We start from the raw sequence: 922,746 nt of genomic DNA, 5'->3' as shown, positions 1-922,746 counted from the left end.
AAGCACCGCCTCCTGCACCCCAGAGCCGATCTCCATGGCCGCAGCACGCCTGGACAGCTGGTCCACGTCCTGGGAGGCCAGCACGTAGGTCCATGAGGTCACGGAGTTGTCGCCCTCGTAGGTCGCTGCGACGATCTGGGCCACAGAGGTGGAGGCCTCGGAGGCGACCTCCTGGGAGGCCTCCGCCTCCTCCTGGATGGATGCCAGGCTCGTCTGCGCCGTGTCCAGGCGGTCGGCCGCGATCTGCTGCTCACGCTCCTTCTCCGTCAGGGTGGTCTCCGCGTCGCTCAGCTCGGTCTCGGCCGTGCTCAGGGCAGCCTGCGCGTTCTGCAGGTCCAGGTAGGCCTGACCGAGCTCGGTGCTGACTCCCTCCAGCGAGGCGACGAGCTCGTCCTGCTTGCGCTGGGCCTCCTCCTGGCTGGCGACCGCGTCATCGCGCTCGTCGGCCAGGACCGGCACGCCCACCACCACGGCCAGGACCAGGCTGGCTGCCACGCAGGCCACAACGAGCAGCCTCCTGAGGGGCAGCAGGCCCGTACCGGTCACCGAGACAGGGAAGGACAGCATGGCTGATCAGATCCTCGTGTACTTGGACAGGGAGTAGGCAGAGGACAGCGCCGCCAGGACGACAGCGGCCAGGACCAGCCACGGCGCCAGCGTCAGGACGGCCCCCGTTCCGATAAAGGCGCTGGTAAAGGTCATCGAGCTGGCGAGCCACCCCTCGACGACGTAGTGCACGCCCGCCCACAAGGCACCCACTGCCAGCAGGGCACCGACCAGGGCGGCGATGACCCCCTCAAGGATGAAGGGCAGCTGGATAAAGAGGTTGGAGGCACCAACCAGCCGCATGATGCCGGTCTCGCGGGAGCGAGACATGGCGGACAGCCGAATCGTGGTGGAGATCAGCAGGACAGCAGCCACCGCCATAATGGCCGCCAGCCCTCCGGTGATCCAGGAGGCCCGGTTCATGACCAGAAACAGGGGCTCCAGGGTGGCACCCTGGTCAATGACACGCTCAACGCCGTCCTGGCCGGTGAACTGCTCGGCGACGACCTCGTAGTTCTCCGGGTCCACCAGCTTGATGCGGAAGGAGACCGGCATCATCTCCTCGGTGGCGTTACGCCCCACCGCAGAGTCCCCGTAGGCGTCCATGAAGTTCTCGTAGGCCTCGGCCTTGCTCTCGATGTGGTAGCTGTCCACGTAGGAGTCCAGGGTCCCGTTGATACGTTCCTCGACGGCGTCAACCTGCTCCTGGGTGGCCTCCCCGTTGACGCACCCGGGGAAGGCTGAGGCCTGGGGGCACATGTAGACCGAGACCTCGACCTCGTCGTACCACTCCCCCCTCATGGTGGAGATCTGGGCCTGGAGCAGCCCGGAGGCACCAACGAAGAGCAGCGACACAAAGGCCACCAGGATGACCGAGACAGTCATGGCCAGGTGACGAGCCAGTCCCTTGACGGTCTCAGAGAGGATGAAACGAAGTCGCATGCGCTGTCTCCTTCAGCGGTCCGAGCCGTAGACGCCACGAGCCTGGTCACGCACGACCTGGCCACCCTTGAGCTCAATAACACGTTTACGCATCTGGTCCACGATCTCGTCGTCGTGGGTCGCCATGACGACAGTGGTTCCTTGACGGTTGATCCGGTCGAAGAGCCGCATGATACCGACCGAGGTGGACGGGTCGAGGTTGCCGGTAGGCTCGTCAGCAAGAAGGAGCTTGGGACGGTTGACCATGGCACGGGCCACCGCCACCCGCTGCTGCTCGCCGCCGCTGAGCTCGTGGGGAAGCCTCTTCTCCTTGCCCGACAGGCCGACGAGCTCCAGGGCCTCAGGGACTGCGGACAGGATGTAGTGGCGCGGCTTGCCGATGACCTGGGAGGCCAGGGCGACGTTCTCCAGGACCGTCTTGTTCTCCAGCAGACGGAAGTCCTGGAAGACGAACCCCATCTCCCGGCGCAGCTGGGGCACCTTCCAGGTGGAGACCTGGGAGAGGTCACGCCCCAGGACGTGGATGCTTCCAGATGTCGGCCTCTCCTCACGAAGCACCAGGCGCAGGAAGGTGGACTTGCCCGACCCCGAGGCGCCGACAAGGAACACGAACTCGTCGCGCTCGACCTCGATGTCGACCTCGTCGAGCGCAGGACGTGCACCTCGTTTGTAGACCTTGGAGACGTGGTCAAAACGGATCATCAGTTGGCTGCTCCCCCGTGGCTGCGACTCGGGCACTGCGCCCAGGCTCGTAGCCACCGTATGCGCCGGACCCGTCTTTCACTGTTGTGACACGCCAGCAGCCGATGTGGGCTGTAGCGGCAGCAGGACCAGGCCCGCCCGGCGGGCTCGCCAGGACTACCCTGGCGCCCATGGAGGATCCTGGCGTCGGGAGCCGGGGAGACGACCCCGCCACCACCCACGTGGACGTGGGCAGCTGGGCTCGGTTCACCTCCTCCCTGCCTGCCTTCCTGGACACCTTGTCGCACGCCTGCCCGGGCAGCCCACGAGTGAGCAGCCACCTGCTCGGCAACCACGAGTCCCGCAGCACGTCACAGGGCCGGACCACTCCACCGCCACCGGAGGCGCTGGTACTGACAGCGCCACCGCCACCACACCACGACGCCGAGGACCCGCTCACCCGCTCCCCGTCGCGGGTGCCACAGGTGCCGTGGATGCCGTGGAAACTGCCCCACCGACGGCGCCGACCACCATCACCAGAGCCACCAGCAGTCGTGCTGGCACCGCGCCACGACGGGACCGAGGTACTCCTGCCGCTCCTGGACGCCTCAGGTCGCGCGCTGCTGGGCCCGCAGGAGCGCCGGAGCCTGGAGGTCCTTGGCTGGCACGTGAGCCCCACCGCAGCATCACGGCTCCTGCCTGACAGCACGGCAGCCGCAGAGATGACGGCACGCATCCTGGTCGAGATCCTGCACGTCGCGCACCCGGCGGACCTCCGCTGCCGCCTGGAGGTGCCCAGCACGTCCTGAGCAGACCAGCCCAGGCCTCAAAGCTCCGCCTCAGAGTCCCAGGGCTGTCTCAGAGTCCCAGGGCTGTCTCAGAGTCCCAGGTCGCTGCGGCGTCGGCCACCACGTACTCGGGGGCTGACGGCACAGCGCGACCAGAGCCAGCAGGCACAGCAGTCGCCTCTCTCACGGCGACACCGTGGCTGCCGAGGAGCGCGGAGCGGCTGGAGGCGTCCGCATCGGCCGCGTCCTGCACGTCGTCGACGACGTCCACCTCGGCGAGCCCGCCTGCGGCGTCCCCGCCACCGGCCGACAGGGGCTCAGGAAAGGCCGAGATCCCTGCCGGGAGCCTCTCAGAGACCCCCGCAGGGCTGTCAAGGGCTCCAACGGTCTCACCGCCAGGCGAGCGCCCTTCCTCACGGGTATCGGGCACCGAGGGCGCGTCCGCAGCCCGGACGCGCGCGAACCGGCTCTCACCACGCGTCAGGTCGTGCCCCACCGACCACAGCGTGATCACGTTGGAACTGTGAGTGCCCTCCGACGTGCTCCAGGTCTCCTCGGACAGGCGGCCCGTCAGCAGCACCGGGTCGCCCTTGCGCAGGGAGAGGCTGAGGTTCTCCGCAAGGCGGCCCCAGGCCTTGGCTGTGAACCATATGGTCCCGGCGTCCTGCCACCCCTGCTCGGTCCGGTAGGACGGAGTGACCGCAACTCGGAAGCGACAGTAGGCACGTCCCCCTTCAGTACGGGACAGCACAGGATTTGTTCCCAGAACGCCCTGGACAGTGAGGTCAGGCTGACGAGTCATAGCGTGCTCCTTGACTCCCAGGCGGCCCCGTGCCGCCCTTCGTGCCTCAAGCCTGCTACGGGTGCGCAGATCCTCGGCAGCGCAGAGCACCCTGCCTGTGGACCGGCCCCGTACCCAGGCACCTGTGGTGCCGTCCTCCGGTCGCACCGCCGAGCGCCACGTCACCCTGTCTCAGGCTCCTCGGCTCACAGCCTCAGTCTCACAGCCCCAGCGCAGACTGCAGCATCCCGTGGTGGTCCAGGACCCTGGAGGCGGGCAGGGTCAGGCCGCGCTCCACGACAGTACCAATGCGCGAGCGCACCAGCTGGGTGTAGCGGTCTGCCTCCTGACGGGCGCGACGGCGACGGCAGACCATGGCGGTCAGCGCTGCGACGACACCCACCGCCAGCAGCACAGCCGCAGGAAGAACACCCTCCCGACCCTGCAAGACCGCTGCGGCCGCCCAGGCCACGGCGCCCAGCACCAGGATCACCCCCGCCCACCAGAGCAGGTCGACCACAGGCTTGCGATGCCCTGGCAGGGGCACCGAGCTGACCGCCTCAGCCGCCCGACCCGCCAGGGTCTCAGGAGCGACGACCTCCCGGTCCAGGCTACGTCCCCAGACCTCGGGCAGCCCCTCGCAGGCACGGTGCACCCACGTAGCCCGTGCGGCCCTCACCGCGCTCAGGGCCGGCGGCTCCGGACGAGCCAGCGCCCGTGGAAGCACCCGGCCCAGACCGCTGCGTATCGAGTCCTCGACAGCGCGCGCACCGGAGGCCTGCAGCAGAGCCGCCTCAACGGCACGCGTGGCCTGCGGGTCAAGCTCGATCCGGTGGTCAGCCACCGTGGGCCGCAGTCGCCGCGCAATGGCGTCGAGCTCGGCCGAGGCGGTCCTGGCCGCGTTGGACTCCCGGGCGACCCGACGACGCAGCAGGTCACGAACCGCCTCCAGGTTGTCACCCCTCACGGCAGAGACGGGTAGAACCTGCACCTGTGTCAGCCCGTCCTGCCTCAGCAGGGAGCGGACATCCTCCAGAAGCGTCTCCAGCCCGCCCTCTGGGAGAGTGTCCACCTGGTTGACCAGGACCAGCATGTCCTCCTGACGTGCCCCCAGCCCGCGTAGGTACCCCTCGTGCAACGCGGCATCAGCGTACTTCTGGGGGTCCACGACCCACACCAGGATGTCAGCAAGCGGCACCAGGCGGTCCACCTGGAGAGAGTGCTCAGTAGTCACCGAGTCGTAGTCGGGAACGTCCAGGAGCACCAGCCCGCTCATCCTGTCCTGGTCAGCCGCGTCCAGGATGGAGTCACGACGAATACGCCTCTCGGAGGAGACGCCCAGAAAGTCCAGGAGGGCAGCCGCCTCGTCTCCCCAGGAGCAGGCCGCAGCACGCGACGTCGTGGGACGGCGGGCACCGACGTCGGCAAAATCCAGCTCAGTCAGCGCGTTGAACAAAGAGGACTTCCCAGAGCCGGTACCTCCGAAAAGAGCCACGACCGTGTGGTCCACCCCCAGGTCGAGCCGCTCGGCCACGGCGTCCAGGCCCTCGTGCGCCGACAGGGCGAGAGCAGCAGGAACCTCTGTCGGGCAGGCCTCCAGTCCCTCCCGGATTCTGGTGAGCCTGTTCTCCAGGTAGGCGGCGTCAAGGGCGGGAACCGGCTTGGCGGGAGCGGACTCGGCGTGACGAACTGGGTGACTCATGTCGCGGCTCCGGGACGTGTAAAGGGCTTGAGCTCACCGGACCTCAGCCGCAGCGCGGCCGCGAAGCCGGAGGCCGGGGCCAGGGAGGCAGCGGCTCCTGGGGGAAGTGCAGCGGTCAGCGCCTCGACGACCGCCTCCCCCAGAAGGCTCCTTGCTGTCTGCACCTGCTCACCTGCCCCGAGGTGACGAGCCGACTGGGCAGCGCCCTCGACACCGCTGGCCGCCGCGACCAGGAGATCGACAAAAGCGTGAGGAGCCAGCCCTCGAGGCGACTCAGTGAGATTGGCCCTCAGGTAGCCGCTCCACGACTCGATCGTCACGTCGGCGGGATCCCCGTGGCCCAGGGCACGAGCGGCACGGTCCCCGGCACCCGCCTCCCGCCACGCCTGCTCCGCCTGGCTCCTCAGAGAGATCATGGCAGCCTCCAGCTGTGCTGCGAGCGCCTGCCTGGCGTCCTCGGCCAGGACCGACAGGCCCCGCGCCCGCGCCTTCTCCGTCCTGCCCAGAAAGCCTCGACGTAGACGCCTGCCCTGCGCCAGGGCAGCCAGCGGCGCCCCTGAGGACGCCAGCGTGAGCCACCGAGTTGCGGTCGCGCCCTCCCCCGCTGCCCCCCGGTCGATATCAGCCCGGACCCGACCGATCGCCTCCTCCCGCAACGAGGTGTCCACCGCCTCCAGCTCCTGGGCGGCGGCCTCCTGGGCGTCAACGGCCTCAGCCAGGTCGGACAGGTCGTTGCGCAGAGCGGCCCACAGGCCTCGACCCGTACGACGTACCAGCCCGGCAGCACGGTGCCGCCCGGCCAGCAGCCGCAGCCAGTCACGCACCTCCGCCACCGCCGAGCCCTCCAGCATCCCCTCGTGCGGCCCGGCGTCGGGTACCACGAAGAACGGCGCCTCGGACAGGCCCAGGTCCTCAAGACGTGTCGTGAGGTCACGGCGCACCTCGGACAGGATCCTGGCCGGGGCACGGTTAAGGACGACAGCAATGGGTGTGTCCCGGGACGCCGCCTCCTCCAGGGTGGCCCAGGGGGTCTGGTCGCCGTAGCGCGCCGCAGTCGTGACGAAGAGCCACAGGTCGGCGGCGTCCAGCAGACGGCCTGCCAGCACCCGGTTGGCCTCGTGCACGGAGTCCAGGTCCGAGGCGTCGATGAGGGCCAGCCCAGGGGGTATGGCGTCAGAGACCACCTCCTCGCACGCCTCCCTCAGCGGGTGGTCCGCAAGCGACTCACGGTCCTCGGGGTTGACCACGAGGACAGGGACACGAGTAGTGGGACGAAGGACGCCGGCGTCAGAGACCTCCCGGCCGAGGACGGAGTTGACCAGCGTGGACTTGCCCGCCCCGGTAGAGCCTCCCACGACGACGACCGACGGGATGTCAGCGTCCTGCAGGCGAGGCAGGACCTGGTCACGTACCTGACCGGTCAGGCTGTCGCGGAGCCTGCGAGCCTCCTCGACACCGCGCGTCCTCAGCGGCAGGTCGAGCCTCTCCAGGTCCCGGAGGAGGTCGGTGAGGACCTCAAGCAGCTGGGCGCGGGACAGCGCGGAGACAGGGAGCTCGTCCTCGGCACGGTGCGGGGAGAGTGGAACGGGCATGAGCCAACCCTAGGAGCAGTGGGTAACAGAATCGACGATTGAGACCACGCGTTTGGGTCACGGTTACTGTAGCTTGGGGTCGGCTCGCCCCTGCCGTCCACACGCGGGCTCCCGCCCCCCGGTGGCTCACCTGTCCGACCAGCCCCTGTCAGCCACGCTGCCCCCAGGACCACCACCCCCGGCTCCGCCCAACCTTCGCTGGCGCTCAAGACGTCCCCAGGGTGGCACTCCGGCACGGCGCAGGCACAGACGTCGTCACGGCTCGGCAGCCCGCAGTCCCACCAGGGTCGACACCACTATCCTCGGGCACCGTGTGGAATCCCTGGCAGGCCCTTGCCCAGCAGCACCCCGATGTCGTCGTCGTTCACACGCGGCTGATGCCTCCGAGGACCCTGGGCCTGACCGATGGCAGGACGATCTGGCTAAGCACCGACCAGACCGTGGCGGAGAGACGCTGCACGCTCACGCACGAGCTCATCCACCTGGAGCGCGGTCACCACGGCTGCCAGCCTCCTCGCGTCGAGCGCTCGGTGGAGGCAGAGGCAGCCCGAAGGCTCATACCCACAGACCGTCTCCTGGCCACGCTCACCTGGGCACGCTCCGAGACCGAGGCCGCCGAGCAGCTGTGGGTCGACACCACCACCCTGCGCACACGTCTGGCCTGCCTCACCGATGCCGAGCGGCAGTGGCTCCGCCAGGAGGACACGCCGCAGGCCTGATGTACGCGACGTCCTGGACGCCCTGGCCCCGGGATGAGCGGCCAAAGCGTTGCGTAAGCGGGGCGCTACACCGCCCCACGTATTTGACATGGCGGAAGCGATGGGCGTAAAACCGCAATATCATGCGTTTCTTGGCGCCCCCGCCCGGACTCGAACCGGGAACCTGCGGATTAGAAGGCCGATGCTCTATCCATTGAGCTACGGAGGCACGTGCCAACACAGTGGGCACCACCCAAGCCTACGCCATGATGGGCAGCCGTCCCACCGGCCCCGCCCCCACGGCGACTTCAGAGCGGCCTCAGAGCGACCCCACAACGATCTCACGGCGGCATCGCTACGACCCGACCACCGACACCACGGCAAGATCCACCCGGGAGGAACCCGTCTGCGCCACCAGCAGCCTGCCGTCAGCCTCCCCGCTGCGCGGTGGCGCAAGGCCCACCATGGTGCCACGGACCTGCCACAGCGCGGTCCCGTCAGACAGGGAGTAGGCGACGACGGCGTCTCCCGTCTCGCGGGTGCTGGTCGAGGGCTGCCCCACCTGCACCAGGAGAGCCTCCCCGCGCAGTGCCCCGAGCACGTTGATGAAGCAGGCCTCGCCCGGGGAGCGGGCGGGGACCTCCAGCCGCGTCCCGTCGGCGGTGACGCTGCAGTCACTGGTGCTGACGACCGTCTCGACGGGCTCGTCGGGACCGAAGGCGTAGCGCGCCGAGGAGCTCTGGGCTGATGTGGTGTAGGCCTCCGCCAGGGACTGGGCGTCCAGGGGCGCGGAGAGGACGGAGACCCCCTGCGGGGAGTATGTCCCCTCCAGGGTCCGCGCCTCGGTCCCGTCGGAGTCGTAGATGGTCACACCGTTCTCAGTGACACGGGAGAAGGCCTCCTCCCCGGTAGTGATGTTGAACCCACCGGGGTACCGGGAGGCGAGGTCAGCCTGACCAGTCGGGGACTCGGGAGGCAGATCCGTGTCCTCCTCGGGAAAGTCAGGCTCCTCCTCGCGCACAGAGGCCAGGACCCTGCCGGAGGAGACAGAGACGACCTGCGTCTCCCCGAGCCCGCTGTCGTGGGTCAGGACGTAGCCGTTCCTGACGAGCCCCTCACGGTAGTCACCGTGGAGCCGCCACGCCACACTGCCCTCCGGCGTCATGGCGACAAGGTCTCCCCGGCCCCTCTCCTCGACAAGAATCGTGCGCGCGCTGGTCGCCCCCACCCACTCGAAGGAGGATGGCCCAGGAGGCTGCGACGTCGTGCCGTCCCTGTGTACCAGGATGCTGCTCGACGGGCTCTGGCACAGCAGGGAGTCGTCGTTCCAGAAGACCGCCGTCGTGCTGCACGTACCGGTCCACACCGCCGCACCGCCTGAGCCGGCGAGGTCGTAGAGGGACCACGCGCCGTCAGATCTGGCAGCGTACAGATCACCTCCCGGGGAGTTGACCCCCTCCGAGACCCCGGAGACGCGCAGGTCCTCGCTGACACCGTCTCCCGCTGGTACGGAGAACAGCCAGCCTGGGCCAGCGGTAACGGTCTCACGAGCCAGCCACCACCACGTCACCGCCGTTCCCGCCGCACCCACGGCGAGGACCAGGACGACCACGATGACGACAGGCACGAGCCTCCACCTGGAGCGCCCAGAGGACCTGGAGGACGAGGACCGCCCGCCCCCAGGGGCTCCCGCCACAGGAGGACCGCCCAGGAAGCCTCCCGCGTAGCCGTAGGCCGACAGAGTGGCACCGTCAGCCCCATCAGCACCGTCAGCACTACGGCCCGGGGTGCCCCCCGCTCGGCTGCTCCTGCTGCCCACGCCCCCCGGCCCGTACGGGGCCGTCTCCGAGGCCCCGGCTAACGGCAGGGCGAGCGTCCCGTCAGGGCCGCCAGGAGCCGCGCCGGGCCACCTCGCAGCACAGGAGTCGGAGGAGGAGCCGGGAGACGCCCCCGGGGGCTGCGTCTGCCGTGCCAGGGGCAGGGTGGGACTTGCAGTCACGGCAACCGTGGCCTCCTGGACAGGCCCGGCCTCCCCCGCACCTGCCCCTGCTGAGCGCCCGGGGTCGCGCTCCGCGTCCCACTCGTAGGGGACAGGAGACACGCTCGACCGCGGAGGCTGGGCAAGAACCGGTGCGGCAGGCAGGTCCTCCAGCCGACTGCGCATCACCGTGAGCCGACGGGCAACCTCCTCGGCGCCGGGGCGCGCAGCAGGCTGCTTGCTCAGCATCAAGACGACCAGCTCCCAGAGGGGGTCTGGGATGCCCTGAGGACGTCCCGGGTCGCGCCGGGCGTGCTGTGCCAGCAGCTGGGGCGCCTGCCCGACGAAGGGAGGGGTCCCGCAGGCCATCTGGTAGAGCACGACTCCCAGCGAGTACACGTCCGCCGCCGCCGTCGGGGGCTGCGACGAGAGGATCTCGGGAGCCATGTACAGCGGAGTCCCGACCGCGCCCGTGGCATGAGCGGCGGCAATGGTGTCGCAGATGCGAGCCACGCCGAAGTCGGCGACCCGGGGCCTGGCCCAGCTCCCGCCAGGCAGCCGCACCGGGAAGGCGGAGGCGGCTCCCGGACCTCCCTGCGGCACCCCCACCGGTTCCAGCAGGATATTGGCAGGCTTGACGTCACGGTGCACCACCCCTGCCTCGTGCACCGCAGCCAGGCCCTGAGCGACACCCGCGCCCAGTCCGGCCAGGTCCCCGGGCCTGAGGGACCCCCGCTCCCGGACAAGGGCACGTAGGTCACCTCCCCCCACATAGTCCATGACGATCGCAAAGGTGGACCCCTCGATGACGACGTCACGGATCGTCACCACGAAGGGGCTGCGCACCCGCATCAGGGTGGAGCGCTCCTTGATGAAGCCCTCGACCACGCCAGGAGTGTCCACCAGCTCCGCACGCAGCACCTTGAAGGCCAGGACCTCGCCCGAGTCCACGCGTCGACCGCTCCACACCTCCCCCTGCGCCCCGGCACCGATGCGGTGCTCCAGCACGTAGGAGCTGCCCAGGCTACGGGGAGCTGGCACGTCAGTCATCACGGCTCCAGGAGGTCATCAGGCATCGGGTGGCAGGGAGCACCTGCACCCGTGACCTTACCGTCACTGCCCTCGTCCCGTCCCACAGCACCGGCAGCCCAACCCAGGCCTGCTGGGCACTCCCTGCGGAGAGTCAGGCCCCCTGCGCCCACGGCCTGGTCCTGCGACGCCGTCGCGGCTCCATCGACAAGACAACTGGCAGGACGGCTATGGTATGGGTCTGTGAGCCGACAGATGACGACCTCCGACCCGCTCGTGTGGGTCGACTGCGAGATGACCGGCCTGGACCTGGGCACCGACGCGCTCATTGAAGTTGCTGTCGTCGTGACTGACTACGACCTCAGGCCTCTGGCCGAGGGCATCGACGTCCTCATCCGCCCCCCGGAGGAGGCGCTGCGGACCATGAGCGACCACGTGCGGGCCATGCACACCTCCTCCGGGCTGCTGGACGAGCTGCGCAGCGGGCTCAGTATCGACCAGGCCTGCAGCACGGTCATGGGCTACGTCAGGACCCTGGTCCCCGATCCGGGAACCGCGCAGCTGGCCGGCAACTCTGTCGGCACGGACAAGTCGTTCCTGGCACGCGACATGCCTGAGCTTATCAACCACCTGCACTACCGGGTCATTGATGTCTCCTCCATCAAGGAGCTGGCCAAGCGCTGGTACCCACGCACCTTCTTCCACGCCCCGGACAAGGTCGGCGGCCACCGCGCCCTGGCTGACGTGCTGGAGTCCATCGACGAGCTGCGCTACTACCGCTCCATACTCTTCCCCCAGGGCGAGGGCCCCTCCTCCGAGGAGTGCAAGGCAGCGGCGGCGGCCGTGACGGCCAGCCCCACCTCCCAGGTCCGCCGTACCCCGTCTGCGTCCGCTCCTGCGTCCTGACCCTGTCGACGGACGGCCTCACAAGCACCCGGCCCACCCAGACCTGGCCGCGTCCTGCGTCGCCGGGAAGGTCGCCTGAGGGCGTTGACCCGCCGACGTGACACAGCGCACCGGGGCCTCATTTGGCCCCGGCGGCGGCAAGCCGATAAAGTACCAACCTGTTGCGAGGGCTCTCGCACACGGTGGCTGTAGCTCAGTCGGCAGAGCGCCTGGTTGTGGTCCAGGAGGTCGCGGGTTCAAACCCCGTCAGCCACCCCAGGGCATCCAGAGTCGCCACTGACCACGAGCCGCGGCTCCCGGTCACTGACGCCGTCACCACCGCCACGTCAAGAAGCAAGGACGCCTCTCTGCGGCTCAGCGCACTCGCCGCCGCACTCCCTGATGACGCCTTTCGACGGCCTCGCCCCGGCAGGCGTGTGGCACCGACGGTGGTCTCCCCGCCCGCCAACGGCGGCCGCCGGACAGGCACGGGAGCCGCTCCCGGCTTGCCTGGGCACGACACACCGGGACGTCGTCCTCCCGCCCCTGAGCCGACCACAGATTTCTCCGTGTACACTCGCAATAAATTATCACGAACCGGTCACCCCCGTGGCACGACACGTACACGCGCGACGGACGCGCAGCGTCCCAGGCCACGGCCGGAGCAGCGGGGACCCTGTACGAACGGGGCCGACACAAGAGAGGCAGGCGATGTGACCACCAGCGACACGAGGGACGTGCTGTCAGGACCGAGCGGCACTGGCACCACCTGGACAGAGTCAAGGTCCTTCTACGCCCGCTACGGCAAACGTGCCGTGGACCTGGCAGCGGCTGTGGCCGCCCTACCCGCCCTTGGCGTGCTCACCATCGGCGTCAGCGTCGCCGTCGCGCTGGACGACCGCGGACCGGTCTTCTTCCGGCAGGAGCGCTGGGGGCGGCAGGGCAGGCCCTTCAGAATCGTCAAGTTCCGTTCCATGTCCGTGGGTGCGCGCGACGTACGCAACGCAGACTCCTCCACACTGGCCAGCCGTCACGACTCCAGGGTCACGCGCGTAGGCAGGGTTCTACGTCTGACCTCTGTCGATGAGGTGCCGCAGATCATCAACGTCCTCAGGGGAGAGATGAGCCTCATCGGCCCCCGTCCCAACCTCGCCACCAAGCCCCTGGAGAGCATGGGGCCCAACGAGCGGCGACGGCTGTCCGTGAGACCGGGGATCACCGGCTACAACCAGGCCTTCTACCGCAACTCCTCCTCCCTGGAGGAACGCTACTCGGCTGACTGCTACTACGTGGACAACCTGTCCCTGGGCCTGGACCTGAGGATCCTGGCACGCACGCTGCGCACCGTCCTGGCACGGGAGCAGGTCTACACCGAGGAGAACCGATGACCACTGCCCCTGACAGCCTGCCCGCAAGCCCGTCCCCGCGTGCCGCAGACCACCACGGGCGCCGAGTCCTGGTCCTGGGCGCCTCGCTGCTGCAGGTTCCCATGATTCACCGTGCCCGTGACCTCGGCATGCGGCCAGTTGTCGTGGACATGGACCCGTCGGCACCAGGAGCCCCGCTGGCGGAGGAGTTCCACGCCGTCAGCACCAACGACATCGAGGCCGTCCTCGCCGTGGCCCGCGAGCACAGGGTTGACGGCGTCGCGACCGTGGGCACCGACATGCCGGTGCGCACCATTGCCGCTGTGGCACAGGCGCTGGGGCTGCCCGGCGTCTCCCCGGCCACAGCACTGACCTGTACCGACAAGGCAGTCATGGCCCAGGCCTTTGCCGACTCCGCCCTGCCCCACCCCGCGTTCACGACCGTCTCCGGGCTGGAAGGGCTGGAGGAGGCGGTCGCACAGATCGGTCTGCCCTGCATCCTCAAGCCCCCGGACTCCTCCGGAAGCAGAGGAGTCGTCCAGGTCAGCTCCGCCGCCCAGCTGCCCACCGCCCTTGACTACACCAGGGGCGTCTCAGCATCGGGACAGGTCCTCGTCGAGGAGCTCCTCACCGGCCCCGAGATCAGCTGCGAGGTCCTGTGCATCGCCGGCACCGCCCATGTCGTCGCCCTCACCGACAAGGCCACAACTGGTGCCCCGCACTTCATCGAGACCGGGCACACCCAGCCTGCCGTCCTGGACGAGCCGACCACCGAAGCTGTCACCCACCTTGTCCAGGACACAGTCGAGGCGACAGGGATCACTGACGGACCGGCTCACATCGAGATGATCCTGACCGAGACCGGGCCCCGGCTTGTCGAGCTGGGGGCGCGGATGGCCGGGGACTTCGTCGCCTCCCACCTGGTCCCGCTGACCACCGGGGTGGACTTTATCGGCCTGGTGCTGCGCCAGGCCTGTGGGGAGCCCATCGATCCTCCCACGCCGCGACCGCAGGGCGGAGCGGTGCGCTTCCTTGACGCCCCCCAGGGGACGCTCTGCGGCTTTCACGGTCTTACCCAGGCACGTGAGCTACCTGGTGTGCAGGAGGTGATTCCCCTGGCCCGGGCAGGACAGCACATCAGCGGCCTGCACTCAAGCACCGACCGTGTCGGTGTGGTCATCGCCCAGGGGAAGGACCACAACGACGCAGCACGCGTCTGCGAAGCGGCCAGGAATCTCATCACCGTGGAGGTACAGCCATGAGCACCCCAGACCAGCACCACCCGGAGACACGCCAGGGGCCGGCCTCAGGGCGCCGCGTCCTTGTCATCGGCGCAGGGCGCGGGCAGACCGGCCTCATCCGCGCCGTCAAACGCCTGGGCGCCACCGCAGTCGTCGCCACCCGCGTCGAGCCGCACCTGCCCGGGATCGCCGAGGCCGACGAGGTCCTGGCTGCCGACATCCTCGCCATCGACGACGTCGTGGACGGGGCACGGCAGGCCGGGGTCGACGCAGTCGCTACCAGCTGCCTGGACACCGGGCTGGAGGCCCTGGGCGCAGTGGCCGACGCCCTGGGACTGCGCGGACTGAGCCGCCAGGCTGCACGCCTGTGCTCCGACAAGCTGGCGATGAAGGAGCGGCTGGAGGAGGCGGGTGTCCCGACCGCAGCCTACGTGGCGGTCTCCTCCTACGAGCAGGTCGGCCCCGCGCTGGAACGCACCGGACTGCCCGCAGTAGTCAAGGCCACCGACCTTCAGGGCTCCAGCGGGGTCTTCATGGTGGGCACACCAGAGGAGGCGGCACAGGCATGGACCAGGGCCGCCAGCCTCAGCAGAGGCGGACGCGTCATCATCGAGCGTCTGCTGACAGGCCGCGAGTTCGGCGCACAGGCTTTCGTCCACGGCGACCGGGTGCTCCACGTCACCGTCCACGGGGACGACCTCGCTGCGGGAGAGGTGCCCGTACCTGTGGGCCACCACGTCCCGATTGAGGCCGACCCTGGGCTGCTGGAGCAGGCCGACCAGGTTGTCCGGCAGGCCGTTGGCGCCCTAGGCCTGCGCGACTGCGCGGTCAACGTCGACCTCATGGAGTGCGACGGCGTTGTGCACCTCATCGAGCTGACTGGTCGTGCCGGCGCCAACGGCCTGCCCGAGCTCATGTCCACGGTCTACGGCCTGGACTACTACGAGATGGTTGCCCGTGAGGCCCTGGACCTTGACGTCCTGGAGACATGGCGAGGCCGCTCCCCCTGGGACGGCGCTGCCCTGGCAGCCATGCTCATCGACGCTGACGCGCGGGGCACCGTCACCGGCATCCGGCGTCCTGACACGCTGCCCGAGTGGGTCACCAACTTGCAGGTCTTCACGCGCGTGGGCGACGTCCTGGAGGGGTTCACCTCCTCCAACGACTGCCTGGGCCAGGTGGTAGTTCGAGGATCCACCCTGGAGGAGTGCCGCGAGCGTGCCGCACGCATCAAGGCACAGGTGGTCCTGGACACGGACAGCACGGGAGCAGGTGCACGCACAGGTGAGGAAGCCTCCACGCCGGGGGCACGATCATGAGGCGTCTGGTCCTCCTTGCCAACGCCTTCCCCTTCGGTACCTGGGAGACCTTCCTGGAGACCGAGCTGGACTACATGGGCGGCTTCGACGCGGTCGAGGTCATGTCCCTGTCGGTGCGTGCGGACCAGCGGCTGCGCAGGCGCCCGCTGCCGCACGCCAGCATGCGCGCTCACCCGATCGCCTTCCGCTCCCGGGTCTTCTACCTGCTGGCGTCAGTTCGTGCCCTGCCAGACGTCAACCTCTACAAGGAGCTGCGTCACCTGCACCGCACCGGGCGCCTCAGCGCCGCACGAGTGGTGACCCTGTTCGTGTTCCTCAGCCGCGCCCACCACGAGGCCCGGGTCTGCCGCCGCCTCCTGACGCAGGCAGGTGCCCGTGACGACGAGATCGTGTTCTACTCCTACCGGTTCAACTACCAGCCCTACCTCGTCTGGCTGCTGCGTCACCACTTCCCGCAATCAGTCTCAGTTGCACGGGCGCACCGCGCTGACCTGTACGAGGAGCTGGCACCGACGGAGTACCTGCCGCTGCGTGAGCACACCGTCGCCCACCTGAAGAGGATCTACTGCATCGCCGACCACGGCAGGGAGTACCTTGCCAGCAGGTTCCCCTGGGCCAGAGACAAGACCGTCGTCGCCCGGCTGGGCACCGCCGACCACGGCACCGCCTCACAGTGGCCGTCACGATCCCCCCTGAGGGTTGTCAGCTGCTCCACCATCACCCCGGTCAAGCGTCTGGAGCTCCTCCTTGAGGCCCTGGCAGGGTCCAGGCACCCTGTCGAGTGGGAGCACTTCGGCGAGGGGCCGTTGCGTGACAGCCTTGAGCACAGGGCACAGTCCCTCCTCCCCCCGCACGTGTCGCTCAGGCTGCACGGGTTCGTCAGCAACACCCAGCTCGTCAGAAGCTACGTCGACCAGGCACGCCACGTGCTGGTCAACGTCAGCTCCTCGGAGGGCGTCCCCGTCTCAATCATGGAGGCCATGTCCACCGGGATACCAGTCATCGCCACGGACGTCGGCGGTACCGGGGAGATCGTCCTCGACGGGGTCAACGGCATCCTGCTTCCCGCCGACCCGTCTCCTGCGCAGGTCCGGCAGGCCGTGGAGCGCATAGCCGCCATGGACGACGGTGACTACACACGGCTGCGCCAGGCGGCTCGCCGCACCTGGCAGGAGCGTTGTGACGCTCGTCACCTGTACGCGACCTTCGCGGCGGAGCTCACCGGACTCAGCCAGCGGTAGCAGCCCCGGGGCGGCCTCTCTCCTCGCCACCGGTCTGGTGGCGAGGAGAGAGGCCGCCCCAGTTTGTGGGCAGCAACGCCTACAGAACCGCCTGTGGATCCCGCCACCTCAACCAGGGCGCAGCCGACAGTCCTATCCAGACGTACTGCCCGCTAAACACCTGCGCAAGCAAAGACCGGCACCGCACCGCATTCTTTTCATCGACACCCAACCAGCAGAGAGAGGAGCGGACGACCACCATCTTTAGAGGTTTCCTCAACCGTAAATGCGGCCAGTGGGGCGATAAACACAATTCTATGACCACTCACTGAAACAAGGCTCAAAACTTCCAGAGAGAACACCTGCCCACTGAACCCCTGATAGGGTCGGCGCCCCCAACTGCAAGACCGGGTGCACCCGTTTTAGTCCGGCGCGACACGCCGACGGGAGCCTGGCGGGAACAGCCCGGTCGACCGCACCGGACGAACCGCAAAGACACCAGCCACAGAGACGTCAAGGCGGGAGCAACAGCGGCAGGAGGAGCGCGCCCTATCGAGGGTGGGAGCCGGGAGACCCTCGCGACGCGGCGATGTGGTAAAAAGCACCGCCGCCATCACCATGAGAGAAGCGTCGCGAATCAATCGCGCGCCATCAGGACGTTCTTCGCTCAGATCAGCTGGTCAGGGGCCGCATAAGACACCTCTGTCGGACTTCTCCCAGACAGATACATCGTCCCACCCAGAAAGTGTGACATAGTTATGGTGATGTTATTGCCCCGTTCCTTGCGCCGCCCAGCCGCCCCGAACGGATTCCACCGGCCATCGGCACGCCGTGCGCCCGGAGCGAGGCAGCACACAGCGCAGGTCGCCGCCAGGCGGCCCGGAGCCCGAAAGCGAGTATTCAGCCATGAGGATCAGCAAGAGGCAGGCCGTCATCGCCCCGACGACCGACACACTGGGCTGGATCGTGTCGGGGCTCGTGGTACACGGCCTCGACACCACCCCGCCAGCCCTCCCTACCGTCGCCATCGTCGTGTTCCTGCTCACCGCAGCGACAACAAACCTGCTGCTCGGGAGACTGGTCCTGCTCACCTACCGGAGGCGGTTCCGTACCGCCTCCTTCGAAGAGGCCACCGCGCTTGCCTGTCAGTACGCCATCGCCACGCTGGCAGGCGCACTGGCCGTTACCGCGTGGTCAGCCGTCACCGACCAGGCATTCTCCGTGCTCGCCATCGTGGCGATCCCCTGGGTCAGCCTGGCTCTCGCCCTGCTGGCACGCTTCACTGTGCGGGCGAGCCGCACCTACGCCAAGGCCCAGGCTTACCAGCGTGCCGCGCACAACCGGGACCGGGTCATCATCCTGGGCGCCGGAGAGGTCGGCGGACAGATCGTCCGCCTCACCAAGGACGACGCCGCCTCCCCCTTCGTCCCTGTCGGCCTGGTCGACGACGACACGACGAAGAAGTACCTGCGCCTGCACGGCGTGCCCGTCCTGGGCACCATCGACTCGCTGGTCTCCTGCTGCCAGCAGAAGGACGTGCGCACCGTGATCATCGCGATCGCCGACCTTCCCACCGAGCGGCTCAGGCAGGTCACGCAGGAGTGCGCCCGCAACGGCATCAAGACGATGACCATCGTGCCCGTACGCGAGATCGCGCGACGCCGGATCCAGTTCTCTGACATCAAGGACATCGACCTGGCCGACGTGCTGGGCAGGCGCGAGGTCAACATCGACCTGTCGAGGATCAGCGAGTACATCGCAGGCAAGTCGGTCCTGGTCACCGGTGCAGGAGGGTCAATCGGGTCCGAGATCGCCCGCCAGCTGCACCGTATCGGCCCACGCGACCTTGTCCTGCTCGACCGCGACGAGTCCGCCCTCCACACGACCCAGCTCGACATCTACAACAAGGGCCTGCTGGACACCCGGGACATCGTCCTGTGCGACATCCGTGACAAGGAGGCCCTGCGCCAGGTGTTCCAGGAGCACCGCCCGGAGGTCGTCTTCCACGCTGCGGCCCTCAAGCACCTGCCGCTGCTGGAGCAGTACCCCGACGAAGGGTGGAAGACCAACGTGCTTGGCACGAGGAACGTCCTGGAGCTCTCCGAGGAGACAGCCGTGACGACCCTGGTCAACATCTCCACCGACAAGGCGGCCGACCCGACCTCGGTCCTGGGGCGCACCAAGCACGTCGCTGAGCAGATGACCACCTCTATCGCCCTGGACAAGGGGCTGCGCTTCGTCTCAGTCCGATTCGGCAACGTGCTGGGCTCACGAGGCTCGATGCTGTGGACCTTCAAGCACCAGATCGACAGCGGCGGCCCCGTCACGGTGACTGACCCACGGGTGGAGAGGTACTTCATGACCATCCCTGAGGCGTGCCAACTCGTCCTCCACGCCGGCGCCATCGGCCGCCCCGGGGACACGATGGTGCTGGACATGGGGGACCCCGTCCGGATCCTTGACGTCGCCCAGAGGCTCATTGCCCAGTCGGGCAACGACGTCGAGGTCGAGTTCACCGGCCTGCGACCGGGTGAGAAGCTCTCTGAGGATCTCATCGCCACCGACGAGGACGGCATCCGCCCCTTCCACCCACTCATCAGCCACGTACGGGTGGAGCCGGTCGCCCCGCACAGGCTCGACACGGTTCGGGAGTGGACCTACGGCGCAGCAGTCAGTGCCAAGGCCGTCGGGAAGGGTGTTGAGGGGGAGGTCACGGGCACCGCCGCGCAGGAGGAGCAGGCTCAGCCTGTCGCCATGTCGCACAGTGGGGTCCCGCACTAGGTCCACCTCAGCGCCTGCACACCCACGACACGGACCCACAGAACAGGACGTGACCTTCGACTATGGAACTATGGGATCTTCTCGCGCTGGCACGGCGACGCATCGGCACGGTCCTCCTGCTGCCCGTGCTGGGCGTCCTCCTGGCAGTCGGGCTTCTTTACCTCACGCCCACCACCTACACCGCCAGCTCGAGCGCCTACGTGTCCGTCGCCGTCAGTGAGGAGGACACCATGACGACGAGGTACTCCGACGCGGCAGACCTGGCAGAGAAGAAGGCAACCGCTGTCGTCCCGGTCTTCACCTCGACCAGGCTGGCCCAGGCAGTCATCAACGATCTAGGCCTCGACGAGACACCGGAGCAGCTGGCCTCTAACATCACGGCCACCAACGTGACCGGCACGGTGACGATCAACGTGACGGTCACCGCCTCCTCCCGTGATGACGCCCTGCAGATCGCCGACGCTGTGATCACTCACTCGGCGGAGGAGATCAGGGGGCTGGAGGGCGAGGTCTCACCTGTGACGGTCGTCCCCCTGGCGTCGGCGGAGCTCTCAGGCGTCTCCGTCAGCCCCTCACCGGGGCGCTACATCGGCCTCGGGGCCGTCGGGGGCCTCCTGGCCGGGCTTCTCCTCGTGTTCGGGGCCTCGGTGATGGACAACCGTCTCCAAAGCGTTGGAGAGGCGTCGCGCGCAACCGGGTCTCCAGCACTGGGAGCCCTTCCCGTCAAGCTGACACGGGACACGGACCGGCTGCTGGCCAGAATCCGAGAACTGGTGCTCTACACAGGCTCGGGACGTCTGCCTGCCCGTACGGTGCTGGTGGCCTCAGCGGCCGGGGACTGCGGCGCGTGGAAGGTCGCCCTGGAGCTGGCACGGGCCACGGCGCTGGCCGGCCAGCCCACGGTCCTGGTCGACGCCAGGATGCGCAGCACGGAGACGGGGCGTCCCCTGACGGAGCCAGGCCTGTCGGAGGTGCTCCAGGGCAGGAGCCGCCTGAGCGACGCCGTAACAGGTTCCGAGGTACCAGGTCTTCTGGTGATGAAGGCCGGGGCTGCCGCATCGGACCCGACAGCGCTCCTAGCCTCCCCTCGTATGGAGGAGGCCTTGTCGGTGCTGTCCCGGGACCGCTGCGTCATCGTCGCCGGGCCTGCCCTCTATCCAGGGGCCGAGGGTCTTCTCGTCTCCCGGCTGGTCGACCGTATCGTCGTCGTCGCCCGCTTCAAGCAGACCACGACCGACCAGCTGGAGCACGCCACCGAGGCCCTGCGGCGTGAGAGCCACGAGATAAGCGGGGTCATCCTCAACGACGTGCCCTCGTCGTTCCTGTCGCGGGTACGGTACGGAGAGTTCAACGAGGCGGCATGAGCAACGATCATGACATGGTCGGCACAGCCGGGGCGGTCGGTCGGAGGCTACCCCGCAGGGGTGACCCCTGTCCCTGCAGCCAGCCACCGCAGGGCAAGGTTGTCGGGGTCTCCGGGCTCACAGCACACGACAGTCCTGCCGGAGCCCTGGGCCGCCCCAACCAACTCGCTCCGCTCACTGACCTGCGTGGCACCGGCGGCCCCGCCAGGGCAGGCCTGCTCCAGGAGGAGAGTGTCGGCCCACTGCAGGCAGGCGCTGTCGACATCAGGAAAGCCACGCGCTCTGACACGTACGTCGACACCGAGCCGACGCAGGACCTGAGCCGCCTCGACAGCTGTCTCCATGAGCAGGTCACAGTCGCCCGCCCCGACAACGAGCACGTTAAAAGTCCGTTCCGCACGGCGCGCGGGCCTGCCTGGTACCGACGCGGGCGCCGCCACCAGGCCGTCACTGTCCCTGACTCCGCTGCGTCCTACCGATACCGCCTGTGGTGGCTGTGCCGACGGTGTCGCGCTCACCCCCGTGTCCTGTCCCAGTCGTCCTGGCTGTCGTCGCAGCCTGCCGCAGCAGGCTGCAACCCAGCCACCGCGAGCACCCATTTACCCATAGTCCAGAGCTTCCTTCGTACACGTCATAAACGCTGTGGCCAAGACCTATGGCCAAACCGAGAAGATGCTATAGCACCGACCCCGCTGCGGCCACCGCAACATGAACGGCGACATCTGATCGAGATCAGCACAGTCAGACAACGTCGTCACCGTCCCGCGCCAGCGCTGAGGCGTCCCCGGCAGCCAGCCGCGTCAGTTCTGGGCCGCCCCGAGCGAGGGCACCCACGAGGCAGCAGCCAGCACCCGACACAGACCAAGGAGTGACGTCATGATCCCATTCTCTCCACCTACCCTGACCGAGGACGACATTGAGGCCGTCGTCTCGGTCCTGCGCTCTGGCTGGATCACGACGGGGCACGTCGGACGTGAGCTCGAGGCTGCCTTGACGGCCTACACCGGCTGCGCAGGCACCGTGACCCTCAGCTCGGCGACCGCCGCTCTCGAGCTGGCCCTGAGACTGTGCGACGTGGGTCCAGGAGATGAGGTCGTCGTCCCCGCCTACACCTACACCGCCAGTGCCGCCGTAGTGCACCATGTAGGTGCGACCATGGTCCTGGTAGACACCGAGCCAGGCTCCTGCGTCCCCTCCCCCGAACGCATTCTCGCTGCCGTGTCACCCCGGACCAAGGCCGTCATCACCGTCGACCTGGCTGGCGTCCCCTTCGACACGCGTCCCCTCGCCGAGGCCCTCACCGGGCAGGGCAGCTGCTCCGGGGGCCTGCAGCACTCGCTGGGCCGACCAGTCCTCATCGCTGACGGCGCCCACTCCCTGGGGGCGCGCCTGGAGCACGCCGCTGTGGGGGAGATGGCGGACCTGACCGCCTTCTCCTTCCACGCCGTCAAGAACCTGACCACTGCCGAGGGCGGGGCACTGCAGTGGCGCACCGGGCTGCCCGCCGACCACGGCGACATCGAGCGCTCGTTGCGCCTGCTGTCCCTTCACGGACAGTCCAAGGACGCCTTGGCCAAGACCACAGGGACGTCGTGGGAGTACGACATCGAGGTCTTGGGGTGGAAGGCCAATATGCCCGACGTCCTGGCCGCGCTGGGGCTGTCCCAGCTGGCGCGCTACGACAGCATCGTCGAGCGTCGGCTGGAGATGGTGTCTCTGTACCAGAAAGGGCTCAGCGACACAGGTATCACCCTGCTCCCTCACCAGCGGCCCGGGATGCGATCCAGCGCCCACCTCGCGATCGCCACGCTTCCTGTGCCCGGCGTCGAGGAGCGTAACGCCTTTATCGACCGGATGCGCCACCACAGCGTGGCGACGAACGTCCACTACAAGCCGCTGCCCATGCTGACTGCCTACAAGAGGCTGGGCCTCAACGCCAGCGACTTCCCTCACGCGGCCTCCTTCTACGCCACGGAGGTGACCCTGCCCCTGCACATGGCACTGACCGACGACGACATCGCCCAGGTATGCCACGCAGCACGTGCCTCACTCACAGGATCACGATGAGCCTGCTCACATCCAACTCCCCGTCAGCACCGCACGGCGCCTCCGCGCCGTCGTCTGCCAGCAGGCAGACGACGGCGGGCCAGACTGCGCTCAGGGTCCTGACCGCGAACCTGGCCCTGGCGTTCATGATCCTGTGGGGGCAGTGCGACTGGCGGTGGGGCGCCCTCCTGTTCATGTGGCTCAACCTGCTCATGTACAGCCTGAGCCCCCGACGACGCTCCGTGTTCTTCAGCGGGTTCCTCGTCTCCTTCTTCCTGCTTCTTCTGAGCCAGGCAACCCTGGAGCGGATCTTTCACTACCCCTCCTCGCACGCCGAGCCAGCCGCCCTGCCCACAACCGTCACCATTCTTCTCATCGGGCTCGCGGCCTCCGCGGCGGGGTACTTCCTGGCAGGCCTGCCCGGCGTGCCGCGCTCCGTCGCCGCCGCGCGCAGCGCCGGCCAGCGCAGCAGGGCTGCCGTCATACGTGCCCGGTCGTGGGCTGCCCGCGCGCTGCACGACCGGGCACACGTCAGGGCCGCCGCCCTGGCCATCATCGTCCTCAACTTTCCGCTCAGCGCGTTCTGGCTGGTCTCCACAATCGCCAGAACGGGTATCTCGGGATACCTCAGCCTTTACACCACCGACTACATCGACCAGAACGCGGGGATTCTCAACCTGCTCGGGGAGTACTCCTCGGACTTCGCGTTCGTCGCCTATCTCATCTACCTGGCCACGATGCCACCACGCAACGAGATGATCCTGCCCACCACCCTTCTGGCCGTCATCAAGAGCCTGTACCTCATGGTAGGTGTGCGCAGGGAGTTCACCGTGTTCGCGATCGTCGTCGTGTGCTACGTCGTCCTTCGTAACCGGATCGACCCGGGTCAGGGATGGTTCACACGGCGGACAGCCCTGACGTCCACTGTGAGTGCTGTGGCCCTGATGCTCTTGTTCACCGCCATGGAGAGCCTCCGTGGCAACGGCAGCTCGTCGTCCATCGTGGAGTTTCTCTACAACCAAGGAGTCTCTGTCCGGGTCATTGACAACGTGGTCGTGTTTGGTGACCGTCTGCCAGACCAGTTCTACCTGGCCTACTTCGCCCACTACGGCCTGGTCGGACGCCTCCTCGGCGTCCCGTCGTTACAGGGCAACTCCTTCGAGCGGGCGGAGATAGGCGGGTCGCTGTCGCACTCCCTGTCCCGCATCGCCCTGGGCGACCACGCCTACCTGACCGGGGTGAGCACCGGGACGTCGTATCTTGCCGAAGGATACGTGCAGTACGGAATGGTCGGCGTGCTCGGCCTCGCCCTCGTCGTCGGGGCCGTGCTCCGTTATGTCGACGGGCTGGCCAGCACCTCCTACATCTCCAACTCCCTGCGTATGCTGATGCTTCCGTCACTGATATGGCTGCCCCGCGGCCCAGCCACTGACTTTATCGGCATCCTCGTGGCCCCGACCACGATCATGGCGCTGGTCGCCATAGTCGGGGTCGTCTGGATATCCCGTGGCCTAGAGACCCTCAGAAGCAGGAGGCAGATCGGCTACCGGCCCCACAGGCCGCTCCTCAGGCAACGTGGCAGGAGAGCGTAGGACGCAGCAGCCCCTCCTACGAGCCCGGCTGCCGCAGAGCGCAGAGGACACCTCCAGCCTCGACAACTCCCAGGTAAGTCCCGAGAAAGCCCGAGAAAGAAGGTACGCCACGTGGATCAGACCTCGTCATCTGGCTCACCAGCCCGTCCCCGGGTCCTTGTTGGCGGCATGACCGAGAACGCCGGAGGCAAGGAGGCCTTTATCCTCTCCGCGTTCCGTCTGCTCAGGGACAGCTACAGCTTTACCTTCCTGGTGGACCGTGACGCCGTAGCGCACCAGGAGGAGCTCCTGGCGGCTGGCGCCAGGATAGCCAGGGTCCCCGCAAGGCGGCAGCACCCCGTGGGCTACGTGCGCGCAGTGTCCCGGCTGGTGCGCGCAGGGGGCTTCTACGCTGTGTGGCTCCACCAGACGGTCATCAGCAGCATCGAGCCACTTGTTGCCGCCAGGGCAGCCGGAGTACCGGTGCGAGTACTTCACTCCCACTCGTCAGCAAACATGTCGGGGAGACTGTCAGGTGTGCTCCACCGCATCCAGCGCCCACTCACCGGCCTGTACGCAAACCGCCGCTACGCCTGCTCTGCGGAGGCGGCGCAGTGGCTCTTCGGCAACGCCCCGTGGACGTTTGTCCCCAATATCTTCGACCCGGCCCCCTTCTCCTTCGACGCGGACCGCCGTGCCCACGTGCGCAGGCAGCTGGGCCTGCACCCTCAGGAGAGGGCCGTCATCCACGTCGCGCGACTGGGTCCGGCGAAGAACCACGCCTTTGACCTGCGCATCATGGAGGCGCTACGTGCCATGGGGGTCCACGCCCGGCTGCTCCTGTGCGGCGACGGTCCCTACCGTGAGGATCTCGCCGCCGACGTCCAGAGATTGTCACTCGACGACATGGTCACCTTTCTGGGCCCCCGCAAGGACGTGCCTGACCTCCTGCAGGCTGCGGACGTCATGATCCTTCCCTCGACGTTCGAGGGCCTGCCCTACACGGCACTTGAGGCCCAGGCTGCTGGGCTGCCGTTGCTGCTGTCACAGGCGGTCAGTACCAGCGCGCAGGTCGGCGGGCAGGTCACGGTACTCGACCTCGCGGGGGGGGCTGTGCCGTGGGCTCGGGCTATCGCCTCCCTGGACCCCCGCGCGCACCTCGCACGGCCAAATGCCGTCAAGGGCTCACCATTTGACGCCGGAGCCGCACTTCCTCGCTTTCAAGGGCTGCTCGCAGCAGACGCACCAAGGGAGTCGTGATGGGGACACTGTGGCGGTTCCTGAGGAACTCAGGAATCTTTGTGCTGGGAACAGTCCTGTCAAAACTGATCGCCTTCATCATGCTCCCGCTGTACACGGCGGTCGTTCCTCCAGCCGACTTTGGCTACTACGACCTGAGCGTGACCTACCTGACCGTCATCTGCGAGGGGCTCTTCCTGAACATATGGGTGGTCATCCTGAGGCAGATGTACAAGAGCAGGAAGGATGAGGTCCGGGCGCTGCAAGCGGGGTCACTCGTGTTCCTCGGGTCGACAGCCGCCTATGCACTGCTCCTCGTCGCCGCGACGCTGCTGCTTGACATCAGGTACATCGGCCTGATCGCGCTCCTTGGCATCGTCCAGAACATCGAGTACGTGTACAAGCACGCCTGCCGTGGTATGAGGCGAAACTGGGACTACGCCATCTCCGGGGTGATCGCCTCCCTGGTCATGATGGCAATGAACGTCCTTCTCCTGGTCGGCCTCTCCTGGGACTTCCGAGCCCTCTACGTGTCCACGATCATCGCCTTCCTGTGCGAGGTCGTCTATATCGAGCTCCGCGCGGGGGTCGTGAGGAAGATGCTGACCAGCGACTGGGGCTGGGGAGTGGTGCCCTCAGCCAGGTCCATGCTGGCCCTGGCCGTACCAGTTGGGCTCAACGCCCTGGTCTACTGGACCATCAACTCCATGAACCGTGCCGTAGTTGGCGCGGTCCTTGACCTGTCCCAAAACGGCCTGTTCGCCATCGCCATGCGCTTCGGCTCGGTGATGATGCTCGTCATCATGGCCATGACCTACGCTTGGCAGGACCTCGCCTTCGAGAGGTCGCGGGCGCACAGCAAGTTCTTCGGGCGTGCTGCGGCTGTCTACGGTACCGCGCTCTTCCTGGGCCTGGCCCTGCTTGTTCCCGCTATGAAGGTCGTGTTCCCGCTGGTCACCGACCCGCAGTACTCGCAGGCGATGACGGTCGTCCCATTTGCTCTCGCCGTGTCAACACTCAGCGGTTACTCCAACTTCATGGTGAACATCTTCTACGCGATCGAGAAGAACAGGGAGACCCTGTGGGCCATCGGGATCGCGGGCGCGGTCAACATGGTGTGCGTCGTGCCCATGGTCCAGCTGTGGGGCCTCGTCGGCGCCTGCCTGTCCACCGTCGTCGGCTACAGCTCAGGTATCGTCTACATGCTCTACCGTCTTCGCAGGGAGATCGGCATGCGCGTGGACTACCGGGGACCCTCTGCCGCCATTGGCGTGGTCTCGGCATCCATGCTGGTTTTCCAGCTCGGAGGCACCTTCGCCAACCTTCTCATGAGTGGCGTCGTCCTGGCCGCCTGCGCGTACGCTCTTGTGCGCATGACCCGCAACGAACGAGGTGGACGACGGCGGCCATCGTGACAGCCACAGCACGCCTGGGCAGCAGGACCCGAGCCCCCGGCAGAGGGAGGGTAGGAGGACAGTCAGAGCAGCCGGTACATCCAGCCGTGGGTGTCCTCACGCGTGCCGTACTGGATTCCTGTCAGGTGCTCGTACACCTGTCGCGACACCTGCCTCCCGGCAATAGTCACCTCGAAGTCCTCACCTGCCAGCCGACCGATCGGCACCACTACCGCAGCAGTCCCACAGGCGAAGACCTCCGACACCCGCCCGTCACGGATGTCCTCCAGCAGCCCGGCCAGAGTGATAGTCTCCTCAAGTACAGCGCGCCCCTCCTCCCGAAACAGCGTCATGATGGCCGAGCGGGTCGAGCCCTCAAGGATGGTGCCGGTAAGTCGCGGAGTACGTACCGTGCCGTCGGCACTGACGACCATGATGTTCATGCCCCCCAGCTCCTCGACACTGCTCTGGGTCACGTCGTCAAGGAAGCAGACCTGGTCGCAGCCCCGGGAGTAGGCCTCCTGCTGGGGCAGCAGCGAGGACGCGTAGTTCCCTCCCGTCTTGGCAGCCCCGGTCCCACCCCGTCCTGCCCGGTGGTATCCCGTCGTGACCCAGATGCTGAGCGGCTCCAGCCCGTGCGGGAAGTAGCTGCCCGCCGGGGAGGCGATGACGTAGTAGTCCACCACCTCGGAGGCCCGCACTCCCAGGAAGGGTTCGGAGGCGAACGCAAAGGGCCTCAGGTACAGGGACTCCCCCGCACCCTCAGGAACCCAGAGGCTATCCACGCGGACCAGGTCCACCAGGGAGGCGATGAAGTCCTCCTCAGGAATCTCGGGAAGCGCCATGCGACGTGCCGAGGCATTCATGCGTACCGCGTTGTACCGAGGTCGGAACGTCCATACCGTCCCGTCGGCATGGCGATAGGCCTTGATACCTTCAAAGACCTCCTGGGCATAGTGCAGGACTGCCGCAGCCGGAGACAGGGGCACAGGAGCGTAGGGGACCACCGCGTGGTCCTGCCACCCAGCCGCACGAGTCCACCGGGCGTGCACCATGTGGTCAGTAAAGGCCGAGCCGAAGTGCAGGTCCTGAAGCGCCTGCGCCCGCTCAGCAGCCGAGGCCGGGCTGACGCTGCGGCTCAGCACGAAACGACCTGCCAGGGAGTCAGCGTCTGGGACCGGGGCGGCCGCAGCATGCTCCAGAGGGGTGGACGGAGGATCGTAGGCGGAGCCGGCAGTCTCGGTCATGAGGCACAGCCTACCGCCACAAGCCTCCACGCAGCAGTGCCTCTCGGAGCCTGGTGCCACAGACCTGCCTCAGGATCAGCAACCGCCGACCCCGAGTCCCACCAGGTCCCAGGGTGCTTCCTCCACGGCACCACGCCAGACAGCACTTCCTCGGGTACCGAGTGGCTCCAGCCTAACGCCTCACCGCCTCAGCAATAGCATCACCAATATCGCCGGTCGAGCGGCTCAGAGTGCCCACGCGCGCCTTCATGTCCTGCTCGACAGCGGCCTCGACCTGTTGCGCCGCCTTCTGGTGACCGAGGTGCTCCAGCATCAGGGCTACCGCCAGGACTGTGGCAGTAGGATCCGCGATCCCCTGCCCCGCAATGTCCGGGGCGGACCCGTGCACTGGCTCAAACATTGAGGGAAAGGTACCTGACGGGTTGATGTTGCCCGACGCCGACAACCCGATACCGCCAGTAACGGCACCGGCCTCATCGGTGAGGATGTCTCCGAACAGGTTGTCAGTGACGATGACGTCGAAACGCCCCGGGTCGGTGACCATGTAGATTGTGGCGGCGTCCACGTGGACGTAGTCGACCTGGACCTCGGGGTAGTCAGCAGAGACCGCCTCCACGGTGCGACGCCACAGGTCGCCAGCATAGACGAGGACGTTGTGCTTGTGGACCAGGGTCAGATGCCGCGCAGGCCGGAGCGCGGCTTTGGCGAAGGCGTATCGCACCACACGTTCCACGCCAAAGGCCGTGTTGACGCTCACCTCCGTCGCAATCTCCTGAGGGGTTCCCCTACGGACTGTCCCACCGTTGCCACAGTACAGTCCCTCTGTTCCCTCCCTGACCACGACAAAGTCGATCTCACCGGGATCAGCCAGCGGTGTCGGAACACCTGGGTAGTACCGGGACGGACGCAGGTTGATGTAGTGGTCAAAGGCGAATCGCAGGCGCAGCAGCAGTCCTCGCTCCAGGATCCCTGAGGGCACCGACGGATCCCCCACGGAACCGAGGAGGATCGCGTCATGCTGCCTGATGGAGTCCAGGTCGTCGTCCGTGAGCGTCTCACCAGTACGGTGCCAGCGCTCAGCACCCAGGTCGTAGCACGAGGTCACCAGGTCCACGCCTGTGCCTCGGAGGACGGCGTCCAGAACCTTCATGCCCTCGGGTACGACCTCCTTGCCGATACCGTCACCAGGAATAACCGCCAGGCTGATCGTCGTCATGCCGGAAGCCTACGCTGCGGGAAGGACAGGTGGACAACGGTCTCAGATGGTGGGTTGAGGGGCGTCGAGGTCACGCTGGGCAGCGGTCGGTGTTGCGGTCTTCCGGGAGGCTGCCGTACACATCCAGGGACGGCAGAAGACCGGGCACCGCCTCACTTCTGTCCAGCACCGGCCTTGACGCCCAGAACTGGAGCAGAAGCGAGACAGCCACGGCCTACCTCAGCGCGCGACAGAACCCTCCGTGTAGTCCTTGTCCACGTCTGCCCGCCAGGCGAACATGGAGCGGACCTCACGTCCTGTCGTCTCAATAGGATGCGACTCGCCGACGGCCCGAAGCTTCTTGAACTCCGGGGCACCCGCAGCCTGGTCGTCCATAAAACGCTTGGCGAAGGACCCGTCCTGGATATCGGAGAGAACCTCCTTCATGTGCTCCTTGACCTCCGGGGTGATGACCCGGGGCCCCGAGACGTAGTCACCGTACTCGGCCGTGTCAGAGCAGGACCAGCGCTGCTTGGAGATGCCGCCCTCAACAATGAGGTCCACAATGAGCTTCAGCTCGTGGCAGACCTCGAAGTAGGCCATCTCAGGCTGGTAGCCAGCCTCAGTGAGGGTCTCGAAACCGTACTGGATGAGCTGAGAGACGCCCCCGCACAGAACTGCCTGCTCACCAAAGAGGTCCGTCTCGGTCTCCTCGCGGAACGTCGTCCTGATCGCACCTGCCCGGGTCCCGCCTACGGCCTTGGCGTAGGACAGCACCAGGTCCCAGGCGGAGCCGGAGGAGTCCTGCTCCACACAGACCAGGACTGGCACGCCGCGACCGGCCTCGAACTCACGGCGCACGGTGTGCCCCGGCCCCTTGGGAGCGACCATGACGACGTCAATGCCTGCCGACGGCTTGATGTAGCCGAAGTGGATGTTGAAGCCGTGGGAGAACAGAAGGGCCGAGTCCGGCCTGATATGAGGCTCGATCTCGGTGGAGTACAGCGTAGCCTGCACCTGGTCCGGCGCCAGGACGACAACGACGTCGGCCCATGCCGTCGCCTCTGCCACGGTCTTGACGGGGAGCCCCTCCTCCTGGGCCTTGGCCGCAGAGGAGGAGCCCTCTCTCAGCCCCACAGCCACCTCGACCCCGGAGTCGCGCAGGTTCAGGGCGTGGGCGTGCCCCTGGGAGCCGTAGCCGATAACGGCGACCTTCTTGGACTGGATGACGGAGAGGTCGGCGTCATCCTCGTAGAACTTCTCAGCTGCCATGGTTAATTCTCACTTCTCCTTGAGCTGGTCGGTGATGGAACGCGGACCACGCGTGATGGCTACGGTACCGGACTGGACAATCTCCTTAACACCATACGGCTCCAGCGCTGTCAGCAGCGCCCTGACCTTGGACTCCGAGCCAACAGTCTCAATGACGACCGACGAGGGTGCCACGTCAACGACGTGCGCTCGGAACAGGTCGACAATCTGCAGGACCGCCGTCCGGTTGGAGTCGTCAGCACGCACCTTGATCAGGTACAGCTCACGGGCTACCGAGGTATCGGACTCAAGCTCGACGATCTTCAGGACATTGACAAGCTTGTTCAGCTGCTTGATGACCTGCTCCATGGCCAGCCCCTCCGCGTCTGCGATCACCGTGATGCGCGACACGTCATCGTGCTCGGTGGGTCCGACGGCCAGGGAGTGAATGTTGAAGCCGCGTCGCGTGAACAGCGCCGAGACACGCGTGAGGACGCCGGGCTTGTTCTCCACTAGGACGGACAGCGTGTGCTTCTGGCTCACGTACCTCATTCCTCCTCCCACTGGGGGCTCATGCCCCGAGCGTGCTGGATCTCGTCATTGGACACACCAGCAGCCACCATCGGCCACACCTGGGCGTCTGCTGACACGATGAAGTCAATGACAACCGGTCTGTCGTTGATGGAGTTGGCCTTTGCGATGACGTCATCAACGTCCTCCAGCCGTTCACAGCGCAGCCCCACCGCACCATAGGCCTCGGCCAGCTTGACGAAGTCGGGGACACGCACCGTGTCCGCACCAGTGTGCAGGTCGGTGTTGGAGTAGCGCTCACCATAGAACAGGGTCTGCCACTGGCGGACCATACCTAGCGAGGAGTTGTTGATGACGGCGACCTTGATCGGAATGTCGTTAAGGGTGCAGGTAGCCAGCTCCTGGTTCGTCATCTGGAAGCATCCGTCGCCGTCGATCAGCCACACAGGGCGATCCGGACACGCCCGCTTGGCTCCCATGGCAGCAGGAACACCGTAACCCATCGTCCCCGCGCCAGCAGAAGTCAGCCACGTGTGCTGGCGGCTGAAGCGCAGGTAGTGAGCGGCCCACATCTGGTGCTGGCCGACACCCGTGACCCAGATCGTGTCCTCGGCCGCCGCCGCGACCAGGTGGTTAATCACCTCCTGGGGCTGGAGAAGACCGTCATCAGTGTCTGTCCAGTCAGTGGGATAGGTTGCGACAATACGATCCACCTCCGTACGCCACGGCCCTATGTCAACACGGCCCTCGCGGTCAAACAGATCCCGGATCTCAGCGGTCAGGGTCGGCACGACCTCAGCCAGGTCGCCTACGATAGGGACGTCCGCTGCACGTATCTTTGATATCTCCGCAGGATCGATATCCACGTGGACGACCGCTGCGCGAGGAGCGAAGCTGGCAGGCCTTCCCGTGACCCTGTCGTCGAAACGGGCACCTAGGGAGACGATGAGGTCGGCACGCTGCAAGGAGCCTACGGCAGCCACCGTCCCGTGCATCCCGGGCATCCTGAGGTTGAGCGGATGATCCGAGGGCATCACGTCCAGTGCCGTAAGCGTGGTGACAAAAGGCGCGCCAATGAGGTCGATGAGCTCGGCCAACTGCGCAACGGGTACTTTGGCACGGTTGAGCCCTCCGCCCAGGTAGAGGACAGGCCGTTCCGAGTGGACGATGGCCTCCGCAGCCTGGATAACGCGCCTCTGGTTCGGCCTGCCAGGGAGGTGGTAGCCAGGAAGCTCAGTCGCAGGAGGCCAAGAGAACTCCGTCATCCCCTCCTGCGCGTCCTTGGCGATATCAACAAGGACAGGTCCGGGACGCCCCGTGGCAGCAAGGTGAAAGGCCTCAGCGACACGAGGTACGACCTCCTCCGGCCGCGTGACGAGGAAGGAGTGCTTGACAAAGGGCATAGTGGCGCCGACAATGTCAGCCTCCTGGAAGGCGTCGGTGCCGATGTTGCGACTGCCGACCTGCCCGGTAATGGCGACCACCGGCACGGAGTCCATGTGCGCGTCCCCGATCGCTGTCACCAGGTTGGTTGCACCCGGCCCAGAGGTGACCACACACACACCAGGTTTCCCGGTCACCATGGCGTACCCCTCTGCCGCGTGCCCGGCACACTGCTCGTGGCGCACAAGAACGTGCCGGATCCGGTCACTGGCAAGCAGAGGATCATAGAACGGCAGAATTGCGCCGCCCGGCATGCCGAAGATGTCGGTGACACCCAGCTCCTCGAGAGCCCTGACAAGCGCCTGGGCGCCCGTCATCACCTGTTGGTCCCTCTCCACTGGAACCTTGTGGCGTGCCATCGCTCACACTCCTGTTCCTTGCGATTCACCGCGTCAGCGAGATGTCAGAGGGACAGAGACTAGATCACGCCGAGACTAAAGGCCATCTCCACCTCCACCCAGTCTCACTATATGGGATCATGTCTCACGGGACGCTGACGAGGGCGCCCTCAGCGACGACGCGCTCCCGGGCCCGCACCTCCCACACCCGTCTTTATTTCGGGCACTCCCTCAGTGCCCTCCGGAAAAAGGAAGACAGGGGGAAGCAAAGCAGGGGAAGTCAAGGAGAAGAGCGAAACGCCTCACCTGGAGGCCACGTACCGCTCCCGCAATCCGCCCAAGGCAGCCCCAGGCCTACCACGCGCTCTTGCGAGGGCCGCGGCCGACGTGGCGGCGCAGGACAGGTCCATCCTCACACCTCACGCCTCGGACCGCAGCATCACGGCCTTTGGTCCGGGAGCCTGGACGACGTCAGTGCCACAATAGCCCACGTCCCGATGCACACGACCGCCGCGCCCTGCGGCGCCGCAACCCGAGAGGCGGCTCTCCAACGTGGTTACAGACGTCCTGACGCACCTGGCCGAGGCTCCGGTGCTGGTCCTGTTCTTGCTCATCGGCGTGGGCATGCTCGTCGGGCACCTGAAGGTGCGAGGAGTCAGTCTCGGAGCCGCAGCCGTCCTCTTCTGCGGTATCGCTCTGGCGGCGTGGAGCACTGCGGTAGACGTGGAAATGGATATTCCCGTTGAGGTGAGCACACTTGGCCTCACGATCTTTACGTTTGCCATCGGAGTACAGTCAGGCCCCAACTTCTTTCATGTGCTGCGCACGGCCGCAGGCCCCCTTGCGCTGCTGCTGGTCATCCTGACAGCAAGCGCAGGAATAGGCGTAGCAGTCGGCCGGGCGCTTGGGATGGACCCTGCTCTGATAGCCGGAACCTTTGCTGGCGCGCTCACCAACACTCCAGCGCTTGCCGCCGCAGGCAACGCAGCGACGGCGGCGGGCAGCCCGGACGGGACCGCTGTCGCCACCATTGGTTATGCCGTCTCCTATCTCTACGGGGTCATCGGCATGCTGTTTTTCTGTCTCCTCGCCCTGCGCTACCGGCGCAGTGACCGGGACGCCCCCTCTCCCCTCATCAACCGCACTATCCGGGTGGAGCGCGAGGACGGACCGGTCGTTGCCGACATCGGAGAGCGAATCTCTGGGGAGCTCAAGTTCTCCCGTCTGCGTCGCGGAGAGACAGGCCCGATCATGAGACCGGTGAGCAGCGATCGCCTGTTCAAGGACGACCTGGTCACAGTGGTCGGCACCCAGGACGCGGTCAACCAGGCCATTGAGGCCGTCGGCCACGGCTCGTCCCACTCACTTATCGAGGACCGTCGCTACTTGGACTTCCGGCGCATCACCGTCTCCGACCCCAAGCTTGCTGGGCGCACAATCGCCGACCTGGACATCGACCACCGTTTCGAGGCAACTATCTCGCGCGTCCGCCGGGGTGACGTGGACATGGTTGGAACGCCTGACCTTGTTCTGCAGCAAGGCGACAGGGTTCGCGTCGTCGGCCCCACCGGGAGGATGAAGGAGATCTCCCAGTACTTTGGCGATTCCTCGCGCGGGCTGTCAGCTATCAACCCGGTCGCCCTGGGCGTCGGTATGGCGCTGGGTATCTTCATTGGTGAACTTCAGGTTCCCATGGGTGGAGGCGCTACCTTTGCTATAGGGTCAGCGGCAGGGACCCTCCTCGTGGGCCTAGTCTTCGGACGCATTGGCCGCATCGGCAACTTTGTCACCGCGATTCCCTTCACTACGACTGCGGTTCTGTCCGAAATCGGTCTGCTTATCTTCCTCGCACGGGCGGGCGTCACAGCTGGAGGGCAAATAGCGGGCGCGTTCTCGGGCGGAGACTGGTGGAGGATCCTGGTAACAGGGTTTGTCATGACCACGATCGCAGGAGGTGGCCTGTACGCTTCGATGCGCTGGCTCGTCAGGATGGGTGGTACACGCCTGTCCGGCCTCCTAGGCGGCGCGCAGACCCAGCCTGCCGTCCTTGCTTTCGCCAACGAACGCACCGGCGCCGACCCGCGCGTCGCACTGGGTTATGCCATGGTCTATCCCGTTGCCATGATCCTCAAGATCTTCATTGCACAGATACTCGGAGGAATGTAGCGAAACTAGTCCCTCCGCTCTGCGAGGCGCGTGCCGCTAGCGGTCGTTTATCTACCTCGTGCCGAGTTTGCTTCTAAATTGCAGGAATGGGATGTTCAAAGGACCTGGGATTGTCGGTCCTCTGCGTGCGTCGTCCTTCTGGAGGTCCGGGCGCCACTGTCCTGCTGCAGGACGGTGGTTTGGTGGCCTGTGTGGGTGGGGTGGGTGGTGTCCTACGAGTTCTGGCGGTGGCACATGCTGCTGGGGTCGTGGATCTGAGCGTGGTGGGCCTGGGCGTGGTGGGCGTGTGTGGGTGGTGCCGGGGTCCGGGTCAAAGCAACCGGTCAGCGTGCTCAAGCGCGGCTGTGTCCTTCGCGTTGGTTCTGCCGCCCCCCCCGGGGGGGGGGCAGGTCGGTGGTGGCACGCCGTGTCGGCAGGCCCAGCGTGTCGGCAGGCCCAGTGTGGTGGTGTCCTGAGCCGGCCCAGGGCCACCAGCGTTGTCAGGGGCACCGGTCGTCGTCGGCTGGTCCGCAAGCCGGCCAGGGCAGTGGTCTTGCCCGCCCTGGTGCTCGTGGGCCCCGCGCGGCCGACCCTGGCCGCCAGGGGCCCACCCCCCCTTTTTTTTTCTTGTTCCTTCCCTGCCCCTCTTTGGGCCCGTCCTGGGTGTGTTGTGGGTGGGGTGTGGGCTGCCCCCACCCCCCGCCTGTCTTGCTTCTGTGCGGGGGGTGGGGTGTGGTGTGTGCTCGGTGGTGTCCTGCTCTCCCGTCCCCTGGCGGGGACAGTACCATCGGCGCTGGCAGGCTTAGCTTCCGGGTTCGGGATGGGACCGGGCGTGACCCTGCCGCTGTGACCACCGAGACGTGGTCCGGGACCCCCAACCCCCCCCTTCTGGGGGGTGGGTGGGTGCCTGGCAGCCACCCACCCACCCCTCTGTGTGTGTGAGGGGGGTGGTGGGGTGGGGTGGTCATGGACCGTACAGCGGGCGCGCCCCCCACAGTGGGGGGGGGTCTGTCGTCGTGGTGGCACCAGTGCGTGCTCCTGGCTGGCGCACCAGCACGTGAGGCTGCGCGTGTGGGTGCTTGTGTCGGCCTGTTAGTACCGGTCGGCTCCACGGGTCACCCCGCTTCCACCTCCGGCCTATCCACCCAGTGGTCTGCTGGGGGCCTTCCCACCCCGCAAGGTGGTGGAGACCTCGTCTTGAGGCTGGTTTCCCGCTTAGATGCCTTCAGCGGTTACCCGTCCCGAACGTGGCCAACCAGCCGTGCCCCTGGCGGGACAACTGGCACACCAGAGGTTCGTCCGTCCCGGTCCTCTCGTACTAGGGACAGGCCCTCTCAGGTCTCCTGCGCGCGCAGAGGATAGGGACCGAACTGTCTCACGACGTTCTAAACCCAGCTCGCGTACCGCTTTAATGGGCGAACAGCCCAACCCTTGGGACCTGCTCCAGCCCCAGGATGCGACGAGCCGACATCGAGGTGCCAAACCATGCCGTCGATATGGACTCTTGGGCAGGATCAGCCTGTTATCCCCGGGGTACCTTTTATCCGTTGAGCGACGGCCCACCCGCACGGGGCCGCCGGATCACTAGCTCCTACTTTCGTACCTGCCCGACCCGTCGGTCTCGCAGTCAGGCCCCCTTGTGCGCTTGCACTCACCACCTGGTTGCCGACCAGGCTGAGGGGACCCTTGAGCGCCTCCGTTACCCTTTAGGAGGCAACCGCCCCAGTTAAACTACCCACCAGGCACTGTCCCTGGCCCGGGTCACGGACCGAGGTTCAGGCGCACGCCACGGCCAGGGTGGTATCCCAACAACGGCTCACCACCACGCTGGCGCGCGGGGGTCACAGCCTCCCACCTATCCTGCACAGGCCGGGGCGGGCGCCAATACCAAGCTGCAGTAAAGGTCCCGGGGTCTTTCCGTCCTTCTGCGCGAAACGAGCATCTTTACTCGTAGTGCAATTTCGCCGAGCTCATGGTCGAGACAGCGGAGAAGTCGTTACGCCATTCGTGCAGGTCGGAACTTACCCGACAAGGAATTTCGCTACCTTAGGATGGTTATAGTTACCACCGCCGTTCACTGGGGCTTGGACTCGCCCCTTCACCCCCACACGATGAGGGGGCTGAGGGCTCCTCTTGACCTTCCAGCACCGGGCAGGCGTCAGTCCGTATACCTCGCCTTGCGGCTTCGCACGGACCTGTGTTTTTAGTAAACAGTCGCTTCTCCCTGGTCTCTGCGGCCCTCACCCCTAGCCCGCGCGGGGCCTCAGGGCCCGGGCCCCCCTTCTCCCGAGGTTACGGGGGCACTTTGCCGAGTTCCTTGACCATGAATCACTCGTGCGCCTAGGCATGCTCTGCCCGACCACCTGTGTCGGTATAGGGTACGGGCGGCCGGCACCATCGCGTCGAGGCTTTTCTCGGCACCCCAGGATCACCCTGCTTCCCCCACCCCACCGGGCAGGGTCACCATCACGCCTCACCACCGCCCCCCCACCCCAAACGGGCAGGAGGACCGCCCCCCGGATTTGCCTGGGGGACAGGCTGCGCGCTTGGACGGGCCAAGCCATCAGGCCCGCGGAGGCTACCACTGTGCGTCACCCCTGTTAACACGCTTGCCTACCAGCACGGAGGGTCCCCGCCCCCAGGCCCCCCCACGGCCACAGGCCGCCAGGAGACCACCACGAGGACAGGTCAGCACCCGCGCGTCAGCACGGTCGGTACCCAGCCGGTACGGGAATGTCAACCCGTCATCCATCGACTACGCCTGTCGGCCTCGCCTTAGGCCCCGACTCACCCAGGGCGGACTAGCCTGGCCCTGGAACCCTTGGTCATTCGGCGCTAGGGCTTCCCACCCTAGTATCGCTACTCATGCCTGCATCCTCACTCCCGCACCGTCCACCCCTGGGTCACCCCGGGGCTTCACCCCGTGCGGGACGCTCCCCTACCACCCGCCACCCCTTGGGACCACCCCACCCACAGGCAGGACAGCCAGGGACACGCGACGGGCCCGCGGCTTCGGCGGCGCGCTTGAGCCCCGCTACATTGTCGGCGCACGACCACTTGACCAGTGAGCTGTTACGCACTCCTTCGAGGATGGCTGCTTCTAAGCCAACCTCCTGGTTGTCTGCGCGGCCGCACATCCTTTCCCACTTAGCGCGCGCTTAGGGGCCTTAGCCGGCGGTCCGGGCTGTTTCCCTCTCGACCACGGAGCTTATCCCCCGCGGTCTCACTGCCACGCTCCACCCCGACGGCATTCGGAGTTTGGCTGACCTCAGTAACCCTGTGGGGCCCATCAGCCACCCAGTCGCTCTACCTCCGCCGGGAACCACGCGACGCTGCACCAAAATGCATTTCGGGGAGAACCAGCTATCACGGAGTCTGATTGGCCTTTCACCCCTACCCACAGCTCATCCCCCCGGTTTTCAACCCAGGTGGGTGCGGCCCTCCACGCGCTCTTACACGCGCCTCAGCCTGGCCATGGGTAGATCACCCCGCTTCGGGTCCACGACGCGCCACTGAACCGCCCCTGACAGGACTCGCTCTCGCTACGGCTGCCCCCCACGGGTTAACCTCGCGACACGCCACTGACTCGCAGGCTCATTCTTCAAAAGGCACGCCACCACCCCCCACCACACCGGCAGGAGGCTCTGACGGCTCGCAGGCGCCCGGTTTCAGGTACTCTTTCACTCCCCTCCCGGGGTACTTTTCACCATTCCCTCACGGTACTGCTCCGCTATCGGTCACCAGGAGGTATTCAGGCAGCCAAGCGGTCTTGGCAGACTCACACAGGACTCCACGGACCCCGTGCTACCACGGGAACCCAGCCCACGCGCGCCCAGCCGGCTTCACCTACGGGGGTCTCACCCTCTACGCCTCCCCTTCCCAGAGGACTCGGCTGCCAGCACGAGCACCACGCGGCCCTCCGGCAGAAGAGCCACGGCCAGGCCCCACAACCCCGCACGCGCAGCCCCTGCCGGGTCCACGCACGCGCACGGTTTGGCCCTCCTCCGCTTTCGCTCGCCACTACTCACGGAATATCCTCTCCTGCGGGTACTGAGATGTTTCACTTCCCCGCGTCACCCCCCACGACCCGGGCACACGCCCCGGCCACGGGTGGCACGACACAGCTCGTGCCAGGTCCCCCCATTCGGAAACCCCCGGATCACAGCCCGCCAGCCGGCTCCCCGAGGCTTATCGCAGGCCACCACGTCCTTCATCGGCCCCTGGTGCCAAGGCATCCACCGAGCGCCCACACAAACAAGCACACCACAACACAGCACACAAAGAACACACCACACCACCCGCACCCACACGCCCCACCACCCAGGAACCACCCAGGCCAGCCAGGACACGCGCGCGCGGGCGGCGAAAATCAACACCACGACAGGCCACCACACCAGCCCCCCACCGGCCCACCCAAGGACCACGAACCCCCAACAAACAACGCCAGGGGAACAACCAGGAGGCACAGCACGGCAGCCCGACGCTCGCGCCCGCTATACAGTTCACAACCACCCCACCCACGCCCCAGCCACCACACGCGCACGCGCGCACCAGCCAGGACCAGGCCACCAGGACGCACAGGCCCCAGAACCCGACAGCGTGCCCCGCCACCACCCCAGCACCCCGCACCACAGCACGAGGCCCCAGCAGCCAGCAGCAACCACCACCCCCAGCCCCCAACAACAAGGACCAGGACAGCAGCCGTCCCCTCCCACACCCGCACGGACCACCCACCAGCCACCCCCAGACCACCACAGGCCCAGGACCAGGCACCCAGCAGGCAGCCACCACAACTCCCTAGAAAGGAGGTGATCCAGCCGCACCTTCCGGTACGGCTACCTTGTTACGACTTCGTCCCAATCACCAGCCCCGCCTTCGACCGCTCCCCGTAGGGCCACGGGCTTCGGGCGTCACCGGCTTTCATGACGTGACGGGCGGTGTGTACAAGGCCCGAGAACGTATTCACCGCAGCAGTGCTGATCTGCGATTACTAGCGACTCCGGCTTCACGGTGTCGAGTTGCAGACACCGATCCGAACTGAGACCGGCTTTAAGGGATTCGCTCCGCCTCACGGCACCGCAGCCCTCTGTACCGGCCATTGTAGCATGCGTGAAGCCCAGGACATAAGGGGCATGATGATTTGACGTCGTCCCCACCCTCCTCCGAGTTGACCCCGGCAGTCTCCCGAGAGTCCCCACCACCACGTGCTGGCAACACGGGACAGGGGTTGCGCTCGTTGCGGGACTTAACCCAACATCTCACGACACGAGCTGACGACAACCATGCACCACCTGTGAGGGCACCCCCCACCCCACCAAAAAAGCGGGGCAGGAGAAGACCACGTCTCCGCGGCCCGCACCCACATGTCAAGCCCTGGTAAGGTTCTTCGCGTTGCATCGAATTAATCCGCATGCTCCGCCGCTTGTGCGGGCCCCCGTCAATTCCTTTGAGTTTTAGCCTTGCGGCCGTACTCCCCAGGCGGGGCACTTAATGCGTTAGCTGCGGCGCGGGCGCCCCGGAAAAGAGCCCCCACACCTAGTGCCCAACGTTTACGGCGTGGACTACCAGGGTATCTAATCCTGTTCGCTCCCCACGCTTTCGCTCCTCAGCGTCAGTAACGGCCCAGAGACCCGCCTTCGCCACCGGTGTTCCTCCTGATATCTGCGCATTCCACCGCTACACCAGGAGTTCCGGCCTCCCCTACCGCACTCAAGCCGGCCCGTACCCACCGCACTCCCCCGGTTGAGCCGGGGCATTTCACGGCAGGCGCGACCAGCCGCCTACAAGCCCTTTACGCCCAGTAACTCCGGACAACGCTAGCGCCCTACGTATTACCGCGGCTGCTGGCACGTAGTTAGCCGGCGCTTCTTACCCAGCTACCGTCAGCCCCACCACACGGGCAGGACCTTCTCCGCTGGCGAAAGAGGTTCACGACCCGAAGGCCTCCGTCCCTCACGCGGCGTCGCTGCATCAGGCTTGCGCCCATTGTGCAATATCCCCCACTGCTGCCTCCCGCAGGAGTCTGGGCCGTGTCTCAGTCCCAGTGTGGCCGCCCACCCTCTCAGGCCGGCTACCCGTCACCGCCTTGGTAGGCCCTCACCCCACCAACAAGCTGATAGGCCGCGAGCCCATCCCCCACCAGACCCACCCAAGGCAGGCCCTATCCCGCACCAGCCATGCGACCAGCACGAGCACACCCCGTATTAGCCCCACTTTCATGAGGTTATCCAGGAGAGGAGGGCAGGTTGCTCACGTGTTACTCACCCGTTCGCCACTGACCACACCCACCAAAAAAGCAGGCGCAGCCCGTACGACTTGCATGTGTTAGGCACGCCGCCAGCGTTCGTCCTGAGCCAGGATCAAACTCTCCAAAAAAAACAAGAACAACCACGCGCACGACCACCCACACAGGCAGCCCCACACGCAGCACAACAAACCAGGCAGAACCACCACAGCCCACCACACACACACGCGCAGCAGACCACAACAGCCCCACCCACACAGGCATAAAAGAAAACAAGACACACTATCGAGATCTCAAACCAACACACCCACAAGCCAGCCACACCACCACACCAGCAGCAGCACAACCCAGCAAGAGCAACCCGAGTAGCGTAGTTGAGTCACGCTACGTGCGTCAACAGGATGCAAGGTGATTCGCGCCTCTTGTTTGACGCCCCTGACGATCCTGCGACCCGGAGCGCCTGCCACAAGGCACAGGAGTCCGGCGACGCACAAGCAACCGTGCGACCCCGGGTGCCGGTCCGGGAACTGCATGCTGCGGGAGCGAGCACGGATGCGGCAGGGAGACAAGGGGACAGCAGACCGGGCACCTTGAGCACGCGCCCCGACCGCGACCTCACGTACGGCCGGGGCGTGGGGTATGGGCATAGGCGACCTCGCGTACGGCCGGGGCGTGGGTACATGGCGTCGAAGTCTCCGGGGAGCCGAACGCGGTCTCACGTACTCCAGGCACACGAGACCGCCGACGGGAGAAGAGTCAGGACAGGGCAGGACGCAGTCCGCCGAAACCACGTGGGACCACCCCGGGGGACCTATACAGCTGGGTGGCGCCAGCAGGCGTCGCACCGCAGACGCGGCCCCGCATGCCTCAGACCCCGCAGCCCGCCGAACGCCCTTGCCACAGCTCGATCGAGCCGCACCGAGAACGTGGCCGCTACTTCTCCTCGGCAAACCGCCGCACAGCACTGGCAACAGCCTCAGCGACATGCGTGTCAAACGCCCCAGGTATAATGTATACAGGGCTGATCTCATCAGTGTCCACAACGGAGGCGATACCCGTCGCAGCGGCACGAAGCAAGTTGGTAGTAATCTCCGTGATTCCCGTGTCCAGCAGCCCGCGGAACAGTCCGGGAAATGCTAGGACGTTATTGATCTGATTGGGGAAGTCCGAACGTCCGGTTGCCACGACAGCCGCATAGTTGGCAGCGCCGATGGGATCAACCTCCGGAGTAGGGTTGGCCATCGCGAACACAATGGCGTCCTCAGCCATAACAGAAAGGTCCTCGGGCTCGAGAAGGTTCCCCGACGACACCCCAATGAATACGTCAGCACCAACCAGGCCCTCCTTGAGGGTTCCTGTGACCCGACGCGGATTCGTGTTCTCTGCCAGCCACCTGCGGTGCTGGTTCATTCCGTCAGTATCATGCGCCGACAACGCTCCGGTACGTCCGTACCCCACGATATCTGTGGCCCCGTGAGCCATGAGCAACTTGGCGATGGCGTTCCCGGCCGCACCGACGCCCGACAGGACGATACGGACATCCTCAATCTTCTTCCCCACGACCTTCAGCGCGTTGATCAGCGCAGCCAGGGTCACGATCGCGGTCCCGTGCTGATCGTCGTGGAACACCGGAATATCAAGTTCTTCCCGCAGGCGCTCCTCAATGTCGAAGCACTTGGGGGCCGCAATATCTTCCAGGTTGATGCCACCGTAGGCAGGTGCAATGGCCTTGACTATGGAGATGATCTCCTCCGGGTCCTTGGTGTCCAGAGCGACCGGCCACGCGTCAACGTTTCCAAACTGCTTGAACAGCACAGCCTTGCCCTCCATGACCGGCATGGCGGCGGACGGGCCGATATCACCCATTCCAAGCACGGCAGTACCGTCTGTCACCACCGCAACGGTATTCTTTTTGATTGTGAGCTTTCGGGCGCGCTCCGGGTGGTCGTAGATAGCCTTGCAGACCCGGGCGACGCCAGGGGTGTACACGCGCGCAAGGTCACGACGGTTATGGATCGGGTACGTCCCCACTACCTCAATCTTACCGCCGACGTGGGCCAGGAAGGTAGAGTCCCCGACAGTCTCGACGACGACGCCGTCAAGCTCGTCAAGCCTGGAAACCAGGTCACCACGGTGCCTGGAGTCTCGGGTGTCCGCAGTCAGATCTACAGTCAGCGTATCGGCACCCGCCTCTGCAACGTCCACACCGGTCACGACAGCTCCGGTGGCAGTGGCGGTGTCCACCAGCCGGGCCACAGCCTTCTGGGACGCGGGAACCTTGAGGTGCAGGGCGACGGTGTAACTAGGGCTAGGCTGAACCATGTATGTTCCTCCAGCAGAGATCCATGCGATAGGGGTCGTCTCAGACCCTATCCCCAACTCCCCTCGTCCTGACAGCTGGACGTCGGAAGCAGACCCAGATAGTGAGACGCCAGCGACGACGTCGGCTGCCTCGCGACCTGGTCCTGCCACGGAACGGACGTTCCGGCTACTGCTACTTCGCCGCGGACAGCAGCCTCTGGCTACCCAGTGGTTCTCTGGGTCCCCCCTGGACGCCGGGCACCTAGGACAGGGAACCACCGGGTAGCCGACACCCTCAGCCCTGAGCGCGCTCCATGACCAGCTCACGAACTCGCCTTGCGTCCGCCTGCCCCTTGGTGGCCTTCATCACTGCGCCGACGATCGCACCCGCAGCCTGGACCTTTCCGCCCCGTATCTTCTCCACGACATCAGGGTGTGCCTCCAATGCAGCGTTCACGACCTCCAGCAGCGCAGAGTCGTCGGAGACGACCTTCAGCCCTCGGGTCGTCGCCACTGCCTCCGGGTCCCCTTCCCCGGCAAGGACTCCTTCCAGGACCTGCCGCGCCAGCTTGTCGGTCAGGCGCCCAGAGTCAACCAGCATCTGCAGCTGAGCGACCTGTCCCGGCGTCACCGGCAGCTCTTCCAAGGGGCTCTCCCTCTCCCTGGCGGCACGAGACAGCTCCCCCATCCACCACTTACGTGCGGCCTGCCCGCTTGTCCCGCTCCGCACCGTGGCCTCGATCAGGTCCACTGCCCCAGCATTGACCACATCACGCATCTCCGCCTCGCTGAGGGACCACTCCTCCCGGAGCCGACGCCGCCGCACCATCGGCATCTCCGGCAGACTGGCACGGATCTCCTCCACCCACTCGCGAGACGGCACCACCGGAACGAGATCCGGCTCAGGGAAGTAACGGTAGTCGTCCGCGTCAGACTTGACCCGTCCCGCCCGCGTCGTCCCGTCCGCCTGGCCGTGCCGGGTCTCCTGGACCACATGGCCTCCGGCCGCAAGAACAGCCGCCTGTCGCTGGATCTCATAGCGGACACACTGCTCGATCCCACGGAAGGTGTTGACGTTCTTGGTCTCCGTACGCACCCCCAGGGGGGCGTCAGGAGACTCTCGTAAGGAGACGTTGACGTCTGCCCTCACATTTCCCAGCTCCATCCGGGCCTTGGAAACACCTATCGCCCGGAAGACGTCGCGCAGCGTGCGCACGTAGGCGGCCGCGACCTCCGGCGCCCGCTCACCGGCACCCTCGATGGGGCGGGTGACGATCTCGACCAGCGGCACCCCTGCACGGTTGTAGTCCACCAGGGAGTATTGGGCACCCTCGATCCGGCCGTCCGCGCCACCGACATGGGTGTTCTTCCCCGCGTCCTCCTCCATGTGCGCCCGCTCGACAGGAACGGTAAAGGAGGTCCCGTCCGCCAGCTCGACCTCGACCGCCCCGTCGTAGGCAATCGGCTCATCCGACTGAGAGGTCTGGAAGTTCTTCGACAGGTCCGGGTAGAAGTAGTTCTTTCTCGCGAATCGGCAGGACCGGGCTATCTGGCATCCCAGGGCCAGCCCGATACGGATCGCGTACTCCACCCCCCGGCCGTTGACCTGGGGCAGCGCCCCGGGAAGCCCTACCGAGGTAGGAGTCACCATCGTGTTCGGCTGGGCACCGAAGACGTTGGGTGCGGCGTCAAACATCTTGGTCTCAGTACCGAGCTCGACATGCACCTCCAGCCCCAGCACCGGGTCGTAACGGCGCACGGCCTCGTCAAAGTCCATCAGCGGGTCGCTCATCAGTCCACCTCAATGCGTCGTGAGTATCGGTTTGTCCGTCGTGACAGCCCTACCGTCCCTGACTCCCCTGTCACTGCCCGGCCACCTCGGCCAGCCCAGGAGCACAGGACAGCAGCGGCTCGCCACGCCGCTCGTCGAGCGCAGCCTCCAGGACCGCCCCTGCGCGGTAGAGGCGGTTGTCGGCCCGCTGAGGTGCCAGGAGCTGGAAACCCACAGGCAGCCCGTCATCACTGAGCCCCGAGGGCAGGCTCATGGCGGGCACTCCGGCCAGGTTGGCAGGAATCGTCGTCACGTCCAGCTTGTACATCGCCAGCGGGTCGTCCTTCTCACCGAACTTGTAGGCGGTCACCGGCGCGGTGGGCGAGACCAGGACGTCGTAATCCTCCCAGGCAGAGGCAAAGTCCCGCTGAACGAGTGTGCGCACCTTCTGGGCGCTACCGTAGTAGGCCTCGTAGTAGCCGGCGGACAGCACGTGCGTCCCCAGGACCACCCGGCGCTTGACCTCGTCACCAAAACCCGCTCCCCGAGTCGCCGCCATCACCGTCTCAGCCGTCACCGGCCCCTCCGACGGCTCAACACGCAGCCCGTAACGCATCCCGTCATAACGGGCCAGGTTTGACGAGGCCTCCGCAGGCATGATCAGGTAGTAGGCGTCAAGCGCGTACTCCAGGTGCGGCAGGGAGACGGTAGAGACCTCAGCACCAGCGGCCCGGAGCAGCTCCAGGGCGGCGTGGAAGGAGTCCACGACCCCCGGGTGGTATCCTTCGCCCCCGTCCAGCTCGGCAACCACCCCCACCCGCAGGCCAGTCAGGTCACGGCGCTCCTGCGCCGCGCGAACAACCGCAGCCATGCCCCGAGGAGCGTCAGGCAGCGAGGTGGAGTCCAACGGGTCGTAGGCGCCGATGACGTCGTGCAGCAGGGCTGCGTCCAGGACGGTACGAGCCATCGGACCCGGCGTGTCCAGGGAGGAGGCCATGGCGATGACGCCGTAGCGTGACACGGTCCCGTAGGTGGGCTTGACGCCGACCGTGCCAGTCACTGCCGCAGGCTGGCGGATGGAGCCGCCCGTATCGGTCCCCACTGCCAGCGGTGCCTCGAAGGCAGCGACGGCAGCGGCCGAGCCCCCGGACGAGCCCCCCGGAATACGGCCGAGGTCCCAGGGATTGGCGGTCCGGCCGAAGGCCGAGTACTCGGTGGAGCCGCCCATGGCGAACTCGTCCAGGTTCGTCTTGCCCAGTACCGGCATCCGAGACTCTCGGACGCGCCGCACCAGGGTGGCGTCATAGGGAGGTACCCAGCCCTGGAGGATCGCCGAGGCTGCGGTCGTGACCTGACCACGGGTGCAGACAAGGTCCTTGACGGCCACAGGGACACCCGCCAACTCGGCAGCTTCCCCGCCCTCACGGCGAGCCGCGTCGGCGGCGTCAGCCTCCGCCAGCGCCCTGTCCGCGCTGACGTCGAGAAACGCGCCGAGAAGGTGGTCAACGGCGTCTATCCTGTCCAGGTGCGCCTGAGTCAGCTCCCGGGAGGACACCTCGCCAGAGGCCAGGGCAGCTGCCTGCGTGGCGGCGGAGGAGCGGAGCAGGGAGGTCATGTCACTCATTCAGGCCGTCTCCTCCCCCAGGATCCGTGGAACAAGAAACAGGGAGCCCTCAGCCGCCGGCGCTCCCGCAAGCAGCTCCTCGGCGTCCAGGACGGCCCCGGGAGCATCCTGCCGCAGGACGTTGGTCAGCGGGACAGGGTGGGAGGTAGCGGGCAGGTCAGCAGTCACCACGCTCGCGACACGGGCAAAGGAGGAGGCGACCGCGTCCAGCTCACCAGCCAGACGATCCACCTCCTCCTCAGTCAGAGCCACGCGCGCCAGTGCAGCGACACGAGCGACCTCATCCTTCGAGATAGCAGACATAGGCACGAGTCTAGCGGGGAGGCCGCAGCGGCACGGGACGCGCAGCACCCGGCAGAGGCTCGGCGGCAGGACAGGCGGGACCGGGCAGCAGGTGGCGGCACTCGGTCAGCAGCGCCGTCAGCCAGGCCATAGGTCATGTACCATCTCACAGCGCATCAAGGGCTCCAGCTGGTTGACATATCAGCCCGGGACGACTGTGATAGTGGAGGATCTTGCGTCAGCACGTTCTGTAGGGACGCACCGGCTACCTACCCGTAGGCACAGGCCGCAGCCACGCCCCGTGGGCAGCGCCTGCGCTCCGAAGACATAAGGATTCCATGAGCAACGACACGTTCTCCACCAGCTCCCGCAGCACCGAGGCAGGCACCTCGGCCAGTGGGCTGACGGTACTGAGCACGCCCTACGGCGAGTCCGTCGGCGTACGTCGTCGCTCTGTGCTGGGCACGGGGGCGCCTGGCGGACCCGAGCCTGCGCCCGGGGAGACAGCAGGGGCAGAGGAGGGGCCGGCCCTGCCCGCACGTATCCCGCCCCGAGACCATGACAGACCGGGCGGACACGCCCCCGAGGCGCTCCTCCTTCCGGTTACGGCTGCGGCCTCTGAGGCCGTCAGTATGTCGGCAGCGACGCCCTCGGAGGCCCCGGTAGGCACCTCACCAACCAACACGGCTGACACGGGCACCAGGCCCGCGGCGACTGCGGCGGGGGCAGGGGCCCCCACCTCCGCCGCCTCTGCGCAGGAGACGTCCGGGGCAGCCACGAGCGGGTACCAGGGGGGTGAGGACTCCGCCACCCAGTCAGTCTCCCGCACGTGGGAGGACTCCACCTACGACGCGGCTCCTCGCCGACGTCGGCTGCCCGTGTGGACAGCCGCAGCCTCCTTCTTGCTCCTGCTAGGAGTCGGCGTCGGCGCCTACGCCTATGCCTCCCACTACGAGGACCACGCCCTACCCGGCACCGTGGTAGCAGGTACCGATCTGTCAGGAAAGACTCGGGAGGAGGTCGTCTCAGCCATTGAGGACCTCACCAGCAAGGCGACGGTCACGGTCTCGGGCGACGCCGAGGCGACGGCCTCCCTGGAGGACCTGGGGGTCTCGGTGGACACCGAGGCCACCGCTGATGCGGTCATGGCACGTGGTGACACCCTGGTCGACCGGTTTCGGGCGCTTGTCGACGAGCAGGAGGTCGAGGTAGTCACCACCTCCGACGACCAGGCGCTTGCTGACTACGCGACCTCCCTGATCCCCGAGGACCAGGTCAAGGCGGTCAACGCCACTGTCCTGCTCGGAGAGGACGGGGCGACCTTTACGACCACCCCGTCGTCAGCGGGGACCTCGCTGGACACTACCGCCCTAGGCCAGGCAGCCAAGGAGGCGGCAGCCTCACTGAGCCCGGCCAGTGTCACCGTCTCCTTCGCCTCCTCCGCCCCCGAGGTCTCAGACTCTGAGGCCCAGGAGGTCGCTGACAGGGCCAACGAGTGGGTCGGCCAGGACATCACTGTCGCCAACGCTGACGGAACCTACGTGTACACCGCCAGTGCTGTCGAGAAGGCCTCGTGGATCACCGTCACCAACTCTGTGGACGCCGCCCCGACCATTGAGGTCGATCCCGCCCAGGTCACCAGCTGGGTGGAGGTCCAGGCTGCCGACGCGGGCTCTGAGCCCGTCAACGGAGAGAGGAACGTCAACTCCGACGGGGAGGTCGTCTCCACACCCGTCGAGGCCGTTGACGGCAAGGACGTGAACAACACGGCAGAGGTCTCTGACGAGATCGTCCAGGCCCTTGACGACAACCAGGCCTACTCCGGGACCTTTGAGATGACCGTCGTCGAGGCGACGTGGAGCGAGCGAACCATTGCCGACGGCGCAGAGAATCTCGTCTACCAGGCCGAGCCCGGCGAGAAGTGGATCGACGTGGACCTGGCCAGCCGCACCGTGACCTCCTACGAGGGAGCCACCGTGGTCCGCGGTCCTGTCACGATCGTCGACGGCGCGGAGGAGACCCCCACCGTGACCGGCACCTACCAGATCTACCTGCAGTACGACTCCCAGACGATGGAGGGAGACAACATCGACGGCAGCAGGTACCGCACCGAGGACGTCCCGTGGGTCTCCTACTTCCACGGCGGCTACGCCTTCCACGGGGCCCCCTGGCGCAGTGACTTCGGCTACTCGGCCTCCCACGGCTGCGTCAACATGCCCGTCGAGGAGGCCAAGTGGATCTACGACTGGGTCGACATCGGCACGACAGTCGTGTCCCACTACTGACGCAGGCTGGCCTGCCGGTCATCTCACGCCCTGCAGGCCAGCCCTGTCCCCATGTGCCCTTTATGCACACGGCGGGCCTCCTCCGGCACCGAGGAGGCCCGCCGTCACGTTGTCCCCGGACCGTGCCCGACCCGGCTACCATGCAGGCAGCCCACGCTGCCCCGCCCAGCAGCCCGGGGCAGGCTCATGACGCAGGCGCTCAGGGTACGGACAGACCCTCAGGGCCATCAGCCAGCAGTCGGGTGAACTCCTCCTCATCCAGGACGGGAACCCCGAGCTCGCGCGCCCGAGCCTCCTTCACCCCCGCCTTCTCCCCCGCCACGACATAACTGGTCCGCCGCGACACGCTTCCCGAGGCCTTTCCACCGCGAGCCACGATTGCCTCCTTCGCCTCGTCACGGGTCAGCCCGCTCAGGGACCCGGTGACGACAACGGTCAGGCCCTCCAGGACACGAGCCGGGACCTCACGGACCCCCTGCCCCGCGTCGTCTCGGGCTCGGACACCGGCAGCCTTCCACCGCTGGAGGATCTCGCGGTGCCACTCCACCTCACGCCACTCCACCCAGGAGGCTGCGATCGTCGGACCAACTCCCTCAACTTCGGCAAGCTGCTCCAGGCTGGCCTCACACAACGCGCCCAGTGAGCCGAAACGATCCGCCAGGGCGCGGGCAGCCGTTGGCCCGACATGACGGACCGACAGCGCCACGAGGACCCTCCACAGGGGCTGGCTCCGCGACGTCCACAGGTGGGAGAGCATTGAGGTAGCGTTCTTTCCCGGAACGGTCGGGCGTGTCACCTGCCCCTGGTCGCCATAGGACTGCTTGGTCCAGAAGAACCGGCTCAGGCGCCAGTCCCCGGTGGGCTGCCCCCGCCGGGAGACCTCGCGCCAGACAAACACGTCGCGAAGATCGTCCGTCGTCAGGTCGAACAGAGCGGCCTCACCCGTCAGCACCGGGTCCTGCGCCGCGATCCCGGCCTCTTCCAGCAGAGCCACCACGGCCTCTGTGCGCTCGGAGACGTGCATGGCCTCACGGTCATCGGCGTCGAGGCACAGCCTGCCCCTCTCTGTCTCCAGCGCTCCTCCTGCCGCCAGGGCCGCCATCGCCTCGGCTCGCCCCTGGTCGGGGCACGTCAGGGCGATCGCCGCCTCCTCTCCCAGTCCCTCCACGTCGAGCGCCCCTCGGGAGCCGATGTGCGTCACTCTCTCAGCCAGCTGGGCTGGGCAGGAGCGGGTGTTGGGGCACCGTAGGTCGACGTCGCCCTCCTTGGCCGGCGACAGTGGCGTCCCGCAGGAGGGACAGTCCGTGGGCATGACAAACTCGCGCTCCGAACCGTCCCGCGCCTCAACCACAGGTGCCACGATCTCCGGAATGACGTCCCCGGCCTTGCGCACGACGACCAGGTCCCCCACGCGCACTCCCTTCCGGAGAACCTCGGTGGAGTTGTGGAGGGTCGCCCGGGACACCGTGGAGCCCGCCACGAGGACAGGCTCCATGATCCCGAAGGGAGTCACACGGCCGGTACGGCCCACCTGGACGTCAATATCCAGCAGACGAGTACGTACCTCCTCCGGCGGGTACTTGTAGGCCGCAGCCCACCTGGGTACGCGCGAGGTCGTGCCCAGGCTGTCCTGGAGCGCACGATCGTCCACCTTGAAGACGATCCCGTCGATCTCGTGGACAAGGTCGTGCCGACGCTGCGCGTAGCGGTCGATGTAGGCCTCACGCTCCTGCCTGCCCCGGACCACGGCACTGTACCCGGACACCGGCAGGCCCCAGCCACGCAGGAGGTCGTACCACTCGTGCTGGGTGGTCGGCACCGGCGCTGCGGGTGCCGGAACAACCCCTCCCACTCCGTGGACGACCACCGCCAGCGGCCGGGACGCCGTGACTGCCGGGTCCTTCTGGCGCAGCGACCCCGCAGCGGCGTTGCGCGGGTTGGCAAAGACCTGGAGAAGGGGCAGCCCCTGGGCCTGCCGCCTCAGGTTGGCCGAGCGTCGCTCCTCGTTGAAGGACGCAAAGTCCTGCGTCGGGAAGTAGACCTCCCCCCGGACCTCCAGGAGTTCGGGGTGGCAGTCCCCCGCCAGCACCAGAGGCACCGAGGAGATGGTCCGCACATTGCCGGTTACGTCCTCGCCCGTCGTCCCGTCACCTCGCGTGGCCGCCCGGGTGAGGACGCCGTTGACGTAGGTCAGGGCGACAGCCAGGCCGTCAACCTTCACCTCAGCGGTCATCGCCAGGTCCTCGTCGTCGCTACCGACGTCGGTGCACACGCGCCGGGCCCACTCATGGACCTCCTCGACGGAGAACACGTCCTGGAGGGAGAACATGCGCTGGTGGTGCCGGGCCTGCGCGAAGGTCGTCGTCGGGCGCCCTCCTACAGTCTGCGTCGGGGAGCCGGGCACGACCAGCGCGGGGTACCCGCGCTCCAGGTCCTCCAGCTCGCGGTACAGGAGGTCGTACTCCGCGTCGGACATCGGGCTCTGCGTGTCAGTCGCGTCGTAGTAGGCGTCACGGGCCTGCTCCACGAGCCGGACGAGCTCGTTCCAGCGCTGGCGGGCGACAGCCGGGACTGCGGCCACTGGCCCAGGTGCAGACCCGGTCGGGGAACCAGTCGCAGCGTCTGCCGTCGGTCCGACCACGGCAGCCGACCCGGTCGTGCTTGAGGCGCTGCTGCTAACGGGGAAGGAGTCGTTCATGTCCATATCCTCCCCCATGTCTCCCCCTGTCATACCTTCCGCCGGGGCACCACAGGTAACAGAAGCGCCATCCTGGGCACTCCGGGTCCACAACGGTGCCTCCTCTCCCGCACGCACCTCCCCTGGCAGGAAGCATCCTGGGAGACGTGAGCCCCCGACAGACCACACTGCCTCAGACCACTGCGGCCACGGCCTCCCACGAGCACGGAGAACCGGGTCAGCGCCACCTGCCACCTGCTGGCCGTGCTGCCCGCAGCGCGCTGACCTCGCCCTGGCACCTGGCAGTACTGACAGGGCCGGACAGGGGCCTGGTCGTACCGGTGGAGGGCTACATGGTCCTCGGACGAGGCGAGGTGCTCTCAGATCCCTTGGTCTCCCGTCGCCACCTGTCCCTGCGTGTACGCCCGGGCGGGGTCGACGCCCACGATGTCGGCTCGGCCAATGGCTCCTGGCACCGACGTCCCAGAGGACCGTGGCGTCCGCTGCACGGGCACAGCCGTCTCAGGGAGGGGTCCCGGCTATACCTGGGCGGCTCAGTTCTTGAGCTCCGGCACCGCCCTACCAGCCTCCTGGTCCCGGCTCCACCACGTCCCCAGGCAGGCACCTCCCGCCGAGCGCTTGCCACAGCCCTGATCTGCCTCCTCCCGCTGGCGGCGCTAGCCCTGCTCCCCACCCACTCGGAGCAGGCACCTGGCACCTTCAGGCTGCTAGCGGCCGTCCCCGTCATGACCATGGTCGCCATACGGCTTGCCTCAGCGTCACAGGGCCGGGCCGCCCGGCAGCGCACCAGCAACCATCCTGCCCCTGCCCGCTGGGGCCGACCACGTGACAGACCTGGCTGGAGCCGCCAGCGTCCCGACCCTTCCACCATGTTGCTTGCCGTGGCGGCCCGCTCCTTCGACTCCCACCCTCCGAACGCTGACGCGTGCACGCAGCCGCCTGCCGACCACGAGGGGGAGCAGCGGGCCTGGACAGGTGAGGCCCGCAGGGGCCAGATCCTGTCCCTCGACAACGGCGACCGGCTAGCCCTGACCGGAGACCACGCCCAGGACACCCTACGGTGGTGGTGCACCCAGGTCCTGGCTCGTCAGCAGGCGCAGCTGCTCCTGACCGATACAGGCGCGCGGCTGCAGTGGGGACCCGCGAGCCGTCCGAGGGAGGCGATGATCATGGTCTGCCCGCACAGCTCCCTGCCACCGCAGGCGCTCAACGTCACGGCCGGGTCACCCACGGCTCCCACCTGCTCACGCACCTGGTGGGAGACCGTGTGTGCCCTGGGGACAGTTACCTGCCAGACAAGTGGTCCGGGAGGCTCAGGAGGCAGGGCCAGCGGGGTACCGGAGCAGGTCGTCCTCACCGAGCTGCTTGACGACCTCGACCCCGCTGGCGTCTCCGAGTCCTGGCAGCGCCAGGAGCGGCTGACAGCCACGGGGCAGGAGGCGCCCCGCCTGGAGGCGGTCCTCGGCATAGGTAGCGACGGTCCTGTCCGCGCTGACCTGGTCGCGCACGGCCCCCACGCCCTGCTTGCCGGAACGACCGGTTCAGGAAAGTCCGAGCTCCTGGTCTCCTGGCTGCTGCAGCTGGCGCTGGGCACCAGCCCCGCCCGGCTGACGCTGGTCCTCGTCGACTACAAGGGGGGTGCTGCCTTCGGTCTGCTGGCCAGCCTGCCGCACACAGCGGGTGTCCTCACCGACCTGGACCCCTCGGGTACTCAGCGAGCCCTGTCCTCCCTCCAGGCCGAGGTCCGGCGCCGGGAACGGCTCCTGTCCTCGCACGCGGCCAAGGACATCCTATCCCTGCCCTCACAGGTCAGGGTCCCCCATCTGGTCATCGCCATCGACGAGTTTGCCACGCTGGCGGCCAGTCATACCGACATCCTGGACACGCTGGTTCGCCTAGCCGCTCAGGGACGCAGCCTCGGCATCCACCTCATCCTGTCCACACAACGGCCTCAGGGAGCCGTGTCCCCGGCGATCCGCACCAACACAGCGCTGCGAGCGTGCCTGCGTGTCCTGGACGCGGCTGACTCCCGAGACGTCCTGGGCCACGAGGGCGCCGCCCGCCTGCCGCACCACCCTGGTCGGGTGCTCATCCACGGTACTGACGCACCCGACACCGGAGCCCTCCAGGCTCCGTGGTGCGGAACCGAGGAGCAGGTTGAGTCACTGGTAGGTCTTGTGACTGCGGCCGCGCAGGGTCACGAGGCCGCCTGGAGACCGTGGGCCGCGCCTCTTCCAGCGCGCGTGGACCGGGACCAGGCCCTCTCCCTCGCCTCGTCCCGGTCCTACCAGCGGGACACGAGCACACAGGCCCTCGAGCGGGCTCTGACTATCCTTCTGGGCCTCACCGACCTGCCGGAGGACCAGAGTCTCGGACTGTGGTACTGGGACAGCCAGCGCCCGCTCCTGGTCCTGGGCTCCCCCGGCTCGGGACGTACCACAACCGTGCTCAGCGCTGCCGCAGCCGCCCTGGAGGCCAGCTCGCCCGTCCACCTGTGCCTGTCCAGGTCACCACGTCTTCAACCCCCCAGGACCGCAGCCCTCCCCTCCGAAGCAGCGCGCCAGCCATGGCCTGCGGTGGAACCAGCAACTGACGGACTGGGCACTGTCGTCGGAGTCGAGGACCCTCGACGCCTGGCCCGGCTGTGGTCCCTGGCCACCTCCGGGTCGCTGGCTGGCAGCCTGCTGTGCCTGGACGACGTTGACGCCCTGGTGCCTGCTGTCGACGAGGCCCTCGGTCCGGGCGAGGGGCACAGCCTGCTGGAGACGCTGGTCCGAACCGCCCCAGGTACTGGCACCCGTCTGCTGCTGACTGCTCCCCTGGCAGCGGCCTCGTCGCGCTGGGGCTGCGCTATCGGACTGAGGCTGGTTCTCGGGGCGCACCGCAGGGACCAGGCTGCTCAGGCCTGTCTCCCCCGCACAGTGGTCACCGGTAGCGGCCCGGGCCGGGGTGTCATCCTGGACGGCTCCGACACCACTGCGTGCCAGGTGATTCTCCCCCCGAGCACGGTGTCACGGCGTCCCCGAGCCCGACCCCGCCAGCGCCGCCCCGACCGGGCTGGTCCTGCCGTGCTCCGGCTGGAGCCGCTTCCGCGACTCGTCCCTGCGGGCAGCGTGGCACCCGGGACCTGGGCGGTCGGAGGCGATGACGCCTCTCCCGTCCCCGTGCCGCGAGGTACCAGCGTGCTGGTCGTCGGCCCTCCCGGGTCCGGACGCACCGCGACGCTTGCCGCGCTTGAGCACGCCCTCACCGGTCCCGTCCACGTGTACGACGACCTCGACCTGGCCCCGCGCGAGACACTGTCCGGGGCAGAGGCCGTACTCGGCAGCGGAGGGACCGTCCTGGCCTCGGCAGCGACAGACCGAGCGGCCTCCACCTACCGCGGTGTGCTAGCGGCTCTGAGGGAGCGCGCCGCCGTCGTCGTGCTGTGGCCGGGAATCGGTCCGGGGCACCAGGTCGCCGGGGTGCCGCTGCGCCCAGCCACCGACCCTCGCGCCCTGTCCCTTCCCGGACGCGGGGTCCTCGTCCACCGCGGCACCGCCACACCACTCCAGGTGGTCGCCCCGCTCCCGGGCGAGAAGCCGAGCACGTCAGCCAGCAAGCAGCGGAGCAGGCCTGACGCGCCCGCCCTCCACATGGTGCAGACGTGACCGACCGTACCCGCTGGGGCAGGTCGTTGCACACAGCCCGGCGGAGCACGACCCCACGCAGTGCCCCGGTCTCCTGGCAGTGATCCGCACGCCCCAGGAGTCGCTCACAACCACAGCATCCGTGAGCGTACGAAACATCACCTGTGAGGATCACAACACTGTCTCGGCACAGGTCTCACCACTGGGCTCTTGCTCGTTGCCTGACCACGTGTGAAGGTAGTGGGCGGACGTGGAGACCGTCCCTCCGACCAGCGTCGTGGGTTATGTCTGGGCTATATCACGGACTAGCAGGGCCAGGAGCTGACGAGGAGACCATGGACCGTTGGCAAGAGACCTTGTAAGGGGGCACTCATGGACTGGCGAAGCCAGGCTGCATGTCTTACCGTCGACCCCGAGCTCTTCTTTCCTGTCGGCAACACAGGTCCAGCCATTGCTCAGATCGCACGAGCCAAGGAGGTGTGCGCCCGCTGCGAGGTCGTGGACACCTGTCTGAAGTGGGCGCTGGAAAACGGTCAGGACGCAGGTGTCTGGGGCGGGATGAGCGAGGACGAGCGCCGTTCCCTCAAGCGGAGGGCCGCGCGCGCGCGCCGCTCGTCCTGAGGCAGCCTCCCAAGAGGCTCCCGCCTCCCCCTTCGCTCATTCCCCCGGCCTGAGGCTCAAGGTAGGTCAGGGGGACTGGACGCGGGAGCTAGGACCCGCTGCTCAGCCTCGCCCTGATGACCACCGCCGTACCTCGGCCCTTCGCAGCGGGCAGCCACTCGATGGATCCGCGTAGTTCGCCCCGTACCAGGGTGGTGACGATGCGGGTCCCCAGTCCAGTCATAAGGGCACCAGGCTGCAGCCCGACCCCGTTGTCCGTCACGTGAACCTCCAGCGTGTCCCCGTCGCGCTCGGCGCGGACACAAACCTCCCCATCCCTGCCCTCAAGACCGTGCTCGACCGCGTTGGTCACCAGCTCGGCGAGCACGGTCGCCAGAGCCTGGGCCGCACTGGCTCCCACAGAGCCGAAGGACCCCTGGACGCGGGTCTCGACCCTGCTGGTAGGGCTAGCGACCGCAGCGGCCATCCGCAGAATCGAGGAGAGGATCTCGTCCAGCTCCAGGTGCTCGTCGGCGCTGTGGCTCAGGGCGTCATGAACAGTGGCGATAGTCGTCACGCGCCTCTCCGCCTCAGACAGGGCGTGGCGCGTCTCCTCGTTAGAGGCCCGTCTCGCCTGCATGCGCAGCAGCGCGGACACCGTCTGAAGGTTGTTCTTGACCCGGTGGTGCACCTCGCGGATTGTCGCGTCCTTGCTGAGAAGGGCCTGCTCGCGACGCCGCACCTCGGTGATGTCGCGGACCAGGAGGACGGCCCCGGCCCTCCTGCCCTGCAGGGTCAGCGGGATAGAGCGCAGTGACAGGAAGACACCACCAGCCTCTACCTCCGTGAGCCACGCCTGGCGTCCCATGAGTACTACCGCAAGCGTCTCGTCGACCTGCGTCCGCGCCGGGATGATGGACGTGACCGCCGCCGCCAGCAGCACTCCTCCCAGGTCTCCCTTGATACCGAGACGGTAGAAGCAGGAGCGTCCGTTGGGACTGGCGTAGAGCACCGTACCGTCCTCGCCCAGGTGGACCACACCATCAGCCACGCGTGGGGTACCGTGACGGATAGTCGTGCCGGCGCCGGTGAGCGGAAAAGTCCCCTCTGCCACCATCTGGCACAGGAGATCGGCCAGCTGCTCCATCTCCCGGTCCACGATACGACCGCCCCGGATCACCCCCACCGACGTCTCGCGGGTGACAACCGCGACGGGACTGCCCGCGCGAACTACAGGGACATACTCCTCCTGGACCGCAGCCGTCCCGGTCCAGTAGGGCTCGGTAGCAACCTGGACCTCCCCGGTGGTCAGGGCACGCTCTGCCATCACCTCACGAGAGGCAGGCATACGCCGACCGATCACGTCCTCAAGATGGACGGTGGCGCCCCCGGAGGGACGGGTGTGTCCCGCAGCGACAAAGGGACCAGTGCGCGTACGCACCCACAGCACCAGGTCACAGGTGGACAGGTCCGCAACGACCTGCCAGTCGGCAACTAGCTGGTGGATCCAGTCCAGGTCGGCGTCGGACAGGTCCGCGACGTCACGCAGGGCTGCGGGGAGAAAGGTCGGCACCCCCTCAGGATATCGGCATGCGTCCGCCTAGGCACTACCGCCCAGGCGGGCATGAGGACCCGGCTCCGACTCGCGTACTTCCACAGGCCTCCGTACGCCGTGCCGGTCCCACCAGCGCCCCGGCCCCGGCACCCGGGCCGGCAGGACAGCCTGGAGCCTCGCACCCCGCCGTCAACCACCCGGGCAGCCCCCTGAGGAAGTCACGAAAACTAGATGAAGATCTCCAGTGAAACATCGACACACTCAGCAGCTGGCATGGCAAGATCCTCGCATGAGGAAGACGATCACCATCACCTACCCCACCTCTCCCGCCCGAGCCGCCCAGATGCTTGCTGACCCCGGCTACCAGAACCTTCGTGTGGAACGACTCGATCTTGACGACGCCTCCGCCACGGTCACGCCGGACGACCAGGGCAGTGACCACGGCTTCGTCACCACGATCACCGGCACCGTGCCGCCCTCGCGGCTACCTGCTGCTGCGGCACGGTTTGTCCGTTCCGGGGTCAGCTTCGCAGTCTCCGAGACGTGGGGGGAGGCTGCACCAGACGGCACCCGGACGGGCAGTTATGACATTGACGTCAAGGGAGCACCGGTGAAGGTGGCGGCCACGGCCACCATGGCACCGGCCGGAGACGCCACCACCGTCACAGTTGACGTTGACGTCGAGGTCACGGTACCGCTGGTCGGCAAGAGCATTGAGGAGAGGGCCGCCTCCCGAGTGAGCCGAGTCGTGGAGGACGAGGAGAGGCGCGCCGCAGCCTGGCTCGCGCAGCACTGACACCCCCCTGACCCCACCGCCTGCCACCGTTTGCCACCGTGTCAGCGGCCCGGGCACCAGCGTGTGCCGGGCCGCTGACGGCTAGCCCGGAGGCAGATCCGGCAGGCGGCGAGGGCGTAGACGTTTCCTCCCACCCTCTGTTCTGCTGTGCGCGCACCACGCGCCGTGGCATAGAACCTGTCCAGCCGCACGTGGCACCATCACCGCATGAGCGAGCACAGTGCTACTACGCCCTCCCCCCCGTCTGCCGTCTGGGCTGAGCGGGTAGGGACCCGCCAGTACATTGGGCGCAACGCCAACGGGGCCGAGGTCAGGGTAGGAATGGGGTCAGGTGAGTTCTCCCCCGGGGAGCTGCTGAAGATAGCCCTGGCAACCTGCAACACGCTGTCGGCAGACCACCGCCTCGCCAAAGCCCTCGGAGACGACTTCGCCGCGACCGTCGGGTGCTCCTCGGTCAAGAACGAGGAGGAGGAGCGCTACGAGTCCCTCCAGGTAGAGATCGTCACCGACCTGTCCGCCCTGGACCCTGAGAAGCGTCAGCTCCTGGCCCACAGGGTGGAGGGTGCGATCGAGCGGTCCTGCACCGTCGGCCACACGATCGAGAGGGGAGCCACGGTCTCCCTGGACATCGTCGACCCGGATGAGGACTGAGCGTCACCCGGCGCTGGCTGCGCTGGGGCTCCACCCACCAGCACAGGCCGACGCCGCCTACGAGAACCTCCTGGCTGAGGTCCTCTCTCACGGCACCGCCAAGCGGGACCGGACAGGGACGGGTACCCGGTCCCTGTTCGCCCGCCAGCTGCGCTACCACCTGGCAGACGGGTTCCCTCGCCTCACGACAAAGTTTGTGGCCATGAAGGCCGTCAAGGGCGAGCTGCTCTGGTTCCTGCGGGGGCACAGCAACGTAGACTGGCTCCAGGAGCGGGGCATCCACATCTGGGACGAGTGGGCCGGTGACGACGGCGAGCTGGGTCCTGTCTACGGGGTCCAGTGGCGCTCCTGGCCCACCCGTGACGGCGGGGCCATTGACCAGATCAGCCAGCTGATCACCACCCTGCGCACCGACCCCGACTCCCGGCGTATGGTCGTCACCGCCTGGAACGTCTCCGAGCTCGACGCCATGGCCCTGCACCCCTGCCACGCCTTCTTCCAGTGCTATGTCACCGAGGGTCGGCTAAGCCTCCAAGTCTACCAGCGCAGCGCCGACCTGTTCCTGGGCGTCCCCTTCAACATCGCCTCCTACGCCCTGCTGACCCACATGCTGGCGCAGCAGGCAGACCTGGAGCCCGGGGAGCTGGTCTGGACCGGCGGGGACTGCCACATCTATGACAACCACGTAGACCAGGTGCGTGAGCAGCTGTCCCGGGTTCCCCAGGCCTTTCCCTTCCCCGTGCTGCGCCTGGAACGCGCCGCCTCCATCGACTCCTACACGATGGACGACATTGACGCCTCCCACGGATACCGCCACCACCCCGCTATCAAGGCCCCTGTCGCCGTGTGAGCGACAGCCAGGACGCCTGGGTACAGCAGGAGGAGGACAACCCCGTGGCAGGACTACCCCCTTACTCGTCACCCTCCGCCTCCCGGGCAGGGACCGGCAGCCTGGGCATGATCTGGGCGCAGGACATCACCGGCCTGCTGGGGGCAGGTGGGGGCATGCTGTGGCGGGTGCCGGCGGACTTCCGGCACTTCAGGGCTGCCACCCTGGGCTGCGGCGTCGTCATGGGGCGCAGGACGTGGGAGTCCCTGCCCGGCCCCCTGGCCGGGCGGCGTAACGTGGTGCTCACCAGCAGCCCCTCCTGGCAGGCTGAGGGCGCGCGGCCAGCCCCGAGCCTGCGCTCAGGCCTGGCCGCCGCGGCCGCCGGGGTGCTGGCCGCCCCCGACCCGCGCGAAGGGCGTGCCCGGGACCTGCCCCGCCTGTGGGTCATCGGCGGTGGCAGCGTCTACGAGCAGGCGATGGGCACCGGGCTGCCCGACGTCCTGGTGGTCAGCGTGCTGGACCTGGACGCACGCAGCCGTGCCCGGCAGCGAGGGCTGCCGGAGAGCTCCTTGGTGCGGGCACCAGGGATCAGCACCGAGGAGTGGAGGCTCGACCCGGCACGCTCCGACCCTCCGGGCACGTGGCGGGAACGCTCCGGCGACGCCCGATGGAGGGTCGAGACCTGGCGGCACCGCTGAGTGCCGCAGGCGCACCTGGCGGGACAGTCGCGGACCCAGCGGTCTGACACGGGCTGGCGCGTCAGCGGCCAGCCGCTTCAGGAGGCACGGGACCGGAGGAGTCACGCGGTACCAGGCGCGGCACCAGGACCTGCTCCCCCGGTAGGTACCGCCTGCCCGCCCGGGCCACGGCCCGCTCAAACGCAGTCCGCGCCATCAGACGAGTGTCCTGAGCCACAGTCGTGAGGGGGACAAGAGCGGTCACGGCCTGCCCGGAGTCGTCAAAACCGACGACACTCATCTCACCGGGCACATCCACACCAGCCTGGATGAGACGGTTGACCACACCCGTGGCACACCGGTCGTTGAACACGGTCAGGGCCGTCGGCCTCTCCTGTGCCTCCAGCACGTGAGCCGCGGCTCGCACCCCGTCAGCCTCCTCCGTCCCGCCACGGACCACCGAGGCCTGCCCCGCCAGCCCGTGAGCATCCATGGCTGACAGGTAGCCTGCGACCCGCTCGACCGAGCTCGGGGCACCGGCGCCGTCGATATGGGTGATACGACGATGACCGAGCTCGCGGAGATGCTCAACAGCCATCGCGATGCCCCCGCCGTCATCAATGCGGACGACGTCAACCCCCTCGACCCGCAGGGGGCGGGCGACCGCGACGACCGGGATCTCGGCGGCCAGGGACTCCAGGCGGGCAGGGCGCACAGTGGGTCCCACCATGACCAGCGCCTCACAGCGGTCGCGCAGCAGCGGCTCAGCGGCCTCGACGTCGTCCGTGCCCCTGACCACGCCGCCCAGGACGAGCTCGTAGCCGCTGTCCCCCACCGCCCGGTAGAGCCCCTCGACAAGATCGGCGTGGAAGGGGTGGTGAACACGGAAGGTGACACCAATAAGGCCGGAGCGAACCCTGCGCAGGCCCCGCGCCCGCTGGTCCGGGCGGTACCCCAGGCGGTCGGCCACGGCCTTGACCCGCGCCCGCGTGACCTCGGAGGCGCCAGGAGCCCCGCGCATGACGATCGAGGCCAGGGAGACGGAGCAGCTGGCCTCGCGGGCCACATCGACCAGGGTGACCTGCCCACGCGACCCGCTGCCGCGCCCCTTAGTAGGTGACGCCACGGCCGCTCCTCCCGACGTGCCGCCCTCCCCCGGGCGGAGCCGTCCGACAAGGCCGACTCGAACGACTAGAACAACTAGAACGTTGCAGCCCCAATCGGCAGAGCGTTCCCTGCGGCATCAAGGGCCACGGGGGCTCTCGTACAGACATTGACATCTCCTCTTGTCCTGACAATCTGTCACGTACTAGTGTGCCATGACACAGGTCCTCGGCAACGGTGCACCTGCGCACCACGAGACAAAGGAGTCGCCCATGACCTTACCCACCCCTGACCCAGTCAGCACCTCTCCCGCCAGCCCCGCTGTCGGCCCACCCGCCTCTGCACGAGTCAGAGCCGCCCTGGTGGGCGCCGGGCGCATCGGGTCCCACCACGCTCGGGCGCTAGCCCGGGAGGTCCCCGGGGCGGACCTGACGACCGTGGTCGACCCCAGGGTCGAGGCTGCCCAGGCCCTGGCCGAGGAGCTCGGCGCCCGGGCCGTGCCCACCATAGAGGAGGCCTTGGCTGACGACACCCTTGACGCGGTGCTCATCACCACTCCGGCGGCACTGCACACCTCCGCCATCACCACCGCCGCGAAGGCGGGCAGGCACGTCTTCACCGAGAAGCCGATCACCACGACGCTCGAGGACGCGCACACGGTGATCGATGCGTGCCGCGACGCCGACGTGCACCTCCAGGTCGGCTTCAACCGGCGCTTCGCCCCTGGGTTTGTCGCCGCTCGCAAGGCCGTGGAGGACGGGCGCGTCGGACGAGTACGCCTTATGCGGTCGGTGACCCGAGACCCAGGCCCCTTCACCGCAGACCCGTTGTCCACCCCGAGGGGGACGATCTTCCTGGAGACCCTCATCCACGACTTCGACACGCTCCTGTGGCTCAACCCCGGCGCCAAGGTGCTCTCCGTCCACGCCCACGCCGACGCCCTGGTCCGCCCCGACGCCAAGGCAGACGGCTTCCTGGACACCGCCGTGGTCACCATTGTCTTCGACAACGGGGCCACCGCCGTGGCCGAGGCCTGTTTCGAGGCCTCCTACGGCTACGACGTGCGCGGGGAGGTCCTGGGAGACGTCGGCATGGTCACCATGGGGTGCGGCCGCACCAGCGACATGACCTACTTCGGGGCACAGGGTGCCGCCTGGGACACCTCCCGGGCGGACACCGACCTGCTGCACACCGCCTACGTCGCCGAGCTTGACGCCTTCGTGCGCACGGTACGCGGGGAGGACGTCGCCGCCTCGGGCGCAGTCGTCGGGGGACTGCCCGGCCCCGAGGCCGGCCTGGCCTCCCTGCGCGTGGCCCACGCCGCCATCACGTCAGCCAGCCAGAACCGCACTGTCACGCTTGAGGAGACCTCCGCATGAATGCTTTCACTCTTGCCGCCTGCGCCGAGATGATCTACCTGGACCGTCCCTTCCTGGAACGCGTCGAGGCCATCGCCGCCCACGGGACCGACGTGGAGATCTGGGACTGGACCACCAAGGACCTGGACGCCTTGGCCGCCACTGGCGTGCCCGTCGTCTCCATGACCGGCTACGTCGAGGGCGACCTCACCACCGAGGAGGGAACTGCCCGCCTCCTGTCCACCGCCGAGGACTCCCTGCGGGCTGCCGAGCGGCTGTCCTGCCCCGTCCTCAACGTCCACGGCACCGGCCTGGGTGAGGGCGGCATCCCTGTGGTGGCCAACGAGCACCCCACGCCCGCCGACTGGCTGCGTGCCGCGGACACCCTGCGCCGCCTGGCTGAGCTGGGGCAGCGTGAGGGGCGCGTCTTCACCCTGGAGAACCTCAACCTGCCCGTGGACCACCCTGGCTGCCCCTTTGCCCTGGCCCACGACACCCGCACCCTGGTCCAGGCGGTGGACTCCCCGTGGCTGAGGATGAACCTGGACCTCTACCACGCCCAGATCGGTGAGGGGAACCTTATCGAGCTGTGCCGCCAGTCCCTGCCCTGGGTGGGAGAGATCCAGGTCGCTGACGTCCCTGGCCGCGCCCAGCCCGGAACCGGGGAGATCAGCTACCGGGCAGTCGCCCTGGCCCTGGCAGAGGCGGGCTACCGAGGCAACATCGGCATGGAGGCCTGGGCGAGGGGCGACGGCGAGGACGGCTCCACCCCCGTCTCCGACGCCGCCCTGGAGGAGTTCGTGCGCACCTTCACCGTCGAGGTCGCTGGCGAGGGCACTGCCGAGCCTCCTGCCAGGACCGCTGCTGAGACCACCGGTAGGGCAGCCTCATGAGTACCGCCCCCTCCGTGTCTGCTACCAGCCAGCGGCAGGTGGACCGCAGGCTGTTTGCCATCCGCTCCATCGCCACCCTGGGCGGGCTCCTGTTCGGCTACGACACCGGGGTCATCTCCGGCGCCCTGCCCTTCCTGAGGAACCCGGCCTCCGAGGGTGGCCTGGGCCTGGGCTCCTTCGAGGAGTCGGTGGTGACCACCTCCCTGACCGTGGGCGCCGCCGTGGGCGCCGCCGTGGGCGCACTCGTGGGCGGACGCCTGTCCGACCGCTTCGGACGCAGGCGCAACATCATGACGGTCGCTGTCATCTTCCTCGTCGGCGCCCTGGGCTGCGCACTGGCTCCCTCCTACCCTGCCCTCGTGGCCTTCCGTTTCATCCTGGGCCTGGCCGTGGGCGGTGCCTCCGCCACGGTCCCGGTCTACCTCTCCGAGATCTCCCCGGTGGAGATCCGTGGGACCATGGTCTCACGCAACGAGCTGATGATCGTCACCGGCCAGCTCCTGGCCTACACCTGCAACGCCATCATCGCCACCGCCTGGCCCGGCGCCAACGCGTGGCGCTGGATGCTGGTCATCGCCACCCTGCCCGCTATCGGGCTGTGGGTCGGTATCCACCTGCTGCCGGAGTCCCCCCGCTGGCTGGCCGACAAGGGCAGGGCACGGGAGATGTGGGACGTCCTCAACCAGGTACGCATGCCTGACGCCGTCAAGGGCGAGGGCGAGGACATCCTGCACCGCGTGGAGGAGGAGCGCGCCATGGGCAAGGGGTCCTGGGCGGACCTGCGGGTGCCGTGGATCCGCAGGATCACCTTCATTGGGATCGGGCTGGCCTTCCTGTCCCAGCTGACCGGGGTCAACGGCATCATGTATTACGCCCCCACGATCCTCATCTCCACCGGGCTGGGCACGCAGGCCTCGCTCGTGGCCACGATCGCCAACGGGGTGATCTCGGTGATCTCGGTCTACATCGGTATCGCCTTCTTCCTCAAGCGGCTGCCCAGGCGGCGCATGATCCTCACCGGGCAGACCGGCTGCGTGTCCTCGCTCCTCGCGCTGTGGCTGATCTTCCTGCTGCCGGAGTCCACCGCCCGCAGCTACCTGGTGCTGCTGTTCATGCTGACCTTCCTGTTCTTCATGCAGTGCTTCATCGGGGTGACCTTCTGGCTCATGCTCGCCGAGATCTTCCCCATGCGGGTGCGCGGCCTGGCCAACGGGGTGGCCGTGTTCTCCAACTGGGTGGGCAACATCATCGTGGCCTTCACCTTCCCCAACCTCATTGAACTGGTCCAGGGCAACGTGTTCCTTATCTTCGCCCTGGTCAACCTGGGGTCCCTGGCCTTCTACGCCCGGTTCCTGCCGGAGACCAAGGGACACAGCCTGGAGGAGCTCGAGCGCATCTTCAAGAAGCGCTATTCTTGAGCCCGCACTGTGGTCTCACAGGGCCGTGCCGCCCCTCCACCTGCCGACGGGGCGGCACGGCCCTGTGTGCCGGGCGGGCACCTGCGCCCTGAGTCTCCGCCCGCCCCGTGCCGCACCCCAGGTGGTGCCCAGGGCTCCGAGCCACCTTGGAACCTGCAGCCTCCTTATCCTGCCCGACCCTGACCACACGTGGTGCCAGCCTCGCCCCTCAGCGCACCAGCCCCTTGTCCGCCAGCCAGGCGGAGGCAATGACGTCCGAGCCCAGCTGCTCCTGCCTGGAACGCGTGGTGAGGGCGCGCAGCTCCTCAGTGGTCAGCTGAGCAGAGACGGCGTTGATCGCGTCAACGGCAGCCTGGGGCAGGGTGCTGGCCACCAGCGGTATGACGTTCTGCGGCAGGATCAGCCCCTCCGGGTCCTCCAAGACCACCAGGTCGTTGGCCTCAATGGCGGGGTCAGCAGTGTAGATGTCAGCAACGTCTACGCTGCCGTCCAGGAGGGCGTTGAGCGTCATCGGACCACCGGAGTCCTCGACCGGCTCGACCTGGACATCCACGCCATAGGTGTCCTTGACGCCCTCTGGCCCATAGGGACGCTCCTCGAACTCCGAGTTGGCAGCGACGCTGACGGTGCGCCCCAGCGTGGCCAGGTCCCCGATCGAGGTCAGGGAGTGCTCCTGGGCGAAGTCCCTGGTCACCGTGTAGGAGTCCTGGTCGCTGGCCCGCGCCGCCTCCAGGACCGTGAGACCCTCAGGCAGGACGCCCGGCAGCGCCTCCTGGACCGCCTGGGCGTCACCGGCGCTCGTCTGGGAGTCGTAGAACTGCAGGAGGTTCCCGCTGTACTCCGGTATGACGGTCACGCCTCCTGACTCCAGCTCGCTCAGGTACGTCTCGCGCTGGCTGATCCGGTACTCCCGGCTGACCCTGAGCCCGGTGTCCTCCATGACCTGGGCGTAGAGCTCAGCGATGATCTCGTTAGAGTCACTCTGCTGGCTACCCACGACGATCGTGCCGTCACCAGAGGCTGTGCCCCCGGTGTCCCCGGCCAGGGGGTCGGAGTCGGAGCAGGCGGACAGGACCACTGCGGCCGCAAGGAGGCCGCCCCCGCCCAGGAGACGACGACGGCTCAGCGCGGGCAGCGCGGCTGGAGCCGCCGGGGGGACAGGGCCAGGCAGGCTGGTGGGGCCTGGGCCGGGGAAGGTCGTCATGGCTGTTCCTTTCGGTTGCTGCGCCCGCTGGCTGGAGCCAGGGCACGCTGAAGGAGGGAGAAGAAGGTCTCCGAGGCCAGGGCCACGGCGATGACCAGGAGCGCCGAGGCGAGCATCATCTCGTAGCGTTGTGTCCTGAGCCCCAGGAACATGAGACGCCCCAGGCCTCCGGCCCCGGTGTAGGCGGCCAGTGTGGCCGTGGCGACGACCTGGAGACTGGCCGAGCGCAGGCCGCCAAGGAGCAGCGGGACGCCCAGGGGGACCTCGACGCGGGTGAGGACCTGTAGCTCAGTCATGCCGCAGGAGCGCGCCCCGTCCACGGCCCCGGCGTCGGCGGCCCGCACGCCACTGGTGGCCCCGGCCAGGATGCTGGGCAGGGCCAGGACGACCAGGGCGACCATCGGCGCAGCCAGCCCGATGCCAAGAAGAAGGCCGAGCAGGGTGACCAGCCCCAGGGTGGGCAGCGCCCGCACCGCGCCGGACAGCCCCTGGACCCAGGTGGTCCCGCGTCCGTAGTGGCCGACCCACCAGCCCGCAGGAACCCCGAGGAGCGAGGCCAGCGCTACCGCCATGAGCGAGTAGCCCACGTGCTGGGCCAGGAGCGTGCCGAGAGCCAGTCGTCCCGACCAGCTGTCCGGGCTGAGGAGGTAGGCCAGGGCCTCAAGCAGGAGGCTCATGAGCCCGCCCCCATACCGCCCGGTGCACGAGAAGCCGCCTCGTCCCGGAGGCTCTCGCCACCGGGGCTGGCAACGCCTTCGGCAGCGGCAGCGGAGGCGCCCTCTTCAGCAGCGCCCGTCGCTGCCCCAGCGACGGTCCAGGGCATGAGCAGCCGTCCGAGTCCCAGGACGAGGAGGTCCAGGACCAGGGCCAGGACCGCAGTGAGCAGGATGCCCACAAGGATCTCCGCCCGGATGCCGCGCTGGAAGCCGTCGGTGAACAGCCAGCCCAGGCTGCGCACACCCAGGACGGCGCCGACCGTGGTCAGGGAGATGGTGGACACGCACACCACCCGCAGCCCGGTGAGGACGGCCGGGCCGGCCAGCGCCAGCTCGACGGTGAGGAAGCGGCGCACCGGCCCCACTCCCATGGCGGTGGCCGCGTCGAGGACGCGGGGGTCCACCGCGTCCAGGGCGTCCACGGCAGTCGGCACCATGATTGCCAGCCCGTAGAGCGTCAGGGCGACCACGACGTTGACCACGCTGCGCACACCGGTTCCCAGGACAAGAGGCAGGATGATGAGCAGCGGCAGAGAGGGGACTGCGTAGAGCAGGGAGGATCCCCCGACAAGCAGGCTGCGCAGCAGCACTGTGCGCTGGGCCAGCCGGGCCAGCGGCAGGGCCAGGACCAGCGTGGCCCCGACAGCGGGCAGGGCCTGGGCCAGGTGCGCGGTGAGGTATCCCAGGATCGTGGGGATGTTGGCGAGGACCCAGGTCACCGGACCGCTCCGAGGGGACGGGATGGCTCGGGTTCCGCAGGCTCCAGCCGCCCCAGGACCCGCCCGGCCTCGTCCAGGACCACCCGCTGCTCAGCCCGCTCCTCCAGCCGCAGGCGGCGGTCGGTGTCGTCAAGCCCCAGGAAGCGGACCACGAAGTCGTCAGCCGGGCTGGTCAGCAGCTCCGCGCCGCTACCCCTCTGGGCGACCTGGGCGCCCTCACGCAGGAGAATGATCTCGTCCCCCAGCGCCAGGGCCTCGTCCACGTCGTGGGTGATGAACAGGATCGTCTTGCCCAGGTGGCGCTGGAGGCGGATCAGCTCCTGCTGGAGCTCGCGGCGCACCAGGGGGTCCACAGCACCGAAGGGCTCGTCCATGAGCAGGACACCGGGGTCGGCGGCCAGCGCCCGGGCGACCCCGACCCGCTGGGCCTGCCCCCCGGAGAGCTGGTGGGGGTAGCGCCCGGCGAGGTCACGGCCTAGCCCCAGGACATCCATGATCTCCAGCGCCCTGCCACGGGCCTGGCTCCTGTCCTGGCCGTTGAGGCGGGGCACCAGGGTGATGTTGTCGATGACACGGCGGTGGGGCAGCAGGCCCGCGCTCTGCATGACGTAGCCGGTACGGCGGCGCAGCCTCACGGCGTCGCTGGCCGCGACGTCGGCGCCGTCAACGAGGACCGACCCGCTGCTGGGCTCGACCATGCGGTTGACCATGCGCAGGAGGGTGGTCTTGCCGCAGCCCGAGGAGCCCAGCAGCACGGTGGTGGTGCCAGCGACGACCCGGGCCGAGAAGGAGTCGACGGCGAGGGCGCCCTCTCCTGCACGACGTCCTCCCCTGCGTCCGCCCCCATGGCCTGGGTAGCGCTTCGTGACGGACCTGAACTCGATGGTGCTGCTCATGAGGGGCGGCGTCCTCCTCTCGCGACGTCGCCAGGCTGCCCCCAACGACTGCGTGGCAGGCACGGTACCAGGCATCAACTTCTATGTCGATGCGATATATCTTGACGTATCATGGTGTCGTGCTCGACCTGCAGATCCTGGGCTTCCTGGACGACGGCCCCCTCCACGGCTACGAGCTGCGGCGCCGTATCCTGGAGCTGGGGGGACCAGGGACCAGGCTCAGCGCAGGCAGCCTCTACCCCGCTCTGTCCCGCCTGGAGGCCGCTGGCTACCTGACCCGTGAGGACGCGGGCAGCAGCCGCCGGGTCCGCCGCACACTTACCATCACCGAGTCAGGACGCTCCCGCCTTCACCAGATACTGCGCGACACCAGCGGGGCCGACCTGGAGTCGCAGCCGCGCTTCCTCACGGTCCTGGCATTCCTGTCCCGCCTGCCCCCCGAGGAGCAGCGGGAGGTGCTGCGGCGCCGCATGGAGGTTCTGCAGACCCCTCCGGCCTTCTTCTACGACAACGGGCGGCCTCGCCGCCAGGCCGAGGAGGCGGACCCCTACCGGCAGGGCATGATCACGATAGCCAGCGCCGCCCGCCGGGCGGAGATCACCTGGCTCAGGCAGGTGCTGGAGGAGCCGGGCACAACGGTAGCGGCGGACCCGTCGGCCGGACGCACCACGCCCGGCACAGACAGCACCGGTACCACCGGCACCGCAGTCAGCGGGACCAGCCACCCGTCCGGCCATCGCACCCGCGCGGCCACCACCCGAGCCACCCGAGCCAGGAGCGCGTGACATGTCCTCATCAGTCACCTCCTCCACCCCTTCCTCCACCATGGCCGGCACCTCCGGGCAGGACGCGGCACCAGCCACGATGCTGGCCGCACGCCTCAGCGAGCCGGGCTCCGTGGAGAACCTGCAGGTGACCGAGCTGGCCGTCCCGGACCCGCCGCAGGGGTGGGTCCGGCTCAAGGTCATGGCCTTCGGCCTCAACCGCAGCGAGTACCACTCGGTCACAGGCCTTGCCGAGGGCATGACCTTCCCACGGATCCTCGGCATTGAGGCCACGGGTGTGGTGGACCTGGACCCCTCCGGCGAGCTCGCGCCCGGCACCCAGGCCGTCGCCCTCATGGGCGGCATGGGACGCCAGTTCGACGGAGGCTACGCCCAGTACGTCGTCGCCCCCCGCTCTCAGCTCCTTACCTTCCGCTCCGACCTGCCGTGGGAGGTCATCGGAGCCGTCCCCGAGACCCTGCAGACCGCCTACGGGTCCCTGACCACGGGCCTGGACCTGCGCCCCGGCCAGACACTGCTGGTCCGGGGAGGGACCTCGGCGCTGGGCCTGGCCGCCGCCGCGCTGGCACAGGAGAAGGGCTGCCGGGTCCTGGCGACCTCCCGGCGCCAGGAGGGACTGGATCTCCTGGCCTCACGCGGGGTGACACCTCTGCTCGACGACGGCGCGGTCGCCCCCCGGGCACGAGAGCTGTCGCCCCAGGGCGTGGACGCCACCCTGGAGCTGGTGGGCGTGCCCACCCTGCGCGACTCCCTGGAGGCCACTGCCGTGCACGGCACGGTGTGCTTCTCCGGCATGCTCTCCGACAGCTGGACGATTCCCGACTTCTACCCCCTGGACTGGATCCCCTTCGGGGTCAGGCTCACTACCTACTCCGGCGGGGCCGAGTCCCTCCCTCAGGGCGAGCTCCAACGGGTGCTGGACGCTATTGCAACAGGGAGCCTGGACCTGCTCCCCATCCACCCCTACCCCCTGTCACGGATACAAGACGCCCACCGCGATATCGTCGCAGGAACCCACATCGGCAAGCTGGTCGGCCTTCCCTGGGCCTAGAGCCTTGATACCAGTCACCGGTGCGCCAGGCGACCTCAGGCTCACTGCCGCTCACCAACAGCAGTCGCGCGATACCCGCCTCCTCACGTACTCTTTGCCACTACCCTGTCAGCCCGGCTGCTGACGGCCTGGCGGAGCCGCGCCACAGCACCACGGGTACCGCACCGCTGTGCCGGTGCCGGTGTCAGCGATGACGGGTCGGCAGGGGCGGTACAGAGCCAAAGACGGCGCCGGAGACGGCGCCAAGGGCAGTCACCAAGAAACGTACACCGAGGACGTCAGCGACGACGTCACCACGAGCCTGAGGAGGCACCATGGCACGCACGCACGAGCAGTCAGTGTCTTCAGCACCAAGCACCCCGTCCCCGTTTGTCGACCCGCCTGTGCAGGCAGCCGAGCACGCCTGGGTCCGCGACTGGAGGGCGCTGGAGGAGGAGGCCCTGGCGGACCCGCAGGGCTACTGGGCACGCAGGGCCGAGGAGCTGGAGTGGTCGACCCCGTGGCGCACGGTCCTCGACGACACCGAGGCGCCCTTCTACCGCTGGTTCACGGGAGCGCGGACCAACATTGTCTCCAGCGCCGTCGACCGGCACCTGGGTACGGCGCGCAAGAACAAGCTGGCCCTCATCTGGGTGGGTGAGGACACCTCCCAGGTACGCACCTTCTCCTACTTCGCCCTCGGCCGGGAGGTGGAGAGGATGGCCAACATCCTCAAGGCGATGGGCGTGGGCAAGGGCGACGTGGTGACCATCTACTTGCCCCGGATCCCCGAGGTCGTCTTCACCATGCTGGCCTGCGCCAAGATCGGGGCCATCCACTCCGTGGTCTTCGCTGGGTACTCCTCCGAGGCCCTGACCGCCCGGATCGACGACTCCGAGTCCACAGTCGTCGTCACTGCCGACGGGTCGTGGGTCAACGGCCGGGTCTTCCCGCTCAAGGACATCATCGACGAGGCAGTACGCTTCTCCCCCACCGTGCACAACGTCATCGTGGTGCGCAACACGGGCAGCGAGGTGACCATGGACCCGATCCGGGACCACTGGTACCACGAGCTGTGCAAGATGCCTGTCGCCAAGGGCCGCTGCGAGACCCTCCAGCTCGACGCTGAGGACCCCCTGTTCATCCTCTACACCTCGGGCTCGACCGGCCAGCCCAAGGCGGTGCTGCACTCCCACGGCGGCTACATGGTGGGCACCTACGTCACCCTCCACGACTGCTTCGACATCCATGACGAGGACCGGTGGTGGTGCACCTCGGACCCGGGGTGGATCACCGGACACAGCTACCTGGTCTACGGCCCCCTGCTGTGCGGGGCCACGACCTTCATGTACGAGGGCAACCCGACCTACCCCTACCCCGACCGGTGGTGGGACCTCGTCGAGCGCTACGGGATCACCTCCTTCTACACCGCCCCCACGGCGATCCGCACGCTCATGCGTTTTGGCGAGGCCTGGGTCAGGCGCCACGACCTGTCGAGCCTGAGGCTGCTGGGCAGCGTGGGAGAGCCCCTCAACCCTGAGGCCTGGACGTGGTTCCACCAGGTCGTGGGCCAGGAGCGGTGCCCCATCATCGACACCTGGTGGCAGACGGAGACAGGGATGTTCCAGATCACCACGGTGCCCTCCATGCCCATGAAGCCCGGAGCAGCAGGCCGTCCCGTCTTCGGGCAGGAGGCTGCCGTGGTGGACGAGGACGGCCACGAGGTGCCCGACGGGGTCGAGGGCAACCTGGTCCTCAAGCGCCCCTGGCCCTCCATGATGCGCACCCTCTACCGTGACCCGCAGCGCTACGTGAGCACCTACTGGGAGAAGTACCCCGGCCTCTACCACACGGGAGACTCCGCCCGGCGTGACGCCGACGGGTGGTTCTGGATCATCGGCCGCACCGACGACATCATCAAGGTCTCAGGCCACCGCCTGGGTACCGCGGAGGTGGAGTCCGCGCTCGTGTCCCACCCGGCCGTGGTCGAGGCGGCCGCCGTGGGCCTGCCTCACGAGGTCAAGGGGCACGCCGTCCACGTGGCCGTGGTCCTTCTGCCCGGCACCGAGCCCACCCGCAGGCTGGAGGCCGAGCTGCGCCAGCACGTGGCCTCCACCCTGTCCCCCATCGCCAAGCCGGACTCCTTCGACTTCCCTGAGACCCTGCCCAAGACCCGCTCAGGCAAGATCCTGCGCCGGGTCCTGCGTGCCCGGGCGCTGGGACAGGACGAGGGCGACCTGACCACCCTGGACGCCGACTAGGCTCCTGCCCGCCCTGGAGGCGGATGGGGCCTGGCGCCCGCAGGCACCCAGCACGACACGGGTGACCGTGCCCGAGGCGACCACCAGGAGTCCCCTGGGCAAGGTGGCCTGGGCGACCCCGACGCGGCCAGCGGCTGAGGGCCGGGTCCGGGCACGGCAGGCTCCTCGCTCCAGGAGACGCCCGGCTCGGGCTCTGCCAGCTGGCACTGGGCCACGACGACGGCCAGCTGCTCCAGCACGGCCGCAGAGAAGAGCCGCTCACCACTGGCAGCGCTGTGCACCGCCTCCAGGAGCTGCTCCGGGGAGCCGTCCTTGAGCAGGAAGCCGACCGCACCGGCCCGCAGGGCGAATCGCCCTGCGGGCCGACTGGCACTGAGCTGGCCGTCGGGGAGCCGCACCCACTCGTGCAGGCCGGGCAGGACGGCCAAGACATGGTTCGCGATCAACCACGCCACCGACGCCGAGGACATCGCCGCTGCGGCGGCGGTCTTCGAGGACCCGGCTCAGGACATCCTCTTCGCCACCGCCAACAGCGACATCGGCCACCAGGCTCCCGGCCAGTATCCCGTCAGGCAGATCAAGGCCCCAGCAGACCAGCAGGCCGCGACGGCCCACGAGGCGGACAACCTGGCCGCCGCCCCCCGGGGTGCCGCGATCATGGCGGCGGTCTCCTCCCACCTGGCACACGCCGCTCTCAATGACGAGCTGGGGGATGAGTACCCCGGGGAGCCCCGGCTGCTGGGGCAGCTGGCGGCCGAGCCGGACAACCCCCTGTGGGAGGACACGACCACTTCGGAGGTGGAGGACGCCTCGGCGGGCCAAGGGCGGCGGGACGGACAGCACCAAGACGTCCCTAGGTGCCGAACCACTCCCGCACCCGGTGGGCGACAGCCCGGTCAAAGGCGTCGTCGGAGTGGTGGGCCGCGATCCAGGCCGCGAAGGAGCCGCCCGCGCACTGGTCCATCTGGGCACGGCAGGCCTGTGGGTCACGCAGGGCACGGATCAGCATCTCCTCGGCCTGGGCCGCGCCGCGGTAGAGGAACGGGTAGCCCTGGGGCACCAGCGCCCTCGCCCACGGAAGGTCCGGCAGCACACCGACCACACCCGCGCCCAGGGCCTCGACGTAGAGCAGGCCGTAGGACTCCTCCTGGGCGGTGGCCAGGAAAGCCGTCGTGCGCGCCAGGGCCTGCCAGTAGGAGGAGCGCGTGGCGGTCAGCGGCCCCACCCACACCCAGTCCCGCCGGGACACGACCATGGCGCGCTCGGAGACCAGGTGGGACTCGTGCAGACGCATCTCCACCCTCAGTGGCACCCGCCTGCGGACACGGTCCACCACCTTAAGGAAGAGTTCCGGCCTCTTGTTGCGTGACAGGTAGATCGCCGGGTAGAGCACGACCGGGGGGTCAGCCGGGTCGCGGGGCTGGATGTGGTCCAGGCGGAACCCCAGGTTGACCCAGGCCAGGCGGGCCTTCTCCGCCAGCTGGGGGACGGTCCAGCGGCGCACCACCTCACGGATCTCGGAGGCGGTGCGCTCGGAGTTGGCGAAGGTGGGAAACAGCGCGCAGGACAGCGCTGTCGCAGCCGTCGTGACCTCGTCCGCGCCGTCGGACACCGGCGTCCAGACAAAGTTCATGACCCGTGGGCCACTGCGCCCAGCAGGGTCTCCCAGGTCTCCGTCTCCGCCCAGGCGGAGGTAGACCTGGGGGGAGTCCACCACGTCCATGTTGATGATCACGCTGCTGCGCGGGTCCACCATCCCCAGCGGCAAGATGTCGAAGTCCCCCGGGCCGCTGCGGTCGGCACCACCGGCGCCAGTGGTGCGGCCACCAGGAACGCTGCCAGGGGCGTCACCGAGACCTCCGTCACCCCCGTCGGCACCGCCACCGGTGCGACGGCTTGTACCTCGTCTGGCCACAGGGCCTACAAGGACCGCGTCGGGGAAGATGCGCAGCAGCCTCCGCACCAGGGTGTCGCCCGCCTCGTGGCCAGCCACCTGGCCGTCGGCGCTGATGACGACGTCGTCGCGCTTGATGACGATGCTCATGACGGGTTCTCCTGCTCTGCCAGGACCTCTTCCGGGACCTCGTCGTGCTCCTGGAGGTCGTCGGGTGCTGCGGAGCCTGCGGTACGCATGGCGTAGAAGGACCGGTGGACGAAGACGAGCGAGACCAGGAGGAACAGGACGGACAGGCCTGCCACCAGCCCCCTCGCCCCCTGCTCCGTCAGGCTCACCGCCAGCTCGACGGCCAGCAGCCCGAAGAGGGTCGTGAACTTGATGATGGGGTTGAGCGCCACGGAGGAGGTGTCCTTGAACGGGTCACCCACAGTGTCACCGATGACGGTGGCGTCGTGCAGGGCGGTGCCCTTCATGTGCAGGTCCACCTCGACCACCTTCTTGGCGTTGTCCCACGCCCCGCCCGCGTTGGCCATGTAGATGGCCTGGTAGAGGCCGAAGACGGCGATGGACACGAGGTAGCCGATAAAGAAGTAGGGGTCGATGAAGGCGAAGGACAAGGTAGCAAAGAAGACGGCGAGGAAGATCGTGAGCATCCCCTGCTGGGCGTACTGGGTGCAGATCTCCACGACCCGGCGCGAGTCCTCGGCGCTGGCCCGCTGGGTCCGGGTGTCCAGGTGGATGGAGCCGCGGATGAAGGCCACGGCCCTGCTGGCGCCGGTGGTGACGGCCTGGATCGAGGCACCGGAGAACCAGAAGACGACGGCGCCGCCGGTCACCAGCCCCAGGAGGAAGGGGGCGTGAAGCAGGGAGAGGTTCTCGATACCGGTGGTGAGGTGGTCGGTCAGGCCGATCATGATGGAGAAGATCATGGTGGTCGCCCCGACGACGGCGGTGCCGATGAGCACCGGCTTGGCCGTGGCCTTGAAGGTGTTGCCGGCACCGTCGTTGTCCTCCAGGAGGAGCTTGGCCCGCTCCCACTGGGGGGTGAGGCCAAAGTCGTGGGACAGCGCGGTGCCGATACCCTGGACCTCCTCAATACGGGAGAGCTCGTAGACGCTCTGGGCGTTGTCCGTCACCGGCCCGTAGGAGTCCACCGCGATCGTCACCGGCCCTGTCCCCAGGAAGCCGAAGGCGACCAGGCCGAAGGAGAACACGCTGGGGGCCAGCATGTACTGGTCAAGCCCGTCGGCTCCGAGCAGGTAGGACGCCGCCATGAGGCCGACGACGGCCATGCCCAGCCAATAGGCGGAGAAGCTGCCCGCCACCACACCAGAGAGGATGTTGAGGCTCGCACCGCCCTGGCGTGAGGAGGTGACGGTCTCACGCACGTGACGGGACCTGGTGGAGGTGAAGACCTTGACCAGCTCGGGGATGAGTGCCCCGGCTGCGGTCCCGCAGGTCACGATCGTGGCCAGCCGCAGCCACAGGCCTGCGCCCAGCCCGCCCAGGACGAGCCACGTGGTCAGGTAGGTCAGCACCACGCACAGCAGCGAGGTCAGCCACACCAGTGTGGACAGGGGCGCCTCAAAGCTCATCTGCTCCGCGTGCGCGTAGCGCGCCCTGGTCCAGGCGCCGTTGAGCGCGTACGCCGTCCCCGCCGCCAGGATCATGGCTGCACGCACGGTGAACAGCCACACCAGCAGCGTGGCCTGGACGGCAGGGTCGTTGACCGCCAGGAGGACAAAGGTCACCAGCGCCACACCCGTGACCCCGTAGGTCTCGAAGCCGTCGGCGCTGGGGCCGATCGAGTCCCCGGCGTTGTCCCCGGTGCAGTCGGCGATGACACCGGGGTTGCGGGGGTCGTCCTCGTCGATCTTGAACACGATCTTCATCAGGTCCGCGCCGATGTCGGCGATCTTGGTGAAGATGCCCCCGGCGATCCGCAGGGCCGAGGCGCCCAGGGACTCCCCCACGGCGAACCCGACGAAGCAGGCACCGGCCACGTCGGCGGGAAGCAGGAGCAGGATGACCAGCATCATGAGCAGCTCCAGGCTGATGAGGACCATCCCGACGCTCATGCCTGCGCTCAGGGGGATGCGGTGCACCGGGTAGGGCCGCCCCCGCAGGGAGGCGAAGGCCGTCCGGGCGTTGGCGAAGGTGTTGACCCGGATACCGAACCAGGCCACCAGGTAGGACCCACCCATACCCAGCAGCGAGAAGGCCACGACGACGCCTACCCGCCCCCAGGTGAATCCCACCAGCGCCCTGTAGTAGATGACGATGACGGCGGTGATGAAGCCCCACAGGACAAGGAGGAACCGTCCCTGGCGCACCAGGTAGGCCTGGCAGGTGGAGTAGATGAGCCCGGCGACCTCAAGCATGGAGCCGTGGGCAGGAAGACGCCGCAGCCGTAGGAAGGTGGCCAGGCCGAAGCCCAGGCCCATCAGGCAGACGACCGCGCCTGCGGCCAGCAGGACCCTTCCGTCCACGCCCGCGACCCGGGCTGCCGACAGGTCGGGCAGGACCAGACTGGCCTCGCCTCCGCCAAGGCCGTCCTGGTCCTGGGCTCCTGGGCTCCCCGAGCCCGCCGAGCAGGCAGACAAGGCCAGGCAGGACACGGGAGCCATCAGCAGGCCAGACCTGGGGCGCCTGGAGGCGCGGCGTCGTCGTCCGCCTGGTGGCCCGCCTGGTGACGCCACCGGCCCGGGCCTGGGGGCGCGGGAAAGAAAGGGACTGGCTGGGTCGGGGTCGAAGTCGGCGGCCCCACGGGTGGAAGGCATGTGACCTCACAGCGTCCTGGGAACATGGTCGTCAGCAGGAGGGGACCGTACTGTCCCGCTGCCTCACCCGCAGTCTAACGGTGATACTCATCACTCGGAAGAGGGTTCAGGCTCTTTTGCTCCAAAGAGCCAGAGGAGGCTCAGCAGCCCCCGGCGACCACCTCGACCCGGTTTCCCTCAGGGTCCAGCAAGGCAGCCTCGTAGTAGCCGTCACCAGTGGTGCGGGGTCCGTCGACGACGCGCACCCCGGCCTCACGCATCCGTGCGGCCATCTCGTCCACGGACCGGCGGTCAGCCAGGGAGAAGGAGACGTGTGCCCAGCCCATCCGGTCACCACCCACCCCGTCAGCGACGTCGGGGCGGGCCATCAGCTCCAGGCGCGCTCCCCCGTCGAAGGTCAGGATGTAGGTGCGCAGCCCGGCGAGGGTTGTGGTAGAGGTCCCCGGAGGTTCCCGAGAACCAAGTGGTGTAGAAGGATCGGGCGGCCTCAAGGGCACCCACCCACAGGGCGGCGTGGTCGATCCTGGTCATCTGCCGTCCTGCTCCTTATGTTGCTTATGTCTTGCTCGCAGGTCCTGCCTCTCAGGCCCTCGGCCCGTCGGCTGGCTCCGCCGCTCCGGCGGCTCGTGGCGGGAGCCGCGTGCGGGTGCGGCTGCCGTATCGTCAGCCGCCGGGTGTGCCGGGGTCACGTGGAGGCGGCTGCTGGCGCGGCGCACAGCCACACTGATTGAGGACGGCGAGAACGTTGTCATCGACAATGGGACAACCTGCGACATGGTGGCCGGGGAGCTGACGGGGCGTGACCTCACCGTCCTGGAGGAGGCTGGTGTCCAGGTCACCGTCTGCCGGTAGCCCGCCCCTTCCGGCCGTGGGAGGGAAGTCCGAGCGGGAGCTTGCGGACCACCGCCTGTCACCAGCCAGGGCGCACCGGACGGCGGCCAGCCTGCTGCCACTCAGGCTGAGGCGACCAGCGCCAGCACCGTCAGGACCACGGCCAGGGACGGAAGACTGCCCTGCTTGAAGAACGGTCAGGCGGCTGCTGTCTCCTTGACCCAGGCGATGAAGTTCTCCTCGCCGGTTCCGGTCAGCTCGGCCATGGTATGGCCCTGCCCCCATACGGTGGCGAAGTCGACGTTGCTGACCCCTGCCCGCTCCAGGGCCAGGGCCAGGTTCACCTCCACGGTGGAGGCGGTGTCGCCCTGGGTGATGCCGGTACGGATGCGCCAGGCCGGGGCCAGTGACGACGTACCGTAGCCCTGCGAGCCCTGGGCCAGGTAGTACATGGGATCGTACATGCTGACCCGGGTAACCATGTCCACGCCTTCGGAGTCGGTGGTCGCCATGTCCTCCTCGTAGGCGCTCGCCCCGTGCTCCTCGCTCCAGCCTTCCAGGGAGGAGTAGTCAGACTGGCCCGCAGTGAGGACTTCCTGGCTCATGGTGGAGAAGTGCAGGCTGGTCTCCCCCACACCCATAACCAGGTTCTCGGTCTGGCCCCGGTCAGTGCCGTCAAAGGCCCCCACATCCTTGGAGGGAGGCTTCTGAGAGGTGACGAACCCGGCCAGGCCAGTCACGGTAGCCGTGTTTGTCGAGGCGTCATAGGTCACCCACTCGGTGTCGGTATTGAGATAGGCGATGTAGTCCTCGACTGTCTCATACGTGGTGGACTCTGAAGAGCTCCCAGCGCTACCAGGCTCTGCCGCACCCGCAGGGCCACCCTCACCGTCTCCGGAAGGCGCCTGCCCTGAAAGAGGCGTGCCACCCTCGGAGGGAGTCTCCGTGCCGCCCTCGGGGGACTTGCCCTGCGAGGAGCCCTGCGGACCCTCGCTGGCGGGTGCCTCCCCCGAGGGAGCCCCGGAGCCCATGCCCGCCGTCTCCGTGGACGAGGGGGTGTAGGGGAAGGTAGTGACCTCCAGGAAGTCGTTGAGCGAGGTCTCGATGACTCCCACCAGGTGGTCGTAGTAGGTGCCGGAGAGGTAGACGCCGTCGTCGGAGGGCTCCAGCGTGAGGGCGTTCCCGTCCGCGTCAGCCAGACCCAGGGAGCTCAGGTGCTCGGCATAAGCAGCAGCCAGGTCCAAGGAGTACTGCCTGGTCCAGGTGCCCTCGGCACGGGTGCCGGTCGTGGCGAACTGACCCATGTTCCACTCGTAGGCCCCGTTGGCGCTGTCCAGCGAGGTGATGGGGCACCAGCACATGGCTCCGGCCACAGCATCGGACAGGGCATTGCCCTGGGCGTCGGTCGTGGCAGCTCCCAGGGCGGCCAGGTAGGGGGCGTACAGGTCGGAGTCGCCCGACGCTCCGGCCACGGCGCTCTGGGCACCACCACCGCTGTGACCGAAGACGTAGACCTTCTCTGTGTCTCCTGGGAGGAGGTCGGCGTTGTAGCGCAGGTAGCGTACCGCCGCCTTGAGGTCGGCAACGCCCCAGGGGGCGTTGCCGGAGTAGGAGTCAGTGGTGGAGTCCTTGCCGCGCAGGCCGACGTGGACGTAGATGAGGCCCGCCTCCATGTAGGACTGGACGGTCTCGTAGGAGTACTCGCTGAGCGGTGCCTGGGCAGAGTAGCCGGGAGTGTTGACCGGCAGGACCACGGGCGCGGTCTGTGCGGTGAGGTCGGCGACCGAGCCCTGCGCGCTCACTGCTGCGGTGTAGGTCCCGTCACCGTTGTCACTGGCCTCCATGTAGGGCCCGGGCACGCAGATGCACAAGGTCTCGTAATCAGGCGCCTGGGGATCAGCCACGTAGCTGACGCCAAGCTGGTAGTAGACGTCGCCCTCGGAGTCGTAGGACCAGGCGGCGCTGTCAAGAGCCAGCTCAGGACTCGTCGTAGCCACCTGCGTGGCTGCGGCGGAGGACCCGGACCCTGCGGAGCCTCCCGCGCTGCAGGCTGCCAGCCCCAGGACCCCCATGGCCGTGGCGGCCGGAACCGCAGTGACAAAGGTGCGTCGTCTCATCTCCATAGCTCAAGGCTCCTCGTTCCTGTAGTGCAGTCTGCGACTCTTCCCGGTCCTCCACACCTCCCTGCGACCGCAGCGTGCGGGCCAGGAGGAAGAACCGGGGAATATAACACCACGAGACGCCATGCCTTCGCCAGGACAGGACTGTGCCAACACTGTGAAAATCTCCCGCCTGGGGACAGCAGCGTCGGAGCTCCTGTATTCCCGGCGTTCTCAGAGTTCCTGGTGCTGCGCGCAGGGGGCAGCACCGCCCCCCTGTCTCACGGGAAAGCAGCTCGGCACTAGCACCCTGTACCGTCCCTCAGGATCTGCGGCGACCACGCCGGTCAGGAGGTCCCCTCCCCCTTGCGGACCGCCTCCGTCAGCGTCCAGCGGTTGAAGACCCCGTGAAGGCGCTGTCCGTTGAGGTAGAGCACCGGAGCGCCCTCCTCCTCGGTCAGGCCGTCAACCTCCAGGGTCTCCCTGAGGACCTTGGGCTCATCAACGGCACTGCTCACCCGCCGCCACAGGGCCTCCACGTCAAGCCCCTCCTCCTGAGCGGCCCGGGCGATACGCTTCTCGGTCACCTCGCCGCGCATGGCTGCCAGGCTGTCGTGGAAGGAGCTCCAGCGGTGCTGGGCGTAGGCGGCCTCCAGGGCCAGAGCGGCCATGAGGGAGTCCGGGCCGGTGACCCTGTGGCGCATGACCAGCGCGAGCCTGCCGGAGGCCACGAGGGGCTCGATCGCCCACAGCGCCTCCACGAGCCGCCACCGGTCCTCGTAGGTGACGTCGGCGTAGTTGACCAGGACGTTGGGCGCCTCAGGCGAGCCGAAGAGGATCTCGGAGCCCATGTCCACGCCACGAGGCAGCTCCTCCCCCTCCCTGGCAGGTAGCGGCCACAGGCGCTCACCCACACGGAAGATGACGGTGGCCAGCACCAGCGCCAGCAACGAGGCGCACAGCACGCCGACACGAGCCTGGTCGCGGACTGCCTCCCCCTCCAGGGCAAGGCCCGCAACCAGCAAGGAGATGGTGAAGCCCATGCCGGACAGCGCCCCCAGAGCCATGACCCGTGGCATGTCCAGGCCAGGAAGGCGGGAGGAGGGGACCAGTCGCAGCACGATGCCGGCCCCCAGCGACACCCCGACGAGCTTGCCCAGCACAAGGCCGGCAACCACCGCCCAGGTGACCCGGGAGGACGCGGCCGCCGCGACAGCGCCTCCGGACAGCTCCACCCCGGCATTGGCCAGGGCGAACAGCGGCACCACCGCGTAGTTGACGTAAGGAGGCAGTACCGTGGACAGACGCTGGTTGAGCGGGATAGAGTAAGCCAGCGTCTCGCGAAGCACCATGGCGCTGGCTGGCGCGGGCGCCTGACGGAAGAGGCTGGCGACCTCCACGGCGCCGTCGACGTCGGAGCGTCGTAGGCTGTAGACGGGCATGAGCAGGGCGATGAGCACGCCCGCCAGGGTGGCGTGGACCCCAGAGCGGTAGAGGGCATACCAGATCGCGACCCCGAGCACCAGATAGGGCGGGACCCTCCACACACCCCACCGAGCCAGGAGCCACACCGCAACCAGGCCCAGGGCTGCCAGGCCCAGGGCCACCAGGTTGAGGGAGCGTGTGTAGAAGACGGCGATGACCAGCAGCGCCCCGATGTCGTCGATGACGGCGAAAGCCATGAGCAACAGCCTCAGACGTGGCGCCCGCCTGGGACCGACCAGTGCGAGCATGCCGATAGCGAAGGCGGTGTCTGTAGAGATGACGGTCCCCCACGCGTGGGAGCCCTCTGTCCCGCCGGCGACGGCGAGGAAGACGACGACCGGTACGACCAGCCCGCCGACCGCAGCCGCCACAGGCAGAAGGGCACGCCCCGGCAGCCTCAGCTCGCCCAGGGTGAGGTCGCGGCGCACGTCAAGACCGACCATGAAGAAGAAGACTGCCATGAGCCCCTCGTCCACCCAGCCGTGGAGGGTCAGCTCGACGCTGACGTGTCCCAGGGAAACCGAGGCGGGCGTGTCCCAGAAGTCGTGGTAGCTGTGACCGACATTGGCCCACACCAGGGCCAGGAGCGTGGCAACCGCCAGAGCCAGCGCGGCGTAGGTCTCGTTGGTCTGGAAGGCACGAATCCTCCGACGGCGCCTCAGGTAGCTGTCAACGCTCTCCCGGAGACCCGAGAGGTCAGCCCCAGTCGCGCTCACTCAGTTCCTTTCCTGCCGTTGACGTCGTCCTGCGTACCTGGTGGTCAGCATCCCGCCCGGGAGGTGGCCTCCCCAAGGCCCTGCCCGTCCTCTGACCCCCTGCCCTCTGACTCCTCTGGGCCGTCCAGGAAGCGGAAGCCCTGGGCCTCCATGGTGGCGGCAACCGTCGGGAAATAGTACCGGGAGTACATAGAAGAGGTGTCCTGGGACCAGGTCCCCATCTGGGTCATGCCCTGCGCGTCCCACCAGCCGCGCAGGACCTCGTCATAGACGAGAGCGCCACGCTTTACCACCTGCGCGTCATAGTGCTCCTCCATGGCGTAGGACTCCAGGGGAACCCGAGGCTTGACCTGAGGCGTCTTCTGCCGGTCCGCCACACCCAGGGTGGAGGCCACAACAGGGAAGGTGTGAGTGGGCAGCCCCAGCAGCTCAATGAGGGCGGCCGGGTTGTTACGGATGCCGCCGATCGCGGTGGTAGCGTATCCCAGGCTGTGGGCCGCAGTCTGAAAAGTGGCCAGGGCGATACCCGCGTCCACCGCACCGACAAGAATCCCCTCGGCACTGCGCTGGACCACCTGCTCACGCTGGTGCTGCTGCGCCGCCAGCCCGGTCCGGTAGTAGTCGATGACGAACACCACGACGACGTTCGCCCCGGCAACCTGGGGCTGTCCGTTGGCAATATCGGCGACAGCCTGGATACGGTCACGGTCACGCAGGACCACGAGGCTCAGCCCCTCGGCGTTGATAGACGTAGGAGCCTGCCGGGTGGCCAGAAGGATCTGGGTGAGATCCTCCTGCGCGACCTTCTCCCCGGTGAAGGCCCTCACCGAGCGGCGCTGCCGCAGCAAGGACAGGACCTCGTTGGTGGGCTCGGGATCAGGGACATCGTTGTCAGGGACATCGTTGCGCGTCATGACGACTGCTCCTCAGGTGCGGGCGGCTGCAGGTGACCGGAGCAGGCAGACGCAGCGGTGACGCAGACACCGGACCACGAACGGCCCACGCCGCCCCAGGACACGACGTCGGCATCAGCGACGGCTGCCTCGCCTCCTCCGCCTGCCTAACCCGCCCAGAGGCAGGAACATTCCTGGTCTGCCACACCTGCGACCACAATCACCCGGTGGGAGGAATACCCTGCGACAGACCTGGAAGACCGGCGATCTCACTGGTTCTGAGCGGATCTCTGCCGTCCCAACCAGGCTGCGGGAGCAGGAGCACAGCAGCGCAGCCCGGCCCACCGGACACATCTGTACCCGCACAGCGTCATGATACGGGTCGTGCGGACGGGCCGGGCAGTACCCTGCACCCGGGCCGCACCGCCCAGGCCACGTGCTACTCCTGCGCCGCCGAGGGGTGCGTCATGTCCGCAGGCACCACCCAGGCGTCAAACTGCTCCTCGGTGACAAAGCCCAGCTCCAGGGCGGACTGGCGCAGGGACAGCCCCTTGTGGTGCGCGTTCTTGGCGATCTTGGAGGCCTTGTCGTAGCCGATGTGGCGGTTGAGGGCCGTGACCTGCATGAGGTTAGTCTCCAGGTTGGCCTGGATGCGCTCCGTGTTGGGCTCGATCCCGTAAGCACAGTTGGTGTCGAAGGAGACGCACGCGTCACCCAGGAGCTGGATGGACTCCAGCACGCACCAGGACATGACCGGCTTGAACACGTTGAGCTGGAAGTTGCCCTGGGAGCCTGCGAAGCCGACGGTAGCGTCGTTGCCGAAGACCTTGGTGGCCACCATGGTCATCGCCTCGCACTGGGTGGGGTTGACCTTACCGGGCATGATGGACGAGCCCGGCTCGTTCTCGGGGATGATCAGCTCCCCGATGCCGTTGCGTGGACCAGAGGCGTACCAGCGCACGTCGTTGGCGATCTTCATCAGGGCGTCAGCCAGGACGCGCAGGGCGCCAGAGACCAGGACCAGGGCGTCGTGGGCGCCCAGGGCGGCAAAGAGGTTGTCCGCCTGGGTGAACTCGATACCAGTCTCCTCGCTGATCTTGCGTGCGCACAGCTCGCCGAAGCGGGGGTGGGCGTTGAGACCGGTCCCCACCGCGGTCCCCCCGATGGCCAGCTCGCGGGCGCGGGAGTCTGCGTAGCGGACACCCTCCAGGGCGAAGTCGATCTGGGCCACCCAGCCGGAGATCACCTGCCCCAGGGTGATGGGGGTGGCGTCCTGGAGGTGGGTGCGCCCCACCATGACGACGTCGTCGAACTCCTTCGCCTTGGCATCCAGGGTGTCTCGCAGCTGGGTGACGCGCGGGTACATGGCGGCAAGCTCGGAGACGACCGCGATGTGCATAGCGGTGGGGAAGGTGTCGTTGGAGGACTGGCCGCGGTTGACGTGGTCGTTGGGGTGGACGGGGGTCTTGGAGCCGATCTCGCCCCCGGCCATCTCGATCGCCCGGTTGGAGATGACCTCGTTGGAGTTCATGTTCGACTGCGTTCCGGAGCCGGTCTGAAAGACCACGAGCGGGAACTCGTCGTCAAGCCTGCCCGCGATAACCTCGTCACCGGCCGCGGCAATGAGGTCGGCGATGTCACGCGGCAGCTCGCCGAGCTCCGCGTTGGCCAGGGCGGCCGACTTCTTCAGGACCCCTAGCGCCCTGATCATAGGGCGACCCCACACGAAGGTCTCCCGGCCGATGTCGAAGTTGTGCAGGGAGCGCTCGGTCTGCGCCCCCCAGTAGCGGTCAGCGGCGACCTCGACAGTGCCCATGGAGTCGGTCTCGGTGCGGGTGGAGGTCGGCCGGTCCTGCTGGTCCAACGCCTTCCCTGGTGTCTTCTCTGGTGTCTTTGCGTCTGCTGGCATGCCCCAAGGCTACCCCGGAGCCCGGCACACGGTGCGAGGACCGGCGTCCTAGAACCTACCCGGGCCTGCAACCAGGCTCCCAGCCCGTCTCTCCCACCCCTCACCCCCGCCCGTTTTTCTCATTATTTTCTCTCTTTTCTCGCTATTTCCGCCTCACCACCCATTATCACCCCTTTTCTGTCCATTGAGCTGCAAAGCGGCACAGAACTGATTAACCCGACAGTAAACCTTCTCAGCACAGGGTGGTCGCAGATACGGTAGCAGCGCCCACGACAACGAGGCGAAAGGAGAATGTCATGAGCGACAGCGGAACCTTTGACCGCATGACGGGCAAGGCCAAGGAGTCCATCGGCAAGGCGACCGGGGACAAGGAGACTGAGACCGAGGGAATTATCCAGCAGGCCGAGGGCAGGGCCAGGAAGGCCACCGAGGACCTCAAGGACGGCGCCCAGGGAGTAGCCGACAGGGTCGGGAAGGACAGGGCAGGAAAGAACGGGCAGGACGAGCAGTAGGTTCTTGCACGGCAGGTCCCTGCACGACCGGTGGGTCGCCGCCTGCCAGCACCCAGCTGGCAGGCGGCGACCCACCGGGCCTGGCCTCCCCTGGGCCGGACAGCCGCAGACTCGCGAACCTGACCAGGACACGCCACCCAGGACCGCCATCTCGCACCCACACACCACCTACCGATTTCCCCGCCCGCCATATACGTCCGCCGCCATGCTGTACCTCTACCATTACGATCAGCCCGTTGCCGCATGGTGCGAGCTGATTTTCCTTGTTCCACTAAGGGCTATGGCGGAGCAGCAGATGACTGTGACCACCAGAGCCTGCCAGGCCCGGTACCATGAGGACGTCCAAGCCGAGAGGAGCCGACGTGGACGCCGAGTTCACCCCCGAGGCCTGGTGGCCCGACCTCTACGCGCCCCTGAGCCAGCAGGAGCGCCGTGCCCTGACCAACACCCTCGCCGCCGACTGGCACGAGGGCTGGACACCCAGCCGGGAGGACGTCGCCGACCTGCTGGCCCTTCGCGCAGGCACTCTCACCCGCAGCGAGTACCACGCACGCGCGCTGAGCCGGGCGGGCAACCCTGTCCCAGCCAGCGCCTGACCCCCTACGCCCCACACCAGGGCAGGCCGCCCTGGCCTGGGCGTCCTACCTGCGCCCCGAGACAATCCACCAGGGACCCCACGGCGAGATCGCCGGAGTCCTGCGCAACAAGCTCGACGCCACCAGCTTCAGGCAGGCCCTCCAGTCCCCCACCAACCACCCGCACCCACCGCACGACCACACCACCAGGATCATCCGCCTCATGCAGCCCGGCCCCGCCACCGGGCCGACACTGCACGACAGCCCGCACCGCTACCAACCCGGACGAGTGGGGCCTCCCCTCCCACAACGGCGGACACATCACCCCCAGGTGGGCCTCCAAGCTCGCCAGCCACACCCTCCCACTCGGATGGACACTCCACAGCCTGCGCCACAGGTTCACCACCACCGCCTACGCCGCCGACCGCGACATCCCCGCCGTCCAGCGCCTCCTCGGCCACACCTCCGTAGCCACCACCCAGCGCCACACCCAACCACCCACCACCGCCATGACACGAGCGGTAGAGACAGCGGCGTGACCCCACACGACAATACAGGTGGCAGAGCCCGACTCGACTCATGCCCGGGCCTGGCTGCGCCGGGCACGTCACAGACCAGCCGGGCGCCGTTGTGCTATGCTTGTGCCATCATGATCAGCCCGTTGCCGCAAGGCGCGGGCTGATTTTCCTTGTCCCAGGGAGGACCATGGCGGAGTACGCGAAACCGTGGCTGTCCGTCGACGAGCAGGTCGACCAACTGGCCGGGCACGGGATCGAGATCAAGGACCGCAGCCAGGCCGCGTCGCTCCTGCGGGCGGTCGGGTACTACCGACTCACCGGCTACCTCTACCCCTTCCGCGAGTCCGAGCCCTAACGTCGACGACGAGGGCCGCACGCGGACCCGCGTGCTCAGCAGGTACGCAGCGGGCACGACGCTGGGCCACGCCGAGGAGGTCATCGACTTCGACCGGCGTCTACGCATGCTCGTCATGGACGGCGTCGAGCGCATCGAGGTAGCCGTCCGCATGCAGGTCGGCCACGTGCTCGGCAGAAGGTCGCCCTTCGCCTACGAGGACCCGGCCTGCTTCACCAAGGCCTTCACCGCCCAGAGCACCGACGCCCGCGACCCCGCGCCGAGCAGGCACGTGCAGTGGCTCCAGCGGGTCAACGAGCGGAAGGCTGGCTCCGACGAGCAGTTCGTCGCCCACTTCCGGCAGAAGTACGATGACCGGATGCCGGTCTGGGCACTGACCGAGATCCTCGAACTAGGTCACCTGTCCGTCCTCTACCGGGGCATGCACCAGCAGGACGCCGAGGAGATCGCCCTGGCGCTCGGAGTCCCGACGAAGAAGATCATGGCCAGCTGGCTCGCGAGCCTGAACTACATCCGCAATGTCGCCGCCCACCACTCCCGGCTGTTCAACAGGAAGCTCCAGCACGCACCAGCTCGTCCCAAGGCCGGGCAGATCCCGGTTCTTGACCACCTACGGGACGACCCGACGGCGAAAAGGGTTTTCGGGACCTACAACGCCCTCGCCGTCATCGCCTACCTGCTGCGCTCCATCGACCCGGGCACTGGCTGGCCAGCGCGTCTGGTCGCACTGATGCGGCAGCTCCCGGCCTCGCACGCCCTGACAACCGCGTCACTGGGCGCCCCCAGCAGCTGGGAGTCCCTTGACCTCTGGCGAGGCTAAACGACCCAACCGGGAACAACACGGAGCCCGGACAGGGCTACCACCTTTTGGGCGCCACCTGTAACTTGGTTGTGTGAGTCATGACAGCGACGGAGTCTACGAGGCAGTCCTACGCGCCGTAGGAACCTCATCCTCCACAGCGAGTGCCCTGCTGCGCACCCACCAGGCACGCTCAGCAAGACTGCTCCAGCTTCACACACTCATGCCGCTGCTCCTGCCCGGGATCGACACCATCACCACCCTACTCGCCTTCCTCACCCGTGAGACACCGAGCCAGGCCCTCGGCGCCCTCCTTGACCGCGCGAGCAGGGAGGCCCTCAGGGGCACCGAAGGAGTGCTCGCCGACGACCAGCAGACCATCAACGACGCCGCCAGGCTACTCATGGAGATCGAGGTACTTCTCCAGGAGTGGGCCTACGACCCGGACCGGGCCGCACAGTGGCAGGACACGCCCGAGGAGGAGCGTCACCGCGTGTTCGGCTTCGGCAAGGTCCTCCAGCGGATCAAGCACCACCAGGGCGTGGACGACAACCTGGTCATGCCGCAGTGGCAGGAGTACCACGTCCACTCCATGATGCTGCACCCCACCCCTCGCCACACCCAGGAAGTCGTCCTTGTGGACCTGGTGTGGCAGACCAGCGAGGTACTGATCCACCTGGAGCGCGTCAAGAAAGCCGCCCTCACCCTGACACTCTCTGACGACACCCGGTTCGCCGTCGACCCGGACACCCTACCAGACGCCTGGCAGCCAGAACTCTGGAACGACGTGTACAACCACTTCCTCACCCTCAGGGACCAGGCCCGGGACGAGGCCCTGGCCAAGCACGGCATGGTCTGGACACCCCGCCAGCCACACCCCAAGGGACAGCCCCGCATCGTCCCCGCACCATCCCCAGAAGAACAGCCCAGGCACACCTCGTAGCACCCGTTCCTACGCGCAGCCTCGCAGGGCCGGCCAGCTCCTCACGCTGGATGGGACGCTGGTGTCACAGGGCATGGCCACGGGCCAGGCCCGGCCGAGGTGCTGGCACCTCCTCGGGCCTGGCACGCTCGGTGTGGTGGCCTGGTGGCGGCATGGCCGCCTGGTAGACCCGGCGCACCCGGGCGACCATGCCCGCGTCCACCGCCTGGTCCAGGCCAGCCCGGCTGGCCTGGGCGGCCCTCTCGGCCACGTCCTGGGCGATGTAACGGTGGCGTGGCAGCACCAGGCGCGGCGGGTAGGTGCGCTCCAGCAGGCCCGTGAGCTGGTCGGTCCTGGTCATCCCGGTCAGGGGCGTGTTTACTGGCCTGTGTGAGCCCTTCTGGAAGGACTGATTCTGGTGGCTGTGACTGATGACAGGATGGCTGACGTGGCTGCTGGTAGTGCCAGCGGGCGCCGCGTGGTTGAGCGGCTGCGTGACTCTGGTGGCCTGGACGACCTGTTCGAGCGTATCGACTCCGGCCAGGTCGAGCTGACCGGTACCGACGGGCTCCTGCCAGCCCTGCTCAAGGAGTCCCTGGAACGGGGCCTGCAGGCTGGGATGACCGAGCACCTGGGCTACGAGAAGGGCGAGCGCACGCCCGTGGCGCGTGGCAGCACCCGTAACGGCACAGCGACCAAGACCGTCAGCTCCGAGGTGGGCTCCCTCAAGGTCGAGATGCCCCGGGACGGCTGGCGGCTTCACGCCCCGCCTGGTGCGCAAGGGCCAGCGGCGCCTGGACGGGCCGGGGCTCCATGATCATCAGCCTGTGCGCCGGGGGCATGACGGCGCGCGAGACCGCCCACCACCTGGAGTCCACCCTGGGGGTGGACCTGTCCCCCGCCACGATCGGCAAGATCACCGACGCGGTGGCCCAGGCGGTCCTGGAGCGGCAGGACCGCCCGCTGGAGGACTTCTACCCAGTCATCTACCTCGACGCCATCCGCGTCAAGGTCCGTGCCGACCACCGCGTGACCACCCGGTCGGCCCACATCGCCGTGGGCGTGGGCATGGAGGGCGTCAAGCACGTGCTGGGTACCTGGGTCCAGGACGAGGAAGGGGGCCTCGTGCGCGCCGAGCTGGCCAACCGGGGCGTCCAAGGACGTGCTCATCGTGTGACGGGCGGGCTGGCCGGCCTGCCCGCGGCCATTGAGGCCACCTGGCCCGGCTCCCTGGTCCCCACCTGCGTGGTCCACCTGACCCGCGCCTCGACGCGGTTCGTGGCCTACCAGGACCCCAAGAGGGTCGCCGGCCCTCAGGCCCGTCTACACGGCTCCCAGCGAGGAGGCCGCCCTGGAGGCCCTTGCGTCCTTCGCCGACCAGTGGGGCCAGAAGTACCCCGAGGCCGTAGCGACCTGGGAGAGGGCCTGGGAACGGCTCACCCCGTTCCTGGCCTTCCCTCCGGCCCTGCGCCGCGTCATCTACACCACCAACGCGATCGAGTCGCTGAGCTACCAGCTGCGCAAGGTCTCAAGGAACCGGGGGCACCTCCCCTTCGACGAGGCCGCCGTCAAGCTGCTGTGGCTGGCCATCTGCGACATCGAGGACAAGCGCGCCCGCCAACGAGACAAGGAGCGCAACCAGCCACCCAGCAGGCGCAGGACCAAGGGCCGCCCCATCCAGGGGCACACAACCACCAGCTGGAAACAGGCCCTTGCCCAACTCGCCGCAGCCTACCCCGACCGCATTAACCCCTACCTCTGATCAACACGCTCACACAGACAACTTGACAGGCTCCCGGTCAGCACCGCCAGCCTGGCCGCGTCGTCCATGTCCCGCCTACCCCGCCCGGAGTGGATCTTCATGGCCAGCAGGTAGGCCGGCGAGGCGACCTGGACCAGCAGGTGCCTGGCCTCGAGGACCGTCCGGGCCTCGGGGTCGTCCCCGGGCAGGAACCCCTTGGCCGCGTCGTTGACCCAGTCGGGCTCCAGCCCCTCCCGGGCGGCGACCTCCTCGATGACCTCCCTGACCACCGGGGCGGGCCGGAACAGGGCGTCCACGTCACGGGTCGAGCGGGCGGCGTCGTAGGCCAGGGCTATGGCCGCTCCACCCACCACGAACAGCACGGCGTGCTCACCCCTCCGGGCCAGCCCCTCCTCCACCAGGCCGAACAGCCCCAGCAGCCGCTCCCCCGTCAGAGGAGGGCCAGGGTGCGGCTCGTCCCCGGCGGGCGTGCTGCTCATGCCCGCGCCAGGGACCGGCTGGTGATGAGGATGCCGCGCCGCCTAAACGCCTCAGGACTCTGCGCCTCGGCCTCCGACCTGAAGATCCCGGGCACATCGGCGTACCACCACCTGGGGCACACCCGCCCGGGCTCCTCCACCCAGGCCGGGGCCTGCCACCCGTCACGCCCGGCCAGGAAGTCAGCCAGAGCCGCGAGGGCCGCGTCAACCTCCACCGCCCCGGTGGGCGGAGGCTCCTGGGTGAAGACCTGGCTGGCGAACTCCACGCCGCCGCGGCGCAGGCAGGAGGTGTAGTCGTCCAGGGTCTGGAGCACCCCGAACCGCCACCCCAGAGCCAGGCCGTCCTCACCCGCGACCAGGGGCCGCGCCTCGGCGGCGTTGGACGCCGCCGTGTGACGCACCGGCTCCCCCGGCGTGTAGGACGCAACCCACGGCTCCTGCCCCTCGGCCTCGGCCAGCATCTCAGACACCGACGGGACCCGGCCACCAAAGACCCCCACAGGCCCACACCCCCTTCCGCCGCTCGGCGCCCACCAAGTGTACCGGCACCCCACCACCAGGCGCCCAGCGGCTACCCCAGCCACTGGAAAACAAGCCGGACCAGCCAGACGACCCCCTTAACCGCAGTAGCCACGGCGTTAACGGCACCCGCGACAATCCTGACATCATGTGCGAGCCGCACCACGGCCTCGCGCCATCCCTGGGCCTTCTTCCGCCACGGCCGCCCCGGCTCTGCGTGCTTCCTGTCGTCGTTCCTGCTGCTGTCCTTGCTCCTCATGTCTGCCTCCTGAACAGGTGAAGCCCGTCCCTGTGGGACCAGGCAAGAACCCGACCTGGGTCCTCACTCAAGACAGATGCGAACGAAGCCTCCTGCGGGCAGAGGTGTGCGCCCACGCTCCACAACGAGGGTGAGTGCGCCCGGCTGCAAGGCGCTGGGTGCCCGGACGTGCCGAGGAGCGTGACAGCGTGAGTGAGACGACGAGCAGCCCCTACCTGGACCCGAAGGGTCCAAGGGTGGCCTACCAGATGGTGGACCTGTCCACACGTCCCGACCCGGCCCTCCTGGCCTGCCGCCCGTGAGGATCCAGAGGGTGGATACTCTGGCCATCAGACGACAGACAGGAGTGAGCCGTGAGCCGACCCGACGAGGAGGCGCGCGCCTGGACGGGCTGGCCACTGCCCACTAGCTACCCGGCCCTGCTCAGCAGGGCGCAGGCCCGCGAGGTGACCCGCCACGACCAGGCCGGGGCGCTGGCCGCGACCACCAGGCCCGACCCGGCCGACACCGCCCTGACCCGCGTCGCCTACATCCAGCGCGAGAGCGGCGGGCGTGCCGCCCGCGCGGCCGAGCGCGCCGCCGACCACGCAGCCACCGCCGCCGACCCGGGCCACCGCGACCACGCGCGGGCCCAGGCCGTCCAGACCCGGTTCCTGGAGTCGTGGTCCGCGGCCCGGGACCGGTGGGAGGCCGAGCACGCCGCCCAGCTCGCCGCCGACCGCCTGCCCGGCCCCGTCCTGCGCGCCCTGCGCACCACCATGGGCCTGGACCAGGCCCAGCTCGCTGACCGCCTGGGCGTGGCCACCGACACCGTCCGGTGGTGGGAGTCCGGCCGGTCCCTCATCAACCACGGCGCCACTCAGGAGGTCTGGGTCATCTGGCAGGACTGGGTCCACAAGCTCGACGCCCTGGCGGACACCGCCGGGGAGGGGGGCGTGCCCGTCCTGGCTGCCGACACGCCTCCCGCTACCCTGCGCGCCGTCGCCGTCCTCCTGGCCGGCCACCGGTTCACCACCAGCCCCGGGCCTCTCACTCTTCCCGCGCCCCACACCCCCGGCACAGACCGGCAGCCACAGTAACTACGCACACGTAGGGGCAGGGCCAACTGCCCCTACGTGCGCGTAGGCACCTGGATGCACCAGACGCACCTGGCCATCCACTGGCGGACGGGCCAGGGGACCGTCTACGCACTCGACTGCGCAGGCCAGCGCGACGGAGACTACAGCGCCGTCCATCTCGACGAGATCGACGGCGTGGACCAGGAGGTGCGCGAGGCCGTGGCCCGCGCAGTACGTGCCCGCATGGACAGTCAGGCCAGCCAGTTTGCCCGCCAGGACCTCGACGCGTCCGGCCTGACCGTGGTGACTAGGGGCAGTGCCTGTGCCTGGACACCACCAGACCAGGCCGACCTGGGCTGGCAGACACTGCCTGTATGAACCACCACGCCAGCCTCCTCCCTGTCCCCGAAACCTGGGCCACCGCCATGACACGAGCGGTAGAGACAGCAGCATAGCCATTGACGACGAGCACCGTCCCCTCGCCAAGTGCAGTGACGGTGGCCCGTCCGCGTCGCGGCGGGACCAGCCGCAGGTCTTGACCCCACCATCATTTCGGTACTACCATTACTGTGTGGGCTTCGAGTTCACCCGGTCGGCCGACAGGCACGGTATCCCCCACGACGACGCTGTCCACGCCGTGGTCAACCATGTCAACTACGCCGTCCTCCAGCCGCGCCGACCAGGGGAGAGGTCCTTCATGTTCAATCGGCCTGCCCCACCCGCAGGCGATGCGCTACCTCGAGGTCGGCGTGGCCGTGGACGGCCGCGGACACCGCGTCATCTTCCACGCCATGGAGGTCACCGACCTCTACCACCACCTCGTCACGCCCACCAGCCACTGAGACAAGGAGCCACCATGACCGAGGCCCACCACACCCTCACCGAGGCCGACCAGGCCTACTACGACGCCTACGACGAGGACGTCACCGCTGGCAGGGTCCCTGCCGTCGCCCACGGCACGCCCCGCGACGGATCCCGCGTCAGCGACGCCGAGCTCGACGCCATCCTGCGGGGCCGCCCCACCCTCGGCTACGACCGTGCCACCGGGCACGGTCGCTCACCCCGCCGCCAGGTCCGCCTGCCCGAGGCCACCAGCGCAGCCCTGGACGCCTACGCAGCCGCCCACGACACCACCCCCAGCGCCGTCATCCGCGACGCCGTCGAGAAGTACCTCGCCACCGCCTGACACCACCCCGCGTCCGGCAGGGGCGTGGGCGTCGGCTCAGGCCAGCCCACGCGCGCGCCACACCCGCCAAGCCACCCAGACAGCAGCCAAGAAGACCCGAAAGAAAAGGAAACGACCGTGAGGACCACACTGTTCCGGCAGGCCGAGGCCCTGGAGACCATGACACCACACGAGCGTGCCCGGTTCGACGCAGCCGAGGCCAAGGAGGAGACCCGCCTGCGGCTCGCCGAGCTCGTCTACACCGCACGCACCCAGGCCGGGCTGACCCAGACCGAGCTGGCCCACCGCATGGGCACCCAGCAGTCAGTCATCTCCGCCGTAGAGAACGGTGGACAGATCCCCTCCGTCTCAACCCTGTGGCGCATCGCCCACGCACTGAACCTGCGACTGACCATCGACATGGCCGCCGCCAGCTGAAGAAACTGCCCCCGACCCCTCTGCCATACCCCTGAAGACAAGGAGCACACCCATGGCCTACAGGACCACGACGGTGCCCGTGTCCTCCCTGGCCCTCGACCTGGACAACCCCAGGCTCGGAGACGGCATCGAGAGCCAGGACGACGCGATAGCAGCGATGTTCAAGGACACAAAAAGACCAGGGAGATGACCGCCCTGGCAAGGAGCATCGTCCTCCTGGGTGGCCTGGGTCCCTCCCCCCTGCCCGTGGTCACCCAGGAGGACACCACCACGGTGGTGCTGGAGGGCAACAGGAGGGTGACCTGCCTGAAGCTCCTCCACGACCCGCACCTGGCCCCCACCAAGGAGATCCAGGAGTCGTTCCAGGACCTCACCGACAGCACCACCACGACCGTCCCGCGCAGCATCAGCGTGATCGCCTACGACTCACGCCAGGAGTACGACGACTTCCTGGAGATGCGCCACACCGCTGACGGGGCCTGGGTGCCGGCCCCCTACGTGCCGGGCACCGCGGTCGCGGCCGCCCTGGGGACGGCAGCGGCCCCGGCACCTGGTGGTGCCGGGGCCGCTGGGGTGGTAGCGGGGGCAGGATTCGAACCTGCGACCTCCGGGTTATGAGCCCGGCGAGCTACCGAACTGCTCCACCCCGCGCTGGTGAAGTGATCCTAGCGCCCCGCATTGAAGTCGAGCAAACCGTCAAGACGTGCCTTTAGTCACCCATTCACGCAGGCCCCTCCCCGCAGCACACCAGCCCCTACCGAGCAGCATCCATCAGAGCAGTGACCGGGGGTGGCCGCACCGGAAACGCGGTGCGGCCACCCCCGCAACGGACAGCAGCCCAGTCGCGACCCAGGCGGCCACATAAACCGCCCAAGGGTCCGGGTGCATCAGGATCAGGAGCCCCGGAGGAGCTCCTCAGCCCTCTCCGAGCCGCTCCCTGGCGTCAACAGCCCTGTTCACAGCGTCGTTGAGACGGTCCTGAGCCTCACCGTAGGCCTCCCAGTCGCCTTCACTCATCGCGGTCTGGGCGTCACTCATCGCCTGGTCCGCGTCCGTCAGCGCCTGGTCCAGGTCAGCCTGCGGGTCCCCGGTGGACGACCCGCTCGTGTCGGCGGAGGGTGGGGCCGAGGCCTCGGCGGACGGCTCGCCGCTGGCGGACGCAGGGGCCTCGGCTGACGGCTCGGCAGAGGCCTCAGCAGTCTCCTCCGGAGCCGCTGTGGCATTCTGGGTCGGGTCCGTCCCGTCAGTAGCCTCGTTGGTGTCATTGGCCGCGCCGGCGTCACCGTCCACGGCCTCCTCACCTGTGGTCGCACCCGAGTCGCCACCAAAGACCTGGTCCAGGGCGCCCGAGAGCGTGTCAGCGAAGCCGACCTCGTCACCGAAGGCCACCAGCACCTTGCGCAGCAGCGGGTACTGAGTCCCCGAGGAGGACTGGACGTACACCGGCTGGACGTACAGGAGACCACCGCCCACCGGTAGAGTCAGGAGGTTGCCCTTGATCACCTCCGAGCCCTGCTGGGACAGCAGGTTCAGCGTCTGGGACACCTCCGGGTCGGAGTCGAAGATGTTCTGGACCTGTCCGGGGCCAGAGACGTTGGAGGAGCGAGGCAGCTCCAGGAGCCGCAGCTGCCCGTAGTTGGGGTTACGCCGCCCCGGCTCACCGGTAGCCGTCTCGGAGTCCACTGCCAGGAACCCGGTCAGCACGTTGCGGTTGGTGTTACCTCCGATGATGTAGACGCTGGACAGGGAGAAGGTCGCCTCATCCTGCCCCGGCATCTTCAGAGTCAGGTAGTAAGGGTCCTGAAGGTCGGACTCCGAGGTCGTCGGGTCGTCCGGGACCTTCCAGAAGTCACCACCGGAGTAGAACTCTGCCGCGTCATCGACGTGGTAGCTCGCCATGATGGTGCGCTGCACGGTAAACAGGTCCTCCGGGTAGCGCATGTGCGCCATGAGGTCGGCACTCATCTCGCTCATGGGGGTGACTGAGCCGGGGAAGACGGAGTCCCACGCCTTGAGGATCGGGTCATCCTCGTCCCACTCGTACAGGGTGACCGAGCCGTCGTAGGCGTCCACGACCGCCTTGACCGAGTTGCGCACGTAGTTGGACTCCTCCGGCGCCCCCAGCAGCGCGGCGTTGCCGTCGGAGGAGGTGGCCGTGTCCTCCAGGGACTCGTGCTGGGAGTAGGGGTAGTTGTTCGTCGTCGTGTAGCCGTCGACGATCCACACCACACGCTTGGGCGTCGATGGGTCGTCATCGTCGTCTACCACTGCCGGGTAGGGGCTGCCGTCCAGGGTGAGCCAGGGGGCAACCTTGGCCACGCGCTGCGCCGGGTCCCGGTCGTAGAGGATCTGGGAGCCGGACCGCACCTCCTGGGAGAACAGGATGTTCATCTCCTGGAACCTGGTGGCGTACAGGAGCCGGTTGATCGGGTTGGACACGTTGGGGCCACCGTCCCCAGAGAAGGTGGTGTTGACCTGCCCGGTCTCAGAGGTGTCGTCGGGGTAGTTGAGCTCGCGGGGCGTACCGCCGTCATCGCCTCCCACGATCGAGTAGTCGGCTGATGCCTGGCCAAAGTAGATACGCGGCTCGTAGTCGCCCAGGTCCCCGGAGGAGGGGATACCGCCCTCCCAGAAGGAGGGGTAGCCACCGGTGGCGACCGTGTTGCCGTAGGCGGTGACCACACCGTAGCCGTGAGTGTAGACAGTGTGCTCGTTGACCCACGTGCGCTGGCTGTCCCCCAGCCCGGACAGGTTGAGCTCACGGACTGCGATCACCGTGTCCCGGCTGGCGGAGTCCACCGTGTACCGGTCCACGTTGAGAGTCTCGCGGAAGGAGTAGTACTGCTTGTTCTGCTGGAGCTGCTGGAAGGTCGGCGACACCAGGTGGGGGTCCAGCAGACGGATGGACGTCGTGGACTCGGTGTCCTCCTGCAGCTGTCCGGCCTCGGCAGTCGTCCTGGCGTCGTAGGCAGTGGTCTCGATGCCGTCCAGCCCGTAGGCAGCCAGTGTGGCGTCGATGTTGCGCTGGATGTACTGGGCCTCCTGGCGCTGAGCGTTGGGATCGACGACGAACGTCTGGATCGCGGCAGGGTAGGCGGTCCCCACCAGGAGGGCCGAGACCACCATGACGACCACTCCGGTCACCGGAAGACGCCACGAGCGGGACCGCAGCGAGGCCAGGAAGAGCACAGCCACCACGATGGAGATCGCCGCCAGGATCGCCCTGGCCGGGACCACGGCGTTGATGTCGGTGTAGCCTGCCCCGTCGAACCGGGAGCTCGCGGCGTACAGCGCGGTGTAGCGGTCCAGCCAGTAACGGCCCCCCTGCAGCAGGGCGTAGAGGGTGAGGAACACTGTCAGGTGGGTCCGCGCGGCCCTGGTGAAGTGCGGCTGGCGGGAGACGGAGATGCCGCCGTACAGGTAGTGGACCGCCACGGAGGCCACCCCGGAGAACAAGACCACGTTGGACAGGTAGCCGAGCGCTGTCAGGAGCACAGGAAGGATGAAGACGTAGAACGACATGTCGATGCCAAACTGCGGGTCCCTGACACCGAAGGACTGGCTGTGGATGGCCAGCAGCACCTGCTCCCACTGCGGAGCCAGCTCCCAGGCGGCTCCCAGCAGCCCCAGGACGGCAGGGATGGCCCAGGTCAGAAGCCTGCGCATCGGCTCGACGGCAGTCTGGTAGGCCTCCAGGCTCCTGCTTGCCTCGTCGCTGGGGACGACCACCTCACGGGCCTGGTAGGCGCGGGACATCGCGGTGTAGACAGCACCGAACATGACCACGAATCCCAGGAGGAACAGGGCGGCCCCAGCCACCCACCGGGTCCAGATGACGCGGGAGAAGCCCACCTGGTCGTACCACAGCACCTCCGTCCAGGTCTGGGAGGCGAAGACGATCACGCCCCCGATCACCGCGAGGATGAGAGCCGTCAGCGCCAGCGGTCCAGGGCGCCGTCGTCCGGAGCCGACACTGTCGGTCCTGGGAGTACGCGGAGGCCGGGCACCTCCACCCCCAAAACCGGGTCTGGAGCCGGAAGGCCCGAACCTAGGCACAGATCGGGATCGGGACGCTGACGAGGAGCCGGACCCACCGGGCCTGGAGGGCCGACTGTGCCCATGATCCTGGTCAGGCTCGTGGGACTCCTCCGACCTGTCTGACTTGTTGCTCGGCTCTTCTTCGTTCCGGGTGCTCACAATCACACTCCGTGTCTGGTCTGCACAGGGGCACCGACCAGCAGGTCGGTGTGTCTATCGTCTCACAGCCTCCCTACCTGTAGGCAACCTGTCGCCGTGGGAACACCAAGACGAGACCGGTACGACATCCACGGGACGTGGGGCCAGGGGTGGGACCATGGGGCCATGGCCTCACCAGAACCTGACCCTGCGGAGCGCGACCACGCCCCCACCTCTGGTACCGCGTCCCTCGGCTCCCTCGCCGCCGACCGCAGGACCCCGTCCGCGCAGGACCCCGGTGCGCAGGAGCGAGGCAGAGCCGCCGAGGGGGCGCACACGGCGGACACCTCCGCCCAGGAGGCCCTGGTCGCGGCGGTGACCGAGACCGAGGCGCACGTGTCTGCCCACGGCTGGGACGCCCCGGTACGGGTCTTCTCCCTGGTGCGCACCGCCGAGGCGCTGGAGCACGACCCCGGGCTCGGTCGGCTCCTACCCGCTCAGGAGCTGGCGCGGTCCCGTCGTGACCCGCAGGCGCTGACCGTCATCGAGCAGGAGGATCTGCCTGCCGCAGCCGACCTAGAGGACCTCCTCGGCCAGCTGGCCTGGCCGGAGTCTGTCCACGGTGCCGTCCTCAGCGTCGAGAGAACTGTCCTCAGCCCTCAGGCACAGGCGCGGGTCGAGGCCGTCGCTGACCCCCAGGAGCGCACAGCCCTGGTCGGCAGCCTCGCGGACCGAGAGGACATCCGTATGGTGGTGGGAGTCCTGCGCAGCGGTGAGTCCTGGTGCGCGCTGCGGTCACGCTCCCATGACTCGGACGGAGACGTCTACCGGGGGGAGCGTCTGGTCCCCCAGCTGGTCGAGGCCCTGGCAGCCACCTTCCTGTAGCCAGCCTGCCCGGTCACACCCATACCCTGCACGGCTGTCCTACCCCGCACGGCTTCGGAAGCAAGGTGTACGTACCTTGCCTCCGCCTTGCTCGCCTCAGTCGCTGGACCGGCCCCTCCCGGTTGTCACGACACGACTGCTACGACTACGGACCGGTCACCGCGCCCGGCTGGTCAGGGCCGTCGTCCTCGGTCCCCCTGGGCTCCTCGTCGGAGCCCCCAGAGTCCTCGGGGACGCCCTCCCCGGAGCCTTCCTGCTGGCTGTGCCCGCCACCGGCCCGTCTGGCACCCTCCGCGTAGCCCAGGGTCCCCTCCAGGAGGGAGACCAGGTCCGCGTCCATCTGCGCGTCCATGTCCTCAGCGGCGCGACGGATCGTCAGGAAGTCCTCAGGGCTGGCGAGCTCGGCAGCCGTCGGCATGACGTCGGGATGGTTCCAGAAGGCATCCCGCTCCGCGTCCCCGGCCTGCTCCCCCAGGTGGGACCACAGGCGGGCCGCCTCACGAGCCAGGCGCGGCCTGAAGGTCAGGCCGATGAGCCGGGAGAAGAGCTGCTCGGCAGGGCCACCCTGGGCACGTCTGCGTCGCATCATCTCCTGCAGGGCCACAGCACTGGGCAGGTGCGGGGCCACGGCGCGGGCAGTCACCACCTCGACCCAGCCCTCGACCAGTGCCAGCAGTGTCTCCAGGCGCTCCAGCGCCTCACGCTGGGAGCTGGTCTCCTGCGGCGCGAACAGCCCCCCGTTCAAGGCTGCCTGCAAAGCCTCCGGATCATTGGGGTCCACCTGTGCCACTGCGGACTCCAGGGCGTCGGTATCAATACGGATCTCGCGGGCGTAAGCCTCCACAGCCCCCATCACCTGGCCCCGCAGCCATGGGACATGGGCGTAGAGACGGGCCGTGGCTGCCTCCCGGACCGCGAGGAACATGAGCGCCTCATGCTGCTCCACCTCCAGCCCCTCGGCAAAGGAGCTGACATTGGTGGGGACAAGCGCGGTACCCGGGTCCCGGGTCAGGGGGATCCCGGTATCGGTGGCCCCAACCGCCTCCCTGGCCAGCCCACCGATGGCCTGGCCCAGCTGGAGCCCGAAAGCCGTACCGGCCATCGTGCGCATAATCGACCCCAGGGCTCCCATCTGCTGGGCGGCCTGCCCCATGCTCTCCGGCAGCTCGCGTATCTGCTTCTCCAGGGTTGATGCCAGCGCCGCAGTCACGGCCTCCGCCACGGGCGCGCACACGTCCTTCCACACGGGCATGGTGCGTTCCACCCACGTGCTGCGGCTCCAGGCCTCGCGCCCTCCCGGAGCCGGCATCAGGTCCGTGGCCGTGTCCAGCCACAGGTCGGCTACCTGGAGGGCCTGCCGGGTGGTGTCACCAGCCTCCGCAGTCACGGCCGGGTCGCTGTGTGCCCGGGCCTGCTGAAGGGCAAGGTCCTGGCCCACGGTCCAGTTGACCGGCTCGGTCGTGGACGCGCTGAACACCTGCTGCAGCTGGGAGCGCATCGCGAACAGCTGAGCGGGGCTGAGCCGGGACACGTCTGCCATCCCCGGCAGCTGGGAGAGACCGGAGGGGTCCACACCTGCCGAGCGTAGGGCAGCCACGGCGTCGGCAGCCATCTGCTGACCGAAGATGGAGGAGAGCATCTTCTCCAGCTCACCAAAGGGGTCCTCGGGCTCCTCGCTCATAGAATTCCTCTCTCAGGATCACAGGATACCGGCAGGCATAGACCAGCAGGCAGACCGCAGCCATCTGATGCGTATGAGCCACCACCCGTGCGACGGGCGCAGACGCCTCCCGGCACCCGACCGGTACCGTCCGGACGCTGCCCGGGTCCTGCCCCTGCAACGGTGGCATGGTCCCACACATTCCTGACTGCTACCGGGAGGCAGCCCGGGCCTCCTTGACCGGCTGGCCGGACACTGGTCGGAACAACCAGGACAGCCGACCACGACAGCAGGACGACACAGATCACCGCACATCCGTGCCGCGACGTCAAGTACCTTCTTCGCCCCAATCCCCAGGAAGATGTCCGATGATGGTGCTGTGACGCAGCCAGAGCCCGCACACAAGCCTGACGCCCCTGATGCCGACGACACCCACGACACCGCCGATGCCCGTGGCCGACGTCGCCTGCTGCTGCCGGTGGCGGCAGTGGTCCTCGTCGTCGGCCTTGCCGTGGCCGCCTTCACGGTCCCCGTGGACAGGGTCATTGAGGCTCCGGGACCGACGTGGAACGTGCTGGGCACAGTCTCGCAGGACGACCCGCAAGACCTCGTCACCGTCAGTGGCACCCAGACCTACCCCACCGAGGGGGCGCTGATGATGACGACGATCTCGGTGACAGGGTGCCCCGGCTACCCCGTGACCGTGGCCAACGTCGTCATGGCCTGGCTGTCACCTGACCAGACCGTGCTGGACAGGGAGCAGGTCTGCCCCAAGGAGGTGTCCGCGGAGGAGATCAACGAGCGTAACGAGGTCCAGATGACTGGCTCCCAGGACGCTGCGGTGGTCGCCGCGCTGGAGGAAGTCGGCCTGGCTGAGTCCATATCCATGACGCTGACCGTCACCGGCGTGGCCCAGGAGCAGGCTGGTACCGGCATCGCTGAGGGCGACGTCCTGGTCTCCGTGACCCCGGAGGGAGCACAGCCCACCACGCTGTCCACCTACGCCCAGCTGCGTGACCTCATGGCCACGATTGACCCGGGAACCGAGGTCACCCTGGAGGTCCTGCGTGACGGGAAGCAGGCCACCACCACGCTGACGACGCTGCCCCCGGACACCACAGACAGCGGCGAGGAGACCGCCGAGGAGACCTCGGGCTCCCTGCTGGGGCTGTACCTCGACATCGCCGCTGACTCTGACATTGAGGCCGAGTTCGGCCTCTCCGAGGTCGGCGGACCCAGCGCGGGCCTGATGTTCGCCCTGGCCATCGTCGACAAAGTGACCCCAGGGTCCCTGACAGGCGGGCAGGACATCGCCGGGACCGGCACGATCTCCATGGACGGGCAGGTCGGTGCGATCGGTGGGATCCAGCAGAAGATGGCCGGGGCCTCGGGGGCCGGGGCCGGCTACTTCCTGGCGCCCGCAGGCAACTGTGAGGGGGTTGTCGGTCACGAGCCGGACGATATGCAGGTCTTTGCCGTCGCTACTCTCCACGAGGCCGTCCAGGCGGTGGAGGGTATCGCCTCGGGTGACACCTCCGGGCTCACCACCTGCTCCTCCCTCCAGACCCAGCAGGACTGACCAGGAGGCTCCAGACGCGGGACGAGCCCACCAGAAAGGCTCCGGACGGCTGTCCACAGGTAGTGCCCACGCTCCTGGCCCCGGTGCCAGCCCCGTGACAGGCTCGGGCACGACCGCAGGTCCGGGCGAGGACCTGCCCGCCCCAGGAGACCTGACAAGAAGGAGGCCTGATGCGGATCCGTGGATACAGCCCAGTCCTGTGGCGCAGGCAGGGCGAGAGCCAGATCGGTGCCGAGGCTGGTCACGCCACTGTCCTGACGGGCCTGTCCCAGCAGGAGCAGCACCTGCTCGACCGCCTTCCCGCGACCCTGGAGACCGGCAGCGTCTACCACGCCGCGCGCCACACCCAGGTACCGGTCGCCCGTGCCCGTGAGATCCTCCAGGACCTGGAGCGTCGTGGCACCCTCGTGCGCGGCGCACGCTCGGAGCTGGGGAGTCCTGACTCGATCTACTGGGAGCGTCTGCGCCCCGGTTCCCGGAAGCGCAGCACCGTCCTGAGCTCCTCCACGATCGCCGTGTACGGCTCAGGGCCTCTCCTGCAGGAGGCGGCTCTGTGGCTCGCCGAGGCAGGGGTAGGCACCATCCTGTCGGCAGCCCCTGACAGGGCCGATGGAGCAGACCAGGTCCTGGCAGCGAGATTTCCCGCAGTCCGCACCCGGGCGCCCCTGGGGACCCGGCCCGACCTGGTCCTGACCGTGGACTCCCACGTGGTCGAGCCCCTCCAGGCCCGTCACCTGGCCCAGGAGGGCCTGCCCCAGCTGCCGGTGGTGGTACGTGAGGTCAGTGTGCGTGTCGGCCCCGTACTGGGCAGTCCATCCGGTCCCTGCGCCACCTGCCTGGACCTGTGGGAGAGGGACGCCGACCCCTGCTGGCCCGCACTGGCGACCCAGATGCGTACGCTGCCCCCGCCACAGACGGAACGGCTTCTCCTGCACCAGGCAGCCGCCCTGGCTGCCAGGGCGGCCACGGACAGCCTTCTGGCAGGTGCGGCACAGCACCCCCGCACCCCTGCGACCTCTGTGGACGCGGACGGCGCACCTGGTCCGCCGCCGTCGGTCGACTGGGACAGCACCGGCGTCGAGCTGAGCGGACCTGAGCCGACCGGGACCGCACGCCGCTGGTCCCGCCACGAGGAGTGCCTGTGCTCCCAGGTCTGAGGGACGCTCGCCCCGCGCCCCGGCAGCACCTCGACAGGGCGGAGACGGGACAGAGACGCTCAGTCTGGGCTGTTCCCCTCCTGGAACTTCCTGATCAGCTCCAGGACAGCCCCACCGTAGTCCTGAAGCTTGATGGCCCCCACCCCGCGCACCAAGGAGAGCTGGGGCAGGGTGCTAGGCCTGACTACCGCGATGTCACGCAGGGTAGCGTCAGGGAAGACCGTGAAGGCAGGCTTCGAGATCTCCTTGGCGACGTCGGCGCGCCAGGACCGCAACTCCTCGAACAGGGCGACCGTCGCTGGGTCGTGAGCCGCCTCGAAGTCGGCGGCCGCCTGCCTGGAGCGCTGCCTGGCCGACCCCCGGGAGGGGGACCCCCGGCCGGGAGCGGAGTCTGTCGGCCATATCCCCTCCAGGAACCGCGTCGGCTTGCGGGAGGCCCGGCCGCCAGGCTGGCGCGCCCGCGCGTAGGAGACCACGAGGTGCTCACGCGCACGCGTGACCCCCACGTACAGCAGGCGCCGCTCCTCCTCCACAGCGGAGTCGGTCTCCGCCAGGGAGATCGGCAGCAGCCCCTCACAGGCACCGACCAGGAGGACAGCGTCCCACTCCAGACCCTTGGCCGCGTGCAGGGAGGACAGGGTCACCCCCTCCACGGACGGGGCGTTCTGGACCGCTGCCCGCTCCATGAGCTCGACGTGAAAGGCGTCCAGCCCGATCCCGCGAGCTGAGGCAAGCTCGTCGGCCAGGTGGACAAGGGCGTTGAGAGAGTCCCAGCGCTCCCGTACCGCCCCCTGCGCGGCGGGAGGCTCCTCGGTCCAGCCCTCCCGGCCCAGGACCGTGCGCACGTCGGCACCCAGGTCCCCGGTCAGGAGCCCCTTCTCCGTGCGCGCGGCGCCCAGGAGGAGGGCCATAGCCCGCTTGACCTCCTCCCGCTCGAAGAAACGTTCTCCGCCACGTACCAGGTAGCCGATCTGGGCAGAGGCCAGGGCCTGCTCCACGACCTCTGACTGGGAGTTGGTGCGGTAGAGGACAGCGACCTGGCTCAGGGGCACTCCCTCCGAGCGCAGACGCCGTACCTGGGCGACGACCCCCTCTGCCTCCGCCACGTCGTCGTCATAGGTGTCAAAGCGCACCTGCGGCCCTGAGGGGCGCTGGGCCACCAGCTCGACGGCGCCCGCAGGCAGGCGCAAGTTTTCTCCCCCTCGCCGGGACCTGGACAGGACACGGTTGGCCAGGGAGACCACCTGGGGTGTCGAGCGGTAGTCACGCGACAGGCGCACCGTGCGCGCGCCCTCGTAACGGGAGGCAAAGCCGGTGAGGTAGTCAGGAGTGGCGCCGGTGAAGGAGTAGATGGTCTGGGACACGTCCCCCACCACGCACAGCTGGCGACGTCGTCCCAGCCACAGGTCCAGCAGGCGCTGCTGGAGTGGCGAGACGTCCTGGTACTCGTCCACCACGAAGTGCTTGTACTGGCTGCGCACCTGGGATGCGATGTCCTCGCGGTCCAGCAGGATACCGATCTGAAGGAGCAGGACGTCCTCGAAGTCGATGACCCCGCGCTCGTTCTTGGCCTCCTCGTAGGCTGACAGGAGCCGGGCCACCGTCTCGGCCTCCAGCCCGGCCACGCCCGTACGTCCCGCCGCGGTGGCAGCCTGGACGTAGTCCTCCGGGAGAGTAAGGGTGACCTTGGCCCACTCGACCTCGGCGGCGAGGTCCCGCACCACCGCGCGGTCCGCTGCCAGCCCCAGGCGCCGCGCTGCCGTGGCGACGAGAGAGGCCTTGTGGGGCTGTATCTCGGGACGGCGTCCGCCGATCGCGGTGGGCCAGAAGTAGGTGAGCTGGCGCAGGGCGGCGGAGTGGAAGGTGCGGGCCTGGACCCCCGGGACACCCAGGTCCGCCAGCCGGGAGCGCATCTCCCCGGCAGCCCGGGAGGTGAAGGTGACCGCGAGGACCTGGGTGGCCTGGTAGGCCCCAGTCGCCACCCCGTAGGCGATGCGGTAGGTCATGGCGCGGGTCTTTCCTGTCCCCGCACCCGCCAGGACGCACAGCGGCCCCTCCAGGTGCTCGGCGACCTCGCGCTGGTCCGGGTCCAGGGCCTCCAGGAGGGTCTCAGCACCGCCCCTGGTACCGGCAGAGTCGGGGCTGTGTCGGGCAGGGCCACGTCGGGTCGAGCTCAGTCGGGTCTGGTTCATCGTGGACCAGCCTGCCACGTCTGCGGGACAGGTTCTGCCGCACACAGCCTCTGTCACAGCCTGGCCGGGGAGCGCCAGGTCGTGGGTGACGTCTCAGTCGGGAGACGTGCCCCTGGTCGACCGGGAGACCTGTCCCCTGAACCAGTCCTCGATAAGAAGCCGCCCCAGGGAGGCCCGCCCGGGCAGGACGATGCTCCGCTGCGCCACCGCCCGCGCCAGCTCCTCCCGCGAGACGATGACGGCACCGGTGACCTCCTCCCCATCAGGGCGGGCCAGGTTCTCGCCAGGGGCGAGCCGTGCGCGGTAGCCGAGCATGAGGGAGCGCGGAAAGGGCCAGGGCTGGGAGACCAGGTAGGACACCTCCTCCACCCGCAGCCCCGTCTCCTCCCAGACCTCGCGCCGCACTGCGGTCTCCACCGACTCCCCTGCCTCCACGAACCCGGCGACCACGGAGTACCGTCGGTCCTCCCAGGAGGCACCGTGGACAAGAAGGAGGCGGTCGGCGTCGTCGGTGACAGCCATGATGACAGCCGGATCGGTCCGGGGGAAGTGCACGGCCTGGCAGCCACTGCACCGGCGCGCCCAGCCCGCCTGGACCGCCAGGGTGCGTCCGCCGCAGGCGGGACAGTAGCGCGACGAACTGTGCCAGGCTGCCAGGGCCGAGGCGGTCACGGCCAGCCCGGAGTCACGGACACTCATCTGGGCACCCGTCGCCCGCAGCGCGGTGAGGGGGTGCCTGCCCAGCACCCGGCGCAGGTCCGGGTGGTCGGTACCAGCACCCTCGGCGTCCGCCCCGCCCCGAGGCTGCCCGGGAGCCTCGGGAACCTCCAGCCCTTGCGGCACGACGACGGCCAGCCAGCCGGGTCCCCCCACCTGCGGGCCCGTGCCGTCCTCCGGCTTGTCACGCCCCAGGTAGAAGGTGGACAGCCCCTCCAGGTCCAGGTCCTCCGGACCGAGGTCGGGCAGGCGGAACCCCGTCTCCTCCGGGTAGCCCTCCCACACGCTGGCACCCGTGCCGACGGTGTCGGGGGGCACCAGCCCGTCCTCGGGCGGGTCAGAGCACCGTGCCGAGGCGTCGAGCGCGACCCTGCCGCGGGCGTCCACCAGCAGCAGCCGGGTGGCAGGATCGGCGGCGAGAGCCTTCAGCAGGCCGGGGTCGCTGCGGCGCTGGGCGTCGCGGTCGGTGGCTGAGCGGGCCAGAGCCAGGTGGTCAACGAGCCAGTCACTGCGCATAGACCCACCCTAGCCTTCCTGCCGCCTGTGTCCCCCCGTGTCCGTCGACGTCTGTCTGCTTCTCCTTCTTCCCCTCATCCGCTGGTCAGCGTAGTCTCCCGGAGGGGGCGGCCCTGCAGCCGGCTGTCCGGATGGCGGCGGGAGTGCACCAGGCCGACCCGCAGGGCGGTCCCTGCAGCCGGGCTGGCCGCCCGGGGCCGCAGGTCCTAGGGTGAGGCGGTGTCCTCCCCACCGCCCTCCCCGCCCCGGACCTACCTTGACTGGGCCGCGACGTGCCCGGTGAGACCTGAGGTGGCTCATCAGGTCGCCGAGGACCTGACCGCTGCCGTGGCGGGACGTGGCAACCCGGCCTCACAGCACTCCAGCGGTCGGCACGCTGCCGGCCTGCTGGCCGAGGCCCGCGCCCGCCTTGCCGCCGCGCTGGACGTGGACTCCCACGAGGTCCTGTTCACCTCCGGGGGCACCGAGGCTGACGCCCTGGTGGTCTCCGGGCGGGCACGCGCCGTCCCGGGCGGACGCCTGGTGGTCTCCCCCACCGAGCACCCGGCCGTGCTGGACTCGGCCCGTGCCGCCCTCAACCACCTGGGGGCCGATCTGGTCCTCCTAGAGGTCGACCAGGCCGGACGGGTGGTTCCGGCCTCCCTGGACGCAGCGGTGCGTCACGGTGGGACGGGTCCCCCTGCCAGCCTGGTCTCCGTCATGACGGTCAACAACGAGACCGGGCTGGTCCAGGACGTGCCCGCCCTGGTGGAGCGTGTCCGCGAGGCTACCGGCGCGCACCGTCCTGGGCAGGCAGGCTACGTCCCCGTGCACTCCGACGTCGTAGCTGCCCTGGGCAAGGTGGCCGTGGAGCCCCATGCGTGGGGGCTGGACGCGGTGAGCCTGGCCGGCCACAAGCTGGGCGCCCCTGTGGGCACGGGCGCGCTGGTGGCCCACCGGGAGCTGGTTCTGGCCCCGGTCACGGGCGGAGGCCGCCAGGAGCGGGGGGTGCGCTCTGGGACGCAGGACGTCGTCGGCGCCCGGGCACTGGCCCTAGCGGTGGAGCTCGCGGTGGCTGAGCGACAGCAGCAGGCTGCCCGCATGGAGCGGCTGCGTGAGCGGGTGCTGCGCGGTGCCAGCACCCTGGGCGGTGCCCACGCGACTCTGCCGACCGACGCCGCCAGCTCCCCCGCCACGGCGCACCTGTGGTTCGAGGACTGCGACGCCGAGGCCCTGCTCATGGGCCTGGACCTGGCGGGGGTCGATGTCTCCGCAGGGTCGGCCTGCCACGCGGGGGTGTCGCAGCCCAGCCACGTCCTGGTCGCCATGGGGCTGGGTGAGCAGGCGGCCCGCTGTGCCCTGCGCGTGAGCATGGGCACCATGACCACCGAGCACGACATCGACCACCTGCTGGAGGTTCTGCCTGCGGCCCTGGAGGGGGCCAGGAGAGCATGGACCGCGCGAGCCTCCCCCGAGGGTCTCCGGGAGCGGCGCCGGTGAGGGCGCGTCGCGGCGAGGTGGTGCGCACGACAGGCACCGCGCTGGTGCTCGCAGCAGCACTGGGTGGCCTGGTGGCCGTCATGCTGGTCAGCGGTATGTGGCTGTGCGCCCAGGCCGTCGCCCACGACCCGGCGTCCTCACGGATGCGGGCCGTCATGCACCTGGCCTTCGCCACGACGTGCGTGGCCGCGCCCTCTGTGGGGGCTCTACGTCCTGTACCTCTACGCCAGGGCGTGGCGGGACCTGACAGCCTCACCGGAACCGCTTCCCTCCCGCACCCGGGGCACGGTAGGCTGCCACGGCCCGTCGGCCGCGCAACCAGCCAGGGGCTTACGGACCAGCCAGCGGGTCGGGTGGCTGGGTCGGCACCCGCTGGGGCGCTGGCCGGGCGGAGAGCCGGATCAAGTGGAGGGAGTACCTGTGCGTGTCCTGGCTGCCCTGTCCGGCGGCGTCGACTCCGCCGTCGCCGCCGCGCGCGCCGTGGAGGCGGGCCACGAGGTGGTCGGGGTGCACATGGCCCTGACCCGCAACCGTGCGCTCACCCGCTCGGGCTCACGAGGCTGCTGCTCCGTCGAGGACTCCTCCGACGCCCGGTGGGCCGCCCAGGTCCTGGGGATCCCCTTCTACGTGTGGGACCTGTCAGAGGAGTTCGAGGAGCGGGTGGTGGCCGACTTCCTGACCGAGTACCGGGCCGGGCGCACCCCCAACCCCTGCGTGCGCTGCAACGAGCGGGTCAAGTTCGACGCCCTCCTGGAGCGGGGGCTGGCCCTGGGCTTTGACGCCGTGGCCACAGGCCACTACGCGCGCCTGAGCGGGGGCGCCGCCTCCGGGCGCCCTGGGGACGAGGAGGGGCTGGAGCTGCGCCGCAGCGCCGAGATGGCCAAGGACCAGTCCTACGTGCTGGCCGTCTCCGGGCGGGCGGGCCTGGCCCGGGCGCTGTTCCCCCTGGGCGAGGCACCGAGCAAGGCGGCCGTGCGGGCCGAGGCGAGAGCGAGGGGGCTGCCGGTGGCCTCCAAGCCCGATTCCTACGACATCTGCTTCGTGGCAAACGGCGACACCCGAGGATTTCTTGCCCGATCCCTGGGGACGCGCCGGGGCGCCGTGGTCTCCCCTGACGGCGAGGTGCTCGGCTCCCATGACGGCTACTTCGGCTTCACCGTGGGGCAGCGCCGGGGGCTGGGCCTGGACCGTCCCGCTGCTGACGGACGACCTCGATACGTCATCGAGACCCGTCCCGCCACCAACGAGGTGGTCGTGGGCCCTGAGGAGCTGCTCACCCGCTCCCGGGTCGAGGGCAAGGACCTGGTGCTGCTGGCCGACCCGCAGACACGGGGCGGCCTGGCGGACGGCTGCGGCTGGAGCGGCGTGGCCGTGCAGGTGCGCGCCCACGGCAGGCCGGTGCCCGCCGACGTCAGCGTGGACGAGGCGGGCGGCACGCTGCGGGCCGACCTGCACGAGCCCCTGCGGGGCCTGGCGGCTGGGCAGTCCGTGGTCGTCTACGGCGGGCCGGAGGGAGACACGGTCCTGGCCCAGGCGACAGTGGCCTGAGCCAGGACCCAGGCTGAGCAGGAGCACCGGTGCGCTGGCACCCAGGTCAGCGCAAGGAGGTGTGCCTCTCAATGGCACGCACCGCCCACCAGCCCAGGCTTGCGGCCAGGACCCAGGTGGCGGGAAGGAAGCCCAGCCCGAGGACGTCCGGTTCAGCCCCGGTAGACAGGGAGTCCATGACGGGGCCGAGCATCATCTCGAAGATGAAGTCCCCTGTGGTCAGGCTGACACCGAAGGGCACAAGCAGCATCGTCAGGAGGGTCACCACCTGGCTCACCAGGTAGAGGATGACGAAGCCGATGACAGGCGCCCCGAAGCCCAGGTGGTTCCAACGGCTCTGCGCCCCGACGCTCATGAGGGCGGTACTCATCAGTGTCCAGCTGATCAGCATAAGCAGCAGCGTCATAGCGGTCAGCAAGATCCTGCCAGCCCCTAAGAGGTCGACAGCCTCCCGCACGGGAGCGAAGGCCTCGGCCACCGTCTGGTCCTGGCTCCACGCGGTGGCCGCGTAGGCCGCGCCGTAGAGGGCCAGGGCGAGCAGGGCAGCGGCCGCCGTGGCCAGCACCGTGTACACGACCTTGGCAGCGTAGAGGACCCTGCCACGCACAGGGACGGTCATGGTCAGGTAGCCCCGCTGGCCGTACATAGACTGCCAGTACTCGACAAGGCAGTGGACAAAGACCGCGAGCACCGAGGCGGCCAGTACCGAGGCGGCCAGCAGCTGGCACACACTGCTCACGACGGGCAGGTCGAACAGCCCGACGAGGACGAGGAGCGTGGCCACGAGGGCGGCAACTCCCAGGACGAGGAGGTGGGTGCGTCCCAGGGCTCGGACCTCCTGGGCGAGCAGCGTACGCAGCATCAGCGGTACTCCTTCCGAAACAAGGCGTCCAGGCTGGTGCCGTGCTCCTGGCGCAGGTCGTCGGCGTCACCCGCCAGGAGCAGGCGACCGTCCCTGAGGAAGACGGCAGAGTCGATGATCGGCTCGACATCGGCAATAAGGTGGGTGGACAGGATCATGAGGGCTCCGGGGTCGAAGTCCTGCAGGACGCCGCCGAGGATGACGTCGCGCGCTGCCGGGTCCACACCGGATATCGGTTCGTCCAGCAGGTAGACACGGGCACGGCGCGACATGACCAGGCTGACCTGGAGCTTCTCCCCCATGCCCTTGCTCATCTTCTTCAAGCTGCGCTCGGGAGGCAGCCCGAAGAACTCGATGAGTCGCCGGGCCTTGGCCACGTCAAAGTCAGGGAACAGGCGTGAGAACATCGCCACGGCGCGCTGCGGCGTCAGGGAGGCCGGCAGGAAGGAGGCGTCAGGCAAGAAGGACACCAGGGCCTTCGACTGAGGCCCCGGGACGTGCCCGGCCACGCGCACCTGGCCCTCGTAGTCGGTCAGCAGGCCGGCCAGGATCTTGAGCAAGGTGGTCTTGCCGCAGCCGTTGGCACCCATGAGGCCAACGATCCGCCCGGCGGGCAGCCTCAGGCTGAGGTCGGCCAGAGCGTGCTGCCCACGGTAGGACCTGGAGAGGTGGCTGATGGTGACGAGCGGGTCGGCACCGTCGTAGGAGATGATGGCCGACGGCTCGACGCCACCGGCCGGGGCGCTGGAACCAGGGGCTGGGCCGACAGCAGCGGCAGCGCTGGCAGCAGGTAGTCTGTCATCGCTGCCACCGGCGTCAACAGGTGCGGGTAGCGCGCTCACGGGGCTCATGAGGCTTCTCCTTGGTGGTGGGAGGCTGGCCAGCGCTCGGCAAGCACAGAGCCGGCCTGGGCGAGGTCCATGCCGAGTGCCGTCACAGCACTGATGTAGGCGTCTGCGGCACTGCCGGCGAGCTCGCGCCGGGACGCCTCGACAGCCGCAGGGTCTGCTGTCACGAAGCGCCCGGCGGTACGCTCGGCGGCGGTCAGGCCCGAGCGGTCGAGCTCGGTCAGGGCACGCTGGACGGTGTTGGGGTTGACCCCTAGCTCCGAGGCCAGCTCACGCACGCTGGGGACACGGCTGCCGGAGGACCACCGGCCGGAGACGATCCGCACGCGGAAGTCGTCAACCAGCTGGATCCAGATCGGACGGGAGTCGTCGACCTGCACCGGTCCTCCTCAGGCAGCAGACGGAGTGAGGGTCAGACTCGCCGACCTGCCTAGACAGGCTGGCGAGTCTGACGCGACGGACAAGGGGCTCATGAGCGCAGCAGACGGATACCTCGTCAGGTCCATCTGTATTGCTGCACTAATACAATGACACAGGTGTCCGGCGGCGTCAACTCCGTCTGCCGTCCCCCTGTCCGGGACAGCCAGTCGCCTCTCAGCCGCGCAGGCGGTCCAGCTCCTCGACCAGCTGGGGCACGACCTCGTTCACGTCACCGACCACACCAAAGTCCGCCATCTCGAAGATCGGGGCCTCGGAGTCGTCACACACCGCGACGACAGCACCCGCGCCCTGGATACCGGACGTGTGGTGGATGGCGCCGGAGACGCCCAGCCCGATGTACAGACGCGGGGCGATGGTCTCACCAGTCTGGCCGATCTGGGCGCTGCGGTCGATCCAGCCCTCGTCGCAGGCCACCCGGGTGGCTCCCACGGCGGCACCCAGCGGCTCGGCCAGGGAGCGGACCAGGTCGAAGTCCCCGTCCACACCGCGTCCGCCCACCACCACGGTACGCGCCTCGCCCAGCGCCGGGCCAGCCACCGCAGAGGCCTCCTCCCGCGAGACCAGGCGCGTCGCCGTGGCCTCAGGGCTCGGGGCCACCTCCAGGGGCTCGGCCCCCAGGGGGGCGGCCTCGGCAGGGACCTGGACCTCGACGGAGCCGGGACGCACCGCGACGACCGGGGTGCCCTCACGGTGGGGGGCGACCGACATCGTGGTGGTCCAGGAGCCGGACAGGACCAGCTTAGAGGCGCATAGCTCGCCGTCAACCACCTCCAGCCGGGAGACGTCGCTCACGCAGGCCGACTCCAGGAGGACCGCGACACGTCCCGCCAGCTCCTTGCCACGAAAGTCGCTGGCGACCAGGACCGCGCCCGGCCCCACCCGTCCGCAGGCGGCGACCACCGCGTCAGCCGCCACCGCGCTCAGGACCGCCTGGGCGCCCAGGTCGGCGACCAGGAGCCGGGAGCCGCCTGCGGCAGCAAGCGCACAGGCGGCCTCGGTGCCCACGGGCTCCAGCGCCAGGGCCACCACCTCCCCGCTGGTCAGCGAACGAGCCGCAGCCAGCAGCTCCAGCGAGACAGCGGCCGGGGCCGCGTCCTGCGGCGCCCCGGAGGCCTCCAGGTCGACAAGCACAAGCACGGGGGCGTCAAGCATCAGGGTCAGTCTCCTTCTCAGCAGGTGTGTCCGGTGCGTGCCCCTGCCGGGGCCGCTGTGCCCGCGCGTGTCAGACGAGCTTGTTGTCCACCAGCCAGGCGGCCAGCTCACGCCCGGCCTGGCCTGCGTCAGTGCGGATAGTGCCCACCTGCCGGGCCGGGCGCTCCCGGGAGCCAACCACCGCCACCGAGGGCCCGGCGCTGGGCTCCAGCCCCAGGTCGGACAGGTCCCACACGTCCACGGGCTTCTTCTTGGCCGCACGCATCGCGGCGAAGTTAGGGTAACGGGGCTCGTTGGCCTGGTCCGTCACCGAGACCAGGGCGGGAAGAGGAGCGCTGAGCACCTCACGGACCGTGCCCAGCGTCCGGGTGACCGTCACGGCGCCGTCGGCGACCTCCACCTGGCTGGCCAGGGTCAGGGCAGGCAGTCGGAGGGCAGCCGCCAGGGCGCCGGGGAGCATTGACGTCATTGCGTCCAGCGAGGCCATGCCGGTGACGACCAGGTCCACCCCGCCGATCCTGGAGACCGCCGCCGCCAGGGTCCTCGCCGTCGCGACGACGTCGGCCCCCTCCAGGGAGGCGTCGCTGACGACCACGCCCCTGCTCGCCCCCATCTGGAGGGCGCGGCGCACGGCGTCCTCGGCGTCGTGCGGCCCCATGGTCAGGGCGACAACCTCACCAGGCCCACCGGCCCCGCCGTCGTCAGCAGCCTCGACGAGGCTGACCGCTGCCTCGACCGCGTTCTCATCAAGCTCGTTGAGCACGTCGTCCTCACCACGAACCAGGCGGCCGTCCTCCAGGCGGCGCTCAGACTGCACGTCAGGGACGTGCTTGACGCAGACCACGATCTTCATGCGGCCAAGACTGCCACACCAGGCCGCACCCGCCCATGAGCGCTCAGTCACGCTGACACGCTGTCACCTGCACGGTTACCTGTCTCACCGCCTTGAGGTGCCGCGGTCCCGTGTGACCCGTGATATCGGAGTGAGACCTCACACCGGTTTCGGCTGGTACGTCCCCAGGCAGGACCCGACAATAGTGGGCATGCCTCCGACACCTGTGCTGACACCTGCGCCGCGCGCAGCGCACGACGTTCCTGCGAGACACAGACTAGGGGCTGTCCTCACTGGTGACGGTGCGGACTTCGTGGTCCACGCCGCCCACGCCACGGCGGTGGACCTGTGCCTGCTGGAGGTGGACGCCGACGCAACGGTGGTCAGCGAGACCCGGGTCGGCATGCACGGCCCCCGCCAGGGCGTGTGGTCCGCCCACGTTCCCGGTGTTCGGGCCGGGCAGCGCTACGGCTACCGTGTCCACGGCCCCTGGAACCCCGGTGAGGGGCTTCTGCACAACCCGCGTAAGCTGCTCCTCGACCCCTACGCGCGCGCCCTGGACGGCAGCGTGGACCTCGGCCCGCAGATCTACGCGCACACGGTGGACCCGGACCTGGTCCCGACGTCCCCCAACCCCCACGACTGGCACCCCTCCACGCTCGACTCGGTGGGGCACACGGTCATGGGAGTCGTCACCGGAGACTCCTTCCCCGTCGTCCCCGGGCCGCGTGTGCCCCGTGAGCGCACCGTCATCTACGAGGCCCACGTCAAGGGCCTGACCCACGACCTGCCCGGTGTGCCCGAGCACCTGCGCGGCACCTACGCCGGGCTGGCCCACTTCGCCACCGTGGACCACCTCAAGAAGCTGGGCGTGACCACCATCGAGCTGCTGCCGATCCACGCCGCCTTCACCGAGCCGTTCCTCGTCAGGAAGGGGCTGACGAACTACTGGGGGTACTCCACCTTGGGCTACTTCGCCCCAGAGCCCTCCTACGCCTCGCCGGGAGCCCGTGCGGCGGGGCCACAGGCCGTTCTGGACGAGGTACGCGGCATGGTCTCCATGCTCCACGAGGCCGGGCTGGAGGTGGTCCTCGACGTCGTCTACAACCACACCTGTGAGGGTGGCATGGACGGCCCGTCCCTGAGCCTGCGGGGCCTGGACAACCTCGGCTACTACCTCCACGGGCCCCACCGTCCCGCCCAGTACGTCGACGTCACCGGCACCGGCAACACGGTGGACTTCCGCTCCACGCGGGCGGTCCAGCTGGTCCTGGACTCGCTGCGCTACTGGGTCAGCGAGGTCGGCGTGGACGGCTTCCGCTTCGACCTGGCCGTGACCCTGGGACGCCACGCCTCGGAGTTCTCCTCACGTCACCCTTTGCTGGTAGCGGCCGCGACCGACCCCGTGCTGTCCGGGGTCAAGCTGATCAGCGAGCCCTGGGACGTGGGCCCCGGCGGGTGGCAGACCGGCCAGTTCCCGGAGCCCTTCCAGGACTGGAACGACCACTTCCGGGGTACGGTGCGCTCCTTCTGGCTGCATGACCCCTCAGAGATGTCCAGAGGCCGTCAGGGCTCAGACCTGCGGGACCTGGCCACGAGGCTGTCGGGCAGCGCTGACCTCTTCAGCAACGGGGAGAACCCCGGAGGGCGCGGCCCCCTGGGATCGGTCAACTTCATCACCGCTCACGACGGCTTCTCCTTGCGGGACCTGGTGTGCTATGACCACAAGCACAACCTGGACAACAAGGAGGACAACCGGGACGGCACCTCCGACAACCGGTCCTGGAACCACGGCTTCGAGGGGCCGGTGGTCGAGGGCCTCAACCTGGGACCTATCGAGGTCCTGCGACGCCGCTCCATGCGCAACCTGCTGGCCACCTTGCTGCTGAGCGCGGGCACTCCGATGATCCTGGGAGGTGACGAGCTGGGCCGCACCCAGCAGGGTAACAACAACTGCTACTGCCAGGACTCGCCCCTGTCCTGGGTGGACTGGGACCTGGAGCCCTGGCAGCAGGACCTGGTCGCCACGACCCGCTTCCTCGTCGATCTGCGCCACGCCCACCCGGTGGTACGGCCGGACCGCTTTGCTACGGGGCAGGTCCAGGAGGAGGACACGATCCCCGACCTGTCCTGGTTCCGTGGCGACGGTGAGCTGATGGACGCCGTCGCCTGGCACGACCCGCACACGCGCGTGGTCCAGATGCTGCGCTCAGGACGGCTGTGGGACGACGACGACCTCCTGGTCGTCGTCAACGGCACCCTGGACCAGGTCGAGGTCGTGCTGCCCAACGGGCACGACACGGACTGGCACCTGGCCTGGGACTCCACCTGGGCCGTCCCCCAACCCCACACCCTGCCCTTCACCCTGGCCCGGCGTGTCACCCGCGCGGCGACGGCCAGCGACCTGTACGCCGCAGCGGATTACCACGGTGCCCCGCAGCAGGACAGCCAGGACGCTGTCGCGCACCGGAGCGACCCCACCACCGACGAGGCAAGGAGCAGGAGCACCGGGAACACCAGGAGCACGAGGAGCACTGACAGCACACCAGGAAACCTGGAGACCGCCCGCCCCGCGACCATGAGCTGTCGTCAGGACCGCCCGGGGGACACCACCAACCTGGACGCGCTGTCCCTGCGCGTGTACCTCTCCGGGGAGCGGCTGGCCGACCTGAGCACGGCTCGTCGCTGACCAGTCCTGGCCTGGCCGCCCGATCCCCCGGACTGACCGCCCCTGGACAGCAGGCCCTCGACGGCACGCCCTGGACAGGCTCTAGCCGTACCACCCTGGGAGATCGTGGACGGAACGGAGTAGGTGGCGGATGAGGGCCTGCGCATGATGCGGGTTATGACGCTCGCACCCTGACCAGGGCCTTGACGACTCGCGTTGACGCGTACTTGACAACTGAGGGGTACTGAGCTGAGGAGTGTGGGCGGCCCCGCTCTGCCCCACGTCGGCGCGGGGCAGGGCCAGCCGCCCTGCGCCAGGTCCGGCTGACCGACGCCACCAGGGGCAGACCGGGACTGCCCGGGGCCGGCCCGAGACTAGTGGGACTCTAAGACCGGTGGGAGTCGGAGACGGCTGGGGCTGTCTGGGAGCTGGCGGGGGCGGGGCATGTACCTGTTGGGGCTGTTCCAGGTGGCGTGCACCAGCGCGAGCCTGCCTGGCTCCACTCCTGCCGGAGTGGAGCCTGTCGATGTGGGGTGCAACAGCGTGAGCCAGGCTCCCTCTCTCGAGCGCTGCCGGCGTCGAGGGCGCTGCTGGTGTCGCGGTGTGCTGGCACCGCTCCTCCTTCTGCTGACATCTTCCACCTGAGCCTCGTCCGTGCCAGCCAACCTCACGCGAGTCCCGCTGGTGTGGATCTGCTCAGACGAACAACCCCACCCCCTCCCAGGAGATATGACAGCACACACACGGCGCCGGGCACTTCCAGAGCACCAGGCACCCACCGACCCCGCACAACACGGACACAACCTCACAGGGAAGCACCCCTAGGATGGCCCCCATGACTCAGCCGACCCCGAGGGACCCCTCGGACACTCTCAAGGACGTCGCGCAGGCCGTCCCGGAGGCTCCCGCCTCCTCCTTGGCCAGCTCGGCCGAGGACACCTTGGCCGCGTCGACCAACGAGGCCTCCCTGGCCCGCTCCGTCGCCCGCTCAGCCGAGATCGAGGCGGACCTGGCGGTCCACCCCGACCGGTACCGGATGCTCACCGGGGTGCGCCCTACGGGCAACATGCACCTGGGGCACTACTTCGGGACCATGAGCTCGTGGCGGACCATCCAGGACACGGGCGTGGAGACCTGGATCCTGGTGGCCGACTACCAGGTCATCACCGACCGCGACGCCGTGGGACCGGTGCGTGAGCGCGTCCTGTCCCTGGTGGCCGACACCCTGGCTGTGGGCGTGGACCCGCAGCGCTCCACCGTCTTCACCCACTCGGCGGTCCCGGCCGCCAACCAGCTCATGCTGCCCTTCCTGTCCCTGGTCACCGAGTCCGAGCTCCACCGCAACCCCACGGTCAAGGCCGAGCTGGAGGCAACCGAGGGCCGCGCCATGAGCGGCCTGCTGCTGACCTACCCGGTCCACCAGGCGGCCGACATCCTCTTCTGCCAGGCCAACCTTGTCCCCGTGGGCAAGGACCAGCTGCCCCACCTGGAGCAGGCCAGGCTCATCGCCCAGCGCTTCGACAGGCGCTACGGGCGCGCAGTCCAGGACCACCCTGTCTTCCGCCGCCCCGAGGCCCTGCTCAGCGAGGCCCCGCTGCTGCTGGGACTGGACGGGGAGAAGATGAGCAAGTCGCGCCACAACACCATTGAGCTGCGGATGAGCGCCGACGAGACCGCCAGGCTGCTGAGGAAGGCCAGGACGGACTCCGAGCGGGTCATCACCTATGACCCGGTGGGGCGGCCAGAAGTCTCCAACCTGCTGAGGCTGGCCTCGCTGTGCGGAGCGGGGACGCCCGAGGAGATCGCCGAGCGCATCGGCGACGGCGGCGCCGGGACGCTCAAGAGGATCACCACCGAGGCGGTCAACGAGTTCCTCGCCCCGGTCAGGGCCCGTCGGTGTGAGCTGGAGACGGACGAGGGCTACCTGCTCCAGGTGCTCCACGACGGCAACGAGCGCGCCCGCGCCGTGGCGGAGGAGACCCTGGAGGCCGTGCGCACCGCCATGGGCATGAGCTACTGAGGGACGGGGACCGGCAGGCTGCTACGTGATACGACGACACTGTTCCGTTACCATCGCGGCATGAGTTACGGTGGTCCCATGCGCGTAGACAAGGCGCGGTGGCGTGAGGCACGGCCGCGCGCCGTCCCGGTGTGGGCGGACGCGAGCATGGGCGGCTTCGGGCAGGCACGGTGGCGGGTCGCCCCCGTCGGCCAGGCTCAGGACACCTCGGTGAGGAGCTGGTGGTAGCTGATGGTGAGTGACGGCGTCCAGGCTTCTGGTTCTGGGGTGGGTGGTGCTGGTGGGGGGCTGTGGGGCCCTGGGTCGGCGCGGGAGCCTTCTGACCCGGCCGAGCAGGACGCGCTGACGGATGAGGTGGTTGACCGGGACCTGATTGACCCGGTGTCGGGGACGGGGCTGGCGCCGATGGGTGTGGGTTCCCCGGTGCCGGGGGAGCGCTTTGAGCGGTTCGGGCGGGTGCTGCCGCGCTCGGTGCTGCGGGTGTGGCGCCGGTTCGGGCTCGAGGGGTTTGGGCGGGGCCTGTTCTGGGTCACTGACCCGGTGGAGTGGGAGCCGGTGGTCAGTGAGTGGCTGGACCCGGTGCGCGACCGGCTGCCGTTCTCGGACACCTTCCACTGCCTGGCGCGCTCGGCCATGGGCAACCTGTTCCTGTGGGGTGAGAACAGCGGGGACAGCCTGGAGGTCGACCCCACCTACGGTGAGGTCATTGTCGACCGGCTGGCCGTGCGCTCCTTCGCCCACCCAGCAGTCCGCCAACGACAAGGACGGACACTTTTCACCGGCGCAGCGGACCGCAGTGTTGAGGAGCCTGAGGATGAGTCGGGGCGTCCTCTGGGGCCGCTGGCGCTGGAGCGGCTGGGGCCGGTGGGCGCTGACCAGGTCTACGGGTTCATCGTCGCGCCGGTGCTGGGCGGGCGGGTCAGCGTGGACAACCTGCGCGTGGTCGACGCCCACGCCTACCTGGTCGTGCAGGCCCAGCAGGGCGAGGTAGTCGTGAGCGACCCGGTGGGCGCGGCCTGGGGCCAGGTCGCCCCGCTCATCGGCGCCGACCCCACCACCTCCCCCGGGCAGGCGGACGGGCCGTGACCAGCCCGGACGGCGGCGCGGGCTCCGGCCCTGCGGCCCTGCCGGAGGGGCATGGCTTCCGCCACGCGCTGGGCGCGGAGGAGCCCGGGGCGGTGGCCCGGGAGTACCCGCCCTGCCGGGCCGGTGACGGGCGGGGCGTGGTGCGCACCGTCTACCACAGCGGACGCAGCCCCGGCCTGCGGGCCAGGGGGGGCGGAGTTCGAGCTCCAGCTCCACGGCCAGTACCAGGTCCTGTCCCAGGTGCCGGCCCAGGACTACCTGGCCGCCCGCGACCTGTTCCAGCGGGAGGGCAGGCAGGGCGCCGAGGCCACCCGACGCGCACGCAGGAACCTCACAAACAGGCTAACTGAGTATGGTAAGGACCATCTCGACATGTCTCGTGCCCAGGCGCGTGCCTGGGCGGGTGAGGCGATGCGGCAGGTGGCCGTCCTGCACAACCCTGACCAGGTCCTGGGTGGTGGCCCCGAGCCGGCCCGGGACGCCTCGGGCGCGCCGGTGCCCGGTGACCGGGGGGTCAACTCCTCCCTGGGGGCGCAGAACCTCCCCAACGCGGTGGTGGTCGACGCCGCCGCCCGGCGCCAGGTCGCCGCGGGGCGGGGCCACCTGCCGCTGGGCTTCGAGGTCGTGCTGACCGCCCGGCGCCGCAGCGTCAGGCGCCTGCGCGCCCGCCAGCCGCCTCCCGCGCTGCTCCCACCAGCACCCCGCCCCGACCGCGACCAGCCCGCACCCGCCCGCGCGGCCGTGGACCCGCCCACCGCACCACGCCCACCCCCACCAGACAGCACCCCCACCACCGCAGCAGACATCCGCAGGATACTGGGCATCACCACACCCACCACCCACCCCTGGGATGACGTGCAGCAGCCCACCGACGCCCCCACGGGAGCCGACCTTCCCGTCCGCCGCTCCCGCCTGCCCGGAGCCTGGTGGCCTGCTCGAGCCTTCCCCGGGACGGTGTGCGAGGCTCGGGTACGGCAGGAGAGCACCGGGGCGTCGCAGCACGTACCCGAAGGTCGCAAAGCGGAAACACCCAGAAGCTGGACAGGCGGGACCGACCAGGTTCCCACCCGCCCGGGCGGCAGGCCGAGGCCCGGACCACACACTGCGTCCCGCCGTCGGTCCCCCGGTATCGCAGCGGCCAGGTACCCTGTCCCTGTGACTGAGCACACGACGCCGAGCACGGCCGCACCGATGACCTCCCCGTCCCTGCCGACCCCGTCAGAGGAGGCCGCTCCTGTCGGCTCCTCAGCAGCCTGGTCCTACCCGGTAGAGGCGGTGCCCCAGCCCGCTCCCTTCGCTCCTGTCGGCCGCATCCCGGTCACCGAGGTCTTTCCCGTGGTGGAGGACGGCCGCTGGCCCGCCAAGGCCGTGGTTGGCGAGGTGATTCCAGTGCGCGCCACGGTCTTCCGCGAGGGCCACGACCACTTCGGCGCCACTGCCGTGCTGGTCCGCCCTGACGGCACCGACGGGCCCAGCGCACGCATGCACGAGGTCGCCGTGGGCCTGGACCGCTACGAGGCCCGGCTGGCCCCGGACTCCCCCGGTGACTGGCGCTTCCGGGTGGAGGGGTGGTCCGACCCCTACGGCACGTGGGCACACGACGCCTCCATCAAGGTGCCCGCCGGGGTCGACGTCGAGCTCATGCTGGAGGAGGGAGCGCGCGTCATGGAGCGCGCCGCCCAGGTCCCCGGGCGCGCTCCCGAGGACACCGAGGTGCTGACCCGGGCCGCCACCGCGCTGCGTGACAACTCCCAGAGTGCCGAGGCCCGGCTCGCAGCAGGTGTCTCCCAGGAGGTGGCCACCGCGCTGGAGCGTCTGCCCCTGCGCGACCTTGTCTCCCCCTCGGCGTCCTACCCCCTGCAGGTGGACCGCACCCGCGCCCTGGCCGGCTCCTGGTACGAGATCTTCCCCCGCTCCCTGGGCTCGGGCGCCGACGAGCACGGCAACTGGCACTCCGGCACCCTGCGTACCGCCGCCGAGCACCTGGACCGCATCGCCGCCATGGGCTTCGACGTCCTCTACCTCACCCCGGTCTCCCCGATCGGCACTACCAACCGCAAGGGTCGCAACAACACCCTCACGGCCCGGCCCGGCGACCCGGGCTCCCCCTACGGAATCGGCTCGCCCGAGGGCGGCCACGACGTCATCCACCCCGACCTGGGTACCTTCGACGACTTTGACGCCCTGGTGGAGCGCGCCCGCCAGCTCGGCATGGAGGTGGCCCTGGACCTGGCCCTCCAGTGCTCCCCGGACCACCCGTGGGTGGCTGAGCACCCCGAGTGGTTCACCGTCCTGGCCGACGGCTCCATCGCCTACGCGGAGAACCCCCCCAAGAAGTACCAGGACATCTACCCTCTCAACTTCGACAACGACCCGGAGGGCATCTACCAGGCCATCCTGGAGGTGGTGCGCACCTGGGTCCGCCACGGGGTGACGATCTTCCGGGTGGACAACCCGCACACCAAGCCTCTGCCCTTCTGGCAGCGCCTCATCGCCCAGGTGCGGGCCGAGTCCCCTGACGTCCTGTTCCTGGCTGAGGCCTTCACCCGCCCGGCCATGATGCGCACCCTGGGCAAGATCGGGTTCCACCAGTCCTACACCTACTTCGCCTGGCGCAACACCAAGGAGGAGCTGACCGACTACGTGGTGGAGCTGAGCCAGGAGACCGCCCACGTGCTGCGCCCGACCTTCTGGCCTACCACCCACGACATCCTGACCCCCTTCATGACGGCCGGGAAGGTGCCCGCCTTCCGGCTGCGCGCCGTCCTGGCGGCCACGCTGTCGCCCACCTGGGGCATCTACTCCGGCTACGAGCTGGCCGAGTCGGTGCCTCGCCCCGGCTACGAGGAGCAGATCGACAACGAGAAGTACGAGTACAAGCCCCGTGACTTCGCTGCCGCCCGCTCCAACGGCATTGAGGAGCTGCTCACGCGCCTCAACGCCGCCCGGGCCACCCACCCGGCGCTGCGACAGCTACGTGAGGTGTGGTTCCACCCCACCAGCGACGACCACATCATCGCCTACTCCAAGCGGGTGGACGCCGCCCACAGCCCGACCGGGCACGACGACACGGTGCTCACCGTGGTCAACCTGGACCCGCACAGTGCCCGGGCCGGGGAGGTCTTCCTCAACCTGGAGGCCCTGGGGCTGCCCGCCGGGACCGACGGCTCCCGCCCGGTGGTCCGTGTCACCGACCTCCTGGATGAGGGGTCCTACGAGTGGTCCGGCCAGAACTACGTGCGTCTGGACCCCTTCGTCGGACAGGCTGCCCACGTGTTCGCGGTGGAGGCACTGTGAGCGAGGCCTTTCCCGGTGCTGGCGAGGTGCCTACGGCAGGGCTGCTGGCGGCACCGGGGTTAGTGGCACCAGCAGCCGGGACACCCGTCCCGGCCTCGGACGCTGCCGCTCCGGCTGGTCCTCCCGTCACCACCGCCGCTGCGCCTCTCGCCGCAGGCAGTGCCGTCCCGATGACAGTGGCACCACCGGTCCCCGGCATCCCCGTGCTGCCCCACCAGGACCGTCCTGGCATCAGCGCGGACCCGGAGTGGTTCCGCACCGCCGTGTTCTACGAGGCGCTGCTGCGTTCCTTCGCCGACTCCGACGGTGACGGCACGGGCGACCTGATCGGCCTCATCTCCCGCCTGGACTACCTGGCCTGGCTGGGGGTGGACTGCATCTGGATCCCGCCGTTCTACCCCTCCCCCATGCGCGACGGGGGCTACGACGTCTCCGACTACACTGCCGTGGACCCCCGCTACGGGACAATGGAGGACTTCCGCGAGATGGTCCACCAGGCCCACCAGCGGGGCATCCGGGTGGTCATTGACATGGTCCTCAACCACACCTCGGACACCCACCCGTGGTTCCAGGCCTCCCGCTCGGACCCCGAGGGCCCCTACGGAGACTTCTACGTGTGGCGCGACGACGACTCCGGCTACCCGGACACACGGATCATCTTTGTGGACACCGAGGAGTCCAACTGGGCCTACGACGTCGAGCGCGGCCAGTTCTACTGGCACCGGTTCTTCTCCCACCAGCCCGACCTCAACTACGACAACCCGGCGGTGGTGGAGGCCGTCCACGACGTCATCCGGTTCTGGGCGCGCACCGGCGTGGACGGCTTCCGCCTGGACGCGGTCCCCTACCTCACTGAGGAGGAGGGGACCAGCTGCGAGAACCTGCCAGGTACCCACGCCGTCGTCGCCGGGATCCGGGCTATGCTGGACCGGGAGTTCCCCGGCGTCATCACGATCGCGGAGGCCAACCAGTGGCCACACGACGTCGTGGACTACTTCGGCACCGAGGAGGCGCCGGAGTGCACCATGTGCTTCCACTTCCCGGTGATGCCCCGGATCTACTACGCCCTGCGCCAGGAGTCGGCCACAGCCGTCCGCTGGGTGCTGGAGCAGACCCCGCAGATCCCGGCCCACGGCCAGTGGGGCACCTTCCTGCGCAACCACGACGAGCTGACCCTGGAGATGGTCACCGACGCCGAGCGGGCCCAGATGTACGCCTGGTACGCCCCCGACGAGCGTATGCGGGCCAACATCGGGATACGCCGCCGCCTGGCGCCGCTGCTGGACGCCTCCCGCGCGGAGATCGAGCTGGCCAACGCGCTGCTGCTGTCCCTGCCGGGAAGCCCCTGCCTCTACTACGGTGACGAGATCGGCATGGGAGAGAACATCTGGCTGGAGGACCGCGACGCCGTGCGCACCCCCATGCAGTGGGACGACTCGCCCAACATGGGCTTCTCCACTGCGGTGGACCCGGGCTCCCTCACCCTGCCCCTCATCCAGACCCCGGGCTACTCCCACCTGACGGTAGCCACCGAGATGGCCCGGCCCGACTCCCTGCTGCACTTCATGCGCCGCCTGCTGCACCTGAGGCGCCAGCACCCGGCACTGGGACGAGGCGACTTCCGTCTGCGTCCCACCAGTGACGAGGCGGTCCTGGCCCACACCCGCTCCGAGGCGGGACCGGGCGGGGAGACGCTCCTGTGCGTGACGAACCTGTCCTCCGTGCCGCGCTCGGTCAGGGTCCAGGCCCCAGACCTGGCTGGGATGAGCACCACCGACGTCTTTGGGGGCACCGCCTTCCCCCGGTTCGACGAGTCCGGTGTGCTTACCCTGACACTGGGGGCCCGTGGCTACTACTGGCTGTCCGTGACAGCCCCGGAGGCCGTCTCGGGAGCGGACGCGGGCGAGACTGTGGGGGCCACGGTCCCGGGTACGCCCTCGCAGCCCGCCGGGGAGGCGCCGTGAGACCCAGGGCCTGGCCGCAGGACAAGGCGCTGCTGGAGGCGCTGGGGGCCTGGCTGCCCGCCCGCCGGTGGTTCCCGCTCAAGGGCGCAGGCGGGTCCGGGCCGCAGGCACTGAGGCTGGTCGGCTGCCAGGACATGGCCCCGACAGTGCGCGACCTGCTTGTCGCCGTCCCCCGAGGCGTACGGCCAGTCGCGGCGGAGGGGCGGGCAGCCGGGCAGGACGGGGCAGACACCGACGGGGCAGACGCTGCCCGCCGTGGACAGCGTGGAGAAGTGGTGCTGCACGTGCCCGTGGTCCTGGAGGAACCCGGTGCCCTGGACTCCTTCGCGGTCGCCGACGAGCCCCCGGGCAGCCACGGCCTCGTCCTGGAGGGGCCTGCCGGGACGGTGGCTCTCGTCGACGGCACCCACCACCCGGACTTCTGGCGGGCCTGGGCCCGGCAGGCCCTGGAGGCGGGCACGGTCCTGGAGGAGGACGGGGCCAAGGCGATCCTCCAGCGCGCCCACCGGCTGCGGGTGTCCACCTCCCAGCAGTCGAACAGCTCGGTGGTGCTGCCGGCCCCCGCTCCCGGCCAGCAGCCAGGCGGTCCTGAGGACGCCTGCGTCCCGGACCTCGTCGTCAAGCTCATCCGGGTCCTGGACGAGGGGCGCAACCCGGACGTGGAGGTCTCCGTGGCCCTGGCCCGCGACGGCTGGGACCGGGTCCGCAGACCCGTGGCCTGGTCCGTGGCCACCTGGACCCCTGCCCGGCCAGAGCCCGGACCCGACACGGCGTCCACGCCCCCCACAGCCTCAGCAGCACCTACAGCCTCTTCAGCATCCACTGACTCGGCCGTGGCCTGCGTCTTCGTGCCCGAGGCCGAGGACGGCTTCGAGCTGTTCTGCGCGCTGGCCTCCTCCGACGACGCCGACGGGCCGGTCCGCGAGAGGGCGCTGTCCCTGGCCTCCTCCCTGGGGGACACGACCGCGCAGATGCACGACCACCTGGTCTCCGCCCTGGGAGCCAGCGCGCCGCCCCCGCCCCGCGAGCTGGCCGACGCCCTGAGGCTGCGCGCCGGGTGGGCGCTGGCCGAGGTCCCTGAGGTCTCCCGGAGGATACCTGGTGCTGCAGACCAGGTCAGAGACTTCCTCACCCACCTGGAGGCGCTGGACGCCCTGGCCCCGTCCTCACGGGTCCACGGCGACTACCACCTGGGCCAGGTCCTCCACGAGACCGGCGGGCAGCAGCGCTGGTACGTCCTGGACTTCGAGGGAGAGCCCCTGCGCCCGCTGGCGGAGCGTACTCGTCCCGACCAGCCTCTGCGCGACGTGGCGGGCATGCTGCGCTCCTTCGACTACGCTGCGGCGGTGGGTGGGGCCGCGCACCCGGGCTGGCTGCCCGCAGTGCGCCGCGCCTTCACTGACGGCTACCACAGCCGTGCCCGCTGCGGGCACGGACCAGCCGCGCTGGACCAGGCCGCCTCCGAGGTGCTGCTGGCCTGCCTCGAGCTGGACAAGGCGCTGTACGAGGCCGTCTACGAGGCCCGCAACCGTCCTGACTGGCTGAGCATCCCCCTGGACGCCATCGCCTCCCTGCTGGAGACCCGTGCTGCGCCAGGTGCCCCAGGTGCTGCGGCCCGCTGACGCGGCCAGCGGCGCAGCTGACGGCGCCCGTGGCCGGGCCGCTGACCCTGCCCGCTGGCTGGGCTGTCGGCTCAGGTACTGACTCGGCAGCCCAAACGCTCCCACCAGCCCTCGACCCATGGAATAGTTGACTCATGACCGATGCGACCGCACCAGAGCCCGCCCCCGACAACGCCGCGCCGCCCAGGCCCGTCCCTGTGGACCCCTGGGTGCTGGCCGACGTGGCCTACGCCCGCTACCACAACCCGCACGAGGTCCTCGGCGCCCACGTGGGCGACCACGGGGTGACGGTGCGTACCGTGCGCCACCTGGCTGACGCCGTCGTCGTGGTCACTGCGGAGGGCGCCTACCCCGCCACCCACGAGCAGGACGGCGTGTGGGTCGCGGTCCTGCCCGGCCAGGAGGTCCCTGACTACCGCATCAAGGTCACCTACGGGGACGAGACCATCACCGTGGACGACCCCTACCGCTTCCTGCCCACCCTGGGCGAGATGGACACCTACCTCATCTCCGAGGGGCGCCACGAGGAGCTGTGGGAGGTGCTGGGCTCCCACGTCAAGCACTTCCCCGGCTCGCTGGGGGACGTGGACGGCACCGCCTTCGCGGTGTGGGCGCCCAACGCCCGGGCCGTGCGCGTGGTGGGCGACTTCAACTACTGGGATGGCACCGCCACCGCCATGCGCTCCCTGGGCTCCTCCGGGGTGTGGGAGCTGTTTGTCCCCGGGGTGGGGGTGGGCGCCCGCTACAAGTACGAGATCTGCTTCGCCGACGGCTCCTGGCACCAGAAGGCCGACCCCCTGGCCCGCGCCTCCGAGGTCCCCCCGGCCACGGCCAGCGTGGTCACCGACCGCTTCCACGAGTGGGGCGACCAGGAGTGGATGGCCAGGAGGGCAGAGACCAACCCCCACAACCAGCCCATGAGCATCTACGAGGTCCACGTCGGCTCGTGGAGGCAGGGCCTGGGCTACCGGGGGCTGGCCGAGGAGCTCGTCCCCTACGTCAAGGAGGCAGGCTTCACCCACGTCGAGCTCATGCCCGTGGCCGAGCACCCCTTCGGAGGGTCCTGGGGCTACCAGGTCACCGGCTACTACGCCCCCACCGCCCGCTTCGGGACCCCGGACGACTTCAGGTACCTGGTGGACCAGCTCCACCAGGCGGGTATCGGTGTCATCCTGGACTGGGTCCCCGCCCACTTCCCCAAGGACGAGTGGGCGCTGGCGCGCTTCGACGGCACCGCCCTGTACGAGGACCCCGACCCCCAGCGCGGTGAGCACCCCGACTGGGGCACCTACGTGTTCAACTTCGGCCGCAACGAGGTGCGCAACTTCCTGGTGGCCAACGCCCTGTACTGGCTCCAGGACTTCCACATCGACGGCCTGCGCGTGGACGCGGTGGCCTCCATGCTCTACCTGGACTACTCCCGCGAGGACGGCCAGTGGCACCCCAACCAGTTCGGCGGGCGGGAGAACCTGGAGGCCATCAGCTTCCTCCAGGAGGCCACCGCCACCGCCTACCGCAAGTGCCCGGGTGTCCTCATGGCGGCCGAGGAGTCCACCGCCTGGCCGGGGGTCACCGCCCCCACAGAGTACGGCGGCCTGGGCTTCGGCCTGAAGTGGAACATGGGGTGGATGAACGACACCCTGCGCTACCTGGCAGAGGACCCGGTCAACCGCCGCTACCACCACGGTGAGCTGACCTTCTCCCTGGTCTACGCCTTCTCCGAGCAGTTCATCCTGCCGCTGAGCCACGACGAGGTCGTCCACGGCAAGGGCTCCCTGCTGTCCAAGATGCCCGGCGACGCCTGGCAGGAGCTGGCCGGCCTGCGCGCCCTGTACGCCTACCAGTGGTCCCACCCAGGCAAGCAGCTGCTCTTCATGGGCCAGGAGTTCGGCCAGGGCGCGGAGTGGAACGCGGACAGCTCCCTGGACTGGTGGATCCTGGACGACCCCGGCCACCAGGGCCTGCTGCGGCTCGTCACCGACCTCAACGCCCTCTACAAGGCCTCCCCCGCCCTGTGGACCGAGGACTTCTCCCACCGGGGCTTCGAGTGGATCGAGGCCGGGGACGGCGACCACAACGTCCTGTCCTACCTGCGTAAGGGCACCGACGCCGAGGGCCGGGCGGACCTCATGGTGTGCGTGGTCAACTTCGCCGGCACCCCGCACGAGGGCTACCGGGTGGGGCTGCCCTTCGCCGGTGGTTGGGACGAGGTCCTCAACACCGATTCCCCGCAGTACGGGGGCTCCGGCGTGGACAACCTCGGTCATGTCGAGGCCGAGGAGCTGCCCTGGAACGGGCGTCCCGCCTCCGTGCGTCTGCGCGTGCCCCCGCTGGGCGCCATCTTCCTGCGTCCCTCACAGGACTGAGGGGCGGGCCTCCCGGGGCCGGGGCGTGCGCTCCGGCCCCGGTGGCGCTCTAGGGGCTCCGGGGCGGCCCGTCAGAGCAGATCAGAGCAGCTCATCCCGCCCGTGGTCGGCCAGCCGGTCAACAACACCTTTGACCTCCTGCGCGTGCTCCGGAGTCGTCACCAGGAGCGCGTCCGGGGTGTCAACCACGACGACCCCGGGCACGCCCAGCAGCACCACCTTCCTGTCACCTGCTGCGGCCACGAGCGCCCCCGGGGAGGAGAGCACCTCGATCTCCTCCTCCTCAACCTCCTCGCCCTCATTCTCCTCGGTATTCTCCTCAGTCTCGCTCCCGCCCTGCGCAGCCCTACTGTCCTGGGCCGCCAGGACGGGGTCCAGGACAGCGGCTCCTGCGGCAGGTCCCGCCGTGCGGGTTGGCACCAGCTGGGCGAGGCTGTCATAGCCACCGACGTCGTCCCACCCCATGGAAGCCGGGACCATGGCTACTCCCCCCTGGGAGGCCACCGGCTCGGCAATGGCGTGGTCGATGGCGATCCGCTCCAGGCCCGGCCACACCTGTGCGAGGACGCTGCGCCTCCTGGGGGTGTCCCAGGCCTGGGCCACCTCCTCGATCCCCGCTGCCAGGTCCGGGCGCTGGGCTGCGAGGTGGTCCAGCAGCACCCCGGCCCGGGCCACGAACATGCCCGCGTTCCACTGGTATCCACCGGCATCCAGGTAGGCCTGCGCGGTGGCCGCATCCGGTTTCTCGGTGAAGCCCAGGACCTGGTAGCCCTGGGGGGCTCCTGGCACCCCGAGGCGTCGGCCGGCACGGATGTAGCCAAAGGCGGTGGAGGGCCCGGTGGCCTCGACACCAATGGTCGTCACCCAGCCCGCCTCCGCCAGGACAGCCGCCTGGGTGACGGCATCGGTAAAGGCAGCCTCGTCAGTGATGACGTGGTCGGCGGCAAAGGAGCCCACGACCGCCTCACGGCCGTACCGGTGGGCGATGACGGCTGCGGCCAGGCCGATGGCGGCCATGGAGTCACGCGGTGAGGGCTCGGCAATAAGGTTGTCAGACGGGAGACCGGGAAGCTGGTCAGCCACGGCGTCCAGGTGGGTGGCTCCGGTGACCACTGTCGTCGTGGCCGCCACCGGCGCCAGGCGGGCGACCGTGGCCTGGAGCAGGCTGCGTCCGCTACCGGTGAGGTCGAGGAGGAACTTGGGACGGCGGCGGCGGCTCAGAGGCCACAGCCGGGTCCCAGCCCCTCCGGCCGGGATGATCACGTGGATCTGCCTGCTCCCCGCCGACTCAGCGTGCCGCTGTGCCGACCTGCGCGCAGGTCCTGCTGCGCCTGCGGCCTGCGCCACCCTCCCCGGCTGCCCCGGCTTCCCGGTCATCTCAGTCCTCACGTCACTCACCCCGGAAGGCTACCCCGGCGCTGTACCGCAGCGTGCCAGGCGGGCACACAGGCACGACGGGAGGTCGGCCGCGAGGTCAGGGTACGTCTGCTGAGTACCGGGGGCGCGCAAGACGTACCCCAACCTCGTGAACCAGTCAGCCCAGGTCTGGTGAGGAGGCTGGAGATCCGCCGCCAGGTCCCGGGCGGGCCTCTGCCATCCAGGCCGCCGTCAGCAGCACCACGCGGGCCGCCAGGTTCAGCCACAGCAGGAGCACTGCGACAGCAGCGACGGAGGCCAGCAGGGGGTTGCTCGCCGAGGAGCCCACCACGTCGGTCCCTAACTCACGCAGCACCCCGAGGGCCAGCGCTCCCAGCGCGCTGCCCCACAGCAGGTCACGCCGAGGTGGCCGCGCACCGCTCACTCTCACCATGAGAGCCAGGATGCCGGAGTCAATGACGAAGGACACCACCAGGACCGCCACCCTGGAGCCGGTGCTGGTCAGCGCACCTGAGAGCCCCAGGGCCTGCCCAGCCTCCCCCGACAGGAGCCTGGTGAGCACCGAGGCGACAGCAGTCACCAGGACCCCCACCACGATGATGACAAAACCGACCAGGTTCATCAGCTGGGTGCGTACCAGCCCTGTGGACTGGTCCGTCAGCGTGAACACGGCTCGCAGTCCCGTCCGAATAGCCCCCATGAGACTCATCGCCGAGAACATCAGGGCTGCGACGGCCAGGACCGACCCCACGGTGAGGGCCGAGTCCAGCACCAGCTGGTCAACGGTGACCAGGCCGCCGCTACCGGTGTCCACGACCCCGGGAAGCAGAGAGTCAATAGTGGTCACGACGGACCGACGCACGGAGTCGTGGCTGCCGACGAACGCCATGAGGGCGCTCACCCCGATCGCCAGGGCGGCGAAGACTGAGAACAGGCCGGTGTAGGCGATCCCCCCGGCGATGAGGTTCCCGTGCGCCTCCTGGTAGCGCTCCAGGGCACGTCCCGCCCGCGAGCGCCGCAGGCGTCCCACCAGCTGTCCTACTCGTCCCAGCACAGTCCAGCCTCTCAGGCGTGCCGGTGGAACTGTGGGAGGGGGGACAGGTCGGTGGAGGTCCCGAAGGAGAAGGACCCGACCTCCTCCCACAGCCCCTGCGGGGACAGGCGGCAGAGGTCCAGGCTGGCTGCCTCGAAGGAGATCTCCAGCTCGGCGCCTGCGGTGGCCGCCAGGTCCAGGCTGGCGTCGTCCAGCCCCTGGGCCAGGGTGACGTGCGGGTGGAAGGGGAAGCTCAGCGGCCGCGCCAGGGGGCCGGCCTCGTCACGCACACGTACCTGGAGGACGTCACACTCTGCGGCCCCGCTGTGCAGGCCGAGGTAGACCACCGGGGAGACCGGCCGGAAGGTGCCCACCCCCCGCAGGCTGACCTCAAAGGGGGCGGTCTGGGACGCCACCCGCCGCAGGTGGTCTGCCACCGCTGCCAGGGCGTCGGTGTCCACCGCAGTGGGAGGCAGGAGCGTGATGTGGGGGGGCACCACCCGGGCCAGGGGGTCGCCCGCCATGGCGCGCACGGTACGCACCCGCTCCGCCCCCGCGTCTGGCAGGGCAAGCACCACACCGATGACGCACTGGTTGGTACCCGTCACGGGAACGTACATGGCCGCCAACCTCCTTCCTGTCCGGACCCGCCCGCGAGACCGCGAGGACAGGTCTGCTCCTGCCGCAGCCGTGTGGCGGCGCCCTGCAGGTCCCACACTACCGCGAGCCGGGACGGCAGTTCCAACAGGGGCCAGCCACGCCCGGCTCCTGGCAGAGCCCCTAGCGCAGACACCTCGGCAGACTCTGGCAGAATACCGCCGTGCGCGCTGTGCCACCCGGATCGACGGCCCCGACGACCCACGAGGACGTGGTAGCCGTGCCGCCCGTGGTACCAGCTGCCGCTGCCAGCCGCTGCACGGACCACAGCCCACCCCGTCGTTTCCGCTCCACCTGCCACTGACTTCCACGACCTGACCAGGAGACCTCCGATGAGCACCCAGCAGCCTCCCCAGCCTCTGTTCGCCCCCGCCATGTCGCCTCAGGAGGGTGTCGGTGCTGCTACCACCCTGTTCCGTGAGACCTTCGGCAGCGAGCCCGACGGCGTGTGGTACGCCCCGGGGCGTGTCAACATCATCGGTGAGCACACCGACTACAACGGCGGCCTGGCCCTGCCCGTCGCCCTGCCTCACCGCGCCCACCTGGCGCTGCGCAGGCGCCAGGACCGCACGGTCCGCCTGGTCTCCCCGCAGACCAGGCAGCAGGTCGACATCATGGACCTGGACACGATCGGCCCCAAGGGGACGCCGGGAGAGGTCCGCCAGTGGGCCGCCTACATCGCTGGTGTCGCCTGGGCGTTGGAACGTGAGGGCTTCGCGGGCCTGCCGGGGTTTGACGCGGCCCTGGTGTCCTGCGTGCCCCTGGGTGGGGGCCTGTCCTCCTCAGCGGCCCTGGAGTGCTCAGCGGCTGTCGCCATCGACGAGGTGGCGGGCCTGGGGCTGGCGGGCAGCGCCGACTCCCCTGACGACGCCGGGCGTGCCCGGCTGGTCCAGGTGTGCGTGCGCACCGAGAACGAGATGGCCGGCGCGCCGACCGGGGGCATGGACCAGTCCGCCTCCCTACGCTGCCTGTCCGGTCACGCCCTGGAGCTGGACTGCCGGGACGGGTCAGTCACCCACGTGCCCTTCGACCTTGCCGCCCAGGACCTGGCGCTGCTGGTCATCGACACCAAGGCGAAGCACTCCCTGGTTGACGGCCAGTACGGCCAGCGCCGCACCGCCTGCGAGCAGGCGGCCAGCCTCCTGGGCGTCGAGCTGCTGGCCGACGTCGCCGTGCAGGACCTTGACGAGGCGTTGGAGCGCCTGCGGGCAGCAGCCTCTGGCTCCCAGGGCTCCACGAGCACGGCCGGGGCCGAGGCGCTGGAGCCCGACGTGCTGGTACGTCGTACCAGGCACGTGGTCACCGAGATCGACCGGACCCACCAGCTGGTGGGGCTCCTGCGGGACGGCCGCCCCCTGGCAGGTGACAAGCTCGCCGCCGCTGGCGCCCTCATGGACGCCTCCCACGAGTCCCTGCGCGTGGACTACGAGTGCACCTGCCCCGAGCTGGACACAGCCGTGGAGGCGGCCCGCTCCGCTGGAGCCCACGGCGCCCGCATGACCGGGGGCGGCTTTGGCGGCTCCGCGATCGCCCTGGTGGACGCCGCGCGTGTCCACGACGTCGCGGCCGCCGTCACCGACGCCTACGCCCGGGAGGGGTTCACCCCGCCCGCCTTCCTCGACGCCGTCCCCTCAGCGCCCGCAGGCCGCCTGGCCTGAGCCAGGACCAGCAGGGTCTGCGTCGGGGCCAGCCAGCCGCAGGAGCTGCGGCAGCGCCGTCGGCTTAATCAGCGCAGCCAGCGCCGTCGGCGTAGTCAACCACCAGCGGGGCGTGGTCGGACCAGCGGGAGGCGTAGTCCACGGCACGGTCAACCGTGAAGGATCGCGCGCGCTCGGCCAGCCCCGGGGTGGCGGCCTGGTAGTCGATCCTCCACCCGGCGTCGTTGTCGAAGGCCTTGCCCCTCTGCGACCACCAGGTGTAAGGACCCTGGGTCTCGGCCCCGGCCAGGGCGCGGGAGACGTCCACCCAGCCGGAGGAGAACCACCCCTCCAGGTGGGCGATCTCCTCGTCCATGACCCCGGCGATCTTGTTGTGGTTGGGTCTCCAGTTCTTGATGTCGCGCTCAGAGCGGACCACGTTGAAGTCCCCCGCGACCAGCGCCTGCGGCCCGCCCTGGCGGCTTGCCTCCAGCAGCGCGGCCAGGCGCCGCCCCACCAGGGCCAGGTGGGCGTACTTCTGGTCCATCTTCTCCGTGCCCAGCTGGCCGGAGTGGAGGTAGGCGGAGACCACTGTAACCACTGTCAGGCTGGCGGCCCCCGCAGCAGACCCCGTGGACACGCTGCCGGAGTCGTCAGTACCGTCACCGCCCTCGTCACCGGCTACCTCACCGGGCTCGACGTCCCCACCCACCTGGAGGTCCACCTCCAGCCAGCGCCCGGAGTCCACGTCGGGCTCAGGCGTTCCTGGCACGGCCACGCCCTGGCGCACGGCACTGACCACGGCCGGGCCGTCCTGCCGCACCGCCACGGACACGCCCGCGCGCCCCTTGATGCGGCAGGGCCAGGTGGACACGTCGTAGCCGGGCAGGAGGTCGGCGGCGATGTGCTCGTCGGCGCGGACCTCCTGCAGCAGCAGGACGTCGGGGGCGCAGGCAGCCAGCCAGTCCCCCATGCCCTTGCGGGCGGCGGCCCGGATGCCGTTGACGTTGACTGTGGCGATACGCATGGCTGCCTAGCCTACAGCCCAGGAGGCTGACACCATGGGCACATGGCCGCCACGACCAGCCCCTCCCACCCACGGACCCGCACTGTCCACGCCCTGGTCACCGGTGTGGTCCAGGGTGTGGGCTTCCGCTACCACTGTGCCGCCGAGGCCCAGGCCCTGGGCCTGGTGGGCCAGGTCCGCAACCTGCCCGACGGCGACGTCGAGGTCCTGGCCCAGGGGTCAGCCGACGACGTCGCCCGGCTGGTCGCCTGGCTCTACAAGGGGCCGCGCTGGGCCCGCGTGGAACGGGTGGCGCTCACCGACCTCAGGGCGGGGAGCCTGACCAGCCGCCGCTTCGAGGTCACCGGCTGACCCGGGCCAGGCACGGCACACAGAGCAGCGACGCAGGACAGTCACACAGGACGGCACAGGCATGACGGACGCGCCAGGTACGGCAGGCACGACGGAGCCGACAGGGCCGACAGACCTGACGACCTCGACAACAGGCCTGAGGGGTACGGGAAGCCGCCCGCAGGCCCCGGGGACGCTGAGTGCGCGCAGGGCGCTGCGCTGGGCGCTGGCCCTCATGGTGCTGGCTGCCTGCCTGCCGGTCCTGGCCCAGCTCACGGCCTCACCACCGGCCTCCACCCTCATGTGGCTGGCCTCCATGCCCTTGTGCCTGGCGGGAGCGGGTGTCGCGGGCCGCGGCGCGCTGCGCCTGGCGGGAGCGCGCCGGGCGCAGGAGGAGGACGAGACGCGGCTGTGAGCACCCGGGCTGACCGCCCACCAGAAAGCACCCGCCGGGCAAGCCAGCAGACAGCCCCGGCAGCCTAGCCGGGGAGGCGGCTCGCCTCGCGGACTGCCCCAACAAGCTCACCTGGACTCGCCCCGCACCTGCCCCGTCCCTGGCTCAGCGCTCAGCGCAGCCTCACCGCCTGGATGAGCACCGCTGCCAGCCAGGCGAGCAGGACGGCGATCACCAGGCTGGACGCCAGCAGTGGCGCCACGTCGGAGACGACGATGCCCCCGGAGTCGGCCAGCGCGGCGGAGGAGCCCAGGTTGAGTGCCCGGGTCGCGATGGCCTGGGGCAGCACGTAGCTGACCGGGCGCAGTGCTGTGGAGGTCACGGAGGCGATGCCGACCACGCAGCCCAGGAGGCACAGCGCCACGGGGGCGGCGAAGGACCTCAGGAGCGCCGACAGCAGCGACTGGAGGACGACCAGGGGAAGGGCCGCCACCAGGGAGATCAGTCCTACCAGGGCGAGCTGCCACGGGAACGGCTGGTCTATGCGGAGGACACGTGTCCCTGCCACTGCGGTACCAGCCACCAGCACAAGCTGCATGAACGCGACCAGGAGGAGCACCGAGGCCGTCTTGGCCGCCACCAGCCGCAGCGGGGCCGCTGTGGAGGTCAGGAGCAGGTTCCAGTTGGTTCCCTGGTGCTCCGTGCGCCACACGGTCGCGGTGAGCAGGCTGATGCCCATGGAGTAGAAGAGGAAGCTGTAGAAGAGCACGACCTGGGAGGTCAGCGGGACCCACCCGGAGCCGAGGGCGTCCTCGTTGCGCACGACGTTGAGCGTGCCGGTGACGACTGCCAGGACGGGCAGGACGATCGCGACGACCCAGGTGCTGGACCGCCTGAGCTTGGTGAGCTCTGCGCGCAGCACGGGCACCCTACCTTTCCACCCGGTCCAGACGCCGGGTCACCAGGGTGAAGACCACGGCGACCAGGAGGAGGAAGCCCGCGACCCACCCGTAGGGCGCGCTCACGTAGGAGACGCGGTCTCCCTCCTGCCCGGCGTGGGAGATGATGGCGTAGTAGCCCCACGGGACCAGCCTGCTGAGCCCAGAGGGCATGAGGAGGCTGAACACGGCCAGGAAGGAGCCGAGCGTGCCCACCCCCACGCTGACGAGCTGGTTGTCCACCCGTGCCGCGAGCCAGATGTGGAGGGCGCAGAAGGCGACGTCAAGAAGGTACAGCAGCACCGTGTAGCCCACCCAGGAGCCGGTGTCGAGAGGAACCCGGATGCCAGCGAGCACGCCGGCAGCGACGACAAGGCCTGACTGCGCCGCGACTGCGGGCAGGAGGAGGAGCGCCAGCGTCGCGAGCTTGGCGCGGCACAGCCTGCCGGGGCTGTGGCCTGCGGTGGCAGCAAGCACCCACCCCTGCCCGGAGTGCTCGATGTCGGTCTGGCGGCTGGCGAGGACCGCTGTCAGGAGCGGAGAGGTCATCGCGGCCATGAACGTGTAGGTCAGCAGGAGGGCCGCCCAGGGGCTGGCCTGCGGGTCGTCGAGGGACTCCCGGGTGCTGCTGGCGAACAGGGACAGGCAGCTGAGCGCGGCCACGGCAGCGACCAGGCTGGCCAGCAGGGGGCGTGTCCGCAGGCGCCGTGTCTTGCGCAGCTCCAGCACGATGCTGCGTCTCATAGCAGTCCGCCTCGACCGGTCAGGTCCATGAAGACGTCCTCCAGGCTCTGCTGCACCCGGCGCACCCCATAGACGTCGATGTCGGCGGCGACCAGGCGCCTGACCAGGGCGGCGGTCTGCTCCTTGTCGAGCCCGCTGACGGTGACGCCGCCCTGACCAGGGACAGCCCCTGTGATGAGGGTTCGCGCACGGTCCGGCTGGGGTGTCTCGATGACCAGGTCCGGGACGGAACGCTTAAAGAGCTCCTCGCGGGTCCCCTGGAAGATGAGCCGCCCGGAGGAGAGGATGCCCAGGACCGTGGCCATCCTGTCGATCTCGTCAAGGAGGTGGCTGGAGACCATGACCGTGACCCCGTTGCGGGCCAGCTCCACGAGGAGGCTGCGGACCTCCTCGATCCCGGCCGGGTCCAGCCCGTTGGTGGGCTCGTCCAGGATCAGCAGGGAGGGCTGGCGGGCCAGGGCCATGGCGATGCCCAGGCGCTGCTTCATACCCATGGAGTAGTGGCGCACCAGCGTGTCCCTGTGGTCGCGCAGGCGCACCGTGGCCAGAGCCCGGTCAAGCTGGGAGTCGGACAGCCCGAGCATGTCGCGCACGATCGTCATGTTCTCCCAGCCGGTGAGGTGCCCGTAGCCGGGGGGAGCCTCGATCATGGACCCGACCATCGGCAGGAGGTCTCCTCGCGACGCCGGGGTCAGACGGCGGCCGAGCACCTCGATCTCTCCGGCGCTGGGTCGGGTCAGCCCCAGGAGCATCTTCATCGTCGTCGACTTCCCGGACCCGTTGGGTCCCAGGAACCCGTAGAGGGCACCCTGAGGGACCCTCAGATCCAGGGCCTCGACAGCGGCACGATCCCCGAACCGCTTGGTCAGCCCGTGCGTGGCGACGGCTGTGCCCACCAGGCTGCCCACGCCGTCGCCTCCCGTCGCTGCAGCTGCAGCGGCCGCGCCTACCGTGCTGGTCGCGCTCATAGCACGAGCCCCCCGGTCGTCTTCTGATCCGTACGCATACTCGTCATCCTTGCAGGACCAGGACGGCAGGCACATCGTCCCGCCGTGGGAAACCCGGGAGCCAGCATGCCCTACCGTCGCAGGAGGGCGGCCTCATACCACCGTCTCAGCCCACGGAGTCAGCCATGCCAGGAGGGGTGCCGGGCGCGTCAGCAGCACCGGGGACAGCAGCACCCGGGGCACCGGAGGCAGTGTCCTCAGCCGTCACACCAGTCGCGGCTGCGGTCACGAAGTCAGCCAGCCCGTGACGGTAGGCCCAGATGACGAGCTGGACCCGGTCGCGGACGCCCAGCTTTGTCAGCACGTGCCCCACGTGGGTCTTGACGGTGACCTCCGCGACGTACAGCTCGCGGGCGATCTCGGGGTTCGAGCGCCCCGCGACCACGCGGGCAAGGATGTCACGCTCGCGAGCGGTCAGGGCGCCCAGGGCCTCCAGGGCGGGCGTGCCCGGTGAGGCTCCTGGAGCCCCCAGGCGGCCTGCCTCCCCCGGTGCCTCCGGGTCCTCGGTGACTCGCCGCAGCAGCCGCTGGGTGGTGCTCATGGCGGCGGTGAACGTGCCGCCGTGGGCGGCCCGGATCGCGTCGGCAAGCTGGACCGCCGTGCTGTCCTTGAGGATGAACCCGACCGCCCCGGCCCTGAGCATGCCGATCGCGTAGGCGTCATTGTCGTAGGAGGTCAGGCCCAGGACCCGGGGAGCGGAGTCGGCCTGCTCGGCGGTGATCCTGCGCGTGGCTTCCACCCCGTCCAGGCCGGGCATGCGCACGTCCATGAGGACCACGTCGGGCCGCAGCTCACGCACACGCTCAACAGCCTGCTCCCCGTTGCTGGCGCTGCCCACGGCGGACATGTCGGGCTGGGCCCTGACGATGCGGCTGATCCCGTCACGGACCAGGGACTGGTCGTCCACGACGAGCACAGAGATCGTGCGTCCTGCCTGCTCGGGCTCAGTCACCACCACTCACCGTCTCTCGCCGTCGCTCACTGCCCCCGGGGGGCGTCTGTCGATACTCCCGACACTCCCGTCGCAGTCTCCGCCGCTACCGTCAGTGGCCAGGTAGCCACCAGGGTAAAGGTGTCTGCCGGGCCGTGGCTGTCGCGGTAGTCGTATTGGCTGGCGTCGTGGTGGCTGGGATCGGTGCGGTGGTGACCGTGAGGATCACCGTGAGGATCGTTGCGGGTACCGTGGTGAAAGCCGTAGTGAAGGCTCCCGCCGTAGAGGCGGCAGCGGCGCCTGATCCCCGCGAGCCCACGGTGCTCGCGGAGCGACGCGTCAGCCGCTCCTGGATCGGCGGGCTCATCGACGGCGTTGGAGACCGTGACCCTGAGCTGGTCGGGCGCCCAGTCCAGGGTCAGCCTCACGGTGTCTCCCGTGCCGTGCCGCTGCGCGTTGGTCAGCGACTCCTGGACCACCCGGTAGACCGCCGCCGACAGCCCGGGGTCCAGCCCGACGGGCGTCCCGGTGGTACGGCGCTCCACGCGCTGTCCCGAGGCCTCGACCCCGGCGAGCAGGTCGTCAAGGTCGTCGAGGCCGGGGGCGAGACCAAGAAGAGCAGGGTGGGCACCCTCCTGGTCCGAGGGAGCCAGCAGCACCCGCACCTCACCAAGTGCCGACCTGCCGGTACGCGATATCGTCTCGAACAGGTCGGCGACCTCCCCGCTGGCGGCAATGGCCCGGCCGCTCTCGGCCTGGACCACGACACTGGTCAGCGTGTGCGCGAGCACGTCGTGCATCTCGTCGTTGATCCGCTCCCGCTCCTCATAGGCTGCCAGCTGGGAGCGGGCCTGCGCGTTGCGCTCGGACAGTAGGCGGCGGTGCTCAGCGTCATGCAGCGCCTGGAGCGTGCGGCGCCGGAGGAGTCCCACCACCCACGCCACCACGAGGCTGGCGCCCACGAGGCCGACAGCCAGCGCCCCCTCCGCGGGCGCGACCCCGCGAGCAGGCAGGCTGGCAGCCAGCACGCCGACGACGACCAGCCCCATCACCGGCGCCACGCGACGCCGCCGCCCGTCAGCGTAGGCGGCCACCGAGTACGCGGCTGCGAGCAGGACAAGGTCACCCGGGAACAGGGGTGCCGCCTCAGCCAGCAGGTGCGCGACCGAGACCACCGTCGCCACAGCGGCACAGGCGACTGGTGCAGTACGCCGCAGACCCAGCGTGGCAGCCATCGCGGCCGACCACGCCCAGTCAGGCTGGCCCGCCAGCCCCAGGAGCACGCACAGGACGACCCCGAGGGCAGCGGCAGCCACGTCAACGGCACCGCCTCTCAGCCCAAGATCCCTGGGTGGCTGGTCCGGCTCCACGCTGTCAGCCTAGCCCGCGCACCGTGCAGCGCACACCCAGCCGAGGCGTCCACACTGCCCCTTGACTCCCTGCCCGCCATCAGGACGGGCTCAGCACGCCACGGCCTGAGCCGAGATCTGTCAGACCTCCGCGCCCACGGCCCGCTCAGCCGCCTCCACGACGTTGGCCAGCAGCAGGGCGCGGGTCATGGGCCCCACACCACCTGGGTTGGGGGACAGCCAGGAGGCCACCTCATCCACCCCGTCGGCCACGTCGCCCGCGATCCGTCCCTTGCCGGTGAGCGGGTCGACCACGCGCGAGACGCCCACGTCCAGGACCACCGCCCCGGGAGCCACCATGTCGGCGGTGATGATGCCGGGGCTGCCTGCGGCGGAGATGACGACGTCGGCCCGGCGCACGTGGTCGGCCAGGTCCGTGGTGCCCGTGTGGCACACGTCCACGGTGGCGTTGACGTCCTTACGGCCCAGGAGCAGCCCGATGGACCTCCCCACGGTCACGCCGCGCCCCACCACGCACACGTTGCGTCCCGCCAGGTCGATGCCGTGGCGGGTCATGAGCTCGATGCAGCCCCGGGGCGTGCACGGCAGCGGGGAGGTGACCGGCTCCGAGGCGCGCAGCACCAGGCGCCCCAGGTTGGTGGGGTGCAGGCCGTCGGCGTCCTTGCCCGGGTCCACCCGCTCCAGGACGGCGTTGGTGTCGATCCCTGCGGGCAGGGGGAGCTGGACGATGTAGCCGGTGCAGCCGGGGTCGGCGTTGAGCCGGTCCACGGCAGCCTCCACCTCAGCCTGGGTGGCAGTAGCGGGCAGGTCCACCCGGATGGAGGTGATCCCCACCTCCGCGCAGTCGGAGTGCTTGCCCGCCACGTAGCGCACCGAGCCCGGGTCCTCCCCCACCAGGACGGTGCCCAGGCCGGGGGTGAGCCCACGCTGCACCAGGGCCGCAACCCGCTGGGTGAGCTCGGCCTTGATGCGGGCGGCTGTCGCCGTGCCGTCCAGGACCCGTGCCGGTCCCTGCCACGGCGCCCTCACTGGCCCAGCCCCTCAGGCAGCCCCTCGTAGAGGGGGAAGGCGTCGGTCAGGGCCGTGACGCGCCCCCTCAGGGAGGCCAGCAGGTCCTCGTCCGCGCTTCCATCCGCGCCGCGCGCCAGGGCGGTGGCAATGATGTCGGCCACCTCGGTGAACTCTGCCGCACCGAAGCCCCTGGTGGCCAGGGCGGGGGTGCCGATGCGCAGGCCGGAGGTCACGCGCGGGGGCCGGGGGTCGAAGGGGACGGCGTTGCGGTTGACGGTGATGCCGACCTCGTGCAGGAGGTCCTCGGCCTGCTGGCCGTCCAGGCTGGACTCGCGCAGGTCCACCAGGACCAGGTGGACGTCGGTGCCCCCGGTCACCAGGGTGATGCCGGCGGAGCGGACGTCGTCGGCCAGGAGGCGCTCAGCAATGACCGAGGCGCCCTGGAGGGTGCGGGCCTGGCGCTCGGCGAACTCCTGGGTCCCGGCGATCTTCATGGCCACGGCCTTGGCGGCGACAACGTGCATGAGCGGCCCGCCCTGCTGCCCGGGGAAGACCGCCGAGTCAAGCTTCTTGCCCCACTGCTCGGCCCGGCTGGACAGCAGCAGGCCCGAGCGCGGCCCGCCCAGCGTCTTGTGGACGGTGGTGGACACGACATCGGCCCACGGCACGGGGCTGGGGTGCAGGCCTGCGGCGACCAGTCCGGCGAAGTGGGCCATGTCCACCCACAGGGCGGCGCCGACCTCGTCAGCAACCTCACGGAAGGCCTGGAAGTCCAGGTGGCGGGGGTAGGCCGACCACCCGGCGACGATGACGCGCGGCCGCTCCCGCAGGGCGGCCTGGCGCACCTGGTCCATCTCGATACGGTGGGTGGTCTCGTCCACGCCGTAGGCGGTGGCGTGGTAGTTCTTGCCGGAGAAGTTGATCCTCATCCCGTGGGTGAGGTGGCCGCCGTGGGCCAGAGACAGTCCCAGGAGAGTGTCACCGGGAGCGGCCAGGGCGTGCAGGACGGCGGCGTTGGCCTGGGCGCCGGAGTGGGGCTGGACGTTGGCCCACTGCGCACCAAAGACGGACTTAGCCCGCTCGATGGCCAGGGACTCAGCGACGTCGACAACCTCGCAGCCCCCGTAGTAGCGCCGCCCAGGATAGCCCTCCGCGTACTTGTTGGTCAGCACCGAGCCCTGGCACTCCAGGACAGCCCGGGGCACAAAGTTCTCCGAGGCGATCATCTCCAGGGTGGAGCGCTGGCGGTCCAGCTCCCCGGCCAGGGTAGCGGCGATCTGCGGGTCCAGCTGTGCCAGGGACTGGCTGAGGGTGCTAGAGGCCTCGGCGAGGGACGCTGGGGACGCAGAGGCGTCGGGTGCTGTGTCAGGGGCGTCAGGAGCCTGGGGGGCCTCGGGGGCTTCAGTGGTCATGTGGTCTCCTCCGTGGTGGGACGCGCGGCTCAGCCGACGCGTCAGCGGGTGACCCGTGGCCCAGGCGGGCGACCCCGTGGTCTCGATCCTCGTGCCGCTCCCCGGTGGTCCTCCACCCGGCGCCAGTCGCGGCGAGCGCAGCCTATCGCATCGTGGTCGCCGGGCCGTTCACGGTCACCCCGGCAACCCACGGGGCCCGCCGCGCCAGAACCACACCTCACCTCCTGCCGCAGCGTACCCCGCGCTGCACATCTTCAGCCGTTCCGGCGCGCAGCCGGGACTCGGGATCTTCGACCTTTCCCTGCAACCGCAACAAGGCCCGCTGCCGTTGGCCGCGCTCCCCTAGCCCAAGATGTGCAACTCGGCCAGCCCGAGCCTGACCGCGGCCCACCAGTCCGGTGCAACGGCCCGCCACCACCCCGCTCTGCACCTGGTTGTCCCGCACCTGGCCACGGGCCAGGCAGCGGCACGCCTCCCGGGGCGCCGCTCCAGGCATCCACTGGCACCCGCACGCCCTCACACCGGCCCGAGCCAGTCCCCCAGACCGTCGTCCACGCCGACCCAGGACACAGCCTGGGACAGCTCCTCACGGCGCAGGAGCGCCTTGCCGAAGGCCTGACGCACCCGCTCGCGTACCTCTGGGGCGCCCAGACCGGTGACCACCAGGTGGCACCACGGCCCACACCGCACCTCAGAGACCACCGACCAGTCCCCTGAGGCGTTGCACCAGCCCCCCTGGGGGCCGGACCGCCCCGGACCGACGGCGGCATCCCCACCACGAGTGACCCAGACCTCCTGGGATCCGCGCCACCCTACCGGGGGCACGCCCCAGCCCCTCGGGACCTCGTCCCAGCTCCCGGCGTCACCCACGCTGACCGCTCCCCCGGCGACCTCCCATGCGCACACCCGTCCAGGCCTGCTGGGCAGCCAGAAGCACCCCCGCGCGCACAGCCCGCGACCGGCCAGGTCGGCGACCATCTCTCGCAGACGGCCCGGGTGGAAGGGGAGGGTGGCAAACAGGTCGAGGGTCCACACGCCGTGGTCGTCCGGGCCGCCCCAGGCCTGGGTGGTGGCGGGGTGGATGCGGCTCACCGCAGCCTGGGCGTCATGGGCGAGGCCCACCAGGTGGTCCAGGACGGGCACGTCCAGGCCGGGCAGCAGGAGGGTGTCGTGGGGCCGTAGGTGCTCCACCAGGTCGGCACCCTCACCTGACTCCTCCTGGCCGAGCGCCACGACCACGTCGGCGTAGCCAAGGTTGGCCAGATGGACCTCCGCAGTGCAGCGGGCGTCGTCAGGCAGGGCCCCCACGCTGGCCTCAGCCAGCGGACGGTGCTCCAGGAGCTCGGCAACGGCAGCCGCCGCGTCCAGGACGTGCGCGACACCGGCCAGCCGCACCCGGCCGCCCTCCAGCTCCTCGGACAGGCGCGGCACCAGGTGGACCAGCTCGGTGGCCGCAGGCAGCAGCACAACCGTAACACCCTCAGGATCCTGGCGGGCGCGGTCCTCGGCCACCGCCACCAGGACCTCCCGCAGCGAGCAGGTCTGGCAGGACGAGGGCATCACCACGTCCAGGACGGCTGGCTCCTCCCCCAGGCTGGCGGTGCTGGTGAGGCGCACCAGCCCGTCCTCGCCCACGTGAGGCAGCAGCTGGGCACGGATGACGACGGCGTCCTCGCCGCTGAGCACGAGGTCGATGAGGTCCAGCAGGGTCGGGTCGACGGCACCGACGAGGACCAGCGCGTGAGTGGCATGAGACACAACACCCTCCTGCAGGTTGACGTTTCTGAGAATGATTCTCAATAATGCACCCTATGACCACCTACTGCCAAGTCACGGGGATGAGGCCGGTCTTCGGCCGTTCGGTCTCCCGGTCCCACCGCCGCACGCCACGCCGCCGGAAGCCCAACCTGCAGCGCAAGCGATACTGGGCCCCCTCGCTGGGGCGCACCGTCCGCCTGACGGTGTCCGCCAAGGGGATACGCACGATCGACAGGCGGGGTATCGACGCCGTCGTCGCCCAGATGCTCGCCCGGGGGGAGCGGCTGTGAGCCCCGCAAGCAGAAGCGCCAAGGACCTGCGCCCCGTGATCAGGCTGGTGTCCACCGCTGGCACCGGCTACACCTACGTCACCCGAAAGAACCGGCGCAACACCCCTGACCGGCTGGTGCTGCGCAAGTACGACCCCGTGGTGCGCCGGCACGTGGAGTTCAGGGAGACGCGCTGATGGCCCGGAGGTCCAAGATCGCCGCTGAGAGCCGGCGCGCCCGGGTGGTGGCCCGCTATGCCGAGCGCCGCGCCCACCTCAAGCATGACAGCGTCAGCCCGCACCTGAGCCAGACGGAGCGCCGGGCGGCCATGGCTGCTCTGCACGCCCTGCCGCGCGACGCCTCCCCCACCCGCCTGCGCCGCCGCGACGCGGTGGACGGCCGCCCTCGCGGGCACCTGCGCGTCACTGGCAGCTCCCGGATCCGGTTCCGCGAGATGGCGCTGCGCGGCGAGCTCCCCGGCATCACCAAGGCCTCGTGGTGACCGCCGAGGGGCCCTGGCCAGCCTCAGGGCCCGTGACACCACTGCGCCCGAGACGGTGGCGCGTCCGCTGCCGGGCAAGGCGCCGCAGCAGTCCACCGCACCACAGCACGGATCCACAGAGTGTCGCGGACCAGCCTGGACGCCCGACCTGCCCAGGCACACCGTTGCCCGGGACCCGGACAGGCTCAGCCCACAGGACCCTGGCAGGCTCTCACGACACGCACCCAGCACCCACGACCAGCAAGGAGCCAGACCAGTGCGACCCGGAATCCACCCCAGCTACGTTCCCGTCGTCTTCCGCGACAAGTCCGCAGGCTTCGCCTTCCTGACCCGCTCCACCATAACCTCTGACAAGACCGTCACGTGGGAGGACGGCGCCACCTACCCGGTGGTGGACGTGGAGGTCTCCAGCGCCTCCCACCCGCTGTGGACTGGTCAGCAGCGCGTCCTGGACACGGCGGGGCGAGTTGAGAAGTTCCGCCGCCGCTACGGCGGGCACTGACCCGGCGAGCCCCCTGACCCCTCGGCGAGCCCCCTGACCCCTCGGCGGGCCCCCTAACCACCCCGACGAACCCGGCACTACCACTCACCAGCCCTGTGCGGGCAGGGTTGGCACAGCCACCTCGACCTACGGCTTCTGCCCCGGGCGCCCCAGCCGTGCCAGCCCATCAGCACACCAGAACAGAAAGGAGCCAGCATGAAGGTCCGTGCCTCGATCCGCTCCCTGGCCAGGCAGCCGGGCAGCAAGGTGGTGCGCCGTCGCGGCCACACCTACGTCATCAACAAGAAGAACCCGCGTCTCAAGGCCCGCCAGGGCTGAACGTAGGCAACGGCAGGCTGTGAGGGTGGAGGAGGCGAGCCACGACTCCTCCACCCTCACGACCCCGGCGGCCATGAGGGCAGAGCGTAAGCTGCGCGCATGCAGCCCTCCCGTCCTGTCCTGGTTGTCCTCGGCGGGCTGCCCGCCACCGGAAAGTCCGCTGTGGCCCACGAGCTCAACCATGACGGGGCACTCGCCTACATTCGGATCGACAGCATCGAGCAGGCCCTGCGAGCCGCCGTGCTGACGTCCCCGGTCTTGAGCTGCCCGACTGGCAGGCTGTCCGGGAGCGCGATTACCACCCGTGAGACGGCACGGACGTGCTACATATCGACACTGCTGCGACCAGCCCGCAGGCAGCAGCGAGGACCATCCGCTCGGCCGTGCACTCGGCCACAGTCTCCTCGTCCGCCGCTGCCCGGGGCGCCTGAGGCGCGCACCGGCCCTACCCGTGGCCCCGGGCGACCCCGCCCCGGCAGGGGCCGGCTACCCTCACTCCCCGGGGCCAGGCTAACCTCGCCCCCATGACCACCTCGACGAGCACCCTAGGCTCTCCGGCGGACCCGGGCACCCAGAACGCCTCAGGCAACCCGGCGGGCACCTCCTCGCCCACGGCCACCGCGATCCCTGACCCCAGCACCACGCGCCCCCTGACGAGGTCCCCCGGCGCCCCGGCGGGGACAGAGGGTGCTGAGGGGACGGGCAGGACGGGAGCCCAGCACCTGGTGCTGTCCCTGTCCTGCCCCGACCGCCCCGGCATCGTCCACGCGGTCACCGGCGCCCTGGCCCGGCGTGGCGGCAACATCACCGAGTCCAAACAGTTCGGGGACGAGCACACCGGCCTGTTCCTCATGCGCGTCCAGGTCATGACCACCGTGCCGCGCACCGAGCTGGAGAAGGACCTGGCCGAGCTGGCCCGCACCTACTCCATGACCTGGACCCTGGACGAGGTCGGCCGCCGGGTGCGCACCCTCGTCATGGTCTCCAAGGAGGGCCACTGCCTGACCGACCTGCTCTTCCGCGCCCGCAGCCAGGGCCTGCCCGTCGAGGTGGCAGGGGTGGTGGGCAACCACGAGACGCTGCGCGACGTCGCGCAGTTCTACAACGTCCCCTTCCACCACATCCCGGTCACCAAGGACACCAAGGAGGCCGCCGAGGCCGAGCTGCTGGGCCTGGTGGACTCCCTGGGCGTGGAGCTGGTGGTCCTGGCCCGCTACATGCAGATCCTCTCCCCCGCCCTGTGCGAGCGCCTCCACGGCGGGGTCATCAACATCCACCACTCCTTCCTGCCCAGCTTCAAGGGAGCCAACCCCTACCGACAGGCCCACGAGCGCGGCGTCAAGCTCATCGGTGCCACAGCCCACTACGTGACGGCCGACCTCGACGAGGGACCCATCATTGAGCAGGACGTCACCCGGGCCAGCCACGAGGACTCCGTGGAGACGCTGCGCTCCAAGGGCCAGGACGTCGAGCGGCGGGTGCTGGCCCAGGCAGTGCGCTGGCACGCCGAGCACCGGGTGCTCCTCAACGGGCACCGCACCGTCGTCTTCGCCTGAGGCCTGGCCTGAGACCCGGCCGAACGGGGCCGCCACCGTGTCGTGCAGCCGGAGCAGCCACACCTCACACCTGCGTCGGCACGCTCCGGCCAGCAACGACCTTGGCGAGCAGCTGCCGGGGGACGTCCGCAACACCGCGCACCTCGGCCACCACACGGCGGTGGGTACGGCGGGCGTCGGCGTCGTCAGCCCCGGTGAAGCGGATGGTGACGCGGGGCTCACCACCCACGACGTCGACCTGGAAGGCCTCCAGCGTGGTCGAGGCGGTGACCGCAGCACAGGCGGCCTCCTCGACGTCGCGGGGCTCCCGGCCGGGAACCAGAGTGGTCACAGTGAGCACGGTCCGGTAGGAGGGCACGACGACAAGCCTAGGCACAAGCCCAGGGGAACACCGCTTCCCGCCAGCAGCCGTGACCGGTAGTGTCAGTGGTGCCAGGTGGTGCCAGCACCGTCGTGGCCAGCCCCCGACCAGTGCCCACCACGACCAGGCCCACAGACCAGACCCAAGGAGCCCCCATGCCGTCCCAGAACCCCACCAGCCCTGGCACCCCTGACACCACCCCCTCTGCTCCCACAGCAGCCACAGCGCTCGAGGCGGCCCGCCGCTACGCCGCCAGCTTCACCCCCGCACGAGGCGAGCACGCCTCTCTGGCCGTCGTCGCCTGCATGGACCGTCGCCTGGACGTCATGTCGCTGCTGGGCCTCCAGGCCGGAGACGCCTACATCATCCGCAACGCGGGAGGCGTCCTCACCGAGGACGTGCGCCGCTCCCTGGCCATCGCCCAGCACGCGCTGGGAGTCCAGGAGATCCTGCTCATCCACCACACCGACTGCGGCATGTCCCACCTGGACGATGAGGTCTTCACCGACTCCCTGGAGCGGGAGACCGGCCAGCGCCCTACCTGGCGACCCGGAGGCTTCACCGATGCCGCCCAGGACGTGCGCCAGGCCCTGACCGGGCTGGCTGCAGACCCTCACGTGCCCGACGGGGCGAGCGCACGGGGCTTCGTCTACGACGTCGCCACCGGGGAGCTGGCGGAGGTGCAGCGCTGACAACGTCTGACACCACGTCTGCCAGCGGTGCTGACAGCCGGACTCTGGGCGTCCCGGCCAGAGCCCCCGGCCTCACCACCGCACCCCGGCACCTGCTGGGGCGCGTCCCACCCCTGACGTAGCGTGGCTCCGTGACCATCCAGGACATGCTCGTTGACAGCCTCTCCCGTTCCCGCCAGCGCCTGGGCCGCGCCCTCGACGGCGTCACCATCGAGCAGGCCAACACGCCTCCCGTACCAGACATCGCACCACGGACCAACTCCCTGACCTGGCTGGCCTGGCACACCGCCCGGGAGATCGACCTCCAGGTCGCTCCCCTGGCCGGGGTGGAGCCAGTGTGGGTCTCCCACGGCCACCGCGAGCGCCTCGCCCTGGACCTGCCTGATGACACCCAGGACTGGCGGCACACACCGCAGGAGGCCGCCAAGGTCGTGGTCCCCGACCTGTCCGTGCTGACCGCCTACCTTGACGACGCCTACGAGATGGCCACCACCTACCTGCGCAGCCTGGACCCTGCCAGCCTGGACGAGGTCATCGACACCACCTGGGACCCGCCGGTGACCCGGGCCGTGCGCCTGACCTCAGTCATTGACGACGCCGCCCAGCACTCCGGGCAGGCCGTCTACACCCGCCGTCTCCTGGGCCTGGAGGGCTAGGAGTCCGCCTCCTCGGCAGGGCGAGGCAGCACCGAGCCGTCCACCCTCAGCGGGCGTGCAGAACCAGGGACTGGCCATCATCAGGAATGAGGAGGCTTCCCTCGAAGCCCTGCTCGGCGGCAGCCTGGCGCAGACGCTCCTTGGAGGTGCCCCAGTGGTTGAGGGCCTCCATGTGGACGGCCACGATCCTGGCCTCAGGCACCGCTCGGTGGATCTGGGTCACCTCCGCGTCGTCCAGGACCAGCCGCCCCCCGGGGATGCTGTTGCCCCCAGCATTAGCTATCACGACGTCGGGAGCAAAGACCTCCAGGGCCTTCTCCACTCCAGAGAACCAGACGGTGTCACCGGTGAGGTAGAGGGTCGGCTCCCCTTCGGCACTGAGGACCACCCCCATCGTGTCCGCACTGCCGGTGCGCTCGATCATCGGCTGCACCAGCTCGAGGGTGTCGTAGTGCTGACCCTCGACACTAACCAGGACCACCTGGCCCAGACGCGCTGTCCCCTCCAGGACCCGCACGTCGGTAAAACCTGCGGAGGCGATGGTGCCGGCGTCGTACTCGTTCTGGACAAACACCGGCACCTGCTTGGGAATAAAGTGGGCTGCCTCCTGGTCCCAGTGGTCTACATGCGTATGCGTGACAATAGTCGCGTCTATGCCACGCACGACCTCCTCAGCTGGAAGCGGAAGATCCTGGAGCGGATTGCGTTCACTGCCCCGAAGCGACGGGAAGGGGTCGAGGGCACCCTTAGGTGACAGCATCGGGTCAATAAGAAATACCTGCCCGCCATAGGTCAGCCTGGCCGTGGCATTGCGAATGTGAAGAAACTCCATATCAACACCCTACATTCCAACTCGGTGACACAGCCGCGACACACCCGCACGCTACATCGGTATCGCGAGTCATAGCGGTAAGAGAAACAGTCCAGGTCGGGGGCCAGCAGGGCGGAAAAGACCAGCCGAGCAGCGGTACGGCACTAACCGCCGCACCCGGGCACCTCCCGCCCGCGCCTGATCACCCGGACCGGGCGCAGCGAGGAGTCCGTGACCACGACGTCAGCCCGCAGACCCGGCACCAGCGCCCCGACTCCCGGGTCCCCCAGGACTCTCGCCCCCTGGAGGCTGGCGGCGTAGACGGCGTCCACAAGATCCACGCCCCCGCGCCAGGTGGTGCGCACGACGTCGATGAGGTGGGCAGTTCCCCCGGCGATAGTGCTGGTACCCGTGACCCGGGCAACACCATCCGCCACCGTGACGGCAGCCGGGCCAAGCACATAGCTCCCGTCCGCCATACCCGCAGCCGCCATGGCGTCGGTGACAAGCACGAGGCTCTCACGCCCCAGGGCCTCAAAGAGGTCGGTGACCAGCTCGGTAGACAAGTGCACTCCGTCGGCGACCAGCTCCAGGACGATCTCCCCGCGCCGGGCCGCCGCCAGGAAAGCAGGAACGGGACCCGGACGGCGGTGGTGGACAGGAGGCATCCCATTGAACAGGTGGGTGACCGTGGGACGCCGGGAGCGTACCGGCAGACCCGTGGCCCGCCGGGAGGAGATCCGTGCGACCGCGTCGGCCAGGGCGGCGCGTACCGCTCCGCCCTCGGCGTCAGTGTGCCCGTATGACGGCAGCGCCCCCGCGCTGACAAGAGCGGCGCTGACCCCCTCGTCCCCAGTGACACCGGGCTTCTCCGGAGCCACGGTCATGGTTACCATGTGGCCGCAGGCCAGATGAGCGAGCTCACGAACCAGGTCCGTGTCAGGACCGGTGATGAAAGCCGGGTCCTGGGCGCCACAGCGGCGTGCCGACAGGAAGGGGCCCTCGTAGTGGATACCAGCCAGCTCACCGTCCTCGCACAGGCGGGCGAGGAGCCGGGTACGCTGCCGTAGTACCTCAGGAGCCGCTGTGACACAGGAGGCTACGAGCGAGGTGGTGCCGTGGCGACGGTGCTCCATGACACCGACCATGACCTGCTCCGGTGTCTGCGCGTCGGGGAAAGACGCACCCCCGCCTCCGTGACAGTGGAGGTCCACCAGGCCGGGAAGCAGGTAGCCGCCCTGCGGCACAGGTACCGCCTGATCCAGGGCCTGACCATAACCTGCGCTTCCAGCTCGGTCGGCCTCCCCCACCCAGGCGATGCGGCTGCCTTCGGTGACCACAAGCCCGTCGCCGATGACCCGCTCCGGCGTGACCACCCGGCCGCGCAGGACATGAGTGCAGGTCATCACTTTCTCGTTGCTCACGGCACCAGTGTGGCACTCCCAGGAAGCAGAGACGCCTCCCTGCATCCGTGCTGCACATCTTCAGGCCTCTGAGGCATCTCGTTCCGGCCATGATCCGCAGAGTTTCGTGCCCCCGTCCTGACACAGCAGGCTGAAAATGTGCAGAACCAACAGCGGCGCACATTATCAACTTGTGCACGCAACTTGTCGCAGGAGCAGAACGGCGTAACTCTGCGGGCCTATCGCTCCGCAGCTGGCATCCCACTCCATCAGGACAGGTGAAGATGTGCAGCCCTGTACGGCCAACAGCAGCCAGCCCCGCCCAGGCGCCGACCTAGACCTGAGCCAGGCGCCGCTGGACGTGCGCAACCACTCGCTCCACGTCACGCTCCAGACGGGCGGACGGAGCCTGCCCGTCCAACCACAGCAGACCCTCACCGGCAGGGCGCACCGCGACCAGGCGCCCCCGGTCCACCAGCAGAGGACGGAACATGCCGTTGGAAGACGGGCATATCAGCGCCTCCCCAGCCACGTCGGTCAGGCACAGGCGGTCCTTGTACCCCACGTGCAGCTCGTCGAAAGAGGGCAGGAACAGGGTCCGCCCGGCGGCACGACGGCTGGACTCCAGCAGCTCGGGCAGGTCGGCACGCAGGTAGCGGACCCGCGCCCGGTCGCTCGGCGCCACCAAGAAACCGCCCTCCCGAGGGCCTGCGTCCCGGTTGCCAGAAGCGCCCTGGGCACCCCAGACCTCGACTGCTCCTCGCAGGCCACCCCTCACCCTCGCCCGGGCAAGAGGTACCCGTGCAGTCGCCGGGTCAGCCCGGTACCCGGCAGCGGTGGTGACCTCGACAGCGTCCTCGAGCGCCTGGAGGCACTCTCTGACCGGCAGCGTGGTCCACCGGGCAAGGTCGGCAGCACTAACCGGCCCGTGAGAGGTCACGTACCTACGGGCGATCTCCGCCAGCGCGGCCCGGTACCCGCCAGTCCCCCGGGCGCCGCCTCCCGTGCCGCCTGGCCCCGTCTGTGCGCCGGGAAGGCTGCGGGCGTCCACGACAAGGTGCTCGTTGCCCCGCCTTGGCCCCTGGGCCAGCACACCCTCGCGGTGGAGCCGCACGAGCAGGTGGCGCCGTCGCCCTGCCCCGGAGGCAAAGAAGTCAGTAGGCACTGCAGCCGTGACCAGACCCGCGTCCGCCCAGGCACTGACAAGCTCGGCCCGTGTCACTGGCCCATGCTTAGCGAGGAGCCCCAAGGCGGTGTCGGCCGCACGCGCCAGCACGGCGTCGTTGATCCCGAGACGCTGCGTGCTGGAGCGCGTCCACGCGTCAGTGCGGTGCATAAGCGCCACACGCAGCCAGTGGTGGTCGGAGGCCGTGGTGATATGGGCGGTGCCACGCATGGGCCAGGAGCGCACCAGGTGACCCGCCGCGAAAGCCGCGTCAACGTCGGAGCGCACCGCACCCCGGACACGCACGACAAGCGCGTGCGGGACAGAGGAGACCTGCTGGCCCTGGACAGCCAGCTGGCGTCGCACCGCCTCGACAACGTCGGGGGCACTCGTGGCAGGGACAAGCCCCTGGGCGGCGATACGCAGGTAGGACATCTCGCGTGGGGCGGCTGTGGCGCGGGCAGGCATGACGTGTCAGAACAGCCGGGCGGAGGAGTCGTCCAGGCCGCGCATGGCGTCGTAGTCGAGCACGACGCACCGGATCCCCCGGTCCTGGGCCAGCACCCGGGCCTGGGGCCTGATCGTCTGCGCCGCGAACACCCCGTGCACTGGTGACAGCAGCGGGTCGCGTTCCAGCAGCTCCAGGTAGCGGGTCAGCTGCTCGACCCCGTCGATCCCGCCTACGCGCTTGACCTCCACGGCCACAGACGTGCCGTCTGGAGCCTTGACCAGGAGGTCGACCGGGCCGATGGCAGTGGGATACTCCCGGCGCACCAGGCGGTGCCCGGGTCCCAGCAGCTCGACCTGCTCGGCCAGCAGCTGCTGGAGGTGGGACTCCACCCCGTCCTTGGTCAGGCCCGGGTCCGGCCCCAGCTCCTGGGTGACGTCAGACAACACCTCGTAGACGCGGATAACCAGCCGGTCGTCGGTCTTGGTGGCCTGGACCTGCCAGACCTGGGTGACACCATCCTGCGCGTCCTGCGGGCCGGGGTCGGTGACAGTGAGGCGAGCAGGAGCGGTCATCCAGTTCAGGGGCTTGTAGGAGCCTCCGTCAGAGTGGACCAGGACCGACCCGTCGGCCTTGAGCATGAGGAGCCGCCTGGCCCGGGGCAGATGGGCGTCCAGGCGGCCGGAGTAGTCCACGGAGCAGGAGGCGATGACAAGACGCACCCTGACACTGTAACGGCTCAGGCTGGCAGGCCTGGGCGCAGCGCGCGCCGAACCCGGACACCAGCCGGGTCGGGCTGCCCGCTACCGGCACGACACGGCCGCACAGGATCGTGCCCAGCCACACGGGACCGCAGGCCACCACGCCTATCTGGCCCCGGAGGAGGAAGTCCGCACGAGCCGGGTCATCCTCGGGGCGGACGCGCTGCGAGACGCTGCCGCAGCAAACTTGCGCCATGACAGATGCTCCCCCTGCTCCCCCCGCCCCTGAGTCTCCCGCTCACGATGACGGCGGCAGCCCACAGCGCCCTGGTCCCGCCAACCCTGCGTACTGGGCTGGCCCGGCAGGATCTGACACGTCGGCAACGCCCAGCCCCCGCGACACCGCGTACTACTCCTGGCGCCTGCCACGGCGCCAGGGCGCCTATCTCACCGGCACGGCTGGCCCCAACCGTCTTACCGGGCTGGACGCCGCCCGCGGACTGGCACTCATCGGCATGATGGCGGCGCACGCAGCCTTCACCACCTGCGGGCTGACCACGCTGCCGGGCCTGCTCAACCAGAGCCACGGACGGTCCTCCATCCTCTTCGCCACTATCGCCGGGTTCTCCCTGGGCCTCATGTCAGGAGGCAGGAACCCGCACAGGGGTGAGCGACTGGTGCGCACCCGGCTGCGGCTCATGGTGCGCAGCGCCATGCTCCTGGTCCTGGCCGCAGTCATGTCCTGGCTGGGCACGCCGGTAGCGATCATTCTCGGCTTCTACGCAGCCTGGCTGGTGCTGGGGATCCCGTTCCTGCGTGTGCGCCCCTCGCGCCTGTTCCTGCTGGCAGGAGCCTGCGCGCTCACCGGCGGCGTCGTCTCCGTCGGTCTACCGGCCCTCGCCCAGGAGCTGGGGCTCACCCTCCATCCGCCCATGGGCGACGGCAACAACGCCGTCACGGACTTCTTCGTCACCGGAACCTACCCGGGTGTGGTGTGGATGGCCTTCATCTTCCTAGGCCTGGGACTGTCCCGGCTGGACTGGTCCCGCGGCGCCAACCTGAGACGGCTGGCGGGAGCCGGCCTGCTGTGCGCAGTTATCGGCTACGGCTCAGGATGGGCGCTCTCGCAGGTTGTCAACCCCGAGTTTCCGGAGACCTTCCACCTTGTCAGCCCGGCCGACCCTGCCGAGTGCTTCTCCGCTAGTGAGCTGTCGTCCTCCCTGGTCGTCAACGACCCGGGCAGCAGCCTTCCCGCCGGGTCGAACTCCTGGAAGGACGCCGTCCCAGATGGGCCTGAAGGTTCTGGGATCCCTGAGCCGGGGACGGCAGACAGTAGCGTCCTGAGCAAGGGCGCACTGTCCACAGAGCCGACGATCTCCTTGCCAGAGCTGAGATACCTGGCCACAACCGAACCCCACTCCGGATCCCCTTTCGAGGTCATCGGCTCAGCCGGCGTGGCGATGGTGGTCATCGCCGTGGCCCAGCTGGTGGCTCGCCGCGCCCGCTACCTCCTGGCACCCCTGGCGGCTGCCGGGTCCATGTCCCTGACGGTCTACTGCGGCCACCTGGTGGTGTTCTGGATGCTGCGCTCCACCTCCCTGGCGTACGGAGAGTCCAACCTGCTGTGGGCGTCCATGGCGGCCGGGGCCTGCGCCTTCGCCATGGCCTGGTTCGCGGTCTTCGCCCGGGGACCGTTGGAGCACCTGGTCCACGTGGTCTCGGTCCGGGCGACCAGAGCCAGGGGCTAGGGCCTGCTGCGCCTGCGCACCAGGAGCACCAGCGTGGGGTGGACACAGGCAGGCAGCGGGGCGTCCCGGGGAGGACCAGGATCAGAACAGGCGGGGCTGCTGGGGCGCGGCAGCCTCCACCCAGGCCACCAGCGCTGCGTAGGAGTCCTCCATCATCGCCAGGTCGTAGTGCCCCGAGGCGTCCTGGCAGGACACCTCCACCACGCGGCCCTGCGCCCGGCGACGGTGGGCGCCCACCAGCTCCAGCTCACGGCGCGCAAAGGATCGCGAGGGTCGCGGGGACAGCGACATCAACCGGTACCAGTTCAGGGACCCGCTGCGGAAGGAGGCCACGCCGCTCAGCCAGTGGCTCCCACCCTGGGGACGCCAGGCGCACTCGAAGGAGCCCACCTGGCCAGCCAGGTAGCGCACGCGCACCAGGAAGCAGGCAGTCAGCAGCGCGACGACCAGGACGACGACCGCCGCCACGGTCCACGCGTGCACCGCCATACTCAGGCCCCCGGCTCCATGACCGCCTCGTCCGCAGCGATAGTGACAGTGTCATGGTCCACCGAGCAGAAACCGCCCGTGACCCTGATCAACACCAGCGAGCTGTCACCTGACGCCTCACCCGGACTGTCACCCCGACCGTCACCGACATCCGGGCTGGCTGCGATCCGCACCAGCCCGGAGCCGACCACGGCCAGGATCGGTTGCCGCCCCGGCAGGACGCCCATCTCACCGTCTACCAGCGGGACCGACAGCCGCGCAGCGTCACCAGACCACAGGTGCCCGGAGGGCGAGACCACCTTGATGCTCAGCGCGCCCAGTGCCATGGCTCCTCCTCCCGTCCGGTGCCCTGCTCAGTCCTGCAGCTCGGCGGCCCGGCGCTCCAGGTCCTCGATACCGCCGATGTTGAAGAAGGCCTGCTCAGGCAGGTGGTCGTAGTCACCGTCGCAGATCCGCCGGAAGGCCTCAATGGTCTCCGCCAGGGGGACGGTGGAGCCGGGCACACCGGTGAACTTCTCCGCCATGTAGGTGTTCTGGGACAGGAACTGCTCGATACGTCGCGCCCTGGCTACGGTGACCTTGTCCTCCTCACCCAGCTCGTCCACGCCCAGGATCGCGATAATGTCCTGCAGCTCCTTGTTCTTCTGAAGGATCGACTTCACCCGGGTGGCCACGCCGTAGTGCTCGGCACCCACGTAGCCGGGGGCGAGCAGCCGCGAGGTGGAGGCCAGCGGGTCCACCGCAGGGTAGATGCCGCGCGAGGCGATCTCACGACTGAGCTCGGTCGTGGCGTCCAGGTGGGCGAAGGTCGTGGCCGGAGCGGGGTCGGTGTAGTCGTCGGCGGGGACGTAGATGGCCTGCAGCGAGGTGATGGAGTGCCCGCCCGCTGAGGTGATCCGCTCCTGGAGCTGGCCCATCTCGTCGGCCAGGTTGGGCTGGTAGCCCACGGCGGAAGGCATGCGGCCCAGCAGCGTGGATACCTCCGAGCCCGCCTGGGTGAAGCGGAAGATGTTGTCAATAAACAGCAGCACGTCCTGGTTCTGGACGTCGCGGAAGTACTCCGCCATGGTCAGCGCTGACAGCGCCACCCGCAGACGCGTGCCCGGGGGCTCGTCCATCTGGCCGAAGACCAGGGCAGTCTTGTCAAAGACTCCGGCCTCCTCCATCTCCACGATGAGGTCGTTGCCCTCGCGGGTACGCTCGCCCACCCCGGCAAACACCGAGACGCCGCCGTGGTTCTGGGCCACACGCTGGATCATCTCCTGGATGAGGACGGTCTTGCCCACCCCGGCACCACCGAACAGGCCGATCTTGCCTCCCTGCACGTAGGGGGTGAGCAGGTCGATGACCTTGATGCCGGTCTCAAACATCTGCTCCTTGGACTCCAGCTGATCGAAGGCCGGAGGCTGGCGGTGGATAGGCCAGCGCTCGGTGACCTCCAGGGACTCGCCGGGGGCGAGGTTGAGGACCTCCCCGGTGACGTTGAAGACGTGGCCCTTGGTCACCTCACCCACGGGCACGGAGATCGGAGCGCCCGTGTCACGGACCTCGGTGCCACGGACCAGGCCGTCAGTGGGCTTGAGGGAGATGGTCCGCACGATGTTGTCACCCAGGTGCTGGGCGACCTCCAGGGTGATCTCGTGAGACTCCTCGCCCTCGCTAGTGGCCTGGACGGTCACGTGCAGGGCGTTGTACATCGCGGGGACGGCCTCGGGCGGGAACTCGACATCGACGACAGCGCCGATGATGCGGACGATGCGTCCCGTACCGGGGGTGATGGTGTCAGCCATGTTCGTTCTTCCGTGTCCGTGTCTTCCTAGGGTCTTGCCCGGGCCCTCCCGAGGTCGGCTGGCAGAGCCCTCCTGGTCTGGAGTATCGCAGGTCCTGGACCTCACCCGGAGCCCAGGGCGTCAGCCCCGGAGACGATCTCGGTGATCTCCTGGGTGATGTCCCCCTGGCGGGCGGCGTTGGCCAGCCGGGTGTAGGTGGTGATGATCTCCTCAGCGTTGTCTGTGGCCGTGTGCATGGCCTGCTGCCGGGCCGCCAGCTCCGAGGCCGCCGACTGCAGCAGGGCGTTGCGGATACGGGTGGCCACGTAGCGGGCCAGGAGGGCACCCAGGACCTCGTTGGGGCTGGGCTCGAACTCGTAGAGGGGCAGCGCCTGCTGCGGCTGCTCCCGCGCCTCGTCGACGTCGACCACCGTCAGCGGCAGCATGCGGCGCACCTCAGGGACCTGGGAGACCATGGAGACGTAGCGGGTGAAGACGATGTGGACCTCGGCCACGCCCCCGGCCGGCTCTGAGGCGAGGAAGTACTCCAGGAGCAGCGAGGCGACCTCGTTGATGGTGGGGGCGGAAGGGCGGTCGGACTCTCCCGTCCAGGAGTACTCGACGTCGCGGCCCCGGAAGGAGAAGTAGGACTGGGCCCGCCTGCCGAAGGTGAACAGGACCGGCTCCCTGCCCTCGGCAAGAAGCTGGTTGAGCAGGTGCTCGCTCTCACGCAGGATTGTCGCCGAGTAGGCGCCTGCCATCCCTCGGTCTGAGGTGACCACAAGGACGGCAACCCGGTTGGTGTCGGCGCGGGTCCGGGTGATGGGGTGGTCCAGCCGCGCGTAGGAGCCCAGGGCGGCCACCGCGTGGCTCAGGGCGTGGTCGTAGGGGGAGACCTCCTGGGCGTTGCGGCGCGCCTGCCCGATCCGGGACGAGGCGATCAGCTCCATCGCCTTGAAGACCTTCTGGAGGGTCTGGGTGGAGCGGATGCGCTGCTTGTAGAGGCGTTGGTTGCCCGCCACGTCAGTCCCTCCTGACCACGAGCCGCTCGTGGGTGCGCTCGGCAGGGCTGGGTGCCTGCGGACCGGAGGCCTGGGCACCGAGCACCTGGCCGTCGGCGACGTAGGAGGTGCGGAAGGACTCCACCGCCTGGCGCAGCGCCTCCTCGGTCTCCTCGTCCAGGTCGCCCGTGGTGCGGATCGTCTCCAGCACGGTGGTGCGGCGTCGCAGGTGGTCCAGGAGGGAGGCCTCGAAGGGGAGGACCTCGGAGACCTCCAGGTCGTCCAGGTAGCCGTTGGTCCCCGTCCACACTGAGGCCACCTGCTCCTCGACGGGGTAGGGCGTGTGCTGGGGCTGCTTGAGCAGCTCCATGAGGCGCTCCCCTCGGGTGAGCTGGGCCCGGGTGGTGGCGTCCAGGTCGGAGGCGAACATGGCAAAGGCCTGCATAGAGCGGTACTGCGCCAGGGTGATCTTGAGGGTTCCCGCTACCTTCTTCATGGCCTTCACCTGCGCCGCGCCCCCTACGCGCGACACGGAGATGCCCACGTCCACGGCAGGGCGCTGGTCGGCGTTGAACAGGTCGGACTGGAGGAAGATCTGCCCGTCGGTGATGGAGATGACGTTGGTGGGGATGTAGGCGGAGACGTCGTTGGCCTTGGTCTCGATGAGCGGCAGGCCGGTCATCGAGCCGGCACCGAGCTCGTCGGAGAGCTTGGCGCAGCGCTCCAGCAGACGGGAGTGGAGGTAGAAGACGTCACCGGGGTAGGCCTCACGGCCCGGGGGGCGACGCAGCAGCAGGGACACAGCCCGGTAGGCCTCCGCCTGCTTGGACAGGTCATCGAAGACGATGAGCACGTGCCTGCCCTGGTACATCCAGTGCTGGCCGATGGCCGACCCGGTGTAGGGCGAGAGGTACTTGAAGCCCGCCGGGTCGGAGGCCGGGGAGGCGACGATAGTGGTGTACTCCAAGGCGCCGTGCTCCTCCAGGGTGGCGCGCACGGAGGCGATGGTGGAGCCCTTCTGCCCGGTGGCCACGTAGATGCAGCGCACCTGCTGGGCGGGGTCACCGGTGTCCCAGGCTGCCTTCTGGTTGAGGATGGTGTCCAGGGCGATGGCGGTCTTGCCGGTCTGGCGGTCGCCGATGACAAGCTGGCGCTGGCCGCGGCCGACGGGGATCATCGAGTCGATGGCCTTCAAGCCGGTCTGAAGCGGCTCGTGGACGGACTTGCGGGCCATGACGCCGGGTGCCTGGAGCTCCAGGGCGCGCCGTGTCTGCGCGGCGATCTCACCCAGGCCGTCGATCGGCCGTCCCAAGGGGTCGACCACGCGCCCCAGGAAGGCGTCACCTACCGGCACAGAGAGTACCTCGCCGGTGCGGCGCACTACCTGCCCCTCGTCGATACCGTCGAAGCCACCCAGGACGACCACGCCGATCCGGCGCTCCTCCAGGTTCATGGCCAACCCGGCGGTCCCGTCCTCAAAGGTCAGCAGCTCGTTGGCCATGACTCCGGGCAGGCCCTCGACGTGCGCGATGCCGTCAGCGGCGAAGACGACGCGCCCGACCTCCTCTGCGGCCACCTGCGCGGGCCTGTAGGACGCGGCGAACTCGGCGAGGGCCGAACGGATCTCCTCGGGCCTGATGGTCAGCTCTGCCATCTGTCGTCTCCTTGGGTGAGTGGGTGCTGTGTGTGCGGGGTGGAGCGCTCCCGCCGGGTGGACGCGTCCGCGTCCAGGCTCGTGGCAGGGGCACGGCGCGCTGGGACCGGTAGAACCACGATCGATCAGCCCGTGAGCCGCTGGCGCAGGTCGGCGATGGTGCTGGCAACTGTGCGGTCCAGGACGTGGTCCTTGACCGTGATGCGCATGCCACCGATGACTGCGGGGTCGACCTCGGTGCTCAGCTCGACGTCGGTGCCCAGGCGGCGGGTGAGGATGGAGCGCAGACGGGCCTCCTGCTGCGTGCTCAGGGGCTGGGCGGTGACCACGTCTGCGATGGCGCGGTGCTGGGCAGCGGCAGCCCTCTCCACCACACGTCTCAGGTTGCGCTGGGTCCCCCCTTCAGCACGGTGCCGCACACACCAGCGCAGCAGGCTCATCGCCGGGGCGGACAGGCGGGAGGCGAAGACCTGCTCGGCCAGCCGCACCCGGGCCTCGGTGGTGGTACGCCGGGAGGGGTCCAGGGCCTCCCGGAGCTCGGGAGCGGCTGCCAGCTGCTCCAGGACACCGAAGATCTCACGCTCGATGCTGCCCACGGTGCCGTCAGCACGGGCACCAGCCAGGAGCGCCTCGATACCGAGGTCGTGGAGGGCGGAGATGATGTCCACCGGCTGCGACCAGCGCCGCCGCGCCATGGAGCACAGCAACTCCACCACGCGCTCGTCCACCCGCCCCTGGAAGAGCCGTGAGGCCAGGTCCGCCTTGTCCTGCCCTGCGCGCCCCGGGTCCGTGAGCGGCCCCCGCAGGGGGGAGGCAGCAACCTGGTGGGCCACGTCCAGGATCTGGCGCCCCAGGCCCTGCCCCTGAGCCCCTGCGGCGGCCAGCACCGGCGCCCAGGCGGCCCGGACCTCGGCGCGGGTCGCAGCGGTCCCGGTACTCACCGCAGCTCCTCGGCAGCGGCACCGTCGTCAATGCCGCTGATGGGGTCGAGCGTGTCGAGCTCGTCCATGAAGCGGTCGATGACGCGAGCCGACAGGGCCGTGTCGCGCAGCTGCTCCCCGACGATCTGCTCGGCCAGCGAGGAGGCGAGCAGGCCGACGTCGGTACGCAGGGAGATCTGGGCGGTCTGCTTGTCAGCCAGGATCTGGCGCCGGGTCGCCTCGTGGATGCTGGCCGCCTCCGCCTGGGCGTCGCTACGCGCCTGGGCGAGGATCTCCCTGGCCTGCCCCTGGGCGTCCTCACGGATCCTGGCCGCCTCGTGGCGCGCCTCCTCAACCAGCCGGGCGGCCTGCTGCTGCGCGTCAGCCTGCTGCTGCCTGGCCTTGTCAGCCAGGTCCAGCCCTTCCTGGATGCGCGCAGCACGCTCGTCAAGAGCAGCGTAGATCCGGGGAAGACCGTACCGGCCCACCAGGATGAGGATCAGCAGGAGGGTGACAGCCGCCCAGAAGACCTCGTACAGCGGGGGAAGCAGGAAGGACGTGCCTCCGGCCTCCCCCCCGGCAGCAGCCGGAATGACCGCGGAGAGCATCAGCTGACGACGAGCGGCAGGACGAAGCCGATCAGACCGAGCGCCTCCACCATACCCGCACCAATGATCATGTTGGTGAACAGGCGTCCCGCGACCTCCGGCTGACGGGCGGTGGCCTCCTGGGTCTTGCCGACCAGCATGCCGATACCGATACCGGGGCCCAGCGTGGCCAGTCCGTAGCCGACGTAGGCGAGTGCGACAGACGTCATGTGTGTGTTCCTTTGCTCTGGCGCCGGGGCGCGGGTTGGGTTCAGGTTTCTCAGGTGCCGGGTGGGCGTCGCCCTCCAGGACTGTCAACTGCTGTCAGCACTGGCAGTAGCTGCTTCTCACGGGCTTCGCCCCGGCGCGACCAGCTTGTGCATGTCAGTGGGCCTCCACGGACAGCCTGATGTAGACGGCGCTGAGGATAGTGAAGATATAGGCCTGCAGGAAGGCGACAAAGACCTCGAACAGGGTCATCAGCACCATGGACACCCCTGTCAGGACGCTCAGGACCGAGGTTGCCTGGAGGTGGAGCAGGAGCGTCGTCGTCCCGAAGTAGGTCATGGCCAGCAGCAGGTGTCCCGCGACCATGTTGCACAGCAGACGCAGCGTCAAGGTGGCCGGCCTCACGATAAAAGTGGAGAGAAACTCGATCGGGGTGATGAGCAGGTACATGGGCCTGGGCAGACCGGGAGGAAAGAGCTGGGAGGACAGGAACCCGCCCAGGCCCTGCGCCCGCACGCCAGCGCCGATAAAGGTGACGTAGGTGGTCAGCGCGAGCACCAGGGGAACCGCGATGACCGCAGAGGCGGCGATGTTGAGTCCCGGGACGATGCCAGCCAGGTTCATCGCCAGGACACCGAGGAAGAGGGTTGTCAGAAAGGGGGCAAAGCGACGCCCCGTTCCAGGTCCCAGCATGGCCAGCGCGACGTTGGAGCGCAGGAAGTCCGCCACCACCTCCAGGAGCGCCCGGCCGTGGCCAGGCACCCGTCTGGTGCCAGACGCTGCCGCAGCGACCAGCAGGCACAGCACGGCAGCCACGACGAGCCTGACCAGGACCAGCCGGTTGACCTCCAGGAGCGTTCCCTCACCGAGGAAGGTCTGCGGAAAGAAGTCGCTGACCCCCGGCTGGTGGGGGTGCTCAGTAAAGGCCGGGACGGCTGTCACGGCAATCACGACGACGAGCAGCCCAAGCAGCACCCGGTACCAGACGGGCCACGGACGACGCGCCGGGGTGCTGGAGTCAGGCGAGGACGCGCCCGCCGTGTCGGCAGTGTCCTCGATGGCAGCGTGTGCGGACAGGGTCTCCTCCTGTGTGGGCAATCTCAGTAGGTCTCTCAGCGGTGCAAGGCGGTACACATGCTATCAGGCAGGATGACGCCACAGGTACCAACGGCAGGCACCAGCCCCCTGCTACCCCTGCTACAGCAGTCCCTCATGACTGTGCTGCTCCTGCACCTTATGCCTCCTCCGCACCTCAGGCACTGTGGGCACTCTTCGGGCGCTCCTCAGCGAACCGGGGGCTGGCCCCCGGGCGGGGCGGGATCCACGTCTCCCCGTACCCGCACCAGGGCCGCCGTCTCACAGGCCATCCCAGCCAGGACCGCCAGGATGAGGGAGACACCGATGACCCTGGTGTCCAGGGCAAGCACCCGCCCGCCCACGAGGGCAGCGCCCAGGATGGCCAGGCGGAGAAGGTACCCGCCCCCCACCCAGACCACCATGAGGCCGGGGCCGGAACGCACCATACGCCCCAGGAGGAGCCAGACTGAGGCCAGCAGGACCGCCACCGCCACCGCCGCCACGAGAAAGGTGCCCAGGGGGGCGCGGACGTTGCCCAGGACCACCCAGACTGCCTCCAGGACGGTCATGGCCACGACAACCACACCGAGAGAGCGCCGAACCCGGGCCACGGCCCCGAGCAGCGCCGAGGCCGACACTCCCTGCTGCTGATCCTGCCGAGCCGCCGGCCAGGCCTGCGCGCCGTCGTCGTCGCGCTGCCGCTCACCGTACCGCTGGTGGGCTACCACGATGCCTCCCTACCTGTTGGGTGTCCTCCTGCTGCGCCCCTCGGCGGTACCTGAGGCCGTGCGGCCTGCGACCCGTGGGACGACGTCACCGACTCCTCTGCACCTGCCACAGCACCTGTCTCGGCACCATGGGGGGCCTGACCGCTGGCGGGAAGCGAGACCTCGCCCGTTCCTGACACCAGCCGGGAGGAGACCACCCGGACGTGCCGGGCGCCGGTACGCCGCGCTACCATGCCGCGCACCCCCGGCATCATGTCCACAGTGGCCACGAGGGCCAGGACGGCCCCCGCCAGGGTACCGACCAGGACCCACCACAGGGGCAGGAAGCCCAAGGCGGCCACCGGGAAGGAGGCAGCCGCAGCCCACACGTACATCACCAGCACCGCACGACGGTGGGAGTGGCCTGAGGCCAGCAGCCGGTGGTGCATGTGCATCCGGTCGGCGTGGAAGGGGCTGTTCCCGGCCAGGACACGACGGAGTATGAGCCGGACCATGTCCACCACGGGCAGCAGCAGGACGACCAGCGGCAGGAGGATCGGCAGGAAGGCGGGCACCGCCCGGGACCCCTCGAAGCTGCCCGGGTCGATCTGACCGGTCACGATGATGGTCGAGGCGGCCGAGACCAGGCCCAGCTGCATGGACCCGGAGTCGCCCATGAAGATCGTCGCCGGGTTGAAGTTGTAGGGCAGGAAGCCCACACACACGCCGATGAGGGCCGCCACGACGGTAGCCGCCAGGGAGGTGTAGGACTCCGGGCTGGTGGCGCGGGTCAGCACGTAGACGTAGAGGAAGAACGCGGTGGCGCCGATACCGACGATCCCTGCGGCCAGCCCGTCCAGGCCGTCCATCCAGTTCACGGCGTTGATGGCCACCAGGACGACCAGGACCGTGGAGACCAGGGACAGGCGCGAGGACCCGATCGTCAGTCCGCCGACGGGAAAGGTCAGCAGCTGGACCCCCTGCCAGGCCATAGCCCCCGAGGCCAGCACCTGCCCTGCCAGCTTGGTCGCCCAGTCCAGCTCCCACAGGTCGTCAACCACCCCCAGGAGGCACACCAGGCCGGCTCCCAGGACCACGGCCCACGCCGAGGAGTCGATGACGTTGGAGAGGTAGGGGATCCTGGAGGCCACGGTGACAGCCAGCAGCAGGCCGACGAACATGGCCACACCGCCCAGGCGCGGGATGGGCGTGGAGTGGACGTCACGGGCACGCACCGGGGTAAGCGCGTTGCTCACCAGGGCGACGTGGCGCACCACGGGGACCGTCACGTAGGTTCCCGCAGCCGCCACGAGAAGGACAAGCAGGTAGACCCTCACCTCCCTGCCTCCTCGCTCACCTGTCCGGCACGTACCGGGGCGGCGTCCCCGGCTAAGTCCCTGGCGGCGTCCGCACCCTCCCAGGAGGCAGCGACGACCTCAGCCAGGCGCCGGGGGTCCAGGACCCCGTGGCGTATCACGCGCGGCTGGTCGGCGTGGCCACGGGGACCGGAGAGGTCGACGATGGTGGAGGGTAGGGGACCCGGGGTGGGGCCGGAGTCGACAAGCAGGATGTCATGCAGGACGTCCCGGTCTCGGCCGTCCTGGCCGCGAGCGTCCCCGCCAGGCGGCAGCACCCTGTCGGGAAAGGCGGCGCGCACGCCGTCGGCGTCAGTGGCGGGCGCCTGACCGGAACGGTTGGCTGAGGTCACCGCCATCGGACCCACGTCACGCAGCAGCGCCAGGGCCACAGGGTGGTCGGGCATGCGCACCGCGATGGTCGCCGAGGTCTGCCCCAGCCACCAGCCCAGACCGGGCCTGGCGTCGAGGACAAGAGTCAGCGCTCCGGGCCAGAAGGCCTGCACGAGGGCACGGGCGACAGGAGGCACCAGGGGCACCAGGCTGTCCAGCTCTGCGGCGTCGGCGACAAGGACAGGAGGCGGCTTGCGGCTGTCACGCCCCTTGGCCGCCAGGAGCCGGGTCACGGCCTGGGCGTCAGCAGCCCTGCACCCCAGCCCGTAGACGGTGTCAGTCGGCAGGGCCACGAGGCCGCCAGCACGCACGTGCTCCGCAGCCGCCTCTCCTGCTCCTGCTGCTGCCACGGTCTCCTGCTGCCGACTCACGGTGCGCATCCTCGCACGATCCGCTCCTGTCAGCAGCAAGGACCTGCGTCACACCAGGCGCCGCGCCGCAGCCCAGCGGGTCAGCTCGTTGCGGTTGGACAGCTGGAGCTTGCGCAGGACCGCAGAGACGTGGGTCTCCACGGTCTTGACAGAGATGAAGAGCTCGGAAGCGCACTCCTTGTAGGTGTAGCCGCGGGCGATCAGGCGCATCACCTCACGCTCACGGGCGGACAGTCGGTCCAGCTCGGAGTCAGCCACCGCCACCTCCCCCGCCCCGGTCCCGAAGGCGTCCAGGACGAAGCCGGCCAGCCGGGGCGAGAAGGCAGCGTCCCCGGCGGCGACGCGGCGTACCGCCTGGGCCAGGTCCTGCGGGGAGATGGCCTTGGTGACGTAGCCCCGGGCACCGGCACGGATGACGGCAACGACGTCCTCCGCCGCGTCGGAGACCGACAGCGCCAGGAAGCGGCTCGCCTCCACGTCACGGCAGGCGGTCACCACCTCAGCCCCTCCCCCACCGTCTCCTCCCGGAAGGTGCACGTCAAGCAGGACCACGTCAGGTGCCAGGGCGTGCACTGCGGCGACAGCCCCCTCGACGTCGCTGGCCTCAGCCACGACCTCCAGGTCCGGCGCGTGAGTGCTCAGCTCGGCACGCACTCCCGCACGCACCAGGACGTGGTCGTCGACAACGAGGACACGCAGGTGCGAGGACGTCTCCAGGACGGACGGTGAGGGGACGGACGGCGGAGGGACGGACACTGTGGGTGCTCCTCGCAGGCTGTGGTGGCACGCGCTGACATGCCGGTGCGCGTGCCCACATGCTAGGCGTCCTGGGCGGTGGGCGCAGGCAGGGACAAGGCGACCTCCGTGCCCGCCTCGAGCCTGCGCACACGTGCGCTGCCGCCGTGACGCTCCATGCGCGCGATGATGGACTCACGCACCCCGTGCCGGTCCGGCGCCACGGCCTCAAGGTCAAAGCCGGGCCCTCGGTCCCGCACGAACACCTCCAGGCGCTCGGGACCCGCCTCCAGGTAGAGCGACACCGGTGGGGCACCGTGACGCACGGCGTTGGACAGGGCCTCACGGGAGGCAGCCACCACGACCTCGGTGTCACGGTCCGGGACACGGTCACCCACGCAGACGAGGTCCACGGCCACGCCGTAGCGGTCCTCGACCTCACCCACCAGGTCCCTGAAGGCGTCAGACACGGAGGTGCCAGGCTCAGGCCGGTCCGTGTACAGCCACGCGCGCAGCTCGCGCTCCTGGGAGCGCGCCAGCCGGGCCACCGTCTCCGGCTCCGCCGCCCGCCTGCGGATGAGGGTGAGCGTCTGCAGCACCGAGTCGTGGAGGTGCGCGGCGATGTCGGCCCGCTCGGCCTCACGGGCCTCGGCCTCACGGGTCTCGGTGAGCGCACGGGCTGTCCTCAGCCACAGGGGGACCAGGACCGCACCGACCCCGGCGATGACGGCGCCCCCCGCCAGCGCCCCGGAGAGGATCTCGCCGGGAGGGCTGTCGCTGGCGACCCAGGCCAGGATGCCCACGGCAGCCAGGGCGGTGCCGCCCAGGAGCCTGAGGACGGCGCCTGCGCTGCGCCCGGGGGCGAGAACGGCCTCGCCCTGGGACCAGGCCAAGGCGACCCCGGCGACGACGATGAGGATGATGACCAGGCTGCCCGCCCGCTCCAGCAGGTCCAGGCGCCAGGCCGCAAGCAGCACAGCGGCCAGGATGAAGGGGCTGCCGTCAATGACCCCCTGGCGGCCACTGGAGGCGGTCCTCCCGGGTCCCCTGGCAACGGTCCTGGTAGCCAGGCGGGCACGCGCCGGGGGGAGCCCGTCCTCCTGTGCCCACGGGTCCCCGGCAGGGACCGCGACCCACAGCAGGGCGTAGAGAAGAAGGCCCGCTCCACCGAGCATACCCAACGCCAGGAACCCCGCGCGCACCAACCAGGACGGCAGCCCCAGGTGCGCTGCGACCCCGGAGCACACTCCAGCCAGCAGGCGGGGGACACGGGGGCGTCCTGGCCCGGAGCCCTGGGATGCGGCTGACGAGCGGGAGGCGAGCAGCCTGAGGCCCCTGGGCGGGCGGCGCAGGGGGAGCCGCTGGGCGGGCCTGCCGGGTACGGGCACCGGAGGAGCCTCAGGAGCCGCACCGGCTGGCTCGGGGGCGGGAGGAGGCCGGAGGGTCACGGTCTCATCGTGGCACGTCCCAGCCCCCTGAGCCACGACGACGGGCGAAAGCCCGGGTGACCCAGGGGTCGGCTCGGGGGACAGTCAGGGCGTCCCCGGATCGCGTGGGACGGCACCCTTCGGTGACGATAAGCCTGTGAACGCCGATAACCCTGTCAACCCTGTCAACAACAACAAGCCTACGAGCAACGACGACACCTCCCCCACGAGACCGGTCCCCAGGACCCTGCGGCCCCGCACGCCCCCGAGGGGGCGGATGCCCCCATCGGCTCACAGAGCGCCTTCTCCACAGCCCACACCCCCTCTGGACAGGCCGGGCCACCGGAATCCGGGAGGACCAGCCAGGAGTCAGCAGGACAGCAGCCAGGCCACCCCTCGGGCCACGCCGACCACACCGACCAGGCGGGGGCGGCGCCAGGAGCCGCGCCCTTCCCCGGCGGGGCCTACCAGGCACCAGGGCAGGGCTCCGTCAGAGGGTTCTTCGGCTCGGTGCGTCGGACAGGGGTGATGCGCACGCAGGACCGGTGGGTCGGCGGCGTCGCCGGTGGCACCGCCAGGAGGCTGGGGGTCGACCCCACCCTCGTACGGTGCCTGTGGGTTGTCGTCTCCGTCTTCACCGGGGTCGGCCTCCTCGCCTACGGGCTGGGCTGGGCGCTGCTGCCCGAGGAGGGCGACGGGCGCATCCACGTGGAGGAGGCCCTGGCGGGCCGTTTTGAGGCGGGGCTGGCAGGAGCAGCGGGCTCGGTCCTCATCGGCATGAGCCTGCTGGACCACGGGCTCCTTCCCGGATGGTACATCGGGGCGTGGGACGTGCCAGGTCTCGGCTGGGTCCTGTGGTCCCTGTTCTGGCTGGCCCTGCTGGCCCTGGTCCTTGTCGGCGGCATCCGCTACCTGTCCAGGCAGCAGGGAGGGGAGACACCGCCTCCTCCTGTGGGAGCGGGCGGCCCGGCCCCAGCCGGCCCCGCAGGTGCCCCGTACTCCGCCACCCCTGGAAACCGCCCGCGCCCCACTGGCGCCTCAGCATCACCGGGTGGGCAGCCCTCCGTGGACGCCACGCCCCCGGCAGGCTCGTCCCCGGCGCCCGGAGACGCGGGGCCTATGACCTCCTCTGTGGCCGCCACGCCCTCCCCAGTGCCGCCCCCGGCCGGGCCTGCCGCCCAGCCGCCCCCAGGGCACAACCCGTCCGCACCCGGCTCAGCACCGGGAGCCTGGGCGGTCTCGGGGCCAGCCCCGTCCGCAAGGCCCTACCCCGGCCCAGGCGACCCGGGTGGCAGGCAGCCGTACTACGGCGGCTACCACCCTAGCCGTACCGCGCCCTACCCGGCCGGTCCGGGCAGCACGCCCTACCCGCTGTCCCCACCCGTTGGCCACAAGGCAACCACCCCGGGGCCCCGGCCCCAACGTCCCGGGCCGGGCAGAGGAGTCTCCCTGACGGTGCTGGGGCTCGCCCTCATCTGCGCCGCCGGCATCTGGTTCGCGGCCAGCACGGAGCGCGTCGGCCTCATCCAGTCCCACCTGCTCCTGGCGGGGTGCGTCGTGGGGCTGCTGGGCGCCGGAGTCCTGGTCAGTGGGCTGCGCCGTCGCCGCGGCGGGTGGATGACGGCCCTGGGATGGCCAGTCCTCCTCCTCGTGCTCCCGGGCCTGGTGCTGGGCATGCTCACACCGGCACCGGCTTTGAGGGCGACCTGGCCGCAGATACTCCACGGGACCGGGACCAGGACCGTGGTCACCTGGGAGGAGCTGTCCGCGTCTGCGGGCGGGAGCAGCAGCGTCACCCGGGAGCTGGGAATCGGCCGTCTCATCCTGGACCTGCGAGACATGCCTGCCGATGCTGGCGACTCCCTTTCCACGATCTCGGCCAGTGTGGACATCGGCAACCTGTCGCTCCTCGTCAGTGAGGAGCAGACGGTCAGGATCCGCGCCCGGGCCGACGTGGGCGGCGTCAACGCGGAGTTGACCGGGAGCTGGCAGCTGAACGGGTCCGCCGTGACCACGACCGGCGACGAGGAGGGGACAGGGCGCTACACCACCGACGGGCAGCGGGTCGCCCAGTCCGAGCACCATGTCAGTGGGCTGGAGCAGGAGGCCACGGTGGCCTCGGCCTCGGCCTCGGCCGCTGACGCCGGGAGCGGGGCATCCGTTGTCACTGTGAACGCCAGCGCCGACATGGGGTCGGTCAACATCATCGCGGGGCCTGACGAGGTGACCTGGTACGGCAACGCCCAGGAGGACGTGTGGGTCGTCTACCGCTGGTACGAGGCAGGGGGTTCCAATCCGAGGACCAGCCTTCCCGTGCCCGGTACGGACCACGCGGCGGTCTCCTCGGACACCGCTGAGCTGTGCCTGGAATCCATTGAGGAGGAGCGGGAGGACGCAGCAGCCTCCGGGGAGGGCTGGGACGACGCCGCGACCTGGACCGACCTGTCGGGGCTGGGGGAGCAGCAGCGTGCCGCCTACGACGCCTGTGTCGCCCAGCAGCTCTCTGCGGGGGCGGGGAGCCGACCGGGAGAGGACGGAGAGGACTCTGGAGACAACTCCGCAGCCTCACCGGGCACCACCGCCTCCGGCTCGCCCAGCACTGACCCCTCCCCCGGCGACAGCACCTCGGCAGAGGCCTCCGACAGGCCCACCCTCGCCCCGTCAGCCACTGCGGCCCCGTGACCCCTGGGAGCCACCCAGTGAACCACTCTGGGAGCCACCCAGTGAACAAGGTCTGGCACGTCACAGCGCCCACGGCTGCCCCCCAGCAACAAGGTCCGGGCGTCCCGGCCTGCGCCCAGTGCCGCAGCACGACACAGTGCAGGACACCTCACGCCCCGCACGCGTAGACACACAGACACACGTCAGGACAGGAACACATGCACGAAGACAGCGAAGACAGCACGGGCAGCGGCTCCTCCACCTCTGCCGACACCTCTCCGGTGGCACCTGAGCCGCCCACCACGGGCAGCACCGCCAGGGCCACAGACCCCACCGGGGCGGCCGGGGACGACCAGCCGACAGGACCTCCCCGACCTGTGGGAGCAGCAGACACGACAGGAGCCGCGAGCGCAGGCAGGGACACGAGCGGACCCTCCGGCACGTCTGGCCCCGCAGGAGCTGGCAGCACCACCAGCGGCCGGGCGGCTCCCAGCTCTGCGGGTGGCCGGGGCACCTCGGCCACCACGGGCACCGTGTGGAGCTCAGGCACCGCCGCCCCTGAGGGTGCTGGGAGCACGGACCAGCCGCCGAGGAGCATCAGGGGCTCCACCCTCCTGTGGGGCGCTGTCCTGGTCCTGGTAGGCAGCCTGCTCATCATGACCGGGCTGGGAGTACGTCTGGACCCTGCGGCCACAGGGATCGCGTGCCTGGGAGGGATCGGGCTCGTGCTGGTGGTCCTGGCCCTGGTCCCCCGCCGTTCCGGTCGGGGCTGAGCGCTCCGGCTGGCTCGGGGGAGGCCCGGTCCTTGGGCCTCCCCCGAGCAGGCCGTCACCACGCTGCTGCACATCTTCACGGGACACCTGCGCGGGTGGACGTCGGAATCAAGCCGCCCACGCGCGGGCAAGTCACACCGCTGGGCCTGAAGATGTGCAACAGCAGTCGCGCTGCACATCTTCGGTCCTGTGCGGTGCCTCCGCCGCACTCCCTCACGCAGCACACTGGCAGAGACACGCGGATCCTGCCGCCACCAGCCCGTCACAGCCAGCCAGGTGGGAGGCCGAAGATGTGCAGCTGCCGGGGAGCGCCGCCGGGTACTCAGCCCTGGTAGACGATCTTGGCCCTGAGGTCGGCCACGGCGTCGTCACCCAGGTAGTAGCGCACGATCTCCAGGCCGAAGTCGATAGCCGTGGCCATGCCCCGGGAGGTGATGACGCTGCCGTCCACGACCACGCTGGCCTCACTGACTGTGGCACCGTGCTTGGCCAGGACGCTGGTGAATCCGGGGTTCGACGTCGCCTTCCGCCCCTCCAGCAGGCCCAGCTCGGCCAGGATGGAAGGGGCCGCGCAGATAGCCGCCACCGGACGGCCTGCCTCCACACGAGCCGTGACCTCATCCATCAGAGGCTGGCAGGCCCGGAGGTTGGGGGTGCCGGGGAGGCCGCCGGGCAGGACGAGCATGTCGTAGTCGGCCAGGTCGGTCCCCTCCAGGAGGCGGTCGCAGGTCAGGACGATGTTGTGGGAGGAGGTCACGGTCACCTCCGGAGCCACCGCGACCATGTCGGTGGGGATGCCGGCGCGGAAGAGCAGGTCCACCACGGCCAGTGCCTCCACCTCCTCCAGCCCGGGTGCGATAAGGACGGCGACCTTCTTGTCTGTGCTGCGTGTCCCTGCCTTGAGCTCAGGCATAGCTCCTCCTTGGTGGCTGCTACTGGTTGGACCATGTCGGCCAGTGGACCCGACCATCCTCAGCTGCCCGGTGCTGGCCCATCGCCATCAGACTCTACGCCGCGCACCCGGGCGCCTGCGGCCACGACGACGCCATGGTCATGGGAGCCCCCTGATCAGTGGTACGTGGGGAACGGCCTGGGCAGACTACCCGGGCTGTTGACGAGCGCCCACGCAGGGCATAACGCGCCCCGTGAGTGTCAGTACCTGTGAATCTGACACTGCTGCTTGATGCGGCGGATGTCGGGGGGCAACTCCTCCCACGGCATGTCCCGCGGCGCGTCACAGGTGCCAGCCGCCTCGGCGACCTCGTAGTACCAGCACTTGTAGGTGATGAAGTCCAGCGTGCGGCGCGCCTCCTCCAGCTGGTCCTCGACCCGCGCACGCCGTGCCTCCACGATGGCCCGGCGCTGCCCGATGGTGGCGTCACCCTGCTCGTACAGCTCGACGTAGCGCCGGACCTCCTTGATAGGCATGCCGGAGAGCTTGAGCCGCTCCACGTAGCGCACCCACTCCAGGTCGTCCTCGGTGAAACGCCTGGTCCCGCTACTGGTGCGTGAGACTCCCGGCAGCAGGCCCTGCCTGTCGTAGTAGCGCAGGGCGGAGGGGGTCATCCCCAGCTCCGCGGCTGCCTCACCAATGCTCAGGTCGTGCGCCACGTGCCCCCCTTGTTCCGATGTGTTCCGCTGTCTGCTGCCCGTCGTGCTCGCTCCACCTGACCACGCAGCAGATCAGGCAACATATGACAAGCCTCATACTTGACTTGATGCGGGCTTCAAGTTTCAGACTACCGCCGTCATGGAGCGCACACCACGCGGCGGCGCCACCACCCATCAGGCACCAACCAGCACCTCAAGGAGAAGCAGTTGAGGACCACCGTCTTCCTCTTCCACCCCCACCTGGACGTCTCCGTGGTCAACGCGCGCCTGGCGCGCGGCCAAGGACGTCGAGGGCGTCGTCGTCAGGAACATGTACGGCCTCTACCCTGACGAGCACGTCGACGTCGCCGCCGAGCAGGAGGTGCTCCTGGGCACCGACCGCATCGTGTGGCAGTTCCCCATGTACTGGTACTCCTGCCCGCCCCTGCTCAAGAAGTGGGAGGACGAGGTCCTGACGCACGGCTGGGCCTACGGCTCCACGGGCACTGCCCTGCACGGCAAGGAGCTCCTGGTCGCGGTCTCCCCCGGCGCGGACGCTGGGAGCTACACGCCTGAGGGCAAGTTCCACTACTCCGTCACCGAGCTGCTGCGGCCTTTCCAGGCCACCAGCAACCTCATCGGCACCCGCTTCCTCACTCCGTTCGTCACCACGGGCACTAACGGGATGAGCCCGCAGGCCCTGGAGGACCGAGCCGCGGCCTACGCCCAGGAGCTGACTGCCGAGCGGCCCGCCCTGGGTCTGCACGAGGGCTGACTACCGGGAGCCGCGCACTAGGAGCAGCAAGGCACCGCGGCCACTGGCCAGTGCTACCGCACCAGCAGCAACCGACAGATCCACCGCAGGGGACCGGACCACAACCACTGGCCAGTGCCACCACACCAGCACCGGCACGCGCACTCGCACCTTGACAGCCCCCTGGCTGGGGCTGCTGCCCCGACAGCACCACCCGCGAGGGCAGCGGGCCCGCCACGGGCCTGGTGTGCCAAGAACTGGACCGCTACCGGGGAGGGCTCAGTGCTGCGAGAGCCTGCCAGGGTGCCCAGATCTCCGACAAGGGCGTGTGCAGCCGGTATCGGCGCTGACGTGGCTCAGCGGACTCCCACGGAGCCACGTCCTGGCCCGACAGGTCGTCGCGGCTCCTTGTCCGTGGGGCGGACACCCTCTGTACGCTTGCCTGCCACCAGGCAGATCCTCACCACAGGACCTGGAGGTGCCACGGAGGTCTGCCAGGTGCTCGCCATGATGGCGTGGGAGTTCCTGCCTGGTCTGTCTGCCCGGGTGCCGGGTTTTGCACGCTTGCCTGGCAGGGTGCTTGGGGGCTGGTACGTGCTGGTCGCAGGCGCAGCGGCACACTCACGTTTCTGGGCGAGAGATGGATTCCGCGTGATACCGCGGTTTGTGGTGGAGGGCGGTTCCTGGTTCCGAGGCTCCCATGTGCTTCGAGATCCTTATTGCACATGGGAGCTCTCCAGGCCTCACCGAGGTGTCTGGTAAAACGGCGTGATTGCGCGGACCTGCATAAACACGGTGAAGGCTGAGCGTGCAACCGCGTTGCCGCGGACCCCGCGACCACAGCCGCAGCCAGCCACAACCCACCGTGCGTACCCACACCTCCTTCACAGGCCCCACCCCGAGGAGCCCGCCGCACCCTGGTACCGAGATGTGCCGAGTCCTCACAAAGTACCTGTACGTCAGTACTTTGTGAGGACTCGGCACATCCTGAGGACTCGACACGTCTCAGTGGGCCAGATCCCGACGCGGCACTCACCGGCGCCAGGCGGCAGGCCAGGACCACGTGGGCAGCAGAGGACCACCTTGGCCTGAAAAGGACTGCTCAGTCTCAGGTCTCCTGCCTCCAGCGTCTCAGGAGCGGAAGCACCGTAGTCAGGTAGGAGACCGCCTCGTCCCTGCTGAGGCCTGTGCTGTCCGCCATCAGGGGCGCCGTGTGCTCAATGACCTCCTCCAAGGTCTCCTGGGAGGTGAAGTCGCCCTTCTGGTAGCACCAGGTGCAGTACTCCTCCGTCCGGCTCCCGTCAGCCTCGGTGCCGCAGAGCTCCTCCGTGGGTACCGGCATGCCACAGCTCTGGCAGGAAGGATCCTCTGGCATCTCCAGCAGGCGAGTGACGGGAGTACCGAGAGTGATGGCAATCAGCTTGCACATGTCGATACCAGGCGCGACCGCTCCGGTCTCCCATCGCGACACCGCCTGCCTGGTTACGAACAGCCTCTCGGCAAGGTCCTTCTGTGTCAGCCCCTGGTCCTCACGCGCCTGGGCAATCATCGATCCGATTGACATATGGTCTCCTTTCTCGTCAGGGCCGCCGCCGGCCCACGCGTCTCGTACGCGTCCTCAGTAAAGCAACGAGGTGCGACGAGGTCGCGAAACAGGATGTTTCCTGCGCAGCCAGGTACCTCGTCACAGCCTGGTGGCAACCGGACCCCGACCCTGGGCGCCCAGCCCCGCCCCGACCCCGCACACGCAGGGCGCCTCTCGGCAACCTGTGGACCTCCATCTCCTCGTGGCCCCCGACCCCGCACACGCGGGGCGCCTCCGGACAGGGCGGTCGAGGACTGGAGGCTGGCCCACCCGACCCCGCACACGCGGGGCGCCTCCTCACACCCTGTCACCCAGTGGAGAATGCCTTCTGCCTTAGGATGCCTTCAGTCTTCAGTCTGATCAGGATGAGCAAGTCGTTTCGCTTCTTCCATCGGATGAGTACCGCGCGCCCCTCTTCGGTCACGTCAAAGCCCGCCAGCTCATTCGATATCAGACCGAGCGCACCCCAGAATACAGTTTCGTTTCATGCGCGCCACACCTGACAGATCTAAGAGCCTAAAAGAACAAGGGAGCGGCAGGGACGGACCGCCCTGCGCGCGGATACTGTGCCAGCACGTAGAGGGGGAGTCGGCCCTGGGGCGACAGACCGCCCGCGCACGGATAGTATGACCCGCACGCATCCCGTTGTCCTCGTAGAATTCTACGAGGACAACGGGACCAAAGAAACAGCACCGGAGGAGAACGGGACGTCGCACTGCCCTATCTGCGCAGGCGCGCCAGGCGCCGAGCCAGCCTGTTTCGGCTCCGGTGAAGCCACCACCAGCTCAACGTGTGCCTCACCTGGAGCGAACCAAGCTCTTGCAGGCTCGGTAAACCTCTTCGGGCCAGCTCACTGCTGACGCGGTCCCGGTCGCTCCCGTACTCCTCAATAAGACGGTGAGCCTCGCGTACCCGCTCCGACCCTAAGGGGTGCGCAGCGATCTTCGCATCAGTTGCTCGAATCCTAGCGGAGATCACCTTCTCTGACGGTCGCATAAACATCACGCCCCCTTTTCACCTTCCAACAACGCAGGCAAATGCAGCCCGGCCAAATGCTGCCAGGATTGACGCCGGGTTTCCCATTGAGGCGATCGCGCTGATCTGTGGGCCCGCCAGCCCGATACCCACCAGACATTTTATCATCCATGGCGCCAGCCAAATAGGATCGGCCACAACCGGGTAGGAAACGTCCTCAGCAGACGCGTGGTCAACAACTTGGACCAGCGTACTCCCGTCAGTCTCCTACCAGGTCGGGACGCTTCTCCCCTCGGCGTCCGTCGCCCACGCCGAGCCTGCAGCGAGAGTGACACTGCCATCACCATCGACGACAACCGCCCCGTCGTCAACAAGCTCAAGATGCTGGTCGTCCTGAAGATCGATCTCGTAGGAGCACCGCGTTGGGGCGGCGCCATCGGCTATCTCTGTTAGCATCTGGGCGCCGTGGTCGGTCACAATGACGGCGCTCGCGCTCTCTTCGCCGGGAAACACCACCGTGCCACCATCAAGAACCTCAGCCTCCTGCGACCCCGCAGCTTCTGGGAGCCCGATTCTAACCGACTCTCCCTCTGAGTCCGTGAAAGTGACTCCTTCACCGCCACTGGAAGGTACATCGACCGTACCGCCAGTCAGGGTCGTCCGCCCAACACCCTCCGGGTTGATCGGCTCCCCGACCCACGCCACTTCACGATCCCTCATACTTGAGATCGCCTCCGCGACTGCAGCCGGATCCTCGGGCCCGGCACCCGGAAACTGTTCTGACGACCATGCACTGGCCGACATCGAAAAGAATACTGCTGCAACAAGACAAGCAGCGCCGACACGTCGGCTCTGGCGCCTCATTGCGCTAGGCTCTTTTAGGGCTCATGATGCAACTCCTGTGTACGCTCGCAATACGACAATGCACGCAATGTATATGTTACATCCATGAACGCTTCCAGTCAACAGAGATGCCGGTCTTACCGTCGAAAGTATGAGGCCTCCGTCGATCGGATAACCACCCTATCCCGCCGATCAGACGCTTAGATCAGTCGTTCAGCCAAGCCTGCCGTACGGGTGGCGAAGCCTCAGGCCACTGCCGATGGGCCACGGCCACGCGACAGAGCCCCGGCTTACTGACAGCAGGGCCGGGCAGCAGGGCTCCCAGACTCATGACGGGGGACAAGGCCTAGCGCCCAGGCACGGCTCAGGGGGCCAGGACCGCGTTAGTCCAGGACCGCGTTCCACCGCAGGAACTCAACAGTGTGCCCCACCGCCCGCTCCCACCGCTCGTCGGCGAAGCCGTGTCCAGCCCCGGGCACGGTGACCAACTGGGCGTCGGGGAAGGCGCGCACCGCCCGCTGGGAGGAGGTCAGAGGGACAGAGCGGTCCTGGTCTCCGTGGATGATGAGCACCGGCCCCCGGTAGGCGGCGACCTCGGCGTAGACATCCAGGTCCCAGGCGTCGGCCGCGTAGGCGCGCCCCAGGAGAGTACCTCGGTGCTCGTAGCGCTGCGGCACCGCCGCCAAGGTCGGGAACCGCGAGCGCAGGTCCTCCGCCAGGCCCAGCGCGGGGTACCACAAGGCCAGCGCGGACACCTGTGAGGGGTGCCGGGCCGCCGCCAGCGCGGCCACTGCCCCACCCAGGCTCACCCCGAACAGCGCCACGCGCGTGGCATCAACAACGTCCCACCGGCCGACCTGAGCCAGGACCCCCTCCAGGTCAGCCAGCTCGGTGAGAACGGACATGTCCTCAGCCTTCCCCTGGCTGGCCGCTCCCCCGCCGCCGCGGAAATCAAAGCACACCGCCACCGCGCCCTGGGCCGCCAGGCGCTGGGCCAGCGGCGCCACCCGCAGGTGAGAGCCGTCCATGCCGTGGCAGCACACCACCAGGGGCGCCGGGCTGGCAGCGGTCGCAGAGCCCGGCACGTAGGCCAGTCCACCCACGCGCTGGCCCGCCACGGTCAAGGCAAGCGGCCTCGAGCTGTAGCCCTTTGTCCCCCGTGCCGACCGCGTCATGGACGCGGCCTCTCCACCGCACCTGCCGACGCAGCGGCACCAGCAGAATCTGCGGTGCTCTCCGCGCCCGCAGCCTCGACCGACCCCCGGGCACTGACGGAACCAGCTGGCCACGCGGCAGGGCAGGCCGCTTGCGGCCAGGTATCCCGTTCTGGCCAGAACCTGGTGCGCTCCAGGCCTGGCAGGCCCAGGGGGCTGGGCACCAGGCGGCGCAGCGCCCGGCCCAGGGCGGGGACGTGGAGCGGCAGGGTGCTGGAGAGCACGGTGTAGCGCTCGCCGCCCTCCAGGACGTCGTAGCCGGTCAGCTCCAGCCCGTGGCGCCGGTAGAAGGCCAGCCGCCGGTACCGCTGGTCGATATTGCTCGCGCTGGGGTCCAGCGGCTCGATCTCCAGGACCACAGGACGCCTCCCGGCCCGCTCCAACACGTCACCCAGGATCTGCGAGCCGTAGCCGCGTCCCTGGTGGGCGTCGTCAACGGCCAGGAACAGCAGGAAGAAGACCTCCGGCGTCTGGACGGTGTAGGTGAAGCCGACAAGGCCGCTGCACGAGCCACGGCCAGGGCCATGGCAGCCAGCACCCTCCCAGGAGGCACCACCCTTGGCACGCGCGTCACGCCCGCCCCCGGCCGAGGGACCGCTTCCAGCCGACGCACAGTCTCCGGCGAGCGCGCTGCCCTCCTCATAGACCTCCAGGTCCACGCCGCGGCGCAGGGAAGCCAGGCACAGCAGCGGTAGGGGGACCCTCTCGCTGGGCGGGAAGGCACGGTGGTACAGCGCGGCGACCTCCGCCCTGCGACGCAGGGTCAGGCCGGTGGCGTATCGGTTCAGCATCTCGGGATCGTCTCACACGGCAGCCGAGCGCGCGCAACCTCCCCGACCATCCCAACCTCACTACCAGCACCGCCCCGGCCAGCGTCTGCTACCAGCGTCCCCAGCGGGGCGTCGGCACCACGTCCCATGAGGCGTGAGCCTACTGGTCGTGCCGCTCGACGAGGGCTCGGCGCATCACCGCGCGCACAGCCCTCCCGAGCTCACGATGCGCCAGCCCGGCCAGCGCCTCAGTTCTCCCGGACGCGAGCGAGTCGCCGATCGAGGCCGTCAGTCCGTGCACAACAAAGTCGATGTCGAACAGCTCCTCCTCCGACAGCTCCTCGCGCGAGACACCCGCGTACTCCAGCCAGGCTCGCATGACATGCTTCCTGAAGATGCTCAACAGATACGGGGAGTCACCTCTGGCGTAGAGCCACCCCCGACGCAACGAGGCCCGGACCTGCGGGCTGGAAAGGAGCCCCGACACCTCCTCACCCAGGATGAGCCGCCCAACCAGCAGGGAGACATCGGCCTCAGCCTGGTTCTCGCGGAACAATTGCTCGGCCAGGTCGTCCACGTTTGCGTAGTGGTAGTAGATCGTCTTGTGATTGACCCGAGCCTCGCGGGCAAGACGCTTGATCGTCACGTCAGCGTACGGGCACTGCGACAGAATTCCCCAGAACGCGTCCTTGATCCGGTTCCTCGCAGAGTCCTCACCCAGGTCCGCCCTCGGTCGCGCCACGTCCCACACCCCCTGTGCCTGCCTGAGGCCATATGGACAGGCCAGGCTACCAGTAGCAGGACCACGCAGACCCGCCGCCAGCAGCCAGCCCCGGCTCCCCTCCCCAGCAGGCAGGAACCACCACAGCCGATGACGCCGTACGAGGAACCGGAAGAACCGGCCGCAACCTTCCATTTAGCCTCAGCAGCGCAGGCGCTAGGGTCAAGTCGCCTCCAAGAACCCGGAGGCCGAAAAAGCCCGGGAAGCGGTCAGAGAACACCGCGGCTCACGAGAAAGGCAGGTTCCAATGGCGACCCAGTTCTGGTACTCCTGGCCCTGGATGGGGCTGGGCATCTGTCTCACGGTGCTGGTTCTTATGTTTGGCACTAACGTGCTGCGCAGCTCCACCAGCATCAGCCGGTGGAGGGACCCGGCATGGTTCGCCTGGTTCCCGGTAGTCACCTATACGGCCCACCAGTTCGAGGAGTACTCCTTCCACATCACCGACGGTCAGTACGACCTAGTGCGCTTCGTCACCACAAGCGGGGTGCTCCCCTTCGACCTGACGAACCTCCCTGCGGCCCACTTCCCCGTGGTCAACATTCTCCTCGCGTGGTTCGTGGCCCCTCTCGCCGCCCTCCTGGCACGAAGAAACCCTGTCATCGGGTTCTCCCTGTTTGGGTTCATGCTGTTCAACGGGATCACGCACATCACCGGAGGCTTCGACCCGTCCCAGAACCCCGGCGTGGTTACGGGCACCCTCCTCTTCATTCCCGGCACGGTGTGGATGATCGTCCTGTGCCTCAGAGGGCACGTCATGTCGCGCGCGGGCCTGGCAGTGACACTCGGGGCAGGCATCCTGGCCCACGTCATCTTCTTCAGGGTCTACGCGCTGGCACCGCTGGGCCCGGTCGCGGTCCTGGCTGGCGATGTCGTGGCCGTGTTCCTTCCGCTCGCCCTGGCCTGGCTCGGTTGCAGGCTGTTCAGGATCGCCGCGTAGGGCCGTGCGCGTGGGCACTCCGCCGCTACGCACCAGGCACACGCCCCGAGACTCACTCCCACTCGATAGTGCCCGGGGGCTTGCTGGTGACGTCCAGCACCACCCGGTTGACCTCAGGGACCGAGTTGGTGATCCGGTTGGAGATGCGCGCCAGGACGTCGTAGGGCAGCCGGGTCCAGTCAGCGGTCATCGCGTCCTCGCTGCTGACCGGCCGCAGCACGACAGGATGGCCGTAGGTACGTCCGTCTCCCTGGACGCCCACGCTACGCACCTCGGCCAGCAGCACCACCGGGCACTGCCAGATCTCGGGATCCAGGCCCGCCGCGCTCAGCTCCTCCCGAGCAATGGCGTCAGCCGCGCGCAGGACACGCAGCCTCTCTGCCGTCACCTCCCCGATGACCCGGATGCCCAGACCCGGACCGGGGAAGGGCTGGCGGGCCACGATCCGCTCGGGCACCCCCAGCTCGCGGCCCACGGCACGGACCTCGTCCTTGAACAGCGTGCGCAGCGGCTCGACCAGCTCGAAGTCCAGGTCCTCAGGCAGCCCGCCCACGTTGTGGTGGCTCTTGATACTGGCCGCACCCTCACCGCCGCCAGACTCCACGACGTCGGGGTAGAGAGTGCCCTGCACCAGGAAGCGGATCTGCCCGCCTGCGGCACCAACCTCCTCCACCACGCGGCGCTGGGCCGCCTCGAAGGAGCGGATGAACTCCCGGCCGATGATCTTGCGCTTGGCCTCCGGCTCGCTCACCCCGGTCAGGGCGGTCAGGAAGCGCTGCGTCTCGTCCACGGTGACGACGCGGACACCCATATCCTGCGCGTAGTCCCTCTCCACCTGCTCACGCTCACCGGAGCGCAGCAGCCCGTGGTCCACGAAGATGCAGGTCAGCCGGTCCCCCACCGCCCGGTGAACCAGGGCCGCAGCCACCGAGGAGTCCACGCCTCCGCTCAGCCCGCAGATGACGTGGCCCTCACCCACCTGGGCACGGATACGCTCGACCTGCTCGTCGATAATGCTGCCGGGCGTCCAGGTGGCGGGAATCCCGGCCTCCTCGTGAAGGAAGCGCTCCAGCACCGCCTGGCCGTGCTCGGTGTGAAGCACCTCCGGGTGCCACTGGACCCCGTAGAGGCGGCGCTGGACATCCTCAAAGGCGGCCACCGGGGTCTGGTCGGTGGAGGCGGTGACGAGGAACCCGGCGGGGGCGGCCTGCACAGCGTCGCCGTGGCTCATCCACACCACCTGCTCGGCAGGGGTCCCGGCAAACAGGCGGCTGCCAGGCTCCACGCGCGCTGTGGTGCGCCCGTACTCGCGCGTGCCGGTACGCCCCACCTGCCCCCCCAGGGCCTGGGCCATGACCTGGAAACCGTAGCAGATCCCCAGGACCGGCACCCCCGCCTCCAGGACAGCAGCGTCAAGGCCGGGAGCCCCGGGTGCGTAGACCGAGGACGGCCCTCCGGAGAGGATGACAGCGGCAGGCCGCCGGGCCAGCACCTCCTCCGCAGGCATGGTGTGGGGCACGATCTCGGAGTAGACCGAGGCCTCACGCACCCGGCGGGCAATCAGCTGGGCGTACTGGGCACCGAAGTCCACCACGAGCACGGGGCCGACAGCGCCAGTCCCAGCACCTTCTGCGGGCACGGAGGGGGAGGACGGTTCAGTGGCACTGGCAGCGGCACTGGTGGCGGTACCTGCCCCGAGGCTGTTCTGAGGTGTCGTCACCACAGCAGCATACCCGTCTGCGCCCTGGCACCTGCCCGCACTCCGGCACCTGCCCGCAAGCCGTGTCCCTCCTATGCACTCCCGTACCTCCCAGCACGTCCCCGACGCTCCTGCGCTTCGTCACAGGCGTGCGTCCCACGCCTCGGCGACGCAACGCACCTCACCCTCGTTTGTCTGGACATACGGGGGCACAGGTCCGTAGTGTTCCTTCCGGCGCAAGCCACTCAGCCGGTCCGGGCCGCACGCCTGGCCTGGACCGGCCAGCCGGGCTACCGGCTGCACAGGGTCGTGCAGGGACGCACGACCCACAAGGTCAGGTGGACCTGCATGGCACCCCTCACGATCCCCGGGGCCACAGAGGTCATCGCAGGCCCGGGCACCAACCACGGAGAGGAACCCACCATGACCGCTACTGTCGAGACGACCGCCGAGACCACCACTGCCACGACCGCCGCGCAGCACGTGGGCACCCAGGCCACGCAGGCACAGCAGCAGAGCCGGCACGCCGAGCTGGACCGCACCACCTTCCTGGTGGCCATGGTCGCCGTCATGCTGGGCATCGCCACCATGGCCACCATCGGTGCCGTGACCGGCGTGCCCGCAGTCATGTTCGCTGCCGCCCTGCTGGGTGTCGTGGCTGCTGGATCCTGCGTCTACACCGGAGTCAGCACCCTGTCCCGCTGAGGCGCCTGATCAGCCTCACGTGAGGCTGCGCGGCCGACGAAGCCCGCGCAGCCAGCGCTGCGAGCGTGCCAGACCTGCTACAGGGACATGTCGACCACAGCGCGCCCCTGGACCTCCCGGTTGTGGAGCGCCTCGTAGCCAGCCCCCGCCTGCTCCAGCGGGAAGCGGCGGGAGACCACGTCCTTGTAGTTGATGACACCCCTGGCAGCCAGGTCCACCACAGCAGGCAGGTCCTGGCGGGTCCGCGCCCCGTAGGAGCCCAGGATCGACTGGGACCGGCGCACAGTCCGGTTGATCTCCACGCCAGCGGTCTGCACCCCCGCCCCCAGGCCGATCGGGACCATGCGACCACCGTCAGCCAGCACGTCCAGGGCAGTGGCCCACGTCGCCGGGATACCCAGGGCCTCGAAGGACACGTCCACCCCCTTGCCCCCGGTCAGCCGGAAGACCTCCTCACGAGCGTCCTGGGTGACGGAGTTGACCACAGCAGTGGCCCCGTAGCCGGGCATGGGGGCGAGCTTGTCGTCAGAGACGTCGATGGCGACAACCTGGCTGGCGCCCATGGCCCGGGCCACCTGGACGATGTTGGTGCCCACTCCCCCTGTGGCCACGACGGCCACGGTCTCCCCGTAGCGCAGGTCCGCGCCACGGCGCACCGCGCCGTAGGCGGTCAGCGCCGCGCAGCCGAGGATCGCCGCTGGGACCACGTCGATCTCGGCGGGCACCGGGGCCACAGACGTGGCAGGGATGACGCAGTACTGGGCCAGGCCACCCATGGAGTACATCGCCACCGGCTCGCCGTCGGGCGTAGCCAGACGGGTGGTGCCGTCGTAGAGCACACCCCTGAGACGGTTGAGCTCGAAGAAGGGTCCGCACAGCTCGTCACGGCCAGCGGCACAGGCCTCGCACTGGCCGCAGGGCATGAGGAAGCCGCCCGCGACCCGCTGGCCGACCTCCAGCCCGGTGTGCTCGGTGCCCGGCCCCAGCTCAACGACCGTCCCGGACACCTCGTGCCCCAGGACCGCGGGCAGCGGGAAGGAGATCGCTCCCCCCATGACGTGGAGGTCGGAGTGGCACAACCCGCAGGCAGCGACCTTGACAAGGACCTCACCCGCCTTGGGGCGGGGGGTACGCAGCGTCTCGACGCGCAGACCTGCCCCAGGGTCACGCAGCACCGCCGCCTGCATCACCTCAGGAATCGTGTCAGGCACAGCATCGGGGGCGGCACCTGGAACGGCGTCAGGAGTCAGGACGGCGTCGTTGCGCGTCGTGGTGGTCATTGCTGGTTACCTCTCAGGAGTGGACACTCGGAGCGACGACAAACTGTCAGCAGAGCCCCGGGCTCAGAGCCAACCCGGGGCGCCCAGGAACGCTCAGAAGCGCCTCGGGGCACACTCGCCCCACCGCACCCGCGTCCCGGCTTTCGCCGCGTGCACCCAGCCTACGTCATTTGTCCTGACAATTCCAGGCCGCAGGTCCCAGCTGGGCATATCGCGACCACGGCGGCACCGACGGTCACACCCTGTACCTGCAGCGGGTGGACCCTCACGCTCATGGCAGCGCACACCCCTGGGGCCCACAGGCACCACCGACGGAGTCGTCCTGCCTGCCCAGGCTCTCGGCGCTGGCCTGGTAGAGCACGCGCGCCATCTCCTCGGTGGGCCGGCTGCCAGTGATGACGTAGGTGTCGTCCACCACGAAGTACGGCACGGCGTCGACACCCATCTCGTGGGCCTCGCGCTCGTCGGCGCGCACGGCGTCGGCGTAGTCCCTGCCCGCCAGCACCCGCTCTACCTCCCGGGAGGGCAGGCCAGCCTCCGCCGCCAGGCGCCGCAGGACGTCGTGGTCGGCCATGACTTCGTTGTCGACGAAGTACGCGTGGAAGCACAGCTCCTCAAAGCCCGTGACGCCCAGCTCGTGGGCGAGCTTGGTCAGCCTGTGGGCGTCGAGCATGTTGGTGTTGAGCGTCGTGGCGTAGTTGAAGTCGATTCCCTCGGCGCGTCCCAGGCTGCTGATCGCCTCGACGCGCTGTCGGGCCGCCTTGGTGGTGAGGCGGTACTTCCGGGCAAACCTGTCCACCGTGGCGCCCTGGACCTCGTAGGGGGCGTCAGGGTAGAGCTCAAAGGACTTCATCTCGAGCTCGACCTCGTCGGCCAGCCCGAGGCTGTCAATCGCCCTGCCTAGGCGCGTCCTGCCAATGTAGCAGTACGGGCAGGCGTAGTCGGACCAGTAGGTCACCTTCATGTGCTTCCTCCTCGTCGTAGCCCTGCTGCCGGTGGAGTGCCTGCGCCCGGCCGCGTGTACGGGCCGTGTCCAGTCGAGCGCAGGTCGTGTGCCGTACGGCCCTCACGGGACAACGCACGCGGCCACCGGCCTCAGACTTGCTCATGTCCTGCGGCATGACTACCGTAGCGAGCGCGGCCACGACTTCCTAGTACTGCCTTTCTCTCAGTACCCACGACAAGAGGTGGGGTCAATGCCAGAGGCCCCCAAGATCACGTGGTGCCCTGCAATCACGTCCCGTCAGAAGGTTATCGGCGGGAAGTGGAGGATTGAGATCCTCTTCTACGTCGCCCTGGCGGACGTCAGGCACTGTGGGCAGCTACGGTGCTGCCTGCACGGCATATCGGGACTCCGCGCTGCTCAAGCAACTAAAAGAGCTGGTTGAGGACGACTTTCTTGAGCGTACCGACCACGGCGAGCCCCCGCCCAGGGTGGACTACCGCCTGACCCGTCGCGGAGAGAGCCTCAGGCCGCTTGTCCAGACCATGTGGGACTGGAGCGACATGTGGGCCTGGAGCGAGAAGGAGTTCGAGTTCTCCCAGGAGGAGGCGGAGCAGATGCGCCAGGCACACGAGACCCTGGGAGTCCCACAGGTCAGGCAGCCCTGAGCGCACGCGGCATCCGGACCAGCACCACCGCCAGCGCGACCACGGTCAGGGTGAACATCACCCAGCCCACCACGTCCAGGCCCCAGCGCTGGTAGACCAGCAGGGGGACCACGATCGCGCCGGCATGGGCCAGGGACTGCCCCACCGCTACCAGCCGACGCTGGGTGCCTACCAGCCACGGGGGAATCTGCGGATCTACTGCACCCTGGCATGCGGGCAGCACCAGGACGTACTGGCCTGCCACCAGCGCGACGAGGCAGCCGACGACAGTCCCGGCCAGCGCCCCTCCTGGCAGGTCCGCGTCTGACGGTCCCCCGCCACCAGCGCTAGTGGTGGTCACCAGCACCGTGGCAGCCACCACCGCGACCACGCTGCCCAGCACCACCCGCAGGAAGCGCAGCCGCTCCAGGGTCTCCACCCGCCCCAGGAGCAGGGCCAGGACACTGACGACGCCCCAGCCCACGCAGGCGGCGGCGACCGTGCGCGCGCCTCCTCCCAGGTGGTCAGCCACCGCAGGAGCCAGGACGAGCGCAGCGGCCCCCAGGGGCGCCTCCTGCGCCACCACGAGCACCACGCTGGTCACGGTGGCCTGGCGAATCTGGGGAATCCTGAGGTCGGCGGCGGTCAGCCGCTGCTGCTCGCGGGCCATGCCTGCCTCGTGGCGGGCCCAGTCGACGGCGACAGCAGCCTCCAGGTTGCCATGCAGGCGCCGCAGCGCCTCGAAGGCTCTGACGTCCCCTCCCCGTTCCGCCAGCCAGACCGGACTCTCGGGCAGGCTGATGCCCACCCCCAGGTGCACGGCACCCAGCACGAGGACACCCAGCCACGCCCCGCGCGCAGGATCCGGCAGCCACCGCGCACCCAGGGTTCCCCCCAGCACCACCAGCGCAGCACCCGCTGGCATAAGCGCCATCGCCTGGGGCATGAGGCGTCTGTGACCGGGCAGGGAGAGCTCGTGACAGACCTGGGGGGCCACCAGCAGCAGGAGCCCCGCACCAGCCCCTGCGGCAGCAGGCCCGACCAGGCCAGCCACCACGGCACCAGCGGTCCTGGCGCCTAAGGGACCCTCACCCCCTGTCAAGGCAGCCGCCAGCAGCGCCCCGGCCACGATCAGCGCCCCGGCCCCCAGGTCCGCCACCCTCCTGCCGAGCAGGCGGCTCAGCCGCGGGCCGCACAACGCCCCCACCACAACCATGGCGCACAGGACGAGGGCCACCGGCACGGCAGGCGCCGGGTTGGCCGCGCCGAGCGCACCGCCAGTCGCCTCCTCCACACCGCTGCCCCCACCTGGGAGGCCAGCCGTTGCGGCGCCCCTGCCAGCGCCACCTGCGACGACGACCGCAAGCACCCCCTCCAGGGAGCCCAGGAGCACACCTGCCACCCACGCGTACAGGCGCAGCCGCAAGGGGCTGCGCGGCGCGGGCGAGGTCATGACCGGCTCACCGTGTACGTCATAGGCGGCAGGATACGGTCTCGACACACCTCCCCTGTCGGGGACAGGCGGTGCCCCGGGAAGAATGAACGGCTGCGGCCTCACGGGCGTCCCGTGAGGCCGCAGCACAGGTCAGGGATCCGCCCAGCCGCGTCTCAGGCGCCGAGCTCGTCCTTGAGGCGGGCCAGGACGCGCCGGTTGATGTCGTCGGCGTGCTCGTGCCAGCCGAAGACGCACACCGACAGCACGCCGTCAAAGCGGATGTCCCTCAGGGTGGAGAACACCGCGTCCCAGTCGACCTCGCCGTTACCGACCTCGTTGTGCTGGTGCACGGTGACATCGGCGCCGGGCGGGTTGACGATGTAGCGGTTGCCGTCGTTGGCACGGTGGTTGAAGCCGTCGGCAACGTGGACCTCGCGCAGCTTGCCGGCCTCGTGGGCGGTGCGGATCATCCGCTCCACGTCGCCGGCGCCGTCAGACAGGTGGAAGGCGTGCGGGCAGCAGAACTCGTAGCCGATCCAGTCCTTGTTGACCGCACGCACCAGGCGCAGGGCCGGGTCGTGCAGCTCGACGAAGTCGTAGGGGTGGGCCTCCATGTTGAGGCGGATCCCGTAGCGCTCGAAGTGCGGGGCCAGCTCCTCAATGGAGCGGAACCACTGCTCCTCGCTGCGGCGGGCCTGGTTGCGGTCCCCGGAGAACTCCGAGGTGATCTCACGCACGTCAAGCTGGTCGGCCAGCTCCAGGAGGCGGCGCCAGTTGGAGACCTGAGCGGTGCGCTCCTCCTCCACCGGCGAGGACCAGTTGAAGACCGGGTTGAGGGTGCGCACCCGCACACCGGTCTCCTTCTGCGCCTTGTTCAGCTCGGCGACGAAGGCGTCGTCGGCGGCCGGGCGGTGGTGCCAGAGGTGGAAGTCCGCGTTGGGCGACAGCTCCACGTGCTCAAAACCCAGCTCGGCCGCCTTGTACAGGGTGCGGACGGTGGGCATGGTGCGGTAGTACATGTTGGGGTCAAGGGCGATATCGACCACAGGTGGTCTCCTCTCCGGTGCGACAGCGCCAACCGACGTCGTCGCACCACGCTAGGGGCATCTGTCAGCGAGGCTCAGGCGTAGAGGGCGGGCTTGTCGATGGTAGAGACAGTGACTTCCCGACCCTCGTTCTCCAGGGACTCCAGGGCGGCGTCCACCACGCAGGTGGCGGCGTAGCCGTCCCAGGAGGTGGACCCGGTGTGCTCGTCGCGCTCCACCGCGCGGATCCACTGCTGGACCTCCTGGTTGAAGGCCGTGTGGAAGCGGTCCACGTGGCTGCGGCAGATCGGGTTGCGGTTGCCGTGGGAGTCACGGGTGACCGTGGTGTTCTGGTCCCCCAGGCGGATGGTGCCGGCCTCCATGACCAGCTCGCACTCGATAGAGTAGCCGAACTGGATGTTGACGTTGACCTCGTCGTCAATGAGCACGCCGGACTCCGTCCTGGCCACCAGCACCAGCGGGTCACGCAGGTGGTCAAAACGGCGGCTGGTGGAGCGCGGGGCGTCCACGCGCACGGAGACGATCTCCTCGTTCAACAGGTAGCGGCAGGTGTCGATCTCGTGGATGGCGGTGTCATCAATCATGTTACGCGTGACGTAGCCCTCTGGCACTGAGGGGTTGCGGTGGCGGCAGTGCACCAGGGTGGCGTAGCCAAGCTCCCCGCCGGCCAGGGTGGCGCGCATCTCCTGGTAGCCGGGGTCGAAGCGGCGCATGAAGCCCACGGTGACGAGCTTCTTTCCCGCCTTCTGCTCGGCATCCATGATGGCGATGCAGTCCTGCGGCGTGGTGGCCAGCGGCTTCTCGCACAGGACGTACTTGCCCGCCTCGACGGCGGCGATGACGTCAGGGGCGTGGACCTTGCCGAAGGTCGCCACCAGGACGGCGTCGACATCGGGGTCGGCGATGAGCTCGGCACCGCTGCCGTAGGCCGTGGCACCCAGGGGCTCGGCGACCTCCTTGGCAGCATCCAGGTTGAGGTCGGCCACGGCGACGACGCGCCCGCCAGCCAGCTCGTTCTCAATGCGCTCGACGTGGGCGCGGCCCATGCCGCCGGCCCCGATCAGTCCAATACGGACACTCATGGTTGTCTCCTCGTTGAGTAGCGTCAGTCAGTGATATTGGATATTGGAGGAAGTCGGCCTGCCGAGCAGTGTCCACGGCGCGGCCGGGTTGGCGCCGAGACCACCTCGGCAGGGCAGCCCGGCGCCGTCGGCGGGCACCCACCGGCGCCACATAGCACCGCAGCCACGCGGTCAGTCAGCGCCCGGAAGGTCCAGCCGCCTCAGGCCAGCCCCAGGCCGCACTCGGCCAGGTAGGTGCGCATGTTGATGGCGTTGGGCTTGGGGAAGGACGGGTCGCAGGGGTAGCAGTCCTGCTCGCAGATGCAGTAGATGGGCTTGTCGAGGTCCGCCAGGGCGTCAACGAAGTCGTGCATCTCGGGCAGGCCTGCGGGCGGGCAGACCGAGGCGCCCTTGGTGACCGCCTCGCCAAAGGGCCAGTCCTTCTCGTGGGCCTCCTTGGTGATGGCCTCGTCGAAGGCCTTGATGTGGACGTAGGTGATGCGCTCGGGGTACTTCCTGCACAGCTCGACCGGGTCGCCGCCGCCGTAGACGACGTGGCCGGAGTCCAGGCAGAGGTTGACGTACCTGGGGTCGGTGGCGTCAAAGATGCGGGCGATCTCCTCGGGGGTCTCGATGTGGGAGTCCCCGTGGGGGTGGAGGACCATCTTGAGGTCGTAGTCGTCCAGGAGCATCTGCCCCAGGGCGTTGGCGTGCTCCACGTAGAGCTTCCAGGCGTCGTCGGAGAGCACGCGGTCGTCGGTCCACTCCCAGGTCTTGTCGTCGCGGTAGAGCGGGGGCAGGTGGACGATGTACTCCGCGCCCACGGCGGCGTGGGTCTCCGCGATGGCCCGGAAGGTTGTCAGCGTGGTCTCCCAGGCCTCCTCCTTGTGGAGGATGCCCCACCCGGTGCCGGCCACGACCCGCATGCCGTAGTCGTCGCACCACTTCTGGAGCTCCTTGGGGTCGGTGGGGAAGTAGCCCCAGGGGCCGGTCTCGATCACCTCGAAGCCGGCCTCAGCCATCTCCTCCCAGGCCTGGCGGGGGTCCATCTGCTTGGGGTCCTCAGGGAACCAGACGCCCCACTGGTCGGGGCACACGCCGATGGTCAGCTTGGAGTACCTGGGGTCACTGGTGTTGACAGCCTTGGACGTCATTGTCGCTCCTCAGTCGCAGGTTTCGTCCGAATCGTTTCGGACGTGAGACCGAGGTTACCGCACCCACGTCAAGAAGTCCAGGCTTTGTCAGGACATACAGCGTTGGTCGTGCCCCGCCCGCAGCGCCTACACCTCCAGGCTCCCATGCTGCACATCTTCAGGTGGCCTATGGCGGCTGACCACCAACAGACCCGCACTACCACGCAAGACGTCTTGCGCACAAGGTCCCGGAGACCAGCAGCGGGGCCAGGACCCCCACCACCTTCACAGCCACGCCCGCACCAGCCTGACTCGCGCCACCCACAGGAGGGTCCCGCCATACGCAGCAAGAACACCTCCCACGCCGACAGTCAAGGCAGTCACACGCGTCACAGCCCTGCAGTCTCCGACCTCACCCAGACCAGACCCCACGGATCGAGCCCGTCACCAGAACAAGCATCCCCAGGGGAAGTGACACAAGCAAAGCTTCACCGCCGCAGCTTAACAACGCACCACCGCGCGACAAGACCCAACATCTCATCACCAGACCCACTCACCCACCACCAAAGCACCTAAGTTCCCAGCCAGACACACATGTGGTTCCGCAAAGGCATTCAACTTCGCGGAACCACATGCCCACTGCGACAACACAAAGTCATGGCGACCTCACGCCTAGAAGCAGCTGGAACTGGAGATGATGGTCGTGGTCGTGCATCGAGCCGCCATAGGCTCAAACAGGTGCTGACCCTCACCGAAACTCGTGATCGTCATCGTAGATACATCCGGCAAGGCGATGGCTTCCATAACCACCTCCTCTCGCGTCCGGCTCGCCAAGATCTGCACACTGACTGCATCAGCGCAATACACACCATACATCAAGCACAACCAAAGAAACTATGATATTAATAACAGGTGAAATACAGACTGGCTCCACAGCACGCTGAAATCCATGTCTGCCTCACAAAGTGTTTTGCAATGCAAAGTCGCAACGCGCTACGCTAGATCCATGGACATGACGACGGGCGCCCATCCAACAGTCGCTCACTTCGACTCAATATGCAAAAAATATCGAAGGCAGGCGGCACTAACCGATATTACCTTGCAAATAACTGCGGGTGAGGCTGTGGGGCTTGTAGGGCCCAATGGGGCGGGCAAGACTACGCTGCTGGCGTTGCTTGCCGGGTTACGACGACCGACCTGCGGGACAGTCCGACTGTTTGGAGGCGACCCGACGAACCCGCGATCGCGTACCAGGCTCGGCATGGCACCGCAGGCATTGAGCCTGCCTGAAACAGCAAGGGTTGGCGAGGTGCTCGCATATGTCCAAGCGTTCTACCAAAAAACCGCAAAAATATCTAAATTGGTGGAGGAGTTCAACATTGGACATCTGCTGGGAAGGCAGGTGGGCGGATTATCTGGTGGGCAGAGACGACTAGTGACCGTCGCCCTCGCATTCGTCGGCAACCCGAAACTAGTTCTACTCGACGAACCAACGACCGGCCTGGATGATGAATCACGAGAACTGCTGTGGACGCGAGTAGCAGCACGAGTCGATGCCGGTACTACATTAATAGTCACGAGCCACTACTTGGAAGACATCGAACGATTGTCCCAGCGAGTAGTCGCCCTCAAAGAAGGACGAGTCGTCCAAGACGCACCTATCACAGATATCCGAGCGGCAAGCAGACTAGCAAAGGTGCGGATCTCGACCACCACCCCAGATGCCTACCACGCAATCTACCGCCACGGTGAGTCCCACTACCGCAACGGAGTACTAGAGTTCATCACCGACGACCTAGACGAAACCTTGCGCTGGGCACTGCATAACACAGGCACACTCAACAACATCGAAGTCGTTAACAATGCACTCTCCGCCGCCAGCCGCAACACGAGGATAATCGATGAGCACGACAACGCTTAAGAACCCCATCTACCTAGCCCTAGTACAAGCTAAGTTCCAGCTCAGTGAAGCCGTGAGAATACCCATCAGCATCCTCATGGGTCTCTTCGCTCCCAGCATCGGCCTACTGTTCTTTGTCGTACCGCAACGCGCGGTTGCAGAAGACTCGGAACTAGCCACCAGCGCAGTGATTGGCCTGGCCGTATTCGGCGTTATGGTCAATTCCTTGTTCCAGTTCGCCACGGAAGTTTCCCAGGCGAGAGAACGCCCTTGGGGCACTTATACCCGGACACTGCCCTGCGGAGCAGGATCTAGGCTATTATCCTACCTCCTGTCATCAGGAGTACTTTCCGCAGCATCGGTAATTCCGCTAATCTTACTTGCAGCCTTCAGCACGGAAGCCTCGCTCACTCTGCCTCGCCTGCTTGCGGGAATCGCAGCCCTGCTTGTCACCTCTGCCCCATCTATGTTGATCGGAATCGCGATTGGGTACCTGCTAGGTTCCAAAGCAGCAGTAGCGGTTGCCCAGGTGCTCATGCTTGCACTCGCCTTCGGAGGCGGCCTGTTTATACCTCCTCATGCCTTCCCTGAGCAGTTCGCCACCGTCTCCCTCGCAATGCCCACCCGCTCGGCACTCGAACTTAGCAGTTGGGCAACGGGCGTAGGTACTGAACACTTTGCTCCCGCACTCGTCGGCTTCTTCACTTGGACCATCGGTCTCACTGTCATATGCCTTATCCGCGCCAGCCGCGACAGCGACCGGGAGTACGACTCATGACCCCGACAACCTATCCGTCAGCAATCAATGGTGCTCACTATATCGGGGCATGAAATGGCCTCGCCGAGACGCTTCAGTCCTTCATCTGTGCACCCGTCCAGATCATCGACTTAGTTGGAAGTTCAGCACCGAGTCTGCAACAGCTTAAAGGCGTCGTCAACAACTCATGGGAGACTGTTATTATCTCGACGAGGCGGACACACCTTGATGACACGCTCGGCGACACGGAGTCTACCCTGCTGAACAGCATTCCGAACTCAATCATACTTCGATGCTCGCCGTTAGACTTATCGCTCCCGCTGCTGTGGTCGTGGGCGCAAGCAGCTGGAATTCTCATGTCATCCTTCCACGAAGAAGGTGTAGCATGGATACAGACGTCAGACCTGGCCGAAGCTATTAGCCGGATTACCCCAACCCATATCCAAGAAAAAAGGTCAAGCGTACGACCTGACCGGGCCTGCGCGCATACCGATGACCCACCTTCGCGACACTATGGCACATAACTTAAATATGGACATTGAATTGGCGTGCCTGCAACCAGATGAGTTCACAGACAAACTCCTGGCAAACGGAATGTCTGACACAGATGCATATTGGGTGGCCAACTACCAACACACCACTTCCGATCCGCTGCTGTCAGCAACTACCCAGGTCCTATCGAAAATACTTGGAAGGCAGCCACTCACTCCGCAACTTATCTCTCACGGACACTAGGAGGCAACTGTGAGCTCACATGCCAATGACCTCAAACCAGATAAGTTCTACCGTCGGCACCTTTTGCCGAGACGGCGTCTCTAGACGAAAGTTTAGTCATAGTTGCAGCTAAGTTCGCTACCACTATTCACGGCGACGGAGTTACCAGTTTCGCCACTGAGTTGTTGCACGAGCTGGGAATGGATGGATACATCTCTGCCGAAGACTTGGCTGAAACCATGTCTCTCCCGGTCAGTCAGGTTTCGGCCGTGCTGGACCGATTAGTCGAAGCAGGTCTATTGACCACTGCGCAGAAGCGCTATCCTCCATCAGTCATCTTAGCCGCTCTACGCCCAGGACGTCAGGCATCTGATGACACCATCGAACAGCGCCTGAAGAAGACATCTGTATCCTTGATGTCTCGTCCGGGGAGCGCCTTAGCGGATACCATCCAACTAGCCGCAACGGCACAGGGCCCGAATATACAGGTGTTCAGTTCGGTTCCAGAAGCGCGGGGAGATATACTTGTCATAGTCGCAAACTCCTACATAGATCCAACGCTCTTTCTTGCCAACAGCCACGCGCTAAAAACTAACACACCGCTGCTTCCTGTGATAGCCTTCGACTCGGAAACAGCGTGGGTAGGACCATTCTGTATCCCATATCAATCCGCCTGTATAAAATGCTTTCAACTTCGCAGATCAGCAAATTTCTCCGATGATATCTTCCGTCCGGAACTCCTTAAGCTTCAACCTATTGATAACCCTGCCCCTGACTTCGGCCCGAACCCACTACATTACATCCAGGCGGGGATAGTTTCCAATCTGCTTCTAGAAAGTGTCACGCTCCGCAGCCATGGGCCATGCACTATGCCTGGCGGACTGACCACAATCACCATCGGTGACACCGGATTGGAAGTTCAAACCCGTAGAGTCCTGAGGGTACCCCGTTGTCCCGACTGCTCCCCAGTAGCCGACACGGGCTTCCCTCAAGTTTGGTTTCACGACGATCCTGTCAGCGTAGAGAGTAGAGACTCGAAGGCAACGCAATGAGCGAGTGGACTAGCACCCAGCAAGCAGCGGCGATCTTGCTGCCACTTTCTGATCCGTATGTGGGAATCACGCGTCGTGAGTACATGAAGCTCCGTGATGTTGACGACATCCTTGCTCATTCTGTTGGTGCCCACAGCACAGATAGCAGTTTGCTTTTCGACGTCCCTGGTAGCACTTACAATACAACGGTGGAGGATCACCTGATCTCATTAGCGCCCGCCTGGCTGCAATCGGCGAGACGGTGGAACGGTATAGTGCTGCCTACGCACCGACAGACTCAGCATCTGTAAGATATGGGACCACTCATGATCTTAGGCACGAACTAGACCTACTGAGCGCTGATGATTTCGCTATGTTTGCTGATCAGTAGTATAACATCAAGGACTTCGGTTACGATCGGTGGACTGACGACCTGCCGCTGTGGTGGCGAGAAGGAAAAGACGCCATCACAGGAACTGCAGTATGGGCACCTGCACAATTGATCCACATGGCCGGACAATGGCGCAATGAGCCCGCTGTTGGCTATGCCACCAGCAACGGTCTCGCTTGTGGTATCACGTACACCGAAGCGGCGCTCTCTGGCTTATTTGAAGTGGTCGAGCGGGACGGCTTCATGCTCACCTGGTACAACAAATTAAGCCTCCCGCAGATTGAAGTAATCTCGAGTCCAACCCTGCAAGACTACATTGAAAGACACTTCACGCCCACTGGTCTTGACATTCATCTTGTGAACATGTCAGCGTTCAGCGGCATTCCAGCCATCCTCGCAGTAGTCCGCAGCCGCACCTCGGTACTTGCGCCATTCGCGATCGGTGCTGCCAGTGCTGCGACTGTAGAACGTGCCTGCGTCAAAGCCGCAACAGAAGCAATGTACACTAGGACTTGGATGAAAACCGAGCAGAGAGAAGGAAGAGTAATCCGTCACCCCGCAGACTTCTCAAAAACTCTGCGCACATTTGAGGATCACATTCGCCTTTACGCTGGCACCCCTATCATGACTGAAGCAGATTTTTTGACAACAAGCCCTTGTCGTTGCGAGGTTTCAGAACTCCCATCTTTCGACGACACATCCCCAAATAGGCTATGGCATAATCTGGTAGAACATTTGTCTCAACAAGGTCACCGAGTCATTACATTCGATCTCACCAGCCCGGATATACGCGATGCAGGGGTGCATGTAGTAAAGACGGTCGTATCTGGTTTACGGCCTCTTGACACCTCCTACAACGCTCGTTTCATGGGGGGCCAACGACTTCTAAACCATGCCCATCAACTTGGCCTATGTTCGCGGCCCTTCACCGTTGACAGTTTGAATCAGGCGCCCCACCCATTCCCATGATCTAGGACCAGGAAGGACACTACCGAAATGAGTGAAATAGAACGTCATGCAACCAACCTGGTTGACGTTGTTTATGGGAATGAGTATCTTTCCTACGACGATCCTACTGAGAACTGGTTTGAGGCTAGCAAGGTATACCGGGCTTCAATGGCATGGGATGCCCCAGGTGTTAGTCGACTCACCCGTTCACCCGCATTGCAAGTAATTGCTACACGTGCCGGAAAACGGTTCGACGATCTACCAGCAACACAACTTCCAGCACCATTGACTCCCTCCATTAGTCTTCTAGAAGCAGCGGAGGAGCGACGAAGTACTAACTATTTCACTGGCGAGGAAATTACATTGACCCAACTCGCCACTATGCTTGATTTCAGTTACGGGGTTACTTATCGGCCGGAAGGACTACGCCGTCGTGTTCCTTCGGGCGGAGCGTTGTACCCAATCGACATCTATGTTTTCGCTAGTCGTATCACTAAACTGAGGCACGGCGTTTATCACTACGATCCATACCGAACATGTCTTGTCCGTCTTGCAGATTTTAGAGATGAGCTCCTTGCCCAAGCACTGTTGCAAGAAGACATGGTGGCATCTTCTGCTGCTACCATTGTGCTTTCAGCCAGTTTCTGGCGAAACCGTTTCAAGTACGACCCTCGTTCGGGGAGGTTCGTGTTTCTTGATGCTGGTCATATTATGCAGAACCTGACTCTAATAACTCCAGCAATCTCACTCGGAGGCAGACCATTCGGCGGGTTCATTGACGACGAGCTATCTCAGATGATCGGCTATACTAATGGAGTCGACACTGCGCCGATATACGCTTTTGTTGTTGGGATTTCTGGTGACATATGAATATAGTTCTTTCATCCCTCGGACTGACATTGCATCTCACTGCACCAGTGCAGGTTGCATTTTTTCCCAGGACCGGCATTTGGGGTCAGATGAATTTGTCACTCACGCCCCAACGCCACTACGATCTCGTGACAATTGCCGCAGGCGTCCTTGCTATGCCCGTTGCACTCCTGTACCCTAACTGTGTTGGTCATCTTTTGATGATTGCCGCGTGGGCGGGATTTGGCATATTAATGCCCTGTGCGGTTTGGCTGATAACTGGCCAGCGTATACGAAAGAGGCGGCACCGCACTGATCTTTCTACTCTTCCCGCCGCTGCCGTAGGTGAAGAACTGCTGTGGCGGGTGACAGCCCCGCTCCTGCTAACACACTGGGGGCTGTCTAACTATGCAGCTGTTGCAACTTCAGCGGCGGGCTTCATTGCACTGCACTACCCTAAAAATAAACGCATGGCATTTTTTCTCTATATTTGTTTGTTCACTACCTTTTCTTGGGCTGCAATCCTGTCGGGAGCAGTTTTTGCAGCAATTGTGTTTCATGTGGCACACAACTTTGCATTGGCTTTTTTAAAGCCGGGAAACGGTACGATAATGGCGACACAACCCCCTCCACCCTCGCGGAATGTATGGTAGTGCGATGACACCTTCACAGTCAGACCGGGCTTCGGCTCAAGATTGGTTCAATGATCCATTGCTCACGCACATCAGTTCTGCGCATGATTATCGAGAAACAACAGCCACCGGAAAGTTATCAGCTGCTTTTCTTTTCAGTAGATACGAGGCCCTTAACGGCTTTTCTCCCAGCAGTTTTCTCGACGTCGGCTGTGGCGAGGGGCTTGTCCTTTCTTATGTTGCTAACAGCGATCCTGAAGTTTCACTAACAGGCACAGACACGGTGGCAGAGACGCTTTCTTGTGCACGCCAGATAGTTCCATCAGCGCGCCTGCTCCTTCGGGAAGGAGCACCCGAAGGGAGTTTTGATACTATTCTCGCACACTTGACTCTTGGACTTTGGGAAAGGCCTTTACACCTACTCGCCCACGCCGTCCAGCAACTGTCGACGCGAGGGTTGATGTATATCGTCGACATCAACGTCAAGGATCTCGAACTAGGGCTCTCATACGCCATCAACGACGAAGAACGTTCTTACCTGAGAAGTCAGTACGACTCCGCCTACACCTTGCAACAGTTCACTGATCTCCTCATCCGTTCAGCTCCGGCCGAACAGGGATATGAGGTCCTTACCGGGACTTCAACGTTTGCGGGTTTCGATTTTGGCACCCGAGAGCATCTGCAGTTGATGACCGCTCCACGAGTAATCACTGCCCTCAGGCAGCAGGAACGATCCACCGGTTCACGGCTCCCGCAGTTACTTCACGGATGGGTATTCGCACGCCGTGGCACCATAGATAACTGCTACTCGACTACGGCTCGACACAGTCCTCCTTAAGTAAATCTAATCGTGTTCTAGCCACATACGTAGTTCCTTTCGGATATGTTTGCGCCGCGTGCTATGCAGTGGCGAGTGACTCGTGGGGACGAGTGACTGGTGGGAGGATGCCCGGCATACAGGCCGAGGACCCTAGATCTCAGTTCGCCCATAAACTGTTCCTGCCTACTAACCGGGTGTATGGCGGCAGTAGCCGTTTCGTCACAGCAGCGTGTCCCCTGGCACGGCCTCCTTCACCCTTCACAAAGATCACCCTTCACAAAGATCACCCTTCACAAAGATCACCCTTCACAAAGAGTTGTGCTTTGATCCCAGCAGCCGAGAAGCCCCCCACCCCAGCCTGCTCCTCTTGCAGGGTGGGGTTGAGGCGCTCGACCTTGGCGCCTGTCTGGGGGCGGTAGGGGCGGGTGCAGCGGTGCCCGACCCCGGTTGCCTGGAGTGCCTGGTTGAAGACCCTGGACCGGTAGCAGGCCCTGTCGCCGGTCATGACCTCCTGCACAGTCACGCCCAGGGAGGCGAAGAAGGCGCTGGCGCGCCACTAGAAGCCTGCGGCAGTGTCCCTGGTCTCGTCATCAAGGATCTCGGGGCACACGCCCCTGGAGCGGCCGCCCACGGCGTGGTGGAACCAGCGCCAGCCGACCAGGCCAGGAGCGCGGCCTGGAACTGCGGTCGGTCAGGGGCCGCCCCACCTGTCGGCTGCTAGCCCAGCGCCTGGTTGTAGCCGGGCTGACCTGGAGCCTCTCAGCCGCACGGTGCAGCGACTACCCCTGCCAGACGCCCACGTCAACGCACCACTGACGCCCCTGGGGCGTCAGTGGTGCGTTGACGTGGGCTGTACCGAACTGCTGGCCTGCCCACCTACCCGTTGGTCGGGAAGTTCATCCCCACGTAGCCGACCTTCTCGCCACGGCGCGCCCACCGGGAGGTGACCACCTTGCCCCTGGTGTAGAAGCGCACACCCTCTGGGCCGTGAATGTGGTGGTCACCCAGGAGCGACTCCTTCCACCCGCCGAAGGAGTAGTAGGCCACCGGCACTGGGATGGGCACGTTGACCCCGACCATGCCAGCCTCCACGTCAACCACGAACTGACGCGCAGCGTCCCCGTCAGAGGTGAAGATGGCCGCGCCGTTGCCGAACTCCGAGGAGTTGACCAGCTCGATGGCCTCCTCGTAGGTCTCGGCCCGCACCACCACAAGCACCGGGCCGAAGGTCTCCTCACAGTAGAGGGACTGCTCGGTGGGCACCCTGTCCACGATCGTGGGGCCCAGCCAGAAGCCGTCCTGGTAGTCCTCACCCTCGGGACGGTAGCCGCGGCCGTCGAGCACCACGTCAGCGCCGCCCTCCTCGGCCCGGGCGATCCAGCCCTCGATACGCTGCAGATCCTTGCGGGTGATGACCGGCCCCATCTCGGAGGCCTTGTCCGTGCCCGGCCCGGTGACGATCGCCTGGGCACGCTCCTTGACCAGCGGGATCAGGCGCTCGGCCGCGTCACCCACGGCCACGACCACCGGCAGGGCCATGCAGCGCTGCCCGGCCGCCCCGAAGGCGCCGGCGGAGACGTGCTGGGCGGCGAACTCCATGTTGGCGTCAGGCATGACGATGGCGTGGTTGTTCGCCCCGCCCAGGGCCTGGACGCGCTTGCCGTGGGACACGCCCGTGTCCTGGACGATGTGGGCCACCGGCGAGGAGCCCACGAATGAGATGGCGTCGATGCCGGGGTGCTCCAGCACCCGGGTGACGATCGTGCGGTTGCCCGCCACCACGTTGAACAGGCCGTCAGGCAGGCCCGCCTCCTTGTAGAGCTCAGCAATCTTCAGGGAGGCTGAGGGCACCAGCGAGGCCACCTTGAGGATGAAGGCGTTACCGGTGGCCAGGGCGATGGGGTGCATCCACATGGGCACCATGACGGGGAAGTTGAACGGGCAGATCCCCGCGACGACCCCCACCGGCTGGCGCAGGGTGTGGACATCGACCCCGGTGGCCGCCTGGTCGGTGAACTCCCCCTTGAGGGCAGCGTTGATGCCGCAGGCAAAGTCAATGGTCTCCCGGCCGCGGGCGATCTCCCCCAGGGCGTCACCGTGGGTCTTGCCGCCCTCGCGCACGATGAGCTCGGCCAGCTCGTCCGCGTGCTGGTTGACCAGCTCGCGCATCCGGAACATGACGTCTACACGCTTGGCCAGCGAGGTACGGGCCCACTTCTTCTGGGCCTCGCGCGCCACCTCTACCACGTGGTCGAGGTCCTCCTCCGAGGCCAGCACCAGCTCGTCAATGACCTCGCCGGTGGCCGGGTTCTCAATCGGCAGCGTCTCAGTTCCCGATCCGGTCCACGGGCCGCCGGAGACCCAGTGCTTGACTGTCATTATCTCTCCTTTGAGTCTTGGGTGACCCCGGGGTCCTCCGGGGTCTGGAGGTGCCTGGGGCCGGGCAGGTCGCCCGGCCCCAGGTCGACAGACATGACACTACGCCCTCTTTGAGGACCTTGGTCCGTCTGGCGCATCGTGTCCTATTGTCCGGACAATATCACAGGTAGTGGCGCTGCGGCCTGCGGTCCTGGACGTAGTCCTCGTAGGCCTTCTGGGTGGACTCCAAGCGGGAGACCCCCGACACCGGGACGTCCCACCAGGAGGAGCCGGGCGGGTTGGGGCCGTAGAGGTCGGTCTCGATGTGGATCATGCAGGCACGGTCCTCGGCGCGGGCCTGGGCGTAGGCCTGCCTGAAGTCCTCGATCGTGGAGACCCGGTAGACCGTGAGCCCCCAGGACTCGGCGTTGGCGGCGATGTCCACTCCGGCGACCTTCTGCTCGTCCTGAAGGTGGCTACCCTGGCCGCGCTGGCGGTACCTGGTGCCGAATCGCTGAGAGCCGCGGGACTCCGACAGGGAGCCGATGGAGGCGAAGCCGTAGTTCTGTAGCAGAACGTAGATGACCTTGATGTTCTCCTGGACCACGGTGGCCAGCTCCATGGGCAGCATCTGGTAGGTGCCGTCACCGACGATGGAGACCACCTCGCTCTGGGGCCGGGCGAGCTTGACCCCCAGGGCGGCCGGGACCTCGTAGCCCATGCAGGAGAAGGCGTACTCGACGTGGTACTGGACCGGGGTCCTGGCCTGCCACAGGGCCTGGAGGTCGCCGGGCATGGAGCCGGCGGCGTTGATCATGATGTCCTCCTCCCCCATGAGCTCGTTGAGGGCGCCAAAGACCTCGGTCTGGGCGGGCAAGGGGCCGTGGCCCCGGTGGTAGCACTCCTGAGTACGGACCAGCCAAGCCTCCCGCTCAGCGGTGACCTCCGCGGAGTACTCCGGGGACACCCGGTAGCCCTCCAGGGCGGTGCTCAGGGCGGTCAGCGCCTCACGCGCGTCGGCCACCACCATCTCCGCGCTCTGCTTAGCGGCGTCAAAGGCGCGCACGTTGATGTTGACGAAACCCACCTCCGGGTTCTTGAACTGGGTCTTCGACGCTGTGGTGAAGTCCGAGTACCGCGTGCCGATGCCGATAACCAGGTCAGCCTTGTCGGCGATGTGGTTGCCGGAGTCGCCCCCGGTGGATCCCACTCCCCCGATGGCGCAGGGGTGGTCGAAGTTGATGGCACCCTTGCCCGCCTGGGTGTCGGCCACGGGGATCCCCGTGGCCGAGGCGAAGGCGCGCAGCTCCTCGCTGGCCTGGGAGTAGATGACGCCACCACCGGCGATAACCATGGGGCGCTTGGCGGCCCTGATGGCGTCCACGGCGCGCTCCAGGGCGGCCGGCTCGGGGACGGGGCGGCGCACGTGCCACACCCGCCTGCGGAACAGCTCGACCGGCCAGTCGTGGGCCTCGGCCTGGACGTCCTGGGGCATGGCGATGACCACGGCGCCGGTCTCGGCGGGGTCGGTGAGGACCCGCATGGCGTTCAGCAGGGAGGGGATGAGCTGCTCGGGCCGGTTGACGCGGTCAAAGAACCGGGACACTGGCCGGAAGGCGTCGTTGACGGTGACGTCCAGGGTCGTAGGGTCCTCCAGCTGCTGGAGGACGGGGTCGGGCACCCGGGTGGCGAACTGGTCGGAGGGCAGGAGGAGGACCGGCAGGCGGTTGGTCGTGGCCAGGGCGGCACCGGTGACCATGTTGAGGGAGCCCGGGCCGATAGAGGCCGTGACCATGTAGGTGGACATCCTGTCCCGGGTCTTGGCGAAGGCAGCGGCCGCGTGCACGGCACCCTGCTCGTTGCGCGGCATGATGTAGGGCATCTCGCCCTCGCCCTCGGCGGGGTCGACCTCGTTCTGCAGCAGCGCCTGGCCGATCCCAGCCACGTTGCCGTGGCCGAAGATGCCGAAGGCGCCCTCAATGAGGCGGTGCTCCACGCCGTCACGCTCGGAGTACTGGTTGGTCAGGAACCGAATAGTCGCCTGGGCCACGGTCAGGCGGACCGTACCGGCGTAGGCCTCGTTGCTCACGTGTGTCTTCTTCCTGTCGTTGCTGGTGGTCAGTGAGTGGCTGTCAGTTCATCGGGGTCATGGGCAGACGGGGGTCGACCTCCTGGGCCTCCCAGGTCTGGCGCACCCAGGTGTGGTGGGGGTCGTCCGTCATGAGCCACACCGAGTCCTCCGCGGGGCCGGCCATGACGTTGAGGTAGTACAGGTCGTAGCCGGGGGCGGCCACCGACGGGCCGTGGTAGCCGTAGGGCATGACGACGACGTCGCCGTCACGCACCTCGGTGCACACGTCGATGTCATGGCCGGGAGAGGGGTAGATACGCTGGAGGGCGAAGCCCTGGGCGCCGTCAGCGCCCTCGCGCACCTGGTAGTAGTAGATCTCCTCCAGGACGCGCTCCACCTCGGTGTGCTCGTCGTGCTTGTGGGGAGGGTAGGAGGACCAGTTCCCCCCGGGGGTGAGCACCTCGCAGGCCAGCAGGTGGGAGGTCTCCACCTCGTTGCCCAGGGCGTAGTTGCTCACCTGGCGGGAGGAGGGACCCGCGCCGCGCAGCCCGGTGCCGACCTCCTCACGGGGACAGTACCGCAGGGGCTTGTCCGTGGTGGCCCGGGCACCTGGCAGCGCGACCCTCGCGCCCTGGGCGCTGGTCAGGCGCACGTCGGTGCGGCGCGGGACGTAGACGTAGTCGGTGATGTCGGTGAACACCGAGTCGCGGCCTGTCACCTCCAGGACCTGGCCCGCGGCCTCCCCCTCAACCTCTACGGTGCACCCGCCGCTCAGCGGCAGGACCAGGAACTCGTGCTCGCCGCCGGGGACGTCCACGCCCCGCCCCGGCTCCAGCGCCAGGACCCGCAGGGAGGACCACTCCCACCCGGCACGCTCGGCCGTGAGGTCGAGCTCGTAGGCGTCGTGGGCGAGCCCGCCGGCTCTGATGACGTACTGTGACTGGCCTGGCTGGTCAGGCTGGGGCTGCTGGGTCATAGGAGTGTCCTCACGTGTCGTGTCCGGCTGAAAGCCTGAGGTAGGGTGGATGCGGTTCGGTATTGAGTGTGATGTACAGGTGCGGCGGTCGGGGGCAGGTACCGGCGGGCCTGTCCCGACAGGACCGGGCGGAACGGCACCGTGCCCGGGGGACGGGCGCTGGTGGCAGAAGCTGCAGAGGCTAGAGGCTGCCCCGGTGGTCTCTGAGGCAGGCACCAGGCTCACAAGAGCGCGACGGCGCCGTCAACGGCGGCCGCGACGTCGTCGTCAGGCGGGTAGAGCAGGGACCGGCCGAGGACCAGCCCCCTGACGTTGGGCAGGGCCAGTGCCCGCGCCCACGAGGCCATGGCAGCCTCCGGGTCCCGGGACACCTCCCCTCCCAGGATGAGGCTGGGCAGGGTCGTGGACTCCATGACCCGCTCCATGTCCTCCACGCAGGGCAGCTTGAGCCAGGTGTAGGCCGAGGTCCTCCCCAGGGCCTGGGCGACGCTGACGGAGCGGATCACCGCCTCCGGGCTCAGGTCGTTGACCAGGCGTCCCCCCTGCCAACAGGAGACAAAGGGCTCCACCATGGCGGTCAGACCGCGCTCGGCCAGGGAGGTGACAGCACCGGCGCAGGCCTCCAGGAGCGACGCGCTGGCAGGGTCGGTGTAGCAGATGCGGGTGAGCATCTTCCCCCCGTCCAGCCCGGAGGCCTTGATGCCGGCGGCGTCGTACCCGCTGAACCGGTCGTCCGCCTCAAAGGAGGCTCCCTGCAGACCCACCCGGTTCATCGACCCCCACACCATCTTGCCGTCCAGGGCACCCAGGAGCGCCAGGTCCTCCACGACGTCAGGCGTTCCCAGGAAGCCGTTGACCCCCGGCCGGGACAGCGCCTCCACGCAGCGTGCCAGGAGGTCCTCGCGCGAGGCCATGGCCATGGGCTCGGTCCCAGCACCCAGGGCGCCACGGGCAGGGTGGTCGCAGGCGACCACCATGAGCGAGCGGACCTGCTCCAGGGCGGGCCGAGGGCGGTGTCGCAGGACCTGGGAGACAAGATCAGGTCTGGTAGCGCGGACCTCCACGACCGCCTCCGTCAGAGGGGTGCGCGACGTGGAGCCCGGGACCGCCACGGGCGGTCCCGCTTCCAGGGCCGCACCCGTCTCACCCGGTCCGCCCGCCGCCTCGACGGGTGTGCTCTGCCCCATCACCATCACCTCACAGGTCCAGGTCGGGGGCGCAGACCTCACGATTGCGCCGCATCATGTCAAGCAGCTCGGGCTCGGTGGGCATCGCCGTGGAGCACTCCAGACGGGAGGAGACGATCGCCCCGGCGGTCGAGGCCGCGAAGACCGTCTTCTCCAGTGACCACCCCTCCAGCAGGCCGTGGCAGACGGCGCCACCAAAGGCGTCCCCTGCTCCCAGGCCGTTCTTGGTCTCCACCCGTGTCACCGGCATCTCCACCCGTTCGTCACGGGTCCTGGCCAGGGTCCCCTCCAGCCCCTGCTTGACGATCGCGAGCTCGACACCCGCCTCCAGGAGGGCCTCGGCGGCACGCTCGGGGTCACGCTCCCCGACGGCGACCTCGCACTCCTCCCGGTTCCCGATAGCCACCGTGACCTTGGGGAGGACCGCTGAGACCTCACGGCGGGCGGCCTCGCGGCTCTCCCAGAACATCGGACGGTAGTCCAGGTCGATCACCGTCACGGCCTGACGCCCCCTGGCGTCACCCCTGGCGTCACCCCTAGCGTCAAGGGCCGCGTGGTGGGCGCGACGGGAGGGGTCCTTGCTCAGCCCCGTGGCGGAGACCCAGAAGACCGACGCCTCACGGACCGCCTGGAGGGGGACGTCCTCCACCTCCAGCTCCAGGTCCGGGGCAGAGGGCTCGCGGTAGAAGTAGAGAGGGAAGCTGTCCGGGGGGAAGATCTCACAGAAGGTGACCGGGGTGTTGTAGTCGGCCTTGGTGACGACGTAGTCATCGGCCACGCCCAGGCGGCGCATCTCAGCACGGACAAAGCGGCCGAAGGGGTCAGCCCCCACCCCGGTGACCACGGCCGAGCCGTGGCCGTAGCGGGCCGCTGCCACGGCCACGTTGGTGGGACTGCCTCCCAGGAACTTGCCGAAGGACTCCACCTCCTCCAGGCCCACACCCACCTGGAGCGGGTAGATGTCGATCCCGCAGCGTCCGATGGTCAGGACCTCGGCCCCAGGCATCTGCCCGGCCGCTGCGGTCGTCGCTACTTGTGCGGTCATCACGTTCTCTTCCACGTCATCGGGGCGGATCGCCTGTGCCCGGGACGGCCTGGACACATGACGAAGCCTGCCCCACTCCACCCCCTCAGGTCAAGTATTTGTCAGAACATTTTGGGGTCCCGGTCCGACAGCGACACGAGGCGGCAGCAGGCAGCGTCACCACCAGGCCCCGTATTCCGTATGCTGGCACCGTCGGCTACCGAGCTGCGCCCGACACGACCGACCGCCACAAGGTGCTCCATGCCTACCACGCCTACTGCACACGCCACACCTGCCGAGGCGCCCGCCGAGCCTCGCGCCGACGCCGCCTTCGCCCTCGACGTCACCATCGACCGCACGATACGCACCCCCCTGCACGTCCAGATATCCGAGCCTCTGGCGACACTCATCCTCGACGGCACCCTGCCCCCCGGGACGCGGCTGGAGGACGAGCTGTCCATGGCCCGGCGTCTGCAGGTCTCCCGGCCGACCGCCCGCCAGGCTCTCCAGCACCTGGTTGACCGCGGGCTGCTCACCCGGCGCCGCGGCGTGGGTACCGTCGTCGCCCCGCCCCACGTCCACCGCCCGATGGAGCTGACCAGCCTCCTGGCAGACCTGTCGGCAGCCGGGCACACCCCCTCCACCACACTCCTCGACTACGACGAGCACCCCGCCTCCCCCGAGGAGGCAGACAGGCTGGAGACCCAGGAGGGCCGCCCCGTCGTCACCTTCACGCGCATCCGGGCCGCCGACGACGAGCCCGTCGCCATCATGCACAACCTCGTGCCGGCCGCAGTCGCCCCGGCGCGCGAGGACCTGGAGACCTCAGGGCTCTACGAGCTCCTGCGCACCAGCGGGGTCGTCCCCACGACGGCCCGGCAGGTCATTGGCGCCCGCAACGCCACCACGAAGGAGGCCGAGCTCCTCCACGAGCGCAGGCGGGCAGCGCTGCTGACTGCCACCAGGACCACCTACGACCAGACCGGCCGGGTCGTCGAGTTCGGGAACCACATCTACAGGGCCTCCCGCTACTCCTTCGAGACCACCCTGTTCGCGGGCTGAGGCCGTCGGTGGGGCAGCCCGGCAAACGGCAGGACGACGGCACCCTAGCCCCGGCACCCGGCCCCGGGACCAGCCCCCTGAGGCCACCCCCTGAGGCCACAGCCGCCCTCCCGGACCGCCCGCCCCCTGGCGCCCGGAGGCGGCCAGAAACCAACACGACGCCACCTATGTCAGGACAAACCGTTGACAGATCTCGCGTCATCTTCTTCAATAGGGCCATCGGCCCGCGGCCGCAAGGACGCTGACCGCAGACCACCCCGACCAGAGAGCACAGACAGATGAGTATCGACTACACCCCCGGACCGCTCCTCGACGCCGTACGCAGCACGCCCACAGCACTGTGGAACGACTCCGCCGATCCCGACGAGCTGCGGCAGTCGATCGCCTTCGGCGGCGTCGGCGCCACCTGCAACCCCACCATCGCCTACACCTGCATCAACCAGCGCAAGGACGTGTGGCTGCCCCGCATCGCCGAGCTCGCCGAGGAGATGCCCGAGGCCACCGAGGCCCAGATCGGCTGGCAGGTGGTCCGCGAGCTGAGCCTGCAGGCCGCCCAGCTGCTGGAGCCAGCCTTCGAGGAGCACAACGGGCGCAACGGGCGCTTGTCCATGCAGACCGACCCCCGCCTGGCACGCAGCGCCACCGCGCTGGCCGACCAGGCCGAGGAGTTCTCCAACCTGGCCAGGAACATCATCGTCAAGATCCCAGCCACCTCGGTGGGCGTCACGGCCATTGAGGAGGCGACCTACCGCGGGGTCTCCGTCAACGTCACCGTGTCCTTCTCCGTCCCCCAGGCCGTGGCGACCGGCGAGGCCATCGAGCGTGGCCTCAGGCGCCGTGAGGCCGAGGGCAAGGACGTCTCCACCATGGGCCCGGTCGTGACCCTCATGGTGGGCCGTCTGGACGACTGGATCAAGATCGTCGCCAAGCGGGACAAGCTGTTCCTCGACCCCGGCCACCTGGAGTGGGCCGGGATCGCCGCCTTCAAGCGGGCCTACCAGGAGTTCCGCGAGCGCGGCCTGCGCGCCCGCCCCCTGTCCGCCGCCTTCCGCAACGTCATGCACTGGTCAGAGCTCCTTGGCGGCGACATCGTGATCTCCCCGCCTTTCGCCTGGCAGCAGCTGATCAACAACTCCGGCTACACGGTTGAGCCCCGCATTGACGTGCCTGTGGCCCCGGAGATCATGAGGACGCTCATGGGCATCCCTGACTTCGTGCGCGCCTACGAGCCTGACGGCATGACACCGGAGGAGTTCGACACCTACGGCGCCACCGTGCGCACCCTGCGGGGCTTCCTGCAGGCCGACGCCGACCTGGACTCCCTGGTGCGTGACGTCATCATGCCCCAGCCCTGAGCAGTCCCGGGCAGGACCTCACGACATACTCACCCAACATCACCACGACACACGCACCAGACAGTCACAACACAAGGAGCAAGGATGCTCAGTATCGCCGTCATCGGCGCCGGCCGTATCGGCCAGGTCCACGCCAGGACCATCGCCTCCCACCCTCAGGCCAGGCTGGCCCTGGTCTGTGACCCCGTGCAGGACGCCGCCACCACGCTGGCCCAGACCTACGGAGCCAGGTCCTGCCAGGACGTGGAGGAGGTCTTTGCCGACCCCCAGGTCGACGCCGTCATCATCGGCTCCCCCACGCCCCTGCACATCCCGCACCTCCTGGCTGCGGCCAGGGCGGGCAAGGCCGTGCTGTGCGAGAAGCCCATTGCCTTGGACATGAAGGATGTCGACGCCGCCCGTACCGAGCTGGACGCCGTCGGCGTCCCAGTCATGTTCGGGTTCAACCGCCGCTTCGACCCCAGCTTCGCCGCCGCCCGCGCCGCCGTGCAGGAGGGCCGGGTCGGAGCGCTGGAGCAGCTGACCATCATCAGCCGCGACCCGGCCGCCCCGCCGGTGGACTACATCAAGGTCTCCGGGGGGATCTTCCGCGACATGACCATCCACGACTTTGACACCGCCCGGTTCTTCCTGGGGGACATCGTCGAGGTCCACGCCGTGGGACAGCACCTGGACCAGGAGGTCGCACAGACAGGGGACTTCGACGCCGCGGTCGTGACCCTCAGGGCCGCCTCCGGAGCCGTGGCCACGATTATCAACAACCGCCACTGCGCCTCCGGCTACGACCAGCGCCTGGAGGCCTCCGGACGCGAGGGCACCCTGTTCGCAGAGAACATCCGTGCCACCACCGTGCGCCTGTCCAACGCCGAGGTGACCGACGCCCAGGAGCCCTACCTGGACTTCTTCCTGGAGCGCTACGCCGACGCCTACCGCCTGGAGCTGTCGGCCTTCATCGAGACGGTCGAGGCGGGCACCGCCCCTCCGACCTCCATCGCCGACGCTGTGGAGGCCCTGCGCCTGGCCGAGGCGGCCACGGAGTCGGCCACGACCGGGCAGCCGGTGCGGCTGGGCTAGGCCGCCCCGGCCAGGCTCAGCCCCCGCCTCGGGGTCACGCCCGTGGGCGGGGGCTGCTGTCCGCAGGCGCTTCCGCAGGCGCTGTCGTGTCGCGCACAACCAGGGCGGGGGTGACGCGGTAGGTGCTCCCGCCCCGGGCGCGGTCCTCACGCACCACATCGGGCGGCACCTGGGGCGGCCGCTCAGGGTGGACGCGCGCCAGCAGGGCGCTGACCGCCACCTCGGCCAGGACCACGGCGTCCTGGCGCACCGTGGTCAGGGAGAAGGAGGAGGCAGCCGTCACCGGGATGTCGTCGTACCCGGTGACTGCTACCTCCTGGGGCACCCTGACACCGTGACGGCGCAGCTCCATAAGCGCCCCGACGGCGCAGTGGTCGTTGAAGCACATGACAGCCTCGGGAAGCCGCCCCTCGCCCAGGAGGGCGTGCGCCGCCCGGGCACCGTCCTCCTCGCTGGCGCCACCGGGCAGGACCCGGGTCTCCTCGCCCAGGCCGCTGCGGCCCATGGCAGCGACGTAGGCCTGGGAACGCCTCCTGGCAGCCGTCTCCCCCGCCCCGTCCACGTAGACGATGCGCTGCCGCCCCGAGCCCACCAGGTGGTCCACCAGGCAGGCCACACCGAGGTCGTCACGGGAGACGACCTCGTCGGCACCGGCCAGGTCCGTCGTGGTGCACATGACGACGGCCGGGATGCGGCCGACCGCCTGGGCCAGTGAGGAGCCGGGCACGCCGGGGTCAACGAGCACCAGGCCCTCGCAGCGTTCCGACCGCAGGCCGTGCAGGCCCTCAACGACGTCGCGGTGCGGGGTCGAGGCGGCCAGCACCAAGGAGTGCCCCAGGTCGGAGCAAGCCCGGTAGAGACCGTCCACCACCAGTCCCTGGAAGGCCTGCCCCACGGTGAAGCTGGCACCGACAAGACCTGTGTGGTGACGCCGCAGCAGGCGAGCCCGCGGGTCCGCCTCGTAGCCGAGCTCTTCGGCCACCCGGAGGATCTCTGCCCGGGTCGCTGCCGCCACTCCCGGGGCGCCGTTGAGGGCCGCCGAGACCGTGGAGATGGAGCGACCCGCACGTGCGGCCACGGTGGCGATCGTGGCCCGGCCGTCCCGCCCTCGACGCATGCGCGCCTCCTCCCGCCCGCTGATGCCTGCTGCCCGCCCGCCGTTGACCTCCGCCTCAGCAGTTGTCGGCCCCTGCCAGGGCCTCCACAAGCCGAGACGGTGACACCCAGCGTGCCGGAGCAGCGCCCACGAGGACGCCATGAAGATACAAGGCATACAGGTTAAGACATATAAGTTGCTGTCGCTGTTCCACCTGGGATGCAGTGGCGCGAGCCTGGCTGGCCCAGATTTTGCCTGTACGGAGACCACGCAGGTGACGTGGAATGGTGCGAGCCTGGCTTGCGCGCCCGATTCCAGGTCAGTTGGCGAGGCTCACGCCTTTGCCGACGCTCGCCAGCCCACCGCGACCACTACCACCCCACCTCGCACGACTCCCACTGAGTTAGAACTACTCGCAAAGCAACTAGGAGCGCCACCCCTGAGAAAGCGCCCCCCGAGAACCTGACGAACTACACAGGAAAAACCTCTCTCGCAAGATCGGTACCACCGGCGAGGCGTGCCCCACAGGAGCAACGGGCTGGTGCGAGGACCGAGACCGCCCAGACCGCCTGACCAGAGAGTCGCGAGCAGCGCCGCCACCACGGCCACCCGAGAAGCCCAGACTTCCCTGCCAGGGAGAGCCAACCAGAGACAGTCCGCGCGAGACAGAGCTCCACGGCGGCTGCGTGGCCCGCAGGTCCCTGCGGCTGCGGACAGCACGTGCGGGGCAGGGCATCACGTCCTCAAGGCCACCCGCCTCCTCATACGCACGACACACCCAGCCCAGGAGGACCTGGTCACCGCCGTCGGTCAACGGCCTCCTCATACGCCAACACACCCGCTTGTCAAGACAAAGTCCCTCTGGTAGCGTCCAGTTCACGATGTTGCTGACACGCGTCCTTGCAGTCGCGACAGCACTGGAGCCCGGTACGGCCGCAGGGGTGCAGCCTGCACCGTGGTGACCGTATACCGGCTCCGTCGCAGCATCGCCGCACGTCGTTGCGCACCAGTGCATCACCCCGCCCCGACAAGGCCGTCGGAAAGGACACAGGACCACGCATGACTACCAAGAAGACCCTGGGCGTCGGTGTCATCTCGCTGGGCTGGATGGGCCGCCTCCACGCCCGCAGCTACCGCTCCGTCTCCGAGCACTTCCCTGAGCTGGGGGCCGCTCCCCGGCTGGTTGCCGTCGCCGACCCGGTGGAGGAGATACGTGGCGCGGCTGTGGATGACCTCGGGTTCGACCGCTCCTACGCCGACTACCGCGAGCTCCTGGCCGACCCCGAGGTGGAGGCGGTCTCCATCTGCTCCCCCAACTACCTGCACCACGAGATGGCCCTGGCCGCCATCGAGGCTGGCAAGCCCTTCTGGATCGAGAAGCCGATGGGTGTCAGTGCCGCCCAGTCGCGCTCGATCGCCCAAGCAGCCCAGGACGCGGGACTGGTCACCGCCGTCGGCTTCAACTACCGCCACACCCCGGCCATCGAGTACCTGCGCACACTGGTGCGCAACGGAGACCTGGGACGTATCACCAACGTGCGCGTGTGGTTCATCGCCGACTACAGCTCCTCCCCGCTCAGCCCCCTGACCTGGCGCACCTCCCGTGAGAAGGCCGGCGCCGGCGTTGTGCCCGACCTTATGAGCCACGGGGCCGACCTGGCCCAGTACCTCGTGGGCCGGATCACCTCCGTGTCCGCCCTGACCGACACCTTCATCACCGAGCGCCCCATCCCTACCAAGACGGGAGTCGGGCACTCCGGCTTCGAGATCGGGGAGGAGACCGGCCCGGTGGGCAACGAGGACTACGTGGCCATGCTGGTGCGCTTCGACGGTGGCGCGGTCGGGACCATGGAGTCCTCTCGGGTCAGCGTGGGCCCGCGGGCCGAGTACGTCATCGAGGTCTACGGCACCCAGGGATCGGCCCGGTGGAACTTCGAGCGCCTCAACGAGCTCCAGGTCTGCCCCGTCCAGGACGGCGGCGCCACCCACGGCTACACCCGGGCGATGGCCGGGCCGCAGTGGGGCCAGTGGCAGCGCTTCCAGCCTGCCATCGGGACCTCCATGGGCTTTGACGACATGAAGGTGATCGAGGCTGCTCAGTTCATCGACTCGATCCTGCGTGGCGAGCAGCTCGCACCCTCAGCCGCCGACGCCTGGTGCGCTGCTGAGGTTGACGAGGCGGTCGTCGCCTCGGCCGCAGACGGCCGGTGGCACGACGTGCCTCGCGTCACTGGACCCACTACCTTCGACCGCTGAGCCCCGGGCTCCGGCCAGGCTCACCAGGCAGGAGCCTGGCGCTGCCACACGGCCCCACCCCCTCAGCGAGGCTCCGGCGCCACGTACGGCCACCGCGTCCCGGCGCCCCGCCCCGGCACTGAAACCACATCAACCCAGCCCTCACCGACCGGAACTGTTCCACGACCCAGAGGAGACACGCTCATGGCCTTCCGCCTTGACCCCGACACCGCCATCAAGGACCCGCACGGCATCACCTGGGGCATGCACCCTATCAGCTGGCGCAACGACGACATCCCTGAGGTCGGCGCCTTCAACACCCTGGAGGACATGTTGCTGGACCTGGCCGACACCGGCTACGCGGGCACCGAGTGCGCCGGGTTCTTCCCACCCAAGGAAGAGGTCAAGGCCGCCGTGGAGGCCAGGGGCCTCAGGATCGCCGCCCAGTGGTTCTCCTCCTTCATCCTGCGTGACGGCGTAGACGCCGTCGTGCCCGACTTCGAGGCCACCTGCTCCTACCTGGAGTACCTGGGGGCCACCCGCGTGGTGGTCTCGGAGCAGACCGGCTCCGTCCAGGGGCAGCGCGACGTCTGCATCTTCACCAACAAGCCGGTGCTCACCGAGGAGGAGTGGCCCCTCCTGGCCGCAGGGCTGAACCGGCTGGGCGAGGTGGCTCACGCCCACGGCCTGGAGCTGGTCTACCACCACCACCTGGGCACGGTCATCCAGACCAAGGAGGAGACGACCCGCCTCATGGAGCTGACTGACCCCTCGAAGGTCTCCCTCCTGTTCGACACCGGTCACGCCTTTGTGGGCGACGGTGACGTCATGGGGCTGCTGCGCGCCACCATCGACCGCGTCAAGCACGTCCACTTCAAGGACGTGCGGCCCGACAAGATGGAGGAGTCGCGCGCCGCGCAGCGCTCCTTCCTGGACTCCTTCCTGGCAGGCATGTTCACCGTCCCCGGCGACGGCACCATCGACTTCACCGAGCCGTACTCCTTCCTGGTGGACCACGGCTACTCCGGCTGGATCCTGGTGGAGGCCGAGCAGGACCCGGCCCTGGCCAACCCCCTGGAGTACGCCCGCAAGGCCCGCGCCTACATCGACGGCACGCTCCTGGCTGGCTGAGCCGCCCAGGCAACAGAAACGTCATAGGACACCGTGGCACCGTGTTGTCCTATGACGTTTCTGTTGTCGTCAGCAGCCTGAGCAAAGCCGGGCCCGTGCTACCGGCACCGTACGACCCAGGGCAGGAGAAGGGAGCCTGGCTGCCATGACAGATGATGCCAGGACGCTGCGTGTGGCAGCAGGACCCTGACGTCCATCACCGCAGCGCTTAGCCCACGCCTGTCGTGACCGACAGCTGACTCCAGCCACCATACCTCGGTGCCCACCAGATGCGTTACGCCGTAATATCCCTATGCCGTAAGCCAGCCAAATAGCCAACAACAAGCAGCGTCGCCGCGTACAGTGTAAGAACCCCCAGGCCACCAGCCCAGCTCAGGCCGGCCTGAACCATCTCCGAGGTGTTTCCTGCGGCCAGGTCCGTCGGCCACACCGCCGACCAGTTCGCACCACCAGGAAGAAACTGCCCAACCTGCTGGAGGCTCTCAGACTCGTTGCACATCGCGGTCACCGTCGGCTCAACGAGTATCGCGAAGACAAACACCGTGGCTATCGCAGCGACCTGGTTGCGGACAAGCATCCCCAGACCTACGCCGATGAGAGTCCAAAGCAGAAATACTGCCACTGTCCGCAGGGACATGAGCCAGTAGGTCGCCTCGCCCAGCGCCGTGTCCTCTCCGACAAGGGTGAGGACACCGGCAATAATCGCGACTGCGCCAAAGACCGTCACCACCGCGACCACCAGGGACACCCACAGGCCCGCCACCGCCTGGTTGACGTACATCCGCAGCCTTGAGGACCCGTAGAACACAAGCCGGGCCACCGTACGGTGCCGGAACATCTGGGTGGAGACAAGGACTCCGACAAGGAAAGGGAGAACATATCCCGACCGACCCACGTAGGAGTACACGTAGCCTATAGCGACGGCCGCCGTCTGGTCCGCCCCATACCCCCGAGCCACGTTGGACGTAACCAGACCCACTAGGACCCACAAGAAGGCTCCGATCACCAGTGAGGTAAGAATAATGGCGCGATCCCGGGCCACACCGCCGAGCTGGGACAGGAACTCATTCATGGCTGGAGACCCCCGTGCTCCTGAGACCGTGTGAACGGATAAGGTGGTAGACAAGGTCTAGTCCCGGTCGGCCGAGCCTGGACACGGATACGCTGTACCCACTCTCAGCAGCCGCTTTACGAGCCGCATCAAGCTGCTCGACCCGCACGGCGAGCTCATCTTGGCCGGCTTGCAGGACGTCCACGCCACGACTAGTCAGGTACTCGGCGAGCTCGAAGCCATTGGCCCCGCTCAGCGTCACATAGCGGTCAGTGGCTGCTTCGACAATTTTATCGTACGGACCGGCCCACTCGACAGCCCCGTCGAGCAGGAAGACCGAGTCGTCGATAAGACCTTCTGCCTCATTGAGAGCATGGGAGGAAAGCAGTACCGCCCGCCCCTCAGAGGCCATTCGGCGCACTACCCGGCGCAGCCACACGATACCGTCAGGGTCCAGGCCGTTGGTCGGCTCGTCCAGGAGGACCACGTCGGCGTCCACCAGCAGCACCTCAGCGATGGACAACCGTCGGCGCATACCTTGCGAGTACCTCCCGATGCGACGACGTGCAGCCTTCACCAGGTCCGCCTCCTCCAGCACTTCATCGACACGAGAAGACGGACGGCCGAACCGTCGAGCGACGGTACGCAGGTGTTCCCGGCCCGTAAGGAAGGGGTTGTGGCCAAAGGAGTCCAGGAGGACAGCCATCGGCTCGCGCCGACTTCGGCGCGAGCCGGGGTCCCGGACGACGGCGCCCGAGTCAGGGCGCACCAGCCCCGCCAGGATCGACAGCGTCGTCGTCTTTCCAGAGCCGTTGGGGCCGAAGAACCCCTGGATGCGACCACCTCGGACCTCAATGTCCACATCAGTGAGCCGGAAGCCTCTGTACCTCTTCGTCAGGCCTGTAGCCCTGAGGCAGGGTACTTTAGGCACGTCCCGGCGGCCGGGCGCAGACTGATGCACTGAGACCGCATACGACGGAGACACGCGGGGCGTTGATCTTCGATTCATAACTCTTTCTCCTTTCAGTGACCTCACCAGTCAGTCGGGGGAGCGGACTCAGGGGGCGGATCAGCACCCCAGGCCATCTGGGAGCGGACAAACTCGGCATAGCCGGGACAGGACAGGAGCAGTTCCTCATGCGGTCCGAGCGCAGCCACACGCCCGTCAACAAGGAAGAGAATACGGTCGGCGTGGACGACTGTAGACAGGCGATGCGCGATAACGATGCGAGTCGCATCCAGAGTAGAAAGAGCGTCATAGACCACCGCCTCCGCAGGACCGTCCAGGCTCGAAGTCGCCTCGTCAAAGATAACGAATGCAGGTCGCCCGGCCACTGCTCGGGCAATAGCCAGACGCTGGAGCTGCCCTCCAGACAGCCCCTGGCCAGACTCGCCCAGCGGCGTGTCCAGGCCCAAAGGCATTCGTGACACGTCCTCATCCAGGGCGGCAGCCTTCAAGGCCCGGACGATATCGGCGTCGCTCACCCACTGTCGACCAGCACGAACATTGGCACGAATAGACCCGGCAGAACCGGTCGCCCCCTGGGTGACGATCCCTGTCTGGCGGCGCATCGATCGCAGATCAATCTCCTCCAACGGATGCTTACCGAGACGGACTTGACCGCACACGGGGTCGATAAGGCCCAGGCACAGGCGCGAGAGGGTTGACTTTCCCGATCCTGACGGCCCTACGACGGCAAGAAGCTCCCCGGGCCGGATCGTCAGGTTGACGTCCGACAGGACCTTCTGGCCATTATTGGAGTAGGAGTAGGAGACGTTCTCCAGAACAAGCGCCTGTGACAGGTCAGCAGGAACACCGTCGGGGTGGGTGTCCTCCTGCTCCTCGTCGACAAGGTCGTGCAGGCGATTGAGGTGCACCCGGACTGTCTGAATGACCTGGAGATTCATTCCAATCTGCTGAACTGGGGTCAGTGCCGCCGATCCCAGGGAGTTGGCAGCCTCCATGTTGCCCAGAATGTCAACCATGACGGACTGGGCCCGAGACATCTCGTTGACCTCCTGGTCCGCAAGGACCTTGGCTCGTGGACCATACATGAGGATAGAAATCACCTGTACGGAGGCAATAGCGGCCAGAACGACGAGAAGCACGTGCGACCAGGTTCCTATAAGTGCAGAGTACACGATCAGGAAGACAAGGTCGACAACTATTGGGAGAATGCGCCCGGACAATGTACTACCGCCACTGCCCCTAAGTACCTACGAACGCCCGGCCGTGACGTGCTGGAGGACAAGGACGACGGCAGACACAAGCGCCACGACTCCTCCGACCCCAAGCAGCAGCGGGCTGCCGGTGACTGCGATATCGACGAGGATGACGAGCACACCGACGAGCATCGTGGTAAGCCACGGCCCCTTCCTGCCCTTCATAAGGACCTACCTCTCTCTCCACCCGCACGACCGTCGTCCAGGCACCCTTGATCCTGCGCCCGGCCAGGTAGGACCACCACAGCCGAAAGTAGGGTTGGGGACCGTACTAAAGTACAGCCTTCTCTCAGTGACATCCTCACTGCCTATGCAGCCCTGCTCTGTGGAGGTGACGACTCGGCAGACCCCTCGGCCCCGACGGGGCACCGCAGGGTCGTACGGCAGGGGCTCAGTGCACGTCGGGCACCAGTCCGCACTCGAAGGCGGTGACGACAATGTGCACCCTTGAGGAGCAGTCCATCTTCCTCATGATGGAGGAGACGTACGACTTGACTGTTGACTCCGAGAGCCTGAGCTGTCTGGCAATGCTGCGGTTGGAATCAGCGCGACACAATAGCTCGAGAACTTCCCGCTCCCGGTCGGACAGCCCGAAGTCGCGCGCCCTCTTCTGGTGCTGCGGTAGCAGCCTGTTCAGGATGCGTGCGCTCACGACCGGAGAGACAGGCACTCCCCCGTCAAGGACAGAGCGGACAGCAGCGCGAATCTCCTCCGGGGAGGAGTCCTTGAGAAGATACCCTCGTGCGCCCCCGGACAGAAGACGGTAGACAACACCCTTGTCATTCTCCTCGTCATCGAGGGAGGCCATGAACAGAACCCGCACCCGGGGGTGCTCCGTCTTGATCCTGGTCAGCGCGCTCGGACCATCCATAATGGGCATATGCACGTCCATAAGGACCACGTCAACGTGATACACATGAAGGTAGTCCAGGGCCTCTGAGCCGTTGGACACGTCAGCAGCTACCTCAACACCACCAACACTGTCAAGGTGTGCCCTCAGTCCGTCACGGATTAAGGGCTCATCGTCAACGATAAGGACACGCGCTGGATCACAGGTAGTCATGGACACTCCCGACCGACTCCTAGACTTTGTGTGGCTAACTTCCACCGTCCTATCAGGCGCGCGGCGTCCGGGCACCCGCAGAACCGCTCAGGTGGCGGCACAGTCACGAGCAATCCGATCCAGACGGCCACGCCCCTGGCCGCTCTTGTCACCCACCGACAGAATCGCCCAGCCGGGTGACTTCTCCCGCGCTGTAGCGCAACGCCTAACGACTCAGCCCATAGAGCCCCCCGGCAGCAGCCGGACCTACGCAACGGATACAATATCATATCAATCCAACGGCCAGCGTTCCTGGCGGGAGCACAGCGATTACACCTATGTCTCCCACCGAAGGTCGCCACCCGAGGATCCAGGAACAGCCTTCACAAACGGGAAGATCCAGCACTTCTCACCGGTTTCTGTCACGCAACCTCCAAGCGACCAGCCGGGCACGGGCCACAGACCGGAGCCCCCACAGACACAGGGAGCAGTACGGGCTGGCTGTCGGCAGCAACCAGGCCCTGTAGCCTGGCCAGGGTCTGTGCGCTGCGGCGTGCCGGACAGTCCAGGCCCGTCCCGAGCAGGGGCACGGACAGGAGGAGCCTTATGACCACGAACGCACGGGTGGTGACCCAGAGCGACGTCGCCCGTGCCGCCGGGGTCTCGCGGAGTCTGGTCTCCCTGGCGCTGAGCGGCTCCCCCAAGGTCGCCCCTGATACCCGCGAGCGCATCCACCGGGTCGCCGCCGACCTCGGTTACCGCGTCAACGTCGCCGCCGCCTCCCTGGCCCGACGCCGCTCCAGCATCGTCGGGGTGGTCCTGCCCAACCTGCGCAACGCCTTCTTCGAGCGCCTGGCCCGCTGCCTGGGGGAAGCGGCCTCGGCCCGGGGCCTCACCCTGTTCCTCACGGTCGGTGCCGAGAGGCCCGCAGTGCTCCACCAGGCTATCGAGTCGCTGCTGGGTGTACGGGTCCTAGGCATCATCCTGGTCTCACCCTGGCTTGCTGACGAGGACCTGCTGGCTATTGCCGAAGAGGTCCCCACCTGCCTGGTGGGGCGCAGGAGCCCCGGCGGAAGGGTCGACGCCGTCCACGTGGACGAGCCCGCCGCCGCCCGGCTCGTCGTGAACCACCTGGTGGCACGCGGAGCGCAGACCATCGCCTACATCGGCCCCAGCACTACCGACGAGGCCTCCCGCAGGGAGCGAGAGCAGGCGATGACGCAGGCGGTCTCGCGCACCAGGGCGGCTGCTGACGTCTACGAGTGTGACCAGGACGCCGGACCGGCGGTCCGTGCCGCCCTGGCGGACCACCCAGAGCCCCTGGGACTGGTCATGCACAACGACGGCTACGCGATCGACGCGGTCCCCGTCCTGCGGGAGGCCTCCCGCCGCAACAGCGCCTCTGTCCTCCTGGTCTCCTACGACAACACCTACCTGGCTGAGCGCGAGGAGTTCTCCCTGACCAGCGTCAGCCAGTCCGAGGAGCGCATGGCCACTCAGGCCGTGGAGCTGGTCTGCGAGCGGGCTGAGGTCACCACGGGCGACACCGCGCGCACGGTGGTCCTGCCTCCCACGCTGGTGGAACGCGCCTCCTCCCTGGGGCGGGACACCTGAGACCGACAGCGGGGTCGGCTCCGGTTGGCCCAGACACGTAGGCAAGCCGCCCCTGGTCAGCTGGTAGCATCGCGGGAACCCGCGCGTAGCTGCGTCACAGGAGCAAAAGACGGCTGATGCTCACCCGCTTCGAGGTCTCCGGCCTCAAGAACCTTCCCGACGTCTCCGTGGAGCTGGGCCCCTTCACCTGTGTGGCAGGCCCGAACTCCGTGGGGAAGTCCAACCTGTTCGACGCCATCGAGCTGCTGTCCCTGCTGAGCACCCACTCCTTCCTTGAGGCCTGCGCCCTGGTTCGCCCCACCACGCAGCAGCGCAGCAACATCGGTACCCTTTTCTCCGCTGACGTCCTCGACGCCAGAAGGACCTCAGGCCCACGTCCGAGATGATTCCCCCTCACATCGGTGGACGAGTTCGGTCCGAAGGTCGCACCCTCACGTACCTTCCAGCGTCCCTGTTCCGCCAGTGCCTCCAGGACGGGCGAGGGCAGGCAGGAGTGCAGCAAGAGGACGGAGCGGCAGCCCCCGTCATGGACCAGGTACGCGACAGCCTCGAATCCGACGAGGACATCCTGTGCGCCGTCGAGAAGACGCTGCCAGAGCCTGGCGGGAGCCTACGGCGAAGCATCAGGTTTCACCCGCTGCCGGGTTCCTGGCGCGCACAGGACTGGCAGCAGGGTGAGGCCGCCCGACCGGTGTCTCGGGGCAAGGCCGCCCGACCGGTGTCTCGGGGCAAGGCCGCCCGACCGGTGTCTCGGGGTGAGGCCGCCACCTTCCTGGAGAACCCCGCAGGCTGGGACGGCGATGACTGACTGGCAGTGCTGCCTAGTGCACGAGGACTCCTCTGACGCTGCTCTCGCCACGGTTCTTGACTCACTCGCCACCACTCCAGCGACACGGTAAGACAGTAAACGTGTGAAGTATTGTTAGCGGGTCCCTCGGCATCCGCGCGCCTCCCATGTGCATTCGAGGGCTCGACGCACATGGGAGCCGTCCGCCGTTATCTTCCCGATCGCAGAAACGTTGGTGTTCCGCCACTTTGAGTGAAGGACCGAGGACCTGAGCGTGCAATGGGGCACCGCAGCAGCGCCACGCCACCCTTTCCGCACACGCAGGCTCCGGGGATCACTACCAACGCGGAGACGTCCGCCTACGGCAGGCCCCGCACCCAGGCCCCGGGAGCCGTTCCGGGCTGGCCCCAGACCCAGCCCCACGCACCGCCACCGTCCGGCAGGCCCGGAGGTACCGGCTACTGTCCAGCGCCGACAGGCCAGGAGCGAGCCACCGCCCAGCAGGCCCGGAGCCGCCACACCTCAGCCCCTCCGACTCTCTTTGTCCTGACTAACCCGCTCGTCACCCTTGACACCCGCCGTCGTCGGCCCCATACTGGGACCACGAGTTCACGCGCGTGAACTCAGCACTCAAGCCAGTCAACGAGGACAGAAGGTCTACCCATGAGCAACAGCCCCCTCTCCGTCGCCGTCATCGGTGCCGGCATGGCCGGCACCACCCATGCCAACGCCTGGCGCCAGGTTGGCACCGTCTTCGACCTGGGCCTGCCCCAGGTCCACCTGGCCACCATCGCCGACGCCTACCTTCCCTTCGCCCAGGACGCCGCCGAGCGCTACGGCTACGAGCGTGCCGTGGACGACTGGCGCCAGGTGGCCGAGGACCCCAACATCGACATCGTGTCCATCGTGGTGGGCAACGCCGCGCACCGTGAGATAGCCGAGGCCATGATCAGGGCGGGCAAGCACGTCCTGTGCGAGAAGCCCCTGGCCGACACCCTCGACTCCGCCAAGGCCATGGCGCAAGCGGAGAAGGAAGCCGGGGTGGTCACCGCCGTCGGCTTCACCTTCCGTCGCAACGCCGCCGTCGCTGAGCTGGCCACGCTCGTCGCGCAGGGCCACCTGGGCGAGGTCAACCACTTCGACGGGCGCTACTGGTGCGACTACGGCGCGGACCCGGCCACCCCCATGGCCTGGCGCTACAAGGGCGCCATGGGCACCGGCGCCCTGGGCGACGTCGGCAGCCACCTCATCGACACCGCCGAGCTGATCTGCGGACCCCTGGTCTCCGTGTCCGGCGCTGCCATGATGACCTCCATCAAGGAGCGCCCTGTCGCCAAGGGCCACGTCACCCGCGGCACCGCCCTGGACACCTCGGACTCCGAGAGCATCGTCTACGAGCCGGTGGAGAACGACGACGTCGCCACCTTCACCGCGCACTTCGCCAGCGGGGCCGTGGGCACCTTCTCCTGCTCCCGCGTGGCCTGGGGGCTGCCCAACTCCCTTATGGTGGACGTGCTGGGCACCAAGGGACGGGCCTCCTGGGACCTGGCCCGCTGCGGTGAGATCAAGATCGACGACGTCAACTCCCCCGCTGGCCTGGGCGGCGCCCGCCGCGTGCTGGTCAACCCCGACTTCCCCTACTTCGCCCGCGGCTCCTCCATGGCCGTCGGGGGTGTGGGGCTGACCCAGATCGAGCAGTTCACCTACCAGGCCCATGCCTTCCTCCAGCAGGTCGCCGGAGTCACCGACCCCGGCAAGGGCGCCCTGCCTCCGTGCGCCACCTTCGCCGACGGTTACCGGGAGATGCTCATCGCCGACGCCGTGGCCCGCTCGGCCGAGCAGGGCGGTGCCGCGATCGACGTCTCCGACCTGGGCTGAGACTGCGACCAGCCGCCACGACCAGCTGACTGACGGGCTCTACGAGCCACCTCCGTGCACGTCGGCAGCCGTCACGCCCCCGCTGCCGGCCGTCGGGCCGACAGCACCGACCACCGGCAGGACAGCCAGCAAAGCAAGCACCAACAACAAGCACCAACAAGGAGAACAGCCACATGGCACTCACCTACGGCGCCTACACCGCCTGCCTGCACGACCGCCCCCTGGGCGCGGCCCTCGACACCCTCAAGGAGGTTGGCCTGACCGGAGCGGAGGTCAACGCCGGAGGGTTCATCCCCTCCCCGCACTGCCCTGTCGACGCCCTCCTGGCCTCCCAGGCCGCCCGTGAGGACTACCTGGGGATCTTCGAGGAGCGGGGCATGAGGCTGTCCGGCCTCAACACCTCCGGCAACCCGACCTCACCGCTTCCTCACGAGGGTCTCAAGCACGCCCACGACGTGCGCCAGACCATCGAGCTGGCGGGACTGCTCGGGGTCAAGGAGATCGTCACCATGTCGGGCACACCCGGGACCGACCCCACGGCCACGTACCCCACCTGGGTGGTCAACCCGTGGAACGGCGTCGACATGGAGGTCCTCGACTACCAGTGGAGCGTGGTAGCCCCCTTCTTCAAGGAGGTCGACGCCCTGGCCCGCGACAACGACGTCCAGGTCTGCCTGGAGCTCCACCCACGCAACCTGGTCTTCAACGTCCCCACCTTCGAGCGGCTGGTCGAGGAGACTGGGGCCACGAACATCAAGGTCAACATGGACCCCTCCCACCTGTTCTGGCAGCAGATGGACCCCATCGCCGCCACCAGGAGGCTGGGCAGCCTCGTGGGCCACGTCCACGCCAAGGACACCAAAGTGTTCCCCGGGGCCGCCTACCGTGGCGTGCTGGACACGGACTTCGGTCACGTGCCTGCTGACGCCGAGGGCAAGGTACCCACCGCCTACGGCTACTGGTGCAACGCCTGGCCCAGCGACCCAGCCTGGCGCTTTGTCGCCCTCGGACTGGGGCACGACGCCGACTACTGGGCGCAGTTCCTGGCGGCCATCGCCGAGGTGGACCCGCAGATGAACGTCAACATCGAGCACGAGGACGCCGAGTACGGCAACGTCGAGGGCCTCCAGATCTCGGCAAGGAACCTCCTGGAGGCCGCCTCCCGGCTGTGAGGTGTCCGGGCGTGGGGCAGACCCGCCGCACGCCCACGCCCGGACACTCGGCCCGGACACCAAGAACGTCATAGGACAACACGATGCCTTGTTATCCTATGACGTTCTTGGCGCCGGGGACGACCAGGACCATGCACCCTTAGCATCTTGTCCGTGCCCACCCTTGCCCTCTCCGCCATGCCGCCCCCAGCGCTACCTCTGCCCGACCTCAGCCCCCTGTCCTGGACCGCGCTTGTCCTGGCAGCCGCGCTGGCCGGGGTCGCCAAGACCGTGCTGCCCGGCGCGGCCGCCATTGCTGTCGCCCTGTGCGCCGCGCTGCTGCCCGCCAGGGAGTCCACCGGGGCGATGCTGCTCATGCTCATGACCGGCGACCTTGTCGCGGTGTGGAGCTATCGCAGGGACGCGGACGTGCGCATGCTCCTGCGCCTGGTACCCGCTGTCCTGGCGGGTGTGGCGGCCGGGGCGGTCTTCCTGCGCCTGGCCACTGACAGCTCCACCCGCCGCGTCATCGGTGCCGTCCTGCTGCTCCTCATCGCCGTGACCCTGGTGCAGCGCTACCGCCAACGCGCTGCGGCGCCCCTGAGCACCCGTGGCGCCGCTGACTCAGCCAGCGCCCGCCTGGTCTACGGCACCCTGGCCGGGTTCACCACCATGGTCGCCAACGCGGGCGGACCGGTTACCTCCATGTACTTCCTGGCCTGCCGCTACCCGGTCAAGGCCTTCCTGGGAACGACGGCCTGGTTCTTCTTCGTGGTCAACCTGGTCAAGCTGCCGTTCTCCGTGTCCATCGGCCTGGTCAACCCCACAACCGTGTCCCTGGCCGCAGTCACCGCCCCCGTCGTCGTGGTCGTGGCCCTCGCGGGGCGCAGGCTTGCCGAGCGCATGGACCAGCGCGTCTTCGAGCCCCTGGTCATCACCCTGACCGTCGTGTCTGCCCTGCCGCTGCTGCTGTGAGGACCCCCGCCGCCGGGCCTGGTGACAGGACACACATCAAGCCCTGCCCCCTATCCGTCACGATAATTTCTCCGTTACTGTTAGTCACGGGTCGGCCCGTCGCCGTTACGGCCGCTGCCACCCTCTCTGTCCGGTCCCACCACCTGCAGGAGCGCCCCCGTGCCGACTGATCACGTGCCTGACGGCTTCACGTGGCCGACTGACCCTACTGTCGAGGCCCTCGGCGGCGCCATCGCCGCTGCCCGCAACCTGGAGATCACCATCGCCCCCATTCCTGAGAGGATGCGGCACCACGAGATCAGCGGCATGACAGTCGTGGTCGGCAGCACCGCCCATGTCTTCCACGACGTCGGCCTGTCACCCCTGAACCGGGAGCAGACGCTTCTCCACGAGTACGCCCACATCCTCCACGGCGATGTCAGGGCCGACACCAGCGGCACCCACTTGCGCAGCGTGTTCGACGACCTCACGGAGAGACGGGCCGAGACGACAGGGATGCGGCTGCTCAGGGAGCTCCACCGTCGGCAGGAGGCTCTTGGCCGACCACGCCCCTGCGAGGTCATCACCTTCCTCTCCGCCTCCAGCACCCATAGCAGGCTGTCATGACCTCCTTCCTTGCCATCACCGTCACGGCAGGACTGGTCGTGATCACCTCAACCCTGTACAAGGGGCAGCAACGTGCCCGGCTGCTGCGGGTCGCCGCTGCCGCCCTGTGCCTGGCCGTGCTGTGCCGCGAGCTCGAGTCCGTCACCGACGGCCCCGCAACTGACCTGGTCAAGCGTCTCGCCATCCTGACGGCCCAGGTCTCCACCGTGCTCCTGGTCCTGACCTTCCGCTCACCCCCCGTCTCACGGCGCCTCACGCGGACAGTCTGCCTGTGCGCGAGCGGTGTCGCTGCTGGTGAGACGGTGCTCGTGTGGTTCATCCCGCTGCACGCCGACGGCAGTGTGCTCCACCGCTCAGAGATCGGCGAGGCCTCAGCCCAGGGGCAGGCGTGGCCGCTTGCCGCCTACCACACGCTCTACCTGGGCGCCTTCGCGCTGTCAGCAGTCGTCGTCGCCGTCGGCTGCTGGCAGGCCGTGGCCCGCGGGAAGCTCCCTCTGCCCACCAGGTTCTCTGTCGGCTGCATCCTTGTCGGCGCCCTCGGCTCGATCCTCTTCGTCTGCTCCTCGATCGCGGACATGCTCGCCCGCCCCGTCCTCGGAGGATCCGGGGCCAGGAGCTACCTCCTGGTCGCCGTGGTCGTCCTCTTCCTGGTCGGGCTGACCTCGGGTCTTGCCCACCGCCTCGTCTCACGAGCACGCAAGGACCTCTCTCTACGCCTGGCCAGCGCCGTCATCCGGCCCCTGTGGACGACGACGACGGCCCTCCACCCCGGTGTCAGGCTCCCGGCTGAGGAGCAGCGCGACTTCAGCAGGATCATGACGTTGTACAGGCTCACGGTCGAGACGCACGACGCCCTCAGGCTCATCCGCGAGGACCCGGACCCAGCCCTGAGGCACGTGCACGAGCAGTACCCGCACGACCCCTACCTGTCCGCCGGACTGGTGCGCCACCTCAGCGGAGACTCGGCTGTCCCTCCCCTGGGGCGAGCGACTCTGGCCCTGACCCGGCTGCCTACCCTCAGCCTGGCCGAGGACGAGACACTGTCAGCCTCCCTGCACAGCCTCTACGAGATACGTCTCGCCGTCGATGCCACCAGGCGCCACGGAGTCGGCCCGTGGTGACGGCTGCCGCAGGAGCCCCGGCCGGGAGGCCGGGGCCGGGGCTGGAGGCTCCCCGTGAGACGCCACAGGATGCTCCTCGGTCTGAGGACCGGGCCACGCGGGTTGCTCGACTGCTCAGCGACGTGGTCTCCCCGGCTGTGTCCGTGTCCCTGATCTGCGTCCTGTGCGGTGTCGCGGGCCACCCTCAGCCCCTGGCCGGCCTGGGGTGGGCGGTCCTCCTCAGCGGTTTCTGTGCCGCAGTGCCTGTGTCCACCATCCACGTCGCCGTACGCAGCAACCACCTCAGCGACCGCCACGTCACCCGGCGTGAGCAGCGCTGGTGGGTGCTCCTCGTGTGCACGGGCTCCGTGCTGTGCGGCACCGCTGTGGCGCGAGGCGCAGGCGCACCGCCTCTCCTCATCTGGATCCTTCTCACCATGGTGGCAGGGCTCGCCCTGACCGGGGCCGTCACGCTCGCCGGCACCAAGGTGTCGATGCACGCGTTCTGCCTCACGGCTGCCATCCTCGCCGCAGCGCTGGTTGTCTCCCCCTGGTGGCTGCTCGCGCTCCTGCCCCTGCTGCCAGCGGTCGCCTTCGCCCGCCTGCGGCTGCGCCACCACACGCCTGGCGAGATCACCCTGGGTATGGTGCTGGCTGTCGCCGTCATGCTGACGGCCCGCCTGCTCATGCCCCCCACCGCCTAGTCTGGCGCCGCCTGGTCCGGGCTACGGACCTCCCAGAGCCCTCCGGCCAGGCCGACCAGACACCGACCCAGGCCGCAAAGACAATCGGGGAGACGACCGCGCAGACAGACACGCCACCACCTCGTCCTGGGAGGAGATCATCCGTTAGGATGGCTTCACCCTAGCCGCCGAGGAACCGACGGACCTCCCGCTCGGCCGCCCTGACCACCCCTGACCACTAAGGAGAGCCAGGCTCGTGACCATCGCGCAACGGCTGGAGCGCCTGTTCGCACAGACCGCAGGCCCTCACGGTCGGCCTGTCACGCTGCAAGAGGTCGTGCACAGGATGGACCAGAGGGGGATCTCGACGATGTCCGTCAGCTACCTCCAGCAGCTGCGCACGGGTCAGGCGCGCAACCCTCGCCTACAGCACCTACGCGCCCTGGCTGACGCCTTTGACGTACCCGTGTCCTACTTTCTCGAGGGCGAGGGGGAGCCCGCCTCGGCCACCGAGCTGACTCCTGCGGAGCGCACGATCGCTCTGCGTGTCCACGGGCTGAGCGACTCCGCGCTGGCAAGCATCGGCGCGATCGTCGAGCTCGCCCGCAAGAGCGAGCGGCTCGACGACCCGCCGGAGGCAGGCAGGCACGGCAGCAGCAGCCGCACCCGGGACCGCACAGGCAGGTCACCCGCAAGCGCCCCGGACCCCGGGACACGCTAGGGCGCTGAGACACTGGTGGGAGCACTCGATGGACACTGGTGCAGCCGGAACGGCCCGGCCCCGCACAACGAGACACGAAGGACCCAATGTGGCGCGCAGCATCTACATCGCCTCACCTAACGCCGGGACCGGGAAGTCCACAGTGGCACTCGGCCTGGTCGCCTCCCTGACCAAGGTCGTCGCCAGGGTCGGGGTCTTCCGCCCCTTCGTCGAGAGCAGGGATGGTGACGCCTTCCTCGACGTGCTCCTGGCCCGTGCCGGCTCGACCGTGCCCGCCGCCCAGTGCGTGGGCACCACGTGGGAGGAGTTCCACGCCGACCCCGAGGAGTCCCTGTCCCAGATCGTGGCCGCCTACCGTGACGTCGCCCGCAGCCACGACGTCGTCATCATCGACGGCTCCGACTTCACCGACCTGGCAGGTAACCCCGAGCTCTCCCTCAACGCCCGCGTGGCCGCCAACCTCGGGGTGCCCGTCCTGCTGGTGGTCTCCGGCCACAACGGCCCTGAGGACGTCATGGGCAACGTGGAGGTCTCCGTCGCCGAGATCGCTGACAACCACGCCCGCACCGTGGCCGTCGTGGCCAACAAGTGCCTCCCTGACACGCGTCAGGCCGTGGCCACGGCCCTCAGGGAGCACTCCGGGCTGGTCTCCACCACGCTCCCGGAGGTGCCACTGCTGGCAGCCCCCTCGGTCCGCGAGGTCATGGAGTCGGTGGACGGCACCCTCATCTCCGGGGACCCGACGCTGCTGGCCCGTGAGGCTGAGTCCTTCCTCGTGTGCGCCATGGACGTCTCCCACGTCCTGGAGCGCCTGCGCGAGGGACAGCTGGCCATCGTACCCGCGGACCGCTCGGCGCTGGTCATCTCCTTGCTGGCCGCCCAGGCCTCCTCCAGCTTCCCCAAGCTCTCCGGCCTGGTCTTCAACGGGGGGTTTGACATCAACCCCCACGCGCTGCGCCTCCTGGAGGGCCTGGGCCTGCCCATCCCGGTCATGACCTCCCCCCTGGACACCTTTGCCGCCGCCTCAGTCACCAGCTCCCTGACCGGCCTGCTGGCTCACGGCTCGGACCGCAAGCTGGACGTGGCCGTGACCACCTTTGAGCAGGAGACCGACGTCGAGGCCCTCATGTCCGCCCTGGAGGTGGAGCCCTCCGACGTCGTCACCCCCGTCATGTTCCAGGCCGAGCTGGTGGAGCGCAGCCGGGCCGACCGCAGGATGATCGTCCTGCCCGAGCCCGACGACGACCGGGTGCTGCGCGCCGCGGACGCGATCCTGCGCCGCGGCATCGCTGACCTGACCCTCCTGGGCGAGGAGACCACGGTCCGCTCACGCGCCGCCGAGCTGGGGCTGGACATCACGGCGGCGCGCGTGGTCTCTACCAGCGATCCTGAGCGACTCGACACCTACGCCAGGGAGTTCGCCCGTCTACGCGCCAAGAAGGGGGTCACGCTGGAGCAGGCCCACGAGAAGATCCAGGACGTGTCCTATTTCGGGACGATGATGGTCCACCTGGGTGACGCCGACGGCATGGTCTCCGGAGCGGCCCACACCACCGCCCACACCATCGTCCCCTCCTTCCAGATCATCAAGACCAGACCTGGGACCTCCATCGTCTCCTCGGTCTTCCTCATGCTCCTCCAGGACCGGGTCCTCGTCTACGGGGACTGCGCGGTCAACCCGGACCCCACCGCCGAGCAGCTGGCTGACATCGCCGTCTCCTCCGCTGCCACGGCACGCCGGTTCGGGGTGGAGCCCCGGGTCGCGATGCTGTCCTTCTCCACCGGCACCTCCGGGCAGGGGGCGGACGTGGACAAGGTGCGCGAGGCCACCGAGCTGGTCCAGGCCAAGGCCCCCGACCTCGCCGTGGACGGCCCCATCCAGTACGACGCCGCCATCGACCCCACTGTCGCCGCCAAGAAGGCGCCGGACTCCCAGGTGGCAGGCCATGCCAACGTCTTTATCTTCCCCGACCTCTCCAGTGGCAACATTGGCTACAAGGCCGTGCAGCGCTCCAGCGGCGCCATCGCCATCGGCCCCGTCCTCCAGGGCCTCAACAAGCCGGTCAACGACCTGTCGCGTGGTGCCCTTGTGGAGGACATCATCAACACCGTGGCCATCACCGCCGTCCAGGCCCAGGGCTAGCGCCCAGAGGGCGGGCCGGGAGAGTCCGGGACGGTCGGCCTGCACCGACCAGGCACTGCGGCACCACCTCACCTGACGACAACCCACCGAGACCTGCCCTGCCCGCCACGCACACCGAAAGGCTCCTCGTGACCCAGCGGACCGTCCTCGTCATCAACTCCGGCTCCTCCTCCATCAAGTACCAGCTGGTGGACCCTGACTCGGGCAGCTCCCTGGCTTCCGGCCTGGTGGAGCGCATCGGGGAGGAGGCTGGTGCCATCGTCCACAAGGTGGCTGGCCAGCGCACCGAGCTCGACCAGCCTGTTCCCGACCACGGCACCGGGCTGGCCGAGGTGCTGCGCCTCTTCGAGGACAAGGGTCCCAGCCTGGCTGAGGCGCACGTCGTCGCCGTGGGGCACCGGGTGGTCCAAGGAGGGCGCCACTTCAGCGGCCCGGCCCTCATCGACGACGAGGTCGTCACCCTCATCACAGAGCTGGTGCCGCTGGGGCCGCTGCACAACCCCGCCCACCTCAAGGGTATTGAGGTCGCTCGCAGGCTGCTGGCGGACGTCCCCCACGTGGCGGTCTTCGACACCGCGTTCTTCCAGGACCTGCCTGAGGAGGCTGCCCGCTACGCCCTGGACCGGGAGGTCGCCGACCGCTACTCGATCCGCCGCTACGGCGCCCACGGCACCAGCCACCAGTACGTCTCCGAGCAGGTCTCCCGGCTCCTGGGACGTGAGGACCTGCGTCAGGTAGTCCTGCACCTGGGCAACGGGGCCTCAGCCTCGGCGGTGGTGGCGGGCCACGCCGTGGAGACCTCCATGGGGCTGACCCCCTTGGAGGGACTGGTCATGGGCGGGCGCACAGGTGACATTGACCCGGCGGCCGTGTTCCACCTGGCCCGGGTGGCCGGCATGACGGTCGACGAGATCGACAACCTGTTCAACCGGGGCTCCGGGATGAAGGGGCTGGCCGGAGACAACGACATGCGTGAGGTGTGGAGGCGTGTGGACGACGGGGAGCAGGAGGCCCGTGACGCCATGGACATCTACCTCCACCGGCTGACCAAGTACGTGGGGGCCTACACCGCCGTCATGGGCGGCCTGGACGCCCTGACCTTCACCGCCGGGATCGGGGAGAACGACGCCCGCCTGCGCCGCGAGCTGTGCGGGCGCCTGGGCTTCCTGGGCATCAGGCTCGACGACACCCTCAACGAGACCCGGTCCTCCCAGGCCCGCGTCGTCTCCGCACCGCAGTCACCCGTGACGGTGCTGGTCGTCCCCACCAACGAGGAGCTGGCCATCGCCCGCCAGGCCCTGACGCTTCTCTGAGCCCTGCTGTCCCTCCCCCTGGGCACTAGCCTGCACCACCTGCCCAGCGGCCTGGCTGGCTCCACCACCGCGCGTCCAGCCAGGACCTGCGGGCACCGCCCTGCCCTGCTGGTAGGCGGTGGCTGCGGCCCGCGCCCTGGTGTCCGCCGCCTCGTTCAGCATGTGGCCCACGTGCCCACGCACCCACTCAAAGCGTACGGACCGACCTGCCAGGGCCTGGTCCAGCTCCCGCATGAGGTCCACGTTGAGGACCGGCTTGCCGTCCGCCTTGCGCCACCCCCGCTTCTTCCAGCCGTGCCGCCACCGTGTCACTGAGTTGATGACGTACTGGGAGTCGCACAGGACCAGGAGGTCCTCGCCTGCCAGGCCCGCCGCCTGCGTCGCGCGCAGGAGCTCCAGCACGGCGGTCAGCTCCCCACGGTTGTTGGTCGCGGTCTGCCAGCCGCCTGCCGCCCAGCAGCCCTCGTCCACGTACCACGCCCAGCCTGCCGGACCGGGGTTACCCAGGGCGGAGCCGTCCGCCGCAGCAGTGATCGTCATGCGGGCCAGCCTACCTGCGCCCCGCGCCCGTCAGCCCGTCGCGACGTGTCACCAGAAGCCACCAAAGCGGACACCTTCCCAACCGTGGAACGCTATCCTGTGCGGTGAGCACCTGCTCGTTCCTTGACCCTGCCCCCTTACCCGAGACCCGAGGTACGCCGATGTCCTCCGCTCCACCTCTCGCAGCACTTCCCTCAACGCTGCCCGCCTCCACCACACTTATCGACGCAGCCTGGTATGACTACGTCCCTATTGTCATCTACTTTGCCTTCGTCATCGGTGTGGGCCTCATGGCCCGTGCCCAGGCCTCCACGGCAGACGGCTTCCTGACCTCAGGCCGGTCCCTGCCCGCCTGGGTCACCGGGATCGCCTTCGTGTCAGCCAACCTCGGCGCGGTGGAGATCATGGGGATGTCTGCCAACGGCGCCCAGTACGGGATGCCGACCTTCCACTACTTCTGGATCGGCGCCATCCCGGCCATGATCTTCCTGGGACTGGTCATGATGCCCTTCTACTACGGGTCCAAGGTCCGCTCGGTCCCGGAGTTCATGCTCAAGCGCTTCGGTGTCGAGGCGCACCTGGTCAACTCGCTGAGCTTTGCCCTGGCCCAGCTGCTCATCGCTGGCATCAACCTGTACCTGCTGGGCAACATCGTCAACTGGCTGCTGGGCTGGCCCCTGTGGTCGGCCCTGGTCATCGCCGCAGTCATCGTCTACGCCTACATCACGATGGGTGGCCTGTCAGCCGCGATCTACAACGAGGTCCTCCAGTTCTTCGTCATCGTCGCCGCCCTGCTGCCGCTGACCGTCATCGGCCTGCGCCGGGTCGGCGGCTGGCAGGGGCTGACCGAGCAGATCACCGCCGACGCCACGGCAGCAGGAACCGACCCCGCCCTGCAGCTGCACTCCTGGCCCGGAAACGCCATCTCGGGCTTTGACTCCGACATCCTCTCCGTGGTCGGCCTGGTCTTCGGCCTTGGCTTCGTCCTGTCCTTCGGCTACTGGACGACAAACTTCGTGGAGGTCCAGCGCGCCATGGCCTCCAACTCGATCTCAGCGGCCCAGTCCACCCCGATCATCGGGACCTTCGTGAAGATGCTCGTCCCCTTCCTGGTAATCGTGCCCGGGATGGTCGCCGGCGTCCTGGTCTCCGAGGTCCGCGACCTCAAGGCAGGAGCCAGCCAGGCCTACGACTACAACGACTCGATCCTGTACCTCATGCGCGACGTCCTGCCCAACGGGCTGCTCGGTCTGGCGATCACCGGCCTGCTCGCCTCCTTCATGGCGGGGATGGCCGCTAATGTCTCAGCCTTCAACACCGTGTGGGGGGTCGACCTCTACCAGCGCTACATCAAGAAGGACGGGGACGACGCCCACTACCTGGCAATGGGCAAGCTCTCGACGCTGGCCGCCGCTGTCATCGCGATCTTCACCGCGCTCATCGCGTCGAACTACTCCAACCTCATGGACTACCTCCAGACGTTGTTCTCCATGTTCAACGCCCCTCTCTTCGCCACCTTCATCATTGGCATGTTCTGGAAGCGCGCCACGCCAGCAGCAGGCTGGAGCGGACTCGTGGCCGGGACGCTGGCTGCCCTGGCCGTCAACGTCATGCTGTGGACCGACGTCCTGTCCATGCCGGGTCAGGGCGGGGCCTTCCTGGCGGCAGGTATCGCCTTCGTCGTCGATGTCGCGGTCACGATCGGGGTCTCCCTGACGACGCGTCCCAAGCCCGACTCCGAGCTCAAGGGATTCGTCTACGCGCTGACGCCACGGAGCGAACGCACCGACCCCCACCTGCACGAGCTGCCGTGGTACCGCAGGCCGGTCCCACTGGGCGTCCTGGCCGGCACCATGGTCATCCTGCTCAACAGCGTGTTCCACTGACACCCGCCGGCACTGTGCGACTGCTGCGCGGCCCACTGGCAGCCTACCGGTTCCAGCCCCCCACGCACCGTGTCCCAGTCCTGCTGAGCCAGCTCCTCCTACTCAACGTCCCGACACCGACATCGGAGTAACCTCATGAACAAGCGCTCACTGTCAGATATCCGCGCGGTCATCGCTGCGGCCCTGGGCCTCATCAGCATCTTTCTGCTGGTGTGCGCCGGGCTGGCCCACGAGCCCGCCGACCTCGCCCGTAGCGGAGGGGTCAACGCGAACCTGTGGGCGGGCCTGGCGCTGCTTGCTATCGCAGCAGGAATGGGGCTGTGGTGGTTTATCAGGCCGGCCCAGGCGCCGTCGCCCCAGAGCCAGGACCCGCAGGGCTAGTACCGGACGGCGACCCAGCCGTCCCAGCTCGTACGGCCTCACGCAGACGGCTCCTGGTCGCAGACCCAGAACGTCTTCACAGTGCACGCCAGCTGCCTAAACGCGTGCGCGTGACCGCCACTGTCCGGTAGGGTCAGGGCTTGCGGCAGTCATCGTGCTGCATACTCGTTGCATAGCGCGGCGCAAGGGTGAGCCTCTGGCACACCTGCCGTACAGACACCGTCATCTCAAAGGAGCTCCACATGGCCCAGGTCACCGCCACTATCGCTTCCAAGGTCGGTCTTCACGCCCGTCCCGCCGCCACCTTCGTCAAGGCTGTCGCTGAGAAGGGCGTTCCTGTCTCTATCGCCAAGGAGGGCGGGGCCGCCGTTGACGCCTCCTCTATTCTCGGTGTCATGACTCTGGGTGCCGGCTTCGGCGACGTGGTCACCCTCTCCTCCGACGCCGACGGCGCGCAGGCCGCGCTTGATGAGCTCAAGGCTCTCCTGGAGACTGACCTCGACGCCTGACAGGCGACAACGACATCACTGCCTGACGGGGTGTCCTCCCAGCCTGGGAGGACACCCCGTCGTCGTCCTCCCCATCCCTGCGGCGCCCTGTGTCGGCCACCCAGGTGCCTCCGTCGGCCGAAGCCGGTGTGAGATCCTGGAGCATGGCCACCTACGTCCTCGCCCCCGACTCCTTCAAGGAGTCCATGACCGCGCTTGAGGCTGCCGAGGCGATGGCAGCGGGAGTCCGCCAGGCCGACCCGAAGGCCACCTGCCTCCTGCGTCCCATGGCTGACGGCGGGGAGGGGTTCGCTCAGACGCTGGCCGCCGCCCTGGGAGCCAGGAGCGTGGAGGTGCCCGTGCACGACGCCCTCGGCGCACCCGTGCAGGGCGCTCTCTACCTTGCTGGCACGACCGCCCTGCTTGACGTGGCCACAGCTGTGGGTCTGGAGCAGGTTCCCCCGCGCCACCGAGACGTCATGGGCTCCAGCTCCCTCGGTGTGGGCGAGCTGGTCCTGGCAGCCCTGGACCGAGGAGCCCAGGAGATCATCGTCGGCCTGGGCGGCTCCGCCACGAACGACGCCGGAGCGGGCATGCTGGCGGCGCTGGGCGTGCGCTTCCTTGACGAGCAGGCCGCGCCACTGGCCCCTGTACCTGCTGAGCTGGTCAGGGCCACCGCAGTCGACACCAGCGGCCTGGACCCGAGGCTGGCAGGTGTGCAGGTCCATGCTGCCTGCGACGTCACCTCACCTCTGCTTGGCCCCCAGGGCGCGAGCGCGGTGTTTGGTCCCCAGAAGGGGGCCACCGGCAGCCAGGTGCGGGTCCTGGACGACCTGCTGTCCCGGCTGGCGGGCCTGTCCACCTCGTCTGAGGGTGTCAGCGGGACAGAGGTGGCGCAACGCCCCGGAGCCGGCGCCGCAGGTGGGCTGGGCTGGGCACTCATGACCTTCCTGTCTGCTCGGACGCGCCCGGGCGTGGACCTGGTCATGGAGGCTAGCGGGCTGGCTGAGGCAGTGAAGGGAGCCACCGCCGTCCTTACCGGTGAGGGCTCTGTGGACAGCCAGACACTGAGCGGCAAGACCGCAGCGGGTGTTGTCCGGGTGGCCGCAGCCGCCGGGGTGCCGGTGGTGGTCTTCGCCGGGCGGGTACAGGCGGACGCGGCCGCGCTCCTGGGGCAGGGCGTGCGTGACCTGGTGCAGATCACCCCGGAGGGCACAGCTATGGAGCAGGCGCTTGCCGAGGGGTCGCAGAACCTGCGCTCAGCCGTGACCCGGTGGGTCGCGGCTCAGGAGGCCTCGTAGGGAGCCAGGACCACCTCGACGCGCTGGAGCTCCTTGACGTCGGAGTAGCCGGTGGTGGCCAGGGTCCGGCGCAGGGCACCCATGATGTTGAGGGTCCCGTCGGCCTGGTCAGAGGGGCCGTTGAGGATCTCCGCCATGGTGCCCACAGTACCCACGTGGCTGCGGAAGCCGCGTGGCAGACGCTGGTGACGCGCCTCGGCGCCCCAGTGGTAGCCCTTGCCCGGGGCCTCCTGGGCACGAGCCAGGGCCGCACCGAGCATGACCGCGTCCGCCCCACAGGCGATAGCCTTGACGACGTCACCGGAGTTGCCCACCGACCCGTCAGCGATGACGTGGACGTAGCGGCCCCCGGACTCATCCAGGTAGTCGCGCCGGGCGCCGGCCACGTCGGCCACGGCAGTGGCCATGGGCATGTGCAGGCCCAGGACCTGTCGCACCGAGGAGGAGGCGCCACCGCCCTGCCCCACAAGCACGCCGGCGGCACCGGTACGCATGAGGTGGAGGGCGGCGGTGTAGGTGGTCACCCCGCCCACGACCACGGGCACGTCGAGCCCGTAGATGAAGCGCTTGAGGTTGAGCGGCTCCGCCGCCCCGGAGACGTGCTCCGCCGAGACCACCGAGCCGCGGATGACCAGCAGGTCCACGCCCGCCTCCACCACGGTGCGCCAGTGCCGCTGGGTCTGGGCGGGGCTGAGCCGCCCGGCGACGACGACGCCCGCCTGACGGACCTGGGCCAGGCGCTCGGTGATGAGGTCAGGATCCACCGGTACCTGGTAGACCTCCTGGAGCACCCGGGTGGCCTCCTCAGGAGCAGCGGCACGGATACGCTCCAGAGCCGGGGTCGGGTCCTCGTAGCGGGTCCACAGGCCCTCCAGGTCGAGCACCCCGATCCCGCCGAGCCGCCCTACCAGGATGGCGGTCTCCGGGCTCATGACCGAGTCCATGGGTGAGGCCATGACCGGCAGGTCCACGTGGTAGGCGTCGATCTGCCAGCCCACACGGACCTCGGAGGTGTCACGGGTGCGGCGGGCTGGAACCAGCGCGATGTCCTCAAAGGAGTAGGCGCGGCGGGCTCGCTTGGAGCGCCCGATCTCGATCTCAGAGCTCATGGACCGATCCTACGCAGCCGACGGGTCGGCGGTCACCGCCTCGCCCGGGAGGCTGGCCGACGCGCTGGACGGGAGACGGCGGGAGGGCGGCCCGGTCCGTGGCGGCGCTGCTGGGTGTGCCCCGCACGGCAGCACCCGGTTCTCGCTGGGATGCACCATCACCGTGACCCACTCTGGCGGGAGCTACGACTACCGCTACGACGTCAAGCTGGAGACTGTGCCCTTTATCCGAGTCGTAGGTGAGCACCTTAATGGACCACAGCGTGCCGCCAAGAGCGGTCGCTGGAACCAGCAGACTCTCATGTCGGCGACCGCCGGAAGTGGTGGTGTCGGGCTGGACGCCGCTGTCTCGACGGGTAAACGAGGTCCCAACCGACGCATCGCGCTGCGGGACGACCGGTCCGCGCTCAGCCAGCTCCCCGCAGTGCTCCCAGGCACCACCCGCGCAGACCGGGACATCCTCGACGCCCAGCGCGACGTGTCCGCCGCGCTGCGCAGCACCTTTCACTTTGATCCCGCACCAAGCCTGATGCGGGACTGGGTTCCCCTCCGGGAGACCCAGCTGCGTCGCACCGGCGAGAACCTGGCTCCCGTCCTCAGGCACCTTCAGGACCACACCCCTGACACATTCTCCCGGCTGGAGGAGCTGGCACGCCAGATTGCCGACTGCCCGATACGCGCCCTGAGCTTCAGCTCAACAGATACGGGAGACATCATGACTGCCGTCCAGGAGGACCACGGCAACGGCGAACCAGACGAGCCTGCCGCCCTGACAACGGCCCGCTCGATGAGCGACGGCCTGTTACGTTTCCTTGCGATCGCCACAGCCCTGTCCAGCCCGGCCAGCGGCCTGGATCTTGACTCCGTCACCACCACCTACACCAGCGACGTCCCCGCTCCCAGTGCTGGCGCCCTGCTGGCTGTGGAAGAGATCGAGAACGGCCTGCACCCCTCCAACGCCAGCAGGCTGCTCCACCTGGTCGAGGAGGCCACACAGCGTGGCCAGGTCAGCGCGCTGGTCACCACCCACTCCCCCGCACTGCTGGACGCGCTGGGCGGGGACCAGCTGCGCGACGTCCTGGTCTGCCACCACCAGAAGGTCACCCGCCTGACTGACCTGCCCGGGTACGCCCAGGCCATGAGTGCGGGCACGCTGGGGACAGTAGTGACCCGCGGTCTTCTTGACGAGGCCGCCCAGCCCGGCCCAGAACCGGACTACTCTGACTTCCTCGCACTTATCGGAGCAGACTGATGACGGTCTGGTTCATCGACACCTCGGTGCTGGTGCACCTTCTCCAGGTTCCTGGCCTGTCAAGGCGAGGCTCCCCGGACCAGGACAAGGCAGGGGAGGACTTCAAAGCGAGGCACGCTGCCGGAGACCAGTTCCTCCTACCCATCACCACCGTGATCGAGACGGGCAACCACATCTGCCAGCTCAAGGACGGCCAGCAGCGCAGGAAGGCGGCCCAGCTCTTCCACGACGTCCTGGACAAGGTCATCACCAGGCAGTCACCGTGGCTTCTCGACGAGGTGCAGTGGGACAACAACTTCCTTCGCTCACTTCTCAACGGTGCTGCCACAGACCAGCCGTGGGTGGAGCACGCCTGCCAGCAGTCGCTGGGAGGAGGCGATCTCAGCATCCTGGTGGAACGCGACCAGTACCGTGCCCGTACAGGCCTGCGTGACGTCCGGGTGTGGACACTGGACCGCCAGCTCAAGGCGTTCGCGTCATAACGTCACCAGCAACGGCGCGACAACAGGCAGCCCCCCAGCCACCCTGGCGCCGCCCCCAGTCCTCAGCGCCGCCGCTTCCTGCCGCTCTTCCTGGCGGCCTGGCGCCGCTGGGCGCGGTTGGCCGGCTGACCCCCAGCCTGGCCGCCCTGGCGGCCGGCGGGGACAGGGGCGGTGCCTCGGGCCGCGGCAGCCAGCTTGGCCCCCCGGGGCCTGCCCGGCACGCCCACCGACCCTGAGGCCGCAGCTGTCCCTGAGCGGGAGGAGACCTCACCGTCCTCACCGGGACCGGAGTAGCTGATCGCCTGGCTGGAGGCGCTCAGAGGTGCCCGGCCGGTGTCACCCAGGACCGTGCCCCGCCCAGCCCCTCCCACGCGGACACCCGACACGGAGGTCGCGTCAGCCCGGCCTGCGGCCGCCTGGGCCGCCTCCTGCGTCCCGTCAGCAGCGGCGCGCTCAGCAGCCTCGTCAAACCGGGCCACGTTGGCAAAGACCTGCTCCACGGTCTCCTCGCGGATCCCCTCCATCATCGCCTTGAACATGCGCGCGCCCTCGTTGGCGTACTCCACCAGGGGGTCGCGCTGAGCCATGGCGCGCAGCCCGATCCCTTCCTTGAGATAGTCCATCTCGTAGAGGTGCTCACGCCAGCGCTTGTCCACCACCGCCAGGAGGATCCGACGCTCCAGCGCGCGCATGGGCGCCTCACCCAGCTGCGCCTGGGCCACGGTGTTGGCAGCCAGCCGCGCCTCCGCCTCCTCATAGGCGACGGCCACGTCCTCGCTCATCTCCTCAATGAGCCTGTCCGCACTCAGCGCGTCGGGCCCGCCCAGGGCCTCGACCACCTCCTCCTTGCTCAGCCCCACAGGGTAGAGGTGGCCCAGGTCGTTCCACAACGAGTCAAGGTCCCACTGGTCAGGCCGCCCCTCGGCTGTCCGCGCGGAGACGATGTTGTCCACAGCCTGCTTCCGGAAGGCCTCCAGCTGAGGCTCCAAGTCCTCCCCGTCAAGGACGCGGCGTCGTTCGGAGTAGACCTTCTCACGCTGCTCGGTCATGACGTCGTCGTACTTCAGGACGTTCTTGCGGATCTCGTAGTTACGGGACTCCACCTGCCTCTGGGCGTTGGCGATACCACGGGTGACCATCTTCGACTCCAGAGGCACGTCGTCAGGGTAGGCACCCGAGGCCATGATGCGCTGGGCCAGCCCTGAGGCGAACATACGCATGAGGTCGTCCTCCATGGACAGGTAGAAGCGGGACTCCCCCGGGTCCCCCTGGCGCCCGGAGCGGCCTCGCAGCTGGTTGTCGATACGACGGGACTCGTGGCGCTCCGTCCCCAGCACGTACAGGCCACCCAGCCCCACGACCTCGTCGTGCTCCGCGGCACAAGCCTCCTTGGCTGAGGCCAGGGCCTGGGGCCAGGCCTTCTCGTAGGCCTCGGCGTCCTCCTCGGGGTCCAGGCCCGCCTCCTTCAGGGCGGTCACGGCAATGTGCTCGGCGTTGCCGCCCAGCATGATGTCCGTCCCGCGACCAGCCATGTTAGTGGCCACGGTCACCGCCCCCTTGCGTCCGGCCAGGGCCACGACCGCCGCCTCACGGGCGTGCTGCTTGGCGTTGAGCACCTCGTGGGGAATGCCGCGCCTGTCCAGCATCCCGGAGAGCAGCTCGGACTTCTCCACGCTGGTGGTCCCCACCAGAACCGGCTGACCTGCCTCGTGCCGCTCGGCGATGTCGTCCACGACCGCCGCCAGCTTGGAGGCCACGTTGGTGTAGACCAGGTCCGGCTGGTCCACGCGGATCATGGGCTTGTTGGTAGGGATCGGGACGACACCCATCTTGTAGGTGCCGGCGAACTCTGCCGCCTCGGTCTCCGCCGTACCGGTCATGCCCGAGCGCGACCCCTCAGGGTAGAGGCGGAAATAGTTCTGCAGGGTGATGGTGGCCAGGGTCTGGTTCTCCGCCTTGATCTCCACCTGCTCCTTGGCCTCAATAGCCTGGTGCATTCCCTCGTTGTAGCGCCGCCCCGGCAGCACGCGCCCGGTGTGCTCGTCGACAATGAGGACCTCACCGTCGCGCACGATGTAGTCCTTGTCCCGGGCAAAGAGCTCCTTGGCCTTGATGGCGTTGTTGAGGAAGCCGATCAGCGGGGTGTTCTCCGACTCGTAGAGGTTGTCGATCCCCAGGTAGTCCTCGACACGCTCGATACCGGAGGCCAGCACGCCCACGGTGCGCTTCTTCTCGTCGACCTCGTAGTCCTTGTCCACACGAAGGCGCTGCGCCAGGCGGGCGAACTCCTTGTACCACTTGTTGACGTCACCGCTGGCGGGACCGGAGATGATAAGCGGCGTACGCGCCTCGTCGATAAGGATCGAGTCCACCTCGTCAACGATGACGAAGGCGTGGCCACGCTGGACGAGGTCCTCGGGCCGCTGGGCCATGTTGTCACGCAGGTAGTCGAAGCCGAACTCGTTGTTGGTGCCGTAGGTGATGTCCATGGCGTACTGCCTACGACGCTCGGCGGGGGTCTGCCCCACCAGGATGCACCCCGTGGTCAGCCCCAGGAACCGGTGAACACGGCCCATGAGGTCGGACTGGTACTCCGCCAGGTAGTCGTTGACGGTCACCACGTGCACGCCCTTGCCGGTCAGCGCCCGCAGGTAGGAGGGCATAGTAGCCACCAGGGTCTTGCCCTCACCGGTCTTCATCTCAGCGATGTTGCCCAGGTGGAGAGCCGCTCCGCCCATGATCTGGACATGGTAGGGCCTCATCCCCAGGACGCGGTCCGCCGCCTCCACCACCACGGCGAAGGCCTCAGGCAGCAGGGCGTCCAGGGACTCGCCGTCCTCATAGCGCCCCCGGAGCTCGTCGGTGGTCTCGCGCAGCTCGGTGTCACTGAACTCCGCGAAGGCGTCAGCCAGGGCCTCGACCTGGGTCGCAATCGTGTTCAGCCTCTTGAGGGTGCGCCCCTCACCGATGCGAAGGATCCGGTCGACGATCGACACGCTGCTTACTCCCTCTCCCGTGGGTTCCGTCATGACCGTGCGCCACGGCGAGCCTGCTGACAAGCCTGACCAGGCCTGGCGCGGACAGTCCTGCTCACCCTTACTGTAGTGGACCTGCCACCGTGCCCACGGCGACCCGGGCAGGGAGATTCCTCCCACCCTCCCTCCCCTTCTCCTCCGTCCACTAGCTTGTCCGCTGGTTTCCAGCCAGCCCCCTGGCGCCCGCCAGGGCACCGGGGTCTCCCGGTCGGCAGCACGGAGCCTCCGCCGCCCCCACAGTCCCACCCTGGCACCGCGTCGTGCCAGGGTGGCGACCACAGGACCGGCTTGTGCCAGCACCTTCTACCGCCCTGTGGACACACCGACGCCTACCACGTGCGCAGCAGGCACGACGGTGCATCGTAGGCCTGTGACCGCTACGACCGCCGATCCCGTCCCCGCCCCGCCCGGACGCCCCCGCAGCCTGGCGACACCGTGCGCGCTGTCGCCAGGACGGCGGGCAGCAGCACTCACCCGGCTCACGCGGTGGGTGCGCACAGGCCTGGACCTGGGCCTGCCGACAACCTGTGCCGGGTGCGGACGCTGGGAGACCAGGCTGTGCCAGCAGTGCCACGACCTGCTCACGGCCGAGCCCACCCAGGTCAACCACGCCGACGCCGCAGGCGACCTCACGGTCATGACCGCCTGCCGCTACACCGGCCCCGTCCGCTCACTGGTCCTGGGGTGGAAGAGCGGGTCACGCGAGGACCTTGACGACCACATGGGCGAGGTCGGGTACCGGCTGGGACAGACCTGGGCCTCCTCCCGCCCCTGCGCGTCCCCGGCTGGAGCAGCCTCCTCGCCCCTGCTGGTCGTGCCTGCCCCTTCCGGGGCGCGGCGCAGGCTTCGCGGCAGACTCGTGGCTGCGGTGCTCGCCGACCACGTGGCACTCGGTGTCACGGCCCGGCTGGCGCAGGAGCGCCGGCCCCGGGCCGTCCTCAGCGCCGACGTGCTGCGTCGTCGACGGGCGCCGGCATCCCGCCAGGCGGGACTGTCCTCACGGCAGCGCCGGGCCAACCGCGCCACACCACCTCGTCTCCTGGCGGACGTCCAGGGACTGCCCGTCCTCCTGGTCGACGACGTCGTCACCACCGGGGCCACGCTGGGCGCGTGCGCAGCAGCACTGCAGGAGGCCGGAGCCCACGTCCTTGGTGCCGTCACGCTGGCTGCGGCACAGCGGCCCGAGCGGGGCCCGACCAGGGTTCCGGGAGCCCCACCAGGCTGTCCGCCGCAGGCGATCAGCCGCCACCCAGCACACCCAAATACGGCATGACCTGCCGAAATAGTGTAGATTTGTGGCACAGAGCACAAGCACTGGTCGTGTGCGCACGACACGGCCAGCGGACGGCCAGGAGGTGATGACGCCGTTTCACAGCCCGCCGCCAACCGACGGCAGGCACATCCGCCCACGGCCCACCAGGGCCACAGACCTGAGCCCCAGAAAGAGGTTCTACCTATGGACATCACCGTCGTCGGTCGCAACGCCGAGATCAGCCCTCGGCTCCGTGGCTACGTCGAGGACAAGGTCGTCAAGGCCGAGCAGTACGACCCCCGTGTCCAGCGCGTCGAGGTCGAGGTGACCCACGAGCGCAACCCACGCCAGGCCGACACCGCCGAGCGCGTCGAGATCACCGTCATCTCCAAGGGCCCTGTCATCCGGGCCGAGGCCTCCTCCTCCGACCGGTTTGCCGCCTTCGACATCGCCATGGGCAAGCTCACCGAGCGCCTGCGCCGTGCCCGGGACCGCAAGAAGGACCACCGTCGCTACCCGGTCTCCGCTGCCCTGCAGGAGCCAGAGGCTCCCCACACTCTGACGGACGAGGCTCCCGACACCGACGACGCCCCCATTGAGGACTCCCCCTCCGCCCCGACCGAGCACGGCGTGGCCGTCGAGTCCCAGCTGGGGGACTCACCAGTCATCGTGCGCCAGAAGCTGCACGAGGCCCGTGAGATGAGCGTGGACGAGGCGCTCTACCAGATGGAGCTGGTGGGCCACCCCTTCTACCTCTTCGTCGAGTCCTCCAGCAAGCAGCCCTGCGCCGTCTACCACCGGCACGGCTGGACCTACGGGGTCATCCGCCTGGACGCCCGCGTCCAGCAGACAGGCTGAGGCACCTGCACGCTGGTGCCGAGACGGCCTGGCCGGACTGACGGCCTGGCTGCCCGGTGCAACCGGGAGGCCAGGCCGACGGTCCGGCCTCCTCGCCAGCACGCCCTGCGGCACAGCCACCCTGTAGCGGCGCACGACGGGCACACAACGGTCAGGGCAGCGCGTAGGCCAGGTCTGTCACCTCCTCCGTGAGCACACGCCAGGTCGCGCCGCGCCTCTGCCAGGTCTGCCCCCTGTCGTCAGCAAGTAGAACCGTCTCCTCGGAGCGGTCAGCGATGACCGACACGACGCCGCTGACGCCGACCATCGTCGTCACCGAGCCTCCGACCTGGGCCAGCCGGACCTGCGGGACACCCCCCTCCTCATCGGCCGCGACCAGGAAGCTGACAGCAGTGGGAGAGCACCAGGCCATTCCTGAGCTCGCGCCTCCCCCGGCAGGGGGAAGCTCAAGAGGGTCTCCCAGACCCACCGGAGTGCCGCTGTCATCGCGGAGGACAGCCGCCAGCACCACCGTTGCGTCCGAGCGGCGCAGGGCGAGGCGCTCCGACTCCACGGACAGGTCGAAGGCGACCAGCTCCTGCCCATGGACCCAGGAGTCCTCCAGCGCTGCGCGCTGCCCCTCGGCGTCAACTGCGGTCAGGTGCCCCTCAGCAAGCAGCCAGACCCAGCCGTGCCGGTCAGCCACCGGCGCGCCAAGCCCCCCGGCCCCCGCTGAGGGGTCCCCCACGGAGAGGATCACACTGGCCGTGCTCCGACCTCGCGGCAGGCACAGCAGGCTGGAGTCAGACAGTGCATAGACGTTTCCGTCGGCACCCAGGCTAGGCCACCGGGCGTCATCCACCCCCAGTGCCTGGGCGGTAGCCAGGGTGGAGCGGGTCGTCCCGGTCCCCCTGACCACAGCCCCGCCGGACATGCCGACGACACCGCCCACGTCGGGCACCAGCGCAGGCAGGTCCTGCGCCTCCCCGAGACTGGTGGTACCCGCCAGCACCTGGACCTCGCTGATCTCGCCGACAGCAGTCAGCGTCTGCTCGACCTGGGCTACCAGGAGCCTGCGGCCCTGCGACGACCCCGGGTCGGACTCCGCTGTCAGGTGGACAGTGGCAACCTGGTCCTCGACGCTGACCCCCTCGTCCGTCAGGCCCGCGCTGCGGGGGACCAGGGTCGTGGTGGCGGAGGCGAGCCACGGCGAGGGCCCACCGATAAGACCCTCCACCAGCGAGCGGGCCAGGCTCGTGCGAGGGAACCAGCGCAGCTCAGGGACAAAACGGCTGCGGTCCCCGGACAGGAAGCACAGGCTGTGGGAGGCGAAGTGCTGGGTCAGACGGCCGTAGGGCAGGAGGATCCCGTCAGGCAGCTGGACGATACGCCACTGCCCCGTCGAGTTCTTCGCCAGGGAGTAGGCGCCCTCGTAGAGGGCGCCCTGCTGCGCCGGAGTCATGACACCGTTGGAGCCGAGACGGCCGTAGCTGCCAGCAGTCACCGTCACTGAGCCGTCACTGGCGACAGTGATCTGGCGTTCGGTGGAGCCTGAGTAGATCTCGACGACCTCCAAGGGCCTCCACTGCTCTGCCGCTGCATGGGACAGGAACTCGCGCGCCGTGTCGAAGTCGTCAGAGAAGCCGGCAACGGCAGCGCGGAGGAAGCCGCGGACGATCTCCTCCGGGGTGGCGTCCTGGGCCGGCCCGGGAGCACTCTGGATCAGGGTGCTGGAGTCCCGGGCGGCGACGTCGGACTCGTGGACCTCCCCGGAGGTGGGCAGCGCGGTGCACGAGCCCAGCAGCGCCGCTGCGGCAGAGACTGCAGAGACACTGCCAAGCTGAAGCAGCTGGCGTCGTGCAGGCCTCCGGTCCGAGACTGCACCCATCAGCGCCCCGTCCCCTCAGCGGCCTCGTCGGGGGTCGGCTGCGAGGCCTCCTCCCCGGGAAGGACGACCACCACGCGTCCGGTGGCGCCAGGGTCAGAGGCAGCAGGAACCTCCCCCGCCAGCGGGATGTCACCCAGGACGACGACCGGGCGTGTACGCCTGGTCGCGGGCGCGGGCCCCAGGGGCGAGACCAGGGAGGTGGTTCCGGCGTCAGCAGAGGCGTCCGTCGAGCCCGCCCGGGAGACCTGCGGGGCGTCGTCAGGGACCAGGTCCAGAGGACCGCTGCCGCTGAGCCTGCCGGGCCCACCGTCCTCCCCCTGGTGACGGGGCAGCACCAGCAGGAAGGACGAGCCGTCGGCGGGCCAGCCCCAGGCTGACAGGCGTCCCCCGTGGAGGATCGCGTCCTCCATGGAGATAGACAGGCCCAGCCCAGTCCCGCCCAGGCTGCGTTGCCGCGAGGGGTCGGCACGATAGAAGCGGTCAAACACCTTGGCCACCACGTCCGGGCTCATCCCGATTCCGTGGTCACGGACCCGGACAGCGACAGCCTCGTCATCCACCGCCAGAGTCAGGTCTAAGGGCTTACCCTCACCGTGCTCCAGGGCGTTGACCACAAGGTTGCGGATTATGCGCTCCACGCGTGTTACGTCAACCTCAGCCGTGGCAGCCTCCTGAGGCAGATGGAGCCGCAGCTCAGTGCCAGTGGCGTCAAAGTGGAACCTTGTCGTCTCCACGACCGAGTCAATCACCTGGGCCAGGTCTACCTCCTCAAGGCGTAGTTTGACGTTGCCGGAGTCGATACGAGAAATGTCCAGCAAGTCTGTCAGCATCTTCTCGAAGCGCTCCACAGACTGCGACAGCACCTCCACACTGCGCAGCACGAACGGGTCGGAGATCTCCGTGCGGGCGTCCTCAATCTGCTCGGTGGCCAGACGGATCGAGGCCAGAGGTGTGCGCAGCTCGTGAGAGACGTCGGAGACGAAGAGCCGCTGGACCTTGGACAGAGCCTCTAGGCGCTCGATCTGGTCCTCCAGAGAGGTCGCCATGTGGTTGAAGGACCGGGCGAGGGTGGCGATCTCGTCCTCCCCCTGGACGTTGAGACGCTCGCTGAGCTCCCCCGAGGCCAGGCGCTCGGCCGCGCGGGCAGTGTGGCGCACCGGGCTGATGACCCAGCGGGTAATGGCCCACACCACCAGGATGAGCATGACCAGGAACCCCAGGCCGCCGATCGTGATGTTCCTTGAGGCCAGCGAGATCACCCGCTGCTCTCCCGCCAGGCTGTAGACCAGGTACAGGTCGTAGTCGCCAGCCAGGGGCAGGCTCACCCGCGTCCCCACGATGATCCCCGGGTCCGTGCCTCCCTGGTTGTCGGGGACGGCTACCGACTGCCAGTACTGGGCGCTCACACCACCCTCCTCCACCGCCGCCTCCATCTGGGGAGACACCAGTGAGGCGAGCCGGGTGTCAGTCTCCAGGTCGTTGATGACCGTGGGCGAGGTCTCAGCCGCACTGCGCCTCATGATGACGCCGACACCACCGGAGGCGGCAAAGGAGTCGTTGACGTCATTGACCTGCTCCTCCGCTGCCGCCGAGACCTCGTCGACGGTCACGGCGGTGGCAGAGTCGAACTCGACCTGGGCGGCCAGAGCCCGCTGCCCAGCGTCAGCCAGGATCGTGCTGCGCTGGTCCTCGAACACCTCCGAGCGGATCCTGTCAGTCACGAACGACAGCAGCAGGATAATCAGGAGGAGGCCGATGAGGCTGGCGGCGAAGACCATCCGCAGCTCCAGGCTGCGACGAAGAAAGCCTGGCAGAGGTACAGTGCGGTTCGTCCGTTCCTGGATGTCGTCAGCCTGGGGACGGGCAGGGTTCATAACAGGGGCGGTTCACGACATGAGGTGTGTCCAGGCACGGTCCGCGCCAGGGCTCACGCGGTCTCGCCGACCCGGTAGCCCACCCCCCGCACAGTCACGACGATAGAGGGGCGCTCCGGGTCCTTCTCGATCTTGGCCCGCAGACGCTGGACGTGGACGTTGACCAGCCGGGTGTCCGCCGGGTGCTGGTAACCCCACACCTGGCTGAGCAGCTCCTCGCGGGTGAAGACCTTCCACGGCGAGCGGGCCAGCGTCACCAGCAGCTCGAACTCCAGGGGCGTCAGGGCGATAGTGGTGCTGCCCCGGTTGACCTGGTGACCAGCGACGTCGATATCGAGGTCCCCGGCACGCACGTGCTCAGCAGCGCCGGGGTTGGTACGGCGAAGGCGTGTCGAGACACGGGCCAGCAGCTCCTTGGACTTGAAGGGCTTGGTGACGTAGTCGTCGGCCCCGGCCTCAAGCCCGGCAACAACGTCCTGCGTATCTGTACGCGCGGTCAGCATGATGATGGGGACGTCGGACTCGGCCCGGATCAGCCGACAGATCTCAACACCGTCAAGCCCGGGAAGCATGAGGTCAAGAAGCACCAGGTCGGGGCTGGACTCCCGAAAAGCGTCCATAGCCTTGGCCCCGTCGTGGCAGAGAGTGGGCGTGTAGTTCTCCGACTCCAGCATGATGCCGATCATCTCGGCAAGGGAGGCATCATCGTCAACTACTAGAATGCGCGTGCTCATGGGCATATCTTGGCATGAGGTCGCGGGGTTACCCGACACCGGCACCCTTGGAGTGGCGTTCACAGTTTCAGTTAAGGTATTGACACCTTTCCACAACTACCTCAGGACCACCATAGCGCCACCTGGAAAGAGCCTGCACGCCACAGTGGCAGATGGGTGCTCAGGCACACCCTGCCCCGCCACGGACAGTAAGCACTCCACAGCAGGCTCCAGGCAGTCGGCCGACACAGCCGACCCCATCGCTCCTCTGCTGAGACCCTGCTGCGCCCCTGCTGCGACGGATATCCTCCGACAGGCGGAGGGCACCGGGCTCCACACGTGGCACGATGCCTCTATGAGCGCCGATACCGCCGACACCACAGCCTGGGAGCCGCCGACACCGAGCGATCCTGCGGGCCAGGTCACCGACAGCCTCGTGGCCACGGGGCAGCACGGCACCGTCCGGCCTCCACACAACAGCCAGCCGGTCCCGCCCGTCAGAACCGGGCCAGGGCCTGACGAGCTGGACGAGGCGGGCGGGCCGCCCCTCCGTTCGGACAGCCTGCGCCCTTACTCGGGCGGCCACCGCCCCGGCATCATCCCGCTGCGCCCCCTCAGCGTCGGGGAGGTGCTGGAAGGCGCCTTCACCTCCCTGCGCACCAGTCCCCGGGCCATGTTCCTCCCCTCCCTGCTCGTCATGAGCCTCATCGGAGTCCTCACCGCCATCATCAGCGTCCTGGAGGTCCAGGAGATCATCCTGCCCACCCTGGCGGAGGAGAGCGAGGCAGACGCCACCGGCTACATGTCCGAGCTCCTGCTTGGCACCACCCTGAGGAGCCTCCCGGTGAGCCTGCTGAGCTATCTGGCGACCATGGTCCTCAACGGGCTGCTCATCGTGCCGGTGTCACGCATGGTCCTGGGGCACGTGATCACCCCCGCAGAACTGTGGCGGCGCACCAGGGGCAGGATCTGGGCACTGATCGGCCAGAGCCTGCTGATCACCGCTGCCGTCCTCGCCTGCAGCCTCCCGGCCGTCGCACTTGTCGGTGGCCTGGGCTACGCGGTGGCCTCGGCCGCCTCGGACGGCGCCAGCCTCCTGGTGACGCTGCTGGCCGCAACCGCCACCACCCTGGTCGCCCTGCTCCTCCTTCTCCTCGTCCCGGCGCTGGCCGTCATGCTGTCCCTGGCCCCGGCTGCCCTGGTCCTGGAGAACGCCAGCGTGGTGGAGAGCCTGCGCCGCTCCTGGAGACTGGTCCGCAGCGGCTTCTGGCGCGTCGTGGGCATCCTGCTGCTCACCCTGGTCATCGTCACAGCGATCAGCACAGCGGTCCTGGTGCTCAGCTACCTGACCGGCTACCTGACCGGGCAGATCGCCGCCCAGGCTCCGCAGGCGCTGACCGTGCTCACGGCGGTGACGTCGTTTATCAGCTCCTTGAGCAACGTGCTCATCATCCCCTTCTGCGCGGCCGTGACGGCTGTGACCTACACCGACCTGCGCATGCGCGCCGAGGGCCTGGACGTCGAGCTGCGCCGGGCTACAGGAGCCTGAACCGTGCCACCACCGTACCTGCCCGGGGGCTCCACCACCGTCCCGGCTCCCCCGGCCCGCTGGTCCCCAGCGGCAGCCCTCGCCGCAGGCCAGGCCGTCGCGAGCGGGGCGCCGGCGACACCGGACGCCGAGGAGGCCCGGCGGGCCGCCCAGGAGGAACTGTCCCGCCGGGTCTACAACGACCACCCAGGTCTTGCTGAGAGGCTGTGGACATGGGTGAGCACCCGCCTGGACGTGACGGCAGTGGTGCCCGGGGCACCCTCGTGGGTGTCAGTGGCTGTCGTCGTGCTGTGCGCTACAGCTGCCGCCTGCTCCCTGCTGCTTCTCCTGCGCCGCGTCGCCGTGGTACGCCGGGTCCACGGGCTGGACGCTGTCCTCGCCGACGACCGGGACTCAGCCGCCCTGGCCCAGGCCGCTGACCAGGCTGCCGCACAGGCCGACTACGCTACCGCCGTCGTCGAGCGGTTCCGTGCCGTGGTCCGCTGCCTGAGCGAGGTCGGCATGATCGAGGAGTACCCGGGAATGACGGCGGCCGAGGCCGCTCGTGCAGCGAGCACCTCCCTGGACAGGCTGGGCAGGCACCCGGCAGGCGGAGCAGACGCCAACCGTCTGCACAAGGCAGCCAGGCTCTTCGACGGCGTGTTCTACGGCCACATCAGCCCCACTTCCAGCCAGGACGCCTGGATGCAGCAGCTGGCGGCCGACGTGGCAGAGCTGGCCGGCAGCACACGGACGCGCACAGCCTCTCTGGTGAGGGAGGAGTCATGACCACTGTCACCTCCCGGGAGACCCATGTCGAGGACGTCGGCGCCAGGCTGCGGCAGTGGCGCCCCCTCGTCCTGGCAGCCAGTCTGCTCCTGGTCATCACGCTGGTCGTCACCTGGCTGCGCCCCTCCCAGTCCGAGGTCTCCCGCGCACCGGACAACCCCGGGGCAGAGGGGGCCATGGCTCTGGCTGAGCTCCTCCGCGCCGAGGGGATCGAGGTCGCCAGGGCGGGCACGCTCCCCCAGGCCCTGGAGGAGGTTCGCGACGGGGCCACCGCTGTCGTGGCCAGCCCAGGAAGGCTGACCACGACCCAGCGCGAGTCCCTGGCGCAGGCGGGAGGAGACATCGTCGTCATCGGCGACCTGGGGGACAGCCTTGAGGGACTGACCAGCGCCCGCACCGACACCTCCTCGTCCGCGACGTCCGTCCTGACTGCGCAGTGCGGGGAGGAGGACGCTGTCGCCGCCGGGTCCCTGGCCGGGTCTGCCGCCTCCATCGACCTGTCCGAGTCTCCGCAGGCCACCGGCTGCTTCCCCCTGGCTCAGGACCGGTTCGCCTACGCGACCGAGCCGCTGCCCAGCGGGGGGACGCTACGCCTGGTCGCCGACGGGTCCCTGGTGACCAACGCCCACCTGCCCGAGGCCGGGCACGCCGCCCTGGCGGTGCGCGCTGCGGGCCGTCACGAGCACGTCACCTGGATCGATGACCGGACCGCCACCTCCCCGGGGGCCTGGGACTCGCCCGCCCTTCCCCCCTGGCTGCCTCTCCTCACGCTGGACCTCGTCCTGGTCACGGTGGTGCTGGCGCTGGTGCGGGGACGACGTCTGGGCGCCGTCATCACCGAGGACCTGCCGGTCGTGGTCTCCTCCACTGAGACCACCCTGGCCCGGGGGCGCCTCTACCGGCGCGCGGCAGACCGGCAGCGGGCCGCCGAGGCCCTGCGAGCGGGCACGGCGAGACGCCTGGGGCGCACCCTTCAGGTGCCTCCGGAGGCAGGGCGGGAGCACCTGCTGGACGCGCTGGAGAGGCTGGCTGGTACTGACCGCCGACGGGCGGTTGTGCTGCTCTACGGTCCCGTGCCCCCCAATGACAAGGCCCTGGCCTCCCTGGCCATACGGCTTGACCACCTTGAGAGCGAGGTTCGTTCCACATGAGTATCGTCGACCCGCCTGCTGCGACGGGCTCCTCCCCCACAGCCTCGATGGAGAGCACCACCGCAGACCCGCGCGAGCGCCTGGTGGCGGTACGCACCCAGGTCGGAAAGGCTGTCGTGGGACAGGACGCGGCAGTGACCGGGCTGGTCATCGCCATGCTCGTCGGCGGCCACGTCCTGCTGGAGGGCGTGCCGGGAGTGGCCAAGACGCTCCTGGTACGCACGCTGGCCACCACCCTGACGCTGGGCACCAAGCGGGTCCAGTTCACTCCGGACCTCATGCCCGGCGACGTGACCGGGTCCCTGGTCTACGACTCCCGTTCCGCACGGTTCTCCTTCCGCGAGGGCCCGGTCTTCACCAACCTGCTGCTGGCTGACGAGGTCAACCGGACACCACCCAAGACCCAGGCGGCACTGCTGGAAGCCATGGAGGAGCGGCAGGTCTCCGTTGACGGCGAGTCCCGCACCCTGCCGGAGCCGTTCATGGTCGTCGCCACCCAGAACCCTGTGGAGTACGAGGGCACCTACCCGCTGCCTGAGGCCCAGCTGGACCGCTTCCTGCTCAACCTCGTCCTGCCCAGGCCTGAGCGCTCCCAGGAGATCGAGGTCCTCTCCCGCCACGCCGCCGGCTTCGACCCGCGCAACCTGACGGAGGCCGGGGTCCAGGCGGTCGCTAGCGGGCAGGACCTGGCTGCGGCACGGGAGCAGGTACGCACCGTGGGGGTGACACCGGAGGTGCTGGGCTACATCGTGGACCTGGTCAGGGCCACACGCGCCATGCCCTCGGTGTCCCTGGGCGTGTCTCCGCGTGGAGCCACAGCACTGCTGGCAGCCTCACGTGCCTGGGCGTGGTTGGCCGGACGCTCCTTCGTCACCCCTGACGACGTCAAGGCCCTGGCTGTCCCGGCCCTACGCCACCGCATCCTGCTGCGAGCCGAGGCGGAGATGGAGGGGACCACCACCCGGGCCGTGGTCGACTCCGTCCTGCGCTCGGTGCCCGTCCCCCGTTGAGGAGCCGGATGTTTCTGACGATGCGCACGCTGTGGGCGCTGCTCCCCAGCATCGTGGTCGTGGTGCTCCTGCCCCGCCCGGCGCTGCTGGTCGCCTGGACCGGCGTGGTGGCGCTCCTGGTGGCCGCCGATGTGGCAGCGACACCGTCGACACGGCACCTGAGCGCGCAGCGGCGTACGGCACAGGCGATCCGCCTGGGGGCGTCGACAACCTCCACCGTGACCGTCACCAACAGCGGCCCGCGTGCTGTCACGCTGTCCCTGCGGGATGCCTGGCCTCCTAGCGCGGGAGCCAGCGGGGAGTACGGGGACCTGCTCGTCCCAGCCGGACAGGACCGCCAGCACGTCACCAGACTCACGCCCTGGCGCCGGGGCCACCGCCAGGCAGGACCGCTCGCCATACGCTCGACAGGACCGCTGGGGCTGGCCGGCCGACAGACCTCTCTTCAGGCAGAGGCGACACTGCGCGTCCTCCCCGCCTTCAGCTCCCGGCGCCACCTGGCCTCCCGCCAGGCGCGCCTGCGTGAGATGGACGGACGCAGCGCGGTCATCACCAGGGGGGAGGGCACCGAGTTCGACTCTCTACGGGGCTACGTGGTCGGGGACGACGTGCGCTCCATAGACTGGCGCTCCTCCGCCAGGCGAAGTGAGGTAGTGGTACGTACCTGGCGCCCCGAGCGTGACCGGAGAGTCCTCATCCTGCTGAGCACCGGCCGGACGTCCGCCGTGCGCCTGGGGGACGAGCCCCGGCTTGACCTCCAGATCGAGGCGGCCCTGCTCCTGGCCGCTCTCGCCTCCCACGCCGGGGACCGGGTCGAGGTGGTCGCGCTGGACAACGCCGTCCGTCTCCAGGTCCGGGGTGAGTCAGGGCCGACACTGATGAGCACGCTGGCTGACGGCCTGGCCTCCGTGGAGGCGCAGCTGGTGGAGCCGAGCTGGCCCCTCATGGCCTCAGTGACCCGCTCCTCGCTCAGCCAGCACGCCCTGGTCGTGGTGCTGGCAGCGCTGGACGGTGCCGGTGCCGACGCGGGGATGCTGCAGGCACTGTCCACCCTGGCGCACCAGCACACAGTCGTCCTCGCCTCCGCCACGGACCCCTCCCTGGAGGAGCTGCGGGCCCAGCGCAACGACACCGAGTCGGTGTACACCGCCTCCGCCGCGGAGAAGGACCTCATTGAGCACGACGCGGTGCGACGGCACCTGCACAGGACCGGTGTCGTCGTGGTCGAGGCCAGCGGGAGCAGGCTGGCTCCCGACCTGGCTGACACCTACCTGGACCTGAAGATCGCGGGACGCCTGTGAGCAGACAGAACCCACCGCAGCCACAGGACTCGCCGCCCTCCTGCCGGCACCCCGCCCACAGTGCCTACCGTGCCTACAGCCTCCCAGCCCGCCCAGACCTCCGCAGACCGGGGCTACCCGGCCTCCGGAGCGTGGTAGCCCGCGTCCTGAGGTCCCAGGTCACCCGTGACGTCAGCCCTGGTAGCGCGACGCCCCAGGACGACCGTGTAGGCCCACAGGAGCGCCACCGCCCCGAGACCCACGGCAATCTTGAGCGCCCACGGAACGGGAGCAGGCGTCACGAACGCCTCGATCACTCCCGCCACCGCCAGGGCCACGGTCAGCCCCGCAGCAGCCGTCACCAGCACGCGGCCCTCGACTGCCAGGGCGTTGGCCCGCGACCGCCTGCCGGGAACCAGCAGCGTCCAGAACAGGCGCAGCCCGGCTCCACCCGCAGTCAGCACGCAGGTCAGCTCCAGCAGGCCGTGCGGGAGGACCAGGGCGAGGAACTGCCCCAGCAGGCCGTGGTCGGCCATGACCGCGCCGGCCTGTCCCAGGGCTACGGCATTGACCCACAGCACGGCGGCCGGCAGCACGCCGGTGACGCCCCCGGCCACGCAGACAGCCGCGAGGCGGGCGTTGGAGGTCCACACCTGGGCAGCGAAGTCCACCGGGGCGTGTGCGGTGTAGTAGGCCTCAAAGGCCTCATGGGCGTAGGCGTGACGCTGGCTCGGGGTCCCCAGCAGGCTCATCGCCTCAGGGCTGCGCAGCGTCCAGACCCCCACGACAAGGGCCAGCGCCACCTCTGCCACCGTGACGCCCAGCGTCCACCAGCGAACACAGTACAAGGCCGCGGGAACGGACTGGAGCAGGAAGCTTCTGGCAGTGCTCAGACTCACCTCACGCGTCCCTGCCAGGCGTTCCCGCGCCGCCGTGACACGCACGGACAGCTCGGCGACCAGCTGCGGGTCCGGGGCCGCCGAGCGCACCTGCGAGAGGTGGCGGGCGCACATCCGGTAGAGCATGACGAGCTCGTCAGCCTGGGCACCTGTCAGTCGTCTTCTGGAGACGAGCCGGTCAAGGCGGTCCCACTGGTCACGGTGCGCCGCAGCAAAAGCATCAAGGTCCACAACGGGAGTCTGCCATGACAGCCACGACAGCAGCCACAGCCGCGACAGCCACAACAGCCACGACAGCGCTGTCCCCGCAGTCTGCTGAGTCCTTCCAGCCCGTCCAGGCCACCCAGGCTGGGACCAGACCCGACGTGGTCGTCACTGCCGAGGCCGTCGCCCTGGAGGCGCTGCCTGCCACAGCCGCCTCCCGGCTGCTGTCGGGAGCGGTTGACTACGGAATCTACGCGCTGGGAGCGACGCTGAGCCTCGCCACCATCGGCCGTCTCTCCGCTGCCCGTGTGCTGCCCTCCCCCTCCGAGGCCCTCCTCAGCGCCAGCCTGTCCCTGACCGCCTTCACATGGGTCATCGTGGTCCCGGTGGTGGTCGAGGTGCTCTGCCGCGGCCGCAGCGCAGGCCGCCTGGTCACGGGAACCCGGGTGGTGCGCGATGACGGCGGCTCCCTCAGGCTGCGGCACAGCCTTGTCAGGGCGCTGGTCAGCACCGTTGAGATCTGGGGGACCGGGGCGGTCCTGGCGCTGGTCAGCTGCGTGATGACCGGGCGCGGCAAGCGCCTGGGGGACCTGCTCGCAGGCACCTATGTAGTACGCGACCACTATGACGGCCTTCGTAGGGCTCCGTTGCTCATGCCTCCTGAGCTGGCGGCGTGGGCAGCCGACGCCGACCTGAGGAGGCTGCCCGGCCACCTGACGCTGGTGACCCACACCTTTCTCCAGCGCTCTGCCGGGCTGCGGGAGCCTTACCGGCGAGAGCTGGGCACGCACCTGGCCACCCAGGTCAGCCACTACGTCTCTCCTCCCCCACCGCCAGGTACCCACCCGGAACGCTTCCTGGCTGCGGTACTGGTGCAGCGGCGTGACCGGGAGCTGGCCCTGGAGCTGGGGAGACGTCATCTGGAGGAGACGGTGCGTCACAGCATGGCACGGCTGCCTTTTGAGGTCGGCAGCAGCGACGTCCAGTAGCGCCCGGCAGAGACAGCTCCCACAAGCCCCGACAGGCAGCAGACGCCATCGACGACGCGGACACCCGCCCCTCAGGGTGTAACCAGGGAAGGAGGGGGCACGCTGGCAGCGGCTCCACCACAGCCCCTCCTTCTCCACCCCGTTCTGCTCCCTACTTACTCCTCTGCCTCCTCCTTCTCGCCGCGCAGGACCCTCAGGTGGCCGCGGCGCAGGATCTCTCCGTCAGCCACCTCCGGCGGCGGAGGCAGCGGAGCCGTCACGGGCCCGGGCATCACCCCTCCCGGACGGGGACGACGCTCAGCAGGCGAGGGCGCCGGGCGAGGAGCACGAGAGGCCTCCCGCACCGCGTCAGCCAGCGCCAGCAGGTCGTCCTCGCTCGGTGGGGCGGGTGCGAAGTCGGTCGCCAGTCGAATCACCTGCCAGCCTCGGGGAGCGGTAAAGGAGGAGACGTGCTTCTCGCACAGGTCGTAGGCCTCGGGCTGCGCCTCAGTCGCCAACGGCCCCAGGACGATCGTGGAGTCCGCGTACACGGAGGTCAAGGTGGCCACGGCGGGACGCTCGCAGCCGGGCCTGCGGCAGTGTCGGACTCTTCTCACGCACGCAGGCTACCGTGCCGCTGCCCCTGACGGGGAGGAATGCCGCATACGCTGGCGACCGTGACCTCCCTGTTCTCCCCCGTCGGCACCTTGGCACACCGCTCCGGCAGGCGACGCAGACGCGACCGGCACGGACGGGGGCAGCGCGGGCCGCTGCTCCCACCGAGCCTGCCAGCATGGCGGACTCGCGCTGAGCGGTTTGACGAGCTCGTCATCGCCGCCGCACGGGACCTGGCCACCCGGTGGCCCCAGGTCGAGGAGATCCAGTTCGCGGTGGAGGAGGTCCCGCCTTCCGACCCTGCCCCCTGGGAGCGGTCGGTGGTCCTCGGGAGGGGCTTCACGGCGGAGCCACGTGCAGGGTTGCCCGCACGCGTCATCATCTACCGGCGCCCAGTTGCCTCGCGCGTGGTCGGGAGCCAGGCGGGGCACACAGCGCTGGCCGAGCTGGTGCGCCAGGTGGTCGTCGAGCAGGTCGCCCTCATGCTGGGGCGCCGCCCCGAGGAGATCGACCCCGGCTGAGGTGAGAGCTGGTTCCCGCCAGCAGTCCTTGCTGTCCGCGCTGCCCGCACCCCACCCACCACTCAGCCCTTGCACGGCCCTTACTCGAGGAGGAGCCTGTGCTCGGCCGCCGCCGCCGCGTCAGGCTCCGCCGGGACCACGGAGAGCACGACTCCTGCGGCGTCCCCGGACACACGCGCAGCCACCACGGTCGCGGCAGCCACCGCGCTCCCCTCCTCTGAGGTGGTCAGCGTCACAGCGGCGACCTCGTCGGGAACGTCGACCCTGAGCGCCCCTCCGGCGGGAACCTCTACCTCCTCCTGCCACGACCCGTCAGCGCTGGCGAGGGTGACAGAGGCGGCCTGGCCCCCGTTGGCCAGGGTGACCACGGAGTTCAGGTCCTCGCCCCGAGGAACCGCCAGGACGCTAGCGTCCAGTGAGTCCTGGCGGCTGGCCTGGACCCACGCCTTGTCATGGACAAGAGCGCCCGAGCGCTCCGGGTACTCCCCACCGCTGCGCACCAGCTGTACCGCCGCCGCGACAGGCAGGTCCGAGGTCACCCGCATGCCATAGGTGCCCGGTGACACTCCCTCCAGGGAGACGTCAAACACACTGCCCGGGTCGATGACAACGCCCTCGGCTCCCGGCAGGGGCGCGGCCCCCTCCTCACCGAGCACGGTCACGTTGACGGACGCAGGCTCGCCGCCCGGGTTGACCACCCTCACGACAGGCGAGTCGGAGGAGACCGCTCCTGTGGAGTCCTCGGCCACCTCGCCCTGCTCCTCGGGGCTGGCAACCTGGACCCCAGGGACCACAAGGTCCGTGGCCGGGGCGGCACCACCTGTGACGACATCAGTTCCTGCTGCCGTCTCCCCGTCAAGCTCCTCAGTGACCAGCATCACAGCAAGGCTGCCACCCTCTGCCTCGACCGACACCGCCAGGCGAGGGTCGTTGGCACTGGCGGCCTCCAGGAGCAGGGACGTGTCAGAACCAGCCGGAACCGTGACCTGGCCGTTGCTAGGAAGGTCGAGTCGCCCCGTGGACCCATAGACAGTGACGTTCGCCGTCACAGTGGTGACCCCGGGATTCTCCAGCCGCAGCTGGGCGGAGGCCCCGGGCGCTGTAGAGCCTCCCACGATCCAGGATGTCGCGGAGGGCTGGATACAGGAGGCGGCAGTCAGGCCCCGCAGGTCCCCGCTGGAGGCCAAGGTTGTGACGGCGGCCGCAGCAGACGCGACCTGCCCCTCCTGTCCAGGCTCAACCACGAGGACACCGCCCTCCGCACTGCCCATGGTCGTGGCCAAGCCCTCCAGGGGCTCGTCGTCGTAAGAGAGCGACGCGGCCTCTCCGACCGGCACCACAGTCGTGGACGTCGTCATCGACGCGACCTCCACAGCCTGCAGCGTGTTCACGGGTGCGCCAGGACACACGTACACGCTCTGTGCCCCGCCCTGGGTCACGGTCACGGGGGCCACCTGGGGCGTGGACACCAGGGGGTGGACCTGTCCCCACCACGTCACGCCGGCAACGGCACAGGCCAGGACCAGCGCTGACACCAGCACCGCCCCGCGCCGCACGACACCGTGCCACGACTGCCGCGCAGGACGGGCCGCCGACGTCTCAGAGGCTCCTGGCACCTCCGCAGGAGACTGCGGCTGGGCCGCCTCCTGCGTGCGGGCCGCCTCGGCGTCAGTCTCCTCGTCAGGAGCGTACCCGGACGCCTCCGCCCCGTGAGAGGGGGAGGGGGCCGTGCTCTCCGGCTCGCTCACACCGTCTCCTTTCCGCGTCGCAGGGGCAGGGCAGCCACAGCCGTCACCACCCATGCGCTCCAGATCCCGTAGGTCAGCAGGGTCGGGACGATACCGCCCCTGTAGGTAACCTCCAGAGTCCCCTCATCGGCGGGCAGCACAAAAGCCTGTCTCCACTCCCCGTCCCCGCCCGACAGGGTCGTGGGCTCCAGAGGAGTCCCGTCCAAGGAGGCGCTCCAGGAGCTGCTGGCGCGCTCGGCCAGGACCAGGGTGCGTCCGTCCTGACCTCGGGGCAGGCGGGCGCTCGTGGCAACCTCGCCACCGTCAGAGGACAGCGGCATGCTGAGACCGTCGGCGTCCACGACCGTCAGCCGCGAGGGCTCCTGACCCTGCTGCGGTGCCACACGCCAGGCGGTACCAGAGGCGGTCTGCGCCAGCTGGTCCAGTCCTGGGGTGGAGGCCAGGCCGGAACGTGTCTCAGCAGTCAGCTCGTCTCCCGGGGCCTCGGCCAGGACCACGACGGCGATCCCGTGCGCTGCCAGGTCGGCAGCGGCCTCCTCGTCCTGCCCGGACACGGCCCGGGCGACCAGGTCGGCCAGGGCGCGGTCCGCGTCGTCGGCCAGCACCATGGGGACGATGTCAGGAAGAGCGTCCCCGGCCACGACCAGCCCGTGCTCCGAGACGCCCGGCACCCGGGCACGCAGCCGGGCACTGAGCACCTCCGGCAGGACGTCGGTCATCTGGGTACCAGGATGCCGCCAGATAGTGACCTGCAGACCCTCGGGAGAGGCGACCAGGTGCAGAACCCTGCCCTGGGTGCCAGAGGACTGGAGCTGGGCGGCGATCAGAGGAACCTGCTGCCCAGCACTGCTCAGAGCCATGGCCTGCTCAGAGCCCGCACGAGCCTGCCAGGCCCAGGCCGCACCCGCTGTCACAGGACCTGCTGCCACGACAAGGCACAGCCCTCCCACCGCCCACGACCGCCAGCCCCGCGCCCCCGTCGCGTCTCCGTCCAGGAGGGCGAGACAGGCGTCGCCAGCGACCAGACCTGCCAGCACAAAGCCAGCCAGGGCCATGGACAGCCCGGCCCCAGCCCACCCGGTGACAAGCACGCTGGTACCCTCGCCCAGGCTGGTCCCGGCTGCAGTGACAGTGCGGGAGGAGACGGCCGCCAGCGCCAAGCCGCCAAGTGCCAGGAGAAGACCGGTCCTCGCCCTGGCCCCCTGCCGCCCGGAGACCAGCAGGCTCGCTAGCGCCGCAGCCGGGACGACAGCCAGAAGGATCTTGCCGACCAGAGCCAGGGAGCCGTCAGCCAGGACAAGGTCCAGGTCCGTGGGTGAGCCCAGGAGCAGGTCCACCCCGCTGGGGGAGGTGACCGCAGTCGGCACGCCGGCGTCGGTCAGCAGCAGGCGCAGCCCCTGCGGCCAGGTCGTGGCCGAGCCCACCTGCCAGGCACGCCACCAGGCCGGGGCGGCTGTCAGCACCAGCGGCACCAGTGTGAGAAGCAGCCGATAGCCCCGCGAGGACCTCAGAGCCAGCACACCGATCACAAGAAGCAGGAGCGGGGCCGTCACCGCGGACGCAGCCACCACCACCGAGGCAAGAAGTCCAGCCGTGGCTGCCGCAGCCGCTGAGCCGGGACCGTACCGCACGGGTGTCGGTGCCCGACGCAACGACGGGCTGACCACGTCCCCGACCGTCCTTACCGCGTCCGGGCCGCTGGCCTCCAGGTCCTGGTCGTCCCGGTCCCGGTTGCCCGTACCGCCCTCGTCCTGGGGGCTGTCCTGACGCCCCCGGTCGTCCTCCTGGCCACCCTCCCGGCTGCTCTCACTGCTGTGAGCAGCCTCCTGCTCCTGACTGTCCTGGGCACCCTCTGCTGCGTCGGGGCCCGCCACAGGCTGGAGGTCCTCGACGGCACCCGTGTCCTGGTCAAGACGCGCCAGGTCCTCGACGCGCTCCTGGGAGAAGCGGTCCAGCTCCTGACGCTCCCTGTCCGTGAGCAGGTGCGCACCCACAAGGCCGGAGACAACCACGTCGCGGCGGTCCGCCCCCAGCGCTCGAGCCACAGCAAGAAGCAGCCAGGGCAGGACCAGGTGAACCAGGACAGCCGTCATACGCCCCTGCCCCACTGCTGTGAGAAGGTTCGGGGTCAGCGCCCACACGAGGCCGGCAGCCCAGCGCAGTCCCGCCCGGCGCGTCACCGTCCCGGCAGCGAACCAGGCTCCCAGGGCTGCCAGGGGCACAGCAGCCACAAGAAAAGCATGGACTCCCGTGTCACCGTCAACACCGACCAGGCTGCCCAGCGCCATCGGCAGCGCCAGCACCGCCAGAAGAGGCGAGGGACCGCCGGGGTAGCCGTCGCCGGAGGGAATCCAGGCCGACCAGGCAGCCTCCCACAGCTCACGCCAGCTGGTGGAGAGAAAGGCAGAGGCCCCGCCGCTGACCGAACGGGTCAGCACCACGCTCGACAGCCCGGCCGCCGCCAGGACAAGGACAGGCAGCACCAGGGCGGCCAGCACTCTTCTCCTGGTACTGGCCAGGGCAGCCAGCTCACGCACCTCCAGCTCGCTCGGTGCCCGGGAGCGCGCCGCGCGCTCCCGTTCCTGGCGCACCTGGTCCCTGCGTGCCGCGCGAATCCGGGCTGCCGGGACGTAGAGCCTCCCCAGGGCGGAGCGCGGCACCCGAGCGTGCTGGGACAGACGACGACGGCCTGACCTGACGCAGCTGGCGCGCCCAAGGACCTCACAGGCAGCAGCCACCTCGTCACGGGCCAGCGCAGGATCCTTGGAGACCAGCCGCCACAGTCCACGAGCCAGCCCCAGAAGCATGAACCACACCAGCAGCAGGACCACGGGACGCGAGGAGAAGGCAGCCCAGTTGGTCAGCTGGGCCTCCCGCCGCTCCCGGAAGGAGCGCTCAGGGTCGGGGTCCGGCAGGTCGGTGACCGGAGCCGCCCCCTCTCGGCGAGCAGGCTGCCGCGCGGGCCGCAGGCCAAGGTAGGAGGCACGACGATGGCGCAGAACGGCCTGGGGCTCGACGACGACCCTGTAGCCGCGCAGGCGGACGGCACGGGACAGCTCCAGGCCGTCCCCGAAAGGTCCCAGCCACGGCGCGGTACCACCGACCTCGTCCCACACGGTACGCGCTACCAGGGCACCGGCTGTCCCCACCGCGAGCACGTCGCTGCGATCGTCGTACTGTCCCTGGTCCACCTCACCGGGGACGATAGAGTTGTCCCTGCGAGCCGAGGCCGTCGTGCTCAGCCCAACCTCCAGAAGCTGGTCGGGATGGTCCCAGGAGACCTGCTTCGGGCCGACGACACCCACGGACCGGGCATTGGCCGCTGCCGCCAGCAACGCACGCAGGCAGTCCTGCTGCGGCGCGGAGTCGTCATGAAGCAGCCACAGCCACAGCCTTCGTGACTGCCCCTCAGGATCAGGGACGATCAGGCGTCGTTCCTGGCGCGTCACCGCGGACAGTGCCCCGGCGACCGGGTCAGCGGCCGGGCCGGGAGCCACCCCTCCCGGGGAGCGTGCTCCCTCCGACACGTCCCAGCCCTCACCGGAGCGAGCACGTCGACGCCCCCCCGAGGCTACGAGGTCGATGTAGGCGGCGAGCCCGGAGGCGACCGCGCCACCGAAGGTAGAGGCCTCCCCGGCGCGGACGATACGTACCGCGCTGGAGGCGTCAAGCCCGCAGCCCTCCACAACCTCCTCGATCGGCGTGCCGTCCCCCAGCCCGTTGACCCGGGAGGCGACGTCGACGACGAGAACGATCTCCGCACGACGCGCCTGGGACGCCAGGCCACTGAGCGTCTCAGCCAGGAACGGGGTGTTCCCGGCCGTCACGACAACTGCCAGGACACCCGCGTCAGCCTCTGGCTCCGACCTGCCCCTTGTGATCCTGTCGTCAGAGCCGACTGGCGTCATACCGCGCGACGCTTGAGCTTGCGGCGTTCACGCTCAGACAGTCCGCCCCAGATACCGAAGCGCTCGTCGTTGGCGAGGGCGTACTCAAGGCACTCCTCCCGCACCTCACAGGTCGCACAGACGCGCTTGGCCTCACGGGTGGAGCCGCCCTTCTCGGGGAAGAAGGCCTCCGGGTCCGTCTGGGCGCACAGAGCACGCTCCTGCCACGCCAGGGGACCCTCGTCAAGATCATCACCACCGCCGAAAAGGAACAGCAACGCCTCGGTGTCAGGCTCCTCTGGACGTGTCAGTGGCCCGTCGCCGAGGATGTTCCACATATTCGGCCTCCCTTCAACTTACTTGCTTGCCAGTAAGAATTACATGCGCGCCGGACCGGGCGAGTCAAGCCCGAGAAGGAAACTACACCCTCTCGCAACCATCGACATCGTCCGTTGACAATCTACGAACTGCCTCGCACTGCGGGTACTCTATGGCGACTTCCTACAAGACACCTGAGAAGAGGCCAGGGCTATGCTGACAACACTTCCGCACCTACTTTCTGGCGGAATCGCAGGCCGTGGCACAGCCCACGACACGCCCTCCGCGAGCCTCGATACCGTGATAATATCCCACAACCGCACCAGCCCCCAGTGGATCTGCCTCAATTCTCCGACATGTATGCGCAACTTCTTGAGACCCTCCCCACCACCCATGACTCAGATAGGCCGTGGCTGGTTTGTTATGGGCCAGACCAGCGAGTCGAGCTCACTGGGCACGTGCTGTCCATGTGGCACGCCAAGATAGCAGGACTGATCACTAATGAGGTGCTTTTCGGAGATGGAATTCACGTAGGAACCGGGGTTCACTGGCGGGGACTGACATGGGCCTGCGGAGCGTGGCTCGCAGGCCAGCACGTCCTGGTCGGCACCGCAGACGCAGTCCGGGCAGCAGGTCTGTCACCAGGGCTCAGCGTGGCCTTGGACGACGAGCAGCTGTGCCCCGACGCCGAGGTCCAGGTGCTCGCACCGCCCCAGTCGCTGGCGCTGCGGTGGCCCGCGCCACTACCGCCGCTGGTGCTCGACGGCGTCGCTGACCTCATGGCCTACCCGGACCACTACGTTTCCCCTCCCGGGACCGCCGCCCCGCCTAACCTCCTGACTCAGCTGGACCGGCTGGGTGGACGCACCCCATGGTCCGAGGAAGACCTCTTAGGGACCCCCCGTCACCAGGACCACCGGAGCTGCTGCGGTCCCGGCCCCGAAACCCGAGCCCCGGGTCCGGCGCCAGCCCCGGCACGGCCTGCCGACGGTCGGCAGGCCGTGCTGGTGCACGAGAGCACCCTGGCACCAGCCCTGCGCGGGGTCCTGGCCGCCTGGCGAGCAGGTCGAGTGGCAGTGCTGCTCATGGAGGGAGCGGGAAAGGCCGTCGCAGAGGCAGCCGCACGCCAGGAAGGAGCGACCCGATAGCCCACACGCCGGCTTCCGGGCGGGGCACGGCGTACGCCCCAACCGGAAGCGGGCAGGTCGCCACAGGGTGCCGGGGTCGGGACGCCCACGAGGTCAGGGGACGTCAGCCTGGACCAGGGTCCCGTTCCCCTCCACCGAGAGGGTCCGCTCGTCGGCGCCGACAAAGGCAGCCTGCCCACGGTCGAGCCCCAGCTGTCCCGCCGCTGTCGTCAGCACGGCGGATCCCTGGACCGCCAGCACGATCCGTGGCCCCCGGCCAGGCACCTGAAGACGGCCGTCCGTCGGCACGACAGAGGTGACCATGAGTTCGAAGTCGTCCACGGGAGCGTAGTAGGCGCGGGTCGCGCGTGACAGGTACTCGGGAGCGGGACGTACTGGCGGTGCCGCCACGTAGCTCACGCAGGCCAGGACCCCGGCGACGTCAACGTGCTTGGCGGTCAGGCCAGCCCGCAGCACGTTGTCGGAGGAGGCCATGACCTCCACCCCCAGGCCGCTGACATAGGCGTGGACACTGCCCGCAGGGACGAACAGTGCCTCCCCGGGCTGAAGAGTCACAGGGTTAAGCAGGAGCGCTGCGGCGATACCAGGGTCACCCGGAAAGCTGCGCGACATCTCCAGCACGTTGGAGTCCACCCTGCGGGACGGGGAACGGCCGGCTTCCACGCGCTCGGAGATCTCCTCGACAAGAGCTGCGACCGCGTCCTCCTGCGGCCGGGTACCTGCCGAGACCAGGTCCGTAAAGACCTGGCGGATGCCGAAGCGGGTGGGATTGAGCCTCAGCGTGCGCCGCATGCGTCGCGCCAGGGGGCTGTCCAGGTCGGCAAGGACCTCGGCGGCACGCCGAGGTGCCCGGAACCCCGCCACCGCCTCAAACTGCGTCAGCGCCAGCACCATCTCCGGCTTGTGGTTGGGGTCCTTGTAGTTGCGGTCCGGGCTGTCCATCGCCACGCCTGCCTCCTCCTCCAGGGCGTAGCCCTGAGCCGCCTGCTCCTGGCTCGGGTGGACCTGGAGGGACAGGACACGGGCCGGGGCGATGAGCTTGACGAGGAACGGCAGCTGGGCGCCGAACCGGCGGATGATGTCGTCGCCCAGCAGCCGCTCAGGGTCATGCTGGAGGACCTGCGCCAGAGGCTGTCCACCTGCCACCAACGTCGGTCCCGCTGCGTGGGCGCCATACCACGCCTCAGCCCAGGGGCAGCCGTCGGAGGGCACGCCGAGCAGCCTGGGAATGGCTGTGGCAGAGCCCCAGTCATAACGCTGCCGGGCAGCCTCGAGACGCATCATAGAGGGCACCGTACCGGCGGCAGCGCACGGCTGGCTACAAGACGTCCTTGCGACGCCTCACAGGCCGGGGCCAGCCGGAGCTCCCGGCGTGCTGCATGGTCGCAGCCGCAGGCACCCGTACCTGGTCCGCAACCTGCGCAACAGATCAGCCTCGTCACCCCGCCAACCCACGCCCGGTAGGTCAGACTACGGGTATGCGAGGCATCATCCTGGCCGGAGGCTCCGGCACACGACTTAACCCGATCACCCTGGGCACCTCCAAGCAGCTGGTACCGGTCTACGACAAGCCGATGATCTACTACCCGCTGAGCACCCTTATGCTTGCGGGCATCCAGGACGTGCTCGTCATCACGACACCTCACGACGCCCCCAGCTTCCACCGCCTGCTGGGTGACGGCTCTCAGCTAGGCGTCAGCCTCTCCTACACGGTGCAGGAGGTTCCCAACGGGCTGGCACAGGCCTTCGTCCTGGGAGCAGAGTTCATCGGGGACGACAGCGCCGCCCTGGTCCTGGGCGACAACATCTTCTACGGCCCGGGGATGGGGACCCAGCTGCGTCGCCACACCAGCCCGGAGGGCGGGGTCGTCTACGCCTACCAGGTAGCCGACCCCTCCGCCTACGGCGTCGTGGAGTTCGACCAGGACCTCAGGGCTCTGTCCATCGAGGAGAAGCCGACGCACCCGAAGTCGGACTACGCCGTGCCCGGTCTGTACTTCTACGACAACGACGTGGTGGAGATCGCACGTAACCTCAGGCCCTCGGCACGTGGAGAGTACGAGATCACCGACATCAATCGCACCTACCTTGAGGCAGGTCGGCTCAGCGTCGAGGTCCTGCCACGGGGGACGGCCTGGCTGGACACCGGGACCTTCGACTCCCTGGCGGACGCCACAGCCTTCGTACGCACGGTCGAGGCGCGTCAGGGCATGAAGGTCGGCGCCCCTGAGGAGGTCGCCTGGCGCATGGGCTTTATCAATGACGAGGGGCTGCGCCGACGTGCCGAGCCGCTGGTGAAGTCCGGCTACGGACAGTACCTGCTGGACCTGCTGGAGCGTGAGCGCCGGGGCTAGGCAGACAGACCCCAGGCGGCGACGTGGTGGCGGGGTGCGCCCCGGCGTGGGGCGCACCCCGCACCAGGTACCAGGCCTGCACGCGCAGGGCCTGCACAGGGCCTACAGGGACCGGACGTAGTCCTCCAGGCGTTGCATCGAGTCGGCGGGGACAAAACCTGTGGACTCAATCTTGGACAGGTCCAGCGTGGACACGAGGGGGCGAGGTGCCACGTCCTGGTCCGCGAAGTACTCCTCCGTGCTGACCGGGGTGACATCCTGGGCGCTGTGCCCGGTCAGCTCGTAGACCCTCCTGGCCACGTCCGCCCAGGAGACCACCGCCCCCTCACCAGAGAGGTTGTAGGTTCCGTAGGGCGCCCCCGTCCCCAGGAGGTGGATGATGCCCGCCGCCAGGTCGGTGGTGAAGGTCAGGCGTCCTACCTGGTCGTCCACGACCTTAGGCTTCACCCCCTGGGCTGCCAGCCGGGCCATCGTGCGCACGAAGTTGCCGCCCTCACCCACCACCCAGGAGGTGCGCACCAGGTAGTGACGCGTGGTGGCAGCCACGGCAGCGTCGCCTCCCGCCTTGGACTGCCCGTAGACGCCCAGGGGGCTGGCGGGCTCCTCCTCTGCGTGGACCTGGGCGGTCCCGTCAAAGACGTACTCACTGGAGACGTGCACCAGTACCAGGCCGTGGGCGGTGGCAGCCCTGGCCAGATTGGCCGGACCGGTGGCGTTGGCCCTCCAGGACAGCCGACGCCCCTCAGGGGTCTCGGCGCCGTCCACGTTCGTCCACGCCGCAGCATTGACGACGACGTCGTAGTCACCCCACGGGAAGCCCTCCAGGGCAGAGGCGTCAGAGATGTCCACCTCGGGAAGGTCCACGCCCGTGGCCTCGTACCCGGCCTCTGGCAGCTGACGCATGAGCTCACGACCGAGCTGGCCGTGCGCACCGGTCACCAGTACCCTGCTGCCCGGCCTGCTCCCGCTGTCGGGACGGGAGGCGTGCGGCTCGTCCCCGGCCACCGTGGCAGCGTCGCTGTCCGCACCACGGGTACGGGGGGCGGCTCCTGGCAGCGACGCCCCCGGCGCCGGAAAGGGCGGCACCTCCTCCAGCGGCGGGTGCGAGCGGTCCTTGTCTGACAGCACCGCCTTCTCCAGAGGGATCGGCCAGGGCACGGCCACCGAGCTGTCGGCAAGGTTGAGGAAGGTGTAGCGGGCGTCAGGCAGCCAGTGGTCGTTGACCAGGTAGGTGTAGGCGGTGGCAGGCTCCAGGGTCTGGTAGGCGTTACCCACGCCGCGAGGCACGTAGACCGCCACGGAGGGGTCGATCTCACAGGTGTAGAGCGTCCCGAAGGTCGGCCCCTCGCGCAGGTCCACCCAGGCCCCGAAGACGCGCCCCGAGGCCACCGAGACGTACTTGTCCCACGGCTCCGCGTGGATACCTCGGGTCACCCCCACCTCGTGGTTGAAGGAGATGTTGTTCTGCACCGGGCCAAAGTCCGGCAGTCCCAGGGCGAGCATCTTCTCGCGCTGCCAGTTCTCCTTGAACCAGCCCCTGCTGTCCCCGTGCACAGGCAGGTCTATCCGCAGGAAGCCAGGAATCGGCGTGGTCTCGACCCGCAGGGGCCTGGCGGTCTCAGAAGTCATGGGCTCACCTATCTGGAGAAGTCGCAGTCCGGAGGAGTCAGGACATGCGGTAGAAGTATGTCGTAGAACGGCCCTGGCCGTCGGGGTGACGTCCCAGGAGCACCCGGGTCGTCCCCGCGCTACGGGACACCGGGGTCAGCCCCAGTACTCAATGTGGGGGTCCGTAGCCGTCAGCGGGTACCAGCCCTCCACAGCCGCCCTCTCTTCCGGGAGGATCTGGGGACGGCGGGTCGAGGACTCGCGGTGGACCATCCTCACGCTGTTGACGCACACCACGCTGCCACCCCGGGCCACCATGCGCAGGCACAGGTCGATGTCGTTGAAGTTCAGCGGCAGTCTCTCGTCCATGCCACCCACGGCCTCAAAGTCCTCCCGACGGCACATGAGGCAGGCACCGGTCACCGCCAGGTACTCCACGTCCGCCTGGGCCATGGGGTGGGAGGTCCTGTCCTCCTCGAAGACCCGGGGATGCATCGGCAGCCCCCCGGGGGGGCACACCACTCCAAGGTGCTGGATCCTGCCATCTCCCAGCAGCAGGCGGGCACCGACCACGGCGGTGCCCGGACGCTCCAGGACCCCCAGCATCTGGTCCAGCCAGCCGCCGTGGCACGGCTCGACGTCGTCGTTGAGCAGAAGAAGGACCTCCCCGCGTGAGGCAGCGGCGCCAGCGTTGACAGCAGCAGAGAAGTTAAAGGGCCCCCGGGTGGTCACCACCCGCAACGTCCCCGGCCACAGGCTCCGGCACCGTTCCACGGACCGGGAGTCGGCCTGGTCGTCCACGACCAGGACCACCTCGCAACGCCGAGGGCCGACAGTGACCAGGATCCCTGTCAGCAGGCACTCCACGAGCGTACGCACGGTACCGTCCTCCAGCTCACGGCGGGAGAAGGCGGTCGGGACGATGACAGAGACCAGGTGGGCCTTCGTGGTACGGGCACGCACCTGCGGCATGCCTGTCGGACCCGCGCTGACCAGCTCGGCGCTCCTGCCCGCACGGGCGAGGTGAGCCTGGACGGTGGTGACGCGGTCAGCCAGGCCTCCGGCGCGCACCGGGGTGGCCTGGTTGACCGCCACGACCGGGCAGTGGTCGGCGCCAGCAGCCGCGTCAACCAGGCGCAGCTGCATGTCCCACTCACTGAGTGGCTCCTGGAGGGCGGTGTCCACCACCTGGGCCAGCACCGAGGCCTCCACCAGCATGAGACGCCCGGTGTAGGGGAACTGCTCGAACAGGGCAGGGGACCAGCGCTGGCACCGGCGGATCTGGCCGTCCTCGATCCGGTCGGCGGTCACCAGGCGGACCCTGCGCGCCCGGGCGAACTCCTCCAGAGCGCGCAGCGCACCCGGCTCAAGCGTGTCACCCGCACGCAGCAGCAGGGCGTAGTCAGTCTCTACCCGGTCCGCACACCCCCACCACGACCCCACGAGCAGACGGTCCCCGTCGGAGGCAACTTGGCGAAAGCTCTCCACGGTCGCCCCGGTGGGACCTTCCGGCCTCTCCCGCCTTGCGTCCCAGACGCCGTCGGCGACAATGACGGTGACACCACTCATGACCTCAGCCCCTCAACCGACGTAGGAGCGCCGCCGCACGCCTTTTCAGACCGCCCAGGGGCAGCCTCCTCAGCGTCTGCGGGGCCGCGATCGCCCGCACGGCACTGACTGCGGATGGCTGACGGGCCTCCAGGCGGGCGTGCGCCTCAGCCAGGCGCTTCTCGTTGTCCTGGATACGGGCAGCCTGGTCCTCAATGATCCCAGCGCGCACCACAGCCGCCGCCTGGAGGGAGACCACCTGGGCACGCAGCTCATCGCACCGTCTCTCCAGGGCCTCCAGCGCCCTGGCGGGAGGGGCAGCCCCTGTAGCACCGTCAGCACCGCCACCGCTCAGCCCGCTGCCTGCCTGCCCCACAGTACCCGGGGAGTCCTGCAGATCGAGAGGATGCCGGGCGGGTACGTCCGAGTCGCTGTAGCTCATGGCCCCAGCATAGGGCCGTAGGGGCAGCGGGGAAGCCCGTCTGCAGCAGTCGGCGGCGACCACTTTGGCCGCAGGGGAGACCGACGGAGCCCAGCAGAGACGCCCGGAGCGCCCCCCAGAAGGACACCCGGAGAGGCGCTCAGAGGTGCCCGAGGAGCATGGGCGTGAGCGGCTGCGTCAGGACGGCTGGGACCCAGCGGTCAGAGGTGCCCGAGGAGCATGGACCAGCAGGCAGGTACGGGTACCGGTAGCATCAGCCCCATGCGGATCGCCCAGGTTTCTGCCCACTATCCCCCGAACTTCGTCTCCGGGGGCACTCTCGTGCCGCAGAGGATAGCGCGCCTGACAGCCGCGCAGGGCCACGACTCCTTCGTCTATGCCGGCTACCTGGACGACCGACGCCGTCCCCTGGAGACCTGGACCGAGACCGACGAGGCCGGGGTGGCGGTGACCTGGCTGGTCACGACTCCGTGGACGGGCTGGGACGACCCGTTCAACTACGACAACCCCGGTGCGGCTCAGGCCTTCGCCCGGTGGCTGGAGGGGGTCCGGCCTGACGTGGTGCACGTCCACTCCCTGCAGACTCTCGGGGTCGGGCTCGTGGAGGCGGCCAGGGCGTCGGGCGCCCGGGTCGTGCTGACCATGCACGACTTCTGGTGGTTCTGCTCCCGGCAGTTCCTGGTCGATCACCAGATGCACCCCTGCTCCCTGGTCGTAGAGTGCGGCTCCTGCGACTGCGACTCCCACCCGCGCCTGCGGGGACGGCGCGAGCGGCTTCGCCGAGCCCTGGAGGCTGTGGACCTCGTCCTGGCGCCCTCCCACTCAGCGGCACGGGTGCTGGTCGCCAACGGCGTGGACCCGGACAGGGTGCGGGTCAACGAGAACGGCCTGCCTGACGCCCAGCTGGAGCGCCTCGGAGCCTCGCCCCGGCCACGAGTCGGCACGGGGCCGCTGCGGGTCATGTACGCGGGCGGGGACCAGGAGATGAAGGGCATCGACGTCCTGACCCGTAGCGCCCGGCTGGTCGGTGAGCACAGCGGGCTGCTCCTGGACGCCTACGGGGTCAGGAGGACCCGCCCAGGCCTGCCCTCCTGGTTCCGCCCCCGCCCGTCCTTCAGCCCCGACAGCCTCCTGGAGGTCCTGGGCGACCACGACCTGCTGGTCCTGCCCTCCGTCATGCGCGAGTCCCACTCCATCCTCACCCGCGAGGCACTGGCCGCCGGCCTGGGCGTGGTGTGCACCGACACCCTCGGGCCGGAGGAGGCCGTGGCCGAGGGGGTCAACGGCCACGTCGTCCCGGCCGGGGACGCCCAGGCCCTGGCGGAGGTGCTGCACCGTCTCGCCCAGGACCCGGCGCGGGCACGGAGGCTGACCGGTCAGGGCGCCGCCTCGCCGATCCGCTCCTTCACCCAGCAGGGGGGCGAGCTGCTCAGCATCTACGAGGAGGTGCGCGACGACGCCTTCGGCTCCCCCGAGGCGGTGCGCGAGCCGGAGGAGCACCGTGACATCGCACGGGCACAGGCCCAGCTCCTGCGGCGGGTGCTCTTCATCGTCGGTATCGATGGCGCGCCACTGCGCTACCGCGCCTACCTTCCCGCCGAGGCGCTGCGGATGCGAGGCCACGAGGTCGAGGTGCGCCACTACCGCGACCCGCGCCTTCGTGAGGAGGTCCTCCAGGCGGACGCCGTCGTGCTGTACAGGGTGCCGGCGACCACGCAGGTGCTGGACCTTGTCACCGCAGTCAAGGAGCGCCCGGGAGCGGTCCCGGTCCTCTACGACGTTGACGACCTCATCTTCGACCCCTCCCTGCGCGGCCAGCTCAAGGGACTGGAGGGCCTGTCCGCCCGGGAGGAGCGGCTGTGGTGGCACGGTGTCGAGCGCTACCGCACCACCCTGGAAGCCTGTGACGGGTTTATCGGCTCAACCGAGGTGCTGTGCCAGGAGGCGACCCGACTGGCCCACCTCCCCGCCTACCGTTACGCCAACGGGGTGGGAGCCCTCCTGGCCCGGGCCTCGGACAGGGTGATCCGGGAGGACGACATGGCAGCACGGGGAGCCCGCACTCCTCCGGCGCGCGTCGTGTCGGCTCGCGCCATGAGGGGGATACCCGGGGCCACAGGCGCGCAGGCTGTCGGTAGCGCCGAGCAGGACAGGAGCGGTGCGGGCAGCGAGGACAACGCAGACCGTGGGAGCAGCGAGACCACCGTCTCTATCGGGTACTTCTCCGGAACGACGACGCACGACGCGGACTGGGCGGCGGTAGAGCCCGCAGTGGTCGCTGTCATGAGGCGCCACCCGCACGTCCGGCTCGTCCTGGGCGGCCACCTCCGCCCGACCAAGGCCCTCTCGCCACTGGCCGAGCGAGTCTCCACGGTCCCCTTCACCTCCTGGCTGGAGCTGCCACGGGTGCTGCGGGACACCGACATCTGCCTGGCGCCCCTGACGGGGGACTCGGTGTTCAACGAGGCCAAGTCGGCTATCAAGTGGCTGGAGGCCGCACTGGTGGGCCGCCCGGTTGTCGCGGCTGCCACGGGTCCCTTTCAGGAGGTGGTCGAGCACGGCCGCACCGGGATGCTGGCCACGACCACCGAGCAGTGGGAGGAGGCCCTGGAGGAGCTGATCGGCTCCCAGGCCCTGCGCTCCCGGATGGGGGCGATGGCGCGGCGGGAAGCCCTGCTGGAGCTGTCACCGTTGACCCAGGGCCGCGCCTACGAGAAGATCCTGGTCCAGGCCGCGCTGCGCCTGCGCCTGGAGGGCCGTCGGCAGCCCTCCTCCTGGGTCCCTGTGGCAGATGACGAGCCTTTCGCCGCAGCCCCCATCGCCCTGGACCCCTACGGTGAGGACCAGGCCCCCGCAGCTGTGCCCGCCCCGGCTGCCGCCGCCCGCGCCAGCCGGCTCCTGTGGCAGGCCAGGGCCGTGGCCCGCACGGAGGGGACTGGCACCGTGGTGAGGCTCGCTGCCACACACGTCGCCAGGCGCACCGCCCGGGGCCTGGCCCGCTACCTGCGCAGCTAGCCTCTGTCCGTGGGTGCCGGGCACCCCGGCACCCACCCAGCTGACCGCCTGTCGAGGCAGGGAGGCGTCGTCGATGTAGTCGGGAGCGGCTGCCGACGGGCCGGGAACATAAGTGGTCGCGGCGCCTCACGATGGATGTCACACCGTTACGGCAGGATGGCTGTGTGACGCTTCATCCTGTCCCTGCTCCTGCCCCCCCGGTCCCCGAGGACCCCGCTCGTGCGCTCGCCCTCCTCCTTGAGGAGGGCGTGACATGGGGTGACTCCTCGCAGTGGCTGCCGGTGCTGCCCGAGGGCAGTGTCGACCTGTTCTTCACCTCCCCGCCCTATGCCGACCAACGGGCCTACAGCCGTGTGCACCCTGACCGCTACGTCGAGTGGTTCCTGCCCTTCGCCCGGTCGATGTACAAGGCCACGAGCGAGACGGGCTCACTCGTCATCAACATCAAGAACCGCGTCGCCAAGGACGGGCCGCTCAAGGGGCAGCGTCACCCCTACGTGTTCCAGCTCGTCCTGGCCCTCCAGAACATGGGCTGGCGGTGGATCGAGGAGTACATCTGGTCCAAGCCCAACGCGATCCCCGGCAGGTTCGGCCCCCGCACAAAGGACGCCTTCGAGCACGTGTTCCACTTCGCACGCGGTCCCAGGCCCTACTTCGACCTCGACGCGGTCCGTGTGCCCTACAAGACGACACCTGAGGAGATCAGGCGGCGCAGGCAGGACACCCGTGGCCGTCGCTCCACCGAGGCAGGGTTCGGCCGCAACCGGGTGACAACCTATGCCCACGGCGGAGCCGATCCCGGTAACGTCATCCCGGTGAGTCAGACCTACAACCAGCACCGGGGCGTCACCCACACGGCCCCCATGCCCGAGGGCCTGGCCGAGTTCTTCGTCAAGGCCATGACGCCTGGCAACGGCGTCGTCATCGACCCCTTCGCCGGCAGCGGCACGACGGCAGTCGTCGCCCGGCGCCTGGGGCGTCAGGCCGGAGGGCTGGAGCTGCATGAGCAGTACGCGCTGGCCGCCCGCGAGCGTATTGCCGCTGATGCGACGCTCCTCACCCCGGTACAGGCAGGCTAGAGCATGGCAACCGTCGAGGAGACCGTCAACGCGATCATCAGCACCGGTTCATGGGACGAACGTGTGGCGCAGATGCGTCTGGTCGCCCAACGGCACGGCACAGCCGAGCACACCAAGATCTACGCCGAGGTAGCCAACCAGGTCTACGTTCCTCATCTCGCACCGGACTTCGCCTACGTCCACTCCATGGACTTCTACGAGCTGTCCACCTTCCAAGCCAGCTACCGCGCGACCCTAGAAGCCACGCAGGGCTTTACTGACATGAGTCAGGAGACGGTGACACACGCACTCCTTGACCAGCCCCGCTCGCTGCTGACCTTCCGCACAGTTCTGGGACTGCTCACCAAGGAGCTGGCAAGCGCGACAACGCTCGTCAGCTCCTCGTCGTCACCCAGGAGAGTCTCGCCCGGTGTCATCGAGGGGATGGAGCGTCACGGCACCAGGCCGTCGGAGGACACTGCCATGACGCTGGCCCTGACGCTTGTCAAGGCTATGGACGGCACGCTGTTCGGGGACCCGCCGGACGGCCTGCGAACCAAGCAGGACAAATTCGACACCCGCGACGGCTGGGCCACCGCGGCAGCGCTGGCCCGCGACGGCGTGCCCTACGAGGTCTTTCTGCACCAGCGCCACTACGGCGGGCACTTCCGGCAGCTTCTCGACGCCACGTCGACACAGCGCGGGAACATCCTTGAGGACGCTGTCGAGGACCTGTTCCTCGCCCACGGTATTCCCCATATCCGTACGGGTTCGCACAACCAGGCAGAGATCGCCGAACATTTTGAGATTCACGTCGCACCTGCGCCCGACTTCGTGGTCTACGACCAGTCGCACACCCTGCGAGCCATGCTTGAGTGCAAGCTCACCAGCGACGGCGGTACCGCACGCGACAAGGCGCACCGCTTTGAGCGTCTACGCGCTGAGTCCGTCCGTCTCGGCGGAGTCCCCCTGGTGGGTGTGCTTGCCGGACTGGGGTGGACACGCGTCAACGACACCCTGGGGCCAGTCATCCGGGACACCGACGGGCGGGTCTTCACTCTGTCAGACCTCACGCAGATGCTCTCCGTCTCCCCCTTCCCACAGCTGATCGGCGCAGCACCTGCCTAGGACGTCTGCCTAGGTCTGCCCTGGCACCCGGACTCAGCGCCGCGCGCCAGGTTCAGGACGGACGGGCTCCACCCCGTCCCCGCAGCCCGTCCACCAGCCCGTGGGCCAGTGCTGAGACCCGCTGCCGACGACGGTCAGCCAGGACCGCGTTGAAGGCCGTGTACTTGGCCAGCCAGACCGTGTAGCCGACCCTCCACGCCACCGGGAGCAGGCCCGAGCGCAGCAGGATCAGCGTGTTGCGCACCAGGTAGTAGCTGCGCACAGGGGCGTGGACGTGTACCGGCTGACGACGCCCGGGCAGCCGGACCACCTCGTCACCCAGGCGGTGCGTCATCGGCGTGCCGGTGGCCACCACCAGGCGGTAGCCCGCGCGCCGCGCCCTCAGGCCCCACTCCAGGTCGACGTGGTCGATGAAGAGGTCCTCCCTCATGAGGCCGACGTGGTCCAGCGCCTCCACCGACACCAGGCACCCGGAGGCGATGAGGAAGGCGACCGTCAGGTAGGGCTCCTCCAGCTCCCCCGGCGTGGCTCGGCGCGGGCCCCAGCGCCGGGCCACGTAGACCAGCTGGTCACGACCCTGGCGGTCCTCCCCCACGAGGGGGCCTGCTGCCGCCACCCTGCGGCTGCTACCACCAGGGTCGTCCCGCTGGTCGGCTCTGAAGGCCGCCAGCAGCTGGTCCACCATGCCGGGAGAGGGGACCGAGTCGTGGTCTGACAGCAGGACCCAGCGTGCCCCCAGCTCGCGTGCCCGCACGATGCCGTGGTTCTGGGCAGCCGCGATCCCGAGGTTGTCCCCCATCTCCGCCAGGTGGGCGCCGGTACGCGCGCATGCCTCCCGCAGCGGCTGGAGCTCCCCGGGAGAGGAGCCGTTGTCCACCACGACAACCCACTGGCACTGGGCGGACAGGGCCGTCACCAGGTCGGCGCAGGAGGGTTCCGGGTGGTAGGTGACGACCACGGCGGCCACCTGGTTGGCCGGGACCTCCCCCGTCGGGCGCTCCCCGGTCATCGCCTCAGCCTCGACAGGCGCCACCGCACCTTGGCGGCCACCCCACGCGCCCCCGACGTCCTCAGGGTACGGGAGACAGCGCGCAGGTCCCGGCGCAGGGCCGTCAGCAGGGACACCTGTCCTGCGGGCCGGTAGGCGGCGACACGCTCGTGGTCGGCCGCCCTGTAGGGCTGGGCGCAGTAGCGGATGAGAGGCTGCAGCGTGCGCTGCCACGTGAGCCCCTGGGCCGCGTCCCTGACCGCCTCCCGCGCCGAGCGCGCTGCGGAGTCGTCAGTCAGGAGGGTGACGATGCTGCTGGCCAGGGCGTCCGTGTCACCCACGGGGACACTCGCCCCCAGGCCCTCGCGCTCCACCAGGGTCGCGAAGGAGTCCCCTGCCGAGCACACGATCGGCAGGCCCGCCCACAGGTAGTCCAGGATCCTGGTCCTGAAGGAGAAGGCGGTCTCAATGTGGTCAAAGTGGGTGGAGACCCCGACATCAGCGTCCATGAGGTAGTTGACCCGGTCCTCGTAGGCCACCCAGTCCTCGTGGAAGAACACTGTGGTCCCCGTCAGCCCGAGCCTGTCAGCCTCCTGACGGGTACGCACGGCCATGTCCATCTCCGGGACGTCCGGGTTAGGGTGCCTCATTCCCAGGAAGAAGAGCCTCACGTCAGGAACCTGGCGCCGCACCACGTCGATGGCTCTGACCACCGACAGCGGGTCGAACCAGTTGTAGACGCCTCCGCCCCAGATGACGACCGGGTCCTCAGCCCCGATCCCGGGCACGGCCCCCTTGACGGGGTGGCGGGTCTGGACCGCCTCGTCGTCGGAGGTGCCGAAGGCGACGACGTCGATCAGGCTGCGCAGCGAGGGGTCGGCGTCGTAGGTGAGAGGGTTGACCCGCCCCGAGCCCGCCAGGTGCCCCAGCCACAGGTCGCGCTGCTTCTCGGAGGCGCAGATGAAGAAGTCCCCCCGCAGGACCTGGGCGTCCAGCTCGAGCAGCGCCCGGGACAGGGCGGCGTCACGCTGGTCCAGCGGCTGGTACCTCTCCGCCTCCAGGGACTCCAGGTGAAAGGGGTCGTACAGGTCGATGACGATCTTCTGGGGGGCCTCGTGGAGCCAGGGGAAGGTCGCCGCGATATAGCCCTGGATCACCACGACGTCGGCGCCCTCGACCTCATGCCTGAAGCCGTCGACGTCGGTGCGCGCGGCCTGGAACCCCTCACCCTGGCGGTGGCAGGCAGCAAAGGTCAGCAGGCGCACCCGATGGCCCTGGGCAGCCAGGTGGGAGGAGATCTCCCAGGCCCGGATCGCCGGCCCGGCCATCTTCTCCCCGAGAGTGTCCAGGGTCGCCACCACGATCCGCTGGGAGATCCGCTGAGAGGCCTTCTGGGACCTCCCGCCGGACCTGTCGGCCCCCGGTGCCACCTCAGAGCTCATTCCTACCTCCTGTGCCTGCGCCCAAGGCCGAGACCGCCTCGGCAGCCGTACGCGTCTGCCCGCTCATCCTCCACCGGCCCGCCATGGACACCGGCCCGCCGGAGTCCCGGGGGTCGCTGGTGCCCACCTGCAGCCAGGCGATCTCCCGGACGAAGTCGAACACCTCCTCCGGCCCCGCCCCGAGCACACCGCCGTGCACCGCGTAGAGGCCCTCCTGGAGCGGCAGGTGGGGGATGACGAGGTCAACGCTGCCCCGCCCCTCCAGGTAGTCAGGGCTGAAGCCCTGGTCGCGGGAGAAGCTGGCCCACAGATAGCTGCCCTGCGCGCTGTCCATCGTGAGCCCCAGGCTGGGGCGCTCGACCCGCCTGGTGGCGTGGTAGTGCAGGCGCAGCACGACCTGGTCCCCTGAGGCCAGGCCCTCGGCGCCCACCGGGCCTCGGGGGCCGATGACCTCCACGCGCTCCACGACGACCTCACCCGTGCCCCAGCGGACCCGGCCGTTGTCGTCGGTACGGATATTGGTGCGCTCCGCGTCCGCGTACTGCTCCAGGACGACCCGGGCCGGGCCCACGGCCTTGAGACGGCCGTGGTCGAGGTAGGCCGCCTGGTCTGCCATGGACCGCAGCTGGGGCAGGGAGTGGGAGACCACGACGACGGTACGGCCCTCATCGCGCAGGTCGGCGAACTTCTGCGCGCACTTCTCCTGGAAGGAGGTGTCGCCCACGGCGAGGATCTCGTCCACCAGGAGGATCTCCGGCTCCGTGTGGATGGCCACCGAGAAGCCCAGGCGCACGTACATGCCCGAGGAGTAGTTCTTCACCGGCTGGTCGATGAAGGCCTCGACCCCGGAGAAGTCCACGATCTGGTCCAGCTTGGCATCGATCTCGCTCCTGGACATGCCCAGGATCGAGCCGTTGAGGTAGATGTTCTCCCGGCCGGAGAGCTCGGGGTGGAACCCGGAGCCGACCTCCAGCATCGCCGCCATCCGGCCCCGGCGGCGGATGGTCCCGGAGTCGGGCACCAGGATCCTGGCGATGCACTTGAGCAGGGTGGACTTGCCTGACCCGTTGTCACCCACCAGGGCGAAGGTGGACCCCTGGGGGATCTCCAGGCTCACGTCCTCCAGCGCCTGGAAGTCCTGGTAGGAGGAGGAACCGCGTCGCATGAGCGCGGACTTCAGCGTGTTGTTGCGCTCCCGGTAGACCCGGAACCTCTTGGACACAGCCTCCACGCTGACTGCGGCGGAGCCGACCGTCTCAGACATCGCAGACATCTCAGAGCACCTCCGCCAGACGGGACTGGTGGCGGTCGAACACCCGCCACCCGACGAGGAACACCCCCAGGGACAGGACCAGCACGACCAGGCTGGTGGACAGCGCGGGGAGCCGGTTGTCGTACAGCAGGTTCCTGAAGGCCAGGATGAAGTGGTAGAAGGGATTGAGCCGGTAGAGGTCGAACACCGTCATCCCCAGGAAGGACCCGGCGCCGCCCGAGACCTCCTGGACCATCGTGGCCGGGTAGATGATCGGGTTGGCGTAGAACCAGATCTGGAAGACGATACCCATAAGGTACTGCGTGTCGCGGAAGTGCACGTTGGCAATGGACAGCATCATCGCCACCCCCGTCGAGAACAGCGTGAGCAGGACCATGAGCACCATGACGGGCAGGACGTAGAGGTAGGGGGCGCCGCCCAGCAGGATGACGGCCACCACCAGGACCACCATCTCAATCGACCACGAGTAGAGCCACGCCAGGGAGTTGGAGACCAGCAGCGCCGAGCGGGGGAAGTAGACCTTCTTGATGAGGTTCTCGTTGCCGACCAGCGCCCCCATGCCGCCGTTGACCACGTTGGAGAAGAAGGACCACGGCAGCAGCCCGCACATGAGCCACAGGGCGAAGTAGTCCAGGCCTGAGGGGTCGCCTGGGGCGGGCTGGACGCGGATGACGATGCTGAAGACGAGGGAGTACACCACCATCAGCGCCAGCGGGTTGGCCAGCGACCACAGCTGCCCCAGGGCGGTCCTCTTGTACTTTCCCTTCACCTCACGCATCGTGAGGTTGTACAGGAGCTCTCGCGACTCCCGCAGGTCACTGATAATCGGCAAGGCACGTCCTTTGCTCAGGCTACGCAGTGGGCACGGTCCAGGCACCGTGGCAGGAGGGCTGACAGGACAGCGGCCCGGCTGGTGCGCCCCCACCATCATAGGCAGACCCGAGGGCACGCCCGTACAGGAGGTGGGGCACATCCCACCTGCGCCAGGTCCGCGCCCCTGCCCGGGGGCAGAAGCGCCGTCCTGTCCCGCTGCCCTACACTGTGGCAGCGACGGCCGGGGAGCGCTGCCCGGAACGCGGCCGCCGGGGCCGGTGCCCGGCTCGGGCAGCAGGCCCCCGTGCCCACACGCTCCCCGGGTCCGCTGTACCACGGCCCTCGCGTCCCGGCGTCCGCCCCTCCTACCGAACACAGGACACCATGAAGCTCTTTGTCCAGATCCCCTGCCTCAACGAGGAGAACACCCTCGGTATGGTGCTCGACACCATTCCGAGGCAGATCAACGGCGTTGACCAGGTCGAGGTCCTCGTCATCGACGACGGCTCCACCGACGCCACCGTGGAGGTGGCCCGCGCCCACGGCGTGCACCACCTGGTCCGCCACACCCGCAACATGGGACTGGCCCGCTCCTTCAGGGACGGTGTCGACTACGCCCTCGCCCACGGGGCCGACGTCGTCGTCAACACCGATGGTGACAACCAGTACAAGCAGGAGTACATCGGCGACCTGGTGGCACCCGTGGTCAGCGGCCAGGCCGACATCGCCATCGCCGACCGCCAGACCGCCCAGATCGCCCACTTCTCCTGGTTCAAGAAGCGTATGCAGCGGGTGGGCTCCCAGGTCGTCAACTACGCCGCCGGCACCACCCTGCCCGACGCCGCCTCGGGGTTCCGCGCCTACTCCAAGAGCGCCCTCATCAGGCTCAACGTGGTCACGCAGTTCTCCTACTGCATGGAGACCATCATCCAGGCGGGCAACAAGCGCCTGCGCATCGCGAGCGTGCCTATCACCACCAACCCCAAGACGCGCGAGTCGCGCCTGTTCACCAACATCTTCCAGCACATGGCCAAGTCCGGCTCGGCCATCGCCCGCTCCTACCTCATGTTCAAGCCGCACGCGGTCCTGGGGTGGCTGGCAGCCGTGCTGGGGGTCCTGGGGCTCGTCCCCTTCATCCGCTTCCTCGTGCTGTGGCTCATGGGACAGGCAGGAGGGCACGTCCAGTCCCTCATCTTCGGCGTCGCCATGCTCGTCGCCTCCCTGCTGAGCGTCGCCCTGCTGGTCATCGCCGACCTGCAGCGCACCAACCGTATCCTGGTCGAGGAGGCGCTGGAACGCCTGAAGAACCTGGAGTACGGACGGCCTGACACCGCAGTGCCCGGCCGCGCCGCCACCGAGGCCACCGCTGCTGCCACGACTGCTACCACCGCCCCAGCCCGCGCAGAGGACACCTCCACCAGCGCGGGCAGCAGCGGCACGGGCAGCCCAGCCAGCACAGGCGGCGCGGCCCCCGCCACGAGCACCGCCCAGCTCCCGGTGGGACGCTGATGCCTCCCGCCACAGGCGCGCCCAGGTGCGCACAGGGCGCGCAGGCAGCCGCTGAGACTGAGGGCACCGTCACGGATCCCGCCTCCCCCAGGACCCGGGTCCTGGGGTTCGGCACCTACGACGCCAGGACGCACCCTCGGGTCGCCGTGCTCCTGGACGGGCTGCGGGACAACGGGCTCACGGTGCGCGAGCTGGACCGGCCCCTCGGCCTGGGTACGGCGCAGCGAGTCGCTATCCTCCGACAACCCTGGCGGCTTCCCGTCCTCGCCGGGAGGCTGGCCGCCCGCTGGTCAGCCCTGGCGCTGGGCAGCCGCCGCTTCCGGGGTGCTCGAGCCCCCGACGTGCTGCTCGTGGGCTACATGGGGCACTTCGACGTCCTGCTGGCCAGGGTGCTGTACCCACGTACCACCATCGTCCTGGACCACCTGGTCTTCGCCTCGGGCACGGCCCGGGACCGGGGCGAGGGCGGCACGCGGGTGTGGCTGCTGGAGGGCCTGGACACCCTGGCCACCAAAACGGCCGACGTCGTCGTGGTGGACACCCACGAGCACGCGGCCCGCCTGGAGCCAGGTGCGCGTGCCCGCGCCGTCGTCGTCCCCGTGGGCGCCCCCCAGCAGTGGTACGACTCCGGCCAGCGCGCCCGGCAGCGTCGGCTCGCCCATGAGCAAGCGCCAGGCACCACCAGCACCACTACCCGCGCCACCGGCAGCACCACCGCCGACGGCAGTCTCCCGGCCGCCGTACCCGCCCGGCCGCTGTCGGTCGTCTTCTACGGGATGTTCACCCCACTCCAGGGCACGCCCACAATCGCACGCGCACTGCGGATCCTGGCCGACCGTGCCGACAACATACGTGCCACGCTCATCGGAACGGGGCAGGACCGCTGCGAGTGCGAGCGTGTCCTGCGTGGGGTAGAGACAGTGGAGTGGCACGACTGGGTGGAGCCTGCCCGTCTTCCCGACCTCGTCGCCCGCCACGACGTGTGCCTGGGGATCATGGGGACCACGAGCAAGGCACTCGACGTCGTCCCCAACAAGGTGTACCAGGGGATGGCTGCCGGGTGCGCGGTCGTCACCTCGGACACACCTCCCCAGCGACGGGCACTGGGCCAGGCGGCCGTGCTCGTGCCTCCCGGTAGTGCCGAGGCCCTCGCCCAGGCCCTGGAGAGGCTGGCCAGCAGCCCCCAGACCCTGGAGCAGGCCAGACGCCGGGCCACCGCCGCCGCCCAGGCCTTTACCCCGGTACGAGCCGTCCACCCCCTGGAGCACGTGCTCACCGTCCCCGGCGGCACCCGTCGGCGGGAGGTCTCATGAGGGCGGCGCTGCGGCTCCTGCGCTCCCCATGGGTGCGTACGGTCTTCCTCCTGACCGCCCTGGCCCTGGCCGTCTACGCCGTCACCTCCCAGTGGACGCAGGTGCGCGCCGCCATGTCGGGCATGAGCCTGTGGCTCCTGGGCGGTGCGCTGGCCGCCGGCCTGGCCTACGTGGTCCTGACCTGGCTGGCGTGGCGCTGCCTGCTGTCCGACATGGGGACCTCCCTGCCCCGCGGGCCGGCCTTCCGCGTGTTCTTCGTCTCCCAGCTGGGCAAGTACCTGCCCGGGGGGGTGTGGAACATCCTGGCTGCTGCCGAGCTGGGGGCGGACCACCAGGTCCCCCGACGCCGGTCCGTCTCAGTCATGGCTGTCAGCGTCGCCATGTCAACCGTGACGGGACTGGCTCTGGCGGTGGGAACTATGCACTTCGCTCCGCAGCAGGTCGCCGCCACCTACTCCTGGACCCTTGCCACACTGCCGACCCTGCTGATCCTGCTGGCCCCTCCACTCCTCAACCGCCTGCTGGGCGCCGCGCTGCGCCTGGCCGGACGCCCCCCGCTGGAGGGGGCGGTCAGCTGGACCGGGGTGCTGGCCTGTGCCGCCTGGACCCTCCTGGCCTGGGTGGCTGCCGGGCTGCAGGTGTTCCTCCTGGCCGTGGGCACCGGGATGCAGGCCAGCGCCTCCACGCTCGTGCTGTGCACCGGGGGCTACGCCCTGGCCTGGAGCGTCGGGTTCCTCGTGGTCCTTGTCCCCGCTGGAGCCGGGGTGCGCGAGGCGGTGCTCGCCCTGGTGCTGGCCGGGTCCCTGTCTAGCGGCGGCGTCGTGGTGGTCGTGCTGCTGTCACGCGTGGTGCTGACCGTGGCGGACGTGGCCCTGGGAGGCCTCGGCCTGCTTGCGGCGCGCACGCGCCGGGACCACCACCGGGACCACCGAGGTCACGGCGCGGGCCCGCCGTAGGAGGCTCGGCAGGCAGGCTGCGAGCACGACCACCCAGGAGAACCCGGTGACCAGCAGCCCCGCGACCAGCCACGGGGCGGTGTAGTCCAGGCGGATCGTGTGGCTGCCTGCCTGAGGGACGTAGACCGCCACAGCGGCGTTCTCCGCCCCCACCAGCTCGACCTGCCTGCCGTCCAGGGTCGCCTCCCAGCCTCCGTCGCGCAGGGGGTCAGCGATGACGACCCACCCGGGGCCGTCGGACTCCACGGTCAGCTCCACGGTGTCGGTGCCAAGGTCCTTCTCCGTGACGGTGGCCGAGGTCCCCTCCGTCGTGGCCTGGGCGTCAGAGGCGTCCTCCAGCACGACGGTGTCCTCGGCCAGCTCCCCCTCCTCCAGGACTGCCAGCCTCTCCTGCTCGTCCTCGACAACCGTCTGGGTCGAGGCCCAGCGCACCCGGTCCAGGGCGCTCAGCCGCTCCAGGACGACAGCGTCTCCGGCGTGGACGAGGCGCAGGCCGTCATCGAGAGGGCGGTAGGGGTCCAGCGCCAGGGCGCCGTCAGCCCGTGTCCCCAGGTCCAGGCTGCCCCCGGTCTCGGCAAGCGCCACCTCGGCGTGCCAGGACTGGTCGGCAGGAATGTCCTCCCCGGCCACGGCGACGTACCCGTCAAGACCCGGCGCCCCGTCGATGTCCGAGGTAGAGGTGGCCAGCACGCTGCCGTCGTCGTCGCTGACGATCCTGACCGTCAGCAGCCCGTCGTCCGTCTCCAGGGACTCGTATGAGGAGGCGGTGACGACGATCCCACGCACGGCTCCGGCGAAGGACCCTGAGGCCAGGACCGTCCCGTCGGCACGCAGCGTGGTCACCTCCGTCACAGCTGTCCCCTCCTCACGCTCACCCGGGAGGTACTCCGACATCGGGGCCACGACGTATCTGGCTGCGTAGCGGTCAAGGACCCCGCTGTCAACGCCGTCGAGCAACGAGCCCACGGGCAGCATGGAGTAGGTGGAAGTCTGGAAGAAGCCGTCCTCGACCTGGGACATGGTCTCGCGCCACTGCGGGGAGACGAAGGCGTGCCCGCTCAGCGCGCGCTGGCGGTAGAGGGTCGAGGTCCCCGGCATCATCGCGGTGTACACCGACACGTAGCGGTTACCGTCGAGCCTGTCCTCCAAGAGCTCGTGGGTCGGGGTCCTGGCGTAGAAGGTGTCGGAGTCGCTCAGCGGCCACCAGCGCCGGGCCGTGTCCACCGAGGTGAGGGTCGTCAGGACCAGGGCCACGACGACGGCGAGCACCGCCGTCCAGCGCCGGGGCAGCACCCAGGCCAGTGCCGCCGCCGCCGTGCAGACCGCCAGGAGCACCAACGCGGTCCCGATGAGCCGCCACGAGGCCTGCGCGTCCTGCGGGTCCCGGTAGCGCACAGCCAGGGCCACCATGACCCCCACCAGACCGACTGCCAGCACCAGCACGCCCCCGGCCACCACCCACGACCGGGCGGACCGGTCGGTTCCCCGCAGCCTGCGCAGCTGTGCCCTCAGGCCCTCGGCCTCGTAGACCGCCGCCAGACCGCACGCGGCCAGGACAGCCACCAGGAACCCCAGGACCGAGCGCATGCGTCCGATGGGGCTGCTTCCCACGCCCGGCACCTCCTGGAGCAGCCGTAGCAGCGGACCACCCAGGTAGACGGCGACCAGGAGCACGACAAGCGCGGTGACGAGGAAGGGCAGCACGCCCCGGGGAGGACGTCGTCGGGAGGTGACGAGCAGGGCTAGTGAGACCAGGACCAGGGCGGCAGCACCGACGTAGGAGAATCCCTCCACCGGGTGGGCCACCCACCGGCCGGTCTCGGCAGCGGGGTCGCCCAGCAGCGAGGGGACCAGCGCAGAGGCCAGGCTCTGCAGCGGCAGGGGCTGCGTGTTCTCAGCCGTGCGCGACTCGAAGTTGACGTAGTGGAGGCTCTGCCACACAAAGGGCAGCAGCTGGACGGCTGCCAGGCCAGCGCCCAGGAGGACACCCGCAGCGGACCTCAGCAGGCAGGCTGCCACCTGGGTCGGCCGCAGCCCCTGCGCCAGCGCCCGCACCAGGAGGTAGCCCACCGCCGTCAGGAGCGAGTAGACCACGATGGCAGGGAACCCTCCCAGCAGCATAGAGGCGATGATGAGGCCCCCAGGCAGCACGTCGCACCATCTCCGCTCCACCGCAAGCCTGTCCGTGGCCCAGAACAGCAGCGGGATCATCGCGGCGACCCTGGTCTGGGGCCAGCTGGTCCAGGCCACCATGAAGCCGCTGGTGGTGTAGATCAGGGTGGCCAGGGGCACCGTGAGCCGGGGCAGGCTCCAGCGTCGCCGCAGGAGGCCGTTCATCCCCAGGGCTACCGCCGCTACCTCCATGATCTTGACACCTGCGGTGGCTGCGGTCGGCGGCAGGACCCACCAGGGCAGGGACAGGGGGGACAGCAGCCCCGAGTTGGGCAGCGCCGCCAGCGTGGTCCCTCCGTTGGTGTAGGGGTCCCACAGGGGAATGTCCCCAGAGCGCACCGACTCCACGATGAGCACCGCCATCGGGGTGGCGGAGTCGATCGTGTCCCAGATGAGAGGGTTGGTGACCTCGTTGCCGTCGGCGACGGCCCAGGGGTCCATGACGCTCAGCAGGTCGGTGGCAAGAAAGACGCGCGAGGGCAGGAGCCCGGGGACGATGACCAGCACCAGGAAGACCAGCACCCCCAGCCAGCCCAGGGCGGCCAGGACGGTGTCTACCGCGTCAGCACCCAGACGGCCGCCTCCGGACCTCAGCCGGGACAGAGGAGGGCGCGTCCGGTGCACCAGACGTGCGAGGGGCGCGGGAGGCGCAGGACGCATCGAGAGGATCTCCTGGGGCTCAGAGGTGCCAGGCTCCGCGTACCCGGCACGGTGCGCGACCATCATGCCGCATCCGGGCAGGCCTCAGCGAACCACTCCCAGCGTGTCATCACGGTCACCGTCCCAGTCACCGACCAGGACCTTGTCGGCAGCCCGGCCGTAGGCCTGGGTGATATCGGCCGCGCCCCCGGCGATCGTGTTCTTGACGTAGTAGGTGTTGCCTCGGCGCACCGCCAGGGTGTCCCTGCCGTCACCGTCCCAGTCACCGGACAGCACGGTGTCGCTGGAGCGGCCGTAGGGGACGACCCTGTCCGCAGCCCCGGCGCTGATGGAGTTCTTGATGTAGTAGGTGCTGCCTCGGCGCACCGCCAGGGTGTCCCTGCCGTCACCGTTCCAGTCGCCGACGACAACCTCGTCGTCGGCCCTGCCGTAGGAGGTGGTGACATCCGCCTGCCCCCCGTCCATGGAGTTGCGGAAGTAGTAGGTGTTGCCTCGGCGCACCGCCAGGGTGTCCGTCCCGTTGCCGTCCCAGTCGCCGACCAGGACCTCGTCGCTGGCCCGACCGTAGGTGAAGGTGCGCAGGCTGCCTCCGGTGGAGTTGGTGTTGCGGAACCCGACCTTGTTGCCGTCACGGCGGGCCAGGGTGTCGACGCCGTCACCGTTCCAGTCCCCGGAGAGCATCTGGGAGGTGGACCGGCCGTACTGGAGCTCGATGTCGGCCCTGGCCGACCAGGAGTTGTTGAGGTAGATCGTGTTGATGCTGCCGACCGTGGAGCCGATGACGCCCTGCGCGACCGAGCGGATGGTCCCCAGCCTGGAGTAGCCGACGTCGCCGGGGCAGGTCGTGTACCCCACGTCACGGTGACCGATGATGCGGGGCAGGGACACCGTCGTGCCCGCCTGGTAGCGTGCCGTGGTCCTGATGGTGAGGTTGGCGGACCCGGTGGCGCTGGAGACGCCTGCACGGCCCAGGAACCAGCCCGCCATCTTCCCCACGGCCTGGACCTGGGTGTCGGTGGGTGCCACAGAGCTGTAGGTGCCCAGCATGGACAGCCCCATCGTGCCGGTGTTGACACCCAGGGCGTGGCCTCCCACCACCATCTTCCCCGCTGCTGCGGTGGTGGACCCGTACCGGCCCTCAAAGACCCGGCCGTACTTGTCGATGAGGAAGTTGTAGCCGATGTCGCCCCAGCCCAGGGTCACGGCGTGGTAGTAGTAGATGCCGTTGACGATTGAGGCGGACTGGCTCGAGGTGTAGCTGTTGGTTCCTGCCGTGTGGTGGACCACGACGTGCGAGGCCGAGGCGTAGCTCGGGCTCCACGTCATGTAGGCGGAGTTGGCACCCCACTCGGCACGGGTGGTCACCTCCACCGGCAGGCCGTTCGCCGTGGTCGCGGCCCCGAGCGCCGCAGGGAGCACGCTGGAGCCCACCGGGTCGGAGGGGCCGACGGCCGGCTGCTGGGAGACCTCCGGAGAGGCAGGGGTGCTCTCAGCGCCACCGCTCTCGCCGGAGCCCTCACCGGAGCCGCCGTCCTGGGACTCCTGCTCCTCGGTACCGGTCTCCCCAGGCTCGGGGGACTGTGGTGACACCGGAGTGGGGCCAGCCTCGGCGGTGTCGACGTCGGAGTCCTCCAGGACCTGCTCGCCCTCCGGGTTGCCGGGGACCAGCGCCAGCTGGAGGTCGGCCGGGAGATCCTCCGGCGCCCCCAGGACCGCAGCCTGGACGGCGTCGGCACCGCCGGTGACGAACTCCCCGGTACCACCCGCCGCCACGTCGTCAGGACCGGAGTCGACCGACTCGTTGAGGTACCACTCCGACCACTCGCTGCCCTCGCGCACCCGAAGGTAGATCTGCGTCCCCTCGGGCAGGCTGGTGCCTTCGGCCCAGGTGAATCCTGCGACCAGGAAGTCAGAGACCTCCAGCGGCTCAGTCAGCAGCACGGCGTCGGCCTCCGGGGTAGCAGCCTCCGTCTCCGCCGCAGGCACCACCTCGACCTCCTGGGCCTCCCGCGTGGCGCCCACCACCGGTGTCACGGAGGAGGGCTGACCTGTGCCGTCAGCGGGCTGCTGCTCCTCCTGGGCCTCTCCCTGGGCCTCGTCGAGCCCCGCCTCGGCCACGTCCGTGGCCTCGCCCTCCGCAGTGGTCAGGCTGAGGACCTGGACCGGTGCAGGGGCCTCCTGCTCCGTGCCCGTGTCCGCGCCTGCCGTGGGAGCCGCTCCCACCAGCAGGACAAGAAGGACCGCGACGACGGCCTGGAGAAGACGAGAGGCGGGCATGTTGCTCCTTTCGATGCGGCAGGACCGGGAGCTGCGCACGTACACGCCGCGCAGAACCCGCGTAGCCACCGGGGAGACTACCCGCCCACTACTCGTTAAGGAAGAGCCATGGATCTCACCACGGAGCACACAGACCTCTCACAGCGCGCAGGGACGGCCCCTCGGCTGTCATCGCAGCATCGCGCAAGGAGACCATCTCTAGGTCACAATTATGTGACAGGCCGTGTCGTGCTGCCCAACGAGCACCGGCCGCCCGGTGCAACTGCGACGGCTCCCGCAGGCCTGTGGCATGATGTCAGCGGTCAGCAGCAGCCGGTACCGGTATCGTCGTCCTGACCGGCCCAGACACGTTCGGAGACCCAGACACATGCACGTCCTCATCACCGGCGGTGCCGGCTTCATCGGTGCCAACTTCGTCCACCAGACCCTCATGCGCTACCCCGACGCCACGGTCACGGTGCTCGACAAGCTCACCTACGCCGGAAACCGGGGCTCCCTGGCGGACCTGGGCGAGCGCGTGACCCTGGTCGTGGGCGACATCGCCGACGCGGACACGGTTGACCCGCTGGTAGCCGAGGCCGACGTCGTCATCCACTTCGCCGCTGAGTCCCACAACGACAACTCCCTGCGGGACCCCTCCCCCTTCATCCGCACCAACCTGGTGGGCACTTTCACGCTGCTGGAGTCCGTACGCCGCCACCGGGTGCGCTTCCACCACGTCTCCACCGACGAGGTCTACGGCGACCTGGAGCTGGACGACCCGGCAAAGTTCACCCCGACGACCCCCTACAACCCCTCCTCCCCCTACTCCTCCTCCAAGGCGGGCAGCGACCTGCTGGTGCGCGCCTGGGTACGCTCCTTCAGCGTGGAGGCCACCATCTCCAACTGCTCCAACAACTACGGCCCCTATCAGCACGTGGAGAAGTTCATCCCCCGCCAGGTCACCAACCTCATCGACGGCGTGCGCCCCAGGTTGTACGGCGCCGGCCAGAACGTGCGCGACTGGATCCACGTCCTGGACCACAACGACGCCGTGTGGGACATCGTCGAGAAGGGCCGCGTCGGTGAGACCTACCTGATCGGCGCCAACGGGGAGAAGAGCAACAAGGAGGTCGTCGAGCTGATCTGCGAGCTCATGGGGCACGAGCCCGACGACTACGACCACGTGGCGGACCGCCCCGGTCACGACATGCGCTACGCGATCGACAACACCAAACTGGTTGAGGAGCTCGGATGGGCACCCCGCTACACCGACTTCCGCTCCGGCCTGCAGGCCACCATCGAGTGGTACCGGGACAACGAGGCGTGGTGGCGGCCTCTCAAGGCTGAGGTCGAGGCCAGGTACGCGGCCCAGGGGCAGTAGCCGGTCAAAAGCCGGTAAAAAAGTCGGCCAAGGTGGTCGACAGCGGCTGACCAGAACGAGGCCACCCAGCCACCAGCCCAGGTGCCCCTACCCGTCAGCCTGCCCGTCACAGGCGGTGACAAGCCAGAGACTGGCTGTTCCCTCCGACGCCAGCAGGGTGAACCCCTGGGAGGTGTCCACGTTGACGTACCCGGAGAAGTCAGGGGAGATCGCGTCGGGCGGGATGCTGGTGTCCTGGTAGTACACCGGGGTTCCGCCCCGGGCTCTGACCTGCTGGCAGACCACAGGGTCGGTGTGGATGAGGTTGAACTGCCTGGCCAGGTAGACCTCCTCGTAGGGGGCGCCTCGGGAGGTGGAGGTACGATGGATACTGTCTGCACCTGCCAGCACGGGAAAGAGCCCTGCACCAGAGGCGGGGTACCCATAGACCACGGCGTCGGTCGGAAGGTCCCTGGCAGCGTCCTGTATAAAACGGGTCTCCTCAGTCGTGACCCACGGCAGGTGGATAAGCGCGGAGGCGTCATAGCCGCGACGCGCCCAGGTCGTGGTGTCCCTAGCCGTCGTGCCCACTGCGACCCAGCTTGCCACCGCCACCGTGCTGCCGACAAGGAGCGCACCCACCACAGGCACGAGCCCGCCCTGGCGCAGCCGGGCCGCGCACCAGGTCAGGACGGCCTCCACCGCGCAGGCGGCCAGAACCCCGGACAGGACCGCGAGAAGCCCCAGGTAGCGGTTGTCGTCACGCCACCACCCGCCGACCAGGGCGCGCCACCACCCCTGCGGGCTGGCGGTCAGCACGACAAGGAGCAGCACGGTGCCCCAGGCCGTCACCACCTCCCAGCGCCGACGGCACAGGGTGAGGACCAGGCCGCACAGGGCAGCCAGGGCCACGGGCCAGTAGTGCCACGTGCCGCCGTTGCCCTGGAGCGGAGCCAGGGTGAGCGCCCCGACCAGGACCTCGCCCATGCTCCGCGGCTGACGGTCGTAGCCGCTCATGGCACCCAGGGCCGGCAGCAAGCACATGGCCCACAGCACCAGGGCCGCCAGACCCACCAGCAGCAGGGACCACAACCGTGCCACCCCTCGGCCCCGTACAGCCACCTGGACGGACCACAGGAGCGTCAGCGCAGCCACGACGACCACAAGAAGCTGGCCCGCCCCCGCGTGGGCGGCTCCCGCACCAACGATCCCGGCCACGACGGCAAGCACGGCAGTGACGGCCCCCTTGCTCCTGTACCACTCCAGGAGGGCCGCCAGGGCGAAGGGAACCAGCGCCACCGACAGGGCGGTGGGAGCCTGGCCGTGGAAGTAGAGCGGAAACCCGGGAAACCACATGGTGGCGGCCCCGGCGGAGGGGGCCAGGGCAGCAGTGACGGGACCGCCCCCTGCGGCGCGCCCCAGCAGCGCGCACCCCAGGGGTGCCAGGAACAGTGAGACCATGAGCACGATGACGTTGAAGGCGGTGGGCACATCCACCGTCGGCACGAGCGCGGCGAGTGTGTGCCACAGGTTCGGGTAGTACCCGCCCCCGTTGACCGGCTGCGAGGAGCCCAGGGGGGAGGCGTTACCGGAGTCCATGATCTCGACGACGTAGTTCAGGTGGAACATCACGTCGTGGTTCTGCAGGATCGCGGAAGGGCTACCCGCCGCGCGGACGAGGACAGCCACCTGGAGCAGCGCGGCCAGGACCACCCCCAGAAGCGCCGCCCAGGCCGTGGGCGAGGCAGCCAGGCCGCACCAGGACCCACCAGGCCTGCCCCTGCGGTAGCTACGACGGCTCCTGAGCAGCCAGACCGCTCCGGCCGGGAGGCACACCAGGAGCAGGAGCAGGGACGCACTCGGCCTGGTCCACCCCAGTCCGAGAAACGGCATGACGACCGTGCCAGCGGTGACCACAATGATCCCCGTACCGGGCGCCCCCGCCACGGCCAGGCGAGGCCCCGCCCCGAGGGACCCGAGGACAAGAAGGCCGGGAAGCAGCAGAAGCGACAGGGAGATGGCGGCCAGGAGCACCGCAGCAAGCCATTCCAGCACGTCGTTAGGCTAGCCCAGCGGCGCGGGGACAGGCAGGCCTGTACCACCGGTATGCCGAGATGTTGCTGACGCTCGCCTCGAGAACCCGGGAACTCAGTGCCCCCGGAAGCAGCCGCCCGGCCTGCGCAGCAGCGCTAGTCGCAGGCGGTGATGCGCCACAGGGCGTAGTCGCCGTCGCTGGCCACGGGCTCGATGTCCTCCAGGGGAACCTGGGCGAACCCGACGTCCCAGCGGTAGGGGGGCTGCCCGTGACGAGCCCCCTCCGCGTCACGGGAGAGGTCCGTGTACAGGTAGAAGGCCCCGAGCTCCCCCAGCAGCCCGCACACCTCCTGCCTCCCGGTCCCGTCCTCCAGACCAGGCCAGGCCTCCGCAAGCCGGTGCTCACTGCTGTGGACCAGCGGCCTGGAGCGGGAGGGGTAGACCACCTGGACACCACCGAGAGCCCACAGCATTGAGGCTCCCCGCGAGGGTGGCCCCACAACCACCGCGTCAGGCGGAAGCAGTGAGGACGCCTCCTGAATAAAACCGATCTCCCTGGCCGTGACGAGAGTCCCGTACTGGACCTGCTCAGGATCATGGACACTAGCGACCAGGTCCCGCTGCAGAGGGAGCCTGCCCCCGGCGAGCACCACGACCAGCACGGCAGCGGCAGCACCTGGCAGCACGCGCCGGAAGGCGCGGAGCCAGCCAGGCCGGCCACCAGACCGGTCACCGTCCCGGTCAGCAAGGTGGCCGCCGTCCCGGCCACCGAGGCGGCGCTGCTGCCTGGCGGTCCGCAGCCGTGTCAGCAGGTAGGAGCAGGCCAGCGCGCTCAGGACCAGCGCAGGCAGGAGCACCAGCGGGACCAGCCGGGCCTTCTGCAGGTACCAGGGTGCTCCCAGCTGACGCCCCCACCAGGACGGTCCCCCGACCATGACCGTCAGCACCAGTGCCATCACCCATGCCCGGAGCCAAGAGCGCGCTGTCGGCTGCTGCCAGGCCAGCCACGCGCCCAGGAGGGTCAACGACGCCGTGACCAGCCCCAGGAGGGAGGTCCAGCCCCAGACCCTCCCGTAGGCGGGCAGGTCCGCCAGGGCCTGCCCCAGCGTCGCGACCAGGCCCGCCCAGCCGCCGTCAGGACGGGAGTAGCCCAGGACACCGGCCAGCGGACGGCGCACGACCCACAGCCCCCCCAAGGTTGCCGCCACCGCGATGGCAGCCACCCAGCCACGGGCACGGACCCGGGCCGTGGCCACCTGCCACACGGCGGGGAACCACCCTGCTCCCAGGACTATCACGTTGAACACGGCAACGCCGTGAGCCGCCACCGCTCCCACGGTGCACACGAGAAGCAGGAGCACCAGGGGCAGCGCCCTGCGGCCAGGACGACGGCACCACGGGCCCCGCTCCGGCCCTAGACCGTCCCCCTGGGACCCGGGCAGGACCACGGGTCCCAGGGGGCCTGCGGACACGGTACCGGCCGCCGGGACAAGCAGGTGGACCGCCAGCAGGACCCCGGGCAGCGCCACGACGCTGAGGGCGTAGGGCCACACGGCCAGGGACGTCAGCAGCACGCTGAAGGCGACGGCGCCGCCGCCCAGGAGCACCGCCAGTGCGATGCCCCACTCACGTGCAGGCCTAGGCCCTGGCAGCAGGTCCCGCGCCCCGGTCAGCATCCCTGCCAGGGAGCCGGGCCACAGGAGCGCCCCTGTTCCCAGCAGCGCCGCGTTCGTGGCCTGGGCGGGGCCTGCAGGCAGGAGGCAGACCACGGCGTGCCACGGTGTCGGGTAGTAGACGGACTGCCCCTGGTAGAGCGCCTCCAGCCCCCCCAGCAGGGAGGCGTCTCCTCCTTCCCGGACGGCGGCGACAGCACTGAGGTGGAAGACCGCGTCAAAGGCCTGGGCGGGCCACCGGGGGCTGACAGCCCCCCACCCGTAGGCCGCCACCCAGGTGACGGCGCTGAGCAGGACAGCAAGGAGCACAGGGCCGTGCAACCTGGCCATCGCCCTGGGGCGGCTACGTCCCCGGGACCAGGAGCCTGCCTCCCCCCCGTCCTGGAGCTGACTGGCCGCAGCCCTCGGCACCCGTGACAGCACCGCCATCAGCCCGGTAAGCATCGCGGTCAGCGCCCCCAGGACAGGCAGCGCGGCCGTGCCCCACCGCCAGCCGAGCACCTGGGCCACAACAGTGGCCACGGCGACCAGGGCCACGGTGACCCCCGGGGCCAGAGCCAGCGCCGACCACCCGCGCACACCTGCCGCGCGGCTCACGCACCACCCTGGGACCCACAGCAGGAGAGCGAAGAGGACCGCCAGCCCACAGGTGCCGAGAAGGTCAGAAAGGCTCACGAGCTCCATCCACAGGCGCTGATGACGTAGAGCGTGTGGACACCGTCGCTGGCCACAGGGGTCAGGGCCTCATCCGGTATCAGGTTGAGCTGGTTGTGCCACTGGGGCGCCTTGCCGCCCCCCGGGGGATCCCCCTCCGTGGGGTCGGCGTCGTAGTAGTAGTAGTGGGCCCCGAGGCGGTCCAGGGCCTGGCAGACCTCCGGGTCAACCTGGACGTAGGCGGCTCGGGCGGCCACGTAACGCCGGTCCTCCTCGGAGTAGAAGCGCAGGGTGGGGAAGACCACCGGCGTCTGCGTCAACGACCAGAAGTAGGCTGACCCGTTGGTCGGCTGCCCCAGGACGACGGCGTCGGAGGGCAGCTGGCCTGCCGCCTCCCGGATGAAGTCCGCCTCCCCCGGGGAGAGCATGGCTGTCCAGGTCAGGTGCTGGGGCTGGTAGGCCACAGCAACCACCCTCTCGTGCATCCCGGCCCGGCCGACGGCGTTGACGACCAGTGCCACCGAGCAGATCAGCGCCAAGACGCCGGCGACAGCCCGTGGCGCTCCTGAGCGGCTCCGGGCCAGCCCCGTGAGCCAGTCGATCGTGGTGGCTGCCAGCACCAGGGTGGAGATCTCCAGCAGCGGCAGGATCCGGGCCCGCTGAAGGTACCAGGGCGAGGCCAGCAGGCTCAACGGGGTCCAGGTGAGCACGGAGGCAGCCAGGAGCACCAGCACCAGGGGCAGGCACAGCGCGGCCCAGCGGTGGCGGCGCGTCACCAGGGAGACGAGGAGGCCGACGCAGGCGAGCAGGGTGAGCACCGTGGCCCCGAAGGAGCGGTCGGAGATGTTGGCGAGCATGGGGCTGTCCCGCCACGCCTCAATGAGCATCGTGGTCACCATCGCACCCGGCCGGGTGAAGCGGGCCAGCATGATGAGCTGGTCGGCGAAGAGGACGGCGCCCACGACGACTGCCAGAACCAGCCCGCCTGCCAGCACCAGCATGCCGGCGCGCAGGCGCCCGCCTGCCCGCCAGCAGCGGCGCACCTCGTGGAGGAGGACCAGCAGCAGCGCGGGCACGCCGATGACAGCCAGGTTGAAGACCGAGGTCCCGTGGACGAAGACCAGTCCCAGGGCGGCCAGGAGCGCACCGGCCACGGTCCCGGGCAACCACGTGGTGGTCCTCCTGGGAGCAGGACCGCGCTGCGGGCGGCACACCAGGATGAGGGGCACCGCCCCCGGCAGCAGGCACACCGCCCACGCGTAGGGCCACAAGGTGGTCAGCATGGAGAACGGGCCCGTCGCGATGGAGGAGGCCACGGTGCCCGCCAGCAGCGGCAGCCCATCACGAACCCGGCGCGAGGCCACCGGGAGAACAGCCGACAGGAGCGAGGCGCACCCCAGGGGCCAGATGACGCAGGCCCCCAGCAGGGCCACCACGTTGGCGGCCACCGGGACGGAGGCTGGCACCACCGCTACCAGGGCGTGCCAACCCGTGGGGTAGTAGTGCGTCTCTCCCCAGTACATGGGGTCGAGGGAGCCCACCGGGTAGGCGTTGGCCTGGCTGCGCACGTAGGTGGCCGCGTTCAGGTGCCAGACCCCGTCGGAGGCCTGCATCGGGGTGTCGATCCCGCCGAGGCCTCGCAGCACCGCCTGCGCCGACAGCAGGCAGGCCAGGACCAGGGCCGCGACAAGCGGCCACCAGGTCCTCGGCGGGGGATCCTCCTCTGCCCCTGGCCAGCGTCGGCGGGCCAGCCTGGTCACGGCGAGGACAGCCACAAGCAGCACCAGGAGCCCGAGGCTGGCCGTCAGCGTGTTCCAGGGCAGGGAGAGCAGGTGGTAGAGGACCACCAGCGCCCCCATGCCCGCAGAGGCGACCGAAGGAGCGGCTGCCAGCGCCTGCAGGCGCAGCACCCGCAGGCCCCGCAGCAGGAGGTAGCCGGGGACGAACAGGACGATCAGAACGAAGAGGGCGGCGGTACACGCCTCGACCCAGGTCGCGGTTTCCAGGAGCTACGCCTTCACATTGAGAACTACTGTCAGGACAGTGCCACACGGCAGCCGCACCAGCATATGTCCGCGACACAGGCGTGGACGAGTGGTAGCGGACGGTATCGACGAGGTATCCAACTCACCTGTGCCATCTCAGTCACGCTCGTCGTCTCTGCTTGTTGTCTCTGCTGTCTTCGTCCCCCTCTCTGCCTGGTTCTGTTCTGCCTACTCGTGCCCGGGCGGCCCTGTGGCCACCCCGGCAGCACCGTCGTCAGGCCGCCCCTCCCGGTCCTGCCCCAGGAGCAGGGCGTCGTACCGGGGGCGGACCGCGCTCCAGTCCGCGTGGGAGACCATCCACTCAGCCTGCTGCACCCGGTAGGCCTCGTCGTCGCACAGGGAAAGGATGCGGGCAGCGGCCTCCTGGGGTGTCGCCACCACCCACTGCGCGGGGAACAGCGCGCCAGGTCCTCCCCACCGGGCGACGTCGGGCCAGTTGCGTACCACCGGCAGCGCCCCTGACGCAGCCCCCTCAATAAAGCCTTCGTGCGTCCCCTCACGACGGGAGGAGGACAGGATGACCCCGGCCTCCCTGAGAAAGGCCGGGACCTGGGCAGTGCGTCCGGTGATCCTGACCGAGGGGCCGAGGTCCTCAATCCTGGCCCTGGTCGCCTCCGCGTAGGCTGCCTCAGCCTCCGACATGTCCTCAGGAAAATCGGGACCGATCAGGAGCAGCGACCAGGAGGGGTCCTCCTGGCGCACCAGGTCCAGGACGTCGAGCGCCCACGCAGGGTCCTTGCGTCGGGCGGCCCAACCGACCAGGGCGATCGTCCTGGCCGACCCGGCAGTCTTGGGGAGGCGGAACCGGGTGAGCAGCGCCCGGTTGGGGACCGTGGAGACCACGACGTGACCAGGCAGCCTCACCGTCGTCTCCAGCATCCTGCGGATAGCCGGGGAGACGGTCACCAGCTCGCTGACCGCGTTCCAGTCAACGAGCTGGGGCATCGCGGTAGACGCCTCGTAGGAGTGGATACGGATGAGCAGCCGGGCCCGGGGGGCCAGGAGCGGGACCATGAGGCTGGCCCAGACAGCGGCAGCGCTCCCCCACTCCACGAAGACGGTGTCTGCCCAGGCGAGGTCGTCGGCTACCTTCTGCGGTACCACGACCCGGTGCCCCCGACCACGCGCCAGCTCCACACGCAGCGCCAGGACGGTGCTCTGCTCAGGAACGACAGGCAGGTCCCCCAGGTCCTGGCACCGCACCTCGAACCGCTCGTCGGCATCGTAGTCCGTAATGATGTCTGTCACGAAGTTCCAGTTCTTCAGGGACAGGAAGAGGACCCGGCGCGGACGCTCCCGGGTGGCCGGGAGAGCCGCTCCTCCGTCCGGCACCACAGGCTCACGCTGCTGGGCAGCCGCGACGGCGACAGGGCGCGTCACCTCCTGGAAGGCCCTGGAGGCACGTAACGGGGCCAGAAAGCCGTGGGGGTCCACCGACAGGGCCGAGTCCGTGGCGCCAAAGTGCAGCTGGGGGTGGAACATCAGCCGCAGCACCAGGTCGAGCAGGCCCGCCACACAGGCGTCCTCCTCCGCCGCCCAGGCCTGGTCCGCCAGGTCGAGAACGTACTGGGCGGCTGTCGCGGCGCGACGTGAGTCGCCGCCGTCCACGTCCAGGTCGATGATGCAGTCCTCCAGACGCAGCACCGAGACCTCAGGGCGCTCACCCATCTGCGAAGCGGCCCGGCGCAGCAGCCGACGCGCCTGTGAGAAGCGGTGACGATCAGCCAGGAAGCGCGCCCGCCGGGCGACCTCCAGCGCGCCCGCCAGGGCGTTCCTGCGCAGCGAGACGTCGAGCCTGGCCAGCACGACAGTCTCCAGGACAGCCATCCCCGGCCTGGTGGTGGCTGCCCGGGCCATGAGGCCTACAAGACCAGTAGCGTTGCGTGCCATCAGCGCCCCCTGGACTCGTCAGCGGAGGGACCGAGGTACGCCTCGGCCTTGGAGCACGCCCTGGTGGGCCAGGACGAGGCGGACCGCGCCGTCGGCACCTCCGGGGCCCTGTCTGTGGCCAACAGCCCGGGGTGACTGGAAGCCGTGGGCACTACGGCACCGTGACCCGCTGCCCACGCGCAGGTCAGGCACGTCCTCATCACGGCGACCTCCTCCCCTTGCGGCGCTCCCGCTCTGGATCCGTTCCCGCAAGGACCTGAGCACCATGACACGGAGCAGCCTGCACGGTGCCGCACGTACGCACGTAGGTACCGCGCCTGAGGCACGAGCCTCCTGCCGCTCACGCGGGCGCTCAGGACCCTCGAACCACGACGGGCTACTACCGTACCGGGACGACCCGCCTCAGGCGGGGCAGCCGTGCCGGTGTCACGCCACCGTACTGCCGCTAGGAGCGCGGCGGGCTGGCTGACGGAAGCTGTGGTCATTCTCATCGGTCCACCCCTTCCACCGGCCCGGCCAGGCCGGGGGGCGGCACCAGCGACGGGTCCTGGGCGCGAGCACGTCGTTCCAGCACCGCGACGGCCTCCACCCAGCCCGCTACCTGCTGCTCGGCGCTCAGCAGGTGAGCCACCCGGTCGCTCGCCCTCTTGGCCCGGGCGACGTCCTGGTCGGTCAGGGCGTCCAGAGCCGCAGCCAGGGAGGCGGAAGAGAAGTCCGCCGTGACGACGCCCAGACCGTGCTGCCTCACCACCTGCGCCATCTCCGGGCTTGGGGACACAACGACGGCCAGACGGGCCTGGACAAAGTCGAACAGCTTGTTGGGCAGGGCGTGCTTGTAGTTGAAGGACACCGGCGGCAGGCAGAAGACACCGACGTCGTAGCCCGAGAGGGTCTCCACCAGCCGGGTGTAGGGAACCGGGTCCAGGACCCGCACGCGCCCGGGCGGCAGCTGCGCTGCCTGCTGGCGCAGCCGCTCGATCAGGTCGGGGTCGTTCCTGGTGAGGTAGAGGTCAAAGGTCACCTCCCTACGGGTACGCCCCACAGCCTCGATCATGCGTTCCAGGTGGCGGTCTGGCAGGGCCGCGCCGGAGTGGACCAGCCGCAGGGGACGGGAGGGCGGGGTCACCGCAGTGTCATGGTAGGGAGTGGCGTTAGTCACCACCTCGGCCCGTATACCGTACTCACGCCTGTAGGCCTGCGCCAGCCCCTGGGCCACGGTGGTCACGGAGTCCGCACGGACGACGTAGCGTCGGCACAGCCAGCGTACGTAGGGAGCCACGAACAGCCGCCAGCGCAGCACGCCCTCCTTCTGCCGGGGCGCGTACTCGTGCAGGTCGGCGTGGACACCTCCCAGGGGACGCAGGGACAGGGCCAGGGGGACGGTCTCCGCGTCGTTGGCCAGGACCACGTCCCAGGCTCCCACCGGCAGGTGCTTGCGCGCCCAGGAGACGACCTCCTGCCTCGCCTGCACCCGGGAGAAGCGCCGGGCTACCAGGCTGGCACGGTCCAGGCGCCACGAGACCAGCTCGTCAGGTATCTGCACGTGGGCGGCCACGCCCTCAGGGGCCTGCCCGTAGCCACAGGTGGTGACCTCGTGGGTGGCCGACAGCAGGCGCACCTGCTTGAGCACACGGGCGTCAGAGACGATCGGGGAGAAGGAGAGGATCAGTACCCGAGCGCGCCGGGACCCCACCGAGGAGCTGCTGTCCAGCCGCGCCCGGGCCGGTCCCAGGAGCGCCCGGCGGTAGGCACCCAGCAGGGCGACGCTCTCGCTCTGCCAGGTCAGGTGCTGTCCCGCCGCCAGGGCTGCGTCCCGGTACCGCTGCGGGTCGGCCAGGATCTGGCGAATGGTCAGGGCAAGGTCTGCCGGGTCCTCACCGCTGAAGACCTCACCGACCCCGAGGCGCTCGACCACCGAGCGGATGTCCGGCAGGTCAGCGGCGGCCACCGGCACGCCCCCCCGGATCGACTCGAAGAGCTTGTTAGGCAGGGCGTAGCGGTAGGACAGACAGGTGGGACGGACGTGGACCACAGAGATGTCCGCGTCCGACAGCGCCTCGGAGACCTCGTGGGGGGCCACGGGCCCGACCTGGTGGACCCGGTGGGTGACTCCGTGGCGGGCCGCGAGGTCCCACAGCGTGGGCAGGTAGTCAGGCTCCCCATAGCCCAGCATGACCAGGTGGACGCTCTCCGGGAGCGCGGGCAGCGCCGCGATCGTCTCCTCAATGCCCCGTGAGGTGGTGATGCGTCCCCCGTAGGCGATGACCTGCGTGTCAGGCCCCAGCCCGGCGAGTTCACGCAGCCGCCCCCGGGAGCGGTCCGGGGCGGGACCGGCCACCGGGACGTTACGCACCAGGACCGGCGGCGAGGGCATCTGGTAGTGCTCCGCCATCCAGCGCACGATCGAGGGGGACACGGTGATGACCGCGTCAGCGCGCGCGACCCCGCGAGCCTCGATAGCCGCCTCGACCCGGGGGGCGAGAAGACGGTCAGCCCGCACGTTGCGGTCCAGCCACAGCTCGTGGGCGTCGTAGACGAGCCTGGCGCCACAGCGTTCCACGATCCACAGCGCCGGAGCGAGGGTGTTGCCGTCGTTGGCGTGCACCACGTCCGGGGACCACTCCAGGGCAGCACGGGCGGTACGGAGCCAGTAGGTGGACAGGGCCAGGGTCTTGTAGGCACGCATACCCATGTCCGCCTGGAGGGCCACCACGGAGGAGGAGGTCTCACGCAGCACCCGGCGCGCCCTGCCCAGCAGGGAGGAGGTGCCCGGCGCCCCCGCCGCGCCCGACGGGAGTGACGCCTCCTCCTGCCCCACCGTCCCGGACTCGGGAACACCACCTCTGCCATCAGCACTACCAGCACCGCTCCCGGAGCCGGGCGGCGCGGCGGACAGCGCACCGACCACCCCCACGGCTGTGTCCGACGAGGCGTCCTGCCCCTCAATGCCCTCCTCAACGCTGTTCCCGTTCAGCCAGGAACGCATCCGGGCCACGCCCGGAGCCACCCGCTCCAAGGAGAACTCCTGGCTGCGGTGGATGTCCACCCCGGAGGAGACCGGCTCACGTCCCTCGGAGAAGCCTGCACTGGCGCGCGACACGGCGAAGATGCGCACTGTCGCCCCGGCGTCCCTCAGGGTCGCGGCCTCCTTGAGCACCCGCGAGTCGTTGTGGGCGTCGTTGAAGACAAGCATGGCCACACGCGGCCCCCGCCCACCCCGGGTAGGCAGGCGCAGGCTGGCCGGTGCCGATCCGGTCTGGCGGTTCATACGTTCTCCTCCTGGGCGTGACCCGGTTCCGAGACAGCGGCGGACACAGCGACGTCGTCCGGCACAGCGGATGGCACGGCGGACGCCGACCGGCCTGGACTCACCGATCCCACCGTACCGGTGGAGCCGTTGTCCAGCAGTCCGGCCAGCGCCGCCTGCTGGGCGAAGTCCGGGGCGGAGGCCACGACCTCGTCAAAGGTGCCACAGGCCACGAGCTCAGCATCCCGCATGAAGCAGACCTGGTCGCTGTGACGGATCGTAGCCAGGCGGTGGGCGACGACGATGACGGTCACCTCGCCTGAGAGCCCCGCGACGGCCTCGGTCACCGCGGCCTCGGTAGCGGTGTCCAGGGCGGAGGTAGCCTCGTCCATGATGAGGACAAGAGGCTCGGAGTACAGTGCCCGGGCGATCCCCAGACGCTGGCGCTGGCCCCCGGACAGCTTCATGCCGCCCTCGCCGACCTCCGCCCAGATGCCCCCTGGCCGCTCCTCAATGACGTCGAGGAGCTGTGCCCGCTCCAGGGCGCGGCGGACACGGTCCTCGTCGATAGAGTCGGTGTCCCAGGACAGGGCCACGTTGTGGGCGACAGTGGAGTCGAACAAGGAGACTTCCTGGGGGACGTAGCCCACGCGGGAGCGCCAGGAGCGCAGGACGTCGCTGAGAGGGACGTCGTCGACCCGCAGCGTCCCCGAGGAGGGCTCCTGCAACCCCAGGATGATGTCCACCAGGGTGGACTTGCCCGATCCGGAGGCACCCACCAGCGCCATGGAGGAGCCGAAGGGCAGGGTCAGGGAGATGTTCCTCACCGCAGGCTCCTCGGAGTCCGCGTAGCTGAAGGTGACGTCGTCGACGACGAGGGCGCGAGCACCCTGCGGCAGGTCGGCACCGGCGCTCATCTCGGCGTGGCGCTCCCGGTTGGCCCGGCCCTCCTCGATCTCGGCGAGGACCCGCTCGGCGTGGGGGATGTTGGAGCCGGTCTGCCCCATGATCGTCTGGAAACGAGTGATAGAGGGCACGATGCGGAAGCCGCAGACGCCAAAGAGCGCCAGGGAGGACAGCGCCTCACCCTGACCACCCTGCATGAATCCCATGACCGCAGCGATGACGAGCCCCCCGATCAGGGCCATCTCCAGCATGTAGCGCGGGACCGCCCCCAGGAAGGCCTGGTCCGCACGGGCGTGGGAGGCGCGGCTGCGCTCAGCCAGCACCACGCGCTCCAGCTCGGCGGCCTTGTCCCGCAGGGTAATCTCCTTGAGCGAGTGGACCATCTCGGTGACCAGCCGCACAGCCTTGACGGAGTAGGCGCGGTTGTCCTGCCCTGCGGCAAAGGCCCGTCGCAGGACCCACAGGTACATGATGACGGCAACCAGAAGGAAGTAGACCACCGTGACCGCAGCCATGACCGGGCGCGACACGAACAGGACTGCCATGACCGCGACAAAGGTGCAGATCTCACCAGCAAGCTGGGTGAAGGGGATGAGAACACCGGAGACCGTGGAGGCCACACCCACGTCGGTGGAGCGGACCAGGTCCGTGGAGTGGCGCTTGAGGCGGTCGGCCCAGGGCGCGTAGAAGAAGGAGTCCAGCAGCTGGGCACCCAGGTCCTGCTCAAAGCTGGCGAAGCGCCTGGTGGAGACGCGCTGGAGGATGATCGCCAGCAGCCCCTTGGTCACGTAGAGCACGCAGACCACCACCAGGAGCCAGACCAGCATGCTGGGAGGGACAGTCACTCCCAGCAGGGGGACAGTCATGCTGGTCCCGGACATGAGCGGTGTCAGCAGGAGAGCCAGCAGCCCCATGGCCGCCACGTCCAGGAGAGCCAGCGCGGAGAACAACCCCGCGAACGTGAGGATGAATCTCTTGGCCCCTGGAGGCAGGACGCCCAGGAGGTCTCTGACGGTACCCAGCAGCATGCTCACGCCGTGAGTCTAGCTGGCACGGGCGTCCTCGGCCTGCGGCCAGAGTGTGGGCAGAGCCAAGCTCCACGCCGTGCCAGCGGGGCTGGACTACTGCCCCGTGCGCTCCCCACCGCCGATCGTCAGGCGGGGCGTGCCAGCCCACCGGGCAGGGTCCGTGGCGCGCCGCCCGTCGAGCAGGAGCCTGGTGCCGGGAAGGTCTGCCGGGGAGAGGTCCCGGTACTGCGCGTGGTCAGCCTGGACGATGACCACGTCCGTCGGCTCCCCCAGGTGGTAGGGGGTCCAGCCGAAGGCGGACAGCTCCTCGTCTGTGTACATCGGGTCCTGGACGCTGACCTCGGCGCCGGCCTCACGCAGTGCCTCGACCGTGGGGAAGACCCCGGAGAAGGCCGTCTCCTTGACCCCGCCACGGTAGGAGGCGCCCAGGACCACCGCGCGCAGCCCCTCCAGCGAGCCGAGGACCTCGGTCGCCCGGTCCACCACGTAGCGGGGCATGGTGGCGTTGAAGGTCCGTGCCGTGCGCACGACCGAGGCGTCGGGGTCGGTGGACAGGTACAGGCGTGGGTAGACGGGGATGCAGTGCCCGCCCACCGCGATACCGGGCCGGTGGATGTGGGAGTAGGGCTGGGAGTTGCAGGCCTCAATGACCTTCTCGACGTCAAAGCCCGCCTTGTCCGCGTAGACCGCGAACTGGTTGGCCAGGCCGATGTTGACGTCGCGGTAGGTGGTCTCCGCCAGCTTGGCCATCTCAGCGGCCTCGGCAGTGCCCATGTCCCACACTCCGTTAGGGCGAGGCAGGTCGTCACGCTCGTCAAAGTCCAGCACCTGCTCGTAGAAGCTGATACCGGCACGCGTTCCGTCCTCGGTGAGCCCTCCCACCAGCTTGGGGTAGCGGCGCAGGTCGGCGAAGACCCGCCCGGTCAGCACTCGCTCGGGGCTGAAGACGAGGTGGAAGTCCCGGCCCTCGGACAGCCCGGAGATCCTCTCGATCATGGGCTTCCACCGGCCGCGCAGGGTCCCTACCGGAAGAGTGGTCTCGTAGGAGATGAGGGTGCCGGGAGTCAGGTGCTCGGACAGGGAGGCCGTCGCTGCGTCCATCCAGGCGAAGTCAGGCTCCCAGGTGGCGTCGTCCACGAAGAGCGGCACCACCAGGACGACCGCCTGCGCACCAGGAACGGCCTGCGCGTAGTCGGTGGTGGCACGCAGGGCGCCCGAGCCGGTAGCCGGGCTGAGGGCGGCCAGCTTCTCAGCCAGGTGCGCCTCTCCGGGGAAGGGCTCGCGACCCGCGTTGACGGCCTCGACAGTCGCGGGGTTGACGTCAACCCCGATCACCTCATGGCCCTTCTCAGCGTACTGGACGGCCAGGGGCAGACCGATCTTGCCCAGGGCGACGACGGCGATGCGCATGCGCGGGTTCCTTCCTCTCAACGTCTGCCAGACAGCAGGCAGGTCCCGTCAAGAATAGCCGCCTCCTCCCGGTGGGGGCACCCGTCCTCCCGATGAGGAAGGACATACTCCCCGAGGCTGGCCGACCCGAGCAGGCCAGGGGTGTCCCGGACTGTCGGGGGCCGTCCGGGGCTGTCCGGCCTTCCGGGCGGCAGAGCGGGCCGGTCAGCGCGACAGGCGCCGCGCGTCCAGGACCACGGTGCGCAGAAGATCAGCCACAGCACGACCGGTGGCTGACATCGAGCGGTGCTCCTCCACCCAGCGGTGCAGGCGACGGGCTCTCCCGTCCCGGTCTGGTCCGGCCGCCAGGCGCGCGTCCTCCTCCAGCGCCTCGGCCATGGCCGAGGCCACCGCCTGGGGCTCGTGGTCGCAGGCCCACCCCAGGTCGTGACCAGCCACGTCCTCGACCACCGGCCCCCGGCCGGCGTAGAGCACCGGCGTGCCGCACGACAGGGCGGCCAGCACCTTTGTCGGATAGGCAAAGTCGTAGCCCAGCCCGGGCCTGATCGACACCAGGCAGGCCACGGCACCCCGCTGCCAGCGGGCGGCCTGGGCCGGCGGCATGAGAGGGTGCATGACCACAGCCGGGGCGCCGTCCAGGCCGACCGGGATCGTCGCGGCCGTCTCGCTGATGGCCTCCCAGTCGGAGCCCTGCCCCAGGAAGAGGACCTGGGCCGTGGGGTGCACGGAGCGCACCCGGGCCACGGCCTGGGCAAACACACCTGCTCCCTGCCACTCCGAGGCGGTCCCCGCGTAGACGAAGTAGGGGCCGGTGATCCCCAGCTCCTCCTTCTCCTGGGAGGTCGGGGCGGGACCGTCAGCACTGAACACCGAGGTGTCGATACCGTTGAGCACGACCCTGACCTGCCGGGCACCCAGGTCACGCACCGCCTGCGCCACGTCCTCGTTGACGGCGACGACGCTGCTGGCTCCCTTCACAGCGAAGGACTCCAGGGCACGCACCGCCCGGACCACGAGCCCTGGCGCACCGGTGGAGGCGGCTGCGGCCGACCACACGTCCGGGGCGTACCAGACGTAGGGCAGGCGGCGCAGGGCGGCGACCAGGCGCACCACCGCACCAGTCGTCGGAGGCGGCTCCACCAGGACCACGTCGGGGCGGGGCGCGGTGAGGGCACGCAGCAGCAGAGGCATGTCGAAGGACATGTAGGGCAGGTAGCCGCGCAGGTAGCCCGAGCGGTCCCGCAGGGCGGGCCAGCGCGAGACAGTAACACCCTGAGGGTCGGGGGGAGCAGGAGTGTCAGCCACTCTAGCAGGGGCGGAGCCGAGCGCCCCGCCGCCCTGGTTCCCAGCGGGCTCCTGGCTACCGGCCGCCCCGGCCTGAAGAGGCTCGGGGGCCTGAGAAGACCCTGAAGGCAGGCCCGTTGGCGAAGGGCCTGCGGCCCCGGCCCGGGGGGGTGTGGTGGTCAGTACCCGCACCGGCACCCCCCTGCCCGCCAGGGCGCGCTCAACCCCGTCGAGCCGGAAGGAGGCGGCAGCGGCCTCAGGAAGGTGGATACGCGAGGCCAGCAGCACTCCCCCACGGCGCGCCACTGGCCGAGGACCAGCAGCGCACGCCCTGAGGGCACCTCCCCTCAGCCCCCGATCGATCACACCGAGAAGACCGATGACAAGAGTCATACCTTCTCCTTACTCTTCTTGCCGTCGCTCTCCTTGCCGTCAAGGCTGTCGAGAAGATCCAGGCTGCGCGGGGACAGGTCAGCGGCGACCTGTCGCGCCCGGGCCCGCCAGGTCTGGCCGTCCAGGACCTGACGCATCCGCTCCTGGACGGCCAGCCTCTCCCCGGGGTTGTCGGCAAGACGACGCAGCAGGGCAGCCAGGGCCTCAGGACTGTAGGGCAGGGTCCAGCCGATCCCCAGCTCCTCGACGATCCGCCCGGTCTCGGTACCGGCGGTGGCCACCACCGGCAGCTCGTGGGCCAGGTACTCGTAGAGCTTGTAGGGCACGGCGAAGTCCCAGTAGGGGCTGGGCTCCACCAGGAGCACACCCAGGCTGGCCCTCTCGTAGAGGGGCTCCAGGCCCTCCCGCTCGGTGTGGACGACCTCGTGGCGGCCCGGGGGCAGGAGGGGGAGGTAGTGCTCCGCCGTGGCCTGCCAGGTCTCCTGGCGCACGCACAGGGTGAGCCGGGCCTGGGGCACCTGGCCCACGGCCTTGGCCACGGCGTCCAGGATGTAGTTGTCCCCCAGGACACCGATGAAGAGGAGCTCCAGGCTGCCGGGCCGGGGCCGCGACACCTGGGACACAGCCTGAGGGTCGGCCCCGGGGGGCAGCGCCTTGATGCGGTCCGGCCGGATCACTGGCAGGTGGGGTGCCATCGCCTGGCTGGGCAGGTAGACCTGCACTCCTAGCCGCCTCCAGGACCACAGCTCGGCGGTGTAGGCCGCTTTCAGCGCGTTGTCCACTGCCGGGTGGATCCCCTCGCGGAACCGGGGGAAGCGCCAGTACAGGTCTCGGTAGAAGGAACCTACTGCCACGCCGCGACGCAGGAGCCGGGAGAAGAGCCCTGTGTCGAGCCGGGGGTGCACCGGCAGGTGGCGCGGCTCGGTCAACGCGCTGGGGATGGTCGCGTTCTCCGAGTAGAGGAAGGGCGGTGCCGGCGCGTCACCAGGCAGGTGCCCACGCGCGGACAGGTACTGGTCTACCCGGAGCAGCGCACGCCTCATCGCACGCCGCCGCTGCGAGGCGTAGCCCGCGACGGTCACCACCTCGAAGCCGAGGGCCTCAAAGGCCTCGCGCATACGCACTGGCCGCAGGCGAGAGGCCGCCGCCCGCTCCACCAGCGGGTAGGGGGCGTGAAAGATCATGAGGGGACGGGCGCGGCCCTCTGGCACCTCCCGGTAGTCCTGCACAGTGCTCCTCCGCTCCTCCCGGCTGGTTTCGACGACGGCCAGCGGCGGCGGGGCCGCCGGGCAGGCAGTAAGGCAGACAGTACGTCAGAGGAGCAGCGCGGGCGAGCCGGGCGACTGCGAGGACCGCGATGCCCCTGGCCCGGCTGGCCCCTCATGGTGGACGCCGGCGCCCCGCCCAGCGATCCACCGCTCGATGTCGTCCTTCATCGAGTCCATGACTGCGGACGCCGTCTCTATCGCCCACCGCACGACTGTGTCTTCACCACCATTGACCCGGTCAACAAGGGACTCGTCAATAAAGTTTTCATCAAGAGTCTCGACGGCAACCGCCCCCATTGGGCGGTCAGCGTGCTCCATGCGCACAGCCAGCATGGCGCGACTCTTCATTGCCATTCCCCGGCACTCGTGCTTGCTGATCCCGTAAGCGCTCACGTTATACCTCACCCATTCCTCATCGTCAGACGGAAAGCGCTCAAACGCGACACGCCCCTTGGTGTAAGCGAATCCAATACACCCCTCGCCGGGAGGATACGAGAGCCTCCCTGGTCTGTCCAACTCCAAGTTCCGAGAGAATCGCGCTACCGCGTAGAGCCGACTGTCATAACAGTAGTAGAAGGTAACGCGTGACGCCGAGAGCAGCACGTCCTCGCGCCCGCCCGAATCGCTCTCCAGCACCAGAAGACGCAACAGACGGTGCGCCTGAACCTTCATAACAGCGCCAATCATCTGGTGGTACTGTTTCTCCCGCTCCTCGGACCACCGGATCTCCTTCCGAAGGTCGTCGTGACGAGCCCCTGCGAGGACTCCCCAGACCAGCGACACGACTGACATGCCAGCACCGACAACCAGAAAGGTGTAACCGGGCAGGAACAAGAGCGGCTCCGTCTGAACGGACCAGATACCGAGCAGGATCGCACCGGCCCCTTGGCCCAGGGTTGGCCAACTCCGTCTGAGGAGGACCATCCACTCCCTGGGTGTGCGCCTGCCCGTAACCATGACGGGCGGCTCAGGCGGTCGCGTACGCGAGGCGTCTCTTGTCCTTGGCTACCGTCAGATCCACTCTGCCGGAGAGGCTGACAACAGCACCGTTCATGAAGGACTCGGCGACCTCGGCTGCCGCAGCAAAGCCCTCTGCCTCAACGACCAGCTCTACCCGGACGGAGTGCAGGGTCGGCGCCTTGCGGATCTCGACGACATCGACGTCAGGCCGCTGCTCCTCAAGCCGACGAGCAGTATCACGCAGCAGGTCTGCAGCAGCGTCAAGATCCTGCCCCTGAGCGAGACCGAGATACGTGGCAGCCTGGTACTTCCTCGCCATGGCCTCCCCTAAATTCTAACTGGTCACCCCCGGGGGACATCCCGGCTACCTTGCAGTGTAGCAGGAGCGCACAGGCTCCTGCCGCCTCAGGACCCCACGACCCACTCGTGGACGGCCCGGTAGGCAGCCCCGACCACGGGTGTGGAGAAGCGCTCACCGATCGTGGCGGAGACGTCAGCGGCGCTGGCGCCCGCCAGCCGGCCACGGGTCTCCACCACGGCGTCGGCCCAGGCGGCGGGAGCCGCCCCCGCCGCCACGACGCTGCCGTTGCCCTCCTCCACGTACTCCGTCTGCCCCCCGGCGTCGGAGACCACGACGGGGCGCCCCGCGACGATGGCCTCGGCAGCGGAGACGAAGAAGTTGTCCCCCCTGGTGGGACCGAGGAACATGTCGGCCTGGGCCAGCTCCTCACGCACCCCGGCGGCGTCCAGCGTACCGGTCAGACGCACCCGCCCGGCGAGGTCAGGCCGGGCGGCCTGGGCCTCGACCGCAGCCCGCAGCGGCCCCTCCCCCACAAAGGTCATGGTGGCCTCCACCCCCCGGGACACGAGCTCGGCGAGGACCTCCAGGCAGGCCAGAGGGTCCTTGCGCTCCACCAGTCCGCCCACGCTCACCAGGCGCAGGGTCCCGTCCGAGGCCCCGCCCGGACGCTCCCCCCGGCGCGGCACGGGCTCCCCCTGGGGGTCCACGATACAGGGGACCACGACCACGGGGGCCTCCGCCCGGCAGGCTCGGACCGGGGCGGCGAGGTACTCGCACACTGCCGTGACGACGTCGGGACGGCGCAGGGCCGAGGAGACCAGGACCCGCCCCGCCCTCAGCGGCAGGCTGAGCGTGCCGGGGTTGGTCAGGCCGGACCAGTGCTCGGTGTGGACCCACGGCGCGGTCAGCGCCCCGGCCGAGTCCAGGAGGGTCAGTGGCAGCAGGGAGCTCATGGCCATGGAGTGCATGACGTCGGCGCCCTCGACCAGCCGTGGCAGGGCAGCCGCCGCCTTGGCGACCGAGGCGGGGCTGGCAGGCCGCATGGGCACGCGGACCACGGGCAGCCCCTCAACGGTGACGCGCCGGGTGCCGTCGTCCTGGTGGGGCGGCACGAGGTGGATGATGCGCACCTCCTGGCCCGCCCGGGCGATCGCGCGGCAGTCCCTGACCACGAAGGAGCCGGAGGAGGGAGCGACGGCGGTAGGCAGCCAGGTTGTCACGACGGTCACGCGCATGGGGCTACTGTAGGGCGAGGCGGCCCCAGGAGCACGACAGGGCGCCACGACGCGACACTGGACCTGCCACCCTGCGTGGCTCCTGCTGCGTGGCTCCCGAAGCAGTCGGCGTCCGGCCCGCACGCGTGCCGATACCCTGGTCCCATGCGTGTCCTCTCCGTGGTCGGGGCCCGGCCCCAGTTCGTCAAGCTTGCTCCTGTCGACGCCGCCTTCCGCGCGGCGGGCGTCGACCACCGGATCGTCCACACCGGCCAGCACTACGACCCGATGCTCTCCGACGTCTTCTTCACCGACCTGGGGATCGCCTCGCCCGACGTGCACCTGGGGGTGGGTTCAGGCACCCATGGCCGCCAGACCGGGGCGATGCTGGCGGCCATGGACGAGGCCATCGAGTCCCAGCGCCCCGACTGGGTCCTGGTCTACGGGGACACCAACTCCACCCTGGCTGGAGCCCTGTCCGCCGCCAAGCTGCACGTCCCCGTCGCCCACCTGGAGGCAGGCCTGCGCTCCTTCAACCGCTCCATGCCTGAGGAGGTCAACCGGGTCGTGACCGACCACGCGGCCGACCTGCTGCTGACCCCCACAGCGGTGGGCGCCGACCACCTGGCAGCCGAGGGGCTCGCCGACCGCACCGTGGTGGTGGGCGACGTCATGACCGACGTGCTCCTCCAGGTGCGTGACCGCGTGGCCGACGACCCCTCCCCGGTCATGACCCGGCTCGGCCTGGAGGACGGGGAGTACTCCCTGGCGACGATCCACCGGGCGGAGAACACCGACGACCCCGAGCGCCTGGCCAGCGTGCTCGACTCCCTGGCCAGCCTGGACCACCCGGTGGTGCTCCTGGCGCACCCACGTCTGGCAGCCAGGTGCACCGACCACGGCCTGGACCTGCCAGCACAGGGCGCGCGCGGCTCCCTGATGGCACACCCCCCGCTGGCCTATCCCGAGCTGATCGCCTCCGCCCTGCACGCGCGCGGGGTGGTGACCGACTCCGGCGGGCTGCAGAAGGAGGCCTTCCTCCTGCGGGTTCCCTGTACCACCGTCCGTCCGCAGACCGAGTGGGTGGAGACCGTGGAGCTGGGGTGGAACGTGCTGGTCGAGCCGGGACCAGACCTGGTCGCGGCGAGCTCGCGCCCGCGCCCGGCAGAGCCGACCCCGGACCAGGCCCACCCCTACGGGGACGGTCACGCCGCCCAGCGGGTGGTCGAGGCGCTGCTGGAGAGGGCCTGACGCGCAGCGGGTGCCGACGCACCTGACACGCGCCGACCCGCGACGTCGGGGCCGCGCCCAGCGGGTACGGCCCCGACACGCAGCACCGTCGTAGCCCCCTAGCCCCGGACTGGCGGGCCAACCTTGCAGCTGCGGCCGGGGACGACGCCTCAGCCCGCAGGCAGCGTCACAGCGACAGCCTCACAGCGCGATGACCTGGCCGCTCTCCGCCGAGGCCAGGACCGCCTCGACGACGTTGAGGGTGGCTACCCCCTCGTCCATGGTGACGTGTCTGGAGCCGGTGCCCCGCACCGCGTCGCGGAAGGCCTCCTGCTCCACGGCCAGGGGCTCACGCTTGGCGATGGCGTAGCGGATGACGTCACCCTCGCTGACCCCACGGAAGGCCGCCACCTGGTCCCAGGTCGAGGGGACGGTGCCGTTGGCGTAGAAGGTCAGGTCGCCGGTCAGGGTGTCCGCCACGAAAGAGCCCTTCTCCCCGGTGACGATCGTCAGCCGCTCCTTGAAGGGTGTGAGCCAGTTGACCTCGTGGCACACGATGACACCGTTGGTCAACCGACCGGTTGCCACCACCATGTCCTCGGTCTCCCGGCCTGAGCGGTGGGCCACCTGGGCGCTGATCTGCGCGTAGGGCGCCCCCGCCACCCAGGCCGTCAGGTCGATGTCGTGCGTCGCCAGGTCCTTGACCACGCCCACGTCGCTGATCCGGGCCGGGAAGGGGCCCTGCCGCCGGGTGATCACCTGGTAGACCTCTCCCAGGTCGCCGCGGTCAAGCCGCTCCCGCAGCGCCCGCAGGGCGGGGTTGCAGCGCTCCACGTAGCCCACAGCTCCCACCAGCCTGCGGGAGGAGAACTCCTGGGCCACGCGACGGCCGGCGGCGGCGTCGTGGGCGATGGGCTTCTCCACCATCGTGTGGACCCCCGCCTCGGCCAGGGCCAGGGCCACCTCCTCGTGGAAGACAGTGGGGACAGCCACCATGGCGGCGTCCAGGCCGACGCTGATGAGCGCCTGGACGCTGTCCAGGACCGGCAGGTCCCCAGCGGCACCGAAGCGGTCGCCCCCAGGGTCAGCCACGGCCACGAGGTCCATCCCCTCCGTGGCCCGGATGACCCGGGCGTGGTGACGGCCCATGGAGCCCAGGCCGATAAGACCGACACGCAGGGGGGCCTGCTCAGTGTCAGTGGTCGCTGCACCGCTCGTCGCAGTCATCTCAGGCACCAGCCTTCACGGTGGCGCTCACGGCCTCCACGACGCGGGCGAGGTCGTCCTCGGTCAGCGAAGGGTGGACCGGCAGGGACAGGCACTCACGGGCCGCCTTCTCCGTCCCCGGCAGCTCCAGCCCCGGGGCGTAGGGGGCCAGGGACTCCAGCCTGTGGTTGGGGATCGGGTAGTAGACGCCGGTCCCCACCTGCCACTCCTCGCGCAGGACCGCCTGGACGCGGTCCCGCTCCACAGCCTCGGCCCCCTCCAGGCGGATGGTGTACTGGTGGTAGACGTGGGTGTAGCCCTCAGGCACGTACGGGGTCACCACCCCGTCCACTCCTGACAGCCCCTGGTTCAGGGCCGCCGCGTTGGCCTGGCGGGCGGCGGTCCACTGCGCGAGCCTGGTCAGCTGGACCCGGCCGACAGCCGCCGACACGTCGGTCATGCGGTTGTTGAGCCCCACCACCTCGTTGGCGTACTGCTTCTCCATGCCCTGGTTACGGATCAGTCGGCAGCGACGGGCCAGCTCGGGGTCCGAGGTGGTCACCATCCCGCCCTCAATGCTGGTCATGTTCTTGGTCGGGTAGAAGGAGAAGGAGCCCCACGCCCCGAAGGTCCCTACGGGCGTGCCGTCGATGGCCGCTGCGTGCGCCTGGGCGGCGTCCTCAAAGACCTGCAGGCCGTGGCGGTGGGCGATCGCCATGATCTCTGGCATGTTGGCGGGCAGGCCGTAGAGGTGGACCACCTCGATAGCAGCGGTGCGCTCGGTGACGGCCGCCTCCACCGAGGCAGGGTCCAGGGTGAAGGTGACCGGGTCGATGTCGGCAAAGACCGGAGTGGCACCCGCGACGGCGACCGAGTTGCCAGTGGCGGCAAAGGTGAAGGAGGGCACGATCACCTCCGCGCCCTCGGGCAGCCTGCTGGCCAGGGTAGCCACGTGCTGGGCGGAGGTGCCGGAGTTGACGGCCACCGACTCCGCCCCAGGTGTCACCTGGGCCGTGAACTCCTCCTCGAAGGCCTTGACCTGGGGACCCTGGACCACCATGCCAGAGGCGATGACGGCGTCAACGGCATCACGCTCCTCCTGACCGATAAGCGGCTTGGCGGCAGGGATGAACTCGCGTGGCATCAGTGGCTGACCTCTCGAATAGTGTTGTCGGACTCTTCGTACAGGGCTTGGGTGGCGGGGCAGCGCCACAGGACGGCGTCCCGGGAGCAGGTCCCACCAGGGAGGTCGGAGCCGGGGACGTCGGCAGGGTCCACACGCACCAGCGGCTGCCCGGCACGTCCCACCCAGCCGACCCGGCGGGCAGGCACGCCGGCCACAAGGGCATGGGCTGGGACGTCCCTGGTCACGACAGCACCTGCGGCCACGGTAGCCCAGGCACCGACACGCACCGGGGCCACGCACACGGCACGCGCGCCGATAGCGGCCCCCTCCTCCACGGTGACCCCCACGGGCTCCCAGTCGCTGGCCGACTTCACCGACCCGTCCGGGTTGACCGCCCGTGGGAAGTGGTCGTTGGTCAGCGTCACGGCGGGGCCGATGAAGACACCGTCGGCCAGGACAGCAGGCTCGTAGACAAGGGCGTAGTTCTGGACCTTGCAGTGGGCGCCCATGGTCACGCCCTCACCGATGTAGGCCCCCCTCCCCACGACGCAGCCCTCACCGAGGACGGCGTTCTCGCGGACCTGGGCCAGGTGCCAGATGCTTGACCCCTCACCGATCGTCGCCTCCTCGGAGACGTCGGCGGAGGGGGCGATACGTGTTGCCACGGCGGCTCCTTGCTGAGACGGCAGCCTGAAGGCTGCAGGTAGTGTCCGGGCTGCCCGCACGGCACAGGTACGGCCGCCCGGGTGACCGGTGCCCATCCTAAGCATGTCCGGGCCGTATCTTCATAGGCATGGGTGCAGGCATGCAAGAATGCAGCAGTGACCCCCTACGACACCGCCAGCCGGACCGCACCGGCGCAGGACCTTCCGGCAGCAGCCCCGGTCACCGACGCCTGGCTTGTCATCCCCCTGTTCAACGAGGCCCCGGTCGTGCGTGAGGTCATCACCCAGGCGCGCCGCGTCTTCCCCCTCGTGGTGGTCGTGGACGACGGCTCCGCAGACGCCTCCGCAGACGAGGCCGAGGCCGCAGGGGCCGTGGTCGTGCGGCACCCCATCAACCTGGGCCAGGGCGCCGCGCTCCAGACGGGCTTCAGCTACCTCCTGGAGCGCACTGACGCCGCCTACGCGGTGACCTTCGACGCCGACGGCCAGCACTCCGTGGCCGACGCGGCCGCGATGGTCCGTGCCGCCCGGGAGGAGGACCTTGCTGTCGTCCTGGGCTCGCGGTTTCTGACAGGCTCCTCCTCGGTGGGCCTGGTGCGGCGGCTCATCCTGCGCACCGCGGCGCTGGTGGGCTCGCGGACCTCGGGGATGCGCCTGACCGACGCCCACAACGGGCTGCGGGTCCTGCGCCGCGACGCCCTGGCCCGCATCGACCTCACCCAGAACCGCATGGCCCACGCCAGCCAGATCGTGCGCCAGATTGGCACCATGTCGCTGCCGTGGCGGGAGTTCCCCGTCACCATCACCTACACGGAGTACTCCCGGGCCAAGGGCCAGTCCCTGTGGAACTCCGTCAACATCCTCGTCGACCTGCTCTTCTCCTGAGCGCCTGACCCTGCAGAGGACGCGGCACCATGTACCCCCAGATCATCATCCAGTCCCTTCTCATCCTGGCCGTGGCGGCCGTCGGCTGGATGATGCTGCGCACTCCTGGCGGCGCCAGGAACCAGGCCGCCCGCCGCCTGGTCACACTCGCCTTCGTGCTGTTCGCCGTCGTGGCGATCGTCACTCCGTCCCTCATGACCCGGGTCGCAAACATGGTGGGGGTTGGACGTGGCGCCGACCTGCTGCTCTACGCCCTGGTCGTAGCCTTTCTCGCCCAGGTCCTGTCGGCCTTCAGGCGCAACGCCGCCAGGGAGAGGCAGATCACCCGCCTGGCACGCCGGATCGCGCTGGACCAGGCCCCGGAGCCGCCCGGCGCCTCCCCGACCGGCCCCGGGGTGGCGCCGGAGAGCCCGGCCCGCAGCACCTGAGGCGCCACTGAGGTACTGAGGCTAGCGCCGTCGCCTCGCCTGCCTCACGACAACCTCCTCGCGCAGGCGCAGGCCACCGGTGACGGCCCACCTCACCGGCGCCTGCCAGGGGGCCGCGTACCGCCCAGCCATGTAGCGGCGGGCCGACGCGTGGTGGGCACGAATCATGGCCTCGGGCCGGGACTTCCAGCTCGCGCCCTGCTCATGGACCACCTCACAGTCCAGCACCTGAAGGTTGACCCACCCGGCTGCGCTCACACGCCGCCCGAGGTCGACGTCCTCAAAGAACATGAAGTAGCTCTCGTCAAAGCCACCCAGACGTCGCCACGCCGCAGCGGGCAGCAGCAGGCAGGCACCAGAGAGCCAGCCCACCTCCCTGACCGCCAGCTCCCTGTCCGCCGCCCTGCCGCCCGGGGCGGCACCCCTGTCGGCGTCGGCGCCCCCCGTCCGACCGCCACCCCCGGACCTGCGCCCAGCCTGATGACCCGGCTGGCTATCCGGCTGGCTGTGGTAGGCCGTGGAGAACGGGTTGGAGGGCCAGAGCCTGCCCAGAAGGGCGTGCCCCGCGCCCCCCACCAGTGAGGGCAGCGCCCGTCCCGAGGGGTAGACGGTGCCGTCAGGACTGAGTATCCGCGGCCCCAGGCACCCGGCGCGGGGGCTGGCCAGGCTGGCGTCCACCAGGGCGTCCAGGCTGCCCGGCCTCCAGACCAGGTCCGGGTTGGCCACCACGACCCAGTCCTCGGTCAGGTCGGCGGCCGCGAGGTTGGCCCCGCCCCCGTAGCCCCGGTTGGTCCCGTCCCCCACCACCCGCGCCCCGTGCGTCCTGGCGGCAGCCTCGACGACCTCGTGGTCCTCACCGTTGTCGGCGATGACGGTGAGGACCTCCCGCCTGGTCGCGGAGCGCAGGGAGGTGAGGAAGCGGTCCAGCTCCTCCCCGGGGTTGTAGGCGACCGTGACGACACGGACCGCCCCGCCGCCTGGCGAGGAGGCGGAGGTGCGGGACGGAGCGGGCTGGGGGGCGGTTCCAGGTGCGGTCACGGCCAGGAGCCTAACGCCACAGGAGCCGTGAGAGGACTCACTGAGGTCGGACGAAGATCATCCCCGGGATCCTCCCTCAGGAGGAGAAGCGCAGCGTGAGTCCACCTATGATCGCACTGTGCCCAAGGTCGTCCTGCCGCACGCGCGGCACTCGTCAAAGGACCTCGGCCGCCACCTGGCGCGCCGGGTCATGCTGTGCCTCCTGGCCGTGGTCCTGTTCCTGGCCTCAGGAGTCGGCTTCGCCTGGCAGGACCTGCAGTCGCGCATCAGCATCTTCGACGCTGACGGGATCCTGGGTGAGGACCGCCCCGGCGACGACCTCCCGGACAGCTACGAGGGCCGGGCCGTCAACCTCCTGGTCCTGGGGTCGGACACCCGCTCCGGCGACAACAACGTCGACAACTCCCAGGGCAGCGAGGACGTGGCCGTCGCCCGCTCGGACACGGCGATGATCATGCACATCTCCGCTGACCGCAGCCGTATCGACGTCGTGTCCATTCCCCGCGACACCCTGGTGGACATCCCTTCCTGCACCACCCTGGACGGTCAGACCACGCAGGCCGTCACCGACGGGCAGTTCAACTCCGCCTTCGCCAACGGCGCGGGCACCGGCACCGACTCCAGGTCGGTGGTCTCAGGGGCTGCCTGCGCCCAGAGAACCGTGGAGGGGCTGACCGACATCCGCATCGACGACTTCGTCGTGGTGGACTTCGACGGCCTGTCCACCATGGTTGACGCCCTAGGCGGAGTCGACCTCTACGTCGAGGAGGAGATCTCCGACCCCGACTACACCGGCCTGGAGCTGACGAAGGGCTGCCACACCCTGGACGGGGCCGCGGCCCTGCAGTACTCGCGCGTGCGCCACGGCGTCGGGGACGGCTCCGACATCTCCCGTATCAGCCGTCAGCAGAACCTCATGAGTGCCATGGCGCGGGCGGCCCAGTCCAAGAACCTGCTCAGCGCCAACGAGCTCTACGACTTCGCCACCAGCGTCCTGGAGGCCCTGACTGTCTCCAAGGGACTGAGTCTGACCGCCCTGGCGGGACTGGGCTCCAGCGTCCAGCAGGTCGGCATGGGCAACATGAACTTCGTCGCGATGCCGACCGCAGAGGCCTCCTGGGACGCCAACCGTGTGGTCCCCACCGACGAGGCGGACGACGTCTGGGAGGCGCTGCGCAACGACCAGCCGGTGCCTGATGGCTCCGACGCCTCTGAGGACTCCGAGGACACAACAGGGAATGATGGCACCGCCACACCGGCTGGCAGCACGGACGGAACGGACGGGCAGGACGCTGCGGGCTCCGCCGCCACGCCCGCGCAGACCGCCACACCGGCTCAGGACGCCCAGGCCCAGCCCTCGCAGTCGGCACAGGCCGCAGCAGCCGCCTCCGAGGCGCAGCAGTGCGGATAGGGCAGGATCGACCGCGTGACTCCCAGCGACGACTCCTTGCCTCCGTCCATTGCCCCCGGCTCCGGTCAGCCTCGCAGACGGACACGGCCTGCAAGCGCCCGTGACGACGGAGCCTCCCCGCAGGCCCAGTCCGGCGTCCCCTCCGCCCACCCCAGGCGCTCCCTCAGGCAAGAGGCGGGGACCAGCAGCGCACCACAGGCCCAGCCCTCCCCTGCTCGGCCCGTCGGCGCACCGGAGTCCGAGGCAGGCAGCGCCCTGGGGCGCCAACCTCGTCGCCCGCGTCCCACCCCTGCCACTGGTAGTGCCGTTTCCGGCGCAAGCCGCAGCAGGGCACGTTCGGGCTCCGGTGCTGTCCCGCTGACCAGTGACGCTCCCAGCCGCCCGGCCCGCCCCGGAGCGGCACCTGGACACCGCCCTGCGGCCACCAGCGCCGCCTCCAGCGACCCGGGCACCCGGGTGATGCCGACCAGCACGCGCACCGGCGTCGCAGGTGCCGTATCCTCCGAGGCTGACCCGCTGCGGGAAGGAGGCCTCACCAAGGGGAGACGTCGTCGCCCTCTGCGGTGGGTCGCGGCCGTCCTCGTCCTCCTCCTCGTCCTGGCGGGCGCCCGGGTGGCCTGGCTGTGGCACGGGGTCTCCTCCGGTCTCCAGCGGGTGGAGGCGCTCTCAGGTGCGAGCGGCACTCCCGGCGAGACCTGGCTGGTCGTCGGCTCGGACTCCAGGGCGGACGGCGCGGTCCAGGACGGGACCGAGGGATCGCGAGCCGACTCGATCATGCTGCTCCACAGGGCGGACAACGGGCAGGCCAGCCTGACCACCCTCCCCCGGGACACCTACGCTGAGATCCCCGGCCACGGCGGGAACAAGATCAACGCCGCCTACTCCTTCGGGGGGCCCCAGCTGCTGGTGCAAACAGTCGAGGCCCTGTCCGGCCTGACCGTGGACCACTACGTCGAGGTTGGTATGGGTGGGGTCTCCCAGATGGTGGACGCGGTCGGCGGAGTCGAGGTGTGCATGGACTACGACGTTGACGACGCCGACTCCGGCCTGGTCTGGGACACCTCGCACGGGACCTGCCAGGAGGTGGACGGGGCCAAGGCCCTGGCCTACGCGCGGATGCGCAAGTCCGACCCCACCGGGGACATCGGGCGCGGCCTGCGCCAGCGGGCGGTCATCTCAGCAGTGGTGAGCAAGGCGGCATCCCCCTCGACCTTGGTGAGCTTCTCACGGCAGGACGCGCTGGTGGGCTCCGGGACGCAGGTCCTCACGGTTGAGGAGGAGGCCGGAGTGATGGACCTGGGGCAGATGGTCCTCACCTTCCGATCCGCATCGGGTGAGGAGATGACGGGTGCCCCGCCAATTGCAGACCTGGCCTACGCGCCTGGCGGCATCGGTGAGTCCGTGCTCCTCCAGGACACGACGGCGCCGGAGTTCTTCACAGCCCTGCGTGACGGCAAGCTGACCTCGCAGAGCTTCAACCAGTCGTGACAGCGGCACCACCAGGCAGAGCTGAGCCAGGAAGACGAGGGACACTGCTCCGGCCTGCTGGTGCTGGTAGGAGGACGCCTTCCCACCAGCAGCGCACCCCCCAGGACGGGAGGAAAGACAGGAGGCAGGCCCAGGAGGTCAGGAGAAGTGGGGGCGGTCCGGGTCCGCCTGCCAGGCGGCGAAGGACGAGGCGACGATGTCGTCAAGATCGTGCTCGGCCCGCCAGCCAAGCATCGCCCTGATGCGCTCAGGGCTACCGATGAGCTGGGGCGGGTCTCCCGCGCGGCGCTCCAGCTCCTCAGGCACGACATCCAGGCCCGTGGCAGCAATGACCTTGCTCACCACCTCACGCACGGAGGACCCCTGACCCGTCCCGACGTTGAAGACGTGCTCGGGCATCTCCTTGCCGCTGGCCATACAGTCCAGCGCGGCGACGTGGGCGACGGCAAGGTCCTGCACGTGGATGTAGTCCCGGATGCACGTCCCGTCAGGGGTGGGGTAGTCCGTGCCGAAGATCTTAGGGGTGTCCCCCTTGGCGAGCCGCTCCAGCACCATGGGAATAAGGTTGAGGGTGGCCATGTCCCCCAGGTCCTCCCACCCCGCACCAGCCACGTTGAAGTAGCGCAGACCTGCCCAGCACAGCCCCCAGGCCCGCTGGGCGTCAGCCAGTATCCACTCCCCGATAAGCTTGGTCTCACCGTAGGGGTTGATAGGATGGCAGTCGGTCTCCTCAGGCACGACCTCCACCGGAGGCATCCCGTAGACCGCCGCCGAGGAGGAGAAGATCATCTGCCCCACGCCCGAGCGCTCCATGGCGGCCAGCATGTTGGCCAGGCCGCCGACGTTCTGCTGGTAGTACCAGACAGGGCGCTCCACCGACTCCCCCACCTGCTTACGAGCCGCGAAGTGGACGACGGCGGTCACTCCCCGGGAGGACATGAGGTCAGTCAAGGCATCCTCCGCCTTACCCTCGGCGACGTCCAGGGTGACCAGGGACGCCCCCTCCACCCGAGACGCTGTCCCGTAGGAGAGGTCGTCCACGACGACGACGTCCTCACCACGCTCAAGGAGAAGTCGGACGACATGGGCACCGATGTACCCGGCACCACCGGCAACAAGAATGCTCATGCCAGCATGTTACACAGTAACCCCCGGCAGCGGGCACGACCGAACCGCCCCGTCATGCCCGGAGGCCACCCCCACCAAGTACTGCCGGGACAGTCCGCTGGCGGCGGTGCGGCCGCCTCTGTCGCCCACCAGGACGCAGGTAGGCCTCGTGCCAGCAGACCTGTCAGCGGGACAGCCTGTGCTCCCGCAGGGAGGCGCCCTTGGCCCGGGCCTCGTTCCTCATGCGCTCCTGGTAGTCCCGGGTCGCCGCGCGCAGGCGCAGGGCCTGTGGCCCCTCGCCCGCTCCCAGGATCCGGGCTGCGAGCAGCCCGGCGTTGCGGGCTCCGCCCACCGACACGGTGGCCACCGGCACACCAGCGGGCATCTGGACGATCGACAGCAGGGAGTCCAGCCCGTCCAGGTGCCGAAGCGGGACCGGCACACCGATGACCGGCAGCTCGGTGACGGCCGCCAGCATTCCTGGAAGGTGAGCCGCTCCCCCAGCTCCGGCAATGATGACCCTCAGTCCGCGTCCTGCGGCGTCCTGGCCGTAGCCGAGCATGTCGACGGGCATCCGGTGGGCGGAGACGACGTCGGCCTCGTAGGGGACACCCATCTCGTCAAGAGCCTCCGCGGCAGCACTCATGACCGGCCAGTCGGAGTCCGAGCCCATGACGACACCGACCAGCGGCGCCTCGGCTCCGGTGACCGGGTCGGCTGTCGACGCCTGCTCCTCGGCCAACGAGCCCGGTGCGCCCCTCTGCGAGCAGCCTACCGAGCCGTCCTGCGGCCCGCCCCTCGCCTGTGCGCCCTGTGGTGTCGTGCCTGTCATCTCTGCCTTCCCTCCTCACGCGGCAGGCCCCACACTACAGGCCGCGCCCAGGCTGCGGCACCCCGGTAGCGGCCTCGGTCCGCCCAGGTGTGCTTCCCTGAGAGCAGCCCCAGGAGACGATCAGGCCTCGCCACGTAGCACGGCGACGACCTCACGCGCCCGCTCCAGGGCCTCCTGCGGAGTCTCGGGCGGGGCCACCGTGAGGTTGACGTGCCCGAGCTTGCGACCCGGCCGCCAGCTCTTGCCGTAGAGGTGGACGCGGGCACGAGGCTCCAGGGCCAGCGCCCGGGCCAGGGCCTGCCTCCCCGGAGGTCGAGGCCCCCCGACGAGGTTGACCATGACGGTAGCCGGGGCCGTGAGCGCGGCAGACCCGAGGGGAAGGTCGAGCACGGCACGCAGGTGCTGGGCAAACTGGCTGGTCACGGCACCGTCCTGCGTCCAGTGGCCGGAGTTGTGGGGACGCGTGGCCAGCTCGTTGACGTAGAGGCGTGCAGGCTCGCCCGGCTCCTCCACGCAGAACATCTCCACGGCAAGCACCCCGGTAACCTGGAACTCCTCCGCCACCGTGCGCGCGATGCGTTCCGCCTCCTCGGCAGCGAGGGGGTCCAGCCCAGGAGCGGGAGCCACCGCCTCCACGCACATGCCCGAGGCCTGGACGGTCTGGACCACCGGCCAGGTCTCCACCTGCCCCCGAGGGCTTCGGGCCACTAGCACGGCCAGCTCCCGGGAGAACGGGACCGCCTGCTCCACCAGGAGGCTGGTGACCGCGCCTCCTCCAAGGCTGCCCCCGCCCCCCGCCGAGGACCTGGTGTCGCCAGCCACGGCTGTCAGCCAGTCGCGGGCAGGCCCTTCCTCCAGGGCCTCGGCGTCATGGACCAGCAGCACGCCGTGACCGTCGTAGCCGCCACGAGGAGTCTTGAGCACCACCGGCCACCCGTGGACCTCGGCGAAGGCGCACACGTCAGCAGCCATCCTGTCGGCCATACTGTCAGCCGACGACGGCCCCGCCCGGCGTGCCGTCCTGCCAGCCGCTGCCCCGATCTCGGCCCAGGCTGGCTGCGGCAGCCCCGCCCTGGCCACGGCCCGCCGCATCACGTGCTTGTCCTGGGCCAGCAGAAGCGCCTGGGGCGAGGGCTGGACGCTGAGTCCCTCGGACTGGAAGGATGCCAGGAGGGAGATGTCCTGGTGCTCGTGCTCGAAGGTGAGGACGTCGGCGGCCTGCCCCGCACCGGCCCCGCAGGCGTCCTCGGCTCCCTCGCCGCGATGACCGGAGACGAGCCGCCGCAGCGCGGCCCCGTCACCGGCCGCGCCAACCGGGGCGTCCACAGTGACCTGGCCCGCAGACCCCTCACCGGACTCGACCAGTACCCGCAGGTGGATACCGAGGGCACTGGCCTCCTCCTGCATCATGCGGGCCAGCTGCCCGCCCCCGACAACGGCTACGACAGGTGTGGTCACGCCCCACAGGCTACCCGTAGGGTGTGCCTGGTGACGTCATGTACCCGCTCCCGCACGGATGAGGACCCTGCCGACGCTGCCGACGCCGTACCGCCCGGCCCCGCCCCCGGCGCGCCCTCGGCAGGCAGCAGGCTCGCGGCCCGCCTGCTGACCCTGCCCAGACCCGCCCAGGTCCTGGCGGTGTGGGCGGCCTGCTCCGCCCTGACCTTCCTCGTCCTGAGGCTGTCCGCACAGGACACGCCTGCGACACCCTGGGCGGGGGCCGCCCCCGGGTGGCGGGAGCACATGTCCTTCTGGGACGCCGGCTGGTACGAGAGGATCGCCCGGGAGGGCTACCCGCATAGCCTCCCTGTGGATACCCAGGGCGACGTGGCACAGAACGCCTGGGCCTTCATGCCGTTGCTGCCCACACTGGCCCACGGGCTGACCTGGGTGACGGGCTGGTCCTTCTACACCTGTGCCGCGCTCGTCTCCGTCGTCGCCTCTGCGGCAGCCGCCCTGGCCATGGACTGGTGGCTGTCGCCGCGCACGGGCAACCGGGCGTCGTTGTGGGCGGTGGCGCTCCTGTGGGGCTCCCCCTGTGCGCCCGTCCTCCAGGTCCCCTACGCGGAGGCACTGACCCTGCTGCTGGTTGCCCTGGCACTCGGTCTGGCAGACCGTGGGCGGGCACTGGCAGCGGCACCGTTCGCCGTCCTGGCCGCCTTCTCCCGTCCTGTGGGCGTCCCCCTGGGAGCAGCCCTCGGCCTGTGGTGGGCGTGGCAGGTGGCACGCTCTCACGGCTGGACCCCGCTACGGAGCCTGAGCCTGCCGAGCGGGGGACCCCGTGACAGTGCCCTGTCGCGGCACAGCCTGCTGCTCCTGGCACTGCTGTCCTGCGCCGCCTCCCTGGCCTGGCCCGCCCTGGCCTGGGCCTCAACCGGGCGGGCAGACGCCTACACGGCCACGGAGACGGCCTGGCGCGAGGGAGACCTCATCCCCTTCATCCCCTGGCTGACGCGCTCAGGATGGTGGGTGGGCGCCCACCTGTCCTGGCTGTTCCTCCTCCTGGTCCTGGCAGGCACGGCCCTCCTCCTGACCGCACCCGCGCTGCGCCGCCTCGGGGCCGCAGCCTGGTTCTGGTGCCTGGGCTACATCCTCTACCTGCTGACCTTCTTCGACCCGACGTCCTCGGTGCTACGAGTCCTCCTGCCCCTGGCACCCGTGGCCTGGGCCCTGGCGCGACGGGCACGTACCACGCGCGCACGCGCGGCACTCCTGCTGGCCGGCCTCGTCGGCCAGCTGTTCTGGGTGTCCTGGGTCTGGGCCCTGGGCAGCGTGGAGATCCAGTGGGTCCCCTAGGGAGCCTCCGCACCCAGCAGACCGGGGCTGGGTGCCGCTGCCCCGGTAGCTGCGTCCGACTGCTGGTCCGGTAACACGGCGCCCGGGAGCAGGTGACGCACGGCCCACCGAATCTTCCCTAGGATGCCCTCCATGTCCACAGCACCTCCCCCTACCTCAGCCAGGGATCGGGTGGTGGCATGGGTACGTGAGCTCGTCCAGTTCGGCCTGGTGGGCGCGTCCGCCTTCCTTATCGACATCAGCCTGTTCAACCTGCTCCAGCGCGGCCCCGTCGCGGTCCTGGCCGGTCACCCCAACACCGCCAACGCGGTTGCAGCCGCAACCGCGACCGCGTACTCCTGGGTGGCGAACCGGATGTGGACCTACCGTGGCCGCACCCAGGACAACCCGGCGCGCGAGGCGCTCCTCTTCGCCATCGCCAACTTCGGAGGCCTGGTCATCACCCAGTCCTGCCTCCTGGTGACGCACCACCTCCTGGGCCTGACCTCCGCGCTGGCAGACAACATTGCCGCCTACGTCGTCGGTTTCGCCCTGAGCACGGCCTTCCGCTTCCTGTTCTACCACTACGTCGTCTTCACCGGGACGCCGCAGCGTCCCAGCCCGTCGACCTCGGCCGACAGCGGGCCAGCCAACACCGCACCAACCGGAACCACACCAGCATCGGCCGGTACCGCTTCCGGCCGACCAGCGGGCAGTGCAGGCCACCTCCACTAGGTTCTGGCTGCGTCACCAGTGGCGTCCTGTGGAGGAGCCGCGCCCATGAGGAGCCAGGTTCTGGCCAGCTGCAGGTCTGATCGTCCGGTGCCGGAGCAAGGCTGCCACCGGACTTACCGAACCTCCAGCGGCGGCGCTCAGAACCGGCGCCGCCGCCCCACCGAGACCAGCGCGCCCTGCGGCAGCACGTTGTTGGGGTCCAGCGACTTGGGCACGGCATTGAGGAGGACGGAGAAGACGGCCGGGCACCGCCGGGAGAGCTCGATACGGCCACCGTCGGCCTCCACGAGGTCCTTGGCCAGGGCCAGCCCCACCCCGGTGGAGCCGTGGCCAGAGACGTTCCTCTCGAAGACGTGCTGGGCAATGTCCTCCGCCACACCCTCGCCCTGGTCAGCCACGTCGATAAAGACGCCGTGCCCGCCGTTGGCGCTGCGCACGCTGACCTCAGTCGTCCCGGCCCCGTAGCGCAGGGAGTTCTCGATGACGGTGGCCAGCACCTGGGCCAGGGAGCCGGGGGTCGCCAGCACGGGCTGGCGGACCTCGTCAGCGAAGGTGAGGCTGCGTCCCGCCGCCTCGAAGGCGGGCCCCCACTCCTCCTCCTGCTGGGCAAAGACCTCGCTGAGGTGGAGAGCCTCCGTGGTCCCGCCCCCGGTACGACGAGAGGCCTGGAGGAGGTCCTCCACCACCCCTGTCAGCCGCTCCACCTGCTCCAAGCAGGCCCGGGCCTCCTTGCGCACCTCCTCCTCCGAGGCCAGAAGCTCGATCTCCTCCAGCCTCAACGACAGGCTGGTCAGCGGAGTACGCAGCTGGTGGGAGGCGTCGGAGGCAAACTGGCGCTCGGCGGCCAGGCGGCCCGCAACACGCTCGGCGGAGCGCACCAGCTCAGCCTGGACCAGGTCGATCTCCTCGATCCCGGAGGAGCGCAACCGGGGCCGGACCTGGCCGCTGCCCAGCTGCTCCGCCTCGGCCGCCAGGTAGATCAACGGCGCTGAGATACGACGGGCCGCCTTGGAGGCCACGACGGAGGCAGCCGCTACGGCCACCGAGCTCAGGGCAACCAGAGTGAGCAGGACCGTGGCCACTACCTGGATCTGCGCACTGCCACCGGTCGTGGTCCTCAGGGCGATGATGACCCAGGCTCCCCCCAGAGGTACCCCCAGGAGGATCACGGCCACCAGGACCGTCCTCATGGTCATCGCCATTGCTCGACGGCGCATGCGCGTCCCCTCCTCCGCGGCTCGGCAGCCCTCCCCAGGCGATTATCCGCGAGCCCCTCCCAACCTGGCAGGACGCTCGCTGGCGGGTTGCCCGCCCGGGACGGTCCTGCCGCCCACCAGGCACGCGCCCGGGGCGCTGCTCATTCCTCGGCCAGGCAGTACCCCTCGCCCTGGGCGAGGAGCCGGTGCGGGGCGTCCTCGTCGTCGCCCAGCTTGCGCCGCAGCCAGGCGACGTGCATCTGGAGCGTCTGGGGAGTCCCCGTGGGGTCCTCCCCCCAGACCTCCTTGAGGACGTCCTCAGCCTGGACGACCGCACCGCCACCACGCACGAGCACCCGTAGCAGCTCGAACTCACGCGTGGTCAGCTGCAGCTCGCGAGAGGCGACAAAGGCCCTGTGGGCGGCAACGTCCACCCGGATGTCACCGATGGTCAGCTCGTCCTCCGTGGCCTCCCCGGAGGCGCGGCGCACCTGGGCACGCACCCGGGCCAGGAGCTCGGCGAGGCGGAAGGGCTTGGTGACGTAGTCATCGGCACCGGCGTCGAGCCCAACCACGAGGTCCGTGTCCTCGCTGCGTGCCGTCAGCATCAGGATAGGAATGGTGAGTCCCTGGGCACGCACCTGCCGGGCGACGTCCAGGCCGTCGACGTCAGGCAGGCCGAGGTCAAGCACGATGATGTCAGCGCTGGCAACCTCCTCCAGGGCACCCTTGCCGGTGCCGTGAGTGAGGACGGCATAGCCTTCCCGACCGAAGGCCCGGGCGAGCGGCTCGGAGATAGCGGGGTCGTCTTCGACAAGCAGAACTGTGGTCACGCTAGTGATCGTAAGCGACGAGGGGGCGCGACGTCATCATCCTGAAGACGGAAAAAGACACACGTGGGTCGCCTCACGACGGCGGGCACCGGGCACCCGCGCAGCACGCGCCGGGGGCCTGCGAAGCGCCCGGCAGCAGCACGCGCGCGGGCAGGACCGCCTGACCTGGGCAGACACGGCCCCGCGCTCAGGCCCGCTCCAGTGACCAGGGAATGATCTGCCCCAGGCCCTTGGCGACGACCTCGTGGCACTGCCCCACCCGGTAGCGGGAGGCCACCGGACTGTGAAGAATGGCCATGGCCGTGGCCTCGTCCATGCGTATCCCCCCCGGCTCGGCAGCGTCCACCAGCCGGGAGGCCAGGTTGACGGTGGGGCCGAAGACGTCCCCGGAACGGGAGACCACACGCCCTTGCACCAGGGAGGCGCGTACACGGATCGCCTCGGGGCCGCTCTGGAGCTCCTCAACCAGGGAGGTGACCACGTCTGCTGCGGTAGGCAAGTCATCTGAGATATACATCACAGCATCGCCGATCGTCTTGACCACCCTGGCCCCCCGGGAGGTGACGACGTCACGCGCCGTGTTCTCAAAGTCCTCCAGCATGAGGGTGAGGTCCTGCTTGCCCATCCGCTGTGCCCGCTGGGTGAAGGACACGATGTCGACAAACCCCAGGGAGCGGGTCAGGGGGTAGAGGTCAGGACCTGCCTCCTCCTGGCCACGGGCGGAGACCTCCGCGTCGGTGCGACCGAGGAGGGAGGCCAGGTGGCGCCGCCAGGCGTAGGTCAGCTGGCGGGAGAGGATCTCGATCATCTCCCCGACGCGGTCCAGCGCGACCAGCCTGGCCGAGGTGTCATCCAGCCTCAGCCGGTCACTGATGTCAGCCACGAGAGTCTCCAGCTGCCACAGGACCAGCCTGTCCATCGTGTAGGACTGCGCGCGCAGGAGCTCCAGGGCGCCGGGCAGCCGCATCCGGAAGGAGCCCTCCTCGTCGATGACGGCAAGCGTGTCGCGCAGGGCATCGACGTCGTGGCGGGTGAAGCGGACCTCGTCGGGGGCGACGTCAGCGAACCCCATGGCCCGCCAGAAGCGCTGAGCCGTCTCCAGGCTGGCCCCCGCCTGCTCGGCGACCTGCGCCAGCGTCAGGCTGGGTCGCTCACCCAGCAGCAGCCTCTCATGGCCCGCAAGAGTGGCCCAGTCCTCAGCCCTGAAACGCCGTGGCTGTCGGCCCCGGGGGCTCTGTCCGTCCCGTCTCACCACGACAGAGTAGCGCGGGTCACACGATGATGCCCGTCATCGCCACGGGGACACAACACGTTATCCAGAATTTCACCCGTGGCAGTCACAACGTGGTTTCCAGGAGGTCCTGGTACCGCACTGAGACATCGCCAGCGCGAAGGCACTTCGGCCCGGCAGGCGTGTCCACCACCAGCTCAGGGGTGACGTCCCTGGCGGTTCCACGTACCACCCCTGCGGGAGACCGGACGCTGACCTGCTGCCCCAGAGTCGTGCAGGCCGCCCGCAGCGCCCGCCCCAGGTCACCGCCGGCGGCGTCGGGGTCTCCTCCCGCCTGCTCCCACTGCCCCACACGGGTGGCCAGGGTGCGGCCCAGCTGCGCCAGCACGTCCTCAGGTCGTGCCGAGGAGCCCAGCAGACGCAGGGAGGTCGCCCAGGGCACCGGCAGGCTTCCACCACCTTGGCCGACGTTGACCCCGACCCCCAGGACGACGCCAGGCGCCTGCGCCCGACAGGCCGGGGCACGGTCCTCGACGGCACCCTGTGAGCCGTCGCGCCCGGCAGCCGCCCCCTCGGCGGAGGAGACCGGGTCGGCGCCAGGGACCACCAGCTCCGCCAGGACTCCGGCAACCTTGCGCGTGTCCGCCCACCCGGGCACGTCGGGAACATCCGCACCCTCGGGAACGGCGACGACGTCATTGGGCCACTTCAGGCCCACCCGCCACGGCACGGCCCCGACCAGCGGCAGCAGGCTCTCACACACGGCCAGTCCCGCCACGAGCGGCAGCCAGGCCAGTCGGTCTGCTCCCACCAGGGGCCTGAGGACCACCGAGACCGTCAGCGCCCCCTCAGTCGGCGTCTGCCAGGAGCGTCCCTGACGTCCCCGGCCCGCAGTCTGCCTCAGCGCCCGCAGCGCAGACAGGTGCGGCCACCCCTCCTCACCACTGACGAGCGCCTCACGCAGGTCGTCCTGGGTGGAGGCGGTCTCCAGCACTGTCACGACCCGACAAAAACCTCTGGCACCTGGGCGGTCATGCTCCACGGCACAACCTTAGGCAACCGCCTCCCACTGGGAAAGCCCCTCCGGAGAGGCACCCGACATCCAACACCAGGGCGATAGAGTGGACAACGTGATCCTCCTGGCCTCCCGGTCCGTCGGCCGCCTGACCACCCTGCGCGCCGCAGGGATCGACCCGCTGGTACGAGCCTCCCGCGTCAACGAGGACACTGTGCTGGAGGAGCTGCAGGCCGCCTCCTCGGGCCGAACACCCCCCTCCCCCGCCGCCCAGGTCCAGGCCCTGGCCCAGGCCAAGGCGTGCGAGGTGGCCGCGCGCACGCTGCCGCAGGAGGCCCAGGTCGTCGTGGGCTGCGACTCCATGCTGGAGATTGACGGCGCCGTCGTCGGCAAGCCTGCCGACGCACGCGGGGCCAGAGACCGCTGGCGCTCCATGCGGGGGCGCTGCGGAGTCATTCACACCGGCCACTTCCTGGTACGCACCTGTGACGGCGCCACGGCCGGCGCGGTGGGCTCGGCCGTCGTACGCTTCGGCTGCCCCACGGACCAGGAGATCGACGCCTACGTGTCCACCGGCGAGCCACTGGGCTGCGCCGGGGCCTTCACCATCGACGGCCTGGGCGGCGCGTTCGTCGAGGGCGTCGCGGGTGACCCTCACGCCGTCGTGGGCATCTCGCTGCCGCTGCTGCGTCGGCTCCTGGCCGAGCTGGGGGTGACCTGGACGGACCTGTGGAAGCAGGAGGGAGCACAAAGATGAGTACCCCTGGTGCGCGCCACCCCGGCGACGGGTGGGTGCAGTGCCGGTGCGGGCAGCGGCACTGGGGCGTCAACGGTGCTGCGGGCCTGCTCGTCTGGCGTCACGGTAGTGGCACCCCCGGCGCCAGAGGGGTGGAGGTCCTGCTCCAGCTGCGGGCGCCATGGACCCACCACGGCAGCGCCTGGGGACTGCCAGGCGGCGCCGTCGCCAACGGCGAGTCACCTGCGCAGGCGGCGCTGCGGGAGTGCCAGGAGGAGACCGGGCTTCCCGCACACCTCCTGGTCCTCGGCGGGTCACAGACCCAGCAGCACCCTGACTGGTCCTACACCACCTTCGTGGCCCAGGCGCCCTCGGACCGGACCTGGGACCACCTGACCCCGGCGGACGCAGAGTCCGTCGCCCTGGCGTGGACCCCTCTGGAGCCCCGGGGGAACCGCGCCACCTGGAGGACGCCGCGCCCGGCACAGGCCTGGGCCGACACCCCTGTGCTGCCCGCCCTGACCGCCGTCTGGGACCAGCTTGCCTCCCTCCTGCCACCACCGCACGTCTAGGAGGGCACACACGCCAACATGGCAACACGGCACCACGACAGCACAGCACCTGCGGCTCGTCGCTGCGGCAGGAGATCGGCCCTGCACCAACCTGGACGCAGGGAGACTGCGGGGAGGCCCGCAGGGGACTCCGAGCAGGCACCTTAGGAGACGTCGGTGACAGTCCCCATCAGCTCCGCCATCAACGTCAGCTGGTCCCGGCTGAGGCGGTCCAGGAGGTGACGACGGACCCCGTCGAGGTGGACCGGGGCCGCCTCTCGCAGGAAGGCCAGCCCGGCCTCTGTCAGCTCGCAGTTGACACCGCGCCTGTCCGAGGGGCAGGAGACACGCACGACGTACCCCTCCTTCTCCATCCGCCCCACAGTGTGAGTCAGGCGCGACCGGGAGTGGCTGACGTGGTCAGCCAGGGCCGACATACGCATGGTGCGGTGAGGGGCCTCGGACAGGCGCACGAGGATCTCGTACTCATGCATGGAGATGCCGCACTCGGCCTCAAGGTCGTGGTTGAGGCGGGCGATCACCGTGGTCGAGGCGGCCAGGAAGGAGCGCCACGCGCCCATCTCCAGCCCGTCCAGCCGACGGTAGCGGTGCTCGCCCCGGCCGCAGGAAGACGGGGGGTGCTGGCCACAGACCTCCTCTGGCTCAGGCGCCTCCCGGTCAGGGAACTCAAGGGACTCCGCCTGCATGGCCACTGTCTGGGTCGCGACCAACGTACCCGCTCCTCTCCCGCACGGCTCCCACTGCAGCCCCCGCCAGAGCACCCCCGGAGCCGAGCATCTTGTACCTACCTTTATAACACCTGCTCCCCGCGTGAACGTGTTCCTCCGGACACGCGGAGGTGCACCCGGGCACAGAAGGAAAAGGAGGACACGGGACGCGCACAGAGTATTAAGAGCACTAAGAGACAAGTCGGTCCCTCCAGCCCTGGGCTGGAGGGACCGGTCCCACAACTACCCGCCCTGGCAGGAGCCGGAGGAGGTCAGAAGAAGGTGATCAGCGAGTCTCACGGTGCTCCGTGTGCCGCCCGCACCGAGAGCAGAACTTGGACAGCGTGAGACGGTCCGGAGTGTTGCGGCGGTTCTTCTTCGTAATGTAGTTGCGCTCCTTGCACTCCGAGCAGGCCAGAGTGATCTTGGGGCGAACGTCGGTGGACTTGCTGGCCACGGCTGTCTCCTCTGAATAGATCCTCGAGCAGCTGCTGGTGCGCTCGAAGCTGACGTAGCGGGGGAGGGACTCGAACCCTCGACCTCACGATTATGAGTCGTGCGCTCTAACCAGCTGAGCTACCTCGCCGAATGGGCACGGACGGCAACCCTCCGACCTACCGTGCCAGAGCCCCGAAAGGGAATCGAACCCTTGACCTTCTCCTTACCATGGAGACGCTCTGCCTACTGAGCTATCGGGGCAACAAGCGGAATCGTAGGCAGACCGGAAACGCTCATGCAATCCGGCCCCCCGTGGCTTCGCTCACTGCTGCGCCACCTCAACTCGGGTGGCTCATGACCACCGAGGTGGTCATGGTGGCGGGTGAGGGATTCGAACCCCCGTAGCATTCCGCGGCTGATTTACAGTCAGCTCCCATTGGCCGCTCGGGCAACCCGCCGTCACCCACGCTCCCCTGCAACAGGTCACGCGGTGCTGTGGAAGGATAGCAAGGCCAACCGACACGGCGCCAATCACCGCCGTGGGACCCTCCTCACACCCGGCACATCCATGGCAGGATGGCCCAACCGACCCGGGCCACGCCCACGGCACCGCCCCGGCGGAGGTGCCACATCGTCCCAGCCGACAGGACCGTCCCAGCAGAAAGGCACAAGCAACCATGGCATCTGAGTCCTCCTTCGACGTCGTCTCCCGGCTTGACCGCCAGGAGGTGGACAACGCCGTCAACCAGTGCGCCAAGGAGATCTCCCAGCGCTACGACTTCCGTGGCGTCGAGGCCTCGGTGTCCCTGGACGGGGACGTCATCACCCTGGAGGCCAGCAGCCCCGAGCGGGTCCTGGCGGTCCTGGACGTCCTGGAGTCCAGGCTCTTCCGCCGTGGGGTCTCACTGAAGGCCCTCGACCTGGGGGACCGCGAGCCCCGTCCCCAGGGCAGGCTCTACCGGCTGGCCTGCCCGCTGCGGGAGGGACTGAGCCAGGACGTGGCCAAGCGGATCACCAAGGTGGTACGCGACCAGGGACCCAAGGGGGTCAAGGCCACCATCCAGGGTGACGAGGTCCGGGTCTCCTCCCGCTCCCGCGACAGCCTCCAGGCTGTCATCGCCCTGCTCAAGGACCTTGACGTGGACGCCGCCCTGCAGTTCGTCAACTACCGTTGACACCGCCCAGCCGCCAGGGACCCCGTAATCCTCTTAAGTCCGTATGGCGAAACCGCCAGGCAGTGGGCCACTCTGGGCCGACAGCCTTCACGAGGACCCCGACGCCGGGGCGCCGGGCTGCCCTCCGTTCCTTCCCGCCCCCTCTCACACCCCAGCAGGTAGGCCAGCCATGTCTCAGTCCACTCCCCCACCCTTCCCCGCCCCAGACAGCATGCCCCCTCACGCCACCCACCCGCCTTCCCCGGCGGCCAGTCACCCCAGAAGGCGCCGTAGGCTGTGGCTCCCCGTCGCTCTGGTTGCCGTCCTGGTGCTGGGCCTGGCTGCCGCAGGTGGCATCTACGTGGCAACCCGGACACCCTCCGTCCCCGCTGCGGACGCGCAGGCCGACCAGTGCATCCAGTCTCCTTCGCAGGAGGAGCCCGTCGTGGTTGACTGCGACTCCGATGACGCGGTGTACCGGGTGGTCGCCAACATCGCAGCGGAGAGGAGGGACAACCCCAAGCGGAGTTGCGCCAGCACCCCTGGGACGGAGGCCGTGTACGAGGACCTGTGCCTCATAGGCAGGAACGACGATCCCGAGGAGTCGCTGAGCACAGTAAAGGACGGTGACTGCCTCGCTGTTGACGATATCGACGCGGAGTCCCCCGAGGCCGCCAAGGCCGCCTGCACCACGGGCACCTATCCCGTGCTGGCCGTGATCCACAACGTCAACCAGCCCGTGATGGGAGGCCTCGGGGTCAGCGAGTGCCAGGAGGCCGCAGCAGATACTGCCCACACCTACGGGTGGTCATTCACGCACTACACCCACTGGGGTGTCAGCGCAGGCCGGTACGACTTTGTCTTCTGCCTGGGCGAGCCGCAGGGCTAGCCTGGCTAGGCTGCGGTGGCCCTGGGCGTCCCCGGCGCTTCTGGCCGCCGTGGTGCCCGCGACCCACGCAGGCGTCACGGCTCCACGTCCGCCCCCTCATAACAACCGATTCCTCACAGGTGCACCGAATCCTCACAGAACGACGGCCACGTCAGTCACCTGTGAGGAATCGGTACACCTCGGTGCGGCATGTAGCCAGTCCACACCGCCACCTGCTAGTCGGGCAGTGCCGCCAGGCGAGCCTCCAGGCTTTCCGCCAGCTCCCTGGCCCACCGGAGGTAGTTCCCCTGCCCTCTGCGGCTCAGGCAGTACAACAGGTTGGACACCCGGTCCACCAGCTCCCAGGCGTCACGCCGCACCAGCAGGCGGCGCACCTGCTCGTCATGCTCCTCGGCCTTTTCGGCGCGGCCCCCGGCGCCCTCGCAGTCCCTGCCCTTGTCCGCATCTTCCGACCCAGCCAGCCGACGACGAACCGTCACGTAGCGGGAGACCATGTCCGTCACCGCCTCCCGGGACAGGTGGGCGTACCAGGGCCCGCCCGTCACCTCTCCCCCGATGAGTGCCAAGTCCTTAGCCGGGTCCCCCGGCGCCGCCCACTCCCAGTCAATGAGCCGGGGGACGCCGTCAGGACCGACGACGACGTTGGTCACCACCACGTCCCCGTGGACAAGCGGGTGCAGGGGCGTCCCCACCGTCACCGGGTTGAGGCTGGCCAGCGCCTGCCACCACGGGTCGAGCAGACACGACGCCCGAGGCTCCTCCAGCACGTCGGGGTGGTGGGACCTCCACCACCCCAGGACCTCCTCAGCCTCCCGCAGAGCACCGGGGTGACTGCCCTGACCGGACTGCAGCTGAGATCCAGCCGTCCCCTCCCCGGCCGTCTGAGCCTCCCCCAGCAGGTGGTGCAGGCGGGCCACCTGCTCTGCCAGGGCACAGGCCAGACGAGGCGTCCACGCCCAGGGCGGGAGCACCCGCCCCGGCACGTAGGTAGTCACCAGGTAGGGCGCACCCAGGGCGTTGTCACTGTCCTCCTCCAGGGCCACCCCGTGCGACCCCAGGTCCGCTGGCACACGTGACAGCGCCTCGTACTCCCCTCTCAGGGAACGGGGCAGCTCCTCAGCAGGCAGGCGCGGCACCCGCACGACCCGCAGCGGACGGCCATCCTCGTGGCAGGGACGCAGCAGCCAGGCGGTAAAGCTCTCACCCGCCCCTAGCCGGGTGAGTCGCACAGAGCCGGCACCGACACCCGCCACTCTGCCCGACTCGGCCGCCCGGCGCAGAACGGAGGCGAACTCGGCTGAGTCCGTGCGGGCCACGACCTCCTGCGTGCTGTCCACCGCCCTATCTCAGCACGGTTCTCAGCACGGCGCGCCTCCGTGCGCCAGCACCAGCCCTCCCGGCAGCCTGGCCGGTCAGCGTCAGTAGCCAGCCATCTTCTCCAGGCGGGCGATGCGCTGGTCCATGGGCGGGTGGGTGGCAAAGAGGTTGCGCACCCGCGACCCGAAGGGGTTGGCAATCATCATGGACGACACCGGCTCGACCCGGGGGTCCTGGGCCAGCGGGGCGGCGTTGACGCCGGTCTCCAGCTTTCGCAGGGCACTGGCCAGGGCCAGGGGGTCGTGGGTGAGCACAGCGCCGTCGTGGTCGGCATCGAACTCACGCGTGCGCGAGATGGCGAACTGCGTCAGGGCAGCGGCCAGCGGCGCCAGGAGCGCCAGCAGCAGGACGACGATGACATTGCCGCCGTCACGGCGGTCACGGCCTCCCCCGAACCACAGCGCCATGGTGGAGATCGAGGAGATGACCCCCGCGATTCCCGCCGCCACCGAGCTGGTGAGGATGTCACGGTTGTACACGTGGGACAGCTCGTGCCCCAGGACCCCGCGCAGCTCGCGGTCGTTCAGGAGCTGGAGGATGCCCTGGGTGCAGCACACGGCGGCGTGCTGGGGGTCGCGGCCGGTGGCGAAGGCGTTGGGGCTCACCGTGGGCGCCACGTAGAGCCTGGGCATCGGCTGCCCGGCCGAGGTGGACAGCTCACGCACGATGGCGTACATCTGCGGGTACTGGGCCTCCGAGACCTCAATGGCCCCCATGGAGCGCACCGCGATCTTGTCAGAGTTCCAGTAGGCGTAGGCCGTCTGGGCCACACCGATAAGCGGCATGACGAACAGCCAGACCGACGAGCCCGTCCCCTGGGCCAGGACGTACCCGATGAGAATGAGCAGTCCCCACATACCGCCCAGGAGGACGGCGGTCTTGAGACCGTTGTAATGGTTCGTCCCGTTCATGGTCGCAGGCTACCAAGAAGCGGTGCGCACTTCCTGACCACCCCCTGTGAGCCAACAATGTCCTGGCCGTTGGGCGGCTCCCCGTCCGGGACAGGCCAGTCAGAGGTAGGCCTCGTAGGCAGGCAGGTCAAGGACGCCGTTGCCGGACAGGCCGATGAGAATGACCTCATCATTCCTTGCCTGGCGGGCGTGCTCCAGGGCGGCAGCCACGGCGTGGGTGGACTCAGGGGCCGGGACGACTCCCTCACTGCGGGCAAAGAGCAGACCTGCGGCGAAGGCGTCCTCCTGGGACACGGCGACAGCATCCATGAGACCCAGGTGGACCGCGTGGGAGACCATGGGAGCCATGCCGTGGTAGCGCAGGCCCCCGGCGTGGATGGCAGGAGGCACGAAGTCCGCCCCGAGGGTGTACATCTTCATCATCGGGGTCGTACCAGCGACGTCTCCGACGTCGTAGCGGTACTCCCCCTGGGTGATCGTGGGGCACGCCGCAGGCTCGCAGGCGACGACACGGCTGCTGGTGCCCTCAGTGAGATTGCGCCCGATAAAGGGGAAGGACAGGCCCGCCAGGTTGGAGCCGCCCCCGGCGCACCCAAAGACGACGTCGGGCTGGTCCACCCCGGCCTGGCGCAGCTGGGCCACGGCCTCCAGCCCGATCACCGTCTGGTGGAGCATGACGTGGTTGAGCACCGACCCCAGGGCGTAGTGGACGTCCTCACTGGCCGCAGCCACCTCCACCGCCTCACTGATCGCCATGCCCAGGCTGCCGGTGGTCTGCGGGTCCTGGGCCAGCACGTCCCTGCCCGCCCGGGTCAGCTCAGAGGGTGAGGAGTGGCAGGTCGAGCCGTAGACCTCCATCTGGTAGCGCCGGTAGGGCTTGGACTCGTAGGAGGAACGCACCTGCCACACCTCGCAGCTCATCCCGAACAGGGAGCAGGCCAGAGCCAGCGAGGCGCCCCACTGCCCGGCCCCGGTCTCCGTGGTCAGCCGGGTGGTCCCCTCCTGGGCGTTGTACCAGGCCTGGGCGACAGCGGTGTTGGGCTTGTGCGAGCCAGCCGGGCTGACCCCCTCGTACTTGTAGAAGATCCTGGCCCGGGTACCCAGCACCCGCTCCAGGCGATCGGCACGGATGAGCGGGGAGGGACGCCACTTGGCGTAGACCTCCCGCACCGCCTGGGGAATCTCGATGAAGCGCTCGGTGGAGAGCTCCTGGGCGATGAGCTCGCGGGGGAACAGGTGCTCAAGGTCCTCGGGGCGCAGCGGCTCGCGCGTCCCCGGGTGCAGGGCCGGTGGCAGGGGCTCGGGGAAGTCCGCCGCGAGGTTGTACCAGTGCGTGGGGACGAGAGAGCCGATTGGTGTCGTCATCAAGGTCTCCTGGGCCGTGCGGATGTGGTCGGGCGCCCCGGGGGCCTCCTGGGCACGGGGCACAAGGACGCGGGCGGGGCGCCACAGTACCCCGACAGTATGCCGGGGTCGTGCCCGGTCACGCCGGACCGGGCCAGGTGGTGGGTGGGGCGGTGGCGGGCGGACCCAGGACCACGCTGCGGCCCGCGTCCGTGGGCGCGGGCCGCCAGGAACGTCACCAGGAAGGCTGCCAGCCCCTCACGCGGCTGGCACCGGCTGCTAGCGGCCCAGGCCTCGGTTGTGTCGGTGTTTTCTGGTGGGGGTCTGGCGTGGGGTGCGGGGCTGCTGGGTGGTGATCCTGGCCAGGACCTCCTCGCGGGTCAGCGGCCGCGACGGCTGGCCCGTCTGGGGTGGTGGTACGCGCACGGCGGCGGTAGGCGGGTGGGGGAAGGAGGCCTCGCGCAGGCTGGTGGTGCGGGAGGGGTCGGCCCCGGTGGGTGCCCCGGGCTGGTCCTGGCCGGGCTGTTGGCCCCGGGTGTCCTGGCGGGTCTGGCCGTGTCTCTGCTCCTGCGCGGGTGGTGGGTGCCAGGGGTCGTGGCCGGTGGCGATGGTGGCGGCGACGTGGCTGGGTGTCCACGGTGGCCCCCGGGGGCTGGTGGCGCTCACCTGGGCCTGGGTGCGGGGCTCCAGGACCACCTGGCCGTGGCGCAGGTCCTGGGCCAGGTCGGGGGAGTCTGTCAGCACCGCGCGCACCAGCAGGCGCGCCCGGGAACGCTGCTCCGGGGGGGACCTGGAGGGCGGCCTGCTCCAGGACCGCCACCATGGGCTTGTTCTGGGAGCCCACCGAGGAGTTGACCTGCCCGTGGCCCAGGGAGGGGTAGCCGGGCTGCGGCCCGGTGGTGGCGGGGCCGCCTGGCCCCGCCAGGAGCTGGTCGGGCTCGTGGAGCACCACCAGCGCCCGGTCGACCTCAGCCGCCCTGGCGCGCGCGTCCTCCCGGGAGAGCTGGTGCACACGCCGCAGGTCGTCCACGACCTTGTCCATGAAGGTGTCACGGGCTCGCCTGGTGGCCTTGGAGGTGGGCTGGCGTCCCTGGGTGCGGTAGGCGCGGATGCCCTCCAGCAGCCGCTCAGCGCTGAGCAGGGACAGGGCGGAGAGTTGTCGGTCCAGCTGGCGGGTGAACTCGGAGGCCAGCTCCTGGGTGGCGCGGTGGTGGCCGGTGTGGAAGAACACCTCCACCGGGGTGGCCGAGTGCCACGCCAGCGGGCTGTCAGGGGCTGCCACCGCCCCCTCCCACACCAGCACCCCCTGCCCGCCGGCCCTGCCGGGGGTGAAGATGTCACCAGCCACCAGGGCCGCGCCATCGCCGCCGCCGCTGCTGTGGCCGGGGCCGGGGGCCTGTCCACCACCGGCCCCGCCGCCAGGCGCGGCGGGACCAGCAGCAGAGGCGGTGGGGCGCCCGCGCCCGCGCAGCCAGCCCCGCCAGCGCCCGGGCGTCACGACCCAGCCCCCGGACCGGGACCGGTGCCACCAGGGCCGCTACTGGTGCCGCCGGGACCGTCACCCTGGCTGGTGGTCTGGCCTCCTGCGGCGATGCTGGCGGCGACCTGTGCGGCGGCGGCGGAGAAGTCCTCCACCAGGGTGTGCTCCTGGGCCTGGGCCAGAAAAGTGAGGTGCGCGGTGGCGTCCTCGATACCGACCTGGTCCAGGCTGACCCTCCCGGTCAGGCAGTAGGCCGGGGTCAGCCCGTAGACCTGCCCCGCCTCCAGCACCCCCAGGTTCTCGATGGCCCAGTCAGCCACCAGAACCCCGGTGTCGTCATCATCAAGGCTCTCCCTGCGGGGGGAGGTCATGGCAATGGCACCCATGCGCTCACGCATCACCGAGTCAGCCATGTCCCGGGCGTGGCCCGCGTCGGGACGCACCCACCCCATCACTGGGTCGACGTCCAGGGCGGGGCCGGAGACCTCCCCCACAGCCTCATGTCGCCCGTGGCGTTGCGGGCCAGGCACCACCACCGCTGGCTGGGGAACGGCACAGGGGTGCCCTCCAGCCAGGCCTCCACCACCGGCGCCCACTGGAAGGGGTCGGTGAACCACCACCGCCCCTGCCCGAAGCCCTCGAACCCGAACCGCTCCCACAGGTGCACCACCGAGGCCGGAAGCACCCCACCAAAGTAGCCCAGGTGCTCGGCCGTGGCCGGGGCACCCACACCCATCGGCGCGTACCCCTCCTTCACCAGGTCGTCCATGTTCGCGTCCACCCACTCCGGGGTGACGTGCAGCCACCCCTGGCGCCACTCCTCCTTGCTCATCCGCATAACCCAACCGTAACCACCACCACAACCCCCAGACACAAGACCCACCCCAGGCACCCCCAGACAGGACACTCCCCACCACCACGACCTCAGGCAGACACGGCAGCCCACTCCCGCCACCGTGGCCAGGGGCTTGGTCACCACCACCGCTGCGGCCGGGGGCCGCGCCACCACCAGGGGCCGACCCCGCCAGCACCCGGGTCGCCGGGACCACCGGGGCCAGGCACCGCTGCACCCGCCCCTACCGTCCCCAGACAGGCGCCAAGGTCAAGCACCTCAACCCCACCCCGCAACGAGGAGCCAGCCCACGCAAGGCCCCACACCAGCGAGGCCGAGCCAGCCGCCGCCTACAACGACTGGCTCCACCACTACAACCACCACCAACCCCACACCAGCACCGACAGCCAGACACCCGCACAACACGTACACAACCTCACAGCCAAGTACACCTAGGTGGTACTGGGCTAGGTGGTGCCGGGCCGGGCCCGTCCGCGCCCGACACCTCGGGCAGCCGGTCAGCCGAGCAGGTCGGCCACGGAGCCGGTGTCCATCCCCAGCGCCTCACCCACGCCACGGGTGTAGAGGACGCCCTCGTGGGTGGTCAGGCCCCGGGCCAGGTCCGGCCGGGCCGTGCAGGCCTCCCGCCAGCCCCGGTCCGCCAGGACGGTGACATAGGGCAGGGTGGCGTTGGTCAGCGCGTAGGTAGAGGTGTAGGGGACGGCTCCAGGCATGTTGGCCACGCAGTAGAAGGTGGTCTGCCCCACCTCAAAGGTGGGCGCGGCGTGCGTGGTCGGGCGGGAGTCCTCAAAGCACCCTCCCTGGTCGATGGCGACGTCCACCAGGACGCTGCCCGGGCGCATAGCAGTCACCATCTCACGGGTCACCAGGTGGGGCGCCCGCGCCCCGGGCACCAGGGCGGCGCCGATGACAAGGTCCGCCTGGGCACAGGCCTGGGCGACATCGAGCTCCGTGGAGAAGCGGGTACGGATCTGCCTGCCGGAGACCTCCTCAATGTGGCGCATCCTGGCCGGGCTGATGTCGAAGACAGTGACGTCAGCACCCATGCCGAGACTGACCTGGGCCGCGCACAGGCCAGCGGTCCCGCCTCCCAGGACCGCCACCCGCCCCCGGCGTACCCCCGAGGCGCCGCCCAGGAGCACTCCGGACCCACCGCTGGGCCGCAGCAGCTGGGTCGCACCAACCTGGGCAGCCAGGCGCCCGGCGATCTCGGACATGGGGGCCAGCAGCGGCAGGGAGCCGTCGTCAGCCTCGACCGTCTCATAGGCGACGGAGGTGACCCCACGAGACAGGAGCTCCTCGGTCAGCCGCCGGTCAGCGGCCAGGTGGAGGTAGGTGAAGAGCACCTGCCCGGGACGCATGTGCTCGTACTCGCACGCCACCGGCTCCTTGACCTTGAGAACCAGCTCCGACTCCGCCCACACCGGCGCGGCCCCCTCCACCAGGACCGCTCCCGCTGCGGCGTACTCCCGGTCCGTGATCGCCGATCCCAGGCCCGCGCCGACCTGGACACGGACCTCATGACCGCGCTGGACCAGCGCGTGGACGCCGGCCGGGGTGATCGCGACGCGAAACTCGCTGTCCTTGACCTCAGTGGGGATACCGACTCGCATGGACCTGCCTTCCGTGGGGGTGGTAGCCGACAACCAGCCCCTGACGGCCCGGTACGGCTGGACGACGACGCCCTGGCCGTGCGCTGACAGCCAGCAGGCTGGGACACACGGTCAGGACACTGATTCTACGGCGTCCCGGAGACGGTGGGCGACGCGCTCAGGCACGCGGTCGGCCTCCGGCTGGCCGATCAGGTCGTCAGGGACCTCCGTGGAGCGCGAGACCGCGGTCATGGCGTCCCGGGAGACCACCTTGACGCGTTCGCGCAGGCCCCGGCCGCCCTCAACCTCACCCCAGGCGCTGCCAAGCTCGCGCTCGTAGGCGTCCAGCAGCTCCCACCCCTCCCACGTGGTGTAGGGCACACCACGTTCCTCCAGGAGGGCGATCAAGGCAGCGTGGCCGACCTGGGAGTCCTCCTGCGCGGTCGCGTGGAGAAGCCCGGCCCGGGCGTCAGCCACCAGGTTGGCGACAGTCTCCTGGGCGTCAGACTTGGTGGAGCCGATAAGGCCCACAGGCCCACGACGGATCCACCCGGTGGCGTAGACGCCGGTCATCGGCCGGCCGTCCTCCCCGATGACACGCCCGCCCTCGTTGGGCAGCACATGGCGCTCGTGGTCGAAAGGCAGCCCCTCCACCGGGGAGCCCGCGTAGCCTACGGCCCGGTACACCGCCTGGACCGGCCAGTCACGGAGCTCACCGGTTCCCACGACACTGCCGTCCCCGGCCAGGCGGGTGCGCTCGGTACGCAGCCCGGTCACGTGCCCGGCGTCGTCGGTGAGGACCTCGGTGGGCGCCTGGAAGAGGTGGATGTGGATCCGGTGGGGAGCGGTGAGGTCCTCAGGCTCCTGCATCGCATAGCCCTCCAGCGCCTTGACCACCTGCCGCTGCTGGTTGGAGGCGGCCAGGGCGGCCCGGGAGGCCTCGTCGTACTCGAAGTCCTCCTCATCGACGAGGACATCGACGCCGGGCTGCTTACCCAGCTCCCTCAGCTCCAGGGGGGTGAACTTGACCTGAGCCGGGCCACGGCGCCCAAAGACGTGGACGTCCGTGGTCGGTGCCTTCCTGAGGACCTCAGCCACGTTCGCAGGGATCTCGGTGGTCATGAGGTCTGCCGGGTGCTTGGCCAGCACCCGGGAGATGTCCAGGGCGACGTTACCCACCCCGATGACCGCGACCTCCCTGGCACTGAGGTCCCAGGTCCGGGGGTGGTCAGGGTGCCCGTCGTACCAGGAGACGAAGTCCGCGCCCCCGTGGCACTCGGGAGCCTGCGCACCCGGGATGTCCAGGGGGGCGTCGGTATCGGCCCCGGTGGAGAAGACCAGGGCGTCGTAGTGCTCGTGGAGCTCGGCCACGGAGACGTCCCTGCCGACCTCCACGTTGCCGACCAGGCGGATGTCGCCACGTTGGAGGATCTTGTAGAGCGCCACGATGATCTGCTTGATCCGGGGGTGGTCGGGGGCGACCCCATAGCGCACGAGGCCGTAGGGTGCAGGGAGGCGCTCGAACAGGTCGATGGACACGTCCAGCCCGGACTTGGCAAGAATGTCTGAGGCGTAGATGCCGGCAGGGCCAGCGCCGATAACGGCAACGGAGAGCGGACGTGGAGTCAGTGTCGTCGGTGTCGCCAATGTCGGTTCCTGTCAGATGGGGACGGGGCCAGGCTCCTCACCGTCCCGGGGCAGGCGGCCGGCGCACAGTCCTGTCTTTCCTGTCCTTGTGGCAGGTCAGTGCCCGTGGGGACACGTCGCAGGAACATGTCGCGAGGGCGGCACCGCGAGACGGCTCGGAGGCCTCCCTAGTGTAGCGACTGACCGCAGCCCAGGACCTCCTTACCCGGGCAGGTTCCCGTCACACGGCCCGCAGCCCGGCTCGACGAGTGCCAGAGTCGCGCAGGCCGCCGGGTCATCAGGACGAGACCAGGCGGCAGGACCGGGCAGCGGTGCTGACGGTCGTGCTGACGAGGCTTGCCGACGGTGGCGCCAGCGGTGGCGACCAGGCTGCTAGGCCGCTCGGTCCACCAGGAGCCGGGCGAACTGCTCCATGCCGTCACGCACGTGGCTGACCCGCTCCCGGGCGTCAGCCACGGCAGCCTCCACGGCACCGGGGTCGGTGACCTGGTCGGCAGCCAGTCTCTGCCTGGTGCCCTCCAGGACGGCGTCGTGCAGCCCGCCCAGGACCTCCACCGCGTCCCTGGCCCACTCCATCGCCATCCTCCGTGTCCGCTCAAGGACCGGGTGGCTGCGCAGACGCGTGACGACATCGGCCAGCACCGCGTCGTCACCCAGGTCGGCGCTGGACAACGTGGACAGGATCGACTGCCCGGCGGCGTCGAGCTCACCGGCGGCCAGGGCCTGGCGCAGCAGCAGCACGGGCATCGTGTCCACGCCCTCGCGCAGGTCCGTGCCCGGGGTCTTGCCGGTCGTGTCTGAGTCGCTGATGATGTCGATGACGTCGTCAGCCAGCTGGAAGGCCACCCCGATCTTCTCTCCGAAGGCCTCCACCACGTGCTCGGTGCGCCTGCCGGCGCGGGTGAGCATGGCACCGTAGCGGGCGGAGACCGCGATGAGGGAGCCGGTCTTGTCGGCCAGGACCTGGACGTAGTGCTCCACCGGGTCGGTACCGGCAGGGCGGGGCAGGGTCTCGTGGAGCTGTCCCATGCACAGGCGCTCAAAGGTCTTGGCGTGGGCAAGCACCGCCCGCGGCCCCAGGCCGGCCACGAGCTGGGAGGCGCGCGCCACCAGCACGTCCCCGGTCAGGATCGCGGCGGAGTTGCCCCACACTGTCTGGGCGCTGGGGGCGCCCCGCCGCAGCGGCGCCTCGTCCATGACGTCGTCGTGGTAGAGGGTGGCGATATGGGTCAGCTCCACGGCGACGCCGGCGTCGCGGACCTCGTCGCCCGCCGCCAGCCCAGGGTCCCCCAGCTGTGCGGTCAGGAGAGTCAGTACCGGTCGCAGACGCTTGCCCCCCGCCTCCGCCAGGTGGGAGGTCGGCGGGTTGATCGTCTCGTCAGCACTGGTGACAACCTCCAGGAGGCGGGTCTCAACCGCCTCCAGGGCAGGGGTGATGCGCCCTTCCAACTGGGGGGCGCTCAAGGGCATCGATCCGATCACGGCAGGAGCATAACCGTCTAGGCGAAGAGTCCGAACGCTGCCTGTGGGAACACGCCCAGCAGTACCGTGACTAGCACGGACACGGTCACCGCCGTGGTCACCATCCCCTGACTGTCCACCACGACCGTGTCCTGCCCGTCCTCTGCCCGGGGCGCGTGGAAGAACATGAGCACGACAAGACGCACGTAGAAGAAGGCCGAGACAGCTGAGCAGGCCACAGCCACGACGACCAGCCAGGTGCCCCCGCCCAGGACACCTGCGGCGAAGAGGTAGAACTTGGCCATGAACCCGGCGGTGAGGGGAATCCCGGCGAAGGACAGGAGGAAGACCGTCATCGCCCCGGCAGCCCACGGGCTGCGCCGGGCAAGTCCCCTGAAGGAGTCCAGGTCGCTGGCCTCGGCACCCACCGCGCCGTCGTGGCGCGTGCGCACGAGGGAGATGAGGCCGAAGGCACCCACAGTGGACACCCCGTAGGTCAGGGCGTAGAAGGTCAGCGGCGCGACAACCAGAGGGTTGTCGGTGATGATGGCGATCAGCATGAACCCGGCGTGGGCGACGGCCGAGTAGGCGAGCATGCGCTTGACGTCCTTCTGGACGACACCGACCACGGTCCCCAGGACCATCGTGGCTGTCGCGACTGCCCATAGGAAGGGAGCCAGCTGTGCGCCCAGCGGCCCCACCACCGTGTAGAAGAAGCGCAGCAGCGCGAAGAAGGCCGCCGCCTTGACCCCGGCGGCCATGAAGCCGGTGACCGGCGTCGGGGCACCCTGGTAGACGTCGGGGCTCCAGGCGTGGAAGGGCACGGCGGCAATCTTGAACAGCAGGCCCACGCAGACCAGGACCAGCCCGGCCAGGAGCAGCCAGCCGTCCTGCGCACCCGCCTCGCCCTGGGCGGCCAGGCCGATCGTCTCGTAGTCCACGGCGCCGGACAGCCCATAGAGGAAGGCGGCCCCCAGCAGCAGGAAGGCGGAGGCGAAGGCACCTAGGACAAAGTACTTCAGTGCCGCCTCCTGGCTCAGCAGGCGGCGGTGCCGGGCCGTGGCGGCCATGATGTACAGCGGCAGGGAGACCATCTCCAGGACGACGAACAGGGTGATGAGGTCACTGCTGGCCCCGAAGAGCATCATCCCGCCCAGCGAGAGCAGGGCCAGGGGGAAGACCTCAGTCGTGGTCCAGCCCGCGTGCAGGGACTCCGACTCCTCGGCGCTGCCGGGACGGTCTGCGGCCTGGGCGGCGAAGGCGCCGTCACCGACCTCGGTGCGGTCAGCCATGACCAGCACGGCCAGGAACCCGATGACCAGCAGGACCGCCTGGCTGGACAGGGCAAAGGGGTCCTCAAGGAGGCCGCTCGCGGTACGGGAGGGACCTTGGAGCTCCATCTGCTCGAAGCGCAGCGTCAGGGCTGCCCCGGAGGCCAGGACAGCCGCCACGCTGAGCAGGGTCTGGGTGGCCAGGCGGGCGCGGCGCGGCACGAATGCCTCCACCAGGACCCCCAGGACCCCGCCGCCAAGGACGATGAGGACCGGGGTCAAGGCTCCCCAGCCGATTACAGGACCGGTGACGGTCACGTCAGGCTCCCTTCCGTGGCTCGGGCAGCGGTGCGTGTGCGTGCAGGGGCTGGTGCCCCGCAGAGGCCGTGGTCTGCGCCGTCGACTGGCTCACAGCCGTGCTGGCCTGCCCCCCGACGTCGTCGAGGAGGCTGGTCAGCGGTGCCGGGACCAGGCCCAGGGCCAGCATGGCCCCCACGACCGGGACCAGGACCAGCCTCTCACGGCCCTCCAGGTCCCCTAGTCCCGTCCTGTCCGGGGAGGGGGCGCCGGTGAAGACCCGCTGGTAGGGCAGCAGGACGTAGACGGCCGCGATGACGACACCGGCCACCGCTGCCACGCCCAGGGGCACTGACACCGAGAAGGTCCCGGTCAGCACCATCCACTCCGGGACGAAGCCGGACAGTCCCGGCAGGGCGATCGAGGCCAGCCCGGAGAGCAGGAAGGTCCCTGCCGCCAGCGGCATGACACGAGCCAGCCCGCCGAGCTCGGAGATGCTCACGGTCCCGGTGCGCCGGGCGACGAAGCCGGTCACCAGGTAGAGGCCGGCGATGCTCAGGCCGTGGGCGACCATGTAGACCATGGCCCCGGTGGCGGCTACCTGGCTCCCACTGAAGATGCCCAGCACCATGAACCCGAAGTGGCTGACAGAGGTGTAGGCGATGAGGCGGTAGAGGTTGTCCTGGGCGATCGCCGCCAGGCCGCCGTAGATGATCGAGACCAGGGCCAGCACCACCACAACCGGGGAGGCCCAGCGGGAGGCCTCGGGGAACAGCGGCAGGACCAGGGCGACCATCCCGTAGGTGCCGATCTTGTCCAGCACGCCGATGAGGAGGACCGAGGTGCCGGGTGTGGCCTGCTCGGCGGTGTCAGGCAGCCAGGTGTGCAGGGGAACCATGGGTGCCTTGACGGCGAAGGCGATAAAGAAGCTAAGGAAAAGCCATCGGGACATGGTCGGGGACAGGGTCAGGTTGCCCACCATGGTGTCGATGAGGAAGCCGACCTGGTTCTCGGAGGTGTGGATCGCCAGCATGACCACGCCCAGGAGCATGACCAGCCCCCCTGCCAGGGAGTACAGGAGGAACTTCAGGGCTGCGCGCTGACGCCCCGGCCCGCCCAGGCAGCCGACGAGGAAGTAGACCGGTATCAGCATCGCCTCGAAGCAGACGTAGAACAGGAACAGGTCGCGGGCGCTGAAGATAACCACCACGAAGGCCTCCAGGACCAGGACCAGGCCGGTGAGCAGGGCCTGGCGCTCCTGGGGGACCTCCTTCCAGGAGGCCAGCAGCACGAGCGGCACCAGGGCGGCGCCCAGAAGAAGCATGGACAGGCCCAGGCCGTTGACGCCAAGAGCCCAGTAGGCACCGAAGGAGGGAATCCAAGGGGTGGTCTGCGCCAGCTGGACCGTCCCCGCCTGGGACAGGTCGAACATGCTCAGCGCCCACACCCCCACCGCGAGCACAGCCAGGGACACGGCCAGGCCCAGGAGGCTGGCGTAGCGGCGCAGGGGCGGCAGGACCCACAGGAGGACAGCGCCTGCCAGGGGCAGGACCGCCATGATGGTCAGGACGGGCAGCGTTGCGGGAAGAGTCTGCATGTGGCGGTGTCCTCTCAGAGCCTGCTTGCCAGGACGGCGGCCAGGGCAAGGACGGTCCCGCCCAGCATGTACCCGGCGTAGGAGCGCACGTACCCGGACTCGGTGCGCCGGAGAAGGCTTCCTGCGGCTGAGGCGGTGACGGCGGCCCCCTCCACGGCGCCGTCGACGACGTAGCGCTCGGCGGCCCGCGTGGCCGCGACGAGCCCCTGGCCCGGGCGCATCGCCACAGCCTCGTTGAGGGCGTCCTGGTACATGTCGTGGCGTGCCGCCTCCACCATGACGCTGCCCGGCTGGACCACGGTGGGCACCTCACGGCGCGCGTACATGGCCCAGGCAGCCAGCGCACCCAGGAGCACCAGCGCCAGAGTGCCTCCCATGATGACCGTCACGGGCAGGACCGGCTCGTGGGCCGAGTGGTCCACATGCCCGGTGACCGGTTCCAGCCAGGTGGTGAAGGCCTCCCCCTGGCTGAGCAGCCCTCCCAGGCCCAGGGAGAAGAGCGACAGGACGATGAGCGGGAGGGTCATGAGCCACCCGGACTCGTGTGGGTGGACCTCTCCCTCCAGGTCGCTGCTCGTGGTCCACCGGGCCTTGCCGTGGAAGATCATGAAGAAGAGGCGGGACATGTAGAAGGCGGTCAGGCCCGCGCCCAGCAGCGCGACCGTCCCCAGGACCCAGGGCTGAGCGCCCTCCCCGGTAAAGGCGGCCTCAATGATCCTGTCCTTGGACCAGAAGCCTGAGAAGGGAGGAACCCCCAGGATGGCGAGCCAGCCGATGCCCATGGTCACCCAGGTGACCCGCATGACCCGGTACAAGGCGCCAAAGCGCCGCATGTCCACCTGGTCGCCCATGGCGTGCATGACGCTGCCGGCACCCAGGAAGAGCTGCGCCTTGAAGAAGCCGTGGGTCAGCAGGTGGAAGACCGCGACGGCGTAGCCGACGGGCCCCAGGCCTGCCCCCAGCATCATGTAGCCGATCTGGCTCATCGTGGAGGCCGCCAGGACCTTCTTCATGTCGTCCTTGGCGCAGCCGATGACGGCACCCAGCACCAGGGTGAGGGCGCCGACAGCGGCTACGGCCACCTGTACCTGCGGCGCCCCCTCCAGGACCGGTCCGGAGCGAACCATGAGGTAGACCCCGGCGGTGACCATGGTGGCAGCGTGGATGAGGGCGGAGACCGGCGTAGGGCCGGCCATGGCGTCCCCCAGCCAGGCCTGCAGCGGGAACTGGGCCGACTTGCCGCAGGCGGCCAGGAGGAGGAACAGGCCGATCGCCGTCAGCCACCCGGAGGAGACCTCCCCACGGGCCGCAGCGGGCAGGACGGTGTCGAAGGCGACCGAGCCCACCTGTGACACCAGGGCCATCATGGCCAGCAGCAGGCCCAGGTCACCGACACGGTTCATGACGAAGGCCTTCTTTGCGGCAACGGCGTTGTCCACGGCCTTCTCCCGCTGGGCGCGGGGGGCGTCCGCCTCTGCGGTGTTCCAGAAGCCGATGAGCAGGTAGGAGGCCAGGCCCACACCCTCCCAGCCGACGAACACGACGATGTAGCTGTCGCCGAGCACCAGTGTCAGCATCGCGGCGACGAACAGGTTGAGGTAGGCGAAGAACCGGCGCCGGTCGCGGTCGTGACCCATGTAGGCCACAGAGTAGAGGTGGATCAGGAAGCCCACACAGGTCACCAGCACCACAAAGGTCAGGGACAGGGGGTCCACCCGCAGCCCGACGTCCACAGACAGGTCTGCGGAGGAGAACCAGTGCCACAGGCTCACGCTGAGGACACGCTCCTGGGGGGGCAGGGCCAGGATCTGGGCCAGGACCCCCAGTCCCAGGCAGGCAGACGCCAGTGAGGCCAGCAGGCCCAGCCAGTGGCCCCAGGAGTCGCTGCGCCGCCCCGCCAGCAGGAGCACCGCAGCGCTGGCCGCCGGCACAGCGACAAGGAGCCAGGACAGCCCGGCCAGGCCGGTGGCCGGCTGGGCCACGGCCACCGTGTCCGCTGCCAGCACCGGGGAGGCCGGGGTGAGGGCTCGGGGGGACACGGGGACGGAGGCAGCCACGGACACCGCAGAGGCGATACCGGTCGCAACAGTCATGTCAGTCCTCTCAGCCCTGTCAGCTCTTGAGCAGGTTGACGTCGTCAACCGACGTGGACCTGCGGGTACGGAAGATGGACACGACGATGCTCAGGCCCACCACGACCTCCGCCGCAGCCACGACCATGACGAAGAAGGCGAAGACCTGGCCGGTGAGGTCGCCGTGAAGACGGGAGAAGGTCACCAGGACGAGGTTGACGGCGTTGAGCATGAGCTCCACGCCCATGAGCTCGATGATCGCGTTGCGCCGCAGCAGCACGGTCAGCGCGCCCAGGGTGAACAGGACGCAGGCCAGGACGATGTAGGCAGCGATAGGAAGAGTCACTGGTCCCCCTTCTCCTTCTCCTCGGTGTCCTCCTCAGTGCCCTCCGCGCCCTCGGCCGCCCCCTGCCCAAGTGCCGGGCTCTGCGAGGTGTCACGCAGCGCGGATGAGGGTGCCACCGGCTGGTCGACGACGGGCGCGGCCTGGCCGGGCATGGAGGGCATCCCGGACCGGCCCACCGCCGAGCCGTGGACGGAGCCGTCTCCAGCGTCCGTCCCCGTGGACCGGGAGCCGGCCTGGCGCTCAAGGACCTCTCCCGCGCGCTGGGCCGCCCCCATCTCGGGAGAGACCTCGGACAGCTCCATGCCCTGACCACGGGCGCGCAGGACGCGGGGCACGGACTCAGCCACCTCGTGGCCGTCAGCGCCCAGCGCCGGGGCGGCCACGGTGTTGGTCGAGGCGTAGACGCCCGGGACCGGCTTCTGCCCGGGGTGCGCCCCGGTAGCGGCGTAGGCCCGCATCTTCTCCCCGGCCGTCTCCGCCTGGCCGCGCCGGGCACGGACCCGCTGGCGGTGCGTCAGCGTCAAGGCACCCACGGCAGCGACGACCAGGAGCGTGCCCGTCAGCTCCATGGTCACCACGTGGTCCCCAAGGAGGACCTCGGCGATCCGGTCCGGCGTGGAGGCCTCCCCACCCTGCAGGCCCGCCGCGGCCGGGAGGGGGGAGCGGTGCAGGACGGCAGCCAGGAGGGTCGCCAGCCCCAGGCCCAGCAGGCCGATGAGGGGCAGCTGGTAGGAGCCCCCGGCACCCGCCACGGGCTCCTCCCCGCCCACGCCCACCAGCATGATGACGAACAGGACCAGGGTCATGACCGCCCCGGTGTAGACCACCACCTGGGTCATGCCCAGGAAGGGCGCCTCGTTGGCGATGTAGAGAACGGCCAGGGAGATCATGATGCCGATCATGTTGATCGCAGCCACCACGGCACGCCTGGCGGTGAGCACCCCCAGGCCGCACGCCACCGTGACCAGGGCAACCACGGCAAGCAGGATGCTCTCCCCCACTGAGAGGGTGCCAGCCTCGCTCAGGGCAGTGGGCACCGCAGCCGCGACGGTGTGAGGCAGCGTGGAGGAGGAAGTGGAGACCGCAGACGGCACGGCAGCCACCAGGACCGAGACGGAGAGGGGCAGCAGGCTCATCACACGGCCTCCCGGACAGGCTCGTTGCCAGGGCTGCCATGGCCGTCACCGGCGACCGGGCGGGCGGTGGACAGGGTGGAGTCCTGCGGACGGGCCTGTCTCACCCAGTCGATCTGCGCCTGAGTGGGACCGGTGACCGCGCCCCGGTAGTAGTCGCCGTCCTCAGTCCCCTCCACCATCGGGTGCGGCGGCGCCACGGCACCGGCGGGCACGGGGACCAGAAGGTCGTCCTTGTCGTAGATGAGGCCGGTGCGCGTGGGGCCGACAAGCTCGTCGAAGTCGGTGGACATGGTCAGGGCGCGCGTCGGGCAGGCCTCGATACACATGCCGCAGAAGATGCAGCGCAGGTAGTTGATCTGGTAGACGCGCCCGTAGCGTTCCCCCGGCGAGTACTGCGCGCCCGGCTCGTTGGAGGCCGCCTCCACGTAGATGGCGTCGGCCGGGCAGGCCCAGGCGCACAGCTCGCAGCCGATGCACTTCTCCAGGCCGTCGTCATAGCGGTTGAGCCGGTGGCGTCCGTGGAAGCGGGGCATGACCTGAGCAGGCTCACGGGGGTACTGCTCCGTGACGACGGGGCGGAACATGGAGGAGATCGTGACCCCGTACCCGGCGACAGGTGCAAAGACCTGCGCCAGGAGGGAGGGGGCGTCACGCCGCCACTGGTCGTGGTCGGAGCCGCCCTGGGGCCGCGGACCGGAGGTGCCGCGGGAGGCGGTAGGCTGGTCAGTCATCAGGTCCCTCCTGGGCGTCAGCCGCGAGGTTGGTGGTGGACGCCGGCAGTGCCGCCGCGTCCTGGGAGGATCGGTGCGAGGGGAGGTGGCTGTCCTGCCCCCGCTCCCCGCCACGCCGGGCGCGCGGAGAGGGCGGAAGGTGCTGGCCGGGAAGGGGCGGCACCGGGTAGCCGCCGGCAAAGGCCAGGTGCTCCTCCCCGGGGACGGTCACCTCGGCCAGGTCGCCGTCGTCCCCGGTACGCGCACCGAGGAGCTGCGGCTCCTCAACCCCGTCGTCCTGCTCCCCCTGGTCGTCGGGCAGGAGGAAGAGGACCACCATGGCCACGAGGAAGACCGCAGCGAGCACCAGCAGCAGCGACTGCACCGAGGCACCGGAGAAGGTGCGGTAGGCCTGGACAACGGCCACGAGCACGAACCAGACCAGGGACACCGGGATGAGGACCTTCCAGCCCAGCCTCATGAACTGGTCGTAGCGGATGCGCACCAGGGTCCCCCGGGTCCAGACCATGAGGAACATGACCACCCACACCTTGGCAACGAACCAGAGCATGGGCCACCACCCGCTGTTGGCCCCCTCCCAGAAGCTGGCCAGGAGCACCGACCTCCAGCCTCCCAGGAACAGGGTGACGCACACCGCCGAGACGTTGAACATGTTGATGTACTCCGCCAGGAAGTACCAGGCGAACTTCATGGAGGAGTACTCCACCATGTGCCCGGCCACGAGCTCACCCTCCGCCTCCGGCAGGTCAAACGGAAGACGGTTGACCTCTCCGACCATCGAGATCACGTAGATGACGAAGCTGGGGAGCATGGCTACCGCCCACCAGACCCTCTCCTGCGCGGAGACGATGCCGGAGGTGGACATCGTCCCCGAGACCAGGAAGACGGTGAGGATGGACAGGCTCATGCTTAGCTCGTAGGAGATCACCTGGGCGGCACTGCGCACGGCCCCGAACAGGGGGTAGGTGGAGTGGGCAGACCATCCTCCCAGGATGATGCCGTAGACCCCGAAGGCGGTGATAGCCAGGATGTAGAGGACGGAGGCGGGGAAGTCGGTCAGCTGCAGGGGGGTGCTGTGGCCGAGGATGCTCACCTGAGGTCCGAAGGGGATGACCGCGTAGACCATGAAGGCACTGAGCGCGGCGATGACGGGGGCCAGGAGGTAGACGGCCCTCTCAGCCCCCCGCAGCCAGAAGTCCTCCTTCAGGATCAGCTTGCCCGCGTCAGCGACCGCCTGGAGCAGCCCGAAGGGGCCGTTGACGTTAGGACCCAGCCGGGTCTGCATCCGGCCGAGCCCGCGCCGCTCCACCCACAAGACCATGAGGACGCTGACGATGAGGAAGGCGACGACGAAGACTGCCTTGATGAGGGTGAGCCACCAGGTCTCCTGGGAGAAGTCGGCGGCCACGCCCCCGGCACCCGGCTGGGTCGCAGTCGCGAGGATCTGGGTCGTAGTCACCTGGGGACCTCCGCACTGGTTGAGACGCTCACGTAGGAACCGTGCCCTGCCGCCAGGGTCTGGTGCACGACAGAGCCTGCTGAGCACTCCGGCAGCCACACGGAGCCCTCAGCCACACCACCCACGACAGCCGGCAGCGTGATCGCCCCCGCCATCGTAGAGACCGTGACGGGCTCACCACCGACCACCCCCAGCCCGGCAGCAAGGTCTGCTCCCAGGCGTGCCACTGGGCGCATGGCGGTGGCAGCCAGGAAGGGCTCGCCCACCAGGAGGCGCCCGGCGTCCAGCATGGGCTTGTGAGTGGCCAGCACCGCAGGCAGGCCGCTGCCTGGCACCACGTCCCCTGAGGCAGAGCCTGCGGCCCGGTCCGCAGCGTCCACAGCAGCAGGAGCCGACGACGGTGACGAGGAGCGGGGGCTGCCGTCCCCGGGCCGCCCCTGGGTTCCAGGGACGGTGATGGCACCCGGGCGTGCCCCGTCCCACAGCCCCAGCCCGGCGTAGGTGGCGTGGACAGCCTCCAGGCTGTCCACGTGCAGGTCCGAGCCCATCTCCGCAGCCAGCATGCCCAGCACCTGGCGGTCGGTGCGCGCGCGGGAGACGTGGGCCTGGCCGAAGGGACGCACCCGGCCCTCCCAGTTGACAAAGGTCCCGTTCTTCTCCACGGCCGGTGCGACGGGGAGGACGACGTCGGCGTACCTGCTGACCTCGGTGCGGCGCACCTCCAGCTGGACCAGGAAGCCCGCGCCACCCAGGCCCGTGGCCGCCAGGCCGGGGTCGGGGAGGTCTCGCAGGTCCACGCCACCGACGACAGCGCCCTTGAGGCTGCCGTCCTCCAGGGCGGACAGGATGGCACTGGTGTCACGTCCCGGTGCGGAGGGGAGGTGGTGCCCCTGTCCCAGGCCCCACGCCTGCTCCACCTGTGCCCGGGCAGCAGCGTCGTCCACGGGCCTGCCTCCGGGCAGCAGTCCTGGCAGCAAGCCTGCCTCCACGCCACCACGTTCGCCGGAACGACGTGGCACCCAGGCCAGCCGGGCGCCGGTGGCCCTGGCCAGGGCGTCCACGGCTGCCAGCAGGCCCGGCACCGCAGCGGCCCGCTCCCCCACCAGGATCGTGGCGCCCTCGGCCGACAGCGCCTCCACCAGCCCTGGGTGGCTTGCAGCCAGGCCCTCCACCACCCGGGCCTCCTGCCCGGGAGCGCTGAGGACCACGGTGGCGTCCAGCTTACGGGTCCCCCTGGTCAGGCTGGTCGCCACCGTCGCCACCGCGACGCCTCCGGAGCGTGCTCCCTTGCGTAGTCGCAGGAACAGGGCACCGCACTCGTCCTCGGGCTCCAGCGCCACCAGAAGCACCTGCCCGGCCGTCTCCAGGGACCGGTAGGTCACCGCGCCCAGGCCGGTGCCTGCCACCCGGGCAGCCAGGAAGGACTCCTCCTCGGCACTGTGGTGGCGCACGCGCTGGTCAATGTCGTTGGTCCCCAGGACGGCGCGGGCGAAACGGGACCAGGCCCAGCCGTCCTCCAGGGTCAGGCGCGCCCCGGGCAGGAGCCCGACACCGCCGTCGGCCACGGCCTGGGACAGGCCGCGGGCAGCCACGTCCAGGGCGTCGGACCAGGAGGTGGGGACCAGCTCGCCGGTCTCCTCCTCGCGCACCAGCGGGACGCTGAGACGGTCCTCCTGGGAGGACCAGGGGAAGGCGAAGCGGTCCTTGTCGGTGATCCACTCCTCGTTGACCTCGGGATCCTCACCTGCCAGGCGCCGCAGCACCACCCCGCGACGCATGTCCACCCGGATGGCAGAACCGGAGGCGTCGTGCTCGGTCACCGAGTCGGTGGAGACCAGGTCCATGGGCCGGGCACGGAACCGGTAGCGGGCGCTGGTCAGCGCGCCGACAGGGCAGATCTGGATGATGTTGCCTGAGAAGTAGGACGCGAAGGGACGACCGGAGACGTCCAGCTCCTCAGCGCCGCGACCGAGCCCGGGACCTGCGGCCAGGCCGCCGGCCACGGCGGGGTCTCCCCCGGGCCCCGTGGCGGAGCCGTCCCCGGCCAGCCCGTGCGCACCGCGGATGGTCTGCTGGTCCGCCTGGCCGGTGCTCCCCGGCTGCTCTGCGTGGCAGGGGTCGTGGAAGTCGAGCACCTGGGTGTCGAAGCGGCCGATCTGCTCGGAGTACAGTCCCCCGGAGTGCTCGGCACGGCCGTCCATGTCCACGGGCGGGTGCCCGCCACCACGCCCTTGCAGCGCGACAAAAGGGTCGCCGGGGATCTGGTCGGCGAAACGCACGCAGCGCTGGCACAGGATGCAGCGGTCCCGGTCCAGCAGGATGTTGCTGGTCAGGCGCAGAGGCTTGGGAAAGGTCCGCTTGACGTCAGTAAAGCGGGTGGCTGACTGGGCACCCGAGGCCATGAGCTCCAGGGCCTGGTTCTGCAGGGGGCACTCCCCGCCCTTGTCGCACACGGGGCAGTCCAGGGGGTGGTTGACCAGGAGGAACTCCATGGTCCCGGCCTGGGCCTTCGCAGCGACCGCGCTGGTGGCCTGGGTGGAGACCTCCATCCCCTCCATGGCCGTCATGGCACAGGAGGGCTGGGGCTTGGGCATGGGGCGCACGACTCCGTCGCGCCCGGGCATGGCCACCTCCACCAGGCACTGACGGCAGCTGGCGGAGGGGGCCAGCAGCGGGTGGTCGCAGAACCGGGGGATACGCACCCCCACCTTCTCCGCCGCCCGGATCAGCAGCGTGCCCTTCTCCACGGTCACGGGCACCCCGTCGATGGTCATCGAGACCATCTCGACGGCGGGCTCGCTGGCAGGCGTGGTCGCAGTCGTCTGGGTCATGGCTCACCGTGCGCTTTCGAAGGTGGAGGAGGCCGCGTAGGGGAAGAGCTCGCTGGCAGGGGTGGTGTACCCCGCCTCGAACTCCGTGCGGAACCTCGCGATACCGGACAGGACCGGAGTGGCTGAGGCGTCGCCCAGGGCGCAGAAGGAGCGCCCGGCGATGTTGCCCGCGATGTCCTCCAGCTTGTCCACGTCCCCGGGCAGACCCCTCCCCGCCTCCAGGCGCAGCATGATCTGGCGCATCCAGTAGGTGCCCTCGCGACAGGGCGTGCACTTGCCGCAGGACTCGTGCTGGTAGAACTCGGTCCAACGGGTCACCACGCGCACCACGGAGACGGTGTCGTCAAAGACCTGGAGCGCCCGGGTACCCAGCATGGAGCCGGCACCGACAACGGACTCGTAGTCCAGGGGGACGTCGAGCTCCTCCGGGCCGAAGATCGGGGTCGAGGACCCTCCCGGGACCCAGAACTTCAGCTCGTGGCCGGGGCGGACACCGCCGGAGAGCTCGATGAGCTCGCGCATGGTGATGCCGAAGGGGGCCTCGTACTGGCCGGGACGGACGACGTGCCCGGAGACGGAGAAGATCCCATGTCCCTTGGACTTCTCCGTGCCCATGGCTGAGTACCACCGGGCTCCCCGGGCCAGGATCCCCGGGACGGAGGCGATGGTCTCCACGTTGTTGACCACTGTGGGCCTGGCGTACAGGCCCGCCACCGCCGGGAAGGGAGGCTTGAGGCGGGGGTGGCCCCGACGTCCCTCCAGGGAGTCCAGCAGGGCGGTCTCCTCACCACAGATGTAGGCTCCCGCGCCCGCGTGGGCGGTGATGCGCAGGGGCTGGTGCCCGTCCAGCCCAAAGCCCGTCTCCAGCAGCCCCGCCTCGGCGGCCTCGCGCACCGCAGCCAGGAGGCGGCGGTAGACGTGGGAGACCTCCCCGCGCAGGTAGACGAAGGCGTGGTCGCAGCCGATGGCGCGCGAGGTGATGGCCACTCCCTCTACCAGCGCCTGGGGGTTGGCCATGAGGGTCGGGATGTCCTTGCAGGTCCCTGGCTCGGACTCGTCGGCGTTGACGACCAGGTAGCGGGGGCCGCCGTCAGGCGGGGGCAGGAAGGACCACTTCAGCCCGGTGGGGAACCCCGCGCCTCCGCGCCCGCGCAGGCCGGACTCCTTGACCAGCTCCACCAGCTCCTCTGCGGACATGGTCAGCGCCCGCTCCAGGCCCTGGTAGCCGCCGTGGGCCCGATAGGTCTCCAGGGTCCAGGACTGCTCGACGTCCCACAGGTCGGTGAGCACCGGGGTCAGGGTGCCCGCAGCGGTGTAGCCGACCTCGGAGGCTCCTCCGGGGGTGGTGGCAGACGCGTCGCTCACTTGCTGTCCTCCTCACTGGTCTCCCGGGGGGCTGTCCACCCCTGGCTGCGGGCAAGTCCCAGGCCCTGGAGGGAGGGCTGCCCCACCCCCGGCCCCTCCTGCGCCCGGCCGTCCTCGAAGCCTGCCAGCAACCGCTCGTTCTCCCGGAAGGTCGGCACCGTCTCGGGGCCGCGCGTGGGGGTCACGTCCTCTCCCCGCTCCAGGGCCTCCACCAGGGCCACCGCGCTGGCAGGGGTCTGGCGGTCGAAGAACTCCCAGTTGACCATGACCACGGGGGCGTAGTCGCAGGCAGCGTTGCACTCCAGCCGCTCCAGGCTGATGGTGCCGTCCTCGCTGGTCTCGTCGCTGCCCAGCCCGGTGTGGTCCGTCACGGCCTGCCAGACCTCGTCCCCGCCCATGACGGCACACAGGGCGTTGGTGCACACCCCCACGTGGTACCGGCCCGCCGGGTGGCGGCGGAACTGGCTGTAGAAGGTGGCCACCGCGCTGACCTCGGAGCGGGTGAGGGCCAGGCGGTCCGCGCACAACGCGATGCCCGCCGGGGAGACGTAGCCGTCCACGCTCTGGATGAGGTGGAGCATGGGGATGAGCGCACTGCGCTCGTGGCCGACCGGGTAGCGCGCGATGATCTCGGCGATGTCGGCGTCGAGCCGGGCCAGGACCTCGGGCGAGTATCCCAGGGCAGAGGCGGTGACGGCGAGGTCAGCCTCCTGGCCGCTGGCCCCGGCGGGGACCTGTGGCACGGCCGCGCCTGCTCCTGCGGCGTCGTTGGCGGTCTCGGTGGTGCTCATCAGCGGTCCACACCTCCCAGGACGGGGTCGATCGAGGCCAGGGCGGGGACGAGGTCGGCGATCATGCCGCCCTCACCCATCATGGCCACCGACTGCAGGTTGGAGAAGGAGGGGTCCCGGAAGTGGACCCGGTAGGGGCGGGTCCCGCCGTCGGAGACGGCGTGGACGCCCAGGACGCCCTTGGCGTGCTCCACCGTCTGGTAGACCTGGCCCGCCGGGACCCGGAAGCCCTGGGTCACCAGCTTGAAGTGGTGGATGAGGGACTCCATCGAGGTACCCATGATCTCGCGGACGTGCTCCAGGGACTGCCCCTGGCCGTCGGTGGCGATCGCCATGCGGGCGGGCCAGGCGATGGTGGGGTCGGCCACCATGGTGGTGTTGGAGGGGTCGGTGCCGCGAGCGCTGATGTCCTCCAGGCGGTCCAGGCACTGGGAGACGATCCTCAGCGACTCGTAGGCCTCGTCCAGGCGCAGGCACAAGCGGTTGTAGCAGTCGGAGCGGTCGTAGACGGGGACGTCGAAGTCGTAGGTCTCGTAGCCGCAGTAAGGGCTGGTGCGCCGGATGTCCAGGGGGTAGCCGGCGGCACGCAGGCAGGGCCCGGTCAGCCCCAGGGCCAGGCCGCCCGCCAGGCTGATCTCCCCCACCCCGATGAACCGGGACTTGAGGATCGGGTTCTCCATGAGCAGCAGCTCGAGCTCGTGGATGTCGTTCTTGATGTCCGGCATGACCGAGCGCACGAACTCCGTGAAGCCCTCGGGGAGGTCCTGGGCCAGCCCCCCGGGACGGACGAAGGCGTGGTTCATCCTCAGGCCGGAGACCATCTCGAAGGCCTTGAGGATGTTCTCGCGGCACCGGAAGGCGATGGTCATGAGCGTGGTGCCGCCCATCTCGTTGCCCCCGGTGCCTACCGCAACCACGTGGGAGGCGATGCGGTTGAGCTCCATGAGGAGCACACGGGTCACCGTGGCCTTCTCCGGGACGTCCGCAGTGATCCCCAGGAGCCTCTCCACCGCCAGGGCGTAGCCCACCTCCTGGAAGAAGGGAGCCACGTAGTCCATGCGGGTCACGAAGGTCTCACCCTGGACCCAGGTGCGGTACTCCATGTTCTTCTCGATACCGGTGTGGAGGTAGCCGGTGCCCACGCGGACCTCGGTGACGGTCTCCCCGTCAACCTCCAGCACCAGGCGCAGCACCCCGTGGGTCGAGGGGTGGACCGGCCCCATGTTGAGCACGATGCGGTCGTTGCGCAGGCGGTCGGCCTCGTCGCGCGTGGCGATCTGGGCGGCGACCTCGTCCCAGTCCCCGCCGCTGAGGGTGAACTGCTCAGCCCCTGCGGCCAGGTTGTCCGTGGCCGGGCCGGTGGCGTGAACGGTGGTGCTCATCAGCGGTAGGACCTCCGGGTGTCGGCGGGCGGGGTGGTGGCGCCCCGGTAGTCCACGGGAATGCCACCGAGCGGGTAGTCCTTGCGCTGGGGGTGGCCCACCCAGTCGTCGGGCATGGCGGTGCGGGTCAGGCTCGGGTGCCCGTCGAAGACGATCCCCATGAGGTCCCAGGTCTCGCGCTCGTGCCAGTCGTTACCCGGGTAGACGGACACGACGGAGGGCACGTGCGGGTCGTCCTGGGGGCAGGCGACCTGCAGGCGCAGCTGTCGCCCGCCGTGGGTCAGGCTCATCAGCTCCAGGCAGGCGTGGAGCTCGCGCCCCGCCAGCCGGGGGTAGTGCACGCCGCTGGTGCCCAGGCACAGCTCGAAGCGCAGGTCCTGGTCGTCACGCAGGGGGCGCACCACGTCAAGCAGGTGCTCACGAGCGACAAACAGCGTGAGCTCGCCGTGCTCGACCACGACCTTCTCAACGGCCCCGGCCGGGTCCACCCCGGCGGCGGCCAGGTCCTCAATGAGGTGGTCGACGACGTCGTCGAACCAGGACCCGTAGGGACGCGTGGCGGCGGGAGCCAGGGTGGTGACCTCGCGGTGACCCCCGTAGCCGGAGGTGTCCCCGGCGTCGGCGGCGCCGAACTGGCCCGTGGCGGTGCCGATGACCTCGGCCCGCAGCTCGGGCCGCACGGGGGTCCCGGGCACGACCTCAGGGACGGCGGGAACGGCTGCCACAACAGCCTCGGCGCCCTTGCCAGCAGCGGGGCCGACAGCGGTCTTGCCGGTCGTGTCGCTCATGCCAGCTGCCCCTTCATCTCGTGGAGGGGCGTGGCCTCCAGCGCGGCGGCCTCCACCGCCCGGGCGATCTCCTCACGGTGGCGGAACAGCGGCTTGCGCTCCACCTGGCGGGTCAGCTCCAGCATGGCGTTGAGCAGCATCTCGGGGCGCGGAGGGCAGCCGGGCAGGTAGATGTCCACCGGGACGATGTGGTCACACCCCTGGACGATGGCGTAGTTGTTGAAGATCCCGCCGCTGGAGGCGCAGGCCCCCATGGAGATAACCCACTTGGGCTCTGGCATGGAGTCGTAGACGTTGCGCACGATGGGTGCCATCTTGTGGGAGACACGGCCCGAGACGATCATGACGTCGGCGTGGCGCGGCGAGGCCCGGAAGACCTCCCACCCGAAGCGCGCCATGTCAAAGCGGGGGGTGCCCGCCGCCATCATCTCAATGGCGCAGCAGGCCAGCCCCATGGTCACCGGCCACATGGACCGGGCCTGCGCCAGGCCCGCCAGCCGCTCCACGGTGGTCAGCAGGAAGCCCGGCGAGTCCACCTCGCTGGCCGCCTGCGCGTAGGGGTCGTCCCGCTTGGAGGGGATGGACGCCATGAAGGCGTTGTGCTTCTTCATGCTCATGACCAGCGTCCTTTCTCAGTCCCAGTCCAGTCCGCCACGGCGCCACTCCAGGACGTAGGGCACCGTGATCAGGGCGATAAAGACCAGCGCGGCACTCAGCCCGAAGAACCCCAACCGGGCAAAGGCTGTGGCCCAGGGGTAGAGGAAGACGACCTCCACATCGAAGATGATGAAGGTCATGCCCACCAGGTAGAAGGAGACGGGGAAGCGGCCGTGCTCAGTGTTGGCGGGGGTGGGGTCGATACCGCACTCGTAGTTGGCGACCTTGACCCGGTTGCGCCGTCCCGGGCTGATGACGGCGCTCAGCGCGAGCCCCCCGACAGCGACCAGGAGAGCCACCCCGGCCATGATGAGCAGTGACGCGTACGGGTTCATGCTGAGGGCACCATCCTTGTCAGGAGCTGGATGAGGCGGTCGACCCCGTCGCCTCCGCGACGTTCCCAACCGTCCGAGAGAAGCTTGGTCACGACCCGCATGAGGCGCTTGCGCGGCAGCCCGTAGCGGGTGCACAGGCGCATCACCTCCGGGTGCTCGATCAGGGAGACGAAGACCCGCCCCAGGGTGTAGTAGCCACCCATCTCCGCAGCCAGTGCCCGAGGGTACTGGGCCAGGGCCTGCTCCCGGCCCGCCGTGGTGGAGCGCGCCGCCCCCTGGGCGGCCGCCTCGGCAGCCAGCCGCCCCGACAGGAGAGCCTGGGCGATCCCCTCCCCGTTGAAGGGGGACACCATGCCCCCGGCGTCGCCCAGCAGCATGAGGCCGTGCTCGTAGTGAGGCTTGCGGTTGAAGGCCATGGGCAGGGCCGCGCTGGCCAGGCGTCCGACCTGGTTGTCCGCGGTCAGCTCCCAGGAGGCAGGGACGTTGCGCATCCAGGCAGCGAAGACCGCCCGGTAGTCGATGCTGCGGGAGGCGGCGGCCGAGGCGTTGGAGGCCACCGACCCCAGGCCGACGTTGACCAGCCCGTCCCCGACCGACCAGATCCAGCCGTAGCCCGGCAGGAGTCTGCTGGCCCCGGGCGGGCCGTCCCACAGCTCGAGCTGGGACTCCATCCAGGTGTCCTGGGCGCGCGGGGAGCGGAAGTAGGCGCGCACCGCCACCCCCAGGGGCCTGCCACCGTCCTTGGCACGGCCCACAGTCGTGGCTATCCGGGCCGAGACGCCTCCTGCGTCGATGACCAGCGGGGCCGTGAAGGTGGTCGGCTCCTCAATGGCAGGCTGTGCCACAGAGCGCGAGGGCCGCGCCTCCACGCCGGTGACCCGGCCGCTCCCGGAGGACACCGGCGCGGTGACGGTGACTCCGGTGAGCAGCCTCGCCCCGGCACGCTGGGCGTGGCGGGCCAGGTCCTCGTCAAGGTCGCAGCGCCGCCTGGCCAGGCCGTAGGAGGGGAAGGAAGGCTGCTCCGGCCAGGGGAGGTGGAGCCTGTGGCCCCCGCCGACAACCCGCAGGCCCTCGTTGCGCTGCCACCCCGAGGTGTCGACCCCCATCCGGACCAGCTCGCGCACCGCCGAGGGGGTCAGCCCGTCTCCGCAGACCTTGTCCCGGCCGAGCCGGCCCCTCTCCAGGAGAAGGACGTCCAGGCCGAGGACAGCCAGGTGGTAGGCGGCTGAGGACCCGGCAGGGCCCGCCCCGGCGACGATGACGTCAGCCTCCCGCTCGTCACGGCTGACAGAGCCCGCCGAGTCTGGCCTGGTAGCACCAGCCCCCCCAGGAGCCGGGGTGCCGGCAGACCGGACGGCGCGACTGCTTAGCGCCGTGGTCGCCGTCGTCATTGCGTCCCCTCTCCTGCACCTGAGCACGACACACACCACCCTTGGGACCCTCCCCCGGGAGACGGTGCTGAGCCGACTCTACCCAGGGCAGCCCCTCCATTTGACCGCAGTACCGAGGAGCGGTTTTTTCGTTGCCGTGCCGGGAAGACGGTGCACGCCCCCAGCAACTTCCCCCGTCCCGGTTGCACACGAATTACGGCTTACCAGAATGACGAATTTCTCTTCGGGCGCCCTCCCTGGGACCCGAAGCGCACCGGGCCCCAGGGTACGGAGGAGGGCTCCGGCCTGCGATGATGTCCCCATGAGCCCAGTCTCCAGCCGAGCCAGTCTCACCAAGGACCCCGGCGAGGTCGCCTTGATGTTCGACGCTGTCGCCCACCGCTACGACCTCACCAACGACCTGGCCAGCCTGTTCCAGGTGCGCATGTGGCGCGCTGTCACCCGCGCCGCCGTGGAGCCGGCGCCGGGCAGGCGGGTCCTGGACCTGGCGGCCGGGACGGGAACCTCCGCCGCCGGGTACGCCGCCGCCGGCGCCCAGGTCGTCGCCTGCGACTTCTCTGCTGGCATGGTCGCCGAGGGCCGACGCCGCCACCCCGGCATCCACTTCGTGGTCGGGGACGCCATGAGCCTCCCCTTCCCCGACGCCTCCTTCGACGTCTCCACGATTTCCTACGGCCTGCGCAACGTCCAGGACCCGCTGCGAGCCCTGGAGGAGATGGCCCGCGTGACCCGGCCCGGGGGGCGGCTGGTGGTCGCGGAGTTCTCCACGCCCGTGCACCCCGTGCTGCGTCGCCTGTACCGCTCCTACCTGGGCACCGTCGTGCCTGCGGCGGCACGCCTGGTGTCCTCCAGCAGCGAGGCCTACGACTACCTGGGCGAGTCGATCCTGGCCTGGCCCGACCAGACCGGGCTGGCCCGCCTCATGCACCAGGCCGGGTGGCGCGGCGTGGGCTACAAGAACCTCTCCGGGGGGGTCGTCGCCGTGCACCGGGCAACCCGTCCACAGGACCGGCAGGACTGAGCCACCGGCACCTGCCCGGGCAGGGCCGCACCCCCGGGCAGGACCGCACCGGGCGCGTTCAGGAGTCGGGACGCTCCGCGAGCGTCACCTCCACGTCACGCGAGGACCCGTCACGGATGACTGTCAGCGTGACCGTGTCCCCGGCGGAGTACTGGCGCACGAAACCTGTCAGGGCAGCGTCCTGGGCCGTGGTCTTGCCGTCGATGGCGACAATGACGTCACCCTTCTCCAGCCCCGCCTCGGCGGCGGGGGACCCGGACTCCACCGAGGTGACCTCGGCTCCCCCGCGCTCCTCCCCGTCCGCCTGAGCCGTGCCGTTGGTGAGACCCACTCCCAGGTAGGCGTGGGTGGCGGAGCCGGACTCGATCAGCTGGTCGGCCACCTTCTTGGCGAGGTCGCTGGGGATGGCGAACCCGATGCCGATGTTGCCTGGGCTGTCGGCGATGCTGGCGATCGAGCTGGTGATGCCGATGACGTAGCCCTTCTCGTCAAAGAGGGGCCCCCCGGAGTTGCCCGGGTTGATGGCCGCGTCGATCTGGATGGCGTTGGTGTACACGTTCGCCCTCGAGCCTGAGGTGCCGGAGCCGTCCTCAGAGTTGACCACCGGGCGGTTGAGGGCGGAGATGATCCCCGTGGTAGCCGTGGAGGACAGACCCAGCGGGTTACCAATCGCCATGACGTCCTGGCCGGTGACCAGCGAGTCCGAGTTGCCGAACTGGGCGACAGTCAGGTCGTCGGGGGCGTCCACGATCTGGATGACCGCCAGGTCGGTAGCCGGGTCGGTGCCGGTGACCTCAGCCTCGTACATCCGCCCGTCAGCGAGGGTGACGTAGAGCTGGCGGGCCGTGGAGACGACGTGGTTGTTGGTCAGGACGTGGCCGGAGCTGTCGTAGATAACTCCCGAGCCCACGCCCCCCTCGCTGTCGCCACTCTCGAAGGTGATGGCGACAACGGCGTTGGACACTGCCGCGACAACCGCCTCCCAGTCCGGGGTCTCGCCCGTGGACTCCACGACCTGGGTCGTGTCCCCGGTGGCGATCGCCGTGGGCGCGGTCGCGGTCGCGGAGGGGGAGCCAGGAGCGTTGCCGAGCACGGAGCTGACGGCCGCGCCGCCGCCGGCTCCGAGCAGGACGGCCACCGCCGTGGCTCCCGCCAGGGCGCCCCAACCCGGCCCCCGGCGCCGCCCGCCACCCGAGCCAGAGGCCACAGCCGGACCGGTGGCGGGAGCGGCCAGGTCCGGGCCTGCCGCGGCAGAGGAGCCAGCGGCAGGGTAGGGCGCAGCAGCACCGTAGGACGCCGTGGGCGCTGTGGTGGGCGCTGCGGAGGATGCTGAGGCCGTGGAGACGGAAGAAGCCGTGGCGGCCGTCGGGGCAGCGGACGGCGCGGAGGCACCACTGGTAGTGCCGGCACTACCAGTGGTCGCTGCAGCTGCAGAGGGGGCGGAGGAGCCGTAGGCGGGGGCACTGTAGGAGCGGGGAGCCTGAGAAGTACCGTACGAGGCACCGTAGGACACCCCGTAGCCGGAGCCCGTGTAGCCAGCGGGCTCCGGCGGGACACCGGGGCGGGCCTGCCCGGCTTGCTCAGCCCGCCCAGCCTGTCCGGGCGTCGGGACGCCGGAGGGAGGTGTCTCCGCCTGGTCCGGGTCCGGGGAGGACGGCGCCGCAGAGGAGAATGCCGCCTGCTGCCCGTAGGGGACGGTCTTCTCCTCCTCGGCGTAGTCACCGTAGGAGACGGTCTCCTCCTCACCGGAGCCGACTGACCCGTACCCGCTGGGAGTGGTGTCGTCGTTGCTGGTCATATACGTTTCCTCCTTGAGCCTGCGGCTCCACGGCCCGTCGCCCAGAAGCCAACACCGGCTTCCTGAGGCGCCTCCAACGCGAGTCTGAGCATCCGCTGTGGATCGTGCAGCCGTCACGCACCAGACACCTCGGGGAGCCGCTGCCAGGCAGCCGCGTGCTTCCTTCCGTTCCTATCCGTCCGCCCAGGAGGATACCGAAGAACCCTGGCGCACCGAAGCCTCCCGGATCACAATAACGCTGAGCCCCTGCACCGGCTGGTCCAGCAGGTCCCGCAGCTCGGCCGCGCTGGAGGGCAGGAGGGTACGGGCACCAGCGGCCTGGGCCAGCTGCGCCACGTCAACGGCCTGGGGGGCGGCGAGGAGCCGCTCCAGGCGCTGGCTGTCGATGACGTCGGCGTACTCCAGGCCGCGCAGGATGCTCCCCCCGGAGTCGTCAATGACCACGACCTGGAGGTCCGGCTCGGTCTCGGCGGTCCCGTGCACCAGGGACATGGCGTCGTGCAGAAAGGTAAGGTCCCCCATGACCGAGCGCACTGGCGCGCGCGAGCCCACGGCCAGGCCGACGGCGGTGGCCACCGTGCCGTCGATCCCCGCCAGACCCCGGTTGGCGACGGCACGGGGAGCGGCCGAGGCTCCAGGTGCGCCGCCAGGCGTGCTGCGGGTGCCGTCCAGGTCACTGTCCGGGTCACTGCCGGGGTCACCGCCCAGGGCCTCCTCACGGCCTGCGGGCGCGGCGAGCCGGTCCAGGCGGCGCACCGTCATCGAGGAGCCCACCACCAGCAGGGGCGCCCCCGGCCTCAGGCAGGCCTGCCACACCGCCTCCACCGCCTCGTCGGCGGCACCTGGCCGCACGGCGGGCAGGGCGGCCACCGCGTCGTGCCAGGAGCGCAGCCACCCCGGAGGGGCCGCGCCCAGGCCGCAGGCCCGGGCCACGAGCAGCGCCAGGGAAGGGTCGTGGGGCAGGCCAGGACTACGCGACAGCGTGGTGGGGTCGATGTGGACGATCTCGCTCGCGGTCCCGGCGACGTCGGTCCAGCGGGCGCGCTCGGCCAGGACCGTCACCGCCAGGTCGTGGCGGCCCAGGAGCGCGGAGACAGGTCGGCTGAGGCTGGGGTGGCCGGCCACGACGACGTGCTCGGCACGGGAGGCCAGCTCCTGTCCCGCCTGGGTACCCAGGAGCTCGGCGTAGCGTGTCAGGGCGCTGGGGCCGCCCCGGGCCTGGGAGGTTGGCTCGGCCAGCAGCGGCCACCCCAGTGCCTCAGCCAGGGACCGGGCCGTGCGCCCGGTCCCCGGGTGCGGGGTGTCCCCGGCTACGACGAGCCCCCGGGTGCTGGCAGGAGCACCCCGGTCAGCCAGGTCAGCCGGGCCCGGGAGACGCAGGTCCGGCAGACCCGGGACGGCCGCGCGCAGATCCGTGACGGTGCCAGTCATGGGTCGGACGGCGGCGTCGCCAGGGTGCCCGGGCGCAGGGCGGGGAGAGGTAGCGGGACGGTTGGCGGTCTCCACCCCCTGACCAGGGGCGGACGGCTCTCCCGGCTCCTGCTGAGCCGGAGGCACCAGGGGGGCCAAGGGCGGGCGGAACCGGGTGTTGACCAGAACCGGGCCGGGGTCGCGGGAGAGTGCGCCCGTGGCAGCGGCGACGGCGCTGCGCACCTGCCCGGCCACGGCGGCCGTCCCCTCCCGTGCCCCCAGGTCGGCCGTGAGGTCGGCGGGCAGGTCCACGACGGCACGCACCGCGTCGGCAAAGACCGAGGTCTGCTGCATGGTCTGGTTGGCACCGGTGCCGACCAGCTCGTGGGGACGGTCTGCGCACACCAGGAGGAGCGGGACGCCAGCGGCGTCGGCCTCGCACGCGGCAGGGTGGAGGTTAGGCACCGCCGTCCCGGAGGTGGTGACCACGGCCGCCGGGAGCAGGCGCCCCTCCAGGGCGTGGGCGCGCGCCATCCCCAGAGCCATGAACCCGGCACTGCGCTCGTCGAGGACCACGCGCAGCTGCACACGGCCGGCCTCGGCGGCATCGGCCAGCGCCCAGGCCAGAGGGGCGTTGCGCGACCCCGGGCACAGCACGGCCTCACGCACCCCCTCAGCCAGGAGCGCGGCCACGACCGCCCGGGCCAGCACCAGCGAGGGCGGCTGCGTACCTGGAGGCGTTGAGAGGGTCACCGGCACAGGATACGGACCGGGTGGCACGCCAGCCGCGAACCCCCTCACGGACGCCCTGTCCGCCTACAACCTGTCCGCCCGCAGCGACAGGCCGGCCCTGTCCCGTCCGCACCGCCGAGGCCGTGACCTACGTGACACGACCACCTGAGCGACCGCCTGGCAGCCGAGGCCTTCGTGAGGCCCCTGTCTCACAGGGGCAGACCGGCGACGGCGACGGCAGGGTCACGGGCCTCGCGCTCACGACGTGCCCGCAGCGCCCCCAGAAGGTGGGTCAGGCGCACCTGCCACCGCGCGGTGAGGTCGTCGTGCGCCGCAGCAGCCTGCAGGAGGGTGGTGGAGACGTGGGGGGTGCGCACCGTCAGCACCCCGTCGGTGGGAAGGGTGCTGGGTTCAGCGACGTCGCGGCGCAGCATCCGGACCGTGCCCAGCCCGCAGGCGTGCCCCAGGACCGGCAGGGTCGAGGCCAGGACCGCCCCGGCCCCCACCCCCACGGAGGTGTCCAGCGCGGAGGAGACCACGGCGGGAAGCCCCAGGCGCTCGGCCAGGTCGAGCGAGCGATGGATACCACCCAGGGGGGCGACCTTGAGGACGGCGACGTCGGCGGCCATGCGGCGCGCCACGCGCAGAGGGTCCGCGGACAGGCGGATCGACTCGTCGGCGGCCACGCGCACGTCCACGTCCCGGCGCAGGGCGGCCAGGTCCTCCACGTCTGAGCAGGGCTGCTCCACGTACTCCAGCCCCCCGGCGGCAGCGTCCATGAGCGGCAGGACCGTGCGGGCCGTCTCCAGGTCCCAGGCACCGTTGACGTCAATACGCACCTGCCCGGAGCGCCCGACGGCGTCGCGGACCGCTTCCAGGCGCTCCTGGTCGGCGGCCAGGGCCTGCGGGGAGCCGCTCACCTTGACCTTGGCGGTAGCGGCCCCGGAGGCGGTGACCATCTGGTGCGCCTGCCGGGCACTGACCTCGGGGACGGTGACGTTGACGGGGACCGTCTCCCGGTAGCGTGGCGGGGCGACGTCCCCGCGTGCCTGGGACAGGCCTGCAGCCAACCAGGGGGCGGAGGCCTCGGCCCCGTGGTCCCAGAAGGGGGACACCTCCCCCCAACCGCCGGGACCGTGGAGGAGCACGCCGTCGCGGTGGGTCAGCCCACGGAAGCGGGTCGACAGGGGGATGTCCCAGGCGAGGGCCCGGTCGATGCCGTCGAGAAGCCCGGTGGGGTCCTGCGCCCGCAGCGCGGCCATGTCGATCTCGCCACCGAGTGACGTTGCTGGAGAGGTCACGGACCTAGAATACGAAAAGGTCACAGAAAACAGTGCTGGCCTGCGCCGGGGAGGTTCCTGGGCGTTGCCAGGGGCGCGCAGGCGGCGCGTGTTGTGACAGCGACCCCGCTCCGTTACAGTTCCGTGATTGCAGCCCCGTACCTGGTACCGACCTGCACCAGGCGGGACAGTAAGCCGACACCTGTGGCCGTGAGAGGACCGTGATGACTGCACCCGGGTACGGTGCCCCGCCGGGCGGACAGGCGCCACAGCCCCCTCCCCCGGCTCCCCCGGGAGCGGTCAGGAGCTACGGCGTGTGGCCCAGCCAGACGGGCACGCCCCCGGCAGGTGGACCTGCACGCACTCAGGCCCCCAGCGGGCAGGCCCCTCCGGGACGACAGCCTCCGGGGCAGGTGCCTCCTGCGCCTCCCCCACCTCCTCCTGCGCCTCCGTCCGCGCCTGGCCCGGCCCCCGCGCCCGGCGGGGAGCTGGGCCTGGAGTGGTGGGAGGTCCTGGGGGCACGGCTGCGCCGGTGGCGCGGCCTGGCAGTACTGCGCCGCCTCCAGGTGCTGGCCGTGTGGGCGGCGCTGCCGCTGGTGGCCGCGGCGGTGGTGGTGGTGCCCTCCCTGCGCTACAGCCTCGGGGCGTGGGCGGGGTGCCTGTGGGTGGTGGTGGCCTGGTTCTGGCTGGCACGCACCAAGTCGGTGCCGTGGCAGCTGGTCTCGGTGGTGTTTGCCGTCTCGGCACCCTGGGCGGGAGTGGTGGCCTGGGTGTCGTCACGGCTGGTGGAGGCCGCCGATGTCTCGATGAGGTCCGTAGAGGCGCAGGTGGTGGCGGCTCCACTGGTCGAGGAGCTGGGCAAGCTGGTGCCGCTGATGGTCCTGGCCGTGGTAGCGCCGGGACGGGTACGGCGTCTGCTGGTGTCCGACTGGCTGGTGCTGGGCGTGGCCTGCGGTGCCGGGTTCATGGCGATGGAGGAGGGCGCCAGGCGGCTTGCCTACACGGAGGCTACCGGGCTGGTGTGGACCACGATGGACCGGGCGTTCTGCTCCGTGACCAGCGGCTCCAACATGATGGAGTGCATGGGGGCGACGACCTTCGGCCTGTCGCCCTTTTCCGGGGAGTCGCCGGCCGCTCTGTCCTTTGGCGGGCACGCGGTGGTCACCGGCCTGGTGGCGGCGGCCACCGGAGTGGGACGCCACCTGTGGTGGCGCTCCCAGCACCTGAAGGGCACGCCGCGCCAGGCGGCAGCCCTGCGGGCCGTCAGCGTGGTGCTGCCCGTGCTGACCTGGTGGGTGGCAGTGGTTGACCACGCGGGGCGCAACGCCTCTACCGAGAACCTGACCTGGGCCAATACCAAAGGCGAGGCGCCCTCACTCGTGGTCGGGATCACCAGCACGCTCACCGGCGGGGGCGCGGGGCGCGGATGGCTGCTGCTGGCGGTGCTGGTGGCGGCCGCCGTCCTGGACGCGCGCATCCTGTGGGCAGGCGGGTACTCCACCAAGCTCCTGGAGGACGTCGGCGTGTACGACGGCGCCGTGGGCGGGGGCTGGCTGGGCGTGTGGCGGTGGCGGCGGATGGCCGCCCTGCCGCCTACCCGGTGGGGCCGGTGGAGGGCGGACGTGGTGGACGCGCTGCTCCTGCCCCTGGTCGAGGCGCGCCTGGCCTGGCGCGCCCTGGCAGCGGGTAAGGCGCTGGGGCGACACCGGCTGGCGGCCCGCACCGTGGTGGGGCTGCGCCAGGCGCGCGAGCTGGCCGCACGCGGGGTCGCTGACAGCGGCCCCGGCCGCTGGTCCGTGGTAGCCCTGGCGCTAGTGGTCTCGGTGGTGGGGGTGGTGGTGCTGGCCGGGGTGCCGTCCCTGGCAGGCGGGCTGCGTGAGTCGCTGACCGCCCCGGGCGGGGTGAGCCTGGCCAGCGTGCTGGACGCGCTGGGCACGTGGTGGGAGTCCCTGTCGCCCCTGGAGCAGGGCCTGCTCATGGTCGCCCTGGGCGCGGCCGTGGTCGCCACCGGCGGCTCCCTGTCACTGGCCTTCACCGCAGGCACCTCCCTGGCCATGCTGGACTCGGCCCACACCGCCGCCGACCTGGCACGCGACCCCAAGGGCACCGTCTCCTCCTACCTGGCCACCCACACCCCCGCCGAGATCGCCGCCGACACCACCCTGTGGCTGACCACCAAGGCCCTCGGCGGAGCCCTGGGCGCCGCCGGAGGCCTCCTGGCCCACCACGCAGCCCAGGACCTGGCCGAGCCCCGCCTGTGGCGCAACGCCTCCCTGCTCGACGACCTCCTGCCCGGCCACGGACTCGCACCCGCCTACCCCCACCCCGCACCAGACCCCCGCACCCTGCACCGCGCCCACCACAGCACCCACCACACACACACGACAGGCACAGCCGGGACAGGCGGCACACGCCGGGCCAGGCCCCAGCCACCGCCCAGCAAGCGCCCCGGCCAGGGAGTCAACCGAGGCGACGGACACGACCGCTACGGGTTGTTTGCTCGCAGGAACGAGGGCTCCCACGGCTACGACCACTCCGAGTGGCAGGGACGCGAGGACTTCCGTCGCCAGATGGATCAGTTTGGTACGCCCCTGCGGGAGATGGTCGCCGAAAGGCGCGTCGCACGGGTGGCAGGTATGAGGTACGACCGCTACTACGATGGCTTCGCCCAGAGGCAGGACGGCACCTGGGTCGGCATCGAGGTCAAGCACGGAAGCTCACCATACGGAGGGGACCAGTCGGCCTTCGACGCCCTGGTCTCCCCCGACAAACCCGCACACGCCACCCTCCCCGACGGCAGGACCATCAAGATCATCGACGTCATCTACGAGGAAGTCCCCAGGCAGTAGCCTGGCTGACCACACCCGGCACCCTCCCAGCACAGCCACGACACGGTAAGGAGAGATCACCCATGAGGAAGTTCGTCACCTGGGACGTCGACACCAGGTTCGGGCGCGGCGAGATGTTCAAGGTCCGCCAGACCCCGGAGATCATCGCCGACGAGATCACTCAGAGCCTGACCGTGCCCACCTACCTGACAGGCGGTCCCCGCTTCTCCCTGGGGGTGCGCCCCCTGCCCGAGGGCATGGACTTCCCCGACGACCTGCCCGAGGACCACCCCTACCGGCACGCCTACATGCAGGCCGCAGGCTCCCACCAGGCCATGACCGTCGAGCTGCGCGTACCCGACCCGGCAGACGGCTACACCCACTACACCGTCGCCCGCCACCCCGTCACAGACCCCGACTCATGGGTCCCCCTGACCTGGGACAACGGCGGCAACCAGCCCTTCACCACCCACGTCCACCCCGAGGAGGTCTTCACCGGCCACCAGGCCGCACCCCTCTTCCGCGCCTACATCCTCCACGACACCACACCACCACCCCACCTCCTCCGCCAGCTCGACATCTAGGACACCACCAGCAGCAGACAGTAAGGACCACCATGGGAGTTGACCACATGGTCATTACCGTCACGTCCCAGCAGCAGATGCTCGACGCCGACACGTTCCTGCGCGAGGCCCAGAACAGGTGGCCCGGCTGCAGGGCATTCAGGTGGGACCCCACCACCCACATCACCGACGCCACAGTCGTCTCCCCACCCGACGCGCCCCCCCTTCTCCGTCAGGCACTTCCCCCACAACCGGATGGTCTCCACCAACGCCCACCCCCAGGTCGCCGCCGAGGTCGCCGCCTGGGTACGCTCCCTGCACCCCGACCCCAGCCTCGTCCTGTGGTACACCGACCAGGGCTTCACCGGCCACACCGTCCTGACCCCCGGCATCACCCCCACCCAGATAGACCACCAGTGGGTCGACCACCACGACCACGACCCCGAGCAGGAGTACCCCCACTACTTCCACTAGACACCCACACGCCCCCTGGCAGGCGCGGTGACCCGGCCCCGCGATCCGGACCAGCCCACCACCCCGTCACAGACCCCGACTCATGAGTCCCCCTGACCTGGGACAACGGCGGCAACCAGCCCTTCACCACCCACGTCCACCCCGAGGAGGTCCTCACAGGCCACCAGGCCGCACCCCTCTTCCGCACCTACATCCTTCACGACACCACACCACCACCCCACCTCCTCTGCCACCTCGACATCTAGCCACCCAGAACCACGCGGGGCTCTGGATGCCACCCCCCGCAAACCACACTACAGTGACGCCCACCACCCTTGACCACCCTCAGGCAACGCTCTACTATTGGTTTCATCAGTCCCCCCGCCGCCTCTCGACGATGCGCACTGCGGGGGCCCTCTCTTTTCACCAGAAATCCCTGACAGTGCCCAGCCCCTACCTGAGCCTTGACGACCGACTCGCTTATCTTCGCAGCCACGGCTACGTCCACGGCAATGACGAGATATCCGCAAGATCCCGCTCATTTCTAGCAGATGTTAACTTTCACTACTATCTGGGCTACGCCCGCAACTACCGGACGCTAGTCCGCAAAGGCCTGGCAGAGTTTCACGGAGCAGCAGACAGAATTATCGACATTATCGAACTCGACCACCAACTCGCTGAACACACATATACGGCAGTCAGAATCTTTGAGTGGCGTCTTCGTGCTCATTTTGTCATAGAACACTGCAGACACCACCCGCCCACGGAGTGCTTCCTGTCCCCAGGCCACTTCACTTCCCGCTCCACCGGGGGCAAGCCGACTTCCGCCCGAGTCAGGGAGGAGATTCTTCGTTCACGAGAGCCCTACATCCTCGAGCAGTTCGCGGCCCACGCTAGAACCTGCGGCGCACCGTAGCAGGGCTCTCCCAGCCTCCTGGACAAGGCTCAACAGAGCGAGGTGCTGAAGTCACTCCCCATATGGGCTGTCGTTGACAGCTGGTCTCTCGGCCTCCTCACCGATGTCATCATGGAGACCCGACCCGGGAAACAACAGCCGGAAACGCCTCCGTGGAAGTCTGTCGCACAGGCTTTTGGCATCTCTAACCAGGTACTCGACACCCAACTGCGCAGCCTCATCGTGCTACGCAACATGATTGCGCATCACTCCCGCCTCTGGATGCGCCCCGCAACCCGCGCGCCAAAAAAGCCCAAGATCTACCGAAGACGAGCCCGCAACGTCCAGGACAGAAGTCTCTACACCGTCCTGCTCGCACTCGCGTCCTTCCTGCGTTCTGACAGCCGGGACACGGTGTTCCTCGACAAGGTGGACAGGCTCCTTGAGTCCAACAAGATCTTTGCACAGGGGATACGAAGCCCACTGACCACTTCCGAGCCTCCCCGCTGAGAGGCCTGTCTCACCCTGGTATGCACCCACTACCTGCCAGCAGAACTGCACATCTTCACCCTGGACGAGGGGCGGGCACCTCATGAAACTGGCGGAACTGCGGAAGGAGCACCAGCGGGGACCCAGCAGTCCGGAGGTGAAGATGTGCAGCACGCTCTCTTCTGCACATTTTCACCCTGCTGCGACACCTGGAACGGTCCTTCACCCGCACCAGGTCGCCAAAAATGCCAGCAGCCACCATGCCAAGCAGCCTGAAGATGTGCAACAGATGATCCACGCCCACAGCCCCCCACGAAGCGGACACACCTCGGCTACTCCAACCCCCGTCTAGGCTGGGCACATGCCTGACACCCGGAGCACCACCGCCCCCTACCCGCTCCCCACCCGGGTCTCCGCCATCTTCGACCCCACCCGGTGGCGCGACGTGCCTGAGGCGAGCGGTGCCACCAGCACCACCGGCACCGTGGACGGTACCGCCGGAGCAGCCAGCACTCCCCCAGCCCTGAGCGACGTCACCTACCACCGCGGCTGCGTGCGCGACGCCGAGGGCACCTGGCTGCGGGACCTGCCCGTGGTCCGGGTGGCGGTCAACCGCCCGGAGGTGCGCAACGCCTTCCGCCCGCGCACCGTCGACGAGCTGTACCGGGTCCTCGACCACGCCCGCACCAGCGGTGACGTGGGGGCGGTCATCCTCACCGGCAATGGGCCGAGCCCACGCGACGGCGGCTGGGCCTTCTCCTCCGGAGGCGACCAGCGGGTCCGCGGGCGCGACGGCTACCTCTACGAGCGACAGGACGCCGAGGACTCCCCCACCAGTGCCGTCGGCCACGACCATGATGCTGACGTCGCCGCAGCACGCCAACGCGTGGACACTGCTCGCGCCGGGCGCCTTCACATCCTGGAGGTTCAGCGCCTCATCCGCACCATGCCCAAGGTCGTCATCGCCGCCGTCCCCGGCTGGGCCGCCGGCGGCGGGCACAGTCTCAACGTGGTGTGCGACCTGTCCCTGGCCTCCGTCGAGCACGCGCGCTTCAAGCAGACCGACGCCGACGTGGGCTCCTTTGACGCCGGCTACGGCTCGGCGCTGCTGGCCCGGCAGGTGGGCGACAAGCGCGCCCGGGAGATCTTCTTCCTCGCCCGCACCTACGACGCGGTGACGGCGCAGCACTGGGGCGTGGTCAACGAGGCTGTCCCTCACGCCGAGCTGGAGGAGCGGGCGCTGGAGGTGGCCGCGACGGTGGTGAGCAAGTCCCCCCAGGCGATCCGGATGCTCAAACTCGCCTTCAACCTGGCTGACGACGGCCTGGCGGGCCAGCAGGTCTTCGCCGGGGAGGCCACCCGCCTGGCCTACATGACGCAGGAGGCTGCCGAGGGCCGCGACGCCTTCCTCCAGCGGCGCGCCCCGGACTGGTCGCCGTTCCCCTACTACTTCTGACACTACTTCTGCCTGCTTCTGAGTATCCCCGGTGCCCCCGGCCCCTCCCGGCAGCGGCTCCACAGCCGCCGCCGCAGACGCCCCTGCGGACGACGCCGCGCGCCCGCGCCAGCCTGGACGCCCTGGAGCAACCGTGGCATCGTTGCGCCGACCACGACGCGCAGCACTGCGGGCGCCTGGTCACTGCCGCCGTGGCGCCAACGCCCCACCACCCCGGAGGTTCTCATGCCCACCTGGATCACCCGCCTTCTCGGCTCGACTGAGCCGTCACGCCGCCGTCTCGGCGTGGCTGCGCTGGTCGGCCTCATCGGCGGCACCTTCTCCGCCCTGGTCAAGTTCGGCTGGGAGGTGCCCTTCCCTCCGCGCACACCGGGTATCCGCTCGGACACGAACCCGCCTCAGGCCATGCTGGAGTGGTTCGGCATGTCACCGGAGACCTCGCACCTGACGGTGACCTTCTCCCACAACGAGCTGCCGATCATGTCCTTCATCGTGCACTTCGGCTTCGCGATCGTCTTCGGCCTGGTCTACTGCGTCGCGGCGGAGTACTTCCCGAGGATCAAGATGTGGCAGGGCGCCGTCTTCGGGGTCTTCGTGTACGTGGGCGCGCACGTGGTTGTCATGCCGCTGCTGGGCTGGGCACCCAACCCCTTCCCCTGGGTCGACGGCGCCCAGACATGGTCGGAGCACTTCTCGGAACTCTTTGGCCACATCGTGTGGATGTGGTCCATTGAGATCGTGCGCCGCGACCTACGCAACCGCATCACTCACGAGCCCGACGCCGAGGTCCCCGTCACGGCCAGCACCCGCTGACTCGCCTCGCCGAGCCTCCCCCTGTGAGGTCCTCCCACCTCCTGACGGCGGCTCCCGCCCCGGTCACCTGGCCGGGCGGGAGCCGCCGTCATCACCGCTGCCCGGGCTCTCAGCGGCCCAGAAAGGAGAGAATATGGCGGCGTAGCCGCTGGAACTCGGGGGCGGCCTCGTCGCGCCCCAGCCCTTCGGGCACGCGGATGTCCTCCACCACGTGCGCCGGCCTCTCGGAGAGCACGACCACGCGGTTGGACAGGCGCAGCGCCTCCTCCACGTCGTGAGTCACCAGCACGGCGGTGAAGCCCTGTGAGGCCCACAGACTGGCGATCTCGTCCTGCAGGGCGAGGCGGGTCAACGCGTCGAGCTTGCCGAAGGGCTCATCCAGCAGGAACAGGCGAGGCCGGTTGACCAGTGCCCGGGCCAGGGCCGCACGCTGCGCCATACCGCCGGACAGGGTGGCCGGGTAGGCATCGGCGAAGTCCCGCAGCCCCACCACCTGCAGCGCGGCCTCAACCCGGCGGGGCTCCACGCGTCCACGGGCCTGCGGCCCCAGGGCGACGTTGTCCCGCACGGTGCGCCAGGGCAGGAGGGTGGCGTCCTGAAAGGCCAGCGCCCGCTCAGGGGCTGGCCCTGTCACGGCCTCCCCATCGACGATGACTCTGCCCTCGCTGGGGGTCTCCAGGCCGGACAGGAGCCGCAGGACTGTGGACTTGCCGCAGCCCGACTGTCCCACCAGGGACACGAACTCTCCCGCATCAATGTTGAGGTCGATGCCGTTCAGCACCGGCAGCTGTGCGGGCTTGGCCCCCTCGGCCTCATGGCGGGCTCGGGCTGCCGGGGAGACCAACCGCATCAGTGCCGGGACCCAGCCGTGGTCGATGTTGCGGCGCAACGGGTACTGATGGCTGACACCGGCCAGGCCCACCCGTGCCCCTCGGGGCGTGGGACCGGCGCCAGCGGGAGCTCCTGCGGAGCCCGTCCGCGTTGATGTAGAGGCTGTGGCGGCAGAAGCGACGGAGGACGTCGAGGCAGCCATGTCTCACCACCTCACTAGGTTCTGCTGCCATGCCAGCAGCGAGGAGCGCAGCGTGAACAGCAGGATCATCAGGGCGCGGCAGAAGAGGACCAGCACGGCCAGGCCCACGTACATACGTGGGTAGTCGGCCCAGCCCTTGACCCAGTTGATGTACCAGGCGAGCCCCTGGTCAACACCCACCAGCTCAGCGGTCATCAGCGCGGCCAGGCTCGTGCCCAGGCCCGTGAACAGGCCGGTGAGCATGTCCGGCAGGGCGGCCGGGACAGCGACGCGACGCACCAGGAAGGACTCGTTGGCCCCGAGGGTGCGGGCGACGTCGACATAGGTTCGCGGGACAGAGCGCACTCCGGCACGGGTCATGGTCGCCATAGGGAACCAGGCGCCGAAGGCGACGATGAAGGTGGCCGAGGCGTACGTCGTCGGCAGGACGAGCACCGCCAGCGGCAGCAGCGAGGCCGCAGGCACCGGCCCGACCGTCTGCAGCAGAGGGTGCAGCCAGTAGTCGGCCCGCCGCGACCACCCCATGAGCAGACCGGTGACAAACCCCAGGACGGAGCCGATGGCGTATCCGGTCAGGAACAGCAGCGCGGAGGAGCCCAGGCACCTTGCCAGCAGCGTCCAGTCGTCGGTCAGCGCCTCAATGAGTACCTCCGGGGCGACAAAGTACGGAGGATCGAGCAGCCCGGTCTTGACCGTGGTCAGTTGCCAGAGGGTGAACCAGGCTCCGAAGAACACGACCCAGGACAGCCGGTGAGCCAGTGCCCCCGCCGCACCCCCTCCCGGACGGGCCGCAGCCACCGCCGTCCACGCTCCCAGCACCAGGACCCAGGCGCTGACCAGGGCGAGCAGCGGAGCCGTGTCCGCGCTGCGTGCCCCGGCGACATCGGGTACCAGGGCGACGACGACGGCGTACAGCACCCAGACGGCCAGCCCTGCCGCCGCGACCCGGCTCTGGCGGGCGTGCCAGGCCTGGCCTCTGGGGGACCTGGGCGCCGTGGACACGGGTGGTGGCGTGGGGGCGTCGGCCGCAGCCGTCGTCGCAGCAGGGGCGGTGTCCCCTGCTGCCTCAGCCGTCCGCACCTCGGCGGTCATCGGGTGATCCCCAGGTCCGCGTAGACGGTGTCAGCAAGCTCAGCAGCATCAACATCGGCGTCAATGTAGCCGGTGGTCTTGAAGTCCTCAATGCCCGGCTCGATAGCCTCACGGAAGGCTGTCGCCGAGGCGCGCCAGCCGTAGGTCTCCAGCACCTGCTCCACCAGGGACTGGTCGGCGGCCACATAGCTGTTGTCCACCTCGATCCTGGCAATCTCCTTACGGTTCGCCTCGGAGGCGGCCAGGTAGTCCGCCCCTCTCAGCCACGCCTCGGTCAGCGCCCTGGCCTCCTCGGGGCGGCGGGAGACGAAGTCACCGTTGAGGGCTACCGCGCAGCAGAAGGGCTCGTCATCGTTGGACTCGATCACGTGGGCGGCACCGTCGAACACGGGCAGCAGCGGCGCCGGGTCCGAGCCCATGATCGCGTCGACGTCGCCGTTGGTCAGGCGGGTACCCAGTGAGTCCTCGTCGATAGTGGTCCAGGTGATGTCTCCGTGCTCGGGATCCACGTCGATGCCGGCCCTGGCCAGGCCGATCGAGAAGTAGGCGAAGGCCGAGGAGGACAGGGAGGGGACTCCGATGGTGGCTCCCTTGAGGTCTGCGTAGGAGGAGATGGGGGAGTCGTTGGCGACCACGAGCTGGAGGCAGCCGGAGTGGACGCCGGCGGTCAGCCTGGCGTTGATGCCGTTGTAGATGGGCTCAAGCCAGGAGAAGAAGATGCCGGGGGCGCCGATGTACCTCCCGGCGCTGAGGGCGTCCTTGGTGTCCTCGGTGCGCTGGGTGCGCGCGAGCGTGACGTTGAGGCCAGCGTCGTCGAAGTAACCCTGGTGGTAGGCGGCGTACAGCGGGGCGGCGCAGATGTCGCCGCCGATGACCAGCGGCAGCTCCTCAGCGGCGCCGACGACGCCCTGGTTGGAGCGACGCAGGGTGAGCCAGGAGCCCACGCCGACCACGGCCGCAGCGGCGAGCCCGCCGACGGCCAGCAGTCGGCGGCGTGACGGACGGGAGCCGCTGTTCTCGGGCTGCGGAGGCTCTTCTTGGGCGAGGATGTCGGCGGCGTTGTCGGCGGTCACGTCACCAAGGTCGCCGCCAGGGTCATCACCAAGGTCGCCGCCAGGGTCAAGGCCGGGGGCGCTGGGGTCGGGCTCCTGGACGGGGCTGTCAGGGGTGTGATCTGGTCCGGTGGTGCTGTCGGGGGTAGGCATGTGGGGTCTCCTCAGGACACGAGGGCTGCCACCAGGGGGCAACCGTTGACAAGGGGGAGTGTCCGGGGCTGGAGGTGCTGCCAGGCGCAGGCGGACGCCACCACTGCGACCACGTCTCAACAAGGGTTGTGTCGTCACCCTCCGCCATCGTGGGCACCGCGTCATCAAGCGGCCCGCGCGACCGAGCACAGGACACGGTGTCATGAGCCGGAGCGCGCCAGGGCGAGGCGTCAACGGGGCCAGAAGGGCGGGGCTTGGGAAGCAGTCGGGCTAGAACGCGGGCGTCACGTGTAACGGACGGGGTTCAGCGCGCCTGACAGCAGCGACACAGACACATGCAACACACGACCGCGAGCGCCTGTGCACCGCCAGTGGTCCGAGTTGCCGCGTGGATGTCCACCATGGTGGTGACGTTAGCCCTCTTTGACGGCGCGATGCAAGCCGTCGCCCCGTCTCCTCCAACCTGCTTGGTCTCACACCCCGGCCGGGCGGGCAGGCAGGCGACCACCCCGACAGCCACACAGGTAACGACTCAGGTCGCGACGCGGGAGACGCGGAGATCGCGCCAGTTCCGTCAGGCCGCCACCAGGAGGAGAGCCAGGGCCAGGGTGACGCCGTAGGCCAGCTCGTACAGCCCGGCGTCGCGCAGGGCCGGGACCAGTGCCCCTCCCCTCGCCCCGGCCACAACCGGCCGCAGCGTCCGGGCAGCCATCACGCCCAGCACAACGGCCAGCACCGTCACGGCCGCGAGCAGCACCCAGACTGACCCGCCCGACGTGCCCGCCTCCCTCACCCCGCCCAGGTCGGCACGCGCCCACAGGACCGCCGCCACCGCCAGCACCACGGGTGCGCACACCATGGCCACGAAGGCTCGGCGGGCACCCCGCTCCCCCAGGCGCACCGCCAGTGTCATCTTCCCGTGCCGCGGGTCGGTGGCGATGTCACGCAGGTTGTTGACCATGAGGAGCGAGCAGGCGATGAGCCCGATCCCGCAGGCGGCCAGCCACAGCCACCCGGGCACGTTGCCGTCCTGCACGTAGGCGGTCCCCGCAGTGGCGACCAGGCCGAAGAAGACAAAGACGAACACCTCCCCCAGGCCCATGTAGCCGTAGGGCCGCGACCCGCCGGTGTAGAACCAGGCGGCCGCCACCGCTGCCGCTCCCACGCCCAGCAGCCACCACTGGCCCGCCAGTGCCACGAGCACCAGCCCCAGCACGCCGGCCAGGGCGAAGCACCCGAGGGCGGCGTACTTCACCGAGCGCGGGTCCACCTGCCCGGAGGCGGTGAGACGGGGCGGCCCGGTCCGGTCGTCGTCGGTACCGCGCACCCCGTCGGAGTAGTCGTTGGCGAGGTTGGAGCCGACCTGGAGGGCCAGGGCCACGCCCGCAGCCAGCAGGCAGCGCGGCAGCGACGCGGTTCCCAGGGCCGCAGCGGCACCCGAGCCCAGGACGACGGGGGCGACAGCTGCTGGCAGGGTGCGCAGCCGCACGACCTCCGCCCAGCTCGTGGCGTCACCGGTACCGCCCACACCACCAGTGCCGTGTGTGCCCTTGTTCTCCCCCACAGTTCTCCCCACCTCGCACCCCTGCTGTCCTGGCGCCCTGCTGCCCTGGCACAGCGACCTTAGCACCGGTGGCAGCACCGGTGGCACCAGTGCCGACACTGGCGTCGCTGGCGGGCAGGCCCACCACCGGGCACCCCACCCTGTGGTCTCACGCGGGAGCACCCGCCCCGCACGACGCCGTTGGGGCCGGACGTAGGAGCCGCTGTGGTCCAGGCACAGGAGCGCAGGGAACCAGCGGGCGCCCTCAGGAGCGGGACAGGAGCACCTGTACCGCCCGACGGTCCACCTTGCCCGGACCCCGCAGGGGCAGGGAGTCGAGGACCTCGACACGCTTGGGGGCGTGGGTCCCCCCCAGCCGCTCCCGGGCACAACGGCGCACTGCGCCCCCATCCAGGACCGCCCCCGGCTGGAGGACCACCGCTGCCGCCACCACTGTGCCCCACTCCTGGTCCGGGACGCCGACCACGCAGGCCTCGGCGACCTCCTCGATACCTGTCAGGACATCCTCCACCTCCCGGGGGTCCACCTTGACCCCGCCGGTGTTGATGAGACCGTCCGCCCGGCCCAGCACCACCAGGCGGCCGTCCTCCAGCCGCCCCCGGTCCGAGGTCGCCAGGACCCGTACCGTCCCTGTCCCGCCCTCGTCGGGCAACTCGCCGGGCAGCGCAGTAGGCAGAAGATGGAAGCCCGGACGGAGCGCCACCGGCAGCCTGGTCCCCGGCCGCCACAGGGGCGTGCTGTCCTCCTGGCGAGCGGCACCCTGCCCGGTACCGCCCGCCAGGGGGGCACCGTGGTACCGGGCTCCCTGCTGGATGTCACAGGCACCGGCCCTGCTCCCATCCCCGACGTAGCCGCTGGCCAGGACGGGACCGCGCAGGAGGATCCGGTCCTCGGCGTCGAGCGCCACCTCGACGCCGTCCAGGGGGAGGCCGTCGTAGACGCACCCGCCTGCTGTCTCGCTGGCCCCGTAGGTCGTGACCAGGGGGGTGCCAGCCGCCCGTGCCCGGGACAGGAGCGTGGGGGATGTGGCGGCTCCGCCCAGGAGGACCGCCTTTGTCCTGCTCAGCAGCCTGGTGGTCTCCTCGTCCTGGAGGGCACGCACCAGCTGGGTGGGCACCAGGGAGAGGTACACCGGGTCGCGCCCCCTCAGCGCCCGGTGCAGGGCACCTGCCAGGGCCGGGACGCGGAATCCTGTGGAGGTGTCAACCACGAGGGGGGCTGTCCCGGCCAGCACGGAGCGGACCAGGACCTGCAGGCCCGCTACGTGGTGGGCGGGCAGCGCCAGCACCCACCTGCCCGCTGCCCCCAGACGGGCGTGCGTGGCCCGGGCCGAGGCCACCAGGGAGCGGGCGCTGACGGCCACGAGGCGGCCGGTACCGGTGGAGGAGCCGGAGGTGCGCAGGACCAGGTCGGTCCCGGGCGGGACCCCGCGCAGGCGGCGGCACATGTCGGCCTCAGCCTCCACCGGGTCCTCCTGCGGCCCGACCGGCACCAGCACCGGCAGGCGGCTCGTCTGCGGGCGGGCCTCCCCGGGCTCTACCAGCCCCCGGGCCACCAGGCGCTCAGCCAGGAGGGCACGCAGCCTCATGACGTCCTGTGCCCTGGTACCCCCGGTAACCAGGCGGACGGGGAGGGAGCTGGAGGGGTCGTGCACCCGGCAAGTCTCCCACTGTGCCGTCCAGGTGGGCCGCAGCGGGACACGGGACAGCGGCCAGACCAGAACGAGCAGCAACAGCCCAGACCGGCCACCCGGACCAGCCTGCCGACCGTCAGATACCCTCCCTGCCGTCGGCTACGCGGCCCGTGGGGGGATAAAGGCTGCCATCAGCTCGGTGCGCGGGCGCAGGCCTCGACGGGCCTGCTTGTCCACCAGCCCCATCATCACCAGGGTGTTGACGTCCCGGGTGATAGTCTTGGGGGTCTTACCCCCGTACGCCTGGGCGAGCTCAGGGGTGAGCACGGCTACTTCTCCCACCGGCGTCCACCGGTCCGGCGGAAGAGCCAGGACCAGGTCACGCATCCGCGTCCTGGCAACCGTGTGCTGACCGTGGAAGCGCTCGTGGACGTAGGACTGCCACATAATCGTCAGTTGGGACGACTGAACCGTCCTGATCTGCTCGCGCAGCCCGTCAACAAGCCCCTGGACGGCGTAGTGCACGAACTCCTCCACCGGGTAGCCTTTAGCACGGCTGGTGCGCTCCAGGACCGCGTAGTACATGTCTCGGGTCCTGTTGTAGTGGTTTGACAGCAGGTGCGCCGCAGGAACAGGCACCCCTGTACGCAGCAGCAGCTCAAACTCCAGAAGACGAGCAATCCTCCCGTTACCGTCGCTGAAAGGGTGGATCCACGTCATGTACAGGTGCGCCAGGACAGCAAGGACAACCGCCTGGGGTTGACGCATGGAGTGGCCGACTGCCCCCAGGCTGTCAAGCTCACGGTTCATCCACTCACACAGTCTGTCCACCAGGTAGTCGCAGTCCTCCGACGGCGCCCCGCGGTACCGACCCACCACGACACTGTGGGTACGGAAGCGGCCAGGCTCCAGGTCCTCCTTCTGCGGCTGACCGACCATGAGACGCGCGTGCTGCTCCTTGAGCCGCTCCGGGCTCAGCGGCTGGGGTGTGCCGCTCACACACTCCTCAGCAATGTCATTGAACAGGGAGATCAGGTTCTCGATCTCCTGGCGCTGGTAGGCCCGCGACGGCGGCGTGTCATCAGCACCATCAATGATCGCCCGCACCTCCTTCTCAGTCAGAGTATTGCCCTCAATGCTGGTGGTCCCGTGGGCGCCGCGCTCCAGGCTCAGGAGACTCAGCTCCCGAGCGACTTCTGGGGGCAGTGCCGAGCCTGCCAGGTGCTCACACTTCGAAGCCGCCTCACCCAGCAGCACCCACGTCTCGGGCCGAAGCCTGTCCGCTCGAAAGGTGAAGGTAATCCATGGATGAGTCTTGGTGTACTGCCTCTCTCCCGCCATGACCACGATTATAACCCCCTTTTTTGTCCATGAGACTGTCCACCCGTGAGCGCCAGTCCAGCTCCGACCGAGCACCCGTCTCCGCCTACTGTCAGTCAGCCACAGCTGGGCGACTGGCCAGAAGCGGCTCAGGCACAGGCGCCGTGTCAGGTGCTAAGCCCCCGGCTCGGTGTTACGTACTGGTGAGTTCATCGGGTGAGGTCGGGGTCGGGTCTTAGCGGCTCAGGCCTCGGTTGTGCTTCCGGTTTCTGGTGGGGGTCTGGCGTGGGGTGGGGGGCCGTCTGGGTGGCTTGGGTGGTGATCCTGGCCAGGACCTCCTCGCGGGTCAGGGGCCGGGGTGGCTGGTCCGGCCTGGCCGGGGTGGCGCCCGTCTGGGGTGGCTGGCCTGCCTGGGGCTGTGCTGGTGGTGTGCGTGCGGCGGTGGTGGGTGGGTGGGGGAAGGAGGCCTGGCGCAGGCGGGCGGTTCGCTCGCGCAGGCGGGCGGTGCGGGAGAGGTCGGCCCCGGCGGGGGCCTCCTTGCTCCGGGCCGGGGTGGCGGGCTGGGCCTGGGCGGGTGGTGGGTCCCAGGGGGCACGGTCGGTGGCGAGGGTGGCGGCGACGTGGGTGGGGGTCCATGGTGGCCCCCGGGGGCTGGTCGCACTCATCTGCTCCCGGGTGCGGGGCTCCAGCACCACCTGGCCGTGGCGCAGGTCCTGGGCCAGGGCCGGGGAGGCGGTGAGCACCGCGCGCAGGAGGAGGCGCACGTACGCCCTCTGGTCGGCTGGGACGGCCAGGGCGGCCTGCTCCAGGACGGTGGCCACAGGCTTGTTCTGGGGGCCGAGAGAGGAGCTGACCGCCCCGTGGCCCAGGGAGGGCCACCCCTCGGTGGTGGTGGCGGGCTGGGAGGGGCCGTAGGTGACCTGGTCGGACTCGTGGAGCACCACCAGCGCCCGGTCCACCTCAGCCGCCCTGGCCCGCGCGTCCTCCCAGGAGAGCTGGTGCACACGAGTCAGGTCATCCACGACCTTGTCCATGAACTTCTTGCGGTCCCTCGCAGTGCTGCTGGGGTTGGGCTGGCGGTCGAGCTGGCGGGTGAACTCGGGGGCCAGGACCCGGGTGGAGGCGTGGTGGCCGGTGTGGAAGAACACCTCCACCGGGGTGGCCGAGTGCCACGCCAGCGGGCTCGCCGGGGCAGCCACCGACCCCTCCCACACCAGGACCTCCTGCCCGCCCGCCCTGCCGGGGGTGAACATGTCAGAGGCCACCAGGGCAGCGCCATCGCCGCCCCCGCCGCTGTGGCCGGGGACCGGCCCACCACCGGGCACACCGCCGCTGCTGCTGCCCGCGGGCCCAGCAGCGGAGGCGGGAGCGGTGGGACCTGCGGGGCGCCCGCGCCTGCGCAGCCGGTCCCGCCAGCGCCCGGCCATCAGGACCCCGCCCCCGGGCCGCCGCCTGTCCCGTCGCTGCCGGTGCCCGGGTCGCCTGCGGCGATGGTGGCGGCGACCTGCGCGGCGGCGGCGGAGAAGTCCTCCCACAGGGTGTGCTCCTGGGCCTGGGCCAGGAAGGTGAGGTGCGCGGTGGCGTCCTCGATGCCCACCTGGTCCAGGCTGACCCGGCCCGTGAAGCAGTAGGCCGGGGTCAGCCCGTAGACCTGCCCCGCCCCCAGCACTCCGAGGTGCTCTATCGCCCAGTCAGCCACCAGCACCCCGGTGTCGTCGTCATCGATCGTGTCCCTGCGGGGGGAGGCCAGGGTGGTGCACCCCATGCGCTCGCGCATCACCGCCTCCGACATCCTGGAGGCACTGACCGCGTCGGGGTAGACGGTTCCCAGGGCGGGGGTGACGTCCAGGGCGGGGCCGGAGACCTCCCCCCACAGCCTCATGGTCCCCATCGCGGAACGGGCCAGGCACCACCACCGCTGGCTGGGGAACGGCACAGGGGTCCCCTCCAGCCAGGCCTCCACCACCGGCACCCACCGGTAGGGGTCAGTGAACCACCACCGCCCCTGCCCGAACCCGTCGAACCCGAACCGCTCCCACAGGTGCAGCACCGACGCGGGCAGCACCCCACCAAAGTAGCCCACGTGCTCGTCCGTGGCCGGGGCACCCACACCCATCGGCGACCACCCCTGGTACGCCAGCATGCCGTCCATGTTCGCGTCCACCCACTCCGGCGTGGCGTGCAGCCACGCCTGGTACCACTCCTCCTTGCTCATCCGCATAACCAGACCGTAACCCCTGCCACACCACCGTGACAACCCCCAGACCCAAAACCCCACCCAGGCACCCCCAGACAGGGGCGCCCCCAGGGACACGACCCCCGTGACCCCTGCCCCCGCGCCTGCGGGAGTGGCACCGAGGAGCTCCGCACCGTCCCGACTTGGGAACGAGCAGCGGGGCTCTGGCGATGAGGCCTCAGACATGGAACCGGTTAACCGCAGGCCACCAGGAGTGCCTCACGCAGCCGCCAGAACAAGCCCGCCAGCTGGGCTAGGCTGGAGTCATGCGCGCTGCCCTCTTCGTCCTGGCGTTCGCCCTCCAGCTGTACGCCCTGCTGGACTGCGCCCGTACCCCTGATGAGAACATGCCCGCGCGCATGCCCAAGTTCATGTGGGTGGCCCTCATCATCCTTGTTCCCACGGTCGGTGCCATCGCCTGGATCATCGTCAGCAGGGTCAGCGCTGCCGAGCGGCGCGGCGGGTACGTGGAGCCGACAGTCTGGTCCTCCAAAGAGGGGACGTCCTTCCGCCGCCCGGAGCGCCCACGCCCCCTGGCCCCGGACGACGACACCGACTTCCTGCGTGACCTGGAGCAGGACCTGCGTCGCCGTCGGCACCACCCCGACACCCCGGACACCACCGCGCAGGGTCGGAACGCCCGGGAGCCATCGGACACTCAGAGCACTCGGGACACCCAGAGCGCCTCAGACCAGGCGGGCACCGGCGGCGCGGCTGACGGGAAGGGCCAGGAGAAGGCCCAGAAGAAGGGTCAGGACTCATCGGACCCGTCACCCTCAGACCCAGACGGTGTGTCGGGACCGTCAGACGACCCCGACACCGGGAGCGCCCCCCGCGAGCCGTAAGTCCCGCAAGTACTGTAGTGCCGTTGACGCTCTGGCGCTCGTGGCGCTCACGGCAGCACCGCAGGAGCGCCGCCCGGCCAGGGGGTGGTGTCGACGTCGTAGCCGTGGGCGGCGGCGTGGACCAGCCAGTCTGCGGGCAGCCAGCTGCGGTCCACCAGCTGGGGGTGGGCAGGCATGTAGCGCGTCGCCCAGAGCACCAGGACCAGCTCGGCCCACTGCGCCCGCAGCATCCAGCGGGCCGACCCGTGGGCGTTGGCCGCAGCCATGACCACCTCGCCGGTGGTGGTGAGCCTGACCTCCTGGACCTCGGCGAAGGGGACCGGCATGACCCCCTCCCCCGTCGCCAGGTAGATGCCGTGGGTGGACACGCTCAGCCGTGCGTCGGCCACGTGCCTCCACCTCTCCACGGCATCAGCCTGGGCAGCCTGACGACGGCGCCGGTTGAGGTAGGCCTGGCCGCCGAGGAACGCGGCGCTCAGTGCCAGCCCCACCGGCCCGCCCGCCAGGAAGAAGCCGCGCGAGGGGGCGTAGGTGGCGTCACCACGCCGCCACATGAGCAGCCTGGCGTCGCAGCTGGCGAGCATGACCTCGTCGGGCGCGAGGACGCGCCTCACCGGGTCGATGACCGGGGAGACCGGGTTGGGCCGCCTGCCCCGGCGCACAGCCGTGAGCACGGCGGCGGTGTTCCACCAGACAAAGTCCTGCCCGGTCCACTGCCGCCTCGGCAGCGGCCGTGAGCCCCTCCCGGACGGAGGCTGCTGGGTCACACCCGCCCCCGAGGCACCTGGGCGGCCGAGGTGCCCGGCGCCATGTCCCGTGCCTGGCGCAGCAGGTCACCCGCAGGCTCCCAGTAGGCCAGTCCCACCAGGGTCGAGTCCTCAAAGGTCAGGGAGGTCACCGAGGCCAGGGAGCACTGCCGCCGTCGGGGGTCGTGGGCCAGGGGACGCCTCTCCAGGAAGAGCCGCAGGGACCACACGGGCAGCTGGTGGGAGACCAGCAGGGCCTCGTGCCCCCGGGCGGCCGCCAGCGCGGAGGCGACCGCCGCGCGCATGCGCCCCACGATCTCGACGTAGGGCTCCCCCCAGGAGGGGCGCCACGGGTTGACGTAGGAGCGCCACAGCCCCGGCTGGGCCAGCACCCAGCGGCTGCGGCTGACGGCCAGGCCCTCAAACTGGTTGCCCGCCTCGATCAGCCGCGGGTCGGTACCTGCCGTGAGCCCGAAGGCCTGGGCGGTGGGGGCACCGGTCTCCTGGGCACGCTCCAGGGGCGAGGTGATGACATGGGTGATGTCGTGGTCCGAGGAGGACAGGACGTCGGCAACCTGACGGGCCATCTGCTGACCGAGGGCGGAGAGGTGGTAGCCGGGCAGGCGCCCGTAGAGGACGCCCTCGGGGTTGTGGACCTCACCGTGGCGCATCAGGTGGATCGTGGTTTGCACCATGGCCCCATCCTCTCACGACGAGCCCACCACGCCGCCCAGCTCCGACACGACCGGCGCACCCAGTCGACAGACCCTCTCCACGACCGGCACGTCCGGCGGCCCGCCCACAAGGGTGTGTTCCAGCCAGCAGCCCGGCCACCAGCGGCACAGGCCGCCCGTCCACCAGGCTGCCCGGATGGCGGGCCAGTCCCAGCGCCAGGAACCCGGGTCCCGTATCGTGGGCACCATGACGACTCGCAGTGCATGGGGTCTCGGTCTGGCAACCGTGACCGACGACGGCAACACTCTCGACGTGTGGTACCCGCGCCCGGTCCTGGGCACCGAGCCTGAGGACGGCCACGCCGACCTCCTGGCCACCCTGACCGCCATGGAGCGTCGTGACGAGGCCCGGGGCGTGCACACGACTGTGGTGCGCACCTGGGCCGACCTGGATGACGCCCCGCTGACGGTGGCGGGGGCCTACCTGCGGCTGCACGTCCTGTCCCACAGGCTGTGCCAGCCCAACACCGTCAACCTTGACGGCGTCTTCTCCAGCCTCCCCCACGTGGTGTGGACCTCCGCCGGCCCCTGCTCCGCAGAGGACTTCGAGGAGACCCGCACCCGTCTCCTGTCCGCCCTGGGCCGCCCCGTCCAGGTGCTGTCGGTAGACAAGTTCCCCCGGATGACAGACTACGTCCTGCCCTCGGGCGTGCGTATCGGTAACGCGGCGAACGTGCGCCTGGGCGCCTACCTCGCTGAGGGGACGACGGTCATGCACGCGGGCTTCGTCAACTACAACGCGGGAACGCTGGGGCGCTCCATGGTGGAGGGGCGCATCTCCCAGGGGGTCGTCATCGGTGACGGGTCGGACATCGGTGGCGGCGCCTCGACGATGGGGGTGCTGTCCAGCGGGGGCAGCCAGCAGGTCTCCCTGGGGGAGCGCTGCCTCCTGGGCGCCAACTCCGGGCTCGGTATCCCGCTGGGTGACGACTGCGTGGTCGAGGCCGGCCTCTACCTCACTGCCGGCACCAAGGTCTCCCTCATGCCGCAGGGCGGGGTGGTCCCCGGCCAGCACGGCCTGTTCAAGGAGCCCCGTGTCGTTGCCGCTCGCGAGCTCGCTGGCGCCTCCAACGTCCTGTTCCGGCGCAATTCCCAGTCCGGAGCCGTAGAGGCGTTGGCGCGCGGCGGCAAGGGCATCGAGTTCAGCACCGGCCGGTAGGCTGGACGCACCGTGCCCGGGGCGACCCGCCCACCAGCCCCGGGCACGGCCCGGGAACGAGGCACCGACGCCCCACCGGGAGGCTGCTGCCCGCTCAGGCCTGTGGCTTGTGGGCGACGACGGCGATGCCCACCATGTCCTTCTCGTAGCGCCTGAAGGTGCGACGCATCTCCAGGATCCTCTGGCGCAGCGGCCTGTCCCGCGCCACGTTGCGCAGGATCCGCAGGACCCCTCCCAGGCCCTCGTCACGGACGTTGCGACTCATCCTGAGCAGCGCCATCGGCGCCGTGCCCACCCAGTCCACCTCCAGGCCCGCCTCCTCCAGCAGCCGCTTCCAGGCGGCAGCAGTCATGGGACGGGCGTTGACGTGGATGGCGCGGGCCAGGTCCTGGCGCAGCCGGGTGTAGTAGGCCTCGTCAATGTCGTCAGGGGTGACACCCAGCTCGTGGATGGCGTAGCGGCCTCCGGGGCGCAGCACCCGGGCCGCCTCGGCCACGATCTCTGCCTTGCCCTTGTCCCCCTGCATGGTGAGCATGGCCTCACCGACGACGACGTCCGCACTGGCGTCAGCAAGCCCGGTCCGGGCCGCCTCCCCCTGGCGGACGCTGCCACGGTCCCCGACCACGGCGGCCACCCGCCGCGCGGCGTCAGGGTCACGGTCGATGGCGGTGTAGGAGGCGGGGCCAGCCTTGATGACCTCGGCGGCGGTGCGTCCCAGTCCGGGTGCGAGCTCGACGACGTCGGCGCCTCTGAGGCCAGCGTGGTCCAGCATGGCTGCCGACAACGCGGCACCGCCGGGGCGCAGGACACGCTTGCCAGCACGGGCAAGCACCCAGTGACCGGGAGCGGCGGACACCGGACGGTCGGCGTAGGGCAGGGCAGGCTCGCCGCCCCGCGCAGCGGCGGGACCAGCAGGAGCCGGGCTGGCGGTCGGGCGTCCAGGAGTCTCGTCTCCGGGGGTCTCGGGGGCAGGGCGCTGCTGAGTCATGTGGATAGTCTAACCTCAGACAACCGGCTGTCCCAGGCCCTGCCAACCTTTCTGGACCCCGCCGCCCTGAGCGGGAGGGACGCCCTCAGACCCGGGGAACCCGGTCCAGGGTCGCCTCGCCCGCACGGGTGGCCGGGTAGTCACCGTGCGCGTGGCGACGGCGGTGCATGGCCACGTAGTGGCGCTCGGTGTAGCCGTCGTAGACCTGGCGGGGGCGACCGATACGCTTGGTCGGGTCGGCGATCATCTCGCGGTACTGGGCGATCCAGCCAGGCAGCCGCCCCAGGGCGAACAACGGGGTGAACATCTTGGTAGGGAAGCCCATGGCCTGGTAGATGAGCCCTGTGTAGAAGTCCACGTTGGGGTAGAGCCTGCGGGAGACGAAGTAGTCGTCGCGCAAGGCGACCTCCTCCAGCTCCATGGCGATCTCCAGCTTCCGGTCCCCGTCGCTGCTGCCCAGCCGGGTCAAGACGTCGTGCGCGGTCTCCTTGACGATGGCCGCTCGTGGGTCGTAGTTCTTGTAGACCCGGTGGCCGAAACCCATGAGTCGCACGCCGTCCTCCCTGTCCTTGACCTTGCGGACAAACTCCGAGGTGGACATGCCTGAGGACTGGATCGTGTCCAGCATGCGCAGCACCGCCTCGTTGGCGCCCCCGTGGAGCGGGCCGGACAGGGCGCCGACTCCTGCCGCCACCGAGGCGTACATGTTGGCGTCGGAGGAGCCCACCAAGCGCACCGTGGACGTGGAGCAGTTCTGCTCGTGGTCGGCATGGAGGATGAGCAGCATGTCCAGGGCGCGCACCACGACCGGGTCGATGTCGTAGGACTGGTAGGGCATGCCGAAGGTCAGGCGGAGGAAGTCCTCGACGTAGGCGCGCTGGGGGTCCGGGTAGAGCAGGGGCAGGCCGACAGCACGGCGCGCGATGTAGCTGATCATGGTGGGTACCTTGGCCAGCAGCAGGACGGTCGCCAGCTCGCGCTCGTAGGGGACGTGCGGGTTGAGGGTGTCCTCGTAGTAGGTGGCCAGGCCTGAGACACCCGCCTGGAGGATAGCCATCGGGTGCCCCGAGGAGGGGAAGGAGGTGAAGAAGCTGCGGAAGTCCTCGTGCAGCAGGCGGTGGCGCTTGATGCGGCGGTCCATCCGTTCGAAGGCCTCGCGGTCAGGCAGCTCGCCGTAGATGAGCAGGTAGGCGACCTCCAGGAAGGTCGAGGACTTGGCCAGCTCCTCGATCGGGTAGCCACGGTAGCGCAGGATCCCGGCAGCCCCGTCGATATAGGTGATCTGCGAGGCGCAGGACGCCGTGTTGGTGAAGCCAGGGTCCAAGGTCACCATCCCGGTGCTGGCCAGGAGCCGAGAGACGCTCAGCCCGTCCGAGCCCTCCGTGGCGGGCACGCGGGGCAGCTCCAGCTCCTGGGCGCCAACCGTGAGCAGGCCCGACGCCGCAGCAGCGCTGGCAGCAGGGTCTCCAGCCCGGGCAGACAACGCGGCTGCCTGGCCTTCCGGCTGCGAGGGCGCAGTGGGGGACGTGCTCGTCATGGTGCCTCCTCGGTCATCGGCTCCGGCCGACGGTGTGCCTGGGCCAGCCTGCGCTGCACGATGCGCTGCAAGCAGGCCGGTTGTCGTGCTCCCCCGGGCAGGAGGCCCGGGGCATTGGTCCTACTCTACGGGCTCCTGGGACCTTCCGGCTCCCGTGTCCGTCCCCCGTCAGCAACCCCGCAGAGTTCCCGACACCTCAAACAACTCAAACAACTCGCCCCACCACCCCACACGCCCCAGAGAAAACACCCGACAACCCCAGAGACACCGCCACAAGCACCCGCAAGAACCCACAACACAACCGCCGGGACAGCGCACCGCGCCCCAACAGCTCCCACCCTGAGTTCTTTACCCCCACCCCAAAGAACTCTACAGTTAGGGCCATGCAGGAGATCGTGCGCAGGGCCCTGGACGCATCCGGGGCGGCGCCACTGCGGACAGCCAGGAGAGCCAGCACCTGGACCTCAAGGAGGACCCCGCCCGCATCCCTCAGTTCCTCGGCAACCCCGACGCCAAGCGCATCGAGGTCCTGCTTGATACTGCCATCTGCCTCGCCAACGCTGACGGCGAGTCCTTCATCGTCCTCGGCGTGGCGGACAAGGTCCCCGGCCCGCAGGCCCTGACAGGCACCGACGCCGACCCTGCGGACATCGCCCAGAAGATCTTCTCCCGCTCACGGCCGAACCTGACTGTCGAGACCTGGGCAGAGGTCTACGCAGGAGCCCGACTGGTCATCATCCGCGTCCCTCAGGGACTGTCGGTCTACGCCCGGAGAAACGGTGCCTCGTCGATCCGCCAGGGGACGTCCTGCCTCCCCCTGGGGGAGGACCGTCGCCGTCAGCTGGCCTTCCACCGAGCCAACCCGGACCACACCGCCCTACCCTCCCAGCAGTCGGTACCAGACCTTGACCAGGAGGCCCTGACGCGGGGGCGGGTCCTGTTCACCGCGCAGCACCCCGACCGCTCCGTCGGCTCCGACCGCGAGCTGCTGACCCTCCTCGGCCTGCTCACCCCCGAGGGTAGTCTCCTGCGCGCCGCAGAGATCCTCTTCGGCCGCAGGAACCTCAACCTGCCCCTGGCCCGCCATGTCTACCGCCCCTTCCCTGGCGGAGAACCCTCCCAGGAGGAGGTGACCGGGCCGGCCATTCTGGCAATCCAGTCGCTGCTCGCCCGCATCAAGGCTCATTCCGACCCTGAGGCCGACCGGATCGACCTGCCCACAGGACAGGAGCGCCCACTGCCTGACTTTCCCTTCGACGCCGTGGACGAGGTTGTCCTCAACGCCTTTGCCCACAGGGACTGGTCACTGACAACCGCCGTCGTCGTCGACCAGTCGCCCCAGACACTACGTGTGCACTCCCCCGGCGGCCTGCCGCTGGGAGTTCGCGCCGACCGCCTGCTGCGCACCCCGTCAACACCGCGCAATCCCGTTCTCATGCAGGCTCTGCACCGGCTGGGCCTTGTCGAGGAGACGTCACGCGGCTTTGACCGGATGTGGGTCTCGATGCTGACCGCAGGCCGCCCGGTACCAGACATTGACACTGACGACTTCCATGTTGACGTCACCTTCACCGCAACAGGGACCGACTCCCACTTTGTCCGCGCCCTGGCAGTACTCGCCCCGCTCTTCGCCGAGGGCGTGGTACGCAACGTCAACACGCTTCTCGTCCTCCACCACCTCTTTGGAGCGACGATGCTTACGAGCACGACCGCAGGCCACCTGCTCCAGGCAGGACCCGCCGAGTGCCAGGAGATTCTCTACTGGCTGGTCAGCGTCGGCCTGCTGGAGCAGAATCCCGGCTCCTCCACCTGGGTGCTCGCGGACCGTTGCAGAAAGGCGCTAGGCAGCGCGCAGGTCGTCGCCCCCCTGCACCAGGACGTGGAGCGCTGGATCCTTGACGCCGTCAAGCACGCACCTGTCACCAACCGTCACGTCGCAGCAGCAACCGGTGCAGCGCCAAAGACAGTCACAGACATGCTCCGCCATCTGAGCGTCACGGGGGCGATCGAGAAGGATCCTGACGGCCCTCAGCGAGGCCCGACCGTACGCTGGCGTGCGCGATAGCCTGTCGTCGGCCCCGCCCACCGCGCGACAACCCCGGCGGCAGCCCTCAGCGACAGCTCCCGACAACAACCCCCGCAGAACTCCCAACAACTCAAACAACTCGCCCCACCACCCCACACGCCCCAGAGAAAACCCCCGACAACCCCAGAGCCACCGCCACAAGCACCCGCAAGAACCCACAACACAACCGCCGGGACACCGCACCGCGCCCCAACAACCCCCACCCTGAGTTCTTTACCCCCACCCCAAAGAACTCACCCGGGTGCCCGTCCGACAGGGTGGAGCCTCGTCAGGCCGACCGCAGGAGAAGGAAGGCAGCACCGAAGGCGTCCTCTCCACCGGACCCGCAGGAGAAGGAGACAGCGCTGCACGGCCCTGTCCGTCAGGAACGGAAGAGGTCAGCGGCCTGGGGCGTGCACAGGCGGGCGGCGGCCGCAGCCACCCTCTCGTCGGTGTCGGTCAGCGACATGCGCACACGCCCGGCGCCAGCCTGCCCGTAGAAGTCGCCAGGGGCGACGACGATCCCCAGCTCGGCGAAGGCCCCCACCATGTCGTAGGCACTCATGGACGGCGGCCCGGACAGCCACAGGTACAGCCCGGCCACCGACTGCGGGTCGTTGACGAGCCCTACTGCGGCAGCGGCCTCCAGCAGGGTCTCCCGACGTGCCCGGTAGAGCGTCTTCTGGGCCTCCACGTGCGCCTCGTCGTCAAGGACGGCCGCCGCCGCAGCCTGGACAGGGGCGGGCACCAGCAGGCCCGCGTGCTTGCGGACCTCGGTGACTGCGGAGACGAGCGCCGGGTCCCCGGCAAGGAAGGCCGCCCGGTAGCCCGCCAGGTTGGACTGCTTGGACAACGAGTACAGGACCAGCAGCCCGCTGCGCCCCTGAGGCCCGGCGGCCTGCGGGTCCAGGAGACTGGGAACCGCGCTGCTGGCCCAGGGCTCCTCCCAGGCCAGCTCGGCGTAGCACTCGTCGGAGGCGACGACAGCACCCCGCGCCCTGGCCCACGCCACGACTCGGGCCATCTGCTCCACATCCAGGACATGACCGTCAGGATTGCCAGGACTGTTGAGCCACACCATGGCCACCCGCGCCTGGTCGTCAACATCCCACGAGTCAGGGTCGGCGTCGGTGTCCACAGGTACGGGGACGGCTCCGGCGATGCGGGCTCCCACGTCATAGGTGGGGTAGGCGGCACGTGGGTGGAGGACGAGGTCGCCCGGACCCACCCCCAGCTGGAGGGGCAAGAGCGCCACGGACTCCTTGGAGCCGATGGTGGGCAGGACCTCCTCGCTGGTCAGCCCGGGAACCGCACGCCGTCGGGCCATCCAGCCGATGAAGGCTTCCCGCAGGCGCGAGGTGCCCACTGCCGTGGGGTAGCCTGGCGCGTCAGCGGCCTGGGCAAGAGCAGCCTGGGCGATCCCGGGAGTCGGGTCCACGGGGGTCCCCACCGCCAGGTCAACGACGCCGTCTGGGTGCTCGGCCGCACGCGCCCTGTAGGGGCGCAGGCTGTCCCAGGGAAAGTCGGGCAGCGCGAGGGGCCGGGGAAGGCGGGCAGGGGGCAGGTGCCCAGCAGGAGCGGGACTCATAGGCCGCATTCTGCTCACGGGGCCGGGCACGCCACAAGCACCTCGCCGCAGGCCTGGGTCCTACCCGCCGGTCAGGCGTAGCCGTTGGCCTGGCTCCACTCCTCGTTCTGCGGCGGCAGGGCCGCGATCATAGGGTCGTCATAGGGCTGGGGACCCACGACCTGCGCCCCACCGGGTGAGCCCAGTCCCCGCAGCTCGAAGAAGTCGATGTTCGCCCTGCTGTAGTCCTCCCACTCCTCGGGGACGTCGTCCTCGTAGAAGATGGCCTCCACGGGGCACACTGGCTCACAGGCGCCGCAGTCCACGCACTCATCAGCATTGATGTAGAGGCTGCGCTCACCCTCGTAGATACAGTCCACGGGGCACTCGTCAACGCACGCACGGTCCTTGACGTCGACACAAGGCTGGGCGATGACGTAGGTCATGGCAGCAGCATCCTCTCACCTCGGCGGGGCGTGCCGCCCGGAGGGAGCGGCACGCCTGTACAGCACCAGTATCCTCCTCCACCACCGGCCAGCCCAAGGCAGGCGGACGTGGCCGTGAGCACTGGGACCGCGTGCCCAGCGTCCCCGAAGTCTTTTCTGGGACTTTCCTGGGGCTTTTACAGCACAGGCGCCGCGCAGATACGGCACGGGTGCGGTACAGGTGGGGGCCGGTCCTGCCTTCGAGGTCCCGCCCTGGGCGGGTAGCGGTGCCTGGGTCGGCGAGGAGCACATGTCCTTCGGGGCGGGACGGGACGTGCCGTCGGGCTTCACTATCCTGGCAAGATCCGTGCTACCTGGACTCACGCAGATCACGCCGATACGGAGAACGCCGGTGAGGGCGCAACCCGTGCCAGCCAGGAACGGCACGCTCCTTGTCCTTCTCTGGGTGGTCAGAGGTCTGTGGGGGGAACACCTCGCTGCACACGACGTTGTTGCCAGGGGAACAGGTAGCGCAGGCGGTGGCGGCCGGGAAGCACCTAGCCACACACCACGTTGTTGTCAGGGTAGTAGCTCGTGGTCAGCACGTCGTCAGGCAGGGCCTGCCCGTCATGGGTCCGTCGGCGGGTGACGGTGATGTCGAAACCCGGGTTGCCCCCGCTGTAGGCCTGGCACCCGGGCCCGGACTGTGTCTCGGTGGTCACCGGACGGTAGTTGTAGCGCTCCGAGGAGGTGATGGAGACCTCGTAGTACACGGTGGACCACAGCCGCACGTGGATCTCCTCCCCGTCCAGCCAGGCCTGGACCATGACACCGTAGGGGGTGGAGTTCGTGAACTTCACGTCCAGCACACCGGTCCACAGGGTCGCCTCCCGACCTGCCGGGTAGCGGTCGAAGTAGTACTGGTGGGCGGTGTGCTCGGTGTCGTCCATCCCCGCCTCGAAGCCGGCGTTGAACACCGTCGTGGCGACCTGGCTGAGGCCGCCGCCCATGGAGTCGGTGTGCTGCCCGTTGGAGATGACGCCCGCGTCGGTGAACCCGTGCTCGTAGTCCACCGGTCCCAGGGCCTCCTCCAGGGAGAAGGTCCCGCCCGGGGGTATCGAGGTGCTGTTGACCTTCTCCGCCCCCGTCTCAAGGTTCTGCGTGCGGGCGACGTCGGCGGCGTTGTAGGGGGTGGAGTACTCGCCGACGGGCTCAGCCACGCCCCACTCCTCCTCAGCCAGGGTCACCTCCGGCTCCAGGACGGTCAGGGGCAGCGTCACCGTGCGGGAGCCGGAGTCGGAACCCGGGTCCGACGTCCCTGCCGAGACCAGGTCAGCCAGGAGGGTCTCCGTGTCGATCCCCACACCGGAGGAGGCGGAAACGTACCGAGGAGCTGCGTCCTGCGCACCCTCTGCGGTCCCGTCGATGACCCAGCCGGCGTCAACCGCTGGGGTCTCCACCGGCCCCAGTCCGGAGAGGACGGCCTCACGCACACCTGCCGGGTCCAGGTCAAGGCTCAGCCTCCCCCCGGAGGTGCTGATGGTGCTGTAGGCGGCGATGGTCTCGGGGCTGATGGCTACTGTGGGGGACACCGCCTGCTCCTCCACCTCCGTGCCCTCGGCGGTGACGGTGACCTCAGAGGACAGGAGAGGCTCCAGCGTGCCCTCTACGAACTGCGTCGCCTCGGCGTCGGTGATGGCCGGGACAGCGGTCCCCTCGGCCAGGGCGATGCTGGGCTCCCCCAGCGGCCAGTCCTTGACGAGGGCGTCCACGGAGGCCGCGACGTCCAGCCCGGTCCCGGTCTGGGAGCCGGTGGTCACGACCTGCGTCCCCTCAAGGGAGACCGTGGCCGACACGGTCCCGCTGGACAGGGCGTCCACCCGGTCCTCCAGGGCGCCGTTGAGGACGTCGCGGTCCACCTCAACCACCGCGTCAACCTGCGTCCCGCGGAGCCGACCGGCCAGGGCGACAGGGTTGAGGGTCATGCTGGTGACCTGCCCCACGGACGCCTGCGCGTCCACGCTGACACCCGAGTCGGCAGGGACCAGCTGGTCCTCCTTCTCACCGACGGTGACAGTGACCGGCTGCGCCAACTCCTCACCAAGGACAGAGGCCACACGGGTCCGCGCCTCCTCGGCACTGAGACCGGAGACGTCCACGCCCGCCACAGTCGTGGTGCCGTGAAGATGCTGGGTGGTCCACCATGACAGGCCACCCCAGGCCAGCAGCACCAGAGCAGCGGCCACGACAAGCACAGGCAGGCGACGCCGGTACCAGCTCGCAGCCGTCTCCTCCCGGCCACCCAAGCCCTCCTGCACGGCCGTGTCCTCCTGCGGGTCAGTCTCCTGCGCGTCCTGGGGCCGGGCCGCGCCCTCCGCACCCTCTGCGGCGTCCTCTGGCTTGTCCTCTTCTGAGTCCTCTACTCCTACTCCGTCCTCTTCTGCGCCCTCGGCCACGGCCTCCACCAGGTGCCCGGCCGCAGGCACGTGCTCGTCAGCTCCTGGCTCGCCGAGCACCTCGGCATCGCCGAGCTCTTCGGACTGCTCCGGCTCCGCCTGCGCCGAGTCGTCCTCCCCAGCAGGCTGTGGCGGCTCTGCCGGCTCCATCGGCTCGGCGGGGTCCTCCGGCACTGGAGAGTCGACAGGCTCGTCCGGCTTCCCGAACTCGGGCTGCCCCGCAGGCTCGCCCGGGGAGCCAGCCTCAGCAACAGTCCCGCTGCTGTGGGCGCCCGCCCCAGCCGGGTCAGAGGCCGGAGGTTCTCCCCTGCCCGCCGGAGCGATCGAGGGAGGCAACGAGGAGTCAGCGTGCCGGATCCATGCCACCTGGTCAGTCGATCCGTCGTCCTCCTGGGCAGGAGCGGCGCCCGCGACCGCGTGCGCCTCGGCGGAAGGCCCGGCCTCCGCCGGGGTAGTCGTCTCCGCCGGGGTAGTGGTCTCCTGGCTGTCTGCCTCCCGGCCCTGCGCTCCCTGGTCCGGCAGGGCCTCAGGGGGAGGCAGGACCGTCTGCGAGGTCCCGGGGGCCTCCCCGGCCTCTTCCTCATCCTCTGTGGTGTCGTCCTGCGCGGCGTCCTCCGCCGTGCCGACCGGGGTCACCTCCTCAGGGGAGGCGACCTCCTCGGCAGGGCTACTCGTCACCACGTCGCGGCCTGGTGCGTCCTGGCTCATTGTCACCAGTCCTCTCAGGCCTGCGCGCGACGGCGCCTGGCGTTGTCCCGGGCACGCGCCCGGGAGTCCAGGATCACCTTACGGATCCGGACCGCATCCGGAGTCACCTCCACGCACTCGTCCTGCGCAGCCAGCTCCAAGGCCTCCTCCAGGGTCAGGTGCCGCGGAGGCGTGAGCCCCTCAAAGGACTCCGCGGTCGCGGAGCGCATGTTGGTCTGCTGCTTCTCCCGCACCACGTTGACCTCCATGTCCTCACCGCGCGGGCTCTCACCCACAACCTGGCCCTCATAGGTCTCCTGACCAGGCTCGACAAAGAAGGTGCCCCGGTCCGCCAGCCGTATCAGGGCGTAGGCGGTCACTGCCCCCGCCCGGTCAGACACCAGGGAGCCTGTGGTGCGGGAGGTGATCTGCCCGGCCCAGGGCTCATAGCCCTCAGCCACGGAGGAGGCGATACCCGTACCACGCGTCTCGGTGAGGAACTGGCCACGGAAGCCGATGAGACCACGCGCAGGCACCACGAACTCCATGCGGACCCAGCCGGTCCCGTGATTGGTCATGGTCTCCATGCGACCCCTGCGAGCCGCCATCAGCTGGGTGACGGCCCCCAGGTAGTCCTCGGGGACATCAATCGTCATGCGCTCCACCGGCTCGTGCGTCCTGCCGTCAACAGCACGAGTCACCACCTGCGGCTTGCCAACCGTCAGCTCAAAGCCCTCCCGACGCATCTGCTCCACCAGGACCGCCAGGGCCAGCTCTCCGCGCCCCTGGACCTCCCACGCGTCGGGACGGTCCGTGGGCAGCACCCGCAGGGAGACGTTGCCCACCAGCTCACGGTCCAGACGGTCCTTGACCTGGCGGGCGGTGACCTTGGCCCCCTTGGAGCGTCCCGCCAGCGGGGAGGTGTTGATACCGATGGTCACGGAGATCGCGGGCTCGTCCACGGTGATGAGCGGCAGGGGGCGCGGGTCCTCAGGGTCCACGAGGGACTCCCCGATGGTGATGTCCTCGATCCCGGCCACGGCCACGATGTCCCCCGCACGAGCCTCCTGCGCGGGGAGGCGGTCCAGCCCCTGGGTCACCAGCAGCTCGGAGACGCGCGCCGGGGTGGTCGTCCCGTCGTAGCGCGCCCAGCCGACCGTCTGGCCCTTGCGGAGTGCCCCGTTCCTGATACGCACCAGCGCCAGTCGTCCCAGGAACGGGGAGGCGTCCAGGTTGGTGACGTGGGCCTGGAAAGGGGCGTCCTCATCGTAGGTGGGGCCGGGGATGCGCTCGATAATGGTGCGGAACAACGGCTCCAGGTCCGTGCTGGCGGGCAGCCCGCCGTCCTCGGGAGGCTCGGTGCCCGCCCGGCGCTGCCTGGCGGAGGCGTAGAGGACCGGGACGTCGAGGACCGCGTCCAGGTCGATGTCGGGCTGCTCGTCGGCCAGGTCGGAGGCCAGCGACAGGAGCAGGTCGGTGGACTCGGCGACCACCTCCTGGGCGCGGGCGTCAGGACGGTCCACCTTGTTGACCACGAGAATCACCGGCAGGCTCGCCGCCAGGGCTTTGCGCAGCACAAAGCGCGTCTGAGGCAGGGGCCCCTCGGAGGCGTCCACGAGGAGCAGCACGCCGTCCACCATGGACAGGCCCCGCTCCACCTCGCCGCCGAAGTCCGCGTGCCCGGGGGTGTCCACGACGTTGATGGTCACGCCCTGCTCCAGGCCCGCCTGCACCGCAGCAGGCCCCGAGTAGTGGACGGCAGTGTTCTTGGCCAGGATCGTGATGCCCTTCTCACGCTCGAGCTCGCCGGAGTCCATGACCCGCTCCCCCGTCGCCTCCTGAGTGGCTCGCACCCCGAAGGCGCCAGCCTCCCAGAGCATCGCGTCAACGAGGGTGGTCTTGCCGTGGTCGACGTGGGCGACGATCGCGACGTTACGCAGGTCCTGACGGACACTCATGAATGGGCTCTTCCTTACCTGAGGGAGCCCCCGAGCCCGGAGCCAGGGAGGAGCCGGACCACGAGGGGTGAGTCAAGGCAAGGCTAGGGGAAGGCGCCATCGTCTGCCATGGCGGTGCCGCCACCCCCGGTGTGCACCCCCTCACGGGTCGGGGCAGCACAGGTGTCGGTGGCGTGGGGCAGACTGGTGCGTGGGGAGCGGGGGCGCGGAAGGAGGAGCCATGACCGTCGTGCGTGTGGATGTCGCGCCTGACCTGCTGCGCTGGGCCGTGAGGCGGGCGCGCTGGAACGAGGAGACCGTCCACCGTCGCGCGCCGCAGTTTGACGGCTGGATCGACGGCTCCGTGCGCCCCACTCTCAAGCAGATGGAGAAGTTCGCGGCCAGCACCCACACGCCCTTTGGGATGCTGTTCCTGCCCGAGCCGTCGGTCGAGGACGTCCCTGTCCCAGACATGCGGACTCCTCGCGACGCCGGAGTGCGCGATCCGTCGGCCGACCTGCTGGAGACGATCTACCTGTGCCAAAGGCGCCAGGACTGGTACCGCGACGAGGCCCTGGAGGCCGGGGCTGCCCCACTCGACCTCGTCGGCTCCGCGACGCTGACCACTCCGGTAGACGACGCCGCCGACTGCATTCATGCCGCGCTCCGTCTGGACGAGCGGTCCGTGACCAGCTGGTCTGATGCGATGACGGATCTCATCGCGCGCCGAGACCATCGGTGTCCTGGTCATGGTCAACGGGGTCGTCGGCTCGGACACGCACCGCAGACTCGACTCGGAGGAGTTCCGAGGCTTTGCCCTGGCTGACGACGTCGCCCCGCTCGTCTTTGTCAACGGGGCCGACACGAAGGCGGCGCAGGTCTTCACCCTCGTCCACGAGCTCGCCCACCTGTGGCTGGGACACAGCGCGCTCTCCGACGCGGCTGCTGGTGGTACGCAGGGCGAGAAGCGGGAGGAGCGCTGGTGCAACCAGGTTGCCGCACAGGTGCTCGTCCCCCTCGACTCGCTCCGGGCGGAGTGGGCAGGAAGTCACGATGAGGATGAACTGAAGCGGCTAGCCTCTCATCACAAGGTAAGCACCCTTGTGGTGCTTACAAGGCTCCGGGACGCTGGATTCCTCACATGGGACGAGTACATGGCCCAGTACGACGCCGAGCGCCAACGTGTCATGGGGCTTATGCAGACTGGGCGCAACCGTGGCGGAGGTGGGAACTACCACCACACCCCGCTGCGACGCCTCGGGCATTCTTTCACCCGGGCCGTGGTCTCCTCCACCCTGGAGGGGCGGACGACGTACCGGGACGCCTACCGGCTGCTCGGGACTGTCAAGCACTCGACCTTTGAGGGACTGGCTCAGAGGGTGGGGGTAACCTGATGTACCTCGTCGACGCCAACGTCCTTATTCAGGCGAAAAACGGCTACTATGCCTTTGACATTGCGCCCGGATTCTGGGAGTGGATCGATCAGGCGCATGACCAGGGTCGGGTGTTCAGCATCGACAAGGTGCGTGACGAGCTCTTCCGGGGTGACGACGAGCTCAGTGACTGGACGAAGGGGCACCGAGATTTCTTCCACCCAGTCGACCAGTTGACGACGCCGTTCTTCACCCCGTTGTCCACCTGGGCTCACTCTTCAGGACTTCACCCAGGCAGCTCTGGATGAGTTCTCCACGGACGCCGCCGACTTCCATCTTGTCGCCCACGCGGCGGCGCACTCGTGCACGGTGGTCACCCATGAGACTGCCGGATCAGGCTCTCGCAAGCGTGTGAAGACCCCTGACGCCTGCCGGGCTCTTGACGTCAATTGGGGCAGCACCTTCGAGATGCTTCGCCGTACCGGTGCCTCATTCGGACTGCGCCGATAGCGCCAGCCGATCATCCAAGGGCTGGGATCGGCAGGAACCTATCTCACGGCTCGACATCTTCGCGGTGACGGTGCGGGGGGACGCTGGTGCGACTGGAGTAGGCTGCCTCGCGTTCCTCAGCCCGCTTCGCAGCAGATCCGTGTCGTAAGTGGAATCCGGTAACACCTGGTTGGACGGGCCAGAAGTCCGAACATCCCTTTGTACCGCACACTCCTGACAGAGCACGTGGAACATTGTGTTTGGCTGGCGAAGACGCAAACCATCCACAGGGCCAAGATCAAGAGGAGGAGCACGGGCTCCCTGGCCAAAACCGCCCAGGAGCTACTTCGGGGACTCGCGGGCGAGAGAATCCCCCTGGTCGTCCATGGCATTGAATGGAGATGCTGGAGGTGCCGTTCGACGAATTATGTCCCAGCCCTCCTGCATCCCCAAGGAGTCACGGACGTTTATTCCGCCCTTCCGGCGGTTGACGGCATGTTTGTTGCGTACGTCAGGGACGTGTCTCAGCCCGTCTGGTTCACCTCTGGCGCAGACGATCAAGACTCGCCAGTCCAAGCGCGCCGGAAACTACCTGAGTCACGGCTGCCGCCATTGCGACTCCCTCGCAGGTCGCTCCTAGTGCTCAAGGAGGCCGCCACCTCCAAAGAACACCTCCAAGGAACACTACCGGTCGCTGTTGGCCTTGTTGTTTCGTGGGTGGGGTGGGTGGGCTTGTTGGGGTGGGGTTGGTTGTGGCGTGTGGGTGTGGCGGGGTGGGGCGTGTGGTCGCGGTGGGTGGGCCTTGCCTGCTGGCGGGTCCTTCCTGGGGCTGGTGGGTGGGTGGTGGTTTGCTGGTGCTGTGGGTCGGCGTGCGCGCAGGGTGGTGATCGCTGGGGTCAGCAGGTCGGCGAAGGGGGCTGGGGGTCTTGCAGCGGGTGGTGGTGCGCCGCGCGTGGCGCGTGATGACAGCTGGCACGCTGGGCAGGCGGTGGCGCACGGGCTTGGGCGCCCACCTGCGGGCGGGGTGGTCTGCCAGGCAGAGCACCTGCGCCCAGGCGAGGGTGTCGCGGGCCAGGGCCACGACCTGGCACCAGGTGCGGTTGGCCGCGAGGGCCTGCAGCAGCACGCGGTCGACCCCGGTGCCCTGCGCGGCGGACACGGTCCTCGCACCTGGCCCGCTGGCGGTGGCCTGCCTCCAGGTCGGCGGGCTGGCCGGTCCTGGTGCTGGTCCCAAAGGCGGTCAGCCGGCAGCCGTCGACGTCGTCGAGCCTGGGCCGGGCGCCGGGGCGCGGTCTTTCGCGGCGCACGATGACACGCGTGGCCCTGGGCCACCCGCCCACGTCGACCAGGTCCGTCAGCCCTGCCACGTCCGCCGCCTCGCGGGGGCCGCGTCGGCGCCGCAGGCAGGGGTCCAGGCCTGGGCGGGGACCAGCCTGCAGGCCCGCGACATGTCACTGGGCAGGGTGAGTCCGACGCTGCAGGACACCCCTCTGCGCTCCAGGGCGGCCAAGGTGGCCTTGGTCCCACCAGCGGCGTCGGTGCGCACGAGCACCTTGCGTCCGGGCCCGGGACCCAGGCCCACACGGGCCAGCACCACGGCGATGACAGCCTCATGGTCGGCGGCGGTGTCCGACCCCGCGCTCGCGGGCCGCAGCATGACCGCGGCGTTCTCGCCGGCACCTTGGGGACCGTGGTCGGTCCACGCGGTCAAGGGACGGAGCCCAAAGCCCCTTCCTGCCCTTCTTGAAGGTCGGTGCCACCCCCCTCCTTCATTGTCAGGGTGGGCGGTGACCAAGGTGGCGCCGGTATCAGTGACCAGCGGCCGCTGGGCGCTGACAGCGGCCGTCAGCGCCCACGCTCCGGCCAGGGTCCAGCCCGCGCGGCGCGCCCTGGCCAGGACCACCGCGCGCTCAACCACCAGCGACAGCGCCAGGTCGAGGACGACCTTGACCGGGTCATGGCGCGCCAGCAGCCTGGACCACGGCGCCAGAACCTGTGACAGCAGCACGTCCAGCCCACGGGCGCGCACCGTCTCGGCCAGCAGCACTCCACCACCATGAGCAAGCACGTTGACCCAGCCGGTCCCGACACCCACCAACAAGCACAACCCTGCTGCAGTCCCCACCTCGAAGCTGTCCCTCCCCTGAAACACGACAGACCCCAACAACCCACACCACTCCAGACGAAACGACACCTTCACCCCCGCCTCAGCCCCTCAACCACAAAACCCCGAGGCCAGGCCTTGTCATCACCGGGCACGGCGTAGGACCGAGCCTCCTGCCGGGGAGCGTCACTGATGAGGCCCAGCCACCCGTACGAACGCGTCAGACCGTTACCGCGGCTACACCATGGTGCTCCCGAGCCGCCTCCCATAGACCGTTCATTGTTTCGTAACCTTCAGTAATCGCCGACCTCAGACGGCCTTGACGACACGTCGTCTCATTGGCACAATGCCATCTAGGTCGGCGTCGTGGGGGAATGTGCTGGGCGTGTGCGCTCAGCCGGACCCTCTAGCGCTGCTCTTGGTTGGACGCACATCGACAGGGAACACATGAAGCTTCTTTCGCTCGCCTTGGGAATGTTCGCCGTTGGCGTCGACGGATTCGTCGTCGCGGGGATTCTTAGACCGATCTCTAGCGACCTTGGCGTATCTGTAGCGTCTGCGGGATTACTCGAAACTTCGTTCGCTTTGAGCATTGCAGTGCTCGCTCCTCTCCTGGTCACAGCTCTCGGTTCGATCCCCCCGCGGCTGGCACTTACCGCAAGCCTGGCCGCGTTCACCGCTTTCAACATCCTTGCAGCGGTCTCGCCGTGGTTCTGGCTTCTCCTGGTGGCAAGGGTTCTAGCGGGACTATCCGTAGGTGTCTTCCAAGCCGTTACCCCGATGGTGGCGTCAATGACGGCCCCGGAGGACGGTCAGGGCAGTGCACTTGCCGTCGTCACTTCGGGGATGACTGCAGGCATCGTCCTTGGAGTTCCGATCGGGATCTTCGTGACCAACCAGTTCGATTGGCGCTTCAGCTTCTGGCTAGTGGCCCTGCTCGGTGCTGTCGCGGCCATCGCTTGTTCGACCCAGTTCGCGGAGGTCCCTGGACCTCCCCCGACCCCCCTGCGGGAGCGTGTATCGGTAGCGGCCCACCCCTCCGTACTCCTCATGCTCGGCAGCATCACGGTGTGGATGTTAGGCGGATACGTTCTTTACGTATTCATGGGGCCAATGCTCCAGGGCGTTGCCAACGTCTCGGGCTCGGCTCTCCCGTGGATTTTCTTTGGCTTCGGCGTGGCCTCGGTGGTTGGAAACCTGGGAGGTGGGCGCGCACTCGACCGATGGGGAGCAGCGGCCGCCCTCATCATCGGCCTCACTGGAGGGGGCCTAGGGCTTTTCCTTACATCTCTGCTACACAACTCTCAGACTGGCGTCATTCTGGCGGTCCTTCTCTGGTCAACAGCGGGCTGGATGCTAACCCCACCCCAGCAAGCCAGACTCCTCCGACTCGGCCCACACCTAGCCCCTGTACTCATGTCCCTGAATGCGTCGGCAATGTACCTCGGCATGGGCCTGGGTGGGTTGGTAGGCGGACTCGTCCTGCACACCGGCGCACTACACGACCTCGGCTGGGTTGGCGGCATTTTCGAGGTCATCGCAATCGTGATGGTCGTGATTCAGCACCGTCACGGAATGACGCAGCCGCTTACTCCCCACAGTCCAGTTACGCCCACTCAGGAGTAGTTTGATGAGAGTCCAGAAAGACCCAACAGTCAGCGTCCATGCTTGGTTTTCCGCACGAGACCTCCTGGACACCGATCTGATCGATCGTCTCGGTCACTCGCAGTTCACCGGTGCGATTCTCAGTCCCGACGAGGCGGTGGAGTACGACCAGCGTCTCTCACCCTCACTGTTGCGGGTCGTTCAGCTTCACGCTAACGAGACGGACGAGTTTCTCGACGAGTGGGACGACGCGAACCGTCTCGTCATCCTAAGCGATTGCGCAGAGGTCCTCGAGGTGGCGCGTCAGCGGGGGATCCTTACGTGCTTGGACGCGAGCATCACAGACGGCGAATCGCTCCACGCGGCCATTGACAATGCCCGGGCTAACCGTTTTGTGCTTCTTCGCTTTACGGATCCCACGAACATTCCGATGGAGCTCGTCATTGCAGAGCTTCAGAATTCTCAGACAATCGTGCTGAAGGACATTCCTAAGGAGGACGGGGTCGAGGCAGCTCGCATCTCACTGGGTGTCATGGAAAACGGGAGCGATGGAGTTGTCTTCACGCCATCCTCGCACGCGGCCATGGCCTCCTTTATGGAGGTCATTGAGGCGGCCGCTTCGCGCACACTAACGCTTCAGACGGCTCGCATCACCCAGAGCAGGGCGGTCGGCATGGGTCAACGAAGCTGTATCGACACAGCCACTTTGTTCAGCGAATCCGAGGGGATGATAGTCGGATCAACATCGCAGGGCGGTTTCCTTTGTTGCTCCGAGGTGTTTTTCCTCCCCTACATGGAAAAGCGACCCTTCCGCATCAACGCAGGCGGTATTCATAGTTATGTTTATTCCTCCGATGGGCGAACGCAGTACATGTCAGAGCTTAGGGCCGGCGCCTTAGTCTCTGTAGTCAGTACTGAAGGCGTCTCTCGGAACGTCCCCGTTGGGCGTGTAAAGACAGAGGTTAGGCCGCTTCGGCTACTGGAGGCTGAGTTCGAGAGCGGCGAACGCATCAACATCCTCATGCAAGACGACTGGCATGTCCGTATCTTTGGAGCGGATGGGTCGGTTCGAAACATCACGGAGCTTAAGCCCGGAGACGAGGTGCTCGCTCATCTAGCGGAGCCAGGGCGGCACGTGGGAATCGCAGTCTCTGAGACCATCGAGGAATGGTAAGGGGGCTCTTCGTGCTTGAGGGTGTGGTAGGCGGGGCTTATTGGCTGGTTTAGGTGGTTTCTGTCAGGTGGTCCTTAAGGCATCCGGTGTGGATGAGGCTGCGGGTGGTGTAGCTGGTGAGGTTTCGGAATCCCAGGGCGATGCCGCGCAGGTGCTCGAGGCGCCCGTTGATGGCTTCGGTGGGGCCGTTGGAGGTGCGGGGGTGGTCGAAGTAGGCCAGGGGTGTCGGCGGCTCTTTCGGTCAGGGTCCTGGCCAGTGCCTGGATCTCCTCCAGCCCGTCGGGGACGGCCTGCCTCAAGGAGTCGATGAGCCGTTGCATCAGGTACTTTCCCAGGCCTGGGTCCTCGGCTCTGTAGGCCTGGATGAGGCGCTGGTAGAGGCCCCAGGCGGCCCGGACCGCAGCGTGGCGATCATCAGCGAAGAGGTTCTCCAGGCGCTCGGCCTGGGCGTCGGTGAGCAGGCCGGCCCCGGTCAGTAGGGTGCGTCTGGCCCGGTAGAGCTGGTCACCCGCCTGGCCCCGTTGGCCCGTGATCGCTCGTTGGATGCGGCGGCACTCATCGAGCTTGTCTCCTGCCAGGGACACGACGCGCGTAGGGGTCCATGACCGCCCGGGCCTGTGGGATCTCCTCGCCGACGGCGTTCTTGAACCCGGTGAAACCGCCCCGTCGCCGCCACCTCAACCTGCTCACGCCAGTCCTGGTCGCGCTGGGCGAGCCAGGTCCTGAGGGCCTTCCTGGACCGGCCCGGGACCATACCCAGCAGGCGAGCCGGTCCCGTCCGGTCGCGCACGGGGGTCAGGTCAATGATCACGGTGACATAGCAGTCACCACGCCTGGTGTGGTACCACACGTGCTCGTCAGCTCCAAGAACCTCCACCCCCTTGAGTCGGTCGGGCGTCTCGTTGAGGATCTGCTCGGCCAGGGTCAGTATTGCGTTGTTGGCGGTATGCCAGAAGATCCCCAGGGCGGCTGCTACCCGGGAGACCGACATGCACTCCAGGGCAAGGGCACGCATCCCCCACTCCACCGCTGAGCGCGTCAGCCGCGCCCGCGGCTGGGCCAGGGCTGAGGTGTCCTGTCTCCACACCCGGCGGCAGTGGGTGCAGGCGAAGCGCCGCACGCGCACCGCCAGCTTCGTGGGTCGCCATCCCGTCGGTATATGGGCCAGGCCGGGACACCGTCCCACGAGCCTGCCCCTGAGCCCCGCAGGCCTTGCAGAACAGGTCCTCAAACCCGGTCGGCATGCGGCACTCCACAATGGCTCTCGTCGGGGTGAGGTGCTAGCCCACCGCGGTCAGCCCCAGGGCGTCCAGGCCCCGGAAGGTCGTCAGATCAGGGCCAGTAACGGTAGTCTCAGGCGCGTCGAGGTCTCTCGTGACGGTTGTCTAGCAGCTCCCATCATCCAGGGACCTCAACCCCTACCCGCCGTAACGACGCGCCCACCACCCCCAGCCCTAACACACCAATAACCCTCACTTACCACACCCCAAACACGAAGAGCCGGTTGTCCGCGCGGTTCGCGGTGTGATAAGATAGACGGACATTCGCGTCGCGTAGCCAGGGTATGGGCGGGGCCGGGGAGCCCGGTCTAGGCGCTGGAGCGTGATACCGGGGGACGCTGTCAGTGAGCCCCGAGAGGCCCAAATGGCGGTCGCCAGTTGGGTGGATAAGCGGAGCACGTCCAAGGTGGGGAGGGCCCAGAATGTCGAACACGCCCGAGGTGTGCAACGAGCTCGTGTCAAACGCGATCGAGGCGGAGACCGGTTTTCCTGTCGAGAGCCTCAAGGCAGAGACACGGCTTCGTGACATTGGGATTGAGTCCGTCCTGAGTGTGGGGATTGTCGAGCGTCTCGAGAAGCACTTCGGTCCGCTGAGCAAGTCCCTGATGCTTGAATTCGATACGCTCGGGTCGCTGGTCACGCACCTCTCCTCGATTCGGGGTGGCGAGGGGACTGAGCGTGGCGACTCGCTTGACCTTGACGGCGGCTCGGCAAAGAAAGGGCGCCACGCTGACGAGGATGGCGTGGCTCCATTCATAGACGCGAGCGCCACGCCTCAGCCTGTTGTGAACCGCGCGGATCGCTCCTTGGATGCACGCGGCACAACAGGGATTCTTCCTCCCATTTTCGCTCCAGGGTTCAGCAGTGAGGTAGTTCACTCTGTCAACGCAGACAGTAGAACCCTAAAGGGCGCCTCTACGCAGGCAACCGTCCCTAGTGAGACGGCCCTCGCTGCCACCACTGAGACTCGTCCGCTCGAGGAGCCCGAGGTTTCCCGAAGCGGTGACGTGGCCATCATCGGAATGGCTGGACAGTTTCCGAAGGCTGGGAGTGTGGCGGAGTTTTGGAGCCATCTGACGCAAGGCGATGATTGCATTGAGGTGATTCCCGACCGGCTATGGGACTGGCGAGACTTCTGGGATGAGCGGGCAGGAATCGCAGGTACATCCTATTGCAAGTGGGGTGGATTCATCCCGGACCATCGTCTGTTCGATCCTTCGTTCTTCCGCATGTCAAGGCTCGAGGCGGAGTCGGTGGACCCCCAAGAACGTGTATTCCTAGAGACTGTGTACCACGCGCTTGAGGATGCTCAATATCCGCGGCGGAGGCGAGAGGGGCTTCAGGTAGGCCTTTTCGTTGCTGTCATGTGGGGTTCGTATCAGCACTACGGCTCCATGACTGCGGAGGCGGGCGGGTCCTACGCGACCATCGCAAACAGGGCGTCCTATGCGCTAGACCTAACTGGCCCGTCGCTGCCAGTAGACACAATGTGTTCCGGCTCTCTCACCACTCTTCATCTGGGGGCGCAGAGCATTCTGAACGGTGAATGCGACATGGCGGTCGCCGGTGGCGTAAACCTTACAACGCACCCGAACAAATACTTCGTGTTGAGCCGCACAGGATTCGCGGCTCGCAGCGGACGATGCCGTCCTTTCGCGGCAGACGCAGATGGGTATGTGCCGGCTGAGGCCTCGGGGGCGTTGGTTCTGAAGTCACTACGTGCAGCGCGCCGTGACGGGGACAGGATCCTTGGCGTTCTAAGACACTCAGGTGTTAACCATGGCGGTACAGTCAACAACATGACAATGCCCAACGTGGAGGCACAGTCCCGCCTCATCGATGGGACGTTCGACGCCACTGGGATCTCTGCAGACAGCATCGACTATGTAGAGGCCCATGCCCCCGGAACAAAGCTTGGTGATCCGATTGAGGTCCGGGCACTGAGCGAAGCACTCAAGCGAAGGGGGGCAAGTAGGTCGGACATCCCAATCGGGTCGGTGAAATCGAACATCGGGCATGCAGAGTCGGCTGCCGGTGTGGCAAGCGTCATCAAGACGCTAGAGCAGATGCGGCATCATCGACTCGCTCCGTCGATCCACGCTGCGGACGTCAATCCCAACATCACCTTCGAGGACTCACCACTTGAGTTGCAAGTGCACCTCGAGCCGTGGAAGCCACGCGTTGGTGCCGACGGTCTTGCCGAGCCATACCGCGCGATGATCAATTGCTTCGGCGCGGGCGGAGCCAACGCGCATGCCCTGATCGAGTCCGTGCACGAGGAAGACTCGGTTCCGGCGGCGGCCCCCGAAGCGGAGGAGCTTTTTCTTTTCTCTGCCGCGTCGGAGGCATCGCTCCGACTGCTTCTCGGAGCGTACGTGCATCTCCTGGAAAACTTCTCCTCACGTCATTCGGGCGAGCACGCCCAGGCGGTGCGGGAAGCGGTAATCCAGGCCATCGCGGACGCGGCGGGAGTAGCGCCTCGACACATTCGAGGTAGTGACCGGCTTGCTGATCTTCTTGCTGAGACTGGGGGCGCCAGCTCCCTACGAGAGCTCATTGCTGAACGTGCAGGAGTATGGTTCCCTGAGTCAGGGCTCGAGCATAACCTTGCCGTTGACGACGTCGTTGAGGAGGTTCAGTTCCGCGCTGTTCCGGGCTGCTTGCCGAGTAGCATCAGTGCTGAGCGGGCGTGGCTGCAATCGGTTGCTCGTACGACGCAGATCGCGCGAGACTTCCATCGCCACCGCGTTGCTGTTGTTACTGGAGACCAGCACGACCTGCTGTCCATCCTCAACCAGCTTGTCGCAGGCGAGGACTGCAGTGGCGAGACGGTCTTCGTCGGGAACGCGACTGCTGATGAGGCAGCGCGACTTGCGGGTGAGGTCCGCGAGGGCTTTATCGCACAGCTCCTAGAGGGGCGGCGACTGGAACGCATCGCCGAGTTCTGGGCCAGTGGCCTGAACATCGCGTTTGAGGACCATGCAGGAAACATCCCAATGCATGTGGACCTCCCTCTCTATCCGTTTGATCATCAGGTGTGCTGGGCGCCCACTCAGCGGCCCACGCCCTTGGAGCCGCAGAACCCGCACGGCTCGAGCAACCATTCGTCCGTTGATCTGGGTCAATCGGTTGAGCGGGGGAAGCCAACACTCTCGCTTGCCCCGAGTGGGCGGCGCGAGCTTGGTGCGCAGGCCCGGGTCATTAGCGGCGTGATTGAGGCAATCGAGCCTGACAACTCCTCTTCCATTGTGGCTGGGCTGTCCCCGAGTTGGGCTCTCCTAGACAAGAACACTCTTGAGGGCTCGGAGCTCAGTGCAATCAGCATCGATGTAAGTGCCGAGACAGGGGTCCTGGTCGAGGGATACATCGGTGACGAGGCCGTCCTGCAGGGCTTTCTTGCGCCGTATCGAGTCCCGAGTGGTCCCTTGATCGAGCCTCGTGCTCGTGCCGGCGATAGCGGTAAGACCGTGTTGGAAGGTGACTTCTCTAACGGCATCGAGAACGACCTTGGTGCCGCGCTCCAAGCCATCATCGACCTGGTCGGCGGCCATGTTGAGGGATCGCCAGCCATCTTGGGGCGGGTCATTCGACACGCTGCGGTACCGCGAGCTGGACGAATCATCGCCCGTGCTGAAGCGCCCGGGGCGTTTGAGGTGGTGCTCGTCAGCGCAGAGGGCAGTCCGATCCTCACCTGCACACGAGTCGCATCGTTGGGGCGACTGCCTGTTGGGTCCACCGACAGCCGCACACCCCGGTACTTCGAGAGTCAGTGGAACGCCATCGCCAGGCCCGTCACGAAAGAGGACCGGACCAGGCCGATCCAACGCGTCCTCATCGTGGCACCGTCGGAAATGGATGCGCGGGTGATCGCTGCGACGCCCCAGTACCGCCAGGCTAGCTGCCAGACCATCGTGGTAAAACCCTCCGCTGTCTCCGCGCTTCAGGCGGATGGAAACTGGACGGTGGCGCTTGCTGATGACTTGGCTGCTCGGGCGTGTCTGGAGCTGGCCGAAGATCCCGAGACCATCGTCTTCCTGAGTTCCGGTGATCCCTCTCAGGCGGCGGACGAGCTGATTCTGCTGCATCAGCTCGCCCAGCAGGCTATCGCTCGAGATCTGCTCCATGACAAGCGGGCCTCCTTCACAGTGGTTACTCGCGGGGCTGCACCAGCCGCCGACCAAGCTCCTGCGGCTACCGGGCTAGGGGGATACGTCCGGACGCTGGCCCGTGAGTGCGACCGCCCTATTGCGCACCTCGACATCGAGACCGGGCAGCCGTTGACTGCCGAGACCGCGGCATGGGTTGCTGAGTGCCCTCAGTGGAGTGATCATGATCGTCCTTACGCCCTCTATTCCGGTCAACTGTATCAAGAGCACATACAGGAACGGCGGGAGCTCCCTCCTCCTGAGGAGCAGTTCCAGGAGGAGGGCCACTACCTCCTTGTCGGCGGGAACGGAACAGTAGGACGCCAGCTCTCACTTGCGTTGGCGAGAAGCAAGAGGGCACGGATCACATGGGTCTCGCGCGGTGAGCTCAGCCAGCAGGCAGAGAAGGTCGCTCGCGAGGTCCGCGAGGCAGGAGGTCAGTTTCTGCATGTCCGTGCGGACGTAGCCGATGCTAGGGCGTTCGAGGAGGCGTACCACCACTCGATTGAGAGGATGGGCCCCGTCCACGGGATCCTCCACCTGGCCATGACCAGAGATATCCGCAGGATCCCGGACCTCACTGCGGAAGACTTCCGGGAGCTTCTTCGTGGCAAGATCGCCGGGACGGACTCGGTTATCGCGCTAATGCGTCAGCACCCGATCTCCTTCGCTGTGCTGTTCTCGACAGTCGACGTTCCGGTGGGTAGTGCAGGTTGGTCAGCTTATACGGCGTCATGCTCGTACCAGGTAGGTGCCGCCGCTGAGGCGCGTGTCCACGGACTCAATGTCTCTGCCATCAATTGGGGGTTCTGGGAAGGGATAGACGACTCAGTGGCATCGATGCTTGAGGCTAAAGGCATCGGCCGCCTATCGGTTGACCAAGGGCTCCATGTACTCAATAGTGTCCTTGGAGCGGACCTGACGGGAACACTCGTGCCCGTTGCGGACGAGCCCGCTCTTCGGAGGATGGGTTTCGAACTGTTGCCGGCAGTGGCACGGCGGGATGAACCTCGTGCTATCGACAACGAGGAGCCATCCGCTGGGCCCGCCCCGCAGCCGCAGTCCACAGAGAGCGCGACGAGACAAGAATCCCGAGGGGGCCCCATGCCCCTGCCGTCAGCTCGAACTGGAATGTCTGACATCCGGGACACGGTCGGGGGGCTCCGTGCCTTGTTCGCGGAGATGCTCAAGGCTGACGTTGCTGATCTGGACCCCGATGTGGACCTGCTCAACTATGGCGTCGATTCACTGCTTGTCGTGAACATCCAGGCCACAATGGAGGAGCGGCTGGGGCCCGTGCCTACCGCCCTGCTCCTAGAAAACAACACCGTACGGGCAATCGCAGAGGCCCTTGATCGAGACCATCCCCAGGTGGCACAAGCACTCTCGCCCACTGCAGGCGTAACTCCGCTCTCGAAAGGTAGGGGCAGAGAAGAGAGCGCAACGCAAGACTCCACATCGTCCGACACAGGAATCCCTGCGGCGAGAACCCCCACTGTCCGAACTCTCCGCGTGGTTTCTCCTGCAGAGACTGAGGAGTATCTGCGCTGTTACCCCGACTTGCTTGACAGCGGTGAACTGGAGAGTGGGCATCCTGAGGAGAGTGCCGTGGCTGAAGGCAGTGCCCTGACGCACGGCACCGTGTCGCTTGAGGAGGGGCGGATCGAGTACTTCTCTGTTGGCGAGGGTGAGCCCGTACTCATCTTCTCTGCGGTGGCGCTGACGGCGCCGGTGTGGATGCATCTCCTGTCCTCGAGGCTATGTGAGCAGTTCCGCCTAGTGGTGGTGCATCCGCCGGGGTATGGGCTGAGTGACGCGGTGTCCGGATGTGGAAACAGAGACATCGCGCGGATCTTTCGCGATGTGACGAGGAGCCTGGACATCAGTGGCCCGTACCACCTTCTGGCTTCGTGCCTTGGATCTGTGTCAGCGACACACTTCGCTGCGGACTATCCGGATCTGACCCGATCGTTGACTCTCGTTGGCGCTTTCCATGACGCCTCGGACCTTGAGGCTGGGGACCCGTCGACCATGAGCTCGGACGAGTTTATGCAGTTGGCGGAGTCTTCCGTCGCCACGTTGCACCAGGACTTCGACGCGGTTCTCGCTGCGGAGCCGCAGGACGGGGACAAGGAGATGCGATCGCGTGTTGAGGACAGTCGCGCTGTACTGCTTTCCTCGCAGAAAGTAAACTTCCTCGCTGCACTGCGATCCCTAAATGAGGCTACAAAGAACTCTCTCAAACCCATTCTCGAACGCGTCGTGGCACCGACGCTATGCGTCTTCGGAGATGTCGACCAGATTATCTCACCTCGTCATTCTCCAGAGATCGCGGATGCGGTCAGCAATGCCAGTCTGGAATGCGTCACAGGTGCGGGCCACTTTCCGTATCTAACGCACGCCAACCACTTCCTGGAAGTATTTGAACGCTTTATGAGCCGTGTCCATGATGGGCACGCAGAGCAGGCCTAAGGAGTACCCCGTCATGAGCAGTGTTGACGAAGTCAGCGTCGAGGCTGCCCGTCTGGGCGCAAGCGAGCCGAAGGGGGTCTGGACTGGCGAGCGATATCTCGAGAGCCTTATGGATGGGCGACGAGTGTGGCACGAGGGGGAGCGGGTTAGCGTCGTCCGGGACCCACAGTTCGTGGGACCGGCACGTTACCTTGCCAGCTTGCAGGACAGGCAGAGCCAGCCGCCCTTGCGAGATTCAGTCACCGATGCGTCTGAGTCCGGGATGAGGACGAGCCTGTCCTACCTGCTTCCACATACTCGTGAGGATCTCGATCGCAAGGCTCTCGCATCTCATGCATGGATGGAGACCACGTTCGGGCTGATGCCGCGCCTGCCCGACTTCATGTCAAACGTCGTTGTTGGACTCTGGGACTTTAGGTCTCGCCTTGCTAAGGTCGACCGCCGGTTCGCGGAGAACGTCGAGTGGTTCTATGAGCATGCACGTGGAAACGACCTGGTCCTTACGCACGCAATTGGTGACCCGCAGATGGACCGGTCCGTGTCCGTGAAGGATAACCCGGATATGGCCCTGCGTGTCGTGGACCGGAGCAGTGATGGCATGGTTGTGCGTGGCGCGAAGCAACTGGCAACCCTGGCGCCATACAGTCATGAGCTGCTTGTATACCTATCGCCTACCTATGCCCGTCGAGACCTTCCAGAGCACGTTTGTTGGTTCTCGGTTCCGACGAACGCTGAAGGCCTGAACCTCTTGTGCAGACCCTCCATGGCGGGGCGACATCCTGTAATCGGCGATCTAGCCGACCGATTCGATGAGCAGGATGCGATGGTTTTCTTCGATGACGTATTCATTCCGTCGCACCGGGTGTTCCTGCTTGACGACGCAGAGGCAGCGCTTGAGGGATACTGGCATCTCAACAAGTGGGCTCTCTATGTTGGGCAGATCAGATTCCACCACCGGCTCAGGACGACACTTGCTGTAGCGCGACTGGCGGCGCGAGCGATCGGCGTCGATTCCTTCAGGGAGATCCGTTCAGAGATTGGCGAGATAGCCCAGTATGTGGAGATCTCCCGCATGTGTCTTGACTCGATGCTCCGAGACGCGTCGCCAACGGACTACGGACTATGGGCTCCCGGTCCGACTCTTGCTATGGATACTTTTGCCGCGCAGGTGAGTGGTCGCCTTACAGAAATTCTGATCAAGATCAGCGGGTCGGGCGCAGTGATGCAGGCATCTGCAAGTGACTTGGAGGCGCCTCTTCTTAGAGACCTTGTGGCCCGATACATGAGCGGGTGCAGTGTTGATGCTGAGGGGAAGGCGGCTGTGTTCAGACTCGTGCGTGGGCTGGTTGGCACGGAGTTTGGCGCTAGGCAGCATATCTATGAGCTGTGGAACCGTGGGGATCCGGTCCGGAATCGAATGAGTCTCGCTGACGCGATCGAAGGGATCGGTGATGTCGAGCGAGCGGTCCTGGATGAGTTGGCAGATACCTCGACGCTTAGCGATGTCTAGGTGTGTGTCTCGCGTCATGTCCCCTTGTTTGGAACGCCCGTTGAGCCGAACCTGGTGACGTGAAATCTGCCCGCTACAGGGAGGAGTGGAGCGGGCGGCATCAAGCAGTCGATTGGAGAGAGGTGTGGATAGTGCCTGAGAAGAGTGTTGATCCAGGCCGGGGAAACGCGGGTGTCACGGCACCGGTCCGCCGCGGGCTGGACGGATCCCCGCGATCTCCCTGGCTTGGCCTCCACAGGCCCGCTAAGGGGCCGCCTAGGGCGCGCCTTTTGATCATTCCGTTCGCGGGAGGGAACGCCAGTGCCTTCTACCCGTGGCTCGCCCATCTTGGGCCCGCAGAGTGGCTCGAAGTAGCCGTGGTGCAGCCCCCCGGGAGAGGGCCTCGGTTCCGCGAGCCACCTCTCACAAGCCTTGAGGAGTATGCGAGTGCGGTGGCGATGCTTGCTCAAGATCTAGAGAGGGAGCATGGCGCTTCCCCGCTGACACTCATGGGGTATTCGATGGGAGCCCTGGTTGCCTACCTCGCGTTGCGCGACCACGGGGCCTCGCTTCCCGCGGCTCACCTCATCGTCGCAGCCCGGTCTGCTCCGTCCAGTAGGAGCCCGTGCGAGAGAGACGCACCGGCTATGACGAGGGAGCAGCTTCTTGCGCGGCTCCGTCGCCTGCAAGGGACGCCCGAAAGCGTGCTTGACAATCCTGGGCTGATTGAGCCATACCTCGCGAGCATCGCGTCAGAGTTCCAGCTGGTGGATGGGTGGACGAGTCAATTCCTACCGCCCGTACAGGTTGATCTCACAGTAATCGCAGCACTGGAGGATCCAGAAACACCACTTGCTGGTGCCCTGAATTGGGAGCAGTTGACTGAGGCCAACTTCTTGGGTCACATAGTTCGAGGCGGCCACTTCTTCATGAACTCCGCTCGGGAAACGGTTTGCGCGGTAGTCAACGACACTATTGCTCACACAATTGAAGGAGATACAGAATGATCGCGTTCCTGTTCCCTGGCCAGGGGGCGCAGTTCTCGGGGATGGGCGCCAAACTGTTCGATAGTTTCCCATCGGAGGTGTCCATGGCCGATGGCGTTCTTCAGGAGAGCATTGTATCACTATGTCAGGCCGAGGACACATATTTGCGCAGAACAGACAACACGCAGCCGGCCCTGTTCTTCGTAAACGCACTGTATGCCCAGGAGTTGGAGCGGATGGGCATCCGTCCGAGTCTCGCCGCAGGCCACTCTCTGGGCGAGTTGAACTCCCTGGTATGCGCAGGCGTCATGTCGCTCAGGGACGGCTTGAAGGTAGCACTCGCTAGAGGTCGAGCAATGGCATATGCGGCCGAGAAACACGCGTTCCACGGGGGGATGGTGGCCATTGGGTCGGTGACAGACCCGGAAAGTCTGCGCGGGCTTCTTGACGAGGAGTACTCCGACTGTGATCTGGCCGCCGAGAACTCGCCGACACAACTCGCAGTGTCCGGACCAGCGGACCGGGTGAAAGGTCTGGCTCGACGCGTTGAGGAGAGAGGCCTTGGACGCGCAACAGTGCTGAACGTCGGAGGAGCCTTCCATAGCAGGTACATGCGGGATGCGGCAAACGCCTACCGTGAGTGGCTGCTCAGTGGCGAGATTGATGTCAACGCGCCCAGCATCCCCGTCTTTTCTAACGTCACGGCCGAGCCGTACCCATCAGATAGAACTGAAATCACCGAGCTAATGGTGCAGCAGCTGACCTCTCCTGTCCGATGGCGCGATGGGGTTCATGCCATGGCCAAACAGGGGCCTGTTCTGTTCCAGGAACTGGGTCCACGATCAATCGTAACGAGCTTTGCCTCCGAAGTGCTCCAAGCGGTGCACTGTGACGAGGTGGTCGGTCGTCAATGAAAGACAACGGGCGCAAGAGCGGAGCAAGGTCTGACAGTCTCCACGCTTCCATGTCGGTGGAGGAGTTTGATGGAGGGTACTTCTATGCAACGGAGATCAAAGCGTTCGCGCGGGAGATAGGAATTCCTGTTGGAAATCGCCGCAAGACTGATCTCGAGGATCTGATCCGGAGGTTTCTAGAGAGTGGCGTCGTTCCAACTAGCAAGCCTGTGCAGCCGAGAAAAGCGGGCCAGGCCCGTGACAAACTGAGTCTTGACACGCGGGTGACGAACTACGTCGGAGACCGCACCACAAAGGAGTTCCTGCTCAAGTCTGTACGAGAAACGAGTCCGGGCCTCCCTAGCAAGTCAGGTCAATGGTATTGGCTGAATGACTGGCGTCGCCAACAGCAGGCGTCGGGAGCGGTATTTACATACGCAGACCTTGTGAATCATTTGCGGGGTCTCATGCAGACCGAAGGGCGCCTCCCACAGATACCGTCCGCGCGGATGAATAACTTCATAACGGATTATCGCGCAGACCCCAGGAGTCCGAATGTTTCTCGGGAGAGAGTGCTCGACGAGTGGCAGTGGTTGAAGCGGCAGCCAGGCCCAAATACCTATGAAGAGTATCGACGGATGCGTGGTTACTAGAACCTAGTCTAGAGGAGCCGAAACATGGATACTGGAACCGCACGCAGGCTTGCGCGCCTCAGCTCCGGCCAGGACGGGAGAGCACTTCTCGTAGCGCTTGACCATGGGCTTACCGGAGGGCCGCCAAAGGGGCTCGAAAGTTTCTCTGCTGCTAAGTCGTGGGTGGACAATCCGGCAATCACCGGTTTGGTCATGCATCGCGGGACCCTTAAGGCACTCACCGGGCGAGGCATGGCGCTACAGAAACCTGTGCTCGTGCAGTCCAATGGGATGTCTAGGTGGGCTCAGAACCCTTCTGACAAACCCATCCTTGCCTCCGCTGAGGATGCTGTGAGGCTCGGCGCGGACGGCCTGAGCGTCGAGTTCTGTGCTGAGCGCGGCAGCTTTGGAGAAAATTTGAAAGCCATCGCGCGCCAGATTGGCGCGGCGGATCAGTATGGCCTCCCGGTAATGGTTATGCTGAGCATCACTGGCGCGCCGAACGACGGCGATGGATGGGTGGAAATGCACCGCGCTATCACCCGAACGCTGATTGAGATTGGCGCCACATTTATCAAGGTTCGACAGCCCCCAACCGAGGACCTCTGGCGACCGTATCTTGAAGGGATCTGTAATGACGCATGCATTGTCATGGCTGGCGGGGGAGTCGATGAGCCAAGCAGAGTTGTCGAGCGGTTAGGCGCCGGACTGCGGAGCGGCGCCCTTGGCATGTGCGTTGGGCGCAACGTATTTCAGCACCTGGACCCTGCGCAGTTCCTGGCTGAGATTGCCTCATTGCCGATGGGGCACAACGTGACTGTTGCAGACGGCTCTCCTGGTGAACAGGCGCGAGAGGCGGAGGCCGGGAAGTGACGAACTCAGAGGCAGGGATGGTCCAGGCTGTAGAGGACTCGCAGATGGGCGACTTGGAGGCCGTTGTCGGCGAGGATGCGCCGATGACCGCGATCGAGCTCGCCCGCCTGCATCTTGATGCGTCCGTTGGGATCGGGAACTTCGCCTATAAGGCGATGGCGGTATCTCGAGCCCCGGAGCGACAGACTCTGTTTCTCTCGTCCCCGCAGCGATTGGCAAAGGGTGAAACGAGGGGCGCTCTCTCTGTGCGTGAACTGGTAGACTTATCTGAACGATGGGCAACTTGGTACCGGAACAAGGGGATCCAGCCCTACGACGTTGTGGGCGTATACGTCGATGAAGGTTTTCACGCACTTGTGCACCTGTGCGCCCTGTCGTCCATAGGGGCGATCGCTGCGGTTGTCAACGGAGCCATGAAGCCGGAAGTAGCGGAGCGCTATCTCTCTGAGGTTGGCATCAAAGGGAGTGTCTGCTCGGCAGCTCAGCGCGCTGGCCTTTCTCGGGACTTCTGCAGAGACAGTTTCTGCGTTGACGTGGCCCTAACCTCGCTACCGGCGGAGTCAGCCACGGATATGGAGAGGTTCCGGCACTCATACGGCGACCCAGTGCTAATCGCGCACACATCAGGCAGCACAGGGTTTCCGAAAGCGGCGACTCTTGCCCACGGGCAATGGTTCCACGGAATTCGCGACAACATTGCGCGGCAGGCAGGCGTTCCTGGGGGAGTGCGGGTGCATGCGCTACCCACCACTCATAACGCATCGCTGGCTTTCCTGATACACGCAGTCCTTGACGGCGGCCGGGTCCATGTGGTGCCATCCACGGATCCCGATGCTCTTGCTGACAGGATCGAGGAAGTCCACCCGGAGAGTGTTTCGGCATTTCCGCACACCTTCGTTGAGCTGGCGACTCGCCACGCTGGCCGTCGTGACTTCTCCTCGGTTCGGTACTGGATCAGCAGCGGGGACGCCTCCCACGAGGCGCATATTCGCCGTCTAGTGGCAGAGGGACATAGTGTCCGTGGGGGAAAGCGGACAAGTGGATCGATATACGTTGATGGACTAGGTTCGTCTGAGATGGGACATATCAGCTTCCCCACTCAACACACAGCGCAGAGTTCGCTCTATGAGCGCTGCGTCGGCCGCCCGCACGCCTGGGTATCAGCAAGGGTGTTTGACGACGACGGTCACCTCTGTCCTCCCGGGGATGTCGGACGGCTGGGTATCAAGTCTCCGTCGGTAACGGTTGGGTACTGGAACGACAGTGCATTAACGGCCCGGTCAAGGATCGATGGGTTCTTTCTCACAGGAGATCTTGTCTACCGCGACGAATCGGGGCGCTTCTTCCACGTAGACCGCGTGACTGACGCGATGAAGACCCCCTCCGGAGTATGCTACAGCCTGCTTACGGAGGAGTATCTGCTAACACTCGACGACAGAGTGGTTGACTGTGTTGTCGTCCGTGGTCCCGCCAAGGACGATGGGGTCGTTGTGCCGGTCGCGGTCGCTTGGGGTGTAGACACGACCGGTCCGGCTGCGGCCGAGCTTCTGAGAACGTTCAACGAAGGACTCGAAGGGCGTGGGATGGTCTGTCTTGGTGGTGTCTACATCGTGCATCCGGAATTCATACCTCGAGGTGTGACGGGGAAGGTTCTGAAAGGCAAGCTGTCCGAGCTCCTCCCCGTGGATGGAACGACCGGAGAAGAATATGAATGGCTCGTTGATGTGGCGTTTGAAGCACCTGAGGGCGCTTCGTAAGCGAGCGAGTTTCCGATGCGGTTCTGCGCTGGCACTGCCTGACGGCTCGAGGGCCGTTTCGGTGCCGACCCCGTGTGCATCGGAGTGTGTCTCCGTGAGGCATTGCAAGGAGGGTATTCAGGTATGGGAAGGGCTGTAATGACAGATACATACCCGTCGATTGACCGATGGATTGAGGCAGTCAGCGAAGCGAACCCGGGATCCGTCGCGCTCATCGATGCAGATGGGAAGCGGTGGACTTTCGAGGAGTTGTCCACGAGGAAACGTCAGTACATTGGGCTCTTTGCGGATAAAGCGGTGGGGCCGGGCGACTGCGTAGGTCTGAACGGTACGGCTTCCGCCGAGTACGTCTCAGCCGCCTTGGCGCTCATGCATATGGGAGCGATCGTGGTGCCCCTCTCACCTGACCTACCGCTTCGTTACCGGAGGGACCTCATCGAGCGAGCCGGGGCAACAATGGTACTGGCTGATGAGTCGGACCTCCCGGAGTCCCACCCATGGATCAGTGAGCTCGAGCAGCAGCCTGACCCCTTGGAGGTGCCGTGCGTTAGTAGCGCGGAGACGCCATTCCTGCTGATGTTCACATCGGGTTCGTCAGGAAGTCCCAAGGGGGTTCTTCACTGTCATCGACAGCCAGTCAATCGGTTTCGCTGGATGATCAAGGCATTTCCGCCGAGCGAGGATGAGGTGTGCGCAGCCAGGCCGACGGTGTCGATAATGCCCTCCCTGTGGGAAATCTTCGGAGGGCTCGCAATGGGCACTCCGACGCTTTTCATTGGCGGGCAAGACTTGCACGATCCAGCTCGGTGGCTAAGGCGGCTGGCGGCGTTCTCGGTGACACGGATCACACTCACGCCGGATCTTCTCAGAATCCTGTTGACAGAGATGGGCCATCTAGGTTTGGCGGTGGTACCGCCGCTGCGGGTGGTCACGGTTGGTGGGAATACGCTGCCTGATCGAGTGGTCGATCTATCCCGCCGTCTTTTGCCCGATGCGCAGCTTCTCGAGGACTACGGCGCCACTGAAGCCAACACGATCGCGGCAGGACTTCGCGTTAGCAGCGGGGAGCCACTATTTTACCCGATCGATGGCGTGCGGGTCGCCATCTTGGATGAACATGGAGAACGTCTCCCCGACGGCAAGGAGGGGGAGCTCTGCGTAGCAGGGGAAGGGGTTGCACTTGGATACTGGCAAGACGAGTCTCTGAATGAGACCAGGTTCTGTGAGATCGAGGGCCTCGGTCGAGCGTACCGAACGGGCGATCGCGCAAGGATGCTTGAGGACGGCGGCTTCCTGTTGCTCGGCAGAGTTCGCGATCAGGTGAAGCTGAACGGGCTGGTGCTGGACTTGGAGGCCATCGAGAGGGCCCTCCGTGAAGTTCCCGGTGTGGTTGGTGCAGCGGCAGCTGTCAGTGAAACTGGCGACACGGAGGCTTGGTCGGAACTGCATGCGGCTGTGGTGACTGACCACGCTCTTGACCTCCGCAACGTCCGACGGCTTGTCTCCGATATTCTGCCACGGCACATGGTCCCGTCACGGCTTGTACAAGTGAAGGCGCTGCCGAAACTCCCCACGGGCAAGCTCGACCGGGATGCGCTCGGGAAGATCCTTGCGTCAGGGCACATGGACAACGAGGTGAACTCCGAGTCATCAAGCGCGGGTGATGCCATGCGCGCTGCATATCAGGCGGTAACTGGACGGCGGCTCACGGAAGAGCACAACCAGGAGACCTGGGATCTACTTGGGTTGAACTCACTCAGCACTGTCGCGATGGCGCAAGAGTTAAGCGCGCGTCTTGGGGTCGCCCTGAGTGCGACTGAATTCTTCGATCATGTGACTCCCGGAAGACTCCTTGAACATCTAACAACTTTGAGGCCATTGCCCGAACCTGCGGCAACGGCGTCCACACATGATGCAGAACGGGGTGGCCTTGCAATCACCGGCATGTCCGCAAGGGTGCCGGGGGCAGACTCACTCGATGCACTGTGGCAAATGGTGAGAAACGGTGCGGTGGCAGAGGCGTCAGTTCCCCTTGGACGGTGGCCCCTGGAGTCGCCTGATGACTGTGAATTGAGCGGGGCATTCCTCGGTGAAGACCTAGGGCTAAACGCTCGACTCTATGGGATGAGCCCGGAGGAGGCACTCCGGATGGACCCCCAACTCAGGGTAATGCTCTCCGGTGTCAGGCAGTGCCTAGATGACGCCGCGATATCGAGAGAGTCCCTTAGGGGGCGCTCCGTCGGAGTATTTGTCGCGTGTCGCCCGAGCGGCTTTGCGGCGCTTGAGGACGATGCAAGCGTCTCGCGAAGCCCAGAGGCGTTCCTAGGCTCGGATGAGGCAATCCTCGCCGGTCGGATCGCCCACTGGCTTGATGTCAGGGGTCCTGCCATGACCGTGAACACGACTTGCTCGTCGGGGATCACGGCCCTGCATCTTGCTCGTCACTCTATCGAGTCAGGTGAGTGCGAGTCCGCCCTCGTGGTAGCGGCGTGTGTGATGAGCGATCCTGAGTTCCTACGCAAGACGTCCATGCTTGGCGTGACATCAAGGGATGGGCGATGCCGCCCATTTGACGCCGCCGCAAGTGGGTTCGTGCCTGCGGAAGGCTCCGCATGCATTTACCTAGAACGGCCAGGGGACGCTGATGCGGCTGGTCGGGAGCCTTGGGCGACAGTTGTGGACACCCGCCTAAATCACGATGGTCTCTCAAAATCGCTGACCTCGCCAAATGGTGCATCCCAGGCGATGCTACTCAACCAGATCTATGGGGCCAACCCTGTCGCATTAGAGCGGCTTGCGTATATCGAAACACACGGGACCGGCACAGCCTTAGGTGACCCTGTCGAGATCCAGGCACTTCTGCGTCTCGAAGGTAGAACAGGCCCGATAACCCTCGGCTCGCTAAAAGCAAATATCGGGCACACTAATGCCGCGGCTGGCCTGCTTGGGGTCATCAAAACGGTCCTGTGTATGCACCGTCGGGAGCTCCCTCCCCTCGCCGGGTTTAACGCTGCTAACCCTGCCATCACGGGGGAGGCACTAGAGTCATTCGTCTTTCCGCGCCGGGCCACGGACTGGCCTACTAGCAAGCCGTATGCTGGCGTAAGTGCCTTCGGTATGAGCGGAACAAACGCGCATGCCATCCTTCGCATGGAGCCGACGCGGCAAGGTGCGCCAGAGGAGCGCAACGCTGCGGCGGATACTATTCATCTCAGCGCAGCCGATGACGCTGCCCTGCGTTCGTATGCAGGTGACCTGGCTCATGCGCTAGAGCAGTCTACGGCCCTCTCTCTGTCGGGCATTTCCACAACGCTAAACCGCCGGTCCCGAGAGAGGGAAGCGGTCACGCTCCTTGTTGGAAGTGTCCAGGAGCTCATCGAGCAACTTCACCTGATCGAGTCACAGGGAGCTCACCACCAGCATGTGGACGGCCCGTGGCCAGCCGAGCCTAGTTCCGGCGCTAGCGTCGTTCACCTGCCCGTATCGGGGGAGGGAACTGCAGCCAGCAACGGATGGCAGAACAGTGGTGGAGGTCGCTGTGATTGGGAGGCGGCGCGAGGCTCAAACGGTGGATTGAGCACCGTACTTGAAAGGCTTTGCACCCGCTGTGTCGGGGACCAGGACTGGGAAGCCTCCGCGGAGACGCCGCTACGCGATCTCGGCTTGGACTCGATTCGTGCAGTGAGCCTGAAGGACTCGCTTCAGGAGCAGTATGGAAGTAGTCCATCATTGTTTGAGCTACAAGAGACGGCGAGCCTTGCCTCACTTCAGCGCACCCTTGCACCCGGTTCGGGGGCCGCGCGTTCCAATGAGGCATTCCTTGAACAGGACCGGCCTCGTATGCGGCTGGTCGATGCCGACTCGGCCCCCTTGACGGACCTTCAGGGCGTGTACCTGGCTGCGAAAATGCAGCGAGGACCTGTTGAACAGCGGGTTGGTGCTTGGAATGTCATGTTCATCGATCCGGGAGTTCGCCTTGACGAAGATCGGCTCTCCAGCGCTTGGAATCGGGTCACCGAACGACACGGAATGCTACGGGCGAGGGTGACACGGCTGGGGCGTCAGTACATCGCGATGCCCGATTCGCATTCAGTTCCGGTCATCCGGCCGGTGCAGTCCGAGGAGTCCCTCGTAGCAGAAATGCTGGCTGAGGCTGCCGGGTGGGCCGAGGGACCGATGGTGACACTCAGGATCCTTCGGGGGCCCACGACGGACAAACTTGTCGTGGGCGTCGACTCGTTCGTCGCAGACGCTATGAGTACACACATCGCCCTGGGGGATCTCTGGAGTGCATACGACGGTGCGGAGCTCGGGCCAGACATTCCCGATGGGGCGTTCTTCGGCATTCGGTGCGACCAGGAGTCAGTGAGGAACGATGACGCTCGCCGAGCTGCACTGAAGCATTGGGATGGTCGGATCAGCGGGTGCCGACCGGCAACCGTGGAAGCACTGCGCGTAGCCAGGACATCCGATGCGGAGAGCCAGGGCTGGATGAGACTCAGCCACCGCCTTACGACAGCGCAGAGGACTGTCCTTGAGACGAAGGCGCAACGAATCGGAGTACCGGTCCTTACGTATCTGTTTGGCATATTTCGAGAATGGTGTGCCAATCGTTCTCGGGAGCAGATTCTCGTGGCTCTCACGGTTACAGACCGTCCGCATGATTGGAAGGACATTGATTCGGTCGTTGGGCCCTTCACAGAGATGATGCTCCACCCGATCGAGGTCGGTGCGCGGGCAACTGCTGCTTGGAAACTGCAAGAGGAACTGGACCGAGATCTCACGTACAGGTCGATGACAGGAACAGAGATCCTGAGGAAGAGGTCTATCGATCCGCCTCGGGTGGTGTACTCGTCGGTGACCCAACGTGCACGGGGGCGTGGCTACCCGGTATCCAGATCCCTGAGTGTGACCTCGGGGGTCCAGATTCATGCTCACGCGACTCGGGAGGCGAGCGGTGAGGTGCTCCTGGACTGGGACGTCGATACGCAAGCATTGGGAGATGAAAGCGCGCGAGAGCTGTTCGACGAGTACCGCGAACTCGTTGCACAGTACCTTACTGAAGGCCTTTCTGTGTCTGAGGGACAGGCGAGCACCACGGCCAGTGATGGCTCTGATGCGCCTCTTACCCGGGTGCCGCTAACACGGGCAATGCGTAGCTACCAAGCTCAGAGGGCGTTGGCGAGAGACAACGCGGTCGCGTATGCAGTGCGCGTGTATGCCATTGACGCAGACCAGCTGCCAGCTGTGTTCGCACGGTGGCGTGCTCTCTTCTTGCATCACGAAGCCCTGCACACAGTACAGACGCCACACGGACAGTTCCGACTCAGCGGTCGAGCGCTATCGCCGACCGTGACACGCTACGAAGCATCGGTCACGAGCAAGCTAGGCGACTGGCTGTCGCAGGTCGAAGAGTGGGAGGCAGCCGCGCTTGCACAGAGCGCGTGGCCACCGGTTCGTCTATCCGTCGGAACCCATGGCGAGCTTAACTACCTCTTTATCGCTTTCAATTGCCATTCTCTGGACGCCGTCTCGACGCTACTGGTGTCCCGATCATTACTCTCGGCGACCAGCGATACAGATCTGGATCGGGAGCGGGACGACGCGCTTCAGTATGCGACGTGGCAGAAAGACCACGCGGCCACAAACGGTGGGGAGAAATACTGGCGTGCTCGCCTAGAGAGACTTTCTGGGGCGCTCCCTCGCTCGTCCTTATCTACATCTACGCCAGGGTATGGAGAGACGCGAGTCTACTCCTTAGACTTCTCCGTTCCTGTCGGGCAGACCAGAACAGATAGTGCCGCGCTTGTTGCATGGGCGTTCCGTAGAGGGCTAAAGAGCGTGGCAGAACTCTCGCATCATGCAACCATTTGCATCGATTATGTCGATCGAACGGAGCGTCCCTCGTGGGAGGTTGCGCTCGGCGACTTCAGTACGTTTGGGTTTCTTCTGCCCGGCGCCGAATATGAGAGCCTTGAAAGCGTTAAGGCGCAACGAAGGGACGACGTCGAGAATCGAAGGACAGACTGGTTTCCCTTGACGCATGAATACCTCGGCGCTTCAGTCACGCCCTTCCGTACCGCATTCACCGACGCCCTGAGCTGGCAGCATTCCAACGCCGCCTCAGAGATGACTGCCACTCACGCCGCGGCATACACAGTGGGCGTGGTCGTGGACTGTCTCGTCTATGGGGCGGGGAGTAAGGTGACTGCCGAACTAAGCGTCGGTACAGCACAGATGAATGCGAAGGAGACTGAGGAAATGCTGAAGGGCTTCAAAGCGGCTCTCGACTCGCAGGGCATGCGTGCCATTGAGCAGAACGCTAGTGAGGCAGATGTGGACGCCGAGGAATTCCAGGCACGGCAAAACAGAACTAGCGCGCCATTCGAACGTGACGCAACGATCGTTCAGCTCTTCGATAGGGCTGCAAAGACATGGCCCAGCAGTGTGGCGGTCACTGACGACCACGAGAAATGGACGTATGCTGAACTCTCGGACCGCGTTGATGCGTACGCCCGTGCCCTCTCCCAGGGTCACGGAATCGGATGCGGCGACGTCGTCGCGGTCCGAATGAAACGCGACCGGAGACAGCCTGCTGTCCTGTTAGCAGTGATGCGACTCGGGGCAGCCTTCGTACCCCTCAACCACGGTGAGCCAACTGAGCGCCACAACAAGAGCATTGAGAAGTCTCAAGCACGGCTCACAGTGCTGTCTGTCCCAGACGAGCAGATCAAGGGCGAGTCAGTCACAGTTGCAGAGCTTGAAGACCCCCTTGCTCGCGCGAATACCGTAGTTCCAGATGCATCAACGGCAGAGTCACTGGCATACATTGTCTTCACCTCCGGCAGTACCGGATCGCCCAAGGGGGTGTTGGTGCGGCACAGGCCGGTCGTCAACCTCTTTCAGGACCTGGTTCCCAGGTTTGGAATTGGTCCTCAAGACAAAGGGGCCTGGGTCAACGCGGCTGGATTCGACCTGACGATTTTTGACCTGTTCGGGCTGTTGGCGGCAGGCGCTACCATCCGTGTAGTCAATGAGGTGGATCGGCTTGACCCGAGGAGAATCGCGCGCATCATCGCATCTGAAGGGATTACTTTCTGGAACTCAGCCCCGGTTTTTTTTCAGCCTGTTCTGGAACAGATCATCGGCCTTCGGCTAGTCCAGCAGTGCCGATTGAGACTTGCCTTCCTTAGCGGGGATTGGATTCCGCTGGAACTCGCTCGTCGGTGCCTCGCGGAGGTGCCACAAACGCAGGTCGTCGCCCTCGGCGGGGCGACAGAAGCCGTGGTCTGGTCGAATCTTCATCTGATTACGCAGGTCTCGAGCGATTGGCTATCGATCCCGTATGGGCGTCCGATCCAGAACTCTGAGTACTGGGTCCTTGACGAATCAATGCAACCGCAGCCCCCTGGGGTCCCCGGAGATCTATACATCGGTGGTGAGTGTCTGAGCGATGGATACGTCAACGACCCCGAGCAGACTCGAGCAGCGTTTGTTCCTGACCCGAGAGACGAGAACCGCAAGATCTATCGGACGGGCGACAGAGCCCGGTTCATGGATAACGGCGAGATCGAGTTCCTGGGGCGCTCGGATCGCCAGGTAAAGGTCCGCGGGCATCGAATCGAGCTCGGCGAGGTTGAGCGTGCCATGGCTGAGGCGGGATTCGTCGCTCCCGTCGCTCTAGCGACGGAGGGGGGCCAGGCCAACGCGATGAAGCGTTCGCTCGTCGGCTTCTGTACAGGAACAAGGAATCGACATGCGCAGGAGCGATTGGAACATCTGCTGCCAGCACACATGATCCCGTCCAGGATCACCGTGGTGGGCGGCTACCCCACGACGGTGAATGGGAAGCTCGACAACGCGGCTCTTCTGCTAATGGTCGATCAGCATCCGTTGTCGCCGGCTGGAAGTGAGGGTGGCGACTCCCGCGATAGGGATGACGGTGCGAGTATTGAGAGCTGGCTACTGGACTTCGTCTCAGATGTGCTCGAATGCTCAGTTGAGGACCTCGATGGTTCCTTGGGCCTGGGGCACCAGGGCTTCAACTCGCTGCACTATGCACTCTTGGCTAACCAGATTTGTGACAACTTCGGCTGCGATGTCACGACCGCCCAGTTGCTTCCGCTGGCCTCACTCGATGAGGTGATTGAGTTCGTAAGCGGACTCGTCGGAGACGGTGTGTCTCCTTCACGTGGGGGTGTGCAGGCGGAGGCGTCCCCGAGTCAGGGTGCACCGGCAAGTCACAAGGTTGGGCTAGAGGGAGCAAGCCGAGGTGGGGAAGATGCTCCTCGGGACGGGGTGAGCGAGCGTCTGGGTGCTGGTTCCCCTCCGTCGAGCACAGCCACAGAGGACCTTGTCGCCGTGGTCGGGCTGTATGCGCGAATGCCGGAGGCTAATAGTGCGGAGCAGTACTGGCTCAACCTCGTCGAGGGGCGGGATTGCGTGGTGGAGGTGCCTGAGGACCGTTGGGACTGGCAGGCGGTCTACGGTGATGAGGCAGGACGTGACCTAACCACCTCCCGGTGGGGCGGGTTCCTTAGCGACGTTGACAGGTTTGACGCGGACCGTTTCCGAGTCTCGCCGAGGGAGGCGGAGATGATGGATCCGCGGCAACGACTTGCCCTGAGCGGGGTGTGGCAGTTGATGGAAGACTCGGGGTACGCGCCGGTAACTACTACTCCCCAGAGCGTGGGGCTGTTTCTGGGAGTGACTGGGGACGAGTACGGGGCGTTGCTGGCAGAAAGAGGCGTCGTGCAGGATCAGCTCAGCCTGATCGGGACGGGGCGCTCGATCATTGCAAACCGAGTCAACTATACCCTCAACTGGTCAGGTCCAAGTGAGGTGATCGATACCACCTGTTCGAGTTCACTGGTTGCGATTCATCATGCAGTCTCAGCACTTCAGCGTGGCGACTGTGCCATGGCTGTGGCTGGCGGCGTGTCAGTACTGATTGATTCCAGGCCTCATATTGCCCTGTCCAAGGTCGGCGTCCTCGCCGCAGATGGCCGGTGCAAGACGTTTGATGCGCGTGCTGACGGATACGTACGCAGTGAAGGAATCGGGCTGGTACTACTCAAGCCTCTGTCGGCCGCTCTGGCTGATGGGGATCAGGTCAGGGCGGTTGTCAGGACGTGCCGGATCAACCACGGAGGGCGCTCGTCTGCCTTGACCGCACCAAACGTTGCAGCCCAGACAAACCTGATCGAGCAGGCTCTGGAGGAGGCTGGCCCGGGCGTAGCAGGGCTTGGACTCCACGAGTCTCACGGCACCGGCACAGTGCTGGGGGACCCGATTGAGCTTGACGCGTTTCAGCGTGCGATTAGGACGCAACTTGAGCGGGAAGGCATGGAGTGCCTGCCTACCCCCGTGTCTGTGGGATCGGTCAAGTCCGCGATAGGACATGCCGAGGCTGCTGCTGGGGTAGCGGGATTCATCAAGGCGGTGCTCGCCCTACAAAATAGGGAGATTCCGCCACTGGTGCACCTGCAGACCGTGAACCCTCGGATCGATCTTGATCCGTCTCTAATTCATCTTGGTGGGCAGCGGCTCGATTGGAGCGACCCGGCGGTAAACGAAAGTGCAGGGCTCACACGGAGAGCGACCGTCAGTGCCTTCGGCTTTGGGGGCGTGAACGCCTTTGCCGTGCTTGAGGAAGCGCCGGCGTGCGAGCCCCGGCAGGAGCGCAACGCCACCGAGTTTTTTGTGCTAAGTGCCCGAACGGACTCCGATCTGAACTGGTACGCGAACAGTCTTGCGAGCTGGCTCGAGGACGAAGGCAGAGACGTGCCTCTAGCGGATGTTGCTTTTACACTGCGGTGGGGCCGTGTGCAGGACAGCCGGCGTGCTGCCATCGTTGCGAGTACCCGGGACGAGCTTGTATCGGCGTTGCGTTCCGTGAACGGTGGCGCGGTCGGGCATGGCAGTGAGCCCCTTGACGTGGCATTGCGCTCAGGCTCGGTCGAGAGTGTTGCCGAGGCGTGGCAGGTGTCGGCGGAGACGGCTGACTGGTCCCGGCTCAGCACTCTCCCGTCCAGCCAGCCAAGACGGGCCCGGTTGCCTCTGTCGCGTCTTCGGCCCCAGCGGTTCTGGCACTCGGCACTTGAGAGAGTGCCCTCCTCCGGGCGCTGCAGGTGGCGTCCTCTTGAATTTGCCTCAGGGGAGCAGATCCTGCGCGTGACCGCGCGTGACGGGTTCCTGGCGGAGCATTCCGTGGCTGGAGAACCGGTCCTGCCAGGGGCTGCTTGGATCGTTGCTGCTGCTCAACTTCTCCATGCGAGCAGTGACGTGTCTCTTCGCAACGTGGTGCTCCAGGCGCCGCTCACACTTCAGGGGGAGCCGGCGGCCGACGTGCTGGTAGAGCGGGATGACGACCGGATCGGTTTCCGACGACGGGTAGATGGCGCCCCAACCTTGTGCTCCATGCGCGTTGACCGCAGCCGCCTGAACGATGAGCCGCCGCTCACGGCGTATCGGAGAACCTTCTCGCGCCACTACAGCACCGACGAATGCAAAAGAGAGTTCGAAGGCAAGCGGATCGATTATGGTCCCCTCTTTCAGGTCATTAAGGACTTCTGGGTGTCCCCAGACGAGGCACTCGCACATGTTCGTTTGAGCGAGCACGCTGCGGTCGAAGACAGGGAACTATCGATCCCCATCGTGGATGCTCTGTTCCAGGCCGTGATGCTGTTCGAGGCGTTCAACGGGAAAGAGGGGACACGAGTCCCTGTCTTCGCCGAGGCAGTGGAACTGCGCCGCGCTCCGACCCGAGAGGGGTTCGTACGTGTGACGGAGGCGGCGGAGGGGACGCGCCATGACGTGTGGCTCTTCGACGACGCGGGCACCCCGTGTGTTGCTCTGAAGGGTGTGAGGGGGCAGGAGCTCTCAGGGGGCGTCGACGAGACAGACGGCTTCGTTGGGCTCGAGCCAACCTGGAGGGACTCTCGGCTCGATCACGCGGGCCATGGAGGCATGGGCCAAAAGGAGGCTCTGCCCTCTCGGCCTGAAGGCGGTTTATCAGGAGTCGCCTCATGGGTGAGAGAGAGTGACTCAAGTCTGACACTACGCGTGAGTCTTGAGAAGGGCCCCCAAGAGGTCTTGCTTGACTGCATGACTGCTGTGCAGGAGGTTTATAGGGGAATGGGCAGCATGGAGCCAGGGTCCGTGCGCACGATGGTCTTTGTGGTACCTGAGGCCCAGCCAGGCGCCGAGATCGTGGCTTCTGGTCTAGCCGGTCTTGTTGAGACCCTCCGAGCCGAGGTTCCCGGTGTCTCCGCGGCAGTCTTACTCTCTCCGCCGGAATGGTCGTGGTGCTCTGCTGCGTTGCACGCGTCCCGGGCAGGTGGGCTCTACCGTGTTCGGAGCGGTGTACTACAGGAGCAGGTCCTCGAACCTGTCCAGATTCCGCGCCTGGAAAGCGAGCAGAGGCTACTAGGCGGTGGTGCAGAGGGCGGAGGCTTCGTCCTGGTCACAGGGGGCGCAGGCTTCATCGGATCGCATCTCTGCGACCGTCTCGTTGATGACGGTGCAACCGTGCTTGCGATCGGTCGGGCGGAGGACCGGTCCGATCTGCTTAGTGATTCTGTCTACTATCAGCAAGTCGACGTCAAAGACATGTCCGCCCTGAGACGATGCCTTGATCACTGGCGGAGCAAGCTCGGACCGGTCCGCGCGGTCTACCATCTTGCTGGAACCGAGCCGGGAGGGCTATTCGTGGCCTGTGATGTGCATGAGCTCAAGGACCAGGTCGAAGTAAAGCTCGGCGGGTTAATTAACCTGGACCTTGCGACTCGCGTCGATGCGCCAGGCGTTTTTGTTGCCTTCTCTTCGGTCGCCGCGCATGCGGGAGCAGTAGGGTGCGCTGCCTATGCTGCGGCGAATAGAGCAGTTGAAGCGTATATTGCGGAACGCAGTCGGGCTCAGACTGGCCGCAGTATTTCGGTAGCATGGTCGGCGTGGCCTGAGGGGGGTATGAGCTTCCAGGGGCCTAAGGCCTTGGAAATCGAAGCTGAGGGGATCCGGCCAGTACCGTATAGTGCGGCGCACTCATGGATTGAACGCGCGTTGAGCGTGGAGGGCGTTTATACGCTCATTAGTCCATTTGGCAACACCGTGAAGGTGCTGAGGAAGTTCACGGCGGAGCGTAGATCCGTAGAGGTGTGCTCGATGATCGATGGTGCTATTCAATGAAGCGCGCACTGGCTCAGCCGGGAGAGGCTACAGATGCGCCGCCTGCGCGGCGGGTCACGGCATCAGTCGACTCAGTTGACGATGAAGCATGGTCCCGGCGCACACTTTCAGATTCGCATCTGGCGTGACGGTGGTGACTGCGATGGCAGATGGTCGACCAGTGGGGATGACGTGCCAGGTATTTGCATCGGTCTCTTTGTCCCCACCGCTGGTGCTGTTCCGCCCGGGGCGATCGCTCCGTGTTTGGCCGCTGATCCGGGATGCAGGAACCTTTGCGGTGAACTTCTTGACTCACCAGCAGGCGGGCGTGGCGGAACGGATGGGGCGGAGCAACCCACACAAGTTCGAGGAGATTTCCTGGAGCGTCTCCGGAGTTAGCCTCGATGTTTCGTGGGTGGGGTGGGTGGGCTTGTGGGGGTTCGGGGTTGTTGGGGTGGGGTTGGTTGTGGCGTGTGGGTGTGGCGGGGTGGGGCGTGTGGTCGCGGTGGGTGGGCCTTGCCTGCTGGCGGGTCCTTCCTGGGGCTGGTGGGTGGGTGGTGGTTTGCTGGTGCTGTGGGTCGGCGTGCGCGCAGGGTGGTGATCGCTGGGGTCAGCAGGTCGGCGAAGGGGGCTGGGGGTCTTGCAGCGGGTGGTGGTGCGCCGCGCGTGGCGCGTGATGACAGCTGGCACGCTGGGCAGGCGGTGGCGCACGGGCTTGGGCGCCCACCTGCGGGCGGGGTGGTCTGCCAGGCAGAGCACCTGCGCCCAGGCGAGGGTGTCGCGGGCCAGGGCCACGACCTGGCACCAGGTGCGGTTGGCCGCGAGGGCCTGCAGCAGCACGCGGTCGACCCCGGTGCCCTGCGCGGCGGACACGGTCCTCGCACCTGGCCCGCTGGCGGTGGCCTGCCTCCAGGTCGGCGGGCTGGCCGGTCCTGGTGCTGGTCCCAAAGGCGGTCAGCCGGCAGCCGTCGACGTCGTCGAGCCTGGGCCGGGCGCCGGGGCGCGGTCTTTCGCGGCGCACGATGACACGCGTGGCCCTGGGCCACCCGCCCACGTCGACCAGGTCCGTCAGCCCTGCCACGTCCGCCGCCTCGCGGGAGCCGCGTCGACGCCGCAGGCAGGGGTCCAGGCCTGGGCGGGGACCAGCCTGCAGGCCCGCGACATGTCACTGGGCAGGGTGAGTCCGACGCTGCAGGACACCCCTCTGCGCTCCAGGGCGGCCAAGGTGGCCTTGGTCCCACCAGCGGCGTCGGTGCGCACGAGCACCTTGCGTCCGGGCCCGGGACCCAGGCCCACACGGGCCAGCACCACGGCGATGACAGCCTCATGGTCGGCGGCGGTGTCCGACCCCGCGCTCGCGGGCCGCAGCATGACCGCGGCGTTCTCGCCGGCACCTTGGGGACCGTGGTCGGTCCACGCGGTCAAGGGACGGAGCCCAAAGCCCCTTCCTGCCCTTCTTGAAGGTCGGTGCCACCCCCCTCCTTCATTGTCAGGGTGGGCGGTGACCAAGGTGGCGCCGGTATCAGTGACCAGCGGCCGCTGGGCGCTGACAGCGGCCGTCAGCGCCCACGCTCCGGCCAGGGTCCAGCCCGCGCGGCGCGCCCTGGCCAGGACCACCGCGCGCTCAACCACCAGCGACAGCGCCAGGTCGAGGACGACCTTGACCGGGTCATGGCGCGCCAGCAGCCTGGACCACGGCGCCAGAACCTGTGACAGCAGCACGTCCAGCCCACGGGCGCGCACCGTCTCGGCCAGCAGCACTCCACCACCATGAGCAAGCACGTTGACCCAGCCGGTCCCGACACCCACCAACAAGCACAACCCTGCTGCAGTCCCCACCTCGAAGCTGTCCCTCCCCTGAAACACGACAGACCCCAACAACCCACACCACTCCAGACGAAACGACACCTTCACCCCCGCCTCAGCCCCTCAACCACAAAACCCCGAGGCCAGAGCCCACGTGCTAACCCTCCTCAGCTCCTCTACGCCACTTCCCCGGCTTTACGCACCTCCCTAGGCTCCTCCGCAGTGCTGACGGGACGTCCCGAGGAGTCCTCCCAGATACTCGGGCTGACAGACCCCACCGCCTCCCCTAGGCTCAGCTCCTGCTCGCCACTGGCAGGACCAGGAACCCGACCAGCCGCACCGACGCGCAACGGTGCCACACGGTCAGCCTCTGCTCGCACGCACCCCTGACCGGGCCGAGCAGACCGGACTGTGCCACGCAGCCCGGGCTGTCCCCAGAAGTACAAGCACCCCAGGAGTGATGAGTGGCTCAGGTAAGGAGCATCCCGGCTCACCCGGACTCAGTCGCCCCGGCCCTCGCGGCCGCAGCGCCGCCGGAGAAGGCACCCGTACGGACCACCTGGCGTCAGCGCCTGGAGGACTACCTTGAGGCGCCCCGGGTCCAGAACCTGGTCATGGCGGTCATCGTGGTCAACTGTGTCTCAATCGGCCTGGAGACGGCTGTCCAGCAGGGGTCTCTGGCCTACCGGGCACTGCGTCTGGTGGACCACGCCTCCCTGACAGTCTTTGTCACCGAGATCGTGCTCACGCTGGTCGCGATAGGGCCGAGCCGCTTTGTCCGCAACGGGTGGCACGTCTTTGACTTCCTGGTGGTGGCCGTCGCGCTCGTCCCCGGAGCCGGCCCCCTCTCGGTCCTGCGGACCTTGAGAATCCTGCGCCTGCTCAGGGTCATCAAGTTCCTGCCCAGCCTGCGGCGCGTGGTGGAGGCACTCCTCCTGTCCCTGCCGGGTATCAGCGCCATCGCCGCCCTCATGACCATGATCTTCTACGTCGCCGCAGTCATGGCCACGGCCATGTTCGGTGAGGCCTTCCCCGACTGGTTCGGCTCCCTGGGACGCTCCCTCTACACCCTCTTCCAGGTCATGACCCTGGAGAGCTGGTCCATGGGGATCGTGCGCCCGGTCATGGAGCACTTCCCCTGGGCGTGGGCCTTCTTTGTCCCCTTCATCCTCGTCTCCGCCTTCACCATGCTCAACTTGTTCGTCGCCGTCATCGTGGACACGATGGCCCAGGTCGGCAGCAGCCGCGAGACTGAGAAGCCGGAGGAAGCAGGCGACGCCGCCGCAGACCCCGGGGGGCAGCCGCGCCCCGGGCCCGACCCGCACCCCAGCCAGCACCCAACGACGACGGAGACCGCCGAGGTCCTGGACAAGCTCGTCAGCGAGGTGCACGCGCTGCGCCAGGAAGTGTCCGTACTCACAGCGCCCCAGGACCCACCGGGAGCGGCAGCAGGGGTGACGGGCTCCGTTGCGTCCTGACCGTGGACGCCCTGGCCTCCCCTCCGCCCCACGCCGACCTCCCCGCCCACACCGTCCCGGAACTGCCGCACATGCGTGCACAGTCCCAACCGGTACCCGCCTTCACCCCTAGGGTGGGATGTGAGATTCTTGTCGCATGGACTAAGGTCTGCACCAGCCGTACACCGCGTACCGCAGGCTCCGTACCCAACGCCATGTAGAGCACACTGAGAAGGTCATCAACCCATGTCCCAGTACCAGCCTCCTGCTGCTCCTCCGCCGACACCGCCCCCGGGCTCGTCCGGAGGCCGTCCCGCTGGCACCCAGCCCTCACTCGGCGAGCTTGTCGCCCGCGTCTCTGAGAACATCTCCCTGCTGATCCGTGGAGAGATTGACCTCGCCAGGGCCAAGGGTCAGCGCATGGCCAGGAAGATGGGCACAGGAGCCGGTCTGCTGGCCGCCGCCGGCGTCGTGGCCCTCTACGCGGTGGGCATGCTGCTGGCCTCGCTGGCCCACGGCATCGGCGAGCTGCTGCCCCTGTGGGCCGGCTACCTCGTCGTCGCCGCGCTCCTGCTCATCGTCGTGGCGGTCCTGGCCCTCCTGGGGGCAAGAAGGCTGCGGGCGGCCCGGGAGGACACCCCCGCCCCCCAGGAGGGCCTGAGAAGCAGCGTCGAGGCGGTCAGGACCGCCGTCGCCTCCGGCCTGGAGAGGGGGAACGCCCAGTGAGCACCACGAACGCCCCCGTCCCGGCAGGCTCGCAGTACTCCGCACCCCCGCCTGCTGGCGCTCCCGTGCCCGCAGCAGCGCGCCAGCAGGAGCCGACAGCCCAGGCGCAGCAGGCCCCTGCGGCCCCCTCTCGTTCCGTCGAGGAGATCGCGGCGGATCTGGAGGCGCGCCGTCGCGCCCTGGCCGCTGACGTGGACGAGGTCGCCGCCAGGCTGGCTCCCGCCAGCCTCAAGCGGGTGGCCCAGGAGACGGCGGACGCCGCTGTCGCGAGCCTGCGCAGCAGGACCCAGGCCCTGCGCGAGCAGGCCGAGGAGCTCGCCTCGCAGGCAGGGCTCACCTCCTCGCCCCGCCCGGCCTCCGCCTACGGGGTCATGCCCAGCGCCCTCAACCCGGCTCACCCTGACGGCACGCTGCCAGCAGCACCCCATACCGTGTCAGACACCGCGTCAAACACCGCGCAGCCGCTGCCCCTGCCCCAACGCCTTGCCCGCCTGATTGACGACGCCCGCGACGGGGACCCGGTCTCCCTGGCGGTCGTCACCGCTGCGGGTCTCACGGCGGCTGGACTGGGCATCCTCACCCTGGCCCGGGTGATCCGCTCGTGAGCGGCGCCACCACGGGCCAGGACGGTGCCGCCACTACGCCCGAGCAGGTTCCCGAGCAGATCGAGGAGCGTCTACGCGCCCAGCGCCAGGCGCTGGCAGCCAACGTCGACGAGCTGGCGGCTCGGGTTGACCCGCGGACCCAGACCCGTCAAGCCAGCCAGCAGCTGCGCGGCCAGGCAGAGGCCAGGCTCACCGACCTGCGCCAGCGTGCGCAGGCCTACGCGAAGGCCTACGGGGTCAGCACCGGCGCAGCCGCTGCCCTCGGCGCAGCCGCCGTTGGCAGCCTGCTCGCGGCCGTGCTGACAGTCAGCGGGCTGGCGCGTCGCTAAGTCCTGCGGGACACGGCTCCTGCGCGCGGCTACGCAGCAGCAGGTACCGTCCTGCGGCTGCACCGGCCGCGCACCTTGCTACAGGACCAACCGGACCGCAACAGCCCCCAGGGTGGGAGTCACCACGGTTCTCCCCCGGTGTACGAATGGTGTTCCCATACGTCAACGTTGTACGGTTGGCCTACGACATATTTGACCAGGAAGAGCGCGCCCACGGGCGCGCCGTGACACGTTGGAGGGGGTCGAGCCTATGGGGCGCGGCCGTCAGAAGGCCAAGGCGACCAAGGTTGCCCGCAAGCTCAAGTACTTCAGTCCAGAAACCGACTACGCGGCTCTCGAGCGCGAGCTCGTGTCAGCGTCATCCGGCTCCGAGGCTGACGACGAGATCGACTATGAGAAGCTGGCCGCCAAGTATGCCGTCGATGACGACGACTGGGACGAGGACGACAAGTAACCGCCACGGTGCACTCGGGGCCGTCGGTCCAACGTCTCCTCCTTCCAGGGCCGTACTGTGTACAGCACCTGGCACCTCCTGAGGGCATCTCGTGGGAGAACGGGACCTGACCCGGCTCCCCCACGAGATGTCAGACCTGACACGGTGCCGGATGTGCCGGTGACACCAGCCCCGTCGTGACTCACCACCAGACGTCAGTCACGACGGGGCTGGTGTCACTGGGGCACCACTCGCGGAGACCACCTCCGAGCGGCGTCGGCCAGCACCCGCCACTGTCGCCACTGTCCGGCCGCCCGGAGGCTGTCGTCTACCCGCTCCACCGCCACGGCGCGAGACCGCTCCTGTGACTCCCCTGGGCGCCGTCTCCCACCCCTCAGTCAGTCACGTAGCTGCCGTGAATATCTACTGCCCCGCCGTCGACGCCCTTGGTGCCCGCGACCAGCCGGCCCAGCACCCGCCCGTCAGCGGCCTCGCTGACCTCCCCCAGGACCCAGGCCGGGATACCCGCCCCCCGGGCCACGGTCAGCACGCCGTCGACTCCTCGCGGATCGACGACAGCCACCATCCCCACCCCCATGTTGAGCGTCGCCTCCAGGTCCTCCCAGGGCACCTGCCCCAGGGAGCGCACCAGGCTGAAGACCGGCGGGAGCAGCCAGGAGCCGCGGTCCACCTGCGCCACGAGCCCCGAGGGCAGCACACGAGCGAGGTTGGCCGCCAGCCCGCCCCCGGTGACGTGGCTGAGGGCGTGGATCGTGGGGGGCGCCGCCGCCGAGGACAGGGTGTCCAGCATGGCCAGGCAGACACGCGCGTACAGACGGGTAGGCTCCAGCAGCTCCTCGCCCAGGGTCCGCCCCAGCTCGGGGACGTGACGCTCCAGGCCCCAGCCCGCCCGGGCAACCACGTGGCGCACCAGGGAGTACCCGTTGGAGTGCAGCCCGGAGGAGCCCATGGCCACCAGCACGTCGCCCGCGCCGACCCGGTCCGCCCCCAGGAGCCGGTCGGCCTCCACCACCCCGGTGGCAGCACCCGCCAGGTCGTACTCATCAGGCCCCATCAGGCCGGGGTGCTCCGCAGTCTCCCCGCCCAGCAGGGGCGTGTCCACAGCGGCGCAGGCCTGGGCGACGCCACGCACGATGTCCGCCACCCGCTCAGGAACGACACGGCCGCAGGCGATGTAGTCGGTCATGAGCAGGGGCCGGGCACCGACGACGACGATGTCGTCCACCACCATGGCCACCAGGTCCTGCCCGATCGTGTCGTGGACACCCAGGGCCTGGGCCACGGCGACCTTGGTACCGACCCCGTCGGTGGAGGTGGCCAGCAGAGGGCGGCGGTAGTCGCGCAGGTCGGTGACGTCCACCAGCCCGGCGAACCCACCCACACCGCCGACAACAGCCGGGTTCATGGTCGCGGCCACCGAGGCCCTCATCAGCGCCACGGCCTGGTCCCCTGCGGCCGTGTCCACCCCGGCGGCGGCGTAGGTGGCCCCCTGGGGCGGGCGGGTCTGGTGCGGGAGGGCTCCGTCCGGGCCGACCGGGCCGCCAGCACCGGCGGAGGGGACGCCGTCACCAGGGATGCCAGGCCCTGCATGGCTGTGGGAGCGGTCAGGGTCGTCAGTCATGCGGCTGGCTCCTTCCGTGGTCAAGGTCCGGATGGGTCGCGGGCACGGTGCTCGGGTTCCCGGCGCCGGCCTGCCCGGCCCGGGACGAGGTCCTCATGACCCGGAGCCGGGCGGGCTGCCCGACCTCAGGTCAGGACGGGTCACGCCTTGGGGCGCAATGGGTACCGCAGCCTCCACGAGGCTGCCCTGGCGGCGCGCACGGTCACGGTCCTCACGACCACGGCCCGTCCGGCCCTGCAAGCGCCGCCGGTAGACGGCGGGGACCGGGCTGACCGGGATCGCGGCCGTCGGCGTCCCCGCCACCGGAGGAGGCACCGGGTAGTCGCCGGTGAAGCAGGCCGTGCACAGGCTGTCACGCTGCTGGCCTGTGGCCTCCACCATCCCGGCCACGGACAAGAACCCCAGGGTGTCGGCACCGATGGACTGGCAGATCTGCTCCACGCTCATACCCGCAGCGATGAGCTCGGCCCGGGTGGCGAAGTCGATGCCGTAGAAACAGGGCCACAGCACCGGCGGGGAGGAGATACGCACGTGGACCTCCGCCGCCCCGGCCTCGCGCAGCATCCGCACCAGGGCACGCTGGGTGTTGCCGCGCACGATCGAGTCGTCGACGACGACCAGGCGCCTGCCCTCGATGACCTCGCGCAGGGGGTTGAGCTTGAGGCGGATGCCCAGCTGGCGCAGGGTCTGAGTGGGCTGGATGAAGGTGCGCCCCACGTAGGCGTTCTTGACCAGCCCCTGCCCGTAGGGGATCCCCGAGGCCTGGGCGTAGCCGATGGCCGCAGGTGTCCCCGACTCGGGGGTGGCGATAATGAGGTCCGCCTCCACCGGGTGCTCCCGGGCCAGGGCGGCCCCCATGGCGTTGCGGGCGGCGTTGACGCTGCGGCCCGCGATACGCGTGTCGGGGCGGGCCAGGTAGACGTACTCAAAGACGCACCCGGCCCGCCGGGCGACGGCGAAGCGGGTGGAGCGCACGCCCTCGTCGTCGATCTCAAGCAGCTCGCCCGGCTCCACCTCGCGCACAAAGGTGGCCCCCACGATGTCCAGGGCGGCGGTCTCCGAGGCCACCGTCCAGCCGCGCTCCAGGCGGCCGAGCACCAGCGGCCGGATCCCCTGGGGGTCGCGGGCGGCGTAGAGGGTGTGCTCGTCCATGAAGACCAGGGAGAAGGCCCCGCGCAGCATGGGCAGGACCCTGCGGGCCGCCTGGTGCAGCGTGAGCGGGGCGGGCGCGGAGTAGGCCTGGGCCAGCTCCTCCTCGTCGGTGACGCCGGAGACGATGACGTCAGCGGCGGAGTCCCAGCCCTCCAGTGCCCCCCGTTCTCCCACGAGGCCCATCAGGGCGGCGATCACCGCAGTGTCTGTGGAGGAGCCGCGGCCGAGCTCGCCGGTGAGGTCCTCCCCGCTGGTGGCGTGGACGGCCTCCACGAGCTCGCGGGTGTTGGTGAGGTTGCCGTTGTGCGCCAGGGCGAGCGTGGAGCCTGAGGCCGGCCCCAGCATCGGCTGGGCGTTCTCCCAGGTAGTGGCCCCGGTGGTGGCGTAGCGCACGTGGCCCACCGCGATGTGCCCGCTGAGGTTGGTCAGGGCCAGGTCGTCAAAGACCTGGGAGACCAGGCCCAGGTCCTTGTAGACCAGGATCTGGGAGCCGTTGGAGGTGGCGATCCCCGCAGCCTCCTGGCCCCGGTGCTGCAGGGCGTACAGGCCGAAGTAGGTCAGCCGGGAGACCTCCTCCCCAGGTGCCCACACCCCGAAGACGCCGCACTCCTCCGCAGGAGGGGACTCGATCTCTCCAGTGCGCACGCCCCCAGTCTCCCACAGACTCTGGCGAGGTCTGACACGACCGGGCGCGGCGGAGGCGCCGCCAGGCTCTCCCGGCTCACCCCGGCAGGCTCCGGCACGACCGGGCGCGGCGGAGGCGGCCTAACGACCGGTACCGTCCCCTCCCAGCCGCACCAGGGGAAGGTAGGGCGACAGGTCACAGCGCTCCCCGGAGGCGTGCAGCGCCCCCGAGGCCAGGGCCTGGGGCCAGGTCAGGGTCCCGGTGGCCAGGGCCAGCCACGTGGAGGCGTCGGTCTCGACCACGGAAGGCGGGGTGCCCCGGCGGTGGACGGTGCCCGCCACGGCCTGGGTGACGCCGAAGGGCGGGACCCGCACCTCCACGGCGCGCCCGGGGGCGCGGGCAGCCAGCTCCTCCAGGGTGTAGCGCACGGCAGTCGCGGTGACCTGGCGCTCGGGTATCCGGTGCTGTCGAGGCTGCTGAAGCGGCACGGTGTCAGTGTCCTCAATGTCCTCGGTGTCCTTGCCCGCAGGAGCGTCCGGCTGCGCCTGGGCGGCCCACTGGCGCAGGGCCTGGGCGCCAGCGGCAGGGTCGATGCGTCGGCGTGGTGGCACGGCCTGATCGTACCCGGGGGCGCAGAGGAACCCAGGAGTTCTGGGAGCTCCGGGCACCAGCCAGAGACTGAGGCGGCCCGTCAGGCCAGCAGCAGGTGAGCTGCACATCTTCAGGTGCCCGGTGGTTATAGGGGGTGGAGGCCAGCTTCTCTGTCGAGGCTGAGGCAGGTGTAAAGATCCGCATGTTTCTGCGGGTTACGCCAGGCTCAGTACGTGAGGAGCGAGAACTATCCCTCCCAGCCTCCTCGCCTTACAGTCTCCATGATGTGCAGCAACCGTCTTGCTGCACATCATGGGGCTGGCGGCAATGCGTGGTGGGTGCGGTGGCTGGCCCGCCTCCCGCACAGTTACGGGGAATCCTTCGCTTCCTCGCCCAGGGGCACTGCAAGCGCCCAGTCCAAGATGTGCAGCCGCTCCAGCACCCGGCCCCTCCCACAAGCACCCGCGACAAGCCTCGCCGTCACCTGGACACAGCGCAGAACCTGGTGTAATACGGCAGCGTCACACCTCCCAGGCTTCTCGTCCTCGGACCCGCCCAAACTGGGAGGTCTTACTTTTACCCCTGTACCTACCACGCAGTCCGTGCAGCACCACACCTACACCAAGCCCACACTGCCCTCACACCACCGCCCACAAGGCGGCTGTGACCAGGAACCCCGTCGTGCCGGCCACCGTGGACAGCACTGTCCACGTCCTCAGGCCGTCGGCCACTGACAGGCCCATGTACTTGGTGACGATCCAGAAGCCGGAGTCGTTGACGTGGGACACGCACAGGGCACCAAAACCCACGGCCATCTGGATGAGGGCGACCTGGAGCGTGGAGTACCCGCCTTGGGCCACGGCGTCGCTGAGCAGCCCCCCGGCGGTGAGGATGGCGACGGTCGCCGACCCCTGGGAGGCGCGTATCGCCAGGGAGATGACGAAGGCGCTCAGCAGCACGGGCAGGTGGGCGGCGACCAGGGCCTGGGCCAGGGCCTCACCGATGCCGCTGGCCACGAGCACTGCGGCGAACACGCCTCCCGCCCCGGTGACGAACACGATGGTGGCCACGTCGGGCAGCGCGGAGTCCAGGACCTGTCCCCGCCGCTCCAGGGACCAGCGCTGCTGGTGACCGACAACGAGGTAGGCCAGCACGACGGCGGTGAGCAGGGCGAGAGGCGAGGATCCGACGAAGCCGAGCACGGCGTGGGCGGTGGTGCCCTCCGCAGTGACCATCTGCCCGACCGTGCCCACCATGATCTGGGCTATCGGCGCGATGATGAGCAGCACCACGGTGCCCGGGCCAGTGCCGTGGGCACGGGGGACGGCTCCGCCGGGGGTGTAGGTCTCCTCGGCGACCCGCCTGGCCGAGCCCAGCGGCCCCTCACCGGTCTCGACCCTCTCCAGCCCCAGCCGCCTGGAGGCCAGGTAGGAGACCACGGTCACCACGGCGCACACGGGCAGGGAGACCAGCACCAGCACGCCGATGTCGGCCCCCAGGGAGGCTGCGGCGGCCACGGGTCCAGGGTGGGGCGGGACCACGACGTGGAGAGCCATGAGGGTCGCTGCCACCGGCAGCCCGATCGTCAGGGGCCTCGTCCCGGCAACGTGGGCGAAGCCGAAGACGATGGGGGCCAGGATGATGAAGCCCACGTCGAAGAAGATCGGGACGCCCAGGACGAAGGCAGCCGCAGTGACGGCGACGGCGACCCGGCGGCGCCCCAGCACCCGGGTGAAGCGCTCAGCCAGGACCTCGGCACCACCAGCCGCCTCGACGACGCGCCCCAGCATGGCGCCCAGGCCGACGACCATGGCCACCGACCCTAGTGTCGACCCCATGCCGTCGGTCATGGTCTGGGCGATGTCGCCCACGGGCACCCGGGCCGCCAGCGCCAGGACGACCGAGACCAGCAGCATCGCCACGAAGGCGGGCATCCTGACCCGGATGACCAGGATCAGCAGGACGGCGATGGCGGCAACCGCCAGGAGGAGCAGGACCGGAGCAGACACAGCTGGCACCCCTCACTGTCGGAGCGAGCCGGGGCCGGGCTCCTGGCGGGAGTCCTGCCCGGGGTCACGGCTGGTGGCACGGTGGCTGCCTCGGGTGGGCTCCGGAGCGGGGACGAGCACGGTGATGACCGAGGAGTCGTCCCGGGCTGCCAGGCCCCGGCTGGCTCCCTGGAGGTAGAGCTGCTCGGCGGAGGCAGCCACCGGAGTGGGCAGGCCCGCCCCCCGGGCGGCCGCAGTGACGATCCCCATGTCCTTGACGAAGATGTCCAGGCGGGATCGGACCTCGACACCCCCGGCGCCCCCGGTACTGCCGGCAGCCCCGGTGCCCTCAGGCCCCTCGGCGTCCGGGGCGCCCCGGGCCCCGTCGACTCCCTCAGCCTCGCAGACCTGGAGGTCCTGGAGAGCCTGGAGCATGCGAGGGCCCCGGTCACCCAGCATGAAGGAGCTGGCGGCGCCAGCCATGAGGGCCTCCAGCGCGGCCCGGGGGTCCAGCCCCAGAGCCTGGGCCAGGGCGAGGGCCTCTGCGGCGGCAGCAATGTGCACCCCGCACAGGAGCTGGTTGACCGTCTTCATGGCCTGGCCGGAGCCGGGCTCGTACCCCACCCGCACCAGCGTGGAGCTCATGGCCTCCAGGACGTCGTGGGCGGCCTCCCAGGCCTGGTCGTCCGCACCGACGACGACGAGCAGGTCTCCAGTCCCGGCCCGCCCCGGCCCTCCGGAGACGGGGGCGTCCACGAGCCCGACCCCCGCCTGGCAGAGCCGGGCGGCCACGGCGCGTGCGCCCTGCTCACCGACCGTGGAGGTCAGGACGACGACCGCACCCGGGCTCATGCTCGCGGCGACGGCGGGCTCACCGAAGAGGAGCTCGTCAAGCTGGTCCTGGTCACGCACGGCGACCAGGACCACGTCGGCGCCACGGGCGGCGTCGGCCGCGCTGCGAGCGGGGCTGACCCCGGCCCTGGCCGCCAGGTCAAGGCGTTCCTGGGAGACGTCGTAGCCGCGCACGCTCAGGCCTGCCCCGCCCGCGGCGCAGGGAGTGCTGAGGTGGGTGGCCATGGGCAGTCCCATGGCGCCCAGACCCAGGACAGCGACAGCGGTACGGCTTGGAGCGCCCGGGGAGGCGGTGGAGCGACCGCCGGGCACGGGAGCGGTACCAGCATCAGTACCGGGGGGCGGAGTGGGTAGGGTCATGGTGGTCTCCTGAGGTCGTTGCGGGCAGGCTGGCAGGAAGCGTCGGTGGTGCTGGTTCGGTGGTGTCGGTGATGTCACAGGGGGTGATGCCACAGGGGCAGCGGCTCAGGCGCTCAGGACGGAGACGACCTGGGCCAGGGAGTCGTCGTCGCCCACGTTGCCGGCGAAGACGATGTAGGGCACGCCTGCGGCGGGGCCGTCCTGGGGCTCCCACAGGGAGACGATGCCGGGCAGCATCGGGCCGCGCACCAGCGCCCGGCGGATGCCCAGGCCGCGGCTGGCCACGTCGGAGGAGGTGATACCGCCCTTGGCGATGACGAAGCGCGGGCAGCGCCGGGCCACCACCTGCTGGACCACCTCGACCACGGCGTCGGAGACGGCCCGGGCGAAGGCCAGGGACTCCTGCGCGTCGCGGCCGGGCACGAACGCCCCGCCGCGACGTACCACGACGCTGCCCTCTCCCAGGGCGGCGGCGGCCTGGGAGGCGACCTGGGCGACGTGGGCGTCACGGTCCCGGGCACGCAGCACCGTGGGGACGTCCAGGACCACCTCGGGGGTGCCCGTGGCAGTGCGCAGGGCCTCGACCTGCCGACCGGTGAGCCCCACGTGGGAGCCCACGACCACCAGCCCGCCCGCAGCGTCGGTGTCAGGGGCGGTCTCGGTGGGGCGGGCCTGGCTGGCGGTCAGCGGCGGGTGGGGCTCCTGGCCGATACGGGCACGCACGAAGGGCGGCCCCACCCGGTAGACGAAGGTGGAGCCTGCCTCCTCAGCGCGCTGGAGGGCTCGGGCCAGCAGGCGCAGGTCGTTCTCCTCCACGCAGTCCACGGCCACCGGCTGCCGCCCGCCAAGGGACGTGAGGGTGTCCACGACGGCGCCCTCGTCGCCGCGCAGGACCTCCAGGTCCGCCACCGGGACCGAGGAGGCCCTCACCGCGCCCCCGGTCTTCTCCTCCACCCACTGGGGCAGGCTGGAGGAGTGGTAGCCGAAGGTCGCGTCCCCGGCGAACTCGGTGTCCCCCACGGGGACGAACCCGGTGCCCGGTGACCCCGCGTAGTGGACGCCGTGGACGGTGACGCGCCCGGCGTCCGGGAAGGCGGGCGACAGGACGATGCCGTCCACCGGCGTGCCAGCCTTCTCCAGCTGCTCGGCGATCGTGTCCGGCTCCAGGGGGAAGTGGCCGCGCAGGGTGGAGTCGGAGCGGGAGACGAAGGTGACTGGGCGGCCGGTGGCCTGGGAGGCGGCCAGCGCGGACGTGACTGCCTCCCGGTTGACCCGCTGGGCGTCTGCCGGGTCGAGGGAGCGGGAGTTGGTCATGACGTAGACGGCGGGCGCCCCCGTGCCCAGCGCCCAGGCGAGGTCAGCCTCCTCCCAGCGGGTCACCACGGGCAGGCCCGCGACGGACTGGGTGCCGGTGGGGTCGTCGTCCAGGACCACCAGGGCGCGGGTGAGCCGGGCGGCAACCGCAGTCGCCTCCACGGGCGGCCCGTCGGGCAGGCCCCGGGTGAGGTCCGCCAGCCCCACCGGGGCTGAGTCAGCCGGAGACCCGGCTGGACGACGGTCCGGACTGGCTGGGTGGGCACACTTCGTCATGTCTCGCTCCTTTGCGACACGGGCACCCCTCACGTGCCGACACCCGTGGACCCGCAGGACCCCACAGGCAGCACCGGCTCTGGGGCACCTCCAGCATAGAACGTACCTCCTCCTCGCGGAACGCCTGTGGGCAGGTTCCTGACAAGAAACCCGCGAGGAGGACCAACGAGGGGGAGGTACGTTCTGTGGGGTGGGGCGCAGCCGGGCTCAGGCGGCCACAGCAGCTGCGGCGGGTGCCTGCGAGGACTGCCTCAGCCCCTTGAGGAGGACGACCAGCGCGGTGGTCACGACCGTCCCGGCCAGGATCGCCAGGACGAAGCCCAGGAAGTTGTTGATGGCGAAGGCCACGAACACGCCGCCGTGCGGGGCGCGTGAGCCCACGCCCAGCGCCATGGTCAGGGCGCCGGTCACCGCGCCCCCGGCCATGGTGGCGGGGATGACGCGCAGCGGGTCGGCCGCGGCGAAGGGGATCGCGCCCTCGGAGATGAAGGACAGTCCCAGCAGCCAGGCGCTGCGGCCGTTCTCAGCCTCCGCCTCGGTGAACAGCCTGCGGCGCAGGAAGGTCGCCGCCGACATGGCCAGGGGCGGGACCATGCCTGCCGCCATGACTGCGGCCATGATCTCGTAAGAGGCGTCCGTGGCGGCGGACAGCCCGGCGGTGGCGAAGAGGTAGGCCGCCTTGTTGACCGGCCCGCCCAGGTCGAAGCACATCATGAGCCCCAGGATGACGCCCAGGAGGACTGCGGAGCCCCCGCCGGACATGGAGGTCAGCCCGTCCTGGAGAGCGTTCATGAGGGAGGCCAGGGGGCGGCCCAGGACCATGTACATGAGCGCGCCCACGACCAGGGTGGTGCCCAGGGGGATGACGACGACGGGCATGAGGCCCCGCAGCCACCGGGGGACGTCCAGCCCGGCCAGCCAGGCGGCCACGTAGCCGGCGATGATGCCTCCGATGAGGCCTCCGATGAACCCGGAGTCAACCGCGACAGCCACCGCGCCCATGGCGAAGCCGGGAGCGATGCCGGGCCGCCCGGCCAGCCCGAAGGCGACGTACCCGGCCAGGGCGGGTACGAGGAACCCCATGGCCGCGTTGCCGATCGTGAACAGGACCGCCCCGATGTAGGCCGCCAGTGCGGACCCTCCCAGGGCGTTGGGCGCGGCGAGGTCGGCGCTGCTCAGGTCCGGGAGGTTCCACAGGCTGGAGCCGGTGACGATGTTCTCCGCCGTCTCGGTGATGTCGTAGCCGCCGAAGAGGAAGCCCAGGGCGATGAGCAGACCGCCTGCGGCCACAAAGGGGATCATGTAGGACACCCCGGTCATGACGGAGCGCTGGAGGCGGCGGGCCCAGTGCTCGCTGCCCTCCTCGCTGCTGTCAGCGGCGTCCTCGCCGCCGCCGGCCTGCACCCGGGCCGCCTGCGGGTCGTCGATGGCAGCCAGGGCCTGGTCCACCAGGGAGCCTGCGTCGTTGACGGCAGCCTTGACGCCGACGTCGACCACCGGCTTGCCAGCGAAGCGCTCACGCCCCTTGACCGGCAGGTCGTGGGCGAAGATGACGGCGCTGGCCCTCTCGATGAGGGCAGGGTCGAGGGCGTCGATCCTGCCCGAGCCCTGCCCCTCGATGGCCACGGTGACACCACGGTCCTTGCCCGCCTGCTCCAGCGCCTCTGCGGCCATGAAGGTGTGGGCGATACCGGTGGGGCAGGAGGACACGCCCACGATGACGGTGCCTGCCGCCCCAGCCTCGCCTGCTCCTGCGCTGCCAGCAGCGTCATCCGCGCCGTTGGCAGCGTCACCAGCAGCGTCGGCCGCCTCGGCGGAGCCAGCAGAGCCCTCAGCCGTTCCCGTATCCTTGTCACCGGCGCCCTCAGTGTCCTCCAGCAGCTCGGGCTGGACCTGCTGGGTGACGACGCGTGCGGCCTCCTCTGCGCTGGAGGCGGCACGCAGCGCGTCGGTGAACTCCGTCTGCATGAGGCCCCGGGCGAGCTTGGCCAGGAGCTGGAGGTGGACGTCGTCAGCGCCGTCGGGGGCGGCGATCATGAAGACCAGGTCGGCCGCCTGCCCGTCAGCCGCCCCGAAGTCCACACCCTCGGTCAGGCGGGCAAAGCCCAGGCTGGGAGCCAGGACGTGGGGGCTGCGGCAGTGCGGGATGGCGATGCCACCGGGGATACCGGTGGGTGCGGTGGCCTCACGCGCCCTGGCGTCGGTGGCCAGGCCGTCGGGGCTGGCGGCGCGTCCGGCGCTGGCGACCGTGCGCGCCAGGAAGTCGATGACATCCTCCTTGCCGGGGCCGGCACTGGCGTCCAGCGCCACCAGCTCGGGGATGATAAGCGGGGTCGTCTCGGTCATGGGTCTTCCTTGTGTTCCGAGTGGGTCCGCCTCGCGGGTACGAGGTCGGCGGGCAGTTCGTGTCGGCGGTGGTCGGCGGCGGGTCAGCACAGGGGTGGTCGGCGGCGGGTCAGCACAGGGCTGGGCGGGCAGCCGGACGCTGGGCTGGCTGGTCGGCGGATCAGGTCAGGGGGGTCACGCGGGCGGGCTCCTGCGGCAGGTCGGAGGGAACGGGCAGGGCGGTCCCCGGAAGGGAGGCGGCGGCGGAGCCGTAGGCCATGGCGGTACGCAGCCGCTGCGCCTCGTCCCCGCCCTGGACGTCGGCCAGCACGTAGCCCGCCACGGAGGAGTCCCCCGCCCCCACGGTGGAGACCACGGGCACCTCGGGGGCGGTGGCGTGCCAGGCTCCCTCGGGGGTGACCAGGACGGCACCGGCGGGCCCCAGGGTGGCCATGACCGCGCCGACACCCAGCTCCACGAGGACCCGGGCAGCGGCGGCCACCGGGGCGAGGTCCCCGGCGACGGCGGCCTCCTCCAGGTCAGTGGCCCCGGTGCCTGCCAGCTGGGCGAGCTCCTCCCCGTTGGGCTTGATGAGGTCGGGGGCGCTGCCCGGCAGGGCCGCAGCCAGGGCCGCCAGGGGGGCGTCAGAGGTGTCCACGGCGATACGCACCCCCAGGGGCCGCAGGAGGTCCACCAGGTGGGCGTACCAGTCCACCGGGACGCCAGGGGGCAGCGAGCCGGACAGGACGGCCCAGGACGGCTCCCCCGCGCCTGGCCCGTTAGAGGACTCCGGCAAGCCTGGGGCGCTACCCCCCAGGGCCGCCAGGAGGGCCTGCTCGACGGCCTCCACCTCCTGGGGGGCCAGCCCGGCACCGGGCTCGTTGATCTTGGTGGTGGTGCCGTCGGGCTCGGTGACGGCGGTGTTGACACGCGCGGCCGCGCCGACGCTCACGGGCAGCGCCGTCAGCCCCGGCAGGGCGAGGTCCGCGATGGCACCCAGGAGCGGGTCGTGCCCGGCCGCCGGGAGCAGGGCGGTGGCGGCCTGCCCCGAGCAGGCCAGGACCCGCGCGACGTTGACGCCCTTGCCGCCGGGCTCCACGGTGACGGTCTCCAGCCGGTTGACCGCGCCCCGCTGCAGGGGGCCCGGCAGGGTGACGGTGCGGTCCAGCGAGGGGTTGGGGGTGAGTGTCAGGATCATGCGAGCAGGACCTCTGTTCCGGTAGTGGTGAGCTGGGTGGACAGTGCCGGGGGCGGCTCGGCGTCGGTGACGATGAGGTTGACGTCATCCAGGGCAGCAAAGGAGACCAGGTGCTCCTGGCCGATCTTGGTGGAGTCCGCCAGGACCGCGACGTAGCGGGCGGCACCGACCATGGCCGCCTTGACCGTGGCCTCGTCAGGGTCGGGCGTGGACAGCCCGTGGGTGGGACTGATCCCGTTGGTCCCCATGAGGGCGAGGTCAACCCTCAGGGCGGACAGGGTCGCCAGGGCCTCGGGGCCCACGGCGGCCTGAGTCAGGCCACGTACGTGGCCGCCCAGCATCCGCACCGTCATCCCGCCACGAGAGGCCAGGTGGGCGGCTGTGAGGACCGAGTTGGTGAGAACGGTCAGGTCACGGTCCTCGGGCAGGAGGCGGGCCAGCGTCCCCGTGGTGGTCCCGGCGTCGACAAGCACCGAGGTGCCCGGGGCCAGGTCCAGGTGCCCCAGCACCGCCCGGGCGATCGCGTTCTTGGCTGCCGTGTTGAGACGCTCACGGTGACTGACGCCGGTCTCGGGCAGGGCGAGGGCGGAGGCGGGCACAGCCCCGCCGTGGACCTTGCGCAGCGCGCCGGAGCGGTCCAGTGCAGTCAGGTCCCGGCGGATGGTCTCAGGAGTGACGTCAAGGCGCTGAGCCAGCTCGGTGACAACGACACGGCCGACGGACTCCACCTGCTCGACGATGAGACGGTGCCTGCTGCTGGCATCCATGGTCCCACCTCCTGACGTCTCTGTCGCCCGTTCGGGCACGAGACTACCCCATACCGTGCATGCCTGTCGAGACCCTGGTGCCCGATCAGACATCCTGAGTGGGTGCACGCGGGCTCAGCGGGGGCTCAGGGGGCTCCTCCGCACACAGCGGGCGCCACCCCCGGACCGGAGCGGCGCCCGCGCCTGCTCAGGCGGGTCCGACGTGACCCGCACAGGCCTCAGACGATGCCGTGGGCTGCCATGACGTCGGCGACCCGGGTGAACCCTGCCGCGTTGGCGCCCAGCACGTAGTCGCCGGGCCGCCCGTACTCCTCGGCGGCGGCCACGCAGGAGTCGTGGATGTCCTGCATGATGCCGGCCAGCTTGGCCTCGGTGGTCTCAAAGCTCCAGCGGGTGCGCCCAGCGTTCTGCTCCATCTCCAGGGCGGAGGTGGCCACGCCCCCGGCGTTGGCGGCCTTACCGGGAGCAAATAGGATGCCTGCGGACTGGAAGGCCTCGACGGCCTCGGGGGTCGAGGGCATGTTGGCACCCTCGGAGACCACGCCGCAGCCACCACGCAGCAAGGTAGCCGCAGCCGCGCCGTCGAGCTCGTTCTGGGTGGCGCAGGGCAGGGCGACGTCACAGGGCACGTCCCACACAGAGCCGCCAGAGCCGCCAGCACCCCTGGCGACCAGCCGGGCGCCAGGTCGGCGCTCGACGTAGTCGGCCACGCGCCCGCGCTCGACCTCCTTGACCTGCTTGAGCAGCTCCAGGTCCACCCCGGCCTCGTCAACGACGTACCCGGAGGAGTCCGAGAAGGTGATCGGCACAGCACCCAGCTGCTGGGCCTTCTCGATCGCGTAGATCGCCACGTTCCCCGCGCCCGAGACGACGACCTTCTTGCCCTCTAGCGAGTCCCCCCGGGCAGCCAGCATCGACTGGGCGAACAGGACGGCGCCGTAGCCGGTGGCCTCGGTACGCACCAGGGACCCGCCCCAGGCCAGCCCCTTGCCGGTGAGCACACCGGCGTCGTAGGAGTTGCGCATCCGCTTGTACTGGCCGAAGAGATAGCCGATCTCCCGTCCCCCCACGCCGATGTCCCCGGCAGGGACGTCGGTGCTGGGGCCGATGTGGCGGGAGAGCTCAGTCATAAAGGACTGGCAGAAGCGCATGACCTCGGCGTCGGAGCGGCCGTGGGGGTCGAAGTCGGAGCCGCCCTTGCCGCCCCCGATCCCCTGGGCGGTCAGGGCGTTCTTGAAGATCTGCTCAAAGCCGAGGAACTTGATGATACCGACGTTGACGCTGGGGTGGAACCGCAGGCCGCCCTTGTAGGGCCCCAGCGCCGAGTTGAACTCGACGCGGAAGCCGCGGCTCACCTGGACGTCCCCGGCGTCGTCCACCCACGGGACACGGAAGATTACCTGGCGCTCCGGCTCGACAAGACGCTCCAGGAGCCCGTCGTCAGCGTAGTGGGGGTGCTTGGTGATGACCGGGCCGAGGGAGTCCAGCACCTCACGAACAGCCTGGTGGAACTCCCTCTCCCCGCGGTTGCGGGCCACGACCCGCTCATAGACCTTCTCGACAACGTCTTGCATAGAGGACTCCTTACGTCACTGGGCGACTGATGGCCGCGCGCGCCAGCCACCTTGGCACGGTCAGGAGACTCCCACGGCACCGTTCACTGAGACGAAATATCTCGACATCCGGGTGAAACCTGTCAACCAGGACCGCGCCGCGCCCTGGACCGCCCTCGCGCCGTCACGGACGCTCCACGGCGTCGGCGCTCACAGGACCCGCCCCGGACCACCCCGGGCGGCCACCCTGTTCCGGCGGCACCTTACCAGCACCCGAGCCACTGCCAGGACCCCTGCCGCCAGGACCCCTGCGACACCCCGAAGCCGCCTTGGAGGCGACACGCAGTCAACCTACAGGAAAAGCTCTCGTGAGGGGCGGCAAACTCAGCGGACTTCAAGGCGTGCTCCTTAAACTTCACGCATGACTGAGCCATCAGAGACCTCTGGGACTACCTCTGGGACTACTGACCCGCGCGAGGTGTCCCTGTACACCGGCCACTTCGACGGGCTGTGGGGACTGGCTTGGAGCCCGGACGGCTCGCGCATCCTCTCAGGGTCCCACGACGGTACCGCGCGCGTGTGGGACGTCGCCACCGGTCGCGAGGTCTTCGCCCTGACCGGGCACTCGATGTCCGTCAACGCCGTGGCCTGGAGCCCGGACGGCAGCCACCTGGCCACCTCCTCCGAGGACCGCACCGCGCGCGTGTGGGACGCCGCCACCGGGGACCACCTCCTCACCCTAGAGGTCGGTGGCGAGGGCGTAGGCGGGGCACTGGCCTGGAGCCCCGACTCCATCCGCCTGCTCACCCACTTCGGCGACGCCCAGGCCCGCATCTGGGACACAGCCACCGGCCAGGCCCTCCGCACGCTGGCGGAGCACACCGGCAAGGTGACCGCTGTGGCCTGGAGCCCGGACCGCACCCGGGTCGCCACCGCCTCCGACGACGGCACCGCACGCGTGTGGGACGTCACCACGGGCACCGGGCTCCTTCACGTCGGCCCCCTGCCCGGGTCGGCGGCCCGGCCTGACGGGCACCCCGCCGGCGCAGGCTCACAGGACGGCCCGCAGGACCAGGACGGATCGGGCGGGGCGGTCGAGGGCGCCGCCGGGGCAGAGGGCACCAGGGACATTGATGGCATTGAGGACGTCGAGCCGATGACCGGCATCGCCTGGAGCCCGGACTCCCGCCACCTCATCACCGCCTTCGACGGCACCCTGCCACGGGTGTGGGACGCCGTCACCGGCGAGGAGGTCGTGTCCCTGACCAGTCCCGGCACCGACCTGGTCAGCACGGTGGCCTGGAGCCCCGACGGGACCCGGGTCCTCACCGACAACCTGCGCGCCGCGACCGCCCACGTCTGGGACCCGGTGACGGGAACGGAGCAGATGGCGCTGTCGGGCCACGACACCTGGGCCTGCTCCCTAGCGTGGAGCCCTGACTCTGCCCGGGTGGCCACCGGCTCCTACGACCGCACCGTCCGGGTCTGGGACGCCGCTACCGGCCAGGCCCTGGCCGTGCTCGGCCCCGGGTGCTCGGTGGAGACCGCGTCCTGGAGCCCTGACGGGACCCGGGTCGTCGTGGGGACCACGGTCGGCCCCACCCGAGTCTGGGACCTGACCACCGGCGAGGCCGCTGTGGACCTGGAGGCGACCAGCAGCGAGCTCAGTACCGTCAGCTGGAGCCCGGACGGCGCACGCCTGGCCGTGGACTCCTACTACTCGGAGAGCGTCGCCATCCTGGACGCCGCCACCGGGAGGCTGGAGCGGTCGCTGGGTGCCCGGTCGGCCGCCGTCAACGCCTTCGCCTGGAGCCCCGACGGCAGCAGGGCGCTCACCGGCGTGGGCCTCGACCTGGCCGTGGTGTGGGACGTGGGCACCGGCGCGGTCGTGCTCAGGCTCGAGGGCCACCACGACGTCGTCACGTCCGTGGCATGGAGCCCCAACGGCGCCCGCGTGCTGACTGCCTCCCAGGACGGGACCGCGCAGATCTGGGACACCACGACCGGGCAGGCGGTCCACACCTTCAGCCACGACTGGCTGCGCGAGGTGGTGTGGACCCGCGGCGGCCCCCGGGTCGTCACCGGCAGCAGGGAGGGGGTCGGGCACGTCTGGGACGCCATCACCGGGGGCGAGCTGGTGACCCTGACGGGAGACGGGGCGATGCTGCGCTCCTTCTCCTGGAGCCCCGACGGGAAGCGGGTCGCGGCCGGCTTCAACGACGGCACCGCGCGGGTCTGGGACGAGGTCGCGGGCACGGAGGTGCTGCGCCTGGAGGGCCACCGCTTTGGCATCACCACCCTGCAGTGGAGCCCGGACGGCACCCGGATACTCACCGGCTCCGAGGACGGGACCCTACGGCTGTGGGACGCCGCCACCGGCGAGGCTACCGGCATCATGCTCTGCTTCCTGCCCGACGGACAGGCGGCGGCGCTGGACACCGCCACCCTGGGGCTGCGCGCGGGCTCACAGGCCGTGTGGGACTACCTGGGTCGCTCCGTCCTGACCGACGGCCAGCGCACGCGCCTGCCTGTGGAGCCCTCCCACGCCCCGCCCCTGCCCTCCCAGGCGGACGCGCAGGCACCGGGACAGGACCCGCAGGAGCCCGCAGACACAGACGGCGGCGCGCAGGACGTCACCAACACCGACGCACCACAGGACGTTGGGGACCCCAGGGGCCTGGAGCCCCCACAGGGCGCAGAGAGCCCAGTCGGCTCAGGAGAGGCCGCAGTGCCGGAGGCTGCGGAGGGAGTCCCGCCGCAGCCCACCCCGGACACCATTACAGACACTGGAACAGGCGCCCCGGCAGCTGCTGAGGCCACCCAGGCTGGGGCGGTCCAGGCAGCCGCTGGAGCCCAGGCAGACGAGCACGGGGCACCGTTCATCGCCTCCTCGGCTCCCGGCCCCTGGGACGTCATCCCCGTCATCGACAGCCCGGACCCGGGCAGGCAGACGAGCACGGCCGCGACACCCCCCTCGGCCCCCCCGGCCAGCCAGGACCAGGCCGGGGCGGTCGAGGGCCTGCGGGCAGAGGAGCAGCGGGTGGAGGACGAGCAGGCAGGGACCTCGCCGCAGGCGCCCGCCCCGTGGGGAGACCCCGCCCTGCGCCGCCAGGTCCACGCCGAGGTGGAGGAGTTCGTCGCGGTCCTGGCCAGACGCGACCTCAACGAGCTGGCCAGCCGCTACGGCATCTCCGGGGACCCGCTGGCAGCGCTGGACGAGCAGCTGGAGAGGCTGCCCGTCCCCGCCTCCGAGTTGGAGCTCTACCCGCTGGAGCGTGCTGACGACTACGTCAACGACCACCACCGGCTGGCCCTCAGCGAGCTGGACGGGGGCGGTGGCGCCGTCATCGAGTCCGAGCTGTGGCACAACGGGGCCGACACCGGTGCCCGCCTCGTGGCCAGCTGGGTCCCCATGGGCATCTTCCAGTTCGACTTCCGCGAGCTGCGGTCCTAGGAGGTCGAGGGCGAGCACCATGTCCTCTGTTGTCCTCTGTCACCATGTCTGACACGGCAACCAGATGACCGTCGATGACCGTCCTCGCCCCGTTCCAGCCGCGCGCCCTGACCCCCGTCAGCCGCCTGACCCGCCTCAGCCGAACAGTGTCGGCAGGGTGGACCCCACGGCCTCGCCCAGCTCGTCCAGGTCCAGGACGAGGGGCTGCCCGTCCCCGCTGTCGGCCAGCAGGTCGGAGCCGGTGACCACGAGCATGTCCCCGCCCGTGGTCCCCAGGCGGGTGGCCGCCACGCCCTCAGCCTCGGCTGCAGCCAGCACGGCCGGGACCGCCCACTCCGGCACAGCCACCACGGCCCTGGCCCCGGACTCGGAGAACAGGGCGGTGAGGTCGTCGACACCCTCCTCCCCCTGGACGGCCACCAGGTCCACGCTGGCCCCCACGCCACAGCGCAGGCAGGAGTCCGCCAAGGTCTGGACCAGGCCGCCGGCGGAGCAGTCGTGGGCGGCGCGCACCAGGCGCTCGCCCTGGGGGCCGTCCGCCTCGTGGAGGGCCAGGAGCACGCGGCCCAGGGCGGCCTCCGCCTCTAGGTCCACCTGCGGCGGCAGGCCTCCCAGGTGGTCGTGGACCACGCGCGCCCAGGCCGAGCCGTCCAGCTCGGCGCGGGTGCGCCCCAGGGACATGAGCGCCAGGCCCTCCTCGTGCCACCCTGAGGGGACCGCCCGCCTCACGTCGTCCATGACCCCCAGGACGCCGACGACGGGGGTGGGGTTGATGGAGGAGTCGATCCTTCCCTTGTCCGGCCCGTGCGAGTTGTACAGGGAGACGTTGCCCCCGGTGACCGGCACCTCCAGGGCAGCACAGGCCTGGGCCAGGCCGTTGATGGCTTCCACCAGCTGCCACATGGCGTCGGGGTCCTCCGGGGAGCCGAAGTTGAGGCAGTCGGTGACGGCCAGGGGCCGTGCACCCACGGTGCACACGTTGCGGTAGGACTCGGCCAGGGCCTGGGCGGCCCCGGTAGCCGGGTCAAGCTTGGTGAAGCGCCCGTTGGCGTCGGTGGACACGGCCACGCCACGGCCGGTGGCCTCGTCAACACGGACCACGCCAGCGTCGTCGGGCTGGGACAGGGCGGTGGCCCCACGCACGAAGCGGTCGTACTGGTCAGTGACCCAGGCGGGTGAGACCTGGTTGGGGCTGGTGAGGACCGCGCGCACCTGGGCGCTCAGCCCGGCGGCCGTGTCCGGGCGCTCCAGGCGGTCAGTAGTGTCGGCGTTGAGGGCGTCCTGCCAGGCGGGGCGGGCGTAAGGACGGTTGTAGGTGGGACCCTCGTGCGCCACGGTGCGCGGGTCGACGTCGACGATGCGCTCCCCGAAGTGGTCAATGGTCAGGCGCCCCGACCCGTTGACCTCCCCGATGACGCTGGCCTCGACGTCCCAGGTGTCCATGACCGCCATGAAGGCGTCGAGCCGCTCCGGGGCGACGACAGCCATCATCCGCTCCTGGGACTCGCTCATGAGGATCTCCCCGGCGGTCAGCGTCGGGTCGCGCAGGAGGACCTTCTCCAGGTCCACGTGCATGCCCCCGTCCCCGTTGGAGGCCAGCTCGGAGGTGGCGCAGGAGATACCTGCCGCGCCCAGGTCCTGGATGCCCAGCACCAGGCCCGCGCCGAACAGCTCCAGGCAGCACTCGATGAGCACCTTCTCCATGAAGGGGTCTCCCACCTGCACGTTGGGGCGCTTGGCGGGCACACCGTCCTCGAAGGACTCGCTGGCCAGGATGGAGGCGCCGCCGATGCCGTCGCCACCGGTGCGCGCCCCAAAGAGCACCACCTTGTTGCCCGCCCCGGAGGCGGAGGCCCGGTGGATGTCCTCGTGGCGCAGCACCCCCACGCACAGGGCGTTGACCAGGGGGTTGTCCTGGTAGGAGGGGTCGAACTCGGTCTCGCCGCCGATGTTGGGCAGGCCCAGGCTGTTGCCGTAGGTGCCCACCCCGGCCACGACCCCGTGGACCACACGGGCCGTGTCGGGGTGGTCTACCGCGCCGAAGCGCAGCTGGTCCATGACCGCCACGGGGCGCGCGCCCATGGAGATGATGTCGCGCACGATCCCGCCCACGCCGGTGGCCGCCCCCTGGTAGGGCTCCACGAAGCTGGGGTGGTTGTGGGACTCCACCTTGTAGGTCACGGCCCAGCCGTCCCCGATGTCGACGACGCCGGCGTTCTCCCCCATGCCCACCAGGAGGTGCTCGCGCATCCGGGGCGTGGTGGTCTCACCGAAGCGGCGCAGGTGGGTCTTGGAGGACTTGTAGGAGCAGTGCTCGGACCACATGACCGAGTACATGGCCAGCTCGGCGGCCGTGGGCCGCCTGCCCAGCAGGGAGCGGATGGAGTCGTACTCCTGCGCCTTGAGGCCGAGCTCGGCCCAGGGCATCTCCCGGTCAGGAGTGGCCTGGGCGTGGGCGACCGTGTCTGGGCGGTCCGCGCCCGGGCTGTCAGTGGCAGGGGGGTGGGCGCCCGTCACCGCGCCCGCACGGGCGGCGCCCGGGTGCGCTGCAGCACCCGGTGGCGACGAGGCTGCTGGGTCCGCTGGGGCTGCTGGAGCCACCACAGGGCTGACGGGGGCGACAGGCTCGGGGGCCATAGGTTCTCCCGGGGGGTCGAGGACGCAGTGGTTCAAAGGCGGGCGGGGCCGAGGATACCCGCCCCGTGGAGACAGCAGCGGAGGCATCAGCAGCACCGGGCGCGCCGCGGCGCCCGGGCTCCTGCCACCGCAGGACCCGGGCGGTCGACGACACTCGCACCACCAAAGTGCTGCGACTCACACGATTTCAGGAGAGGATCAGACCATGAGAGCCATCGACGTCGCCCCGCTGCCGCTGTCGCACCTTGAGAGCCACCTCGACGAGGTCGCTGTCCGCCGCCTGCGCGACACCGTGACCGCCGCCCACGCCCTGCTGGAAGGCCGCACCGTGTGGACGGTGACGCCCTCGGCCGCCGGGGCCGGCCCTGCGGAGATCGCGGGGCCGCTGGTGGGCTACGCCCGTGGGGCGGGCCTGGACGCCCGGTGGCTGACTCTGGACGCCCCCGCGCAGTTCCAGCAGATCGCCGCCCGCCTGTACGCGGGCATCCATGGCGACCAGGGAGACGGCGGCAGGCTCGGGGACGTTCAGCGCGACGTCTACGAGCACGTCCTGGCCTCCAACGCGGACAACGTCGTCGAGGAGCTGCGTGAGGGCGACGTCGTGATCCTGCACGACCCGCCCACCGCAGGGCTGGCCAAGGCCGTGCGGGCCACGGGGGCCTCCGTGGTGTGGCGCTGCCACGCCGGGGCGGCCGCGACCGGGGACGCCGCAGACTACGCCTGGGCCTTCCTGGACAGGTACCTGGAGGACGTGGACCTGGTCGTGGTGTCCCGGCCCGAGTACCGGCCGCCCTACATTGAGGAGGAGCGCTGCGCCGTCCTGGCGCCCTCCATCGACGCCGACTCGCCCAAGAACCGGGTCCTGGACCTGGACGAGTCCTGGTCGGTGGCCCGGCTGTCGGGGGTCTTCGCCGGCGAGCCTCCCTTCCAGGCGGTTCCCTTCGTCCGTCACGACGGGCGCGCAGACGCCTTCCGGGGCCTGGCGGAGGACCCCGTCCTGGCGGGCGGGCCGGTTCCGCTGGGCTGCCGGGTCGTCACACAGGTCAGCCGCTGGGACCGCCTCAAGGGCGGGCTGGAGCTGGTGGAGGCCTTTGCCCGCCACCTCTCCCTGCTGCCGCAGGACTGCCACCTGCTGCTGCTGGGCCCCGCACCGGACCCCGAGCACGACCGGGAGGCCACGGCGGTCCTGACCTCGGTGGTTGACCGGTGCTCCGTGCTGCCGGAGTCGGTAGCCTCCCGTATCCACGTGGCTGCGGTGAGCATGGAGGACCGCGAGCTCAACGCCACGGTCGTCAACGCGGTCCAGCGGGTCAGCTCGGTGGTCACCCAGCGGTCCCTGGTGGAGGCCTTCGGGCTGACTGTCGCCGAGGCCATGTGGAAGAAGGCTCCTGTCGTGGCCTCAGCCGTCGGCGGTATCCGTGACCAGATCGAGGACGGGGTGGACGGGGTCCTGGTGGACCCGGCCGACGGAGCCGCCTGGGCCGGTGCCGTCGCGGACCTGCTGCTGTTCCCGGAGCGTGCGGCAGAGATGGGTGCGGCCGCGCACGAGTCCGTGCGCCGGGAGTTCCTGCCCAACCGCCACCTGCAGGACATACTGGAGATCCTCACCCGCGTCGTCCCGTAGCGGCCTCGGGGTCTTGCGGTGCCGAAGCACCACAAGACCCCCTAAAAAGACCGCCGGACAGCCACGACCCTGCCCCGACCACCACATCAGTGCCCGGCCCCGGCGAGCCGGCCCCGGGCCGGCTCGCCGGGGCCGGCTACCACGACGCCGGACGGGCAGGCCGCAACGGGCTCGGAGCCGCTACGCGCTGCCGCCCTCCTTGAGGTCAGCACGTCCCCGGCACCACCGGAGCCCGGCCACGGGAGGCCAGGCACACCCGGGTACAGCCGGTTATAAACGTGTGCTGCCGGTTGCGGGACAGGGTCCGGCGTCGTCTTCTCCTGTCCCCGGCGCACGCCGCGACGTCACTGACCGGGGCGACAGGCACAGCGGGTCAGCACGGGCCACCGCATTCTTCTCCACAGGCACTGTCCACAGGCGGCCGCCCCCGTTGGGAGTCATGGAGCACCGGCGCGCCCCTCCGTCGGAGGGGCGGTAGCAGGCACCTTTCCGCAACCTGGAGCACGCGTCCACGCATCCTGGAAGAGGGCGGGTCTCCGGACCGGACGGTAGCCTCAGGCTGGATCACCGGTTCTCTCCGATGTCCCGCAAAGCACCTCCCGCCACCCACACGCTCGCCGCACCGCCATCCGCCAACACTGCAAGAACACTGCGTAAACACTGCAAAACCAAGGGAAACGTTCCGTCATCCCATCGGTACTCCCCCACGGAGCCGCATGGCGAGCCGGGAGGCCGCACGGCGAGCCGACGGTCAGCGTCCCACCTGCCACAGTCCTCCTCCCACGCGGCCCAGGTCTCAAGACGAACAGGTAGCAGCGGCAGAACGGTCACGTCTCACACCCGCCGGACACGGGTGGCCACGCTGCTCGATCCCCATGGCTCCGCCCCTCTGAGGCACGTAACCCACAGGGCTGGCGAGGTTCTGTGGACAACCACAAAGACACCTGGCTCCGGATCTGGTAAGGGCCGGGGCGCCCCGCCTCACACGGTCACCTCCTCGCCTCCCGGCAGCGTGCCCACCCGGACGAGGAACCAGAACAACTACAGCACCGGGCAGCTCCGAAGGGGTGGTGAAAGGAGCAGTCTGCCCCGACCAGGCACCCGCCCCCTGGGACCCGCCGCCTCCGGAGCTCCCGCTATAGCCGGGCCGCTCCCAGACACCCACGCCTGCCGACACAGAAGCAGCGGTTTGCTGCCCTTGAGCAGCCTGGCGCCCAGACGCCCGCGCCTGTCGGCACAGAAGAAGACAGGGTGTAAGGACAAGGGTGTCGGGAGCCATGACTGCCAACCCAGACAGCATGTCAGACCGCCGTGAGGGACCGGACGGCAGAGCAGAAGACCCCCAGGCCGTCAGTACCCGTGCGCGGCCCGGCCGACGAGGCCGGGCCGAAGCCGTGCTCCACGGCGTGCTCAGGGTGGGGCATGAGCCCGACCACGTTGCCACGCTCGTTGCGCACCCCGGCAATGTCACGTGCCGACCCGTTGGGGTTGCCCCCTAGGTAGCGGAAGACCACCAGACCCTCCCCCTCCAGACGGTCGAGCTCGTCCGGAGAGGCGATGAAGTTGCCCTCCCCGTTCTTCATGGGGACAACAATCTCCTGGCCGTCGTCGTACTGGCTGGTCCAGGCCGTGTCACAGGACTCCACCCTCAGACGCTGCTCGGTGCAGACAAAACGCTGGTGGTCGTTACGGATGAGGGCGCCGGGCAGCAGGTGCGCCTCAGCAAGCACCTGGAAGCCGTTGCAGATGCCCAGCACCGGCATGCCCCGCCCGGCAGCGGAGACGACCTCCCCCATGACCGGGGCGAAACGGGCGATCGCGCCGCAGCGCAGGTAGTCGCCGTAGGAGAAGCCCCCGGGGACCACGACAGCGTCCACGCCGTGCAGGTCCGCGTCCTTGTGCCACAGACGCACCGGCTCCGCCCCAGCCAGGCGCACGGCCCGGGCGGCGTCGACGTCGTCCAGCGTCCCGGGGAAGGTGATGACGCCGATGCGGACGAGCGCGCTCACGCCTGGGCCTCCTCAGCGGCGTACCGCCCGCTGCCCGCCGCCGGACCGCCAGCCCCACTGGCCGCACCGACCGGCCCAGCCGCCTGCGCGGCGGCATCACCGGGGACATCGCCGGGGAGCTCGGCAACAGAGACAACGTCCTCAATGATCGGGTTGGACAGAAGGGTGTCAGCCGCCTGGCGGGCCGCGTCAAGGTGGGCCTGGGTGACCGGCCCCTTCACAGTCAGCTCGAAGCGTCGCCCCTGGCGGACCGCAGTGAACTGCTCGAATCCGAGGCGGGGCAGGCTGGCCACGACAGCCTTGCCCTGAGGGTCCAGGATCTCGGGCTTGGGCATGACCTCGACGACAATGCGTCCCATTGGTGCTCCTGACAACAGCGGGGTGAATGCTGAGCCCACCCTACCCGGCCCCACCCCCAGTGCTGCACATCTTCAGACCCTCAAGCACGCGACAGGACCCCAGGAATCGACCCCAGGAATCTCTGTCTCTTCCTGGAATAGCAGCAGTGCCCGCCACCACCAGCCGTCTTCCCCGGGTCCAGGATGTGCAGCGTCACCTGCGCTGCACATCTTGGGCCTCTTGCCTACCGGCGCACAGAGGAGGAACCGCAGAATCCCAGAGCAAGCCAATGCGCCATCGCTGGAGCCAGCACTGAAGATGTGCAGCTCAGACGACTCCCAGCCAGTCGCCTGCCAGCCTGACGGACACCAGCCCACCCAGGGACAGGGCAGCGGTTGCGATGAGCCAGGACGGCCCCAGCGCCAGGGCAAGAACCGCGCAGACCACGGCGGCCGCCATCATGAAACCGCCTACCGCCCCGGCTACCCCAGCAGGTGCGTGCACGGACTGCTCCACGGTCGAGGCTCCCATGATCGGCCGGGGTGCCGAGTCCACGCTCACCCGCAGGGGCGGGGAGCCTCCCGCGCCCCTGTCCGGCTGGAGAGGGGCAGCCCCGGCGGTCCCACCATGCTCGACGCCCGGACCGCGCCCGGCCCACCCGCTAGCCTCCTCACCAGCTTCCCCGCCAGCCTCGTCGACAGGCGCGTCCCCAGGATTGTCCTGCCCGCCCCCGGCGCTCGCGAGGAGACGAGCGGGGTCAGCGACCTGCACCCTCCCGGCTGTCAGGCCAGCCGCAGCGTCCAGGACCCGTGGCTGCCAGCGCTGCGCCTCGTGGCGCACCGGGGTGCCCCCGGCCCAAGCCAGGTAGCCGGCCGCAGCAACCAGCCCCGCCCCGCCCAGGACGGCCACCAGCCACGGCGGGACCCACAGGCGCCCGACCTCGGCGTTCTCAGCCAGGTTCATGGCGGAGAAGGTGGCCGTGACCAGGCCGACCAGGGCAAAGACCACCCCCGCCAGGCGCTGCCTGCGCACGGCTGCAGGCCAGGGGGTTCGTGCCCGCTGCCCCGGCGTGGGCTGACGGGCTGCCGGCCCACGGCCCACACCCCAGTCGGGACCGTCGAGCCTGCCCGACCTACCTGGGTCGTCAGCGTCAAGGGCGGTAGGGCTGCCGGAGGCACGGGCACCGTCATCCACTCGAGCACCAGCAGCGCCTCCGGCCCCTTCAGCCCGGTGCCCGCCGTCCCGCCAGGCTCCCCCGGCCCCGCTGCCGCTGCGGGATCGGCCCGGACGGACCTGGTCCGCGGACCTGCCGGTGCCCCAGTCCACCGGCCCCTGCTCCTCCTCGGGGCGACGCTCACGCGGTGTCACGACAGCACCTGCCCCAGGACCGAGGCCAGGCCCAGCGCGAGAAGGACGAAGCCAAGTGCCCCGGCGAGCAGCTGGCCCACCCGCACCAGAGTCTCCCCCGTCGTCGTCCCAGCCAGGCGCTCGTCGGCGGCACGGCCGACCCGGGTCGCGGCCAGCGCCGTCGTCACCGGCCCGGAGACGACGTCCATTGTGGTCAGCTCCCGCCTGCCCGTGGACTCAGGGATGACCACGCCGGTACCCGGTACCACCAGCGGTACGAGCGTGCCCTCAGGTGAGTCGTCCCGTAGCCCGCTGGTCCCGCTGCGCCCGTCGGCCCGGGCTCGGCTCCCGCCCCGGCCACCCGCCTTGCGCTGCCTGCTGCGCTCCCGCGCCGCCCTGGCCCGGTTGCGCTCCAGGCGCAGGCGAGGGGCGTTGACCACCAGGGACCGGGCCGGGACCCTCAGCACCGCCAGGAGCCCGAGCCCCACCAGGACAAGGGCGGCTCCGCCCAGGATGCTCGAGGCCTCCCGCGCACCCAGGGCGCTGCTGACTGCCGCCGCCAGCGCCAGGACGACCACAAGGGCGGCCAGTCCCAGAGCCACGCCAAAGCCGAGACCAGGTCGAAAAACTCGTGAAGGTGTCATACAGGCTGCTTCCTGTCGGTGCGGAGGTCACAGGAGACCAGGCTAGGGTGCGGACCAGGCAACGGACCCGGTCCGAAACACAGACCCGGACGACCAGGAGACTGGGACACGCCTGCGGGCGCGGCAGCCACCACCATCCCCGCCGGGTGCGCCACGAGCATCTCAGAGCGCCAGGGGACCACCGGTGAGCCGCTCATAGGCCTCCAGGTAGCGCTGCCGGGTGCGGTCCACGACGTCGTCGGGCAGGGGCGGGGGGGCCTGGCCGCTAGCGGGGTCCCACCCGGAGGCGGGTGAGGTGAGCCAGTCACGCACGTACTGCTTGTCGAAGGAAGGGGTGGGCTGGCCGGGCGCCCAGGCGTCGGCGGGCCAGAACCGGGAGGAGTCGGGGGTAAGGACCTCGTCGGCCAGGACCAGGCGCCCCTCAGCGTCGATGCCGAGCTCAAGCTTGGTGTCAGCCAAGATGATGCCGCGCTCGTGGGTGACGTCCGCCGCGCGGGCGTAGACCTCCAGGGTGGTACGGCGCAGGTCTGAGGCCGCCTGGGGACCAACCAGGGCCTGAACCTGCTCGAAGGTGATGTTCTCGTCGTGGCCGCCCAGACCGGCCTTGGCAGCAGGGGTGAAGACCGGCTCGGGCAGGCGGGAGGCCTCCGTCAGGCCGCCGGGCAGGCCGATGCCGCACACGGTGCCGTGGGCGCGGTACTCGGCCAGGCCGGAGCCGGTGAGGTAGCCGCGGGCCACGCACTCCACAGGGTGCATGTCCAGACGCTGGCAGACCATGGCCCGCCCAGCCACCTCCCGGGGCACGTCCAGGCTGAGCAGGTGGCCCGGGACGATGTCGGCCAGCTGGCCGAGCCACCAGGCAGTCAGGGCAGTCAGCACCGCGCCCTTGCCCGGGACGGGGGTGGGCAGGACGTGGTCGTAGGCGCTGATACGGTCCGAGGCGACGACGAGGAGGACGTCACGCCCCGCCCAGGGGCCGTCCGCAGCGGGCACATAGACATCACGCACCTTCCCGCTGAGATGGTGCTCCCACCCAGGCAGCCGGGACGGGGCGGGAACCTCCCCGGGCAGCCGTGGACCAGCGTGGTGACCTGGGTGCTCGGGGCCGACGCCCTCACGGGCTCCACGGCCCGGCTCCACGGCGCCGGGGGCAGCGTGCGGGACCGCTGAGGGAGCGGGGCTGGCGGGAGAAGTCATACCCACATCCTGCCACTGCACGGGCAGGGGTGCGAGGACGCTACTGGGCGCCTGCGGAGCCCACCCGTCCCACCACGAGGTGGACAAGGGTGGTAACGTGCTACCAGCAGCGTGGAGCCGTGAGGCTCTTCCTAGACTGGGGCACCTCCCAGCCTCTGGTGGCAACCAACGTGGTACCACAGAAACAGCGCAGCCCCTCACACGCGAACCGGGTGGGCCAGGCTCACCGCCCCGCAGCAATGTCCCGGCGGTACTGGGCACCGTCGAGGTGGATCCTGGCCACCGCCTCGTAGACCCGTGCCCGGGCAGCGGCCACGTCCGCCCCCACGGCCACCACGGACAGGACCCGCCCCCCGGAGGCGACCAGGTTTCCCTCCTCGTCCCGGGAGGTGCCGGCGTGCAGCACGTGCACCCCCTCAAGCGCCTCGGCGGCCTCCACGCCAGTCACGCGCCCGCCGGTGGTTACCGTACCGGGATATCCGGGAGCGGCCAGGACGACGTCAACCGCAGCCTGGTTGCTCCAGGTGGGCTCAGGCACTCCGCCCAGGTGACCGGTGGCGGCGGCGTGCAGCAGCTGAGGCAGGGAGGAGGTCAGGCGAGCCAGGACCGCCTGGGTCTCCGGGTCGCCGAAGCGCACGTTGAACTCCACCACGCGCAGCCCCTCCCGGGTCAGGGCCAGGCCGCAGTAGAGCAGGCCGATAAAGCGGGTACCACGTCGGGCCATCTCGTCAACAACCGGCTGGGCCACCTCCCGCACCACACGCTCAGCCAGGTCGGCTGGCGCCCAGCCCACGGGGGTGTAGGCGCCCATACCACCGGTGTTGGGACCCTCATCGCCGTCACCCAGGCGCTTAAAGTCCTGAGCGGGTGCCAGGGCGCGGACGGTGGCTCCGTCGCTGACGCAGAAGACGGAGGCCTCCGGACCGTCCAGGTAGTCCTCGACGACAACGCACCCGCCCTCCCTGGCCAGGCAGGCCAGGCCGTGCTCCAGGGCGGCGTCACGGTCGGAGGTGACCACGACGCCCTTGCCCGCGGCCAGGCCGTCCTCCTTGACCACGTAGGGGGCACCAAAGCGGTCCAGGGCTGCGCGCAGGTCCTCCGGGGTGGAGCACGCGACCGAGGCCGCCGTGGGCACCCCGGCTGCAGCCATGACCTCCTTGGCGAAGGCCTTGGACCCCTCCAGGCGGGCCGCCTGCGCACCGGGGCCGAAACAGGGCACGCCCGCCTCGCGCACCGCGTCGGCCACGCCCGCCACCAGGGGCGCCTCCGGGCCGACAACCACCAGGTCCGCCTCCATCTGGGCGGCCAGGTCCACCACCTCCTCCGGGGCACTAGGGTCGATGTGGAGATTGGTACCCACGTTCGCGGTGCCGGGGTTGCCGGGAGCGATGACAAGCTCGGTGGTGGCAGGATCGGAAGCAAGGGCGCGGGCCAGGGCGTGCTCGCGCGCGCCGGACCCCAGCAGCAGGATCTTCACGGCCCTAGCCTAGCCAGACAGGCCGGGGTGACGACAGTAGGTGCGGCAGGCGTAGTCGGGTTGTGCGCCGACCAGCGGTTTCTCTAACCAGGCTCCAGGCATCCCAGCAAGGACTCCACAGGGGACCCGCACAGCATCCCTGTCCGCAGAACCCATTCGACCTCCTTGCCCGCCTGCCAGCCCTGTTCCGACGATGGCTCCGTGGACGGCAGAGACGACATCCTGGCGCGGGTACGCGGCTGCTACGGAGCAGTCCGGATGCGGGACCTGCGTCTCGACCGCACCGAGCGCAGGCAGGTGGCCCGGCTCGTTGAGGCCAACGACCTCCTCTCTCACCCCCATGGGGTCATCGCAGTACCAGGCACGGAGGAGGCCATCATCCTGGCCCGGATCCACGGAGGGGCCATGACCTGCCGGACTGCCGTCTGCTACTACGGGTACCCGACCACCGGGCCCGAGCAACCGATCCACGTCGCCGTTCCGGACAAGCGCAGGTTCGCACCGGTGCGCCGGGAAGTCCTCCACGTCGAGCGCGCACTGACTCCCCCGTCCCCCACCAGCTTTCCGGTCGCGCCAGTGGACCTCGCGCTGGCTCGCTTCCTGCGCTGCCATCCCAGTGCCGAGGCCCCGGTCATGGCCTGCGACGCCGCCCTCCACGAGGAGGACACCACGCCTGACGCCATCAAGGCGTTGCTTCACGGACCTGGCTCAGCGCGAGCCAGGTCACGTCTGCGCCTGGCCAGCCCCCGTTCACGCTCACCGCTGGAGACGCTGGCGCGGCTGCAGCTCCATCGTGCGAGCATCCCGTTCGAGGACGGTGTGGTCATCCCTGGCGTCGGTGAGGTGGACATCGTTGTCGACGGTTGGCTCGTGCTCGAGCTGGACGGCTATGCCTACCACGTCGGCGAGTACCAGTTCGGCCGGGACCGCCACCGGGACCGAGAGCTGATGCGCCGGGGCTTCCGGGTCGCCCGTTTCACAGCCAAGGATGTTCGGCAAGGAAAGGTGGCCCAGGAGGTGCCCGGGCTCCTGCTTTCCAGGCCACGTTATGAGGCCAGACTGTCCACAGCGGCCACAAACGAGTCGGCCACAGCTCGACCAAGAGTACAGAACATTGCAATCACGCGGTCTACTTAAAGACTTGCACGACCCGTCAGGCCATTTGTGGCCGCCGTGGACACGCAGACACCGCTGACACAGGTGGTGCAGGGCCGTATCCCGCTGGCCGTGGACACGACTAGCCAGCCACAGCACGTCCCTGCCAGCAGACAGATCGCGCCCACGCGCCAGCAACGAGGCTCCCGACCCTGGGGGTCGGGAGCCTCGTCAACGGCAGCCTGCCACCGCGATGGTGCTCAGGCCTTGCGAGCCTCCTCAATGCGCTCGCGGAACTTCGCGAGCTGCTCGGTGATGGCAGCGGGGAGCTTGTCACCAAACTGCTTGAAGTACTCCTCGGTGTCGTCCATCTCTGCGGCCCAGGCGTCGGGGTCGATCTCGAAGAGCTTGGCCCAGTCGGCCTCACCCAGATCGGTCCCCTCCAGGTTGAAGTCCTCAAGCCTGGGGTAGCGGCCCGTCACGCCGTCAACGGCCTCGACCTCACCGGCGGCCCGGCGCACGATCCAGTCCAGCACGCGGGAGTTGTCCCCGAAGCCAGGCCAGATAAACTTGCCGTCCTCGTCCTTGCGGAACCAGTTGACCTGGTACACCTTGGGGAACTTGTCCCCCAGCCTCTCCTGCATCTCCAGCCAGTGGGACCAGTAGTCAGCCATGTGGTAGCCGCAGAAGGGCAGCATGGCAAAGGGGTCATGACGCAGCGAGCCGACCTTGGCGTCCAGGGCGGCGGCGGTGACCTCGGAGGCCACGGAGGCGCCGATGAACACGCCGTGGGCGGCCTCGTACTGCTCGGCCACCAGCGGGACGTTGGTGGCGCGGCGCCCACCAAAGAGGATGGCGTCGATGGCCACACCCTCGGGGGCCTCCCAGTCCGGGCAGATGATCGGGCACTGAGAGGCCGGGGTGGTGAAGCGGGAGTTGGGGTGAGCGGCCTTCTTGCCAGCCTCGGCGTCGGCCGGGGTGTAGTCGTTGCCCTGCCAGTCGATGAGGTGGTCGGGCAGCGGGGCGTCGATGCCCTCCCACCACACGTCGCCGTCGTCGGTCAGGGCCACGTTGGTGAAGATGGTGTTCTCACGCATCGTGTCCATGGCCATCGGGTTGGTGTCGTAGGAGGTGCCCGGCGCCACGCCGAAGAAGCCGGCCTCGGGGTTGATGGCGCGCAGCGTGCCGTCCGGCCCGGGACGCATCCAGGCGATGTCGTCGCCGACAGTCTCCACCTTGTACCCGGGGATGGTGGGACGCAGCATGGCAAGGTTGGTCTTGCCGCAGGCGCTGGGGAAGGCCGCGCTCACGTGGTACTGCTTGCCGGACTTCTCGTCAGTGAGTCGCAGGATGAGCATGTGCTCAGCCATCCAGCCGTCGCGGCGGGCCATGGTGGAGGCGATGCGCAGCGCGTAGCACTTCTTACCCAGCAGCGCGTTGCCGCCGTAGCCCGAGCCGTAGGACCAGATCTCGTTGGTCTCGGGGAAGTGAGTGATGTACTTCTCCTCGTTACAGGGCCACGCGGCGTCCTTCTCCCCCGGGGCCAGGGGAGCACCCACGGAGTGGACAGCGGGCACCCAGGTGCGGCCCTCGTTGATGAGGTCCATGGCGGCGGCACCCATGCGGGTCATGATGCGCATGTTGACCACGACGTAGGGGGAGTCGGTGATCTCGATGCCCAGCTGGGAGATGGGGCCACCCAGGGGGCCCATGGAGAAGGGGATCACATAGAGGGTGCGGCCGCGCATGGCACCGTCGAACTTCTCGTTGAGGATCTTCTTCATCTCCGCCGGGTCGTACCAGTTGTTGGTCGGTCCGGCGTCCTCCTCCTTCTCAGAGCAGATGAAGGTGCGGGACTCCACGCGGGCGACGTCACTGGGCAGCGAGCGGGCCAGGAAGGAGTTGGGACGCTTGTCGGGGTTGAGGCGGACGAAGGTGCCAGACTCCACCATCTCCGTGGTGAGGCGGTCCCACTCCTCATCGCTGCCGTCGGCGAAGTAGACGCTGTCGGGCTTACCGAGCTCGGCGATGCGCGTGACGAACTCGATCACGTCCTCGGGAGCGTTGGTGGGAGCAGCGGAGCGGACGTCCTGCTCGGACACAGTCATACGAGTCCCTTCCTAAGGGGGTCAGTTACTGACAGAGGTAGTCAGCACCTATCCTTCCCCACTGCAGCCGCAGGGTCACGTCGCCGAAGGTCCCAGCAGCACCCCGCAAACGCCCGCGACAGGGGTGCTTTCGCCCACGTGAGGCGGTTTTCCGCCCTCTGGAGGGGAGTTCCGCACCTCCGTTCCGCCCTCAGTGAAGGCGGTAACGATGCCGTGGCGGCGCGAGCCGGACGAGCCGAGACACGACGCGTGTAGCCTGCCACACATGTCTCAGCGCCCCCGCACCCACCGCCCGGTGCGGCTCGCCGCGTCCTGCGCCCTGGCCTGCCTGGCCCTGTCGGGCTGCACCCTGGAGATGGACATGGCGATCACCCCGACGGGCACCTACGACATCACCCTGGAGATGCGGGACACCACCGGGGAGGTGATCGGCAGCGAGGAGGACTGCGCCACGATGGCGGACCCCGAGGTCCTTGAGGTCTCCCAGGACGCCCAGGTCGAGGCCGAGCCCCTCTCCGGCGGCAGCGACGAGGTCGGCTGCCTGGTGACGATTACCGGCGTGACGGTCCCGGATGCCTCCGAGGCCGAGGAGGGCGCGATCGTGGTGCGTGACGGCGACGTCTACACCGTCAGCCTTGCCGCCCCCGACCTGGGAGGTGACCCTGCGGCGCTGGCCCCTACACAGGGGGCTCAGGACACGGGGGGCTCCACCGCCGCCTCCTTCAACACCCTGGTGGACACCCGGGTCTCGGTGACCTTCCCCGGGAGCGTCACCGAGGCCGACGGCGGCTCAGTATCCGGCAGGACCGTCACCTGGGAGGACGCGGACGCCCTGACCGAGGGGGTCACCGCCTCTGGCTACGCGGAGCAGTCCCAGGGCACCTCCTGGACCGCCAACCCTGCCACCTGGGTCACCGCCATCCTGGTGACGGCAGGAACCGCCCTGGGGCTGGTGGTCGTGGCCAGGAGACGACGAGCTCAGCGGCCCCGGGACGGCCAGGAGAGGCGGCGGAAGACCCGGAGAGACCGACAGACCACCCGGAGGAACAAGGGAGTGGGAAAAGAGCAGAAGCGGCAGCAGGCCGGGCACCCCCGGACCCGCCGGAAGCGGCGCTGAGCAGCGCGCCTCCCTGAGGCCCGCAACCCTCAGGAGGCACGCTGCGCGCTAGCGGAGGGGCGGGCCGCGTACAACCCGCCTACCAGGTGCTTACCGGAGCCACTCACGCGGGACCGCAGCGGTCCAAGCAGCCGGGGCGCCCCGGGTCAAGCGGGCCGGTAGGTGAACCTCTCCCACCCCAGGGCCTCAATGCGGGCAGCCAGGTCCTCGCACTGGGCGTCCCACCCGGGGACGGTGGCCACGAGCCCCTCCCGTGCCCCCTTGCTACGGGCCTGCTGGAGGGCGTAGGTGCGAACACCCATGTCGTGCACGCGCCGGGCGACCTCGTAGGCGTCGGTGGCTGTGACGTCCCCGGGCACCACGGTGGTGCGCACCTCGACGTCGGGGAAGACGTCGGGGAAGCTGGGGAGCCTGTCCGGAGCGCTGCCGCCCGGGCTCCTGCCGCGCAGGCCTCTGCCGTGCGACCCCCTGCGGCCCGCGACCGCCTCCAGGAGAACCCGCAGGCTCTCCCAGGCCCTGGCCCCGGCGTGCGGGCGGCCGACCACCTCCCGGTAGTGCTCAGGCAGGGCCTTGACGTCCAGGCCCACCCAGTCGAGCAGGCCCCGCCTCACCAGGTCGCGCAGCCTGCGGGGGTAGGCGCCCGCCGTGTGCAGGCCGACGGCGAACCCGGCCCCGCGCACCTCGGCGGCGGCGGCAGCCAGCGCGTCCTGGCGCAGAGGCTCCCCACCGGTGAGGACGACGCCGTCGAGCAGGCCCGCTCGCCTGGCCAACAGGTCGCGGACCTCCTGCCAGGCCACCAGGCCCGGCGCCTGGGTGGGGATGAGGGCCTGGTTGTGGCAGTAGGTGCAGTCCCAGGGGCAGCCCTGGGTGAAGACCGTGGCGGTCAGGTGGTCGGGCCAGTCGACGGTGCTCAGGGGGACCAGCCCGGCAATGACCAGGTCGTCAGCACGGCGACAGGCACGGGCGTGCTCCTTCCGCCCGCTGCCAGGTAGCACGGCGGGGGGAGGCAGTGGCAGACGCGCGGGCATGAGCGAGGCGGGACGAGCCCGCTAGGCACCCACCGCCGCCAGGCGGGAGACCGGCTCACCGTGGTCACCTGCCGCCTGCTCGGTGAACATCTGCCGCTCGGCGTACTCGCCCTTCTTGCCGATATTGAAGGAGCGCACGGGGCGGAAGTAGCCCATGACCCGGGTCCACACCTCGCACTCCACCGGCTCGGCCTCGGGGTGCGCGGCGGCGCACCTGCCGCAGGTGGTGTGCTCCCCGGCCAGGTAGCCGTGGACGGGGCAGATGGAGAAGGTGGGGGTGATCGTGATGTAGGGGGCGCGGAAGGCGGTGAGGCTGCGGCGCACCAGCTCTTTGCAGGCGGTAGCGGAGGAGATGCGCTCGTTCATGTAGAGGTGGAGCACGGTGCCGCCGGTGTACCGGGTCTGGAGCTCCTCCTGCATCTCCTGGGCAGTGAAGGGGTCGTCGGTGTAGCCCACGGGCAGCTGGGAGGAGTTGGTGTAGTACGGGTTGGAGTCGGTGCCGGCCTGGAGGATGTCGGGGTAACGCCTGCGGTCCTCCTTGGCGAAGCGGTAGGTGGCGCCCTCTGCGGGCGTGGCCTCCAGGTTGTAGAGGTGCCCGGTGGCCTCCTGGAAGGCCACCATGCGCTGACGAACGTGGTCGAGCAGGCGCACGCACATGGCGTGGCCGCGCGGGTCGGTGATGTCGTAGCCGCCGCCAGGCTCGTGGCGGGTGAAGTTGCGGACCATCTCGTTCATGCCGTTGACGCCCAGGGTGGAGAAGTGGTTGTCCAGGGTTCCCAGGTACCGCTTGGTGAAGGGGAACAGCCCGGCGTCGATGTGGTGCTGGATGACCTCGCGCTTGAGCTCCAGGGTGTCGCGCCCGATCTCCAGGAGCTCGTCCAGGCGGGCGGTCAGGGCAGACTCGTCCCCGGCGTGCAGGTAGCCCAGGCGGGCCATGTTGACGGTGACCACGCCCACGGAGCCGGTCTGCTCGGCGGAGCCGAACAGACCGTTGCCGCGCTTGAGCAGCTCGCGCAGGTCGAGCTGGAGGCGGCAGCACATGGAGCGGATCATGCCGGGGTCGAGCTCGGAGTTGATGAAGTTCTGGAAGTAGGGCAGGCCGTACTTCGCGGTCATGGTGAACAGGAGGTCAGCGTTGGGGGTGTCCCAGTCGAAGTCCCGGGTGATGTTGTAGGTGGGGATGGGGAAGGTGAACACGCGCCCCTCGGCGTCGCCCTCGGTCATGACCTCCATGAAGGCGCGGTTGATGAGGTCCATCTCCGCCTGGAGGTCGCCGTAGGCGAAGTCGCACACCTCCTCTCCGATCAGGGGGTGCTCGTCGCGCAGGTCGGCGGGGCAGGTCCAGTCGAAGGTGAGGTTGGTGAAGGGGGTCTGGGTGCCCCACCGGGAGGGGACGTTGAGGTTGAAGACAAGCTCCTGCATGCACTGCCTGACCTGCTCGTAGGTCATGGAGTCCAGTCGGACGAAGGGCGCCATGTAGGTGTCGAAGGAGGAGAAGGCCTGTGCCCCGGCCCACTCGTTCTGCAGCGTGCCCAGGAAGTTGACGATCTGGCCGACGGCGGAGGAGAAGTGCCGGGCGGGGCCTGCGGCGATGGCGCCGGGGACGCCGTTGAGACCCTGCTGGAGGAGGTCCTTGAGCGACCAGCCCGCGCAGTACCCGGCGAACATGTCCAGGTCGTGGATGTGGAGGTCGGCGTCGCGGTGGGCCTGCCCGGCCACAGCGGGGTAGACGTGGGACAGCCAGTAGTTGGCCACCACCTTGCCGGAGGTGTTGAGCATCATCCCGCCCAGGGAGTAGCCCTGGTTGGCGTTGGCGTTGACGCGCCAGTCAGAGCGGTCCAGGTACTCGGTGATGGTGGACACCGCGTCCACCTGGGGGCGGCCGCCCTGCACGACGACGGAGTCCGCAGAGCCCCGGGCGGCGGTGTCCGAGGCAGCGGAGCCCAGGGCAGCAGGGGCCAGGGTGGCGGCACCCTCGCCGCCACCCACACTGCTGATGCCGTCAGTGTCGTGGTCGGTGTCGCCAGTGAGGTCGTTGGTGTGGTCAAGCACGGGTCTCTCCGATGACGTGGTCAGGTTCGGTGTCGGTGAAGGCTGTTCTTGTACGGTCCAGGGCCTGCAGACCCTGGGCGCCATGGTGCCCGCTGGCACTGACACGACCAGCTCCGGCGGGCGCCGTCGCCCCCCTCGCAGACCTCCCGGACGGCGGCGACAGCCTTGAGCCTACTCCTTAAGGGAGCCACCTCTAACCACCACAACACATCATCTGGTATCTCGATTCCCTCACAGACACAATATATTGTGGTATCAGCAAGGACTTTTGTCCCGATAGGCGTAGCTTCCGCGTGGCCGCCCATCGTACGCCCCCCTGGCGCACCAGTAGTCGGAAGGCGGCTCACAAGCAGACCTCTACCTGCTGCGCCCGTCCCGACAGCCACTCAGCCAGCCCTACCGCCCGAGGAGACCTGGCACAGACGCTCCGGGCCGGAGCGTAGGACGGAGAGCACCTCCGCCCGAGGAGACCTGGCACAGACCGGCTGCCCGCAGCCGGTCACCAGCCCGAGCCGACGCCCATGACGCTGGAGCCGGCGACACGCCCACCTTCCTCCGTATCTATACGGATCCGCGGAGTCACGCCATTTCACCACACAGGCTCGCAGGGCCTGAAAGGCTCCCATGTGCATCAAGCTCCTTGTTGCACATGGGAGCCCCGTACACCGGTCACGCGTCAAACCAGGATCCGCGTAATCACGCGGCTTTCGCGCCCAACCCCAGAACGAGCGTGCGCAACCCAGCCCACGAGCCACGACCACCAGCCCCCAGACGCACCACCAGAGGAGCGCACAAATCCCGCCACCACACAACAGGCCCCAGCACAGCCAGGCCCCGAGGCGCCCACCTACCGCTCGCGCGGCGATCACCACTCAAGGAGCAGCCAGGTGGGTGGCCCGTCCGGACCCGCCTACCCGCCCGCGCGCGTCAGCAGCCCCTCTCACCCCAGGTGACGCGTGGAGGTACGTCACCGACTGGCTCGACGCCGACCAGGTCTGGGTACCCACTCCGGGAGTCCGCCACCGCGACATTCTCAGCCAGCTTCTCATCAGCGGCGACCTGCGCGGAAACATGGTGACCGATGCCCACCTCGCCGCGCTTGCCCTTGAGCACGGAACCAGCGTTTGCTCCTTTGACAGCGACTTCGCCCGCTTCAAAGATCTTCGCTGGGTTACTCCCGAGCACACGTAGCAGCACAAGCAGCCCCGGACCGGGACCTGCCCGCAGTGGTCACGCCTGCGGCGCGGGCGCGGTGTCACCGAGCCTGTGGGCCATGCGCACCACCCGGGCGGCCTGCTTCTCCAGCTCAGCCCGGGTCAGGCTCACCCCGGACTCGGGCTGGCCGTGCAAGGCGGCCAGGATATCCTGGCGGTCCTCCTCACAGCCGGGCATGAACAGCTCGTTGCCCGCCTTGATGGTAGCCGCCGCAGTGGCGCGCGGGTAGGTGAGGTCGGTACGGGTCATGGCGCGCACCACCCAGTCGGTCATGACCAGGCCGACGAAACCCCACTCCTGGCGCAGGATCGTCTCCAGCAGCTCGGCGGACTCGGAGGTGTGCACCCCGTTGACCAGGTTGTAAGAGGTCATGACCGCGCGCGGCTGGGCCTCACGGACCACAATCTCGAAGCTGCGCAGGTACAGGTCCCGGGCGGCCCGCTGCGACACGCGGCTGTTGGAGTTGAAGCGGTTGGTCTCCTGGTTGTTGAAGGCCAGGTGCTTGACGGTCACGCCGCGCCCCGGGTGGGACTGCACGCCGCGGGTGATGCCGACCGCCACACGCCCAGCCAGCAGCGGGTCCTCGGAGAGGTACTCGAAGTTGCGCCCGCACAGGATGGAGCGGTGCAGGTTGAAGGCCGGGGCCAGCCACAGGTGGGCACCGAAGTGGTCCATCTCCGCGCCGACTAGGTCGCCGTAGGACTCAGCCAGGTCCGGGTTCCAGGACTGGGCCACAGCGGTACCGATCGGGATGGCGGTGGCGTACTGCTCAAACGTGCGCTCCGGCACGCGCTCGGTGTCGGCGCCGACCTCACCGCCCAGCGCGACGACGGACTCCTCGTCCATGAGCTCGGCGAACAGGCCGCCCAGCGCCTCCCCCAGCGGGAACCGGCCCTCGGCGTCCTCACCCACCTGGGGCGCCAGGCGCAGGCCGGCGGGGCCGTCAGCCATGACCAGGGAGGGCAGGCCCTCGACACGCGTGGTCGTCTGTCCGGCGGCACCGACGAGCGTCTGGGAGGCCTGGCCGACGACGGACTGCCTGTCCGCGCTGTCCTCGTACTGGCCCAGCACGACGTAGGCGAGCTTCTCGTCAGACAGTCGCCTCACCTCGTCGATGGCCCCGCTCAGGTCCACCGGCAGCTGGGTGTCCTCACGCCGCAGGTCTGCGGCAGCCACAGCCAGGCGCGGGACGTCAGCGGGCGCCCCGACGCTCACCGGGGAGGCTGGTCGGAAGTCGGTGAAGCCGGGGTCTCCCAGGACGTTGTGGAGCTGGCGGACCACCGCCGTCTCAGCCAGCTCGACGACGGCGGCAGGCACCGTGTCACGGCTGGAGGAGCCCACCCGGACCACGTAGTCGCCCGCCTCCAGGACGGTAGCGGTCCTGGAGGCGTCATAGGAGGCGAGGTCGGTCAGGTCAACGGTGATGGTGACCTCCTGCGTGGCCCCGGGGGCGAGCTCACCGGTCTTGGCGAACCCGGCCAGGGCCTGGTAGGGCTGGTCAAGCCTGCCTGCGGGCACGGACACGTAGACCTGGAGGACCTCCTTACCTGCGGCGGCACCGGTGTTGGTGACGGTGGTCTTGACAGTGATCTCGGAGATCCCGGAGCCGGATGCGCTGACGGCGGGAGCGCCGATGGAGAAGGTCGTGTAGCCCAGGCCGTGGCCGAAGGGGAAGATCGGGACCTTGCCTACCGAGTCGAAGTAGCGGTAGCCGACGTAGACGCCCTCGCGGTAGCTGGTGTCGTCCGGTTCGCCGAAGTCGCCCTCGGTGGAGTAGTCCTCCCAGGCCGCCCAGGTGGTGGACAGCCTGCCGGAGGGGTAGCTCCTGCCCAGCAGGACGTCGGCGAAGGCGTCACCGGTGACTGCCCCCAGCTGGGAGAGCAGGAGGATGTTGGCGACGTCGGCCACCGGGCTCAGGTCCACGACTCCTCCGACATTGAGGACTAGGAGGAACCGCTCGTGCGCCGCCGCGAGCGCGGTGATGTCGCGGACCTCGGAGGCGGTCAGCCGCACGTCGCCGGCCTGGGGGCTGCGGTCGCTGCCCTCCCCGGAGTCGCGGGCAAGGACGTAGACGGCGGCCTCACCACCACCGTCCAGCGGCAGGTCATAGTCGGGGGCGGGCTCCACGGCGCCCATGCCCACCATGATGGCGGGCCGCCCCTCCTGCCTGGCCTGCTCCCGGATACCGGCGACGAAGGCCTGGTGGTGCTCCTCGGCAATGCGGTCGTAGGCGTCCAGCCAGGTCTTAGTGGTGATGGTGAAGCCCGCCTTCTCCAACCCCTCCTCAACTGTGACGACGTGGCGGGAGTTGACGTCGCCGGAGCCGGTGCCGCCCTTGACGGTGCGCCGTGCCCCCGCCCCGTACAGGGCCAGGTGCCCGGGGCGCTCCAGGGGGAAGGAGCCGTCGGTCTTCAGCAGCACCATGGACTCGGGCGCGCCCGCGCGCACTGCCTCCAAGTGGTCGATCTCGTACTGGTTCATCTCGTGCTGGTTCATGGTGCCATCAGCCTCCCGGCTCGTGTCCTGCACTACCACACCTGCTACCTGGCCCGGGACCCGGCGTGCCGCCCGGGTCGTGCCCTGGTACCTGGTCCGTGCCGTCCTGTTCGGTGCCCCACGGCGGATCGCCTCCTTCCGAGGACTAGCCGAGCTGGTCACGCACCTGCATGCGGCTTGGCCGACGGCGCATGAGGCCACCTGTGCGCTCACCGTCGAGCACGAGGGCAGCATAGCCCATCCGCCCGACCTGTTTCTGGAACTACTTCCGGAGATGGCTCCGGAGCCTCGGCACGACCCGGTCGCTGTTGCCGAGCGGACTCAGCCTCACCGTCAGGTCAGTCACGCCGCGAGCAGCCCCAGACAGTGTACGCCGACCGCAGGCACCCACCAGACGTACCAAATCCTCACCGAGAACCGAATCCTCAGGATGTAGCGAATCTTCACAGAAGACCGACGTTCCGGTCATCCAATGAGGGACCGGTCGCCCTATGAGGCAACAGAAACGTCGTAGGACAACATGGTGCCGTGTTGTCCTACGACGTTTCTGTTGCCTGAGCGCGCGGGCGATCGCCTACGGCCCCAGGGCGTGGAGCGGGAAGGTGAGGACGCCGTCGGGCAACCGCATCGTGGGGCCGTCGGCGGTGACCACGGCGGTGAGCACCGGCGCGGGCGTGCGCGCCGTGTCAATGTCAGCGACGAGGCTGGCCAAGGAGGCTTGCGCGGCAGGAACCTGCCTCTGCCCGAGCTTGACCTCAAAAGCGGCCCAGCGTCCGTCGTCGAGCTCGACGACGGCGTCCGCCTCCTTACCCGCCTTGTCCCGGTAGTGGTACACCCGGCCACCCAGTGCCTCGGCGAAGACCCGTAGGTGCTGGACAACCTGGGACTCGAACCACAGCCCCGCAGTCGGGAGGTCGTGCATGAGACGCTGCGTCGAGGTCGAGGTGACAGCAGCCGCCAGTGCCGGGTCAACGAGGTGCAACTTGGGGGAGGTCCGCACAGCGTACCGGGATCGCAGGTGCGGCGCCCATGCCTGTTGCTCTTCGACAACAAAGAGCCGCTTGAGGGCGTTGACGTAGGCGACAGCGGTCTCCACCCTCATCGACTGGGTGGAGGCGTCCTTGACAAGGGTAGCGAAGGACGCCTCCGTGGCGACGTTGCGGGCCAGCGAGCGCAGGAGGGCCTGGAGACGGAGCGGGTCGCGACGGGGCTCCCTGTCTAGACGGCCCACGTCAGTACTGACGATGTCGTCAACGTAGTCGCGCAGGTGGCGCTGCGCCTGGGTCGTCGTGGCGCCCAGGTCCCCCGGCCAGCCGCCGTGCACCAGGGCGTCCAGGGCGTCGGGGACTGTCATGGTGGAGTCGAGCACCGGGTCCGGGAGCTCACCGGCAAAGAGAGCAGCCAGTGACACCCGTCCGTCGCCCAGACCACGCTCGAACAAGGTCATGGGACGCATCCGCACCCGGGAGATGCGGTGCGCACCAGAGTGCCGCGCCGCGTCCTCCGAAGGCACGGCAGAGCCGGTGAGGATGAACTGTCCCGGCGCCTGTCTGCGGTCAATCTCTCGCCGTACGACGTTCCACAGGACCGGCGCAACCTGCCATTCGTCAACCAGCCGTGGGGCAGCACCGTCCAGCAGCAGGGCGGGGTCAAGGTCCAGCGCCGCCTGGACCTGTGGGAGCCCGCTGTCCAGGGCCACTTCGGAGGCGCAGTGGTGGCGGCCGGTCATGGTCTTGCCGCAGGCGCGCACACCCTCAAGCAGCAGGCCGCCGGAGTACCCCATGATGTCCGTGACCAGGGTGTCAACGACCCTGGGCCGGTAGCCCGTAGCATCCGCCACCCTCATCACCCCTCCCTTGCCGATTTTCCGCGCCACCGCAGGCTTCCCCCCTGATCAACCGGTCATGTGGCGCGCATCCAGCCGGTCAGATGGCGCCATTCTAACCGGTCATGTGGCGCGCATCCAGCCGGTCAGATGGCGCCTGCTGCGAGCGACGAGATCCACAAGCCCCACCGGACCACGACGCAGCGGAGCCTGCAGCCAGCGGCGGCAGTGCCGCACAGGTCCTCGCCCCCAACAGGGGCGTGCGAACTGACCTACGTCCCTGACGCAGCGCCGCACAGGTCCCTGCCCACGCAGCCCGCTCACCACGACGACGTGGCCTCGCGCGTGCACCTGGCCGGAGGGAGGTGAGGGACCGGGGAAGCTGGGCCGCGCCCTCGCGGAAAAGCACGCAGCCGCCTACCGGTTTGCCTCTTCGCTATAGAGACGTTACACTTGGCAGCCGTGCTGTCAGCGGCGAGGATGGCACGGTCAGCAGCCACGTTACGCTCGACGCCGTCAGGGACGAACGAGTCTTATGGGCCAAGCAGGATCGGGCAGGACTAGCGCGCAGCCTGCTCCACGCACACCGTCCCACCGCAGCCACAGGGAGCTCCCACATGCCCGGGCACTCAAACTGGAAGAAGGTCCTTCTTCTCTCTGTTCTTCTCGGCACCATCTCCTTGGTCCTCAACATCTCGTTCCAGGAGGAGATGGAAGGCGGCTGGCAGACCTACTCGGGATTTCGGAAGGCTGGCGCCAAGCTGGTCAACTCCGGCTCCCTGTGGGCCGCCCTGGCCTTCTACTGCGGCAGCCTGACGGCGACCCCCCGGGCAGGGGCGCTCGCCGGGGTGCTGAGCGCCCAGTGCGCCCTGGGAACCCACTACGCACTGGGAATCCTCACGCCCGTCTACAACCACGGTGCGATGCTCGCCAACATCGAGTGGTTCATCGCAGGAGCGGTGCTGTGCTGCCCCCTGGGAGCACTCGGGTGGCTCTCACAGCAGCGTGGAGCCCTGCCACTGCTGGCTCGCCTTGTCCCGGCGGCATGCGTCATCGCCGACCCCGTCGTCACCCGGAGGCTGTCCGTCGCACCGCCTGAAATCCCCTGGTCTGAACGATACTCGGACCTGTTAAGCGGCCTTCTTCTTCTCATTGGCGGCCTCACCTGGGCGGGCTACACCATCTACCAGATCGCCGCTGGGAGAAGAAGAGCGCCCGGGCGGCCTCACGCAGCCAGCCTCACACGATGGTCATCCCGCCGTCCACGGCGATGAACTGCCCCTGGACGTAACTGCACGCGTCGGAGGACAGGAACAGCACCGGGCCGTTGAGCTCCCCGGAGGCACCGGGGCGCCCGGCCGGGTTCAGCGTGTTGTAGGCGGCCAGGAACTCCTGGGAGGCGAACAGGGTATGCTGCGTCATCTCGGAGGGGAACAGGCCCGGACCCAGGGCGTTGACGGTGATGCCGTAGCGGGCGTAGGAGGCGGCCATGCCCTTGGTCAGGCCGGTGACTGCCGCCTTGGAGGCGTTGTAGGAGTGACGGATGAAGGCGTCGGTCTTGTCAGCGATGACGGCGTTGACCGAGGCGATGTTGACCACGCGCCCGTAGTGGGCCTCCTTCATGTGGGGGATGACGTACTTGGAGACGTGGGCGATCCCCTTGACGTTGGTGCCCAGTGAGGTGTCCCAGTCCTCGTCGCTCAGGGTCTCCACCCCGCCTCCCACGGCGACACCGGCGTTGTTGAGCAGGATGTCGATGGTGTCCAACTCGGCGAGGACCTTCTCCACCGCCGCCTGGCAGCTGGCCTCGTCGGTGACGTCCCAGCCCGCGGCCACCACGGTGACGCCGTGGGCCTCCAGCTCGGGCCTCAGGGCCTCCAGACGGTCGGTACGCCGGGCCAGGAGCGCGACGTTGGCCCCCGCCTGGGCGTAGGCGCGGGCGGCGTCGGCCCCCAGGCCGGAGCTGGCCCCTACGACGACGGCGTTCTTGCCCCGGATACTGAACAGCTCTGCTGCTGGCGGCACTGCGTGGTCCTTTCCGGTCTGCGGCCCGTGACGGCACGGGCCGGACCTGCCGGTGCTGCGGGCCAGGCATGTCACCGGGCATGTCAGTGCGGCCTGCTGACCGCACTGTGCACCCGCAGGTACGCCTGTGGGAGCGCAGAGCCAGCTGACGCGCGGCCCCAGACACGCCCCCAGCCCCAGCGCCGCACGCCCCAGACACGCCCCCAGGCAACAAAAAGCTCATAGGCAACACGGAGCCATGTTGCCTATGAGCTTTTTGTTGCCTAGCCGGATCGTGCCAGGGCCGCCAGGGCTACCAGGGCCGCCCGGTCGCCCCGGGCCTCACCCCAGGTTTGCCGTGAGGAACTCGGCGATCCTCTCCCACGGGATGGCCTCCTTGCCGCCACCGTCGTAGAGGTCGGTGTGGGAGGCGCCCGGCACGGTCACCATCTCCTTGTTGTCACCCTGGAGCCTGGCGAAGGCGTCCTTACCCATGTAGTAGGAGTGCGCCACGTCCCCGTGGAGGATCATCACCGCGTTCTCGATCTCCTCGATGTAGCCCAGCAAGGTCGCGTTCATCAGGGAGGAGCCGCCGACCACCGTCCAGCCGTCGTTGGAGTACAGAGAGCGGGGGTGGTAGCCCCGCGGCGTCTTGTAGTAGGCGTAGTAGTCCTTGGCGAAGTCGGGGGCGTCGTCGGGAAGGGGGTCCACCACGCCGCCAGCCATGGCATAGGTGCCGGACCGGTAGTCGGCGGTGCGCTGCGCCGCCACGGAGGCGCGCATCTGGTTGCGGGCCTCGGCGGAGTCGGAGGAGTCGAAGTAGCCGTTGGCGGCCACCCGGCTCAGGTCGTACATGGTGGAGACCACTGTGGCCTTGATGCGCGGGTCCGCGGCCGCCGCGGCCAGGGCCATGCCGCCCCAGCCGCAGACGCCGATGACGCCGAGGCGCTCGGGGTCGACGTCGCCGCGCACGGACAGGTAGTCGACGGCGGCCTGGAAGTCCTCGATGCTGATGTCCGGGGAGGCCATGTAGCGGGGTGCGCCCCCGGACTCGCCGGTAAAGCTGGGGTCGAAGGCGACGGCCAGGAAGCCGCGCTCAGCCATGGCCTGGGCGTACAGGCCGCTGGACTGCTCCTTGACGGCACCGAAGGGACCGGACGCGGCCAGCGCGGGCAGCGGCCCCCCGGCACCCTGAGGCCGGTAGAGGTCGGCCGCCAGGGTGGTGCCGAACCGGTTGTGGAAGGTGACCTTGGCGTGGTCCACCTGGGTGGAGCGAGGGAACACCTTGTCCCACTCCTGCGTCAGCTCCAGCGTGTCCTCACGGGGGCCGGGTGTGTTGTCCGTCTGGTCATGGTCCTTACTCCTCGCTCCTGGGTCAGGCCCCCACAGCCCGACCGGTCACCACCTATTCTCACCAGCAGCATGCCATAATGCTAATGGCGATTCAGCATCCTGGATATTCCTAGGTAGAATATCTGCGTCGGGCACTCCTGTGGGCACACCCGGCACGCGCCCCATACGCCGCCCGCCCGCACGCACAGCGCCCGCCGCGACGCGCCCGACGCGCGGCACACACCGCACCCGCACATGCCCGCACGCCGCACCCCCGAACCTCGCAGACAGGGAGCCGACCGCATCATGGAGATCCAGACACTGCGCTACTTCCTCGCGGTCGCGCGCGAGGAGAACATGACCCGGGCCGCCGGAGCGCTCCACGTCACGCAGCCCACGCTGTCCAAGCAGGTGAGGTCGCTGGAGCGCGAGCTGGGCACAAGCTGTTCACCCGGCACTCCTTCAGCATCGAGCTGACGGAGGAGGGCAGGCTCCTGCACGAGCCGCCACCGACCTTGTCCGCATGGCGGACCGTATCGAGACCGAGTTCCGCGGCCTGGACGACGTCACCGGCGGTGACCTGCACCTGGGCCTGGCCGAGTCCTGGCAGGTCAGCGTCCTCGCCCAGGAGATCAGCCACCTCAGGAGGCACTGCCCCCGCCTGCGCTATCACGTCACCAGCGGCGGTACCGCACAGGTCACCGACAGCCTTGACCGCGGGCTGCTCGACTTCGCCGCGCTCGTCGAGCCGCCGGACGCCACCAGGTACGGGAGCCTTCCCCTGCCGGTCATCGACGTGTGGGGGGTCGTCATGCGCAGCGGCAGCACCCTGGCAGCCAAGGAGGCCGTCACCGTCGAGGATCTGGTCGGCCTGCCGCTGCTGTGCTCCGAGCAGTCCTGGGAGCGTGACATCCCGGGCTGGGCCGGGGAGCGCATGGGGGAGCTCACCCTGGAGGGGACCTTCCAGCTGGCCTACAACGGCGCCGTCTTCGCCCGGGATGGGACTGGGCTACCTGCTCGCCTTCGACCACCTGGTGGACACCAGCCCGTCCAGCGGCCTCACCTTCCGCCCGCTGAAGCCCACGCTGACCTCACACATGCACCTCATCTGGCGCCGGGAACAGGTCCTCTCGCCCATCGCGCAACGCTTCCTGGCCCAGGTGCGCTCCTCGCTGGGGAGCTTGCAGGACCCCCAGGACCCCCAGGACCCCACAGCAGCCGGTCACGCCCCGGCGGAGCGGTAGTAGAGCACCGCGACCTGGGTGCGGTTGCGCAGCCCGAGCTTGGCCAGCACCGCGCTGATGTGGTTGCGCACGGTGCCCTCGCTCATGAACAGCCGCCCAGCCACCTCGGCGTTGTCCAGGCCCTCGGACAGCGCCTCGACCACCTCGTACTCGCGCTCGGTCAGCGAGGCGAAGACCGCTGACCGCTCCCCGTATCCCCGGGGCCGGGGCGCCCGCAGGGAGCCTGTCGGCGCCTCCATGGTTTCCCCCATGGTCGCGGTACGCTCCAGGACCTGGCCCTCCATGACGGTCAGCCCGGCCATGACGCTGCGCAGGGCCGGGGCCACCTGGGCCACGTCCTGCTTGATGAGGTAGCCGCGCGCGCCCATCCGCAGCGCCCGCACGATGTAGTCGTCGTCGGAGAAGGTGGTGAGGAAGACGATGCGGGCCTGCCTGTCATGCTCCAGGACCTGCTCCGCCGCGCTCAGCCCGTCACCGCCGGGCATGCGGATGTCCATGAGCAGGATGTCGGGCTGGTGGCGGGCGTACCCGGCCACGGCCTGCGGGCCGCTGCCGCCCTGGCCGACGACCTCGATATCGTCTTCCGCCGACAGGATCGTGGCCAAGGAGCTGGCGACGATGGCGTCGTCGTCAACAATGAGCACCCTCATGCGTCCCCCTTCGGGATGGTGGCGAAGACCGTGAACCTCGGGGAGGGGGTGACACGCAGGACTCCCCCCAGCATCTCGACCCGCTCCCTCATGGAGCGCAGGCCCATGCCCACGGGATCGGGACGGGCGGACCGGCCCGGCACCGCGCCATCGTTGCTGATAGTGACCTGCCAGAACGCCGGGTACTCGGCCAGGGCGACCCGGGCGGAGTCGGCTGCGCCGTGGCGCACGGCGTTGGTCAGCGCCTCCCGGGTCACCGCCAGCAGGCAGTGGGAGACGTCGGTGGGCGGGGCCTGGTCCAGCAGGCAGCTGACCGCGACGTCCTTGATGCCACAGCGCAGCCCCAGCAGGTTGAGGGCCGTGGGCAGGTCCTCGCCCTCCTCGGACAGGGCGTGCACGCTGCGCCGCACGGAGCCCAGCGCCTCCTCAAGAGTGGCACCCACCTCCTCCAGCTGCGACGGCAGGGTGGGGTGGTCACGGTGGAGCACCTGGAGCGCCCTGACCCTCAGGGTGAGGCGGGTCAGCAGGTGCCCCACCGTGTCGTGGATGTCGCGGGCGATCCTGGTGCGCTCCGACAGGGCGGCCGCCCGCACCTCGTGGTCCTGGGCCTCCAGAAGGCGGGCGTTGGTGCGCTCCAGGGCGACCACCTTGACCTGCAGGTCGTCCCGCAGACGGTACAAGTGACCCCGGGTCAGGTCCCCTTGCGCGGTGCGCACACCCAGGAGCACCGCCACGGCGCACAGGACGGCCGCCAGGACCACAGCCGTCGGCGGCAGCCGCGCCCCTGTCGCTGCCGCCAGCACAGGCCCCCCGCACAGCAGGAGCAGCCAGGTGCCGCCTGCCCGTAGCGTGGTGGAACGGGCCAGGTCGTAGGCGGCCAGGGGCGCGCCGAGCACGGACTCCGGCGACAGGCAGCCCGCCACCAGGTAGGCAGCCGGGGCGACGACGGCCCCGCGCCTGCCCTCGGCCAGGACGCACAGGCTGCTCAGCACCACCGCCACCAGCACCCAGACGACCCGGACGACACCGGGTACGCCGACCACCAGCATCAGGGCGGTGCAGCCACCCAGGACGACGCTCTTGTCCACCAGTGGTCCCACAGGTCGATTATCCGGCACACCCAGCGCGCCCGGAGCACCTGGCGCACCCGGCACTCTCCCACCCCTGGGCCGAGAAGGTCTCAGGGAGACCTCTCCATGACATCTGTCACGGGTAGACGCGGGTCTCGTGACAGCGCTCAGCTGTGTTGGCTGGCGGGGCTGCGGCACGATGACGAGCACGGGCAGACGAGGCGGGCAGGCACGAGCAGACGGGAACAGGCAGGAGGCCTGTCGGCAAGGGCCTCGAACAAGGACTTCGAACAAGTGCCCCGAAGGAGCCCGAAGGAGAAGGAGACAGATGCCTGACACGACAACCGGCACCTCCGGCACCTCGTCAGAGGCAGTGGGCAGCACGGCCTCGACACCGGGCGCCACCACCAGAGTCACCGCCACCGGCAGCACCGGCAGCGCAGTGGCGGTCGAGGGCCTGGTCAAGCGCTACGGGGACCTGGTCGCGGTGGACAACCTGACACTGCGGATCGCCTCGGGCGAGATCTTCGGCCTGCTGGGGCCCAACGGCTCGGGCAAGACCACCACGATCAGCTGCATCCTCCAGCTCCTGACCCGCGACCGGGGCGAGATCAGCGTCCTGGGGCAGCCAATGAGGGCCACCTCCTACGACCTCAAGCGCCGCATCGGCATCGTCCCCCAAGAGGTGGCCGTCTTCGACGAGCTCACGGTGAGGGAGAACATCGACGCCTTCTGCGCCCTCTACGTCCCCGGCCGCAGGCAGCGCCGGGCCCTGGTGGAGGAGGCCATTGACTTCGTCGACCTGGGCCGCTTCGCGGGCTTCCGGCCCGCCAGGCTCTCCGGGGGTCTGCTGCGCAGGCTCAACATCGCCTGCGGTATCGCCCACCGGCCCGAGCTCATCATCCTCGACGAGCCGACGGTGGCGGTGGACCCCCAGAGCCGCAACGCGATCCTCGACGGCATCAGGGACCTCAACCGGCAGGGGGCGACCATCATCTACACCAGCCACTACATGGAGGAGGTGGAGCAGCTGTGCACCCGGATCATGATCGTCGACGGCGGCAAGGAGGTCGCCAGCGGCACCACCAGCGAGCTGAAGTCAATGATCGGGGTCGGAGAGCGCATCCGCGTCGAGGTGGTCGCCCCTGAGGCCCCTGGGGAGGAGACCGTCGAGCAGGTGCGCCGCCTGAGTCACGTGCGCTCCGCGGCCTGGCAGGCTCCCGAGCTGCTCGTCGAGTGCACCCCCGGCGCCCACAACCTCTCCGACGTCATGGAGGTGCTGGCAGCGCAGGAGGTCACCTGCGGGCGGGTGGCCTCCGAGCCACCCACGCTCAACGACGTCTTCCTGGAGATGACCGGGCGCGCCCTGCGCGACGAGGCAGCCTGAGGAGCCCGTGATGCCAGCGCTGTCAGTGGTGTCTGCTATGTCTGCGTTGTTCAAGGCGGTGCGGTGATGTCAGCGGTGTCAGAGGTCGTGACGATCGGCGCCTACCAGGCGCTGCACCTGGTCCGCGACCGGGTGCTGCTGCTGTGGACGCTGGGGCTGCCTGTCATCCTGTCACTCATCTTCTCCAGCATGTTCTCCGGCATGGACGAGCTCTACCAGGCCGACCCCGTCGAGCTGGGGGTCGTCCTGGATGAGCCCTACCGCGACGCGGAGGGGCTGGAGGAGGTGGTCACTGCCGTCTCCTCCCAGGACGGGGACATGCACCTGGTCAACACCCACCCCGTCTCCTCCCCCGCTGAGGCGGAGGACGCGGCCCTGGAGGGGGAGACCATCGGCTACCTGGCCGTGGAGGACGACGAGCCGGTCCTCCACGTCTCCCCCGCCAGCAGCGACGAGGCGACAGTCCCCGTGCTGCGGGCCGTCCTGGAGTCCTACCTGAGCACCCGGGCCGAGTACGCCGCGCTCACCACCCGGGGGGTCGGCCCCGAGCAGATGGCGGCCACCCAGGTGTCGCGGACCCACACCCAGGAGGTCCAGGTCACCCAGGAGCCCGCGGACCCGCAGGTGCGCTTCTACTACGCCCTGCTCGCCTTCGCCTGCGGGACGGGGGCGGCCGTGTCCGTCATCGCCGCCCAGGGGGTCGTGGCGACATCCTCACCGCTGGGTGCCCGCCGCAGCCTGGCAGGGACAGCCCGCTGGAGGGTGCTGCTGGGGACGCTGGTCGGCTCGTGGGTGTGCATCGTCGCCTGCCTGCTTATCGCCTTCTACGTCATCCGGGCGGTGGCCGACATCAGCTTCGGGCCGAGCACCTGGCTGTGCCACCTGGCGATCGCCGTGGCCAGCCTCATGACCTGCGCCGCCGGGGCCGCCCTGGGCACGGTGCGCGGCATGAACCTGGGGATCGTCTCCGGCAATGTGGCTCTGCTGTCGCTGCTCACCGGCCTGTACGGTCCCGGCGCGCAGCAGCTGGCCGACACCGTGGAGCAGTCCGCCCCCCTGCTCGCCCAGGCCAACCCCCTGTGGCAGATCGCCCGGAGTTTCTTCGCCCTGCTCTACTACGACAGCCTTGAGCCCTTCGCCCGCTGCTGCGCCGTCATGGGGGGCATGACCCTCCTGTTCCTGGCCGTCGCGCTGGTGCGCATGAGGAGGCTGAGCCATGAGCATCTTTAGGACGTCGCTGCGGATCGTCGCCGCGCACCGGCTCTACGTCCTGGTCTACCTGGTCCTGTTGAGCATGCTGGGCCTGCTCACTGCCGCAGCAGCCTCCAGCTCGCAGGAGGACGGCCGGCTCGTGGAGGAGGAGCCTGCTGTGGCCGTCATCGACCGGGACGGCTCCACCATCTCCCAGGGGCTCACCGGCTACGTGGAGTCCCAGGGGGAGGCCGTCTCCCTGGAGGACGCCAGGAGGGCGCTCCAGGACGCCGCCGCCCAGGACTGGGTCCAGTACGTCCTCATCATCCCCGAGGGATACGGGGAGGAGCTCGTCGCCGCAGCCCAGGAGGGGCAGGACCCCCCGGTGCTGGACACCGTGGTCAGCTACCAGTCCGCGACGGGCTCACGCGTGGACGTGCGGGCCGGCGCCTTCCTGGACCAGGTCTACGACTACCTCTCGCTGTCGGGGGCCACCCCCCAGGAGGCGGTCACGCTGGCGCGCGGGGCAGTGGACCAGTCCGTACGGGCCGAGGTGATCAGCGTGGCCTCCCCGTCCCTGCCGGAACGCTTCAGGGTCTTCACCGAGTTCTCCCTCTACCCGCTGTTCGCCTTCGGTGTGGTGGCCGTCTCCACGCTCATGCTGGCGCTGAGCCGCCGCCCGGTGCGCTCACGCCTGGCCTCCGCCCCGACCAGCGGGATCGTGCGCAGTCTCGGCGTCATGGCTGCCTGCCTCATGGTGGGCACCGTGGGGTGGCTGTGGGTCCTCGGCCTGGGCATGGTGGCCTTCACCGGCGCGGACGCGGCAGAGTCGGCGCTGCCCCTGGGGCTGGTGGGCCTGGCGCTGTTCTCCTACATGCTCTTCTCCGTGGCAGTCGGGTTCCTCCTGGGCCAGCTGGGGACGGGCCGCAACGTGGCCAACGCCGTGGCGAACATCCTCAGTATGGTGCTCACGTTCCTGTCGGGGGCGTGGATGCCGCTGGAGTACATGCCTGACGCGCTGGCGCCACTGACCAGGATCACGCCCAGCTACTGGGTGAACCAGGTGATTCAGACGGCGTCTACCGCGCCCTCGCTCAACAGCGACACCATCACGACGATGGTGGGCCAGTGCGCGGTGTGCGCCCTGTTCGCCCTGGCCGTCTTCAGCAGCGGGGTCGCCGTGGGGCGGCCCCGGGCCCGGTCCTCGCTGTAGCCCTTCCTGTAGCCCTTGCGGTGGGGCACCCTGACGACAGGGATGACCTGGTTCCCGGCTCGGGCACTACAGCCCCTGCGGTGGGGCACACTTGGGCGCATGACCACGCGCGACCTCACCGAGCTGCTGGAGTCTGTCGGCGCGCGTGACGGGCGCCTGGTGCACCTGGAGCACGTCCCGGCACGCCCTGGGCGCCAGGCCGACTGGCCCGCCTGGGCTGACGCCGACCTGGTGGCCGCCTACCGCCGCACCGGCATCACCCGCCCCTGGACCCACCAGGTGGAGGCCGCCGAGGCGCTGCACGCCGGGCACCACACGGTCCTGGCCACGGGAACCGGCTCCGGCAAGTCCCTGGCCGCCTGGCTGCCCGCCCTCAGCGACGTCCTGGCGGCACAGGCAGCGTGCCCGGCCCCGGTTAGCGGTCGGCCGCGCGGGGGAGGGCGTGAGAACGTCCGGGAGAAGAACGGCGGGAGGGTCTCGGCCCTGCGGCAGCGGCCCACCGTTATGTACCTGGCTCCCACCAAGGCCCTGGCTGCCGACCAGGCGGTGGGGCTGGAGCGCCTGGTCGCCGCGCTGGAGGCCGTCCAGGATGGGCACAGCGTCCAGGATGGGCATGGCCAGGAGCGCCTCCAGAAGCACAGTCGGGAGCGCAGCCCCACGTACGACCATGAGCGCAGCCCCACGTACGACCACGAGCACAGCCGACCCGCTGGTGCCGGGAGCACCGGTCCCGCCGTCGGTCTGCGCACGGTGCGCACCGGCGCCTGCGACGGGGACACGCCGATGGCCGAGCGGGACTGGGTTCGTGCTCACGCCGACGTCGTGCTGACTAACCCGGACTTCCTCCACTTCTCCCTCCTACCCGGCCACGAGCGCTGGACCCGCCTGCTACGGGGCCTGCGCTACGTCGTCGTCGACGAGTGCCATGCCTACCGGGGCGTGCTGGGGGCGCACGTGGCGCTGGTGCTGCGGCGGCTCCTGCGCCTGGTGCGTCGGCTGCGGCCCGACGGTCCCCAGCCGGTGGTCCTGTGCGCCTCGGCGACCGCCGCCGAGCCCGCCCTGACCGCCGCCCGGCTCATCGGGGCGCAGCCCAGCGAGGTCGTCACGGTCAGCGAGGACGGCGCTCCGGCGGGGCAGCGCAGCCTGGCCCTGTGGCAGCCTGCCCTGCGCGACCCGTGGGTGGCGGGTGCCCTCCTCGACCACGCGGGCGACCGAACCCCAGGCACACCCGCCCCGGGGCCGGTGGGCGCGCCAGCCAGGCCAGCCGACCCCACCACCGCCTCCAACCCTTCTGGCCCCGTCAGCCCTTCCGCCCGCAGTGACCTCTCCGGCCCTTCTGGCCTCAGCGATCCGGCGGCCCATGCCGACCCCGAGGACCCAGCAGCCAGGCGCTCGGCGCTGGTGGAGGCCTCCGAGCTGACAGTGGACCTGCTCAGCGTGGGGGCCCGGGTGCTGGTCTTTGTCCGCTCCCGCCGCAGCGCGGAGATCGTGGCCGAGCGCACCCGCCACACCTTGGGGCTGTCCCTGCCCGAGCTGGCGGGGACCGTGGCCGCCTACCGTGGCGGCTACCTGCCGGAGGAGCGCCGCGCCCTGGAGACGGACCTGCGCCGTGGGCGCCTGCGCGCCCTGGCGACGACCAGCGCCCTGGAGCTGGGGATCGACGTCACCGGCCTGGACGCGGTGGTCATCGCCGGGTGGCCGGGCACCCGCACGTCGCTGAGCCAGCAGGCGGGCCGGGCCGGGCGGGCAGGCGGGCGCGGCCTGGCTGTCCTCATCGCCTCCGACAACCCCCTGGACGCCTACCTGGTCCACCACCCCGAAGCGGTCTTCGCCTCCCCGGAGGCCACCGTCTTCGACCCGGCCAACCCCTACGTGCTGGCCCCGCACCTGTGCGCGGCGGCCTCGGAGTCCCCACTGAGGCAGGAGGACCTGGCCCTGTTCGGCCTGGCCGACGACTCCCTGCTGGTCGAGCTGGAGGAGCGCGGCGCCCTGCGGCGGCGCCCCACCGGGTGGTTCTGGAACGTGAACCTGCCCGGACGGCCGCAGGACCTCACCTCCCTGCGCGGGGACGGCCCGCCAGCCGTCCCCGTGGTGGAGACGGGCACGGGGACGGTCATCGGTACCGTGGACGGCGCGGCGGCGGACTCCACCGTGCACGAGGGGGCCGTCTACGTGCACCAGGGGACGGTGTACGTGGTGGAGGAACTCACCGAGGAGGCGGCCTTCGTGCGCCAGCAGGCAGCGGTCGGCTACCGCACCCGGGCCCGCTCGCGCACCAGCGTACGCATCCTGGCCGAGCGTGAGCGCCAGGAGTGGGTGGTGCCGCAGGACGGCGGGAAGCCGGGAGGAGACAAGGAACCGAGTGGCGGGCAAAGGCTGCCGGGAGTGCCCGCCGTCACCTGGTCCTTCGGCTCGGTGGAGGTCACCAGCCAGGTGACCGGCTACAGCAGGCTGGCGCTGCCAGGGATGGAGGTGGTCTCCCAGCACCCGCTGGACATGCCCGAGCGGGTGCTGCCCACCGCCGCCACCTGGTGGACGCTGCCCCGGGAGGTCTGTGAGGCAGCGGGGCTGGGTGACGACGTGCTGCCCGGGGCACTGCACGCCGCCGAGCACGCCGCCATCGGGATCCTGCCCCTGGTGGCCACCTGCGACCGCTGGGACATCGGCGGGCTGTCCACAGCGCTGCACCCCCAGACGGCGCAGCCCACCGTCTTCGTCCACGACGGCCACGCCGGAGGGGCCGGGTTCGCCGAGCGCGGGTACCGGGCCGGACGGCAGTGGCTCGCCGCCACGCTCGACGTCATCGAGCAGTGCGGGTGCACCAACGGCTGCCCCAGCTGCGTCCAGTCCCCCAAGTGCGGCAACAACAACGAGCCCCTGGACAAGCAGGGGGCCGCAGCCCTGCTGAGGCTGCTGGTGCAGGCGGCGCCCCCCGGAGGCGATGCAGCAAAGGACCATGCAGCACGGTAGTGGCCCTCGCCCCTGTGGCGGTACGGTCTCCTTCCTGTCCTGGCTCTCCTTACCTGCTCCTGACTGGCGGCCCAGTAGTAGCGCCCTTGCCTCTGTCGCGGTACAGCCTGCGCCCAGGAAGGAAGACCCTCAGCTGAGGAGAAGGAGGGCACAGCCCAGCAGGCCGTGCCCCGCCAGACAAGGACAGCGGGCGGCGAGCACGGTGAGCCAGGAGTCAGAACCTGGAACCAGCGCCCGCAGGCAGGTCCAGGACTCCAGGACAAGGCAGGGGACGGGTACACGGCAGCGGCCCCAGGGGAGGCCTGTGCGGACCTCCCAGCCGCTAGCAGCCCGGTCTAGAGTCATGCTCGAGCACCCGATCAGGGGAACCGCCCGGCGCTGCGGCACAAGCGGACCCGGCACAGCGCCGAACAGGGCACCACGGTCCGCCCTCTCCCAGACAGGAGAACCCATGAGCACCACAACACACCCCATTACCATCACCCTGGGCGGCTCCCTCCTCGCAGCCACCCTGGACGACTCCCCAGCCAGCCGCTCCCTGCTGCGCCAGCTGCCCGTCACAGTGTCCTTCTCCGACTACGCCGGGCAGGAGATCCTGGCCGCCCTGCCCGAGGCGCTGGACGTGACCGGGATGTCAGCCGCCGCGCCCCAGGCTGGCGACATCGCCTGGTACACACCCAACAAGGTACTCGTCCTGGCCTACTCCTCAGTGGGACACTGGCCGGGCCTGTACGTCATCGGGCGCATCAGCGGGGACAGCACGACGGTCATCAGCACGCTCAGGAGGGTGACGGGGCCAACTGAGGCGGTTATTAGAAAGGCTGAAACTGCCTACAAGCTGAAACTGCCTACAATACGTCTCCCCAACTAGCCGTACCCGGCCCGGCTAAACACACAAAGGCCCCGGAACGGAGTACGCACCCCACCAACGCCCAGCCGACACGCACAGACGTCGCCGTGACTGATAATCATCCCCGCGCGTGCGGGGTCAACTGAGCCGTGCGTGTACCGAGCGTGAGGACCCTGGGATCATCCCCGCGCGTGCGGGGTCAACAGCCTCCTCCACAGTGATCATCCTTCTCCTCCGGGATCATCCCCGCGCGTGCGGGGTCAACCGCCGAGAGGCAGGGACGCCGGTAGCGGAGACCGGATCATCCCCGCGCGTGCGGGGTCAACGACGGCGAGCACACCGTCGTCGAGCGCGTCACCGGATCATCCCCGCGCGTGCGGGGTCAACTCAGGGCGCAGCCAGGGCATCTTCTGGACTGCCGGATCATCCCCGCGCGTGCGGGGTCAACTGCTCCAGGGTCTCCTCCATGGCTCTGGTCTCCGGATCATCCCCGCGCGTGCGGGGTCAACGACAGCGATAGTAGTCACAAAAGTTGTCCTTCCGGATCATCCCCGCGCGTGCGGGGTCAACGCCCGTGATCCCGATCATACGCTCTCGGGAGGCGGATCATCCCCGCGCGTGCGGGTTCAACACGGCTGTGGACGACCAGCTGCTCGGCCACCCGGGATCATCCCCGCGCGTGCGGGGTCAACGCCTCACCCACCGTGAAGGCGATTATCGACGGCGGATCATCCCCGCGCGTGCGGGGTCAACAACAGCGACCGTAACCTCCTCGATCGGTTCACGGGATCATCCCCGCGCGTGCGGGGTCAACAAGGTCGTGACGCCGTAGCCGCTCATCACGGCGGGATCATCCCCGCGCGTGCGGGGTCAACGCCATCAGGTCCGCGCTCAGGGTGGGCCTGCCCGGATCATCCCCGCGCGTGCGGGGTCAACTCGCGTTCCGTGTCCGGGATGAGGCGGGCCGTGGGATCATCCCCGCGCGTGCGGGGTCAACTCCTGGGTCGCCGGGATTGACTGGGGTCAGGTTGGATCATCCCCGCGCGTGCGGGGTCAACCCTGCGTAGCGCGTCCCCCTCGCAGCTGATTTTGGATCATCCCCGCGCGTGCGGGGTCAACGTACCTGAAGCCCGTCGTCTCGGACGGTGCGGCGGATCATCCCCGCGCGTGCGGGGTCAACACCACCGGCGCCCCCGCCCCCACCGAGCCTCCAGGATCATCCCCGCGCGTGCGGGGTCAACCAGCGCCTCCACGAGCTCGGCCAGCTGCGCCTCGGATCATCCCCGCGCGTGCGGGGTCAACGCCGCCAGCAGCCGCTCCGTCTCGCTGTCGTCCGGATCATCCCCGCGCGTGCGGGGTCAACGCCGAGCCCGCACCGGACCAGCTCGTCGCAGCGGGATCATCCCCGCGCGTGCGGGGTCAACAGTGAGAAAATCACCGCACCCACCAAGTACGTCGGATCATCCCCGCGCGTGCGGGGTCAACCCCCTGACACCGCCGTCCTCGGCCAGGATCTCGGGATCATCCCCGCGCGTGCGGGGTCAACGCTGACAGCTCGGGTAGCGGGCGTGGTGCCGATGGGATCATCCCCGCGCGTGCGGGGTCAACTTTCTTTTCTGGTTCTACTTCCGGGGGGTTTGGGGATCATCCCCGCGCGTGCGGGGTCAACTGCAACCACTCATGCCTCACCGGTAGCACCACCGGATCATCCCCGCGCGTGCGGGGTCAACGCGCAGCTCGTCGGCAACGTCCCTGCCCACGCCCGGATCATCCCCGCGCGTGCGGGGTCAACTGCCGGCCGGAGTGCAGCATAGCGCGCCGGATCGGATCATCCCCGCGCGTGCGGGGTCAACAACAGCGACCGTAACCTCCTCGATCGGCTCACGGGATCATCCCCGCGCGTGCGGGGTCAACTACATCACGCGCTCGCGCTCGCGGCTCCTCAGGGGATCATCCCCGCGCGTGCGGGGTCAACCAGGAGGAGACATGCCCACCTACACAGTCCCCCGGATCATCCCCGCGCGTGCGGGGTCAACACGGGGTGCGCTGATGGGGGTGTCTCTGTGTGGGGATCATCCCCGCGCGTGCGGGGTCAACACCGGTACCTACGCGGTGACCTTCGACGGCAGGGGATCATCCCCGCGCGTGCGGGGTCAACCCGTCGCCCCGGAGGACTCCGGGAAGGACGTCCGGATCATCCCCGCGCGTGCGGGGTCAACTGGTGATGCCTTCCCTTGTCCTGCGAGGGGATGGGATCATCCCCGCGCGTGCGGGGTCAACCTGAGTCCGCGATCCTGCGGATGAAGCGTCAGCGGATCATCCCCGCGCGTGCGGGGTCAACCCCGCAGCGCCGGATCTATGTAGACGGACAGTCGGATCATCCCCGCGCGTGCGGGGTCAACCGTGCGAGCGTCCTCTGTACGTCGGCCCCGTTGGGATCATCCCCGCGCGTGCGGGGTCAACACTTCCTGACCTGCGACGATACCACGCAACCAGGCCATATGCCTTCACTGCTGACCTAGGGCCCGCTCGGTAGCGTTGCGGTAGCGACGTCGTCGGGCGGCGACTGACCAGGACTCCTTCGGAGCCTTGACAGCACCAGGAAGGGCAGCCTGCTCTTTCACATCCTTGTAAGGCGCCTGCATCACCAGGCAGCCCTCCACGTTCACAGGGTCACGCTCGTGCCCCAGGGACACCACTGCAAAGCGCTGCTCGTTGCGTGCCGAGTAGGCCAGCAGGGCACGCCCGTCACCGATGTTGGCCTCGACCAGTTCCCACACCTGCTCGCGGACCCTGGCGGACAGGTGCCCGACGAACACCCCGGGAGCCACCTCCAGCAGCCATCGGGTCAGCGCCCCTCGCAGCCCCGCTGGTGCAGCCGACAGCACAATCACTACCACCCGGGATCGCCGCCCTCCGCCTCGTCACTCAGCACGGTGTAGTTGACGCCCCCAGCGATGACCTGCCGCTGGTAGTCCCACAGGGAGACCACGTTGACCCCCAGATCCGCGTCCTCCTTGACACCGAGCAGCCGATAGATGTCACGCACCGTCCGCTCGATGACCTGCAGCTCGAAGATCCGGTCGCGCACTCGGCGCCGAGTGGTCCCGCTCAGGTCAGACATCCCTTCCGCGACCACGTCAAAGGCCACCGGGATGGTGACCTCCACCTTGTAGAGGTCGGCCACGTCGTAGACGAAGGAGCGTTCGTGCCCGGTGTGGACGAACCCCAGACCAGGCGAGCACCCCAGCGCCATGATGACAGCGTGCACCACCCCGTACAAAGCAGCGTGGGCTGCAGACAATGCCTGGTTCACCGGGTCCGAGGCCTCGAAGTCGTCCGGACGGTAGTCCCTACGCTGCCAGGGCACCCCGGTCTTCTTGGAGTGCTCCCGGTAGATGGCGCGCACCCGTGCCCCCTCCCGCCCCCGAAGTTGCTGCATGGTCAGCCCCGTGACGTCCTCGTCCTCAAATCTCATGCTGTACATCTGCCGGGCTACGGCCAGCCTTTTCTGAGGCGAGGAGACGCGCGCTGCCTGCTCGACGAGGAGGCGTGTGGAAGAGGCCAAGGAGCGCCCGTGCGCGTAGTAGCGCACGCCACGTTCCCCGACCCAGGCCGCTGTCGTGCCGCAATCTCCCAGCAGCCCCATCGCCTGGTGACTCACCGAGGTACCCGGTCCCAGGAGGACAGCCAGGAGCGAGGCTGCTGGGACTCTGACCGTCCCCTTGTCGTTCCTCGCTGTCAGGGCGCCGTCCTCCCGGTGGACCACACAGTGCTCCAGGTAGAGGAAACTTGTCCGGTCCTGTGCTCGTGGAAGGGCAGTCACGGGTACCGGAAGCAGTCGAGCCACAGCCATCAGCCTCCTGGGCGTGCCAGGGTCAGCAGACCACAACCATAGGCCTTGGAAGCCCCCAGCCCGCCCACAAGGACCTGTCGTATCAGCGCGACATCGGTGATCCTCAAGGCCCCCTCATAGACGGTCCGGTTAATCCTCACCCGGTCCCGCCCCCGTCCCCCGTCACGCTGACGAGAGAACACGGGACGTTGTCTGCGGACTACGAGGACGGATGCCCAGTTATCCGCCTCCGGAGCATATGGCGCCGTCACCCCGGCACTGTGACCGCTAGACGGGTCCTGGTCCAGCAGGCTGAACCCATTTCTAGCAGCACGCTCTGTCAGCCACTGCCGCTGCTGGTTCACAGTGACATGTCCACAGCGCTTGCCCCGCACACCAAGCCCCTGAGGCACAGCACGCTGCGGGTTGGCTGCGAGCCGGAAGGCCCACACCTGACCGTCCGCCAACCGGGAGAGGAACGGCCCGTAGTCCACGGTCCTGGCCTGCGTCCCGGGAGCGGCGACCTCGTGCTCCAACCGCTGGATCGCTGGCGCCTGCGGGGACAGGATGTAGAGAAGAACGCCAAAGTCGCCCACGTCAACCCGCCAGAGCACCCGCCCTGCACCTGGTCCCACAACCTCAGGGTCCTCTACCGGAGCAGCGTCACCTCCTGTGGCAGCCTTCATCACGACGGCGTGCATCACCTGGGAAGACCCCAAGTACCTGCGGGCGAGCCTACGCCTGGGGTCGATCTCGATCCGCGTCAGGAACACGTCTGCGCCTCCTCCAGCTCGAGCATGGGGTCGTGAGGGTCACGTTGCCGTCCCTCCTGAGCGGCGCCCAGAGGGTCGCGCGTGTCACCGCGAGGCTCCCCGAGCACCACATGGTGGCGCTCGACCTCCCGAAAACTGTACTCCCGTCGCCTGGGGTCAAAGGAGAGTGGAACATCCCGGCTGCCCCGAAGATCACCGGAACGCTCCTCCTCCGGCGTGGCCTCAGCGTCAATGAGTATCTCCGCCTCCAGCCAGCCCCTGCGGCGACGGTACCACTGTGAGGCCTGCCAGGCCTCCTGCCGCAGGGCTTCCAGGAGGCTCCCCTCGCGCAGCCCCATAGCCACCGGCTGGCTGGGCACGCAGGAGCGGCGCCCCAGGTAGAGGGGGAAGCGAGGGTGGCGCAGTGCCTCCTCCATGCCCTCCAGCAGGTCGGCCTCACCCTCGATCCCCGCCAGGAAGACGGCGTCGGCCAGGTAGTACCTGTCAGACAAAGGCATCGAGTCCTTCCCGTCGAGGGAGCGCGCCGTGTGGAAGTCCCGGATGACCCTGCCCGGCTGGTCCTTGCGGACCCCGAAGCGCAGGGTGAGCAGGTCCTCCACCGGGTCCGTCCGCCGCCGTCCGGCAGCGGCGGCCAGTATCCCCAGGATCCCGCTCTTGGTAGGGGCCAGCTCGGTCTCCCTGACCGTGAACCGGGACCTCACCCCCCAGGCCTGCATGGGTCCGGCGAGCCTCAGGAGCAGCACGCCCATCAGGCCTGCTCCTGCCCGGGCACTCGAGGCGCGACGCTGTCGCGCACCCGCTGCCCCAGCTCGGTGAAGGCCACCCGCTCACCCAGGGAGGCGACCGCCTCAGAGTCGCTCAGGCTCACCACGTAGCTGTGCAGGGGCTTAGCCCCGTAGTTGGCCTCAATGGTGGTGGCGTGACGGGCCAGGGCCTCCACCGAGCGCTGAAGGTAGCCGGAGTCCTCGGTCTGGCGGACCTGCTTCTCAAAGGCGCCCACCAGGGAGACCGGCTGGTCGTCGCGCACAGTCACGACCACGGCTTCTGGCAGGGTGCGGTTGGCGAAAGTGTTCTGCTTACCGGAGGGCATGGAGCGCACAAACCCCTCGATGAAGGCGGTCAGCGCCCGCAGGGTGGCCTCGATCTCCCCCAGGTTCTCCTTGAGCATGTCGATGTTGACGGTGGCGTAGCGGTAGACGGTGGCTGAGGAGAACTCGACAGTACTCATCATGCCCGCACCGGCGTCCCCCTCCTCGTCGGAGTCGTGCTTGGCGTCGTCGACGGCGGTGAAGAAGTCGTACTCCGTCTCGGCCGCGTGGGTGGAGATGGCGTGGGCAACCTGGCATGCGGCGTCCATCCTAAGCCTGGGGGCTGCCGCCACCATTCTTCCGAACAACGCTATATCAATAGCAGCGAGGGCATCCAGAGCCTCCTCTACGTCCCCCTTCTTCACCTTGTCCCCCCTCTTCTTACCCACCGCCAGCCTGGCGACCTCCTCAATCTGGGAAGGAGAGATAAAGAACAGGGGCGTATTACTTTCAGACACCTCTCCCTTTCTGTTTGTTGCCACAATCTTTCCATCTTTGTTTCCAGCCAAGTTTACCGTCTCTACAGCAAGCCTTGTCGACTCCTCCGCAAGACTAGGATCAATAGCAGCAATTTTATCAGACAAGACCTGATGAAGGCGACGGGTTCGCATTCCGAGACCTTCAATTTTCAGGTGGTCCCTGAAATAGAGGCGGGTAGCCCGCTTCCAGGACTGGCTGGACACACGCAGGCGCCGCACGCCGCCGTAGACAGCGGACTTGGGCGAGCCGGTGTCATCCCGGTTGACGCAGGAGGGAGGGAGGTTCTGGATGACGTGGATGTCGACGTAGGTACTCATGTCTCAGCTTTCTGGAGTAGTGGTTGTGGGGGTGGCGTCCGGGTCTCCGGGCGAGGCCACAGGGCCGGCGTGGCTACGGGATTCCGGGTCCGGCTCCGAGGAGGAGCGTGAGTCAATGGCGTAGTACTGGCGGGCCCAGCGCAGGCGGACGGCCCTGGGGCCGTCAGGCCGCTGGAACTGGTGGACGTCGTCAGCGAGCATGGCGTAGTCCAGGACGATGTCGTGGGAGCGCAGCAGGGAGACGAGCGTGCCCAGGTGGTGGCGGAGCTCGTCCACGGTGGCGGAGGTGACCAGGGCGTTGAAGCGCTTACGCGTAGAGGACTCCTCACCGAACAATTCCACGAGCCTGCGCGCCGCCGCTCCCAGGCCCACGCCCGGGACGTGCACCGGCCTGGCCTGGGACTGCTGGTGGAGGGCATAGAGGGTCACGGCGGTGTGGACGGCGACCTCCTCCCAGGTGGGGGCGTCGCTGGCAGTGTCCGGGACGGAGGCGACCTGCGTCAGCTCCCACACCTCAGGGACCTCACCAGGCTGGCGGGCCACGGCCCGGCGCAGCCCGGCCAGCTCGCCACGAGCCTGAGGGGAGTCCGCTAGGTAGCGCTCCTGAAGACCGGTGACCCTGCGGTCCACGACCTTTCCGACGTCGTAGAGCCGACGGCGTCGGCACCAGCCCTGGGGCGGCTGCGCCCCGGTATCCCCTCCGCTGGCGGGGGCGTCCGCTGTGGTCATGCTTGCTCCTTACCTTGCTCTGTTTGTCGATCTGTGTGTCGACCTGTACTTTGACCTGTCTTGCCTGGTTGGCGGCTCGGACGTGCTTCCGACCGCCCGACCTGCCTCCCGCCAGCCGCCCGGCCTCACCCGCCTGCCCTCAGGCCCCGTCGGCGGGCTGCGTGGCAGCGGTCACAGCGTCAGGGGGGATGACCCGGCGCAGGGCCTGGAAGAACCACATGAAGGCCAGGCCCACGTCAATGTGGCTGCCGCCCTCGTCCCGCCCGGCAATGGCCGTGGCCGGGGCCGCCTCAGCCATCTCCTCCCCCTGGGCCCGGGCCTGGTGCAGAAGAAGGCGGCGCCACTGCTCCCTGCCCGCCTGGGGCTCGGTGGTCTCCAGCGAGGCCAGCCACCGGGGGAACTCCTCGTCAATGGCGAGATAGAAGGCGGCCCCCGCCTTCTCTTGGGCCGCGTCTACCGGGTCCTTGTTATCTCTTGTCCGTTTGGCGCCCTGCGCCCTAGCCAGGTTGCCTCCCAGGTTTCGCAGTGCGCCAGCAATCTGTTCGGCCTCCTCCATGGCATCGCCGACCACCGCCACTAAGCGCTCGTTACCCGACTCCAGCAGCCTGACAGGTAGGCGGAGCACGTCATCGACAAGTTGGGAGACAACAGCATCATTAGTTCCATATTTAATGCCTATGGCGTGGAGTGGTACAAGCCCTTGGGTTGGGACGACTTCCTCGGCTATCAACTCCTGATAGAAAGTTAGGACACCCGGTGGTCGGTACCGGGAGATCTTTCCCCCGCGCTGGACCTTGTCTTGGGGGCTCAGCTGGGCGACCAGAGTGGACAACCCTCGCCAGAAGGCGCGGTCAGTGGGCAGCTTGCGCGGCATGAAGACCGTGGCCTTGAACTTCTTGGTCTGAGGCTCAGAGTAGCGCCAGGCGGTCATGGGCTCTACACCGTAGCGGTTCTGGGGCGTGACCTTGTCGCCGTTGCCCAGGAACAGGCCGGTCACCCCGGAGCCGTCCCCGTGCAGGAGGAGCCTGCGGGTCTGCCAGGTGTAGCAGTCCACCGGGCCAGTCGGCGTGCGGTCCTGGGATCCCACCGCTCCGTCGGGCTGGCGTTCCCACGGCGGCAGGTCGGCGGCGACGTCGACCTGCCCCAGGTCTCCCACGACGCTGGGGACCACGGTGTTGAGCAGCAGCGTGTGCAACAGGTTGGCTCCCTCGACCACGACGACGCCGATCTGCCCCGTCCAGCCAGGACCAATGGGAGGAGTTGTCCCATTATCCCCTATACGCGGGTCGCCGTGGGCACCGCTCCGGCGACCCGCAGGGTCGAACGCATGCGCATGAATCAACCAACGTGCCGCCTCCCGCCAACTAATTGCATAGAGACCTTCGGCGGCACGGTTGGTGAACAACGCGCGGTCGCGGTCTTTAGGTACGTCAACAATTATCTTCCCCGGGTAGGACACGGCTCCTTCAATCCCCGCCACCTGGAAGAACGGGTGCTCCGGGTGGCGCAGGTCGAAGCGGTCCCGGTAGCGCTCCAGGTAGGCGGTGGCGTCGCGGCCCAGGAGCGCCGGATCCTCCCAGTAGGCCTCCCAGGTTTCCAGGTCTGGCGGCCCGCCCATGGTGCGGTGGCAGATGGCCAGGAGAAGGCGCAGGATCGCCACGTCCTGGCTGGCGATCTCCCCGTGGATGCCGCCGATGCTGGTGGCCTCCTGGAAGGCGGTCAGCAGGGAGACCTCCTCCGGGGTGCCGTCCAGCCGGGTCACGCGGATCCATGGCTCGTCGAGAAGGTTAAAGTTGTCTGTCATGTGGGGTGGACCTCCTTGAGCCCGGTGGACGGGGAGTACTCCAGCGTGGTTCCAGCCAACTCGGCCCGGCCCTGCCGGAGGGGCAGGAAGAGCTGGCCCGCCAGGTCACGGCTAGCCTGCCAAGCGGGTACGACACGATCCTCCAGCTCGCTGATGACCTGGTCGATGACGCCGTGGCGGGTCAGGCCCGGTGGCAGGCGCACGGTGGACATGACCATGGCGCGCACGGTCTTCTTGTCAGGCTTGTCGTCGGTAGGGATGAGCGCGCCCGGGGCCACCGGCGCGGTGGGCAGGGTACGGATCTCCTCCTGGCCACCCACGCGGTGCAAGTCCAGGAGGATCACCTCCAGGGAGTCCTCGCCGTCGCGCACCTGGGCACGCCCCTCCTCGGAGTCGCTGGCCACCGTGTCCAGCCAGCCCACCAAGGAGGTGCGCCACCCCTTGCCGCACGGCTCATCAAGAAGGAACCCCTGGGCTGCCCGGTGCTTCTCCTCATCCGTCCTCTCGTCCTTGTCCTGAGCGTTGCGCAGCGTCTCTTCCCAGGCAGGCGGAGGTGTGGGCTCAGGCCCGTAGACCGCCTCAATAAGGCCGTGGACGTCGTCGGGCACGTTGACTCTCCCCCCGCCCTCCAGGACGCGTCCCAGGGCAGCAGCCGTCAGCAGCATGTCCCGCTCCCCGTAGACAGCCTTGGCCCCGGGCTCCACGGTGGGCTCCGGATCACGCAGGAAGGGCAGCCAGTCGAGGTAGCACACTGGCTCGCCCAGCGGGCCGGGGCGGGCACGCTCGTGGCGGTGCAGGCGTCCCATCCGCTGGAGCACCAGGTCCACCGGGGCCAGGTCGGTGACCAGGAGGTCGAAGTCGACGTCCAGGGACTGCTCCACCACCTGCGTGGCCACGACGACCGCCCGGTGGGGGCGCTCGGGGTGGCGGCGCGGCGGGCCGAAGCGGTGCAGCAGGTCAGCGTCCTTGGCCAGCCGGTCAGCGATCGTGAAGCGCGCGTGATTGAGGGTCACCTCCTCACCGAGGACCTCCCGCAACTCCTCGTAGGTCTCCTGGGCCCGGCGCACCGTGTTGCGCACCACCAGGGCGCAGCCGCCCTGGGCCAGCGAGTCCTGGAGGAGACGGGCCAGGCCCGGCTCACGGCCCAGCCGCCTCAGCCGCACTGCGCTTCTCCGCCCGGAGGCCGAGGTCGCCACCACGTGGGTACCGTGAGCACTGGCCGCTACCAGGCAGGGGAAAGGTGTCGTGATCACCTGAGGGACACCCCTGGGAGGCAGACCCGTCACCGCTCCACTGTCGGCGGTCAGCCCCAGGCCCCGGCGGTAGGCCTCCACCATTGCGGTGCAGCGGACCTGGGAGAGCGTGGCGGACAGCAGCACCACCGGCACCCCGTATGCGGCCAGCCAGGTCAGCACACGGTCCAGGTAGACGTTCATGTAGGTGGAGTAGGAGTGGACCTCGTCAACGACGACCACCTTGCGGCTCAGCCCCAGGTGCCTCAACATGAGGTGCGGGGAGCGCATCGCCCCGAACAGCAGGTGGTCCACGGTGGTGACGACGAAGTCAGAGAGCATGGACTTCTTGCGGCCGCTGAACCAGGACAGGATCGCCAGATCAGCCTGACGGCGGCCAGCGTCAGCGTCGCGGGCACCCTGGGAATGGCCCGCGTCATGGGCACCCTGGAGGCTGGCGGCCCGCGTCCAGACGGCGTCCTCGTCACGGCCCACGTCTGCCGGGCGCGGCGCAGCCGCCACCCGATCCTCCTCCGCCTGTCCCCTGGCTGGCGCGAGGCCTTCTGAGGCGGAGCACCCCGGTGCGGCATCTCCTGGCACGCGGTCTTCCAGCTCGTCACCACCAAGCCCACCCAGGAGCCGGTCGTGGATCTCCCACCCCCGGCGCCGCAGGCGGCCCGCCTCCCGGTTGAGCCGGTCGCGTCCGTGGCGAAGGCTGACGGCGAACTGGGAGGGTGCGCCGCGCTCCGCGTAGGCGTCCTCGATCCTCTCCAGCCAGTCGAGCTCCCGGGAGAACATGGCGTCGGTGGTCGCCTGGGTGGGCAGGGCGAACAGGACCCCGGAGCGCCCGGTCCTGGCGGCGAGGATCTCGGCAGCCATCATGGCCGCCTCCGTCTTGCCGCCGCCGGTGGACTCCTCCACCACGAGCAGGCCGGGCAGCCCCATGGTGCGGGCGGCCTCTACAGTGCGCGCCTGGACGTCGGTGGCGCGCGTCCCCGCAGGGAGGCTGAAGCGGGAGGTCAGCAGGGCGTCCGCGTCCTCCCCCTGGTCTCGAGGCCGCCAGGGTGTGGGAATCTCCAGCCTGGCGATCCCACGCCGGGCGCGCTCGGCGTGGGCCTGGGCAGGTAGGTGGTTCAGCCCCTCCTCGTCCAGACCAAGCAGGGGAAAGTAGTCGCCGCAGGAGGCGATCCAGTCGGCCACGACCACCAGGCCGGAGAGCTCGACGAGGAAAGGCTGGGACCAAGCTCGCTGGGACCACCGCTCCAGCAACGGGGCCACCCCGGTGCGCTCGGTCACCAGGTCGATGAACTCACCACGTGTCTGATGCCATTCCGGGCCGCCCAGAAGGTGCGCACGGCCAGCATTCTTGGCCGTGTTGAGACTGCCGGTCGTTGGAGGGATGCCGTGATGGGCACCAACCACGGAAGCCAGGGCACGACTGGGACCTAGCTTCCAGCCACGCTGTTTCAGCCACGCTTCCAGGGCAACCTGCCCGGCCAAGGCATGGGGCATCACGCGACGCTCTTTGGGATCAATCGGCTCGTGCGCCAGCCCGGCCTCGCGCATACGGTCATCGAGCCCGGGCACCTGGACGCTGAACGCCGGGGTGCACTTGCCGATGTCATGCACCCCGGCGAGCCAGGCCGCCAGAAGACAGAACTCCTCGGTAGGAGGCAGGAGTGCCGGGGACGAGGGAGCCTGTACAATCAAGGAGGGAACGCAGTTCCCGGCGCCCGCCGCCTCAGCCTCCTCCCCTAGCTCCTTCTCAATGAGGCCGCTGACTGTGGGCGCCACCCAGGCTCGCGCCAGGTGACCCGCCACCGCAGCAGTGTCCAGCAGGTGTAGCCATAGGGGCATCCACTGCCTCTTCTCCGGGCTGTAGCCGGACTTCGCCCACACAGAGCGGGCCGAGGCGCTCAGAACGTCCCGAGCCATCGGAACTCCTTACTTCCGCCGTCAAGACACACAGGGGCAAGACCTGCCTACAAGAGGTGATGACCAGGTCGTGCGTGCGCCTACGCTGAGATGCTCCGTCGCTCACCCCAGACACGAGACACCACGTCACGTAACCAGCCTCACTTCGACAGCGTCAGCCTACGCACCCCCGCTCCCTGGCGGGACCAAACAAAAACTCGTTACTTAACTGTTGCCCGGACGACGCCGACAGGCGCGGTTCAGCGGAACCACCGGCCACACGTGCGCCAGGCCATCCGCTACAGGGTCACCCAAACCCACCCTCTGGCAGCGGCACCGACCATCTCTGCCGCAACAAGGCACCAGGCGTCGGCAAGAACCGCAGAGCACCATCTCGCGACGGCACCTGTCATGACGGCACAGTCGACTCCGTACGCCGTGCTCCTGGGCGTCACTCGGCTGGGTGGCTGGCAAGGTATCCGCCACCCAGTCTTGCTCCCGGCTGTCAATGCGGCCAGTGCTCCGCGATGTGACGGCATCCGACGAGCGCACGACCCGACCTGTGCGACGCAGGCCCACCCAGTAGGTCACGGATCAGTGACGTTGTCTCATCCGCCCACGAGGACGTACAACCCTCCTTAGGATCGTGGTTGTGAACACAGTAGTTCCCTGCCTGTCCACCGACTCCGCCGCAGGTGGCCCCGGTTCCCCGACACCCCTGACACGACATGAAGTATTTTCTTGAAAGGACTAAGGACACTGACATGCCCGCAATCGTGTGGCCCAGCTCCAAGGCTAAGGACGCAACCGACAAGGACCCCTCGCTCCAGGCGAAGATGGGCCCGTTCCTGAGCAAGCTCGGCAATTCAGCCGCCAGCCCCGGGCTGCACGTGGAGCCGATCCGTGGCGCCCGGGACAAGCGTGTGCGCACCGCCCGGGTGACCAGCTTCTACCGCGCGGTGCTCTTCGAGCTCGACGGCGGCGGGGAGCCCATCTACGTGTTCCATGGCATCTGGCCGCACGATGAGGCGATCAGGATCGCCAAGTCCGTGACCGCGCGCGTCAACCCGTCCAACGGGACCACTGAGGTCACCCGGATCCAGGACGCCATCGCTCAGGGCGCCGAGGCGGTGGAGCAGGCGCGGCGCGAGGCCCAGGCCAGGCTGGCTGCGGCCAGGCGTGAGAAGGAGGAGATCGAGCGCGAGGCCGCCCGTCTTCAGGCCGCCAATGCGCGGACGCACCAGAAGAACCAGGAGAACACTGCGGCTACTGCACCCACCCCGGTGGTGGGAGCAGCGGGCGCCCCGGCGACGGAGGCGCCCGCTGCGCAGCCGCCCGGCCCGGTGGCGCAGGCGCTCCCCGGCGCGCTGGCCACCCCCGCCCGGGACGCCGCCCCCTCCTGGCCGCAGGGACTCACCGTGGAGTTGCTGCGCGACGAGCTCGGCATCGACGTGCGGCTCGCCGCCGCAGCTCTTGCCGCCACCCGCGAGTCCCAGCTGCTGGACCTGACCGCCACCGCAGAGATCCCGTGGCAGGGGGAGGCTCTCCTTAATCTGGCCACAGGCTCCACGATTGATGACGTCCGCGAGGACTTCGAGCTGCGCCGCCCGGAGCACGTTCCCACCGAGCCCTCCGACCTCGAGCTCATTGAGGGCCTGCGCACGCGCGCGGCCCGCTCCTCCTTCACCTGGATCGAGACCGACGAGGACCTACGCCGTGCCGTGGAGGGGCTGAGCTTCGCCCAGTGGCAGCTGTTCCTCCACCCCCAGCAGAGGGCGCTGGTGGATCGTCGCACCAACGGGCCCATGCGTATCGCTGGTGGTGCGGGGACGGGCAAGACCGTCGTCGCCGTGCACCGCACGGTCGATCTCGCTCGCCGTGACGCCCGGTCAGGCAAGGACACTCGGATCCTCCTGACCACTTACACACGCAACCTGGCTGACGACCTGCGCCGTCAGGTGGCCGAACTTGCACCACGGACCACCTTCGCCAACCGAGTGGGACAGGACGGTGTCATGGTCAGCGGCCTGGACCGGATGGCACACACGATCCTCCAACAGGCCGACGAGGCCCTCGCACCAGTAGCGCAGGAGGTGCTGGGGCGCCGATGCACCAGCGTGCCGTCCGTGGCCCGGGGGAACCTGTGGCAGGAGATCCTGACTCTTATGGGGGAAGCCTTGCCCGAGCCCCTGCGCTCGGCGGATTTCCTGGCCTCGGAGTACGAACTGGTGGTACTGCCGCAGCGTGTGACCACGCTCCAGCAGTACCTGCGCATTCGGCGGCCGGGCCGCGGTGTGGCGCTGGACCGGCGCAAGCGGGCGGCCGTATGGACCGTGATCGAGAAGTATCGGGACCGCAGTGCCGAGCTCGAGGTGGCCTCCTTCGCCGAGCTGCTGGCGCTGGCCGCCGCCTGGCTGGACGCCCAGGCGGCCCAAGGCGTCCCCCGCCCGTACCAGCACGTGCTGGTTGACGAGGCTCAAGACCTGGCCCCGGCTCACCTCCAGCTGCTACGGGCCCTGGTCGAGCTCGGCCCCGATGACCTGTTCCTGGCAGAGGACTCCCACCAGCGGATCTACGGCAAGAAGATCACGCTCAGCCACTACGGCATCCAGGTGCGGGGGCGCTCACGGCGGCTGACCAGAAACTACCGCACCACACGGCAGAACCTGGCCCTGGCCTTCGAGATCCTGGAGCGGGGGACGTATAAGGACCTGGAGGGCCAGGCGGAGCAGCACCACTATGTGTCCCCCAGGTCCGGACCCGAACCGCTGCTGCTGCCCGCCACCGACCACGTCGCCGAGCTCGACGAGGCAGCCACGCTGCTACGCCTGTGGCTGGAGGAGGACCGCGACGCCGACCGAGGCGGGGCGGAAGACAGCAGGCCGGAAGACAGCAGGTCGGCCGGGCCGTCCCCGGACGGAGAGACCGGGGTGCAGGGCGACGGCGGGGCGCCTGAGGCCGGTGGCAGGGAGCCGGAAACCATCGCCGTCCTGGTGCGTGACCGCTACCAGCGTGACAACGTGGTCACCGGGCTGGCGCAGCGGGGCGTGGAGGTGCGTCCCGTTGACCGTGAGGCGGTGGGCCGGGGGATGCCGGTGGTCATGACCATGCACCGCGCCAAGGGGCTGGAGTTCCGCAAGGTGCTGTTGTTTGACGTCTCCGCTGACGCCATCCCCCGCTCGCTCCAGGACCAGCAGTACTCCCAGGCCGACCACGACGACGCGCTGCTGCGCGAGCGCTCGCTGCTGTACGTGGCCGCCACCCGCGCCCGCGACCAGCTCGCCATCTCCTGGAGCGGTCAGGCGAGTCCGTTGCTGGAAGGGATCAGTAAGGCGGAATAGTCGACAACGTGCGCGGCCTGCCGCAGCTCGTGCTCGCGACGGCGTGCTGCAAGAGAGACCGCATGCTGGTCGCGCCACCGCATCGGGGTGTGGAGAGCCGACGCCGATGTACCTCGTCGTCACAATCACGGTGCACGCGTCACAGGGGTGGTCACAGTGTCAGCAGGAACCGAGAACGTTAGTTGTGCTCGCACCCCGCCCACGGCACGCACGCTCGCCTATCTACGACGAGCCGCCTTCAACTGCCCGGCCCCAAGCACAAGCAGCACTCCCGCCAAGGCGATTATCCCACCGCAAGACTGCTGGTGACCACAATGACCCGTGACGCGACTGCTCGCCTTCTCCGCAGATGCAGACTCACGGCCACCGCCCGAGCGTTCCGCCGCCACAAGCGCCCGATCAGCCTCCTTCGGCGCCGGAACCGGGTCACGCCCCTCCCGCAGACGATCGGAACCAATGCCGTTGCCAGCACCTAGATCGGCCACGATCGACCCTGAATTATTTTCCCGAACGGCAATCTTCCCCTCTTGGTCGCGCAACCACACCAACTCGTCACTCCGGCGCATCACCCGGCGAGCACGAGTCACAGTTAGCGGATGCTTTGCGTCCTCAAGGCCAAACATGACTACGACCAACCACACAAACACTAGCGCAGCGACTAGAATCAGCCTGAGCGCGAAAACCACCGGGGTCGACGCCGACAAAGCATAAAGCAATAAATACGTAGTCGTCAGCACCAAGACTCCTCCTACCAATAGGGCCACAATAATCATGACACCCCCTCCAGCCTTACCCCAGCTCCAGGCGTAGGCCACACAGCGCACGCAGAAAGCATCGAGCATTGCCAGAAAGGAGAGCAGCCCAATAACTCGAATCATCGGAAGAGGAACTGCTGCCCACACTAGCAGCGAGGTGACAAGCAGTGCCGCCCCGAAAACAAACCACCGGCCAACACGCGCCGCCTTACCGTACTTCCGCACCGCGTCTCGAGCCTCCCGATCTGATGCAACCTTACTTCGAATCGCGCAATAAGTACGCCCATAGTCCCACCATATTTCGCGGCGCCGACGCCCAACGTCCTCCAGCACGTACTCCACAGTATGCCCGTACAACCATATTGGAACAACAATCGACGCAGCCACAACGACCCACATTGGCCACACCGATTCAACCAATACCAGTAATGGTCGCTCCAAAAACATCTCAACGTCGGGCGTCCACAACAGGCAGGCACCCAGCATGGGAACCCACAGGCAGTACATCGCCAACCAGAACAGCAGCGCCCCTCCCGGTGCCCCCAAGACGCGGTCGCCAATCGTCACAGCAGAACCGCCGCTCCGCCTGACAGATGCGCGAACTCGAAACCCAAGTACCGCGACCACGCCGCACTCAACAGTAAAAAGGCTCGCGACCAACGTTATCCCCGTGGACACCGAGGCATCCATACCGAACGGGCAATGATTGAGCCGCTCCGCCCCGACAACCTCAGCAGCGACCAGACACTGCCTACCCGCCCTCCTAATGTCCATCAACCTCGAGAAGAACACCTCTGGGTAATAGTCGAGGCGATACTCGACCATTACCCACAACGCCCACACACAAACACCCAGCAGTCCGGGCACCGTCAACATAGCGAGGTTACCGCCATGCTCCCACATCAATTTTCTCTCATAACGTATATTCCGCTTCTCCCTTGGACTTCCCGCAGTCCCTCGACCTTCTCCCAAACTCGGGTCCACCCCCAAGTCAGGAGGCACAAACACGTCCTTGCCCTTCAAGGAAGAGCACCCCCGCATTAGCCGGGCCAGGAACCTCCCCTTACCTCCCAACTGCCCCGCCCCCGAACCGCTCTCGGCGTCCTTCTTGCGCGTGGCCTCCCGCAACTCAGGATCCTGACCTGCACCACTCTTCGTAGCCTCGCCCTCCACAATCATCTCTTTTGGCAAACGTGCCGCATCACCACACACGCCTTTATGCTCATTCATGACTACCTCGGTTCTCCTCAGTCGGCCAAGTTTGTGAGCGGAGCCAGCAGCTCCCACCCGCAGCCACACTGCCACGAAGGTCCGACATGAACATGTCTGGGGCGCACGAGCCGCACGCCGGCACCCATGAGCCACCAACCACCAGCCGTGAACAACGCCGGAGTCAGTATCTTGTCGGCGCGAGACGAGGACAGTCCCAACAGCACACACGGTCAGCGGTCAGCTCTCCGCTCGTAGGCATGCCGATCTAGTGGCCATACCCGGTCTTCAATGGCGTAAGGCAAGCAGGGGATCGTACAGGCGGACCGATCCTTGGCACCGCTGGCCCGCACGCCTGGCCACGGCACCCTCCGGTGTCCCGCGCCATCCGATCCATCATAGGCACTCCCGGCTCAGGCTCCGTGCCTGTAACGTCAGTGTCCAGGTACAGACACACGCTCACCTTCGAGCGCACAGCACTGCCACGGGCCGCTTTTGGTCCGGCAGTCCCAGTCCGGTCTGCCCCACCGACCCAGTCACCAGCCACGCCCGTCCTGCCGCAGAGGGCACCGATTCCTCACAGACGACCGAATCTTCACATGTGACTGACGTGCCAGTAGATCTATGAGGATTCGGTACACCTGGCGTATGAGGAACGCGTCGCCCTCAACGAGTGCGGCACCGCCACGTTGTCCACGCCACCCTCATCAGCAAGGCAGTCTCCCCCTCACGACGTTCTCCCTGTCACTGCGTTCTCCCTGGCCACTCCCGGCCCCACCCCGCCTCACCGGACGCGGCCCACAGCCAGACCTCCTCACCCCTGCCCACTCCTCACCCCCCACTTCACCCCTCATCTTGCCCTGACGCGGCGTGAGGCAGATAGGCTGCTCCGTAGCGGACGAGACCAACCCGGGACGTCCAAGGCAGTCCAGCCCTCCACGGACCTGTCCGAGGACCTTCCCCGGACCACCCGAGGACACTGATGCTTCTTCGACTCCTACGTACCTTCCTGCGCCCCTACACGCCTCTGCTCGCGGGCGTCCTGGTGCTCCAGCTCGCCCAGGTCATGGCCACCCTGTTCCTGCCTACCCTCAACGCCGACATCATCGACCGGGGTGTGGCCACGGGCGACACCGCCTACATCTGGCGTGTCGGCACCCTCATGCTAGGGGTCAGCCTGGCGCAGGGTGCCTGCTCGGTGGCGGCCACCTGGCTGGCGGCCCGCTCCGCCATGGGCATGGGCCGCGACCTGCGGGGCAGGATATTCGAGCGGGTGAGCAGCTTCTCGGAGCGGGAGGTCTCCGCCTTCGGGGCGGGCTCCCTCATCACCCGTAACACCAACGACGTCCAGCAGGTGCAGATGCTGGTGCTCATGAGCTGCACCATGCTGGTGACGGCCCCGGTCATGGCGGTGGGCGGCGTCGTCATGGCGGTCAGCCGTGCCCCGTCGCTGTCGTGGATCATCGCGGTGAGCGTGTCGGTGCTGCTGGTGATCGCCGTCCTCATCGTGCGCCAGATGATCCCCCTGTTCCGCTCCTACCAGGAGCGCCTGGACGCCATCAACCGGGTCCTGCGCGAGCAGCTCACCGGTATCCGGGTCATCCGGGCCTTCGTGCGCGAGGAGGCGGAGACGCGGCGCTTCGAGTCCGCCAACCACGACATCGCCTGGGTGGGCGAGCGGGTCGGGCGCCTCTTTGTCACCCTGTTCCCCCTGGTCATGCTGGTCCTGGACGTCTCGGTCACCGCGGTCATCTGGTTCGGCGGCCGCCAGGTGGAGCAGGGGCAGGTCGAGGTGGGCACCCTGGTGGCCTTCATGGCCTACCTCATGCAGATCCTCACCGGCATCATGATGGCGGGCTTCATGAGCGTCATGATCCCGCGCGCCGCCGTGTGCGCCGAGCGCATCAGCGACGTCCTGGCCACCGACCCCACCCTGACGGTGGCCCCCGACGCCGCCACCTCCTTCCCGTCACCGGGTGCGGTGGAGATGCGCGGCGTCTCCTTCGCCTTCCCCGACGCCGAGGAGAGCGTCCTGGAGGACCTCAGCTTCACGACGCAGCCCGGGACGACGACGGCGGTGGTCGGCTCCACCGGCTCGGGCAAGTCCACCGTGGTGTCCCTGCTGACGCGCCTGGCCGACGCCTCCCAGGGCCAGGTGCTCATCGGCGGGGTGGACGTGCGCCAGGCCGACCCGGAGGCCCTGTGGCGCCAGCTGGGCCTGGTTCCGCAGAAGGCCTTCCTCTTCGCGGGGACCGTGGCCTCCAACCTGCGCCTGGGCCGGGAGGAGGCCACCGACGAGGAGCTGTGGGCCGCCCTGGAGGTGGCCCAGGCCAGGGACTTCGTCGAGAACATGGAGGGCGGCCTGGAGGCCCCGATCGCCCAGGGAGGCACCAACGTCTCCGGGGGCCAGCGACAGCGCCTGGCCATCGCCCGGGCCCTGGTGCGCCGCCCGTCGGTCCTTCTCTTCGACGACTCCTTCTCTGCCCTGGACGTGGCCACCGACGCCCGGCTGAGGGCGGCCCTGGGGCCGGCCACCCTCGGGGTCACCAAGATCGTCGTGGCTCAGCGGGTCTCCACCGTCACCGACGCCGACCAGATCCTGGTCCTGGACTCCGGGCGCCTGGTCGCCCAGGGCACGCACGCCGAGCTGCTGGACAGCTCGGAGATCTACCGTGAGATCGTCACCTCCCAGCTGGGACAGGAGGCAGCAGCATGACCACGCCCCGCAGCACCGCTGAGCCCTCCACCGCACCGGAGGCCAAGCAGGAGGCCGGGCGCGACCCCGCGACCGAGCAGGAGGCCGAGCTGGCGGCCCAGGCCCACGCCTCCTCCGACGACTGGTCCGCAGGCCCGCCCCCGGGCCGTGCCCAGGCGTTCTGGCCCTCCTTCACCCGGATGCTGGGCCTGCTCGCCGCCTACAAGGGGACGCTCATGGTCGTGGTGACCACCAGCGTCGTGGCGGTCGTGCTGTCCGTGGCCGCCCCCCGGGTCCTGGGTGAGGCCACCAACATCATCTTCGAGGGCGTGGTCTCCATGATGATGCCCGCAGGCTCCACCAGCGATCAGGCCGTGGCGGCCCTGCGGGAACGGGGCATGGACGACCTGGCCGCCATGGTGGAGACCATGGACGTCACCCCCGGGGCGGGGATCGACTTCTCCCGGCTGGGCCAGATCCTGCTGCTGGTGCTGGCGCTCTACGTCGGCTCGGCCTTCCTCATGTGGCTGCAGGGCTTCCTGCTCAACCGCATCACCATCACCTCCATGTACCGGCTGCGCGCCCAGGTGGAGCACAAGATCCACCACCTGCCCCTGAGCCACTTCGACCGTGTCCAGCGCGGGGAGCTGCTCAGCCGGGTCACCAACGACGTCGACAACATCACCAGCACCCTCCAGCAGTCCCTGTCCGGGGCGGTGACCTCGATCCTCACCGTCGTGGGCGTGCTGGCCATGATGCTGTCCATCTCCTGGCGGCTGGCCCTGGTGGCCATGATCATGGTCCCGCTCATGGGGGCGGTCTTCGGCGTCATCGGGCCGCGCTCCCAGAAGGCCTTCACCCGCCAGTGGGCCCGCACCGGGCGCCTCAACACGCGTGTGGAGGAGTCCTTCTCCGGCCACGCCCTGGTGCGCGTCTACGGGCGCACCGACTCCGTGCGCGAGGCCTTCGCCCAGGAGAACGAGGAGCTCTACCGCTCCGCCCTGCGTGCCCAGTTCCTCTCCGGGATCATGATGCCGCTCATGCTGTTCATCTCCAACCTGTCCTACGTGGCCGTGGCCGTGGTCGGCGGGTTCATGGTGGCCTCGGGCAGCCTGCGGCTGGGGGACGTCCAGGCCTTCATCCAGTACTCCCAGCAGTTCTCCCAGCCCCTGGGCGAGCTGGGGGGCATGGCCACGGCCGTCCAGTCAGGCACCGCCTCCGCCGAGCGGGTCTTCAACCTGCTCGACGCCGAGGAGGAGCGCCCTGACCGCCCCGCCACCCAGACAGCTGAGACCGCTGGCAGCGCCACCACGGCGGGCCGAAGCGGCACCATCGTCATGGAGCACGTGCGCTTCTCCTACTCTCCCGACACCGAGCTCATCCGGGACCTGTCCCTGCGGGTGGAGCCGGGGCAGACCGTGGCGATCGTCGGCCCCACCGGGGCGGGCAAGACCACGCTGGTCAACCTGCTCATGCGCTTCTACGAGGTGGACGGCGGCCGCATCCTCCTGGACGGGCAGGACACCGCCGCCATGACACGCCAGGAGGTGCGCCGTCGTACCGGCATGGTCCTGCAGGACCCGTGGCTGTTCGAGGGGACCGTGCGGGACAACATCCGCTACGGCCGCCCCGACGCCACCGACGAGCAGGTGGAGGCCGCCGCCCGGGCCTGCTACGCCGACCACATCATCCGTGCCCTGCCGCAGGGCTACGACACGGTCCTGGAGGAGGACGCGGCCAACATCTCCGCCGGGGAGCGCCAGCTGCTGACGATCGCGCGGGCCTTCGTGGCCGACCCCGCCGTCCTCATCCTGGACGAGGCCACCAGCTCGGTGGACACTCGCACCGAGCTGCTGGTCCAGCAGGCCATGAACGCCCTGCGCCAGGGCCGGACCAGCTTCATCATCGCCCACCGCCTGTCCACAATCCGTGACGCCGACACGATCCTGGTCATGGAGCACGGCGACATCGTGGAGCAGGGCGGCCACGCTGAGCTGCTGGGGCGTGGGGGCGCCTACGCGCGTCTCCACGCCGCCCAGCTCAGCCGATGAGGCGGTGGCGAGAGATCGTGGCCTCCCGCCCCGGTCCCACGCCGATGGCGGAGACCCGGCACCCGGCCAGCTCCTCAATGCGCAGCACGTAGTCCTGGGCGGCGGCGGGCAGGTCGGCAAAGCGACGCACCCCGGTGATGTCCTCACTCCACCCGGGCAGCTCCTCGTAAACAGGTACCGCGTGGTGGAAGCCGGTCTGGGTCAGCGGCATCTCCGTGGTGACCTGGCCGTCGATGTCATAGGCCACGCACACGGGGATCGTCTCATGGCCAGTGAGGACGTCGAGCTTGGTCATGACCAGGTCGGTCAGGCCGTTGACCCGGGCGGCGTAGCGGGTGACGACGGCGTCGTGCCAGCCGCAGCGGCGCGGGCGGCCCGTGGTGACCCCGTACTCACCGCCCTCGGCGCGCAGGCGCTCGCCCACGGCGTCGTGCAGCTCGGTGGGGAAGGGCCCCTCGCCCACACGGGTGGTGTAGGCCTTGACCACGCCCACCACGGAGTCGATCCGGGTGGGGCCCACACCGGTGCCAGTGCACGCGCCCCCGGCTGTGGGGCTGGAGGAGGTGACAAACGGGTAGGTTCCGTGGTCGATGTCAAGCATGGTGGCCTGGCCGGCCTCGAACAGGACCGTCCTGCCCTCGTCAAGGGCCCGGTTGAGCACCAGGGAGCAGTCCACCACCATGGGGCGGATGCGCTCGGCGTAGGAGAGCAGCTCGTCGGCCACGGCGTCGGGGTCGATGGCAGCCCGGTTGAAGACCTTGAGCAGCAGGCTGTTCTTCTGGTCCAGGGCGGAGTGGACCTTCTGGCGCAGGATCGAGGGGTCGAACAGGTCCTGGACGCGGATGCCCACCCGGTTCATCTTGTCGGCGTAGGTGGGGCCGATGCCCCGCCCGGTGGTGCCCAGCTGGCGCGCCCCCAGGAAACGCTCGGTGGTGCGGTCCAGGACCCGGTTGTAGGAGGGGATGATGTGGGCGTCGGCACTGACGAGCAGGCTGGAGGCGTCCTTGCCCCGGGAGGTGATCTCCTCGATCTCGCTGAACAGCACCTCCAGGTCCACCACGACGCCGTTGCCGATGACGGGGGTGACGCCGGGGGTGAGGACGCCGGCCGGCAGGAGGTGGAAGGCGAAACTCTCCCCGTCGATGACCACCGTGTGGCCCGCGTTGTTGCCGCCGTTGAACTTGACGACGTAGTCGACGTCCTGACCGAGCTGGTCAGTCGCCTTGCCCTTTCCCTCGTCCCCCCACTGGGTCCCGACGACGACAACGGCTGGCATGGCCTCTCCTGCTGTGGTGATGCGGTGACGACGTGCGGCGCGGCGACAGGGCAGACACGTGCGGTGCCCGGACAGCACGGGACAGCACGGCGCCATGTACGGCTACGCTGCGCACGCCGCAGGCCAGCCTACCCGAGGGGTGGGGCACCTACCCGAGCTGGCACCTCAGCCCACACCGTAGCGCAGGCGGGTGGCCTCATCGTAGGCGTCGTCAGCGCGGCTGACGGACTCCCGACCCGTGGAGCGCTGGGTCCTGGCCGCCTCAGGACTGCTGACAGTGACCACGGTCGGCTCAAGGTGGTCCAGCGGACCGTCGAGGTCGCGGGCCTCCACGGTGACAGGCAGGGTGAGCATCTGCCCCTCGGCCAGCTCCGGGGTGGTGTAGGTGGCCGACAGGACCGCGCCCACGGCGGCTGCGGTAACGGCGTCGGCGCCCTGCCCCAGGACCAGGCTGGCCAGCACCTGGGCGTCGGCCTGCACCGTGAGGCGGCTGCCCGCAGGGACCGGGGCGGGTCCTGCGGAGCGCAGGGTAACGCTGCCGGGGTACCACACGTGGTAGCCCTCCCCCCAGGTCAGCATCTGCCACCCTGCGCCCACGCTGGCTCCCCACAGCTCGGTGGTCTGTGTGCCAGAGGCGTGCGCCTCCTGCTGCGCCTGGGCCGGGCCCGCTGGTAGGGAGACGGTGATGCTGGTCCCCTCCGGCGCCTCCACGGTGTCCTGCGGGTAGGTGAGGCTCCTCGTGGATCCCAGGCACAGCAGGTAGGAGCGGCCCTGGGGCAGCGCCTCCCCGAGGACGACCGTGGCCTGGGCAGGAGCTGAGGAGGGCGTAGAGGGGGCCGTGCCGGAGGGAGCGTTGCTGTAGGAGCACTCCAGGGCCTCTCCGTCCACGGTGAGGCCCGGAGCGGGGTTGGCCTCGTACAGCCGGGGGTCCCAGGTCACGCGGACCTCAGTACCCTCGGGCAGCGGCGCCGACCCGGCGCTCAGGAGGCCGCCGAGGACAGTCGGCACCTGCACGACCGCACCGTTAGCGGTGGCCACCTCGACGAGATCGCCGCCCGCCTCAATGGTGACCTCCGGGTCCGCCGCCCGTGCCGGGGCCGCCTGGAGCAGGCCCAGGCAGGCCGTACCGGTGGTGACGGCCACGGCGATCAGGACGCTGCGGCGCCCCACCGTCCGGGTGGTGCGGGTGGTTAGAACACTGTCACAGTAGTCTGATGTCGTCATGTCCTGTGGTCCTTATCTCCGGGGTCTCTTCTCCGAGCCCCTTCTCTCTGGTCTCTTCCCTGGTCTCTCCGGAGTCCGTGCTCCTGTACCTGTCATATCTATCGCCTGGTACCGGCTCGCGGTGCCTGACGCTGTCTGACGGTCTCGTGCTGGCTCGCGCTGTCTCTCGCTGTCCTGTCGTGCCCCGTCTGCGTCCTGTCTGTCCTGGTCCTGCGACTGCTACCCCATCCCGCAGACGACCGCGCCCGTCGTTGCCGCCAGGCTCTGCCAGGGCGGGGGACCCTGGAGGAAGGGCAGCACCCACGGCTGCCACACCAGGGCCAGCAGAAGCATCAAGGTGATGAACACCAGTGCGGGAACTACCCGACGCACCCACACCCCCACACGCTCAGCCCACCACCCCAGCACTATCACCACCACCAGGGTCACAGCCATCGGAGCAGACACCACCACCGCCTGCCAGTACAGCGGCCAGCACCCCTCGTACAGGCACGGAGCATGGTCCGGCAGCGCAAACTGAAGATTCTCGCCAAAGTGCATCAGCGCAGCCCCGGACAGCAGCGACCAGCAGGCCACCGTAATCGCCCACGCATCACGCCCCTGGTGACGCACCGCCCCCGCGCTCAGACCAAAACCAGCACCAAAGAAGACAGTCCACCACAGCCACCCAGGCGTCCACAAGGACTGCGACGCGTCCCTGCTGGTCCGCAACGGAACTGGGTGAATAGCCATAACATAGTCGAACCCAGCAAAGTGACCCCACAGCCAGAGCACGGCGCAGGTCGGAACCACCAGCGAGGCCACCACCAGCAGGTCACGGGCCGCCCTCCCCAGGAACCGCGCCAGCCACCGCCCCACAGGCATCACGCCACCATCCCTCCAGGCCAGTGCACTAAGGTGCTCACGCCGTCAGCCTCTCCAGTGCCTGGGCAAAGAGCTCGCCGCAGATTCGAGCCTGCTCCGGGGTCGGCGCCGTTTTAGCTCCGGCACCTCCCCTCAGCCGATCGCCAGACAAAGGAAAGTTGACTCCACCCACATCTATCCCGTCCACCATGGCGGAGAACATGCTGACCACGTTCTGCGGGGAGCTGTCAAAGCGCCCGGAGTAGAAGGCCCGCAGACGCTCCTGCTGCGACATGGCGAGCTGGGTGCGCAAGGTGTCCGACGTCCGTGCCGGGCTGGGCTCGGCCAGGCCCACTACCGTCAGCCAGGCGTCGGCGTCAGCCACCAGGTCCGCCACCCCGAAGCCGGACTCCACTCCCTCCACCGCGAGCCTGGCCCGCATCCAGGTCTCCTGGTCCTCTCCGCCACCTCCCGTCTGCCACTGACCGAAGAGCTGGTAGAGGTCGAGCATCCACCCGCCCAGGTCCCCCAGCCCGTAGGTGGTGGGATCGGAGGAGCCGGGCCAGGTCACATACCCCATGGCCGCAGCCGCCCAGTGGGCGACGTCCGTGGTGACGGCCGGCCTGGAGCCCATGACGGAGGTCAGCCTCCCCTCGCACAGGATCCTGGCGGCAGCCAGCCCCGCGCCGTCGTCGGTGTCAGGGGTGTAGGCCATCCACATGCCGCTGGCGGCGGTGTACCAGTAGTCCGGCTTGCGCAGCCACCCCAGGATGAAGGAGCCCACCATGGGCAGGTACCGTCTCAGGTCCGTCAGGTCCGGGGTCCGCGCCGGGGTCAGGGCCAGCTCGCAGACCACCTCGGCCCGGACGAACCACTCAAACAGGACGTGGAAGCCGGTCTCGGTCGCCGCGCCGTCCACCTCCAGCGGCGGTGAGACCACCCCCGTCAGGTCAACGGCCTCCGCCCGCCGGGACACCACCACGTGGTCCACCGGGGTGGCCGTACCCCCCAGGTCCTCGCTGACCTCCACGATCTGGTTGTAGTGCCACCCCGGCGGCATGGGGAAGCCCATGTTCCCGGAGAACCCGGTGGACATCCCCAGCACGTAGGCGGCCACCGCGTAGTCCTGGGCCATGACCAGGCGGCACACGTTCCGCGTGGCGTAGACCCCCACCCGGAACCGGTAGGAGTCCACCTCCCCCATCACCTCGTTGACACCCCGGAAGAAGTCCATGACCGGCCCCACGACGGCGTCCCCGACCGGGTCGAAGTCCACGGTGAAGTAGATGATGCTGTCCGCAGGCAGCCCCAGCACGCGCCCGCGCTCCAGGGCCTCCTGCCCCTGGGTGCGCCCCTCCTCGTAGGTCATGTGGGAGACGTCGTTGTTCCAGCGCTGGTGGATCGGCACCAGCCTCAGGCCCGCGCTCCTCAGCGCGTCCAGCTCAGGCCCGGTGATGTACTTGCCCGACCCCACGGTGTACCTGCCCGCGTGGGTGTAGCCGCGCTCGGCCGCTCCCTGCGCCCGGCCACCCAGCAGCTGGGCGCTGGTGTCAAAACCCTTGGTGGCCACGCTGGTGTCACCGCTGGACACCAGCAGGCTGCACCAGGTGGTGTAGTCGCCCGCACCCGTCTCCGGGATCTCCATGAAGGACTGGAACACCCGGACCACAGCCTCCGTGCCCGTGCCAAAGGACGACGCCAGGGAGACGTCGTACCCGTTGAGGATCATCGCCGCGTGAAAGAGCTGGACGAACCGCGTCGCCCCGTCGGTGCTGCCGCTCCTCACCTGCGCTGAGCCCCTCAGGCCGGAGCGCGTGCCCCTCCCCGAAGTTGCCGTTGGCCTCGCCGTCAGCCATCCCCATCTCGAACTGGAGCGCCATCAGCAGGGCTGTCTGCACCTGGCGGGAGTGGACACCGTCGCAGGGCACCAGGGCGAAGTCCCGGCGGTCCACGTAGGTTCCGTTGAGCCACTGCTGGACCTGGCGCACCTGGGGCACCCCACCGTAGTCCTCCAGCACGTCGTAGGCGTCCATGGACAGCAGGGAGGCCATGAGTTTGACGTCCACATAGCTGCCGCCGCCCAGGCCCAGGTCCTCACGCACCCGCTCCACGGAGGGGACCATGGCGTCGTAGGTGACCGTGACCAGGTCGTCCAGGATGACGCCGGTACGTCCCTTGCACCACAGGGCGCCGCTGAGGACACGCAGGATGTTCTCAGGCACGGTGGCCTGGGAGTCGATCCGGCCCACCCGCTCCTGGAATGCGGCCGTCGTCGCCGGGCCGAAGCCGGACGACAGCGGGGACACACCCAGCTCGTGCTGGAGGGCGCGGCGCAGCCCGTAGATCGTCGCCCACCCCGTCTGCCCGTCCTGCTCCAGGGGCACCCACCCGGCGACCCCGGAGTAGGTCTCGTTCAGCCACCTCTGGGTGCCAAACACCTGCGGGTCAAACATGCCTCGCCCCTCCTTGGACGCACAGGGACTCGCGCTCCTACGCGCGGAGGCTCACGACCACGGGGAACCGTGAGCCCTCTCACCGTAGCAAAAAGGTGTGCCGGGCGGAAGAGGTGGAGCAGGCCCAGTGGCTGCCCCAGGCACGACGTCGGCCCCGGCACCACAGGGGTACCGGGGCCGAGCCTCAGCGCCTCACCGGCGCCGCAGCAGCGTCACCAGGCTCAGCGCCTGGCCGAGCCCACCGAGCCCAGGCGCTCGCAGGCCTCCACCACGCGGGCGGCCATGCCCTCCTCAGCGGCCTTGCCCCAGGCGCGCGGGTCGTAGGTCTTCTTGTTGCCGACCTCGCCGTCGATCTTGAGGACGCCGTCGTAGTTCTTGAGCATCCAGTCCGCCACGGGGCGGGTGTAGGCGTACTGGGTGTCAGTGTCCACGTTCATCTTGATGACGCCGTTGCGCACAGCGGTGGCGATCTCCTCGTCGGTGGAGCCGGAGCCGCCGTGCATGACCAGGTCGAAGGGGGAGCTGGTGTCACCCACCTTGGTGGACAGGCGGTCCCCCAGGCGTGCCGCGACGTCGTCCTGGATCTCGCCCAGGATCTCGGGGCGGAGCTTGACGAAGCCCGGCTTGTAGGAGCCGTGGACGTTGCCGAAGGTCAGGGCGGTGATGTAGCGGCCGTTCTCACCCAGGCCCAGGGCCTCGATGGCGCGCCAGGCGTCGTCGGCCGTGGTGTAGAGGTTGGCGTTCTCCTCCCCCTTGATGCCGTCCTCCTCGCCGCCAACGGCGCCGATCTCGATCTCCAGGACGGTGTTGGCGGCCTTGGCGCGCGCCAGCATGTCCACGGCGATCTCGATGTTGTCGTCCAGGGACTCCGCCGAGCCGTCCCACATGTGGGAGTTGAACATCGGCACCTCGCCCCGCTTGACCTGCTCGGCCTCCATCTCCAGCAGCGGGAGGATCCAGGGCTCCAGCATCTTCTTGGGGCAGTGGTCGGTGTGGAGGCCGATGGTCACGGGGTACAGGTCGCCGACTGCACGGGCGTAGGCGGCGAAGGCGACAGAGCCCTTGACACGGTCCGCCCGGGAGGAGCCGGACCAGTAGGCCGCACCACCGTTGGAGATCTGGACGATGCCGTCAGACTCGGCGTCAGCGAAGCCCTTGAGGGCGGCGGACAGGGTCTGGGACGAGGTGACGTTGATCGCGGGAATCGCGTACTTGCCGGCCTTGGCGCGGTCAAGCATGTCTGCGTAGGACTCCGGGGTTGCGATGGCCACTGGTGCCTCCTTGAGGTCGATGATGTGTCAGTGGTACGGGCCTGATTCTTCCACGATTTGGCGTCGAGGTGTAGCAGATGATGGTCCCAGAGGCGCAGCACGTGCCCACCGTGCGCGGGGCGAGCGCCTCAGGCACCTCTGCACACGCCTCTTTCACCCCTCCCTGCACATCTTCAGCCTCTCCAGGAACCCGTTGACCGCATCGATCCGCAGAACCACGTACCGAGCACGCGCGCAGGAGCGGTGAAGATGTGCACAACGGAGCCTGCTGCACATCTTCAGCCTCTCGTGGAGGCCTCGCCCGTTCCAGGTGCCTGGTATTCCGCGTAAGCACGTCGGGCGCCAGTCGCGAAGATGTGCAGCCCGGGAGGCCGGGAGGCCGGGAAGCCGGGAGGCCTGCAGGTGGGCTGGTGCCCGGGTCAGTCAGGAGCAGGCCCGGCGTGCTGGAGGACCCAGGTGTGCATAGCGACCGCCGCAGCCGCAGCCACGTTGATGGAGCGGGTGGAGCCGTACTGGCCGATGCGCAGCAGCCGGGAGCACTCAGCCTGGAGCCCGGCGCTGATCCCCTCCCCCTCGGAACCGAAAACCATGAGGCAGTGCTGGGGCAGTGCAGCCTGCTCCAGCAGGCCCGCCCCGGGACCGTTGTCGATCCCGACCACCTCGTAGCCCTCGGCACGCGCCCATGCCAGGAGGTCGTCCGGCTGGGCGTGGTGGTGCACCTCCAGATAACGGTCAGTAACCATGGCCCCGCGCCTGTTCCAGCGGCGCCGCCCGACAATGTGGACCCCGGCCACGTTGAAGGCGTTGGCACTGCGCACGATGGAGCCGATGTTGAGGTCCTGGCTGACGTTCTCCACGGCGACGTGCAGCGGGTGGGCGCGCTCGGCCAGGTCAGCCCGGATCGCCTCGACGCTCCAGTAGCGGTACCGGTCCACCACGTTGCGCCGGTCCCCCTGGGCGAGCAGGTCGGGGTCGTAGCGAGGGTCCTCGGGCCAGGCCTGCGGCCCGTCCGGCCACGGCCCCACCCCAACCTCACGGGTGTCGGCCGGGACGTCGGGCTCGGGAGCGTAAGGCGGCACGCTACCGCAGTCTGTCATGGCCGCTGGCACCTTTCCTGTTCTGCCACACAAAGTACCTGACCACGGACAGGCCACTCACGGCGGGCACCCGCTGCCTCGCTTCTTGCATAGAAGCCTTTCCACCAGCCGGTCGTAGCCCTCGGGATCTGCCGGGCGGACGTACCGCCGCTGACGGAGCAAGATGTCCAGGCAGTCGTACGCCTGGGAACGCGTCACCCAACCCGCCGCCGTAGGCGAGCAGCTCTGCGGTACCGAGGCACCGGTCCACAGCCTGCTCTGCATCCGCATGGGACCGGGCGCCCCGGTCATCAGTAAGAAATATAGAGCCATAGAGCTCCGGGCGCCTGCGGATAACGACGATCGTCTCTGCCTCACCGAAGTGGCTGGCAGGACCGTCGCCAGGACTGAGCATACGGTCCCGCAGCGCCTTTATATCAACATGCTCGGCCTCATCCGGGTGGATCGGCTGTCCACACAGGCCACGAACCTGCCGGTCCGCCCTTTCGAGCCCAAGAATCCTCTGGCTGCGACGCCACTCATACTCAATGGACGCGCACCAATGACCCCGCCCTCTGGTGAAGCGCTCCAGCAGGTCCACCCTGCCCAGGACCGCCATATTGATGAGGACCGTGTTGTCAGGGAAGAAGAAGGGGCTATCAGTCACGCTCAGACCAGCCCGTCAAGAAGGTCAGTACGGAGCTCATCCGCCATGCTGTCAGCCTGGTCGCCCACGCTGACCTCCTCCCCCTCCACAGGGGTACCGAGGGCCCAGGCCAGGGTCTCCTGGGAGGCACGGCCGGAGTCAACCGCGCCACGCAGGTCGGTCAGCAGCCTGAGGGGAAACCTTCTTCGTGCGGCCAGGGCCATCCGCTCTGTGACGTCCTCGGCAGTCGCCACCGCTGGCGGGAGGTGCTCCTCGACGAGTCGCAAAGTGGTGAGCTGGAGGGCTGCCGCCACTGGCTCTGGCACACCGAGACGCAGGTACCGCAGCCGCGTGCGCAGCGCCTGGGTGGACACGCCCAGCTCCCAGACCCGTTGCGCGATGACCGCAGGGGTGACCGCCCAGTCGAGAGCACGGATGTGCTCGGCTGGCATCAGCAGCTCAGCAGCGAAGGCGTTTGCCCTGTTCTCCGCGTGCTGGGCAGCAGCCTCGCCCGGGGCAGGCGAGGTCCCAAGGGCAATATGACCCAGCTCGTGAGCGAGGGTGAAGCTGCTTCGGAACCACTGGTCGGTTGCGCGCAGGACGATGACGTCGTGCCCCCCCCAGCCGGAGTGAGTACCCGGGATTTGACAACGGGATGACGACGACGTCGACTCCCAGATACTCCTCGACACGGTTGGCAAAGTCGTGGACAAACCCCTCACCCAGGAGCTGGCGCGCCCTGTCCGGCGTCGTGCGGACAATGGGAGGGCTCATGCAGCGTAGGCCTGGCGGTACAGGAGTGCGACGGCTTCCAGAGCCTCCTGGTCATCATGCGGATCACAAGAATAGGTCCTAGACATGTTGTCGTAGTCATGCCGGGCGACCACGCACACCTCGAAGGGGTCCTCCTCACCGGTGACCAGCCAGTGCATGGACGCGCCAAGACGATCCGCGATCTCAGCCAGCTCCAGCGCCGCAAAGGTACGCGTGCCTGCAAGAGACTTTGACAGAGCGGGCTCACTGAGACCGACGGACTGCGCCAGGGCGGTCTGCGTCAGCCCGCTCTCGCGCAGCGCCTTTCTCACCCGGGCTCCGATGGTGCTCACAGGCCAAGTCTACGCGGGTCTTGCCATAATCGAAAGACTCACGTCAGGGGGAGCAGGCACTGGATAATCCTTAGGGCCTGGACTTGGACACCAGCCACTGGCAGACCGGACGAGCCTACGAGGCACGACCACTGGCACACCAGGAACGAGGCGCAGCACGTCCCCACCCGAGCCGTCAGCCTCCTGAGTCACCCCAGCCCCAGGTCCTCCAGGCCCAGGGCCGCGTAGTAGGGCAGGCCCGCAGCCTCGACACGCTCACGCGCCCCGGTGGCCCGGTCCACGACCACGGCCACGGCCTGCACCTCGGCACCGGCCTCACGCAGCGCCCCGACGGCCTCCAGCGGGGAGCCTCCAGTGGTGGAGGTGTCCTCCAGGACCACGACACGTCGGCCCGCCACCTGCGGCCCCTCGACCCGGCGCCGCATGCCGTGGTCCTTGGCGGCCTTGCGCACCACGAAGGCGTCCAGGTCCAGACCTCGGGAGGCCGCCGCATGCAGCATGGCGGCTGCCACCGGGTCCGCCCCCATGGTCAGCCCGCCGACGGCGTCGACCTCCTCCGGCCCCAGCCCCGCCTCCTCCAGCATGTCCAGCATGACGTGCCCAATGAGCGGGGCCGCCTCGTGGTGGAGGGTGGCCCGGCGCATGTCCACGTAGAAGTCTGACTCAAGCCCGGAGGCCAGGGTGACCTTCCCCCGGACCACGGCCAGCTCGTTGACGAGTCCGGCCAGGCGGGTGATGTGGGAGTCGTTGGTGCTCACGGCCCGGAGTCTAGCCGCTGCGGCCCAGGACGCTGGAGCAGCACCAGGCGCAGCCCGCCACCCCTCCACGATCTGCCCGCAACACCTCCGGGGCACAGCGCACAGCACCACCCTGCCCAGGCGGGGTCCTGCTCAGGCAGGTGCCCTCAGGCCAGGACGGCGACAGCGGCGTCGTAGTCCGGCTCGGTGCGGATCTCCGGCACCTGCTGGGCGTGGAGGACTGTGCCATCAGCGTCCAGGACCACCACGGAGCGCGACAGCAGCCCGGCCAAGGGGCCGTCCGCCATGGTCACGCCGTAGTCCGTGCCGAAGGTGGAGCGGAACGAGGAGCCGGTGACCACGTTGTCCAGCCCCTCGGCACCGCAGAAGCGGGCGGCCGCGAAGGGCAGGTCGGCTGAGACGCAGACGACGGTCGTGTTCTCCAGCCCGGAGGCGAGCGCGTTGAACTGGCGGACGGAGGTGGCGCACACACCCGTGTCCACCGAGGGGAAGATGTTGAGGACCACGCGGCGGCCCGCGAGGGACTGGCTGGTCACCGGCGCCAGGTCCGCGCCGACCAGCTCAAAGGCCGGGGCCTGGGTGCCGACAGCCGGGAGGTCGCCGACGGTGCTGACAGGGTCGCCTTGGAGCGTAATGGAAGCCATGAGACAACAGTCCCAAGTCTTCAGCAGACACGCCAGGGAAGGGCCGGACTATTCCGCTGGCTGCGTAGGAGGCGTACCGCCGGCAGACGCAGAACGGGAGGTACCCGCCACCCGGCGCACGAACCAGCGGGGCGCGGTGCGCAGCAGGGCGCTGGCACTGCGGTAGCGCAGGCTCGGGGTGCAGATCACCTGGCCACGGCGCACCGCCGCCAACCCCTCAGCAGCCACACGCTCGGCGTCCAGCCACACCGGCCCCCTCCAGGTGGCCTCGTCCACCCCTGCGGCGGCGTGGAAGCCGGTGCGGACCAGTCCGGGGCACAGCGCCGTAGCGGTCACGCCGCTGCCCTCCAGCTCGCTGGCCAGCCCCTCGGTAAAGCTGAGGACCCAGGCCTTGTGGGCGGCGTAGGTCCCCATGGCGGTACGCGCCGTCATTGAGGAGACGTTGAGGATCGCCCCGTGGCCGCGTGCGGTCATGGCCTGGGCGGCCGCGTGGGACAGGACGAGGACCGCACGCACCATGACGTCCAGGGCCCGCTCCTCGCGAGCCAGGTCCCCGCCGACAAAGGACTGCCCCAGGCCGAACCCCGCGTTGTTGACCAGCAGGTCCACCGCCCGGGAGCCCACCTGCTCAGCGGTGTGCGGGGCCGAGGTGCCCCCCGGCCCGCTGGGGGCTGACTGCCCCTGGCGCAGGCGCTGCGCCACCCGGGCGCAGTCCTCGGGCACTGCCAGGTCAGCAGCCAGCACCTGGGCACCGACTCCTGCGATCTGGTGGAGCTCGTCGGCCAGGTGGCGCAGCCGCTGCTCGTCGCGAGCGACAAGGACCAGGTCGTGGTGAGCCTGGGCGAGCTGCCAGGCGAGCTCCAGACCGAGCCCGCTCGTGGCGCCGGTGACGAGTGCGGTTCCCATGGGGCAAGGCTAGCGCGCCTCGGGGCGGGGGTCGTCGGGCAGCTCCGAGTCCCGGCCCAGCCCCAAAAGCCTGCTGCACATCTTGGGAGTCGACTCTCGCCAGACGAGGTCAGCAAACTCGTGGATTCTCGGGAGACCGCTGCTCTCACAGACAACCAGCACACCCGAAGATGTGCAGCACCATGCGTGATGCACATCTTCACCGCACGTTGTCGCCCGCTCACCGCACACCCACCCTGCTCCTGCCCACGATTCCGCCACAGACTCCTCTCCCCTGCCCCAGCATCCCGCCTGAAGATGTGCAGCACCGTGCGGAGGCGGCCCTGAGGCCACCAGGCCATCGCGCTGGAGCCGGTACCCTGCCCTCATGCGCCTTGCCACCTGGAACGTCAATTCCGTCCGCACCCGGGTCGAGCGGGTCACCGCCTTCCTGGAGCGCGAGAACATCGACGTGCTGGCCATGCAGGAGATCAAGTGCCGACCCGACCAGTTCCCACACCAAGCCTTCGAGGCAGCCGGGTACGAGGTAGCGGTCCACGGCCTGGACCAGTGGAACGGGGTGGCCGTGGCCTCCCGCGTCGGGCTGTCCGAGGTCGTGACCTCGTTCCCCGGCCAGCCAGGCTGGGTCCGCAAGGAGGGCCAGGAGCCCGTGGTAGAGGCCCGGGCGCTGGGAGTGACGGTCGGCGGGCAGGCTGCGGTCGGCGGCGGCACACAGACACCAGCCAGCGGCGGGCAGGAGGACAGTTCCACCCTGCCAGCAGGGGGCGCCCCCGGCTCCCCAGGTGACGGCCCGGGCACGCCGACCGGGACCGTGCCGCTGCGGCTGTGGAGCCTGTACGTGCCCAACGGCCGCGAGCTGGACCACCCCCACTACCGCTACAAGCTGGACTGGCTGGCCGCGCTGCGCCAGGCGGCTGGCGGCTGGCTGGAGGCGGACCCGGGCCTGGCGCTGGCACTGGTGGGCGACTGGAACGTCGCCCCGCGCGACGAGGACGTCTGGGACGTGACCGCCTTCGACGGCGCCACCCACGTCTCAGCACCGGAACGGGAGGCCTTCGCCGCCTTCGAGTCGGCGGGCCTGAGTGAGGTGACGCGGGAGCGGGTCACCAACTACACCTACTGGGACTACCAGAAGCTGCGCTTCCCCCGCAACGAGGGGATGCGCATCGACTTCGTCTACGCCTCGCCCGCCCTGGCCTCCCGGGTCGGCGGTGCCGCCATCGACCGCGACGAGCGCAAGGGCAAGGGTGCCAGCGACCACGTGCCCGTCATCGTGGACCTGGAGGGGTAGGTAGGGTTACGTACACCACCGGCGCCTTCAGCCGGGAACGGCGGACAGGGCCTGGCTCAGCATGAAGGCGGCGACGTCGTCGGGGTGCTGCCCGATGGATCTGGCCCACTGCGGGACCGGCTGACCCCGCTGGCGCAGCCAGTCAAGCACGGTGCGGTAGACCCGGGACTGCTCGTAGCCGAGCCGACTGCCCGGCTCCCCCGTGGAGAACCCCCGTGAGGCCAGCTGCGCCGACATCTGCCGGTACTCCCACTCCGACAGGCAGCCTGCGTCCCACGCGGCCCGGGCGGCCGCCACCGCCGAGGCCCCGAACCTCTCCTTGAGCTCCAGCACCGCCTGCAACGATGGGCTGCGCCCCAAGGCGGCGCGCACAGCAGCGCGAGGCAGGAGGAGCTCACCGGCGAAGGCGTGCGCCTCCGCCTCGACGACGCGGTCGGTGCGCTCGTCCGTGCGGGTCACCTCGCTGTGGAGCACCAGGTGGCCGATCTCGTGGGCCAGGTCGAACCGGGAGCGCTCAGCGGTCTTGTGACGCGCCAAGAAGATGTAGGGGTACCCGTCCGCGCCCCAGAAGCTGAAGGCGTCCATGTCGCGCTGCGCGCGTGGGAGCCCCAGCACCCTCACACCGTGGGCCTCCGCCAGCTGGACGAGGTTTGGGGCGGGCAGCTCGCCCAGGCCCCAGACGGTGCGCAGCTCGCGCGCCGCATCCTGCGGCACAGCCGACGCGGGTGGGGCAGGCGGCGGGCTGGACACGACCAGGGCGGGTAGCACAGGCTGCACGGCTAGTGCGGGCGGCACAGTCGGTGCGGCCAGTGCAGCCCCCTCCGGCAGGTCCAGCGCTGGCAGACGGAAGTGCTGGGTCACCTCCGCGTAGAAGTCCGTGCCCAGAGCCCCCAGGGCAGTGGCGACGTGCCTGAGCCGGGCAGGCGACCTCCTGCGCGCCCGGAAGAAGACGGCCTCCTCGGCCACCTCCTCCACCGGGTGCCGGTGGAGGAGCGTCACAGGCACCCGGGTCGCGGCAGCGAGCCCCTCCGCCCGGGACGGGGGTGCGCCCTCGGACTCCCAGGTGGTGACGGTGCGCGTGCTGACGCCCGTGCGCCGGGCCAGCTCCGTCTTGGTCAGGCCCGCGCGCTGCCTGGCCAGGCGGACCCGGCAGGGGTGCACCCACACCCTCAGACCGCCTGGATGACAAAGTCGACGTCGTCGGAAGGCAGGCTGCCCACCGTCCCAGGCGCCAGCCCCGGCCCGACCAGCTCCTCCGGCGGCAGAATGATGCGGGTACGCCACCGGGTGACGACACCGTCCTCACAGTCCACCGGCAGCGACAGCTCGCTGCGCACCACGTTGTCCGAGCGGTCCCAGAAGTAGAGCAGCAGCCAGGTCTGCGGCAAGCGGGCCAGGTCACCAGCCGAACGGGCCGAGACGTCCAGGGCCAGCATGGTGCCAAGCACCGGCTGGTAGTGCTGGCCGTAGACGTCTACTGCGCTGCCGCCCCCTGCCTCAGAGCCCGCGAGAAGCTGGGCGTTGACGGCGACGCCGTCCACGAACACCCGGCCCCGCGCACGAGCGTTGGTGGGACGGGCACCGACCTGCCCTGTGGCGGCAGTCCCCCTGATGGCGGCAATGCTGAACTGCCCGTCGCCGCTGACCGAACGCGGCGCGTTGAGGATGTCGCGACTGTCCCACCCCTGCTCCGCCAGGGCCTCGCGCAGCGCCCCGACGGTCTTGGCCCAGTGCTGGTAGCCGAAGGCCGTGCTGGGCTCGTAGGAGGAGTACTGGTTGACAGCTGCTTGGAGGCCTGCTGCGCACGCCCCGGTCAGCAGCTGCGGGGTCAGCCCCATCCGGGCGAGGGCCTGCCGGGCTTCGGCACCCGTCACCTCACCCTGCAGTCCAGCCACCGAGAAAGACTGCGGCTGCGTAGGCGCAGGCTCCTGCTGGCCCGCAGCCAGACGGTCCTGACCCTTCCGTACCACGACGGCCTCCCCTCCTCACGCTTCCGCAATGCCTGTACCCGCACGGCCCGGGAAGCGCGCTACTCGGTCAAGTGCTCAGAACCAGAAGGTAGCACCAGCATGAGACACCGTCGGGCAGTGGCTCGTCACCACTGCCCGGGTGTGAGCCACAAGGCCTGGGACAAACCAGCGGTCCTGCCTGTCCCAGCCAGAGCCGGGCCACAGGGGCACCCCTGTGGCCAAGCCTCCTTCCTGCCCCTGGGGACGCTGCCAGGACCGCGCCGGGGCCACACCGCGTCTGGTTCCACAAACCTGGTGCTCGACGGGACGCTGCCAGGACCGCGCCGGGGCCATACCCGTCACAGACCCAGCACCTGGTCGCTGAGCCCCGGCCAGACCTCCTGGTGCACCGCCCCGAACGGCTTGCTCCCCAGGAACACCGCCTGCCGTCCCGCCACCGGGTCCACCCAGAGGAAGGACCCTGACTGCCCGAAGTGTCCGAAGGTCTGCGGGCTGTTCGCGGCACCGGTCCAGTGCGGGTGCTTGCGCCCCCGCACCTCCAGCCCCAGCCCGAAGTCGTTGGGCGACTGGCGGCCGTACCCGGGCAGGACCCCGTCGAGCCCGGGGAAGGCCGGCTGGCAGGCCTGGCGCGCAAGCCCGGGGGAGACCAGCCGGGGTGCCGCCAGCTCGACCGCGAACAGCGCCAGGTCCCGGGCGGACCCCTCACCAGAGTGCGCGGCGGAGCCCTCCACCATGACGCTGGACATCCCCAGCGGCTCCAGCACCGAGGTCTCCACCCACGCCGCCACCGGCATGCCGGTGGCCTCCACCAGCAGGCACCCCAGGAGCTCGTAGCCCCGGTTGGAGTAGACGCGCCGGGATCCGGGAGCAGCCAGGGGCTCCGCGCTGTCCGGGGCAACTCCCGAGGCGTGGGCCAGCAGGTGACGGGCCGTGGGGGCAGGGCCTGGAGGGGTGGCGTGGGTAGGAAGGGCGGGGGCGGAGCCGCCCTGGGTGGGTTCAGGACCTTCCTCTGCGGTCCCGGCGCGGCCCGGCCCGGGCCTGCCCGCAGCCGCTGCTGGCAGAGCGGGGTTGTCGTCGGCCAGAGTGTCCAGGGTGGCCAGGTCCAGGGGCGCGTCCAGGTCCAGCATCCCCCGCTCGGCCGCCACCAGGGCCGACCACGCCACGATCGGCTTGGTCACCGAGGCGAAGGGGAAGACCGTGTCCACCTCACCCGCCTCGACGAGGATACGCCCGCCCTGGGTGACAACCAGTGCACAGGGAAAGCCGAGGGCCTCCAGGGCAGGCAGGGCGGCCCGCGCCCCGGAGCCGGTCAGGACCGGGGGCCACGGACCTGCCGCAGGGCCGGGGGCTCGGCTGGAGGAGTCGGTCATGGCCGGATTCATGACCGGATTGTGGCACGCTCCCGACGTCGTGGCGGCCACCGCAGGCACAGCCCTCACCACCTCCGCGCCCCGTGGCCACGGCGTCTGCACACCCAGCCCAGCCAACTAGTCGGCCCCGGAGCCTCCTGCGGCGCCGCTGACCGTGACCACGAAATCCGGAGCCTGGCCACGTAGCTCAGGAGCCTGCCCGCGCAAGAAAGTACCAGGACCCAGCATCCCTGCCCCTGGTCATCCTCCCACCGGTCTGGGCACTCTTGTCCTAGCCACAGGAGCGTCCACGCACGCCCGGGCTACGGTGGAGGAGGTCGTGGGGAGGCAAGTAGACCTGCGCAGCGCCCGCGTGCGCCCGGGCTGTGGGGGTCCAGCCGCAGGCCGACCGAGGGAGCGCCCCCTGGTGCCACGCGCACCGGCCGCAGGGGCCGACCGAGGCCGCGCCCGCCCCGTCCGTCACCAGCCCATCACCACCCGTCAGCAGCTCATCACCACTCATCACCGTCTCAACGAGGAGAACCACGATGACAACCCAGACACCTGCACCCCCGGCGACGACCGGGCCGCGCGCCACCCTCAAGGCCGTCGTCCTGGAACGTCAGCACGAGATCAGCGTCCGCGAGGTCCCCGGCAACCTTGTCTGCGGCCCCGGCCAGCTGCGCGTCGCCCCGCACACCGTGGGCATCTGCGGCTCCGACGTCCACTACTACACCCACGGCCGGATCGGCCGCTACGTGGTTAAGGCTCCCATGATCCTCGGCCACGAGGCCTCCGGCACGGTCCTGGAAGTCGGCGAGGGCGTAACCGGGTTCGCCGTCGGCGACCGCGTGGCCATGGAGCCCGGTGTGCCCGACATGTCCTCACGCGCCTCCCGCGCGGGCATGTACAACGTGGACCCGGCGGTCTCCTTCTGGGCCACACCCCCGGTGGACGGCTGCCTGGTGGAGGAGGTCATCCACCCGGCTGCCTTCACCTACCACCTGCCCGACCAGGTCTCCTTCGGCGAGGGCGCGCTCCTGGAGCCGCTGGCCGTGGGGATGCACGCCGCGACCAAGGCCTCCATCCACCCCGGCGACGTCGCCGTGGTCACCGGGTGCGGCACGGTCGGCATGCTGACCGCCGCAGCCGCCCTGGCAGGCGGCGCCTCCACAGCCATCGTCTCCGACGTCTCCCCGGTCAAGCTGGAGACCGCCTCACAGGTCCCCGGGGTGGTCCCCGTGGACCTGCGCTCCCAACGGCTGCTCGACGTCGTCCAGGAACGTACCGGGGGGTGGGGCGCCGACGTCGTCTTCGAGGCCTCTGGGCACCCCTCCGCCTATGAGGACCTGTGGCAGCTGGGGGCACCGGGCAACCGCACGGTGCTGGTGGGCATCCCCGTGGACCCCGTCCCCGTCGATGTCACCGAGGTCCAGGCCCGTGAGACCACCATCGAGACGGTCTTCCGCTACGCCAACGTCTACCAGCGCGCGATCGACCTGGTCGCCGCCGGAACGATCAACCTGGCCCCCTTCATCACCGAGACCTTCCCGATGGAGCGTGCCAAGGAGGCGTTCGACCGGGTGGCCGAGGGCCGTCCCGGCGACGTCAAGCTCCAGATCACCGTCGGCTGAGCCCGTCCCATGAGGAGACGGCTGGCCCCGGGGCAGTGAGACGGCTGGCCCCGGAGCGGAGGCGTCCTCGCGAAACGTACCAAATGCTCACGATGCACCGAATCCTCATAGAGGACTGGCATGCCGGTCGTCCTATGAGAAAACGGCTATCCTGTGAGCAGACGGTGCACCTCGCGAGGACGCCTCCGCCCGCCAGACCACCCGCCACGCATAACGACCCGCACGATGTGGCCCACACATGACGACGACGCACGCACCGCGCAACAGCTCCGACCCCGGCGCAGGGGCCGAGTCGGCCATGCCCGCCATCACCTCCCTGACCGCCCCGGCCTCGCACGCCGGAGCGGGCGTGGGCGACCTGGAGGTGGTCGTCCCCGACCTCGGGTCAACCGTACGCTGGTTCCAGCACGGATACCCCAGCCCCCTGGCACGCTGGCACCACCACCCGGAGATCGAGTTCCACCTTATCCGCAGCGGATCCGGCCAGCTGCTGGCCGGGGACCAGGCCATCAGCTTCCGCGCCGGGCACGTCTCGCTCATGGGACCGAACCTGCCTCACAACTGGCTGTCCGACCTGGGACCGCAGGAGGTCCTGCCCGGCCGCGACGTCCTGTGCCAGGTCCACCCGCAGCGGCTGGCCGAGGCGGCCACCCACATGCCCGAGCTGGTCAGCGTGCAGGAGCTGGCGCACCGTGCCCGGCGTGGTGTCATCCTCAGCGGCCCCAGCTCTGAGCACGCGGCGCGGGTCCTGGTGTCCATGGAGCAGCAGTCCCGGTTGAGGCGGCTGGCCTCCCTCCTGGAGCTGGTCGACGTCTTCCTCCAGGCACCGCCCGGCCAGTGGCACCCGATCGTGGCCGAGGGCTACGTGCCCAGCCTGGACGACGAGACCACGCACCGGGTCAACACGGTCCTGGACTACATCGAGCACAACCTGGACGGGGAGGTGAGCATGACCCAGGCCGCACGACTGGTCGCCATGAGCCCCTCCGCCTTCTCCCGCTTCTTCCGCGCCACAGCCGGGCTGACCTTCTCCGACCTCGTACGACGGCGCCGGATCGCCCGGGCCTGCCACCTGCTGCGGTCCACGGACCTTCCGGTGTCCCGGGTCAGCAAGATGAGCGGGTACACCAACCTCGCCAACTTCAACCGGCGCTTCCGCACCGAGACAGGCACCACGCCCACGGCCTACAGGCGCGGCGCCAGTCTCCCGGAGGACGCAGCCTCCCCGTAGGCGCGCGTCCCTCCTCGCACGCCCAGCCCGGGCTGGGCAGCCTGGACAGCTCAGTGCAGGTCAGTGCAGGGCCAGGCGCTGCTCGTGCAGCACCTGGAGGACCGGCGCCGTCGAGGCCGCCCCCGTGCCCAGATTCCGAGCGACCTGGCTGGTGAAGGCGTCCACCCGGGCACTGGTGTCGCGCAGGTCGTAGTACTCGCGCACCACCTCGTCGTAGGCGGCCAGCGCCTCCGTGTGGTCCTCCGGCTCCGGATAGCGGTCCGTGCCCACGGTGACCTCGCGCGGCAGCCGGGGCTTGTACTGGGGCACCTGCGCAGGGTGGCCGACCAGCAGGCCCAGCAGCGGGAAGGTCCGCAGAGGCAGGTGCAGCGCCTGGATGAGCCCGCGCAGCCCGCCGCGCAGCGAGCCCAGGTAGACGGTTCCCAGTCCCAGGGACTCCGCAGCGACCACCAGGTTCTGCGCCGCGATGACGGTGTCCTCCACCCCCTGGAGGAACAGGCTCATGCGCTCCAGCGGCTCCAGGGAGACCCCGGCGCGCTGCCGGATGACAGCGTTGCGGTGCAGGTCCACCACGAGTACCAGGAGCTCGCCGCGACGGCCCCCGACGTAGGGCTGCCCCGAGGCCGCGTGGACCGCCTCGCGCACCTTGGGGTCCCTCACCCGGATGATGGTGGTCTGCTGCTGGAAGGAGGAGGTGGCACCGTGCCGGGCCACGTCCAGCAGAGTCGTCATGACCTCCTCCCCCACGGGCTCCTCGCTGAAGGCGCGGATCGAGCGGTGGGCCATCTGGGTGGCGATCGTGGCGCTGGACACCGGTGTGGTCTCAGGAGCGGACAGGGCCGGGGACGGAGCGTCTGTGGGAGCAGCCGGCTCGTCTCCCGGGTCCCCCGGGCTGTCCGGTCCCTTGACAGTGTCAGTGACGTCATCCGCAGTCATGAGTGCTCTCCCTCCGGTCTTGTCTGGGTCCCACCGCTCCTGCCACCATCCTAGATGAGCCCGGGCGACCCGGAGGAGCGACGGGACACAGCTGGAGCGCTGAGACAGGACAGCCGGGCCCGGGCACAGCGGGCCAGGCTGGGCGGGCGCCGCACCACCACGCCCGGCTCCCGCCGGGCCCGGGCACAGCGGGCCAGGCACGACCACATCAGGGTGTCACGACGGTAGGCTCCCGGCGATGCCGTTCTTCCACCGCCCGCCCCACGACCGTGGACCCCTGCGGCCGCAGTTTCCCGCCCCCTCCCCTGACGGCCCTCCACCTCAGGGGAGCGGTCGTCCGCCCGCAGGCAGCACGCCCCCTTCCCTCCACACCCCGGCCTCCCGCGCACCTGCCTTCCTCGGAGCTTTGGCCTCCTCAGCACTGCCGTCGGCTGGCGCACCGGCCAACGCCCTGACCGAGACCGAGCTGCGAGCCGCCGCCCAGGTCGGCTACGCCGTCGTCGACCTGGAGACCACCGGCCTGTCCCCCGCGTCCGACACGATCCTGGAGGTCGCCGTCGTCCTCACTGATCCCAGCGGCCGCACGGAAGCCAGCTGGTCCACACTCATCAACCCCGGCCCCAGCACGGACGTCGGCCCCACTCACATCCACGGCCTGGTAGCGCAGGACCTCCTGGGCGCACCCAGCCTCGACGAGGTCGCCGACCGGCTAGTCCGCGACCTGGCAGGACGCGCGGTCGTCGCCCACAACGCCCGTTTCGACGTCAACTTCCTCACTCAGGCTCTGGGGCGCCGTCGTCTTCTGGAGCCTGGTACACACGTCCCACGCGTGTGCACCATGGAGTGGTCGCGCCACTTCATGACGACCCCCTCACGCCGCCTGACCACCTGCTGCGAGGTGGCCGGGGTGAAGATCGGCAGGCACCACTCGGCGCTGGATGACGCCCGGGCCGCTGCGGGCCTGCTGCGCCACTACATGGGCGTGGGCCGTGCGCGTGGTGAGGAGCCGGTGGCCTGGGCCAGGTCCCTTGTGGAGGCCTGGCGCTTTACCGGGTGGCACTGGGACGACGAGCGCGCCCAGGGTGCGGACGAGCGGTTTGTCACCCGTCAGCGCCCCGGCGCCCTGCGCTAGCGCCCCAAAGCCGTTGCACATCTTCAGCCGCTGTCCCGGCTCGCAGTGGCCGAAGCCCGCTGTCATTGCACTGTTTCCCGCCGAGTCCGCCCCGGCAGAGACGCTACAGAGACACTGAAGATGTGCAGCGCTTCTTGTGCTGCACATCTTCGGCGCCTCCCGTAGGCAACCCGCACACACCACCAGGTCTCCGAATCGCGGAAAACTGCGGAAGTACCGCCGCACAGCCCGACATCCCCATCTGCTACCAGAGACGGAGGAGGTGAAGATGTGCAGCCAGGTAAGGGAAGGAAGGGGGCGGGCAGCCAGCCCCGGCTGGGGCCTACCGGGCCTCCTCCGGTCCCAGGGAGACGAGGAACCCGTCGTCGTCAACGGCCACGCCGGAGACAGCCCCCACCAGGACGGTGGCCAGCTCCTCGACCAGGTCGCGCGCGGCCTGGCGTTCCCGGCGGCGCGCCCGCGAGACCACCTCCAGGTAGGCCTCCGTCTCGTCCACGGGCTTCCACCTCAGGTCGTAGGACAGGACCGCCCCACGCGCCCACCTCTCCCCGCGCACGGCCAGCGGCAGTCCGTCGGTGGCACCGACCTGCACCTCGATCTGCCCCCAGCCCTCGCGCTCGGGGTCCACCGGCGCGACGACCGCGTACCTGTCACGCACCTCCTCAATGTAGCCGCCGGAGGCGGCCGCACGCGCCTCCTCCGCCTCGGCCTGCGCCCGGGCACGCTCAGAGCTGCGCCAGGCCTCCTCGAAGACGTCGGCACCGATGCGCTCCACGAGGCGCTCCAGCTTGTCGGGGTCAACCGCGTCCAGGCCGATAGCGCCGGTGGGGTGCGAGGCGGTCAGGGCGGGGCTCATACCCGGCGCGACCTCCCCCAGCAGGGCGGAGAGGTCCTCCGGCCCCATCCACACCGGGGCGTAGACGGTCAGGGAGGCGGAGACCTCAGGGCTGGGCTCCACGATGACGGGCTGGTCGCCGTTGGGCGCACCGGGCACCAGGCGCAGCGCCCCCGCCAGGCGGCGGGCGATAGAGCGCAGGCGGGACAGCGCCTCCAGCTCCACCCCGGTGGGCTGGGCCGCCGGGAAGGCGTCCGACAGCGGGTCCAGCCCGGCCAGCTCCTTGGGCTGGGCGCCGGCACGGGTCCGGGGGCAGTCCAGGATCATCAGCTGGGTGGTCCACTCCGGGGCCTCCAGGAGACCCCGCATCTCAGCGTCCACCTCCCAGGGACCCTGCAGCGTCACGCCGGGGAACAGCTGGAGGCTGGAGACGCCGACCCACCCCGCCTGGACGTCCTGGGACAGTGCCAGGGCCTCGACCTCGTCTGGGGTGACGTCGTCGGCCAGGAGAAGGACGTGATGGGTGTCCAGGCGGCCCACAGGCAGCATGGACCCGGCGGAGAAGGAGCCGGTGTCGGTAGGCAGGGAGGCGGCGAGGTCGGTGGGGTCGCTCATGGGTGCTCCTAGGGGTCGTCGGTTCAGTGAGGATGGTGACGTGCAGGCGCCGAGACGCTGAGCGCTTATGCCTCCGGGGTCGTCGGTTCGGTGGGGGTGGTGGCGCGCGGGGACGGCACGCCACCAGGGTCCGCAGGGTCCCTGAGGACCTCAGTGCCCGGCGCAGCGGTAGCGGCCGTGCCGTGCGGAGATGTCCCGGCGTCGGCGATACGCAGCCGGTGGAAGGACAGGTGGGACCGCGAGGCGGTGGGGCCGCGCTGGCCCTGGTAGCGCGATCCTGCGGCCGCGCTGCCGTAGGGTGCCTGGGCGGGGCTGGACAGGCGGAAGAAGCACAGCTGGCCCACCTTCATCCCCGGCCACAGCATGATCGGCATGGTAGCGGTGTTGGACAGCTCCAGGGTCACGTGCCCGGTGAAGCCGGGGTCGATGAAGCCCGCCGTGGAGTGGGTGAGCAGGCCCAGGCGGCCCAGGCTGGACTTGCCCTCCAGGCGCGCGGCGACCGTGTCCGGCAGGGTGAGGCGCTCGTAGGTCGCCCCCAGGACGAACTCGCCGGGGTGGAGCACGAAGGGCTCGTCAGGGCCGACGTCCACCAGGTGGGTGAGGTCGTCCTGGGGCTGGGAGGGGTCGATGACCGGGTAGCGGTGGTTGTCGAAGAGCCGGAACCACCTGTCCAGACGCACGTCCACCGAGGCCGGCTGGACCATCTGCGGGTCGTAGGGGTCCAGGACGACACGTCCGGCCTCGAGCTCGCAGCGGATGTCGCGGTCGGAGAGAAGCACGAGGGTGATTGTGCCAGGTGGGGCCAGCCGACGCCGGGACGGGCGTGCTGGCCGCCCCGGTGAGCAGGACCGCGTCACCAAGCCGCGCTCCAGACCTCCAGCCCGCACTCCAACCTCACACACCACACACCGGAACCAGCGTACCGATCACCTCCATGACTCCCTTAACGAGATCATCCTGGTCAGCCGCCCACGTCCGTCACGCCGTCACTAGGCCAGGGGAACTCCCTGGGCGTCCACGCCCCAGGGCCGCGTCCCGGACGGGGATGACAGGATCATGATCCCCTCGACCAGTCCCCAGATGATCGTCCCCATGACCATCAAGAGACCAATACCGAAGAGCAGCGTGAAGAAGCCGCAGATCGTCAGGCACAGCTGACCAGCGCCCTTGCCCCCGTACCCGAGGTAGAAGTTGTGGACCCCCAGGCAGCCGAAGAGGATGCCGAGAACGCCCGCAGCGGTCTTCGACTTGCCCACCGGGTAGACCGGGTACTGCGGCCCGTGGGCGACGGGCTGCGGGTAGGCACCCGGGTACCCGCCGCCGGGGGGCTGGTAGTACCCGGCCTGGGGATAGCCGCCCGGGTAAGCAGCACTGGGCTGGGGGTAGCCGGGCTGCTGGTAGCCCCCGGGGGAGGCCACGCCAGCCTGCCGGTAGGCCGGGTAGGTACCCGGCTGCGTGTAGCCCGTCGGCCAGGCCACGGCGTTACCAGTCCCGGCTGCCGGGCCGTTGGAGGCCACCGGCCCGACGACCGAGGACGGACCAGCGGCAGACGAGCCGGAGACAGCAGCGCCACCGCTCCCCGGAGCGGCACTGCCGACACCTGGGTATCCCGGGTACCGGGCCGCGTCGTCAGGCTGGGGACCGACGATGTCGTAGGGGCTGGACGATGTCATAGAGTGAATAATGCCAGAACCGCCTGCCCCCGGGGGGCGGCCGTGGACGCCGCTGACAACAACCTCACACGCCCCGCTCCCCCGCCAGCTTGGCAGCCACCTGCTGACGGGGTATGCTGCATCCGCGTCTCACCGACATGGACCGACATGGTCGGTCATGGCTGGCTCAGTTGTGGCCGACGGCGCCAGCAGCAGTGTCGGCGGTGTCGTCGTTGCGGGTGTAGTTCAATGGTAGAACTTCAGCTTCCCAAGCTGACAGCGCGGGTTCGATTCCCGTCACCCGCTCGGGCAAGGGGCCTCCACCCACTGGGTGGAGGCCCCTTGGTTGTCCCAGCCCCTTGGTTGTCTACATGTGCCTCATACCGCCCGCGCCCGCCGCTGCCCACCGTGCCCCGCAACCGCACTGACAGCGCCCCGCCCGGCAGTCGGCACGCACCGGGGTCGGCCCCAAGCGCCCAACCGTCTCACCTCAGGCCGTGGCGGCCTCCAGGTTGACCTGGAGCGGGCCCAGGATGGCCTCGGGATCGGTGTCCGCCAGCGAGGACAGCTGGTCCTCGAAACCTTGCAGAACCTCTGCCACGCCGTCACCCAGCGGGGCGTAGACGGCGTGCTCCGCACCAGCGACGAAGGCGGTGGACACCGGGTCCTCACCCGCCCATTGCTGGGCCGCCGACCTCACCGAGGGGACCAGCCCCTGGGCCGCGGCAAGCTCCACCTGGACACCGGTCGAGGTCAGGTGCTCCACCAGGCGCAGCGCGTCCTCCTTCCTGGCCGAGGCCTCGGCCACGCCGTAGAAGGCCGCCTGCTGGACCGTCGCCCGGCCTGCACTCCCCTCAGGCAGCTCGACGACGGTAAAGCCGAGCTCTGGGTAGTCCTCCTCCAGCACGCCCACCAGCCCGTAGCCCGCTATGGTCATCCCGGCCTGCCCCTGGGTGAAGACGTCACCGCCGGAACCCTCGTCCAGGGAGGAGGACAGCACTGCGGCACCGGAGTCCACCAGGGCCTTCATCTGGGACAGCCCCGCCACCGAGGCCTGTGAGTCCGCCGTCACCGTGACCCCCTCGGCGGCCTGCCCGTCGCCTCCCGAGCCCTCCGCCAGCCCTCCGCCAGCCTGGGCCATGAAGGCGTCCGCAGTGGTGTAGTCGGGCGTGAGCACCAGGCCAGCCGTGCCGCCAGCCGCGAGCGCGGCCGCCGTCGTCTCGAGCTCGGCCCAGGTAGTAGGGTAGTCCTCCGCCGTCAGCCCGGCCGCCTCCCACAGCCCGGTGTTAATGAAGAGGGCCAGGGTGGAGAAGCCCCTCGGGGCACCGTAGACCTCCCCCCGGTAGGTCGCGTTGGCCACCAGGGACGGGTAGTAGTCACCGGCTGCGGGCAGCTGGTCCCCGTAGGCGTGCAGGTCACCCGCGTCCGCGTAGGAGACCAGCTGCTGGGGGTCCAGGTAGAACACGTCGGCCGGGGAGCCGGAGGCCAGGCTCTGGGAGAGCTCCTGGTCCAGGTCGGTGGCTGGCAGGAGCCTCACGGCCACGCCGGTGTCCTCGGTGAAGGAGGCCAGGGCGTCACGCACGGCGGAAGTCTGCGCCTCGCCGGAGGAGGAGATCATGAGGGTGAGGCTGTCCTCGCCCGCCTCGGTGTCGGAGTCCTCACCGTCCCCCGTGCACGCTGCCAGCACGGCGGTGGCAGCCGTGGTCATGGTGAGGGCCGCGGCGTACCTGCCGAGGCGGCGGCGAGAGATCATCATGGTGCGTCCTTTGCACGTCCAGGTCGGGCCAGGGATCGGGTGGGACAGGGGTCGGCCCGCCCCTGCCCGGTGGCGTGCCAGGGTCCCACAGCCCGGTGATCCTAGCCGCAGCGCTCCCCGCCGGGCGCACCAGGAGCCACAGGGTTACCCGCTCGATACGTCCGCCCCGGCGCCCCTGCGGGCCGCCTCACGGTCTTGCAAGACCTGCAGCAGGCGCTGACCGCTCCACGACCAGGCCGTCACCTCACTGCCCAGCACGGCCCCTGCACAGACCTCAGAACCCCCAGGGCCTCCCCCCTGGCCTCGCGGCGGGCGTCACAGGGCCGGGACCTGCCACAGGTCCTGCACCGCGAGCACGACGGCTGCGGTGGCCGCAGCGTCCACCAGGAACCATGTGACCAGCCACGCCCCCGCAGGCAGCGGGGTCAGCTGCGCCAGCGTGCGGTGGTCCTGGCCCGGGTCGCGGGTGCGGGCGACGTCGCGCAGGGAGTCCCAGGCCCCCACGAGCATGGCCATCCCTGTCCCCGCCACGGCGCCCGCACGCCACGGTCCGCCCCACCACCACAGCGCTGCGGCCAGGACCCCGACCAGGACCACGAGACCAGCCGTGCGCACGGAGCGTGACATCACCAGCAGGACCACCATGACCGCCACCGCAGCCACCAGGACCGGCCCGGCCCAGCCGCGTAGCGCCGCCAGGGCCACGAGCGCACCCAGCACCGCCGGGGCGGGGTACCCGGCCCAGGTGGTCAGCACCCGTCCGGGCCCCCGTGCCGGGCCGCTGGTCACCGCGTGCCCCGACAGGTCCCTGTCCACCACGAAGCCCAGGAAGCGCCGCCCGACCAGGACGCCCACCCCCGCGTGCCCCGCCTCGTGGACGATCGTCACCAGGGTGCGGCCCCAGCGCCGGGCGGGCGGCCAGGTCAGGACGACGGCCAGCACCACCAGCGCCACCCACAGGACGGTCGTGGCAGGGGTGCCGTCAGGGACAGCACGGTCGACAAGACGGTCGACAAGACGGTCAGCAAGACTGCTCCAGGACACACTCCGGCTCAGGGTCACGGGCACAGTCTGCCAGAGCAGCCGAGCACCGGTGCCACGGCCCAGGCGCCTCAGCCCGCCTGAGTCCCCTGGGCCGCTGCGGAGGCGGCTCCGCAGGCTGCTGCGGCCCCGCCCTCCTGACCGCTCTCACCACCGGGGGCGCCAGCAGTCTCGGTCCCGTGCGGGCTGGGGACACGCGGCACCTCGTGGTCAGGCTGGGCCGCCCCCACCGCACGCAGCACGAAGGTGTCCAGGGAGTCCAGGTAGGCGCGCCGCTCCAGCGGATCGGAGGGGGTGGGGCGCCCACCCATGACCGTGGCGTGGATGAGGGGGATGACGTGGGCAGGGTCCTGCTGGGGGATGAGACCCTGCGCCATCGCCTCGGACAGGATGGAGGAGAGCATCTGGGCCAGAAGGGTGCCGTGCGCCCGCAGCCGGCTGGCGGCGCTGCGCGACACCGCGCTCGCCAGCGGACCGGTGGTGGGGAAGTGGTAGTGACGTTTGATAAGGGCCTGCTGGCGCACGTAGACGCGCAGGCGGTCGATAGGGTCCCTGGTGCCCGCCAGCGCGCGGGAGAGCTCCTCGGCGTAGCGCTGCGCCTCGTACTCCATGAGGGCCAGGAGGAGGTCCTCCTTGTCCGTGAAGTAGTTGTAGACGGCGGTACGCCCCACACCGGCGTGGGCGGCCACGTCCGACAGGGTGATCCTGTCAAAGCTGCGCTGCCTCAGGAGCTCGGAGAGCGACTCGAACAGGGCGCTGCGTGTGCGCTCGCGGTGCTCGGCCAGCGAGCCCCCCCTAATCTTCGGCATGAGGTCAGCCTAACCCACAAGATGACGGTCCGGCTAGGAACGTCATCAAAAACATCGTGGCAGGTGCCCCAGCCTTCCCAGGAGGGTGTGGATGATCGCGACGTCGGCCTCAAGCCAGGGCAGGCTGGTCACTGCCTCCAGGGCGGTCCACTCCAGCAGCTGGTGGCTCGTGCCTGCCGTCCCGGTGCCGGTGCGGTCGGCCGGCTCGGCCAGCCACACCCGCATCCGCAGCCCTCCAGTCACCGGCCAGGCCGGGGCGTTGTCACCACACGCGGCAGCCGTCGACGGAGCAGATGGGGCTGAGGGGGCAGGGGGCGGGGCCGCAGCCAGGGCAGCAGGTGGCACCAGCTCAGTCCCCAGGCGCACCGTGAGGCTGACCTCCTCGGCCAGCTCGCGCACCAGCGCCTGGGTCGGGGTCTCACCCGGCTCCACCTTGCCTCCGGGGAGCTCGAAGCGTCCCGCCAGCCCGGGCGGGTAGGAGCGCGCCGCGCACAGCAGCGCCGTGGGCTCAGCCAGGGAGTCGACCACGGCAGCAGCGACAACAAGCCGAGAGGGCTGGGAGAGGTGGGAGAGCCGGGAGATGGCAGGCACGGGCCGAGCCTACCCGGTCACGGCTTCCCAGCAGCCACCAGGTTCCTGCCAGCGCCTGGCAGCACCCGCCAGGCCACCAGCCTCCAGACCTGTCAAGACCTACCAGGGACGGTAGTCGGAGCCGTCCTGGTCGTCCCCGGGCACGACGGTGCCGCCTCCCTCAGGGGAGCCCTCGTTGCGGTTGCGCAGGCGCTGCTCCCGCTCGTCGTCAGGGGCCACCGAGGGGCTCACCGAGGCCTCCTGGGAGGGCCCTGCCGAGGAGGAGGTCTGCGGAGAGGCCTCCTCGGAAGGTGTGGGAGTGGAGGAGGAGCCTGGCTCCGAGGACGGGGTCGCCCCGGAGCCCCCGGAGGAAGACTGCTCCTGCGGCTCCGGCGTCCCCGGGTCCCCGGAGGCGGTGCCGGACGGGGAGGCGCTGGGGTCCTGGCTGGGGTCGTCAGCGGACTGCGGCGAGGGCACCTCGCACTGCCCGGCAGCCTGGGCCGCAGCGTCCACGTGGTCCTCGGAGGCCTGTCTCCCGCCCTCCTCCCGGGCCTGGGCGGCCAGCGCTAGGTGGGTGAGGACGAGGTTGTAGCGCACCCGGCACTCCGGGGAGTCGGCAGGCTTGTACCCGGTCTCAGGATCGGTGGCCTCCTCCTGCGGCACCTCCTCCAGGGCCGTCTCCAGGAGCCCCTGGGCACCCGCGAGGTCCCCGGCGGAGTACAGGGCGGTACCGATGTTGTAGTGCACGCGCCACTGCTCCAGCCAGGGGTTGAGCGCAGCCACCTGGCGGTAGCGGGAGGTAGCCGTCTCGTAGTCCCCGTCCGTGTAGGCCCGCCCGGCTGCCAGCGTGAGTCCGAACACGGCCAGGCACCACAGCGTCAGCACGACCAGGGCGGCGGCGGGCAGCGCCCCGACCAGCAGCAGCCGCCGACGGCGGTGCAGGCGGGCCGCGCGACGCGCCGGGTTCTCCGGCCCCTCCTGCTGCTGCCCGTCCTGCCTGCCGGGACCGGGCGCCTCCGCCCTCCGTCGGATCCTCACGTCCCTGTCCTCCCCGCGGTCCTCCCCGCGCTCAGGGCACGCAGCCGACGGTCGGCGCGCACCAGGTCGGCAGCCTCCCACATGAGCAGGAGGCTGGCGGCCAGGGCCAGCGGCCACACCACGTAGCGCCTGGCCCGGCCCGAGGCCTGGCCGTCGGACACGACCGCCTCCAGGTCAATGTCGGTAAAGGCCTGCGTCGGGTCGTCCTGGGTGCCCCCGGTCCGGTGGAGGTAGTCCACCCCGAGGGAGGTCGCCACGGACTCCAGCCGCTCCTCGTCAATCACCGAGACAGCGGGCTGGCCACCGTCGTCCTCCGTGATGTAGTCCGCGTCGGTGTGCTCGCCCGTCGCGGCAGTACCGTCGTAGGAGCGCATGGGGCCGCCCTCGGCGGTCCCATAGCCCAGGACGGCCCCACCGTCCACCGCCCCGGCCAGGGACTGCCAGGTCCACCCGCCGTCAGCCGCCTCCTGGGCACCCTGCCCGCCGTCGGTGTCCTCACCGTCGGACAGGACGTAGACCAGGCGGACCGCCTCAGGGTCCTCCTCGTAGGAGCGCGACAGGGTCTGGCCCAGCAGCGGCAGGGCGGTGTCCAGGGAGGACCCGGTGGAGCGGTCGGTGACCTCCTGGGTCAGCGACCCCACCCAGGCGTCTACCGCGTCCACGTCGTTGCTCAGCGGAAGCTCGACGGCGGCGGCGGAGTCCAGGGCCAGGATCGAGTAGCGGGCGGAGGGGTGGGCCTCGCGCACAGCGGTCAGGTCGGCCCGGACGCCGTCCAGGCGGGTGGCAGTGGGGTTGGTGACACCATCGGGGGCCGGTCCCGCCCAGTCCTCTGCCGCCATGGAGCCTGTACGGTCCACCAGCAGGTAGACCTCCACGTTGGACACGCTGACGGACTCCGTGCTGCGCACCGCCGGGCCGACCAGGATGAGGACCACCAGGCAGGCCAGCACCACCCGCCTCCACCAGGAGCGGTAGGCGGCAGGCTCGGCGCGGGCGCCGTCCAGCCGGGCGCGCGCCAGCCACAGCAGGAGCACGACCAGGACCACCGCCAGGGCGAGGACGGGCCAGGGAAGCATCGGCAGAAGGGTCACAGCCGCCTCCACGCCGCCAGGCCCAGGACGGCTACCACGGCCACGCCCAGGGCGGCAGCCAGGTGCTCGGGGGTGTCGGTACGACGCGTCTCCACGCCCCCGCCCAGCTCGGCGACCTGGGTCTCCTCCAGCTGCCGGACGATGTCGCCCCCGGTTCCGGAGTCCTCGACGTCGTAGAAGCGCCCGCCGCCGTCCTGCGTCAGCGTCTTCAGCTCCTGGCGCGCCTCCTCAGGGGTCTTCTCGGTGACCCACAGGTCGTACTGGTCCGGGTCGGTCCCGTAGACGGAGAACAGCCGGATAGAGCGCTCCCCCAGGACCTGGACAGAGTCAGCCAGGCTGTAGATCTGCTCCCCGTCGGGGTCGATGATGAGGTTATCGGTGGCGAGGATGACCGAGCGGGAGCGCTCCATCCCCTGGTTGTCAAAAGCCATGGCGCACGAGGCCAGGCCGTCGCCAGCCAGGGAGGAGCCCTCCACCGAGTAGCTCATGGTGCCGCTGAGCGCGTCCTCGTAGGCGGCGACCTGCCGGGAGGTGGGGCTGGCCGGGTCGATGTCCAGCACGTCGGCCAGGTCCTCCATCTGGCGGCCCAGCAGCTCGTAGTCGTCAGTGAGCGGCACGATCGTCTGGGCCGTGGAGTTCCAGGCCACCAGGGCGACACGCTCCCCGTCGAAGGAGTCCAGCAGCCCGGAGAAGGTCTCCAGCACCGAGGCGTCGATGGTGATCATTGAGGTGGACACGTCCAGGCACAGGACGATGTCGCGGTTGGCCAGACGGTCAGAGCGCTCCACCTCGGAGACCGGACGGGCCGACACCCCCGCTGCGGCCAGGAGCGCGACCAGGACCAGCAGCCCCGCCCCGGCGTGGAGCCAGCGCTGCTGGCGCACGCGGGAGCGGACCCGGGGCAGGAGGAACATGCCTGCGGAGTTAGCCACCCGTCGCGGCGGCTCCGCCTCCCTGCGGCGGCCGGCCCTGCCCGGCCTGACCGTCGCCAGCACCACCACGGCCACCGCCACGCCGAGCAGCAGCCAGAACAGCCACGGCATCACCACTGGGAGACCACCCACCCCGCCCTGTCGATGGCCTCCTGGGCGGCCGCCTCAGGCTCCCGGTCGAAGGAGGGCTGCTCCCACACCGCCAGGAGCTCGCCCACGTAGCCCAGGGGGTTGGTGTCCACGGGCCGTCCCTCCCGGCGGGCACGCCGCAGCCTGTCCATGACGGGGCGGGGACCGCTCGTGTCAGCCATGTCCAGGATCTCGGTGACCGTCGCCGTGGTCACCTCCTGCCCGGAGCGGGCCTGGGCGAAGCCGCGCACCAGGGACGCCAGCTCCAGGTGCAGCCCACGCAGGTCCAGGTCCCCGGCCTCCCAGCGGGAGGTGATCGTCGTCAGCTGGTCGCCCCAGCGCTGCCGCTCGTCGGCAGCCATGGGGATGTCCCCGACCTCCAGGGACAGGTCGCGGCGCGTGACCAGGAAGGTGCGCAGCAGCCAGATGGCGAGGGCTGCGGCACCCAGTGCCGCGACCAGCGCCACCCACGCCGGCATGAGGACGGGGGGCACAGCCTCCACGACTACCTCCTCCCCCGGGCCACGGCCGCCCGCTCCCGCATGAGCAGCTCGGCCACCGACTCGATGAGGGTCTGCCCGCAGTCCACCACGCCCGACTCGATGTGGCGCCGCTCCAGCAGGGAGGCCACGGCCTGGCGGCGGGCCAGAGCAGCCTGGCCGACCTCGGCGGCCACGCGGGGGTCCGAGCGCAGGAAGGCGGGAAGCTCGGCCACCGAGTCGACGTCGTGCGCCCTCCCGGCCCCCTCGCGCAGCGGGTCGTCGTCCGCGACCTGGACCACCACCAGCTCGTGCTGGGCGGGAAGGCGGCGCAGCCAGACCGCGCAGTCCTCACCGGGGTGGGCGGTGTCGGTGACAAGCACCACCAGGCTGCGGCGCCGGTGCCAGCGGGAGACCCGCTCCAGGACCACCGGCAGGCTGGAGGCCGGGGCGTCAGCCGCCAGGCCCGGCGTCCCCGGAAAAGACCGTGGACGGGAGGAGCCCCACGCCGTGACGTCCTTCGTCCTCCCCGCATCCCGCCCGGTGTCCTGCTGGGCGTCCAGGGACCACAGCGCCCGGGACAGGACGGCCAGCAGCGTCTGCGCGTGCTTGGCGCCCGAGCGCGCCGGGCGCGAGACCATGCGCCTGGAGTCGCCCGCGACCAGGCCCACCGGGTCGCCTCTCATGCGGGCCAGGTAGGAGAAGACCTCCGCGACCCCCAGGACCAGGTCGCGCTTGTCGTCCCCGTGAGGGGTCTGGGCAGCCATGGTCCGCCCGGTGTCCACCGCCAGCACCAGCGGCACGGAGGACTCCCGCTGGTAGCGCTTGATGACCGGGTAGCCGACCCGCGCCGAGGACTTCCAGTCGATGTCGGAGACGTCGTCGCCGGGGCGGTAGAAGGACATGTCGTCAAAGTCCTGCCCGTGCCCGAGGAACACCGACTTGTGCCGTCCGTCGAGCATCCCCGTGGCCCGCCGCAGGGTCGGCAGGGACAGGGCGGCGCGCAGACGCTGCGCCCGGCCCCCCTGGCGGGCGGAGCCGGGCCGGGGGGAGGGCGGCGCAGGCCCCGGGTCCTGCTGGGGGCTCGTCTCCTGCTGCTCCTGCTGCACGCTCGTCATGGGGCTCACGGTGTGGGGACGGCTGCGAAGATCGCGTCGATGAGCGACTCGGGCGCCACCGCGTCCGCCAGGGCGTCGTAGGTCAGCACCAGGCGGTGGCGCAGCACGGCATGACGCAGCAGGCGCACGTCGTCGGGGATGACGTAGCCGCGTCCCTCCTGCAGGGCGATCGCCTGGGCGACCTTCATGAGTGCGATGCCTCCGCGCGGCGAGGCACCCACCCGCACCTGGGCGTCCAGGCCGGTCACCGGGCGGGGGCCGCCCCCGCGGGAGGTGTTGACCAGGGCGACGATGTACTGCTTGATGACCGGGTCCACGTAGACGCGCTCCGCCGTGGCCTGGAGCCACTCGACGTCGTCGGTGGAGATCGGGGCCTCGACAGCCGGCCTGTCGAAGGAGCCGTCGCTGATCCGGTCGAGGACGTCGACCTCCTCGGTGGGACGCGGGTAGGTCAGGACCTCCTTCATGAGGAAGCGGTCCATCTGGGCCTCGGGCAGGACGTAGGTGCCCTCCTCCTCGATGGGGTTCTGCGTGGCCAGCACCATGAAGGGCTGCGGAAGGGGGTAGACAACGCCGCCGATGGAGGTCTGCCGCTCCTGCATGGCCTCCAGCATCGCCGACTGCGTCTTGGCGCTGGAGCGGTTGATCTCGTCCAGCAGGACGATGTTGGCGTGGACCGGCCCCAGCTGGGTGGTCATCTCCCCGGTGGCGTAGTTGAGGATCTGGGTGCCCACGATGTCGTTGGGCATGAGGTCGGGGGTGCACTGGATGCGCCGGAAGGAGCCGGACACCGCTGAGGCCAGGGTCTGGGCGGCCGTGGTCTTGGCCAGGCCGGGCACGGACTCCAGCAGCACGTGCCCGCCCGAGACCAGGGTGGTGACCAGGACGGTGCGCAGCTGGTCCTGCCCGACGACGCGCTGGGAGAAGATCCGGGCGACACGGTCCAGCAGCGTCCCGGCACGCTGGATGTCAGCCTCCGTAGCCCCCTGGGAGCGGGAGGAGCTGCCCGCCTGCTGGCGCACCCGGGAGCGGGCATGCGGGCCTGTGGCCCCGACCCCCTGAGTGGGGGCAGGGCCGACAGGATACCCCACAGCCGCCGGGGGCCTGGGTGAGGCCTGGCCCGGGGCGGCCACAGACGCCGTGCCTGCCGTACCGCCGGTACCGGCCGTCGGCTGGCGCTGGGCCGGGTAGCCCCGCCGCAGGTCCGCGGGACCTGCCTGGTCAGGCTGCGTGCTCATGGCTCTCCTGTGTGCTCGGCGTGTGCTCGGTTGCTCGGTCGCGTGCTGCCGCAGGCCCCGCGACCGGCACCTGCGGGTCCCGCAGCGCGTGAGCGCCCGCAGGGCCAGGCCCCGCCGCACGCGGCAGGCAGGAGCCGCCACCCAGGCAGGGCGCCCCCAGCGTGCCACACGGCAGGGCACCCCGACACTGCCGGGTACAGTGCGACACCCCACGTGCGCTTCCCCACGCGACTGCGCCCGGTCACGTCACTGCGCCCGGTCACATCTGTGACAGCGCCACGTCCTCGCCCTCAAGCCGGACGCGCAGCCCCTCAGGGACCACGCTCGCCTCCGACAGGCCCAGCCCGCCAGGCAGGAGCTCGGCCGGGACCTCGACCTGGGTCCCCTCCAGGGCCAGGGAGGCAGCCAGGCCACCGACCGCCCCCAGACCAGTGTCCGTCTCCTCCTGGGAGCCGCCCACGGAGACCGAGGTGACATCAAGCACCAGACCGCCGTCCTCACCGACGGCGGGGACGAGCCCGATCTCCACCTCCTGTCCCAGCACCGAGGCGCTGGCTGTGGCGGAGCCCGGGTCCTGGGCCGAGGTACCGACCTGGTCCGCGGTCACAGTAACGTCGACGCCTGAGGAAGTGCCCGCGAGGAGGTCCGAGAAGGTGTCACCGAAGGAGGCCTCCTCCATCGCGGCACCCACCTGCTCCCAGGGGACTGTGGCCGAGATGTCGACGCTGGCAGCCGTGACGGGGTCGTGCAGCCCGACCTGCCTCATCGAGACGCTCAGGTCAGCCAGGCTGAGGTCCTCACTCTGGTCCCCACCGTCACGCCCCCCAGCCCCAGAGGCCCCGCTACCCTCCAGGGTCAGGCTGGAGGCCGTGACGTCCAGGCTCCTCAGCGACATCTGTGCGGCCTGGAGCAGCACGATCCCCTCCGTGGAGACCTTGGCGTCCTGGCTCAGGCCTGGAAGCGCGCCACGCACCTCGGTCTCCACCCGGTCCCGGGCGTAGTACTCACCAGCGACCCCGGCACCCCCCAGGGCGAGGAGCAGCACAAGGAGGACGACGGGCCACCGACGACGCCGACCGGCACGAGGACGGTCCCTGGTGGGGCCGCCGCCCACCGCCCCGGTCACGTCACCGTGCTGGGGGCCTAGCCCTGCTGCTACCACGTGCGTACGCTCCCTCACCGTCAAGCTGCTGCCACTACCCCGGGCCGCGCGGCGTCCTGCGGCCCGTCGTGGTCCGCGCGCCCGGGCGGGCAGCGGGACCCGGGCGGAATCCTTGTCCTCCCGGGCACCTCCCGTCAAGAGCCTGCGGCTGCGGCACCGGTAGCACCAGAGGCTCCAGAGGCACGGTCGGCGTCGACGGCGCCAACGGCATCAACGACCAACGACATCAACGACCAACGACATCGACGACCACTGCGGTGCTGTTGTCGTGCCCGCCCTCCTCCAGGGAGGCGGCGACCAGCAGGTCCGCCGTGCGCTGCGGGGGGAAGCCCGCCGTGAGGACCACGGCCAGGGAGTCGTCGTCCAGCTCGTCGCTCAGCCCGTCGGAGCAGACCAGGAGGCGGTCCCCCGTCTCCACGGGGACCGTGCGCAGGTCGGGGACGGCGGAGTCGGCGATGCCCCCGCCCAGTGCCCGCGTGACGATGTTGCGCCGGGGGTCCACGCGGGCATCCTCCGGGGTGAGGTAGCCGCTGTCGATGAGGTCCTGGACCTGTGAGTGGTCCCGGGTCAGCTGGGTGAGCACGCCGCCGCGCAGCAGGTAGGTACGGGCGTCCCCGATGTTGAAGACGATCCAGGTCAGGCGCGCGACCGCTCCCGCAGGCCTGCCCGTGCCCACGGGCTCCGGCAGGTGAGTCCGGCCGCCCGGGGCGCCCTGCCCGGCAGGAGGCTCCTCCAGGTCGGCCAGCACCGCCCCCGCCACCGTGGCCCCGGGCAGGAAGGCCGCGTGGGAGGGAATGGCCACGATCGCCTCCTGGGCGGCGGACACGGCCCGCAGGACCTCGTCGACACCGGTGACCCTCCTGCCCGCCAGGCGGTACAGCGCCCCCAGGGCCGCCTGGGTGGCGGCCCTCCCGGCGGCGTGACCTCCCATGCCGTCCACGACCACGAAGGCGGGGCTGACTGCCAGGTAGCCGTCCTCGTTGACGACACGCAGCCGCCCGACGTCGCTCGCCGCACCAGCCACGACTCCGGCGGCCCAGGCCGGGACGGCACGGTTGGGATCGCTGGGATCAGCCATCAGCTCCCTTTCTCAGAGGTGAGATCACAGAGGGTGAGGTCTTGCGCCGGGGCGCTCCTTAGGTCACCGTATAACGGTCCGGGTGCGACAATACCGGGGAGCCGCCCCAGCGCAGCGCTCCCTCACCGCCCCAGGACGTCGCTTCCCGGCGCGCGCCGCACCAGGCAGCCCGGTACGCCCCGTACCCCGAACCAGCGAAGGACCCAGGATGCCTCAGGCCAAGGACGAGCTGACCGCTCGCGCGCAAGACCCCAACGCACCTCTGGAGACCCTGCACCAGCTGGCGCAGAACTATCCCGACCTGCGTCCCCACATCGCGGCCAACCCGCGGACCTACCCCGCGCTGCTGGAATGGCTGGGCACACTGGACGACCCCGCCGTCGACGCCGCCCTCGCCGCCCGTGCCAGCGGGATGGCGGGCGGGGCCGTGACCGCCTCCACGCAGGTGCTGCCTCAGAGCCCCAGCCCCCAGGCCGCCCCCACCGGGTCCGCCTCTCGCGCTGCAGGCCCCACCGAGGCAGCGTCTTCCGTGTCTTCCGTGTCTTCCGCGTCCCCCGCTGCGACGTCCCCCGTCACAGCGGGGGGTCCCGCTGGCCACACCATCGCCCGCACCGTGGGGAGCACGGGGGTGGCAGGAGGTCAGGGCAGTCCTTCAGGCGCTCCCAGCAGCGGGGTCCTCCCCGGCGCCCCGGCCCAGGCCTCAGGTCCTGCGGCCTCCCCCGACCCTGGCCTCCAGGCCACCCAGGCCATCCCCTCCCAGCCACCCTCCGACCCCCAGGCCACCCGGCCGCAGCCAGTGCCGCGCTCGCCTTACCAGGTCTCCCCGGCTGTCTCCCAGACCTCGGCCTTCTCCACCGCCTCACCGCAGCAGCCGTCACCATATCCGGCCGGCCAGCAGCCGGCACCCGCGTACTCACCCGCCTCTCCCGTGCCCGCCGCCCCCTTGGCCCACGTCCCCACCCAACCCGGGGCCGAGGCGCCCACGCAGGCGGTCGCCGCGTCATCCGCCCACCCCGCGGCCCCGGGGACCGGCGCCCCGGCTGCTGTCGGCCAGCCCGGACAGTCCTACCAGCCCACCCCGCCCCGGCAGCCCAGGCGGGCGGCGGCCGCAGTCGGCCACGCCACGACCTCCGCCCGCCCGGGAGGTACGCCGGGCACCAAGGCGGCGGAGGCGACGGTCTTCGGCGTGGGGACGGCAGAGGCCGAGGAGACCGCCTCCGACAGCCCCTCTGGACGCTTCCTGTGGATCCTCGCCACCGTCGTCGCGGCCCTGCTGGTCTTCGTCATGACCTGGGTCCTGACCGGTGGGGAGGACGAGTCCCCCACCAACGCCCAGGGCTCACAGCCCACCGTCGCGGCACAGCAGGCCACCCAGGCCGCGCCCTCGGCCTCCCCGAGCGCGACGCCCTCAGCCTCCCCCACCCCCAGTGCCACGCCCTCCCTGGACCTGAGCGCCCCCGCCCCTGACGACGCCCTGGAGATGAGCGTCTTCACCACGCCCAGCGGGAACATCAGCTGCTCACTGGGGGAGGACTCCGTGTCCTGCACGATCAACGACCACGACTTCGTGGGTGAGGACTCCTCCTGCAGCGGCTCCAGCGAGCCGTTCACCGCCTCCGTCGGTGTCGAAGGCGGGGCCAGCGGCTCCTGCGAGGAGGACTTCGCCAGCACAGGCGCCAGCCTCCAGTACGGCGCCTCGGCGAAGAACGACACCTTTGCCTGCACCTCCTCCGAGGAGGGCATCGAGTGCTGGAGCCAGGTGACAGGCCAGGGCTTCACCCTGTCGCGGGCCTCTTCCGAGACCACCCAGCGCTGACCACCCACCACCCACTCGGGCCGGCCCCCGGGAGGTGCCCCTTCCCAACCACAGCAGCGACCTCAGCAGTGACCTCATGACCACCTCCTACTCCAGGATCCTCACCTACCCAGGTGCCGCAGCCTTCTCCGCCGCAGGCCTGGTAGCCCGCTTCCCCGTGTCCATGACGGGGATCTCCACCATCCTGGCCGTCCAGGACGTCTACGGCTCCTACACCGCTGCGGGCCTCGTCAGCGCGGCGAACATCGTGGCCGTGGCCCTGGGCTCGCCGCTGCTGGCCCGGCTGGTGGACGTCTACGGGCAGTCACGGGTCATGCTGCCCGCCGTCCTCGGCTCAGCAGCCGGACTGGTCGGGCTGGCCGCAGCCACCTGGGCACAGGCTCCTCTGGCCGTCCTGGTCCTCCTGGCCGTCCTGGCCGGCGCCCTCGCCGGATCCATGGGGTCCCTGGTGCGAGCCCGGTGGACTAGCCTCCTGCGCACCCCCCAGGAGACCCACACCGCCTTCTCCCTGGAGGCTGCCCTGGACGAGGTCACCTTCATCATCGGGCCGGTCCTGGCCACCGCCCTGTGCACCGCCCCCGTCCTGCCGGTGACCTCGGGGTGGCTGGCCGCCCTGGTCCTGCAGGTCGGCGGCGGGACGTGGTTCCTGTCCCAGCGCGCCACCGAGCCCGCCGCCCACGGCCGGTCGGGACGCGCGGCGGCTCCAGGAGCCGCCGCGCACCACAGCGTGCTGCGCCACGGGGCCGTCATCGTGGTCGTCGCCGTCTTCCTGCTGTCCGGAGCGATGTTCGGCGCCAACGACGTGGCAGCCGTCGCCTTCGCCACCGAGCAGGGGCACGCCTCCGCCTCGGGGGTCATCCTGGCCGCCTGGGGCGTGGGCTCCCTGACCGCCGCTCTCGCCTACGGTGCCCGCTCCTGGGGCTGGCCGCTGCGGACCCGCCTCCTCCTGGGGGTGGTCACGCTGGCCGTGGGCTCCTCCACCTTCGCCCTGGCGCCCAACCTCATCGTCCTGAGCGTGCTCATGGTCCTCACCGGCACGGCTATCGCCCCCACAGTCGTCAACGGCAACAACATCATCCAGGTGACAGTGGCCCCCTCCCAGCTGACCGAGGGCCTGGCCTGGGTCAGCACCGCGCTCAACATCGGCGTCTCCCTGGGGGCCCTGCTGGCCGGCAGCGTCATCGACGCGGCAGGGTCACGCGGCGGCTACCTGGTCATGGCGGCCTGCGCCTGGGTTGCCGTGGCAGCCGCAGCGGCGGGCACCAGGGTGCTGCGAGGAGCACGTACCCGCAGCACCCTGGAGAGGTAGTGCACCCTGGAGGGGTAGTGACAGAGGGGTCGTGACAGGAGGGCCGCAAAGGCCACGCCCTGCCCGCCCCGCAGGCCAGGGGGACTGATGCCCTAGACTCCCCGGGTGCGTAGAAGGAGGCAGGCGGTGGCACCTGCGGCAGAGCCAGCGACCGTGCGGGTCCTCCGCCAGGTCCGTCACCGGGTCCTCGGATCGCCCCTGACCGAGGAGCTGGGACGGCTGGCCCTCCTGGTCGCCGCCTACGTCTCCCTGACCGACGCGGGCTCGTGGGTCTTCAAGCTGGACTCCTACGTCTACTACGCCGCCGTCGAGCAGTGGCAGGACGGCGGCGACCTCTACCGCTGGTACGCCAACCCCGACCAGCAGCTGTGGCCCTTCACCTACACCCCCCTGGCCGCGTGGCTCCTCGTCGCGCTGACCGGCCTCACCTACGAGTGGGCCACCGCCCTGCTCGTGGCCGCGACGCCCGCGTGCGCCGCAGTGACCGCCTGGGCCGTCCTGCACGCCCTCCGGGACCGGCCACCGTCGGGAGGACCACCCTCCTCTCCCCCGTCCCGCCCACCCTCCCGGGCGCCGGGAGCCAGCCCACCGGGTGACGCGCGGCTCCCGCACCCCCTGTCTGCCCGGGAGGCGCGCAGCCTGGCCCCGTGGCTGGGGCTCCTGGCACTCATGGTCCTGGAGCCCTTCCCCAAGACCATGGAGTACGGACAGGTCAACGCCGTGCTCATGGCGCTGGTCGCCGTGGACGTGCTGGTCCTGCCAGAGGGGTCGCGCTGGCGCGGGGCGCTCAGCGGGCTGGCTGCAGCGGTCAAGCTGACCCCGGCGGTGGCCGTCCTGGTCTTCCTGGCGGGCAGGCAGTGGCGAGCCGCCATGACCATGGTGGCCTCCGCAGCCGGGACGACCCTGCTGGCGGGCCTGGCCAGCCCCGGGGAGACCTGGGACTTCTTCACCTGGGCCATGTGGGACACCGGCCGGGCCGGGTTCCGCGACTTCTCCGGCAACCAGAACATCCAGGGTGCTGTCGCCCGGTCGCTGCCCGAGTCGTTGTGGAGCCCCGCCTGGGCGCTGGGCGCGGCCCTGGCGGTCCTGGGCGCCTGGATGCTGTGCCGCCGCCTGGACGCCCTGGCGCCAGCGGCGCCGACAGCCACAGCACCATCCACGCCGACGGCCATACCGACGGCCACGCCGACCATCATGAGGAGCAGCGCGCTGCCGACGTGGGCACCGACCCGGAGCCTGGTCGTGACCCTCCAGCTGAGCGTGGTCATGGTGCTGGGGCTGATTGTCTCCCCGATCTCCTGGTCGCACCACTGGGTGTGGGCGCTGCCGGCGCTCATGGTGCTGGCAGCCGCAGCCCGCCGGTGGCGCTCCCCGGGCCTGGCGACCGCAGCCGTCGCGGGAGCCGTCGTGTTCTTCCTGGCGGCGCACTGGTGGTTCCCCGAGCAGAACCACGTGGAGCAGGACTGGCCCGCCTGGGCCAAGCTGGTGGGATCGAGCTACACCTGGTGGGCGCTGGGAAGCGGCGCCGCCCTGTGGGTCGCCTCTGGTCGGGTGCTGAGCCTCCGACGCAGCGGCACCGACAGGAAGATCTTCCCCCGGGAGTCAGGAGAATCAGTCTGCCCCTAGGATGCCACCTGTGCCTGTGCCTTTCTCCGCTGTCCCCCGCGCCGTCGAGGACCAGTTCCACCGCGACCTGATCCCCGTGCTCAGACGCCGGGGATGGCGCCCCCGCGTCATCCCCTACGACGGCTACGGCACTACCTCGGGCTCGGCAGGAACCCCCATGGTGCGGGTCCTGGCCCGGATGGTCATGCGCCCCAAGGACGCACCCAGCGAGGGGCCGCTGCTCAGCTCCCTGCCTGAGACACTGCCTACCACTGCGGCCCAGGCCCGTGACATGGCCGTCACCCGCCTCATGGAGGCCCAGCGCGGGTGGCGCCTGTTTATCGACGCCCCCGTCCCCTACCTGCCGGTCACGGTGCACGCCGGGGCGACCAGCGTGCGCACCCGGGCGGACCGCAGCGGCTACGTCGACGTCGTCGTGCGCGGCCACGACCTGGAGCCGGGCTGGCACACGGTCGAGATCGACGCGGCGGGAGCCGGGACGGTCCACGCCCGGGTGCTCGTCGTCCCGCCCGGTCCCCGGCTGGGGATCGTCTCCGACATCGACGACACGGCCATGGTCAGCCACGTGCCCCGCGTCCTGGTGGCCGCGTGGAACCAGCTGGTGAAGTACACCTCCTCACGCGAGCCCGTCCCCGGGATGGCCGAGCTCTACACCCGGATCCAGGCCAGTCACCCGGGCACACCGGTGATGTACCTGTCCACCGGCGCGTGGAACGTGCTGCCCACGCTGCGCTCCTTCTTCCAGCGCCACGGCTTCCCCGACGGGCCCAAGCTCATGACGGACTGGGGACCCACCAACACCGGGTGGTTCCGCTCAGGCATCGAGCACAAGCGCACCGAGCTGCGCCGCCTCATGATCGACCTGCCGGAGGTGTCCTGGCTGCTGGTCGGCGACGACGGCCAGCACGACCCCCTCATCTACGGCGAGGCGGCCCGGCACCACTCCGACCGCGTCCGGGCCGTGGCTATCAGGAGGCTGACCCCGGCACAGCAGGTGCTGGCTGGCGGCCTGGCTGTCCCCCAGATGGGGATCAACCCCGAGTCGCCCACCCTCGCGGAGGCTGACGTCCCGGTCGTCGTGGGAGCCGACGGCTATGACCTGGCCAGGCGGCTGCCTCCCGAGCTGGTGAGCGGGTGCTGAGGCAGACGCTCCCGGCACAGCGCCCAGGGAGGTGCCCGGTCGCAGCAGGAGGCACGTGGCGTGGACGGTCGACTGGACGGTCGGCCCACGGCCACAGGTGCCGGGAGGACTCACACCACTGTGCCGACGAGGCTGCCGATCCCCCAGGTCACCCCCATGGCCAGCGCCCCACCAGCCACGACCCGCACCACGGCACGTCCCGCCGAGGCGTGCCCCAGCAGGGCAGAGACCCAGCCGGTCAGCGCCAGGCCCACCAGCACTGCCACCACGGTGAGCGGCACGTCGAGCGGGGGCGGGACCACCAGGATTGCCAGCACCGGGAGGGCAGCTCCCAGGACGAAGGCCAGCGCCGAGGCCACCGCCGCAGCCCAGGGGCTGGTGTAGTCGTCCTCCCGCAGACCCGGGCCCGCTTCCAGGTGGGCGGCGACGGCGTCGTGGGCGGTCAGCTCGCGGGCTACCTGGAGGGCCGTGGCCGCGCTCAACCCCCTGTCCTGGTAGCGGGAGGCCAGGTCAGCCAGGCCCGAACCAGGGTCGCGGGCCAGCCCAGCCCGGATCCGGCTGACCTCGGCCCGCTCGGTGTCGGCCTGAGTCGATACCGACACGTACTCCCCGGCCGCCATGGAGACCGCACCAGCCAGGACACCGGCGACCGCCGCCGTGAGGATCACCCGGGTCGCGCCCGGGTTGGCGGCGGCGACCCCGACGACGAGCCCGGCCACCGACACGATGCCGTCATTGGCCCCCAGCACCCCGGCACGCAGCCAGTTGAGGCGCGAGGCCAGCTGCGAGGCCTGCGACACCTGGTTCGACGTGGGTGTGCCCTCCAGGTCGTGCTCGGCGTGCTCGCTGCGCCCGCCGGGCGCCACAGTCTCAGAAACCCTCATAGCACTATGGTAGAAATGATAAGTCGCCTTGTATAGCAAAGGTAAACTTACCTTACAAAGGCTCGGCTGCCCTCGTCTGGCACTGCCGGGCACCCGGTGGGAGCGGGTGCAACGCGGTAGGCTGGGGCAGGGCGCACAGGAGGCGCCCACCCAGCCGAGCGGCTGGCCCGCCCCCGGCGGACACAGGCGGCCATCGGCACCTGTCCAGCCACAACGAGCCCAGGAGGCACGCATGGCCACAAAGATCCCCTTCGCTATCGGACTGGGCGTCGGCTACGTCCTGGGGGCACGGGCGGGACGCGCCCAGTACGAGCGCATCAAGGCCACAGCGGCCCGGGTGGCCGAGCAGCCCTTCGTCCGCCAGCGGATCGACACCGCCTCCGCCCGGGTCAGCCAGGCGGTCCGAGCCCAGGGTGAGGCCGTGACGGACAAGATGGCCGACGCCGTCAAGGACAGGCTCTTCGGCCCCTCCTCAGCAGGCCCCTCCTCCACGCCGTCAGCCACCTAGGGACCCACGTACCCAAGCGCGCCCAGCCGACCCAGGACGGCGTCAACGCAACCACCACCGGGAGGTGCTGTCCAGGCTGCTTACGGCTTCCCGAAATCCTGGTTGCGGTCGGTGTGCGTCAGCCGGGAGGATCGCAGCGTGCGCCCACCTCGCTACGCCCCGCCAAAGGACCTCAGCCCCTACGCCTGGCTGTCGGTTGGCGCCGCAGTCACGACCATCACCCTCAAGGGTGCGGCCGCCTGGCTGACCGGGTCCGTGGGTCTGCTCTCCGACGCGGCGGAGTCCGTGGTCAACCTTGTCGCCGCCGTCACCACGCTCGTCGTCCTGCGGATCGCGATCCGCCCGGCCGACGACGACCACCAGTTCGGCCACTCCAAGGCCGAGTACTTCTCAGCCGCTGTCGAGGGCGTCATGGTCTTCGCCGCCTCCACCCTCATCGTCGTCTCCGCGGTGGAGCGGCTGGTCTCCCCCCGCATGCCCGATCAGCTGGGGACGGGGCTGGTGGTCTCCGTCGTAGCCTCCCTCGTCAACGGGGTCGTGGCCTGGGTCCTGTACCGCAAGGGCCGTCAGGAGCGCTCTGCGGCCCTGGTCGCCGACGCCAGGCACCTGGCCACCGACGTCACCACCTCGGCGGCTGTCCTGCTCGGGGTGGGCCTGGTCGCTGTCTTCCGCGTCCCGGTCCTCGACGCCGTCGTGGCCCTGCTGGCGGGTCTCAACATCATGCGCACCGGGCTCGCCCTGGTCAGGGAGTCGGTGGCCGGGCTCATGGACGCGGCCCCGTCCGCACAGACACTGGCGAGGGTGGACGGCGTGCTGGAGCGCTACCGTCAGCCAGGCACCATCGACTTCCACGCGGTGCGGGTGCGCGAGGCGGGCTCACGGCGCTTCATGGACCTGCACGTGCTGGTCCCCGCAGCCTGGAACGTCAAGCAGGGCCACGACCTCACCGAGCGGCTCATTGACGACCTCGTCGCGGCCGACCCCATCCTGCGGGTCTCCGCGCACCTGGAGCCCATTGAGGACCCCAAGTCCTACGAGGACGTCGCCGACGTCTAGGGCCGGCTCGCGAGCAGCGCTCGCGGACAGCGCCCGGTGCCGGGTCCTGGTTGCCGACTCCCAGCCGGTCCCTCGTGGTTTGTGAGGTGGTCTTCCTCGGTGCCCGCAGGTGGCCTCTCCCCCGGTTTCCCCCGGTTTGCGAGGTCGGGGTACGCCGTGCGAGTCCCCGGCGCTCGGCTGGCGTGCCCCGGGCTCGCATGTCATTGACGGCCTGAGGCTCGCAGGCTGCCGGTGTTCTCTGTCCTGGCTCGTGCGGTCTGCGGCCTGTGGGGCGCGTGCGGCCGTGCGGGCCTAGCGGCCTAGGCCTCGGTTGTGCTTCCGGTTTCTGGTGGGGGTCTGGCGTGGGGTGGGGGGCTGCTGGGTCGTCTGGGTGGCTTGGGTGGTGATCCTGGCCAGGACCTCCTCGCGGGTCAGGGGCCGGGGCGGCTGGCCCGTCCGGGACGGTCTGTCTGTGGTGGGGCCTGTCCGGGTGGTGCCTGCCTGGGGCGGCCTGTCTGCCTGGGGCTGTGCTGGTGGTACGCGTGCGGCGGTGGTGGGTGGGTGGGTGGCCTCGCGCAGGCGGGCGGTGCGGGAGAGGTCGGTCCCGGTGGGTGCCTCGCGTGCGGCCCGGGGCTGGGAGGGCTGCTGGGCGCGAGTGTCCTGGCTCATCTGCTGGACGCGGGCCTTGATGTTGGCCAGGACCTCCTCGCGGGTGGTCTTGTGGCCCGGCCCGGGCGTGGTGGTGCCCGTGTGGGGTGGCCCGGGCGTGGTGGCGCCTGTGTGGGTGGTGCCCGGCTGGGGCGGCTGGCTGGTGGTGGGCTGGCCTGGTCCCGGCTGCCCGGCCCCGGGCCGGGTCGTGGCCGAGAGCACGGGCTCCTGTGCCCGGGCGGGTGGTGGGTGCCAGGGTGGGTGGCCTGCGGCGATGGTGGCGGCGACGTGGGCGGGGGTCCAGGGTGGCCCCCGGGGGCTGGTGGCACTCACCTGCTCGCTGGTTCTGGGCTCCAGGTGCGCCTGGCCGTGGCGCAGGTCCTGGGCCAGGGCCGGGGAGGCGGTGAGCACCGCGCGCAGGAGGAGGCGCACGTGCGCCCTCTGGTCGGCTGGGACGGCCAGGGCGGCCTGCTCCAGGACCGTGGCCACGGGCCTGCCCTGGCCGCCGATGGAGGAGCTGACCACCCCGTGGCCCAGGGAGGGCCACCCCTCGGTGGTGGTGGCGGGCTGGGAGGGGCCGTAGGTGACCTGGTCGGACTCGTGGAGCACCACCAGCGCCCGGTCCACCTCAGCCGTCCTGGCGCGCGCGTCCTCCCGGGAGAGGTGGTGCACGTGCACCAGGTCGCCCACGACCTTGTCCATGAAGAGTTTTTTATCGTTGCGGGTGCTGGTGGAGGTGGGTTGGCGTCCCTGTGCCCTGTAGGCGCGGATGCCCTCCAGCAGGCGCTGCGCGCTGAGCAGGGACAAGGCGGAGAGCTGTCGGTCGAGCTGGCGGGTGAACTCCCTGGCCAGCTCCTGGGTGGAGTGGTGGTGGCCGGTGTGGAAGAACACCTCCACCGGCACCCGCGAGTGCCACCCCAGCGGGCTGGCCGGGGCAGCCACGGCCCCCTCCCACACCAGCACCCCCTCCCGCCCGCGCGGCCCGGGGTGAACATGCCAGACGCCACCAAGGCGGTACCCGCGCCCCCGCCACCGCCGCGGCCAGGGACCTGACCACCACCACCGCTGTGGTCGGGGGCCGGGCCACCCCCGCCGCCGTGGCCGGGGGCAGCGCCACCACCGGGCACACCGCCGCGGCCTGCGGGACCAGCAGTGGCGGTGGTGGGGGTGGGTGGGCGCCCGCGCCCGAGCCAGCGGGGCCGGCCCCGCCAGCGCCCGGCCCCCACGACCCCACCCCCGGCCCGCCGGGGCCACCAGCACCGCCCGGGCCGCCCGCCCCCTCGTCGCTGCCGCTGCCGCCGGTGGCTCCGTTGCCCCGGCTGGGGCCAGCACCTGCGGCGATGCTGGCGGCGACCTCGGCCGTGGCGGCGGAGAAGTCCTCCACCAGGGTGTGCTCCTGGGCCTGGGCCAGAAAAGTGAGGTGCGCGGTGGCGTCCTCGATGCCGACCTGGCTGGTGCTGGCCCACCCGGTGAGGCAGTAGGCCGGGGTCAGCCCGTAGACCTGCCCGGCCCCCAGCACCCCCAGGTTCTCGATGGCCCAGTCAGCCACCAGAACCCCGGTGTCGTCGTCATCAAAGATGTCCTCCGACGCCGAGACCAGGGTGGTGGCGCCCTTGCGCTCACGCATCACCGGGTCGGCCATGTCCCTGGCGTGGCCCGCGTAGGGGCGGACCCGCCCCAGGGTGGGTGTGAGGGTCAGGGCGGGTCCGGAGACCTCCCCCCACAGCCTCATGGTCCCTGTCGCGGAGCGGGCCAGGCACCACCACCGCTGGCTGGGGAACGGCACAGGGGTGCCCTCCAGCCAGGCCTCCACCACCGGCGCCCACTGGAAGGGGTCGGTGAACCACCACCGCCCCTGCCCGAAACCATCGAAGCCGAACCTCTCCCACAGGTGCAGCACCGAGGCAGGCAGCACCCCACCAAAGTAGCCCACGTGCTCCTCCGTGGCCGGGGCACCCACACCCATCGGCGACCACCCCCGCAGCCTCAGCGCCTCCTCCATACGTGCGTCCACCCACTCCGGGGTCGCGTGCAGCCACCCCTGGTACCACTCCTCCTCGCTCATCCGCATAAACCAAACCGTAACCCCCACCACACCACCGCCACAACCCCCAGACCCAAGCCCCACCCCAGGCACCCCCAAGACAGCGGCGCCCCCAGAAGCCCCGCCCCCGCAGCCGGGGGCCGACCCACCGGGCACGCCGCCGCCTGCGGGACCAGCGGCGGGGGCCGTGGGGCGCCCGCGCCCGAGCCAGCGGGGCCGGCCCCGCCAGCGCCCGGGCATCAGGACCCTGCTCCCGGGGCGGGACCGGTACCACCAGGGCCGCCGGGGCCACCACCCCCGCCCGGACCGCCGCCTGTCCCGGCGCTGCCGCCGGTGCCCGGGCCGCCTGCGGCGATGGCGACGGCGACCTGCGCGGCGGCGGAGAAGTCCTCTAGCTCCGCGTCCATCGCCGAGTCCACCCACTCAGGCGTGGCGTGCAGCCCTGTCCTCCCCGGTTTGCGAGCCCGGGGTACGTTGTGCGAGGCCCCGGCGCTCGGCTGGCGTACCCCAGACTCGCAAACCGGCACAGGAGGCGTGGTAGGCAGGAGGCGTGGCAGACACGAGGCCTGGCCCCAGAGCGGCGACGTCGCACGTCCCCCAGCTCACGACCACAGTCCACGGCCAACACCACCCGGCGCCCCAGTTTCTTTATTCTTCGTTACATGTCAGACTCAACCCTATGAATGCAACGCGGCTCTCCAGGTCGGCGCCGTCACTGCGCCAGCACCCGGCACGACGACCGTCATCTCCCCCCTTCTGGCGCCGACCGGGCCACCTGGTCCTGGAGACCTGCGTGGAGGACGTGGAGGGAGTTCGCATCTCCGCAAGAGTCGGGGCCGACCGGGCAGAACTCGGGGAGAACCTCACCGCCTCCGGCACCACGCCGTCGATCGGCACCGTGGAGGCAGCCATCTTCGCCGCAGCGGAGCAGGTCGAGGAGCGCCGCACGCGCCTGGGAGCGCACTGGGCACAGACGGCCCAGTCGGCGCCCTTCGGGCTGCGCGTCCTCATCAGGCCGCGCGGAGGCCCCTACGTCTACAACTCCGACGAGGGACGGGCCATGATCGCTGACGTGCGGCGTATCGCCGCCCTGGCGCGGGAGATGGGGGAGTTCACCCGGCCCCAGGTGGTGGCGGGCGCGGGCACGCACCTGCCCCCCGCCGTCGAGCTGGGCTTCGTCGTCGGGGCGCTCACCGACGACGGCGCCGTGGACCGTGGGCTGGTGCGGCTGCTCGTGTCCATGGCTGACGGCGCCCCCGTCACCTTCCACCGCGCCTTCGACCAGTGCCGGGACACGGTGGAGGCCTACGGCGACCTGGGCGGCCTGGGCGTGGACTACGTCCTCACCGCTGGTGCCTCGGCGCCCCGGGATGAGTCGAAATCCCGAAAGGAGTCGGAGTCCCGGGAAGAGGCTGCCGCCATGATCGCCGGGCTGGTGTCCACCGGCGGCCCCACCGTCATCGCGGCCACAGGCGGGGTGGGCGTAGGCCCGGAAGGCCTTGCGTCCCTGGTAGCGGCAACCGGCGTGCGCGAGGTGCACATGCGCTGCCCCTGCAAAGGGGTCGGCCCGGGCGAGCCGCAGCGTACCGACCAGGAGATGGTACGCCGCGCCGTGGAGGCGGCCCGGGCCGTCACCCTGCCGCCGCGCGCGTGAGCCGGGGCCCGCAGGTGGGGTCGCCCGCCCCGGGACGGGGGACGACCCCACACCCCTGAGACCGCCCAGACGGTCCCTCCTGCCTCAGGAGCCCTCCGCCTGCTCTGCCGCCCGCACCTGCGCGGCCGCCTGGACCAGGTTGCGCAGGGAGGCCTGCACCTCCTCGTAGCCGCGCGTCTTGAGCCCGCAGTCCGGGTTGGCCCACAGCCGCTGCGCCCCCAGGGCCGCCACCGCACGCTCCAACAGCTCGACGCACTCCTGGGTGCTGGGCACGCGCGGGGAGTGGATGTCCCACACCCCCGGCCCCAGCTGGCGCTCAAACCCGTGCTGGGCCACCGCAGGCAGGATGTCCATGCGCGAGCGCGAGGCCTCGATGGAGGTGACGTCGGCGTCCAGGTGGTCCACGGCGTCGATGACGACGTCGAACTCCGAGTAGCACAGGTGGGTGTGGACCTGGGTGGCCGGGGCGGCCCCGCCGGTGGCCAGGCGGAAGGACCCCACCGACCAGGCCAGGTACTCCTCCCGGTCGGCGCGGCGCAGGGGCAGGGTCTCGCGGATGGCCGGCTCGTCGACCTGAACGACCCCGATCCCGGCCGCCTCCAGGTCGGCTACCTCGGCGCGCAGGGCCAGGCCGAGCTGGTCGGCCACCTGGGAACGCGGCACGTCGTCGCGCACGAAGGACCAGGCCATGATGGTCACCGGGCCGGTGAGCATGCCCTTGAGCGGCCGCTCGGTCAGCGACTGCGCGTAGGAGGACCAGGCCACCGTCATCGGCGCGGGGCGCACCACGTCACCCCACAGGACGGAGGGACGGGTGCAGCGCGACCCGTAGGACTGGACCCACCCGTGCTCGGTGGTGGCAAAACCGTCCAGGAGCTCGGCGAAGTACTGGACCATGTCGTTGCGCTCGGCCTCGCCGTGGACCAGGACGTCCAGGCCGATCTCCTCCTGGAGACGCACTACCGAGGCGATCTCGGCGCGCATCGCCTCCTCGTAGGCGGCCTGGTCGAGCTCGCCGCGCCGGTAGGCGGCACGCGCCCGGCGGATCTGGGAGGTCTGGGGGAAGGAGCCGATAGTGGTCGTGGGCAGGACGGGCAGGCCCAGACGCGCCTGCTGGGCTACCTGACGCTCGGCGTAGGGGGCGCGGGTGCGGTCCGCCTCGGTGACCGCAGCCACCGCCTGACGGACCTCCGGCCGACTGACCCCCGGGTGGGCGGCACGCTCAGCCCGCAGACGGGCGTCCTCGGCCAGCTCGGCGGCCACCGCCTCACGCCCCTGTGCCAGCCCCCGGGCAAGCACCTGCACCTCACCCACCTTCTGGTCGGCGAAGGCCAGCCAGGAACGGATCTCCGGGTCAAGGGAGGTCTCCCGCTCGACGTCGTGAGGCACGTGCAGCAGCGAGGTGGAAGTGGTCACAGTCACCGGCGTGCCCGGGGGCAGGGCGTCACGCAGCCGCTCCAGGGTGGTCAGGGCGGCGTCCAGGTCAGTGCGCCAGATGTTGCGCCCGGAGACCACCCCGGCCGCCACAGCCTTCCCCTCCAGGGCCGCCAGGTCCGCTGGCGCTGGCAGGTCCCCGGCCACCAGGTCCAGGCCGACTGCGTCCACGGGCGTGGCTCCCAGGACGGGCAGGGCCTCGCCCAGGGAGCCGTAGGAGCCCGCCACCAGCAGGCGGGGCCGCTCCACGACCGCCCCCAGCCAGGTGTAGGCGTCACGAACGGCCTCCAGCACCCGGGTGCGCTCCACGGCCCAGGAGTCGCTGGCCAGGGCGGGCTCGTCGAGCTGGACCCACTGGGCGCCAGCCTCGTACAGGTCCATGAGGAGGTGGCCGTAGGCGTCGATGACGTCGCCCAGGCGGTCCAGGGGGGTGAAGCCGGGGGCGGCGTCGTCACTGGGCTTGGCCAGCAGCAGGTAGGTGACCGGGCCGACGACGACCGGGCGCGGGAGGGTGCCTGCGGCCACGGCCTCACGCACCTGGTCGGCGAGGCCGGTCGTGCCAGCGGCAGCCGAGCCGACATAGCGAATGGGGGTGTCCTGGTCGATCTCGGGGACCAGGTAGTGGTAGTTGGAGTCCAGCCACTTGGTCATCTCCAGGGCGGGTCGGTCTCCCTCCCCACGAGCCAGTGTGAAGTAGCCGTCCAGGTCCAGGCCGCCGTGCTCGTCGCGCAGGTCGCGGAAGCGGGCGGGGACCGCACCCAGGGCGGCGGTGACGTCGAGGACCTGGTCGTAGAGGGTGGAGTCGGCCGGGACGGCGGAGGGGGCGTCCAGGCCCAGGGCGGCCAGGCGGGTGCGGGTGGCCTGGCGCAGGCTGGCGGTGGCCTCACGCAGGTCCGCAGCGGTGGCAGTCCCCTTCCAGTAGGACTCCACGGCGCGCTTGAGCTCGCGGTCGGGGCCGATGCGTGGGTAGCCGAGGACAGTAGCCGCAGGCAGCGGGGCGGGTGCGGTGGGCTGGGTAGCAGAGGCGCTCATGAGGGTCTCCTTGCGGGGCGGGGTACGAACGAGGATGCGGTGGGCGGCGCCCGGTAGCGGGCAGGCGACGAGGACAGCGGCCCGGGGCAGGGGCGGCGCGGGAAGCGCGTCGGCAGGTGTGCCTCCCCGGGAGTCGCCGGGAGCGGTCTCCAGGGAGCCGGTGCGCAGAGCCGACCAGCGCAGTGCTCAGGGCGGGTCAGCAGCACTGTCTCAGTGCTGCCTGCCACTGTTCGGCACTGCTGGGGCTGCTCTCCTGGTTCCGGGCGTCCGGGCGCGGCGGCGTCAGGTCCTCGCCGCCCCGGGCATTCGGTCACCGGGGGCAGGCGTGGTTCGCGGCGCGAGCGCACCCGGGACGTCGGTGCTGGGTAGCCTGAGCAGCATCGCCTCTCCATCGGTCGTGGCGGAAGCACCCTGCCGGGGCGGGTTGCTGCGGCGTCACCGAGCCACGTCTCTCAGCCGCTCTGGATAGAAGGTCCGGACCGGACCTAACTGGACCGGGCAACCCTACCCCAGCCGCGCCGACCACGGAGCCGCGTCCGGACAGTGGACAGTGGTGGAGGGGTGACCGGTCAGCTGACGGGGCGGATCAGTGCAAGCGCGCCGCACGGGCCCGGTAGTAGACATAGGCAGCCGCGACAAGGACTGACAGCCCGGCAGCACCCCGGACGTGGGGGACAAAGTTCAACACCGGCAAGCCGTTCACCTCGGTAGGCCACGCCGTGTACACCCACGGGACCGACACCGGCACGTCAGCGACAAGGACGACAAGAGCGGCCCCGACGCACAGCAGGAACACACTACAGGCACCGAGAACAAGGCCGGCCACGACCAACGAGGCCGCCCGGAGGACAGAGGACATGAGCACCTCCTTGTCACCTCAGTGACATGACATGAGCGCCAACCGCCCTTCCATGGTAACACCGCAGCATCATTACCTCGGGCAGCCCCGACGGGCAGCCCCGGTTCCGTCTCTATGACAGGGAGACAGTCTGCGCTCATATACGTCTCGTCCCCCACGGTCGTCCCCACGACCCGGCTCTGCCCACCCAACAGCCCCCTCCCTACCAGGCAGAGGGGCGCCGGTCCCCGCCGGGAGTGGCGTTGAGGTAGGCCAGGTCCACCTCGTGCTGGGTCTCCAGGTCGGGCTCCTGCCCCCGGAAGATCCCTCCCAGGCGCAGGTGGGAGACGACGTCGAGCGCGGGCCGGGTCCGGTTGAAGGTGTAGAGGTGCACGCCGGGGGCACCGCCGTCGAGCACCTGGGTGGCCAGGCGCAGGGTGGCGTCGATCCCCGCCGCCACGGCCTGGGCACCCTCGGCCCGGCTCAGGGTGGCGCTCAGGTCGGCCGGGACCCGCACGCCGGTCAGCGACTCCAGGCGGGTCAGGCGGCGCAGGTCGGTCAGGGGGATGATGCCGGGAAGGACCGGCATGGTCACCCCGCTGTAGGAGGCGGCGCGCGACAGCGACAGGTAGTCCTGCGCGTCGTAGAAGACCTGGGTGATGGCCATGTCGGCACCCGCCTCCTGCTTGGCGGCCAGGACCTCCACCTCAGCCCCCAGGTCCTCGCAGGCGGGGTAGGCGGCCACGGCCACCTGCAGGTGCCGGGCGCCGTCACCGAAGTACTCGTCCTCGACCTCGCGGATCACGCGTACCAGGTCGCTGGCGTAGCGCAGCTCACCGGGGACGTCGCTCGCCCTGGTCCCGCGCGGAGGGTCGCCCCGCAGCGCCAGGAAGCGGCGCACCCCCAGGCCCAGGAAGAGGCGCACGATCTCCACCACGTCGCGCCTGCGGTAGCCGATGCACGTGAGGTGGGCCATGAGCGGCACCCGGCTGGTGGCCAGCACGTGGGTGACGACGTCCTCAGCCGGGTTGTGCTCCCGCACCGCACGCACCCCCGGGCCGCCGTCAGGGTCGGGCGCGAAGGTGGGCCGGTAGGTGACCGAGACGAAGTCGGGGAGCACCCCCAGCAGCCGGTCCAGCGCCCCCCACGTCTGCGAGGCGTGGACGCCGGGGCGGGGAGGGAAGAGCTCCAGGGACAACGAGGGCAGCCCCGCCGGGGCCGGCGCGGCACCGACGGCACCTGGGGACGCAGCCCGCTCGGGCGCGAAAGACCCCGCTGCGGGTAGGGGTGGCCCGGTCACGGGAGCCCGGTCTGCGTCATGCTGGTCCAGTCGGTCCAATCGGTCCATGGTGCGGTCCTCCATCGGTCCTGGCGGAAGCACCCGGAGTGGGTTGCTGCGGCGTCACGGAGCCAGGTCTCTCAGCCACTCTAGATGGAACAGCCCAAGGGTAGACGAGCCCTGCCAGCGCCGTCACCAGGTCCGGTATCCAGGACACGGCCAGGAGCGCCGCTGCCACGCGTGCTGCACATCTTCAGCGCCCACTTGCCAGTAGCAACGCGGCACCCTTGCAGGAACTCCGCGGATCCGCCTCACACTGGTGCGCTCCAGGCAACCGAAGATGTGCGCAGCAGGTCTTGCTGCACATCTTCAGCGTCTTTCACCGCCGCCTCAGGCATCAGCACACCCGCTTTCCGCATGGTGGCCTCACGGCCACGCACCCGACCTAGCCCAAGATGTGCAGCCACCCCTCGCGCCCCGCCCTGAGCCCGCCAGAGCAGCCACAGGCTCACGCTGGAAGCGCAATTCCCCAGGACGACCTCCGCGACCTGGTGACCCGCGCCAGCTTCTGGCCTAAGCTTGTAGGCATGAGCATGGTGCGTATCGACACCCCGCGCGGTGTCACCCTGGTGGGGTCCTTCGTCCGCCCCGGCGGCACCCCGCCGCAGGTCGGCGAGGACGGCCCGGGCGAGCCCGCCCGCCGGGAGGGCGTGGTGCTGCTGGCCCACGACTTCCTCGCGGACCGCCACGGGGAGCAGGGGCGCCTGGACCTGGTCTCGGCCAGCTACCAGAAGGCAGGCCTGGCCACCCTCAGCATCGACTTCTCCGGACTGGGTGAGTCCGACGACGACGTCATCACCCTGGCCAACGAGGCTGAGGACCTGCGGGCGGTGTCCGGCTGGCTGGCCGAGCGCGGCTACACCCGCCAGGCCATCCACGCCAACGGCTTCGGCGCGACCGCCGCCCTCCTGGCCCGGCCCGAGCAGGTACGCACCGCCGTCCTGGTGGGGGCCGTGGTCGGCCCCCAGTCAGTCCTGTGGGAGCAGGTCTTCTCCCCCCACCAGCTCGACGAGCTCGCCCGCCACGGCCTGACCCGCCTGGTGGACGACAACCCGAACCCGCGCCAGTGGAACGTGCTGAGCAAGGAGACCCTCGCCGACTTCTCTATGCAGGAGCCCCACATCACCATGGCGGAGGTCCCGTGGCCGGTCCTCATGATCTACGGGGCGCTGACCCACGAGATGCCTGACACTGCAGCAGACGCCCAGAAGGGCTTCCCCCTCCTGAAAGACGGCAGCCAGCTGGTGCAGGTGCGCAAGGACCACCCGCAGGAGGCCCAGGCGGAGGTGGCCCGTCTGGGTACCGAGTGGGTGACCCGGCACCTGCGCTGAGCCGCGCCCAGGCGGGCGGCTGGGCGTCAGCCAGGGCCTCGACCTGGGTCGCAATCCGCTGAGCCGCGCCCAGGCGGGCGGCTGCCTCCACCCTGCAGGCCCCGGGCGGCCCTGGCCCACCTGCCTCTCCAGGCTGCGGGGCTCCCCGACGGAGGACCCTGCCTCCGTGGTCCCACACCGTTGTCTAGGCCTCGCCCAGACGGACCACAACGGCCCGGTGGTCCGTCTGGGGCAGCGTGAGGACCTCGCCTGACTGCCCCGCCCAGGCGGAGGTGTCCACGAGGACATGGTCAATGGTCGCCCCCAGGAGCCTGGTCCCGGTGTGGGTGGGCCAGGTCGCCAGGCCACCGATGCCCGCCTGCTCCCCCGCGCTCGTGCAGCCGTGCAGGTCACGCAGCAGGGCGTGGTCGCGGGTGGCGTTGAAGTCGCCGACCATGACCAGCCCCTCGGGCGGGTCCTGGCACAGGGCGGCTACCGTGGTCAGCGAGGACCTCCACTCCCCCATGAGCCCCGGCACCGGCGGGTAGGTGTGCACCCCGGTGATGACAGGCCCCGACCCGTCCACAGGCTCCAGCACGACCATCCCACGCCCCGCGCCCGAGGCTCCCTCCGTCTGCCGGTAGGCCCCCAGGCGCTCGGAGACGAGGACCGTTGTGGCACGCACCGGGTCGACGCCGTGCTGCGCCCCTGAGTCGTCGTCGGCGCCGTCACCGTCCTCGTCGTTCCACCCGTAGGGCGGGCTGACTGCGGTGTAGACCGTCAGCTCCCCGACCGCGCCCCGCAGCAGCCCTGCCAGCTCCTCACCGTAGGCGGCTGTCGTCTCCGGCAGGACGACGACGTCGGCCTGCACGGCCCGGGCAGCCTCGGCCACGTCTCGCACGGGTGTGCCCTCCCGCTCAGTGTTGAGGGACATGACGGTGACGGCGGCCTTGTCCGAGGGGGAGTCCGAGGTATCAAGGGGTTGCAGGGACATGCCGCGCCCCAGGAGGACGCCTCCGTGGGCGAGGGCGACAAGGACAAGGACCAGCCCGAGGGCACCGGTGCGCAGTCCGGCACGGGACGAGGAGGGTGTCGGCACAGCGCGGGACCGGGCCATCCTGCGCCGCAGGAGGGCAGCGACCAGCAGGAGGAGGCCCGGGAGCCCCCACCCGAGCGTCACGAAGGTGCGCAGTGCCACGACCTGGGCGACAAGGGGCTGCATGGTCAGAGGAGGACGCAGGCTCACCAGCGCCACGGCTGCCGCGAGCCCGACCACGCCCCATCCCAGTGCCCGAAGGTAACGACTCATGCACGACATTCAACCAGAGCTCGTGAGAAAGTCCCGGCAGCGGGAGGACCACGCGCAGTGGCCGCGGTCTCACGGCCGCCCCAGGACAGCCCCTGGGCCAGCCGCCCCCGCCCGCCTTCCGCCTGAGCGCCCTGAGGCGGAAGGAGACGTGCTGGCCCACCTCAGACGCGGGCGCGGATACTCGCAGTGCATCAACCACGAGCCACGCGGGCCAGGAGCCGAGCACAGTCATCGGCCAGCTACTGGGCACGGCCCCTGTCCGCGTCACGGAGCCAAGCCATGGACAGCACACTGACCGACCTCATCACCGACGACCGTGTCGTCATCCGCCAGCGGGCCTGTGGCTGGCGCCAGGCCATCACGCTCGCCGCCGAGCCGCTGGTGGCCGACGGCTCCGTCTCACGTGCCTACGTCCGCTCCATGATCCGCTCCGTGGAGACATACGGCCCCTACATCGTCCTGGCCCCCCACACCGCCCTGGCCCACGCCCGCCCCGACGGCGAGGTCCACCGACAGGCCATGAGCCTGCTCACCCTGTCCGAGCCTGTGGTCTTCGGCCACGAGGACAACGACCCGGTGTCCCTCGTGTTCTGCCTGGCAGCCGTAGACAGCGCCTCCCACCTGGCAGCCCTGCAGCAGTTCGTGTCCCTGGTCACCGACGTCACACGGCTGAGGCTCCTGGTCGCAGCGAGAACCGTCACCGAGCTCCAGCAGGCCCTCCGCCACGGGCACGGCTCACCCACCACGGCAACGACAGCCACCGGCAGCCAACGACAAAGGAGTACCTGACATGGCACGTTCCGCCCGCACGGCCGACACACCCAGGAAGCCCGACATCTACTTCATCTGCGGGGCCGGCCTGGGCTCCAGCCTCGCCTGCCAGATGGAGGCCGAGGAGGTCCTCCGCCAGGCCGACCTGCCCGCCAACCTCCACCACGACGGAGTCTCCGGCCTGCCCGGTGTCCAGGCCGACATCATCGTCTCGGCGGAGAACTTCCGACCTGTGATCGAGAAGCACGGTCCCGACCCCTCGATCACCCTCGTGTTCCTTCACAACGTCGTGGACAAGGAGGAGATCCGCGACCGGCTCGTCCCCGTCGTCACAGCGTTTGTCACAACGTTGCGGGACGGCCGCCGTGACCAGGGCGCTCACAGGTCACCGGGTACCGGGCCGGGAACGGTCCTCTCCGAGGCCAGCACGTCCGCCACCCCGCCCTCCACGACCCAGGAGCCCCGGCCATGAGCGCCCTGGGCTGGGTCATCTCCAACATCTTGACCCAGGCCGGGATCGTCATCGCCCTCATCGCGATGCTCGGCCTGGTCCTGCAGGGCAAGGGGGTGGGTGCCACCGTCGTCGGCACCTTCAAGACCCTTCTGGGCTTCTACGTCCTGGCCGCCGGCTCGGCGATCCTGGTGGACACCCTGACCTACTTCGGGACCGTGTTCCAGGCAGCCTTCAACATGACCGGTGTGGTGCCCAGCATTGAGGCGGTCAACGGCTACGCCACCAACAACCTCCACCTGGGCGGCCAGATCGCCCTGGCCTTCCTGGGGATCTTTGTGGTCAACATCCTCCTGGCCCGCCTCACCCCGTGGAAGTACATCTTCCTCACCGGGCAGGCACTGCTGTGGATGGCCACCATGACCGTGGTCCTGGGGCACACCGCCGGGCTGCGCGGCTTCTGGCTCATCGCGGCCGCCAGCCTGGTGGGCGGGGCCTTCGCGGTGGGTATGCCCGCCGCCGCCCAGCCGGTCGTGCGACGGATCACCGGCAACGACGCCATCGCCCTGGGGCACTTCTGCACCATCGGCTACCTGGTCGAGGCCGGGGTGGCCTGGCTGGTGCGCAGGCGGGGCACGGACAGGCAGCCCTCCACCGAGGAGGTCACGCTGCCCCGCTCCCTGGAGTTCCTCCAGGACACCTACATGTCCCTGGCGGTGGTCATGGTACCGCTGTACCTCGTCACCGCCGCCTTCGCCGGCGCGGGTCCCGTGGCCGGACAGACCGGGGACATGAACCACATGGTGCACGCCTTCATCCAGGCGGTGCAGTTCGTGGTCGGCGTCTACATCCTCATGGCCGGCGTGCGCCTCCTGCTGGGAGAGATCGTCCCCGCCTTCCGGGGCATCTCCATGAGGCTGGTGCCCGACTCCAAGCCGGCCCTGGACTGCCCGGTCCTGTTCCCCTACGCGCCCAACGCCGTCGTCGTCGGCTTCATCACCACGACCGTCGGCACCGTCATCGCCATGCTCGCCCTGCCCGCCCTCGGCTTCGCCGTCATCGTGCCGGGCATGCTCACCAACTTCTTCGCCGGAGGCACGGCGGGGATCTTCGGCAACGCGGTGGGAGGCAGGAGGGGGGCGCTGGTGGGCGGGATCGTCCACGGGCTGTTCATCACCCTGCTCCCCGCCCTCCTGGTGACCACCTTCCTCAACCTGGGCTTCCCCAACCTGTCCGCCACCGACGTCGACACCATCATGGCGGGGCTGGTCTTCGCCTACGTCATCGGCCCGGTCATGCGGGCCTTCTGAGAGGAGGAGACCATGGGACTGGGAAAGAGACTGGGAAAGAGGTCGTGGGGGCGCGGGGACCGCAAGGGTCGTGTGCCCCTGGAGGAGCACGGGGTCGCGACGCCCGGTGAGGAAGGCGGTGCCGCCGGTACCGGCGGTGCCGCAGCAGCCCCGTCGCCGTCACCGCCAGTCCCGCCACAGCGCGAGGCCGAGCTGCGGGCCACCATTGCCTCGCTGACCGACCAGCTGGAGGCGCTGGGTGGGGCGGGACCCGCCCCAGCACAGGAGACAAGCGCCCTGTCCCAGGAGCCGAGGGGGCAGGACCAGGAGCCGACAGGGCCAGGCCAGGCAGTCGGCACCGGCCCGGGCAAGGGCCCGGCCGGCACCAGCGGGACTGACCAGCGCGTCACTGTCCTCAACGAGCTGGGTGCCGCCTGCGCCGAGCTGGGGGACGCCGAGGCTGCTGTCGCCCACTACGAGGCCTCCATGGCCCTGCACGAGCAGTTCGGTCCCGCCTACAGCGGGCTGCTCACCCTGTACAACAACATGCTCCGTCAGGCCGCCGCCCTCAAGGACGACGGCGGCGTCCGGCACTGGAGCTCCAAGATCGACGACCTGACGGCCCTGTCCAAGCGCGTCATGCGCTCACGGTACTGACCCGGTACTGAGCCAGCACTGGCCACGCGTCGGCGAGAGCGCCACCCCGGCACCGTCGGCTGGTGGCAGGCGGCTGCCGTCCGGGGAGGAGCCCGGAGGCAGCCGCCGGACCTGAGACCCCCGTGAAAGGACCCCCATGTACGTATCCATGACCCCGATGCTGGCCGAGGCGGCCGCCGTGGGCTACATGGTCGGCGCGTTCAACGCCCACAGCCTGGAGATGGTGCCACCCATCATCCGGGCGGCCCGCGACCTCGGCGCCCCGGTCATCGTCCAGACCTCTCCGGGCACCGCCCGGTACGTCGGCATGCGCAACCTGGTGGCCGTGTGCCGCTCCATGGCGGAGGACGAGGTCGTCGACGTCGCCCTCCACCTCGACCACGCCACCAGCCTGACCGACATCCGTGACGCCGTGGAGGCGGGCTACTCCTCGGTCATGTTCGACGGGTCCCTCATGACCGTGACCCGCAACGTGGCCACCTCACGCCGCGTCATCGACTACGCCCGCAGCCGCGGCGTCTCCGTGGAGGTGGAGATCGGCACCATCGGCGGGACCGAGGAGGGGGTGAGCAGCACCGGGGGCCTACGCACCCAGCCCCAGGAGGCCGTGTGGTTCCTGGAGCAGGTGGACGCCGACGCCCTGGCCGTGAGCATCGGCACCAGCCACGGCCAGTTCCGCTCCACCACCGACATCGACCTCGACCTGCTCGCCCGGATCCACCAGGTCGTGGACCTCCCCCTGGTCATCCACGGCGGCACCGGCGTGGACGAGACCGACTACCCCTCCCTGAGCGCCAACGGGGTGCGCAAGTTCAACGTCGGCACCGAGCTCCTCGTGGGCTGGACCCGCCAGGCCCAGGAGCAGTTCGCAGCCACCGAGGTCAGCACATCCCTGCGCCGCAGCATCGAGCCGTGCAACGACGTCGTCCGCGATATCGTCGCCCACAAGATCAGCCTGTTCCTGGGTGAGACCCGTGAGCCGCAGTGAGGCCAGTAAAGGCAGTAAAGCCAGCAAGGCCGGGGGCACGCTTATCCTCGTGGCAGGCCCCCCGGGCACCGGCAAGAGCTGGCTGGCCCGCCTGGTCCTGCGCCACCTGGAGGAGCACGTCCTGGCCTCGGGCCAGCGCTGCCAGCAGGTGTCGCTGGACCAGGTCAAGGAGCGGCTGTGGGACCGCCTCGGCTTCTCCGGGCCGCAGGAGAAGGCCCTGCTGGACCAGGAGGCGCTGAGGGAGTACGCGCGGGCTGTCGGGGCAGCCATGGGGCACAGTCGTGTGGTGGTCTCCGACTACCCTTTCAGCAGCAGGCAGCGCGGCCTGCTGTCACGCCTGTGCTGCCAGCACAGGTTCACCCCCCTGACCGTGCGTCTCGTGGCCGACGCCGACGTCCTCTACGAGCGCCAGCGGCGCCGTGACCTGGAGGCCTCCCGGCACCCGGGCCATCTGCTGACCTCCTACCGTCCGGGGCGGGTCCTGTCCGACCGGACCGAGGCCGACGCGCTGGTGTCCCGGGAGGAGCTGGCCCGCCGCTGTGCCGAGCGCGGCTACTCCTCCTTCACGCTCGGACAGACGCTGGAGGTCGATGTCAGCAACCTTGATGCCGTGAGCTACCCGGCCGTGCTGGCCTGGGTGGAGGAGCGGCTGAGGGGGTAGCGAGGCACGTGGCACGGTTCAACGACATCATCCCCATCCTGGAGGGCTCTCCCGGCCACCGCGTGCCTGCGGCCCGGATCGCGCGCCGCCTGGGTGTGTCCACACGCACCGTGCGCAGCTACGTCTCTGCCGCCAACCGCCGCTACGGCAACGTCGTGACCTCCACCAGGGCGGGCTACAGCCTGGACTCCGAGGCCTGGGAGCGCGCGGGAGCCACGGGGCGCCGCGCCTCCCGCCCGGGTGACGGGCCCGTTGAGCGGCTCGCCCACCTGCTGCGTCTGCTCATGACCACCAGTGGCGGCCTCAGCGTGTTCGGGCTGGCGGAGGAGCTCTGCGTCTCGGAGTCCACCATTGAGTCCGACCTGACCCGTGCCCGGGTGCTCCTTGCCCAGTCCGGCCTGCGCATCACCCGCACCGGTGAGACGGTCCGCATGGAGGGCGAGGAGGTGGCCCAGCGCCGCCTCATGCGCGGCCTCCTCACCGGGGCGGCGGTCAGCCACCGCCAGGTCATCGACATTGAGGAGGTGGCCCGCCAGCTGGACGAGCCCACGCTGCCCGGTCTCAGGCAGCGGATGATCTCGGTGCTCAGCGACGTCGACCTGGTGGTCAACGACCGCACGGCCGACGAGCTCGTGGCCCACATCGCCGTCATGGTGGAGCGCGTACGTGCCGGCCACACGATCACCTGGCTGTCCGGTGCCAGCGGCCAGGCGGTGCTTCGCCCCATGTCCCAGGCGGTGGGCAGGCTCGTGGAGGAGCAGTTCGGCATCCACCTGCCCGACCAGGAGATCACCTACCTGGCCCTGCTGCTCCTGGAGAAGGCGGCACCTGCCCACCCCGAGGAGCGGCCCCGGCCCGAGGTGCAGGTGTTCCTGGAGCCCCACTACGTCAGGCTCGTCTCCGACATCGTGAGCAGGGTCAACGACAACTACCTCATCGACCTCAGCGACGAGCGGTTCATCTCCTTCCTCGCCCTGCACGTGCGCCGCCTGGTCGACCGTGCCTACCAGCACAGGCCGGCCCCGCTCCCTGCCGGGCAGTCGGTGAAGAACACCCACCCGCTGGTCCACGAGCTCGCCGTGTTCATCGCCCACCAGGTCGAGCGCGGCACGGGGGTGGAGGTGGCCGAGGACGAAATCGGGTTCCTCGCCTTCCACGTGGGCGGACGCCTGCTATCCATGCACGAGCGTGACGACCAGGTGGACGTCACGCTGGTCCTCCCCCGCTACTACGACGCCGGGGACGTCTTCCGCCAGGCGGTGGAGCAGGTTCTGGCGGGCAGCGGCAGGGTGGGACGAGTGGTGGCCGACCTGGATGAGGTGGACGGGGCCGACGAGGCAGGCACGGGGAGTGCCGACGCCGGGGCCGGGTGGCCGGTCGGGGCAGCCGGGAGCGTGCGTGCACGAGGCACCGACCTGGTGGTCGTCGCTGGCACGGCCCGGCCGTTCTCCCGGCCCTTGGCACGCCCCCGACGACAGCAGCCCAGGCCTGTCGTGGTACGCACCGGGCTCCTGCCCTCTCACGAGGACCTGGAGCGGGTCCGCTCCGCAGTCGCCGACGTCGCCGCTGGTCGCAGGCGCCTTGAGGTGGCCTCCTGGCTGGCTGCTGTCATGGACCCGAGCCTGTTCCTGCGGGTCGAGGGCGGGGGCCAGCGCGACGACGTGCTGCCCCTCATGGCTCAGACCCTGGTCTCCCAGGCGACGGTGGGTGAGGGGTTCCTGGAGCAGGTCATGGAGCGTGAGCGGCTGTCGAGCACGGCCTTTCCCTCCGGGGCGGCCCTCCCCCACACCATCGAGATGACGGCCTCCAGGTCCGCCGTCATGGTGTGCCTGGCACGCCGCCCCGTGAACTGGGACGGGACCCCGGTGAGGCTGGTCGCCCTGCTGTGCCTGTCCGAGGACAGCCGCACCACCTTCGGCGACGTGTTCGACAACCTGGTCCACGCCCTCCTCGACAAGGAGGTGGTGACCCGCCTGGCCGCGTCCACCTCCTACGACGAGCTCATCCAGGCAGTGCTGGAGGTGGTGCAGGCCGGTCCCAGGCCGCGAGGTGCGTCGCCCCCGGAGCCATGACCCGCCACGGCCTGCTCCGACAGGAGGGACCGAAGGAAGCGTGGAGCACCTGGAAGGTCTGCCGGACCGGGGAGGACGGGGCAGTCCGGCGCGTCGGGTCCCTGGACCTGCTGGTCTCAGCCCGGATACAACAGTTCTCCTACGCGTCAGAGTGGCTGGAGCACGGCTTCGCGCTCGGCCGGGCGCAGCCTGGAGCAACTGCTTGACATGGACTGGGGGGCTGGCCCGGGGCGAGGTCCTGCGCCTGGTGACCCGGGTGGCGCAGGTGGCGCGCGGCACGTGGGACCGGGCGCCCAGGGGGCTTCGGCCTTGACGCCGGGACCGCCGCCGCCTGCCACCGTCGCGTTGAGGAGGACTGCGACTTCGGCGCCGTCCTGGACGGCAGCGACCCGAGGCTCACCAGCTGAGGTGTTTGACACGCCCGCCTGGCGGTGCGATCGCGGGCCAGTGGGGGCTGGCCGCGGGACCGGTTGCACGCTCACCTTTTCGGACAAGAGACGAGGACCGCGCGATTCCGCGGATCTCGGCCTAGGGTGTGACCGACGTCCGGCACTCCCATGTGCATCAAGGATCTCGTTGCACATGGGAGCCTTCCAGGCCCTTCCACCCAGTCTGGCGAAACGGTGTCATTCCGCTGATCCGCACAAGCACGGAGAAAGGTGAGCGTGCCGTTCGCTCCTAGGGCGCAGGCTGCCAGCCACAGGCACCAGGCCAGCGGCTGGCGTCATACCCGACCACGTCAGGTCATACCCCCGGCACGCAGGTAGGCGCGCCTGCGGCTGGTCGGCGGGGCAGTGGCCACGGCGTGCCCGTCAGCCACGAGCTTCCTGAGCACGGGTCTGAGCGCGCCCGTGCTCCTGCCCGTCGCCTGGGCGAGGTCGTGGACAGTCCGGGGCCGGGCCTCATCAAGCAGGGAGAGGACCTCTGCCCGCACCCCGGTCACCCTGCTCACGTCAGCGGCTCTGGCCGCGTCGCGGGCTCCGGAAGTCACACCGTCATGCCTGGCTGCCTGCGTCGTCTCGGTGGCCTCGGGCTCCCCAGCAGCCTCTGCCTCCCGGACGCCAGCCACCACGACATAGGGGCCGTCCCCGGATCCGCTGAGGAGCCCCAGGTCCTTCAGGCGTCCCAGGACTCTGCGGGCGTCGTCAGGGACGAGCCCAAGCGTCTCACCCAGGGATGCCACGCTCACCCGCCTGTCACTGTGGGCCAGGAGCAAGACCGTTGTCTCGCGTCCTGTTAAACGCTCACCCCACCACCCGGGAACCACCTGGTCGGACCGGCTGGGCCGATCGAGCCGGACCACCACCTGCCCCAGATTGGACCCAGAGTAGTCGGGGGCAGGGAGGTTGCTCTCACGCATGGCTGCGACCATGCGCGGCACACCAGAGCCCTGGTTCTCGCACAGCACCCCGGCGCCGTCCGCGCGAGGTACCAGCGTAAGCAGGCGGGCCAGGTCCGGGTTGCGGGAGTCGGAGCGCCCCTCGCTGACGTTGTGCACGGAGCGGGTCCCGTAGAAGCCGCCCGGACTGGCGACCTCCACCCGGTCCGGGTAGACGTCGACGGCGACCTGCTGCCCCAGAGCCTGCTGGCTGTAGTCACGGTGGGTGACCGCGTTGGTGACCGCCTCCCGCAGCACCTCCTCGGGGATCTCCAGGACGTCCACCCCGGCCATGCCCTCTACCCGACGGCTGCGCCCCAGGTGGCGCGCCACGGCGTTGACCGCGTCCTCGACGGCCACGGGAAGCGGGCCGTCACAGGTCCGGCGGTCCACGAACCTGACATCACCACGGTGCGACTTGGTGGTCTCAGGGTGGACGGCGACGTCAACCGTCAGCTTCGGAAGGCGCTGCTGAGGGTAGGTGGCCAGGCAGAGGAACCCAGCCAGGGTCGGGACGTCGTCGGCGCCCAGCACACCCAGGCGTCTCAGGGCGCCGCGGACGTCGTCACCCGCCAGGCCGTCCAGCGCGTGGGAGCCGCTGGCCCGGAGCCGAGCCAGCATGCGCTGCAGCAGATCGGGGGACAGCTCCTCAAAAGCAGCACCGGGAACAACTGCACGGTCGGTCCCCTGCGGCTGGTAGGAGGTCTGGAGCATGTAGATCTCGTAGGTGCTCAGGTGGTGGTCGTGATCGTCAACCCGCTTGTAGCTCCCCCTCCCGACCCCCCTGGCGACAATATGACAGGGCAGGTGGACGCCAGGCTGGCCGCGCAGGGAGTAGACCTCCAGGACGACGACGGGCGCACCGTCAACAATGGCACGCTCAATACGATACGCGTCCCCTGGGAGCGGACTGACCTTCGGATCATTCCGCAGGCCCGCTACAAGAGCGTTGACGATCCTGTCCGCGTCGAAGCCCTCGGCGGGCGCAAAGTCCTCGCGCTCGTCCAGGCCGAGGATGATGGTGCCACCGTCAGTGTTCGCAAAGGCCGACACCGTCTCCCACAGGCTCTTGGGCAGCCCGCCAGCGGCCGACTTGACCTCGGTGCGGGCATCATCGCTGCCGTGCGCCCGCATCTGGGCGACCCGCTCAGCCAGCTCCTCATCAGTCACAGGCTCAGTGTCGTCCACTGAGGGCCTCACTTTCTACACTGACAGCCTCAGTGTAGTTCACTGAGGGCCTCAGTTTCTACACTGACAGCCTCAGTGTAGTTCACTGAGGGCCTCAGTTTCTACACTGACGAGCTCACTGCAGCTCACTGAGGACCTCAGCCACCACACTGACATCACGAGAAACAGTCGTGAAAATAGGGTGAGTCTGGCAGGCAGGAGACCAGGCTGACGGCACACGGGCCGTGGGTGAGGGACAATAGGCCTCCTATGGCACAGGGAGAGGACACGCACCACACGGCGCCGCACCAGCATGACGGCGAACCCGCCAGCGCCCCCGGGCGGCCAGGCAGCAGGCCTACCCGGAGCCGGGGCAGGCGGCCAGGACGCCGCTCTGGCAGGTCAGGCCGCTCCGGCAGGTCCTCCGGCCCCCACCGCCGCTGGCCGGGCTTCACCCCCGACCAGCTCGCCGCGCGCGCCGCCAGCGTCCCTGCCCTCGTCTACCCCGAGGAGCTGCCCGTCAGTGCCCGCCGTGAGGAGATCGCCGCAGCCGTGCGCGACCACCAGGTCGTCGTCGTCGCCGGGGAGACCGGCTCGGGCAAGACCACCCAGCTGCCCAAGATCTGCCTGGGGCTGGGCCGGGGTGTGGCCGGGATGATCGGCCACACCCAGCCGCGCCGTATCGCCGCCCGCTCCGTGGCCGAGCGTATCGCCAGCGAGCTGGGCACCCCTATCGGGCGTGACGGCGTGGTGGGCTACCAGGTCCGCTTCACCGAGGAGACCGGCCCCACCACCCTGGTCAAGCTCATGACCGACGGCATCCTCCTGGCGGAGATCCAGTCCGACCCCATGCTGGAGCACTACGACACCATCATCGTGGACGAGGCCCACGAGCGCAGCCTCAATATCGACTTCATCCTGGGCTACCTGGCCCGGCTGCTGCCCAGCCGCCCCGACCTCAAGGTCATCATCACCTCCGCCACCATCGACTCCGTACGCTTCGCCCAGCACTTCGCCCACCACCTGCCCGCGACCACGACGCACCCCGGCTCCATCGGCACTGCCAGCACCAGCACGACCGACCCCACCGGACCCGGCGGCCAGCCGACCACGGACGGACGGCCAGACAGGGGCACGGACAGCCAGACAGGCAACCAGCCAGCCACGGAGCGCGTCCCGGTCATTGAGGTGTCGGGGCGCACCTACCCGGTCGAGGTCCGCTACCGCCCCCTGACGGCCGAGGACGCGGCCAGGGACGCGGCCAGGAGCCACGACTCCGCGCCCGAGGACGCCTCAGGTGCCGGGGGCTCCGGGGACCTCGGCGGGGCCTCCCCCGCCCCTGCCGGGACGCACGCCCCGCGCGGGACACCTGCTGCGGGGCCGGGCGACCTGACCGAGGCCGAGCTGGACGCCCTGACCTCCCCGGACCCGGCCGTGCGGGCCGCCGCCCGCGCCCGCCGGGAAAAGGCCCGCTCCTCGTCGCCCGGCCAGGGCCGGGCGGGTGGCACCGGCTCCCGGGGAGGAGGTCGCCCCGGCTCGGGCGGCTCCCGCCCCGGCGGCGGCCAGCAGGCCCGGGAGGAGGACCGCGACCAGGTCACCGGGATCCTCGACGCCGTTGACGAGCTCATGGCTGAGCCCCCGGGCGACATCCTGGTGTTCCTGGCCGGGGAGCGCGACATCCGCGACACCGAGGCAGCCCTCATCGACCACCTGGGTCCGCGCTACACCCCCGACGGGCGCTCCCGCACCCCCGGGGCCGTGGAGGTCGTCCCCCTGTACTCCCGCCTGAGCTCGGCCGAGCAGCACCGGGTCTTCGAGGCCCACTCCTGCCAGCGGGTCGTCCTGGCCACCAACGTGGCCGAGACCTCCCTGACCGTCCCCGGCATCCGCTACGTCGTCGACCCGGGCGTGGCCCGCATCTCCCGCTACTCCAACCGCACCAAGGTCCAGCGCCTGCCCATCGAGCCGGTCAGCCAGGCCAGCGCCGACCAGCGCTCAGGCAGGTGCGGGCGCCTGGCCGACGGCATCGCCGTGCGCCTGTACTCCCGCGACGACTACGACTCCCGCCCGCGCTACACCGAGCCGGAGATCCTGCGCACCTCCCTGGCCAGCGTCATCCTGCAGATGGCGGCCCTGGGACTGGGCTCGGTCCAGGACTTCCCTTTCCTTGACGCCCCCGACCCCCGCCAGGTCCGCGACGGCCTCCAGCTGCTCACCGAGATCGGGGCCGTCGTGCCCGATAACGCGCGCGGGGGCGCCCGCAGGCACGCTGCCCCTCCTCGCGCACCCGGCAGCGGCAGGGGCGCTGCCCCTGCGCCCCAGGCAGCCCAGGGCCCCCGCCTGACCTCGGTGGGGCGCCGCCTGGCCCGCCTGCCTATCGACCCCCGCCTGGGGCGCATGCTCCTGGAGGCCGGGGAGCGCGGGTGCGCCGGGGAGGTCATGGTCATCGTGGCCGCCCTGTCCATCCAGGACGTCCGTGAGCGCCCGGCGGACAAGCAGGAGGCCTCCGACGCCGCGCACCGGCGCTTCGCCGACCCCACCAGCGACTTCCTCACCTACCTCAACCTGTGGCGCTACCTGCGCACCCAGGCGCGCGAGCTGTCCGGCTCGGCCTTCCGCCGCATGTGCCGCGCTGAGTTCCTCCACTACCTGCGGGTGCGTGAGTGGCAGGACGTCCACGCCCAGCTGCGCCAGCTGGCCCGCCCCCTGGGGCTGGACGCCGCCCGCGTCGAGCTGCCCACGCCGACGGCGATCCGGGCGGCAGGGGACGCGCTGGAGCGTGGCCACCACGGCTCCCAGACGCCCCACGGGGACGTGGCCGCCGCCGTGGTCGCCCTGGGACGTAGCGCGGACACCCCCGACGCCGAGGCTGTCCACCGCTCACTGCTGGTGGGGCTGCTGTCCAACGTCGGCGGCTGGGACGAGCGCCGTCGGGAGTACTCCGGCGCCCGGGGCACCCGCTTCACTGTCTGGCCCGGCTCCGGGCTGCGGCGCAAGACCTACGACTGGGTCATGACCGCCGAGCTGGTGGAGACCTCCCGCCTGTTCGCCCGCACCGTGGCCAGGGTGGAGCCCGGCTGGGTGGAGGAGGCCGCCGACCGTGCCGGGCTGCTGCGACGGGTCTACGGGGAGCCGTACTGGTCCACCCGACGTGGTGCAGCCATGGTCCACCAGCGCACCATGCTCTACGGGATGACCCTGGCAGCCGACCGCCCGGCCACCCTGGTCTCGGTGGGAACCCGGCAGGCCCGGGAGCTGGCGCGGGAGATGTTCCTGCGCTGCGGCCTGGTGGAGGGCGGCTGGCACGCCCGCCACGCCTTCGTAGAGCGCAACCGGGAGCTGGTCGAGGACCTGCGCGGGCTGGAGCAGCGGCGCCGCGTCCACGGGCTGCTGGCCGACGACGAGGTGCTCTACGACTTCTACGACGAGCGCGTGCCCCAGGAGGTGACCTCGGCGGCCGCCTTCGACGCCTGGTGGAAGGACCAGCGGCGCTCCACCCCGGGCCTGCTGGACTTCACCCGAGAGCTGCTGCTGCCCGGCGACCGGGACGACCACGACGTGTCCGGCTACCCCGACACCTGGGTCCAGGGTGACCTGACGCTGCCCCTGGACTACACCTTCGACCCCGGCAGCGAGGTCGACGGGGTCAGCGTGCAAGTGCCGGTGGAGGTCCTGGGGCGGCTGGGGCCACAGGGCTTCGACTGGCTGGTCCCGGGGCTGCGGCCCGAGCTGTGCGTAGCCACGATCCGCGCCCTGCCCAAGCGGGTGCGCCGCCAGCTGGTGCCCGCCCCGGACGTCGGCGCCCAGGTGTGGGCCGAGGTGTCCCGCCGGTTCCCGGCGCCGGAGGGTGCCAGCGCGCCGGGGACGTCCTTCCAGGAGGCGTTCACCGAGGTCGTCGCCGACCTGAGGGAGGTCACCCTCACCCAGGCCGACTGGCAGGAGGCGCACGAGCGGCTGCCCGACCACCTGCGCACGACCTTCGTGGTGCTGGACGACCGCGACGAGGTCCTGGGGCAGGGCAAGGACCTGGTGGCCCTGCAGAAGGAGCTGTCGGGGAGCACCGAGGCGGCGGTGCGTTCCGTGGTACGCGGGGCGGTGGCTCAGGCCATGGCCGAGGCCCGCGCCCGTCAGCGCGCCGGGGCGGGCCCGGTTTCCGGGGACGCCCACGCCCCCGGGGCGGGTCCGGGCTCCGCAGGAGCCGAGGGCACCCGGGGCTCTGGGCGCACCCGGAAGGGGCGTGGCCGTCGGGGTGCTGGCGGCCGGGGGACAGCCGACCAGCAGGCGGACACGGGGCCTGGCACCGCAGCCACTGAATCCACAGCAACCTCTGCCTCTGATGCCAGCACCTCGGCTGCCACCACTGAGGCTGCCGTAGCGACCGGTCCCGCGAGCACGCTGGCCACCACCCCCGGACCAGCACCCGGCCCCCCGGTCTCGGGACTGGCCGAGCGTGAGGGGCTCACGGACTGGCCGCAGGGCGTGCCCGGACTGGAGGGGCCGCAGGCCTCGACGATCCCGGGCACGGTGGAGTCCACCGGCCGGGCGGGCCTGGTGGTGCGGGGCTACCCGGCGCTGGTGGCGCGCGGGCACCGAGCCGCGGACCTGCGGGTCCTGCCCGACGCCGCCGCGCAGGCGGGCGCCCACGGCGCCGGGGTCATCGCCCTGGCCCTGGCGCGCACGGCACTTCCCACCGGCCGGGTGACCAGCCGGTGGGACGCCACCCAGTCCCTGGTCCTGGCCGCCAGCCCCTACCCCTCCACCGAGGCCCTCGTGGCCGACGTCCAGCTGGCGGCGGCACGTCTGGTGGCGGGCCGCTGGGAGGAGTCCTCGGGGACGCCGCTGGCCCAGGTGCGTGAGCGGGCGGTGTTTGAGCGTCTGGTCTCCGTGGTGCGCGAGGAGTTGGAGGGCGAGGTCCACCGGGTGGCCTCGCAGGTGGCGCAGGCTGTGAGCACGGCCCAGGAGGTGGAGCGGGTAGTGTCGCGGCACACGTCCCTGTCGCTGCTGTCCACGCTGCAGGAGGTGCGTAGCCAGGCGGCCGGGCTGACCGGTGACAGGTTCGTCACCGCTACTCCAGCCAGCCAGCTGGCCCATTTGCCCCGTTACCTGAAGGCGCTGGCAATGCGGGTAGAGCGGGCGGCGTCCTCGCCGTCGGCCGCCTCCCAGGACGCGGCCCTGGCCTACCAGGTCAGCCAGGCCCTCGACCTCGTGGAGCAGGCTCGCGCCCGGGCGGCGTCCCTGCCTGCGGACCCGCAGCGTCAGGCGGTGCTGGAGGAGGCCCGCTGGATGGTCGAGGAGCTGCGGGTCAGCCTGTTCGCCCAGACCCTGGGCACCTCCCGGAAGGTGAGCCTCAAGCGCATCTCCCGGCTGGTCTCAGGGATCGGGTAGGGCCGGGCGACCCTGGGCGCCCACCCCAGACAGAGGTCCTGTGCCAGCAGCCACCCGGTTCGTACAGAATCGTGACATGACTCCAGTCCCTGCCCGCCCGGCAGACTCTGCCCACCCGAGGCGCCCAGTAGATCCAGCGGACCCCGCTGGCCTGCCCGCCGCGGCTGGCCGCCCCGGGCGCGCCCGCAGGGCGCCGTCGTCCTCGGGCGGGTTCCCGCACGGGCTGAGCCGCCGGGGCGTGCTGCTCCTGACGGCGGTCGTCGGCCTGGCCGGGTGCGGATCCCTGGGCGGCATCCGGGGTACCGAGCTGACCAGCGAGGTGGCGCGCACCGAGCTCAGCCTCACCGACGCCTCGGACCTGAGGGCCGCGGTCACCGCCTGCGACGCCCTGGGGGCGGCGCTCCTGGCGGCCCAGCTGGACAACGACGCCCACGCCAACGCCCTGGCCAGCCCGGTGTCCCTGACGCTGAGCCTGGCCACGGCCTCGCTGGGGGCGACAGACCCCGACGCCCAGGGGCTCAACACCCTTCTGGGTGCTGACAGCGAGAAGGAGCGCAACACCACCTGGTCGGCGATCCGCAGCTCCCTGCTGGCACACGACACTGACGACGGCGACGTCTCCGGCTTCGACCCTGGTGACGAGGCCCCGGAGGAGCCGCTGGTGCACGTGGCCGACCAGCTCCTCGTCGTCGACCACGACGAGCCCACCGAGGTGAGCCAGGAGTTCGTCGACGAGGTGCACCGCTGGTTCACCACCGACCTGCGGCGCGCCGAGGCCGACGACGCCCAGGACGTGCTGGACCAGTGGGTTCGGCAGAACACGGCGGGGCTCATCGAGTCCTCCGCGCTGGAGGTGACAGAGAACCTCAGGGCCGCGCTGCAGAACGTGGTGCTGTTCGCCGCACGGTGGCGCGAGCTGTTCGACGAGAAGGAGACCCGGGACGAGGACTTCACCTGCGCTGACGGATCCGTGACCAGCGTCCCGATGATGCGCCAGACCACCACCATGACGTGCACCGAGGGGAAGACTGGGGGCAGGACTGAGGGAAAGGACGAGCCGGTGACCTGGAAGGTGCTGCGCGTACCCTACTCCCAGGACTTCGCCCTGGACGTGGTGCTGCCGCAGAAGGGCACTCTCCCGGGTGACCTGCCGACGGAGACGTGGTCCCAGGCCTCCGCTCTCCTGGACGAGGCGGAGGAGGAGGGGCTCCGCCCCGAGGTGAGCCTGGTGATGCCGCGCATCGACCTGGAGACCGGTGACAGTGGTGTGGACATCATGCCGGTGCTGGAGGGGCTGGGGGCGGACATCGTCCCGATGGGACGCATCGGCCCAGGGCTCGAGGTCAACGCCTACCGCCAGCAGGTGCGGCTCATCGTGCGCGAGGACGGGACCGTGGCCGCAGGGGCCAGTGAGGTCGATGTCGGAGTGAGCGCCACCGACCTGGGGCAGGCCACCGAGTTCCGTGTGGATCGCCCCTACGCCATGCGCCTGCGGGACCTGACCACCGGCCTGGCGCTGTTCGAGGCCGTCATCAACAACCCGAAGCCGTCCTGACGGGGGCCTGACAGAGCTGCGTCTCGCCGGGACTGCGCCCAGGCCGTGGCCGAGATGTTCGAGACCGCTGACACTCAAGGGGCCGGCAGCCGTGCCACGCTTCCCGGCTGCGCTCCATCTAGGCCGCCCAGCCCCAGCCTGCCAGCCACCGTCCCAGCCGACCGCTCAGCGCACCAGCCGTCTCCCCGGAGCACTCGGGCATGACCGGTTCCGGCGATCAGCCCCACCGGGCCGGACACACCTCCCCCAGAGCGCACGGGCATGACGCCGGTGACACGGGCATACCTGTCAGGTTCTACCCCTGACTCACCTCCCGTCACTCCTCCCGCCGGAGGAGGCCCCGGCCACGGCTGCGTGTCCTTGACACCGCACCCACCGGGCATCCCGCCCTGGACTACGGCCTGACGGTACTGCCTGCCAGGGACGGAGGACGGCTGTCCTCCCTGGTCTCGTGGGGCAGGCTCGACCCCCGGTCCGCTATTGCGGAGTCACTGGCCTCAGCCGGTGTCGTCTCCGTCTCCAAGGGCGGCTTCCTGGGCATGCGGACGCTGTACCCCACGCTCAACCCCGGACCGGAGCAGGCGCTGCGCCAGCACCTCTACGCCGTCCTGCGTGGCCAGGCAGTCCCCACCCAGGCCGACCGTACGCTGCTGGCTGTCCTCCAGGGCCTGGGCAGCGCGGCCACAGTCCTGCCCCGCCAGCACACCGGTATGAGCGGGTGGGACCTCAAGCGCAGGATCACCGAGCTGGCCAAGGGGGACCCGGCCGGGGACGCCGTGTCCCGCGCCGTCGAGGCGGTCAACGCTGCGCTCATAACTGCCGTCATCGTCCCGACAGTGGTCATCTCCTGAGCACATCCCCGCCCAGGGCCAGGAGCTGCACAGGCCCTCTGGACCACGCCGTGGCCACCGGCTGGCCGGCGGGACTGGCGGGACTGGCGGGCTGCACATCTTCAGCGGGGACCACGCACGGCTCCGACGAGCCCGCCCGCGCCATCCCAAGGAAGCACCCGCCAGGACCGACCCCGCCTCACCCTCTCCCCGACCCGAAGATGTGCACCACCGTCTCTCCTGCACATCTTCAGCCCAGCCAGCCGACCAGCAGCCGCAGGAACCCGCAAGCCGCCCAGCCGCTACCACCCCACCAGACCCTGAAGATGTGCAGCCCCATACAACTCCACCAGAGAGAGCGGCCGACCTGCCCCCGTCGGTCCGAGGCGTCACAATGGTGCCCATGCTGACGCCGTACTCCCCCACGCCTGAGCCTCTGACCCGCATGGCTGACGGCACTGTCAAGCAGATCAGCCCCTTCACCGGCACGCAGGTGTGGACGGTGCCCGGCCGGGGCAACCGCCCGATCTCCCAGCCGGTGGACAAGGTCCGCCCTCTTACCGGTGCCGACCGCACCCGGGCCTGCGCCTTCTGCTCACAGCGCTATACGGACACCCCGCCGGAGAAGTCGCGCGTGGTGCGCGACCCCGACGGTGGCTTCGTCCAGCACGACGCCCTTCTGGCCTCCCAGCTGGACGACACCGTGGCGGAGTTCCGCCGCGTACCCAACCTCTTTGAGATCCTCTCCTACGACTACTGGCACGCCAACCACGGCTACGAGATCCCCGAGGCCGCCCGGCAGCGTATGAACGTCTACCTGGCCGACCCGGTGGGCCGCGAGCACGTCATGGGAGTGCTGCGCGCCAAGCTGCGGGCGGCGGGAGGCACCACCACCCAGTGGGAGACAATGGGTGACGCCGAGCGGATGCGGCACATGATCGGCTTCTTCGCCGGGGGCCACGACGTCATCATCGCCCGGCGCCACTACACCGACGACGCCGTGGACACCTCCGGCTTGGCCAGCTCAGGCACGCTGAGCGTGGAGGAGCACCGCGCCTACACCCACCTGGCGGTGGACTCCATGCGGGACCTGTACGCGGCCAACCGGTGGGTACGCTACGTGGCGGTGTTCCAGAACTGGCTGCGCCCGGCGGGAGCGAGCTTTGACCACCTGCACAAGCAGCTGGTGAGCATCGACGAGCGCGGTGTCAGTGCCGAGCTGGAGCTGGCCCGGGTGCGGGCCAACCCCAACCTGTACAACGAGATGGCGGTGGACTACGCCGCCTACCGGGGCCTGCTGGTGGCCAGCAACGAGCACGCGGTGGCCTTCGCCGGGTTCGGGCACCGCTACCCCACCCTGGAGGTGTACTCGACGTCCCCCACCACCGAGCCCTGGCTTATGGGCACCCAGGAGGTCGACGCCGTGTCCGACCTGGTCCACGCCCTGCACGCGGCCACCGGGGTGCACGTGCCCTGCAACGAGGAGTGGCACCACAAGCCCGCCGACGTGGACCAGCCCATGCCCTGGCACGTGACCCTGAAGTGGCGGGTCTCCACCCTGGCGGGCTTCGAGGGCGGCACCAAGATCTACCTCAACACGATCGACCCGTGGCGGCTGCGCGACCGCGTGGTGGTGCGCCTGGAGGACCTGCGTGCCAGCGGGCGCATCGCCCCGATGGACGTCGGCCATGAGTGCCCCACCTCCCCCAACCGCCTCCTGTACAACCCGGTCCTGGCGGCGCGCGCCCGGGCCTGAGTGCCCAACGGGCGGTGCGCCCTGGAGGCCGCCCATCCTGGCGGCGCGCGCCCGGGCCTGAGCACACGGGGAGGACCGGGCAGAGGCAGCAGCAGCTCGCAGGTGACAGTGGCGCGGCACGTCTGGGGTCACCGCGCCTGTCAGGGTGCTACACCCCCCTGGTGCCCCGACGTCACCCATTCGGTAGCAGGACCCGAAATCACAATATTGACAAGAAAGTCGCGCCTCGGAGAAAAATGGGTGCGGTGGCGATTAGTGTTCCTCCACGCCATCCCTATCACAATGACATTAGGAGTACCCATGACGCTCCCCGGCCAGAATCCTGGTCCCACCCCTCCCGGACCGCCTTATAACAACACCTTCGATAACACCTCCCCCGCACCAGCTCCTGGAGCACCCGGAGAGGCTTTCGCCGGGGGATCCCAGGGATCACCTGGCTCCCCTCTAGGCACTCCGCCCGGAACGCCCCCTCACACGCCTGCGCCAAAGCGGCGCAACACAGTGGGAATCATTGCCCTGGTCTGCGCGGTCGTCGGTTTCGTCTTCGCCTGCGTCCCGGGAGCGCTCATTGTCGGCTGGGTGCTGCTCCCCGTCTCGTTCATCCTCGGACTTGTGGCCCTGTTCCGCAGGGGAGAGACCCTCTGGCAGGCGATTTCCGCCGTTGTCCTGTCCATCGTGGGGACGATTGTCGGCGCGGTGGTGTTCCTGGGGCTGGCCGCGAACAGCCTGGACGAGGCACTCGACGGCGGGTCAGTGACCATCTCCTCCCCGGGCTCCGACTCCAGGACCGTCTCCGGCACCACCTCCGACTCCGACAGCGACGCGGGCCCCGACCCGCAGGGCTCCTCCGCAGCAGACCAGGCCGGCACCCGGGAGAACCCGCTCCCCCTGGGTACCGAGATCAGCAACGGCGAGTGGAAGATCGTCGTCAACTCGGTGACACTTGACGCCACCGACGCCGTGATGGCGGAGAACCCGTTCAACGACGCGCCCCCTGAGGGCCACGAGTACGTTCTGGTCAACTACACCGTCACCTACCTGGGGGACGACCCCAACGGGGCGATGCCCATGTCCACCGTTGACTACGTCTCCCCTGACGGGACGACGATGAGCTCCGCCGACACGCTGGCCGTGGCCCCCGACGCGATCGACACTCTGACCACCCTGTACAACGGCGGCAGCGTCACCGGCAACGAGACCATCGCCGTTCCCTCCGACTCGGCCCAGGACGGCGTGCTGGCGGTCCAGCCGGGAATGCTTGATGACAAGGTCTTCGTCGCCCTCGGCTAGGGCGGGCCACGGCTGCGCGCGAGGGCTGACCGGGGCGGCCCAGGCTCACCGGGCAGCCAGCCAGGGACTGGGCACCACGCGAGCCCGCCTGGCACGGCACCAGGAATGACAACAAGAACGTCATAGGACAACAAGACTTTCTGTTGCCCTATGACGTTCTTGTCTCCTAGGGGAGGACACCGCCGGTCACACGCGGCGCACTCCCAGCCCCCGTACCAGGGGGACGGCTAGCAGACTACCCGCGACCAGCGCCGCAGCCTCCAGAAGAGTGTCAGCCCTCAGGCCCGATCCCAGCACGAGATCACCGCCACAGATGACGACGACCGCTATCGCCGCATAGAGCAGCGCGTGGACCAGGAAGAAGGACGGGGAAGTGACCTCGGACGCTCCTACGGGGTCCCAGGGGCCGGGGACCGGGACGCCATCCCTGCCTCGCCCGCGCCCCTCCTGTCTGTTGCGCAGCACCACGAGCCCCACCAGGCTCACCACAGCGGCACGCAGCACCTCAACGAGGTAGAACGGCCTCAGCGGCCCCGCGTCGAACAGGCCCAGGGCCTCCCCGGCCGGACGCGCCACAGCCAGCGCCACGAACACCACCAGGTAGACGACCACGCCCACGAGCCCCGTCACCACGACGTTGCCCCACCGGACACGACCACCGCTCATCTGCTCACTCCCCGATCCTCGCGCTAAGAAGGGTGTCCATGACCGGGCTGGACCCGGACAGCAGCTGTCCCGGTCCGGCCACCGCCAGCACCGCCCACATCCCTGTGGCCCCGTCACTGATCCACAAGGACGCGCACTCGCCCGGGCTCTGCGAGGTCCATCCCCGCTGGGTGTCCACGTGGTACCAGGTCATATAGTAAGCCTCCTCCGTACCCGGCCACTGCTCGCGGCTACGGACCACGTAGGGGTTGGTGCCGCGCTGGACCGCCAGCAGGGAGATCTCCTGGTACTGGCTCTCCGCCAGCAGGGAGCGCCCCAGGTCCGGGGCGTAGAAGGTGTGGACGTCGGGTGAGGGGTCCCCTTCCAGGTCAGGGAAGAGGATGGTCGTCTGCTCCTGGCCGCCGCTGGACTCCCCCTTCTCCACAGTAGTCCCCTCGGGGGCAGTGAGGGTGAGACCGTCCTGGGTCACGGCCTGCCCCTCCTGGGTCACCTGCTTAATATTCCGCGACGCGTACTCCGGCTCCAGCCGCACCTCGTTGGGGTTGCGCCACTCCACCGGGGTCGCTGTCACCGCAGCCGCCTGCTGCTCCGCGTCCTGCCGGGCGCACCCCGCCTGGCCCGCCACCAGCAGCGCACCCGGCAGGGCCAGGGCCAGACGGCGGGGGAGAGCCAGGGGGCCGCCCCCGGGCCGACGTGGCAGAGCGTGCCTCCCCACAGTCGCCACAGCCGTCATCAGGCTCGTCATAGTCGTCATGGTCACTCGCACCCTTCCCACGGCAGCCACTCGTCACCCTCCAGGTACCTGCCGTTAGAGTACGTGGTGGAGGAGCTCTCGTCAGAGTACCCGAAGCCGAAGCCGATCCCGCCCGGCTTGAAGCTCGCACTGAACCCGAAGTCGGTCTGCCCCTCAGTCTCCACGTCCTGCGCGGTGACGGTCCCGCTCTCCCTCGCCTGGGCAATGTAGTCGTCCAGGGCGAAGTGCGCCCCGATGGGGTTGGAGGACGCCCCTGCGGCCCCCACCGCCTGGGCCAGTGCCCAGCCCTGCTCGGCGTCCGGACCAGTCAGGTCGATCGTCGCCTCATAGACGCGTCCACCGGAGGCCGGAGGCGTGGCCCAGTCGTCGCCGAAGAGGCTTGTCGCCGACGCCGACGCGTTCCCTGCGTACATCAGCTGCATCGAGGTCTCGATCGGCTCCCCGCTCTTGTCAAAGGTGACCGCCACGACCGCCTCCTGCTCACCGGAGGCCTCCCCCTCGGTCTGGTTGACACCGGGCACGCCATCGTTCCCCTGGACCGAGCCGTCCACCTTGGCACTGTAGTACACGGTCGTCGTCCCGTCGGTGGAGGAGGTGACTCCCAGCATGTTGGCCTGGTTGACGCCCGCCTCCACGTGCGTGGAACCACCGGTGGCACTGGCACTGGCGCTCGTGGTCACCCCGCCGGCGTAAGTGACGGAGGTCGGCTCCGGCGGGGTGTAGGTTCGGGCACCGTTCCTGTCCGTGATGTAGTTGTAGGCGGAGTACAGAAAGCCGCCCACACCAGAGACAGCCGAGGCAGCCTGCTCCTCCTCCGCCTGCTGCAGGTAGGCCCGCAGCTGCTCGGCCTCCTCAGCGGAGTTGACGGTGTAGGTCGCGGTGGCCTCCCCCTTCAGTCCCGCACCGACACCAACGCTGGCACCACCCCCGTAGGTGTTGCCGTCAACCGTCACCTCAAGGCCGTAGTCAGTTCCCTTGCCCTCCCCGACAGAGATGTTGGCCGTGTTGGTGGCGGAGACCTGGTAGGTCCCGTCGCTCATCTCCACCACCGTGATCGTCCCGGTCCCGTCAGCGGTCGCGACCACCGACACGCTCATGGTTCTGCTGCGTGACGACTCGGAGAGGGTGCACGGACCCTCCGGCTCGTGGGTCTTCTCGGCCTCGGTGCTGGCCTCCCCGCACGCCAGCCCCGGGCCTCCCACCGCCCGGCTCACCGTGGAGACCAGCTCGCAGCCGATCTGTCGGGCTGCCGGGGAGACGGCGATGACCACCGCCAGGAGCAGCACGACCACGATGAGGATAGCCCCGACGTACTCCACAGTCGCCTGACCGGACTCGCGATGACGTGTGCCCCTGCTCACTACTGCTCTTCCTTCCCGCCCCGCCTGCCGGGGTCCGCCCACCATCTCAACAGGAGCAGCGAGCCTGTCACAGGGGCGATCGCCCCAACGAGCGACCTGACGACCAGCCTGGCGAGCCACGGAAAACCAAGGCGGGGAGAAAGGCGGGCAGCAGTGGGGAGAGCAGAGCAGGAGAGAGGCGCAGGAAGAGAGCGGGAACCAGGACGGCAGGTCAGGGACAGAGCCCCCAGCCCAACTGCCTCACAGACCCAGGGCGCTGCGCTCCTCGGGGCCGACCCACCCGGCACGCCCCTCCAGCGCCCGGAACCAGCGAGCCAGGGCGGGCCAGAAGGAGATCGGCGGGGCCTCCCCGTCGGGGTAGTCCTGGCGACCGCGGTACTCGTAGTCCTGCACCGTGGTGAACAGCCGGATGTCACTGCCCGTGGGGGTGTCCCCGCACAGGAACTGGCCGATGGAGACCAGCGAGGACAGGGGCGGGCTGTCCAGCATGGTCAGCCCGGCCTCGCGGGACGCCTCCATCCTCGTTGCCCGGGCCAGCAGGGTGTCGATGACGTCGAAGGCCACCAGGACCCCGTTGGCGGCCTCGGCCGCCTCCTCCTCGTCCTGGGAGTGGGTGGCCACGGCGTGCCCCCGGTTGACGTGCTCACCGACCCACTGGTCCCAGGCGTCGGTGGAGTTGCGCCGTCCCAGGGGGTAGAGGTCGGGGGCACCGTCACGGTGCAGGTCCCACCAGGCTGTCGCCAGGTCGAACAGGAGGGAGCCGGAGTCGTCGCTGACAACCTGACCCGTCGTGGTGTCCACCAGGGCGGGGACCGTGGGGGGCGGCTCGTAGCCGGGGGTGGTGGCGTAGACCTCCGCCAGCGAGCGTGCCCCCAGGACCGGGTCCTCCCCGGGGGCGCCGTCCGGGCCGGTCAGCTCCCAGTAACCGTCCTCACCCCTCCCGTAGGTCCACGACACCGGGATCGCCTCGGTCAGTCCCAGCAGGCGACGGGCGATGAGCACCCTGCGGCACCACGGGCAGCCCCCTGAGGCGACCAGGCGGTAGCGACCTGCCTCCACAGGAAGGTCGTTGTCAGTAAAACGGTGGGATGCTGCCAGGCCCATGTGCGCCTCCTGGGTCAAGATGGGGCTCGGTCGTGCTCAGGAGTCAATCATCCCCCGGCCGGACTCCGCAGGCCCCGTATTCTCAGGTGGCGAACCGACAGGCTCAACCCAGGTCGGCCTCAATCCCGTCCACGAGCCCCAGGGCCTCGTGACCGCCCCAGCGAGGGTGGGCCAGCAGCTCGCGCACCCGCGCGCACGCAGCCAGAGCCTCCTTCTTCTCGCCACGCTGGGCACGCAGGCGGGCGAGCAGGCACAGCGGCCGGGCGGCCGACTCGCGGTCGTCGGCGGCCATGTAGCCGGAGAAGGCCTTCTCGCAGTGCTCCAGGGCCGGGCCGCTCTCACCGGTGCGCCACAGGATCCACGCCATGTCGTCGTGCCAGTCGCCCTGCTCCCAGGCAGCGGAGTACCCGGCGGTGTCCGGCACGTCCCGGAGGCAGTGGTCGGCCTCCTGCATGAGGACGAGGGCCTCCTCCAGGCGGGAGCGAGCCGTGGCCAGGGTGCGGCCGTCCGCCAGCGCCCGTGCGGCACGGCGCAGGAGCCCGCCCCGCTCCAGCCGCCCCCGGTACGTGCTGGTGTCCTTCGTGGCGGCAGCCCGCTGGAACAGGGCCGAGGAGCGGGTGCTGTCACCGGTGCTCGCGGCGGCCGCAGCCGCGCGGGCGAGGTGCTCACCGGCTGCTGCCGCACGGCCCTGGGCCTCCAGGGCCTGTGCAGCCGCCAGGGAGTGGTCCAGCACGTCGTGGTGCTCACCCAGCGCCGCAGTCGTCTGGGCCAGCTCCCGGTGCAGGTAGGCCACCAGGCTGCCTGCACCAGCCCTGTCAGCCAGGGACAGGGCCGACTCCAGGACCTCGGCGCACTCCAGGTGGCGCTCACAGGCACCCAGCGCCGTCCCCAGCGACAGCAGGGAGGTCACCGTGTACATGGTGATCCCGGCGGACATCATGATGCTGCTCTGCTCACGGAAGTGCGTGACCGCCTCGGGGAGCCGCCCTGTCCGCATCAAGGCGACCCCCAGGGTGCGCCGCCCCCGCACAGCCAGCACCGGGGAGACCCGCTCGTGACGGCGCAGGACCTCCTCCGCCAGGCCTCGGCCGGTGTCGGCGTCACCGCACTCGGCCAGGACCTCCGCACGGGCCATGTCCAGGATGTCCTCGATCCTCTCGGCGTGGCGGTCAGCGGGCACCGCTGCGGCCGCGACGGCGGCGGCCTCCAGGGCGTACAGGGCCTCCTCCCTGGCCGCCAGGTCCGTCAGGACCGAGGCGCCCGCCATGAGGGCGTCGGCAGCCAGCACCAGGAGGTCGCTCGTCGCGCCCTGCCCCGGGCCTGCCGGCCCTGGAGGCCCAGCCTCCTCCACGGCACCGGCGGGAGGGGTTCCACTGGGAGCCGCGTGCCTGCCACCGGTACGGGGGCCACCACCACCGGTGAGCCTCTCGACCGTCGCCGCGATCCTGCTGGTCAGCCGCGTGGCCCGCTCCAGGCGCCGCTCACGCTCACGTCCCTGGTCCCGCTCGGCGATGCTGTCAGCGGTGATCTCGTTGTCCAGGTTCAGCAGGTCGATGTAGCAGGCCCCCAGCGGCCCGTACTCCGCCTGGAGCCGAGGGCGCACCCGCAGGCGCTGCGCGACGGCCTCCTCCATGTCCCCACGGCAGGTCAGGGCTGCCGCCCGCAGCAGCCCTGTCTGCGCCTCCAGCCCCTCCACGACCAGGTCAGGGGGCAGGAGGCCCCGGGTGGCGACCTGGTCCACTACGAACCAGTGCTCCAGGGAGGAGGAGCCGACGACCCTGCGCAGCTCGGCGTAGCGCCGCACAGCGTCCTGGCCGTCGTGCACCGGCTCAGGAGGGGCCAGGTCCACCGGCGGGAGGGGCTCGTCCTGCCCAGAGGACTCCTCCCCGGCGTCCTTCTCCTGAGCCTGCACAGGCTGCGGCCCCCGGGAGGCCTCCGCGTCCGTGGCACTGAGCGTCGGGGTCCTGGGCACCGCCTCCTGTCCCTCGTCGGGCACGCCCCTCGGCACGACGGCGCCGTACGAGGCCGCCTGGGCAGGTCCGCCTCCCGGGACAGCTGCCCCCTGCCCCGAGCCGGGAGGGATGATTCCCAGGGCGGAGGCGACATCGGCGTCGTTGCCGACCTCGACGGGAGACAGGTCGGTGGGTGCGGGCTCAGGCAGGGGCTCGGGTGCCTGGAGCAGGCTGAGTCTCCCCAGGGTCCCCAGGCTTCTTGCTGCACCACCCACAGCGCCACCAGTGAGAGGGGCGCGGATGAGGCTGCGCTCCAGGTGGTCGGAGACCGTCGTGTTGCCGTTGCGGCGGTCATAGGCGGCCGCCAGCCGACGTGCCCAGGCGGACAGTCTGGCGTAGGCCTGGGACACGGTGGTGCTCGCCTCCATGACAGGGTGCGGGCACCACAGGGCCTCAGCGGGCACGACCACCCCCAGCGCCTCCTCCCCGGCCCCGGCGCGCTCGACCTCCCTGAGCACCAGGCTCATCCCGCACAGGGCGGCCAGCAGCACATGGGCCGACTCCGCCTGGTCCAGCCAGCCCACGTGCCGACGCAGGAGCTCCATGCCCCGATCGCACCTGCCTGCCAGTGCCAGGTACTCCAGGTGGTGTCCCACGGCCAGCAGCGCCCCGGGATCGCGCCGCAGCGCCCGGTAGGAGCGCAGGTGGAGGTCCCAGGCCGCCCTGGGGCGCCCGGAGGCCAGCAGGGGCAGGAGCACCCGCGACCGCACTGTGTGCGCCTGGAGGCCGCAGCCGACCTCCCCGCGCAGCACGGGCACCGCCGTGGCGACCGCCAGCTCCCAGCTCTCCGTGCGGTAGGCGAAGGCCACCTGGCGCGCAGGGTCGCAACCCTCACAGTCGGAGCTGTCGTCCCGGGGCGTGGCCCTCCACGCGGCCAGCTCCTCGGCGGCCTCCTCCTCCAGCCCCAGCAGCCCGGCCACCGTGGCCCGCACACCGTGGACCACGTGCATGGAGGCCCCCTCGCTGCGGTAGAGCTCCTCCAGGCCGGCCTCCAGCTGGCGCACCTGGTCCTTGGCGACCCTCGGGTTGGCCGCAGCCACGGCAACCGCCCGCGTGAAGTGCCGACGCAGCCTGCGGGCCTGGTCGGCGTCGAACAGGTCCGGGCGCTCCTGGTAGCACGCGAGGTTGCGCACAAAGGGTTCCAGCGCCTTCCACTCCTCGTTGCCGTGCAGGTAGCCATCGGTCAGGGCCAGGCGCGTCACGACCTGAAGATCCTCCTCGCCCAGGGCGTCCGCCCAGGTGACGGCCTCGGCGACCAGCGCGCAGGCCCGGGGGCCGCAGCTCAGGGCGCTGGCGTAGGCGAGGCGCTCACGGATGTCTTCGCGTGTGGTCATGGGTGGTTCCTTCCGGTCAGGAGCGCAGGAGGCGTCGGCGTCAGAGGCTCACAGGAGCGACGTCATGGCTGCGGACCCGGCAGGGCTGCGTCCAGCAGGGCACCGAGCGTCTCGGCGGCCCACGAGCCCTCCTTGGGTCCCAGGGCCTGCCTGCCCAGGAGGAGGCACTGGATATAGAGGCCGCGCAGCATCTGCACGACGACGGCGTCAGCCGCGCCCGACGTCACCAGACGGGCGATCAGCGGGTTGGCCCGGTTGAGGACGAGGCGGGGCACGCGGGTGCCTGCGAGCGGGTCAGCCACACCCAGGACCTGCGACCACACGCCGGAGGCCGCCGGGTGCGAGACGCGCACGGCCACACGGCCGACCAGGTCAGGGTCAGGCAGGTAGGGGGCCGGCAGGCTGGTCAGCTCGAAGCGGCGCATGACCACCTCGCAGTCCTGGGGGTCGATCACCGGGGAGGCGAGCACGAGGACGTCGAGGGCCTGCGCCTCCTCCACCGGGGAGCAGGGGGTGAAGGCCTCCAGCAGCCCGCCGGGGTCCAGGGCGCGCCGGGCCGCGATGGCGTCCACCGTGTTCTGGAGCAGCTCACGGACGTAGACACGGGGGCCCGAGTAGAGGTTACGCGAGAGGAGGTCCACCATCCCACGCAGGTCACCCTGGAATGCTGCCATCGGCTCAGAGAGCTCCTTCCTGTCTGATCCCCGCGTCGTGTCCCCTGTGCCGTGCAGGTCCGCCCCGGAGCCGGGCGGCACCAGGACGTCACGGGCCGCTGACCTGCCAGACGGCCTCGGCTGCCGAGCCTAGCCGGGTCCGGCCAGGTCCGTCGCCCAGTGTCCGCCAGCTTGCTGGAAGCCTCATCACAACGCGGGGCGCCCGCCCGTTCCAGGACGGGCCGGGCGCCTCAGAACTCGATGTCAGCGGCAATGTCCCGGGGCGTGTCCCCTGGCGTGTCCCCGGGCACACCGAGAAAGTCTGCATCGGTACCCACGGCTGCCAGCGGGGGCGCTCCTGCGGCTGCGGCACCGTGGGCCTGAGACCAGGCCGACTTGGGCTCCTCGACCGGACCAGCCTGCCAGGCCGACTCGGGCTGGTCGGCCGGCTCCACCTCCTCGACCTGGGCGGTCACCGTGACGGTAGGGCTGGCCAGGAAGAGCGCCACGAAGCGGTTGAGGTCGATGTGGAGGTCACCGATAGCCAGGTGGGTGGTCCCGACAGCCTCCGAGTCGTCCCCGCCAGCGGTACGGACCCGCATGAACTCCCGCAGGGCGTCAACGACGTCGGCAAAGCGTCCCTCGATCTCGTCGGAGCCGACCACCAGGGTGCGTCCTCCCTGGAAGTCACCCATCTGGTGCGCGTCGGCGCTGGCCCGCAGGATGGACTGCTCCCAGTTGTAGAGCAGCTGCTCGGCCTGGGGGATGTTGCCCGCCTCGGCGGCACGGGCGACGTCGATGTGCCCGTCGAGCAGGGGGCTCCAGGTCTGCCACCAGGCCTGGGCGTACTCGGCGGCGCCCGGGGGCAGGTCCGTCGGCACCTGCGGGTAGTGCAGGTGGACCATCTCCTCCCCCGGTACCCCCACGTTCATGGGACGGCTGAACCCGTGGGGCAGGTCCAGGCGGTAGTAGCTCTCAGCGCTGTATCCGGACATGGTGGGGTCCTCTCGGAGGGGTCGTCGGGCAGGTCCAGGACATCGGGCAGGTCCAGGACAGGGGCTGGTCAGCCTCCGGTCAGGCCGGTCAGCGCGGCAGGGCGTCGGGCAGCCGCAGGGCCGCGTCGGCACGCTGCTGGTAGGCGGCCTCGGTGTAGGTGCCCTCCAGCACGCTGTGAGCCAGGGCGTCCCCGGGGCGCATGACCGAGCGCACCACAGCGAGCAGCAGCTCCAGGTGAGCGGTGAGCCGCTGCTGGCGGAGCACGGCCGCGTAGTCCCCGAAGGAGCCGATGATGTTGACGTACTCCACCTCGGCGTAGCGGGGACTCTGCGGGCTGCCGTCCTGCGGCTGGTAGCCGGAGCCCAGCTCGCCCAGGACGGCCTGTCTCCTGGTCCTGGCGTAGAAGGGCAGCATGCTGGAGAGCGCGTGGAACCAGGCCAGCCGGTAGTACACGTCGTGGACCAGCCTCATCCCCGGGGCCGACTCCTGGACGGCCTGCTCCTCGTAGCGGCGCCTGTGCGGGGCGGCCTGCTCCTGCGCCAGCTCCTCCGCCCACTCCGGTGCCTCCTGCATGGCGGGAGAGGGCTGGAAGACGACCCGGGAGCCGCAGCCCGGGCAGGTGAGGTAGACCGCCACGTGGTAGAGCTCGGGAAGAGGCACGCGGGTGCCGCAGCGCTGACAGGTGAAGGAGGCCTGGGCCAGCCTCCAGTCCTCGACCGCCCTGTCCCACCCCGACCGGGGCTGGGACACGTCGTGCTGAGGCTGGTCCTGCTGGGGCGGGTCCTGCCGGGAGCGATCCTGCCGGGGCTGGTCAGGGGACTGGTACGCCGGGATCTGGTCGGTCGGCTGGTCCTCCAGGCTCGGCCGACGCCGGGCGGGCGCCCCGTCCACGACGCGCTCCAGCCGGGTCCGGAAGTCGCCCACCGCTGCCCTGGCCGTCTCCAGGAGGTTCTCCAGGGCAGCGCGCTCCTGCGGGGTGAGGTGGTCGTCGTCGATCCTGTCAAAAGGGGCGAAGTGCTGGTCGAAGGTGCGCTCCGCCTTGGTGTGGAGGTACATGACGGTGCGGCGGACCTCCGCGCGGTGCTCCTGTGCGGCCCCGGGGTCGCTCACCTGCCCGGCGGTGGCGGAGGCGGCCTGGGCGGTGTACTCGCGAGCGCGCGCCTCCAGGCGGTCCAGGTAGACCCGCAGGCGCTCAGTCAGCGCCTCCAGCTGGCTGTGGTAGTGGGCATAGGTGGGCACAGCTGCCTCCTTGCGCTGAGGAAGGTGACGACAGACGAGTAAAGACGAGAATAAAGACGAGAAAGACGGAAAAGGCAGAAGAGACGGGCGGTGGTGGACAGGTGTCCAGAGGCGGGGCCGCCGTGTCCCGGCAGCACCCACCGGCACAAGGCTACGGGATGCTGCCACCCCTGACTGACCCCCCTCCCCGTCACAGTCCGGCAGCCGCCGACGTCCCCGCGCCCTCGCACAGGAGCACAGTGCCCACCGCCGGGCACACCGTCAACCCCACCGCCGGGCACACCGTCAACCCCACCGCCGGGCACACCGTCATGAGGCCGGCTCCCCGCCCCCTGCGCACCGGGGCAGGAGCGCGGTCCTTGCTAGGTCAAGCAGCGCAGTCACCGTCTCGCCCGGCTGGCTGGCGGCCCTGGCCACGACGGCGACCCGCTCGCGTCCCGTGGTCACGAACCGGCTGCCACCCAGGGTGACCACCTGGCCAGGCCCGAGGACAACCTCCACCTCCCACCTGCCCCGGCGCACCCTCGAGCCCAGGGCGGTACCGACCAGCCTGGCCGACGGCTTGGTCGGCGGCTGCGCCCCCAGACCCGGTGGTCCCGTCTCCTCCCCTGCCCTCCCGGTCGCTACGGGCTCCCCGGCACCGACTCTCCCAGCTCTCCCAGGGCTTGTGCCTGGTGAGACCCTCAGAGCCTCCCCGGGCTCCTGCGCCCACAGCGCCCCGGGCGCCAGGGCGAGGCAGGCCCCTGCCCCCTCCCCTGCGGCCAGGAACGGCCCGAAGCCGAGGAACCTGGCGACCTCGCCGCTGCCCGGGTGCGCCCACAGCCGCTCGGGGGTGTCCAGCCGCAGGAGGCGGCCCGCGCCCATGACGCCGACACGGTCGGCCACGGTCATCGCCTCGTCCTGGTCGTGGGTGACGTAGAGGGCTGTGGTGCCCTGGGCGCGCAGGATGGTGCGCAGGTCCACGGCCAGCTGGTCACGCAGGGCACGGTCCAGGGAGGACAGGGGCTCGTCCAGCAGGAGGAGACGTGGGGAGGGGGCCAGCGAGCGAGCCAGGGCCACGCGCTGGGCCTGGCCGCCCGACAGCGTCGCCACCCGGCGCCTCTCCAGGCCGGACAGCCCCACCAGCGCCAGCATCTCCTCCACCCTCCGGGCGCGCTGCCCCCGGGGGAGCCGCCTCAGCCCGTAGGCGACGTTCCCGGTCACGTCGCGGTGCTCAAAGAGCTGCCCGTCCTGGAACATCAGCCCGAACCCGCGCCGGTGGACGGGCAGGCCCGCCACGTCCTCACCGTCCCAGCGGACCTCCCCGGCGGCCAGGTCCTCCAGGCCTGCCACGGCGCGCAGCAGCGAGGACTTGCCGCAGCCGGAGGGACCCAGGAGGGCCACGACCTCCCCGGGGGCCACGTCAAGGTCGAGGCCGCTGACGGCACTGACGGCAGGGCGCCCCCCGTAGGTCACGGCGAGGCCGCGCACGGACAGGCCCCCAGGGGCCGGGTCGGCCGTGCTGGGTGTACCGGCTGTGCCGCTGCCTGCGGCGGCACCACTGGTCCCGGGCGCCCTGCTCGTCGCCCCACCGGCTGTGCCAGCCGTGCCGCTGCTGCTGGTCCCGGACCTCATGCTGGTCATGGTCGTCGCTCCTGTCCTCTCACCTCAACTGCACGCGCCAGCGCCTCGCAGCCCAGCATGGCCAGTCCCGCCCCCACGGCGAGCACCACCCCGGCGGCCAGGGCCATCCCCTGGTTCTGCGCCCCCGGGCTGGAGATGAGACGGTAGACCACCACCGGCAGGGTGGGCTCCTGGGGGCGGGCCAGGAACGACGTCGCCCCGAACTCGCCCAGGGAGGTCGCCAGGGCCAGGCCTGCGGCCAGCCCGCCCGAGCGCAGCGCCTGGGGGCCGTCCACGCTCAGCAGCACCCGGCCCGGCCCGGCCCCCAGGGCGGCGGCGGCCTGGCGCTGGCGGGGGTCGATAGCGCGCAGGGACGGCAGGAGGGTGCGCACCACCAGGGGGACGGCCACCACCGCCTGGGCCAGGGGAAGCACCCACCAGGAACGGGTCAGGGACAGGGGCGGGCGGCTCAGGGTGATGAGGAAGCCGAAACCCACAGTGACCGCAGAGACCCCCAGCGGCAGCATGAAGACGGTGTCCAGGGCGACCAGCGCCCGGGCGGTCCAGCGCCCCCGGGGCCGCCGGGACAGGACGAGGCTGAGGGCCACCCCCACCACCAGGGCGATGGCGGCGGCGACCACGGCCACCCGCACGGAGGTGGCGGCCGCCTGCCACACGGAGACCACCAGCGCGTTGCGCCCCCCGGTAGTGGCCAGGTCGGCGTAGTTGGCCAGGGTCCAGGCGCCGTCGCGCTGGAGGGAGCGCGCCACCAGGACCGCCATGGGCGCCACCACCAGCCCGGCCACGGTGGTGGCGGTGACCAGGAGGGCGGGCAGGTCGGCGGGGCACAGGCGGGTGGGCCTCACCTCGGTGCGCGTGCGCAGGCGCACCTGGGTGGCCCGTCGGGCGCGCTCGGCCACCCACAGGGCGGCGGCGACGACACCGAGCTGGAGCAGGGACAGGACGGCCGCCGCCCGCAGGTCGAGGTACTGGGTGGTGAGCACGTAGATCTCGGTCTCGACGGTGCCCGTGCCCGGGCCGCCCAGCACCAGGACCACCCCGTAGGCGGTGGCGCTGAACAAGAAGGTCAGCGAGGCGGAGGAGGCGATGGCAGGAGCCAGGGCGGGCAGGGTGACGGTGGCCAGGGCGCGGGCCGGTGAGGCCCCCAGCGCCCGGGCGGCCTCCACGGCGCGCGGGTCCAGCCGGGACCACATGGTGCCCACGGTGCGCACCACCAGGCCGTAGTTGAAGAAGGCCAGGGCGGCGGCCACCGCCGTCGTCGTGCCGTCCAGGCCCAGCGCCTCCAGGGGGCCGCCGGTGGTGACCAGCGCGTGGAAGGCGGTGCCCACCACGACGGTGGGCAGCACGAAGGGGACGGTGACCACGGCGCGCAGCAGGCCCCGCCCGGGGAAGCGGCGCCGGTAGAGGACCAGCGCCGCGGGCACGCCCAGGGCCACGCAGGCGGTGGTGGCCAGGGCGGCCTGGACCAGGGTCTGTCGCAGGACCCGCCAGGTGCGCTCCCGGGTGAGGACCTCGACGACGCCGCCGGGGTCGGGCACGCCCTCGGGGGCCAGGCCGCGCACCAGCAGGGTCGCCACCGGCCAGGCGAACAGGAGGGCGAGCAGGCCCAGAGGCAGGGCGAGCGCCAGCGTCCAGCCGACCCGCTCCGCCCAGCTGGGCCTCGGGCCGGGCGGGGTGGGGCGGGGCAGGGGTGGTCCAGCCCGGCCGGTGAGCCCGCCGGCCCCGGGGCGCCCGTGCCCACCGGAGCACCCGGGCTCGCCCCGTCGCGTGACCGGGGCGAGGCTGCGGGGCTCGCTGTGCCCGGGGCGCCTGGGCACCGGGTCTGCTGCCGGGCTCACGCGCCGACAGCCTCGGCCCAGGCGCTCAGCCACTCCTCCCGGTGGGCGGTGACGTCCTGGGGGCTGACGGTGACGGGGTCGGGGGCCAGCGGCCCGAAGGACTCCAGCTCGGGGGGCAGGGAGGCCTCGGCGTCCACGGGGTACATGTACATCTGGCCGGGGATGTCCTCCTGGACCGCCCGGGAGAGCATCCACTCCACGAAGGCCCGGCCTCCTTCCGGGTTGGCGGCCCCGCTGAGCACCCCGGTGTACTCCACCTGGCGGAAGGCGGTGGCGAGCAGGGCCGCGGTAGTGGTGACCGAGCCGTCGTCGGTGAGGGTGTAGGCGGGTGAGGAGGAGTAGGACACCACGACCGGGTAGGAGCCCTGGCCGCCGCCTGCGGTGAAGTCGGTGTAGTAGGCGTCGGACCACCCGGCGTCGATGCGGGTCCCGCCCTGGGCCAGCGTCTTCCAGTAGCTGGCGAAGCCGGAGCCGGCACTGGTGCCGAAGTGGCCGACGGTGGCCAGCATCCAGGCCAGGCCGGTGGAGGAGGTCGAGGGGTCGATAGCCACGAGGAGGGGGGCGTAGTCGCTGTCGGCGAGGTCCTCGAAAGTGGCGGGTGCGGTGAGGTCGTGGTCGGCGAAGTAGGCGGTGTCGATGTTGAGGCAGACGTCGCCGACGTCGACAGGGGCCAGGGCGGGGGTGTCCTCGACGACGTAGCCGTCGGCCCCCGGGGGCAGGGTGGGGGCGGTGGTGGTGTCGATGACGCCCTCGGCCAGGGCGCGGGAGGCGTAGGTGTTGTCGATGCCGTAGACGGCGTCGCCCAGGGGGGCGTCCTTGGTGAGGACGAGCCGGTTGACCAGCTCGCCGGTGTCACCGGAGGGCAGGGTGGTCAGCGTGTAACCGGTGTCAGCCTCGAAGGCGGTGAGGAGGTCCTCGGAGAGGCTGAAGGAGTCGTGGGTGACCACGGTGACGGTGCTGGCGGAGCCTGCGCCGCCGGGGTCCCCGCCCGAGCAGGCGGCCAGGGCGGTGGACAGTGTGGCTGCCAGCGCCCCGGCGCCCCCGGCGGCCAGGAGGTTGCGGCGGGAGGGGGCGGGGCTGAGGCGGGAGGCGCAGGTGGGGGCGGGGTTGGGGCGGGAACGGGAGCGCCCCAGCCCCTGCCGGGTCAGTGGCTGCGGAACCAGCAGCCGGGGGCGAGTGCGCACCTGGGAACGGCTGCACGGCTGGGTGTGAGCGCACGGCCGGAGTCGGCTGCTCTGGGGTGTCTGTGTTGTTGTCATGGTTGTCATGGTTGTGCCTCCAGGATGGTGGTCCGGAGGGCCTGGGCAGGGCGGCCCGCTGGCTACGGCGCTACTGCGACGCCGCAGCGGCACCGCAGCGCCGTAGCGGCCCGGCTGTGGGTGGTCGCCGTGGCTGATCGCCTCGGCTGGTGCCCCAGCCGCAGCACCACCGGCGCTGCAACGGTGCCGTGCCGGTACCGTGACGGTGCTGCACGCACTGCCCAGGGAGATGTCTCGACTTCCTTCGCCGGTGCTAGCCGGAGCAGGTTCGAGGGTCTGCGGGTGCCCGCACTCTCAGCGCCGCTGCCGCAGGGCGGTCCGCCGGGAGGCCGTGACGGCCAGGGCGGGGCTGCCCGGCGACGGGGCGCTCCCCTGTCGCAGGGACCATGGTAGCGGGTGGTAGGGGTTGCGCGCTGCGTGGAGCAGTACGGCCCACCAGGTAGCGCGAACGCCGGGCCCTATGAGCTCACAGGCGCCCGGCGTCTACTTCCGCTCCGCACCGTAGTGCGGCGGCAGGCCCAGCATGGCATCACCCCCTGCTGCTGCACATCTGCTGCTGCACATCTTCGACCGGCTGTCGGTAGCACCCCTAGGGCGGAGAGGGCTCGGGTTCCGCGTGATTCCACGGAAAGCAGGCCGCCCATCACCTGAGCTACGCACCAGCACCGGCATCAACCAGCTCCATGATGTGCAGCAAAAAGGGTGCTGCACATCTTCGAGCCCACGCCGCGAGGGACCCTGGGAGGGACGGCCCCCGCACCCCGCGCACCGAGCCCAGCACAATCCGCAGAAGCGCGCGGATCTCTCAATTCGTCCCAGCCCCGGCAGAGAAGCCAGCCTCCGCCCCGGGCGACCACCACGCACCCGAAGATGTGCAACCCACTCGGCCCCGGCAGCCTGCTCGACATCCCCAAGGGCGTCCACGCCAGCGGCACGTCTTGCTACGGTTGGAGGGTGAGCACCGACGCCTCCAGCGGCCCTGGCCTGAGAACCCGCGACCTGCCCGACGTCGAGACCATGACCCGCCATATCGCGGTGGACGCAGCCCTCATGAACGCCTCCCTCAACAGGGTCGGTGGCCCCCGCGCCGGGGACACCGGAGAGCCTGGTGACACCGTGCTGGTCCCTCCGCACTACACCGGAGCGCAGCCTCACGGGTGGTACTACAGTGACGGCGGCGGCTCCTGGGCACAGTTGATCCAGCTCACTGGTGGCCGGGCGCTGCTGGCGGGTTTCGACCGGGACGTGTCCTTCGGCTACTCCGGCGAGGAGGACCCGCGCCGGGGCCTGCCGGAGTGGGCTGCCCAGCTCCTGCCTTGGAGACCACGGGACAGACAGACCCGGCACGTCCAGTGGTGGACTGTTGCCGCGCTCTACGACGGGCAGCAGTGGTGGGAACCTGACACCGACGACGCTGGTGTCGAGCTGAGCGGACTGGAGATGCTGGCAGCGGGTGATGAGTGCCTGCAGCAGTACGCTGACGACTCCTTCTCCAACTACTTCTTCGGGGTGGACCTCAGCCCTAGAAAGCCCCCCACCAGTGAGAGGGAGGCGCGCCTGCGGGCACTGACGGACGAGGTCGTCAACGAATTCTTCTTTGGCGGCCCCGGCACTGACCCCGGTCCCGGCCCTGAGGAGCCTCCCGCCGATGACCCGCTGGCCGCGGACCCGCTGATGACCGTGGAAGGTGTCCGTGAGGTCTTCGCACGCGTCCCGGACATTCCCGGGCCTGTCCTGCAGAAACTGATGGACGTGGCGCACGACTTTCAGATCCACCACAGACCGAGGCAGGAGGCACGCGCCTTGGCCCGTGACGTCGAGGAGGCCTTCGACACCTGCCGCAGGCACGCCCTGCACCGCGCTGTTAGCCAGGGGGCCGACCTGACTGAGGAGGCGCTGCTGGCCCTGGCGGGCAGCCCGGAGTGCAGCCTGACCACCGGGGTGCAGGCCGCCCGCAGGTTTGCCAGCATCACCCCGCTGCCTGACGGCGCCGAGCTCGGCTACCCCCTGGGCTAGCGTCGCGGACTACTAGCTGTGAGCCGTGATACAACTGGCGCTTACGAACGGACCTTGATGTGCCGCCCGGTCGTTAAGCCGTGTGCCACGGTTCCGCTCCCAGCCTGACGCCATACGAGCCCCTCGCTGACGCAGCCGCAGCCTCAGTGCGCCTCCACGGCGTGGTTTGGACGGGTGAACTGTGCGGCATGCGCCACCAGCGTCCGCCCCACCGCCTCTCCCAGGCGCACGGGAACGGCGTTGCCGATGAGGCGTCCTAGGACATTGAAACGGACAGGCTCGTCTGGTCGCACGAACTTGTATCTAGATGGGAAGGTCTGCAAGATCGCGGCCTCACGTAGCGAGATGGCCCGGTCCTGCTCAGGGTGGCCGAAACGCCCGTTGCCGTAGCCGAAGCACTGAGTGGTGATGGTTGGGCTCGCCTCGTCCCAGGACATGCGTCCGTACACGCTCGGGTAGGTCCGTCGCGGGGGGTCTTGGAGACCTGATCTGACCCATGCGTCCGTACACGCTCGGGTAGGTCGCACCACTGGTCTTGCGGTGGCACGCGGCCCGGAGCTCCTCGGGCCAGTCACGCCACGTCCCCCCCCCGGCTTCGAGTGACGTATCCGCTCCAGGTTCACCCTGCTCAGCCGAGAGGCGACGTGCAGCCGGTCCTCGGGGTCCGACTCGCCAGCCCTGATGGGGCGGAGTCCCCCGATAGCCTGACGCACAGTCCTTGCTTCCCTCCCCTCCTGCGAGAGGGGAGCCAACGTCGCCGAGTCGTGAGGCGACCAGGACAAGACGCTTTCTTGTCTGCGGGACACCAATACGAGCGGCCTGGACCACGGACCACCCGACCGAGTAGCCACTCAAGTCCTCCACGAACCGGCTATATACTGGATGGTCCAGCAGCTGCGGGACGTTCTCCATCGTCACGATGTCAGGCTGGACCTCTTTCACCAGCCTGCCGAATACCTCAACCAGCTGCCAGTCGCTACCGCGCCTCTTGCCGCGGCCAGAGCGGCTGTATGTCGAGAACGGCTGGCAGGGCGCACACCCCGCAATCAGGCTGACATCAGCTCCACCGACGAGCCGTTCTACCTCTGACTCCTCAAGGTCATTCACGTCGCCTTCAACGAACCTCGCCTCATTGTTAGCCTCATAGGGGTACCTGCATGCGGGATCAATATCGATCCCGGCTACGACGTCTATGCCAGCCTGGGCGAGGCCGTGGGTGAGTCCACCGACTCCGCAGAACAGATCAACAGCACGGATCGAGAGGGTGCCGACCTCCTTTCTCACGAAACTCGCACCTCCCGTCTCCTTTCCCGTCTCCTCTTGCCTACGATCTCACGCACGATGAAGCTATCGAAGCAGCCGACGGCTTCTCGCAGGTAGTCACTGACCGCGTCGGCAGCCTCCTTGAGCTCACCGACTGCCACGGTTTCCCCACAGCACTCGACAAAGGACAGCGAACCGTGCGCCAGCCTGTTACGGCAGTCCTTGACAAGTTTCAACGCACCCATATTGTCTCTGATATGGCGCTTGGCTACCTGAGATACATCCCGGGAGATCACCAACCTGCAACCGACGCGCTCGCAGAGCTCCTTGATGGAGACGTCATCCCAGTTTCCTCCTCCACCAGGGTCGATCTTGAAGCCCTTGACCGGCACCTGGTCCAGGAGCTGTTCGCACATGCTGAGAGCAGCCTCCAGCCGTCTCCCAGGACTGAGGTCGTTGATATGAGTACGTGCGACGGACCTCACCCACTGTTCCCTCAACTCAGCACTCAGGTCACCGGGTCGGCACCCAACTTTAACCTCAGCGTAGCGCTCCTCGAAGAACCGGGCAAGCTCAGTAGTCGCCATGGCTCACCAACCTGTTCTTCACAAAGAAGATCCTCCCGTTGAGACGGGACTTTGCATTCGCGCCGTCGGCGCTGGTGATCGCCTGGAAGTCCTTCCCGCCGCCCCAGGAGGAGGCACCTCACGATAACTGTCTGCCAGCGCCGGGTCAGCCTCAAACTCTTTATTCATCTTCTTCGAGTAGGAGAAGATAAAATCGGCGGGACGGTCCCGGTACCCCTCCAGCCCGTCGCCGTAGGCAAAGAAGCGCGTCACGAGTTCTTCATAGCCACGCTCCCTCCTGGTCTTGGCGGACATGGGCGCAAGCTCGATCAAGACTGGGAGCTGCGCCAGCTCTGCCACCATATCCATGAACGGCCCGGCAAGCGCCCCCCGGCGGATCTCGGCGTTATTGGCGATCTTGCTGCCCGTGTTAATGCGCTCGAACATGTCCAGTCGCGCCGCCTCGTCAGCATACTCGTTCAGGACGATTCCGCGAATAGATCGGTTCTTATCTTGCGCTGCCTTGACTCCAGCAGGTCGTCGAACCGGAGCCTTGACAGGCGGGTCAGGGGGTCCAGCTCTCCGAGCCGGAATCCTCCGTAGATGAACTGCTCGATCGTCCAAAGACGCTGGGACCCGTCCACGATCTCAAGCCTGCCGTCGGGCATCTCCCAGAAGAAGATGAAGGGAATGGGAAGGCCCATGATCAGGGACTCGATGAAGCGAGACTTGCGTTGGTCTTCCCAGGTGAACTCCCGCTGGTAGTCCGGGACGACGTACTCGTTGTCCCGGACCTTCTGGGCCATCTCCACGGAGTACTCGATGATGTAGAAGTCGATCCGCTTGAACTGCTCGACGATCTGCTCCTCGGCACGCTCAACCTGATCAGGGCTCGGCTGCTCACCCGGACGCGTCACAGCGCACCTCTCTTCCCTGCGCGTGCGCCACCTCTCCGACAGTCTGTACAGGCCTGCCTTGAGGATGTCGTGGCGAGGGCGCCATCATCGACACGGCGGGCTGATGATCCCTAAGCCCGTTTCCGGGAGAGTACCAGGAGGCACCGACGCCTTCTACACCCTGCATCTGGGCTGTGTATTGTCGACACGATGGGATGGGATCGCAGCCTGGACAAAGCAGAGGGAACTACCCGGCCGCCCGAGTCCGCCTGAGACCCTCGGCAGATAGTTCATCTGAGCCACCAGCCTCGGGGGTCACCCGGTGGTAACCGGGTGACCCCCGTCATGCGCTACGGTCGGGGACCGCCAACATCGCCCCCAGGGCCAGGCCCCTGTGTCAGAACCTCGCTCCTGGGCCAGACTGTCAACGCCGTCCCTGAGCCAGCCAGTCGGGGGTGGCCCGGGGGTCGCGGGGGAAGAGCCGAAGCTCCTCGGCGCAGTCATCCGTGGTGACGGGGGGGTTGAGCTGGGGCTGGTGGTCGTAGTCAAAGTCGGAGACCAGCTGGTAGTCGCGGCTGCTCATGGTCAGCAACGCCCACGTCCACGCGCCCCCTCCAGGGCGGGCCATGGGCGAGCGCAGGCGCACGGACTCCTCCACGATCGGACCGGGGACCACGTTCTCCTCCCAGTTGCCCCCTGGGCGCAGGGCGCGGGTGCGGGCGGCGGCCCGCGTACCCACGCACTGGACCTCGACCGCCACCTCGCTCACACCTGCGGAGCGCATAAACTCGGCCAGGTGGGTCTGCAGGCTGTCAACAGCCTCCATCTGGGCCTCAAAGGACCACTCGGGCATGAGATCTCCTCTCCGCCCGGGCGCACCGGGCTTGGACCGCCTCTGCTGCGGTGCTTGGGAACTTGTGCCCCAAGCCTACAAGCCTCAAGCCGCAACGGCGAGTAACGCAGAGATATCTTCCGGATATGTCTCGACCGTCCTGGTACGTGGGACCAGAAGTCGGCGGTCCCGTCCCGGCGCGACGGACACCAGAGCGCGAGGGAGGACGACGGGTATATGCACTATGGCGATGTCATCCAGGCTAGAACGGTGACAGCCTGTCTCACGCGACGCAAGCGCCGCCGAGCTCTGTTTCTCCTGGCTGACACAGCTCCAGGCCCCTACGACGTCGTTCGCCTCAGCCCGATCCGCGTGAGGCAGGATGGCACGACGCACGCTGGGATGGCACCGCCTCGCGGCGTACCACGAAAGCCGGTTGAGCCAATAAGCGGCTCATGACCGGCTTCCCGTAGCCGAGCCAAGGCTGGCGCTGGCGACACAGCTGGCGGCTTCCTTGAGCGCTAGGAACGGTTCCTTGGAGGTGTTCTTTGGAGGTGGCGGCCTCCTTGAGCGCTAGGAGCGACCTGCGAGCTTGTCGCCCGTTTGCGGGTCCAGAACCGCCTGCTCCCGCAGTTGGAGCGTTTCCTGCAACCCCTGCGCCGCCCGGTTTGCGAGCCCGGGGTACGCCAGCCGACCTCCGGGGCGTCGCATGGCGTACCCCGGGCTCGCAAACCAGCGGCAAGAGACATGGCCTCTCTAGCCTCCAGGACGCGGCGCCTGGGGAGTGCGACCAGGGCTGACGTAGCTGGCCGCACCACTTAGAGGTGCGGACCAGAGTTGACGTAACTGGGATCAGCGCCCAACGGGCGCGGCTCGGAACGAGAACTGGGTGGAGACGACAGGACCGGAGTCGGCAGGACCACCAGCAGGACCAGAGTAGTCAGGACTAGGGGCTCACGTGACTGGGCACGGCGCCCAACAACTACGAGCCGGGGTCGCGGTCAGAGCTGGCGTGAACGGGATCGGCGGGCCGAGGCACCAGCGCCGGAACCTACAGGGCCGGGCTGGCCTTACGCGAGCTAGCCGAGGTAGCCGGGCGCATGGTCAGACTGGCCCGGCTGGCCGTACGCGGACTGCCCGTACCCGGCCGGACCGGGGTAGTCGGAGCCATATCCGGGGTGGCCCGGCTGCCCATATCCAGGCTCTCCGTACCCGGGCTGGCCGGGGCTGGACGCGCTCAGGCGCACGTAGGCGTAGGCGGCCATGAGGAGCCCGGCGGGAAAAGTAAAGAGAATTCCGATCGCACTGAAGTAGCCGACCACATTTTGAACTAGAATCACCAGGAACAGGGGAACCATGTCGTTGCTCGCGCCGTGACGCATCATCGAGAAGGATCGCGAGATAGACTGGAACACTGGCGTCCCCTGGTCCAGGGAGACAAACATCGCAAAGAGGCAGAAGTAGGCCACGATCGGCGCACCGATGATAACCAGCAACCCGGCAAGAGTAAGAACAGTGGCAACAAGGTAGACCGCCACGGTGCGCCAGCGGTTGGGGAAGACCAGGAAGTCCCGCAGCCGCGCACGCTCCCCGCGAGCCGCGACCAGGCACGCGTGGTACACGCCTGCCGCGACGGTTATAAGCCCCAGCAGGAATGCCAGCAGCACCGCGACAAGCGGCACCAGGAGAACCCAGGACACAGTATCTGACGCGTTCTCCACCACCGTACTCAGCGGAAAGACGCAAGCCGCCATCAGGAGGTAGAAAACCACCAGGAACAGCGGACCACCGCCAAAGACAGCAGGATTCCCCGTCACCCGCGACCACGCCCACCGCCATGCTGGCCCCACCTGGACACGGGGGTACAGCGGGAGGGACGAGGGCTGGAAGCCCGTGCCCCCACCGTCGGGAGCCGACGTCGGCCCCATGCCGGGAGGCAGTCCCCCAGGAGGAGCACCGTAGCCGTCGCCATCTCCCTGCGCCGACGGCGGCACGGCACCGTAGCCGCCCGACTGCACTGGCCGCGCGGCGGCACCGTCATCGCCCCCCTGCGCCGACGGCGGTACGGCGCCGTAGCCGCCCGGGTAGGCGGGCTGCTGCCCAGCAGTGTCGCCATAAGCCGCCCCGTAACCTGCGGTCCCGGGCTCCTGGGGTCCTGACGCCTCAGGGTCGTGGGGATGTTGAGGGTTCTGAGTCATGATGGTCTTTCCTCGGGTTCCTTATCTGCTCGATATCCGCTCGATGATCTGGGCTCGAATCGCGGCGCGACCAGCTCGATCACTCCCGCCGCTCACGGCTGGTTGCCCTGGTGAACAGCGGGTCGCTGCGCTGCTCCTCCTCGGGGATGCTCGCCGCCGTCATCAGGATGTCCGCCACCCGGTGGGCGAGGCCGGTGGTGAAGCCGGAGGAGACAGCCGACTGAGCGAAGCCGATGCTGAGGTCCTCCTCCTTCATGGTGACGTCCATAAAGGCCCTGCGGTCCACCATCCTGAACCGGACATAGCGCAGGTCGGCAAGGGGGAGGCTGAGCTCGATCCTGCCCTCCTCCACCAGCGCAGGCACCGAAGCAAGGAAGAGTCGGGCAGAGGTGACGCCCAGGTAGGTGCTCGCCTGCGCCGCCGGTCCCCCGTCGGGGCCAGGTCGCAGGCCCTGGGCCGCTCCGGTCAGGCTTCCCCGCTCCACCTCGGCCAGGGCGATGAGGGGCTCCGGGGCGGGCAGCAGCCAGCGCAGCGCTGCCAGGGCCTGGCCGGGCACCTCCTGCCCGACCACCTGGAGCGCCGGTGCCACGGCCAGCGGCTCCTCCGCAGAGCTGCCACGCAGGCGGTCCACGTGGCGCCTCATCGCCGCGACCGTCTCATCAAGGCTGGCGCCACCCAGCTGCTCGGGGGCGTGCGGGGGCCAGGGCCGACCGGTGACCTCGGCGCACAGGTGGCGCTGGGCGTCGATCAGCGTGAGGACGTCGGCCACGTGGCCCAGCTTCTCCTGGTACTTGGCCGGCATGTTGACGGACTGGTAGGTCATGGTCTTCTCGATGTCAGGAGGCCGGCTGGTCATCATGGCGAACCTGCCCGGGCTCAGTATCCACCTCCCGCTGTCGATAGTCTCCATCGTGAGATAGCCCTGGTAGTCAGCGACTACCTGCTCAATGTTGCCCCTCAGGTACTCCCAGCGGGCGGCACTGTGAGTGTCCAGGTGCTCCCGGTGCTTGTGGACACGGCGGGCAAAGAAGGCATGCTCGTCGTTGACCACCCTGTCCGGGGCGATGATGCCGACGGTGGACAACCTGGGGATGACCCCGGTCTCACGGGACCGGGCAATGATCCCCAGGAGGGTCTCACGCATGTCGCTGATCACGGGCCAGTGGTCCTCGTAGCGGGTCTCAAACGCGGAGCGCACCAGGCCCGTGCCCTCCTCAAGAGCCTGCACGATAAAGGTCATGTGGGCGCTGAGCCTCACCAGCGGCTGGGCGCGGCTGAGTCCCTGGAGCAGGTCTGCTGCCTGCGCGCTGCCCGCAGGCAGCCAGCAGACCCGGAGGTCGTCCCCGCTCGTCTGCGGGCTCGCCTGAGCGCCCGCCGGGGTAGCTGGCCGGGTGCCCGCCTGGTCGAGGACTCCCAGGCTGCCACCCTGTGCCCGGACGGGCATGGCGGCGAGGCTGGCAAGCGTCTCTGGTGAGAGCCGGACCAGCCCCTGGGTCGAGGCCCCCGGGACCACCAGGCCTGCCCGGTCCACGGCGTCGTCCAGGGCCTGGACGATCTGGCGGCCGGAGTGCTCCCCCAGGCCGAAGACCTCGACCGTCCAGCCCTGCGGCACCGTGTGCGCCACAAGCACGGCCACGCCGGGCTCTACCTCCAGGAGAACCATGTCCGCCCTCTCCAGCGGCGGGTGCTGGGGGCTGCTGGTCGTTGCGGGGTCAGACGCAGCGGGGTGGTTCGACTGCTCAGTCACGGCTGTCCCTCCTCGTCCTTCTCTGACTGGTCACGGTCTGTCTCCTGGCGCGCAGAGCCGACGGTCTGCCCGGTGCCGTCCCCGTCCTGGGCGGTCTGCCCGGTACCGGTACCGTCCCCGGAGGCATCCTCATCCCCCTCAAACACAGCCACCCCCTCTGCCAGCCACCTGGGGATGTTCTCCGGGTCCCGGGGGTAGAGCTCCAGCTCCAGGGCACAGGTACGAGGGTCAGGCCGCTCACCACTGGCTTCCTCAAGTACCGGCTCGCGCATCCAGTCGCACTCCTGGTGCAGCACCCACTCCCCCGCCACCATCCACAGCCGGCACCACGTCCACGCACCCAGGCCAGTCACAACCTGCGCACGACGCAACTTTGTCATGAAGGAGTTGACCTCATGAGGTGGGATCACACGCGACCGCTGCCCACCACGCGTGAGCTGGGGGTCAAACTGCTGAACCAGCCCCACACCCATGAACTCGATGTCAACACGCTCCCCGCCCTCCTCACGCAGCCAGTCAGCCAGCATCTCCTCAGAGCGAGCGAGAAGCTCCCCAGCAGACATCTCCGACAACCTAGCCATAAGACCCATCCCCTTAATTCTCGAAGTACTCACTTGTTCGGGAACGTCCTCGGCACGCCCCCAGCGTTAGCCAAATAGACGCGCAGCTCGGTGGGCACCCGGTCGGTCTTGGGCACGCCCTTCAGGGAGGTCCCCGGGTCCACCCCCGGTGGGCCGTCGTACTCGACCAGTACAACGGGCCTCACCCCGCGGACCCACCAGCACCGCCCCCATCCTGGGCGGCCTGCCCGGCACCGGGCACACCCCGGGCAGCATCCTGGACGGCGGACTGGGCAGCCTCCTGCCCGCCCTGCCGGTCGGCAGCCTCAGCGGCCTGGGCCTGGGCCGCCTGGCGCTCACGCTTCTTCCGGGCTCTCCTGGCCTCACGACGACGCGCGTTAGCGGCCTTCCGTTTCTCGTTGGCCGCCACCCGCTCTGCCAGCCACACAGGAATGTTCTCCGCATCCCGGGGATAGAGGTCCAGCTCGATCGAGTACTCGTCCTCCCCGATAGGGGGCCGCTCGAGCACCGGCTCGCGCATCCAGTCACACTCCTGGTGCAGCACCCACTCACCCGCCACCATCCACAACCGGCACCACGTCCACGCACCCCACCCAGCAACCACCTGCTTCTCACGCAGGTGGTCCACAGCAAACCCCGTCTCACTCGACTCAGGCAGCACTCTCTTGACCTCCCCGTCAACAGTCATCCACATCTTGTCCCTCTGGACGAGCCCGATACCGATGACCTCAATCTCAAGGCGGGAGCCCCCCTCCTCACGCAGCCACTTCGCCAGCTGCTCCTCAGCCCGGGCGAACGCCTCCTCCGGCCCCATGTCACGCATACGCACCACGGCACTCCTCTCACTCGGGATAGTTCTTAAACGGCTTACGGTGCGGGACATCCTGCTTGTCAACCCAGTGAACCTTGAACTCGGTGGGTACCCGGTCGGTCTTGGGCACGCCCTTCAGGGAGGTCCCTGGGTCCACCCCTGGAGGCCCGCCGTACTCGATCCGGATGTCCAGGTGCTTGTAGGCTCCCTGGCTGGCGGCGATCTCCTTCTCCAGCCTGTAGAAGCTGTCCGGGTGGTTCTGGTTGACCTTGCGCAGCATGGGCACCACGTTGATGTCCTCCGGAGCCCCGCCGAACTGGTGACCAGACAGGTGACCCCCGTCATAGTCGTCACCACCGTACTTACCGACCCGCTCCTGGACCGACTCCGAGCGGTACTTCTCCAGGTCACCATCAACCTTCCTGAGCTCATCCACCTGGATACGCACCGTACGACCCCACTCATCAGTGGTGTAGTGGAACCTCCCGTCCACCGTGTAGGTCGCGCTGGGCAGCGGGTCCTTCAGGTCCGGGTTGAGCGCGTCCTGCGTTATCCCCAGCCACCCACGACGCTCCACCGCCGAGTGCGCCTCCACATGCACCACCTCACCAGACTCATCGGTGTAGAAGCCACCCAGGAAGCCCCAGCCGACACCACCGGCACAGGCCTCACCCCGCGGACCCACCAGCACCGTCCCCCTCCTGGGTGGTCTGCCCGCTACCGCTCCCGCCTTGCTGGTCGGCTGCCTCAGCGGCCTGGGCCTGGGCCGCCTGGCGCTCACGCTCCTTCTTCGCCCTCCTGGCCTCACGACGACGCGCGTTGGCAGCCTTGCGCCTCTCGTTGGCCGCCACACCCGCAGCCATCCAGTCCGGGATGTTCTCCGCATCCCGGGGATGACGCTCCAGCTCCAGGGCACAGATACCCGGAGGGGGCCGCCCACCAGCAGGCCCCTCAAGTACCGGCTCGCGCATCCAGTCGCACTCCTGGTGCAGCACCCACTCACCCGCCACCATCCACAGCCGGCACCACGTCCACGCACCCCACCCAGGCACAACCTGCCTATCACGCAGCTCCGTCATGAAGGAGTTGACCTCATGAGGTGGGATCACACGCGACCGCTGCCCACCACGCGTGAGCTGGGGGTCAAACTGCTGAACCAGCCCCACACCCATGAACTCGATGTCAACACGCTGCCCGCCCTCCTCACGCAGCCAGTCAGCCAGCATCTCCTCAGAGCGAGCGAGAAGCTCCCCAGCAGACATCTCCGACAACCTAACCATAAGACCCATCCCCTTAATTGTCGAAGTACTCACTTGTTCGGGAACGTCCTCGGCACCCTCGGCACACCCCCCGCATCAGTCGCGTAGACCTCAAAGTTCACAGGCACCCGGCCTGCCTTGGGCACGCCCTTCAGGGAGGTCCCCGGGTCCACCCCCGGTGGGCCGTCGTACTCGATATAGATGTCGATGTTCTTGTAGGCTCCCTGGCTGTCGGCGATGTCGTCCTCCAGCTTCTTGTAGCTGTACGGGTAGGCCCCCTCAGTCCCCCGGTTGAGGGTGCTGCGCATGGGCACCACGTTGAGCTCCTCCGGACCCCCACCAAACCGGTGGGCCACCAGGTGGCCCCCGTCAAACCCCTCACCACCCAGGCCACCAACACGCCCACGCACCCACGAGGAGTCATACCTCTGCGAGACCTCATCCAGCCTGTCCACCTGGATGCGCACCGTACGACCCCACTCATCCGTGGTGTAGTGGAACCTCCCATCCACCGTGTAGGTCGCGCTCGGCAGAGGGTCCCTCAGGTCCGGGCTCAACGGCTCGCGCATACCCCACCACCCACGACGCTCCACCGCCGAGTGCGCCTCCACATGCACCACCTCACCGGCGTCATTGGTGTAGAAGCTGCCCCGCTTGTCCACCTGGTAGCAGGTGTTGGGCTCCAGCTCCACACCCCGCCCAAACGGCTCGTCGTGACGGGGAGCCAGGCCAGTGCCCTCGCCAACCTCCACCGTGCGCTCCACACGCGGCCGGTGCTCCTGGTTGAACGCGTCCTGGTCAGCCTCCCCGCGACGCTTCTCAAGCCGCTCAGCCACAGACTGCTCACCCGAGGAGTCACCATCACCGTCACCACCACTGCGGTCCGACGTGCCGTCCCCGTCACCACCACGGCCGGAGCCACCAGAGCCGTCACCACGACCACCACCAGCACCATCAGCCTCGTCAGCCGCGTGGCGGGCCGAGGCCTCACCGTCAGCCCCGTCAGCCCTGTGGCGGCCAGCCGAGGACTCGCCATCAGCCCCGTCAGCCCTGTGACGACCAGACGGGGCATCCGCATCAGCACCCTCGGTGTCGGCGCGGTTGTGGGCCGAGGCCTCACCGTCAGCACCCTCAGCGCGGTGACGGCCAGCCGAGGACTCACCATCGGCGCCCTCACCACGGCCGTGACCAGACGCAGACTCCGCACCATCACCATCAGCCCTGTGGCGGCCAGACGGAGCCTCCGCATCAGCACCCTCGGTGTCGGCGCGGTGACGGGCCGGGGCACCCGCCTCAGCACCCTCACCACGGTCGTGACCAGCACGGCCAGAGCCCTCAGCACCACCACTGTCACCGTCACCACGGTGGCGCCCAGACGGGGCGCCCGCCTCAGCGCCGTCACCATCAGCCCTGTGGCGGCCAGACGGGGCACCCGCCTCAGCACCACCACTGTCACCGTCACCACGGTGGCGGCCAGACGGAGCCTCCGCATCAGCACCCTCGGTGTCGGCGCGGTTGCGGGCCGGGGCCTGCGCGTCGGCGCTGTCACCACGACCAGCAGGATGACCAGCAGGGTCAGATCCGTGGGTACCACCCGCGTCGCCGTCAGCGCGACTGCGGGCCGGGGCGCCCGCCTCAGCGGCGTCGGCACCGTCAGCGCCGTCCGCGTGGCGGCCCCGCGCACCAGCCCCAGAAGCATCAGCACCGTCCGCGTCACCACTGCGGTGGAGAGGGGCCTCCCCGCCGTCGGCCTGGCCGCTCCGGCCACCACCGTGGGAGGCAGACGGCTCCTGAGCCCCCTTGCCAACGGGAACGTCCTGCCCGGGCAGCTCCTGCCCCCGGCCACCGGTCCCACCCCCGGCGTCCCCGCCGTGGGGGCCGTGACCACGCTGGCCACCCACCTCCGGCAGGTCGCTGGCGCGGCCAGGCCCCACGTCCACGGAGTGCGGAGCGGGCACCTCCGGGGCCTCGGCCCCGCCCCGGCCACGAATACGGTCCATGAGGTCAGTCAGCCCGGTAAGGTCAAAGGCCTCGCCCACCAGCTGCGCCACCTTGCGCGCCCCCTTGCTGAGCGCGGTGCCCACCGGGTCCATGAAGTCCGCGACCCGCTGGGCCACCACAGCAGCCCGCGCCGCCCGCGACACCCTGCCCAGACCAGCAGCCCCCCGCACGGCAGCCCCGCCACCACGAGCAGCCGCACCCGCAGCACCGAAAGCCCCCACCACTGCGACGTCAGGCACCACGCTGCCCGCCGCCCGAGCAGGATCCTGCCCCCACATGTCCCACGCCACCAGGTCCTTGCCCACCTCCGCCCAGGTCTCAGCCGCGGTCCCCCTCCGGAAGCTGAGGCCCCCGTCCTCCCAGGTCAGCCCCGCCAGGGCCGTCAGGCCCTTCCACGCCTCCGCCATCTGGCTCAGGCTCCACGAGACCGACCTGTCCACCTCGTTGAACTCGACACCCACCAGGCTGGCCTGGGCCTCGAGCGACCCGCCGATCCCGTCCAGCACCAGACCGTCCCACACAAAACGCCTGAGCACCTCAGCCGGGTTGTTCGGCGGAGCCGCCGACACATGGGTCCCCCACGGCAGCTCCTCGACACCAGCCAGGTCCCGCGACTCGTACCCGTAGACCAGGTCACCACCAGCCCCCGAGCCAGCCACCGACTCCGCGTGGTAGTGCTCCAGCCCGTCCAGGTCCCGGATCGTGTTGGCGCACTCGCGCTCGGCCTCCCACATGTCCGCCTGGATCGCCGAGGCCCGGTCGATGAACCCGTTGTTCTTGTTGACCAGGTCCTGGTCGTGGTCCCACTCCGGGTCCCCCGCGACCTCCTCCTTGAACGCCAGCACGTCGCTCCTGAGCGCCTGAGCCCGGGTCCTCAGCGACGACACCGTGTCGGCGAAGGTGGACAGCGCCGAGGCCATCGACTCGATACTGGTGGCCAAGGTGTCGGAGTCGTCAGCCACCGGGTCCATCGCCGCGTACAAGGACTCCTGCTCAGGAGCCTTGTAGCACACCTGCATCCCCGCCCACGTCGACTTGACCGACTCCCCCGCACTCCGCAGGTCACCCGCCTTCGTCTTGAGGTTCGTCGCGGCAGTGTCCAGCGACTCCACGTCAAACTCCAGGCACGGGATCTTCGTCTCGTCAAACGGTGTCGCAGCCACAACGCCCCTCCGTCTCCTCCGTCAGCCAGTTCATGGTCAAGCGCCTGGTCAGCAGGCGCTGCTGCGGCCACGCGTGCCGCCTTCGGCCCCCGCTACGTGGCGGCGCGCTGGAACTCCAGCGCGGAGTCCTCATCGTGGTCCAGGTAGGACTGCACCGCGTCAGCCGTGTTGGTTGTCACGTTCACGACGGTGGTTCCCAGTCCCGTCAGCTCCTCCTGGTGCATGGAGAACCAGTCGTAAATCGCGGAGGCCACCAGCTGCGCCTCACCCCCGGGGTTGAGGGTGGTCGCCGCCAGGCAGGTGTCCATCGCACTGTCCGCCTCGGTGGAGACGTCGTTGAGCGCGTCGGTGAGGTCGTTCTCCGCCAGGTCCTTCTCCGAGTTCAGGATGGAGGAGACCGTGGTGGGGTCGATGTCCCAGGAGCTCACGGCCCAGCACCCTCAGCCCATGTTGTCCACGGACTGCTTGGCGCGCTGGATCGCAGCCTGCGCCCCGTCGTCCGTGGTCTGGAGGGAGGTGCGGATCGTGGTGATGATCCCGCGCACCTCACCGGCCGCCGAGCTCCACCGCTGCTCCTTGCCCCGGTACTCCTCCGACACCCCGTCGGCCTGGTACTGGGCCATCGCGGCCTTGACGTCGGCGTCGCGCTGCCCGATGAGAGCCTCCAGACGGGAGGCCACTCGCTCAAAGTTGGACTGCGCCTCCTGGGAGGCCCCGGTGTCGTAGGAGCGCTGCTCCGTGTTGTTTGCCATGACATATCCCTTTCTGGTTGTCCGTCAGTCCCTGATCGCTTCCAGTGGCTCCCGGTCTGGGCCCCGCTGGTGGTGGACCGCCACAGGTCCGCACCGCACGCGCCCTCCTGCGGCTAGCGGCCGCCGAACCGTGCTGCGTCAAAACTGACGGAGGACTCCGCCGCACGGGTGGACTCCGCCATGTCCTGCTCCCCCTGGACAAAGGCAGTGTCCATCCCCGCGATGCCCTCCAGGATGCCGCTCAGGGCGCTGTTGAGCTCGGCGGCCACCTCGTCGGTACGGCTCTTGAACTGGTCGAAGGAGGCCCGCGCCACCCCGTTGAACCGCCCCTCCAGGGGCTCGGCGGAGGCGACCAGCTCCTTGACCAGGCCACCAAGGTCCTCGTTGGAGGTCGAGGTCTGCCTTGTCAGCGTCCCCAGGGTGGACGCGCCCATGTCGAACTTCACGATGTCTCCTCAAGTCGGCTCACAGAACCTGTGCCCGGCGCACGCTACCGACCCATCCGACACCAGGGAAGGGGACTTGGGAGACTAAAATGAAATCTGAGGATTCCCACAACTCTGGCCACCTCCCATTGCTGCATCCTCCCCAGCGGGAGGGCACCACAGGGCGCCCCGGCAGCAGAATGTCGTAACTTCGCCTCATTCTCCAGCATCTTCCCTGCTCAACGCGGTTGTAGGAATAGTGTCAAACTCAGACAGCGAACGGCTGCGGCCAGCGAGACAGGTCACTTTCCGCCGACCCGGGCCTTGCGGGCCGTCACGCTGTGGTTACAGTGGCCCCGTCCGCCTGCCCGGCCGACACCAGCCGCCCCAGCTGGCAGCGGACCGGACGCACCACCAGGACCCGCCCACCCGCCCAGGCCCGGCCCGCACGTGAGAGGAGGCCCCGTGCTCCCAGCAGACCAGCAGCCCCCGGCACCGCACCCAGCACCTGCCCGGGGACAGGTGCCCCGGGCGGCGGCCCCTGGGACCACCGGGACCCCTGGGACCGCCGCGCCCACGTCGGCCACCGTAGCCACCACGGTCCTGGCCGCCTGCCACCGCGCCCACCCGGCCCTGGTGCTGTGCTCCCTCCTCATCGACCTCACCGTCGTGGTCGGCCCTGCCGCCACCGGGCTCGCCCTGGCAGGCCCCGCCCTGGTGCGCATGGTCCTGGTCATGGTCGCCCCCTTCCTGGCCGTGACCCTGCTCTACACCCACTGCCTGCGCGGGCGGGGCCTGGGCGGGGTGCTCCTGGGGCTGAGGACCGTGGACTCCGGGGCCGGGCTCCCGCCCGGGTCGCCTCGTGCCCTCCTGGCGGTCCTGCGGCTCGGCTCAGGCGCGGGAGCCACGGTCGTGAGCACCCGGCGGGGCCCGGACCCCAGCACCGGCACGCTGGCCCAGCTGCGCGCCGCCGTCCCGCCACCACCGCCGCCTCCGCCTCCACCCCCACCGTCTCATCAGCCGACCCAGCAGGTCGCCCCGCTCCCGCCCTCAGTGCCTCCCGCCCCGGTCCCCTCCAGCGCCCAGCCGCCCAACCACCCGACGGCGCACAGGGGCGCGGCCCCCGCAGCGCCCGCTGTCGACATCCCCGACCCAGGAGGCTGGCGCGCGCGCACCACCCCCACCGCCGTCCTGGGCACGGCCCCCGACCAGCAGGCGCGACACGAGACGAGGCCAGCATGACCAGACCTTCCACCCACCCCGTCCAGGACGGGCGCGTGGGCGACCTTGCCACCGTCACCCGCCTAGAGGGGCCTGTCATCGCCTGGAGCGAGCACCTGTCCGACCTGGTGGCGCGCATGCGGCGCAGCAGCCCCATGGACATCGTTGTCGTCATCCCGGAGGCGTCCCGCCTCACCCCCGCCTTCGACCGGCTCAGCCAGGATGCGGGCCTCATCGTCCTGGTCGAGGAGGCCGACGGCTACAGGCAGCTGCGTGCCGGGTGGTACTACCCCACCCTGCGGGAGGCCGTCGAGGCAGCCACAGCGCCCAGGCGGCGCGGCCCGGCCAGCGCCCCGGCCACCACCCAGGAGCCTCCTGCTGCGCAGGCAGGCGCGCGAGCAGGGGCACCAGGCGCAGGGGCGCCAAGCACTGACATGACTGACATGCCCGACATCATGCCGGACATCTCCGTGGACTTCCTCCAGCCCTCCCAGACGGTGCCCCACCTCCTGGTGTCCGCCTCCATGTTCCAGCCCGCCCGCCGCTCAACCAGCCTGGGCCGCACCGTCGAGCTTGTGGTCGAGCACCTCCTCGACAAGGACGCGGAGATCTCCTGGGGACGCTACGAGCCCGCGGGCGCCTCCTGGGACCGCGACGCGCTGACCACCCTCAGCCGTCGGCTCATGCCGAAAGCCCACGTCACCCTCGCCGCCCACAGTGACCACGGGATCGCGTGCGGGACCCTCACCATGCTGCGCACCAGCAGCGGGGTGGAGGAGTACACCGAGCTGGTCGTGGCCCCCTCCGCCCTCTCCCTCCCCTCGCAGGAGCAGGTCTCCCGGTCCATGGGGCTGCTGAGCACCCTGGCCGTCGAGGCCAGGCCACAGTTCGTCCTGACCGCCCGCACCTACGGGCACCCGGACACCTCCCTGCCCGTCACCGTGCGCACTCCTCCCACGCCCCTGACCCTGGCTATCGGGGCCGGAGGCATCCACCTCCTGGGCCTGGACCCGCAGACCGTCGCGGACCGGCACGACGGCACCGTGATCGGGCGGGGGCGCAAGCGCGGCGTCGCCGTCCCCCTGGACAGCGGCAGGCCCGGCGACTGGACGTCACTCTTCGCGCTCCTGCCCACCCTGGACTCCCAGGGCAGGCTCCACCAGGTGCTGAGAGGCACCCGCGCCCCCGCGCAGCCGCCCGCGCCGGGAGGGACGTACCCTCCGGGGCAGCCGGGCACGACCGGGCCGGGGCACACCGGACGCCCCGGCAGCCAGCCAGGGCAGGCAGGGGGCGCCAGTGCCCCGTGAGAACGAGTCGGCAGTCCTCGACTCCGCCCGTGTCCACCTCACCCGGCTCACCGACGCCCTGGAGCGTGGTACCGGCCCCGGCCGCAGCCGACGCACGCTGCCACGCCTCATTGCCTCCCTGGTCGTGGCCTCCCTGTCGTGCGCGGGCTGTGTCGGCTACTCCTACGTCTCCAACAACCTCGACTCGCTGCGACGCACCACCACGACCACCACGGACGGGACCTCACCGGAGGCACCCTCCCCGGCCCCCGACACAGACACCGACACCGACGCGAGCACGGACACAGACACTGAGACCCGCCGTCCTCTCACCCGTGACGAGGAGAACGGCTACGGGCAGGACGGCGAGGGCGGCTACGGAGGCAGCGGCGACGGCGGGGACAGTGCCGAGGGCTACGGGCAGGACGGCGACACCCCCTACCAGGAGCGCTACGAGGAGCCCGGCTACCCGGACCCCGGCACCGGGGCGGGAGCGGGCTCCGAGACCGACCCCCACCAGGAGCAGGACCCTGCTCAGGACCAGGACGCAGCCACCGGGAACCAGGGCGAGCCCGCCCCCGAGGACCCCGCAGCCGTCCCGGGCACCGACTCCGGGCAGGACGCCCGAGAGGAGGCCCCGTGATCCCCTACACCCGCGTCACCGTGGTGAGCGAGCAGTCACGGGCCGAGGCCGTTCTACCCTCCGACGAGCCCGTCGGCGTCCAGCTGCCCGGCCTCCTGGCACTCCTGGGGCTGTCAGAGGGCTCCCGGCTCCCCCCGGTCAGCCTGGTCCGCGCCGACGGGCGGGTCCTGGAGGTGGAGCAGGACCTGGACACCCAGGACGTCCTGGACGGAGAGGTGCTGCGGGTCGTCCCTGACGACGAGGTCCCGCCACCCGTCGAGGTCTCCGACGTCAGCGGCGCCCTGGCCCAGGCCACCGACGAGCACCCCTGGCGGTGGAGCCGCAGCGACCGTGTCCGAGGCACCGGGGCGCTCCTGGCCCTGGCCACAGCAGTGGCCACCTGGGGCTGGCTGGACACCGCCCAGGACCTCCTGAGCTCCCGGCTGGCCTGGGTCGCCTACCTCCCCGGCCTGTCCCTCCTGTTCCTGGCCGCCTCGCTGTGGCTCTACCGGCCCCAGACGGGGCGGGCAGACCGGCGGACAGGACAGCGGGCAGACCGGAGAGGAGCAGACCAGGACAGCAGCACCGCCTCCCTGAGCGCCTCCCTGGGGACCCTGACCGCCTTCCTGTCGGCCGGGCTCCTCCTGCCCGTGCTGTACCGGGCAACCGTGCCGGTGGCGGGGGCCGAGCCGATCACGGCGGGCGGACCCGAGGCCGCCCTGCTGGTGTGCGTCCTCTGTCTGGGGACCCTGGGGGCAGGCCTGCGCCGCCCCGGCTGGGTGCTGGGCGCTGCCGCCTGCCTGGTGCTGGAGGGCCTGTGGACCGCCCTGGGCGAGGTCTCTCCGAGCACCGCCCTGGCCCGGGGAGGCTACGGCCTGGCCGCCCTGGTCCTCCTGGGCGCCCTGCCGTGGCTGGCCCTCATGGCCTCCGGCATCTCCCGGCTGGACAACGACGCCCTGGCCGGGACACTGCCCCCACGCCACCGGCTGGCCCGCAGCACCACCGCCGTCCACGACCTCATGGCGACAGCCAGCATCGCCCTGAGTGTGTCCCTGGCCTGGGCGGCCACCGACCTGGCCCACACCCCCGACGGCTGGGCCCGCGCCCTGGCAGGCGCCCTCACCCTGGGGATGCTGCTGCGCAGCCGGTCCTTCCCCCTGCGTCACGAGGTCCTCACCATGTGGCTGGCCTGCGCCGGCCCCGTCTACACCCTCAGCGCCACGCTGCCCTCCCAGGCCCTGCGTCTCCTGGTGCTCCTGGGCGGGGCGGGCGCCCTGGCGGCCCTGAGCCTCTACCAGCCCACGCCCCACACGCGGATCAGGCTGCGCCGCGCCGGGGACGTCGTCGAGACGCTGGCCACCGTGGCCGCCCTGCCTCTCCTGTGCGGGCTGGCGGGCCTGTTCACCCAGCTGCTGGAGGTCTTCGCGTGACACCAGCACCCCACCTGGGCACAGCGGCCCTGTCCCTGGCCGGGCTCGTCACCTCCGGGTCGCCGCGCGCGCGACGGCAGGCCGTCGAGCTCGACCGCGCCCTGCGCCTGCCGCTGCCACGCACCTGCCGCGTCGCGGTCGTGCCCACCGCCCCGGGGTGCGGCGCCACGACCACCGCCCTCCACCTCACAGCCCTGGCCGCCCGCGCCAGGCGGCTGCCCGCCCTGGTCGTGTCAGCCTCCCCCGGACCAGCCAGCGCTGCGGACCGCCTCACCTTCTCCCGCCCCTGGCCGCCCTCCCCCAGCACCCTTGACACGCTCGCGGTGACCACCGGCAGCCAGGCGCGTGAGCTGAGCGGGGCCGGACCCGACGGCCTGGTCTCCTGCCTGCGGCTGCCCCCGGCCACCACCGCGCTCCCCGGGCAGTGGGACGCTGCCAGGCGCAGGCTCATGCGCTTCTTCGACCTCGTGGTCACCGAGACTGGCTGCCTGCCGCCTCCCGCTGTCACCGAGCTGGGGCGCCACCACCACGCCGTCATCCTGGTCTCCCCGGCCCGGCGCGGCCCCGTGGAGGAGGCGCGCAAGCGGGTCCAGGCCACCAGGCGGGCCCTGGGCGGTCTCACCCAGCCCCCTGAGGTGGTGCACGTCGTCGTCGCCACCGGGCCGGGGCACCCCCTTGTCCCCGCACTCCACCCTGACGAGCAGCTCATCGGCTACGACCCGGCGCTGGGCGGGGCAGGCGGGCCGGGCCTGCTGCGCCCGGCCACCGCACGCTGCCTGGCCCGGCTGGCTGGACGGGTCCTGGCGGCCGCGTCCTCCCGGCCCGGGACGGAGGCGTGGTGACCCGATGATCAGGATCGTCCACCGGCCGGGGCGGGTGGTCACCCCCGCCACGCCGCCCGCGCCCGTCGTCCTGCCCGCTCCCCCGCACCTGAGCGACAGCGGCACCCGACAGCCCTTCCCCTTCCAGATGCTCATGCCGCTGGCCGGGGCGGGCTCCTCCATGATCATGATGACGCTCCTGCGGTCCAACCCGGTCTTCGCGCTCCTGGGCGCCGTCGTCATGATGGTCACGGTCCTCGGGATGGTGGCGGCCCTGGTCTCCCGGCGGGCCGGGCAGACCCGCCAGCGCCGCGAGCGCCGCGAGCACTACCTGGACTCCCTGGCGCAGGCCGACGAGCAGGCCAGCGCCCTGGCACGCAGCCTGAGGGACCAGGCCTACCGCACCCACCCTGCCCCCGGCGCGCTACCCCGGTGGGCGACCTCCCCGGTACGCCGCTGGGAGAGACGCCGCCACCACAGCGACTTCCTGGCGCTGCGGCTGGGCACGGCCGACGCCGAGCTGGCGCTGGCCCTCATGCCGGACACGGGCATGCCCCCGGAGGTCGACCCCCTCCTGGTCTCCGAGGCGCGTGCCCTCACCGCCCGCCACGCCCTCCAGCACGACCTGCCCGCCGTGCTCGACCTCGACTGCGCCGGGGAGGTCTCGGTGGTGGGACCGCGCGAGGCCACCACGGCTGTGGCCCGCCTTGTCCTCGTCCAGGCCGCTGTCCACCACGCCCCCGAGGACCTCCACATGGCCCTGGCCTACCCGCCGGGGCGTGCCGGGGCCTGGGACTGCGTCTCCCGCCTGCCCCACCTGCGGATGCACGGCGCCTTCGACGGGCCGGTGGCCCGCCGCCGGGTGGCCCCGGACCTGGCCTCCCTCCAGGCGGTGCTGCACCAGGAGGTCCAGGAGGCGGCCTCGGCGGCGGCCCAGGCCGCACGCGTGCGCGGACGGGGCCGTACCAGGCCGCCGGGGCCACGCCTGCTGGTGGTGTGCGAGGAGCAGGAGGCGGCGCAGCCGCTGGTCGTACCCGACTCCGCCCTGGGCTCAGGCGACGTCGGCGCCACCGTCCTCCACCTGGTGACCGACCGCCTCGACGAGCCCAGCGACCCCTCGGTGCGCCTGACCGTCCAGGACGACGGCTCCCTGCTGGTGGAGGACCTGCGCCCCGGCGAGCCCACCGACCCTGCTGGCTCTGCTGGCCCTGCTGGCCCTGCCGACCCCGGGGGAGCCGGGGTGGTCCCCGCGCCGGTGGTGTGCCGCCCCGACGTGCTGGGGCCTGCCCTGGCCGAGGGCGTCGTGCGTGCCCTGGCGCCCCACTGCCTGGGGGCCGCCGCCGAGCGCGACGACCCCGAGGCCTCCACCACTACTGTGAGCGACCTGCTGGAGGTGGACGACCCCCGGGCGCTGGACACCGCCGTGACGTGGGCTCCCCGCTCGGCACGCGACTTCCTGCGGGTGCCCATCGGCTCCGACGACACCGGTGAGCTGGTGCGCCTGGACCTCAAGGAGTCCGCCCAGCTGGGCGTGGGACCGCACGGGCTGTGCGTGGGCGCCACCGGCTCGGGCAAGTCGGAGATGCTGCGCACCCTGGTGACCGCCCTGGCCACCACCCACGGCCCCGAGGACCTGTCCATGATCCTGGTGGACTACAAGGGAGGCGCGGCCTTCGCCCCCTTCGCGGCCCTGCCCCACGTCGTCGGCCTCATGGACAACCTCGCCGAGGACGCCGGGCTGGTGGAGCGGGCGCGCGCCTCCATCGCCGGGGAGGTGGTCCGACGCCAGGAGCAGCTGCGCGACGCCGGGAGCTCTCCCGACATCACCCACTACCGGCGGCTGCGCTCCCAGAACCCCTCCATGGCCCCGATGCCCCACCTGTTCGTCATTATTGACGAGTTCGGCGAGCTGCTCACCGCCAACCCCGACTTCATCGACCTGCTCCTGACCATCGGACGCATCGGGCGCTCCATCGGTGTCCACCTGCTCCTGTCCAGCCAGCGCATTGAGGGCGGCAAGCTGCGCGGCCTGGACACCTACCTGTCCTACCGGATCTGCCTGCGGACCTTCACCGAGTCGGAGTCCTCCACCGTGCTGGGCACCCCCGACGCCTTCAACCTGCCCGCCTCCCCCGGCTACGGCTACCTCAAGGTGGACACCTCCGTCTACACCCGCTTCCGCTCCGGCTACGTCTCCGGACCCGCCGACGACCTGGACGACCTGGCCGAGCCGGAGGAGGTGGAGCACCCCGAGCCCCTGCGGCTGCCCGTCCACAACGGCCTGGAGGACCAGGTGAGCGTGTCCGTGGAGGAGCCGGAGGTCCCCCAGGGGCGCACGGTGCGCACCACCGTGGTGGACACCGTCGTCGCCCAGCTGGCGCAGGCGGCTGCACCCAACCAGCCGGTGTGGCTGGAGCCGCTCCCGGCCCGCCTGAGCCTGCCGGGAGCCTACGGGGCGGGCCTGGAGCGCCCGCCCGGCGCACCGGTGCGCGCCCCCGCCGCGCTGCGCGACAGGCCGGGCCTGAGCGTCCCGGTGGGGCTGGTGGACGACCCGGCCCACCAGCGCCAGGACCCCTGGGACCTCGACCTGACTGTGGGCGGCGGTCATGTCGCCGTGGTCGGGGCGCCTCAGAGCGGACGCACCACCTTCCTGTGGACCCTGGCCGCCTCGGCCGCCCTGGTCCTTGGCCCCGAGCGGCTGGCCTTCTACGGGGTCGACGCGACCGGGGGCGGGCTGTCCCGCCTGGCCGGCCTGCCCAACGTGGGCGGTGTGGCCACCCGGGGCGACCGGGAGCGCATGCGGCGCGTCCTGGAGGAGGTGGTGGCCATGCTCGACCTGCGCGAGCAGGTCCTGGCCGCCCACCACATCGACTCCCTGGAGATGCTGCGCGCCCGCCACGCCGCAGGCAGCGTGCCAGAGCTGGCCAGCGCCGACGTCGTCCTCCTCATCGACGGCCTGGGACAGCTGCGTGCCGACTTCGAGGAGCTGGAGGACCTGGTTGACGAGGTGCTGCGGCGCGGCGGGGGCCTGGGGGTCCACGCGGTGGTCACGCTCAGCCGCAACAACGACCTGCGCATGGCGCAGCAGCCCCTGGTGGGCACGCGCCTGGAGCTGCGGCTCAACGACCCGGCCGACTCCCTGGTGGCCCGCCGCCTGGCCCAGACCCTGCGGGCCGACACCCCCGGCAGGGTCCTGCGCCCCGACCGGCTCTTCGCCCACATCGCCCTTCCCGTCGAGGACGCCGAGGACGTGGGCGCGGGCGTGGGCGCTGCCCTGGAGAGCCTCGCGGAGGAGATGAGCGGGGCCTGGAGGGGGTCCCGGCCCGCCCCGGTACGGATGCTTCCCGAGGTCATCAGCCCCGGCGACCTGCCCGACGAGCTCGACGAGCCCAACCGGCTGCCCCTGGGGCTGTTCCAGGACACCATGGAGCCGGTCCTGGCCGACCTGGGAGGCCTGGACCCGCACCTGCTGGTCCTGGGGGACGCCCGCTGCGGGAAGTCCACCGTGCTGCGCGGGGTCGTGGAGACCCTGGTGGAGCGCCACACCCCCGACCAGCTGGTGGTGGCCGTCTACGACGCGCGCCGGGGCGTGGCCGACGCCTGCCCCGAGGCCTTCCTGGGCGGGCACGCCACCTCCACGCCCCTGGCCCAGGGGCTGTCCACGTCGGTGGCCACCGAGCTGGAGAAACGCTCCGCCACCATGGCCGAGGGCGGTGAGGTCGTGGGGCCGCACATCGTCCTGGTCATCGACGACTACGACATCCTGTCCTCGGGCGGCGGCGTCCTAGGGCCGGTCACCCCCTACCTGCCCTCGGCCCGCGACCTCCAGCTCAGCGTGGTCCTGGCCCGGCCCATGGCCGGGGCCTCCCAGGCCATGTACGACCCGTTCATCCAGGCCCTGCGTGACACCGGGGCCACCGGCCTCATGATGGACGGGGAGCGCAGCGAGGGCGTGGTCCTGGCGGGGACGCGCCCCGAGCACCTCAGGCCCGGACGGGGGTGGTGGATCCGGCGCGGACGCCGCCCCCGCCTGGCGCAGGTCGCCGCCTTCACCCCGGACGATCCATAGCGCACGTGGCACAGGAGGCGCGGGAGCCAGCCTGCACCGCCTGTCCGCCCGGTCGCCCCGGAGCCACCTACCAAGAACCCGCCCGCCCACCATCCCACCCACTGTACCCGGAGCCACCCGCCCGCCCCCCAGAACCGTCCAGGAGCCCACGTGCCACGTATCGCCACCATCGTCTCCCTCGACGTCCCCGCGGTCGAGCTGTTCGTCGCCACCGCCTACACCCGGGTCCCCGACGCGGTGATGAGCCCGGCCGAGGACCTGTCCACCCTCGCCTTCTTCATCGACGCCCTGCCCACCCGCCCCGCCCTCAGCCTGGCCCGCCCCACCATGGTCATGGACCGGTGCGAAGTGGCCCGGGTGCTCCAGGTGGAGCCGCCCGCCTCCTGGGACCTCGCGGTCCTCACCCAGTGCCTCGTCCCCTTCGAGAAGGAGTGCGACCCGATGCTTGAGGTGGTCCAGGACGTCTCGATCATGACCGGCGGCCTCCTGGTACGCCAGGGCAAGGTGGTGCCCACGCCACGGCAGTGGCCGTGGCGCCTCGGGGCCGACGGACGCTGGGTGCCGGTGCCGCCGCTGCCCACCCCCGGCCCAGGGGCCGCCACCCGGTAGGTCCGGTGGGACTCGTCCCTCGCGCCTTCTTGCTGGCAAGGCTACGCCGCCTCCTGGCGCAGCAGCCATGTGTCGCAGGCGGTCCGCACCCGTGCCACAGCCGCCCCCAGCCAGGTGCAGCGGCAGCCACGTGGCGCGGGGGGCGGTCTGGCTGTCGGTGCGTGACGGTGCGCGGGCAGCCCGTGGTACGGCATGATCGGGTGCAGGACCGGACCACTACCGGTCACCACCAGCCGCCCAAGGAGGACCCCATGGCCAGGAAGAGCACGACGACCCGCTCCACCGACATCGCCTGGAGGGCGACCGCAGCGGTCGCCACCCTCGCCTCAGGCTTCGTCGTGGACAGGCTGGTCTCCGTCGGCTGGCGGGCAGCCACCGGCAAGCCTGCCCCACAGGAGGACGACCGGCTGCTGGACTACCGGCTGGCGGAGATCGTCGCCTTCGCCGTCATCTCTGGGGCGGCTGCCACCCTGGTGCGCGAGCTGAGCCTGCGCCAGGCAGCCAAGTGGTACGGCGGCAGGACGGTAGACCCCCTCAAGGGGCAGCGGGCCATCAAGGCCTGAGGCTGAGACCCAGGACCGACGCAGGGCCTGAGCCACCGGCTGCCTCCGTCTCCCCCTCCTGCCTCTCGCCTTGTCTGCCTCGTCCTCCCCTGGTCTGCGAGGTCGGGGTACGTCAACAGAGTGCGGGGGCGTCGTAGGACGTACCCTGACCTCGCAGACCAGCAAGCCGGAGTGCCGGGCGAGCCGCCCGGGCCGTCGCCATCCTGGTCCTGGGTCCTTACCAACGACCCGACTGGCTGCTCCCGCAGGCTGGCTCTCAGACCGGCTCCGTCCCTGCCTGCCCCGCCTCTGTATCGATGACCGTATCGACGACGTGCTGGTCGCAGAACCTGGCCAGGTAGTCCACCTCGACCAGGGCCGCCTCCAGCATGTGGGACAGCTGGCTGTCACTGGCCCCGGAGGCGACGCACCAGCGCACGTACCCCTCCACGGCCAGCCCGCCCCCAGCGGCGCCTCCCCCCGCACCGGCGCCAGTGCTGCCGACCTCGTCAGTCCTGGCCCCCGCAGCGTCCTCCGGGTCGCCTGCGGGCGCGAGGACCCGGGCGCCCAGGACCCGTCCGGCCCCGTTCCACCCGGCACCGACCATGAGCGCCCGCTCCAGAAGAGCGTCGTCCACCGGCCCTGGCACGGGGGCGTCCCAGCGGCTGCGCACCACCAGGTCGTCCCCTTCCAGGCCGACCTGGACCTGGTGCTCACCGACCTCCACCACCAGGCCGCTCCCCGAAGCGCCCTGGGGACCCTGCTCCTGGTCCCCCTGGACCTGCGGGCCACCACCCTCCTGGCTCCCGTCCTGCTCGTCGCAGCGGGCCTGCCCGCCTCCCTGCGCGGGCCCGCTCTCACCACGAGCGGCTCCCGGAACCTGGCCGCCCTGCGGACCGGGGTCCCGGCCACCAGCGTTGTCGCGGGCGACGTCCTGGGCGACCCTGCGGCCCGCTGCGGACAGGACGGCGCTGACGCGGGCAGCGGTCACGGCCTGGTGGGGACCTGCGCCCTGGTCATCGTTCCCCGGGCGTGTACCAGCGCGCCCGTGCCCGTCGGCACCGTCCGCACCACCACCGGCGCCCGCGGCAGCCTCGACGGGGCTGCCAGCACCATCGGCACCGCTCTCCCCGGCGTCGTCAGGTGACGCACCGTGGGGGGCGCCACCGGGACGCAGCCCCTCCAGCAGCCTCCGGCCGACGGCGGCCTGCCGCCCCTCCTCCGGCTTGCGGTCCCTCACCGAGCGCTCCAGCAGCTGGACGAGAAGCTCGTCGGCCCCTATGTCCTGGGCGGTCAGGCCAGCACGGCCAGCGTGCTCCATGGCCCCGACCAACAGGGTGCCCGCGTGGTCCAGGTCAGAGTCGGCCGCCGCCCTGGCCCGCTCCACCAGCTCACGGGCCTGGTGGGCAGACTCCTCCGGGGAGAGGCTGACGGCGTCGCGCTCCTGGTCAAGAAGGCCCACGGAGGCAGCCATCGCGTTGAAGCGCGTCTGCGGGAACACCTCCTCCAGGTGCCTGAGGAAGCCCACGCAGTCCTCGGTGGCGTCCTCCACCACGTGGAGGAGCTGGGCGTCGCTCAGGCCGACGCCCACGGGCACCACCGCGCTGGCAGTCATGAGCAGCGCCCCGCCGCTGCCCACCTCGGTCACTCCCGCCACCGGCACGCCCCGGCCGAGGTTCCAGCCGTTGGCGACGACCACCAGCGGCACCTCCAGGCTCAGCGGAGCCTGCGGGAGCCACCACGCCCCCACCCTCAGCATGCTTGCCTCCGCCACCAGGCTGACGACCCCGGAGTCCACCATGACCCGGACCTCCTTGTCAGGGGTCAGGGAGTAAGGGAGGTGGAGGGAGGCCACAGCGCGCTCCAGGCGCCTGGGAGTGACACGCGCCAGCTGCGCGGCAGGCGCAGCACCCCGGGAGGAGGGCCTGCGGCGCGCGCCGCCCCTGGGCGCGGACTTGCGGCGTGCTGATCGTGATGCCATCGGCTGCTCCTGGGGTCGTGGGTCGCTGGTTCTGGTCTCTAGGTCGGTGGCCGGGCACGGGCGAGGTGCTGGCTGGGGGTCCAGGAGCCGGGCGGGCAGGCCCTCGCCCGGCTCCCCAGGCACAGGCAACAGGGAGAAGCCGTCCAGGTCAAGGGGCCTGGCCGTGGGCACCTGGTCCGCAGGGGCACCCGTCGCGCAGGCACCCCCCACACGGGCACCCGTCCCACGCCGGTACCGACGACACCTGCCCGGGCAGCAGGCTCCCCACACACGGGCACCCGTCCCGCCGCCGAGTAGGCTGTCACCAGCGTCGAGCCTGACGCGGCAGCAACCCCAGCAACCGCCCCAGCGAGAGCAGGCAACGGGGCAGGCTCCACCGCCGCGCGGCCTCCCGCTCCCGTCAGCACCTGTCCCGCCAGAGGAGGGCACCACGCATGAGCGCCGTCCAGGTCGTGTGCACCGCCATCGTCGTCCTCACCACGGTGGTCGGTACCACGGTTTTCGCACGCGCCTGCTTCACTATTGCGGCCCGGATGGCGGTGGGCCGCAAGGTCCCCTCCCAGCGCCTGCGGCCGGTGGGGCGCCGGGTGTGGCTGTCGCTGTCCGCCGCGCTCAACCACCGCGCCTTCCGGGGGCGCCCTCTTGTCAGGGCAGCCCACTGGCTGGTCATGGTCTCCTTCCCCCTGCTCTTCCTCACCCTGGTCAGCGGCTACGGGCAGGTGCTGGGCGGGGCGTCCTTCACCCTGCCGGTCATCGGCCACGCCGCCTGGTGGGGGTGGGTGACCGAGGGCATCGGCTGGCTGTCCCTGGCGGGCATCACGGGCCTGAGCGTCCTGCGGTGGCGCCTGACGCGCGCCGACCGCGCCGCCCCGCCCTACGCGGCCGACTCCCAGGGCGGCCGACACCCCCGCACCCCCCGCTTCTCCGGCTCGACCTCCTCCCAGGCACGGTTCGTGGAGGCCACGATCATCGGCGTGGTGGCCTGCGTCATCGTGCTGCGCATGCTGGAGCACGCCCTGCTGGCCCTCTCCCCCGAGGCCTCCCAGCGCGCCCTGGCCAGCTGGACACACTTCCCCCTGACCGCCTGGAGCGGGCCGTTCCTGACACCCCTGGGGACCTCGGCGCTGGAGGCGTCGGTCATGGTGGCGGCCACCGTCAAGGTGGCGCTGTCCATGAGCTGGTTCGTGGTGGTCGGCCTGCAGCCCTCCATGGGTGTGGCCTGGCACCGCTTCCTGGCCTTTGTCAACATCTACGCCCGGCGTGAGACGGACGGGTCGAAGTCCCTGGGCCCCGCCCAGCCCATGGAGGTCGGCGGCCAGCCCCTGAGCGCGGACACGCTGGACCAGCTTGAGGAGGAGATGGAGGCGGCCGAGGACTCCGGCGAGGAGCTGCGCCTGGGCGTGGGACGGATTGAGGACTTCACGTGGAAGGGGCTGCTGGACTTCTCCACCTGCACCGAGTGCGGGCGCTGCCAGGACCTGTGCCCGGCCTGGAACACCGGCAAGCCGCTGAGCCCCAAGCTCTTCGTCATGGCGCTGCGCGACCACCACGCGGCCGCTGCCCCCTACCTGCGTGCGGCCGCCTCCCTGGGGGTGGCCCCCGACGAGGTCACCGAGGAGGCTCTGGCCTCGCGCCCGGCCTCCGGCGGCCTGGTGGGGCGTGTCGCGGGGATGCGCGACGGCCTGGCCCGCCAGACCAGCCTGGGCCTGGAGCCCGGGACCGCCCACACCAGCGACGTCCTGGGCGCCCTGCTGGCGGCCAGGGCCGCACCCAGCGAGACGGGGGTGACAACCCGCCCCGCCCCGCTGGCAGGCGCGGTCATCCCCGGGGACGTGCTGTGGTCGTGCACCTTGTGCGGGGCCTGTGTGGACCAGTGCCCGGTGGACATCGAGCACGTGGACCACGTCATTGACGTGCGCCGCCAGCAGGTCCTCATGGAGTCGGCCTTCCCCAAGGAGCTGGGGCAGATGTTCCGCAGGCTGGAGTCGCGGGGCAACCCTTGGGGGCTGCCCGCGCGCAAGCGGATGGAGTGGGCCAAGGGCCTGGACTTCGAGGTACCGGTGGTAGGGGTGGACGTGGAGGACGCCTCCGAGGTGGACTACCTGTTCTGGGTGGGCTGCGCGGGCGCCTACGAGGACCGGGCCAGGCGGACCACCCAGGCCGTGGCCGAGCTGCTCCACACGGCCGGGGTCAGCTTCGCGGTCCTGGGCGAGGGGGAGACCTGCACCGGCGACCCGGCCCGGCGCGCAGGCAATGAGATCCTCTACCAGATGCTGGCCGCCCAGAACGTGGAGACCCTGCGGGAGGCGGGGGCTCAGCGGATCGTGGTCAGCTGTGCTCACTGCTTCAACACGATCGCCCGGGAGTACCCGCAGGTCGGGGGCCGCTACGAGGTCCTGCACTACACCCAGCTGCTGAGCCGCCTGGTCCGCGAGGGGCGGCTGCGTCCGGCACCGCCCCAGGCTGGTACGGCGGCAGGCGCCGCCGGAGCCGAGGGGGCCACCGGGGAGGCCACTGAGCAGGCCGCCGCCCCGGCCAGGAGCACCGGGACGGCCACGCCCCTGGTCACCTACCACGACGCCTGCTACCTGGGGCGGCACAACCAGGTCTACTCGCCTCCCCGCGAGCTCCTCCAGGCCACGGGAGCGACCACTGTGGAGATGCCCCGCAGCCGGGAGCGGGGCTTCTGCTGCGGGGGTGGCGGGGCGCGCGCCTTCATGGAGGAGACCATCGGGACACGCGTCGCTGTGGAGCGCTCCCGGGAGGCTGTCGCCTCCGGGGCCCAGGTGGTTGCTACCGCCTGCCCCTTCTGCACCACGATGCTGTCTGACGGCGTGGCCAGCGAGGGTGCTGACGTGAGGGTGACCGACGTGGCCACCCTGACGCTGGAGGCCGTGCGACGGGGCCAGGCCTCCGGGGCGTAGCCCGAGCACGCGGCGGCCTCCCTGCACCCTGCTACGCGCACCCCCCTTGCGCCACGCCCCAATTAAGCTTACCATAAAACATATTGGGCGACACCGCGTCACGCTGCCTTAGGCACTCAAGGCAAGGAGGCCTCGATGTCACGCACCACCACCCGCAGACCACCCCCCGCCAGCACGACGACACCCCCCACCCCCCGCCAGCAGCATCGTTCCCGGCACGCCTCACCCGGCACCACCCGCAGGACGCTCCTGGCGACCTGCGCCACCACGCTGGGCCTGCTGGCGCTGCCCGGCCTGCCCACGCTGGCTGCCTGCACCGCCGAGCGCACCGCAGGCTACGACGGCGGCGCGGCAGGCGGCCAAGGCGCCCTCATCGGCATCTCCATGCCGACCAAGAACCTGGAGCGGTGGAGCCGCGACGGTACCAACCTCATGACGCTCCTGGAGGGGAAGGGCTACACCGTCGAGCTGCAGTTCGCCGACAACAAGGTGGAGCAGCAGAGCTCCCAGATCCAGACCATGGTCAACAAGAGCCCCGCCGCCATCGTCGTCGGGGCGATCGACGGCTCGGCGCTGAGCCCGGTCCTGACCTCAGCAGCGACCCTGGGCGTGACCGTCATCGCCTACGACCGCCTCATCCGTGACACCGAGTCAGTGGACTACTACGTCACCTTCGACAACTACAACGTCGGCGCCATGCAGGGCCGCTACATCATTGAGGCCCTGGGGCTCGACGACGGCCAGGGGCCCTTCAACTTCGAGCCCTTCGCCGGCAGCCCGGACGACAACAACGCCCGGTTCTTCTTCGAGGGCGCCTGGGACGAGCTGGACCCCTACATCCGCTCCGGCCAGCTGGTCTGCCCCTCCGGCAAGATGCCCTCCTCGGTGGACGCCTGGCAGTCCATCGGTATCCAGGCCTGGTCCAACACCACCGCCCAGTCGGAGATGGAGAACCGGCTCAACTCCTTCTACAGCGCCACCACCCGTGTGGAGGTGGTCCTGTGCCCCAACGACGCCATCGCCCTGGGAGTGAGCCAGGCCCTGGGCGGGGCGGGCTACGGCGAGGCCGACTGGCCGGTGCTCACCGGCCAGGACGCCGACCAGGCCAACGTCGCCCGCATCGTCTCCGGGCGCCAGTCCATGACCGTCTTCAAGGACACCCGGCTGCTGGGCGAGCGCTGCGCCACCATGGTGGACCAGGTCGCCACCGGGGCCACGGTGGAGGTCAACGACACCACCTCCTACGACAACGGCGTCACCGTGGTCCCCTCCTACCTGCTGGACCCAGTGGCCGTGGACGCCGACAACGTGGCCGAGGTGCTCGTCGACTCCGGCTACTACACCGCCGAGGAGGTGGGGCTGTGAGCCTCCGACGCCACGACGCCGCCGGGCCTACAGCCGCCTCACGTCGGCAGCCGGCCCGGGCAGGTACCCAGGAAGGAGCCTGCCGTGACTGCTGAGACCATCCTCCAGATGCGCCATATCACCAAGTCCTTCGGCGCTCGCAAGGCGCTGGACGACGTCAGCCTCGAGGTGCGCCGCGCCGAGATCCACGCCGTGTGCGGGGAGAACGGGGCGGGCAAGTCCACGCTCATGAACGTCCTGTCGGGGGTGTGGCCGCGGGGCACCTACGACGGCGACGTCGTCTACGACGGTCGGGTGCGCCAGTTCCGTTCCGTGCGTGACTCCGAGTCGGCCGGGATCGTCATCATCCACCAGGAGCTGGCCCTGAGCCCCCACCTGTCCGTGGCGGAGAACATCTTCCTGGGCAACGAGCGCGCCCGCCACGGTGTCATCGACTGGGAGGCCACCCGCGAGGCCGCCGCAGCCCTGCTGGAGCAGGTGGGGCTGCCGGTCCCGCCCCGCACGCGGGTCGGCGACCTCGGCGTGGGCAGCCAGCAGCTCGTCGAGATCGCCAAGGCCCTGTCCAGGCGGGTGCGCCTGCTCATCCTGGACGAGCCCACCGCCGCGCTCAACGACGAGGACTCCGCCCACCTGCTCGAGCTCATGACAGGGCTGCGCGACCAGGGGATGACGATGGTGCTGATCTCCCACAAGCTCGGGGAGGTGAGCCGGGTCGCCCAGCGCGCCACCGTCATCCGCGACGGGCGCACCGTGCGGACCGCGCCCCTGGAGGGAGCGGGAAGCATCGACGAGGAGGAGATCATCCACCTCATGGTGGGCCGTCCCCTGTCCAACCGCTACCCCGAGCGCACCCGCCCCCAGGGCGCCACCGACCTCGCCCGGGCAGACGCCACCCGGGCCGATCCCACCGCCCAGGGCTCAGGCCCCAGTGGCAGCGGGGACGTCAGCGACAGCGGGACCAGGACGTCGGCCCCCGGGGTGGACCCACCCCTCCTGGAGGTGCGTGACTGGACCGTCCACCACCCCGCCGACCCCTCCCGCACGGTCGTCAACGGCGCCGCGCTGACCCTGGCCCGGGGAGAGGTCGTCGGGCTGGCCGGGCTCATGGGGGCCGGACGCACCGAGCTGGCCATGAGCCTGTTCGGCCGCTCCTGGGGGACGAGGATCTCCGGGACCGTGCTCAAGGAGGGCCGACCCGTGTCCACCTCCACCGTGGCGGCTGCCATCCGCCACGGGCTGGCCTACGTCCCTGAGGACCGCAAGGACCTGGGTCTCAACCTCATCCAGGACGTGAGGACCAACACCACGGCGGCCGCCCTGGGCCGGGTGTCGCGCCACGGCGTCATCGACCCCGGCAAGGAGCAGGAGGTGGCCGAGGAGTACCGCACCAGCCTGCGGATCAAGACGGGCTCCCTGGAGGACCCCGTGGGCTCCCTGTCCGGCGGGAACCAGCAGAAGGTGGTGCTGGCCCGCTGGATGCTCACCGGCCCCGACGTCCTCATCCTCGACGAGCCGACCCGGGGCATCGACGTCGGCGCCAAGTACGAGATCTACCAGATCATCAACGAGCTGGCCGACGCGGGCAAGGCTGTCCTGGTCATCTCCTCCGAGCTGCCCGAGCTGCTGGGGACCTGCGACCGCATCTACGCCATGAGCCAGGGCCGCGTCACCGGGCAGCTGCCCCGGGCCGAGGCGGACCAGGAGGGCCTCATGCGGCTCATGACCGCTGAGACCGCCAGCCCCGCAGCGACCACCACAGGGACCACCACCCAGCGCAGGGAGACGCGATGAGCACCGTGGGAGCATACCTGGGACACAACCTGCGCCAGTACGGGATCCTCGCCGCCCTGGTCGCCATCATCGCCTTCTTCCAGGTGCTGACGGACGGGCTGCTGCTCTCCCCCAACAACGTGGCCAGCCTCATCCAGCAGAACGCCTATGTCATGATCCTGGCGGTGGGCATGGTCATGGTCATCATCGCCCGGCACATCGACCTGTCCGTGGGCTCCCAGGTGGGGTTCATCGGCGGCGTCATCGGCCTGCTGGTGGTCAGCGCGGGCGTGCCGTGGCCGACGGCGGTGCTGGCCGCCGTCGCCCTGGGCCTGCTCATCGGGTGCTGGCAAGGGTTCTGGGTGGCCTTCGTGGGGGTCCCGGCCTTTATCGTGACCCTGGCGGGGATGCTCATCTTCCGGGGCCTGACCGTGGTCCTGGTCCAGCGCACCGTCTCCGGCCTGCCGCCGGGCCTGGTAGCGATCGCCAACGGGTCCCTGCCGCCGTGGCTGGGCTACCTCAGGAACTTTGACGGCGTGACGGTCCTCGTCGGCGTGCTGGCCGTGGCCGGGTTCACCTGGTCCCAGCTGCGCGCCCGACGGCGCAGCCGGGCGGCGGGGCGCGAGGTCGAGCCGGCCAGGACGGTGGCCCTGCGCCTGGCCGTGCTCACCGTGGCGGTCGGCTTCCTCACGGCGCTGCTGGCCTACTCAGCCGGGGGCACACCCACCGTCCTGGTCATCGTGGGGGTCGTGGTGCTGGTCTACTCCTTCGTCATGAACCGCACGGTGCTGGGACGCCACGTCTACGCCGTGGGCGGCAACCTCAAGGCCGCCCGGCTCAGCGGGATCAACACGCGGCGCGTCGACTTCCTGGTCTTCGTCAACATGGGGTTCCTGGCGGCGCTGGCGGCGGTCGTGACCACCTCACGGGCCGGGGCGGCGGTGTCAACCGCAGGGAACCTCTACGAGATGGACGCTATCGCCGCCGCCTACATCGGTGGGGCGGCCGTCAGCGGAGGGGTCGGCCGGGTCTCCGGGGCGATCATCGGCGCCCTCATCATGGGGGTGCTCAACATGGGACTGTCCATCATGGCGGTGGACTCCGCCTGGCAGCAGGCGATCAAGGGCCTGGTGCTGCTGGTGGCCGTGGCTGTTGACGTCGTCGGCAAGCGGCGCGGCGCCGCCTGAGCCGTACCGGGCGGTACCGCCCACTCCGTAAGCAAGCAGGCTCCTACCGCCCAGACGGGCAGCAGGGCACCCCACGTGACGGGACCGCTCAGGAATCAGGTGTCAGAGGGTGCTGAGCTGGCGGATCTGGTCGAGCCCCCTCCTCCTGGCTCCGGAGAAGTAGGGGCTGTGAGTGACCTTGACGGTCTCCAGGGAGTCAGCCCCCACCAGGACGATGTTCACCTGCGGCCGGTCGTGGTACTCGATCTCAGCCGCCCGGTACGCGGTAGTCGCAGCGTCGACGTCCTGGCCGAAGGACTCCTGGTAGATGAGCTCATCACGGTCACGGTCGTAGATGAGCAGGAACTGCTGCACACAGTCAGTCCTGACTGCTCAGGTCCTCCAGCGCCTGCTGGCCCTCCCCCCCTTTTGGCTGCACATCTTCACCAGGCTGCCTGCAGCACCCTCGGGGCGACGAGGCACCGGCTCTCCCGTAATTCTGCGGGAGGCGAACCAGCCGCTGTGGGGACCACGCGTCACCACCAGCCCCATGATGTGCACCAGGCGGGCCGGCGCACATCATGGACCCCGCGCCACGAGGAAACCGGGAGGGCAGTCCCCGCACCCCACGCGCCGATCCCAGCACAAACCCGCAGAAGCACGCGGATTTCTCAACCTGCCTCAACTTCGACAGACAAGCCGACCCCCGCCCCTACCACCACCACGCGCCCGAAGATGTGCAACCCGCCTGCGACGAGGGCATCACCGCAGGCCGGTCCCGCCCCTCATGTCGCCTGGAGCTATCTCTCCCGGGACTCAGGCCGCTCCTGGGCCTGGGTCAGGACCGCCACCGTGCGCGCCGGCACGCTCACCGTGCCTGAGACCGGGTCGAAGCGAGTCGTGCGGACCACCCCGTCCGCGCCCTCCTCCTGGATGCGGGAGAGCCGGAAGTCACGCCCCGCCAGGGTGGGCAGCGGCTGGGCGACCCTGGCTGCCGAGGCGTTGAGCACCACCAGGACCCCGTCCAGCGCGGGGTCGATGTCCTGGAAGCCGCCGGAGCCATGAGGGTCGGTGTCGTCAACAAGCATGGCGACCACCCCGGGAAGCGCCCCCGGCCCCGACCCCGGGAAGCTGACCCGCTCGCGGACCAGGTCGGGGTCCCCCAGCCAGAACAGGGGGGTGGAGGCGCGCAGGCGCAGCAGGTCCAGGGCCTGGTCGCGCGCCGTGGCGATATAGGCAGGTGAGGGGACCAGGGACGGCTCACCCAGCAGCTCGGACTGCACCCCCCAGCGCTCACGGTTGCGCTCCCCGGGCGGCAGCCCCCGGCCGAAGCCGTTGTCCCGCCCGGTCCAGTCCACCGCGTTGAACCAGTCCCCGGAGTTGTAGGAGTCCCGGTCCAGGGACTTCGAGCGCAGCAGCTCGGTGCCGGCCGCCCAGAAGGCGGGCGACTGCCCCAGGGTCACCGTGGCCAGGCAGAGGATGTGCATGCGTACCCGGTCCGCCATGGTCGTCCTGCGCGGCAGCTTGTAGGCCAGCAGGTCGTAGAGCGTCTCGTTGTCATGGGCCTCCACGTAGCTGACGCTCTCCTGCGGGGCGCTGGCATAGGCGGCCACCGACCCGTTGAACCCGAGCTCCTCGCCCCGCCTGACCGCTCCCTCTGCGGTGGTCAGCCCGTAGGTCCTCAGGTTGCCTGCCAGTCCCAGCCTGACCAGGTCGGTGCGGTAGGCGAGGTCCGCCGCCTGCTCAGCCGGGCTGCGGTGGTCGTGCCCATTGGGGTCGGTGACCAGTCCGCTGCCGAACCCCTGGCGGGCGCGGTGGTCGACGTCGAAGGGGCTGCCCCCGTGGACCGCGTCGCGCAGACGGTCGTTGAAGGTACCGATCCCAGTGCCGTCCAGCTGGCCCTGGCTGGCCTGGGTGAACAGGGCGTTGCTGGCTACCTCTCCGAAGCTCCACCCCTCGCCGTAGAGGTAGAGGGCACGCCCGTCCACGTCGTCGTCAGCCAGGGTGAGGCGGTTCAGCGCCTCACGCAGCCGCACCATGGTGTCCCGGGAGTGGTGGCCCATGAGGTCGAAGCGGAACCCGTCCACCTTGTAGTGCCTGGCCCACCACAAGACGGAGTCGATCATGAGCCGCTCCGTCATGGCGTTCTCGGTAGCGGTGTTGGCGCAGCAGGTGGAGGTGGTGACCTTTCCGACGGCGTCCAGGCGGTGGTAGTACCCCGGCACCACCTTGTCCAAGACGCTGGTGGGCGCCTGCCCCGAGGCTGCGGTGTGGTTGTAGACCTGGTCGAGCACCACCTGCAGTCCTGCGGCGTGCAGCGCGCCGACCATCTCCCGGAGCTCGACCGTGCGCGCTCCCCCGTCCTGGTGGCCGTCCGTGGCGTAGGAGCCCTCCGGAACCATCCAGTGAAAGGGGTCGTAGCCCCAGTTGTAGGCGTCGGTGTCGGCGACGGCGGTGATCGCGGCCTGCTGGTCGGCGGAGGCGGGGCCAGCCTCTGCGGGGACGTCGGGGACCGCCTGCCTGGTGCGCCGCTCCGGGATCGTGGCGATGTCAAAGACGGGCATGAGGTGGACGGTGCTCAGCCCGGCGCGGGCCAGCCTGGTCAGGTGCCTCATGCCGGCGGAGTCGGGAAGGGTGAAGGCCTTGTAGGTTCCGCGCCTGCTGGCTGGGACAGTGGTGTCTGCGGCGGAGAAGTCGCGCACGTGCAGCTCGTAGATGCTGCGGGAGGCGTCATTGGCCACCACCGGCGCGGGGGTATCAGTCCACTGGCGAGGGGCCAGCCGGGGGTCGGACAGGTCAGCGGCCACGGACCTGGTGGAGTCCACGGTCAGGGCGACGGAGTAGGGGTCGGTCACCAGGTTGGTCTCCACCCGCCCGGTCGCGGGGACGTAGACCTCCACCTCCCACAGGTACTGGCAGCCAGCCGGGATCGTGGCGTCACGGTTGGGGACCCGCCAGCAGCCGTCCTCACCCCGCTCAGCGAGGGTACGCACTGCGGGTCCGGCTACCCGGGGCACGGAGCCGTGCGGGTCGCCGGTGGGCCAGCTGAGAAGGGTCACCGACTTGGCGGTGGGCGCCCACAGGGCGAAGGAGGGGCAGCCCTGGGAGAAGGTGACGCCCAGCGTGGCGCGACGGGCGGCGTCAGCGTAGAGGTGGTCGAGGACAACGGCTGTCTGGACCCCGGTGACCGCGTCCACGACACCCTCCACGACACCCTCACCAGGACCTGGGGCTGGGGACGTCTGCGGCCCGGACACCGGAGCCTGAGGGACCACGGCATCCTGGCCAGACGCACCAGGCACAAGGGCGTCTGCGGCCCCGATACCGGGGTTACCGGGGCCGGGAACGTCCCCGGAGCCGCCGAGGCTGCCGGTACCGGCAGCGCCAACAGTGTCAGCGGCATCAGCGGCATCAGCGACACTGTCAGTGCCGCTGTCGGCGCTGTCGTCGGTGCTGACAGCGCTGTCGGCACCGACGGGAACTCGCACCCGCTGCACCACGAGGAGCTGTCCGGTCAGGGCCTCGCGGACACCGTCCTCGTCAAGCCCGGCAGCGCCCTCGTCGTCCACCAGGCTCAGGGCGACGTAGCCCTCCAGGTTGGGGTGGTTCTCCAGGACCCGGCGGGGCAGGTCCCCCGCGACCCTCAGCGGCAGGACCATCGGGTCGGGCAGGCCGTCGGTGCCGCGCACCGCGCTACTGACCACCCGCGCACCACCCCGGGAGGCCAGCACGAGGCTCAGCGACAACCCCGCCCCCTGGCGAGGAGCCCCCTCGTCGTCCACGACGTCCTCACGTCCCGTGCCCCGAGGCAGCAGCGACACGGGCCAGGCCAGGGTGTCGGGCTCCACCCAGTAGGCCCGCAGCTCGGCGGAGCCTGCCACCGGAGGGTCGCACGGACCGGTGACAGAGACCTGGGACGGTGTCAGCAGTGTGGTCGTTGATGTGGTCGTAGGTGTGAAGGTCACCGTCTTTCCTCTTCCTGCACGACTTCCTGCACGGCTGGGACGCGGTCACGACACGGACGGGGGCTCACAAGGCCCCTTCTGGACCCGTAGTCTCCCTCCCACGTGGGCGACACGCCAGCGCGTCCAGCCCCTGACGAACTCCCGGGCCGCTCCCACCTCCCAGTACCACACCAGGCTGGGGCGAGACGCACCCGGCAGGGAGCCACTCCGCCCCGAGCGACCACCCGACAAGGAGCACCCGCCTGCGACCTAGGCTGGTGGCATGAGCGACATGGAGCCTCCGTCCCTCTTCGACGCCGCGCCGCACGTCACCGAGCCGGACGCCACCACTGCGAGGAGGCCCGGGGCGGGCTCCGGACGCCCCGCCGAGCCGGAGTCAGGTGCGAGCAGACACGCGGAGGGGCTGCGCACTACCGCCCCCCAGCCGTTGGCGGACCGGCTCCGCCCCCAGAGCCTGGAGGACGTCGTCGGACAGGACCACCTCCTGGCCCCCGACGCGCCCCTGGGCAGGATGCTGGAGGCGGGCAGCCTGTCCTCAACCATCCTGTGGGGGCCTCCCGGCTGCGGCAAGACGACGATCGCCCGGCTCCTGGCCGAGCGCGCCGGCCTGGTCTTCGAGCCCCTGTCGGCCACGTTCTCCGGGGTCGCGGACCTGCGCAAGGTGTTCACGGCGGCCACCCGGCGCCGCCAGGTCGGCCAGGGGACCCTGCTCTTCGTCGATGAGGTCCACCGCTTCAACCGCGCCCAGCAGGACTCGTTCCTCCCCTATGTGGAGGACGGGACCGTGGTGCTGGTGGGGGCCACCACGGAGAACCCCAGCTTCGAGCTCAACGGGGCGCTGCTGTCGCGCTGCCAGGTCCTGGTCCTGCGGCGCCTGGAGGAGCCAGCCCTGGAGCTCCTGCTGGGGCGCGCCGAGTCCCTGACCGGGGGGCCGCTGCCGCTGACCCCCGCAGCCCGGGCGGCGCTGCTGGCCATGGCCGACGGTGACGGCCGCTACCTGCTGGGCATGGTGGAGCAGGTGCTCGCCGCAGCCGCCCTGCCAGGGCACCCCGCCAGCCCGGCCGCCGTGGACGGCACCGGTGAGCCCGAGCCCACAGGCCGGCCCGGCAGTCCCGGCAGCACCGAGCTGGACTCCGACGAGCCTGGCACCGGCAGGGCGGGTGCCCTCGACGTCGAGGCCCTGACCGCCGTCGTCGCCTCCCGGGCGCCCCTGTACGACAAGTCCAGCGAGGAGCACTACAACCTCATCTCGGCCCTGCACAAGTCCATGCGCGGCTCCGACCCCGACGCCGCCCTGTACTGGCTGGCCCGCATGCTGGCAGGCGGGGAGGACCCGCTGTACGTGGCGCGGCGCCTGGTGCGCTTCGCCAGCGAGGACGTCGGGCTGGCCGACCCCGGTGCCCTCACGACGGCCCTGGCCGCCTGGGAGGCCTACGAGCGGCTGGGCTCCCCCGAGGGCGAGCTGGCTGTCGCCCAGGCCGTGGTCTACCTGGCCACCGCCCCGAAGTCCGTGGCCGTCTACCGGGGCCTGGGGCGGGCCACGGCCCTGGCCCGCCAGACCGGCTCGCTGGCCCCGCCCGCCCACATCCTCAACGCCCCCACCCGTCTCATGAAGGACCTGGGCTACGGCGAGGGCTACCAGTACGACCCTGACGCCGAGGACGGCTTCTCCGGAGCCGACTACATGCCCCAGGCCCTCCCACCACGCCAGCAGCGCCAGCAGCTCTACGAGCCCACCGACCACGGGCACGAGCGCAGCATCCGCCAGCGTCTGGACTACTGGCAGGGGCTGCGCGAGCAGCGGGGCGGGTGACGGGGCAGGTCAGGCAGGCCCCACCCGTCGTCCCCCGGCGCAGCCTACCGAGAGGAATCGGTACATCTCGGTGCGGGCAGGCAGCGCACAGCACCCGCGAGCCACCCGCGAGTACGGTATGCCGCAGACAGTACGGCCCGTCCAGCACCGGCACGCCTGCTCCCCCGCAGGCGCTCGGACCGTTACCGTGTGCCAGCAGCAAGGAGGTCCCCGTGAGCAGCGACAGTTCCCGCCGTCCCGATGACGTCCCGGGCCCGCCAGGCCCCCGGCTCACACCCGAGCCGGACGACGACGGCCAGGTGCCACCCCGCCAGGACGTCCTGGCACCTCCGACACAAGCACGGCCGGCTACGGGCCAGGCACGGCAGCAGGCCGGGGAGTCCTCCCTGACTGCCAGCACCCCCGACCTGGCACGGGACGTTGCCGCCCCCTCCTCGGCTCCCGCCCCCTCCGCTGGCTCCGATTCAGCAGCTCCCGCTCCAGTCCCCGCCCCCACTGCCTCCGAGCCTTCCCCAGTCACTGACGCGGCGCCTGCGTCGCCCGGGGCCGCCCCATCGGCTGACACCGATCCTGCCCAGCCTGAGGCACCTGTGGAGGCCGACGTGCCCCAGGCTGGCAGCACGTCGGCGGCCCAGGCGCAACCCCAGGGCAGCCCCACACCACCTGAGGCTCCCGAGGAGGACCAGCCAGGGCCTGACGCCCCTCTCCTGCCCCTGCCCACGCCCTCCACCGGTACTCCACCAGCGCTTGAGCCCATCACGGAGCTGCCCAGCGACATCGGCAAGCCGATCTCTGAGGCGGAGGTACGTCGGCACCTGGCGGAGCTGTCCGGCCGAGACAGTGCCGACACCTCTGGCACCGACGCGCCCGGTACCAGCGCCCCTGGCGCTGACAGCCCCGGCACCGGTGACGACGCGGGCAGCAACACCCCTGCCGCTCCCGACGCCACCCCCGCCCCTGTCAACAGCGGTCCCACCGTCACGCCCACTAAGGGTGTCGAGGAGCAGCAGACCGGGGAGCGGCAGGGCGTCGAGAGTCCCCAGCAGGGCAGCGAGGAGACGCAGCCCACCGCCAGCCCGGCCGCCACCGCCGCAGGTGCTGTCACCGTCGTCGCGACCACCAGCGGCAGCCCGGGAGAGAGCCAGGCACCTGGTACCGCCAGGCCCGCAGTCAGCACCAAGCCCTCGGACAGCACCGGCCCCAGCGGCTCTCCCGGGGAGGCGCCTGACACTGCCCCGGCAGGACCAGCGGCCCAGGTACCCGCAGGGCTGCCCAGCACCCCGGCAGCACAGGCTGCCGGGGAGACCGTCACGACCGAGGAGACTGTAGCGGCCAATGAGGCTCACGAGAGGCTGCCTGCGGCCAGCAGCCTCAGTCAACCCCCGCTTGCCGCTGACGTCCCCGAGCAGCCCCGGTCCCCTGCCACGGCACCCGCCACCAGGCCGGAGGCGCCCCGCCTGCGGCGCTACCAGCCCCCCACGGGCGACGCCGCCCTGGAGGACACGGCGGTTCGACGACGCGCCCTGCTGTCATTGGACCCCCAGCCTGGCGAAGACACACCGTCCTCGGCCGCCCCGCACCTGCCGACAAGCCGGGACGCAGCCGACCCTCAGCCGCCCGTCCAAGGTTCCCAGTCGGCCACTCGGAGTTCCCTGCCAGCCTCCCAGCCCGCCCCTCTGCCAGCCGACCCGGACTCCGCCCCGGCAGGCTCCTCCGCAGCCGCCCCCTCGGCAGGTGCCCCGGACACCACCTCCCCGAACACCACGGCTGCGGACGTGCCGCCAACCCCTCTGCCAGCCACCGCGTCCGCAGGCACGCCGGACTCCGCAGCCTCTGCGCCCTCTGCCTCCTCCCGGCGGTCACGCCCTCGCGGCTCCCACAGGAGGGAGACGCCCCGGGAGAAGACCCGTGCCGCCCGGCGCACGGGCTCCCGGGCCGCATCCCACTGGGCTGGGGTGCTGGTCGCCGTGGCGCTGCTCCCACTGGCCTGGTTCCTGGTGCATGACGGCGCCGTCCACATGACTGGCGGGGACGCCTCCGTGTGGCCCGACTCGGTCAGCGTCAGGGGTGCTACCGAGCTGGTCTGCGGCGCGGCGGCCTTCGTCGTGGCCCTGTTCATGGCGCACCGCTCCTCACTGGGAACCTACGTGGTCGGAGGCCTCGGCCTCTTCTTCGGCCTGCCCTTCCTCGTGGCACCCGCAGCGGTGGCCTCGCTTGTCGGCCCCACCGTCGAGCGGCTACAGGCCCACTCCTCGCTGGGTGAGGCCCTGACCTCCTACGTCATGGCCGACGGGCTGACTGGGCGCTTCGTCCTCATGGGGCTGTTCATGGTCATGGTGGGGGTCGTCTCCGACTCCGCCAGGCGCGCGGGGCGACGCGAGCGCACCGCGCCGGGCGAGCCCGACCGTGAGACCGGCGACTGACCGGTGACTGACCTGCCCGCACGCGACGACCCGACCCCCTCGGCAGCGCCAGGGACAGGCGCACCCGGCCAGCCGCTCACCAGCGCACGGGCCGCCGCCCGTGACGCGGTGCCTGTCGTCGTCGGCTACGTGACACTGGGGCTGGCAGCAGGCGTGCTGCTGGTCGCCCAGGGTCTGTCCTGGTGGTGGGCGCCGATGTGGAGCCTCGTCATCTACTCCGGGACCATGCAGATGCTGCTGGTACCGCTGGCTGGTGCGGGGGAGCCGCTGGCCACCATCGCGGTGTCCACCGTCTTCGTCTCCGGCAGGCACGTCTTCTACGGCCTGGGCTTCCCCCTGGACCGGGTCCGGGGCAGCCTGGCCGCCCGCCTGTACTCGGTCCACGCCATCACCGACGAGGTCTACGCCCTGCTGGCCTCCAAGGACCGCCACTCCATGAGCGGGCGCTACGTCCTGACCGTCCAGGCTCTCAGCCACGGCGCCTGGACGGCTGGCACGACGGCAGGCGCCCTGGCTGGGACGGGGCTGGCCGCCCTGGTCGGGGAGCGCATCAGTCTGCTCGGCTTCGTCCTGACGGCACTGTTCGTGGTCCTGGCCATCGAGAACTGGAGGACGCACCCAGACATGGCCGTCCTGTGCCTGGGCATGCTGGCAGGCGGCACGGCCCTGCTCGTGGGTGGCTCCGCAGCACTGCTGGTGGGCCTGTCAGTGCTGGCTGCGGGCCTGGTGGCCCTGTTCGCCTGGCGGCACCGTGGCGCACGGCGTGACCATGGGGGCGGCAGCGGCCAGCCAGGCAGGAGGGGCGGCCGCCGCAGTGACTCCCACGAGGATTTCCACGACGACTCCCACGACGACCCGGCCCGCAGCCAGCAGGACGCCCGGCAGGAGGGGGCACAGTGCTGAGCACCACGCAGGTCGCCGTGGCTGTCCTCGTGGTCGCGGCCATCACCTTCGGCTGCCGGATCCTGCCTTTTGTGCTGCTGCGCGGACGGAGGGGCAGCGCCCTGCTGGACTTCCTGTCACGGGCGATGCCCCTGGGCGTCATGGTGGTGCTCGTGGCCTACACCCTGGACGGGGTCACCCTGGAGCCTGCCACGTGGGTGCCTGCGGCCGTGGGGGTCGCTGGGACCGCAGTGCTGCACCTGTGGCGCAGGTCGATCGCCCTGTCCCTGGTGGGTGGCACGGCGGCCTACGTCGCCCTGAGCCTGGCCATGGCCTGAGGGGGCTCCTGACGGAGCCTGCCCTGGCGTGTGGCGGGCGGTCGTAGGATGAGGCTCAGCCACAGGCCGCTGCGGAGGAAGGAGCCGACCGTGCGCGAGGAGAGGAGTACGCCATCGACCCGGCGCAGTTCCGACGCACGCTCCTGGACCAGCGTCGCACGCGGATGAAGGGCGGGCTGTACCACCTGACCCAGGTGCTCATGGCCTACAACACCAACCGGATCGAGGGGAGCCAGCTCGACCAGGAGCAGACCCGCTACATCTACGAGACCCGCACGATCACAGGAGACGGCGTCCCGGTCGATGATGTGGTCGAGACGGTCAACAGCTTCGACCTGTTTGACGAGATGCTGGGCCGGGTGGGCGAGCCAGTCACCGCCGAGACGATGAAGGACTACCACCGCATCCTCAAGCGCGGCACGGCGGACGCCCGTCGCCAGTCCTTCGCTGTGGGCGATTGGAAGCGCCAGGCCAACGTGGTTGGCGGGCAGGACACGACGCCGCCAGAGCAGGTGGAGGCCGCAGTCCAGAACCTGCTGGCCCGCACGCCGTCACAGATGTCCTTTGAGGACATTGCTGCGTTCCACTACCACTTTGAGTCGATCCACCCCTTCCAGGACGGCAACGGCCGGGTGGGCTGGGTGCTGATGTTCCAGCAGTGCCTGCGCCACGGAGTCATGCCGTTCATCGTGCTGGAGGAGAAGAAAGTATTCTACTACCGTGGCCTGAGCCGCTATGAGGAGGAGCCAGGATTCCTGCACGGCATGTTCCGCTCCCTGCAGGACGACTACTACGCCCGCTTCTCACGGTTAACCTCCCGGCGCCCCGGGCCGCACAAGCCCACCAGCGCCTCCACATAGGCCCGGTAAGCAGCCCACGTCCTCGGGGCGGTGTGCTCGTCCTCCTGCCCACGTACCACCCGCGTCGTCAGCAGAATACGCACACCACTCAACCTGCCCTGCAGGCTCGAAAAGAATCCACCCTCGTCACCAACCGACAATTCAGTCCAAAACATCTCACCATCGTGAGGCTTGGGCACCCAGCCCAGGCGGTCACGCACCGCAAACGCCGTGTCCCACGACACCGGCCACTCCAGCTCGGTCCACGCCCGGACCCACGCCACAGCCCGCTCCACAGGCAGTACCCTCATCTCCACCACAACCCTGCTCTCCCTCCCGGCCCACCGGCCCTGGGTCCGTCACACTCTGTCCTGACTGTTCTTGCGGTTGGACTGTGCGACCTGCCAGGCAGCCTCACCGCTCTAGGCTGCCTGGCGCTCTAGAGCCTGGCCATACGCACCTCCATGTCCTGGATCACCTCTGGAGTCAGCGAGAAGTCCATCTGGTGGCTGCGCACCACGCTACCGGGGGACGGGCTGGTGATGACCTCCAGGCTCAGGCGCGTGCCACTTCCCTTGACCGACTCCCACAGGGCGGGGTTGTCGCAGAAGAACTGAACCACCCGCTGGTCGCGCAGCATGCGGTCGCGCACGTAGGGCGGAGTGGCCTGGAAGGCATAGCCCTCATGAAAAGTCTGAACCGGCTTGGTGCTCACGGCGGAGCTGCCGCCCTTGAACTCGGGGATGACGATATGGCCGCCCGAGGATGAGACGGCCATGCCGTCCACGGAGTAGCTGCCGGGCCCCGCCTGGCCGGGGCCGGTGGAGCAGAAGGGCTGCGGGATGTAGTAGCCCTCACGGGTGAGGACCTGCTCCCCACCACGCTCGCCCACGTACTCCGCCACCCGGTTGCGCGCCCCACGCAGGCTTGTCACGTCCTGCGCCGCCCTCTCCAGAGCCTTAATCTGATCATCGGTGTAACCCGCATTCTGCAACTGCTCGGCCGTATCATCAAGGTTTTTCTTGTAAAGTCCCTTGCGGTGTACCCCGGCGGCATCATGGAGCCCAGCCTGGCCTGGGCGGCACGCAGGGTCGCGTCCAGCTCGGCGTGGCGCTGGAAGCGGGTGAGCATCTCCCCCAGGTCCTCCGCCCTGGCCACTGCGGCGCGCGATGAGGCCAGGCTGCGTGCCGCGCTGCGCGTGCCCGCGCTCAGCGCAGAGCCCGGTATAAAGGTCAGACCAAAGTCCAGGGCGTCCAGAGCCAGCTGCTCCAGGGTGAAGGTGCGCGCGTAGGAGCGGGTGGCCTCCACCGGGTCGCGCACAAAGGCGGACAGGCCCCGGCCGTGGGACATCGCCCACGTGGCCACGCCGGTCACCCCCACCGCCAGGGCCACCACGCGGAAGACGTTGCGGGCCAGCGGCTCGAGGCCGGGCACCGTGGCGGCCATGGCGTCACCGCGCACCCCGCGCACCTGGTTGGCCGTGGCCCGCCCCTCAGCCATGCGCTGCCTGCGCGTGAGCCCCACCGCCCCGTAGGCGGAGCGCACCAGCACAAGGTCGCTCCAGGAGAAGGCCGCCAGCGCAACCAGCGACTGGACCGGAAGCCACACCAGGGCGGGCACGCCCACCATGGGCGGCACCACCACCCGGGGCGCCCACGCCAGCGTGGTCCCCGCCGCACCCGCCTGGTGGCGGCGGTAGGCGTCCACCAGCAGTCACACCACCAGCAGGACCACACTGAGTCTCACCTGGGCGTGCCCCCGACCAGTCCTCAGCCACAACCAGCCGATCCAGCCTGGCACGCTGGAGCCCTCCTCAGCCCAGTCCAGCCACTGGGTCGCAGCGTTGTAGCCCGCGTGGTCCACCATGGCCAGCGCCAGGACCGCCGCAGGCAGCACCCACGCCAGGACCCGCCACCACGGCCTGCGGGTCCGCCACAGCACCAGCCCCAGGCCCACAGCCATGGCCACGCCCATCGCCCACACCTGGTGGCCCACCGCCATCGCCCCCCTCCGGGGTCCAGCTCCGGCACCAGGTAACCCAGCACTCCCGTGTCCGGGACGCGGAGGGAGCCCGCCGCCCACGGGTTGAGCGAGTACTCCAGCCGCTGCTCCCCGACGACCTGCTCCAGGAGGGAGGGAGGCGCCAGGCGGCGTACGGCGTCCTCAGCCGCCGTGAACCCCGCACCGGCCGCGAACCCCAGAAGCCCCCAGTCCACCGCGGCCAGGCGCGGCACCAGGAGCAGCACCGCCACCAGCAGCACCAGCGTCACCACCTGGACCACCCGGGTCAGGCGTGCCAGTGCGCGCACCAGCCCGGGACGGCGTCCCATCCACGCCTGGAAGGTAGCCACAGCCCGCTCCCAGACCTCAGGGGGCTCCCGCACCGCACCTTTCGGCACCGCCACCCGGTGGGTTCCCGGCATGATGCCGTAGCCCGAGGTGCTCACGGACCCCTTCCACTCATGGTGCCAACGCGCCCGGTCAGGCCAGCCAGCGGCCGCTCAGGCAACCAGTCCTGCAGCCACCAGGCCAGCACCCTGTTGTCACGAGACCGTGTCAGCAGACAATCGGGTCATGAGCGTCAACGGCAATCTTGTGACTGCCACCACAGAACCACGCCTGAGAAAGTTAGGGGCGAGACTCTGGCGGCTCCTGCGAGTCCCGCCCACCCCCAACGGAACCCACCAACCCGGCCGAGACCATCATCCCCATCAAGCCCACAGACCCGTCCCACCGCCGCTGCGCCGAGAGCCCAGCCGTCCGGCACGAAGCACGAGCCCACTTCAGCGCCGCCGGGCCAGTAGGCTTCCAGCGTGCCTGTCATCGTCAACCGCCCCGGCCCCTGGACCCACCGCGACCTCACTGCGGGCGGCACCCGCTTCCACGCCGCCCTGGCCGGGCCGGAGACCACAACCGGCACAGCAGGGACGCTGGTCCTGCTGGTCCACGGCTTCCCCGAGTGCTGGTGGACCTGGCGCCACGTCCTGCCCGCCCTGGCCCGGGAGGGGCACCGTGTGGCCGCCGTGGACCTGCGCGGCTTCGGCGGCTCCGACCGGCCACCCTCGGACTACGACCTGGCCACCCTCGGCACCGACCTGGCGGGGGTCGTACGCAGCCTGGGCCACGAGCGGGTCGTCGTCGTCGGCTCAGGGCTAGGAGGCCAGGCCGCATGGACGCTGCCCCGGCTGGCACCGGACCTGACCGCAGCCATCGTGCCGGTGGGCGCCCCCCACCCCCTGGCGACACGCTCCCTACGCGGCCGCGCCGTCTCCGGCCGCTCGCTGCAGTACCTGGGGCTGCAGGTCCGTGGCCTGGCGGAGCGCCGCCTGAGCACGCCAGCCAGGATGGAGCGGCTCCTGCGCTCCTGGGCCGCCCCCGCGACCCGCGACACCCTGGGCCAGGCGGCCGGCTACTACGCCCAGCTCATGGCCCGCCCCGGCGCCGCGCACACCGCACTGCAGCCCGCACGCCGCCTCCTTGTCTCACGCGCCGAGGCCACCACCCTGGGGCAGCCGGTAGACGTGCCCGTCCTGTCCGTCCAGGGCGAGCTCGACCCGGTCCAACCCGCCCAGGCCTACGCCCGGGACACCCACCGGGTGGCCGGGCGCCTCCAGCAGGTCACGATCCGCGGTGTCGGGCACTTCCCCCAGGAGGAGGCCCCGGAGGACCTGGTCAGGGTGCTGCTGCCCTTTCTGGCCGAGCACGCCTGAGGCGCGCCGACAGCCACCCAAGGGGGCCATGCACCCACCTGCGGGGGACCCGGGCGTGCGGCCGCCCCCACCACCGGGTCACACGCCCACCTGCGGGCACAGGCCCGCCTCCAGCAGCACGCACTCCGAGCAACGCGGCGACCGGGCAGCACACACGGACCGGCCGTGGGCAATGAGCCGGTGGCAGCCGTCGGTCCACCGCGTCGGCTCCCACAGGTCAGCAATGTCCTTCTCCACCCGAAGCGGGTTCTCCGCTGTCGTCCACCCCAGCCGACGTGACAGGCGGCCGACGTGGGTGTCCACCGTGATCGCGGGGACGCCGAAGGCGTTGCCCAGGACGACGTTGGCCGTCTTGCGCCCGACGCCGGGGAGGGACATGAGGGCATCACGGTCACGGGGCACCTCTCCCCCGAAGTGATTGCACAGGCCGGCCCCGAGCCCCAGCAGGTGCCCCGCCTTGGCCCGCTGGAACCCCAGGGGACGCAGCAGCTCCTCCAGCTCCTCACGCCGCGCCCCGGCCAGGGCGGCCGCGTCAGGACAGCGCCGGAACAGGGCTGGGGTGACCGTGTTGACGCGGGCGTCAGTGGTCTGGGCAGACAGCACCGTGGCCACCAGCAGCTGGAAGGGCCCGTCATGGTCCAGGGAGCAGCGCGCCTCCGGGTAGACACGCCCCAGCTCCTCGTCCACAGCCGCCGCGCGGCCTCGTGGAGTCGCTCGCGACACCGCAGCCCCTGTCAGCACCCCGGCTCCCTCCCTGGTCCTCGTTCCTGACGTCGTGCCCGACGTCGTTCCTGGCTCCTGCCCCGGGACCCCGGTCCTGGCGGCAGCCCCACGCAGCCCACGTCCCCAGTCACAATCTCAGGCACAATCGTGGGTGCAGACACGATATCCCGCTTGACGTGCGACACGCTCGGACTACAATGCTCGACGGCGTGCCTCAGGTCACAAGCCCGTGGCAGGATAGACCCGATGGCTCCCGTCGCATGGGAGGCCAGCCCTAGCACCACCAGGAGGACCCCGTGGAAGACAGCATCATCTCAAGGATCCCGCTCTTTGAGGGACTGGCCCCGCAGGAGCAGGAGGAGCTGCGCGCCATGATGACGCAGACCACCCTGCGCCGTGGCGAGACCCTGTTCAACGAGGGCGACGCAGGCGACCGCCTCTACATCCTGCTCTCAGGCAAGGTGAAGCTCGGTCACGCCAGCGCGGACGGGCGCGAGAACCTTCTTGCCGTGCTCGGCCCGGGTGAGCTCGTCGGCGAGCTCACCCTGTTCGACCCGGGACCGCGCTCCACCACCGCCAGCGCCGTGGCACCCACCGAGCTGCTCACCCTGGACCACAACCAGCTCATGGACTTCGTGGAGTCCCACCCCCAGCTGGCCAAGGACATGCTGCGCTCGCTCGCCCAGCGTCTGCGCCGCACCAACACCGCCCTGGCAGACCTCGTCTTCTCCGACGTGCCCGGCCGCGTCGCCAAGGCGCTGCTCGACCTGGCCGACCGGTTCGGCTCCAGCACGGAGGACGGCATCCACGTACCCCACGACCTCACCCAGGAGGAGCTGGCCCAGCTCGTGGGCGCCTCACGCGAGACCGTCAACAAGTCCCTGGCGGAGTTCGTCTCCCGTGGATGGATTCGCCTGGAAGGCCGAGCCGTCACCCTGCTCGACATCGACCGGCTGCGCCGTCGCGCCCGCTGAGCAGCCAGGCGCACCCCGGCGCAGCGCAACCGGGGACGCCTGGCCGGGGGCGGGCGCGACAGAGGCGCCAGCCAGGCACGAGCCGCTCAGGAGGTCGCGCGCTTGAGGTAGGCGACCAGGTTGTCCGAGCCCGCAGGACCCGGAACCACCTGGACGAGCTCCCAGCCGTCGGCACCCCACTGGTCGAGGATCTGCTTGGTCGCATGGGTGATGAGCGGGACTGTTGCGTACTCCCAGGTCGTCGTCATGGCCTCAGCCTAGGCACGAGCAGCCCCCGCCACAACCACGGATGCTGTGACAGGGCCGGATCGGCCGGGGACCCCGGAGGCCTGCGCCAAAGGGCTCACCAGAGGGCTCAGGAGGCGCAGCGCACCCGCGTCAGGATGCGCGGCGCACGCCGGGCGTGGATCTCGGCAACAAGGTCGTCGTCCTCACGCTGCAGCCACAGGCCCCAGTCGTCCACCTCGGGGAAGCGGCGCAGGAGCGCCCGGCGCTCCCGCTCCGTCAGCCCTCCCCAAACACCAAAACTGGCCCCGGAGTTGAGGGCCTCGGCCAGGCAGTCCATCCGCACCGGGCAGGAGAAGCACACCGACCTGATGTCGCGCTGCTCCGCGCCCTTGCCAAAAAGACGATCCGGGTCGATCGCCGTGCACGCTGCCCGCATGGCCCAGGTCTGGTCATCTGCTGACATAACTCCCCCAGTAGCCTGTGCAATCAGTTGCAACTGACCTCAATGTCAACCACATCACAACTGTCACGGTATGACAACCGAGCGTCACACGCAAAACCATCTCGCCTCCCGACTCGCTCAGCACCCCGAGCCGCCCGCCCCGACCCGTCCAGCGACCTGCCAGCCTTCTCCCCAGCACGTGCACGACGGCGGCAAGCATCTGTCCAGAACGGCCCTCGCCGACACCAGCCACCCCACCCGCACCAGGTGCGTCCCAGAGGCTGCCCGCACCCGCCCCCACACCTGGATACGGGCGCAACCGCGCCGATCACGCACGTCTCGCGCCGCTCCCCGCTCTCCACGCCGCCCCCACCAGGCGGACCCCCGGCCACCTCCAGAGCCCGGGACAGCCCGGCACCAGGAGCGCCCCCCTGCCCTCGCACGCGCAGCATCCCCGCCCGCCCTCGATTCCTCTGTCAGCGAGACCAGGGTGGGTCGTGGGGGACCCTGCGGGGACGTTCACAGGGGCGAGGACAGGACGACGCGATGTCTGTGATGACAGATGGGTGGCAGATGGATGGCAGGTGTCCGTGATGGCAGTCGCGCCTGCGGCACTGCCCGTCGGTGCTCGCCATCACCCCCACAGCGCCGGTCAGCGCCGGTCAGCGCCGGTCAGCGCCGGTCAATGCTCCTCTGGGTGAACAGCACCTGGATCACCCCGCACAAGCGCCCTTCTTCCACGTAGGCTGGAGGCATGTCGAAGTCCTCCGTGCGCAGCCGCTCACTGAGCCCGGCCCAGGCCGTGTCGATGCTCCTGGTGCTCCTGCTCTTCTCCAGCGCGGGCGGCATCCTCACCGCAGGGTTCGCGGCCCCCTTTGTCGGGGCCTCCTCGGCGCTGACCAATGCCGCAGCCCAGCTGTTCGACGAGCTCCCCAGCGACTTTGACGTCCAGGAGCCCAGCGAGGTCTCCGTCATCAAGGCTGCCGACGGCAGCGACATCGCACAGTTCTACGCGGAGAACCGCATCGTGGTCCCCCTGGAGGACGTCTCCGTCAACCTGCAGAACGCGATCGTGGCCGTGGAGGACCAGCGCTTCTACCAGCACACGGGCGTGGACCCTACCGGTATCGTGCGCGCGCTGATCTCCAACGCCCAGTCCGACGCCACCCAGGGAGGCTCCACCCTCACCCAGCAGTACGTGCGCAACGTCCTGGTCGAGGCAGGAATCCAGGAGGACGACCCCGCCCTGATCCAGGAGGCGACGGAGGGCACCATCCCCCGCAAGCTGCGCGAGATCAAGTACGCCCTGAGCCTGGAGCAGAAGTACTCCAAGCAGCAGATTCTTGAGGGCTACCTCAACATCGCCGCCTTCAGCCCCTCCACCTACGGGGTGGAGGCCTCCGCCCAGCACTACTTCTCCCACTCGGCCAAGGAGATGACCCTGGCCGAGGCCGCTCTCATGGCGGGCCTGACGAACGCGCCCAGCGTCTACGACCCGATCACCAAGCCGGACGTGGCCAAGACCCGCATGGAGTGGGTGCTCAACAAGATGCTGGAGGAGGAGTTCATCACCCAGGAGGAGTACGACGAGGCCAACGCCACCTCCATTGAGGACATGCTTGACGTGACCGACGACGTCGCCGGCTGCGGTGCTGCGGGCAACGCCGCCTACTTCTGCACCTACGTGGTCAACGAGATCCTCGGCTCGGACCTCTACGGTGAGGACCAGGCGGCGCGCCGCCAGCTGCTGCTGCGCGGCGGGCTGACCATCACCACCACGCTGGACCGCGCCAAGCAGGACGCCGCCTACGACTCCATCCAGGGAGTCATCCCCACCGGGGACCCCTCCCAGGCCAAGACGGCAGTCGTCTCCGTCGAGCCCGGCACCGGCCGGATCGTGTCCATGGCGCAGAACACAAACTTCGGTGACCCCAGCGAGAGCGACACGGAGGCGACCCAGGTGGTCTTCGCAGCCGACTCCCAGCACGGCGGCGTGCAGTCGGCGGAGGGAGGAGTCGCCGGGTTCCAGCCAGGATCCTCTTTCAAGGCCTTCATCCTGGCCCAGTGGTACCAGGAGGGCAGGTCCGGTTACACGACCCTCAACACCAAGCCACGGATGTTCTCCGCCGGCTCGTGGAACATCTCCTGCGCCCCCGAGCTGGCCGACAGCTGGACGCCCAAGAACGTGGACTCCGGGCTGGACGGCTCCCACAACGTCATTGACTCCACCAAGCACTCCATCAACGTCGGCTACGCGGAGATGCTCAACCAGATGGACGTCTGCGCGGTGACGGACCTGGCGGCCTCCCTGGGAGTCACCAAGGCTGACGGGTCCGCCATGGACCCGCGGCCCTCCATCGTGCTGGGGTCCCAGGAGACCCCTCCTCTGGCCATGGCCAACGCCTTCGCGACCTTTGCCGCGCACGGCGTCTACTGCAAGCCGATCGCCATCGACTCGATCCTGGACACCGACGGGTCTGAGATGGCGGTGCCCAGCGCCGACTGCAACCAGGTCATGGACGCCACAGCGGCCGACAAGACCGCCCAGACCCTGACTGCCACCTCCCAGTCAGGTGGGACCGCCCAGACGGCCAAGCTCTCCGGGCGGCCCACGGCAGGCAAGACCGGCACCACTGACGACAACGACAACGTCTGGTTCGTGGGCTTCACGCCCCAGCTGTCAACTGCGACCTGGGTGGGCCACTCCGACGGCTACCGGACCCTGAACAACCAGTACATCGGCGGGCGCTTCTACGGCACGATCTACGGCTCCACGCTGGCTATCCCGATCTGGAAGGGCTACATGGAGGCCGCCCTGGACGGCGAGCCGGTGCAGGACTTCCCCTCAGTCAACCTGGGCGGCTGACCTGTGGGCACCAGGTCTGCCCTGCGGACGGCGGCACGCGCTGCCAGCGGGACGCTCGCCCTGGGCGGCGGGGTCCTGGCCTACAGCCTGCTGGAGGCCCGACGTCCCGTCCTGCGCCGCCTGGAGGTGCCGGTCCTGGCGCCGGGGCAGCCCCCGCTGACGATCCTGCACCTGTCTGACCTGCACCTGACGGCACGCACCGAGGCCCTGGTGTCCTGGGTGCGGGGACTGGCCCGGCTCGCTCCGGACGTCGTGGTCGATACCGGTGACAACCTGTCCCTGGCCTCCGGCCTGGAGCCGCTGTCACGTGCCCTGGAGCCCTTCCTGGGACTGCCCGGAGCCTTTGTCATGGGCGATCACGACTACCGCAGCACGGTCTTCAGGCTCCCGACCCGCTACCTGCGCCGCGACCCACGCACTGCGGACCGGCCCGGGAGCGACCCGGACGCGCTGCCGTGGGAGGAGGTTCGCGACCTCCAGTCCAGTGGGGGCTGGGTGGACCTGACGAACAGGCGCGGCCTGCTGCACGTGGGCGGGTACAGCATCGACCTCGTGGGCGTGGACGACCCCCACGTGGAGCGCGACGTGTTCCCGGCGCCCGCAGCCTCCGCGCACCTGGTGGACTCCCCGGGGGTGCCCAGGCCCGTGCCCCTCATCGACACCTGGGGGCGCAGACTGCGCCTGGGTCTTCTCCACGCCCCCTACCGCCGGGTGCTGGAGGAGATGGAGGCCGACAGCGTCAGCCTGGCCCTGGCAGGCCACACCCACGGAGGCCAGCTGTGCGTGCCCGGCTATGGGGCGCTGGTCACCAACTGCGACCTGGACAGGACGCGTGCCTCCGGCCTGTCCTGGTGGCAGCAGGCCGAGCAGACAGGGCGGACGGAGCAGGAGGCCGGACAGGTCGTGTCGCCCCGGGTCACCGCAGCGGTGTCACAGGGGCGGGCAGGCTCACCACGGCCGTCAGGCATGTACCTGCACGTCTCCGCAGGCCTGGGAACCAGCCCGTACACACCGGTACGCCTGGCCTGCCCGCCGCAGGCCACCCTGCTGACCCTGCGCCCAGCCGGCTGACCCTGCCCCGCGTCAGTCAGTGCCGCCAGCGTGCGAACCCGCCCTCAGAGCTGATGACCTGACCTGTCACCCACTGTGCCTCGTCGGTCAGCAGCCAGGTGATGAGCCGGGCAGCATCATCGGGCTCGCCCCAGCGGCCGAAGGGAAACATCGGTGCTGTCTGCTCCATGTCCTCACGTGTGGCGTAGCCGGTGTCTACCGGGCCGGGGTTGACCGTGTTGACCCGGATACGCTGGTCAGCGAGCTGGTCGGCAACGGTGAGGGTGACGCCGGCCAGGGCCGCCTTGGCTGCGGCGTAGGCCACCTCCCCGGGCATGGGTCCCAGGCCCTGCCCGGAGGTGAGGAAGACGATGGCGCCACCACGCCATGAGCTCCCCTCGGCTGGGGTCTCGCTCCCGCCACCGCCCAAAGCGCCTCCAGGCCCAGCCGGGTCGGCAGGGCCGCAGGCAGTGCCAGCACCGCTGCCGGGCTGCACCCGGGCACGAGGCGCAGCCCCCAGGCCCGGCTGGGTGGCGAAGGCCTGGGCCAGCAGGAGGGACGCACGGGCGTCCACCGCCCAGTGGGCGTCCAGGACCTCCTCCGTCAGTGCCCCCAGCGCCCCGTCCGGCCCGCTCATCGCCTGGTTGCACACCAGGGCGTCCACTCTTCCCCGTGCCTGGAGCGCCACGTCGAGGACCCGCTGGGGCTCGCCGGGGACTGCCAGGTCACCCGGCACGTCCACCAGGACCGCCCCCGGCCTCAGGTGGGAGCGCACAGAGTCCATGACAGCACCGACGTCGTCTGCTCCCCAGGGCTGGGCCGCGTCGTGGGGCGCGTGGTGGTGTGCCACGACGCTCGCCCCGTAAGCGGCCGCGCGGCAGGCGACAGCGTGCCCGATACCGCGACGGCGACTCACCCCCGTGACAAGTACAGTGCGTCCCTCCAGGGGCAGGGGGTCCCGGGCGAGGAGACCACCTGGACGAGTGTCGTCAGTCACCCGTGTAGTCAACCACAGGCAGGCGGCCGGGACAAGGGCCGGGGCAAGGACGTGCGCCGGCTCAAGAGAGCACCGGCTGGCGGGCCACAGCCTGGAAGCGGATCAGCTCCTCCGCTGCGCAGACCACTCGCGCCAGCAGCTCAGTACCCGGCTGGTGCCCCTGCCACTGGTCGGACGTGACAAACAGGGCGGTGGGCAGCACCACCGCCCGCAGGCTGGCCAGCATGGGCCGCAGGCTCTGGTCCACCACCAGGGTGTGGCGCGCCGTGCCTCCCGTGGCCCCCACCAGCACCGGAACGCCCCGCAGGGCGTCGCGCGGGAGAATGTCAAGAAAGGACTTGAGCAGCCCGGAGAAGGAGGCGTTGACCGTAGGGGTGAGCAGGACGACGCCGTCGGCGCCTCCTACCGCCTCCACGGCCTGCTGCACCGGGGCGGTAAGGGTGCCGGTGACCAGGGCCTGGGCCACCTCCCCGGCAAAGCCACGCAGTTCGACATGATCAACGACAACGGCGGCTCCGCCGCGCTCGGACACCGTGCGGGCCACGAGCCGCCCCAGGCGGCTCGTCCCGGAGGCAGGCGAGTGGCCGGCAGAGACCACGACCAGATTCATCTCTTCTCCTGTCTGTCGCGCCGGGTGGACAGCGCCCAGCGGGCAACGGTGTCAACGAGGTAGCCCAGGCTCCCGATCACCAGGATGAGGGCAGTGACATGGTGGTAGGCAAGCTGGTCCTTGGCGTTCATGATCTGGTACCCCAGGCCGCTGCTGACCCCCAGCATCTCGGCGGGCACCAGGACCACCCAGGCGATCCCCAGGGCCTGGCGGACCCCGGCCAGCAGTGCGGGCCGTATGGTGGGCCAGACCACGCGGTGCAGCGTCTCGCCACGCGTCGCCCCCAGGGAGTGGGCCACGGCGAGGTGGCCGGGATCCACGCGCCGCACGCCGTCGGCGACACCGCTGAGGACCGGCCACACCGCCGCTGCGGCCACGAGCGCCACGACTGGACGGTCGCCGACGCCCAGGGCGATGATGACCACCGGCGCCCAGGACAGCGGGGAGACCATCCGCAGGAACAGCAGCACGGGCGAGGCGGCACGGTCCAGGCTGCGCCAGGTACCGGTGACCAGCCCTGCGAGGGTGCCCACGACCACCGCCAGGGCCAGCCCTCCCACCAGCCTGAAGACGCTGGCCGAGGCCGCGTCCAGGAGCGCGCCGTCCCCGGCCAGCTCCCCCAGCCCGGCGGGGGTGCGTGCAGGGGAGAACTGCGGCACCAGGGGTCGGCTGGCGAGCAGGACGTCGGTGAGCAGCCACCACAGGCTGACAGCTGCCAGCACGCCCACGGCAGGCAACGCAGGGCGTCGGCGCCAGGCTCCTGCCCTCCAACCCATGGGCCTGGTGAGCACGCTCATGCGGACACCTCCTCACTGCGTGGCGGCACCGTGCGCCCGGCACGTTCCAGGGCCGCACGCACGAACCGGTCGTCGACGACGAGGCCGTGGGCCTGCACGGGGTCCAGACGCTCAAGGAAGGAGCGGTCACCGTCCACAGCCGTGTCGCCCAACAGGGTCACCAGCCGCTCGGTGCAGGACAGGTGCGGGAAGGCGGAGAAGCCCAGACGCTGCCCGTGCCAGTCCGGGTGGCTCACCCCACCGGGCTCGGGGCGTTGCAGCGCCCGGGCCACGGCGGTCTGGGACTGGGGCAGCCACCCTCCTGCTGTCAGCACCTCGGCGGCCTCCTGGCGGTGGGCCTCCAGCCAGTCCTGTGCCGCGACGAGGCCGTCAAGAAGGGCGTGGACCGCGTCCGGGGCGGTGTCGATAAGCTCCTGGCGCACGACGACGCCGCAGCAGGCATGGTCGCGCCACACGTCACCCAGGAGACGGTGGACCCGGCCCGCCCCCTCCAGCTCGGCGACGGCACCGAAGGGGTCAGCCACCGTCATGCCCGCAATCGATCCGCTGGCCAGGGCGGAGACCATCTCCGCCGGAGGCATGACCACCAGCTCAACCTCCTGCGACCCCGGCGAGGCCCCGATGACAGGACGCAGACCGCAGGCGGCGACCAGGTGCTGGGTCAGGACGGAGTGGACCGACCACCAGTAGGGCACGGCCAGTCTGCGCCCCGCCAGCTGGGCGGTCTCGGTGACAGAGGTGGAGGTCACCATCGCCGAGCCGTTGGTGTGCCCCCAGGCCACCACACGGACCGGGGCCTCCTGGGCCAGCCTCAGCTGCAGGGCCATCGGCAGCAGCATGTGGACCACGTCCACCTCGCCGACGACGAGCGCCTGGCCCACGGCGTCCCAGGAGCGGAAGAGCACCGGCGGGGCCGAGGGGACCCCGGCGGCCTCCCACAGGCCCCGGTGGTGAGCCACCAGCAGCGCGGCGGCGTCGGTGACGGGCAGGTAGCCCACTCTCAGAGGACGTCCCAGCAGCCCCTGCCCGCCGCCTCCGGACGCGGATGCCGCCTGCCACGCACCCCGGCCCGCCAGGGAAGCCACCACGCCGAGCGAGGCCAGGTGCCCCGCGGTGCCCAGCAGGTCACGGCGTCGCACGGTGGCTCTCCGCAGTCCGGTCCTCGGCCGTCCCGGCCTGGTCCTCGGCCTGGCCCCCGGCCCGGTCCTTGGTGGCCTGGGCGGTTCCCGGGTCCTCCTGGCCCCGGGGCTCTGAGGCGACACAGGCGTAGGCCTCGCGCAGGCTGCGCCGCAGCGGGTGGTGCAGGGCCGCCGCCTGGTCGGCGGCGGGCTCCGGGTTGGCCCAGCGGCGCGTCACCCGCCCGGCAGCAATCATGACGATGTCGTCGGCCAGCACGAGAGCCTCGTCCAGGTCATGGGTGACCAGGACGCTGCTGAGACCCCTACCGGTCAGCTCCTGGCGCAGCCACAGCTGGAGGTCGGCGCGCGTGGCCGGGTCGAGCGCGCTGAAGGGCTCGTCCAGGATGAGCAGGTCGGGGCGGATGGCCAGCGCCCGGGCGAAGGAGGCCCGCTGGGCCTGGCCACCCGAGACCTGGTCCGGGTAGGAGCCCGCTACCGGGGTTATCCCCAGCAGGTCCATCAGTTCTGCCACCAGGGCCTGGTCCACGTGGTTGGCCCGGAACTGCTGCCCCAGGGCGACGTTCTCCCGGATCGTCAGCCAGTCGAACAGCAGGGGCTGCTGGCGCACGACCCCCTCACGCAGGCCTGAGGAGGACCACTCGATGCTGCCTGAGTCGGGGGCCAGCTCCCGGGTGAGCAGCCGCAGCAGCGTCGACTTCCCTGCGCCGCTGGGTCCCAGGACCGCCAGCTGGCGCCCTGCGGCGAGGTCGAGGCTGACGTCGTGCAGCGCGTCCACGTGGCCGTAGCGGACCCGGGCGCGTCTCAGGCGAGCGAGGACAGTTCCCACCGCAAGTGTCCTTCCGAAGGAGACTGGACGGGCAGGAAGGCGGCCTCACGGAAGCGGCGTGAGGCGTCGGTCCTCTCCTGGTAGCCGCGCCCGCCCGCCAGGGTGGCCTCCAGCCGGGTGGCCCGACCTGCCAGGGAGGCTGCCTCCAGGCGCAGCCGCAGGACCTCGGCCATGCTGGCACTGCCGGTGTCGGCGGCCGCTGCCTCCCAGCGCTCACGGAACCGCTGCAGCTCGCGGGCCAGGATGGCGACGTCCTCGTGGAAGACCGTGTTGGCGCCCCGGTCCTGGCTGCTGCGGGCCTCCTCCAGGGAGCGCTGCGCCAGGCCCAGGCAGAAGGCGGACTGGAGGATGAGCATCGTCGGCTTGAAGCCCCGGGCCAGGCTGGCCAGCTCGGTGCTGACCACCTGGCTGGGACCCACCGCGACGTCGCGCAGGCGAATCGTGCCCGAGGCCGTGGCGTTGAGGGCGAGAAGGCCGGTCACAGGCCGGACCTCCAGCGCCCGGGCCTCCACCCAGACCACGACCGTGCCCTGCGGGGTGCTGGCAGGCAGGACCACGACGGAGTCGTCACACAGGTTGGAGGCCCAGGAGATGAATCCGGTGAGCCGCCACCCCTGGCCGTCCGGCACCGCCCGGACGGCCAGGTCCTCCACCCCCGCCAGCCACTTGAGGCCGGAGGCCATCGCCGTGCTGCCCAGACGCCTGCCAGAACGCAGCTCGCCGAGCACTGTCTGCGTGGCCTGGCTGCGCACGCCCCTGGCGAGGTAGTCCAGGACCATGCGGTGCGCCCACAGGCCGAAGGCGGTCGACATGCACTCCCTCGCCAGGGCGGCGATGAGTCCGGCAGGTGCGCGCACGTCAGCAGCCTGAGGGTCCCCGTCAAGGAGCTCCTGGACTCCCAGGTCAAGCAGCCCCGCCTCGCCCAGCCTGCTGAGCAGGGGACGGGGGCTGGCCTGACCGGAGTCGACCTGGCTGGCCAGGGCCGCTGCCTCACGGGCAAAGGGGGCGGCGGCGTCGCGCAGGCCCTCCTGCCCGGCGTCGGCGCCCGTGGCCCAGACCAGGGCGGGGCGCGCACCCGTACCGGGGGCAGAAGCGGCGCAGGCCGTACCAGCGGGAGTGGGCGTGGCGGTTGTCGTGGCGGTTGTGGTAGGGGTGGCGACTGTCATGTCAGGGCTCGACCTTCTCCAGGGCGTGCAGGCGGTCAATCGGGGTGGACACGGCGTCACGTGCCCGACGGACGGCGTCCTCGTCCGGGGCGTTGTAGAGGCACAGGCACTTCTCCATGTCCTCGCGCACGTAGGTGCGCAGGAAGCTGACCTCGGGCACCTGGGCGTACAGGGGTGACTTCTCCGCCTTGCGGGTGAGGTAGGTGTCCATGTCGATGCCGTCGGGGATGTCCCACTCGACCAGGTAGCCCGCCTCCGGCCGGGAGGCCTTGACCGTGTCCAGGTCGGTGCCCACCAGGCGGACCTGGGCGGGCTCGGAGGCGGTGGCGGGCAGGGCGGCGGTGGCCGCAGCCGCGGACGCGGCGTCCTCGGCCTCCAGGATGACGAAGACCGTGGCCAGGTCAGCGGTCACCTGGGCCTCGATCAGCTCCACCGAGTGGGCGGGGGCCTCCTGGAAGAGGCGGCTCAGCAGCCTGGAGACGTCCGGACGGGTCTGGGCCGAGCTGTCGTTGCTGTCGGTGGCAGCCTGCGGGGTCGGAGCGGGCGTGAGCTCGACGAGGAAGAGCGTGGACATAGTGGCTCCTTTCTGGTGGTGAAGGGGTGACGCGTGGTGTGGGTGAGATCCCAGGCTGGGCGGGCAGCAGAGACGTGCAGGGAGGCAGCGCAGCAGGACGGCACCGCAGAGCCGCAGGCGCGTCCGACGGCCCAAGCGGTTGTGACGGTCTCGGCTCCTTCATCCCGCAAGGAGGCCAGCCAGGCGCGCCACAGCCGCCCTGGTACGCGGTAGGGGCCGGGTCCCGGCCGGGTCCCCGCCCCGGCGGCAGAACTCCGCCTTCCCTGCTACCTAGAGCAGGGTGTGACGGCTAGGAGCGGGAGGGCGCACGCGGATGACGTCCGCAGATGACATCGCCCTGCCCCGCCCTGGGCTCAGGCACGCCTTCAGGCGTACCTGGCAGGGGCGGCGCAGCAGCGCTATCCCGCACCCGCTCCGGCGGACAGGCACCTCACATACACGACGCGCACGGACAACACATGACGCGGGAGACGCCAGTGCGCATCTGAGTCGCGGCCGACAGAGTCGTCAGTGGCGAGTTCAGCGAGGGGGTGACCGACATCGTGGTTCCTTTGCGTCAGTGGTCTGCCAGTGGGCTGCACTGGCGTGAGCACACGCTAGCCACAGCCACCGGAGGAAAACCAGGCCCACCCCAGATAATTCACCGACTGCGAACGCGGTGAGCGGCCGGGCGGCCTGCGGCAGCGGCCGGGCTGCCACACCAGGTCGGCAGCAGTGGGGCTGGGCACCGGATAGAGACGACCACCAGCCCGCCCCGGCCCCACAGCCAGATCACGTGACCGAGCACTCAGGACACCTGATTTCCGTCCGCGCCAGGCGCACCGCTATAGTTGTCTCCGCTGCACTCGGGGTGTGGCGCAGCTTGGTAGCGCGCTTCGTTCGGGACGAAGAGGTCGTGGGTTCAAATCCCGCCACCCCGACCATCAGGGCCACCGCCAGCCGGACGGCGGTCCTTTTTCGTTGGAACTACGTGAGTTCCTCCCGCCGCCCAGTTTTGACCCCCTGCGTGTGTGGTTACTTTGTGGTCACCTTTGCTCCGCGTCCGCCAGCACCACTCGCCAGGGGCGAGCCCCCGCCGTCAGCAGTGTGGCCAGCGCCCGGCACGGGCGGACCCCTCCCGCACGAGACGGGCCAGAGCCTGAGCCACGCCGAGATAGCCACCACAGCCGAGAACGCCGCGAGGCCGACCCGGGCGCAGAGGGAACGGCTCAGAGCGGTCCTGGCCCATCCGCCCTCGGAGTCCGGGGTCAGGGCAGGGCTCTGGGACGTCCCCGCACGACAGGACGCCGTGAAGACAAGGTTTGGCGTCGGGTACGGCCCTGAGTCCCCCTACCACCACCTCCTCAAGCTCCTCGAAACGAGCCTCAGGCGGCCTGACCCCTTCGACAAGCGCCGCGACGAGGAGGCCGTCAGCACCAGAGCCTCGGAGTTCACGACTGATGTTGGGGCGTGAGCTCAGCACGTGGGCGGCCGCGTAGCGGACAGCGTCGTCGTCGAGCCGGTCGCGGCGGTAGTGCCTGCGGGCGGAGGGGTGCAGGTCAGGCACTGCCCACCCACTCGCGCACGGCGGCCCGGACCGCGTCCGAGCGCGTGGCCAGCCCCTCGGCCTCGGCCCTGGCGGCCAGGGCCGCGAGGGTGGCCTCGTCGAGGCGGACCGGCACGACCGTGCCGGGTCCCTGCCCCACCGGCGGGCGGCCACGACGCGGCCTGGGCAGCCTCGACAGGTCGTACCCGGCCTCGGCCTCGTCGGCCCAGGCCCGGATCTGCTCGTCGCTCACGGCCCTGCCGTGCAGAAGGTGCTCACCCACACCAGTAGTGTATACGAAACACCCGCCGGGTACGTGGCCCTGCTGGCAAGATGGCTGGCGAGATGATCCGCGACGGGACGTCTGCGGACCGACGCTCACCTAGGGGTCGACTAGGGCGACACACTGGCCCGAGGCCGTGGTCCGAAGTCATGCGGCCCGCAGCTGTCCCCGGAGCGTTCTCGGGAGACCGGCTAGGCTGGCTTGGCACCGGGTAAGAGAAGTACCGGTACTCGCCAAGCAGCGAGCCCTACACACCCTCCCTGCGGCCACGACTAGGGTGTATCCGTACCTATCAGTCCGCGTCTACCGGTTGACCGCACCCAGGAGGTTGCTGTGGCCAGCAGGCCCTCGGACCAGGCACGCCACCGGTCCCGCAGCCAGGAGCAGCACCTGAGCGGACCCGGCCCCGCCCCCACCCGGGGCCGCCTGGAGAGCGTCCTCGCTGTCGGCTTTGCCCTGGCCTTCCTCGCGTGGACCCGCCTTGTATCCGCCGGGGCGCTCACCGCCCTGGACCAGGCCCTCCGCCCCCCGGTCATCGGCTCGCGCTCGGCTGTCGGACAGGTCGCGGAGGCCCTCGCCCTGGTCACGCACCCGGTCGCCGTGCTCATCAGCATCGTGGTCCTGGGCATTGTGTCCTACAAGAACCGGATGAGACGCCTCAGCCTGGCCCTGGGGGTGGCTGCCCTGGGCATCCCCCTCCAGCAGGTCATTGCCGGGCGCTTGGACCGCCCCGCCCCGGCCTCGTTCTTCTCCGACTCGATCTCCGCCCTCGGCGGCGCCTACCCGGCAGGCCACGTCACCGCCACGACCCTGGGTGCCTGGGTCCTGGTCACCCTCGCGCGGGCACACCGGCGGGGGTCCTCCAGGGTGCTGGTCGGCACCGTCGTGGGCTACACGGTGGTCTGCCTGGCTGCCGCCGGGCAGTGGGCCATGGGGCTGGCCACCGTCTCCGACGTCATCGGTGGGTTCCTCCTGGGGGCGACGGTGGCCAACACGGCGCTGTGGGCAGGAGGGATTGACTCCATCGTGGCCAGCTGGGCACGCCGGGACCTGCCTCGGGGCAGCACCGGCAAGCGCGCCGCCCTCATCTACAACCCCACCAAGTTCGACGACCTGTCCCTGCTGCGTCGTCGCGTGGAGGCCGACGTGCTCGCTGCCGGGTGGCTGCCCACCCTGTGGCTGGAGACCACGCCCGACGACCCCGGTCGCGAGATGACCCGCCGCGCGCTGGACGCCAGGGTGGACCTGGTCATGGTGGCTGGGGGCGACGGCACCGTGAGGGCCGTCAGCGCCGAGCTCGCGGCAGCGGCAGCAGCCCCACCCATGGCGCTCATCCCCGCAGGCACCGGCAACCTCCTGGCCCGCAACCTCTCCGTCCCCCTGGACACCGACGAGGCCCTGCAGCTGGCCCTGCACGGCCAGCCCCGTCCGGTCGATGTCGTGCACTGCCGGCACGACGGAGGGGCACAGCGCTTCGTGGTCATGGCAGGCATGGGCCTGGACGCACAGATCATGGGGGACACGGACGAGAACCTCAAGAGAGTCATCCGCTCCGGGGCCTACGCGCTGGCAGCGGTCCACAACGCCTCCCCCGCCCCGTTCACCGCCACCGTGACCCTCGACGACGGCGAGCCCACCCAGCAGCAGGCAGTCATGGCCCTGGTGGGCAACGTGGGGACAATCACCGGAGGAATCACCCTCTTTCCCGAGGCCCGCCCCGATGACGGCTACGTGGACCTGCTGCTGGCCAACCCCGACAGGGTCAGCGACTGGGCCAGGCTGGGCGCCCAGGTCCTCACAGGGCAGACTGTCCGGGGATTCACCTTCGCCCAGGCCAGGCGGGTCACCATCGAGACCACCGAGCCCGTGGCCTTCGAGCTCGACGGTGACACGACCGCACCCACCCGCAGGCTCAGAGCCGTCGTCGAGCCCGGGGCGCTGCGCGTCATCACCCCCAGCCAGAAGCCACCACCCCACTGAGCCGTCTGAGTGCCCAGCCCCACCGCAAGCGGGCGCCCGCGCCCTCACAGGGGCTTCTTGCCCCCGTCGGGACGAGACTCCGCCGTGAGCGGGCAGCCACGCCATCAGCACCGGGTCTGCCCTAGACTGGCGCGGGTCGCGGCGGCCCGCCCGCACCTGCACGGAACTCGGCCCGCCTGCCGCCCTGCCCCAGCAGCCCCAGGGCCCTGGGCGCCTCAGGGGCACGCGACCCGGAGCCACACGCCCCGCTACCACCCATATGCCATCCCAGACCTCCAGGAGCCTCATGCGTTCACGACTCACGGTCACGCTCGGGCACGCAGCCCGGCTGGCGGCCCGGCTACGTGGCGGCGGCCGCGGCGGCACCGCCTTCCCCGGACTCGTCATGGAGCGCACGGACCCGGGGTTCCTGGCCCGCACCCTGGGCCGCCTGCCCTACGGCGTCATCGTGGTCTCCGGCACCAACGGGAAGACCACCACCACCAAGATGGTGGTCCAGCTCCTGCGCGAGCAGGGCCTGAAGGTCTTTACCAACCGGACGGGCTCCAACTTCGTGCGTGGCGTGCTCGCAGCCCTGCTCACCGAGGTGGACGCGGCCGGACGCCTGGACGCCGACATCGCTGTCCTGGAGCTCGACGAGGCCCACGCCGTCCACTTTGTCGCCCAGGTACGGCCACGGGCGTGCCTCCTGCTCAACGTCATGCGCGACCAGCTGGACCGTTTTGGCGAGATCGACTACACCGCCTCGCTCCTGGCCCGGATCGCCTCGGCCACGCGTGAGGTGGTGGTGGTCAACGCCGACGACCCGAGGCTGGCCTCCCCCGCCTTCCTGGAGCCGGTCACGGCCCGCACCGCCGCCTTCGGCGCTGGGGCCGGGCTGCGCCACCTGTTCCTGTCCGACGACGACCTGCGCACCGGGCTGGCCCCGGCGCAGGGACCCGCCCAGGAGGCCGGTGCCGCAACCTACAGGTCCGGCGGTCGCAGCGGCCCCGACAGTCCGGCTGCGACCGAGGACGGGGCCACCAGCCCGGCCGGGACCGCCAGCGCAGCCGGGACGTCTGTCGCCCCCCGGGTCACCCTGGAGGCCATTGAGGGGCAGCGTGCCACCGTCCGGGTGGACGGCACCGACCACGAGGTCACCTTCACCATCCCCGGCGTGCACAACCTTCTCAACGCCTGCGCCGCCCTGGAGGTGGTCCTGGAGGTGCTCGGGGACGACGCCGACCTGACGGGCCTGCTGACCACCCTGGGACGGGTGGAGGCCGCCTTCGGCCGCGGCGAGGTCCTCACCCTGGACGGGCGCCCCGTCCAGCTGTCCCTGGTCAAGAACCCCGCCGGCTTCCGCATGGGGCTGCTCTCCGCAGCGGCCCAGGCGCACGACGGCGAGGTGGTCATGATCGCCATCAACGACGAGTACGCCGACGGCCGCGACATGTCCTGGCTGTGGGACGTGGAGCTCGACGTGCTGCGCCCCGGCGGGGTGGCGGTCGTCACCGGCGTGCGGGCCTGGGACATGGCCCTGCGCCTGCGCTACGACGAGGTCGCCGTGGCGCTGGTGGAGCCTGACCTGCGCCAGGCCGTGGCCCGCATGCGCCAGGCGGCCTCCCAGGCCGACCGACCCGTGCGGATCTTCACCACCTACACCGCCATGCTGTCCCTGCGCGCCATCCTGGGCGAGCTCACCGACGTCGAGGAGGTCATGTCATGAGCAGCGCTGAGACCCGCCTCTACGAGCACACCACCGAGGGTCCCGCCCGAGGGCGCGTGCACCTGGTCCAGCTCTACCCCCGGGACATGAACATCTACGGGGACTGGGGCAACACGCTGGTCCTGGCCCGTCGAGCCCAGTGGCACGGCTACGACGTCGAGCTGTCCTCCTACGACGTCGGCGACGACCTGCCAGCGCACGTGGACCTGCTGGTGGGCGGGGGCGGGCAGGACTCCGGGCAGGAGCGGATCAAGGAGGACCTGGCCCGCTCAGGTCCCACCCTGCGCGCCTGGGCGGCCGACGGCGTGCCCCTGCTGGCGATCTGCGGCCTCTACCAGCTCCTCGGGCACCGGTTCCTCACCGGGGACGGGTCCCAGATCCCTGGCATCGGCCTCATCGACGCCGAGACACGCGCCGGGCAGAACCGACTCATCGGCAACATCACCCTGGCCACCGAGGACTTCGGGGACGTGGTGGGCTACGAGAACCACTCCGGGCTGACCACCCTGGGCCCCGGGGCCAGGCCCTTCGGCACCGTGCGCGTGGGGGACGGCAACAACGGGACGGACGGGACGGAGGGCGCCCGCGTCCACCACGTCATCGGCACCTACCTGCACGGGTCCCTGCTGCCCAAGAACCCGGTGGTGGCGGACTGGCTGCTGGCGCGCGCCGTCGAGCACGCCGGGGGGTCGTGGGAGCCCGAGCCCCTGGACGACACCTGGGCAGACAACGCCCGGGCGGTAGCCGTCTCCCGGCCGCGCTGAGCGGCAGGAGGCAACTGGTACCTCGTCCCAGCACGCTCGCGCGGGGTCCCCCACCACATGACACATCTGTCAGGAAAGGCTACCGTTAGTTTCTGTCACCAGTGGAAGACGCTCGTGCCCCGAGCCGGCAGGGCGACAACTAGAGGACTAGAGGATCATCGTGGCAACCTCACCTCAGACATGTGAAGCGCGGTCAGGCCTGGGACAGCGGACGCACCCGCTATCAGACCTCCAGCCCGGTTCCTGTGCCGTCATCACCTCCGTCAGCGAGCGGGCCACGACGGCCACGGTGCAGGCACGTCTGGACCGCCGGCTACAGGACCTGGGGCTGAGGCCTGGTCGCGTGATCCAGGCGCTGCGACGAGCGCCCCTGGGCGACCCGGTCGTCTTCCTCGTGGCTGACTACGAGCTGTGCTTGCGCAGGCGGGACGTCGCACACGTCCAGGTCACCGCTGTCACCACAGCCACCACCGCCGGAGAACCCGCAGAACCCGGAGAAGAGGCCTCATGAGCACCGGGCACTGCGGCACCGGTGACGGCGGCTGCCACTGCGGGCCGGGTGCCAGCACCGTGCTGGTCACAGGAGCGCGGCGCGTGGCCCTGGCAGGCGCCCCGAACGCGGGCAAGACCTCCATCTACAACGCCCTGACCGGGCTGCGGGCCAGGACCGGCAACTACCCGGGTGTCACCGTCTCCCGCTCCCTGGGCACCTGCCAGACCGGCACAACCACCCTGACTATTGAGGACCTGCCCGGCTCCTACTCGCTGGAGCCCATCAGCCCCGACGAGCAGATCGTGCACGACGTGCTGACCGGGCGCTGCGAGCAGGTTGACGTCCCCGACGCGCTTGTCGTCGTCGTCGACGCCACCACCCTGCGCCGCGGGATGACCTTTGTGGCGCAGGCCCTCCGCCTGGGCCTGCCCACCTGCCTGGCAGTCACCATGTCCGACGAGCTGACCCGCCGCGGGGGACGCCTCGACATCAAGGCCCTGGAACAGGCCCTGGGTGTCCCGGTCGTGCGGGTCCTGGGGCATCGGGGGACAGGGGTGCCCCAGCTGCGGGCGCTGCTGGGCACAGTGGCCGGCTGGCCCCGCACCCCCGTGGCACCGCCCACAGACCCCGCCGAGCTCGCCTCCTGGAGCGACTCCGTCCTGGCAGCGGCCGACTTCTCCTCCCCCGCCGCCGACCGGGTCACCAACGCCGTGGACCGCGTGCTGCTCCACCCTGTTGCCGGGACCCTGGTGTTCCTCGCCGTCATGTACGCCTTTTTCCAGGCCGTCTTCACCTGGGCCGTCCCCTTCCAGGACGCTATCGAGGCAGGCCGCGACCTCCTGGCGGACGCCGTGCGCACCCGTCTGGAAGGCCCCCACCCCCTCCTGGCTGGCCTCCTGGCCGACGGCCTCATCGGCGGCGTCGGCGAGGTCGTCGTGTTCCTTCCGCAGATCGCCATCATGTTCCTCATCATCGCCCTCCTGGAAGGGGTGGGCTACATGTCCCGCGCCGCCTTCCTCATGGACAAGGTGATGAGCCGCGCCGGGCTGGAGGGGCGCGCCTTCGTGGCGCTGCTGTCCTCCTTCGCCTGCGCCATCCCGGGGATCATGGCCACCCGCACCCTGCCCAGTGCCAAGGACCGCCTGGCCACGATGCTCGCGGCGCCGCTCATGACCTGCTCGGCGCGCCTGCCCGTCTACGTCATCATGATCTCCCTGCTGGTGGACGCGGACGCGACCCTGGGGCCCTTCGGCGCCCGGGGCACCATCATGTTTGGCCTCTACCTGCTGGGGGCCGTGTCCGCCATGACGGCGGCGTGGGTGGTCAAGCGCCTGAGCGACCGCGACGGCGTGCTGCTGCCCTTCTACATGGAGATGCCGCCCTACCGTCTGCCACGGCCGCGTACGGTCGTGCTGATGGTGTGGGACGCCTGCAAGGGCTTCCTGAAGAAGGCCGGCACCATCATCACCCTGACCACCGTGGTCCTGTGGGTGCTGCTCAACGTGCCCTTACGGCCCCAGTCCCAGTTCGAGGCCTACTGTGCCTCCGACCCCCAGTGCGCCGCCGTGGCGGCCGCCGTCGAGAACCCCGCGTCCTCAACGGTGGTGGACGACGACGGCGCCCCCGTCACCGACGCCGCCGAGCTGGAGTCCCTTCTGGAGGCCGAGCAGACCTCCTACACCATGAACAGCTCCTGGGCGGCCGCCGTGGGCCGCACCGTGGAGCCGGTCTTCGAGCCGCTGGGCTTCGACTGGCGGATCAACGTGGCCGTGCTGTCCTCCCTGGCAGCCCGGGAGACCTTTGTGGCCACCCTGGGCCAGATCGCTGCCGCCGGTGACCCGGAGGACCCCGGCGCCCGCCTGGAGTCCCTCACCTACCAGGAGGACACCCTCACGCACCAGGCTGGTGACCCGCTCTTCAACCCCGCTACCGTGGCCGCCATCCTCGTCTTCTTCGTCTACGCCCTCCAGTGCATGGCCACAGCGGGCGCGATGCGCCGGGAGACCGGCACCTGGAAGTGGCCGCTGATCGCCTACGGCTACATGTTCGTCACCGCCTGGGTCATGGCCGCAGCGGCCCGGATGATCGTCATGGCAGTGGTGTGAGGGGCGCTGAGAGCAGGGTCTATGAGCATGACCGGAGCAACCTGGTGAGGCGTCGTCTCCGCCACGGCCGCGACACCAGGGCGGCAGCCTGGAAGGGCACCCCACGACGTGCCGTGCCCACGCACCCCGTCTCCACGCCCGACCCCAGTGTCCTGCGCTGGGTGGTCCCTCACGGCCTGCTGCCCTTCTCAGGACAGGTGTCGGAGGTCCCGGCCCCCTTGCAGAGGCTTCTTGATGACGGCACCCTGGCCGCCGTCCACGTCGTCCCGGGGGGCGTCGTCACCATGCTGGGGGCCGAGCGCTCCTGGGAGGAGGAGGGCGAGACCGTGCGCAGCGCCCTGGTGGCGGCCCTGGCCTCGCCCGGGGGTTGGGCACCTGCCGCCAGCGCCCTCGCCCTTGGCCGCGACGACGTGCTGGAGGCTGCCGCGCAGGAGGTCGCCGAGGAGGCCGTCAACGACCTGGCGCGCAGCCACGGGGGGTCCTTCACGGTGCGCGCGGTCCGTGGCGGCGTCGTCGAGGTCGACCTCCAGGGAGCCTGTCACGACTGCCCGGCTGCGGTGATGACCATGCACGTCCGTTTCGAGCGCCTGCTGCGGCGCCGCTGCCCCTGGCTGGTCGAGGTCCGCCAGAGCTCCTGAGCGGGCACGGCCCCACCACCAATCACCCAGACCCAGGCAGCCGCCCCAGCCACCGGCCCGCCGACCATCACCTGCTGGGCAGCCAGCGGACCGAGGCCACGAGGCTGCTGCGCGGCAGCACCACACCCCTCTCCAGTGCCCGCACCCACCGGCTGGTGGTGGCCACTGCCACCCAGTTGGAGTGCAGCAGCGCCACGAGAGTCGTGTGCACCGTCTGCGCGTCAGCCCTCCCGGCCGCGTTGCTCAGGCGGACCGCACCCGTGGCGTCAGACAGCACCTCTGTGGCCAGCGCCAGGGAGTCGGCGGCGGCCGAGGCCAGGACGCCGTTGTTGGTCATGTAGCCCACCAGGGTCACCGTGTCCACGCCCCGCTCCGTGAGCACTGAGCCAGGCCAGTACCCTCGTAGACAGAGGCGTAGTGCTTGACCACCCGCCTCCAGCCCGGCCTGACCAGCGCCTCGACGCGCGGAAGCAGTCGGACCCCCTCGTGCTGCGGGTCGAAGACGACACCGCCCGGCCGCCCGTGGTGCTGGACGAGCACCACAGGTATCCCGGCCGCAGCCTCCGCAGTCAGAGCCTGCTCAACCCTGGTGAGCGAGTCCTCCAGCGTCGGGTAGCACACCTTCAGCGGACCGCGGGCGTACTCCTGCTGGGCGTCGACAACCACCAGCGCGCGCTGGCAGCCTGCGGACGACCTGCTCATATGAACCTCCTGACAGCTTTTGGGCAGTGTGATATCTGAAGGACACTGAGCCGCCCGGTCAGCAGTGGCGCAAGGCATGCTCCCGCCGCCATGGGGACCCCACGACGGGACGGGCCAGTAGGCGCCGCCACCAGCCACGAGCGCCAGCGCTACCGACAGCCCGCCCGGGACAGCCCGGCGACACCAGACACCGGCCTGGCGCTACTGGCGCCGTGACATCCTCCCCCTAGGCTCTCCCCATGGCGACCCCGGACTTCATCCTGTCCCTGCGCAAGAAGATCGGCCACGACCTGCTGTGGCTGCCGGGGGTGAGCATCGTCGTCGTCGACGACGACGGGCGCGTACTGCTGGGCCGCCGCGCCGACAACGCCCACTGGGCCGTGGTCTCAGGGATACCCGAGCCCGGCGAGCAGCCCGGTGCCGCAGCCCGCCGCGAGTGCCTGGAGGAAACAGGCGTGGAGGCGGAGATCCTCGGGGTGGCCAGCGTCAGCGCTGGGGAGCCCATGGCTTTCCCCAACGGGGACCAGTGCGCCTTCATGGACATGACCTTCGTGGCCCGGCCCGCACCCGGCTCAGCACCCGCCCGCGTGGCCGACGAGGAGTCCACCCAGGTGGGGTGGTTCAGTCCCAACGCCCTGCCCAGCCCCCTGCTGGGGACCACCCCGGGGCGGCTGCAGGCTGCCCTGGACTGGCTGGCAGACCCCGCCTCGGGGGCGCGGTTTCAGTAGGTTTCAGCGGCAAACGTCGTTGCACATCTTGGGGCTGCCTGCACCTGCTGGCCGCAGGCAAAGTGGCGTCATTGAACGGGTACCGAACCGCCCCGGGCACCGCAGCGGGGCTGAAGATGTGCAACGGGGGGCGTGCTGCACATCTTCAGCCCCGTCTGCGGCCGTGCGCTGGCCTCTTTCCGCGCCATCTCGGTGACTGTGCGCTGACTGTGCGCTCCCTCCCTCGGCGAAGATGTGCAGCAGCATCCTCTTACCTGGCCCAGACCACATCATCAACGGTCTCAGGCCTCACGCACCTAGCCAGTGACGGTGGCGGTGTCAACGACGAACCGGTAGCGCACGTCCGAAGCCAGCACTCGGGCAAAGGCCTCGTTGATGCCGCTGGCGGCGATGGCCTCGACCGTGGCGGCCACGTCGTGGTCGGCGCAGAAATCCAGCATCTCCTGGGTCTGCGCGATCCCGGCGAACTGCGACCCGGCCAGGCTGCGGCCGTTGTTGAGGAGGGAGAAGGCGCTTTGCGTCATCGCCTCGGTGGAGACGCCGACCGTGGCGAGAGTGCCCTGCGGCGCAGCATCCCCGGGTGGGCGTCCAAGTCAATCGGCGCGCTGACCGTGTTGAGGATGATGTCAAAGGTGCTGGCCAGGCGCTGGAAGGCCGTGCCGTCGCCGGTGGCGACGTAGTCGTCGGCACCCAGCTGGGCGGCGGCGTCCCGCTTGGCCTGGGACCGGGACAGGACAGTCACCTGCGCGCCCATGACCCCGGCCATCTTGACCTCCAGGTGACCCAGGCCGCCCGGGCCGACGACGGCTACGTGCCGCCCAGGCCCTGCGCCCCACCTGCGCTGGGGCGCGTGCACGGTGATGCCCGCACACAGCAGTGGCGCGACTGAGACCGGGTCCAAGCTCTGGGGCAACCGCAGTACAAAGTCCTCGTTGGCCACGACCGCCCGGGAGAAGCCGCCCTGGGTATAGGTCCCGTCCCGGTCCAGGCTGCCAAAGGCCAGAGTGTGGCCGTTGAGGCAGTACTGCTCCTGGCCGTCCCGGCAGTTCTCACACTGGCGGCAGGAGTTCACCATGCAGCCGCTGCCCACTCGGTCGCCCACCTGGTGGCGAGTCACCGCGCTGCCCACCTGGGTGACGACCCCGACAATCTCGTGGCCAGGCACCAGCGGGGAGACCAGGAGGGGACCAAAGTCACCCTGGGCGAAGTGGATGTCGGAGTGGCAGATGCCGCAGTAGAGGATGTCAAGGCTGACGTCGTGGGGCCCGGTCTCACGCCACTCAATGGTGACTGGCACGAGCGGCTCCCCCGCGGCGGGGGTCCCGTAGGCCTGGACGGTGGTGGCCATATGCAGCTTCTCTCGTGATCTGGGCGCACCTGGGCCGGCCCGCGGCAGGGCACCTGGGCACCGCCTCCGGCTGACGGCACCGCGCCTGGGCCAGCACGATGGCCCTGGGTAGGGGAGCATGCGCTTGCGTACCAGAGCCGGCACCTCACGCGCTGGGCGGGCCCGCGCAGCAGGAGGGCTGCCATATCTACGGCTGTGCCCCGACGCCCGTGCGGGACCCTGTCAGCAGGGGTCTGCCGGGGCCTGCCTCACCTGGGCAGCTACGCCCACGATGACCTGGATGCTTACCAGACAGAGACAGGCGACTCCCACACGAGCAGGATCCGAGGGACGTCTATGAGCGGAGCATCAAGCCCGAATGAGCCACAATCAGCAACTCATTCCTGCCCCTCTTCAGGACTTGTCCCGTAGGGCCCGAGGAATCGCGAGCCGTCGAGGTGGATCATGTGGGTCGGATCTGACGCCAGCCACACCCCCGTCTCCCACGCCAGTTCGGCAAGAAACTTCCTCATCGCGGCCCGGTCAGGGAAGCAGGAGACGTAGACCAGTCCTGCAGTCGCGTCGCGGAAGATCTTTGACAACTCACTGTATCTGATGCTGTCAACCGGACCGTGCGTTGAGGCAGCCTCCATGAGAAAAAGCCAGTTCTTCTCTGGCTGGTAGACCACGAGATCAGGCATCTTTCCGTGCTCGTCAACGACGACTCCGAGAGCAGCAAGACGGTCATGCTCAAACGTTCCGGTTTTTGAGTCGGCGTCACCGACATACAGGACCTCTCCCCAGGAACAAAGTACGAGCAGAACTCTTCTACCATGGCCTTGATGAGCACGTTCTGCCCACCGGCTCTCAACGTGAAGGCATCACCATCAGGCTTGTCACCGGAATCCGGGCCAAATCGCGTGCGGCTCGGTACTTGGCCGTCAGGCTCCCGACCTCCGCGAGGTACTCCTCAACAGCAAGGGCAAAATCAGGGCTTCCGTACTGACGGATGGTGAGCAGGGCCTCTGGGTTCAGTCTATAGCTGTTCCTCGACGAGTTGGTTGCCCGCAAGGGATCATCGTCATTGTGGAGGCAGAATCCAGCATCAACGAACTGGTGAAGCACAAACCTTCGGATCGTCTCCCGCGAGTTCTCGGCGATCGGGTATCCCAGAGGACCGCGCATCCAGTCCAGGATAGCCCGGACCCCCATACGCTCGTTCGTCGCGTCTGCCCATGATGAGCCTTCAACCAGCCCCGCCAGTGCGAGTAGCGTACGCGCTGACGCCTCGTTCGTACGCTTCTTGTCAAAGCCGAAGGCCCTGAGAACCTCCCGCGCCTCCTCAATCGTGCTCATGCCGCCCACATCCGACTGGCACTCATGACCCGTTCCACCGCATCCTCCGGGCTCAGGGACAGGCGCCCCATGAGCCGCAGCTGCTCCAGGCTCGGGAACCTCATGCGTCTCAGGTCCCCCGCGTTGACCTGAGTGTGCCCGGAGAGCACCCGGAAGTAGTCGTCAACCTGCTTGGAGCCCAACCATGTTGCCAGACCGGAGGCCACCTCGGGCTCCAGGCCGCGCCCCTGCTGGTGAATGTAGTTGAGCTTGTTGTCAAAGGCGGGCTCGCCCTCACCGGACCACACCGCCGCGACCAGCCGCCGCCTCTCCTCCTTCGCGGCGAACCTCTTGACCAGCACGTAGGTGCCCGCTGGTACCAGCAGCCGTGAGGCCGCCGCCGAGTCGGCGCGGAACCACTGGGGCTTGCTCACGCTGCCTCGTGGGTGCACCACCCGCCCCCTGGTGATATTGGCGGAGTAGACCATTGGAGCAGTACCCCGCCACCTTGCCGAGCCAGGTGCTCGCGCGAGCGGAAGTCCACCACCCGACCAGTGGAGGCGGTCAGCCCCAACGAGGCAAGCGTATGCCTGGCACAGTCCATCCAGCTGACAGCCTCGGCGTCCTCCTGGGTGGCCGGGACGAACACGAAGTCATCGGTGACAACCTGGCTCCCCGCCACCTCGCGGACTGTGGGGTCGTCGCGGTGGTCAACGGAGGAAGACAGCCGAACCGTCTCCGCCTGCCTGCCCCGCGTAGCACTGACGATGATGGTCTCCTGCAGCACGCCCAGGTCCGCGAACACCTCGGCACGCGAACGAAAGGTGTGGATGGCGTCAATGCCGACAGCACCGAGGAAGGAGCGCCGGAACCGCGTGAAGTAGGTGCCGTTCATCCAGGAGCGGGGGGTGATGGACACCTGCTGGCCGTTTGGGGCAAGCAGCAACGCACCAAGCGCCATAAAGCCCGCGTAGACGTTGGGCACAGCAACCCCAAGGCTTCGCAGGTCACGGTCAAGCGCCGATCCTGAGCGGATCTTGTGGTAAGGCGGGTTCTGGATTACCAGGTCAAAGCGCTCATCTGTGTGCCGCGCCCAGTCCACAAGGCTGCCACCCACCAGAGTGGTCTGTGCCCCTGCCTGTCTACAGTCCTCAAGGGTCTCGGCCAGAGCAGGGTGCAGACCGGGGTCTACCTCCACAGCGGTCACCACCACCTGGGCATCGGGACGCTCGCGCCGTACACGCTCCACCACCGCCGCTGAGAGCACGCCAGTACCCGCGCCAGGATCCAGGACCCGCAGTACCCCGCCCTCGGGCAGGCGCGGCATGCTCGCCATGATCCACGCGACCGCCGCGGGCGTGAAGAACTGGCCCAGGTCAGACTGGCTGCGCGCGTCCAGCCTGGCCAGAGCGGCCTCACGCCGAGCAGCCGCGCGCTCCAGGAGGTTCACTGATTGCTGCAGAAAACTCACTGGCCCAGGCGACTCGGGGCCAGTGACAGATTCCGGTCCCCGCCCCTGCCCCCTTGTTGGCGCCTACCTCGGAGCCTCGACCACGAGCGCCTCCTCCCCGGGAGCACGCACCTCGGCCCGCGGGGCCGGCTCCAGCGCGAGGCTCACGCTCAGGCGCTGCCCGTCCTGCCCGACGGCGTCGTAGGCCAGGACCGGGTTGTCCAGGGAGGTGACCTCGGTGCGCGCCCGCACCAGCCAGGGGTGGCGCCGCCGCAGGCCGATGAGGTCCTGGTGCAGCCGGTACATCCACTGCCCCGCAGCCGACAGCCCGGAGGGCTGCTCGGGCAGGGCCGGGCGGACCTCGTCGTCCCCGCCCAGGGTCTCGGTCTTGACCCCGCGGAAGGCCTGCTCGTCACCGTAGTAGACGCTGGGCACCCCGCCCACGGTCATGAGGACGACGGCGGCCAGGGCCGCCCCGGCCTCGCCTACCCGGCTGGCAATACGGGTGACGTCGTGGTTGCCCACGAAGGTGGCCGGGGTGAAGGTCTCCAGCATCTCGTTGTGGCGGCTCAGGCACCAGTCCAGCTCGTAGAGGTTGGCGTCGTTGACCGAGCTCCACACCGCCTTCCACAGTTCGTACTGGGTCACGGAGTCCATCGTGGACTCGGTGACGATCCCCGGGTAGTCGCCGTGGATGACCTCCCCCATGAACCACGCCTGGGGGTGGTTCTCGCGCACTCGGGGCAGCACGCGTGCCCAGAAGGCGGGCGGCACGGCGTAGGCGGCGTCCAGCCGCCAGGCGCTGGCCCCCCGGTCCAGCCAGTGCGACAGGACCCGCACTGCAAGGTCTACGACCTGCTGGGAGTCGTGGTTGAGCACCGCCAGGGACTCGTGCCCCTCAAAGGTGGCGTAGCCGGGGCCGACAGCATCCTGCCCAGCACCCTCAAGGCGGAACATCTCCCGCTCGTGCCCGCCCTCCAGGGCGGCGCGCAGCAGCGGGTGCTGGGCGCCCACGTGGTTGAGGACCCCGTCGAGCATGAGGGCCAGCCCCCGGTCCTGGCAGGAGCGGGCCAGTCGGTCAAACGCGGCGTCGTCACCCAGACGCGGGTCAATGCGGAAGTGGTCGGTCGTGTCGTAGCCGTGGGTGGAGGAGGCAAAGATCGGCCCCAGGGACAGGCCGTTGGCACCGAGCTCCACGGCGTAGTCGAGCCACGGCTCCAGGCGGTCCAGCCGGGGGGCGGCACCAGGCTCGACCAGCGGGGCGCCCGGCTCAGGCCGCACCGGTGCCCCGGTAGCCCCCAGGGGGTAGACCTGCCACCACACACAGGTGGACGCCCAGGTCGGGAGCCCGGGAGCACTTATTCTAGATTGCTCACTAGACATGGTCCGAGGATACCCACAGCCGCCGGTACTATGTCAACATGTCTCCGCGCACTGACCTGCGGCCCCGTCGGCGGATGGACCCCCAGGAGCGTCGCGACCTCATCCTCGCAGCCGCCGCCCAGGCCTTCGCCGCACAGCCCTACGACGACGTGTCCGTGACCTCCATAGCCCACCAGGTCGAGGCCTCCGAGGCCCTGGTGCACAAGTACTTTACCTCCAAGGCGCGCCTGTACGCAGAGGTAGTATCCCAGGCTGTCCAGGAGATCGCCGCGCAGATTATCCAGGCCGACAAGGCGCTGCCCACCGGCTCCTCAGCCCGGGACCGGGTACGCACCTCGATCCTGACCTACCTTGACTTCATCATCGAGCGCACCCCGGGGTGGACCACCTACCAGCTCCTGGCCGGCCATGAGCCTGGCCCCGCCACCGAGGTCCGCCAGCAGGCACGCGAGCAGGCCGTAACCGCCCTGGCCGAGGTAGTCGGTGGCAGCCACGGCCCTCGTGACGACTTCGCCTTCCACGGCTACCTCAGCTTCCTCGACACGGCCTGCCTGCGCTGGGCGCAGGCAGGCTGCCCCCCTGAGGAACGCTACCCGCTGGTCGAGGCGGCTCTGGGCTGCCTGGAGGGAGCCCTGGGCGACTGGCGGGCCTGAGTCGCACCACCCCTGCCCCGACAGCACACGGCTCCTCCTGGCAGGACGTGTCGTCCTGCCAGGAGGAGCCGTTGTCAGGTCAGTGCGCTCGCCGGGGCCAGGCAGTCGACACCTCGGCCAGTCGGTTGAGGTACCGCCGCGTCGGGCAGCCACCAGCCTCAGCGCACAGGCTTGCGGACCTCGGCCGAGATGAACCAGGCCTGCTGCTCAAGCTTGCCGATAAGGTCCTCAATGATCCCGGAGGAGGTCGGGTCCTCCTCGTCCACCTGCTCGTCCACGCCACGCAGCGTGGCCACAACAGCCTCGATGGCGGACACGATGTAGGCCACGCCCTCGGAGGTGAGGATCTCACCCTCCGGGGCGGTAGGCAGGCTGGTGGTGGCAGCCACGGTGGCCGGGCGACCGTCCGGGGTCGCGTTGACGGCGCGCATGCGCTCGGCGACCTCGTCCCCGCCCTCACGGGCGATGTCGACGACCTCGTCCAGGTTGAGGTGCAGGTCGCGGAAGTTCGAACCGACGATGTTCCAGTGTGCCTGCTTGCCCACCAGCTCGAGAGCGATGAGGTCGGTCAGCACGCGCTGAAGGCTGTCGCTCAGAGCGGCAGAGGCGGTGAAGGCGAGGGCGATCGAAGGAGTGGTAGCGGTCTCAGTACTCATGGCCCCTACTTTACACCAACTACATTGAGTACGAGTGTCGCTTATCAGTTACCGGCGGCCGCTCCACGCATCGCCTGGAGGTAGGTCGCAAGGGCCTCCGAGTCGGTCAGCAGCGCCGTGGAGTAGAGCTCGGCGGCCACCGGGCCGCTCCACTCCATGAACTCGCGGACCACGGCCTCGACATCTGTGGGATCGCTGGCGGCGTAGCGGGCAAAGAGCACCAGGGCACCGAAACCGGAGTACACCAGGTATCGGGAGCGCCCCTCCTCGTCGGAGGTGGGGGCCACGTGCCCGGAGGCGACACCGGCACTCATGTAGTCTGCCGTGTCGACGACGACGGACTCAAGCAGGGCCGCCCCCAGAGGACCGCCCTCGACGAGCGAGCGCAGGGCGTAGGCAGTAGCCGGGACGTAGTCCTCGGTGCGGGACATCTGGGTGAGCAGGTCGACAGGACCGCCCATGACCTCGGAGTCCGTCCTGGCCTGGGCCGCCAGGCGCAGAACCTCCTCGTCGCAGGCCTGTCGCAGACCCTCCTTGGAGCCGAAGTGGTGGACGATGAGGCCGGCGGTGACACCGGCGTCCGCAGCGATGGCACGCAGCCCCGCGCCCAGACCGTCCCTGGCAAAACGAGCCATGGCAGCGTCACGGATCCGCACCACGGTCGAGAGGTCCGGGCTGCTACCAGAAGGCTGGGGGCACATAGCCCCATGGTAGGGCCGGTACGGCAACGCCCCACCGACCGTCGCGGCCCATCATGGTCCATCACGGTCCGCCCTCACGGCAGGGGCGCCAGCGCCCCCTCATAGGCTGCGGCCTCCGCCGCAGTGCTCGCGCACAGCACGATACGCAGGGGGGAGTCGGGGTGCTGGGCGACCCAGGACACGACGGCCTCCATCGCCACCAGTCCCACCATCTCGGCGGGGTACCCGAAGGCCCCGGTCGACACCGCGCACAGGCCGATACTGCCCAGCCCCGCCGCCACTGCCACGTCAAGCGCCGAGGTGTAGCAGGCTGCCAGCACCCTGCGGTCCTGCACGCTCGGCGCCGCACCCAGCTCGATCGCAGGTCCGACCGTGTGGATGACGTATTTGGCCGGCAGGTGGTAGCCACCAGTGAGCACCGCCCCACCAGGGGGCTCACCGGCGCTGCGCCGACGCGGGTCGAAGCGCTCGGCCTGTCTCATGTAGGAGTCGCACTCCTGACGCAGGGCAGGACCTGCGGCGGCGTGGACGGCGTTGTCGGTGCAGTCGTGTCCTGGCACGAAGCAGCCGAGCATGCGGGGCCTGGCCGAGTTGAGCACCGCGTCAGCGCGAAGACGTACCAGGTTGCCCCGCCACAGGGCGAGGACCCGGCCGAGCCGACCGCCCACCCGGTGAGTAACCGCAAGAGGGGGCAGGCTCATAGCCTCAACGCGACCACGCTCGGCAGCCTCAGCCTCCAGCAGGGCATCCAGGTCCGCAGCGAAGTCAGCGGGAAGGGCGCCCGGCGGCCGGGTCGTGAGGATGAACCCAAGAAGAGCCCGCAGCTCGTCGGGATCGGTAGGAATCGTCACGTCCGTCCACAGGGGCCGCCCCTGCACCTCCTCACTCGTGAGGGCGTAGACCAGGCGACGTACCAGACGGGAGCGGTCGGCACTGGAGCGGGCCGTCTCCTTCCAGGCCGCCGGGAGCACAGCCGGGCTGGCAGCAGAGGCGTCGGCAGGGGAGGCAGCTGAGCGCGCCGACCCGCCCAACGTCAGACGTCTCTTCCCTACGGCGTCCAGCACCCTCTGGGTCCGCGACGTCGCCGAGGCGTGCCGGGTAGCGTGCCCGCTGCCCGGCAGCACTCCCACCACCATGAGCACCACCCCTATGGCCCAGACAGGTAGTCGTCAGGTCCCGGTCGGCACCGCAGCCGCCGCATACCGGCGAATACGGTGGCCACAATGATGATACCACGTCGTAATATCCTATAACTTAACAGCGTTTATGCGGATTACTGCCAGGAAGAGACCAGGGCCCGCGATGGCTAGCGGCACCGAGTAAATCGACGCGAGAACGGGAGGTGCAGAGGATGTCGCGGGCCGGGGCGCGGACACGGGCTCGCCAGCCCTGCGCGCCCCGGCCCGCCAGGCTGTCAGGCCCCGGGCTGGCGCCGTGCCCACTCCAGCGGCGCCACGCGGCGACCGGTGTAGAAGGGAGTGTCCACGCGCACGTGCAGGCGCGCCTCGGTGTAGCGCTGGTGGTGCAGGACCCCCTCCAGCCGGTCCAGCGTGTCCGCCTCGAAGCCGAGGACCCACTCGTAGTCACTCAGCCCGAAGGTCGCCAGCGTGGACCCCTTGACGTCGGGGTACTCAGAGAAGCCGTGACGCCCGTGCTCGGCCATCATCCGGGAGCGCTCCTGGGGGTCGAGCAGGTACCAGTCGTAGGAGCGCACGAAGGGGTAGACCATGAGCCAGTCACGCGGCACCACCCCACCGAAGCAGGCCGGGATGTGACGCCGGTTGAACTCTGCGGGCGTGTGCAGCCCCATGCAGGACCACACCGGCTCCAGGTACCGGCCCAGGGCACTGGCCCGTAGACGGTGGTAGGCGTCCTGGAGCACCTCCGGGTCGTCGTCGAGCCACCACACCAGCAGGTCCGCGTCCGGGCGGAAGCCCGCGATGTCGTACCAGCCACGCGTGGTCACCCCCGAGGCCTCGACAAGCTCGGCGGACTCCTCGACAACCTGGCGGCGCTCGGGGTCCGCAGCCGGCAGCGGCGCGGCCAGCCGCATGACGGCGTAGAGGGCGTAGTGGTTCTGGTTGTTGACGGCGTCAAGGTCGACATGGGCCGCGTCACGCGGGTCGTGGCGGTAGTGGCGGGCCTCGTCACCAGAGCCGTCCGCAGCGGCGCTAGGGGCGTGACCCACGCCGTGGACAGCAGGGGCTGCGGCCGTGTCCTGGTTGTTGCTCATTGTCTCTCCTAACCAAGGGTGATGCTCGGGTCGTGCTCAGGATATATTCAGAGTAGTGGTCAAGAAGTGGCGGCTGAGGCGACGGTTGGCACCGGGGCCGAGCCAGCGGTCTGCGCGGCCTCAGCAGGAGCGGGGAGGCAGCAGCCCGGGGGACAGACCGTGTGGAAGGGGCCGACCCCAGTGGTCGTGACCGGGACGACCTCCTCCCCCCTGGCGCAGGCGGCTCGCTCCACCAGGAGATCGGCAAGGGAGGACACGAAGGCCGGGTGGGTTCCGGCCGTCGCCGCGCGAGCGTAGGCAAGGCCCAGGTCGTGCGCGGTCTGCCTCGCCTCGGTGTCCAGGTCGAAGACCACCTCCATGTGGTCGGAGACGAAGCCGACCGGGGCGACGACGACACCTGCGGGCCTGCCTCGCCCTGTCCCGGAAGCCGTCGCAGCAGCCAGGGAGCGCAGGTGGTCGTTGATGTCCGGCTCCAGCCAGCGCGCCTGGGGCGGTCCGGAGCGGGAGCAGTAGACCAGGTCGTGGTCAGGAACCTGGTCCAGCCCCAGCCGACGGGCGACGGAGGGGACCAGCACCCTGGCCAGGGCCTGGTGCTGGGTCACGTAGGAGACCTCGGAGGACAGGTCGGGTGCCACCCCCGGCTCCAGGTCGCAGGCGTGCGGGGCGGCCGCCTCCGCCCCTCCCCGGTGCAGCCGGGAAGGACCGCGCCGGTGGGGCGCAGACCCCTCCTCCATGGCCACGGGGACGGAGTGGGTCACCAGGACCAGGCGCACGTCGGCAGCCGGGACGCCACCGGCGGCCAGCTCCTGGTAGGCCTGGACGATGGCGTCGGTATTGGCCTCCAGAAGACCGGGAGCGTTGTAGCAGGGGCGGGTCTTGTCCACGACGAGCTGCACCGGCTGTCCTCCGGCTCCGCCCACACGCGCGGCGGCGTCAGCCTCCGGACCACGCCCGGTGGTCCCGTCCGCCCCCACCTCCAGCCGCTCCAGGGCCGAGGCCAGGTCCTCACGGTACTGTCTGCACCCGGAGTAGGAGGCGAACGCCGACGTGGTCAGGGCCAGGACCCGCCGCGCCCCGGCCTCGGCCAGCTCGCGCAGGGCCTCGGTGACGAAGGGGTGCCAGTTGCGGTTACCCACCACGACCGGTCGGCCACAGCCCCGGGCCTCCAGCTCAGCGCGCAGCGCGGCAACGAGCTCCGCATTACGCGCGTTGATCGGCGAGACCCCGCCAAAACGTTGGTAGTGGCCGGAGACCTCCAGGAGGCGGGAGTCGGGAACGCCCCGCCCGGCGGTGGCATTGCGCATGAAGGGCAGGACGTCCTGCGGCCCCCGGGGCCCGCCGTAGGACAGGACGAGAACGGCGTCGTAGGGGGTCAGGGGGTCGTACCCGGGGCGGTTGCTCACTAGGCTCACTAGTGCCCTCCAAGAGATAGGACAAGAGACAGGACGGGGGTCAGGCACGCTGGCAGCTGTCACTGTGCCCGGGCTGGACAAGGGGGCGTCCCGCTCCGCCCGCCAGGGCCGTCCCCGTCGAGGGGCAGCACCTGCGGCAGGCCTGGGGCGCCAAGCACCTCCGAGCCGCTGTCACCCCGGCTCCTCGGCCCGGCTGCCAACCCTTCGGCCACCTCAGGACCCAGGACGGTCTCCAGGGCGGCGAGGTAGTCCTCCTCCCTGCCGGCCTGGCCGGCACGACGGGCAGCCACGGTGGGGTGGTGCAGGAGGTGGGCGGCCAGCCTCCGTAGCGCCTGGTGCGCCTCAGCCACAGTGACCAGCGCCTCGCCCTCCTCGTCGCCCCTGCAGGACGACCCCGCACCACCCCCGGACCTGTCGGCGCCCTCACCGTCAACCCCGCCCCCGGAGCCGGCCCCTCCTACGGCACCACGCCGCCCCGCAGCAGGCACCGGGCGCAGCCGTGCGGCCTCCTGGGCCACCATGTCATTGACCCGCGAGCGAAGCCCCGTGATGAGGCCGTCCATGCGGCGGCCCCGCAGGAACCGCTCGAACGCCTCCGTCTCCTGAGCCACGATGGCCCGGGCCGCCGCAAGGTCCTCGGTACCCACCTCGGGGACGGCCGACTGGATGCGCTCCAGCCCGGTATAGATCACCCCGGGCAGCTCCTCCACACCTCGTTCGGCGTCGCGGACCAGGGACAGGTCCAGCAGCGTCAGGGGCCGAGCGCCCCCCTCCTGCCGCATCCGCTGGGCGGTGGCACGCGACACCTGGCTGCAGGTGAGCACAGGGGCGCCCCGGCCGCGGCAGGTGATAACCAGGTCCACTGCGGCCAGTGCCTCCTGGAGCCCGCCGGGGTCCAGGGCACGCAGGCCGTGCCCCCGGGCGAAGGACTGTGCCCGGTCCGAGGCGGAGTAGACGGTCACGTCGGTAGCACCGCGCTCACGTAGCACCGAGACAGTGGCCCCCGCGTAGGAGCCGGTCCCCACCAGGAGGACCCGGCAGCGGCCGAGAGGAGGCAGGTCCTGGGCGACGAGGTCCACGCCGACCGCTGCCAGGCTGCGACCACGACCCGCTACATCCGTCTCCGCCGCGACCCTGCGGGAGACAACCAGGGCGTGCTCCACGACACGGACCAGATCAGGACTGAGCGTGCCCTCCTGCCCAGCCTCCCTCAGGGCGCGACGCACCTGCCCGGCGATCTGCCGCTCTCCCACCACCATGGACTCCAGCCCGCAGGCGGTGGCGAAGAGCTCACGGTAGGCCTGCGCGCCCTCCCAGGAGGCCCAGGCGAGGTCATCGCGCTCCAGCCCGGCCCGGTGAGCCATGAGGCTGGACACTCGGGACACCGTTGCAGCCAGCCCGTCGGGCACGGGCAGGCCGGGGACAGACCTTCCGTCCTCCCTGCTGCCTGGGGGTACCGCGCCACCGACGACGTCGTCTGAGTCGTCACCTCCGCCGTCGCGCACGGCCGCGCCGCCGTGGGTGTCAGGCGCGACACCGGGAGGAGCACCGGAGTCGCTGCGGGAGTCCAGGAGGAGTGACAGCCGGTTGCAGGTTGCCAGCACCATGGCACCCCGCAGCCCGGGTAGGAGGCCTACGAGCTCCTTCCCCAGTCCGGGGGCTACCGCGCCCAGGCGGGACACTGTCCCCAGGTCCAGGAAGCGGTGGTCTGCTGAGATGAAGTAAATCGCCACGTCAGGTGGTATTGAATCACCCGGAAAGGCCGGAGGCACAATAGCCTTCCCCGCTACGTCATATAACCTAGCGGCGCAGGACCGCCGCACTATTCATGACATTGTGTCATCAAAGTAATCCGCAAGATCTCAGCCAGAAGCGCCGTCACCAAGGAGCCCCCGCCCAGATGCCGTGCACCAGCCAGGCACCACCACGTGAAAACAGGCCGCACAACGCGCCCTCTCCCACAACCCCCTATTACGTCACCGGCTCCGCACACAATTCAGGGCCGCTCTCCCGTGCCGACGGCATGCCTCGGCCCGTGGCCAGCACCCACCTGCCCGCCCTCCTGGAGGCCCTAGACGGCCGCAGGCCGCAACGGACCCCGGTGTGGTTCATGCGCCAGGCCGGCAGGTCGCTGCCAGAGTACCGCCAGCTGCGGGCACGGGCCGGCGCCCCCATGCTGGACGCCTGCCTGGACCCGTCCCTGGCGGCGGAGGCCACTCTCCAGCCGGTGCGCCGTCACGGCGTGGACGCGGCCGTGCTCTTCTCCGACATCGTGCTCCCCCTGCGCCTGGCCGGGGTGGCGGTACGCATTGAGGAGGGGGTCGGCCCCGTCCTGGACCACCCGGTACGTGAGGCCAGGGACGTCACCGCGCTCCTGGAGCACCACTACGGCGACGCCCGTGCAGGAGCGGGAGCCCAGGAGGGGGCATCAGGGGCCGAGGCCGTCGCCGAGGCCGTGCGCCGCGTCGTCGCCGAGCTGGGGAGCCCGCAGGCTCCTGGGCGCCAGGCGGCCCTGGGGCACCGGGCTCGTGCCGGGCTGAGGCACAGCCACGGTCAGGCCGCCTGGACCCCGCTCATCGGGTTCGGTGGAGGCCCGTTCACCCTGGCCGCCTACATGGTGGAGGGGCGCCCCAGCCGGGACCACCTGGCGGCGCGCACCCTCATGCACGCCGACCCCACCTCCTGGGACCGGCTGATGACCTGGTGCGCCCGGCTGACAGGTGCCTTTATCGCCACCCAGGTGGCTGCCGGGGCCTGCGTCGCCCAGCTGTTCGACTCCTGGGCGGGCGCCCTGTCCCCCACCCTCTACCGCCAGCACGTGCTCCCCTACTCCCGCCTGGCCCTGGAGACCGCCAGCCAGGCGGTGTCCCCCGTGACCGGCCGCCCGCCCCACCTGCTGCACTTCGGCACCGGCACCGCCCGGCTGCTGGGGGACATGCGAGCCGCTGGCGCCCACGCCGTGGGGGTGGACGAGCGCACCGACCTGGGCGAGGCCGTGGAGACACTGTCACGCAGCGACCCACAGGGGCGGCCCTGCCCGGTGCAGGGCAACCTTGACCCGGCGCTGCTGGCCGCACCGTGGCCGGTCCTGGCCCGTGCGGTCGACACCTGCCTGGAGGCCGGCCTGGCAGCACCAGCCCACGTCGTCAACCTGGGGCACGGCGTCCCGCCCTCCACCGACCCCGACACGCTGACCCGCGTTGTCGCCCGCGTGCACGGGTCCACCGACTGGGAGGAGACCGCCCTGGAGGGCTGGCAGCCTGCGCAGGAGCAGTCGTGAGCGCCCCGGCCAGGCCTGGTCGGCAGGGAGCGCAGGACCGGGAGCAGGACTGGGACGCCGTCGTCGTGGGCGGCGGCATGGCGGGCCTGAGCGCCGCCTGGGAGCTGGCGCGTGCAGGCCTGCGCCCCCTCCTGGTGGAGGCCCGGGGCTACACCGGAGGGCTGGTGGCGGGGGCCAGCGTGGCCGGGGTGCGGATCGACCTGGGGGCCGAGGGCTTCGCCACCCGTGCCGACTCACCCCTGGGCGTCACGGCCACGGCCCGCGAGCTCGGGCTGACCACCGTCTCCCCCTCGGGCAGGCCCCACCTCTTCCTGCCTCCCGTGGCCGGGGGCGCCACCCCGCCCCGGGACGTCCCCACCGGGACGGCGCCACCGACAGCAGACGAGGGCGCCCCCTCTGCGCAGCCGTGGGGGCTGCACCCCTTCCCTGCCAACGCCTTCCTGGGCATCCCCGCCGACCCGGGCTCGCCCGACGTCGTCTCCGTCATCGGCACCGAGGCGGCCGCCCTGGCAGCCCGGGACCGGGACCTGCCCGCCTTCGTGGGCACCCGGCCGCAGGACCCTGGCGACCTGGCCTCCTTCGTGCGGACCCGGATGGGCCAGGGCGTGCTGGACCGGCTGGTCCGTCCCGTCGTGGCGGGCATCCACTCCGCCGACCCCGGCGTGCTCGCCACCGACACCGTGGCCCCGGGCCTGCGCGAGGCGACAGCCCGCCTGGGCGGCCTGGGGGCGGCCGTCGCTGAACTGGTGGAGCACCGTCGCCGCAGCGGGCGGCGAGGAGGCGACGCCACTGTCGAGGGCGGCCTGTTCCTCCTGACCGACGCCCTGCGGCACGCTATTGAGGCCGCTGGCGGCAGGACCGAGACCCGCACAGGGGCACAGTGGCTCAGGCAGGAGGCCCCCGGGAGGTGGACCCTGGCGGTCTCAGACACCCAGCGAGGGCCGTCACCCTCCGACGAGCCGACCCCCGTGGGACCTCAGCGCCTCCTGCGCACCGCACGGGTGGTCCTGGCCTGCTCACCGGGGGCCGCCCTGCGCCTGCTGGAGGGCGCCCCGGGCGTGGACACCGACGTGGAGGTGCCCTGCGGCACCAGCCTGGCCCGCCTCGTCCTGGTGGTCCGCGCCCCCGGGCTGGACGACGCCCCCACGGGCTCGGGACTGCTGGTCGCGCCAGGGGCTGAGCCCCCCGGCGGGTCCCCCTCCTGCCCGGTGAGGGCCAAGGCCCTGTCCCACCTCAGTGCCAAGTGGCCCTGGGTGGGACGGCAGCTGCGTGAGCGCCACGGGCCGGGCACACACGCCCTGCGCCTGTCCTACGGGCGCCCGGGCCGTCCGCGCCCGGAGGTGGACCGGGAGGACGCCCTGGAGGATGCCTCCACCCTGACCGGCACGCGCCTGGACCCTTCTGCGGTACTGGACCACGTCCTGGCCCGCTGGGACGGGACGCTGCCCCCGCCCACACCCACCTACCGCCGACGCACAGCCCGTCTGGAGGAGGAGGTGGCACGGCTGGAGGGGCTGGTTGTCACGGGCGCGTGGGTAGCAGGGACCGGGATTGCAGCCATCGTGCCCCATGCACGGGCAGCCGCCGGAAGGCTGGTCCCGCTCAACCGCACCTGACATGCCGCACCCCGGTGACATCCAGGGCGTAGACAGATTTGTCCCCTAGGGTGGCAGGGAATTCGGGAGGAGGAGGCGTGCATGCATGACGGCCAGGAGCCTGCAACCCGCGCCGTCCGCCTGGGTACACGAGGCTCACGTCTGGCGCTGACCCAGTCCACCCAGGTGGCACGCGCCCTGGAGGACGCGGGCGCCCCCGGCATCACGCTGGTGACCGTACGCACCCAGGGAGACGGAGACCGAACCCCGCTGCGTGACCTGGGAGGAGCCGGCGTCTTTGCCGCCCTGCTGCGCCGCGCCCTGCTAGGAAGCCATGTGGACCTGGCGGTCCACTCCTTCAAGGACCTCCCCACCGCACCCGCATCCGGTCTGGAGGTCATCTGCGTGCCCCGGCGGGAGGACACGCGCGACGCCCTGTGCGCCCGCGACGGCCTGACCCTGGAGGCGCTGCCCGCAGGCTCACGCGTGGGCACCGGCTCCCCTCGCCGCGCGGCCCAGCTGCTGGCGGTGCGCCCCGACCTGGAGGTTGTGGACCTACGCGGCAACGTGCCCACCCGGCTGGCTCGGGTCAACGGTCTGGCCACAGCCGCTGCGGTAGGCACCGACGAGCCTGTCGCCCCGGCTGGCCCCGATGCGCAGGGCGACCTGGATGCCGTGGTGCTGGCACTGGCCGGCCTGCGGCGCCTGGGGCTGGAGCACTGCGTGAGCCAGGTCCTGGACCCCGAGGTCATGCTCCCGGCACCGGCGCAGGGAGCGCTCGCCGTTGAGGCCAGGGCCGGGACCCTGGAGGAGCACGAGGACCTGGCACGGGCCGCAGCGCGCCTGGAGGACGCCGACACGCGCGTGGCCGTCACCGCTGAGCGCGCCCTCACGGCCGGGCTGGAGGCCGGGTGCGCGGCGCCGGTGGGTGCCTGGGCACGGGTTGTTGACCTGGAGCCTGGGACGCACGACCCCGCCTCCGGCCCGGCCCAGGCAGGGACGGGACCCGCAACGCAGGACAGCAGGTCAGCCACGGCCGGGCACCCGAGCGTGAGCGGCCCCAGTACCGCACCGGGGCGTCGCGGCTCTCCGGGAGCCGGTTCTGTGGCACGTCGCGAGCTGGTTCTGCGCGCACTCGTGTCCTCCCCGGACGGACAGCGCCGCCTGGTTCGGGAGCGCCGTGTTCCCCTGCCCGGCGGCCGGGGTCAGGGCGTGCGCCCCCAGGGCTCCTCGGCCCCCCGCACCACCTCCGACCTGGTGACGGCCGAGAACCTTGGCGCCCGGGTGGCCTCGGTGCTGCTGGAGGACGGCGCTGGCGAGCTGTCGGACCTCCAGGCGCGCAGGCCCGAGCACCCCCCGGCAGGGCTGAGCGGCCCCAGGCAGGACTGACTGGCATGCGCCCGATCGTCCCCCCAGGTGCAGGTCCGCTCACCGACCGCCCGGCTGCCCCCGACGACACCCTGGCCGCGCCCACTCACCCCGGCGCTGCGGATGACGGTGCCCGGCGGCTGGGCGGCCTGAGGATCCTTCTGCCCCGCCTGCGCACGCCCGACGCGCTGGCCGAGGGTCTCGAGCACGCCGGGGCCACCGTGGAGCGAGCCGCCCTGACCCGGACCGCACCTGTCCCCGGGCAAGGAGGTGCCCTGGAGAACCTGTGCCGCCGCCTGGTCACGGGGGAGGCAGCCTGGCTGGTCCTGACCTCGGCGCGGACCGTGGAGGTGCTGGCTCCCTGCCTGCTCCGGCAACTAGCGCACCACTCCCCCTCCGGCGGGCACGACCGTGGACTGCCGCAGGACGTGCGAGTCGCCGTCGTCGGCCCGGCCACGGCCCGCTCCTGGCGGGACCTGATAGGCCGGAGCCCGGATGTGGTTGCTGATGGCAGCGCCCAGGCGCTCCTGCACCACCCCGTGCTGGCCACAGGCCCCAGTGCCCCAGGTGGCTCGGCAGGTGGCTCGCACAGCCCGGACGGCAGCCTTCCCGGTGACAGCCCCGGCAGCATCACTGACACGAGCAGGCGAGTGCTTCTGCCCGCCTCCGCCCTGGCGAGCCCGGTCCTGGCCCAGGGGCTGCGCCGGGCAGGCTGGCAGGTGGAGCAGGTGGAGGCCTACACCACCGTGCCGGCACCGCCGGAGGACCTGCCCAGTGGGCTTCTGCCGTCCTGGCAGGGCGGCAGGGTGGACGTCGTCGTCCTGACCGCTCCCTCGGTGACCCGCGCGCTCCTGCACCTGGTGGGGCCGCCACCGCCTCCTACCCGCACCGTCGCCATCGGGGCCACGACGGCCCAGGCCGCCAGGGAGGCAGGCATCATCGTGGACGCCACCGCCGCCTCCCCCACACCAGCAGGTGTGCTCCGGGCGGTCGAGGAGGCGCTCCGCCGCCCAGTCCGGGCAGACGAGACGGCTATACACACCGCAGACACCGCAGGTGACGTAAGAAGACGATCCTCGACAGGAGAGACGACACCATGACTCCCACAAAGACTCCCGTGACGACTCCCACCGCTCTCGACGCGCCCCGCTCCGCGACCAGCACTGCGACCAGCCCCACGACCAGCGCTGCGCCTCGCCCCTCTGCCCCTGACCTCCTGGCCTCCCGGGGTGTGCCCGCCCCCGCCCCGCCCACCGTGCGGCCCCGGCGCCTGCGCTCCACGCCCGCGATGCGCCGTCTGGCCCGCGAGCACGCTGTTGACCCTGCCAGCCTCATGCAGCCGGTCTTCGTGCGCGAGGGTGTCAGCCAGCCGCAGCCGGTGGAGGCGATGCCTGGCGTCGTCCAGCACACCCTGGACTCGCTGCGCGCCGAGGCCGCTGCCTGCGCCCGCGCCGGGCTGGGCGGCATGGTGCTGTTCGGCGTGCCCCAGGAACGCGACGAGGTCGGCAGCCAGGCCTGGGCCGGGGACGGCATCCTCAACCACGCGGTGGCTGCGGTGCGCGCTGAGGTGGGTGACGCGCTGGTGGTGTGCGCCGACACCTGCCTGGACGAGTTCACCAGCCACGGGCACTGCGGCGTGCTGCGGCAGGACGGGCCTCGCGCGGGTGAGGTGGACAACGACGCCACCCTGCCCCTGTACCAGGCGATGGCCGTGTCCCAGGCGGAGGCGGGGGCGCACATGGTCTCACCCTCGGGCATGATGGACGGGCAGGTCGCGGCGGTACGCGCCGCCCTGGACGCCACCGGGCACGACGACGTCGCGGTCCTGGCCTACTCGGCCAAGTACGCCTCGGCCTACTTCGGCCCCTTCCGGGAGGCGGTGCGCTCCACCTTGCAAGGCGACCGACGCACCTACCAGCTCGACCCCGCCAACCGGCGCGAGGGACTGCGCGAGGCCGTCCTGGACGCGGCCGAGGCCGCAGACATGGTCATGGTCAAGCCCGCAGGCCCCTACCTGGACGTCCTTGCCCAAGTTGCTACGGCCAGTCCCGTGCCCGTGGCCGCCTACCAGGTCTCCGGGGAGTACGCCATGGTGGAGGCCGCCGCCCGCAACGGGTGGGTGGAGCGTGAACGGGTTATCGCCGAGTCGCTGCTGGGGATCGTGCGCGCAGGTGCCGACGTGGTGCTGACCTACTGGGCCCGGCAGGTCGCCGAGCACCCCGGGTGGCTGGCCTCCTAGCGGGGCGCGTGGTCGCGAGGGGCGCGCGCGTGCGCCCGGAAGAAGCGCCGCGCCCGGAAGGCCCCGTGGCGTGGCTCCCGCCTGACACTGGCGAGCGGCCCCTGCCCGATACGCCCCAGAAGCCCCGAGGGGGAACACTCGTTGTCACTGCTCCACGATGGGTAGAACAGTGTGAGCCCCCCTGACGCGGCTCACGCATGGCTGGAGACCGTCCCGCTGGAGCAGACTCGCGTGAGCCAGGCTCACGTGCCCGGGGCGAGCCAGGGTGGCACAGATCCCGGCCTCACCGACACGCTCCACGCACCAGTCGCTCACCCCTGTGCGGGTTGGTGGCACAGCTCCGGGCCTCACCGACACGCTCCACCTAGGCGCGTCCCGCACCAGCCCACCTCGCACGGCTCCCGCCAGGATGGAACCACCCAGATGACAGCCCCTAGCCCCCTGGGCCATCCCGGAGAATATGACAGACCCTGCGGAGTCGGCACCCCGGGACAGACCGCCCCCCGGGGCCGGGAGCGGCTGGTCCTGCGCCTTCGGCCACCTCTGCTGCCATGACGACCACCTGCACAGCTCCTGGGACGACGCGGACCGTCGCAGGAGGGACTACCTGTCCGACCAGGAGTACGCGAGCTGGAGGCGATCACCGTCTGTCCCGACGACCCCATGCCCTGGGAGAAGGACTGGAGGCCCCAGTGACACCCCAGGGCACCCGGGGCGGCCAGGGCCCCAGCAGCGGCAGGGGCGGCTATGGTCGGATCTCCAGCCGCACCACCGCACGACCTCACGACCGGACGCGAACTACGGACACAGGAGTCCCGATGACCACTCAGTCACCCACCCAGCCCTCCAGCCACCCCGCTGACAGCAACGCCGCCCTCTTTGAGGCCGCCCGCGCCGTCATTCCCGGGGGCGTGGACTCCCCGGTACGCGCCTTCGGCTCGGTGGGCGGGACCCCACGCTTCATCACCTCCGCCAGCGGCGCACGGGTCCGTGACACCGAGGGTCGCAGTTACGTGGACCTCGTGGGCTCCTGGGGTCCGGCCCTCCTGGGCCACGCCCACCCTGACGTGGTGGAGGCCGTGCGGGAGGCAGCCTGTCGAGGGCTGTCCTTCGGGGCGCCCACGGAGGCGGAGACCCTGCTGGCCCAGGAGGTGCGCCGCCGGGTACCAGCGGCCGAGCGGGTCCGCCTCGTGTCCACCGGCACCGAGGCAACTATGACAGCCGTCCGCCTGGCGCGCGGGGCCACCGGGCGCGACCTCGTGGTCAAGCTCGCCGGCTGCTACCACGGCCACTCTGACGGCCTGCTGGCCGCAGCAGGCTCGGGCGTGGCTACGGGAGGCCTGCCCGGAAGCGCCGGGGTACCGCAGACGGTGGCCGCCCAGACCGTCGTCCTGCCTTACAACGACCTGCCCGCCTTGGAGGCCTGCCTGGAGCAGCGCGGCCAGGAGGTGGCCGCCGTCATCCTGGAGGGCGCGGCCGCCAACATGGGGGTGGTGCCCCCGCTGCCCGGCTACACCGCAGGCGTGCGGCGCCTGACCGCCCAGCACGGCGCCCTCATGATCCTTGACGAGGTGCTCACCGGCTTCCGTGTGGGACCGGCAGGCTGGTGGGGCCTGGAGGCCGTGGAGGGGTGGGTGGCTGACGGGCAGGGTGGTCCCGTGCCCGGCAGTGCTCACGGCGCTCACGGCGCCCGAGCCTGGCCTGCGAGCAGGGCGGAAGCCTCCTGGGTGCCCGACCTCCTGACCTTCGGCAAGGTGGTCGGCGGCGGGGTGCCGCTGGCCGCCGTCGGCGGGCGTGCCGACGTCATGGACCTGCTGGCCCCCCTGGGGCCCGTGTACCAGGCGGGGACCCTGTCGGGCAGCCCACTGGCCACAGCAGCGGGCCTGGCCACCCTGCGTCTGGCTGACGACCAGGTCTACCGGGCTGTTGACACGGCTGCGGCTCAGGTGGGCCAGGTGGTCTCAGAGGCGCTGAGCGCCCAGGGGGTGGCCCACCGTGTCCAGCGCGCGGGCTCCCTGTTCTCCGTCATGTTCGGGGACAGCGCGGCCAGCAGCGGCGTGCACGACTACGAGAGCGCCCAGGCCCAGGAGACCTGGCGCTTTGCCCCCTTCTTCCACGCCTTCCTGCGGGAGGGCGTGGCCCTGCCACCCTCCGTGTTCGAGGCGTGGTTCGTCTCCGCCGCGCACGACGACGCGGCGGTGGAGACCGTCGCCGCTGCTGCTCCGGCTGCTGCGCGCGCCGCCGCCCAGGCCCGTCCCACTCAGCAGCCCACGGCAACAGAACAGTAAACCTTTCCGGCCTCCTGCACGGCCTCACGGTGTACCGCTCCGGCGATGAGGCACTCATAAGCCCTCACCCATCGTTTCCATCCTAAAGAAAACTCTCCTGAGGTCAACATACGGTATCAAATCACTGACGTTCCCTCATTCTCATTGAGTACTTACCTAGCACGGTGCTACGTTGCCTCCCCGGTATTGTTCGGACCGGCTAAGACACGGGTGCGGCCAGTTATGCACCCTGCCGTGTCTGCCCGCACCCCCGAGAGGACCACCATGCCGCTCACCGCACCCGCGCACCGCAGCAGGGCCGTCAGCCAGGCCCACATCGCAGCAGTGCTCGCAATGCTGCTGTCGCTCACCGGCGCCCTGCTGGGCACGGTGCTGCCTACCACCGCCCAGGCGGCACCCAACACCGACATCGTCGTCAGCGACCTGACACTGGTGAAGTCCAGCGCCACCGGGCAGGACGACCCCGATGACACCGACGTCGCCGTGGGCGACACCTTGCGCCTGTCCTTCACCTGGGACGCCCGTGGCGCGAACGCCAAGAGCGGCGACTCCTTCTCCATCGAGCTTCCCGAGGAGCTCCAGAACCGGGAGTTCCCCCTCTCCCAGCCCCTCGCCGTCACCTACAACGGCACCCAGACCACGATCGGTACCTGCGAGCTGGACCAGCGCACCATTACCTGCACCTTTAACGGGGAGCTCGACACACTGGTCGGCCAGGGATTCAGCGGCCTGAATGGCAGCGGATCGGCGCTTGTCACCGCCGTGCAGGCAACCGACTCCAGCACCGTTGACATCAGTGCCAACGGGACCGTGACCGCAGTTGACATCCCGGGGGGACAGATCGGTGAGTACACCGGTGGCAGCTACTCCCCCGAGTCCTTGCGCAAGTGGGCCTTCCCACTCAGCTCCACCTCGTCCGCCGTTGACTGGGAGCTCAACTTCGGCACCCCGGCCATCACCGAGGCCCTGGCCGCTGGCGGGAACCCGATCACGGTGGACGGGCAGACCGTCTCCACCATCACCATCACTGACCGCCTCACCCCCGGCCAGACCTACAGCACCGACCTCAGCACGTGGACGCTGGACATCGGCCAGAGCGCCGACCGCGACACTGCGGTAGGAACGGTCACCGACGCCTCCGGGACGGACCACGACACCTCTCAGGGCAACTTTGACCTGGAGGTGACTCTTAACGGGGACGAGGCCACGATCCGGGTCACCGGCCCCTTCGCCCCGAACACCAACTACGTCGTGTACTACTCCTCCGTCCCGACGACGGACAACCAGACGATCCAGCCCGGGGTCGAGTACGAGAACAACGCGACACTGGTGGGCAGCACCAGCGAGACCAGCTACCTCGTCTACTACACGAGGTCCTTCACTATCGACGTTTCCATGGAGGCCGGGTTCGGCGGCCTCAACATCACCAAGCTCCTCTCGGGTGAGGCTGCACCCCGCGTCCCAGAGGGAACCACCTTTACCGTCGGCATCGACTACACGCTGCCGGGGGGTGCCACAGTGGACACCTACGAGGGCTGGACCGCACCCGGTGAGGTCCGTGCCGACCGCACTGGCGGGACGACGACGATGGAGGTGACCCTCGGGGCGATCACCACCTACAACGGGACCTTCCCGGCCGGCACGGTCCTCACCCTGAGCGAGGACCCCACGACAGCCTCCACCACGCCTGAGGGCGCGACGTGGGGCACCCCGGTCTTTACTGTGGGCGGTGAGACGACGACCTCGCTCACGGTCGCCGACCAGACCTCCACGGCCGTCACCCTGAGGAACACCGCAGAGGAGGCGGAGACTCCGGTGGGGTCGTTCTCGGTGGCCAAGACCGTCGAGGGCGCTGAGGACCTGAGCTCCAAGGAGTTCACCTTCACCTACACCTGCGACGACGCCGACTCCACCACCGGCACCCTCACCGCCACCGGCGACGGGACCGCTGTAGACGCCGACATCGCCCTGCCTGAGGGCACCCAGTGCACCATCAACGAGGACACCGACGCCGCCCAGGAGGACGGCTACACCCTCACCCCGCCCGAGCCACAGACCATCACCATCACCACCGCCGACCAGACAGCAACCGCCACCTTCACCAACACCTACGCACCAGAGGAGACCCCTGAGCCCAGCGAGACACCCACCGACCCCGCAACCGAGACCCCTGAGCCCAGCGAGACACCCACCGACCCCGCAACCGAGACCCCTGAGCCCAGCGAGACACCCACCGACCCCGCAACCGAGACCCCTGAGCCCAGCGAGACACCCACCGACCCCGCAACCGAGACCCCTGAGCCCAGCGAGACACCCACCGACCCCGCAACCGAGACCCCTGAGCCCAGCGGGACACCCACCGACCCCGCAACCGGGACCCCTGAGCCCAGCGGGACACCCACCGACCCCGCAACCGGGACCCCTGAGCCCAGCGGGACACCCACCGACCCCGCAACCGGGACCCCTGAGCCCAGCGGGACACCCACCGACCCCGCAACCGGGACCCCTGAGCCCAGCGAGCCGGTGACCACTGAGACGCTTTCGACGTCAGCCCCAGGTGGCGCTGCGGGCGGGTCGCCAGAGGCGTCAGAGACACCGGACAACAACCCGGCAGGTTCCGCGCCGCGCAGGACCGGGACGCTCGCACGCACCGGGGCGACTATCGGCATCGCTCTTGTCGCGCTGCTGGGCCTGGGAGCAGGTAGTGCGCTGCTGATCGCCCGTCGTCGCGGCTAGGAGGGCTGTCGTCGGCACTGGCGCCGGCAGGCAGGGCGACACCAGACTGGGGGTCGGCTCCACCGAGCCGACCCCCAGTGCACTCCTCCGTGCTCTCCCTCGCCTCCACACCCCCGGACGCACCGTTTCCTCATCCAGCTGGCGATCTGCACGCAAGCAGCAGGCACCTCGGGAGGACAACAACCAGGAAGAAAGCAGGTGACTCCAGCATCTCTGAGCCACCAAGCCTTGAGTGCTGCCAGCAGCACGCCTCCGCCCAGGACAACAGTCCTCCACAGATCACCCCACTCACGCAGGCCTGGCCCCACAGCGACTGACCCGGATACTCAACGGCAGTGGAAGACCCTTGGCCCAGCTCAGAATCTGCAAGGCCCCCGCCCCTCCCTGCCACCCCAGGCGCGCAGCGCTGACCACAACAGGCGAGTCCCGCTGCCGTATGACAACGACAGCGGGACTCGTCCCTCACACCTCCTCTCCCTCACAGCCTGGCCGTCGGCTCAGCCGCAGCAGGCCAGGGCGAGGACGCTACGAGGTGCGCTCCAGGTGGCGGCCTGTTGACCGCCGGGGCACTGCTCGCCTCCCGTGGTGGCGCGCGGAGGTGTCATCTCCAGCCTGGCTGGTGTGCACCAGCGGCGGGTTGACCAGGACGGCGTCGCCCGTGGCGTGATCAGGCTCCAGCTGCCAGCCGGGTCGGCGCAGCGCGTAGAAGACCAGCGGAGGCAGGCCCAGGACCACGATCACCAGTCCCACCACGAGGGCGTAGCCCACGGTGCTCAGGCCCGTGAACCCGGACGGGCGGACGAACGACAGCACGAACGCCACCGCGCATGCCACGAACCCGATGCCAGCCACCAGCCTCATCGCGGGCGTGCGGTAGGTGCGCCGCACCTGCGGACGAGTGGTACGCAGGCGGATGGCAGCCGCGAACAGCATCATGTACATGATGAGGTAGAGCGCTGCGGCCATGTCGATCAGTGTGACGAAGGCGGTGTTGCCATTGGGGATGACCACGAACAGCAGCGCCAGGACCGTCACGACGACCCCCTGCAGCACGAGGATCGAGCGCTGCACCCCCGCCCGGTTGCGCTCCTGCAGCAGCGGGGGCAGCAGCCCTGTGCGGGCGGCGGCCAGCAGACCCTTGGAGGGACCCGCGATCCAGGTGACCACGGAGGCGAAGGCGCCCAGGGCGATGAGCAGGGAGACCACAGGGGTCCCCCAGCCCATGTGCCAGTGGTCGAAGAAGGTCTGGAAGGCCAGGTTGATACCGTCCACCACCCCCAGGCGCCCCTGGGGGACGGCGACGGCGATCGCCAGGGTGGGCAGGATGAAGATGGTGAGGATCAGGGCCGCAGAGGCCAGCACTGAGCGGGGGTAGCCGCGCCCAGGATCGGCCAGGTCGTTGGCGTGGACGGCGTTGACCTCCATGCCCGCGTAGGCGAGCACGTTGGACACGATGAGCACGATAGAGGCCAGACCCGTCCAGGGCGGGAGCACGGCCGACGCCGTCAACGGCGCCTGGGAGGGCGTCCCAGTCACCAGCCAGGCAGCGCCAAAGACCACCAGGAGCACTGCGGGCAGAAGAGTACCCACGATGCCGCTCCACGACCCCACCTTGGCAAACAGGTTGCCGCCAGCCAGTGTGATGAGGGTGGAGAGCCAGTAGAGGACGATGATGACACCAGCCACGTAGACGCCGTTGCTGGCCAGCCAGCCACGGTTGATCACATAGGACAGGCTCACGGCGATGAAGGCGATCTGCGTGGGGTACCACACGACGTTCTGCACCCACTGCAGCCAGATGGCCACAAAGCCCCAGCGCTGGCCAAAGGCCTCACGCACCCAGACAAACACGCCGCCCTTCCACCCGGTGGCAAGCTCGGCAGCCACCAGGGCCGTGGGCACCAGGAAGAAGACCGCCGGGATGACGTAGAGCACCACCGAGGCGAGTCCGTAGCCGGCCATGGCCGGAAGTGAGCGCAGCGAGGCGACCGCCACCACGGTGAGCATGGCCAGGTTGAACACGGACATGCTGGCAGGCTGGCGGGCCGGGGCCGCAGCAGCCTCGCCGCCCGGCGCACCCCCACCGTCCTGATGTCGCCGACGCCCTGCGGCGGCGCTGGCCGACGCGGCAGCCGTGTGGCGGGCGCCGCCAGGGGCGGTGCCGCGCGCGCCGTTGGGGGCCGCGTCGAAGGCATTGACAGAGAAGCCAGTTGTACTGGACATGGTAACCCCCTAGTGGTGGAAGGCGGCAGGGTGGTCCGACTCGTGGGGCAGAGGCCTGTCGAGCCGGTCGAGGTAGGTGACCTCAGCGCGCATGTCCTCAAGGAGGGCACCGGCCAGGTCGTGGCTGAGACCGTTACGCACCACGATGCGCTGCACGGTGACGTCGGTGAGGTCATCGGGCATCGGGTAGGCGGGCACCAGCCAGCCCTTCATGCGCAGCCGGTCGGAGAGGTCGTAGAGGTTCCACCGGTCCGTGTGGTCGGCGCGCAGCCGCCAGGCGAACACCGGGATGTCGGAGCCGTCGTTCCACAGCTCAAAGGGACCCATCCTCGCGATCTCCCCGGCCAGGTAGCGGGCGACGTCGCGGCTGTTGGACTGCACCCTGCGGTAGCCGTCGAACCCGAGCCGAAGGAACATGTAGTACTGGAGAAGCACCTGCGCCCCGGGTCGAGAGAAGTTGAGCGCAAAGGTGGGCATCTGGCCCCCGAGATAGGACACCTCGAAGATCAGCTCCTCGGGCAAGGCGGCCTCGTCACGCCACACAACCCATCCGACACCGGGATACACAAGCCCATACTTATGCCCAGAAGTACTGATAGACGCAACCCGGTTAATACGGAAATCCCATTCCAGGTCTGGTTGTACGAAGGGAGCAATCATACCTCCGGAGGCGCCGTCAACGTGAATGGGGACATCCAGCCCTGTGCGCTCCTGGATGGCGTCCAGTTCCCGAGCTATCTTGGCGACCGGCTCGTACATCCCGGTGTAGGTGACGCCCATGATCGCGACGACGCCGATGGTGTTCTCGTCAACATAGTCCTCGAGCCGGTACCCGTCGAGGACCTTGTGGTCCTCGCTGATTGGCACGAGGCGCGGCTCGACGTCCCAGTAGCGGCAGAACTTCTCCCAGCACACCTGCACGGCGCTGGACATGACGAGGTTGGGCCTGTCCGTCGGCCTGCCAGCGGCCTGGCGGGCCTTGCACCACCGGCGCTTGAGAGCGAGGCCACCGAGCATGCAGGCCTCCGAGGAGCCGATCGTCGAGGTGCCGATAGCGTGCCTCGGGTCCGGAGCGTGCCACAGGTCGGCGAGCATCGTCCAGCAGCGCGTCTCGATCTCGGCCGTCCGGGGGTACTCGTCCTTGTCGATCATGTTCTTGTCGGCCGCCTCCAGGTAGAGGCGGCCAGCGTGGTCGTCCATCCACGTGCTGACGAACGTGGCGAGGTTGAGGCGGGCGTTGCCGTCAAGCATCGCCTCGTCGTGGACCACCTGGTATGCGGTCTCAGGAAGCACCTCCGAGCTGGGGAAGCGGAACTTCGGCAGGTCGTAGGCCTCACCAGGTCTGGCGAAAAGTGGATTGAGCTCGCTACTACCAAGATCCGGGGCAGAAGAGTCTTCATTTGATAGCCGTGACATGTCGGGTTCTCCTCTCGGTAGACGACAATTGTCTATGGGATATCACCACAGCGCGCCGGGCGCCAGCCGCACGCGGGGATAAACCAGAACTTGCAATCTACTCAGCTGTCCCGAAAGTCAGGTGCGACATTCGCTCCACATTCTTCACCCCTGCTGCACATCTTCAGCTCCGCCCCTCCACCTGACTCAGCCCGGCACCCGCGCCACAACACCAACACGCCAGCACCCAACCCGCCGGGACCGTCCGAAGATGTGCAGCAGAGGGGGCAGGTGCGGCCAGACCAGCCCGGACACGACGCAGCGGCCGCTGCCGTCCGACGACATCGGCACGGCAGCGGCCGCTGCCGTCCGACGACATCGGCACGGCAGCGGCCGCTGCTACAGGTTCGGGGCTGTGCCCTAGACCTGGATCAGGCCTCCTGGGACGCCCTCACCCCCTCGCTGGCCTCAGACTTCTCAGCCTCAGCGATCTTGGCCTTGACCTCCTCCATGTCCAGCTCACGCACCTGGGTGATGAGAGCGTCCAGGGCGGAGGCGGGCAGGGCACCGGCCTCCCGGTAGACCAGCACGTCGTCACGGAAGACCATGAGAGTCGGGATAGAGGAGATCCCCAGGGCCGAGGCCAGCCCCTGCTCCGCCTCAGTGTCCACCTTGGCGAAGGTGATGTCCGGGTTGGCCTCCGAGGCCTTCTCGTAAACGGGGCCGAACCGCATGCACGGACCGCACCAGGACGCCCAGAAGTCCACCAGGGTGATGCCCTCACCGTGGATGGTGTCCTTGAAGTCAGCGCCGGTGATGTTCGTGGTAGCCATAGGAGAACCTTTCTGGTCGCGTTCCTCTGACTGGCGCAACATCACCTGCTGGCAGCCTATTCCACAGGCCCGGCGTCCCGACCTCGCTACCGGGCCTCCTGCCACCCCCGCCTCATGAGTGAGACGAGGCGATGCTGGGCCGCCGCCCCTTCTGCGGCCCTCCCGTTCCCGGAAGCCCTGCCACCCCCAGCGCCACGCCCCTGCCCGGCCGTGTCGCACCGCCCGACCGTCGCGTCACCGCGCGCAGCGCCGTCCTCGCCACTCTTCTGGGCGCCCTCCACCGCTCCGGCGACCCAGGCAGACGCCAGCGCAGCCTGGTAGAGCGTCGCCGCATCGACGTCGGCACGCGCCATGCCGTCACGCTGCGCCGCCTCCAGGAACCCTCTTGTCGTCTCGATAACCTCCTCGCAGGTGGGGGACAACGGGGACGAGCCGCTGACGTAGGCGTCCCGCAGCGGCCCCGGCAGACCGTCATAGGCGCGCATCCACTCCCCGACCGCCTCCAGCCACTGCTCCAGGGCCTCCCCGGAGGACCCGGCTGCGGCCTCAATCTCCTGGCGCCTGCGCGTCAGGTCGGTGAACCGGGCGCCCAGAACCTCGCTCAGCAGGTCCTGCCTGGTGGGAAAGTGGCGGTAGAGAGTCCCCGCCCCCACCCCGGCGCCCTTGGCGATGACGTCCATCGGGGCCTCAAGCCCCTCCCGGGCAAAGACCTGCTCGGCCACGGCAAGGATCTTCTCCCGGTTCCGCCGCGCGTCAGCACGCACGCGACGTCGCCCGCTCCCGGACACCGCGTGCGCACCCAGCCGGGCCGGATCAGACATGGATCACACTCCTGCTTCATTGATAAACGGAGAGTCTCTCCATATTGTTTGCTGCGGAGACACTCACCCATCGTAGGCGAACGGAGCCCCATGATGCCGCCACGTCCCGCCGCCCCCCTCACACCCCAGGCCCTGCGCCGGGCACTGTCCAGCTATCCCACCGGAATCGTGCTGGTCACCGCCCTGGACGACGACGGAGCCCCCGCCGGCATGCTGGCCAGCTCCTTTACCTCGGTGTCGCTGGAGCCACCGCTGGTGTCGGTCTCCTTCGCCCGGACCTCCACCACCTGGCCGCGCCTGCGCCAGGCCCCCCTCCTGCGCATCAGCGTCCTGGGTGCCGAGCACAGCGCGCTGGTGTCGCAACTGGCTGGCCCCAGCGCCCAACGGTTCACCGGGCTGGAGTGTGCGCTGCGTGACGACGACGCCTCCCTCTTGGGGTCTCCCGTCACCCTGAGCGTGGCACCGGAGAGGGTTATTGAGGCCGGGGACCACGACATCGCCCTCATGCGCGTCCTGGCGATCGACCAGGACGGGGACGTCGACCCCCTCATCTTCTACGCACGTGGGCTGCACCACCTGGCAGCCTGAACACCGACCCGCACCGCAGGAGCACCATGACCACGACCGCACGACAGATGATCCTCGGCATGCACCTGGGCACCGGCTACGGCTCCCAGGCCAACGCCTGGCGCGCCCCCGGCGTGGACCCAGCCGCCTACACCGACATTGAGGCACAGGTCCGCTACGCCCGGGCCGCAGAGCGCGGCACCATCGACTTCCTCTTCCTGCCGGACAACCTCGCGATCACACCCTCCATGGGCGAGGGCATCCCCCAGGCCACCATCGACCCGGTGGTCACGGTCGCGGCCTTGGCCCGAGAGACCTCACGAATCGGGTTCGTCGCCACTGGCACCACCACCTTCAACGAGCCCTACAACATCGCCCGCCAGTACAAGGCGCTTGACGTCACCACCCACGGCCGCTTCGGCTGGAACGCGGTGACCACCGCGGACCCGGCCGCCGCCGCCAACTTCGGGCAGACTATCGCCGAGCGCCCCGTGCGCTACGGCCGGGCGCACGAGGTGATCCAGGCCGTCCAGGCCCTGTGGGGCAGCTGGGGCGAGGAGGCCTGGACCCGGGACAAGGACTCCGGCCGCTTCGTCGACCTGGACCAGGTCCGCCCGGTCGGCCTGCGCGGGGAGCACGTTGCCTCGCAAGGGCCGCTTCCCATCCCGCCGTCTGAGCAGGGCCAGCCGGTCATCTTCTCCGCCGGGGGCGGGGAGTACGGCCTGACCATCGCCGGACGCTACGCCAGCGGGGTCATCGGGGCAGCCTTCACTGTCGAGGACGCCCGGGCACAGCGTCGGGCTGCCCGGCAGGCCGCGCACCAGTACGGTCGCAACCCTGACGAGGTCAAGTTCTTCGCCGGAGTCATGCCCCTGATCGGCAGCACCGTGGAGGAGGCGCTGGCCCGCAGGCGCCACCTGGACGAGGTCAGCGCCCCCCGCCGGGTCCCCTACCTGGGTGCCATGCTGGGGCTGCCCCTGGAGCCGGAGCAGGTTGACCGGCCCCTGACCGACGCCGAGCTGGCCGACGCCCGGCCCAGCGGCTTCGACCCGCGCTCCCAGCGTGCCCTGGCGGTGGCCCGGCAGGGCTGGACCATTCGGGACATCCTGGCCCACGGGATCATCGACTACCACCCGACCCCGGTCGGGCCACCCTCCGTGGTCGCCGACCACCTGCAGGAGTGGTTCGAGGCCGGAGCCTGCGACGGGTTCTGGGTGTCACCCGACGTCAACGAGGACGGGATCGACACCTTTGTCGACGAGGTGGTCCCGATCCTGCGTGAGCGCGGACTATTCCACGAGGAGTACCAGGGGACCACGCTGCGTGAGCACCTGGGGGCACCCGCCCAGTACGGCCTGGACCCGCGCGTCTGACAGGAGGCGCCCTAGTCCGGGGCGCCGCACGGAGCGGCTGAGGCCGGGCTCTCTCAGACCCTCATCTCGTCCACGACCAGCTCGGCGAGCTCGACGGCGTTAAGGGCGGCCCCCTTACGCAGGTTGTCACCCACGACAAACATCTGCAGGCCACGCCCCGGGGCGCAGGACTGGTCGGCGCGGATGCGTCCCACGAAGGTCCCGTCCCGGCCCGTCGCCCTCAGCGGGCTGGGTACGTCCTCGACGGTGACACCCGGGGCTGCCTCCAGCAGCTCGCGGGCACGCTGGGGCGTGATCTCACGCTCGAACTCGGCGGTCACGCTCAGCCCGTGTCCGCTGAGCACGGGGACGCGCACGCAGGTGCCCGCGACCAGCAGCTCGGGGATACCCAGGATCTTGCGGGACTCGTGGCGCAGCTTCTGCTCCTCGTCGGTCTCCCCGGAGCCGTCACCCGCGTCGTTGCCCGCCCACGCCACCGCGTTGAAGGCGATCGTGTCCACGTAGACCTCCGGGTCGGGGAGCTCCACGGCACCCCCGTCCAGAGCCAGGCCCTCCAGGTCCTGGCTGACGGCGGCGCGCACCTGGCTGGCCAGCTCGGCCACACCTGCCCGCCCCGAGCCGGAGACGGCCTGGTAGGTGGAGACCACCAGGCGGGTGAGCCCGGCCTCCTGGTGCAGGACCGCGAGCGCGGGCATGGCCGCCATGGTGGTGCAGTTAGGGTTGGCGATGATGCCCTTGGGCCGCTCCCCCAGGTCGTGGGGGTTGACCTCGCTGACGACGAGTGGCACCTGGGGATCACGCCGCCAGGCCGAGGAGTTGTCCACCACGACGGCGCCTGCGGCCGCGAAGCGCGGGGCGTGCTCACGCGAGGCAGCAGCACCTGCGGAGAAGATCGCCACGTCGATACCGCTGAGGTCAGCGGTGGCGACGTCCTCGACCTCCACCTGCGCGCCCCGGAAGCCCACGACCGTCCCGGCGGAACGGGCGGAGGAGAAGAAGCGCACGCCACGGGCCGGGAAGCCGCGCTCCTCCAGCATGGCGAGCATGACCCGCCCCACCTGGCCGGTGGCTCCGACCACGGCGAGGACGAGGCCGTCAGCCGGGCCGACGTAGGTGTTGACGGGACTGGTGGTGCTGGTCATGGGTGTGCTCCTGGGTGTGCTGGCTGGTGGTCACCGAGCGTAGCGGGGTGCGCCGTCGAGGCGATGGAGGCCGGGCACAGAGGCGGCGCAGAGGCCGGGCGCAGAGACTGGGTGCGGCGGTCTGCGTGCGGCAGGCAGGGTCCGCCTCACCGGCCGGTGCCCCCGTACACGACGGCCTCGGTGTCCTCGGCGTCCAGGCCGAAGGCGGAGTGGACGGCGCGCACGGCCTCGTCGAGGACGCCGTCATCCACCACGACTGACAGGCGGATCTCGGAGGTGGAGATCATGTGGATGTTGATGCCCGCCTCGCTGAGCGCGCTGAAGAACCGGGCTGAGACCCCCGGGTGGGAGCGCATGCCCGCTCCCACCAGGGAGAGCTTGCCGATCCTGGGGTCGAAGTGCAGGGACCTGAAGCCCAGCTCGGCCTGGGCGGCCTCCAGGGCCGCGCGCGCCGAGGCGGAGTCACCGTCGGGGCAGGTGAAAGAGATGTTGGTCAGCCCGGTGCCCTCGGCGGAGACGTCCTGGACGATCATGTCGATGTTGGTGCCTGCGCCGGCGACGATGGCGAAGATGCGGGCGGCCGCGCCGGGGACGTCGGGCACACCCACCAGGGTGATCTTGTCCTGGCTGCGGTCGTGGGCGATACCGGAGATGACGGGGGCTTCCACGGGGTCCTCCTTGGCGGACGGGCGGGGGCGGGCCTGTGCCCTGGTGGCGATGGCGTGGCGGTGGGCGGTGTCGACGACGTCAGCGGTGGGGGCCTCGTCCAGGACCGGGCGGCCGGAGCGGGTAGCCGGGACAGGGCCGCCAGCGGCTGAGCCTGCTGCTAGAGCCGTCGAGTCCGCCGGAGCCGCTGCGTCTGCAGCCACGACGTCGTCGAGCCCGGCGGCGACCATGGGAGGCACAAAGACGTCGCGGCGGGTGCCGTCGTAGATCCAGGTGCCGGTCCTGTCCGAGAAGGAGGAGCGCACGTGAAGGGGCACCCCGAAGCGGCGGGCGTACTCCACGGCCCGCAGGTGGAGGATCTTGGCGCCGTGGGCGGCCAGCTCCAGGGTCTCCTCGCTGGACAGCGCCTCGATGCGCCTGGCTGTGGGCACGATGCGCGGGTCGGCGGTGAACAGGCCGTCCACGTCGGTGTAGATCTCGCACACGTCGGCGTTGAGGGCTGCCGCCAGGGCCACGGCCGTGGTGTCGGAGCCACCACGGCCCAGGGTGGTGACGTCCTCGACCTCGTTGATCCCCTGGAAGCCCGCCACGATGGCCACGGCGCCGGCCTGGACCGCACGGGCGACACGCTCGGGCAGGACGCCCACGATCGAGGCCCGGCCGTACCTGGAGTCGGTGAGGACCCCAGCCTGGGCGCCGGTGTAGGCCTGGGCGGGCACGCCCAGCTCCCCCACCGCCATGGCCAGCAGGGCCATGGAGATACGCTCGCCCGCGCTGAGCAGGATGTCCATCTCACGGGCCGAGGGGCTCGTGGTCAGGGCACCGGCCATGTCGAGCAGCTCGTCGGTGGTGTCACCCATGGCAGAGACCACGACGACGACGGTGTTCCCTGCCTCACGCGTGGCGACCACGCGCCTGGCGACACGGCGCATCGCCTCAATGTCGCTGACGGACGATCCGCCGTACTTCTGGACGACCAGTGCCATGCTGGGCTGCTCCTCGGGTCCGGTACCACCTGCGCTGCCGCGTCGCGGCGGGCGCGGCAGCCACGACGGGAGGCCCCTGGACGTCCGGGGACAGCCGAGAGTGTCCGAGGACGGCCGGGAGCGTGAGGGCTCTCGCAGGACCCTCGCCGCAGACGGCGCCCACAGCGGCGTGGCTGGGCACAGCCTACGTCGCCTCCGTTACGCCCGGGTGTCGGCAGGGCCGCCAACCATATGATGAGTCCATGAGTATCCAGGCCTCCGGGGTCACCCGCTCCTTCGATTCCGTGCCTGCGGTGAGCCAGCTGAGCATATCGGTGCCCAGCGGCAGCGTCACGGGGCTGGTGGGGCCCAACGGCGCAGGCAAGACCACGCTCCTGCTCATGCTGGCCGCCCTGCTGAGGCCGGACTCCGGGTCGATCAGAGTCGCCGGGCTGGACCCCGTCACCCAGCCTCGGCAGGTGCACCAGGCCGTGGGGTGGATGCCCGACACCTTCGGCACCTGGGACTCCCTGACCTGTAGCGAGATCCTCCTGACCTTCGCGGCCGCCCAGGGCCTGGACCCGCGCACCGCCCGGGACCGGGCCGACCAGATGCTCTCCCTGGTCTACCTCTCCGACATGGCCCGCACCCCCGCGCGGGTCCTCTCCCTGGGGCAGAGGCAACGCCTGGGCCTGGCGCGTGCCCTCGTCCACAGCCCCCGGGTGCTGCTGCTCGACGAGCCCGCCTCGGGAATGGACCCCCGCTCCCGGGCCGACCTGCGTACCCTGCTGCGCGACCTCGCCTCCCAGGGCGTCACCGTCCTGGTCTCCAGCCACGTCCTCTCAGAACTGGAGGAGGTGGTTGACGGCGTCATCTTCATGGCGCACGGCTCCGCCCTGGCCCCGCCCTCCCCGACAGGCCCACCGGGAGCCTCACCAGGGTCCCCTCCGGGAGCCCCGGCCGGGACCTCGGCGGCGGGTCCCGGGGCCAGCAGCCCACCACCCCGGGAGGCCGGAGCACAGGAGCCCACTGTCGTCCCCGCGCCGCTGGAGCGGACCTGGCGGATGCGGGCGCTCAACACCCTCGCGCTGGCGCGCTGGGCGCAGGAGTCCCTCCCGCAGGCGCGGACCACCCCGGAGGGGTCCCTGCGCCTGGCCGTGGCCGACGACGCGGCGGCGGCCCGCCTCCTGCGCAGCGCCCTGGAGGCCGGGGTCGAGGTGGTGTCCTTCGCCCCCGCCGGGGGCGGGCTGGAGGAGGCCTACCTCAGTCTGGAGGAGGAGCGCCGATGAGCTGGTCAGGACTGCGCACCATCGTCGTGCTGGAGCTCAGGCAGCGGGTCCGGGCCACCCGCTGGCAGGTGATGCTGGCGGCCTGGGGCACGGTGCTGCTCGTCATGGTCCTGGGGCTGGGCAGCGCGGCGGCAGCCTCCGGGACGGGCCTGGCGGGGGTGGCCCCGCTCCTCTACGACACGGTGCTGTGCTTCGTCCTGGGTGTGGGGCTGATCGTGGCCCCGGCGCTGTCGGCCACCTCCGTCAACGGCGACCGGGCTGACGCCACCCTGGCCCTGGTCCAGGCCACAGCGCTGCGCAGCCGGGAGATCGCGGTAGGCAAGCTCGTGGCCGCCTGGTTGGCGGCCATAGCCTTCCTGGCGGTGGCGCTTCCGTTCCTGGTGGTCCTGGCTGGCCTGGGAGGGGCGGCCTGGCAGGTCCTCCTGGGACACCTCCTGGTGCTGGTGGTCACGCTGGGGGCTGTCTGCGGGATCGGCCTGGGCTTCTCCAGCCTGGCCGCACGGACCTCCGCCTCCGCCGTCCTCACCTACCTGGCGGTGGCCACGCTGGTCGTGGGCACCCCTATCGTGCTGACGGCGTCCTCTGCCGCCGTCCGGGACGACCAGACCGTGATCCACCACCGGATCGACTACGACGCCTCCACAGCCACCCAGACCGTGTGCGCCGCCGAGCCCAGCGTCCGTACCGACACGATCTTCCGCACGGAGCGGATCTGGTGGATGGTGGCACCCAACCCCTTCGCCGCCCTCAGCGACGTCTCTGCCCGGGAGGGCCGCATCAGGGACCGCAGCCAGGAGACCCCGCTGGCGGAGCTGGGTCAGGCAGTGAACCGGATGCGTGTCCCCGCGCCCTCACAGGTGGTCTACGACGACTGCTCCTCACCCTCCGACCCCGCCCCAGCCAGCACTGGCCGCGCCAGGACCGGTGACGCCGCCTCAGGCCTGCAGCCCTTCTGGCCGACCACGCTGCTGGTCCTCCTGGTGCTGGGCTGCGGGGCGACGGAGACGGCCTCCCGCGAGCTTGCTGTCCCCGCAGGGCACCTTGCCCGCGGCATCCGTATGGCCTGAGACGCGTCGGGCCGTGGAGCTACGCCCCGGGGCTCCTGCCACCCCAGCAGCCAGGTCCGGCCCTGTCAGCCCAGTCCCAGCCGGTCCAGCCCCTGTCAGCAGAGCTTCCTGACAGCCGGCTCCTCGACCTGGACCAGCTCCGTGCCGGTGAGGTCGTAGTCACCCATGGCCACCGCGCGCACCGCTGGGTCCTCGTAGGTGGAGTAGTAGTAGGTGCTCGTGCGTGAGGAGAAGCCGCCGGTGTAGACGGTGACCTCATAGCTGCCGTCGCCCATGCGCGCCGCGCCGTCGATCATGGCGACCCCGGCCAGCGAGTGGAACAGGCGGCTGACATTGTCCTCCTCCGTGCTCTTGGTCGGGTAGTGGGAGTTCAGGTAGGCCGCGCGCACGAACCGGGAGGGCGAGTAGTAGTCGCCCGGGAGCCCGCGCATGCCACCGCCCGAGCCGTAGGGCTCCAGCCGGGACCTCCCCCACGTCACGGGGGCGGGCACGTCGCTGGCCACGGTGAGGTAGCTGCGGAGGTTCTCGGCGTGGTAGGCGAACCCGGGCTGGTTCGCCAGCACGTCGACGTCGTCGTGGAACACCTGGAGGCCCTCGGCGGTGTGCTCGACCACGATGGAGCGGGTGGCGTCACCGATGATCCAGTGCAGCAGCGAGGACGGAAGCTGGTCGTTGACCGGGCGGTCCACCACCACCGTGCTTGTCAGGGCCTCCTCAACCTCGTCGACCGAGGCGAAACCCGCAGCCACCCACAGCGGGAACTCGTAGGCAGCGACACTGGTCATGCCGTCGACAGGACCAGTGGCGTACTGCGCGTAGCCGGGGAAGTTCAGTCCCGCGACCGCCAGCCCCTGGTCGTTGGCGGCGTCGAAGTAGAGCGGGGTGTCGTCAACGACAATACCCATGCCGACCACCGGGTACCTGACCTCCGGCAGGGCGCCGTAGGGCGAGGCGACCCGGTAGCCGGTGGGCGTGATGACAACTCGCTGCCCGTAGCCGCAGCTCCAGTCCAGGTTGCGTCCAAAGTACATGTGCCCCTGAGCGTCAGAGAAGCGCAGCCCTGTGCACATCATTCCTCCTTGTCCCCAGGTGGGACATCGTCCCGTGGATATATGGGACGGACCGTACACCCGCCTCTCCACCGAGGCGCTGCTCACGGCACGACGTCAGCAGACTGAGACACAAGCACCGCCAAGATCATGATCAGGACCACGATCAAGATCACGGTGCCGCCCGCCCTACCACGCTGCACATCTTCAGAGCGGACAAATACTGCCTCACGTCTGGGAACCGCGAGATGCCAGTGCTCAGGCAGGGACAGACGCACACAACCCCGTCCAAGATGTGCAGCTGCTCGAGGCTGGCCCTGGAGCCGCACGGCGCACCCGGGACGGGTGCTACTCCTCCACGCGGCGGCGCCCCTCGAAGGCCCGGCCCAGGGTGACCTCGTCGGCGTACTCCAGGTCGCTGCCCACCGGCAGTCCTGAGGCCAGACGGGACACGGGCACGGACATCGTGTGCAGCATGCGGGTCAGGTAGGCGGCCGTCGCCTCCCCCACAACGTCAGGGTCCGTGGCCAGGATGACCTCCTCGACCTGCCCGTCGCCCAGCCGGGTGAAAAGCTCGCGCACGCGCAGGTCGTCAGGCCCCACCCCGTTGATCGGGTCGATGGCCCCGCCCAGGACGTGGTACAGCCCCCGGTACTCCCGGGTGCGCTCGATCGCGACCACGTCCTTGGGCTCCTCCACCACGCAGATGACCCGCAGGTCACGCCTGGGGTCGCGGCAGACGGCGCACTGGGCCTCCTCAGCGATGTTGCCGCAGGTCTCGCAGAAGCGCACGCGGGCCTTGACCGCGCGCAGCGCCTCAATAAGGCGCTCCACGGCCGCAGTGTCCGCCGACAGGACGTGGAAGGCCATGCGCTGGGCGGACTTCGGCCCCACCCCAGGCAGCTCTCCCAGCTCGTCAATCAGGTCCTGGACGGCACCCTCGTAGACAGCAGGCATCTCAGTACCCCTCCTGGGTCACGGTGACCTCCTCGATGACGGTGGCCCCCAGGACCCGCTTGACGACCTCCAGGCCGACCACGCCAGCGTCCTCGGCGTCCTCGTCATCCTCACTGGGGGTGTCCTCCGCCAGGGCGGAGTGGTCGTCGTGCTCCTGGGCGGCTGCGCGCGCGGCCGCCATGGCGGCCGCCAGCCTGGATCCTGCGGCACCAGAGGGCGCCCACGTAGCGCCGCCCCCGTCGTGCTCGGCGACTGCACCCTCGGCACCGGGTCCCTCCGGGTCCCCGGGCTCCTCGGGCAGGGGGACCCCGTCAGAGAAGGTCTGCGCCGGCTGCGCAGGCCCGTCCCAGGTGACCGGGGCCAGCCCTGGCGAGGTCGTCGCCTGGGCGTCGTGCGTCGGCCCCTCCCAGGTAACAGGAGCCAGCCCCAGTGGGCGGGAGGGTCTCCCGCCCCCCTGGTCGGAGACCTCAGCACTGGTCGCAGACGTTCCAGGACCTGACGGGCCGGGGCTGGCGGCAGCAGGCAGGTCCGGCAGGGCGTGCAGGCGACGGACCGGAGCCAGGGGAGGCTCCTGGGGGGAGGCTGAGGACGTCGAGGATGCCGGGGACGCGGAGGCTGAGGGCGGCGGAGACAGTGGTGAGGAGACCGGTGGTGAGGAGACCGGTGGAGGCGAGCCCTCGCCCGCAGGGACCTCAGAGACGGGCTGACGCCTGCTCACCGTCGGCTCTGGGACCGGGTGCACGGCACCTCCGCCTCCTGGAACGGCCACCGGCCCCCAGCCGTCGTCAGGGTCCGGCACCGAGGCCCCTGGTCCAGGGGTCCACACGCCTGCGGAACCGGCGTAGGCCTCGCCCCGGGTCCCCTCACCGGCAGGGGCGGGCTCCTCCCGGGCGCCGTCGGCGGCTGCCGTCGCGTCCCGACCCGGCCCAGAGGGCTCCGGGAGCCAGTCAGGCGGCTCCTCCGGCGGAGGGGGAGGCTCCTGCCCTTCCTGGACCCCCTGAGTCCCCCGGTCAGCAGCCTGGGGCGCTCCCTGGTCACGGCTGGTCCCGGAACTGGTGGCACCGGTCTGAGAACGGTCCCAGGCGACCGGAGCGCCACCACCTGCACCGGCCGGCGGGCCGCCCGGACCAGCCTGGGGGCCACCCGCACCAGCCTGGGAGCCGCCCGGACCAGCCTGGGCGCCGTTCCAGTCCCTGCTCCGGGAACTGCCGCCAGGCCCGCCGCCCCCCGGGCCGTCACCGCCGACGAGGACCGCGTGCACATCAACCTGGAGCCCAAGGGCCTGGTGGATCGCGGCGGACACGACCGGGCCGTGACCCCCGTTCTCGAAGGCCCCAACCAGCCCCGGAGCGGTAAACAGCAGGGTAAGGACCCCTTCCCGCAGGGACCCCGGCTGGGAGTTCGGCCCCACCAGCGCCCAGGTCGCACGCCGGGCGCGCTTGGCCGCCTCCAGGACCTCCTCCCAGCGGGTGCGGATCATCTCCGCCTCCGCCGCTCCCGTCAGTCCTTGACCATCATCAGGACGGGGCGACGAGGGCTGGGCCGAGGGCGGGGAGGGCCGGGGCGACGGCTGTGGCGTCGTAGCGGTCTGCCCGGGCTGTTGCGCCGGAGGTGCCGGCTCCGCAGGCGCCGTCGGCCCCGAGGCTGGTGGTGGGGCTGCCGAGGCAGGGGGGACCGGGGACGCCGTCGGCGCCGAAGCACCCGGTGCGGACGTCGGCAGGGGGTGGCCCACGGCGGGAGCCTGGCCGCCATCGGCAGGGGCCTGAGCCCCGGGAACGGCCCCGGGCAGGAGGAGACGGGCCATGAGCAGCTCTAGCTGCAGCCGCGGCGAGGTGGCCCCCACCATGGACCCCAGGGCTTGCGCCGTGGTGTCCGCAGCGCGCGAGAGCACCGAGGCCCCCAGCGTGCGCGCCTGGACCTCCATGCGTGCCAGCTGGTCGGAGGGGAGGGAGCCGAGGGCGGGCCCGGCCTCCGACCCGGCCAGCGCGATGACGAGCAGGTCACGCAGGCGCTGGAGCAGGTCCTCCACGAACCGGCGGGGGTCGTGCCCGGAGGTCACCACCCGCTCCACCACCCGGAAGACGCCGCTGCCGTCGGCTGCGGCCACGGCATCCACGCACTGGTCCAGCAGCGTGGTGTCGGTGTAGCCCAGGAGGGCCACAGCCCGCTGGTAGTCCACGCTCCCGTCAACCGCGCCGCCGATGAGCTGGTCCATGACCGACAGGGTGTCGCGCACAGAGCCGCCGCCAGCACGTACCACCAGGGGAAAGACGCCCGGCCCCACCGAGACCCCTTCGGCACCGCACAGCTGGCCCAGGTAGCCCTCCAGGACGTCGGGCGGCACCAGCCGGAAGGGGTAGTGGTGGGTGCGGGAACGGATCGTGCCGATGACCTTGTCCGGCTCGGTGGTGGCGAAGATGAACTTCACGTGGGCCGGGGGCTCCTCCACCAGCTTGAGCAGGGCGTTGAACCCCTGGGCGGTCACCATGTGGGCCTCGTCAAGGATGAAGACCTTGTAGCGGTCCCGGGCCGGGGCGAAGGCGGCCCGCTCACGCAGGTCCCGGGCGTCGTCGACGCCGTTGTGGCTGGCAGCGTCGATCTCGACGACGTCCAGACTGCCCGGGCCGCCGGTAGCCAGGTCCCGGCAGGAGGGGCACACCCCGCAGGGGGCGTCGGTCGGGGCCTGCTCGCAGTTGAGGCACCGGGCCAGGATGCGGGCCGAGGTCGTCTTGCCGCAGCCGCGGGGGCCGGAGAACAGGTAGGCGTGGGTGACGCGGTCCGCGCGCAACGCCGCCATGAGCGGGGCGGTCACGTGGTCCTGCCCGATGACGTCCTGGAAGGTGTCGGGGCGGTAGCGGCGGTACAGGGCGGTGGTCACGCTCCGACTCTAGACGGCCTGGCTGAGCCTGTGCGAGGTACGACGGGCCGGGGCGCCCGAGGAGCCTCGGGCGCCGAGGGCCTGAGCCCGGCGGTGCCCGTGGGGCAGTCCAGAGGCACCCCGGGGGTGCCTCTGGGGTAGCACGGCCTACGACGGTCCCAGGCTGCGGAGGCCGCACGTCAGGACCCCCCGTGCACCCGCCAGAGCCTCCTTACCCTTGCTACCTTCCGGTCCTGGGGGATTCGCAGGATGGCGCCGCACGAGGGGCCGGGTGGCAGCATAGCGGATCCGTGCCGCCGTCGCACCCGGGGATCGCCGCCGGGAGCTTTACGCCACCGGGGTACGTCGTGCGACCGCCGGGCGGTCGTAAGACGTACCCCGGCCTCGCAAACCAGGGAGTCAGGGAGGGGTACCAGGGAGTCAGGGGGGACGGACAGGGGGAGGGGATCGCGCTCCGGAGAGGCCCCGCGAGCCACCACGAGGACGGCGGCCCCGTGACCGATCGCACGCGCAGCCGGTCGCACGCAACTGGCAGGGGCTGCCGGAGCTCGGCTATGCTCACGTTCCATCGCGCGGCGCGCCCGTGAGTAGCGGGAGCGTCCGTGAGACCTGGAGGATTCGCCTAGTGGCCTATGGCGCACGCTTGGAAAGCGTGTTGGGTGCAAGCCCTCGGGGGTTCGAATCCCCCATCCTCCGCCACTCGTGAGAGCCCCCTCCCTCAGAAGCCCTCGTCGGCCCTGCCGACGGGGGCTTGCCTGTGCCTGCCCCGCGCCGCGTCTGACCTGCGCCGAGTCCGCGTGATGTACCAAATCCTCATAGGACGACTGGCACGTCAGTCACTTATGAGGATTCGGTACCCCTGTGAGGAATCCGTCCACTGTGAGGACTCGGTACATCGGCGGAGGGAGCGGCTGCACGCCGGGAGCGGGAGGCGGCCTACACAGGCTCCCGGCTGTACCCGGTGGCGCGGTTCCCGGGCGCGGGATGGTGTCGCAGGCTGGTGGCACCATGCTCTCAGCTCCCAGCACCCGGCGGGGGCACGCTCCACGGAGGAGCCGCCCACGACGGCGCTCCACCCCCCAGCGGGGGCTACGCGGGGCCTAGGCAATGAGAGGATAGGGCGCGTGCGACGTAACCCCGGGCTGAGTGTGCTGGAGATCTGTGCGGGTGCGGGCGGCCAGTCCTCCGGGCTGGAGGCGGCCGGGTTCAGCCACCGCCTGGCCGTGGAGATCGACCGGGACGCGGCTGCGACGCTGCGGCTCAACCGCCCCTCCTGGCACGTCCACGAGGGGGACGTGCGCGACATCACCGGGCGTGACTACAGGGGCGTCGACCTCCTGGCCGGCGGGGTACCCTGCCCGCCGTTCTCCATCGCCGGCAGGCAGCTGGGCGCCGACGACGAGCGAGACCTCTTCCCGGAGGCGATCCGCCTGGTCCGTGAGGCCCGTCCCGCCGCAGTCATGCTGGAGAACGTCAAGGGGCTCGCCTCCGCACGCTTCGCCCCCTACCGGCACTCGGTCCTTGCTGCCCTCGACGCCATGGGCTACGACGCCGACTGGCAGCTGCTCAACTCCAGCGAGTTCGGCGTCCCCCAGCTGCGGCCCCGGTTCATCCTCGTGGCGATGAGGCGTCACAGCCGCCGTCGGTTTGAGTGGCCGCGCGCCCACGGCACTCCGTCCACGGTCGGTGAGGTGCTCGGCCCGCTCATGGGCTCCCGCGGGTGGCGGGGAGCTGAGGCCTGGGCCAGGAGGGCCAACAGCATCGCGCCGACGCTGGTCGGAGGCTCCAAGAAGCACGGTGGGGCCGACCTGGGACCCACACGGGCAAAGCAGGCCTGGCTGGCACTTGGTGTCGACGGCAAGGGGATCGCCGACTCCGCACCTCCAGCAGACGCCCCGGTGGACCACCTGCCCAGGCTCACCAACCAGATGGCCGCTCGGCTCCAGGGCTTTGACCCGGCATGGGTGTTCGCCGGGCGCAAGACCTCGGTCTACCGTCAGATCGGGAACGCCTTCCCCCCGCCTGCTGCCGAGGCGATCGCCAGGTCAGTTGCCGAGGCTCTGGGGGCTGTGCCCAGCCGGGGCACAGATACAGGCGGGCGGTTGCGGGCAGTCAGCTAGGTCCAGTTCACGCCGTCCCTGCCCTCGCCCTCACCGGCCAGGCAGTTGTGGGGCGGGTGACACCACGACCTCAGCCGGTGAGGCACGACGCCACCAGGAGCCACTGATCTCCACGCCGTCAGAGGCTGCTGAAGTCCAGCACGCTACCGTCGGCAAGTAAGAGCTCGCGCTGGAGGTTGATCTTGATGAGCGTGCCGAAGTGCGTCTTCTCCGTCTTGAACAGCTGGTCCAGGCTGTAGCGCCCTGTGTGCTGGCCGTCGTAGAGCTGGTCAAAGGTCGCCCGGAACACGCGCGCCATCCTCGAGCCGTCGGGGTCGAGCCGGGCCAGCTCTGCCACCACAGCAGCAGCCCCGGGGTCGGGGGCAGGAGCCGACTCGGGGAGGACGGGCACGGTCACAGCTTCACCATAGCGTCCACGCAGCAGCACGGCCGCCGTCCCTGTGCCGGCGCCGCCCCACGCACCCTGAGATGACGGCAGGCCGGCACCCGCGCTAGACTGCGCACCATGACGACCTCGACGCCTCAGGCCCGCACGATGACAGTGCGTCCCCTCAGCGCGGGTCGAATGCGCATGCGCTGACAGCGCCAGCCGTCGCTGTCCGTCCACGTAACGGCCAGAGTCCGGGCGGCGCCCTTGCCCCGCCCGTCGTACTCCGCGGAGGAGCCCCGTGCGCTCCGTGTTCATCTCCTGCCCGCCCTCTCACGCCCAGCCACCCGCCGCCCGCAGACTCACGCAGCCGCGTGCGCCGTCGGAGGTGGCTCGACCCAGGACGCACGCATGCCACTGACCACACCACCGACCACCGCCGCCCAGCCCGTTACTCACCCCGTCATCCGCACCGTCACCCACACCGTCACGCAGCCCACCACCCCGACCATCCCGTCTCTGGGCCTCAGGCCGGGGCGGGGACACCCCAGTCGGCACGAGCCCGGGGGCGGTCACCAGCCTCCTACGGCGATCACACCGCCCGTCGACTTCGACCTGGTCCGCGACCGCCGTGGCACGGCCAGCCTGAAGTGGGACTTCGCCTCCCAGCGCGGCCGCCCCGAGGGCGCCCTGCCCCTGTGGGTGGCTGACATGGACCACGCCACCGCGCCCTCGGTCGTCAGCGCGCTGCTGTGGCGCACCCGCCACGGCGTCTTCGGCTACTCCGAGCCTGACGCCGCCTACCACGCAGCCCTGACCGGCTGGATGGCCCGCCGCTACGGCTGGAGGGTGGAGTCCTCCTGGAACACGGTGACACCCGGGGTGGTCCCCGCCCTGGCCCTGGCGGTGCGGGCCTGTACCGCCCCCGGTGAGGCGGTCGTCATCGAGGAGCCCGTCTACTACCCCTTCCGGGAGGTGGTGGAGGCCAACGGCCGGGTGGTGGCCAGCGTGCCGCTGGTCCAGGACGCCCGGGGCCGCTACCAGCGCGACCTGGCCGCCCTGGAGGCCACGCTGCGCTCCTCGGGCGCCCGCCTGATGATCCTGTGCAACCCGCACAACCCGGTGGGCCGGGTGTGGACCCGCCCCGAGCTGGAGGCCCTGGCGGCCCTGGCCCACCGCTACGACCTCACCGTCGTCTCCGACGAGGTGCACGCCGACCTGGCCCTGCCGGGCCACACCACCACCCCCTTCGCCTCCCTGGACGAGGAGACCTCGGCCCGGACACTGACCTGCACGTCCCCGTCGAAGTCCTTCAACCTGGCCGGGCTGCAGGTGGCCAACATCCTGGTGAGCAGCCCCCTGCTGCGGGCCGCCTTCCGGCGCGAGCTGGCCGCGACCGGCTACTCCCAGCCCAACGCCCTGGGGCTGGTGGCCTGCCGGGCCGCCTACGAGTCGGGGGAAGCCTGGCTGGACTCCCTGCGGGACCATGTCCAGTCGGCACGTGAGCACGTGGCGCAGCGCCTGGAGGCCGTGCCCGGGGTGAGCCTGTGCCCGGCGGAGGGCACCTACCTGCTGTGGCTGGACTGCCGTGACCTGCTGGGGCGCACGGGGCTGGGCACCGGTGACCTGGACGCTGTCATGACCCACCGGGCCGGGCTGTGGCTGGACGACGGCCGCATGTTCGGCACCGGCGGGGAGGGGTTCACCCGGCTCAACGTGGCCTGCCCGCGCGTCACCCTCGACGACGCCCTGGACCGCCTGGAGGCGGCGGTGTCCGCCCTGCTGGCCGGGGCCGACCACGGCAGGCGGCTGTCCGCCTAGCCCTCCCTGCCACCCCTTCCGTCGCCAGGCGCCCCGTGCTGGGCCGGAGGCGGCCCCGGGCCGACGTCGCCAGCCCTCAGGCACGACCCGCTACCGCCCCCATGCGACGCCCCGCCACCACAGCGACCACCACACAGGAGAGCACAGCCATGACCGAGTCCCTGAGCAAGCCACTGCCTGAGCCGCTGACCAGCCAGCAGCCCGCCTGCCGCACCTTCCCCGTCCACCACCACCCGACCACCCCGCCCGCCGACGACCCGCACACCGCCAGGCTGCACCTGGAGACGCTGCTGGTCCAGGCGGGCACGGGCACGGACCCGGCCACCGGGGCGGTCACCACCCCGGTCCACCTGTCCACCGCCTACGGGCACCCGGGGCTGCAGCAGTCCACCGGCTACGACTACACGCGCACGGCCAACCCCACCCGCGACGTCCTCCAGGACGCCCTGGCACGGCTGGAGGGCGGGACGGCGGGCTTCGCCCTGTCCTCAGGCATGGCGGCCCTGGAGCTGGCGGTGCTGACCCTGGCGCCCCACGGCAGCCGGATCGTGGCCCTCCAGGACCTCTACGGGGGGTCCTTCCGCTACCTGGAGGTCCTGGACGAGGAGGGCTCCTACACGGTTGACTTCGTGGTGGGTGTCGAGGGGCTGCGTGCCGCCCTGGCCACGCCCGCCTCCCTGGTGGTCATCGAGTCGCCCACCAACCCGATGATGACGGAGATCGACATCCGTGAGGCGGCGCAGCTGGCCCACGCGGCCGGGGCCAGGCTGGTGGTGGACAACACCTTCCTCACCCCCCTGCGCCAGCGGCCCCTGGAGGAGGGGGCGGACCTGGTGGTGCACTCGGCCACCAAGTACCTGGGCGGTCACAACGACGTCATGGCCGGGGTGGTGGTGGTCGGCGACAACGACCTGGCCGAGCGCCTGAGCTATCGGCTGAATACTACCGGGGCCACGCTGGGGCCCTTCGACTGCTTCCTGCTGCTGCGCGGGCTCAAGACGCTGGCGCTGCGCCTGGAGCGCCACGAGGCCAACGCCCGCGCCGTGGCGGCGGCCCTGGAGGCCAGCCCGGCGGTGGCCCGGGTGCTCTACCCGGGGCGCTCAGGGATGGTCAGCGCCGAGCTGGCGGAGTCGGTGGACGTGGCGGCCTTCCTGGGGGCGGTGCGGGTGTTCACCTTCACCGAGTCCCTGGGCGGGGTGGAGTCCCTGGTGACCTGCCCGGTGGCGCAGACCCACATGGACGTGCCCGAGGAGGTGCGCGCCGCCTACGGGCTGACGGACCGGCTGGTGCGCCTGAGCGTGGGCGTGGAGCACGCGGGAGACCTAGTGGCGGACCTGGAGCAGGCCCTGGAGACGGCGCAGGGATGACAAAACCGTGCGGCGCTAGACAGTCACGATCCAGTCACGTAGCATCACGGTGTGGATATACACCGGACTGAGCCAGGGGTATACCCCGGCGCACGAACAGGTCCCCCAGTCCCGGCAGGCGGGCCTGGTCACCAGCCGCCCTCCAAGCCGGTGGTCCCACCGGTGGTCTATCTGCCCTCAACCGGGGGCAGCAGCGCCTACGGGGCGGAGATCGAGCTGCGCCAGACCCAGGACGGGCGCGTGGCGCTGCTGGCCTACACGGCCCTGGACCGCCTGGTGCGGGGCATGGGACCCCACCAGCCCTGGGTCCTCTACCCCACCGACCGGCTGGGGGACCTGGACTCGGTGCAGCCCTACCAGGTGATCTACCTGGACCCTGAGGTGCCGCGTGAGCAGTGGCGCCAGCCCGGCCAGCAGGAGGCGGCGCGGTGAGCGACTTCAAGACCGACTACGACGCCGCAGCGACGATCACCTCGCGCTTCTGCTCCGCGCAGGACTCCCTGGAGGAGCAGGCCCCGGCCATGCCGGAGTCGGTGGACGGCGGGGACGGGGCCGACTTCGTCATGAGCATGCTGGCCAAGCTGGGTGAGGACGCGGGCACCCTGGCCCAGGCCGCCGAGCTGGGCGCCACCCACATGAGGGACGCGGTAGACCTCATCTCCGGCTACGACGAGGAGGTCGCCCAGACGTTCCGGAGCATGGCGGAGGAGATGTCATGACCGAGGCAGCCACAGGAACCGAGACCATCGACACCGAGATCCCCGGAAGCCCCGCCTCCGTGCACTCGGCTGCGGACTGGCTCTACGACCTCAAGGAGGACGTCTACGACGGCTACTGTCACCTGACACACTGCACCACGACCGCCGCGCAGGACCTTGCCGGGAAGACGGCGGAGGCCGTGGAGGACTACTCCCACAACGTCGAGCTGGCGTGCACCGACACCTTCGAGCGGGCACGAAAGGCCGCAGATGTGGTGCGGGCCTTCGCCGACCAGCTGGGCTGGCGCCAGGACGACATGACCGGCCACCGGGGCCGGGCACGCGATGGCGGCCTGACAGTGAGCGGCTACCTTATCCACGCGCCCACTCCTGTGGAGGACCCGGGCAGCCGGCCGAAGGACGCCACCACCAAGCAGGCCGAGCAGTGGCAGGCTGCTCACGACTCCTATGAGGACTACCTGGCCAGGAAGGAGGTCTTTGACGAGCTGCGTGAGGACGTGACCCACACCCGCGACGAGCTGGAGACCTGGATCACCGACAACCTGGTCCTCGCCGAGGCCGAGGTCCTCAGCGACACCGTGCTCAGCGGCGTCCGCAGCACGGTCGGCGACATCGCCGCCAAGGGCACAGAGACCGAGATCAAGAACCACTACGGGGACAAGGCGGCCGCCCTGAGGAACAAGGCGCACAGCAAGGCGCTGATGAAGGGGGCGAACCAGTCCAGGAGCCTGCACTTCAAGAGCCCCCTGTCCCCGACCCAGGCGGAGATCGACCGGGTCATCGACAACTCCCGGCTACTGACGCGCTGGATGAACAAGGCGGGGGACCTGCAGCAGACAGGCAACCAGCTCGCCAGACGTGCCAACGTCCTCATCGCGGTCGGCTTCATCGGCACCGAGCTCGCCCAGGGCGGCTCGCCCTCCCAGGTGCTCGTCACGGCGGGGGCGGGGGCAGGAGCCGCAGCGCTCTTCACCGCTAGTGCCCCGTTCTGGGCACCGGTAGGAGCTTCCTTTATTGTCGCTACAGGCGTGGGCTATGCCTACGAGCAGGCGGTTCCTCTTCATATTCGTGAGAGGATTGACGAGGGTCTTAAGGATGCCGCTGGCTCTGTTGCTGACGCCGCCAAGGACGCCTGGGGCTCGCTGGCCGAGGCCGTGAGCCAGCCTGGCGGGCGCTACAACTAGGGGGCGGTTGTGAGTCAGCAGGAGCTGTCGGGGCGTGGCCGGGGTCGGGGAAGGCGGTCGCAGCGGGTCGTGCCCTACGACCAGGCCGACGCGACAGTTGCCAAGGAGATCGGGTGGCTGGTTATATCGCTGGCCCTCTTCACTGCGCTGGTGCTGATGATGCTGTCCGCATGGGCGCTGCCCGCCGTGGCCATCCTGTCCACCAGCGGGGCGGCCATCATCGCCCAGGCCACGGGCCGGTGGTGGCTGCTGCGCCGACGGCGCTCCTGCCACCAGCACTGGCACCACGCGCACCGCGCCACCGTCTTCCCCACCCACTGGGGACTGCTCATGTGGGAGCAGGTCCCACCCGCCTGCGCGCTGGCAGGCGTCGCCCTGGCCGCAGGCATGATCCTGCTCACCCCACAAGGCCCCTACTACAACGGCAACGGCCTCGCCCAGGCACTGATCGCCGTCCACATCGGCATGGCCACCTACTACTGGGCCAAGACCCCCATGACCCGACGAGGCAGACCCGCCCTGTCCCTCATCCCCGAGGGCGTGTGGCTGTGGCCCGGCGGACGCCACGAGACCTGGATCCCCTGGGAGCTAGCCCCCGAGCTCACCAGCGTCATCATGTACAACGAGGCCCTGGTCACCACCAGCACCGGCCTGACCCTGCGCTTCCCCATGTACTGCCTCCCCCTGAGCCACACCCACCTCCACCACGTCCTCCACCACTACTCCACCCACCCCCACCACCGCCACGAGCTCGCCACACCCCAAGGCCCCCAACGCATCGCAACCCTCACCCAGCCCCCCAACCAGACAGAAGAAACACCCACCAGCCACCAGCAGGACCCGGACAGCCCCGCGCCTACGCCGTAGGGGTTCGCCCTGGGGCGATTCCTGGGACACTCTTCTCACAGAACTACCCGTACCGCCCCATCACAACCCACTCATCACCGACGACTCACCCCTGCCAGGCCACGCCCCAGCCACCGGCACCAGACACGCCCAGACAGTCCCGTAGCACAGCACCAGCCAGCCGACAAAGACCCTCACCGCCCGCCCTTGTGGATGACCAGCCACCCACGACCCAGCGGACGCTCCAGAACCAGACTGCCTCCCCCGGACAGCCCCGTCCGCCAGGGCCGGGAGATACTGTCCAGGTCCAGGTCCGCCAGCTCCACGTGCATCGGCGATGAGTCGACCACCGGGTAGTCCTCGATATTGGCACCGAAGCGCGCCGTCTCGGCGTCCACGTAGTCACGGATAGCCTGCTCCTCAGCGGTGAAGGCGATGACATACCCCCACCCGCCCGGGAAGCCCTCCTCGAACCGCACCGCAGGCCCCACCGAGACCACCCGCGCACCCTCAGGCAGCACATACCCCGGCTCAATGGACAGGACCTCCTCCAGGTGCTCCACGTCCGCCGGGTACGGCGCCCCCACCTGCACACCCGCAGCACTGGCCGACGCCGAGGCCTCAGCAGCGGCCCTCCGGAACTCAGCACCCACACGAAGCTGGTAGGCCACCATACACAGGACCGCGCACACCACCAGGCACACCGCCACCAGCACATGACGCACCACAGCCCCCCGACTCACACAACCACCCCCCTCACGACCCACTCCCACTCATCACCGACGACTGCCCCACCAGGTCATACTCCTGGGCAATCCCAGCCTGGTGCAGCCCACACACCCCGGCAGGAGCGCGTACCCAGCCCCCACAAGGCGTCACATCCCACCCCGACGGATGACCAGCCACCCACGCCCCAGCGGACGCTCCAGAACCAGCGTGGCATAGTTAAGAGAAACGCTCGTCGGGCTCGACACGTCCCGCAGGTCCACGTCCTCCACACCGTCCGTGTACTGCGTCACCTCCCGACGTTCCTCAATACGATTACTGGACACTCCAACACAAGTCTCGGCGTAGTCGAGGATGGCCTGCTCGCTGGCGGTGAAGGCGATGACGTACCCCCACCCACCCGGGAAGTCCTCTGCAAAGTTGACAGCGGGCTCCACCGAGACCACCCGCGCCCCCTCAGGCAGCCCACCCACCTCAGCCACAGCCAGGACCTCCTCCAGGTGGTCGGTGTCCGCCGGGTACGGGGCACCCACCTGCACACCCGCAGCACTGGCCGACGCCTCAGCCCTCTCAGCCCGGGCACCACCCAGGAGCAGGTGCCCCGCAACATAGACCCCCAGGAGCACCACCACGCACACCACCAAGGCAGCAACCGCCACCACCACCTCACGAACCAACCCCCTCCCACCACTCACGGCCCACTCCTCACCGACGACTCACCAGACATGTCATACTCCTGGACTACCGAAACCAGACGCACCGGACAACTGACCAGGGGACGCGCAACCCGACCACCACAAAGCGTCACATCCCACCTCCACAGGTGACCAGCCACCCGCGCCCCAGCGGACGCTCCAGAACCAGCCAGGTGGTCGTCCCACCCACCCCTGTCCGCCAGGGCCGGGAGATACTAGCGAGGTCGAGGTCAGCCAGCTCCGCAGGCCCCGGCGTCCAGTCCACCACCGGGTGGTTCTCGATAATGTCGCCCGACAGGCCCGTCTCGGTGTCCACGTAGTCACGGATGGCCTGCTCCCCGGCGGTGAAGGCGATGACATACCCCCACCCACCCGGGATGTCATCCGCAAAGTTGACAGCAGGCTCCACCGAGACCACCTGCGCCCCCTCAGGCAGCCCACCCACCTCAGCCACAGCCAGGACCTCCTCCAGGTGGTCGGTGTCCGCCGGGTACGGCGCACCCACCTGCACACCCGCAGCACTGGCCGACGCCTCAGCCCTCTCAGCCCGGGCACCACCCAGGAGCAGGTGCCCCGCAACATAGACCCCCAGGAGCACCACCACGCACACCACCAAGGCAGCAACCGCCGCCACCACCTCACGAACCAACCCCCTCCCAACACTCACGGCCCACTCCTCACCGACGACTGCCCCACCAGGTCATACTCCTGGGCAATCCCAGCCTGGTGCAGCCCACACACCCCGGCAGGAGCGCGTACCCAGCCCCCACAAGGCGTCACATCCCACCCCGACGGATGACCAGCCACCCACGCCCCAGCGGACGCTCCAGAACGAGGACAGCACGGTCAAAGCGGGTACGCATCGGGTTCGACACGTCCCGCAGGTCCACGTCCTCCACACCGTCCATACTCTGCGCCGCCTCCAAGCCTTTCTCGACAGTACTCTCAACGGCCCCGGCACGCGTCTCGGCGTAGTCGAGGATGGCCTGCTCGCTGGCGGTGAAGGCGATGACGTAGCCCCACCCACCCGGGATTTTCTCTGCAAAGTTGACAGCGGGCTCCACCGAGACCACCTGCGCCCCCTCAGGCAGCACATACCCCGGCTCAATGGACAGGACCTCCTCCAGGTGCTCCACGTCCGCCGGGTACGGGGCCCCCACCTGCACACCCGCAGCACTGGCCGACGCCTCAGCCCTCTCAGCCCGGGCACCACCCAGGAGCAGGTGCCCCGCAACATAGACCCCCAGGAGCACCACCACGCACACCACCAAGGCAGCAACCGCCGCCACCACCTCACGAACCAGCCCCCTCCCACCACTCACGGCCCGTCCCCGCTCACCACCGACGACTCACCGGACATGTCATACTCCTGGGCAATCCCCGCCTGGTGCAGTTCCTGGAGCATCTCGTCACTGACCTCCACAGGACCGATCTGAGTCGACTTCTCCCCGTCCCAGTTGTAGCGGTCCGCCACGTGGACACGGTAGTCGTAGGAGTAGGTCCACTCCGGGTTGTCCTGCGTGGGTGGATAGACCGTGACCGTACCTTCCGTGGCGTAGTTGCACCCACCCGTGGCGTAGAACCAGTTCTGGTCCTCCTCGGGGTAGATATAGTAATCCTCCCACTTGGTGGTGAAGGGGTAGGTCACCGGCCCCTCCACCCCGCTAGCCCGCGCGTCTGCGAGCGCCTTGCCAACCATTCTATCAGCAGCCGCTTGCGTATCTATGGACAGGCCGTCAACATCCTCCAGCATACGGTCAGCGTCGAGCTCCAGGGGGTCCCCGCTGTTGCCCAGGAAGTGCTGCAGGTTCCTGGAGGCGTCCGGCCACCGCGACGCCATGGCCCTTGCGGACACCGTAGCCGACTCGTGAATGAGCAGGTCCCACGGACCCGCCGGCCGGCTCCCGTAGACCCCGGACCCCTCATCCTCGGTGTCCCCGGGGTAGACCCAGGGGTCCACCCCGGGCATGTCCGCCTCCTCACCGGGAACCGGCTCACCCAGCTCGTCGCTGCCCTGCGTCCCCGGGTCACCGTGACCACCACCACTGTTCCTGCGGCTGTCCTCCGCCTCCCGGGGATCAGTCCACTGACGGCCCGCCCGGGAGCTGTCCACGTCCCGGTTCGGGTCGCCTCCGGCAGCGGCCAGGGCGGTGGCGTAGTCTTGATCGACCTCGGTGGCCAGGGCCAGGGTACGCGCCACCATCGCCTCCAGCTCGGCCGCGTCCTCCTGGGCCCGGGCGACCTCAGCCACCCCCAGCCCACCAGAACCCACCGCAGCAGCGGCACCCAGACCACCCCCGGCAGCCAGGGCGTCCAGCGACACCGACCCGTCACCACCCAGCGCCAGGTAGGGCCGCGCCTCAGCAAAGTCCTGGCACTCCAGCACCCTGCGCCGCACCTCCACCACACCCTCACACGCCTCAGCCGTGGCACGCGCCAGCACACCCACCTCCTCCACCAGCTCCTCATGGGAGGCAGTGCACCGGTGCAGCGCCGCACGCGCCGCCTCCACACCAGCACCCAGCGAGACCACCCGCGAGCCCGCCACCCGCGCATCATCCGCCAGGCCCCTCAACGACACCTGCAGGCTCCTCAGCCCGTCACCGGCCTCCGCCAGAGGGTCAGGCCGCCACGCACAGACGTCACTCCACGCCACCATGTCACATCAGTCCCCTGGAACGCGCCCACTGGCCCACCGAAGCAGCCGAGGCCCCCGCCGACTCCGCGCCCTGCGCCACGGACTCGTCGTTGGCCTGGTGAGCGGACACCAGGGCCCGGGTGCCCTCACCCACGGCCCCGTAGCGGCCTCCCACCACCCGGCCCTGGCTCTCCAGGCGGCTCACCGCGCTCCCGGCTCTTCCTGAGCTCAGCGAACCGGGCATGGCTGCACCCACCGGCTCCAGGGGAGCGGACACGTCCAGGGCAGCGATCCTGCCACGCACACCCTCCAGAGACACAGCCAGCGCCTCCAGGTCGCCTGCGACAATATGAATATCCGCTCCTGCCACCACAGGCCTCCACAGCATCGAGAACGTTGGGAACGTTGAGAACACGGACACGAGAAGCAGTCCGCCAGGAGCCCCCGGCGGTCACACGCAGATAACCCTACGTTAAATACGCAGCCTCGACCCCTCTTCGTCGCAGTTGTGACTAGACTCACTAAGGGTGCCTCTACGTGACCGGCCCCGCCCTCACAACCTCGGGGCGCTGCCGCCCCCACCACCCAGGACGGACGTGCTCCCAGAGGTGCTCCTGGACCGGATGCGGGAGCCCACCAGGCCCAGCGCCAGCACCACGGCCCCGGCCGTCCCCGCCCTGTGGGCCAGGCGCGCCCTGCGGGCCGGACCGGGGTCGGTCACCGGCGGAGTGGCCCAGGCCGGCGCCGGGGTCGCAGCCTGCCTGGCACCACGCGGGTTGTCCGGCCCCAGGGCCGTGCCGTCGTTGACAAAGTCCAGCGCGGCATAGGGCGCGATCACACCCCAGCCCACGGTCGGGGAGGCCTGCTCCGGGGTGGCGCGCAAGGCGGTCACCGTCAGCCGGTACCCCCACTCGGCGGGGTCCTCCTGCGGGTAGGCGGCCGCTACGAGCGCCGCAGCACCTGCGGCGTAGCCGGTGGCAAAGGAGGCGGACGGGGCGTTGCCAGCAGCCACGCAGTCACCCTGGCCCAGGAAGGTTGTCAGCACGGACTGCGCGGGCACCGCCAGGTCAATGTGGGACCCGTGGACCACGGCGTCAGACACCGCAGCGCTGGCGTCCAGCGCCGTCACCCCCAGCGCCTCCTCGTAGGCTGCGGGGTAGCGCAGCTCCTCCGCCGCGTCACCGTCCTGATCAGTGTCCTGGCCACCATCCCCAGCCCCCGGGGAGGCTCCCCCGGTCCCCGCAGGGGTGGGCGTCGCGGACGAGCCCTGCGCACCGTCCTGGCCAGAGCCCTGCTGGTCCTGCTGCTGGTCCTGCTCCGAGTTACCCCCGCTGGCTACGACCAGCGCCCCTGTCTGCGCGGCGTAGGTGACGGCCTCGGCCAGCTCGGGGGCGTCGTCCTCCAGCGCCTGAGGCACCACGACAACCTGGGCGCCGTTGTCAGCCGCCCACCTGATGCCCTGGGCCGTCCTCCAGGCCTGCGGCCCCCGGCCCTCCTCCACGACAGCCTCCGAGGTGCCGGAGAAGACCCGGACAGGCATGATGACCGACTCCCGGGCGACGCCCACCAGCCCGGAGCCCTCCACCGGCCTGGAGGCGATCAGGCCGGCGACAGCAGTCCCCTGGCCGTCCTCGTCCACCGTCCCGTCCCCTCCACTCATCAGGTCCGCCCCCGGGACGACAGCACCCTCCAGGTGCGGGTTGGAAGCGTCCACGCCGGAGCTGACGACCGCTACCACCACGTCCGTGCCCCGGGAGACCTCCCAGGCCGTCTCCACGCCGACCTGGGAGAAGACCGCAGGGGTGTCCTCGACGAGGGACGCCTGCTCCTCCTGGTCCTGAGCCCCCTCCTCCGTGAGCTCGCCGCAGCCGGAGAGCTCCTGGTTCACCGCAGGCGGTGCGGTCTGCACCGGCGCGGGCGCCACAGGGGCCGGCTCCTCCTGCGGCTCGACCGCATCAGTCTCCTGCGTCGGCTCGTGCGTCGGCTCAGCCTCGTCAGGCTCCTGTGCCGGCTCAGGCTCAGGGGAGGGCGTCTCCTCCGCCTGCGAGTCGGTGGCCTCCTCCTGGGGCAAGGGCTCCTCCTGAGCCTGCTGGGTCTCCTCCTGTGCGGGGTCGTCGGGCTCAACGGGGGCCGCAGCCGTCGGCCCTGCTGCGGCCAGCGCAGCCAGCCAGACCCCGACAGCAGCGACAACCAGCAGCCGCCACGGCAGGTGGAGCAGACCACACCGACGGGCCGCCCACGAGCCCCTGTTTTCCGCTTCCGGCCTGTGCCCCTCCGGACTCCTGCTCCTCACTTCTGAGCCACCCCCTCCCACACGGCCTGCGAGGACAGCTCCGGGCCGGTGGGGAACAGCGCCAGCCAGGGGGAGGGGACGGAGGCGACGTCCTCCTCCGAGTAGCCCAGTCGCTGTAGCGTGTCCGCCGGGTCCCCTCCCAGCGCCCAGGCGCGGCCAGCGTCAGTGACCAGGAAGACCGTCCCGGCAGACCCGCCAGAGGTCGCACGGACAAGAGCGCCCGAGCCCCCTTCGACGCTGACGCCCCCGTCACCGAGCTGGTCGGCAGTGCCCAGGCCCGTCGTGAACCCGCCGGAGCCGTCAACCTGCAGGACCGCGCACACGCTCTTCCCCTCACCGGCGCCCGTTCCCAGGACCGGGGGCCAGTCCCTGGGCGAGCCTGCCTCCGCCGTGGCCACCTGGGCCAGGTCAGCGGCACTGACCTCACGAGCCTGCACCTCCGGGTTGCCCAGCTCGTACATGTCTACCTCCACCTCGGTGAGCCGGGCCAGGGTCCCGTCATCCTGGACCAGGTAGAAACGTGGCTCCCCGGAGGTGTCCGTGACCGACAGCAGCATGCCGGAGACAGCGTCCTCCACCGTGCTCGCCAGGGCGTCTGCGGGTGTCCCGGCCTCGGACAGCGTGAACGGCTCGATCACGGAACCCTGGTCAAAGAGGTTGAGCCAGGTGGCGTCCACCTCTACCACCGGCTCCGAGTCCAGCCCCAGCGCGAGCAGGACCGCCCCGCTGACCTCAGCCGGGACCTCATGGCTCCTCCCCTCCGCGACCAGGTAGAGGGTCCCCTCCACCGACACCAGCGCGTGGTCGGCGGCAGCCTGTCCCTGCGGTGAGGTGCCCAGGAAGGCGGAGGTCACGGTCGAGGTGGTGGAGCAGGCCGACCACCCCCGTGAGACCAGCGAGCCAGAGCCGGGCAGCTCCTCGGGGGCGTCCTCAAGCCCCACCCGGCTCCCTCGCTCGATACCGTCAAGGGTGTCCGCGCCGACCGAGACCTCCTGGAAGGAGCCTGACTCCGCCAGGAGACGGGCGCTGGCGAGGTTGGTGACTGGGCGCAGCCTGCCGTCGATGGTGACGTAGCGGGTCCCCTCGCCCCTGACGACGACCAGCGTGCTGTCCTCCCACCCGTCCGGCAGGCTGGAGGTGAACCGGCCCACCACGAAGGCCACCAGGAGGATGACCAGTGCGACGGCGACACCGCCGACAAGCGGCCGCACCGTGCTGCGCGGCTCCACCTCCCGCCCGCCCGGGGTCCCGGCGACGAAGGCCATGACCAGTCGCTGCCGGTTGAAGCGCTGCGCGTTGAGGATGTCCCTGTTGGAGGCCATCACAGCACCCCGCAGACGACGGCGGCCAGGGGCGGGATCGCCATGAGCACGAGGACCTCGACGGCGTCGGCGGCCCGCGCCAGGCGTGGCCGGTAGGACGGTCCCAGGACGTTGAGGAGGAGCACCGCCACCCCGACGGCGCCGACCGCCCCCACCGCAGGCATGAGCAAGTCCGTGCGAGAGGTGACCGTCACGACCAGGGCGGCCACCAGGACGGCCATCCCGCCCACGACACCGGCAAGGACGTCACTGCGGGAGCGGATCGCCCGCGTGGAGAGCATGAAGGCGGCAGCCACGGCCGCCACCAGGGCAGCCCCCTCCCAGCCGGTCTCCATCAGCACGGGCACGCACACCAGGACGGTGAGCGAGCAGGCGACCCGCACGGACAGGACCAGGCCGGCCATGTCCATGACCCGGGCGACCAGACCAGGCGTCACCTCGTCCTGCGGGCCACGTAGCGGCGGCCTGCCAGCCTGGTCCGGCAGGCTGACCGTGACCGGTACCGAGGCCAGAGCCAACCAGGGCGCGATCAGGGAGATGACAGCCGCACACGCCGTGACCACCGCCAGCACGTGAGGCAGCGGGTAGCCCAGGCCCTGGGTCCCCAGGCCGGTGGCCACCAGGGCGACGCACACCAGAGCTGGCCCGGCCAGCACCGGTCGGCTGTCTCGCAGCGTGGGGGCGCACAGGGCGACGGCCGCAGCAGCGGCAGCACCGGCCGCCTCCAGCCTCAGGCCCGTCGGCGACCCCTCCAGCGCGGTGTGCCCGGCCACGCCCGCCAGGGCGCCAGCCGTCATGGCCACCGCCCAGGTGCCCACGGTCCGCAGCTGGTCAAGCGCGTAGGCGGCCAGAGCAAGCAGGGCTGTGGCGACGACGGCGACCAGGGGCACCAGCGGGTCTCCAGGCCCCTGGCGCAGAAGCAGCACGCCGGCCACGAGGAACAGCAGGCAGGAGGCCCCCACCGACATCGCCACGGAGTCGCGCGGCTCCCAGGCGGTCTGCTGCTCCTCCACGGCAGTGGCCACGGCCTCGACGAGGTCGTCGTAACGCGGCGCCGCCCTGGTGTCGCGCAGTACCAGGGTGAGGACCGTCCCCGGTCCCACCCGCTGGTCCCCCAGTGAGCGGGAGCTGTCCAGCGCGGTGCCGTCCTGCGTCACCAGGTGCAGGCCGTAGGAGGCGGCCTGGTGGTCAAGCGCGCTGAGACGCTGCGCCAGGGCAGGGAGGAGCTCGACCAGCGGGACCGCAGAGGACAAGGCAAGGTCCGTAGGGACACTGGCGTGCCAGACGGTCACCGGTACAAGGGAGGGCTCACGCCCAGAGGTGCTCGGGGGAGTCACGACGATCTCCTGGAACGGGGATAGCGACCCACGACGACCCACGACGTCGTCGCAGGTGCCGCAGAACGGCCCCATCGTAGGTCACGGGACAGACACAGCACCCAGGTTTGACGGGCGTCCCGCTCCCGACGACGCCCCTGGCACCGCCCCGCCACCGCCCGCCTAAGGGGGCAACAACGGCTCCCTCACGCCCCAAACCCGTCCGCTGACACTCCCTCGCCCCAGCCTCACACGGCAGCAAAAGCGGCACGAATCACTTCACGATCCGGGTGTGACGGCTTCGTGATGTGGGTTAGTGTGGCTTTGTGGTCATGTTTATGGCCTCGCGGCGCGAGGCTGCCGCAAGAGCCGGGTGGCGCTGGGCCCTGTGGGCACCTGCCAGGACACCACAGTCGACAGCCCACACGCTCGACCTCAAGACCTCCTGAGAAAGGAAAGAGCCCCAATGGCCCAGAATCTTGCCGCTGGTAGCGGGACACTTGTCAACGCAGCAAACACCGTGTCCACGCACCGGGCAGAGCAGAAGACCATCGCCAGTCGCGTCTCGGACGCCTCAGCACAGTCCCAGGCCGGGTGGAAGGGAACGGGTGCGACAGCAGTCACTCAAGTCGTGACCCAGTGGATGGAGGCCGCCAACCGCATCGACCGAGCCCTCAACAGCCTGGAGGAGGCCCTGCGCAGCACCGACAAAAGCTACCAGGCCACCGAGGAGGAGGCAGCCTCGGCCGCCGTGAAGATCGGTGCGAGCGCAGGGAGCTACCACGGCCTGCCCGGCTGACCCCAACGGCTCACCGGGGCAGCGAGGCATCCGTGAGCCACAGGTACGCCTCGATATACACCATCCAACGCCACCCAACGACACAGCATTACCAAAGGAGACCACAGATGACCGACTTGCTTGTGAACTACGGCTCCCTGGAGGCCCTGTCCCAGGCTATGACGCAGGCTTCCGCACAGAGCGCGGCCAACGTGGAGAACATGGACGCCGAGCTGAGGCCCACCCAGTCTGACTGGAGCGGCCAGGCGCAGCAGCAGTACACGATCGCCATGGCCGAGTGCCGGGCGGCGCTCAACGACATGCAGGCCCAGATCGGCCGCCTGGGTGCCCACGTGTCCACCTCGTCGGCGAACTACAGCTCGACCGACTCCAGCGCAGCAGGCCTGTTCGGCGCCTGACCCGCCTGGAAGGGCTGGTCGCAGCAGACGGCCGACTTCTCTTTCCCGAGGTGTTGCCCGCGTCCGCGGGCAACACGCAGACAGGGCGGACAGGCACGGATAGACACCGTTCAGTAGATGTGGGCAGGGGTGCCCCGGGTAGGTCCCCGGGCACCCCCGCCCACATCTGTCACGGCGCCTCAGCCGGGGTCGCCGCCCGGTGCCGAGGAGCGCGTCGCGGCTGTACCGGCACGGTAGCCGCCGACACAGCCTCCTCAGGCGTAGGCAGGTCGCTGGAGACGACGGCCCCCGCTGGAGCGGGGGGCACGGGCGGTGGGGCAGGCGGCACCGGTGGAGAGACAGCGGGAACCTGCACGGTGGCCGTCGGCGCGGTGGACGGGGTCGGCAGCACGCTGGCTGCTGACAGCACCGGCGGGGCAGGCAGGGCAAATGGACTGGGCACAGCAGACGGTGCAGGTGTGCCAGCAGAGTCAGGGAACCCAGAGGCCGCAGGGCGCCTCGCCAGCCTTGTACCGCCCCTCCGGGTGGTACCCGGAGCCGGGCGGCTCGTGAGCGTGACCGTCCCGGTCAGCAGGTCAAGCACGGACCACCTGATACCGAGATAGACGTCCTCACCACTCACGCCCGCACCCACACCACTGACAGCCCGCCGCGTGAACGGCAGCAGCGGACGCAGGGCGGCACGGGCCGCAGCCCGGCCCAGGTCTGGCGCGCTGCCCCGGGCAGGTGCGCAGGAGGTCGCCGACACCGCCAGCAGGCCCGGCGTGCGCCCCGAGCGGGCCTCCATCAGCACCAGCAGTACCAGGACCTCCAGGGCGACGATCCAGGCAAGAGGCCCTGATCCCAGTCCGAGGCCGACAGCCACTGCAGGCAGGAGCACCGCCAGGACGTCCAGGAGCGCGGCGGCAGCCGCCTCCGCAGCCGACAGCGCCCGCCACGAGGTGTGGACGCCTCGGGCGGCAGCAGCAGGAACGGGTCGCATCTGGCTCATATCTGCCTCATCGTGTCGATCAGTCCAGCAGCAACTACTGCTGCTGGCAGCGCGCACAGGGCCGCGAGCCCCTGCGCGATGTCACCGGCCCGGCCCCACCACGCCGAGGGCTGGAGGCTGAGCCGCACGCCAGCGGCCAGCAGCCCGCCCCCAGCCAGCACGAGGGCGCCAGCAACCATGGTGGCAGAGGCACCGGAGACCGTGGTGACCAGGACGTCGTCGGGGCCGGACAGGCAAACGGCCAGGACCGCAGCGACCACGACTGCCGCGACCGCAATCCGTGGCAGCAGGCGCAGCGCCCTGGACCGGGCCGTTCGCGGCCTGAGCAGCAGCAGGGCGACGACGGCCACGAGCTCGGCCCGTGCGCCCCACGCCACCACGCCCTCTGTGGCGGCGACCCGCAGGACCGCGAGGCTGCCAGCCACCACCATCGCGGCCAGGACCAGCTCCAGCTCCACGGAGACAACCAGCGCCTCCCGGACGGTGCGGGCGGCCCGGACGCCAGTGACACGCGCCACCTTGCCCGGCCTGCGCTCACGAACCGACCTTCCCACGAGCCTGCGCGCCTCCAGGTCCAGGACCTGGTTGTCCGGAGAGCTCATGGCAAGGCCGGGAACCAGCAGGCCGCCCACGGCCCCGAGCGCGGTAACGACCAGGAGCACAGGCCGCAGAGGCAGGCTCAGGGCGTAACAGCCGGTAACCAGGACCGCGAGGAGCGTCCAGGACCAGGCCGGCACCGCGCGCCCGGCACCACGGCAGACCAGCCACAGGAGCAGGGCTGCGGTCGCAGCGCCCCAGGAGGCCGCCAGCGCCGTCGCCGCGTCCGGGTCCGCCAGCCCTCCAGGGACCAGCAGCACCGCACCCGCCGCCCCCAGGAGGGGCAGGCCCAGGCAGGCGGCGGCCTCGCGCGCGGGAGGCCCCTCCCTCATGTGCCAGGGGGCGCAGGCGACCAGGAGGAGCACGAGCGCCGCTCCTGCCGCCCTGGCCGCCGGGGGCAGGAGCACCGGCCACCCAGCCACTGCGGGCAGCCCACCTAGCAGCAGGACGAGCAGCGCCACCAGGAGGGTCGCAGGAAGGAGCAGCGACGTGCCTCGCAGCGCCTGCCCACCAGCCGGGGCCAGCCGGGCACCCCTGCCCGAGCCTCGTAGGGCGCCGTCGTCGCCAAGAAGCAGGACGCTACCGTCCGGTACGTCAGTGCCCAGGACGTCACCACCACCCACGTAGCCGCCATCGACCGTGGTCACGCTCACCTCCTGGAACCCGAGGCGGGCGGTCTGGGAGAACAGGAGGGCGGCAACCGTCGTCCCGGTGCGCACGGCCACGTCGAGCCGCTCCCCCTCATGCACGAGGGTCACGTGCGTGCTGGTCGTACTCATTCCGGGTACACGCTCCAAGGACGGCGGGGCAGGGTCGGCAGGACGCAGGACAGGCCACCGGGCCAGCCACTACTGTGGGTAGGGTAGTCACGATTCTATCGAGCGAGCACGCAGTGGCAGAAGCGGATGGCACGTCTCATCTGCTGACCGCCCCGGACCCCGACGGAAGGCCCCATGAACGACGCCGCCACCAGCGGACCCGAGGCCCTGGAGGCCCCGACCGAGACGATCGAGGTCAAGGCGCCTCCCAACGCCATCATCCCCCAGGACACGACCAGCACGCTGGCCATGGTGCTGCCGCTGACGGGCTCGATGGGCGTCATGGTGTTCATGGCGGTGTCCAACAGCAGCAACACCCGGATGATGTTCATGGGTGGCGGCATGGTGGTCGCGATGCTGTCCATGGTGGCGGCCAACATCTACCGCCAGGTCCGGCAGCACAGGAACAACGTCGCCAACCAGCGGCGGGAGTACCTGGCCTACCTCTCGGAGGTCCGTGACACTGTGCGCAGCACGGCCGCGCTCCAGCGCCGTCGCGCCCTCTCCCTCCTGCCGGACCCTGAGGCGCTGCCGTTCCTGGCCCACCAGGGTGTGCGCGTGTGGGAGCGCGCCCGCTCTGGCTCGGACCCGCTGAGGGTCCGGGTGGGACGTTCCACCCAGCCGCTGGCGGCCAGGCTGGAGGCGGAGGAGCTGGGTGCGCTGGCCAGCCCGGACCCGGTGTGCGAGTCGGCGATGCGGCGGTTCCTGGACACCCACACCGACGTGGACGCGCTCCCGCTGAGCACCTCCCTGAGCGGTATCTCTCATCTCGAGCTCGCCGGAGCGGGCGAGACCACCCGGGCACAGGTCAGGGCGTTGCTCGCTCACCTCATGACCCTGACGCCACCCAGCATGCTGCGCGTGGTCGTGGTGGCCGCCCAGGAGCACCTGCCGGAGTGGGAGTGGGTCAAGTGGGCTCCCCACGCCTGGTCCGACCGGGTGGAGGACGCCGTCGGCCCCGCCCGCCTCGTCGCCACCTCACTGGAGGCCCTGGCCGGCAGGCTGCCGGAGGTTCTGGAGAGGCACGGTCTCTCCTCCTGGAAGCATCAGGAACAGGACCACCAGGACGCGGACGGAGTACACCCCCACGTCCTCGTCGTGGTTGACGGTTCTCGCATCCCCCCGTCCTTATCGCTGGCGGCACAGCCAGACCTGCCTGGCGTCACGGTAGTGGAGCTGGTGGATATCCCGTCGCACACGGTGTCACGGACCAGGCTACGCCTGGTCCTGTCCCCTGGTGCTGCTGGGGCGGACGAACCCGTGGCACAGCTCCTGGCCGCAGGCCAGGACCCGGTCCCGGTGGTCACCGACCTGCTCAGCGCCCAGGGTGCCGAGGTGGTGGCCCGCCGTCTGGCCGCCCGGTTCAGCACGGCTGGGGAGGAGGTGGTCGCCGCCCCCGTGGGCACCTCCGACCCTGCCCGCTCGGCCGACCTCATGGAGCTGCTCGGGCTCGGTGACGTGCGCGACTTTGACCCGCAGCAGCGGTGGGCACGACGCACCGGTGACCAGCGCCTCAACATCCCCTTCGGGGTGACTCCCGAGGGAGAGCCGGTGAGCCTGGACATCAAGGAGTCGGCCGAGGGTGGGATGGGTCCCCACGGGCTGCTGGTCGGGGCGACTGGCTCGGGCAAGTCGGAGGTCCTGCGCACGCTGGTCCTGGCACTCTCACTGACCCACTCACCCGAGCAGCTCAACTTTGTCCTGGTTGACTTCAAGGGCGGAGCCACCTTCGCCGGCATGTCCGAGCTCCCCCACGTGTCCGCCATGATCTCCAACCTGGAGAGCGAGCTAGACCTGGTTGACCGCATGGAGGAGGCCCTGCGTGGAGAGATGGTGAGACGCCAGGAGATCCTGCGCGACACCGGGAACTACGCTAACGTCTCCGACTACGAGGAGGCCCGCCGCGCGGGACGCCACGACGGCCCGGTCCTACCCGCCCTGCTGGTCATCCTCGACGAGTTCTCCGAGCTGCTGTCCGCCAGGTCCGAGCTCATCGACTCCTTCGTGGCTATCGGCCGCCTGGGCCGCTCCCTGCAAGTCCACCTGCTCATGTCCTCCCAGCGCCTGGACGAGGGTCGGCTGCACGGGCTGGACTCCCACCTGTCCTACCGGATCGGCCTGCGCACCTTCTCCGCCATGGAGTCCCGTGTGGTCCTAGGGGTCACCGACGCCTACGAGCTGCCCTCCCTGCCTGGATCGGGTTTCCTCAAGAGCGACAACCAGACTATGACCCGTTTCCGGGCCGCCTACGTGGCAGGCAGGCCGCCTGCGCGCTCCTCCCCGCAGTCACACCGGGGCGAGGAGATCTCGGTGGCCCCTCGTCCCACCGGCCCGGTCGAGGTGCTCCCCTTCACGGCCGTTGAGACTGTCAGGGCTGTCGAGGCGGCGGCTGCCGGCACGGTGCCTGCTAGCCCTGGAGCAGCAACCTCTCCTCCCCCGCCACCGCCCCCGCCGCCTCCGTCGGCCACACCGCCCGTCATGTCACCCGCGCCGGTCCCAGACCCGGCCGCCGCAGACAGCAACGACTCCTACGATGACCTCCACGAGGACGACCCTTACGCGGACATGTCCATGCTGGACATCGCCGTGAGCCGGATGGTGGGGCACGGCACCCCTGCCCACCAGATCTGGCTGCCGCCCCTGGACGTCAGCGAGACGCTCGACTCTCTGACCGGCGACCTGGTGGCTGACGCCACGCTAGGGCTGGTCTCCCCCTCCTGGAGGTCACGCGGCGACCTGGTGCTGCCCCTGGGGGTCACCGACATCCCCCTGGAGCAGCGCCGGGAGCACCTCACCGTGGACCTGTCAGGGGCGGGCGGGCACGTGGCGGTGGTCGGCGCACCGCTGACCGGCAAGTCCACCACCCTGCGCTCGCTCCTGATGGGCCTGGCCCTCACCCGCACCCCAGCGGAGGTCCAGCTCTACGTCATCGACATGGGTGGTGGGACCTTTGCCACCATGCAGGACCTGCCGCACCTGGCAGGCATGGCCACCCGCGACGACCCTGACGTGGTGAACCGGATCATGGCTGAGATCTCCTCCCTGCTTGACGACCGGGAGCGCTACTTCCGGGCGAACCGGGTGGACTCCATCCAGACCTACCGCCACCAGCGTGCCGCCGGGAACCTCGACGACGGGTACGGGGACGTCTTCCTGGTCGTGGACGGCTGGGGCACCCTGCGCGCGGACTTCGAGGATGTCGCTGCGCAGATGATGAGCCTGGCCTCGCGGGCGCTGGCGCTGGGCGTCCACTTTGTCCTGTCCTCGGTGCGGTGGATGGACGTGCGCCCCCAGATCCGTGACCTGATCGGCACCAGGATCGAGCTGCGCATGGGTGACGCTGCTGACTCCGAGCACGGCCGCAAGGTGGCCCGGGCCGTGCCCCGAGGCAGGCCGGGGCGTGGCCTTGACGCCCAGGGCCACCACATGCTCGTGGCCCTGCCGCGCATCGACGGCGACCATGACCCGGCCACCCTGGCCCAGGGCGTGGAGCGGGCCTGCCGCGCGGTGGCCAGCGCGTGGAAGGGCGCACCCGGACCTAAGCTCCGCCTCCTACCTACCCGTGTGGAGCTGGCCACGCTGCGGGAGCGGGTACCCGCCCGCTCTGGGCCTGTGATCGGCCTTGACGAGGCCCGCCTGGCACCGGTGGAACTTGATATGCGCAAGGACCCCAGTCTTATCGTGCTCGGCGACGCCAAGACCGGAAAGTCCTCCTTCCTGCGCGCCCTGGCGGCTGAGCTGAGCCGGTGCTACCGGCCCGACCAGGCGCGGCTGATTGTCCTTGACCTGCGGCGCTCCCTGCTGGGTGAGGTCTCGGAAGAGCACATGCTGGTCTACCTCACGACCCGTGACGCTGCGGCGGAGGAGTTCCGTAGCCTGCACGACTACCTTCAGCGACGGCTGCCCGGGCCGCAGGTGACTCCCGAGCAGCTGCGCACCCGCTCGTGGTGGGAGGGGCCGGAGATCTACCTGCTGGTGGATGACTACGACCTGGTGGTCACTGGCCAGGCCAACCCGCTGCTCGTTCTCCAGCCCCTGCTGGCCCAGGCCCAGGACATCGGCCTGCACCTGGTGCTGACCCGGCGTATCGGTGGAGCCACCCGTGGCATGTTCGAGCCGGTCATGCAGACACTCACCGACCTGTCCACGCCCGGGATCATGCTCCCGGGCAACCCGGAGGAGGGGCCGCTGCTGGGTCGGCAGAAGCCTGTGCCCGGGCCCCCCGGGCGGGCACGCCTCATCACCCGCGACGAAGGCGTACGGGTGCTCCAGCTCGCGTGGGCGCCACCGAGCCTGTACGGCCGCTGACCGGGTCAGGCTCCATGCCACCCCCGGAGGGGACTTCCTACGGACGCTGGCCAGGTGCGCTCTGTCTCTAGCCCCCCGGGGGGAAGATGCGACTGGCGCCGGTAGGTCGCCAGGACCGGCAGCCTTCCAATCCCCCCGAGGGAGGACGCGACCGTATCGTGATCTCCTCCGAAAGGAGGAGGAAGTCTCGTTGCGGTAACGCGACGATGACGCCATGAGACACAGACACTCCCGACTGTCACGCCTGGCCGCGAGTGCCCTGGCCCTGGGTCTGGCGCTGCCTCTGGCCGCGCTCCTCCCGCAGTCTCCCGCATCAGCTGCGGGCAGCAGCACCGACCCGGGCACGACCAGCTCAGACGCGTCGCCGTCGCAGTCCGCCTCAGGCTCGGACTCCGGCTCCGAGTCAGCGCCCTCCACCACCCCCGGCGCCGAGAACCCCGACCTGCAACCCTTCTACAACCAGGACCTGGCCTGGGGCGGCTGCGAGGACGGCAGCGAGGGGTACGAGTGCGCCACCCTCACGGTGCCGCTGGACTACGACCAGCCCGACGGGCAGACCATCACCCTGGCCCTCAAGAGGCTGCCCGCCTCCGACGGCGACGCTGAGGGCGGCTCCCTGTTCCTCAACCCCGGCGGCCCCGGCGGCAGCGGCGTTGACCTCGTCCCCGCAGCCTCCACGTTCTTCACCCCGGAGACCCTGGCCACCTACGACGTCATCGGCTTCGACCCCAGGGGGGTCGGCAGCTCCACGCCCCTGACCTGCTGGAGCCAGGAGGAGCTGGAGGCCGAGCTCGACCAGCAGGCGGGCGCCAGGATCGACACGTCCACGGACACTCCAGAGACCACCCCGCAGACTGCCCCAGAGGACGCCACTGCCGCGTCTGAGCAGGCCAGCTCGGCCGCGGACTACGTCGCCTATGGTCAGGCTGACGCAGCAGCGTGCGAGCAGTACTCGCAGGTTCCCGAGCTGCTGGACCACATGGACGCCACCACGGTGGTCCAGGACATGGATGTCATGCGCGGCGTGGTGGGTGACCAGAAGCTCAACTTCCTAGGCTTCTCCTACGGCACCTACCTGGGCGCCATCTACGCCGAGCGCTTCCCGGACACGGTGGGCCGCGTAGTCCTCGACTCCGCCATGGACCCCTCCATCGGCCGCGCCCAGATCCGCTCAGACAACATCGCACACGACGAGTACGCGCTCAACACCTACGTGGAGTCCTGCCTGGCGGAGGAGGCGTGCCCGCTGACCGGCCCCAAGGAGGAGGCCTTGGCCCAGCTCGACACCTTCCTCACCAACCTGGACGCTGACCCGCTCCCGGTTGACGAGGTGGACATAACGCTCAACAGGGCTGTCACCCTCTCCCTCATCCAGTACCTCAGCCAGCAGAGGCAGGTGCTCTGGCCCTCTCTGACGAAGGCCCTGGGCCAGGCGGTCAACGGGCACGACGGTACCCTGCTGCTCAGCATGTACAGGGAGACCTGGATCATGAAGAACCAGGGTAGCGACCCGCTGGAGCAGGCGCCGAAGACCGCCGAGGAATTGATCAGCGACAAGAACTCCGAGGCTGCTTTCAACGCGGTGTTCTGCTCCGACTACCCCGACACCGGTGACGAGGCCGCGTGGGAGGCCCACGCCGCTGACCTCAAGGAGTCCTTCCCCTTCTCCTACAGTGAGGACCTTGCCTACATCGACGCCTTCTGCCACGGCTGGGGGCACGCGGAGGACGCCCGGGACCCCGCCCCGGTCAGCGCCTCGGGATCGGACCCGATCCTAGTGGTCGGCGTCTACGACGACGCCCAGACCCCCTACCCGTGGTCGGTGGCCCTGGCGGACCAGCTCGACTCTGGGCACCTGCTGTCCGTCAACGAGGCGCTGCACGGCTCGGCCGGTAGCAACACGTGCTCCACCCAAGCGATCAGCACCTTCCTGACGGAGGGGACGCTGCCCGAGGAGGGCGAGATCTGCCCGGCTGACCCCTTGCCGGAGGCTGAGGACCAGGCCGCCTGAGGCGGTAGTGGCCTGAGAAAGTACTGGCCCGGCTCAGGGGGTGCCGCAGCGTACGGTCCCCTGAGCCGGGCCACGTGCATCCACTCACACACAATCCAGCCGGAGAGTTAACTCCCACCTCGCCCGCCCAGGGATCCAGCTCCCACGCAACCCGCCCAGGGATCCAGCTCCCACGCAACCCGCCCAGAAAGCCGGCCCCCACGCAACCCGCCCAGAAAGCCGACCCCCACCTCGCCCACCCAGGAAACCTGCGGTGCAGGCGAGGGCTTGTTCGATCAGCACCGGCCGAAAGGAAATCAGCCAGGCCTCACCAGTAGGAACGGGCGGCCCCACCGCCTCCGCCCTACCAGCGACGCCGGGGTGGTGTGCCCCACCGGCAGGGCGAGCCAGGATTAGGGGAGGACAGGAGCACGGGAGGAGTAGTTGTCTGCGCTATGTCAGCCCGGCGTGAGGCGTGCGAGGCGGTCTCACGCAGATCATGCTGAGGTGGAGAATGTCGGCCGGAACGAGAACCGCGCCAGCCTGCCTTGACCTCCGCATGCGAGCCCAGTTCACCTCGTGCCACCACAACACGACAAAATCCAGTCACCCGCAAATCGCGCCATGCATCCTTGCCCGGCTCCGTCCCAGCCGACACAACCAAAAAAGACAACACAGGCTCCCGTCCCCGGCCGGACGCTCGATCGGGGTCAACCAAGACAGTCGGGGTCAACCAAGACAGTCGGGGTCAACCAAGACAGTCGGGGCCAACCAAGGCCGTTGGGGCCAACCAAGACAGTCGAGACATGGATCAGGTCCCGCTGCCGGGCACGAGCCAACTCCCCGGTACCGGTTTACGACTCCAGGGTGCGCCAACGGAGTGCAGGGGAGTCGCACGACGTACCCCGACCTCCGTCAACCACCCCGAGCCGGAGCCGAGTCACCGCCAGGGCACCGGGCGGACAAGACACCGACAGCCAGCGAGGGCACCAGACGGGCAGGAGGCCGAATAGCCAACAAGGGCACCCCGCAGGTAGTACCCGCAGCACCAGCCAGCTAGTACCCACCAGCCAATACCCACCGGGAAGCCAGCACCCGCAGACATGGAAAACACCCCGCCTCCGACTCTTCAGCCGATGACGAGGTGTGGCGCGCCCGAAGGGATTCGAACCCCCAACCTTCTGATCCGTAGTCAGATGCTCTATCCGTTGAGCTACAGGCGCACGTCGTTGCCGACAGGAATGAAGGTTACTCGGGGCGCCGCCGCTGGACAAATCCAGGTCTCGTGAGGCTTGGCACAGAACTCCGAGCCTCCTCGGCCGATCCACATACCTGCCCCACCGAGCAGCCACCGCGCGGACCTGGCCCCACCGCGCCCAGACAGCCTCCCCCAGGATGACCAGGCCCCGCCAGGAGTTCTGGCGGGGCCTGGTCACCACAGACCGTGGCGGAGATGGGGAGATTCGAACTCCCGAGGGGCTTCCACCCCAACCTCCTTAGCAGGGAGGCGCACTAGGCCACTATGCGACATCTCCATCACCTGTTAGGCGACAGGCTGCCCACGCACAGCACCGCTGTCCAGTGGACCGCCGCGGAGAGGGAGGGATTCGAACCCCCGGTGCGCCAGGCGCACAGCGGTTTTCAAGACCGCCACATTCGGCCGCTCTGTCACCTCTCCGGCATCCCGCCCCAGGCGGAACGGACGTCACTCTACCATCTCACTCAGCCGAGGGCACCTACAGGCCCGGCCCGGGCTGGGCGGCCTTCGTCACCGACAAGGACCAGGAGCCAGCAGCGCTCCCGGCCACCGATCCGGCCCCCATCGGCACTGGGACTCAGCGCCCGAAGAACCCGCGCCGCCGGGGCTGCTGGGCGTGCACCGGCACTGCGGACTCCGGCCTGTCCAGCCGTCCCTCCGCCAGGGCCTGTCCCGCGCACGGCCAGACCGGCAGGCGGGGGACAAGAGTCATCTGCAGCGCGTGGTAGATGTCCGGGTGCCCCTCCCAGGTCCGGGTGGAGGGATGGTTGTCCTGGTCCAGCTCGTGGGTCCACACGCCCGGCTCGGTGATGAGGAACTCCTCGGCGTAGTCGATCCAGGAGCGGTAGCAGTGCTCGTAGAGCTCGACGTTGATCTCACCGCGACCGTCGTCCAGCAGCGCCCGCCGCAGGGAGGCCGCAGCACTGACACCCTCACAGACCACCCAGTGCATGCGCTCGCGCACCACCGGGCTGCCGCTGAAGTCGGTGGTGTAGACGAAGCCCGCAGCGCCGTCCGCCCTCCACGCGTCAGCACGGGCGCGCTCAAAGAGGGACTCGGCAGCGTCCAGCATCCAGTCCGGCACCGGCAGCGAGCGCGCCACCAGCGCCCCCCGGGCCTGGACGGTCAGCCGCGCCCACTCCAGCCCATGACCGGGAGTGACCCCATAGGGGCGGAAGGGGTGAGCCGGCTGGTCACGGTTGTAGTCCCGCACAGGACGCCAGGCGGAGTTGTAGTGCTCCGGCAGCCGCCAGTCATTGGCGCGCGCCTGGACGTTGACGGCGAAGTCGATGACCTGGACAGCCCGCTCCAGCCACTTGACGTCGCCGGTGACGTCAGCGGTAGCCAGGTAGGCCTCCACCGTGTGCATGGCGGCGTTGATCCCCCGGTAGTCCTCCGGGTCGGTGAAGTCCGCCGCGTAGGACTCCACCGGCAGCCCGTAGCGCTCGTCCCACCAGTAGCGGTCCTGGACCGCCGTGGCCTCCAGCAGGAGGTCGTGGGCGCCGGGCCGGTCGGCGGCGGTAGCCGTGGCGGCCGCCAGCAGGACAAAGGCGTGCTGGTAGCACTCCTTGCGGGCCTGCGCCTCCACCGGGACACCGTGGCCCTGGGCGTCTGGCTTGTGTCCGACCGCAGAGTGCCAGCCGCCGTGGGCGTGGTCACGCAGCACCGTCCGCAACGCCCGCACACCGTGGTCGGCATAGCGTCGGCACCCGGGAATCCCCATGAGGGCACCCAGGGAGAACGCGAAAGTCATGCGCCCGGTGATCCACAGCTCCACCGGGTGGGAGGTGTCCACCGCCCCGTCCTGGCCCATCCAGCCGAATCCCGCTGGCACAGCCGCACCGCGCGCGTACCGCAGGAGCGCGTGTGTCTCCTCAGCCAGCCAACGGTTGTGCTCCGGAGCACCGAACCATCCCAGTCCCATCAGTCCTCCCCGACCTGGTGCCGTGGTGTTGAGGACGACGGCGGCGCAGAGGTGGTGCGGTGGTCAGAACGCGCCGTCGTCGTCTGCCCACAGGCTACCAGGCCACAGCCAGCCAGCGGCAGGCCCCGACGCGCCTGTCCCTCACTCCCTCGCCGTGTGGGCTCCATGATGTGCAGCAGGCAGGCCCCCCCGCACCTGCCCCGCACCAGCCGCCCCTGGGGAGGCTCCGCTAGCCCTCCTGGGGCCAGCTCTTCTCCGCGCTGGACAGGGCCTCCTTGGGACTGAGCTCGCCCGTGGTCCACCGGGTCAGGTCCGCCCACAGCGCCTCGGCACCCACCACGGCAGGCATGGAGTCGCTGGCATCCATACGGACCGTGGTCTCCCGGGACTGCAGCAGGGTCGTGGCACGCCTGGCCACGTCGCTGGGGATCTGGGAGGCGTCCACACCCTGGTGCGCAGTAGCCACGCCCCCCAGGGAGGCCCTCTCCTGCGCCCAGTGCGCCGAGGTCAGGTAGTCCATGAGCGCTGCCTGGGCCTCTCCCTCCGCCAGGGCCACCAGGTAGTCGCTGCCCACGAGCACCGGGGCGGTACTACGGTCGGCAGAGGGCGTGAGGAAGGCGGAGACGGTAGCACCGGTACGCACCGTCGTGGAGGCCGAGGACGCCGTCGGCCTCGCAGTCGGGCTGGGGACCTGGGAGGGCGCCCCCCTGCCTCCGGGGCTCTCCGCGCCCCCGACGTCCTCCGTGTCACGCTGCGTGGAGTAGGCCACCGGGCTGTGCCCGTCGGTGTCGGTGACCACGGTCCCCTCGGGCAGCATGGTCTCAAAGGAGGACGAGGCGTGCAGCATGAGGCAGCGCCCCTCCAGCAGGGCAGCACCCGCCTCCTCCACGCTCCTGGCGGCAGCGGCCTCCCGGCCACCGTCCACGTGCCCGTCGGCCAGGACCAGGTCGTCCACTGCCGTGAGCGCCCTGACAGCGGAGACGTCGTCAAGCGCGGACTGGTGCCCGGCCCAGGCGTCGTAGGCGCCCGGCCCCTGGGTAACCAGCATCGCGTCCTCCAGCCAGTCCGTCATGGTCCAGCCAGTTGACTCACCGTCGGCCAGGCCCAGGCACCAGGGGGTGACCGCCCCGTCAGGGTGGTCCTCCACCACCTGCTCGGTCAGGGCCTCCAGGTCGGCCCAGGACCGGGGCACCTCGTAGCCGCCCTCCTCAAAGGCCACCGGCGAGTACCAGATGAAGGACTTGACCGAGGCCATGAGCGGTGCCGCGTAGGGAGTACCGTCATAGGTGCCCATCTGCGCCCACTGACGGTTCCAGCCGATCTCGATGTTCGCGTTGACCCGGTCAGGCAGAGCCACAAGCGCGCCCGCCCGAGCCAGCTCGTCCACCAGCCCGGGCTGGGGGACGATCGCCAGGTCCGGCAGCCCCTGGCCCGCCGACGGAGTAGAGCCAACTCCGGCCCCCTCCAGCAGATCGGTCTCCATGGAGTCCGAGCCGGTGTGGACGACGTCAATCCCCGTGCACTCCTCGAAGGCGGTCAGGGAGACCTCAAAACGCTCCGCCTCGCTGTCGCTCAGGGCAGACGACACGGTGACGACGGCGTCATCAAAGGTACCCAGGTGGTCAAGGGCGTCACAGCCGCCTGCGGCCCCCAGGCCACCCGGGTCCTCAGCAGAGGAGCAGGCCCCCAGGCTGGCACCCGCCAGGGCGAGAGCACCCAGCAGCCCCAGGAGACGGACCGGGAAGCCAACCGGAAAACATCGCATACGTCCTACCTCACTCGCTCAACCATGGCGTCCAGGGCGGCCGCGCAGCCGTCCCGCCACACGGGCTCCGTCACGATGTCGCCCCGGTCGCGCACCCACTGCGGGGCACTGCCCATGACGACTCCCGCCCCGGCCCACTCGAGCATCTCCACGTCGTTGGAGCCGTCCCCCACGGCCAGGGCGTGAGAGGCGTCCGTGCCCAGCCGCTGCACCAGGTCCTCCAGCGCCCTCGCCTTGGTCACGCCCTGCGGCGCCACGTCCAGCCAGGCCGTCCAGCCGACGGCGTACTCCACCGAGTGCAGGCCGGAGCCACGAACCAGGGCGGAGAAGCGGTCCACCGGCATGCCCGGGGCACGCAGGACCACCCGGGTCACCGGGGTGGAGCACAGGTCGGCGACGCTGACCACCTCGTAGTCCTCAATCAGCTCCCCATCGGGGAAGGGGCGGGAGACCTTGAACCCCGCCCCGGGGTCCTCCACGGCGACGATCCCGTCCGGGACGGCCTCCAGGAGGGTGTGGATCGCGGCGGTGGGGTCGAAGGTCCAGGAGCTGACGACCTCGTAGCCGCCGGGGGCGTCAGGGTCCAGGCGCAGGGTGAGCGCACCGTTGGCACACACCATCCAGCCGCTGACCAGACCCATATGACGGGCCACAGGCATGGCCGCCTGGACCCCGCGCCCGGTCGAGATCACCACCGTGACGTCGTAGGAGCGCAGGCGGGCGACAGAGGCCATGACCCGCTCGGAGACCCTCCCGTCCATGTCCAGCACGGTGCCGTCCACGTCCAGGGCGACGACGGTGCGCGGGTCAGGTACGAGGCTGACTCCACCTGACTGGTGCAGGCGGTCCAGGTCCCGCACCCTCTCCTGGACCAGCGTGTGGTACTCCTCGTGGTCCAGGGGCCGGTGCACGCCACGCCCCGGGACGTCCTCAGCGCCGCCCAGGCACAGGGGCGGGTCGGAGGGGCGGGTGACGGACGGCATGGCGGGCGAGGCAGCAGGCGGTGTGGCGGAGGAGGCGGCAGGCACAGTGAGCAGCCGCCTCAGGCCTGGGCACCAGCGGGCTCGATGACCTCACGACCGCCCAGGTAGGGGCGCAGCCCCTCGGGTACGCGCACGGACCCGTCCGCCTGCTGGTGGTTCTCCAGGATCGCGACCAGCCACCGGGTGGTCGCCAGTGTCCCGTTGAGCGTGGCCACAGGGGCGGTGCCGCCCTCGCGGCGCTCGCGCACGGCCAACCGCCGAGCCTGGAAGGTGGTGCAGTTGGAGGTGGAGGTGACCTCCATCCACCTCTCCTGGGTGGGCAGCCAGGCCTCGCAGTCAAACTTGCGGGCCGCCGAGGAGCCCAGGTCGCCCGCAGCGGTGTCAATGACGCGGTAGGGCAGGTCCACCAGGGCGAGCATCTCCTCCTCCATGGTCAGCAGCCGCTGGTGCTCCTGCTCCGCCTCCTCAGGACGGCAGTAGGAGAACATCTCCGCCTTGTTGAACTGGTGGACCCGGATGATGCCCCGGGTGTCCTTGCCTGCGGCCCCGGCCTCACGCCGGTAGCAGGTGGACCAGCCCATGTAGCGCCGCGGGCCGCTGGCCAGGTCCAGGATCTCGTCGGTGTGGTAGCCGGCCAGCGCCACCTCCGAGGTCCCGGTGAGGTAGAGGTCGTCAGCGGGAAGGTAGTAGATCTCGTCGCTGTGGGCACCCAGGAAGCCTGTGCCCCCCATGACCTGGGGAGTCACCAGCGTCGGGGTGGTCATGGGGGTGAAGCCGTGAGCCAGCGCCCGGTCCAGGGCGGCCGTCATCAAGGCCAGCTCCAGGCGCATGCCCCAGCCCTTGAGGAAGTAGAAGCGCGAGCCGGAGACCTTGGCCCCACGGCGGGTGTCAATCATGTCCAGCCCCTCACCCAGGGCCAGGTGGTCCACGGGCTGGAAGCCCTCGGCGGCGAAGTCACGGGGCCGACCCCCCTCATGCCGCAGGACGACGAAGTCCTCCTCCCCCCCACTGGGTGCCCCGGCAATGAGGTTGGGCAGCTGGAGGGCCAGCTCCTCCAGCCTGGCAGCGGCCCCGCTGGAGGCCGCCTCAGCCTCCTTGACCTGCTCCGCGAGCGCCCTGGCCCGGGCCAGAACCTCCTGACGCTCCTGCGGTGCGGCCTTGCCCACGGAGCGGGAGACGGTCTTCTGCTCCGCACGCAGCCTCTCAAAAGCCCCCAGGGCCTGCCGACGCGCCTCATCAGCCGCCAGAACCTGGTCCACGAGCCCGGCGTCAGCACCACGGGCACGCTGGCTGGCACGGAAGGGCTCAGGGTTCTCGCGAAGCGCGCGCAGGTCGATCATGGAGCGAGTGTAGCCAGAGCCGCCCTCGGTCCGCGCGTCGTCCCCTCAGGCCCCGGGGCTGCGGGAACGGCACAGACGACGGGTCGATGATGATACGAGCCTCATATCACCTGTGAAAGTGACGCTATTGGTTGGGCGTACCCTATAGTGCTCTCCTGTAAGAAGAACCTCCGACCTCCTTCAGCTTCACTTCTCACTCACCCGTACCCACTCGCTCAACCACCAACCCGGCCACCAGGCTCTTCCGCCCTTCCAGACCCTCTTCCGCGACAACAGGACGTACTCTCAATGCCTACCTCTGCTCTCCCCTCTTTCTCACAGTTGAGGGCCTTCGTCGCACTGTGCGACCACCAGCACTTCGGTGAGGCAGCCTCCACCCTCAACGTCAGCCAGCCCAGCCTCTCCCAGGCCATCACCGCACTGGAGAAGCGGGTCGGCGGCGAGCTCGTGGAACGCACCACCCGACGCGTGCTGGTGACGTCGCTGGGCGAGACTCTCCTGCCCTTCGCACGGGAGGCCGTGCTCGCGGCAGAGGCCTTCAACGACGCCGCCACCAGCCAGGGCGCGGTCCTGACCGGCTCCATGCGCCTGGGGATCATCCCCACGATCGCCCCCTACCTGGCCCCAGTGCTCATGGACGGCCTGGCCGACCAGCTGCCCCAGATGGAGCTCGAGCTACGTGAGATGGTCACCAGCGACATCCTGGAGCTGCTCAACCAGGGACGCCTGGACGCCGCCATCATCACTCTCGCCTCAGAGGTCCAGCGCATCACGGCCATCCCTATGTTCGACGAGCCACTGGTGGTGCTCACGGCCAGAGATCACCCCTGGGCAGACCGCACCGACCTAAGCGCCCGCGAGCTCGACGACCACCCCCTCCTCATGCTGGACGAGCGCAACTGCCTGCGCGACCAGGCCTTGGCGCTGTGCCAGTCCTACGGGACCCAGCCCCCGGTGGCCGTGGCAACCACCCTGTCCACCGTCATCCATATGGTCACCCACGGCACGGGTGCCACCGTCGTCCCGGAGGGCGCCCTGCGCATGCTGGGGTCCCAGGAGGACTACGCCGTGGCCCAGTTCGCCCCCGACAAGGCCGGAGCCGTGCCAACACGCCAGCTGTGCCTGGTGTACCGCAGCTCCTCCTCCCGCGGTCCGGACTTCGCGCGCCTGGCTGAGCTGATCTCCACCTTGGCCACCCAGGCGGGCCTGCCTGTGCGGCCTGGCCAGGTACCACAGCCCGCACAGGCCGCCTAGCCCGCACAGACCTGCTGTCCAGCCCCCAGCCCGCCTAGTAGGCACGGCCCGCCCACCCACACAGGCCGGGAGCAGCTAGGCGCGTAGCACCGTGCCCGACCTCACCAGCTCGACCCCTGCGGCAGCCATCACCTTGCGGGCGGCCCGACCCAGCCCGGGACTTACCGGCTCGGTCAGGTCGGTGAGGACCCGCACCCGGTAGCCCCGGGCGACCCCGTCCAGGGCGGTCTCCTTCACGCAGTGCGACTGCGCCAGGCCGACCACGTCGACCACCTCCACACCGGGCCCCCTGAGCAGGGTGTCCAGGTCGGCCCCGTCGTCAGCGACCCCCTCAAACCCGGAGTAGGCGGCCGAGTACTGCCCCTTGCGCAGCGCCGCGTCAGCCCGCAGCCCCGACAGCGCCGGGTGCAGGCGGGCCTGCGGGGTCCCGGCCACCCCGTGCGGGGGCCAGGTGTCGACATAGTCCGGGTCGGCGGAGAAGTGGTCGCCGGGGTCGATGTGCCAGTCCTGGGTGGTGACCACCAGGCTGTAACCGTCCCTCGCGGCAGCGACGTAGGCGGCGATACGGTGGGCCACGGCGTCGCCCCCCGGCACGGCCAGGGCTCCCCCCTCGCAGAAGGTGGGCTGGACGTCAACGACGACAAGGGCGCGACGAGCCCGGGCGCCAGACGTGTCAGCCATGGCCCACATCATACTGCGCCCGGAACCGGGACTCCTGTGTAGCCTGCCCCCATGGACGCAGGAGCCCGCGCAGCCCCCCTCGCCTGCGTGGTGGCCAATCCCTCCAAGCAGAAGGTCACCGGCGCGGCCCGGGACCTCCTGGACGCCACCCTGCGCGAGGCAGGGTACCGGACCCCGGTCTGGCTGGAGACGACCACCTCGGAGACCGGGGCCACCCAGGCACGGCTGGCCGTCGCGTCGGGGGCCGCCCTCGTCGTAGCCGCCGGGGGGGACGGGACCGTGCGCTCCGTGGCAGCCGGGCTGGCGGGCACCGGCGTCGAGATGGGGATCCTGCCCACGGGCACCGCCAACCTCGCGGCCCGCAACCTGCGCCTGCCGGTCGGCGACCTGTCGGCGGCGGCCCACCTGGTCGCGAACGGGACGTCGCGGCCCACGGACCTCGCCTGGGTGCGCACCGACCCGGCCGACGAGCCAGGTAGCCACCCATACCACCCTCCCGCCGACCCGGTCCTACCCGGTATGAGCAGCAGCACGCACTCGCCCGCCCCGGCGGGCTCGGGCGGCGCCCTGAGCGCGCTGACCGCCCGGCGGGAGACTCAGGCCCCACAGGCCAGTACGGCCAACGGCGTACCGGAGCAGACCAGCGCCTTCATCCACGACAGCAGCCGCCGCGCCAACGGTACGGCCCCCGGCGCCGACGCAGCCGCCACCGCCGTCGTCCCTGCCCAGCCCCCCGGGGGGTGGGCGCGCCCCTCCCTGGGGCGGGAGCACGCCTGCATGGTGGTGTCGGGGATCGGCTTCGACGCCGGGCTGGTCGCCTCCACCCGCCCCGGCCTCAAGGCCCGGATCGGCTGGGGGGCCTACGCCCTGGCCGCAGTGGAGAACCTGCGCTTCCCCCGTATGGACCTGGTCCTCAGCCTCGGCAGCCCCGGCGCCGGGGGGTCGGTGGAGAGGTTCACCGCCCGCACCCTGCTCATCGCCAACGGCGGCATGCTGCCAGCAGGGATCACGCTGCTGCGCGACACCCGCCCCGACGACGGCCTGCTGGACGTGGCCGCCATCGACACGGTCGGCGGCGTGCTGGGCTGGAGCTCGCTGGCCCGGCAGGTCCTCCCGCCGCGCGCGGCCACCTACGCCAACCCCACGCGCGCCACCGGGCGCGTCGTGCGACGCCAGGGCAGCGACATCGCCGTACGCGTGAGCACCCCGATGCTGGTGGAGGTTGACGGGGACCTCCTGCCGCCGACCCGGGGCGTGCGGGTGAGGCTGGCCCACGGCGCGCTGCTCATCCGACGCCCTTAGGGTCTCGCGCCCCTGGACGTGTCCCTCGACCCCTAGACCTCTGTGTTCTTTAGACCTCTAGACCTCTGTGTGCTCCTCCTGGCCCGGCGTGCTGGCGGCGTCCCCTGGACGTGTCCCTGACAGGTGGACGCTCGGCACAGGCTGTGGTCATGTCGCGCCTCAGCCGCTCTCACGTGCTCGGTGGCCGGGGAGAGAAGGTCTGCTGCAACAGCCATGGCGAGAAGTATCCCTGTCGGGCATGCTAGAACTATGACTAGGGCGACGACGATCAAGGTCGAGACCAGTACCCGCGACGCAGTCCTCGCGCTCGCTAAGCGCCAGGGCGTGACCATGGACGTCGCCATCCGTACGATGACTGAGGCTGCGGAGCGCGAGCTGCGTTTTGCCGACCTCAAGGCAGCCATGGAGGCCAACCCGCCGGACGAGGCCTACCTCGCCGAGCTCGCGGACTGGGAGTCAGACGCGTGGAGCTGATGCCCCAACCCCGCACCGGTGAGCTGTGGTGGGCGGCTTCGGACTCGTCGGTCGGACGTGAGCAGGCGGGGCGACGCCCCGTGCTCGTCATCTCGGGTGCCCACTACCACGAGGCTGTGACAACGCTTGTCGTGACCGTCCCGGTGACCTCCATCGACCGAGGGTGGCCGAACCACGTGCGGATTCCTCGTGGTGGGAGACTGCCGCAGGACTCCTTCGCCATGACTGAGCAGGTGCGCACGATCTCCCGCAAGAGGCTTGTCGAGCGCATAGGTGTCGTCGAGCGCAGCATCGTGGAGGAGGCGCTTCGCTGGGTGAGGGACTGGCTCGTCTAGCGCCACGTCACCCGACCGCGCACCTAGGTTCCCGCCACCGCCTTGCCACCAACCTGGATGAGCCCGCACACCCGGTGGCCGAGGTCCCGGCACTGCCCCGACCCCTGCGGCCAGGCCCGGGCGTCACAGCGCCCTGCCCTCCAGGAGATCGGCCACCCAGGAGCGGGCCACCATGAAGTCCTTGTCGCTGGTGCCTGCGGGCACCACGACCGGCCGGGCGTCCAGGCGGGGGTAGGAGCCCAGGAACCGCACCACCGGACAGGTGCGGTGCAGGCCGATGAGGGCGGCCTGCACCCGCTCCTCGCGGACGTGCCCCTCGACGTCGATGGAGAAGCGGTAGCGGCCCAGGGAGTCCCCCACGGGCCGGGACTCGATGCGCGAGAGGTTGACGCCCCGGGCGCTGAACTGCTCCAGCATGTCCAGCAGGGCGCCGGAGCGGTCGTGGGGGAGCTGGACCATGAGGGTGGTCTTGTCCGCCCCGGTGACCTGGCCCACGCGCCCGGGGCGGGTGACCTTGACGAACCGGGTGACGGCGTCGGGGTTGTCCGCCACGCCTGCGGCGATGACCTCCAGGCCGTAGTCCTGGGCGGCCAGCGGGTTGCACAGGACCGCCTGGAAGCCGGGGTCCTGGTCCGGGTCGGCCAGGGCACGGGCCGGGGCCGAGGTGGAGGTGGCTGCCACGTAGGCGACCTCCGGCAGGTTGCGGCGCACCCAGCCACGGCACTGCGCCCAGGCGTGGGGGTGGGTGGACACGGCGGCCACCTGCTCCAGGGTCGTGCCCGGCCGCCCCGCCAGGACAAAGGTGACCGGCACCGCCACCTCGGCGGCGATGACCAGGGGGGTGGAGGCCACGAGGTTGTCGAGGGTGGCGTTGACCCCGCCCTCCACCGAGTTCTCGATAGGCACGACGGCGGCCTCGGTCAGGCGGGAGCGGACGTGGTCCAGGGCGGTGGGCACGTCCTGGCAGGCGTCGAGCACCACGCCAGTGGGGGCGACCTGGCGCAGGGCCATCTCGGTGAAGGTGCCCGCCGGGCCGAGAAAGGACCAGGTGGGGGTGTCAGCATCGGGCATGGGCACAGGGTATCGGGGCCGGGCGGGATGGTGGCGCGGTAGGCCGGGAGCGCGCGGCACCGCACCACACCTGGCAGGCTGGCCCTATGACAGCGCCCTCCCCCAACACGTTCCGCAAGCACGACGACGGCCCAGTCTCCACCCGCCTGGAGGCGCAGGGGCTGTGGTGGCTGGCCCAGGCCATGGCCGACGGCGGCGCCCACGTGGTCCCGGCCACCACCGGCCCCGGCTGGCTGGAGGAGCCGCGCCTGGCCACGACCAGGGTCACTGCGGCTGCGGCCGAGGCCTTTGGCCGGGCGCTGGCCGTCACGCACGCGGCGGGGGCGCCCGCCTTCGGTGTGGCCCCGCCCGGGTGGGACGGGGTGGCTCAGATGGGGCGCAGCGACATCCGGCTGCGCCGGTTCGAGGACCCCGGTGCGCAGCGCCGCTGGGGGGAGTTCTACGCTGAGGACCGCGTGCTGACCTACCTGGGTGCCTCCAGGGACAACGGGTCGGTCAGCGCCCAGGGCGCCCGCGTCATCGAGAGGCTGTGCACCCGGCTGGTGGACGGCGACTTCGACGCCGACCAGCCCGCCCTGGTGCGCGCCGGTGCCCAGCATCGCGGCCAGGAGGTGGCGGTGGCGCGCACCCACGGGGACCTGTGGTGCGGCAACGTGCTGTGGGTGCCGGTGTCCCACACCGTGGAGTGGGCGCCGCCGCAGGCCGGGGCGGGGCCACTGGGGGCGGGAACCGGCCGGGCCAGCACCCAGCGGGACACCGACGGGGAGGTGCCCGACGTCGTTGGCGTCCTCATTGACCCGATGGCCCAGGGGGCGCACGCGGAGACGGACCTGGCGGCACTGGGGGTGTTCGGGCAGAGGCACCTGGAGCGGCTCTACGCCGCCTACCACGAGGTGTCACCGCTGGCGGCCGGGTGGCGCGAGCGGGTGGGCCTGCACTCCCTGCACCTGCTCATGATCCACGCCTTCCTCTTTGGCGCCAGCTACGGGGCCGAGGCCGTGGGGGTGGCGCGGCAGTACGCGTGAGGGTGCCGCCCCGGAGGGCTCCCCCTACCTGGAACGGGATAAGGCGCGGCACTACGCGTGAGAGAGCTGCGGGAAATACGCGTGGGGCTGCGCGCCCAGGCCGAGTCCCTGGTGGGCAGCGCCCTGGGCAACCCCCTGGCCGCCGGGCCCGCAGCCGCAGGCCTGGCCAGCCTCGCCGCCACCTACCAGGCCCTGCGCGCCGAGGTCAGCCACGCCGCCACCCAGGCCGCCACCACACTGGGCACAGCCACTGTGGACACCGACGACTCCGACATCAACAAGTGGACGACCTTTGAGCTCCGGGACAGCGACATCGAGCGGATCCGCCAGCAGGCCGACGGCACGGCCGAGTGGGACAGCGTGGAGCAGGAGAACATCGGTGACTGCTACCTGCTGGCGGTGCTGCAGGCCTACTCCGACACCGAGGAGGGCCGCCAGGCCCTGCGCGACCAGGTGCGGTGGGACGAGGCCCAGAACGCCTTCGTGGTCACCTTCCACGACGGCGACCAGGAGGTCGAGATCACCGTGGACGACTTCTACCTCTTTGGCAACCAGGGCACCGACAAGGGCTTCCCCAGCATCATCAACATCTACGAGCGCGCCTACGCCCTCTACCTGGAGCAGCAGGGCAGGGACCCGGAGGACGTCGAGGGCGGCGACCCCACAGATCCCATGGAGGCCCTCTCGGGCGAGGGCACGCAGACGGTCAGCACCGACGGCTGGGGGTGGGGCAGGTGGGGCTTCCTCCCCTACCCCCGCCACTACAACCAGCACGAGTACACCGACGCGGAGTGGGACACCATCAAGGAGGCCGTGGAGGAGGGCAGGGTCGTGGTCGGTGGCACCGCGCGCGGGGACTTCAGCGACGGCAGCACGGTCCAGGCCACCGTCGACACCAACGGCAACGGCCGCATCGACACGGGCGACCAGGAGGGAGGCTTCCAGGTCTGGGACAGCCACGCCTACACGGTGGTCGATATTGATGACGAGTACGTCACCCTCTACAACCCCTGGGACACCAACCCCGTGTCGAAGGACGATGACGTCGAGGGCGGGACCATCCGCATCACCCGGGAGGACTACGAGAAGTACTTCAACAAGACCTACATCGGCGACATGTAGGCCACCACTGTCCGCACGCACCCGTCACGGTGTCCTGCGCCCGTGTGATCGCTGCTCACGCCTCCAGTCACACCTCCAGCAACTCATGCCAGAGGCGCCGGTAGGGCTCCTCGGGGACGACCCCGGGTTCCGGGACTATGTTGACCCGGTGGCTCCAGCCCCCCAGGAGGTCACCGGAACTCAGCGGGGTCCTTATCGGGGGCGGGTTGACGGCCAGGAAGGTGACCGTGCCCAGGCCCTCGGCGTAGAAGCTCTCCCCCAGGCGCAGCTCAAAGGTCTCCTCCTCACCGGCGGGCCTGCCCGTCTCAGGGTCGGCCCGTGACCAGCCCATGGTCCCCACCCACTCATGGCCCTGGGAGCGCAGCCCCTTCGTCTGCAGGCAGCCTGTGTTGGCATACAACGGTCCTATGCTGCTGCTCATCTCTAGCACCACCCCCTGCTCGATCCCCTCGGGCAGCTCCACGCTGCGCCTTGAGGGGTTCTCCCACCACAGACGCGCACCCGCCGCCACCAGCACCAGGACAACAGCCACCACCACCGCGCGCACCACCCGACGCCACCACACACCCACACGCCGCACACCCCCACCACGACAAGCAGACCCTGCACCGGAAGGAGAGCCGTCGCGCGCCGTCTCCCCGCCTGGTGCTGGCACCGAGCCCGTAGCCTCAGCCCTTCCCGTCATGACAGCCTCTCCCCTCCGTGCCCCTCAGGAGCACCCCTCGCCTGCACCCAGGGTAGCGCCCACCACACCCGCCCTACCAGACCTCGACGAGAACAGGCACAGCACCGGGGGCGGGACCATCCGCACCACCCGGGAGGACTACGAGAGGTACTTCGACCAGACGGACATCGGCCAGGTCCCCTGACCCGGCTACGACCACTCTGAACCGGAGTCAGCAGTGGGCACCACGGAGCCGCTATACGGCCGCTACGCCGTATCGGGTGCCGCCTAGCGCCAGACCTCGCTGACGTCGGGGTCGAGGGCCACGCCGACGGTGCACGTCCAGCCGCCTACCCCAAAAAGACCAGGAAGCAGCGCCTGGGGATTGACGGCCAGCAGGGTTACCGTGCCCAGCCCATCAATATGGACAGACTCCCCCATGGCCACGTCCACACGCCTGCTCACCCCGTTGTACCGTCCTGTCGCAGGATCGGCACGCGACCACATCAAGGTCACCACCCACCTGTGTCTCCACGGGTGCAGTCCCTCCACCGTCAGCTGCCCGTGCGTGGTGGAGAACGGCTTGATGCTCCTGTCCAGAGCGACAGTGCTACTGTCCGTGAGTCGCGTCGAGTCCGGAACGCTGAACCTCAGCGGCACCACCCACCACACCACCACCAGAACCGCCACTACCACCACCACACGCCGCCACCTACGGCCCATCAGCCGAGCAGCCCGACCGCCAGGCAGTCCCGCTCCACCCCCGACGCCCTGCACAGGCGCCTCCTCACCCGTCATGACAAGCCCCCTTCCCAGCCTCCCTGAGGACCACAGCCCGGACCCAACCACGCCACCACGCGCCGCACGCCCCCAGCCTGACCTCCAGGCGGCTCGCTGAGCGTGCTGCGGCTTGAGGCCATCGCCCTAGATGTACTCTGGACCGCCGGGCGTGATGTGGAGCGCCCCAAACTGCCTTCTCCCGGCACCAGGGGCGTCCCGCCCATCCCGGCTCACCTCATGACCCTGCGCCTTTCAGCATCGTCCGCCATGGCGTCGATCCGGGCGGCTGCCCCGTGGGCCGCCTCCTGCGGGCGACGTCCCCCGTAGCCCCGGTACTCAGACAGGGCATCTCCCTCCTGGGGTGCCCTACCTCACGTCCTCTCTTGGCAGGCTACCACTGGTTCCGGCTGGCATCCGCTGATCAGACTACGGGATCGCGAGAACTCAGGACCAGGGGCGCCCGTGGGGTATCCGCAGGGCCAGGACGCTGAGGCCGCCCGCCCTGCACAGCAGGGAGTTGGCCAGCCGCCCCCGTACCCCACGTAGGCTAGGGCCGTGAGACCACGGAGCCGTCAGCAGCGCTGGGTAAGCATCGTCGTCTACGTCCTCATCCTGCTGGTCGTGGTCGGCATGGTGTTGTCTGCCGTCGGCACCGCCTTCGCGACCGAGCGGGCCGCACCGGGTGCCTCCAAGGCCCCGGTGGTCGTCCTGGGCACCAGCAACCTCACCTGGTCGGACCTGACGACCTTGGCAAGCTCCCAGGACGCCGCCACCGCCGAGGCCGCCAGCACTGTCCTGGGCTTCGCAACCGTCAACGAGCCGCTGAACCTGGCCGTGCGCACCCCCGCCGACCGCACCTGCCCCGCCGACGGCTGGCTCACCCTGACCGCCGGCACACGAGTGCGCGCCGTGGAGGGCTCCGGGGCCTGCACCTGGGAGCGCACCGCCTCCGGCAGCGGGACCGCAGCCTCCCGGCAGCTGGCCAACCACCTCAACGAGCATGGACTCAGCGCCTCCGGTGCCACCAGCGTTACCGCCGTCGGCCAGGGAGCACGCCACGCCCTGGGCACGCAGGACCGCACCACTCTGGAGGAGGCCCTGGCAGGGCTGACAGGCATGGTCCCCAGGCTGGTCCTGGTAGACACCACCCCACAGGTACCGGCAGAGCCCGGCTCACCAGCCTCCCAGCCCGCCACCGCGACACCCGGCAGCACCCACGACACCACAGACGACACCGCTGCCACGACCGGAAGCGACGCTCCCGATGACGCCGCCCGCCTGCGCTCCCTGGCCCAGGCCCTGTCCACCACGCTGGCCACCACCGCGCCTGCGGGCACCCGGGTCGTCATCACCTCTGTGGCCGACGACGAGGACCCCGGCCCACAGGTCACCATCCTCCCAGCAGGCACCACCTCACCCCGGGGAACCCGCAACTCCTTGCTGGTGGGGGCCTCCACCCACCAGCCCGGCCTCATCCAGCTCACCGACCTGGCCCCAACCCTGACCCAGGCACTCACGGGCACCACGGCGCCCGACTTCGACGGCCAGGCCCTGACCCTGCCCGCCACCACCCACCTCCCTGACGTCCAGGAGGAGCCCACCACGGCCAGGGACACTGCGACCAGGCACACAGCAGCCGGGAGCTCCAGGGGCCCCACAGCCGAGGACGCAACCGGGACCGTGGACGAGCCGCGCCTGTCCGCCCTGGCCGACGACGCCCTTCACGCACGCGCCTCCCAGCGCGCCGTCATCCCCACCAGCCTGCTGCTGACCGGCACCGCCGTCCTCCTGCTGGCCTGGGCCGCCCTCGCCCTGCGCGCCCCGCAGAACCAGCCCCGGCCCGGCCTGCGACGCCGGGTCGGCAGGCTCTCCCAGGTCGCCGCCGTGGCCGCAGCCGCCCCACTGGGCGCGCTGCTGGCCAACGCGGTCCCCTGGTGGCGTTGGGGCGCGCAGGGCGGCACCCCCGCCCCGTGGGTGGCGGCGCCCACCCTGGGCCTGGTCCTGGCCACCTCCGCCGTGCTGGCTGGCTGCCTCTCCGGCGTAGTTGCTGTGACCCACACCTCCCGGGACCCGGCCCTGCCTCCTCCCGCCGCGTCCGCACCCGGTGCGACCGCCTACCTGCTGGCCACCGCCACGGTGACGGCTTGGCTGACTGACGCCGCCCTGGGCGCCCGGCTGGCCTTCAACAGCCCCCTGGGGATGAACGCGGTCGTGGCCGGGCGGTTCTACGGGGTCTCCAACACTGCCTTCGCCCTGACAGCCGGCGCACTGGTAGTCGCTCTTGCCGTCACCTGGCAGGTGCTGGGCGGCGGACGCCGGACAGCCCTCATGGTCGTGGGCCTCCCGGGCGGGACGGCCCTGGCGGCCGACGCCGCCCCCCAGCTGGGTGCCGACGTGGGTGGCGCCCTCGCGCTGCTGCCCGCGCTGGCCGCCCTGGCTGCAGGCCTGTGCCAGTACCGGCTGGGCACCCTGCGCTGGGCGGGAGTCGCCGTCGCCTCCGGGGGCGTCGTCGCCGCGCTCGCCGCAGCGGACTACCTGCGCCCGCAGGAGCAGCGCACCCACCTGGGGCGCTTTGCCGCCCAGGTCCTTGATGGCACCGCCCTGACAGCCCTGGCGCGCAGGCTCGGTGCGCTCATCACCCCCTTCGCCACGAGCACCGCCGCCCTGGCAGCCCTGGTCGCAGGCGTCGCCGGTGCTGCCGCGCTGCTGGCATGGGCACGTCACGAGCGGCGTCGCTGGCTGGCTGGCCGTAGCCGCTACGCCTGGCTCACCCAGATCCAGTCGGCACAGCCCCGGGCCGCACAGACCCGAGCCGAGCCGACCCAGGCCACACAGGCCCCGTCAGCACACGACCAAGGCACACAGCCTCAGGTCGGACAGCCCGGCGTCTCCTACAACCAGTGGCTGCGCCCCGCACTGACCTCCCTCGCCGTCCTGACGGCCATCGCCGTCCTGGTCAACGACTCAGGGATCACGGTAGCGGGCTTCGTCCTGGCGGGCTCCGCACCCGCTCTCCTGGCCCTCGCACTGGGAAGCATCAACGTACCAGCAGCGGCTGGCAGTGACGTGTCAGCACCCAGCTGCAGCCAGAGGCAGGACTGCCCCCGCCAGGGGGCCAACAGCGTCAACGGCACAGTCTGACGCCGCTGACGCGACCAGCGGCCGACCAGCAGACGCGCCCCGGCGGGCACCTCTCACGCGCCGCTGCCTGCCACGCCGCCAGGGCCGTCAGGCTCCTGCGGAGCGCGACGAGCCCGCAGGGGCATCCGTGGAGGCACCGCCTCCCTGGTCCCCGTCCTGCCCAGAGCCGGGCTCCGACGTCCTCACACTGTGAGCCCGGTAGACGTGAAAGGCGTTCTGCTCCTCCGCAGCCTTCTCATACTGTGCTGCGGGCACGCGCTGACGCCGCAGGGTCCGGGCAGCCACAGCCCTGACCACGTCCTTGTACTGCGCGGCACGGTGAAGGACCCCCGCACGGTCGTTCCCGGTGACCCGGTGGGTGATGTCGCAGGGCACCTCGATCACCGCCATCCCGGCGACAAGGACGTCAATCGTCAGCCCGACCTCAACGCCCCACCCCTCAGCCAGGGGGGCGGCCTTCTCGTAGGCCTTCCGGCTCAGGCAGCGCTGCCCTGACAGGGGGGCGACAGGCTCCCACCCGGTGGCTCGGGCAATGGCCCGGCGAGCGGCGTGGACCACCCGCCCCCGCCCGCCGGCCCCGTGCTGCTTGGGCGGCACGGCCACGGACATGTCGCAGACTCCGTCGACGACAGGGGGCACAAGATCGGCACACGCCGCTGCGGAGTCCCCCAGGTCAGCGTCAACGAACAGCAGGAGACGGGCGGGTCCGTGCACGTAGTCACGCATACCGACGACACTGGCGCCGGTCTCCAGGGCGGAGGCCTTGCCCCGAGTCACCGAGTGACGCACGGTCACGGCTCCTGCGGCACGAGCGTGGTCCTGGGTCCCGTCCACGGAGCCATCATCGACGACAACCACCAGGTCAACCCGCGGAATGGAGCGGCAAGCGCGAACAGTGGCGGCGATGCGCTGCGCCTCGTCCTTGGCGGGGACGATGACAGCGACACGCTGGTCAGGACGCTTAGTCGGGCTCACACCCCAAGACTAGCCAGAGAAAAGAGGCGCGTCTCCCTTGAACCACCGGACGGTGACATTACACGGTTGTGTGACTTTCGCGGCGCCAGGCAGCTCCCAGCATTCCACCCCCGAACCGCCAGCCCCCACCCAGGCACTCTTGTGCCCGGCCTGGCTGACACGCCCTCGCACGTCAGGTCCGGTGCCAGGGCACCCGGGTGCACCCGACTCGGGGCAGGTAGCGCCCGCGGCACCAGGTCACCCGGGTCACGCCCACCCAGTCACCGGGACCTCCGTCCCCGTATAAATAAGGAGGTGGCAGACGGCACCCGGACCTTCCGCCTCGACTCTAGATGTCTCGCCTACTGCATTCACAAGAATGCCTTATTGTGGCATCCTGGCCAGGGAACCCGTCAACGGCGCCGGGTTCCCGCAGCCGCACCCAGCCCCACGCACGCTCCGCGAGCTGCGCCTGCTCCAGTCCAGCCGGAGGGCCTGCTGACCCCGCCCTGGCTCAGGTCAGCGCGCGCTCCAGCAGCCCCAGCCCGACCGAGCCCAGGCTGATCGCCCGGTTGTGGAAGGAACGCATCTGACCAGGCCCCCACCGCCCTCCCTGGGAGCGCACCCGCGCCTCGGCAGCACGCCGACCCGCACGCCACACCCGCTCCCCCAGCACGTGGGACAGGGACTGGGCGGGCCACCCCAGACGCCTGCTGGTCTCAAAGCGCAGGAACTCCTCGGGGAAGATCGTGTGCGCACGCAGCACAGCCATCACGGTCGCCCTGCTCCACGCGGCGTCAGCCCCGGGCAGGGCCAGCACCTCCGGCGGCACCGGCAGCCGGGAGTGCACCCCCAGGTCGACCAGGACACGGGCCAGGCGCCACCGACGCGCAGCCAGCAGCCCAAAGCGGTCCTGTGGTTCCTCCACCAGACCCAGCTCCTCGCCCAGCGACTCGGCGTACAGCGCCCACCCCTCGTTGCACCCGGGCACCCTGCCCAGGTAGCGCTGCCACAGCGTCAGCCGCATGTCGGCGGCGTGACCCCCGGAGTGCGCGTGATGACCGGGGACGGACTCGTGCAGCATGGTGGTGCGCTCCACCCAGGGCCACAGCACCTCCTCCTCCTTCGCCAGGGAACGGACCACCGCGCCGGGATGCATCCCGCCCGTGCCGTAGGGCTCCTCGTAGTGGCACGGGTCCCCGGCGTGACCCTGCCTGCCGAACCGGTCCAGAACCACCTGCGGGCGTCCCAGGCCCTGAGGCAGGTCCAGGACCTTGCCCACCACGGCGTCCCACGCCTGGTCCACCACCTCCTGCGCCCAGGGCAGGTACTCCTCGGGGGTCAGGCCGCGCGCCGGGTCCGAGCGCAGGTGGACGTTCATAGAGGCGTAGTCCGCCCCGGGTCCCAGCACCTCGACGGCGAGCTGGTCCTGCTCGGCAGCCACCAGGCGCAGCTCCTCCTGCACCCAGGCGAAGGTCTGCTCCGGGTCCACCTGGGTACCCAGGTGGCGACGCATCCACAACTGGTGGCGCTGCGGACCCACCCCCTCCGCCAGCGGCGCCTGCGCTCCCAGACCAGAGACCAGGTAGTCGGCGAAGTCCAGGCAGGCCTGGCGCGCCACCTGGTCCGCCCGCTCCACCTCACCCGTCAGGGAGGAGGGCAGTCCCTCAGCCGGGGCCGGGGGACGGCGGTCGGCAAACTCCCGCGCCTGGCCAGCAACAAGCTCGACCTGACTGGCCGGGGAGACGACCCCGCGCGCCGCGGAGTCCTCCAGAGCCGCCCTCAGGCCTGCCAGGGTCTCCGGCAGCATCTCCAGGCGGGCGCTGAGCAACTGCCAGTCCGACTCCCAGCGGGAGTCCCCCTCCGCCGCGTCGGCCTCGTCCCCTGCCGGGCGGAGGTCGCGCACCCCGGCGGGGGAGCGGAGCAGGCGCAGGACCCGCTGGAAGGGGGAGTCGGGAAAGCCCAGGTACGCGCCCCCCTCACCAGAGTCGATCAGGTCGGCGTCGGTCTCCATCCGCTCCAGCAGGTGCTCACGCAGGCGGCTGTCAGCCTCGCTCAGCTCACCAGAGACCCTCTTCACCCGTGCCCTCAGGGAGCGGGTGGTGCGGACGTGGTCAGCCAGCGCCTCTGGGGAGTAGTCAGGCAGGGCGGTCTGGCCAGGCAGGCCGGAACGAGCGGCGATCTCCGGGTCGTGGGCGGCAAGGACCCGGCTGTACTGCTCGGCCAGGTCCCGTAGGTCGGCACCCGCCGTCTGGGGAACAGGCAGGTGTCCAGGTACGAGGCGGGGCGGCACGTCACGCATGGGGTCAGCATGCCTGCCCCTGGTGCCTCCAGGCAACGACCTTGTCACGTCCGGACATTACTTACGATGACCCGTCCTGCGGTGACCTCGACCCCCCGACTCAGCCTCCGTAATCATGCGGTTCCTCGCCGTGTCGCAGCGACTGCCCAGAGGTGCTGCACCGTCCCCATGGCCCCACGAGGCGGGGCCCGCACAGAGCCCCTGTCGGCCGCGTCCGCACCTGGGAGGGCAGCCATCCCCTGGGACCGCCCCTCACTGCTACACCTGGGGGTGGGCGGCAGCCCGACGTGCCCTGTCGCGGTAGGCACCCAGGATCTCGTCGGGCCACATAGGCGCCGTCTGGCTGTCCGCACCTTCCTGCTGCTGCGCCCGACGCTCTGCACGCCGTGCCAGCCCCGGAACCGGGTCCGGCACGAACTCCCTGCCCTTCGTAGCCACCAGCCTCAGGGAGCGCAGGACGCCCAGGTCCTGCGTCGGGTCGCCCTCGACAGCGACAAGGTCGGCGTCGTACCCGACAGCAAGGACCCCGGTGACCCCGGCCAGGCCGATCGCGGCCGCCGCGCGGGAGGTCGCCGCCAGGATGACCTCGGAGCGCGGCAGACCCATCTCCTCCAGAGCCTCCAGGCCACCGACGTAGGAGCGGTGCGGTATGTCGGGGATGCCGGAGTCGTGCCCGGTCACCACCCGCACACCGTGCTCCCACAGGAGACGGACAGGAGGGGCGAAGGAGTCGTCATAGGCGACCAGCGCGGGCAGCTCCGCCGTCACGGTGCAGTCCACGTAGATACCCGCCTCCGCCATACGGTCCGCCAGACGGGGGTCAAACTCGCTGCGTCCTGCGGTGGACACGAAGGAGGCGTGGGCGATGTAGTCCACGCCTGCCGCCGTGGCCCGCTCAATGCCCTGGGTCCCGTGGGCGTGGGCGGCGCAGAGGTGGCCCAGGCGGTGGCTCTCGGAGACGATGAGCGCCATCTCCTCGGTGGTGAACTGGGCGTTCCAGGGGGCTGACCCCCCGGTGGTGAAGCCACCGGTCGCCATGAGCTTGACCGTGTCCACGTCACGCTTGTGGTGGTAACGCACCGCGTGGCGGATGGAGTCGAGCCCGTCCACCTCCGAGCCCGCCTGCCAGGAGTGGCCACCAGTGGTGGTGATCTGAGGGCCGGCAGCACGTACCTGCGGACCACGCAGGCTGCCTGCCGCGATCGCGTCCCGCAGCGCGACGTCGACGTAGTGGCGCGCCCCCAGACTCTGCACGGCGGTGACACCAACGCTGAGGAGCTCGCGGGCGGAGCGGGCGGCGTTGAGGGTCAAGTGCTGGACCTCCTGGTCACCGTAGTCCGGGTACTCCACGTCCGTCCCGGAGGTCGCCAGGTGCACGTGGGTGTCAATGAGGCCCGGCATGAGGGTGGCGCCCTCCAGGTCCAGGTGCCGGGGCGGGGTGTGGCCAGGCAGGCTCGCCGCCGCAACCTGGAGCGCGGGCAGGGCGCCGACCGCCGCGATACGGGACCCCTCCAGCAGCACGCCGACCCGGTGCCCAGGGTCGGTCAGGACCTCCAGGCTGGTCTCAGTGCTCCCGCGACGACCCGTGAGCAGGCGGTCTGCGGTGACGATGGCGGTCTCGGCCCCGTTGAGGCGCTCGGCACCGGCAGTGGGCGGGGTGATCCAGGTCAAGGATGTCGAGGATGGCGTCATAGCACGCAGCCTGTCAGGTCCGCCTGCGCACCGCCAGCCCCGACCGTCTCCTTGTCGCCGGTGTCCTGCCGTGCCTGTCCCCGTCACTTACCCCGTCGTCCCGTCCCCCGTCGTCACTGCTCCCGGCACTGCGCCCGGCACTGCGCCCCGCCCCGGGTACCTCAGTCCTCCCCCAGGGTGCGGGGCGGGCGGAAGCCGACCTCGCGGTCGGCCTCGGTGATAGAGCGGACGATCCGCGCAGGCACCCCGGCCACCACCGTCATGGGCGGCACGTTGGCGGTGACGACGGCCCCTGCGGCCACCACGCTGCCCCGCCCGATCGTCACACCGGGCAGGACGGTGACGTTGGCTCCCAGCCATGCCTCGTCCTCGATCGTGACCACTGCGGAGAACTGTGCCCCGGTACTGCGCAGCCCTGGGTCGATGGGGTGGCCTGCGGTGGTGATAGTGACATAGGGACCGAAGAGCACACGGTCACCGATGCGGATCTCGGCGTCGTCGATGAGGGTGGTCCCGGTGTTGAACCAGCAGCCCGCACCGATCGAGGTGTGGGAGCCGTAGGCGCAGTAGATGGGGGCCTCCAGCCAGGACCCCTGGCCGAGGGAGGCGAAGAGTTCGGTGGCGAGGGCGGCGCGCCGCTGCGGGTCACGCACCGAGGTGTCGTTGTAGCGCTCGACCAGCTCCTTGCCCCGGTTGCGCTCCTCCTCCAGGGCCTCCAGGCCGGGGCCGAAGTCGGTGTAGAGCTCACCGGTGCTGAGCCTGCGCCGGGTCTCGACCTCATCAAAGATGTAGGGGTTGTGGGGGCTGCCGGCAGTGGAGGTCGTAGCGGGCACAGGGTCCGTAGAGGTCGCAGGGGTCGCGGTGGAGGCGGAGGCTTCGGAAGGCGCAGGAGCTGCGGCGGGCAGGACGCCGTGCGCCTCAACCGCAGGGTCTGTAGGTGTGCTCATAAACACATTGTGGCAGCGCCCCGTCCTTGCGGCGACACTCGCCCCCTGTCACGAGGACCCGTATGGACAGACCTTCACAGCGACCTGCCCACAGGAGGTCACCACTGGCTGAGACCGGGAGACGGTCTGCAGTCCCGGGCAACGACACCTGACAGGAAGCGCTGGGCAGCAGGAGCACAGATCAGTAGAGGCAACAGACCAGGCTGGGCCGAGACCGTTGGTACTGGGCCGGTATGCCGCGTTTCCGCCCACGCAAGGTCGTCAATCAGACCTGCCAGACCAGCCTGGGCAGCCACAACCCCGCCTGCTGCACATCTTCACGGTGCTGACGCTAACTGGCTGCTGACGGATCGGCGCCATTACGCACTTTTCAGGTTGACCTGGCGGCAGGAGAGGGGCGAGGATGTGCAGTGCGGGACCTTTTGCACATCTTCAGCCGCACCCGCGATCTCCTACCGAGGCCCATCCTCGTCAGTCTGCGTCGGTGTGGCCCCGTCGTATGGTGAAGATGTGCAACCCCTGCTGAGAGAACAGCAGGACGGGACGTCTGCCGCCGCCATGAGCAGTGAGGACACCACAAGGCACGACCACCTCAGCCCACCGCGAACCACCCCCGCCAGGCTCGCCGCCAGCTCGAACATGTGTTTAGCTAGGCCCGTGCCGCAACCCTTCACCTACATCGACCTGTTCGCCGGCATCGGCGGGTTCCACGCCGCCCTGTCCGCCATGGGGGGCCGGTGCGCCTACGCCGTGGAGATCGACCCCCAGGCGGCGCGCGTCTACCAGCGCAACTGGGGCCTGGACCCCCTGGGAGACATCACCAAGGACGCGGGCGAGCAGGGGGTTGGCGCCGCCGTCCCGCCCCACGACCTGCTCGCCGCCGGATTCCCCTGCCAGCCCTTCTCCAAGTCAGGCGCCCAGCGAGGCATGGAGGAGGTGCGCGGCACCCTGTTCTTCACCATCATGCAGGTGGTGCGGGCGCACCACCCTGCGGTGCTGCTCCTGGAGAACGTCCGCAACCTTGCCGGCCCCCGCCACCGCCACGAGTGGGAGGTCATCATCCGCATGCTGCGTGAGGAGGGCTACCGGGTCTCAGCCACCCCGGCGGTCCTGTCCCCCCACCAGATCCCACCCTCGCTGGGTGGGCGCCCCCAGGTGCGCGAGCGCGTGTTCATCACCGCCACCTACGACCCCCACCGCGACCCCACGACCGACAACCTCATCGAGCCCGTCACCACGCCCAGGACCGTCTTCCCGGAGCCCTTCCCAGACCCAGCCAGCTACTCGGCCCCGTCTGACGCGGCCTCTGACACCCAGCTGGGTGTCAGCACCTCGGCGGCCCACCGGCAGACCAGCCCGGGCGCCTTCTCTCCCTCCCGTTGGCGTATCGGGGACATCCTCCTGGAGGAGGGCGACCCACGCCTGGCCGGGACCGTGCTGAGCACCGAGGAGGCCCGGTGGATCGACGCCTGGGACGCCTGGGTCCAGGAGTACCGGCGCCACCACCCTGGCGCCCGGCTCCCAGGCTTCCCGGTCTGGGCGGACGCCTGGGTCACTAGCGAGGAGCTCGAGGCCCGGATCGACGCGGGTGAGCACGACACCACCCCCCGGTGGAAGATGACCTTCCTGCGCAAGAACGCCGACCTCTACACGGCCAACGAGCAGTGGTGCCGCCAGTGGCTGCGCGACGTCCGCGTGCAACGATTCCCGCCCACCCGTCGCAAGCTGGAGTGGCAAGCCCAGGACACCGGCTCCCTGTGGGACTGCCTCATCCACCTGCGCCCCTCCGGCCTGCGCGCCAAGGCCCCCACCTACGTACCCGCACTGGTGGCCATCACCCAGACCAGTGTTGTCGGCCCCCGACGACGACGCCTGGCCACCCGGGAGACCGCCCGCCTCCAGGGGCTGCCGGACACCTTTTCCTTCGGAGACCAGCCCCAGGCTGTCACCTACCGCCAGCTGGGCAACGCGGTCAACGTCGGCGCCGCCTGGAACGCCTTGAGGCTGCACTGTCAGCGCGACCGGGAGGTGCTGGCAGGCACGGACGCAGGCCGCCGGGTCCTGGCCGCCGTCGAGGCAGCCCCACCCAGCCCCGACGGCGCCGTGGCCAGCCTCCTGAGCGGACCAGCAGCCACCTGAGCCTGTGCGTCCGGCCGCACGGGCACTCTGACAACCGGGGCAGCCCGGCAGGGTCTCACTACCCCAGGACAGCCACCACACGAGGCAGCGGCAGACTACCCTCGTGCCATGGACCCTGCAGACACAGCGGACCCTGCGGACACAGCGGACCCTGCAGACGCCCTCCACGCACCCGAGCCGGACCGCGCCGCACCGCTGGAGGCAGCGGTCAGTGCCCGCTACGCGGCCCTGCCCCGCTCGGCCACCACCCCGGAGACGGCCTTGCGTCGGGTGCTGCACGCCACTGGGCTGCGCTTCCGGGTCCAGTACGCCGTGCCCGGCCTGCCCCGACGGAAGGTGGACATCGCGTTCACCCGCTGGAAGGTGGCGGTCCAGGTGGACGGCTGCTTCTGGCACGGCTGCCCCACCCACGGGAGGAGTCCCCACCGCAACAGCGAGTGGTGGAGGTGGAAGATCGCCCGCAATCAGGCCCGTGACGCCGACACCGACGCCCGCCTGGCCGAGCTGGGGTGGCAGGTCGTCCACGTCTGGGAGCACGAGGACACCGCCGAGGCGTGCGCGCGGGTCACCGCCACCCTGCGGCAGCGTCAGGCCGCCCAGGGCCACCCCTGACCGGCGCACGAGCCAGGACCAGAGACCGTGCCCTGCCTCGCCTGCCGGTCGTCTACGTCGGCGGCGGGGCGGTGCTGCCGCGCACCACGAGCTCGGTAGGGACAACCACCCGGTGCTCCTCCCGCAGCGCCTCCCCCGACACCCCGGAATCCACCTGCTCCAGGACCAGGCGCACCATCTCTGTCCCGTGCCTGCGGAAGTCCTGACGCACCGTCGTCAGCGGGGGGAAGCTGTACTCTCCCAGCGCGATCCCGTCAAAGCCCACCACGGAGACGTCCTGGGGCACGCGCTTGCCATGCTCGTGCAGGGCCCGGACCAGCCCCAGGGCGATCTCGTCGTTGCCGCAGAAGACCGCTGTCACCTCAGGGTCGGGCGCCAGACGCTGCCCCGCCGCATAGCCCGAGGCCGCGTCCCAGTCCCCCGGTACCGCCTCCGGGGGCCTGAGGCCCGCCTCCTGGAGGCACTTGGACCAGGTCGCCTCCCGGATCACCGTCGAGTGCGAGTCCTGCGGCCCGGTAATGTGGTGGACGGTGCGGTGGCCAAGCCCGAGGAGGTGGTTCACGGCGTCGCGCACCCCCTGGACCTGGTCGGCAGAGGCGGAGGGGTAGTAGCCGACCAGGGCGGAGTCGGACACGGCCAGCGGCAGTCCGGGAGGCAGGGACAGGTGCTGCGGCTGGGCGCGGCCCACCTGGACCAGCACCAGGCCGTCTACCGCCTGGTTGGACAGCCGGTGGACGGCGCTCCTCAGCGCCTGGGAGGTGGGGTCCTCGACCTGGGCGAGGGAGACCGTGTAGTCAGCAGCGGTGGCTGCCTCCAGGACACCCGCCGTCGTCAGGGCCTCACCGGTGCGCTGGACGCTCTGGGTCAGCACTCCGACAGCCCGGAAGGACCCCCGGCGCAGGGCCTGCGCCACCCGGTTAGGGGAGTATCCCAGCTGGGTCATGGCCTGCTGCACCTTCTCACGCGTCTGGGCGCGCACATTGGGTGCACCGGTAGAGACCCGCGAGACCGTCTGGACCGACACCCCGGCCAGACGGGCCACGTCGGCCAGTGACGGTGACCCTGTGCGGTCCCTACGTGCCTGGCCCATGCCTCGAAGGCTATCAGGTGTGGCAATGACCCTGACGTCACCATGATGATGACGTTATCATTAGCTGAGTCGGCCAGCTGACTTGGGGTCAGTTGACAACTGTGATTTCAGTTCAGACAACGCCTTCCCGCTCCCTCCCCTCACTATGGTAACGTTACCATCAGCGGACTTCGTACGGCCCTGGCCGCCGCAGTCCCGTGCTCGACCACCTCGACGGAGGCGCCAACGATGCCTGTTCCCAGTCACCACGAGGACCTGTCCGTCCTCCACGAGAACACCCTGCCCCCACGCGCCTACTACGTCCCGGCCTCTGGCCCGCTGCTGGACGCCGTGGAGGAGCGTGAGACCTCGGACCGCTTCCACCTCCTCAACGGGCAGTGGTTCTTCCACTACCTGCCCACCGTCCACGACCTCCAGGGCGCGATCGAGGCCTTCGCCTCCCGGGACTTCCCGGTACACGCACTCGACCAGGTCCCCGTGCCCAGCACGTGGCAGCACCAGGGCTACGACTCCCACCAGTACACCAACGTGCGCTACCCCATCCCACTGGACCCGCCCTACGTCCCGCAGGACAACCCGTGCGCGATCTACCTGCGCGACTTCGAGCACGTGCCCACGCCGCAGGCCCCCAGGACCTACCTGTGCTTCGAGGGCGTGGACTCCTGCTTCTACGTCTGGCTCAACGGTCACTACGTCGGGTACAGCCAGGTCTCCCACGCCACCAGCGAGTTCGACCTCACCGAGGTCATCGAGCCCGGCACCAACCGGCTGGCGGTCCTGGTCCTCAAGTGGTGCGACGGCACCTACCTGGAGGACCAGGACAAGTTCCGCACCTCCGGCATTTTCCGGGACGTCTACCTGCTCTCGCGCCCGCAGTCGGTCCTCTTCGACTACATGACCACGACCAGGCTGGGTCCCCAGACTGCCACGGTCGAGGTGCGGGGACGCTTCTGCGGCAGCCCCGTGCCCACCACGCTGGAGCTGCTCGACGCCTCCGGTGTCCGCGTCTCCTCCGCACCCCTGGCCCGGAGCGCGCCCCTGGGCGCCGCCCCGGCCCGTACAGGACCCGAGTCCGCCAACACTGCGGACACTGCCGACGCCGCCGGCTGCGCGGGCAGCCCTGGCGCGGTGGGTGGCACACCACCTGCCGACACCGCCAGCGCCACGGACCCCGACCCAGCCGAGGAACCACCCGCCTACACCCATCGCGCCGTGCTGGAGGTCCCTTCACCCCACCTGTGGAACCCGGAGGACCCCTATCTCTACACCCTGGTCATCACCACCGACCAGGAGGTCATCACCGACCGGGTCGGCCTGCGCGAGGTCACGGTCCACGACGCCGTCGTCCACCTCAACGGCCAGCCTGTGACCCTGCGAGGAGTCAACCGTCACGACTCGGACCCCTCGACGGGGCCTGTCGTGGACCTGGAGCACATGAGGCACGACCTGGTGCTGATGAAGCAGCACAACATCAACGCCGTGCGCACCTCGCACTACCCCAGCGACCCGCGCTTCTACCAGCTGTGCGACCGCTACGGGTTCTACGTCATGTCCGAGGCCGACCTGGAGAGCCACGGCACCCAGGCCCGGTTCCTGGAGGACCCCGGCTGGGACAACCAGGTGGAGCACTGGAACGAGCTGATCGCCGACAACCCGGAGTGGACCCGGGCCACGGTGGACCGGGTCAGGCTGTGCGTCCACCGGGAGAAGAACCGTCCCTGCGTCATCTCCTGGTCGGTGGGCAACGAGTGCGCCTACGGATGCACCCTGGAGACGGCGCTGGCCTGGGTCAAACGCACCGACCCCACCCGGCTCACCCACTACGAGGGCGCCTTCTACCGCGACTCCAAGCGCCGCTACGACTACTCCTGCATCGACCTGTACAGCCGGATGTACCCCTCCCTGGAGGAGATCACCGACTACCTGCACAGCGACGGCTCCAAGCCCTTCCTCCTCGTGGAGTACTGCCACGCCATGGGAAACAGCCCCGGGGACCTGGAGGACTACTGGCGCATGATCCTCGCCGACCCCCGCATGTGCGGTGGATTCGTGTGGGAGTGGTGCGACCACGCCGTGCGGTCTGGCACCAGCGCCGACGGGCGCCCCGTCTACCTCTACGGCGGGGACCACGGCGAGGACCTCCATGACGGCAACTTCTGCGTGGACGGCCTTGTCGGTCCTGACCGCAGGCCCCACACCGGGCTCCTTGAGCTCAAGAACGTCCAGCGCCCGGTCCGGGTGGTCGGCTTCGACCAGGACCTGGGCAGGCTTACCCTGCGCAACAACCTGGGCTTCACCGACCTGTCGGACTATGTCGAGGTCTCCTACGAGGTGCGGTGCGACGGCGTCGTCGTTGACCAGGGCATCCTGCCCCTGAGCGGCCCTGTCCCCCCGGGAGCGACAACAGACCTCGCCTGCCACCCCACCGTGCCAGCCTCGGGCCGCTGCTTCCTGCTGGTGCGCTACCACCTCGCGCAGGACCAGTACGCGCTGGAGCGCGGCCACGAGCTGGGCTTCGACGAGGTCGCGCTGGACAACGCCGACCCACGCCACCACATGGTGGCCTCCCTCTACGGGCCTGCCCGGGAGCCGGCGCCTGCCTCGCACCCTGCTGCTGACCCGGACACGACCCCAGCCAGGACCCTGAGCCCAGTCGGGGTCTCCGGGACCTCACGGTCGGCCAGGACCTCGAAGTCGGTCGGCAGCCAGCCTGCCGCTGTGCGTGCCGAGCGCAGCCGCAACCGGGTGACGGTGAGCGGGGAAGACTTCTGCTACCAGCTCGACACCCACACCGGGCTCCTCTGTCAGCTCTGCGTCAGCGGGACCGAGCTGCTGACGCGACCCACAGAGCTCAACATATGGCGTGCCCCTACCGACAACGACCGTCATGTGCGCAAGGACTGGGAACGTGCCCACTACCACCAGGCTGCGACCCGCGCCTACGGCACAACCGTGCAGGACAGCGGCGACCAGGTCTCAGTAACCTCCACCGTCGCCGTGGTGGCCCCCTCTGTCCAGCCGGTCCTGCGCCTGGTCGTCTCCTGGACGATCAGATCCTCAGGCGCGCTCCGCCTGAACGTCCAGGGGGTCCGGGACCCGCAGATGCCTCCCCTGCCACGTTTCGGCCTACGTCTGTTCCTGCCGGAGCAGATGCATCAGGTCACGTACCACGGCCTAGGGCCTGTGGAGAGCTACCCGGACAAGTGCCGCGCCAGCTTCCACGGGAAGTTCACCACCGATATCGCCTCGCTCCACGAGGACTACATCCGCCCCCAGGAGAACGGCAGCCACGCCGACTGCGACTGCGTCACCGTCTACGGGGACATGGGGAGCCTGGCCGCCGTGGCTGCCACGCCGCTGTCCTTCAACGCCTCCCCCTTCACCCAGGAGGAGCTGACCAGGTGCGGCCACAACACCGACCTGGTGCCCAGCGGGCACACCGTCCTGTGCCTGGACGCCGCGATGGCCGGCATCGGCTCCCACAGCTGCGGACCGGCCCTGTCGCGGAAGTACCGCGTCGACGAGGCGGAGGTGGGGCTGCACCTGACCCTCCTGCCTACCACCACGGCCACCACGGGCGCGGCCCCCGGCTCCAGCCTCCCGGCGGTATCACAGCACACCCCTCGCGCCTCACTGTCCTGACACAGCCCGGACCGGGCCACCACCGCACGTCCACGACGTACGTGTGGACCAGCACGCCCATACGCCCAGAAAACCTACCAGATAAAACCCGCACAACGAGGTGACGTGATGACACAGAACCCGGAGACACAGGAAGAAGCACAGAACGCGGCGACGCAGAAGCAGTACCTCACCTGGCCCAACAAGATCGGCTACGGCTCGGGGGACGTCGCTGGAAACGTGGTCTACGCGCTCCTGTCGGCATTCGTCATGATCTACCTGACCGACACCACCGGGCTCAACCCCGGCATTATCGGCACCCTGATGATGGTCTCCCGCCTCTTTGACGGGTTCTCCGACATCATCTTCGGCTCCCTGCTGGACCGGACCCGAACCCGGATGGGTCGGGCGCGCCCCTGGATGCTGTGGGCGTTCTTCGGCTGCGCAGCCCTGATCGTCGCAATCTTCGCGATCCCCCCGTCCCTGGGGGACACCGCCAAGTACGCGTGGTTCTTCATTGCCTACACACTGCTCAACGCCGGGTTCTACACGGCCAACAACATCGCCTACTCCGCCCTGACGGCACTGATCACCAAGAACAGTGACGAGCGGGTCCAGATGGGCTCCATACGCTTCGTGTTCGCCTTCGGCACCAACCTGCTCATCCAGAGCGTGACCGTCGGTGCCGTCGAGGCGCTTGGCGGGGGCGCCCATGGGTGGCGCGCGATCGCTATCATCTACGCGCTTATCGGGCTGGCGGTCAACACGCTGTCCGTCATGTCCGTCAGGGAGCTGCCGCCTGAGGAGCTCGAGGACCTGGACGCCGCGCCTGAGAAGGCAGAGGGGTCAGCGGCGGACGGCAGACAGGCCAACGAGGGGGCCGAGGACGGCGACCAGGGCAGCGACACGGCACAGGACCGTGAGGCGGCGTCGGCACGGGGCGGAGCCGGGCAGAAGACCTCCCTGAGGGAGTCGGTGGGACTGCTCCTGGCCAACAGGTACTACCTCATCATCCTGTCCGTGTTCCTCCTGGCCCAGATGTTCACCGCGACCCTCAACATGGGAATCTACTTCATGACCTACATCCTGGGGAACGCCAGGCTCCTAGGGCCCTTCGCCTGGGCCATCAACGTCCCCCTCATCGCCGGGCTCCTGCTCACCCCGGTAATGGTGGCACGGTTCGGGCAGATGTACCGGGTCAACATCGCGGGATACGTCATCGCCGTACTGGGGCGGCTGGCCGTGGCGGCGTCCGCCTACGCAGGCAGCATCCCGCTCATGCTGGTGTTCTCCGGTGTCGCCTCCATCGGCATGAGCCCTCTCCAGGGGACCCTCAACGCGCTCATCGCCGAGGCCTCGGAGCACACCTACCTGCGCACCGGTAAGCGCATCGACGGCCTCATGTTCTCCTGCACCTCCCTGGGGGTCAAGGTCGGCAGCGGTCTGGGGACCGCGCTGGCTGGGTGGCTGCTGGCCGCCAGCGGCTACGTGGGTGACGCCGCCCAGCAGCCGGAGTCAGCGCTCCAGATGCTCTACGTCATGTACCTGTGGTTCCCGGTCATCGCCAACTGCCTCATCCTGCTCCTGCTCACCCGGCTGGACGTGGAGAAGGCCAACAAGCAGGCACGGGCGCAGGTCGACGCCTGAGACCCCGCTGAGGCCCGCGCAGGTCCCGGCTGAGGCGACGCCCCTCCAGGACGACGCTGCCAGCCGGGGCCCGTGCGGTCGTGCACTCCCCCAGAGCGTCCTCTCTACGCGGATACCGGTCGGGCTCCGTACAGCCACGGCCCCACCACGGGTTGACACCTAGGTAAATGCTGTTAACCTCAAGGCGTGACCCCGACCAGGCAGCAGCACGCCACAGGGACCAGGCAGTGTCTTATCGACGCCGCCCTGTCACTGATCGACGCCCACGGCTGGACCGAGGTCACGCTGACCGACGTGGCGCACGCCTGCGACGTCACCACGCCTGCCTGCTACAAGTACTTCCCGTCCAAGTCCAGCCTCTTCTCCGCTTCCCTCCACCAGCTGTCACGCGACCTGGAGGAACGAGCCACGACGATCGTCGGTGACGATCCCGTCGAGTCCCTGCTCGGGATCGGCACCATCCTGGTCGACCTCGCTACCGGGCACCCCCACCTCTTCGAGTTCAGCCAGCTCAGCCCGATGGCGGTCGAGGTGCACACCGAGCCCGCCTCTCAGCACCCGCTTGTGTCCACCATCCACAACGAGGTCTCCCGCCTGGCCACGCAGGAAGGAGCGGACCCCGAGTACCTGCAGCTGGCCATCTGGTCCTGCCTCCAGGGCTACGCCCGGCTCGTCGCGGCAGGGGCCGCGGCTGCGGACCCCGATTTCATGCGCGCCGTGCTGCGCGCCGTCATAACGATAGGAGACAAGTCATGACCCGCCGCAACCACACCCTCGTCATCTACGCCCACCCCTACAGCGGCTCCTTCAACCACGCGGTCCTGGAGTCCGTCACCTCCGCCCTGGAGCGGAAGAAGCGCAGCTACGACGTCATCGACCTGTACGCCGACGAGTTCGACCCCCGCTACACCGCCGAGGAACTAGCCCTGTTCAGCGAGGGCGGCACCACAGACCCCCTCGTGGAGAAGTACCAGGGACTGCTGGACAAGGCCACCCGGCTCATCATCATCGCACCCATCTGGTGGTCCGAGCTTCCCGGAGTCGTCAAGGGCTTCATGGACAAGGTCATGAAGCAGAACTGGGCTTACGACTCCACCAATACCGGGGTCAGGGGCCGTCTCACCCACATCAAGCAGGTGCTGGTCCTCACCACGTCGACAGCCCCCACCTGGTTCCTCAAGCGCATGGCCGGCAACTCCGTCGGCTCCGTCTTCCTGGGCACGATCGTGCGCCAGCTCGGCATGAAGGGGCGGAAGTGGGTCAACTACGGGCAGGTCGCCAAGGGCGGGCACGCCCGGCGGGCCAAGCACCTGGAGAAGGTGGCCCGGCTGGCACTCAAGCACTGAGCGCCCCAGCGGGTGCGCGGTGCCGGGCGAGAACGTGGCATCGGGATGGGCGCGGCGCTAGGCGGCGGCAGCCGGGCGGGCTCCGCTGTCCGGCGCCGCCAGAGCCGTACCTGCCCGCCTGCACCCATCATCCCCGCATGCTCACCTACCCCGTCTGCTCCACGCCGTTGGCGGCGTCGTAGGCCTGGCGGTCAGCACGCACCTGGTCCATGTGGGCGACCGCCCAGCTCTCGACCGCGTCGAGGACCACGGCCAGGTCGTGCCCGGGGCTGGTCAGCTCGTAGACGACGCGCGGCGGCATCTCAGCGTACTGGCGGCGGCGCACGAGCCCGTCGCGCTCAAGGGTGCGCAGCGTCTGGGTGAGCATCTTGGTGGAGATGCCGTCCACCCGTCGGGAGATCTCCGTGAAGCGCAGCGGCCCGCCGTACAGGGCACCAACCACCAGGACCGTCCACAGATCCCCCAGCTCGCGCAGCAGGCGCCGTGACGGGCAGGCACGGTCGTAAGGGTTGTAGGGCGCCTCGCCGTCGGCGCCTTGACGCGCAGACGGCCCCTTGGACGGGCTCGCGGACGGGCTCATGGGCCTCCCCTCCTGTATGGGACCACAGGTCCAGACCTAGAGTACCCGTCAAGGCAGGGCCGCCTGCCGCTCAGAGACGTCGAAAGACGTACAGGGACGTACAGGGGGACCAGGGCGTGCGAGGAGGTCGGCCCGGCTCCTGGGGTGCTGGCCTGGACCCCGCTAGTCCTGTGCCAGCGCCCCAGGGCCGGGACGACCCAGCAGGTGCCTTCTACCTAGCCACCTACCTCGCCACGACGGCGAAGCCGCCTGTCCAGGCCACCTGCTCGGTCACGGCCAGGCCGATCTGCAGCGCGCCCATGGCCTCCAGCTCACTGGCGCGCTTGAGGGCGCCCGCGTCGACGAGGCGCAGGCCTGCGGCCTCGACCAGCGCGCGCAAGGACGCCTTGGCCGAGTCGTCGTCCGAGGCGGCGTAGACGGTGACCGGGGAGCCCGCCAGGACGCCAGAGGCCAGGGTCGCGGCGAAGTTCGTGTTGAAGGCCTTGACCACCCTGGCGCCGGTCAGCCGCCCGGCGAGGCCCGCGGCCGCGGAGGAGCCCGGCGCAACCACCAGGTCGAGCGTGGCGAAGTCGATCGGGTTGGAGGGGTCAACCACCACCTTGCCCGCGAAGGCGTCGGCCGGGTAGGCGGACAGGACCTCGTCGAAGGCGGGGTAGGGCAGCGCCAGCACCACGACGTCGCCCGTGACGGGCGCACCGAGGGCCGCCACCGTGGCAGCGGCGGCAGCCTCAGAGGCCTTCGCGGTGTCGCACGCGAGGATCTGGACGGAGGTGCCCGCCTTGAGGGCCAGCTGCGCGACGGCGGAGCCGACAGCGCCTGCGCCGATGACGGTGACAGAGGGAACAGCTGATGTTGCCATGGTTACTCCTGGGATGTGCGTGATACAGGCGGTGCGACATGGTGCGCGGACGGTCCGCGCGGCCCGTGAGGACTCCTTTACTCTCCTATGGAGAGTTACTCGCTACAAGAGAGCTAGCTAGTGTAGTATGTCACGTCAGGTTGCCGGCGCGTGATCGTCAGCACCCACACCCGCCTACCTGTCCCGCTGAGGCCGTCGACCGACGGCCTGCACACGGTCATGACGGCACGCGCCTACCTACCCAGCCGACGTGCCGTCACCTCCTCCGAGCGCCTCGGCGCAGGCGGTCAGTGCCCTGTGAAGGTCGCGCCTCTGCCTGTCACTGAGCCCACCGACCATCAGCTCCTCGACCTCGGCCACACGCTGCGCGGCACGCTGACACAGCTCCTCGCCCTGCGCCGTCAGCACCAGGGGCAGCGCCCGGCCCCCGGCAGCCCTTGATGACCGTGTGACGAGGTCCCGGTCCTGAAGACTGCGCAGCACCACGTTCATGGTCTGACGCGACACGAAAGCGCCCCGGGCCAGCTCCGCGCCAGAGGCCCCGGGCGTCCTGCTCAGGAGCTCTAAGCAGGCGTACTGCGGCATCGTCAGGCCCAGCGGGCGCAGTACGGAGTCAATGCGAGAACGTAGAGCGGCCTGCACCTGCTTGAGCCGGTAGCCCACCAAGACACCCAGACCGTCCCCGTCACCGACCTGGCCCACCACCCCCTCGCGGCCCACGGCCTTGACCTGATGGGCACCAGTGTGCGGCATGTCTCCCATGGCACCATTGTGCATGTCAATACCTTGACGCAGAATGGATTGTCAGTGTCTTGACATGAGACTGTCGGCCGGGAAGGCCAAGCCGGTCAGGACTCCGAGAAAGCCCATAGAGACCAGGAAGAGGAGCACCAATGAATGTCACCGGCCCCGACTTCATCGCGCTGCAAGTCAGCGACGTCGAGCGCGCCGCCACCTTCTACGAGGAACACCTCGGCCTGCGTCGTGCATCGGCGTCCCCTCCGGGAGCAGTTGTCTTCGCCACTACGCCGATTCCCTTCGGCGTGCGTACACCGCTGCCCGAGACCGACCTGGGCAGCGTGGACCGTCCAGGAACCGGCGTAGCCCTGTGGCTGCACTGCGACGACGCACAGGCCCTGCACGACTCGCTGCGTGAGTCCGGCACGCCGATCCTCCGCGAGCCTGAGACAGGCCCGTTCGGCCTGTTCTTCACCTTCGCCGACCCTGACGGGTACGCCGTCACGGTCCACGACCAGGCCTGAGCTCTGGTTCCACCCGCCGCCGCACATCGTCAGCAGGGAGCCCGGCACCAAGAAGCACTCGCGTCTGCGGCGTCCCACCCAGTGGTGGGGCCGCCCGTACCCCACCACCGAAGATGTGCAGCTGCCGGGGAGCGGGCCCTGGCCGACTAGAGGTTGACCTGCCGGGAGATGATGCCGGCCTTGGCCCGGCGCGCCGCAGCGTCTAGAGGCCCCTCCTCAGCCAGGGCGGCGTCAAGCCGCTCCCCCATGGCACGCAGGGGCGCGCTCAGCTCCTCGGCCTCGGTGCCGGGGTTGAGCTCCCACACAGGGATCGCCAAGCCGCAGGCCCGAAAGGCCCCGATGAACCGGGCGCCCTCCTCCAGGTCGGACTCACGCCGGGCGTACACCCGGGCGAAGGCGTTGAAGAAGTCGTCCTCGTCCTCACCGCGCACCCAGCGCACAAACTCCTTGCCGTTCATACGGCACCAGTAGGCGTGCTCGACACCGGGTACGGCCCGCGTCGGGGCGATGTCGGCCTTGGCCTCCTCGATGGCCCTGGCTGCCTGCGGCTCAGCGGCTGCCTCCGCGTCAAGCCAGTAGTCAAAGGACTCCCGCAGGTTCACCTCGGGGACCACCGCCAGGTCCAGCACGTCCTGGAGGCGCGGTCCCGGCTCCGGCAGACCACGACGCGGCAGAGTAGCCCCGGGCTCCAGGTCGAGAGCCTCCAGCAGGGCGGCCGCCACGTCGCGGGAGGCGTCACCGGAGTGCATGGAAGTCTGCAGAGCCACCAGCACCTCACCGTCTGAGCGCCGCATCCCCTGAGCCAGGTCGGGCAGAATAGTGGCCAGCAGGACGTCCTGGCCACCGTGGTCCTCGCCGAGGCGGACCCTCGCGGTCGCGGCAGGAATGATCTGCATCATTGCCACCAGCACCTCCTCCCCCGGGACCCCGGCGAAGGGCCTGGCGACGAACTCAACCCTGGCGGGCCTGTCCGGCTTGCCGGGACCGGAGCCGCCGACCCGGGCCTTGGGGCCGGAGCGGGCACCCACCCGGCGGTTCTGACGCTTCTTCCTCGACATACCTGCCAGCCTACCGGCAGGGTGCCGTCTCAGGACAGCACCTCCGACGGGGACGCCCACAACAGCGCCGCCACCAACCCTGTGCGCATCCCCACACCAGCCACCTTCCCGTCAGAATTCATGCCTGCCCCATGCGCCCCCCACAGGCTCCGCATAGACTCCCTCCCTTTACTTCTGCTCAGCCGACGGGTCGCCCCTGACCCGCTGCAGCCCCACCGACTGACAGGAGCCTTCATGACCCTCGCCTCCCTGGCCTACATCGCCGCCGACCTGGCCGCCCTGGTGGTGCTGGTTGGCGCGCTCTACGCGCCGCGACACAGCCGCAAGGACCTCGCCGCCGCCTACATCGGCGTCAACGTCGGCGTCCTGGCCGTCACCCTCCTGCTGTCCACGGCTGATGTCGCTGCGGGCCTGGGCCTGGGGCTCTTCGGCGTCCTGTCGATCATCCGTCTGCGCTCCACCGCGCTGTCCCAGCATGAGGTCGCCTACTTCTTCGCCGCCCTGGCACTGGGCCTGCTCGGCGGCATCCAGACGGCTCCGCTCCTCATGGTGGTCGCTCTCATGGCCCTGGTGGTGGCCTCCCTGTGGGTCGCCGACCACCCTGCCCTCATGCGCCGCAGTCGCCACCAGGTCATTGTGGTCGACCGCGCCTTCACCGACGAGGCCACCCTTGTGAGCCACCTGGAGCACCTCCTGGGCGCAACCGTGCGCTCCGTCGAGGTCGAGCGCGTGGACCTGGTCAACGACATCACCCAGGTGGACGTGCGCTTCCTGCTTCCCCGCAGGCAGGGAGCTGTCAGCGCAGCCACCCGCCGCCAGCCTGTCTCGCACCCCGCCGACCCCGCACGCGGCCACGTGGCCGGGCGCACCGTGCCCGTCGGCTGACCCGGACCGCCGGGCTACCGAGGCTGCCTGCCGTCCGCAGCGCAGAGCACACCCCGAGCAGGACACGGCACCGTCGAGCCAAGAACCACGAAAGAACAGCAGAGACAGGACGGAAGAAGGACAAGGACCCATGAGTACAGCACCCCTGACCCTGGCACCCGCACCCACGACGTCGTCACGCGGCGCGCGGCGCAGAAGCTCCCTGCGCCTTATGGCTCCTGGTGCAATCGCCTCTGTCGCACCCGCCCCCGCCTCCCCGGTAGCAGCACAGCTCGCGCCCCCGGCACCGGCCACCGCACCAGTCGCGCCGCCCCCTGCCTACCCGGCACCACCATCCATCCGTCGGGTTGACGGGTTCAGCACTGACCACCTGCCCGCCATCACCCTGGCCGAGCTCAACGCCGCAGCGGGGCTGCTGACCCGGGTCGACCGCAAGTACCTAGTGCCCCTGGCAGTCGCCCAGGACCTTCTTGGTGCGCTGGCCGGGCAGGCGCACGTCCTTCAGATCGACGGGCTGCGCCGCTTCCGCTATGCCTCCACCTACTTCGACACCCCCAGCCTGGAGTCCTACTACCTGGCAGCCCGCAAGCGGCGCCGTCGCTTCAAGGTCCGCACCCGCACCTACCTGGACTCCGACCTGTGCTTCCTGGAGGTCAAGACGCAGGGCTCGCGCGAGACCACGGTCAAGGAGCGCCTGGACTACCGCTCCCGCGACGCCAGCCGGATCACCAGAGCCGGGCGTGGCTACGTGGCCACCTGCCTGCGCGAGGCCGGGATCGGCGACCAGGACGACGCGCGGCGCACCACGGCCCGGCTGTCCCCCGTCCTGGACAGCACCTACGAGCGCACCACCCTGCACCTGCCCGCCGAGGAGGCCCGCCTCACTATCGACACCTCCCTGGCCTGGACGGCGCGGACCGGCCGCACAGGACACACGGTGCACGTCAACGGGCTCGCCGTCGTCGAGACCAAGACCTCTGCGGCCTCCTCCCCGGCGGACCGGCTCCTGTGGGCCAGGAGGTACCGCCCTGTGGGCATCTCCAAGTACGCCACAGCCATGGCCGTCCTCCACCCCGAGCTGCCGTCCCACAAGTGGCACCGCACCCTGACCCGCGAGCTCGCCCACGCCACGTCCACCTGCGGTGTCACGGCCGACGTCACGCCCGCAGCCTGAGACCGCCCCTCAACCAGGAGAGCACCAGTGAAGACACCCCGCTACCGCATCGGCCGACGAGCCTGCGCCGCCCTCGCCGTCCTCGCCTCTACTGCCTTGACCGCCGGGTGCTGGAACCTGGCAGGCTCGGGCTCCGTGTCAAGCAGCCCCGCCTCCTCCGGCGCCAGCGCCTCCTCAGAGGGCACGGAGTCCTCCGGAACCGACTCTCAAGACTCTGACCCCCAGGGTTCTGACTCCCAGGACTCCAGCGACTCCGCTACCAGCTCCCAGGAGGACTCCTCGGCAACGGCCTGGACCACGATCGGCTCCGCCGTCGCCCAGGCCTCCACGGGCGCCACTACCGCCGACATCCTGGCCGCCAACACCGAGGTGGCCGACGTGACCACCGAGCAGGACGACGCTGGCACCTATGACGCCTCCTCCGCCACCACTATCAGCCTGTCCGGGACCTCCGCCACGGTCGACGGTGAGGGCGCGAGCGCGGAGGGCTCCACCGTCACCATTACCGCTGGCGGCACCTACGTGGTCTCCGGGGAGGCCACTGACGGCCAGCTCGTGGTCAACGCCCCTGACGCCGAGGTCCGCCTGGTCCTGGACGGAGCGAACGTCACCAGCACCACCGGGGCCGCTGTCAACGTCCAGGACGCTGGCGAGGCGGTCATCGTCCTGGCCCAGGGCTCAACCAACACCCTGGCTGACGCACCGACCTACGCCGACACCTCCGCGGACGCCCCTACCGCGGCCCTTTTCTCCTCCGACACGCTCACCATCACCGGGACCGGCTCCCTGGATGTGACCGGCTCCTACAACGACGGTATCTCCTCCAAAAACGGCCTGGTGGTCACCGGGGACACCACCATCACCGTCACCGCCGCCGACGACGGAGTGCGTGGTAAGGACTACCTGGTGGTGGAGTCCGGGACGCTGACCGTCACCGCCGGTGGCGACGGGCTGAAGTCCAGCGAGGACGACGACGAGACCAAGGGGTTTGTCGCGCTGGGGAAGGCAGACGTCACCCTGACCGCCGAGGACGACGGGATCACCGCACACACTGACGTCACCGTCGCGGGGACCACCGTGAGCATCACCGCTGGCGGCGGGCAGGCCAACGCCGTCATCGAGGAGGAGGAGGTGCCTGGCCAGGATCAGGCCGACCCCTCTGAGCAGTCCACCGAGGAGTCGGCTGAGGACACGGGCAGCTCCTCGTCCTCCCCCAAGGGGATTACCGCAGGGGTGAGCTACACCCAGGACTCCGGGACGGTGACAGTGGACGCCGCCCACGAGGGCGTCGAGGCGGCCTTCATCAACGTAGGTGACGGGAGTCTCCACATCGCCTCCGGTGACGACGGCATCAACGCCTCCAGCGGCGACGTTGTCATTGAGGGCTACGAGGCCGCCGAGACCGACACCGAGGCCGACGACGGATCCGTGCTGACGGTCTCCGGGGGCGAGGTGCAGGTCTCCTACGCCTCCTCCGACGGCATCGACTCCAACGGATCGGCCTACGTCACCGGCGGGATCGTCCTGGTCTCCGGGCAGGCCGGGACCATGGACGGTGCCATCGACGTCAACGGCGCCAGCCAGCTGGTAGGCCTGACCGGGTCACCCTCCGTAACCAGAGGGGACACACTGACTGTCACTGAAGCCGCCGCTGACTCCGCCGGGGAGGAAGTCGCCTCCCTGGAAGTGACCTTCACCGCTGAGGCGGTCACGGTTATCGGCCTGACCGAGGGCCAGGAGTACACGGTGGCCTCCACCTCCGGCGGCTCGGCCACAGGGACTGCGGCCGAGCTGTCGTCCGGGATGGGGGGTCCCGGTGAAGGCACAGCGCAGGGTCAGGCCCCCCAGGGCGGGGCCGTGCCCCCAGGCGGGAACACTGGCACGCCCCAGGACGCAGCGACGGCACAGCAGGCGGCCACCTCCCAGGGCTGAGGGAGGGAGCCTCAGGACGGAGCATCTCCGCAGGGCGGTGCCTCGCAGGGCTGAGTGGTGCGAGCCGCCCTGGGGAGACCGAACCCTCGCCGAGGGACTGAATCCTCGTAGATGACCCGTGTACGCGTCATCTACGAGGATTCAGTCGCCCCGGGTGTGTGCACGCACCCCCTGATGGCAGGCACCCTGTGGCCAGCCCGTGGTGGCGCAGTCCTTCTAGTGGGTCTCGTAGTATCCCTCGTCCCAGCCGTAGATGGCGGGCTCGTCGGGCGCCTCGACCCCCAGGGCGCCCAGGACGGTCTCGATACCGGGCCTGGTGCCGCGACCCACGGCGGGGCCGACGTCGCGGCCAGTGCCAGAGCCGGCCCCGGGGCTGGCGGTCCGGTGGGGGTCAGGCTGGGTGCCCTGGTCGGTGACGCAGCCCGCCGCGAGCGCCTGCTCCACCTCGACTGCGGTGGGGTGGGCCGGGTCGGGCAGGCTGACGCGCAGCAGGTTCCTGGCGCCGGTGTCCACCACCAGGGAGGTCCAGCCCGCCGCCCACACACGGTCGGGGAACGCCCGGACAAGCGCGGCCCGTCCGCCGGCACGGGTCTGCGCCGGGGCAGTCTCCACCCCGTGGAGCACGGCGTCCTCCTCCACGACGCGCCGCACCATTCCGCCCCGCTCCAGCGCTGCGGCCAGCGAGACGGTGGGGTCGACAGCGCTGAAGCGCAGGTCGGCCGCGCGCAGGCGCGGGTCGTCCCAGCCGCACCCGTAGCGCGTGCGCAGACGTTCCAGCACCACCAGCTTGGCGCACCACTCCACCAGGTGGGCCGCGTGCTGGTACCCACGCTCCAGGGCGTCGAGGGCCTCGCCCCACAGGTCCAGGACCTCCTGGGTCTCCTCGTCAGCGCCCGTCCCGGCTACGTCGCGGATCTCGTCGAGGAAGGCGCGCTGGACCTCCAGGGCGGAGATGCTGCCTCCTGCGGCCAGCTCGCAGCGCACCTGGAGGCTGGGGTCGTGGGAGAAGGCGTGCAGGGCACCCACCGGGTCGACCAGGGCCAGGCGCTGGGCCAGGGCCTGGGCCCGCTGCGGGCAGCCCTCCACCAGGGACAGCAGGGCCGCCGTCGAGCCCGTGCGCAGCAGCGTGGTGACGGCCAGGACTGAGGAGTCGGAGGTGATGACGTGCAGGCGCCGCCAGCGCACCGGGTCCGCGTGGGCCTCGTCGCGGGTGTTGACAATAGGGCGCTCCCGGGTGGTGTACAGCGACACCTCCTGCTCCACGTAGTCGGCGCGCTGGAAGATCTGGAAGCCCGGGGCCTGGCTCTGGGCCCCGATACCCAGGCGCCCCGAGCCGCCGACCACCTGCCGGGTGGCCAGGAAGGGCAGCAGGACGGCGGTCAGCAGGTCCCAGTCCACCTCCCGCTCCACGGCGTAGCTCTCGTGGGCGCCCCAGGCGGCGCCGTGTCCGTCGGTGTTGTTCTTGAGGACCTGGACCCGCGTGCCGCGCTGGCGGCCCAGCGCGACCTCGGCACGGTGCATGATGAGGTCGCCGACCCTGTCATAGCGGGCCGCCTGGCGCGGCCCCAGGACCTCCGGCGAGGCGTACTCCGGGTGGGTGTGGTCCACGTAGAGCCGGGCCCCGTTGACCGCGTGGGTGGCTGAGCCCCGGTAGTAGTGGGACTCGAAGGCGTTGACCCTCCTGATCCAGCGGGTGGCGGACCCGGTGAGAGCGGCGCCCGTCTCCTCGTGGGTGCGGGCCTCGGCGGGCAGCTCGTGGTCGGCCCCGTCCCTGGCGTCACGGGCGGGAAGCTCCCCGGAGTAGTCGAAGCGGCAGCCCGCACCATCCAGCAGGGTCCGCCCGGTGTCCGCGGGCACGTGCGGGGAGGAGGGCTGCCCCCGGGCCGCGGCGTCGCGCGCGTAGGCGAACAGGAGGTGACGAGCGAGGTCGTCGGGGTCGGCGGTGGGGTCGTCGCGGTCGACCAGGGCGTACTCGGTCTCCACACCCATGATCCTGCGTACCGTGATCATCGTTCGTCCTTTCCGGGGACGGGTCGCCCCAGGCAGTGGTGGTCAGGGCCTGGGGCCGACCAGCCACGGGACCAGCCCCAGGGACCAGCCCACGAAGGCGTCAGGGCTGGCAGCTGCGGCCACCAGGCCAGCCGGGGCCGGGAGCCCGTGACGGCCCGGCTGCACGCCGTCGTGCTGGATCCAGCCCCGTCAGCCGCACGCCTGGGTCTGGTCACCGTGAGAGAGCCCGAAGCCCTCATTGGCACACCTGTACCACACCGGGGGCTGCGCGTCCAGCCCCTTCCGGCGCGGACCCAGGCCCACCCCACCCAGGCTGCAGCCCAGCCCCGCCCCGGCAGGCAGCCCCACTGGCGCGCCCAAAGCCGTCCAGCACTGCACCCCACCCCGCTCAAAGGCCAGCACGTGCGCTGGAGCCTCCAGCCAGACCAGCCCACCAGCACCACCAGCACCACCAGCAGTGTGGGCCGACGAGCCCACTGGCACTGATGAGTCAGCAGAGCCGGTAGCAGTGCTAAACACCATCAGTGAGCCAGCCATGCCGCGAGGTGCCGGGACGAAACTAGTAGCGCTCGCACTGCGGCGAGCCGGGGCCTGCATCCAGGGCGGAGGGATAGTAAGTGGGGACAGCCACACGGCGTCCACGCCCAGAGCGGCCAGGTAGGGCACGCGTGAGGCGACACCGCGCAGGTCACCCACGCCGTCCCCGTCGGTGTCGGCGAAGGAGCGGGGGTAGACCTGGTAGGCGACGGCGTCGTGCCACCAAGGGTGCACGGCCCACCCAGGCCTCAGCAGGCTGACCACGCTGCCGCCGCCCCCAGGACCCGGTCGTTCTCCTCCGGGGTGCCGATGCTGACCCGCACACCCTCCCCGGCAAAGGGGCGCACCAGGACGCCCGCCTGGGCAAAGTGCCCGGCCAGCGCCGCAGCCTGGTCCCCCACCCCCAGCCAGAAAAAGTTGCCCTGAGTGACCGGGACCCTCCAGCCCTGCCCACGCAGGGCAGCCACCACCCGCTCCCGCTCAGCAACGACAGCCCCGGCACGTCGGGCAGTCTCCGCCCGGGCCTCCTCCCCCAGGGCCGCCACGGCGGCAGCCTGCGCGGGCAGGCTCACCCCGAAGGGCGTGGCCACGCTGCGCACCGCACCGGCCAGCCCCGGCTCAGCCACCAGGTAGCCCACCCGCAGCCCGGCCAGGGCGTGGGCCTTGGAGAAGGTCCGCGAGACCACCAGGTTGGGGTGGTGGGGCAGCAGGTCCAGGGCGTCTCCCACGGCGGGGTCTGTGACGAAGTCCAGGTAGGCCTCGTCCACGAGCACGACGACGTCGCGGGGCACCCCCTCCACCAGCGCGGCCAGCTCCTCGGCGCTCAGGGCGGCCCCGGTGGGGTTGTTGGGGGTGCAGGCCATGACCACGCGGGTGCGGGGGGTGAGGGCAGCCAGCATGGCGGGGACGTCGTGACAGCCCTGGGACGTCAGCGGCACCGTGACGGCACGGGCCCCGGCCACGGCCACGCAGATCGGGTAGGCCTCGAAGGAGCGCCATGGCATGACCACCTCGTCACCCTCGTCGCACACCGCGTCCAGGAGGTGCTGGATGAGAGCCACCGAACCGTTGCCCACGACCACCTGCCGCGCGCTCACACTCCACCGGTGCGCGAGCGCGGACACCAGCCCCTCACCGGTCATCTCCGGGTAGCGGTTGGCCTCAGCGGCCACCCGGGTCATGGCGGCCACCACGGCCTCCTGGGGCGGGAAGGGCAGCTCGTTGGAGGACAGCTTGGCGACGTCGTCGCGCCCGGGACGCGCACCGGGCACGTAGGAGGGCAGGCTGGTCACCGCCTGGCGGATGCGCACACTCGTCCTTACCTCGGTCATAACCCCTATCCTGGCACCCCACAGGAGACTCTGGGAGGATATGCCCATGGAGATGATCGTGCGGACTCTCGGCAACGCGGTCGGCCTGTGGCTGGCTGCGGCGCTGCTGCCTGGACTTGACGTGCCCCGGTCGGGCGGGGCGGCACAGATGTGGCTGAACCTGGTGGTTGTTGGCCTTGTCCTGGCACTGGTGAACTCCGTGATCAAGCCGGTGGCAAGGACGCTGGCCTTCCCGCTCTACATCGTGACCTTTGGCTTGTTCGCCCTGGTGGTCAACGGGGCGATGCTCAGCCTGGCGGGGTGGCTCACCGACCACCTGGGTGCCCTGGGGGCCGCAGGCTCGGTGCCGCTGGGCCTTGAGGTCGCCTCCTTCGGCTGGGCCGTGGCCGGGTCGGTGGTCGTCTCGGTGATCTCGGCGGCGGTCGTGGCGGTGTTCGTCCGCTCGGAGGACTAGCACCAGGGAGCCAGGGCCGGGACACCGTCCCGCCCCTACCCCCTGGGGTCCACCGGGGCAGCCTGGGGCTGGGGGGTCGGCTCCAGGTCGTCGAAACCGCCCGACGTCAGGCGCTCGACGGCGAAGGTGTACTCCACGACCTGCGCCCCCTCCTCCCCGGCACCCGTGACCCGGGCAAGTTCCTCACTCCACTCCCGCAGAGCGGGCTCGTTGTCCTCAATCCCCTCGACTGCCTGGGCGTAGCTGCCTGCACCGTGCGGGTACCTTCCGTCGTCCTGCTCACGAGAGTCGATGACAACGGTCTGACGGTGCTGCGTCACAGGGTTGGGGGTGGCATCCAGACCAGGAACGGCGTCCCCGACGTTCTCCAGGTGCAGGACGCGCACGCGCTCGGGGAGGTCCGCGCCACCGGCGGGGCTGCCTGCCGTCAGGACCGCGGTGACGCGGAAGCGCTCCTGGACGGCGGGGTCAGCAGCGACGTTGGACACCGTGATGCCACCCTGGGAGTGCCCGTAGAGAGCGACCTCCTCGTTGTCGCCGATCCCCGCCTGCCGCATCGCGGTGACAACGGCGGAGTCCATGGCGGTCGGCGCCCCGCCAACCGCCTCCAGGTTGGTCAGCAGGTCCTGGGGGGCGCCGTTGCCGCTGGTCCAGCCTGTCGTACCGGGAACGTAGACCATCCAGGAGCGGGAGCCGTCGGCGTGCTCCACCCGCTGGATCGAGATGACACCCGCGTCCTCGTGCTCCTGGCCCAGGTCGTGCCGTCTGCCCTGGACCTCCTGCCCGTGGCTGACGATATCGGCGATGCTGCCCGGAGCGGCGCAGCGCTCACCCTGACCCACCAGGCCCTCCTCCACCCGGCCACCCAGGCCGTAGGGGTCCTCCTGAGGCGGGGACACCCTGGTGGAGCCCCGGCCGCCGACAGGGGTGACGCTGATCCCCGTCTGGGAGCCGAACAGCCACGACCCGCTCGCCGCAGCGACAGCCCCGAGGTGAAGGGCAACGCGGCGCAGGGGTGTCAGGGTCGAGGTGTCCACCACCTGCGTCCCCTGCCGCACCCGGTCCGGCAGCTGCTCGCTCACCCACGGGTCCAGGCGCTGGGCCACCTCCTCCAAGTAGACCTGGATGGTGATCGCCTCACGCCCGGTCTGCGCCTGGGACAGCCACCTGGTCAGCAGGGCGAGCCTGACGACGTCGTCCTTGACCCACTGCGCAGTGGCGGGGTCGCTGAGCAGCACCCCCAGCCCCTGGACCACTGCCTGGAGGTCCTCGTCGTCCTGGGCCAGCTTGTAGAGGGGGCTGCCGACTGCGGTCAGCAGGCGGGCCAGGGGGCTCGCCCTCCCGGACACCGGGCACAGCACCGTGCGAAGGAGCGCGGAGTCAAAGGCGGCCAGGTCCACCGGCCCCATCGAGCTGAGCGCCGGAACAGCCCCGGTCTCTGCCAGCCGGTAGGTCTCAGAGCAGGCAGAGACGTCAGCAGCCAGACCCTTCAGGGTCTCGGCGGTCTCCGACAAGGACCCGGGGCCGCTGGCCAGCCGCTCCAGGCAGGAGACGCAGTCCGTCCGACTGGCCTGGTAGGCCTGGTCGGAGGGGTCGCCCTGGCTGGCGGGCAAGGACCTGGCGACGCCGACGCCGGAGAACAAGTCGCCAAGGTACATCCGGGCCAGGGCCACACCGACGTGCTCCAGGGCCTGCTCCAGGGACTCCGCCGCAGCACGCAGGGAAGCGGCGAAGGAGTCCAGGTCCGCAGTGTCCACCGAGACCGTGCCGCCCACGACCATGATGACCGCGCCGCTGCCCGGGGTAGTCATGTGCCACTGGTGACCTGACCCCAGGTCACCGGGCTCCTGCCCGGGAAGGACGCTGGCCAGCTGGCGCCCGGCATCCTCCTGGGGGCTCACGAACCCTCCTCTGCCTGGCTGGCACAGGGCTCCACCCCAGCCAGCTCGGCACAGGCGTCCATGGTCGCTGCGGCCTCCTGGGCCGCAGACAGCAGCGCCCGCAGCCCCTCGACCAGGGCGGCCGCCTCTTCCAGGCTCAGCCGACAGGCCTGCGCGACGCTGCCGACCCAGGACCCCGGGACGTCAGAGGGAATGAGCGCGAGTCCGGCGTCGTAGTCGTCCTCAGCAAGAGACAGGAGCGAGGAGGGGAAGGAAGTCATGGCACGATGTTATGGCTACGTCACCCTTTGTAGACCCCGTAAGCCACCGACTTCTGTGGATGTAGAACTCGACAGCTCACTTGTGGTGACCTGGCCGCTGTCACCGTTTCGGTCCACATGCGCCCAGCCCAGGTACCCAAATAGGGCACAGACCGGTCCCATATGAGTAAGAAAGGAAATCAGGCAGAAAAAGAACAGGAAAAGCGGCAGGCCTGGGGCCGGTCTCGCGGACACCAGCCCCAGCACACGCAGGAGGACCCGGCCTGCGGTCCGGGGAGAGAACAGCCCCGGACCGCAGGCCCAAGCCTCACGAGGCCCTCCTGCCACCCGGCTTCCCATAAGGCCGGGGAGGAACAGACCCCCTTCGCCAGAGCGCCCAGAACGGGGTCCCTAAACCCGCACCAGACTCAGTCCCGGCCCCTCATCGGGTTCCCCTTCCCTCAGGGCCGGTCCTGTCCGGCGGCACCCACTATGTAACGCGCCGCTCCTGGACAAACACCCCTATAGCAGCCATGAATTAACTGTGAAAGTCTGGGAAAATCCTGATCCAGCGTCGAGGCGCCGCACCGGGCAGCCGCCCACGACCCGGCACTCTTACCTGGCAGTCCTACTTCGCAGTCTGGTGCTGAGCCCATGCCCCCACGCGTACAACCAGGGCGGCCCCCGCCTCGGTCACAACCATCGCCGCCGCGACCAGCCACCACCCCAGGTGCTCCCCCACCAGCCAGGCGGCAGCAGCGGCCAGGAGCACGACGCCGACGCCTGCCGCCACACGCAGAACCAGACGCTCGGCAGACCCACCCCTCCCCGCCTGCGGCGCCGGGTGAGCGCCCCGTCGGGCACCCACGGCGGAGGCCAGACTGGCCAGGGCGAGCACCAGCGTCCCCACCACGGCACCCGACACCGCGCAGCCAGCAGCAGCCAGCAGCGGCTGCGGGGCGTCGCCGAGCCTGAGTCCTGCCAGGATCGCCACCGTCCAGGGCGTCATGACCAGGTCCAACACCAGCAGGACAACCCCGGTCCACGCCCCGGCACGCAAGCGGGAGCCTCGGGGAGGCCGGGCGTGCCGCAGGGCGAGCCCACCCGAGCCCAGCGCGCAGGCCCAGCCCAGCCACGGAAGGGCCGGGACCCCGGACCAGGCCGCCACCAGCAGGGCGCCGCCGCCCCCGGCCGCTACAGGCAGCTCGGCACGCAGAAGACTGCGGGCGTGCTCAGCCAGGACCACGAGCTCCCCCACCCAGACGGGCAGGTCCTCCCCGAGGTCGCCCCTGGCAACGTCACCGTCCCGCCTCCTGCCAGTGCCGGACTGGCCGGGCACATCCCCTGCTGCCACGGGGCGAGCCTAGAGGCTGCAGGAGGCCGCCCCGGCGTCCAGCACGCAGCGGTGGCGGACGGTGCCCGGCCAGCGCGGGTCCTCGGGAGCCGTCGCGACACGGAAGCCGAGCCTGCGGTAGAAGCCGGCGTCGTCGTCGGTCTCCGCTATCACACAGGAGCCCAGGCGCGCCACTGCGGTCAGGAGGAGGCGGCCGAGACCGTGCCCACGCAGGCCGTCGACCACGGCGAGGTACTCCAGGCCCACGTGCCCGTACCTCCGGGGACAGGTTGCTGCCTGGCAGACTGGGAGGCTGCTACCTGGCGGCCGACCGCTGCCGGGCCTCTCAGCCAGAGGGAACCGACTCCACCCCTGCCCAGCGCGCGGTCAGTCTCATCATGTCAGTTCCGAGGATAGAGTGGAGCCGGTGGAGGCATACCGGCCACCTACCAGCACCATCTAGGGCACTGGCGGAGCGAAAAAAAGGAGGTAGGAACCATGCCGCCAGCTCGCGCACCGATTAACGGGGCCACCCTTCGGTGGGCGCGTGAGGTAGCCCTTGTCGACAAGGACGAGCTTGCTCGGGCTGCCAACATTAAAGAGCACCGCGTTACCGAGTTCGAGAACGGCGACACCTGCCCCACCCTCAAGCAGCTCGAGGCGATAGCAAAGAAGCTCGATCGAACACCCGCCTTCTTCTTCACGGACCCGCCCGCCGAGCCTGATGTCCCTGAGGCTGTCGATTTTCGTGCTGGCAACGGGAATCCGCCCCCTTCCCGCCTCGCCAGGGAGATGCGCCGGGCCGAACAGCATCGCGAGACGGTGATCGACCTGGAGGGCACACCTGTGACCCCCGCCCTTGTCGAAGCGATTAACCGACATAATGCCACCTCGCGAGCGCGTGAGCTGCGCAGTCTTCTTGACCTGAGCGAGTTCTCCACACCTCCCGGCAACAGGGACACTCAGACCCTGGGCTTCTGGTGCAGGCTCTTGGAGGAACACGGCTACCTCGTGTTTCAGACCACCAGAGTAGATCTGGCCGTCTTCCGTGGGCTCTCGATCCACCATGACGTCCTGCCGATAATCCTGCTCAACGGCGCGGACTCCAACAACGGGAAAGTCTTCACCCTGTTCCATGAGGTCGCCCACCTGGCCAACCGCACCAGCGGCATGTGCGCCCTGGACGACGACGTCAACGAGGAGGCTGTCGCCAACATGTTCGCCGCGAGCTTCCTGATGCCGGACGCCCAGGTCAGCAGACTCGCCTCCACTGTCAGTGGCACCGCGACCGAACGGGCTGAGGAGATCGCCAAGGCCCTCAAGGTAAGCAGCCTGGCTGCTGGCGTCCGGCTCCGCACGCTTAACCTGATCACTGACGAGGAGCTGGAGTCCATTCGCCGCGACAGTGATCGCAGGTGGGCACAGGCCCGAGAGTCCCAGAAGAAGAGCCCGGGCGGCCCCCCGAGCTGGCGGATCCGCTACAGGAGCCTAGGACCGGGATACGTTGGTATCATTGCTCATGCCCTGGAGGACGAGCGGGTTGACCTGCTCGACGCCAGCCACCTGCTCTATGCACGGGTCCCAGACGTGCAGCGGATGATCGATGAGTACCACAGGACCGAGGCTCTCACGTGAGCTACACCTTGGACACCAACACACTCATCAACATGGAGCGCCGATACCTGCGGGACTTATTTACCTCCCTCTGGGACACCCTGGAGGCCGCCGCTCACCAGGGCGAGGTGTGCATGTGCGAGACAGCCCACAAGGAACTGGATCGAGGAGGCGACGGCCTGGCCTCGCGGGCTAAGAGCATCCCAGATTTCATCTGCACTGCCACAAATGATGAACTGGCCACAGTTGCCAACATATCCAGAGACCACCCTGGATGGGTGCAAGGGCAGAAGAACTACAGAGACCCATTCATCATTGCTCACGCGAAGAGAGACGGCCTGGTCATCGTGACCGAAGAGGGACGCAAAGGCCCGAACACGATCGACAAAAATCAGACGATCCCCAACATTGCTGACGAGTACAGAGTCGAGTGCATCACGTTCTTCGACCTGCTCCGCGTCCAGGGATGGAAATTCTGAAAAGCCCTCCCAGGAGGCCAGTTTATCCAGCCACCCGCCGCAGCGCACCGTCAACGGCAGGCTGACGAGAAAGCCGACGAAGAAACTCGTTCCCCCAGCGCCCCGTCCAGATCTGCCGCAGCTCTCACACCCGGCCTCGGCACTGTCGTCCCCTCACCAGCCCCCGGGACTGCACATCTTCAGGCCTGCCAGGGGTCAGCCCACCTATGCGCCACCAGCCAGATCCCTGTCATCACCCAACACAGCCCCGGTAGGCCGTCTCTGTCCCCGTCCGAAGATGTGCAGCTCCTACAGGCCAGCCGGGGCTGACACCCCAAGGGTGCCTCGACCGGCTGCGGCCCGCTGGTGTCTTCAACCAGGTGCTGCCCGTCGGGCGTCCGAGGCTGTGAACTGAGCCGCGCTACCGCACACCTCATGTACACACCTGCCCACCTCATGCACACTTCTGTCGTGGTTGCTGATGAGGAGGATCTCACCGAGGCACTTGCCCGACTCGAGCGTGAGGGAGGCGACTGCCTGGAGATCGAGGCAAAGACCTTCGCAGAGTACTCCCGGTCGGCTCTCGGCCCGACTCTGTCGGCCTTCGCCAACCTTCCCGGCGGCGGCACGATCCTTCTGGGTGTCAGTGAGGACCCGGTCACGGTGGTCGGGGTCCCCAGTCCCCACCAGCAGATGCAGGCAGTGGTGTCTCAAGCGCGCCAGGCTTCTCCAGCAGGATTACTGTTGACACTCACAGCATCGAGCTTGATGGCAGGACCGTCGTCGTCGCAAACGTGCAGGAGGCGCCAGTCAATGCCAAGCCCGTCCGCTGGACAGGCAACGATGCCGCCTACCTGCGCCAGTACGACGGCGACTACCGGATGTCCCTCCAGGAGGAGGAGCAGCAGCTGCTGATACGCCACCAGCGTCCCCGCGAGGACACGGCTCCCGTCCCGGGCACCTCGATCGGCAGCCTGGACGACAACCTGGTGAGCGTCTTCCTGCGCAACGTACGCGCTGGCTCGACATCTTTGAGGGAGCAATCTGACAAGGAGATCCTGCTCAATCTCAACGTCTTGACGGACGACGGCGAGGTCACACTGGCTGGCCTGTACGCCCTGGGACGGTATCCGCAAAGGCACGTCCCCACCCTCGCCATCACGGCTGCAGTCCTTGGGGGGCAGACCGGACCACGCGCCTCCGAGCGCCTCAGGATCGACGGTGCAGTTCCCCGCATGCTCACCGCCGCCGTCGACTGGGTGTCCCAGCACACACGGACCGACATCACGTTCGACCAGGATGGGCACGGCCGGAACACGCACGAGCACCCCCTGGTCGCCGTCCGCGAGCTCATCGCCAATGCGCTCGTCCACCGCGACCTGTCGGAACCAGCCCTGTCCAAGGGGATCGAGATCCGCCTGAAACAGGACCGCCTTGTCATCTCCAGCCCGGGCGGCCTGTGGGGAGTATGCGTGGACCAGCTGGGAACCCAGCACGGGAAGTCAACGGTCAACGAGCGCCTGTACGACATCTGCACCTTCGCCGCTGACACTGAGGAACGGCGCGTGATCGAGGGCCTAGGAACCGGAATCCGCGCGGTGCGCGACGCTTTGCGCGAGGCGGATATGGAGCCCGTCCGCTTTCATGACACTGGCGTGCAGTTTACCGCCCTGCTGCCCAGATCTGCCCTGTTGTCCCCAGCTGACCTCGGCTGGCTCTCCGCCCTCGGCTCAACGGGTCTCAGCGTCGAGCAGCGTCATGCCCTGGTGGACATGAGGCACGGCCGGTCCTGGACGAACTCGACCTACCGACGCCGCTTCGGCCTGGACTCGGAGCAGGCCCGACGACAGCTGCAGGACCTCAGCAACCGTGGTCTAGCCACGATCTCGGGGACAAAAGGCTCGACGTCATACGCGCTCGCACCCGTCGCGTCCCTGGTCGAGGAGTCGGCGGGTCCGGGCCAGACGGCTCCTGGCACGAGGACACCGGAAGGGCCGGGGACTCCGACGACACCTGACGACCCGGTCGGGCTGTCTGGCAACAGCCTCGCGGTCTGGGCAAGTCTGGAGACTGGGGCCAGGACGCGCGCAGATCGCTGAGGCGACCGGGCTGACCAGGCGTCAGGTCGGGTACGCGCTGGACCTGCTCAGGAAGTCGGGACTCGTCTCCGTCCAGGGTGGCCAGGGGAGCAGGACCACCACCTACCAGCGCACCTGAGGCCAGCCGCTGGCGGACGCTGACGGCCGGTCGTCCTTGCTGGGCAACCCGGCGGCCCCGCCGGTGCCTGGCAGAATCGCCCCATGACCGCCCCTGCGACCGACCCCGCACCCACCTCTGCAAGCGATCCCGCACCCACCCCCGTAGTGGACCTGTCCGCCCTGACCCCACCCATCGCGCTCGGCCCCCTGGACGGGCGCTACCGGGCCGTGGCCGCCCCCCTGACCAACCACCTCTCCGAGGCGGCACTCAACCGGGCGCGCCTGCGGGTGGAGGTCGAGTGGCTCATCCACCTCACCGACCACCGGGTGCTGCCCGGCGCCCCGGTCCTGTCGCAGAGCGAGAAGGCCTACCTGCGCGGCGTCGTCGGCTCCTTCGCGGCGGCGCAGGTCGCCGAGCTGGCCCAGATCGAGGCGGAGACCCGCCACGACGTCAAGGCCGTGGAGTACCTGCTCAGGAACAGGCTGGAGGCCGCCGCAGACGCCCCAGACCTGGCCAGCGCCGACGGCGGGCCCACCGTGCTGCCGGGGCTGGGCGAGATCGTCCACATCTTGTGCACCAGCGAGGACGTCAACAACCTCTCCTACGCCCTGACCGTGCGCGACGCCGTGACCCAGGTGTGGCTGCCCGCCGCCCGGGGGCTGGTGGACGACCTCGCCACCCTGGCCCGCAGCCACGCCGATGCCCCCATGCTGGCGCGCACCCACGGCCAGCCCGCCACGCCCACCACGCTGGGCAAGGAGGTGGCCGTCCTTGCCTGGCGCCTGTCCCGCCAGGTCCGCCGAGTGGAGGAGGCGCAGTACCTGGGCAAGATCAACGGGGCCACCGGCACCTACGGCGCCCACGTCGTGGCCGTGCCCGGGGTGGACTGGCAGGCGGTGTCGCGTTCCTTCGTGGAGGCCCTGGGCCTGACCTGGAACCCGTTGACCACCCAGATCGAGTCCCACGACTGGCAGGCCGAGCTCTACAGCGACGTCGCCCGCTTCAACCGCATCGCCCACAACCTGGCGACTGACGTGTGGACCTACATCTCGCTGGGCTACTTCACCCAGCGCCTGAGCGCCCAGGGCTCCACCGGCTCCTCGACCATGCCGCACAAGGTCAACCCGATCCGCTTCGAGAACGCCGAGGCGAACCTGGAGCTCTCCTGCTCCCTGCTGGACACCCTGGCCGCCACCCTGGTCACCTCCCGCCTCCAGCGCGACCTCACCGACTCCACCACCCAGCGCAACATCGGGGTGGCCCTGGGCCACTCGCTGCTGGCCATCGACAACCTCCGCCGGGGCCTGGCCGGGCTGGACGTGGACGCCTCCCGCCTGGCCGAGGACCTGGAGACGGCCTGGGAGGTGCTGGGCGAGCCGGTCCAGCAGGCGATGCGCGCGGCGTCGGTAGCCGGGGCCACCGGCATGGCCGACCCCTACGAGCGCCTCAAGGAGCTGACCCGTGGCAGGAAGGTCACGCCCGAGGGCATGCGTGGCCTCATCCGCAGCCTGGGCCTGCCCGACGACGTCGAGGCACGCCTGCTGGCCCTGAGCCCCGCCACCTACACGGGCCTGGCCCCGACCCTGGTGGACCACCTGGACGGAGCCGGGAGCAGACGGGAGGACCACCAGGAGCACTGAGCCCGCAGACCCGGTAGTCCCCGACTGGGGCCCGGCACCGGGAAGCCCCGGCAGTCCTCCGCGAGCGCCAGGACCTGGAGGCACCAGGACCTGGAGGGCTCAGCCGCCACCGGCACCAGCAGCGTGAGCGACCAGCCGCACGGGAAAGGACGGCTAGGCGCCCCGGCCCGTGCCGACCAGCGTCCGCTGCCGGTAGACAGCCTCCCAGAGCCCGGCAAGCACGGGGCTGCCACCGCGCCGACCCGGCTGACCAGGCCGCCTCAGTCGGCTCACGGCGCGCCTGGAGCAGGTACCACACCGTTGCACGCCGACGATCCTGGAGCAGGAGGTCGTCCCGGCGACAAGGTCCGCGCTCCAGACCTGGCCGCTGGGCTCACCGCCCTCGTGGGCGAAGGGTCCACGGCTGTCCGCGCCGTCCAGGGCCAGTGCCACCAGCCCCACGGCCAGGACCACGTGCTGGGCGCACCTGCGCGGCAGCAGGTCAGCCTGGGCAGCCTGAGGACGGTGGGGACGCATGTGACGGCGCTCGCCGCACAGGTAGCACCGGTAGCAGGCGGTGGTACCGGGCACCACCAGGGGTCCACAGCGCAGCTCGGTGGGGTGGAGCTCCAGCCCCAGTGAGGGGACGCAGCGGGCGAAGGACAGGCAGTCAAGGGCCTCCCGCAGCTCCTCCTGGCCGGACTCGGCCACCAGGACCAGGCGGTCAGCCTCGGGGATGCGGGAGGAGTCCAGGTCGCGGTCAACCGAGACGACCACGTCACGGCTGCTGGCCAGACGCCGCACGATGGCACGGCTAAGCTCCCCCTGGACCTCCTCCTGGACAAGGTAGGCCGTCACCGGGGGTGACGCAGCGCCTGACGCTGAGGTGTGCCACGTGCTCATGGGCTCGGCCCTCCTTGACATGACCGGGGCAGCGTGAAGACCGGGCACCACACCGGTGCTGCCAGCACAGAGGATGCGCCAGATCGTGCCCACCGCGCATCAGCCGTCGGTCTATTGCTGCTCCGCTGTTTGTATGACCCCACTCAGCACACAGGTCCGCTGTTTGTATGACCCCACTCAGCATTATGTTGTAACGTTCTTTTGCACGGCTTGAGCGGCCGCCCAGCGCTTGCGCGTCCTCAGGACACGCCTCCGGGTAGACCCGGGGCTTGATACGTGGGCTGGTGGCGAGAGCCTGCATACCCGACAAGGAGACACATGAGTTCCCAGTCCTCCTCCTCGGCCATCGGGGTCGCCCTCGTGGACAGCGACCCCATGGCACTGGCCTACCTCAGGTCCTGCCTGTCGGCTGACGCCGACATCCAGGTCCTCACCGCGACGCACTCACCAGACCAGCTGATGGCCTTCCTCCAGGCGCACGGCGTCGATGTCCTCATCACCTCCCTCCACGGCGGCGCCAGGGACCCTGCGGATGAGTCCTTGATGATCAAGGAGGTGCTGCGGGCCTCCCCCCGGACCCGCGTCGTCGTCCTTGCCACCCAGGACTCTGAGGACAGCCTCATGCAGAGCCTGGAGGCGGGGGCCAGCGGCGTCCTGCTCAAGAGCTCACCGCCAGAGGAGATCCTCTCCGCAGTTCGTGCGGTGCACTCCGGAGGGAAGGTTGTCACCCCGGTGCTGACGCCACGTCTCATCGACCACGCACTGGCCTCCCTGCCTGACGTGGACGACAGCGTCGCCCTGTCCTGCAGGGAGAAGGACGTTCTGCGGCTGCTGTGCGAGGGCGCCTCGAACCGGGAGATCGCCTCACGCCTGGCGATCTCCGAGGCCACGGTCAAGACGCACGTATCCGTCCTGCTTGGCAAGACGGGGGCGAGGTCGCGGCTGGAGATCGCGGTGTGGGCCTTCCGGCACGGCCACGCCCAGACGGGCCCGAGGTCCTCCTCCTAGCCTCTCAGCCCCGCAGGGCTGCGCGTCACGTCCCAGCGGGCCTGCTCGCCGGGTCGGCCTGTCCGCCCTCGTCGTGCACGCTGACGTCATACAGCGGAGAGCCTGTCAGTGGGTCCCCCAGCACGGACCCGAATGGGTCCGGACCCAGGCCCACGTCGGAGGCCTCCCACCCGTAAGGCGCCCATGACACCTCCTGCCACCCGTCACCGTGGGCCTGGTGCGCCCCGTCCGCGGCTCCGTGCGGCTGACCGTAGGGCTGGTCCCGGGAGCCCGCAGGGCCACGTCTGTCGGGCGACCCGCCGGAGCCAGCCTGCGCACGGCTGATCCAGGAGCGCAGCTCCGGCGGGCAGGCGGGGTTGCGTCCGATCAGCTCTCGCAGCTGGGGGTGGTTGCCTGCCAGGACCGCGAGGGTGCCCGCAGGAGTAGCGGGGTCGGCTGCGGCGGCTCGCTGGGTGTCTGAGGGAGCAGGCGGGGCGGTCGGGGAAGGGGGAGTCAGGCTAGTCATGGCACGAGCATGGCATGACTACCCTGCTGGTGGGTCCCCGTCCGGGCTCCAGCGGGGTAGGACGAGACCCGGGGCCACCCCCTTACCCCCTGGGGGTATAGGAGGTAGAGTTGGCACCGCCTGCGGCGCGGTGCGAGCCGGGCGAGCAGAGGAAGTCAGCGAGGCAGCCGGGAGGCAGCATGGCCGGGTACACCGAGACCAAGGAGGACCACCTCAGGCGGCTGCGCCGGATCGAGGGCCAGGTCCGTGGGATATCGCGCATGGTCGAGGAGGACGTCTACTGTGTCGACGTCCTGACCCAGGTCTCCGCAGCCACCAGGGCGCTCCAGGCCGTCAGCCTCGCCCTCCTGGAGGAGCACATGGGCCACTGCGTCCTGGCCGCGGCCCGGACCAGCGAGGAGGAGGGACGGGAGAAGATCCGCGAGGCCTGCGAGGCCGTCACCCGCCTGGTCCGCTCCTGACCCTCTCCCCGCAGCCGCGCATCAGACCCGCAGGCAACCAGCACCCCGCTGGGTGGCCGACCTCCCGGCACCACAGCACCCGCACGCGGCAGCCCGCCAGGGCACCCCCTCAGGGGCGCCGCGCAGCAGGCCGCACGGGACCTGCGAGAGCACAAGAGACAGCAAGAGACCGGAACACACAGACCCAAGGAGAAACCCCATGACAGAGTTCGCGCCTGACGGCACCGACCGCACCACCACCCTGAGGCTGTCGGGACTGACCTGCGACCACTGTGTCGCCCACGTCACCGAGGAGCTGGAGGCCGTCAGCGGCGTCAAGAACGTCTCGGTCATCCTCAACAAGGGCGGCCAGTCCGTGGCCACGGTCGTCTCAGACACCCGGCTCGACGACGACGCCCTGGCAGCCGCCATCGACGAGGCCGGGGACTACACCCTGGACGCCATCGAGCGCGACGCCTGACAGGCATGAGCGCGACAGCCAGCCCGTCGCTGCCTCCCGGGGCCGCGCGGCGCACGGTGGACCTGGCGGTAGGCGGCATGACCTGCGCCGCCTGCGTGTCACGGGTGGAGAAGAAGCTCTCCCGCCTGGACGGGGTGACCGCGACGGTCAACCTGGCCACCGAGTCCGCCCACGTGGTCCTGACCGAGCCTGTCAGTGACGAGAAGCTCCTTGCCACCGTCGCCGCAGCGGGCTACACCGCCGAGGTCACCGGCAGCACGGCACCTGCCCCCGCTGACCCGCCCCCGCAGACGGGCCAGGAGGCCGCCAAGGAGCCCAAGGAGCAGGGCGGCCTGTCGGCACCGTCACGCCAACCAGGCCCCGCAGCAGCCGCCCCGGCCACGCAGGCGCCCACCGCCAGCACCAGCAGTACAGGCGCGGGCACGACAGCACACGTCGGGGACTCCCAGCGAGCCCGGGCAGAGCAGCTGCGCACCCGGCTACAGGTCTGCCTGCTCCTGTCAGTTCCCGTCATGGCGGTCTCGATGCTCCCAGCGCTCCAGGTCACCGGGTGGCAGTGGGGTGTGGCCGCCCTGGCCCTGCCGGTGGCGACCTGGGGGGGCTGGCCCTTCCACCGCTCCGCCCTCAGCGCCGCGCGCCACGGCACCTCCACCATGGACACCCTGGTGTCCACAGGTGTGCTGGCCGCGACCGCCTGGAGCCTGTGGGCGCTCCTGCTGGGCGGGGCGGGGGAGCTGGGCATGCGCATGCCCATGGACCTCCTGCCACGGCAGCAGACCGGCCACCCGCACCTGTACTTCGAGTCCGCCGCCTGGGTCACGACCTTCCTCCTGGCAGGCCGCTACCTGGAGGCCCGCGCCAGGTACCGTTCCGGGGACGCCTTGCGCACGCTCCTGGAGCTGGGTGCCAAGGAGGTCACCCGGGTGGTGCTCACCTCCCCGGAGGGCTCCACCAGCAGTATCGACGTCCTCGACGAGGACGGCTCCCCTCGTCCTCAGTCCCGGCGCAGCGAGGAGAGGGTCCCCGTGGAGGCGCTGGCTGTCGGGGACCTGTTCACTGTGCGCCCCGGGGAGAAGGTCGCCACCGACGGCGTGGTGGTCGAGGGGCGCTCAGCCGTGGACGCCTCCATGCTGACCGGGGAGTCCGTCCCGGTGGAGGTGGAGCGGGGCGACGTCGTTACCGGCGCCACCGTCAGCACCTCCGGGACCCTGCTGGTGCGTGCCACCGCAGTGGGCGCGGGGACCACCCTGGCGCAGATCGGGGCGATGGTCACTGCGGCGCAGGCCGGGAAGGCGCCGGTGCAGCGCCTGGCTGACCGGGTCTCGGCCGTGTTCGTGCCGGTGGTCCTGGTCCTGGCCACCCTCACCCTGGTGGGGTGGCTGGCCACCGGGCACACGGCGCAGGCCGGCCTGACCTCCGCCGTCGCGGTCCTGGTCATCGCCTGCCCCTGCGCGCTGGGCCTGGCCACGCCGACGGCCCTGCTGGTAGGCACCGGCAGGGCCGCCCGGCTCGGTGTGGTCATCAAGGGGCCGGAGGTCCTGGAGTCCACGCGCGCCCTGGACACGGTGGTCCTGGACAAGACCGGGACGCTCACGCAAGGGCGCATGACCCTGGACCTGGAGGCCTCCTGGCAGGTCCGCCCCCCGCAGCCGCGCCAGCCCCTGTCCCCTGAGACGCTGGTCCTGGTCGGCGCCCTGGAGTCGGCCTCCGAGCACCCGGTGGCGGCAGCCGTCGCCTCGGCAGCCCGGGACTGCGCGGACACCCTGCCTGCGGTGGAGGACTTCCACAGCCACGAGGGCCGGGGAGTGACCGGGCGGGTCGCAGGGCGTCGCGCCGCCGCAGGCCGCCCCGGCTGGCTGGCCGGCCTGGGCGCGCCCCTGCCCGAGGCCCTGAGGCAGGCGGTGGCCGAGGCCGAGGACAGCGGCGCCACGGTGGTGGCCCTGGCCGTCGAGCACCAGCAGAAGACGAGCCTGGACACGGGCCTGGAGACGGTGGCGGTCCTGGCAGTACGCGACACGCTCCGACCCTCCTCCCCCGGCGCCGTCGCCAGCCTGCGCGACCTGGGGATCCGCCCGGTCCTGCTGACCGGCGACAACGCCCGCGCCGCCGCCCACGTCGCGGCCCAGGTCGGGATCGCGCAGCGCGACGTGGTCAGCGAGGTCCTGCCCGTCGGCAAGCGGGACGTTGTTGCCGACCTCCAGGCGCGGGGGGCGGTCGTGGGCATGGTGGGCGACGGCGTCAACGACGCGGCGGCCCTGGCCCAGGCCGGCACGCGCGGCCTGGGGATGGCGATGGGCTCGGGCACGGACGTGGCCATTGAGGCGGCCGACATCACCCTGGTACGCCCGGACCTGGACGCGGTGGTCGCTGCGGTGCGGGTCTCCCGGGCGACACTACGGGTCATCCGGCAGAACCTGTTCTGGGCCTTCGCCTACAACGTGGCGGCGATCCCGCTGGCTGTCGCGGGGCTGCTCAACCCGATGGTGGCCGGCGCAGCCATGGCCGCCTCCAGCGTCATGGTGGTGACCAACTCCCTGCGCCTACGCCGGGCCTAGAGCCTCGGGCCGACCGGGCCGAGCAGCCGGACGGCATGGGCGCCGCCAGCGCCGACCTCAGCCCTGGCCCAGCAGCCTGCGCAGGTCGCGCACGTAGCGCTCAAAGGCTGCCCTGCCTGCGGAGGTGAGGCTGATGTAGGTGACCGGGGTGCGCCCGGAGAAGGACTTGGACTGGTGGACGTAGCCCGCCTCCTCCAGCCTGGACAGGTGGACGGACAGGTTGCCCGCCGTCATCCCCAGCAGCTCACGCAGGCGGGGGAAGTGGAGCTCGTCGCCCTCCTGCAGCTCCGCCAGGGTCGCCACGATGCGCAGACGGGCCTGAGCGTGGATGACAGGGTCGAGGTGGACCTCGGCAGCGGTCACGGTCACAGGCTCCTGGCTCTGCGGCCGACCAGGGAGTCCCTGGCTGCGGCCAGAAGCATCCCCCCGCCTCCACCAGCGGCCATCACCCACCACGCCCAGGGGAGCCCAGCCACGGTCGCCACGGCCGCAGCCGCCAGGATCCACCCTCCCAGCGCCCCCATGACGTTCTCCCCCCACAGGGCGGCGCCGACAAGGAAGATGACCCCGACCACGAGGCAGGGGACGGCGCTGCTCACCAGCGCCCCCACAGCACCGGCCTCGGGGGTGCCCACCGTGGCCAGGAAGCTGTTGAGCCTGCCCAGGATGACCCCGGTCAGGGCCATACCACCTATCCAGGCCCCGCTGTAGAGGACTCCCTGGCGGCCACTCGTGCCACGCACCCCACGGCTGCGCAGCGCAATGTAGACTGCGGTGAAGATCCCGGCCGCCGCCAGGCAGGCGACAAATACCGTGTAGGCGGCCCTGGCGTCAGCAACTGCGCTGGTGCCCTCGCGGAGGCCGCCCCCGTCGGCAGCCAGGGCCAGTGTGGTGTAGCCCAGCAGCCACGCCAGGCCCCAGGCGAGGAGCAGCGGCGCTGACCGGATGGTGTTGCGCCGGGCGTAGTCCCTGCGCTGGGCGGCGATGAGGGCCTCCGCCTCCGCAGGGGTGGGTGGGCGGCTCTCGGACCGCTCAGCGGCACCGTGGGCCCCAGCCTGCCCTGCCTGTGCTCCCGCTCCCTTGGCGGGTGCAGCGCCGTCGTGACTCATAGCAGGTCCTCTCTTGTCTTCCAAGTAGTTTGCTCAACAAACCTTGTGAGACAACCATGTCACACTCTAGTTTGCTTTGCAAACTTCTTTGCATGGTGGACGTCCATGCCGCTTGCCCCCGCTGGTGTGCCACCCTCACCTGCGCGCCGCCCCGTCCTGGCCCCTGAGCGCCGGGCGCCCCGCTCTCTGCTCCCCCGTCTCCCACCCTCACCCGAACGTGCCGCCGGAGCCCGGCGGCAGCCTCCTCCCGCTCGCCGTCTCCCGCCTCCCACCCGGGCAGGCCCGCTGCGGGCGCGTCGTCCCCGAGAAAGAGGAACTTCCCCACCCGCCGCCTAGACTCGCCCGCATGAACGACGTGGACGCCGTCCCGCCCGGTTCGGACGAGCACAGCACCTCCGCCGTTGCCAGCACCCCGGCGACCTCACCGGTGGGCATCCCTACGATCGGCGTCGCCCCCGCCCTGGAGGCCCCCACGGCTCCCAGGCCGACGTCCCCACGCTCCACCACCATCCTGGTGGACTCGCCCCCGCACCGCCTCAGACGCACCGAGGACCTGCTGGACCTGGCCGCCACCACCCTCAGCGTCGGCGCCGTCCTCATCCTGGCGATCTACGCCCACCAGACCACGACAGGCGTCACCCAGGACGTCCAGAACGCCCTGGCCGTGGTGCTGCGCCAGATCCTCATCCTCCCCCTCCAGGCCGTCGAGGGGCTGGTGACCTTCGCCATCCCCCTGGGCGTCCTGCTGGACCACCTGCTGCGCGGCTCCTGGCGCGGCGCCGGGGAGGCGGCCCTGGCCGGGGCAGCAGGGAACCTCGTCGCCCTGGCCTTCCTAGCGACCCTTGGTACCTGGGGGCCTGACTCCCTGGTGTCTGGGCTGACCGTGACCGCCTCCGGCACCGCCCAGCTCGGCATCTCCACCGTCTTCGCCACCCTGGCGGGCCTGCTCACCGGAGCCGGCGACCGCCGAGGCTCCCCGGTGGTGCGCACCGGCTGGGCCGCCCTGTGGACCATCACCGGCCTGGCAGTGCTGCGCAGCGCCCTGACCCTTCCCGGGGCGGTCCTGTCAGTCCTCCTGGGCCGGGTCGTCGGCCTGGTCATGCGCTACGCCGTCGGGGTCAACGACCGCAGGGCGCAGGGGGTCACCCTGGTGCGCGCCCTGCGCCGGGCCGGGGTGGACGCCACCCACCTGGTGCGCACTGACTACAGCCCTACCAGCACCCACCTGCCCGCCCGGGCCTGGAAGGTCACCACCGGCGCGCCCCTGGGCTACACCGAGCAGGTGCGCGAGAACCCCCTGCCGTCCCCCGACGCCCCACCGGCTCCTGCCGCAGCCAGCCAGGCCGAGGAGACCGCAGGACCTGCTAGCACGATCACCGCCGTCGACGACGCCGAGCTGGGCACCGCCCTGGACGCCTTCCTGCTGGAGGCCTCCGGCTCCGCCCTGTCGCCAGGGCGCGCCTCCGCCCACCGCACCTACGCGGCGTGGGACACCTCCGGCCAGCGCCGCGACGTCACCGTGCTGGACGCCGACCGCCAGGTGGCCGGCCTCCTGAGCACCATGTGGGACCGGATCCGCGTCAAGGGCCTGTCCCCCAACCGGGACCTGTCGGTGCGCCCCGCCGCTGAGCACGCCGCCCTCATGACCCTGGAGGCGCGGCGCGCCCTGGTGCGCACCCCCGGCCTCCTGGGGATCGCCGAGGCAGACGAGTCCGTGCTGCTGGTGACCGAGCACGTCGCAGGAGCCCGGTCCGTCCGTGACCTGGGCGAGGACGTCCCCGACCGCGTCCTGCTCCAGCTGTGGGAGCAGCTGCGCCACGCCCACGCCGCAGGCCTGGCCCACCTGGCCATTGACGCGACCAGCGTCGTCGTGGACGCCAAGTCGCGGGTGTGGCTGCTCGACTGGGGCTCAGGCGAGACCATCTCCTCCGAGCTGTCCCGCCGGGTGGATCTGGCCCAGGCGCTGGCGCTGACCGCGCTGACCGCAGGGGCGGATCGGGCCATCGCCGCAGCGTCCCGGTCGCTGAGCACCCAGCAGCTGGCCTCAATCGCCCCGATGCTCCAGCGCGTCGTCCTGCCGCGTGACACCCGCGAGGCCATGGGGCGCCGTGGAGAGAGCCGCCAGGTGCTCCAGGAGCTGCGCGACGCCCTGGTGGCCCTGACACCCACGGCCCAGGCCGAGCCCGCCCGGCTGAGCCGCTTCTCACCACGCACCGTCATCATGGCAGTCATCGGCATGGTGGCGCTGTGGACCCTGCTGGCCCGGATGAACTTCGAGCAGGTCTCCCAGGCCGTGGCCGCCGCCAACGCCTGGTGGATCCTGGGGGCGCTGGTGTTCTCCCTGGCCACCTACGTGGGGGCCGGCCTGACCCTGGTGGCCTTCAGCCCCCAGAGGCTGTCCGTGTGGCGGTCCACCGAGGTCCACCTGGCCAGCTCGGTGGTGGCGCTCGTCGCCCCGGCGGGCGTGGGAGGGGCCGCCATCAACCTGCGCTTCCTCCACCGCAAGGGTGTGCCCACCGCCATCGGTGTCGCCACCGTGGCACTGGTGCAGGTGGTGCAGTTCGTGGTCACGGTGGTGCTGCTGGTGGTCCTGGCGGCGCTGACCGGGCAGTCCACGGGGCTGACCCTGCCGTCCGGGTGGGTGCTGGTCGCCGCAGGCCTCCTCGTGGTCGTGGTGGCCTGCGCCCTGCTCGTCCCCCAGGTGCGTACCTGGCTGTGGGCCAAGATCGAGCCCACCTACCGCCAGGTGTGGCCACGCCTGGTGTGGGTCATGTCCAACCCCGTGCGCCTGTCCGTGGGGATCAGCGGGGCGGTGCTGCTCAGCCTCAGCTACATCCTAGCCTTCGCGGCCAGCCTGTGGGCCTTCGGCTACACCCTGTCCTTCTCGGTCCTGGCCATCACCTACCTGGCCTCCAACACCGTGGGCTCGGTGGTGCCCTCCCCCGGTGGTATCGGACCGGTCGAGCTGGCCCTGACCGCAGGCCTGGTCGCCGCCGGCGTCCCCTCCGGGGTCGCCCTGTCCACCGCGATCGTCTACCGGCTGGTCACCTTCTGGGTCCCCATCCCCGTGGGCTGGCTCAGCCTCCAGCGGCTCCAGAGGGCGGGAGAGCTGTGAGGGGTGGGAGGCTGCTGGGGCACCCAGCCGGTCGCGAAGTGCGCAGCGACCTGGTGACCGGACCGGATACCAGCTGCCTCAGCACCAGCGTGACCACCCCGGAGCCGTACTGGCTGTCCTTCGTGGTGGGTGGGCTCCTGGCCACAGAGGCCACGATTGCAGCTCCCTTGTATCTAGAACTGTGTGATTGGGCGTCGGTCCAGGCAGCCCTGAATGCCGATAACCTGCTGCATGCGCGTACCCGCTCGACGGCAGCCAGACTCACCCGGGAGCTCATTCAGCGGCTGTCGGTGCTCACCGATGCCGAGATCGCCTACCTGGCCGACGCTCCCGGGCCGGATCGTCTGCATCTGATGTGGGTGGCGTTGTGCCGGCATTACGTGTTCGTGGCGGAGTTCGCCCAGGAGGTACTGCGCGATCACTACCTGCTGGGGGTCTCCCGGCTGGTGCCCGCCGACTTTGAGCGGTTCTGGGACTCCAAGGCCCTGTGGCATGCGGAGTTGGAGGAAGCCAGGCCCGCGACGCGTACCAAGCTGCGCACCAACCTGTTCCTGGCGCTGCGTCAAAGCGGGATGCTCGCCGACGACGCTACGATCGTCTCCCCGCTGTTGTCACCGGAGGTGCTGGATCTCCTGGATGGGCGCACACCTAGCGACCGTCGTTTCTTCCCGGTAGGAGGCGGCCTGTGACCGAGTACGACATCGCCTCCGTTGAGCGGCATGTGCTTGCCGTGCTTTCGTCCGACCGGTTCCTGCGCATGGAGGGTCTGGGCAACGAGGTGCCGTTCTTCATCTGGCCCTACCCGCCCGAGCAGGAGCTCCAAGTGCGGGAGGCGACCGGCCGCATCATTGACCGGCTGCGGACCGCGCGCGGGTTGAGTGTCCTTGTGGTGGACCTTTTCGAACTAGCCGTCGAGCTGCTTGAGGCACGCGGGGGCAACATGCTCGAACGCTTGGAACGGATTGAGCCCACTCGCAGCCGCTCGGACTTCCGCCGCGACCTGCAGCGCATGCTCGATCCGGAGCAGCACATTGTCCCCGCGATCAAGCGCCGGGTCGACGCCGAGGCGGACGTGGACCTGCTCGTGCTGACCGGAATCGGGCGGGTTTTCCCCTTCATCCGCTCGCACAACGTCCTGAACAACCTGCAAGTCGCCGTCTCCGGCTTCCCGGTACTCATGCTGTTCCCCGGCGAGTACCGGCAAACGGCGGCTTCGGGGTCATCGCTGGAGCTGTTCAACCGTCTGACGGATGACCAGTACTACCGCGCCAAGAACATCATGGAACAGGAGCCCGCATGAGCCAGATGACGATTGGCAGCCTCTTCGCCAAGGACGTCTCCCGCCCCATTGAGGGAGTCATCAAGGCCGACGACGCCGAGCACCTCGCCACCGAGATCGACGAGTACGTGCTGACCGGCGAGACCGCATCGGCCCTGTCCGAGCTTTTGGAGACGTACACGGATCCGGTCTACAACGGCGGCAACGGCGTGTGGATCTCCGGCTTCTTCGGATCCGGTAAATCGCACCTGCTCAAGATGCTCGCTTACCTGTTGGGTGATGTGCCCGGGCGCTCCAGTGCCAGGCGGCACGCCGTTAAGTCCTTCAAGGAGAAGGCGGAGGCCCAGCAGGACGCCTTCCTGCGCGGCAAGCTCGCCCAGGCGGAGCGGATCCCGGCGACCTCCCTGCTGTTCAACATCGATCAGAAGGCGCCCCTGATCGACAAGAACCAGACCGACGCCCTGCTTCAGGTGTTCGTGAAGGTCTTCAACGAGGCACGGGGCTACTACGCGGGAGAGCCGTCGGTGGCCCGTTTTGAGCGGGACTTGGACCGGCGCGGTCTGCTTGAGGACTTCAAGCAGGCTTTCGCCCGTATCGCCGGTGTCCCCTGGGAGCAGGGACGGGAAGAGGGCATTCTCCAGGAGCACAACGTCACGCAGGCGTTCTCGCAGGTGACCGGTGAGCCCGCATCCGAGAGCATCCTGTCCCGCTATGAGGAGCAGTACTCCCTGTCCATTGAGGACTTCGCCGATGAGGTCGCCCAGTGGTTGGAGGCTCAGCCCGCAGATCACCGCCTGCTGTTCATGGTGGACGAGGTCGGCCAGTTCATCGGCTCCAGCACCAAGCTCATGCTGAACCTGCAGACGATCGTGGAGACGCTGAGTACGCGCTGCAACGGGCGCGCATGGGTGTGCGTCACCAGCCAGGAGGACATGGACGGCGTCATCGGGGACCGGACCAAGACGCAGGGCAACGACTTCTCCAAGATCCAGGCCCGCTTCGCCACCCGCATGAAGCTGACGAGCCACGATGTGGAGGAGGTGGTCAAGAAGCGTCTGCTCAGCAAGACCGCCGCCGGCGAGGCCGCCCTCGACCCGCTGTACGACGAGTTCCATACGAGCTTCCGCGCTCTGTTCGACTTCGTTGACGGCGCCAAGACGTATCGCAACTATGACACCCGGGACAGGTTCGCGCAGGTCTACCCCTTCGTTCCCTACCAGTTCCCCTTCTTCCAGGCGGCCCTGGTGGGGCTGTCCGACCACAACGTGTTCGAGGGCCGGCACGCCTCGGTGGGTGAGCGCTCCATGCTGGGGGTGGTGCAGGAAGTCGCCACGCACCTGAAGGAGCTCCCGGTTGGTGCGGTGGTGCCCTTCGACGCAATGTTCACCGGTATCCGGCAGGCGGTGAAGTCGGCCGCGACTCGCAATATTGCGACGGCACAGGCGCAGCTCCCGGAGGGCCCGGTGCGCGATGTGGCGGTGCGGCTGCTCAAGGCCTTGTTCCTGGTGAAGTATGTGGGCGACTTCTCGGCAACCCCGCGTAACCTGACCGTGCTCCTCTATGACCGCTTCGGCCAGGACCTGACCGAGCTGAATCGGCAGGTGTCCCAGGCGCTCGACCTCCTGGAGCAGCAGACCTATGTCCAGCGCAATGGGTCGGCCTACGAGTACCTGACCAATGAGGAACAGGACATCGAGAACGAGATCAAGAACACCGACGTCGACTCCGAGGAAGTCTCCAAGCTCTTGGCCGAGGTCATCAGCCAGGACGTGGTTCGGGGCGCTTCGGTACGTCATTCGGCCACGGGCCGGGACTTCAGGTACCAGTTGCTGCTGGATGAGGTCTCTTACAGCCGGACGCAGCCGCTGGCGGTGCACTACATCTCTTCCGCCCTGGGGCTGCCTCGTGAGGTCGTAGTGGCCCAGTCCATGGGGCGCGACGAGCTCAGGGTGGTACTGGCAGACGATGCGCGCATGTATCAGGACCTGCGTTTGCTCGTACAGACCAACAAGTACGTCCGACTGCGCGCGGGCTCCTCCCTGACCGAGTCCCAGAGCCACATTCTTGACTCCAAGAAGCGCCAGAACACCCGACGACGCAAGGAGCTGATCTCCCGCGTCAAGCAGGCCATCAGCGACGCGGCGCTGATCATTGGTGGCGCGTCGATTGCCGTGTCCGCCTCGGATCCGGTGCAGCGCGTGCAGGAGGGCATGGAGCAGCTGATCACGCGCACCTACACGAATCTGTCAATGCTCGGCTCTGCGACTTATTCGGAGTCGGACATTGCCCGGTTGGCGAGCGAGGAAGTGGCTCTCCTGGACCGGAGCACGGACACGCTTCAGCCCCTGGCCGAGGAGGTCCACGACTGGGTCTCCGCCCAGCGCAAGCTGGGCGTGAGGACCACCGTCAAGCAGGTCGTCTCCCGCTTCGAGGACAAGCCCTATGGCTGGACCCTGGCGAGCATCCTGTGCGCGATCACCCGCCTGGTTGCCACTTCGCGCGTGTCTCTGACACTCGATGGGAGCACAGTTAAGCGCACGGAGCTTCCCGCCGTGCTGCCCAATGGGAAGAAGCACGACGCGATTGTCGTGACCCCGCAGCGCAACTTCGACGCCGGCGCCGTGAGCGACCTGCGCAGCTTTGCCCAGGAGTTCTTCGCCACTGGGCAGCTTCCGAACGATCCCATGGAGCTGGCCGCTGACGTCGCCGAGCGGCTGGAGGATGAGTATCGGACGCTGAAGACCCAACTGGATGCCTATGGCAAGGCCTATCCCTTCCTGACTGTGCTGAACGAGCCCCTGGAGTTGCTGCGGGAGGTGATCGGGCACGACGCCGAGTGGTATCTGGACAAGTTCTCCGGCCGCACCGATGACCTCCTGGAGGCCAAGCAGGATGTGATCGATCCCGTCAGCCAGTTCCTGTCCGGCAGCCAGAGGACGATCTACGACGACGCCGTGCGCCTGCTGGCCGAGCGCAAGGACACGCTGCGGTACCTGAAGCCGGACGAGGCGCCCGACGTCAAGGCGCTGCTGAACGATCAGAACGTTTTCCGGGGGCAGCGGATGAGGCGACTGAAGGACGCCACCGCCGAGCTGCGCGCCGCCACGGACCGGATCCTGGCCGATGAGCGTGCCACGGCGACGGACCTCATCCATGAACGGGCGAACGATCTGCGTGGCGGCGCCGCCTGGGAGCAGGCCACCGACGCCGGTCGCGCCGAGGTTGACCGCGTGACCGATGCGACCACGCAGCAGGTGGCTGAGGCCGTCTCGGTGCCGGTGATTCGCCAGCTCGCGCGCGAGTTCGACGAGGAGAGCTACGACGAGCTGCTGGCCGCGCTTGAGGCCGCCCGGCGTCAGGCGGAGAGCCGCGCCGAATCCGGCGTCGAGACTCCCCCGGCTCCGGTGGTGGTTCCGCTCAGGCAGTTGCCCCGGCCACGCAGGCGAGTGCTGCGCACGTCCGCAGACGTCGACGCCTACGTCGATGAGCTGCGGGATATCCTCCACAATGCGGTTGTCTCTGGAAAGCAGGTGTCCCTGTGACTGACACGCGGACGTTGGAGGCCTTCGCCGCCTCGGCACGCTCCCAGCTCATGGCGGAGGTAGAGGCCCGCCTTACGGCGGTGCTCTCGGCCACCTCGACGGCGCGGGAGGAGTTCCCGGGCGCCGTGAGGGCCCTGGAGGAGCGTATTCGCCATCACGGCGGTGATGCGGTAGGCCGACGGCGGGTGGTGGAGGAGCAGGCCTACGTCTGGTTCAACCGGATCATTGCGCTTCGGTTCATGGACGCAAACGGCTACGCCTCCCCCGCTCTGGTTTCCCCGGCGGGCGGCGCCGAGGTGGGGCAGCCGGCGGTGCTTGCCGCCGCCAAGCGCGGCGAGTTCGATCCGCAGGTATTCACCAGGCCGGGATCGGCCGAGCGCATTGCCGGCCTGCTTAACGGCACAGTCACCAGTTCCGCCCCGCAGGAGGAGGCCTATGGGCTGATTCTGGGCGCATACTGCGCGCACTGGAACCGGACCATGCCGTTCATGTTCGCCCCCGACGGCGATTACACCGCCTTGCTCATGCCCGCGGACATGCTGGCGGACAGCTCCGTGCGCACGCAGGCGGTCAAGGCGCTGACCGTGGAGGCGTGCCGGGATGTGGAGGTGATCGGCTGGCTGTACCAGTTCTACATCGCCGAGCGCAAGGCGGAGGTGTTCGCCGGTTTCCGGAAGAACCAGAAGGCGGGAGCAGCGGAGATTCCGGCGGCGACGCAGTTGTTCACCCCGGACTGGATTGTGCGCTACCTGGTGCAGAACTCGGTGGGTCGGCTGTGGATGCTCAACCATCCGGACTCCCGCCTGATCGACCAGATGGACTACTACATTGAGCCGGCGGATGGCGAGGTTGACTTCCTGCGTATCGCCGAGCCGGAGCAGTTGACGGTCATGGATCCGTGCTGCGGCTCGGGGCACATGCTGACCTACGCCTTTGATCTGCTGTATGAGATCTATGAGGAGGAGGGCTATGCGCCCTCGGAGATCCCGTCGCTGATCCTCGAGCACAACCTGTACGGCACGGAGATTGATCCGCGTGCCGCGGCGCTGGCCGCCTTCGCCCTGATGATGAAGGCCCGCTCCCGGCAGCGTCGGTTCCCGCGGAGTCCTGTTCAGCCGCATATTCGCGTGATTGAGCCGGTGGAGTTCAGCACCGGTGAGCTCGACCAGCTTGCCGGCCCGGAAGGGAGCGACCAGGCGGCCCGGTACTTCTGGCAGAGCTTCCTCCATGCCGATGTACTGGGCTCCCTCATTGTCCCCGACGCTGCGTCGCTGCCTGGCGCCAGGGAGCGACTGGCGGCGCTCGAGACGGACACCTTGGACGCCGCGGATCTGCACGCGCGCGCCGAACGGGTGGTGATCCAGGCTGAGTATCTGACTCGCTCCTACGCCGTGGTGGCGACGAACCCACCGTACATGGGCAGCAGCAACATGGGTCCGGTGCTGTCCACCTGGGTGAAGAAGCACCACCCGCAGGCGAAGTCCGACCTCATGACGGTGTTCATGGAACGCGCCTGCGAGCTGTGCGCCCCGGCCGGCGTATGGGCAATGATTAATCTACCTTCCTGGATGTCACTCAAGTCATTCACCCAGTTCCGCATCAATCTGCTTCGGCGCACAACTATTAACTCGCTCGTGCACCTAGGACGGGGAGTCTTCGGATCAGACTTCGGAACTGTCGCATTCACCACAACTAATTCTCCCGCAACACATAACCACATAGGCACCTACCGGCGCCTCTTCACGGCTCACGTAGAAGTCAGGTCTGTGGAGACAATTAGGAACCTGTTCCTTGATCGCGCATTTGGATATTACGAGCTCTCACAGGACACGCTACTCGCTCTTCCTGGATCACCGATCGCCTACTGGCTGTCGCCCGCTATGACGCGCGCCTTCACCATCGGCAAGCCGCTCGGCGAGGTCGCCGAACCGAAAGTTGGCCTACAGACCGGAGACAATGCCCGTTTCCTGCGCCAGTGGTTCGAGGTCTCCCACTCCCGCACCTGCTTCGATGCCGACTCCCGCGGGGCGGCCACCGCCTCCAACGCCAAGTGGTTCCCGCATCTCAAGGGCGGTGAGTTCCGCAAGTGGTGGGGCAACCAGGACTACGTCATCAACTGGGAACACGATGGCGCCGAGCTCTGCGACTTCCGCCCACGCTCCGTCATACGCAACCCCGACTCCTACTTCAAGCCCGCCATCTCCTGGTCACGCGTTTCTAGCGGAGACCCTGCCTTCCGTATCGCTTCCCAAGGCTTCATTCCAAACGACGTAGCTCCCGTCATACCCATATCGGGTTCGCCCCCTCACCATATTCTGTCGTTACTGAACTCTAGTTGCGCGCATGGGATTCTTGAGTCATTGGCCCCGACTGTGCACTTCGAAGTCGGTCAGCTCGGAGAACTTCCCATCCTTGCGGATGGCACTGCCCCGCGCCCAGATGCGACCGTCGCACGACGCTTGATCAACCTGTTCCGCGACGACTGGAACGCCTACGAGACCTCATGGGACTTCAAGTTCAACCCGCTCGTCAGGCGTGCTCGTTCGGGAGGATCCCTGGCGGACGCGCTGGAGCGTTGGTGGCAGGACTCCCTCAGCGCTGCTCGCGAGGCTCGGGAACTTGAGACCGAGAACAATCGCTACTGGGCTGAGGTCTACGGCCTCCAGGATGAGGTTCCCATTGAAGTCCCGCTGAGCCGGGTCTCGCTCACCTCCAACCCCTACTTCCGCTACGCACCCAACAAGGGCGCGACGCGCACGGACGAGGAGTATCGCCGCCTCTTCACGGCAGATGCCGTCCGCGATCTCATCTCCTACGGCATTGGCTGTCTCTTCGGCCGCTACAGCCTCGACACCCCCGGCCTCGTGCTCGCCGACCAGGGCGATAGCATCCAGGACTTCCTCGACGTGGTTCCGCAGCCGAGCTTCGCCCCCGATGAGGACGGGGTCATCCCCATTACCTCCGGCGAGTGGTTCACGGACGACATCGTCACCCGCTTCCGCTCCTTCCTCGTGGCCGCCTTCGGGAGGGACCACCTCGAGGCGAATGTCCGCCTGGTTGAGAGCACGCTGGGCAAGTCCCTGCGGCAGTACTTCGTGAAGGACTTCTACAAGGACCACTGCCGCCGCTACTCCAACCGGCCGATCTACTGGATGGTCTCCTCCCGCACCGACAACAAGGCGGCCTTCCAGGCGCTGGTCTACCTGCACCGCTACACCCCGGACACGCTGAACACGGTGCTGGGTGACTACCTGCGAGAGTTCCAGGCGAAGCTGCGTTCTGAGATCGGCCACCTGGAACGCGCGAATACGGCCGCCGACCAGAAGCGCGCCGACGCCCACCGCAAGGCTCTGACCGAGTGCGAGGACTACGAGCGGGACGTCCTGTTCCCCATGGCCTCCCGCCGCCCGTCCATCGATCTCGATGACGGAGTCCTGGTCAACTACCTCCGCTTCGGCGCAGCCCTCCAGACGATCCTCGCCATCGACAAGAAGCGCCGCGACGTCCAAACCTGGACCTGGCCCACCCACCGACTAACTCAGGAAGGAGATAGCTGAAATGGAATGGCTCGTCCCGTTTCTTTCTCTGATTGGCGCCTTGCTCGGAGGGTCGGTTTCAGCGATCGTCTCGAACCGTCTCGCGGAGAAACGTCTCGACGTAGAACTGATCAGAGAAGCGCGCATCGTTCTTGAACGGTGGTATGCGACACGGGTAGGCCCACTTGACCCACAGTATCCTGGCATCGATCCAAAACGTTTGAAGAGCATCAGCGACCAGACCCTTGAAGGCTTTTTCAAGAGATGCTTCGAGGAGAGTTTCAGGCTTCTCGCAGCACTCGGCTCAGTGCGATCGTGGGATGATAGAATCGGAGATGTTATTGACAGGTCAGATTGGCGCATCCCGGAAGACTCCGTCCCAGAGTTACGGATAGCGCTCAAAGACGCCGAACACAGGGCACGAAGACAATTATGGACCCCGCGAAGGTAGGACATTCTTACTAGGGACTCAAATAATGGCAGGGGAATCTATGATCGGTTACCTGGGTTTAGATCCGGATGGCCGGATTTCTGATATCGAGGGCAAGACCCTCGAGCTCAAGCGCGATCTGTCGTCACCCGACGGGCCGCTGCGGACGATTGTGGCCTTCGCGAACTCGGCGGGCGGGCGGCTCGTTGTAGGTGTCGCGGACGATGGCACGGTGGTTGGCGTCGAGGATCCGCTCGCCGAGGAGGAGCGCATCGCCAGCCTCATCGATGACCGGATCTCGCCCCAGCTGGTCCCCGCGATCGACCTGGTGACGGTGGGAGACAAGACGTTGCTCGTCGTCGACGTGCCGCTCAGTACTCGTCGCCCTCACTACATCACCCGCCAGGGCCCCGAGGTCGGCGTCTACGTGCGCCTCGGTTCCACCACGCGGCAGGCGGACCCGGCGCTGGTGGCCGAACTCGAACGCAACGCGCGCGGCATCGCCTTCGAAGACCTGCCCGAACCGCGCGCCACACTGGGCGACCTCGATCTGCAGGTCCTCTCCGAGCTGCGCGGACGCACCACGTCTGTCGACGACCTTTTGGCACTCGGCCTTGCCGTCAGACAGGGGGACCAGATCGTCGCCACCAATGCGGGCGTCCTCGCCGCCTGCCCCGACCCTTCGCGCTTCCTTCCCTCCGCCTGGGTCCAGTGCGGGCGCCTGCGCGGCCCGCACGGCACCGACATCTTCGACCAGACCGAAATCCACGGCCCCATGCCGCTGGCCGTCGACCCCGCCGTGGACTTCCTGCTCAAGCACGCCTACAAGACCGCGGTCTTCGGCGAGGTCCGGCGCCGCGACGTCTACTCGATCCCCATCGAGCCGATCCGCGAGGTGATCGTCAATGCCCTCGTGCACGCCTCCTACGCGGAACGGGGCACGCCCATCCGTATCGGCTTCTACGACGACCGCATCCAGGTGGACAGCCCGGGCCTGCTGCTGCCGGGCATGACCATTGACTCCATGCGTCGCGTGTCCCGCCTGCGTAACCCCGCCCTCGCGCGCATCTTCCGCGAGGCCGGGATTATGGAGCAGTGGGGTACCGGTGTCCAGCGCGTCTTCGAGCAGGTGGCCGAGGCCGGCCTGCCCGAGCCTGTGATCGAAGAGGTCCAGGACCGGGTGCGGGTCACCATCCAGATCCCCAGCCATGACCCGCGGCACGCGGCCGCCATACACGCCGGGTCGCACGAAGCTCGCCGCGCCCGTGAGCCTGATGCCAGGGCACAGAAGTCTGCGGAACATACCTACTCGGAACATACCTACACGCGTAGCGATGATGATAGATATGTCGGTAGGTATGATGTGGTGATGATGCAAGCGGCGGCGAATGGTCCGGTTCACCGGAACACACTCTTGGAGGCTGCTGGGCTCAGAGCCCTGTCGCAGAACTACCAGCGCCACGTAGTCCCGCTGCTGGAACGCGGATTACTCGCCATGACCGTGCCTGACAAGCCCCGAAGCAAAGCGCAGCGATACATCCTTACGGACGAGGGCCGCGCCTACCTGCGCACCCATACGGGAGAAGCCGAATGAACGCCATGTCAGCCATCCAGCGTCAGCTCCGCGAGCGCTTCGACCGCCCCGGAGAAGCCGGACGGATCGTCGTCTGGTCGGACCCGGAAGGCAGGTACGGCGACTCCCTCGATGACCTCAACCTGCCCGACGTCACCGTGTTGCAGGTCGAGAGCAACGAGTTCGCCATCAAGCGCCGAGTACTGGTCACCGAGCCGAAGAGCAAGTTCCTGCTCTACCGCCACCGCCAGCCGGATACGCCGGAGACCGTGACGGACAACTGGCTCAAGGACCTGGAGCTCGCCTACGGGACCTTCACCGCGGACCACGACTCACTCCTCATACAAGAGCTCGGGGGCGGCCCGGCGCTGCGCGGCGTCGTCGAGCAGTACCCACGCTTCTTCGACAGTCGGCGACGCCGCGAGGCACTCAAGCCGCGACTGCGGCCGGACGACGACGGTAAGGACATTGCCGCCTCCATGGCCGCCGTCGTGCTGGGCACCGATGAGCGCTCACTGGAGGCGCTCTGGCGGGAGCTGCTGATGGAGAACGCAGAAGGCAAGTCGGACGGCATTGATGAGATCACCCGCCTGGGGCTGGCCGACTTCCATTGGAAGGGGACGCATGAAATCTACGGTTACGCCCCCGACGAAGCGCCCAGCGTCGATGACTTCGTGGCGTGGCTGTTCAACCGGGCATGGGAGCAGTTCGCTCCCACCCAGGCGGACTTGGGCGCCGATCAGTACGCCAATATCCGCCGCGACTTCAGCACCTGGCACAACGACTTCCGCTTCGCTCACACCTACCGAGTCCTGGCCGATCGCGCGGCAGAGCTGCTCGGCATCGACGAGCAGGTGGCCGACCTTGACCTACCCGAGCTGCTGGGGCGCAAGACATTCCCCCTGGTGGACCAGGAACTCGTCCGCCGACTGGCACACCAGGTGCACGAGCGCGCCCTCGCGGACACGGAAGCGCAGAATGCTGTGCACAGTCGTTCCGCTCTGCCGTGGTACAGCGAGTTCGAGCATGGCTATGGAGCCGTCAGCGCGGCGTCAGCCCTGCTGACACGTATCGACTCCGGCTCCTGGAACTGCTCCTCCCCGCGGGAGGGCTTCGCCCACTACACCCAGCAGTGGTTCGCCATCGACCAGGCCTACCGGCAGTTCCACCGACACCTCGACCTCTATGAGCCGGACTCCCCCCTCGACGCCCTGAAGGCGACGGTCGAAGCCGCCTACATCAATGACTTCCTCACTCCCCTCGGACAGTCCTGGCGCAAGCAAGTCGCCGGCATGGAGCGCTGGCAGATCGAATCGGTCCCCTCGGCCACGTCCTTCTTCACCGAGCAGGTCAGTCGGCCTTGGCTGGACAAGGGCAAGAAGGTCGTCGTCATTGTCTCCGACGCGCTGCGCTACGAGGTGGGTGAGGAACTGGGCCGGCGCATTAGCCAGGAGGACCGCTTTACGGCTCAGCTGTCCGCCATGCTCTCGGCCCTTCCGTCCTACACCCAGCTCGGCATGGCTGCGCTGCTACCACACGAGTCGCTGGCCTTCGCGCACACCGACGACGGATCGGTTGAGGTTGACCGCGCGCCCAGCGGAGGAACCGAGAACCGGGCCAAGCTGCTCGCGCCCATGAGCGGCACCGCGATCCAGGCCAATCAGCTCTTGAGCCTGAAGCCCGGTCAAACCCGTGAGATCATCAAGAACCACCGGTTGCTATACGTCTACCACAACCAGATCGACGCCACCGGAGACAAGCAGACCACCGAGCCGGACACCTTCCGTGCCTGTGAGGACGCCATCGCAGACCTGGTAAGGCTCGTCAAGAAGCTGGCGAACGCCAACGTCAACAACATCCTCATCACCGCCGATCACGGCTTCCTCTACCAGGAGAGCCAGCTGGAGGAGCAGGACTACCTGTCGGTCAAACCGCATGGTGACGCCCTGCTGCATGTGAACCACCGCTTCGTGCTGGGGCGCGGTCTCAAGCGGGACAACGCGTTCATCACCTACTCCCCCAACCAGCTCCGGATGTCCGGGGACATCGAGGCGCAGGTGCCCGGATCCATTCACCGCATCCGTACGGCGGGCTCCAGCACGCGCTTCGTGCACGGCGGGGCTTCTCTCCAGGAGGTCGTGGTGCCCGTCATTGCCGTCAACAAGCGGCGCGCATCAGACACTCGCCAGACCCCCGTGAAGATCGTCGCCGAGACGAACAGGATCACCACCGGGCAGATCACCGTGATGCTGTTCCAGCAAGAGCCGGTCAGCGAGAAGGTCAAGCCGCGCCGTCTGATCGCGGGCCTGTACGCAGGCGACACATTGATATCCGACGAGGTCACGGTGGACTGCTCTCAGGACTCCGCAGAGGCCCGGGACCGGTTCTTCCCAGTCACCCTGGTATTGAGCAGGGATGCGGATACCTTCAACGGTGAGACCGTTGAGCTTCGGCTGGCCGAACCGGTCGGCTCACAGCGTCGTCCCTACGGGGACAAGGCCCGTTTCACCCTGTCGCGCACCTTCACCAGCGACTTCGGCGCCGACTTCGACTTCTAGGATGCAAGCATGATCACCCCGCACCCCGCCAAGCCGGAGCCCACCGAGCCGGAGCCGACCGACCAGGATCAGCGCCCCTCCCCCACGCCGCTGGACCGTAAGATCGCGGCAGCATTCCCCGGCGTCGTCGTGCGCAAGGACCTCGTCAAGGCCGTCAAGGGCAACGCCATCGTGCCCACCTACGTGCTGGAGTACCTGCTGGGCCAGTACGCCGCCACGGATGACGACGCCACCATTCACTCCGGCATTGAACAGGTCAGACGCATCCTCCGGGACCATTACGTGCACCGGGGCGAGAACCGCCTCATCCAGTCGCGCATCCGAGAGAAGGGTCGCCACCGCGTCATCGATAAGGTATCCGTCTCCCTCAACGAGAAACTGGACATCTATGAGGCCGAGTTCTCCAACCTGGGCATCAGCAAGGTGGAGATCGGCGCCGAGACCGTGCGCAGCCACCCCAAGCTCCTGACCGGCGGGGTCTGGTGCATCTGCGGCATCGTCTACGCCTACTCGGGCGACCCGAAGGACGTTCCCTGGCGGCTGCACTCCCTCAAGCCCATCCAGCTCTCGCGCCTGGACCTGGACTCCTACACCACCGCCCGGGAGCAGTTCAGCACCGAGGAGTGGATCGACCTGCTCATCCAGTCCATCGGCTTCAACCCCGCCATGTTCGGCCCCCGGGCCAAGCTCCTCCACCTGGTGCGCCTGATCCCCTTCGTGGAGCGCAACTACAACCTGGTGGAGCTCGGTCCCAAGGGGACCGGCAAGTCGCACATCTACTCCGAGTTCTCGCCGCACGGCATGCTGATCTCCGGGGGTGAGGTGACCGTGCCGAAGCTCTTCGTGAACAACGCCTCCGGGCGGATCGGCCTGGTGGGTTACTGGGACTGCGTCGCCTTCGACGAGTTCGCCGGCAAGAAGAAGCGGGCCGACCGGGCGCTGGTCGACATCATGAAGAACTACATGGCCAACAAGTCCTTCTCCCGTGGCGTCGAGACGCTCGGCGCGGAGGCCTCAATGGTGTTCGTCGGCAACACCTCCCACACCGTGCCCTACATGCTCAAGAACTCTGACCTGTTCGAGGAGCTGCCCGAGCAGTACCACGATCCCGCCTTCCTGGACCGCATCCACTGCTACGTGCCCGGATGGGAGTTCGAGCAGATCCGCGGCGAGATGTTCTCGTCCGGCTATGGATTCGTCGTCGACTACCTGGCCGAGGTGCTCCGCTCCCTGCGCGACACCGACTACTCCGACCGCTACCAGGACTCCTTCGCGCTGTCAGACGACCTATCCACTCGTGACCGCGACGGCATCCACAAGACCTTCTCCGGCCTGATGAAACTCATCCACCCCTCCGGGCGGGCCAGCCCCGAGGAGATCGACGCCCTGCTGCGGATTGCGCTCGAAGGACGTAAGCGCGTCAAGGACCAGCTTGTGCGTATTGATAGCACCATGAAGGCGGTCCATTTCGATTACACCTGCTCAGGGGAATCGCGGTCTGTGACTACCCTGGAGGAAGAGGAATATCCCCGGCTCTACCACCAGGTCACCGAAGCGGATGAGGCTGGCACAGACAGCTCCGATGATGTCCCCTTAGCCAGTGCCCAGCAGCCCCAGAAAGAAACTGCCAGGCAGGCCAGTGCGCACTCCAAGCCCCAGGAGGGGCACCTGGAGTTCACCGAGGGCAGGCGGGGCTTCACTTACGACCGCTATATCGGCCCCTACCTGCATGGCGCCACACGAATCGACGTTATTGACCCCTATATTCGTCAGCCTTACCAGGCACGCAACCTGATGGAACTTATTGAGACTATCGCCAAGTTTACTGACACCACGAGCGATGTGACCGTACATCTGACTACCAAGCGTGACGATGACGGAGTCTTCTCAGCAAGACAGCAGGAGAGTCTGGAGACGATTCGCACCAATTCCGCCGTTGCCGGCATTAGTTTTGAGTACTCCTTCAGGCAGACGATTCACGACCGCACCATCACTACTGATAGTGGATGGCGCATCCTGCTGGGACGCGGTTTGGACGTGTTCCAGCCCTTCAACACCGACTGGCTCGACCTGCGACTGCGCCAGCAGTTCTTCCGGCAGCTCAAGGAGTTCACCATCACTTACGTGAAGCAGGATTCAGGTATCCGGTCCTGACAGGCTCTCTCGCGTGCTACCACCTAGCCCACAGCCAGCGCCGCAGGAGCACCTGATCAAGTCAGGTGAAATATGACCCTGCCCACCGTGGTACGCAGGGGCGTGCTCGGCGACGGCGTGCAGGATGCCAGGCAGCCCACTCACCGCCCAGAGGTGCCCAGGCGCACACGGTCACGCAGCCGAGCACGTCCCCGTACAGCGTCAAGGTCAGAGAAAGGGCGTCCCAGATGGGTCAGGACCCCTTCCTGACACTAATTTTTACCGCGCGCTAGCACCACTGGCTCTTGACGTCGATACGACAGTGGGACGACGTCAGCGCTACCGTCGGCCAAGACTCAGCAGCACGTGAGCGTCCCCCTCCAGGGCGTCGGTGCGACGATCGGACTAGGCCGGTCGTCGCAGGAGAATCCTGGGTCACCACGGCCATCGCATTCTTGCCGATGTTATGGTGCATACACCTGTCACGCAGTCAGCGCCTCAGCGCCTGACGGGGGTGGAGCCGGAAAGGAGCTCAACGGTGAGTAGCCAGCACCTGGTGGTGCGTAGTGCGGGACTGACGAAGCGGTACGGGGTTACTGAGGTGGTCAGTGGTGTGGGCCTGGAGGTGCCTGCGGGGCAGGTCTACGGGTTCCTGGGTCCCAACGGGGCTGGTAAGTCCACGACGATGAAGATGCTGCTGGGGCTGACTCGCCCCTCCGTCGGCAGCGTGGAGGTCTTTGGTGAGCCGTTCTCGCCCCAGCGCACGCTGGCGCGGGTGGGGTCCCTGATCGAGCAGCCCTCCTTCTACGGCCACCTCACCGGGCGGGAGAACCTCGACATCGTGCGCCGGGTCAAGCACCTGCCCGCCTCCAGCGTGGGCCAGGCCCTCGACACCGTGGGACTGTCCCACGCCGGCGACAAGCTGGCGCGGGCCTACTCCCTGGGCATGAAGCAGCGCCTGGGCCTGGCGATGGCCCTGCTGGGAGACCCTGAGCTGCTGGTCCTGGACGAGCCCACCAACGGGCTGGACCCCTCCGGCATCCACGAGATCCGTGACCTCATCACCAGCCTGCCGCGCACCCGGGGCATCACCGTGCTGGTCTCCAGCCACCTGCTCAGCGAGATCGAGCAGATGGCCGACACCATCGGCATCATCACCCAGGGCCACCTGGTCTACCAAGGCCCCCTGTCCGCCCTGAGGGAAGCAGGTCGCCTCGTCGTCCGGGTGAACACCTCTCAGGCCGTGCCCGCCGCCCGAGAGCTGGCCGCCCAGGGCTGGCAGGTCGGTTCCGTGGAGGACGGAGAGATCACCCTGCCCGCCTACAGTGACGAGCACGTCGCCCGCCTCGTCACCACCTTGGTCAGCGTGGGCACCAGCATCTACCGCGTCGAGCTGCGCCGCCGCTCCCTGGAGCAGATCTTCCTCGACATCACCGAGCAGGCACCCCCACAAAGCCAGCCCACCCCTACCCAGCCCGGAGCGCCACGACACACCCACCAGCCACCCTGGCCGCAGGGTGTCCAGCACCAGCCACAACAGGCACCCCCACAGCCTGAGACGCCCCACCCGGTGACCGCGCACCATGCCATGGGTCAGGCCGCCCGCCCAGCATCGGCCACTCAGGTGCCATCCCACCAGACCGCTTACCAGAGGCCACGGGGAGCGGGAGAATGAGGGCACTGGGACTGGAGATCTCCAAACTCACAAGGTCTCGTCTGTGGCTGACCCTGGTCCTGGCCACCGGCATCGAGCTGGCCTGGGCCACAGCAGTCCTGAGCATTATCATCACACGCTCTGGCACTACCGGGATCGCTGTGGACGCTGGCTACGCGATCGGAGAGACATCAAGCGTACATACCGTGGTCACCCCCATCATCTCTGCGGTCGTCGCCTCACGCCTTGCCGCCATGGAGCACGACAGCACCATGCTGTCCCAGCTCCTCGCCGACGGCCAGCCGCGCGCCCCCTTGTTCCTGGCTAAGCTCACCACTGCCGTGACCGCCTGCTCGGTGCCCGCCCTCGCCCTCGTGCCCACCGCCACCCTGGTAGCCGCTGTCGGCGGCGTGCCCGCTGACCCTGGTCTGACCGCCACCTGGCTGGGCGGGCTGATGGTGGCCAACATCGCCATGACTGCTATCCACCTGGCCCTGGCCCTGCTCGTGCGCCGCCAGGCCCTGACCCTGGCCGTCGGCGCCCTGGGTGCCCTGAGCGCCAGCCTCGTCGGCTTCGTCGTGCCTGACTCCGTGGCCACCCTCCTGCCCTGGCAGTACCCTGCCCTGCTCGTACCCGTGCGTATGCAGCAGACCGAGGGCACGATCACCGGCTTCGTCCCCGTCGACCACCTGGGCACTTACATCACCATCGTCATCATCGTCAGCCTGGTCGCCACCGCTGTCGCCCAGGCCACCTTCAGCCGGCAGGTCACGCGCTAGACCTGCCGTCCGCCACCAGGCCGGAGACAACCAGGAGACCCCCATGACCAGCGTCACCATGACTACCTCCATGCCTGGCAGGCCCAGCATGCCAGGCCAGCCCACCACGACAACGGGCCAGGTGCTGCGGCCCAGCGCCAGCACACCCGCACCCATTCGCCCCAGCCCGCACAGCGGGACTGGCGGCTGGCTGCGCGAACGGATCCTGCTGCCCTTGGCTCTTGAGCACGCCAAGTCCAGGCGCCCCTGGATCCTCCCCGCCCTGGCCTTAGCCCTGGCCGCCCTCAACGTCGCCAACGGGGCTGGCAGGTACATGTCCTACACCGAGAGCTTCCAGGCCCAGGGCATCACCTGGCAGGTCGTGTGGGGCCAGGGCGGGCTGCTGTGGAGCGTCTTCTTCCTGCCCATGCTGATCACCTTCCATGCCGCCGGCCTCACCCGTATGGAGCACGAGCACGACAACTGGCGCCGCATGGCTACCTACGGCGCCGCCACCACCACCTACACCGGCAAGCTCGCCCTGATCACCCTGTTCGCCCTCTACTGCCAGACGGCCTTCCTCCTGCTCGTACTGGCTGCCAGCACCGCCCTGGGCTTCCACCTCACCCTCACCGACCTCGCCACCATGACCACCTGGGTTCTCCTGGGCACACTGGGAGCCGTCACCATCGCCACCGCCCAGCTGCTCATCGGCATCTACGTGCCCAGCCTCGCCACCACCGTCCTGACCGGCCTGGGAGCCTCCTTCCTCAGCCTGGCCCTCACCCTCGTCGCCCCACCACTCACCGGCATCTACCCCTACTCCCAGGCCACCATCGGCATGCAGGCCCGCACACTGTCCACACCCTCACCCGCAGGTCTCACCTGGTTCCTCGTCTGGAACGGCATCCTCATCACCGCCACCGTCCTCCTCAGCAGGCGGGCACTCAGAAAAAAGCAGCACTGATGCCACGGAAATCTAGCGAGTACGCGTTGACGGGCCTGAGGGGCAGGCAAGCATATGCTGTCATAGCATGAGTTACCTACCGTACTCGCACGCAAGACTACCCGGGTATCACCGGATCATTCACGGTCACCCGTCCTCCGTATGCTGGCAAGCAGCACTCCAAGCAGCAGCATCTCCATCACGACGAGGACGGATATAACCACCGCCCTCATAAGGCCGTCGGCAAAAAGCAACACCAGCATGGCAATCGATACCAGCCAGCCCGACCAGGCGATAGCCATGACCCTCGTCTTACCGGAGGATACATCAAGCACGTTAGGTCCCTCTTCTGCATAAACGTCGGAGTCACCGGACCCTGCCGCCTCCCCTCAAGGAGACAGCGGGACCAGGATGCCCTGTCCCAAAAGGTGGGTGCAGCGCCCCGAGGGGCGGATATCTACTCGTGGCGGAAACTGCCCTACTTCTTGCCCCTCGTCCTCACGACGACCGCAGTAAGAACCCCAACAAGGACAAGCATAACCGCAATATTGACGAACTGAAGATGGGGTGCATCAATAAACACGGCACCCAACGCGGCTAGAGCCCCGAGGGCAACAATCAGGGCCGCTATAACTCCAGATGTTCTCATAGACTTGTCGGACACTGTGTCTCCTTAAATTGAGATGGAAAGGTATCCGATCCGCGTGAGGACATCCGTTCTTACGCGGACCGGGTGGGCTCGGACAGAATCAGGTAGCAACCGCATCGCCGCGACACCAGCACCACCCCCCAAAGACAGACTCGGCAGAGGGCGACGACGGCACAGGCGTGTAGACCCTCGAAGCAGAGCAGCCCGGATAAGGAAAGGCACCTTGCGGGGCAGCGGGCACATTGATAGTACGGGTGAGGGGCGTGCGGATCCGCCAACCGGGCTAGCCGACCAGACGAGGCTTCCCGGGCGGGCAGCAGCAGCCCGTCTGCCCAGTACTGTTCCCGGCTGCCGGTCAAGGCTTCCCCGGGCGGGCACCTGCAGCCCGGAGCCGAACCCGGCCAGACCGGTGAGGCTGCCGAACAGCAGACCACCCCGTGACGCTGTCGATGGACAGCACCAACAGCCCTGGTGCAGCCGATGCGCAGACGGTGCGCCACGTCGCCTGCTGTCAATCTCATGAGTCCGGGCACCTTCTCGTAAAAACTAAGTTGCTCACAATAACGATCACTCTTCACTTGCCTCTCCGCGCAACTTATGTACGGCGCAGCCACCCCGACGCACGCACCCCACTGGCCCTTGACAAATCCGTGACACGTGCTGTAGGAAATTCCTATGGGCGTGTCGAGCGGGCGCGAGCGGGCCGGGACCGGCCAGCCAGGCGCAACAGCCTCGGAACCGCCAGTGCCTCGTGACGAGCGCAGGCGCTACGCCACCGCCGGGTTCCTCATCGGGCTGGTCAACCTGGTGCTCATGATGACTCTCATCGAGCCTGCAAGCCTGGCACGCCTGGCCTTCCTCCTTTTGGCGCTTCTCACCCTGACAACAATGCCGATGCGCCCGCTGACCGGTGCCGTGACCTACCTGGCGCTGTGGGTGGTCCTTCTCGGGTTCCCGGGACCACACGCCGACGACGTCGCCATCACCCACGCGGCTCTCTTCTTCTTCCTGGGGCGCTTCCTGCCCCTGTGGGCCGCACTGTGCCTGGGAGCAGCAGTTCCACTGGCCGCTGTCGCACTCACCTCCCCACCCACAGTGCTACCTTGGCTGTTCCTTCTTGCCTGCACCCTTCCACCGGGTGCGCTCTTACGACGCAGGGAGGCCACGCTGCGTCAGGAGATCACCGCTGGGGAAGAACGGCTGGAGGCCGTGCGCGCCGAGGTGGCACGGGAGATGCATGACCTGGTGGCCTACTCCATGTCCCAGACCGTGCTGCGTGCCCGCGGCAGCCGCGGACCCCTCCTACCCGGAGGACGTACGCCAGGAACTCCAGGCGATCAGCGCTACGGCTGCTGACGCGCTCCACGAGCTGCGCCTGGTGGTGCGGGCGCTGCGGCGTACCCAGGCAGGCTCCGCGCTGGAGGACCCCTCAACCAGTCCGCAGACCGTGGCCGTCGACCTGGACGCGGCGCTCCAGGCCGTTGCCGACGACCTGTCCGCCTCCGGGTTCACCGTCACGCTGCGCAGCACAGACGAGGGCGAGTGCCCTCGGCTCCATGCCGCCACCTTGTCCCGGGTAGCACGTGAGATGGGGGCCAACATCATGCGCCACGGCACCACCGACCAGCCGGTGATGATCACCCTGGTCAAGAAAGCCAGCCATGTGCGCCTGATCTCGACCAACGGTATCTCCCCCAGCCCCGCCCACGACCTGCCTACCTCGGGCACAGGACTCCTGGGTATGCGGGAGAGGCTCGCCGCTGTCGACGGCTCCCTGTCCACCCAGGAAGAGGACGGCAGCTGGACCGCCTCCGCAGTCGTGCCGCTGGAGCCACCACCCGCCCTCCCGCAGGAGACACCACCATGACCAGCACCGAGACAACCGCCACGATCCGCGTCGGGATCGCCGACGACGACCCCCTGGTACGCCGCACCCTCACCAGCCTGCTGTCCAGCACCGAGCAGGTGCACGTCGCCTGGACCGCCAAGGACGGCCAGGAGGCCCTCGGGCTCATCCGCTCCCCGGACACCCCGTCCGTCCAGGCCCTCCTTCTTGACGTCCAGATGCCCCGCACGGACGGGCTTACCCTCGCCCAGATCCTCCACCAGGAGGTCCCCGACCTGGCCGTCCTCATCCTGACCGCCTTTGCCACCGACTCCGCCATGGAGCAGGCCATGGCTGCAGGAGTACGCGGATTCGTCGCCAAGGACGACGACATCACCTCCTTGGTAGGGACCATCCAGCAGGCTGTCGCAGGTAACTTCGTCATGTCCCCGACGGTCTCAGCCGTCGTCGCGGAGCACCTCCAGCCAGACGGCGCCCACAGTACCTCCCACTCATCACCCTCCTCGCCTGGGGGTCGCAGCGGCACGCCTCTGCAGCGCTCCCCAACGGCGTCACACTGACCGCCCGGGAGCAGGAGATCCTGGCCCTCCTCGCTGAGTCCCTGACCAACAAGCAGATCGCCCGCCGTCTTACCCTCAGCCAGGCCACGGTCAAGGCCCACGTCTCCGCCATTATCGCCAAGCTCGGTGTGCGGGACCGGGTCGGCGCCGTCGTCTACGCCCTCAACAACCACCTCCTCTAGCCGGGCCCAGCACTCCGGTGGGCGGGGCGCCGACCAGGTGGCTACGAGGCTACGGCGTCAGTCATCCCCGGCACCCACGTGGGCGGGGCGCCGGCCGGTGGTTGACGGCGGCCTCCTCTGGAGCCGGCCCCGGCCCGGGCCACCGCCTGCAGCCAGAAGCACGACCTGGCTACCGGCCAACCGACCAGGCCGCACGGCCGGTGCCAGGACACGGCAGCCGGAGGAGGATGGCCCTGCCACCAACCACCAGCACCCGGAAGGAGTACCCATGCACACGCTGCACCTCATTAGCATCGTCGCCCACGACGGAGCACTGGCCTGGCTCGACAGGCTGTTCTGGTCGTAAGCAGCACGCCACAGCAGACACCGGCGCCCACCGCGTGTCCGGGCAGCTCACCAAAGCCGACCAGCCCAAGCCCATCACTGCCACCCCCAGCACTGCCAGGTCACCGACGCCAGCGGCTGGCTGGCAGACCCGCGAAGCCCCACGGGAACCACCGCACGTCACCACCCACACCACTGACCGCGGCCTCCTCCGCTCCCGCCCTCCACAACCACACCGCAGCAACGGAAACTCCCAATCTCTCCCACCTGCCCCCAGATGTGAGATGAGGTTGCGACGCCGTTGACCTTGACAGATCTGTGATACACGATATATCACAGTGTTGTGGGGGTATCTACCGGACCCAGGCAGATCCTCCGCCGCCCGCTACGGTCGGCGGACCACTGGCCGTACGCCGTGGCCGGGCTCCTCCTGGGCCTGGCCAACATGGCGTTCGTCCTGGTCTACGGTGGCACCCTCAGCCCGCAGCGTCTTGCCTTCCCTCTCCTGGCGCTACTGGTGCTGCCCCTCGTCGCGCTGCGCCCGCTGCCAGGTGCCCTGGCCTACCTGCTGCTGTGGGCAGCCTTCCTTCACACCCCCACCGCCCTCCCAGGCGACCTCCTGGCACCCACGGCTGTCTTCCTTTTCCTCCTGGGACGCTTCCTGCCCCCGTGGTCCGCGCTCGCCCTGGCCTCGGTGCTCCCGGTGGCTGCCGTCGTCCCCTTCGGCCTCTATCAGACCGCCGTCCACCAGTTGTTTCTCCTCAGCTGCTCACTCATCCCGGGAATGCTCCTGCGCCACCGGGACCTTGCCCTCCAGCGGGAGATCTCCAGCGCTGCCGAGCACCTGGCCTACACCCAGGCCGTGGCCAGGGAGATGCACGACCTCGTGGCCTACTCCATGTCCCAAACCGCGCTACGCGCTCAGCGCGCGGCAGTTGACAGCTCCTACCCGGCTGAGGCCCAGCAGGAGTTCAGCGCTATCGCAGCCACTGCGGCCGACGCCCTGCACGAGCTTCGTCTTGTCCTGGGACCACTGCGCCGCGGCCAGGGATTCGGGCCGCGCTCCTCGCTCACTAGCCCAGACGCTGTGGGGGTTGACCTGGAGACAGCTGTGCAGGCCATCAGCGACGACCTGGCCGCCTCCGGCTTCAGCGTCACCTTCCACAGCACCGGGGACGGACAGTGCAGCCGCCTCCAGGCTGCTACCCTCTCCAGGGTCGCCCGGGAGATGGGTGCCAACATCCTGCGGCACGGCACAACCTACCAGCCAGTCACGATCACCCTCGCCCGGCGGCCTGAGCAGGTACGTCTGGTGATGACCAACGGTGTCTCGGTGGCGACCTCCCACAACCTTCCCACCTCGGGCACCGGCATTCGAGGGATGAAGGAGAGGCTGACCGCTATCGACGGCACGCTGGCGACGCTGAAGGAAGGGGGCACCTGGATGGCCTCAGCCACCGTCCCTCTCTCCTCACCACCCTCGACCTCCCTGGAGAGACCCTGATGATCAGTATCGGCATCGCGGACGACGACGCCCTGGTACGCCGCACCCTGGCTGATCTCCTCGCCAGAAACGAGGACGTCTCCGTGACCTGGAACGCGAAGGACGGTCAGGAGGCCCTCGAGTACATACGCTCCCCCGAGGTCCCTGCGGTCCAGGCGGTCCTCCTGGACGTCCACATGCCTCAACCAGACGGCCTCACCCTGGCCACGACCCTCCAGGACGAGGCCCCCGACCTGGCCGTCCTCATCCTCACCACTTTTGTCAACGACTCAATTATTGAGCGGGCTATGGCCGCTGGGGTCCGTGGTTTCGTAGCCAAGGAAGACGGCATCACCTCCCTGGCGCGCACCATCCGTCAGGCTGTTGACGGCAACCTCGTCCTGTCTCCGACGTCGTCGGCCTTCGTCACCAGGCGCTACCAGGCGGACCAGGCCGACGCCACCTCATCGCCCGGCACCGCCCTCCCCGCTCCCTCCGAGGCCTTCCACGAAGTCAGGCTCTCTGAGCGTGAGCAGGAGGTGCTGGCGCTCCTCGTGGACGCCCTGAGCAACAAGCAGATCGCCAGCCAGCTCACACTCAGCGAGGCAACGGTCAAGACCCACGTGTCCACGATCATCGCCAAGCTGGGCGTGCCGGACCGGGTGGGCGCAGCCGTCTACGCGCTGCGGCACAACCTCGTCTGACCTCCTACCGCCAGGGCGTGCTCGTGGTGCGGGCATTCCTGAAGGCGCTGGGCAGGCCGCAGCGGAGCCGGGTGGGTTGCACATCTTCGGGGGCCTGGTGGTCACAGGCGTCGGAGCCGGCTTGTCCCCTGAGGCTGGGCCAGGCCCAGAGAACCGCCCGCTGCCGCGGACTGCGCCGGGCTCAGCGCAGGAGGAGCCAAGGCCGCCCCTCCCCGCCCCTGGCCCCACGTGCCCCATGATGTGCAGCAGCCTTCTTGCCACACACCATGGGGCCGGCGCCAGAGCCCGGCCCAGGTGCTGGCCAGCCCGCATCCCGCAGAACCACGCGGAACCCACCACCACGCCACCCCACGAGCACACCCAACAACCGACCCAAGATGTGCAACCCCCACACCCACCCCCGACAAGCAGCCCCAGGGCACGTCCTGCCGACGGCTAGACGTCTCGACACATAATAGGTACACTAGAGGGCGTCACCATCCGTCGCTTTTATATGCCGCAGGCACGACACTCATACAATCGACGCACGCGGCGAGGTCGCATTTCATCCTATCGGCTACACCAAACGGCCGATGCGCCGCCCGCAGGTTTCGAGCACAATCTCCTTTGTCCCAATCAAATCAACGAGGCGCCGAAACGTGCAGGATTCCACAACCCCGGGTTCTGCGCTGCTGAAAGCCTGTCCCTCAGCCCGTCTCGCGCAATTTACGCGCACCTCCCGGCAGACACCTGCGCACCGGGAGGAGTGTGTCACTGAAAGGAATGGAGCCAACTATGTGCACGACACCACCGAAGATAGATGCAGCGTCACATTCCGAATCACCTGGACTTGCTTCGGTCGACAGCGCTCTCCCACTCTCGTGAGCAGCAGTTTCACGGAGGAGGCACATGCGGCCAAAACGGGCGACCCAAACTCTGTCAAGGTGGCTCTTCGCTGGTCCGACGTAGACCAGTACGGCCATATAAATAACTGCGCCATCATGCGTCTCCTCGAAGAGGCGCGCCTCAGGTGGCTATACAGGTCCGGCTACTTCAAGGACATGGCGGCGGTCGTGGCGAGCCACCAGGTCACCTACCTTCGGCCCCTCTACTACTCAGAGGAGCCCGCGCTGGTGACAGTCGCACCGATCCTGGTGCGACGGGGGAGTTTCGACCTCCGCCACGTCATCCGGGACGCAGCCGACTCGGAGATAGCCCGTGCTACGACAAGGCTTGTGCTCATTGACCTGGAGACACAGCATCCGCAGTCTCTCCCGGACGGGCTCAACGCTTTCCTGACATCCAGGATATAAGGCCGGGCCAAGCACAGTTGCAACCGCCCAGCAGGGCCATTTGTCGGCATGTTATATTGACTCAATATGCACTGCCACCGGGTAATATGACTACGCCGCACCTTTCGTGGAGAGGATAAGCCGATGACAGCAGAGCAAGTTACGACGGAGACCAGATACCACTTCCCCCCGGCAGGCCAGGCGGTCCTTCTCCTGGCTGCGGCGATGACGACGATCGACTCCTTCATCGTCAACGTGTCCCTTCCCTCCATCCAGTCCTCCCTTGACGCGGACGCCTCACGGTCCCAGTTCGTGATCAGCGGCTACACGCTCGTGTACGCGCTCCTGCTGGTGTTCGGCGGGCGCTCGGGGGACCGCAGAGGCCGCCGTAGAATGCTGGAGATCGGAACCGTGGGGTTCACGGCAGCCTCCCTGGTCTGCGGGCTGGCCCCGTCCATCGAGGTGCTCATCGCCGCCCGCGTGGTTCAAGGGGCCTTTGCGGCACTGATACTTCCGCAGATCATGTCCACCATCCAGACTGCCCTGGTCGAGCCGGCAAAGACCAGAGTCCTCAGCTACTACGCAGCGATAGGCGGTCTCGCGGCTGCCATCGGGCAACTCCTCGGAGGGGTCCTGGTATGGGCCAATATAGGCGGGCTGAGTTGGAGACTCATCTTTCTCATCAACCTGCCCCTGGGAGCGCTCGTGTTCTTTGGCGCCCGCGCCTGGGCGCCGGAGACGAGGTCCGACAAGCCCGACGACAACGACCTGGGCGGTACTATCCTGTTCGGTGCCGCCGTGCTGGCCCTGCTCATCCCCCTGAGCCTGGGCAGCCAGGTCTCCTGGGCGCCGTGGACCTGGGTGCTAGGGGCAGTCTCGCTGGTCCTCCTTGCCGCCCTGTGGAGGTACGAGACGCGGATCGAGAGCCGCGACCGCGCGGCACTCATCCCGCCCTCGCTCCTGCGCGTGACCACCATGCGCCGGGGCCTCCTGGTGCTGGGAAGCGGCTTCATGATGTTCGGAGGCTACCTCTTCGTGTTCGCCCTTTCCATGCAGAACGGCAACAGCATGACCCCTCTGGAGTCAGGAATGTCCATGGCTCCCATGGCGCTGGGACAGTTCTGGGGAGCAATGCAGGCGCCAAAGCTGATCGGCCGCATCGGTATACGCACGCTCCAGGTCGGAGGCCTGGCCCAGGGGCTCGGCGCCGCCGCCGTCATCCTGCCCGCCTACCTGTACTGGCCCCACATGCACTTCTACCACCTCCTCCTCGGGATGTTCCTCATCGGGCTCGGCAACGGCCTCTTCGTTCCTATCATCTACCGGACCGTGCTGGCAGCCATCCCGCCGCAGCGCGTCGGCCTCGGGAGCGGGCTGATTACCACGGTTCAGCAGACGACCGTTGCCATGGGAGTGGCAGCCCTGGGGGCCGTGTTCTCCGTCGCCGCCACCATGCAAGCCGGATTTATCTGGGTACTGGGAATTTTCATCACCGTCGCCATCCTCTACATTATGTTTGGCGCACGCATTGATGCCAACCCAGGTGACAAGCAGGCACGCTAGACCCCCGAGCCACTATTCACTATGAGCGCGCCCTCTCCCCTTCCTGAACGCAGCCACCTGGTCCTGCCGACGCACCCCGACCGCGCTGTCAGCCCCCGTCACCAGTCAAGCCAACCTGCACCAGGAGGCCTCTGAGCCCTACCACAGACACACAGCACCACTCGGCCAGACCCGTGCAACCGCACCAGCACCGGCCTCCACCCACCCAAGCACCAGGCCTCGGCCTCTCTGCAGCCTCTCCGTCACCACGCGTCACCCGGGCGCAGCAGACAACCACCTCCCGTATAAGTAGCACCGAGCCCCCACGTCGGAAGCCGCCACCCTACCCTCAGGGGTCCCGTAACACCGGCAGGAGCAGCGGAACCACCCCGCCCCGCACCCGCCACAACATGCACACCTTCTCCATTGACGGAAGAGGCGCCGCCCCCACAGCGACACCCCACCCGACAACGCGCCTCATCACCCACAGGGCTGCCTGCCAGCACCTACGACACCTGTCCCCGTTAAGGCGCCCCCACGGAGCAGAAGCCGAGGCATCTCGCACCGGCAACGAGAGTCCCCGGCGCCAAGGGCCAGGGCAAGGTTTCAACAACAATTTAAGAGCAACAGATTTATCGGGGCCACTCGGATGAAGTTCCAGTACGTCCCACACAGTAGTCACCAATGTAACCTCTGTAAATATATTATCACGGAGAAAGAGAATTGAACTCAGACACACTTGTCATCGGTGGGGGACCCTCTGGCCTCACAGCCGGGTGCTGCCTGGTCGAGCGCGGACAGAGCGTCAGGATCATCCGAAAGCACCCCCTACTGACCAGCCAGTCCCGCGCAACGGTCCTGTGGCCCAAGGCGCTGGAGGTCCTGCACCCTTTCGGCATCGCGGAGAGGCTCCGGCCTCTTGGTGACGTCATCAACAGCCTCTCCTACTACTCCGACGGCCGCCAAATCGGCACGCTCAGCACCCGGCTGCTGGAAGGCACACGGTTCGACTACGCGCTGGGCATCTCCCAGCACAACGTCGAGACAGCCCTGACCGAGGTCTTCACGGCCCGGGGCGGAGTCATTGAGGACGCCGAGGTCACCGACCTCACGCAGGACGACGACTCAGTCCTCCTGACCATCCGCTCCTTTGACGGAACAGTGCGCCAGGAGCGGGCTAAGCACTGCGTGGTCGCCGACGGCGCCAAGAGCCTGGGCCGGGAGAAGCTCGGTCTGCGCATGGAGGACCTGCGCGACACCGTCGAGTTCCAGATCGCCGACGTCAGGGCCGAGGGGCTTCCTCGCGACGAGGCATTCTACTGGTGGTCCCAGTACGGGGCCATTGCCGTGGCTCCCCACGACCAGACGACCTACCGCCTGGCCTATCCTGCCGTCACAGGGACCCCGGCACCGGACGCGGTATCGACGCAGTACCTGGAGTCCCTGCTGGACCAGCGGGGTCCGTCCAACCCCGACAGGCATGTCACGCAGCTGATCACAACGGCAAACTTTGTGGCCCGGTTCGCCGTCGTGGACCAGTTCGCCAAGGGGCGCTGCTACCTAACCGGGGACGCTGCCCACGTCATGGCACCTACCGGTGCCCAGAACATGAACGCAGGCATGCTGGACGCGGTGTGCGCCAGCAAGTTCATCATGGGCGACATCGAGCCCGTCGACTCAGGCACCCCTCTGGCACAGCTCTACGACAAGATGCGTCGCGCCAGCATTGACAAGGTGTTCGACACCGCGCTCGGGCACGCCAGGGACGGCGCAGCCATGACCCCCGAGAGCATCGCCGAGCGAGACACCAGGTACGCGCTCCTGGAGAACCCGGACGCGGCACGGGCACGGCTTACCCGCATGTCTCAGCTCGACATTGAGGCGTGAGGCGGGCACTGCCCGTCTCCAGCGGCTGGTCCCCAGCCAGTGGGCACTCGTGTCTTTATGCCCACAAACCATGTGAAAGAAATGGAGTAACCAGAAATGACAAGCAGCACCAGCAATGAGATCCGCGACGCCATCAGCGAGATCGTGGTCGAGGAGCTCGAGCTCGATATCGAGGTCGACGAGCTGGATCCGCACGCGGACCTCATCGACGAGTACGGCGCCGACTCCCTGGGTCTGATCCAGGTCCTGGCACAGATCAACAAGACCCTCGGCATCCGCGTGCCGCGCGAGGAGGCGGCTGACCTTCGCACGCTCGACCTGCTCGTGGCGAAGACGGTCCGGCTGCAGGCCGAGCAGGGTAGCGACAAATGAGCCGCAGCAGACGAGTCGTCGTCACCGGGCTCGGCCCGGTGAGCAGCATCGGTATCGGGGCGGAGGAGTTCCGTGCCCTGCTGTTCGCGGGAGAGAGCGGCATCTCCCCCGTGGAGTCTTTCGACACCAGCGACTTCCAGGCGACGCTGGCGGGTGAGGTGAAAAACTTCGACCCCGCAGATGTTGTCGAGAACATCAACCCCCGTCGCTGGGGACGTACCGCACAGCTGGCCGCTGCGGCCGCCAGGCTGGCGGTACGCGACGCAGGACTCGACCTCGACCAGGAGACAAGGCTGAGCACAGGGGTCGTCATCGGGACGACCAACGGCGAGTCGCAGGCCCTGGACGAGCTGACCGTCCAGTGGCACGAACGTGGTCCAGGGCGCATGGCACCAACCGTCGTGCGCCAGATCCCGGCTGGCAACATTGCTGCCGCCGTGGCCACGGAGCTCCAGGTCGAGGGCGACGTCATGTGCCTGCCGACCGCCTGCTCGGCCGCCAACTACGCCATCGGCTCAGCCGCCGACAGTATTGCGACCGGTAGTGCGGACGTCATGCTGGCCGGGGGTGCCGACTCCGTCAACCGCACGACGCACGCCGGGTTCATGAGCCTGGGCGCTATCGCCAAGGAGCTGCCGCAGCCCTTTGACGCAGACCGCTCGGGCATCGTGACGGCTGAGGGCGGCGCGGTACTGGTCCTGGAGGAGCTGAGTCACGCCCTGCGGCGAGAAGCACCGATCTACGCCGAGGTACTGGGCTACGGTCTCAACTGCGACGCCCACCACATCGTGCACCCGGATGCCACGAGCATCTCGGAGTGCATCAGGCGCACCCTCGCGCAGGCCAACATCACCCCGGACGACGTCGACTACGTCTGCGCCCACGGCACGGGCACTCCGACCAACGACGTCACCGAGGTCTCGGCCACCCGCATGGTCTACGGGGACGACCACCCCCCGGTCAGCTCCATCAAGTCCATGCTCGGGCACACCATGGGTGCTGCCAGCGGGTTCGGCGCGATCGCCTGCTGCCAGGCCATCCAGATCCAGAAGCTGCCGCCCACGACCAACCTGAGGACGGTCGACCCCGAGCTCGGCGAGGGAATCGACTTCGTCGCGGGCAGCTCGCGCCCGGCACGGGTGCGGACCGCGCTCAACCACGGATTCGCCTTCGGCGGAAACAACGCGATAACCGTCTTCTCAGAGTTCCACAAGGACTCGGCGGACAAGGAGGTGTGACGCATGGGAGCCCCTGAGATGCAGATCAGCGAGTGCGCGGTCCTGACGGCGGCCGGAAACAGCATGGACACGCTCACCGAGGCCATCGACAGGCCCCTGGGCAGCCGTGCGCCGTCAGAGCTCGGCGCGCTTCCCGACCCGGAGGTGTACGAGGGGGTCCCGGGACGCGTGGCCGCAGTCCCGGACTTCCGCATTGAGGACTATGTCCCCCGGCGCGGCACGAGGAGCCTTGACCGTATGACACGGCTGGGCATCGCGGCCAGCGTCCTGCTGAGGCGCCAGATGGAGGAGCGGCGTGACATCGCTGCCGACTCCTGGCGCGAGACAGGAATCTCCCTGGGGACGAGCGCAGGCAGCCTGAGGAGCAACGTCGACCTCACCCTCGACGTGATCCGCGGGCGTGGTGCGGACCTGATCAACCCCAAGGTCTTCCCGAACAGCACCATGAACTGCTGCGCGAGCCAGGTCGCGATCTGGAACGACTTCCACGGACCGAACGCCACAGTGGCCAACGGCACCGTCAGCGCCCTGTCCGCCCTGCGCTACGCCTCACGGCTCATGTCCCTGGGGCACTGCTCCCGGATGCTGGTCGGCAGTGTCGAGGAGCTCTCCCCCCAGCGAGCCTGGGGAACGCGCCTGAGCGGCAGGATCGACAGCGAGGTGGTGATCGGGGAGTCAGCCACCCTGTTCAGCCTGGAGCCTGCGGGGGCGTCACCGAGCCCGGTGGCGACAGTCACCGGCTGCGAGGTGGCCTTCTGCCCTATCTCCGCCGACGGTGCCCGGTCCGAGACTCTCCGGCGGGTGGTGGACCGCGTGTGCAGCCAGCCCGAGGACGTGGACCTGGTGGTCCCCGGAGCCACCGGCACGGTCTGGCAGCTCAGCGAGGAGCGCTCGCTGGAGCACGTCACCGGCCGTCGCCTTGACGTGCGACGCTCCGTGGGCGACTGCGGCGCCGGGACCTCTGGCGTCCAGGTGGCCGCGGCCCTGACGTGCGCGGGGCCAGGCGACCGCGTCCTGCTCACCAGCATGGACGAGTCAGGGGTGGTGGCTGCCGCCACGCTCCAGATGTGCCGCTCGTGAGCCGAGGTCCCAGCCAGACGACGCCACAGACGCCACTAGCGACACCGTCACCGACACTGCCGCACGCACAAGGAGGGACACAGCGTATGGCACCACAGGCAGCAACGGTCGCCCCCCGGAACCTGGTCCACCGTCAGCACGAGCAGGAGGTGCTCGTCTCGGCTCCCACCAGGCTGGAGGACGGGCTGTACGAGAGCGCACCGGGTCCGGGAGAACCGTCTCCCTACTACCGGGACCACCCGCACTCGTACTGGGCGGACGTCCTGTTCCTGGCCGAGCTCGGCAGGCAGGCGGGAATGAGCGCCGGCCACGCCTACGCGGGGCTCTCACTGGGTACCGCGTTCTTCTTCAACTCGGTCATGGTGGAGATCCTCGACCTGCCCAGGCTCAACGGGCTGCGGGACAGGCCCCGGGTCCGCACCCGTCAGGAGGTCCTGGCCACCCGCAAGGACGGCACGCCCCGGCAGCTGGTCTTCTCCCAGGAGATCATCGACCCTGCCGACGCGCCCCTGGCCCGGACCAGGATGGAGGTCCAGGGCCTCCAAGCCGCCAAGTACGAGGAGATACGCAGGTACCAGCGGGGCGGGTCGCAGCCACCCCGGACGTCCACCGTCGAGGTCCAGGCCGTTTCCGGCACGCACGTGCTCCCGAGCTCGCTGCTGGGACGGGAGGACATGAGCAACGTCGTCGTCTCCGACCTGGACTGTGGCCCGGGACGCTCGCGCGCGAGGCTGTCACCGGACTTCGCCAACACCAGCCTCTTCGACCACGACTACGACCACTACCCTGCCATGGTCCTCATTGAGGCCGGTCGGCAGGTGACGGTGGGCTCGGCGTCGGGAGGAAACGGGTTTCCTGTCGTCACCTCGGTGAGTGCGAGGTTTCCCGGGTTCGCCGAGCTCGACGCGGTCACGACCGTCTCCGCACAGGAGTGCGCCAACCGGTTCGAGGTGTCTGTGGAGCAGAACGGCTCTGCCGTCTCCTCCATGCAGATGGCCGTGGAGTGGTTGCGATGACTCTCGCCATATGGACGGACTTCCGGGGTGTGCTCACCGTCCCACTGTCTGAGGGGTTCGCACGCTACTGCCAGGACAAGCCCTTCACGCCCCGGCAGCTGGGTACCTGCCTCGCGGCTCTGGCCAGCAGGCACGGGTGTCCGGACGGGATGGCCGTCCTGGACTCAGGCGTGCTGACCGAGCGCGAGTGGCTCGACGAGATCTCCGGCCTGCTGTCACAGCAGTTCGGTATTACCGGCAGCGTCTCCGGGATGGCCGACGAGTGGTGGTCCGACAGGAGGCTCAACCACCAGTGGCTGCGCTTTCTTGAGGAACGCAGGCAGGCCGGGGACTTCGTCGCTGTCATGTCCAACCTCCCGCCCGAGTGGCAGGGCCGCTTCGAGGAGTTCCTGCCCTGGCACGACCTGTTTGACGCGGTCGTCGTGTCATGCGAGGTGGGCGCCAGGAAGCCCGAGCCCGGCATCTTCAGGGAGGCGGAGCGTGTCAGCAGCCTTCCGGCAGGCAGCAGCGTGCTCGTCGACGACATCACCGCCAACGTCCAGGGAGCCAGGGACGCTGGCTGGAACGCCGTCGTCGGCGGAGGCGACGCCACCGACGACAGCATCGCGTACATAGAAGAACTCGCCAGCCTGCACAGCGGGCTGCAGGAAGGACAGCACTCATGACGGAAGAGTCAGCAGGGCCCGCGCGGTCCGCGTTCGTCACTGGCGCCAGCCGAGGGCTCGGTGCCGCCATCGCCAGGGACCTGGCCGCTCAGGGGTACCGTGTGGTCGGCACGGCACGAAACCCTGCCGAGGACGTCGTTGACGGCGTCTCGTTCGTGGCCTGCGACGTCACGGACCCCGGCTCCATCCGCAGCGCGGTCGCCCAGGCCCGTGACCTCGTGGGGACGATAGACATCGTGGTGACCAGTGCGGGAGTCATGCACGACGGCCCGCTCGTCTCCCTCCCCCAGGAGGCCGTGGACGACGTCATCACCACCAACCTGCTCGGCTCAGTCAACGTGGCCCGCGAGACCCTGGGCGACATGATGATGAACCAGTGGGGGCGCCTGGTGTTCGTGGGCTCCGTGGTCGCCATGTGGGGGTCCCCCGGGCAGGTCAACTACGGCGCCTCAAAGGGCGGGCTGGTGGGGGCCGCGAGGTCGCTGGCCTGGGAGCTGGGGAGGTTCGGGGTCACTGTCAACGTCATCCTGCCCGGCCTGATCGACACGGGCATGGCGGCCAACGTCTCCGCCAAGCGCCACAAGGAGCTGATGGCGGGCACGCCGATGCGCCGCCCCGGCAGACCGGAGGAGGTGACCTCCCTGGTGTCCTACCTGGTCTCAGAGGGGGCGGGGTACATCACGGGCGCGTCGATTCCTGTCAGCGGCGGCGCCGGGATGGGGCTGTGACCATGACCGCCCCTGAGACGCTGGCCCCTGGGACACCAGCACCTGGGACACCGGGGACACTGTCAGTACGCCCGGACGCCCGGCGCCTCCCTCTTGTCGCCCTGGACCGCTGCGAGGTGGAGGGGGAGCCGGTGCGGTCCGCAAAGACGGTGCGCACCGACGACCCCTACCTCGCGGGGCACTTCCCCTCCCTCACCGTCTACCCCGGGGTCTTCCTGCTGGAGGGGGTCCAGCAGACGCTGGAGACCGCCCTGGACGGCGCCCTGGGAGGGGTCGAGCTCGTCGAGGTCCGGTCCATACGTATCTCCCGACCCGCCTTCGCGGGACAGACAGTTGACTTTGACACTACTGTCACCCACGACGGCGACCTGGTGCTCACCAGCACCTCCTGCACGGTCGCGGGGCGGCGGACGGCCAGCATCAAGGCATCCTGGAGGCGGCGATGACTCACGGAGTTCCCGATCCCGGGCATCTTCTCCCCTACGGCTATCCTGCGCTGCACGTCGACAGGGTGACCGGCTACGAGGCAGGCAGGCTGACTGCGGTCAAGGCGGTCTCCTCCCACGAGCTGGACGCGATGGCGGGTGGCTCCTCACGTCCGGCGCAGCTGCCCGCGAGCCTCATGATCGAGTCGTTCCTCCAGGCCTGCGGGATCCTGCTCAAGCACGAGGCTGAGGGAGACCAGGAGACCCTGGTGGTCTTCGCTGCGGCGCGCGGGATGACGGTGCAGGACCTCCCCCGTGCGGGCGAGCTTGTCGTCCACACGGTCGAGTGCCTGGACCGCGACGGCGACGTGGCCGAGTTCACCGGGTCGTCAGCCACCTCGGAGGGGCGCCCGCTCATGAGCGTCACGCGGGTGACGGCGCTGCAGAGGCCGGCGGCGAGCCTGGGCCAGTAAGCACATCGGTTTACTATGAGACGAACTGGAGATATTCAGTGAGATACGACTACATAGTAGCAGCGCCGGGACAGGGCTCTCAGAAGCCGGGGGTCCTTGACGGGTGGATGGACCGCTCCCGCACGGCACGACGTCAGGTGGAGGAGTGGTCGTCGCGCTGCGGCGTCAACCTGATCGAGGCCAGCCGCGACGACGAGAAGCTCAAGGACACAGCGTTTGCCCAGCCTGTGATCGTCGCAGCCTCCTTGCTGTCCGTGCGCCAGACGGTGCGGTACCTGGGTGCGTCGTCGGAGGCCATTCTCTTTGCGGGCCACTCGGTAGGGGAGCTGGCTGCCGCGGCGGCGGCGGGGTACATCACCGACGCCGACGCCGTGTCCCTGGCTTGTGTGCGAGGAGCAGCCATGTCGGCGGCGTGCACCGAGCCTCGTACCGGGATGGCGGCAGTCATGCCGACCCGGCGTGACCCCGCCTCTGATGAGGAGATCCAGCAGACCATCCACGACGCCGGACTGGAGATCGCCAACTGGAACGGGTGCCACCAGTACGTCGCCGCGGGCCGCTACGAGCGGATCACCGCCCTGGCGGAGCAGGAGCACGAGGGAGTCCGGGTGGTCACCCTCCCGGTGGCCGGAGCGTTCCACACCTCCACCATGGAGCCGGTCGTGACCGTGTTCGAGAAGGCCCTGAGTGACACGGAGTTCCGTGACGCGGGCACGGCACTGGTTGGCAACGGGGACGGCGAGGTCGTCACCACGGCGGCCGACGTACGCTCGCGCCTGCTGGCGCAGGTGACCTCACCGGTGCGCTGGGACCTGTGCATGCGCACGCTGAACAAGCAGGCGAAGGACGCCACCTTCATCGAGCTGGCACCCCGCGGCCCCCTGACCCGGCTCTACCGCGGGACCTACCCTGACACCACCTGCGTGCCCGTCAGCCGGCCGGAGGACCTGGCCGTCTTCAACATGCTGGGCTGAGGGCGGAGGCGGCACAGCGATGCGGGGGCAGAGTCCTCCGTGCGCAGGCCTCCGTGCGCAGGCCCCGTGCAAGGTTCTCCGCGCGCGAGCCTCCGCGCACAGGCCTTCAGCCCCCACGCCGGGGAGGGGCCGACCAGCCGCCTGGTCGGCCCCTCCCCGGTTTCCCGTCACCTGCCCTCAGGACGTCCCGACGGCAGGTCCGTGACGCATGGGAGGCTGCAGGTGCCCTCGCGCACCCCCGTGCCCCGCAGGGCGTCAATAGCGGAGCCGACCCTGGAGACAAGCTGCTCATCGGTGCTGCACGGGTCACGATCGCCTTGCTGCGCCCGGCTGAGGCACTCGCCCAGCACCTCGGCAAACCCCGTGTCGTTGCCGCCGACGGAGAAGGTCACCAGGTCCGTGTCCGCACTGAGGGCACCAAGCTGGGTCGGCTCGTCCCACGCGGTGTTGTCCTGGTAGAAGTCCCCGGTCCGGGCGCCGCTGCAGGCGCGGAAGACCAGCTCGGTCCCGGTGCACTGGGAGACCAGGTGAGCGTAGGCCGAGGTGGAGCGCTGGCACCTGTTGCCGCCCTCGACGTCGGTGCCCGGGGCAGGGAGCCACCCCGAAACCCGAGACGTAGGAGTCGCCGAGGGCCACGTAGGCCCCCTGCGGCGGGAGGAGGTCGCCGTCACTGGTGTCGGGCTGTACCGGCTGCCCGGCCGCAGATGCGGTCGTCTGTCCAGCCGCAGGTGCGGTCGCGGCAGGGAGAAGCACCATGGCCAAGATGGCCAGGACTGTCAGCAGTCCCGGCAGCGGGCGGGGCAGCACCGCACGAATGACTGTGCGGGCGGGTAGGCGGTACGCACGGGGCGACGTACCGGATGATGTGCGGATCGTTGCGGGGGTTACGGGGGTCGTGAGGGTCGTCGTGGCGGTCATGGTGCTCCTGTCGGCTCGCGTGTCAGAGAGAAGGCCGACGGATGGTGCCAGGTGGTTGAGTACTGAGGCGGGAGAAGCCGGAGCAGCAACACGGAGCACCGCAGAGCACCGCACGCGTGGAGCACGTGCCCGGTTCACCTGAGACCGCCCTGTCACCTACCTTAACCTCGCGGGTGAGACTCGTCTCCCAGAAGCGGCGAGGTGTGTGCCCCGCCGGGCCCGCCAGGGCCACCAGGCCCACCAGGCCCGCCAGGCCCGCCAGGGCCAAGAGTGTTGTCGATGTCAGGCTGTCACGTAGGGTGGAGCGGTGCGAGCCTGCACGACCCGCTTCAGGAGCAGGTGGATATCGTCCCGCCAGGATGGAGCCGCGTGAGCCAGGCTCACGAAACCCTGGTCAAGGCACGCTGGTAGGAGTTCCACCCGCACGGACGCGCTCCATCTCAGCCTGATTCACGCAAGCCCACTTTGCGCCCTTCCCGCTGGGACAGCATCGCTGATACGACTACTTCTACCCCACCCGGGCTATGTAAGAAACGACATAGCAGGCTGCCACGCCCCCGCCGGGGGACACGTGGCAGCCGGAGAAGACGGTCCTCGCGACCTCGGCCGCCACGCCCCCGCCGAGCGGGGGAGCTATTGCTGTTCCGGTTCCCGAAGGCCGCCGTCAAAACCACGCCCCCGCCGAGCGAGGGAGCTGTTGCCCGGGACTCCGGTTCCCAGCCGCACCCAGTCCCAGCGGAGTCTCACAACAGCCCCTGGCTAACGCCCCCGCCGTTGGCGCACCCACCAGGAGCCGCCCACTACCACGAACCACAGAGGCGAGATAAACACCGCCAGCCGGGTGTCGTCAGCCAGAGTCAGCGTCCACACCACGAACGCGAAGAAGCCCAGGGTCACCCAGGCCGCCACCCTGCCGCCAGGAAGTCGGAAGGCGCTTACGCGGTGGCGCTCGGCACGCAGCACCCGGAAACGCAGGTAGGACACCACGATGATCCCCCAGATGAAGAGGAACAGCACGCTGGCCACCGCGCTGACAATAGTGAAGGCCTCCATGACGGACTCCGACATGTAGAGCAGGGGGATGGAGGTCAGCAGCGCCGAGCAGGTGACCACCAGGGCCGCCCCGGGCACGGACCGTCCCGTCAGTCGCTGGAAGAGCCGGGGTGCCTGGCCCGCCCAGGACAGTCCGTACAGCATCCGGGAGGTGGAGTAGATACCCGAGTTCGCGCTGGAGGACGCGGCGGTCAGCACGACAAAGTTGACCACCCCGGCGGCTGCGGCCAGGCCCGCCAGGGAGAACATGGACACGAACGGGCTGGAGTCGGCGTCGACCTGGCGCCACGGAGTCACTGCCATGATGACCGTGAGCGCGCCCAGGTAGAAGAGGAGGATACGTACCGGGATGGCGTTGATCGCCCGGGGCAGGGTGATCGTGGGGTCCTTGGCCTCCGCCGCCGTCGTGCCCACCAGCTCGGTGCCGACAAAGGCGAAGACCGCGATCTGGAAGGCCATGGCGAAGCCGCTGAAGCCGTTGGGCATGAACCCCTCGCTCACGATGTTGCCCAGGGAGGCCTGCGCCCCGCTAGGCGAGGTGAAGCCGGTAACCACCATGACCAGGCCGACCACCACCAGTGCCATGATGGCCACGATCTTGATGGTGGAGAACCAGAACTCGATCTCGCCAAAGGCCCGCACCGTGGTCAGGTTGAGCCCCAGGAGCAGGGAGATGGTGGCCACCGGGGCCACCCACAGCGGCAGGTCCGGCCACCAGAAGGCGACGTAGCCTGCGATGACGACAACCTCGGCCACCGCCGTCACCAGCCAGCTGAAGTAGTAGGTCCACCCGGTCAGGTAGCCCGCCCACGGGCCAATCAGGTCGTGGGCGACGTCGGCGAAGGACTTGTAGCTCAGGTCGCTGAGCAGCACCTCTCCTAGCGCCCGCATGACCAGGAACATGACGGCGCCGATCAGGGCGTAGACGATGAGGACGCCGGGCCCGGCCAGGGAGATCGTCTTGCCCGAGCCCATGAACAGGCCGGTCCCGATCGCCCCGCCGATGGCGATAAGCTGGACGTGACGGTTGGACAGCCTCCGCTGCAGCTGGGGCTCCTCGGCAGGGTTCCAGGTCCCGGCCCCCTCAGTGGTGGTAGACATCGCGGCTCCTCACGCTTGCTGGATGCTGCTGGACGTGGGTACATGGTGGTGGGAACCTCGTAAGACAGGCTCTGGCCCACGAGGATCGAGGCAATGTAGTACAGGTAGGCTTCACAGCCGTGAAACCTACGGAGCGGGACCCCGGTCAGGAGTCGCTACCTGCGCCTGCGCGACGGCGCACCACGACCCTGCACAGCGTCCTGGCTGCGGCGGAGACCGCGGCCCGGGCCACGGCCCGCAGAGCCGTGAGCGCCCTCGTGCCCGCGCTGCCCACCGTCCTGCCCGCCGGCATCGTCGTCCTGGTCGGGTCGTGGGTCATGATCTCCTTCTCGGTGGCCCAGTGGCGCACCATGCAGGTCCCCAGCTGGGACCTGGCGATCTTCTCCGAGCTGGCCAAGGCCTACTCCCGCCTTGAGGCCCCCATCGTCCCTGTCAAGGCGGACGGCTACAACCTGCTGGGCGACCACTTCCACCCCATCCTGATCCTGCTGGGACCGGTGTGGCGCCTGTTCCCCTCCCCGCTGGCCCTGCTGGTGGTCCAGGACCTGCTGCTGGCCGTCTCCGCCTGGCCGCTGACCCGCCTGGCCGCACGCCTGACCAACCCCTGGGTGGGCGGCGCCCTGGGAGTGGTCTACGTGACCTCGTGGGGCCTCCAGGGGGCGGTGGCCGCCCAGTTCCACGAGGTGGCCCTGGCCGTGCCCATGCTGGCGTGGGCGTCAGCAGCCTTCGTGGAGCGCAGGTGGGCTGCTGTGGCAGCGTGGTCGGTACCGCTGGTCCTGGTCAAGGAGGACCTGGGGCTGACCGTCCTCGTGATCGGCCTGGTGACGGCGTGGACCGGCTGGCGCGAGCCGAACCCTGTCCGCCTGGTCGGCGGCCTGCGGGTCCACGCGCGCTCCCTGGGGCTGGGACTGGCGGTCTTCGGCCTCCTGGCTTTCCTGGTCACCACCCTGGTCCTGCTGCCGGCGCTCAACCCGGAGGGGGCCTGGGCCTACGGCCTGGGCTCACCTGACGGGGCCGACCCCTCCCAGGGCTCGCTCCTGGCCCGCCTGGTGACCCCGACGGTCAAGCTGGAGACGCTGGCAGTCCTGGTGGCGACCGGTGGCGTCATTGCCCTGCGCTCCCCGTGGGTACTGGTGGCTGCCCCCACCCTGGCGTGGCGGTTCCTGGGCTCGGTCGAGTTCTACTGGGAGTGGCGCAGCTGGCACTACAACGCCGTCCTCATCCCGATCGCCCTGGGTGCCCTGCTCGACGTCCTCGCGCGCCTGAGGGCCAGGGGAGCTGGGGCGTCACGCTCCCAGGCGCCGACCGCTCCGGGGACCTCGCGAGCGTCGGCACCTGCCGGGCAGCCGGAGCGGCTCGCGCCCCTCGGTCCGGACGACGGACCTCGCCGACTCACGGGTCACGGCTGGCGCACGGCGCCCGGGTGGGTGCGGGTGGTGGCAGCCGTGGGACTCCTCGTCCCCGTCATGACCGCCGCCCTCACCGCCCCGCACCTGCCCCTGTGGGCCATGACCCACGACGGCTTCGGGGAACCCTCGGAGCGCACCCGCACCGCGCAGCGGGTCATCGACACAGTCCGTGAGGGCGCGAGCGTGGAGACCGACCTGTCCCTGCTGGCCTACCTGGTCCCCAAGGCGGAGGTGTCCTGGGTGGGAACCAGTGAGTCAGACAAGGACTACGTCATCGTGGACCAGTGGTCCTCGGCCTGGGGAGGCAACCCTCCCGCCGACGCGGCCCAGTGGGCTGAGGAGACCTCCACGGAGGGGTCCTCCTACGAGCTGGTCCTGGAGGCTGACGGCTTCCAGGTGGCCAGACGCGTCTCCTGAGCACCTGGCTGCGTCCACGGCAGGCGGCAGCACCCGGGGGCGGGCTAGGATCCTCCCGTCTGGTCAACGGGTGACCGGCCTCTGGTCACCCTGCAGCACGCAGGGAGCGCGGGAAAGGGCAGGAAGCATGACGCTGGGTATCGGTGTGGACGTCGGCGGGACCAAGATCGCGGCGGGTGTCGTGGACGAGGACGGCACCGTCCTGGCGACAGTACGCGAGAGCTCCCCGGCAACGGACCGTCAGGCGATCATTGACACGATCACCAGGGCTGTCCGTGGCCTCAGGCAGGACTTCCCGGAGGTCGCCACCGTCGGTGTCGGGGCAGCGGGCTTCGTGGCTGCCGACCGCAACACGATGGCTCACGGCACCAACCTGGACTGGACCGGCATGCGGATCGCTGACGCCGTCTCCCAGGGCACGGGCCTGCCCGCCGTGGTGGAGAACGACGCCAACGCCTTCGGCTGGGCAGAGTTCAGGTTCGGGGCCGCTCGGGGCCGCGACAGCGCCCTGGTGGTCGCCATCGGCACTGGTGTGGGCGGCGCCGTCATCGCCGACGGCCGCCTGGTGCGCGGAGCGGCGGGCTTCGCCGCAGAGATCGGCCACATCAACGTGGTCCCAGACGGCCGCCCCTGCGGATGCGGCCTGTACGGGTGCCTGGAGCGCTACGCCTCGGGCACTGCCCTGGGTGTCAACGGCTGGGAGCTGGCCAAGGTCCGGCCCGCCTACACCGCCCGCATCATCGAGCTCTCCGGCGGGGACGCCGAGCGCATCTCCGGCAAGGCGGTCACGGCGGCCGCCCGTGAGGGCGACCCGGCCGCCCTGGAGTGCTACGCCCGGCTCGCCCACTGGCTGGGGGTGGGGCTTGCCGACCTGTGCGCGGTGCTGGACCCGGAGGTCATCGTCATCTCCGGGGGCCTGTCCGAGGCCGGGGACATCCTCCTGGACCCGGCACGCAGGGCCTTCACGGACAACCTCACCGCAGGGCACCACCGCCCTGAGATCCCTGTGGTCCTGGGCCAGGGCGGCCAGGAGGGCGGGCTCGTGGGGGCTGCGGACCTGGCCCGCCAGCCCTGAGGGCATCGGCCGCAGGTCGTGGGTGCCGCCTCGTAGACCAGGAGCACCCCCGGGGGCACAGGTCCCGTCGCCCCCCGCCACCTGCACGCGAGGGACGTGCGCTGTCGCACGGTCCCCCACCTTGTTAGGCAAGCCTTTGCTGGGATACTCTCCCGTACCGGTACTGACTTCGGTACCAGATACCCAGAGAGTGAGGTCCCGTGTCTGTCTCGCGCAAGTCGTTCCTTGTCAGTGCTGCCGTCCTGCCCGCAGGCGCCCTCCTGGCAGCGTGTTCCGGCTCCGCCACCAGAGGCTCCGGGGACGGCGCGTCCTCCAGCGGCTCGGCGGAGTCGGCGGAGACCATCACTGTGGAGCACGCCTTCGGGACCACCGAGGTCCCCACTGGTGTCACCCGCGTGGCCACCATCCAGTGGGCCAACCAGGACGTGCCCCTGGCCCTGGGGGTCATGCCCGTGGGCTTCACCGAGCAGACTTGGGGGGTTGAGGACGGGTCCGGCATGCTCCCGTGGACCAAGCAGAAGGTGGGCGAGCTCGTCGCCGAGGGTGCCAAGGAGCCCACGCTCTTCACCGAGAGTGACGACCTGGACATGGCCGCCATCGAGAAGACGCAGCCGGAGGTCATCCTGGCCGCCTACTCGGGCATCGACGAGGACCAGTACAACCAGCTCAGCGAGATCGCGCCCACGGTCGCCTTCCCAACCGCTGCCTGGAGCACCCCGTGGCGGGAGCTGATCACCATGAACGCCACCGCGATCGGCAGGCAGTCTGAGGGTGAGGCCCTGGTCACCCAGCTGGAGGAGACGATCGAGGCCGAGGTCGCCAAGCACCCCCAGCTGGCGGGCAAGACGGCCGCCTTCTTCTACCAGAACGAGCAGAACAGCTCCATCGGCTTCTACACCACGGCCGACCCGCGCGCCGCTTTTCTGACCGACCTGGGCATGGAGGTCCCGGAGTCGGTCAGGCAGGTCTCCGAGGGCTCAGAGGAGTTCTCCTACGACCTGTCGGCGGAGAACGCGGACCAGGTCTCCGACGTCGACGTCATTGTCATGTACGGGGAGGACTCTGACCTGGAGGAGCTCCAGTCCGACCCTCTTGTCGGGACGATTCCCGCCGTCAGGAACGGGGCCGTCGCCCTTATCGGCGCCGACGGCCCCCTGGCGGCCTCGGCCAACCCCGGCCCGCTGTCCATCCCCTGGGGAATCACCGAGTACGTCACGCGGATCGCCGACGCTGCGGACGCAGCAGACACAGCGGACAAGGCCCAGTGACGCCCGCCCCCGCTCCCCCCGGTGGGGCCGCCGATCCTGGCGGGGCTGCCGGAGGCCGGGACGGGTCACCCGCCGCCCAGCCTGCTGCCCGTCCTGCCGGGCTGCCTGCCGCTGCGTCCTTCCCGGAGGTCCGCACGACCCCTGCCACGGGGCGCAGGCGCCACCTGGTCGCCCTGGCCACCCTCCTGGTGCTCCTGGGCGTCGCTGTTGTGTGCTCTGTCGTCCTCGGGGCCAGGGTGGTCAGCCTGGCGGAGGTCCTCAGCGGGCTGCGCGGCGACGGCTCCGAGATCGGGGCACTGGCGGTGGAGCAGCGTGTGCCGCGCACGGCCACGGCACTCCTGGCCGGGGCCTGCCTGGGGCTGTCCGGCGCCCTCATGCAGGCGGTGACCCGCAACCCGATCGCCGACCCGGGCATCCTGGGTGTCAACACGGGGGCCTCTCTGGCCATGGTAAGCGGCATCGCCTTCCTGGGGACCCGGTCCCTGTCCCAGCAGCTGTGGCTGGCCCTGGCCGGGGGGCTGCTGACTGCCGTCTTCGTCTACGCGGTGGGCTCGGTCGGCCCGGGAGGGAGCACCCCTGTCAAGCTGGCGCTGGCCGGGGTGGCCACCACTGCGGCGCTGTCAGCCGCCGTCAGCGCCATCATGCTGCCACGCGCCCAGGGGTTGGACAGCTTCCGCTTCTGGCAGGTGGGCGGTCTGGGGCGGGGCAGCTGGGAGTCCCTGTCCGCTGTCGCCCCCTTTGTGGCCGTGGCCGCCGTGCTGAGCCTCCTGGTGGCACGCCCCCTCAACTCCCTGGCGCTGGGTGAGGAGGTGGCGGTGGGACTGGGGGTCCGGGTCGGGCAGACCCGGCTCCTGGCCGCCGGGGCCGGGGTGCTGCTGGGCTCGGCGGTCACGGCGGTGGCGGGGCCGATCAGCTTTACCGGCCTCATGGTGCCCCACGCCGTGCGCATGCTCTGCGGCCCCGACCACCGCTGGCTCCTGCCCTTGTCCGCCCTGGGAGGTGCCGTCCTGCTGACTGCGGCCGACGTCGTGGGGCGGGTCCTTATCCGCCCCAGCGAGGTTCCTGTCGGGGTCATCACTGCCTTCGTCGGCGCACCGGTCCTCATCGCCATCGCCCGGAGCGCGAAGGTGCGGCAGCTGTGAAGACCGCTGTCACCAGACCTACAGGCGCCCACGCCCCAACAGGCGGCACCGGAGGGGCTGCCACAACCCGCCTCCCCGGCCCGCCCGCCACCGCTGGGACCTGCCCCGACCTCCCCCAGCCGGGCTTTACCCTGGCAGGGCAGCGTGCCCGCACCCGCCGCTACCTCACCGTCACCGTGGCACTGTCCGGCCTGGTTGCTGCCCTGTGGTGGGTCACGCTCAGCTACAACGACGGCTGGTACGCCCCTGAGAACATTATCGCCGTCATGCGCGGGGAGACCGTGCCAGGCGTCACCTTCACCGTCAGACGCCTTCAACTGCCGCGCGCCCTGGTGGGTCTCATGGTGGGACTCGCCTTCGGGATGGCGGGCACCACGTCACAGACGATGCTGCGCAACCCGCTGGCCAGCCCTGACATCATCGGGATCACCTCGGGGGCCTCCGCCTCCGCGGTCTTCGCCATCCTGGTGCTGGGCTGGTCCGGCACCGGCGTCAGCGTCCTGGCTATCATCTGCGGCCTGGCCACCGCCGTGGTCATTTACCTGCTGTCCGGCTCCGGCAGCGCCCAGGGCGGGCGGCTCATCCTCATCGGGATCGGGGTGTCCTCCATGTTCACCTCTCTCATCGCCTACCTCCAGCTGCGGGCCAGCATCTATGACGTCGCCGATGCCCTGCGCTGGCTCTCCGGCTCCCTGGGCTCCCCCACCTGGCAGCAGGTCAGGCTGTTGGCCGTCGCCCTGGCGGTGTGCGGCACGCTTCTACTCGTCATCGCCAGGGACCTGGGCCCCCTGACCCTGGGCGAGGAGGCCGCCACAGGCCTGGGAGTGCCCGTGGACCGTACCAGGCTGGCGCTTATCCTCATGATGGTCGCCCTGTCAGCCTTCGCGACCTCGGTCACCGGGCCGATCGCCTTTGTCTCCTTCCTGGCCGGTCCTGTCGCCGCCCGGCTTGTGGGGCGAACCAGCCGCACCCTCCTGGTCCCGGCGGCACTCACGGGGGCCGCCATCGTGCTGGGAGGCGACCTCGTGGGCCGCTACCTCATGCCGACCGTCCTGCCGGTCGGGGTGGTCACCGGGCTGGTGGGCGCCCCCTACCTCATCCTCCAGCTGTTCCGGACCAACCGCCGGGGAGGCTCCGCATGACCCATGACTCTCCTGACACCCCCGAGACTCCTGGCACCACTGACACCCCTGAGGCTACCGGCACCCCTGAGACCGCTGAGGGTGCCACCTCCCCGCCCCACAGTCTGGCCGGGTCGGCTGTGCCCGCGCAGGCCGCAGCCGGGACGACTGCGGGCGCCACGACCCGCGCCCACCTGACCACCCAGGCGCTGCGCGCGGGCTACGGCAGACGGGTCGTCGTCCACGACGTGGACGTGAACGTGCCCAGCGGGAGGATCACCGTCATCATCGGGGCCAACGCCTGTGGCAAGTCCACCCTGCTCAAGACGATGGCGCGCGTCCTGGCCCCGATGTCGGGCCGTGTCCTGCTGGACGGCAGGAGCATCAGCACCATCCCCACCCGGAGGCTGGCCACCCGGCTGGGCCTGCTGCCCCAGCAGCCGATCGCCCCGGAGGGCATCACGGTGGCCGACCTGGTAGGGCGCGGGCGCCACCCCCACCAGCCCGCCTTCTCCCTGAGGCTCTCCCCGACCTCGGCCACCGACCGCCGTGTGGTGGAGGAGTCCCTGCTGGCCACCCGCACCGCCGAGCTGGCCGACCGCAGCATCGACGAGCTCTCCGGGGGGCAGCGCCAGCGGGTGTGGATCGCCATGGCCCTGGCCCAGCGCACCGACGTGCTGCTCCTGGACGAGCCCACGACCTTCCTGGACCTGGCCCATCAGGTGGAGGTCCTGGACCTGCTGACCGACCTCAACCGGGAGCGCGGCACCACCGTCGTCATGGTGCTGCACGACGTCAACCTGGCCGCCCGCTACGCCGACCACGTCATCGCCATGAAGGAGGGGCGCGTGGTAGCCGCTGGTGAGCCGGACACGATCATTGACGCCGCCCTGGTCCGCGAGGTCCTGGGCCTTCAGGCCGAGGTCATCACCGACCCGGTCTCCGGCACCCCCCTGGTCCTGCCCCGGGGGCGCCACCACGTGCGCGGATACGGGGCGGTCAGAGGCACCAGTGGGCAGGACACCGATACGGAACCGGCCGAACCCGCCAGCCCAGCCGGGCAGACCGGTGCGCTCAGGACGGGGGTGCCCGCAGCCGACTCCCCCGGTGAGAACCGCAGCGCGGGAGGCAGGACGTGAGCCCGTCGGCCACCCGGGGGGTACCGGGCAGCACCGCCGTACGCCGTCCCTTCCGCTTCTTCCACGTCCAGGTGGCGGCGGTGCGCGACCTCACCCCCCACATGCGACGCGTCACCTTCACCGGTCCAGACCTGGGAGACTTCGCTGATCCTGGTTGGGACCAGCGCATCAAGCTGGTGCTGCCCGCCCCGGCCTCAGGCTACAAGCACCTGCCCACGGGGCAGGACTGGTACCGCGAGTGGCGGGCACTGCCGCAGGAGCACCGCCCCCCGATCCGCACCTACACCACCCGGGCCGTGCGCCCCGGTGCGGGAGCGGGACGGGCCGAAGTGAACGCCGAGGTGGACGTGGACATGGTGGTCCACGCCGCGCCACCCACCCTGGCCGGGCGGCAGGACTCAACCGTACCGCCCACACAGCCCGGGTCCGCGTCGCAGGACTCCACCGGATGGCAGGCTGCGGTCGGCCCCGCCGCCCGCTGGGTCGCCTCCGCAGCCGTGGGCAGCGAGGTGGTGCTCCTGGGGCCGGACCGGGGCTGGGCGGGGGAGCCTGGGGGCGTGGGCTTTGTGCCGCCACCGGTCACCGAGCGCTTCCTGCTGGGCGGGGACGAGACGGCGGCCCCGGCCATCGCCCGCATCCTGGAAGACCTTCCCACCACCGCGCGCGGGGTCGCCGTGGTCGAGCTGCCCACCGAGGCAGACACGACCTACCTGCCCACCCACCCGGGCATTGAGGTGCGGGCAGCAGGGCGGGAGGGCCGCCCCCACGGCAGGGCGCTCGTGGAGGGCGTGCGCGCCGCAGCTGGTGAGCTCTGCCCTCCTGGCCGTCCCCAGGAGGTGGAGGAGGTCGATGTGGATACCGGACTGCTGTGGGAGGTGCCCCGCACCGCCCGGGGCGGGGCCGCCCTGCAGCGCACCACCCTGTACGCCTGGCTGGCCGGGGAGGCCACAGCCGTGCGCGCCACGCGCCGACACCTCGTGTCCGAGCTCGGCATCGACCGGCGCAGCGTGGCCTTCATGGGCTACTGGCGCCAGGGCAGGGCCGAGGGGTGAGCAAATGGGCAGGCACCACAACGGCCAACAGAGCAACGCAACCAGCCCACGGCACACGGCACCAGGCCCCGAGCACACACCACCCAACCGCACCACATTCGCACCTCAGCTAACGGGGCTGGCTGTCAACCGTCACCCAGGCAGAACCTTCCTGCTCCGGCAGCACTGGTCACGACGACCCAGGCCGACAGAGCAGCCATGGTGGCTGCGGCTCCTGGCGGTCGCGTCGTGGTCAGGAGCAGCTCGTCTCCAAGACGAGTCGGAAGCCACTGGCTCCAGCTGACGACGGGAGTCAGCACAAGGGGTGCTATCACCAGCAGCATCAGTGCTGTGGCCAGCCCTCCAGCGGTACTGCGCGCCAGAAGACCCCAGGGAAAAGAAAGCAGGGACACCACCACCAGGTACATCGCGCCGCGCAGCACAAGGGGCCACACCCTCGCCTCGGAAGCCAGGCCCATCACGCCGCGCAGGACAAGGGGCCACACCCTCGCCTGGGAGGCCAGGTCCATCGCGCCAGCCGCGACAGCCATCGAGACCAGCGACAGGCCGGTCGCCAGCAGGACCAGGCTGACGTACTTGGCTGCCAGAAGACTCACCCGCCTCGGCACCGCTGTCATCGAGGTCCTTACCTCACCACCCTGGTACTCGCTGGAACCAGCCAGCACCCCCAGGGTCATGGTCCCGTAGGCGAGGTAGTCAGGCACCATCAGGAAGGCATCAATGTCGGTAGCCATCATCGAGTCCACCGAGCGGCTGGCCAGCACCAGCGCCACCACCAGCGCCAGTGCGAGCGTGGCCGTGACGGTGAGCCACGTGTAGGGAAGGGTGGCCGCCTTCCTCATCTCTGCCCCTAACACGTCCATGGCTAGGCGTCCCTTCCTACCCAGCACCAGGACGTGACCGCCACGGCCCCGGCAGCCCATCCGGCGCACACGACCGCAGCCGGACCCGGGTCCAGTGCGGCTGAGACAGGCGGAGTCACCAGGAACGTGCTGATCGCCGCCGTGTCCGGCAGGTAGCGGGCCCAGTCCGTGACAAGGGAGATGAGGAGGCTGAGGGACACGACCGAGCTGTTGGTCACCAGGAGCACCAGCGACAGGACACCGTTGCGGGTCACGGCGGTGAGAGTCAGGGACAGTATCGCCGTCGTCACCCAGCTGAGGAGGACTCCGGCCATGCGCCTCACGGGGTCGTGGTCCAGCGCGGTCGCGTACGGGCCCAGGAGCCGGTCCGACAGGAGCACTGCCGCCGGAATGGCAGCGGCAGCAAGTAGCGTCGTCCACGACACGAGTGCGAGCAGCTTGGCGGCGACGAGCCGACCCCGCCGGGGTGTGGCAGCCATGGTGGTTGACACCTGCCTTGTCCGCCCCCTGCTCTGCGCTGTTCTGGCGTACTCGCTCGACATCGCCACGACACCGAGCACGACGATCCCGACTGTCCCGTACACCAGGGAGCCGAACCCGGCGTCAACGGTGGAGGTGTCAAGCAGCTCCCCGGTGTCACCGGTGCTCAGCGCCCGGCGTAGGGTGCTGGCGTTCAGGGACGCCAGCACCGCCGGAACACCCACGGCGAGGGCCGAGGCCAGCCACACTGACGGAAGCGTGGCCAGCTTCAGGAGCTCGGCCAGGACCAGCCTCACCGCACTACCGCCTTCTGGGTGTGCGCAAAGAAGGCGTCCTCAAGGTTGCGGTACCCCTGGGTCACCTCGGCGAGCGTCCCGGTCGCCGTGATGCGGCCTTCCGATATCACGGCGACGTCGTCGGCTATCTCAGCCAGCTCGCTCATCAGGTGGCTCGACAGCAGGACCGTGCCCCCCATGTCCGCGTGGCTGCGCAGGAGCCTGCGGATCCATCGGACCCCCTCCGGGTCGAGCCCGTTGACAGGCTCGTCCAGCACCAGGTACTCCGGCTCGCCCAGCAGGGCGGTAGCCAGCCCCAGGCGCTGGCCCATCCCCAGGGAGTAGGTCCCCACACGTCGCCGGGCAGCGTCAGCAAGCCCCACCTGCTCAAGCACTTCGTTGACGCGCCGCCGGGGAATCCTGTTGCTTGCTGCAACCCACCCCAGGTGCGCACGGGCCATACGCATAGGGTGGGCGCCAGCGCCGTCGAGCATGGACCCCACCCGGGTGAGCGGGTGCCGGATACTCCGGTAGCGGTGACCGGCTATCGTGGAGGTTCCCGACTGCGGCCTGTCGAGCCCCAGCAGGATGCGCAGCGTCGAGGACTTCCCCGAGCCGTTGGGGCCGACAAACCCGGTCACCCGCCCGCTCCGGGCGGAGAAGGACACGCCGTGGAGAACGGTCCGGTCTCCGTGCCGCTTGACGACGTCGTGGACGTTGATCATGGCTTGAGACTGGCACGGCGCGGCCCGGGGCACCATGGGCCTACGGGCTGATATGTGGCGCCTGCTGGCCCCTGGGGCTGAGAGAGCTCGCTGCCACCTCATGTAGGTTGCACATCTTCGGGGCCTGGTGGTCACAGGAGTGAGGGGGCGGCCTGTCTGTCGAGGCCGACCCAGGCCCGGAGATCCGCGTGCTTCTGCGGATTGCGCCGGGTTCAGCGCGCTGGGAGCCAAGGCCGCCCCTCCCGGCCCCCTGGCCCCACAGACCCCATGATGTGCAGCAGCCTGGTTGCTGCACATCATGGGGCTGGTGCCGGTGCCCGGCCCAGGTGGGGACTGGTCCGCCTCCCGCAGAACCACGCGGAACCCGGTACCTTACCGCTCCAGAGGCACAGTCGGCAGCCGTCCCAAGATGTGCAGCCCACCCAGCACCCGGCCCTGGCAGGCACCCACAATGAGCCTCACCGGGGCCTTGCCCACGCTCTGCCTGAGACATACCCTCATACCATGGCCCGTACTACACCCCACGGAGTCTGCGCCCTTGTCACTGCCTGTCTCGCAGTGGCCGGTGTGGTCACGACCGGCCCCGCTACCGGCTCAGAGCACTACGCCCCGCTGGTGCTGCTGGCACTCCCGGCAGCACTCGTGTGGGCGGCAGCCGTGCGCAGCCGGGACCGCTCGCGCTTCTACCGTCGCCTGCGTGAGCAGGCGGTGGCGCAGGCGACCCACCGCGAGCGCCTGCGCCTGGCCGAGCACCTACACGGCCTGGTCTCGCACCGCCTGGCTGCGATTACCCTGCAGGCCAGCACAGAGCCGATGCTGGACGAGGCCACGGCCCGGCGCGCGCTGCGCGACATCGAGGACAACGGCCGCGCCGCCACCGCAGACATGCGAGACCTGCTCACGGCGCTACGCAGCCCCTGCACAGAGTCACTAGCCTCGCCTCCCAGGTCGGCCCCTGCGCTGCCTGAGGTGCTGACCTGGGCACGGTCCACGAGCCTAGAGGTCACAGTGACAGGCGCGACCGCAGACATCGTGCCAGTCCACACCCCGGAGGCGGGTGAGACGATCGCCGCTGTCGTCCAAGAGGCCCTGGCCAACGTGGCCCGGCACGCCGGTGGCGCACGGGTGCACGTGCAGCTGGGCCGGGGCGAGGACTGCGTCTGGACGGTTGTCGACAACGACGCACCTGCCCCGGACCACCAGGCAGTCCCGGGAGCGGGCACCGGGCTGGAGGCCCTACAGGGCCGCTGCGCCGCCCTGGGCGGCAGGCTCACCGCCTCTCCGACTGCGGACGGCTTCCGGGTGGAGGCCAGGCTCCCCGACCTCCAGCCCCCGGGCACTCCCCTCCCGGTCTCCGGGCTCCCAAGCCCTCAGCCGGAGCAGCCAATACCGTGAGCGCCCCCGTCCGCGTCCTGGTGGTTGACGACCAGAGGCTCCTGCGGCGCTCCCTGGTGACGATCCTGGACGCCGCCGCAGACGTCGAGGTCGTCGGCGAGGCTGATAACGGGACGAGTGGCGTAGCTGTCGCCCGTGCCGTGCGCCCCGACGTCGTCCTCATGGACATCCGCATGCCCGCAGGGCTGGATGGCATCGCGGCCACGGAGGCGATCTGCTCCGACCCCGGCCTGGGCGGCACCAGGGTGTGCGTCCTGACGGTGTTTGAGGAGGACGCCTACGTGTTCCGTGCGCTCCAGGCCTGTGCGTCAGGCTACCTGCTCAAGGACACCCCGCCGGAGGGGGTGGTCCAGGCGGTGCGTGCCGTTCACGCTGGCGGCTCGCTCCTGTCACCCGGTGTGCTGGCCACCGTGGTGGCCCACGCGCCTTCAGGCGGGCGCGGGCCGACTCAGTTGGAGGGCCTCACGCCCCGCCAGACCGAGGTGCTGCGGCTCGTAGCCTCTGGGCTGTCCAACCAGGAGATTGAGGAGCGCCTGAACGTGTCCCACTCCACCCTGAAGACGCACATGGGTGCCCTCCTGCGCCGCCTGGGTGCGCGCGACCGGGCCCAGCTGGTCATCGCCGCCTACGAGGGCGGTCTCATGGGCTCAGGCTGACGGGTGCCTCCTGTCAGGCGGCCCGCCCCACCGCCCCGGCAGCACCCGGCCCAACCCGGCCCACAGCCGCCTCAGCCCACACTGACCTCGCCGGAGGTGGTGCCGGTGGCCTGGCCCCCGTTGGTCACCGTCACGGTGATGGAGGAGGTGTCCCCGGCGGTGAGCGCGCCGTCGGAGACCGTGTCGTCCAGGGTGAGGGTGAGAGTGCCCCCGTTGGACCCCGACTGCCCCCAGCGGTCCTCCTCGGCGGTGGCCAGACCACCCGGAGTGCTGAGCGTGCAGGAGGTCAGGGTGGCCTCGGCGGTCGTGTTGGTGACGTAGAGGACCGGCACGTCCTGGGTGCAGGTGAGCTCGACGTCACTCATCTCCAGGGCAGAGACCTCGGTGGCGGCCTCGGCGTCGGCCGCGTCCCCGGACATGGACTGATAGAGCATGACGCCCGCTCGGGTGGAGCCGGTAGTCAGTGTCGAGCCGGAGACCGTGGCCTGGTTCCTCCCCTCCACGACCACGGCCTGCGCTCCGGTGGCCTGGCCGGTCAGCCCGCTGACGGTGATCGCCCCTGTGGAGTAGATAAGGGGTGAGCCGTCACCAGCGGTGGTGAAGGTGTTGGTGCCCTCCACCGTCACCGTGGCGTTGCCACGATCGGTGGCCACGGCCGCGCAGTGGGCACCTGTGGTGTCAATGGTGAGGTCGGAGCCGGCGATGGTGCCCTGGTAGGTGGCGTGCAACCCACGGGCGGACTCCCCGATGGTAGTGATGGCGCACGCAGTGACGTATACCTGGGCGGAGTCGGTGGCCACGACGGCGTTAGAACCCGATGACGTCGTCTTGATCGTGGTCTCGGCAACGGTGGCGCTGGAGTCCTCCCCGACCACGACGACGGCGGAGTTGAGCCCGTAGAAGCTGTAGGCGTCGTCCACGCCCCTGTCGTTGCTGGAGGTGGCGTCGCCGGACTTGGTCACTGCGGCGTTGGTCAGGGTGAGACTGCCCCCGTTGACCACGAGGAACACGGCCTGGTCAGGTTCGGTGGACTCCCAGGTGCCGCCGTCAATGGTGGCCTGGGTGCCGTCAACGACATAGGCGCCAGCCAGGTCAACGGTCTTGTCGCCGACGGTGCCCGACCAGCTACCAGCGCTCAGGGCGGTGTTGTCCGCAGCGGGCTCGTGGTACTCGGGGCCGGTGGCTGATGAGGCGCCCGCCGAGGTGGTCCCAGTGGTGCCGTCGGCGGTCGCAGGTGCCGAGAGCACCGGAGCCGCGCTCCGCCCGGGGGCACCCGTGGAGCCCTGGCAGGCGGCCAATCCTGCGATGAGCCCCAGGCCGACCCCTGATGCCAGGAAGGAACGGCGGTGGGGGCTGACTTGCAGCAGGCCGAGCCCTGAGGCTGGCTCCCGGTCACCTCCCCCGCTTGTGGTGCGGCCGGTGGTGCTCCCACCACGGCCGTCACCGGGTACAGGGGTCACAGAACGGGTCGTCATCAGGGCTCCTGGCTGGTTGCTGCTGGGGGCTGCCTCCGCCGCAGCGGCGGAGCCAGCCATGCTGTCAGCCCACAGTCTGTCCGTCCCAGCCATGCCCACTCTGTGCCGACTCTGTGCGCGCAGCATGAGCAGGCCCCGCCCTGGCGGCTGGCAGCACGGGCGCGGAGCATCTCACCGTGGTCGTCAGGGATGCCACAGGTACCGGCCACGTCGACCTCGGGGACGTCGCCACCACCCTTGACCCCTACGCGGCGAGATATGGCTGTACTACCGGCGGCGATCTCGGTGAGACGCTGCTGGGGATCGCAGGCCCCTTGCCCGACGCGATCCAGATGCTCCGGCACGCGCCGTCAACCCTGGTCTCCCGGGTGGTCCTGGACCAGAACACGGTCGAAAAGCTCGTCGCGCTGCCGCGGCAGCAGCAGCAATGGTCGTAGACACGGAGGACACGGAGGATCTGGCACCAGGATGCGCCTGCCACCCGTGGTCCTGCTGCATCAGGTGGGTTGAAGCAGATCATAGTGGGGCATGGTGGATTCTCGGTGTACCCGCTTATCTCACGTGCACCGCCGTCGGGTTTTGCACGCTCATCTGGCGGTGCGCCTGGACGCTGGGGTGGGTGGGCCATGAGGCCGGTTGCACGCTCACCTTCCTGGGTAGTGGGCGAGAACGGCGTGATTCCGCCGATCTCGGTCAAGCATGTGGCCGGTGACCTGGGCTCCCATGTGCATCGAGCACCTCACTGCACATGGGAGCTTTTGAGGCCTCTCCGGCCCTACTGGTGAAACGGCGTGATTCCACGGATCCACAAAACACGGAGAAAGGTGAGCGTGCAGCTGGCCCTGGGACGGTCGGCGGCTGGCCGCAAGCGCCAGGGCACCACACTGGTGGCCCTGGCTGGCTGGACCCTGGCTAGCTGGACTAGCACTGCCCGACCGCAGACACGTGGCTGCGGGCGCCTGGCTCTGGTGAGTCGGGGCAGCCCCATCACCGTGTGCAGGATCCCGGCCCGCCGGACCCGCACCAGCCCTCTTCTGCTGTGCGACTTCCGCGACAGGCCCGGGTACACCTCACTGCGAGGGCATGGCTGACATAAAACGAGACCGTAGTCTGGGCCGCGCCCGAGCGCGCTCCTGACGGTGACGGTACACCGGAGTGCCGCCTCGTTTCATGCTGGTCACAGTGAAGGTGAGTCAGGACGCAGCCTCTCAGGTCCCTTCCCAGGACCGCCCAGGGCACCGGGAGCCTCGGGCTCCTGCTCCTTCAGCGGCTGGTCCCCGGCGGACAAGAATATCCCCACCCAGCGCGAGCGCGGGTCGGAGTCGATGAGCAGCGCCTTGGCGAACAGGGTCAGCGGCACGGCCAGGATCGTCCCCAACCCACCGATGACCGTGGACCAGAACATGAGGGAGACAAAGGTCGTGGTGGTGTTGAGACCCACGGCGTCGCCAGTGAACTTGGGCTGGATGAGGGTCTGGATGACAAAGTTGAGGACCGAGTAGGCCACCACCACCCACAGGGCCGTCCACGGGCCGGAGTCCACCAGCGCCAGCAGCGCCGGGGGAATGACCCCGACGACGAAGCCGATGTTGGGGATGTAGTTGGTGATGAAGGAGACTACGCCCCAGGTGACCGCCATCGGCACGTTGAGCGCCCACAGGGCAAAGACATCCAGCACTGCGACGATGAGGCCAAAGATGGTGGAGACGAGCCAGTAGGAGCGCACTGAGGCCGCGAAGCCCGTCATGGCGGAGGCGATCTCCGGTTTGAGCTCAGCCAGCGCCCGCACCCGGCCCTCGATCCTCATGGTGTCGAACATGAGGAAGACGATGACCAGGGCCATGATCGTCATCATGGACCCGGCAGACGTCAGCTGCTCCAGGAGCGTCTGCGCCAGCGACACGACCCGGGAGGTGTCCAGGGCACTGGTCGCCTGGTCAAGAAGGGAGGCCTGGTCCACCCCCATGGAGGTGAGCATCCTCTCGATGTCGGCCCAGATCTGCTGGAACCGGGAGGAGTATCCAGGCAGGGTGTCCACCAGCTGGGCGACCGCCACCCCTAGGGCGGCGAACAGGCTGAGGACAAAGGCGTAGAGGATGGCGATCGCCCCCACCGCCGCGACCCCTCGCGGCACGTGGTGGCGCGCCGCCCACGACACCAGCGGACGGATGGTCACCACCAGGGTCAGGGCAAAGAAGGCGGGCGCCACCAGCGACCGGACCATATACAGCCCCACCGCTGCCACGACAAGCGCCGCAACCGTGACCGCAATCACCTCACCCTGACTGCGCCCGGTCCGGGCGGCGTCGGTCACCCGGTCCTGCACCGAGGGGGCGGCGGACTCTGGAGACTCTGAGCGCCCGGAGGAACCAGGAACGACTGAGGACACGTCGGTCATGTCCCCATCCTTGCACGCGTCCTCACGCGCCGTTGGCCACAACCGCCGAGCCACCCCGGATGTGGCCGGAAGGACACACTAGAAGGACACAGGAGCCCAGACGTAGCGCCGCCGCTTCGAAGGCAGCACGAAGGCAGTCGGGACGGCCCGGGACGCCTACCGCAGCGCCTCCATGGCCCGTGGGCCGTCCAGGGCGCGCAGGTGGGGCAACGGGTCCAGGCCGGTGTCCAGCACAAAGTCCGTCAGCTGGGTGCGCACCACGTCGTGGAGCTGCTCAGGCTGCCACGGCTTGGCGATGTAGTGGTCCAGGCCAGCCTCGTTGACAGCGCGGATCGTGTCCGCCTGGTCCGCCTGCCCCGTGACCAGGACCTTGCGGGCGCTGGCTGTGCGCTCGTCGCCGCGCATCTGGACCAGCATGTCCACACCCGTGCGCCCAGGCAGCCGGTGGTCGGCCAGCACCAGGGCGACGACGTCACCGTCATCGTCCACCTCGGAGACCACCTCCAGGGCGTCCTCGACGTCCTCGGCGGGCTCCACACGCACAACGGGGGAGAAGGGCGCCAGGTCCGCCACGACGGCGTCGCGCACCTCCGGCTCGTCCTCCACGACGAGGATGGTCAGCTTCACGGGTCCTCCTTGGCAGTCGCTAAGTCGCTAGCGGTCGCTGGGTCTGGTGGGGTCACCGGGCTGGGCTGAGCCGTGGGGCCAGTCGGGGCGAAGCGGCCAGGACGGTCCGCCGCACCCGGCCGACCAAGTTCACCGGCCCCGTCAGCCCCTGCCGACCCACTAGCCCCTGCCACCTCGTTGACCAGGGCGGGGTCGCGGGGCAGCCGTACAGTCACCACCGTACGTCCCGGCCGGGACTCCACGGAGATGAGGCCCTCGTGGGCGTCGACGACGCTCCTGGCCAGCCCCATCCCCAGCCCCAGGCCAAAGCGCACCTGGCCGTGCTTGGTGGTGAAGCGCGGCTCGAAGATGCGGGGCAGGACCTCCGGGGAGATCCCCGGCCCGTTGTCCTCGACCTCCACACGCACGCCGACAGGACCTGCACCACCTCCAGGTCCCGCACCACCCCGGGTGCCCGTGCCCTCCTCAGCACCCCTAGGCGGCTGCGCGCCCCCGGTGTCCTGCCTGTCCCGGGTGTGGAACAGCTCGGTGTCCTCGGCCTTCTCAGCCCGCACCCGCAGGACGACCCTCTTGTCAGCCTGGCCGGTGGTCGCCAGGGCGTCCGCCGCGTTGGCCACGATGTTGGTCCACACCTGGGCCAGCTCCCCAGCACGGCCGCGCACCACGGGGACCTCCTCGTAGTCGCGCTCCACCTCTACCCCACCCAGCCGGTGGGCGGTCAGTCGTAGCGCGTCCTCCAGGACCTCGCGCACGTCCACGTCGTCGTCCATCTCCCCCTCGGGGCGCACGTAGGCGTGCAGGGAGGAGACCAGGCCCCGGATCCTCCTGGTCGCCAGCTCGATGTTGCGCTCGTTGCGTCCGATCGCCGCAGCGTGCTCCACCTCCTCCAGGTGGTGGGGGGCGGCCGCCAGGGCGCGCGCGTCGGCAGGGTCGCTGACTCCGGCGGCCACCAGGCGCCGGGCCAGGTCGCGGTCCCCCACGACCTCCTCCAGAACCCGCCGGGCCTGGCGCTCCTGCCTGGTGGAGGCCGCCGGGCGGCTTCGGGCCTCCTCACCCACGGAGCGGATGAGGTCCCCGGAGGGGTGGGAGGCCAGCAGCGCGGCGACGTCGCTGCGCAGGTGCTCAGCCGCCCGCCCCAGGGCAGCCACCGGGTTGTTGAGCTCGTGGGCGATACCGGCCGCCAGCTCGCCCAGGGTGGCGAACCGCTCCTGGGCCAGCAGCTCCAGGCGCGCCTGCTCCAGGGCCTCCAGCGCCTCCTGGGCCTGGGCCTTCTCCGCGTCCAGGGCTGCCGCCAGCTCGATCTTCTCCACCTGGAGCACCTCGGAGCGTGACAGGCGCTTGGTCAGGGAGCCGATGAGCAGGGCCGCCAGGACCTGCTCGGTGGCCGGGTTCTCCGCCAGGGCGCGGTCAAGCTGCTCGATGGACAGCAGGATGAGGTCCACGTCGGTGGTCGTGGTGGCGGTGACAAAGGCCCGCCCCTGGGAGGCCAGGGATACCAGGCCGATGATGCGCCCGGTGGTGGCGTGGTGGAGGATCACCTCGCCCACGCGGGTGTCGCGGGTCAGGGCCACGGCCCCCTCGACCACGATGTAGACACTGTCTACGCTCTGGCCTTGGTGAGCCAGGCGCACCCCGGGCGGCAGGCGCAGCCGGGGGCGCGGTCCCAGGACGTCCTCGCAGGCCTTGATAAGCTCGCGTGTCAGCGCCTCCGGTGAGTGGGTCAGGGTCTCCAGGAGCGGCGAGCGCCCGGAGTGCTCTGTCCCGGACCGGGAGCCCAGGAGGCGACGGCGGTCGTCGTCAGGCAGGTGGTCGCGCATCCACCGGCGGGTCTGGGCAGCCGCCCGGGTGGCTATGGCACCCGCGGTCCAGGGGACGGCCACCACCTCGTGGACCAGGTCCTCGTCGATAGCCCGGCCGATGTTGCTCAGCTCGGTGCGCTCGGTGAGCAGCACCAGCCGGGCCGTGCGCAGGGAGGGGAAGCGCTCCACGGCAGCGGCGACGTCATCCAGGCTGCCGACCTCGTCGGTGGCCACGATGAGGGCGACGGTACCCAGCTCCTCGGCCCGGGCCAGCAGCGCCCCCAGGGAGCGCAGGCGCACGACGTCGGCGACCTTGGCGACTGCGCCCTCCACCTCGTGGGCGGCCTGGGCGCCCAGGGAGGCAGGGGAGACGACGGCGACGACCAGCCGCTGCGCCTGCCCGCTCACAGCAGCCCCATGAGCGACCAGAGGGGCGGCATGGCCAGCACCAGGACCACCGTGCCCAGGAGGCCGACGATGACGCCCGTCCTGGCCATGTCCGCAGTGGAGACCTCGCCGGTGGCGTAGGCGATGGCGTTGGGCGGGGTGGAGATCGGCAGGCTCATCCCCAGGGAGCAGGCCAGGGCCAGCACCACGGCGATGGTCACCGGGTCCAGGCCCTCAATGCCGGTGGCCAGCCCCATGGCCAGGGGGATGAGCAGGTTCGAGGCTGCGGAGTGGCTGATGACGTTGGACATGGCCAGCCCCAGCAGGCCCATGACGATGACCACAACCAGCGCCCCCATCGCCTCCCAACGGAACAGGCCGAGGATCCACACGTCCAGACCGGTGGAGCCCACACCGTCGCCCAGGGCGATGCCCCCGGCCACCAGCCACAGCACTGGCCAGGACAGCCGCCCCAGGTCGGAGCCGTCCATGACCTGGGAGACCAGGAGGGCCACCACCGCCAGGAAGCCGACCACGTTGGCGCTCAGCCCGTGGAGGTTCTCAGTCATCCACGCCACAATGGTCGCGGCGGCGATGACGTAGAAGGTGACGGCCCTGCGGTCGGTGTCCCACGAGGCCCTCATGTCCAGGTCGATACCCAGGCCACGGGGGATGAACATCACGATGAGGAGTACCCAGGCGGCCAGGAGGACGACGAGCATGAGGGGGACGGCCATGAGCATCCACTGCGCGAAGGAGATGTGGTAGCCCGCCTCCGCCAGGGCTCCCAGGGCGATGGCGTTGGGCGGGGTGCCCACAGGTGTGCCGATGCCGCCGACGTTGGCGGCCACGGGGATGGACAGGGCCACGCCAGCGCGGGGACGGCCCTGGGGCAGGGCACCGAGGATGGGGATGAGCACGGCGAACATGGTGGCGGTAGTAGCCGTGTTGGACATGAACATGCTCAGCAGGGCGGTGATGACCATGAGGCCCAGCACCGTGGTGCGCGCCGACCCGGTGAAGGGGCGGATGAGGACGGCGGCGAGGTTGCGGTCCAGGTGGTACTTGGCGGCGCCGTCGGCGATGAGGAACCCACCCAGGAACAGGATGATGACGGGGTTGGCCAGGGCACCCAGGAAGCTGGAGTACTCCGGGGAGTCCTCTGGGACAGCCAGCAGGGCCTGGTCGGAGACCAGGAGGACCTCCAAGCCGATGACGAGCACCGCCGTGGCCACCAGGGGGATCGCCTCGGTCACCCACAGCACGATGGCCAGCAGGAAGACGGACAGCATGCGCTCGCCCACCGGGTCCAGGTCCGGCACGTCCACCAACAGCGGCGCCAGGAAGACGACGACGGCCAGCACCAGGCCGGTACGCTCCTTGGTACCCAGGGGCGGGCGCCTGTCCTGACGGGCTGAGCGTGCGGGCCGGGTGCGCACCTGCGGCATCTGGTCCTCCTCCTTGGCTACCAGGACTACCACTGACTATCAGGGGTTCTGGGGTGCCGACCTTCCATGCTAGAGCACGATTGCGCACCCTGGTAGGACCTCGGGTACAGGACTGGACCGGGCGACCTCCGGCCCCGCCAGCCACCGGCTCACGCACCCACGGCGCAGGCGCCCTGGGCAGTGGTCACTGTGGGCACTGTGGGCACTGCCAGGGGAGCCGCAGACCACGGGGCCTCCGCAGACTCTTAGCGAACCCTTCGCACAGGTCCTAGGCTGGGGCCATGACCACTGTGAGCGACCCGGCTGGCTCCCCCACCACGACGTCCGCCTCCGAGCCTGCTGCGGCGGGTGCCGCGCCCGTGCCCCCGGGCTCTGAGACCGTCTCCCGGACGACCCCCCGGATGACCCCCCGGATGAACGTGGAGTCCTTCAACCTGGACCACCGCGCCGTGGCTGCACCCTATGTGCGGGTGGCCGACCGCAAGGAGCTGCCCGGCGGGGACGTCCTGGTCAAGTACGACGTCCGCTTCTGCCAGCCCAACCGCGACCACCTGGAGATGGAGGCGGTCCACTCCGTGGAGCACCTGACCGCCGAGCTCATGCGCAACCACACCGACCGGCTCATCGACTTCTCCCCCATGGGCTGCCAGACGGGCTTCTACGCCCTGACCCTGGGCCTAGAGCCGCAGGACTTCCTGGCCGTCCTGGAGTCCACCTGCCGCGACGTCCTGGAGGCCACCGAGGTGCCCGCCGCCAACGAGGTCCAGTGCGGCTGGGGCGCCCACCACTCGTTGCCCGCCGCCCAGGAGGCCGTACGAGCCTTCCTGGCCGCACGCCAGGAGTGGGAGCAGGTCACGGTCTGAAGAGGCGTCTGCTTGCTCAGGAGCCCCGGCTCCACAGCACCCAGCAACGATGGCACTCTGGCGTTGTGGGACACCTCATATCTCTTGAGTGAGGCGGGGTTGTCTTTCTGAGTACTTCCACTTCTGCGGAATCCGTGCGAGGTGGGCTGGCGCGAATCGCGACAGGATGGAGCGTGTCGACAAGAGGTTGTCCCGTGCCAGCCTGCCGGGACGCCCGGAGCGCCACGGAGCGTGAGGCAGGCTCACGGCGCTCTACCCGTGCCAGACAGTCTTCACCCTGCCAGGATCCGCGCCAGGCAGCGCCACGCTACTCGCGCCCACCTGGAACAGCCACAACAGATATATGCCCCGCGCCCAGCGGCGGTGCAGATCACCATGAATGAAGCGCGGTGTGCTGCGGGCTGTGGAGCATCTGGGCTCAACCCATGACGAGGTGGAGCGACCGTACTAGTGGAGGCGGGATGGGAGAAGGTTCAGACCGACCAGAGCGTGCTGGCCCGGCTAACTGAGCTTACGGGTAGGGAACAGGTCCCCGCAATCGTATCCGAGCTCCTCGGGCAGGCTGTGTTTCCGGCAAGCCTCCAGTGGGAGCTAGGGCATGATCCTGCCCCGCGTAGCGGCGAGCCGGATACCGTCAACAGGGTAAGGGTAGAGGCCGCGTCGAAAAGGTCAGCCGCCCGGTGGGAGCGGGTTGCCGATGCCCGTCCCATGGAGACAACCTGGCTCCCCTGGCCAGGGATAAGGTAGACGGTACTCATCGGATGCTCCTCCCGATACGGGCGGACCCAGCCACGGTGAACATCAGCCCGAGGAGCAGCAGGCCCACGACGGCCCACACGGGCTCGATCTGCGTGTCCCCGATGCTGATGACGTGCCCGTAGTAGGTCTCGACAGCCTCTCGCACCGGCTCGGAGCCGCCCGCCAGGTTGTCCAGCGCTCTGCCTGCCAGGGGCTCGCGCAGCAGCATGGCGCCGGAGGAGAAGGGCAGCACATTGATGACGTTGACCACGGAGTCAGACAGCAGTCCCAGGGGCAGGTAGGCTCCCGCCAGGAAGCCCAAGAGCGTCCCCGTGATGGTAGACACGGTGGTGAAGGATCCCTCTGAGTGGACAAATGTCAGCCCAAAGGCGGACAGCGCCCCGAAGGACCAGGAGATCAGCAGGATCAGACCCAACCCCTGGGCCATAGCGGCCCACCCGGCAAACTCCCCGTAGATAGCCGCGACCATGACGGCTCCTGCCACTAGGACCACGGCGCCCATGGCCACCGCGACCAGGACGGCGCCGAGCTGGTAGCCCAGGATGAGTTGGGTGCGGCGGATCGGAGAGACTCGGAACTCCTTGAACCGTCCGCTGACGCGGTCGTCCACGTAGGTCTGGAAAGCCGCAAGGCCGGTGGTGATCGGCGTGATCATGACGATGCCCGCGTAGACCCAGGAGCCGATGTAGCGGCCTACGTCGTCAGAGGACGCACCCGGTACGGACTCCTCAAGGTTGTCCACCTGGATAGACCCGAGGAACAGTAGGTAGAGCAGCAGGAGGATGAACGCTGACAGCAGGGACAGCAGCACCCCGGCTCGGTCCCGAAGGTAGATCCGCAGGTTGCGCCGCACGAGCGCCATGATGATCCTCATGAGGTCCTTCCTCCGTTGACAAGGTTGAGGAAGACGTCGTCCATGGACCCCTGGATCACCTGGAAGTCCGTGACGGCATCGGCAAGGTCATTGAGCAGGGTGAGTGCCGCTGCGGAGCTGGGCACGGAGGTGTGCACCCCACCGCCCTCGCGGTACCAGTCGGACCTGCCCAGGTGGCGCTCAACCGCCGCGACCACCTCCTGGTCGCGGCCTGGCGCTGGCACCATGAGCAGCCTGGGCGTGGAGTACCGGGCCCGTAGCTGGGCAGGCGTCCCCTCAGCCACGGCAGCACCTTTGTCAATGACAAGGACGTGATCAACGGACTCGGTCTCCTGCATGTAGTGGGTGGTCAGCACAATGGTCAGGCCCAACTCCTGGCGCAGACTTGCCATCGCCTTCCACACCTGCTCACGGCTGTAGGGGTCCAGCCCTGTCGTCGGCTCGTCGAGGAACAGGGTCCGCGGCTTGTTCAGAAGCGCCCTGGCGATATCCACGCGTCGCTTCTGCCCACCGGACAGGACACCGTAGGGGCGGTCCACGAAGTCCTCAAGGTCAACGAGGTCAACAAGCTCGTGGATGCGCCGGTGTCCCACACCGTACAGGTCCGCCTTGAAGCGGAGGTTCTCCAGGGTGGTGAGCCGGGGGTCGAGCAGGGACTGCTGGAAGACGACACCGATGCGTGAGCGCACCTCGTGGCCCCGGTCCTTGACGCTCATCCCGTCGATAGTGATGTCCCCCTGGTCCAGGGGGAGGAGAGTGGTCGTGCACGAGATCGTGGTGGTCTTGCCAGCGCCGTTGGTCCCCAGGAAGGCGAAGAACGCTCCGTCCTCGACCCTGAATGACAGGTTGTCGACGGCAACGACTGCTCCAAATCTCTTGACCAGACCTGATACCTCGATCATCTGTCTGTCCTTCTTGTTGTCCAAGGGGCAACAGGCCGACCAGCCAGGTGCCGGTCCCGTACGTTCCCTCGGGGTTCTGTCACATCTATTTCACTGCGGGCAGCAGTCCCCGGTCCTCCTCCTCGGCGGCGCAACCAGGACCATACTTGGTCTCAGCGGGGCTCCTTCCTCCGTACAGCCGACCCCCTCCTTCCGTACACCTCCGGCCCTTCTTCCGTCATGGCGGCTCCTTGCTGACCAGAGATCTGGCGGGGCCGACGTGAGGCCGACGCTGGTAGCGGGCCAGGGACTCCGCACCACCCAGGATCCACACGAGCGAGATCGGGAGAAAACGACGACCAACTGCTTGCCCGGCCCCAGGGAGTCAGGTAGCCTGCCCCGGTCTTCTTTATAGAAAGGACACCATGTCCGCTCCCCGATCCCTATCGACCCCCTGGCCAGGGGCGCCCCGCACACCTGCCATCTCCTCAGACTACGGCCTCATCGGCGTCCAGGAGTGCCCCCGCCTACGGTGGGTCGTCACCGTCACCCCGACCGGCCACTAGCAGATCCTCACGTCATCCTGCCCCTGAGCACGAAAGATCAGCCATGAGTACCGCAGGCACGCCGGGTACGTCTAGCGGTCCGATTCGCATCGCTCTCGTCGATGACGACCCGATCGTCCTTGAGGCCCTGTCCCCTCTCCTCGACGCCCAACCGGGCATCAGCGTCATCGCCGGCCGTGAACGGCGCCGAGGCCGTGAATCTTGCCCGCACGCGCACCATCAACGTCTTCCTCATGGACATACTGATGCCCACACTGGACGACGTAGCCGCGACCTCGCAAATTCTTCAGGCGAACAGGCGGACACGAGTCCTGCTCCTGACCGCCTTCGACGACGACACGTTCCTTGATGGCGCGATCGTTGCAGGGGCCTCAGGGTTCCTCCTCAAGAACACGCCCCCCGCCAAGGTCGCGGATGCTGTCCGCGCAGTGGCAGCTGGTGGAAAGGTCCTGTCACCGGGGCCGACCAGCCGCGTCCTGGAGCGGTACCGCCATGGCAGTTCCCCGCAAGCGCAGTCGGCCATACATACGGACTTGTCAGAGCGGGAGCAGGAGGTCCTCCGTCTCCTGTGCCAGGCACGCAGCAACCGACAGATCGCCCATCAGCTCCATCTCGGCGAGACCACAGTCAAGACCTACGTCTCCACCATCATGCGCAAGATGGGGGCCACCAGTAGGCTTGAGGTGGTCGTAGAGGCCTTCCGGCACGGCCTCAGCGACTAGGTCGTGTTGTGTAAGTCGTTTGAGCCAGTGGTTGATGCTGGCGATGTGGGTGGTGGCCTAGTGGCGCGCGGCGGGCTTGTCGTGCCTGGTGGTCGTGCCTGAGGTGGCCGAGGCACCGCTCCACGGTACTGCGGTCCTTACAGGCCACAGGGCCGCAGGCGGACGGAGCCGCCCCAGCACCCCGACCAGGCATAGACGCCAGACACAGCCAAGCAGCCGGGCGGCCCGCTCGCCGGGGGCGCTGGCGGCCTGGAGAATGGGCACCCCACCTGGCACGAGACCGAGCGCGACCCGCACCTAGTCCTGCACCAGGCGGTGGAGGCGGTCCTCCTGGGGCTGAGCACGCCGGACAATCCCGGGCAGGACACCGACCCCGCGACACCCGCCGGGGACACAGCACCACCGACGCCGTAGGCTTCTCCCATGACGTCAGCCCCCCGTCCTGCTGCCGCGATCATCTCGGTGGCGATGCCCGAGGAGGCCCAGCCCTTCCTGGAGGCCCTGCCCAGGCTCGACGGCGCCACCCCGCCCACCCTGCTGGGCTCCGCCGAGACCTGGAGCCTGGAGCTGTCCGCAACTGTCGGCCCTGAGGTGACCAGCCCCCTCACCGGCCCCGCTACTCTCGGCGGCGACGCGGCCGCGCCCCGTGAGGTGATCCTGCTGCGCTCAGGTATCGGCCTGGTCGCAGCCGCCTCCGCCCTGACCGCTGCCCTGACCCAGGTGCGTCCGCAGGTCGTCATCTCCGCTGGCACCACCGGCGGCCTGGGTACCCAGGTGGAGGTGGGCGACGTATGCGCGTCCACCGCCCTGGCCTTCACTGACGCCGACGCCACCGCCTTCGGCTACCTGCACGGCCAGACACCCGGCCAGCCCGAGATCTTCCACGGCGCACCCTCCCTGCTGGCCAGGCTGGGACGGGTGGGCGAGCCCGCGCTGCGGGCCGCCACGCCCTCCTCCGGGCAGGCCCACATGCGCATCGGTCAGATGCTGGCGGGCAGCTCCTTCGTCACTGAGGCCAACGTGGCCACGGTCCGTCGGGTCTTCCCCTCAGCGATCAGTACAGACATGGAGTCCACCGCCCTGGCCCAGGTGGCTGCGAGCGCGGGCCTGCCCTTCCTGTCCGTGCGCGGTGTCTCTGACCTGTGCGGACCCCAGGCGGGCCGCGACTTCCACATGGGGGCACAGGAGGCCGCAGCCCGCAGCGCCGCAGTGGTCCTGGCCCTGCTGGGTTAGGTGCTGGGCAAGAAGGCGGCACCGCAAGACTGCCACGGTTCCTGAGACCTTAGGATGGAGGTATGGAATGTGGCCCACGTGAGTGTGGTCCACCTGGAGGTCGAGGCCCGGTCCGCCCCTGCCTGGCAGAGTGACCCCTGCCCGGTGGCCCCTACCCGGTCCTGGGAGGGCTCAGGTCCGGCGTCCCGGACGTCTCCCAGGAGCAGACCAGGCGCGCGATGGTCTCGGCGACCTCCTGGTCCTTGCCCTGGTAGGTGTGCCCGGTCCCCTTGATGAGTACGAGCTCGTTGGCGTCTGGGTCGGCGGTGTGGTCATTGATGGTGGTCAGGAACCCAGCCGGGTCACCGTAGGTGAACCGGTCGTAGGTGCCGATGAGCATGGCCCCGGTGTGCCTCATCGCGGCGACCTGGGAGAAGTCGCCGTCAGCCTCGACGTGGACGTTGTCGAGGATGTTGTCGAAGAGCCACTGCCGGGCGGTCTCGGCCCGGCACGGCACCCAGCCCATGAGCGGGAAGGGCAGGCGCCGCTGCCCCTGTCCACGCTCCAGGTAGTCGAGCACCACCTGCCGCTCCTGGGACGTCACCTGGTTGGTGAGGTGACGCAGGTTGGCGGGACTGAGGAGCAGGAGGTGCTCCACCCTGGGGTCGTGGTGGCGCAAGAGGTAGTAGATAACCTTGTTGGCCCCCAGGGAGTGCCCGGCCAGGATGATCCGCCGGTAGCCAGCGGACTCGGCGTAGTCGAGCCAGGCCTGCGGTGCTGGTGCTGCTCATCTCAGTAGTCCTGACCACGGTAGCGCACGCCGTACTGCTTGGAGGGCGGGTAGAAGTCTGTGCCCATCCGGGTCCCCTCCAGCATGGCTGGCGTGTAGCGATAGCTGTCCGCCTTGTCCCAGTCGAAGGTGGTCTCGATCTTGTCCTCCCTCCCGCTCTCGATCAGCTCGACCAGGTGGGGGTTGAGCAGCACACTCTTGCCCACGGCGATCAGCTCGGCCCAGCCGGCGCTGTAGGCGGCGATCATGTCGTCGGCCGTGTATAGCCTGCCCACCCCGGTCAGTGGCAGGCGTCCGGCGATGCGCTCGTGGAGCAGCTGCATGCGGGTGAGGCTGGTGTCCGCGCCGCGCCGGGCACGCTTGTAGAAGTCCCACAGTGATACGTGCAGGTACTGCAGCGGCTTGTCCAGCAGGGAGTCGACCAGGGCAAGGGTGTCTGCCATAGCCATCGACGAGCCCGTGCACCTCGGTGTCCGTCATAGCGCGCGAGCCCGCGAAGGGGGCAGTGGTCGGGGAGACGACGTCGTGGCCCTGGGTCATCCGTGGATCGGCACGCAGTCCGGAGTGAGCCAACTGAGCGACCGCCAGCGCACCCTGCTCGTGGGCAGTGTCCGCGTACTCCCGCAGCGTGGCCAGATGCCGCTCGTCAAAGGCGTTGGGGGACTCGAAGCCGATACCACCGGCGCCACGTTGGTGAAGGGCATGATGAACAGGGAGAACCCCGTAAAGCGGTCCCGCCAGAAGCGCCGGGCGAACTCGGTCAGCTCGCCGTCGGCACCGGAGTCGTAGATAGTCAGGGGCGCGACCACGAGGCGGTTCTTCAAGGTGACGCCGTTGTTGAGCGCACAGGGCTGGAAGAGCGGCCGCTACTTCTGGTTCATCCTACCCGGGGTGGGGATCCGTGCCGGGGTCTGTGCGTGATCCTGGACCTGGGACGTGGGATCCGGCTGCGTTCGTGGATGTGTCATGGCGCCTCCTGAGCGCTCGTCCCATGCAGTGGGGGCAGCGCAGTCACCGGGTTGGTACTTGCCGGACCAATACTCAAGGACATTCTTATTATTCCGACCCAGATTCAGAGAAAAGATCTCCTGCGGCACGGTACGGATCATCCCGTACTGCCCGGAGCCGCTGACCAGCTGTGCACACGTGCACTGCACCCCTGCGCTACACCGCGACACGCAGGGTGTGATGGGTGCGGTCCCAGCCAATCGCACGACATGAACCCGGCGGACGCACCTCGGGTCACCCGTCTATGCCCCCGCAGCACTCCCTGGAATCCGCCCACCCTCTTCCGCAAAGCCCAGCACAGGGATATCCTGGACAGGTCGGTCCCCGGCTCGGCCCTCCCGGGTCTGCACCGCCCGGTGGGCAGCAGGCCGCTAGAGGGCCCACCCTGATCCTGGCCGACCCGACCCACACCGCACCAAGCAGCCCCACCAGCACCCTCACCGTCGAGGAGTGACCCATGTCCCAGCAGTCCGCTGCCCAACCTACCTACACGCCCGAGGACGAGCGACGCATCCTCCGCAACAAGGACGGCGTCCCCGTCGGGACGCTGCCGGACAACCGCTGGACCCCGGCCAAGACCGCCCTGTGGGCGGTCATCACGGCCCTGGGCGTCCTGGGCTGGTGGATGCTGGCCATGGTCCGCGGGGAGAGCGTCAACACCATCTGGTTCGTCGTCACAGCGGTGTGCACCTACGCCATCGGGTACCGCTTCTACGCCCTCTACATCCAGCGCAGGATCATGCGCCCCGACGACACCAACGCCACCCCCGCCGAGCGCATCAACAACGGGCGTGACTTCGACCCCACCCACCGGGTCGTCCTCTACGGCCACCACTTCGCCGCCATCGCCGGGGCAGGGCCGCTGGTGGGGCCGGTCCTGGCCGCCCAGATGGGCTACCTGCCCGGCACCCTGTGGATCATCGTCGGGGTCCTGGTCGCCGGCGCCGTCCAGGACATGCTGGTCCTGTTCTTCTCCATGCGCCGGGGCGGGCGCTCGCTGGGCCAGATGGCCACTGACGAGATCGGGCGCGTGGGAGGCGCCGTGGCAACGGTCGTCGTGTTCGTCATGCTCATGATCGTCCTGGCGGTGCTGGCCATGGTCTGCGTCAACGCCCTGGCGGAGTCCCCGTGGGGTGTGTTCTCCGTGGGGTGCACGATCCCCATCGCCGTGGGGATGGGGCTGTGGCTGCGCTACGTCGCTCCCGGCAGGATTACCCAGGTGTCGGTAGCCGGGTTCGTCGTGCTCATCGCCGTCATCATCGGGGGGCGCTGGGTCGCCGAGTCCCCCCTGGGCGAGCACCTCCACCTGTCTCCCACCACGCTGGTGTGGGCGATGATCGTCTACGGCTTCCTGGCGGCGGTCCTGCCCGTGTGGGTGCTGCTGACGCCGAGGGACTACCTGTCCACCTTCATGAAGGTCGGCACCATCCTCGTCCTGGCCATCGGTATCATCATCGTGCGTCCGCTCGTCGAGGTCGCCGCAGTCTCCGAGTTCGCCTCCAACACGGAAGGCCCCGTGTTCGCGGGCACCCTCTTCCCCTTCCTGTTCATCACCATCGCCTGCGGGGCGCTGTCAGGTATGCACTCCATGGTCTCCTCCGGGACCAGCCCCAAGATGATCGAGAAGGAGAGCCAGACCCGCATGATCGGCTACGCGGGCATGCTCATGGAGTCCTTCGTGGCGGTCATGGCCCTGGCCGCAGCGGTGTCACTGAGCCCGGGCGTCTACTTCTCCATGAACACCTCTGAGGCGTCGCTGGACGCGCTGGCGGGGGAGGAGGTCGTGGCAACGGCCCAGTCCCGCGAGGAGGTGGCCAGCACCGCTGTGTCCAACCTTGAGGTGACCGACGCCCGGGGAAGATCCCTCACACCCAGCTGGGACTCCTGGGACGAGGAGGGCAACCCTGCCACCTACACCGGGACCGAGGCACTGGAGCAGGTCGCTGCCGACATGGGAGAGCCCTCGGTGGTCTCACGCACCGGCGGGGCACCGACCCTGAGCGTGGGTATGGCCCACATCCTCCACCAGATCGGAGGCGGGCGCACAATGATGGGCTTCTGGTACCACTTCGCCATCATGTTCGAGGCCCTGTTCATCCTCTCCGCTGTGGACGCGGTGACCCGCGTGGCCCGCTTCCAGCTCTCCGACGCGCTGGGCAACGTGTTCCCGAGGTTCAAGGACCCCTCCTGGCGGCTGGGCGCGTGGAGCTCGACGGCGGTCGTCGTGGCCGCCTGGGGCTCGCTGCTGCTCATGGGGGTGACCGACCCACGCGGCGGGATCCAGACCCTCTACCCGCTCTTCGGGATCGCCAACCAGCTGATCGCCGCCGTGGCCCTGCTGGTAGCCACGGTCATCGTGGTCCGCAAGGGCTATGTGAGGTGGGTGTGGATACCCCTGGTGCCGCTGGTCTTCGACACCGCAGTCACCTTCACCGCCTCCTGGCAGAAGATCTTCTCCACCGACCCCCGGGTCGGCTACTGGCAGCAGTGGCGTGACGCCCGCGAGCTCCTGCCCACCCTCACCGACCCGGAAGCGGTCGCCGAGCAGGAGGCCATCGTGCGCAACACGTTCATCCAGGGCACCCTGTCGGTCGTCTTCGTCCTCATGGTGGCCTTCACCATGGTCTGTGCCCTGCGACGTGTCGTCACGGTGCTGCGCACAGGTGACACGACGACGTCGGAGGACCCCTACCAGGAGTCGGCCTTCTACGCCCCCGACACCATGGTGGCCTCACCGCTGGCCAGGAAGGTGGCTCGGGAGTACGAGCAGGTCGGGGATCCCCGGCTCGTTGCCAGGCGTGCGGCGGAGACCAGCCAGCCCTCGGCCTCCGGTGGCGGCAGGTGAGGTGGGCGCCGGTGCCGCGCCTGCGTGAGGTCGTGGACCGTACCCGGCGCCTGTGGCGGGACATGACGGGAGAGTCCGCCTACGAGCGCTACCTGCAGCGCCACTGTCACGAGCGCCCGGGCTGCGCACCGATGGGGGAGCGTGAGTTCTGGCGTGCCCGTGCAGAGGCTGCGGAGAGGAAGGTCTCCACCGGCTGCTGCTAGGGGCCTGGCGGCCCAGAACACCACACCCCATCTCGGTGGTCTTTGTCATACCGGGGTGCAGCGGTACCCGGTGACGACAGTCCACAGGGGCGGCAGGCGCCGGGACCACGGTCAGGCAGGCAGTGTCTTCCGGGGCGCCGCAGATGCTGTCGCAAGTATGCTGCCCAGGCTGACCGGTCCTCGCCGCCTGGGTCCTCAGACACACAAAGGCCCAGGTCACACTGACCTGGGCCTGGCCGTGCGCGGGGGGGGACTCGAACCCCCATGATCGTAAGATCACACGGACCTGAACCGTGCGCGTCTACCAATTCCGCCACTCGCGCGAAGCGGGTATGAGAATAGCCGCCCCAACCCATCCTCGTCCAATCAGAGCCTCCCAGGCGAACTATGAGACCGATCACGACACTTTGCTGAGACGCCACCCCTGTCCTGTCTTCCCTGTCGGGGGCTCACTACGGTTACGATGGGCCAAGGCTGGGTCAGGGCATCGCCTGCCGCAGGCCCAGGGAGACGGGGCAGTTCTGTCTCCCGGCCCTACAGGGCTGTCGCACACTACTCTGGGGAGGTAACGTCCATGGGTTTCCTGGACAAGTTCGAGAAAGGCGTCGAGAACGTCGCGAACCGCGCCATGTCGCGTTTCTCGGACGACGTCGAGCCCATTGAGATCGCCTCGAAGCTGCGGGAGACCATGGACAAGCGGGCCGCGTCCTTCGCGCGCGACCGCTCCGTGGTTCCCAACATCTTCCGCATCCACCTGGCACCTGCGAGCATCGAGCGCATCACCGCCTGGGGCCAGGACGAGATGGTCCGGCAGATGGAGGAGGTCGCCACCACGCACGCCGCGGAGCAGGGCTACTCCTTCGTCGGCCCGGTCGAGGTCACCTTCGTGGCCAACGACGCCCCCAACGCCCCCGCCGTGGAGATCGAGTCCTCCACACGCCGCGGCGCTGCGGCCCCGGCTGCGGCCGCAGCGGCATCACCATCCCACCCCATCGTGGACATCAACGGCCAGCGCTACCTGCTCACCGGCCCAGTCACCATCATCGGCCGCGGCAGCGAGGCCGACATCATCGTCGACGACTCGGGCGTCTCCCGCCGACACCTGGAGATCCGGCTGACGCAGGGCAACACGATCGCCACGGACATGGGCTCGACCAACGGCACCTTTGTCGAGGGCCAGCGCGTGGACGCCGTCACCCTGGTGGACGGCAACACCCTGACCATCGGCCGTACCCAGATCATGTTCTGGGACGGCACCCAGTCAGTCGGGGCCAACGGGTGAACGAGCTCGTCTTCTCCATCCTGCGGCTGGGCTACCTGGCCCTGCTGTGGGCGTTCCTGTTCCTCGCCGTGCGCGCCCTGCGCCGGGACGTCGCCGAGACACCGAGCACCTCCTCCTCGTCCCGGCGACGCCCCTCCCGCCCCTCAGAGCCCTCACCCTCCCGCAGTCGACGACGCAGCGCCTCCCGGCTCCTCATCACAGAGGGACCGCTGGCCGGCTCTACCGTCCCCTTGAGCCCCACCTCGATCATCATCGGCCGCTCACCCTCGTGCACGCTGGTCCTGGACGACTCCTACGCCTCCTCCCGGCACGCCCGCGTCTTCCCCAAGGAGGGCTCCTGGTGGCTTGAGGACCTCGGCTCGACCAACGGGACCACCATGAACGGGGCACCCGTGCACGGAGCCGTCGAGCTGCCCGTGAACACCCCGGTCCGCATCGGGCAGACGACGTTGGAGCTGCGCTCATGACCATCTCCCTGCGCTTTGCCGCCAGGTCCGACGTCGGCCTCGTGCGCCAGTCCAACCAGGACGCCGGCTATGCCGGGCCGCACCTGTGCGTGCTGTGCGACGGCATGGGCGGCCCCGCCGGCGGCGACATCGCCTCTGCCGTCGCCGTTGAGCACCTCATGCCCCTGGACGCCGACTCCCACCAGGCCGGGGAGCTCCTCGGTCTCATGCGTGAGGCTGTCCACGCCGCCCACGCAGAGCTTGTCTCCCTGTCCGCCCAGGACCCGGACCTGGCCGGGCTGGGGACCACGTGCATCGGTGTCATGCGTTCCGGCAACAAGCTGGCCATGATCCACGTGGGGGACTCGCGGGCCTACATGCTACGTGACGGGACCCTGACACAGGTCACCACCGACCACACCTTCGTGGAGTACCTGGTGGAGACCGGGCGGCTGACGCGCGACCAGGCCCGGCAGCACCCGCAGCGCTCGGTCCTGCTGCGCGTCCTGGGAGACGCTGAGGGCGACGTCCAGCTCGACGAGTCGATCCGCGAGGCAGTACCGGGCGACCGCTGGCTCCTGTGCTCCGACGGGCTGTCAGGCCCGGTCAGCGCGGAGACCATCGGGGAGGTGCTGGCCTCGGTCACTGACCCGGGCCAGGCCGCCGACCAGCTCATCGACCTGGCCCTTCGGGCGGGCGGACCGGACAACGTGACCGCAGTGGTGTTCGACGTCGTCAGGAACGAGCCCGACCCGCAGAGCGACCCCCAGGTCGTCGGCAGCGCCGCCACCGAGCGCCTCGCCCAGGAGCGCGCTGCTGCTGCCGCCCGTTCCTCCGGCCGGGCGGGCACCACCACCAGCGACACCGGAGGACAGACCGGGCACGACGATGAGCGGATACACGCCGACTCTTCCCAGAAGGCGTCCCGCAGCGGCCCCTCGACACCAGCGGCCAAGGCTGCCGCACTCATGGCCACGCTGGAGGCAGACAAAGGCAACGCCGCTGGTGGCGCTGACGTCGGTCACGAGGACGAGGACGCCGAGGCAGCCTGGGAAGCGGTCGCAGCCGAGGCGGACGCCCAGCGTGCAGCACGACGTCACAGCCGCCGCAGGACCCTTGTCGGCTCCCTGGTCCTGCTGGCTGCTGTCCTGGGGGCAGGATTCCTGTTCTACCGATGGACACAGACCCACTACTACGTCACCACCTTGGACAACCAGGTGGCGATCTACCGCGGGATCCCCCAGTCCCTGGGTCCGCTGGAGCTCAGCCACGTGGTGGAGACCTACTCCGAGCCAACCGTGGAGGACCTCGACGAGCGCATGCGGGACCTGCTGGACGACACGGTGTACCGCGACTCCCTGCCCTCAGCACGTCGCTACGTCGAGGTCACGGTGTCCAGCCACACCAGGACCGGCCCCGAGGCCGAGGCCACCAGCAGCGCCACGCCGACAGCACCAGGCTCCACGGCACCGCCAGCCACCCCCGCAGCGTCAGCGACAACGGCAGCATCGACGACATCACCGCCGACACCTCAGCCTCCCTCTCCCAGCGGTTCCCCGACCCCCACCCAGGAGCGCTGAGATGAGTGCCGCCCCCGCCCCCGTCAGCACCCCCCCGGGCGTAGCCACGATCCACCCCGCCGGCTCCGCGCAACGGTCCGGCCGCTGGACGGAGGCAGCGCTGCTTGGCATCGCCCTGGTCATCGGTCTGGGAGGCTTCGTCCTGACTGCCCTCAACCGCACCGGCGCCTCTCCGGCACAGACCCTCCAGCTCGGCGCTGCCCTAGCCGTCATCGCCCTGGTCGTCCACCTGTGGGTCCGCCGCACCGCCCCCTGGGCCGACCCGGTGATCCTGCCTACCGCAGTCGCCCTCAACGGCATCGGCCTGGCCATGATCCAGCGGCTGGACCTGGCCTACCTCAGCAACGACCAGCCGGAGTTCTACGTCGGCAACAGGCAGCTGGTCTGGACCGTCCTGGGCGTCCTCTGCTTCTGCGCGGTCCTGGTGGTGCGTGACCACCGGCACCTGCGGCGGTGGGACCGCTGGGCCATGTGGCTGGGACTGGTGTTCCTGGTGCTCCCCTTCCTGCCTCTCATCGGCCGAGAGGTCAACGGGGCGCGGATCTGGATCATCATTGGCCCCATGTCCTTCCAGCCCGCAGAGCTGTCCAAGGTGCTGCTGGCGGTCTTCTTCGCCTCCTTCCTCGTGGCCAACCGTGACAACCTGGCACTGGCCGGACGCCGCGTACTGTGGATGAACCTGCCCCGTGCCCGTCACCTGGGACCGCTCCTGGTGGTGTGGGGCGTGAGTATCGTCGTCCTGGTGCTCCAGCGCGACCTGGGCTCCTCGGTGCTGCTGTTCGGCCTGTTCGTCGTGGTCCTCTACGTGGCCACGGACCGTCCTTCCTGGCTGCTCATCGGCGGGCTGCTGTTCCTGCCCGCCGCCTGGTTCGCCGCGACCCACCTCAGCCACGTCCAGCAGCGCATCAACGGCTGGCTCAATGCCATGGACCCCGAGGTCTACAACGGCATCGGCGGCTCCTGGCAGCTGGTGACGGGCCTGTTCGGAATGGCCTCCGGGGGGCTGGTTGGCTCGGGGTGGGGTGAGGGCTACCCCAGCCTGGTCACCTTCGCCAACTCTGACTTCATCATCGCCTCCCTGGGGGAGGAGCTGGGCCTGACCGGGTCCCTGGCAATCATCCTGCTGTACCTCATCCTGGTTCAAAGGGGGCTGCGCACCGCCATGGCCTTGCGGGACGGCTTTGGCAAGCTGCTGGCCACCGGACTGTCCTTCACTATCGGCCTGCAGGTCTTCGTGGTGGTTGGCGGAGTCACCCGGCTCATCCCGCTCACGGGCCTGACCACACCCTTCCTGGCCTACGGCGGCTCCTCCCTCATCTCCAACTGGATCATCCTGGCGCTGCTGATGCGGCTGTCTGACGCCGCCCGCCGCCCCTCCACCCAGGCACCTCAGATCATCGACACCGCCGAGCTGCCGAGCTCGCTGCGCAGCCAGGTCCTGCACGCCCGCGACAACGGCAGCATCGACGGCATAGATGACGACATCGACAACGACATGGACGACGCCGTCCCAGACCCGCAGGCGGTGCCCCTGACTCCCGACGGGTACAGCGATGCCACCGCGGACACCCCCAGATTCCTGGGCAGCGACGCGGAGACGACCACGATCACGACTGCGGACGCGCACGAGGTACCTGAGTGGCAGGGTCCCTACCAGGGCATGTCCGCCCACCAGGCCGCACTGCCGCCGACCCCGGTTCGAGGGCTCCGGCAGACCCCGCCTGGTGGCACAGGAGCCGATGGGCAGGAGAGCACATGAACCGTCAGATCCGTCAGGTCACCACCCTGGTCCTGGTGATGTTCCTTGCCCTGTCGGTGTCGCTGACCAGCGTGCAGGGGCTGGCACGTCCCGCTCTGTGGGAGTCGGCCTCCTCCTACGGGACGCTTGTGACTGACTCGCGGAACTCACGTACGGTCTACGCCCAGTTCGGCACCGACAGGGGCCCCATCCTCGTCGGTGACACCGCCGTGGCCGACACCGTGGAGTCGGACGACGCCTACGCCTTTCAGCGCACCTACCCCGGGGGCGAGGTGTACGCGCCGGTCACCGGCTACTTCGCCACCTCCTTCGCCTCCATGACCGCCATGGAGCGCGCCGGTAACTCCGTGCTCAACGGGGACGACCCCTCACTGTTCTCCTCTCGCGTCAGGTCACTGGTCACCGGGGGCGCCCAGCGCGGCGGCGCCCTGGAGCTGACAATCAACCCCCAGGCGCAGCAGGCCGCCTACGACGCCCTAGCAGGGCGTCAGGGCGCTGTCGTCGCCCTGGACCCCTCCACGGGCGCGGTCCTGGCAATGGTCTCCACCCCCTCCTTCGATCCCAGCGCGCTTGCCACCCACGACGGCAGCGCCGCCCAGGCCTCCCTTGAGGCCCTCAACGAGGACCCCTCCAAGCCCCTGACCAACCGCGCCATCGGTGGCGACCTGTACCCGCCGGGCTCCACCTTCAAGATCCTCACCACCGCTGCGGCACTGCGGCTGGGAACGGTCACCCCCGACTCCGAGGTCAGCGCCCCGGACACGATCACCCTGCCGGGAACCAGCCACTCACTGAGCAACTACGCCGGGGAGTCCTGCGGCAACGGCTCAGTCAGCTTTGCCTACGCCTTCATGGAGTCCTGCAACACGCCCTTCGCGCAGCTGGCTATCGATGTGGGGGAGGAGGAGCTGGCCGAAGAGGCCAGCGCCTGGGGCTTCGACAGTGACCTGTCGGTCCCCCTGACGGTCACGCCTTCGACCTATCCCGCGAACACCTCCGAGGCCCAGACCGCCATGGCTGGGATCGGCCAGGCCTCAGTGCGGGCGACGCCGATGATGATGGCCATGGTCGCGGCCACCGTCGCCAACAACGGCACCCAGATGTCTCCCTACCTGGTCTCTCGAACCCTGGACTCCGACCTCAACGTCGTGGACACGACCTCTCCGTCCGTGGCCCGAACCCCGATCGACACGGACACGGCTGCCTCCCTGTCTCAGCTGATGCAACAGACCGTGGCTGACGGTACCGGGCGGACCGCGCAGGTGGCGGGCGTGACGGTGGCTGGCAAGACTGGTACTGCGGAGACCGGGGCGGACGAGGGCGGCCCGACGACATGGTTCGTCGGTTTCGCCGGGACGGATATCGACAGCCCTGACGTGGCGGTCGCTGTCGTGCTGGACGGAGGCGCCGACACCGACTCCACCGCTACCGGCGGCTCCCTGGCCGGCCCTATTGCCGCCACGGTGATTGACGCGGTGGTGGAGCAGTGAGACCCCGAGTAGGTCTGGAGCTCCAGGGCCGCTACACCTTGGTGGAGCGCATCGCCCTGGGAGGCATGGGTGAGGTGTGGCGGGCCACGGACCTACGCTCAGGCCGGGCTGTTGCCGTGAAGATCCTGCGACCAGAGCTGGCTGGTGATGAGATCTTCCTGTCACGTCTGCGTGCCGAGGCCACCAACTCCCGCGGCCTGCGGCACCCCAACCTTGCCGTGGTCCTGGACTCGGGAGAGAAGGAGGGGACGGGCTGGATCGTCATGGAGCTTGTCCAGGGCAGGGCGCTGTCCGACATCCTGACGGAGAGGGGCACCCTGCCTCCCTCGGAGATCCTGCCCGTCCTGGCCCAGGTCGCCCGCGCTCTCCAGGTCGTGCACGACTCCGGTGTCGTGCACCGTGACGTCAAGCCGTCCAATATCCTCATCAACCGTGAGGGCCTGGCCAAGCTCACTGACTTCGGCATCTCCACCGGCCTGAACCAGCGGCCGATGACCGCCTCCGGCATGGTCATGGGCACAGCCCAGTACCTCGCCCCTGAGCAGGCTATGGGCAACATGGCCACTCCCGCCGGGGACCTCTACGGCCTGGGGATTATCGCCTACGAGGCACTAGTAGGACGACGCCCGTTCACCGGCGCCACCCAGGTGGATATCGCCTTCTCCCACGTCAACGACGACGTCCCTCCGCTTCCGGACACCCTGCCTCCCCAGGTCAGCGCCGTCGTCTTGAGCCTGCTGGCGAAGAAGCCGAAGGACCGCCCGGCCTCGGCCCGGGAGGTGGCCCGCACCCTGGACCGGATCGTGGTCAACCTGCCACCTGAGCCCTGGGCACCTACTGGGACCCCGGGCTGGGAGGCGACAGGCCGCCGCGAGGAGCTCAGGCACCAGGCTCCTCAGCCCGAGGGCTCTACCGAGGGCTCTGTGTCCTCAGTCCGTCCGACCCGGCCGGGACAGACAACCCGGCCCGCGTACTCGCAGACACCCGGTGCAGCCACGACGCCCAAGGCCGTCAGCCAGCCCGGGAGCACCCGGCACCAGCAGGACTCTGAGGACGCCCCGGAAGGCAGTCCCAGGCACGCCTCTGGCCGCCGTTTCATGGGCATGCGTCTGCCGTCCCTGCGGTTCTTCGTCCTCGTTCTGGCTGTGACCACGGTCCTGGCAGGCCTGGGTACGCTTGACTCAGCTCCCGAGGCCTCGACGACGGTGACCTCGCGTGCCGGTTTCCCTGTCAAGGAGGTACTGTGACCAGTCAGTTCCCCCAGGTCCTCGCGGGCCGCTACGAGATCCGCGACCTCATCGGACGTGGAGGCATGGCCGAGGTGCACCTTGGCTACGACACCCGGCTGTCACGTTGGGTAGCCATCAAGCTGCTGCGCTCAGACATTGCTGGCGACCCCACCTTCCAGGAGCGCTTCCGCCGTGAGGCGCAGTCCGCTGCCGCTCTCAACCACCCGGCGGTCGTCGCCGTCTACGACTCCGGCGAGGAGGAGCTGCCACAGTCCTCTGGTGCCGTCAGGCTGGTCCCCTACATTGTCATGGAGTACGTCGAGGGCCACTCTGTGCGCGAGCTCCTCAGCGAGGGCGAGGCGGTCCCTATCACCGAGGCCGTGGAGATCGTCACCGGCGTGCTTGACGCCCTGGAGTACTCCCACCGCACAGGCATTGTCCACCGCGACATCAAGCCTGGCAACATCATGCTGACCTCGACCGGGTCGGTCAAGGTCATGGACTTTGGTATCGCCCGCGCCATTGAGGACTCAGCCTCCACCGTCACCCAGACCCACACCGTAGTCGGGACAGCCCAGTACCTGTCACCAGAGCAGGCCCGGGGGGAGAGCGTCGACGCCCGCTCCGACCTGTACTCCACCGGCTGCCTCCTCTACGAGCTGCTGACCGGTCAGCCGCCCTTCCAGGGGGACTCCGCTGTCGCCATCGCCTACCAGCACGTGCGTGAGATCCCTCGTCGCCCCTCGGCACTGGCGGCGGACGTGCCCGAGTCCCTGGACCGGGTCATCCTCAAGTCCCTGGCCAAGAGCCGGGAGGACCGCTACCAGGACGCTGCCCACATGCGCGCTGACCTGCAGGCGGCCGCCCAGGGACTGGCGGTAGCCGCACCGGCCGCAGACTCCTGGGCAGCCGCTGGAGCGACATCTGTGGCTGCTCCCGCTGCCGCCCAGGCGGTCGGCTCCCAGGCTCCGGCACCGGCGGACTCCTCCGGCACGACGCAGTCCGCACCCTCACAGCGCAGGGGGCGCCTGTGGCTGCGTGTACTACTGGTAACCCTGCTCCTGGCGGCCGCAGTGGTCGCAGGACTGTACGCCTCGGGCCGTATCGGAGGCGACTCTGCTCCTGAGCCCTCGGCCTCCCCGACGGAGGTCGCCGTCCCTGACGTTGCTGAGATGACCGAGGACGAGGCCCGAGAGGCCGTAGAGACGGTCGGACTGGTCTTCAGCCGTGGCGAGGACGTCTCGCACAACACGATCGCCGAGGGTCTTGCCGTCTCCTCCGACCCCGAGGCAGGGACTGCCGCCGTAACGGGTACCACCGTGGTCATCTACTTCTCGGGGGGCTCAGCCATGGTCGACGTGCCCGACGTCTCCGGCAAGACCCAGGACGAGGCCCGCACCACCCTTGAGGAGGCCGGGCTTCAGGTCGGCAACGCCACGACAGAGGACTCCGGAACTGTCGCCAAGGACAGGGTTATTCGCACCGACCCTGTTGCTGGCAACCCGGTTCAGCGCGGTTCTACCGTGTCCCTGGTCCTGTCCACCGGGGAGACCCAGGTCCCGGACCTGACCGGAATGACCCAGGCGGAGGCCCGTGAGGCACTGACATCTGTCGGTCTGAGTGTCGGCAATGTTAGCCAGGAACCTTCCGCCAGTGTCGCCGAGGGCACGGTGATCTCCTCGGACCCAGCAGTCGGCACCCAGGTCTCCCAGGGCACCGAGGTCAACATCGTGGTCTCCAGCGGTGCGGGCACCCCGACACCAACAGCTACACCCTCAGCCACGGCAGCCTCCACAGCCGATACCGTCACCGTGCCTGACGTGTCTGGTATGAGCCACCAGGAGGCAGTGTCTGCCCTGGAAGGTGCCGGGCTGAGCGTCGACGGTGAGGCCGACCTCGCCTCCTCTGACTCGGTCCCGGCAGGAGACGTCATCTCTGTCAACCCGTCACCAGGTTCCGAGGTGGAGCGTGGTACGCAGGTCAGGCTGACACTCTCTGACGGTCCTCAGAACAACGCTGAGGAGGCGGCTGCCGACAACGAGGGGGACTCAGAGGGGCAGGAGTAGGAGGCGAGGGGAGTCCTCAGGCAGCGGGCGGGCGACGAGCTGCCTCTCCGACCTCTCCCGTCTACCGCCGTCCCCTCCACCGCCGAGGCCTAGCAGCCCTGGCACCGTAGAGGCCCAACTAACCCACGTCAGCATTGCCGGACAGGTTCCACGTCTCGTTCGCCCACGGGAAGACGATCTCCATGAGCAGGTAGACCACGGCTGCTGCCAGGAGGAGCGCCTGGACTGCCCGCAGCCACCAGGGTCCGGGCAGGTGCCGCCAGATCCAGCCGTACATCAGTTCACCTCCGAGTCGTTCAGGACTGATGCGGGACGCCCCTCAGAGCGGTCCATCCAGTAGGAGAGCTCGGCGTGGACAATCCAGCGGCGGTCGTTGCCCCACTCCCCAGTCGTCTCCCCGTGGCAGGTCGTCATCGTCAGCATGGCGGTCGTGGGGATCGCCGTCAGGTCCCCGGGAACAGGGGCAAGGACCTCGACCTGGTCAGGCATGACGATCTCATGGCTGGTGACCGTGTACACGTACCAGGTGTCGGCCGTCGAGACAATCACCTCGTCCCCCTCCTCCAGGAGGTCGATACGCCTGAAGGAGTTGCCGTAGGTGCGACGGTGGGCCGCCACGGCAAAGTTCCCGACCTCACCAACCTGCTGGGTCTCCGGGTAGTGGCCAGCAGCCGCCTGGTCCAGGACAGCAGATCCCGTCCCCTCGATCACAGGCATGTTGTTGTTGGTGACGCCATACCACTTGGGTACGATAAGCATCCCAATTGTCTGTCCGTTTCCGACCGGTTCGACCGCAGGAGGGTCCTCATAGTGGCGGGTGCCTTCCTCCTTGGGAGAGTCCACCTGGGTCCGCTCAAAGCTCGTCGTAGCAGCAGCAGCGCTGGCCGAGGCGTCGATCCCTGTCCACCACAGCTGCCAGGCCAGGAACAGGGCGATGACAAGTCCCGAGGTGATAAGGAGCTCTCCGACACCGGTCAGGACCGCATTGACGAAACGTCTGCCACGGTTGCGGCTATGAGCCTGCGCCTGGGGACGCACAGGATGGGTACTGGACATCAGACCTCTTTCGGTGTGGAAGGCCCAGTCTGCTGGCAGACCAGGATGAGCGCAAGGTCTCCCGTGGTGGACGTATCACGGTACAGACGTCCAGGATGCCTCGCACCATGCTCTAGGCTAGGGCGGGATACGTACTTGTGGCGGTCTTCGAGCCGCTCGCTGCCAGTGAGGAGACCCACGTGGTCCTGTGGAAGAAGTCTGGGAAGAATGCCGAGCGGCACCTGTCCGACAACGAGTTGAGGCACGCACTACGGTCAGGCAACCCGGCAAAGCGCGCCAGGGCGCTGGAGGAGCAGTCCCGGGCAGCAGCCAACCGGGTCTCCCGCACCCCTACCAAGGTCAAGGACACCTCCTCCCCCCGCTGGTACGCCCCCACAATGGTGTCGCTCCTGGTCATCGGGCTGCTATGGGTCGTGATCACCTACCTCTTCCAGGGGCAGTACCCGATCCCGTACTTTCAGGAGAACCACGCCTCAGACTGGCTCCTCAACGGCAACCTCTACATCGGCTTCCTCATCATGATGGTGGGCTTCCTGGGGCTTCTGCGATGGAGGTAGCCGGGTAGCCTCCCACCGAGCAGGCAGCACCTGTCCCCAGGGCAACACACACATGTGGATAACTACAGCACTGTAATTCCACAACTGTGTCCACACCTGGGGACAAGGTACATCAATGTCATTCACCCGTTGACCGACCTCTGCGGCCGCCAGCGGAGAATGACGGTCACCCAGGCCCCTGGACCAGGAGGCTCCGGACAAGCACCAGAGCCACCAGGACCACAGCAGCACCGGCTGTTGCCGCGACACCGTACAGGCCTCGTCTGTCCCTGGGCGCCCATGCGAAGACCGCTGCCAGCAGGCCACCGGTGAGCAGACCTCCCAGGTGCCCCTGCCACGAGATGTTGGCACCGAGGAATGAGATCACAGCGTTGAGGACCAGCAGCCCCACGATCTGTGAGGTGTCACGCCCGAGGCGGCGCTGCACCACAAACGTTGTGGCAAACAGGCCGAAGACTGCGCCCGAGGCACCGACCGTCAAGGTAACCCAGTCCTGGGAAGTCGGGGAGGCCAGCAGGTAGATCATGACAGACCCGCCCAAGGCGCTCAGGAGATAGACGGCGACGAACCGCCAGCGCCCCAGCACCGGTTCCAGGACGGAGCCCAGGACCCACAGCGCCCACATGTTGAATGCCAGGTGAAGCGGTGCCCCGTGGAGAAAGGCGGTGGTCAGGAACCGCCACGGCTCCTCCAGGGCAGCAGCCGGGACGAATCCGAGCAGGCGGTCTAGCGGGACAGAGGCCATCTGGAGGAGGAACTGCCCGACATAGACCACGACGCAGGCCAGGATCAGCACATTGGTCACAGTGGTACCCGACGTCGGCCTGCCCCCCAGGATGGTGCGTACGCGCCGCCGACCTGCTTCAGAGGCCCGTGCGCAGTCCACGCAGTGGACACCGACAGCACCGGGAACCTGGCACTCGGGACACACTGGGCGACCACAACGCTGGCAACGCACGTAGGCGGCAGTTTGCGGGTGCCGAGGACAGACAGGCGGGGTGGGGACAGGCTGCTGGGTCATCTGTATTTCCTGTGCGATCGTGCCGTTCGGACGCCTGCACACCGGACCGGCTGGGGCTGGCAGGGACACGGCCGGGCAGGAGCCGACCACCTGCCCGGTAGAGGCGGCCCCAGGGTGACGACCAGCACCGAGTGAACGCGGCTCACGGCATGACAGACACGGAGGTGATGACGACGTCCTCCACAGGACGGTCACGCTGGTCGGTCGTGACGCTGGCAATAGCGTCGACAACCTGCCTGGAGGCCGCATCCGTCACCGCGCCAAAGATCGTGTGCTTGCCCTGGAGCCACTCAGTGGGCGCCGTGGTAATGAAGAACTGCGAGCCGTTGGTCCCCTTGCCCAGCCGCCTGCCAGCGTTGGCCATAGCCAGCACGTAGGGGGCGGCAAAGGTAAGGGAGGGGTCGATCTCGTCGTCAAACACGTACCCCGGACCGCCAGTGCCGGTCCCCAGGGGGTCACCCCCCTGGATCATGAAGCCCGGGATCACCCGGTGGAAGATGACGTTGTCGTACAGTGGCGCGTGGGACTCTTCTCCTGTGCGCGGGTCAGTCCACGCCTTCTCGCCTGTCGCCAGCCCTACGAAGTTGGAGACGGTCTCAGGGGCCTGCTCAGGGTAGAGCTCAAGGCGGATGTCACCGTGGTTCGTGTGAAGAGTCGCTTCCATGGGAGCCATGGTTACACGGCTTGGCCCTTGGAGCAGGAGTCGCAACCTTGACCGCTACGCTGTTCACCCCAGGCAAAACCCTGGTTCCGCCGTTGGGCACGACCACCTCGACAGTGCGACCATAGTTTCTGTTCTACCTTCCGTCCCGAGCGAGGGAGCGACATCATGCCGTGCTGCAAGAAGACGTGCTGCAAGACCCACGCAAAGATCGACAGTGATCAACTCCGTCAGAGGGCTACTTCTCTTGCTGAGGCGGTCGCTGAGCAGGCTGCACGTACTGCTATGTGGCTGGCACCACACGTCAGCAAAGCCTGTGAGGACGTCTCTCGTGTCGCCAAGGACGCCCAGGTCCGACTGGAACCTGTGGTTGAGGAGGCCCGGCTACGCGTCACGGAGGACTATGTGCCCCGCGCTCAGCGTGCCGCTGTCGCCGCCCAGGCTGCTGCCCAGGGGGACGGCAACCTGACGGAACGCGCTCAGCGCGCGGCCGTCGCCGCAAAGTCCGCCGCATTGGAGGTTCCTGTGAAGAAGCAGAAGAAGCATCGCGTCCTCAAGACCCTGGGCTGGCTAGCCCTCGCTGGTGCGACAGCCAGCGCCGCCTACGTCATGTGGCGTCGTAGCCAGCCGGTGGAGGACCCCTGGGCAGAGGAGTACTGGGCAGACTCGACAGATACTCAGGACACCGGGTACGGCATTACTCCTGCCGAGGGTGCTCCTGAAGCGTCTCAGCACAGCGACGCGGAGCCGCCGACCGTCCCGCCGGCTCCTCCCGCCCCTGAGGGCTGAGCGGGACGGGCGGTCCTGGGGCGCAGCGACTGTGCCCCAGGACCGCTTTTTCCTGCTCGCAACAGTTCTGCACCGACTTGTCGCCCCAACCTACCCAGGCGGTGCTACCCAGGCGGTGGTGGTGCCGTAGTGACCGGTGCGGCATAACCGCCCTCGTGTGACTTCATCCTGTCTGTGTCCCGCCTGCCTGTGCTGTACTCCACTCCTGTGTATCCTGTCACCATGACTGGACTGCCAGCAGATCTTGTTCCCCTGGTTCACGGTACAACCTCCGCTACGTCGTCGACAGGCCCCCAGACGATCCCCCAGCTGGGGCTTGGCACCTACAAAGTGACCGATGCCGATGCTGAGCGCGTGGTCCTGACAGCGCTCGAACTGGGCTACCGGCATATCGACACGGCTCAGATGTACCGCAATGAGGCCGGAGTGGGCCGTGGTCTCGCGGCCAGCGGGCTGCCACGAGACCACCTGTTCATCACCTCCAAACTCGACAACCCCAACCACCGGCGGGATGACGCACTGCGTAGCATTGACACCACCCTCCAAGCCCTGGGTCTGGACTTCCTGGACCTGTTCCTGGTGCACTGGCCACTGGCCAGGTCAGCAGGGATCGACCTGGTAGATACCTGGCGCACCATGATCACGATTCTCTGCTCGGGTCGGGTCAGGGCGATCGGGGTATCAAACTACACCGCCGATCAGCTGCACCGGATCGTTGCGGCCACCGGAGTGGTGCCAGCAGTCAACCAGGTCGAGCTTCACCCGTGGCTGGCTCAAGAGTCTCTTCGTAGCGTCCACGAGGAGCTCGGTATCGTCACGCAGTCCTGGTCGCCGCTGGGCCGGGGGAAGGTTCTTCAAGACCCTGTGATCATACAGACGGCTCACGTCCTGGGGATAAGTCCCGCGCAGGTGGTTATCCGCTGGCATCTTCAGCGAGGCTTCGTAGTCATTCCCAAGTCAGTGCACCACGATCGCATCAAGACCAACGGTGACGTCTTCGGCTTTACCTTGAGTCAGGAGCAGATGGCGGCGATCAACGCCCTAGATCGCGGTCAGCGTACCGGGTCCCACCCCGACCAGGTCCAGGTATGAGCCGCACCGCCCGTCCAGGTCACGCCCGGTGCTGGTCACACACACGTCAGCGGGAAGGCAGTCGATGAGAGCGTCATAGATCTCCCACGGGTTGGGCATGACTGTCTCTCCGTCCGGGTTAACGACTCAGCCGCGTCGGCCGGGCGTCAGTCGCCAGGGCCAGGAGACTCTGGCTGGCGCGTAGTGAGCCACCTTAGTCATAAGGTCTTACACTCCTTACTCTCCTATCGATGCCACGCCCGCCCCCACACCTAAGCGTCGGCCACCAGGCTCTGCAGAACCTGGAAGGCTACCGCAACCACGAGGGCGTTGTAGACAAAGGAGATGACCGAGTGGAGGACGACCGCCGTACGCGCTCGACGGGTCAGGGCAGTCACGTCACTTACCGCGAATGACGTTCCGATAGTCACCGATAAGTAGATGTACTTGAGGCTGGTGTGGTCCTCCTCGCCAGGGAAGGCGAAGTCTGGGGTTCCACCCCGACGGTCGATGAGCGCGTAGATCTCAGCAAAGCCGATATGAACCAGTAGCCAGGACAGCAGGACTCCGGTAGCAGACAGCCCGATGACAACAACTGATGCCAGGTTGTAGTCGGTGAAGGACCGGAAAATGAGTGCCCACACGGCAGACTGCACCCCGACCAGACCGGCAAGCACAGGAAGCAGGCAAGCCCACCCTGGGCGCCATCGTCGTCCCATCCAGTACTCCGTCCTGGGAATGGCGAAGGAGGAGACAATAAACACGACAGCAACTACCTGCCAGGCCAGAAAAATGTTAGGGGTTGACGAGGAGACTGTCAGAAAAAGAGCGCTAAGAACTATGAGGGTCACAGTGACTACCATGTCCCAAGCGAGGAGAAGATATCTGCGCCAGGATCGTGCGGTAGCCACGTCAGACCTCCTTGGTTTAGGGGCAGCATGGTCGTCCAGGTGTCACCCTTGCCCTGCGCTGTCCTCAGGACTCGACTGCTGACGGTGACCGGTGATTTGCCCGGCCGTGTCAGGGCGCTGAACGCCTCGTTATCTCCACCTGTGCTGGCAGCCGCCTGCTGGGGCCTGCGAGAGACCTCCCCTGATGCTAGTCACACCCCCTCCAGGTTCCTACCAGGGACCAGTTGGGGCAAAACCCTTCACTCTACGTGGAGCCAACGGGACTCGAACCCGTAACCCCCTGCTTGCAAAGCAGGTGCGCTACCAATTGCGCCATGGCCCCGGCGTCTGGCCTCATCCCAGCGGGTCAGCAACTTCCACCCATGGAGCCCTCTGCCGACAACCCGAGTCCAGTCTCAGCCACAAGACGTAGGTCCCGGTAGCCAGAACCGCAAGAAGCATAATCGGGACAAGACCTCGACTATACATTTAGATCTCCTACCGACTTCGCTGGAGTGGGCCTAGCTGGACTCGAACCAGCGACCTCATCCTTATCAGGGATGCGCTCTAACCGACTGAGCTATAGGCCCGCGCCACTGGAAGAGGCTATCTCACCTAGCCCAGGACGGCCAACTCAGTTACTCGTCGGCGAGCGTGAGATGAATCCCACCGACTAGGGTGGCAGTGATGTTGTACAGGAAGGCCCCCACCGTCGCCAGAGCAGTGATAAGAATCATGTTGACGACTGCGACGATCGTTGACATCGCAAGGGCGCGTGGCAGCTGCAGGTAGGTCATGAGGGCGGTGAAGGCGTTGGAGTCCTCACCCGCGACTGTCCTGGCCAGGTCCTCAATCGTGGAGAAGACCCTCATAGCGTCCAGCATCAGCCATGTAAAAGCAGTGGCCACGATGACCATGATCCCTGCTGCAAAGCTCAGCAGGAAGGAGGCCTTCATCACTGACCACGGATCGATCCGGGTGAGCGCGAGCCGCACCCGCCGTGGACCAGTGATCTTCTTCTTGGACTTCTTCTCTTCCGCGTCCGACCCGGAAGACGTCGCCTCCATGACAGACACGGCATCTCCCGCAGGCTGGGGCGGCCCGCCACCAGGCGGGATGGATATCGGCTGGCTCATGCCTCTACCTCGCTCTCCTCACCGGTCAACGCTACCGCCTCACCCGTGGTGCTCGCATCCGTGCCTGCCTGAGTGGCCAGATCTGGCGCCGAGCCAGGAGCCTCCGTGTCAGATGGCCTCGTAGCATCCTCGGCTGCCTCAGGCACCTCCGGGCTGTCGAGGTCCCGCTCGGCGTTACGAGCCACCGCGATGATGCGGTCACCCTCATCAGGCTTGGCAAAGGTCACACCCTGTGTCGTCCTTCCGGTGACCGAGACCTCGCAGACGGCAGAGCGCACGACCTTCCCAGAAGCCATGATGCACATGACCTCGTCACTGGGCGCAGTTGTCAGCGCCCCCACCAGCTCGCCACGCTCCTCTACCAGGTTGGCCACCTTGACCCCCAGGCCGCCCCTCCCCTTGACAGGGTAGTCAGCCACGTTGGTTCGCTTGGCGTAACCTGCCTCAGTCACCACGAACAGGTCCGCCTCCGTCCAGGAGGGGTCAATGACGTCCATGGCAAGCAACGAGTCTCCCGGCCGGAAGCGCATACCGGTGACGCCGCTCGTCGCACGCCCGGTTGGCCGCAACGTGGCGTCATCCGCGTGAAAACGCAGCGACTGGCCGTGGTGGGAGACCAGCAGCAGGTCCTGACCCTCGGAGACCAGGCGCGCAGAGACCAGCTCGTCGGCTCTTCCCTCCTCGTCCTGGCGCAGGTTGATAGCGATAACCCCTCCGGAACGGTTGGAGTTGTACTCCTGAAGCCTGGTCTTCTTCACCAGGCCCCGGCGTGTGGCGAGCACGAGGTAGTCTGCCTGCCCGTAGTCCGTGAGCTCCATGACCTGGGCAATCTCCTCCCCGGGCTGGAAGGCGAGGAGGTTCGCCACGTGCTGGCCCCTGGAGTCGCGACCTCCCTCCGGGAGCTCATAGCCCTTGGCCCGGTAGACCCGTCCCAAGTTGGTGAAGAAGAGCAACCAGCGGTGAGTCGTAGTGACGAAGAAGTGGCTGACCACGTCGTCCTCCCGCAGGACCGCACCCTTGACTCCTTTGCCCCCCCGGTGCTGGGACCGATAGGCATCAGTACGGGTCCGCTTGGCGTAGCCGGAACGAGTGATCGTCACCACCACCTCCTCCTCGGGGATGAGGTCCTCCATGCTCATCTCACCGTCGAAGGGCACGATTGTCGTACGTCGCTCGTCACCATACTTGTCCACGATCTCCGCCAGCTCGGAGGAGACGATGCCGCGCTGGCGGTCAGGACTGGCAATAATGTCGCGCAGGTCGGCCACACGGGCGGTGAGGTCGTCAGACTCCTGCTGGATCTTCAGACGTTCCAGGGCAGCCAGGCGACGCAGCTGGAGAGAGAGGATGGCCTCAGCCTGTGCCTCGTCGACTCCTAGCAGGTCCATAAGCCCCTGCCTGGCCTCCTCGGTGGTAGGCGAGCGGCGGATGAGGGCGATCACGGCGTCCAGGGCGTCAATAGCAGCCAGAAGACCACGTAGGATGTGCAGCCGCTCCTCCGCCTTGCGAAGCCGGAAGCGTGACCGCCGCACGATGACGTCAATCTGGTGGGAGACCCAGTGACGCACAAACCCGTCCAGGCTCAGGGTGCGAGGCACACCGTCGACCAGGGCCAGCATGTTCGCAGGGAAGTTGTCCTGCAGCTGGGTGCGCTTGTACAGGTTGTTGAGCACTACCTTGGCGACAGCGTCGCGCTTGAGGACGATCACCAGCCTCTGACCAGTACGTCCCGAGGTCTCATCACGAATGTCAGCGATACCCTGGACCTGGCCCTCACGCACCAGCTGGGCAATCTTGTCGGCCAGGTTGTCAGGATTAACCTGGTAGGGCAGCTCTGTCACCACAAGGCACTGGCGTCCCTGGATCTCCTCAACCTCCACCACCGCACGCTGGGTGATCGAGCCGCGACCGGTGCGGTAGGCGTTCTCAATACCGCGACGTCCCAAGATCGTGGCACCAGTAGGGAAGTCAGGGCCAGGAATCCGGGCGACAAGGGCCTCAAGAAGCTCTTCGCGGGACGCCTCGGGATGGGAGAGGAACCACTGAACACCGCTGGCGACCTCACGCAGGTTGTGCGGAGGGATGCGGGTGGCCATACCCACCGCAATCCCCTCCGAACCGTTAACCAGCAAACTGGGGAACCGGGAGGGAAGAATCGCCGGCTCCTGGTTACGCCCGTCATAGTTGTCCTGGAAGTCGACGCTTTCCTCGTCAATGTCGCGAACCATCTCCATGGCCAGGGGAGCCATCTTGCACTCGGTGTAACGGGGTGCGGCCGGGCCCAGGTTTCCCGGGGTACCAAAGTTTCCCTGACCGGCCACCAGGGGGTAGCGCAGAGACCACCACTGGACCAGACGAGCCAGGGCGTCGTAGATGGCACTGTCCCCGTGGGGATGGTAGTTCCCCATCACGTCACCCACCACGCGGGAGGACTTGGAGAAGGAGGCGCTAGGCCGGTACCCGCCGTCGTACATGGCATAGAGAACGCGCCTGTGAACAGGCTTCAGCCCGTCACGCACGTCCGGCAGCGCACGTCCGACAATGACGCTCATGGCGTAGTCAAGGTAGGAGCGCTGCATCTCCATCTGCAGATCGACCGGCTGGATACGGTCGTGATCCGTCTCCTTAGTACCGTCGATGCCGGTGGTGTTATCGTCGCTCACGGATTTCCTTCGGTCTTGTGTTTCGGTGTCCACCTGGCGCCTGGACAACCAGGGGCACGAGACGGCCTCGGCCCAGGACCAGTCAGCGGGTCATGAGTACCAGGGTGCTCAGATGTCAAGGAAGCGCACATCTGTCGCGTTGCGCTGGATAAAGGAGCGACGCTGCTCGACGTCGTCGCCCATGAGGATGGCAAAGGTCTCGTCAGCGTCAGCCGCCTCGTCGAGGGTGACCTGCTTGAGGACCCGGCTCCTTGGGTCCATCGTTGTCTCCCACAGCTCATGGTCGTTCATCTCACCCAGACCCTTGTAGCGCTGGATACCGCCCTCCTTGGGCAGACGCCGACCGGCTGCCCACCCAGCCTCAAGAAGCTGGTCACGCTCGGCGTCCGAGTAGGCGAACTCGTGATCAGCACCAACCCACTTGAGCCGGTACAGAGGGGGCATGGCGATATAGGCGTGCCCGTGCTCGATGAGAGGTCTCATGTACCGGAACAGGAGTGTCAGCAAGAGCGTGGCGATGTGCTGTCCGTCGACGTCGGCGTCAGCCATGATGACAATCTTGCCATAGCGCAGCCGGGAGATGTCGAAGTCCTCACCAATACCTGTGCCGAAGGCTGTGATGAGGCTACGGATCGTCTCCGACGACAGTGCCCTGTCCAGCCTGGCCTTTTCCACGTTGAGGATCTTTCCCCGAATCGGCATGATCGCCTGGTGCTCCGGGTCGCGCCCGCCCACGGCGGACCCCCCGGCAGAGTCGCCCTCGACGATGAAGATCTCGCACTCCTCAGCCACGCGGGAGGAGCAGTCACGCAGCTTGCCCGGCATGGAGGCGGACTCAAGGACCCCCTTACGCCGAGTGGCCTCCCGTGCCTTACGAGCAGCCAGTCGCGCGGTAGCGGCCTGAATAGCCTTGGCCACCACAGCCTTGGCATCAGCCGGGTGGGAGTCAAGCCAGTCACCGAGCTGGGCATAGACTGTCTGCTGAACAAAGGTACGGGCTTCAGTGTTACCGAGCTTGGTCTTGGTCTGCCCCTCGAACTGTGGCTCTGAGAGCTTGACCGAGATAACTGCAGTCAGTCCCTCACGGACGTCGTCGCCAGTGAGGTTGTCCTCCTTGTCCTTGAGCAGCCCCCTTTCACGGGCGTACTTGTTGACCAGGGTCGTCAGCGCCGTGCGGAAGCCTTCCTCGTGGGTACCGCCCTCCGTCGTGTTGATGGTGTTGGCATAGGTGTGCACGGACTCCGAGTAAGCGCTGGTCCACTGCATAGCGATCTCTAGGCTGATAGACCGTCCGTCCTCTGCAACCTGCTCAGCCTCAAAGGCGATGATCTCAGGGTGGATCAGGTCCGTCTTCTTAGAGGTGTTGAGAAAGGCGACGTAGTCTCGCAGGCCGTGCTCGTAGCAGTAGCTGACGCCACGGTGTCCCACAACCGGGTCGTCAGCAGGCCCGGCCTCGTCCCCGGTTATCTCGTCCCCGGAGTCCTGCACGCCGGCGCGCTCGTCCGTCAACGTAATACGCAGGCCCCTGTTGAGGAAGGCCATCTGCTGAAACCGTCGGCGCAGGGTCTCATAGTCAAAGCTGACCGTCTCGAAGACAGCAGGATCAGGGTAGAAGGTCTGAGTCGTCCCCGTGTCCTGCGTAGGTGCTCCCCGCACAAGGTCGGTCACCGGCTTTCCGCCCTCAGCAAAGGACATGCGCCACACGTACCCCTGCCGACGAACCTCCGTCTCTACATGGGTGGACAAAGCATTGACCACGGAGATCCCCACCCCGTGAAGGCCGCCAGACACCGCGTAGCCACCACCACCGAACTTTCCTCCGGCATGGAGTATCGTCATGACGACCTCCACGGTCGGCCGCTGCTCAGTAGGGTGGTTGTCTACGGGGATACCTCGCCCGTTGTCCGTCACGCGTACACCGCCGTCGGCCAGGAGAGTGACCTCAATGTGGTCGCAGTATCCGGCGAGGGCCTCGTCCACCGAGTTGTCCACTACCTCGTAGACCAGGTGGTGCAGACCACGCTCACCGGTGGACCCGATGTACATACCGGGACGCTTACGAACTGCCTCAAGCCCTTCAAGGACAGTGATGTCCGAGGCTCCGTAGTCCTTGCTCCCTGATGCCGTCGGATCAAGGCCTCCTGAGGACGCAGCCTCGGAAGTCGTCATGATGTCCTGGTCAGACACGTGTCAGTTGCTCCTCGTTCTGTGCGCAGAAGGGACCTGGGTGGTCCGATGTCCCCGCCCCGCTCCCTCCTTGAGCCGATCCTGTCTGGACACCGCGCTACAAGAGGTACTTGTACATCTGGACGGTCATGGGCGCACCGTGGGCGCTTGGGGGTATCCTAGCTCAGGAGGACGCACGGCTCCGTAACCGAGAGGTCTTCAGAGACGTGCCTGTGGTCACCTCAGTTATAAAGAAGTTACCCGTAAGTGTCGCGAGGACCACGCGCGCCGTGTAGCCCCACTCCTCGATGTCGCCAGCTCGGTGCTGCGGGCCCGAGAATCCGCAGCGCCACAGGCGAGCGTCGCCCAGTCTGCCCTGGACGACTCCTCACGTCCGCCGTGCCTCCAGGTGCCGACTTCATCGCCTCGGCGACACGCGCCTCGATAGTGGGCTGAAGCAACCGCAGCTGCTGGGCCCAGCTGGAGGACGAGGCACGCACAGTAACCTGGTCGGTGTCAAAAGACTCCACAGTGCAGTGCTGAGCAACCTGTTCTCCCACAATACTGGGCCATCGCGACACGGTCCACGCTACAGCAAGCCTGTCCGCCCATCCGTGACCAGCGACAATACGGTGCAGCTCCTCGCGGCCCGTGCACGGGTCGTAGGGAGTGGGACCGGGTCGGTCCCGCCCGCGTGCCAACCCAGGTCCACGGTCATCCGGGTCCTCACCCGGCTGCAGAGCACGGGCACGCTCACGTCGAAGGTCCCACGGTGCCACCTCCTGCTCACGGTCCACGCCATGCCCAGGAGTCCGGGTCTCCCCTGACTCCCAGGCACGCCGCCGCTGACGTGCCAGGGAGCGCTGGGCAAGGACGTCAACCGGCTCCTGGTTGTCGCGACGGGGCTGCCGGACCAAGTCAGGTCGTTGCTCAGCCACTGGTCACCCTCCCTCCCAGGACATGAAAACGCGCCCCGTCAAGCTCTGCAGGAACGTCGGCGTCCACTGCCGCCGTCAGCAGCACCTGCCGGGCACCTGCAACCATCTCAGCCAGCGCACGGCGCCGCTGCCGGTCCAGTGAGGCGAAGACGTCGTCAAGGATGAGAACGGGCTCGGCGTCACCACCATAGGTGTCGGCACCGTGGCGCAGCATCTCGTAGGAGGCCAGTCGTAGGGCCAGGGCGAGCGACCACTGCTCCCCGTGAGAGGCAAACCCTCTGGCAGGCAGACCTCCCAGGAACAGGCTGAGGTCGTCGCGATGCGCGCCGACAAGACTTGCTCCCCTGTCAATCTCCCGCTCGTGAAGCTGAGCCATCGCCGTCCTCAGCCGTGCAGCAACCGCAGCCGGGTCACGAAGTGCCTCCTCGGTGTCATACCAGGTCTCCTCCTGCTGTGGGTCAGGATCTCCGGTCCCTTCGTGGGCACACAGACTGGAGCGGTAGGCAATCTGGGCGGAGGACTGCCCTGCGGAGACCGTCCTGTAGGACGACTCCACCCAGGGACGCAGCCGCCGTAGCACCTCGATCCGGGCCGCGATAAGACGCGAGGCGACATCAGCGAGCTGGGCGTCCCAGACCTCCAGAGTGGAGAGCAGCGACTCCCTGCCCCCCACACGTGATCGCGCAGCGCGCGCCGATTTCAGGAGGCTGGCTCTCTGGGAGAGGATCTTGGAGTGCTCGGCAAGCACACCTGCTAGTCCTGGCCGCAGCGTGACCGCCAGGTCGTCCAAGAGACGGCGGCGCAGGCTAGGCTCCTCACGCACCACGGCAAGGTCCTCCGGAGCGAAGACAACGGCTCGCAGGATTCCCAGCAGGTCCCGAGGACGGCAGTTTCCACGATTTATCCTAGCCCTGTTGGCCTTCCCTGCGATGATCTCGATCTCCAGGACAGTAGGACGGTCCGTGTGCACCACTCTTGCTCTCAGAACAGCTCCCTGAGGCTGGGGAGAACCAGCAGGAGCGCGTCGTACCAGAGCCGTGTCCGCACCAGCCCGGTGCGACGAGAGCATCGCCATATAGGCGACAGCCTCTACCAGGTTGGTCTTTCCCTGGCCGTTGGGACCCACGAAGGCGGTGGGCCCGGGGTCCAGAGAGAGAACCAGGTTCTCGTAGGAACGGAAGTTGTCCAGGGAGAGATCGGAGAGGTACACGTCGTTTTAGGACGGTCAGGCACCGAACCGAATCGGCATGATGAGGTAGCGGAAGCGATGGTCCTCGTCACCACCAACGGAGTCGACGCCGGTAAGTACCGCAGGCTTGGACGAGTGCGTGAAGTCAAGCCTGACGTAAGGATGCTCCAGCGCCCCCAGGCCGTCCAGCAGGAAGGCAGGGTTGAAGGCAGTCGTGATGTCCTCGCCCTCAAGGTGGGACACAAGCTGCTCGGAGGCCTGTGCGTCGTCACTCTGACCTGCGTCAAGGGAGAGTGCACCCTGGGTGAAGGTCATGTGGACAGGTGTTGACCGTTCAGCAACCAGGCTGACGCGCCGGACCGCAGCCATAAGCTCCTCAGTCCCGACGGTGGCGTGAATGGTCGTCGTCTCTGGGAACAGCCGACGTACAGGCGGGTAGTCACCGTCAGTGAGCAGGGAGGTGGTTCGTCGTCCGCCTGCCTCGAAACCAATGAGCCCCGACGAGGTGCTGTCGTCAGATAGGGCAAGGGTGATCTCACCCGAGGAGGTCAGGGACTTGGCGACGTCAGACAGGGTTCGGGCCTTGAGCAGTGCTGTCGTGGAGATCTCCGCGTGCGACGGGTTCCATGTCATCTCACGCATCGCGAGCCGGTAACGATCAGTGGCCATCAGGACCAGTGACTCCCCCTCAACTTCTATCTGCACGCTGGTGAGCAGAGGGAGGGTGTCGTCACGTGAGGCTGCGGCAGAGACCTGTGCCACTGCCCGGGCCAGGTCATGAGCGTCTACTGTCCCCGCCACGGCAGGCAGGGCAGGCAGGGCAGGATAGTCGTCGGCTGCCATGGCGGCCAGGGAGAAGCGTGACGACCCGCAGGTGACAGTGACCTTGGTACCTTTGACCTCAAGTTCCACGGGCTTGTTGGGCAGGGACTTGGCGATGTCGGCAAGCAGCCTCCCCGACACCAGGACGACGCCCTCCTCCTCTACCTCGGCGGCAATCTCGCTACGTGCCGACACCTCGTAGTCAAAAGAGGCCAGGACCAAGGTTGCCCCTGCGGCCTCCAGGCGCACTCCGGCCAGGACAGGTACCGGCGGACGAGCCGGGACGGAACGAGCGGTCCAGGTCACAGCTTCAGCGAGGACGTCACGATCAACCCTGAGCTTCACGGTGGATGCCTTCCTGTCGGTCTTCCTGGTTCCTGGCTCCGTGATCCCTGGCGGTGGGGCGGAGCGGGGTCGCGGGTACGGGCTGGCCCGTGGCAGTGACCCGTACACAGAAGTCTAGACGGCACCTCACCACTGGTCTGACAGCCCCACCCCGCGTATACCTCGGCACCAGGAGGCTCGAGACGAGTGACGTGTGAGGCACCTTGGGTCCCCCTCAAGCAGGTTCGAGGAGCCGATGGAGTCCCGGTGGCTGTGCCGTGCTTCGTGCTCGAGGTTTTCTTGGTCTGTAGGTGTAGTAGCACATGTGGATCCTGGGGAGAACCGGTTCTTGAACGGGAACGCTGCGGCGATCTCTGTGGAACCACAAAGGAGTGGTTCTGGTGAGGAAGTGGTAGGAGCAGTGGAGACCAGGTAGTGACAGAGATGTAGTTCCACAGCCTGCTTCTGTCTCTCCACACTGTGTCGGGCCGTCGTCCACCTGTCCTCCCCAGCAACGTCCACATGAGTCGCGCCGACGACGGTTGCTCTGTCTGGGGCAGCGTGTCCGTCCAGGGTGTGTCCGTCCAGGGTGTGGCCTCTGTTCGGACTGGGGTCACGCAGCGGCGACAGCTGCCCGATCCGACCAGTTGGCTGGTCGTCAGGCGAGGTCGGATCAGTGCTGTGGGGACTGTGCAGCCTGCTTAATCCGACTGGTCAGCTCTGTGACCTGGTTGAAGGTGGAGCGGCGTTCAGCCATCAGGGTGCGGATCTTCTTGTCGGCGCTCATGACCGTGGTGTGGTCGCGTCCCCCAAACTCACGACCGATCTTGGGCAACGAGAGGTCGGTGAGCTCGCGGCACAGGTACATGGCGATGTGGCGGGCGGACACGATCGTGCGGGAGCGGTTGGCGGAGCACAGGTCGTCGATGGTGATACCAAAGTAGTCAGAGGTCTGCGCCATGATGAGCGAGGCCGTGATCTCTTGTCCCTCCGGGTCAGAGATGAGGTCCTTTAGAACCATCTCTGCCAGCGTGTGGTCTACTGGTTGCTTGTTGAGGGAGGCGAAGGCGGTGACTCTGATAAGCGCTCCCTCGAGCTCACGGATGTTGGTCGTGACGCGTGAGGCGATGTACTCCAGGACGTCCAGGGGAAGATCAAGGCCCTCGGCAGATCCCTTGCGTGAGAGTATCGCGATACGAGTTTCCAGGTCGGGAGGCTGGACATCGGCTAGCAGGCCCCACTCGAAGCGTGACCGCAGGCGCTCGTCGAGACCTCCCAGCGCCTTAGGAGGCTGGTCGGAGGTAAGGACCACCTGCTTGCCGGAGGAGTGCAGAGAGTTGAAGGTGTGGAAGAACTCCTCCAGGGTGGACTCTTTCCCCTGGAGGAACTGGATGTCGTCGACGAGAAGGATGTCTACCTCGCGGTAGCGTCGCTTGAATCCTTCCATGCGGCCGTCGTCCTGGTTGCCGTCGCGCACGCAAGCGATGAAGTCTGAGACAAAGACCTCAGAGTTGACGTACTTGACACGGATGCCAGGGTTAAGCGTTCGTGAGTAGTGTCCGATAGCATGGAGAAGATGTGTCTTCCCCAAGCCCGATCCCCCGTATATAAATAAAGGATTGTAAGCGCGGGCAGGTGCCTCGGCCACGGCGAGGGCAGTGGCGTGGGCGAACCGGTTAGAGGAGCCTGTCACGTAGGTGTCAAAGGTGTAGCGCGGGTTGAGTTGGGAGATGTCGTCAGCGGCGTTGGGGGTCAGCAGGGCTGAGGAAGGTGGGTACGTCACTGCGGAGGAGGACGCAGCGGTACGGTGAGAGGTCCTGGTGGCTGAGGTACCAGTAGTTGAGGGAACAATGGACGAGGAAGTCGTTCCCTGGGGTTGGGGGATGCTGGGGTGACCTGCACCGGGAGCGGGTTCACCCCTGGTGGGGACGGGTACCGTGCCAGGCGGTACGGCGTACTCGTCGGCAGAGGGGGTCTGAGGGTAGATGTCGGTACCGTCGTTTGGTGGGTTAGTCCGGTAGCCAGCGCTCAGCGGCATCCCGTTGTGGCCCGAAGCGGTGTCATGGGGTGGGCGCGCCGTGGCCAGGTTGATCGGTTCCTGGGGTCTGGAGGGGACGGACCTGCTAAGACTGGTCCCTTCTGAAGAAGTGTCAACGGTCACCTCGATGGGCACCGAGTGCCCCCAGACCTGGGCGACTGCGGCAGCGATAGGTACTCGTGACTGCTCCACGATGTCCTTGGCGAAGGCAGATCCCACAACAAGAACGAGAGTACCGTCTACGTCGATGACGTGAGTCATACGGATCATCGACATCTTGCCTTGCCCTAGTTCTCCTGAGGTGGAGAGGACCTCCAGTGCGGAAAGCCACTGGGTGTTGGCTGCATCGGGCACGATGGACTCCTGACAGGCATGACTGCGTGGTGTACCAGCATACTGGTTGATGTGGGCCATGATGCAGTTTGTCCACAGAGTTGTCCACAACTGGGGGAGACCGGTGA

At 69.3% G+C, this 922,746-nt stretch carries 742 protein-coding genes, 15 tRNA genes, 3 rRNA genes, 1 other RNA gene, 11 pseudogenes, 1 CRISPR repeat array and 3 riboswitches (1 of these 776 only partly in view); of the genes and pseudogenes, 345 read left to right on the top strand and 427 right to left on the bottom strand.

The window, feature by feature from the left end:
* The 3 genes in view from CWS50_RS03760 to ftsE are tightly spaced (at most 12 nt apart) and all read right to left on the bottom strand, a layout consistent with a single transcriptional unit that may run on beyond the window.
* Nucleotides 1-567, bottom strand: partial view of a peptidoglycan DD-metalloendopeptidase family protein gene (locus tag CWS50_RS03760; protein ID WP_127841720.1) — the 5' end (the start) only. It extends 750 nt beyond the left edge of the window; 567 of the gene's 1,317 nt are visible here — the first part of the coding sequence; the start codon lies at nucleotides 565-567; its stop codon lies beyond the left edge, outside the window.
* 6 nt (nucleotides 568-573) lie between these two features.
* The gene (gene ftsX, locus CWS50_RS03755) at nucleotides 574-1,488 is read right to left on the bottom strand and encodes a permease-like cell division protein FtsX (protein WP_127841719.1); all 915 of its coding nucleotides are present in this window, start codon (nucleotides 1,486-1,488) and stop codon (nucleotides 574-576) included.
* A gap of 12 nt (nucleotides 1,489-1,500) precedes the next feature.
* The gene (gene ftsE, locus CWS50_RS03750) at nucleotides 1,501-2,190 is read right to left on the bottom strand and encodes a cell division ATP-binding protein FtsE (protein ID WP_127841718.1); all 690 of its coding nucleotides are present in this window, start codon (nucleotides 2,188-2,190) and stop codon (nucleotides 1,501-1,503) included.
* 170 nt (nucleotides 2,191-2,360) lie between these two features.
* Between ftsE and CWS50_RS03745 the strand changes: the two genes are divergently transcribed.
* Nucleotides 2,361-2,978 (top strand): hypothetical protein, encoded by a 618-nt coding sequence (locus tag CWS50_RS03745; RefSeq protein ID WP_127841717.1) that lies wholly within the window; start codon nucleotides 2,361-2,363, stop codon nucleotides 2,976-2,978.
* 49 nt (nucleotides 2,979-3,027) lie between these two features.
* On the opposite strand, the gene CWS50_RS13180 is transcribed toward CWS50_RS03745, so the two are convergent.
* The 3 genes from CWS50_RS13180 to CWS50_RS03730 all read right to left on the bottom strand — a co-directional run bounded on the left by CWS50_RS13180 (nucleotide 3,028) and on the right by CWS50_RS03730 (nucleotide 7,032).
* The gene (locus CWS50_RS13180) at nucleotides 3,028-3,759 is read right to left on the bottom strand and encodes a single-stranded DNA-binding protein (protein ID WP_180342336.1); all 732 of its coding nucleotides are present in this window, start codon (nucleotides 3,757-3,759) and stop codon (nucleotides 3,028-3,030) included.
* A 199-nt stretch (nucleotides 3,760-3,958) separates the two neighbouring features.
* On the bottom strand, nucleotides 3,959-5,440 hold the full coding sequence (locus CWS50_RS03735) for a GTPase (protein ID WP_127841716.1): 1,482 nt from the start codon (nucleotides 5,438-5,440) through the stop codon (nucleotides 3,959-3,961).
* On the bottom strand, nucleotides 5,437-7,032 hold the full coding sequence (locus CWS50_RS03730; RefSeq protein ID WP_127841715.1) for a GTPase domain-containing protein: 1,596 nt from the start codon (nucleotides 7,030-7,032) through the stop codon (nucleotides 5,437-5,439). The genes CWS50_RS03735 and CWS50_RS03730 overlap by 4 nt, the downstream gene beginning before the upstream one ends.
* Nucleotides 7,033-7,253: 221 nt before the next feature.
* Between CWS50_RS03730 and CWS50_RS03725 the strand changes: the two genes are divergently transcribed.
* Nucleotides 7,254-7,751 carry an ImmA/IrrE family metallo-endopeptidase gene (locus CWS50_RS03725; RefSeq protein WP_341472736.1) on the top strand — a complete coding sequence of 166 codons (498 nt, stop codon included), beginning with the start codon at nucleotides 7,254-7,256 and terminating at the stop codon, nucleotides 7,749-7,751.
* A gap of 132 nt (nucleotides 7,752-7,883) precedes the next feature.
* Here CWS50_RS03725 and CWS50_RS03720 read toward each other — a convergent pair.
* Nucleotides 7,884-7,959, bottom strand: a tRNA-Arg gene (locus tag CWS50_RS03720).
* 126 nt (nucleotides 7,960-8,085) lie between these two features.
* Nucleotides 8,086-10,758 (bottom strand): serine/threonine-protein kinase, encoded by a 2,673-nt coding sequence (locus CWS50_RS03715; RefSeq protein WP_127841713.1) that lies wholly within the window; start codon nucleotides 10,756-10,758, stop codon nucleotides 8,086-8,088.
* Nucleotides 10,759-10,992: 234 nt separating this feature from the next.
* Here CWS50_RS03715 and orn point away from each other — a divergent pair, with 234 nt between their 5' ends.
* The 8 genes from orn (at nucleotide 10,993) to CWS50_RS03675 (ending at nucleotide 20,914) form a co-directional block, all read left to right on the top strand.
* Complete coding sequence (gene orn, locus CWS50_RS03710) at nucleotides 10,993-11,643, top strand: oligoribonuclease (RefSeq protein WP_127843215.1); 651 nt, start codon at nucleotides 10,993-10,995, stop codon at nucleotides 11,641-11,643.
* Between the two features lie 182 nt (nucleotides 11,644-11,825).
* Nucleotides 11,826-11,901 (top strand) — tRNA-His (locus tag CWS50_RS03705).
* A 434-nt stretch (nucleotides 11,902-12,335) separates the two neighbouring features.
* Nucleotides 12,336-13,010 (top strand): sugar transferase, encoded by a 675-nt coding sequence (locus CWS50_RS03700; RefSeq protein ID WP_206610463.1) that lies wholly within the window; start codon nucleotides 12,336-12,338, stop codon nucleotides 13,008-13,010.
* Entirely contained in the window at nucleotides 13,007-14,251 is a 1,245-nt protein-coding gene (locus CWS50_RS03695) for an ATP-grasp domain-containing protein (RefSeq protein WP_127841712.1), read from the top strand. Before CWS50_RS03700 ends, CWS50_RS03695 begins: the two co-directional genes overlap by 4 nt.
* Nucleotides 14,248-15,549 carry an ATP-grasp domain-containing protein gene (locus CWS50_RS03690; protein WP_127841711.1) on the top strand — a complete coding sequence of 434 codons (1,302 nt, stop codon included), beginning with the start codon at nucleotides 14,248-14,250 and terminating at the stop codon, nucleotides 15,547-15,549. Before CWS50_RS03695 ends, CWS50_RS03690 begins: the two co-directional genes overlap by 4 nt.
* Nucleotides 15,546-16,790, top strand: a complete 1,245-nt coding sequence (locus tag CWS50_RS03685; protein ID WP_127841710.1) for a glycosyltransferase — start codon at nucleotides 15,546-15,548, stop codon at nucleotides 16,788-16,790. Before CWS50_RS03690 ends, CWS50_RS03685 begins: the two co-directional genes overlap by 4 nt.
* Before the next feature lie 885 nt (nucleotides 16,791-17,675).
* Nucleotides 17,676-19,550 (top strand): nucleoside-diphosphate sugar epimerase/dehydratase, encoded by a 1,875-nt coding sequence (locus tag CWS50_RS03680; RefSeq protein ID WP_127841709.1) that lies wholly within the window; start codon nucleotides 17,676-17,678, stop codon nucleotides 19,548-19,550.
* 62 nt (nucleotides 19,551-19,612) lie between these two features.
* The gene (locus CWS50_RS03675) at nucleotides 19,613-20,914 is read left to right on the top strand and encodes a tyrosine-protein kinase domain-containing protein (protein WP_127841708.1); all 1,302 of its coding nucleotides are present in this window, start codon (nucleotides 19,613-19,615) and stop codon (nucleotides 20,912-20,914) included.
* A gap of 47 nt (nucleotides 20,915-20,961) precedes the next feature.
* On the opposite strand, the gene CWS50_RS03670 is transcribed toward CWS50_RS03675, so the two are convergent.
* A complete protein-coding gene (locus CWS50_RS03670) occupies nucleotides 20,962-21,432 on the bottom strand; it encodes a Rossmann-fold NAD(P)-binding domain-containing protein (protein ID WP_127841707.1) in 471 nt (156 codons plus the stop codon).
* Nucleotides 21,433-21,790: 358 nt separating this feature from the next.
* On the opposite strand from CWS50_RS03670, the gene CWS50_RS03665 reads away from it, so the two are divergent.
* From CWS50_RS03665 to CWS50_RS03650, 4 genes are all read left to right on the top strand, one after another.
* A complete protein-coding gene (locus CWS50_RS03665) occupies nucleotides 21,791-22,981 on the top strand; it encodes a DegT/DnrJ/EryC1/StrS family aminotransferase (RefSeq protein WP_127841706.1) in 1,191 nt (396 codons plus the stop codon).
* Complete coding sequence (locus CWS50_RS03660) at nucleotides 22,978-24,552, top strand: O-antigen polysaccharide polymerase Wzy family protein (RefSeq protein WP_164860070.1); 1,575 nt, start codon at nucleotides 22,978-22,980, stop codon at nucleotides 24,550-24,552. Before CWS50_RS03665 ends, CWS50_RS03660 begins: the two co-directional genes overlap by 4 nt.
* 111 nt (nucleotides 24,553-24,663) lie before the next feature.
* On the top strand, nucleotides 24,664-25,791 hold the full coding sequence (locus CWS50_RS03655) for a glycosyltransferase (RefSeq protein ID WP_127841704.1): 1,128 nt from the start codon (nucleotides 24,664-24,666) through the stop codon (nucleotides 25,789-25,791).
* A complete protein-coding gene (locus CWS50_RS03650; RefSeq protein WP_127841703.1) occupies nucleotides 25,788-27,185 on the top strand; it encodes a lipopolysaccharide biosynthesis protein in 1,398 nt (465 codons plus the stop codon). The genes CWS50_RS03655 and CWS50_RS03650 overlap by 4 nt, the downstream gene beginning before the upstream one ends.
* 62 nt (nucleotides 27,186-27,247) lie before the next feature.
* Here CWS50_RS03650 and CWS50_RS03645 read toward each other — a convergent pair whose 3' ends face one another.
* The 5 genes from CWS50_RS03645 to CWS50_RS03625 form a co-directional block, all read right to left on the bottom strand.
* The gene (locus tag CWS50_RS03645; RefSeq protein ID WP_127841702.1) at nucleotides 27,248-28,411 is read right to left on the bottom strand and encodes a branched-chain amino acid aminotransferase; all 1,164 of its coding nucleotides are present in this window, start codon (nucleotides 28,409-28,411) and stop codon (nucleotides 27,248-27,250) included.
* Nucleotides 28,412-28,583: 172 nt separating this feature from the next.
* Complete coding sequence (locus tag CWS50_RS03640) at nucleotides 28,584-29,627, bottom strand: 3-isopropylmalate dehydrogenase (RefSeq protein ID WP_127841701.1); 1,044 nt, start codon at nucleotides 29,625-29,627, stop codon at nucleotides 28,584-28,586.
* Between the two features lie 219 nt (nucleotides 29,628-29,846).
* A complete protein-coding gene (ilvC, locus tag CWS50_RS03635) occupies nucleotides 29,847-30,878 on the bottom strand; it encodes a ketol-acid reductoisomerase (protein ID WP_127841700.1) in 1,032 nt (343 codons plus the stop codon).
* Nucleotides 30,879-30,887: 9 nt separating this feature from the next.
* Complete coding sequence (gene ilvN, locus CWS50_RS03630; protein WP_127841699.1) at nucleotides 30,888-31,400, bottom strand: acetolactate synthase small subunit; 513 nt, start codon at nucleotides 31,398-31,400, stop codon at nucleotides 30,888-30,890.
* A 5-nt stretch (nucleotides 31,401-31,405) separates the two neighbouring features.
* Entirely contained in the window at nucleotides 31,406-33,190 is a 1,785-nt protein-coding gene (locus CWS50_RS03625; RefSeq protein ID WP_127841698.1) for an acetolactate synthase large subunit, read from the bottom strand.
* A gap of 531 nt (nucleotides 33,191-33,721) precedes the next feature.
* On the opposite strand from CWS50_RS03625, the gene CWS50_RS03620 reads away from it, so the two are divergent.
* Nucleotides 33,722-35,335 carry an aspartate:alanine exchanger family transporter gene (locus CWS50_RS03620; RefSeq protein ID WP_127841697.1) on the top strand — a complete coding sequence of 538 codons (1,614 nt, stop codon included), beginning with the start codon at nucleotides 33,722-33,724 and terminating at the stop codon, nucleotides 35,333-35,335.
* 720 nt (nucleotides 35,336-36,055) lie between these two features.
* Here CWS50_RS03620 and rrf read toward each other — a convergent pair.
* The 7 genes from rrf to gatC form a co-directional block, all read right to left on the bottom strand.
* A 5S ribosomal RNA gene (rrf, locus tag CWS50_RS03615) occupies nucleotides 36,056-36,172 on the bottom strand.
* A gap of 215 nt (nucleotides 36,173-36,387) precedes the next feature.
* A 23S ribosomal RNA gene (locus CWS50_RS03610) occupies nucleotides 36,388-39,576 on the bottom strand.
* Nucleotides 39,577-40,115: 539 nt separating this feature from the next.
* A 16S ribosomal RNA gene (locus CWS50_RS03605) occupies nucleotides 40,116-41,689 on the bottom strand.
* The 16S, 23S and 5S rRNA genes sit together here, the layout of an rRNA operon.
* An 802-nt stretch (nucleotides 41,690-42,491) precedes the next feature.
* Nucleotides 42,492-43,880: an NAD(P)-dependent malic enzyme gene (locus tag CWS50_RS03600; RefSeq protein WP_127841696.1), complete on the bottom strand. Its 1,389-nt coding sequence runs from the start codon at nucleotides 43,878-43,880 to the stop codon at nucleotides 42,492-42,494.
* 274 nt (nucleotides 43,881-44,154) lie between these two features.
* The gene (gatB, locus tag CWS50_RS03595; protein WP_127841695.1) at nucleotides 44,155-45,651 is read right to left on the bottom strand and encodes an Asp-tRNA(Asn)/Glu-tRNA(Gln) amidotransferase subunit GatB; all 1,497 of its coding nucleotides are present in this window, start codon (nucleotides 45,649-45,651) and stop codon (nucleotides 44,155-44,157) included.
* A gap of 70 nt (nucleotides 45,652-45,721) precedes the next feature.
* Entirely contained in the window at nucleotides 45,722-47,245 is a 1,524-nt protein-coding gene (gene gatA, locus CWS50_RS03590; protein ID WP_127843213.1) for an Asp-tRNA(Asn)/Glu-tRNA(Gln) amidotransferase subunit GatA, read from the bottom strand.
* A 9-nt stretch (nucleotides 47,246-47,254) separates the two neighbouring features.
* Complete coding sequence (gatC, locus tag CWS50_RS03585) at nucleotides 47,255-47,557, bottom strand: Asp-tRNA(Asn)/Glu-tRNA(Gln) amidotransferase subunit GatC (RefSeq protein ID WP_127841694.1); 303 nt, start codon at nucleotides 47,555-47,557, stop codon at nucleotides 47,255-47,257.
* 317 nt (nucleotides 47,558-47,874) lie between these two features.
* On the opposite strand from gatC, the gene CWS50_RS03580 reads away from it, so the two are divergent.
* Nucleotides 47,875-49,821 carry a L,D-transpeptidase family protein gene (locus tag CWS50_RS03580; protein ID WP_243118443.1) on the top strand — a complete coding sequence of 649 codons (1,947 nt, stop codon included), beginning with the start codon at nucleotides 47,875-47,877 and terminating at the stop codon, nucleotides 49,819-49,821.
* 199 nt (nucleotides 49,822-50,020) lie between these two features.
* Here the strand turns inward: CWS50_RS03580 and ligA are convergent, their stop codons facing one another.
* The gene (gene ligA / locus CWS50_RS03575; RefSeq protein WP_127841693.1) at nucleotides 50,021-52,519 is read right to left on the bottom strand and encodes an NAD-dependent DNA ligase LigA; all 2,499 of its coding nucleotides are present in this window, start codon (nucleotides 52,517-52,519) and stop codon (nucleotides 50,021-50,023) included.
* Nucleotides 52,520-52,665: 146 nt separating this feature from the next.
* Here ligA and CWS50_RS03570 point away from each other — a divergent pair, with 146 nt between their 5' ends.
* Complete coding sequence (locus CWS50_RS03570; RefSeq protein WP_127841692.1) at nucleotides 52,666-56,169, top strand: FtsK/SpoIIIE domain-containing protein; 3,504 nt, start codon at nucleotides 52,666-52,668, stop codon at nucleotides 56,167-56,169.
* A gap of 351 nt (nucleotides 56,170-56,520) precedes the next feature.
* Nucleotides 56,521-56,769 carry a WhiB family transcriptional regulator gene (locus tag CWS50_RS03565; RefSeq protein ID WP_127841691.1) on the top strand — a complete coding sequence of 83 codons (249 nt, stop codon included), beginning with the start codon at nucleotides 56,521-56,523 and terminating at the stop codon, nucleotides 56,767-56,769.
* Between the two features lie 88 nt (nucleotides 56,770-56,857).
* Here CWS50_RS03565 and CWS50_RS03560 read toward each other — a convergent pair whose 3' ends face one another.
* Nucleotides 56,858-58,321, bottom strand: a complete 1,464-nt coding sequence (locus tag CWS50_RS03560; protein WP_127841690.1) for a sensor histidine kinase — start codon at nucleotides 58,319-58,321, stop codon at nucleotides 56,858-56,860.
* A 271-nt stretch (nucleotides 58,322-58,592) separates the two neighbouring features.
* Between CWS50_RS03560 and CWS50_RS03555 the strand changes: the two genes are divergently transcribed.
* From CWS50_RS03555 to CWS50_RS03540, 4 genes are all read left to right on the top strand, one after another.
* Nucleotides 58,593-59,099, top strand: a complete 507-nt coding sequence (locus CWS50_RS03555; RefSeq protein WP_127841689.1) for a DUF2505 domain-containing protein — start codon at nucleotides 58,593-58,595, stop codon at nucleotides 59,097-59,099.
* A gap of 207 nt (nucleotides 59,100-59,306) precedes the next feature.
* Nucleotides 59,307-59,750 (top strand): OsmC family protein, encoded by a 444-nt coding sequence (locus tag CWS50_RS03550; RefSeq protein ID WP_127841688.1) that lies wholly within the window; start codon nucleotides 59,307-59,309, stop codon nucleotides 59,748-59,750.
* Nucleotides 59,740-60,600, top strand: coding sequence for a thymidylate synthase (locus tag CWS50_RS03545; RefSeq protein WP_127841687.1), 861 nt, complete (start codon nucleotides 59,740-59,742; stop codon nucleotides 60,598-60,600). Before CWS50_RS03550 ends, CWS50_RS03545 begins: the two co-directional genes overlap by 11 nt.
* 107 nt (nucleotides 60,601-60,707) lie before the next feature.
* On the top strand, nucleotides 60,708-61,277 hold the full coding sequence (locus tag CWS50_RS03540) for a dihydrofolate reductase (protein WP_127843211.1): 570 nt from the start codon (nucleotides 60,708-60,710) through the stop codon (nucleotides 61,275-61,277).
* Between the two features lie 61 nt (nucleotides 61,278-61,338).
* Here the strand turns inward: CWS50_RS03540 and CWS50_RS03535 are convergent, their stop codons facing one another.
* Nucleotides 61,339-62,382 carry a LacI family DNA-binding transcriptional regulator gene (locus CWS50_RS03535; RefSeq protein WP_243118442.1) on the bottom strand — a complete coding sequence of 348 codons (1,044 nt, stop codon included), beginning with the start codon at nucleotides 62,380-62,382 and terminating at the stop codon, nucleotides 61,339-61,341.
* A 250-nt stretch (nucleotides 62,383-62,632) separates the two neighbouring features.
* Here CWS50_RS03535 and CWS50_RS03530 point away from each other — a divergent pair, with 250 nt between their 5' ends.
* From CWS50_RS03530 to CWS50_RS03520, 3 genes are read left to right on the top strand one after another with little or no spacing between them, the layout of a single operon-like run.
* Nucleotides 62,633-63,739: a Gfo/Idh/MocA family oxidoreductase gene (locus CWS50_RS03530; protein WP_127841686.1), complete on the top strand. Its 1,107-nt coding sequence runs from the start codon at nucleotides 62,633-62,635 to the stop codon at nucleotides 63,737-63,739.
* Nucleotides 63,736-64,611, top strand: coding sequence for a TIM barrel protein (locus CWS50_RS03525; protein ID WP_127841685.1), 876 nt, complete (start codon nucleotides 63,736-63,738; stop codon nucleotides 64,609-64,611). Before CWS50_RS03530 ends, CWS50_RS03525 begins: the two co-directional genes overlap by 4 nt.
* Complete coding sequence (locus CWS50_RS03520; protein ID WP_127841684.1) at nucleotides 64,608-66,029, top strand: sugar porter family MFS transporter; 1,422 nt, start codon at nucleotides 64,608-64,610, stop codon at nucleotides 66,027-66,029. The genes CWS50_RS03525 and CWS50_RS03520 overlap by 4 nt, the downstream gene beginning before the upstream one ends.
* A gap of 208 nt (nucleotides 66,030-66,237) precedes the next feature.
* Here the strand turns inward: CWS50_RS03520 and CWS50_RS03515 are convergent, their stop codons facing one another.
* From CWS50_RS03515 to CWS50_RS03500, 4 genes are read right to left on the bottom strand one after another with little or no spacing between them, the layout of a single operon-like run.
* The gene (locus CWS50_RS03515; protein ID WP_127841683.1) at nucleotides 66,238-67,233 is read right to left on the bottom strand and encodes an ABC transporter substrate-binding protein; all 996 of its coding nucleotides are present in this window, start codon (nucleotides 67,231-67,233) and stop codon (nucleotides 66,238-66,240) included.
* Nucleotides 67,230-67,910 (bottom strand): ABC transporter permease, encoded by a 681-nt coding sequence (locus tag CWS50_RS03510; RefSeq protein ID WP_127841682.1) that lies wholly within the window; start codon nucleotides 67,908-67,910, stop codon nucleotides 67,230-67,232. The genes CWS50_RS03515 and CWS50_RS03510 overlap by 4 nt, the downstream gene beginning before the upstream one ends.
* On the bottom strand, nucleotides 67,907-68,668 hold the full coding sequence (locus tag CWS50_RS03505) for an ABC transporter permease (RefSeq protein WP_127841681.1): 762 nt from the start codon (nucleotides 68,666-68,668) through the stop codon (nucleotides 67,907-67,909). The genes CWS50_RS03510 and CWS50_RS03505 overlap by 4 nt, the downstream gene beginning before the upstream one ends.
* Nucleotides 68,665-69,564, bottom strand: a complete 900-nt coding sequence (locus CWS50_RS03500) for an ABC transporter ATP-binding protein (RefSeq protein WP_127841680.1) — start codon at nucleotides 69,562-69,564, stop codon at nucleotides 68,665-68,667. Before CWS50_RS03500 ends, CWS50_RS03505 begins: the two co-directional genes overlap by 4 nt.
* A 119-nt stretch (nucleotides 69,565-69,683) precedes the next feature.
* Between CWS50_RS03500 and CWS50_RS03495 the strand changes: the two genes are divergently transcribed.
* The 3 genes from CWS50_RS03495 to acs all read left to right on the top strand — a co-directional run bounded on the left by CWS50_RS03495 (nucleotide 69,684) and on the right by acs (nucleotide 73,640).
* Nucleotides 69,684-70,349: a PadR family transcriptional regulator gene (locus CWS50_RS03495; protein WP_127841679.1), complete on the top strand. Its 666-nt coding sequence runs from the start codon at nucleotides 69,684-69,686 to the stop codon at nucleotides 70,347-70,349.
* A gap of 1 nt (nucleotide 70,350) precedes the next feature.
* Complete coding sequence (locus tag CWS50_RS03490) at nucleotides 70,351-71,400, top strand: zinc-binding dehydrogenase (RefSeq protein WP_243118441.1); 1,050 nt, start codon at nucleotides 70,351-70,353, stop codon at nucleotides 71,398-71,400.
* A 314-nt stretch (nucleotides 71,401-71,714) separates the two neighbouring features.
* A complete protein-coding gene (gene acs / locus CWS50_RS03485) occupies nucleotides 71,715-73,640 on the top strand; it encodes an acetate--CoA ligase (RefSeq protein WP_127841678.1) in 1,926 nt (641 codons plus the stop codon).
* Here acs and CWS50_RS13935 read toward each other — a convergent pair.
* Nucleotides 73,637-74,086, bottom strand: coding sequence for a hypothetical protein (locus CWS50_RS13935; RefSeq protein ID WP_306821218.1), 450 nt, complete (start codon nucleotides 74,084-74,086; stop codon nucleotides 73,637-73,639). The two genes, acs and CWS50_RS13935, sit on opposite strands and share 4 nt — an antisense overlap.
* Between CWS50_RS13935 and CWS50_RS13405 the strand changes: the two are divergent.
* Nucleotides 74,007-74,168, top strand: a pseudogene (locus CWS50_RS13405) (penicillin acylase family protein); the annotation flags it as partial. The gene CWS50_RS13935 and the pseudogene CWS50_RS13405 overlap by 80 nt on opposite strands.
* Nucleotides 74,169-74,493: 325 nt before the next feature.
* Here the strand turns inward: CWS50_RS13405 and CWS50_RS13175 are convergent.
* The 7 genes from CWS50_RS13175 to fumC all read right to left on the bottom strand — a co-directional run bounded on the left by CWS50_RS13175 (nucleotide 74,494) and on the right by fumC (nucleotide 86,250).
* On the bottom strand, nucleotides 74,494-75,684 hold the full coding sequence (locus tag CWS50_RS13175; protein WP_206610462.1) for a glycosyltransferase family 1 protein: 1,191 nt from the start codon (nucleotides 75,682-75,684) through the stop codon (nucleotides 74,494-74,496).
* Entirely contained in the window at nucleotides 75,681-78,164 is a 2,484-nt protein-coding gene (locus CWS50_RS03465; RefSeq protein ID WP_127843209.1) for a sodium-translocating pyrophosphatase, read from the bottom strand. Before CWS50_RS03465 ends, CWS50_RS13175 begins: the two co-directional genes overlap by 4 nt.
* 293 nt (nucleotides 78,165-78,457) lie before the next feature.
* The gene (locus CWS50_RS03460; RefSeq protein WP_306821219.1) at nucleotides 78,458-78,808 is read right to left on the bottom strand and encodes a VOC family protein; all 351 of its coding nucleotides are present in this window, start codon (nucleotides 78,806-78,808) and stop codon (nucleotides 78,458-78,460) included.
* A 537-nt stretch (nucleotides 78,809-79,345) separates the two neighbouring features.
* Nucleotides 79,346-81,271, bottom strand: a complete 1,926-nt coding sequence (locus tag CWS50_RS03455) for a subtype A tannase (protein WP_127841677.1) — start codon at nucleotides 81,269-81,271, stop codon at nucleotides 79,346-79,348.
* 323 nt (nucleotides 81,272-81,594) lie between these two features.
* Nucleotides 81,595-83,448, bottom strand: a complete 1,854-nt coding sequence (gene nhaA, locus CWS50_RS03450) for a Na+/H+ antiporter NhaA (protein WP_127841676.1) — start codon at nucleotides 83,446-83,448, stop codon at nucleotides 81,595-81,597.
* A 44-nt stretch (nucleotides 83,449-83,492) separates the two neighbouring features.
* Nucleotides 83,493-84,362, bottom strand: a complete 870-nt coding sequence (locus CWS50_RS03445) for a nitroreductase family protein (protein ID WP_127841675.1) — start codon at nucleotides 84,360-84,362, stop codon at nucleotides 83,493-83,495.
* A 418-nt stretch (nucleotides 84,363-84,780) separates the two neighbouring features.
* On the bottom strand, nucleotides 84,781-86,250 hold the full coding sequence (gene fumC, locus CWS50_RS03440; protein WP_257493103.1) for a class II fumarate hydratase: 1,470 nt from the start codon (nucleotides 86,248-86,250) through the stop codon (nucleotides 84,781-84,783).
* Nucleotides 86,251-86,546: 296 nt separating this feature from the next.
* On the opposite strand from fumC, the gene CWS50_RS03435 reads away from it, so the two are divergent.
* From CWS50_RS03435 to CWS50_RS03415, 6 genes are all read left to right on the top strand, one after another.
* Nucleotides 86,547-86,762: a CsbD family protein gene (locus CWS50_RS03435; protein ID WP_127841674.1), complete on the top strand. Its 216-nt coding sequence runs from the start codon at nucleotides 86,547-86,549 to the stop codon at nucleotides 86,760-86,762.
* Nucleotides 86,763-87,124: 362 nt separating this feature from the next.
* Nucleotides 87,125-87,358: an antitoxin VbhA family protein gene (locus tag CWS50_RS03430; protein ID WP_243118439.1), complete on the top strand. Its 234-nt coding sequence runs from the start codon at nucleotides 87,125-87,127 to the stop codon at nucleotides 87,356-87,358.
* Nucleotides 87,355-87,876, top strand: a complete 522-nt coding sequence (locus tag CWS50_RS14035) for a tyrosine-type recombinase/integrase (RefSeq protein ID WP_423243489.1) — start codon at nucleotides 87,355-87,357, stop codon at nucleotides 87,874-87,876. Before CWS50_RS03430 ends, CWS50_RS14035 begins: the two co-directional genes overlap by 4 nt.
* 166 nt (nucleotides 87,877-88,042) lie before the next feature.
* A complete protein-coding gene (locus CWS50_RS12895; RefSeq protein ID WP_164860068.1) occupies nucleotides 88,043-88,210 on the top strand; it encodes a hypothetical protein in 168 nt (55 codons plus the stop codon).
* Nucleotides 88,211-88,241: 31 nt separating this feature from the next.
* The gene (locus CWS50_RS03420) at nucleotides 88,242-89,030 is read left to right on the top strand and encodes an Abi family protein (protein ID WP_127841672.1); all 789 of its coding nucleotides are present in this window, start codon (nucleotides 88,242-88,244) and stop codon (nucleotides 89,028-89,030) included.
* A 73-nt stretch (nucleotides 89,031-89,103) separates the two neighbouring features.
* Entirely contained in the window at nucleotides 89,104-89,952 is an 849-nt protein-coding gene (locus tag CWS50_RS03415; protein WP_127841671.1) for a hypothetical protein, read from the top strand.
* Between the two features lie 64 nt (nucleotides 89,953-90,016).
* Here CWS50_RS03415 and CWS50_RS13170 read toward each other — a convergent pair whose 3' ends face one another.
* Nucleotides 90,017-90,292 carry a hypothetical protein gene (locus CWS50_RS13170; RefSeq protein ID WP_206610461.1) on the bottom strand — a complete coding sequence of 92 codons (276 nt, stop codon included), beginning with the start codon at nucleotides 90,290-90,292 and terminating at the stop codon, nucleotides 90,017-90,019.
* Nucleotides 90,293-90,370: 78 nt separating this feature from the next.
* Between CWS50_RS13170 and CWS50_RS03405 the strand changes: the two are divergent.
* Nucleotides 90,371-91,693 (top strand): annotated as a pseudogene (locus CWS50_RS03405) (IS256 family transposase).
* Here the strand turns inward: CWS50_RS03405 and CWS50_RS03400 are convergent.
* The 3 genes from CWS50_RS03400 to CWS50_RS03390 form a co-directional block, all read right to left on the bottom strand.
* A complete protein-coding gene (locus CWS50_RS03400; protein ID WP_127841670.1) occupies nucleotides 91,684-92,172 on the bottom strand; it encodes a DUF6036 family nucleotidyltransferase in 489 nt (162 codons plus the stop codon). The pseudogene CWS50_RS03405 and the gene CWS50_RS03400 sit on opposite strands and share 10 nt — an antisense overlap.
* Entirely contained in the window at nucleotides 92,169-92,672 is a 504-nt protein-coding gene (locus tag CWS50_RS03395) for a hypothetical protein (protein ID WP_206610460.1), read from the bottom strand. The genes CWS50_RS03400 and CWS50_RS03395 overlap by 4 nt, the downstream gene beginning before the upstream one ends.
* Before the next feature lie 71 nt (nucleotides 92,673-92,743).
* Nucleotides 92,744-92,950 carry a hypothetical protein gene (locus tag CWS50_RS03390; RefSeq protein WP_127841669.1) on the bottom strand — a complete coding sequence of 69 codons (207 nt, stop codon included), beginning with the start codon at nucleotides 92,948-92,950 and terminating at the stop codon, nucleotides 92,744-92,746.
* Between the two features lie 353 nt (nucleotides 92,951-93,303).
* Between CWS50_RS03390 and CWS50_RS13165 the strand changes: the two genes are divergently transcribed.
* The 6 genes from CWS50_RS13165 to CWS50_RS12890 all read left to right on the top strand — a co-directional run bounded on the left by CWS50_RS13165 (nucleotide 93,304) and on the right by CWS50_RS12890 (nucleotide 95,801).
* Nucleotides 93,304-94,029, top strand: coding sequence for a helix-turn-helix domain-containing protein (locus tag CWS50_RS13165; protein WP_206610459.1), 726 nt, complete (start codon nucleotides 93,304-93,306; stop codon nucleotides 94,027-94,029).
* A gap of 54 nt (nucleotides 94,030-94,083) precedes the next feature.
* The gene (locus tag CWS50_RS03380; protein ID WP_127841668.1) at nucleotides 94,084-94,386 is read left to right on the top strand and encodes a hypothetical protein; all 303 of its coding nucleotides are present in this window, start codon (nucleotides 94,084-94,086) and stop codon (nucleotides 94,384-94,386) included.
* Nucleotides 94,387-94,655: 269 nt separating this feature from the next.
* Nucleotides 94,656-94,850 (top strand): hypothetical protein, encoded by a 195-nt coding sequence (locus tag CWS50_RS03375; RefSeq protein WP_243118438.1) that lies wholly within the window; start codon nucleotides 94,656-94,658, stop codon nucleotides 94,848-94,850.
* A 14-nt stretch (nucleotides 94,851-94,864) separates the two neighbouring features.
* Nucleotides 94,865-95,194: a gamma-glutamyltransferase gene (locus tag CWS50_RS03370; protein WP_127841667.1), complete on the top strand. Its 330-nt coding sequence runs from the start codon at nucleotides 94,865-94,867 to the stop codon at nucleotides 95,192-95,194.
* 117 nt (nucleotides 95,195-95,311) lie between these two features.
* The gene (locus CWS50_RS03365; RefSeq protein WP_180342361.1) at nucleotides 95,312-95,611 is read left to right on the top strand and encodes a helix-turn-helix domain-containing protein; all 300 of its coding nucleotides are present in this window, start codon (nucleotides 95,312-95,314) and stop codon (nucleotides 95,609-95,611) included.
* 52 nt (nucleotides 95,612-95,663) lie between these two features.
* Nucleotides 95,664-95,801, top strand: a complete 138-nt coding sequence (locus tag CWS50_RS12890) for a hypothetical protein (protein ID WP_164860067.1) — start codon at nucleotides 95,664-95,666, stop codon at nucleotides 95,799-95,801.
* Between the two features lie 384 nt (nucleotides 95,802-96,185).
* Here the strand turns inward: CWS50_RS12890 and CWS50_RS03360 are convergent.
* Together CWS50_RS03360 and CWS50_RS03355 are read right to left on the bottom strand one after the other, a co-directional pair.
* Nucleotides 96,186-96,262, bottom strand: a tRNA-Met gene (locus CWS50_RS03360).
* Between the two features lie 264 nt (nucleotides 96,263-96,526).
* The gene (locus CWS50_RS03355) at nucleotides 96,527-99,667 is read right to left on the bottom strand and encodes a UPF0182 family membrane protein (RefSeq protein WP_127841666.1); all 3,141 of its coding nucleotides are present in this window, start codon (nucleotides 99,665-99,667) and stop codon (nucleotides 96,527-96,529) included.
* 306 nt (nucleotides 99,668-99,973) lie between these two features.
* Here CWS50_RS03355 and CWS50_RS03350 point away from each other — a divergent pair, with 306 nt between their 5' ends.
* Entirely contained in the window at nucleotides 99,974-100,672 is a 699-nt protein-coding gene (locus tag CWS50_RS03350; protein WP_243118437.1) for a PPA1309 family protein, read from the top strand.
* A gap of 145 nt (nucleotides 100,673-100,817) precedes the next feature.
* Here the strand turns inward: CWS50_RS03350 and CWS50_RS03345 are convergent, their stop codons facing one another.
* Complete coding sequence (locus CWS50_RS03345) at nucleotides 100,818-102,353, bottom strand: zinc-dependent metalloprotease (protein WP_127841665.1); 1,536 nt, start codon at nucleotides 102,351-102,353, stop codon at nucleotides 100,818-100,820.
* 358 nt (nucleotides 102,354-102,711) lie between these two features.
* Here CWS50_RS03345 and CWS50_RS03340 point away from each other — a divergent pair, with 358 nt between their 5' ends.
* Nucleotides 102,712-103,911, top strand: a complete 1,200-nt coding sequence (locus tag CWS50_RS03340) for a YlbL family protein (RefSeq protein WP_306821231.1) — start codon at nucleotides 102,712-102,714, stop codon at nucleotides 103,909-103,911.
* 170 nt (nucleotides 103,912-104,081) lie between these two features.
* The gene (locus CWS50_RS03335) at nucleotides 104,082-105,068 is read left to right on the top strand and encodes a hypothetical protein (protein WP_127841663.1); all 987 of its coding nucleotides are present in this window, start codon (nucleotides 104,082-104,084) and stop codon (nucleotides 105,066-105,068) included.
* A gap of 59 nt (nucleotides 105,069-105,127) precedes the next feature.
* Here CWS50_RS03335 and CWS50_RS03330 read toward each other — a convergent pair whose 3' ends face one another.
* Nucleotides 105,128-107,260: an ATP-dependent helicase gene (locus tag CWS50_RS03330; protein WP_127841662.1), complete on the bottom strand. Its 2,133-nt coding sequence runs from the start codon at nucleotides 107,258-107,260 to the stop codon at nucleotides 105,128-105,130.
* A gap of 93 nt (nucleotides 107,261-107,353) precedes the next feature.
* Nucleotides 107,354-108,493 carry an NAD(+) diphosphatase gene (gene nudC / locus CWS50_RS03325; protein ID WP_127841661.1) on the bottom strand — a complete coding sequence of 380 codons (1,140 nt, stop codon included), beginning with the start codon at nucleotides 108,491-108,493 and terminating at the stop codon, nucleotides 107,354-107,356.
* Nucleotides 108,494-108,712: 219 nt separating this feature from the next.
* Here nudC and CWS50_RS03320 point away from each other — a divergent pair, with 219 nt between their 5' ends.
* The gene (locus tag CWS50_RS03320) at nucleotides 108,713-109,972 is read left to right on the top strand and encodes a cysteine desulfurase family protein (RefSeq protein ID WP_127841660.1); all 1,260 of its coding nucleotides are present in this window, start codon (nucleotides 108,713-108,715) and stop codon (nucleotides 109,970-109,972) included.
* A 420-nt stretch (nucleotides 109,973-110,392) separates the two neighbouring features.
* Nucleotides 110,393-111,520, top strand: coding sequence for a tRNA 2-thiouridine(34) synthase MnmA (mnmA, locus tag CWS50_RS03315; protein ID WP_127841659.1), 1,128 nt, complete (start codon nucleotides 110,393-110,395; stop codon nucleotides 111,518-111,520).
* 46 nt (nucleotides 111,521-111,566) lie between these two features.
* Here mnmA and CWS50_RS03310 read toward each other — a convergent pair whose 3' ends face one another.
* The 5 genes from CWS50_RS03310 to CWS50_RS03290 form a co-directional block, all read right to left on the bottom strand.
* A complete protein-coding gene (locus CWS50_RS03310; RefSeq protein ID WP_127841658.1) occupies nucleotides 111,567-112,382 on the bottom strand; it encodes a hypothetical protein in 816 nt (271 codons plus the stop codon).
* Complete coding sequence (locus tag CWS50_RS03305; RefSeq protein WP_127841657.1) at nucleotides 112,382-113,233, bottom strand: ABC transporter ATP-binding protein; 852 nt, start codon at nucleotides 113,231-113,233, stop codon at nucleotides 112,382-112,384. The genes CWS50_RS03310 and CWS50_RS03305 overlap by 1 nt, the downstream gene beginning before the upstream one ends.
* Complete coding sequence (locus CWS50_RS03300; protein ID WP_127841656.1) at nucleotides 113,230-113,610, bottom strand: GntR family transcriptional regulator; 381 nt, start codon at nucleotides 113,608-113,610, stop codon at nucleotides 113,230-113,232. Before CWS50_RS03300 ends, CWS50_RS03305 begins: the two co-directional genes overlap by 4 nt.
* A gap of 214 nt (nucleotides 113,611-113,824) precedes the next feature.
* Entirely contained in the window at nucleotides 113,825-114,823 is a 999-nt protein-coding gene (locus tag CWS50_RS03295) for an electron transfer flavoprotein subunit alpha/FixB family protein (RefSeq protein WP_127841655.1), read from the bottom strand.
* Between the two features lie 70 nt (nucleotides 114,824-114,893).
* Nucleotides 114,894-115,676 (bottom strand): electron transfer flavoprotein subunit beta/FixA family protein, encoded by a 783-nt coding sequence (locus CWS50_RS03290; RefSeq protein ID WP_127843202.1) that lies wholly within the window; start codon nucleotides 115,674-115,676, stop codon nucleotides 114,894-114,896.
* A 190-nt stretch (nucleotides 115,677-115,866) separates the two neighbouring features.
* Here CWS50_RS03290 and glgX point away from each other — a divergent pair, with 190 nt between their 5' ends.
* From glgX to glgB, 9 genes and pseudogenes are all read left to right on the top strand, one after another.
* Nucleotides 115,867-118,344, top strand: coding sequence for a glycogen debranching protein GlgX (gene glgX, locus CWS50_RS03285; RefSeq protein WP_127841654.1), 2,478 nt, complete (start codon nucleotides 115,867-115,869; stop codon nucleotides 118,342-118,344).
* Between the two features lie 814 nt (nucleotides 118,345-119,158).
* Nucleotides 119,159-120,343 (top strand): tryptophan--tRNA ligase, encoded by a 1,185-nt coding sequence (trpS, locus tag CWS50_RS03280; protein ID WP_127841653.1) that lies wholly within the window; start codon nucleotides 119,159-119,161, stop codon nucleotides 120,341-120,343.
* A 60-nt stretch (nucleotides 120,344-120,403) separates the two neighbouring features.
* Nucleotides 120,404-120,571, top strand: a complete 168-nt coding sequence (locus CWS50_RS12885; RefSeq protein WP_164860066.1) for a hypothetical protein — start codon at nucleotides 120,404-120,406, stop codon at nucleotides 120,569-120,571.
* Between the two features lie 3 nt (nucleotides 120,572-120,574).
* A complete protein-coding gene (locus tag CWS50_RS03275) occupies nucleotides 120,575-121,429 on the top strand; it encodes a GAD-like domain-containing protein (protein ID WP_127841652.1) in 855 nt (284 codons plus the stop codon).
* Between the two features lie 51 nt (nucleotides 121,430-121,480).
* Nucleotides 121,481-122,020, top strand: a pseudogene (locus CWS50_RS13400) (polymorphic toxin type 15 domain-containing protein); the annotation flags it as partial.
* A gap of 600 nt (nucleotides 122,021-122,620) precedes the next feature.
* Nucleotides 122,621-124,726, top strand: coding sequence for an alpha-1,4-glucan--maltose-1-phosphate maltosyltransferase (locus CWS50_RS13395; RefSeq protein WP_243118502.1), 2,106 nt, complete (start codon nucleotides 122,621-122,623; stop codon nucleotides 124,724-124,726).
* A gap of 170 nt (nucleotides 124,727-124,896) precedes the next feature.
* Nucleotides 124,897-126,690, top strand: coding sequence for a maltose alpha-D-glucosyltransferase (gene treS, locus CWS50_RS03265; RefSeq protein WP_127843201.1), 1,794 nt, complete (start codon nucleotides 124,897-124,899; stop codon nucleotides 126,688-126,690).
* Nucleotides 126,687-128,312, top strand: coding sequence for a phosphotransferase (locus CWS50_RS03260; RefSeq protein ID WP_127841650.1), 1,626 nt, complete (start codon nucleotides 126,687-126,689; stop codon nucleotides 128,310-128,312). Before treS ends, CWS50_RS03260 begins: the two co-directional genes overlap by 4 nt.
* Nucleotides 128,313-128,446: 134 nt before the next feature.
* Entirely contained in the window at nucleotides 128,447-130,678 is a 2,232-nt protein-coding gene (gene glgB, locus CWS50_RS03255) for a 1,4-alpha-glucan branching protein GlgB (protein ID WP_127841649.1), read from the top strand.
* Nucleotides 130,679-130,759: 81 nt separating this feature from the next.
* Here the strand turns inward: glgB and CWS50_RS03250 are convergent, their stop codons facing one another.
* The 3 genes from CWS50_RS03250 to CWS50_RS03240 form a co-directional block, all read right to left on the bottom strand.
* A complete protein-coding gene (locus CWS50_RS03250) occupies nucleotides 130,760-132,055 on the bottom strand; it encodes a mannose-1-phosphate guanylyltransferase (RefSeq protein ID WP_127843200.1) in 1,296 nt (431 codons plus the stop codon).
* Between the two features lie 157 nt (nucleotides 132,056-132,212).
* On the bottom strand, nucleotides 132,213-133,109 hold the full coding sequence (locus CWS50_RS03245; RefSeq protein ID WP_164860065.1) for a YihY/virulence factor BrkB family protein: 897 nt from the start codon (nucleotides 133,107-133,109) through the stop codon (nucleotides 132,213-132,215).
* Nucleotides 133,110-133,120: 11 nt separating this feature from the next.
* A complete protein-coding gene (locus CWS50_RS03240) occupies nucleotides 133,121-133,708 on the bottom strand; it encodes a 2'-5' RNA ligase family protein (RefSeq protein ID WP_127841647.1) in 588 nt (195 codons plus the stop codon).
* Between the two features lie 369 nt (nucleotides 133,709-134,077).
* Here CWS50_RS03240 and galK point away from each other — a divergent pair, with 369 nt between their 5' ends.
* The gene (galK, locus tag CWS50_RS03235; protein WP_127841646.1) at nucleotides 134,078-135,403 is read left to right on the top strand and encodes a galactokinase; all 1,326 of its coding nucleotides are present in this window, start codon (nucleotides 134,078-134,080) and stop codon (nucleotides 135,401-135,403) included.
* Between the two features lie 64 nt (nucleotides 135,404-135,467).
* Here galK and CWS50_RS03230 read toward each other — a convergent pair whose 3' ends face one another.
* Nucleotides 135,468-136,409: an endonuclease/exonuclease/phosphatase family protein gene (locus CWS50_RS03230; protein ID WP_127841645.1), complete on the bottom strand. Its 942-nt coding sequence runs from the start codon at nucleotides 136,407-136,409 to the stop codon at nucleotides 135,468-135,470.
* 42 nt (nucleotides 136,410-136,451) lie between these two features.
* Between CWS50_RS03230 and yccX the strand changes: the two genes are divergently transcribed.
* Nucleotides 136,452-136,760, top strand: a complete 309-nt coding sequence (gene yccX / locus CWS50_RS03225; RefSeq protein ID WP_127841644.1) for an acylphosphatase — start codon at nucleotides 136,452-136,454, stop codon at nucleotides 136,758-136,760.
* Between the two features lie 61 nt (nucleotides 136,761-136,821).
* Nucleotides 136,822-137,154, top strand: coding sequence for a hypothetical protein (locus tag CWS50_RS03220; protein ID WP_127841643.1), 333 nt, complete (start codon nucleotides 136,822-136,824; stop codon nucleotides 137,152-137,154).
* A 151-nt stretch (nucleotides 137,155-137,305) separates the two neighbouring features.
* On the opposite strand, the gene CWS50_RS03215 is transcribed toward CWS50_RS03220, so the two are convergent.
* The 8 genes from CWS50_RS03215 to CWS50_RS03180 form a co-directional block, all read right to left on the bottom strand.
* A complete protein-coding gene (locus tag CWS50_RS03215) occupies nucleotides 137,306-138,055 on the bottom strand; it encodes an ABC transporter permease (protein ID WP_127841642.1) in 750 nt (249 codons plus the stop codon).
* A gap of 7 nt (nucleotides 138,056-138,062) precedes the next feature.
* On the bottom strand, nucleotides 138,063-138,815 hold the full coding sequence (locus CWS50_RS03210) for an ABC transporter permease (RefSeq protein WP_127841641.1): 753 nt from the start codon (nucleotides 138,813-138,815) through the stop codon (nucleotides 138,063-138,065).
* A complete protein-coding gene (locus CWS50_RS03205; RefSeq protein ID WP_206610458.1) occupies nucleotides 138,812-139,783 on the bottom strand; it encodes an ABC transporter ATP-binding protein in 972 nt (323 codons plus the stop codon). Before CWS50_RS03205 ends, CWS50_RS03210 begins: the two co-directional genes overlap by 4 nt.
* 145 nt (nucleotides 139,784-139,928) lie before the next feature.
* Nucleotides 139,929-140,774: a response regulator gene (locus CWS50_RS03200; RefSeq protein ID WP_243118435.1), complete on the bottom strand. Its 846-nt coding sequence runs from the start codon at nucleotides 140,772-140,774 to the stop codon at nucleotides 139,929-139,931.
* A 26-nt stretch (nucleotides 140,775-140,800) separates the two neighbouring features.
* Nucleotides 140,801-142,123: a sensor histidine kinase gene (locus CWS50_RS03195; protein WP_127841640.1), complete on the bottom strand. Its 1,323-nt coding sequence runs from the start codon at nucleotides 142,121-142,123 to the stop codon at nucleotides 140,801-140,803.
* 120 nt (nucleotides 142,124-142,243) lie between these two features.
* Nucleotides 142,244-143,152 carry a bifunctional methylenetetrahydrofolate dehydrogenase/methenyltetrahydrofolate cyclohydrolase gene (locus tag CWS50_RS03190; RefSeq protein WP_127841639.1) on the bottom strand — a complete coding sequence of 303 codons (909 nt, stop codon included), beginning with the start codon at nucleotides 143,150-143,152 and terminating at the stop codon, nucleotides 142,244-142,246.
* The gene (glyA, locus tag CWS50_RS03185) at nucleotides 143,149-144,546 is read right to left on the bottom strand and encodes a serine hydroxymethyltransferase (protein ID WP_127841638.1); all 1,398 of its coding nucleotides are present in this window, start codon (nucleotides 144,544-144,546) and stop codon (nucleotides 143,149-143,151) included. The genes CWS50_RS03190 and glyA overlap by 4 nt, the downstream gene beginning before the upstream one ends.
* A 51-nt stretch (nucleotides 144,547-144,597) precedes the next feature.
* Nucleotides 144,598-144,686, bottom strand: a riboswitch (ZMP/ZTP riboswitch).
* 376 nt (nucleotides 144,687-145,062) lie between these two features.
* Nucleotides 145,063-146,304, bottom strand: a complete 1,242-nt coding sequence (locus CWS50_RS03180; RefSeq protein WP_243118434.1) for a CobW family GTP-binding protein — start codon at nucleotides 146,302-146,304, stop codon at nucleotides 145,063-145,065.
* Between the two features lie 53 nt (nucleotides 146,305-146,357).
* Here CWS50_RS03180 and rpmB point away from each other — a divergent pair, with 53 nt between their 5' ends.
* The 6 genes from rpmB to purU all read left to right on the top strand — a co-directional run bounded on the left by rpmB (nucleotide 146,358) and on the right by purU (nucleotide 149,451).
* Nucleotides 146,358-146,594 carry a 50S ribosomal protein L28 gene (gene rpmB, locus CWS50_RS03175; protein WP_164860064.1) on the top strand — a complete coding sequence of 79 codons (237 nt, stop codon included), beginning with the start codon at nucleotides 146,358-146,360 and terminating at the stop codon, nucleotides 146,592-146,594.
* On the top strand, nucleotides 146,591-146,770 hold the full coding sequence (gene rpmG / locus CWS50_RS03170; RefSeq protein WP_127841635.1) for a 50S ribosomal protein L33: 180 nt from the start codon (nucleotides 146,591-146,593) through the stop codon (nucleotides 146,768-146,770). Before rpmB ends, rpmG (CWS50_RS03170) begins: the two co-directional genes overlap by 4 nt.
* On the top strand, nucleotides 146,770-147,075 hold the full coding sequence (gene rpsN, locus CWS50_RS03165) for a 30S ribosomal protein S14 (RefSeq protein WP_127841634.1): 306 nt from the start codon (nucleotides 146,770-146,772) through the stop codon (nucleotides 147,073-147,075). Before rpmG (CWS50_RS03170) ends, rpsN begins: the two co-directional genes overlap by 1 nt.
* A 256-nt stretch (nucleotides 147,076-147,331) precedes the next feature.
* On the top strand, nucleotides 147,332-147,577 hold the full coding sequence (locus CWS50_RS03160) for a type B 50S ribosomal protein L31 (RefSeq protein ID WP_127841633.1): 246 nt from the start codon (nucleotides 147,332-147,334) through the stop codon (nucleotides 147,575-147,577).
* Between the two features lie 195 nt (nucleotides 147,578-147,772).
* A complete protein-coding gene (ykgO, locus tag CWS50_RS03155; RefSeq protein ID WP_043561131.1) occupies nucleotides 147,773-147,895 on the top strand; it encodes a type B 50S ribosomal protein L36 in 123 nt (40 codons plus the stop codon).
* 524 nt (nucleotides 147,896-148,419) lie between these two features.
* Entirely contained in the window at nucleotides 148,420-149,451 is a 1,032-nt protein-coding gene (gene purU, locus CWS50_RS03145; protein WP_243118433.1) for a formyltetrahydrofolate deformylase, read from the top strand.
* 64 nt (nucleotides 149,452-149,515) lie between these two features.
* Here the strand turns inward: purU and CWS50_RS03140 are convergent, their stop codons facing one another.
* Entirely contained in the window at nucleotides 149,516-149,809 is a 294-nt protein-coding gene (locus CWS50_RS03140) for an FMN-dependent dehydrogenase (RefSeq protein WP_127843196.1), read from the bottom strand.
* 158 nt (nucleotides 149,810-149,967) lie between these two features.
* Here CWS50_RS03140 and CWS50_RS03135 point away from each other — a divergent pair, with 158 nt between their 5' ends.
* Together CWS50_RS03135 and CWS50_RS03130 are read left to right on the top strand one after the other, a co-directional pair.
* Nucleotides 149,968-150,504 carry a beta-class carbonic anhydrase gene (locus CWS50_RS03135; RefSeq protein ID WP_127841632.1) on the top strand — a complete coding sequence of 179 codons (537 nt, stop codon included), beginning with the start codon at nucleotides 149,968-149,970 and terminating at the stop codon, nucleotides 150,502-150,504.
* A gap of 131 nt (nucleotides 150,505-150,635) precedes the next feature.
* Nucleotides 150,636-151,160, top strand: coding sequence for a DinB family protein (locus CWS50_RS03130; RefSeq protein ID WP_279221963.1), 525 nt, complete (start codon nucleotides 150,636-150,638; stop codon nucleotides 151,158-151,160).
* A 46-nt stretch (nucleotides 151,161-151,206) separates the two neighbouring features.
* Here the strand turns inward: CWS50_RS03130 and CWS50_RS03125 are convergent, their stop codons facing one another.
* The 4 genes from CWS50_RS03125 to nucS all read right to left on the bottom strand — a co-directional run bounded on the left by CWS50_RS03125 (nucleotide 151,207) and on the right by nucS (nucleotide 155,709).
* Complete coding sequence (locus CWS50_RS03125) at nucleotides 151,207-151,992, bottom strand: MBL fold metallo-hydrolase (RefSeq protein WP_127841631.1); 786 nt, start codon at nucleotides 151,990-151,992, stop codon at nucleotides 151,207-151,209.
* Nucleotides 151,993-152,135: 143 nt separating this feature from the next.
* Nucleotides 152,136-153,377: an N-acetylglucosamine-6-phosphate deacetylase gene (locus CWS50_RS03120; protein WP_127843194.1), complete on the bottom strand. Its 1,242-nt coding sequence runs from the start codon at nucleotides 153,375-153,377 to the stop codon at nucleotides 152,136-152,138.
* A 331-nt stretch (nucleotides 153,378-153,708) separates the two neighbouring features.
* Nucleotides 153,709-155,007: a DNA glycosylase AlkZ-like family protein gene (locus CWS50_RS03115; protein WP_127841630.1), complete on the bottom strand. Its 1,299-nt coding sequence runs from the start codon at nucleotides 155,005-155,007 to the stop codon at nucleotides 153,709-153,711.
* A 6-nt stretch (nucleotides 155,008-155,013) separates the two neighbouring features.
* Entirely contained in the window at nucleotides 155,014-155,709 is a 696-nt protein-coding gene (gene nucS / locus CWS50_RS03110) for an endonuclease NucS (RefSeq protein WP_127841629.1), read from the bottom strand.
* 233 nt (nucleotides 155,710-155,942) lie between these two features.
* Here nucS and CWS50_RS03105 point away from each other — a divergent pair, with 233 nt between their 5' ends.
* A complete protein-coding gene (locus CWS50_RS03105; RefSeq protein ID WP_127841628.1) occupies nucleotides 155,943-157,436 on the top strand; it encodes a heparan-alpha-glucosaminide N-acetyltransferase domain-containing protein in 1,494 nt (497 codons plus the stop codon).
* An 81-nt stretch (nucleotides 157,437-157,517) separates the two neighbouring features.
* On the opposite strand, the gene CWS50_RS03100 is transcribed toward CWS50_RS03105, so the two are convergent.
* From CWS50_RS03100 to CWS50_RS03035, 14 genes are all read right to left on the bottom strand, one after another.
* A complete protein-coding gene (locus tag CWS50_RS03100) occupies nucleotides 157,518-157,925 on the bottom strand; it encodes a DUF2550 domain-containing protein (protein ID WP_127841627.1) in 408 nt (135 codons plus the stop codon).
* Between the two features lie 2 nt (nucleotides 157,926-157,927).
* Nucleotides 157,928-158,251 (bottom strand): F0F1 ATP synthase subunit delta/epsilon, encoded by a 324-nt coding sequence (locus CWS50_RS03095; RefSeq protein ID WP_127841626.1) that lies wholly within the window; start codon nucleotides 158,249-158,251, stop codon nucleotides 157,928-157,930.
* Nucleotides 158,252-158,278: 27 nt separating this feature from the next.
* Nucleotides 158,279-159,715 carry a F0F1 ATP synthase subunit beta gene (atpD, locus tag CWS50_RS03090; RefSeq protein ID WP_127841625.1) on the bottom strand — a complete coding sequence of 479 codons (1,437 nt, stop codon included), beginning with the start codon at nucleotides 159,713-159,715 and terminating at the stop codon, nucleotides 158,279-158,281.
* A 101-nt stretch (nucleotides 159,716-159,816) separates the two neighbouring features.
* Nucleotides 159,817-160,716: a F0F1 ATP synthase subunit gamma gene (locus CWS50_RS03085; protein WP_127841624.1), complete on the bottom strand. Its 900-nt coding sequence runs from the start codon at nucleotides 160,714-160,716 to the stop codon at nucleotides 159,817-159,819.
* A gap of 1 nt (nucleotide 160,717) precedes the next feature.
* Complete coding sequence (gene atpA, locus CWS50_RS03080; RefSeq protein ID WP_127841623.1) at nucleotides 160,718-162,349, bottom strand: F0F1 ATP synthase subunit alpha; 1,632 nt, start codon at nucleotides 162,347-162,349, stop codon at nucleotides 160,718-160,720.
* A gap of 125 nt (nucleotides 162,350-162,474) precedes the next feature.
* Nucleotides 162,475-163,290, bottom strand: coding sequence for a F0F1 ATP synthase subunit delta (locus tag CWS50_RS03075; protein ID WP_127841622.1), 816 nt, complete (start codon nucleotides 163,288-163,290; stop codon nucleotides 162,475-162,477).
* Entirely contained in the window at nucleotides 163,287-163,877 is a 591-nt protein-coding gene (locus tag CWS50_RS03070) for a F0F1 ATP synthase subunit B (protein ID WP_127841621.1), read from the bottom strand. The genes CWS50_RS03075 and CWS50_RS03070 overlap by 4 nt, the downstream gene beginning before the upstream one ends.
* Complete coding sequence (atpE, locus tag CWS50_RS03065; RefSeq protein ID WP_127841620.1) at nucleotides 163,877-164,086, bottom strand: ATP synthase F0 subunit C; 210 nt, start codon at nucleotides 164,084-164,086, stop codon at nucleotides 163,877-163,879. Before atpE ends, CWS50_RS03070 begins: the two co-directional genes overlap by 1 nt.
* A 154-nt stretch (nucleotides 164,087-164,240) precedes the next feature.
* The gene (gene atpB / locus CWS50_RS03060; RefSeq protein ID WP_127843193.1) at nucleotides 164,241-165,059 is read right to left on the bottom strand and encodes a F0F1 ATP synthase subunit A; all 819 of its coding nucleotides are present in this window, start codon (nucleotides 165,057-165,059) and stop codon (nucleotides 164,241-164,243) included.
* Nucleotides 165,060-165,367: 308 nt separating this feature from the next.
* Nucleotides 165,368-165,889: a pseudouridine synthase gene (locus CWS50_RS03055; protein ID WP_127841619.1), complete on the bottom strand. Its 522-nt coding sequence runs from the start codon at nucleotides 165,887-165,889 to the stop codon at nucleotides 165,368-165,370.
* Nucleotides 165,883-167,205, bottom strand: coding sequence for an MraY family glycosyltransferase (locus tag CWS50_RS03050; RefSeq protein WP_127841618.1), 1,323 nt, complete (start codon nucleotides 167,203-167,205; stop codon nucleotides 165,883-165,885). The genes CWS50_RS03055 and CWS50_RS03050 overlap by 7 nt, the downstream gene beginning before the upstream one ends.
* On the bottom strand, nucleotides 167,202-167,996 hold the full coding sequence (locus CWS50_RS03045) for an L-threonylcarbamoyladenylate synthase (protein ID WP_127841617.1): 795 nt from the start codon (nucleotides 167,994-167,996) through the stop codon (nucleotides 167,202-167,204). Before CWS50_RS03045 ends, CWS50_RS03050 begins: the two co-directional genes overlap by 4 nt.
* A gap of 39 nt (nucleotides 167,997-168,035) precedes the next feature.
* Nucleotides 168,036-168,743 (bottom strand): response regulator, encoded by a 708-nt coding sequence (locus CWS50_RS03040; RefSeq protein WP_279221962.1) that lies wholly within the window; start codon nucleotides 168,741-168,743, stop codon nucleotides 168,036-168,038.
* A 62-nt stretch (nucleotides 168,744-168,805) separates the two neighbouring features.
* Nucleotides 168,806-170,170 carry an ATP-binding protein gene (locus tag CWS50_RS03035; RefSeq protein WP_127841616.1) on the bottom strand — a complete coding sequence of 455 codons (1,365 nt, stop codon included), beginning with the start codon at nucleotides 170,168-170,170 and terminating at the stop codon, nucleotides 168,806-168,808.
* A gap of 507 nt (nucleotides 170,171-170,677) precedes the next feature.
* Between CWS50_RS03035 and CWS50_RS03030 the strand changes: the two genes are divergently transcribed.
* Together CWS50_RS03030 and CWS50_RS03025 are read left to right on the top strand one after the other, a co-directional pair.
* Nucleotides 170,678-172,831 carry a PspC domain-containing protein gene (locus tag CWS50_RS03030; RefSeq protein WP_127841615.1) on the top strand — a complete coding sequence of 718 codons (2,154 nt, stop codon included), beginning with the start codon at nucleotides 170,678-170,680 and terminating at the stop codon, nucleotides 172,829-172,831.
* Between the two features lie 197 nt (nucleotides 172,832-173,028).
* Nucleotides 173,029-173,583, top strand: coding sequence for a hypothetical protein (locus tag CWS50_RS03025; protein WP_127841614.1), 555 nt, complete (start codon nucleotides 173,029-173,031; stop codon nucleotides 173,581-173,583).
* A gap of 322 nt (nucleotides 173,584-173,905) precedes the next feature.
* On the opposite strand, the gene CWS50_RS03020 is transcribed toward CWS50_RS03025, so the two are convergent.
* Complete coding sequence (locus CWS50_RS03020; protein WP_127841613.1) at nucleotides 173,906-174,496, bottom strand: DJ-1 family glyoxalase III; 591 nt, start codon at nucleotides 174,494-174,496, stop codon at nucleotides 173,906-173,908.
* Nucleotides 174,497-174,735: 239 nt separating this feature from the next.
* Nucleotides 174,736-175,194: a MerR family transcriptional regulator gene (locus CWS50_RS03015; protein ID WP_243118432.1), complete on the bottom strand. Its 459-nt coding sequence runs from the start codon at nucleotides 175,192-175,194 to the stop codon at nucleotides 174,736-174,738.
* Between the two features lie 310 nt (nucleotides 175,195-175,504).
* On the opposite strand from CWS50_RS03015, the gene CWS50_RS03010 reads away from it, so the two are divergent.
* Entirely contained in the window at nucleotides 175,505-175,948 is a 444-nt protein-coding gene (locus CWS50_RS03010; RefSeq protein ID WP_243118431.1) for an NAD(P)H-dependent oxidoreductase, read from the top strand.
* 1,087 nt (nucleotides 175,949-177,035) lie between these two features.
* Here CWS50_RS03010 and CWS50_RS03005 read toward each other — a convergent pair.
* The 5 genes from CWS50_RS03005 to CWS50_RS02980 form a co-directional block, all read right to left on the bottom strand.
* Nucleotides 177,036-177,491 (bottom strand): zinc ribbon domain-containing protein, encoded by a 456-nt coding sequence (locus tag CWS50_RS03005; RefSeq protein ID WP_127841612.1) that lies wholly within the window; start codon nucleotides 177,489-177,491, stop codon nucleotides 177,036-177,038.
* Nucleotides 177,492-178,754: 1,263 nt separating this feature from the next.
* The gene (locus CWS50_RS02995; protein WP_127841611.1) at nucleotides 178,755-179,351 is read right to left on the bottom strand and encodes a hypothetical protein; all 597 of its coding nucleotides are present in this window, start codon (nucleotides 179,349-179,351) and stop codon (nucleotides 178,755-178,757) included.
* 362 nt (nucleotides 179,352-179,713) lie between these two features.
* Nucleotides 179,714-180,505, bottom strand: coding sequence for an alpha/beta fold hydrolase (locus CWS50_RS02990; protein ID WP_127841610.1), 792 nt, complete (start codon nucleotides 180,503-180,505; stop codon nucleotides 179,714-179,716).
* The gene (locus CWS50_RS02985; protein ID WP_127841609.1) at nucleotides 180,502-181,335 is read right to left on the bottom strand and encodes a GNAT family N-acetyltransferase; all 834 of its coding nucleotides are present in this window, start codon (nucleotides 181,333-181,335) and stop codon (nucleotides 180,502-180,504) included. The genes CWS50_RS02990 and CWS50_RS02985 overlap by 4 nt, the downstream gene beginning before the upstream one ends.
* A gap of 139 nt (nucleotides 181,336-181,474) precedes the next feature.
* Complete coding sequence (locus tag CWS50_RS02980) at nucleotides 181,475-182,056, bottom strand: TetR/AcrR family transcriptional regulator (protein ID WP_164860063.1); 582 nt, start codon at nucleotides 182,054-182,056, stop codon at nucleotides 181,475-181,477.
* A 286-nt stretch (nucleotides 182,057-182,342) separates the two neighbouring features.
* Here CWS50_RS02980 and CWS50_RS02975 point away from each other — a divergent pair, with 286 nt between their 5' ends.
* Nucleotides 182,343-183,035: an HXXEE domain-containing protein gene (locus CWS50_RS02975; protein ID WP_127841607.1), complete on the top strand. Its 693-nt coding sequence runs from the start codon at nucleotides 182,343-182,345 to the stop codon at nucleotides 183,033-183,035.
* A 52-nt stretch (nucleotides 183,036-183,087) separates the two neighbouring features.
* On the opposite strand, the gene guaA is transcribed toward CWS50_RS02975, so the two are convergent.
* Nucleotides 183,088-184,674, bottom strand: a complete 1,587-nt coding sequence (gene guaA / locus CWS50_RS02970) for a glutamine-hydrolyzing GMP synthase (RefSeq protein WP_127843189.1) — start codon at nucleotides 184,672-184,674, stop codon at nucleotides 183,088-183,090.
* A gap of 408 nt (nucleotides 184,675-185,082) precedes the next feature.
* Here guaA and CWS50_RS02965 point away from each other — a divergent pair, with 408 nt between their 5' ends.
* Nucleotides 185,083-185,439, top strand: coding sequence for a hypothetical protein (locus CWS50_RS02965; RefSeq protein WP_243118430.1), 357 nt, complete (start codon nucleotides 185,083-185,085; stop codon nucleotides 185,437-185,439).
* Between the two features lie 77 nt (nucleotides 185,440-185,516).
* Here the strand turns inward: CWS50_RS02965 and CWS50_RS02960 are convergent, their stop codons facing one another.
* Complete coding sequence (locus CWS50_RS02960; protein WP_243118500.1) at nucleotides 185,517-186,626, bottom strand: zinc-binding dehydrogenase; 1,110 nt, start codon at nucleotides 186,624-186,626, stop codon at nucleotides 185,517-185,519.
* A gap of 364 nt (nucleotides 186,627-186,990) precedes the next feature.
* Nucleotides 186,991-187,683, bottom strand: a complete 693-nt coding sequence (locus CWS50_RS02955) for a DsbA family oxidoreductase (RefSeq protein ID WP_127841605.1) — start codon at nucleotides 187,681-187,683, stop codon at nucleotides 186,991-186,993.
* 350 nt (nucleotides 187,684-188,033) lie between these two features.
* Between CWS50_RS02955 and CWS50_RS02950 the strand changes: the two genes are divergently transcribed.
* On the top strand, nucleotides 188,034-188,330 hold the full coding sequence (locus CWS50_RS02950; protein WP_164860062.1) for a winged helix-turn-helix transcriptional regulator: 297 nt from the start codon (nucleotides 188,034-188,036) through the stop codon (nucleotides 188,328-188,330).
* Here CWS50_RS02950 and CWS50_RS02945 read toward each other — a convergent pair.
* The 5 genes from CWS50_RS02945 to CWS50_RS14030 all read right to left on the bottom strand — a co-directional run bounded on the left by CWS50_RS02945 (nucleotide 188,317) and on the right by CWS50_RS14030 (nucleotide 193,788).
* Nucleotides 188,317-189,762: an MFS transporter gene (locus tag CWS50_RS02945; RefSeq protein ID WP_127841603.1), complete on the bottom strand. Its 1,446-nt coding sequence runs from the start codon at nucleotides 189,760-189,762 to the stop codon at nucleotides 188,317-188,319. The genes CWS50_RS02950 and CWS50_RS02945 overlap by 14 nt on opposite strands.
* A 155-nt stretch (nucleotides 189,763-189,917) precedes the next feature.
* Nucleotides 189,918-190,790, bottom strand: coding sequence for a sugar phosphate isomerase/epimerase family protein (locus tag CWS50_RS02940; RefSeq protein WP_127841602.1), 873 nt, complete (start codon nucleotides 190,788-190,790; stop codon nucleotides 189,918-189,920).
* 74 nt (nucleotides 190,791-190,864) lie between these two features.
* Nucleotides 190,865-191,872, bottom strand: coding sequence for a Gfo/Idh/MocA family protein (locus CWS50_RS02935; protein ID WP_127841601.1), 1,008 nt, complete (start codon nucleotides 191,870-191,872; stop codon nucleotides 190,865-190,867).
* Between the two features lie 200 nt (nucleotides 191,873-192,072).
* Nucleotides 192,073-193,005: a sugar phosphate isomerase/epimerase family protein gene (locus CWS50_RS02930; RefSeq protein ID WP_127841600.1), complete on the bottom strand. Its 933-nt coding sequence runs from the start codon at nucleotides 193,003-193,005 to the stop codon at nucleotides 192,073-192,075.
* A 651-nt stretch (nucleotides 193,006-193,656) separates the two neighbouring features.
* Complete coding sequence (locus CWS50_RS14030) at nucleotides 193,657-193,788, bottom strand: plantazolicin family TOMM peptide (protein WP_164860061.1); 132 nt, start codon at nucleotides 193,786-193,788, stop codon at nucleotides 193,657-193,659.
* A gap of 202 nt (nucleotides 193,789-193,990) precedes the next feature.
* Between CWS50_RS14030 and CWS50_RS02920 the strand changes: the two genes are divergently transcribed.
* Nucleotides 193,991-194,905 (top strand): ABC transporter ATP-binding protein, encoded by a 915-nt coding sequence (locus tag CWS50_RS02920; protein ID WP_164860060.1) that lies wholly within the window; start codon nucleotides 193,991-193,993, stop codon nucleotides 194,903-194,905.
* Nucleotides 194,886-195,662, top strand: a complete 777-nt coding sequence (locus tag CWS50_RS02915) for an ABC transporter permease (protein WP_127841597.1) — start codon at nucleotides 194,886-194,888, stop codon at nucleotides 195,660-195,662. Before CWS50_RS02920 ends, CWS50_RS02915 begins: the two co-directional genes overlap by 20 nt.
* A 73-nt stretch (nucleotides 195,663-195,735) precedes the next feature.
* Here CWS50_RS02915 and CWS50_RS02910 read toward each other — a convergent pair whose 3' ends face one another.
* On the bottom strand, nucleotides 195,736-195,927 hold the full coding sequence (locus CWS50_RS02910; protein WP_127841596.1) for a hypothetical protein: 192 nt from the start codon (nucleotides 195,925-195,927) through the stop codon (nucleotides 195,736-195,738).
* A 628-nt stretch (nucleotides 195,928-196,555) separates the two neighbouring features.
* On the opposite strand from CWS50_RS02910, the gene CWS50_RS14025 reads away from it, so the two are divergent.
* The 5 genes from CWS50_RS14025 to CWS50_RS02885 all read left to right on the top strand — a co-directional run bounded on the left by CWS50_RS14025 (nucleotide 196,556) and on the right by CWS50_RS02885 (nucleotide 201,044).
* Entirely contained in the window at nucleotides 196,556-197,407 is an 852-nt protein-coding gene (locus CWS50_RS14025; RefSeq protein WP_127841595.1) for a TOMM precursor leader peptide-binding protein, read from the top strand.
* 376 nt (nucleotides 197,408-197,783) lie between these two features.
* Nucleotides 197,784-198,746 carry a YcaO-like family protein gene (locus tag CWS50_RS02900; RefSeq protein ID WP_206610495.1) on the top strand — a complete coding sequence of 321 codons (963 nt, stop codon included), beginning with the start codon at nucleotides 197,784-197,786 and terminating at the stop codon, nucleotides 198,744-198,746.
* A gap of 27 nt (nucleotides 198,747-198,773) precedes the next feature.
* Nucleotides 198,774-199,595, top strand: coding sequence for a SagB family peptide dehydrogenase (locus tag CWS50_RS02895; protein ID WP_127841594.1), 822 nt, complete (start codon nucleotides 198,774-198,776; stop codon nucleotides 199,593-199,595).
* Between the two features lie 128 nt (nucleotides 199,596-199,723).
* On the top strand, nucleotides 199,724-200,227 hold the full coding sequence (locus tag CWS50_RS02890) for a CPBP family intramembrane glutamic endopeptidase (RefSeq protein WP_164860059.1): 504 nt from the start codon (nucleotides 199,724-199,726) through the stop codon (nucleotides 200,225-200,227).
* 4 nt (nucleotides 200,228-200,231) lie between these two features.
* Nucleotides 200,232-201,044, top strand: a complete 813-nt coding sequence (locus CWS50_RS02885; protein WP_164860058.1) for a class I SAM-dependent methyltransferase — start codon at nucleotides 200,232-200,234, stop codon at nucleotides 201,042-201,044.
* A 265-nt stretch (nucleotides 201,045-201,309) separates the two neighbouring features.
* On the opposite strand, the gene CWS50_RS14020 is transcribed toward CWS50_RS02885, so the two are convergent.
* The 6 genes from CWS50_RS14020 to iolC all read right to left on the bottom strand — a co-directional run bounded on the left by CWS50_RS14020 (nucleotide 201,310) and on the right by iolC (nucleotide 208,663).
* Nucleotides 201,310-201,531: a DDE-type integrase/transposase/recombinase gene (locus CWS50_RS14020; RefSeq protein WP_127841591.1), complete on the bottom strand. Its 222-nt coding sequence runs from the start codon at nucleotides 201,529-201,531 to the stop codon at nucleotides 201,310-201,312.
* Nucleotides 201,532-201,902: 371 nt separating this feature from the next.
* Nucleotides 201,903-203,405 carry a CoA-acylating methylmalonate-semialdehyde dehydrogenase gene (locus tag CWS50_RS02875; RefSeq protein WP_127841590.1) on the bottom strand — a complete coding sequence of 501 codons (1,503 nt, stop codon included), beginning with the start codon at nucleotides 203,403-203,405 and terminating at the stop codon, nucleotides 201,903-201,905.
* Nucleotides 203,406-203,565: 160 nt separating this feature from the next.
* Nucleotides 203,566-205,473 (bottom strand): 3D-(3,5/4)-trihydroxycyclohexane-1,2-dione acylhydrolase (decyclizing), encoded by a 1,908-nt coding sequence (gene iolD, locus CWS50_RS02870; protein WP_127841589.1) that lies wholly within the window; start codon nucleotides 205,471-205,473, stop codon nucleotides 203,566-203,568.
* A 43-nt stretch (nucleotides 205,474-205,516) separates the two neighbouring features.
* A complete protein-coding gene (iolB, locus tag CWS50_RS02865; protein ID WP_127841588.1) occupies nucleotides 205,517-206,431 on the bottom strand; it encodes a 5-deoxy-glucuronate isomerase in 915 nt (304 codons plus the stop codon).
* Between the two features lie 221 nt (nucleotides 206,432-206,652).
* Nucleotides 206,653-207,618: a Cgl0159 family (beta/alpha)8-fold protein gene (locus CWS50_RS02860; RefSeq protein ID WP_243118429.1), complete on the bottom strand. Its 966-nt coding sequence runs from the start codon at nucleotides 207,616-207,618 to the stop codon at nucleotides 206,653-206,655.
* Nucleotides 207,619-207,628: 10 nt separating this feature from the next.
* Nucleotides 207,629-208,663, bottom strand: coding sequence for a 5-dehydro-2-deoxygluconokinase (gene iolC, locus CWS50_RS02855; RefSeq protein WP_127843186.1), 1,035 nt, complete (start codon nucleotides 208,661-208,663; stop codon nucleotides 207,629-207,631).
* A 240-nt stretch (nucleotides 208,664-208,903) separates the two neighbouring features.
* On the opposite strand from iolC, the gene CWS50_RS02850 reads away from it, so the two are divergent.
* The 3 genes from CWS50_RS02850 (at nucleotide 208,904) to iolG (ending at nucleotide 212,133) form a co-directional block, all read left to right on the top strand.
* The gene (locus CWS50_RS02850; protein ID WP_127841587.1) at nucleotides 208,904-209,704 is read left to right on the top strand and encodes a GntR family transcriptional regulator; all 801 of its coding nucleotides are present in this window, start codon (nucleotides 208,904-208,906) and stop codon (nucleotides 209,702-209,704) included.
* 278 nt (nucleotides 209,705-209,982) lie between these two features.
* On the top strand, nucleotides 209,983-211,059 hold the full coding sequence (locus CWS50_RS02845; protein ID WP_127841586.1) for a transaldolase family protein: 1,077 nt from the start codon (nucleotides 209,983-209,985) through the stop codon (nucleotides 211,057-211,059).
* Nucleotides 211,060-211,143: 84 nt separating this feature from the next.
* Nucleotides 211,144-212,133, top strand: coding sequence for an inositol 2-dehydrogenase (gene iolG / locus CWS50_RS02840; protein ID WP_127841585.1), 990 nt, complete (start codon nucleotides 211,144-211,146; stop codon nucleotides 212,131-212,133).
* A gap of 34 nt (nucleotides 212,134-212,167) precedes the next feature.
* Here iolG and CWS50_RS02835 read toward each other — a convergent pair whose 3' ends face one another.
* Nucleotides 212,168-213,340: a LacI family DNA-binding transcriptional regulator gene (locus tag CWS50_RS02835; protein WP_371854923.1), complete on the bottom strand. Its 1,173-nt coding sequence runs from the start codon at nucleotides 213,338-213,340 to the stop codon at nucleotides 212,168-212,170.
* A 948-nt stretch (nucleotides 213,341-214,288) separates the two neighbouring features.
* Here CWS50_RS02835 and CWS50_RS02830 point away from each other — a divergent pair.
* Nucleotides 214,289-215,485 (top strand): Gfo/Idh/MocA family protein, encoded by a 1,197-nt coding sequence (locus CWS50_RS02830; RefSeq protein WP_127841584.1) that lies wholly within the window; start codon nucleotides 214,289-214,291, stop codon nucleotides 215,483-215,485.
* Between the two features lie 183 nt (nucleotides 215,486-215,668).
* Complete coding sequence (gene iolE / locus CWS50_RS02825) at nucleotides 215,669-216,595, top strand: myo-inosose-2 dehydratase (RefSeq protein ID WP_127841583.1); 927 nt, start codon at nucleotides 215,669-215,671, stop codon at nucleotides 216,593-216,595.
* Between the two features lie 274 nt (nucleotides 216,596-216,869).
* On the opposite strand, the gene CWS50_RS02820 is transcribed toward iolE, so the two are convergent.
* The 5 genes from CWS50_RS02820 to CWS50_RS02805 all read right to left on the bottom strand — a co-directional run bounded on the left by CWS50_RS02820 (nucleotide 216,870) and on the right by CWS50_RS02805 (nucleotide 220,932).
* Nucleotides 216,870-217,667, bottom strand: coding sequence for a hypothetical protein (locus tag CWS50_RS02820; RefSeq protein ID WP_127841582.1), 798 nt, complete (start codon nucleotides 217,665-217,667; stop codon nucleotides 216,870-216,872).
* Nucleotides 217,660-218,508, bottom strand: coding sequence for an ABC transporter ATP-binding protein (locus CWS50_RS02815; RefSeq protein WP_164860056.1), 849 nt, complete (start codon nucleotides 218,506-218,508; stop codon nucleotides 217,660-217,662). Before CWS50_RS02815 ends, CWS50_RS02820 begins: the two co-directional genes overlap by 8 nt.
* 170 nt (nucleotides 218,509-218,678) lie before the next feature.
* On the bottom strand, nucleotides 218,679-219,755 hold the full coding sequence (locus CWS50_RS02810) for an ATP-binding cassette domain-containing protein (RefSeq protein ID WP_127841580.1): 1,077 nt from the start codon (nucleotides 219,753-219,755) through the stop codon (nucleotides 218,679-218,681).
* 108 nt (nucleotides 219,756-219,863) lie between these two features.
* The gene (locus tag CWS50_RS12875) at nucleotides 219,864-220,034 is read right to left on the bottom strand and encodes a hypothetical protein (protein WP_164860055.1); all 171 of its coding nucleotides are present in this window, start codon (nucleotides 220,032-220,034) and stop codon (nucleotides 219,864-219,866) included.
* 226 nt (nucleotides 220,035-220,260) lie between these two features.
* Nucleotides 220,261-220,932 carry a response regulator gene (locus CWS50_RS02805; protein ID WP_127841579.1) on the bottom strand — a complete coding sequence of 224 codons (672 nt, stop codon included), beginning with the start codon at nucleotides 220,930-220,932 and terminating at the stop codon, nucleotides 220,261-220,263.
* Between the two features lie 585 nt (nucleotides 220,933-221,517).
* Here CWS50_RS02805 and CWS50_RS02800 point away from each other — a divergent pair.
* The 12 genes from CWS50_RS02800 (at nucleotide 221,518) to CWS50_RS02745 (ending at nucleotide 233,882) form a co-directional block, all read left to right on the top strand.
* Nucleotides 221,518-222,525 (top strand): LacI family DNA-binding transcriptional regulator, encoded by a 1,008-nt coding sequence (locus CWS50_RS02800; protein WP_127841578.1) that lies wholly within the window; start codon nucleotides 221,518-221,520, stop codon nucleotides 222,523-222,525.
* Nucleotides 222,526-222,641: 116 nt separating this feature from the next.
* Nucleotides 222,642-222,911 (top strand): AAA family ATPase, encoded by a 270-nt coding sequence (locus tag CWS50_RS02795; RefSeq protein ID WP_127841577.1) that lies wholly within the window; start codon nucleotides 222,642-222,644, stop codon nucleotides 222,909-222,911.
* Between the two features lie 140 nt (nucleotides 222,912-223,051).
* Nucleotides 223,052-223,333: a hypothetical protein gene (locus CWS50_RS13160; RefSeq protein WP_127841576.1), complete on the top strand. Its 282-nt coding sequence runs from the start codon at nucleotides 223,052-223,054 to the stop codon at nucleotides 223,331-223,333.
* A 642-nt stretch (nucleotides 223,334-223,975) separates the two neighbouring features.
* Nucleotides 223,976-225,190 (top strand): Gfo/Idh/MocA family protein, encoded by a 1,215-nt coding sequence (locus CWS50_RS02785; protein ID WP_127841575.1) that lies wholly within the window; start codon nucleotides 223,976-223,978, stop codon nucleotides 225,188-225,190.
* 173 nt (nucleotides 225,191-225,363) lie between these two features.
* The gene (locus CWS50_RS02780) at nucleotides 225,364-226,362 is read left to right on the top strand and encodes a sugar phosphate isomerase/epimerase family protein (protein ID WP_127841574.1); all 999 of its coding nucleotides are present in this window, start codon (nucleotides 225,364-225,366) and stop codon (nucleotides 226,360-226,362) included.
* A 177-nt stretch (nucleotides 226,363-226,539) separates the two neighbouring features.
* Nucleotides 226,540-227,316, top strand: a complete 777-nt coding sequence (locus CWS50_RS02775; RefSeq protein WP_127843184.1) for a sulfite exporter TauE/SafE family protein — start codon at nucleotides 226,540-226,542, stop codon at nucleotides 227,314-227,316.
* 159 nt (nucleotides 227,317-227,475) lie between these two features.
* Nucleotides 227,476-227,922, top strand: coding sequence for a hypothetical protein (locus CWS50_RS02770; protein WP_127841573.1), 447 nt, complete (start codon nucleotides 227,476-227,478; stop codon nucleotides 227,920-227,922).
* Nucleotides 227,919-229,043 carry a hypothetical protein gene (locus CWS50_RS02765; RefSeq protein ID WP_127841572.1) on the top strand — a complete coding sequence of 375 codons (1,125 nt, stop codon included), beginning with the start codon at nucleotides 227,919-227,921 and terminating at the stop codon, nucleotides 229,041-229,043. The genes CWS50_RS02770 and CWS50_RS02765 overlap by 4 nt, the downstream gene beginning before the upstream one ends.
* The gene (locus tag CWS50_RS02760; RefSeq protein ID WP_127841571.1) at nucleotides 229,037-229,726 is read left to right on the top strand and encodes a hypothetical protein; all 690 of its coding nucleotides are present in this window, start codon (nucleotides 229,037-229,039) and stop codon (nucleotides 229,724-229,726) included. Before CWS50_RS02765 ends, CWS50_RS02760 begins: the two co-directional genes overlap by 7 nt.
* Nucleotides 229,727-229,961: 235 nt before the next feature.
* Entirely contained in the window at nucleotides 229,962-230,426 is a 465-nt protein-coding gene (locus CWS50_RS02755; protein WP_127841570.1) for a helix-turn-helix domain-containing protein, read from the top strand.
* 88 nt (nucleotides 230,427-230,514) lie between these two features.
* A complete protein-coding gene (pta, locus tag CWS50_RS02750; protein WP_127841569.1) occupies nucleotides 230,515-232,569 on the top strand; it encodes a phosphate acetyltransferase in 2,055 nt (684 codons plus the stop codon).
* 128 nt (nucleotides 232,570-232,697) lie between these two features.
* Nucleotides 232,698-233,882 carry an acetate/propionate family kinase gene (locus CWS50_RS02745; RefSeq protein ID WP_127841568.1) on the top strand — a complete coding sequence of 395 codons (1,185 nt, stop codon included), beginning with the start codon at nucleotides 232,698-232,700 and terminating at the stop codon, nucleotides 233,880-233,882.
* On the opposite strand, the gene CWS50_RS02740 is transcribed toward CWS50_RS02745, so the two are convergent.
* Nucleotides 233,808-234,422, bottom strand: coding sequence for a ribonuclease H family protein (locus CWS50_RS02740; protein WP_127841567.1), 615 nt, complete (start codon nucleotides 234,420-234,422; stop codon nucleotides 233,808-233,810). The genes CWS50_RS02745 and CWS50_RS02740 overlap by 75 nt on opposite strands.
* A 161-nt stretch (nucleotides 234,423-234,583) precedes the next feature.
* Here CWS50_RS02740 and CWS50_RS02735 point away from each other — a divergent pair, with 161 nt between their 5' ends.
* From CWS50_RS02735 to CWS50_RS02720, 4 genes are all read left to right on the top strand, one after another.
* Nucleotides 234,584-236,308 (top strand): sodium:solute symporter family protein, encoded by a 1,725-nt coding sequence (locus CWS50_RS02735; protein ID WP_127841566.1) that lies wholly within the window; start codon nucleotides 234,584-234,586, stop codon nucleotides 236,306-236,308.
* A 135-nt stretch (nucleotides 236,309-236,443) separates the two neighbouring features.
* Complete coding sequence (locus CWS50_RS02730) at nucleotides 236,444-236,689, top strand: hypothetical protein (protein ID WP_127841565.1); 246 nt, start codon at nucleotides 236,444-236,446, stop codon at nucleotides 236,687-236,689.
* A 242-nt stretch (nucleotides 236,690-236,931) separates the two neighbouring features.
* Entirely contained in the window at nucleotides 236,932-237,198 is a 267-nt protein-coding gene (locus tag CWS50_RS02725; RefSeq protein WP_119836569.1) for an HPr family phosphocarrier protein, read from the top strand.
* Nucleotides 237,199-237,341: 143 nt separating this feature from the next.
* Nucleotides 237,342-238,478 carry a glycerate kinase gene (locus CWS50_RS02720; protein ID WP_127841564.1) on the top strand — a complete coding sequence of 379 codons (1,137 nt, stop codon included), beginning with the start codon at nucleotides 237,342-237,344 and terminating at the stop codon, nucleotides 238,476-238,478.
* On the opposite strand, the gene CWS50_RS02715 is transcribed toward CWS50_RS02720, so the two are convergent.
* Nucleotides 238,463-239,587, bottom strand: coding sequence for a GuaB3 family IMP dehydrogenase-related protein (locus CWS50_RS02715; protein WP_127841563.1), 1,125 nt, complete (start codon nucleotides 239,585-239,587; stop codon nucleotides 238,463-238,465). The genes CWS50_RS02720 and CWS50_RS02715 overlap by 16 nt on opposite strands.
* On the opposite strand from CWS50_RS02715, the gene CWS50_RS02710 reads away from it, so the two are divergent.
* Both CWS50_RS02710 and CWS50_RS02705 read left to right on the top strand, forming a co-directional pair.
* Nucleotides 239,586-240,839, top strand: a complete 1,254-nt coding sequence (locus tag CWS50_RS02710) for an AAA family ATPase (RefSeq protein ID WP_127841562.1) — start codon at nucleotides 239,586-239,588, stop codon at nucleotides 240,837-240,839. The genes CWS50_RS02715 and CWS50_RS02710 overlap by 2 nt on opposite strands.
* Complete coding sequence (locus tag CWS50_RS02705) at nucleotides 240,839-241,321, top strand: hypothetical protein (RefSeq protein ID WP_127841561.1); 483 nt, start codon at nucleotides 240,839-240,841, stop codon at nucleotides 241,319-241,321. Before CWS50_RS02710 ends, CWS50_RS02705 begins: the two co-directional genes overlap by 1 nt.
* Nucleotides 241,322-241,383: 62 nt before the next feature.
* On the opposite strand, the gene secA is transcribed toward CWS50_RS02705, so the two are convergent.
* Nucleotides 241,384-244,317: a preprotein translocase subunit SecA gene (gene secA / locus CWS50_RS02700; protein WP_127841560.1), complete on the bottom strand. Its 2,934-nt coding sequence runs from the start codon at nucleotides 244,315-244,317 to the stop codon at nucleotides 241,384-241,386.
* Between the two features lie 409 nt (nucleotides 244,318-244,726).
* On the opposite strand from secA, the gene CWS50_RS02695 reads away from it, so the two are divergent.
* Nucleotides 244,727-245,629 carry a ComF family protein gene (locus CWS50_RS02695; protein WP_243118428.1) on the top strand — a complete coding sequence of 301 codons (903 nt, stop codon included), beginning with the start codon at nucleotides 244,727-244,729 and terminating at the stop codon, nucleotides 245,627-245,629.
* A gap of 183 nt (nucleotides 245,630-245,812) precedes the next feature.
* On the top strand, nucleotides 245,813-246,466 hold the full coding sequence (gene hpf, locus CWS50_RS02690) for a ribosome hibernation-promoting factor, HPF/YfiA family (RefSeq protein WP_127841559.1): 654 nt from the start codon (nucleotides 245,813-245,815) through the stop codon (nucleotides 246,464-246,466).
* 151 nt (nucleotides 246,467-246,617) lie between these two features.
* On the opposite strand, the gene CWS50_RS02685 is transcribed toward hpf, so the two are convergent.
* The 3 genes from CWS50_RS02685 to mtrA are packed head-to-tail and all read right to left on the bottom strand — an operon-like array spanning nucleotide 246,618 to nucleotide 250,941.
* Complete coding sequence (locus CWS50_RS02685) at nucleotides 246,618-248,333, bottom strand: LpqB family beta-propeller domain-containing protein (protein ID WP_127841558.1); 1,716 nt, start codon at nucleotides 248,331-248,333, stop codon at nucleotides 246,618-246,620.
* Nucleotides 248,333-250,207, bottom strand: a complete 1,875-nt coding sequence (gene mtrB / locus CWS50_RS02680; RefSeq protein WP_243118427.1) for an MtrAB system histidine kinase MtrB — start codon at nucleotides 250,205-250,207, stop codon at nucleotides 248,333-248,335. Before mtrB ends, CWS50_RS02685 begins: the two co-directional genes overlap by 1 nt.
* Before the next feature lie 53 nt (nucleotides 250,208-250,260).
* Nucleotides 250,261-250,941 (bottom strand): MtrAB system response regulator MtrA, encoded by a 681-nt coding sequence (mtrA, locus tag CWS50_RS02675; protein WP_119836578.1) that lies wholly within the window; start codon nucleotides 250,939-250,941, stop codon nucleotides 250,261-250,263.
* 334 nt (nucleotides 250,942-251,275) lie between these two features.
* On the opposite strand from mtrA, the gene CWS50_RS02670 reads away from it, so the two are divergent.
* The 5 genes from CWS50_RS02670 to CWS50_RS02650 are packed head-to-tail and all read left to right on the top strand — an operon-like array spanning nucleotide 251,276 to nucleotide 256,699.
* Nucleotides 251,276-252,469, top strand: coding sequence for a DUF7847 domain-containing protein (locus tag CWS50_RS02670; RefSeq protein ID WP_127841557.1), 1,194 nt, complete (start codon nucleotides 251,276-251,278; stop codon nucleotides 252,467-252,469).
* Nucleotides 252,470-252,472: 3 nt separating this feature from the next.
* Nucleotides 252,473-253,237, top strand: coding sequence for a DUF4129 domain-containing protein (locus tag CWS50_RS02665; RefSeq protein ID WP_243118426.1), 765 nt, complete (start codon nucleotides 252,473-252,475; stop codon nucleotides 253,235-253,237).
* Entirely contained in the window at nucleotides 253,234-254,388 is a 1,155-nt protein-coding gene (locus tag CWS50_RS02660) for a DUF4350 domain-containing protein (protein ID WP_127841556.1), read from the top strand. The genes CWS50_RS02665 and CWS50_RS02660 overlap by 4 nt, the downstream gene beginning before the upstream one ends.
* Before the next feature lie 47 nt (nucleotides 254,389-254,435).
* Nucleotides 254,436-255,398 (top strand): AAA family ATPase, encoded by a 963-nt coding sequence (locus tag CWS50_RS02655; RefSeq protein ID WP_206610494.1) that lies wholly within the window; start codon nucleotides 254,436-254,438, stop codon nucleotides 255,396-255,398.
* Between the two features lie 8 nt (nucleotides 255,399-255,406).
* A complete protein-coding gene (locus CWS50_RS02650; RefSeq protein ID WP_127841554.1) occupies nucleotides 255,407-256,699 on the top strand; it encodes a DUF58 domain-containing protein in 1,293 nt (430 codons plus the stop codon).
* 113 nt (nucleotides 256,700-256,812) lie between these two features.
* Here the strand turns inward: CWS50_RS02650 and CWS50_RS02645 are convergent, their stop codons facing one another.
* Nucleotides 256,813-257,808 carry a stage II sporulation protein M gene (locus CWS50_RS02645; RefSeq protein ID WP_127841553.1) on the bottom strand — a complete coding sequence of 332 codons (996 nt, stop codon included), beginning with the start codon at nucleotides 257,806-257,808 and terminating at the stop codon, nucleotides 256,813-256,815.
* Nucleotides 257,809-257,822: 14 nt separating this feature from the next.
* On the opposite strand from CWS50_RS02645, the gene CWS50_RS02640 reads away from it, so the two are divergent.
* Nucleotides 257,823-258,770, top strand: coding sequence for an RDD family protein (locus tag CWS50_RS02640; protein WP_127841552.1), 948 nt, complete (start codon nucleotides 257,823-257,825; stop codon nucleotides 258,768-258,770).
* Between the two features lie 155 nt (nucleotides 258,771-258,925).
* Here the strand turns inward: CWS50_RS02640 and CWS50_RS02635 are convergent, their stop codons facing one another.
* The gene (locus CWS50_RS02635; RefSeq protein WP_127841551.1) at nucleotides 258,926-259,366 is read right to left on the bottom strand and encodes a DUF3499 domain-containing protein; all 441 of its coding nucleotides are present in this window, start codon (nucleotides 259,364-259,366) and stop codon (nucleotides 258,926-258,928) included.
* A gap of 60 nt (nucleotides 259,367-259,426) precedes the next feature.
* Between CWS50_RS02635 and CWS50_RS02630 the strand changes: the two genes are divergently transcribed.
* Entirely contained in the window at nucleotides 259,427-259,885 is a 459-nt protein-coding gene (locus CWS50_RS02630; RefSeq protein ID WP_243118425.1) for a metallopeptidase family protein, read from the top strand.
* Nucleotides 259,886-259,965: 80 nt separating this feature from the next.
* Here CWS50_RS02630 and CWS50_RS02625 read toward each other — a convergent pair whose 3' ends face one another.
* Genes CWS50_RS02625 through CWS50_RS02615 form a run of 3 tightly spaced genes read right to left on the bottom strand, consistent with a single transcriptional unit; the run spans nucleotide 259,966 to nucleotide 265,858 of the window.
* Nucleotides 259,966-261,633 carry a DUF5719 family protein gene (locus CWS50_RS02625; protein WP_127841549.1) on the bottom strand — a complete coding sequence of 556 codons (1,668 nt, stop codon included), beginning with the start codon at nucleotides 261,631-261,633 and terminating at the stop codon, nucleotides 259,966-259,968.
* A complete protein-coding gene (locus CWS50_RS02620) occupies nucleotides 261,630-265,541 on the bottom strand; it encodes a glycosyltransferase (protein WP_127841548.1) in 3,912 nt (1,303 codons plus the stop codon). Before CWS50_RS02620 ends, CWS50_RS02625 begins: the two co-directional genes overlap by 4 nt.
* Nucleotides 265,538-265,858: a WhiB family transcriptional regulator gene (locus tag CWS50_RS02615; protein ID WP_119836589.1), complete on the bottom strand. Its 321-nt coding sequence runs from the start codon at nucleotides 265,856-265,858 to the stop codon at nucleotides 265,538-265,540. Before CWS50_RS02615 ends, CWS50_RS02620 begins: the two co-directional genes overlap by 4 nt.
* Nucleotides 265,859-266,194: 336 nt before the next feature.
* Here CWS50_RS02615 and CWS50_RS02610 point away from each other — a divergent pair, with 336 nt between their 5' ends.
* Nucleotides 266,195-266,986: a TIGR03089 family protein gene (locus CWS50_RS02610; protein ID WP_127843180.1), complete on the top strand. Its 792-nt coding sequence runs from the start codon at nucleotides 266,195-266,197 to the stop codon at nucleotides 266,984-266,986.
* A 93-nt stretch (nucleotides 266,987-267,079) separates the two neighbouring features.
* Here CWS50_RS02610 and manA read toward each other — a convergent pair whose 3' ends face one another.
* Nucleotides 267,080-268,270: a mannose-6-phosphate isomerase, class I gene (gene manA / locus CWS50_RS02605; protein WP_127841547.1), complete on the bottom strand. Its 1,191-nt coding sequence runs from the start codon at nucleotides 268,268-268,270 to the stop codon at nucleotides 267,080-267,082.
* Nucleotides 268,271-268,464: 194 nt separating this feature from the next.
* On the opposite strand from manA, the gene rfbA reads away from it, so the two are divergent.
* Nucleotides 268,465-269,340 carry a glucose-1-phosphate thymidylyltransferase RfbA gene (gene rfbA / locus CWS50_RS02600; protein WP_127841546.1) on the top strand — a complete coding sequence of 292 codons (876 nt, stop codon included), beginning with the start codon at nucleotides 268,465-268,467 and terminating at the stop codon, nucleotides 269,338-269,340.
* Nucleotides 269,341-269,442: 102 nt separating this feature from the next.
* Here rfbA and CWS50_RS02595 read toward each other — a convergent pair whose 3' ends face one another.
* From CWS50_RS02595 to CWS50_RS02585, 3 genes are all read right to left on the bottom strand, one after another.
* Nucleotides 269,443-270,969, bottom strand: a complete 1,527-nt coding sequence (locus CWS50_RS02595; RefSeq protein ID WP_127841545.1) for a sugar nucleotide-binding protein — start codon at nucleotides 270,967-270,969, stop codon at nucleotides 269,443-269,445.
* Between the two features lie 135 nt (nucleotides 270,970-271,104).
* Complete coding sequence (locus CWS50_RS02590; RefSeq protein WP_127841544.1) at nucleotides 271,105-272,517, bottom strand: glycosyltransferase family 2 protein; 1,413 nt, start codon at nucleotides 272,515-272,517, stop codon at nucleotides 271,105-271,107.
* A 4-nt stretch (nucleotides 272,518-272,521) separates the two neighbouring features.
* Nucleotides 272,522-272,938 carry a hypothetical protein gene (locus CWS50_RS02585; RefSeq protein WP_127841543.1) on the bottom strand — a complete coding sequence of 139 codons (417 nt, stop codon included), beginning with the start codon at nucleotides 272,936-272,938 and terminating at the stop codon, nucleotides 272,522-272,524.
* A 219-nt stretch (nucleotides 272,939-273,157) separates the two neighbouring features.
* On the opposite strand from CWS50_RS02585, the gene CWS50_RS02580 reads away from it, so the two are divergent.
* The 3 genes from CWS50_RS02580 to CWS50_RS02570 all read left to right on the top strand — a co-directional run bounded on the left by CWS50_RS02580 (nucleotide 273,158) and on the right by CWS50_RS02570 (nucleotide 278,139).
* Nucleotides 273,158-275,953, top strand: a complete 2,796-nt coding sequence (locus CWS50_RS02580; protein WP_127841542.1) for a glycosyltransferase — start codon at nucleotides 273,158-273,160, stop codon at nucleotides 275,951-275,953.
* A 164-nt stretch (nucleotides 275,954-276,117) separates the two neighbouring features.
* Nucleotides 276,118-277,032 carry a DNA-methyltransferase gene (locus tag CWS50_RS02575; protein WP_206610457.1) on the top strand — a complete coding sequence of 305 codons (915 nt, stop codon included), beginning with the start codon at nucleotides 276,118-276,120 and terminating at the stop codon, nucleotides 277,030-277,032.
* A 3-nt stretch (nucleotides 277,033-277,035) separates the two neighbouring features.
* Nucleotides 277,036-278,139 carry a hypothetical protein gene (locus CWS50_RS02570; protein ID WP_127841540.1) on the top strand — a complete coding sequence of 368 codons (1,104 nt, stop codon included), beginning with the start codon at nucleotides 277,036-277,038 and terminating at the stop codon, nucleotides 278,137-278,139.
* 52 nt (nucleotides 278,140-278,191) lie between these two features.
* Here CWS50_RS02570 and CWS50_RS02565 read toward each other — a convergent pair whose 3' ends face one another.
* The 4 genes from CWS50_RS02565 to CWS50_RS02550 are packed head-to-tail and all read right to left on the bottom strand — an operon-like array spanning nucleotide 278,192 to nucleotide 282,674.
* Complete coding sequence (locus tag CWS50_RS02565) at nucleotides 278,192-279,172, bottom strand: glycosyltransferase family 2 protein (RefSeq protein WP_243118424.1); 981 nt, start codon at nucleotides 279,170-279,172, stop codon at nucleotides 278,192-278,194.
* A complete protein-coding gene (locus CWS50_RS02560; RefSeq protein ID WP_127841539.1) occupies nucleotides 279,145-280,569 on the bottom strand; it encodes a glycosyltransferase in 1,425 nt (474 codons plus the stop codon). The genes CWS50_RS02565 and CWS50_RS02560 overlap by 28 nt, the downstream gene beginning before the upstream one ends.
* Nucleotides 280,559-281,842 carry an ABC transporter ATP-binding protein gene (locus CWS50_RS02555; RefSeq protein ID WP_243118423.1) on the bottom strand — a complete coding sequence of 428 codons (1,284 nt, stop codon included), beginning with the start codon at nucleotides 281,840-281,842 and terminating at the stop codon, nucleotides 280,559-280,561. The genes CWS50_RS02560 and CWS50_RS02555 overlap by 11 nt, the downstream gene beginning before the upstream one ends.
* A 1-nt stretch (nucleotide 281,843) precedes the next feature.
* Complete coding sequence (locus tag CWS50_RS02550; RefSeq protein WP_127841538.1) at nucleotides 281,844-282,674, bottom strand: ABC transporter permease; 831 nt, start codon at nucleotides 282,672-282,674, stop codon at nucleotides 281,844-281,846.
* Nucleotides 282,675-283,039: 365 nt separating this feature from the next.
* Here CWS50_RS02550 and CWS50_RS02545 point away from each other — a divergent pair, with 365 nt between their 5' ends.
* From CWS50_RS02545 to CWS50_RS02535, 3 genes are read left to right on the top strand one after another with little or no spacing between them, the layout of a single operon-like run.
* A complete protein-coding gene (locus CWS50_RS02545) occupies nucleotides 283,040-284,164 on the top strand; it encodes a glycosyltransferase family 2 protein (protein ID WP_127841537.1) in 1,125 nt (374 codons plus the stop codon).
* Entirely contained in the window at nucleotides 284,164-285,477 is a 1,314-nt protein-coding gene (locus CWS50_RS13155; protein ID WP_206610456.1) for a glycosyltransferase family 4 protein, read from the top strand. Before CWS50_RS02545 ends, CWS50_RS13155 begins: the two co-directional genes overlap by 1 nt.
* Nucleotides 285,474-286,433, top strand: coding sequence for a lysylphosphatidylglycerol synthase domain-containing protein (locus CWS50_RS02535; protein WP_127841536.1), 960 nt, complete (start codon nucleotides 285,474-285,476; stop codon nucleotides 286,431-286,433). Before CWS50_RS13155 ends, CWS50_RS02535 begins: the two co-directional genes overlap by 4 nt.
* On the opposite strand, the gene CWS50_RS02530 is transcribed toward CWS50_RS02535, so the two are convergent.
* Both CWS50_RS02530 and CWS50_RS02525 read right to left on the bottom strand, forming a co-directional pair.
* Complete coding sequence (locus CWS50_RS02530) at nucleotides 286,317-289,331, bottom strand: YfhO family protein (protein WP_127841535.1); 3,015 nt, start codon at nucleotides 289,329-289,331, stop codon at nucleotides 286,317-286,319. The two genes, CWS50_RS02535 and CWS50_RS02530, sit on opposite strands and share 117 nt — an antisense overlap.
* An 18-nt stretch (nucleotides 289,332-289,349) precedes the next feature.
* A complete protein-coding gene (locus CWS50_RS02525; protein ID WP_127841534.1) occupies nucleotides 289,350-291,542 on the bottom strand; it encodes an N-acetylmuramoyl-L-alanine amidase in 2,193 nt (730 codons plus the stop codon).
* A gap of 367 nt (nucleotides 291,543-291,909) precedes the next feature.
* Here CWS50_RS02525 and rfbB point away from each other — a divergent pair, with 367 nt between their 5' ends.
* Nucleotides 291,910-292,905 (top strand): dTDP-glucose 4,6-dehydratase, encoded by a 996-nt coding sequence (gene rfbB / locus CWS50_RS02520; RefSeq protein ID WP_127841533.1) that lies wholly within the window; start codon nucleotides 291,910-291,912, stop codon nucleotides 292,903-292,905.
* 87 nt (nucleotides 292,906-292,992) lie between these two features.
* On the opposite strand, the gene CWS50_RS02515 is transcribed toward rfbB, so the two are convergent.
* The 12 genes from CWS50_RS02515 to CWS50_RS02460 form a co-directional block, all read right to left on the bottom strand.
* Nucleotides 292,993-294,939: a DUF6541 family protein gene (locus tag CWS50_RS02515; RefSeq protein ID WP_127841532.1), complete on the bottom strand. Its 1,947-nt coding sequence runs from the start codon at nucleotides 294,937-294,939 to the stop codon at nucleotides 292,993-292,995.
* A gap of 134 nt (nucleotides 294,940-295,073) precedes the next feature.
* The gene (locus CWS50_RS02510) at nucleotides 295,074-297,266 is read right to left on the bottom strand and encodes a DUF6541 family protein (protein ID WP_127841531.1); all 2,193 of its coding nucleotides are present in this window, start codon (nucleotides 297,264-297,266) and stop codon (nucleotides 295,074-295,076) included.
* Nucleotides 297,263-299,194, bottom strand: coding sequence for a DUF6541 family protein (locus CWS50_RS02505; protein ID WP_341472743.1), 1,932 nt, complete (start codon nucleotides 299,192-299,194; stop codon nucleotides 297,263-297,265). Before CWS50_RS02505 ends, CWS50_RS02510 begins: the two co-directional genes overlap by 4 nt.
* 264 nt (nucleotides 299,195-299,458) lie before the next feature.
* On the bottom strand, nucleotides 299,459-301,180 hold the full coding sequence (locus CWS50_RS02500; RefSeq protein WP_127841529.1) for a glycosyltransferase: 1,722 nt from the start codon (nucleotides 301,178-301,180) through the stop codon (nucleotides 299,459-299,461).
* A 487-nt stretch (nucleotides 301,181-301,667) separates the two neighbouring features.
* Nucleotides 301,668-304,448 (bottom strand): glycosyltransferase, encoded by a 2,781-nt coding sequence (locus CWS50_RS02495; protein WP_127841528.1) that lies wholly within the window; start codon nucleotides 304,446-304,448, stop codon nucleotides 301,668-301,670.
* On the bottom strand, nucleotides 304,445-306,361 hold the full coding sequence (locus tag CWS50_RS02490) for an ABC transporter ATP-binding protein (protein WP_127843176.1): 1,917 nt from the start codon (nucleotides 306,359-306,361) through the stop codon (nucleotides 304,445-304,447). The genes CWS50_RS02495 and CWS50_RS02490 overlap by 4 nt, the downstream gene beginning before the upstream one ends.
* A gap of 93 nt (nucleotides 306,362-306,454) precedes the next feature.
* Nucleotides 306,455-307,771 (bottom strand): nucleotide sugar dehydrogenase, encoded by a 1,317-nt coding sequence (locus CWS50_RS02485; RefSeq protein WP_127841527.1) that lies wholly within the window; start codon nucleotides 307,769-307,771, stop codon nucleotides 306,455-306,457.
* A 204-nt stretch (nucleotides 307,772-307,975) separates the two neighbouring features.
* The gene (locus tag CWS50_RS02480) at nucleotides 307,976-309,448 is read right to left on the bottom strand and encodes a glycosyltransferase (protein WP_127841526.1); all 1,473 of its coding nucleotides are present in this window, start codon (nucleotides 309,446-309,448) and stop codon (nucleotides 307,976-307,978) included.
* Complete coding sequence (locus tag CWS50_RS02475; protein ID WP_243118422.1) at nucleotides 309,445-310,677, bottom strand: glycosyltransferase; 1,233 nt, start codon at nucleotides 310,675-310,677, stop codon at nucleotides 309,445-309,447. The genes CWS50_RS02480 and CWS50_RS02475 overlap by 4 nt, the downstream gene beginning before the upstream one ends.
* Before the next feature lie 84 nt (nucleotides 310,678-310,761).
* On the bottom strand, nucleotides 310,762-311,550 hold the full coding sequence (locus tag CWS50_RS02470) for a hypothetical protein (protein ID WP_127841525.1): 789 nt from the start codon (nucleotides 311,548-311,550) through the stop codon (nucleotides 310,762-310,764).
* A 133-nt stretch (nucleotides 311,551-311,683) separates the two neighbouring features.
* Entirely contained in the window at nucleotides 311,684-311,995 is a 312-nt protein-coding gene (locus tag CWS50_RS02465; RefSeq protein ID WP_127841524.1) for a hypothetical protein, read from the bottom strand.
* Nucleotides 311,996-312,081: 86 nt separating this feature from the next.
* Nucleotides 312,082-313,212 carry a glycosyltransferase family 4 protein gene (locus tag CWS50_RS02460; protein ID WP_127841523.1) on the bottom strand — a complete coding sequence of 377 codons (1,131 nt, stop codon included), beginning with the start codon at nucleotides 313,210-313,212 and terminating at the stop codon, nucleotides 312,082-312,084.
* 144 nt (nucleotides 313,213-313,356) lie between these two features.
* Here CWS50_RS02460 and wecB point away from each other — a divergent pair, with 144 nt between their 5' ends.
* The gene (gene wecB, locus CWS50_RS02455) at nucleotides 313,357-314,442 is read left to right on the top strand and encodes a non-hydrolyzing UDP-N-acetylglucosamine 2-epimerase (RefSeq protein WP_127841522.1); all 1,086 of its coding nucleotides are present in this window, start codon (nucleotides 313,357-313,359) and stop codon (nucleotides 314,440-314,442) included.
* Between the two features lie 180 nt (nucleotides 314,443-314,622).
* Here the strand turns inward: wecB and CWS50_RS02450 are convergent, their stop codons facing one another.
* Genes CWS50_RS02450 through CWS50_RS02440 form a run of 3 tightly spaced genes read right to left on the bottom strand, consistent with a single transcriptional unit; the run spans nucleotide 314,623 to nucleotide 317,418 of the window.
* Nucleotides 314,623-315,648 (bottom strand): Gfo/Idh/MocA family protein, encoded by a 1,026-nt coding sequence (locus tag CWS50_RS02450; protein WP_127841521.1) that lies wholly within the window; start codon nucleotides 315,646-315,648, stop codon nucleotides 314,623-314,625.
* A 1-nt stretch (nucleotide 315,649) separates the two neighbouring features.
* Nucleotides 315,650-316,771: a DegT/DnrJ/EryC1/StrS family aminotransferase gene (locus CWS50_RS02445; protein WP_127841520.1), complete on the bottom strand. Its 1,122-nt coding sequence runs from the start codon at nucleotides 316,769-316,771 to the stop codon at nucleotides 315,650-315,652.
* Nucleotides 316,771-317,418 carry an acyltransferase gene (locus CWS50_RS02440; RefSeq protein WP_127841519.1) on the bottom strand — a complete coding sequence of 216 codons (648 nt, stop codon included), beginning with the start codon at nucleotides 317,416-317,418 and terminating at the stop codon, nucleotides 316,771-316,773. The genes CWS50_RS02445 and CWS50_RS02440 overlap by 1 nt, the downstream gene beginning before the upstream one ends.
* Nucleotides 317,419-317,574: 156 nt before the next feature.
* Here CWS50_RS02440 and CWS50_RS02435 point away from each other — a divergent pair, with 156 nt between their 5' ends.
* Together CWS50_RS02435 and CWS50_RS02430 are read left to right on the top strand one after the other, a co-directional pair.
* Nucleotides 317,575-318,303, top strand: a complete 729-nt coding sequence (locus CWS50_RS02435) for a glycosyltransferase family 2 protein (RefSeq protein WP_127841518.1) — start codon at nucleotides 317,575-317,577, stop codon at nucleotides 318,301-318,303.
* Nucleotides 318,304-318,332: 29 nt separating this feature from the next.
* Nucleotides 318,333-318,731: a DUF2304 domain-containing protein gene (locus CWS50_RS02430; protein ID WP_127841517.1), complete on the top strand. Its 399-nt coding sequence runs from the start codon at nucleotides 318,333-318,335 to the stop codon at nucleotides 318,729-318,731.
* A gap of 21 nt (nucleotides 318,732-318,752) precedes the next feature.
* Here CWS50_RS02430 and CWS50_RS02425 read toward each other — a convergent pair whose 3' ends face one another.
* Nucleotides 318,753-319,769, bottom strand: a complete 1,017-nt coding sequence (locus CWS50_RS02425; RefSeq protein ID WP_127841516.1) for a glycosyltransferase — start codon at nucleotides 319,767-319,769, stop codon at nucleotides 318,753-318,755.
* A gap of 118 nt (nucleotides 319,770-319,887) precedes the next feature.
* Here CWS50_RS02425 and CWS50_RS02420 point away from each other — a divergent pair, with 118 nt between their 5' ends.
* Entirely contained in the window at nucleotides 319,888-321,180 is a 1,293-nt protein-coding gene (locus CWS50_RS02420) for an LCP family protein (RefSeq protein WP_164860053.1), read from the top strand.
* Between the two features lie 15 nt (nucleotides 321,181-321,195).
* Nucleotides 321,196-322,668: an LCP family protein gene (locus CWS50_RS02415; protein WP_243118421.1), complete on the top strand. Its 1,473-nt coding sequence runs from the start codon at nucleotides 321,196-321,198 to the stop codon at nucleotides 322,666-322,668.
* A 138-nt stretch (nucleotides 322,669-322,806) separates the two neighbouring features.
* Here CWS50_RS02415 and galE read toward each other — a convergent pair whose 3' ends face one another.
* The 3 genes from galE to CWS50_RS02400 all read right to left on the bottom strand — a co-directional run bounded on the left by galE (nucleotide 322,807) and on the right by CWS50_RS02400 (nucleotide 326,065).
* A complete protein-coding gene (gene galE, locus CWS50_RS02410; protein WP_127841515.1) occupies nucleotides 322,807-323,796 on the bottom strand; it encodes a UDP-glucose 4-epimerase GalE in 990 nt (329 codons plus the stop codon).
* A 163-nt stretch (nucleotides 323,797-323,959) separates the two neighbouring features.
* Nucleotides 323,960-324,448 carry a 5-(carboxyamino)imidazole ribonucleotide mutase gene (gene purE / locus CWS50_RS02405; RefSeq protein ID WP_127843172.1) on the bottom strand — a complete coding sequence of 163 codons (489 nt, stop codon included), beginning with the start codon at nucleotides 324,446-324,448 and terminating at the stop codon, nucleotides 323,960-323,962.
* Between the two features lie 279 nt (nucleotides 324,449-324,727).
* Complete coding sequence (locus tag CWS50_RS02400) at nucleotides 324,728-326,065, bottom strand: 5-(carboxyamino)imidazole ribonucleotide synthase (RefSeq protein ID WP_127841514.1); 1,338 nt, start codon at nucleotides 326,063-326,065, stop codon at nucleotides 324,728-324,730.
* A gap of 144 nt (nucleotides 326,066-326,209) precedes the next feature.
* Here CWS50_RS02400 and CWS50_RS02395 point away from each other — a divergent pair, with 144 nt between their 5' ends.
* Nucleotides 326,210-327,403: a hypothetical protein gene (locus CWS50_RS02395; RefSeq protein ID WP_243118497.1), complete on the top strand. Its 1,194-nt coding sequence runs from the start codon at nucleotides 326,210-326,212 to the stop codon at nucleotides 327,401-327,403.
* A 123-nt stretch (nucleotides 327,404-327,526) separates the two neighbouring features.
* Nucleotides 327,527-328,117, top strand: coding sequence for a GtrA family protein (locus tag CWS50_RS02390; RefSeq protein ID WP_127841513.1), 591 nt, complete (start codon nucleotides 327,527-327,529; stop codon nucleotides 328,115-328,117).
* A gap of 137 nt (nucleotides 328,118-328,254) precedes the next feature.
* Here the strand turns inward: CWS50_RS02390 and CWS50_RS02385 are convergent, their stop codons facing one another.
* From CWS50_RS02385 to CWS50_RS02370, 4 genes are all read right to left on the bottom strand, one after another.
* Nucleotides 328,255-329,334 carry a sensor histidine kinase gene (locus CWS50_RS02385; RefSeq protein WP_127841512.1) on the bottom strand — a complete coding sequence of 360 codons (1,080 nt, stop codon included), beginning with the start codon at nucleotides 329,332-329,334 and terminating at the stop codon, nucleotides 328,255-328,257.
* 140 nt (nucleotides 329,335-329,474) lie between these two features.
* Complete coding sequence (locus CWS50_RS02380) at nucleotides 329,475-330,146, bottom strand: response regulator transcription factor (RefSeq protein ID WP_127841511.1); 672 nt, start codon at nucleotides 330,144-330,146, stop codon at nucleotides 329,475-329,477.
* 187 nt (nucleotides 330,147-330,333) lie between these two features.
* Entirely contained in the window at nucleotides 330,334-331,398 is a 1,065-nt protein-coding gene (locus CWS50_RS02375; protein WP_371854885.1) for an adenylate/guanylate cyclase domain-containing protein, read from the bottom strand.
* 85 nt (nucleotides 331,399-331,483) lie between these two features.
* Nucleotides 331,484-332,377 carry a biotin--[acetyl-CoA-carboxylase] ligase gene (locus CWS50_RS02370; RefSeq protein WP_243118420.1) on the bottom strand — a complete coding sequence of 298 codons (894 nt, stop codon included), beginning with the start codon at nucleotides 332,375-332,377 and terminating at the stop codon, nucleotides 331,484-331,486.
* 130 nt (nucleotides 332,378-332,507) lie between these two features.
* Here CWS50_RS02370 and CWS50_RS02365 point away from each other — a divergent pair, with 130 nt between their 5' ends.
* Together CWS50_RS02365 and CWS50_RS02360 are read left to right on the top strand one after the other, a co-directional pair.
* Nucleotides 332,508-333,149 (top strand): Maf family protein, encoded by a 642-nt coding sequence (locus CWS50_RS02365; protein ID WP_127843170.1) that lies wholly within the window; start codon nucleotides 332,508-332,510, stop codon nucleotides 333,147-333,149.
* Nucleotides 333,146-333,700: an NUDIX domain-containing protein gene (locus CWS50_RS02360; protein WP_127841508.1), complete on the top strand. Its 555-nt coding sequence runs from the start codon at nucleotides 333,146-333,148 to the stop codon at nucleotides 333,698-333,700. Before CWS50_RS02365 ends, CWS50_RS02360 begins: the two co-directional genes overlap by 4 nt.
* Nucleotides 333,701-333,843: 143 nt before the next feature.
* On the opposite strand, the gene CWS50_RS02355 is transcribed toward CWS50_RS02360, so the two are convergent.
* The 5 genes from CWS50_RS02355 to CWS50_RS02335 all read right to left on the bottom strand — a co-directional run bounded on the left by CWS50_RS02355 (nucleotide 333,844) and on the right by CWS50_RS02335 (nucleotide 335,303).
* The gene (locus CWS50_RS02355) at nucleotides 333,844-334,386 is read right to left on the bottom strand and encodes a MarR family winged helix-turn-helix transcriptional regulator (protein WP_127843169.1); all 543 of its coding nucleotides are present in this window, start codon (nucleotides 334,384-334,386) and stop codon (nucleotides 333,844-333,846) included.
* Between the two features lie 307 nt (nucleotides 334,387-334,693).
* Nucleotides 334,694-334,864, bottom strand: coding sequence for a 50S ribosomal protein L33 (gene rpmG / locus CWS50_RS02350; protein ID WP_127841507.1), 171 nt, complete (start codon nucleotides 334,862-334,864; stop codon nucleotides 334,694-334,696).
* A 55-nt stretch (nucleotides 334,865-334,919) separates the two neighbouring features.
* Nucleotides 334,920-334,993 (bottom strand) — tRNA-Met (locus tag CWS50_RS02345).
* Nucleotides 334,994-335,033: 40 nt separating this feature from the next.
* Nucleotides 335,034-335,106, bottom strand: a tRNA-Thr gene (locus tag CWS50_RS02340).
* Nucleotides 335,107-335,218: 112 nt separating this feature from the next.
* Nucleotides 335,219-335,303, bottom strand: a tRNA-Tyr gene (locus CWS50_RS02335).
* Nucleotides 335,304-335,522: 219 nt separating this feature from the next.
* Between CWS50_RS02335 and CWS50_RS02330 the strand changes: the two genes are divergently transcribed.
* Together CWS50_RS02330 and CWS50_RS02325 are read left to right on the top strand one after the other, a co-directional pair.
* A complete protein-coding gene (locus CWS50_RS02330; RefSeq protein WP_127841506.1) occupies nucleotides 335,523-336,020 on the top strand; it encodes a YajQ family cyclic di-GMP-binding protein in 498 nt (165 codons plus the stop codon).
* Between the two features lie 169 nt (nucleotides 336,021-336,189).
* Nucleotides 336,190-336,888: a hypothetical protein gene (locus tag CWS50_RS02325; protein WP_127841505.1), complete on the top strand. Its 699-nt coding sequence runs from the start codon at nucleotides 336,190-336,192 to the stop codon at nucleotides 336,886-336,888.
* 215 nt (nucleotides 336,889-337,103) lie between these two features.
* Here the strand turns inward: CWS50_RS02325 and CWS50_RS02320 are convergent, their stop codons facing one another.
* The 24 genes from CWS50_RS02320 to CWS50_RS02205 form a co-directional block, all read right to left on the bottom strand.
* Entirely contained in the window at nucleotides 337,104-338,225 is a 1,122-nt protein-coding gene (locus CWS50_RS02320) for a phosphotransferase family protein (protein WP_243118418.1), read from the bottom strand.
* 81 nt (nucleotides 338,226-338,306) lie between these two features.
* Nucleotides 338,307-339,176, bottom strand: coding sequence for a zinc metalloprotease HtpX (gene htpX / locus CWS50_RS02315; protein ID WP_127841504.1), 870 nt, complete (start codon nucleotides 339,174-339,176; stop codon nucleotides 338,307-338,309).
* Between the two features lie 99 nt (nucleotides 339,177-339,275).
* Nucleotides 339,276-340,541, bottom strand: a complete 1,266-nt coding sequence (locus CWS50_RS02310; RefSeq protein WP_127841503.1) for a TrpB-like pyridoxal phosphate-dependent enzyme — start codon at nucleotides 340,539-340,541, stop codon at nucleotides 339,276-339,278.
* A gap of 214 nt (nucleotides 340,542-340,755) precedes the next feature.
* Nucleotides 340,756-342,018, bottom strand: coding sequence for a polymorphic toxin type 15 domain-containing protein (locus CWS50_RS02305; protein WP_127841502.1), 1,263 nt, complete (start codon nucleotides 342,016-342,018; stop codon nucleotides 340,756-340,758).
* Nucleotides 342,015-342,494, bottom strand: a complete 480-nt coding sequence (locus CWS50_RS02300) for a T6SS immunity protein Tdi1 domain-containing protein (protein WP_127841501.1) — start codon at nucleotides 342,492-342,494, stop codon at nucleotides 342,015-342,017. Before CWS50_RS02300 ends, CWS50_RS02305 begins: the two co-directional genes overlap by 4 nt.
* Nucleotides 342,452-342,838 (bottom strand): GAD-like domain-containing protein, encoded by a 387-nt coding sequence (locus tag CWS50_RS02295; protein WP_127841500.1) that lies wholly within the window; start codon nucleotides 342,836-342,838, stop codon nucleotides 342,452-342,454. The genes CWS50_RS02300 and CWS50_RS02295 overlap by 43 nt, the downstream gene beginning before the upstream one ends.
* Nucleotides 342,839-343,350: 512 nt before the next feature.
* Complete coding sequence (ald, locus tag CWS50_RS02290) at nucleotides 343,351-344,466, bottom strand: alanine dehydrogenase (RefSeq protein ID WP_127841499.1); 1,116 nt, start codon at nucleotides 344,464-344,466, stop codon at nucleotides 343,351-343,353.
* 111 nt (nucleotides 344,467-344,577) lie between these two features.
* Nucleotides 344,578-346,074 carry an FAD-dependent oxidoreductase gene (locus CWS50_RS02285; RefSeq protein ID WP_127843167.1) on the bottom strand — a complete coding sequence of 499 codons (1,497 nt, stop codon included), beginning with the start codon at nucleotides 346,072-346,074 and terminating at the stop codon, nucleotides 344,578-344,580.
* A gap of 390 nt (nucleotides 346,075-346,464) precedes the next feature.
* Nucleotides 346,465-347,574, bottom strand: a complete 1,110-nt coding sequence (locus CWS50_RS02280; protein WP_127841498.1) for a polyprenyl synthetase family protein — start codon at nucleotides 347,572-347,574, stop codon at nucleotides 346,465-346,467.
* 17 nt (nucleotides 347,575-347,591) lie between these two features.
* Nucleotides 347,592-349,142 (bottom strand): NADH-quinone oxidoreductase subunit NuoN, encoded by a 1,551-nt coding sequence (nuoN, locus tag CWS50_RS02275; protein WP_127841497.1) that lies wholly within the window; start codon nucleotides 349,140-349,142, stop codon nucleotides 347,592-347,594.
* A gap of 1 nt (nucleotide 349,143) precedes the next feature.
* Nucleotides 349,144-350,718 (bottom strand): NADH-quinone oxidoreductase subunit M, encoded by a 1,575-nt coding sequence (locus CWS50_RS02270; RefSeq protein WP_127841496.1) that lies wholly within the window; start codon nucleotides 350,716-350,718, stop codon nucleotides 349,144-349,146.
* Nucleotides 350,719-350,732: 14 nt separating this feature from the next.
* Nucleotides 350,733-352,811 carry an NADH-quinone oxidoreductase subunit L gene (nuoL, locus tag CWS50_RS02265; RefSeq protein WP_127841495.1) on the bottom strand — a complete coding sequence of 693 codons (2,079 nt, stop codon included), beginning with the start codon at nucleotides 352,809-352,811 and terminating at the stop codon, nucleotides 350,733-350,735.
* Nucleotides 352,812-352,830: 19 nt separating this feature from the next.
* Nucleotides 352,831-353,136 carry an NADH-quinone oxidoreductase subunit NuoK gene (gene nuoK, locus CWS50_RS02260; protein WP_119836644.1) on the bottom strand — a complete coding sequence of 102 codons (306 nt, stop codon included), beginning with the start codon at nucleotides 353,134-353,136 and terminating at the stop codon, nucleotides 352,831-352,833.
* The gene (locus CWS50_RS02255) at nucleotides 353,133-354,272 is read right to left on the bottom strand and encodes an NADH-quinone oxidoreductase subunit J (protein ID WP_127841494.1); all 1,140 of its coding nucleotides are present in this window, start codon (nucleotides 354,270-354,272) and stop codon (nucleotides 353,133-353,135) included. The genes nuoK and CWS50_RS02255 overlap by 4 nt, the downstream gene beginning before the upstream one ends.
* Nucleotides 354,272-355,003, bottom strand: coding sequence for an NADH-quinone oxidoreductase subunit NuoI (nuoI, locus tag CWS50_RS02250; RefSeq protein WP_127841493.1), 732 nt, complete (start codon nucleotides 355,001-355,003; stop codon nucleotides 354,272-354,274). The genes CWS50_RS02255 and nuoI overlap by 1 nt, the downstream gene beginning before the upstream one ends.
* Nucleotides 354,996-356,462 (bottom strand): NADH-quinone oxidoreductase subunit NuoH, encoded by a 1,467-nt coding sequence (gene nuoH / locus CWS50_RS02245; RefSeq protein WP_127841492.1) that lies wholly within the window; start codon nucleotides 356,460-356,462, stop codon nucleotides 354,996-354,998. The genes nuoI and nuoH overlap by 8 nt, the downstream gene beginning before the upstream one ends.
* Nucleotides 356,459-359,293, bottom strand: coding sequence for an NADH-quinone oxidoreductase subunit G (locus CWS50_RS02240; RefSeq protein WP_127841491.1), 2,835 nt, complete (start codon nucleotides 359,291-359,293; stop codon nucleotides 356,459-356,461). Before CWS50_RS02240 ends, nuoH begins: the two co-directional genes overlap by 4 nt.
* A gap of 3 nt (nucleotides 359,294-359,296) precedes the next feature.
* Nucleotides 359,297-360,658 carry an NADH-quinone oxidoreductase subunit NuoF gene (gene nuoF, locus CWS50_RS02235; protein WP_127841490.1) on the bottom strand — a complete coding sequence of 454 codons (1,362 nt, stop codon included), beginning with the start codon at nucleotides 360,656-360,658 and terminating at the stop codon, nucleotides 359,297-359,299.
* Nucleotides 360,655-361,449, bottom strand: a complete 795-nt coding sequence (gene nuoE / locus CWS50_RS02230; RefSeq protein ID WP_127841489.1) for an NADH-quinone oxidoreductase subunit NuoE — start codon at nucleotides 361,447-361,449, stop codon at nucleotides 360,655-360,657. Before nuoE ends, nuoF begins: the two co-directional genes overlap by 4 nt.
* Nucleotides 361,449-362,831: an NADH-quinone oxidoreductase subunit D gene (locus CWS50_RS02225; RefSeq protein WP_127841488.1), complete on the bottom strand. Its 1,383-nt coding sequence runs from the start codon at nucleotides 362,829-362,831 to the stop codon at nucleotides 361,449-361,451. Before CWS50_RS02225 ends, nuoE begins: the two co-directional genes overlap by 1 nt.
* Nucleotides 362,831-363,619, bottom strand: coding sequence for an NADH-quinone oxidoreductase subunit C (locus tag CWS50_RS02220; protein WP_127841487.1), 789 nt, complete (start codon nucleotides 363,617-363,619; stop codon nucleotides 362,831-362,833). Before CWS50_RS02220 ends, CWS50_RS02225 begins: the two co-directional genes overlap by 1 nt.
* Entirely contained in the window at nucleotides 363,616-364,230 is a 615-nt protein-coding gene (locus CWS50_RS02215; protein WP_371854951.1) for an NADH-quinone oxidoreductase subunit B, read from the bottom strand. Before CWS50_RS02215 ends, CWS50_RS02220 begins: the two co-directional genes overlap by 4 nt.
* A 21-nt stretch (nucleotides 364,231-364,251) precedes the next feature.
* A complete protein-coding gene (gene ndhC / locus CWS50_RS02210) occupies nucleotides 364,252-364,611 on the bottom strand; it encodes an NADH-quinone oxidoreductase subunit A (RefSeq protein WP_119836654.1) in 360 nt (119 codons plus the stop codon).
* Nucleotides 364,608-366,002, bottom strand: a complete 1,395-nt coding sequence (locus tag CWS50_RS02205; RefSeq protein WP_127841486.1) for a geranylgeranyl reductase family protein — start codon at nucleotides 366,000-366,002, stop codon at nucleotides 364,608-364,610. Before CWS50_RS02205 ends, ndhC begins: the two co-directional genes overlap by 4 nt.
* 301 nt (nucleotides 366,003-366,303) lie before the next feature.
* Between CWS50_RS02205 and CWS50_RS02200 the strand changes: the two genes are divergently transcribed.
* Entirely contained in the window at nucleotides 366,304-367,023 is a 720-nt protein-coding gene (locus CWS50_RS02200) for a demethylmenaquinone methyltransferase (protein WP_127841485.1), read from the top strand.
* 58 nt (nucleotides 367,024-367,081) lie between these two features.
* On the opposite strand, the gene CWS50_RS02195 is transcribed toward CWS50_RS02200, so the two are convergent.
* The 3 genes from CWS50_RS02195 to CWS50_RS02185 form a co-directional block, all read right to left on the bottom strand.
* The gene (locus tag CWS50_RS02195) at nucleotides 367,082-368,821 is read right to left on the bottom strand and encodes a S1C family serine protease (protein WP_127841484.1); all 1,740 of its coding nucleotides are present in this window, start codon (nucleotides 368,819-368,821) and stop codon (nucleotides 367,082-367,084) included.
* 171 nt (nucleotides 368,822-368,992) lie between these two features.
* Nucleotides 368,993-370,984 carry a thiamine pyrophosphate-binding protein gene (locus tag CWS50_RS02190; RefSeq protein WP_243118417.1) on the bottom strand — a complete coding sequence of 664 codons (1,992 nt, stop codon included), beginning with the start codon at nucleotides 370,982-370,984 and terminating at the stop codon, nucleotides 368,993-368,995.
* 188 nt (nucleotides 370,985-371,172) lie between these two features.
* Nucleotides 371,173-372,225, bottom strand: a complete 1,053-nt coding sequence (locus tag CWS50_RS02185; RefSeq protein ID WP_127843164.1) for an o-succinylbenzoate synthase — start codon at nucleotides 372,223-372,225, stop codon at nucleotides 371,173-371,175.
* 431 nt (nucleotides 372,226-372,656) lie between these two features.
* Between CWS50_RS02185 and CWS50_RS13775 the strand changes: the two genes are divergently transcribed.
* The 6 genes from CWS50_RS13775 to CWS50_RS02155 all read left to right on the top strand — a co-directional run bounded on the left by CWS50_RS13775 (nucleotide 372,657) and on the right by CWS50_RS02155 (nucleotide 378,927).
* On the top strand, nucleotides 372,657-375,092 hold the full coding sequence (locus CWS50_RS13775; protein WP_127841483.1) for a PrsW family intramembrane metalloprotease: 2,436 nt from the start codon (nucleotides 372,657-372,659) through the stop codon (nucleotides 375,090-375,092).
* A gap of 62 nt (nucleotides 375,093-375,154) precedes the next feature.
* Complete coding sequence (locus CWS50_RS02175; RefSeq protein ID WP_127841482.1) at nucleotides 375,155-375,655, top strand: NTP pyrophosphohydrolase; 501 nt, start codon at nucleotides 375,155-375,157, stop codon at nucleotides 375,653-375,655.
* Between the two features lie 234 nt (nucleotides 375,656-375,889).
* Nucleotides 375,890-376,108, top strand: a complete 219-nt coding sequence (locus CWS50_RS02170) for a hypothetical protein (protein WP_127841481.1) — start codon at nucleotides 375,890-375,892, stop codon at nucleotides 376,106-376,108.
* A gap of 298 nt (nucleotides 376,109-376,406) precedes the next feature.
* Nucleotides 376,407-377,003, top strand: a complete 597-nt coding sequence (locus tag CWS50_RS13930; RefSeq protein WP_164860052.1) for an Abi family protein — start codon at nucleotides 376,407-376,409, stop codon at nucleotides 377,001-377,003.
* Between the two features lie 42 nt (nucleotides 377,004-377,045).
* Nucleotides 377,046-377,492 (top strand): Abi family protein, encoded by a 447-nt coding sequence (locus tag CWS50_RS13925; protein WP_164860051.1) that lies wholly within the window; start codon nucleotides 377,046-377,048, stop codon nucleotides 377,490-377,492.
* Nucleotides 377,493-377,832: 340 nt separating this feature from the next.
* Entirely contained in the window at nucleotides 377,833-378,927 is a 1,095-nt protein-coding gene (locus CWS50_RS02155) for a 1,4-dihydroxy-2-naphthoyl-CoA synthase (RefSeq protein ID WP_127841478.1), read from the top strand.
* 2 nt (nucleotides 378,928-378,929) lie between these two features.
* Here the strand turns inward: CWS50_RS02155 and CWS50_RS02150 are convergent, their stop codons facing one another.
* Entirely contained in the window at nucleotides 378,930-379,154 is a 225-nt protein-coding gene (locus tag CWS50_RS02150) for a hypothetical protein (RefSeq protein WP_127841477.1), read from the bottom strand.
* Between CWS50_RS02150 and CWS50_RS02145 the strand changes: the two genes are divergently transcribed.
* Nucleotides 379,153-379,740, top strand: a complete 588-nt coding sequence (locus tag CWS50_RS02145) for a YagU family protein (RefSeq protein WP_127841476.1) — start codon at nucleotides 379,153-379,155, stop codon at nucleotides 379,738-379,740. The genes CWS50_RS02150 and CWS50_RS02145 overlap by 2 nt on opposite strands.
* A 109-nt stretch (nucleotides 379,741-379,849) precedes the next feature.
* Here the strand turns inward: CWS50_RS02145 and CWS50_RS02140 are convergent, their stop codons facing one another.
* The 8 genes from CWS50_RS02140 to CWS50_RS02105 all read right to left on the bottom strand — a co-directional run bounded on the left by CWS50_RS02140 (nucleotide 379,850) and on the right by CWS50_RS02105 (nucleotide 389,808).
* The gene (locus tag CWS50_RS02140; RefSeq protein WP_127841475.1) at nucleotides 379,850-380,773 is read right to left on the bottom strand and encodes an ABC transporter ATP-binding protein; all 924 of its coding nucleotides are present in this window, start codon (nucleotides 380,771-380,773) and stop codon (nucleotides 379,850-379,852) included.
* A 3-nt stretch (nucleotides 380,774-380,776) separates the two neighbouring features.
* Nucleotides 380,777-381,865 carry an ABC transporter permease gene (locus CWS50_RS02135; RefSeq protein ID WP_127841474.1) on the bottom strand — a complete coding sequence of 363 codons (1,089 nt, stop codon included), beginning with the start codon at nucleotides 381,863-381,865 and terminating at the stop codon, nucleotides 380,777-380,779.
* Entirely contained in the window at nucleotides 381,862-383,070 is a 1,209-nt protein-coding gene (locus CWS50_RS02130; RefSeq protein ID WP_127841473.1) for an ABC transporter substrate-binding protein, read from the bottom strand. The genes CWS50_RS02135 and CWS50_RS02130 overlap by 4 nt, the downstream gene beginning before the upstream one ends.
* A 574-nt stretch (nucleotides 383,071-383,644) precedes the next feature.
* A complete protein-coding gene (locus CWS50_RS02125; protein WP_243118416.1) occupies nucleotides 383,645-384,634 on the bottom strand; it encodes a 1,4-dihydroxy-2-naphthoate polyprenyltransferase in 990 nt (329 codons plus the stop codon).
* 244 nt (nucleotides 384,635-384,878) lie between these two features.
* Nucleotides 384,879-386,288, bottom strand: coding sequence for an AMP-binding protein (locus tag CWS50_RS02120; RefSeq protein ID WP_243118415.1), 1,410 nt, complete (start codon nucleotides 386,286-386,288; stop codon nucleotides 384,879-384,881).
* 138 nt (nucleotides 386,289-386,426) lie between these two features.
* Nucleotides 386,427-387,608 carry a Fic family protein gene (locus tag CWS50_RS02115; protein WP_127841472.1) on the bottom strand — a complete coding sequence of 394 codons (1,182 nt, stop codon included), beginning with the start codon at nucleotides 387,606-387,608 and terminating at the stop codon, nucleotides 386,427-386,429.
* A gap of 188 nt (nucleotides 387,609-387,796) precedes the next feature.
* On the bottom strand, nucleotides 387,797-389,014 hold the full coding sequence (locus CWS50_RS13770; RefSeq protein WP_127841471.1) for a polymorphic toxin type 15 domain-containing protein: 1,218 nt from the start codon (nucleotides 389,012-389,014) through the stop codon (nucleotides 387,797-387,799).
* Entirely contained in the window at nucleotides 389,014-389,808 is a 795-nt protein-coding gene (locus CWS50_RS02105) for a GAD-like domain-containing protein (protein WP_164860050.1), read from the bottom strand. Before CWS50_RS02105 ends, CWS50_RS13770 begins: the two co-directional genes overlap by 1 nt.
* Before the next feature lie 281 nt (nucleotides 389,809-390,089).
* On the opposite strand from CWS50_RS02105, the pseudogene CWS50_RS13360 reads away from it, so the two are divergent.
* Nucleotides 390,090-390,432: pseudogene (locus CWS50_RS13360) on the top strand (PLD nuclease N-terminal domain-containing protein); the annotation flags it as partial.
* A 283-nt stretch (nucleotides 390,433-390,715) separates the two neighbouring features.
* On the opposite strand, the gene CWS50_RS02095 reads toward CWS50_RS13360, so the two are convergent.
* Together CWS50_RS02095 and CWS50_RS02090 are read right to left on the bottom strand one after the other, a co-directional pair.
* Nucleotides 390,716-391,435: a hypothetical protein gene (locus CWS50_RS02095; protein WP_127841468.1), complete on the bottom strand. Its 720-nt coding sequence runs from the start codon at nucleotides 391,433-391,435 to the stop codon at nucleotides 390,716-390,718.
* A complete protein-coding gene (locus CWS50_RS02090; RefSeq protein ID WP_127841467.1) occupies nucleotides 391,432-392,109 on the bottom strand; it encodes a histidine phosphatase family protein in 678 nt (225 codons plus the stop codon). Before CWS50_RS02090 ends, CWS50_RS02095 begins: the two co-directional genes overlap by 4 nt.
* 226 nt (nucleotides 392,110-392,335) lie before the next feature.
* On the opposite strand from CWS50_RS02090, the gene dapD reads away from it, so the two are divergent.
* Nucleotides 392,336-393,307, top strand: a complete 972-nt coding sequence (dapD, locus tag CWS50_RS02085; protein WP_127841466.1) for a 2,3,4,5-tetrahydropyridine-2,6-dicarboxylate N-succinyltransferase — start codon at nucleotides 392,336-392,338, stop codon at nucleotides 393,305-393,307.
* A 94-nt stretch (nucleotides 393,308-393,401) separates the two neighbouring features.
* Here the strand turns inward: dapD and CWS50_RS02080 are convergent, their stop codons facing one another.
* Nucleotides 393,402-394,295, bottom strand: coding sequence for a class I SAM-dependent methyltransferase (locus CWS50_RS02080; protein ID WP_127841465.1), 894 nt, complete (start codon nucleotides 394,293-394,295; stop codon nucleotides 393,402-393,404).
* A gap of 85 nt (nucleotides 394,296-394,380) precedes the next feature.
* The gene (locus tag CWS50_RS02075; RefSeq protein WP_127841464.1) at nucleotides 394,381-395,832 is read right to left on the bottom strand and encodes a citrate synthase; all 1,452 of its coding nucleotides are present in this window, start codon (nucleotides 395,830-395,832) and stop codon (nucleotides 394,381-394,383) included.
* 415 nt (nucleotides 395,833-396,247) lie between these two features.
* Here CWS50_RS02075 and CWS50_RS02070 point away from each other — a divergent pair, with 415 nt between their 5' ends.
* Nucleotides 396,248-397,897: an ATP-binding protein gene (locus tag CWS50_RS02070; protein ID WP_341472742.1), complete on the top strand. Its 1,650-nt coding sequence runs from the start codon at nucleotides 396,248-396,250 to the stop codon at nucleotides 397,895-397,897.
* A gap of 382 nt (nucleotides 397,898-398,279) precedes the next feature.
* Here CWS50_RS02070 and dapC read toward each other — a convergent pair whose 3' ends face one another.
* The 4 genes from dapC to typA form a co-directional block, all read right to left on the bottom strand.
* A complete protein-coding gene (dapC, locus tag CWS50_RS02065; RefSeq protein WP_127841462.1) occupies nucleotides 398,280-399,485 on the bottom strand; it encodes a succinyldiaminopimelate transaminase in 1,206 nt (401 codons plus the stop codon).
* A gap of 71 nt (nucleotides 399,486-399,556) precedes the next feature.
* Nucleotides 399,557-399,910: a ferredoxin gene (gene fdxA / locus CWS50_RS02060; RefSeq protein ID WP_127841461.1), complete on the bottom strand. Its 354-nt coding sequence runs from the start codon at nucleotides 399,908-399,910 to the stop codon at nucleotides 399,557-399,559.
* A 536-nt stretch (nucleotides 399,911-400,446) separates the two neighbouring features.
* Nucleotides 400,447-403,053 carry a VanW family protein gene (locus CWS50_RS02055; protein ID WP_127841460.1) on the bottom strand — a complete coding sequence of 869 codons (2,607 nt, stop codon included), beginning with the start codon at nucleotides 403,051-403,053 and terminating at the stop codon, nucleotides 400,447-400,449.
* 14 nt (nucleotides 403,054-403,067) lie between these two features.
* A complete protein-coding gene (typA, locus tag CWS50_RS02050; RefSeq protein WP_127841459.1) occupies nucleotides 403,068-404,990 on the bottom strand; it encodes a translational GTPase TypA in 1,923 nt (640 codons plus the stop codon).
* A 220-nt stretch (nucleotides 404,991-405,210) separates the two neighbouring features.
* Between typA and CWS50_RS13355 the strand changes: the two genes are divergently transcribed.
* Genes CWS50_RS13355 through CWS50_RS13760 form a run of 4 tightly spaced genes read left to right on the top strand, consistent with a single transcriptional unit; the run spans nucleotide 405,211 to nucleotide 406,852 of the window.
* Entirely contained in the window at nucleotides 405,211-405,795 is a 585-nt protein-coding gene (locus tag CWS50_RS13355) for a hypothetical protein (protein WP_243118414.1), read from the top strand.
* Nucleotides 405,719-406,363: an ImmA/IrrE family metallo-endopeptidase gene (locus tag CWS50_RS13350; protein WP_243118413.1), complete on the top strand. Its 645-nt coding sequence runs from the start codon at nucleotides 405,719-405,721 to the stop codon at nucleotides 406,361-406,363. The genes CWS50_RS13355 and CWS50_RS13350 overlap by 77 nt, the downstream gene beginning before the upstream one ends.
* Nucleotides 406,363-406,650 (top strand): DUF4411 family protein, encoded by a 288-nt coding sequence (locus CWS50_RS13765; RefSeq protein ID WP_257494733.1) that lies wholly within the window; start codon nucleotides 406,363-406,365, stop codon nucleotides 406,648-406,650. Before CWS50_RS13350 ends, CWS50_RS13765 begins: the two co-directional genes overlap by 1 nt.
* Nucleotides 406,643-406,852, top strand: coding sequence for a DUF4411 family protein (locus CWS50_RS13760; protein WP_257494788.1), 210 nt, complete (start codon nucleotides 406,643-406,645; stop codon nucleotides 406,850-406,852). The genes CWS50_RS13765 and CWS50_RS13760 overlap by 8 nt, the downstream gene beginning before the upstream one ends.
* Nucleotides 406,853-407,701: 849 nt before the next feature.
* On the opposite strand, the pseudogene CWS50_RS02035 reads toward CWS50_RS13760, so the two are convergent.
* Nucleotides 407,702-408,956: pseudogene (locus CWS50_RS02035) on the bottom strand (transposase); the annotation flags it as partial.
* A gap of 426 nt (nucleotides 408,957-409,382) precedes the next feature.
* Here CWS50_RS02035 and CWS50_RS02030 point away from each other — a divergent pair.
* Together CWS50_RS02030 and CWS50_RS02025 are read left to right on the top strand one after the other, a co-directional pair.
* Nucleotides 409,383-410,561, top strand: coding sequence for an MFS transporter (locus CWS50_RS02030; RefSeq protein ID WP_127841458.1), 1,179 nt, complete (start codon nucleotides 409,383-409,385; stop codon nucleotides 410,559-410,561).
* A 4-nt stretch (nucleotides 410,562-410,565) separates the two neighbouring features.
* Nucleotides 410,566-411,714, top strand: coding sequence for a 3-dehydroquinate synthase II domain-containing protein (locus CWS50_RS02025; RefSeq protein ID WP_127841457.1), 1,149 nt, complete (start codon nucleotides 410,566-410,568; stop codon nucleotides 411,712-411,714).
* 49 nt (nucleotides 411,715-411,763) lie between these two features.
* Here the strand turns inward: CWS50_RS02025 and CWS50_RS02020 are convergent.
* Nucleotides 411,764-413,045, bottom strand: a pseudogene (locus tag CWS50_RS02020) (ISL3 family transposase).
* A 371-nt stretch (nucleotides 413,046-413,416) separates the two neighbouring features.
* Here CWS50_RS02020 and CWS50_RS02015 point away from each other — a divergent pair.
* The 9 genes from CWS50_RS02015 (at nucleotide 413,417) to CWS50_RS13920 (ending at nucleotide 439,007) form a co-directional block, all read left to right on the top strand.
* Nucleotides 413,417-419,611, top strand: coding sequence for an alpha/beta fold hydrolase (locus CWS50_RS02015; RefSeq protein ID WP_127841456.1), 6,195 nt, complete (start codon nucleotides 413,417-413,419; stop codon nucleotides 419,609-419,611).
* 13 nt (nucleotides 419,612-419,624) lie between these two features.
* A complete protein-coding gene (locus CWS50_RS02010) occupies nucleotides 419,625-421,121 on the top strand; it encodes a 4-hydroxyphenylacetate 3-hydroxylase N-terminal domain-containing protein (protein ID WP_180342301.1) in 1,497 nt (498 codons plus the stop codon).
* Between the two features lie 59 nt (nucleotides 421,122-421,180).
* Complete coding sequence (locus tag CWS50_RS14015; protein WP_127841454.1) at nucleotides 421,181-422,107, top strand: thioesterase II family protein; 927 nt, start codon at nucleotides 421,181-421,183, stop codon at nucleotides 422,105-422,107.
* Nucleotides 422,104-423,000 (top strand): ACP S-malonyltransferase, encoded by an 897-nt coding sequence (locus CWS50_RS02000; RefSeq protein WP_127841453.1) that lies wholly within the window; start codon nucleotides 422,104-422,106, stop codon nucleotides 422,998-423,000. The genes CWS50_RS14015 and CWS50_RS02000 overlap by 4 nt, the downstream gene beginning before the upstream one ends.
* Nucleotides 422,997-423,632 carry a hypothetical protein gene (locus CWS50_RS14010; protein ID WP_371854613.1) on the top strand — a complete coding sequence of 212 codons (636 nt, stop codon included), beginning with the start codon at nucleotides 422,997-422,999 and terminating at the stop codon, nucleotides 423,630-423,632. Before CWS50_RS02000 ends, CWS50_RS14010 begins: the two co-directional genes overlap by 4 nt.
* Nucleotides 423,633-423,656: 24 nt before the next feature.
* Nucleotides 423,657-424,484 carry a class I fructose-bisphosphate aldolase gene (locus tag CWS50_RS01995; RefSeq protein WP_127841452.1) on the top strand — a complete coding sequence of 276 codons (828 nt, stop codon included), beginning with the start codon at nucleotides 423,657-423,659 and terminating at the stop codon, nucleotides 424,482-424,484.
* A complete protein-coding gene (locus CWS50_RS01990) occupies nucleotides 424,481-426,241 on the top strand; it encodes a class I adenylate-forming enzyme family protein (RefSeq protein WP_127841451.1) in 1,761 nt (586 codons plus the stop codon). Before CWS50_RS01995 ends, CWS50_RS01990 begins: the two co-directional genes overlap by 4 nt.
* A 123-nt stretch (nucleotides 426,242-426,364) precedes the next feature.
* Nucleotides 426,365-438,427, top strand: a complete 12,063-nt coding sequence (locus CWS50_RS01985; RefSeq protein WP_127841450.1) for a non-ribosomal peptide synthetase — start codon at nucleotides 426,365-426,367, stop codon at nucleotides 438,425-438,427.
* 88 nt (nucleotides 438,428-438,515) lie between these two features.
* On the top strand, nucleotides 438,516-439,007 hold the full coding sequence (locus CWS50_RS13920; protein ID WP_206610454.1) for a flavin reductase: 492 nt from the start codon (nucleotides 438,516-438,518) through the stop codon (nucleotides 439,005-439,007).
* Here CWS50_RS13920 and CWS50_RS01975 read toward each other — a convergent pair.
* Nucleotides 438,991-440,245 (bottom strand): annotated as a pseudogene (locus CWS50_RS01975) (transposase); the annotation flags it as partial. The gene CWS50_RS13920 and the pseudogene CWS50_RS01975 overlap by 17 nt on opposite strands.
* Nucleotides 440,246-440,676: 431 nt before the next feature.
* Here CWS50_RS01975 and CWS50_RS01970 point away from each other — a divergent pair.
* From CWS50_RS01970 to CWS50_RS01950, 5 genes are all read left to right on the top strand, one after another.
* Nucleotides 440,677-441,690, top strand: coding sequence for an ion transporter (locus CWS50_RS01970; RefSeq protein ID WP_206610453.1), 1,014 nt, complete (start codon nucleotides 440,677-440,679; stop codon nucleotides 441,688-441,690).
* 225 nt (nucleotides 441,691-441,915) lie between these two features.
* Complete coding sequence (locus CWS50_RS01965; protein ID WP_127841449.1) at nucleotides 441,916-442,395, top strand: phage holin family protein; 480 nt, start codon at nucleotides 441,916-441,918, stop codon at nucleotides 442,393-442,395.
* On the top strand, nucleotides 442,392-443,000 hold the full coding sequence (locus CWS50_RS01960) for a DUF3618 domain-containing protein (RefSeq protein WP_243118412.1): 609 nt from the start codon (nucleotides 442,392-442,394) through the stop codon (nucleotides 442,998-443,000). The genes CWS50_RS01965 and CWS50_RS01960 overlap by 4 nt, the downstream gene beginning before the upstream one ends.
* A complete protein-coding gene (locus CWS50_RS01955) occupies nucleotides 442,997-443,329 on the top strand; it encodes a DUF3618 domain-containing protein (RefSeq protein ID WP_127841448.1) in 333 nt (110 codons plus the stop codon). The genes CWS50_RS01960 and CWS50_RS01955 overlap by 4 nt, the downstream gene beginning before the upstream one ends.
* A gap of 250 nt (nucleotides 443,330-443,579) precedes the next feature.
* Entirely contained in the window at nucleotides 443,580-443,783 is a 204-nt protein-coding gene (locus CWS50_RS01950; protein WP_127841447.1) for a DUF3073 domain-containing protein, read from the top strand.
* A 373-nt stretch (nucleotides 443,784-444,156) separates the two neighbouring features.
* Here CWS50_RS01950 and purM read toward each other — a convergent pair whose 3' ends face one another.
* The 10 genes from purM to gdhA all read right to left on the bottom strand — a co-directional run bounded on the left by purM (nucleotide 444,157) and on the right by gdhA (nucleotide 458,426).
* A complete protein-coding gene (gene purM / locus CWS50_RS01945; protein WP_127841446.1) occupies nucleotides 444,157-445,404 on the bottom strand; it encodes a phosphoribosylformylglycinamidine cyclo-ligase in 1,248 nt (415 codons plus the stop codon).
* Nucleotides 445,405-445,497: 93 nt separating this feature from the next.
* The gene (gene purF / locus CWS50_RS01940; protein ID WP_243118411.1) at nucleotides 445,498-447,201 is read right to left on the bottom strand and encodes an amidophosphoribosyltransferase; all 1,704 of its coding nucleotides are present in this window, start codon (nucleotides 447,199-447,201) and stop codon (nucleotides 445,498-445,500) included.
* A gap of 120 nt (nucleotides 447,202-447,321) precedes the next feature.
* Nucleotides 447,322-447,792 carry a sterol carrier family protein gene (locus CWS50_RS01935; protein ID WP_127841444.1) on the bottom strand — a complete coding sequence of 157 codons (471 nt, stop codon included), beginning with the start codon at nucleotides 447,790-447,792 and terminating at the stop codon, nucleotides 447,322-447,324.
* Nucleotides 447,793-448,410: 618 nt separating this feature from the next.
* The gene (locus CWS50_RS01930) at nucleotides 448,411-449,781 is read right to left on the bottom strand and encodes a GntP family transporter (protein WP_127841443.1); all 1,371 of its coding nucleotides are present in this window, start codon (nucleotides 449,779-449,781) and stop codon (nucleotides 448,411-448,413) included.
* A gap of 12 nt (nucleotides 449,782-449,793) precedes the next feature.
* On the bottom strand, nucleotides 449,794-450,972 hold the full coding sequence (locus CWS50_RS01925) for an NAD(P)-dependent oxidoreductase (RefSeq protein WP_127841442.1): 1,179 nt from the start codon (nucleotides 450,970-450,972) through the stop codon (nucleotides 449,794-449,796).
* A 105-nt stretch (nucleotides 450,973-451,077) separates the two neighbouring features.
* Nucleotides 451,078-452,562, bottom strand: coding sequence for a four-carbon acid sugar kinase family protein (locus CWS50_RS01920; protein ID WP_127841441.1), 1,485 nt, complete (start codon nucleotides 452,560-452,562; stop codon nucleotides 451,078-451,080).
* A gap of 207 nt (nucleotides 452,563-452,769) precedes the next feature.
* Nucleotides 452,770-454,908: a PTS fructose transporter subunit IIABC gene (locus tag CWS50_RS01915; protein ID WP_127841440.1), complete on the bottom strand. Its 2,139-nt coding sequence runs from the start codon at nucleotides 454,906-454,908 to the stop codon at nucleotides 452,770-452,772.
* A 160-nt stretch (nucleotides 454,909-455,068) separates the two neighbouring features.
* On the bottom strand, nucleotides 455,069-456,085 hold the full coding sequence (locus CWS50_RS01910; RefSeq protein ID WP_127841439.1) for a 1-phosphofructokinase family hexose kinase: 1,017 nt from the start codon (nucleotides 456,083-456,085) through the stop codon (nucleotides 455,069-455,071).
* On the bottom strand, nucleotides 456,082-456,852 hold the full coding sequence (locus CWS50_RS01905; protein WP_127841438.1) for a DeoR/GlpR family DNA-binding transcription regulator: 771 nt from the start codon (nucleotides 456,850-456,852) through the stop codon (nucleotides 456,082-456,084). Before CWS50_RS01905 ends, CWS50_RS01910 begins: the two co-directional genes overlap by 4 nt.
* A 218-nt stretch (nucleotides 456,853-457,070) precedes the next feature.
* Entirely contained in the window at nucleotides 457,071-458,426 is a 1,356-nt protein-coding gene (gene gdhA, locus CWS50_RS01900) for an NADP-specific glutamate dehydrogenase (RefSeq protein WP_127841437.1), read from the bottom strand.
* Between the two features lie 400 nt (nucleotides 458,427-458,826).
* On the opposite strand from gdhA, the gene CWS50_RS01895 reads away from it, so the two are divergent.
* On the top strand, nucleotides 458,827-461,859 hold the full coding sequence (locus CWS50_RS01895) for a WD40 repeat domain-containing protein (protein ID WP_127841436.1): 3,033 nt from the start codon (nucleotides 458,827-458,829) through the stop codon (nucleotides 461,857-461,859).
* A gap of 135 nt (nucleotides 461,860-461,994) precedes the next feature.
* Here CWS50_RS01895 and purL read toward each other — a convergent pair whose 3' ends face one another.
* Entirely contained in the window at nucleotides 461,995-464,496 is a 2,502-nt protein-coding gene (gene purL / locus CWS50_RS01890) for a phosphoribosylformylglycinamidine synthase subunit PurL (protein WP_127841435.1), read from the bottom strand.
* A gap of 205 nt (nucleotides 464,497-464,701) precedes the next feature.
* On the opposite strand from purL, the gene CWS50_RS01885 reads away from it, so the two are divergent.
* Complete coding sequence (locus CWS50_RS01885) at nucleotides 464,702-466,120, top strand: glycosyltransferase (protein WP_127841434.1); 1,419 nt, start codon at nucleotides 464,702-464,704, stop codon at nucleotides 466,118-466,120.
* Between the two features lie 1,301 nt (nucleotides 466,121-467,421).
* Here CWS50_RS01885 and purQ read toward each other — a convergent pair.
* The 6 genes and pseudogenes from purQ to purD all read right to left on the bottom strand — a co-directional run bounded on the left by purQ (nucleotide 467,422) and on the right by purD (nucleotide 473,133).
* The gene (gene purQ, locus CWS50_RS01880) at nucleotides 467,422-468,129 is read right to left on the bottom strand and encodes a phosphoribosylformylglycinamidine synthase subunit PurQ (protein ID WP_127841433.1); all 708 of its coding nucleotides are present in this window, start codon (nucleotides 468,127-468,129) and stop codon (nucleotides 467,422-467,424) included.
* Between the two features lie 122 nt (nucleotides 468,130-468,251).
* A pseudogene (locus tag CWS50_RS01875) lies at nucleotides 468,252-468,488 on the bottom strand (phosphoribosylformylglycinamidine synthase subunit PurS); the annotation flags it as partial.
* A 307-nt stretch (nucleotides 468,489-468,795) separates the two neighbouring features.
* On the bottom strand, nucleotides 468,796-469,836 hold the full coding sequence (locus tag CWS50_RS01870) for a hypothetical protein (RefSeq protein ID WP_243118410.1): 1,041 nt from the start codon (nucleotides 469,834-469,836) through the stop codon (nucleotides 468,796-468,798).
* Entirely contained in the window at nucleotides 469,833-470,459 is a 627-nt protein-coding gene (locus CWS50_RS01865; RefSeq protein WP_127841432.1) for a hypothetical protein, read from the bottom strand. The genes CWS50_RS01870 and CWS50_RS01865 overlap by 4 nt, the downstream gene beginning before the upstream one ends.
* Nucleotides 470,460-470,621: 162 nt before the next feature.
* On the bottom strand, nucleotides 470,622-471,656 hold the full coding sequence (locus tag CWS50_RS01860; RefSeq protein WP_127841431.1) for a phosphoribosylaminoimidazolesuccinocarboxamide synthase: 1,035 nt from the start codon (nucleotides 471,654-471,656) through the stop codon (nucleotides 470,622-470,624).
* A 223-nt stretch (nucleotides 471,657-471,879) separates the two neighbouring features.
* A complete protein-coding gene (gene purD / locus CWS50_RS01855; RefSeq protein ID WP_127841430.1) occupies nucleotides 471,880-473,133 on the bottom strand; it encodes a phosphoribosylamine--glycine ligase in 1,254 nt (417 codons plus the stop codon).
* A 201-nt stretch (nucleotides 473,134-473,334) separates the two neighbouring features.
* On the opposite strand from purD, the gene CWS50_RS01850 reads away from it, so the two are divergent.
* Complete coding sequence (locus CWS50_RS01850) at nucleotides 473,335-474,270, top strand: endonuclease domain-containing protein (protein WP_243118409.1); 936 nt, start codon at nucleotides 473,335-473,337, stop codon at nucleotides 474,268-474,270.
* A 218-nt stretch (nucleotides 474,271-474,488) separates the two neighbouring features.
* Here the strand turns inward: CWS50_RS01850 and CWS50_RS01845 are convergent, their stop codons facing one another.
* On the bottom strand, nucleotides 474,489-476,336 hold the full coding sequence (locus tag CWS50_RS01845) for a phosphoenolpyruvate carboxykinase (GTP) (protein WP_127841429.1): 1,848 nt from the start codon (nucleotides 476,334-476,336) through the stop codon (nucleotides 474,489-474,491).
* A 265-nt stretch (nucleotides 476,337-476,601) separates the two neighbouring features.
* Between CWS50_RS01845 and CWS50_RS01840 the strand changes: the two genes are divergently transcribed.
* Nucleotides 476,602-477,453 carry an LppM family (lipo)protein gene (locus CWS50_RS01840; RefSeq protein WP_127841428.1) on the top strand — a complete coding sequence of 284 codons (852 nt, stop codon included), beginning with the start codon at nucleotides 476,602-476,604 and terminating at the stop codon, nucleotides 477,451-477,453.
* Nucleotides 477,454-477,599: 146 nt separating this feature from the next.
* On the opposite strand, the gene CWS50_RS01835 is transcribed toward CWS50_RS01840, so the two are convergent.
* Nucleotides 477,600-478,481, bottom strand: coding sequence for an anaerobic ribonucleoside-triphosphate reductase activating protein (locus CWS50_RS01835; protein ID WP_127841427.1), 882 nt, complete (start codon nucleotides 478,479-478,481; stop codon nucleotides 477,600-477,602).
* Between the two features lie 21 nt (nucleotides 478,482-478,502).
* On the bottom strand, nucleotides 478,503-480,443 hold the full coding sequence (locus CWS50_RS01830; protein ID WP_243118494.1) for a ribonucleoside triphosphate reductase: 1,941 nt from the start codon (nucleotides 480,441-480,443) through the stop codon (nucleotides 478,503-478,505).
* A gap of 981 nt (nucleotides 480,444-481,424) precedes the next feature.
* On the opposite strand from CWS50_RS01830, the gene CWS50_RS01825 reads away from it, so the two are divergent.
* On the top strand, nucleotides 481,425-481,724 hold the full coding sequence (locus tag CWS50_RS01825; RefSeq protein ID WP_206610452.1) for a TA system VapC family ribonuclease toxin: 300 nt from the start codon (nucleotides 481,425-481,427) through the stop codon (nucleotides 481,722-481,724).
* 39 nt (nucleotides 481,725-481,763) lie between these two features.
* On the opposite strand, the gene CWS50_RS01820 is transcribed toward CWS50_RS01825, so the two are convergent.
* Nucleotides 481,764-484,229 (bottom strand): glycoside hydrolase family 3 N-terminal domain-containing protein, encoded by a 2,466-nt coding sequence (locus tag CWS50_RS01820; protein ID WP_206610491.1) that lies wholly within the window; start codon nucleotides 484,227-484,229, stop codon nucleotides 481,764-481,766.
* 589 nt (nucleotides 484,230-484,818) lie between these two features.
* The gene (locus CWS50_RS01815; protein ID WP_127841426.1) at nucleotides 484,819-486,090 is read right to left on the bottom strand and encodes an ATP-binding protein; all 1,272 of its coding nucleotides are present in this window, start codon (nucleotides 486,088-486,090) and stop codon (nucleotides 484,819-484,821) included.
* Between the two features lie 596 nt (nucleotides 486,091-486,686).
* Between CWS50_RS01815 and CWS50_RS01810 the strand changes: the two genes are divergently transcribed.
* Complete coding sequence (locus tag CWS50_RS01810) at nucleotides 486,687-487,343, top strand: hypothetical protein (RefSeq protein WP_127841425.1); 657 nt, start codon at nucleotides 486,687-486,689, stop codon at nucleotides 487,341-487,343.
* Here the strand turns inward: CWS50_RS01810 and CWS50_RS01805 are convergent.
* Nucleotides 487,309-488,094: an SDR family NAD(P)-dependent oxidoreductase gene (locus tag CWS50_RS01805; RefSeq protein WP_243118408.1), complete on the bottom strand. Its 786-nt coding sequence runs from the start codon at nucleotides 488,092-488,094 to the stop codon at nucleotides 487,309-487,311. The genes CWS50_RS01810 and CWS50_RS01805 overlap by 35 nt on opposite strands.
* Nucleotides 488,095-488,415: 321 nt before the next feature.
* Nucleotides 488,416-489,357, bottom strand: a complete 942-nt coding sequence (locus CWS50_RS01800; RefSeq protein WP_243118407.1) for an alpha/beta hydrolase — start codon at nucleotides 489,355-489,357, stop codon at nucleotides 488,416-488,418.
* Nucleotides 489,358-489,711: 354 nt separating this feature from the next.
* Between CWS50_RS01800 and CWS50_RS13145 the strand changes: the two genes are divergently transcribed.
* The 3 genes and pseudogenes from CWS50_RS13145 (at nucleotide 489,712) to CWS50_RS13135 (ending at nucleotide 490,649) form a co-directional block, all read left to right on the top strand.
* On the top strand, nucleotides 489,712-489,882 hold the full coding sequence (locus CWS50_RS13145; RefSeq protein ID WP_206610450.1) for a LysR family transcriptional regulator: 171 nt from the start codon (nucleotides 489,712-489,714) through the stop codon (nucleotides 489,880-489,882).
* Nucleotides 489,883-489,928: 46 nt separating this feature from the next.
* Nucleotides 489,929-490,276 (top strand): annotated as a pseudogene (locus CWS50_RS14005) (LysR family transcriptional regulator substrate-binding protein); the annotation flags it as partial.
* A gap of 127 nt (nucleotides 490,277-490,403) precedes the next feature.
* A complete protein-coding gene (locus CWS50_RS13135; protein WP_206610522.1) occupies nucleotides 490,404-490,649 on the top strand; it encodes a LysR substrate-binding domain-containing protein in 246 nt (81 codons plus the stop codon).
* On the opposite strand, the gene CWS50_RS01790 is transcribed toward CWS50_RS13135, so the two are convergent.
* Together CWS50_RS01790 and CWS50_RS01785 are read right to left on the bottom strand one after the other, a co-directional pair.
* The gene (locus tag CWS50_RS01790; protein ID WP_127841423.1) at nucleotides 490,628-491,299 is read right to left on the bottom strand and encodes a response regulator; all 672 of its coding nucleotides are present in this window, start codon (nucleotides 491,297-491,299) and stop codon (nucleotides 490,628-490,630) included. The two genes, CWS50_RS13135 and CWS50_RS01790, sit on opposite strands and share 22 nt — an antisense overlap.
* A complete protein-coding gene (locus CWS50_RS01785; protein WP_243118406.1) occupies nucleotides 491,296-492,399 on the bottom strand; it encodes a sensor histidine kinase in 1,104 nt (367 codons plus the stop codon). The genes CWS50_RS01790 and CWS50_RS01785 overlap by 4 nt, the downstream gene beginning before the upstream one ends.
* A gap of 298 nt (nucleotides 492,400-492,697) precedes the next feature.
* On the opposite strand from CWS50_RS01785, the gene CWS50_RS01780 reads away from it, so the two are divergent.
* The 5 genes from CWS50_RS01780 (at nucleotide 492,698) to CWS50_RS12870 (ending at nucleotide 500,001) form a co-directional block, all read left to right on the top strand.
* The gene (locus tag CWS50_RS01780) at nucleotides 492,698-493,756 is read left to right on the top strand and encodes an ABC transporter ATP-binding protein (protein WP_127841422.1); all 1,059 of its coding nucleotides are present in this window, start codon (nucleotides 492,698-492,700) and stop codon (nucleotides 493,754-493,756) included.
* 66 nt (nucleotides 493,757-493,822) lie between these two features.
* Entirely contained in the window at nucleotides 493,823-494,986 is a 1,164-nt protein-coding gene (locus tag CWS50_RS01775) for an ABC transporter permease (RefSeq protein ID WP_127841421.1), read from the top strand.
* Nucleotides 494,973-496,160 (top strand): ABC transporter permease, encoded by a 1,188-nt coding sequence (locus CWS50_RS01770; protein WP_127841420.1) that lies wholly within the window; start codon nucleotides 494,973-494,975, stop codon nucleotides 496,158-496,160. Before CWS50_RS01775 ends, CWS50_RS01770 begins: the two co-directional genes overlap by 14 nt.
* 99 nt (nucleotides 496,161-496,259) lie before the next feature.
* Nucleotides 496,260-499,130 carry a DEAD/DEAH box helicase gene (locus CWS50_RS01765; RefSeq protein WP_127841419.1) on the top strand — a complete coding sequence of 957 codons (2,871 nt, stop codon included), beginning with the start codon at nucleotides 496,260-496,262 and terminating at the stop codon, nucleotides 499,128-499,130.
* A 451-nt stretch (nucleotides 499,131-499,581) separates the two neighbouring features.
* Nucleotides 499,582-500,001, top strand: coding sequence for a cyclophilin-like fold protein (locus CWS50_RS12870; RefSeq protein WP_164860048.1), 420 nt, complete (start codon nucleotides 499,582-499,584; stop codon nucleotides 499,999-500,001).
* A gap of 94 nt (nucleotides 500,002-500,095) precedes the next feature.
* A CRISPR array of direct repeats spans nucleotides 500,096-502,443; the repeat unit is 28 nt; unit sequence GGATCATCCCCGCGCGTGCGGGGTCAAC.
* A 44-nt stretch (nucleotides 502,444-502,487) separates the two neighbouring features.
* On the opposite strand, the gene cas2e is transcribed toward CWS50_RS12870, so the two are convergent.
* From cas2e to cas3, 8 genes are all read right to left on the bottom strand, one after another.
* Nucleotides 502,488-502,880 carry a type I-E CRISPR-associated endoribonuclease Cas2e gene (cas2e, locus tag CWS50_RS01755; RefSeq protein WP_127841417.1) on the bottom strand — a complete coding sequence of 131 codons (393 nt, stop codon included), beginning with the start codon at nucleotides 502,878-502,880 and terminating at the stop codon, nucleotides 502,488-502,490.
* A complete protein-coding gene (gene cas1e, locus CWS50_RS01750; RefSeq protein ID WP_127843152.1) occupies nucleotides 502,874-503,830 on the bottom strand; it encodes a type I-E CRISPR-associated endonuclease Cas1e in 957 nt (318 codons plus the stop codon). The genes cas2e and cas1e overlap by 7 nt, the downstream gene beginning before the upstream one ends.
* Nucleotides 503,831-503,835: 5 nt before the next feature.
* Entirely contained in the window at nucleotides 503,836-504,588 is a 753-nt protein-coding gene (cas6e, locus tag CWS50_RS01745) for a type I-E CRISPR-associated protein Cas6/Cse3/CasE (RefSeq protein ID WP_127841416.1), read from the bottom strand.
* The gene (gene cas5e / locus CWS50_RS01740) at nucleotides 504,579-505,337 is read right to left on the bottom strand and encodes a type I-E CRISPR-associated protein Cas5/CasD (RefSeq protein ID WP_127841415.1); all 759 of its coding nucleotides are present in this window, start codon (nucleotides 505,335-505,337) and stop codon (nucleotides 504,579-504,581) included. Before cas5e ends, cas6e begins: the two co-directional genes overlap by 10 nt.
* Entirely contained in the window at nucleotides 505,337-506,473 is a 1,137-nt protein-coding gene (cas7e, locus tag CWS50_RS01735) for a type I-E CRISPR-associated protein Cas7/Cse4/CasC (protein WP_127841414.1), read from the bottom strand. Before cas7e ends, cas5e begins: the two co-directional genes overlap by 1 nt.
* Before the next feature lie 3 nt (nucleotides 506,474-506,476).
* On the bottom strand, nucleotides 506,477-507,202 hold the full coding sequence (gene casB, locus CWS50_RS01730) for a type I-E CRISPR-associated protein Cse2/CasB (protein WP_127841413.1): 726 nt from the start codon (nucleotides 507,200-507,202) through the stop codon (nucleotides 506,477-506,479).
* 139 nt (nucleotides 507,203-507,341) lie between these two features.
* Nucleotides 507,342-509,006, bottom strand: coding sequence for a type I-E CRISPR-associated protein Cse1/CasA (casA, locus tag CWS50_RS01725; RefSeq protein ID WP_127841412.1), 1,665 nt, complete (start codon nucleotides 509,004-509,006; stop codon nucleotides 507,342-507,344).
* The gene (gene cas3, locus CWS50_RS01720; RefSeq protein ID WP_127841411.1) at nucleotides 509,003-512,173 is read right to left on the bottom strand and encodes a CRISPR-associated helicase Cas3'; all 3,171 of its coding nucleotides are present in this window, start codon (nucleotides 512,171-512,173) and stop codon (nucleotides 509,003-509,005) included. Before cas3 ends, casA begins: the two co-directional genes overlap by 4 nt.
* 743 nt (nucleotides 512,174-512,916) lie before the next feature.
* Between cas3 and CWS50_RS01715 the strand changes: the two genes are divergently transcribed.
* Nucleotides 512,917-515,493, top strand: coding sequence for a UvrD-helicase domain-containing protein (locus CWS50_RS01715; RefSeq protein ID WP_127841410.1), 2,577 nt, complete (start codon nucleotides 512,917-512,919; stop codon nucleotides 515,491-515,493).
* A gap of 218 nt (nucleotides 515,494-515,711) precedes the next feature.
* Here the strand turns inward: CWS50_RS01715 and CWS50_RS01710 are convergent, their stop codons facing one another.
* A complete protein-coding gene (locus CWS50_RS01710; protein WP_127841409.1) occupies nucleotides 515,712-517,478 on the bottom strand; it encodes a hypothetical protein in 1,767 nt (588 codons plus the stop codon).
* Between the two features lie 961 nt (nucleotides 517,479-518,439).
* On the opposite strand from CWS50_RS01710, the gene CWS50_RS01705 reads away from it, so the two are divergent.
* Complete coding sequence (locus CWS50_RS01705) at nucleotides 518,440-520,173, top strand: ABC transporter ATP-binding protein (protein WP_127841408.1); 1,734 nt, start codon at nucleotides 518,440-518,442, stop codon at nucleotides 520,171-520,173.
* Nucleotides 520,170-522,203 carry an ABC transporter ATP-binding protein gene (locus CWS50_RS01700; RefSeq protein WP_127841407.1) on the top strand — a complete coding sequence of 678 codons (2,034 nt, stop codon included), beginning with the start codon at nucleotides 520,170-520,172 and terminating at the stop codon, nucleotides 522,201-522,203. Before CWS50_RS01705 ends, CWS50_RS01700 begins: the two co-directional genes overlap by 4 nt.
* Here the strand turns inward: CWS50_RS01700 and CWS50_RS01695 are convergent.
* From CWS50_RS01695 to CWS50_RS01645, 12 genes are all read right to left on the bottom strand, one after another.
* On the bottom strand, nucleotides 522,193-523,479 hold the full coding sequence (locus CWS50_RS01695; protein WP_127841406.1) for an adenylosuccinate synthase: 1,287 nt from the start codon (nucleotides 523,477-523,479) through the stop codon (nucleotides 522,193-522,195). The two genes, CWS50_RS01700 and CWS50_RS01695, sit on opposite strands and share 11 nt — an antisense overlap.
* Nucleotides 523,480-523,644: 165 nt before the next feature.
* Entirely contained in the window at nucleotides 523,645-524,703 is a 1,059-nt protein-coding gene (locus CWS50_RS01690) for a hypothetical protein (RefSeq protein ID WP_127841405.1), read from the bottom strand.
* Nucleotides 524,704-524,922: 219 nt separating this feature from the next.
* On the bottom strand, nucleotides 524,923-525,570 hold the full coding sequence (locus CWS50_RS01685) for a hypothetical protein (RefSeq protein ID WP_206610449.1): 648 nt from the start codon (nucleotides 525,568-525,570) through the stop codon (nucleotides 524,923-524,925).
* A gap of 34 nt (nucleotides 525,571-525,604) precedes the next feature.
* Nucleotides 525,605-527,191: a glycoside hydrolase domain-containing protein gene (locus tag CWS50_RS01680; protein ID WP_243118492.1), complete on the bottom strand. Its 1,587-nt coding sequence runs from the start codon at nucleotides 527,189-527,191 to the stop codon at nucleotides 525,605-525,607.
* Entirely contained in the window at nucleotides 527,124-527,999 is an 876-nt protein-coding gene (locus tag CWS50_RS13345) for a hypothetical protein (RefSeq protein WP_243118405.1), read from the bottom strand. Before CWS50_RS13345 ends, CWS50_RS01680 begins: the two co-directional genes overlap by 68 nt.
* Nucleotides 528,000-528,220: 221 nt before the next feature.
* Nucleotides 528,221-529,270, bottom strand: coding sequence for a class II fructose-bisphosphate aldolase (gene fbaA / locus CWS50_RS01675; RefSeq protein WP_127841402.1), 1,050 nt, complete (start codon nucleotides 529,268-529,270; stop codon nucleotides 528,221-528,223).
* Between the two features lie 419 nt (nucleotides 529,271-529,689).
* Entirely contained in the window at nucleotides 529,690-530,367 is a 678-nt protein-coding gene (locus CWS50_RS01670; RefSeq protein ID WP_127841401.1) for a TrmH family RNA methyltransferase, read from the bottom strand.
* A 648-nt stretch (nucleotides 530,368-531,015) separates the two neighbouring features.
* Nucleotides 531,016-531,684 (bottom strand): ImmA/IrrE family metallo-endopeptidase, encoded by a 669-nt coding sequence (locus CWS50_RS01665; protein WP_164860046.1) that lies wholly within the window; start codon nucleotides 531,682-531,684, stop codon nucleotides 531,016-531,018.
* A gap of 78 nt (nucleotides 531,685-531,762) precedes the next feature.
* The gene (locus CWS50_RS01660) at nucleotides 531,763-532,098 is read right to left on the bottom strand and encodes a helix-turn-helix domain-containing protein (RefSeq protein ID WP_127841399.1); all 336 of its coding nucleotides are present in this window, start codon (nucleotides 532,096-532,098) and stop codon (nucleotides 531,763-531,765) included.
* Nucleotides 532,099-532,286: 188 nt separating this feature from the next.
* The gene (gene pyrE, locus CWS50_RS01655) at nucleotides 532,287-532,856 is read right to left on the bottom strand and encodes an orotate phosphoribosyltransferase (protein ID WP_127841398.1); all 570 of its coding nucleotides are present in this window, start codon (nucleotides 532,854-532,856) and stop codon (nucleotides 532,287-532,289) included.
* A gap of 146 nt (nucleotides 532,857-533,002) precedes the next feature.
* Nucleotides 533,003-533,500 carry a thiol peroxidase gene (gene tpx, locus CWS50_RS01650; RefSeq protein WP_127841397.1) on the bottom strand — a complete coding sequence of 166 codons (498 nt, stop codon included), beginning with the start codon at nucleotides 533,498-533,500 and terminating at the stop codon, nucleotides 533,003-533,005.
* 48 nt (nucleotides 533,501-533,548) lie between these two features.
* Nucleotides 533,549-534,406, bottom strand: coding sequence for an SDR family NAD(P)-dependent oxidoreductase (locus tag CWS50_RS01645; RefSeq protein WP_127841396.1), 858 nt, complete (start codon nucleotides 534,404-534,406; stop codon nucleotides 533,549-533,551).
* 367 nt (nucleotides 534,407-534,773) lie between these two features.
* Between CWS50_RS01645 and CWS50_RS01640 the strand changes: the two genes are divergently transcribed.
* A complete protein-coding gene (locus CWS50_RS01640) occupies nucleotides 534,774-535,697 on the top strand; it encodes an exodeoxyribonuclease III (protein ID WP_127841395.1) in 924 nt (307 codons plus the stop codon).
* A 27-nt stretch (nucleotides 535,698-535,724) separates the two neighbouring features.
* Here the strand turns inward: CWS50_RS01640 and CWS50_RS01635 are convergent, their stop codons facing one another.
* From CWS50_RS01635 to CWS50_RS01625, 3 genes are all read right to left on the bottom strand, one after another.
* Complete coding sequence (locus tag CWS50_RS01635) at nucleotides 535,725-536,864, bottom strand: XRE family transcriptional regulator (protein WP_164860045.1); 1,140 nt, start codon at nucleotides 536,862-536,864, stop codon at nucleotides 535,725-535,727.
* Nucleotides 536,865-536,866: 2 nt separating this feature from the next.
* Entirely contained in the window at nucleotides 536,867-537,592 is a 726-nt protein-coding gene (locus CWS50_RS01630; protein WP_127841393.1) for a hypothetical protein, read from the bottom strand.
* Between the two features lie 413 nt (nucleotides 537,593-538,005).
* The gene (locus CWS50_RS01625) at nucleotides 538,006-539,049 is read right to left on the bottom strand and encodes a serine hydrolase domain-containing protein (RefSeq protein WP_243118404.1); all 1,044 of its coding nucleotides are present in this window, start codon (nucleotides 539,047-539,049) and stop codon (nucleotides 538,006-538,008) included.
* A gap of 515 nt (nucleotides 539,050-539,564) precedes the next feature.
* Between CWS50_RS01625 and CWS50_RS01620 the strand changes: the two genes are divergently transcribed.
* Together CWS50_RS01620 and CWS50_RS01615 are read left to right on the top strand one after the other, a co-directional pair.
* Nucleotides 539,565-540,650 carry an NAD(P)-dependent alcohol dehydrogenase gene (locus tag CWS50_RS01620; protein WP_127841392.1) on the top strand — a complete coding sequence of 362 codons (1,086 nt, stop codon included), beginning with the start codon at nucleotides 539,565-539,567 and terminating at the stop codon, nucleotides 540,648-540,650.
* Nucleotides 540,651-540,888: 238 nt separating this feature from the next.
* Nucleotides 540,889-541,881, top strand: a complete 993-nt coding sequence (locus CWS50_RS01615; RefSeq protein WP_206610447.1) for a helix-turn-helix domain-containing protein — start codon at nucleotides 540,889-540,891, stop codon at nucleotides 541,879-541,881.
* Between the two features lie 60 nt (nucleotides 541,882-541,941).
* On the opposite strand, the gene CWS50_RS01610 is transcribed toward CWS50_RS01615, so the two are convergent.
* Nucleotides 541,942-542,694 carry a nitroreductase family protein gene (locus CWS50_RS01610; RefSeq protein WP_243118491.1) on the bottom strand — a complete coding sequence of 251 codons (753 nt, stop codon included), beginning with the start codon at nucleotides 542,692-542,694 and terminating at the stop codon, nucleotides 541,942-541,944.
* Nucleotides 542,695-543,055: 361 nt separating this feature from the next.
* Between CWS50_RS01610 and CWS50_RS01605 the strand changes: the two genes are divergently transcribed.
* Nucleotides 543,056-543,949 (top strand): 3'-5' exonuclease, encoded by an 894-nt coding sequence (locus CWS50_RS01605; protein WP_371855035.1) that lies wholly within the window; start codon nucleotides 543,056-543,058, stop codon nucleotides 543,947-543,949.
* 322 nt (nucleotides 543,950-544,271) lie between these two features.
* Here the strand turns inward: CWS50_RS01605 and CWS50_RS01600 are convergent, their stop codons facing one another.
* The 3 genes from CWS50_RS01600 to CWS50_RS13130 form a co-directional block, all read right to left on the bottom strand.
* Nucleotides 544,272-545,399, bottom strand: coding sequence for a hypothetical protein (locus tag CWS50_RS01600; RefSeq protein WP_127841389.1), 1,128 nt, complete (start codon nucleotides 545,397-545,399; stop codon nucleotides 544,272-544,274).
* A gap of 65 nt (nucleotides 545,400-545,464) precedes the next feature.
* Complete coding sequence (gene dcd, locus CWS50_RS01595; RefSeq protein WP_243118403.1) at nucleotides 545,465-546,178, bottom strand: dCTP deaminase; 714 nt, start codon at nucleotides 546,176-546,178, stop codon at nucleotides 545,465-545,467.
* A gap of 210 nt (nucleotides 546,179-546,388) precedes the next feature.
* Nucleotides 546,389-547,072, bottom strand: a complete 684-nt coding sequence (locus CWS50_RS13130) for a TM2 domain-containing protein (RefSeq protein ID WP_206610446.1) — start codon at nucleotides 547,070-547,072, stop codon at nucleotides 546,389-546,391.
* Nucleotides 547,073-547,286: 214 nt separating this feature from the next.
* Here CWS50_RS13130 and CWS50_RS01585 point away from each other — a divergent pair.
* Nucleotides 547,287-547,357 (top strand) — tRNA-Gly (locus tag CWS50_RS01585).
* Between the two features lie 184 nt (nucleotides 547,358-547,541).
* Here CWS50_RS01585 and CWS50_RS01580 read toward each other — a convergent pair.
* The 12 genes from CWS50_RS01580 to CWS50_RS01525 all read right to left on the bottom strand — a co-directional run bounded on the left by CWS50_RS01580 (nucleotide 547,542) and on the right by CWS50_RS01525 (nucleotide 559,492).
* Nucleotides 547,542-548,807 (bottom strand): sugar ABC transporter substrate-binding protein, encoded by a 1,266-nt coding sequence (locus tag CWS50_RS01580; RefSeq protein WP_127841388.1) that lies wholly within the window; start codon nucleotides 548,805-548,807, stop codon nucleotides 547,542-547,544.
* Nucleotides 548,808-549,122: 315 nt separating this feature from the next.
* Nucleotides 549,123-549,767 carry a M50 family metallopeptidase gene (locus CWS50_RS01575; RefSeq protein WP_243118489.1) on the bottom strand — a complete coding sequence of 215 codons (645 nt, stop codon included), beginning with the start codon at nucleotides 549,765-549,767 and terminating at the stop codon, nucleotides 549,123-549,125.
* 152 nt (nucleotides 549,768-549,919) lie between these two features.
* Nucleotides 549,920-550,657, bottom strand: coding sequence for a TetR/AcrR family transcriptional regulator (locus CWS50_RS01570; protein WP_127841387.1), 738 nt, complete (start codon nucleotides 550,655-550,657; stop codon nucleotides 549,920-549,922).
* A gap of 45 nt (nucleotides 550,658-550,702) precedes the next feature.
* Nucleotides 550,703-551,248, bottom strand: coding sequence for an NUDIX domain-containing protein (locus CWS50_RS01565; RefSeq protein ID WP_257493520.1), 546 nt, complete (start codon nucleotides 551,246-551,248; stop codon nucleotides 550,703-550,705).
* A gap of 99 nt (nucleotides 551,249-551,347) precedes the next feature.
* Nucleotides 551,348-552,265, bottom strand: a complete 918-nt coding sequence (locus CWS50_RS01560) for a tetratricopeptide repeat protein (protein WP_164860044.1) — start codon at nucleotides 552,263-552,265, stop codon at nucleotides 551,348-551,350.
* On the bottom strand, nucleotides 552,262-553,356 hold the full coding sequence (locus CWS50_RS01555) for a vWA domain-containing protein (RefSeq protein WP_243118402.1): 1,095 nt from the start codon (nucleotides 553,354-553,356) through the stop codon (nucleotides 552,262-552,264). The genes CWS50_RS01560 and CWS50_RS01555 overlap by 4 nt, the downstream gene beginning before the upstream one ends.
* Complete coding sequence (locus tag CWS50_RS01550; RefSeq protein ID WP_243118401.1) at nucleotides 553,353-554,399, bottom strand: vWA domain-containing protein; 1,047 nt, start codon at nucleotides 554,397-554,399, stop codon at nucleotides 553,353-553,355. The genes CWS50_RS01555 and CWS50_RS01550 overlap by 4 nt, the downstream gene beginning before the upstream one ends.
* Nucleotides 554,399-554,920, bottom strand: a complete 522-nt coding sequence (locus tag CWS50_RS01545) for an alpha-amylase (RefSeq protein ID WP_127841384.1) — start codon at nucleotides 554,918-554,920, stop codon at nucleotides 554,399-554,401. Before CWS50_RS01545 ends, CWS50_RS01550 begins: the two co-directional genes overlap by 1 nt.
* Before the next feature lie 2 nt (nucleotides 554,921-554,922).
* A complete protein-coding gene (locus tag CWS50_RS01540) occupies nucleotides 554,923-556,014 on the bottom strand; it encodes a DUF58 domain-containing protein (RefSeq protein WP_127841383.1) in 1,092 nt (363 codons plus the stop codon).
* Between the two features lie 5 nt (nucleotides 556,015-556,019).
* Nucleotides 556,020-557,252: an AAA family ATPase gene (locus tag CWS50_RS01535; RefSeq protein WP_243118400.1), complete on the bottom strand. Its 1,233-nt coding sequence runs from the start codon at nucleotides 557,250-557,252 to the stop codon at nucleotides 556,020-556,022.
* A 259-nt stretch (nucleotides 557,253-557,511) separates the two neighbouring features.
* On the bottom strand, nucleotides 557,512-558,432 hold the full coding sequence (locus CWS50_RS01530; RefSeq protein WP_206610445.1) for an LmeA family phospholipid-binding protein: 921 nt from the start codon (nucleotides 558,430-558,432) through the stop codon (nucleotides 557,512-557,514).
* A 208-nt stretch (nucleotides 558,433-558,640) separates the two neighbouring features.
* Nucleotides 558,641-559,492 (bottom strand): PP2C family protein-serine/threonine phosphatase, encoded by an 852-nt coding sequence (locus tag CWS50_RS01525; protein WP_127841381.1) that lies wholly within the window; start codon nucleotides 559,490-559,492, stop codon nucleotides 558,641-558,643.
* Between the two features lie 208 nt (nucleotides 559,493-559,700).
* Here CWS50_RS01525 and CWS50_RS01520 point away from each other — a divergent pair, with 208 nt between their 5' ends.
* The 4 genes from CWS50_RS01520 to CWS50_RS01505 all read left to right on the top strand — a co-directional run bounded on the left by CWS50_RS01520 (nucleotide 559,701) and on the right by CWS50_RS01505 (nucleotide 565,384).
* On the top strand, nucleotides 559,701-561,308 hold the full coding sequence (locus tag CWS50_RS01520; protein ID WP_127841380.1) for a variant leucine-rich repeat-containing protein: 1,608 nt from the start codon (nucleotides 559,701-559,703) through the stop codon (nucleotides 561,306-561,308).
* A 76-nt stretch (nucleotides 561,309-561,384) separates the two neighbouring features.
* A complete protein-coding gene (locus tag CWS50_RS01515; RefSeq protein ID WP_127841379.1) occupies nucleotides 561,385-562,617 on the top strand; it encodes an MFS transporter in 1,233 nt (410 codons plus the stop codon).
* Between the two features lie 126 nt (nucleotides 562,618-562,743).
* The gene (locus CWS50_RS01510; RefSeq protein ID WP_164860043.1) at nucleotides 562,744-564,243 is read left to right on the top strand and encodes a glycosyltransferase 87 family protein; all 1,500 of its coding nucleotides are present in this window, start codon (nucleotides 562,744-562,746) and stop codon (nucleotides 564,241-564,243) included.
* 16 nt (nucleotides 564,244-564,259) lie between these two features.
* On the top strand, nucleotides 564,260-565,384 hold the full coding sequence (locus tag CWS50_RS01505; RefSeq protein WP_127843144.1) for an App1 family protein: 1,125 nt from the start codon (nucleotides 564,260-564,262) through the stop codon (nucleotides 565,382-565,384).
* Between the two features lie 110 nt (nucleotides 565,385-565,494).
* Here the strand turns inward: CWS50_RS01505 and CWS50_RS01500 are convergent, their stop codons facing one another.
* Entirely contained in the window at nucleotides 565,495-566,268 is a 774-nt protein-coding gene (locus CWS50_RS01500; RefSeq protein WP_127841377.1) for a VIT1/CCC1 transporter family protein, read from the bottom strand.
* A gap of 232 nt (nucleotides 566,269-566,500) precedes the next feature.
* Between CWS50_RS01500 and CWS50_RS01495 the strand changes: the two genes are divergently transcribed.
* Together CWS50_RS01495 and CWS50_RS01490 are read left to right on the top strand one after the other, a co-directional pair.
* A complete protein-coding gene (locus tag CWS50_RS01495; protein ID WP_127841376.1) occupies nucleotides 566,501-566,776 on the top strand; it encodes a YtxH domain-containing protein in 276 nt (91 codons plus the stop codon).
* Between the two features lie 138 nt (nucleotides 566,777-566,914).
* Entirely contained in the window at nucleotides 566,915-567,832 is a 918-nt protein-coding gene (locus CWS50_RS01490) for a cation diffusion facilitator family transporter (RefSeq protein WP_127841375.1), read from the top strand.
* 291 nt (nucleotides 567,833-568,123) lie between these two features.
* On the opposite strand, the gene CWS50_RS01485 is transcribed toward CWS50_RS01490, so the two are convergent.
* From CWS50_RS01485 to CWS50_RS13125, 3 genes are all read right to left on the bottom strand, one after another.
* On the bottom strand, nucleotides 568,124-569,266 hold the full coding sequence (locus CWS50_RS01485; RefSeq protein WP_164860042.1) for a polymorphic toxin type 15 domain-containing protein: 1,143 nt from the start codon (nucleotides 569,264-569,266) through the stop codon (nucleotides 568,124-568,126).
* Nucleotides 569,172-570,530 carry a GAD-like domain-containing protein gene (locus tag CWS50_RS01480; RefSeq protein ID WP_127841373.1) on the bottom strand — a complete coding sequence of 453 codons (1,359 nt, stop codon included), beginning with the start codon at nucleotides 570,528-570,530 and terminating at the stop codon, nucleotides 569,172-569,174. Before CWS50_RS01480 ends, CWS50_RS01485 begins: the two co-directional genes overlap by 95 nt.
* 212 nt (nucleotides 570,531-570,742) lie before the next feature.
* Nucleotides 570,743-570,910, bottom strand: a complete 168-nt coding sequence (locus tag CWS50_RS13125; RefSeq protein WP_206610444.1) for a hypothetical protein — start codon at nucleotides 570,908-570,910, stop codon at nucleotides 570,743-570,745.
* Between the two features lie 272 nt (nucleotides 570,911-571,182).
* Between CWS50_RS13125 and CWS50_RS01470 the strand changes: the two genes are divergently transcribed.
* Entirely contained in the window at nucleotides 571,183-572,157 is a 975-nt protein-coding gene (locus CWS50_RS01470; RefSeq protein WP_127841372.1) for a copper homeostasis protein CutC, read from the top strand.
* Nucleotides 572,158-572,241: 84 nt separating this feature from the next.
* On the opposite strand, the gene metE is transcribed toward CWS50_RS01470, so the two are convergent.
* The 3 genes from metE to CWS50_RS01455 all read right to left on the bottom strand — a co-directional run bounded on the left by metE (nucleotide 572,242) and on the right by CWS50_RS01455 (nucleotide 576,809).
* Nucleotides 572,242-574,623, bottom strand: coding sequence for a 5-methyltetrahydropteroyltriglutamate--homocysteine S-methyltransferase (gene metE, locus CWS50_RS01465; protein ID WP_127841371.1), 2,382 nt, complete (start codon nucleotides 574,621-574,623; stop codon nucleotides 572,242-572,244).
* A gap of 385 nt (nucleotides 574,624-575,008) precedes the next feature.
* Nucleotides 575,009-575,095, bottom strand: a riboswitch (SAM riboswitch).
* A gap of 114 nt (nucleotides 575,096-575,209) precedes the next feature.
* Nucleotides 575,210-575,482 carry a hypothetical protein gene (locus CWS50_RS01460; protein WP_127841370.1) on the bottom strand — a complete coding sequence of 91 codons (273 nt, stop codon included), beginning with the start codon at nucleotides 575,480-575,482 and terminating at the stop codon, nucleotides 575,210-575,212.
* 202 nt (nucleotides 575,483-575,684) lie between these two features.
* Nucleotides 575,685-576,809, bottom strand: a complete 1,125-nt coding sequence (locus tag CWS50_RS01455; protein WP_127841369.1) for a methylenetetrahydrofolate reductase — start codon at nucleotides 576,807-576,809, stop codon at nucleotides 575,685-575,687.
* A gap of 8 nt (nucleotides 576,810-576,817) precedes the next feature.
* Nucleotides 576,818-576,900: riboswitch (SAM riboswitch) on the bottom strand.
* A gap of 427 nt (nucleotides 576,901-577,327) precedes the next feature.
* Here CWS50_RS01455 and CWS50_RS01450 point away from each other — a divergent pair.
* Complete coding sequence (locus CWS50_RS01450; RefSeq protein WP_127841368.1) at nucleotides 577,328-578,131, top strand: alpha/beta fold hydrolase; 804 nt, start codon at nucleotides 577,328-577,330, stop codon at nucleotides 578,129-578,131.
* A gap of 184 nt (nucleotides 578,132-578,315) precedes the next feature.
* Here CWS50_RS01450 and CWS50_RS01445 read toward each other — a convergent pair whose 3' ends face one another.
* Nucleotides 578,316-579,419, bottom strand: coding sequence for an endonuclease/exonuclease/phosphatase family protein (locus CWS50_RS01445; RefSeq protein ID WP_127841367.1), 1,104 nt, complete (start codon nucleotides 579,417-579,419; stop codon nucleotides 578,316-578,318).
* Nucleotides 579,420-579,698: 279 nt separating this feature from the next.
* Between CWS50_RS01445 and CWS50_RS01440 the strand changes: the two genes are divergently transcribed.
* The 7 genes from CWS50_RS01440 to CWS50_RS01410 all read left to right on the top strand — a co-directional run bounded on the left by CWS50_RS01440 (nucleotide 579,699) and on the right by CWS50_RS01410 (nucleotide 586,308).
* Entirely contained in the window at nucleotides 579,699-580,208 is a 510-nt protein-coding gene (locus tag CWS50_RS01440) for a PTS sugar transporter subunit IIA (protein WP_127841366.1), read from the top strand.
* Between the two features lies 1 nt (nucleotide 580,209).
* Nucleotides 580,210-580,662 (top strand): PTS sugar transporter subunit IIB, encoded by a 453-nt coding sequence (locus CWS50_RS01435; protein WP_206610443.1) that lies wholly within the window; start codon nucleotides 580,210-580,212, stop codon nucleotides 580,660-580,662.
* Nucleotides 580,659-581,951, top strand: coding sequence for a PTS ascorbate transporter subunit IIC (locus CWS50_RS01430; protein WP_127841365.1), 1,293 nt, complete (start codon nucleotides 580,659-580,661; stop codon nucleotides 581,949-581,951). The genes CWS50_RS01435 and CWS50_RS01430 overlap by 4 nt, the downstream gene beginning before the upstream one ends.
* Before the next feature lie 12 nt (nucleotides 581,952-581,963).
* Nucleotides 581,964-582,587 carry a tetratricopeptide repeat protein gene (locus tag CWS50_RS01425; RefSeq protein ID WP_127841364.1) on the top strand — a complete coding sequence of 208 codons (624 nt, stop codon included), beginning with the start codon at nucleotides 581,964-581,966 and terminating at the stop codon, nucleotides 582,585-582,587.
* A 136-nt stretch (nucleotides 582,588-582,723) separates the two neighbouring features.
* The gene (locus CWS50_RS01420) at nucleotides 582,724-583,575 is read left to right on the top strand and encodes a class II fructose-bisphosphate aldolase (protein ID WP_127841363.1); all 852 of its coding nucleotides are present in this window, start codon (nucleotides 582,724-582,726) and stop codon (nucleotides 583,573-583,575) included.
* Entirely contained in the window at nucleotides 583,562-584,236 is a 675-nt protein-coding gene (locus CWS50_RS01415) for a P-loop nucleotide/nucleoside kinase family protein (RefSeq protein WP_164860041.1), read from the top strand. Before CWS50_RS01420 ends, CWS50_RS01415 begins: the two co-directional genes overlap by 14 nt.
* A gap of 8 nt (nucleotides 584,237-584,244) precedes the next feature.
* Nucleotides 584,245-586,308 carry a BglG family transcription antiterminator gene (locus tag CWS50_RS01410; protein ID WP_127841361.1) on the top strand — a complete coding sequence of 688 codons (2,064 nt, stop codon included), beginning with the start codon at nucleotides 584,245-584,247 and terminating at the stop codon, nucleotides 586,306-586,308.
* Between the two features lie 739 nt (nucleotides 586,309-587,047).
* On the opposite strand, the gene CWS50_RS01405 is transcribed toward CWS50_RS01410, so the two are convergent.
* Nucleotides 587,048-588,856, bottom strand: coding sequence for an ATP-binding protein (locus CWS50_RS01405; protein WP_127841360.1), 1,809 nt, complete (start codon nucleotides 588,854-588,856; stop codon nucleotides 587,048-587,050).
* A 267-nt stretch (nucleotides 588,857-589,123) separates the two neighbouring features.
* On the opposite strand from CWS50_RS01405, the gene CWS50_RS01400 reads away from it, so the two are divergent.
* The 5 genes from CWS50_RS01400 (at nucleotide 589,124) to CWS50_RS01380 (ending at nucleotide 599,669) form a co-directional block, all read left to right on the top strand.
* Complete coding sequence (locus CWS50_RS01400; RefSeq protein WP_127841359.1) at nucleotides 589,124-594,238, top strand: DUF3418 domain-containing protein; 5,115 nt, start codon at nucleotides 589,124-589,126, stop codon at nucleotides 594,236-594,238.
* A 76-nt stretch (nucleotides 594,239-594,314) separates the two neighbouring features.
* Complete coding sequence (locus tag CWS50_RS01395) at nucleotides 594,315-595,793, top strand: serpin family protein (RefSeq protein ID WP_127841358.1); 1,479 nt, start codon at nucleotides 594,315-594,317, stop codon at nucleotides 595,791-595,793.
* A 350-nt stretch (nucleotides 595,794-596,143) separates the two neighbouring features.
* Complete coding sequence (locus CWS50_RS01390) at nucleotides 596,144-596,644, top strand: GOLPH3/VPS74 family protein (protein ID WP_127841357.1); 501 nt, start codon at nucleotides 596,144-596,146, stop codon at nucleotides 596,642-596,644.
* Between the two features lie 382 nt (nucleotides 596,645-597,026).
* A complete protein-coding gene (locus CWS50_RS01385; protein ID WP_127841356.1) occupies nucleotides 597,027-598,379 on the top strand; it encodes a DUF4921 family protein in 1,353 nt (450 codons plus the stop codon).
* Nucleotides 598,380-598,880: 501 nt separating this feature from the next.
* Nucleotides 598,881-599,669 carry a hypothetical protein gene (locus CWS50_RS01380; RefSeq protein ID WP_243118399.1) on the top strand — a complete coding sequence of 263 codons (789 nt, stop codon included), beginning with the start codon at nucleotides 598,881-598,883 and terminating at the stop codon, nucleotides 599,667-599,669.
* Nucleotides 599,670-599,855: 186 nt separating this feature from the next.
* On the opposite strand, the gene CWS50_RS01375 is transcribed toward CWS50_RS01380, so the two are convergent.
* The 11 genes from CWS50_RS01375 to CWS50_RS01325 all read right to left on the bottom strand — a co-directional run bounded on the left by CWS50_RS01375 (nucleotide 599,856) and on the right by CWS50_RS01325 (nucleotide 614,382).
* A complete protein-coding gene (locus CWS50_RS01375) occupies nucleotides 599,856-600,335 on the bottom strand; it encodes a hypothetical protein (RefSeq protein ID WP_127841355.1) in 480 nt (159 codons plus the stop codon).
* 4 nt (nucleotides 600,336-600,339) lie between these two features.
* Nucleotides 600,340-601,080 carry a hypothetical protein gene (locus tag CWS50_RS01370; protein WP_164860040.1) on the bottom strand — a complete coding sequence of 247 codons (741 nt, stop codon included), beginning with the start codon at nucleotides 601,078-601,080 and terminating at the stop codon, nucleotides 600,340-600,342.
* 11 nt (nucleotides 601,081-601,091) lie between these two features.
* A complete protein-coding gene (locus CWS50_RS01365) occupies nucleotides 601,092-602,450 on the bottom strand; it encodes a hypothetical protein (RefSeq protein ID WP_127841353.1) in 1,359 nt (452 codons plus the stop codon).
* A gap of 240 nt (nucleotides 602,451-602,690) precedes the next feature.
* A complete protein-coding gene (locus tag CWS50_RS01360; protein ID WP_127841352.1) occupies nucleotides 602,691-603,554 on the bottom strand; it encodes a glutathione S-transferase C-terminal domain-containing protein in 864 nt (287 codons plus the stop codon).
* Between the two features lie 103 nt (nucleotides 603,555-603,657).
* A complete protein-coding gene (locus tag CWS50_RS01355; protein WP_127841351.1) occupies nucleotides 603,658-606,900 on the bottom strand; it encodes a hypothetical protein in 3,243 nt (1,080 codons plus the stop codon).
* A gap of 62 nt (nucleotides 606,901-606,962) precedes the next feature.
* The gene (locus tag CWS50_RS01350; protein ID WP_127841350.1) at nucleotides 606,963-607,574 is read right to left on the bottom strand and encodes a hypothetical protein; all 612 of its coding nucleotides are present in this window, start codon (nucleotides 607,572-607,574) and stop codon (nucleotides 606,963-606,965) included.
* Nucleotides 607,575-607,804: 230 nt separating this feature from the next.
* Nucleotides 607,805-608,548, bottom strand: coding sequence for a DUF6620 family protein (locus CWS50_RS01345; RefSeq protein WP_127841349.1), 744 nt, complete (start codon nucleotides 608,546-608,548; stop codon nucleotides 607,805-607,807).
* Nucleotides 608,549-608,636: 88 nt separating this feature from the next.
* Nucleotides 608,637-609,788 carry a TFIIB-type zinc ribbon-containing protein gene (locus CWS50_RS01340; RefSeq protein ID WP_127841348.1) on the bottom strand — a complete coding sequence of 384 codons (1,152 nt, stop codon included), beginning with the start codon at nucleotides 609,786-609,788 and terminating at the stop codon, nucleotides 608,637-608,639.
* Nucleotides 609,789-610,097: 309 nt separating this feature from the next.
* Entirely contained in the window at nucleotides 610,098-611,411 is a 1,314-nt protein-coding gene (locus tag CWS50_RS01335) for an ABC transporter ATP-binding protein (RefSeq protein WP_243118398.1), read from the bottom strand.
* On the bottom strand, nucleotides 611,408-613,249 hold the full coding sequence (locus CWS50_RS01330; protein ID WP_243118397.1) for an ABC transporter permease: 1,842 nt from the start codon (nucleotides 613,247-613,249) through the stop codon (nucleotides 611,408-611,410). Before CWS50_RS01330 ends, CWS50_RS01335 begins: the two co-directional genes overlap by 4 nt.
* Nucleotides 613,246-614,382 carry a thiamine ABC transporter substrate-binding protein gene (locus CWS50_RS01325; protein WP_423243488.1) on the bottom strand — a complete coding sequence of 379 codons (1,137 nt, stop codon included), beginning with the start codon at nucleotides 614,380-614,382 and terminating at the stop codon, nucleotides 613,246-613,248. Before CWS50_RS01325 ends, CWS50_RS01330 begins: the two co-directional genes overlap by 4 nt.
* Before the next feature lie 1,080 nt (nucleotides 614,383-615,462).
* Between CWS50_RS01325 and CWS50_RS01320 the strand changes: the two genes are divergently transcribed.
* A complete protein-coding gene (locus CWS50_RS01320; protein ID WP_127841346.1) occupies nucleotides 615,463-616,524 on the top strand; it encodes a hypothetical protein in 1,062 nt (353 codons plus the stop codon).
* A gap of 143 nt (nucleotides 616,525-616,667) precedes the next feature.
* Here the strand turns inward: CWS50_RS01320 and CWS50_RS13120 are convergent, their stop codons facing one another.
* From CWS50_RS13120 to CWS50_RS01250, 17 genes are all read right to left on the bottom strand, one after another.
* The gene (locus CWS50_RS13120) at nucleotides 616,668-616,973 is read right to left on the bottom strand and encodes a DNA cytosine methyltransferase (RefSeq protein ID WP_243118396.1); all 306 of its coding nucleotides are present in this window, start codon (nucleotides 616,971-616,973) and stop codon (nucleotides 616,668-616,670) included.
* Nucleotides 616,885-617,808 (bottom strand): DNA cytosine methyltransferase, encoded by a 924-nt coding sequence (locus tag CWS50_RS14000; RefSeq protein WP_206610441.1) that lies wholly within the window; start codon nucleotides 617,806-617,808, stop codon nucleotides 616,885-616,887. The genes CWS50_RS13120 and CWS50_RS14000 overlap by 89 nt, the downstream gene beginning before the upstream one ends.
* Nucleotides 617,805-618,374, bottom strand: a complete 570-nt coding sequence (locus CWS50_RS01310) for an MAE_28990/MAE_18760 family HEPN-like nuclease (protein WP_127841345.1) — start codon at nucleotides 618,372-618,374, stop codon at nucleotides 617,805-617,807. Before CWS50_RS01310 ends, CWS50_RS14000 begins: the two co-directional genes overlap by 4 nt.
* Before the next feature lie 18 nt (nucleotides 618,375-618,392).
* Nucleotides 618,393-618,800: a hypothetical protein gene (locus CWS50_RS13115; protein WP_206610440.1), complete on the bottom strand. Its 408-nt coding sequence runs from the start codon at nucleotides 618,798-618,800 to the stop codon at nucleotides 618,393-618,395.
* A 32-nt stretch (nucleotides 618,801-618,832) separates the two neighbouring features.
* Nucleotides 618,833-619,270, bottom strand: coding sequence for a DUF262 domain-containing protein (locus tag CWS50_RS13110; protein WP_206610439.1), 438 nt, complete (start codon nucleotides 619,268-619,270; stop codon nucleotides 618,833-618,835).
* A 403-nt stretch (nucleotides 619,271-619,673) separates the two neighbouring features.
* Complete coding sequence (locus tag CWS50_RS01300; protein WP_127841344.1) at nucleotides 619,674-620,102, bottom strand: hypothetical protein; 429 nt, start codon at nucleotides 620,100-620,102, stop codon at nucleotides 619,674-619,676.
* Nucleotides 620,103-621,160: 1,058 nt separating this feature from the next.
* Nucleotides 621,161-622,279 (bottom strand): hypothetical protein, encoded by a 1,119-nt coding sequence (locus CWS50_RS01295; protein ID WP_127841343.1) that lies wholly within the window; start codon nucleotides 622,277-622,279, stop codon nucleotides 621,161-621,163.
* A gap of 79 nt (nucleotides 622,280-622,358) precedes the next feature.
* On the bottom strand, nucleotides 622,359-624,026 hold the full coding sequence (locus CWS50_RS12865; RefSeq protein ID WP_164860039.1) for a hypothetical protein: 1,668 nt from the start codon (nucleotides 624,024-624,026) through the stop codon (nucleotides 622,359-622,361).
* Nucleotides 624,023-624,589 (bottom strand): hypothetical protein, encoded by a 567-nt coding sequence (locus tag CWS50_RS01285; protein ID WP_139738694.1) that lies wholly within the window; start codon nucleotides 624,587-624,589, stop codon nucleotides 624,023-624,025. The genes CWS50_RS12865 and CWS50_RS01285 overlap by 4 nt, the downstream gene beginning before the upstream one ends.
* A 47-nt stretch (nucleotides 624,590-624,636) precedes the next feature.
* A complete protein-coding gene (locus CWS50_RS12860) occupies nucleotides 624,637-624,792 on the bottom strand; it encodes a hypothetical protein (RefSeq protein WP_164860038.1) in 156 nt (51 codons plus the stop codon).
* Nucleotides 624,789-625,439, bottom strand: coding sequence for a hypothetical protein (locus tag CWS50_RS01280; protein WP_127841341.1), 651 nt, complete (start codon nucleotides 625,437-625,439; stop codon nucleotides 624,789-624,791). The genes CWS50_RS12860 and CWS50_RS01280 overlap by 4 nt, the downstream gene beginning before the upstream one ends.
* A gap of 10 nt (nucleotides 625,440-625,449) precedes the next feature.
* A complete protein-coding gene (locus CWS50_RS01275) occupies nucleotides 625,450-626,109 on the bottom strand; it encodes a DNA/RNA non-specific endonuclease (RefSeq protein WP_164860037.1) in 660 nt (219 codons plus the stop codon).
* Nucleotides 626,087-626,680, bottom strand: a complete 594-nt coding sequence (locus CWS50_RS13335; protein ID WP_243118395.1) for a hypothetical protein — start codon at nucleotides 626,678-626,680, stop codon at nucleotides 626,087-626,089. The genes CWS50_RS01275 and CWS50_RS13335 overlap by 23 nt, the downstream gene beginning before the upstream one ends.
* 47 nt (nucleotides 626,681-626,727) lie before the next feature.
* Nucleotides 626,728-629,841: a DNA/RNA non-specific endonuclease gene (locus CWS50_RS01265; protein ID WP_127841339.1), complete on the bottom strand. Its 3,114-nt coding sequence runs from the start codon at nucleotides 629,839-629,841 to the stop codon at nucleotides 626,728-626,730.
* A gap of 92 nt (nucleotides 629,842-629,933) precedes the next feature.
* The gene (locus tag CWS50_RS01260; RefSeq protein WP_119836698.1) at nucleotides 629,934-630,269 is read right to left on the bottom strand and encodes a DUF6507 family protein; all 336 of its coding nucleotides are present in this window, start codon (nucleotides 630,267-630,269) and stop codon (nucleotides 629,934-629,936) included.
* Nucleotides 630,270-630,281: 12 nt separating this feature from the next.
* On the bottom strand, nucleotides 630,282-630,593 hold the full coding sequence (locus tag CWS50_RS01255; RefSeq protein WP_119836699.1) for a pore-forming ESAT-6 family protein: 312 nt from the start codon (nucleotides 630,591-630,593) through the stop codon (nucleotides 630,282-630,284).
* Between the two features lie 113 nt (nucleotides 630,594-630,706).
* Nucleotides 630,707-631,039 carry a hypothetical protein gene (locus tag CWS50_RS01250; protein ID WP_127841338.1) on the bottom strand — a complete coding sequence of 111 codons (333 nt, stop codon included), beginning with the start codon at nucleotides 631,037-631,039 and terminating at the stop codon, nucleotides 630,707-630,709.
* A 444-nt stretch (nucleotides 631,040-631,483) separates the two neighbouring features.
* Here CWS50_RS01250 and CWS50_RS12855 point away from each other — a divergent pair, with 444 nt between their 5' ends.
* The 8 genes from CWS50_RS12855 (at nucleotide 631,484) to CWS50_RS01210 (ending at nucleotide 641,639) form a co-directional block, all read left to right on the top strand.
* Nucleotides 631,484-632,260 carry a hypothetical protein gene (locus CWS50_RS12855; RefSeq protein WP_164860036.1) on the top strand — a complete coding sequence of 259 codons (777 nt, stop codon included), beginning with the start codon at nucleotides 631,484-631,486 and terminating at the stop codon, nucleotides 632,258-632,260.
* On the top strand, nucleotides 632,257-633,546 hold the full coding sequence (locus CWS50_RS01240; RefSeq protein ID WP_127841337.1) for a DUF6177 family protein: 1,290 nt from the start codon (nucleotides 632,257-632,259) through the stop codon (nucleotides 633,544-633,546). The genes CWS50_RS12855 and CWS50_RS01240 overlap by 4 nt, the downstream gene beginning before the upstream one ends.
* Nucleotides 633,536-634,168, top strand: a complete 633-nt coding sequence (locus CWS50_RS01235; RefSeq protein WP_127841336.1) for a hypothetical protein — start codon at nucleotides 633,536-633,538, stop codon at nucleotides 634,166-634,168. The genes CWS50_RS01240 and CWS50_RS01235 overlap by 11 nt, the downstream gene beginning before the upstream one ends.
* Nucleotides 634,165-635,577 carry an EsaB/YukD family protein gene (locus CWS50_RS01230; protein ID WP_127841335.1) on the top strand — a complete coding sequence of 471 codons (1,413 nt, stop codon included), beginning with the start codon at nucleotides 634,165-634,167 and terminating at the stop codon, nucleotides 635,575-635,577. The genes CWS50_RS01235 and CWS50_RS01230 overlap by 4 nt, the downstream gene beginning before the upstream one ends.
* Nucleotides 635,574-636,419 carry a hypothetical protein gene (locus CWS50_RS01225; protein ID WP_127841334.1) on the top strand — a complete coding sequence of 282 codons (846 nt, stop codon included), beginning with the start codon at nucleotides 635,574-635,576 and terminating at the stop codon, nucleotides 636,417-636,419. Before CWS50_RS01230 ends, CWS50_RS01225 begins: the two co-directional genes overlap by 4 nt.
* Before the next feature lie 4 nt (nucleotides 636,420-636,423).
* Nucleotides 636,424-640,467 carry a type VII secretion protein EccCa gene (gene eccCa, locus CWS50_RS01220; protein WP_127841333.1) on the top strand — a complete coding sequence of 1,348 codons (4,044 nt, stop codon included), beginning with the start codon at nucleotides 636,424-636,426 and terminating at the stop codon, nucleotides 640,465-640,467.
* A gap of 150 nt (nucleotides 640,468-640,617) precedes the next feature.
* Complete coding sequence (locus CWS50_RS01215; protein WP_127841332.1) at nucleotides 640,618-641,076, top strand: hypothetical protein; 459 nt, start codon at nucleotides 640,618-640,620, stop codon at nucleotides 641,074-641,076.
* 251 nt (nucleotides 641,077-641,327) lie between these two features.
* Nucleotides 641,328-641,639: a DUF4235 domain-containing protein gene (locus tag CWS50_RS01210; RefSeq protein ID WP_127841331.1), complete on the top strand. Its 312-nt coding sequence runs from the start codon at nucleotides 641,328-641,330 to the stop codon at nucleotides 641,637-641,639.
* Between the two features lie 256 nt (nucleotides 641,640-641,895).
* Here the strand turns inward: CWS50_RS01210 and CWS50_RS01205 are convergent, their stop codons facing one another.
* Nucleotides 641,896-643,599, bottom strand: coding sequence for a proline-rich domain-containing protein (locus CWS50_RS01205; RefSeq protein WP_127841330.1), 1,704 nt, complete (start codon nucleotides 643,597-643,599; stop codon nucleotides 641,896-641,898).
* Nucleotides 643,600-644,033: 434 nt separating this feature from the next.
* Here CWS50_RS01205 and CWS50_RS01200 point away from each other — a divergent pair, with 434 nt between their 5' ends.
* The 4 genes from CWS50_RS01200 to mmsB all read left to right on the top strand — a co-directional run bounded on the left by CWS50_RS01200 (nucleotide 644,034) and on the right by mmsB (nucleotide 650,845).
* Entirely contained in the window at nucleotides 644,034-646,523 is a 2,490-nt protein-coding gene (locus CWS50_RS01200; RefSeq protein WP_127841329.1) for a (Fe-S)-binding protein, read from the top strand.
* A 135-nt stretch (nucleotides 646,524-646,658) separates the two neighbouring features.
* Nucleotides 646,659-647,888, top strand: coding sequence for a substrate-binding domain-containing protein (locus CWS50_RS01195; protein ID WP_127841328.1), 1,230 nt, complete (start codon nucleotides 646,659-646,661; stop codon nucleotides 647,886-647,888).
* Nucleotides 647,889-647,996: 108 nt separating this feature from the next.
* The gene (locus CWS50_RS13330; RefSeq protein WP_127843139.1) at nucleotides 647,997-649,679 is read left to right on the top strand and encodes a sugar ABC transporter ATP-binding protein; all 1,683 of its coding nucleotides are present in this window, start codon (nucleotides 647,997-647,999) and stop codon (nucleotides 649,677-649,679) included.
* The gene (gene mmsB, locus CWS50_RS01185; protein WP_127841327.1) at nucleotides 649,676-650,845 is read left to right on the top strand and encodes a multiple monosaccharide ABC transporter permease; all 1,170 of its coding nucleotides are present in this window, start codon (nucleotides 649,676-649,678) and stop codon (nucleotides 650,843-650,845) included. The genes CWS50_RS13330 and mmsB overlap by 4 nt, the downstream gene beginning before the upstream one ends.
* A 102-nt stretch (nucleotides 650,846-650,947) precedes the next feature.
* Here mmsB and CWS50_RS01180 read toward each other — a convergent pair whose 3' ends face one another.
* Complete coding sequence (locus tag CWS50_RS01180; RefSeq protein ID WP_127841326.1) at nucleotides 650,948-651,199, bottom strand: hypothetical protein; 252 nt, start codon at nucleotides 651,197-651,199, stop codon at nucleotides 650,948-650,950.
* Between the two features lie 425 nt (nucleotides 651,200-651,624).
* On the bottom strand, nucleotides 651,625-654,789 hold the full coding sequence (gene pulA / locus CWS50_RS01175) for a pullulanase-type alpha-1,6-glucosidase (protein WP_164860035.1): 3,165 nt from the start codon (nucleotides 654,787-654,789) through the stop codon (nucleotides 651,625-651,627).
* A gap of 262 nt (nucleotides 654,790-655,051) precedes the next feature.
* On the opposite strand from pulA, the gene CWS50_RS01170 reads away from it, so the two are divergent.
* The 5 genes from CWS50_RS01170 to CWS50_RS01150 all read left to right on the top strand — a co-directional run bounded on the left by CWS50_RS01170 (nucleotide 655,052) and on the right by CWS50_RS01150 (nucleotide 661,105).
* Nucleotides 655,052-656,602, top strand: coding sequence for a replication-associated recombination protein A (locus tag CWS50_RS01170; protein ID WP_206610438.1), 1,551 nt, complete (start codon nucleotides 655,052-655,054; stop codon nucleotides 656,600-656,602).
* A 212-nt stretch (nucleotides 656,603-656,814) separates the two neighbouring features.
* Nucleotides 656,815-659,025, top strand: coding sequence for a hypothetical protein (locus CWS50_RS01165; RefSeq protein WP_127841325.1), 2,211 nt, complete (start codon nucleotides 656,815-656,817; stop codon nucleotides 659,023-659,025).
* A gap of 3 nt (nucleotides 659,026-659,028) precedes the next feature.
* Entirely contained in the window at nucleotides 659,029-659,928 is a 900-nt protein-coding gene (locus tag CWS50_RS01160) for an AzlC family ABC transporter permease (protein ID WP_371855075.1), read from the top strand.
* Nucleotides 659,922-660,245 (top strand): branched-chain amino acid transporter permease, encoded by a 324-nt coding sequence (locus CWS50_RS01155; protein WP_127841324.1) that lies wholly within the window; start codon nucleotides 659,922-659,924, stop codon nucleotides 660,243-660,245. The genes CWS50_RS01160 and CWS50_RS01155 overlap by 7 nt, the downstream gene beginning before the upstream one ends.
* A gap of 164 nt (nucleotides 660,246-660,409) precedes the next feature.
* On the top strand, nucleotides 660,410-661,105 hold the full coding sequence (locus CWS50_RS01150) for a Fic family protein (RefSeq protein ID WP_127841323.1): 696 nt from the start codon (nucleotides 660,410-660,412) through the stop codon (nucleotides 661,103-661,105).
* On the opposite strand, the gene CWS50_RS13995 is transcribed toward CWS50_RS01150, so the two are convergent.
* The 4 genes from CWS50_RS13995 to CWS50_RS01135 all read right to left on the bottom strand — a co-directional run bounded on the left by CWS50_RS13995 (nucleotide 661,036) and on the right by CWS50_RS01135 (nucleotide 663,085).
* A complete protein-coding gene (locus CWS50_RS13995; RefSeq protein WP_371855094.1) occupies nucleotides 661,036-661,395 on the bottom strand; it encodes a DUF6301 family protein in 360 nt (119 codons plus the stop codon). The genes CWS50_RS01150 and CWS50_RS13995 overlap by 70 nt on opposite strands.
* 128 nt (nucleotides 661,396-661,523) lie before the next feature.
* On the bottom strand, nucleotides 661,524-662,018 hold the full coding sequence (locus CWS50_RS01145) for a hypothetical protein (RefSeq protein ID WP_127841322.1): 495 nt from the start codon (nucleotides 662,016-662,018) through the stop codon (nucleotides 661,524-661,526).
* Nucleotides 662,015-662,791 carry a hypothetical protein gene (locus tag CWS50_RS01140; RefSeq protein WP_127841321.1) on the bottom strand — a complete coding sequence of 259 codons (777 nt, stop codon included), beginning with the start codon at nucleotides 662,789-662,791 and terminating at the stop codon, nucleotides 662,015-662,017. Before CWS50_RS01140 ends, CWS50_RS01145 begins: the two co-directional genes overlap by 4 nt.
* 6 nt (nucleotides 662,792-662,797) lie before the next feature.
* On the bottom strand, nucleotides 662,798-663,085 hold the full coding sequence (locus CWS50_RS01135) for a hypothetical protein (RefSeq protein ID WP_127841320.1): 288 nt from the start codon (nucleotides 663,083-663,085) through the stop codon (nucleotides 662,798-662,800).
* Nucleotides 663,086-663,256: 171 nt separating this feature from the next.
* On the opposite strand from CWS50_RS01135, the gene CWS50_RS01130 reads away from it, so the two are divergent.
* Both CWS50_RS01130 and CWS50_RS01125 read left to right on the top strand, forming a co-directional pair.
* On the top strand, nucleotides 663,257-663,517 hold the full coding sequence (locus CWS50_RS01130) for a hypothetical protein (protein ID WP_127841319.1): 261 nt from the start codon (nucleotides 663,257-663,259) through the stop codon (nucleotides 663,515-663,517).
* Between the two features lie 380 nt (nucleotides 663,518-663,897).
* Nucleotides 663,898-664,794, top strand: a complete 897-nt coding sequence (locus tag CWS50_RS01125; RefSeq protein WP_127841318.1) for an alpha/beta fold hydrolase — start codon at nucleotides 663,898-663,900, stop codon at nucleotides 664,792-664,794.
* 78 nt (nucleotides 664,795-664,872) lie between these two features.
* On the opposite strand, the gene nth is transcribed toward CWS50_RS01125, so the two are convergent.
* Complete coding sequence (gene nth, locus CWS50_RS01120; RefSeq protein WP_306821238.1) at nucleotides 664,873-665,517, bottom strand: endonuclease III; 645 nt, start codon at nucleotides 665,515-665,517, stop codon at nucleotides 664,873-664,875.
* 296 nt (nucleotides 665,518-665,813) lie between these two features.
* Between nth and CWS50_RS01115 the strand changes: the two genes are divergently transcribed.
* On the top strand, nucleotides 665,814-666,491 hold the full coding sequence (locus CWS50_RS01115) for a Crp/Fnr family transcriptional regulator (RefSeq protein ID WP_127841316.1): 678 nt from the start codon (nucleotides 665,814-665,816) through the stop codon (nucleotides 666,489-666,491).
* Between the two features lie 86 nt (nucleotides 666,492-666,577).
* Here the strand turns inward: CWS50_RS01115 and sp36 are convergent, their stop codons facing one another.
* Together sp36 and CWS50_RS01105 are read right to left on the bottom strand one after the other, a co-directional pair.
* Nucleotides 666,578-666,739, bottom strand: coding sequence for a Sp36 family protein (gene sp36 / locus CWS50_RS01110; RefSeq protein ID WP_127841315.1), 162 nt, complete (start codon nucleotides 666,737-666,739; stop codon nucleotides 666,578-666,580).
* Between the two features lie 107 nt (nucleotides 666,740-666,846).
* Nucleotides 666,847-667,182 (bottom strand): WhiB family transcriptional regulator, encoded by a 336-nt coding sequence (locus CWS50_RS01105; protein WP_127841314.1) that lies wholly within the window; start codon nucleotides 667,180-667,182, stop codon nucleotides 666,847-666,849.
* Nucleotides 667,183-667,915: 733 nt separating this feature from the next.
* Between CWS50_RS01105 and CWS50_RS01100 the strand changes: the two genes are divergently transcribed.
* Nucleotides 667,916-670,027: a transglycosylase domain-containing protein gene (locus CWS50_RS01100; RefSeq protein WP_127841313.1), complete on the top strand. Its 2,112-nt coding sequence runs from the start codon at nucleotides 667,916-667,918 to the stop codon at nucleotides 670,025-670,027.
* A 3-nt stretch (nucleotides 670,028-670,030) separates the two neighbouring features.
* Nucleotides 670,031-671,098, top strand: a complete 1,068-nt coding sequence (locus tag CWS50_RS01095; RefSeq protein WP_206610437.1) for a metallophosphoesterase — start codon at nucleotides 670,031-670,033, stop codon at nucleotides 671,096-671,098.
* Between the two features lie 16 nt (nucleotides 671,099-671,114).
* On the opposite strand, the gene CWS50_RS01090 is transcribed toward CWS50_RS01095, so the two are convergent.
* The 7 genes from CWS50_RS01090 to CWS50_RS01060 form a co-directional block, all read right to left on the bottom strand.
* Complete coding sequence (locus tag CWS50_RS01090; protein ID WP_243118394.1) at nucleotides 671,115-672,074, bottom strand: SDR family oxidoreductase; 960 nt, start codon at nucleotides 672,072-672,074, stop codon at nucleotides 671,115-671,117.
* A 61-nt stretch (nucleotides 672,075-672,135) separates the two neighbouring features.
* A complete protein-coding gene (locus CWS50_RS01085; RefSeq protein ID WP_127841312.1) occupies nucleotides 672,136-672,684 on the bottom strand; it encodes an NAD(P)H-dependent oxidoreductase in 549 nt (182 codons plus the stop codon).
* Nucleotides 672,681-673,481 carry an ABC transporter permease gene (locus CWS50_RS01080; protein WP_127841311.1) on the bottom strand — a complete coding sequence of 267 codons (801 nt, stop codon included), beginning with the start codon at nucleotides 673,479-673,481 and terminating at the stop codon, nucleotides 672,681-672,683. Before CWS50_RS01080 ends, CWS50_RS01085 begins: the two co-directional genes overlap by 4 nt.
* Nucleotides 673,478-674,620 (bottom strand): ABC transporter substrate-binding protein, encoded by a 1,143-nt coding sequence (locus CWS50_RS01075; RefSeq protein WP_164860034.1) that lies wholly within the window; start codon nucleotides 674,618-674,620, stop codon nucleotides 673,478-673,480. Before CWS50_RS01075 ends, CWS50_RS01080 begins: the two co-directional genes overlap by 4 nt.
* The gene (locus CWS50_RS01070; RefSeq protein ID WP_127841309.1) at nucleotides 674,607-675,446 is read right to left on the bottom strand and encodes an ABC transporter ATP-binding protein; all 840 of its coding nucleotides are present in this window, start codon (nucleotides 675,444-675,446) and stop codon (nucleotides 674,607-674,609) included. Before CWS50_RS01070 ends, CWS50_RS01075 begins: the two co-directional genes overlap by 14 nt.
* A complete protein-coding gene (locus CWS50_RS13755; protein WP_127841308.1) occupies nucleotides 675,422-676,612 on the bottom strand; it encodes an acyl-CoA dehydrogenase family protein in 1,191 nt (396 codons plus the stop codon). Before CWS50_RS13755 ends, CWS50_RS01070 begins: the two co-directional genes overlap by 25 nt.
* Nucleotide 676,613: 1 nt before the next feature.
* On the bottom strand, nucleotides 676,614-677,186 hold the full coding sequence (locus CWS50_RS01060; protein ID WP_127841307.1) for a DUF4242 domain-containing protein: 573 nt from the start codon (nucleotides 677,184-677,186) through the stop codon (nucleotides 676,614-676,616).
* 846 nt (nucleotides 677,187-678,032) lie between these two features.
* Here CWS50_RS01060 and CWS50_RS01055 point away from each other — a divergent pair.
* Both CWS50_RS01055 and CWS50_RS12850 read left to right on the top strand, forming a co-directional pair.
* Nucleotides 678,033-678,109, top strand: a tRNA-Pro gene (locus CWS50_RS01055).
* 365 nt (nucleotides 678,110-678,474) lie between these two features.
* On the top strand, nucleotides 678,475-678,639 hold the full coding sequence (locus CWS50_RS12850) for a hypothetical protein (RefSeq protein ID WP_164860033.1): 165 nt from the start codon (nucleotides 678,475-678,477) through the stop codon (nucleotides 678,637-678,639).
* Nucleotides 678,640-678,724: 85 nt separating this feature from the next.
* On the opposite strand, the gene CWS50_RS01045 is transcribed toward CWS50_RS12850, so the two are convergent.
* Nucleotides 678,725-678,994 (bottom strand): ribbon-helix-helix protein, CopG family, encoded by a 270-nt coding sequence (locus CWS50_RS01045; RefSeq protein ID WP_127841306.1) that lies wholly within the window; start codon nucleotides 678,992-678,994, stop codon nucleotides 678,725-678,727.
* Nucleotides 678,995-679,384: 390 nt separating this feature from the next.
* Between CWS50_RS01045 and CWS50_RS01040 the strand changes: the two genes are divergently transcribed.
* From CWS50_RS01040 to CWS50_RS01015, 6 genes are all read left to right on the top strand, one after another.
* Nucleotides 679,385-680,974 (top strand): bifunctional phosphatase PAP2/diacylglycerol kinase family protein, encoded by a 1,590-nt coding sequence (locus CWS50_RS01040; protein WP_371855096.1) that lies wholly within the window; start codon nucleotides 679,385-679,387, stop codon nucleotides 680,972-680,974.
* 286 nt (nucleotides 680,975-681,260) lie between these two features.
* Complete coding sequence (locus CWS50_RS01035) at nucleotides 681,261-682,682, top strand: Mur ligase family protein (protein ID WP_127841305.1); 1,422 nt, start codon at nucleotides 681,261-681,263, stop codon at nucleotides 682,680-682,682.
* On the top strand, nucleotides 682,679-683,446 hold the full coding sequence (locus CWS50_RS01030; protein WP_127841304.1) for a type 1 glutamine amidotransferase: 768 nt from the start codon (nucleotides 682,679-682,681) through the stop codon (nucleotides 683,444-683,446). Before CWS50_RS01035 ends, CWS50_RS01030 begins: the two co-directional genes overlap by 4 nt.
* 160 nt (nucleotides 683,447-683,606) lie before the next feature.
* Complete coding sequence (locus CWS50_RS01025) at nucleotides 683,607-683,957, top strand: FeoA family protein (RefSeq protein WP_243118393.1); 351 nt, start codon at nucleotides 683,607-683,609, stop codon at nucleotides 683,955-683,957.
* Entirely contained in the window at nucleotides 683,954-686,044 is a 2,091-nt protein-coding gene (gene feoB / locus CWS50_RS01020) for a ferrous iron transporter B (RefSeq protein WP_127841302.1), read from the top strand. The genes CWS50_RS01025 and feoB overlap by 4 nt, the downstream gene beginning before the upstream one ends.
* A 113-nt stretch (nucleotides 686,045-686,157) precedes the next feature.
* Nucleotides 686,158-686,682 (top strand): NifU family protein, encoded by a 525-nt coding sequence (locus CWS50_RS01015; RefSeq protein ID WP_127843132.1) that lies wholly within the window; start codon nucleotides 686,158-686,160, stop codon nucleotides 686,680-686,682.
* A gap of 67 nt (nucleotides 686,683-686,749) precedes the next feature.
* Here CWS50_RS01015 and CWS50_RS13320 read toward each other — a convergent pair whose 3' ends face one another.
* Both CWS50_RS13320 and CWS50_RS13315 read right to left on the bottom strand, forming a co-directional pair.
* Entirely contained in the window at nucleotides 686,750-687,046 is a 297-nt protein-coding gene (locus CWS50_RS13320; RefSeq protein ID WP_243118392.1) for a hypothetical protein, read from the bottom strand.
* On the bottom strand, nucleotides 687,034-687,384 hold the full coding sequence (locus tag CWS50_RS13315) for an isochorismatase family protein (RefSeq protein ID WP_243118391.1): 351 nt from the start codon (nucleotides 687,382-687,384) through the stop codon (nucleotides 687,034-687,036). The genes CWS50_RS13320 and CWS50_RS13315 overlap by 13 nt, the downstream gene beginning before the upstream one ends.
* Before the next feature lie 239 nt (nucleotides 687,385-687,623).
* On the opposite strand from CWS50_RS13315, the gene CWS50_RS01005 reads away from it, so the two are divergent.
* The gene (locus CWS50_RS01005; protein ID WP_127841301.1) at nucleotides 687,624-688,112 is read left to right on the top strand and encodes an NUDIX hydrolase; all 489 of its coding nucleotides are present in this window, start codon (nucleotides 687,624-687,626) and stop codon (nucleotides 688,110-688,112) included.
* 296 nt (nucleotides 688,113-688,408) lie between these two features.
* On the opposite strand, the gene CWS50_RS13310 is transcribed toward CWS50_RS01005, so the two are convergent.
* The 7 genes from CWS50_RS13310 to CWS50_RS00980 form a co-directional block, all read right to left on the bottom strand.
* Nucleotides 688,409-688,636, bottom strand: coding sequence for an MDR/zinc-dependent alcohol dehydrogenase-like family protein (locus CWS50_RS13310; RefSeq protein WP_243118390.1), 228 nt, complete (start codon nucleotides 688,634-688,636; stop codon nucleotides 688,409-688,411).
* Nucleotides 688,633-689,460 carry an NAD(P)-dependent alcohol dehydrogenase gene (locus CWS50_RS01000; protein ID WP_243118389.1) on the bottom strand — a complete coding sequence of 276 codons (828 nt, stop codon included), beginning with the start codon at nucleotides 689,458-689,460 and terminating at the stop codon, nucleotides 688,633-688,635. The genes CWS50_RS13310 and CWS50_RS01000 overlap by 4 nt, the downstream gene beginning before the upstream one ends.
* A gap of 377 nt (nucleotides 689,461-689,837) precedes the next feature.
* Nucleotides 689,838-690,230: a BsuBI/PstI family type II restriction endonuclease gene (locus CWS50_RS13100; RefSeq protein ID WP_243118482.1), complete on the bottom strand. Its 393-nt coding sequence runs from the start codon at nucleotides 690,228-690,230 to the stop codon at nucleotides 689,838-689,840.
* A 76-nt stretch (nucleotides 690,231-690,306) separates the two neighbouring features.
* The gene (locus CWS50_RS13095) at nucleotides 690,307-690,795 is read right to left on the bottom strand and encodes a hypothetical protein (RefSeq protein ID WP_206610435.1); all 489 of its coding nucleotides are present in this window, start codon (nucleotides 690,793-690,795) and stop codon (nucleotides 690,307-690,309) included.
* Complete coding sequence (locus tag CWS50_RS00990) at nucleotides 690,792-691,208, bottom strand: hypothetical protein (protein ID WP_127841300.1); 417 nt, start codon at nucleotides 691,206-691,208, stop codon at nucleotides 690,792-690,794. The genes CWS50_RS13095 and CWS50_RS00990 overlap by 4 nt, the downstream gene beginning before the upstream one ends.
* A complete protein-coding gene (locus CWS50_RS00985) occupies nucleotides 691,205-692,245 on the bottom strand; it encodes an Eco57I restriction-modification methylase domain-containing protein (RefSeq protein WP_127841299.1) in 1,041 nt (346 codons plus the stop codon). The genes CWS50_RS00990 and CWS50_RS00985 overlap by 4 nt, the downstream gene beginning before the upstream one ends.
* Nucleotides 692,246-692,308: 63 nt before the next feature.
* On the bottom strand, nucleotides 692,309-693,607 hold the full coding sequence (locus CWS50_RS00980; RefSeq protein ID WP_127841298.1) for an alpha-amylase family protein: 1,299 nt from the start codon (nucleotides 693,605-693,607) through the stop codon (nucleotides 692,309-692,311).
* Nucleotides 693,608-693,645: 38 nt separating this feature from the next.
* Between CWS50_RS00980 and CWS50_RS00975 the strand changes: the two genes are divergently transcribed.
* Nucleotides 693,646-694,260: a TetR/AcrR family transcriptional regulator gene (locus tag CWS50_RS00975; RefSeq protein ID WP_127841297.1), complete on the top strand. Its 615-nt coding sequence runs from the start codon at nucleotides 693,646-693,648 to the stop codon at nucleotides 694,258-694,260.
* 158 nt (nucleotides 694,261-694,418) lie between these two features.
* Here the strand turns inward: CWS50_RS00975 and CWS50_RS00970 are convergent, their stop codons facing one another.
* From CWS50_RS00970 to CWS50_RS00945, 6 genes are all read right to left on the bottom strand, one after another.
* Nucleotides 694,419-694,916, bottom strand: coding sequence for a Dps family protein (locus tag CWS50_RS00970; protein WP_127841296.1), 498 nt, complete (start codon nucleotides 694,914-694,916; stop codon nucleotides 694,419-694,421).
* Between the two features lie 44 nt (nucleotides 694,917-694,960).
* Nucleotides 694,961-695,617 (bottom strand): TetR/AcrR family transcriptional regulator, encoded by a 657-nt coding sequence (locus CWS50_RS00965; protein WP_127841295.1) that lies wholly within the window; start codon nucleotides 695,615-695,617, stop codon nucleotides 694,961-694,963.
* Between the two features lie 74 nt (nucleotides 695,618-695,691).
* Nucleotides 695,692-696,753, bottom strand: a complete 1,062-nt coding sequence (locus CWS50_RS00960) for a macro domain-containing protein (RefSeq protein WP_127841294.1) — start codon at nucleotides 696,751-696,753, stop codon at nucleotides 695,692-695,694.
* A 278-nt stretch (nucleotides 696,754-697,031) separates the two neighbouring features.
* On the bottom strand, nucleotides 697,032-697,850 hold the full coding sequence (hemQ, locus tag CWS50_RS00955) for a hydrogen peroxide-dependent heme synthase (protein ID WP_127841293.1): 819 nt from the start codon (nucleotides 697,848-697,850) through the stop codon (nucleotides 697,032-697,034).
* Between the two features lie 59 nt (nucleotides 697,851-697,909).
* Nucleotides 697,910-699,262 carry a ferrochelatase gene (locus CWS50_RS00950; RefSeq protein ID WP_243118388.1) on the bottom strand — a complete coding sequence of 451 codons (1,353 nt, stop codon included), beginning with the start codon at nucleotides 699,260-699,262 and terminating at the stop codon, nucleotides 697,910-697,912.
* Nucleotides 699,263-699,321: 59 nt separating this feature from the next.
* Nucleotides 699,322-700,995 carry a glutamyl-tRNA reductase gene (locus CWS50_RS00945; RefSeq protein ID WP_127841292.1) on the bottom strand — a complete coding sequence of 558 codons (1,674 nt, stop codon included), beginning with the start codon at nucleotides 700,993-700,995 and terminating at the stop codon, nucleotides 699,322-699,324.
* A 290-nt stretch (nucleotides 700,996-701,285) separates the two neighbouring features.
* Here CWS50_RS00945 and CWS50_RS00940 point away from each other — a divergent pair, with 290 nt between their 5' ends.
* The 7 genes from CWS50_RS00940 (at nucleotide 701,286) to CWS50_RS00910 (ending at nucleotide 712,768) form a co-directional block, all read left to right on the top strand.
* Nucleotides 701,286-702,542 (top strand): uroporphyrinogen decarboxylase, encoded by a 1,257-nt coding sequence (locus tag CWS50_RS00940; RefSeq protein ID WP_127841291.1) that lies wholly within the window; start codon nucleotides 701,286-701,288, stop codon nucleotides 702,540-702,542.
* A complete protein-coding gene (locus CWS50_RS00935) occupies nucleotides 702,539-704,158 on the top strand; it encodes a protoporphyrinogen/coproporphyrinogen oxidase (protein ID WP_279221959.1) in 1,620 nt (539 codons plus the stop codon). Before CWS50_RS00940 ends, CWS50_RS00935 begins: the two co-directional genes overlap by 4 nt.
* Nucleotides 704,159-704,239: 81 nt before the next feature.
* On the top strand, nucleotides 704,240-705,526 hold the full coding sequence (hemC, locus tag CWS50_RS00930) for a hydroxymethylbilane synthase (protein WP_127841290.1): 1,287 nt from the start codon (nucleotides 704,240-704,242) through the stop codon (nucleotides 705,524-705,526).
* Between the two features lie 5 nt (nucleotides 705,527-705,531).
* On the top strand, nucleotides 705,532-706,605 hold the full coding sequence (locus tag CWS50_RS00925) for a uroporphyrinogen-III synthase (protein WP_127841289.1): 1,074 nt from the start codon (nucleotides 705,532-705,534) through the stop codon (nucleotides 706,603-706,605).
* Entirely contained in the window at nucleotides 706,602-707,744 is a 1,143-nt protein-coding gene (gene hemB / locus CWS50_RS00920) for a porphobilinogen synthase (protein WP_127841288.1), read from the top strand. Before CWS50_RS00925 ends, hemB begins: the two co-directional genes overlap by 4 nt.
* Before the next feature lie 818 nt (nucleotides 707,745-708,562).
* Nucleotides 708,563-710,032 (top strand): glutamate-1-semialdehyde 2,1-aminomutase, encoded by a 1,470-nt coding sequence (gene hemL / locus CWS50_RS00915; protein ID WP_127841287.1) that lies wholly within the window; start codon nucleotides 708,563-708,565, stop codon nucleotides 710,030-710,032.
* 234 nt (nucleotides 710,033-710,266) lie between these two features.
* Nucleotides 710,267-712,768: a DUF7926 domain-containing protein gene (locus CWS50_RS00910; RefSeq protein WP_243118387.1), complete on the top strand. Its 2,502-nt coding sequence runs from the start codon at nucleotides 710,267-710,269 to the stop codon at nucleotides 712,766-712,768.
* Between the two features lie 525 nt (nucleotides 712,769-713,293).
* Here CWS50_RS00910 and gadC read toward each other — a convergent pair.
* From gadC to CWS50_RS00890, 4 genes are all read right to left on the bottom strand, one after another.
* Nucleotides 713,294-714,991, bottom strand: a complete 1,698-nt coding sequence (gene gadC / locus CWS50_RS00905) for a glutamate/gamma-aminobutyrate antiporter GadC (protein ID WP_206610434.1) — start codon at nucleotides 714,989-714,991, stop codon at nucleotides 713,294-713,296.
* A 9-nt stretch (nucleotides 714,992-715,000) separates the two neighbouring features.
* Entirely contained in the window at nucleotides 715,001-716,407 is a 1,407-nt protein-coding gene (gene gad, locus CWS50_RS00900; protein ID WP_127841286.1) for a glutamate decarboxylase, read from the bottom strand.
* A 410-nt stretch (nucleotides 716,408-716,817) separates the two neighbouring features.
* Complete coding sequence (locus CWS50_RS00895; protein ID WP_127841285.1) at nucleotides 716,818-717,219, bottom strand: thioredoxin family protein; 402 nt, start codon at nucleotides 717,217-717,219, stop codon at nucleotides 716,818-716,820.
* Nucleotides 717,220-717,305: 86 nt separating this feature from the next.
* Nucleotides 717,306-718,040: a TetR/AcrR family transcriptional regulator gene (locus tag CWS50_RS00890; protein WP_127841284.1), complete on the bottom strand. Its 735-nt coding sequence runs from the start codon at nucleotides 718,038-718,040 to the stop codon at nucleotides 717,306-717,308.
* Nucleotides 718,041-718,130: 90 nt separating this feature from the next.
* On the opposite strand from CWS50_RS00890, the gene CWS50_RS00885 reads away from it, so the two are divergent.
* Together CWS50_RS00885 and CWS50_RS00880 are read left to right on the top strand one after the other, a co-directional pair.
* Nucleotides 718,131-718,628, top strand: coding sequence for a flavin reductase family protein (locus CWS50_RS00885; RefSeq protein ID WP_206610433.1), 498 nt, complete (start codon nucleotides 718,131-718,133; stop codon nucleotides 718,626-718,628).
* A gap of 26 nt (nucleotides 718,629-718,654) precedes the next feature.
* On the top strand, nucleotides 718,655-719,980 hold the full coding sequence (locus CWS50_RS00880; RefSeq protein WP_127841283.1) for an NtaA/DmoA family FMN-dependent monooxygenase: 1,326 nt from the start codon (nucleotides 718,655-718,657) through the stop codon (nucleotides 719,978-719,980).
* 53 nt (nucleotides 719,981-720,033) lie between these two features.
* On the opposite strand, the gene CWS50_RS00875 is transcribed toward CWS50_RS00880, so the two are convergent.
* Nucleotides 720,034-721,122: an aspartate-semialdehyde dehydrogenase gene (locus CWS50_RS00875; protein WP_127841282.1), complete on the bottom strand. Its 1,089-nt coding sequence runs from the start codon at nucleotides 721,120-721,122 to the stop codon at nucleotides 720,034-720,036.
* Between the two features lie 146 nt (nucleotides 721,123-721,268).
* Nucleotides 721,269-722,774 (bottom strand): aspartate kinase, encoded by a 1,506-nt coding sequence (locus CWS50_RS00870; protein WP_127841281.1) that lies wholly within the window; start codon nucleotides 722,772-722,774, stop codon nucleotides 721,269-721,271.
* Between the two features lie 242 nt (nucleotides 722,775-723,016).
* On the opposite strand from CWS50_RS00870, the gene CWS50_RS00865 reads away from it, so the two are divergent.
* Both CWS50_RS00865 and CWS50_RS00860 read left to right on the top strand, forming a co-directional pair.
* Entirely contained in the window at nucleotides 723,017-724,042 is a 1,026-nt protein-coding gene (locus CWS50_RS00865; protein ID WP_127841280.1) for an ABC transporter ATP-binding protein, read from the top strand.
* Nucleotides 724,039-725,109: an ABC transporter permease gene (locus CWS50_RS00860; protein ID WP_127841279.1), complete on the top strand. Its 1,071-nt coding sequence runs from the start codon at nucleotides 724,039-724,041 to the stop codon at nucleotides 725,107-725,109. Before CWS50_RS00865 ends, CWS50_RS00860 begins: the two co-directional genes overlap by 4 nt.
* A gap of 95 nt (nucleotides 725,110-725,204) precedes the next feature.
* Here the strand turns inward: CWS50_RS00860 and bsh are convergent, their stop codons facing one another.
* The 4 genes from bsh to ffs form a co-directional block, all read right to left on the bottom strand.
* Complete coding sequence (gene bsh / locus CWS50_RS00855) at nucleotides 725,205-726,182, bottom strand: choloylglycine hydrolase (RefSeq protein ID WP_206610432.1); 978 nt, start codon at nucleotides 726,180-726,182, stop codon at nucleotides 725,205-725,207.
* A gap of 324 nt (nucleotides 726,183-726,506) precedes the next feature.
* Complete coding sequence (gene recR / locus CWS50_RS00850) at nucleotides 726,507-727,115, bottom strand: recombination mediator RecR (protein WP_127841278.1); 609 nt, start codon at nucleotides 727,113-727,115, stop codon at nucleotides 726,507-726,509.
* Nucleotide 727,116: 1 nt separating this feature from the next.
* Nucleotides 727,117-729,993 (bottom strand): DNA polymerase III subunit gamma and tau, encoded by a 2,877-nt coding sequence (locus CWS50_RS00845; protein WP_127841277.1) that lies wholly within the window; start codon nucleotides 729,991-729,993, stop codon nucleotides 727,117-727,119.
* Nucleotides 729,994-730,170: 177 nt separating this feature from the next.
* Nucleotides 730,171-730,265: signal recognition particle sRNA small type (gene ffs, locus CWS50_RS00840), an RNA gene on the bottom strand.
* A gap of 339 nt (nucleotides 730,266-730,604) precedes the next feature.
* Here ffs and CWS50_RS00835 point away from each other — a divergent pair.
* Both CWS50_RS00835 and CWS50_RS00830 read left to right on the top strand, forming a co-directional pair.
* Nucleotides 730,605-730,692, top strand: a tRNA-Ser gene (locus tag CWS50_RS00835).
* A gap of 425 nt (nucleotides 730,693-731,117) precedes the next feature.
* A complete protein-coding gene (locus CWS50_RS00830) occupies nucleotides 731,118-732,113 on the top strand; it encodes a DNA cytosine methyltransferase (protein WP_243118386.1) in 996 nt (331 codons plus the stop codon).
* 118 nt (nucleotides 732,114-732,231) lie between these two features.
* Here the strand turns inward: CWS50_RS00830 and CWS50_RS13090 are convergent, their stop codons facing one another.
* The gene (locus CWS50_RS13090; RefSeq protein ID WP_206610430.1) at nucleotides 732,232-732,510 is read right to left on the bottom strand and encodes a NaeI family type II restriction endonuclease; all 279 of its coding nucleotides are present in this window, start codon (nucleotides 732,508-732,510) and stop codon (nucleotides 732,232-732,234) included.
* A 381-nt stretch (nucleotides 732,511-732,891) separates the two neighbouring features.
* Between CWS50_RS13090 and CWS50_RS00820 the strand changes: the two genes are divergently transcribed.
* The 6 genes from CWS50_RS00820 (at nucleotide 732,892) to CWS50_RS00795 (ending at nucleotide 738,438) form a co-directional block, all read left to right on the top strand.
* On the top strand, nucleotides 732,892-734,301 hold the full coding sequence (locus CWS50_RS00820) for a MalY/PatB family protein (RefSeq protein ID WP_127841276.1): 1,410 nt from the start codon (nucleotides 732,892-732,894) through the stop codon (nucleotides 734,299-734,301).
* A gap of 149 nt (nucleotides 734,302-734,450) precedes the next feature.
* Nucleotides 734,451-735,668, top strand: coding sequence for a PLP-dependent transferase (locus CWS50_RS00815; RefSeq protein WP_127841275.1), 1,218 nt, complete (start codon nucleotides 734,451-734,453; stop codon nucleotides 735,666-735,668).
* Nucleotides 735,669-735,830: 162 nt separating this feature from the next.
* Nucleotides 735,831-736,100 carry an SseB family protein gene (locus tag CWS50_RS00810; protein ID WP_243118385.1) on the top strand — a complete coding sequence of 90 codons (270 nt, stop codon included), beginning with the start codon at nucleotides 735,831-735,833 and terminating at the stop codon, nucleotides 736,098-736,100.
* Nucleotides 736,097-736,387 (top strand): hypothetical protein, encoded by a 291-nt coding sequence (locus tag CWS50_RS00805; RefSeq protein ID WP_127841273.1) that lies wholly within the window; start codon nucleotides 736,097-736,099, stop codon nucleotides 736,385-736,387. Before CWS50_RS00810 ends, CWS50_RS00805 begins: the two co-directional genes overlap by 4 nt.
* Nucleotides 736,384-737,571 (top strand): hypothetical protein, encoded by a 1,188-nt coding sequence (locus tag CWS50_RS00800; RefSeq protein WP_127841272.1) that lies wholly within the window; start codon nucleotides 736,384-736,386, stop codon nucleotides 737,569-737,571. The genes CWS50_RS00805 and CWS50_RS00800 overlap by 4 nt, the downstream gene beginning before the upstream one ends.
* A 9-nt stretch (nucleotides 737,572-737,580) precedes the next feature.
* Entirely contained in the window at nucleotides 737,581-738,438 is an 858-nt protein-coding gene (locus tag CWS50_RS00795; RefSeq protein WP_127841271.1) for a hypothetical protein, read from the top strand.
* A 173-nt stretch (nucleotides 738,439-738,611) separates the two neighbouring features.
* On the opposite strand, the gene CWS50_RS00790 is transcribed toward CWS50_RS00795, so the two are convergent.
* From CWS50_RS00790 to CWS50_RS00750, 9 genes are all read right to left on the bottom strand, one after another.
* Nucleotides 738,612-739,160, bottom strand: a complete 549-nt coding sequence (locus CWS50_RS00790) for a hypothetical protein (protein ID WP_127841270.1) — start codon at nucleotides 739,158-739,160, stop codon at nucleotides 738,612-738,614.
* A 132-nt stretch (nucleotides 739,161-739,292) separates the two neighbouring features.
* On the bottom strand, nucleotides 739,293-739,838 hold the full coding sequence (locus tag CWS50_RS00785; protein ID WP_127841269.1) for a hypothetical protein: 546 nt from the start codon (nucleotides 739,836-739,838) through the stop codon (nucleotides 739,293-739,295).
* Between the two features lie 109 nt (nucleotides 739,839-739,947).
* Nucleotides 739,948-740,505: a hypothetical protein gene (locus CWS50_RS00780; protein ID WP_243118384.1), complete on the bottom strand. Its 558-nt coding sequence runs from the start codon at nucleotides 740,503-740,505 to the stop codon at nucleotides 739,948-739,950.
* 109 nt (nucleotides 740,506-740,614) lie between these two features.
* A complete protein-coding gene (locus tag CWS50_RS13750) occupies nucleotides 740,615-741,160 on the bottom strand; it encodes a hypothetical protein (RefSeq protein WP_127841268.1) in 546 nt (181 codons plus the stop codon).
* Entirely contained in the window at nucleotides 741,157-742,497 is a 1,341-nt protein-coding gene (locus CWS50_RS00770) for a hypothetical protein (RefSeq protein ID WP_127841267.1), read from the bottom strand. Before CWS50_RS00770 ends, CWS50_RS13750 begins: the two co-directional genes overlap by 4 nt.
* Nucleotide 742,498: 1 nt before the next feature.
* The gene (locus CWS50_RS00765) at nucleotides 742,499-742,846 is read right to left on the bottom strand and encodes a hypothetical protein (RefSeq protein ID WP_127841266.1); all 348 of its coding nucleotides are present in this window, start codon (nucleotides 742,844-742,846) and stop codon (nucleotides 742,499-742,501) included.
* 183 nt (nucleotides 742,847-743,029) lie between these two features.
* Nucleotides 743,030-744,769 (bottom strand): S8 family serine peptidase, encoded by a 1,740-nt coding sequence (locus tag CWS50_RS13745; RefSeq protein WP_127841265.1) that lies wholly within the window; start codon nucleotides 744,767-744,769, stop codon nucleotides 743,030-743,032.
* Nucleotides 744,766-746,091 (bottom strand): type VII secretion protein EccB, encoded by a 1,326-nt coding sequence (eccB, locus tag CWS50_RS00755; RefSeq protein ID WP_127841264.1) that lies wholly within the window; start codon nucleotides 746,089-746,091, stop codon nucleotides 744,766-744,768. The genes CWS50_RS13745 and eccB overlap by 4 nt, the downstream gene beginning before the upstream one ends.
* The gene (locus CWS50_RS00750; RefSeq protein WP_243118383.1) at nucleotides 746,091-747,428 is read right to left on the bottom strand and encodes an EsaB/YukD family protein; all 1,338 of its coding nucleotides are present in this window, start codon (nucleotides 747,426-747,428) and stop codon (nucleotides 746,091-746,093) included. Before CWS50_RS00750 ends, eccB begins: the two co-directional genes overlap by 1 nt.
* Nucleotides 747,429-747,873: 445 nt before the next feature.
* Between CWS50_RS00750 and CWS50_RS00745 the strand changes: the two genes are divergently transcribed.
* Both CWS50_RS00745 and CWS50_RS00740 read left to right on the top strand, forming a co-directional pair.
* Nucleotides 747,874-748,206 carry a WXG100 family type VII secretion target gene (locus CWS50_RS00745; protein ID WP_127841262.1) on the top strand — a complete coding sequence of 111 codons (333 nt, stop codon included), beginning with the start codon at nucleotides 747,874-747,876 and terminating at the stop codon, nucleotides 748,204-748,206.
* A gap of 107 nt (nucleotides 748,207-748,313) precedes the next feature.
* Nucleotides 748,314-748,604, top strand: a complete 291-nt coding sequence (locus tag CWS50_RS00740; RefSeq protein WP_127841261.1) for a WXG100 family type VII secretion target — start codon at nucleotides 748,314-748,316, stop codon at nucleotides 748,602-748,604.
* Nucleotides 748,605-748,773: 169 nt separating this feature from the next.
* On the opposite strand, the gene CWS50_RS00735 is transcribed toward CWS50_RS00740, so the two are convergent.
* A complete protein-coding gene (locus CWS50_RS00735; RefSeq protein ID WP_127841260.1) occupies nucleotides 748,774-749,595 on the bottom strand; it encodes a hypothetical protein in 822 nt (273 codons plus the stop codon).
* Nucleotides 749,592-750,971: a hypothetical protein gene (locus CWS50_RS00730; protein ID WP_127841259.1), complete on the bottom strand. Its 1,380-nt coding sequence runs from the start codon at nucleotides 750,969-750,971 to the stop codon at nucleotides 749,592-749,594. Before CWS50_RS00730 ends, CWS50_RS00735 begins: the two co-directional genes overlap by 4 nt.
* A 174-nt stretch (nucleotides 750,972-751,145) precedes the next feature.
* On the opposite strand from CWS50_RS00730, the gene eccCa (CWS50_RS00725) reads away from it, so the two are divergent.
* Both eccCa (CWS50_RS00725) and CWS50_RS00720 read left to right on the top strand, forming a co-directional pair.
* Complete coding sequence (gene eccCa / locus CWS50_RS00725) at nucleotides 751,146-755,318, top strand: type VII secretion protein EccCa (protein ID WP_127841258.1); 4,173 nt, start codon at nucleotides 751,146-751,148, stop codon at nucleotides 755,316-755,318.
* A 214-nt stretch (nucleotides 755,319-755,532) separates the two neighbouring features.
* Nucleotides 755,533-757,329 (top strand): alpha/beta hydrolase, encoded by a 1,797-nt coding sequence (locus CWS50_RS00720; protein WP_127841257.1) that lies wholly within the window; start codon nucleotides 755,533-755,535, stop codon nucleotides 757,327-757,329.
* Between the two features lie 1,126 nt (nucleotides 757,330-758,455).
* Here CWS50_RS00720 and CWS50_RS00715 read toward each other — a convergent pair.
* The 7 genes from CWS50_RS00715 to serS form a co-directional block, all read right to left on the bottom strand.
* A tRNA-Arg gene (locus CWS50_RS00715) sits at nucleotides 758,456-758,531 on the bottom strand.
* 222 nt (nucleotides 758,532-758,753) lie between these two features.
* Nucleotides 758,754-758,843: transfer RNA gene (locus tag CWS50_RS00710), tRNA-Ser, on the bottom strand.
* Between the two features lie 57 nt (nucleotides 758,844-758,900).
* Nucleotides 758,901-758,986: transfer RNA gene (locus tag CWS50_RS00705), tRNA-Ser, on the bottom strand.
* Nucleotides 758,987-759,143: 157 nt separating this feature from the next.
* On the bottom strand, nucleotides 759,144-760,490 hold the full coding sequence (locus CWS50_RS00700; protein WP_127841256.1) for an AGE family epimerase/isomerase: 1,347 nt from the start codon (nucleotides 760,488-760,490) through the stop codon (nucleotides 759,144-759,146).
* A gap of 229 nt (nucleotides 760,491-760,719) precedes the next feature.
* Nucleotides 760,720-762,255, bottom strand: coding sequence for an ABC transporter substrate-binding protein (locus CWS50_RS00695; RefSeq protein WP_127841255.1), 1,536 nt, complete (start codon nucleotides 762,253-762,255; stop codon nucleotides 760,720-760,722).
* Between the two features lie 5 nt (nucleotides 762,256-762,260).
* Nucleotides 762,261-763,283 (bottom strand): HAD family hydrolase, encoded by a 1,023-nt coding sequence (locus CWS50_RS00690; protein ID WP_423243485.1) that lies wholly within the window; start codon nucleotides 763,281-763,283, stop codon nucleotides 762,261-762,263.
* Nucleotides 763,284-763,297: 14 nt separating this feature from the next.
* Nucleotides 763,298-764,578, bottom strand: a complete 1,281-nt coding sequence (serS, locus tag CWS50_RS00685) for a serine--tRNA ligase (protein ID WP_127841254.1) — start codon at nucleotides 764,576-764,578, stop codon at nucleotides 763,298-763,300.
* Nucleotides 764,579-764,866: 288 nt separating this feature from the next.
* Between serS and CWS50_RS00680 the strand changes: the two genes are divergently transcribed.
* Nucleotides 764,867-765,832 (top strand): LysR substrate-binding domain-containing protein, encoded by a 966-nt coding sequence (locus CWS50_RS00680; protein ID WP_127841253.1) that lies wholly within the window; start codon nucleotides 764,867-764,869, stop codon nucleotides 765,830-765,832.
* A 75-nt stretch (nucleotides 765,833-765,907) separates the two neighbouring features.
* Here the strand turns inward: CWS50_RS00680 and CWS50_RS00675 are convergent, their stop codons facing one another.
* The gene (locus CWS50_RS00675; protein WP_180342381.1) at nucleotides 765,908-766,513 is read right to left on the bottom strand and encodes an isochorismatase family protein; all 606 of its coding nucleotides are present in this window, start codon (nucleotides 766,511-766,513) and stop codon (nucleotides 765,908-765,910) included.
* Nucleotides 766,514-766,564: 51 nt separating this feature from the next.
* Between CWS50_RS00675 and CWS50_RS00670 the strand changes: the two genes are divergently transcribed.
* The 3 genes from CWS50_RS00670 (at nucleotide 766,565) to CWS50_RS00660 (ending at nucleotide 768,624) form a co-directional block, all read left to right on the top strand.
* Nucleotides 766,565-767,815, top strand: coding sequence for a diacylglycerol/lipid kinase family protein (locus CWS50_RS00670; RefSeq protein WP_127841252.1), 1,251 nt, complete (start codon nucleotides 766,565-766,567; stop codon nucleotides 767,813-767,815).
* Between the two features lie 249 nt (nucleotides 767,816-768,064).
* On the top strand, nucleotides 768,065-768,289 hold the full coding sequence (locus tag CWS50_RS00665) for a hypothetical protein (protein ID WP_243106847.1): 225 nt from the start codon (nucleotides 768,065-768,067) through the stop codon (nucleotides 768,287-768,289).
* Nucleotides 768,289-768,624: a type II toxin-antitoxin system PemK/MazF family toxin gene (locus tag CWS50_RS00660; RefSeq protein WP_127841250.1), complete on the top strand. Its 336-nt coding sequence runs from the start codon at nucleotides 768,289-768,291 to the stop codon at nucleotides 768,622-768,624. The genes CWS50_RS00665 and CWS50_RS00660 overlap by 1 nt, the downstream gene beginning before the upstream one ends.
* A 123-nt stretch (nucleotides 768,625-768,747) precedes the next feature.
* Here the strand turns inward: CWS50_RS00660 and pheA are convergent, their stop codons facing one another.
* Nucleotides 768,748-769,695, bottom strand: a complete 948-nt coding sequence (gene pheA / locus CWS50_RS00655; RefSeq protein ID WP_127841249.1) for a prephenate dehydratase — start codon at nucleotides 769,693-769,695, stop codon at nucleotides 768,748-768,750.
* Nucleotides 769,696-769,781: 86 nt separating this feature from the next.
* Here pheA and CWS50_RS00650 point away from each other — a divergent pair, with 86 nt between their 5' ends.
* Both CWS50_RS00650 and CWS50_RS00645 read left to right on the top strand, forming a co-directional pair.
* Nucleotides 769,782-770,720, top strand: a complete 939-nt coding sequence (locus CWS50_RS00650; protein WP_127841248.1) for a fructosamine kinase family protein — start codon at nucleotides 769,782-769,784, stop codon at nucleotides 770,718-770,720.
* Nucleotides 770,721-770,777: 57 nt separating this feature from the next.
* The gene (locus CWS50_RS00645) at nucleotides 770,778-771,842 is read left to right on the top strand and encodes a C2 family cysteine protease (RefSeq protein WP_127841247.1); all 1,065 of its coding nucleotides are present in this window, start codon (nucleotides 770,778-770,780) and stop codon (nucleotides 771,840-771,842) included.
* Between the two features lie 67 nt (nucleotides 771,843-771,909).
* On the opposite strand, the gene CWS50_RS00640 is transcribed toward CWS50_RS00645, so the two are convergent.
* Nucleotides 771,910-772,422 carry a hypothetical protein gene (locus tag CWS50_RS00640; RefSeq protein ID WP_127841246.1) on the bottom strand — a complete coding sequence of 171 codons (513 nt, stop codon included), beginning with the start codon at nucleotides 772,420-772,422 and terminating at the stop codon, nucleotides 771,910-771,912.
* 103 nt (nucleotides 772,423-772,525) lie between these two features.
* On the opposite strand from CWS50_RS00640, the gene CWS50_RS00635 reads away from it, so the two are divergent.
* A complete protein-coding gene (locus tag CWS50_RS00635) occupies nucleotides 772,526-772,711 on the top strand; it encodes a hypothetical protein (protein WP_127841245.1) in 186 nt (61 codons plus the stop codon).
* An 83-nt stretch (nucleotides 772,712-772,794) separates the two neighbouring features.
* Here the strand turns inward: CWS50_RS00635 and CWS50_RS00630 are convergent, their stop codons facing one another.
* Nucleotides 772,795-773,208 carry a hypothetical protein gene (locus CWS50_RS00630; protein ID WP_127841244.1) on the bottom strand — a complete coding sequence of 138 codons (414 nt, stop codon included), beginning with the start codon at nucleotides 773,206-773,208 and terminating at the stop codon, nucleotides 772,795-772,797.
* Nucleotides 773,209-773,841: 633 nt separating this feature from the next.
* Here CWS50_RS00630 and CWS50_RS00625 point away from each other — a divergent pair.
* Nucleotides 773,842-776,427: a hypothetical protein gene (locus CWS50_RS00625; RefSeq protein ID WP_127841243.1), complete on the top strand. Its 2,586-nt coding sequence runs from the start codon at nucleotides 773,842-773,844 to the stop codon at nucleotides 776,425-776,427.
* 87 nt (nucleotides 776,428-776,514) lie between these two features.
* Here the strand turns inward: CWS50_RS00625 and CWS50_RS00620 are convergent, their stop codons facing one another.
* The 4 genes from CWS50_RS00620 to CWS50_RS00605 all read right to left on the bottom strand — a co-directional run bounded on the left by CWS50_RS00620 (nucleotide 776,515) and on the right by CWS50_RS00605 (nucleotide 782,322).
* Entirely contained in the window at nucleotides 776,515-777,402 is an 888-nt protein-coding gene (locus tag CWS50_RS00620; RefSeq protein WP_127841242.1) for a glycosyltransferase, read from the bottom strand.
* A 493-nt stretch (nucleotides 777,403-777,895) separates the two neighbouring features.
* Nucleotides 777,896-779,683: a DUF885 domain-containing protein gene (locus CWS50_RS00615; protein WP_127841241.1), complete on the bottom strand. Its 1,788-nt coding sequence runs from the start codon at nucleotides 779,681-779,683 to the stop codon at nucleotides 777,896-777,898.
* Nucleotides 779,684-779,941: 258 nt separating this feature from the next.
* Entirely contained in the window at nucleotides 779,942-781,375 is a 1,434-nt protein-coding gene (locus tag CWS50_RS00610; protein ID WP_127841240.1) for an amidohydrolase family protein, read from the bottom strand.
* A 161-nt stretch (nucleotides 781,376-781,536) separates the two neighbouring features.
* Entirely contained in the window at nucleotides 781,537-782,322 is a 786-nt protein-coding gene (locus CWS50_RS00605; RefSeq protein ID WP_127841239.1) for a sugar O-acetyltransferase, read from the bottom strand.
* Nucleotides 782,323-782,979: 657 nt separating this feature from the next.
* Here CWS50_RS00605 and dcm point away from each other — a divergent pair.
* Both dcm and CWS50_RS00595 read left to right on the top strand, forming a co-directional pair.
* Complete coding sequence (dcm, locus tag CWS50_RS00600; RefSeq protein ID WP_206610429.1) at nucleotides 782,980-784,461, top strand: DNA (cytosine-5-)-methyltransferase; 1,482 nt, start codon at nucleotides 782,980-782,982, stop codon at nucleotides 784,459-784,461.
* Nucleotides 784,462-784,569: 108 nt separating this feature from the next.
* The gene (locus tag CWS50_RS00595) at nucleotides 784,570-785,073 is read left to right on the top strand and encodes a very short patch repair endonuclease (protein ID WP_127841237.1); all 504 of its coding nucleotides are present in this window, start codon (nucleotides 784,570-784,572) and stop codon (nucleotides 785,071-785,073) included.
* Between the two features lie 52 nt (nucleotides 785,074-785,125).
* Here CWS50_RS00595 and CWS50_RS00590 read toward each other — a convergent pair whose 3' ends face one another.
* Nucleotides 785,126-786,163: a LacI family DNA-binding transcriptional regulator gene (locus tag CWS50_RS00590; protein WP_127841236.1), complete on the bottom strand. Its 1,038-nt coding sequence runs from the start codon at nucleotides 786,161-786,163 to the stop codon at nucleotides 785,126-785,128.
* Nucleotides 786,164-786,391: 228 nt separating this feature from the next.
* Between CWS50_RS00590 and CWS50_RS00585 the strand changes: the two genes are divergently transcribed.
* From CWS50_RS00585 to CWS50_RS00570, 4 genes are all read left to right on the top strand, one after another.
* Nucleotides 786,392-789,805, top strand: coding sequence for a glycoside hydrolase family 2 TIM barrel-domain containing protein (locus CWS50_RS00585; protein ID WP_127841235.1), 3,414 nt, complete (start codon nucleotides 786,392-786,394; stop codon nucleotides 789,803-789,805).
* A gap of 108 nt (nucleotides 789,806-789,913) precedes the next feature.
* Nucleotides 789,914-791,431, top strand: a complete 1,518-nt coding sequence (locus CWS50_RS00580) for an MFS transporter (RefSeq protein ID WP_127841234.1) — start codon at nucleotides 789,914-789,916, stop codon at nucleotides 791,429-791,431.
* A 186-nt stretch (nucleotides 791,432-791,617) separates the two neighbouring features.
* Nucleotides 791,618-792,187 carry a TetR/AcrR family transcriptional regulator gene (locus CWS50_RS00575; protein WP_127841233.1) on the top strand — a complete coding sequence of 190 codons (570 nt, stop codon included), beginning with the start codon at nucleotides 791,618-791,620 and terminating at the stop codon, nucleotides 792,185-792,187.
* Nucleotides 792,184-792,777 (top strand): NAD(P)H-dependent oxidoreductase, encoded by a 594-nt coding sequence (locus CWS50_RS00570; RefSeq protein WP_127841232.1) that lies wholly within the window; start codon nucleotides 792,184-792,186, stop codon nucleotides 792,775-792,777. Before CWS50_RS00575 ends, CWS50_RS00570 begins: the two co-directional genes overlap by 4 nt.
* 145 nt (nucleotides 792,778-792,922) lie before the next feature.
* On the opposite strand, the gene CWS50_RS00565 is transcribed toward CWS50_RS00570, so the two are convergent.
* From CWS50_RS00565 to CWS50_RS00555, 3 genes are all read right to left on the bottom strand, one after another.
* Nucleotides 792,923-793,357: a winged helix-turn-helix transcriptional regulator gene (locus CWS50_RS00565; protein ID WP_127841231.1), complete on the bottom strand. Its 435-nt coding sequence runs from the start codon at nucleotides 793,355-793,357 to the stop codon at nucleotides 792,923-792,925.
* Between the two features lie 223 nt (nucleotides 793,358-793,580).
* On the bottom strand, nucleotides 793,581-794,216 hold the full coding sequence (locus CWS50_RS00560) for an NADPH-dependent F420 reductase (protein WP_127841230.1): 636 nt from the start codon (nucleotides 794,214-794,216) through the stop codon (nucleotides 793,581-793,583).
* 237 nt (nucleotides 794,217-794,453) lie between these two features.
* Nucleotides 794,454-794,978: a MarR family winged helix-turn-helix transcriptional regulator gene (locus CWS50_RS00555; RefSeq protein WP_243118382.1), complete on the bottom strand. Its 525-nt coding sequence runs from the start codon at nucleotides 794,976-794,978 to the stop codon at nucleotides 794,454-794,456.
* Nucleotides 794,979-795,109: 131 nt separating this feature from the next.
* On the opposite strand from CWS50_RS00555, the gene CWS50_RS00550 reads away from it, so the two are divergent.
* Nucleotides 795,110-795,478 carry a VOC family protein gene (locus CWS50_RS00550; protein WP_127841229.1) on the top strand — a complete coding sequence of 123 codons (369 nt, stop codon included), beginning with the start codon at nucleotides 795,110-795,112 and terminating at the stop codon, nucleotides 795,476-795,478.
* A 146-nt stretch (nucleotides 795,479-795,624) separates the two neighbouring features.
* On the opposite strand, the gene CWS50_RS00545 is transcribed toward CWS50_RS00550, so the two are convergent.
* Complete coding sequence (locus CWS50_RS00545; protein WP_127841228.1) at nucleotides 795,625-796,536, bottom strand: DUF5926 family protein; 912 nt, start codon at nucleotides 796,534-796,536, stop codon at nucleotides 795,625-795,627.
* A 234-nt stretch (nucleotides 796,537-796,770) separates the two neighbouring features.
* Here CWS50_RS00545 and CWS50_RS00540 point away from each other — a divergent pair, with 234 nt between their 5' ends.
* From CWS50_RS00540 to CWS50_RS00530, 3 genes are all read left to right on the top strand, one after another.
* A complete protein-coding gene (locus tag CWS50_RS00540) occupies nucleotides 796,771-797,421 on the top strand; it encodes a DUF4956 domain-containing protein (protein WP_127841227.1) in 651 nt (216 codons plus the stop codon).
* A gap of 211 nt (nucleotides 797,422-797,632) precedes the next feature.
* Nucleotides 797,633-798,595, top strand: coding sequence for a polyphosphate polymerase domain-containing protein (locus CWS50_RS00535; RefSeq protein ID WP_127843120.1), 963 nt, complete (start codon nucleotides 797,633-797,635; stop codon nucleotides 798,593-798,595).
* A 27-nt stretch (nucleotides 798,596-798,622) separates the two neighbouring features.
* Nucleotides 798,623-800,527, top strand: coding sequence for a carbohydrate-binding domain-containing protein (locus CWS50_RS00530; protein ID WP_243118381.1), 1,905 nt, complete (start codon nucleotides 798,623-798,625; stop codon nucleotides 800,525-800,527).
* Nucleotides 800,528-800,743: 216 nt separating this feature from the next.
* Here CWS50_RS00530 and CWS50_RS00525 read toward each other — a convergent pair whose 3' ends face one another.
* From CWS50_RS00525 to hisC, 4 genes are read right to left on the bottom strand one after another with little or no spacing between them, the layout of a single operon-like run.
* A complete protein-coding gene (locus CWS50_RS00525; RefSeq protein ID WP_127841226.1) occupies nucleotides 800,744-802,537 on the bottom strand; it encodes a proteasome accessory factor PafA2 family protein in 1,794 nt (597 codons plus the stop codon).
* A gap of 42 nt (nucleotides 802,538-802,579) precedes the next feature.
* On the bottom strand, nucleotides 802,580-802,702 hold the full coding sequence (locus CWS50_RS13740; protein WP_257493115.1) for a hypothetical protein: 123 nt from the start codon (nucleotides 802,700-802,702) through the stop codon (nucleotides 802,580-802,582).
* 24 nt (nucleotides 802,703-802,726) lie between these two features.
* Complete coding sequence (locus CWS50_RS13990) at nucleotides 802,727-803,338, bottom strand: alpha-amylase family glycosyl hydrolase (RefSeq protein WP_206610427.1); 612 nt, start codon at nucleotides 803,336-803,338, stop codon at nucleotides 802,727-802,729.
* Nucleotides 803,323-804,405: a histidinol-phosphate transaminase gene (gene hisC / locus CWS50_RS00515; protein WP_243118380.1), complete on the bottom strand. Its 1,083-nt coding sequence runs from the start codon at nucleotides 804,403-804,405 to the stop codon at nucleotides 803,323-803,325. Before hisC ends, CWS50_RS13990 begins: the two co-directional genes overlap by 16 nt.
* Before the next feature lie 46 nt (nucleotides 804,406-804,451).
* On the opposite strand from hisC, the gene CWS50_RS00510 reads away from it, so the two are divergent.
* A complete protein-coding gene (locus CWS50_RS00510) occupies nucleotides 804,452-804,859 on the top strand; it encodes a phage holin family protein (RefSeq protein WP_127841224.1) in 408 nt (135 codons plus the stop codon).
* 35 nt (nucleotides 804,860-804,894) lie between these two features.
* Here CWS50_RS00510 and CWS50_RS00505 read toward each other — a convergent pair whose 3' ends face one another.
* The 4 genes from CWS50_RS00505 to CWS50_RS00490 form a co-directional block, all read right to left on the bottom strand.
* On the bottom strand, nucleotides 804,895-806,760 hold the full coding sequence (locus tag CWS50_RS00505) for a hypothetical protein (RefSeq protein WP_127841223.1): 1,866 nt from the start codon (nucleotides 806,758-806,760) through the stop codon (nucleotides 804,895-804,897).
* The gene (locus tag CWS50_RS00500; RefSeq protein ID WP_127841222.1) at nucleotides 806,757-807,020 is read right to left on the bottom strand and encodes a hypothetical protein; all 264 of its coding nucleotides are present in this window, start codon (nucleotides 807,018-807,020) and stop codon (nucleotides 806,757-806,759) included. Before CWS50_RS00500 ends, CWS50_RS00505 begins: the two co-directional genes overlap by 4 nt.
* Before the next feature lie 607 nt (nucleotides 807,021-807,627).
* Entirely contained in the window at nucleotides 807,628-808,353 is a 726-nt protein-coding gene (locus CWS50_RS00495; protein ID WP_127841221.1) for a hypothetical protein, read from the bottom strand.
* Nucleotides 808,354-808,362: 9 nt separating this feature from the next.
* Nucleotides 808,363-808,686, bottom strand: coding sequence for a GNAT family N-acetyltransferase (locus CWS50_RS00490; protein WP_127841220.1), 324 nt, complete (start codon nucleotides 808,684-808,686; stop codon nucleotides 808,363-808,365).
* Between the two features lie 144 nt (nucleotides 808,687-808,830).
* Between CWS50_RS00490 and CWS50_RS00485 the strand changes: the two genes are divergently transcribed.
* From CWS50_RS00485 to purB, 5 genes and pseudogenes are all read left to right on the top strand, one after another.
* The gene (locus CWS50_RS00485; RefSeq protein WP_127841219.1) at nucleotides 808,831-809,967 is read left to right on the top strand and encodes a helix-turn-helix domain-containing protein; all 1,137 of its coding nucleotides are present in this window, start codon (nucleotides 808,831-808,833) and stop codon (nucleotides 809,965-809,967) included.
* Nucleotides 809,964-810,425 carry a DUF4411 family protein gene (locus CWS50_RS00480; RefSeq protein ID WP_127841218.1) on the top strand — a complete coding sequence of 154 codons (462 nt, stop codon included), beginning with the start codon at nucleotides 809,964-809,966 and terminating at the stop codon, nucleotides 810,423-810,425. Before CWS50_RS00485 ends, CWS50_RS00480 begins: the two co-directional genes overlap by 4 nt.
* A 414-nt stretch (nucleotides 810,426-810,839) precedes the next feature.
* A pseudogene (locus tag CWS50_RS13915) lies at nucleotides 810,840-811,049 on the top strand (AAA family ATPase); the annotation flags it as partial.
* 149 nt (nucleotides 811,050-811,198) lie between these two features.
* Nucleotides 811,199-812,503 (top strand): ATP-binding protein, encoded by a 1,305-nt coding sequence (locus tag CWS50_RS00475; protein WP_243118378.1) that lies wholly within the window; start codon nucleotides 811,199-811,201, stop codon nucleotides 812,501-812,503.
* 201 nt (nucleotides 812,504-812,704) lie between these two features.
* On the top strand, nucleotides 812,705-814,243 hold the full coding sequence (gene purB / locus CWS50_RS00470; RefSeq protein WP_127841217.1) for an adenylosuccinate lyase: 1,539 nt from the start codon (nucleotides 812,705-812,707) through the stop codon (nucleotides 814,241-814,243).
* Nucleotides 814,244-814,396: 153 nt separating this feature from the next.
* On the opposite strand, the gene CWS50_RS00465 is transcribed toward purB, so the two are convergent.
* Entirely contained in the window at nucleotides 814,397-815,125 is a 729-nt protein-coding gene (locus CWS50_RS00465) for a cyclodehydratase (protein ID WP_127841216.1), read from the bottom strand.
* Nucleotides 815,126-815,443: 318 nt separating this feature from the next.
* On the opposite strand from CWS50_RS00465, the gene CWS50_RS00460 reads away from it, so the two are divergent.
* Nucleotides 815,444-816,133 carry a LuxR C-terminal-related transcriptional regulator gene (locus CWS50_RS00460; protein WP_127841215.1) on the top strand — a complete coding sequence of 230 codons (690 nt, stop codon included), beginning with the start codon at nucleotides 815,444-815,446 and terminating at the stop codon, nucleotides 816,131-816,133.
* Nucleotides 816,134-816,158: 25 nt separating this feature from the next.
* On the opposite strand, the gene CWS50_RS00455 is transcribed toward CWS50_RS00460, so the two are convergent.
* Nucleotides 816,159-816,638 carry a variant leucine-rich repeat-containing protein gene (locus CWS50_RS00455; RefSeq protein ID WP_127841214.1) on the bottom strand — a complete coding sequence of 160 codons (480 nt, stop codon included), beginning with the start codon at nucleotides 816,636-816,638 and terminating at the stop codon, nucleotides 816,159-816,161.
* A 179-nt stretch (nucleotides 816,639-816,817) separates the two neighbouring features.
* Between CWS50_RS00455 and CWS50_RS00450 the strand changes: the two genes are divergently transcribed.
* The 3 genes from CWS50_RS00450 to CWS50_RS00440 all read left to right on the top strand — a co-directional run bounded on the left by CWS50_RS00450 (nucleotide 816,818) and on the right by CWS50_RS00440 (nucleotide 820,114).
* Complete coding sequence (locus CWS50_RS00450; protein ID WP_127841213.1) at nucleotides 816,818-817,099, top strand: metal-sensitive transcriptional regulator; 282 nt, start codon at nucleotides 816,818-816,820, stop codon at nucleotides 817,097-817,099.
* A gap of 199 nt (nucleotides 817,100-817,298) precedes the next feature.
* Nucleotides 817,299-817,559, top strand: a complete 261-nt coding sequence (locus CWS50_RS00445) for a heavy-metal-associated domain-containing protein (protein WP_127841212.1) — start codon at nucleotides 817,299-817,301, stop codon at nucleotides 817,557-817,559.
* Between the two features lie 5 nt (nucleotides 817,560-817,564).
* On the top strand, nucleotides 817,565-820,114 hold the full coding sequence (locus tag CWS50_RS00440) for a heavy metal translocating P-type ATPase (RefSeq protein ID WP_127841211.1): 2,550 nt from the start codon (nucleotides 817,565-817,567) through the stop codon (nucleotides 820,112-820,114).
* A gap of 57 nt (nucleotides 820,115-820,171) precedes the next feature.
* On the opposite strand, the gene CWS50_RS00435 is transcribed toward CWS50_RS00440, so the two are convergent.
* Both CWS50_RS00435 and CWS50_RS00430 read right to left on the bottom strand, forming a co-directional pair.
* On the bottom strand, nucleotides 820,172-820,483 hold the full coding sequence (locus CWS50_RS00435; protein WP_243118377.1) for a winged helix-turn-helix domain-containing protein: 312 nt from the start codon (nucleotides 820,481-820,483) through the stop codon (nucleotides 820,172-820,174).
* The gene (locus tag CWS50_RS00430; protein WP_243118376.1) at nucleotides 820,480-821,223 is read right to left on the bottom strand and encodes a hypothetical protein; all 744 of its coding nucleotides are present in this window, start codon (nucleotides 821,221-821,223) and stop codon (nucleotides 820,480-820,482) included. Before CWS50_RS00430 ends, CWS50_RS00435 begins: the two co-directional genes overlap by 4 nt.
* A 346-nt stretch (nucleotides 821,224-821,569) precedes the next feature.
* Here CWS50_RS00430 and CWS50_RS00425 point away from each other — a divergent pair, with 346 nt between their 5' ends.
* From CWS50_RS00425 to CWS50_RS00370, 12 genes are all read left to right on the top strand, one after another.
* The gene (locus CWS50_RS00425) at nucleotides 821,570-824,338 is read left to right on the top strand and encodes a lysylphosphatidylglycerol synthase transmembrane domain-containing protein (protein ID WP_127841210.1); all 2,769 of its coding nucleotides are present in this window, start codon (nucleotides 821,570-821,572) and stop codon (nucleotides 824,336-824,338) included.
* 38 nt (nucleotides 824,339-824,376) lie between these two features.
* Nucleotides 824,377-825,027: a DUF1819 family protein gene (locus CWS50_RS00420; RefSeq protein ID WP_243118375.1), complete on the top strand. Its 651-nt coding sequence runs from the start codon at nucleotides 824,377-824,379 to the stop codon at nucleotides 825,025-825,027.
* Nucleotides 825,024-825,638 carry a DUF1788 domain-containing protein gene (locus CWS50_RS00415; protein WP_127841209.1) on the top strand — a complete coding sequence of 205 codons (615 nt, stop codon included), beginning with the start codon at nucleotides 825,024-825,026 and terminating at the stop codon, nucleotides 825,636-825,638. The genes CWS50_RS00420 and CWS50_RS00415 overlap by 4 nt, the downstream gene beginning before the upstream one ends.
* The gene (gene brxC, locus CWS50_RS00410) at nucleotides 825,635-829,159 is read left to right on the top strand and encodes a BREX system P-loop protein BrxC (RefSeq protein ID WP_243118374.1); all 3,525 of its coding nucleotides are present in this window, start codon (nucleotides 825,635-825,637) and stop codon (nucleotides 829,157-829,159) included. Before CWS50_RS00415 ends, brxC begins: the two co-directional genes overlap by 4 nt.
* Nucleotides 829,156-832,716: a BREX-1 system adenine-specific DNA-methyltransferase PglX gene (gene pglX / locus CWS50_RS00405; protein ID WP_206610426.1), complete on the top strand. Its 3,561-nt coding sequence runs from the start codon at nucleotides 829,156-829,158 to the stop codon at nucleotides 832,714-832,716. The genes brxC and pglX overlap by 4 nt, the downstream gene beginning before the upstream one ends.
* Nucleotide 832,717: 1 nt before the next feature.
* Nucleotides 832,718-833,146 (top strand): hypothetical protein, encoded by a 429-nt coding sequence (locus tag CWS50_RS00400; protein ID WP_127841208.1) that lies wholly within the window; start codon nucleotides 832,718-832,720, stop codon nucleotides 833,144-833,146.
* Nucleotides 833,147-833,186: 40 nt separating this feature from the next.
* Nucleotides 833,187-834,719: an AlbA family DNA-binding domain-containing protein gene (locus tag CWS50_RS00395; RefSeq protein WP_127841207.1), complete on the top strand. Its 1,533-nt coding sequence runs from the start codon at nucleotides 833,187-833,189 to the stop codon at nucleotides 834,717-834,719.
* The gene (gene pglZ, locus CWS50_RS00390; protein WP_127841206.1) at nucleotides 834,716-837,256 is read left to right on the top strand and encodes a BREX-1 system phosphatase PglZ type A; all 2,541 of its coding nucleotides are present in this window, start codon (nucleotides 834,716-834,718) and stop codon (nucleotides 837,254-837,256) included. The genes CWS50_RS00395 and pglZ overlap by 4 nt, the downstream gene beginning before the upstream one ends.
* 9 nt (nucleotides 837,257-837,265) lie before the next feature.
* Nucleotides 837,266-839,410: a BREX system Lon protease-like protein BrxL gene (gene brxL / locus CWS50_RS00385; RefSeq protein WP_127841205.1), complete on the top strand. Its 2,145-nt coding sequence runs from the start codon at nucleotides 837,266-837,268 to the stop codon at nucleotides 839,408-839,410.
* Nucleotides 839,411-839,927: 517 nt separating this feature from the next.
* Nucleotides 839,928-841,064, top strand: a complete 1,137-nt coding sequence (locus CWS50_RS00380) for an ABC transporter ATP-binding protein (protein WP_243118373.1) — start codon at nucleotides 839,928-839,930, stop codon at nucleotides 841,062-841,064.
* Nucleotides 841,061-841,822, top strand: coding sequence for an ABC transporter permease (locus CWS50_RS00375; protein WP_127841203.1), 762 nt, complete (start codon nucleotides 841,061-841,063; stop codon nucleotides 841,820-841,822). The genes CWS50_RS00380 and CWS50_RS00375 overlap by 4 nt, the downstream gene beginning before the upstream one ends.
* A gap of 43 nt (nucleotides 841,823-841,865) precedes the next feature.
* Nucleotides 841,866-842,768, top strand: a complete 903-nt coding sequence (locus tag CWS50_RS00370) for an ABC transporter permease (RefSeq protein ID WP_127841202.1) — start codon at nucleotides 841,866-841,868, stop codon at nucleotides 842,766-842,768.
* Nucleotides 842,769-842,884: 116 nt separating this feature from the next.
* On the opposite strand, the gene CWS50_RS00365 is transcribed toward CWS50_RS00370, so the two are convergent.
* Nucleotides 842,885-843,082 (bottom strand): hypothetical protein, encoded by a 198-nt coding sequence (locus CWS50_RS00365; protein WP_127841201.1) that lies wholly within the window; start codon nucleotides 843,080-843,082, stop codon nucleotides 842,885-842,887.
* 143 nt (nucleotides 843,083-843,225) lie between these two features.
* The gene (locus CWS50_RS00360) at nucleotides 843,226-843,411 is read right to left on the bottom strand and encodes a hypothetical protein (protein WP_127841200.1); all 186 of its coding nucleotides are present in this window, start codon (nucleotides 843,409-843,411) and stop codon (nucleotides 843,226-843,228) included.
* Between the two features lie 660 nt (nucleotides 843,412-844,071).
* Here CWS50_RS00360 and CWS50_RS00355 point away from each other — a divergent pair.
* The 18 genes from CWS50_RS00355 to CWS50_RS00275 all read left to right on the top strand — a co-directional run bounded on the left by CWS50_RS00355 (nucleotide 844,072) and on the right by CWS50_RS00275 (nucleotide 860,166).
* The gene (locus CWS50_RS00355; protein WP_127841199.1) at nucleotides 844,072-844,752 is read left to right on the top strand and encodes a sensor histidine kinase; all 681 of its coding nucleotides are present in this window, start codon (nucleotides 844,072-844,074) and stop codon (nucleotides 844,750-844,752) included.
* A complete protein-coding gene (locus tag CWS50_RS00350; protein ID WP_127841198.1) occupies nucleotides 844,673-845,263 on the top strand; it encodes a sensor histidine kinase in 591 nt (196 codons plus the stop codon). The genes CWS50_RS00355 and CWS50_RS00350 overlap by 80 nt, the downstream gene beginning before the upstream one ends.
* Nucleotides 845,260-845,802: a response regulator gene (locus CWS50_RS00345; protein ID WP_243118372.1), complete on the top strand. Its 543-nt coding sequence runs from the start codon at nucleotides 845,260-845,262 to the stop codon at nucleotides 845,800-845,802. The genes CWS50_RS00350 and CWS50_RS00345 overlap by 4 nt, the downstream gene beginning before the upstream one ends.
* Nucleotides 845,736-845,984, top strand: coding sequence for a response regulator transcription factor (locus CWS50_RS13910; RefSeq protein ID WP_341472750.1), 249 nt, complete (start codon nucleotides 845,736-845,738; stop codon nucleotides 845,982-845,984). Before CWS50_RS00345 ends, CWS50_RS13910 begins: the two co-directional genes overlap by 67 nt.
* Before the next feature lie 667 nt (nucleotides 845,985-846,651).
* The gene (locus CWS50_RS00340) at nucleotides 846,652-847,812 is read left to right on the top strand and encodes a sensor histidine kinase (RefSeq protein ID WP_243118371.1); all 1,161 of its coding nucleotides are present in this window, start codon (nucleotides 846,652-846,654) and stop codon (nucleotides 847,810-847,812) included.
* Nucleotides 847,812-848,495, top strand: a complete 684-nt coding sequence (locus tag CWS50_RS00335; RefSeq protein WP_127841197.1) for a response regulator transcription factor — start codon at nucleotides 847,812-847,814, stop codon at nucleotides 848,493-848,495. The genes CWS50_RS00340 and CWS50_RS00335 overlap by 1 nt, the downstream gene beginning before the upstream one ends.
* An 860-nt stretch (nucleotides 848,496-849,355) precedes the next feature.
* Nucleotides 849,356-849,787 carry an acyl-CoA thioesterase gene (locus CWS50_RS12845; protein ID WP_164860032.1) on the top strand — a complete coding sequence of 144 codons (432 nt, stop codon included), beginning with the start codon at nucleotides 849,356-849,358 and terminating at the stop codon, nucleotides 849,785-849,787.
* 123 nt (nucleotides 849,788-849,910) lie between these two features.
* A complete protein-coding gene (locus tag CWS50_RS00325; RefSeq protein WP_127841195.1) occupies nucleotides 849,911-851,329 on the top strand; it encodes an MFS transporter in 1,419 nt (472 codons plus the stop codon).
* A gap of 702 nt (nucleotides 851,330-852,031) precedes the next feature.
* A complete protein-coding gene (locus CWS50_RS00320; RefSeq protein ID WP_164860031.1) occupies nucleotides 852,032-853,195 on the top strand; it encodes an FAD-dependent oxidoreductase in 1,164 nt (387 codons plus the stop codon).
* Nucleotides 853,196-853,291: 96 nt separating this feature from the next.
* Nucleotides 853,292-853,567, top strand: a complete 276-nt coding sequence (locus CWS50_RS00315) for an acyl carrier protein (RefSeq protein ID WP_127841193.1) — start codon at nucleotides 853,292-853,294, stop codon at nucleotides 853,565-853,567.
* Complete coding sequence (locus tag CWS50_RS00310; protein WP_127841192.1) at nucleotides 853,564-854,805, top strand: beta-ketoacyl-[acyl-carrier-protein] synthase family protein; 1,242 nt, start codon at nucleotides 853,564-853,566, stop codon at nucleotides 854,803-854,805. The genes CWS50_RS00315 and CWS50_RS00310 overlap by 4 nt, the downstream gene beginning before the upstream one ends.
* Before the next feature lie 3 nt (nucleotides 854,806-854,808).
* Nucleotides 854,809-855,885 (top strand): beta-ketoacyl synthase N-terminal-like domain-containing protein, encoded by a 1,077-nt coding sequence (locus CWS50_RS00305; RefSeq protein WP_127841191.1) that lies wholly within the window; start codon nucleotides 854,809-854,811, stop codon nucleotides 855,883-855,885.
* An 86-nt stretch (nucleotides 855,886-855,971) separates the two neighbouring features.
* Nucleotides 855,972-856,901 carry an AfsA-related hotdog domain-containing protein gene (locus CWS50_RS00300; protein WP_127841190.1) on the top strand — a complete coding sequence of 310 codons (930 nt, stop codon included), beginning with the start codon at nucleotides 855,972-855,974 and terminating at the stop codon, nucleotides 856,899-856,901.
* Nucleotides 856,898-857,566: an HAD-IA family hydrolase gene (locus CWS50_RS00295; RefSeq protein ID WP_127841189.1), complete on the top strand. Its 669-nt coding sequence runs from the start codon at nucleotides 856,898-856,900 to the stop codon at nucleotides 857,564-857,566. Before CWS50_RS00300 ends, CWS50_RS00295 begins: the two co-directional genes overlap by 4 nt.
* Complete coding sequence (locus CWS50_RS00290; RefSeq protein WP_127841188.1) at nucleotides 857,563-858,294, top strand: SDR family NAD(P)-dependent oxidoreductase; 732 nt, start codon at nucleotides 857,563-857,565, stop codon at nucleotides 858,292-858,294. The genes CWS50_RS00295 and CWS50_RS00290 overlap by 4 nt, the downstream gene beginning before the upstream one ends.
* Before the next feature lie 2 nt (nucleotides 858,295-858,296).
* A complete protein-coding gene (locus CWS50_RS00285) occupies nucleotides 858,297-858,740 on the top strand; it encodes an ApeI family dehydratase (protein WP_127843112.1) in 444 nt (147 codons plus the stop codon).
* Nucleotides 858,737-859,192 (top strand): hotdog family protein, encoded by a 456-nt coding sequence (locus tag CWS50_RS00280; protein WP_127841187.1) that lies wholly within the window; start codon nucleotides 858,737-858,739, stop codon nucleotides 859,190-859,192. The genes CWS50_RS00285 and CWS50_RS00280 overlap by 4 nt, the downstream gene beginning before the upstream one ends.
* A gap of 38 nt (nucleotides 859,193-859,230) precedes the next feature.
* Complete coding sequence (locus CWS50_RS00275) at nucleotides 859,231-860,166, top strand: ACP S-malonyltransferase (RefSeq protein ID WP_127841186.1); 936 nt, start codon at nucleotides 859,231-859,233, stop codon at nucleotides 860,164-860,166.
* Between the two features lie 167 nt (nucleotides 860,167-860,333).
* On the opposite strand, the gene CWS50_RS00270 is transcribed toward CWS50_RS00275, so the two are convergent.
* Together CWS50_RS00270 and CWS50_RS00260 are read right to left on the bottom strand one after the other, a co-directional pair.
* Nucleotides 860,334-860,837, bottom strand: coding sequence for a GDSL-type esterase/lipase family protein (locus CWS50_RS00270; RefSeq protein WP_206610424.1), 504 nt, complete (start codon nucleotides 860,835-860,837; stop codon nucleotides 860,334-860,336).
* Between the two features lie 1,006 nt (nucleotides 860,838-861,843).
* A complete protein-coding gene (locus CWS50_RS00260; RefSeq protein WP_127841183.1) occupies nucleotides 861,844-863,238 on the bottom strand; it encodes an amino acid permease in 1,395 nt (464 codons plus the stop codon).
* Between the two features lie 245 nt (nucleotides 863,239-863,483).
* On the opposite strand from CWS50_RS00260, the gene CWS50_RS00255 reads away from it, so the two are divergent.
* The 7 genes from CWS50_RS00255 to CWS50_RS00225 all read left to right on the top strand — a co-directional run bounded on the left by CWS50_RS00255 (nucleotide 863,484) and on the right by CWS50_RS00225 (nucleotide 871,861).
* Nucleotides 863,484-865,064 carry a DUF2079 domain-containing protein gene (locus tag CWS50_RS00255; protein WP_243118581.1) on the top strand — a complete coding sequence of 527 codons (1,581 nt, stop codon included), beginning with the start codon at nucleotides 863,484-863,486 and terminating at the stop codon, nucleotides 865,062-865,064.
* A gap of 127 nt (nucleotides 865,065-865,191) precedes the next feature.
* Nucleotides 865,192-866,139, top strand: a complete 948-nt coding sequence (locus CWS50_RS00250) for an ROK family glucokinase (protein ID WP_127841182.1) — start codon at nucleotides 865,192-865,194, stop codon at nucleotides 866,137-866,139.
* 200 nt (nucleotides 866,140-866,339) lie between these two features.
* On the top strand, nucleotides 866,340-867,407 hold the full coding sequence (locus CWS50_RS00245) for an iron-siderophore ABC transporter substrate-binding protein (protein ID WP_127841181.1): 1,068 nt from the start codon (nucleotides 866,340-866,342) through the stop codon (nucleotides 867,405-867,407).
* Nucleotides 867,404-868,549, top strand: a complete 1,146-nt coding sequence (locus CWS50_RS00240) for a FecCD family ABC transporter permease (protein WP_243118370.1) — start codon at nucleotides 867,404-867,406, stop codon at nucleotides 868,547-868,549. The genes CWS50_RS00245 and CWS50_RS00240 overlap by 4 nt, the downstream gene beginning before the upstream one ends.
* A complete protein-coding gene (locus CWS50_RS00235; RefSeq protein ID WP_127841180.1) occupies nucleotides 868,546-869,691 on the top strand; it encodes a FecCD family ABC transporter permease in 1,146 nt (381 codons plus the stop codon). The genes CWS50_RS00240 and CWS50_RS00235 overlap by 4 nt, the downstream gene beginning before the upstream one ends.
* 119 nt (nucleotides 869,692-869,810) lie before the next feature.
* A complete protein-coding gene (locus CWS50_RS00230; RefSeq protein WP_423243499.1) occupies nucleotides 869,811-870,809 on the top strand; it encodes an ABC transporter ATP-binding protein in 999 nt (332 codons plus the stop codon).
* A gap of 101 nt (nucleotides 870,810-870,910) precedes the next feature.
* A complete protein-coding gene (locus CWS50_RS00225; RefSeq protein WP_127843109.1) occupies nucleotides 870,911-871,861 on the top strand; it encodes a siderophore-interacting protein in 951 nt (316 codons plus the stop codon).
* Between the two features lie 125 nt (nucleotides 871,862-871,986).
* On the opposite strand, the gene CWS50_RS00220 is transcribed toward CWS50_RS00225, so the two are convergent.
* Genes CWS50_RS00220 through CWS50_RS00210 form a run of 3 tightly spaced genes read right to left on the bottom strand, consistent with a single transcriptional unit; the run spans nucleotide 871,987 to nucleotide 874,204 of the window.
* Complete coding sequence (locus CWS50_RS00220; protein ID WP_127841178.1) at nucleotides 871,987-872,724, bottom strand: hypothetical protein; 738 nt, start codon at nucleotides 872,722-872,724, stop codon at nucleotides 871,987-871,989.
* 2 nt (nucleotides 872,725-872,726) lie between these two features.
* Nucleotides 872,727-873,500 (bottom strand): ABC transporter permease, encoded by a 774-nt coding sequence (locus CWS50_RS00215; RefSeq protein WP_127841177.1) that lies wholly within the window; start codon nucleotides 873,498-873,500, stop codon nucleotides 872,727-872,729.
* Nucleotides 873,497-874,204 (bottom strand): ABC transporter ATP-binding protein, encoded by a 708-nt coding sequence (locus CWS50_RS00210; RefSeq protein ID WP_127841176.1) that lies wholly within the window; start codon nucleotides 874,202-874,204, stop codon nucleotides 873,497-873,499. Before CWS50_RS00210 ends, CWS50_RS00215 begins: the two co-directional genes overlap by 4 nt.
* A 504-nt stretch (nucleotides 874,205-874,708) precedes the next feature.
* Between CWS50_RS00210 and CWS50_RS00205 the strand changes: the two genes are divergently transcribed.
* Both CWS50_RS00205 and CWS50_RS00200 read left to right on the top strand, forming a co-directional pair.
* A complete protein-coding gene (locus CWS50_RS00205) occupies nucleotides 874,709-875,599 on the top strand; it encodes a sensor histidine kinase (RefSeq protein WP_164860030.1) in 891 nt (296 codons plus the stop codon).
* Complete coding sequence (locus tag CWS50_RS00200; protein ID WP_127841174.1) at nucleotides 875,596-876,255, top strand: response regulator; 660 nt, start codon at nucleotides 875,596-875,598, stop codon at nucleotides 876,253-876,255. The genes CWS50_RS00205 and CWS50_RS00200 overlap by 4 nt, the downstream gene beginning before the upstream one ends.
* A gap of 71 nt (nucleotides 876,256-876,326) precedes the next feature.
* Here the strand turns inward: CWS50_RS00200 and CWS50_RS00195 are convergent, their stop codons facing one another.
* Nucleotides 876,327-877,730 (bottom strand): hypothetical protein, encoded by a 1,404-nt coding sequence (locus CWS50_RS00195; protein WP_206610423.1) that lies wholly within the window; start codon nucleotides 877,728-877,730, stop codon nucleotides 876,327-876,329.
* Between the two features lie 176 nt (nucleotides 877,731-877,906).
* Here CWS50_RS00195 and CWS50_RS00190 point away from each other — a divergent pair, with 176 nt between their 5' ends.
* Complete coding sequence (locus CWS50_RS00190; RefSeq protein ID WP_127841173.1) at nucleotides 877,907-878,167, top strand: hypothetical protein; 261 nt, start codon at nucleotides 877,907-877,909, stop codon at nucleotides 878,165-878,167.
* Nucleotides 878,168-878,907: 740 nt separating this feature from the next.
* On the opposite strand, the gene CWS50_RS00185 is transcribed toward CWS50_RS00190, so the two are convergent.
* The 4 genes from CWS50_RS00185 to CWS50_RS00170 all read right to left on the bottom strand — a co-directional run bounded on the left by CWS50_RS00185 (nucleotide 878,908) and on the right by CWS50_RS00170 (nucleotide 884,389).
* Nucleotides 878,908-880,128, bottom strand: a complete 1,221-nt coding sequence (locus CWS50_RS00185) for an AI-2E family transporter (RefSeq protein WP_127841172.1) — start codon at nucleotides 880,126-880,128, stop codon at nucleotides 878,908-878,910.
* A 156-nt stretch (nucleotides 880,129-880,284) separates the two neighbouring features.
* Nucleotides 880,285-880,755, bottom strand: coding sequence for a response regulator (locus CWS50_RS00180; RefSeq protein WP_127841171.1), 471 nt, complete (start codon nucleotides 880,753-880,755; stop codon nucleotides 880,285-880,287).
* Complete coding sequence (locus CWS50_RS13730) at nucleotides 880,752-882,962, bottom strand: sensor histidine kinase (RefSeq protein WP_127841170.1); 2,211 nt, start codon at nucleotides 882,960-882,962, stop codon at nucleotides 880,752-880,754. The genes CWS50_RS00180 and CWS50_RS13730 overlap by 4 nt, the downstream gene beginning before the upstream one ends.
* A complete protein-coding gene (locus CWS50_RS00170; RefSeq protein ID WP_127841169.1) occupies nucleotides 882,959-884,389 on the bottom strand; it encodes an SLC13 family permease in 1,431 nt (476 codons plus the stop codon). Before CWS50_RS00170 ends, CWS50_RS13730 begins: the two co-directional genes overlap by 4 nt.
* A gap of 413 nt (nucleotides 884,390-884,802) precedes the next feature.
* On the opposite strand from CWS50_RS00170, the gene CWS50_RS00165 reads away from it, so the two are divergent.
* Nucleotides 884,803-885,252, top strand: coding sequence for an S-ribosylhomocysteine lyase (locus CWS50_RS00165; protein WP_180342389.1), 450 nt, complete (start codon nucleotides 884,803-884,805; stop codon nucleotides 885,250-885,252).
* 754 nt (nucleotides 885,253-886,006) lie between these two features.
* On the opposite strand, the gene CWS50_RS00160 is transcribed toward CWS50_RS00165, so the two are convergent.
* Both CWS50_RS00160 and CWS50_RS00155 read right to left on the bottom strand, forming a co-directional pair.
* Entirely contained in the window at nucleotides 886,007-886,885 is an 879-nt protein-coding gene (locus CWS50_RS00160) for an ABC transporter permease (protein WP_127841168.1), read from the bottom strand.
* Complete coding sequence (locus tag CWS50_RS00155; protein ID WP_127841167.1) at nucleotides 886,882-887,787, bottom strand: ABC transporter ATP-binding protein; 906 nt, start codon at nucleotides 887,785-887,787, stop codon at nucleotides 886,882-886,884. Before CWS50_RS00155 ends, CWS50_RS00160 begins: the two co-directional genes overlap by 4 nt.
* 721 nt (nucleotides 887,788-888,508) lie before the next feature.
* On the opposite strand from CWS50_RS00155, the gene CWS50_RS00150 reads away from it, so the two are divergent.
* Both CWS50_RS00150 and mtnN read left to right on the top strand, forming a co-directional pair.
* Complete coding sequence (locus CWS50_RS00150; protein ID WP_164860029.1) at nucleotides 888,509-889,054, top strand: LuxR C-terminal-related transcriptional regulator; 546 nt, start codon at nucleotides 888,509-888,511, stop codon at nucleotides 889,052-889,054.
* 423 nt (nucleotides 889,055-889,477) lie between these two features.
* A complete protein-coding gene (mtnN, locus tag CWS50_RS00145; protein ID WP_243118368.1) occupies nucleotides 889,478-890,287 on the top strand; it encodes a 5'-methylthioadenosine/S-adenosylhomocysteine nucleosidase in 810 nt (269 codons plus the stop codon).
* A gap of 151 nt (nucleotides 890,288-890,438) precedes the next feature.
* On the opposite strand, the gene CWS50_RS00140 is transcribed toward mtnN, so the two are convergent.
* Together CWS50_RS00140 and CWS50_RS13080 are read right to left on the bottom strand one after the other, a co-directional pair.
* Nucleotides 890,439-890,945: a hypothetical protein gene (locus CWS50_RS00140; RefSeq protein ID WP_341472728.1), complete on the bottom strand. Its 507-nt coding sequence runs from the start codon at nucleotides 890,943-890,945 to the stop codon at nucleotides 890,439-890,441.
* Nucleotides 890,946-891,058: 113 nt separating this feature from the next.
* Nucleotides 891,059-891,505: an oxidoreductase gene (locus CWS50_RS13080; RefSeq protein ID WP_206610422.1), complete on the bottom strand. Its 447-nt coding sequence runs from the start codon at nucleotides 891,503-891,505 to the stop codon at nucleotides 891,059-891,061.
* Between the two features lie 1,016 nt (nucleotides 891,506-892,521).
* Here CWS50_RS13080 and CWS50_RS00130 point away from each other — a divergent pair.
* The gene (locus tag CWS50_RS00130) at nucleotides 892,522-894,909 is read left to right on the top strand and encodes a carbon starvation CstA family protein (protein WP_127841164.1); all 2,388 of its coding nucleotides are present in this window, start codon (nucleotides 892,522-892,524) and stop codon (nucleotides 894,907-894,909) included.
* Between the two features lie 11 nt (nucleotides 894,910-894,920).
* A complete protein-coding gene (locus CWS50_RS00125) occupies nucleotides 894,921-895,112 on the top strand; it encodes a CstA-like transporter-associated (seleno)protein (RefSeq protein WP_243118367.1) in 192 nt (63 codons plus the stop codon).
* Between the two features lie 239 nt (nucleotides 895,113-895,351).
* Here the strand turns inward: CWS50_RS00125 and CWS50_RS00120 are convergent.
* Nucleotides 895,352-895,435, bottom strand: a tRNA-Leu gene (locus CWS50_RS00120).
* Between the two features lie 251 nt (nucleotides 895,436-895,686).
* Here CWS50_RS00120 and CWS50_RS00115 point away from each other — a divergent pair.
* The 7 genes from CWS50_RS00115 to pknB are packed head-to-tail and all read left to right on the top strand — an operon-like array spanning nucleotide 895,687 to nucleotide 904,964.
* Nucleotides 895,687-896,394: an FhaA domain-containing protein gene (locus CWS50_RS00115; protein WP_127841163.1), complete on the top strand. Its 708-nt coding sequence runs from the start codon at nucleotides 895,687-895,689 to the stop codon at nucleotides 896,392-896,394.
* Nucleotides 896,391-896,861, top strand: coding sequence for an FHA domain-containing protein FhaB/FipA (locus CWS50_RS00110; protein WP_127841162.1), 471 nt, complete (start codon nucleotides 896,391-896,393; stop codon nucleotides 896,859-896,861). Before CWS50_RS00115 ends, CWS50_RS00110 begins: the two co-directional genes overlap by 4 nt.
* Nucleotides 896,858-898,420 carry a PP2C family protein-serine/threonine phosphatase gene (locus tag CWS50_RS00105; RefSeq protein WP_127841161.1) on the top strand — a complete coding sequence of 521 codons (1,563 nt, stop codon included), beginning with the start codon at nucleotides 896,858-896,860 and terminating at the stop codon, nucleotides 898,418-898,420. The genes CWS50_RS00110 and CWS50_RS00105 overlap by 4 nt, the downstream gene beginning before the upstream one ends.
* 1 nt (nucleotide 898,421) lies before the next feature.
* Nucleotides 898,422-900,179 carry an FtsW/RodA/SpoVE family cell cycle protein gene (locus CWS50_RS00100; RefSeq protein WP_127841160.1) on the top strand — a complete coding sequence of 586 codons (1,758 nt, stop codon included), beginning with the start codon at nucleotides 898,422-898,424 and terminating at the stop codon, nucleotides 900,177-900,179.
* A complete protein-coding gene (locus CWS50_RS00095; protein ID WP_127841159.1) occupies nucleotides 900,176-901,669 on the top strand; it encodes a peptidoglycan D,D-transpeptidase FtsI family protein in 1,494 nt (497 codons plus the stop codon). The genes CWS50_RS00100 and CWS50_RS00095 overlap by 4 nt, the downstream gene beginning before the upstream one ends.
* On the top strand, nucleotides 901,666-902,916 hold the full coding sequence (locus CWS50_RS00090) for a serine/threonine-protein kinase (protein WP_127841158.1): 1,251 nt from the start codon (nucleotides 901,666-901,668) through the stop codon (nucleotides 902,914-902,916). The genes CWS50_RS00095 and CWS50_RS00090 overlap by 4 nt, the downstream gene beginning before the upstream one ends.
* Nucleotides 902,913-904,964, top strand: coding sequence for a Stk1 family PASTA domain-containing Ser/Thr kinase (gene pknB, locus CWS50_RS00085; RefSeq protein ID WP_127841157.1), 2,052 nt, complete (start codon nucleotides 902,913-902,915; stop codon nucleotides 904,962-904,964). The genes CWS50_RS00090 and pknB overlap by 4 nt, the downstream gene beginning before the upstream one ends.
* 118 nt (nucleotides 904,965-905,082) lie before the next feature.
* On the opposite strand, the gene CWS50_RS12840 is transcribed toward pknB, so the two are convergent.
* Nucleotides 905,083-905,241, bottom strand: coding sequence for a hypothetical protein (locus CWS50_RS12840; protein ID WP_164860028.1), 159 nt, complete (start codon nucleotides 905,239-905,241; stop codon nucleotides 905,083-905,085).
* On the bottom strand, nucleotides 905,241-906,020 hold the full coding sequence (locus CWS50_RS00080; protein WP_127841156.1) for a class E sortase: 780 nt from the start codon (nucleotides 906,018-906,020) through the stop codon (nucleotides 905,241-905,243). The genes CWS50_RS12840 and CWS50_RS00080 overlap by 1 nt, the downstream gene beginning before the upstream one ends.
* A gap of 137 nt (nucleotides 906,021-906,157) precedes the next feature.
* On the opposite strand from CWS50_RS00080, the gene CWS50_RS00075 reads away from it, so the two are divergent.
* Nucleotides 906,158-906,577, top strand: a complete 420-nt coding sequence (locus tag CWS50_RS00075) for a cell division protein CrgA (RefSeq protein ID WP_243118366.1) — start codon at nucleotides 906,158-906,160, stop codon at nucleotides 906,575-906,577.
* 166 nt (nucleotides 906,578-906,743) lie between these two features.
* Here CWS50_RS00075 and CWS50_RS00070 read toward each other — a convergent pair whose 3' ends face one another.
* From CWS50_RS00070 to CWS50_RS00065, 3 genes and pseudogenes are all read right to left on the bottom strand, one after another.
* Complete coding sequence (locus CWS50_RS00070; protein ID WP_306821227.1) at nucleotides 906,744-907,382, bottom strand: rhomboid family intramembrane serine protease; 639 nt, start codon at nucleotides 907,380-907,382, stop codon at nucleotides 906,744-906,746.
* 108 nt (nucleotides 907,383-907,490) lie between these two features.
* Nucleotides 907,491-907,598: pseudogene (locus CWS50_RS13905) on the bottom strand (B-box zinc finger protein); the annotation flags it as partial.
* A 142-nt stretch (nucleotides 907,599-907,740) separates the two neighbouring features.
* Entirely contained in the window at nucleotides 907,741-908,262 is a 522-nt protein-coding gene (locus CWS50_RS00065) for a peptidylprolyl isomerase (protein ID WP_127841154.1), read from the bottom strand.
* 282 nt (nucleotides 908,263-908,544) lie between these two features.
* On the opposite strand from CWS50_RS00065, the gene CWS50_RS00060 reads away from it, so the two are divergent.
* Together CWS50_RS00060 and CWS50_RS00055 are read left to right on the top strand one after the other, a co-directional pair.
* Nucleotides 908,545-909,048 carry a hypothetical protein gene (locus CWS50_RS00060; RefSeq protein ID WP_243118365.1) on the top strand — a complete coding sequence of 168 codons (504 nt, stop codon included), beginning with the start codon at nucleotides 908,545-908,547 and terminating at the stop codon, nucleotides 909,046-909,048.
* 222 nt (nucleotides 909,049-909,270) lie between these two features.
* Nucleotides 909,271-910,140, top strand: coding sequence for an aldo/keto reductase (locus CWS50_RS00055; RefSeq protein WP_127841153.1), 870 nt, complete (start codon nucleotides 909,271-909,273; stop codon nucleotides 910,138-910,140).
* Nucleotides 910,141-910,391: 251 nt separating this feature from the next.
* On the opposite strand, the gene CWS50_RS00050 is transcribed toward CWS50_RS00055, so the two are convergent.
* The 10 genes from CWS50_RS00050 to dnaA form a co-directional block, all read right to left on the bottom strand.
* A complete protein-coding gene (locus CWS50_RS00050; protein WP_127841152.1) occupies nucleotides 910,392-911,030 on the bottom strand; it encodes a DUF1345 domain-containing protein in 639 nt (212 codons plus the stop codon).
* Between the two features lie 249 nt (nucleotides 911,031-911,279).
* Nucleotides 911,280-911,352, bottom strand: a tRNA-Ala gene (locus CWS50_RS00045).
* A gap of 173 nt (nucleotides 911,353-911,525) precedes the next feature.
* Nucleotides 911,526-911,599 (bottom strand) — tRNA-Ile (locus CWS50_RS00040).
* A gap of 48 nt (nucleotides 911,600-911,647) precedes the next feature.
* Nucleotides 911,648-912,145, bottom strand: coding sequence for a DUF3566 domain-containing protein (locus CWS50_RS00035; RefSeq protein ID WP_127841151.1), 498 nt, complete (start codon nucleotides 912,143-912,145; stop codon nucleotides 911,648-911,650).
* Entirely contained in the window at nucleotides 912,142-914,808 is a 2,667-nt protein-coding gene (gyrA, locus tag CWS50_RS00030) for a DNA gyrase subunit A (RefSeq protein WP_127841150.1), read from the bottom strand. Before gyrA ends, CWS50_RS00035 begins: the two co-directional genes overlap by 4 nt.
* 108 nt (nucleotides 914,809-914,916) lie before the next feature.
* The gene (gene gyrB, locus CWS50_RS00025; RefSeq protein WP_127843103.1) at nucleotides 914,917-916,977 is read right to left on the bottom strand and encodes a DNA topoisomerase (ATP-hydrolyzing) subunit B; all 2,061 of its coding nucleotides are present in this window, start codon (nucleotides 916,975-916,977) and stop codon (nucleotides 914,917-914,919) included.
* Between the two features lie 254 nt (nucleotides 916,978-917,231).
* The gene (locus CWS50_RS13725) at nucleotides 917,232-917,753 is read right to left on the bottom strand and encodes a DciA family protein (RefSeq protein ID WP_257493117.1); all 522 of its coding nucleotides are present in this window, start codon (nucleotides 917,751-917,753) and stop codon (nucleotides 917,232-917,234) included.
* A gap of 151 nt (nucleotides 917,754-917,904) precedes the next feature.
* Nucleotides 917,905-919,122 carry a DNA replication/repair protein RecF gene (gene recF, locus CWS50_RS00015; RefSeq protein WP_127841149.1) on the bottom strand — a complete coding sequence of 406 codons (1,218 nt, stop codon included), beginning with the start codon at nucleotides 919,120-919,122 and terminating at the stop codon, nucleotides 917,905-917,907.
* Between the two features lie 15 nt (nucleotides 919,123-919,137).
* Complete coding sequence (dnaN, locus tag CWS50_RS00010) at nucleotides 919,138-920,268, bottom strand: DNA polymerase III subunit beta (RefSeq protein ID WP_127841148.1); 1,131 nt, start codon at nucleotides 920,266-920,268, stop codon at nucleotides 919,138-919,140.
* 652 nt (nucleotides 920,269-920,920) lie between these two features.
* Complete coding sequence (gene dnaA / locus CWS50_RS00005) at nucleotides 920,921-922,639, bottom strand: chromosomal replication initiator protein DnaA (protein WP_127841147.1); 1,719 nt, start codon at nucleotides 922,637-922,639, stop codon at nucleotides 920,921-920,923.
* Nucleotides 922,640-922,746 lie beyond the last annotated feature (107 nt).

It is taken from the genome of Actinomyces wuliandei (assembly GCF_004010955.1).
In the GTDB taxonomy this organism is placed as follows: domain Bacteria; phylum Actinomycetota; class Actinomycetes; order Actinomycetales; family Actinomycetaceae; genus Actinomyces; species Actinomyces wuliandei.
This window is presented reverse-complemented; position numbering and strand designations above follow the sequence as displayed.

Excerpts from the sequence above, each read along its gene's own strand:
- ftsX (WP_127841719.1), bottom strand. The coding sequence starts at position 1,488 with ATGCGACTTCGTTTCATCCTCTCTGAGACCGTCAAGGGACTGGCTCGT.
- ftsE (WP_127841718.1), bottom strand. The coding sequence starts at position 2,190 with ATGATCCGTTTTGACCACGTCTCCAAGGTCTACAAACGAGGTGCACGT.
- CWS50_RS03745 (WP_127841717.1), top strand. The coding sequence starts at position 2,361 with ATGGAGGATCCTGGCGTCGGGAGCCGGGGAGACGACCCCGCCACCACC.
- CWS50_RS13180 (WP_180342336.1), bottom strand. The coding sequence starts at position 3,759 with ATGACTCGTCAGCCTGACCTCACTGTCCAGGGCGTTCTGGGAACAAAT.
- CWS50_RS03735 (WP_127841716.1), bottom strand. The coding sequence starts at position 5,440 with ATGAGTCACCCAGTTCGTCACGCCGAGTCCGCTCCCGCCAAGCCGGTT.
- CWS50_RS03730 (WP_127841715.1), bottom strand. The coding sequence starts at position 7,032 with ATGCCCGTTCCACTCTCCCCGCACCGTGCCGAGGACGAGCTCCCTGTC.
- CWS50_RS03715 (WP_127841713.1), bottom strand. The coding sequence starts at position 10,758 with ATGACTGACGTGCCAGCTCCCCGTAGCCTGGGCAGCTCCTACGTGCTG.
- orn (WP_127843215.1), top strand. The coding sequence starts at position 10,993 with ATGACGACCTCCGACCCGCTCGTGTGGGTCGACTGCGAGATGACCGGC.
- CWS50_RS03695 (WP_127841712.1), top strand. The coding sequence starts at position 13,007 with ATGACCACTGCCCCTGACAGCCTGCCCGCAAGCCCGTCCCCGCGTGCC.
- CWS50_RS03690 (WP_127841711.1), top strand. The coding sequence starts at position 14,248 with ATGAGCACCCCAGACCAGCACCACCCGGAGACACGCCAGGGGCCGGCC.
- CWS50_RS03685 (WP_127841710.1), top strand. The coding sequence starts at position 15,546 with ATGAGGCGTCTGGTCCTCCTTGCCAACGCCTTCCCCTTCGGTACCTGG.
- CWS50_RS03680 (WP_127841709.1), top strand. The coding sequence starts at position 17,676 with ATGAGGATCAGCAAGAGGCAGGCCGTCATCGCCCCGACGACCGACACA.
- CWS50_RS03675 (WP_127841708.1), top strand. The coding sequence starts at position 19,613 with ATGGAACTATGGGATCTTCTCGCGCTGGCACGGCGACGCATCGGCACG.
- CWS50_RS03665 (WP_127841706.1), top strand. The coding sequence starts at position 21,791 with ATGATCCCATTCTCTCCACCTACCCTGACCGAGGACGACATTGAGGCC.
- CWS50_RS03660 (WP_164860070.1), top strand. The coding sequence starts at position 22,978 with ATGAGCCTGCTCACATCCAACTCCCCGTCAGCACCGCACGGCGCCTCC.
- CWS50_RS03645 (WP_127841702.1), bottom strand. The coding sequence starts at position 28,411 with ATGACCGAGACTGCCGGCTCCGCCTACGATCCTCCGTCCACCCCTCTG.
- CWS50_RS03640 (WP_127841701.1), bottom strand. The coding sequence starts at position 29,627 with ATGACGACGATCAGCCTGGCGGTTATTCCTGGTGACGGTATCGGCAAG.
- ilvC (WP_127841700.1), bottom strand. The coding sequence starts at position 30,878 with ATGGCAGCTGAGAAGTTCTACGAGGATGACGCCGACCTCTCCGTCATC.
- CWS50_RS03625 (WP_127841698.1), bottom strand. The coding sequence starts at position 33,190 with ATGGCACGCCACAAGGTTCCAGTGGAGAGGGACCAACAGGTGATGACG.
- CWS50_RS03600 (WP_127841696.1), bottom strand. The coding sequence starts at position 43,880 with ATGGTTCAGCCTAGCCCTAGTTACACCGTCGCCCTGCACCTCAAGGTT.
- gatB (WP_127841695.1), bottom strand. The coding sequence starts at position 45,651 with ATGAGCGACCCGCTGATGGACTTTGACGAGGCCGTGCGCCGTTACGAC.
- gatA (WP_127843213.1), bottom strand. The coding sequence starts at position 47,245 with ATGACCTCCCTGCTCCGCTCCTCCGCCGCCACGCAGGCAGCTGCCCTG.
- gatC (WP_127841694.1), bottom strand. The coding sequence starts at position 47,557 with ATGTCTGCTATCTCGAAGGATGAGGTCGCTCGTGTCGCTGCACTGGCG.
- CWS50_RS03580 (WP_243118443.1), top strand. The coding sequence starts at position 47,875 with ATGAGCAACGACACGTTCTCCACCAGCTCCCGCAGCACCGAGGCAGGC.
- ligA (WP_127841693.1), bottom strand. The coding sequence starts at position 52,519 with ATGAACGACTCCTTCCCCGTTAGCAGCAGCGCCTCAAGCACGACCGGG.
- CWS50_RS03565 (WP_127841691.1), top strand. The coding sequence starts at position 56,521 with ATGGACTGGCGAAGCCAGGCTGCATGTCTTACCGTCGACCCCGAGCTC.
- CWS50_RS03555 (WP_127841689.1), top strand. The coding sequence starts at position 58,593 with ATGAGGAAGACGATCACCATCACCTACCCCACCTCTCCCGCCCGAGCC.
- CWS50_RS03550 (WP_127841688.1), top strand. The coding sequence starts at position 59,307 with ATGAGCGAGCACAGTGCTACTACGCCCTCCCCCCCGTCTGCCGTCTGG.
- CWS50_RS03545 (WP_127841687.1), top strand. The coding sequence starts at position 59,740 with ATGAGGACTGAGCGTCACCCGGCGCTGGCTGCGCTGGGGCTCCACCCA.
- CWS50_RS03540 (WP_127843211.1), top strand. The coding sequence starts at position 60,708 with ATGATCTGGGCGCAGGACATCACCGGCCTGCTGGGGGCAGGTGGGGGC.
- CWS50_RS03530 (WP_127841686.1), top strand. The coding sequence starts at position 62,633 with ATGACCTTACCCACCCCTGACCCAGTCAGCACCTCTCCCGCCAGCCCC.
- CWS50_RS03525 (WP_127841685.1), top strand. The coding sequence starts at position 63,736 with ATGAATGCTTTCACTCTTGCCGCCTGCGCCGAGATGATCTACCTGGAC.
- CWS50_RS03520 (WP_127841684.1), top strand. The coding sequence starts at position 64,608 with ATGAGTACCGCCCCCTCCGTGTCTGCTACCAGCCAGCGGCAGGTGGAC.
- CWS50_RS03515 (WP_127841683.1), bottom strand. The coding sequence starts at position 67,233 with ATGACGACCTTCCCCGGCCCAGGCCCCACCAGCCTGCCTGGCCCTGTC.
- CWS50_RS03510 (WP_127841682.1), bottom strand. The coding sequence starts at position 67,910 with ATGAGCCTCCTGCTTGAGGCCCTGGCCTACCTCCTCAGCCCGGACAGC.
- CWS50_RS03500 (WP_127841680.1), bottom strand. The coding sequence starts at position 69,564 with ATGAGCAGCACCATCGAGTTCAGGTCCGTCACGAAGCGCTACCCAGGC.
- CWS50_RS03490 (WP_243118441.1), top strand. The coding sequence starts at position 70,351 with ATGTCCTCATCAGTCACCTCCTCCACCCCTTCCTCCACCATGGCCGGC.
- acs (WP_127841678.1), top strand. The coding sequence starts at position 71,715 with ATGGCACGCACGCACGAGCAGTCAGTGTCTTCAGCACCAAGCACCCCG.
- CWS50_RS13175 (WP_206610462.1), bottom strand. The coding sequence starts at position 75,684 with ATGAGCATCGTCATCAAGCGCGACGACGTCGTCATCAGCGCCGACGGC.
- CWS50_RS03465 (WP_127843209.1), bottom strand. The coding sequence starts at position 78,164 with ATGGCTCCCGTGTCCTGCCTGGCCTTGTCTGCCTGCTCGGCGGGCTCG.
- CWS50_RS03455 (WP_127841677.1), bottom strand. The coding sequence starts at position 81,271 with ATGGAGATGAGACGACGCACCTTTGTCACTGCGGTTCCGGCCGCCACG.
- CWS50_RS03445 (WP_127841675.1), bottom strand. The coding sequence starts at position 84,362 with ATGACGCGCAACGATGTCCCTGACAACGATGTCCCTGATCCCGAGCCC.
- fumC (WP_257493103.1), bottom strand. The coding sequence starts at position 86,250 with ATGCCAGCAGACGCAAAGACACCAGAGAAGACACCAGGGAAGGCGTTG.
- CWS50_RS03435 (WP_127841674.1), top strand. The coding sequence starts at position 86,547 with ATGAGCGACAGCGGAACCTTTGACCGCATGACGGGCAAGGCCAAGGAG.
- CWS50_RS12895 (WP_164860068.1), top strand. The coding sequence starts at position 88,043 with ATGGCGGAGTACGCGAAACCGTGGCTGTCCGTCGACGAGCAGGTCGAC.
- CWS50_RS13170 (WP_206610461.1), bottom strand. The coding sequence starts at position 90,292 with ATGACCAGGACCGACCAGCTCACGGGCCTGCTGGAGCGCACCTACCCG.
- CWS50_RS03400 (WP_127841670.1), bottom strand. The coding sequence starts at position 92,172 with ATGAGCAGCACGCCCGCCGGGGACGAGCCGCACCCTGGCCCTCCTCTG.
- CWS50_RS03390 (WP_127841669.1), bottom strand. The coding sequence starts at position 92,950 with ATGAGGAGCAAGGACAGCAGCAGGAACGACGACAGGAAGCACGCAGAG.
- CWS50_RS03380 (WP_127841668.1), top strand. The coding sequence starts at position 94,084 with ATGCACCAGACGCACCTGGCCATCCACTGGCGGACGGGCCAGGGGACC.
- CWS50_RS03375 (WP_243118438.1), top strand. The coding sequence starts at position 94,656 with ATGTCAACTACGCCGTCCTCCAGCCGCGCCGACCAGGGGAGAGGTCCT.
- CWS50_RS03370 (WP_127841667.1), top strand. The coding sequence starts at position 94,865 with ATGACCGAGGCCCACCACACCCTCACCGAGGCCGACCAGGCCTACTAC.
- CWS50_RS12890 (WP_164860067.1), top strand. The coding sequence starts at position 95,664 with ATGGCCTACAGGACCACGACGGTGCCCGTGTCCTCCCTGGCCCTCGAC.
- CWS50_RS03350 (WP_243118437.1), top strand. The coding sequence starts at position 99,974 with ATGGCCTCACCAGAACCTGACCCTGCGGAGCGCGACCACGCCCCCACC.
- CWS50_RS03345 (WP_127841665.1), bottom strand. The coding sequence starts at position 102,353 with ATGAGCGAGGAGCCCGAGGACCCCTTTGGTGAGCTGGAGAAGATGCTC.
- CWS50_RS03335 (WP_127841663.1), top strand. The coding sequence starts at position 104,082 with ATGCGGATCCGTGGATACAGCCCAGTCCTGTGGCGCAGGCAGGGCGAG.
- CWS50_RS03330 (WP_127841662.1), bottom strand. The coding sequence starts at position 107,260 with ATGAACCAGACCCGACTGAGCTCGACCCGACGTGGCCCTGCCCGACAC.
- nudC (WP_127841661.1), bottom strand. The coding sequence starts at position 108,493 with ATGCGCAGTGACTGGCTCGTTGACCACCTGGCTCTGGCCCGCTCAGCC.
- CWS50_RS03310 (WP_127841658.1), bottom strand. The coding sequence starts at position 112,382 with ATGCTGCGTACGCTGCTCGCCCAGGAGGTCCGAGCCCTGGGACGCACC.
- CWS50_RS03305 (WP_127841657.1), bottom strand. The coding sequence starts at position 113,233 with ATGAGCCCCGTGAGCGCGCTACCCGCACCTGTTGACGCCGGTGGCAGC.
- CWS50_RS03295 (WP_127841655.1), bottom strand. The coding sequence starts at position 114,823 with ATGCTTGACGCCCCCGTGCTTGTGCTTGTCGACCTGGAGGCCTCCGGG.
- CWS50_RS03290 (WP_127843202.1), bottom strand. The coding sequence starts at position 115,676 with ATGAAGATCGTGGTCTGCGTCAAGCACGTCCCTGACGTGCAGTCTGAG.
- glgX (WP_127841654.1), top strand. The coding sequence starts at position 115,867 with ATGCCTCCGACACCTGTGCTGACACCTGCGCCGCGCGCAGCGCACGAC.
- trpS (WP_127841653.1), top strand. The coding sequence starts at position 119,159 with ATGACTCAGCCGACCCCGAGGGACCCCTCGGACACTCTCAAGGACGTC.
- CWS50_RS12885 (WP_164860066.1), top strand. The coding sequence starts at position 120,404 with ATGAGTTACGGTGGTCCCATGCGCGTAGACAAGGCGCGGTGGCGTGAG.
- CWS50_RS03275 (WP_127841652.1), top strand. The coding sequence starts at position 120,575 with ATGGTGAGTGACGGCGTCCAGGCTTCTGGTTCTGGGGTGGGTGGTGCT.
- CWS50_RS13395 (WP_243118502.1), top strand. The coding sequence starts at position 122,621 with ATGACCTCCCCGTCCCTGCCGACCCCGTCAGAGGAGGCCGCTCCTGTC.
- treS (WP_127843201.1), top strand. The coding sequence starts at position 124,897 with ATGACAGTGGCACCACCGGTCCCCGGCATCCCCGTGCTGCCCCACCAG.
- glgB (WP_127841649.1), top strand. The coding sequence starts at position 128,447 with ATGACCGATGCGACCGCACCAGAGCCCGCCCCCGACAACGCCGCGCCG.
- CWS50_RS03250 (WP_127843200.1), bottom strand. The coding sequence starts at position 132,055 with ATGACCGGGAAGCCGGGGCAGCCGGGGAGGGTGGCGCAGGCCGCAGGC.
- CWS50_RS03240 (WP_127841647.1), bottom strand. The coding sequence starts at position 133,708 with ATGTACGTTCCCGTGACGGGTACCAACCAGTGCGTCATCGGTGTGGTG.
- galK (WP_127841646.1), top strand. The coding sequence starts at position 134,078 with ATGAGCACCCAGCAGCCTCCCCAGCCTCTGTTCGCCCCCGCCATGTCG.
- CWS50_RS03230 (WP_127841645.1), bottom strand. The coding sequence starts at position 136,409 with ATGCGTATCGCCACAGTCAACGTCAACGGCATCCGGGCCGCCGCCCGC.
- yccX (WP_127841644.1), top strand. The coding sequence starts at position 136,452 with ATGGCCGCCACGACCAGCCCCTCCCACCCACGGACCCGCACTGTCCAC.
- CWS50_RS03220 (WP_127841643.1), top strand. The coding sequence starts at position 136,822 with ATGACGGACGCGCCAGGTACGGCAGGCACGACGGAGCCGACAGGGCCG.
- CWS50_RS03210 (WP_127841641.1), bottom strand. The coding sequence starts at position 138,815 with ATGAGACGCAGCATCGTGCTGGAGCTGCGCAAGACACGGCGCCTGCGG.
- CWS50_RS03205 (WP_206610458.1), bottom strand. The coding sequence starts at position 139,783 with ATGAGCGCGACCAGCACGGTAGGCGCGGCCGCTGCAGCTGCAGCGACG.
- glyA (WP_127841638.1), bottom strand. The coding sequence starts at position 144,546 with ATGACCACTGAAGCCCCCGAGGCCCCCCAGGCTCCTGACGCCCCTGAC.
- rpmB (WP_164860064.1), top strand. The coding sequence starts at position 146,358 with ATGACCACCTACTGCCAAGTCACGGGGATGAGGCCGGTCTTCGGCCGT.
- rpsN (WP_127841634.1), top strand. The coding sequence starts at position 146,770 with ATGGCCCGGAGGTCCAAGATCGCCGCTGAGAGCCGGCGCGCCCGGGTG.
- ykgO (WP_043561131.1), top strand. The coding sequence starts at position 147,773 with ATGAAGGTCCGTGCCTCGATCCGCTCCCTGGCCAGGCAGCCGGGCAGC.
- purU (WP_243118433.1), top strand. The coding sequence starts at position 148,420 with ATGACCACCTCGACGAGCACCCTAGGCTCTCCGGCGGACCCGGGCACC.
- CWS50_RS03135 (WP_127841632.1), top strand. The coding sequence starts at position 149,968 with ATGCCGTCCCAGAACCCCACCAGCCCTGGCACCCCTGACACCACCCCC.
- CWS50_RS03125 (WP_127841631.1), bottom strand. The coding sequence starts at position 151,992 with ATGGAGTTTCTTCACATTCGCAATGCCACGGCCAGGCTGACCTATGGC.
- CWS50_RS03120 (WP_127843194.1), bottom strand. The coding sequence starts at position 153,377 with ATGACCTGCACTCATGTCCTGCGCGGCCGGGTGGTCACGCCGGAGCGG.
- CWS50_RS03115 (WP_127841630.1), bottom strand. The coding sequence starts at position 155,007 with ATGCCTGCCCGCGCCACAGCCGCCCCACGCGAGATGTCCTACCTGCGT.
- CWS50_RS03105 (WP_127841628.1), top strand. The coding sequence starts at position 155,943 with ATGACAGATGCTCCCCCTGCTCCCCCCGCCCCTGAGTCTCCCGCTCAC.
- CWS50_RS03100 (WP_127841627.1), bottom strand. The coding sequence starts at position 157,925 with ATGGCGGTGCACGCGTGGACCGTGGCGGCGGTCGTCGTCCTGGTCGTC.
- CWS50_RS03095 (WP_127841626.1), bottom strand. The coding sequence starts at position 158,251 with ATGGCACTGGGCGCGCTGAGCATCAAGGTGGTCTCGCCCTCCGGGCAC.
- atpD (WP_127841625.1), bottom strand. The coding sequence starts at position 159,715 with ATGGCTGACACCATCACCCCCGGTACGGGACGCATCGTCCGCATCATC.
- atpA (WP_127841623.1), bottom strand. The coding sequence starts at position 162,349 with ATGGCAGAGCTGACCATCAGGCCCGAGGAGATCCGTTCGGCCCTCGCC.
- CWS50_RS03070 (WP_127841621.1), bottom strand. The coding sequence starts at position 163,877 with ATGCTCTCCGCGGTCATTCCGGCTGCTGCCGGGGGGGAGGCCGGAGGC.
- atpE (WP_127841620.1), bottom strand. The coding sequence starts at position 164,086 with ATGACGTCTGTCGCACTCGCCTACGTCGGCTACGGACTGGCCACGCTG.
- CWS50_RS03045 (WP_127841617.1), bottom strand. The coding sequence starts at position 167,996 with ATGCGCACCGTGAGTCGGCAGCAGGAGACCGTGGCAGCAGCAGGAGCA.
- CWS50_RS03030 (WP_127841615.1), top strand. The coding sequence starts at position 170,678 with ATGCGCACGCAGGACCGGTGGGTCGGCGGCGTCGCCGGTGGCACCGCC.
- CWS50_RS03025 (WP_127841614.1), top strand. The coding sequence starts at position 173,029 with ATGCACGAAGACAGCGAAGACAGCACGGGCAGCGGCTCCTCCACCTCT.
- CWS50_RS03020 (WP_127841613.1), bottom strand. The coding sequence starts at position 174,496 with ATGCCTGAGCTCAAGGCAGGGACACGCAGCACAGACAAGAAGGTCGCC.
- CWS50_RS03010 (WP_243118431.1), top strand. The coding sequence starts at position 175,505 with ATGTACGGCCTCTACCCTGACGAGCACGTCGACGTCGCCGCCGAGCAG.
- CWS50_RS03005 (WP_127841612.1), bottom strand. The coding sequence starts at position 177,491 with ATGTCAATCGGATCGATGATTGCCCAGGCGCGTGAGGACCAGGGGCTG.
- CWS50_RS02995 (WP_127841611.1), bottom strand. The coding sequence starts at position 179,351 with ATGAGGCGCCAGAGCCGACGTGTCGGCGCTGCTTGTCTTGTTGCAGCA.
- CWS50_RS02990 (WP_127841610.1), bottom strand. The coding sequence starts at position 180,505 with ATGACGCGGTCGGCACGGGGGACAAAGGGCTACAGCTCGAGGCCGCTT.
- CWS50_RS02985 (WP_127841609.1), bottom strand. The coding sequence starts at position 181,335 with ATGCTGAACCGATACGCCACCGGCCTGACCCTGCGTCGCAGGGCGGAG.
- CWS50_RS02975 (WP_127841607.1), top strand. The coding sequence starts at position 182,343 with ATGGCGACCCAGTTCTGGTACTCCTGGCCCTGGATGGGGCTGGGCATC.
- CWS50_RS02965 (WP_243118430.1), top strand. The coding sequence starts at position 185,083 with ATGGCACCCCTCACGATCCCCGGGGCCACAGAGGTCATCGCAGGCCCG.
- CWS50_RS02960 (WP_243118500.1), bottom strand. The coding sequence starts at position 186,626 with ATGCAGGCGGCGGTGCTGCGTGACCCTGGGGCAGGTCTGCGCGTCGAG.
- CWS50_RS02955 (WP_127841605.1), bottom strand. The coding sequence starts at position 187,683 with ATGAAGGTGACCTACTGGTCCGACTACGCCTGCCCGTACTGCTACATT.
- CWS50_RS02945 (WP_127841603.1), bottom strand. The coding sequence starts at position 189,762 with ATGACCTCGCCCGCGCCGCGCAGCCCCTTGCGGCTGCGCCTGTACGCG.
- CWS50_RS02935 (WP_127841601.1), bottom strand. The coding sequence starts at position 191,872 with ATGAGTGTCCGTATTGGACTGATCGGGGCCGGCGGCATGGGCCGCGCC.
- CWS50_RS02930 (WP_127841600.1), bottom strand. The coding sequence starts at position 193,005 with ATGACGTCCAAGGCTGTCAACACCAGTGACCCCAGGTACTCCAAGCTG.
- CWS50_RS14030 (WP_164860061.1), bottom strand. The coding sequence starts at position 193,788 with ATGGAAGCCATCGCCTTGCCGGATGTATCTACGATGACGATCACGAGT.
- CWS50_RS02920 (WP_164860060.1), top strand. The coding sequence starts at position 193,991 with ATGGACATGACGACGGGCGCCCATCCAACAGTCGCTCACTTCGACTCA.
- CWS50_RS02915 (WP_127841597.1), top strand. The coding sequence starts at position 194,886 with ATGAGCACGACAACGCTTAAGAACCCCATCTACCTAGCCCTAGTACAA.
- CWS50_RS02910 (WP_127841596.1), bottom strand. The coding sequence starts at position 195,927 with ATGATTGAGTTCGGAATGCTGTTCAGCAGGGTAGACTCCGTGTCGCCG.
- CWS50_RS14025 (WP_127841595.1), top strand. The coding sequence starts at position 196,556 with ATGGATGGATACATCTCTGCCGAAGACTTGGCTGAAACCATGTCTCTC.
- CWS50_RS02895 (WP_127841594.1), top strand. The coding sequence starts at position 198,774 with ATGAGTGAAATAGAACGTCATGCAACCAACCTGGTTGACGTTGTTTAT.
- CWS50_RS02885 (WP_164860058.1), top strand. The coding sequence starts at position 200,232 with ATGACACCTTCACAGTCAGACCGGGCTTCGGCTCAAGATTGGTTCAAT.
- CWS50_RS14020 (WP_127841591.1), bottom strand. The coding sequence starts at position 201,531 with ATGACCGGCGACAGGGCCTGCTACCGGTCCAGGGTCTTCAACCAGGCA.
- CWS50_RS02875 (WP_127841590.1), bottom strand. The coding sequence starts at position 203,405 with ATGACAGTCAAGCACTGGGTCTCCGGCGGCCCGTGGACCGGATCGGGA.
- iolB (WP_127841588.1), bottom strand. The coding sequence starts at position 206,431 with ATGACCCAGCAGCCCCAGCCTGACCAGCCAGGCCAGTCACAGTACGTC.
- CWS50_RS02860 (WP_243118429.1), bottom strand. The coding sequence starts at position 207,618 with ATGGGGCAGAGCACACCCGTCGAGGCGGCGGGCGGACCGGGTGAGACG.
- iolC (WP_127843186.1), bottom strand. The coding sequence starts at position 208,663 with ATGACCGCACAAGTAGCGACGACCGCAGCGGCCGGGCAGATGCCTGGG.
- CWS50_RS02850 (WP_127841587.1), top strand. The coding sequence starts at position 208,904 with ATGCCTACCACGCCTACTGCACACGCCACACCTGCCGAGGCGCCCGCC.
- CWS50_RS02845 (WP_127841586.1), top strand. The coding sequence starts at position 209,983 with ATGAGTATCGACTACACCCCCGGACCGCTCCTCGACGCCGTACGCAGC.
- iolG (WP_127841585.1), top strand. The coding sequence starts at position 211,144 with ATGCTCAGTATCGCCGTCATCGGCGCCGGCCGTATCGGCCAGGTCCAC.
- CWS50_RS02830 (WP_127841584.1), top strand. The coding sequence starts at position 214,289 with ATGACTACCAAGAAGACCCTGGGCGTCGGTGTCATCTCGCTGGGCTGG.
- iolE (WP_127841583.1), top strand. The coding sequence starts at position 215,669 with ATGGCCTTCCGCCTTGACCCCGACACCGCCATCAAGGACCCGCACGGC.
- CWS50_RS02820 (WP_127841582.1), bottom strand. The coding sequence starts at position 217,667 with ATGAATGAGTTCCTGTCCCAGCTCGGCGGTGTGGCCCGGGATCGCGCC.
- CWS50_RS12875 (WP_164860055.1), bottom strand. The coding sequence starts at position 220,034 with ATGAAGGGCAGGAAGGGGCCGTGGCTTACCACGATGCTCGTCGGTGTG.
- CWS50_RS02805 (WP_127841579.1), bottom strand. The coding sequence starts at position 220,932 with ATGACTACCTGTGATCCAGCGCGTGTCCTTATCGTTGACGATGAGCCC.
- CWS50_RS02800 (WP_127841578.1), top strand. The coding sequence starts at position 221,518 with ATGACCACGAACGCACGGGTGGTGACCCAGAGCGACGTCGCCCGTGCC.
- CWS50_RS02795 (WP_127841577.1), top strand. The coding sequence starts at position 222,642 with ATGCTCACCCGCTTCGAGGTCTCCGGCCTCAAGAACCTTCCCGACGTC.
- CWS50_RS13160 (WP_127841576.1), top strand. The coding sequence starts at position 223,052 with ATGGACCAGGTACGCGACAGCCTCGAATCCGACGAGGACATCCTGTGC.
- CWS50_RS02785 (WP_127841575.1), top strand. The coding sequence starts at position 223,976 with ATGAGCAACAGCCCCCTCTCCGTCGCCGTCATCGGTGCCGGCATGGCC.
- CWS50_RS02780 (WP_127841574.1), top strand. The coding sequence starts at position 225,364 with ATGGCACTCACCTACGGCGCCTACACCGCCTGCCTGCACGACCGCCCC.
- CWS50_RS02775 (WP_127843184.1), top strand. The coding sequence starts at position 226,540 with ATGCCGCCCCCAGCGCTACCTCTGCCCGACCTCAGCCCCCTGTCCTGG.
- CWS50_RS02765 (WP_127841572.1), top strand. The coding sequence starts at position 227,919 with ATGACCTCCTTCCTTGCCATCACCGTCACGGCAGGACTGGTCGTGATC.
- CWS50_RS02740 (WP_127841567.1), bottom strand. The coding sequence starts at position 234,422 with ATGACGATCACTGCTGCGGCGGACGGCTCCGCCCTGGGTAACCCCGGT.
- CWS50_RS02735 (WP_127841566.1), top strand. The coding sequence starts at position 234,584 with ATGTCCTCCGCTCCACCTCTCGCAGCACTTCCCTCAACGCTGCCCGCC.
- CWS50_RS02730 (WP_127841565.1), top strand. The coding sequence starts at position 236,444 with ATGAACAAGCGCTCACTGTCAGATATCCGCGCGGTCATCGCTGCGGCC.
- CWS50_RS02725 (WP_119836569.1), top strand. The coding sequence starts at position 236,932 with ATGGCCCAGGTCACCGCCACTATCGCTTCCAAGGTCGGTCTTCACGCC.
- CWS50_RS02720 (WP_127841564.1), top strand. The coding sequence starts at position 237,342 with ATGGCCACCTACGTCCTCGCCCCCGACTCCTTCAAGGAGTCCATGACC.
- CWS50_RS02710 (WP_127841562.1), top strand. The coding sequence starts at position 239,586 with ATGGACCGATCCTACGCAGCCGACGGGTCGGCGGTCACCGCCTCGCCC.
- CWS50_RS02715 (WP_127841563.1), bottom strand. The coding sequence starts at position 239,587 with ATGAGCTCTGAGATCGAGATCGGGCGCTCCAAGCGAGCCCGCCGCGCC.
- CWS50_RS02705 (WP_127841561.1), top strand. The coding sequence starts at position 240,839 with ATGACGGTCTGGTTCATCGACACCTCGGTGCTGGTGCACCTTCTCCAG.
- hpf (WP_127841559.1), top strand. The coding sequence starts at position 245,813 with ATGGACATCACCGTCGTCGGTCGCAACGCCGAGATCAGCCCTCGGCTC.
- CWS50_RS02685 (WP_127841558.1), bottom strand. The coding sequence starts at position 248,333 with ATGGGTGCAGTCTCGGACCGGAGGCCTGCACGACGCCAGCTGCTTCAG.
- mtrB (WP_243118427.1), bottom strand. The coding sequence starts at position 250,207 with ATGAACCCTGCCCGTCCCCAGGCTGACGACATCCAGGAACGGACGAAC.
- mtrA (WP_119836578.1), bottom strand. The coding sequence starts at position 250,941 with ATGAGCACGCGCATTCTAGTAGTTGACGATGATGCCTCCCTTGCCGAG.
- CWS50_RS02670 (WP_127841557.1), top strand. The coding sequence starts at position 251,276 with ATGAGCGCCGATACCGCCGACACCACAGCCTGGGAGCCGCCGACACCG.
- CWS50_RS02660 (WP_127841556.1), top strand. The coding sequence starts at position 253,234 with ATGACCACTGTCACCTCCCGGGAGACCCATGTCGAGGACGTCGGCGCC.
- CWS50_RS02655 (WP_206610494.1), top strand. The coding sequence starts at position 254,436 with ATGGAGAGCACCACCGCAGACCCGCGCGAGCGCCTGGTGGCGGTACGC.
- CWS50_RS02650 (WP_127841554.1), top strand. The coding sequence starts at position 255,407 with ATGTTTCTGACGATGCGCACGCTGTGGGCGCTGCTCCCCAGCATCGTG.
- CWS50_RS02640 (WP_127841552.1), top strand. The coding sequence starts at position 257,823 with ATGACAGCCACGACAGCAGCCACAGCCGCGACAGCCACAACAGCCACG.
- CWS50_RS02620 (WP_127841548.1), bottom strand. The coding sequence starts at position 265,541 with ATGACGCCAGTCGGCTCTGACGACAGGATCACAAGGGGCAGGTCGGAG.
- CWS50_RS02615 (WP_119836589.1), bottom strand. The coding sequence starts at position 265,858 with ATGTGGAACATCCTCGGCGACGGGCCACTGACACGTCCAGAGGAGCCT.
- CWS50_RS02610 (WP_127843180.1), top strand. The coding sequence starts at position 266,195 with ATGTATGCGCAACTTCTTGAGACCCTCCCCACCACCCATGACTCAGAT.
- manA (WP_127841547.1), bottom strand. The coding sequence starts at position 268,270 with ATGATGCGTCTCGAGGCTGCCCGGCAGCGTTATGACTGGGGCTCTGCC.
- rfbA (WP_127841546.1), top strand. The coding sequence starts at position 268,465 with ATGCGAGGCATCATCCTGGCCGGAGGCTCCGGCACACGACTTAACCCG.
- CWS50_RS02595 (WP_127841545.1), bottom strand. The coding sequence starts at position 270,969 with ATGACTTCTGAGACCGCCAGGCCCCTGCGGGTCGAGACCACGCCGATT.
- CWS50_RS02590 (WP_127841544.1), bottom strand. The coding sequence starts at position 272,517 with ATGAGTGGTGTCACCGTCATTGTCGCCGACGGCGTCTGGGACGCAAGG.
- CWS50_RS02585 (WP_127841543.1), bottom strand. The coding sequence starts at position 272,938 with ATGAGCTACAGCGACTCGGACGTACCCGCCCGGCATCCTCTCGATCTG.
- CWS50_RS02580 (WP_127841542.1), top strand. The coding sequence starts at position 273,158 with ATGGACCAGCAGGCAGGTACGGGTACCGGTAGCATCAGCCCCATGCGG.
- CWS50_RS02570 (WP_127841540.1), top strand. The coding sequence starts at position 277,036 with ATGGCAACCGTCGAGGAGACCGTCAACGCGATCATCAGCACCGGTTCA.
- CWS50_RS02560 (WP_127841539.1), bottom strand. The coding sequence starts at position 280,569 with ATGAGCTCTGAGGTGGCACCGGGGGCCGACAGGTCCGGCGGGAGGTCC.
- CWS50_RS02555 (WP_243118423.1), bottom strand. The coding sequence starts at position 281,842 with ATGTCTGCGATGTCTGAGACGGTCGGCTCCGCCGCAGTCAGCGTGGAG.
- CWS50_RS02545 (WP_127841537.1), top strand. The coding sequence starts at position 283,040 with ATGAAGCTCTTTGTCCAGATCCCCTGCCTCAACGAGGAGAACACCCTC.
- CWS50_RS13155 (WP_206610456.1), top strand. The coding sequence starts at position 284,164 with ATGCCTCCCGCCACAGGCGCGCCCAGGTGCGCACAGGGCGCGCAGGCA.
- CWS50_RS02535 (WP_127841536.1), top strand. The coding sequence starts at position 285,474 with ATGAGGGCGGCGCTGCGGCTCCTGCGCTCCCCATGGGTGCGTACGGTC.
- CWS50_RS02530 (WP_127841535.1), bottom strand. The coding sequence starts at position 289,331 with ATGATGGTCGCGCACCGTGCCGGGTACGCGGAGCCTGGCACCTCTGAG.
- CWS50_RS02525 (WP_127841534.1), bottom strand. The coding sequence starts at position 291,542 with ATGCCCGCCTCTCGTCTTCTCCAGGCCGTCGTCGCGGTCCTTCTTGTC.
- rfbB (WP_127841533.1), top strand. The coding sequence starts at position 291,910 with ATGCACGTCCTCATCACCGGCGGTGCCGGCTTCATCGGTGCCAACTTC.
- CWS50_RS02500 (WP_127841529.1), bottom strand. The coding sequence starts at position 301,180 with ATGGCACGCAACGCTACTGGTCTTGTAGGCCTCATGGCCCGGGCAGCC.
- CWS50_RS02495 (WP_127841528.1), bottom strand. The coding sequence starts at position 304,448 with ATGAACCGCCAGACCGGATCGGCACCGGCCAGCCTGCGCCTGCCTACC.
- CWS50_RS02490 (WP_127843176.1), bottom strand. The coding sequence starts at position 306,361 with ATGCTGCTGGGTACCGTCAGAGACCTCCTGGGCGTCCTGCCTCCAGGG.
- CWS50_RS02485 (WP_127841527.1), bottom strand. The coding sequence starts at position 307,771 with ATGCGCATCGCCGTCGTCGCCCTGGGCAAGATCGGTCTGCCCCTGGCC.
- CWS50_RS02480 (WP_127841526.1), bottom strand. The coding sequence starts at position 309,448 with ATGACTCTTGTCATCGGTCTTCTCGGTGTGATCGATCGGGGGCTGAGG.
- CWS50_RS02465 (WP_127841524.1), bottom strand. The coding sequence starts at position 311,995 with ATGGCGAGGAAGTACCAGGCTGCCACGTATCTCGGTCTCGCTCAGGGG.
- CWS50_RS02460 (WP_127841523.1), bottom strand. The coding sequence starts at position 313,212 with ATGCGCGTGACCGTCGTGACAACCTGGCTGCCTACCGCCGTCGCTCCC.
- wecB (WP_127841522.1), top strand. The coding sequence starts at position 313,357 with ATGCGTGTCCTCTCCGTGGTCGGGGCCCGGCCCCAGTTCGTCAAGCTT.
- CWS50_RS02450 (WP_127841521.1), bottom strand. The coding sequence starts at position 315,648 with ATGACTGCGACGAGCGGTGCAGCGACCACTGACACTGAGCAGGCCCCC.
- CWS50_RS02445 (WP_127841520.1), bottom strand. The coding sequence starts at position 316,771 with ATGCCACGCGAGTTCATCCCTGCCGCCAAGCCGCTTATCGGTCAGGAG.
- CWS50_RS02430 (WP_127841517.1), top strand. The coding sequence starts at position 318,333 with ATGTACCCCCAGATCATCATCCAGTCCCTTCTCATCCTGGCCGTGGCG.
- galE (WP_127841515.1), bottom strand. The coding sequence starts at position 323,796 with ATGAGCATTCTTGTTGCCGGTGGTGCCGGGTACATCGGTGCCCATGTC.
- purE (WP_127843172.1), bottom strand. The coding sequence starts at position 324,448 with ATGGGCTCGGACTCCGACTGGCCGGTCATGAGTGCTGCCGCGGAGGCT.
- CWS50_RS02390 (WP_127841513.1), top strand. The coding sequence starts at position 327,527 with ATGCCCTCCATGTCCACAGCACCTCCCCCTACCTCAGCCAGGGATCGG.
- CWS50_RS02385 (WP_127841512.1), bottom strand. The coding sequence starts at position 329,334 with ATGCGCCGTCGAGCAATGGCGATGACCATGAGGACGGTCCTGGTGGCC.
- CWS50_RS02360 (WP_127841508.1), top strand. The coding sequence starts at position 333,146 with ATGAGTACCCCTGGTGCGCGCCACCCCGGCGACGGGTGGGTGCAGTGC.
- CWS50_RS02355 (WP_127843169.1), bottom strand. The coding sequence starts at position 334,386 with ATGCAGGCGGAGTCCCTTGAGTTCCCTGACCGGGAGGCGCCTGAGCCA.
- CWS50_RS02330 (WP_127841506.1), top strand. The coding sequence starts at position 335,523 with ATGGCATCTGAGTCCTCCTTCGACGTCGTCTCCCGGCTTGACCGCCAG.
- CWS50_RS02325 (WP_127841505.1), top strand. The coding sequence starts at position 336,190 with ATGTCTCAGTCCACTCCCCCACCCTTCCCCGCCCCAGACAGCATGCCC.
- htpX (WP_127841504.1), bottom strand. The coding sequence starts at position 339,176 with ATGAACGGGACGAACCATTACAACGGTCTCAAGACCGCCGTCCTCCTG.
- CWS50_RS02310 (WP_127841503.1), bottom strand. The coding sequence starts at position 340,541 with ATGACGACACCAATCGGCTCTCTCGTCCCCACGCACTGGTACAACCTC.
- CWS50_RS02295 (WP_127841500.1), bottom strand. The coding sequence starts at position 342,838 with ATGCGGATGAGCAAGGAGGAGTGGCGCCAGGGGTGGCTGCACGTCACC.
- ald (WP_127841499.1), bottom strand. The coding sequence starts at position 344,466 with ATGCGAGTCGGTATCCCCACTGAGGTCAAGGACAGCGAGTTTCGCGTC.
- CWS50_RS02270 (WP_127841496.1), bottom strand. The coding sequence starts at position 350,718 with ATGCAGACTCTTCCCGCAACGCTGCCCGTCCTGACCATCATGGCGGTC.
- nuoL (WP_127841495.1), bottom strand. The coding sequence starts at position 352,811 with ATGACTGTTGCGACCGGTATCGCCTCTGCGGTGTCCGTGGCTGCCTCC.
- CWS50_RS02255 (WP_127841494.1), bottom strand. The coding sequence starts at position 354,272 with ATGAGCCTGCTGCCCCTCTCCGTCTCGGTCCTGGTGGCTGCCGTGCCG.
- nuoI (WP_127841493.1), bottom strand. The coding sequence starts at position 355,003 with ATGACTGACCAGCCTACCGCCTCCCGCGGCACCTCCGGTCCGCGGCCC.
- CWS50_RS02240 (WP_127841491.1), bottom strand. The coding sequence starts at position 359,293 with ATGACCCAGACGACTGCGACCACGCCTGCCAGCGAGCCCGCCGTCGAG.
- nuoE (WP_127841489.1), bottom strand. The coding sequence starts at position 361,449 with ATGAGCACCACCGAGACCGCCAACGACGCCGCAGGAGCAGGCGCGGCC.
- CWS50_RS02225 (WP_127841488.1), bottom strand. The coding sequence starts at position 362,831 with ATGAGCACCACCGTTCACGCCACCGGCCCGGCCACGGACAACCTGGCC.
- CWS50_RS02220 (WP_127841487.1), bottom strand. The coding sequence starts at position 363,619 with ATGAGCGACACGACCGGCAAGACCGCTGTCGGCCCCGCTGCTGGCAAG.
- CWS50_RS02215 (WP_371854951.1), bottom strand. The coding sequence starts at position 364,230 with ATGAAGAAGCACAACGCCTTCATGGCGTCCATCCCCTCCAAGCGGGAC.
- ndhC (WP_119836654.1), bottom strand. The coding sequence starts at position 364,611 with ATGAACCCGTACGCGTCACTGCTCATCATGGCCGGGGTGGCTCTCCTG.
- CWS50_RS02205 (WP_127841486.1), bottom strand. The coding sequence starts at position 366,002 with ATGACGACGGCGACCACGGCGCTAAGCAGTCGCGCCGTCCGGTCTGCC.
- CWS50_RS02200 (WP_127841485.1), top strand. The coding sequence starts at position 366,304 with ATGAGCCCAGTCTCCAGCCGAGCCAGTCTCACCAAGGACCCCGGCGAG.
- CWS50_RS02195 (WP_127841484.1), bottom strand. The coding sequence starts at position 368,821 with ATGACCAGCAACGACGACACCACTCCCAGCGGGTACGGGTCAGTCGGC.
- CWS50_RS02185 (WP_127843164.1), bottom strand. The coding sequence starts at position 372,225 with ATGGCCGCGCTGCGGGCGCAGGACCCCACCGGGCTTCTCGACGGCATC.
- CWS50_RS02175 (WP_127841482.1), top strand. The coding sequence starts at position 375,155 with ATGAGGAAGTTCGTCACCTGGGACGTCGACACCAGGTTCGGGCGCGGC.
- CWS50_RS02170 (WP_127841481.1), top strand. The coding sequence starts at position 375,890 with ATGGTCTCCACCAACGCCCACCCCCAGGTCGCCGCCGAGGTCGCCGCC.
- CWS50_RS02155 (WP_127841478.1), top strand. The coding sequence starts at position 377,833 with ATGCCTGACACCCGGAGCACCACCGCCCCCTACCCGCTCCCCACCCGG.
- CWS50_RS02145 (WP_127841476.1), top strand. The coding sequence starts at position 379,153 with ATGCCCACCTGGATCACCCGCCTTCTCGGCTCGACTGAGCCGTCACGC.
- CWS50_RS02150 (WP_127841477.1), bottom strand. The coding sequence starts at position 379,154 with ATGAGAACCTCCGGGGTGGTGGGGCGTTGGCGCCACGGCGGCAGTGAC.
- CWS50_RS02140 (WP_127841475.1), bottom strand. The coding sequence starts at position 380,773 with ATGGCTGCCTCGACGTCCTCCGTCGCTTCTGCCGCCACAGCCTCTACA.
- CWS50_RS02135 (WP_127841474.1), bottom strand. The coding sequence starts at position 381,865 with ATGACCGCCGAGGTGCGGACGGCTGAGGCAGCAGGGGACACCGCCCCT.
- CWS50_RS02130 (WP_127841473.1), bottom strand. The coding sequence starts at position 383,070 with ATGCCTACCCCCGACAGCACCACCGGACCAGATCACACCCCTGACAGC.
- CWS50_RS02115 (WP_127841472.1), bottom strand. The coding sequence starts at position 387,608 with ATGGCGGGAGAGAGGCAGTACACCAAGACTCATCCATGGATTACCTTC.
- CWS50_RS13770 (WP_127841471.1), bottom strand. The coding sequence starts at position 389,014 with ATGGCCGGGCGCTGGCGGGACCGGCTGCGCAGGCGCGGGCGCCCCGCA.
- CWS50_RS02105 (WP_164860050.1), bottom strand. The coding sequence starts at position 389,808 with ATGCGGATGAGCAAGGAGGAGTGGTACCAGGCGTGGCTGCACGCCACG.
- CWS50_RS02090 (WP_127841467.1), bottom strand. The coding sequence starts at position 392,109 with ATGGTGCAAACCACGATCCACCTGATGCGCCACGGTGAGGTCCACAAC.
- dapD (WP_127841466.1), top strand. The coding sequence starts at position 392,336 with ATGACGACTCGCAGTGCATGGGGTCTCGGTCTGGCAACCGTGACCGAC.
- CWS50_RS02080 (WP_127841465.1), bottom strand. The coding sequence starts at position 394,295 with ATGACTCAGCAGCGCCCTGCCCCCGAGACCCCCGGAGACGAGACTCCT.
- CWS50_RS02075 (WP_127841464.1), bottom strand. The coding sequence starts at position 395,832 with ATGACGAGCACGTCCCCCACTGCGCCCTCGCAGCCGGAAGGCCAGGCA.
- dapC (WP_127841462.1), bottom strand. The coding sequence starts at position 399,485 with ATGAGTCCCGCTCCTGCTGGGCACCTGCCCCCTGCCCGCCTTCCCCGG.
- fdxA (WP_127841461.1), bottom strand. The coding sequence starts at position 399,910 with ATGACCTACGTCATCGCCCAGCCTTGTGTCGACGTCAAGGACCGTGCG.
- CWS50_RS02055 (WP_127841460.1), bottom strand. The coding sequence starts at position 403,053 with ATGAGCCAGGACGCACCAGGCCGCGACGTGGTGACGAGTAGCCCTGCC.
- typA (WP_127841459.1), bottom strand. The coding sequence starts at position 404,990 with ATGAGTGTCCGTCAGGACCTGCGTAACGTCGCGATCGTCGCCCACGTC.
- CWS50_RS13355 (WP_243118414.1), top strand. The coding sequence starts at position 405,211 with ATGACCGTCGTGCGTGTGGATGTCGCGCCTGACCTGCTGCGCTGGGCC.
- CWS50_RS13350 (WP_243118413.1), top strand. The coding sequence starts at position 405,719 with ATGGTCAACGGGGTCGTCGGCTCGGACACGCACCGCAGACTCGACTCG.
- CWS50_RS13765 (WP_257494733.1), top strand. The coding sequence starts at position 406,363 with ATGTACCTCGTCGACGCCAACGTCCTTATTCAGGCGAAAAACGGCTAC.
- CWS50_RS02030 (WP_127841458.1), top strand. The coding sequence starts at position 409,383 with ATGAAGCTTCTTTCGCTCGCCTTGGGAATGTTCGCCGTTGGCGTCGAC.
- CWS50_RS02025 (WP_127841457.1), top strand. The coding sequence starts at position 410,566 with ATGAGAGTCCAGAAAGACCCAACAGTCAGCGTCCATGCTTGGTTTTCC.
- CWS50_RS02015 (WP_127841456.1), top strand. The coding sequence starts at position 413,417 with ATGTCGAACACGCCCGAGGTGTGCAACGAGCTCGTGTCAAACGCGATC.
- CWS50_RS02010 (WP_180342301.1), top strand. The coding sequence starts at position 419,625 with ATGAGCAGTGTTGACGAAGTCAGCGTCGAGGCTGCCCGTCTGGGCGCA.
- CWS50_RS02000 (WP_127841453.1), top strand. The coding sequence starts at position 422,104 with ATGATCGCGTTCCTGTTCCCTGGCCAGGGGGCGCAGTTCTCGGGGATG.
- CWS50_RS14010 (WP_371854613.1), top strand. The coding sequence starts at position 422,997 with ATGAAAGACAACGGGCGCAAGAGCGGAGCAAGGTCTGACAGTCTCCAC.
- CWS50_RS01995 (WP_127841452.1), top strand. The coding sequence starts at position 423,657 with ATGGATACTGGAACCGCACGCAGGCTTGCGCGCCTCAGCTCCGGCCAG.
- CWS50_RS01985 (WP_127841450.1), top strand. The coding sequence starts at position 426,365 with ATGGGAAGGGCTGTAATGACAGATACATACCCGTCGATTGACCGATGG.
- CWS50_RS13920 (WP_206610454.1), top strand. The coding sequence starts at position 438,516 with ATGGTCCCGGCGCACACTTTCAGATTCGCATCTGGCGTGACGGTGGTG.
- CWS50_RS01965 (WP_127841449.1), top strand. The coding sequence starts at position 441,916 with ATGTCCCAGTACCAGCCTCCTGCTGCTCCTCCGCCGACACCGCCCCCG.
- CWS50_RS01950 (WP_127841447.1), top strand. The coding sequence starts at position 443,580 with ATGGGGCGCGGCCGTCAGAAGGCCAAGGCGACCAAGGTTGCCCGCAAG.
- purM (WP_127841446.1), bottom strand. The coding sequence starts at position 445,404 with ATGACTGACGACCCTGACCGCTCCCACAGCCATGCAGGGCCTGGCATC.
- CWS50_RS01925 (WP_127841442.1), bottom strand. The coding sequence starts at position 450,972 with ATGACCCTACCCACTCCGCCCCCCGGTACTGATGCTGGTACCGCTCCC.
- CWS50_RS01920 (WP_127841441.1), bottom strand. The coding sequence starts at position 452,562 with ATGACGAAGTGTGCCCACCCAGCCAGTCCGGACCGTCGTCCAGCCGGG.
- CWS50_RS01915 (WP_127841440.1), bottom strand. The coding sequence starts at position 454,908 with ATGACCGAGACGACCCCGCTTATCATCCCCGAGCTGGTGGCGCTGGAC.
- CWS50_RS01910 (WP_127841439.1), bottom strand. The coding sequence starts at position 456,085 with ATGATCCTGACACTCACCCCCAACCCCTCGCTGGACCGCACCGTCACC.
- CWS50_RS01905 (WP_127841438.1), bottom strand. The coding sequence starts at position 456,852 with ATGGATGCCAGCAGCAGGCACCGTCTCATCGTCGAGCAGGTGGAGTCC.
- gdhA (WP_127841437.1), bottom strand. The coding sequence starts at position 458,426 with ATGCAAGACGTTGTCGAGAAGGTCTATGAGCGGGTCGTGGCCCGCAAC.
- CWS50_RS01895 (WP_127841436.1), top strand. The coding sequence starts at position 458,827 with ATGACTGAGCCATCAGAGACCTCTGGGACTACCTCTGGGACTACTGAC.
- purL (WP_127841435.1), bottom strand. The coding sequence starts at position 464,496 with ATGGCCCCCGAGCCTGTCGCCCCCGTCAGCCCTGTGGTGGCTCCAGCA.
- CWS50_RS01885 (WP_127841434.1), top strand. The coding sequence starts at position 464,702 with ATGAGAGCCATCGACGTCGCCCCGCTGCCGCTGTCGCACCTTGAGAGC.
- CWS50_RS01865 (WP_127841432.1), bottom strand. The coding sequence starts at position 470,459 with ATGACACCTTCACGAGTTTTTCGACCTGGTCTCGGCTTTGGCGTGGCT.
- CWS50_RS01860 (WP_127841431.1), bottom strand. The coding sequence starts at position 471,656 with ATGACTTCTCCCGCCAGCCCCGCTCCCTCAGCGGTCCCGCACGCTGCC.
- CWS50_RS01845 (WP_127841429.1), bottom strand. The coding sequence starts at position 476,336 with ATGACTGTGTCCGAGCAGGACGTCCGCTCCGCTGCTCCCACCAACGCT.
- CWS50_RS01840 (WP_127841428.1), top strand. The coding sequence starts at position 476,602 with ATGTCTCAGCGCCCCCGCACCCACCGCCCGGTGCGGCTCGCCGCGTCC.
- CWS50_RS01835 (WP_127841427.1), bottom strand. The coding sequence starts at position 478,481 with ATGCCCGCGCGTCTGCCACTGCCTCCCCCCGCCGTGCTACCTGGCAGC.
- CWS50_RS01820 (WP_206610491.1), bottom strand. The coding sequence starts at position 484,229 with ATGAACCAGTACGAGATCGACCACTTGGAGGCAGTGCGCGCGGGCGCG.
- CWS50_RS01815 (WP_127841426.1), bottom strand. The coding sequence starts at position 486,090 with ATGAGGGTGGCGGATGCTACGGGCTACCGGCCCAGGGTCGTTGACACC.
- CWS50_RS01810 (WP_127841425.1), top strand. The coding sequence starts at position 486,687 with ATGCCCGGGCACTCAAACTGGAAGAAGGTCCTTCTTCTCTCTGTTCTT.
- CWS50_RS13145 (WP_206610450.1), top strand. The coding sequence starts at position 489,712 with ATGGAGATCCAGACACTGCGCTACTTCCTCGCGGTCGCGCGCGAGGAG.
- CWS50_RS13135 (WP_206610522.1), top strand. The coding sequence starts at position 490,404 with ATGGGACTGGGCTACCTGCTCGCCTTCGACCACCTGGTGGACACCAGC.
- CWS50_RS01790 (WP_127841423.1), bottom strand. The coding sequence starts at position 491,299 with ATGAGGGTGCTCATTGTTGACGACGACGCCATCGTCGCCAGCTCCTTG.
- CWS50_RS01780 (WP_127841422.1), top strand. The coding sequence starts at position 492,698 with ATGCCTGACACGACAACCGGCACCTCCGGCACCTCGTCAGAGGCAGTG.
- CWS50_RS01775 (WP_127841421.1), top strand. The coding sequence starts at position 493,823 with ATGTCAGCGGTGTCAGAGGTCGTGACGATCGGCGCCTACCAGGCGCTG.
- CWS50_RS01770 (WP_127841420.1), top strand. The coding sequence starts at position 494,973 with ATGAGCATCTTTAGGACGTCGCTGCGGATCGTCGCCGCGCACCGGCTC.
- CWS50_RS01765 (WP_127841419.1), top strand. The coding sequence starts at position 496,260 with ATGACCACGCGCGACCTCACCGAGCTGCTGGAGTCTGTCGGCGCGCGT.
- CWS50_RS12870 (WP_164860048.1), top strand. The coding sequence starts at position 499,582 with ATGAGCACCACAACACACCCCATTACCATCACCCTGGGCGGCTCCCTC.
- cas5e (WP_127841415.1), bottom strand. The coding sequence starts at position 505,337 with ATGGGCGTGCTGCTCCTGAGGCTCGCCGGACCCATGCAGGCCTGGGGG.
- cas7e (WP_127841414.1), bottom strand. The coding sequence starts at position 506,473 with ATGAGTACCTACGTCGACATCCACGTCATCCAGAACCTCCCTCCCTCC.
- casB (WP_127841413.1), bottom strand. The coding sequence starts at position 507,202 with ATGACCACAGCGGACGCCCCCGCCAGCGGAGGGGATACCGGGGCGCAG.
- casA (WP_127841412.1), bottom strand. The coding sequence starts at position 509,006 with ATGACAGACAACTTTAACCTTCTCGACGAGCCATGGATCCGCGTGACC.
- cas3 (WP_127841411.1), bottom strand. The coding sequence starts at position 512,173 with ATGGCTCGGGACGTTCTGAGCGCCTCGGCCCGCTCTGTGTGGGCGAAG.
- CWS50_RS01715 (WP_127841410.1), top strand. The coding sequence starts at position 512,917 with ATGCCCGCAATCGTGTGGCCCAGCTCCAAGGCTAAGGACGCAACCGAC.
- CWS50_RS01710 (WP_127841409.1), bottom strand. The coding sequence starts at position 517,478 with ATGAATGAGCATAAAGGCGTGTGTGGTGATGCGGCACGTTTGCCAAAA.
- CWS50_RS01705 (WP_127841408.1), top strand. The coding sequence starts at position 518,440 with ATGCTTCTTCGACTCCTACGTACCTTCCTGCGCCCCTACACGCCTCTG.
- CWS50_RS01700 (WP_127841407.1), top strand. The coding sequence starts at position 520,170 with ATGACCACGCCCCGCAGCACCGCTGAGCCCTCCACCGCACCGGAGGCC.
- CWS50_RS01695 (WP_127841406.1), bottom strand. The coding sequence starts at position 523,479 with ATGCCAGCCGTTGTCGTCGTCGGGACCCAGTGGGGGGACGAGGGAAAG.
- CWS50_RS01690 (WP_127841405.1), bottom strand. The coding sequence starts at position 524,703 with ATGACGACATCAGACTACTGTGACAGTGTTCTAACCACCCGCACCACC.
- CWS50_RS01680 (WP_243118492.1), bottom strand. The coding sequence starts at position 527,191 with ATGGAGATCCCGGAGACGGGTGCGGGCGACTACACCACCTGGTGCAGC.
- CWS50_RS13345 (WP_243118405.1), bottom strand. The coding sequence starts at position 527,999 with ATGTTTGACCCGCAGGTGTTTGGCACCCAGAGGTGGCTGAACGAGACC.
- CWS50_RS01670 (WP_127841401.1), bottom strand. The coding sequence starts at position 530,367 with ATGACAGACTGCGGTAGCGTGCCGCCTTACGCTCCCGAGCCCGACGTC.
- tpx (WP_127841397.1), bottom strand. The coding sequence starts at position 533,500 with ATGGCTTCCATTACGCTCCAAGGCGACCCTGTCAGCACCGTCGGCGAC.
- CWS50_RS01645 (WP_127841396.1), bottom strand. The coding sequence starts at position 534,406 with ATGGGAACCGCACTCGTCACCGGCGCCACGAGCGGGCTCGGTCTGGAG.
- CWS50_RS01640 (WP_127841395.1), top strand. The coding sequence starts at position 534,774 with ATGCGCCTTGCCACCTGGAACGTCAATTCCGTCCGCACCCGGGTCGAG.
- CWS50_RS01625 (WP_243118404.1), bottom strand. The coding sequence starts at position 539,049 with ATGAATCCGGCCATGACCGACTCCTCCAGCCGAGCCCCCGGCCCTGCG.
- CWS50_RS01620 (WP_127841392.1), top strand. The coding sequence starts at position 539,565 with ATGACAACCCAGACACCTGCACCCCCGGCGACGACCGGGCCGCGCGCC.
- CWS50_RS01615 (WP_206610447.1), top strand. The coding sequence starts at position 540,889 with ATGACGACGACGCACGCACCGCGCAACAGCTCCGACCCCGGCGCAGGG.
- CWS50_RS01605 (WP_371855035.1), top strand. The coding sequence starts at position 543,056 with ATGCCGTTCTTCCACCGCCCGCCCCACGACCGTGGACCCCTGCGGCCG.
- CWS50_RS01600 (WP_127841389.1), bottom strand. The coding sequence starts at position 545,399 with ATGAGCGACCCCACCGACCTCGCCGCCTCCCTGCCTACCGACACCGGC.
- CWS50_RS13130 (WP_206610446.1), bottom strand. The coding sequence starts at position 547,072 with ATGACATCGTCCAGCCCCTACGACATCGTCGGTCCCCAGCCTGACGAC.
- CWS50_RS01580 (WP_127841388.1), bottom strand. The coding sequence starts at position 548,807 with ATGATGATCTCTCGCCGCCGCCTCGGCAGGTACGCCGCGGCCCTCACC.
- CWS50_RS01570 (WP_127841387.1), bottom strand. The coding sequence starts at position 550,657 with ATGCCGAAGATTAGGGGGGGCTCGCTGGCCGAGCACCGCGAGCGCACA.
- CWS50_RS01550 (WP_243118401.1), bottom strand. The coding sequence starts at position 554,399 with ATGCCGTGGCTGTTCTGGCTGCTGCTCGGCGTGGCGGTGGCCGTGGTG.
- CWS50_RS01540 (WP_127841383.1), bottom strand. The coding sequence starts at position 556,014 with ATGACGAGCGTGCAGCAGGAGCAGCAGGAGACGAGCCCCCAGCAGGAC.
- CWS50_RS01535 (WP_243118400.1), bottom strand. The coding sequence starts at position 557,252 with ATGAGCACGCAGCCTGACCAGGCAGGTCCCGCGGACCTGCGGCGGGGC.
- CWS50_RS01525 (WP_127841381.1), bottom strand. The coding sequence starts at position 559,492 with ATGGCTGATCCCAGCGATCCCAACCGTGCCGTCCCGGCCTGGGCCGCC.
- CWS50_RS01520 (WP_127841380.1), top strand. The coding sequence starts at position 559,701 with ATGCCTCAGGCCAAGGACGAGCTGACCGCTCGCGCGCAAGACCCCAAC.
- CWS50_RS01515 (WP_127841379.1), top strand. The coding sequence starts at position 561,385 with ATGACCACCTCCTACTCCAGGATCCTCACCTACCCAGGTGCCGCAGCC.
- CWS50_RS01500 (WP_127841377.1), bottom strand. The coding sequence starts at position 566,268 with ATGAGGGTTTCTGAGACTGTGGCGCCCGGCGGGCGCAGCGAGCACGCC.
- CWS50_RS01495 (WP_127841376.1), top strand. The coding sequence starts at position 566,501 with ATGGCCACAAAGATCCCCTTCGCTATCGGACTGGGCGTCGGCTACGTC.
- CWS50_RS01480 (WP_127841373.1), bottom strand. The coding sequence starts at position 570,530 with ATGCGGATGAGCGAGGAGGAGTGGTACCAGGGGTGGCTGCACGCGACC.
- CWS50_RS13125 (WP_206610444.1), bottom strand. The coding sequence starts at position 570,910 with ATGGACGCGGAGCTAGAGGACTTCTCCGCCGCCGCGCAGGTCGCCGTC.
- CWS50_RS01470 (WP_127841372.1), top strand. The coding sequence starts at position 571,183 with ATGAATGCAACGCGGCTCTCCAGGTCGGCGCCGTCACTGCGCCAGCAC.
- metE (WP_127841371.1), bottom strand. The coding sequence starts at position 574,623 with ATGAGCGCCTCTGCTACCCAGCCCACCGCACCCGCCCCGCTGCCTGCG.
- CWS50_RS01460 (WP_127841370.1), bottom strand. The coding sequence starts at position 575,482 with ATGTCCTCTGTCCTCCGGGCGGCCTCGTTGGTCGTGGCCGGCCTTGTT.
- CWS50_RS01455 (WP_127841369.1), bottom strand. The coding sequence starts at position 576,809 with ATGGACCGATTGGACCGACTGGACCAGCATGACGCAGACCGGGCTCCC.
- CWS50_RS01450 (WP_127841368.1), top strand. The coding sequence starts at position 577,328 with ATGAGCATGGTGCGTATCGACACCCCGCGCGGTGTCACCCTGGTGGGG.
- CWS50_RS01445 (WP_127841367.1), bottom strand. The coding sequence starts at position 579,419 with ATGAGTCGTTACCTTCGGGCACTGGGATGGGGCGTGGTCGGGCTCGCG.
- CWS50_RS01440 (WP_127841366.1), top strand. The coding sequence starts at position 579,699 with ATGGACAGCACACTGACCGACCTCATCACCGACGACCGTGTCGTCATC.
- CWS50_RS01435 (WP_206610443.1), top strand. The coding sequence starts at position 580,210 with ATGGCACGTTCCGCCCGCACGGCCGACACACCCAGGAAGCCCGACATC.
- CWS50_RS01430 (WP_127841365.1), top strand. The coding sequence starts at position 580,659 with ATGAGCGCCCTGGGCTGGGTCATCTCCAACATCTTGACCCAGGCCGGG.
- CWS50_RS01425 (WP_127841364.1), top strand. The coding sequence starts at position 581,964 with ATGGGACTGGGAAAGAGACTGGGAAAGAGGTCGTGGGGGCGCGGGGAC.
- CWS50_RS01420 (WP_127841363.1), top strand. The coding sequence starts at position 582,724 with ATGTACGTATCCATGACCCCGATGCTGGCCGAGGCGGCCGCCGTGGGC.
- CWS50_RS01400 (WP_127841359.1), top strand. The coding sequence starts at position 589,124 with ATGGCACAGGGAGAGGACACGCACCACACGGCGCCGCACCAGCATGAC.
- CWS50_RS01395 (WP_127841358.1), top strand. The coding sequence starts at position 594,315 with ATGACTCCAGTCCCTGCCCGCCCGGCAGACTCTGCCCACCCGAGGCGC.
- CWS50_RS01385 (WP_127841356.1), top strand. The coding sequence starts at position 597,027 with ATGCTGACGCCGTACTCCCCCACGCCTGAGCCTCTGACCCGCATGGCT.
- CWS50_RS01375 (WP_127841355.1), bottom strand. The coding sequence starts at position 600,335 with ATGAGCGGTGGTCGTGTCCGGTGGGGCAACGTCGTGGTGACGGGGCTC.
- CWS50_RS01370 (WP_164860040.1), bottom strand. The coding sequence starts at position 601,080 with ATGACGAGCCTGATGACGGCTGTGGCGACTGTGGGGAGGCACGCTCTG.
- CWS50_RS01360 (WP_127841352.1), bottom strand. The coding sequence starts at position 603,554 with ATGGGCCTGGCAGCATCCCACCGTTTTACTGACAACGACCTTCCTGTG.
- CWS50_RS01355 (WP_127841351.1), bottom strand. The coding sequence starts at position 606,900 with ATGACCACACGCGAAGACATCCGTGAGCGCCTCGCCTACGCCAGCGCC.
- CWS50_RS01350 (WP_127841350.1), bottom strand. The coding sequence starts at position 607,574 with ATGGCAGCATTCCAGGGTGACCTGCGTGGGATGGTGGACCTCCTCTCG.
- CWS50_RS01345 (WP_127841349.1), bottom strand. The coding sequence starts at position 608,548 with ATGTCCGGATACAGCGCTGAGAGCTACTACCGCCTGGACCTGCCCCAC.
- CWS50_RS01335 (WP_243118398.1), bottom strand. The coding sequence starts at position 611,411 with ATGACCAGCATGAGGTCCGGGACCAGCAGCAGCGGCACGGCTGGCACA.
- CWS50_RS01310 (WP_127841345.1), bottom strand. The coding sequence starts at position 618,374 with ATGGCGACTACTGAGCTTGCCCGGTTCTTCGAGGAGCGCTACGCTGAG.
- CWS50_RS13115 (WP_206610440.1), bottom strand. The coding sequence starts at position 618,800 with ATGTTCGAGCGCATTAACACGGGCAGCAAGATCGCCAATAACGCCGAG.
- CWS50_RS01300 (WP_127841344.1), bottom strand. The coding sequence starts at position 620,102 with ATGCCCGAGTGGTCCTTTGAGGCCCAGATGGAGGCTGTTGACAGCCTG.
- CWS50_RS01295 (WP_127841343.1), bottom strand. The coding sequence starts at position 622,279 with ATGACTCAGAACCCTCAACATCCCCACGACCCTGAGGCGTCAGGACCC.
- CWS50_RS01285 (WP_139738694.1), bottom strand. The coding sequence starts at position 624,589 with ATGTCTGCTGGGGAGCTTCTCGCTCGCTCTGAGGAGATGCTGGCTGAC.
- CWS50_RS13335 (WP_243118395.1), bottom strand. The coding sequence starts at position 626,680 with ATGTCTGCTGGGGAGCTTCTCGCTCGCTCTGAGGAGATGCTGGCTGAC.
- CWS50_RS01255 (WP_119836699.1), bottom strand. The coding sequence starts at position 630,593 with ATGGCAAACAACACGGAGCAGCGCTCCTACGACACCGGGGCCTCCCAG.
- CWS50_RS01240 (WP_127841337.1), top strand. The coding sequence starts at position 632,257 with ATGACCAGACCTTCCACCCACCCCGTCCAGGACGGGCGCGTGGGCGAC.
- eccCa (WP_127841333.1), top strand. The coding sequence starts at position 636,424 with ATGATCAGGATCGTCCACCGGCCGGGGCGGGTGGTCACCCCCGCCACG.
- CWS50_RS01210 (WP_127841331.1), top strand. The coding sequence starts at position 641,328 with ATGGCCAGGAAGAGCACGACGACCCGCTCCACCGACATCGCCTGGAGG.
- CWS50_RS01205 (WP_127841330.1), bottom strand. The coding sequence starts at position 643,599 with ATGGCATCACGATCAGCACGCCGCAAGTCCGCGCCCAGGGGCGGCGCG.
- CWS50_RS01200 (WP_127841329.1), top strand. The coding sequence starts at position 644,034 with ATGAGCGCCGTCCAGGTCGTGTGCACCGCCATCGTCGTCCTCACCACG.
- CWS50_RS01195 (WP_127841328.1), top strand. The coding sequence starts at position 646,659 with ATGTCACGCACCACCACCCGCAGACCACCCCCCGCCAGCACGACGACA.
- CWS50_RS13330 (WP_127843139.1), top strand. The coding sequence starts at position 647,997 with ATGCGCCATATCACCAAGTCCTTCGGCGCTCGCAAGGCGCTGGACGAC.
- mmsB (WP_127841327.1), top strand. The coding sequence starts at position 649,676 with ATGAGCACCGTGGGAGCATACCTGGGACACAACCTGCGCCAGTACGGG.
- CWS50_RS01170 (WP_206610438.1), top strand. The coding sequence starts at position 655,052 with ATGAGCGACATGGAGCCTCCGTCCCTCTTCGACGCCGCGCCGCACGTC.
- CWS50_RS01150 (WP_127841323.1), top strand. The coding sequence starts at position 660,410 with ATGAAGGGCGGGCTGTACCACCTGACCCAGGTGCTCATGGCCTACAAC.
- CWS50_RS13995 (WP_371855094.1), bottom strand. The coding sequence starts at position 661,395 with ATGAGGGTACTGCCTGTGGAGCGGGCTGTGGCGTGGGTCCGGGCGTGG.
- CWS50_RS01135 (WP_127841320.1), bottom strand. The coding sequence starts at position 663,085 with ATGGCGGTGGGCCACCAGGTGTGGGCGATGGGCGTGGCCATGGCTGTG.
- sp36 (WP_127841315.1), bottom strand. The coding sequence starts at position 666,739 with ATGACGACGACCTGGGAGTACGCAACAGTCCCGCTCATCACCCATGCG.
- CWS50_RS01105 (WP_127841314.1), bottom strand. The coding sequence starts at position 667,182 with ATGTCAGCAGATGACCAGACCTGGGCCATGCGGGCAGCGTGCACGGCG.
- CWS50_RS01100 (WP_127841313.1), top strand. The coding sequence starts at position 667,916 with ATGTCGAAGTCCTCCGTGCGCAGCCGCTCACTGAGCCCGGCCCAGGCC.
- CWS50_RS01085 (WP_127841312.1), bottom strand. The coding sequence starts at position 672,684 with ATGAATCTGGTCGTGGTCTCTGCCGGCCACTCGCCTGCCTCCGGGACG.
- CWS50_RS01080 (WP_127841311.1), bottom strand. The coding sequence starts at position 673,481 with ATGAGCGTGCTCACCAGGCCCATGGGTTGGAGGGCAGGAGCCTGGCGC.
- CWS50_RS13755 (WP_127841308.1), bottom strand. The coding sequence starts at position 676,612 with ATGACAGTCGCCACCCCTACCACAACCGCCACGACAACCGCCACGCCC.
- CWS50_RS01060 (WP_127841307.1), bottom strand. The coding sequence starts at position 677,186 with ATGTCCACGCTCTTCCTCGTCGAGCTCACGCCCGCTCCGACCCCGCAG.
- CWS50_RS01035 (WP_127841305.1), top strand. The coding sequence starts at position 681,261 with ATGCGTTCACGACTCACGGTCACGCTCGGGCACGCAGCCCGGCTGGCG.
- CWS50_RS01030 (WP_127841304.1), top strand. The coding sequence starts at position 682,679 with ATGAGCAGCGCTGAGACCCGCCTCTACGAGCACACCACCGAGGGTCCC.
- feoB (WP_127841302.1), top strand. The coding sequence starts at position 683,954 with ATGAGCACCGGGCACTGCGGCACCGGTGACGGCGGCTGCCACTGCGGG.
- CWS50_RS13315 (WP_243118391.1), bottom strand. The coding sequence starts at position 687,384 with ATGAGCAGGTCGTCCGCAGGCTGCCAGCGCGCGCTGGTGGTTGTCGAC.
- CWS50_RS01005 (WP_127841301.1), top strand. The coding sequence starts at position 687,624 with ATGGCGACCCCGGACTTCATCCTGTCCCTGCGCAAGAAGATCGGCCAC.
- CWS50_RS13310 (WP_243118390.1), bottom strand. The coding sequence starts at position 688,636 with ATGACGCAAAGCGCCTTCTCCCTCCTCAACAACGGCCGCAGCCTGGCC.
- CWS50_RS01000 (WP_243118389.1), bottom strand. The coding sequence starts at position 689,460 with ATGGCCACCACCGTCCAGGCCTACGGGACCCCCGCCGCGGGGGAGCCG.
- CWS50_RS13095 (WP_206610435.1), bottom strand. The coding sequence starts at position 690,795 with ATGAGCACGATTGAGGAGGCGCGGGAGGTTCTCAGGGCCTTCGGCTTT.
- CWS50_RS00980 (WP_127841298.1), bottom strand. The coding sequence starts at position 693,607 with ATGTCTAGTGAGCAATCTAGAATAAGTGCTCCCGGGCTCCCGACCTGG.
- CWS50_RS00975 (WP_127841297.1), top strand. The coding sequence starts at position 693,646 with ATGTCTCCGCGCACTGACCTGCGGCCCCGTCGGCGGATGGACCCCCAG.
- CWS50_RS00970 (WP_127841296.1), bottom strand. The coding sequence starts at position 694,916 with ATGAGTACTGAGACCGCTACCACTCCTTCGATCGCCCTCGCCTTCACC.
- CWS50_RS00965 (WP_127841295.1), bottom strand. The coding sequence starts at position 695,617 with ATGTGCCCCCAGCCTTCTGGTAGCAGCCCGGACCTCTCGACCGTGGTG.
- CWS50_RS00960 (WP_127841294.1), bottom strand. The coding sequence starts at position 696,753 with ATGGTGGTGGGAGTGCTGCCGGGCAGCGGGCACGCTACCCGGCACGCC.
- hemQ (WP_127841293.1), bottom strand. The coding sequence starts at position 697,850 with ATGAGCAACAACCAGGACACGGCCGCAGCCCCTGCTGTCCACGGCGTG.
- CWS50_RS00940 (WP_127841291.1), top strand. The coding sequence starts at position 701,286 with ATGCCTCGGCCCGTGGCCAGCACCCACCTGCCCGCCCTCCTGGAGGCC.
- hemC (WP_127841290.1), top strand. The coding sequence starts at position 704,240 with ATGCATGACGGCCAGGAGCCTGCAACCCGCGCCGTCCGCCTGGGTACA.
- CWS50_RS00925 (WP_127841289.1), top strand. The coding sequence starts at position 705,532 with ATGCGCCCGATCGTCCCCCCAGGTGCAGGTCCGCTCACCGACCGCCCG.
- hemB (WP_127841288.1), top strand. The coding sequence starts at position 706,602 with ATGACTCCCACAAAGACTCCCGTGACGACTCCCACCGCTCTCGACGCG.
- hemL (WP_127841287.1), top strand. The coding sequence starts at position 708,563 with ATGACCACTCAGTCACCCACCCAGCCCTCCAGCCACCCCGCTGACAGC.
- gadC (WP_206610434.1), bottom strand. The coding sequence starts at position 714,991 with ATGTCCAGTACAACTGGCTTCTCTGTCAATGCCTTCGACGCGGCCCCC.
- gad (WP_127841286.1), bottom strand. The coding sequence starts at position 716,407 with ATGTCACGGCTATCAAATGAAGACTCTTCTGCCCCGGATCTTGGTAGT.
- CWS50_RS00895 (WP_127841285.1), bottom strand. The coding sequence starts at position 717,219 with ATGGCTACCACGAACATCACCGGCGCTGACTTCAAGGACACCATCCAC.
- CWS50_RS00890 (WP_127841284.1), bottom strand. The coding sequence starts at position 718,040 with ATGTCTGATCCGGCCCGGCTGGGTGCGCACGCGGTGTCCGGGAGCGGG.
- CWS50_RS00885 (WP_206610433.1), top strand. The coding sequence starts at position 718,131 with ATGATGCCGCCACGTCCCGCCGCCCCCCTCACACCCCAGGCCCTGCGC.
- CWS50_RS00880 (WP_127841283.1), top strand. The coding sequence starts at position 718,655 with ATGACCACGACCGCACGACAGATGATCCTCGGCATGCACCTGGGCACC.
- CWS50_RS00875 (WP_127841282.1), bottom strand. The coding sequence starts at position 721,122 with ATGACCAGCACCACCAGTCCCGTCAACACCTACGTCGGCCCGGCTGAC.
- CWS50_RS00870 (WP_127841281.1), bottom strand. The coding sequence starts at position 722,774 with ATGGCACTGGTCGTCCAGAAGTACGGCGGATCGTCCGTCAGCGACATT.
- CWS50_RS00865 (WP_127841280.1), top strand. The coding sequence starts at position 723,017 with ATGAGTATCCAGGCCTCCGGGGTCACCCGCTCCTTCGATTCCGTGCCT.
- CWS50_RS00860 (WP_127841279.1), top strand. The coding sequence starts at position 724,039 with ATGAGCTGGTCAGGACTGCGCACCATCGTCGTGCTGGAGCTCAGGCAG.
- bsh (WP_206610432.1), bottom strand. The coding sequence starts at position 726,182 with ATGATGTGCACAGGGCTGCGCTTCTCTGACGCTCAGGGGCACATGTAC.
- recR (WP_127841278.1), bottom strand. The coding sequence starts at position 727,115 with ATGCCTGCTGTCTACGAGGGTGCCGTCCAGGACCTGATTGACGAGCTG.
- CWS50_RS00820 (WP_127841276.1), top strand. The coding sequence starts at position 732,892 with ATGCCACTGACCACACCACCGACCACCGCCGCCCAGCCCGTTACTCAC.
- CWS50_RS00815 (WP_127841275.1), top strand. The coding sequence starts at position 734,451 with ATGACCGAGTCCCTGAGCAAGCCACTGCCTGAGCCGCTGACCAGCCAG.
- CWS50_RS00800 (WP_127841272.1), top strand. The coding sequence starts at position 736,384 with ATGACCGAGGCAGCCACAGGAACCGAGACCATCGACACCGAGATCCCC.
- CWS50_RS00770 (WP_127841267.1), bottom strand. The coding sequence starts at position 742,497 with ATGGTGGCGTGGAGTGACGTCTGTGCGTGGCGGCCTGACCCTCTGGCG.
- eccB (WP_127841264.1), bottom strand. The coding sequence starts at position 746,091 with ATGGCCTCCAACAGGGACATCCTCAACGCGCAGCGCTTCAACCGGCAG.
- CWS50_RS00745 (WP_127841262.1), top strand. The coding sequence starts at position 747,874 with ATGGCCCAGAATCTTGCCGCTGGTAGCGGGACACTTGTCAACGCAGCA.
- CWS50_RS00740 (WP_127841261.1), top strand. The coding sequence starts at position 748,314 with ATGACCGACTTGCTTGTGAACTACGGCTCCCTGGAGGCCCTGTCCCAG.
- CWS50_RS00735 (WP_127841260.1), bottom strand. The coding sequence starts at position 749,595 with ATGAGCCAGATGCGACCCGTTCCTGCTGCTGCCGCCCGAGGCGTCCAC.
- CWS50_RS00730 (WP_127841259.1), bottom strand. The coding sequence starts at position 750,971 with ATGAGTACGACCAGCACGCACGTGACCCTCGTGCATGAGGGGGAGCGG.
- eccCa (WP_127841258.1), top strand. The coding sequence starts at position 751,146 with ATGAACGACGCCGCCACCAGCGGACCCGAGGCCCTGGAGGCCCCGACC.
- CWS50_RS00720 (WP_127841257.1), top strand. The coding sequence starts at position 755,533 with ATGAGACACAGACACTCCCGACTGTCACGCCTGGCCGCGAGTGCCCTG.
- CWS50_RS00700 (WP_127841256.1), bottom strand. The coding sequence starts at position 760,490 with ATGGGACTGGGATGGTTCGGTGCTCCGGAGCACAACCGTTGGCTGGCT.
- CWS50_RS00695 (WP_127841255.1), bottom strand. The coding sequence starts at position 762,255 with ATGCGATGTTTTCCGGTTGGCTTCCCGGTCCGTCTCCTGGGGCTGCTG.
- serS (WP_127841254.1), bottom strand. The coding sequence starts at position 764,578 with ATGATCGACCTGCGCGCGCTTCGCGAGAACCCTGAGCCCTTCCGTGCC.
- CWS50_RS00680 (WP_127841253.1), top strand. The coding sequence starts at position 764,867 with ATGCCTACCTCTGCTCTCCCCTCTTTCTCACAGTTGAGGGCCTTCGTC.
- CWS50_RS00675 (WP_180342381.1), bottom strand. The coding sequence starts at position 766,513 with ATGGCTGACACGTCTGGCGCCCGGGCTCGTCGCGCCCTTGTCGTCGTT.
- CWS50_RS00670 (WP_127841252.1), top strand. The coding sequence starts at position 766,565 with ATGGACGCAGGAGCCCGCGCAGCCCCCCTCGCCTGCGTGGTGGCCAAT.
- CWS50_RS00665 (WP_243106847.1), top strand. The coding sequence starts at position 768,065 with ATGACTAGGGCGACGACGATCAAGGTCGAGACCAGTACCCGCGACGCA.
- CWS50_RS00660 (WP_127841250.1), top strand. The coding sequence starts at position 768,289 with ATGCCCCAACCCCGCACCGGTGAGCTGTGGTGGGCGGCTTCGGACTCG.
- pheA (WP_127841249.1), bottom strand. The coding sequence starts at position 769,695 with ATGCCCGATGCTGACACCCCCACCTGGTCCTTTCTCGGCCCGGCGGGC.
- CWS50_RS00650 (WP_127841248.1), top strand. The coding sequence starts at position 769,782 with ATGACAGCGCCCTCCCCCAACACGTTCCGCAAGCACGACGACGGCCCA.
- CWS50_RS00635 (WP_127841245.1), top strand. The coding sequence starts at position 772,526 with ATGACAGCCTCTCCCCTCCGTGCCCCTCAGGAGCACCCCTCGCCTGCA.
- CWS50_RS00615 (WP_127841241.1), bottom strand. The coding sequence starts at position 779,683 with ATGCGTGACGTGCCGCCCCGCCTCGTACCTGGACACCTGCCTGTTCCC.
- CWS50_RS00610 (WP_127841240.1), bottom strand. The coding sequence starts at position 781,375 with ATGACGCCATCCTCGACATCCTTGACCTGGATCACCCCGCCCACTGCC.
- CWS50_RS00605 (WP_127841239.1), bottom strand. The coding sequence starts at position 782,322 with ATGAGCACACCTACAGACCCTGCGGTTGAGGCGCACGGCGTCCTGCCC.
- CWS50_RS00595 (WP_127841237.1), top strand. The coding sequence starts at position 784,570 with ATGGACCCTGCAGACACAGCGGACCCTGCGGACACAGCGGACCCTGCA.
- CWS50_RS00590 (WP_127841236.1), bottom strand. The coding sequence starts at position 786,163 with ATGGGCCAGGCACGTAGGGACCGCACAGGGTCACCGTCACTGGCCGAC.
- CWS50_RS00585 (WP_127841235.1), top strand. The coding sequence starts at position 786,392 with ATGCCTGTTCCCAGTCACCACGAGGACCTGTCCGTCCTCCACGAGAAC.
- CWS50_RS00580 (WP_127841234.1), top strand. The coding sequence starts at position 789,914 with ATGACACAGAACCCGGAGACACAGGAAGAAGCACAGAACGCGGCGACG.
- CWS50_RS00570 (WP_127841232.1), top strand. The coding sequence starts at position 792,184 with ATGACCCGCCGCAACCACACCCTCGTCATCTACGCCCACCCCTACAGC.
- CWS50_RS00565 (WP_127841231.1), bottom strand. The coding sequence starts at position 793,357 with ATGAGCCCGTCCGCGAGCCCGTCCAAGGGGCCGTCTGCGCGTCAAGGC.
- CWS50_RS00560 (WP_127841230.1), bottom strand. The coding sequence starts at position 794,216 with ATGGCAACATCAGCTGTTCCCTCTGTCACCGTCATCGGCGCAGGCGCT.
- CWS50_RS00555 (WP_243118382.1), bottom strand. The coding sequence starts at position 794,978 with ATGGGAGACATGCCGCACACTGGTGCCCATCAGGTCAAGGCCGTGGGC.
- CWS50_RS00550 (WP_127841229.1), top strand. The coding sequence starts at position 795,110 with ATGAATGTCACCGGCCCCGACTTCATCGCGCTGCAAGTCAGCGACGTC.
- CWS50_RS00545 (WP_127841228.1), bottom strand. The coding sequence starts at position 796,536 with ATGTCGAGGAAGAAGCGTCAGAACCGCCGGGTGGGTGCCCGCTCCGGC.
- CWS50_RS00540 (WP_127841227.1), top strand. The coding sequence starts at position 796,771 with ATGACCCTCGCCTCCCTGGCCTACATCGCCGCCGACCTGGCCGCCCTG.
- CWS50_RS00535 (WP_127843120.1), top strand. The coding sequence starts at position 797,633 with ATGGCTCCTGGTGCAATCGCCTCTGTCGCACCCGCCCCCGCCTCCCCG.
- CWS50_RS00525 (WP_127841226.1), bottom strand. The coding sequence starts at position 802,537 with ATGATCACGGTACGCAGGATCATGGGTGTGGAGACCGAGTACGCCCTG.
- hisC (WP_243118380.1), bottom strand. The coding sequence starts at position 804,405 with ATGACCGAGGTAAGGACGAGTGTGCGCATCCGCCAGGCGGTGACCAGC.
- CWS50_RS00510 (WP_127841224.1), top strand. The coding sequence starts at position 804,452 with ATGGAGATGATCGTGCGGACTCTCGGCAACGCGGTCGGCCTGTGGCTG.
- CWS50_RS00500 (WP_127841222.1), bottom strand. The coding sequence starts at position 807,020 with ATGACTTCCTTCCCCTCCTCGCTCCTGTCTCTTGCTGAGGACGACTAC.
- CWS50_RS00485 (WP_127841219.1), top strand. The coding sequence starts at position 808,831 with ATGCCGCCAGCTCGCGCACCGATTAACGGGGCCACCCTTCGGTGGGCG.
- purB (WP_127841217.1), top strand. The coding sequence starts at position 812,705 with ATGACCGCCCCTGCGACCGACCCCGCACCCACCTCTGCAAGCGATCCC.
- CWS50_RS00465 (WP_127841216.1), bottom strand. The coding sequence starts at position 815,125 with ATGAGCACGTGGCACACCTCAGCGTCAGGCGCTGCGTCACCCCCGGTG.
- CWS50_RS00460 (WP_127841215.1), top strand. The coding sequence starts at position 815,444 with ATGAGTTCCCAGTCCTCCTCCTCGGCCATCGGGGTCGCCCTCGTGGAC.
- CWS50_RS00455 (WP_127841214.1), bottom strand. The coding sequence starts at position 816,638 with ATGACTAGCCTGACTCCCCCTTCCCCGACCGCCCCGCCTGCTCCCTCA.
- CWS50_RS00450 (WP_127841213.1), top strand. The coding sequence starts at position 816,818 with ATGGCCGGGTACACCGAGACCAAGGAGGACCACCTCAGGCGGCTGCGC.
- CWS50_RS00445 (WP_127841212.1), top strand. The coding sequence starts at position 817,299 with ATGACAGAGTTCGCGCCTGACGGCACCGACCGCACCACCACCCTGAGG.
- CWS50_RS00440 (WP_127841211.1), top strand. The coding sequence starts at position 817,565 with ATGAGCGCGACAGCCAGCCCGTCGCTGCCTCCCGGGGCCGCGCGGCGC.
- CWS50_RS00430 (WP_243118376.1), bottom strand. The coding sequence starts at position 821,223 with ATGAGTCACGACGGCGCTGCACCCGCCAAGGGAGCGGGAGCACAGGCA.
- CWS50_RS00425 (WP_127841210.1), top strand. The coding sequence starts at position 821,570 with ATGAACGACGTGGACGCCGTCCCGCCCGGTTCGGACGAGCACAGCACC.
- brxC (WP_243118374.1), top strand. The coding sequence starts at position 825,635 with ATGAGCCAGATGACGATTGGCAGCCTCTTCGCCAAGGACGTCTCCCGC.
- CWS50_RS00400 (WP_127841208.1), top strand. The coding sequence starts at position 832,718 with ATGGAATGGCTCGTCCCGTTTCTTTCTCTGATTGGCGCCTTGCTCGGA.
- CWS50_RS00395 (WP_127841207.1), top strand. The coding sequence starts at position 833,187 with ATGATCGGTTACCTGGGTTTAGATCCGGATGGCCGGATTTCTGATATC.
- pglZ (WP_127841206.1), top strand. The coding sequence starts at position 834,716 with ATGAACGCCATGTCAGCCATCCAGCGTCAGCTCCGCGAGCGCTTCGAC.
- brxL (WP_127841205.1), top strand. The coding sequence starts at position 837,266 with ATGATCACCCCGCACCCCGCCAAGCCGGAGCCCACCGAGCCGGAGCCG.
- CWS50_RS00375 (WP_127841203.1), top strand. The coding sequence starts at position 841,061 with ATGAGGGCACTGGGACTGGAGATCTCCAAACTCACAAGGTCTCGTCTG.
- CWS50_RS00370 (WP_127841202.1), top strand. The coding sequence starts at position 841,866 with ATGACCAGCGTCACCATGACTACCTCCATGCCTGGCAGGCCCAGCATG.
- CWS50_RS00355 (WP_127841199.1), top strand. The coding sequence starts at position 844,072 with ATGGGCGTGTCGAGCGGGCGCGAGCGGGCCGGGACCGGCCAGCCAGGC.
- CWS50_RS00345 (WP_243118372.1), top strand. The coding sequence starts at position 845,260 with ATGACCAGCACCGAGACAACCGCCACGATCCGCGTCGGGATCGCCGAC.
- CWS50_RS00335 (WP_127841197.1), top strand. The coding sequence starts at position 847,812 with ATGATCAGTATCGGCATCGCGGACGACGACGCCCTGGTACGCCGCACC.
- CWS50_RS00325 (WP_127841195.1), top strand. The coding sequence starts at position 849,911 with ATGACAGCAGAGCAAGTTACGACGGAGACCAGATACCACTTCCCCCCG.
- CWS50_RS00315 (WP_127841193.1), top strand. The coding sequence starts at position 853,292 with ATGACAAGCAGCACCAGCAATGAGATCCGCGACGCCATCAGCGAGATC.
- CWS50_RS00310 (WP_127841192.1), top strand. The coding sequence starts at position 853,564 with ATGAGCCGCAGCAGACGAGTCGTCGTCACCGGGCTCGGCCCGGTGAGC.
- CWS50_RS00305 (WP_127841191.1), top strand. The coding sequence starts at position 854,809 with ATGGGAGCCCCTGAGATGCAGATCAGCGAGTGCGCGGTCCTGACGGCG.
- CWS50_RS00300 (WP_127841190.1), top strand. The coding sequence starts at position 855,972 with ATGGCACCACAGGCAGCAACGGTCGCCCCCCGGAACCTGGTCCACCGT.
- CWS50_RS00295 (WP_127841189.1), top strand. The coding sequence starts at position 856,898 with ATGACTCTCGCCATATGGACGGACTTCCGGGGTGTGCTCACCGTCCCA.
- CWS50_RS00290 (WP_127841188.1), top strand. The coding sequence starts at position 857,563 with ATGACGGAAGAGTCAGCAGGGCCCGCGCGGTCCGCGTTCGTCACTGGC.
- CWS50_RS00285 (WP_127843112.1), top strand. The coding sequence starts at position 858,297 with ATGACCGCCCCTGAGACGCTGGCCCCTGGGACACCAGCACCTGGGACA.
- CWS50_RS00280 (WP_127841187.1), top strand. The coding sequence starts at position 858,737 with ATGACTCACGGAGTTCCCGATCCCGGGCATCTTCTCCCCTACGGCTAT.
- CWS50_RS00260 (WP_127841183.1), bottom strand. The coding sequence starts at position 863,238 with ATGTCTACCACCACTGAGGGGGCCGGGACCTGGAACCCTGCCGAGGAG.
- CWS50_RS00250 (WP_127841182.1), top strand. The coding sequence starts at position 865,192 with ATGACGCTGGGTATCGGTGTGGACGTCGGCGGGACCAAGATCGCGGCG.
- CWS50_RS00225 (WP_127843109.1), top strand. The coding sequence starts at position 870,911 with ATGCGACGCGTCACCTTCACCGGTCCAGACCTGGGAGACTTCGCTGAT.
- CWS50_RS00220 (WP_127841178.1), bottom strand. The coding sequence starts at position 872,724 with ATGGACGTGTTAGGGGCAGAGATGAGGAAGGCGGCCACCCTTCCCTAC.
- CWS50_RS00210 (WP_127841176.1), bottom strand. The coding sequence starts at position 874,204 with ATGATCAACGTCCACGACGTCGTCAAGCGGCACGGAGACCGGACCGTT.
- CWS50_RS00205 (WP_164860030.1), top strand. The coding sequence starts at position 874,709 with ATGGCCCGTACTACACCCCACGGAGTCTGCGCCCTTGTCACTGCCTGT.
- CWS50_RS00195 (WP_206610423.1), bottom strand. The coding sequence starts at position 877,730 with ATGACGACCCGTTCTGTGACCCCTGTACCCGGTGACGGCCGTGGTGGG.
- CWS50_RS00185 (WP_127841172.1), bottom strand. The coding sequence starts at position 880,128 with ATGACCGACGTGTCCTCAGTCGTTCCTGGTTCCTCCGGGCGCTCAGAG.
- CWS50_RS00170 (WP_127841169.1), bottom strand. The coding sequence starts at position 884,389 with ATGCCGCAGGTGCGCACCCGGCCCGCACGCTCAGCCCGTCAGGACAGG.
- CWS50_RS00165 (WP_180342389.1), top strand. The coding sequence starts at position 884,803 with ATGAACGTGGAGTCCTTCAACCTGGACCACCGCGCCGTGGCTGCACCC.
- CWS50_RS00160 (WP_127841168.1), bottom strand. The coding sequence starts at position 886,885 with ATGAGGATCATCATGGCGCTCGTGCGGCGCAACCTGCGGATCTACCTT.
- CWS50_RS00155 (WP_127841167.1), bottom strand. The coding sequence starts at position 887,787 with ATGATCGAGGTATCAGGTCTGGTCAAGAGATTTGGAGCAGTCGTTGCC.
- mtnN (WP_243118368.1), top strand. The coding sequence starts at position 889,478 with ATGACGTCAGCCCCCCGTCCTGCTGCCGCGATCATCTCGGTGGCGATG.
- CWS50_RS13080 (WP_206610422.1), bottom strand. The coding sequence starts at position 891,505 with ATGGCTATGGCAGACACCCTTGCCCTGGTCGACTCCCTGCTGGACAAG.
- CWS50_RS00130 (WP_127841164.1), top strand. The coding sequence starts at position 892,522 with ATGTCCCAGCAGTCCGCTGCCCAACCTACCTACACGCCCGAGGACGAG.
- CWS50_RS00115 (WP_127841163.1), top strand. The coding sequence starts at position 895,687 with ATGGGTTTCCTGGACAAGTTCGAGAAAGGCGTCGAGAACGTCGCGAAC.
- CWS50_RS00105 (WP_127841161.1), top strand. The coding sequence starts at position 896,858 with ATGACCATCTCCCTGCGCTTTGCCGCCAGGTCCGACGTCGGCCTCGTG.
- CWS50_RS00100 (WP_127841160.1), top strand. The coding sequence starts at position 898,422 with ATGAGTGCCGCCCCCGCCCCCGTCAGCACCCCCCCGGGCGTAGCCACG.
- CWS50_RS00095 (WP_127841159.1), top strand. The coding sequence starts at position 900,176 with ATGAACCGTCAGATCCGTCAGGTCACCACCCTGGTCCTGGTGATGTTC.
- CWS50_RS12840 (WP_164860028.1), bottom strand. The coding sequence starts at position 905,241 with ATGTACGGCTGGATCTGGCGGCACCTGCCCGGACCCTGGTGGCTGCGG.
- CWS50_RS00080 (WP_127841156.1), bottom strand. The coding sequence starts at position 906,020 with ATGTCCAGTACCCATCCTGTGCGTCCCCAGGCGCAGGCTCATAGCCGC.
- CWS50_RS00065 (WP_127841154.1), bottom strand. The coding sequence starts at position 908,262 with ATGGAAGCGACTCTTCACACGAACCACGGTGACATCCGCCTTGAGCTC.
- CWS50_RS00060 (WP_243118365.1), top strand. The coding sequence starts at position 908,545 with ATGTGGCTGGCACCACACGTCAGCAAAGCCTGTGAGGACGTCTCTCGT.
- CWS50_RS00055 (WP_127841153.1), top strand. The coding sequence starts at position 909,271 with ATGACTGGACTGCCAGCAGATCTTGTTCCCCTGGTTCACGGTACAACC.
- CWS50_RS00035 (WP_127841151.1), bottom strand. The coding sequence starts at position 912,145 with ATGAGCCAGCCGATATCCATCCCGCCTGGTGGCGGGCCGCCCCAGCCT.
- gyrB (WP_127843103.1), bottom strand. The coding sequence starts at position 916,977 with ATGACGACTTCCGAGGCTGCGTCCTCAGGAGGCCTTGATCCGACGGCA.